This is a genomic window from Synechococcus sp. CC9605 (assembly GCF_000012625.1).
In the GTDB taxonomy this organism is placed as follows: Bacteria; Cyanobacteriota; Cyanobacteriia; order PCC-6307; family Cyanobiaceae; genus Parasynechococcus.
Genome location: NC_007516.1, coordinates 940,096 through 1,796,541, shown reverse-complemented (window position 1 = coordinate 1,796,541; position 856,446 = coordinate 940,096). Strand labels below are relative to the sequence as shown.

The 856,446-nt window shown below is 58.8% G+C and carries 1047 protein-coding genes, 9 tRNA genes, 1 other RNA gene, 4 pseudogenes and 3 riboswitches (2 of these 1064 cut by a window edge); of the genes and pseudogenes, 508 read left to right on the top strand and 553 right to left on the bottom strand.

Annotated elements, in window-relative coordinates; translation table 11 throughout:
- Both SYNCC9605_RS09880 and SYNCC9605_RS09875 read left to right on the top strand, forming a co-directional pair.
- Positions 1-1,254: the 3' portion of an NAD(P)(+) transhydrogenase (Re/Si-specific) subunit beta gene (locus tag SYNCC9605_RS09880; RefSeq protein WP_011364924.1), read on the top strand. The gene continues 168 nt to the left of window position 1, outside the view; the window shows 1,254 of its 1,422 coding nt (coding positions 169-1,422); its start codon lies beyond the left edge, outside the window; its stop codon occupies positions 1,252-1,254.
- 11 nt (positions 1,255-1,265) lie between these two features.
- Complete coding sequence (locus tag SYNCC9605_RS09875; protein ID WP_011364923.1) at positions 1,266-2,285, top strand: alpha/beta fold hydrolase; 1,020 nt, start codon at positions 1,266-1,268, stop codon at positions 2,283-2,285.
- 35 nt (positions 2,286-2,320) lie between these two features.
- Here the strand turns inward: SYNCC9605_RS09875 and SYNCC9605_RS09870 are convergent, their stop codons facing one another.
- The 3 genes from SYNCC9605_RS09870 to SYNCC9605_RS09860 all read right to left on the bottom strand — a co-directional run bounded on the left by SYNCC9605_RS09870 (position 2,321) and on the right by SYNCC9605_RS09860 (position 5,300).
- Positions 2,321-3,316 carry a fatty acid desaturase gene (locus tag SYNCC9605_RS09870; protein WP_257929140.1) on the bottom strand — a complete coding sequence of 332 codons (996 nt, stop codon included), beginning with the start codon at positions 3,314-3,316 and terminating at the stop codon, positions 2,321-2,323.
- Between the two features lie 371 nt (positions 3,317-3,687).
- Positions 3,688-4,050 (bottom strand): (2Fe-2S) ferredoxin domain-containing protein, encoded by a 363-nt coding sequence (locus SYNCC9605_RS09865; RefSeq protein ID WP_011364921.1) that lies wholly within the window; start codon positions 4,048-4,050, stop codon positions 3,688-3,690.
- 2 nt (positions 4,051-4,052) lie between these two features.
- Entirely contained in the window at positions 4,053-5,300 is a 1,248-nt protein-coding gene (locus SYNCC9605_RS09860) for a 1-deoxy-D-xylulose-5-phosphate reductoisomerase (protein ID WP_011364920.1), read from the bottom strand.
- 79 nt (positions 5,301-5,379) lie between these two features.
- Between SYNCC9605_RS09860 and SYNCC9605_RS09855 the strand changes: the two genes are divergently transcribed.
- Positions 5,380-6,699: a sodium-dependent transporter gene (locus SYNCC9605_RS09855; RefSeq protein WP_011364919.1), complete on the top strand. Its 1,320-nt coding sequence runs from the start codon at positions 5,380-5,382 to the stop codon at positions 6,697-6,699.
- 21 nt (positions 6,700-6,720) lie between these two features.
- On the opposite strand, the gene SYNCC9605_RS09850 is transcribed toward SYNCC9605_RS09855, so the two are convergent.
- From SYNCC9605_RS09850 to SYNCC9605_RS09835, 4 genes are read right to left on the bottom strand one after another with little or no spacing between them, the layout of a single operon-like run.
- The gene (locus SYNCC9605_RS09850) at positions 6,721-6,963 is read right to left on the bottom strand and encodes a hypothetical protein (RefSeq protein ID WP_011364918.1); all 243 of its coding nucleotides are present in this window, start codon (positions 6,961-6,963) and stop codon (positions 6,721-6,723) included.
- A 20-nt stretch (positions 6,964-6,983) separates the two neighbouring features.
- Positions 6,984-8,465, bottom strand: a complete 1,482-nt coding sequence (gene cysS, locus SYNCC9605_RS09845; protein WP_011364917.1) for a cysteine--tRNA ligase — start codon at positions 8,463-8,465, stop codon at positions 6,984-6,986.
- Positions 8,466-8,511: 46 nt separating this feature from the next.
- A complete protein-coding gene (gene polA / locus SYNCC9605_RS09840) occupies positions 8,512-11,472 on the bottom strand; it encodes a DNA polymerase I (RefSeq protein WP_011364916.1) in 2,961 nt (986 codons plus the stop codon).
- Positions 11,473-11,496: 24 nt separating this feature from the next.
- Entirely contained in the window at positions 11,497-12,663 is a 1,167-nt protein-coding gene (locus SYNCC9605_RS09835) for an efflux RND transporter periplasmic adaptor subunit (protein WP_011364915.1), read from the bottom strand.
- A 51-nt stretch (positions 12,664-12,714) separates the two neighbouring features.
- Here SYNCC9605_RS09835 and ychF point away from each other — a divergent pair, with 51 nt between their 5' ends.
- Positions 12,715-13,806 (top strand): redox-regulated ATPase YchF, encoded by a 1,092-nt coding sequence (gene ychF, locus SYNCC9605_RS09830; protein WP_011364914.1) that lies wholly within the window; start codon positions 12,715-12,717, stop codon positions 13,804-13,806.
- 12 nt (positions 13,807-13,818) lie between these two features.
- On the opposite strand, the gene SYNCC9605_RS09825 is transcribed toward ychF, so the two are convergent.
- Both SYNCC9605_RS09825 and SYNCC9605_RS09820 read right to left on the bottom strand, forming a co-directional pair.
- Positions 13,819-14,409, bottom strand: a complete 591-nt coding sequence (locus SYNCC9605_RS09825; RefSeq protein WP_011364913.1) for a hypothetical protein — start codon at positions 14,407-14,409, stop codon at positions 13,819-13,821.
- A 324-nt stretch (positions 14,410-14,733) separates the two neighbouring features.
- Positions 14,734-15,978, bottom strand: a complete 1,245-nt coding sequence (locus tag SYNCC9605_RS09820) for an MFS transporter (RefSeq protein ID WP_374699865.1) — start codon at positions 15,976-15,978, stop codon at positions 14,734-14,736.
- A 95-nt stretch (positions 15,979-16,073) separates the two neighbouring features.
- Between SYNCC9605_RS09820 and SYNCC9605_RS09815 the strand changes: the two genes are divergently transcribed.
- Positions 16,074-17,648, top strand: a complete 1,575-nt coding sequence (locus SYNCC9605_RS09815; RefSeq protein ID WP_011364911.1) for an alpha/beta hydrolase — start codon at positions 16,074-16,076, stop codon at positions 17,646-17,648.
- Here the strand turns inward: SYNCC9605_RS09815 and SYNCC9605_RS09810 are convergent.
- From SYNCC9605_RS09810 to SYNCC9605_RS09750, 13 genes are all read right to left on the bottom strand, one after another.
- Entirely contained in the window at positions 17,642-18,661 is a 1,020-nt protein-coding gene (locus SYNCC9605_RS09810) for an ABC transporter permease (RefSeq protein ID WP_011364910.1), read from the bottom strand. The two genes, SYNCC9605_RS09815 and SYNCC9605_RS09810, sit on opposite strands and share 7 nt — an antisense overlap.
- Positions 18,661-20,220 (bottom strand): ABC transporter substrate-binding protein, encoded by a 1,560-nt coding sequence (locus SYNCC9605_RS09805; protein ID WP_049749481.1) that lies wholly within the window; start codon positions 20,218-20,220, stop codon positions 18,661-18,663. The genes SYNCC9605_RS09810 and SYNCC9605_RS09805 overlap by 1 nt, the downstream gene beginning before the upstream one ends.
- A gap of 88 nt (positions 20,221-20,308) precedes the next feature.
- Positions 20,309-20,545, bottom strand: coding sequence for a hypothetical protein (locus SYNCC9605_RS09800; protein WP_041435076.1), 237 nt, complete (start codon positions 20,543-20,545; stop codon positions 20,309-20,311).
- A gap of 100 nt (positions 20,546-20,645) precedes the next feature.
- A complete protein-coding gene (locus SYNCC9605_RS09795) occupies positions 20,646-21,953 on the bottom strand; it encodes a homoserine dehydrogenase (RefSeq protein ID WP_011364907.1) in 1,308 nt (435 codons plus the stop codon).
- A gap of 87 nt (positions 21,954-22,040) precedes the next feature.
- Positions 22,041-22,463: a SufE family protein gene (locus tag SYNCC9605_RS09790; protein ID WP_011364906.1), complete on the bottom strand. Its 423-nt coding sequence runs from the start codon at positions 22,461-22,463 to the stop codon at positions 22,041-22,043.
- A gap of 7 nt (positions 22,464-22,470) precedes the next feature.
- Positions 22,471-22,890, bottom strand: coding sequence for a hypothetical protein (locus SYNCC9605_RS09785; protein ID WP_257929139.1), 420 nt, complete (start codon positions 22,888-22,890; stop codon positions 22,471-22,473).
- Between the two features lie 35 nt (positions 22,891-22,925).
- Positions 22,926-23,474, bottom strand: coding sequence for a 5-formyltetrahydrofolate cyclo-ligase (locus tag SYNCC9605_RS09780; protein ID WP_011364904.1), 549 nt, complete (start codon positions 23,472-23,474; stop codon positions 22,926-22,928).
- A complete protein-coding gene (gene ruvC / locus SYNCC9605_RS09775; RefSeq protein ID WP_011364903.1) occupies positions 23,471-23,935 on the bottom strand; it encodes a crossover junction endodeoxyribonuclease RuvC in 465 nt (154 codons plus the stop codon). Before ruvC ends, SYNCC9605_RS09780 begins: the two co-directional genes overlap by 4 nt.
- Before the next feature lie 18 nt (positions 23,936-23,953).
- A complete protein-coding gene (gene bchI / locus SYNCC9605_RS09770) occupies positions 23,954-25,042 on the bottom strand; it encodes a magnesium chelatase ATPase subunit I (RefSeq protein WP_011364902.1) in 1,089 nt (362 codons plus the stop codon).
- Between the two features lie 20 nt (positions 25,043-25,062).
- Positions 25,063-26,415, bottom strand: coding sequence for a DUF3370 domain-containing protein (locus SYNCC9605_RS09765; protein WP_011364901.1), 1,353 nt, complete (start codon positions 26,413-26,415; stop codon positions 25,063-25,065).
- Positions 26,412-27,557 carry a serine hydrolase gene (locus tag SYNCC9605_RS09760; RefSeq protein ID WP_011364900.1) on the bottom strand — a complete coding sequence of 382 codons (1,146 nt, stop codon included), beginning with the start codon at positions 27,555-27,557 and terminating at the stop codon, positions 26,412-26,414. Before SYNCC9605_RS09760 ends, SYNCC9605_RS09765 begins: the two co-directional genes overlap by 4 nt.
- Positions 27,558-27,585: 28 nt before the next feature.
- Entirely contained in the window at positions 27,586-28,332 is a 747-nt protein-coding gene (locus SYNCC9605_RS09755) for an RNA methyltransferase (protein ID WP_041435073.1), read from the bottom strand.
- Between the two features lie 9 nt (positions 28,333-28,341).
- Positions 28,342-28,755, bottom strand: coding sequence for a c-type cytochrome (locus SYNCC9605_RS09750; protein ID WP_011364898.1), 414 nt, complete (start codon positions 28,753-28,755; stop codon positions 28,342-28,344).
- Between the two features lie 56 nt (positions 28,756-28,811).
- Between SYNCC9605_RS09750 and petG the strand changes: the two genes are divergently transcribed.
- The gene (petG, locus tag SYNCC9605_RS15595; RefSeq protein ID WP_009790260.1) at positions 28,812-28,928 is read left to right on the top strand and encodes a cytochrome b6-f complex subunit V; all 117 of its coding nucleotides are present in this window, start codon (positions 28,812-28,814) and stop codon (positions 28,926-28,928) included.
- A 13-nt stretch (positions 28,929-28,941) separates the two neighbouring features.
- Here the strand turns inward: petG and rsmD are convergent.
- The 5 genes and pseudogenes from rsmD to SYNCC9605_RS09725 form a co-directional block, all read right to left on the bottom strand.
- Positions 28,942-29,478, bottom strand: a pseudogene (gene rsmD, locus SYNCC9605_RS09745) (16S rRNA (guanine(966)-N(2))-methyltransferase RsmD); the annotation flags it as partial.
- A complete protein-coding gene (hisH, locus tag SYNCC9605_RS09740) occupies positions 29,475-30,116 on the bottom strand; it encodes an imidazole glycerol phosphate synthase subunit HisH (protein WP_011364896.1) in 642 nt (213 codons plus the stop codon). The pseudogene rsmD and the gene hisH, both read right to left, overlap by 4 nt.
- A gap of 26 nt (positions 30,117-30,142) precedes the next feature.
- Entirely contained in the window at positions 30,143-30,466 is a 324-nt protein-coding gene (trxA, locus tag SYNCC9605_RS09735; protein WP_006851354.1) for a thioredoxin, read from the bottom strand.
- Positions 30,467-30,646: 180 nt separating this feature from the next.
- Positions 30,647-31,810: a GuaB3 family IMP dehydrogenase-related protein gene (locus tag SYNCC9605_RS09730; RefSeq protein ID WP_011364894.1), complete on the bottom strand. Its 1,164-nt coding sequence runs from the start codon at positions 31,808-31,810 to the stop codon at positions 30,647-30,649.
- Between the two features lie 63 nt (positions 31,811-31,873).
- Positions 31,874-32,416, bottom strand: a complete 543-nt coding sequence (locus SYNCC9605_RS09725; RefSeq protein ID WP_011364893.1) for a CAAD domain-containing protein — start codon at positions 32,414-32,416, stop codon at positions 31,874-31,876.
- Positions 32,417-32,507: 91 nt separating this feature from the next.
- On the opposite strand from SYNCC9605_RS09725, the gene gyrA reads away from it, so the two are divergent.
- Complete coding sequence (gene gyrA / locus SYNCC9605_RS09720; protein ID WP_011364892.1) at positions 32,508-35,105, top strand: DNA gyrase subunit A; 2,598 nt, start codon at positions 32,508-32,510, stop codon at positions 35,103-35,105.
- 2 nt (positions 35,106-35,107) lie between these two features.
- Positions 35,108-36,346, top strand: a complete 1,239-nt coding sequence (crtL, locus tag SYNCC9605_RS09715; RefSeq protein ID WP_011364891.1) for a lycopene beta cyclase — start codon at positions 35,108-35,110, stop codon at positions 36,344-36,346.
- A 114-nt stretch (positions 36,347-36,460) separates the two neighbouring features.
- Here crtL and SYNCC9605_RS09710 read toward each other — a convergent pair whose 3' ends face one another.
- On the bottom strand, positions 36,461-38,056 hold the full coding sequence (locus SYNCC9605_RS09710; RefSeq protein WP_011364890.1) for a glycoside hydrolase family 57 protein: 1,596 nt from the start codon (positions 38,054-38,056) through the stop codon (positions 36,461-36,463).
- A 109-nt stretch (positions 38,057-38,165) separates the two neighbouring features.
- Between SYNCC9605_RS09710 and SYNCC9605_RS09705 the strand changes: the two genes are divergently transcribed.
- Positions 38,166-39,788 carry a 2-isopropylmalate synthase gene (locus SYNCC9605_RS09705; RefSeq protein ID WP_011364889.1) on the top strand — a complete coding sequence of 541 codons (1,623 nt, stop codon included), beginning with the start codon at positions 38,166-38,168 and terminating at the stop codon, positions 39,786-39,788.
- 10 nt (positions 39,789-39,798) lie between these two features.
- Positions 39,799-40,623, top strand: a complete 825-nt coding sequence (locus SYNCC9605_RS09700; protein ID WP_011364888.1) for a carbohydrate ABC transporter permease — start codon at positions 39,799-39,801, stop codon at positions 40,621-40,623.
- On the opposite strand, the gene SYNCC9605_RS09695 is transcribed toward SYNCC9605_RS09700, so the two are convergent.
- Positions 40,540-40,875: a hypothetical protein gene (locus SYNCC9605_RS09695; protein ID WP_041435068.1), complete on the bottom strand. Its 336-nt coding sequence runs from the start codon at positions 40,873-40,875 to the stop codon at positions 40,540-40,542. The two genes, SYNCC9605_RS09700 and SYNCC9605_RS09695, sit on opposite strands and share 84 nt — an antisense overlap.
- Before the next feature lie 61 nt (positions 40,876-40,936).
- On the opposite strand from SYNCC9605_RS09695, the gene SYNCC9605_RS09690 reads away from it, so the two are divergent.
- Positions 40,937-41,182 carry a Nif11-like leader peptide family RiPP precursor gene (locus SYNCC9605_RS09690; RefSeq protein ID WP_011364887.1) on the top strand — a complete coding sequence of 82 codons (246 nt, stop codon included), beginning with the start codon at positions 40,937-40,939 and terminating at the stop codon, positions 41,180-41,182.
- 42 nt (positions 41,183-41,224) lie between these two features.
- Here the strand turns inward: SYNCC9605_RS09690 and SYNCC9605_RS09685 are convergent, their stop codons facing one another.
- Both SYNCC9605_RS09685 and SYNCC9605_RS09680 read right to left on the bottom strand, forming a co-directional pair.
- Entirely contained in the window at positions 41,225-41,434 is a 210-nt protein-coding gene (locus SYNCC9605_RS09685) for a hypothetical protein (RefSeq protein ID WP_011364886.1), read from the bottom strand.
- A gap of 70 nt (positions 41,435-41,504) precedes the next feature.
- Positions 41,505-41,951: a hypothetical protein gene (locus SYNCC9605_RS09680; protein ID WP_011364885.1), complete on the bottom strand. Its 447-nt coding sequence runs from the start codon at positions 41,949-41,951 to the stop codon at positions 41,505-41,507.
- Positions 41,952-42,041: 90 nt separating this feature from the next.
- Here SYNCC9605_RS09680 and SYNCC9605_RS09675 point away from each other — a divergent pair, with 90 nt between their 5' ends.
- From SYNCC9605_RS09675 to SYNCC9605_RS09655, 5 genes are all read left to right on the top strand, one after another.
- Complete coding sequence (locus tag SYNCC9605_RS09675) at positions 42,042-42,290, top strand: hypothetical protein (RefSeq protein ID WP_011364884.1); 249 nt, start codon at positions 42,042-42,044, stop codon at positions 42,288-42,290.
- The gene (locus tag SYNCC9605_RS09670; RefSeq protein ID WP_011364883.1) at positions 42,290-42,592 is read left to right on the top strand and encodes an MTH1187 family thiamine-binding protein; all 303 of its coding nucleotides are present in this window, start codon (positions 42,290-42,292) and stop codon (positions 42,590-42,592) included. The genes SYNCC9605_RS09675 and SYNCC9605_RS09670 overlap by 1 nt, the downstream gene beginning before the upstream one ends.
- 81 nt (positions 42,593-42,673) lie before the next feature.
- Positions 42,674-43,162: a hypothetical protein gene (locus SYNCC9605_RS09665; protein ID WP_011364882.1), complete on the top strand. Its 489-nt coding sequence runs from the start codon at positions 42,674-42,676 to the stop codon at positions 43,160-43,162.
- 26 nt (positions 43,163-43,188) lie between these two features.
- Positions 43,189-43,776 carry an RluA family pseudouridine synthase gene (locus SYNCC9605_RS09660; RefSeq protein WP_011364881.1) on the top strand — a complete coding sequence of 196 codons (588 nt, stop codon included), beginning with the start codon at positions 43,189-43,191 and terminating at the stop codon, positions 43,774-43,776.
- Complete coding sequence (locus SYNCC9605_RS09655) at positions 43,760-44,020, top strand: SemiSWEET family sugar transporter (protein WP_011364880.1); 261 nt, start codon at positions 43,760-43,762, stop codon at positions 44,018-44,020. Before SYNCC9605_RS09660 ends, SYNCC9605_RS09655 begins: the two co-directional genes overlap by 17 nt.
- A 9-nt stretch (positions 44,021-44,029) precedes the next feature.
- Here the strand turns inward: SYNCC9605_RS09655 and SYNCC9605_RS09650 are convergent, their stop codons facing one another.
- Positions 44,030-46,120, bottom strand: coding sequence for an HDIG domain-containing metalloprotein (locus SYNCC9605_RS09650; protein ID WP_011364879.1), 2,091 nt, complete (start codon positions 46,118-46,120; stop codon positions 44,030-44,032).
- Between the two features lie 70 nt (positions 46,121-46,190).
- Between SYNCC9605_RS09650 and folD the strand changes: the two genes are divergently transcribed.
- Genes folD through SYNCC9605_RS09625 form a run of 5 tightly spaced genes read left to right on the top strand, consistent with a single transcriptional unit; the run spans position 46,191 to position 50,646 of the window.
- Positions 46,191-47,072: a bifunctional methylenetetrahydrofolate dehydrogenase/methenyltetrahydrofolate cyclohydrolase FolD gene (gene folD / locus SYNCC9605_RS09645; RefSeq protein ID WP_011364878.1), complete on the top strand. Its 882-nt coding sequence runs from the start codon at positions 46,191-46,193 to the stop codon at positions 47,070-47,072.
- A gap of 8 nt (positions 47,073-47,080) precedes the next feature.
- On the top strand, positions 47,081-47,758 hold the full coding sequence (locus SYNCC9605_RS09640) for a TIGR02466 family protein (RefSeq protein ID WP_011364877.1): 678 nt from the start codon (positions 47,081-47,083) through the stop codon (positions 47,756-47,758).
- A gap of 40 nt (positions 47,759-47,798) precedes the next feature.
- Positions 47,799-48,689, top strand: a complete 891-nt coding sequence (gene crtE, locus SYNCC9605_RS09635; RefSeq protein ID WP_011364876.1) for a geranylgeranyl diphosphate synthase CrtE — start codon at positions 47,799-47,801, stop codon at positions 48,687-48,689.
- Positions 48,686-49,198 (top strand): divergent PAP2 family protein, encoded by a 513-nt coding sequence (locus tag SYNCC9605_RS09630; protein ID WP_011364875.1) that lies wholly within the window; start codon positions 48,686-48,688, stop codon positions 49,196-49,198. Before crtE ends, SYNCC9605_RS09630 begins: the two co-directional genes overlap by 4 nt.
- Positions 49,195-50,646, top strand: a complete 1,452-nt coding sequence (locus SYNCC9605_RS09625) for an ATP-dependent DNA helicase (RefSeq protein ID WP_011364874.1) — start codon at positions 49,195-49,197, stop codon at positions 50,644-50,646. The genes SYNCC9605_RS09630 and SYNCC9605_RS09625 overlap by 4 nt, the downstream gene beginning before the upstream one ends.
- 1 nt (position 50,647) lies before the next feature.
- Here the strand turns inward: SYNCC9605_RS09625 and SYNCC9605_RS09620 are convergent, their stop codons facing one another.
- The 7 genes from SYNCC9605_RS09620 to SYNCC9605_RS09590 form a co-directional block, all read right to left on the bottom strand.
- Positions 50,648-51,334, bottom strand: coding sequence for a GAP family protein (locus SYNCC9605_RS09620; protein ID WP_011364873.1), 687 nt, complete (start codon positions 51,332-51,334; stop codon positions 50,648-50,650).
- Between the two features lie 146 nt (positions 51,335-51,480).
- Positions 51,481-51,855 carry a hypothetical protein gene (locus tag SYNCC9605_RS09615; protein ID WP_011364872.1) on the bottom strand — a complete coding sequence of 125 codons (375 nt, stop codon included), beginning with the start codon at positions 51,853-51,855 and terminating at the stop codon, positions 51,481-51,483.
- 100 nt (positions 51,856-51,955) lie between these two features.
- Positions 51,956-52,309, bottom strand: coding sequence for an acylphosphatase (locus tag SYNCC9605_RS09610; protein WP_071813044.1), 354 nt, complete (start codon positions 52,307-52,309; stop codon positions 51,956-51,958).
- The gene (locus SYNCC9605_RS09605; RefSeq protein ID WP_011364870.1) at positions 52,204-53,631 is read right to left on the bottom strand and encodes a cobyrinate a,c-diamide synthase; all 1,428 of its coding nucleotides are present in this window, start codon (positions 53,629-53,631) and stop codon (positions 52,204-52,206) included. Before SYNCC9605_RS09605 ends, SYNCC9605_RS09610 begins: the two co-directional genes overlap by 106 nt.
- 14 nt (positions 53,632-53,645) lie before the next feature.
- The gene (locus tag SYNCC9605_RS09600; protein ID WP_011364869.1) at positions 53,646-54,932 is read right to left on the bottom strand and encodes a glucose-6-phosphate dehydrogenase assembly protein OpcA; all 1,287 of its coding nucleotides are present in this window, start codon (positions 54,930-54,932) and stop codon (positions 53,646-53,648) included.
- A 58-nt stretch (positions 54,933-54,990) separates the two neighbouring features.
- Positions 54,991-56,514: a glucose-6-phosphate dehydrogenase gene (gene zwf / locus SYNCC9605_RS09595; RefSeq protein ID WP_011364868.1), complete on the bottom strand. Its 1,524-nt coding sequence runs from the start codon at positions 56,512-56,514 to the stop codon at positions 54,991-54,993.
- 168 nt (positions 56,515-56,682) lie between these two features.
- Positions 56,683-57,873, bottom strand: a complete 1,191-nt coding sequence (locus tag SYNCC9605_RS09590; RefSeq protein WP_011364867.1) for an FAD-binding oxidoreductase — start codon at positions 57,871-57,873, stop codon at positions 56,683-56,685.
- 161 nt (positions 57,874-58,034) lie between these two features.
- Here SYNCC9605_RS09590 and SYNCC9605_RS09585 point away from each other — a divergent pair, with 161 nt between their 5' ends.
- Positions 58,035-58,556 (top strand): SRPBCC family protein, encoded by a 522-nt coding sequence (locus SYNCC9605_RS09585; RefSeq protein WP_011364866.1) that lies wholly within the window; start codon positions 58,035-58,037, stop codon positions 58,554-58,556.
- 126 nt (positions 58,557-58,682) lie between these two features.
- On the opposite strand, the gene SYNCC9605_RS09580 is transcribed toward SYNCC9605_RS09585, so the two are convergent.
- Together SYNCC9605_RS09580 and SYNCC9605_RS09575 are read right to left on the bottom strand one after the other, a co-directional pair.
- Positions 58,683-58,755, bottom strand: a tRNA-Glu gene (locus SYNCC9605_RS09580).
- Between the two features lie 47 nt (positions 58,756-58,802).
- Positions 58,803-59,954 carry a histidine kinase gene (locus tag SYNCC9605_RS09575; RefSeq protein ID WP_041435059.1) on the bottom strand — a complete coding sequence of 384 codons (1,152 nt, stop codon included), beginning with the start codon at positions 59,952-59,954 and terminating at the stop codon, positions 58,803-58,805.
- Positions 59,955-60,062: 108 nt separating this feature from the next.
- On the opposite strand from SYNCC9605_RS09575, the gene SYNCC9605_RS09570 reads away from it, so the two are divergent.
- The 3 genes from SYNCC9605_RS09570 (at position 60,063) to pepN (ending at position 63,950) form a co-directional block, all read left to right on the top strand.
- Positions 60,063-60,662 (top strand): hypothetical protein, encoded by a 600-nt coding sequence (locus SYNCC9605_RS09570; RefSeq protein WP_011364864.1) that lies wholly within the window; start codon positions 60,063-60,065, stop codon positions 60,660-60,662.
- Positions 60,663-60,756: 94 nt separating this feature from the next.
- Positions 60,757-61,167, top strand: coding sequence for a hypothetical protein (locus tag SYNCC9605_RS09565; RefSeq protein WP_011364863.1), 411 nt, complete (start codon positions 60,757-60,759; stop codon positions 61,165-61,167).
- A gap of 179 nt (positions 61,168-61,346) precedes the next feature.
- Positions 61,347-63,950 carry an aminopeptidase N gene (gene pepN / locus SYNCC9605_RS09560; RefSeq protein ID WP_011364862.1) on the top strand — a complete coding sequence of 868 codons (2,604 nt, stop codon included), beginning with the start codon at positions 61,347-61,349 and terminating at the stop codon, positions 63,948-63,950.
- Here pepN and SYNCC9605_RS09555 read toward each other — a convergent pair.
- The 7 genes from SYNCC9605_RS09555 to SYNCC9605_RS09530 all read right to left on the bottom strand — a co-directional run bounded on the left by SYNCC9605_RS09555 (position 63,940) and on the right by SYNCC9605_RS09530 (position 66,340).
- Positions 63,940-64,149 (bottom strand): hypothetical protein, encoded by a 210-nt coding sequence (locus SYNCC9605_RS09555; protein WP_011364861.1) that lies wholly within the window; start codon positions 64,147-64,149, stop codon positions 63,940-63,942. The genes pepN and SYNCC9605_RS09555 overlap by 11 nt on opposite strands.
- Positions 64,150-64,204: 55 nt before the next feature.
- Positions 64,205-64,474 (bottom strand): hypothetical protein, encoded by a 270-nt coding sequence (locus SYNCC9605_RS09550; RefSeq protein ID WP_011364860.1) that lies wholly within the window; start codon positions 64,472-64,474, stop codon positions 64,205-64,207.
- 8 nt (positions 64,475-64,482) lie between these two features.
- Positions 64,483-64,680, bottom strand: coding sequence for a hypothetical protein (locus tag SYNCC9605_RS09545; RefSeq protein ID WP_156783098.1), 198 nt, complete (start codon positions 64,678-64,680; stop codon positions 64,483-64,485).
- Positions 64,681-64,805: 125 nt separating this feature from the next.
- Positions 64,806-65,042, bottom strand: a complete 237-nt coding sequence (locus SYNCC9605_RS09540) for a hypothetical protein (protein WP_041435055.1) — start codon at positions 65,040-65,042, stop codon at positions 64,806-64,808.
- A gap of 32 nt (positions 65,043-65,074) precedes the next feature.
- Positions 65,075-65,242 carry a DUF4278 domain-containing protein gene (locus tag SYNCC9605_RS15825; protein ID WP_156783097.1) on the bottom strand — a complete coding sequence of 56 codons (168 nt, stop codon included), beginning with the start codon at positions 65,240-65,242 and terminating at the stop codon, positions 65,075-65,077.
- Positions 65,243-65,496: 254 nt separating this feature from the next.
- On the bottom strand, positions 65,497-65,895 hold the full coding sequence (locus tag SYNCC9605_RS09535) for a hypothetical protein (protein WP_011364858.1): 399 nt from the start codon (positions 65,893-65,895) through the stop codon (positions 65,497-65,499).
- A gap of 235 nt (positions 65,896-66,130) precedes the next feature.
- Positions 66,131-66,340, bottom strand: coding sequence for a hypothetical protein (locus SYNCC9605_RS09530; RefSeq protein ID WP_041435052.1), 210 nt, complete (start codon positions 66,338-66,340; stop codon positions 66,131-66,133).
- Positions 66,341-66,474: 134 nt separating this feature from the next.
- Between SYNCC9605_RS09530 and SYNCC9605_RS15820 the strand changes: the two genes are divergently transcribed.
- Positions 66,475-66,585, top strand: a complete 111-nt coding sequence (locus tag SYNCC9605_RS15820) for a DUF4278 domain-containing protein (protein ID WP_374699864.1) — start codon at positions 66,475-66,477, stop codon at positions 66,583-66,585.
- Positions 66,586-66,603: 18 nt separating this feature from the next.
- On the opposite strand, the gene SYNCC9605_RS15815 is transcribed toward SYNCC9605_RS15820, so the two are convergent.
- Positions 66,604-66,705 (bottom strand): DUF1651 domain-containing protein, encoded by a 102-nt coding sequence (locus tag SYNCC9605_RS15815; protein WP_071813039.1) that lies wholly within the window; start codon positions 66,703-66,705, stop codon positions 66,604-66,606.
- A 43-nt stretch (positions 66,706-66,748) separates the two neighbouring features.
- Between SYNCC9605_RS15815 and SYNCC9605_RS15585 the strand changes: the two genes are divergently transcribed.
- Positions 66,749-66,871 carry a hypothetical protein gene (locus SYNCC9605_RS15585; protein WP_257929136.1) on the top strand — a complete coding sequence of 41 codons (123 nt, stop codon included), beginning with the start codon at positions 66,749-66,751 and terminating at the stop codon, positions 66,869-66,871.
- Here SYNCC9605_RS15585 and SYNCC9605_RS09525 read toward each other — a convergent pair whose 3' ends face one another.
- The 4 genes from SYNCC9605_RS09525 to SYNCC9605_RS14345 all read right to left on the bottom strand — a co-directional run bounded on the left by SYNCC9605_RS09525 (position 66,872) and on the right by SYNCC9605_RS14345 (position 71,030).
- Positions 66,872-68,335, bottom strand: coding sequence for a flavin monoamine oxidase family protein (locus tag SYNCC9605_RS09525; protein ID WP_011364856.1), 1,464 nt, complete (start codon positions 68,333-68,335; stop codon positions 66,872-66,874).
- Between the two features lie 460 nt (positions 68,336-68,795).
- Entirely contained in the window at positions 68,796-69,863 is a 1,068-nt protein-coding gene (locus SYNCC9605_RS09520) for a serine hydrolase domain-containing protein (RefSeq protein ID WP_257929135.1), read from the bottom strand.
- 530 nt (positions 69,864-70,393) lie between these two features.
- Positions 70,394-70,522 (bottom strand): hypothetical protein, encoded by a 129-nt coding sequence (locus SYNCC9605_RS15580; RefSeq protein ID WP_257929134.1) that lies wholly within the window; start codon positions 70,520-70,522, stop codon positions 70,394-70,396.
- Between the two features lie 154 nt (positions 70,523-70,676).
- Positions 70,677-71,030, bottom strand: coding sequence for a hypothetical protein (locus SYNCC9605_RS14345; protein WP_156783095.1), 354 nt, complete (start codon positions 71,028-71,030; stop codon positions 70,677-70,679).
- A 259-nt stretch (positions 71,031-71,289) separates the two neighbouring features.
- On the opposite strand from SYNCC9605_RS14345, the gene SYNCC9605_RS14855 reads away from it, so the two are divergent.
- From SYNCC9605_RS14855 to SYNCC9605_RS09505, 4 genes are all read left to right on the top strand, one after another.
- Positions 71,290-71,541 carry a hypothetical protein gene (locus tag SYNCC9605_RS14855; RefSeq protein ID WP_156783094.1) on the top strand — a complete coding sequence of 84 codons (252 nt, stop codon included), beginning with the start codon at positions 71,290-71,292 and terminating at the stop codon, positions 71,539-71,541.
- Between the two features lie 671 nt (positions 71,542-72,212).
- Positions 72,213-73,496: a cation:proton antiporter gene (locus SYNCC9605_RS09515; RefSeq protein WP_011364852.1), complete on the top strand. Its 1,284-nt coding sequence runs from the start codon at positions 72,213-72,215 to the stop codon at positions 73,494-73,496.
- Positions 73,497-73,888: 392 nt separating this feature from the next.
- Positions 73,889-74,185: a hypothetical protein gene (locus tag SYNCC9605_RS09510; protein ID WP_011364851.1), complete on the top strand. Its 297-nt coding sequence runs from the start codon at positions 73,889-73,891 to the stop codon at positions 74,183-74,185.
- A 524-nt stretch (positions 74,186-74,709) separates the two neighbouring features.
- Positions 74,710-75,441 (top strand): AhpC/TSA family protein, encoded by a 732-nt coding sequence (locus SYNCC9605_RS09505; RefSeq protein ID WP_011364850.1) that lies wholly within the window; start codon positions 74,710-74,712, stop codon positions 75,439-75,441.
- A 16-nt stretch (positions 75,442-75,457) separates the two neighbouring features.
- Here the strand turns inward: SYNCC9605_RS09505 and SYNCC9605_RS09500 are convergent, their stop codons facing one another.
- Complete coding sequence (locus tag SYNCC9605_RS09500; RefSeq protein WP_011364849.1) at positions 75,458-75,997, bottom strand: rhomboid family intramembrane serine protease; 540 nt, start codon at positions 75,995-75,997, stop codon at positions 75,458-75,460.
- 44 nt (positions 75,998-76,041) lie between these two features.
- On the opposite strand from SYNCC9605_RS09500, the gene SYNCC9605_RS09495 reads away from it, so the two are divergent.
- The gene (locus SYNCC9605_RS09495; RefSeq protein ID WP_011364848.1) at positions 76,042-77,577 is read left to right on the top strand and encodes a phytoene desaturase family protein; all 1,536 of its coding nucleotides are present in this window, start codon (positions 76,042-76,044) and stop codon (positions 77,575-77,577) included.
- A 43-nt stretch (positions 77,578-77,620) separates the two neighbouring features.
- Entirely contained in the window at positions 77,621-77,821 is a 201-nt protein-coding gene (locus SYNCC9605_RS09490; RefSeq protein ID WP_011364847.1) for a hypothetical protein, read from the top strand.
- Here the strand turns inward: SYNCC9605_RS09490 and SYNCC9605_RS09485 are convergent.
- Genes SYNCC9605_RS09485 through SYNCC9605_RS09475 form a run of 3 tightly spaced genes read right to left on the bottom strand, consistent with a single transcriptional unit; the run spans position 77,812 to position 79,161 of the window.
- The gene (locus SYNCC9605_RS09485; protein ID WP_011364846.1) at positions 77,812-78,309 is read right to left on the bottom strand and encodes a WbuC family cupin fold metalloprotein; all 498 of its coding nucleotides are present in this window, start codon (positions 78,307-78,309) and stop codon (positions 77,812-77,814) included. The two genes, SYNCC9605_RS09490 and SYNCC9605_RS09485, sit on opposite strands and share 10 nt — an antisense overlap.
- The gene (locus SYNCC9605_RS09480; RefSeq protein ID WP_011364845.1) at positions 78,306-78,575 is read right to left on the bottom strand and encodes a DUF6737 family protein; all 270 of its coding nucleotides are present in this window, start codon (positions 78,573-78,575) and stop codon (positions 78,306-78,308) included. The genes SYNCC9605_RS09485 and SYNCC9605_RS09480 overlap by 4 nt, the downstream gene beginning before the upstream one ends.
- Entirely contained in the window at positions 78,553-79,161 is a 609-nt protein-coding gene (locus SYNCC9605_RS09475; protein WP_011364844.1) for a PCC domain-containing protein, read from the bottom strand. The genes SYNCC9605_RS09480 and SYNCC9605_RS09475 overlap by 23 nt, the downstream gene beginning before the upstream one ends.
- An 85-nt stretch (positions 79,162-79,246) precedes the next feature.
- Between SYNCC9605_RS09475 and SYNCC9605_RS09470 the strand changes: the two genes are divergently transcribed.
- The gene (locus SYNCC9605_RS09470; RefSeq protein WP_011364843.1) at positions 79,247-79,483 is read left to right on the top strand and encodes a ribbon-helix-helix domain-containing protein; all 237 of its coding nucleotides are present in this window, start codon (positions 79,247-79,249) and stop codon (positions 79,481-79,483) included.
- Positions 79,484-79,602: 119 nt separating this feature from the next.
- Here the strand turns inward: SYNCC9605_RS09470 and SYNCC9605_RS15575 are convergent, their stop codons facing one another.
- The 3 genes from SYNCC9605_RS15575 to SYNCC9605_RS09460 all read right to left on the bottom strand — a co-directional run bounded on the left by SYNCC9605_RS15575 (position 79,603) and on the right by SYNCC9605_RS09460 (position 80,840).
- A complete protein-coding gene (locus SYNCC9605_RS15575) occupies positions 79,603-80,217 on the bottom strand; it encodes an ion channel (protein ID WP_257930020.1) in 615 nt (204 codons plus the stop codon).
- Entirely contained in the window at positions 80,163-80,549 is a 387-nt protein-coding gene (locus tag SYNCC9605_RS15570; RefSeq protein WP_257929115.1) for a transporter substrate-binding domain-containing protein, read from the bottom strand. Before SYNCC9605_RS15570 ends, SYNCC9605_RS15575 begins: the two co-directional genes overlap by 55 nt.
- A gap of 111 nt (positions 80,550-80,660) precedes the next feature.
- Positions 80,661-80,840 carry a hypothetical protein gene (locus SYNCC9605_RS09460; RefSeq protein ID WP_041435739.1) on the bottom strand — a complete coding sequence of 60 codons (180 nt, stop codon included), beginning with the start codon at positions 80,838-80,840 and terminating at the stop codon, positions 80,661-80,663.
- A gap of 89 nt (positions 80,841-80,929) precedes the next feature.
- On the opposite strand from SYNCC9605_RS09460, the gene pdeM reads away from it, so the two are divergent.
- From pdeM to SYNCC9605_RS09435, 5 genes are all read left to right on the top strand, one after another.
- Positions 80,930-81,604, top strand: a complete 675-nt coding sequence (pdeM, locus tag SYNCC9605_RS09455; protein ID WP_011364841.1) for a ligase-associated DNA damage response endonuclease PdeM — start codon at positions 80,930-80,932, stop codon at positions 81,602-81,604.
- 77 nt (positions 81,605-81,681) lie between these two features.
- Positions 81,682-83,055 (top strand): hypothetical protein, encoded by a 1,374-nt coding sequence (locus SYNCC9605_RS09450; protein ID WP_374699863.1) that lies wholly within the window; start codon positions 81,682-81,684, stop codon positions 83,053-83,055.
- 3 nt (positions 83,056-83,058) lie between these two features.
- A complete protein-coding gene (locus SYNCC9605_RS09445; protein ID WP_011364839.1) occupies positions 83,059-83,628 on the top strand; it encodes a 4'-phosphopantetheinyl transferase family protein in 570 nt (189 codons plus the stop codon).
- On the top strand, positions 83,621-83,854 hold the full coding sequence (locus SYNCC9605_RS09440; protein WP_156783093.1) for a hypothetical protein: 234 nt from the start codon (positions 83,621-83,623) through the stop codon (positions 83,852-83,854). Before SYNCC9605_RS09445 ends, SYNCC9605_RS09440 begins: the two co-directional genes overlap by 8 nt.
- Positions 83,824-84,153 carry a hypothetical protein gene (locus tag SYNCC9605_RS09435; RefSeq protein WP_308297688.1) on the top strand — a complete coding sequence of 110 codons (330 nt, stop codon included), beginning with the start codon at positions 83,824-83,826 and terminating at the stop codon, positions 84,151-84,153. Before SYNCC9605_RS09440 ends, SYNCC9605_RS09435 begins: the two co-directional genes overlap by 31 nt.
- 270 nt (positions 84,154-84,423) lie before the next feature.
- Here SYNCC9605_RS09435 and SYNCC9605_RS09430 read toward each other — a convergent pair whose 3' ends face one another.
- The 3 genes from SYNCC9605_RS09430 to SYNCC9605_RS09415 all read right to left on the bottom strand — a co-directional run bounded on the left by SYNCC9605_RS09430 (position 84,424) and on the right by SYNCC9605_RS09415 (position 85,851).
- Entirely contained in the window at positions 84,424-84,822 is a 399-nt protein-coding gene (locus tag SYNCC9605_RS09430) for a hypothetical protein (protein ID WP_011364837.1), read from the bottom strand.
- Positions 84,822-85,265, bottom strand: coding sequence for a hypothetical protein (locus SYNCC9605_RS09425; RefSeq protein ID WP_011364836.1), 444 nt, complete (start codon positions 85,263-85,265; stop codon positions 84,822-84,824). The genes SYNCC9605_RS09430 and SYNCC9605_RS09425 overlap by 1 nt, the downstream gene beginning before the upstream one ends.
- Positions 85,266-85,572: 307 nt before the next feature.
- The gene (locus tag SYNCC9605_RS09415; protein ID WP_156783092.1) at positions 85,573-85,851 is read right to left on the bottom strand and encodes a hypothetical protein; all 279 of its coding nucleotides are present in this window, start codon (positions 85,849-85,851) and stop codon (positions 85,573-85,575) included.
- Between the two features lie 108 nt (positions 85,852-85,959).
- Here SYNCC9605_RS09415 and dcd point away from each other — a divergent pair, with 108 nt between their 5' ends.
- Positions 85,960-86,484, top strand: a complete 525-nt coding sequence (gene dcd, locus SYNCC9605_RS09410; RefSeq protein WP_011364835.1) for a dCTP deaminase — start codon at positions 85,960-85,962, stop codon at positions 86,482-86,484.
- Positions 86,485-87,025: 541 nt separating this feature from the next.
- Here dcd and SYNCC9605_RS09405 read toward each other — a convergent pair.
- Entirely contained in the window at positions 87,026-87,316 is a 291-nt protein-coding gene (locus tag SYNCC9605_RS09405; protein WP_041435043.1) for a 2Fe-2S iron-sulfur cluster-binding protein, read from the bottom strand.
- A gap of 277 nt (positions 87,317-87,593) precedes the next feature.
- Positions 87,594-87,803, bottom strand: coding sequence for a hypothetical protein (locus SYNCC9605_RS09400; protein ID WP_156783091.1), 210 nt, complete (start codon positions 87,801-87,803; stop codon positions 87,594-87,596).
- Positions 87,804-87,886: 83 nt separating this feature from the next.
- Between SYNCC9605_RS09400 and SYNCC9605_RS09395 the strand changes: the two genes are divergently transcribed.
- The gene (locus SYNCC9605_RS09395) at positions 87,887-88,093 is read left to right on the top strand and encodes a hypothetical protein (protein WP_041435037.1); all 207 of its coding nucleotides are present in this window, start codon (positions 87,887-87,889) and stop codon (positions 88,091-88,093) included.
- On the opposite strand, the gene SYNCC9605_RS14850 is transcribed toward SYNCC9605_RS09395, so the two are convergent.
- On the bottom strand, positions 88,090-88,359 hold the full coding sequence (locus SYNCC9605_RS14850; protein WP_198002444.1) for a hypothetical protein: 270 nt from the start codon (positions 88,357-88,359) through the stop codon (positions 88,090-88,092). The two genes, SYNCC9605_RS09395 and SYNCC9605_RS14850, sit on opposite strands and share 4 nt — an antisense overlap.
- A gap of 34 nt (positions 88,360-88,393) precedes the next feature.
- Positions 88,394-88,867 (bottom strand): CBS domain-containing protein, encoded by a 474-nt coding sequence (locus tag SYNCC9605_RS09385; RefSeq protein ID WP_011364831.1) that lies wholly within the window; start codon positions 88,865-88,867, stop codon positions 88,394-88,396.
- A 31-nt stretch (positions 88,868-88,898) separates the two neighbouring features.
- Here SYNCC9605_RS09385 and SYNCC9605_RS09380 point away from each other — a divergent pair, with 31 nt between their 5' ends.
- Entirely contained in the window at positions 88,899-89,435 is a 537-nt protein-coding gene (locus SYNCC9605_RS09380; protein WP_011364830.1) for a CDP-alcohol phosphatidyltransferase family protein, read from the top strand.
- Here the strand turns inward: SYNCC9605_RS09380 and SYNCC9605_RS09375 are convergent.
- A complete protein-coding gene (locus SYNCC9605_RS09375; RefSeq protein WP_041435035.1) occupies positions 89,404-90,324 on the bottom strand; it encodes an NAD-dependent epimerase/dehydratase family protein in 921 nt (306 codons plus the stop codon). The genes SYNCC9605_RS09380 and SYNCC9605_RS09375 overlap by 32 nt on opposite strands.
- A 71-nt stretch (positions 90,325-90,395) precedes the next feature.
- On the opposite strand from SYNCC9605_RS09375, the gene hisA reads away from it, so the two are divergent.
- The 19 genes and pseudogenes from hisA (at position 90,396) to fba (ending at position 106,641) form a co-directional block, all read left to right on the top strand.
- Positions 90,396-91,163, top strand: a complete 768-nt coding sequence (hisA, locus tag SYNCC9605_RS09370; protein ID WP_011364828.1) for a 1-(5-phosphoribosyl)-5-[(5-phosphoribosylamino)methylideneamino]imidazole-4-carboxamide isomerase — start codon at positions 90,396-90,398, stop codon at positions 91,161-91,163.
- A gap of 128 nt (positions 91,164-91,291) precedes the next feature.
- The gene (locus SYNCC9605_RS09365; protein ID WP_257930019.1) at positions 91,292-91,660 is read left to right on the top strand and encodes a Fur family transcriptional regulator; all 369 of its coding nucleotides are present in this window, start codon (positions 91,292-91,294) and stop codon (positions 91,658-91,660) included.
- Positions 91,661-91,728: 68 nt separating this feature from the next.
- Positions 91,729-93,324, top strand: coding sequence for a DUF3685 domain-containing protein (locus SYNCC9605_RS09360; RefSeq protein WP_041435033.1), 1,596 nt, complete (start codon positions 91,729-91,731; stop codon positions 93,322-93,324).
- Positions 93,325-93,339: 15 nt separating this feature from the next.
- Complete coding sequence (locus tag SYNCC9605_RS09355) at positions 93,340-93,906, top strand: thylakoid membrane photosystem I accumulation factor (protein WP_011364825.1); 567 nt, start codon at positions 93,340-93,342, stop codon at positions 93,904-93,906.
- Positions 93,907-93,968: 62 nt separating this feature from the next.
- A complete protein-coding gene (locus SYNCC9605_RS09350; RefSeq protein WP_011364824.1) occupies positions 93,969-95,129 on the top strand; it encodes a hypothetical protein in 1,161 nt (386 codons plus the stop codon).
- Positions 95,130-95,167: 38 nt separating this feature from the next.
- The gene (locus tag SYNCC9605_RS09345; RefSeq protein ID WP_011364823.1) at positions 95,168-96,199 is read left to right on the top strand and encodes a hypothetical protein; all 1,032 of its coding nucleotides are present in this window, start codon (positions 95,168-95,170) and stop codon (positions 96,197-96,199) included.
- Positions 96,199-96,675 carry a Holliday junction resolvase RuvX gene (ruvX, locus tag SYNCC9605_RS09340; RefSeq protein WP_011364822.1) on the top strand — a complete coding sequence of 159 codons (477 nt, stop codon included), beginning with the start codon at positions 96,199-96,201 and terminating at the stop codon, positions 96,673-96,675. Before SYNCC9605_RS09345 ends, ruvX begins: the two co-directional genes overlap by 1 nt.
- 20 nt (positions 96,676-96,695) lie before the next feature.
- Positions 96,696-97,250: a DUF3727 domain-containing protein gene (locus SYNCC9605_RS09335; RefSeq protein ID WP_011364821.1), complete on the top strand. Its 555-nt coding sequence runs from the start codon at positions 96,696-96,698 to the stop codon at positions 97,248-97,250.
- Positions 97,238-97,759, top strand: a complete 522-nt coding sequence (locus SYNCC9605_RS09330; protein WP_011364820.1) for a YqeG family HAD IIIA-type phosphatase — start codon at positions 97,238-97,240, stop codon at positions 97,757-97,759. Before SYNCC9605_RS09335 ends, SYNCC9605_RS09330 begins: the two co-directional genes overlap by 13 nt.
- Positions 97,756-98,829 carry a glutamate 5-kinase gene (proB, locus tag SYNCC9605_RS09325; protein ID WP_011364819.1) on the top strand — a complete coding sequence of 358 codons (1,074 nt, stop codon included), beginning with the start codon at positions 97,756-97,758 and terminating at the stop codon, positions 98,827-98,829. The genes SYNCC9605_RS09330 and proB overlap by 4 nt, the downstream gene beginning before the upstream one ends.
- Before the next feature lie 35 nt (positions 98,830-98,864).
- Positions 98,865-99,908 carry a UDP-3-O-(3-hydroxymyristoyl)glucosamine N-acyltransferase gene (gene lpxD, locus SYNCC9605_RS09320; RefSeq protein ID WP_041435733.1) on the top strand — a complete coding sequence of 348 codons (1,044 nt, stop codon included), beginning with the start codon at positions 98,865-98,867 and terminating at the stop codon, positions 99,906-99,908.
- A 32-nt stretch (positions 99,909-99,940) separates the two neighbouring features.
- Positions 99,941-101,014, top strand: a complete 1,074-nt coding sequence (gene leuB / locus SYNCC9605_RS09315; RefSeq protein WP_011364817.1) for a 3-isopropylmalate dehydrogenase — start codon at positions 99,941-99,943, stop codon at positions 101,012-101,014.
- Positions 101,015-101,078: 64 nt separating this feature from the next.
- A complete protein-coding gene (locus tag SYNCC9605_RS09310; protein WP_011364816.1) occupies positions 101,079-101,981 on the top strand; it encodes a phosphoribulokinase in 903 nt (300 codons plus the stop codon).
- A gap of 67 nt (positions 101,982-102,048) precedes the next feature.
- Positions 102,049-102,333 carry a hypothetical protein gene (locus SYNCC9605_RS09305; protein ID WP_011364815.1) on the top strand — a complete coding sequence of 95 codons (285 nt, stop codon included), beginning with the start codon at positions 102,049-102,051 and terminating at the stop codon, positions 102,331-102,333.
- A pseudogene (locus tag SYNCC9605_RS09300) lies at positions 102,321-103,117 on the top strand (A24 family peptidase). The gene SYNCC9605_RS09305 and the pseudogene SYNCC9605_RS09300 overlap by 13 nt, the downstream one beginning before the upstream one ends.
- Before the next feature lie 56 nt (positions 103,118-103,173).
- Positions 103,174-104,055, top strand: coding sequence for an acetyl-CoA carboxylase, carboxyltransferase subunit beta (accD, locus tag SYNCC9605_RS09295; protein ID WP_011364814.1), 882 nt, complete (start codon positions 103,174-103,176; stop codon positions 104,053-104,055).
- Positions 104,052-104,423 carry a hypothetical protein gene (locus tag SYNCC9605_RS09290; protein ID WP_011364813.1) on the top strand — a complete coding sequence of 124 codons (372 nt, stop codon included), beginning with the start codon at positions 104,052-104,054 and terminating at the stop codon, positions 104,421-104,423. The genes accD and SYNCC9605_RS09290 overlap by 4 nt, the downstream gene beginning before the upstream one ends.
- A 1-nt stretch (position 104,424) precedes the next feature.
- Positions 104,425-105,507 carry a Gfo/Idh/MocA family protein gene (locus SYNCC9605_RS09285; protein ID WP_011364812.1) on the top strand — a complete coding sequence of 361 codons (1,083 nt, stop codon included), beginning with the start codon at positions 104,425-104,427 and terminating at the stop codon, positions 105,505-105,507.
- Positions 105,508-105,567: 60 nt separating this feature from the next.
- Positions 105,568-106,641 carry a class II fructose-bisphosphate aldolase gene (gene fba, locus SYNCC9605_RS09280; protein WP_011364811.1) on the top strand — a complete coding sequence of 358 codons (1,074 nt, stop codon included), beginning with the start codon at positions 105,568-105,570 and terminating at the stop codon, positions 106,639-106,641.
- An 83-nt stretch (positions 106,642-106,724) separates the two neighbouring features.
- On the opposite strand, the gene SYNCC9605_RS15565 is transcribed toward fba, so the two are convergent.
- From SYNCC9605_RS15565 to purS, 5 genes are read right to left on the bottom strand one after another with little or no spacing between them, the layout of a single operon-like run.
- The gene (locus SYNCC9605_RS15565; RefSeq protein ID WP_011364810.1) at positions 106,725-107,186 is read right to left on the bottom strand and encodes a CARDB domain-containing protein; all 462 of its coding nucleotides are present in this window, start codon (positions 107,184-107,186) and stop codon (positions 106,725-106,727) included.
- A gap of 45 nt (positions 107,187-107,231) precedes the next feature.
- Positions 107,232-107,873, bottom strand: coding sequence for a hypothetical protein (locus SYNCC9605_RS15560; protein ID WP_257929059.1), 642 nt, complete (start codon positions 107,871-107,873; stop codon positions 107,232-107,234).
- Positions 107,874-107,917: 44 nt separating this feature from the next.
- Positions 107,918-108,871, bottom strand: a complete 954-nt coding sequence (locus SYNCC9605_RS09270; RefSeq protein WP_011364808.1) for a S66 peptidase family protein — start codon at positions 108,869-108,871, stop codon at positions 107,918-107,920.
- Positions 108,871-109,521 carry a phosphoribosylformylglycinamidine synthase subunit PurQ gene (purQ, locus tag SYNCC9605_RS09265; RefSeq protein WP_011364807.1) on the bottom strand — a complete coding sequence of 217 codons (651 nt, stop codon included), beginning with the start codon at positions 109,519-109,521 and terminating at the stop codon, positions 108,871-108,873. The genes SYNCC9605_RS09270 and purQ overlap by 1 nt, the downstream gene beginning before the upstream one ends.
- Positions 109,518-109,772: a phosphoribosylformylglycinamidine synthase subunit PurS gene (gene purS / locus SYNCC9605_RS09260; RefSeq protein ID WP_011364806.1), complete on the bottom strand. Its 255-nt coding sequence runs from the start codon at positions 109,770-109,772 to the stop codon at positions 109,518-109,520. The genes purQ and purS overlap by 4 nt, the downstream gene beginning before the upstream one ends.
- 55 nt (positions 109,773-109,827) lie before the next feature.
- Between purS and SYNCC9605_RS09255 the strand changes: the two genes are divergently transcribed.
- Positions 109,828-110,232 (top strand): hypothetical protein, encoded by a 405-nt coding sequence (locus tag SYNCC9605_RS09255; RefSeq protein WP_011364805.1) that lies wholly within the window; start codon positions 109,828-109,830, stop codon positions 110,230-110,232.
- Positions 110,233-110,270: 38 nt separating this feature from the next.
- Entirely contained in the window at positions 110,271-110,585 is a 315-nt protein-coding gene (locus SYNCC9605_RS09250) for a hypothetical protein (RefSeq protein WP_011364804.1), read from the top strand.
- Here SYNCC9605_RS09250 and SYNCC9605_RS09245 read toward each other — a convergent pair.
- Genes SYNCC9605_RS09245 through SYNCC9605_RS09235 form a run of 3 tightly spaced genes read right to left on the bottom strand, consistent with a single transcriptional unit; the run spans position 110,546 to position 112,561 of the window.
- Entirely contained in the window at positions 110,546-111,568 is a 1,023-nt protein-coding gene (locus SYNCC9605_RS09245) for a mechanosensitive ion channel family protein (protein ID WP_011364803.1), read from the bottom strand. The genes SYNCC9605_RS09250 and SYNCC9605_RS09245 overlap by 40 nt on opposite strands.
- A gap of 55 nt (positions 111,569-111,623) precedes the next feature.
- Positions 111,624-112,241: a DUF938 domain-containing protein gene (locus SYNCC9605_RS09240; RefSeq protein ID WP_011364802.1), complete on the bottom strand. Its 618-nt coding sequence runs from the start codon at positions 112,239-112,241 to the stop codon at positions 111,624-111,626.
- 2 nt (positions 112,242-112,243) lie between these two features.
- Positions 112,244-112,561, bottom strand: coding sequence for an ArsR/SmtB family transcription factor (locus SYNCC9605_RS09235; RefSeq protein ID WP_011364801.1), 318 nt, complete (start codon positions 112,559-112,561; stop codon positions 112,244-112,246).
- A gap of 60 nt (positions 112,562-112,621) precedes the next feature.
- Here SYNCC9605_RS09235 and SYNCC9605_RS09230 point away from each other — a divergent pair, with 60 nt between their 5' ends.
- The 3 genes from SYNCC9605_RS09230 to SYNCC9605_RS09220 all read left to right on the top strand — a co-directional run bounded on the left by SYNCC9605_RS09230 (position 112,622) and on the right by SYNCC9605_RS09220 (position 115,251).
- Positions 112,622-113,644: an ArsJ-associated glyceraldehyde-3-phosphate dehydrogenase gene (locus tag SYNCC9605_RS09230; RefSeq protein WP_011364800.1), complete on the top strand. Its 1,023-nt coding sequence runs from the start codon at positions 112,622-112,624 to the stop codon at positions 113,642-113,644.
- A complete protein-coding gene (gene arsJ / locus SYNCC9605_RS09225; protein ID WP_011364799.1) occupies positions 113,641-114,891 on the top strand; it encodes an organoarsenical effux MFS transporter ArsJ in 1,251 nt (416 codons plus the stop codon). The genes SYNCC9605_RS09230 and arsJ overlap by 4 nt, the downstream gene beginning before the upstream one ends.
- 138 nt (positions 114,892-115,029) lie before the next feature.
- The gene (locus SYNCC9605_RS09220) at positions 115,030-115,251 is read left to right on the top strand and encodes a hypothetical protein (protein ID WP_041435027.1); all 222 of its coding nucleotides are present in this window, start codon (positions 115,030-115,032) and stop codon (positions 115,249-115,251) included.
- Positions 115,252-115,416: 165 nt separating this feature from the next.
- Here SYNCC9605_RS09220 and SYNCC9605_RS09215 read toward each other — a convergent pair whose 3' ends face one another.
- Positions 115,417-115,629: a hypothetical protein gene (locus tag SYNCC9605_RS09215; protein WP_011364797.1), complete on the bottom strand. Its 213-nt coding sequence runs from the start codon at positions 115,627-115,629 to the stop codon at positions 115,417-115,419.
- Between the two features lie 171 nt (positions 115,630-115,800).
- Here SYNCC9605_RS09215 and SYNCC9605_RS09210 point away from each other — a divergent pair, with 171 nt between their 5' ends.
- Positions 115,801-116,103: a hypothetical protein gene (locus tag SYNCC9605_RS09210; RefSeq protein ID WP_156783090.1), complete on the top strand. Its 303-nt coding sequence runs from the start codon at positions 115,801-115,803 to the stop codon at positions 116,101-116,103.
- Between the two features lie 119 nt (positions 116,104-116,222).
- On the opposite strand, the gene ppk2 is transcribed toward SYNCC9605_RS09210, so the two are convergent.
- The 3 genes from ppk2 to SYNCC9605_RS09195 form a co-directional block, all read right to left on the bottom strand.
- On the bottom strand, positions 116,223-117,047 hold the full coding sequence (gene ppk2 / locus SYNCC9605_RS09205) for a polyphosphate kinase 2 (RefSeq protein ID WP_257929046.1): 825 nt from the start codon (positions 117,045-117,047) through the stop codon (positions 116,223-116,225).
- A gap of 158 nt (positions 117,048-117,205) precedes the next feature.
- A complete protein-coding gene (locus SYNCC9605_RS09200; protein WP_011364794.1) occupies positions 117,206-118,531 on the bottom strand; it encodes an ATP-binding protein in 1,326 nt (441 codons plus the stop codon).
- Position 118,532: 1 nt separating this feature from the next.
- Entirely contained in the window at positions 118,533-119,258 is a 726-nt protein-coding gene (locus tag SYNCC9605_RS09195; RefSeq protein ID WP_198002443.1) for a response regulator, read from the bottom strand.
- A 136-nt stretch (positions 119,259-119,394) separates the two neighbouring features.
- Between SYNCC9605_RS09195 and SYNCC9605_RS09190 the strand changes: the two genes are divergently transcribed.
- Complete coding sequence (locus SYNCC9605_RS09190) at positions 119,395-119,847, top strand: EF-hand domain-containing protein (protein WP_011364792.1); 453 nt, start codon at positions 119,395-119,397, stop codon at positions 119,845-119,847.
- Here the strand turns inward: SYNCC9605_RS09190 and SYNCC9605_RS09185 are convergent.
- From SYNCC9605_RS09185 to SYNCC9605_RS09175, 3 genes are read right to left on the bottom strand one after another with little or no spacing between them, the layout of a single operon-like run.
- Positions 119,844-120,212 carry a hypothetical protein gene (locus SYNCC9605_RS09185; RefSeq protein WP_011364791.1) on the bottom strand — a complete coding sequence of 123 codons (369 nt, stop codon included), beginning with the start codon at positions 120,210-120,212 and terminating at the stop codon, positions 119,844-119,846. The genes SYNCC9605_RS09190 and SYNCC9605_RS09185 overlap by 4 nt on opposite strands.
- A 59-nt stretch (positions 120,213-120,271) precedes the next feature.
- On the bottom strand, positions 120,272-120,886 hold the full coding sequence (locus tag SYNCC9605_RS09180; RefSeq protein WP_011364790.1) for a DUF4335 domain-containing protein: 615 nt from the start codon (positions 120,884-120,886) through the stop codon (positions 120,272-120,274).
- A 7-nt stretch (positions 120,887-120,893) separates the two neighbouring features.
- Positions 120,894-121,442 carry a DUF3038 domain-containing protein gene (locus tag SYNCC9605_RS09175; protein WP_011364789.1) on the bottom strand — a complete coding sequence of 183 codons (549 nt, stop codon included), beginning with the start codon at positions 121,440-121,442 and terminating at the stop codon, positions 120,894-120,896.
- Between SYNCC9605_RS09175 and SYNCC9605_RS09170 the strand changes: the two genes are divergently transcribed.
- Complete coding sequence (locus SYNCC9605_RS09170) at positions 121,441-122,004, top strand: adenine phosphoribosyltransferase (protein WP_049749471.1); 564 nt, start codon at positions 121,441-121,443, stop codon at positions 122,002-122,004. The genes SYNCC9605_RS09175 and SYNCC9605_RS09170 overlap by 2 nt on opposite strands.
- Here the strand turns inward: SYNCC9605_RS09170 and SYNCC9605_RS09165 are convergent.
- The 5 genes from SYNCC9605_RS09165 to dapB form a co-directional block, all read right to left on the bottom strand.
- Positions 121,995-122,207 carry a DUF2949 domain-containing protein gene (locus SYNCC9605_RS09165; RefSeq protein ID WP_011364787.1) on the bottom strand — a complete coding sequence of 71 codons (213 nt, stop codon included), beginning with the start codon at positions 122,205-122,207 and terminating at the stop codon, positions 121,995-121,997. The genes SYNCC9605_RS09170 and SYNCC9605_RS09165 overlap by 10 nt on opposite strands.
- A gap of 20 nt (positions 122,208-122,227) precedes the next feature.
- Positions 122,228-123,373 (bottom strand): FAD-dependent monooxygenase, encoded by a 1,146-nt coding sequence (locus tag SYNCC9605_RS09160; protein WP_011364786.1) that lies wholly within the window; start codon positions 123,371-123,373, stop codon positions 122,228-122,230.
- Between the two features lie 41 nt (positions 123,374-123,414).
- Entirely contained in the window at positions 123,415-123,666 is a 252-nt protein-coding gene (locus SYNCC9605_RS09155) for a high light inducible protein (RefSeq protein ID WP_011364785.1), read from the bottom strand.
- A 64-nt stretch (positions 123,667-123,730) separates the two neighbouring features.
- Positions 123,731-124,387 (bottom strand): hypothetical protein, encoded by a 657-nt coding sequence (locus SYNCC9605_RS09150; protein ID WP_011364784.1) that lies wholly within the window; start codon positions 124,385-124,387, stop codon positions 123,731-123,733.
- 10 nt (positions 124,388-124,397) lie between these two features.
- Positions 124,398-125,231 (bottom strand): 4-hydroxy-tetrahydrodipicolinate reductase, encoded by an 834-nt coding sequence (dapB, locus tag SYNCC9605_RS09145; protein WP_011364783.1) that lies wholly within the window; start codon positions 125,229-125,231, stop codon positions 124,398-124,400.
- Positions 125,232-125,348: 117 nt separating this feature from the next.
- Between dapB and SYNCC9605_RS09140 the strand changes: the two genes are divergently transcribed.
- A complete protein-coding gene (locus SYNCC9605_RS09140; protein ID WP_011364782.1) occupies positions 125,349-129,374 on the top strand; it encodes a magnesium chelatase subunit H in 4,026 nt (1,341 codons plus the stop codon).
- A gap of 70 nt (positions 129,375-129,444) precedes the next feature.
- Here the strand turns inward: SYNCC9605_RS09140 and SYNCC9605_RS09135 are convergent, their stop codons facing one another.
- The 4 genes from SYNCC9605_RS09135 to SYNCC9605_RS09120 are packed head-to-tail and all read right to left on the bottom strand — an operon-like array spanning position 129,445 to position 132,209.
- Positions 129,445-130,428: a GlcNAc-transferase family protein gene (locus SYNCC9605_RS09135; protein WP_011364781.1), complete on the bottom strand. Its 984-nt coding sequence runs from the start codon at positions 130,426-130,428 to the stop codon at positions 129,445-129,447.
- The gene (gene folP, locus SYNCC9605_RS09130; protein ID WP_156783089.1) at positions 130,425-131,279 is read right to left on the bottom strand and encodes a dihydropteroate synthase; all 855 of its coding nucleotides are present in this window, start codon (positions 131,277-131,279) and stop codon (positions 130,425-130,427) included. The genes SYNCC9605_RS09135 and folP overlap by 4 nt, the downstream gene beginning before the upstream one ends.
- A complete protein-coding gene (gene tpiA, locus SYNCC9605_RS09125; RefSeq protein WP_041435720.1) occupies positions 131,248-131,979 on the bottom strand; it encodes a triose-phosphate isomerase in 732 nt (243 codons plus the stop codon). Before tpiA ends, folP begins: the two co-directional genes overlap by 32 nt.
- Positions 131,980-132,011: 32 nt before the next feature.
- Positions 132,012-132,209, bottom strand: a complete 198-nt coding sequence (locus SYNCC9605_RS09120; RefSeq protein ID WP_041435023.1) for an RNA-binding S4 domain-containing protein — start codon at positions 132,207-132,209, stop codon at positions 132,012-132,014.
- A gap of 39 nt (positions 132,210-132,248) precedes the next feature.
- Between SYNCC9605_RS09120 and SYNCC9605_RS09115 the strand changes: the two genes are divergently transcribed.
- Entirely contained in the window at positions 132,249-133,994 is a 1,746-nt protein-coding gene (locus SYNCC9605_RS09115) for an ABC transporter ATP-binding protein (RefSeq protein ID WP_011364777.1), read from the top strand.
- A gap of 49 nt (positions 133,995-134,043) precedes the next feature.
- Positions 134,044-134,274, top strand: coding sequence for a DUF6447 family protein (locus SYNCC9605_RS09110; RefSeq protein ID WP_011364776.1), 231 nt, complete (start codon positions 134,044-134,046; stop codon positions 134,272-134,274).
- 61 nt (positions 134,275-134,335) lie between these two features.
- On the opposite strand, the gene SYNCC9605_RS09105 is transcribed toward SYNCC9605_RS09110, so the two are convergent.
- The 3 genes from SYNCC9605_RS09105 to carB are packed head-to-tail and all read right to left on the bottom strand — an operon-like array spanning position 134,336 to position 139,769.
- Positions 134,336-135,688 carry an alanine/glycine:cation symporter family protein gene (locus SYNCC9605_RS09105; protein ID WP_041435718.1) on the bottom strand — a complete coding sequence of 451 codons (1,353 nt, stop codon included), beginning with the start codon at positions 135,686-135,688 and terminating at the stop codon, positions 134,336-134,338.
- Between the two features lie 56 nt (positions 135,689-135,744).
- Positions 135,745-136,410, bottom strand: coding sequence for a DUF3386 domain-containing protein (locus tag SYNCC9605_RS09100; protein WP_011364774.1), 666 nt, complete (start codon positions 136,408-136,410; stop codon positions 135,745-135,747).
- Positions 136,411-136,445: 35 nt separating this feature from the next.
- On the bottom strand, positions 136,446-139,769 hold the full coding sequence (gene carB / locus SYNCC9605_RS09095; RefSeq protein WP_011364773.1) for a carbamoyl-phosphate synthase large subunit: 3,324 nt from the start codon (positions 139,767-139,769) through the stop codon (positions 136,446-136,448).
- A 104-nt stretch (positions 139,770-139,873) separates the two neighbouring features.
- Between carB and SYNCC9605_RS09090 the strand changes: the two genes are divergently transcribed.
- The 6 genes from SYNCC9605_RS09090 to SYNCC9605_RS09065 all read left to right on the top strand — a co-directional run bounded on the left by SYNCC9605_RS09090 (position 139,874) and on the right by SYNCC9605_RS09065 (position 144,175).
- Entirely contained in the window at positions 139,874-140,509 is a 636-nt protein-coding gene (locus SYNCC9605_RS09090) for a DUF3318 domain-containing protein (protein WP_011364772.1), read from the top strand.
- Complete coding sequence (rsfS, locus tag SYNCC9605_RS09085; protein ID WP_011364771.1) at positions 140,502-140,858, top strand: ribosome silencing factor; 357 nt, start codon at positions 140,502-140,504, stop codon at positions 140,856-140,858. The genes SYNCC9605_RS09090 and rsfS overlap by 8 nt, the downstream gene beginning before the upstream one ends.
- Before the next feature lie 11 nt (positions 140,859-140,869).
- On the top strand, positions 140,870-141,364 hold the full coding sequence (locus SYNCC9605_RS09080) for a CGLD27 family protein (protein WP_011364770.1): 495 nt from the start codon (positions 140,870-140,872) through the stop codon (positions 141,362-141,364).
- Positions 141,365-141,381: 17 nt separating this feature from the next.
- Positions 141,382-142,350: an asparaginase gene (locus SYNCC9605_RS09075; protein ID WP_011364769.1), complete on the top strand. Its 969-nt coding sequence runs from the start codon at positions 141,382-141,384 to the stop codon at positions 142,348-142,350.
- A 45-nt stretch (positions 142,351-142,395) separates the two neighbouring features.
- Positions 142,396-142,472 (top strand) — tRNA-Met (locus tag SYNCC9605_RS09070).
- A gap of 59 nt (positions 142,473-142,531) precedes the next feature.
- Positions 142,532-144,175, top strand: a complete 1,644-nt coding sequence (locus SYNCC9605_RS09065; protein WP_011364768.1) for a GMC oxidoreductase — start codon at positions 142,532-142,534, stop codon at positions 144,173-144,175.
- On the opposite strand, the gene SYNCC9605_RS09060 is transcribed toward SYNCC9605_RS09065, so the two are convergent.
- Positions 144,156-144,422: a DUF2811 domain-containing protein gene (locus tag SYNCC9605_RS09060; RefSeq protein ID WP_041435715.1), complete on the bottom strand. Its 267-nt coding sequence runs from the start codon at positions 144,420-144,422 to the stop codon at positions 144,156-144,158. The genes SYNCC9605_RS09065 and SYNCC9605_RS09060 overlap by 20 nt on opposite strands.
- A gap of 403 nt (positions 144,423-144,825) precedes the next feature.
- Positions 144,826-145,923, bottom strand: coding sequence for a sirohydrochlorin chelatase (locus SYNCC9605_RS09055; RefSeq protein ID WP_011364766.1), 1,098 nt, complete (start codon positions 145,921-145,923; stop codon positions 144,826-144,828).
- On the opposite strand from SYNCC9605_RS09055, the gene SYNCC9605_RS09050 reads away from it, so the two are divergent.
- Both SYNCC9605_RS09050 and SYNCC9605_RS09045 read left to right on the top strand, forming a co-directional pair.
- The gene (locus SYNCC9605_RS09050) at positions 145,864-147,177 is read left to right on the top strand and encodes an FAD-binding oxidoreductase (protein ID WP_257929000.1); all 1,314 of its coding nucleotides are present in this window, start codon (positions 145,864-145,866) and stop codon (positions 147,175-147,177) included. The two genes, SYNCC9605_RS09055 and SYNCC9605_RS09050, sit on opposite strands and share 60 nt — an antisense overlap.
- A 30-nt stretch (positions 147,178-147,207) precedes the next feature.
- Positions 147,208-148,770 carry a SulP family inorganic anion transporter gene (locus SYNCC9605_RS09045; protein WP_011364764.1) on the top strand — a complete coding sequence of 521 codons (1,563 nt, stop codon included), beginning with the start codon at positions 147,208-147,210 and terminating at the stop codon, positions 148,768-148,770.
- Here the strand turns inward: SYNCC9605_RS09045 and SYNCC9605_RS09040 are convergent.
- Positions 148,749-149,081, bottom strand: coding sequence for a hypothetical protein (locus SYNCC9605_RS09040; protein WP_257928999.1), 333 nt, complete (start codon positions 149,079-149,081; stop codon positions 148,749-148,751). The two genes, SYNCC9605_RS09045 and SYNCC9605_RS09040, sit on opposite strands and share 22 nt — an antisense overlap.
- Positions 149,082-149,162: 81 nt before the next feature.
- Between SYNCC9605_RS09040 and SYNCC9605_RS09035 the strand changes: the two genes are divergently transcribed.
- From SYNCC9605_RS09035 to SYNCC9605_RS09020, 4 genes are read left to right on the top strand one after another with little or no spacing between them, the layout of a single operon-like run.
- A complete protein-coding gene (locus tag SYNCC9605_RS09035) occupies positions 149,163-150,224 on the top strand; it encodes an amino acid ABC transporter substrate-binding protein (RefSeq protein ID WP_011364763.1) in 1,062 nt (353 codons plus the stop codon).
- Complete coding sequence (locus SYNCC9605_RS09030) at positions 150,224-151,114, top strand: ABC transporter permease subunit (RefSeq protein ID WP_011364762.1); 891 nt, start codon at positions 150,224-150,226, stop codon at positions 151,112-151,114. The genes SYNCC9605_RS09035 and SYNCC9605_RS09030 overlap by 1 nt, the downstream gene beginning before the upstream one ends.
- On the top strand, positions 151,114-152,088 hold the full coding sequence (locus tag SYNCC9605_RS09025; protein ID WP_011364761.1) for an amino acid ABC transporter permease: 975 nt from the start codon (positions 151,114-151,116) through the stop codon (positions 152,086-152,088). The genes SYNCC9605_RS09030 and SYNCC9605_RS09025 overlap by 1 nt, the downstream gene beginning before the upstream one ends.
- Positions 152,085-152,828 carry an amino acid ABC transporter ATP-binding protein gene (locus SYNCC9605_RS09020; protein ID WP_011364760.1) on the top strand — a complete coding sequence of 248 codons (744 nt, stop codon included), beginning with the start codon at positions 152,085-152,087 and terminating at the stop codon, positions 152,826-152,828. The genes SYNCC9605_RS09025 and SYNCC9605_RS09020 overlap by 4 nt, the downstream gene beginning before the upstream one ends.
- A 27-nt stretch (positions 152,829-152,855) precedes the next feature.
- Here SYNCC9605_RS09020 and SYNCC9605_RS09015 read toward each other — a convergent pair whose 3' ends face one another.
- Both SYNCC9605_RS09015 and SYNCC9605_RS09010 read right to left on the bottom strand, forming a co-directional pair.
- Positions 152,856-153,170 (bottom strand): hypothetical protein, encoded by a 315-nt coding sequence (locus tag SYNCC9605_RS09015; protein WP_156783088.1) that lies wholly within the window; start codon positions 153,168-153,170, stop codon positions 152,856-152,858.
- A 119-nt stretch (positions 153,171-153,289) separates the two neighbouring features.
- Positions 153,290-153,679 (bottom strand): AbrB family transcriptional regulator, encoded by a 390-nt coding sequence (locus SYNCC9605_RS09010; protein ID WP_006849603.1) that lies wholly within the window; start codon positions 153,677-153,679, stop codon positions 153,290-153,292.
- A gap of 472 nt (positions 153,680-154,151) precedes the next feature.
- Here SYNCC9605_RS09010 and SYNCC9605_RS09000 point away from each other — a divergent pair, with 472 nt between their 5' ends.
- Complete coding sequence (locus tag SYNCC9605_RS09000) at positions 154,152-155,066, top strand: AEC family transporter (protein WP_011364758.1); 915 nt, start codon at positions 154,152-154,154, stop codon at positions 155,064-155,066.
- On the opposite strand, the gene SYNCC9605_RS08995 is transcribed toward SYNCC9605_RS09000, so the two are convergent.
- Positions 155,057-155,641 carry an alpha-ketoglutarate-dependent dioxygenase AlkB family protein gene (locus SYNCC9605_RS08995; RefSeq protein ID WP_011364757.1) on the bottom strand — a complete coding sequence of 195 codons (585 nt, stop codon included), beginning with the start codon at positions 155,639-155,641 and terminating at the stop codon, positions 155,057-155,059. The genes SYNCC9605_RS09000 and SYNCC9605_RS08995 overlap by 10 nt on opposite strands.
- 59 nt (positions 155,642-155,700) lie before the next feature.
- Between SYNCC9605_RS08995 and SYNCC9605_RS08990 the strand changes: the two genes are divergently transcribed.
- A complete protein-coding gene (locus SYNCC9605_RS08990) occupies positions 155,701-156,018 on the top strand; it encodes a hypothetical protein (protein ID WP_011364756.1) in 318 nt (105 codons plus the stop codon).
- Between the two features lie 25 nt (positions 156,019-156,043).
- Here SYNCC9605_RS08990 and SYNCC9605_RS08985 read toward each other — a convergent pair whose 3' ends face one another.
- From SYNCC9605_RS08985 to SYNCC9605_RS08960, 6 genes are read right to left on the bottom strand one after another with little or no spacing between them, the layout of a single operon-like run.
- Positions 156,044-156,937 (bottom strand): homoserine O-succinyltransferase, encoded by an 894-nt coding sequence (locus SYNCC9605_RS08985; RefSeq protein WP_011364755.1) that lies wholly within the window; start codon positions 156,935-156,937, stop codon positions 156,044-156,046.
- A gap of 16 nt (positions 156,938-156,953) precedes the next feature.
- Complete coding sequence (locus tag SYNCC9605_RS08980; protein ID WP_011364754.1) at positions 156,954-158,279, bottom strand: O-acetylhomoserine aminocarboxypropyltransferase/cysteine synthase family protein; 1,326 nt, start codon at positions 158,277-158,279, stop codon at positions 156,954-156,956.
- Positions 158,280-158,307: 28 nt separating this feature from the next.
- The gene (locus SYNCC9605_RS08975) at positions 158,308-158,979 is read right to left on the bottom strand and encodes a hypothetical protein (protein ID WP_011364753.1); all 672 of its coding nucleotides are present in this window, start codon (positions 158,977-158,979) and stop codon (positions 158,308-158,310) included.
- A 43-nt stretch (positions 158,980-159,022) separates the two neighbouring features.
- Positions 159,023-160,027 (bottom strand): lytic transglycosylase domain-containing protein, encoded by a 1,005-nt coding sequence (locus SYNCC9605_RS08970; RefSeq protein ID WP_011364752.1) that lies wholly within the window; start codon positions 160,025-160,027, stop codon positions 159,023-159,025.
- Between the two features lie 39 nt (positions 160,028-160,066).
- Positions 160,067-160,642 carry a DOMON-like domain-containing protein gene (locus SYNCC9605_RS08965; RefSeq protein WP_011364751.1) on the bottom strand — a complete coding sequence of 192 codons (576 nt, stop codon included), beginning with the start codon at positions 160,640-160,642 and terminating at the stop codon, positions 160,067-160,069.
- A 1-nt stretch (position 160,643) separates the two neighbouring features.
- Complete coding sequence (locus tag SYNCC9605_RS08960; protein ID WP_011364750.1) at positions 160,644-161,774, bottom strand: phosphotransferase enzyme family protein; 1,131 nt, start codon at positions 161,772-161,774, stop codon at positions 160,644-160,646.
- Between the two features lie 242 nt (positions 161,775-162,016).
- Between SYNCC9605_RS08960 and SYNCC9605_RS08955 the strand changes: the two genes are divergently transcribed.
- The 3 genes from SYNCC9605_RS08955 to SYNCC9605_RS15550 all read left to right on the top strand — a co-directional run bounded on the left by SYNCC9605_RS08955 (position 162,017) and on the right by SYNCC9605_RS15550 (position 163,339).
- Complete coding sequence (locus SYNCC9605_RS08955; RefSeq protein WP_041435014.1) at positions 162,017-162,205, top strand: hypothetical protein; 189 nt, start codon at positions 162,017-162,019, stop codon at positions 162,203-162,205.
- 28 nt (positions 162,206-162,233) lie between these two features.
- A complete protein-coding gene (locus tag SYNCC9605_RS14005) occupies positions 162,234-162,464 on the top strand; it encodes a DUF2973 domain-containing protein (RefSeq protein ID WP_011364749.1) in 231 nt (76 codons plus the stop codon).
- A gap of 683 nt (positions 162,465-163,147) precedes the next feature.
- On the top strand, positions 163,148-163,339 hold the full coding sequence (locus SYNCC9605_RS15550; protein ID WP_041435010.1) for a hypothetical protein: 192 nt from the start codon (positions 163,148-163,150) through the stop codon (positions 163,337-163,339).
- 596 nt (positions 163,340-163,935) lie between these two features.
- Here the strand turns inward: SYNCC9605_RS15550 and SYNCC9605_RS08935 are convergent.
- Positions 163,936-164,163, bottom strand: coding sequence for a hypothetical protein (locus SYNCC9605_RS08935; protein WP_011364748.1), 228 nt, complete (start codon positions 164,161-164,163; stop codon positions 163,936-163,938).
- A gap of 1,795 nt (positions 164,164-165,958) precedes the next feature.
- On the opposite strand from SYNCC9605_RS08935, the gene SYNCC9605_RS08930 reads away from it, so the two are divergent.
- The 5 genes from SYNCC9605_RS08930 (at position 165,959) to SYNCC9605_RS14840 (ending at position 168,964) form a co-directional block, all read left to right on the top strand.
- Positions 165,959-166,906 (top strand): hypothetical protein, encoded by a 948-nt coding sequence (locus tag SYNCC9605_RS08930; RefSeq protein ID WP_011364747.1) that lies wholly within the window; start codon positions 165,959-165,961, stop codon positions 166,904-166,906.
- A gap of 68 nt (positions 166,907-166,974) precedes the next feature.
- Positions 166,975-167,241, top strand: a complete 267-nt coding sequence (locus tag SYNCC9605_RS14845; protein ID WP_011364746.1) for a hypothetical protein — start codon at positions 166,975-166,977, stop codon at positions 167,239-167,241.
- 172 nt (positions 167,242-167,413) lie between these two features.
- Positions 167,414-167,842, top strand: coding sequence for a hypothetical protein (locus SYNCC9605_RS08925; protein ID WP_041435006.1), 429 nt, complete (start codon positions 167,414-167,416; stop codon positions 167,840-167,842).
- Between the two features lie 109 nt (positions 167,843-167,951).
- Positions 167,952-168,161: a hypothetical protein gene (locus SYNCC9605_RS08920; RefSeq protein WP_257928959.1), complete on the top strand. Its 210-nt coding sequence runs from the start codon at positions 167,952-167,954 to the stop codon at positions 168,159-168,161.
- Between the two features lie 296 nt (positions 168,162-168,457).
- Positions 168,458-168,964, top strand: coding sequence for a hypothetical protein (locus SYNCC9605_RS14840; RefSeq protein WP_011364742.1), 507 nt, complete (start codon positions 168,458-168,460; stop codon positions 168,962-168,964).
- Between the two features lie 1,095 nt (positions 168,965-170,059).
- Here the strand turns inward: SYNCC9605_RS14840 and SYNCC9605_RS08905 are convergent.
- From SYNCC9605_RS08905 to SYNCC9605_RS08895, 4 genes are all read right to left on the bottom strand, one after another.
- Positions 170,060-171,538, bottom strand: a complete 1,479-nt coding sequence (locus SYNCC9605_RS08905) for a tyrosine-type recombinase/integrase (RefSeq protein ID WP_011364740.1) — start codon at positions 171,536-171,538, stop codon at positions 170,060-170,062.
- Complete coding sequence (locus SYNCC9605_RS14835; protein ID WP_156783087.1) at positions 171,538-171,696, bottom strand: hypothetical protein; 159 nt, start codon at positions 171,694-171,696, stop codon at positions 171,538-171,540. The genes SYNCC9605_RS08905 and SYNCC9605_RS14835 overlap by 1 nt, the downstream gene beginning before the upstream one ends.
- An 80-nt stretch (positions 171,697-171,776) precedes the next feature.
- Positions 171,777-173,291, bottom strand: a complete 1,515-nt coding sequence (locus SYNCC9605_RS08900) for a hypothetical protein (protein WP_011364739.1) — start codon at positions 173,289-173,291, stop codon at positions 171,777-171,779.
- Between the two features lie 216 nt (positions 173,292-173,507).
- On the bottom strand, positions 173,508-174,071 hold the full coding sequence (locus SYNCC9605_RS08895; protein WP_011364738.1) for a glutathione S-transferase family protein: 564 nt from the start codon (positions 174,069-174,071) through the stop codon (positions 173,508-173,510).
- 263 nt (positions 174,072-174,334) lie between these two features.
- Between SYNCC9605_RS08895 and SYNCC9605_RS08890 the strand changes: the two genes are divergently transcribed.
- Positions 174,335-174,787: a hypothetical protein gene (locus SYNCC9605_RS08890; RefSeq protein WP_257928939.1), complete on the top strand. Its 453-nt coding sequence runs from the start codon at positions 174,335-174,337 to the stop codon at positions 174,785-174,787.
- Here the strand turns inward: SYNCC9605_RS08890 and SYNCC9605_RS08885 are convergent, their stop codons facing one another.
- A complete protein-coding gene (locus SYNCC9605_RS08885; RefSeq protein WP_041435707.1) occupies positions 174,788-176,092 on the bottom strand; it encodes a Rieske 2Fe-2S domain-containing protein in 1,305 nt (434 codons plus the stop codon).
- Between the two features lie 179 nt (positions 176,093-176,271).
- On the opposite strand from SYNCC9605_RS08885, the gene stpA reads away from it, so the two are divergent.
- From stpA to SYNCC9605_RS08860, 5 genes are all read left to right on the top strand, one after another.
- Entirely contained in the window at positions 176,272-177,480 is a 1,209-nt protein-coding gene (gene stpA, locus SYNCC9605_RS08880) for a glucosylglycerol 3-phosphatase (protein WP_011364735.1), read from the top strand.
- A 75-nt stretch (positions 177,481-177,555) separates the two neighbouring features.
- Entirely contained in the window at positions 177,556-178,509 is a 954-nt protein-coding gene (arsS, locus tag SYNCC9605_RS08875) for an arsenosugar biosynthesis radical SAM (seleno)protein ArsS (RefSeq protein ID WP_011364734.1), read from the top strand.
- A 48-nt stretch (positions 178,510-178,557) separates the two neighbouring features.
- On the top strand, positions 178,558-178,773 hold the full coding sequence (locus SYNCC9605_RS14000; RefSeq protein ID WP_257928935.1) for a DUF3721 domain-containing protein: 216 nt from the start codon (positions 178,558-178,560) through the stop codon (positions 178,771-178,773).
- A gap of 3 nt (positions 178,774-178,776) precedes the next feature.
- Positions 178,777-179,172, top strand: coding sequence for a hypothetical protein (locus tag SYNCC9605_RS08865; protein WP_011364732.1), 396 nt, complete (start codon positions 178,777-178,779; stop codon positions 179,170-179,172).
- Between the two features lie 104 nt (positions 179,173-179,276).
- Positions 179,277-179,477: a hypothetical protein gene (locus SYNCC9605_RS08860; protein ID WP_156783086.1), complete on the top strand. Its 201-nt coding sequence runs from the start codon at positions 179,277-179,279 to the stop codon at positions 179,475-179,477.
- A gap of 15 nt (positions 179,478-179,492) precedes the next feature.
- Here SYNCC9605_RS08860 and SYNCC9605_RS08855 read toward each other — a convergent pair whose 3' ends face one another.
- The gene (locus tag SYNCC9605_RS08855; RefSeq protein WP_011364730.1) at positions 179,493-179,948 is read right to left on the bottom strand and encodes a Fur family transcriptional regulator; all 456 of its coding nucleotides are present in this window, start codon (positions 179,946-179,948) and stop codon (positions 179,493-179,495) included.
- 146 nt (positions 179,949-180,094) lie between these two features.
- Between SYNCC9605_RS08855 and SYNCC9605_RS08850 the strand changes: the two genes are divergently transcribed.
- Genes SYNCC9605_RS08850 through SYNCC9605_RS08840 form a run of 3 tightly spaced genes read left to right on the top strand, consistent with a single transcriptional unit; the run spans position 180,095 to position 181,333 of the window.
- Complete coding sequence (locus tag SYNCC9605_RS08850; RefSeq protein WP_011364729.1) at positions 180,095-180,361, top strand: DUF3764 family protein; 267 nt, start codon at positions 180,095-180,097, stop codon at positions 180,359-180,361.
- Positions 180,361-180,594 carry a TIGR02450 family Trp-rich protein gene (locus SYNCC9605_RS08845; RefSeq protein ID WP_011364728.1) on the top strand — a complete coding sequence of 78 codons (234 nt, stop codon included), beginning with the start codon at positions 180,361-180,363 and terminating at the stop codon, positions 180,592-180,594. The genes SYNCC9605_RS08850 and SYNCC9605_RS08845 overlap by 1 nt, the downstream gene beginning before the upstream one ends.
- Positions 180,572-181,333, top strand: a complete 762-nt coding sequence (locus SYNCC9605_RS08840) for a metallophosphoesterase (RefSeq protein ID WP_011364727.1) — start codon at positions 180,572-180,574, stop codon at positions 181,331-181,333. The genes SYNCC9605_RS08845 and SYNCC9605_RS08840 overlap by 23 nt, the downstream gene beginning before the upstream one ends.
- Positions 181,334-181,335: 2 nt before the next feature.
- Here SYNCC9605_RS08840 and SYNCC9605_RS08835 read toward each other — a convergent pair whose 3' ends face one another.
- Together SYNCC9605_RS08835 and SYNCC9605_RS08830 are read right to left on the bottom strand one after the other, a co-directional pair.
- Positions 181,336-181,587 carry a hypothetical protein gene (locus SYNCC9605_RS08835; RefSeq protein WP_011364726.1) on the bottom strand — a complete coding sequence of 84 codons (252 nt, stop codon included), beginning with the start codon at positions 181,585-181,587 and terminating at the stop codon, positions 181,336-181,338.
- 42 nt (positions 181,588-181,629) lie between these two features.
- Positions 181,630-182,343, bottom strand: a complete 714-nt coding sequence (locus SYNCC9605_RS08830) for a putative 2OG-Fe(II) oxygenase (protein WP_011364725.1) — start codon at positions 182,341-182,343, stop codon at positions 181,630-181,632.
- A 67-nt stretch (positions 182,344-182,410) separates the two neighbouring features.
- Between SYNCC9605_RS08830 and SYNCC9605_RS08825 the strand changes: the two genes are divergently transcribed.
- The 4 genes from SYNCC9605_RS08825 to SYNCC9605_RS08815 all read left to right on the top strand — a co-directional run bounded on the left by SYNCC9605_RS08825 (position 182,411) and on the right by SYNCC9605_RS08815 (position 184,702).
- Positions 182,411-182,911, top strand: coding sequence for a hypothetical protein (locus SYNCC9605_RS08825; protein WP_011364724.1), 501 nt, complete (start codon positions 182,411-182,413; stop codon positions 182,909-182,911).
- 405 nt (positions 182,912-183,316) lie between these two features.
- Positions 183,317-183,727 carry a hypothetical protein gene (locus tag SYNCC9605_RS15810; protein WP_374699854.1) on the top strand — a complete coding sequence of 137 codons (411 nt, stop codon included), beginning with the start codon at positions 183,317-183,319 and terminating at the stop codon, positions 183,725-183,727.
- On the top strand, positions 183,616-184,317 hold the full coding sequence (locus SYNCC9605_RS08820) for a hypothetical protein (RefSeq protein ID WP_374699853.1): 702 nt from the start codon (positions 183,616-183,618) through the stop codon (positions 184,315-184,317). The genes SYNCC9605_RS15810 and SYNCC9605_RS08820 overlap by 112 nt, the downstream gene beginning before the upstream one ends.
- A 55-nt stretch (positions 184,318-184,372) precedes the next feature.
- The gene (locus SYNCC9605_RS08815) at positions 184,373-184,702 is read left to right on the top strand and encodes a hypothetical protein (protein WP_011364723.1); all 330 of its coding nucleotides are present in this window, start codon (positions 184,373-184,375) and stop codon (positions 184,700-184,702) included.
- 6 nt (positions 184,703-184,708) lie between these two features.
- On the opposite strand, the gene SYNCC9605_RS08810 is transcribed toward SYNCC9605_RS08815, so the two are convergent.
- Positions 184,709-185,287 carry a pyridoxamine 5'-phosphate oxidase family protein gene (locus tag SYNCC9605_RS08810; RefSeq protein ID WP_011364722.1) on the bottom strand — a complete coding sequence of 193 codons (579 nt, stop codon included), beginning with the start codon at positions 185,285-185,287 and terminating at the stop codon, positions 184,709-184,711.
- On the bottom strand, positions 185,284-186,201 hold the full coding sequence (locus SYNCC9605_RS08805) for a histone deacetylase family protein (protein WP_041434998.1): 918 nt from the start codon (positions 186,199-186,201) through the stop codon (positions 185,284-185,286). Before SYNCC9605_RS08805 ends, SYNCC9605_RS08810 begins: the two co-directional genes overlap by 4 nt.
- 685 nt (positions 186,202-186,886) lie before the next feature.
- On the opposite strand from SYNCC9605_RS08805, the gene SYNCC9605_RS13995 reads away from it, so the two are divergent.
- From SYNCC9605_RS13995 to SYNCC9605_RS15545, 3 genes are all read left to right on the top strand, one after another.
- Entirely contained in the window at positions 186,887-187,081 is a 195-nt protein-coding gene (locus SYNCC9605_RS13995; RefSeq protein WP_011364720.1) for a hypothetical protein, read from the top strand.
- Positions 187,082-187,779: 698 nt separating this feature from the next.
- A complete protein-coding gene (locus tag SYNCC9605_RS14830) occupies positions 187,780-187,932 on the top strand; it encodes a hypothetical protein (RefSeq protein ID WP_156783083.1) in 153 nt (50 codons plus the stop codon).
- 148 nt (positions 187,933-188,080) lie between these two features.
- Positions 188,081-188,473, top strand: coding sequence for a hypothetical protein (locus tag SYNCC9605_RS15545; protein WP_257928916.1), 393 nt, complete (start codon positions 188,081-188,083; stop codon positions 188,471-188,473).
- Between the two features lie 1,732 nt (positions 188,474-190,205).
- On the opposite strand, the gene SYNCC9605_RS08780 is transcribed toward SYNCC9605_RS15545, so the two are convergent.
- Positions 190,206-190,457 carry a hypothetical protein gene (locus SYNCC9605_RS08780; protein WP_011364716.1) on the bottom strand — a complete coding sequence of 84 codons (252 nt, stop codon included), beginning with the start codon at positions 190,455-190,457 and terminating at the stop codon, positions 190,206-190,208.
- 381 nt (positions 190,458-190,838) lie between these two features.
- Between SYNCC9605_RS08780 and SYNCC9605_RS08775 the strand changes: the two genes are divergently transcribed.
- Entirely contained in the window at positions 190,839-191,237 is a 399-nt protein-coding gene (locus SYNCC9605_RS08775; RefSeq protein ID WP_011364715.1) for a hypothetical protein, read from the top strand.
- Positions 191,238-191,240: 3 nt separating this feature from the next.
- Positions 191,241-191,723 carry a DUF427 domain-containing protein gene (locus SYNCC9605_RS08770; RefSeq protein WP_011364714.1) on the top strand — a complete coding sequence of 161 codons (483 nt, stop codon included), beginning with the start codon at positions 191,241-191,243 and terminating at the stop codon, positions 191,721-191,723.
- Between the two features lie 395 nt (positions 191,724-192,118).
- On the opposite strand, the gene SYNCC9605_RS08765 is transcribed toward SYNCC9605_RS08770, so the two are convergent.
- Entirely contained in the window at positions 192,119-192,316 is a 198-nt protein-coding gene (locus tag SYNCC9605_RS08765; protein WP_011364713.1) for a chlorophyll a/b-binding protein, read from the bottom strand.
- Between the two features lie 144 nt (positions 192,317-192,460).
- Between SYNCC9605_RS08765 and SYNCC9605_RS08760 the strand changes: the two genes are divergently transcribed.
- Positions 192,461-192,691, top strand: coding sequence for a hypothetical protein (locus SYNCC9605_RS08760; protein WP_041434992.1), 231 nt, complete (start codon positions 192,461-192,463; stop codon positions 192,689-192,691).
- 906 nt (positions 192,692-193,597) lie between these two features.
- Here the strand turns inward: SYNCC9605_RS08760 and SYNCC9605_RS14825 are convergent.
- The 5 genes from SYNCC9605_RS14825 to SYNCC9605_RS08735 form a co-directional block, all read right to left on the bottom strand.
- Positions 193,598-194,323, bottom strand: coding sequence for a hypothetical protein (locus SYNCC9605_RS14825; protein ID WP_011364709.1), 726 nt, complete (start codon positions 194,321-194,323; stop codon positions 193,598-193,600).
- Positions 194,324-194,640: 317 nt separating this feature from the next.
- Positions 194,641-194,790, bottom strand: a complete 150-nt coding sequence (locus SYNCC9605_RS15215) for a hypothetical protein (RefSeq protein WP_198002513.1) — start codon at positions 194,788-194,790, stop codon at positions 194,641-194,643.
- 171 nt (positions 194,791-194,961) lie between these two features.
- Positions 194,962-195,150, bottom strand: coding sequence for a hypothetical protein (locus tag SYNCC9605_RS14820; RefSeq protein WP_156783082.1), 189 nt, complete (start codon positions 195,148-195,150; stop codon positions 194,962-194,964).
- A gap of 714 nt (positions 195,151-195,864) precedes the next feature.
- Positions 195,865-195,990, bottom strand: coding sequence for a hypothetical protein (locus SYNCC9605_RS15540; RefSeq protein ID WP_257928900.1), 126 nt, complete (start codon positions 195,988-195,990; stop codon positions 195,865-195,867).
- A 463-nt stretch (positions 195,991-196,453) separates the two neighbouring features.
- Positions 196,454-196,615: a hypothetical protein gene (locus SYNCC9605_RS08735; RefSeq protein WP_257928893.1), complete on the bottom strand. Its 162-nt coding sequence runs from the start codon at positions 196,613-196,615 to the stop codon at positions 196,454-196,456.
- A 245-nt stretch (positions 196,616-196,860) separates the two neighbouring features.
- On the opposite strand from SYNCC9605_RS08735, the gene SYNCC9605_RS08730 reads away from it, so the two are divergent.
- Complete coding sequence (locus SYNCC9605_RS08730) at positions 196,861-197,178, top strand: hypothetical protein (RefSeq protein ID WP_156783081.1); 318 nt, start codon at positions 196,861-196,863, stop codon at positions 197,176-197,178.
- A gap of 84 nt (positions 197,179-197,262) precedes the next feature.
- Here the strand turns inward: SYNCC9605_RS08730 and SYNCC9605_RS08725 are convergent, their stop codons facing one another.
- Positions 197,263-197,505, bottom strand: a complete 243-nt coding sequence (locus tag SYNCC9605_RS08725) for a hypothetical protein (protein WP_011364706.1) — start codon at positions 197,503-197,505, stop codon at positions 197,263-197,265.
- A 201-nt stretch (positions 197,506-197,706) separates the two neighbouring features.
- Between SYNCC9605_RS08725 and SYNCC9605_RS08720 the strand changes: the two genes are divergently transcribed.
- Together SYNCC9605_RS08720 and SYNCC9605_RS15535 are read left to right on the top strand one after the other, a co-directional pair.
- The gene (locus SYNCC9605_RS08720) at positions 197,707-197,991 is read left to right on the top strand and encodes a DUF427 domain-containing protein (RefSeq protein WP_011364705.1); all 285 of its coding nucleotides are present in this window, start codon (positions 197,707-197,709) and stop codon (positions 197,989-197,991) included.
- Positions 197,992-198,025: 34 nt separating this feature from the next.
- Positions 198,026-198,145 (top strand): annotated as a pseudogene (locus tag SYNCC9605_RS15535) (carbamoyl-phosphate synthase subunit L); the annotation flags it as partial.
- A gap of 73 nt (positions 198,146-198,218) precedes the next feature.
- Here the strand turns inward: SYNCC9605_RS15535 and SYNCC9605_RS08715 are convergent.
- Entirely contained in the window at positions 198,219-198,476 is a 258-nt protein-coding gene (locus SYNCC9605_RS08715) for a hypothetical protein (protein ID WP_011364704.1), read from the bottom strand.
- Positions 198,477-198,630: 154 nt separating this feature from the next.
- Between SYNCC9605_RS08715 and SYNCC9605_RS08710 the strand changes: the two genes are divergently transcribed.
- A complete protein-coding gene (locus tag SYNCC9605_RS08710; protein WP_041435699.1) occupies positions 198,631-199,458 on the top strand; it encodes a PfkB family carbohydrate kinase in 828 nt (275 codons plus the stop codon).
- 1,030 nt (positions 199,459-200,488) lie between these two features.
- Entirely contained in the window at positions 200,489-200,779 is a 291-nt protein-coding gene (locus SYNCC9605_RS15530; protein WP_257928872.1) for a hypothetical protein, read from the top strand.
- Positions 200,780-201,017: 238 nt separating this feature from the next.
- Here SYNCC9605_RS15530 and SYNCC9605_RS08695 read toward each other — a convergent pair whose 3' ends face one another.
- Positions 201,018-201,290, bottom strand: coding sequence for a hypothetical protein (locus tag SYNCC9605_RS08695; protein ID WP_156783080.1), 273 nt, complete (start codon positions 201,288-201,290; stop codon positions 201,018-201,020).
- 1,083 nt (positions 201,291-202,373) lie between these two features.
- On the opposite strand from SYNCC9605_RS08695, the gene SYNCC9605_RS14815 reads away from it, so the two are divergent.
- A complete protein-coding gene (locus SYNCC9605_RS14815) occupies positions 202,374-202,538 on the top strand; it encodes a hypothetical protein (protein ID WP_156783079.1) in 165 nt (54 codons plus the stop codon).
- A gap of 115 nt (positions 202,539-202,653) precedes the next feature.
- On the opposite strand, the gene SYNCC9605_RS08685 is transcribed toward SYNCC9605_RS14815, so the two are convergent.
- On the bottom strand, positions 202,654-203,553 hold the full coding sequence (locus SYNCC9605_RS08685) for a glycosyltransferase family 92 protein (protein ID WP_011364698.1): 900 nt from the start codon (positions 203,551-203,553) through the stop codon (positions 202,654-202,656).
- Between the two features lie 277 nt (positions 203,554-203,830).
- Between SYNCC9605_RS08685 and SYNCC9605_RS13980 the strand changes: the two genes are divergently transcribed.
- A complete protein-coding gene (locus SYNCC9605_RS13980; RefSeq protein WP_083757073.1) occupies positions 203,831-204,025 on the top strand; it encodes a hypothetical protein in 195 nt (64 codons plus the stop codon).
- Positions 204,026-204,200: 175 nt separating this feature from the next.
- Positions 204,201-204,596, top strand: coding sequence for a hypothetical protein (locus SYNCC9605_RS14325; RefSeq protein WP_257928885.1), 396 nt, complete (start codon positions 204,201-204,203; stop codon positions 204,594-204,596).
- A gap of 550 nt (positions 204,597-205,146) precedes the next feature.
- On the opposite strand, the gene SYNCC9605_RS15525 is transcribed toward SYNCC9605_RS14325, so the two are convergent.
- Together SYNCC9605_RS15525 and SYNCC9605_RS08670 are read right to left on the bottom strand one after the other, a co-directional pair.
- Entirely contained in the window at positions 205,147-205,551 is a 405-nt protein-coding gene (locus SYNCC9605_RS15525) for a hypothetical protein (protein ID WP_257928883.1), read from the bottom strand.
- 229 nt (positions 205,552-205,780) lie between these two features.
- Positions 205,781-206,020 carry a hypothetical protein gene (locus tag SYNCC9605_RS08670; protein WP_156783078.1) on the bottom strand — a complete coding sequence of 80 codons (240 nt, stop codon included), beginning with the start codon at positions 206,018-206,020 and terminating at the stop codon, positions 205,781-205,783.
- Between the two features lie 129 nt (positions 206,021-206,149).
- Between SYNCC9605_RS08670 and SYNCC9605_RS15520 the strand changes: the two genes are divergently transcribed.
- From SYNCC9605_RS15520 to SYNCC9605_RS14805, 6 genes are all read left to right on the top strand, one after another.
- A complete protein-coding gene (locus SYNCC9605_RS15520) occupies positions 206,150-206,623 on the top strand; it encodes a hypothetical protein (protein WP_257928874.1) in 474 nt (157 codons plus the stop codon).
- The gene (locus SYNCC9605_RS15515) at positions 206,586-206,876 is read left to right on the top strand and encodes a hypothetical protein (protein WP_257928872.1); all 291 of its coding nucleotides are present in this window, start codon (positions 206,586-206,588) and stop codon (positions 206,874-206,876) included. Before SYNCC9605_RS15520 ends, SYNCC9605_RS15515 begins: the two co-directional genes overlap by 38 nt.
- 267 nt (positions 206,877-207,143) lie before the next feature.
- Complete coding sequence (locus SYNCC9605_RS14810; protein ID WP_156783077.1) at positions 207,144-207,287, top strand: hypothetical protein; 144 nt, start codon at positions 207,144-207,146, stop codon at positions 207,285-207,287.
- Positions 207,288-207,295: 8 nt separating this feature from the next.
- Positions 207,296-207,481 carry a hypothetical protein gene (locus SYNCC9605_RS08655; protein WP_041434969.1) on the top strand — a complete coding sequence of 62 codons (186 nt, stop codon included), beginning with the start codon at positions 207,296-207,298 and terminating at the stop codon, positions 207,479-207,481.
- Positions 207,474-207,647, top strand: coding sequence for a hypothetical protein (locus SYNCC9605_RS15210; RefSeq protein WP_011364694.1), 174 nt, complete (start codon positions 207,474-207,476; stop codon positions 207,645-207,647). Before SYNCC9605_RS08655 ends, SYNCC9605_RS15210 begins: the two co-directional genes overlap by 8 nt.
- 813 nt (positions 207,648-208,460) lie before the next feature.
- Positions 208,461-208,679: a hypothetical protein gene (locus tag SYNCC9605_RS14805; protein WP_156783076.1), complete on the top strand. Its 219-nt coding sequence runs from the start codon at positions 208,461-208,463 to the stop codon at positions 208,677-208,679.
- 495 nt (positions 208,680-209,174) lie between these two features.
- On the opposite strand, the gene SYNCC9605_RS14800 is transcribed toward SYNCC9605_RS14805, so the two are convergent.
- Positions 209,175-209,345 carry a hypothetical protein gene (locus SYNCC9605_RS14800; protein WP_156783075.1) on the bottom strand — a complete coding sequence of 57 codons (171 nt, stop codon included), beginning with the start codon at positions 209,343-209,345 and terminating at the stop codon, positions 209,175-209,177.
- A 103-nt stretch (positions 209,346-209,448) separates the two neighbouring features.
- Here SYNCC9605_RS14800 and SYNCC9605_RS08650 point away from each other — a divergent pair, with 103 nt between their 5' ends.
- The 3 genes from SYNCC9605_RS08650 to SYNCC9605_RS14795 all read left to right on the top strand — a co-directional run bounded on the left by SYNCC9605_RS08650 (position 209,449) and on the right by SYNCC9605_RS14795 (position 211,196).
- Complete coding sequence (locus SYNCC9605_RS08650) at positions 209,449-209,727, top strand: DUF3764 family protein (protein ID WP_011364692.1); 279 nt, start codon at positions 209,449-209,451, stop codon at positions 209,725-209,727.
- 116 nt (positions 209,728-209,843) lie between these two features.
- Positions 209,844-210,158 carry a DUF3303 domain-containing protein gene (locus tag SYNCC9605_RS08645; RefSeq protein WP_011364691.1) on the top strand — a complete coding sequence of 105 codons (315 nt, stop codon included), beginning with the start codon at positions 209,844-209,846 and terminating at the stop codon, positions 210,156-210,158.
- 894 nt (positions 210,159-211,052) lie between these two features.
- Entirely contained in the window at positions 211,053-211,196 is a 144-nt protein-coding gene (locus tag SYNCC9605_RS14795; RefSeq protein ID WP_156783074.1) for a hypothetical protein, read from the top strand.
- Positions 211,197-211,761: 565 nt separating this feature from the next.
- On the opposite strand, the gene SYNCC9605_RS14790 is transcribed toward SYNCC9605_RS14795, so the two are convergent.
- Positions 211,762-211,917 carry a hypothetical protein gene (locus SYNCC9605_RS14790; protein ID WP_156783073.1) on the bottom strand — a complete coding sequence of 52 codons (156 nt, stop codon included), beginning with the start codon at positions 211,915-211,917 and terminating at the stop codon, positions 211,762-211,764.
- 1,475 nt (positions 211,918-213,392) lie between these two features.
- On the opposite strand from SYNCC9605_RS14790, the gene SYNCC9605_RS08625 reads away from it, so the two are divergent.
- Positions 213,393-213,662 carry a hypothetical protein gene (locus SYNCC9605_RS08625; RefSeq protein ID WP_011364687.1) on the top strand — a complete coding sequence of 90 codons (270 nt, stop codon included), beginning with the start codon at positions 213,393-213,395 and terminating at the stop codon, positions 213,660-213,662.
- Positions 213,663-213,713: 51 nt separating this feature from the next.
- On the opposite strand, the gene SYNCC9605_RS13465 is transcribed toward SYNCC9605_RS08625, so the two are convergent.
- Positions 213,714-214,106: a hypothetical protein gene (locus tag SYNCC9605_RS13465; RefSeq protein WP_011364686.1), complete on the bottom strand. Its 393-nt coding sequence runs from the start codon at positions 214,104-214,106 to the stop codon at positions 213,714-213,716.
- A 63-nt stretch (positions 214,107-214,169) separates the two neighbouring features.
- On the opposite strand from SYNCC9605_RS13465, the gene SYNCC9605_RS08620 reads away from it, so the two are divergent.
- Together SYNCC9605_RS08620 and SYNCC9605_RS13965 are read left to right on the top strand one after the other, a co-directional pair.
- Entirely contained in the window at positions 214,170-214,424 is a 255-nt protein-coding gene (locus SYNCC9605_RS08620; protein WP_257928865.1) for a hypothetical protein, read from the top strand.
- Positions 214,425-216,273: 1,849 nt separating this feature from the next.
- A complete protein-coding gene (locus SYNCC9605_RS13965; protein ID WP_041434951.1) occupies positions 216,274-216,543 on the top strand; it encodes a hypothetical protein in 270 nt (89 codons plus the stop codon).
- Positions 216,544-217,375: 832 nt separating this feature from the next.
- Here the strand turns inward: SYNCC9605_RS13965 and SYNCC9605_RS08595 are convergent.
- Both SYNCC9605_RS08595 and SYNCC9605_RS08590 read right to left on the bottom strand, forming a co-directional pair.
- Entirely contained in the window at positions 217,376-217,831 is a 456-nt protein-coding gene (locus tag SYNCC9605_RS08595) for a hypothetical protein (protein WP_156783072.1), read from the bottom strand.
- A gap of 47 nt (positions 217,832-217,878) precedes the next feature.
- The gene (locus SYNCC9605_RS08590) at positions 217,879-218,124 is read right to left on the bottom strand and encodes a DUF3104 domain-containing protein (RefSeq protein WP_011364680.1); all 246 of its coding nucleotides are present in this window, start codon (positions 218,122-218,124) and stop codon (positions 217,879-217,881) included.
- A 264-nt stretch (positions 218,125-218,388) separates the two neighbouring features.
- On the opposite strand from SYNCC9605_RS08590, the gene SYNCC9605_RS14785 reads away from it, so the two are divergent.
- The 4 genes from SYNCC9605_RS14785 (at position 218,389) to SYNCC9605_RS08580 (ending at position 220,527) form a co-directional block, all read left to right on the top strand.
- Positions 218,389-218,547 (top strand): hypothetical protein, encoded by a 159-nt coding sequence (locus SYNCC9605_RS14785; protein WP_156783071.1) that lies wholly within the window; start codon positions 218,389-218,391, stop codon positions 218,545-218,547.
- Positions 218,547-218,693: a hypothetical protein gene (locus SYNCC9605_RS14780; RefSeq protein ID WP_156783070.1), complete on the top strand. Its 147-nt coding sequence runs from the start codon at positions 218,547-218,549 to the stop codon at positions 218,691-218,693. The genes SYNCC9605_RS14785 and SYNCC9605_RS14780 overlap by 1 nt, the downstream gene beginning before the upstream one ends.
- Positions 218,694-219,058: 365 nt before the next feature.
- A complete protein-coding gene (locus SYNCC9605_RS08585; RefSeq protein ID WP_011364679.1) occupies positions 219,059-220,231 on the top strand; it encodes a tyrosine-type recombinase/integrase in 1,173 nt (390 codons plus the stop codon).
- A gap of 23 nt (positions 220,232-220,254) precedes the next feature.
- On the top strand, positions 220,255-220,527 hold the full coding sequence (locus SYNCC9605_RS08580; protein WP_041434946.1) for a DUF1651 domain-containing protein: 273 nt from the start codon (positions 220,255-220,257) through the stop codon (positions 220,525-220,527).
- A gap of 176 nt (positions 220,528-220,703) precedes the next feature.
- Here SYNCC9605_RS08580 and SYNCC9605_RS08575 read toward each other — a convergent pair whose 3' ends face one another.
- The 10 genes from SYNCC9605_RS08575 to SYNCC9605_RS14770 all read right to left on the bottom strand — a co-directional run bounded on the left by SYNCC9605_RS08575 (position 220,704) and on the right by SYNCC9605_RS14770 (position 230,287).
- Positions 220,704-220,916, bottom strand: coding sequence for a hypothetical protein (locus SYNCC9605_RS08575; RefSeq protein WP_041434944.1), 213 nt, complete (start codon positions 220,914-220,916; stop codon positions 220,704-220,706).
- The gene (locus tag SYNCC9605_RS08570; RefSeq protein ID WP_041434941.1) at positions 220,916-221,857 is read right to left on the bottom strand and encodes a hypothetical protein; all 942 of its coding nucleotides are present in this window, start codon (positions 221,855-221,857) and stop codon (positions 220,916-220,918) included. Before SYNCC9605_RS08570 ends, SYNCC9605_RS08575 begins: the two co-directional genes overlap by 1 nt.
- Before the next feature lie 136 nt (positions 221,858-221,993).
- Positions 221,994-222,332 carry a hypothetical protein gene (locus SYNCC9605_RS08565; RefSeq protein WP_011364677.1) on the bottom strand — a complete coding sequence of 113 codons (339 nt, stop codon included), beginning with the start codon at positions 222,330-222,332 and terminating at the stop codon, positions 221,994-221,996.
- 12 nt (positions 222,333-222,344) lie between these two features.
- Positions 222,345-222,920 carry a hypothetical protein gene (locus SYNCC9605_RS08560; protein WP_011364676.1) on the bottom strand — a complete coding sequence of 192 codons (576 nt, stop codon included), beginning with the start codon at positions 222,918-222,920 and terminating at the stop codon, positions 222,345-222,347.
- Positions 222,920-223,354: a hypothetical protein gene (locus SYNCC9605_RS08555; RefSeq protein WP_041434936.1), complete on the bottom strand. Its 435-nt coding sequence runs from the start codon at positions 223,352-223,354 to the stop codon at positions 222,920-222,922. The genes SYNCC9605_RS08560 and SYNCC9605_RS08555 overlap by 1 nt, the downstream gene beginning before the upstream one ends.
- 184 nt (positions 223,355-223,538) lie before the next feature.
- Positions 223,539-225,140: a hypothetical protein gene (locus SYNCC9605_RS08550; RefSeq protein WP_041434933.1), complete on the bottom strand. Its 1,602-nt coding sequence runs from the start codon at positions 225,138-225,140 to the stop codon at positions 223,539-223,541.
- A gap of 460 nt (positions 225,141-225,600) precedes the next feature.
- Positions 225,601-226,164: a hypothetical protein gene (locus SYNCC9605_RS14775; protein ID WP_011364673.1), complete on the bottom strand. Its 564-nt coding sequence runs from the start codon at positions 226,162-226,164 to the stop codon at positions 225,601-225,603.
- 410 nt (positions 226,165-226,574) lie between these two features.
- Complete coding sequence (locus SYNCC9605_RS08545; RefSeq protein ID WP_156783069.1) at positions 226,575-227,876, bottom strand: hypothetical protein; 1,302 nt, start codon at positions 227,874-227,876, stop codon at positions 226,575-226,577.
- Positions 227,877-228,137: 261 nt separating this feature from the next.
- Positions 228,138-229,568 carry a hypothetical protein gene (locus tag SYNCC9605_RS08540; protein WP_257928853.1) on the bottom strand — a complete coding sequence of 477 codons (1,431 nt, stop codon included), beginning with the start codon at positions 229,566-229,568 and terminating at the stop codon, positions 228,138-228,140.
- Positions 229,569-230,122: 554 nt separating this feature from the next.
- On the bottom strand, positions 230,123-230,287 hold the full coding sequence (locus tag SYNCC9605_RS14770; protein ID WP_156783068.1) for a hypothetical protein: 165 nt from the start codon (positions 230,285-230,287) through the stop codon (positions 230,123-230,125).
- A 161-nt stretch (positions 230,288-230,448) separates the two neighbouring features.
- On the opposite strand from SYNCC9605_RS14770, the gene SYNCC9605_RS15510 reads away from it, so the two are divergent.
- Positions 230,449-230,571, top strand: a complete 123-nt coding sequence (locus SYNCC9605_RS15510; protein WP_257928850.1) for a hypothetical protein — start codon at positions 230,449-230,451, stop codon at positions 230,569-230,571.
- A 90-nt stretch (positions 230,572-230,661) separates the two neighbouring features.
- On the opposite strand, the gene SYNCC9605_RS08535 is transcribed toward SYNCC9605_RS15510, so the two are convergent.
- The 3 genes from SYNCC9605_RS08535 to SYNCC9605_RS08525 all read right to left on the bottom strand — a co-directional run bounded on the left by SYNCC9605_RS08535 (position 230,662) and on the right by SYNCC9605_RS08525 (position 231,971).
- A complete protein-coding gene (locus tag SYNCC9605_RS08535) occupies positions 230,662-231,081 on the bottom strand; it encodes a hypothetical protein (RefSeq protein WP_257928849.1) in 420 nt (139 codons plus the stop codon).
- Between the two features lie 337 nt (positions 231,082-231,418).
- A complete protein-coding gene (locus SYNCC9605_RS08530; protein ID WP_011364667.1) occupies positions 231,419-231,685 on the bottom strand; it encodes a hypothetical protein in 267 nt (88 codons plus the stop codon).
- A complete protein-coding gene (locus SYNCC9605_RS08525; protein ID WP_011364666.1) occupies positions 231,675-231,971 on the bottom strand; it encodes a helix-turn-helix domain-containing protein in 297 nt (98 codons plus the stop codon). The genes SYNCC9605_RS08530 and SYNCC9605_RS08525 overlap by 11 nt, the downstream gene beginning before the upstream one ends.
- Positions 231,972-232,720: 749 nt before the next feature.
- Here SYNCC9605_RS08525 and SYNCC9605_RS08520 point away from each other — a divergent pair.
- Positions 232,721-233,893: a site-specific integrase gene (locus SYNCC9605_RS08520; protein ID WP_011364665.1), complete on the top strand. Its 1,173-nt coding sequence runs from the start codon at positions 232,721-232,723 to the stop codon at positions 233,891-233,893.
- Here SYNCC9605_RS08520 and SYNCC9605_RS08515 read toward each other — a convergent pair whose 3' ends face one another.
- The gene (locus tag SYNCC9605_RS08515) at positions 233,894-234,106 is read right to left on the bottom strand and encodes a hypothetical protein (protein ID WP_041434930.1); all 213 of its coding nucleotides are present in this window, start codon (positions 234,104-234,106) and stop codon (positions 233,894-233,896) included.
- Between the two features lie 77 nt (positions 234,107-234,183).
- Between SYNCC9605_RS08515 and SYNCC9605_RS14765 the strand changes: the two genes are divergently transcribed.
- A complete protein-coding gene (locus SYNCC9605_RS14765; RefSeq protein ID WP_156783067.1) occupies positions 234,184-234,333 on the top strand; it encodes a hypothetical protein in 150 nt (49 codons plus the stop codon).
- A 5-nt stretch (positions 234,334-234,338) separates the two neighbouring features.
- Here the strand turns inward: SYNCC9605_RS14765 and SYNCC9605_RS08510 are convergent, their stop codons facing one another.
- From SYNCC9605_RS08510 to SYNCC9605_RS08460, 11 genes are all read right to left on the bottom strand, one after another.
- Positions 234,339-235,376: a hypothetical protein gene (locus SYNCC9605_RS08510; RefSeq protein ID WP_011364664.1), complete on the bottom strand. Its 1,038-nt coding sequence runs from the start codon at positions 235,374-235,376 to the stop codon at positions 234,339-234,341.
- The gene (locus SYNCC9605_RS08505) at positions 235,376-235,558 is read right to left on the bottom strand and encodes a hypothetical protein (protein ID WP_011364663.1); all 183 of its coding nucleotides are present in this window, start codon (positions 235,556-235,558) and stop codon (positions 235,376-235,378) included. Before SYNCC9605_RS08505 ends, SYNCC9605_RS08510 begins: the two co-directional genes overlap by 1 nt.
- Positions 235,558-236,574: a hypothetical protein gene (locus SYNCC9605_RS08500; RefSeq protein WP_011364662.1), complete on the bottom strand. Its 1,017-nt coding sequence runs from the start codon at positions 236,572-236,574 to the stop codon at positions 235,558-235,560. The genes SYNCC9605_RS08505 and SYNCC9605_RS08500 overlap by 1 nt, the downstream gene beginning before the upstream one ends.
- Positions 236,567-236,986 (bottom strand): hypothetical protein, encoded by a 420-nt coding sequence (locus tag SYNCC9605_RS08495; protein WP_156783066.1) that lies wholly within the window; start codon positions 236,984-236,986, stop codon positions 236,567-236,569. The genes SYNCC9605_RS08500 and SYNCC9605_RS08495 overlap by 8 nt, the downstream gene beginning before the upstream one ends.
- 391 nt (positions 236,987-237,377) lie before the next feature.
- Positions 237,378-238,394 carry a carbamoyl-phosphate synthase gene (locus SYNCC9605_RS08490; protein WP_011364660.1) on the bottom strand — a complete coding sequence of 339 codons (1,017 nt, stop codon included), beginning with the start codon at positions 238,392-238,394 and terminating at the stop codon, positions 237,378-237,380.
- Positions 238,395-238,555: 161 nt separating this feature from the next.
- Positions 238,556-240,418, bottom strand: coding sequence for a hypothetical protein (locus tag SYNCC9605_RS14760; protein WP_156783065.1), 1,863 nt, complete (start codon positions 240,416-240,418; stop codon positions 238,556-238,558).
- Between the two features lie 55 nt (positions 240,419-240,473).
- Positions 240,474-240,701 (bottom strand): hypothetical protein, encoded by a 228-nt coding sequence (locus SYNCC9605_RS08480; RefSeq protein ID WP_257928839.1) that lies wholly within the window; start codon positions 240,699-240,701, stop codon positions 240,474-240,476.
- Between the two features lie 36 nt (positions 240,702-240,737).
- Positions 240,738-242,171 (bottom strand): hypothetical protein, encoded by a 1,434-nt coding sequence (locus tag SYNCC9605_RS08475; RefSeq protein WP_374699852.1) that lies wholly within the window; start codon positions 242,169-242,171, stop codon positions 240,738-240,740.
- A gap of 133 nt (positions 242,172-242,304) precedes the next feature.
- Complete coding sequence (locus SYNCC9605_RS08470; RefSeq protein ID WP_041434923.1) at positions 242,305-242,508, bottom strand: hypothetical protein; 204 nt, start codon at positions 242,506-242,508, stop codon at positions 242,305-242,307.
- Positions 242,509-242,605: 97 nt separating this feature from the next.
- Complete coding sequence (locus tag SYNCC9605_RS08465; protein ID WP_011364657.1) at positions 242,606-242,905, bottom strand: hypothetical protein; 300 nt, start codon at positions 242,903-242,905, stop codon at positions 242,606-242,608.
- Between the two features lie 25 nt (positions 242,906-242,930).
- Positions 242,931-243,182: a hypothetical protein gene (locus SYNCC9605_RS08460; RefSeq protein ID WP_011364656.1), complete on the bottom strand. Its 252-nt coding sequence runs from the start codon at positions 243,180-243,182 to the stop codon at positions 242,931-242,933.
- A gap of 87 nt (positions 243,183-243,269) precedes the next feature.
- Here SYNCC9605_RS08460 and SYNCC9605_RS08455 point away from each other — a divergent pair, with 87 nt between their 5' ends.
- Positions 243,270-243,467 (top strand): hypothetical protein, encoded by a 198-nt coding sequence (locus SYNCC9605_RS08455; protein ID WP_041434920.1) that lies wholly within the window; start codon positions 243,270-243,272, stop codon positions 243,465-243,467.
- 92 nt (positions 243,468-243,559) lie between these two features.
- Here the strand turns inward: SYNCC9605_RS08455 and SYNCC9605_RS08450 are convergent, their stop codons facing one another.
- From SYNCC9605_RS08450 to SYNCC9605_RS08405, 11 genes are all read right to left on the bottom strand, one after another.
- Positions 243,560-244,027: a hypothetical protein gene (locus SYNCC9605_RS08450; protein WP_011364655.1), complete on the bottom strand. Its 468-nt coding sequence runs from the start codon at positions 244,025-244,027 to the stop codon at positions 243,560-243,562.
- 418 nt (positions 244,028-244,445) lie between these two features.
- Positions 244,446-245,693 carry an AAA family ATPase gene (locus tag SYNCC9605_RS08445; protein WP_011364654.1) on the bottom strand — a complete coding sequence of 416 codons (1,248 nt, stop codon included), beginning with the start codon at positions 245,691-245,693 and terminating at the stop codon, positions 244,446-244,448.
- On the bottom strand, positions 245,690-246,289 hold the full coding sequence (locus tag SYNCC9605_RS08440; RefSeq protein WP_011364653.1) for a hypothetical protein: 600 nt from the start codon (positions 246,287-246,289) through the stop codon (positions 245,690-245,692). The genes SYNCC9605_RS08445 and SYNCC9605_RS08440 overlap by 4 nt, the downstream gene beginning before the upstream one ends.
- A complete protein-coding gene (locus SYNCC9605_RS08435) occupies positions 246,286-246,495 on the bottom strand; it encodes a hypothetical protein (RefSeq protein ID WP_011364652.1) in 210 nt (69 codons plus the stop codon). The genes SYNCC9605_RS08440 and SYNCC9605_RS08435 overlap by 4 nt, the downstream gene beginning before the upstream one ends.
- A 44-nt stretch (positions 246,496-246,539) precedes the next feature.
- Positions 246,540-246,791 (bottom strand): hypothetical protein, encoded by a 252-nt coding sequence (locus SYNCC9605_RS08430; RefSeq protein WP_041434914.1) that lies wholly within the window; start codon positions 246,789-246,791, stop codon positions 246,540-246,542.
- Between the two features lie 436 nt (positions 246,792-247,227).
- Complete coding sequence (locus tag SYNCC9605_RS08420) at positions 247,228-247,539, bottom strand: hypothetical protein (RefSeq protein ID WP_011364650.1); 312 nt, start codon at positions 247,537-247,539, stop codon at positions 247,228-247,230.
- 9 nt (positions 247,540-247,548) lie between these two features.
- Positions 247,549-247,761 carry a hypothetical protein gene (locus SYNCC9605_RS13960; protein WP_257928809.1) on the bottom strand — a complete coding sequence of 71 codons (213 nt, stop codon included), beginning with the start codon at positions 247,759-247,761 and terminating at the stop codon, positions 247,549-247,551.
- Between the two features lie 301 nt (positions 247,762-248,062).
- Positions 248,063-248,136: transfer RNA gene (locus SYNCC9605_RS08415), tRNA-Pro, on the bottom strand.
- A 13-nt stretch (positions 248,137-248,149) separates the two neighbouring features.
- Complete coding sequence (locus SYNCC9605_RS08410; RefSeq protein WP_011364648.1) at positions 248,150-249,316, bottom strand: NAD(P)-binding protein; 1,167 nt, start codon at positions 249,314-249,316, stop codon at positions 248,150-248,152.
- A 9-nt stretch (positions 249,317-249,325) separates the two neighbouring features.
- Positions 249,326-249,499 carry a hypothetical protein gene (locus tag SYNCC9605_RS14755; RefSeq protein WP_156783064.1) on the bottom strand — a complete coding sequence of 58 codons (174 nt, stop codon included), beginning with the start codon at positions 249,497-249,499 and terminating at the stop codon, positions 249,326-249,328.
- A gap of 13 nt (positions 249,500-249,512) precedes the next feature.
- Positions 249,513-249,584 (bottom strand) — tRNA-Lys (locus SYNCC9605_RS08405).
- Between the two features lie 79 nt (positions 249,585-249,663).
- Between SYNCC9605_RS08405 and SYNCC9605_RS08400 the strand changes: the two genes are divergently transcribed.
- From SYNCC9605_RS08400 to SYNCC9605_RS08370, 10 genes are all read left to right on the top strand, one after another.
- A complete protein-coding gene (locus SYNCC9605_RS08400; RefSeq protein ID WP_011364647.1) occupies positions 249,664-250,176 on the top strand; it encodes a gamma carbonic anhydrase family protein in 513 nt (170 codons plus the stop codon).
- A 193-nt stretch (positions 250,177-250,369) separates the two neighbouring features.
- Positions 250,370-250,492 (top strand): photosystem II protein Y, encoded by a 123-nt coding sequence (locus SYNCC9605_RS15205; RefSeq protein WP_025362202.1) that lies wholly within the window; start codon positions 250,370-250,372, stop codon positions 250,490-250,492.
- Positions 250,493-250,539: 47 nt separating this feature from the next.
- Positions 250,540-251,910 carry an FADH(2)-oxidizing methylenetetrahydrofolate--tRNA-(uracil(54)-C(5))-methyltransferase TrmFO gene (trmFO, locus tag SYNCC9605_RS08390; protein ID WP_011364646.1) on the top strand — a complete coding sequence of 457 codons (1,371 nt, stop codon included), beginning with the start codon at positions 250,540-250,542 and terminating at the stop codon, positions 251,908-251,910.
- Positions 251,907-252,158 (top strand): cation transporter, encoded by a 252-nt coding sequence (locus SYNCC9605_RS15505; protein ID WP_011364645.1) that lies wholly within the window; start codon positions 251,907-251,909, stop codon positions 252,156-252,158. The genes trmFO and SYNCC9605_RS15505 overlap by 4 nt, the downstream gene beginning before the upstream one ends.
- Complete coding sequence (locus SYNCC9605_RS15500) at positions 252,159-252,383, top strand: CDF family cation efflux system protein (RefSeq protein ID WP_011364644.1); 225 nt, start codon at positions 252,159-252,161, stop codon at positions 252,381-252,383.
- An 84-nt stretch (positions 252,384-252,467) separates the two neighbouring features.
- Entirely contained in the window at positions 252,468-252,623 is a 156-nt protein-coding gene (locus tag SYNCC9605_RS15495) for a hypothetical protein (RefSeq protein ID WP_257928792.1), read from the top strand.
- Between the two features lie 45 nt (positions 252,624-252,668).
- Positions 252,669-252,872: a hypothetical protein gene (locus tag SYNCC9605_RS15490; RefSeq protein WP_011364642.1), complete on the top strand. Its 204-nt coding sequence runs from the start codon at positions 252,669-252,671 to the stop codon at positions 252,870-252,872.
- A 23-nt stretch (positions 252,873-252,895) separates the two neighbouring features.
- Complete coding sequence (gene crtH / locus SYNCC9605_RS08380) at positions 252,896-254,452, top strand: carotenoid isomerase (protein ID WP_011364641.1); 1,557 nt, start codon at positions 252,896-252,898, stop codon at positions 254,450-254,452.
- Between the two features lie 35 nt (positions 254,453-254,487).
- Entirely contained in the window at positions 254,488-254,772 is a 285-nt protein-coding gene (locus tag SYNCC9605_RS08375) for a hypothetical protein (RefSeq protein ID WP_011364640.1), read from the top strand.
- Positions 254,769-255,323: a hypothetical protein gene (locus SYNCC9605_RS08370; RefSeq protein ID WP_011364639.1), complete on the top strand. Its 555-nt coding sequence runs from the start codon at positions 254,769-254,771 to the stop codon at positions 255,321-255,323. The genes SYNCC9605_RS08375 and SYNCC9605_RS08370 overlap by 4 nt, the downstream gene beginning before the upstream one ends.
- Before the next feature lie 83 nt (positions 255,324-255,406).
- Here the strand turns inward: SYNCC9605_RS08370 and SYNCC9605_RS08365 are convergent, their stop codons facing one another.
- The 4 genes from SYNCC9605_RS08365 to SYNCC9605_RS08350 all read right to left on the bottom strand — a co-directional run bounded on the left by SYNCC9605_RS08365 (position 255,407) and on the right by SYNCC9605_RS08350 (position 257,175).
- Positions 255,407-255,919 (bottom strand): hypothetical protein, encoded by a 513-nt coding sequence (locus SYNCC9605_RS08365; protein WP_041434908.1) that lies wholly within the window; start codon positions 255,917-255,919, stop codon positions 255,407-255,409.
- 110 nt (positions 255,920-256,029) lie between these two features.
- A complete protein-coding gene (locus SYNCC9605_RS08360; protein WP_011364637.1) occupies positions 256,030-256,347 on the bottom strand; it encodes a hypothetical protein in 318 nt (105 codons plus the stop codon).
- Between the two features lie 114 nt (positions 256,348-256,461).
- Positions 256,462-256,752, bottom strand: a complete 291-nt coding sequence (locus SYNCC9605_RS08355) for a hypothetical protein (protein WP_011364636.1) — start codon at positions 256,750-256,752, stop codon at positions 256,462-256,464.
- Positions 256,753-256,785: 33 nt separating this feature from the next.
- Positions 256,786-257,175: a hypothetical protein gene (locus tag SYNCC9605_RS08350; protein ID WP_011364635.1), complete on the bottom strand. Its 390-nt coding sequence runs from the start codon at positions 257,173-257,175 to the stop codon at positions 256,786-256,788.
- A 20-nt stretch (positions 257,176-257,195) separates the two neighbouring features.
- On the opposite strand from SYNCC9605_RS08350, the gene SYNCC9605_RS08345 reads away from it, so the two are divergent.
- From SYNCC9605_RS08345 to SYNCC9605_RS08330, 3 genes are all read left to right on the top strand, one after another.
- Entirely contained in the window at positions 257,196-257,399 is a 204-nt protein-coding gene (locus SYNCC9605_RS08345) for a hypothetical protein (protein ID WP_011364634.1), read from the top strand.
- Between the two features lie 3 nt (positions 257,400-257,402).
- Entirely contained in the window at positions 257,403-257,813 is a 411-nt protein-coding gene (locus SYNCC9605_RS08340; protein ID WP_011364633.1) for a hypothetical protein, read from the top strand.
- 528 nt (positions 257,814-258,341) lie between these two features.
- Complete coding sequence (locus SYNCC9605_RS08330; protein ID WP_011364632.1) at positions 258,342-258,893, top strand: helix-turn-helix domain-containing protein; 552 nt, start codon at positions 258,342-258,344, stop codon at positions 258,891-258,893.
- Positions 258,894-260,013: 1,120 nt separating this feature from the next.
- Here the strand turns inward: SYNCC9605_RS08330 and SYNCC9605_RS08325 are convergent.
- From SYNCC9605_RS08325 to SYNCC9605_RS14745, 6 genes are all read right to left on the bottom strand, one after another.
- Positions 260,014-260,244 (bottom strand): hypothetical protein, encoded by a 231-nt coding sequence (locus SYNCC9605_RS08325; RefSeq protein WP_011364629.1) that lies wholly within the window; start codon positions 260,242-260,244, stop codon positions 260,014-260,016.
- A gap of 73 nt (positions 260,245-260,317) precedes the next feature.
- Positions 260,318-261,445, bottom strand: a complete 1,128-nt coding sequence (locus SYNCC9605_RS08320) for a tyrosine-type recombinase/integrase (RefSeq protein ID WP_011364628.1) — start codon at positions 261,443-261,445, stop codon at positions 260,318-260,320.
- Positions 261,446-261,808: 363 nt separating this feature from the next.
- On the bottom strand, positions 261,809-262,093 hold the full coding sequence (locus SYNCC9605_RS08315; RefSeq protein ID WP_011364627.1) for a hypothetical protein: 285 nt from the start codon (positions 262,091-262,093) through the stop codon (positions 261,809-261,811).
- A gap of 313 nt (positions 262,094-262,406) precedes the next feature.
- On the bottom strand, positions 262,407-262,694 hold the full coding sequence (locus tag SYNCC9605_RS14750; protein ID WP_011364626.1) for a hypothetical protein: 288 nt from the start codon (positions 262,692-262,694) through the stop codon (positions 262,407-262,409).
- A gap of 179 nt (positions 262,695-262,873) precedes the next feature.
- Entirely contained in the window at positions 262,874-263,167 is a 294-nt protein-coding gene (locus SYNCC9605_RS08310) for a hypothetical protein (RefSeq protein WP_011364625.1), read from the bottom strand.
- Between the two features lie 33 nt (positions 263,168-263,200).
- Complete coding sequence (locus SYNCC9605_RS14745; protein WP_011364624.1) at positions 263,201-263,560, bottom strand: hypothetical protein; 360 nt, start codon at positions 263,558-263,560, stop codon at positions 263,201-263,203.
- Positions 263,561-264,391: 831 nt separating this feature from the next.
- On the opposite strand from SYNCC9605_RS14745, the gene SYNCC9605_RS14740 reads away from it, so the two are divergent.
- Positions 264,392-264,568, top strand: a complete 177-nt coding sequence (locus SYNCC9605_RS14740; RefSeq protein WP_156783063.1) for a hypothetical protein — start codon at positions 264,392-264,394, stop codon at positions 264,566-264,568.
- Positions 264,569-264,647: 79 nt separating this feature from the next.
- On the opposite strand, the gene SYNCC9605_RS08300 is transcribed toward SYNCC9605_RS14740, so the two are convergent.
- Positions 264,648-265,352 (bottom strand): response regulator transcription factor, encoded by a 705-nt coding sequence (locus tag SYNCC9605_RS08300; protein ID WP_374699862.1) that lies wholly within the window; start codon positions 265,350-265,352, stop codon positions 264,648-264,650.
- A gap of 137 nt (positions 265,353-265,489) precedes the next feature.
- Between SYNCC9605_RS08300 and SYNCC9605_RS08295 the strand changes: the two genes are divergently transcribed.
- Entirely contained in the window at positions 265,490-265,762 is a 273-nt protein-coding gene (locus SYNCC9605_RS08295) for a DUF6761 family protein (RefSeq protein WP_041434895.1), read from the top strand.
- Between the two features lies 1 nt (position 265,763).
- On the opposite strand, the gene grxD is transcribed toward SYNCC9605_RS08295, so the two are convergent.
- Genes grxD through SYNCC9605_RS08275 form a run of 4 tightly spaced genes read right to left on the bottom strand, consistent with a single transcriptional unit; the run spans position 265,764 to position 267,716 of the window.
- Entirely contained in the window at positions 265,764-266,087 is a 324-nt protein-coding gene (gene grxD / locus SYNCC9605_RS08290; protein WP_011364621.1) for a Grx4 family monothiol glutaredoxin, read from the bottom strand.
- A 20-nt stretch (positions 266,088-266,107) separates the two neighbouring features.
- On the bottom strand, positions 266,108-266,356 hold the full coding sequence (locus tag SYNCC9605_RS08285; protein WP_011364620.1) for a BolA family protein: 249 nt from the start codon (positions 266,354-266,356) through the stop codon (positions 266,108-266,110).
- A gap of 48 nt (positions 266,357-266,404) precedes the next feature.
- On the bottom strand, positions 266,405-266,932 hold the full coding sequence (locus tag SYNCC9605_RS08280; protein ID WP_041434892.1) for a hypothetical protein: 528 nt from the start codon (positions 266,930-266,932) through the stop codon (positions 266,405-266,407).
- 28 nt (positions 266,933-266,960) lie between these two features.
- Complete coding sequence (locus SYNCC9605_RS08275; protein ID WP_011364618.1) at positions 266,961-267,716, bottom strand: lysophospholipid acyltransferase family protein; 756 nt, start codon at positions 267,714-267,716, stop codon at positions 266,961-266,963.
- 26 nt (positions 267,717-267,742) lie between these two features.
- Between SYNCC9605_RS08275 and SYNCC9605_RS08270 the strand changes: the two genes are divergently transcribed.
- The 5 genes from SYNCC9605_RS08270 to SYNCC9605_RS08250 all read left to right on the top strand — a co-directional run bounded on the left by SYNCC9605_RS08270 (position 267,743) and on the right by SYNCC9605_RS08250 (position 273,071).
- Positions 267,743-268,492 (top strand): pyridoxine 5'-phosphate synthase, encoded by a 750-nt coding sequence (locus tag SYNCC9605_RS08270; protein ID WP_011364617.1) that lies wholly within the window; start codon positions 267,743-267,745, stop codon positions 268,490-268,492.
- The gene (locus SYNCC9605_RS08265) at positions 268,489-268,809 is read left to right on the top strand and encodes an MgPME-cyclase complex family protein (protein ID WP_011364616.1); all 321 of its coding nucleotides are present in this window, start codon (positions 268,489-268,491) and stop codon (positions 268,807-268,809) included. The genes SYNCC9605_RS08270 and SYNCC9605_RS08265 overlap by 4 nt, the downstream gene beginning before the upstream one ends.
- Positions 268,809-269,144 (top strand): hypothetical protein, encoded by a 336-nt coding sequence (locus tag SYNCC9605_RS08260; RefSeq protein WP_011364615.1) that lies wholly within the window; start codon positions 268,809-268,811, stop codon positions 269,142-269,144. Before SYNCC9605_RS08265 ends, SYNCC9605_RS08260 begins: the two co-directional genes overlap by 1 nt.
- Before the next feature lie 67 nt (positions 269,145-269,211).
- Positions 269,212-269,832, top strand: a complete 621-nt coding sequence (locus tag SYNCC9605_RS08255; RefSeq protein ID WP_011364614.1) for a metallophosphoesterase — start codon at positions 269,212-269,214, stop codon at positions 269,830-269,832.
- Positions 269,826-273,071, top strand: a complete 3,246-nt coding sequence (locus SYNCC9605_RS08250; RefSeq protein WP_011364613.1) for an exodeoxyribonuclease V subunit gamma — start codon at positions 269,826-269,828, stop codon at positions 273,069-273,071. Before SYNCC9605_RS08255 ends, SYNCC9605_RS08250 begins: the two co-directional genes overlap by 7 nt.
- Here the strand turns inward: SYNCC9605_RS08250 and SYNCC9605_RS15200 are convergent.
- Positions 273,068-273,238 (bottom strand): hypothetical protein, encoded by a 171-nt coding sequence (locus SYNCC9605_RS15200; protein ID WP_186510311.1) that lies wholly within the window; start codon positions 273,236-273,238, stop codon positions 273,068-273,070. The genes SYNCC9605_RS08250 and SYNCC9605_RS15200 overlap by 4 nt on opposite strands.
- 197 nt (positions 273,239-273,435) lie before the next feature.
- On the opposite strand from SYNCC9605_RS15200, the gene SYNCC9605_RS08240 reads away from it, so the two are divergent.
- The 5 genes from SYNCC9605_RS08240 to SYNCC9605_RS08220 all read left to right on the top strand — a co-directional run bounded on the left by SYNCC9605_RS08240 (position 273,436) and on the right by SYNCC9605_RS08220 (position 281,182).
- Entirely contained in the window at positions 273,436-277,116 is a 3,681-nt protein-coding gene (locus SYNCC9605_RS08240; protein WP_011364611.1) for a UvrD-helicase domain-containing protein, read from the top strand.
- On the top strand, positions 277,113-278,693 hold the full coding sequence (locus tag SYNCC9605_RS08235; RefSeq protein ID WP_011364610.1) for an ATP-dependent DNA helicase: 1,581 nt from the start codon (positions 277,113-277,115) through the stop codon (positions 278,691-278,693). The genes SYNCC9605_RS08240 and SYNCC9605_RS08235 overlap by 4 nt, the downstream gene beginning before the upstream one ends.
- 13 nt (positions 278,694-278,706) lie before the next feature.
- Positions 278,707-279,048 (top strand): phosphomannose isomerase type II C-terminal cupin domain, encoded by a 342-nt coding sequence (locus SYNCC9605_RS08230; protein ID WP_011364609.1) that lies wholly within the window; start codon positions 278,707-278,709, stop codon positions 279,046-279,048.
- A 104-nt stretch (positions 279,049-279,152) separates the two neighbouring features.
- Positions 279,153-280,934 (top strand): DEAD/DEAH box helicase, encoded by a 1,782-nt coding sequence (locus SYNCC9605_RS08225; RefSeq protein WP_041434887.1) that lies wholly within the window; start codon positions 279,153-279,155, stop codon positions 280,932-280,934.
- The gene (locus SYNCC9605_RS08220) at positions 280,934-281,182 is read left to right on the top strand and encodes a hypothetical protein (protein ID WP_011364607.1); all 249 of its coding nucleotides are present in this window, start codon (positions 280,934-280,936) and stop codon (positions 281,180-281,182) included. Before SYNCC9605_RS08225 ends, SYNCC9605_RS08220 begins: the two co-directional genes overlap by 1 nt.
- Positions 281,183-281,201: 19 nt before the next feature.
- On the opposite strand, the gene SYNCC9605_RS08215 is transcribed toward SYNCC9605_RS08220, so the two are convergent.
- Positions 281,202-281,396, bottom strand: coding sequence for a hypothetical protein (locus tag SYNCC9605_RS08215; protein ID WP_011364606.1), 195 nt, complete (start codon positions 281,394-281,396; stop codon positions 281,202-281,204).
- A 197-nt stretch (positions 281,397-281,593) separates the two neighbouring features.
- Between SYNCC9605_RS08215 and SYNCC9605_RS08210 the strand changes: the two genes are divergently transcribed.
- Positions 281,594-281,881 carry an RNA recognition motif domain-containing protein gene (locus SYNCC9605_RS08210; protein ID WP_011364605.1) on the top strand — a complete coding sequence of 96 codons (288 nt, stop codon included), beginning with the start codon at positions 281,594-281,596 and terminating at the stop codon, positions 281,879-281,881.
- Between the two features lie 3 nt (positions 281,882-281,884).
- Here SYNCC9605_RS08210 and SYNCC9605_RS08205 read toward each other — a convergent pair whose 3' ends face one another.
- On the bottom strand, positions 281,885-282,079 hold the full coding sequence (locus tag SYNCC9605_RS08205) for a hypothetical protein (RefSeq protein WP_011364604.1): 195 nt from the start codon (positions 282,077-282,079) through the stop codon (positions 281,885-281,887).
- A gap of 101 nt (positions 282,080-282,180) precedes the next feature.
- Between SYNCC9605_RS08205 and SYNCC9605_RS08200 the strand changes: the two genes are divergently transcribed.
- The 3 genes from SYNCC9605_RS08200 (at position 282,181) to SYNCC9605_RS08190 (ending at position 287,111) form a co-directional block, all read left to right on the top strand.
- Entirely contained in the window at positions 282,181-283,938 is a 1,758-nt protein-coding gene (locus SYNCC9605_RS08200; protein ID WP_049749463.1) for an ABC transporter ATP-binding protein, read from the top strand.
- 62 nt (positions 283,939-284,000) lie between these two features.
- Entirely contained in the window at positions 284,001-286,100 is a 2,100-nt protein-coding gene (locus SYNCC9605_RS08195; RefSeq protein ID WP_011364602.1) for a cation:proton antiporter, read from the top strand.
- Between the two features lie 66 nt (positions 286,101-286,166).
- The gene (locus SYNCC9605_RS08190) at positions 286,167-287,111 is read left to right on the top strand and encodes an LCP family protein (protein ID WP_011364601.1); all 945 of its coding nucleotides are present in this window, start codon (positions 286,167-286,169) and stop codon (positions 287,109-287,111) included.
- Here the strand turns inward: SYNCC9605_RS08190 and psbP are convergent, their stop codons facing one another.
- A complete protein-coding gene (gene psbP / locus SYNCC9605_RS08185; RefSeq protein ID WP_011364600.1) occupies positions 287,112-287,693 on the bottom strand; it encodes a photosystem II reaction center PsbP in 582 nt (193 codons plus the stop codon).
- Between the two features lie 107 nt (positions 287,694-287,800).
- Here psbP and recR point away from each other — a divergent pair, with 107 nt between their 5' ends.
- Together recR and lipA are read left to right on the top strand one after the other, a co-directional pair.
- Positions 287,801-288,376 (top strand): recombination mediator RecR, encoded by a 576-nt coding sequence (gene recR / locus SYNCC9605_RS08180; protein ID WP_041435682.1) that lies wholly within the window; start codon positions 287,801-287,803, stop codon positions 288,374-288,376.
- Positions 288,373-289,272, top strand: a complete 900-nt coding sequence (lipA, locus tag SYNCC9605_RS08175; RefSeq protein ID WP_011364598.1) for a lipoyl synthase — start codon at positions 288,373-288,375, stop codon at positions 289,270-289,272. The genes recR and lipA overlap by 4 nt, the downstream gene beginning before the upstream one ends.
- Here lipA and SYNCC9605_RS08170 read toward each other — a convergent pair.
- From SYNCC9605_RS08170 to lysA, 9 genes are all read right to left on the bottom strand, one after another.
- On the bottom strand, positions 289,257-289,751 hold the full coding sequence (locus SYNCC9605_RS08170; RefSeq protein WP_041435678.1) for a hypothetical protein: 495 nt from the start codon (positions 289,749-289,751) through the stop codon (positions 289,257-289,259). The two genes, lipA and SYNCC9605_RS08170, sit on opposite strands and share 16 nt — an antisense overlap.
- A gap of 34 nt (positions 289,752-289,785) precedes the next feature.
- A complete protein-coding gene (locus SYNCC9605_RS08165) occupies positions 289,786-290,757 on the bottom strand; it encodes a DUF952 domain-containing protein (protein WP_011364596.1) in 972 nt (323 codons plus the stop codon).
- Positions 290,758-290,805: 48 nt separating this feature from the next.
- Entirely contained in the window at positions 290,806-291,789 is a 984-nt protein-coding gene (locus SYNCC9605_RS08160) for a rhodanese-related sulfurtransferase (protein WP_011364595.1), read from the bottom strand.
- A gap of 67 nt (positions 291,790-291,856) precedes the next feature.
- A complete protein-coding gene (locus tag SYNCC9605_RS15485; RefSeq protein WP_255445601.1) occupies positions 291,857-291,982 on the bottom strand; it encodes a hypothetical protein in 126 nt (41 codons plus the stop codon).
- A 776-nt stretch (positions 291,983-292,758) separates the two neighbouring features.
- On the bottom strand, positions 292,759-293,184 hold the full coding sequence (locus SYNCC9605_RS08155; protein ID WP_011364593.1) for a cupin domain-containing protein: 426 nt from the start codon (positions 293,182-293,184) through the stop codon (positions 292,759-292,761).
- A gap of 55 nt (positions 293,185-293,239) precedes the next feature.
- Positions 293,240-294,235 carry a biotin synthase BioB gene (gene bioB / locus SYNCC9605_RS08150; RefSeq protein ID WP_011364592.1) on the bottom strand — a complete coding sequence of 332 codons (996 nt, stop codon included), beginning with the start codon at positions 294,233-294,235 and terminating at the stop codon, positions 293,240-293,242.
- Positions 294,232-295,014 (bottom strand): isoprenyl transferase, encoded by a 783-nt coding sequence (locus SYNCC9605_RS08145; RefSeq protein WP_011364591.1) that lies wholly within the window; start codon positions 295,012-295,014, stop codon positions 294,232-294,234. The genes bioB and SYNCC9605_RS08145 overlap by 4 nt, the downstream gene beginning before the upstream one ends.
- Positions 295,011-295,841 (bottom strand): diadenylate cyclase CdaA, encoded by an 831-nt coding sequence (gene cdaA, locus SYNCC9605_RS08140; RefSeq protein WP_011364590.1) that lies wholly within the window; start codon positions 295,839-295,841, stop codon positions 295,011-295,013. Before cdaA ends, SYNCC9605_RS08145 begins: the two co-directional genes overlap by 4 nt.
- Before the next feature lie 22 nt (positions 295,842-295,863).
- Positions 295,864-297,243: a diaminopimelate decarboxylase gene (gene lysA / locus SYNCC9605_RS08135; protein WP_011364589.1), complete on the bottom strand. Its 1,380-nt coding sequence runs from the start codon at positions 297,241-297,243 to the stop codon at positions 295,864-295,866.
- Between the two features lie 3 nt (positions 297,244-297,246).
- On the opposite strand from lysA, the gene SYNCC9605_RS08130 reads away from it, so the two are divergent.
- The 5 genes from SYNCC9605_RS08130 (at position 297,247) to SYNCC9605_RS08110 (ending at position 303,052) form a co-directional block, all read left to right on the top strand.
- A complete protein-coding gene (locus tag SYNCC9605_RS08130) occupies positions 297,247-297,762 on the top strand; it encodes a GNAT family N-acetyltransferase (RefSeq protein ID WP_011364588.1) in 516 nt (171 codons plus the stop codon).
- Positions 297,763-297,935: 173 nt separating this feature from the next.
- Positions 297,936-300,476: an ATP-dependent Clp protease ATP-binding subunit gene (locus SYNCC9605_RS08125; protein WP_011364587.1), complete on the top strand. Its 2,541-nt coding sequence runs from the start codon at positions 297,936-297,938 to the stop codon at positions 300,474-300,476.
- A complete protein-coding gene (locus SYNCC9605_RS08120) occupies positions 300,476-301,576 on the top strand; it encodes an iron-containing alcohol dehydrogenase family protein (RefSeq protein ID WP_011364586.1) in 1,101 nt (366 codons plus the stop codon). The genes SYNCC9605_RS08125 and SYNCC9605_RS08120 overlap by 1 nt, the downstream gene beginning before the upstream one ends.
- Positions 301,573-302,439 (top strand): alpha/beta fold hydrolase, encoded by an 867-nt coding sequence (locus tag SYNCC9605_RS08115; protein WP_011364585.1) that lies wholly within the window; start codon positions 301,573-301,575, stop codon positions 302,437-302,439. Before SYNCC9605_RS08120 ends, SYNCC9605_RS08115 begins: the two co-directional genes overlap by 4 nt.
- A complete protein-coding gene (locus SYNCC9605_RS08110; RefSeq protein ID WP_011364584.1) occupies positions 302,432-303,052 on the top strand; it encodes an LmeA family phospholipid-binding protein in 621 nt (206 codons plus the stop codon). The genes SYNCC9605_RS08115 and SYNCC9605_RS08110 overlap by 8 nt, the downstream gene beginning before the upstream one ends.
- A gap of 6 nt (positions 303,053-303,058) precedes the next feature.
- Here the strand turns inward: SYNCC9605_RS08110 and SYNCC9605_RS08105 are convergent, their stop codons facing one another.
- The 3 genes from SYNCC9605_RS08105 to SYNCC9605_RS08095 are packed head-to-tail and all read right to left on the bottom strand — an operon-like array spanning position 303,059 to position 305,879.
- Positions 303,059-303,925, bottom strand: a complete 867-nt coding sequence (locus tag SYNCC9605_RS08105; RefSeq protein ID WP_011364583.1) for a phosphatidate cytidylyltransferase — start codon at positions 303,923-303,925, stop codon at positions 303,059-303,061.
- Between the two features lie 30 nt (positions 303,926-303,955).
- Positions 303,956-304,429 (bottom strand): septal ring lytic transglycosylase RlpA family protein, encoded by a 474-nt coding sequence (locus tag SYNCC9605_RS08100; protein ID WP_011364582.1) that lies wholly within the window; start codon positions 304,427-304,429, stop codon positions 303,956-303,958.
- A 46-nt stretch (positions 304,430-304,475) separates the two neighbouring features.
- Complete coding sequence (locus SYNCC9605_RS08095; protein ID WP_083757072.1) at positions 304,476-305,879, bottom strand: aminotransferase class I/II-fold pyridoxal phosphate-dependent enzyme; 1,404 nt, start codon at positions 305,877-305,879, stop codon at positions 304,476-304,478.
- Between the two features lie 50 nt (positions 305,880-305,929).
- Here SYNCC9605_RS08095 and SYNCC9605_RS08090 point away from each other — a divergent pair, with 50 nt between their 5' ends.
- From SYNCC9605_RS08090 to SYNCC9605_RS08065, 6 genes are all read left to right on the top strand, one after another.
- Complete coding sequence (locus SYNCC9605_RS08090; protein ID WP_041435673.1) at positions 305,930-307,579, top strand: ABC1 kinase family protein; 1,650 nt, start codon at positions 305,930-305,932, stop codon at positions 307,577-307,579.
- 71 nt (positions 307,580-307,650) lie between these two features.
- Entirely contained in the window at positions 307,651-308,070 is a 420-nt protein-coding gene (locus SYNCC9605_RS08085; protein WP_006850033.1) for a hypothetical protein, read from the top strand.
- Positions 308,071-308,105: 35 nt separating this feature from the next.
- Complete coding sequence (locus SYNCC9605_RS08080) at positions 308,106-308,870, top strand: response regulator transcription factor (protein WP_011364579.1); 765 nt, start codon at positions 308,106-308,108, stop codon at positions 308,868-308,870.
- 7 nt (positions 308,871-308,877) lie between these two features.
- Complete coding sequence (locus SYNCC9605_RS08075) at positions 308,878-310,008, top strand: sensor histidine kinase (protein ID WP_011364578.1); 1,131 nt, start codon at positions 308,878-308,880, stop codon at positions 310,006-310,008.
- Positions 310,005-310,757 (top strand): pseudouridine synthase, encoded by a 753-nt coding sequence (locus SYNCC9605_RS08070; RefSeq protein WP_011364577.1) that lies wholly within the window; start codon positions 310,005-310,007, stop codon positions 310,755-310,757. Before SYNCC9605_RS08075 ends, SYNCC9605_RS08070 begins: the two co-directional genes overlap by 4 nt.
- The gene (locus SYNCC9605_RS08065; protein ID WP_011364576.1) at positions 310,748-311,668 is read left to right on the top strand and encodes a helix-turn-helix domain-containing protein; all 921 of its coding nucleotides are present in this window, start codon (positions 310,748-310,750) and stop codon (positions 311,666-311,668) included. Before SYNCC9605_RS08070 ends, SYNCC9605_RS08065 begins: the two co-directional genes overlap by 10 nt.
- Here SYNCC9605_RS08065 and malQ read toward each other — a convergent pair.
- Together malQ and SYNCC9605_RS08055 are read right to left on the bottom strand one after the other, a co-directional pair.
- Entirely contained in the window at positions 311,602-313,170 is a 1,569-nt protein-coding gene (gene malQ, locus SYNCC9605_RS08060) for a 4-alpha-glucanotransferase (protein WP_011364575.1), read from the bottom strand. The genes SYNCC9605_RS08065 and malQ overlap by 67 nt on opposite strands.
- Positions 313,171-313,202: 32 nt before the next feature.
- Complete coding sequence (locus tag SYNCC9605_RS08055) at positions 313,203-314,231, bottom strand: NAD(P)-dependent oxidoreductase (RefSeq protein WP_011364574.1); 1,029 nt, start codon at positions 314,229-314,231, stop codon at positions 313,203-313,205.
- A gap of 79 nt (positions 314,232-314,310) precedes the next feature.
- Between SYNCC9605_RS08055 and SYNCC9605_RS08050 the strand changes: the two genes are divergently transcribed.
- Positions 314,311-315,243 carry an LCP family protein gene (locus tag SYNCC9605_RS08050; RefSeq protein ID WP_011364573.1) on the top strand — a complete coding sequence of 311 codons (933 nt, stop codon included), beginning with the start codon at positions 314,311-314,313 and terminating at the stop codon, positions 315,241-315,243.
- Here the strand turns inward: SYNCC9605_RS08050 and SYNCC9605_RS08045 are convergent.
- On the bottom strand, positions 315,240-315,740 hold the full coding sequence (locus tag SYNCC9605_RS08045) for a hypothetical protein (RefSeq protein ID WP_011364572.1): 501 nt from the start codon (positions 315,738-315,740) through the stop codon (positions 315,240-315,242). The two genes, SYNCC9605_RS08050 and SYNCC9605_RS08045, sit on opposite strands and share 4 nt — an antisense overlap.
- Before the next feature lie 56 nt (positions 315,741-315,796).
- Between SYNCC9605_RS08045 and SYNCC9605_RS08040 the strand changes: the two genes are divergently transcribed.
- The 4 genes from SYNCC9605_RS08040 (at position 315,797) to SYNCC9605_RS14735 (ending at position 318,912) form a co-directional block, all read left to right on the top strand.
- Positions 315,797-316,792, top strand: coding sequence for a ribose-phosphate pyrophosphokinase (locus SYNCC9605_RS08040; protein WP_011364571.1), 996 nt, complete (start codon positions 315,797-315,799; stop codon positions 316,790-316,792).
- Positions 316,793-316,869: 77 nt separating this feature from the next.
- Positions 316,870-318,042, top strand: a complete 1,173-nt coding sequence (locus tag SYNCC9605_RS08035) for a glycoside hydrolase family 10 protein (RefSeq protein WP_011364570.1) — start codon at positions 316,870-316,872, stop codon at positions 318,040-318,042.
- Between the two features lie 455 nt (positions 318,043-318,497).
- On the top strand, positions 318,498-318,731 hold the full coding sequence (locus SYNCC9605_RS08025; RefSeq protein WP_041435668.1) for a hypothetical protein: 234 nt from the start codon (positions 318,498-318,500) through the stop codon (positions 318,729-318,731).
- Between the two features lie 16 nt (positions 318,732-318,747).
- A complete protein-coding gene (locus tag SYNCC9605_RS14735) occupies positions 318,748-318,912 on the top strand; it encodes a hypothetical protein (protein ID WP_156783061.1) in 165 nt (54 codons plus the stop codon).
- On the opposite strand, the gene SYNCC9605_RS08020 is transcribed toward SYNCC9605_RS14735, so the two are convergent.
- Positions 318,913-319,689: a metal ABC transporter permease gene (locus SYNCC9605_RS08020; protein WP_011364567.1), complete on the bottom strand. Its 777-nt coding sequence runs from the start codon at positions 319,687-319,689 to the stop codon at positions 318,913-318,915.
- The gene (locus SYNCC9605_RS08015) at positions 319,682-320,368 is read right to left on the bottom strand and encodes a metal ABC transporter ATP-binding protein (RefSeq protein ID WP_011364566.1); all 687 of its coding nucleotides are present in this window, start codon (positions 320,366-320,368) and stop codon (positions 319,682-319,684) included. Before SYNCC9605_RS08015 ends, SYNCC9605_RS08020 begins: the two co-directional genes overlap by 8 nt.
- A 97-nt stretch (positions 320,369-320,465) precedes the next feature.
- On the opposite strand from SYNCC9605_RS08015, the gene SYNCC9605_RS08010 reads away from it, so the two are divergent.
- Together SYNCC9605_RS08010 and SYNCC9605_RS08005 are read left to right on the top strand one after the other, a co-directional pair.
- Positions 320,466-321,392, top strand: a complete 927-nt coding sequence (locus tag SYNCC9605_RS08010; protein WP_011364565.1) for a metal ABC transporter substrate-binding protein — start codon at positions 320,466-320,468, stop codon at positions 321,390-321,392.
- A gap of 48 nt (positions 321,393-321,440) precedes the next feature.
- Positions 321,441-321,584, top strand: a riboswitch (cobalamin riboswitch).
- Positions 321,585-321,600: 16 nt separating this feature from the next.
- Positions 321,601-322,719, top strand: a complete 1,119-nt coding sequence (locus SYNCC9605_RS08005; RefSeq protein WP_011364564.1) for a hypothetical protein — start codon at positions 321,601-321,603, stop codon at positions 322,717-322,719.
- 77 nt (positions 322,720-322,796) lie between these two features.
- Here the strand turns inward: SYNCC9605_RS08005 and SYNCC9605_RS08000 are convergent, their stop codons facing one another.
- From SYNCC9605_RS08000 to SYNCC9605_RS07990, 3 genes are read right to left on the bottom strand one after another with little or no spacing between them, the layout of a single operon-like run.
- A complete protein-coding gene (locus tag SYNCC9605_RS08000) occupies positions 322,797-324,119 on the bottom strand; it encodes a hypothetical protein (protein WP_011364563.1) in 1,323 nt (440 codons plus the stop codon).
- Positions 324,116-324,769, bottom strand: coding sequence for a TIGR03943 family putative permease subunit (locus SYNCC9605_RS07995; RefSeq protein ID WP_011364562.1), 654 nt, complete (start codon positions 324,767-324,769; stop codon positions 324,116-324,118). Before SYNCC9605_RS07995 ends, SYNCC9605_RS08000 begins: the two co-directional genes overlap by 4 nt.
- A 13-nt stretch (positions 324,770-324,782) precedes the next feature.
- Positions 324,783-325,739 (bottom strand): permease, encoded by a 957-nt coding sequence (locus SYNCC9605_RS07990; protein ID WP_011364561.1) that lies wholly within the window; start codon positions 325,737-325,739, stop codon positions 324,783-324,785.
- Positions 325,740-325,858: 119 nt separating this feature from the next.
- On the opposite strand from SYNCC9605_RS07990, the gene SYNCC9605_RS07985 reads away from it, so the two are divergent.
- Complete coding sequence (locus SYNCC9605_RS07985; RefSeq protein ID WP_011364560.1) at positions 325,859-329,506, top strand: hydantoinase B/oxoprolinase family protein; 3,648 nt, start codon at positions 325,859-325,861, stop codon at positions 329,504-329,506.
- A gap of 24 nt (positions 329,507-329,530) precedes the next feature.
- On the top strand, positions 329,531-329,815 hold the full coding sequence (locus SYNCC9605_RS07980; RefSeq protein ID WP_257928662.1) for a hypothetical protein: 285 nt from the start codon (positions 329,531-329,533) through the stop codon (positions 329,813-329,815).
- Between the two features lie 80 nt (positions 329,816-329,895).
- On the opposite strand, the gene SYNCC9605_RS07975 is transcribed toward SYNCC9605_RS07980, so the two are convergent.
- Positions 329,896-330,399, bottom strand: a complete 504-nt coding sequence (locus SYNCC9605_RS07975; RefSeq protein ID WP_011364558.1) for an HdeD family acid-resistance protein — start codon at positions 330,397-330,399, stop codon at positions 329,896-329,898.
- Positions 330,400-330,509: 110 nt separating this feature from the next.
- Between SYNCC9605_RS07975 and SYNCC9605_RS07970 the strand changes: the two genes are divergently transcribed.
- The 6 genes from SYNCC9605_RS07970 to SYNCC9605_RS07945 all read left to right on the top strand — a co-directional run bounded on the left by SYNCC9605_RS07970 (position 330,510) and on the right by SYNCC9605_RS07945 (position 334,674).
- Positions 330,510-330,815 (top strand): hypothetical protein, encoded by a 306-nt coding sequence (locus SYNCC9605_RS07970; RefSeq protein WP_011364557.1) that lies wholly within the window; start codon positions 330,510-330,512, stop codon positions 330,813-330,815.
- Between the two features lie 81 nt (positions 330,816-330,896).
- Positions 330,897-331,601: a 16S rRNA (uracil(1498)-N(3))-methyltransferase gene (locus tag SYNCC9605_RS07965; RefSeq protein ID WP_011364556.1), complete on the top strand. Its 705-nt coding sequence runs from the start codon at positions 330,897-330,899 to the stop codon at positions 331,599-331,601.
- Between the two features lie 34 nt (positions 331,602-331,635).
- Entirely contained in the window at positions 331,636-331,944 is a 309-nt protein-coding gene (locus SYNCC9605_RS07960; protein ID WP_011364555.1) for a hypothetical protein, read from the top strand.
- A complete protein-coding gene (locus tag SYNCC9605_RS07955) occupies positions 331,941-332,192 on the top strand; it encodes a hypothetical protein (RefSeq protein ID WP_011364554.1) in 252 nt (83 codons plus the stop codon). The genes SYNCC9605_RS07960 and SYNCC9605_RS07955 overlap by 4 nt, the downstream gene beginning before the upstream one ends.
- A gap of 27 nt (positions 332,193-332,219) precedes the next feature.
- Positions 332,220-332,369: riboswitch (cobalamin riboswitch) on the top strand.
- A 7-nt stretch (positions 332,370-332,376) separates the two neighbouring features.
- Positions 332,377-333,009, top strand: coding sequence for a HupE/UreJ family protein (locus SYNCC9605_RS07950; RefSeq protein WP_011364553.1), 633 nt, complete (start codon positions 332,377-332,379; stop codon positions 333,007-333,009).
- Positions 333,010-333,087: 78 nt separating this feature from the next.
- Positions 333,088-334,674 (top strand): iron uptake porin, encoded by a 1,587-nt coding sequence (locus SYNCC9605_RS07945; RefSeq protein WP_011364552.1) that lies wholly within the window; start codon positions 333,088-333,090, stop codon positions 334,672-334,674.
- A gap of 187 nt (positions 334,675-334,861) precedes the next feature.
- On the opposite strand, the gene SYNCC9605_RS07940 is transcribed toward SYNCC9605_RS07945, so the two are convergent.
- The 5 genes from SYNCC9605_RS07940 to SYNCC9605_RS15195 all read right to left on the bottom strand — a co-directional run bounded on the left by SYNCC9605_RS07940 (position 334,862) and on the right by SYNCC9605_RS15195 (position 339,802).
- Positions 334,862-335,899 (bottom strand): chlorophyll a/b binding light-harvesting protein, encoded by a 1,038-nt coding sequence (locus SYNCC9605_RS07940; RefSeq protein ID WP_011364551.1) that lies wholly within the window; start codon positions 335,897-335,899, stop codon positions 334,862-334,864.
- A 561-nt stretch (positions 335,900-336,460) separates the two neighbouring features.
- A complete protein-coding gene (locus tag SYNCC9605_RS07930) occupies positions 336,461-337,159 on the bottom strand; it encodes a histidine phosphatase family protein (protein ID WP_011364549.1) in 699 nt (232 codons plus the stop codon).
- A gap of 31 nt (positions 337,160-337,190) precedes the next feature.
- On the bottom strand, positions 337,191-337,319 hold the full coding sequence (locus tag SYNCC9605_RS15480) for a hypothetical protein (RefSeq protein ID WP_257928655.1): 129 nt from the start codon (positions 337,317-337,319) through the stop codon (positions 337,191-337,193).
- A gap of 1,247 nt (positions 337,320-338,566) precedes the next feature.
- Positions 338,567-338,767 (bottom strand): 50S ribosomal protein L33, encoded by a 201-nt coding sequence (gene rpmG / locus SYNCC9605_RS13945; RefSeq protein WP_011364548.1) that lies wholly within the window; start codon positions 338,765-338,767, stop codon positions 338,567-338,569.
- Between the two features lie 858 nt (positions 338,768-339,625).
- The gene (locus tag SYNCC9605_RS15195; protein ID WP_198002441.1) at positions 339,626-339,802 is read right to left on the bottom strand and encodes a hypothetical protein; all 177 of its coding nucleotides are present in this window, start codon (positions 339,800-339,802) and stop codon (positions 339,626-339,628) included.
- Between the two features lie 1,562 nt (positions 339,803-341,364).
- Here SYNCC9605_RS15195 and SYNCC9605_RS07920 point away from each other — a divergent pair.
- Both SYNCC9605_RS07920 and fldA read left to right on the top strand, forming a co-directional pair.
- Positions 341,365-341,913, top strand: a complete 549-nt coding sequence (locus SYNCC9605_RS07920; protein WP_011364547.1) for a Crp/Fnr family transcriptional regulator — start codon at positions 341,365-341,367, stop codon at positions 341,911-341,913.
- Positions 341,914-342,788: 875 nt separating this feature from the next.
- Positions 342,789-343,298 (top strand): flavodoxin FldA, encoded by a 510-nt coding sequence (gene fldA, locus SYNCC9605_RS07915; RefSeq protein ID WP_011364545.1) that lies wholly within the window; start codon positions 342,789-342,791, stop codon positions 343,296-343,298.
- 45 nt (positions 343,299-343,343) lie between these two features.
- Here fldA and SYNCC9605_RS07910 read toward each other — a convergent pair whose 3' ends face one another.
- From SYNCC9605_RS07910 to SYNCC9605_RS13930, 5 genes are all read right to left on the bottom strand, one after another.
- Positions 343,344-344,294: an NAD(P)/FAD-dependent oxidoreductase gene (locus tag SYNCC9605_RS07910; RefSeq protein ID WP_041435661.1), complete on the bottom strand. Its 951-nt coding sequence runs from the start codon at positions 344,292-344,294 to the stop codon at positions 343,344-343,346.
- Between the two features lie 5 nt (positions 344,295-344,299).
- Positions 344,300-345,067 carry an alpha/beta fold hydrolase gene (locus SYNCC9605_RS13940; protein ID WP_011364543.1) on the bottom strand — a complete coding sequence of 256 codons (768 nt, stop codon included), beginning with the start codon at positions 345,065-345,067 and terminating at the stop codon, positions 344,300-344,302.
- Between the two features lie 330 nt (positions 345,068-345,397).
- A complete protein-coding gene (locus SYNCC9605_RS13935; protein WP_071813095.1) occupies positions 345,398-345,691 on the bottom strand; it encodes a 2Fe-2S iron-sulfur cluster-binding protein in 294 nt (97 codons plus the stop codon).
- Between the two features lie 456 nt (positions 345,692-346,147).
- The gene (locus SYNCC9605_RS07900; protein WP_011364540.1) at positions 346,148-346,732 is read right to left on the bottom strand and encodes a ferritin; all 585 of its coding nucleotides are present in this window, start codon (positions 346,730-346,732) and stop codon (positions 346,148-346,150) included.
- Positions 346,733-346,876: 144 nt separating this feature from the next.
- Entirely contained in the window at positions 346,877-347,881 is a 1,005-nt protein-coding gene (locus SYNCC9605_RS13930) for an extracellular solute-binding protein (RefSeq protein ID WP_011364539.1), read from the bottom strand.
- 114 nt (positions 347,882-347,995) lie between these two features.
- Here SYNCC9605_RS13930 and SYNCC9605_RS13925 point away from each other — a divergent pair, with 114 nt between their 5' ends.
- Together SYNCC9605_RS13925 and SYNCC9605_RS07890 are read left to right on the top strand one after the other, a co-directional pair.
- A complete protein-coding gene (locus SYNCC9605_RS13925; RefSeq protein ID WP_011364538.1) occupies positions 347,996-348,664 on the top strand; it encodes a Fe2+-dependent dioxygenase in 669 nt (222 codons plus the stop codon).
- 77 nt (positions 348,665-348,741) lie between these two features.
- Positions 348,742-348,966 (top strand): hypothetical protein, encoded by a 225-nt coding sequence (locus SYNCC9605_RS07890; protein WP_011364537.1) that lies wholly within the window; start codon positions 348,742-348,744, stop codon positions 348,964-348,966.
- A gap of 95 nt (positions 348,967-349,061) precedes the next feature.
- On the opposite strand, the gene SYNCC9605_RS07885 is transcribed toward SYNCC9605_RS07890, so the two are convergent.
- Positions 349,062-350,606 carry an iron uptake porin gene (locus SYNCC9605_RS07885; protein WP_011364536.1) on the bottom strand — a complete coding sequence of 515 codons (1,545 nt, stop codon included), beginning with the start codon at positions 350,604-350,606 and terminating at the stop codon, positions 349,062-349,064.
- A gap of 388 nt (positions 350,607-350,994) precedes the next feature.
- Positions 350,995-351,570, bottom strand: coding sequence for a helix-turn-helix domain-containing protein (locus tag SYNCC9605_RS14730; RefSeq protein WP_011364535.1), 576 nt, complete (start codon positions 351,568-351,570; stop codon positions 350,995-350,997).
- Between the two features lie 680 nt (positions 351,571-352,250).
- Here SYNCC9605_RS14730 and SYNCC9605_RS13915 point away from each other — a divergent pair.
- The gene (locus SYNCC9605_RS13915) at positions 352,251-352,421 is read left to right on the top strand and encodes a conjugal transfer protein TrbI (RefSeq protein ID WP_071813022.1); all 171 of its coding nucleotides are present in this window, start codon (positions 352,251-352,253) and stop codon (positions 352,419-352,421) included.
- Positions 352,422-352,436: 15 nt separating this feature from the next.
- Here SYNCC9605_RS13915 and SYNCC9605_RS07875 read toward each other — a convergent pair whose 3' ends face one another.
- The 7 genes from SYNCC9605_RS07875 to SYNCC9605_RS07840 form a co-directional block, all read right to left on the bottom strand.
- Positions 352,437-352,721: a hypothetical protein gene (locus tag SYNCC9605_RS07875; RefSeq protein ID WP_011364534.1), complete on the bottom strand. Its 285-nt coding sequence runs from the start codon at positions 352,719-352,721 to the stop codon at positions 352,437-352,439.
- Positions 352,718-352,939, bottom strand: a complete 222-nt coding sequence (locus SYNCC9605_RS07870; protein WP_011364533.1) for a DUF3721 domain-containing protein — start codon at positions 352,937-352,939, stop codon at positions 352,718-352,720. The genes SYNCC9605_RS07875 and SYNCC9605_RS07870 overlap by 4 nt, the downstream gene beginning before the upstream one ends.
- Positions 352,940-352,943: 4 nt before the next feature.
- On the bottom strand, positions 352,944-353,201 hold the full coding sequence (locus tag SYNCC9605_RS07865; RefSeq protein WP_011364532.1) for a hypothetical protein: 258 nt from the start codon (positions 353,199-353,201) through the stop codon (positions 352,944-352,946).
- A 258-nt stretch (positions 353,202-353,459) separates the two neighbouring features.
- Positions 353,460-354,578 (bottom strand): CobW family GTP-binding protein, encoded by a 1,119-nt coding sequence (locus SYNCC9605_RS07855; RefSeq protein WP_011364531.1) that lies wholly within the window; start codon positions 354,576-354,578, stop codon positions 353,460-353,462.
- 116 nt (positions 354,579-354,694) lie between these two features.
- Complete coding sequence (locus tag SYNCC9605_RS07850) at positions 354,695-355,405, bottom strand: hypothetical protein (RefSeq protein ID WP_011364530.1); 711 nt, start codon at positions 355,403-355,405, stop codon at positions 354,695-354,697.
- Positions 355,405-356,220, bottom strand: coding sequence for a metallophosphoesterase family protein (locus tag SYNCC9605_RS07845; protein ID WP_011364529.1), 816 nt, complete (start codon positions 356,218-356,220; stop codon positions 355,405-355,407). The genes SYNCC9605_RS07850 and SYNCC9605_RS07845 overlap by 1 nt, the downstream gene beginning before the upstream one ends.
- A 5-nt stretch (positions 356,221-356,225) precedes the next feature.
- Complete coding sequence (locus SYNCC9605_RS07840; RefSeq protein ID WP_011364528.1) at positions 356,226-357,005, bottom strand: GTP-binding protein; 780 nt, start codon at positions 357,003-357,005, stop codon at positions 356,226-356,228.
- A 150-nt stretch (positions 357,006-357,155) separates the two neighbouring features.
- Between SYNCC9605_RS07840 and SYNCC9605_RS07835 the strand changes: the two genes are divergently transcribed.
- Together SYNCC9605_RS07835 and SYNCC9605_RS07830 are read left to right on the top strand one after the other, a co-directional pair.
- The gene (locus SYNCC9605_RS07835) at positions 357,156-357,425 is read left to right on the top strand and encodes a hypothetical protein (protein WP_011364527.1); all 270 of its coding nucleotides are present in this window, start codon (positions 357,156-357,158) and stop codon (positions 357,423-357,425) included.
- Between the two features lie 5 nt (positions 357,426-357,430).
- On the top strand, positions 357,431-357,610 hold the full coding sequence (locus tag SYNCC9605_RS07830; protein WP_011364526.1) for a hypothetical protein: 180 nt from the start codon (positions 357,431-357,433) through the stop codon (positions 357,608-357,610).
- 420 nt (positions 357,611-358,030) lie between these two features.
- Here the strand turns inward: SYNCC9605_RS07830 and SYNCC9605_RS07825 are convergent, their stop codons facing one another.
- Both SYNCC9605_RS07825 and SYNCC9605_RS07820 read right to left on the bottom strand, forming a co-directional pair.
- Positions 358,031-358,213 carry a hypothetical protein gene (locus SYNCC9605_RS07825; RefSeq protein WP_041434865.1) on the bottom strand — a complete coding sequence of 61 codons (183 nt, stop codon included), beginning with the start codon at positions 358,211-358,213 and terminating at the stop codon, positions 358,031-358,033.
- 90 nt (positions 358,214-358,303) lie between these two features.
- Positions 358,304-358,519, bottom strand: a complete 216-nt coding sequence (locus tag SYNCC9605_RS07820) for a hypothetical protein (RefSeq protein ID WP_011364525.1) — start codon at positions 358,517-358,519, stop codon at positions 358,304-358,306.
- Between the two features lie 168 nt (positions 358,520-358,687).
- Here SYNCC9605_RS07820 and SYNCC9605_RS07815 point away from each other — a divergent pair, with 168 nt between their 5' ends.
- Positions 358,688-359,107, top strand: coding sequence for a hypothetical protein (locus SYNCC9605_RS07815; protein WP_011364524.1), 420 nt, complete (start codon positions 358,688-358,690; stop codon positions 359,105-359,107).
- A 533-nt stretch (positions 359,108-359,640) separates the two neighbouring features.
- Positions 359,641-359,805, top strand: a complete 165-nt coding sequence (locus tag SYNCC9605_RS15190) for a hypothetical protein (RefSeq protein WP_011364523.1) — start codon at positions 359,641-359,643, stop codon at positions 359,803-359,805.
- Positions 359,806-359,828: 23 nt separating this feature from the next.
- Here the strand turns inward: SYNCC9605_RS15190 and SYNCC9605_RS07810 are convergent, their stop codons facing one another.
- Positions 359,829-360,704, bottom strand: a complete 876-nt coding sequence (locus SYNCC9605_RS07810; protein ID WP_011364522.1) for a GNAT family N-acetyltransferase — start codon at positions 360,702-360,704, stop codon at positions 359,829-359,831.
- A gap of 168 nt (positions 360,705-360,872) precedes the next feature.
- On the opposite strand from SYNCC9605_RS07810, the gene SYNCC9605_RS07805 reads away from it, so the two are divergent.
- A complete protein-coding gene (locus tag SYNCC9605_RS07805) occupies positions 360,873-361,265 on the top strand; it encodes a DoxX family protein (RefSeq protein ID WP_041434863.1) in 393 nt (130 codons plus the stop codon).
- A gap of 16 nt (positions 361,266-361,281) precedes the next feature.
- Here SYNCC9605_RS07805 and SYNCC9605_RS07800 read toward each other — a convergent pair whose 3' ends face one another.
- The 5 genes from SYNCC9605_RS07800 to SYNCC9605_RS07780 all read right to left on the bottom strand — a co-directional run bounded on the left by SYNCC9605_RS07800 (position 361,282) and on the right by SYNCC9605_RS07780 (position 365,197).
- Positions 361,282-363,054: a gamma-glutamyltransferase family protein gene (locus SYNCC9605_RS07800; RefSeq protein ID WP_011364520.1), complete on the bottom strand. Its 1,773-nt coding sequence runs from the start codon at positions 363,052-363,054 to the stop codon at positions 361,282-361,284.
- Positions 363,055-363,095: 41 nt separating this feature from the next.
- Complete coding sequence (locus SYNCC9605_RS07795) at positions 363,096-363,614, bottom strand: DUF3828 domain-containing protein (protein WP_156783006.1); 519 nt, start codon at positions 363,612-363,614, stop codon at positions 363,096-363,098.
- Between the two features lie 648 nt (positions 363,615-364,262).
- Positions 364,263-364,442, bottom strand: a complete 180-nt coding sequence (locus SYNCC9605_RS07790) for a hypothetical protein (protein ID WP_041434861.1) — start codon at positions 364,440-364,442, stop codon at positions 364,263-364,265.
- A 262-nt stretch (positions 364,443-364,704) separates the two neighbouring features.
- Positions 364,705-364,869 (bottom strand): hypothetical protein, encoded by a 165-nt coding sequence (locus tag SYNCC9605_RS14725; protein ID WP_156783059.1) that lies wholly within the window; start codon positions 364,867-364,869, stop codon positions 364,705-364,707.
- A 118-nt stretch (positions 364,870-364,987) separates the two neighbouring features.
- Complete coding sequence (locus tag SYNCC9605_RS07780; protein ID WP_049749461.1) at positions 364,988-365,197, bottom strand: DUF1651 domain-containing protein; 210 nt, start codon at positions 365,195-365,197, stop codon at positions 364,988-364,990.
- Between the two features lie 277 nt (positions 365,198-365,474).
- Here SYNCC9605_RS07780 and SYNCC9605_RS15475 point away from each other — a divergent pair, with 277 nt between their 5' ends.
- Positions 365,475-365,993: a hypothetical protein gene (locus SYNCC9605_RS15475; protein ID WP_257928624.1), complete on the top strand. Its 519-nt coding sequence runs from the start codon at positions 365,475-365,477 to the stop codon at positions 365,991-365,993.
- A 289-nt stretch (positions 365,994-366,282) separates the two neighbouring features.
- Here SYNCC9605_RS15475 and SYNCC9605_RS07765 read toward each other — a convergent pair whose 3' ends face one another.
- From SYNCC9605_RS07765 to SYNCC9605_RS07755, 3 genes are all read right to left on the bottom strand, one after another.
- Positions 366,283-366,672, bottom strand: coding sequence for a putative quinol monooxygenase (locus SYNCC9605_RS07765; protein WP_011364514.1), 390 nt, complete (start codon positions 366,670-366,672; stop codon positions 366,283-366,285).
- 110 nt (positions 366,673-366,782) lie between these two features.
- Positions 366,783-366,971 (bottom strand): hypothetical protein, encoded by a 189-nt coding sequence (locus SYNCC9605_RS07760; RefSeq protein ID WP_083757090.1) that lies wholly within the window; start codon positions 366,969-366,971, stop codon positions 366,783-366,785.
- 768 nt (positions 366,972-367,739) lie between these two features.
- Positions 367,740-367,940, bottom strand: a complete 201-nt coding sequence (locus SYNCC9605_RS07755; RefSeq protein ID WP_083757070.1) for a hypothetical protein — start codon at positions 367,938-367,940, stop codon at positions 367,740-367,742.
- A 190-nt stretch (positions 367,941-368,130) separates the two neighbouring features.
- On the opposite strand from SYNCC9605_RS07755, the gene SYNCC9605_RS07750 reads away from it, so the two are divergent.
- The 4 genes from SYNCC9605_RS07750 to SYNCC9605_RS07740 all read left to right on the top strand — a co-directional run bounded on the left by SYNCC9605_RS07750 (position 368,131) and on the right by SYNCC9605_RS07740 (position 371,153).
- The gene (locus SYNCC9605_RS07750; RefSeq protein ID WP_011364512.1) at positions 368,131-368,625 is read left to right on the top strand and encodes a hypothetical protein; all 495 of its coding nucleotides are present in this window, start codon (positions 368,131-368,133) and stop codon (positions 368,623-368,625) included.
- Positions 368,626-370,255: 1,630 nt separating this feature from the next.
- Positions 370,256-370,435 (top strand): hypothetical protein, encoded by a 180-nt coding sequence (locus tag SYNCC9605_RS07745; protein ID WP_041434855.1) that lies wholly within the window; start codon positions 370,256-370,258, stop codon positions 370,433-370,435.
- A gap of 71 nt (positions 370,436-370,506) precedes the next feature.
- The gene (locus tag SYNCC9605_RS15470) at positions 370,507-370,758 is read left to right on the top strand and encodes a hypothetical protein (RefSeq protein WP_011364511.1); all 252 of its coding nucleotides are present in this window, start codon (positions 370,507-370,509) and stop codon (positions 370,756-370,758) included.
- A gap of 146 nt (positions 370,759-370,904) precedes the next feature.
- Positions 370,905-371,153: a DUF3104 domain-containing protein gene (locus SYNCC9605_RS07740; protein WP_011364510.1), complete on the top strand. Its 249-nt coding sequence runs from the start codon at positions 370,905-370,907 to the stop codon at positions 371,151-371,153.
- Between the two features lie 150 nt (positions 371,154-371,303).
- On the opposite strand, the gene SYNCC9605_RS14720 is transcribed toward SYNCC9605_RS07740, so the two are convergent.
- On the bottom strand, positions 371,304-371,507 hold the full coding sequence (locus SYNCC9605_RS14720; RefSeq protein WP_156783058.1) for a hypothetical protein: 204 nt from the start codon (positions 371,505-371,507) through the stop codon (positions 371,304-371,306).
- Between the two features lie 548 nt (positions 371,508-372,055).
- On the opposite strand from SYNCC9605_RS14720, the gene SYNCC9605_RS15465 reads away from it, so the two are divergent.
- Positions 372,056-372,187, top strand: coding sequence for a hypothetical protein (locus SYNCC9605_RS15465; RefSeq protein WP_257928611.1), 132 nt, complete (start codon positions 372,056-372,058; stop codon positions 372,185-372,187).
- A gap of 1,143 nt (positions 372,188-373,330) precedes the next feature.
- Here the strand turns inward: SYNCC9605_RS15465 and SYNCC9605_RS15460 are convergent.
- From SYNCC9605_RS15460 to SYNCC9605_RS14715, 4 genes are all read right to left on the bottom strand, one after another.
- Positions 373,331-373,453 carry a hypothetical protein gene (locus SYNCC9605_RS15460; RefSeq protein WP_255441733.1) on the bottom strand — a complete coding sequence of 41 codons (123 nt, stop codon included), beginning with the start codon at positions 373,451-373,453 and terminating at the stop codon, positions 373,331-373,333.
- Positions 373,454-373,774: 321 nt separating this feature from the next.
- The gene (locus SYNCC9605_RS07720; protein WP_011364507.1) at positions 373,775-374,035 is read right to left on the bottom strand and encodes a hypothetical protein; all 261 of its coding nucleotides are present in this window, start codon (positions 374,033-374,035) and stop codon (positions 373,775-373,777) included.
- Positions 374,036-375,298: 1,263 nt separating this feature from the next.
- The gene (locus SYNCC9605_RS07710; RefSeq protein WP_011364506.1) at positions 375,299-375,610 is read right to left on the bottom strand and encodes a hypothetical protein; all 312 of its coding nucleotides are present in this window, start codon (positions 375,608-375,610) and stop codon (positions 375,299-375,301) included.
- A gap of 765 nt (positions 375,611-376,375) precedes the next feature.
- On the bottom strand, positions 376,376-376,537 hold the full coding sequence (locus SYNCC9605_RS14715) for a hypothetical protein (RefSeq protein ID WP_156783056.1): 162 nt from the start codon (positions 376,535-376,537) through the stop codon (positions 376,376-376,378).
- Here SYNCC9605_RS14715 and SYNCC9605_RS07705 point away from each other — a divergent pair.
- Both SYNCC9605_RS07705 and SYNCC9605_RS07700 read left to right on the top strand, forming a co-directional pair.
- On the top strand, positions 376,537-377,925 hold the full coding sequence (locus SYNCC9605_RS07705; protein WP_011364505.1) for a PhoH family protein: 1,389 nt from the start codon (positions 376,537-376,539) through the stop codon (positions 377,923-377,925). The genes SYNCC9605_RS14715 and SYNCC9605_RS07705 overlap by 1 nt on opposite strands.
- Positions 377,926-377,982: 57 nt before the next feature.
- Entirely contained in the window at positions 377,983-378,882 is a 900-nt protein-coding gene (locus tag SYNCC9605_RS07700) for an LOG family protein (RefSeq protein WP_049749460.1), read from the top strand.
- On the opposite strand, the gene SYNCC9605_RS14710 is transcribed toward SYNCC9605_RS07700, so the two are convergent.
- From SYNCC9605_RS14710 to SYNCC9605_RS07690, 3 genes are all read right to left on the bottom strand, one after another.
- Complete coding sequence (locus SYNCC9605_RS14710; protein ID WP_156783055.1) at positions 378,883-379,050, bottom strand: hypothetical protein; 168 nt, start codon at positions 379,048-379,050, stop codon at positions 378,883-378,885.
- A gap of 102 nt (positions 379,051-379,152) precedes the next feature.
- Positions 379,153-379,329: a hypothetical protein gene (locus SYNCC9605_RS15180; protein ID WP_198002438.1), complete on the bottom strand. Its 177-nt coding sequence runs from the start codon at positions 379,327-379,329 to the stop codon at positions 379,153-379,155.
- Positions 379,330-379,371: 42 nt separating this feature from the next.
- Positions 379,372-379,551 carry a hypothetical protein gene (locus tag SYNCC9605_RS07690; RefSeq protein ID WP_041434842.1) on the bottom strand — a complete coding sequence of 60 codons (180 nt, stop codon included), beginning with the start codon at positions 379,549-379,551 and terminating at the stop codon, positions 379,372-379,374.
- A gap of 197 nt (positions 379,552-379,748) precedes the next feature.
- Between SYNCC9605_RS07690 and SYNCC9605_RS15455 the strand changes: the two genes are divergently transcribed.
- Complete coding sequence (locus SYNCC9605_RS15455) at positions 379,749-379,919, top strand: hypothetical protein (protein WP_257928603.1); 171 nt, start codon at positions 379,749-379,751, stop codon at positions 379,917-379,919.
- Positions 379,920-380,469: 550 nt separating this feature from the next.
- Here SYNCC9605_RS15455 and SYNCC9605_RS07685 read toward each other — a convergent pair.
- From SYNCC9605_RS07685 to SYNCC9605_RS07675, 3 genes are all read right to left on the bottom strand, one after another.
- Positions 380,470-380,697: a hypothetical protein gene (locus tag SYNCC9605_RS07685; protein ID WP_156783054.1), complete on the bottom strand. Its 228-nt coding sequence runs from the start codon at positions 380,695-380,697 to the stop codon at positions 380,470-380,472.
- 79 nt (positions 380,698-380,776) lie between these two features.
- Positions 380,777-381,136 carry a DUF429 domain-containing protein gene (locus SYNCC9605_RS07680; RefSeq protein ID WP_011364500.1) on the bottom strand — a complete coding sequence of 120 codons (360 nt, stop codon included), beginning with the start codon at positions 381,134-381,136 and terminating at the stop codon, positions 380,777-380,779.
- The gene (locus SYNCC9605_RS07675; protein ID WP_011364499.1) at positions 381,133-381,390 is read right to left on the bottom strand and encodes a hypothetical protein; all 258 of its coding nucleotides are present in this window, start codon (positions 381,388-381,390) and stop codon (positions 381,133-381,135) included. Before SYNCC9605_RS07675 ends, SYNCC9605_RS07680 begins: the two co-directional genes overlap by 4 nt.
- A gap of 220 nt (positions 381,391-381,610) precedes the next feature.
- Here SYNCC9605_RS07675 and SYNCC9605_RS15175 point away from each other — a divergent pair, with 220 nt between their 5' ends.
- From SYNCC9605_RS15175 to SYNCC9605_RS07645, 7 genes are all read left to right on the top strand, one after another.
- Positions 381,611-381,754, top strand: a complete 144-nt coding sequence (locus SYNCC9605_RS15175) for a hypothetical protein (protein WP_198002512.1) — start codon at positions 381,611-381,613, stop codon at positions 381,752-381,754.
- Between the two features lie 75 nt (positions 381,755-381,829).
- Positions 381,830-382,255, top strand: coding sequence for a response regulator (locus SYNCC9605_RS15450; protein ID WP_257928594.1), 426 nt, complete (start codon positions 381,830-381,832; stop codon positions 382,253-382,255).
- On the top strand, positions 382,252-382,461 hold the full coding sequence (locus SYNCC9605_RS15445; protein WP_257928588.1) for a response regulator transcription factor: 210 nt from the start codon (positions 382,252-382,254) through the stop codon (positions 382,459-382,461). The genes SYNCC9605_RS15450 and SYNCC9605_RS15445 overlap by 4 nt, the downstream gene beginning before the upstream one ends.
- A gap of 521 nt (positions 382,462-382,982) precedes the next feature.
- Positions 382,983-383,855 carry a phycobilisome rod-core linker polypeptide gene (locus SYNCC9605_RS07665; RefSeq protein ID WP_011364496.1) on the top strand — a complete coding sequence of 291 codons (873 nt, stop codon included), beginning with the start codon at positions 382,983-382,985 and terminating at the stop codon, positions 383,853-383,855.
- Between the two features lie 444 nt (positions 383,856-384,299).
- Positions 384,300-384,908 (top strand): hypothetical protein, encoded by a 609-nt coding sequence (locus SYNCC9605_RS07655; protein WP_011364494.1) that lies wholly within the window; start codon positions 384,300-384,302, stop codon positions 384,906-384,908.
- A gap of 12 nt (positions 384,909-384,920) precedes the next feature.
- The gene (locus tag SYNCC9605_RS07650; RefSeq protein WP_011364493.1) at positions 384,921-385,145 is read left to right on the top strand and encodes a hypothetical protein; all 225 of its coding nucleotides are present in this window, start codon (positions 384,921-384,923) and stop codon (positions 385,143-385,145) included.
- 65 nt (positions 385,146-385,210) lie between these two features.
- Positions 385,211-385,465, top strand: coding sequence for a hypothetical protein (locus SYNCC9605_RS07645; protein WP_011364492.1), 255 nt, complete (start codon positions 385,211-385,213; stop codon positions 385,463-385,465).
- Here SYNCC9605_RS07645 and SYNCC9605_RS07640 read toward each other — a convergent pair.
- On the bottom strand, positions 385,447-386,685 hold the full coding sequence (locus tag SYNCC9605_RS07640) for a cytochrome P450 (RefSeq protein ID WP_011364491.1): 1,239 nt from the start codon (positions 386,683-386,685) through the stop codon (positions 385,447-385,449). The genes SYNCC9605_RS07645 and SYNCC9605_RS07640 overlap by 19 nt on opposite strands.
- 82 nt (positions 386,686-386,767) lie before the next feature.
- On the opposite strand from SYNCC9605_RS07640, the gene SYNCC9605_RS07635 reads away from it, so the two are divergent.
- Complete coding sequence (locus SYNCC9605_RS07635) at positions 386,768-387,025, top strand: hypothetical protein (protein WP_257928570.1); 258 nt, start codon at positions 386,768-386,770, stop codon at positions 387,023-387,025.
- A gap of 18 nt (positions 387,026-387,043) precedes the next feature.
- On the opposite strand, the gene SYNCC9605_RS07630 is transcribed toward SYNCC9605_RS07635, so the two are convergent.
- Positions 387,044-387,499 carry a lipocalin-like domain-containing protein gene (locus tag SYNCC9605_RS07630; protein WP_011364489.1) on the bottom strand — a complete coding sequence of 152 codons (456 nt, stop codon included), beginning with the start codon at positions 387,497-387,499 and terminating at the stop codon, positions 387,044-387,046.
- 565 nt (positions 387,500-388,064) lie between these two features.
- On the opposite strand from SYNCC9605_RS07630, the gene SYNCC9605_RS07625 reads away from it, so the two are divergent.
- The 6 genes from SYNCC9605_RS07625 (at position 388,065) to SYNCC9605_RS07605 (ending at position 389,684) form a co-directional block, all read left to right on the top strand.
- Entirely contained in the window at positions 388,065-388,430 is a 366-nt protein-coding gene (locus tag SYNCC9605_RS07625) for an AbrB family transcriptional regulator (protein ID WP_041434839.1), read from the top strand.
- Positions 388,427-388,693: a hypothetical protein gene (locus SYNCC9605_RS07620; RefSeq protein WP_041434837.1), complete on the top strand. Its 267-nt coding sequence runs from the start codon at positions 388,427-388,429 to the stop codon at positions 388,691-388,693. Before SYNCC9605_RS07625 ends, SYNCC9605_RS07620 begins: the two co-directional genes overlap by 4 nt.
- A 48-nt stretch (positions 388,694-388,741) precedes the next feature.
- On the top strand, positions 388,742-388,909 hold the full coding sequence (locus SYNCC9605_RS15170; RefSeq protein ID WP_011364485.1) for a hypothetical protein: 168 nt from the start codon (positions 388,742-388,744) through the stop codon (positions 388,907-388,909).
- Between the two features lie 81 nt (positions 388,910-388,990).
- Positions 388,991-389,173 (top strand): hypothetical protein, encoded by a 183-nt coding sequence (locus tag SYNCC9605_RS07610; RefSeq protein ID WP_156783053.1) that lies wholly within the window; start codon positions 388,991-388,993, stop codon positions 389,171-389,173.
- 46 nt (positions 389,174-389,219) lie between these two features.
- Entirely contained in the window at positions 389,220-389,369 is a 150-nt protein-coding gene (locus SYNCC9605_RS14705; protein WP_156783052.1) for a hypothetical protein, read from the top strand.
- 12 nt (positions 389,370-389,381) lie between these two features.
- Positions 389,382-389,684, top strand: a complete 303-nt coding sequence (locus tag SYNCC9605_RS07605) for a DUF805 domain-containing protein (protein WP_011364483.1) — start codon at positions 389,382-389,384, stop codon at positions 389,682-389,684.
- On the opposite strand, the gene SYNCC9605_RS07600 is transcribed toward SYNCC9605_RS07605, so the two are convergent.
- Together SYNCC9605_RS07600 and SYNCC9605_RS15165 are read right to left on the bottom strand one after the other, a co-directional pair.
- Positions 389,670-390,098, bottom strand: a complete 429-nt coding sequence (locus SYNCC9605_RS07600; RefSeq protein ID WP_011364482.1) for a tellurite resistance TerB family protein — start codon at positions 390,096-390,098, stop codon at positions 389,670-389,672. The genes SYNCC9605_RS07605 and SYNCC9605_RS07600 overlap by 15 nt on opposite strands.
- 111 nt (positions 390,099-390,209) lie before the next feature.
- On the bottom strand, positions 390,210-390,371 hold the full coding sequence (locus SYNCC9605_RS15165) for a hypothetical protein (RefSeq protein WP_011364481.1): 162 nt from the start codon (positions 390,369-390,371) through the stop codon (positions 390,210-390,212).
- Between the two features lie 147 nt (positions 390,372-390,518).
- Between SYNCC9605_RS15165 and SYNCC9605_RS15160 the strand changes: the two genes are divergently transcribed.
- From SYNCC9605_RS15160 to SYNCC9605_RS14700, 3 genes are all read left to right on the top strand, one after another.
- Positions 390,519-390,671, top strand: a complete 153-nt coding sequence (locus SYNCC9605_RS15160; protein WP_170951563.1) for a hypothetical protein — start codon at positions 390,519-390,521, stop codon at positions 390,669-390,671.
- Positions 390,672-390,754: 83 nt separating this feature from the next.
- Positions 390,755-390,916: a hypothetical protein gene (locus SYNCC9605_RS15155; protein ID WP_170950619.1), complete on the top strand. Its 162-nt coding sequence runs from the start codon at positions 390,755-390,757 to the stop codon at positions 390,914-390,916.
- A gap of 3 nt (positions 390,917-390,919) precedes the next feature.
- Positions 390,920-391,096 (top strand): hypothetical protein, encoded by a 177-nt coding sequence (locus SYNCC9605_RS14700; RefSeq protein ID WP_156783051.1) that lies wholly within the window; start codon positions 390,920-390,922, stop codon positions 391,094-391,096.
- Between the two features lie 17 nt (positions 391,097-391,113).
- On the opposite strand, the gene SYNCC9605_RS15150 is transcribed toward SYNCC9605_RS14700, so the two are convergent.
- Positions 391,114-391,263 (bottom strand): hypothetical protein, encoded by a 150-nt coding sequence (locus tag SYNCC9605_RS15150; RefSeq protein WP_011364479.1) that lies wholly within the window; start codon positions 391,261-391,263, stop codon positions 391,114-391,116.
- Positions 391,264-391,371: 108 nt separating this feature from the next.
- Between SYNCC9605_RS15150 and SYNCC9605_RS07590 the strand changes: the two genes are divergently transcribed.
- Both SYNCC9605_RS07590 and SYNCC9605_RS07585 read left to right on the top strand, forming a co-directional pair.
- Positions 391,372-393,045, top strand: coding sequence for a protein adenylyltransferase SelO family protein (locus tag SYNCC9605_RS07590; RefSeq protein ID WP_011364478.1), 1,674 nt, complete (start codon positions 391,372-391,374; stop codon positions 393,043-393,045).
- Positions 393,042-393,584 carry a DUF924 family protein gene (locus tag SYNCC9605_RS07585; RefSeq protein ID WP_011364477.1) on the top strand — a complete coding sequence of 181 codons (543 nt, stop codon included), beginning with the start codon at positions 393,042-393,044 and terminating at the stop codon, positions 393,582-393,584. The genes SYNCC9605_RS07590 and SYNCC9605_RS07585 overlap by 4 nt, the downstream gene beginning before the upstream one ends.
- Here the strand turns inward: SYNCC9605_RS07585 and SYNCC9605_RS15695 are convergent.
- From SYNCC9605_RS15695 to SYNCC9605_RS14695, 3 genes are read right to left on the bottom strand one after another with little or no spacing between them, the layout of a single operon-like run.
- Positions 393,559-394,062 carry an MBL fold metallo-hydrolase gene (locus SYNCC9605_RS15695; RefSeq protein WP_308297686.1) on the bottom strand — a complete coding sequence of 168 codons (504 nt, stop codon included), beginning with the start codon at positions 394,060-394,062 and terminating at the stop codon, positions 393,559-393,561. The two genes, SYNCC9605_RS07585 and SYNCC9605_RS15695, sit on opposite strands and share 26 nt — an antisense overlap.
- Positions 393,989-394,426, bottom strand: coding sequence for a ferredoxin (locus tag SYNCC9605_RS15690; protein WP_308297685.1), 438 nt, complete (start codon positions 394,424-394,426; stop codon positions 393,989-393,991). The genes SYNCC9605_RS15695 and SYNCC9605_RS15690 overlap by 74 nt, the downstream gene beginning before the upstream one ends.
- Positions 394,423-394,593 (bottom strand): hypothetical protein, encoded by a 171-nt coding sequence (locus tag SYNCC9605_RS14695; RefSeq protein WP_156783050.1) that lies wholly within the window; start codon positions 394,591-394,593, stop codon positions 394,423-394,425. Before SYNCC9605_RS14695 ends, SYNCC9605_RS15690 begins: the two co-directional genes overlap by 4 nt.
- Positions 394,594-394,732: 139 nt before the next feature.
- Between SYNCC9605_RS14695 and SYNCC9605_RS07575 the strand changes: the two genes are divergently transcribed.
- Together SYNCC9605_RS07575 and SYNCC9605_RS07570 are read left to right on the top strand one after the other, a co-directional pair.
- Entirely contained in the window at positions 394,733-395,050 is a 318-nt protein-coding gene (locus SYNCC9605_RS07575; protein WP_011364476.1) for a DUF3303 domain-containing protein, read from the top strand.
- Between the two features lie 30 nt (positions 395,051-395,080).
- Positions 395,081-396,274, top strand: coding sequence for a glycosyltransferase (locus SYNCC9605_RS07570; protein WP_011364475.1), 1,194 nt, complete (start codon positions 395,081-395,083; stop codon positions 396,272-396,274).
- On the opposite strand, the gene SYNCC9605_RS15145 is transcribed toward SYNCC9605_RS07570, so the two are convergent.
- Positions 396,271-396,444: a hypothetical protein gene (locus SYNCC9605_RS15145; RefSeq protein ID WP_011364474.1), complete on the bottom strand. Its 174-nt coding sequence runs from the start codon at positions 396,442-396,444 to the stop codon at positions 396,271-396,273. The two genes, SYNCC9605_RS07570 and SYNCC9605_RS15145, sit on opposite strands and share 4 nt — an antisense overlap.
- Before the next feature lie 192 nt (positions 396,445-396,636).
- On the opposite strand from SYNCC9605_RS15145, the gene SYNCC9605_RS07565 reads away from it, so the two are divergent.
- Entirely contained in the window at positions 396,637-396,882 is a 246-nt protein-coding gene (locus SYNCC9605_RS07565; protein ID WP_006850138.1) for an RNA recognition motif domain-containing protein, read from the top strand.
- A 24-nt stretch (positions 396,883-396,906) separates the two neighbouring features.
- Here SYNCC9605_RS07565 and SYNCC9605_RS07560 read toward each other — a convergent pair whose 3' ends face one another.
- Positions 396,907-397,173, bottom strand: coding sequence for a hypothetical protein (locus SYNCC9605_RS07560; RefSeq protein ID WP_011364473.1), 267 nt, complete (start codon positions 397,171-397,173; stop codon positions 396,907-396,909).
- Positions 397,174-397,285: 112 nt separating this feature from the next.
- On the opposite strand from SYNCC9605_RS07560, the gene SYNCC9605_RS14690 reads away from it, so the two are divergent.
- Positions 397,286-397,441, top strand: coding sequence for a hypothetical protein (locus SYNCC9605_RS14690; RefSeq protein ID WP_156783049.1), 156 nt, complete (start codon positions 397,286-397,288; stop codon positions 397,439-397,441).
- 211 nt (positions 397,442-397,652) lie between these two features.
- Here SYNCC9605_RS14690 and sodC read toward each other — a convergent pair whose 3' ends face one another.
- The gene (sodC, locus tag SYNCC9605_RS07555; RefSeq protein WP_011364471.1) at positions 397,653-398,189 is read right to left on the bottom strand and encodes a superoxide dismutase family protein; all 537 of its coding nucleotides are present in this window, start codon (positions 398,187-398,189) and stop codon (positions 397,653-397,655) included.
- An 85-nt stretch (positions 398,190-398,274) separates the two neighbouring features.
- Between sodC and SYNCC9605_RS07550 the strand changes: the two genes are divergently transcribed.
- Both SYNCC9605_RS07550 and SYNCC9605_RS07545 read left to right on the top strand, forming a co-directional pair.
- Complete coding sequence (locus SYNCC9605_RS07550; RefSeq protein ID WP_006851383.1) at positions 398,275-398,511, top strand: hypothetical protein; 237 nt, start codon at positions 398,275-398,277, stop codon at positions 398,509-398,511.
- A 490-nt stretch (positions 398,512-399,001) separates the two neighbouring features.
- A complete protein-coding gene (locus SYNCC9605_RS07545; RefSeq protein WP_011364470.1) occupies positions 399,002-399,355 on the top strand; it encodes a hypothetical protein in 354 nt (117 codons plus the stop codon).
- Positions 399,356-399,372: 17 nt separating this feature from the next.
- Here SYNCC9605_RS07545 and SYNCC9605_RS07540 read toward each other — a convergent pair whose 3' ends face one another.
- A complete protein-coding gene (locus SYNCC9605_RS07540) occupies positions 399,373-399,777 on the bottom strand; it encodes a YccF domain-containing protein (protein WP_011364469.1) in 405 nt (134 codons plus the stop codon).
- A 65-nt stretch (positions 399,778-399,842) separates the two neighbouring features.
- On the opposite strand from SYNCC9605_RS07540, the gene SYNCC9605_RS07535 reads away from it, so the two are divergent.
- The 3 genes from SYNCC9605_RS07535 to SYNCC9605_RS07530 all read left to right on the top strand — a co-directional run bounded on the left by SYNCC9605_RS07535 (position 399,843) and on the right by SYNCC9605_RS07530 (position 401,311).
- Positions 399,843-400,703 (top strand): SDR family oxidoreductase, encoded by an 861-nt coding sequence (locus SYNCC9605_RS07535; protein ID WP_011364468.1) that lies wholly within the window; start codon positions 399,843-399,845, stop codon positions 400,701-400,703.
- A 168-nt stretch (positions 400,704-400,871) separates the two neighbouring features.
- On the top strand, positions 400,872-401,018 hold the full coding sequence (locus tag SYNCC9605_RS15140) for a hypothetical protein (protein WP_198002437.1): 147 nt from the start codon (positions 400,872-400,874) through the stop codon (positions 401,016-401,018).
- Positions 401,018-401,311 carry a hypothetical protein gene (locus SYNCC9605_RS07530; protein ID WP_011364467.1) on the top strand — a complete coding sequence of 98 codons (294 nt, stop codon included), beginning with the start codon at positions 401,018-401,020 and terminating at the stop codon, positions 401,309-401,311. Before SYNCC9605_RS15140 ends, SYNCC9605_RS07530 begins: the two co-directional genes overlap by 1 nt.
- Here SYNCC9605_RS07530 and SYNCC9605_RS07525 read toward each other — a convergent pair.
- Together SYNCC9605_RS07525 and SYNCC9605_RS07520 are read right to left on the bottom strand one after the other, a co-directional pair.
- Positions 401,296-401,532 (bottom strand): hypothetical protein, encoded by a 237-nt coding sequence (locus SYNCC9605_RS07525; RefSeq protein ID WP_011364466.1) that lies wholly within the window; start codon positions 401,530-401,532, stop codon positions 401,296-401,298. The genes SYNCC9605_RS07530 and SYNCC9605_RS07525 overlap by 16 nt on opposite strands.
- A 133-nt stretch (positions 401,533-401,665) precedes the next feature.
- Entirely contained in the window at positions 401,666-402,052 is a 387-nt protein-coding gene (locus SYNCC9605_RS07520) for a DCC1-like thiol-disulfide oxidoreductase family protein (protein WP_011364465.1), read from the bottom strand.
- On the opposite strand from SYNCC9605_RS07520, the gene SYNCC9605_RS07515 reads away from it, so the two are divergent.
- A complete protein-coding gene (locus SYNCC9605_RS07515) occupies positions 402,052-402,420 on the top strand; it encodes a hypothetical protein (RefSeq protein WP_156783048.1) in 369 nt (122 codons plus the stop codon). The genes SYNCC9605_RS07520 and SYNCC9605_RS07515 overlap by 1 nt on opposite strands.
- Before the next feature lie 12 nt (positions 402,421-402,432).
- Here SYNCC9605_RS07515 and SYNCC9605_RS14685 read toward each other — a convergent pair whose 3' ends face one another.
- Positions 402,433-402,588, bottom strand: coding sequence for a hypothetical protein (locus SYNCC9605_RS14685; RefSeq protein ID WP_156783047.1), 156 nt, complete (start codon positions 402,586-402,588; stop codon positions 402,433-402,435).
- 321 nt (positions 402,589-402,909) lie between these two features.
- Complete coding sequence (locus SYNCC9605_RS07505) at positions 402,910-403,161, bottom strand: hypothetical protein (protein ID WP_041434826.1); 252 nt, start codon at positions 403,159-403,161, stop codon at positions 402,910-402,912.
- 97 nt (positions 403,162-403,258) lie between these two features.
- Here SYNCC9605_RS07505 and SYNCC9605_RS14680 point away from each other — a divergent pair, with 97 nt between their 5' ends.
- Positions 403,259-403,462 (top strand): hypothetical protein, encoded by a 204-nt coding sequence (locus SYNCC9605_RS14680; RefSeq protein WP_156783046.1) that lies wholly within the window; start codon positions 403,259-403,261, stop codon positions 403,460-403,462.
- A 226-nt stretch (positions 403,463-403,688) separates the two neighbouring features.
- Here SYNCC9605_RS14680 and SYNCC9605_RS07500 read toward each other — a convergent pair whose 3' ends face one another.
- Both SYNCC9605_RS07500 and SYNCC9605_RS07495 read right to left on the bottom strand, forming a co-directional pair.
- Entirely contained in the window at positions 403,689-405,074 is a 1,386-nt protein-coding gene (locus SYNCC9605_RS07500) for a serine hydrolase domain-containing protein (RefSeq protein WP_257928534.1), read from the bottom strand.
- A gap of 63 nt (positions 405,075-405,137) precedes the next feature.
- Entirely contained in the window at positions 405,138-405,380 is a 243-nt protein-coding gene (locus tag SYNCC9605_RS07495) for a hypothetical protein (RefSeq protein ID WP_198002436.1), read from the bottom strand.
- Positions 405,381-405,547: 167 nt separating this feature from the next.
- Here SYNCC9605_RS07495 and SYNCC9605_RS07490 point away from each other — a divergent pair, with 167 nt between their 5' ends.
- A complete protein-coding gene (locus tag SYNCC9605_RS07490) occupies positions 405,548-406,138 on the top strand; it encodes a uridine kinase (protein WP_011364458.1) in 591 nt (196 codons plus the stop codon).
- A 411-nt stretch (positions 406,139-406,549) separates the two neighbouring features.
- Here SYNCC9605_RS07490 and SYNCC9605_RS07480 read toward each other — a convergent pair whose 3' ends face one another.
- Entirely contained in the window at positions 406,550-406,813 is a 264-nt protein-coding gene (locus tag SYNCC9605_RS07480; RefSeq protein ID WP_011364457.1) for a hypothetical protein, read from the bottom strand.
- 224 nt (positions 406,814-407,037) lie between these two features.
- On the bottom strand, positions 407,038-407,247 hold the full coding sequence (locus SYNCC9605_RS07475; RefSeq protein ID WP_011364456.1) for a DUF1651 domain-containing protein: 210 nt from the start codon (positions 407,245-407,247) through the stop codon (positions 407,038-407,040).
- Between the two features lie 395 nt (positions 407,248-407,642).
- On the opposite strand from SYNCC9605_RS07475, the gene SYNCC9605_RS07470 reads away from it, so the two are divergent.
- Positions 407,643-407,927 carry a 2Fe-2S iron-sulfur cluster-binding protein gene (locus SYNCC9605_RS07470; protein ID WP_011364455.1) on the top strand — a complete coding sequence of 95 codons (285 nt, stop codon included), beginning with the start codon at positions 407,643-407,645 and terminating at the stop codon, positions 407,925-407,927.
- Here the strand turns inward: SYNCC9605_RS07470 and nth are convergent, their stop codons facing one another.
- Positions 407,928-408,581, bottom strand: a complete 654-nt coding sequence (gene nth / locus SYNCC9605_RS07465; RefSeq protein ID WP_011364454.1) for an endonuclease III — start codon at positions 408,579-408,581, stop codon at positions 407,928-407,930. It abuts the gene before it with no gap.
- Positions 408,582-408,759: 178 nt separating this feature from the next.
- Here nth and SYNCC9605_RS07460 point away from each other — a divergent pair, with 178 nt between their 5' ends.
- Positions 408,760-409,647 (top strand): metal ABC transporter substrate-binding protein, encoded by an 888-nt coding sequence (locus tag SYNCC9605_RS07460; RefSeq protein WP_049749524.1) that lies wholly within the window; start codon positions 408,760-408,762, stop codon positions 409,645-409,647.
- Positions 409,647-410,402 (top strand): metal ABC transporter ATP-binding protein, encoded by a 756-nt coding sequence (locus SYNCC9605_RS07455; RefSeq protein WP_011364452.1) that lies wholly within the window; start codon positions 409,647-409,649, stop codon positions 410,400-410,402. The genes SYNCC9605_RS07460 and SYNCC9605_RS07455 overlap by 1 nt, the downstream gene beginning before the upstream one ends.
- Here SYNCC9605_RS07455 and SYNCC9605_RS07450 read toward each other — a convergent pair whose 3' ends face one another.
- Positions 410,403-411,767 carry a lysophospholipid acyltransferase family protein gene (locus SYNCC9605_RS07450; RefSeq protein ID WP_011364451.1) on the bottom strand — a complete coding sequence of 455 codons (1,365 nt, stop codon included), beginning with the start codon at positions 411,765-411,767 and terminating at the stop codon, positions 410,403-410,405.
- A gap of 32 nt (positions 411,768-411,799) precedes the next feature.
- Here SYNCC9605_RS07450 and SYNCC9605_RS07445 point away from each other — a divergent pair, with 32 nt between their 5' ends.
- A complete protein-coding gene (locus SYNCC9605_RS07445) occupies positions 411,800-412,624 on the top strand; it encodes a metal ABC transporter permease (RefSeq protein ID WP_011364450.1) in 825 nt (274 codons plus the stop codon).
- 32 nt (positions 412,625-412,656) lie between these two features.
- Here SYNCC9605_RS07445 and SYNCC9605_RS14675 read toward each other — a convergent pair whose 3' ends face one another.
- From SYNCC9605_RS14675 to SYNCC9605_RS07425, 5 genes are read right to left on the bottom strand one after another with little or no spacing between them, the layout of a single operon-like run.
- A complete protein-coding gene (locus SYNCC9605_RS14675; protein ID WP_198002435.1) occupies positions 412,657-412,845 on the bottom strand; it encodes a hypothetical protein in 189 nt (62 codons plus the stop codon).
- Positions 412,826-413,026, bottom strand: a complete 201-nt coding sequence (locus tag SYNCC9605_RS07440) for a hypothetical protein (protein WP_011364449.1) — start codon at positions 413,024-413,026, stop codon at positions 412,826-412,828. Before SYNCC9605_RS07440 ends, SYNCC9605_RS14675 begins: the two co-directional genes overlap by 20 nt.
- Positions 413,027-413,081: 55 nt before the next feature.
- Complete coding sequence (locus SYNCC9605_RS07435; protein WP_011364448.1) at positions 413,082-413,870, bottom strand: ABC transporter ATP-binding protein; 789 nt, start codon at positions 413,868-413,870, stop codon at positions 413,082-413,084.
- Positions 413,860-414,291 carry an NUDIX hydrolase gene (locus tag SYNCC9605_RS07430; RefSeq protein WP_011364447.1) on the bottom strand — a complete coding sequence of 144 codons (432 nt, stop codon included), beginning with the start codon at positions 414,289-414,291 and terminating at the stop codon, positions 413,860-413,862. The genes SYNCC9605_RS07435 and SYNCC9605_RS07430 overlap by 11 nt, the downstream gene beginning before the upstream one ends.
- Positions 414,288-414,773 carry a hypothetical protein gene (locus SYNCC9605_RS07425; protein ID WP_156783044.1) on the bottom strand — a complete coding sequence of 162 codons (486 nt, stop codon included), beginning with the start codon at positions 414,771-414,773 and terminating at the stop codon, positions 414,288-414,290. The genes SYNCC9605_RS07430 and SYNCC9605_RS07425 overlap by 4 nt, the downstream gene beginning before the upstream one ends.
- Positions 414,774-414,823: 50 nt before the next feature.
- Between SYNCC9605_RS07425 and SYNCC9605_RS07420 the strand changes: the two genes are divergently transcribed.
- Positions 414,824-415,015 carry a hypothetical protein gene (locus SYNCC9605_RS07420; protein WP_011364445.1) on the top strand — a complete coding sequence of 64 codons (192 nt, stop codon included), beginning with the start codon at positions 414,824-414,826 and terminating at the stop codon, positions 415,013-415,015.
- Here the strand turns inward: SYNCC9605_RS07420 and SYNCC9605_RS07415 are convergent.
- On the bottom strand, positions 414,999-415,184 hold the full coding sequence (locus tag SYNCC9605_RS07415; protein ID WP_011364444.1) for a hypothetical protein: 186 nt from the start codon (positions 415,182-415,184) through the stop codon (positions 414,999-415,001). The genes SYNCC9605_RS07420 and SYNCC9605_RS07415 overlap by 17 nt on opposite strands.
- A 65-nt stretch (positions 415,185-415,249) precedes the next feature.
- On the opposite strand from SYNCC9605_RS07415, the gene SYNCC9605_RS07410 reads away from it, so the two are divergent.
- The 7 genes from SYNCC9605_RS07410 (at position 415,250) to SYNCC9605_RS15800 (ending at position 417,951) form a co-directional block, all read left to right on the top strand.
- Positions 415,250-415,744, top strand: a complete 495-nt coding sequence (locus SYNCC9605_RS07410; protein ID WP_257928515.1) for a hypothetical protein — start codon at positions 415,250-415,252, stop codon at positions 415,742-415,744.
- Positions 415,741-415,962, top strand: a complete 222-nt coding sequence (locus SYNCC9605_RS07405) for a chlorophyll a/b-binding protein (protein ID WP_011364442.1) — start codon at positions 415,741-415,743, stop codon at positions 415,960-415,962. Before SYNCC9605_RS07410 ends, SYNCC9605_RS07405 begins: the two co-directional genes overlap by 4 nt.
- Before the next feature lie 3 nt (positions 415,963-415,965).
- A complete protein-coding gene (locus tag SYNCC9605_RS07400) occupies positions 415,966-416,622 on the top strand; it encodes a methyltransferase domain-containing protein (RefSeq protein ID WP_011364441.1) in 657 nt (218 codons plus the stop codon).
- 78 nt (positions 416,623-416,700) lie between these two features.
- The gene (locus SYNCC9605_RS07395) at positions 416,701-416,883 is read left to right on the top strand and encodes a hypothetical protein (RefSeq protein ID WP_041434818.1); all 183 of its coding nucleotides are present in this window, start codon (positions 416,701-416,703) and stop codon (positions 416,881-416,883) included.
- Positions 416,880-417,068, top strand: coding sequence for a hypothetical protein (locus tag SYNCC9605_RS15805; protein WP_374699851.1), 189 nt, complete (start codon positions 416,880-416,882; stop codon positions 417,066-417,068). The genes SYNCC9605_RS07395 and SYNCC9605_RS15805 overlap by 4 nt, the downstream gene beginning before the upstream one ends.
- Positions 416,986-417,588 carry a lipase family alpha/beta hydrolase gene (locus SYNCC9605_RS07390; protein ID WP_374699850.1) on the top strand — a complete coding sequence of 201 codons (603 nt, stop codon included), beginning with the start codon at positions 416,986-416,988 and terminating at the stop codon, positions 417,586-417,588. The genes SYNCC9605_RS15805 and SYNCC9605_RS07390 overlap by 83 nt, the downstream gene beginning before the upstream one ends.
- Before the next feature lie 147 nt (positions 417,589-417,735).
- Positions 417,736-417,951 (top strand): molecular chaperone DnaJ, encoded by a 216-nt coding sequence (locus tag SYNCC9605_RS15800; protein WP_011364440.1) that lies wholly within the window; start codon positions 417,736-417,738, stop codon positions 417,949-417,951.
- Between the two features lie 21 nt (positions 417,952-417,972).
- On the opposite strand, the gene SYNCC9605_RS14670 is transcribed toward SYNCC9605_RS15800, so the two are convergent.
- Together SYNCC9605_RS14670 and SYNCC9605_RS14665 are read right to left on the bottom strand one after the other, a co-directional pair.
- On the bottom strand, positions 417,973-418,095 hold the full coding sequence (locus SYNCC9605_RS14670; RefSeq protein WP_257928511.1) for a hypothetical protein: 123 nt from the start codon (positions 418,093-418,095) through the stop codon (positions 417,973-417,975).
- A complete protein-coding gene (locus tag SYNCC9605_RS14665) occupies positions 418,092-418,232 on the bottom strand; it encodes a hypothetical protein (protein ID WP_156783043.1) in 141 nt (46 codons plus the stop codon). Before SYNCC9605_RS14665 ends, SYNCC9605_RS14670 begins: the two co-directional genes overlap by 4 nt.
- Positions 418,233-418,708: 476 nt before the next feature.
- Here SYNCC9605_RS14665 and SYNCC9605_RS15135 point away from each other — a divergent pair, with 476 nt between their 5' ends.
- Positions 418,709-418,858: a hypothetical protein gene (locus tag SYNCC9605_RS15135; RefSeq protein WP_198002434.1), complete on the top strand. Its 150-nt coding sequence runs from the start codon at positions 418,709-418,711 to the stop codon at positions 418,856-418,858.
- Between the two features lies 1 nt (position 418,859).
- Here the strand turns inward: SYNCC9605_RS15135 and SYNCC9605_RS07375 are convergent, their stop codons facing one another.
- The 10 genes from SYNCC9605_RS07375 to SYNCC9605_RS07330 all read right to left on the bottom strand — a co-directional run bounded on the left by SYNCC9605_RS07375 (position 418,860) and on the right by SYNCC9605_RS07330 (position 426,560).
- On the bottom strand, positions 418,860-419,114 hold the full coding sequence (locus SYNCC9605_RS07375) for a hypothetical protein (protein WP_011364438.1): 255 nt from the start codon (positions 419,112-419,114) through the stop codon (positions 418,860-418,862).
- A gap of 17 nt (positions 419,115-419,131) precedes the next feature.
- Positions 419,132-419,464 (bottom strand): hypothetical protein, encoded by a 333-nt coding sequence (locus tag SYNCC9605_RS07370; RefSeq protein ID WP_011364437.1) that lies wholly within the window; start codon positions 419,462-419,464, stop codon positions 419,132-419,134.
- Positions 419,465-419,712: 248 nt separating this feature from the next.
- Positions 419,713-420,258 (bottom strand): DUF1543 domain-containing protein, encoded by a 546-nt coding sequence (locus SYNCC9605_RS07365; protein WP_011364436.1) that lies wholly within the window; start codon positions 420,256-420,258, stop codon positions 419,713-419,715.
- Positions 420,255-420,653 carry a hypothetical protein gene (locus SYNCC9605_RS07360; protein WP_011364435.1) on the bottom strand — a complete coding sequence of 133 codons (399 nt, stop codon included), beginning with the start codon at positions 420,651-420,653 and terminating at the stop codon, positions 420,255-420,257. The genes SYNCC9605_RS07365 and SYNCC9605_RS07360 overlap by 4 nt, the downstream gene beginning before the upstream one ends.
- A gap of 24 nt (positions 420,654-420,677) precedes the next feature.
- Positions 420,678-420,878 (bottom strand): hypothetical protein, encoded by a 201-nt coding sequence (locus SYNCC9605_RS07355; protein ID WP_257928495.1) that lies wholly within the window; start codon positions 420,876-420,878, stop codon positions 420,678-420,680.
- A gap of 318 nt (positions 420,879-421,196) precedes the next feature.
- Positions 421,197-421,397 carry a hypothetical protein gene (locus SYNCC9605_RS07350; RefSeq protein ID WP_041435641.1) on the bottom strand — a complete coding sequence of 67 codons (201 nt, stop codon included), beginning with the start codon at positions 421,395-421,397 and terminating at the stop codon, positions 421,197-421,199.
- Positions 421,398-421,447: 50 nt separating this feature from the next.
- Positions 421,448-421,933: a DUF3598 family protein gene (locus SYNCC9605_RS07345; RefSeq protein WP_041434812.1), complete on the bottom strand. Its 486-nt coding sequence runs from the start codon at positions 421,931-421,933 to the stop codon at positions 421,448-421,450.
- Positions 421,905-422,342, bottom strand: a complete 438-nt coding sequence (locus tag SYNCC9605_RS07340; protein ID WP_198002433.1) for a DUF3598 family protein — start codon at positions 422,340-422,342, stop codon at positions 421,905-421,907. Before SYNCC9605_RS07340 ends, SYNCC9605_RS07345 begins: the two co-directional genes overlap by 29 nt.
- Positions 422,343-422,409: 67 nt before the next feature.
- The gene (locus SYNCC9605_RS07335) at positions 422,410-424,905 is read right to left on the bottom strand and encodes a ligase-associated DNA damage response DEXH box helicase (protein ID WP_011364432.1); all 2,496 of its coding nucleotides are present in this window, start codon (positions 424,903-424,905) and stop codon (positions 422,410-422,412) included.
- Entirely contained in the window at positions 424,905-426,560 is a 1,656-nt protein-coding gene (locus SYNCC9605_RS07330) for an ATP-dependent DNA ligase (RefSeq protein ID WP_011364431.1), read from the bottom strand. Before SYNCC9605_RS07330 ends, SYNCC9605_RS07335 begins: the two co-directional genes overlap by 1 nt.
- Positions 426,561-426,678: 118 nt before the next feature.
- On the opposite strand from SYNCC9605_RS07330, the gene SYNCC9605_RS07325 reads away from it, so the two are divergent.
- The gene (locus SYNCC9605_RS07325) at positions 426,679-426,939 is read left to right on the top strand and encodes a hypothetical protein (protein ID WP_011364430.1); all 261 of its coding nucleotides are present in this window, start codon (positions 426,679-426,681) and stop codon (positions 426,937-426,939) included.
- Here the strand turns inward: SYNCC9605_RS07325 and SYNCC9605_RS07320 are convergent.
- Complete coding sequence (locus SYNCC9605_RS07320; RefSeq protein WP_011364429.1) at positions 426,936-427,922, bottom strand: ligase-associated DNA damage response exonuclease; 987 nt, start codon at positions 427,920-427,922, stop codon at positions 426,936-426,938. The two genes, SYNCC9605_RS07325 and SYNCC9605_RS07320, sit on opposite strands and share 4 nt — an antisense overlap.
- 67 nt (positions 427,923-427,989) lie before the next feature.
- Between SYNCC9605_RS07320 and SYNCC9605_RS07315 the strand changes: the two genes are divergently transcribed.
- Entirely contained in the window at positions 427,990-428,223 is a 234-nt protein-coding gene (locus tag SYNCC9605_RS07315; protein ID WP_011364428.1) for a hypothetical protein, read from the top strand.
- On the opposite strand, the gene SYNCC9605_RS07310 is transcribed toward SYNCC9605_RS07315, so the two are convergent.
- Genes SYNCC9605_RS07310 through nadA form a run of 3 tightly spaced genes read right to left on the bottom strand, consistent with a single transcriptional unit; the run spans position 428,224 to position 429,913 of the window.
- Entirely contained in the window at positions 428,224-428,637 is a 414-nt protein-coding gene (locus SYNCC9605_RS07310) for a hypothetical protein (RefSeq protein WP_011364427.1), read from the bottom strand.
- A gap of 44 nt (positions 428,638-428,681) precedes the next feature.
- Positions 428,682-428,984, bottom strand: a complete 303-nt coding sequence (locus tag SYNCC9605_RS07305; RefSeq protein WP_011364426.1) for a hypothetical protein — start codon at positions 428,982-428,984, stop codon at positions 428,682-428,684.
- Entirely contained in the window at positions 428,981-429,913 is a 933-nt protein-coding gene (gene nadA, locus SYNCC9605_RS07300; RefSeq protein ID WP_011364425.1) for a quinolinate synthase NadA, read from the bottom strand. Before nadA ends, SYNCC9605_RS07305 begins: the two co-directional genes overlap by 4 nt.
- A 53-nt stretch (positions 429,914-429,966) precedes the next feature.
- Here nadA and SYNCC9605_RS07295 point away from each other — a divergent pair, with 53 nt between their 5' ends.
- From SYNCC9605_RS07295 to SYNCC9605_RS07285, 3 genes are all read left to right on the top strand, one after another.
- Positions 429,967-430,815 carry a TIGR04168 family protein gene (locus SYNCC9605_RS07295; RefSeq protein ID WP_071813020.1) on the top strand — a complete coding sequence of 283 codons (849 nt, stop codon included), beginning with the start codon at positions 429,967-429,969 and terminating at the stop codon, positions 430,813-430,815.
- Positions 430,809-431,894 carry a hypothetical protein gene (locus SYNCC9605_RS07290; RefSeq protein WP_011364423.1) on the top strand — a complete coding sequence of 362 codons (1,086 nt, stop codon included), beginning with the start codon at positions 430,809-430,811 and terminating at the stop codon, positions 431,892-431,894. The genes SYNCC9605_RS07295 and SYNCC9605_RS07290 overlap by 7 nt, the downstream gene beginning before the upstream one ends.
- A 207-nt stretch (positions 431,895-432,101) precedes the next feature.
- Positions 432,102-432,821: a glycoside hydrolase family 24 protein gene (locus tag SYNCC9605_RS07285; RefSeq protein ID WP_011364422.1), complete on the top strand. Its 720-nt coding sequence runs from the start codon at positions 432,102-432,104 to the stop codon at positions 432,819-432,821.
- A gap of 28 nt (positions 432,822-432,849) precedes the next feature.
- Here SYNCC9605_RS07285 and SYNCC9605_RS07280 read toward each other — a convergent pair whose 3' ends face one another.
- Positions 432,850-433,659: a TPM domain-containing protein gene (locus SYNCC9605_RS07280; protein ID WP_041434802.1), complete on the bottom strand. Its 810-nt coding sequence runs from the start codon at positions 433,657-433,659 to the stop codon at positions 432,850-432,852.
- Between SYNCC9605_RS07280 and SYNCC9605_RS07275 the strand changes: the two genes are divergently transcribed.
- Positions 433,658-434,890 carry a class I SAM-dependent methyltransferase gene (locus SYNCC9605_RS07275; RefSeq protein ID WP_011364420.1) on the top strand — a complete coding sequence of 411 codons (1,233 nt, stop codon included), beginning with the start codon at positions 433,658-433,660 and terminating at the stop codon, positions 434,888-434,890. The two genes, SYNCC9605_RS07280 and SYNCC9605_RS07275, sit on opposite strands and share 2 nt — an antisense overlap.
- Here the strand turns inward: SYNCC9605_RS07275 and aroB are convergent.
- The gene (gene aroB, locus SYNCC9605_RS07270; protein WP_011364419.1) at positions 434,844-435,959 is read right to left on the bottom strand and encodes a 3-dehydroquinate synthase; all 1,116 of its coding nucleotides are present in this window, start codon (positions 435,957-435,959) and stop codon (positions 434,844-434,846) included. The genes SYNCC9605_RS07275 and aroB overlap by 47 nt on opposite strands.
- A 61-nt stretch (positions 435,960-436,020) precedes the next feature.
- On the opposite strand from aroB, the gene SYNCC9605_RS07265 reads away from it, so the two are divergent.
- The 4 genes from SYNCC9605_RS07265 (at position 436,021) to SYNCC9605_RS07255 (ending at position 439,201) form a co-directional block, all read left to right on the top strand.
- Positions 436,021-436,893: a carbohydrate ABC transporter permease gene (locus SYNCC9605_RS07265; RefSeq protein ID WP_011364418.1), complete on the top strand. Its 873-nt coding sequence runs from the start codon at positions 436,021-436,023 to the stop codon at positions 436,891-436,893.
- A gap of 52 nt (positions 436,894-436,945) precedes the next feature.
- Positions 436,946-438,106, top strand: coding sequence for a 5-(carboxyamino)imidazole ribonucleotide synthase (locus SYNCC9605_RS07260; protein ID WP_011364417.1), 1,161 nt, complete (start codon positions 436,946-436,948; stop codon positions 438,104-438,106).
- Between the two features lie 7 nt (positions 438,107-438,113).
- Positions 438,114-438,297, top strand: a non-coding RNA gene (gene ssrS, locus SYNCC9605_RS13900) — 6S RNA.
- A gap of 502 nt (positions 438,298-438,799) precedes the next feature.
- Positions 438,800-439,201, top strand: coding sequence for a hypothetical protein (locus SYNCC9605_RS07255; RefSeq protein ID WP_011364416.1), 402 nt, complete (start codon positions 438,800-438,802; stop codon positions 439,199-439,201).
- A gap of 318 nt (positions 439,202-439,519) precedes the next feature.
- Here SYNCC9605_RS07255 and SYNCC9605_RS07250 read toward each other — a convergent pair whose 3' ends face one another.
- Positions 439,520-439,732: a hypothetical protein gene (locus SYNCC9605_RS07250; RefSeq protein ID WP_041434800.1), complete on the bottom strand. Its 213-nt coding sequence runs from the start codon at positions 439,730-439,732 to the stop codon at positions 439,520-439,522.
- Positions 439,733-439,859: 127 nt separating this feature from the next.
- Here SYNCC9605_RS07250 and SYNCC9605_RS15130 point away from each other — a divergent pair, with 127 nt between their 5' ends.
- The gene (locus tag SYNCC9605_RS15130) at positions 439,860-440,012 is read left to right on the top strand and encodes a hypothetical protein (RefSeq protein ID WP_198002432.1); all 153 of its coding nucleotides are present in this window, start codon (positions 439,860-439,862) and stop codon (positions 440,010-440,012) included.
- A 368-nt stretch (positions 440,013-440,380) separates the two neighbouring features.
- On the opposite strand, the gene SYNCC9605_RS07245 is transcribed toward SYNCC9605_RS15130, so the two are convergent.
- Positions 440,381-440,656 (bottom strand): DUF2103 domain-containing protein, encoded by a 276-nt coding sequence (locus tag SYNCC9605_RS07245; RefSeq protein WP_011364415.1) that lies wholly within the window; start codon positions 440,654-440,656, stop codon positions 440,381-440,383.
- Between the two features lie 74 nt (positions 440,657-440,730).
- Between SYNCC9605_RS07245 and SYNCC9605_RS07240 the strand changes: the two genes are divergently transcribed.
- Complete coding sequence (locus SYNCC9605_RS07240; RefSeq protein ID WP_011364414.1) at positions 440,731-440,958, top strand: hypothetical protein; 228 nt, start codon at positions 440,731-440,733, stop codon at positions 440,956-440,958.
- 1 nt (position 440,959) lies between these two features.
- Here the strand turns inward: SYNCC9605_RS07240 and clpS are convergent, their stop codons facing one another.
- The gene (clpS, locus tag SYNCC9605_RS07235) at positions 440,960-441,256 is read right to left on the bottom strand and encodes an ATP-dependent Clp protease adapter ClpS (protein ID WP_011364413.1); all 297 of its coding nucleotides are present in this window, start codon (positions 441,254-441,256) and stop codon (positions 440,960-440,962) included.
- Positions 441,257-441,328: 72 nt separating this feature from the next.
- Here clpS and petN point away from each other — a divergent pair, with 72 nt between their 5' ends.
- Positions 441,329-441,430 carry a cytochrome b6-f complex subunit PetN gene (gene petN / locus SYNCC9605_RS13895; RefSeq protein ID WP_011364412.1) on the top strand — a complete coding sequence of 34 codons (102 nt, stop codon included), beginning with the start codon at positions 441,329-441,331 and terminating at the stop codon, positions 441,428-441,430.
- A gap of 216 nt (positions 441,431-441,646) precedes the next feature.
- On the top strand, positions 441,647-442,897 hold the full coding sequence (locus SYNCC9605_RS07230; protein WP_041434799.1) for a hypothetical protein: 1,251 nt from the start codon (positions 441,647-441,649) through the stop codon (positions 442,895-442,897).
- Here SYNCC9605_RS07230 and psb29 read toward each other — a convergent pair.
- Complete coding sequence (gene psb29 / locus SYNCC9605_RS07225; protein ID WP_011364410.1) at positions 442,879-443,526, bottom strand: photosystem II biogenesis protein Psp29; 648 nt, start codon at positions 443,524-443,526, stop codon at positions 442,879-442,881. The two genes, SYNCC9605_RS07230 and psb29, sit on opposite strands and share 19 nt — an antisense overlap.
- A gap of 81 nt (positions 443,527-443,607) precedes the next feature.
- Between psb29 and clpP the strand changes: the two genes are divergently transcribed.
- Positions 443,608-444,201, top strand: a complete 594-nt coding sequence (gene clpP / locus SYNCC9605_RS07220) for an ATP-dependent Clp endopeptidase proteolytic subunit ClpP (RefSeq protein ID WP_041434797.1) — start codon at positions 443,608-443,610, stop codon at positions 444,199-444,201.
- On the top strand, positions 444,198-444,353 hold the full coding sequence (locus SYNCC9605_RS13890; protein WP_011364408.1) for a DUF2256 domain-containing protein: 156 nt from the start codon (positions 444,198-444,200) through the stop codon (positions 444,351-444,353). Before clpP ends, SYNCC9605_RS13890 begins: the two co-directional genes overlap by 4 nt.
- A 48-nt stretch (positions 444,354-444,401) precedes the next feature.
- Here SYNCC9605_RS13890 and ftsH (SYNCC9605_RS07215) read toward each other — a convergent pair whose 3' ends face one another.
- From ftsH (SYNCC9605_RS07215) to pyk, 3 genes are read right to left on the bottom strand one after another with little or no spacing between them, the layout of a single operon-like run.
- Positions 444,402-446,321, bottom strand: a complete 1,920-nt coding sequence (gene ftsH, locus SYNCC9605_RS07215) for an ATP-dependent zinc metalloprotease FtsH (RefSeq protein ID WP_011364407.1) — start codon at positions 446,319-446,321, stop codon at positions 444,402-444,404.
- 58 nt (positions 446,322-446,379) lie between these two features.
- Entirely contained in the window at positions 446,380-447,609 is a 1,230-nt protein-coding gene (locus SYNCC9605_RS07210) for an ABC transporter permease (RefSeq protein WP_011364406.1), read from the bottom strand.
- Between the two features lie 13 nt (positions 447,610-447,622).
- On the bottom strand, positions 447,623-449,074 hold the full coding sequence (pyk, locus tag SYNCC9605_RS07205; protein WP_041434793.1) for a pyruvate kinase: 1,452 nt from the start codon (positions 449,072-449,074) through the stop codon (positions 447,623-447,625).
- 56 nt (positions 449,075-449,130) lie between these two features.
- Between pyk and SYNCC9605_RS07200 the strand changes: the two genes are divergently transcribed.
- Together SYNCC9605_RS07200 and SYNCC9605_RS07195 are read left to right on the top strand one after the other, a co-directional pair.
- Positions 449,131-449,460 carry a nucleoside triphosphate pyrophosphohydrolase family protein gene (locus SYNCC9605_RS07200; RefSeq protein ID WP_011364404.1) on the top strand — a complete coding sequence of 110 codons (330 nt, stop codon included), beginning with the start codon at positions 449,131-449,133 and terminating at the stop codon, positions 449,458-449,460.
- Positions 449,461-449,467: 7 nt separating this feature from the next.
- Positions 449,468-449,941, top strand: a complete 474-nt coding sequence (locus SYNCC9605_RS07195) for a hypothetical protein (protein WP_011364403.1) — start codon at positions 449,468-449,470, stop codon at positions 449,939-449,941.
- A 14-nt stretch (positions 449,942-449,955) separates the two neighbouring features.
- Here the strand turns inward: SYNCC9605_RS07195 and SYNCC9605_RS07190 are convergent, their stop codons facing one another.
- The 3 genes from SYNCC9605_RS07190 to ilvA are packed head-to-tail and all read right to left on the bottom strand — an operon-like array spanning position 449,956 to position 452,343.
- Positions 449,956-450,252, bottom strand: a complete 297-nt coding sequence (locus tag SYNCC9605_RS07190; RefSeq protein WP_011364402.1) for a YggT family protein — start codon at positions 450,250-450,252, stop codon at positions 449,956-449,958.
- A 24-nt stretch (positions 450,253-450,276) separates the two neighbouring features.
- Positions 450,277-450,774: an SMC-Scp complex subunit ScpB gene (gene scpB / locus SYNCC9605_RS07185; RefSeq protein ID WP_011364401.1), complete on the bottom strand. Its 498-nt coding sequence runs from the start codon at positions 450,772-450,774 to the stop codon at positions 450,277-450,279.
- 39 nt (positions 450,775-450,813) lie between these two features.
- Positions 450,814-452,343 carry a threonine ammonia-lyase, biosynthetic gene (gene ilvA / locus SYNCC9605_RS07180; RefSeq protein ID WP_011364400.1) on the bottom strand — a complete coding sequence of 510 codons (1,530 nt, stop codon included), beginning with the start codon at positions 452,341-452,343 and terminating at the stop codon, positions 450,814-450,816.
- 80 nt (positions 452,344-452,423) lie between these two features.
- Between ilvA and dxs the strand changes: the two genes are divergently transcribed.
- On the top strand, positions 452,424-454,355 hold the full coding sequence (dxs, locus tag SYNCC9605_RS07175) for a 1-deoxy-D-xylulose-5-phosphate synthase (RefSeq protein ID WP_011364399.1): 1,932 nt from the start codon (positions 452,424-452,426) through the stop codon (positions 454,353-454,355).
- Positions 454,356-454,368: 13 nt separating this feature from the next.
- Entirely contained in the window at positions 454,369-455,556 is a 1,188-nt protein-coding gene (locus SYNCC9605_RS07170) for an NAD(P)/FAD-dependent oxidoreductase (RefSeq protein WP_011364398.1), read from the top strand.
- Between the two features lie 51 nt (positions 455,557-455,607).
- Here SYNCC9605_RS07170 and psaK read toward each other — a convergent pair whose 3' ends face one another.
- The 3 genes from psaK to SYNCC9605_RS07155 form a co-directional block, all read right to left on the bottom strand.
- The gene (gene psaK, locus SYNCC9605_RS07165) at positions 455,608-455,865 is read right to left on the bottom strand and encodes a photosystem I reaction center subunit PsaK (RefSeq protein WP_041434789.1); all 258 of its coding nucleotides are present in this window, start codon (positions 455,863-455,865) and stop codon (positions 455,608-455,610) included.
- Between the two features lie 68 nt (positions 455,866-455,933).
- Positions 455,934-456,221, bottom strand: a complete 288-nt coding sequence (locus SYNCC9605_RS07160) for a DUF3593 domain-containing protein (protein ID WP_011364396.1) — start codon at positions 456,219-456,221, stop codon at positions 455,934-455,936.
- Positions 456,218-456,511, bottom strand: a complete 294-nt coding sequence (locus SYNCC9605_RS07155) for a DUF2499 domain-containing protein (RefSeq protein ID WP_011364395.1) — start codon at positions 456,509-456,511, stop codon at positions 456,218-456,220. The genes SYNCC9605_RS07160 and SYNCC9605_RS07155 overlap by 4 nt, the downstream gene beginning before the upstream one ends.
- Positions 456,512-456,565: 54 nt before the next feature.
- Between SYNCC9605_RS07155 and csaB the strand changes: the two genes are divergently transcribed.
- Positions 456,566-457,648, top strand: coding sequence for a polysaccharide pyruvyl transferase CsaB (csaB, locus tag SYNCC9605_RS07150; protein ID WP_011364394.1), 1,083 nt, complete (start codon positions 456,566-456,568; stop codon positions 457,646-457,648).
- Here csaB and SYNCC9605_RS07145 read toward each other — a convergent pair.
- Positions 457,605-458,597, bottom strand: coding sequence for an ABC transporter ATP-binding protein (locus tag SYNCC9605_RS07145; protein ID WP_011364393.1), 993 nt, complete (start codon positions 458,595-458,597; stop codon positions 457,605-457,607). The two genes, csaB and SYNCC9605_RS07145, sit on opposite strands and share 44 nt — an antisense overlap.
- A gap of 1,706 nt (positions 458,598-460,303) precedes the next feature.
- Here SYNCC9605_RS07145 and SYNCC9605_RS15125 point away from each other — a divergent pair.
- Positions 460,304-460,552 (top strand): hypothetical protein, encoded by a 249-nt coding sequence (locus SYNCC9605_RS15125; protein WP_257928418.1) that lies wholly within the window; start codon positions 460,304-460,306, stop codon positions 460,550-460,552.
- Between the two features lie 1,311 nt (positions 460,553-461,863).
- Positions 461,864-462,358: a hypothetical protein gene (locus tag SYNCC9605_RS14660; RefSeq protein ID WP_156783040.1), complete on the top strand. Its 495-nt coding sequence runs from the start codon at positions 461,864-461,866 to the stop codon at positions 462,356-462,358.
- Positions 462,359-462,364: 6 nt separating this feature from the next.
- Here the strand turns inward: SYNCC9605_RS14660 and SYNCC9605_RS07125 are convergent, their stop codons facing one another.
- Complete coding sequence (locus SYNCC9605_RS07125; protein ID WP_041434782.1) at positions 462,365-463,075, bottom strand: hypothetical protein; 711 nt, start codon at positions 463,073-463,075, stop codon at positions 462,365-462,367.
- On the bottom strand, positions 463,072-463,596 hold the full coding sequence (locus tag SYNCC9605_RS07120) for a hypothetical protein (RefSeq protein ID WP_011364387.1): 525 nt from the start codon (positions 463,594-463,596) through the stop codon (positions 463,072-463,074). The genes SYNCC9605_RS07125 and SYNCC9605_RS07120 overlap by 4 nt, the downstream gene beginning before the upstream one ends.
- Before the next feature lie 189 nt (positions 463,597-463,785).
- Between SYNCC9605_RS07120 and SYNCC9605_RS07115 the strand changes: the two genes are divergently transcribed.
- A complete protein-coding gene (locus tag SYNCC9605_RS07115; protein WP_011364386.1) occupies positions 463,786-465,285 on the top strand; it encodes an AAA family ATPase in 1,500 nt (499 codons plus the stop codon).
- 882 nt (positions 465,286-466,167) lie between these two features.
- Here SYNCC9605_RS07115 and SYNCC9605_RS13875 read toward each other — a convergent pair.
- Positions 466,168-466,689, bottom strand: coding sequence for a hypothetical protein (locus SYNCC9605_RS13875; RefSeq protein WP_257928412.1), 522 nt, complete (start codon positions 466,687-466,689; stop codon positions 466,168-466,170).
- A gap of 333 nt (positions 466,690-467,022) precedes the next feature.
- Here SYNCC9605_RS13875 and SYNCC9605_RS07100 point away from each other — a divergent pair, with 333 nt between their 5' ends.
- Complete coding sequence (locus SYNCC9605_RS07100) at positions 467,023-467,247, top strand: hypothetical protein (RefSeq protein ID WP_041434775.1); 225 nt, start codon at positions 467,023-467,025, stop codon at positions 467,245-467,247.
- A 142-nt stretch (positions 467,248-467,389) separates the two neighbouring features.
- On the opposite strand, the gene SYNCC9605_RS07095 is transcribed toward SYNCC9605_RS07100, so the two are convergent.
- Entirely contained in the window at positions 467,390-467,758 is a 369-nt protein-coding gene (locus SYNCC9605_RS07095) for an AbrB family transcriptional regulator (protein WP_011364382.1), read from the bottom strand.
- Positions 467,759-467,978: 220 nt separating this feature from the next.
- Here SYNCC9605_RS07095 and SYNCC9605_RS07090 point away from each other — a divergent pair, with 220 nt between their 5' ends.
- Positions 467,979-468,701 carry a hypothetical protein gene (locus SYNCC9605_RS07090; RefSeq protein WP_011364381.1) on the top strand — a complete coding sequence of 241 codons (723 nt, stop codon included), beginning with the start codon at positions 467,979-467,981 and terminating at the stop codon, positions 468,699-468,701.
- A gap of 44 nt (positions 468,702-468,745) precedes the next feature.
- On the opposite strand, the gene SYNCC9605_RS07085 is transcribed toward SYNCC9605_RS07090, so the two are convergent.
- From SYNCC9605_RS07085 to SYNCC9605_RS07030, 12 genes are all read right to left on the bottom strand, one after another.
- Complete coding sequence (locus SYNCC9605_RS07085) at positions 468,746-470,266, bottom strand: tyrosine-type recombinase/integrase (RefSeq protein ID WP_041434773.1); 1,521 nt, start codon at positions 470,264-470,266, stop codon at positions 468,746-468,748.
- Between the two features lie 170 nt (positions 470,267-470,436).
- Complete coding sequence (locus SYNCC9605_RS07080; protein WP_041435627.1) at positions 470,437-471,252, bottom strand: carbohydrate ABC transporter permease; 816 nt, start codon at positions 471,250-471,252, stop codon at positions 470,437-470,439.
- 56 nt (positions 471,253-471,308) lie between these two features.
- Positions 471,309-472,175 (bottom strand): carbohydrate ABC transporter permease, encoded by an 867-nt coding sequence (locus SYNCC9605_RS07075; protein WP_011364378.1) that lies wholly within the window; start codon positions 472,173-472,175, stop codon positions 471,309-471,311.
- Positions 472,172-473,437: an ABC transporter substrate-binding protein gene (locus SYNCC9605_RS07070; RefSeq protein ID WP_011364377.1), complete on the bottom strand. Its 1,266-nt coding sequence runs from the start codon at positions 473,435-473,437 to the stop codon at positions 472,172-472,174. Before SYNCC9605_RS07070 ends, SYNCC9605_RS07075 begins: the two co-directional genes overlap by 4 nt.
- Positions 473,434-474,924: a glucosylglycerol-phosphate synthase gene (ggpS, locus tag SYNCC9605_RS07065; protein ID WP_011364376.1), complete on the bottom strand. Its 1,491-nt coding sequence runs from the start codon at positions 474,922-474,924 to the stop codon at positions 473,434-473,436. Before ggpS ends, SYNCC9605_RS07070 begins: the two co-directional genes overlap by 4 nt.
- 52 nt (positions 474,925-474,976) lie before the next feature.
- Positions 474,977-475,537: a peroxiredoxin gene (locus SYNCC9605_RS07060; protein ID WP_011364375.1), complete on the bottom strand. Its 561-nt coding sequence runs from the start codon at positions 475,535-475,537 to the stop codon at positions 474,977-474,979.
- Between the two features lie 12 nt (positions 475,538-475,549).
- The gene (rpmB, locus tag SYNCC9605_RS07055; protein ID WP_006850205.1) at positions 475,550-475,786 is read right to left on the bottom strand and encodes a 50S ribosomal protein L28; all 237 of its coding nucleotides are present in this window, start codon (positions 475,784-475,786) and stop codon (positions 475,550-475,552) included.
- 79 nt (positions 475,787-475,865) lie between these two features.
- Complete coding sequence (gene htpG, locus SYNCC9605_RS07050) at positions 475,866-477,770, bottom strand: molecular chaperone HtpG (RefSeq protein ID WP_011364374.1); 1,905 nt, start codon at positions 477,768-477,770, stop codon at positions 475,866-475,868.
- 88 nt (positions 477,771-477,858) lie between these two features.
- A complete protein-coding gene (locus tag SYNCC9605_RS07045; protein ID WP_006851587.1) occupies positions 477,859-478,083 on the bottom strand; it encodes an indolepyruvate ferredoxin oxidoreductase subunit alpha in 225 nt (74 codons plus the stop codon).
- 25 nt (positions 478,084-478,108) lie between these two features.
- Complete coding sequence (locus SYNCC9605_RS07040; RefSeq protein ID WP_011364373.1) at positions 478,109-479,287, bottom strand: ATP phosphoribosyltransferase regulatory subunit; 1,179 nt, start codon at positions 479,285-479,287, stop codon at positions 478,109-478,111.
- 22 nt (positions 479,288-479,309) lie between these two features.
- Positions 479,310-480,197, bottom strand: a complete 888-nt coding sequence (locus SYNCC9605_RS07035; protein ID WP_011364372.1) for an inositol monophosphatase family protein — start codon at positions 480,195-480,197, stop codon at positions 479,310-479,312.
- 2 nt (positions 480,198-480,199) lie between these two features.
- The gene (locus SYNCC9605_RS07030) at positions 480,200-480,568 is read right to left on the bottom strand and encodes a 2Fe-2S iron-sulfur cluster-binding protein (protein WP_011364371.1); all 369 of its coding nucleotides are present in this window, start codon (positions 480,566-480,568) and stop codon (positions 480,200-480,202) included.
- Between the two features lie 53 nt (positions 480,569-480,621).
- Between SYNCC9605_RS07030 and SYNCC9605_RS07025 the strand changes: the two genes are divergently transcribed.
- Positions 480,622-480,708 (top strand) — tRNA-Ser (locus SYNCC9605_RS07025).
- An 87-nt stretch (positions 480,709-480,795) separates the two neighbouring features.
- On the opposite strand, the gene pstB is transcribed toward SYNCC9605_RS07025, so the two are convergent.
- From pstB to pstC, 3 genes are read right to left on the bottom strand one after another with little or no spacing between them, the layout of a single operon-like run.
- The gene (gene pstB, locus SYNCC9605_RS07020) at positions 480,796-481,617 is read right to left on the bottom strand and encodes a phosphate ABC transporter ATP-binding protein PstB (protein ID WP_011364370.1); all 822 of its coding nucleotides are present in this window, start codon (positions 481,615-481,617) and stop codon (positions 480,796-480,798) included.
- A gap of 20 nt (positions 481,618-481,637) precedes the next feature.
- Positions 481,638-482,555 carry a phosphate ABC transporter permease PstA gene (gene pstA / locus SYNCC9605_RS07015; RefSeq protein WP_011364369.1) on the bottom strand — a complete coding sequence of 306 codons (918 nt, stop codon included), beginning with the start codon at positions 482,553-482,555 and terminating at the stop codon, positions 481,638-481,640.
- Position 482,556: 1 nt separating this feature from the next.
- Positions 482,557-483,504 carry a phosphate ABC transporter permease subunit PstC gene (gene pstC / locus SYNCC9605_RS07010; RefSeq protein ID WP_011364368.1) on the bottom strand — a complete coding sequence of 316 codons (948 nt, stop codon included), beginning with the start codon at positions 483,502-483,504 and terminating at the stop codon, positions 482,557-482,559.
- Between the two features lie 124 nt (positions 483,505-483,628).
- Here pstC and dnaK point away from each other — a divergent pair, with 124 nt between their 5' ends.
- The 4 genes from dnaK to murQ are packed head-to-tail and all read left to right on the top strand — an operon-like array spanning position 483,629 to position 488,007.
- Positions 483,629-485,620 (top strand): molecular chaperone DnaK, encoded by a 1,992-nt coding sequence (dnaK, locus tag SYNCC9605_RS07005; RefSeq protein WP_011364367.1) that lies wholly within the window; start codon positions 483,629-483,631, stop codon positions 485,618-485,620.
- Positions 485,604-486,536 (top strand): DnaJ domain-containing protein, encoded by a 933-nt coding sequence (locus SYNCC9605_RS07000; protein ID WP_011364366.1) that lies wholly within the window; start codon positions 485,604-485,606, stop codon positions 486,534-486,536. The genes dnaK and SYNCC9605_RS07000 overlap by 17 nt, the downstream gene beginning before the upstream one ends.
- Positions 486,537-486,579: 43 nt before the next feature.
- Positions 486,580-487,053 carry a DUF3110 domain-containing protein gene (locus SYNCC9605_RS06995; protein WP_011364365.1) on the top strand — a complete coding sequence of 158 codons (474 nt, stop codon included), beginning with the start codon at positions 486,580-486,582 and terminating at the stop codon, positions 487,051-487,053.
- 3 nt (positions 487,054-487,056) lie between these two features.
- A complete protein-coding gene (gene murQ, locus SYNCC9605_RS06990) occupies positions 487,057-488,007 on the top strand; it encodes an N-acetylmuramic acid 6-phosphate etherase (RefSeq protein ID WP_011364364.1) in 951 nt (316 codons plus the stop codon).
- Here the strand turns inward: murQ and mtnP are convergent.
- Positions 487,989-488,897, bottom strand: coding sequence for an S-methyl-5'-thioadenosine phosphorylase (mtnP, locus tag SYNCC9605_RS06985; protein WP_011364363.1), 909 nt, complete (start codon positions 488,895-488,897; stop codon positions 487,989-487,991). The two genes, murQ and mtnP, sit on opposite strands and share 19 nt — an antisense overlap.
- Before the next feature lie 40 nt (positions 488,898-488,937).
- Here mtnP and SYNCC9605_RS06980 point away from each other — a divergent pair, with 40 nt between their 5' ends.
- Entirely contained in the window at positions 488,938-489,381 is a 444-nt protein-coding gene (locus SYNCC9605_RS06980; RefSeq protein ID WP_011364362.1) for a peptidylprolyl isomerase, read from the top strand.
- On the opposite strand, the gene ribBA is transcribed toward SYNCC9605_RS06980, so the two are convergent.
- Positions 489,382-490,977, bottom strand: a complete 1,596-nt coding sequence (ribBA, locus tag SYNCC9605_RS06975) for a bifunctional 3,4-dihydroxy-2-butanone-4-phosphate synthase/GTP cyclohydrolase II (RefSeq protein ID WP_156783039.1) — start codon at positions 490,975-490,977, stop codon at positions 489,382-489,384.
- A gap of 137 nt (positions 490,978-491,114) precedes the next feature.
- Here ribBA and argC point away from each other — a divergent pair, with 137 nt between their 5' ends.
- A complete protein-coding gene (argC, locus tag SYNCC9605_RS06970) occupies positions 491,115-492,188 on the top strand; it encodes an N-acetyl-gamma-glutamyl-phosphate reductase (protein ID WP_011364360.1) in 1,074 nt (357 codons plus the stop codon).
- Here the strand turns inward: argC and purN are convergent.
- On the bottom strand, positions 492,179-492,739 hold the full coding sequence (gene purN / locus SYNCC9605_RS06965) for a phosphoribosylglycinamide formyltransferase (protein ID WP_011364359.1): 561 nt from the start codon (positions 492,737-492,739) through the stop codon (positions 492,179-492,181). The genes argC and purN overlap by 10 nt on opposite strands.
- A gap of 72 nt (positions 492,740-492,811) precedes the next feature.
- On the opposite strand from purN, the gene SYNCC9605_RS06960 reads away from it, so the two are divergent.
- From SYNCC9605_RS06960 to SYNCC9605_RS06945, 4 genes are read left to right on the top strand one after another with little or no spacing between them, the layout of a single operon-like run.
- Positions 492,812-493,162, top strand: a complete 351-nt coding sequence (locus SYNCC9605_RS06960) for a DUF1257 domain-containing protein (protein WP_011364358.1) — start codon at positions 492,812-492,814, stop codon at positions 493,160-493,162.
- 1 nt (position 493,163) lies between these two features.
- On the top strand, positions 493,164-494,861 hold the full coding sequence (locus tag SYNCC9605_RS06955) for a M61 family metallopeptidase (RefSeq protein WP_041434768.1): 1,698 nt from the start codon (positions 493,164-493,166) through the stop codon (positions 494,859-494,861).
- Positions 494,843-495,730, top strand: a complete 888-nt coding sequence (locus tag SYNCC9605_RS06950) for an N-acetylmuramoyl-L-alanine amidase (RefSeq protein ID WP_011364356.1) — start codon at positions 494,843-494,845, stop codon at positions 495,728-495,730. Before SYNCC9605_RS06955 ends, SYNCC9605_RS06950 begins: the two co-directional genes overlap by 19 nt.
- Before the next feature lie 36 nt (positions 495,731-495,766).
- Entirely contained in the window at positions 495,767-496,006 is a 240-nt protein-coding gene (locus SYNCC9605_RS06945; protein ID WP_011364355.1) for a TIGR03643 family protein, read from the top strand.
- A gap of 17 nt (positions 496,007-496,023) precedes the next feature.
- Here SYNCC9605_RS06945 and SYNCC9605_RS06940 read toward each other — a convergent pair whose 3' ends face one another.
- On the bottom strand, positions 496,024-496,323 hold the full coding sequence (locus SYNCC9605_RS06940) for a hypothetical protein (RefSeq protein WP_257928342.1): 300 nt from the start codon (positions 496,321-496,323) through the stop codon (positions 496,024-496,026).
- Between the two features lie 157 nt (positions 496,324-496,480).
- On the bottom strand, positions 496,481-497,251 hold the full coding sequence (locus tag SYNCC9605_RS06935) for a hypothetical protein (protein ID WP_011364353.1): 771 nt from the start codon (positions 497,249-497,251) through the stop codon (positions 496,481-496,483).
- Positions 497,252-497,366: 115 nt separating this feature from the next.
- On the opposite strand from SYNCC9605_RS06935, the gene SYNCC9605_RS06930 reads away from it, so the two are divergent.
- Positions 497,367-498,965 carry a glucose-6-phosphate isomerase gene (locus SYNCC9605_RS06930; RefSeq protein ID WP_041434765.1) on the top strand — a complete coding sequence of 533 codons (1,599 nt, stop codon included), beginning with the start codon at positions 497,367-497,369 and terminating at the stop codon, positions 498,963-498,965.
- 12 nt (positions 498,966-498,977) lie between these two features.
- On the opposite strand, the gene leuS is transcribed toward SYNCC9605_RS06930, so the two are convergent.
- Together leuS and SYNCC9605_RS06920 are read right to left on the bottom strand one after the other, a co-directional pair.
- Positions 498,978-501,587: a leucine--tRNA ligase gene (leuS, locus tag SYNCC9605_RS06925; protein WP_041435625.1), complete on the bottom strand. Its 2,610-nt coding sequence runs from the start codon at positions 501,585-501,587 to the stop codon at positions 498,978-498,980.
- Between the two features lie 46 nt (positions 501,588-501,633).
- Positions 501,634-501,870: an Hfq-related RNA-binding protein gene (locus SYNCC9605_RS06920; protein ID WP_308297684.1), complete on the bottom strand. Its 237-nt coding sequence runs from the start codon at positions 501,868-501,870 to the stop codon at positions 501,634-501,636.
- A gap of 94 nt (positions 501,871-501,964) precedes the next feature.
- On the opposite strand from SYNCC9605_RS06920, the gene SYNCC9605_RS06915 reads away from it, so the two are divergent.
- Positions 501,965-503,167 carry a site-specific integrase gene (locus tag SYNCC9605_RS06915; protein ID WP_011364349.1) on the top strand — a complete coding sequence of 401 codons (1,203 nt, stop codon included), beginning with the start codon at positions 501,965-501,967 and terminating at the stop codon, positions 503,165-503,167.
- Positions 503,168-503,234: 67 nt separating this feature from the next.
- Complete coding sequence (locus SYNCC9605_RS06910; RefSeq protein WP_011364348.1) at positions 503,235-503,591, top strand: hypothetical protein; 357 nt, start codon at positions 503,235-503,237, stop codon at positions 503,589-503,591.
- 255 nt (positions 503,592-503,846) lie between these two features.
- Here the strand turns inward: SYNCC9605_RS06910 and SYNCC9605_RS06905 are convergent, their stop codons facing one another.
- Positions 503,847-504,290 carry a hypothetical protein gene (locus SYNCC9605_RS06905; protein ID WP_156783037.1) on the bottom strand — a complete coding sequence of 148 codons (444 nt, stop codon included), beginning with the start codon at positions 504,288-504,290 and terminating at the stop codon, positions 503,847-503,849.
- A gap of 2,077 nt (positions 504,291-506,367) precedes the next feature.
- On the opposite strand from SYNCC9605_RS06905, the gene SYNCC9605_RS06890 reads away from it, so the two are divergent.
- Positions 506,368-506,772 carry a hypothetical protein gene (locus tag SYNCC9605_RS06890; RefSeq protein WP_156783036.1) on the top strand — a complete coding sequence of 135 codons (405 nt, stop codon included), beginning with the start codon at positions 506,368-506,370 and terminating at the stop codon, positions 506,770-506,772.
- A gap of 2,372 nt (positions 506,773-509,144) precedes the next feature.
- Here the strand turns inward: SYNCC9605_RS06890 and SYNCC9605_RS06880 are convergent.
- Positions 509,145-509,351, bottom strand: a complete 207-nt coding sequence (locus SYNCC9605_RS06880) for a hypothetical protein (protein WP_041434568.1) — start codon at positions 509,349-509,351, stop codon at positions 509,145-509,147.
- 417 nt (positions 509,352-509,768) lie between these two features.
- Here SYNCC9605_RS06880 and dapF point away from each other — a divergent pair, with 417 nt between their 5' ends.
- The 5 genes from dapF (at position 509,769) to dacB (ending at position 514,636) form a co-directional block, all read left to right on the top strand.
- Positions 509,769-510,875 carry a diaminopimelate epimerase gene (gene dapF / locus SYNCC9605_RS06875; RefSeq protein WP_011364343.1) on the top strand — a complete coding sequence of 369 codons (1,107 nt, stop codon included), beginning with the start codon at positions 509,769-509,771 and terminating at the stop codon, positions 510,873-510,875.
- Positions 510,862-512,034: a cysteine desulfurase family protein gene (locus SYNCC9605_RS06870; protein WP_011364342.1), complete on the top strand. Its 1,173-nt coding sequence runs from the start codon at positions 510,862-510,864 to the stop codon at positions 512,032-512,034. Before dapF ends, SYNCC9605_RS06870 begins: the two co-directional genes overlap by 14 nt.
- Before the next feature lie 12 nt (positions 512,035-512,046).
- Entirely contained in the window at positions 512,047-512,763 is a 717-nt protein-coding gene (locus SYNCC9605_RS06865; RefSeq protein WP_011364341.1) for a DUF1995 family protein, read from the top strand.
- Positions 512,764-512,825: 62 nt separating this feature from the next.
- Positions 512,826-513,332 (top strand): DUF4330 domain-containing protein, encoded by a 507-nt coding sequence (locus SYNCC9605_RS06860; RefSeq protein ID WP_041434750.1) that lies wholly within the window; start codon positions 512,826-512,828, stop codon positions 513,330-513,332.
- Positions 513,329-514,636 carry a D-alanyl-D-alanine carboxypeptidase/D-alanyl-D-alanine endopeptidase gene (gene dacB, locus SYNCC9605_RS06855; RefSeq protein WP_011364339.1) on the top strand — a complete coding sequence of 436 codons (1,308 nt, stop codon included), beginning with the start codon at positions 513,329-513,331 and terminating at the stop codon, positions 514,634-514,636. Before SYNCC9605_RS06860 ends, dacB begins: the two co-directional genes overlap by 4 nt.
- On the opposite strand, the gene SYNCC9605_RS06850 is transcribed toward dacB, so the two are convergent.
- On the bottom strand, positions 514,581-515,600 hold the full coding sequence (locus SYNCC9605_RS06850; protein ID WP_011364338.1) for a hypothetical protein: 1,020 nt from the start codon (positions 515,598-515,600) through the stop codon (positions 514,581-514,583). The genes dacB and SYNCC9605_RS06850 overlap by 56 nt on opposite strands.
- 1 nt (position 515,601) lies before the next feature.
- Complete coding sequence (gene coaD / locus SYNCC9605_RS06845; protein WP_011364337.1) at positions 515,602-516,093, bottom strand: pantetheine-phosphate adenylyltransferase; 492 nt, start codon at positions 516,091-516,093, stop codon at positions 515,602-515,604.
- 69 nt (positions 516,094-516,162) lie between these two features.
- Here coaD and SYNCC9605_RS06840 point away from each other — a divergent pair, with 69 nt between their 5' ends.
- From SYNCC9605_RS06840 to SYNCC9605_RS06810, 7 genes are read left to right on the top strand one after another with little or no spacing between them, the layout of a single operon-like run.
- On the top strand, positions 516,163-516,645 hold the full coding sequence (locus SYNCC9605_RS06840; protein WP_011364336.1) for a flavin reductase family protein: 483 nt from the start codon (positions 516,163-516,165) through the stop codon (positions 516,643-516,645).
- A 9-nt stretch (positions 516,646-516,654) separates the two neighbouring features.
- A complete protein-coding gene (gene uvrC, locus SYNCC9605_RS06835) occupies positions 516,655-518,640 on the top strand; it encodes an excinuclease ABC subunit UvrC (protein WP_011364335.1) in 1,986 nt (661 codons plus the stop codon).
- Positions 518,637-518,924, top strand: coding sequence for a hypothetical protein (locus SYNCC9605_RS06830; RefSeq protein ID WP_011364334.1), 288 nt, complete (start codon positions 518,637-518,639; stop codon positions 518,922-518,924). The genes uvrC and SYNCC9605_RS06830 overlap by 4 nt, the downstream gene beginning before the upstream one ends.
- 2 nt (positions 518,925-518,926) lie before the next feature.
- Positions 518,927-520,423 (top strand): cryptochrome/photolyase family protein, encoded by a 1,497-nt coding sequence (locus SYNCC9605_RS06825; RefSeq protein WP_011364333.1) that lies wholly within the window; start codon positions 518,927-518,929, stop codon positions 520,421-520,423.
- A 35-nt stretch (positions 520,424-520,458) separates the two neighbouring features.
- Positions 520,459-521,031, top strand: coding sequence for a protoporphyrinogen oxidase HemJ (hemJ, locus tag SYNCC9605_RS06820; protein ID WP_011364332.1), 573 nt, complete (start codon positions 520,459-520,461; stop codon positions 521,029-521,031).
- Between the two features lie 13 nt (positions 521,032-521,044).
- The gene (locus SYNCC9605_RS06815; RefSeq protein ID WP_011364331.1) at positions 521,045-521,692 is read left to right on the top strand and encodes a PHP domain-containing protein; all 648 of its coding nucleotides are present in this window, start codon (positions 521,045-521,047) and stop codon (positions 521,690-521,692) included.
- A gap of 27 nt (positions 521,693-521,719) precedes the next feature.
- Complete coding sequence (locus SYNCC9605_RS06810; protein ID WP_011364330.1) at positions 521,720-522,274, top strand: hypothetical protein; 555 nt, start codon at positions 521,720-521,722, stop codon at positions 522,272-522,274.
- On the opposite strand, the gene cobN is transcribed toward SYNCC9605_RS06810, so the two are convergent.
- Positions 522,264-525,992 carry a cobaltochelatase subunit CobN gene (gene cobN, locus SYNCC9605_RS06805; RefSeq protein WP_011364329.1) on the bottom strand — a complete coding sequence of 1,243 codons (3,729 nt, stop codon included), beginning with the start codon at positions 525,990-525,992 and terminating at the stop codon, positions 522,264-522,266. The two genes, SYNCC9605_RS06810 and cobN, sit on opposite strands and share 11 nt — an antisense overlap.
- 65 nt (positions 525,993-526,057) lie before the next feature.
- Between cobN and SYNCC9605_RS06800 the strand changes: the two genes are divergently transcribed.
- The 3 genes from SYNCC9605_RS06800 to SYNCC9605_RS06790 all read left to right on the top strand — a co-directional run bounded on the left by SYNCC9605_RS06800 (position 526,058) and on the right by SYNCC9605_RS06790 (position 530,982).
- Complete coding sequence (locus tag SYNCC9605_RS06800; RefSeq protein WP_011364328.1) at positions 526,058-526,972, top strand: branched-chain amino acid transaminase; 915 nt, start codon at positions 526,058-526,060, stop codon at positions 526,970-526,972.
- Positions 526,973-527,035: 63 nt separating this feature from the next.
- A complete protein-coding gene (gene metH / locus SYNCC9605_RS06795; protein ID WP_011364327.1) occupies positions 527,036-530,662 on the top strand; it encodes a methionine synthase in 3,627 nt (1,208 codons plus the stop codon).
- Positions 530,663-530,709: 47 nt separating this feature from the next.
- On the top strand, positions 530,710-530,982 hold the full coding sequence (locus SYNCC9605_RS06790) for a small RNA NsiR4-regulated ssr1528 family protein (protein ID WP_011364326.1): 273 nt from the start codon (positions 530,710-530,712) through the stop codon (positions 530,980-530,982).
- Positions 530,983-531,012: 30 nt separating this feature from the next.
- Here SYNCC9605_RS06790 and SYNCC9605_RS06785 read toward each other — a convergent pair whose 3' ends face one another.
- Positions 531,013-531,243 carry a hypothetical protein gene (locus tag SYNCC9605_RS06785; RefSeq protein WP_006851429.1) on the bottom strand — a complete coding sequence of 77 codons (231 nt, stop codon included), beginning with the start codon at positions 531,241-531,243 and terminating at the stop codon, positions 531,013-531,015.
- A gap of 111 nt (positions 531,244-531,354) precedes the next feature.
- Here SYNCC9605_RS06785 and SYNCC9605_RS06780 point away from each other — a divergent pair, with 111 nt between their 5' ends.
- Positions 531,355-531,750, top strand: a complete 396-nt coding sequence (locus tag SYNCC9605_RS06780) for a DUF2237 family protein (protein ID WP_011364325.1) — start codon at positions 531,355-531,357, stop codon at positions 531,748-531,750.
- Here SYNCC9605_RS06780 and SYNCC9605_RS06775 read toward each other — a convergent pair.
- A complete protein-coding gene (locus SYNCC9605_RS06775; protein ID WP_011364324.1) occupies positions 531,732-532,460 on the bottom strand; it encodes an SDR family oxidoreductase in 729 nt (242 codons plus the stop codon). The two genes, SYNCC9605_RS06780 and SYNCC9605_RS06775, sit on opposite strands and share 19 nt — an antisense overlap.
- 76 nt (positions 532,461-532,536) lie before the next feature.
- On the opposite strand from SYNCC9605_RS06775, the gene SYNCC9605_RS06770 reads away from it, so the two are divergent.
- The 4 genes from SYNCC9605_RS06770 to SYNCC9605_RS13455 all read left to right on the top strand — a co-directional run bounded on the left by SYNCC9605_RS06770 (position 532,537) and on the right by SYNCC9605_RS13455 (position 534,868).
- Complete coding sequence (locus SYNCC9605_RS06770) at positions 532,537-533,379, top strand: SpoIID/LytB domain-containing protein (protein WP_156783035.1); 843 nt, start codon at positions 532,537-532,539, stop codon at positions 533,377-533,379.
- Positions 533,380-533,404: 25 nt separating this feature from the next.
- On the top strand, positions 533,405-534,250 hold the full coding sequence (locus SYNCC9605_RS06765) for a DUF4922 domain-containing protein (protein WP_011364322.1): 846 nt from the start codon (positions 533,405-533,407) through the stop codon (positions 534,248-534,250).
- A 30-nt stretch (positions 534,251-534,280) separates the two neighbouring features.
- On the top strand, positions 534,281-534,538 hold the full coding sequence (locus SYNCC9605_RS15685) for a sigma-70 family RNA polymerase sigma factor (protein ID WP_011364321.1): 258 nt from the start codon (positions 534,281-534,283) through the stop codon (positions 534,536-534,538).
- Positions 534,539-534,607: 69 nt separating this feature from the next.
- Positions 534,608-534,868 (top strand): hypothetical protein, encoded by a 261-nt coding sequence (locus SYNCC9605_RS13455; protein ID WP_011364320.1) that lies wholly within the window; start codon positions 534,608-534,610, stop codon positions 534,866-534,868.
- A 73-nt stretch (positions 534,869-534,941) separates the two neighbouring features.
- Here the strand turns inward: SYNCC9605_RS13455 and SYNCC9605_RS06755 are convergent, their stop codons facing one another.
- Positions 534,942-535,127 (bottom strand): hypothetical protein, encoded by a 186-nt coding sequence (locus SYNCC9605_RS06755; RefSeq protein WP_041434746.1) that lies wholly within the window; start codon positions 535,125-535,127, stop codon positions 534,942-534,944.
- 154 nt (positions 535,128-535,281) lie between these two features.
- Here SYNCC9605_RS06755 and SYNCC9605_RS06750 point away from each other — a divergent pair, with 154 nt between their 5' ends.
- Both SYNCC9605_RS06750 and SYNCC9605_RS06745 read left to right on the top strand, forming a co-directional pair.
- Positions 535,282-536,823 (top strand): DUF3370 family protein, encoded by a 1,542-nt coding sequence (locus tag SYNCC9605_RS06750; RefSeq protein ID WP_011364318.1) that lies wholly within the window; start codon positions 535,282-535,284, stop codon positions 536,821-536,823.
- Positions 536,824-536,901: 78 nt separating this feature from the next.
- Positions 536,902-537,849: a molecular chaperone DnaJ gene (locus tag SYNCC9605_RS06745; RefSeq protein WP_011364317.1), complete on the top strand. Its 948-nt coding sequence runs from the start codon at positions 536,902-536,904 to the stop codon at positions 537,847-537,849.
- Between the two features lie 62 nt (positions 537,850-537,911).
- Here SYNCC9605_RS06745 and SYNCC9605_RS06740 read toward each other — a convergent pair whose 3' ends face one another.
- Together SYNCC9605_RS06740 and apcD are read right to left on the bottom strand one after the other, a co-directional pair.
- Positions 537,912-538,406, bottom strand: coding sequence for a YqhA family protein (locus tag SYNCC9605_RS06740; protein WP_257930016.1), 495 nt, complete (start codon positions 538,404-538,406; stop codon positions 537,912-537,914).
- Positions 538,407-538,986: 580 nt separating this feature from the next.
- A complete protein-coding gene (gene apcD / locus SYNCC9605_RS06730) occupies positions 538,987-539,481 on the bottom strand; it encodes an allophycocyanin subunit alpha-B (protein WP_011364314.1) in 495 nt (164 codons plus the stop codon).
- A gap of 100 nt (positions 539,482-539,581) precedes the next feature.
- Between apcD and rlmD the strand changes: the two genes are divergently transcribed.
- Complete coding sequence (gene rlmD, locus SYNCC9605_RS06725; protein WP_011364313.1) at positions 539,582-540,979, top strand: 23S rRNA (uracil(1939)-C(5))-methyltransferase RlmD; 1,398 nt, start codon at positions 539,582-539,584, stop codon at positions 540,977-540,979.
- On the opposite strand, the gene pheT is transcribed toward rlmD, so the two are convergent.
- Entirely contained in the window at positions 540,969-543,392 is a 2,424-nt protein-coding gene (gene pheT / locus SYNCC9605_RS06720) for a phenylalanine--tRNA ligase subunit beta (protein WP_011364312.1), read from the bottom strand. The two genes, rlmD and pheT, sit on opposite strands and share 11 nt — an antisense overlap.
- A gap of 126 nt (positions 543,393-543,518) precedes the next feature.
- Here pheT and rpmG (SYNCC9605_RS06715) point away from each other — a divergent pair, with 126 nt between their 5' ends.
- The 3 genes from rpmG (SYNCC9605_RS06715) to SYNCC9605_RS06705 are packed head-to-tail and all read left to right on the top strand — an operon-like array spanning position 543,519 to position 546,014.
- Entirely contained in the window at positions 543,519-543,713 is a 195-nt protein-coding gene (gene rpmG / locus SYNCC9605_RS06715; protein ID WP_011364311.1) for a 50S ribosomal protein L33, read from the top strand.
- Between the two features lie 38 nt (positions 543,714-543,751).
- Positions 543,752-543,973: a 30S ribosomal protein S18 gene (rpsR, locus tag SYNCC9605_RS06710; protein WP_006041316.1), complete on the top strand. Its 222-nt coding sequence runs from the start codon at positions 543,752-543,754 to the stop codon at positions 543,971-543,973.
- A 10-nt stretch (positions 543,974-543,983) separates the two neighbouring features.
- Positions 543,984-546,014, top strand: a complete 2,031-nt coding sequence (locus SYNCC9605_RS06705; protein WP_011364310.1) for a ribonuclease catalytic domain-containing protein — start codon at positions 543,984-543,986, stop codon at positions 546,012-546,014.
- On the opposite strand, the gene SYNCC9605_RS06700 is transcribed toward SYNCC9605_RS06705, so the two are convergent.
- Positions 546,002-547,789 carry an FAD-dependent oxidoreductase gene (locus SYNCC9605_RS06700; RefSeq protein WP_011364309.1) on the bottom strand — a complete coding sequence of 596 codons (1,788 nt, stop codon included), beginning with the start codon at positions 547,787-547,789 and terminating at the stop codon, positions 546,002-546,004. The genes SYNCC9605_RS06705 and SYNCC9605_RS06700 overlap by 13 nt on opposite strands.
- An 86-nt stretch (positions 547,790-547,875) precedes the next feature.
- On the opposite strand from SYNCC9605_RS06700, the gene SYNCC9605_RS06695 reads away from it, so the two are divergent.
- Together SYNCC9605_RS06695 and lptC are read left to right on the top strand one after the other, a co-directional pair.
- Positions 547,876-549,420 carry a methionine--tRNA ligase gene (locus SYNCC9605_RS06695; protein WP_011364308.1) on the top strand — a complete coding sequence of 515 codons (1,545 nt, stop codon included), beginning with the start codon at positions 547,876-547,878 and terminating at the stop codon, positions 549,418-549,420.
- On the top strand, positions 549,407-550,573 hold the full coding sequence (gene lptC, locus SYNCC9605_RS06690; RefSeq protein WP_011364307.1) for an LPS export ABC transporter periplasmic protein LptC: 1,167 nt from the start codon (positions 549,407-549,409) through the stop codon (positions 550,571-550,573). Before SYNCC9605_RS06695 ends, lptC begins: the two co-directional genes overlap by 14 nt.
- Here lptC and SYNCC9605_RS06685 read toward each other — a convergent pair.
- Entirely contained in the window at positions 550,518-551,168 is a 651-nt protein-coding gene (locus SYNCC9605_RS06685) for a cofactor assembly of complex C subunit B (RefSeq protein ID WP_011364306.1), read from the bottom strand. The two genes, lptC and SYNCC9605_RS06685, sit on opposite strands and share 56 nt — an antisense overlap.
- Positions 551,169-551,230: 62 nt before the next feature.
- Between SYNCC9605_RS06685 and SYNCC9605_RS06680 the strand changes: the two genes are divergently transcribed.
- The 6 genes from SYNCC9605_RS06680 to SYNCC9605_RS06655 all read left to right on the top strand — a co-directional run bounded on the left by SYNCC9605_RS06680 (position 551,231) and on the right by SYNCC9605_RS06655 (position 555,686).
- On the top strand, positions 551,231-551,638 hold the full coding sequence (locus tag SYNCC9605_RS06680; protein ID WP_011364305.1) for a tellurite resistance TerB family protein: 408 nt from the start codon (positions 551,231-551,233) through the stop codon (positions 551,636-551,638).
- Between the two features lie 33 nt (positions 551,639-551,671).
- Positions 551,672-552,343, top strand: a complete 672-nt coding sequence (gene psb32 / locus SYNCC9605_RS06675; protein ID WP_011364304.1) for a photosystem II repair protein Psb32 — start codon at positions 551,672-551,674, stop codon at positions 552,341-552,343.
- Between the two features lie 13 nt (positions 552,344-552,356).
- On the top strand, positions 552,357-553,505 hold the full coding sequence (gene pxcA / locus SYNCC9605_RS06670; protein WP_011364303.1) for a proton extrusion protein PcxA: 1,149 nt from the start codon (positions 552,357-552,359) through the stop codon (positions 553,503-553,505).
- The gene (cobU, locus tag SYNCC9605_RS06665; protein WP_011364302.1) at positions 553,492-554,076 is read left to right on the top strand and encodes a bifunctional adenosylcobinamide kinase/adenosylcobinamide-phosphate guanylyltransferase; all 585 of its coding nucleotides are present in this window, start codon (positions 553,492-553,494) and stop codon (positions 554,074-554,076) included. The genes pxcA and cobU overlap by 14 nt, the downstream gene beginning before the upstream one ends.
- Entirely contained in the window at positions 554,073-554,564 is a 492-nt protein-coding gene (locus tag SYNCC9605_RS06660; protein ID WP_011364301.1) for a tRNA (cytidine(34)-2'-O)-methyltransferase, read from the top strand. The genes cobU and SYNCC9605_RS06660 overlap by 4 nt, the downstream gene beginning before the upstream one ends.
- Positions 554,565-554,636: 72 nt before the next feature.
- Complete coding sequence (locus SYNCC9605_RS06655) at positions 554,637-555,686, top strand: M23 family metallopeptidase (protein ID WP_011364300.1); 1,050 nt, start codon at positions 554,637-554,639, stop codon at positions 555,684-555,686.
- Positions 555,687-555,747: 61 nt separating this feature from the next.
- Here SYNCC9605_RS06655 and SYNCC9605_RS06650 read toward each other — a convergent pair.
- A tRNA-Met gene (locus tag SYNCC9605_RS06650) sits at positions 555,748-555,821 on the bottom strand.
- Between the two features lie 47 nt (positions 555,822-555,868).
- Positions 555,869-556,192 carry a hypothetical protein gene (locus SYNCC9605_RS06645; RefSeq protein WP_011364299.1) on the bottom strand — a complete coding sequence of 108 codons (324 nt, stop codon included), beginning with the start codon at positions 556,190-556,192 and terminating at the stop codon, positions 555,869-555,871.
- A gap of 121 nt (positions 556,193-556,313) precedes the next feature.
- Here SYNCC9605_RS06645 and SYNCC9605_RS06640 point away from each other — a divergent pair, with 121 nt between their 5' ends.
- Positions 556,314-556,916 carry a peroxiredoxin gene (locus tag SYNCC9605_RS06640; RefSeq protein WP_011364298.1) on the top strand — a complete coding sequence of 201 codons (603 nt, stop codon included), beginning with the start codon at positions 556,314-556,316 and terminating at the stop codon, positions 556,914-556,916.
- A gap of 35 nt (positions 556,917-556,951) precedes the next feature.
- On the opposite strand, the gene SYNCC9605_RS06635 is transcribed toward SYNCC9605_RS06640, so the two are convergent.
- Together SYNCC9605_RS06635 and ftsH (SYNCC9605_RS06630) are read right to left on the bottom strand one after the other, a co-directional pair.
- A complete protein-coding gene (locus tag SYNCC9605_RS06635) occupies positions 556,952-559,696 on the bottom strand; it encodes a UPF0182 family protein (protein WP_011364297.1) in 2,745 nt (914 codons plus the stop codon).
- On the bottom strand, positions 559,693-561,489 hold the full coding sequence (gene ftsH / locus SYNCC9605_RS06630) for an ATP-dependent zinc metalloprotease FtsH (RefSeq protein ID WP_011364296.1): 1,797 nt from the start codon (positions 561,487-561,489) through the stop codon (positions 559,693-559,695). The genes SYNCC9605_RS06635 and ftsH (SYNCC9605_RS06630) overlap by 4 nt, the downstream gene beginning before the upstream one ends.
- A gap of 87 nt (positions 561,490-561,576) precedes the next feature.
- On the opposite strand from ftsH (SYNCC9605_RS06630), the gene rpmF reads away from it, so the two are divergent.
- Positions 561,577-561,753, top strand: a complete 177-nt coding sequence (gene rpmF, locus SYNCC9605_RS13865) for a 50S ribosomal protein L32 (protein WP_011364295.1) — start codon at positions 561,577-561,579, stop codon at positions 561,751-561,753.
- Here the strand turns inward: rpmF and SYNCC9605_RS06625 are convergent.
- From SYNCC9605_RS06625 to SYNCC9605_RS06615, 3 genes are read right to left on the bottom strand one after another with little or no spacing between them, the layout of a single operon-like run.
- Positions 561,717-562,694 (bottom strand): phosphoribulokinase, encoded by a 978-nt coding sequence (locus SYNCC9605_RS06625; RefSeq protein WP_011364294.1) that lies wholly within the window; start codon positions 562,692-562,694, stop codon positions 561,717-561,719. The two genes, rpmF and SYNCC9605_RS06625, sit on opposite strands and share 37 nt — an antisense overlap.
- Positions 562,684-562,995, bottom strand: a complete 312-nt coding sequence (locus SYNCC9605_RS06620) for a DUF565 domain-containing protein (RefSeq protein WP_011364293.1) — start codon at positions 562,993-562,995, stop codon at positions 562,684-562,686. The genes SYNCC9605_RS06625 and SYNCC9605_RS06620 overlap by 11 nt, the downstream gene beginning before the upstream one ends.
- Positions 562,992-563,771, bottom strand: a complete 780-nt coding sequence (locus SYNCC9605_RS06615; protein ID WP_011364292.1) for an HAD-IA family hydrolase — start codon at positions 563,769-563,771, stop codon at positions 562,992-562,994. Before SYNCC9605_RS06615 ends, SYNCC9605_RS06620 begins: the two co-directional genes overlap by 4 nt.
- 32 nt (positions 563,772-563,803) lie before the next feature.
- On the opposite strand from SYNCC9605_RS06615, the gene recJ reads away from it, so the two are divergent.
- A complete protein-coding gene (recJ, locus tag SYNCC9605_RS06610; protein WP_041434734.1) occupies positions 563,804-565,702 on the top strand; it encodes a single-stranded-DNA-specific exonuclease RecJ in 1,899 nt (632 codons plus the stop codon).
- Positions 565,703-565,712: 10 nt separating this feature from the next.
- Here the strand turns inward: recJ and psb30 are convergent, their stop codons facing one another.
- Positions 565,713-565,820, bottom strand: coding sequence for a photosystem II reaction center protein Ycf12/Psb30 (gene psb30, locus SYNCC9605_RS06605; RefSeq protein ID WP_025362280.1), 108 nt, complete (start codon positions 565,818-565,820; stop codon positions 565,713-565,715).
- 108 nt (positions 565,821-565,928) lie between these two features.
- Here psb30 and SYNCC9605_RS06600 point away from each other — a divergent pair, with 108 nt between their 5' ends.
- From SYNCC9605_RS06600 to fmt, 11 genes are all read left to right on the top strand, one after another.
- The gene (locus SYNCC9605_RS06600; protein WP_011364290.1) at positions 565,929-566,303 is read left to right on the top strand and encodes a YkgJ family cysteine cluster protein; all 375 of its coding nucleotides are present in this window, start codon (positions 565,929-565,931) and stop codon (positions 566,301-566,303) included.
- Entirely contained in the window at positions 566,293-566,625 is a 333-nt protein-coding gene (locus tag SYNCC9605_RS06595; RefSeq protein ID WP_011364289.1) for a TMEM165/GDT1 family protein, read from the top strand. The genes SYNCC9605_RS06600 and SYNCC9605_RS06595 overlap by 11 nt, the downstream gene beginning before the upstream one ends.
- A gap of 2 nt (positions 566,626-566,627) precedes the next feature.
- Positions 566,628-566,945, top strand: a complete 318-nt coding sequence (locus tag SYNCC9605_RS06590) for a TMEM165/GDT1 family protein (protein WP_011364288.1) — start codon at positions 566,628-566,630, stop codon at positions 566,943-566,945.
- Between the two features lie 100 nt (positions 566,946-567,045).
- Complete coding sequence (locus SYNCC9605_RS06585) at positions 567,046-569,367, top strand: RNB domain-containing ribonuclease (protein WP_011364287.1); 2,322 nt, start codon at positions 567,046-567,048, stop codon at positions 569,365-569,367.
- 3 nt (positions 569,368-569,370) lie between these two features.
- Positions 569,371-569,979 (top strand): flavin prenyltransferase UbiX, encoded by a 609-nt coding sequence (locus SYNCC9605_RS06580; protein ID WP_011364286.1) that lies wholly within the window; start codon positions 569,371-569,373, stop codon positions 569,977-569,979.
- Complete coding sequence (locus SYNCC9605_RS06575) at positions 569,976-570,461, top strand: hypothetical protein (RefSeq protein WP_011364285.1); 486 nt, start codon at positions 569,976-569,978, stop codon at positions 570,459-570,461. The genes SYNCC9605_RS06580 and SYNCC9605_RS06575 overlap by 4 nt, the downstream gene beginning before the upstream one ends.
- Positions 570,462-570,506: 45 nt before the next feature.
- Positions 570,507-570,944 carry a DUF2996 domain-containing protein gene (locus SYNCC9605_RS06570; protein ID WP_011364284.1) on the top strand — a complete coding sequence of 146 codons (438 nt, stop codon included), beginning with the start codon at positions 570,507-570,509 and terminating at the stop codon, positions 570,942-570,944.
- Positions 570,945-571,010: 66 nt separating this feature from the next.
- Positions 571,011-572,081, top strand: a complete 1,071-nt coding sequence (gene acsF / locus SYNCC9605_RS06565; protein ID WP_011364283.1) for a magnesium-protoporphyrin IX monomethyl ester (oxidative) cyclase — start codon at positions 571,011-571,013, stop codon at positions 572,079-572,081.
- Positions 572,082-572,113: 32 nt separating this feature from the next.
- Positions 572,114-573,523, top strand: coding sequence for a TldD/PmbA family protein (locus tag SYNCC9605_RS06560; protein ID WP_011364282.1), 1,410 nt, complete (start codon positions 572,114-572,116; stop codon positions 573,521-573,523).
- Entirely contained in the window at positions 573,523-574,893 is a 1,371-nt protein-coding gene (locus SYNCC9605_RS06555; RefSeq protein ID WP_011364281.1) for a TldD/PmbA family protein, read from the top strand. Before SYNCC9605_RS06560 ends, SYNCC9605_RS06555 begins: the two co-directional genes overlap by 1 nt.
- Positions 574,894-574,895: 2 nt before the next feature.
- Positions 574,896-575,912, top strand: coding sequence for a methionyl-tRNA formyltransferase (gene fmt / locus SYNCC9605_RS06550; RefSeq protein ID WP_011364280.1), 1,017 nt, complete (start codon positions 574,896-574,898; stop codon positions 575,910-575,912).
- A 1-nt stretch (position 575,913) separates the two neighbouring features.
- On the opposite strand, the gene SYNCC9605_RS06545 is transcribed toward fmt, so the two are convergent.
- Genes SYNCC9605_RS06545 through SYNCC9605_RS06535 form a run of 3 tightly spaced genes read right to left on the bottom strand, consistent with a single transcriptional unit; the run spans position 575,914 to position 577,633 of the window.
- Positions 575,914-576,564: a hypothetical protein gene (locus tag SYNCC9605_RS06545; RefSeq protein ID WP_011364279.1), complete on the bottom strand. Its 651-nt coding sequence runs from the start codon at positions 576,562-576,564 to the stop codon at positions 575,914-575,916.
- A 3-nt stretch (positions 576,565-576,567) separates the two neighbouring features.
- Positions 576,568-576,906, bottom strand: a complete 339-nt coding sequence (locus SYNCC9605_RS06540; protein ID WP_011364278.1) for a DUF6464 family protein — start codon at positions 576,904-576,906, stop codon at positions 576,568-576,570.
- Positions 576,896-577,633, bottom strand: coding sequence for a DUF475 domain-containing protein (locus SYNCC9605_RS06535; protein ID WP_011364277.1), 738 nt, complete (start codon positions 577,631-577,633; stop codon positions 576,896-576,898). The genes SYNCC9605_RS06540 and SYNCC9605_RS06535 overlap by 11 nt, the downstream gene beginning before the upstream one ends.
- Before the next feature lie 38 nt (positions 577,634-577,671).
- Between SYNCC9605_RS06535 and SYNCC9605_RS06530 the strand changes: the two genes are divergently transcribed.
- Positions 577,672-578,424: a hypothetical protein gene (locus SYNCC9605_RS06530; protein ID WP_011364276.1), complete on the top strand. Its 753-nt coding sequence runs from the start codon at positions 577,672-577,674 to the stop codon at positions 578,422-578,424.
- 216 nt (positions 578,425-578,640) lie between these two features.
- Here SYNCC9605_RS06530 and SYNCC9605_RS14650 read toward each other — a convergent pair whose 3' ends face one another.
- Positions 578,641-578,796 (bottom strand): hypothetical protein, encoded by a 156-nt coding sequence (locus tag SYNCC9605_RS14650; protein ID WP_011364275.1) that lies wholly within the window; start codon positions 578,794-578,796, stop codon positions 578,641-578,643.
- Between the two features lie 627 nt (positions 578,797-579,423).
- Here SYNCC9605_RS14650 and SYNCC9605_RS06525 point away from each other — a divergent pair.
- The gene (locus SYNCC9605_RS06525; RefSeq protein ID WP_011364274.1) at positions 579,424-579,930 is read left to right on the top strand and encodes a hypothetical protein; all 507 of its coding nucleotides are present in this window, start codon (positions 579,424-579,426) and stop codon (positions 579,928-579,930) included.
- A 203-nt stretch (positions 579,931-580,133) separates the two neighbouring features.
- Here SYNCC9605_RS06525 and SYNCC9605_RS06520 read toward each other — a convergent pair whose 3' ends face one another.
- The gene (locus SYNCC9605_RS06520; protein WP_257929978.1) at positions 580,134-580,436 is read right to left on the bottom strand and encodes a hypothetical protein; all 303 of its coding nucleotides are present in this window, start codon (positions 580,434-580,436) and stop codon (positions 580,134-580,136) included.
- On the opposite strand from SYNCC9605_RS06520, the gene mfd reads away from it, so the two are divergent.
- Positions 580,435-584,013, top strand: coding sequence for a transcription-repair coupling factor (gene mfd / locus SYNCC9605_RS06515; protein WP_011364273.1), 3,579 nt, complete (start codon positions 580,435-580,437; stop codon positions 584,011-584,013). The genes SYNCC9605_RS06520 and mfd overlap by 2 nt on opposite strands.
- 79 nt (positions 584,014-584,092) lie before the next feature.
- A complete protein-coding gene (locus SYNCC9605_RS15120) occupies positions 584,093-584,263 on the top strand; it encodes a hypothetical protein (RefSeq protein WP_186572104.1) in 171 nt (56 codons plus the stop codon).
- A gap of 1 nt (position 584,264) precedes the next feature.
- On the opposite strand, the gene SYNCC9605_RS06510 is transcribed toward SYNCC9605_RS15120, so the two are convergent.
- The 4 genes from SYNCC9605_RS06510 to SYNCC9605_RS06495 are packed head-to-tail and all read right to left on the bottom strand — an operon-like array spanning position 584,265 to position 587,826.
- Entirely contained in the window at positions 584,265-585,614 is a 1,350-nt protein-coding gene (locus SYNCC9605_RS06510; RefSeq protein ID WP_011364272.1) for a S41 family peptidase, read from the bottom strand.
- A gap of 33 nt (positions 585,615-585,647) precedes the next feature.
- Positions 585,648-586,844 carry a (E)-4-hydroxy-3-methylbut-2-enyl-diphosphate synthase gene (gene ispG, locus SYNCC9605_RS06505; RefSeq protein WP_011364271.1) on the bottom strand — a complete coding sequence of 399 codons (1,197 nt, stop codon included), beginning with the start codon at positions 586,842-586,844 and terminating at the stop codon, positions 585,648-585,650.
- A gap of 20 nt (positions 586,845-586,864) precedes the next feature.
- On the bottom strand, positions 586,865-587,428 hold the full coding sequence (locus SYNCC9605_RS06500) for a uracil-DNA glycosylase (RefSeq protein ID WP_011364270.1): 564 nt from the start codon (positions 587,426-587,428) through the stop codon (positions 586,865-586,867).
- Entirely contained in the window at positions 587,425-587,826 is a 402-nt protein-coding gene (locus SYNCC9605_RS06495) for a VOC family protein (RefSeq protein ID WP_011364269.1), read from the bottom strand. The genes SYNCC9605_RS06500 and SYNCC9605_RS06495 overlap by 4 nt, the downstream gene beginning before the upstream one ends.
- A gap of 86 nt (positions 587,827-587,912) precedes the next feature.
- Between SYNCC9605_RS06495 and SYNCC9605_RS06490 the strand changes: the two genes are divergently transcribed.
- Genes SYNCC9605_RS06490 through SYNCC9605_RS15115 form a run of 6 tightly spaced genes read left to right on the top strand, consistent with a single transcriptional unit; the run spans position 587,913 to position 593,158 of the window.
- A complete protein-coding gene (locus SYNCC9605_RS06490) occupies positions 587,913-589,091 on the top strand; it encodes a pyridoxal phosphate-dependent aminotransferase (protein ID WP_011364268.1) in 1,179 nt (392 codons plus the stop codon).
- 26 nt (positions 589,092-589,117) lie between these two features.
- Positions 589,118-590,041, top strand: a complete 924-nt coding sequence (locus SYNCC9605_RS06485) for a putative selenate ABC transporter substrate-binding protein (protein WP_011364267.1) — start codon at positions 589,118-589,120, stop codon at positions 590,039-590,041.
- Positions 590,038-590,742, top strand: coding sequence for an ATP-binding cassette domain-containing protein (locus SYNCC9605_RS06480; protein WP_011364266.1), 705 nt, complete (start codon positions 590,038-590,040; stop codon positions 590,740-590,742). The genes SYNCC9605_RS06485 and SYNCC9605_RS06480 overlap by 4 nt, the downstream gene beginning before the upstream one ends.
- The gene (locus tag SYNCC9605_RS06475) at positions 590,721-592,253 is read left to right on the top strand and encodes a phosphonate ABC transporter (protein WP_011364265.1); all 1,533 of its coding nucleotides are present in this window, start codon (positions 590,721-590,723) and stop codon (positions 592,251-592,253) included. Before SYNCC9605_RS06480 ends, SYNCC9605_RS06475 begins: the two co-directional genes overlap by 22 nt.
- Positions 592,250-592,936, top strand: a complete 687-nt coding sequence (locus SYNCC9605_RS06470; RefSeq protein WP_011364264.1) for a GDSL-type esterase/lipase family protein — start codon at positions 592,250-592,252, stop codon at positions 592,934-592,936. The genes SYNCC9605_RS06475 and SYNCC9605_RS06470 overlap by 4 nt, the downstream gene beginning before the upstream one ends.
- A 54-nt stretch (positions 592,937-592,990) precedes the next feature.
- On the top strand, positions 592,991-593,158 hold the full coding sequence (locus SYNCC9605_RS15115) for a hypothetical protein (RefSeq protein ID WP_011364263.1): 168 nt from the start codon (positions 592,991-592,993) through the stop codon (positions 593,156-593,158).
- A gap of 3 nt (positions 593,159-593,161) precedes the next feature.
- Here the strand turns inward: SYNCC9605_RS15115 and SYNCC9605_RS06465 are convergent, their stop codons facing one another.
- Positions 593,162-593,380 carry a PCP reductase family protein gene (locus tag SYNCC9605_RS06465; protein WP_308297710.1) on the bottom strand — a complete coding sequence of 73 codons (219 nt, stop codon included), beginning with the start codon at positions 593,378-593,380 and terminating at the stop codon, positions 593,162-593,164.
- Positions 593,381-593,439: 59 nt separating this feature from the next.
- Here SYNCC9605_RS06465 and SYNCC9605_RS06460 point away from each other — a divergent pair, with 59 nt between their 5' ends.
- Positions 593,440-593,961, top strand: coding sequence for a sigma-70 family RNA polymerase sigma factor (locus SYNCC9605_RS06460; RefSeq protein ID WP_198002490.1), 522 nt, complete (start codon positions 593,440-593,442; stop codon positions 593,959-593,961).
- 21 nt (positions 593,962-593,982) lie between these two features.
- Entirely contained in the window at positions 593,983-594,210 is a 228-nt protein-coding gene (locus SYNCC9605_RS06455) for a sigma-70 family RNA polymerase sigma factor (protein ID WP_041434726.1), read from the top strand.
- Here the strand turns inward: SYNCC9605_RS06455 and SYNCC9605_RS06450 are convergent.
- Positions 594,162-594,881: a TIGR00297 family protein gene (locus SYNCC9605_RS06450; RefSeq protein ID WP_041434723.1), complete on the bottom strand. Its 720-nt coding sequence runs from the start codon at positions 594,879-594,881 to the stop codon at positions 594,162-594,164. The genes SYNCC9605_RS06455 and SYNCC9605_RS06450 overlap by 49 nt on opposite strands.
- An 86-nt stretch (positions 594,882-594,967) precedes the next feature.
- On the opposite strand from SYNCC9605_RS06450, the gene SYNCC9605_RS06445 reads away from it, so the two are divergent.
- Positions 594,968-595,399, top strand: coding sequence for a hypothetical protein (locus SYNCC9605_RS06445; protein ID WP_011364259.1), 432 nt, complete (start codon positions 594,968-594,970; stop codon positions 595,397-595,399).
- On the opposite strand, the gene SYNCC9605_RS06440 is transcribed toward SYNCC9605_RS06445, so the two are convergent.
- Together SYNCC9605_RS06440 and SYNCC9605_RS06435 are read right to left on the bottom strand one after the other, a co-directional pair.
- Positions 595,389-596,153: a 16S rRNA (uracil(1498)-N(3))-methyltransferase gene (locus SYNCC9605_RS06440; protein ID WP_257929975.1), complete on the bottom strand. Its 765-nt coding sequence runs from the start codon at positions 596,151-596,153 to the stop codon at positions 595,389-595,391. The genes SYNCC9605_RS06445 and SYNCC9605_RS06440 overlap by 11 nt on opposite strands.
- Positions 596,113-596,562 carry a DUF3531 family protein gene (locus tag SYNCC9605_RS06435; RefSeq protein ID WP_011364257.1) on the bottom strand — a complete coding sequence of 150 codons (450 nt, stop codon included), beginning with the start codon at positions 596,560-596,562 and terminating at the stop codon, positions 596,113-596,115. Before SYNCC9605_RS06435 ends, SYNCC9605_RS06440 begins: the two co-directional genes overlap by 41 nt.
- Before the next feature lie 41 nt (positions 596,563-596,603).
- Here SYNCC9605_RS06435 and SYNCC9605_RS06430 point away from each other — a divergent pair, with 41 nt between their 5' ends.
- Both SYNCC9605_RS06430 and hslO read left to right on the top strand, forming a co-directional pair.
- Complete coding sequence (locus tag SYNCC9605_RS06430; RefSeq protein ID WP_011364256.1) at positions 596,604-597,242, top strand: ABC transporter ATP-binding protein; 639 nt, start codon at positions 596,604-596,606, stop codon at positions 597,240-597,242.
- A 14-nt stretch (positions 597,243-597,256) separates the two neighbouring features.
- Positions 597,257-598,174: an Hsp33 family molecular chaperone HslO gene (gene hslO, locus SYNCC9605_RS06425; protein WP_011364255.1), complete on the top strand. Its 918-nt coding sequence runs from the start codon at positions 597,257-597,259 to the stop codon at positions 598,172-598,174.
- A 3-nt stretch (positions 598,175-598,177) separates the two neighbouring features.
- Here hslO and SYNCC9605_RS06420 read toward each other — a convergent pair whose 3' ends face one another.
- The 4 genes from SYNCC9605_RS06420 to SYNCC9605_RS06405 form a co-directional block, all read right to left on the bottom strand.
- Entirely contained in the window at positions 598,178-598,873 is a 696-nt protein-coding gene (locus SYNCC9605_RS06420; RefSeq protein WP_011364254.1) for a CPP1-like family protein, read from the bottom strand.
- 41 nt (positions 598,874-598,914) lie between these two features.
- The gene (locus tag SYNCC9605_RS06415) at positions 598,915-599,136 is read right to left on the bottom strand and encodes a hypothetical protein (protein WP_011364253.1); all 222 of its coding nucleotides are present in this window, start codon (positions 599,134-599,136) and stop codon (positions 598,915-598,917) included.
- Positions 599,137-599,205: 69 nt separating this feature from the next.
- Positions 599,206-600,852, bottom strand: a complete 1,647-nt coding sequence (locus SYNCC9605_RS06410) for a peptide chain release factor 3 (protein WP_011364252.1) — start codon at positions 600,850-600,852, stop codon at positions 599,206-599,208.
- 6 nt (positions 600,853-600,858) lie between these two features.
- On the bottom strand, positions 600,859-601,536 hold the full coding sequence (locus tag SYNCC9605_RS06405; RefSeq protein WP_041435611.1) for a class I SAM-dependent methyltransferase: 678 nt from the start codon (positions 601,534-601,536) through the stop codon (positions 600,859-600,861).
- Positions 601,537-601,657: 121 nt separating this feature from the next.
- Between SYNCC9605_RS06405 and nrdJ the strand changes: the two genes are divergently transcribed.
- Entirely contained in the window at positions 601,658-603,988 is a 2,331-nt protein-coding gene (gene nrdJ / locus SYNCC9605_RS06400; protein WP_041435609.1) for a ribonucleoside-triphosphate reductase, adenosylcobalamin-dependent, read from the top strand.
- Positions 603,989-604,046: 58 nt separating this feature from the next.
- Positions 604,047-604,133, top strand: a tRNA-Ser gene (locus SYNCC9605_RS06395).
- Between the two features lie 429 nt (positions 604,134-604,562).
- Here the strand turns inward: SYNCC9605_RS06395 and SYNCC9605_RS06390 are convergent.
- Entirely contained in the window at positions 604,563-605,048 is a 486-nt protein-coding gene (locus tag SYNCC9605_RS06390) for a hypothetical protein (RefSeq protein ID WP_011364249.1), read from the bottom strand.
- Between the two features lie 277 nt (positions 605,049-605,325).
- On the opposite strand from SYNCC9605_RS06390, the gene SYNCC9605_RS06385 reads away from it, so the two are divergent.
- Both SYNCC9605_RS06385 and SYNCC9605_RS06380 read left to right on the top strand, forming a co-directional pair.
- Positions 605,326-605,562, top strand: coding sequence for a hypothetical protein (locus tag SYNCC9605_RS06385; RefSeq protein ID WP_041434719.1), 237 nt, complete (start codon positions 605,326-605,328; stop codon positions 605,560-605,562).
- On the top strand, positions 605,559-605,981 hold the full coding sequence (locus SYNCC9605_RS06380) for a hypothetical protein (protein ID WP_041434716.1): 423 nt from the start codon (positions 605,559-605,561) through the stop codon (positions 605,979-605,981). The genes SYNCC9605_RS06385 and SYNCC9605_RS06380 overlap by 4 nt, the downstream gene beginning before the upstream one ends.
- Here the strand turns inward: SYNCC9605_RS06380 and SYNCC9605_RS06375 are convergent.
- The 4 genes from SYNCC9605_RS06375 to SYNCC9605_RS06360 all read right to left on the bottom strand — a co-directional run bounded on the left by SYNCC9605_RS06375 (position 605,965) and on the right by SYNCC9605_RS06360 (position 608,035).
- Positions 605,965-606,432, bottom strand: coding sequence for an HIT family protein (locus SYNCC9605_RS06375; protein ID WP_011364247.1), 468 nt, complete (start codon positions 606,430-606,432; stop codon positions 605,965-605,967). The two genes, SYNCC9605_RS06380 and SYNCC9605_RS06375, sit on opposite strands and share 17 nt — an antisense overlap.
- Positions 606,429-606,716 carry a hypothetical protein gene (locus SYNCC9605_RS06370; RefSeq protein ID WP_041434714.1) on the bottom strand — a complete coding sequence of 96 codons (288 nt, stop codon included), beginning with the start codon at positions 606,714-606,716 and terminating at the stop codon, positions 606,429-606,431. Before SYNCC9605_RS06370 ends, SYNCC9605_RS06375 begins: the two co-directional genes overlap by 4 nt.
- 69 nt (positions 606,717-606,785) lie before the next feature.
- On the bottom strand, positions 606,786-607,481 hold the full coding sequence (locus SYNCC9605_RS06365) for an SDR family NAD(P)-dependent oxidoreductase (RefSeq protein ID WP_011364245.1): 696 nt from the start codon (positions 607,479-607,481) through the stop codon (positions 606,786-606,788).
- Positions 607,481-608,035, bottom strand: coding sequence for a TIGR00730 family Rossman fold protein (locus SYNCC9605_RS06360; protein WP_257929973.1), 555 nt, complete (start codon positions 608,033-608,035; stop codon positions 607,481-607,483). Before SYNCC9605_RS06360 ends, SYNCC9605_RS06365 begins: the two co-directional genes overlap by 1 nt.
- Before the next feature lie 92 nt (positions 608,036-608,127).
- On the opposite strand from SYNCC9605_RS06360, the gene SYNCC9605_RS06355 reads away from it, so the two are divergent.
- Together SYNCC9605_RS06355 and SYNCC9605_RS06350 are read left to right on the top strand one after the other, a co-directional pair.
- Positions 608,128-608,934 carry an SdiA-regulated domain-containing protein gene (locus tag SYNCC9605_RS06355; protein WP_011364243.1) on the top strand — a complete coding sequence of 269 codons (807 nt, stop codon included), beginning with the start codon at positions 608,128-608,130 and terminating at the stop codon, positions 608,932-608,934.
- Entirely contained in the window at positions 608,921-609,892 is a 972-nt protein-coding gene (locus SYNCC9605_RS06350) for an SDR family NAD(P)-dependent oxidoreductase (protein ID WP_041434713.1), read from the top strand. Before SYNCC9605_RS06355 ends, SYNCC9605_RS06350 begins: the two co-directional genes overlap by 14 nt.
- A 207-nt stretch (positions 609,893-610,099) precedes the next feature.
- Here the strand turns inward: SYNCC9605_RS06350 and SYNCC9605_RS06345 are convergent, their stop codons facing one another.
- A complete protein-coding gene (locus SYNCC9605_RS06345) occupies positions 610,100-610,834 on the bottom strand; it encodes a DUF389 domain-containing protein (protein WP_308297709.1) in 735 nt (244 codons plus the stop codon).
- Positions 610,835-611,064: 230 nt separating this feature from the next.
- Here SYNCC9605_RS06345 and SYNCC9605_RS06340 point away from each other — a divergent pair, with 230 nt between their 5' ends.
- The gene (locus SYNCC9605_RS06340) at positions 611,065-611,931 is read left to right on the top strand and encodes a DMT family transporter (protein ID WP_011364239.1); all 867 of its coding nucleotides are present in this window, start codon (positions 611,065-611,067) and stop codon (positions 611,929-611,931) included.
- On the opposite strand, the gene cobW is transcribed toward SYNCC9605_RS06340, so the two are convergent.
- Together cobW and SYNCC9605_RS06330 are read right to left on the bottom strand one after the other, a co-directional pair.
- Positions 611,868-612,983 carry a cobalamin biosynthesis protein CobW gene (gene cobW / locus SYNCC9605_RS06335; RefSeq protein WP_011364238.1) on the bottom strand — a complete coding sequence of 372 codons (1,116 nt, stop codon included), beginning with the start codon at positions 612,981-612,983 and terminating at the stop codon, positions 611,868-611,870. The genes SYNCC9605_RS06340 and cobW overlap by 64 nt on opposite strands.
- Positions 612,984-612,988: 5 nt before the next feature.
- A complete protein-coding gene (locus SYNCC9605_RS06330; RefSeq protein ID WP_257929971.1) occupies positions 612,989-613,480 on the bottom strand; it encodes a pentapeptide repeat-containing protein in 492 nt (163 codons plus the stop codon).
- A 73-nt stretch (positions 613,481-613,553) separates the two neighbouring features.
- On the opposite strand from SYNCC9605_RS06330, the gene SYNCC9605_RS06325 reads away from it, so the two are divergent.
- Genes SYNCC9605_RS06325 through ilvD form a run of 3 tightly spaced genes read left to right on the top strand, consistent with a single transcriptional unit; the run spans position 613,554 to position 616,192 of the window.
- Positions 613,554-614,159, top strand: coding sequence for a uracil phosphoribosyltransferase (locus SYNCC9605_RS06325; RefSeq protein WP_011364236.1), 606 nt, complete (start codon positions 613,554-613,556; stop codon positions 614,157-614,159).
- A 36-nt stretch (positions 614,160-614,195) separates the two neighbouring features.
- On the top strand, positions 614,196-614,474 hold the full coding sequence (locus tag SYNCC9605_RS06320) for a hypothetical protein (RefSeq protein WP_011364235.1): 279 nt from the start codon (positions 614,196-614,198) through the stop codon (positions 614,472-614,474).
- Positions 614,475-614,518: 44 nt separating this feature from the next.
- On the top strand, positions 614,519-616,192 hold the full coding sequence (gene ilvD, locus SYNCC9605_RS06315; protein WP_011364234.1) for a dihydroxy-acid dehydratase: 1,674 nt from the start codon (positions 614,519-614,521) through the stop codon (positions 616,190-616,192).
- 11 nt (positions 616,193-616,203) lie between these two features.
- Here ilvD and SYNCC9605_RS06310 read toward each other — a convergent pair whose 3' ends face one another.
- The 7 genes from SYNCC9605_RS06310 to glpX form a co-directional block, all read right to left on the bottom strand.
- Positions 616,204-616,572 carry a hypothetical protein gene (locus SYNCC9605_RS06310; RefSeq protein WP_011364233.1) on the bottom strand — a complete coding sequence of 123 codons (369 nt, stop codon included), beginning with the start codon at positions 616,570-616,572 and terminating at the stop codon, positions 616,204-616,206.
- Positions 616,573-616,576: 4 nt separating this feature from the next.
- Positions 616,577-617,137 (bottom strand): CIA30 family protein, encoded by a 561-nt coding sequence (locus SYNCC9605_RS06305; RefSeq protein WP_011364232.1) that lies wholly within the window; start codon positions 617,135-617,137, stop codon positions 616,577-616,579.
- Entirely contained in the window at positions 617,118-617,831 is a 714-nt protein-coding gene (gene pgl / locus SYNCC9605_RS06300) for a 6-phosphogluconolactonase (RefSeq protein ID WP_011364231.1), read from the bottom strand. The genes SYNCC9605_RS06305 and pgl overlap by 20 nt, the downstream gene beginning before the upstream one ends.
- Before the next feature lie 11 nt (positions 617,832-617,842).
- A complete protein-coding gene (gndA, locus tag SYNCC9605_RS06295; protein ID WP_011364230.1) occupies positions 617,843-619,261 on the bottom strand; it encodes an NADP-dependent phosphogluconate dehydrogenase in 1,419 nt (472 codons plus the stop codon).
- Positions 619,262-619,396: 135 nt separating this feature from the next.
- Positions 619,397-620,692 carry a glucose-1-phosphate adenylyltransferase gene (locus SYNCC9605_RS06290; RefSeq protein WP_011364229.1) on the bottom strand — a complete coding sequence of 432 codons (1,296 nt, stop codon included), beginning with the start codon at positions 620,690-620,692 and terminating at the stop codon, positions 619,397-619,399.
- Positions 620,693-620,813: 121 nt separating this feature from the next.
- Complete coding sequence (locus SYNCC9605_RS06285; protein WP_011364228.1) at positions 620,814-622,112, bottom strand: glutamyl-tRNA reductase; 1,299 nt, start codon at positions 622,110-622,112, stop codon at positions 620,814-620,816.
- Between the two features lie 31 nt (positions 622,113-622,143).
- On the bottom strand, positions 622,144-623,148 hold the full coding sequence (glpX, locus tag SYNCC9605_RS06280) for a class II fructose-bisphosphatase (protein ID WP_011364227.1): 1,005 nt from the start codon (positions 623,146-623,148) through the stop codon (positions 622,144-622,146).
- Between the two features lie 150 nt (positions 623,149-623,298).
- On the opposite strand from glpX, the gene rpe reads away from it, so the two are divergent.
- Both rpe and SYNCC9605_RS15435 read left to right on the top strand, forming a co-directional pair.
- Positions 623,299-623,982, top strand: coding sequence for a ribulose-phosphate 3-epimerase (gene rpe / locus SYNCC9605_RS06275; RefSeq protein WP_011364226.1), 684 nt, complete (start codon positions 623,299-623,301; stop codon positions 623,980-623,982).
- A 153-nt stretch (positions 623,983-624,135) separates the two neighbouring features.
- Positions 624,136-624,264 carry a hypothetical protein gene (locus SYNCC9605_RS15435; RefSeq protein WP_257929968.1) on the top strand — a complete coding sequence of 43 codons (129 nt, stop codon included), beginning with the start codon at positions 624,136-624,138 and terminating at the stop codon, positions 624,262-624,264.
- A 403-nt stretch (positions 624,265-624,667) separates the two neighbouring features.
- On the opposite strand, the gene SYNCC9605_RS14645 is transcribed toward SYNCC9605_RS15435, so the two are convergent.
- On the bottom strand, positions 624,668-624,838 hold the full coding sequence (locus SYNCC9605_RS14645) for a hypothetical protein (RefSeq protein WP_156783031.1): 171 nt from the start codon (positions 624,836-624,838) through the stop codon (positions 624,668-624,670).
- 142 nt (positions 624,839-624,980) lie between these two features.
- The gene (locus SYNCC9605_RS14640; protein WP_049749450.1) at positions 624,981-625,178 is read right to left on the bottom strand and encodes a septal ring lytic transglycosylase RlpA family protein; all 198 of its coding nucleotides are present in this window, start codon (positions 625,176-625,178) and stop codon (positions 624,981-624,983) included.
- A gap of 581 nt (positions 625,179-625,759) precedes the next feature.
- Between SYNCC9605_RS14640 and SYNCC9605_RS13855 the strand changes: the two genes are divergently transcribed.
- A complete protein-coding gene (locus SYNCC9605_RS13855) occupies positions 625,760-626,263 on the top strand; it encodes a glycine zipper 2TM domain-containing protein (protein WP_198002489.1) in 504 nt (167 codons plus the stop codon).
- Between the two features lie 29 nt (positions 626,264-626,292).
- On the opposite strand, the gene ccsB is transcribed toward SYNCC9605_RS13855, so the two are convergent.
- The 8 genes from ccsB to SYNCC9605_RS06220 are packed head-to-tail and all read right to left on the bottom strand — an operon-like array spanning position 626,293 to position 635,121.
- Positions 626,293-627,207: a c-type cytochrome biogenesis protein CcsB gene (ccsB, locus tag SYNCC9605_RS06255; protein WP_011364222.1), complete on the bottom strand. Its 915-nt coding sequence runs from the start codon at positions 627,205-627,207 to the stop codon at positions 626,293-626,295.
- A 38-nt stretch (positions 627,208-627,245) separates the two neighbouring features.
- Positions 627,246-628,406, bottom strand: coding sequence for an LptF/LptG family permease (locus SYNCC9605_RS06250; protein WP_011364221.1), 1,161 nt, complete (start codon positions 628,404-628,406; stop codon positions 627,246-627,248).
- Positions 628,406-629,134 (bottom strand): LPS export ABC transporter ATP-binding protein, encoded by a 729-nt coding sequence (lptB, locus tag SYNCC9605_RS06245; protein ID WP_011364220.1) that lies wholly within the window; start codon positions 629,132-629,134, stop codon positions 628,406-628,408. Before lptB ends, SYNCC9605_RS06250 begins: the two co-directional genes overlap by 1 nt.
- Positions 629,131-629,568 (bottom strand): LptA/OstA family protein, encoded by a 438-nt coding sequence (locus tag SYNCC9605_RS06240; protein ID WP_011364219.1) that lies wholly within the window; start codon positions 629,566-629,568, stop codon positions 629,131-629,133. Before SYNCC9605_RS06240 ends, lptB begins: the two co-directional genes overlap by 4 nt.
- 50 nt (positions 629,569-629,618) lie before the next feature.
- Positions 629,619-629,975 carry a DUF309 domain-containing protein gene (locus SYNCC9605_RS06235; RefSeq protein WP_011364218.1) on the bottom strand — a complete coding sequence of 119 codons (357 nt, stop codon included), beginning with the start codon at positions 629,973-629,975 and terminating at the stop codon, positions 629,619-629,621.
- Positions 629,975-631,783 (bottom strand): translational GTPase TypA, encoded by a 1,809-nt coding sequence (gene typA, locus SYNCC9605_RS06230; protein WP_011364217.1) that lies wholly within the window; start codon positions 631,781-631,783, stop codon positions 629,975-629,977. The genes SYNCC9605_RS06235 and typA overlap by 1 nt, the downstream gene beginning before the upstream one ends.
- A gap of 57 nt (positions 631,784-631,840) precedes the next feature.
- Entirely contained in the window at positions 631,841-634,372 is a 2,532-nt protein-coding gene (locus SYNCC9605_RS06225) for a U32 family peptidase (RefSeq protein ID WP_011364216.1), read from the bottom strand.
- Positions 634,369-635,121: a M15 family metallopeptidase gene (locus SYNCC9605_RS06220; protein ID WP_011364215.1), complete on the bottom strand. Its 753-nt coding sequence runs from the start codon at positions 635,119-635,121 to the stop codon at positions 634,369-634,371. The genes SYNCC9605_RS06225 and SYNCC9605_RS06220 overlap by 4 nt, the downstream gene beginning before the upstream one ends.
- 108 nt (positions 635,122-635,229) lie before the next feature.
- Between SYNCC9605_RS06220 and chlP the strand changes: the two genes are divergently transcribed.
- Complete coding sequence (gene chlP / locus SYNCC9605_RS06215) at positions 635,230-636,597, top strand: geranylgeranyl reductase (RefSeq protein WP_011364214.1); 1,368 nt, start codon at positions 635,230-635,232, stop codon at positions 636,595-636,597.
- Positions 636,598-636,645: 48 nt separating this feature from the next.
- On the opposite strand, the gene SYNCC9605_RS06210 is transcribed toward chlP, so the two are convergent.
- From SYNCC9605_RS06210 to SYNCC9605_RS06190, 3 genes are all read right to left on the bottom strand, one after another.
- Positions 636,646-636,870, bottom strand: a complete 225-nt coding sequence (locus SYNCC9605_RS06210) for a hypothetical protein (protein ID WP_041434706.1) — start codon at positions 636,868-636,870, stop codon at positions 636,646-636,648.
- A gap of 632 nt (positions 636,871-637,502) precedes the next feature.
- Complete coding sequence (locus tag SYNCC9605_RS06205; protein ID WP_041434703.1) at positions 637,503-637,688, bottom strand: hypothetical protein; 186 nt, start codon at positions 637,686-637,688, stop codon at positions 637,503-637,505.
- A 630-nt stretch (positions 637,689-638,318) separates the two neighbouring features.
- Complete coding sequence (locus tag SYNCC9605_RS06190; RefSeq protein ID WP_041434696.1) at positions 638,319-638,615, bottom strand: hypothetical protein; 297 nt, start codon at positions 638,613-638,615, stop codon at positions 638,319-638,321.
- Positions 638,616-638,702: 87 nt separating this feature from the next.
- Between SYNCC9605_RS06190 and SYNCC9605_RS06185 the strand changes: the two genes are divergently transcribed.
- From SYNCC9605_RS06185 to SYNCC9605_RS06155, 9 genes are all read left to right on the top strand, one after another.
- Positions 638,703-639,044, top strand: coding sequence for a hypothetical protein (locus SYNCC9605_RS06185; RefSeq protein ID WP_198002488.1), 342 nt, complete (start codon positions 638,703-638,705; stop codon positions 639,042-639,044).
- Positions 639,045-639,170: 126 nt separating this feature from the next.
- Positions 639,171-639,338 carry a hypothetical protein gene (locus SYNCC9605_RS06180; protein WP_308297708.1) on the top strand — a complete coding sequence of 56 codons (168 nt, stop codon included), beginning with the start codon at positions 639,171-639,173 and terminating at the stop codon, positions 639,336-639,338.
- Between the two features lie 691 nt (positions 639,339-640,029).
- On the top strand, positions 640,030-640,275 hold the full coding sequence (locus tag SYNCC9605_RS06175; RefSeq protein WP_011364209.1) for a hypothetical protein: 246 nt from the start codon (positions 640,030-640,032) through the stop codon (positions 640,273-640,275).
- A 576-nt stretch (positions 640,276-640,851) separates the two neighbouring features.
- On the top strand, positions 640,852-641,277 hold the full coding sequence (locus tag SYNCC9605_RS06170; RefSeq protein WP_011364208.1) for a hypothetical protein: 426 nt from the start codon (positions 640,852-640,854) through the stop codon (positions 641,275-641,277).
- Positions 641,278-641,342: 65 nt separating this feature from the next.
- The gene (locus SYNCC9605_RS15430; RefSeq protein ID WP_257929965.1) at positions 641,343-641,465 is read left to right on the top strand and encodes a hypothetical protein; all 123 of its coding nucleotides are present in this window, start codon (positions 641,343-641,345) and stop codon (positions 641,463-641,465) included.
- 160 nt (positions 641,466-641,625) lie between these two features.
- Positions 641,626-642,078, top strand: coding sequence for a hypothetical protein (locus tag SYNCC9605_RS06165; protein ID WP_156783027.1), 453 nt, complete (start codon positions 641,626-641,628; stop codon positions 642,076-642,078).
- 5 nt (positions 642,079-642,083) lie between these two features.
- Positions 642,084-642,515, top strand: a complete 432-nt coding sequence (locus SYNCC9605_RS06160) for a hypothetical protein (protein WP_156783026.1) — start codon at positions 642,084-642,086, stop codon at positions 642,513-642,515.
- 30 nt (positions 642,516-642,545) lie between these two features.
- Positions 642,546-642,695 carry a hypothetical protein gene (locus tag SYNCC9605_RS15425; protein ID WP_156783025.1) on the top strand — a complete coding sequence of 50 codons (150 nt, stop codon included), beginning with the start codon at positions 642,546-642,548 and terminating at the stop codon, positions 642,693-642,695.
- Between the two features lie 17 nt (positions 642,696-642,712).
- Positions 642,713-643,432, top strand: a complete 720-nt coding sequence (locus tag SYNCC9605_RS06155; protein ID WP_198002487.1) for a hypothetical protein — start codon at positions 642,713-642,715, stop codon at positions 643,430-643,432.
- 911 nt (positions 643,433-644,343) lie between these two features.
- Here SYNCC9605_RS06155 and SYNCC9605_RS06145 read toward each other — a convergent pair.
- The 3 genes from SYNCC9605_RS06145 to glyS all read right to left on the bottom strand — a co-directional run bounded on the left by SYNCC9605_RS06145 (position 644,344) and on the right by glyS (position 648,285).
- Positions 644,344-644,661 (bottom strand): DUF3303 domain-containing protein, encoded by a 318-nt coding sequence (locus SYNCC9605_RS06145; RefSeq protein ID WP_011364204.1) that lies wholly within the window; start codon positions 644,659-644,661, stop codon positions 644,344-644,346.
- 167 nt (positions 644,662-644,828) lie between these two features.
- Positions 644,829-646,049 (bottom strand): integrase, encoded by a 1,221-nt coding sequence (locus SYNCC9605_RS06140; protein WP_011364203.1) that lies wholly within the window; start codon positions 646,047-646,049, stop codon positions 644,829-644,831.
- A 64-nt stretch (positions 646,050-646,113) separates the two neighbouring features.
- Positions 646,114-648,285 carry a glycine--tRNA ligase subunit beta gene (glyS, locus tag SYNCC9605_RS06135; RefSeq protein ID WP_011364202.1) on the bottom strand — a complete coding sequence of 724 codons (2,172 nt, stop codon included), beginning with the start codon at positions 648,283-648,285 and terminating at the stop codon, positions 646,114-646,116.
- Positions 648,286-648,373: 88 nt separating this feature from the next.
- Here glyS and SYNCC9605_RS06130 point away from each other — a divergent pair, with 88 nt between their 5' ends.
- On the top strand, positions 648,374-650,116 hold the full coding sequence (locus tag SYNCC9605_RS06130; RefSeq protein ID WP_011364201.1) for an NADPH-dependent assimilatory sulfite reductase hemoprotein subunit: 1,743 nt from the start codon (positions 648,374-648,376) through the stop codon (positions 650,114-650,116).
- Here SYNCC9605_RS06130 and SYNCC9605_RS06125 read toward each other — a convergent pair.
- The 11 genes from SYNCC9605_RS06125 to SYNCC9605_RS06080 all read right to left on the bottom strand — a co-directional run bounded on the left by SYNCC9605_RS06125 (position 650,080) and on the right by SYNCC9605_RS06080 (position 660,690).
- Positions 650,080-650,781, bottom strand: coding sequence for a M15 family metallopeptidase (locus SYNCC9605_RS06125; protein ID WP_011364200.1), 702 nt, complete (start codon positions 650,779-650,781; stop codon positions 650,080-650,082). The genes SYNCC9605_RS06130 and SYNCC9605_RS06125 overlap by 37 nt on opposite strands.
- 20 nt (positions 650,782-650,801) lie before the next feature.
- The gene (gene recG / locus SYNCC9605_RS06120; protein WP_011364199.1) at positions 650,802-653,240 is read right to left on the bottom strand and encodes an ATP-dependent DNA helicase RecG; all 2,439 of its coding nucleotides are present in this window, start codon (positions 653,238-653,240) and stop codon (positions 650,802-650,804) included.
- A 32-nt stretch (positions 653,241-653,272) separates the two neighbouring features.
- Entirely contained in the window at positions 653,273-654,394 is a 1,122-nt protein-coding gene (locus SYNCC9605_RS06115; RefSeq protein WP_011364198.1) for a hypothetical protein, read from the bottom strand.
- Positions 654,395-654,399: 5 nt separating this feature from the next.
- Positions 654,400-655,062 carry a translation elongation factor Ts gene (gene tsf / locus SYNCC9605_RS06110; protein ID WP_011364197.1) on the bottom strand — a complete coding sequence of 221 codons (663 nt, stop codon included), beginning with the start codon at positions 655,060-655,062 and terminating at the stop codon, positions 654,400-654,402.
- Between the two features lie 84 nt (positions 655,063-655,146).
- On the bottom strand, positions 655,147-655,863 hold the full coding sequence (gene rpsB, locus SYNCC9605_RS06105; protein WP_006850376.1) for a 30S ribosomal protein S2: 717 nt from the start codon (positions 655,861-655,863) through the stop codon (positions 655,147-655,149).
- Between the two features lie 130 nt (positions 655,864-655,993).
- Positions 655,994-656,926, bottom strand: a complete 933-nt coding sequence (locus SYNCC9605_RS06100) for a glycosyltransferase family 2 protein (RefSeq protein ID WP_011364196.1) — start codon at positions 656,924-656,926, stop codon at positions 655,994-655,996.
- An 89-nt stretch (positions 656,927-657,015) separates the two neighbouring features.
- A complete protein-coding gene (locus tag SYNCC9605_RS14630; RefSeq protein WP_006850288.1) occupies positions 657,016-657,171 on the bottom strand; it encodes a hypothetical protein in 156 nt (51 codons plus the stop codon).
- 36 nt (positions 657,172-657,207) lie between these two features.
- Positions 657,208-657,885: a DevA family ABC transporter ATP-binding protein gene (locus SYNCC9605_RS06095; protein ID WP_011364195.1), complete on the bottom strand. Its 678-nt coding sequence runs from the start codon at positions 657,883-657,885 to the stop codon at positions 657,208-657,210.
- Positions 657,885-659,054, bottom strand: coding sequence for an ABC transporter permease DevC (gene devC / locus SYNCC9605_RS06090; protein WP_011364194.1), 1,170 nt, complete (start codon positions 659,052-659,054; stop codon positions 657,885-657,887). The genes SYNCC9605_RS06095 and devC overlap by 1 nt, the downstream gene beginning before the upstream one ends.
- The gene (locus tag SYNCC9605_RS06085; protein ID WP_011364193.1) at positions 659,051-659,947 is read right to left on the bottom strand and encodes an HlyD family efflux transporter periplasmic adaptor subunit; all 897 of its coding nucleotides are present in this window, start codon (positions 659,945-659,947) and stop codon (positions 659,051-659,053) included. The genes devC and SYNCC9605_RS06085 overlap by 4 nt, the downstream gene beginning before the upstream one ends.
- The gene (locus tag SYNCC9605_RS06080; protein ID WP_011364192.1) at positions 659,947-660,690 is read right to left on the bottom strand and encodes a phycocyanobilin:ferredoxin oxidoreductase; all 744 of its coding nucleotides are present in this window, start codon (positions 660,688-660,690) and stop codon (positions 659,947-659,949) included. Before SYNCC9605_RS06080 ends, SYNCC9605_RS06085 begins: the two co-directional genes overlap by 1 nt.
- An 18-nt stretch (positions 660,691-660,708) precedes the next feature.
- On the opposite strand from SYNCC9605_RS06080, the gene SYNCC9605_RS06075 reads away from it, so the two are divergent.
- Entirely contained in the window at positions 660,709-661,992 is a 1,284-nt protein-coding gene (locus SYNCC9605_RS06075; RefSeq protein ID WP_011364191.1) for a M16 family metallopeptidase, read from the top strand.
- Entirely contained in the window at positions 661,989-663,245 is a 1,257-nt protein-coding gene (locus SYNCC9605_RS06070) for a M16 family metallopeptidase (RefSeq protein WP_011364190.1), read from the top strand. Before SYNCC9605_RS06075 ends, SYNCC9605_RS06070 begins: the two co-directional genes overlap by 4 nt.
- On the opposite strand, the gene SYNCC9605_RS06065 is transcribed toward SYNCC9605_RS06070, so the two are convergent.
- Positions 663,242-663,469 carry a DUF3148 domain-containing protein gene (locus tag SYNCC9605_RS06065; RefSeq protein WP_011364189.1) on the bottom strand — a complete coding sequence of 76 codons (228 nt, stop codon included), beginning with the start codon at positions 663,467-663,469 and terminating at the stop codon, positions 663,242-663,244. The genes SYNCC9605_RS06070 and SYNCC9605_RS06065 overlap by 4 nt on opposite strands.
- A 56-nt stretch (positions 663,470-663,525) precedes the next feature.
- Between SYNCC9605_RS06065 and SYNCC9605_RS06060 the strand changes: the two genes are divergently transcribed.
- Genes SYNCC9605_RS06060 through SYNCC9605_RS06050 form a run of 3 tightly spaced genes read left to right on the top strand, consistent with a single transcriptional unit; the run spans position 663,526 to position 666,207 of the window.
- On the top strand, positions 663,526-664,095 hold the full coding sequence (locus SYNCC9605_RS06060; RefSeq protein ID WP_011364188.1) for a biotin transporter BioY: 570 nt from the start codon (positions 663,526-663,528) through the stop codon (positions 664,093-664,095).
- The gene (lspA, locus tag SYNCC9605_RS06055) at positions 664,092-664,583 is read left to right on the top strand and encodes a signal peptidase II (protein ID WP_011364187.1); all 492 of its coding nucleotides are present in this window, start codon (positions 664,092-664,094) and stop codon (positions 664,581-664,583) included. Before SYNCC9605_RS06060 ends, lspA begins: the two co-directional genes overlap by 4 nt.
- Before the next feature lie 34 nt (positions 664,584-664,617).
- Positions 664,618-666,207, top strand: a complete 1,590-nt coding sequence (locus SYNCC9605_RS06050) for a YcjF family protein (protein WP_011364186.1) — start codon at positions 664,618-664,620, stop codon at positions 666,205-666,207.
- Between the two features lie 120 nt (positions 666,208-666,327).
- Here the strand turns inward: SYNCC9605_RS06050 and SYNCC9605_RS06045 are convergent, their stop codons facing one another.
- On the bottom strand, positions 666,328-667,737 hold the full coding sequence (locus tag SYNCC9605_RS06045; RefSeq protein WP_011364185.1) for a pyridoxal phosphate-dependent decarboxylase family protein: 1,410 nt from the start codon (positions 667,735-667,737) through the stop codon (positions 666,328-666,330).
- Positions 667,738-667,777: 40 nt separating this feature from the next.
- Here SYNCC9605_RS06045 and SYNCC9605_RS06040 point away from each other — a divergent pair, with 40 nt between their 5' ends.
- Entirely contained in the window at positions 667,778-668,281 is a 504-nt protein-coding gene (locus tag SYNCC9605_RS06040) for a nucleoside deaminase (protein WP_049749444.1), read from the top strand.
- Here the strand turns inward: SYNCC9605_RS06040 and SYNCC9605_RS06035 are convergent.
- Together SYNCC9605_RS06035 and SYNCC9605_RS06030 are read right to left on the bottom strand one after the other, a co-directional pair.
- On the bottom strand, positions 668,253-669,437 hold the full coding sequence (locus SYNCC9605_RS06035) for a pyridoxal-phosphate-dependent aminotransferase family protein (protein WP_011364183.1): 1,185 nt from the start codon (positions 669,435-669,437) through the stop codon (positions 668,253-668,255). The two genes, SYNCC9605_RS06040 and SYNCC9605_RS06035, sit on opposite strands and share 29 nt — an antisense overlap.
- Before the next feature lie 108 nt (positions 669,438-669,545).
- On the bottom strand, positions 669,546-670,070 hold the full coding sequence (locus SYNCC9605_RS06030) for an allophycocyanin subunit beta (protein WP_011364182.1): 525 nt from the start codon (positions 670,068-670,070) through the stop codon (positions 669,546-669,548).
- 206 nt (positions 670,071-670,276) lie between these two features.
- Between SYNCC9605_RS06030 and glnA the strand changes: the two genes are divergently transcribed.
- The 3 genes from glnA to SYNCC9605_RS06015 all read left to right on the top strand — a co-directional run bounded on the left by glnA (position 670,277) and on the right by SYNCC9605_RS06015 (position 673,251).
- The gene (gene glnA, locus SYNCC9605_RS06025) at positions 670,277-671,698 is read left to right on the top strand and encodes a type I glutamate--ammonia ligase (protein WP_011364181.1); all 1,422 of its coding nucleotides are present in this window, start codon (positions 670,277-670,279) and stop codon (positions 671,696-671,698) included.
- A 114-nt stretch (positions 671,699-671,812) separates the two neighbouring features.
- Complete coding sequence (locus SYNCC9605_RS06020) at positions 671,813-672,886, top strand: class I SAM-dependent methyltransferase (protein ID WP_041435593.1); 1,074 nt, start codon at positions 671,813-671,815, stop codon at positions 672,884-672,886.
- 74 nt (positions 672,887-672,960) lie between these two features.
- On the top strand, positions 672,961-673,251 hold the full coding sequence (locus SYNCC9605_RS06015) for a hypothetical protein (RefSeq protein ID WP_011364179.1): 291 nt from the start codon (positions 672,961-672,963) through the stop codon (positions 673,249-673,251).
- 37 nt (positions 673,252-673,288) lie between these two features.
- On the opposite strand, the gene SYNCC9605_RS06010 is transcribed toward SYNCC9605_RS06015, so the two are convergent.
- Positions 673,289-673,558: a hypothetical protein gene (locus SYNCC9605_RS06010; RefSeq protein ID WP_011364178.1), complete on the bottom strand. Its 270-nt coding sequence runs from the start codon at positions 673,556-673,558 to the stop codon at positions 673,289-673,291.
- Positions 673,559-673,607: 49 nt separating this feature from the next.
- Here SYNCC9605_RS06010 and SYNCC9605_RS13845 point away from each other — a divergent pair, with 49 nt between their 5' ends.
- On the top strand, positions 673,608-673,862 hold the full coding sequence (locus SYNCC9605_RS13845; protein WP_011364177.1) for a DUF6439 family protein: 255 nt from the start codon (positions 673,608-673,610) through the stop codon (positions 673,860-673,862).
- Here SYNCC9605_RS13845 and SYNCC9605_RS06005 read toward each other — a convergent pair.
- Both SYNCC9605_RS06005 and SYNCC9605_RS06000 read right to left on the bottom strand, forming a co-directional pair.
- Positions 673,822-674,259 carry an ATP-binding protein gene (locus SYNCC9605_RS06005; protein WP_011364176.1) on the bottom strand — a complete coding sequence of 146 codons (438 nt, stop codon included), beginning with the start codon at positions 674,257-674,259 and terminating at the stop codon, positions 673,822-673,824. The genes SYNCC9605_RS13845 and SYNCC9605_RS06005 overlap by 41 nt on opposite strands.
- A 53-nt stretch (positions 674,260-674,312) precedes the next feature.
- Positions 674,313-675,032: a GUN4 domain-containing protein gene (locus SYNCC9605_RS06000; protein ID WP_041434679.1), complete on the bottom strand. Its 720-nt coding sequence runs from the start codon at positions 675,030-675,032 to the stop codon at positions 674,313-674,315.
- Positions 675,033-675,071: 39 nt separating this feature from the next.
- On the opposite strand from SYNCC9605_RS06000, the gene mnmH reads away from it, so the two are divergent.
- Genes mnmH through SYNCC9605_RS05980 form a run of 4 tightly spaced genes read left to right on the top strand, consistent with a single transcriptional unit; the run spans position 675,072 to position 678,591 of the window.
- A complete protein-coding gene (gene mnmH, locus SYNCC9605_RS05995) occupies positions 675,072-676,115 on the top strand; it encodes a tRNA 2-selenouridine(34) synthase MnmH (RefSeq protein WP_011364174.1) in 1,044 nt (347 codons plus the stop codon).
- A 30-nt stretch (positions 676,116-676,145) separates the two neighbouring features.
- A complete protein-coding gene (psb28, locus tag SYNCC9605_RS05990) occupies positions 676,146-676,529 on the top strand; it encodes a photosystem II reaction center protein Psb28 (protein WP_011364173.1) in 384 nt (127 codons plus the stop codon).
- On the top strand, positions 676,526-677,605 hold the full coding sequence (locus SYNCC9605_RS05985) for an AI-2E family transporter (RefSeq protein WP_011364172.1): 1,080 nt from the start codon (positions 676,526-676,528) through the stop codon (positions 677,603-677,605). Before psb28 ends, SYNCC9605_RS05985 begins: the two co-directional genes overlap by 4 nt.
- Entirely contained in the window at positions 677,602-678,591 is a 990-nt protein-coding gene (locus SYNCC9605_RS05980; protein WP_011364171.1) for an AI-2E family transporter, read from the top strand. The genes SYNCC9605_RS05985 and SYNCC9605_RS05980 overlap by 4 nt, the downstream gene beginning before the upstream one ends.
- 149 nt (positions 678,592-678,740) lie before the next feature.
- Here SYNCC9605_RS05980 and SYNCC9605_RS05975 read toward each other — a convergent pair whose 3' ends face one another.
- Positions 678,741-678,920 (bottom strand): hypothetical protein, encoded by a 180-nt coding sequence (locus SYNCC9605_RS05975; RefSeq protein ID WP_115132528.1) that lies wholly within the window; start codon positions 678,918-678,920, stop codon positions 678,741-678,743.
- A 129-nt stretch (positions 678,921-679,049) separates the two neighbouring features.
- Between SYNCC9605_RS05975 and SYNCC9605_RS05970 the strand changes: the two genes are divergently transcribed.
- Positions 679,050-679,271, top strand: a complete 222-nt coding sequence (locus tag SYNCC9605_RS05970; protein ID WP_083757066.1) for a hypothetical protein — start codon at positions 679,050-679,052, stop codon at positions 679,269-679,271.
- On the opposite strand, the gene SYNCC9605_RS05965 is transcribed toward SYNCC9605_RS05970, so the two are convergent.
- The 8 genes from SYNCC9605_RS05965 to SYNCC9605_RS05930 form a co-directional block, all read right to left on the bottom strand.
- The gene (locus SYNCC9605_RS05965; protein WP_011364169.1) at positions 679,268-679,492 is read right to left on the bottom strand and encodes a hypothetical protein; all 225 of its coding nucleotides are present in this window, start codon (positions 679,490-679,492) and stop codon (positions 679,268-679,270) included. The two genes, SYNCC9605_RS05970 and SYNCC9605_RS05965, sit on opposite strands and share 4 nt — an antisense overlap.
- The gene (gene secF / locus SYNCC9605_RS05960; RefSeq protein ID WP_011364168.1) at positions 679,485-680,474 is read right to left on the bottom strand and encodes a protein translocase subunit SecF; all 990 of its coding nucleotides are present in this window, start codon (positions 680,472-680,474) and stop codon (positions 679,485-679,487) included. Before secF ends, SYNCC9605_RS05965 begins: the two co-directional genes overlap by 8 nt.
- Before the next feature lie 3 nt (positions 680,475-680,477).
- Complete coding sequence (secD, locus tag SYNCC9605_RS05955) at positions 680,478-681,959, bottom strand: protein translocase subunit SecD (protein ID WP_011364167.1); 1,482 nt, start codon at positions 681,957-681,959, stop codon at positions 680,478-680,480.
- A 5-nt stretch (positions 681,960-681,964) separates the two neighbouring features.
- A complete protein-coding gene (locus SYNCC9605_RS05950) occupies positions 681,965-682,948 on the bottom strand; it encodes a pyruvate dehydrogenase complex E1 component subunit beta (protein WP_011364166.1) in 984 nt (327 codons plus the stop codon).
- A 182-nt stretch (positions 682,949-683,130) separates the two neighbouring features.
- Positions 683,131-683,448, bottom strand: coding sequence for a DUF3082 domain-containing protein (locus SYNCC9605_RS05945; RefSeq protein WP_011364165.1), 318 nt, complete (start codon positions 683,446-683,448; stop codon positions 683,131-683,133).
- Positions 683,445-684,368: a 4-(cytidine 5'-diphospho)-2-C-methyl-D-erythritol kinase gene (gene ispE, locus SYNCC9605_RS05940; RefSeq protein ID WP_011364164.1), complete on the bottom strand. Its 924-nt coding sequence runs from the start codon at positions 684,366-684,368 to the stop codon at positions 683,445-683,447. The genes SYNCC9605_RS05945 and ispE overlap by 4 nt, the downstream gene beginning before the upstream one ends.
- Before the next feature lie 9 nt (positions 684,369-684,377).
- Positions 684,378-685,202, bottom strand: coding sequence for a 16S rRNA (adenine(1518)-N(6)/adenine(1519)-N(6))-dimethyltransferase RsmA (rsmA, locus tag SYNCC9605_RS05935; RefSeq protein WP_011364163.1), 825 nt, complete (start codon positions 685,200-685,202; stop codon positions 684,378-684,380).
- A 33-nt stretch (positions 685,203-685,235) separates the two neighbouring features.
- Positions 685,236-685,580, bottom strand: a complete 345-nt coding sequence (locus SYNCC9605_RS05930; RefSeq protein ID WP_011364162.1) for a YraN family protein — start codon at positions 685,578-685,580, stop codon at positions 685,236-685,238.
- Positions 685,581-685,658: 78 nt separating this feature from the next.
- Here SYNCC9605_RS05930 and SYNCC9605_RS05925 point away from each other — a divergent pair, with 78 nt between their 5' ends.
- The 3 genes from SYNCC9605_RS05925 to SYNCC9605_RS05915 are packed head-to-tail and all read left to right on the top strand — an operon-like array spanning position 685,659 to position 687,007.
- Positions 685,659-686,144: a pentapeptide repeat-containing protein gene (locus SYNCC9605_RS05925; RefSeq protein WP_041435590.1), complete on the top strand. Its 486-nt coding sequence runs from the start codon at positions 685,659-685,661 to the stop codon at positions 686,142-686,144.
- A gap of 3 nt (positions 686,145-686,147) precedes the next feature.
- Positions 686,148-686,576 (top strand): hypothetical protein, encoded by a 429-nt coding sequence (locus tag SYNCC9605_RS05920; protein ID WP_011364160.1) that lies wholly within the window; start codon positions 686,148-686,150, stop codon positions 686,574-686,576.
- Positions 686,573-687,007 carry a 23S rRNA (pseudouridine(1915)-N(3))-methyltransferase RlmH gene (locus SYNCC9605_RS05915; RefSeq protein ID WP_011364159.1) on the top strand — a complete coding sequence of 145 codons (435 nt, stop codon included), beginning with the start codon at positions 686,573-686,575 and terminating at the stop codon, positions 687,005-687,007. The genes SYNCC9605_RS05920 and SYNCC9605_RS05915 overlap by 4 nt, the downstream gene beginning before the upstream one ends.
- A gap of 3 nt (positions 687,008-687,010) precedes the next feature.
- Here the strand turns inward: SYNCC9605_RS05915 and SYNCC9605_RS15420 are convergent, their stop codons facing one another.
- Complete coding sequence (locus SYNCC9605_RS15420) at positions 687,011-687,148, bottom strand: hypothetical protein (protein ID WP_257929964.1); 138 nt, start codon at positions 687,146-687,148, stop codon at positions 687,011-687,013.
- Here SYNCC9605_RS15420 and SYNCC9605_RS05910 point away from each other — a divergent pair.
- Positions 687,140-687,877 carry a hypothetical protein gene (locus SYNCC9605_RS05910; RefSeq protein WP_257929963.1) on the top strand — a complete coding sequence of 246 codons (738 nt, stop codon included), beginning with the start codon at positions 687,140-687,142 and terminating at the stop codon, positions 687,875-687,877. The two genes, SYNCC9605_RS15420 and SYNCC9605_RS05910, sit on opposite strands and share 9 nt — an antisense overlap.
- A 2-nt stretch (positions 687,878-687,879) precedes the next feature.
- Positions 687,880-688,479 carry a 2OG-Fe(II) oxygenase gene (locus SYNCC9605_RS05905; RefSeq protein WP_011364157.1) on the top strand — a complete coding sequence of 200 codons (600 nt, stop codon included), beginning with the start codon at positions 687,880-687,882 and terminating at the stop codon, positions 688,477-688,479.
- Here SYNCC9605_RS05905 and SYNCC9605_RS05900 read toward each other — a convergent pair.
- Positions 688,448-688,894: a hypothetical protein gene (locus tag SYNCC9605_RS05900; RefSeq protein ID WP_011364156.1), complete on the bottom strand. Its 447-nt coding sequence runs from the start codon at positions 688,892-688,894 to the stop codon at positions 688,448-688,450. The two genes, SYNCC9605_RS05905 and SYNCC9605_RS05900, sit on opposite strands and share 32 nt — an antisense overlap.
- A 31-nt stretch (positions 688,895-688,925) precedes the next feature.
- On the opposite strand from SYNCC9605_RS05900, the gene SYNCC9605_RS05895 reads away from it, so the two are divergent.
- Together SYNCC9605_RS05895 and SYNCC9605_RS05890 are read left to right on the top strand one after the other, a co-directional pair.
- Positions 688,926-689,357: a LexA family protein gene (locus SYNCC9605_RS05895; RefSeq protein ID WP_011364155.1), complete on the top strand. Its 432-nt coding sequence runs from the start codon at positions 688,926-688,928 to the stop codon at positions 689,355-689,357.
- 12 nt (positions 689,358-689,369) lie between these two features.
- Positions 689,370-690,644 (top strand): Y-family DNA polymerase, encoded by a 1,275-nt coding sequence (locus SYNCC9605_RS05890; protein WP_011364154.1) that lies wholly within the window; start codon positions 689,370-689,372, stop codon positions 690,642-690,644.
- 21 nt (positions 690,645-690,665) lie between these two features.
- On the opposite strand, the gene SYNCC9605_RS05885 is transcribed toward SYNCC9605_RS05890, so the two are convergent.
- From SYNCC9605_RS05885 to dnaG, 3 genes are read right to left on the bottom strand one after another with little or no spacing between them, the layout of a single operon-like run.
- Positions 690,666-690,962, bottom strand: a complete 297-nt coding sequence (locus SYNCC9605_RS05885) for a hypothetical protein (RefSeq protein ID WP_011364153.1) — start codon at positions 690,960-690,962, stop codon at positions 690,666-690,668.
- On the bottom strand, positions 690,962-691,219 hold the full coding sequence (locus tag SYNCC9605_RS05880; RefSeq protein ID WP_011364152.1) for a hypothetical protein: 258 nt from the start codon (positions 691,217-691,219) through the stop codon (positions 690,962-690,964). The genes SYNCC9605_RS05885 and SYNCC9605_RS05880 overlap by 1 nt, the downstream gene beginning before the upstream one ends.
- 55 nt (positions 691,220-691,274) lie before the next feature.
- On the bottom strand, positions 691,275-693,323 hold the full coding sequence (gene dnaG / locus SYNCC9605_RS05875) for a DNA primase (protein WP_011364151.1): 2,049 nt from the start codon (positions 693,321-693,323) through the stop codon (positions 691,275-691,277).
- Between the two features lie 53 nt (positions 693,324-693,376).
- Between dnaG and SYNCC9605_RS05870 the strand changes: the two genes are divergently transcribed.
- Positions 693,377-694,285 carry a DMT family transporter gene (locus SYNCC9605_RS05870; protein ID WP_011364150.1) on the top strand — a complete coding sequence of 303 codons (909 nt, stop codon included), beginning with the start codon at positions 693,377-693,379 and terminating at the stop codon, positions 694,283-694,285.
- On the opposite strand, the gene SYNCC9605_RS13840 is transcribed toward SYNCC9605_RS05870, so the two are convergent.
- From SYNCC9605_RS13840 to SYNCC9605_RS13815, 12 genes are all read right to left on the bottom strand, one after another.
- The gene (locus SYNCC9605_RS13840) at positions 694,271-694,603 is read right to left on the bottom strand and encodes a hypothetical protein (protein ID WP_011364149.1); all 333 of its coding nucleotides are present in this window, start codon (positions 694,601-694,603) and stop codon (positions 694,271-694,273) included. The genes SYNCC9605_RS05870 and SYNCC9605_RS13840 overlap by 15 nt on opposite strands.
- Positions 694,604-694,757: 154 nt before the next feature.
- On the bottom strand, positions 694,758-696,098 hold the full coding sequence (locus tag SYNCC9605_RS05865) for a dicarboxylate/amino acid:cation symporter (protein ID WP_041434673.1): 1,341 nt from the start codon (positions 696,096-696,098) through the stop codon (positions 694,758-694,760).
- A gap of 2 nt (positions 696,099-696,100) precedes the next feature.
- The gene (locus SYNCC9605_RS13440; RefSeq protein ID WP_011364147.1) at positions 696,101-696,952 is read right to left on the bottom strand and encodes a substrate-binding periplasmic protein; all 852 of its coding nucleotides are present in this window, start codon (positions 696,950-696,952) and stop codon (positions 696,101-696,103) included.
- 100 nt (positions 696,953-697,052) lie between these two features.
- On the bottom strand, positions 697,053-697,787 hold the full coding sequence (locus SYNCC9605_RS13835; RefSeq protein ID WP_011364146.1) for a phosphosulfolactate synthase: 735 nt from the start codon (positions 697,785-697,787) through the stop codon (positions 697,053-697,055).
- 6 nt (positions 697,788-697,793) lie between these two features.
- Entirely contained in the window at positions 697,794-698,549 is a 756-nt protein-coding gene (locus SYNCC9605_RS13830; RefSeq protein ID WP_011364145.1) for a potassium channel family protein, read from the bottom strand.
- Positions 698,550-698,555: 6 nt separating this feature from the next.
- Entirely contained in the window at positions 698,556-699,278 is a 723-nt protein-coding gene (locus SYNCC9605_RS05855; protein ID WP_011364144.1) for a Na(+)/H(+) antiporter subunit B, read from the bottom strand.
- The gene (locus tag SYNCC9605_RS13825) at positions 699,275-699,820 is read right to left on the bottom strand and encodes a DUF4040 domain-containing protein (protein ID WP_011364143.1); all 546 of its coding nucleotides are present in this window, start codon (positions 699,818-699,820) and stop codon (positions 699,275-699,277) included. The genes SYNCC9605_RS05855 and SYNCC9605_RS13825 overlap by 4 nt, the downstream gene beginning before the upstream one ends.
- Positions 699,817-700,092 carry a monovalent cation/H(+) antiporter subunit G gene (locus tag SYNCC9605_RS13820; RefSeq protein WP_011364142.1) on the bottom strand — a complete coding sequence of 92 codons (276 nt, stop codon included), beginning with the start codon at positions 700,090-700,092 and terminating at the stop codon, positions 699,817-699,819. Before SYNCC9605_RS13820 ends, SYNCC9605_RS13825 begins: the two co-directional genes overlap by 4 nt.
- Positions 700,093-700,095: 3 nt before the next feature.
- A complete protein-coding gene (locus tag SYNCC9605_RS05850) occupies positions 700,096-700,374 on the bottom strand; it encodes a hypothetical protein (RefSeq protein WP_011364141.1) in 279 nt (92 codons plus the stop codon).
- Positions 700,371-700,751, bottom strand: coding sequence for a hypothetical protein (locus SYNCC9605_RS14625; RefSeq protein ID WP_156783023.1), 381 nt, complete (start codon positions 700,749-700,751; stop codon positions 700,371-700,373). Before SYNCC9605_RS14625 ends, SYNCC9605_RS05850 begins: the two co-directional genes overlap by 4 nt.
- Positions 700,752-700,810: 59 nt before the next feature.
- Complete coding sequence (locus tag SYNCC9605_RS05845; RefSeq protein WP_011364139.1) at positions 700,811-702,334, bottom strand: proton-conducting transporter membrane subunit; 1,524 nt, start codon at positions 702,332-702,334, stop codon at positions 700,811-700,813.
- The gene (locus SYNCC9605_RS13815) at positions 702,334-702,678 is read right to left on the bottom strand and encodes a cation:proton antiporter subunit C (RefSeq protein WP_011364138.1); all 345 of its coding nucleotides are present in this window, start codon (positions 702,676-702,678) and stop codon (positions 702,334-702,336) included. Before SYNCC9605_RS13815 ends, SYNCC9605_RS05845 begins: the two co-directional genes overlap by 1 nt.
- 120 nt (positions 702,679-702,798) lie before the next feature.
- Between SYNCC9605_RS13815 and ruvA the strand changes: the two genes are divergently transcribed.
- From ruvA to SYNCC9605_RS05830, 3 genes are read left to right on the top strand one after another with little or no spacing between them, the layout of a single operon-like run.
- On the top strand, positions 702,799-703,443 hold the full coding sequence (gene ruvA / locus SYNCC9605_RS05840) for a Holliday junction branch migration protein RuvA (RefSeq protein WP_011364137.1): 645 nt from the start codon (positions 702,799-702,801) through the stop codon (positions 703,441-703,443).
- Positions 703,444-703,499: 56 nt separating this feature from the next.
- Positions 703,500-703,769, top strand: a complete 270-nt coding sequence (gene rpsO / locus SYNCC9605_RS05835) for a 30S ribosomal protein S15 (RefSeq protein WP_011364136.1) — start codon at positions 703,500-703,502, stop codon at positions 703,767-703,769.
- Between the two features lie 12 nt (positions 703,770-703,781).
- Entirely contained in the window at positions 703,782-704,195 is a 414-nt protein-coding gene (locus tag SYNCC9605_RS05830; RefSeq protein ID WP_011364135.1) for a PAM68 family protein, read from the top strand.
- A gap of 36 nt (positions 704,196-704,231) precedes the next feature.
- Here SYNCC9605_RS05830 and SYNCC9605_RS05825 read toward each other — a convergent pair whose 3' ends face one another.
- The 8 genes from SYNCC9605_RS05825 to trpD all read right to left on the bottom strand — a co-directional run bounded on the left by SYNCC9605_RS05825 (position 704,232) and on the right by trpD (position 714,325).
- Positions 704,232-707,750: a DNA polymerase III subunit alpha gene (locus SYNCC9605_RS05825; RefSeq protein WP_011364134.1), complete on the bottom strand. Its 3,519-nt coding sequence runs from the start codon at positions 707,748-707,750 to the stop codon at positions 704,232-704,234.
- Positions 707,751-707,820: 70 nt separating this feature from the next.
- Positions 707,821-709,296, bottom strand: coding sequence for an Asp-tRNA(Asn)/Glu-tRNA(Gln) amidotransferase subunit GatA (gene gatA / locus SYNCC9605_RS05820; RefSeq protein ID WP_011364133.1), 1,476 nt, complete (start codon positions 709,294-709,296; stop codon positions 707,821-707,823).
- Between the two features lie 16 nt (positions 709,297-709,312).
- Positions 709,313-709,570, bottom strand: a complete 258-nt coding sequence (locus SYNCC9605_RS05815; RefSeq protein WP_041435581.1) for a DUF1816 domain-containing protein — start codon at positions 709,568-709,570, stop codon at positions 709,313-709,315.
- A gap of 56 nt (positions 709,571-709,626) precedes the next feature.
- Positions 709,627-711,255, bottom strand: a complete 1,629-nt coding sequence (rlmB, locus tag SYNCC9605_RS05810; protein WP_011364131.1) for a 23S rRNA (guanosine(2251)-2'-O)-methyltransferase RlmB — start codon at positions 711,253-711,255, stop codon at positions 709,627-709,629.
- Between the two features lie 16 nt (positions 711,256-711,271).
- The gene (locus SYNCC9605_RS05805; RefSeq protein ID WP_011364130.1) at positions 711,272-711,682 is read right to left on the bottom strand and encodes a Mini-ribonuclease 3; all 411 of its coding nucleotides are present in this window, start codon (positions 711,680-711,682) and stop codon (positions 711,272-711,274) included.
- Positions 711,679-712,068, bottom strand: coding sequence for an STAS domain-containing protein (locus SYNCC9605_RS05800; RefSeq protein WP_011364129.1), 390 nt, complete (start codon positions 712,066-712,068; stop codon positions 711,679-711,681). Before SYNCC9605_RS05800 ends, SYNCC9605_RS05805 begins: the two co-directional genes overlap by 4 nt.
- 42 nt (positions 712,069-712,110) lie before the next feature.
- Positions 712,111-713,271 carry a glutamine-hydrolyzing carbamoyl-phosphate synthase small subunit gene (gene carA, locus SYNCC9605_RS05795; RefSeq protein WP_011364128.1) on the bottom strand — a complete coding sequence of 387 codons (1,161 nt, stop codon included), beginning with the start codon at positions 713,269-713,271 and terminating at the stop codon, positions 712,111-712,113.
- A gap of 7 nt (positions 713,272-713,278) precedes the next feature.
- The gene (gene trpD / locus SYNCC9605_RS05790; protein ID WP_041434665.1) at positions 713,279-714,325 is read right to left on the bottom strand and encodes an anthranilate phosphoribosyltransferase; all 1,047 of its coding nucleotides are present in this window, start codon (positions 714,323-714,325) and stop codon (positions 713,279-713,281) included.
- Positions 714,326-714,475: 150 nt separating this feature from the next.
- Here trpD and SYNCC9605_RS05785 point away from each other — a divergent pair, with 150 nt between their 5' ends.
- The 6 genes from SYNCC9605_RS05785 to SYNCC9605_RS05765 all read left to right on the top strand — a co-directional run bounded on the left by SYNCC9605_RS05785 (position 714,476) and on the right by SYNCC9605_RS05765 (position 718,516).
- Entirely contained in the window at positions 714,476-716,239 is a 1,764-nt protein-coding gene (locus SYNCC9605_RS05785) for an ABC transporter ATP-binding protein (RefSeq protein WP_041435576.1), read from the top strand.
- A 67-nt stretch (positions 716,240-716,306) separates the two neighbouring features.
- Positions 716,307-716,570 (top strand): hypothetical protein, encoded by a 264-nt coding sequence (locus SYNCC9605_RS05780; RefSeq protein ID WP_011364125.1) that lies wholly within the window; start codon positions 716,307-716,309, stop codon positions 716,568-716,570.
- Between the two features lie 542 nt (positions 716,571-717,112).
- Complete coding sequence (msrA, locus tag SYNCC9605_RS05775) at positions 717,113-717,826, top strand: peptide-methionine (S)-S-oxide reductase MsrA (protein ID WP_011364124.1); 714 nt, start codon at positions 717,113-717,115, stop codon at positions 717,824-717,826.
- A 10-nt stretch (positions 717,827-717,836) separates the two neighbouring features.
- Positions 717,837-718,025, top strand: a complete 189-nt coding sequence (locus tag SYNCC9605_RS14620; protein WP_156783022.1) for a hypothetical protein — start codon at positions 717,837-717,839, stop codon at positions 718,023-718,025.
- A gap of 67 nt (positions 718,026-718,092) precedes the next feature.
- Entirely contained in the window at positions 718,093-718,428 is a 336-nt protein-coding gene (locus SYNCC9605_RS05770; protein WP_041434659.1) for a hypothetical protein, read from the top strand.
- A gap of 14 nt (positions 718,429-718,442) precedes the next feature.
- A tRNA-Pro gene (locus tag SYNCC9605_RS05765) sits at positions 718,443-718,516 on the top strand.
- An 81-nt stretch (positions 718,517-718,597) separates the two neighbouring features.
- Here the strand turns inward: SYNCC9605_RS05765 and SYNCC9605_RS05760 are convergent.
- From SYNCC9605_RS05760 to SYNCC9605_RS05740, 5 genes are all read right to left on the bottom strand, one after another.
- A complete protein-coding gene (locus SYNCC9605_RS05760) occupies positions 718,598-719,233 on the bottom strand; it encodes a Crp/Fnr family transcriptional regulator (RefSeq protein WP_011364122.1) in 636 nt (211 codons plus the stop codon).
- A 182-nt stretch (positions 719,234-719,415) separates the two neighbouring features.
- Positions 719,416-720,390 carry a phosphate ABC transporter substrate-binding protein PstS gene (pstS, locus tag SYNCC9605_RS05755; protein WP_011364121.1) on the bottom strand — a complete coding sequence of 325 codons (975 nt, stop codon included), beginning with the start codon at positions 720,388-720,390 and terminating at the stop codon, positions 719,416-719,418.
- A gap of 182 nt (positions 720,391-720,572) precedes the next feature.
- Positions 720,573-721,553 (bottom strand): phosphate ABC transporter substrate-binding protein PstS, encoded by a 981-nt coding sequence (pstS, locus tag SYNCC9605_RS05750; RefSeq protein ID WP_011364120.1) that lies wholly within the window; start codon positions 721,551-721,553, stop codon positions 720,573-720,575.
- Between the two features lie 47 nt (positions 721,554-721,600).
- Entirely contained in the window at positions 721,601-721,870 is a 270-nt protein-coding gene (locus SYNCC9605_RS05745) for a hypothetical protein (protein ID WP_011364119.1), read from the bottom strand.
- A 79-nt stretch (positions 721,871-721,949) separates the two neighbouring features.
- Complete coding sequence (locus SYNCC9605_RS05740) at positions 721,950-722,792, bottom strand: 3'-5' exonuclease (RefSeq protein ID WP_011364118.1); 843 nt, start codon at positions 722,790-722,792, stop codon at positions 721,950-721,952.
- A gap of 85 nt (positions 722,793-722,877) precedes the next feature.
- Between SYNCC9605_RS05740 and SYNCC9605_RS05735 the strand changes: the two genes are divergently transcribed.
- Both SYNCC9605_RS05735 and SYNCC9605_RS05730 read left to right on the top strand, forming a co-directional pair.
- Positions 722,878-723,333, top strand: coding sequence for a peroxiredoxin (locus tag SYNCC9605_RS05735; protein WP_011364117.1), 456 nt, complete (start codon positions 722,878-722,880; stop codon positions 723,331-723,333).
- A gap of 2 nt (positions 723,334-723,335) precedes the next feature.
- Positions 723,336-724,064 (top strand): DUF1350 family protein, encoded by a 729-nt coding sequence (locus SYNCC9605_RS05730; protein WP_011364116.1) that lies wholly within the window; start codon positions 723,336-723,338, stop codon positions 724,062-724,064.
- On the opposite strand, the gene acs is transcribed toward SYNCC9605_RS05730, so the two are convergent.
- Positions 724,054-726,027 carry an acetate--CoA ligase gene (gene acs / locus SYNCC9605_RS05725; protein ID WP_011364115.1) on the bottom strand — a complete coding sequence of 658 codons (1,974 nt, stop codon included), beginning with the start codon at positions 726,025-726,027 and terminating at the stop codon, positions 724,054-724,056. The two genes, SYNCC9605_RS05730 and acs, sit on opposite strands and share 11 nt — an antisense overlap.
- Positions 726,028-726,156: 129 nt before the next feature.
- Between acs and SYNCC9605_RS05720 the strand changes: the two genes are divergently transcribed.
- Complete coding sequence (locus SYNCC9605_RS05720; protein ID WP_011364114.1) at positions 726,157-726,807, top strand: HAD family hydrolase; 651 nt, start codon at positions 726,157-726,159, stop codon at positions 726,805-726,807.
- Between the two features lie 9 nt (positions 726,808-726,816).
- Here SYNCC9605_RS05720 and sds read toward each other — a convergent pair whose 3' ends face one another.
- Genes sds through SYNCC9605_RS05695 form a run of 5 tightly spaced genes read right to left on the bottom strand, consistent with a single transcriptional unit; the run spans position 726,817 to position 731,307 of the window.
- Positions 726,817-727,788: a solanesyl diphosphate synthase gene (gene sds, locus SYNCC9605_RS05715; protein ID WP_011364113.1), complete on the bottom strand. Its 972-nt coding sequence runs from the start codon at positions 727,786-727,788 to the stop codon at positions 726,817-726,819.
- A gap of 37 nt (positions 727,789-727,825) precedes the next feature.
- Positions 727,826-728,623 carry a glutamate racemase gene (gene murI / locus SYNCC9605_RS05710; protein ID WP_011364112.1) on the bottom strand — a complete coding sequence of 266 codons (798 nt, stop codon included), beginning with the start codon at positions 728,621-728,623 and terminating at the stop codon, positions 727,826-727,828.
- A complete protein-coding gene (locus tag SYNCC9605_RS05705) occupies positions 728,620-729,714 on the bottom strand; it encodes an N-acetylmuramoyl-L-alanine amidase (protein ID WP_011364111.1) in 1,095 nt (364 codons plus the stop codon). Before SYNCC9605_RS05705 ends, murI begins: the two co-directional genes overlap by 4 nt.
- 5 nt (positions 729,715-729,719) lie before the next feature.
- A complete protein-coding gene (locus tag SYNCC9605_RS05700) occupies positions 729,720-730,541 on the bottom strand; it encodes a carbon-nitrogen hydrolase family protein (RefSeq protein WP_041434655.1) in 822 nt (273 codons plus the stop codon).
- Between the two features lie 34 nt (positions 730,542-730,575).
- The gene (locus SYNCC9605_RS05695; protein WP_011364109.1) at positions 730,576-731,307 is read right to left on the bottom strand and encodes a 2-phosphosulfolactate phosphatase family protein; all 732 of its coding nucleotides are present in this window, start codon (positions 731,305-731,307) and stop codon (positions 730,576-730,578) included.
- 63 nt (positions 731,308-731,370) lie between these two features.
- On the opposite strand from SYNCC9605_RS05695, the gene SYNCC9605_RS05690 reads away from it, so the two are divergent.
- From SYNCC9605_RS05690 to glmU, 4 genes are read left to right on the top strand one after another with little or no spacing between them, the layout of a single operon-like run.
- Positions 731,371-732,933: a UbiD family decarboxylase gene (locus SYNCC9605_RS05690; protein ID WP_011364108.1), complete on the top strand. Its 1,563-nt coding sequence runs from the start codon at positions 731,371-731,373 to the stop codon at positions 732,931-732,933.
- Between the two features lie 24 nt (positions 732,934-732,957).
- Positions 732,958-734,283, top strand: coding sequence for a 3-phosphoshikimate 1-carboxyvinyltransferase (gene aroA, locus SYNCC9605_RS05685; RefSeq protein ID WP_011364107.1), 1,326 nt, complete (start codon positions 732,958-732,960; stop codon positions 734,281-734,283).
- Positions 734,264-735,181, top strand: a complete 918-nt coding sequence (locus SYNCC9605_RS05680) for a tRNA (5-methylaminomethyl-2-thiouridine)(34)-methyltransferase MnmD (protein ID WP_011364106.1) — start codon at positions 734,264-734,266, stop codon at positions 735,179-735,181. The genes aroA and SYNCC9605_RS05680 overlap by 20 nt, the downstream gene beginning before the upstream one ends.
- Positions 735,182-735,217: 36 nt before the next feature.
- A complete protein-coding gene (gene glmU / locus SYNCC9605_RS05675; RefSeq protein ID WP_011364105.1) occupies positions 735,218-736,570 on the top strand; it encodes a bifunctional UDP-N-acetylglucosamine diphosphorylase/glucosamine-1-phosphate N-acetyltransferase GlmU in 1,353 nt (450 codons plus the stop codon).
- 10 nt (positions 736,571-736,580) lie between these two features.
- Here glmU and murF read toward each other — a convergent pair whose 3' ends face one another.
- The 7 genes and pseudogenes from murF to menD form a co-directional block, all read right to left on the bottom strand.
- Positions 736,581-737,930: a UDP-N-acetylmuramoyl-tripeptide--D-alanyl-D-alanine ligase gene (gene murF, locus SYNCC9605_RS05670; RefSeq protein WP_011364104.1), complete on the bottom strand. Its 1,350-nt coding sequence runs from the start codon at positions 737,928-737,930 to the stop codon at positions 736,581-736,583.
- Positions 737,927-738,712, bottom strand: a complete 786-nt coding sequence (locus SYNCC9605_RS05665) for a hypothetical protein (RefSeq protein WP_257929962.1) — start codon at positions 738,710-738,712, stop codon at positions 737,927-737,929. The genes murF and SYNCC9605_RS05665 overlap by 4 nt, the downstream gene beginning before the upstream one ends.
- A 2-nt stretch (positions 738,713-738,714) precedes the next feature.
- On the bottom strand, positions 738,715-740,250 hold the full coding sequence (glgA, locus tag SYNCC9605_RS05660; RefSeq protein ID WP_011364102.1) for a glycogen synthase GlgA: 1,536 nt from the start codon (positions 740,248-740,250) through the stop codon (positions 738,715-738,717).
- Positions 740,251-740,305: 55 nt separating this feature from the next.
- Positions 740,306-740,383, bottom strand: coding sequence for a hypothetical protein (locus tag SYNCC9605_RS15680; RefSeq protein WP_374699861.1), 78 nt, complete (start codon positions 740,381-740,383; stop codon positions 740,306-740,308).
- 128 nt (positions 740,384-740,511) lie between these two features.
- A pseudogene (locus SYNCC9605_RS15795) lies at positions 740,512-740,727 on the bottom strand (L,D-transpeptidase); the annotation flags it as partial.
- Positions 740,728-740,855: 128 nt separating this feature from the next.
- Positions 740,856-741,725 carry a 1,4-dihydroxy-2-naphthoyl-CoA synthase gene (gene menB, locus SYNCC9605_RS05650; RefSeq protein ID WP_011364101.1) on the bottom strand — a complete coding sequence of 290 codons (870 nt, stop codon included), beginning with the start codon at positions 741,723-741,725 and terminating at the stop codon, positions 740,856-740,858.
- Between the two features lie 5 nt (positions 741,726-741,730).
- On the bottom strand, positions 741,731-743,416 hold the full coding sequence (menD, locus tag SYNCC9605_RS05645) for a 2-succinyl-5-enolpyruvyl-6-hydroxy-3-cyclohexene-1-carboxylic-acid synthase (RefSeq protein ID WP_011364100.1): 1,686 nt from the start codon (positions 743,414-743,416) through the stop codon (positions 741,731-741,733).
- Positions 743,417-743,473: 57 nt separating this feature from the next.
- On the opposite strand from menD, the gene lepB reads away from it, so the two are divergent.
- Entirely contained in the window at positions 743,474-744,064 is a 591-nt protein-coding gene (lepB, locus tag SYNCC9605_RS05640) for a signal peptidase I (protein ID WP_011364099.1), read from the top strand.
- 49 nt (positions 744,065-744,113) lie between these two features.
- Positions 744,114-744,467 carry a DUF760 domain-containing protein gene (locus SYNCC9605_RS05635; protein ID WP_011364098.1) on the top strand — a complete coding sequence of 118 codons (354 nt, stop codon included), beginning with the start codon at positions 744,114-744,116 and terminating at the stop codon, positions 744,465-744,467.
- On the opposite strand, the gene SYNCC9605_RS05630 is transcribed toward SYNCC9605_RS05635, so the two are convergent.
- Positions 744,457-745,653, bottom strand: coding sequence for a DUF4336 domain-containing protein (locus SYNCC9605_RS05630; RefSeq protein ID WP_011364097.1), 1,197 nt, complete (start codon positions 745,651-745,653; stop codon positions 744,457-744,459). The two genes, SYNCC9605_RS05635 and SYNCC9605_RS05630, sit on opposite strands and share 11 nt — an antisense overlap.
- Positions 745,654-745,751: 98 nt before the next feature.
- Here SYNCC9605_RS05630 and SYNCC9605_RS05625 point away from each other — a divergent pair, with 98 nt between their 5' ends.
- The 3 genes from SYNCC9605_RS05625 to SYNCC9605_RS15410 all read left to right on the top strand — a co-directional run bounded on the left by SYNCC9605_RS05625 (position 745,752) and on the right by SYNCC9605_RS15410 (position 748,003).
- Positions 745,752-746,864, top strand: coding sequence for a DUF1254 domain-containing protein (locus SYNCC9605_RS05625; RefSeq protein ID WP_011364096.1), 1,113 nt, complete (start codon positions 745,752-745,754; stop codon positions 746,862-746,864).
- 227 nt (positions 746,865-747,091) lie between these two features.
- Entirely contained in the window at positions 747,092-747,640 is a 549-nt protein-coding gene (locus tag SYNCC9605_RS15415; protein WP_374699860.1) for a DUF1254 domain-containing protein, read from the top strand.
- Between the two features lie 39 nt (positions 747,641-747,679).
- The gene (locus SYNCC9605_RS15410) at positions 747,680-748,003 is read left to right on the top strand and encodes a DUF1214 domain-containing protein (protein WP_011364094.1); all 324 of its coding nucleotides are present in this window, start codon (positions 747,680-747,682) and stop codon (positions 748,001-748,003) included.
- Between the two features lie 434 nt (positions 748,004-748,437).
- Here the strand turns inward: SYNCC9605_RS15410 and SYNCC9605_RS05615 are convergent, their stop codons facing one another.
- The 9 genes from SYNCC9605_RS05615 to SYNCC9605_RS15405 all read right to left on the bottom strand — a co-directional run bounded on the left by SYNCC9605_RS05615 (position 748,438) and on the right by SYNCC9605_RS15405 (position 754,517).
- Positions 748,438-749,226 carry a DUF3050 domain-containing protein gene (locus tag SYNCC9605_RS05615; protein ID WP_011364092.1) on the bottom strand — a complete coding sequence of 263 codons (789 nt, stop codon included), beginning with the start codon at positions 749,224-749,226 and terminating at the stop codon, positions 748,438-748,440.
- A gap of 4 nt (positions 749,227-749,230) precedes the next feature.
- Complete coding sequence (locus tag SYNCC9605_RS05610) at positions 749,231-749,698, bottom strand: DUF1348 family protein (protein WP_011364091.1); 468 nt, start codon at positions 749,696-749,698, stop codon at positions 749,231-749,233.
- Between the two features lie 26 nt (positions 749,699-749,724).
- Positions 749,725-750,006, bottom strand: coding sequence for an MSMEG_0570 family nitrogen starvation response protein (locus SYNCC9605_RS13810; protein ID WP_011364090.1), 282 nt, complete (start codon positions 750,004-750,006; stop codon positions 749,725-749,727).
- 52 nt (positions 750,007-750,058) lie between these two features.
- A complete protein-coding gene (locus SYNCC9605_RS05605) occupies positions 750,059-751,036 on the bottom strand; it encodes a sll0787 family AIR synthase-like protein (RefSeq protein WP_011364089.1) in 978 nt (325 codons plus the stop codon).
- Positions 751,033-751,701 (bottom strand): MSMEG_0567/Sll0786 family nitrogen starvation N-acetyltransferase, encoded by a 669-nt coding sequence (locus tag SYNCC9605_RS05600; RefSeq protein WP_011364088.1) that lies wholly within the window; start codon positions 751,699-751,701, stop codon positions 751,033-751,035. The genes SYNCC9605_RS05605 and SYNCC9605_RS05600 overlap by 4 nt, the downstream gene beginning before the upstream one ends.
- A 2-nt stretch (positions 751,702-751,703) precedes the next feature.
- Positions 751,704-752,792: an MSMEG_0568 family radical SAM protein gene (locus SYNCC9605_RS05595; protein WP_011364087.1), complete on the bottom strand. Its 1,089-nt coding sequence runs from the start codon at positions 752,790-752,792 to the stop codon at positions 751,704-751,706.
- On the bottom strand, positions 752,785-753,783 hold the full coding sequence (locus SYNCC9605_RS05590) for a Nit6803 family nitrilase (RefSeq protein WP_011364086.1): 999 nt from the start codon (positions 753,781-753,783) through the stop codon (positions 752,785-752,787). Before SYNCC9605_RS05590 ends, SYNCC9605_RS05595 begins: the two co-directional genes overlap by 8 nt.
- A 22-nt stretch (positions 753,784-753,805) precedes the next feature.
- Positions 753,806-754,288: an MSMEG_0572/Sll0783 family nitrogen starvation response protein gene (locus SYNCC9605_RS05585; protein ID WP_006041142.1), complete on the bottom strand. Its 483-nt coding sequence runs from the start codon at positions 754,286-754,288 to the stop codon at positions 753,806-753,808.
- Between the two features lie 91 nt (positions 754,289-754,379).
- The gene (locus SYNCC9605_RS15405; RefSeq protein WP_257929960.1) at positions 754,380-754,517 is read right to left on the bottom strand and encodes a hypothetical protein; all 138 of its coding nucleotides are present in this window, start codon (positions 754,515-754,517) and stop codon (positions 754,380-754,382) included.
- Between SYNCC9605_RS15405 and SYNCC9605_RS05580 the strand changes: the two genes are divergently transcribed.
- Positions 754,468-755,769, top strand: coding sequence for an MSMEG_0569 family flavin-dependent oxidoreductase (locus tag SYNCC9605_RS05580; RefSeq protein ID WP_011364085.1), 1,302 nt, complete (start codon positions 754,468-754,470; stop codon positions 755,767-755,769). The genes SYNCC9605_RS15405 and SYNCC9605_RS05580 overlap by 50 nt on opposite strands.
- Positions 755,770-756,035: 266 nt before the next feature.
- Here the strand turns inward: SYNCC9605_RS05580 and SYNCC9605_RS15400 are convergent, their stop codons facing one another.
- Positions 756,036-756,158, bottom strand: coding sequence for a hypothetical protein (locus tag SYNCC9605_RS15400; RefSeq protein WP_257929958.1), 123 nt, complete (start codon positions 756,156-756,158; stop codon positions 756,036-756,038).
- Between the two features lie 264 nt (positions 756,159-756,422).
- Here SYNCC9605_RS15400 and SYNCC9605_RS15790 point away from each other — a divergent pair, with 264 nt between their 5' ends.
- Entirely contained in the window at positions 756,423-756,686 is a 264-nt protein-coding gene (locus SYNCC9605_RS15790; RefSeq protein ID WP_011364083.1) for a DUF1651 domain-containing protein, read from the top strand.
- Positions 756,687-756,878: 192 nt separating this feature from the next.
- Here the strand turns inward: SYNCC9605_RS15790 and SYNCC9605_RS14615 are convergent, their stop codons facing one another.
- The 4 genes from SYNCC9605_RS14615 to SYNCC9605_RS05550 form a co-directional block, all read right to left on the bottom strand.
- A complete protein-coding gene (locus SYNCC9605_RS14615; protein WP_156783020.1) occupies positions 756,879-757,313 on the bottom strand; it encodes a hypothetical protein in 435 nt (144 codons plus the stop codon).
- A gap of 670 nt (positions 757,314-757,983) precedes the next feature.
- Complete coding sequence (chrA, locus tag SYNCC9605_RS05560; RefSeq protein WP_011364080.1) at positions 757,984-759,168, bottom strand: chromate efflux transporter; 1,185 nt, start codon at positions 759,166-759,168, stop codon at positions 757,984-757,986.
- 13 nt (positions 759,169-759,181) lie between these two features.
- Positions 759,182-760,192, bottom strand: a complete 1,011-nt coding sequence (gene arsB / locus SYNCC9605_RS05555; RefSeq protein WP_011364079.1) for an ACR3 family arsenite efflux transporter — start codon at positions 760,190-760,192, stop codon at positions 759,182-759,184.
- A gap of 200 nt (positions 760,193-760,392) precedes the next feature.
- On the bottom strand, positions 760,393-761,067 hold the full coding sequence (locus tag SYNCC9605_RS05550) for a hypothetical protein (RefSeq protein WP_041434639.1): 675 nt from the start codon (positions 761,065-761,067) through the stop codon (positions 760,393-760,395).
- Positions 761,068-762,543: 1,476 nt separating this feature from the next.
- On the opposite strand from SYNCC9605_RS05550, the gene phnC reads away from it, so the two are divergent.
- Together phnC and phnD are read left to right on the top strand one after the other, a co-directional pair.
- A complete protein-coding gene (phnC, locus tag SYNCC9605_RS05545) occupies positions 762,544-763,308 on the top strand; it encodes a phosphonate ABC transporter ATP-binding protein (RefSeq protein ID WP_011364076.1) in 765 nt (254 codons plus the stop codon).
- A 44-nt stretch (positions 763,309-763,352) separates the two neighbouring features.
- Positions 763,353-763,973, top strand: a complete 621-nt coding sequence (gene phnD / locus SYNCC9605_RS13800) for a phosphate/phosphite/phosphonate ABC transporter substrate-binding protein (RefSeq protein WP_011364075.1) — start codon at positions 763,353-763,355, stop codon at positions 763,971-763,973.
- Here the strand turns inward: phnD and SYNCC9605_RS05540 are convergent.
- From SYNCC9605_RS05540 to SYNCC9605_RS14610, 3 genes are all read right to left on the bottom strand, one after another.
- The gene (locus SYNCC9605_RS05540) at positions 763,883-765,310 is read right to left on the bottom strand and encodes an iron uptake porin (RefSeq protein ID WP_011364074.1); all 1,428 of its coding nucleotides are present in this window, start codon (positions 765,308-765,310) and stop codon (positions 763,883-763,885) included. The genes phnD and SYNCC9605_RS05540 overlap by 91 nt on opposite strands.
- A 300-nt stretch (positions 765,311-765,610) precedes the next feature.
- Entirely contained in the window at positions 765,611-765,784 is a 174-nt protein-coding gene (locus tag SYNCC9605_RS15395) for a hypothetical protein (RefSeq protein WP_257929957.1), read from the bottom strand.
- 287 nt (positions 765,785-766,071) lie between these two features.
- Complete coding sequence (locus SYNCC9605_RS14610; RefSeq protein ID WP_156783019.1) at positions 766,072-766,218, bottom strand: hypothetical protein; 147 nt, start codon at positions 766,216-766,218, stop codon at positions 766,072-766,074.
- Between the two features lie 431 nt (positions 766,219-766,649).
- Between SYNCC9605_RS14610 and SYNCC9605_RS05535 the strand changes: the two genes are divergently transcribed.
- Positions 766,650-766,832 (top strand): hypothetical protein, encoded by a 183-nt coding sequence (locus SYNCC9605_RS05535; RefSeq protein ID WP_156783018.1) that lies wholly within the window; start codon positions 766,650-766,652, stop codon positions 766,830-766,832.
- Between the two features lie 2 nt (positions 766,833-766,834).
- Here SYNCC9605_RS05535 and SYNCC9605_RS05530 read toward each other — a convergent pair whose 3' ends face one another.
- The 6 genes from SYNCC9605_RS05530 to SYNCC9605_RS05510 form a co-directional block, all read right to left on the bottom strand.
- A complete protein-coding gene (locus SYNCC9605_RS05530; RefSeq protein ID WP_011364072.1) occupies positions 766,835-768,469 on the bottom strand; it encodes a hydroxysqualene dehydroxylase in 1,635 nt (544 codons plus the stop codon).
- Between the two features lie 240 nt (positions 768,470-768,709).
- Positions 768,710-768,919 carry a hypothetical protein gene (locus SYNCC9605_RS05525; RefSeq protein ID WP_041434637.1) on the bottom strand — a complete coding sequence of 70 codons (210 nt, stop codon included), beginning with the start codon at positions 768,917-768,919 and terminating at the stop codon, positions 768,710-768,712.
- Positions 768,916-769,044 carry a hypothetical protein gene (locus tag SYNCC9605_RS15110; RefSeq protein WP_257929956.1) on the bottom strand — a complete coding sequence of 43 codons (129 nt, stop codon included), beginning with the start codon at positions 769,042-769,044 and terminating at the stop codon, positions 768,916-768,918. Before SYNCC9605_RS15110 ends, SYNCC9605_RS05525 begins: the two co-directional genes overlap by 4 nt.
- A gap of 42 nt (positions 769,045-769,086) precedes the next feature.
- Entirely contained in the window at positions 769,087-769,293 is a 207-nt protein-coding gene (locus SYNCC9605_RS05520) for a hypothetical protein (protein WP_257929955.1), read from the bottom strand.
- A 126-nt stretch (positions 769,294-769,419) separates the two neighbouring features.
- Entirely contained in the window at positions 769,420-770,067 is a 648-nt protein-coding gene (locus SYNCC9605_RS05515; protein WP_041434632.1) for a ParA family protein, read from the bottom strand.
- Positions 770,068-770,076: 9 nt separating this feature from the next.
- A complete protein-coding gene (locus tag SYNCC9605_RS05510) occupies positions 770,077-770,268 on the bottom strand; it encodes a hypothetical protein (protein ID WP_244272209.1) in 192 nt (63 codons plus the stop codon).
- Between the two features lie 506 nt (positions 770,269-770,774).
- Between SYNCC9605_RS05510 and SYNCC9605_RS14605 the strand changes: the two genes are divergently transcribed.
- Positions 770,775-770,879 carry a DUF4278 domain-containing protein gene (locus tag SYNCC9605_RS14605; protein WP_071813014.1) on the top strand — a complete coding sequence of 35 codons (105 nt, stop codon included), beginning with the start codon at positions 770,775-770,777 and terminating at the stop codon, positions 770,877-770,879.
- 54 nt (positions 770,880-770,933) lie between these two features.
- On the opposite strand, the gene SYNCC9605_RS14600 is transcribed toward SYNCC9605_RS14605, so the two are convergent.
- The 6 genes from SYNCC9605_RS14600 to SYNCC9605_RS05485 all read right to left on the bottom strand — a co-directional run bounded on the left by SYNCC9605_RS14600 (position 770,934) and on the right by SYNCC9605_RS05485 (position 773,660).
- Positions 770,934-771,089, bottom strand: coding sequence for a hypothetical protein (locus SYNCC9605_RS14600; RefSeq protein WP_156783015.1), 156 nt, complete (start codon positions 771,087-771,089; stop codon positions 770,934-770,936).
- Between the two features lie 42 nt (positions 771,090-771,131).
- Positions 771,132-771,908: a J domain-containing protein gene (locus SYNCC9605_RS05505; RefSeq protein ID WP_011364067.1), complete on the bottom strand. Its 777-nt coding sequence runs from the start codon at positions 771,906-771,908 to the stop codon at positions 771,132-771,134.
- A gap of 15 nt (positions 771,909-771,923) precedes the next feature.
- Positions 771,924-772,589 carry an SDR family oxidoreductase gene (locus SYNCC9605_RS05500; protein WP_011364066.1) on the bottom strand — a complete coding sequence of 222 codons (666 nt, stop codon included), beginning with the start codon at positions 772,587-772,589 and terminating at the stop codon, positions 771,924-771,926.
- Positions 772,590-772,645: 56 nt separating this feature from the next.
- Positions 772,646-772,858: a hypothetical protein gene (locus SYNCC9605_RS05495; protein WP_011364065.1), complete on the bottom strand. Its 213-nt coding sequence runs from the start codon at positions 772,856-772,858 to the stop codon at positions 772,646-772,648.
- Positions 772,859-772,968: 110 nt separating this feature from the next.
- Complete coding sequence (locus tag SYNCC9605_RS05490) at positions 772,969-773,154, bottom strand: hypothetical protein (protein WP_041434630.1); 186 nt, start codon at positions 773,152-773,154, stop codon at positions 772,969-772,971.
- A gap of 206 nt (positions 773,155-773,360) precedes the next feature.
- On the bottom strand, positions 773,361-773,660 hold the full coding sequence (locus tag SYNCC9605_RS05485; RefSeq protein WP_083757089.1) for a hypothetical protein: 300 nt from the start codon (positions 773,658-773,660) through the stop codon (positions 773,361-773,363).
- Between the two features lie 125 nt (positions 773,661-773,785).
- Here SYNCC9605_RS05485 and SYNCC9605_RS05480 point away from each other — a divergent pair, with 125 nt between their 5' ends.
- Both SYNCC9605_RS05480 and SYNCC9605_RS15105 read left to right on the top strand, forming a co-directional pair.
- The gene (locus SYNCC9605_RS05480; protein ID WP_156783014.1) at positions 773,786-773,941 is read left to right on the top strand and encodes a hypothetical protein; all 156 of its coding nucleotides are present in this window, start codon (positions 773,786-773,788) and stop codon (positions 773,939-773,941) included.
- Between the two features lie 300 nt (positions 773,942-774,241).
- Complete coding sequence (locus SYNCC9605_RS15105; RefSeq protein WP_198002483.1) at positions 774,242-774,406, top strand: hypothetical protein; 165 nt, start codon at positions 774,242-774,244, stop codon at positions 774,404-774,406.
- 135 nt (positions 774,407-774,541) lie between these two features.
- Here the strand turns inward: SYNCC9605_RS15105 and SYNCC9605_RS14595 are convergent, their stop codons facing one another.
- The gene (locus tag SYNCC9605_RS14595; RefSeq protein ID WP_156783013.1) at positions 774,542-774,715 is read right to left on the bottom strand and encodes a hypothetical protein; all 174 of its coding nucleotides are present in this window, start codon (positions 774,713-774,715) and stop codon (positions 774,542-774,544) included.
- Between the two features lie 166 nt (positions 774,716-774,881).
- A riboswitch (guanidine-I (ykkC/yxkD leader) is annotated at positions 774,882-774,982 on the top strand.
- Positions 774,983-775,008: 26 nt separating this feature from the next.
- Between SYNCC9605_RS14595 and speB the strand changes: the two genes are divergently transcribed.
- The 7 genes from speB to SYNCC9605_RS05445 are packed head-to-tail and all read left to right on the top strand — an operon-like array spanning position 775,009 to position 781,047.
- Complete coding sequence (gene speB / locus SYNCC9605_RS05475) at positions 775,009-776,199, top strand: agmatinase (protein WP_011364061.1); 1,191 nt, start codon at positions 775,009-775,011, stop codon at positions 776,197-776,199.
- Between the two features lie 3 nt (positions 776,200-776,202).
- Entirely contained in the window at positions 776,203-776,601 is a 399-nt protein-coding gene (locus SYNCC9605_RS05470; protein WP_011364060.1) for a hydrogenase maturation nickel metallochaperone HypA, read from the top strand.
- 22 nt (positions 776,602-776,623) lie between these two features.
- Complete coding sequence (gene hypB, locus SYNCC9605_RS05465; protein ID WP_011364059.1) at positions 776,624-777,328, top strand: hydrogenase nickel incorporation protein HypB; 705 nt, start codon at positions 776,624-776,626, stop codon at positions 777,326-777,328.
- A 38-nt stretch (positions 777,329-777,366) separates the two neighbouring features.
- Entirely contained in the window at positions 777,367-778,368 is a 1,002-nt protein-coding gene (locus tag SYNCC9605_RS05460; protein ID WP_011364058.1) for an ABC transporter substrate-binding protein, read from the top strand.
- Positions 778,368-779,195: an ABC transporter permease gene (locus SYNCC9605_RS05455; RefSeq protein WP_011364057.1), complete on the top strand. Its 828-nt coding sequence runs from the start codon at positions 778,368-778,370 to the stop codon at positions 779,193-779,195. The genes SYNCC9605_RS05460 and SYNCC9605_RS05455 overlap by 1 nt, the downstream gene beginning before the upstream one ends.
- 3 nt (positions 779,196-779,198) lie before the next feature.
- Positions 779,199-779,954, top strand: a complete 756-nt coding sequence (locus SYNCC9605_RS05450) for an ABC transporter ATP-binding protein (protein ID WP_011364056.1) — start codon at positions 779,199-779,201, stop codon at positions 779,952-779,954.
- 22 nt (positions 779,955-779,976) lie between these two features.
- Complete coding sequence (locus tag SYNCC9605_RS05445; protein WP_011364055.1) at positions 779,977-781,047, top strand: aromatic ring-hydroxylating oxygenase subunit alpha; 1,071 nt, start codon at positions 779,977-779,979, stop codon at positions 781,045-781,047.
- Here SYNCC9605_RS05445 and SYNCC9605_RS05440 read toward each other — a convergent pair.
- From SYNCC9605_RS05440 to SYNCC9605_RS05430, 3 genes are read right to left on the bottom strand one after another with little or no spacing between them, the layout of a single operon-like run.
- Positions 780,969-781,838: a hypothetical protein gene (locus tag SYNCC9605_RS05440; RefSeq protein WP_011364054.1), complete on the bottom strand. Its 870-nt coding sequence runs from the start codon at positions 781,836-781,838 to the stop codon at positions 780,969-780,971. The two genes, SYNCC9605_RS05445 and SYNCC9605_RS05440, sit on opposite strands and share 79 nt — an antisense overlap.
- Positions 781,835-782,011 (bottom strand): hypothetical protein, encoded by a 177-nt coding sequence (locus SYNCC9605_RS05435; RefSeq protein WP_257929953.1) that lies wholly within the window; start codon positions 782,009-782,011, stop codon positions 781,835-781,837. Before SYNCC9605_RS05435 ends, SYNCC9605_RS05440 begins: the two co-directional genes overlap by 4 nt.
- 37 nt (positions 782,012-782,048) lie before the next feature.
- A complete protein-coding gene (locus tag SYNCC9605_RS05430; RefSeq protein WP_011364052.1) occupies positions 782,049-782,387 on the bottom strand; it encodes a phenylpyruvate tautomerase MIF-related protein in 339 nt (112 codons plus the stop codon).
- 158 nt (positions 782,388-782,545) lie between these two features.
- On the opposite strand from SYNCC9605_RS05430, the gene SYNCC9605_RS05425 reads away from it, so the two are divergent.
- Together SYNCC9605_RS05425 and SYNCC9605_RS05420 are read left to right on the top strand one after the other, a co-directional pair.
- Positions 782,546-782,884, top strand: a complete 339-nt coding sequence (locus SYNCC9605_RS05425) for a hypothetical protein (protein WP_041434625.1) — start codon at positions 782,546-782,548, stop codon at positions 782,882-782,884.
- A gap of 16 nt (positions 782,885-782,900) precedes the next feature.
- Positions 782,901-784,361 (top strand): hypothetical protein, encoded by a 1,461-nt coding sequence (locus SYNCC9605_RS05420; RefSeq protein WP_011364050.1) that lies wholly within the window; start codon positions 782,901-782,903, stop codon positions 784,359-784,361.
- Between the two features lie 284 nt (positions 784,362-784,645).
- Here the strand turns inward: SYNCC9605_RS05420 and SYNCC9605_RS15100 are convergent, their stop codons facing one another.
- A complete protein-coding gene (locus SYNCC9605_RS15100; RefSeq protein WP_198002482.1) occupies positions 784,646-784,807 on the bottom strand; it encodes a hypothetical protein in 162 nt (53 codons plus the stop codon).
- 228 nt (positions 784,808-785,035) lie between these two features.
- Between SYNCC9605_RS15100 and SYNCC9605_RS15095 the strand changes: the two genes are divergently transcribed.
- Positions 785,036-785,209 carry a hypothetical protein gene (locus tag SYNCC9605_RS15095; RefSeq protein ID WP_011364049.1) on the top strand — a complete coding sequence of 58 codons (174 nt, stop codon included), beginning with the start codon at positions 785,036-785,038 and terminating at the stop codon, positions 785,207-785,209.
- Between the two features lie 35 nt (positions 785,210-785,244).
- Positions 785,245-785,403, top strand: a complete 159-nt coding sequence (locus SYNCC9605_RS15090; RefSeq protein ID WP_198002481.1) for a hypothetical protein — start codon at positions 785,245-785,247, stop codon at positions 785,401-785,403.
- Between the two features lie 3 nt (positions 785,404-785,406).
- Here SYNCC9605_RS15090 and SYNCC9605_RS14590 read toward each other — a convergent pair whose 3' ends face one another.
- Positions 785,407-785,583, bottom strand: coding sequence for a hypothetical protein (locus SYNCC9605_RS14590; RefSeq protein ID WP_156783012.1), 177 nt, complete (start codon positions 785,581-785,583; stop codon positions 785,407-785,409).
- A 75-nt stretch (positions 785,584-785,658) separates the two neighbouring features.
- On the opposite strand from SYNCC9605_RS14590, the gene SYNCC9605_RS15390 reads away from it, so the two are divergent.
- Both SYNCC9605_RS15390 and SYNCC9605_RS05410 read left to right on the top strand, forming a co-directional pair.
- On the top strand, positions 785,659-785,784 hold the full coding sequence (locus tag SYNCC9605_RS15390; protein WP_257930046.1) for a hypothetical protein: 126 nt from the start codon (positions 785,659-785,661) through the stop codon (positions 785,782-785,784).
- A 32-nt stretch (positions 785,785-785,816) separates the two neighbouring features.
- The gene (locus SYNCC9605_RS05410) at positions 785,817-786,182 is read left to right on the top strand and encodes a DUF1499 domain-containing protein (protein WP_049749516.1); all 366 of its coding nucleotides are present in this window, start codon (positions 785,817-785,819) and stop codon (positions 786,180-786,182) included.
- Between the two features lie 7 nt (positions 786,183-786,189).
- On the opposite strand, the gene SYNCC9605_RS15085 is transcribed toward SYNCC9605_RS05410, so the two are convergent.
- Entirely contained in the window at positions 786,190-786,330 is a 141-nt protein-coding gene (locus SYNCC9605_RS15085) for a hypothetical protein (protein WP_011364047.1), read from the bottom strand.
- Between the two features lie 86 nt (positions 786,331-786,416).
- Between SYNCC9605_RS15085 and SYNCC9605_RS05400 the strand changes: the two genes are divergently transcribed.
- From SYNCC9605_RS05400 to SYNCC9605_RS05390, 3 genes are all read left to right on the top strand, one after another.
- Complete coding sequence (locus tag SYNCC9605_RS05400; RefSeq protein ID WP_041434620.1) at positions 786,417-787,793, top strand: DUF2130 domain-containing protein; 1,377 nt, start codon at positions 786,417-786,419, stop codon at positions 787,791-787,793.
- 3 nt (positions 787,794-787,796) lie between these two features.
- Positions 787,797-788,294 (top strand): hypothetical protein, encoded by a 498-nt coding sequence (locus SYNCC9605_RS05395; protein WP_011364045.1) that lies wholly within the window; start codon positions 787,797-787,799, stop codon positions 788,292-788,294.
- A 313-nt stretch (positions 788,295-788,607) separates the two neighbouring features.
- Complete coding sequence (locus SYNCC9605_RS05390; protein WP_011364044.1) at positions 788,608-788,925, top strand: hypothetical protein; 318 nt, start codon at positions 788,608-788,610, stop codon at positions 788,923-788,925.
- Positions 788,926-788,937: 12 nt separating this feature from the next.
- Here SYNCC9605_RS05390 and SYNCC9605_RS15080 read toward each other — a convergent pair whose 3' ends face one another.
- Positions 788,938-789,093: a hypothetical protein gene (locus SYNCC9605_RS15080; protein ID WP_186495018.1), complete on the bottom strand. Its 156-nt coding sequence runs from the start codon at positions 789,091-789,093 to the stop codon at positions 788,938-788,940.
- A 170-nt stretch (positions 789,094-789,263) separates the two neighbouring features.
- On the opposite strand from SYNCC9605_RS15080, the gene rpsU reads away from it, so the two are divergent.
- The 3 genes from rpsU to SYNCC9605_RS05375 all read left to right on the top strand — a co-directional run bounded on the left by rpsU (position 789,264) and on the right by SYNCC9605_RS05375 (position 790,526).
- Positions 789,264-789,440 carry a 30S ribosomal protein S21 gene (gene rpsU / locus SYNCC9605_RS05385; protein ID WP_009790002.1) on the top strand — a complete coding sequence of 59 codons (177 nt, stop codon included), beginning with the start codon at positions 789,264-789,266 and terminating at the stop codon, positions 789,438-789,440.
- Positions 789,441-789,626: 186 nt separating this feature from the next.
- The gene (locus SYNCC9605_RS05380) at positions 789,627-789,866 is read left to right on the top strand and encodes a hypothetical protein (RefSeq protein WP_041434617.1); all 240 of its coding nucleotides are present in this window, start codon (positions 789,627-789,629) and stop codon (positions 789,864-789,866) included.
- 24 nt (positions 789,867-789,890) lie between these two features.
- Entirely contained in the window at positions 789,891-790,526 is a 636-nt protein-coding gene (locus tag SYNCC9605_RS05375) for a hypothetical protein (RefSeq protein ID WP_257929952.1), read from the top strand.
- Here SYNCC9605_RS05375 and SYNCC9605_RS05370 read toward each other — a convergent pair.
- From SYNCC9605_RS05370 to SYNCC9605_RS05355, 4 genes are all read right to left on the bottom strand, one after another.
- On the bottom strand, positions 790,516-790,812 hold the full coding sequence (locus tag SYNCC9605_RS05370) for a hypothetical protein (RefSeq protein ID WP_041434615.1): 297 nt from the start codon (positions 790,810-790,812) through the stop codon (positions 790,516-790,518). The two genes, SYNCC9605_RS05375 and SYNCC9605_RS05370, sit on opposite strands and share 11 nt — an antisense overlap.
- Positions 790,813-791,007: 195 nt before the next feature.
- Positions 791,008-791,163 carry a hypothetical protein gene (locus SYNCC9605_RS15075; protein WP_198002480.1) on the bottom strand — a complete coding sequence of 52 codons (156 nt, stop codon included), beginning with the start codon at positions 791,161-791,163 and terminating at the stop codon, positions 791,008-791,010.
- Between the two features lie 109 nt (positions 791,164-791,272).
- Positions 791,273-791,776: a DoxX family protein gene (locus SYNCC9605_RS05360; RefSeq protein ID WP_041435565.1), complete on the bottom strand. Its 504-nt coding sequence runs from the start codon at positions 791,774-791,776 to the stop codon at positions 791,273-791,275.
- Between the two features lie 91 nt (positions 791,777-791,867).
- Positions 791,868-792,086, bottom strand: coding sequence for a CP12 domain-containing protein (locus SYNCC9605_RS05355; protein ID WP_006852050.1), 219 nt, complete (start codon positions 792,084-792,086; stop codon positions 791,868-791,870).
- 188 nt (positions 792,087-792,274) lie between these two features.
- Here SYNCC9605_RS05355 and SYNCC9605_RS14585 point away from each other — a divergent pair, with 188 nt between their 5' ends.
- Positions 792,275-792,433, top strand: coding sequence for a hypothetical protein (locus SYNCC9605_RS14585; protein WP_156783010.1), 159 nt, complete (start codon positions 792,275-792,277; stop codon positions 792,431-792,433).
- Between the two features lie 147 nt (positions 792,434-792,580).
- On the opposite strand, the gene SYNCC9605_RS05350 is transcribed toward SYNCC9605_RS14585, so the two are convergent.
- Complete coding sequence (locus SYNCC9605_RS05350) at positions 792,581-792,766, bottom strand: hypothetical protein (RefSeq protein ID WP_041434613.1); 186 nt, start codon at positions 792,764-792,766, stop codon at positions 792,581-792,583.
- Between the two features lie 63 nt (positions 792,767-792,829).
- Here SYNCC9605_RS05350 and SYNCC9605_RS05345 point away from each other — a divergent pair, with 63 nt between their 5' ends.
- Both SYNCC9605_RS05345 and SYNCC9605_RS05340 read left to right on the top strand, forming a co-directional pair.
- Complete coding sequence (locus SYNCC9605_RS05345) at positions 792,830-793,327, top strand: hypothetical protein (protein WP_011364035.1); 498 nt, start codon at positions 792,830-792,832, stop codon at positions 793,325-793,327.
- Between the two features lie 17 nt (positions 793,328-793,344).
- Complete coding sequence (locus SYNCC9605_RS05340; RefSeq protein ID WP_011364034.1) at positions 793,345-794,094, top strand: sulfite exporter TauE/SafE family protein; 750 nt, start codon at positions 793,345-793,347, stop codon at positions 794,092-794,094.
- Here the strand turns inward: SYNCC9605_RS05340 and SYNCC9605_RS05335 are convergent.
- Complete coding sequence (locus SYNCC9605_RS05335; protein ID WP_011364033.1) at positions 794,071-794,301, bottom strand: hypothetical protein; 231 nt, start codon at positions 794,299-794,301, stop codon at positions 794,071-794,073. The two genes, SYNCC9605_RS05340 and SYNCC9605_RS05335, sit on opposite strands and share 24 nt — an antisense overlap.
- A gap of 97 nt (positions 794,302-794,398) precedes the next feature.
- Between SYNCC9605_RS05335 and SYNCC9605_RS05330 the strand changes: the two genes are divergently transcribed.
- Positions 794,399-794,668 carry a hypothetical protein gene (locus tag SYNCC9605_RS05330; RefSeq protein ID WP_041434610.1) on the top strand — a complete coding sequence of 90 codons (270 nt, stop codon included), beginning with the start codon at positions 794,399-794,401 and terminating at the stop codon, positions 794,666-794,668.
- A 699-nt stretch (positions 794,669-795,367) separates the two neighbouring features.
- On the opposite strand, the gene SYNCC9605_RS05325 is transcribed toward SYNCC9605_RS05330, so the two are convergent.
- Complete coding sequence (locus SYNCC9605_RS05325; protein ID WP_041434608.1) at positions 795,368-795,655, bottom strand: hypothetical protein; 288 nt, start codon at positions 795,653-795,655, stop codon at positions 795,368-795,370.
- Between SYNCC9605_RS05325 and SYNCC9605_RS15070 the strand changes: the two genes are divergently transcribed.
- Both SYNCC9605_RS15070 and SYNCC9605_RS14580 read left to right on the top strand, forming a co-directional pair.
- Positions 795,655-795,816, top strand: coding sequence for a hypothetical protein (locus tag SYNCC9605_RS15070; RefSeq protein WP_198002479.1), 162 nt, complete (start codon positions 795,655-795,657; stop codon positions 795,814-795,816). The genes SYNCC9605_RS05325 and SYNCC9605_RS15070 overlap by 1 nt on opposite strands.
- Positions 795,817-796,001: 185 nt before the next feature.
- Positions 796,002-796,520 carry a hypothetical protein gene (locus SYNCC9605_RS14580; RefSeq protein WP_156783009.1) on the top strand — a complete coding sequence of 173 codons (519 nt, stop codon included), beginning with the start codon at positions 796,002-796,004 and terminating at the stop codon, positions 796,518-796,520.
- A 476-nt stretch (positions 796,521-796,996) separates the two neighbouring features.
- Here SYNCC9605_RS14580 and SYNCC9605_RS05320 read toward each other — a convergent pair whose 3' ends face one another.
- The 5 genes from SYNCC9605_RS05320 to SYNCC9605_RS05305 all read right to left on the bottom strand — a co-directional run bounded on the left by SYNCC9605_RS05320 (position 796,997) and on the right by SYNCC9605_RS05305 (position 799,358).
- On the bottom strand, positions 796,997-797,185 hold the full coding sequence (locus SYNCC9605_RS05320) for a hypothetical protein (RefSeq protein ID WP_041434605.1): 189 nt from the start codon (positions 797,183-797,185) through the stop codon (positions 796,997-796,999).
- A 36-nt stretch (positions 797,186-797,221) separates the two neighbouring features.
- A complete protein-coding gene (locus tag SYNCC9605_RS14575) occupies positions 797,222-797,377 on the bottom strand; it encodes a hypothetical protein (protein ID WP_156783007.1) in 156 nt (51 codons plus the stop codon).
- Between the two features lie 2 nt (positions 797,378-797,379).
- A complete protein-coding gene (locus tag SYNCC9605_RS15385) occupies positions 797,380-797,610 on the bottom strand; it encodes a hypothetical protein (RefSeq protein WP_041434603.1) in 231 nt (76 codons plus the stop codon).
- A gap of 41 nt (positions 797,611-797,651) precedes the next feature.
- A complete protein-coding gene (locus tag SYNCC9605_RS05310; RefSeq protein WP_156783006.1) occupies positions 797,652-798,170 on the bottom strand; it encodes a DUF3828 domain-containing protein in 519 nt (172 codons plus the stop codon).
- 216 nt (positions 798,171-798,386) lie between these two features.
- Positions 798,387-799,358: a tyrosine-type recombinase/integrase gene (locus tag SYNCC9605_RS05305; protein WP_156783005.1), complete on the bottom strand. Its 972-nt coding sequence runs from the start codon at positions 799,356-799,358 to the stop codon at positions 798,387-798,389.
- 237 nt (positions 799,359-799,595) lie between these two features.
- Here SYNCC9605_RS05305 and SYNCC9605_RS05300 point away from each other — a divergent pair, with 237 nt between their 5' ends.
- The 4 genes from SYNCC9605_RS05300 to SYNCC9605_RS05285 all read left to right on the top strand — a co-directional run bounded on the left by SYNCC9605_RS05300 (position 799,596) and on the right by SYNCC9605_RS05285 (position 801,723).
- Positions 799,596-800,495, top strand: coding sequence for a DUF481 domain-containing protein (locus SYNCC9605_RS05300; RefSeq protein WP_198002478.1), 900 nt, complete (start codon positions 799,596-799,598; stop codon positions 800,493-800,495).
- 11 nt (positions 800,496-800,506) lie between these two features.
- The gene (locus SYNCC9605_RS05295) at positions 800,507-800,941 is read left to right on the top strand and encodes a nuclear transport factor 2 family protein (RefSeq protein ID WP_083757087.1); all 435 of its coding nucleotides are present in this window, start codon (positions 800,507-800,509) and stop codon (positions 800,939-800,941) included.
- Complete coding sequence (locus SYNCC9605_RS05290; RefSeq protein ID WP_011364026.1) at positions 800,934-801,473, top strand: ATP-binding protein; 540 nt, start codon at positions 800,934-800,936, stop codon at positions 801,471-801,473. Before SYNCC9605_RS05295 ends, SYNCC9605_RS05290 begins: the two co-directional genes overlap by 8 nt.
- A gap of 67 nt (positions 801,474-801,540) precedes the next feature.
- Positions 801,541-801,723 (top strand): hypothetical protein, encoded by a 183-nt coding sequence (locus tag SYNCC9605_RS05285; protein WP_041434599.1) that lies wholly within the window; start codon positions 801,541-801,543, stop codon positions 801,721-801,723.
- A gap of 8 nt (positions 801,724-801,731) precedes the next feature.
- On the opposite strand, the gene SYNCC9605_RS14570 is transcribed toward SYNCC9605_RS05285, so the two are convergent.
- A complete protein-coding gene (locus SYNCC9605_RS14570; RefSeq protein ID WP_156783003.1) occupies positions 801,732-801,884 on the bottom strand; it encodes a hypothetical protein in 153 nt (50 codons plus the stop codon).
- Positions 801,885-802,064: 180 nt separating this feature from the next.
- Positions 802,065-802,262: a hypothetical protein gene (locus tag SYNCC9605_RS05280; protein ID WP_011364025.1), complete on the bottom strand. Its 198-nt coding sequence runs from the start codon at positions 802,260-802,262 to the stop codon at positions 802,065-802,067.
- Between the two features lie 116 nt (positions 802,263-802,378).
- Here SYNCC9605_RS05280 and SYNCC9605_RS13790 point away from each other — a divergent pair, with 116 nt between their 5' ends.
- Positions 802,379-802,591 (top strand): galactose oxidase, encoded by a 213-nt coding sequence (locus SYNCC9605_RS13790; protein ID WP_156783002.1) that lies wholly within the window; start codon positions 802,379-802,381, stop codon positions 802,589-802,591.
- 119 nt (positions 802,592-802,710) lie between these two features.
- Here SYNCC9605_RS13790 and psbA read toward each other — a convergent pair whose 3' ends face one another.
- On the bottom strand, positions 802,711-803,787 hold the full coding sequence (gene psbA, locus SYNCC9605_RS05270; RefSeq protein ID WP_006850794.1) for a photosystem II q(b) protein: 1,077 nt from the start codon (positions 803,785-803,787) through the stop codon (positions 802,711-802,713).
- Positions 803,788-803,928: 141 nt separating this feature from the next.
- Positions 803,929-805,245, bottom strand: coding sequence for a YcjF family protein (locus tag SYNCC9605_RS05265; RefSeq protein WP_041434588.1), 1,317 nt, complete (start codon positions 805,243-805,245; stop codon positions 803,929-803,931).
- A gap of 136 nt (positions 805,246-805,381) precedes the next feature.
- On the opposite strand from SYNCC9605_RS05265, the gene SYNCC9605_RS05260 reads away from it, so the two are divergent.
- From SYNCC9605_RS05260 to SYNCC9605_RS05240, 5 genes are all read left to right on the top strand, one after another.
- Positions 805,382-806,284, top strand: coding sequence for a cation diffusion facilitator family transporter (locus tag SYNCC9605_RS05260; RefSeq protein WP_041434585.1), 903 nt, complete (start codon positions 805,382-805,384; stop codon positions 806,282-806,284).
- Positions 806,277-806,804 carry a hypothetical protein gene (locus SYNCC9605_RS05255; protein ID WP_011364021.1) on the top strand — a complete coding sequence of 176 codons (528 nt, stop codon included), beginning with the start codon at positions 806,277-806,279 and terminating at the stop codon, positions 806,802-806,804. The genes SYNCC9605_RS05260 and SYNCC9605_RS05255 overlap by 8 nt, the downstream gene beginning before the upstream one ends.
- A gap of 16 nt (positions 806,805-806,820) precedes the next feature.
- Complete coding sequence (locus tag SYNCC9605_RS05250) at positions 806,821-807,336, top strand: hypothetical protein (protein WP_011364020.1); 516 nt, start codon at positions 806,821-806,823, stop codon at positions 807,334-807,336.
- A gap of 3 nt (positions 807,337-807,339) precedes the next feature.
- A complete protein-coding gene (gene trpS / locus SYNCC9605_RS05245) occupies positions 807,340-808,353 on the top strand; it encodes a tryptophan--tRNA ligase (protein WP_011364019.1) in 1,014 nt (337 codons plus the stop codon).
- 285 nt (positions 808,354-808,638) lie between these two features.
- A complete protein-coding gene (locus SYNCC9605_RS05240; RefSeq protein ID WP_011364018.1) occupies positions 808,639-809,262 on the top strand; it encodes a glycoside hydrolase family 24 protein in 624 nt (207 codons plus the stop codon).
- Here the strand turns inward: SYNCC9605_RS05240 and SYNCC9605_RS05235 are convergent.
- Entirely contained in the window at positions 809,247-809,603 is a 357-nt protein-coding gene (locus SYNCC9605_RS05235) for a DUF2605 family protein (protein ID WP_011364017.1), read from the bottom strand. The two genes, SYNCC9605_RS05240 and SYNCC9605_RS05235, sit on opposite strands and share 16 nt — an antisense overlap.
- A 3-nt stretch (positions 809,604-809,606) precedes the next feature.
- On the opposite strand from SYNCC9605_RS05235, the gene thrS reads away from it, so the two are divergent.
- The 6 genes from thrS to SYNCC9605_RS05205 are packed head-to-tail and all read left to right on the top strand — an operon-like array spanning position 809,607 to position 817,563.
- The gene (gene thrS, locus SYNCC9605_RS05230; RefSeq protein ID WP_011364016.1) at positions 809,607-811,442 is read left to right on the top strand and encodes a threonine--tRNA ligase; all 1,836 of its coding nucleotides are present in this window, start codon (positions 809,607-809,609) and stop codon (positions 811,440-811,442) included.
- Positions 811,439-811,834 carry a DUF1824 family protein gene (locus SYNCC9605_RS05225; RefSeq protein ID WP_011364015.1) on the top strand — a complete coding sequence of 132 codons (396 nt, stop codon included), beginning with the start codon at positions 811,439-811,441 and terminating at the stop codon, positions 811,832-811,834. Before thrS ends, SYNCC9605_RS05225 begins: the two co-directional genes overlap by 4 nt.
- Positions 811,835-811,869: 35 nt before the next feature.
- Positions 811,870-812,904 carry a glucokinase gene (locus tag SYNCC9605_RS05220; protein WP_011364014.1) on the top strand — a complete coding sequence of 345 codons (1,035 nt, stop codon included), beginning with the start codon at positions 811,870-811,872 and terminating at the stop codon, positions 812,902-812,904.
- 14 nt (positions 812,905-812,918) lie between these two features.
- Entirely contained in the window at positions 812,919-813,866 is a 948-nt protein-coding gene (gene thrB, locus SYNCC9605_RS05215; RefSeq protein WP_011364013.1) for a homoserine kinase, read from the top strand.
- Between the two features lie 57 nt (positions 813,867-813,923).
- Positions 813,924-815,459 carry an NAD(P)H-quinone oxidoreductase subunit 4 gene (locus SYNCC9605_RS05210; protein ID WP_011364012.1) on the top strand — a complete coding sequence of 512 codons (1,536 nt, stop codon included), beginning with the start codon at positions 813,924-813,926 and terminating at the stop codon, positions 815,457-815,459.
- A gap of 1 nt (position 815,460) precedes the next feature.
- Entirely contained in the window at positions 815,461-817,563 is a 2,103-nt protein-coding gene (locus tag SYNCC9605_RS05205) for a M3 family metallopeptidase (protein ID WP_011364011.1), read from the top strand.
- Positions 817,564-817,565: 2 nt separating this feature from the next.
- On the opposite strand, the gene SYNCC9605_RS05200 is transcribed toward SYNCC9605_RS05205, so the two are convergent.
- Genes SYNCC9605_RS05200 through SYNCC9605_RS05180 form a run of 5 tightly spaced genes read right to left on the bottom strand, consistent with a single transcriptional unit; the run spans position 817,566 to position 825,197 of the window.
- On the bottom strand, positions 817,566-818,153 hold the full coding sequence (locus SYNCC9605_RS05200; RefSeq protein ID WP_041434581.1) for an esterase/lipase family protein: 588 nt from the start codon (positions 818,151-818,153) through the stop codon (positions 817,566-817,568).
- Positions 818,150-818,521, bottom strand: a complete 372-nt coding sequence (locus tag SYNCC9605_RS05195; RefSeq protein WP_011364009.1) for a dihydroneopterin aldolase — start codon at positions 818,519-818,521, stop codon at positions 818,150-818,152. Before SYNCC9605_RS05195 ends, SYNCC9605_RS05200 begins: the two co-directional genes overlap by 4 nt.
- A complete protein-coding gene (locus SYNCC9605_RS05190) occupies positions 818,521-819,828 on the bottom strand; it encodes a glutamate-5-semialdehyde dehydrogenase (protein WP_011364008.1) in 1,308 nt (435 codons plus the stop codon). The genes SYNCC9605_RS05195 and SYNCC9605_RS05190 overlap by 1 nt, the downstream gene beginning before the upstream one ends.
- Positions 819,829-819,836: 8 nt before the next feature.
- Complete coding sequence (locus SYNCC9605_RS05185; RefSeq protein ID WP_011364007.1) at positions 819,837-820,745, bottom strand: ROK family protein; 909 nt, start codon at positions 820,743-820,745, stop codon at positions 819,837-819,839.
- 3 nt (positions 820,746-820,748) lie between these two features.
- Entirely contained in the window at positions 820,749-825,197 is a 4,449-nt protein-coding gene (locus SYNCC9605_RS05180; RefSeq protein WP_041435554.1) for a translocation/assembly module TamB domain-containing protein, read from the bottom strand.
- Between the two features lie 66 nt (positions 825,198-825,263).
- Between SYNCC9605_RS05180 and SYNCC9605_RS05175 the strand changes: the two genes are divergently transcribed.
- The 13 genes from SYNCC9605_RS05175 to SYNCC9605_RS05115 all read left to right on the top strand — a co-directional run bounded on the left by SYNCC9605_RS05175 (position 825,264) and on the right by SYNCC9605_RS05115 (position 835,098).
- Positions 825,264-825,701 (top strand): Ycf51 family protein, encoded by a 438-nt coding sequence (locus tag SYNCC9605_RS05175; protein WP_011364005.1) that lies wholly within the window; start codon positions 825,264-825,266, stop codon positions 825,699-825,701.
- The gene (locus tag SYNCC9605_RS05170; RefSeq protein ID WP_011364004.1) at positions 825,701-826,102 is read left to right on the top strand and encodes a DUF4332 domain-containing protein; all 402 of its coding nucleotides are present in this window, start codon (positions 825,701-825,703) and stop codon (positions 826,100-826,102) included. Before SYNCC9605_RS05175 ends, SYNCC9605_RS05170 begins: the two co-directional genes overlap by 1 nt.
- Before the next feature lie 16 nt (positions 826,103-826,118).
- The gene (locus SYNCC9605_RS15380) at positions 826,119-826,430 is read left to right on the top strand and encodes a hypothetical protein (RefSeq protein ID WP_011364003.1); all 312 of its coding nucleotides are present in this window, start codon (positions 826,119-826,121) and stop codon (positions 826,428-826,430) included.
- Entirely contained in the window at positions 826,420-828,024 is a 1,605-nt protein-coding gene (locus tag SYNCC9605_RS05160) for a CocE/NonD family hydrolase (RefSeq protein WP_011364002.1), read from the top strand. Before SYNCC9605_RS15380 ends, SYNCC9605_RS05160 begins: the two co-directional genes overlap by 11 nt.
- 10 nt (positions 828,025-828,034) lie before the next feature.
- On the top strand, positions 828,035-828,745 hold the full coding sequence (locus SYNCC9605_RS05155) for a DUF3887 domain-containing protein (protein ID WP_041434574.1): 711 nt from the start codon (positions 828,035-828,037) through the stop codon (positions 828,743-828,745).
- Positions 828,746-828,805: 60 nt separating this feature from the next.
- Positions 828,806-831,103 (top strand): 1,4-alpha-glucan branching protein GlgB, encoded by a 2,298-nt coding sequence (gene glgB, locus SYNCC9605_RS05150; protein ID WP_011364000.1) that lies wholly within the window; start codon positions 828,806-828,808, stop codon positions 831,101-831,103.
- Positions 831,104-831,184: 81 nt separating this feature from the next.
- Positions 831,185-832,243 carry a uroporphyrinogen decarboxylase gene (gene hemE, locus SYNCC9605_RS05145; protein WP_011363999.1) on the top strand — a complete coding sequence of 353 codons (1,059 nt, stop codon included), beginning with the start codon at positions 831,185-831,187 and terminating at the stop codon, positions 832,241-832,243.
- Entirely contained in the window at positions 832,240-833,259 is a 1,020-nt protein-coding gene (locus SYNCC9605_RS05140) for an NAD-dependent epimerase/dehydratase family protein (RefSeq protein WP_011363998.1), read from the top strand. The genes hemE and SYNCC9605_RS05140 overlap by 4 nt, the downstream gene beginning before the upstream one ends.
- Positions 833,260-833,266: 7 nt before the next feature.
- Positions 833,267-833,626, top strand: coding sequence for a plastocyanin (gene petE / locus SYNCC9605_RS05135; protein ID WP_041434573.1), 360 nt, complete (start codon positions 833,267-833,269; stop codon positions 833,624-833,626).
- 132 nt (positions 833,627-833,758) lie between these two features.
- A complete protein-coding gene (locus SYNCC9605_RS05130; protein WP_041434571.1) occupies positions 833,759-834,136 on the top strand; it encodes a c-type cytochrome in 378 nt (125 codons plus the stop codon).
- The gene (locus SYNCC9605_RS05125; protein WP_049749436.1) at positions 834,133-834,405 is read left to right on the top strand and encodes a Nif11-like leader peptide family natural product precursor; all 273 of its coding nucleotides are present in this window, start codon (positions 834,133-834,135) and stop codon (positions 834,403-834,405) included. The genes SYNCC9605_RS05130 and SYNCC9605_RS05125 overlap by 4 nt, the downstream gene beginning before the upstream one ends.
- Positions 834,405-834,800, top strand: a complete 396-nt coding sequence (locus SYNCC9605_RS05120; RefSeq protein WP_041434570.1) for a hypothetical protein — start codon at positions 834,405-834,407, stop codon at positions 834,798-834,800. Before SYNCC9605_RS05125 ends, SYNCC9605_RS05120 begins: the two co-directional genes overlap by 1 nt.
- 19 nt (positions 834,801-834,819) lie before the next feature.
- A complete protein-coding gene (locus SYNCC9605_RS05115; RefSeq protein WP_257929951.1) occupies positions 834,820-835,098 on the top strand; it encodes a hypothetical protein in 279 nt (92 codons plus the stop codon).
- 754 nt (positions 835,099-835,852) lie between these two features.
- Here SYNCC9605_RS05115 and SYNCC9605_RS05110 read toward each other — a convergent pair.
- Positions 835,853-836,059 (bottom strand): hypothetical protein, encoded by a 207-nt coding sequence (locus SYNCC9605_RS05110; RefSeq protein WP_041434568.1) that lies wholly within the window; start codon positions 836,057-836,059, stop codon positions 835,853-835,855.
- 791 nt (positions 836,060-836,850) lie between these two features.
- Here SYNCC9605_RS05110 and SYNCC9605_RS05105 point away from each other — a divergent pair.
- Positions 836,851-837,219: a hypothetical protein gene (locus tag SYNCC9605_RS05105; RefSeq protein WP_156783000.1), complete on the top strand. Its 369-nt coding sequence runs from the start codon at positions 836,851-836,853 to the stop codon at positions 837,217-837,219.
- 2,413 nt (positions 837,220-839,632) lie between these two features.
- Here the strand turns inward: SYNCC9605_RS05105 and SYNCC9605_RS05085 are convergent.
- Complete coding sequence (locus SYNCC9605_RS05085) at positions 839,633-839,833, bottom strand: hypothetical protein (protein WP_041435549.1); 201 nt, start codon at positions 839,831-839,833, stop codon at positions 839,633-839,635.
- 144 nt (positions 839,834-839,977) lie between these two features.
- Here SYNCC9605_RS05085 and clpB point away from each other — a divergent pair, with 144 nt between their 5' ends.
- Complete coding sequence (gene clpB, locus SYNCC9605_RS05080; RefSeq protein WP_011363989.1) at positions 839,978-842,566, top strand: ATP-dependent chaperone ClpB; 2,589 nt, start codon at positions 839,978-839,980, stop codon at positions 842,564-842,566.
- On the opposite strand, the gene SYNCC9605_RS05075 is transcribed toward clpB, so the two are convergent.
- Both SYNCC9605_RS05075 and SYNCC9605_RS05070 read right to left on the bottom strand, forming a co-directional pair.
- Positions 842,555-843,199, bottom strand: a complete 645-nt coding sequence (locus SYNCC9605_RS05075; protein ID WP_011363988.1) for an aquaporin — start codon at positions 843,197-843,199, stop codon at positions 842,555-842,557. The genes clpB and SYNCC9605_RS05075 overlap by 12 nt on opposite strands.
- Before the next feature lie 207 nt (positions 843,200-843,406).
- Positions 843,407-843,892 (bottom strand): 6-carboxytetrahydropterin synthase, encoded by a 486-nt coding sequence (locus SYNCC9605_RS05070; RefSeq protein ID WP_011363987.1) that lies wholly within the window; start codon positions 843,890-843,892, stop codon positions 843,407-843,409.
- Between the two features lie 66 nt (positions 843,893-843,958).
- Between SYNCC9605_RS05070 and hisIE the strand changes: the two genes are divergently transcribed.
- Positions 843,959-844,627 carry a bifunctional phosphoribosyl-AMP cyclohydrolase/phosphoribosyl-ATP diphosphatase HisIE gene (hisIE, locus tag SYNCC9605_RS05065; protein WP_041434560.1) on the top strand — a complete coding sequence of 223 codons (669 nt, stop codon included), beginning with the start codon at positions 843,959-843,961 and terminating at the stop codon, positions 844,625-844,627.
- Here the strand turns inward: hisIE and SYNCC9605_RS05060 are convergent.
- The 3 genes from SYNCC9605_RS05060 to SYNCC9605_RS05050 are packed head-to-tail and all read right to left on the bottom strand — an operon-like array spanning position 844,624 to position 846,483.
- A complete protein-coding gene (locus SYNCC9605_RS05060; protein WP_011363985.1) occupies positions 844,624-845,280 on the bottom strand; it encodes a L,D-transpeptidase in 657 nt (218 codons plus the stop codon). The genes hisIE and SYNCC9605_RS05060 overlap by 4 nt on opposite strands.
- 46 nt (positions 845,281-845,326) lie before the next feature.
- Positions 845,327-845,992 (bottom strand): peptidase, encoded by a 666-nt coding sequence (locus SYNCC9605_RS05055; RefSeq protein ID WP_011363984.1) that lies wholly within the window; start codon positions 845,990-845,992, stop codon positions 845,327-845,329.
- Complete coding sequence (locus tag SYNCC9605_RS05050; protein ID WP_011363983.1) at positions 845,992-846,483, bottom strand: DUF2214 family protein; 492 nt, start codon at positions 846,481-846,483, stop codon at positions 845,992-845,994. The genes SYNCC9605_RS05055 and SYNCC9605_RS05050 overlap by 1 nt, the downstream gene beginning before the upstream one ends.
- A 180-nt stretch (positions 846,484-846,663) precedes the next feature.
- On the opposite strand from SYNCC9605_RS05050, the gene SYNCC9605_RS05045 reads away from it, so the two are divergent.
- The 5 genes from SYNCC9605_RS05045 to SYNCC9605_RS05025 all read left to right on the top strand — a co-directional run bounded on the left by SYNCC9605_RS05045 (position 846,664) and on the right by SYNCC9605_RS05025 (position 849,165).
- Positions 846,664-847,590, top strand: a complete 927-nt coding sequence (locus tag SYNCC9605_RS05045) for a sigma-70 family RNA polymerase sigma factor (RefSeq protein WP_041434557.1) — start codon at positions 846,664-846,666, stop codon at positions 847,588-847,590.
- A 68-nt stretch (positions 847,591-847,658) separates the two neighbouring features.
- Positions 847,659-848,024: a YkvA family protein gene (locus tag SYNCC9605_RS05040; RefSeq protein ID WP_041434555.1), complete on the top strand. Its 366-nt coding sequence runs from the start codon at positions 847,659-847,661 to the stop codon at positions 848,022-848,024.
- A 37-nt stretch (positions 848,025-848,061) separates the two neighbouring features.
- Positions 848,062-848,382, top strand: coding sequence for a hypothetical protein (locus tag SYNCC9605_RS05035; protein WP_011363980.1), 321 nt, complete (start codon positions 848,062-848,064; stop codon positions 848,380-848,382).
- A gap of 40 nt (positions 848,383-848,422) precedes the next feature.
- Positions 848,423-848,665: a hypothetical protein gene (locus SYNCC9605_RS05030; protein ID WP_041434552.1), complete on the top strand. Its 243-nt coding sequence runs from the start codon at positions 848,423-848,425 to the stop codon at positions 848,663-848,665.
- A 5-nt stretch (positions 848,666-848,670) separates the two neighbouring features.
- Positions 848,671-849,165: a phosphate-starvation-inducible PsiE family protein gene (locus SYNCC9605_RS05025; protein WP_011363978.1), complete on the top strand. Its 495-nt coding sequence runs from the start codon at positions 848,671-848,673 to the stop codon at positions 849,163-849,165.
- Between the two features lie 487 nt (positions 849,166-849,652).
- Here SYNCC9605_RS05025 and SYNCC9605_RS05020 read toward each other — a convergent pair whose 3' ends face one another.
- Positions 849,653-850,174, bottom strand: a complete 522-nt coding sequence (locus SYNCC9605_RS05020; protein WP_011363977.1) for a Nif11 domain/cupin domain-containing protein — start codon at positions 850,172-850,174, stop codon at positions 849,653-849,655.
- Between the two features lie 89 nt (positions 850,175-850,263).
- On the opposite strand from SYNCC9605_RS05020, the gene SYNCC9605_RS05015 reads away from it, so the two are divergent.
- Both SYNCC9605_RS05015 and SYNCC9605_RS05010 read left to right on the top strand, forming a co-directional pair.
- Positions 850,264-850,497: a DUF3136 domain-containing protein gene (locus SYNCC9605_RS05015; RefSeq protein ID WP_011363976.1), complete on the top strand. Its 234-nt coding sequence runs from the start codon at positions 850,264-850,266 to the stop codon at positions 850,495-850,497.
- 19 nt (positions 850,498-850,516) lie between these two features.
- Positions 850,517-850,873 (top strand): c-type cytochrome, encoded by a 357-nt coding sequence (locus SYNCC9605_RS05010; protein WP_156782999.1) that lies wholly within the window; start codon positions 850,517-850,519, stop codon positions 850,871-850,873.
- Here SYNCC9605_RS05010 and SYNCC9605_RS05005 read toward each other — a convergent pair.
- Complete coding sequence (locus SYNCC9605_RS05005; RefSeq protein ID WP_011363974.1) at positions 850,849-851,118, bottom strand: YciI family protein; 270 nt, start codon at positions 851,116-851,118, stop codon at positions 850,849-850,851. The genes SYNCC9605_RS05010 and SYNCC9605_RS05005 overlap by 25 nt on opposite strands.
- Before the next feature lie 98 nt (positions 851,119-851,216).
- Here SYNCC9605_RS05005 and SYNCC9605_RS05000 point away from each other — a divergent pair, with 98 nt between their 5' ends.
- Complete coding sequence (locus tag SYNCC9605_RS05000) at positions 851,217-851,588, top strand: AbrB family transcriptional regulator (RefSeq protein ID WP_011363973.1); 372 nt, start codon at positions 851,217-851,219, stop codon at positions 851,586-851,588.
- Positions 851,589-851,668: 80 nt separating this feature from the next.
- On the opposite strand, the gene trpA is transcribed toward SYNCC9605_RS05000, so the two are convergent.
- Genes trpA through SYNCC9605_RS04985 form a run of 3 tightly spaced genes read right to left on the bottom strand, consistent with a single transcriptional unit; the run spans position 851,669 to position 853,128 of the window.
- Complete coding sequence (trpA, locus tag SYNCC9605_RS04995) at positions 851,669-852,484, bottom strand: tryptophan synthase subunit alpha (protein ID WP_041434551.1); 816 nt, start codon at positions 852,482-852,484, stop codon at positions 851,669-851,671.
- Positions 852,485-852,518: 34 nt separating this feature from the next.
- Positions 852,519-852,875, bottom strand: coding sequence for a DUF3007 family protein (locus SYNCC9605_RS04990; RefSeq protein ID WP_011363971.1), 357 nt, complete (start codon positions 852,873-852,875; stop codon positions 852,519-852,521).
- Between the two features lies 1 nt (position 852,876).
- Complete coding sequence (locus tag SYNCC9605_RS04985) at positions 852,877-853,128, bottom strand: NAD(P)H-quinone oxidoreductase subunit L (RefSeq protein WP_011363970.1); 252 nt, start codon at positions 853,126-853,128, stop codon at positions 852,877-852,879.
- Between the two features lie 40 nt (positions 853,129-853,168).
- On the opposite strand from SYNCC9605_RS04985, the gene SYNCC9605_RS04980 reads away from it, so the two are divergent.
- Positions 853,169-853,257: transfer RNA gene (locus tag SYNCC9605_RS04980), tRNA-Leu, on the top strand.
- 7 nt (positions 853,258-853,264) lie between these two features.
- Here SYNCC9605_RS04980 and SYNCC9605_RS04975 read toward each other — a convergent pair.
- Genes SYNCC9605_RS04975 through SYNCC9605_RS04965 form a run of 3 tightly spaced genes read right to left on the bottom strand, consistent with a single transcriptional unit; the run spans position 853,265 to position 856,230 of the window.
- Complete coding sequence (locus SYNCC9605_RS04975) at positions 853,265-853,567, bottom strand: thioredoxin family protein (protein ID WP_011363969.1); 303 nt, start codon at positions 853,565-853,567, stop codon at positions 853,265-853,267.
- The gene (gene pyrC / locus SYNCC9605_RS04970; RefSeq protein ID WP_011363968.1) at positions 853,542-854,588 is read right to left on the bottom strand and encodes a dihydroorotase; all 1,047 of its coding nucleotides are present in this window, start codon (positions 854,586-854,588) and stop codon (positions 853,542-853,544) included. Before pyrC ends, SYNCC9605_RS04975 begins: the two co-directional genes overlap by 26 nt.
- The gene (locus tag SYNCC9605_RS04965) at positions 854,581-856,230 is read right to left on the bottom strand and encodes a SulP family inorganic anion transporter (protein ID WP_011363967.1); all 1,650 of its coding nucleotides are present in this window, start codon (positions 856,228-856,230) and stop codon (positions 854,581-854,583) included. Before SYNCC9605_RS04965 ends, pyrC begins: the two co-directional genes overlap by 8 nt.
- 81 nt (positions 856,231-856,311) lie before the next feature.
- On the opposite strand from SYNCC9605_RS04965, the gene SYNCC9605_RS04960 reads away from it, so the two are divergent.
- Positions 856,312-856,446 carry the 5' portion of a calcium/sodium antiporter gene (locus tag SYNCC9605_RS04960; RefSeq protein ID WP_011363966.1) on the top strand. Its footprint extends 951 nt past the window's final position, so only the first 135 of its 1,086 coding nucleotides appear in the window; the start codon lies at positions 856,312-856,314; the stop codon falls past the right edge of the window.

The window sequence follows — 856,446 nt, the reverse complement described above, 5'->3', positions numbered from 1 at the left end:
GGCATCAGCATCGCCGCCTGGACCTGGATCATTTCCGGAACGTTGGTGGGTGGTGTGCTCGGCGCTATCACCGCCCAGCGGGTGCCGATGACCTCGATGCCGGAGACGGTCGCCCTTTTCAACGGCTGCGGTGGCATGTCGTCACTGCTGGTGGCCCTGGCTGCTGCGCTTTATCCGGCGGCCCTCGATGCGGCAGGCCCCGTGGCAGTGGTGTCGATCGTTGTCTCCGTTTTCGTTGGTGCGATCACCTTCACCGGCTCGATCGTGGCCATGGCCAAGCTGCAGGGTTGGCTGTCCACGCCGGCCTGGATGCAGAGCAAGGCGCGCCATGCCGTGAACATCGCGCTGGCGGTGGCATCCCTGGTGGGTGCCGTTGAAATGCTGCGCAACGCTGATTCGAGCACGGGCCTCTGGCTGCTGGTGGCGGCCTCCGGCCTGCTGGGGATCGGGGTGACGCTGCCGATCGGCGGCGCCGACATGCCCGTGGTGATCTCCCTGCTGAACAGCTATTCCGGTGTGGCTGCTGCCGCTGCCGGTTTCGTGGTGGGCAGCCAGTTGCTGATCGTGGCCGGCGCCATGGTTGGTGCTGCCGGCCTGATCCTCACCCAGGTGATGTGCAACGGCATGAACCGTTCCCTGGTGTCTGTGCTGTTCGGTGGCGCCCTGGGTGCCACGAGCGCTGCAGGTGGTGGCGGCGGTGAATACACCAACATCACCAGCTGCAGTGTTGAGGAATGCGCCCTCACCCTCGAGGCAGCTGAACGGGTGGTGATTGTTCCGGGCTATGGCTTGGCCGTGGCTCAGGCGCAACACACGCTCAGGGAAGTGACTCGGGTGCTGGAGAGTGCTGGCATTGATGTGGCCTATGCCATTCACCCGGTGGCCGGCCGTATGCCGGGTCACATGAACGTGCTCCTGGCTGAGGCCGATGTGCCCTATGAGCAGCTTCAGGAGATGGATCAGATCAACCCCGAGTTCCCCGCCACCGATGTGGTGTTGGTGCTGGGGGCAAATGATGTGGTCAATCCCCAGGCCAAGAGCGACCCCAATTCGCCGCTCTACGGCATGCCCGTTCTGGATGTGCAGGACGCCCGCACGGTGTTCGTGGTGAAACGGGGCATGAGCGCTGGTTACTCCGGCATCAAGAACGATCTGTTCGAGCTAGCCAACACCTCAATGCTGTTTGGTGATGCCAAGAAGGTGCTGGGCGATCTCCTGGTGGAACTGAAGGATCTGGGCCTGGGCAAGAAGTGATTGGGCGTGGCGTGGATAACCCCCAGCTGTTGCAGCGGCTGGGGGTTCCGTCGTTTGAGCAGCGCTGGCCCTGGATTGGTGGTGACCTGCAAACCCTGCGCGACACCCTGCGTGAGGTGGATCTTCCCCACGATCAAGGTGTTCCGATTGAAATTCCCGTGCCAGCCCTGCCCAGTGGAGCGGCAGCTGCCGGGTCGTTGCTGGCCCTGCTCGATCAGCCGGAAGGGGACCCCAAGGGCTTGGTTCTGCTGCTCCATGGTCTGGGGGGATCCAGTTCCCGAGAAGGCCTGAGGCGGATGGGTGTGGCGCTCCAGACCGCTGGTTTTGCGGTGCTGCGCCTCAACCTGCGCGGTGCTGATCCGGGCCGCCACCTCGCGGGTGGCACCTATGCAGCGCGCTGCAACAGTGATCTGCTGCCGGTGATTGCTCGGGCCCGAAGCTTGGCGGCGGGTTGTCCACTGCTGGGGGCCGGCATCTCCCTGGGCGGCACGATGCTGCTCAATGCCGCTCTGGCGTCCCCCGGCGTGCTTGATGGCCTCTTCTGTGCCAGCAGTCCCTTGGATCTGGCCGCCTGCAGCGCCTCGATCGAGCGACTGCGCAATCGGGTCTACCAACGCTGGCTGCTCAAGCGGTTGGTGCGTCAGACCCTGGCGGATCCCTTTGGGGTGAACGCTGACGAGGAAGCCAAGCTGCAGGCGACGCCCCCCCGTTCGATTCGTGAGTTCGATAGTGCCGTGACGGCTCCCCGCTGGGGGTTTGCGGATGTAGAGGCCTACTACCGCGTGGCTTCACCCCTGCAGCATCTGGTGCCCGCCTGCAAAGCGATGCCACCCACCTTGCTGTTGCAGGCTCTGGATGATCCCTGGGTTCCTGCCGCCTCCGCGATGGATCTCGCAGAGGCGCTGCCGCCGGAGGCTGTGATTCGCACGTTGTTCACTCCACGGGGAGGGCACAACGGTTTCCATGGCCGTGACGGCTGCTGGGGCGACCAGCTGGCGGCGGCCTGGCTCAGGGACGTTGTTGCTGGCTAAGCAGCTGTTCCTTCTGGCTGCAGGCTTCTCGCTTTTCAGTAGTAAAAGGCTCGATCGCTTGGGTTCTGATATACAGCACCACCGCATCGTGTGGAGATCCTCCACAGCGCCTTGTAGATCGGTGTGGAGTCGTAGCGCACCAGCTCAGGAAACCTCTGCCTGAGCAGTTGAGTTCCACGCCAGGCGTTGTAATGCGGAATCGACGAATTGACGTGATGGCACACGTGGGTTGAGCCGATTCCATGGTGCAGCAGGTTGAGGATGGGCCCGTAGGGACGATCAACCGTTTGCAAGGCTCCCTTCGACCAAGTCCAGGTTTCGTTGGAGAAGTGAGGGATATCGTTGTTGGTGTGCTGCAACCAGGTATAGGTCGTCAGCCACATGTTGATCACCAGGTAGGGCAGGCCGTAGACGCACAGCACACGGAGCAGTGAAAACTGCACTGAGGCGGTGATCAACAGGGCAACCATGGCGAGCAATCCCAGGTTGGATCGCAGCATCCACTTGCCGAATGAATGCGGGAAAAGGCGGCGTTTGCCGTTGAAATTATGCTTGCGATTCCAAAAGTGAGAGGTGGGGGAGTCGTAGTCCTCGCCGCCGGTGGCGCCCAGGAAGATATAAAGCTGCCAGCCAATCACGAGGTGATTGAACAGGGAAATGATCCCGAAAAGGGTGGGATTCAACCTCTGCTTGAGCTGTTCGGTGGTTCGCCCCATCGGCGATGTTGCCCGCGGCGGAACATGGGTTTCTCCCTGTTCCAGGTGATTGCAGTGGGCGTGGTGTACCGCGTGGCTGTGGGCCCAGCTGTAATACGGCACCAGCAAAATGCTGTGCAACACAAATCCCACAACGCCTTCAATCTGGCGGTTGGGGTGGAAGGCGTGATGGCCGCATTCATGGGCGATCACCCAGCAGCCCATCGCGATGGTGCCGGTGATCACGCCGTAGAGGAGCCAGAGAGGGGTGGCGGCTGCCGAGAGCGGAATGAGTGTTCCCAGGCCGACGGCCAGAAGCGAAAGGCTTGCAGACATGGCCAGGCTCGCCCACGATTTCGCTGGGCTCAGCTTGGAGAGCTCTGCTGGCAAGGCGCTGAGCAGCTCAGCTTTGCTGGGGTAGGAGATTGATTCAGCGCTGTCTTCAGGGGCTGGATTTGCGGGTCGTTTCGCTGTTGCAAATGCCAAATGGAAGCCTCAAGACAAGCGCTCATCAGTTGGCGCTTAAGCATTTCATCATAATTGCTTGACCTGCGAGCTGTGGGGGATGGTGCTGCAGAGCCCTATCGCAATTGTTCGGATTTTGTTGTTGGGAATTCCGGCTGAATTTCAAACTCTTTTTGCTTCGGATCCTGTTCTTCATTAGTGATTTGAGCTTTTCGCTAATCTTTTCCTGAGTTTTTTTGGGGTCAAATTTCTGCTGAAGGGACGCCATTGATTGCCTCGAAGGGTGTTCTTTTGAGAATCCATTCATCGACAGGTTGTTGGCCGATGATGTGTTGTTCTATGATTCTTTTGACGCGATCTGGCGAAACATCGGAATACCAAATTCCGTCTGGCCAGACCAGAAGAATCGGCCCTCGTTCGCACACCCTGAGGCAATCGGCTTTGCTGCGCAGAACAATCCCCTCGGGGCGTGCTGCATTTTCGAGATCCAGTTCACGAACAATGCTCTTCAGTGCATTCCAGGTTTGTGCCCCAAGCGCTGAATCGCAGCATTTGGCTTTGGTGGCGGTTGCGCAGAGCAGGAGATGATGGCTGACCCGTTGCATGCCTAAGCGGCGATGGCTCCCATGGGCAGACGGGTCACACCGCGGTTCACCTGTTCCCGCACGGCGGTTCGCGCCCACTGATCCACCCGCAGCACGTCGTCCAACTGGGGCTGGGCCATCAGATCGGGTTTATGGCGCTCGCAGGCGGCCTCGATCACTGTGGGGATGTCGAGGAAGTGAATCTTTTCCTCGAGGAACTGCGCCACAGCTTCCTCGTTGGCAGCATTCATTACTGCGGGCATGGTGCCGCCGGCGCTTCCAGCGGCGTAGGCCAGCTCCATGCAGGGGTACTTGGCGGGATCGGGGGCCCGGAAGCTGAGCTGACCCACTTCCGTGAGATCCAGTCGCCGCCATGGCGTCTCCAGGCGTGAGGGCCAGCTGAGGCAGTAAAGGATTGGCAGCTTCATGTCGGGCCAGCCCAGTTGGGCCAGCACGGACGAATCCGCCAGTTCGATCATCGAATGGATGATGCTCTGGGGATGGATCACGATCTCGATGTGGTCGTAATCCAGGCCGAACAGGTAGTGGGCTTCGATTACCTCCAGCCCCTTGTTCATCAAGGAGGCGGAATCCACGGTGATCTTGCGGCCCATGCTCCAGTTGGGATGACTGGTGGCATCGGCCACGGTGGCCTTCTCAAGGTCGGCGGCCGTCCAGTCGCGGAATGCGCCGCCGGAGGCTGTGAGCTGAATCCGGCGCAGCCCCGGTGTGGGTACGCCGGTGGAGAGCCGTGCGTTTTCAGCCCAGGGGGTTCCCTGCAGGCACTGGAAAATGGCTGAGTGTTCCGAATCCGCCGGCAGCAGACGGCTGCCGCTCTTCTTCAGTTCCGGCAGCACCACGGGGCCGGCCGCAATCAGGGTTTCCTTGTTCGCCAGAGCGAGGTCCTTGCCAGCGCGGATCGCCGCCAGGGTCGGCAACAGACCGGCGCAACCAACAATGCCCGTCACCACCAGGTCGGCGCTGTCCCAGGCGGCAGCAACGTTGAGACCGTCAGCACCTCCCACCAACTGGGGTGCATCGGCGCCTGTGACGCCGGCATCCTTCAGCCGCTCCTGCAGTTCAGGCAGGAGATCGGAATCCGCCAGGGCCACCACCTCAGGGCGATGCCTCTGAACTTGTTCAACCAAAAGCTTCAGGTTGCGGCCGGCCGTGAGGGCTACAACGCGGAACTGCTCCGGAAACTCCTCAGCGATCTGGAGGGTCTGGGTGCCGATCGAACCGGTGGATCCCAGCACGCTGATGGCTTTCATGCTGTTCCGGCAGTTGCGACAAGTCTCCCACCAGGACCGTTGAACGCTGGCAAGCTGGCGGACAGCTTGTGGAGAGCGCATGGCGAAGGAACAGTGGCGATCGGGCCTGGGGTTTGTCCTGGCGGCTGCAGGCAGTGCCGTGGGTCTGGGCAATCTCTGGGGCTTTGCCTACCGCGCCTCCCAGGGAGGTGGCGGCGCCTTCCTGCTGCTCTACGTGTTGATTGTGCTGTTGGTCTGCCTGCCGGTGCTGGTGGCTGAAATGGTGCTGGGGCGCAGCACTGGCCAAAGCCCCCTGCTTGCGCCAGTTGCGGCAGCCGGTCGCCGTTGGCAGCCGATGGGTTGGCTGTTCGTGCTGGCGGCCAGTGGAATCCTGGCCTTCTATGCCGTGTTGATGGGATGGACCGGGGCCACGCTGGTGCAGACCCTCACCCAGGGGCTCCCGGCGGATATCTCTTCAGCGGAAGCCTTTTTCGCCGGCCTCAGTGGCGGCCGCTCAGCTTTGATCGGCCAGCTGCTCAGCCTGGTGGCGACTGCTGCTGTGGTGGCGGCCGGCGTGCGCGGAGGCATTGAGCGGTTGTCCCGTTGGGGGCTGCCGCTGTTGTTTGTGCTGCTGATTGGCCTTGCGGTTTGGGCTGCTGGTCTTGATGGGGCCTCGGAGGGCTATCGCACCTTCCTGCTCCGCTGGGACAACAGCCAGCTGCAGGACCCCACCACGATTCGAAATGCCTTCACCCAGGCCTTCTTCTCGATTGGAACGGGCATCGGCAGCATCCTAGCCTACTCGGCCTACCTGAGCCGTCGCGCCCACCTGCCGCGGGAAGCCGTGGCGGTGGTGGGGATGGACACCGCTGTGGGCTTGCTGGCCGGCATGGTCACCTTCCCCGTGGTGATGAGCTTTGGCCTCCAGGATGTGATCAGTGGCTCCACCCTGGGCACGATCTTCATCGCGCTGCCCACAGGCCTGGGTTCACTGGGCGCCACAGGTCAGCTGGTGGCGGTGCTCTTTTTTGCTCTGGCCCTGATTGCAGCGATCACATCAGCGGTGTCGCTGCTCGAGGTACCGGTGGCCTGTTTTATCGATCGCCTGGGGTGGAGCCGGTCCCGGGCCGTCTGGGTGTCCACGGCGTTGATCTTTGTGGCCGGTCTTCCGGCGGCCACCTCAATGGAGGTTCTCGGCTGGATGGATTCCGTGTTTGGGGGCCTGCTGCTGATTCTGGGGGGCCTGCTCCTGGCGCTGTTGCTGGGTTGGGTGCTCCCCGCCCGTTTTCAGGAGGAGCTAAGCCATTCGGGGAGCCCGATCTGGCTGCAGCGCTTTCTGCTGGTGATGCTGCGCTGGATTTCGCCGCCGGTGATCGCTGTTGGTCTGGTGATCAGCGTGGTTGATCTGATCCCCAGCTGAGGGGATTCTCCTGGCATGTGCCTAAGGCTGATCCGAAGAATTGAGCATGGATTCCATCTTGCGGATCCTCTTCAGCATCTTGTCCCACACCTCCGCTTTCCAGGCTTGCTCCGCATCGCCCGTGGACGCGGCCAATTGCTTCTGAGCCGCGAGCTTCGCCTCAAGATCCTCGCCGGCATCCAGGGCCTTCATCAGCTCCATCTCGAGCTTGGCGGTTTCCATGAAGTTCAGCTTCTTCAGCCAGAGCATGGGGAGCGACAGCATTGGAGTTCAGTCTGCCGGGATCAGGCGCGAATCCACTCCGTCACCCCGCCGGGTTTGTCGATCAGCTCCACCCCTTGGGCGGCGAGCTCATCCCGGATCCGGTCGGCCTCCGCGAAATCCTTCGCCGCTTTCGCCGCCTTGCGCGCAGCGATAGCCACATCAATGGCGCCGTCGTCGAGGCTGGGGGCGGCTTCCGCTTCCGAGCGCAGTCCCAGCACCGCCGCCAGGTGTCGCAGCAGCTGCCAACGACCCTCCAGACCCTTCAACTCCAGCTCAGGCAGGGCGGCGTCTTCCCCCCGTTCCAGCCGGTTGGCGAGGGACCGTAGGGGCTTGGCCAGATCGAACAGAACGGCCAGTCCGCCCGAGCTGTTGAGGTCATCGTCCATGGCGCTGATGAAGCGTTGTTCGAGCTCCACCAGAGCGGTGTCAGCTGGACCTCCATCGGCGTTCATGGCGCCCTCTGCGAGCGGTGCGGCCGTGCTCCAGCCGAGGCTCTCGCCATGGCGACCGCCAAGGCTCAGGGCTGCATTCAGCCCCTTCCAGCCTGTGGCTGCGGCCTCAAGGGCCTCGGCGGTGAAATCAAGCGGTTTGCGGTAGTGGGCCTGCAGCACAAACAGGCGCAGGGTCATCGGCGAGATTCCACTGTCCAGCAAGGCGCGGATGGTTGTGAAGTTGCCGAGCGATTTGGACATCTTGGTGCCACCGACATTGACCATGCCGTTGTGCATCCATAGCTTCGCCAGGGTTGTGCCGTTTGCGGTTTCCGATTGAGCAATCTCGTTTTCGTGGTGCGGGAACACCAGATCTCCGCCACCGAGGTGAATGTCAATGGTTTGCCCCAGTTCCTGGCGCACCATCGCTGAGCATTCAATGTGCCAGCCCGGGCGGCCTGGTCCCCAGGGGGATTCCCAGCTGGGTTCTCCGGCTTTGGCCCCCTTCCAGAGCGCAAAATCAAAGGGATGACGCTTGCGGCTTTCCTCTCCATCAGCGGTTCGACCGCTGGCTCCCTGCTGCTGGTCGTCGGGGTCGCGGCCGCTGAGCTTGCCGTAATTCTTCGCCTTCGAAATGTCGAAGTACACATCACCATCTGAGCTGTAGGCGGCTCCTTTGGATTCCAGTTCGCTAATCAGTGTCTGAATGCCTTCAATGCAGCCGGTGGCCCGAGGCATTCGGTCGGCCGGGAGAATATTCAGACGCCCCATGTCGACCTCGAACGCTTCGATATTGCGTTCGCTCACCGCCTGCATCGTGATGCCCTCCTCATTGGCTCGGTTGAGGATCTTGTCGTCGATGTCGGTGTAGTTCTGGATGTAAGTGACGTCGTACCCGCGCCAGATCAGATAACGGCGCAGCACATCCCAGTTGATGTAGCTGCGGGCATGGCCAAGGTGGCAGAGGTCATAGACCGTCACGCCGCAGCAATAGATGCTGGCTTTGCCCTCGGTGAGGGGCTCGAACGCTTCGGTGCGGCTGGTGAGGCTGTTGGTGAAGCGCAAGGACACAGCTGATCAGGAGCTCAGGATGAGGCTACGGCCTGTTCGGCTGCGCTTATTTCGCCTCCATCCAGTTCGCGCCGACGCCGGTCTCCACCACTAGGGGAACACTCAGTTCAAAGGCCTGTTCCATGGTTCGCACCACCAGGTCTCGGGTGGTCTCGAGGGCGTCCGGCGCCACTTCGAGCACTAGTTCGTCGTGCACCTGCAGCAGCAGCTGGGCCGGTAGGCCCTGACGCAGCAGGGCGTCTTGCAGCTGCACCATCGCCACTTTGATGATGTCGGCACTCGACCCCTGAATCGGGGCATTGGCAGCTGCCCGCAGTTGCTGCGCCTCCATGCCACCGCGGCGGGCCACATCCAGGTCGATCTCCAAGGGGTCCTTGCCCAGCAGCCGCCCCAGGCCGTTGCGATCGAAGTGGAACGGCCGCCGGCGGCCGAGAATCGTTTCCACGTAACCGCGGCTGAGGGCGAGCCGCTCCTGCAGCTCGAGAAAGGCGAACACCTTCGGGTAGCGCTGCTTGTACTTGACCAGGAACTCCTTGGCTTCGCTTTGGCTTACGCCGGTTTCCCGGGCGAAGCGCTGGGCTCCCATGCCATAGATCACACCGAAGTTGATCGTTTTGCCCAGCCGACGCTCGTCCGGACTGACCTCGTCCTTGTCCAGCAGCAGCCTGGCGGTCAGCGCGTGCACGTCATCGCCGCCGCGGTAGGCCTCCTGCAGCACCTTTTCGCCCGAGAGGTGGGTGAGGATGCGCAGCTCGATCTGTGAGTAATCAGCGCTGAGCAGGGTCCAGCCTTCCTGAGGCAGGAAGGCCTTGCGGATCCGACGGCTGTATTCGGTGCGCACCGGAATGTTCTGCAGGTTGGGGTTGCTGCTGCTCAGCCGACCCGTTGCCGTAACCGCCTGGTTGAAATCGGTGTGGACTCGCCCGGTTTCCGCCTCCACCAGCTGCGGCAAGGCGTCGATGTACGTGCTCTTGAGCTTGCTGAGCACCCGGTGGTCCAGCACCAGAGGCACCACCGGGTGGTCGTTGCCGAGTTTCTCCAGCACGGTGGCGTCGGTGCTGAAGCCAGTTTTGGTGCGCCGGGATTTCTTGCGATCCAGGCCGAGGGTGTCGAACAGGAGCTCTCCGAGTTGCTTGGGTGAGGCCAGGTTGAAGTCCACTCCTGCGGCCGCTTTGGCGTCGGACTCCAGCTGTTGAAGGGTGGAGCCCATTTCTTCGGAAAGGCCCTGGAGATAGGGCACATCAATGCGGATGCCGGTGGATTCCATCCGGGCCAGCACTGGTTCCAGTGGCTGCTCCACCTGCTCCAGCAGCGGCAGCAGCTGCGGGCCCATGGTCTCCAGCTGATGGCGCAGCAGCAGGGCGAGGCGCCGGGTGACGTGCACATCCATGCCGCAATACAGGCTGGCGGGCTCCAGCGGCACGTCGGCGAAGGTTTGTTTCTTGCCCACCAGATCGGTGAATGAGGTGGGCTGGAAGCCGAATTCCCGCTCCGCCATGAGCTCCAGACCATGCTTGGCCGAGGCATCCCGCAGGTAATCAGCCAGCAGTGTGTCGATCACGACCCCCTCGAGGGCAATGCCATGCCGCAGCAGGATCAGGCGGTCGTACTTGGCGTTCTGAAGGGTCTTGGGGTGGTTGCTGCTGGCCAGCCAAGGGGCGAGGGCGGTGAGCACGGTTTCCAAGGACAGCTGCTCCGGGATGCTGTCTTCGCTGCCTTTGTGGCCCAGCGGGATGTAGGCAAGTGCGTCCAGGTCCTCTCCCCAGCAGATGCCGATGCCCACCAGTTCGGCGCGGAACGGGTTGAGGTCGGTGGTCTCGGTGTCGAAGGCCACAGGCAGGCTGCTGTCGGTGCAGGCCATCAGCCTCTGCACCAGGGCGTCCAGGGCCGTTTCGGTCTGGATCAGCTTCGGTTTCAGGGCCGGCACCCCCACGTCGTCGTTGGTGACCGGTTCGGTTGCGGTTTCGGCAGCTGCCGGTTCTGTGGTGGCTGAGCGGTGGGGGGGCTTGGCTGCAGCGGCCTCTGCATTGGCCCCGTAGCCCCCTTCGGAAAAGGCCGCCACAAAGCCCCCCACCTGGCGCAGCAGGCTGTTGAGCTCGAGGTCTTCCAGGCAGCTGCTCAGGCCATCAGCATCCACCGACGACAACGGCAGGCTGGGTTCCTTGGGCAGGGGAACATCCACGAGAATCTCGGCCAGCTTGCGCGAGAGGTAAGCGTTGTCGCGGTCGGCGCGCAGCTTCTCTTTCAGAGCTCCTTTGATGGCGCCCCGGCTGGCTTTCGGCCCTTCGGCTTCCACTTCCTCAAGGGTGGCGTACACCGCGTCGAGATCGCTGTTGTCTTTCAGCAGGTTGATTGCTGTTTTGGGGCCAACACCACGCACGCCGGGGATGTTGTCGGAGCTGTCACCGGTGAGGGCCTTGAGGTCCACCACCTTGTCGGGTATCACGCCGAGCTTGCCGAGCACCCCTTCTTCGCGGATCAGTGTTGGGCCACTGCTTTTGGCGTAGGGGCCTCCACCCATGTAAAGCACCGCGATGTCGCGGCTGTCATCCACCAGCTGGAAAAGGTCGCGGTCTCCCGAAAGGATTCGTACGCCCCATCCCGAGTCGGCCGCTCGGTTCGCCAGGGTTCCCAGCACATCGTCGGCTTCGAAGCCGGGGGCCATGCAGAGAGGGAGCTGCAGGTGCGTTTCGAGGATCTGCTGCAGCTGCTCAAGGTCCTGAAAGAACACCTCAGGGGCCACATCCCGGTGGGCCTTGTAGTTGGCGTCTGCCTTGTGGCGAAAGGTGGGCTCGGCTGTGTCGAAGGCAATGGCAACGCCTTCTGGCTGCAGGGTTTTGCTGTTGTCCAGCAGGGCTTTGAGAAAGCCGTAGGTCACGCTGGTGGGCCGGCCGTCTTTGGTGGCCAGACCCCCTTCTCCACCCTTGCTGAAGGCGTAAAAGCTGCGGAATGCCAGGGAATGGCCATCCACAAGCAGCAGAAGTGGCTTGGCGGTGGCCTCAGGCATAACGGTGTTGAAAACGTGGTTGGATCAATCGCGCGGGTCTGCCCAGGGGGGCAGATCGATGAACACGCGAGTTCCTGATTCGAGACCGTTCAGGATCGCAGTCTGGTCGCCGCTGCTGTTGCCCAGTTCCACCGGCTGGAAACGTGGTTGCTGGTTCTCATCCACCAGCAACACACCCTGTTGGCCGTCCTCCAGGGTGATCGCCACCGTGGGCACAAGGATTTTGGGGTCACTACGCCCGGTTAGGAAATTGATGTCGGCAGTCATGCCGATCTTCAATTTGTTTTGCGGGTTGACGAAGTTCAGCTTCACTTCGAAGGAGGTGACGCTGTTCTCTTTGGCTGCGCGGGGGGCAATTTCATTCACCCTTGCCTGGAAGCGCTCATCGGGATAGGCATCTACCCGGATTTCGGCCTTCTGGCCGGTCGCGATGCGGCCGATGTCGCTTTCCGGAACGCGGGCCCTCACCTCCAGGGCTTGCGAGAGTTCAACGATCGAAGAGCTTGTGGCACCGGCCGTGGCCGAGGCGGCAGTGGTGGGGGTCACAAACGACCCCGGTTCGGCGTAGCGCGCTGTGATCGTTCCTGAGAAGGGGGCGCGGATCGTCTTTTCTCGACTCTCCTGTTCCAGTTGCTCCACCCGTTCCCGGGCTGCAACGAGGCCCGCTTGCCCAGCCAGCATCTCGAAGCGCGCATCACTGAAGTCGTCAGCGCTGAGCGCGCCGCTGGCATACAGCTGGCTGCGTCGTTCGAAATCCTCCCGCTTGTTCTGATAATTGGCTTCGGCCTGGCGCAGCAGAGCCCGCTTCTCCTGCAGCCGATCATCGAGATCGCCACGATTCATCAAGGCCAGAACCTGTCCGTTCTCCACCACATCTCCTTCATCCACCTTCAGCTCAGCCAGCAGACCTTGCTTGCGCGGACTCACGTTCACCTTCTGCTGGGCCTGCAGTTCGCCGCTGGCGGTGATCACCCCAGAGAGAACGCCACGTTCTGCAGTGGTGGTGAAGGGTGTCAGATCCCGTTGGCGGTTGCTCCAGGGTCCGAAACGCAGCAGTAGCCCACCACCGCACAGGACCAACACCAGCAATCCGACCATCGCGGCTTTGGGTCGTTTGGATTGTGCCTTCGCCACTGAGGCCAGCTCTGCTTCAGGCGATGGGGACGCAGGGGAGCGCAAGGACTGCAGCATGGGCCCACAAAACTTCACGACAGTCTCGCCGCTGGCCGGTAGATTCCGCCGATGCTCAAAGCTGGAATTGTCGGATTGCCCAACGTGGGCAAGTCCACCTTGTTCAATGCGTTGGTTGCCAACGCGCAGGCGCAGGCTGCCAATTTCCCGTTCTGCACGATCGAGCCCAACGTCGGCACCGTGGCGGTGCCTGATGAGCGACTGGACCGGCTCACAGAACTGAGCAAAAGCAAGGACACCATTCCGACCCGAATGGGGTTTGTGGACATTGCTGGTCTAGTGAAAGGCGCCAGCCAGGGCGAAGGCCTGGGCAACAAGTTTCTCGCCAACATCCGCGAGGTGGACGCAATCGTTCACGTAATCCGCTGCTTCGAGGACGATGACGTCATCCACGTTTCAGGATCCGTGGGTCCGTCAAGGGATGCAGAGGTGATCAATCTGGAGCTGGGTCTTGCGGACCTGGCACAGATCGAGAAGCGCCGGGAGCGTCTGAAAAAGCAAATGCGTACCAGCAAGGAGGCACAGGTGGAAGACGCTGCCCTTGAACGGATTCAGGCGGTGCTCGAGAATGGTGGTGCGGCTCGCAGCGTCGATCTGAACGATGAAGAAGCGGTGATGATCAAGCCCTTGGGGCTCTTGACCGCCAAGCCGATCATCTACGCCACCAATGTGAGTGAGGACGACCTGGCCGAGGGCAATGCCTTCTGCACCGAGGTGGTTGAACTCGCTGCCAAGGAAGGTGCCGAAACGGTGCGGATTTCTGCCCAGGTGGAAGCGGAGCTGGTGGAGCTCGGAGATGAGGAAACCGCGGACTATTTGGAAGGTCTCGGAGTGAAGGAAGGGGGTTTGCAGAGCCTGATTCGGGCCACCTATCGATTGCTGGGGATGCGCACCTACTTCACCACCGGTGAAAAGGAGACAAGGGCCTGGACGTTCAAGGCCGGGATGACCGCTCCGCAGGCTGCCGGTGTGATCCACACCGATTTCGAACGGGGCTTCATCCGCGCTCAGACCATCGGTTGGGAGAAGCTGCTGGAAGCCGGCTCACTGTCGGAAGCCCGCAACAAGGGTTGGCTGCGCAGTGAAGGGAAAGAGTATGTGGTCGATGAGGGAGACGTGATGGAATTTTTGTTCAACGTTTGATGTGATCTTGATTTAATCGATAGATTTCTTTTTTCTGGGCTTGAAAGGCATCTCTTCATTTTTCACGATGAGCTGAGCATCAAGGTCAATATTTTGAATCAGTTTCTCCCATTTCTTATAGACTGATTCGTAGCGCCACCTCGCGAAATAGCGGGAAAATCGCGATAGTCTGTAGATGTCATCCGCAATGTTCGATGGGTTTTTTGTTGGGTTAACGTCAATGCGTTGTCGCATGCGTTGATGCCAGACGTCAAAGGGTGTTTTTAGGGTGACGACTTTGATGCTTCTGCAGCTATGTGCGATTGATTTGAGCAAATGTTGTTTGTCGCTCTGGTGGCGGCTGGTTATGTCGAAATGGATGAAAATCAGTTCCTTGATTAATTTGCGTGAATGCCCAGGCTTGCTATCAAGTTTGGTTAAAGCTCCAATGCTGATGTGCGACCTTGGCTCCTGGGGATTGATGCCGAGCTGACAGTAAACCTTGTCTCTGAATTTATTCTTTCTTTTGGTCGTTAGCTGTCGAATCAAGTGTGACTTTCCGGATGCTGAAGGGCCGGCAACAATCACGAGATCTTTTCCGATCATTACTTTCATCTGATCCATGGCCAATCAGATTTAGACCCTACTTGAGTCAATGCTCTTTGGGCAAGTTAAGGGTGCTTTCAAAGGGACAATCGGGAGTTGGAGGCCGAGTCTGGATTGATTTGTCGAATTCATGTATTTCTGTCCATTTTGTTTGCTCGGTGAGACCATTCTGATGTTTTCTTTGTTTTTGGGCTGATGCATGGCGGTGGTAGAGGTTGTCGCTGTTTCGGTTCGTGAAAATGGTCAAAAGTATTTAGCCGGCCTTTAATGTTGTGTTGCTGCTGTAGTCTTTTAATTCTCGAAGTCTTTTTTTGCTGTTGGCTTGCGACTTTGATTCAAGGCTTATCTGGAATTGGCTGCCAATGTGTTGTTGGTTTGTGAATTGTGCGTTGAACGGCTTGTTTGAGCAATCGTGCCATCGATGCCGTAACGCGGCTTGAGGCTGCGTAGGGTCGGGAGCACAACCAGGCACCCCCCACCCATCAACAGCCAGAGCAGCAGGCCATTGTTCTGAAGGTCCAGCAGGGCTCCTCCGGCGAGGGGCGCCACGATGGCGCTGATGGCGAAGCACTGGGAAAACAGCGCCATCGCCAAACCACGGTGTTCCGGTGGTGTTTCTTCAATGACGGCTTCTGTGGCCGTGGGTAAGAAAGCGGCCTGGGCGAAGGCCATCGGCAGCAAAGCTGCCAGCACCAGGATCGTTCCGTTCTCGAACAGGGATGACAGGGCAATCAAAGCGCAGCCCAGACTGAATCCCGCCAGGCTCAGGCCAAGCCCGAAGGCAACGCTGCGCTCCGCCAGCCAACGGCCCACCGGCCACTGCAGGCTCACCAGCAAGGTCAGCTGAAGGGAGATCAATGCGCTGCTGTGGCTTTCGCTCAGTGCCGGTCGCAACAGCCCGCCGCGCACCAGATCCAAGGGAAGCGCACTCTGTTGGAGGGCCAGTATCCCGGTAGCCACCACACTTATCAGCAGCACCGGCAGCAGGGGCAGCAACCAAGGCAGCCGGGCCGTTGACCGTGGACCATCCGGATCGGGGATATTTCTGCTGAGGTTGCGGTATGGAGGGCCGTCCTGGAGTGGAACAAGGCTGATCAGCACCAGAACGGCGGCCATGCAGAGCGCTTCAACGCTGTACACCGTTCGCAGCATTCCCAGCGTGGCGGCTGCGGTTCCGATCAGCGTGCCAATGCCAATACCGAGAGCATCGGCACTGCGCACCAGGGCATAGCCCCGGCCTGAAGGAAGGTCGCCGCAACTCAAGGGAACGGCCAATTCGATGGCAGGCCAGTACAGACCTGCCGCACAGCCCAGCAGCAGTTGTCCGAACAGGTAGCTGTTGTAGTTGTCGGCCTGCAGCAGGATCAAATCGGCCGCAATGGCCAACAGGGTTGTGCCCCTGACAGGCCAGGAGCAGCGGACGCCCCGATCGAGCAGTGCACCGCTCAGCAGACGCACCACCGTGCCGATCAGGGCGGAGACGGCTAAGCCGCTGCCCACTTCACGCGCCGAGAAGTCAATCGCATGAAAGATCAGCGGCGTCATGAAGATCACCCCGCCGGCTCCGATGGACGCCAGAAACCTCAGTCGGGTGACATTTCTCAGCGGTGATGGAAACTGGTTCCACCACCGCAGAGGGTCAGGCGTTGCTGCGCGGACGCTTAACAGGACGATGCATCGCGATGGGCTTGATGGGCAGTCTGCTGCTCAGCACGGGCGGATCGTGGCCTGTTGGCTCCACAGAACGTGTGGAGGTCGAGATCGATGGCCTGGTTCTTCCGGTTTCGGTGGAGGAACTCGGCGCCTTCGTGCGCTCGCCGACGGCTGATCCAGCACAGCTCTCGCGATCGGAGCTCTCAACCTGGATGGGCCTTCTCGCGCCGGAAAGCCGACAGGGGCTGATCCGTCTGCTCAAGGCTCCTGTGCTCTCCCGTCGCAGCCTTGGGCGGCAGTTGCTGAGCAGCTGGGGAGCGGGTCCGCTTTTGGATGCGTTGGGGGAATTGATTCGGGTGGAGGACGGCAAGCGCATCAATCGTTCGCTGGTGCTCTCCACGCTGGAGCAGTTGCTCGAACGGCAGACAACCGTTTCGACGCTGGATGTGTTGGAAGCGTTGCCCACCCAGCAGCTGCGTCTTGATCTGGATGCGCTGGTGGCTGCCGCCAACCGCTGGCGGCTGGAATTGAAGCGACATCAGACCTTGATGCGGACCTTGGCTCAGAAAGAGGCCCGCCTGCAGCTCCTCAAGGGAACCGAGGGTTCTGCCTTGGCCGATGCGCCCCGTCAGTCAACGCTTGCAGTGGACCATCGTTCGCGTCGCCTGCGGGTGGAACGCTGGATCCCCCAGTCGTCATCCAAGGACGGACTCTGGGTCTTGATGATGCCTGGGCTGGGCGGGGACCCCGACCATTTCAACTGGCTGGCGCGTTCGCTGATGCAAGCGGGCTGGCCCGTGGTGGTGCTTGAGCATCCCGGCAGCGATGCTGCCGCTGTCCAGGCGTTGCTTGAGGGGCGTCAGTCGTTTGACGGCGCCGCAGCACTGCGTGATCGATTGGCTGATCTTGTGGCGGTGGTGGACGCGCAACAACGGGGCGATTTGAACATCCCCGGGACCGACGTGGTGCTGATGGGGCATTCCCTGGGTGCCTTGACGGCTCTCCTGGCCAGTGGGGCGCAGCCAGTGCCCGGGATGGAGCAGCGCTGTGAAGCGGATCTGGCGGGCCTGCCCCTCACCAACCTCTCGGAATTGCTGCAGTGCGAGCTTGCGGCAGGCCGCGTGCTCGAGGGCAACGCGATGGCTTCGCTGCCCCGGGCGGTGGTGGGGCTCAACAGCTTTGGCGGGTTGATCTGGCCGCACCGCTCCAGCCAGGCGTTGCCGATTCCGCTGTTGATGGTGGGTGGGACGCTTGATCTGATCACTCCTCCCTTGGATGAGCAGCTGCCTCTTTCGGCTGGATTGGCTGAGCATCCCGCTAGCCGGGTGGTGGTGGTGGAGGGGGCCAGTCACTTTTCGCCAATTCGTGTGGACGGCCAGGGCAAGGCATCCGAGGGGGATGACCTCTTCCGGCTCGGCGAAGAGTTGGTGGGCGTCAATCCCCTCAGCGTTCAACGGGTGATTGCCCATGAAGTCATCCGTTTCCTCGATTCCCTGAGCTCAGGTTCACCCCGCAACGATGCCGTTCACCTGATGGAAGCCAGCTCCAAAACGCGCTGGCATCGCTTGGACCGACCCTCGGCCCTGCAGCTGCTGGATCAGTAACGCACCCGAGGATCGAGGGCGGCCACCAGCAGGTCAACGGCAACACTCACAAGCACCACCAAGGCTGCGATCACCACCACGATCCCCTGAACGACGGGGTAGTCCCTCTGGTTGATGGCTTCCTGAAGGCGCAGGGCAATGCCTGGCCAGGAAAAGGTCACTTCAATCAGTAAGGCCCCACCAATCAACGAGGCCACGGTGATGCCAGCGATGGTGAGCACCGGCAGCAAGGCATTGGGCAGTCCGTGGCGAAGGATCACCTGACGCTCACTCAGGCCGCGGCTGCGGGCCGCTTCCACGTGGTCGCCGCGCAGGGTGCGTCGCAGGTTCAGGCGCAGAGCGGTTGTGAAGGTGCCGCTGAGCAGCAGGGCCAGGGTTCCTGCGGGCAGGATCAGGTGACGCACAGTGCCTCGGAAGGCGGCCCAGTTGTTCTGCAGAGCGCTGTCCAGCAGGAAAAATCCGCTGCCCTCGGGGGGGAGAATGCTGGGGGGGAAGCGTCCACCCACCGGCAACCAGCTCAGGCTGACGGCGAACACCAGCTGCACCAGCATGGCCACCCAGAAGGGCGGCAGGGCATAGGTGCCCAATCCATAGAGGCGACCTCCCAGGTCAATCTTTCCCTCGGGCCGGGCGATTCCGCTGAATCCAATGCTCAGCCCCACCACAGCAGCGACAGCCAGGGCGATGACGCTCAGTTCCAGGCTGGCGGGCAGGGTTTTGCCGATGATGGTTCGAACCGGCTCCTGGTTGATCAGGGCTTGCCCTAGGTCGCCATGGATCAATCCGTTGAGATAGCTGAGGTACTGATCCAGCAACGATTGATCCAGGCCCAGCCGAGCCCGCATGGCGGCTTTGGCGGCAGCGGGAGCCCGGCTGCCGAGCACCGCATCCACGGGATCCCCTGGGGCGACGCGCAGCAACAGGAACACCAGGCTGGCGATCAGCCACAACATCAATGGCGCCAGGGCGAGGCGGGTGGCGCTGTAGCGGGAGAGGTCTCGGGCGCGTCCCATCAGTTCCGTGTCGACTTGTCTGAACGTCGCTTCAGTTCAGCGAGCATCAACTGGCCGCTGCCGTCAAATTGTGGAGGGCTGAGGTTCAGCTGGGCCCAGGCTCGAGGGGAATCCAGCCAGACGGGGATGTAGGCGGCACCGTTGGCGGAAAGATGATCCACACGGTCCAGGGCGGCGCGGCGGGCATCCCCCGTCAGCGTGTCGGATTCCAGCAGGGCGGTCTGCAATCCGGGAGCGCTCCAGAAGCTGCCGCTGATCGCTGCTTCTCCAGTCATGCAGATGTCACCCTCCACTGACGTGCAGCTCAACAGTGGCGTCAGATAGGCCTCTGGATCGGGGTAGCTTCCGCGCCAATCCAGCATCACGGCTTTGAAGGCACCCTCCCCCAGCTGGCGGTAGATGGTGGTCGACTCGACGCCATCCAGATCCAACACCAGGCAATCGGAGAGGTCCCGTTGCACCTGGGCCTGCCAGGTGAGGGCTAGCAATTTGTCGGCGGGCACGTTGGAGCGGAAGGTGAGCGGAAAGTGCAAGGGGCTGCCGTTGCAGTAGCCCGCTGCCTGGAGCAGCTTGCGGGCCTGATCGGGGTTGTGTTCGGGCCATGGGGCCATGGCGCCGCCGGCCAGGCTGGGAGGCACCAGTGCCTTCAATGGACGGCGCAGCCCGTAGCTCACCCGTTCACTGATCTCCGTTCGATCGAGACTGACGGCGAGGGCCCGCCTGAGGTTGGGGTCCTGGAACGGTTTCTGGTTGCTCAACAGGGTGATGTAGCCGATCTCCATCGCTGGACCCACCGACTCATGCAGCTCCCCCGCGCTGGCCCGTTCATGCAGGGTGTGGCGCTGGTCTTCGTCGATCGAGGCGGAGAGCAGCAGATCCACCTCGCCACTGCGCAACGCCCCATAGAGCGCCGTGGAGTTGCTCAGTGAGATCAGATCCAGGCCGTTGTTGCGTGGTGCTTCCCCCCAATACGCCGCAAAGGGCTCCAATCGTTGCTGATGTTCGCTGAAGCGAGTGAGTTTGTAGGGGCCTGTCCCCACAAAGCGGTCGTGCAGAAATCGATCCTGGTGTTTGCTGTAGGCCGTTGGTGAGATCGGGGTGAGGTTGATCGAGGTCAGCAGGCCCTGCAGGGATGTGGAGGGGCGACTGAGGCGCAGCCGCAGGGTGTGGCTGTCGGCTTCCTCAACCGCCGCAATCCGGTCGCCCACCACGTAGCTGAGGGTTCCGATCTCGAGGAAACGCCGCAGGCTGAAGGCCATGGCTGCGGCATTGAACGGCGTTCCATCGTGAAAACGCACATCGGTGCGCAGGGGAACCGTGACGGTGCGACCGCCATCACTCAGAACGGGGGGCGATGCCGCCAGGCGGGGTTCTAGTGAGCCATCCCGCCTGAGGCGATAAAGGGGATCCCCCAGGGCGCTGATCAGCTGCGTGGCGCCGAGGGTGCTGGCCTGGGCTGGATCCAGGGAACTGATTCGGCCCGCTGAGGCCACCGTGATGCGGCTGGTGGGGGGTGGGGCCTGACACCCCATCTGGGTGATGGCCAGGGCCAAGGCCATCAGCGCGCCACCGCACGTCCATCTCGTGGGGCGATCGATGCGCTTCAACGGGCCTCAACCAACACGGGTCGGCCCATTCAACAGGGACTTATCCGACCTGGCGAATCCTTTCCAACGAGATTTCGAACACCGGTGAGCCCTCGTTGCTCTGCAGGGGCCAGCGGCGCACCCAGCAGCGGTCGTGGTCGCCATCCACACCGATCACTTGATAGGTGTCGTCATCACTGTCGAGATTGACGCAATCACCCTGGTGCACCGTCATCGGATTCACCCCCTCCTCTAGGGGGCAGCCTTGACCGGGACTCGAACAGGTGAGGTTCTGCATGAACCGTCTGGGCACAGATCTGAGGATTCAGGCCTGTGCCGTGAAAGTTCTTGACACTCTGACGCACGCCCGGGGGCATCCGCCAGGGCCGGAGCTCTACCTAGAGGCAACCCAGATGAGCAGCCAGGCCAGACACCTCCGGCAATGCCTGAATGGCGTCGAGCGCTTCATTCATCTGGCGTTGGCTCACTTCGTGAGTGATCACAACGATCTCGGCGCCGGCGTCGCTGGCGTTGAACTGCACGATCGATTGGATCGACACGTTGCGTTGGCCGAAGCAGCCGCCCACGTTGCCGATCACGCCAGGGGCGTCTTTTGTCTTGAAACGCACATAGTGGCGTTGGCGAATGTCGCCTGAGTCGACGAGAGAGCAGGGCCGCCAGCTGCTGGCGGCCAGCAAAGGATCCACCTTCCCAGGTCCTTCACTGGCCTGGCGGATGCCAGCGATGTTGAGGATGTCGGCCACCACCGCAGAGGCGGTCGGGCCGGCTCCTGCTCCAGGGCCGTAGAACATCACCCGGCCGATAGGGTCACCTTCCACAAGAATGGCGTTGTTGACCCCGTTCACGCCCGCCAGTGGGTGGTCCTTGGGCACCAGCGTGGGCTGCACCCGCAGGGAGAGGGGCAGGGGATCGCCGCTTTCGGCCATGCGCTCGGCCACGGCCAGCAGCTTCACGCCATAGCCCAGTTGATTGGCGTAATCCACATCCACGCCCTGCAGGCCACTGATGCCGTCTGTGGGAACAGCAGCCCGATCCACGCTGCCGCCGAAGGCCAGGGTGGCCAGGATTGCGATCTTGTCGGCCGCGTCAAGTCCGTCCACATCCGCTGCCGGATCGGCTTCGGCGTAGCCCAGCTCCTGGGCATCCTTGAGCACCGCGTCATAGGCGGCCCCCTCCTCAGCCATGCGGGTGAGGATGTAGTTGGTGGTGCCGTTGATGATGCCGCTGACGCGGTTGATGCGGTTGCCCCCTAGGGACTGCTTCAGCGGCTCAATGATGGGAATGCCGCCACCAACGGCGGCCTCGATCAGCACGTACACCCCGGCAGCGGCCGCGGCTTCAGCAATTTCCTGACCGTGGCGTGCGATCACGGCCTTGTTGGCGGTCACCACGGATTTGCCGGCTGCAATCGCCTGGAGAATCAGGCTGCGGGCCGGCTCCAGGCCACCGATCACCTCCACCACCACGTCCACGGCTGGGTCCTGAATCACCGCCGATGGGTCGGTGGTAAGCAGGCTTTCATCCAGGGCGACGGGCCGGGGACGGTTCAGATCGCGGACGGCAACACGGATCAGCTCCAGTTCACCCACCAGAGGGTGACGTTCGCTGGGGTTCTGGAGGATCGAAGCGACTCCGCCGCCAACCGTGCCCAGTCCCAGCAGACCCACGCCGACCTTTGCTGCCATCCCCTGTGATCCGTGTTGGAACGTTTGCGAGCGACTCTATGTAGTGACGTGATTCGGCTTCTGTCGCTGTCCTGAACAGCGCTCGGGTCAGCTTTCCAGTTGACGGGCCTGCTCCTGCATGGCCAGGAGGATGTTGAGGAAGCCATTGGCGCGGGAGGGCGTCAGGCTGGCCTGCAGGCCCGTTGCCGCAATGAAGGCCGGGTCCACCGCCTGCACCTGGGCTGGCGTCAATCCATCCAGCCCCTGGATCAACAACGCCAGCAGTCCCTTGGTGATCAGCGCATCGGAGTCTCCCTGCCAGCGCATCACTCCCTGATTGAGGGCACCCCGCACAAAAACCTGCGACACACATCCCTTCACCTTGATGTCGTCGGTCTGCGCCTCGGCCGGCATGGGAGCGAGCTTCTTGGCCAACCAGAGCACGTACTCGTAGCGGCGTTTTGGATCGGCGGTGCCGCCCAAACGCTCCACCATCCGGTCGAGGGCGTCACTGCCGGTGCTGGTGGCCATGCGGGGCTCAGTCGTTTCGACGTCGCACGCTAACCAGCAGCCCCACCATCACCAGGCTGAAGGGGAACATAACCACCTCGTTCAGATCCACTTCGCCGTCTTGAACGGGAAGTTCGAGGTAGTCGCGGTGGCCTGGACCACCGTCCACCTGGAGATCAACGGTGCCATTGCCCACGCTGCTGAGATCGAGGCTCAGGCGTCCCTCGACATCGGTGCGGCCCAGTTCCTGCCCTGGCGTGCCATCGGCATTGAGCAAGCGAACAACGGCCCCTTGGGTGGGCTCACCGTTGGAAAAGCTGCTGCTCAATTGCAGATCGCCATCGAGATACTGCAGAGCACTTTCGATCTGATGGGCCTTCGCAGGGGCCAGCACCGCGCCGTGCAGTACCGAGCCGAGCAGAAGCAGTGGAGCCAGCAGACGCAGCATGGAAGGGCGATCAATGGTGCCCATGATGCGGCCCCTCAGGCGGGCCGACCAGCACCCTGTTCCGTGATCCAGCCGGTGAAGGGAACATCCCAGGGCTCGCGGGGCAATGCCTCGGCCGCAAGGCAGGTTGATGGCAGCACAACCCAGGCCGGAACGGCAGCCCAGGCGGGATCAGCTCTGAGCCGGTCGTAATACCCACCGCCGTAGCCAAGGCGGATTCCCGCGCCGTCCACCGCCAGCGCCGGCACCAGCAGCAGCGCCAGCTGATCGGGTTTCAGAGCGTCTCCTGCGGCAGGAGCGGGAATGCCGCAGCCATCAGGCTGAAGCGGGTCCTCACCCCAGCTCCGGTAGATGAGTCCGCCGCAGCCATCGGCCACCGGCAAGGCCAAGGGCGGATGGCGACCATCCCGCAGCGGCCGCACATCTGCTTCCCCTGGCAGGGGCCAGTAGATCCCCACATAGCGGCTGCCGCAGTTGGACTGGCCGATCAGCGCCGCCACGGCCTCCTGGATGGATCGCGTGGCTGTTTCTCCCAGATGACGCTGGGCTTTGAAGTGACGGCGCAGGGTTGGCTTGCTGCTCATCGCTGCAACCAGGCCGTCAGCGCCACCGCCAGGGCATCGGCCGCATCATCCGGTCGGGGCGGTTCCTCCAGGCTCAACTCCCGCATCACCGCCTCCAGCACTTCATCCTTCTCGGCATGGCCGAACCCCGCCACGGCGAGCTTGATCTGCATGGGAGGGAATTCCACCATCGGGATCTTGAAGCGGGCCAGGGTCATCACCACCACGCCGCGCGCCTGAACAACATTGATGGTGTTGCTGGATCGGTAGAAGAAAAACTTCTCCACGGCCGCCAGTTCCGGCCGCCAGATCCTGATCAGCTGGCGCAGGTCGCCAGCGATCTCCACCATGCGATCACCATCGGAGCGATCGGAATTTGTCTGGATGATGCCGCAATCAAGCATGCGCTGGCATCCGTCCTGGATGTCGATCACCCCGTAGCCCACCCGGGCGAGGCCCGGGTCGATGCCGAGGATCCGCATGGGCTGATTGTGGGGGGATCAGGCGGCGAGGGCCAGTTCGAAATCAGCGCGGTCGCTGCTCTCGCTGCGCTCAAACACCTTGCAGAACACCTTCACCACCCGGTCGCCGGAATCCACCTGCTCCAGGGGGTCCTTGCGCAGCCGGTGACGGAGGCAGCAGGAGGCCACGCGGGCCACGTCTTCCTCGCTCACTTCCGTGCGTCCCTCGAAGGCGGCCAGGGCCCGGGCGGCACGGTTGGTAACGATGTCACCACGCAGACCATCCACATCCAGCTCGCCGCAGACGGCGGAGATGCGCAGGCGCAGGTCCTCATCAATGGTCACCTGGTCGAGGCGTTGCTGGGCCTCCACCACCCGCTGTTGCAGGGCGTTTTGATTGCCCTCCACGGCGGTGCTGAAGCCATCGGGGTCGCTGTCGAAGGAGGTGCGCTGGTCCACCACCTGCACCCGCAGCTCCGGATCGCGCACGGTGCGCACTTCCACGCTCATGCCGAAACGGTCGAGCAGCTGGGGGCGGAGTTCGCCTTCCTCGGGGTTGCCGGAGCCAATCAACACGAAACGGGCGGGGTGGCGCACGGAGACGCCTTCCCGTTCCACGGTGTTCCAACCGGAGGCTGCTGAATCAAGAAGCACGTCGACGAGGTGGTCGTCGAGCAGGTTCACCTCATCCACGTAGAGCAGGCCGCGGTTGGCCTTGGCCAGCAGACCGGGCTCAAAGGCGCGCACGCCTTCGCTCAGGGCTTTCTCGATGTCGATGGTGCCGCAGAGGCGGTCTTCCGTTGCACCGAGGGGCAGGTCCACCATCGGCACCTGCCGCGGTTCGGTGCTCAGGGTTTCCCCCTGTTGCATCCGCTCGCGCACCTCACTGCTCTGCAGGTCGGGATCGCTGGCCGAGCTGTTGTAGGGATCGCCGGCGACAACGTCGATGTCCGGCAGCAGATCAGCTAAGGCACGGATCGTGGTGGATTTGCCGGTGCCACGGTCTCCCATGATCATCACGCCGCCGATGCGCGGATCGATCACGTTGAGAAGCAGGGCCAGCTTCATCTCCTCTTGACCGATCACCGCAGTGAAGGGGAAAACCCTGCGCTTCCGGGGTGCAGTCACGAGCAATTCTCTTGGCGTGCTCAGGATTGTTTCACAGGCTGCACGGTGATGACCTGCGGTGGCGTTGCATCAGCGGGATAGACCAGGCGAACGCGCACCTGCTTGGCTTCCCCTGGCTTGAGCATCAGCTGTCCCAGGGAAGGCCCCTGCTGCCCCTGGCGCAGCACCAGGTGCTGGGCCTGGCGTCCCTTGGAAACACCCTCTGGATCCTCCAGACCCGTTGTCTGCACAGGCCCGCGGAACATCACCGGGCCGTTGAGGTCATCGCGGAAGCGCAGCAGGGAGGTGGTGCTGTTGCCCTTGAGGGGCGAATCCAGCGACAGCTGCAGAGTCACCGCGGCTGAGCCAGTGTTTTTCAGCGGCAGGGTGAGGTCGTATTCCACCCCGTAGTTGCCGTGGGCCGCCCAGGCGGTGCCGGGATAAAAGCTTTTGAGTTCCGCGGTTTGCACCTGGTTGGTGGACAGGGTGCCGCGCTCCAGGCTGCTGATCGGCCAGGAGATGGGGGCCGAGGGTGCGGCCAGCACCGGGCTGCCCGGGTCGGTGACGCGCGCCCGCCAGCTGCTGCCGATCTGAACACCGCTTACCCGCGAATAAATGATCTTGCCCTTGCTGCCCCGGGGGGTGGGTTGATGCTCCTTGCTGCTCATGCGTTGGTCCATGAGAAGCTGCAGCCAGTGCTGCTCGCTTGGAGCCTTTCCGTCTTCACCGTGAGCGGCCAGGGTGGCCATGGCCACTGGGCCGGAGCTGTGGAAGCGCAGTTGCAGGTTGCGGCCGTTCAGCAGGGGATCGAGACCGGCCACGGGAATGGGCAACAGCAGCAGCTGGGTGGGTGTGCCGGGAGCCAGGCTCCAGCGACGGTTGGTGAGTTCCGCTGCGCTGCGGCCGGCCAACAGATCTCCGGCCACACGGCTGCCGGGTCCTGCCGCCACCACGTCGATGGTTTCTGGCATCAGGCTCGGCAAGGGCAGGAAGGGGGCCTGGGTCTGGCCAGGCCCAGTGGCCTGCGAGAGCGAGGTGCTGCCTGCGAGCAGCTGCAGGGTCACAGGAGCGGTCCCCAGCGGAGCCGCCAGCACCGCCAGCCAGAGGGTTGAGCTGGGGCTGCCCTCCGCATCACCGGCGTACACGTGGTGGCTGAACAGGTCAAAGCGACCGTTGAGCACCACCGGCACCGACGCCGCCTCCCCATCGGGGAAGGTTGAGATCAGGATGCCGTCGTCCTCGATCAGCTCGGGGTTGTTGTCGTTCACCATCAACACGCTGTCGAGGCCTCCTGGCAGGGGGCGAACGCTCTGCTGACGCTCAATCACCTCCGCAGCGCCGGGCATGGCTGCAACAGCCAGCCAGGCAGCAGAAAACAGCGGAGCGAGCTTCATGGCTTGGGCGGAACAGGGACGGGTTTGAGGTGCGGTGCCATGGCGGCGGCGAGCTGACGGATCAATTCGGTGGATCGGGGGTCGTTGAAGGGGCCCTCCACCAGGAATCCCGCCACTGCGCGTCGTCCGTCGGGGAGTTCGATCAGCCCGGCATCGGCGTAGGCGATGCCGATGTCACCTGTTTTGTTGTAAACGCGGTACCCCTTGCGGGCCAGGCTTGCGTCCGGTTCGCCCTGGGCGCCGCCGAGGCCGCGCATCAAGCCCCTGGGCAGCAGCGTGTTGGTGATCGACGTGCCCATTACCTCGCGAAACAGATCCCGGCTGCGGGGAGCCAGCAGCTCACCGCTATCCACCAAGGCAATTGCCCGGCTGAGATCTCTGGCACTGGTGGTGTTGGTTCCGTCGAGATCCGGCAGCCAGTTGTTCACCATGGTGGAAGGCAGGTCCAGCTCTTGAAAGCGGGCGTTGATCGCCTCCATTCCCCCCGCCCGGGCAATCATCAGGTTGGTGGCGGAGTTGTCGCTCACCCGGATCATTTCCGTGGCCACCTCATGGGTGGGAAAGCGGCTGCCCAGGGGCCGAGAGGCCATCCAACCGGCGCCTCCCCCCACCAGCTCCTCGGTGAGAGTGAGCGGTTCGTTCCATTGCAGTGTTCCCTGATCCAGCAGTTCCAGCACTGCAAGCAGGATCGGCGTCTTGATCGAGCTGGCGGCAGCCATCGGCCGTTCGGCCTGCATGGCTGCAAAGCGCCCGTCGTCAAGAATCAGCATGTAGGCGCTGGCCTGCAGATTGCTCTGTTGCGCGGCCAGCTCCAGCCAGCGTTCCGACAGCGCCCTGATTTCCTGTCTTGGGGCGAAGCGTGCCTGCTTCAGTCCCTTCGCTACGACAGATGCAGTTTTATTCCCAGTGGCGTTTTCAGTACTGGGCGGCTCCACGGCGTCACCGAGCAGCGTGGTGATCAGCGCCTGATCGGCCAGCCAGCTGGGCAGTGCGATCTCCTGTTGCTGAACGCGGGGCGCCAGTAGCCGCAGGCCGCTGCCGGTGAGCAGTCCAAGGCCCACCCCCATCAACATCAGCCGCAGGATGAGCTGGGCTGGACCTTTCCAGCCGGCGGAGCGACGTGACGAACGACTGCTGCTCAACCTTTCAGCCGTGACTGTTCGGCAGAGATTAGGGGCGCTTGGCGCGGATGGCCCAGCGCAGTTGGCGCACCATTCCTCGCAGCAGAGCCACCTCCTCGGCGCGCACCGTGGCGCGTTGCAGCAGATCCCGCACCTTGGCCATGCGGGCGGCGGCGGTGTGCTCCAGCAGGAAACCGGCCTCCAGTAGCAGGTCGCTGGCATCCTCAATACAAGCTGAAAGCGCCTTGGCGGCTGCCGGGTCCGGCGAGGGGGGCTCGATGCAGCGGGTTTCAGTGGTCCCGCTGTTGAGGCGGGCTAACTCATGCAGCACCACCGCCACGGCGTGGGAGAGATTCAGCGAGGGATAGGCCTCCCCGCTCTGCAGGCAGAGAACCCTCTGGCAGAGCCGCAGCTCACTGTTGCTGAGGCCGCGGTCTTCCCGTCCAAACACCATGGCCATGGGGGCACCTGAGCTGGAGCTGCTGCCATCGCTGGCCAGCAACCAACCCAGGGCCTGTTCGGGTGTTTGCAGGGGGATCTCGCCATGGTCCAGGCGTCCGCAACTGCCCACGGTGCGGCGGCAGTCGTTGATGGCCGTCAGCAGGTCGGGAACCACCACGGCGGCCTGAAGCAGCGCTTGGCCGTGCACGGCCATCAGCATGGCCTCATCGCTGAGATGGTCACAGCGGGGGGCCACCAGCCGCAGTTCGCTCACCCCGAAATTGGCGCAGAGCCTGGCCACGCTTCCGATGTTCAGGGGGCCGGCCGGCTCCACCAGCACGACAACGGCATTCAAGGCAGCAGCTCAGCTGAGGGTGTGCAGGTAGGCCAGCAGATCGGCCATTGATTGCGGTTCCATCTCGAAGCTCGGCATGGGGGGAGTCTCGCCGCTGATGATCTGGTGCACCAGCGCTGGATCTTTCATCTGGTTGCTGACGCCCTGAAGTTGAGGGCCCACCAACCCCTGGCCAGCAAGGCCGTGGCAGCCGGCGCAATTGATCCGGAACAGCTGGCCGCCGTGGTCAACGGCCCCCTGCAACTCAAGGCTGGCCTTGATGTAGGGGTCCTGCTGGGCGCTCCCCAGAACCCAGAGCACCAGCACCACGCAAGCCGTGGCAGCAGACACCACCAGCGCGGCGATCAGGCCGCGACCCCGATCGCTCGAATCATTTGCATCAGCTGATGCCGATTCGGCCGCAATTCGTGACGGCTGGACCACAGATCTGGAGTTCCAATGAGAGAATTCTCTCTAATTCTTATTGCTGACGCGACGCAATGATCGAACCTCTGCTCTGCGGCATCGTTCTGGGTTTGATCCCCGTCACACTTTTGGGTCTGTTCGTGGCGGCATGGAATCAGTACCGCCGTGGTGGCAGCGCTCTGGGGGGCTGAGCATCATCACGCTGCTGATGCCGTAGCGGCGTTGATCCACCACCGTCCAACCTGAGCCCGGTTCTGGATTCAGGTTGGAGCGATGTTCACACACCACCAGAGAATCCTGGTGAAGCCAATTCCCCTCGGCGAGGGCGATCAAGCAGGGTTCGTAGAGGCCCTGGTCGTAGGGAGGGTCGAAATAAACGATGTCGAAGGGCTCCTGGTTCCAGTCCTTGCGTAGCCATGTGATCAGTTCCCGCCGTTCAGTGCGGATTTCAGGAGCCGGTGAACGGCTTGCCGCCACTGCACTGAGGTTGATGCGGCTCACGCGGATGCATTGCGGGTCTAGATCAACGGCCACCACACAGCGTGCCCCCCGTTGCAGGGCCTCACAGCCCATCACGCCGCTGCCGCTGCAGAGGTCGAGCCAGCGGCAGTCCTGCAGGTGCGGGGCGAGGATATTCATCACCGCTTCCCGCACCCTAGAGGTGGTGGGCCGAGCCGTGCGACCCCCGGGGCTCAGCAGCCGTCGCCCCCCGCTAAGGCGCAGTTGCCCGCCACCGCTCATGGGCAGGGTTCAGCACCGTTGCGTAGCCAGGTCAACCACCGCTTGAGCATCTGTTCTCCGGCATCGGACGACTTCTCCGGATGGAACTGGCAGGCGCCGACGCGGCCCCGCCAGACCACAGCAGTCACCTCCTGATCGCCGAAGGGGGCAGAGGCCTTGAGGTCGTTCCGATCGGTGGGAACAGCGGCGTAGCTGTGCACGAAATACACCCATTCCGATGAGGCATCGCTGCTGAGCAGCGGGCAGGTGCCGTGATGCTTCAACGGAGCCCAGCCCATGTGGGGGATACGTTCGCCGCTTTTGCTGGGCAGGCGTGTCACCCGTCCGCCCAAGAGGCCGAGGCCTGGATCGCTGCCTTCATCGCTCTGCTCGAACAGCAGTTGCAGGCCAAGGCAGATGCCGAGCAAGGGACGATCCTCCTGGCCCCAGCGCAGCAGATGAGGCACCAGCCCGGTAGCCCTGAGGTTGGCCATGGCCGGATCGAAGGCGCCGACCCCGGGCAGGATCAGTGCATCAATGCCCTCCAGATCGTCGGAGTTATTGATTAACGAGCAGCCTTGGTCAAGACGCTCGAGGCACTTCTCCACAGAGTGGAGATTGCCCATGCCGTAATCGATTAACCCGAGGTTCAGACTCAACCGGTTGATCCGTTCTGAAGACGGATTCAGAGGTACTTGGAAATGGTGCCTGACAGGGTTGCCTTGGGAACAGCGCCCACCACGGTGTCCACCTTCTGCCCACCCTTGAACACCATCAGCGTCGGGATGCTGCGGATGCCGTACTGGCTGGCCACGTTCGGGTTCTCGTCGGTGTTGAGCTTGAACACCTTGATCTGACCGTCAAATTCCTTGGCAATCTCTTCCACAATCGGAGCGACCATGCGGCAGGGTCCGCACCAGGGTGCCCAGAAGTCCACGAGAACCGGCACATCGCTTTGGAGCACGTCCTGCTCGAAGGATGCGTCGGTGACAGCAGCAGCGCTGGACATATAAGCAGGGGAATTTAGTGAGAATTTAGCAACGGTTTCAAGCGAAAACACAGCTGTTCCCTGCTGAGAAGGGATCTGTGACAGTCGCTCTCAACAAAGAGTGAAAGCCCGATCGCGCCGGGCCGGGGGGTGTGAGGAGTGTGTGGGCCGAAGCCCGCACCACTCCAATTTAGCCCTGCCTTATTTGCCCATCCCGAGGTGCTGGGCCTTTTGGTAGACCTTGCCTTCCGTCAGCAGCGAGGGTGCCACGACCACCTCCACCTGCTGCATTTCCTTGATGGTTTGGGCGCCCAGGGTGCCCATCGATGTCTTCAGGCAGCCCAGCAGGTTGTGGGTGCCGTCGTCCAACTTGGCCGGGCCGCGCAGGATGCGTTCGATGCTGCCGGTGTTGCCCACATTGATGCGGGTGCCGCGGGGTAGCACCGGACTTGGGGTGGCCATGCCCCAGTGGAAGCCCCGGCCGGGAGCTTCTTCAGCACGGGCGATGGGGGAGCCGATCATCACGGCGTCGGCGCCACAGGCGATGCACTTGCAGATGCCACCGCCGGTGACGATGCCACCGTCGGCAACGATCGGCACGTAGCGACCGCTTTCCTTTTCATAGTCGGCCCGGGCGGCGGCGCAGTCGGCCACTGCGGTGGCCTGGGGAATGCCCACGCCGAGAACGCCGCGGGAGGTGCAGGCGGCACCGGGGCCGATGCCCACCATCACGCCGGCGGCGCCAGCCCGCATCAGCTGCAGGGCCACGTCGTAGGTGACGCAGTTGCCGATCACCACGGGAACGCCCATGTCGCGGCACAGGGCTTCGAGATCCAGGGTCTCCTGGCCTGCAGGACCGGTGTGATCCGTCGAGACCACGGTGGCTTGCACGAAGAACAGATCGGCTCCGGCTTCGGCGATGGCCTTGCCGAAACGCATGGCGGCCACAGGAGTACCGCTGACGGCAGCGATGCCGCCCTGAGCCCCGATGTCCTGGATGCGTTTACGAATCAGTGCCTCTTGAACCGGCTGGCTGTAGATCTCCTGCATCAGAGGGACGAATTCGTCCTTGCCCACGGCGGCGATGCGATCCAGCACGTGGTTGGGGTCTTCGTAGCGGGTTTGAACACCCTCAAGGTTCAACACGCCGAGGGCGCCCAGTTGGGACAGGCGAACGGCCATTCCCACGTCCACCACGCCGTCCATGGCGCTGGCGATGATCGGAATTTCGCGCTCGATTCCCCCCAGGGTCCAACTGGTATCGGTGACCTCGGGGTCCACCGTGCGACCCCCAGGCACCAGAGCGATTTCATCGATTCCGTAGGCCCGGCGAACGGTCTTGGAGCGTCCGAGCTGAATGTCCACCGCGCGACTTCAATAAAGTCAGATCAAGCTACCAATCTGGATGATCGGCTCAATTTGATTGAGTCAGCTTGATCTGCCTGTTACGCGGGTCCAGGTGGAGCGGGCGCTTTGGATGAACTTGTTCCGATCGCTGTTGCGGATCAGGTTGCGCAGGGCGAAGTTCACCAGCCAGATCACGCCAGCCAGCTCAAGCAGACCAGGCACCAGCGGGATGCTGTTGATGGTGCTGAGCAAACCGGAGTACACCGTCGCCACCAGGCTGAATACGATAAGGCCGCCCACCAGCCGCAGCGGCAGCTGGGCTTTGGTCCAGAGCTCCGCCAGGTCGTTCTGCTCGAGCCAGTCCTTCACCTTGCCCACCAGCAGCTCCCATTCACCGCCGTCTTCATCGGCGCTCTCCTGAGCAGGGATCGACACGGTGGAGGCGATCACCGGGTCGGGTGTTGGAGCGGGGGTCGGTGCCGGAGTTGGCGCTGGAGTGGGCGCAGGTGTTGGGGACGGAGTCGGCTCAGGTTCCGGGGTTGGTGCGGGCGTGGGCTCCGGTGTGGGGGTGGGGTCGCCGCCTGGGGTTTCGGCTTCAGGGCGCGGCTCATCGACAGGACCCATCACTTCAGTGGAAAGCGGGTGGGAGTTTATCCGGACTTTTCTGCTGCTCCCACTGTCCGAGATAGAATGACAAAGGACATCTGATGCACGTATGACGGATTCTGTGGGGCCTGGCAGCGGCGGTCCCGGCGATTCCGACGATCGGATCATTCAGACGGACCTGCGCAATGAGATGTCGCGCTCCTATTTGGAGTACGCGATGAGCGTGATCGTGGGTCGGGCCCTGCCCGATGCCCGCGACGGCCTCAAGCCGGTGCATCGCCGGATCCTGTATGCGATGTACGAGCTGGGCCTCACCAGCGACAGGCCCTACCGCAAGTGCGCCCGTGTGGTGGGCGAAGTGCTCGGCAAATATCACCCCCACGGCGACACCGCTGTGTACGACGCCCTGGTGCGCATGGCCCAGGACTTCTCCATGTCGATGCCCCTGATCGATGGGCACGGCAATTTCGGTTCGGTGGACAACGACCCACCGGCGGCCATGCGATACACCGAATCGCGGTTGCGGGCGCTCACCACCGACAGCCTCCTGGAGGACATCGAGGCGGAGACCGTTGATTTCGCCGACAACTTTGATGGCTCCCAGCAGGAGCCCACGGTGCTGCCGGCGCGGATTCCGCAGCTGCTGCTGAATGGTTCGGCGGGCATCGCCGTGGGGATGGCGACGAACATCCCTCCCCACAACCTCAATGAACTGATCGACGGGTTGCAGGCGTTGATCGCCAATCCAGAGATCACCGATCAGGAGTTGATCCAGCTGATCCCCGGCCCAGACTTCCCCACCGGCGGTCAGATCCTGGGGCGCGAAGGCATCCGTGAGACCTACCTGGGTGGCCGCGGCTCGGTGACGATGCGCGGCGTGGCCAACATCGAAACGATCGAGGCCCCGGGGCGGCCCGATCGCGATGCAGTCATCATCACCGAGTTGCCGTATCAAACCAACAAAGCGGCGCTGATTGAGCGCATCGCTGAGTTGGTGAACGACAAGAAGCTCGAGGGCATCTCCGACATCCGCGACGAGAGCGACCGCGACGGCATGCGGATTGTGGTGGAGCTGCGCCGCGACGCCTACCCGCAGGTGGTGCTGAACAACCTGTTCAAGCTCACTCCGCTGCAGAGCAACTTCAGTGCCTACATGCTGGCGCTGGTGAACGGTGAGCCGATCCTGCTCACCCTGCGCAAGATGCTCGAGGTGTTCCTCGACTTCCGGGTCGAGACGATCGAGCGCCGAACCCGCTACCTGCTGCGCAAGGCCGAGGAGCGCGACCACATCCTGCTGGGCCTGCTGCTGGCCCTTGATCAGCTCGATCCAATCATTGCCTTGATCCGGGCTGCCCCCGATACGGCCACGGCACGGCAACAGCTGCAAGATCGCCATGGCCTGTCCGACATCCAGGCCGACGCCATCCTGCAGATGCAGCTGCGTCGTCTCACCGCTCTTGAGGCCGACAAGATCCGGCTCGAGCACGAGGACCTGGTTACCAAGATTGCCGACTACAAGGACATCCTTGGCCGGCGTGAGCGGGTCTTCGGAATCATCCAGAGCGAGCTCGCTCAGCTGCAGGAGCGCTACCCGACGCCGCGCCGCACCGAAATCCTCGACCTCGGCGGTGGCCTGTCCGACATCGACCTGATCGCCAACGAGCGGTCGGTGGTGCTGCTCACCGAGACCGGCTATCTCAAGCGGATGCCGGTGAGTGAATTTGAAGCCACCAGCCGCGGCACCCGCGGCAAGGCGGGCACCCGTAGCCAGGGTGAAGATGCGGTGAAGCTGTTCATCAGCTGCAACGACCACGACACGCTGGTGCTGTTCAGCGACCGTGGTGTGTCGTATGCCCTGCCTGCTTACCGCGTGCCCCAGTGCAGCCGTGCGGCCAAGGGAACGCCGGTGGTGCAGCTGTTGCCGATCCCCCGGGAAGAAGCGATCACCACATTGATTCCGGTGTCGGAGTTCAGCGACGACACCGACCTGGTGATGCTCACCCGAGGTGGCTTCATCAAGCGCACCCGCCTTTCGGCCTTCAGCAACATCCGCTCCAATGGTCTGATCGCCATCAACCTGGAGGAAGGCGATGCCCTCACCTGGGTGCGCCTTGCCGTGCCCGGCGACAGCGTCTTGATCGGCTCCAAAGCCGGGATGACCATCCACTTCCGCCTCAGTGATGAGGAGTTGCGGCCTTTGGGGCGCACGGCCCGCGGCGTGCGTTCGATGAACCTGCGCGATGCCGATGCCCTGGTGAGCATGGATGTGCTGCCGGTGGAACTCGCCGATCAGGTGGCCGCCAGCGCAGACGATGAAGACGATGCCGCCAGCGAGGGCCCCTGGGTGCTGGTGGCGTCGGCCTCAGGTCTGGGCAAGCGGGTTCCGGTGACACAATTCCGCCTGCAGAAACGGGCTGGCATGGGCCTGCGGGCGATGAAGTTCCGCACCGACGCCGACGAGCTGGTGGGGCTAAGTGTGCTCGGTGCCGGTGAAGAGTTGCTGCTGGTGAGCGAGAAGGGGGTGATCGTGCGCACCAGCGCCGATGCCATCCCTCAGCAATCCCGGGCTGCCACAGGGGTGCGTCTGCAGAAGCTCGACAAGGGCGACCGGCTGCTGAAGGTGGTACTGGTGCCGCCGGAAGCGGAGGACGACTCTGCTGACGACACCGAGTCCAACGACACTGAAGCGGTCGTGCAGGACAGCTGACCTTGGCTGAGCCGGTGGATGTGCTTGTGCTGGGGGGTGGTCCTGCTGCCCTCTGCATCGCTTCGGAACTGAACCAACGGAGTGTGGCTGTTGCTGGCATCGCCCCGGATCCGGTCGACGATCCCTGGCCAAACACCTACGGCATTTGGGCCGATGAACTCAAGGCGGTGGGACTTGAGCAGCTGTTGGAGCACCGCTGGGGCGACACCGTAAGTTATTTCGGCGAAGGCGGTTCAACGGCTCAGGATCAGAGCCATGCCCATGGGATCGACTACGGCCTGTTCGATCGGGCGGCATTGCAGCGCTACTGGCTGGAGCAGGCTGAGGGTGTGGTCTGGCATCAAGACACCGCTGAACGGGTGGAGCTGAATGGTGCAACCACCAACGTGTGCTGCGCATCGGGAACCACCATGCAGGCGCGCTTGGTGATCGATGCCTCCGGTTCACGCACGTCTCACATTCGCCGCCCCGATCAGGGGCCGGTGGCAGGCCAGGCTGCCTACGGCGTGGTGGGGCGTTTCTCCAAACCGCCGATTGAGCCAGGCCGGTTTGTGTTGATGGACTACCGCTGCGATCACCTCAGTGAGGAGCAGCGCAGTGAACCACTCACGTTTTTGTATGCGATGGATCTGGGCGATGGGGTGTTCTTCGTGGAGGAAACCTCGCTCGCCTTGGCGCCAAGTGTTCCCTACGAAGTGCTCAAGCAACGGCTCCAGCAGCGCTTGGATCTGCGCGGCGTGCAGATCACCGAGGTGATCCACGAAGAGTTCTGCCTCTTCCCGATGAACCTGCCGCTGCCGGATCGCAATCAGCCGGTGCTGGCCTTTGGGGGCGCCGCGAGCATGGTGCATCCGGCCTCGGGCTACATGGTGGGATCGCTGCTGCGGAGGGGGCCTCATCTGGCTGATGCTGTTGCCGAAGCCCTCGCCAATCCAGCCCTTGGTTCAGCCGTCTTGGCGCAACGGGGTTGGCAGGCGCTCTGGCCGATCGAGTTGGTGCTGCGCCATCAGCTCTATCAATTCGGCTTGGGCCGTTTGATGGGCTTCAACGAAGCGTTGCTGCGCACCCACTTCGCCACCTTCTTCTCACTGCCTCGAGAGGAGTGGTTTGGCTTCCTCACCAACACACTGCCGCTGCCTCGGCTGATGGGCGTGATGCTGAGATTGTTTGCTTTATCCCCTTGGGAATTACGGCGTGGGTTGGTGTTGGGGGCGGCTCAGGATCAAGCCCCTCGGTTTTGAGATCCACCTGGCGTGCGAGCGGCGGTGTGACCTTCCAGTTCTGATGCACGTCTGATCCCTCAGTTGAGGGATTGATGAATATCCACGCCTCCCCCATTTGGGGGATGCATTTTTTTATGCGCTGGGCGCAGAAGGCTGTGCCGCGGGCTGGACCGGAGCCCAGTCCAGCGGCTGAATCATGGGGAAAAGGCGGTCGTCCGTCTGCACCTCCTCGAGCCAGCCCTCCGGTAACTCGGCCGTGCCGTCGATCGCCTCCATCAGTTGCCAGAAGCGGCCCAGGTGGCGTTGCACCCGTTCTCGGGCCAGTTCGGTGGTGGTGCCGGCCCGGAGGATGAAACTCCAATCCGACGACTGCGCCAGCAACAGCTCCCGTGCCGCCTGCTGCAGCCACTGCATCGCCTGCTCGCTGCCCACGCCTTGGCTGCAGCGCTGCACCATCGCGGCACTGGCCTTTTCCCATTCCGGGATGATCCAGGCGTTGCTGTCGTTCAGCCAGTAGTCGTGATAGCCCCCTTGCCCCCAGCTGGAGGGGGAGGGATCGCAGAGCTGAAGCTGGCCAACGCTGTTGAGCACATCGCGCAGCCGGGTGAAGTTCACCCCCTCCTGAGGTGCCTGCTGGAACAGCTGGCTGAGAAAGGCCGGCCCTTCAAACCACCAGTGGCCGAAGAGTTCGGCATCGAAGGGGGCCACCAGCAGAGGGGGAACGTCCATGGCAGCGCTGAGCTGATCCAACTGCCGCCGGCGGCCCTGCAGGTAGTCGGCGGCATGCTCTTTCACCCGTTCAGCAGCCACCCCCGGCTCATAGGGGCGTTTGCGGTCCAACGGTGCGCTGTGATCGGTCACCCGATGCAGCTTCAGGCCAAGGGGGCGCGGCTGGTCGAGTCCCAGGGGTTTGAGCTCTTCGATCGGCAGGTCCCAGCCCAGATCACGGTGGAACTCCCGGTAGTGGGGATCGCCGGGATAGCCATCCTTGGCCGACCACACCGGCAGTGTGGCGTCACTGTCGCGCCCGAAGAAGGCCACTCCATTGCGGCTGCAGATCGGCGCGTACACCCCATAGCGGGGCCTGGGCCGGCCGTGCAGCAAGCCATGGCCATCCAGCACGGCGTAGCGCAGTCCTGCATCGCGCATCCAGCGGTCGAGCCCCTCGTAATAGGCGCATTCCGGCAACCAGATCCCTAAGGGTCGTTCGCCTACCAGGCGCTGGTGCTCCCGCACCGCCGTGCGCAGTTGTCCGCGCACCGCCTCCGGGTGATGGCGCAGCAGGGGCAGGTAGCCGTGGGTGGCACCGCAGGTGAGCAGGTCCACCACCCCCTGGCGCTGCAGTGCCGCGAAGCGCTGGATTAGATCACCGTCGCAGCTCTGCCAGGCCAGCTGATGCCGCTCGATAGTGGCCGCAAGGTGCTCGGCGCCTGCGCGCAGGGATGGGTCGGCCTTCGGCAGCAGCTCCAGCCGTTCCTTCAGCCACTGGGGAAAGCGCTGCTTGAGGTCTTGATCGCTCAGCAGCGATATCAGCGTCGGCGACAGGCCGATCGTGAGTTTGGGACTCTGCTTGGGGTCGGCGCTGGCCAGTTCCAGCGTTTCCAGCAGCGGTAGATAACACTCGATCAGGGCCTGGAAAAACCAGTCCTCTTCCAAGGAGCCCGGTTGCGCCGACCGCACATAGGGCAGATGGGCATGCAACACCAGGGCGACAGCGCCTTTGGTCACGAACAAGCCCAAACGGTGGCTGAATTTAATCCGATTACCTCGAAGGGGCTGAACTAAGATGGGCTAACTCATAGTCATTCCGACTAAGACCTCCGCTGGAGCCCCTTCCATGGCCAAGGACCCCGGTCGCGTCCTGATTTTTGACACCACCCTGCGGGATGGTGAGCAGTCGCCCGGGGCGAGCCTCAACCTGGAGGAAAAACTGGCCATCGCCCAGCAGCTGGCTCGGCTCGGCGTTGATGTGATTGAGGCGGGATTCCCCTTCGCCAGTCCCGGGGATTTCGCCGCCGTGCAGCGGATCGCCCAGCAGGTGGGTGGCGACAACGGCCCGATCATCTGCGGCCTGGCCCGTGCCTCAAGGGCCGACATCAAAGCCTGCGCTGATGCCGTGGCCCCGGCACCGCGGCGCCGCATTCACACCTTCATCGCCACCAGCGACATCCACCTCGAGCACAAGCTGCGCAAGAGCCGCGGCGACGTGCTCGGCATCGTTCCCGAGATGGTGAGCTACGCCCGTTCTCTGGTGGAAGACGTTGAGTTCTCCTGTGAAGACGCCGGCCGCAGCGACCCGGAGTTCCTTTATGAGGTGATTGAGGCGGCGATTGCTGCCGGCGCCACCACGATCAACATTCCCGACACCGTCGGCTACACGACACCGTCGGAGTTCGGCGCGCTGATCGCAGGCATCAATCAGCACGTGCCCAACATCGGCGAGGCGGTGATATCGGTGCACGGCCACAACGATCTCGGCCTGGCCGTGGCGAACTTCCTGGAGGCGGTCAAGAACGGTGCTCGTCAGCTCGAATGCACGATCAATGGCATCGGCGAACGGGCCGGCAATGCCTCGCTCGAGGAGTTGGTGATGGCGCTGCATGTGCGGCGGCGTTACTACAACCCCTTCTTTGGCCGGGAGGAAGACAGCCCCACGCCGCTCACTGCCGTGCGCACTGAAGAGATCACCAAGACCTCACGGCTGGTGTCCAACCTTACCGGCATGGTGGTGCAGCCCAACAAGGCCATCGTTGGTGCCAATGCCTTCGCCCATGAATCCGGCATCCACCAGGACGGCGTTCTCAAGAACCGGCTTACCTACGAAATCATTGATGCCCAGACCGTGGGCTTGTCCGACAACCGCATCTCCCTCGGCAAGCTGAGCGGCCGCAGTGCCGTTCGCGCCCGTCTGGAGGAACTGGGCTACGACCTCACCCGTGAGGATCTCGATGAGGCCTTCGCCCGCTTCAAGGAACTCGCCGACCGCAAGCGCGAGATCACTGACCGTGATCTGGAGGCGATCGTCAGCGAACAGGTGCAGCAGCCGGAAGCCCGCTTCCAGCTCAAGCTGGTGCAAGTGAGCTGCGGCAGCAGCCTGCGCCCCACCGCCACCGTCACCCTTTTGGATGAAGAGGGCAGTGAGACCACAGGCTCGGCGGTGGGCACCGGTCCGGTGGATGCCGTCTGCCGTGCCTTGAATGATCTGGCGGGTGTGCCCAATGAGTTGATCGAGTTCTCGGTCAAGTCGGTCACCGAGGGCATTGATGCCATGGGCGATGTGACCATCCGCCTGCGCCGCAATGGTGCGCTCTACTCCGGTCACGCAGCCGACACCGATGTGGTGGTGGCGGCGGGGATGGCCTTCGTGAATGCCCTCAATCGCCTGGTGGCTGGCGAGGAGCGCCAGTCATTGCATCCGCAGAAGGATCCTGTTGTTCTGGAGAGCCGACCGACGCTCTAGAGCCGACGCCATGCGCACCTCAACCGTCCGGGCCATTCAGCTGGTGCTGCTGATTTTTCTGGCGCTGCTGGTGCTCACGCCGTTGCTCTGGTTGGTGAGCACCTCGCTCAAGGGTCCTGCGGAAGACATCTTCAGCAGTCCACCGGCGTTGCTGCCTGCCCAGCCCAGCTTCGATGCCTACGTGCGGCTGTTTCAGGACAATCCACTCACCACGTATCTGTTCAACAGCACCGTGGTGAGTGGCCTGGCGGTGCTCGCCAACCTGCTGTTCTGTTCCCTGGCTGCCTACCCCCTGGCCCGGCTGCGCTTCGCCGGCCGGGGCCTTGTGCTGGGGCTGGTGGTGGCCACGATCCTAATCCCCTTTCAGGTGGTGATGATCCCGCTGTATCTGCTGATGGTGCAGCTGGGTCTGCGCAACACCCTGCTGGCCCTGGTGATTCCGCAGGCGGCCACCGCTTTTGGTCTCTACCTGTTGCGCCAGAGCTTCCTTGGCGTTCCCAAAGAGCTGGAGGAGGCGGCACGGATCGATGGCTGCAGCCGCCTGGGGGAATGGTGGAACGTGATGATCCCCGCCGCCAAAGCCGATCTCATCACCCTGGCGATGTTCGTGTTCATCGGCACTTGGAGTGACTTCCTCTGGCCGCTGGTGATCCTCGACGACCCAGCCCTCTACACCTTGCCTCTGGGTCTGCAGCAGCTCTCCAGCAGCTTTTCGCTGGATTGGCGGATTGTTGCCGCCGGCTCGGTAGTCTCAATCCTGCCGGTGTTGGTCTTGTTCGTGCTGTTGCAGCGCTTCATCCTGCCCAACGCCAGCGGGGACGCGGTGAAGGGATGAAGCCGTCGAGGTGCGCATGGCCGCGAAGGCATCTATGCCTTCCTGCATCACACCCATCTGTTGGCTGAGCAAGTCGCTGTGGGCACGGGGTGGCGTGCGTTCCTCCAGCTGATCGATCCGTTCCTCCAGCTGATCGATCCGTTCCTGCAGGGCGTGGATGCGTTGGTTGTGCTGCCGCAATCCCTGAAGCAGGGTCACCACCAGAACACTCACGAGGGCCAGGCTGCCGCAGCTGATCAGTTTCAACAGCATGCACCCTCCCCAATTGGGCCGATGCTGACTTGAATGGAGGCACTCAACAAGTGGTGCAGGGATGGCTCTTGAGGATCTGGATCGGTTTCTGACGCTTCGCGACAGCGACCCTGATCTGGCCGAGGCCCTTGCGCAGCCCATGGATCTTGAGCGGTTTCTCGGGCTTGCTGCTGAGCATGGCTTTGCCTTGACTGAGGCGGATGTCTTCGCGGCACAGCAGCGTGAACACCTCGTGCGAACGGCGGCTGAGCTTCAGCAGGATCAAGCCGCCGAATCACGGCGCCTGCGCAATTTCATCCACGGCTGATCACCAGCACTTTTCAGTTCACAGATCAATTCACAGACCCAGTCACTGATCCAGCTTCACCACGTCCGGTGTTTCCCCGTGCACCTCGCCGATCCAACGGGCGTGGTTCACGGCACCGTCATGGGTGTGAAAGATCCAGGCGCTGTCAGGGGAAGATTGCCGCTCGATGCGATGATCCACGGGATTGACGCCGAGATACCCTCCGGCTGAACAGGACCGCAGCACGTAGCGTTCGGCGTACTTGGTGAGCATTGGCTGAGAGGGCTCTAACTGTTCGCTAGCGGTGCGTTTCTGCGGCTCCGCGCCTTCTGCGGAATTCCTTCTACTTTTCTTCCTTGAGCGTTAATAGGGTTTGTTGTTGCCAGCTCAACCCAGTGGGTGCGGCAAAGCGGCTTTGATGCCCGCCCTCCCGGAACCACGGGGTGCTGAGGGCCTCGATCTCCAGCTCGTCCGGGTTGAGCGACCAGGTGTCCTGCAGGTAGCGGCGTAGTTGCTCTGGCTCCGGCTGATCGGGCTGTTGCCAGTGCACCACGGCCAACTGCCCCGGCCTTGAGCGGAGAATCGCCAGGCGGTGATTCGGATCGCCGTCGTTGGCGGGCTGAATCGATTCCTGCAGCTGCTCATCGCAGACGTAGAGCAGCAGCGGAGCACTGCCGTCGGCCTGGGGAAGTGGATATTTGTTGAGATACAGGGCCCGTGCTTTTTGAAACGCTGCCCCTGGAGCCTTCACCATCAGGGCGTTGTAGGCCTGCTGCAGCTGTTCACTCATGCCCGTTCCGCCACGTTTCGAATTCCAGTGTGTGAATGCCGCCGGGCCATGACCGTGGGAAGATGGTGACACTTCCGGGATTGGACCGCGATGGCCAAGCATCGCTCCCGCTACCGGTTGGTTGGCCTCGACGGTCAGCCGCATCCGGTGCTCGACGCTCCTTACGACACGTTGGAACTGGCCCTCGCTGATGCCAGTGATTGGTGCACGGGACAAGGGTCCCGCTGTTCCATGGGTCAGCAGGGCATTGCGGTTGAGGTGCGAACTGACAGCGGCAGTTGGCGCACGATCGACTACCCCGTCAGTTGCTTGAGCCGATCCAGTGCGATGGCGGGCTGATGTGGGTCAGTGTTGACCTCTGCGTGGTGCCGATCGGTGTGGGCGTCAGCCTTTCGCCCTACATCGCCGCCTGTGAGCGGGTGATCGCTGCCACGGGCCTGACCCATCAGCTGGGGCCCAATGGCACGGCGATCGAAGGCCCATGGGACGAGGTCATGGACTGTGTGCGCGCTTGTCATGCCGAGTTGCACGGCATGGGGGCCCCGCGTCTCTACACAACGCTCAAGCTCAGCACCCGCACCGACCGGCAGCAGTCGTTCACTGAGAAGGTCGCCTCAGTGGAACAGCTTCTTGGCGACTGAAAATCCGAAGAACTTCGGTGGTTTCGAGCCGACTTGAGCCGATCTTGAGACCAATGAGATTGTTGTGTGGTCCCTGGCTTGATGGGTCGCGGTTTCAGGGCTGCGCTGTTGGCTCTGCTGGTGTTGCAGCTGACGGGCAGTGCTGTTCAAGCATCCACATGGGATCGCATCGCCAGTTACCTGCGGCTGCTGCAGCGGGCGGGCGTGAAGGCCCTGGTGGCACCCGACTGCCCCTTGGGTTTGCTGGGGGCCTTCCATGAGGGCAAGCAGGCCCTGTTGATGTGCGGCAACAACCTGCCCGATGATCCAGCGGTGGTTTGGGTGGTGCTGGCCCATGAATCAGCCCATGTGATGCAGTCATGCCATGGGGGCAATCTGATGCCGGCGGCCTTGCTCAGCCGTGAGGTGGAGGTGGCCCGCCAGCAGGACCCCAATCCTTTTCACGAGTTGCAGCTGTATCACTCCAGTCAGCATCATGTTGAGGCAGAAGCCCGGTTGATTCAGGCCCTGCCAGAGGAGCAGGTGGTGGCCTTGTTTGAAAAACACTGCGCCAAGCGGCTCTCCCCTTGAAGCTGCTGATCCGGGACCCGTGGCTGATGGCGGTCGACAAGCCTGCCGGCCTGCTGAGCCAACCGGGCCTGGGGCCCGAGCAAAGCGATTCCGTGATCACCCGCTTGCAGCAACAGGATCAACGCCTGCGCCTGGTTCACCGTCTGGACCGCGACACCTCGGGGGTGCTGCTCTTGGCCCGAAGTGCTGACGCCCTGCGGCGGCTCAGTGCCCTGTTTGCTGAACGGCGGATCAACAAGCTCTACCAGGCAGTTGTGGAGGGGGAGCTCCACGGCTGCGGTTGCATCGCCAGTCCCCTGGCGCGTCTGTCGCGCCAACCGCCGCGCTACGGCAGCCACCCCAAGGGGCGTCTGGCCCAGACGATCTGGAGAGTCCGCACCGTTGGTGCCCGCAGCACGCGGCTCTGGTTGCGTCCGCTCACGGGGCGCTCCCATCAGCTGCGGGCCCACCTGGCTGAATTGGGCCATCCCATCGTGGGCGATCCCATCTACGGAGATGCCGGCCGGTCCTGCCGCTTGCATCTGCATGCCCAGTCCCTGAGCTTTTGCCATCCCTTCACCCAGCAACGCGTCCGTCTGATCGCGCAGGAGGTTCCCTTTGCAACTGAGTGCTGAATTTGTTGGCTACCTGGCCGCTGGCCTCACGACGGCCAGCTTTTTCCCGCAGGCGGTGAAGACGCTGCGCAGTGGTGACACCAAGGCAATTTCCCTGGGCATGTATGCCTTGTTCACCAGTGGTGTTGTGCTGTGGTCGTTGTATGGCCTGCTGGTGAACGACGGCCCTGTGCTGGCAGCCAATCTGATCACCCTGATGCCTGCGGCCATCGTGCTGCAGCGCAAGATCGTGGAACGCCGATGAACGCTGCGGTCAGCGTCGGGCTGGGATCGGATAAGGGATTCGGCGGTGGCGCATCCGCCGCCACACCTGCACGAAGGCACGAATCACCAGTTCCACCTCACTGCGGTTAAGGCTGCTTTTGCGCAGTTGTCCATCCCGCTGCCGCGCTTCCACAATCCGACGCACCGTGTCCACCGCCTGGGCATCAGAGGTGTCGGGGGGGAGGGATCGAAGCGCCGCCTCACAGCCGTCGGCCAGCATCAGGATCGCAGTTTCTTTGGAGCGAGGTTCCGGGCCCCTGTAACGGAAGCGGCGCTCCTCAACCACCCCGCCGCGCTCCTGGGCCTTGTGCAGGAAGTAACCCATTTTCAAGGTGCCCTGGTGTTCAGGAATGAAATCGGCGATGGGCCGGGGCAGGCGGTGGCGCCGCGCCAGCTTCAGCCCCTCATCCACATGGGCTTGAAGCACCGCTGCACTCGCCTGGGGGTCATCCAGCGCATCGTGGGGATTGGGGCCGTCCTTCTGGTTTTCGATGAACCAGTCCGGGGCATGCAGTTTGCCCACGTCGTGATAGAGCGAGCCGGTTCGGATCAGATCCACATCCGCACCAATCGCCCGCGCCCCTTCCTCTGCCAGGCCGCAGATCATCAGGGTGTGTTCAAAGGTTCCCGGGGCTTCGCAGGAGAGCCGGCGCAGCAGGGGGCGTTCCTGATCCGCCAGTTCCAGCAGCCGTGCCCGGGTGAGCAGGCCAAATGAGCCCTCCAGCATCGGGATCACCAGCAGGCTGAACATCAGCAGAACACCGAGCACAAAGGAATCGGTGGCCAGTTCATCCAGGCTTGGATTCAGATTTCCCCAAAGCCGCAGGCCGGTGAAGGGTTGCAGCTGCAGCAGCAGCCACTGCCCAACGAAGGCGCCGATCGGCAGCAGCACCGTCAGTTGCAGCAGCTGGCCGCGGCTGCGCTGACGGCCAGCGATCAAGGCCCCAGCGGCGGCCACCGATGCCGCCACAATCAGGCGACCATCCCCCAACCCCTGAACGGGTTCTGGCCAGAGCAGAGCGGCCACCCCCATCCAGGCCAACCCGCAGCCGGTGCCGAGGCCTTCCGCCAGCACCAGCGTGGGCGCCACCAGCACGGCCAGAGGGCTCACGGATCCCTTGAACCAGAGCTTGGCTCCCTGCACCAGCAGCAGAAGGCCCACCGCCAGCAGGGCGTGGCGAACCTCCAGGCCAGGCCGTTCGCGCCGCATCACCAGCAGCATCACGGCGCAGGCTGCAGCGGCTTCAACGAACCGTTGGAACCAGATCAACGGTTGGGGTTCGCGGCGCACGCGGCCGAAATAATCGAGCACGTCGTAGGCCTGGGGGCTGATCGGCTCGCCCTTGCGGGTGATCAGATCCCCCTTGCGCACCTCGATGGTGGGGATGGCCTGTTTGGTCAGCTGTTCCTCGATCAGCTGTTTGCTCAGGTTCGGGTCGGTGCGCAGGTTGCTGCTGCCGCGCAGGGCGCTGGTGAGCACCTTTCCGGCCAGGGAGCACGCCGCAGCTGGCTCCAGGGCAACCGCCTTCAGTTGCTGGTCGGAGGCCTGGCGTAATTGCTCAATGGCCAGATTGCTCACCAGCCCTTGGCTGAGCATGCGATCAGCGGTGCTGCGCACCGCCTCATCCCAGGCCAGATGCTCCCCTTCGCTGCGTTGTTCCAGCCACCTTTGCTCTTGATCAGAGAGGTTCACCGGCCCGATCCGGTCTCCGGATCCGGTGTTGGTTACCTCCTGCAGCTGCAGCAGTTGTTGCTCGAGCCGTTGTTTGAGTGCCTGGGTCTGCTCCTGATCGATGACCTGCACCACCGACCGCGCCACCAGCGAGGCCCGTTGCTGCTCGAGGGCGGTGCTGTCTTGAACCAGGGCATCCTTTGGAGCGATGGCTTCAAACGGGGCGAGCGATCCGGGTTGAAGTTTCGGTTTGATCAGCCAGGGCAGGCTTGAGGCTGCGGCCACGCAAAGGCAGAGCAGCAGAACAACGAGGGTTTGAAGTCGCGTCCAGCGCAGCAGTCGTCCCCCTGGGCCTTCGAGCCGCACCCAGTTCCGCCAAAGGCTGATCAGCCGAGGAACGCGAACCAAAAAGGACCCTATAGCGGTTTAACGCTAGCTCTCTCCAGAGGGCATGCTTGACGGAGTGCATGGGAATGCCATGGCCCTGCGTTTGGACGGCAAGGTGCTGGCAAGGGATGTGGAGCATCGTCTTCAAACCCTGATCGAACGGTGCCTGGCCGAGGCGGGGCGACCGCCGGGCCTGGCGGTGCTGCGGGTTGGTGATGATCCCGCCAGCGCCGTCTACGTCGCCAATAAGGAAAAGGCCTGTGCTCGAATCGGAGTGGCCAGCTTTGGCGATCACCTCCCCGGAGACACACCTCCAGCGCTGGTGCTGCAGACGATTGAACGGCTGAATGCCAACCCTGAGGTGGATGGGATCCTCCTGCAGCTGCCCCTCCCTGCCGGCCTTGATGAGGGTCCGCTGCTGATGGCCATTGATCCTGAAAAGGATGCCGATGGTCTGCACACCCTCAACCTCGGACGGCTGCTCAAGGGGGAGCCGGGCCCGCGCAGCTGCACCCCCGCAGGGGTGATGGCGATGCTGCGCAGTAATGGCATTGACCCAGCGGGCAAGCGCGCTGTAGTGATCGGCCGCAGCATCCTTGTGGGGCAGCCGATGGCCTTGATGCTGCAGGCGGCCAATGCCACCGTCACCATCGCCCACTCCCGCACGGCCGATCTGGCGGCCCACACCCGGGAAGCCGACATCCTCGTGGTGGCAGCCGGCCGTCCTGAGTTCATCGGGGCCGAGCACGTGCGGCCGGGGGCGGCGGTGGTGGATGTGGGCATCCACCGCAAGCCGGAAGGCGGATTGTGCGGGGATGTTCGTGCGGCTGAAGTCGAGTCGATCGCGGCTGCGCTTTCGCCTGTCCCCGGCGGTGTGGGACCGATGACGGTGACGATGCTTCTGGTGAACACCGTTGTGGCTTGGTGCAGACGCCACAACCTTGACCATGATTTGGACGATCTCGTGCCCTGATCGGTTCCATGGCGCTGCACTGGCTCTTTCCCACCCCCGTTCTGCAGGTGGACCTTGAGCCGGATGCCGCCACGGCCGCAGCCATGCAGCAGCAGCTGGAGCAGTTTGATGCCCAGGTGTATCAGCACCCTGAGTTCAGCGATCGCAACAACCTCACCGGCGATCTGCTGGGCCATGCCGGCCTCGATCAGTTGCATCGCATGGATGCGTTCCAGTGGCTGAACGGGCAGTTGGCTGAGCATGTCTCGGCCTATCTCCGCTCGCTGTTGGGCCCGGATCACGGTCTTATGGCCCACATCCAAAAGGCCTGGCCTGTGGTGTGTGCCAGGAATGGAGGAATAGTGGATCTGCACAGCCACCGCAACGCTCAGTTGAGCGCTGTGTTCTATGTGTTGACGGATCCGGCCAACGAGAGCGGGGAGCTGGAATTTGAGGCGCCCGACGATTACTTCAGCCATGTGATGGCGATTCCCTACCGCGACGCGGCGGTCTCCGGTGGGGTGTTCGCGCCGCTGCCCCACCGTCTTCTGCTGTTCCCTTCAGAGCTGCGCCATCGGGTGCGCCCCTACGAGGGAAGCAGCCCCCGCTATTCGGTCTCCTACGACCTGGCCATCACCACGGCGCCGGGCAAGGGACGCGAGATGCGCACACCCCATCCGATGGATTGGGTTCCCCTCGGCAGCTAAGGGCTCGGCCTGAGAGAATCCCGCCAGCCAGGGTCCGCCCATGAGCGCCGAGTTCGATTTCAAGGCCTATCTCGGCAAGGCCAAAGAGCAGGTGGAAGCGGCCCTAGATGGATCCCTCGGTCCTGAGCGGCCGGAGTCCCTCAGGGAAGCGATGCGCTACTCGCTGCTTGCAGGTGGCAAGCGCCTGCGCCCGATTCTCTGCCTCGCCGCCTGTGAGCTGGCCGGCGGGGAAGCGACACAGGCCCTGCCCACGGCGGTGGCGCTGGAAATGATCCACACCATGTCGTTGATTCACGACGACCTGCCGGCGATGGATGACGACGACCTGCGCCGTGGTCGTCCCACCAACCACAAGGTGTACGGCGAAGCCGTGGCCATCCTTGCTGGGGATGCCCTGTTGACCCGCGCCTTCGAAATGGTGGCGCTGCGCAGTCCGGGTGTGCCGGCTGAGCGGTTGCTCAAGGTGGTGGGAGAACTCTCGTTGGTGGCTGGCGCCCCGGGCCTGGTGGGCGGCCAGGTGGTGGATCTGGAAAGCGAGGGCAAGGAGGTGGATCTTGAAACCCTCGAGTACATCCACCTCCACAAAACCGGAGCCCTGTTGAGCGCTTGTGTAATCACCGGGGCGATGATCGGCGGGGCTGATGAGGCGCTGATCAAGGCTCTGCGCACCTATGCCAGGGGGATCGGCCTCGCCTTCCAGATCATCGACGACATCCTCGACATCACTGCCAGCAGCGAGGTTCTGGGCAAAACCGCCGGCAAGGACCTCATCGCCGACAAGACCACCTATCCCAAGCTTCTGGGGCTTGATGAGTCCCGCCGCCGGGCCGATGCGTTGGTGAACGAAGCGAAAGAATCGCTTCAACCCTGGGCCGAGAAGGCCGTGCCCCTGCTGGCGTTGGCCGACTTCATCACCAGCCGCGACCGATGATCGACGCCACGCCTTCCCATGCGGTGCTGCGGGAGTTCTTCGACAACAGTTCGCTCACCTGGGGCTTGATGGCCTGCGGCGTCGCCCAGCTCTCGAAGCTGTTCCTTGAGTTGCTTCTGCATCGCCGTTGGCGTCCGGCGGTGCTGATTGAAACCGGCGGCATGCCGTCGAGCCATTCCGCCCTGGTCACAGGAACCGCGGCCTGTGTGGGCTGGACCCTGGGCTTTGATCACCCCCTCTTCGCCCTGGCGGCCATGGTGGCGTTCGTTGTCATGTACGACGCCAGTGGCATTCGTCGCGCTGCCGGGCTGACGGCGGAACGGGTCAATGGCCTGCCTGATTCACTCTGGCCGGATGCTCCGGAGAAACCCCTCAAGGAAAGTCTTGGCCACAGCCGGCTGCAGGTGCTGGTGGGCAGCCTGATGGGTCCCGCCATTGCTCTGCCCGGTTTGGAATTTGTGGGATCACCGCTGCACTTGCTGTCGGGTCTTGGAGCAGGGCTGGGGTGACCGCTGCCGCGGACCTCACCGCTGATCAGCAGGAAGCGGCGGACGCCTTTGCGGCCTGGCTGAAGCAGCCCGTGGATGGCACCCCCTTCGTGCTCAGTGGTTTTGCCGGCAGCGGCAAGACCTTCCTCTCCATGCGCCTGCTGCGCCAGGTGGAAGCCAGCGGTTTGTGCTGGACCGTCGTGGCCCCAACCCATAAAGCGGTGGGTGTCCTGCGCCAGGCCTTGGAACTGGAGGGTCTCCAACCCACCTGGTATCCCTCCACCATCCATCGCCTGCTGCGGCTGAAGCTTAAGCGCTCCGCCGACGCTGAACTCTGCGAACCCACCGAGCAGACGTCGATGGCCCTGGAAAATCTGGGCCTGGTGCTGATTGATGAAGCCTCGATGGTGGACAGCACCCTGTTGGGCATCGCTCTCCAGTGCGCCCATCCGTTCAAGACCCGTCTGGTGTTCGTCGGCGACCCAGCCCAGTTGCCCCCGGTGGGCGAGCCGAACAGTCCCGTGTTTGCGATGCAACGGTCCTGTTCCGCCAGCTTGACCCAGGTGGTGCGCCATCAAGGCCCGGTGCTGCAGCTGGCGGCCGGTCTGCGGGAGGGGCGCCTGCCCTGCCAGATGCCGCCGCTGCTGCCGCCGATTCGATCCCCGCAGGGGCAGGTGCGCAGCCTGGTGCAACGGGAGTGGCTGGATCAGGCCCGGCGTGCCTTGCGGGAGGCTTCGGTGCAAGACAACCCCGATGCCGCACGCATCCTCTGTTACACGAACCGCACCTTGGATCGTCTGGTGCCCCATGCACGCCGGGCCATCCATGGGGAGATGGCGGATCAGATGCCGGTGCTGCCTGGTGAGGTGTTGATCAGTCGCACGGCGGTGATGGCCCCGGCCTCAAGGGATGGCGAAGAGGCCGGTGAAGAACCCGACATGGTGCTGGGCTCCAACCGCGAAGTGACGGTGCGGGACGTCAAGCCGGAGGCCTGTGATTTGGCGGATTTCGGCCTCTCCTCCGCCGACGGTCCCGTGCCGGTGATCGAGACGCTCTCCGCATCGGTGAATGCTGGGGATCTGGAGCTCACCCTGCGCCTGCAGCCACCGATCGGCAGCTCCGGTCGTCAGGAGCTCGATGCGGTGATGCAGCGCCTGCGCAAGCAGGCCCGTGATGCCGGCAAGAAAAACGGTCGCTCGATTTGGCGGCAGTACTTCCTGATTCGCGATGCCTTTGCTTCCCTTGGGCCCGCAGCGGTGCTCACGGTGCACCGCAGTCAGGGCAGCAGTTTCGGGGATGTTTTTGTGGCGCCGGATGTGTTCCGGGCCGATCCAGCCATCCGCCAGCAGCTCTGTTATGTGGCCGTGTCCCGGGCCCGCACGGGGGTTTGGTTGCTTGGCGGGGAGACGTCGTCTGATCTGCGCGTCACCTGGCAGCGCGAATTCGACACCACGCGGGATTCCGAGTGAATCAGTTCATGATCAAACCGCTGATGCCCTGCCAGCTCAGATAGGAGCCCAGCCCGAAGCTGAGGCTTCCCACCACCAGCTCCCCCCGGCGTAGCAGGGCCGTTTTGCCGCGTTGCAGCAGCGGAAGAACCCGCTGGCGTCCGATCAACACCGCCAGGAACGGAACCAGCAGCAGGGCAGTGGCGGCGGTGCTGAAGCCGATGCTGCAGGCAATCTCCTCCTGCAGGGGCAATTGCGCAGCCAGGATCACGGCGGCGCTTTTGGCGAACAGCAACAGGTCGTCGGGACTAATCACTTCCGTGACGCTGCTGATCAGCAACAGCAAGGGAAGCGGCATCGTGGCGAAATGGTCCACGGCGCCGCTCCAGGCTGGGGCTGTTCCGTCATCCAGCACCCCGCGGATCAGTTCACGTCCACCCAGGGCGATCAAGGCTCCGCCGCCGATCAGGTCCAGACCGGTGCGATGGTCGGATCCATGGGTCATGTCCAGCAGCAGCCCATGGCCCAGCGTCAGCAGGCCGATCACCGCCAGGGCGCTGGTTAGCAGCCAGCCGCCCACAAACAAGCCCCCGCGCCGCAGCGGCGACCCCCCCAGCAGCAGCAACAGCAGCAGAACGATGTGGATGGGCGACAGCGCCACGCCAAGCCCGTAGGTCAGCAGTTCCGTCCAGATCCGGGGTTCCGCCATGGGCCTTGCTCAGAGCTCGCAGCTCAGAGTCGCAAGATCAGGGCCGCCAGGCCAATGCTCACCCCCAAACTTACAACGCCGAGCAGGGCTCTCCAGAAGGCTTTGTCCTTGGTGTCGAGGAAGTTGCTCAAGAAACGCCAGGGGCTTCAGTCGCCAGTTTTGCCATCTGGAAGCACGTAAGGAAAGGTGCGCTGGATCGGGCGGTACAGCGACCGCAGCGTTTTGTTGTAGTGCACGCCGGCCACCACGTTGTAACGGCGTCCCAGCACCAGCGCATGGTCCAGATCGGCCTCGCAGCTGCGGATGTCGGTCTGCACAGGCCGCGCCTGTGTTGACACCGGTACAGCGGCGGGAATCAGGGCCGAAAACTGGCCTTCCCTGAGCCGCCAGCTTTGACAGGCGTTGAGGGCTTCTGCCGCGGAATCGAACACCTGCTTGGTGGTTTCCCGTCGCGTGCTCATGGCCTCCATGCCGAGCAGGGGCAGCGCAGTGATCAACAGGACAAATCCGAAGCGGAGCATGCGGCAGGCGCGAAGGTCCTGCTTCAGCCGTAGCGAGATGGGCGGAGCGCGGACTGCTCCTTCCCAATCTTTTCGCCTCGATGTCTCAGCGCACTTCGTTTCAATAGCGCACTTCGAACCAGTCGTCGCCCGTGATCGGGAGCTGGCTGGGGGTCACCCGAACCACCCGAGCGCCCGGCGGCCCGACCTCGCACCAGGCCCGCAGTTCAGACAAGGCCAGCGGTGGCCCCTCGGCCTGCACTTCCACACGGCCATCACTCAGGTTGCGCACCCAGCCGCTGATGCCGAGATCCAGGGCACGCCGATTGCAGCTGGCGCGGAACCCCACCCGCTGAACCCGGCCTTCGATCACCCAGCGCCAGCGTTCGGCGAAGGCTTGGATCCGCGGCGGTTGCTGGCGGCTGACGAAGCGCTTGCCGATTGCTTCTCCCCGGCTTCGAGCGCGGCGCGCCATCGGGAGCAGATCGTCGTAGAGCTTGCCCAGTGCAGGTGAACCCAGCTCGCGTGAACTGTCTGATCGACCCATCCTTCCGAATGTCGATGGACTTTCCATCCCTCAATGTCCCACAGCACTGACCGGTCGGAAGACGGCCGGTTGCTGTGCAGTTCCCAGCGGTGAAATTCGTGGCCCACCAGCTGCTGACCGCACTCCACCACAGGACTGTCCTGTCGTGCCTGCAGCCGGCGATAGCCCACTTGCAGCGGGCCGCGCTGGGCTGTGAAGGGAAGCAGGTCCGCCATGCGGTGGCTGGTGCCATCGAGATCGGTCAGCTGCTCTCCGAGCACAAGCATCCCTCCGCATTCGGCGTAGAGCGGTCGGTGTTGCACGAACTCCCGCAGCGACTTCAGGCTTCGCGTGCAGCCGCTGAGCTGGGCAGCGTGCTGTTCGGGGAAACCGCCCGGCAGGATCAGTCCTTTGGCGTCTGCAGGGATGGCCTCATCGGCCAGGGGGCTCCAGCGGAGCACGGGCATGCCCATGTGCTCCAGCAGTTCACTGGTTTCTTGGTAGCGGAAGTGAAAGGCGGCATCACTGGCCAGAGCCACCGGCAGGGGCTGGCCCTGTTCCACGGGGATGTGGGCCAGGGGATGTGGCCTGGGGCAGGGTGCCTGCAGCAGGGGTATCAGGCGTTCCAGGTTCAGGTGCTGGCTGGCCAGAGCGGCCCAGGCCTGGCGTCGCTGCTCGGGGGCCTCCAATTCATGGGCCGGGGCCAAACCGAGATGACGTCCCGGCACGGCCAGGACTTCGCTGCGCGGCAGGCAGCCCAGCAACGACACCTCCATGCGCTCCAGCACTTCGGTCAGCAGCTCCCGGTGCCTGGGGCTGCTGACCTTGTTGAGCACCACACCGGCGATGCGCAGCTGGGGATCGTGATCGCGGAATCCGCGCACAATGGCGCCGAGGGAGGCGGCCTGACCACCGGCATCCAGCACCAGGACCACCGGCAGATCCAGCAGGCGGGCCACGTCGGCCGTGCTGCCGGTGCTGCTGCTGCCAATGCCATCGAAGAGTCCCATCACCCCTTCCACAAGGGTCAGCTCAGAGGCGCCTCCGTACCCGTGAAAGGCCTGGCGAACCCAAGCTTCCCCGCAGAGATTGAGATCGAGGTTGCGGCAGGCCTGACCTGAGGCCTGGCTGAGCAGCTGGGCATCGAGATAGTCCGGTCCTACCTTGAAGGCTTGGATTCGGCGTCCGCTCTGCTGCGCCCAGCTCAACAGCGCCAGGCTCAGCAAGGTTTTGCCGCTGCCACTGGCTGGTGCAGCTATGACGGCGGCCATGGCTTAGATGCGACTCAGCCCAGCAGCCTTGCAGCCAGCGGAGCTGCCGCGGCCAACAAGGGGTTGGTGCTGTCGTGACCGCCCCCCAGCAGACGGGCGACATCCATTTCGGGGGTGTCGTGCTGGACCGGAACCACTTCCTCATGCAGCTCGAGGTTGGCCATGCCTCCCCCCTCCAAACGCATGCAAACCCCCGAGTCAGCGCAGAGAATCACGCACACGCCTTCCCCGTTCTCTGGTTCGGCAATCAGCCGTAGTCCCACTATCTGGCCGGCGTGCACGTTGGGCTGAGCTGTTGGTACGGCCATCAGTTGAAAACTCACCTCGGTGCCATCAGAACGCTTGAACAGCGCGGTGGTGCCGTTCTCGACCGCAGCGGTCGACACCAACGTCCAGCCCAGTCGATCGGCGATCCAGGCGGCCAGCAGCAGCCCCTGGGCGGGGTGATGCCCCTCCACATCGATGTCGAGGCGGGTGATGTGGCTGAGGGCATCCCTCCGTTGCGGCGGGTCGAACACCATGGCGAGGGTCTCGCGCCAGCTGCGCAGGCGCAGCCAGTTGAGATCGTTCACCGCCTGACCGCTCTCCACGCGTTTGCGCAGCAGTTCAAGGCACTGATGGGGATCCCCCAGAGCGGTGTCGATGATCAGGCGCCGTGGTGCGCCGGTGAGCCTCTGCATCAGCTCAGGTGCTTCGTCGATGCAGCCGTTCCACCAGACCCAGGCGGGCATCGATGCCGGCAGCAAGGGTTCCAGGATCGACAGGCCCTCGCCCAAGGCGCCATGGCCGCCCCGCAGAACCACAACATCGCCGCAGGCGGCGGTACCGCCCCCTTCCTCAGGCAGTGGGCAGTAGGCGGCCACGAGTGTTTCGAGGGGCTGCCCCGCATCGATGGTTGGCGCCAGGGTGATCAGGCGTCGCGGCATCAGCGCGCTCAAGGCTGGATCGATGTACTGCCCACGCAGGTCTTCCACACTGGCCTGTCCCTGAAAATCAGCCACCGCCTTCACCACGGTCCCATCCAGGGGCGGCGTGCTGAGTGGAAGGTCGGCATCCAGCACCGCCTGGCGTCCCGCAGCAATCAAGGGGGCGGACTGCTGTCCGGTGATCGGCCCCGACAGGCGACCACTGCGGATTAATTGCTGCTCGGCCCAGGCGGGCTGCCAGATCAGCAGGCAGAAGGTGTTGGCCCCTGTGCCCGTGCTGCCCTGCTGCTCTGGGGACCAGAGCTGTTCGAGGTAGTGGGGCACCTCCGCAGGTGCTAGTTCCAGGGGGGTTTGCAGGGTGAGCTGAGGGGACATGGTGACGGATGAACGAGACGTGGAGAGCTAAGAACCAGGGCTTGGAACGTGCGCGCGGTCAGGGGCGTCGCCACAGGAGTCCGTCTTTCGCCAGCAGGGCATCCGCGGCGGCCGGTCCCCAGGTGCGGGATTCGTAGGGATGAACCGGCAGCTGCCAGGGGCTGTCTTCGATCAGTTCCAGCAGCGGGGTGTAGAGCCGCCACGCCGCTTCCACCTCATCGCTGCGGGTGAACAGGGTGGGGTCGCTGAGCATGGCGTCAGCCAGAAGCCGCACATAGCCCTCATCGGAGGGCTCCCCGAAGGATTCGTCGTAGGAGAACTCCATGTCGATGGGGCGGCTTCGCATGCCAGATCCGGGTGACTTCACCTCGAAGCGGAATTCAGCCCCTTCATCGGGCTGGATGCGCAGGATCAGTTGATTGGCAGTGGGTCCCCCGGTTGCTGCATCAAACAGATGCACCGGTGCTTCACGGAAGGTGAGCACCACCTCGCTCGTGCGTTTGGCCAGGCGTTTGCCGGTGCGTACATAGAACGGAACCCCCTGCCAGCGCCAGTTGTCGATGAACAGCTTCATCGCCACGTAGGTCTCGGTGGTGCTGTTGGGATCCACACCGGGTTCATGGCGGTATCCGGCCAGGGGCGATTCGGCTGAACCCCCGGGTCCGTACTGGCCGCGGATGCAGCAGTTCCAGGGTTCGAGTTCATCGGCCAGGCGAGCGGCCTGCAGCACCTTGGCTTTTTCGTTGCGGATAGCTTCTGGGTCAAAGCGCCCTGGCGGTTCCATGGCGGTGATCGCCAGCATCTGGGTCAGGTGGTTCTGCACCATGTCCCGCAGGGCACCGGCCGATTCGTAGTACCCGGCTCTTTCCTCCACGCCAACCGTTTCAGCGGCGGTGATCTGAACACTGGAGATGTAATTGCGGTTCCAGATCGGCTCGAAGATCGTGTTGGCAAAGCGCAGAACCATGATGTTCTGGACGGTTTCCTTGCCCAGGTAGTGGTCGATGCGAAAGATCTGGTTCTCCTGACCGCAGGCCTGCACCACCCGATTGAGGGCCTGGGCACTGCCGTAGTCGCGTCCGAAGGGTTTTTCGATCACCACGCGGCTACGTTTGGGGTCCTTCAACAGGCCAGCGTCGGCCAGTGAACGGCAGCCACTGCCATAGAACTTGGGGGAAACGGAGAGATAGAAGGTGCGGTTGCCGCGGGTGGCGCACTGTTGATCGATCTGCTCCAGCCGTGTGCCCAGCCGCACCACATCCTGTGGTTGTTGAAGGTCGACGGGTTCGTAGAACAGTTTGCCGACGAACTGCTCCCAGGCCTGGGGATCGTCCTCGATCGTGCTGGCGAGTGCCTCCGCCATCTTTCCGCGGAACTCCTCGTCACTCCACGGCCGTCGCGCACAGCCCAGCAGGGCGAACTCACTGGGCAGACGCCGTTGCTTGAACAGTTCAAACAGGGCTGGCACCAGTTTGCGGTGGGTCAGATCACCGCTGGCGCCGAAGATCACCAGACACTGCGGCGCGATCACGCGCTCCTGACGCAGTCCAACCCTTAGGGGGTTCGTCATCGTGGCAACCATGGAGTGTCCAGGCTTCTGACGCTGGTTTAGGCACGGAACCGGCAACAGACATGGACTCGCCGCTTTGTTTCCGTGTTGGTTTCAGCGTTTGTTGCCAACCCAAAAAAAAGTCCACCCAAAGGGGTGGACTGCAAACGATTGATGGCTGATTGATCAGCGCTGGATCGATCAATAGGTTTCCACGTGCCAGCGGTCGGCCTTTTTGAGCTGGGGACGCAGTTCTGCCCAGTCGAGACCCTTGGCGGCCGCGGCGGCTGTCATGGCTTCGTCGATGCCCGGCTCCATGCCGCGCAGACCGCACATGTACACGTGGGTTTTGGGGTCTTCGATCATCGCGAAGATCTCTTCAGCGTGCTCCAAAACGCGGTCCTGGATGTACATCCGGCCGCCCTTGGCGTTCTGCTGTTCCCGGCTGATTGCCTTCGTGTAGCGGAAGTTGTCGGGATACTCCTTCTCGTAATGGAGGAAGTCCTCGTCGTAGAGCAGGTTGGCGGTTTTGGGTGCGCCCATGAACAGCCAGGCTTTGCCGCGGAATTTATAGCCGTTGGCCTCCTGTTCGCGGGGCTCGAACATGCGGCGCAGGTAGGTGCGCATCGGAGCGATGCCCGTACCCGTCGCCAGCATGATGATGTTGGCGTCCTCGTCGTCAGGGAGAAGCATCTCCTTACCGACAGGCCCGGTGATCTTCACCTTGGTGCCGGGTTCGATGTCGCAGAGGTAGGTGGAGCAGACGCCGTAGATCTGCTCACCGGCGTCGTTCTTGTACTCGAGCTGGCGAACGCAAAGGGAGACGGTGTTGCCTTCCAGGTTGTCGCCGTGGCGGGTGCTGGCGATGGAGTACAAGCGCAACTTGTGGGGCTTGCCGTTGGCGTCTTCACCTTCGGGAATGATGCCGATGCTCTGGCCTTCGATGTATTTCAGCTGCGGCTCGCCGCCGGCCAGATCAAAGGTGATGTGCTGCACACGGCCGATCGCACCGTCCTTAAGCAGGGAGTAGTTCCCGGTGACCGTGCCCATGAACGGTGTTTTGGGCTTGTAGGTGTTGACCGGAACGTCGGCGTGGGGCTTTTTCTTCGGGGCAGTTGACGTCACGGCTTTCTTGGCGGGTTTTTTGGCGGTTTTTTTGGCAGGTGCCGGGGTGGTGGCAACGGGAGAGGCTTGTCGCTCTACTTCCACACCGTTCACAGACAGAATTTTGGCGCCAGATGCACCCAGTCGTTTGAAAAGTGCGGAAAACTGGTTCATCCCAACGGTGTAGGTCTGAACCACAGACGGTTGTGAACCGACATGGGGACCACTTGCCACGACAGTGAAGAGAGCCTCATTGCAGTGCTCTGTCGCTGCATTGGACACCCGCATTGAAATCACCTGCCTTTGGTGGCGCGACTATAGGCGTGGCCTTTGATTTCACACAAAAAGGTTGCTGTTCGGAACAGAATCTGATGTGATCCAGGCGACCTCCTTAAAATCCTCAGGTTCGGCCTCTCATCTCGGCGTCTCTTTTGGTTTTCCCCCAGACAATGTTTGGACGAGGGCTTCAAACCTCCGCAGATTCACGGACTGCGATTGAGCAGACCATGGAGCGTCTGCCCCAGGGGACTAGGCGTCTGGCAGCTGAACTCAAATCCTCACTGCCCGTTCAGCTGCTCTGGGATGTGCTGACGGATTACGAGAATCTCTCCCAGTTCATCCCCAACCTCAGCACCAGCGAGTTGATCCAGCGCCAGGGTCAGACGGTGCGTCTTCAACAGGTGGGCAGTCAGCAGCTGCTAGGTCTTCGCTTCTCAGCCCAGGTTCAGTTGGAGCTGACGGAATACCGACAGGACGGACTGCTGAAGTTCCTCATGGTGAAAGGTGATTTCCGACGTTTTGAAGGGTCCTGGCAGATCCGTCAGCGCCCCGATGGCAGCTCACTGCTTTATGAACTGACGGTTCAAGGCTGTCTAGGCATGCCCATCGGTCTGATCGAGGAACGGCTGCGGGACGATCTCTCCAGCAACCTCAACGCCGTTGTGCAGGAAGCACACCGCAGAAACAGCTGAACGAGCAGCAAGGGCGCAGCAGTTAAAAGCGCCTTCAATTGATGTGTGAACCGGGGCCTGAAAGACTCGCAAAACGGTTGAATTGCTACTCAATTCATCACCAAAACAGGTCTGGAGATGACGTCATACCCCCAAGGGGATTCGAACCCCTGTCGCCTCCGTGAAAGGGAGGTGTCCTAGGCCTCTAGACGATGGGGGCGAGGCCGTAACCAGCGAGCTGTCTGTGCTCCTGATCACTTGTGAACACTAGGGCTTGGTCGGACCCTCCGTCAAGACAGCTTGACCCCATTCGACACCTTGTCCTTGCCAGATCGGCACCGTGAAGGTGAAGCAGGCGCCTTCGCCTGGGTCCGAAACCACCCAGATCTTGCCGCCGTGCACTTCGACGATGCGTCGACAAACAGACAGCCCCACTCCGTAGCCGGTGGTTTGGTCGGAGGTTTGCGGCAGCCGCACCCGATCCAGGAAAATCCGCTGCTGTTCCGTTTCTGGAATGCCCGGGCCGCTGTCGCAAACGCTCACTTCCACCCGCTGACTGGTGCGGTGCAGCATCGTGAGCGAAATGTGCCCGCCGTCGTTGGTGTATTTCAGGGCGTTTTCGAGCAGATTCAGCAGCACTTGGCGCATGCGGCGCTGATCTGCGAAGACCTTGGGAAGGTCCGCGGGAATGTCGGTTTGGATTTCGACGTTGCGACCCAGCCACAATTTTTCAAGCTCGAGGATCACTTCGGCTGAAACGCTGGCCAGATCAAGTCGCTGCGGATTGAACAGGGTTTCCCACCGGGTGGTGCCCACCTCCAGCAAATCCTTCGAGAGTGCCTCCATCTCTTCCAGGCGGCGGGTGATCACATCCTGAAAGCGATCCATGTCGATCTGGCCCAGCTTCTGGCTTTGAAGGGCCAGCGCTGCTGCCGTGAGTGGGGTGCGCAGTTCATGGGCCACCATGCGCAACAGGCGTTCCTGGGCACTGACGCGATCGATCAGCGTCTCGTTCTCCTGACGCAGCACCAGCAGCTGATCTTCCAGCTGGAGTTCCTTCTGGGTGCGGCTTCCATCCAGTTCGGTCGGTCTGAGGCTGAGGCCAAGGCCGCTCACCACACCATCCTGTTTCCAGCGGGGAACCCATCCTTTGAGTTGCTGAAGGATGTTGCTTCCCGCAAACACCTGTTTGGGGTTCGGTGAGAGTTTGATCAGGGCTGGCGTCACCACGAGGCGATGCAGCTCAAGCAGTTCGGGTTGCTGTGAAGGATCGGCCACCTGCAGCGTGACTTCGAAGCCCAGGTCTTCTCGTTCCAGGAACTGAACCAGGGCACGGAGGTCCTGACCCGACAGGTGATGTCGTGCTGCTACGAGCAATAGCTTCAACGGTTGACGTGTCTTGGGAGCGTCCTTGACCACGCTGACTGCAAGACAGCAAAAACCGATACTTACCTTATGGGTTTTTGACTGCACCGCCAGCAGCGCTAAGACGAACAGGAACACTCCGTTGCGTCATTGACGCGGTCCATGTCGCTTTTTTCCGCGCAAAACCGTGTTCCTCTGACCGTTCCCGGCGGAGAGGCTGCCCAGCCTTCGATTCAGGTCGATAGCAACCTGCGCCGCTGGTTCAGCCGCAATCTGGGCTTGTGGCGTTCCCGGCGGCAATACACCTTTAGCGACGATCAGGTTCTCCACCTGGATATGCACCTGAAAATGGAGGCGTTCGCACACCCCGAGGTGGGTGAGAGCCGCTATCGCTTCAGCTGGTGGTCTGACCAGGAAGACCAGCATTCGGATGAATTTTTTGCCCGCAAGCCTTGGTTTGAGCGCAGTGGCGTGATGGAAGCCACGTTGTGGGGCCATCAACTCCAGAGAAGTCGTGGTTATTTGACGGGAGACCCGGTGCGCACCCGGCTGCGTCAGGTGGATGAGCACGAAACTATCCTCGAATCCCACTACCAGCAGTGGGACATCCTTGAGCACATTCGCCTTGTCGATCAGGACCGCTACCGCTACCGCGCCATCTACAGCTGGGAGAACGGTGATCTCTCGATCGTGGAGCACCACCATGAGATTCGAATGTCCGATCCCCTGCCGCTGATCGAGGACGACTACACGTCGCCATAGTGCTGATGGCCCAGTTCAACAACCGCGCCTAGCCCTCGTGCGACCTTGGCTTGGGCGGTAAGTTTCGGAAAATTGAAGCTGCCCGGGTACCAAGGTGATTCGTCGTCCATTTGCTGTCGCGGCTCTTTTGTTGGCAGCCCCCTTGCTGTCAACGGCTACGGCTCTGGCTCAGGCCTCCAAGGACAAGTTCACTCCTGCCACAGCCATGGAGGTCAACACCTACGGCGTGATGTCGATCGCCACCTTCTGTGAGGCAAGGGCGCAGAAGATCGACTTCAACAAGTCTTTGGCGGTTGCCCTTGCGGGTCAGTTGCACGTGATTTACGGCAAGCATGGCGGTCTGCTCCCTGGCTACAAAGACCCCTTGCCTGAGAAGCAGTTTCTCAACAATGCCGGTTTCATGATTGTTGGGGGAGCCCTGAAGTTCTGCCCTAAATCAGTCCCCGCAAAAGAAAAAGAACGCTTTGAGAAAGCTGCTGCCTCGTTGAAGCCCTCCAAAAGATAATTTCTCCTCGCTCTTCATTCCTTTGAACGTCTGTCCGATTAGGTCAGGCGTTTTTTTGTCATTTATTCTGTGGTCTGCTGCCGTTGGAAAACTGGCTTTTTGGCAGAAACACCCCGGCAGAAACATCCCGGTTTTGAGGCTCATCCGTCAGGATCACCCGGTGCTCGTGTCGTTAGGCCATGAATGCTGCTTCTTCGATTCGACTGGCGGACTACACGCCATGGGCTTTTGAGCTCCCAACCATCGCCCTGGACGTGACAATCCAAGACGACCATGTCGTCGTTGTGTCTAAGCTGAGCCTTGAACCGCGTCGTCCTGGTGAGCCTCTGGAGCTTTGCGGCGTCGATCTGGCCATCGAATCCCTGGTGATCGACCAGGACCCATTGCAGCCCGAGGATTACAGCTTCACCGACGGACGTCTCGTCATCCCCAACGTGCCGGGCCAGCCGTTTGTGCTCGAGACCCGTTGCCGCCTGGATCCCTACTCCAACAGTTCCCTCGAAGGCTTGTACGCCAGTGGTGGTCTGCTTAGCACCCAGTGCGAGGCCGAGGGGTTCCGGCGCATCAGCCTTCACCCCGATCGTCCGGATGTGCTGAGCCGGTGGCAGGTGCGGATTGAGGCCAGCCGCAGCAGCTGCCCTGTGCTGCTGAGCAATGGCAATGCCGTACGTGAGGAATCCGTTGGCGCTGATCGTCATGCGGTCACTTGGGACGACCCCTTCCCCAAGCCCTCCTATCTGTTTGCCCTGGTGGCTGGAGATCTCAGGGAAATTCGTGATCACTACACAACGGCATCGGGCCGGCAGGTCACCCTGCGATTGCACGTGGAGGAGGGGGATGAACCCTTCACGGCCCACGCCATGGCTTCGTTGAAGCGATCCATGCAATGGGACGAGTCTGTTTACAACCTTGAATACGACCTTGATGAATACAACATCGTCGCTGTCCGTCACTTCAACATGGGCGCGATGGAGAACAAGAGTCTGAATATTTTCAACTCAAAGCTTGTTCTTGCTGATGCGGAAACAGCCACCGATGCTGAGCTTGAACGCATCGAAAGTGTGATTGCTCATGAATACTTTCACAACTGGAGCGGAAATCGCATCACCTGCCGGGATTGGTTCCAGCTATCGCTTAAAGAGGGTCTGACGGTGTTCCGTGATCAATGCTTTACCGCGGATCTGCATTCCAAAGCGGTCAAACGCATTGAGGATGTTGCGATGTTGCGCAACACCCAATTCCGTGAGGATGCTGGCCCAACGGCCCACCCTGTGAAGCCAGCGGAATACCAGGCCATCGATAACTTCTACACAACAACCATCTATGAAAAAGGTGCAGAGTTGATACGCATGCTGCACACCCTGCTTGGACCGGAGCGGTTCATGAAGGGAATGGAGGTTTACGTGCAACGTTTCGATGGCACGGCCGCCACGACGGAGGACTTCGTTCAGGCGATTGCTGATGGTGCCACCAGTCAGTGCGAGCCCCTTGGCTTTGATCTGGAACGCTTCAAACGCTGGTATTACCAGGCAGGAACTCCGGAACTCAGCATTGATCGTCAGTGGAACCCTGAATCGGGTCAGCTGACGGTCGACTTGCACCAGGCGACCCCTCCGACGCCGGGACAAGCGGACAAACAGCCCCTGGTGCTGCCGGTTGCCATGGCCCTGGTGAATGAGCAGGGCCGTGTTGGTGACGAGCAGCTGCTGGTGATGGAGGATGAGCGCGCCAGCATCACCCTGCAGGGTCAGCCGGGCGACACCCCTCCTGCCCTTTCGGTGCTCCGCCGCTTCTCGGCGCCGGTGCACGTGCGTCTCGAGCAGCCGCTGGAGGAGTGCCTGCAGCTGTTGGCTTCCGACGATGACTCCTTCTGTCGCTGGGATGCTGCCCAGCGCCTGGCACGCCAGGTACTTTTGGCGCGGGCTGAAAACGAGCCGAAGCCTGCGGTGGAGGCGGCATTGATTCAGGCCCTCGATCAGCGGATCTGCGCCTACGACGGTGGTGATGGCATGGGCCTGGCGGCGCTGCTGGCGCTGCCGGGAATGGCGGAACTGGAGGCGTTGCAATCTCCGGTGGATCCGCTGGCGCTGGATCAAGCCTTCCGGGCGTGGACCCAGGAGCTGGGCGTTCAATTGCAGTCGTCCTTGCGACGACTCCTGGAGCTGGCCCGGACTGACTGGACCCTGGCTTGGCCGGCTGGCCAGGGCGGCCGTGCCCTGACGGCCTTGGCCTGGCGCTGGCTTGCTGCGGCGGGCGATGACACGGTGCAAGCGGACGCCTTGGCGGCGGTGTCCGGCCCCTCGATGACCCTGGCGCGGGGAGCCTTGCGGGCCTTGCTGCCGCAGGAGAGCGCTGAGCGTGAGCAGGCGATGGCCCTGTTCTACGAGCGTTGGCAAGACAAGCCCGTGATCCTGGATGCCTGGTTTGCGATGGAGGCATCAGCCCCCAGACCCAACGCCTTGGAGCGGGTTCAACAGCTGTTGGACCATCCGCACTTCGATTCCCTGGCGCCCAATTCCCTTCGCGCTGTTCTCGGTGGATTCACCGCCAATGTTCAGGCATTTCATGCCGCCGATGGCAGTGGTTACCGATTCATGGCGGAGCAGATTGCAGCGGTCGATTCCCGCAATCCGATCACCGCGTCACGGATGGCCAAGGTGTTTAGCCGCTGCGCCAGTTACGGCCCCGAGCGGCAATCGGTCATGCGTCAGGCCATCGACCAGTTGGCCGCCAAGCCCTTGTCGGCGAATACGGCCGAGGTCGTGCAGCTGCTCACGACGTGACCACTACCAGAACGATCACCGCGATCAGCAGGATCACCAACCAGAGCTTTCCATTGTTGCGTCGGGTGCTCCGGGGCGTTGCACGGATAGCTCGGCTTCCAGCTGGAGTGCCGCAGTCTTGACAGACCAGACGACCGCCCATCGATCGGTCGGAACGAAACCGTCGGCTTCCGCAGTTCTGGCAGACGGTGACGGCCAAGATCTCTCAATCAGGTTTCACCAGCTTGCCTGGAGTCAGTTAGCCAGTCAGGTAGTTATTCCCGTCCCCAGCCATCACAGCCGGCTTTGGCGCGTTGTCGCTTGGTGCGACGGTAGCTCTCGTTCTGTTGGGCCAGAGTTTCACTGGCGGCAGCAACGGCACTGCTGTCATTGCCTTCCGCAATGATCAACCGATTGATCGCCATGGCGTTGCCCAGGCGATTCAGCACCTGATCGATCAAGCGACACTGATCAAATTCGGCGCGCCCCGCGGACGGAATTCCCAACAGGATCAAGGTCCAACACGCAGCACGCCAACCTTTCATCAATCAGCTCATGGGCTGTAGGTGATGGTGCACTGATAGCGACTGCTGGCTCCCACATCAATGCTTTTGCAGTGTGTGTCGGTGATCGTTGCCCCTTTTGGGATCACCCGCATCGCCTCGGCAGTGGCGAACTGCTCGGAAGGCCCTTGGGCTGTGGCCCGCTTGCCGCCCGCAAGGGCCGTGGATGCCAATAGGAGGCTGGCCATTAACAGAGCCGCATGCCGCATATTTGGCGCCCGATGGAAGTGCATCTCACTTCGGTTTACACAGAGCGAGGCCAGCTGACAGCCGTAGTGATTTCATCAGGCACTGCGTTCAGCAGCTACTGCGTTCAACAGCCGCCCCGGCACCAGCGTTGGCGTCGCGGTTTTGGTTCAGCCCTGGCCTCGCTGCTTTGTTTGACCTCTGGCACTGGAGGTGGCGGCAACAACGCTGCGGGCTGGACGGGAAGACGGCGTGATCCCCATGAGGCATCAAAGGGGACCACCACCAGGGGGATCGGTTCCGCACTTTTTGCCGGCAAGGCCAATGCGCTGGATGCGATCAGGGCTGTGATCAGAAGTCTCATCACGCCATTTTGCCGGCCAAGCCCAAGGCTTCTCAGTTTTTTGAGTAAGAGACGCCGCGGTAGGTCAGAGCAACGGAATTGCGAAGAGCTTGGATTTGCTCAGCGCGATAGCTTTTCCCCATATATTTCAGTTGAATTGTGGGCCTCGCAGATACTCCTTCTGTCTTTGAATATTTGTTGCCCAGGAAAGTGAGTTCCATGGAGTAAATAGGGAAGAATAAAAACTTTCTGTGTTTTACGGCCGCTACAAAAGGGCCGCAAGGTTCCACTGGATACCTTGCTCTTTAGCCATTGTTAAAGCCGCATCGGCTTGATACAAGCTTTGCCCTCCTCCCTTGCTCTGAAAGGAAAAGGGGTTTGATGTGGTTGACGGAATCTTATTTTAGTTGTTGTGAAGTGATTGAAATATTTTGTTTATGTTGCTTGTGCCGTTGAACTTTTTTGATTGATTTGTTCAGCTTTGAGGCTTGGAGCGTTCCTCTGTTTGCGCTTTGCTGCAGCGTTGGCAAGCAGAAATTCTGTCCTTGTGGTGTTCCGGCAGCGTCAGCCGGAATGGATCCACATTAAATTCGTAGCCGCAGGAGCAGCGGGCATGGAACTTCAGTTTCTTGGCTTTGTTGAGTCGCTTTAAGAGCGTCACTTTGCCAAAAACTTGCTCTGGCTTGAAACGTTCCAGCTTGGTGCGTTCCTCCGGGGCATGCTTGACCCGGGCTTTGTGCAGGGCGTTGCGCACGGAGTTTTCACTGCCTTTGCCCAGGATCTTGGGGATCTGGAGGATCGATCGCCCTTCCTGCAGATAGAGACGTTTGATTTCCTCGATCTCGGCACTTGTGAAGCCAGATTTCTTGCCCACCTGCCTCCTTCCTTTGATTTGAGTCTCTCAGGCGGCGCGCAAGCGCCATCAAAGACCTCGGCTGTGGGTGTCTGCCGTCGGGATGATTCCGTAACACTCACAGCGCCTTGACCGTTGCTGAGTCGACTTTGAACCGACAAAGCAGCTGTTGCTAAGCGCTCACAAGCCAACCCTCGCCACCCAGCTTCTCCTGCGGGGGATTGGTGGTGCGGCCCTTGTTGGTCTGGCCGAACAATCAGGCGTTCACCACCGCCCTAGATGGTGAGAGCAGTCCTGTCGACAACACGGACTGCAAACGATCATCACGGTTCACCTGGTCCAACAGTGCCAGGCCGATTCCGGAGAGACCGGTGAAGCACCCCGGAAGCAACAGGTTGCTGTCGGTGGTGCCGAAGCATTGGAACGATCCACCTGAAAGTCTTGCCCAGGCAATGGACTGATTCACCAGCTGCGACCAGCGCTCGATGGACCAGCTGGAGCTTCAATTGAGCTAAAGATTTGATCCGGCGAATCGATGCTTTCATCACGCTTTCCGGGTGGTGAGCCTTGGTCGCTGAACGTTCTGAGCTCATCCACCTCATGCAGTACAGGAGAGGGGAGTACATCCTCAATCGACTGCAGGCGCAGATGGCGGTCAATAAATCTGTGAGCCTCACGTATCGAGGCGTTGCTTACGTGAAAAAGCTCTAGACCGGGTGAATTTGTTGCTCACCGCACTGGCGGTGAGCACCGCCGCCAGCCTGTTTTCAGAATCTTGTCCCAGGCCGCCACGGCGTTGTGCCTGAGTATTTTCCTACGGGTTTGCAGCACGGGTGGGCGAGGGGGGAACGCTCATGGCAGTCACGTTTTACCGATGACCCGCGATACACGCATTGCCCTGTTCTTGATGGGGGAACTGGTGGCAGTCCTTCAAGCCAACGACCCGAAACCTTCAAGCGGTGGCAGGCACAACAACAGCAGGCACAGCAATGAATGACTACAAAACGGCCGTAACCGCCTCAGCAGACTGTTCACCCGCGTGTAGGGCACCGTGGATATAGCCCGGCCACGCTGTACTGACTTCGGTTCCTGCCCAGAAAATGCGACCCACCGGTTCGCGCAAATGCTTGCCGAACTGGGTCCAAGTGCCGGGGGTGTAAAAGGTTGAGTAGGCTCCACCTACCCAGGGGTTCGCGGGCCAGTTCCATTCGTGATATTCGAGAACGCCACTACGGGCCATGGGCCCCAATAGGGTTGCCAGATCAGCCAACAAGGCATCTTGGCGCTCAGACTCAGGGGCAGCGCCGTATCGCGTCGCCGCCTCGCCGGTCAAAAAGGTGGCCAACACGCCAGGGCTTCCGGGCCGTGGGTTGGTCGAATCGGGAACCAGCTCAATTGCATCAAGATTTCCAATAGCGTTTCCAGAGAGGTCTCCTGCACGCCACCAGGGCGAGTCGTAAACGACAAGCGCCTTGATGATGGCCCCCATGGGCGAGCGCTGGGTCAGCTGGTCACGTGCCGCCGGCAGCGGCGGGTCGTAATGAATACGTCCAGTGAGATGCGGCGGCATCGCGACAATGACGGCTCGACCGCGGTACGTCCCCTTGGGCGTTGTCACCGTCACACCTGAGCTGGTGTGCTGGATAAACAACACCGGCTCGCTCGTACGAATCGCCTCAGGGGGCAACGCCTCTGCAAGCCGCGACGGGAACTGCCCAGCCCCACCGTCGAACAGCAACGCTTCAGGCGTTTGACTCTGCGGCGACACGCGCTGCGCCCAGGCGAAATGCAGCATTGACGCCGAGCCCGATTCAAAAGCGCCGTTACCCCCCCAGTTGCGCGCAATGACATCGACCCACCAGGCCGCCATCGGTGTGAGGGCATTGCGCTCCAACCATGTGGTGATAGTCATCGTGTCAAGAGCGCGCGCTTCTGGATGGGTCCATGGCGCAGCGGGGTCAATCGTTGCCGCCAGGGCCTCGATCTTTTGCCAAGTGGCAACGACGTCATCACGCTGCTCTTTCGGTATTTTCAGGTCGGGCCAGTCGCTCTTCAGCTCTTTGGCGTTGTACGGGGTCGATGGCCAAGCATGGTTGTGCCGACTTAGTCGACCGTCATAGAGGAACGTGTCCTTGCCACCAACCGGCACCGGAAAGGTGGGAATGTTCAGCTTGCGCGCATACTCAATTGTTTTGGTTTGGGTGAGGCCTGCCCACTGACCTCCGAGATCAACCCAACCGGGTGCTGCACCAAGGGCCCTACGCCCTTCATGCCCAACCTCGACTCGATGGAGTCGCCCGCCAATCCTTTCTTGAGCCTCAAGTACAAGCACATCGCGGCTGTCTTGAGCTATGCGGCGCGCTGCCGTAAGACCTGAAACACCAGCGCCTACAACAATAACGTCAATCATGTCAGGTATTTTGCCAATAGGGGTCTGAATTGTTTTCAGCAGATGCTGCATGCGCACTTACGCAACTGCCAGCGATCAATCCGCCGATCGCAATACCGGTGGAGGACAGAATGTCACAACGCTTCACCTGCTCTTGACAGTTAAAAGCAATAATGGCCATACAATGCATTGAACTAATGTTTATGTCTTTTTCTTAATGCTATTTAGATCCTCTGCTGTGAAGCTCGATGCCTTTTGGTTAAAAGCTATACGAAACCCGCAAGGGAAAAGCGGGGGGACTTGTTATCGCCATCCATCTCCCGAAAAAAATAATCCCCCCGCCAGCAATGGCGGGTTTTCATTAGAGCCTAACTTCCTTCCAACAGCTCAGATCTAATGCATCACAACTTATCCGAGTTTTCTGGAAACTAAATTGCTGCCAGAGTATTAACAAGCCTTGCGATACTTTTTTGATAGACTGGTTAGTATAAGGCTTATTCGAAAGTGCTTTCGGACTCAACCCTTGGATTGATTAGTTTGGCCACTCGGCCTCTGTATTAATCACCTTAAGGCCCTCCTTGATGAACGCAAACTGTGGAATGTTTGTTGACAGCCAGGGGTTTGGTCCTTTGTTGATCAAGAACACAGCCCCGTGATTTCCATCCATGCTGATGATTGAAAGGCTGACGGCACCGTTGCCTGTTCCCGAATGAAACAGGTAATCGCCCCTTGCTTTGGCGTCTGCGTCGCGGTTGCCTAGTTCAAACCCCATGCTGCGGTTTGCAGTGGAACTGGGGATGCTGAGTTGCTTGGCGAGGTGTTGATCGATCAGTGAGTGGCCGGAGTTCAGCGCCTTTGTGAAGGCGAGGTTAAAACGAGCCAGATCGCTCGCTGTGCTCCACATCAAACCGGTGGAAAGGATGGGATGCCGCATGGGTGCCCGACCGTGGGGCTTCCCATCAACGTCGTAGGGGATGGCGATGGTGCTGGAGTCGTTGAGAAAAAAGGTGTTGTCAAAGGTGCTCTTGTTCATGCCTGCGGGTGTGAGCACCAACTCCTGCATCAAGCTGGGGAATGGTTTTTGGCTGATTGATTCCAAGGCCGGCTGCAGCACCGTGTAACAGCCGTTGCAGTAGCTGAAGGCTGTTCCGGGGATCCGTTCAACGGTGAGGGGTTTGTTCGTTGCAGGAGGTAGTCCACGCAACACTTGCTGCAGTGTCGGCAATTTCTCCATTGGGCCGCAGCACCCATCTGGGTACGGATTGCTCAAACCGCCTGTGTGGTTCAGCAGCATGCGGAAACTGACCGGAACCTTTTTGGTGTAGGCGTTCTCTGGGATTGTCCAACCCTTCAAGTAACGGTTAACGGGTTCATCCAAGGCAATCTCACGGTTGGCGAGGAGCTTGACCGTTGCTAAGGATGTGAGAGTTTTGGTGATCGACTGAGCCTGAAACAGCGTGTCGGCAGTGACCGGTCGACCGCTAGACAGATCCGCAAATCCAAAGCCTCGCGCCCAGGCGATTTGTCCGTCGTCAATTACGGCGATCGAGGCCCCGGGAATGTTGTGCTCCCGCCGCAAATGTTCAATCCGCTGTTGCACTTGGCTGAACGGGGCCTCTGCCAGTGCTGGTTTAGACGGTAACCCTGTCAAAAGAGTGATGGATCCCGCAAGGCCGATTGCGCCAATGCATCCGAAAGACATGGCCGGTGCATTCAGTTGACCGGAAACTAGGGCAAATAAATGGTTGCGATCAACCGTTTAGCAATGCTTTCAAGCCTTCGCTGCTGAGAATTCTGCTGCAAGAGATAAGTACGGCAGAAACAGCCACGCATTGGCAAGCCCAAGCTTTCTCCCTCAATCTGATACCGAGATCTACTGCAGCACAACGGAAGTGGATTGAGCGCTAGAGGTGGGATAAACCTGCGCGTTGCCCCTAGCCATCAACTCCGCGCCAGCCGGGTCAGATCTAACTCTGTAAGTGGTGTTGTGGAGCAGTCCCTGTAATTGCTGATCACCTTGATGCTGAAGGCAAAGAGACATGATCACTACAAAGAATGAGACCACTGTTTCTTGCGCATGTGGCAGAAAGAGCCTGCAATAGATGCGCAGCTTTAACTGGCTTTTTCACCTCAAACCCAAAGGCGGCAGTGATGGAAAAACCAGAAGCCTCGACGCTGGATCCACCAGAGGTCCTCGTCACCGGGGGCGGTGATGAAGGCCAGGTGCCCGTCGAAACTGCCGCTGGTGGCACTAATCAAGTCACCGTCTGGGAGATGATGAGTGGCTAGGGGTCACTTATGACTGACCTGTGCGACTTCCTGGGTCGGCTCGACGAAGACCCGCGGCTGCCGGAGGTGCTGGTGCTGATGAATCAGCTGATGGCACGGATGCGTTGACAGAAGGATCGTTGTGTCACCGGCAAATCGGCCCGATTGGGCCGAAGATCTCTCCCGAAGGGTATACACCGACAATTTCTCCCGTTCGAGGATCAATGCCGACGTTGCTAGCCCAGCCGGACTCTTCGGATCTCCAGCCCACCCATCTCCAGACCCCGTCTTTAAATGTGGCCGGGCTGGTTTCCTCGTAACCGGTGGAATCCCAAATTTGGGTGATTTGACCATTCACTTCATCGACATACAAAGTCGCAAAGGCGGACGGGCCTAGAGGGCTTTCAGGGCTTGCGCAGCGGAGCTTCAACTTCTCGGCATTGGCCGGACTAACAACAGCTGCAAGCACCGCAGCTGTAAGAACAGCAATGGACCTCATGGCTCGGGGACGGATGTGTAATGAGTCAACTCCATCTGATCCTGGAGTCCGTACGGGTGGAGCGGGCTGAGACAGCAGCAGGAGCTGGAGGCCCGCAACCATTCAGAACAAGAGAACTGCGAGGCACGCCGGCGCACCAAGGAGCTGCTCGAAGGGGGCTGGGGTTAGATCGACTGGATCGACCTTTACGGGCAGAAGTAATCATCTGACCACTGCCATTACGTCATCTGAACGGCACTGCACGACAGCTGGGGTGAGGGTGTCTTCAGAAGTACTGCCGTTCGACAACCAGCTAGGTCAAGTCATCAGCCCGTTACTTAGTGCCCTCATCCATTTGGCAAACGAGGCTGGCGGTCAAGAGGTGGACAAGCTGCCGGAGCTTTCGATCAAACAGTCCAACGTGCTGCCTCCACCACCCCGCCCGGAGGAGGAGCAGCTCGAACGATTATTCGCATTAGATCTTCATCGTTTCCCGACTGATCCTTTTCCTGATAAGGATCCACCGTTCTGAATATCAAGGCTCCTGGCGGGGCTTATTTTTTTGAACTGACCTGGCGTTCAAAGCCAAGAACCCTTAAAAAGTGATCCACAGCTTCTGAGTCGTATGGCCCGGGTCAAGTGGGACCAAATGACTGATGAGAGTCAGGCCATGGTCAAGAAGGTCGGACTCATCAGTATTGGCGGTGTCGTCCTGCTCGCCTTTAGCAAGATTATCTTCCCCCTAATACTGCTAGGCGGAGGCAGCTATGTCGCCTGGCGTGCCCTATTCAAGAAGTAGTTCATGGCTGATCCCCTGACCAACCTGTTGGGGTTTGGCAACGTCGCCTTCGTCTATAACCTGGCAATGTCTCAGGTTGTTTGCGTCTACAAGCTCAAGCGGCGCTAGTGGACGACCAGGACCTATGTGCAGAGAGGCTTCAGGAGTGTCAGATGGCTTAGACCTAGGCATTGCTGATGAGTCAAAATATTCTATCGATACATTTAATGCAGAATAGTCGGGCTAAATCCGTTATGGTTATTTTCGTAAATCCTTAAACACGTCCCTTGTTTTGAAAGTTTTCGATTTTAAGTGCCATTGCCGCTCAATATGGCTATTCAGCTGCTAAAAATTCTGAAGACATTTAATGCTATTTTGAGTTGATTGATGCCGAGCACACTAAGAACTTTATTTGACTCTTTGACATGACAAAACCACTCGACATTCCGGCGATTCTGCTTTTTTTGGCAACTATGTTTGGGGCAATTAATCATAAGTTTGTCAAACTTCCCCATACGATTGGATTGATGATAGTCGCGCTGGCGGCTAGCTTGTCTCTAATAGCGCTTGATCTAATCTTTCCGTCCCTTGGAATGAGTGTATTGGTTAATAAATTTCTCGGAAATATTGATTTTAACGTCACGCTCATGCAAGGAATGTTGTCGTTTCTCTTATTTGCAGGTGCTCTTCATGTTGATCTAGATCAATTGCTCGAAAACAAGTGGACCATTCTTGCTTTTGCAAGCTTTGGGGTTCTTGTTTCATCATTTGTGATTGGAGGTGGTTTTTGGCTTATTTCTGGAGCGGTTGGCCTTTCTTTGCCGTTTTTGATTTGTTTGCTGCTTGGAGTCATGGTCTCTCCAACGGATCCCGTTGCTGTTTTAGGCGTCTTAAAAACATTGCAGGTTCCGTCGCCTTTAAAAGCAAAGATTGCCGGTGAGAGCCTTTTTAATGATGGTGTAGCAGTGGTACTTTTCTCTGTTTTAGTTTCTTTGGTTTTTGGGAACGGCGGTGAGGAAGGCTTGGAAACCAGCTTTCAGCTCACATCGGTAATATGGCTGCTGACTAAAGAAGCCTTGGGTGGACTATTTCTGGGTTTGATTTCTGGCTATATCGCGTTTTGGTTGCTTCGACAAATTGATGATTACGTACTTGAAGTCTTGATCACACTCGCACTTGTAACAGGTGCTTACTCAATCGCGTTGCATCTCCATCTGTCAGGTCCTATTGCCATGGTGATTGCAGGTTTGCTGATTGGTAATCAAGGCACATCAATGGCAATGTCAGAGACGACACGTATGCATGTTGAAACGTTCTGGGAATTGGTTGATGAAATTCTGAATTCAGTTCTATTTCTTCTGATTGGTCTTAAAATTGTTTTCTTGTTTCAGCATTCGTCATACGAGATTGCCTATCCTCTCTTAATTAGTTTGTTTATTGCCATCACTCTTTTATCGCTTTTTGCTAGATTTGTGGCTATAGCATTGCCTGTTCAGATCAAATCGCTTAATTCGGAAGTGAACCCAGGAACTGTACAGATTCTCACCTGGGCCGGAATTAGGGGTGGAGTTTCAGTCGCTCTCGCCCTTTCACTTCCGAGTAGTTCGGAGAGTGAGCTGCTCCTTTTTGTTACTTATTTAGTGGTGCTATTCTCTGTCGCTATCCAGGGATTGACGATTGAAAATGTAATTAAGCGCTATTACCCTTAATGAATAGATTGTTCTCAAGAACCAAAAAAGAATCATCTTTTTCTGCTGCAAACTTTCTAGACATCTTCAATTAGCACTTGCTTGTCGGATTTGGTCTGAGCGACAGTTGCAAGCACTCCGTCAGCATTCATGCAGGTAATGCTTGAAGCAAGCGCAGGCCTGGCATCGGCTGAACAAAAATGACGCGGTGGGATCCACTCTTCCGCTCAGGCCACTGCCGTGACCATGCGCGACCTCTGCCCTGCCCTGCAGAACAAGACGTACTTCAATTAGAACGCACTTCCGTTTAGACGAGCTCAGGTTGCCTGCAGGGCAATGAATCTCAAAAAGAGGCTCTGGAAGCTTTAGTCAAAGGAATTGGTCGCCATAATCGAATCCCTGATCAATGAGCCATGGCACCCACGAAGGAAGAAATCCTCGCCGCGTCTGCTGGCTGGGTCGCCGTGATTCTGAACGTGTTGCCTGGTCTGGGTGCCGGATACCTTTATCAACGCCGCTGGAAGGCGTACTGGATCACATCAGCAATGGCTACTACCTGGTTCGCCCTTGGGGCTGCCCTGGGACAAGACGCGGAGGCTGGGACTGAGCTGCAGAACCAGCTCATCGGGCTCTTTGGCCTGGTTGCGCTGGCAGCGGGCACCGCTGTCGAAGCAGGGTTAGCAGCGAAGAAAGCCTATTCATTGGACTAACCCACCAGTTACTCCGGCAAACCTTTGTAGAAGGGTATACCGGGGCTTCCAGGCCAATGTCCACACGAAGATGGGCCCAAGAATCCATTGGGAACTGCTGGCACACTCCACCGATCTGCCAGACGCAGTTGCACTAGCGACAGCATCTAAAGAAGAGGTGCATTCTCTGAACGCCGACGTCGAGAGCTGCGCTGTTGTCTCTGGAGTCATGGCGGAAGGTTGAGGGCGGAGGTTCTGCCGTTAGGGCTTTCCATCCAATGGTTTCTCCAATGACCATTGGGCGCTGATTAGAAACTGGCTCCTTACTTCCTCTGAGGGGTCAGTTCAGCGGTTTCAATTGCCACAACATTTCAGCGAGCCATCTGACCACTGCCATCGAGTCATATGAACGGCAATGCACTCCCAGCCGGGGCGATGGAGCTGGATCGCCTGGATGTGGGTGGCAACCACCCGGCTGGATCCCGATTTTTGTCACGATCCGGTCGACAACAGTCTTTTTTGATAACCACTTCGACAACACGGCAATGATTCCACTCGACCCACTGCTCAAGCGCCTCGCTGATTTGCCCGGCATGGAGAGCGGCTGCAAGCGCCTTGTTGTTGTGTTGGGCCAGCTGGGGGATTTCGACTCGATCGAATATGCCCAGGCGCTGGTGCCCAGGCTTCCCCAGTTGGCATCAGCAGGGGTCAAGGTTCAGCTGTTCGGCATTGGCAACGCCGCCAGCGCTGAGCGCTTCGCGGCCTTCACCGGGTTTCCCCTGCAGCAGCTGACCGCCGATGCATCCCCGGTGTTGCATGAATCTCTGGGTTTGGAGTCTGGGTTGCAGCTGCCCGGCGGGCCCTGGGCTGGCTTTTTGCTGATGTGCGCCGGCGTCGGTTCGCCGGGCACCCTGCGCGAGGTGCTGCGCGGCTACACCGGTGATCGCACGGCTGCCCAGATCTTTGACGACGAGGAGTGGGTTGAAGCGTTCCCCTTGCCACGCTTCCGGGGCGCTCTGTTCCGCCGGGCCGGTGGCGCCGGGTTCCAGCGTCCGTTTGAGCTCGCTACCAAGCGTCTGCGCAACATGAACGAAGTGCTCCGCAACTGGCGCACGTATGTGCCCTGTGACGACCACATCACCCAGCGTGGTGCCACCGTGCTGCTCGATGCCGATGACAGCGTGATCTACTGCCATCGCGATCAAAGCCTGCTCGGCTACTCCGCCACCATGGAACGCCCTTTGGCGTTTCTCGACGAGGTTCTGACTCAGGGTTGAGCCCAACTGACTGTCCTCAATCGGTAGTGGGTTCGCGATACACCGCCAGGGCCGCCACCAAGCCGCCGATGAAGCCTGCGCTGTGGCCGATCCAGCTGACGCCGGCGGGGGAAACGCCGGGGATCAAGGCGATCAAGGCTGAGCCGTAGAGCCAGAACGCCACCAGGCCCAGGATGATGGAGAGGACACGACGTTCTAGCCAGCCGATTAGCAGCAGGTAGCCGAGCAGTCCGTAAACAACGCCCGAGAGTCCATGGCTGCGGGCCGGCCAGAACATGGCGACGGGAATGTTGATCAGCAGAACCGACAGCCAGACGCTCAGGTAATCGCGCATCCCCCGGCTGAGCACCAGCCAGCTCAGGGGCAGAAAGGCCAGGCTGTTGGAGATCAGATGCCCGAAGCCGGCATGGCTTAACGGCGCTGTGATCACCCCCCACCACGGTTGATCCGGCCCCATCGGCAGGTTCCACTGCCCCGCAAAGAGCAGTTGGTCGATCAGCTCCTGCCCCCATGCCAAGGCCAGGATCAGCAGGGGAAGCAGCAGTCGAGCGCGCATCGTCTTGCGCCAATGACCACAATGATGACGCTGATGCTGAGCGGATGATCAGAAGCGACGTCGACGTTCTGGTGATCGGCAGCGGCATCGGCGGACTCTGTGCCGCAGGTTTGTGTGCCCGCGCCGGCCGGGAGGTGCTGGTGCTGGAAGCCCACCACCAACCCGGTGGAGCCGCCCATGGCTTTCAACGCCAGGGCTATCACTTTGAATCCGGTCCATCCCTCTGGAGTGGCTTGGGGCGTTGGCCCAGCAGCAATCCCCTGGCCCAGGTGCTGCGCGCACTTGGGCAGAGCGTGGAGGTGATTCCATATCGCAGCTGGGATGTGCTGTTGCCGGAAGGGGATCTGCGCATCGCCGTCGGGCACGACGATTTTGAGGCTGTGGTGCGCAGCCTGCGCGGCCCCGAGGTGGCCGCCGAATGGCGCCGCTTTGTGGAGGCGCTCCAGCCGATCGCCGCCGCTGCCGATGCTTTGCCCTTGCTGGCTTTGCGGCCTGGGGTGGATGGTATGGCGCAGCTGCTGAAGCGCGGCGGACGCCTGTTGCCGCATCTTGCGGCGATGCGTCACCTTTCCGGTTCGTTTGGCCCCCTGGTGGATCGTCACCTCAGCGATTCCTTCCTGCGCCATTGGGTGGATCTGCTCTCCTTCCTGATCAGTGGCATGCCGATGGGAGACACCAACGCTGCAGCCATGGCGACGCTGTTCGGCGAATGGTTTGAGCCGGATGCCCATCTCGACTACCCCGTTGGCGGCAGTGCTGCGGTGGTTGAGGCCCTGGTGCGTGGCCTGGAGGCCCATGGCGGCAGCCTGCACACCGGCACGGCGGTGCAACAACTACGGGTGGAGGGGGACCGCGTTGTGGGTGTGACCCTGGCCGATGGAACGCAGATTGCGGCGCGGCAGGTGATTTGCAATGCCGACATCTGGTCCACCCTTGGGCTGCTGCCGGAGTCCGTGGCGCCGAAGTGGCAGCGTCTGCGCCAGGCCACGCCGGCCTGCAACGGCTTCCTGCACTTGCATCTGGGTTTTGATGCCTCCGGGCTGGAGGATCTGCCGATTCACACCGTCTGGGTCGACGACTGGGAGCGTGGAATCGACGCTGAGCGCAATGCCGTGGTGTTGTCGATTCCGTCGGTGTTGGATCCCTCCATGGCACTGGCCGGTCGCCATGTGCTGCACGCTTACACCCCAGCCAGCGAACCCTGGCAGATCTGGGCTGATCTGGAGCGCGACAGTGCTGCGTATCAGCAGAGAAAACAGGAGCGATGCGCTGTGTTCTGGCGGGTTCTGCAGCGTCGTATTCCCGACATCCGCGACCGCTGCGAGTTGATCATGGAGGGAACGCCGCTGACCCACAGCCATTTTCTCAATGTTCATCAGGGCAGTTATGGCCCTGCCCTATCAGCGGCTGAAGGCCTCTTCCCTGGGGTGACGACACCCTTGGCCAATCTCTGGCTGTGTGGTGCCAGCACCTTCCCCGGTATCGGCATCCCCCCCGTTGCAGCGAGTGGTGCGATGGCGGCCCATGCCATCCTCGGCCGAGAGGCGCAAAACAGTCTGCTGCGGGAGCTGGAGCTTTGAAGCAGCTGCGTCATAACCTCATTTTGGAACACCGACGCAGTCCATGTCTTCCAACGCCCGGATCGATTCGCTGCAGCTGATGCTCACGGATCTGCGCATGCGCAACGAGCCGATCCGTCATAAAGCGGCGTTTCGTGGCTGCCAGCCGGAATTTCAGGCGTTGGTGAGTCGTTTGATCGAGCAGCTGGAAGGGGAACTGCTGGATGAGAAGCAGCGCTCCCGTGAAGCCTCGCGTCAGACCTGATCTGAAAGAAGGTCGCGCCACTGCGACTCTTGCCTGGCAGCCTCCGTTGTGCCCTCCTGGGGGAAGCCGTTGAGAAAGTCCTTGTCTTGAGAGGGCTGATAGGGCCCCTGTTTCAGCTCGAAAATCACGCTGTTGGCCTCCAGGGCCACCAGGGTGTGGAACTGATCTTCTGCAATCTCGATGCCGTGGGTGGGCCCCTTGGCGCTGAGATGGAGCTGCTGCTGGATTTCCCCCTCACCGTTGAACAGCAACAGTCCGATGGCGCCTTGCAGCACCAGGAAACATTCGAAGCCTGTGCCGGAACCGTTGCGCCGGTGGCGGTGGGGACGCACATAGGTGCCGGGCTGCAGCACGTTGAGGAAGCGCTGAACCGCATCCTGTTCCCGGTGGAAATTGTGGTTTAGGCGCAGGCGGGGATGCTGCCGGGCCTCGGCGGCAACCTGGGCGAACAGCTGTTGGTCGATGCGGCGAAAGGGTGAGGGCGTCATTGGTTCGCCTCCGCTGCCGAGCGGTAGGCGGCGGGGACGAGCACCAGAAACAGCAGCCACCAGGCCAGCACACCCAGGGCCAGCGGAAGGCTGATCCAGAGGCAATGCAGCACTGCCCAGGACCCGCCGACGAACAGCACTCCCGTGGAGACGATCGACCAGGGCTGGCACCACCAGGGTTTCAGCGACCAGAACGGTGGCTGTTCCGAGAGTGGCTGTTCCTGAGGCTTCAGCTCCGGCTGATCAGCGGAGGGCGTCGAGTTCACCGGCGGCTTGCATGGCGGCGAGATCGTCGTAGCCACCAATCACCGATCCGTCGATGAACACCTGGGGGAAGGTGGTCATTCCACTGCGCTGCTGCACGGCCTGGAAGGCTGCGTCGTCGTTGACGGTGGTGACGGTGTGGGGCAGATCCAGGGTTCTCAGGATGCGCAGGGCGCGGCTGCACCAGGGGCATCCCGGCAGCACGGCGATCTCGATCCTTGGCGCTGCTGCTGCGGTCTGACGCGTGGGGTGGCCTTCGCGTTGCTCCAGCACGCCAATCAGGAGGTCGACGCCCTTCTGCACGATCGTGCCAGGCTCCAGATGGCCTCCCCACACCTGACAGGCCCCGTCCGAGAGGCTCAGGTGCAGGTGAACGCCCTCGGGGGAAAAGGTTCCATTGAGGGTGATTACCTCAAGGTCTCCCTCCAGCACAGTGGGCTCCGCCTGGCCGGGGCATTGAAAGGACGCCTTGGTCAGGTTGCCGACCACGCCGAGAACAAAGCCGCTGATGCCATCCCGCTCGGCCAGTTCTTCGAGGCTGAGGCGCAGATCACTGCCGGGAGCAAGCTTCAGCGGCAGGGGTTGCATGGCGCCTCAAAAAGTGTGTCCAAGATTACGCAATCTTGTCTAGCACGATATCGTTAACGAATTGTGAGCATATTTTCACGAAATCGTGTCTCTCCTTCAGGATCTGGTTCAGGAGTTGCAGCAGCGGATCGAGGGCCAGGGCGCGGCTCCCAGCACGGCTGCGGTGGCGGACGCCGCCGGCTCCGAGCGCATCAACGTCACCCTGCCCCGCGGGGTGATGCATGACCTCAAGCGTCATGCCCTCGCTGAAGGGCGCAGTTGCGGCAATCTGGCTGCCTATCTGCTGGAAGAGGCCCTGCGTCGCCATCGCCCTCTGGGCTGACTCGGCTGCGGCTTGGCCTCAATCCAGCAGCCGGTTGGCAATGGTTGCAACCTTCCCCTGCCGTTGCAATTTGAGGATGGAGACGTCCATGGGCGTGCGCAGGGGGCTGTCCGGTTTGATTACGAAGCCGTAGGTCTCCTCCGACAGGGTGAAGGGGGCGAGGCGTAGGCGAGGTCGGGGTTGTTTTTGAGGTGGTAGCGAATGGCGGGTCGATCGAAGATCAAGGCATCGGCCTGCTGCTCCAACAACAGTTGAACGGCACTCCTGAGGTTGGTGGCGCTGACGATCCGCATGTCACCGCGTTGGGCCAGCTCCATGCCACTGGTGCCCTTCACCACTGCAACCCGACGGCCGTTGAGTTGTTCAGGAGCGCTGATGGCCGATTCGGTGGCATCGGAGAGGAACAGGGTGAACGCCGAGGCGAGGCTGGCGGTGAGGGACGACACCTCGATCAGAGAGATCACCATCCAGGCGCCGGTGATGCTTCGGCCGGTTCGTGTGATCGGGGCCTTGTCGCCGTAGCCCACCGTGGTCAAGGTCACCAGGGCAAACCACATGCCGCTGCTGATGCCCGGTAGCCAGTCCCGCGGAAACTGCTCACTGTTGCGGTTCCGTTCCGCCAGCCAGATCAGGCTGCCCACCAGCAGCAGAACGCTAATCAGCACCAGCACCGAGGAGATCACTGCCCAGCCGAAGAACACCTGGACGCGGCTAATGATCGACGGCAGGCGCATCGGCAGCAACACCCCCGACTTGCCCAGGTAGTAGGGCTGGGTGAAATCAACGCCGGCATGGCCAATCGACCGGAGGTGATGCTGATTGGCCCCACCAGCACGTCGATCTCACCTTCATCCACCGCTTCAATCCCGGCCTTGGGGGATGGCTGCGGAATCAGTTCGTAGCTGTAGTTGTTGTCTTCGGCGACGCGCCGCCATATGTCGAGGCTGATGCCGCTGGTGGAGTCGCCGTCCTGAATCACGAACGGGGCGGAGCCGCTGATGCCCACCCTGAGCTCATTGGCCTGCAGGGGTAGTGCGCTGCCGAAGCAGGCGAGCGCCAGGGCCACGGACCAGCGCCGGACCCTTCACATCAGCGCTGTTCCAGACGACGCACGATCACGGCCATCGCCGCCAGGGAACCCGCCAGCGCGATCAGCAGGGCAATGGTCATGGAAGGCTCAGGTCAACGATGGTGCGCTCAGGTTGGCATCCTTGGCCCCGAGCAGCCAGTCGGCCACTTCCATCCTTAGGGCGTAGGCACATTCGAAACGGCCTTCCTCTTCCAGCAGGCTCAACCGTTGTTCGAGCGTGCGCAGGGTTGAACTCGCGAGCTGGTGTGGACCCTTGCTTCGCGCCACAATGAGTCTTCTGGAGGCCCACAAAGCTTGCGGCACGACGTCAGCCATCCAATGCAGCCAGCGCTACAGATCTGCGATCTGCACCGTTCATGACCGCATTGGAGTGGTCCTGGGGCGAAAGCCCACTCACGTTCCTGCCCCAGCGGGCCCTGTGGCGGGCTGAGGGGCGCGAACTGTTTGTTGCCGATCTGCATCTCGGCAAGGCCGAGGCGTTCCAGGCCCATGGCATCCCCATGCCCAGCGATGGGGATCAAGGAACTCTGAATCCGCTGCTGGAGCTCTGCCATGCCTGGTCTCCTCAGAGCTTGTTTGTGCTGGGTGATCTCGTGCATGCCCGAATCGGCATCACCGCTGCCCTGCGCGAGACCCTGCTGGCGTTGCCCGATCTCTGTGGTTGCCCGGTGGTGCTGATCGGTGGCAACCATGATCAGGACAGCTGGATTGAAGGATTGCCCCAGCAGCCTTCTCAGCGGTTGGGCAATCTCTGGTTGAGCCACATGCCCGAACGGTTGCCGGAGCCGGGGTTGTTGAACGTGTGCGGTCACCTGCACCCCACCACCCGGATTCGCAGCCGTTCCGATCAGTTGCGTTTGCCCTGTTTCGCCTTTGATCCGGATGGGCCGCGTTTGGTGATTCCTTCCTTCGGGCAGTTGACGGGAGGCCATGACTGCGGCGAGCGTTACCAGCAATGGCTGGTGGCCGAAGGCTCCATCGTTCCTTGGTTCGATCCAACCCCCAACAACCGAGAGCGAAGGATCGCGTGACTCAGCCTGCTGCGCCGCTACCCAGACCCCGCCTCAAGCGCAGGATCCATCTGCGCAAGCGCTGGCTCTTGCTGGCCATGCCGTTTGTGGTGTTCGGCGGCTTGATCGCTTTGGCGCCTGTGGCTCCCGAGCGCTCCAATTTTGAGGATCAAGCTGTCCGTTCGGCCCAGCAGCGTGGCCGGGATGCCAAGCCGTTCCGCTACATCCCCGACGATGAGGTGTACGCGTTGGATCTCGATCCACGGCGGGTGCGCTTCGGGCTGCTGGAGGGTTGGGATCGCGAACAGGACGCATACCAGGACAGCGCTGCCCTGGCCTACGTGTCGGGCCCGATGTACGAGCGCCATGTGGACGACGACGGCCGCGAGATCACAGTCCCCCTGGGGGATCTGAAATTCGGCAATCAGGTCTGGCGCGGGCGGAACCGCTCCGCTTCACGCCAGCGGGCTTTCGTCGGCATCCGCCACAACGGCAGCATTGATTTCGGCTACGGGGAGCTGACCGATGAGCGCAGCCGCATCTACGACACCTTCATTGGCGGCTTGCACAGCCTCTACAACGACATCGAGGCGCCGCCGGAGAGCTACAAGGGGGCCTACAGCATCAGCATGGGCCAGCGGATCCGCTACTACCTGCCGCGGATCCGCATGGTGATGGGCCTGCGTCAGGACGGCTACATGGAAGTGCTGATGAGCCGCGATGGCCTGACCCTGGAGCAGAGCAAAGACCTCGCCCGTCGCCGGGGCTATCTGGCGGCCTATATGCCCGACCATGCCTCGAAGAGTCGTTTGATCATCCCTGGGGTGAAGGGCTTCACCGAAGAAGATGCCAACTGGATCAGCGGTGGCGCCACCAGCTTTGTGCATGTGCCCTATCTGCTGCGGTTGAGCCCACGCCAGATTCCGCTGCAGGGCAATTTGATCGCGGGTCTGACGCCCAGGCTGGTGATGGATGAGGGCTGCGATAGCCCCATCGAATGTGTGTCGTCCTTCGGCAATCACCTCGCCGATCGCGGACTGGCTGGCTTGAACCGGGTGATGGAACAGGGCGTTGAACCCCTGGCCCGGATGATCTGGGGGCCCTCCAACCTCACCAAGCCGGGCTCGCCTGCGGATGCCGACGACTCCGGCGTTGATCTGGATCGTGCACCCCTCAGGGAACCCCCGATCACGGCGGATCCTTTGGTGCTGCGTGAGCAGCCGGCCGTGATCCGGCAGCTGGAGCCGTCTGAACCCAATCCCGATGACAGCTCAGATAGCAGCTCAGACACCAGCTGGACAGAGCCGCAGCCATTTGTGCCGTTGCCCCCCGATCTGCCGCCGCCGATCGTGCTCGATCAGCCGATGCTCAATCCCGCCGAGGTTCTTCTGGATGAGCCAGCTCCACCCGTGACGTCGCCGCCTGATTTGCCGCCCCTGCCGCCGGTGCCCCTCCCGGCTGACCGGAATTGAGCTTTGGACGCCGTTTGGTCCTGGTGGTCGATCCCCAGCACCCAACGTCGGGTGTTGGTGGCCCATCTCGCTCAGCCCCCGACGCGCGCTGAACAGCGGGCCTTGAGCGACAGCCTCACCTGCCGGCTGTTCGCTGATGCAGGCCAGCTGGTTTCTGCGGACGACATCGGCCGCACGATCTACGGCAAGCCGCAGCTGCGCGATTCCCCGCTGCACCACAGCATTTCCAACACCGGATCCTTCAGCATCGGGGTGGTGGGACCGGATCCGATTGGCATTGATGTTGAAGCCCTGGACCGGCCGTTGCGTGTGGCGTCTGACCTGCTGAAGCGGCGCATGTTTGGTTCCTCCGCTGAAGCGACGGCCTGCCTGCAGCACTGGACGTTGATTCAGGCCTGGACGGCGAAGGAGGCCGTGTTGAAGGCAGCGGGTCTGGGGCTGGGCGGTGGACTCGCCAACGTGGCCATTGCGCCGGACGGGGCCGCGGCATGGCTGCATGGTTCGCGCTATTCCCTCAGTCTTTGGACCCAGGAGGGGTTCAGCGTTGCGGTCGCTGAGGGCATCCGTGGCTAAAGGAAGGGATGGAGCTTCGAGCAACAGCGTGATATCTCTTTTGCAGCAACGTCTCGCCGGAGCCATTAACTTTCAGAAGGCTTTGATCACGTCTCTGCTCGCCTGGGTGGCCCTGGGGGTGTGGAGTTATCTGATCGTCGTGCCGATCCTTTCGGCTGTGGCGTTCCTCTGGCTCGGGGTGACGCGCTGGCAGGTGTGGCGGATCTGGCGCAAACCCGTGGCCTGAACCAGGGAATTGCAGTTCAACAACTTAGAGTTCCGGCCGGTTTTGGTTCGCGTTCGGTGGAATTCACGGTGGTGATTCTGAGTGAGCAGGTTGGCTCCTACCCAAAAATCAACTGGACGGAATGGAAAGATCGCAACCGCAAGCAGATGAAGAGTCAGGGCGATGTGTGGTCGATGGCAACACTGTCTGGAGCCACGATCTGGGATTGTTTGGACAACAACAAGATCGACCGTCTACATCTTGTGCAATGGAAACCTGTTGATGACACGATGTATCAAGTCAGCCTGCCGCGCCGCTAAATTTTGCCTGGAAACTGTTTGTAGATAGTAATCCAACATCAAAAAGCACCTATTCGGTTTGAGCAGGTGCTTTTTTGTTGGGGCTGAGGATGATCTTTTTCTCTTTAAAGAAGGAAGAGGAAAATCACAATGAACATGGAACCCAGCAGGAAGATCGAGTCGTCCTTCCGGTTGATATCAAAGGGCTCGTGGGGTTCTGGAATCATGGGAATTACTGCTACAGCCGGCAAGCTAGAGGACTCGGCTGTCCGTTGGCGATTTGATGCTGTTTCAATCGCGCGAATCCGTAAGCCGAGCCCCATTCCATCGCGCACTCGTTAATACATCTTGGAGTTGATCAACCGCAAGCTGCTTTGCAGCATTCCAGTCGTGGTCTGAGAGCCTGATCAGATATTCGTGCTGAATGCCTGAGCCTCTTTGCCTTGATGTGACGATTGAAATGTCGTCGTAGGTGATGGGGAATGAGTCGCCGGCCGGTGCTCCAAGGGCAGCCTCTGAGGCGAACAACAGAAAATCAAAAATCACTGGATTGAAATATTCTTCGCTTGGCTCCAGATCCCCACAAGCCAGCATTTGTTCTCTGGTTTGTGGTGTGTAGGTCACAAATGAAAAGCAGCAGGGATCACCGGTGGCTTGCAGGTAGAGCCCTTTGAACCGACGCGTGCTCATCAATCAGCCTGCCGCCAGGTGGAAGAGTTCGGATCCCAGACGGGTTTGGCGTAAGTGCCCTTCAGTTGACGTTGAGGCTGATCGATGCCCAGCTGGCCATGGCATTGGCTTGCGAATTCAATCGAGTTTTTGTGGTAGTCCTTCCAGGGCACCAAGGTTTTGCCATTCCAGATGGGCGGTAAACCTGTTTCTTTGAGCAACTGATCAAAGGCGTCAAAGTGGGCCTGCAGTTGCTCGTCTGTGAGCACTGCTTCTGGCCTCGGCACCTTTAGAGCCTGTTTGAAGGGAGCGCTCTCCATGCATGCTTCAAATCTTTGGGTGAGTTCCGCTTGATGGCTCCAGGCCTTCTGTTGGACCACTCCAAAGACAACGAGGCCAATCAGCAAGAGGCCAATCCCGATGATCGCGCTGAGATGACCAACCGGCTCTTTGCTGTTTTCCATTGGCTAGCCCTCTCAGGCAAGCCTAAGAAGGCGTTCCTGCTTCGAGCCTGCTCCGAGGTCCACCACCGATGGGCTCACCCGAGCAGACTGGAATTCCTTGTTTTGCCTGCAGATGCGAGTGCTTCTCATGGCTCTTCTCTCGCTCGCGACTTTTGCGCTGGTGTTGGCGTCTGGGGTCAAAAGTTCTGAGCTCTTCACGACCCATATCGGTTCGCGGCTGCCGCCAGCGGAGCTGGGTTGCGTTCAGTCAGGGCACGTTCAAACCGATCAAGGGCGCCAGCTCAGGGTTTTCAAGTGTCCGATTTAATCAACCGTTAGCTGGCTTGGTCAATTTGTAAAGGTTCAAGGCGAAAAGCGCCATGCCGAAGCTGCCGAAGGCGATGAGCAGGTCTTGGGTGGTGAAGGCCACGGCACTCATTACAAAACTTTGTTTACTAATGTAACGGAGGCGCAGGGATGCGTCGTTAAGTCGTTCCGAGGGGGCTGTGGGCAGTCCTCTTTTTTTATGACCTACCCCTTTGGTGCCATCAAGGCAGATCTCGAAAGAGCCTTCCGGCTTCCCGAAGCTCCACCGCTTGAGCAGCATCAAAGGCAAGACGCTGCCGAGCTGAGCGAGTCAGAACGGTCGACGGTTCTGTTTGAGCACCCCGGCGTCTGAGGCGTCCATACTCATGGCCCAGCAAGGGATCGACCCATGGCGGTGCTTGGGCGTCAGGCCATTCTTCAGGCGGTAGACGACGGCCTGATCGCGATCACGCCCTTCCATGCCGACCATGTTGGGCCTGCATCGGTGGATCTCACCCTCGGCTTCACGTTTCGGGTGTTCCGTAAGGTGCATGAAGTGATCGAGGTTCGCGATCACACCGACTACCGCGAATGCACCGACAAGCTGGAGATCCCCGAGGGTGGGCACATCCTGATCATGCCGGGAGAGACCGTGCTGGGGATCACCCGTGAACGGATCAGGCTCGGCCCAGGTCTTTGCGGTTGGCTTGAGGGCCGGAGTCGCTTTGCTCGCCTTGGGCTGATGGTGCACATCAGTGCACCGTTCATGGGGCCGGGGATCGACAGTCAGCAGGTGCTGGAAATGAGCAACTTCGGCCCAGCCCCACTGGCGGTGGTTCCGGGCACACTGATCTGTCAGTTCATCTTTCAGCGCATGGTTGGTGAAGAGCACTATGCGGGCCGCTTCGCTGGGCAGACCCAGAGCAGTTTTTAGGAGGGTTGACTCTCGTCATCCTGATTGCCTCCTTTGAGAGGAATTAAGTAACTCAACGTTGGCATCGAGCCGTTAACTCCCTGCGCCGCAGCGGGTTTACATAACTCATCGGAGATGTACATCCTCCGCAATGTTTGCCCTTCCGATTCTCTTTAGTTTTGTCCTGTTGGCGTTCGTCGGAGCAACCGTTGCATCTGTGGCTAACTCCAAAAAAGACTTTGCCTTGCTCGCTGGTGTTTTTCTGTTGGGTCTCGGAGCCCTAGAAGCAGTCCTTGCTTTCTTTGGCGTCTAAGCCTGACGACGAGCCTTGTTTGGCAAGCGAAGCAACACCCTTGAAAGGTGGCTTCGCCGCTCCGTGCAGGTGCAAATCAACTGGAGCACCATGACGACATTGGGCGCCTATTCCTGGTGACTTCAGTCTGGGCGAATCAGGTGGTTGCTGAAGGGAATAAATTGAGCTGGTCAGAATAGGGGGGGCGGGCGTCGATTGTTCTCCAGCGGCAGTCCCCAAACTTGAAACTCGAAGATGGGCCTATTTAGCCTAGAGCTCTTCTTCTGCTTCTCCTTTGATCTGGCAATCACTTGTTGGGTAAGCCACGCAAAGCAGGGCAAAGCCTTTTGCGATCTGTTCGTCGTCAAGGAAGCTCTGATCCGATTGATCTAGAGAGCCACTCGAAAGCTTGCCTGCGCAGGTGGAGCAGGCGCCAGCTCTACACGAGTAGGGCAGATCCGCACCCGCTTCCTCTGCAGCATCAAGGATGTACTGATCGTCGGCACAGGCAAAGCTCGAGGAGCCTTCCGATGTGGTGATCGTGATTTGATACGAAGCCATTGGTTCATTCAATGCATTCATCAATCAAAAAACCAATTGGATGCCTTCGCTGACGCATTCAAGGAAGACTTCGGGATCGATGTAGCAAGCCATACTGGATCGACTTCGATGTCATTGATCACTGATTTTTCAGGGCAGATTGATTGCTGATGAGGGTGTTTTGATTGAACCGCTCAATTCAGAAAACCCCTGTTGCACTCAAGCAAATCAGGGTTGTGGCGAGCAGCACCCAGCCCACCAGCTGAAGCCATTGCGTGAGTGGAGTTCCCATGGCTTGTCAGTCGAGTGGGTCGTCCCAAAGGGGTGGTTCATCAAATTCTTCCAACAGCGAGTTTGCTTCTAGCTCCTTGCCGGCCAGCAGCAGTTGAATCACTTGATTCCAGATGAATCGTGTCAGGCGTTCTGCCTCCTTTCCCTGATGCCCGGTCTCGAACTTGATCGGAGGCACATCACCTGTGTCGTCGTGAAAACGAAAGATGAGCGACACAGGATCGGGCGCATCAACTGCTCCGTCGTAACTCTCCTGGTTCGACGGTTGGCGTATCAACTGACTCCGTTTGTTCGCACACGTTGAAAGCCAAACAAGGCCTCGCCATTGGCAAGCCATCGGCGCATGCTCGAGGCATGCAAGCCAAAACATCAGAAGGTTTAGAGGTTCTGGCGGCTGTTGTTGTCGCCGCCGGCCTGGTGGCAGGCAATCTCGTGCTGTTTTCCCCGTTGCGCGTGGATAACCGCGTGCCGCCTGCTCCGGCATCGCAAACGGTGGAACGCCCTTAGCGCTTGAACACGCCATTGCAGTCGCCTGGAGCAGGCTTCACAAAGCAGTGACCCTCAACAGACCAGTGCCCCAGGGCAGGAAAAGCCAGGTCTTGGGCCGGGGCTTCGGCGTTAACGGCATCAATGCCTTGGGCCTGGATCAGCACGTTGCCCTCGCTATCCACCATGTCCAGGAAATCCATTTCCTCGGTCTCGTCCGTGGGGTTGGCATGGCCTTGCAGGGAAACAACCACCAGCACACAGGCAACCATCAAGGAGCGCAGCATCGGCCTGGAAAGGGAGAACAAACGATCAGTTGAATCAGCCGTCTTGATGGGAGGCGAGGGCACGCACCACGTCTCCCCGGGTGATCACGCCGATGGGGCATTTGTTGCCGTCCAGCACAAACAGGCGCTGCGTGCCCCGTTCATGCAGTTGTGAGGCCGCTTTGGGCAGCGGTAACTCCGTCCCGCAACTGTGGGAGTCCTTGCGCATTAGAGCGCTCACCTTGGTGCCGAGCACCTGGTGCACCTGCTTGTCCCAGTTCAAGGGATTGCGCAGGTAAATCACGCTGTCCAGCAGCATCACGTAGGGGCCGGCATCCACACCGCTCTCCCGCACCATCAGATCCTGCTCCGTCAGTTCGCCGATCAGACGTCCCTCCGCATCCACCACCGGCAAACCACTGACGTGGTGGTCGCTGATCATCTGCACGGCCTGCTGCAACGGCGTGTCGGGCGTGACCTTCAGCACCGGCTGGGTCATCACATCAGCCACCGTGAGCTGCAGGACCATGATCAAGGTTCAGCTCTCTGCATTCTGAGCGTTGTTTCTGTCTTTGCGTTCGATTGCCAACGGACTCACCGTGGCGCGAGCCGTTGCCGGTTTCCCGCTGATCCTTGCCCTGCAGTTCGGCTGGCAGGGCTGGGCCTGGTGGTTGCTGCTGTTGGCCGGGCTCAGTGATGCGGCCGATGGCTGGCTGGCTCGGCGCGCCGGGGGTGGCAGCAGCTGGGGCGCCCGCCTCGACCCCCTCACCGACAAGGTGCTGATCGCGGCACCGTTGCTCTGGTTGGCGTCGTCCGCTGTGCTGCCGCTCTGGGCGGTCTGGTTGTTGCTGGCCCGTGAATTGCTGATCTCGGGCTGGCGCTCCCAGGCCAGTGATGGTGGGCCGGCCTCGCTGTCGGGCAAAGCCAAGACGATCCTTCAGTTCCTCAGCCTGTTGCTGATGCTGTGGCCTTCCGCCTGGATTGCTGCTGCCGGGCTTCAGAGCCTGGGCTGGTGGCTGTTCTGGCCCTCCCTCGGCCTGGCTCTGAGCTCAGCCCTGGGCTACATCACGCCCCGATCAGCGCCTCATCAGAACTGAAGTCTGGCGCTGCGGTTGGGTTCAGGGCGTAGTCGTTGCTGTAGCTGTCGGCCAGGCCCTTGGCCAGGTCGAAGCTGGGTTGCCAGGCCAGTTCGCGTTCCACCCGGGTGATGTCGGTAAGGAAGTGATTGAGCCGCAGTGGGAAGGCCTTGCGGGCCTTGGGGTCCAGATCGCTGGGGTTGAAACTGCGCAGCTCGAGGCCATCGGGATCGCGTCCGCAGGCCACGGCTGCGGCGCGGATCAGGCCCCGGAAGCTGATGCCCTGTTTGCCGGAGCAGTTGTAGATCCGGTTGGCTGCAGCATCCACTTCGATGCAACGGGCCATCGCTTCGGCCAGATCCTCCACATGCCCCAGTTGGGTGATCGTGCTGCCGTCACCGGGCAGCGGAATCGGGCGGCTGTGAACGATGCGATCGAAGAACCAGCGTTCCACAGGGTTGTAGTTGCCTGGGCCATAGATGTACGTGGGCCGGAAGCTGGTGAAGGGGATGCCTTCCTTGCGCAGCCAGGCTTCGGTTTCGGCCTTGCCGGCGTGACGGCTCTGCGGATTGGTGGGGCTGGATTCATCCAGGGGCCACTGCTCTGAATCGGCGTACACCCCAGCTGAACTCACATACACAAAGCGATGGCTGGGGCCCCCGGTGATGGCCACCACGCGGCTGCTGTCCTCCTGCTTGCGTCCGGAGCTGTCGACGATCACATCGAAGCTGCGGCCCTGCAGCGCGCTGAGGCCTTCATCGCTGCTGCGGTCTCCACAGAGGTGTTCCACGCCGGTGGGGACGGGGTTCTTGCCGCGGGTGAACAGGGTGAGTGCATGGCCCTGGGCCTGCAGGCGGGCCACCAGGGGCCGGCCCACGAAGCGGGTTCCCCCCATCACCAGGATCTTCATGCACTTGGGCCCGAAAAGCGCAGCCATTGAAGCGTGGCGCTGCAGGATGGAGGGTCTCTGGTCCGACCCCGATGGAGATCATCCCCGCCATTGATTTGCTTGATGGAGCCTGCGTCCGGCTTCATCAGGGGGATTACGACCAGGTGACACGATTCAGTGAGGATCCTGTGGCGCAGGCCCTCAGCTGGCAGAGCCAGGGGGCAACCCGTTTGCACCTGGTGGATCTCGATGGCGCCAAACGCGGTGAGCCGATTAATGACGCGGCGGTGCGGGCCATCACCGCCGCCCTCGATATCCCCGTCCAGCTCGGTGGTGGTGTGCGCTCGCTCGAGCGCGCCGAAGAATTGATCTCCTGTGGCCTGGATCGGGTCATCCTCGGCACTGTGGCGATTGAACAGCCGGAGTTGGTCCAGGAGTTGGCCCAACGCCATCCCGGTCGCATCGTGGTGGGAATTGATGCCAACGATGGCCGGGTGGCCACCCGGGGCTGGATCGAGCAGAGCGATGTTCTGGCCACCGATCTGGCCAAGCAGTTCAGTGCCGCCGGCATCGCGGCGATCATCACCACCGACATCGCCACCGATGGCACCCTCGCCGGCCCCAACCTGGAAGCCCTGCGAACCATGGCGCAATGCAGCGCTGTTCCGGTGATCGCCTCCGGTGGCATCGGCTGCATGGCCGACCTTCTCTCGCTTCTGCCCTTGGAGCCCCTTGGTGTGACGGGGGTCATCGTCGGCCGAGCCCTCTACGACGGCCGTGTCGACTTAGCGGAGGCCATTGCCGCCTTGGGTGAGGCAAGGCTTCAAGACGTCACCGCCGTGGCGGCAGACATCGCCTGAGCTGGCCTAGGGCCTTATGGTTGAAGTAGCATGCACCTTCTGTGGTAAGAGCAGCCGCCAGCAAGATCAGCGCGCTGTCCCCCGCGGGCAGCTTGCAAGAGGTGTTCGAGCAGTGCCGGCGGCTGGGCATGCGCCTTAGCCGTCATCGGCGCATGGTGCTCGACCTTCTCTGGAGCGAGAAGAGCCACCTCAGCGCCCGAGACATCTTTGAACAACTGAATCTGAGGGGGCGCAGCATCGGCCACACCTCGGTGTATCAAAACCTCGAGGCCCTGCAGTCGGCGGGGGTGATCGAGTGCCTCGACCGCGCCAGTGGTCGCCTGTATGGCTACCGCAGTGATCCCCACAGCCATCTCACCTGTCTGGACAGCGGTTCGATCGAAGACATCGACGTTGTTCTTCCCGACGACCTGTTGCGTCAGATCGAACAGCGGACCGGCTTTCGCATCGAGTCGTACACCCTGCAATTGAACGGCCGGCGCACCCTGGAGAACTGAGCAGAAGCTCGTTACCTTGAGCCCAACTGTTTCGGGTTCAACCCTTGGCCTCCCCTTCGCCGGTGCGGATGTTGCTGCTCGCTCCGGATCTGCTCGGGGAGTCGCTGGCGCTGAAACTCACCTCCGCCCGGGACGATTGGGAGGTCGTGCTTCGCCCTGAGCGCCTGACGGGGGGGCCGGCTTTGGTGATCTGGTCGATCGACACCGTGGCCTCATTGGCGGCGATTCAACAGGAGCTTTTTGCCCTGCAGGAGCGCTGGCAACCCGCCCCGGTGCTGTTGCTGTTGCCCAGCGACCTACGCCTGTCGCGGGAGCAGCTGCTGGAGCTGCCGGCGGCCGGCCTGCTCCAGAACGTCGACGCCCAGGGCCTGCAGAACGCCATCGAAACCCTGTTGCAGGGCGGACGCGACATCCGCCTGGAGGCTGCGTCGGAGTCCCAGGGCCCGGAGCAGACTATGGGCTTGGGCCAGTGGTTGCTGGTGAGTGGCCTGCAGCAGGTGAGCCGCGACCTGCAGGGGGTGGAGGCCCTGCTCAATTCACCCCCGGAACAACCGTTGCTATTCCTGCTGCTGCAGGGGCGCCGCCGCGAATTGCGCTTCGCCAAGGGCTTGCTGCTCTGGCTCTGGGGGCCGCTGCAGATGGGCCTCGAGCACGCCGAACCCCTGGCCCCCTCCGTGTCCAGCGATGGAGCACCCACCACCACGGCCATCAGCCTGCGCGAACGCAATGCCGTTGCCGTATGGGATGCTATCCGCGACCGCATCGCTGCATCGGTTCAGGCTGGATTGACCAATTCCACCGGCCGTCTGCTGGCGATTGAGGGGCTGCATCCCGATCGCCGCCGGGAGTTGCTATTGGCCCTGTTGCAACAGCTTGATCAGGTTTTGCAGCGCCTGCGCAGCCGCCAGGACGGCATTGCGATGGCCCAGGCCTGGGATTCGTTGCAGCCCGAATTGCGTCAGCAGGCCATAACCGCTCTGGCCGGCAGTTACGTCCAGATCCCCCGTGACGGGGAGCTGCAGCCGGTTGTGGCGTCCCTACTCACCCGTGCTGATCTCACCGGTGCAGACGGCGAGCTGCCCGATCCAACGGGGATGCTGGCGCCGCTGGTGGCGGATCAACCGATGCTGGTGAACGGCCTGCTGCTCCCGGCCGATGATCCCAGGGCCTTCCTGCAACTGGAAACCCTGGTCAGCAACTGGCTGGTAAGGACGGCGGAACTGATTGGTGCCGAACTGCTCGATGCCTGCGGTGACTGGCCGGAGCTGCGTCGTTATCTGCTGCGGGATCCCCTCCTGGCGACCCGGGAACTCGACCGCCTCAGAAATCGCTTGAACACCCAGCTGCGCTGGGCGGATTGGGTGGAGCGTCCGATTCAGCTTTATGAAAGCCAGCGCACCCTGTTTCAGTTGCGCTCCGGTCGCATCGAACCGCTGCAGCTGACCGAGCCCCGCGACAAGGAGCTCAATCAGCTGGGTTGGTGGCAGCGGCAGGTGGCCTTGCTCTTGGAAGCCCGGGATGCCCTCGCACCCCAGGTGCAGGCCTTGGTGCGCCGCATCGGCGACCTTGCCGTGATCCTGCTCACCCAGGTGCTGGGACGCGCCATCGGTCTAGTAGGGCGGGGCATAGCCCAGGGGATGGGACGCAGCTTCGGCCGCGGTTAGGCCCCTGGGTCCACAATGGCGATCCGCTGCTTCGGCTTGATGCTTGCTTTGGTGCGCTGTCTGATCACCTTTTCGATCGCGCTGCTGCTCCATGTCGCACCTGCCGCCGCCGTGTTGAACAGCGATAGCTACGACGGCAACATTTACGCCCTCTATGCCGGCAATGGTTCGTTGGTTCCCCCCGCTAACACGCTGGAGGAGTCCCTCGCTGAGGGACGCACGGCCGTGATCGTCTACTACCTGGATGACAGCGCCGTGAGCAAACGCTTTGCTCCGGTGGTGTCGGAACTGCAACGGCTTTGGGGCCGCAGCATCGATCTGCTGCCGCTCTCCACCGATCCGCTGCAGGGCCGTGAAACGCTGGGAGCCGGTGATCCAGCCACCTATTGGTCTGGAACCATTCCGCAGGTGGTGGTGATCGGCACCGATGGCCGGATTGTTTTCGATCAGAACGGTCAGGTTTCCCTGGCGGCGATCAACGACGCCATCAGCGCCTCCACCGGTCTTCCTGCTCCTGAACTGGGGCGCATTGATCAGGAAGGCAGCTTCAACGAAGTGAACATCGAAGTCACCGCCAACTAAGCCGCCCCGCCATGGCGCCTACGCTGCCGGCCAGTTGTCCCGGTCGCTGAGCCGGATCCGCTGTGTCGCTGCTGTTTGCTCCGCTCGGCCTTGGACTTGCTGTGGCCTGGCTGGAGCTCCGCCATCGCCTCAGACCGGCCTCACCGTTGCGGATGACTCCGCGCGACTGGCGTGTGGATGATCTGGGCGCGCGGCTCCGCATCGAAGGCGTGCTGGAGATCAGCAACCCCCACCCCCGCATGGAGGTCTTTGTGCCGGAGCTGCGGGTCGAGCCCGTGCTGCTGGGCTCCTCCGATCCCACCGGCCTGGAGGTGAAAACGCGGATCATTGCCGAGCATCCCGACGAGGAGACCCGCGCAGACGGCTACTGGGCGGCCTACATCGTCAAGGGACGCAAGACCACCCGTGCCCGGGTTTTGATCGAGATCACCGGCCCGACGCCATCGGCCCGGGTCGACAGCCTCTGGGTGGATGCCCACTGGGCGAATTACGGACCCTTCGGCCGTCTGCAGCGCCGTCAGGGCGTGCTGGTTCCCCTGACGCGTCCTGAACCCCTGCAGCCCGATCAAGTCCACTTCCGCCAGGGGGAAGGCTGCCGCGTCTTGCCCCTTCGCACCCACCTGCTCGGGCCCCTGGATGACACCATTGACGTCCTGCGCACCTATGCCGCCGATCTGGTGCAGCCCGGCGACATCCTCACCATCGGCGAAACCCCCGTGGCTGTGATCCAGGGGCGCTACCGCCATCCCAGTGAGGTGGAGCCAGGCATGGTGGCGCGTCTGGCCTGCCGTGTGTTCCACCCCACCAGCAGCTTGGCCACTGCCTGCGGCATGCAGACCTTGATCGATCTGGTAGGGCCCACCCGGGTGCTGGCCGCCTGGATTGGGGGGCTGCTGATGAAGCTGGTGGGCATCCCCGGTGGCTTCTATCGCCTCGCTGGCGACCAGGCCCGCTTGATCGACGACATCACCGGCACTACACCGCCATACGACCAGACCATTGTTCTGGGGCCATCCCGGGCTGAGCAGTTCTGCCGTGATGCCTCCGCTGAACTCGGGGTCGACGTTGCCATCGTCGATGTCAACGACCTCGGCCGCGTGAAGGTGCTGGCCTCCAGCCCCGGTTGTGATGAGGGCTTGCTGGGCCGGGCCCTGCGCCCCAACCCTGCTGGCAATGCCAATGAACGCACTCCCCTGGTGTTGGTGCGGCCAGGCCTGGAATGAGCGATACATTGTGAACAGTTGGGGTTGGAGGGTGTCCGGTGACAGAACCCAAGACCACCTCCATCCGCATTGAGCCCCTCAATCCGGCCCACCTGGCCAAGTGGATTCAGGACGCTCCGATTGATCAGCTCTCACGCTTTCAGGGCTTTCTGATCGGTGAATGGCTCTCGAGAGTTGAGCAGCGCTTTCCTGATCTGCTCCCCAGCCGCTCGCCCCGTTGCCTGATCGCCCTCGACGGCGACCGTCCGGTAGCCAGTGTGGTGGCCCGGCCGTTCAACCGTCGCGGCAGTTGCTGGATCCTCCATTTGCCGGAGCTGCTGGGGCCGCTGGACGATCACAGCCATCGCACCATTCAGCACTCCCTGCTTCAGCAGGCCCTGCAGTCCTGGACGGCCCAGATCTGCAGCTGGGTGATCCGCTGCCCGGCCACCGATGCCGATTCCATTGCCCTTTTGCGAGAGCTGGGCTTTCAACCGCTGCGCCCTTATCAGTGCTGGTGTCCACCAGGGGCTGTGGTTGAGCCACCGAGCAGCGATCAGCTGTCTGCGGGTCTGCGCTGGGGGGCCTTGAACCGCCGTACCGCCCAGTTGCTCTGGCCGATCGAGCAGGGCGGCAGCCACAGCCACCTGCGTCAGATCACCGACCGCCATTGGCTGGATCTGCTGGACCGGAACGGTCCCGGCTGCGGCGTGCTCATGGCCGGAGACGCTGTGTTGGCGGGATCCATCCGCCTACCCGATGCGGGAGAGGCCGGCGTGCTGGAGCTGATGCGCGATCTCGCCTGGGATCCCCGGCTGGATCAGGCGCTTCCCCACGTTCTGAACAGGATCCTTCAGTGCGGCCGCCCCCGCGGGCTGCTCACGGCTTTCGACGATGCACCCCTGAGCCGGATCCTGGAGGCGGAGGGCTGGACCCGTGGCGATGAGCAGCTGCTACTTGGACGCAGCATGTGGCGGCGTCAGTCCCCCCAGCGCAACCTGCAGCTGACCCGATCGCTTGATCAGGTGCTTGGTCGCTTACGGCCCCAGGGCACACCCCTGCCCACGCCGAGTCTGGGTGATCGGCACTGATGCGGCCGCGTCCCTGTTCGATCCTCAGCCTGGATGTGGGTCGGCGGCGCATCGGCCTGGCCGGCTGCGATGCCCTCGGCATCAGCGTCACGCCCCTCGCTGCCCTTCGCCGCGGTCGCTTTGATGCCGATCTGGTCGTTCTGCAGGCCCACTGCTGCGAACGGTCGGTGCAGGGGCTCGTGGTGGGCTTGCCCCTGGATGCCGCGGGCCAGCCCACCGCTCAGGCGGAGCATTGCCAGCGTTACGGCCTGCGCCTGGCTGCCGCCCTCGATCTGCCCCTGGCCTGGGTGAATGAACACAGCAGCACCTGGGCGGCCGGTGAACAGTTCGGGCTGAAGGGCGACCGCAGCGGACGTCTCGACAGTGCAGCCGCCGCCCTGCTGCTGGAGCAATGGCTGGCGGAGGGTCCGGAGCTCAAACCGGCCCAACAGACTGCGTCAAGGTCGGGCGCCGGGGCGGGCGATGGTGGATCCTGAGCCCAGTCAGAGCCGCGTCGATGTCTGAGTCGGGCCCCGGTAAGAGCAGCGATCACCCCACCCTGCTGGTCCGCGACCGCGAGGGCCACGACCTGCTGTGTTTCCTCGAGCATCTGATCCCGATCGAGGGGCAGGACTACGCCCTGCTCTCGCCGGTAGATACACCTGTGTCGCTGTTTCGGCTCAATGACGATGCTGAGCCGGTGCCGATCACGGAAGTTGCCAGCAGCGAGCCGATTCTCTCGGTGGCTGATGTGGTGCTCCAGGAGCACGATCTGGTCCTGGTGCGATCGGCGATCACCCTCACCGTCAGTGGTGAATTGGAGGAGCCGGATCAGGACGAGCTCGATGAGCTGGAGGAGGATGACGATGTTGATGAGGACGCCGAGACCTTTGAACTGCTGGTGAGCTTCATGGTTGAAGCGGAGGAATACGGTCTCTACATCCCTCTTGATCCGTTCCTGGTGTTGGTGCGAATGGTGGATGGCCAGGCCGTGCTGCTGAGCGACGATGAGCTCGACCGCGTTCAACCCTTGATTGAGGCGGAACTGGAGGAGCGTGAATGGCCGGATTGACGGCACAGCACTGGTTGATCCCCAATTGGGATTCCCAGCTCACCATCGCCCAGCTTTCGCTGCCCCACCTCACGGCCCAAGGCCTGAAGGCCGCCGTGATTGACGTCGATAGAACCCTTCTGCCCGGTCGCGACGTAACCCTGCCAGGGCCGGTACGCGACTGGCTGGTGGATGCCGGCCGCCGCCTGCAGTTGCATCTGTTCAGCAACAACCCCTCCCGCGAGCGGATTGCTGCCGTGGCCGATCAGCTGCAGGTCAGCTTCACCTTTGGTGCCGGCAAGCCCCGCCGTGGTGCCCTGCGCAGTGTGGTTCGTGATCTTGCGCTGCCACCGGAGGCGATCGCGATGATCGGTGACCGCCTGTTCACGGATGTGCTCTGCGGCAACCGAATGGGGCTTTACACGGTGTTGGTGCGCCCGGTTCGAGACGACGGCAAGCCCTGCAGCCATGACCGGGTGCAGCGGTTTGAACGCGTCATGGCTCGTGTGATGGGGGCGCCTTCAGCATGACCCTGTGGGTCGTGAAAATCGGCACCAGCCTGCTTCGGGGGGAGACCGCCACCACGATTGATGGCTATGCCCGCTGCTTCGCAGGGGCCATGGACCGCGGTGATCAGGTGGTGCTGGTCACCAGTGGTGCCGTCGGGCTGGGCTGCCAGAAGCTGGCCCTCACCAACCGACCTGACACGGTGGTGGCCCTGCAGGCGGCTGCAGCCATCGGCCAGGGAGCGCTGATGGGGCTGTATGAACGGGCCATGGCCCGCCATGGCCGTTCCGTGGCCCAGGTGCTGCTGACCCGCTCCGACCTGGCCGATCGCCGTCGCTACCAGAATGCTTCGGGCACCTTGCGGCAGCTGCTGAGCTGGGGGGTGCTGCCGGTGATCAACGAGAACGATGCCCTTTCGCCGGCGGAGTTGCGCTTCGGCGACAACGACACCCTCTCGGCTTTGGTGGCCGCCGCCGTTGAAGCGCAGCAACTGATCCTGCTTACGGATGTTGATCGCCTCTATTCCTCGGATCCGCGGGTTGATGCCAACGCCGAACCGATCTCGGATATTCGCCACCCTCGGGAGCTGGATTCGTTGGAACAGGGGGCCGGCGACGGGGGGCGCTGGGGCACCGGGGGCATGACCACGAAGCTGGCGGCAGCCCGCATCGCCACCGCCAGTGGCATCACCGTGCAGCTCGCCGACGGGCGCGATCCCGCTCGCCTTGAGGCCTTGTTGCAGGGTCAACGGGGAGGGACGGTGTTCCATCCCCACCCTGAACCCCTGGGCAATCGACGCAGTTGGCTTGCCCATGTGCTTCGACCTGAGGGTGAACTGCAGCTGGATGCGGGAGCCTGTGCGGCGCTGCAGCACCGTGGTGCGTCCCTGCTGCTGGTAGGTGTTACGGCGGTGCGGGGTGACTTCGCCGCCAATCAACCCATTCAGTTGCTGGACCCTGATGGTGAGGATCTGGGCCGTGGCCTCTGTTCGATGGACAGCGACCAGTTGCGGGCCGCGATGAATGACCCATCTCCCGGAGAGTCCTCCCCGGTGGTGGTGCATCGCGATGGCCTTGTGCTGCGCAGCCGATAACCATGTCTACGATCCGCCGGACTGCCCTGGCCTCCATGCGTTTCAGCACCCTGATCAAGGTTCTGCAGACCGGTGATGCAGGCCTGCGTTGGAGCCAGGCGGGGTTGGACCCATGGCTTGAGGGTGCCGCTTCCCTCGATCAGGCCTCAGCGGCGCAGCTCAGCTTTCTGGAGAAGGGCAACGCCCTCACGGCGGCTCTGGGCGCCAGCGGTGTGGGTGCCCTGTTGCTGCCCGACCAACAGGATTTGATTGATCTGGCGTCGCAGCGTGGCATCGCCTTTGCGGTCTTCGCCGATCCGCGTCTGGCCTTTGCTGAAGCCCTCGATCAGTTGTATCCCCGCCGCCGGCCCTTGGCGGAGATTCACCCCTCGGCGGTGATCGATGAACGGGCTGTGGTCGGGCCCGGCACAGCGGTGGGCCCGCGGGTCTGCATCGGGGAGGGAAGCCGTCTTGGCGCCGACTGCATCGTTCACCCCGGGGTGGTGATCTACGACGACGTGGTGGTGGGTGATGGCTGCGAGCTGCACGCCAATGCCGTGCTTCACCCCGGCAGCCGACTGGGCCGTGGCTGTGTGGTGAACTCCAATGCCGTTGTCGGCTCCGAGGGATTCGGCTTTGTGCCGACGGCGAAGGGCTGGCGAAAAATGCCGCAGACCGGCCAGGTGGTTCTTGAGGACGGCGTTGAGGTGGGTTGCGGCACCACCATCGATCGCCCGTCTGTCGGGGAGACCCGCATTGGTGCCGGCACCAAGATCGACAACCTTGTGCAGATCGGTCATGGCGTCACCACCGGCCGTGGCTGTGCCTTCGCCTCCCAGGTGGGCATCGCAGGCGGCGCCCGGATTGGCCACGGGGTGATCCTGGCCGGCCAGGTGGGGGTTGCCAATCGCGCTGTGGTGGGAGACCGCGCCATCGCCAGCTCCAAGAGCGGCATTCACGGTGATGTGGCCCCTGGAGAGGTGGTGAGTGGCTTCCCCGCGATCCCCAACCGCCTCTGGCTCCGTTGCGCCAACACCTTCAGCAAGTTGCCGGAGATGGCCAAAACCCTGCGGGAGCTCAAGCGGGACACCCCTCAGTAACCTCAGCGGTCGACCTGCCGCACCGCACCGTCATGGCTCAGCACCGCGTTGTTCTCCTGCCCGGTGATGGCATCGGCCCCGAGATCACCGCTGTCGCCCGCCAGCTGCTGGAGGTGGTGAGCCGGCGCCATGGCTTTTCGCTGAGCTTCGAAGAACAGCCCATCGGCGGCAGTGCCATCGATGCCACTGGTGAGCCGCTGCCCGCCAGCACCCTCGACGCCTGCAAGGCAGCCGATGCTGTGTTGCTGGCCGCTATCGGCAGCCCTTGCTTTGACAGCCTTCCCCGTGAGAAACGGCCGGAGACCGGCCTGCTGGGCCTGCGCGCCGGCATGGAGCTGTTCGCCAATCTGCGGCCGGTGAAGATTGTTCCGGCCCTCATCGACGCCAGCAGCCTCAAGCGTGAGGTGATCGAGGGGGTGGACCTGATGGTGGTGCGGGAACTCACCGGGGGGATTTATTTCGGTCAGCCCAAGGGACGCATCGAGACCGAGGGAGACGAGCGCGGTTTCAACACCATGACCTACTCCGCCTCGGAGGTGGATCGGATCGCGAAGGTGGCCTTTGAGATCGCCCAGGAGCGGCGGGGCCGGCTCTGCTCGGTGGACAAAGCGAATGTGCTGGATGTGAGCCAGCTCTGGCGAGACCGGGTGGATGCCATGGCGCCCAGCTATGGCCCTGTGGAGGTGAGCCATATGTATGTGGACAACGCGGCAATGCAGCTGGTGCGTGATCCCCGCCAGTTCGATGTGCTGCTCACTGGCAACCTCTTCGGCGACATCCTCAGCGACGAGGCGGCGATGCTCACCGGCTCCATCGGCATGCTTCCCTCCGCCTCCCTCGGCAGTGAGGGCCCTGGTCTGTTTGAGCCTGTGCATGGTTCAGCTCCTGATATCGCCGGTCAGGACAAGGCCAATCCCATGGCCATGGTGCTGTCGGCCGCAATGATGCTTCGCATCGGCCTCAAACAGGCCGCGGCTGCCGATGATCTGGAGGCTGCTGTGGATGCCGTATTAGCCGGTGGCTTCCGTACTGGGGATCTGATGGCAGAAGGCTGCACCCAGCTGGGTTGTCGCGCCATGGGTGAGCAATTGCTCAAAGCTCTGTAAGCCTGAGATTGGTGCAATCGGGCCCTGATCTGGCAGGATCGCCGGGCCAGTAGTCCCTGCGTCGATGTCGAAGCGTCATCCGGTTGTCGCTGTTACCGGTTCTTCCGGAGCTGGAACCAGCACCGTCAAGCGCGCCTTCGAGCACATCTTTGCGAGGGAAGGCATTACCCCTGCAGTGGTGGAAGGCGATAGTTACCACCGCTACGAGCGGATGCCCATGAAACAGGCCATGGCGGATGCCCTGGCCAAGGGTGAGAACTTCTCCCACTTCGGCCCTGAGGCCAACCTCTTCGACAAACTCGAGGAACTGTTCCGCACCTACGGCGAAACCGGTGCTGGCCAGAAGCGCTACTACCTCCACAGCGTTGAAGAAGCGGCTGAACACAACGCCCGTCTGGGCGTCAACCTCGAGCCGGGTCAGTTTACGCCTTGGGAAGACATCCCTTCAGGCACTGACGTGCTGTTCTACGAAGGTCTTCATGGCGGTGTGAAGGGCGAGGGCTATGACGTGGCCGCCCTGGCCGACCTTCTGGTGGGTGTGGTTCCGATCACCAACCTTGAGTGGATTCAGAAAATCCACCGCGACAACGCTGAGCGTGGTTATTCCGCTGAAGCTATCGTTGACACGATCCTGCGCCGGATGCCTGATTACATCAATCACATTTGCCCGCAGTTCAGCCAGACCGACATCAACTTCCAGCGTGTTCCCACCGTGGACACCTCCAACCCCTTCATCTGCCGGAACATCCCGACCCCGGATGAAAGCTTCGTGATCATCCACTTCCGCAAGGGTGCTCGTGAGAAGTGGGGGATTGACTTCGGTTACCTGCTGAACATGATCCACGATTCCTTCATGTCCAGCCCCACCAGCATCGTGGTGAACGGCGGCAAGATGGGCTTCGCCATGGAACTGATCCTCACTCCGATCATTCACCGCATGATCGAAGAGAAGAACAAGCTCAGCTGATCGCTTCTACTAACAACAATCGTCTCTACAATGGGTCCATCTGAGTGATCAGGTGGGCTCTATTTCTTTGTCAACGCCCTCCTTTGAAATCCGTGGAGCCTCGGGGGCGCTCTCGGCTCCCCGCTGGGACCGCATTGACAGTCGCTCGCTGATCGCCCAGGCACGTCGCATTTATTTCGCCTATCTCTCCAGCACTGCGGGGCAGGAGCCCCTCGGCGTGGTGATCGATCCGCAGGAAACCGATGGCCGTGTGGTTTTCGAGACCCCTGTTCTTCTGCCGGATGAGGAGTTCATTGCCATCGATCTGATCCGGGGGCGCACGAGTCGTGGCCGGACCCGATGGAAGGGTTGATCCTGGTTTGGACAGGCCTGCTGGGCGCCTGCGTCGGCAGCTTCACCAACGTGATGGCCTGGCGCTTGCCCCGCCAGGAATCGGTGGTCTTTCCCGGCAGCCACTGCCCCAAATGCGGCCATGCCATCCGCTGGCATGACATCTCCCGGTGCTCGGTTGGCTGCTGCTGAGGGGGCGCTGCCGTGATTTTGATGCGGTGATCAGCTGGCGTTACCCCGCCGTGGAGGCCCTAAGTGCCGGTCTCTGGATCTCGGCGCTGTTGGTGTGGCCTGGTGCTGGCGGAGGCCTGCCTGATCGCTGGCTCCCCTGGGCCGGGCTGCCCCTGATCGCGCTGCTGCTGCCACTGGTGTTGATCGATCTGGATCTCCTTTGGTTGCCGGAGCCCCTGTGCCGCTGGGGGTTGGTGCTGGGCTTGCTCGTCAGCGCGGCTGCTGGGATCCCCGTTCTGGCCAGCCATTTGATCGCGGCGGTGTTGGACCTGCTGCTTTTGGAAGGTCTCAGTGCCCTGGCCGAACGGTTGTTGGGACAGCCTGCGCTTGGTCTGGGCGATGCCAAGTTGGCGGCTCTGGGCGGCGCCTGGCTGGGGCCCGGGGGCATCGCAGCTGCAATGGCCCTTGCGGTTGTCTCGGGAGCCTTGTTCGGAAGCACTGCGCGTCTCAGTGGCCAGTTGGGCCCCAGGGAACCGTTCCCCTTCGGTCCCTTCATTGCCCTGGGCATTTGGTTGGTTTGGTTGACCGGTCCGCAGTGGTGGTGGAGCACCTGGTTGATGCTGCTGGGCGCTTGATCGATCAGCGTCTATTTCCCGGGCCGGCTTTTAATGGTGTGAGCTGACGGCCCTGTGTGTCTCTGTTCGATTGGTTTGCTGATCGCCGCAAGGGTCAGTACGTCGCCAACGTCAAGCAGGAACCAGATGAAGGCGATGGTCTGTGGAGCAAATGTCCGGAATGTGGTCAGGTCGTCTATCTCAAAGACCTGAAACTCAACGCCAGTGTCTGCGCCAACTGCGGCCATCACCACCGGATCGACAGTGCTGAACGCATCGCACTGATTGCAGATCCCGACAGCTTTCAGGTGCTGAACGCGGATCTGGCACCGGTGGATCCCCTCGGATTCAAAGACCGGCGTGCCTATGCCGACCGGTTGCGGGAAAGTCAGGCTTCGACGGGGCTGCGGGATGGTGTGGTCACCGGGCTCTGCCGGGTGGAAGGCATCCCCATGGGCCTGGCAGCGATGGACTTCCGCTTCATGGGTGGATCGATGGGCTCCGTGGTCGGCGAGAAGATCACCCGTCTGATCGAGGACTCCACCGCCCGCAAGCTGCCGCTGCTGATCGTCTGTGCCTCCGGCGGTGCCCGGATGCAAGAGGGGATGCTAAGCCTGATGCAGATGGCGAAGATCTCTGGCGCGCTCGAACGCCACCGGGAAGCCGAGCTGCTCTACATGCCTTTGCTCACCCACCCCACCACAGGGGGTGTGACCGCCAGTTTCGCCATGCTGGGCGATCTGATCCTGGCGGAACCGAAGGCGTTGATTGGTTTTGCTGGGCGTCGGGTGATTGAGCAGACCCTGCGCGAGAAGCTTCCCGACAATTTCCAGACAGCTGAATATCTGCAGGAGCACGGCTTCGTGGACACGATCGTTCCCCGCACCCAGCTGCGCTCCACCCTGGCCAATCTTCTGCGCCTGCACGGCTGCAAACCGATGGAGCTCACCAGCGCATGATCCGAGCTGGTTTTGTTCTGATCCTGGCCTTGCTCTGCTGGGTCGCCCCCGTGCTGGCGGGCCCCGTGGAATGGATTGAGGTGCCTGCCACCCAGGCTGGCCAGCAGTGGTGGGACCGCGGCAGTGTGCGCATCGATCGGGATGGATATCGAACCGTGCTGAGCCGGTTCACCCCAGCGGCCAGCGAGGACGAGGATCAGCCCTCAGGAGAGCTCTATGTGATGCAGCTGGACTGCTCCCAGCAGCTATATCGCGACAAACAGGTGAACGGTTTGCCGCGTTTTCGTGCTCAATGGCAGCCGGCCGGGGATGACGGGCTGATCACCTCCGTGATTGAGGCTGTCTGCACTGAACCCCTCTCCAGCTGAGATGTCTCCACAGCCCCTTGGTGTTGCAGTAGCCGGTCTCGGCTTCGGGGAGAAGGTGCACCTGCCGGCCCTTGCGGCAGCGACTGATCTTGAGGCGGTGGCCCTCTGGCACCCGCGTCAGAAGCGCCTGGATGCCGCCACAGCCGCCCATGGCTTGAGGGGATTCAGCGATTGGGATGCCCTGCTGGCCGATCCCGCGGTGGACGCGGTGATCATCGCCACTCCCCCCGCACCTCGCTTTGATCTGGCCCGCCGGGCCTTGGAGGCGGGCAAGCACCTGCTGCTGGAAAAGCCCATCGCGCTGCATGCCGATCAAGCCCGGGAGCTACAGCGGCTGGCCCTGGCCCGGGGACTGTCGGTGGCTGTGGATTACGAGTACCGGGCTGTTCCCCTGTTCATGCAGGCCGCACGCCTGCTGCAGGCCGGCGCTGTCGGCACACCCTGGCTTGTGAAGCTCGACTGGTTGATGGGCAGCCGTGCCGATCCCCAGCGCGGCTGGAACTGGTATGCCCAGGCGGATCAGGGCGGCGGCGTGATCGGAGCCCTGGGAACCCATGCCGTGGACATGCTGGCCTGGCTGATCGGCCCCCTGGGGGCTGTTCAGGCCCTCAACGGCGTTTCGATCAAGCAACGCCCTCACCCAGATGGTGGTCTGGCCACCGTGGATGCCCCCGATGTGTCGCTGCTGCAGGCCGTTGCCCAATGGCAGGGCAGGCAGGACCTGCCGGTGCCGGCACAGGTCAGCCTCAGTTCCGTGTCGCGCAACGGCTGCGGTTTCTGCCTTGATGTGGTGGGCTCCTCGGGATCGCTGCTGCTCAGCAGCACCAATCAGAAGGACTACGTCCATGGCTTTGAGTTGCAGCACGCCCCGCTCGGTGAGCCCTTCCGCGCCGTGGAAACCGATGCCGACCTCGTCTTCCCGCAAACCTGGACGGATGGTCGCATCGCCCCTGTGGTGCGGGTGCTGGGCTGGTGGGCCGAAAGCATTCGCAGTGGGCAACCGATGCTGCCTGGACTGGCCGAGGGCGTGGCCAGTCGTGTGGCCTGCGATCAAGCAGCAGGCGGCACATTAGTTCTTGCGTAACACGCGGTAAAGTTGCCGCCGATTCGTCTTTGACGACCCCAACCCTCCGAGGATTTATCCATGGCGCTCGTTCCGCTTCGGCTCCTGCTCGACCACGCCGCTGAGAACGGCTACGGCATTCCTGCGTTCAACGTGAACAATCTGGAGCAGGTCCAGGCCATCATGGAAGCGGCTGACGAGACCGACAGCCCGGTGATCCTCCAGGCCTCCCGCGGTGCCCGCAGCTACGCCGGTGAGATCTTCCTGCGTCACCTGATCCTGGCCGCGACCGAGACCTATCCCCACATCCCTGTGGTGATGCACCAGGACCACGGCAACGCCCCTGACACCTGCTACTCCGCTGCCATCAACGGTTTCACCTCCGTGATGATGGACGGTTCCCTGGAAGCAGACGCCAAGACTCCCGCCAGCTACGACTACAACGTCAACGTCACCAAGCAGGTGGTGGACTTCGCCCACTCCGTGGGTGTGAGCGTTGAGGGTGAGCTGGGTTGCCTGGGCTCCCTGGAAACCGGCAAGGGTGAAGCCGAAGACGGCCACGGTTTCGAGGGTGAGCTGTCCAAGGACATGCTGCTCACCGATCCCGCTGAGGCTGCCGACTTCGTTGCCAAGACCAAGTGCGACGCACTGGCCATCGCCATCGGCACCAGCCACGGCGCTTACAAGTTCACCCGCAAGCCCACGGGTGAAGTGTTGGCTATCAGCCGTATCGCTGAGATCCACAAAGCCATCCCCAACACCCACCTGGTGATGCACGGCTCCTCCTCCGTTCCCCAGGAATGGCTGGAGATGATCAACAAGCACGGTGGTGCCATCCCCGAGACCTACGGCGTTCCCGTCGAGGAAATCCAGGAAGGCATCCGCAACGGTGTGCGCAAGGTGAACATCGACACCGACAACCGTCTGGCCTTCACCGCAGCTGTGCGTGAAGCGGCCATGGCCGATCCTTCCAACTTCGACCCCCGCCACTTCAACAAGCCGGCTCGCAAGTACATGAAGCAGGTCTGCCTGGACCGTTACCAGCAGTTCTGGGCTGCCGGCAACGCCGGCAAGATCCAGCAGCAGAGCATCACCTACTACGCCGGCCTCTACGCCAAGGGTGCTCTTGATCCCAAAGCTGCCGTCGCTGCCTGATCCACACCATCAAACGATGCATCACCGGGGGCCGAAAGGCCCCTTTTTTTTGGCTCTGAGTCCAGAAGCTGAGCCTGGTGGATTCAGGGGATGTTGACCTTCAGATCCATCCGATTGTTCTGGCGGCGGTTCCGCGGTTCGATCACCAGCTCCTGTGGATCGGCGATCACGGCGATTGAGTGCTCCCCCGGGGGGAGCGGCCAGGACAAGCTGTAGCTCTCGCTTGCTCCCGCATTCATCCAGGGGATTTGCAAGTAGCGGTGATCGCTGAAGCGATCGTCGACGACCACAGCCACCCCCACATCACTCACATCAAGTGCACCGGCATTGCTGAAACTGAAGTGGATCTGCTCATCTCTGTATGTGAGCGTTTGGATGGCGAGATCACTGCAGAGCGACTCAATCGTCTGCAATGGGTAAAGCACCAGCTGTTCGATGCTTCCGAGGCGGGTGTTGGGGTGATCGTGGAGAACATGCCCCCCATAGGCCAGGTCGGTGCTGCAGCCGTGCAGATGCAGATGATCGCCTGCCTTGGGCACCGTCACGCGCCCCCGTTCAGGCTGACAGTCGAGGAACCCGCAGTAATCCCATTACATCGATTTGCCGAGATAGCGGATCGGATCGCCGGGCTGCTCTGGTGGCAGTGGCGCCAGGCGGTAGTGCTGGGGTCTGTCGTAGATGCTCGTCTCGGCTTGGCTTCCTGCGTCTGAATCACGGGGGAATGTATGGTTGCGTTGCTGTTGCCCCATGCAGAGCTTGGAGGCCACGGTGATCACCAGCTCATCCCAGTGCGCCAGCAGGCGGATGCCGTAGATGGATGCTTCTGCCAGGGCCCCGCGCTTGCATTCCTGCTCGATTGCGGCCCTGATCAGCTCCTGAGTTGGACGATGCGCCTGCTGCTTGAGTGGGCCGAGGTCCACGGGGTGACGCAGGGCCGTGAAATCCCCGGTGAAGCAGACGTAAGGAAAATGACCGCTACCGTCGCCAGGTTGCAGCCGAATGATGCTGCCGTTGTGGGCGATGCAGCGCCAGATGTCCGAGTTACCGGAAGCGTTGCGAAGGAATCTGAGTTCCCCGTTCTCCAAACTTGAGGTGGTGCCAAGCCCCAGCACGTCGCTTTTTAGGGGAATTCGTTCAAGCGGCAGGTGCTCCCGTATATCCCCCTGGATCAGATCGGACACCGTGTTTGCGATGGTGAGGTCGGCCAAGGGGGTGAGGCTGCACTGCTCCATCGCTAGCGGCAAAGGCCCCCAAGCACCACGGTTTCATCCTGCGATCAGGCCAACAGGCTGAGCAGGCCGTTGTTGCCATCCAGTTGCGCCTGCGCTCCCAAAGGCAAAGCCTGGTTGGGTTGACCATGGCCCAGCGGCAGATTCAGCACCAGTGGAATCCCAAGGTCGCCAAGGCGTTCTTCCAGAATCTCGTCCATTGTGAAATCCCCGGGAAGGATGTCGTCTTCAGCCCAGCTGAAGCGACCGCAGGCGATCCCTGCCAAGTGCTTCAACAGGCCTGCGCTGCGCCACTGGGTCAGCATCCGATCAACCCGGTAGGGCGCTTCGCCCACATCTTCCAGCACCAGGATGGCCCCCTTCAGGGAGGGCAGCCAGGGCGTGCCGATCAGGTGGGTCGCCACGGTCAGGTTGGTGACCACCAAGGGCCCGCGGGCGATCCCCCGTCTTCGTGGTTCGCCCAGCAGGGGTGCCACGGGACGGCCACAAAGCAAATCCACCGTGCGTTGCCACTGCGCCTCACTACCACCACTGGATCCATGGATGGCTCCCGGCAGGCCAGAAGCCCACTGGGCCAGCAGCAGGGAGCTGATGTCGGAGAAGCCCAGGCTCCATTTGGGACGTCGTGGAAAGCGAAAACCGGCTTCGAGAACGCGGGCGGCGCCCCAGCCACCGCTAACGGTCACCACGGCATCCACCGTTGGATCGTTCCAGGCTGATCTCAGATCCTGAACCCGTTCCTGGTCCGCTCCCGAGAAATAGCGCCATTGACGGGTGATGGTGGCAGGAATCTCCAGATGCCATTGCTGTTGATCACAGCGTTTGCGCAAGGCCTTTAGATCGGTGTCTGGATCCATCCAGGTGCCAGGGTTCACGGCGCGGATGCGTGATCCAGGTTTCAGGGGTTTCAGCCTGCGCTGGGCAGCCATCGCCCAGGGGGAGAGCAGGGCCGTGATGACCGTGGACGCCCCTGAAATCAGCAGCGTCCGGCGGGTTGGCATCAGCCCAGCAGGGCTTCCAGCATGCGGCGGCCGTCGGTGCCTCCTATGGCCGGATCGCAGGCCCGCTCGGGGTGGGGCATCAGGCCCAGAACGCTGCCGCTGGCATTGGTGATGCCCGCGATGTTGAACACCGACCCATTGGGGTTGTTTCCGTAGCTCAGGGCGATGGCGTCGTCGTCCTGAAGCTGCTTGAGCGTGTCATCGCTGCACTGGTAGCGGCCTTCACCGTGGGCGATCGGCAGGGTTAGAGCCCTGTCGTTGTACCCCTGCATCCAGGCCGTGCGTTGGCTCACCACCTTGAGCGGGGCGTCCTCACAGATGAAGTGCAGATTCTGGTTGCGGGTGAGTGCACCGGGGAGGAGGCCCAGCTCTGTAAGCACCTGGAATCCGTTGCAGATGCCGAGCACGCGACCACCCTTTGCCGCAAAGTCGATCAACGACTGCAGGGCTGGTGCGAAGCGGGCAATGGCGCCGCAACGCAGGTAGTCGCCATAGCTGAACCCGCCCGGCAGGATGATGGCGTCAAAACCGCTCAGGTCGGTCTCCTCATGCCAGACCCGGCGCGTGCTCATGCCCAGGCAACCATCGGTTGCCCATTGCACATCCCGATCGCAGTTGGATCCCGGAAATACGATGACCCCGATGCTCATGACTGCTCCAGCTCCAGGCTCCAGTCCTCGATCACTGGGTTGGCCAGCAGGCGATCACTGAGAAGTTCCAACCTGCGGCGGGCCTCGGCCTCGTCAGGAGCCTCCAGCTCCATTTCCACGGCTTTACCGATCCGCAGTTTGCTGAGGCCTTCCACCCCAAGTCGTTCAGCGGCACCACGCGCAGCTTCACCGGCTGGATCGAGCACAGAGGGGCGCAGACGCACGAGGACGCGGGCTTGAAAACGCGGCACGATCAGCAACTGGTCTGATCAAATCCTGACAGACACCAAACCCCGAAGAGATCCGGTGCGCCCCACCGGTTTGGCCATTGCCGAGCCGCATGGTGACGAGGAGGCCCCACTCCAGCGTGTCGCCCAGACCTTGTCCGTGTTTCAGATCCAGTTCTGGACCGCTGTTTTGCTGTTCATCGGCAGCTCTGCCGGTGCCAGCTCAGCTGCAGCGGCGACAGTGCGCTGCCGGATTGATCAGCAGGCCTGGAGTCCCTGCCGGATGGTCGTTGCACGTCCTGGAGAGCGCTGGGTGTCGATCTGGAAGCAGCAGCGCGTTGAATTCGTCCATGACGGCATGGGCCAGATGAGGATGCGGTTTGGTCAGGTCGAGGACTGGCGCGAGGTGCAACCCTTCTGGACGGCGGACCACAGCCTCTGTTGGGGTGCTGTCTGTGCCACGGGTGCCATCCCGCTGGAGTGAAACCGGGGTGATAAATCTGAGCTGAGGGCTGATTCCCGATGGCAGTTTTTTCTCTCCCTAGTTCCAGCTGCGGAACACCCGTTGAGATTCCGGGTCGTTACGGCTTCAAGTTGAAAAATGCCGGCATCACCAACACGGTGTTCACCCAATGTCGCCAGGGTGCATTTCTGGCCTCACGACGCGACAACATCTCTGGCCAGATCGCTCTCGGAACCAGGCCTGATCAGCGTCGCTTGATCCCTTTCACCGCCGCTGTTGCGGCCTTGGCCCTGTTGATTGGTGGGGTCGTCTGGCGTTCTGCCGTGCCGTTGGCTCAGGAGGCTTTGCCGGCGAGTGAATCTCCCTCCAAATAGAGTGTTTGGCTCGGGAAGGCGATGTCAATATCACGCTCTGCAAATGTCCTCATGATGTTGAGGTTGATCTCTTGTTGAGCGTTCAGTGCGATGGTGTAATCACGTGTATCGATGTAATAGACCAGCTCGAAATCAAGGCTTGAATCAGCAAATTCGGTGAAGTGGCAACGATCAAAGACTGTGTGATCTGCCGATTTGACTATATTTTCAATGAGAAAGGGTATTTCATGCATTTTATCGACAGAAGTACTGTAGGTTACACCAATTTTATAGATCATTCTCCGTTTATTCATGTCAGCAAAATTATATATAGTACTACCAGTCAGCGTTGAATTATTCATCACTATGATTTCCCCGCGTAGGTTGCGAAGACGAGTGGAACGTACTCCGATGTGTTCAATAGAGGCCCAGACAGATCCGATATTTATAAATTGACCGACGGTAAAAGGCTTGTCCAAGAGTATCATCAAATATGCAAATAGTTCCTGAGCGGGTTCCTTAAGTGCTAATCCAATGCCAATGCCGCCAGCGCTCAATATGCCCCATATAACCCCCATGCTGACCCCCATGCTCTGGAGTAGTGCCAGGAGACCAATGGCCCAAATAATGGCCTGGATGAGAGGCGTCAATGCCTCCATTAAGATGGTTAATTCTTCATCTCTTTTTCTTCTTGCTAGGCCTTTAAGGAATCTAATGCTAATACGATTGGCTGCTCGGACAAGGGTAAAAGTTAACATCACCCTGAGAACAATCTCGTATATTTCCTGGATGTTTTCGTTGAGACTTAGATCTTCTTTGATTAAGTAAAAAGTGAGTACTACGCCAAGGGGGACTATCGCCTGGCCTATGGTATTTGCGACGAAATCGTCAAAATCAGTTGCTGTCTTTCTTGTGATACGACTTATTGCTTTCCTAAAAATTAGTAAAGCTGTAAAAGTGACTCCAAATCCAATCAGTAGGTCAGTAGCAATTTTTGCAAACATTATATCGAATTGTAATTGCTTTAATTTTGATACAAATCTGCCTCAGCCGCAATATTTATTTGCGACTTAGGACGATCGTAAAGTTGTTCGCTGGCATGGAGACCACGTCGCCGGTTTTGAAGCCTGCCTTGGCGGCAACGGCTGTCACCTGGTTCAGTTCTCTCAATCCCCACAGATGGTTGCGTTCCTTCAGGGATTGGTCGAAGGCGGCATTGCTTGCACTCGTGTGAGCCCCATTGCGCATGAACGGGCCATAAATGATCAAGGGGGCTCCGCTGGGCAGCAGCTGGGCGGATTCTTTGAAGACGGCATCCGTGCAGCTGGCCGGACTGATATGCAGCAGATTGATGCAAACCACAGCGTTCAATGCCGCTCGGACCTTCTGGGGGAGGGGCCAGGGCTGCCTTTCAACATCAAGGTTGAGAGCTTCTGGCATCACCGGGCTCAGACCCTGGTGCTGGATCCAGGCGTTGATGCTGGCGCGATGGTCTGGATCTGGATCGCTGGCCTGCCAAAGCAGATGGGGGAAACGCTGCTGAAAGCAGACGGCATGCTCACCACTGCCGCTGGCCAGTTCCAGCACAGCTCCTGAGGCGGGCAACAGCTGGCGCAGCAGGTCTCCGATGGGACCGCGATTGCGTTCCGTGGCCGGAAAAAAAAGCCGTTGATCCATCGTCAGCTTGGGCAGGGGGCAGCGCTTTGCGTGCAGTTGCGGCGCAGTTCGGCCAGCCAGGCCTCCAGTGCTGCAAGCGCATCCGGTTGTAGGCAGTAGTAGATCCAGCGGCCGCTCTGCCGATCCGTCAGCAGCCCCGCCTCGCGAAGCACCCTCAGATGAAACGAGAGCTTCGACTGGGGGATGTTGAGATCACCGGTGAGGTCACAGACGCAGCGTTCACCCTGCGCCAGCGCATGGATCACGTTGAGGCGGATCGGGTCGGCCAGTGCTTTGAGTAGCTGCCTCGACTGCTCGCGATTGAGGGTGTTCTGGATCATTAGAGCAGTCTCCCCCGCTCTGCTTGGATCAACATAATTTGATTGATGAAAGGGGCTGGCATGCGGATTGGCATCAATGGCTTTGGACGGATTGGTCGCCTGGTGTTCCGAGCCCTCTGGAGCCGTCCTGGCATTGAACTCGTGCATGTCAATGATCCCGCTGGCGATGCAGCAACGGCGGCCCACCTGCTGGAGTTCGATTCGGTCCATGGTCGCTGGGATCGAGGAATCACCAGCAGTGCTGATTGGTTCAGCGTGGAGGGATCCGCACTCACCTGGTCCAGCGAGAAAGACCCCACCGCCGTGCCCTGGATTGATCGGGGGGTGGAGATGGTGCTTGAAGCCAGCGGCAAGATCAAAACGCCGGAGACCCTTAACCCTTATTTCGAGCAGGTGGGTTTGAAGCGTGTGGTGGTGGCCTGTCCCGTGAAGGGTGTTGTCGCCGGTGAGGACGCGCTCAACATCGTTTATGGGATCAATCACCACCTCTATGAGCCGGCGCGACACAAGTTGGTGACGGCCGCCTCCTGCACCACCAATTGTCTGGCGCCGGTGGTGAAGGTGGTGCACGAGAGCTTCGGAATCGAACACGGCCTGATCACCACCATTCACGACATCACCAACACCCAGGTGCCGATCGATTCCTTCAAAACCGATCTGCGCCGGGCGCGCTCCGGGCTCACCTCCTTGATCCCTACCACCACCGGCTCGGCCAAGGCGATCGCGATGATCTTCCCCGAGCTGAAGGGCAAGCTCAACGGTCATGCCGTTCGTGTTCCTCTGCTGAATGGATCGCTCACCGATGCGGTGTTCGAGCTCAAGCAGAGCGTCACGGTGGAGCAGGTGAATGCTGCCTTCCACGCAGCTGCTGGAGGGCCGTTGAAGGGAATCCTGGGTTACGAGGAACGCCCGTTGGTGTCGTGCGATTACACCAACGACAACCGCAGCTCGATTGTCGACGCCCTTTCGACGATGGTGGTGGATGGCAACCAGCTGAAGGTGTTTGCCTGGTACGACAACGAATGGGGCTACAGCTGCCGCATGGCCGATCTCACATGCCACGTGGTGGGGCTGGAGGCATGAAGCTTTCCCCTCTGCAGCAGTACGGCATCGTCACCGCCAATTACTGGGCCTTCACTCTCACCGACGGCGCCCTGCGGATGCTGGTGGTGTTCCATTTTCATCAGCTCGGCTACACCACCCTCGAGATCGCCCTCCTGTTTATCTTTTATGAGTTGTTCGGGGTCGTCACCAATCTCTACGGCGGTTGGATCGGTGCCCGCTACGGGCTTCGTCTCACCCTCTGGGTGGGGACGCTGCTGCAGATTCTTGCGCTGCTGATGTTGATGCCCGTCGCCGCCAGTTGGCCGAAATTGTTGAGCGTGATCTATTTGATGTTCGCTCAGGCCATCAGCGGCATCGCCAAAGACCTCAACAAGATGAGTGCCAAGAGCGCCATCAAGACGGTGGTGCCCGAAACACCGGATGATCAGCAGCAGGGGCAGCAGCAGCTGTTCAAGTGGGTGGGAATCCTTACTGGGTCCAAGAACGCCCTCAAGGGTGTGGGGTTCTTTCTCGGTGGGGTGCTGCTGACCGCCTTTGGCTTCAATGCTGCCGTGGGCTGGGTGGCGGCAGGCCTCACCCTCGCCTTCCTGCTCACCCTGGTGCTGCCCGGGGAGATCGGAAAGATGAAGTCCAAGCCGGCCTTTTCATCGCTGTTCTCCAAGTCCCAGGGCATCAACGTGCTGTCTCTGGCGCGATTCTTTTTGTTTGGTGCTCGGGATGTCTGGTTCGTGGTGGCCTTGCCGGTGTTTCTCGAGGCTTCTCTGGGCTGGAGTTTCTGGGAGATCGGCGCTTTCCTCGGTCTGTGGGTGATTGGCTACGGCATCGTCCAGGGATCAGCTCCTGGCCTGAGACGACTCTGGGGGCGGACCACGTCCCCGGGAGTGTCTGCGGTGCAGTTCTGGAGTGCTCTGCTCACCGCCATTCCCGCCCTGATTGCAGTTGCTCTATTGCGTGAGGTCGATGTGGCCGTCGCCATCACCGCCGGTCTTGCCGCCTTCGGAGTGGTGTTCGCAATGAACTCATCGATTCACTCGTACATGGTGTTGGCCTACACCGATTCGGAGAGCGTCAGCCTCAACGTGGGCTTCTATTACATGGCCAATGCTGCAGGCCGCTTGGTGGGAACCTTGCTCTCGGGGGCGGTGTTCATGCTCGGCAAAACCGAAGCCGCGAGCATGCAGGCCTGCCTCTGGGCGTCATCCCTGCTGGTGTTCTTGTCCTGGTTCAGCAGCCTCAGGCTGCCGGCTGTGCGAAACGCCACTTGATCAAGGCATGGGCGAAGCAGGACGAGGCCAAACTCTGAATATCTGCTGGATATCTGCTGAATATCGCTGAGTTGGTAGGCATTCAGACACCCTCGAACAGGGATTTTCTGCTGAATGGATGTATTCGTTTCTAAACTGATGCGTGACGAACCTGGCAGCCCCGATTGTCGTTTGGTCATTGACGCCAAACGATCCTTGGAGGATGTGCTGCGTTTGATCGCTGATCTGCCCCATACAGACCACATGCGCCGGCAGCTGCTGTCGGTGTACAACCAGCTGGAGGGCATGCACGATCTGAAACGCAGTGGTGGCGCCAATGTGTCGTTTCGTTCGGCCGATTGGAGTTCCTCGGCGAAGTGATCCGGGTTGCACCGATAAGGTCAGGCATCGCCTTTCGCTCTCCAAAGGATGTTTGAAAACGACCGACGTCCCGCATGGCTCAACTGGGTCTTCCTTGGGATGTTCCTTTGGTCGTCGTGGCAGCTTTTTGGTTTCTGGTCCCAGCGTCTCAGTGGTTAAGGGGCTTTAGACCAATACGCCGGTCAAGCGCAGCGTTCCCCACAGGTCGAAGACGCAAAAAATCAGTCCGATCACGATGATGTCCCAAGCTTTGTGGCGGATGGCCCAGGGGGCAAGGAACAACTCCGCAATCCCATGCAGTGCCGTTCCAATGGTGATGTGCTCCAGCACCAACAGACCATGGGCCACCAGGAACAGTGCGCTGGCGATACACCGCATTAGGACTTGCCAGGAACCGAGCAAAGCCTGCTGAGTTGGATGGTCGATCACCTTAAAGCGTGCTGTTGTCTGGGCTCAAGCCGGCTTCAGATGACACGCCCTGTATTTCTTGGAATGTGAATATCAAGATCGAATCGCTAAGTTGAAGTTCTCATCCCTTGGATGTCCCTAATGGGCCTTCAGCAATCAATTGGTGGTCAACTCAAAAAGCGCAAAGAGTTGCTTTACAACCTCGGAGCGATTTCGTCCTATGCCTCGATGCTCACATTCTTCTGGCATGGCGTGAGTATGTTGGTCGCCAAGGAGCATCCCAAGCACACCTTGGTTGTGTATGCCGCTTTGACGTTTTTTACGATCGTGGTGATGGCTCCCTACAAGTGGGACAAAAAGTGGATGCGGATTAAAACCTCGATCGGAATGTTGGTCTTTGGTTTGTCGCTGTTGATCTATTTGTTCTGTTGGTTTGTGTATTGATTTGACGTGCGTGGATTTCAATCGCTTCAGACTTGTCGAACCCATCGGTCTGTCTGTGGGAGTCAGATCGATGGGTTGATTGGGTTCACAACCTAATTTTTTGTGGTGGAGTCGCTTGTTTAGTCCTTGTAGGGATAGTTGTTTGGAACAAAGAATTGCTCGTTAAAAGGAGGCCGTTTGTAGCTTCCTTGCTTTGGGCGCTTGGGCATCTTGATGGGTGGAGGTGTCATGTCTTCGTAGGGCACCTTGCTGAGAATGTGACGCAGGCAATTCAGGCGCGCGCGGCGCTTGTCATTGGCCTCCACGGTGAACCATGGGGCTTCCGGGATGTGCGTCTTGGCAAACATGGTGTCCTTTGCTTTCGAATACTCCACCCAGCGGTTGCGTGACTCGATGTCCATCGGACTCATCTTCCAGCGACGCTCTTCGTTATCAATGCGTTCCTGGAAACGCTTCTCCTGTTCATCATCGTTAATGGAGAACCAGTATTTGAGCAGCAGGATTCCGTCCTGCACCAGCATTTGCTCAAATTGTGGGCACGAGACATAAAACTGCTCCACCTGTTCGCGTGTCGCGAAGCCCATCACCTTTTCCACACCGGCGCGGTTGTACCAGCTCCGGTCAAAAACAACGATTTCTCCAGCACTTGGAAAATGCTCCACATAGCGCTGGAAGTACCACTGGCTTTTCTGATGCTCGGAAGGCGTGCCCAGGGCCACCACTCGACATCCCCTTGGGTTCAAGGGCTCAGTCAGCCGTTTGATCGACCCTCCCTTGCCTGCGGCGTCTCGCCCTTCAAACAGGATGATCATGCGAAAGCCGGTGGCTTTCACCCAGTACTGCATTTTGACCAGTTCCGTCTGGAGTTTGGCCAGCTCTTTTTCGTAGACCTTTTTGTTCAGCCGTTTGTGCTTGTTGGAAAATCCCTCCTGCAGTTCCACCATGATTTCCTGCGGACGGTCAACATCGCCATCGCTGTAGTGATCGATGGCCTCGAGAACGGCTGTCATGTCGTGGTCGCTGGACTGGCTCATGCTTGAGGTGGATCGCCAGTTCATTTCTGCCAGTGATGTCATCTGAGGGCAGGATCCCAACAGGGTTTTTACGGAATGTCCGGCTCTTTCGTCTCATTCAGCGGAAGGTTGATGATCACGGCAAAGCGGCCCGGATCGCCGTTCCCCTGGCGAAAACTGAGCCGTCCAGCGTGGGTGCGAACCACATGGTTAACGATCGCCAGTCCCAGGCCGCAATGGCCTTGACGCCCTCGTGCTGAATCCAGGCGCTGAAAAGGTTGCAGGGCCCGTTCCCAGGCGTTGGTGGGCATTCCCTTCCCCTGGTCCCACACTTCAATCGTGACCTCAGCTCCTTGCTTGCGCAGCCGAACGACAACCGGTGTGTTGCCATGATTGAAGGCGTTGTCGACCAGGTTGCTCACGGCGCGGCTGAGGGCAACCGGTCGAATCCGTAAATGGATCGGACTGAGCTCGAGCTTCAGTTGGTCCTTCGGGTGCCCCGCCACAGCTTCAGCCAGCCATTGATCCAACGGACAGGCAACGCACTCTTCCCGCTCACCGCCTCCGGCATACAGCAGAAACTGGCCTGTAATGCGCTCCAAAGCCTCCAGATCGCTTTGGCAGCGGGTTCGTTCCTCGGCGTTTAGCTCCGGCATCGACAAACGGAACTGCAGCCGTGTGAGGGGTGCTCGCAGATCGTGGGCGATGCCAGCAAGCATCGTGGCGCGTTCTCTTTCCCCTTCAGCCAGTCGGGTCACCATTGCATTGAAGCGCCGGGAGATCCGGCGGACTTCTGCTGAACCTTCTTCGGGGACAGGATCGCGGTTGGTGTCTCCTCCCACCCGAGAGACCGCGTCCTCAAGCTTGCGAAGAGGACGGGCGACATCCAGCAGCAGATACAACACCCCGGTCATCACCACAGCGCCCACCAGGGCCAGCAGCAGCAGTGTTGGCGGCGGCGGCAAGGCGCGCGCCATGGGCAGGGGGGTGCGCAGCCAGACCGGTTCCAGGGGAGAGAACAGTTCAATCCACACCTCTGGTGTGCCTGCCCTGCTGGGGGCAGCCCGGAGCACACGGCAGTGCGAGAGACGAGAGCAAAGCACCTGCTTCAGCTCCTGGCGTCGCTGGGCCGAGGCCTGCGTTTCTCGACCTGGAGCTGCTGGTCGTTCACTTACTTGAAGTTCCAGACCGGTCAGTTCGCTGATCAGTGCAGGTGGGTAACGCTCCAGAGTCAATTCGGCGAGGCGGATGTTCAACGCCAGATCCCGCCCCAGTTGCAGCGTCTGAATCCGCTCCAGTTGCCGGCCGAACAGAGCTTGCAGCAGCAAGAGTGCCAGCATCCAACAGGCCAGCAGGGCCGTTCCCCAGGCACCGAAGCGAGCCAGACCTCTACTCAGTCCCCGTTGGCGAGGCATCTCAGCGGGATCTCGGCGTGCCGTCTGGCACAAACACGTAGCCATAGCCCCAAACCGTTTGCACATAGCGCGGGCGGGTGGGATCCGGTTCCACCAGCTTGCGCACCCGCGACACCTGAACGTCCATGCTGCGGCTGTCGGTGTCGCTCCCTGGACCTCGGGCCAGTTCAATCAGGCGTTCCCGCGAGAGGGGGCGATGGGGATAACGCACAAAGGCGGCCAGAAGGCTGAACTCACCGCTGGTGATCACCACCGGCTGGTTGTTCTGCAGCAAGGTGCGGGCGGAGAGATCGAGTTGGTTGTCGCCAAAGCGGATGCATTCCCCACATTCCACCGGTGTTCCCGCCGGCATGGCATTGCGCCGCCTGAGCACGGCTTCAATTCGAGCCGTCAGTTCCCTGGGCAGGAACGGTTTGGCCAGATAGTCATCGGCACCTTGCTCGAGGCCGATGATCCGATCAACCCCATCGGCGCGCGCGGTCAGCATCACAACAGGCAGATCATCGCCGGCATCCCGAAGCCTCCGCAGTGCCGTCAATCCGTCGTCGCCGGGAAGCATCAAGTCGAGGACCACCAGATCTGGGCGTTGGCATTCCAGACGTGCCTCGAATTGCTTCACATCGCAGAGGCTGCGCACGTCGTAGCCCTGGTCTATCAGGTAAGTGCCGACCATCTTTCTCAGCTCCGGGTCGTCGTCCACCAACCAGATCATGGTGTCTCTGGACATGCCCATCAGCGGATGGGCTGATGGTATGCAGTGGCTTGGCATCTGTCCCTCTCCGGTAGGACCCAGTCACAGCTCAGCAGCCGCTGGTCATGCATCAGTCATCGTCAGAGCTGCTCACGCTCCATAGGCTGGTGGCATGACTGCGCCAAAAGCCCTCCGTGTGCTCGGCCCGTTGGCATTGGCGCTGAGCCCCATGGCGTTGCAGGCCGCCCCGGGTGACAAGACCATGCGTGTCTACAGCACCAGGATGGAGACTCTGTTCATCCGTTTGGACGTCAACAGAGACGGTCGATTGGATGCCTCGGAAGTGCAGGGTCGACGTGCCCTGAGGCGTGTGCTCAAACGCCAGAACAATCGCTCCTATCTCCTGCTGGAGGATTTGCGTCTTCAGGACTCATCCCCGAGCGGCCCACGCCTGAAACGTCATTTCAAGAAAGCCGACCGTGATCGGAACCGTCGCCTGGATCGAAAAGAAGCGAAGCGCATCCCCTGGATCAGTCGCAACTTCAAGGCCTTGGATGGTGATCGAGATGGAACAGTGACCCTTCAGGAGTTGTGGAACCATCAGCGCTCCCTGGCGCCGCGTTAGCGGGGACCCTTCGCGGGAGGAGCGATCACCAATCGGATGATGCGAATCAACCTCCAGAGCGCACCAAGCAGGAGGATGACCGCCACGACCGCGATAGCCGCGATCAGCACAATAGCAGCGAGACCTAGCATGGCTTCCAGCAGTTGCTGAACACCACCGATCAGATCATCGATGGCCTTGCTCAGCAGCAGCATGATGTCGACCTGCTGGGGCAACTGGTGCAGAAGCACAGCGATGCCAGCGACAGCAGCCAGCATCAGAACGACGACCGCTAGTTGGCGCAGGACGGGGCCATAAGGGAAGTGGCGGCGGGGGCGGAAGACCCGTCGTTGGTCGAGTTTGCTGTTACGGCGCGCCTTCCTCATGGCATGGTGCAGATCAGAGTGCCGTCAATGCGGCGATTCTGAAGCGTGTTTCCTGCACGTCAACGGTCGGCCTGTGTTTCAGGCTTGTCCACCGGTGCTGCTGCCGGCGATGTCTCCTTGGTTTCCGGAGGCAGAGGAACAAGCCACGCCGTGGCGATGGTGCATGCCAGGGCCATCCCGGCCAGAAGGGGAGGTCCGAGGCGTTTTTGCAGAGGAATCCGATCGACGATCTCCTGACGCTTCAAAGGGCGGTCCTCGGGGAACGTCCAGGCGAGCTTGACGCGGCTGTCGAGCCGCAAGCGATCGAGGCAACGCACCAGATCGGCCAGTTCGGCGTCATCGAGCCTGAGCTGCAACGGCTCAACGCCCTCACGGCTGCTGCGCAGTTCCAGCCGATGGTTGGTCTGATCCGGCGCAATGCTCACAAAACCGCTCTCCTGGCCAAAACGGCGCCTTACGCCAGACAAGCGATGTCTGGCGTAAGGCATCACCGCTGCCATCAGAGCCTCGAGATGATCTCGGGTTCCTTCCAGTTCCGGTGCTCCGATCAACTGCAGCCGCCAGGACGACAGGATGCCGATCGCCTCATTGGAGTGTCCGGCGGAGAGGTCGGGAAAGCCTTCCACCACAAGCCGTGCTGCAGTCTGTTCGTATTGGTAGGTCGTTTTCAGCATGGTCGGCCTAAGGCGTGGGGTCGAGCAGGGTTGCGCGGAGTCGATCGATTCCTCCTGGGCCTGCGCAGAACGCCAGGGTGCTGATCAGCTGACGGTGCAGAGGGCCTGCCGGCTCCATGGTCAGGAGGCGAACAACGGCTTCCCGGCGCTGATTCATCCGTTCTTCGATGAGGTCGCGCAGGCGCTCATGGAACAACTGCCAACGCTGTTGGGTGAGCTGTTCCGGTTCGCGGCTCGAGAGGAGCTGGTGGAGCATGGGGTAGAGCCGATCTGCCATGGCACACACCAGGCAGATCAGTGAGTCGGCGTCCACTGGGTTGAGCTGGTCCCGCCGGGTGGTGCGCCGGAGGGGGTTATGACAGCGCCGCTTCCAGAGTTCAACTCGGTTGGGGAATTGCGCCTGAAGGCCCATCTGCTGACTGGTCCAGACCATCGCCTCCCCACCGTTGAGATCCAAAGCCTCGATAGTCAGCAGCAAGAGGTCGAGGCGCTCGACGCCCCGCCGGCTGAGGCGCGCGCCGTCGGTGGGTGCGCTGGGGGCTGGAGCTTCAGTCATGGCTGCGATGATGCCAGGGGCACCGCCATTGCGTCACCTGGATTTGGATCTTCAGTCGCACATTCGCTCAATTCCAGACTTTCCCAAGCCTGGAATTCTGTTTCGGGACATCAACCCGCTCCTGCGGTCGCCCGAGGCCATGGCCGAGGTGATCAGCCAGTTCGGCCGGATCTGCGACCAGGTGAAGCCTGATCTGATCGTGGGGATCGAATCCCGGGGGTTCATTTTCGGGGCACCTTTGGCCAGCGACCGACGGCTTGGCTTCGTGCCTGTGCGGAAGCCCGGAAAGCTGCCCGGTGAGGTGGTCGGTCTGGATTACGCCTTGGAGTACGGCACCGATCGGCTCGAGATTCAAGCCGATGCCCTTGAACATTCACCCCGGGTCCTGGTGGTGGACGACTTGCTAGCCACCGGTGGAACGGCTGCAGCGACGGGACAGCTGGTGGAGCAGGCCGGTGGTTGCTTGGTGGGCTTCGCCTTTGTGATCGAGCTGGAGGGGTTCGGAGGCCGTCGGGCGTTGCCTGCGGGCCAACCCGTGGAAGCGTTGTTGCGCTACGGCTGATTGTTCTGCCAGTCGAAGACCTCTTCCAACTGCTGCAAACTCAACAACCCGAAGCTCCACAGAACGATTGGGAGAGGCGCTTGTTCCAGTTCAGCCTGGCGTTGCCCCAGGTCCAGGGCGCTGGGACTCAACCCCAAACGGAGCTGAAGGAACTGCAGCAGCGCGTCCGTCGCTGGGGGTTGTCGCTGGCTGGACATGACCATGGTCGCGACCCACGCTTGGCTCAGTTTGGCAAGGCCCGCCAGAGCTGCATGGGGCCGTCACTCATGGCCCGCAAGCTCAGTTGGCGCAACCCAGAGAACCGCTTCAGCAGCAGCAGAGCCAGGCGCCGTAGGGGAAGCAACAGCGGTTGGCGGTTGGAGAACACCCGCACCAGGAGATCCGTCGCCACGCCCACCTGGAGCACATCGAGCCAGCGGCTCATCCCGTAACGCCGAGCGATTGCTGCGGCGCTGCCGCCCTGCTCCACGGCGCGCAGCAAGCCTTCCACATCACGCCAGCAGAGATTGAGCCCCTGGCCTCCAACGGGGTGGCAGCGGTGGCCCGCTTCGCCGATCAGCACGCCCCGTCCGCGATGAAAGCGGTGAGCCAACAGCCATTGTTGCGGGAACGCTCGGGGTTGATCGAGCAGACGATCCGGTTCAATCCCCTCCGGCAGAACAGCGGCCAGCTGATCGAGAAAAGCACTGCGCTGCAGTGTGCTGCGCTGCTGGCAACGCTGCCAGGGTGCACTCCACACCACCTGGAAGGTTCCCTGCCCCAATGGCAGAACAGCGAAAGGACCTTCCGGACGAAACAATTCGCAGGCCCTGTCATGGGGGAGCCCCCGCAGGGCGACTTTGGCGGTGAGACACCCCTGTTGATAACGGATGCCCCAGTGACGGATGCCCCAGGCCTCTCGTGTGGGGGAGCGCGGTCCATCAGCTGCCACGATCAGGGCATCAGCGCCTGGATCAGGGCACGGTTCGGCCAGGTGCATGGCGACGTTGCCGTGGGTCTCCAGCCGGGCCAGCAACAGCTTCATCAAGGGCCGGTGGTCGAGGATCCAACCAATGCCGTCGTGGTTCTGATTGGCTGATGCCAGGTCGTCCTGGCCGAAGAGAACGCGAGCGTTGGTGGCCCCGTCCCGCAAATCCAGGTCGCGGAAGGGCACTAAGGCTTCGCGCAGGTCATGCCAAAGGCCGAGGTTGGTCAACAGCCTTCGACTGGAGTGGGTGATGGCGTATGCCCGACTTCTGGCTTGAAGTTCCGATGCCGTCAGCGGGTCAAACAGGACCACTCGCTGACCTTGGAGGCCGAGGGCAAGAGCTGTGAGGGCGCCGGTGGGACCAGCGCCCAAGATATGAATCTCTGGAGGGGATGCAGCCATTCAGGGAGTCTGGTCAGCAATCCCGATTCAGTGCGAGGCGATCAGCCCAGGCCGAGCAGCCCGTGTACGAAGGATTCGCCGCCCAGGGCCAGCTCGGTGGCCAGCAGAGCAATGAACCCCAGCATGGCCATGCGGCCGTTCAGTTTCTCGGCGCGGTCGTGGAAGCCCCAGCCCTGCGTTGCTTCAACCACTTCCATGCGGGGTTCCGTGGCGAAGGCGTTGAGGCGGCCGCCATCTTCCATGGTGACCTGTGCACCGCGCACGACAGGAGTGGTGGGAGAGGATTGGGACATGGGTGCCGTCGTTGAATTGATAAGAAGTGTAAACCAGGTTTAAGAAATGTTCAGCGGTGGCTTTTCAGCGACGACTGCTCAGGCGGAGTTGGCAAAGCTCCTCAAAGGCGGGGCGGAGCAGGAAGGGGTACTCGCCAACCCAGATCCGCATGCCCGGCAGCCAGGCATCGCTGAGGGCTCCGATCTTTGAGAAGTCCTTGCGCTCGCTGAGCACCAGGCAGCGGATCAGGCTGCCGCGGCGGATCGACTGGTGCTTTTTCTCCATCGGAAAGGCCACCCGGCCGAGATACCCCTCCTCGTCTTCGAGTTCGAGCAGCATCCAGGTGCGTCGGTTCTCCACGAGTTCCAGTCGCCCGCGGCTGTCGGCCTGCTCGTGGCGGTTTTCCACCCGCTCTCGCGTGATCACGTCCGCTACCTCGCCCTCAAACAGGGCAGCAGCGGGATAGCGCCGCAGCGTGGCGTTGCGTTGGCCGGCCTGAACGATCGGGCCCCAAAGCACATAGAGGAAGAACACAACGCTGATCACCAGCCAGACGGGACCCCAGCGGCTGCCCAGCTGCGCCTGGTTGTAAATCAGGAACGTGATCACCCCGCCGATGGCGGCGATCATCAGGCGCTGCAGCACCTCCTGAGGGTTGCCGAGGGCAACGCGGAACTGGGTGCCGGTGGCAACAGCAGGGATGAGCCGTTGCAATTCGCCGGGGCGGAGCGGAATAAGCATGGTGTCGCCTTCAGATCAGGCGCTCAAGGCCATACACAAGGCTGCCGAGGTTGCCCACCTTGCGCACCGTCAGCAGCACGCCGGGCATGTAAGCGGAACGATCAATGGTGTCGTGACGCAGGGTGTAGGTCTCCCCGGGGGCACCGAACATCACCTCTTGGTGAGCCACCAGGCCAGGCAGCCGCACGGAGTGAAGCCGCAGGCCACTGTCCCGCTGTCCGCCGCGGCAGCCCGCCAGGGATTCGTGCTCGTCCACTTCCTCGGGATTGAAGCTCTTTCCCAGCTCCTCCATCAGCTCAGCGGTTTTGATGCAGGTGCCGCTGGGCGCATCCGCTTTGCGGTTGTGGTGCAGTTCCGTCAGTTCCGCGTGGTCGTAGAACCGTGCCGCTGCGGCTGCGGCTTGCTGCAAGAGCACCATGCCCACTGAGAAATTGGGGATCACGGCCCCACCCACGGACGCCTTGGCCGAGAACTCGGTGAGGTCGTTGAGTTGTTCAGGCGAGAGCCCTGTGGTTCCGATCACGGGGTGAACGCCGTAGGCGATCGCCGCACGGGTGTGCTCGTAAACAACAGAGGGGTGGGTGAAATCCACCAACACAGCGCCGCTGCCGCTGTCCCGCACCGATTGGCTCACAGCGCAGAGACAGCCTTCGAAATCAGCCGTCACGGCCACCTCCAGTTCGCCCAGGCCCAGCTCCAGGCCCACGTCTGCACCCTCTTTGCCGGGGGTGTTGTCGATGGCGCCAACCAGGCTGCAGTCTTCGGCTCCCACCACAGCCTTGATCACCTCGGCGCCCATGCGCCCGAGGGCACCGGCAACAACGACGGGAATCGGAGCGGTCATGAAAGCGCAGCAGACGCTTCAAAGCCTATGGGTCAGCTCGTGTAACGGCCGATCAGAAATCCTCGCGCCGCAAGGGCCAGTCGCCGTAAGGTTCTTCGCATTGCTCAAAGCGCGCTGATGTTCACACAGGTCCGCTCCGCCGATCGCCGCGTTGCTCCTGTGGAGGGCCAGAACCACAAGTCCGTCATGAAGGCGGTTTACGTGGTGCTGGAGCCCCAATACCAAAACGCCCTCACCCAGGCAGCAACGGCTCTCAACGCTTCTGGTGGCGATCTTGGGATCGAGTTGTGCGGCTATCTGATTGAAGAACTCCGCGACGACGACAACTACGCCGGTTTCTGTGCCGATGTGGCTGAAGCTGATGTCTTCGTCGCCTCTTTGATCTTCATTGAAGATCTGGCGCAAAAGGTTGTGGACGCCGTTGCCCCGCACCGCGCCCGCCTCAAGGCGGCTGTTGTTTTCCCGTCCATGCCTGAAGTCATGCGGCTGAACAAGCTGGGCAGCTTCTCGATGGCCCAGCTCGGTCAGAGCAAGAGCGCCATCGCAGGCTTCATGAAGAAGCGAAAGGAAGCCGGAGGTGCTGGCTTCCAGGACGCGATGCTCAAGCTGCTGAACACGCTCCCCACCGTTCTCAAGTACCTGCCGGTTGAGAAGGCTCAGGATGCCCGCAGCTTCATGCTCAGCTTCCAGTACTGGCTGGGCGGTACCCCCGACAACCTGCGCAACTTTCTGTTGATGCTGGCTGACAAGTACGTCTTCCCAGCTGCAGAAGGAAAGGAACGTCCAGCCATGGAGGTGGCGGAGCCTGAGGTGTTCCCCGACCTCGGCATCTGGCATCCCCTGGCTCCCTCGATGTTCGAGGACCTCAAGGAATATCTGAACTGGACGTCCAGCCGCACAGACCTGTCTGAGGAGGCCCGCAAAGGTCCGGTGATCGGTTTAGTGCTGCAGCGCAGCCACATCGTCACCGGTGACGATGCCCACTACGTAGCCACCATCCAGGAGCTGGAGTTCCGCGGTGCCCGCGTGATTCCGATCTTCTGCGGCGGTCTCGACTTCTCCAAGCCGGTCAATGCCTTTTTTTACGACCCCCTGAATCCTGAGCAGCCGCTGGTGGACGGCATCGTCTCCCTCACCGGTTTTGCACTGGTTGGAGGCCCGGCCCGCCAGGACCACCCCAAGGCGATTGAGTCGCTGAAGAAGCTCAACCGCCCTTACATGGTGGCTCTCCCCCTTGTCTTCCAGACCACCCAGGAGTGGGAACAGAGCGACCTTGGCCTGCACCCGGTGCAGGTGGCTCTACAGATCGCCATACCGGAACTGGATGGCGCCATCGAGCCCATCGTTCTCTCGGGCCGTGACGATGCCACCGGCAAGGCGCACACCCTTCAAGACCGGGTTGATGCCATTGCTGAGCGGTCCATCCGCTGGTCATCGCTGCGGATCAAGCCCCGCACCGAAAAGAAGCTTGCGATCACCGTGTTCAGCTTCCCTCCCGACAAGGGCAATGTCGGCACCGCGGCTTACCTCGACGTTTTCGGCTCCATCCATCGGGTGATGCAGGAGATGAAAGCGAAGGGCTACGACGTTCAGGACTTGCCCTCCACGCCTCGAGAACTGTTGGAGGCTGTCATCAATGACGCCGATGCCATGCAGGGCTCTCCTGAGCTGTCCATCGCCCATCGGATGAGCGTCGAGGAGTACGAGCGTCTGACGCCTTACTCCGAACGCCTGGAAGAGAACTGGGGCAAGCCCCCCGGCAACCTCAACAGCGATGGCCAGAACCTGCTGGTTTTCGGTCGCCACTTCGGCAACGTCTTCGTTGGCGTTCAGCCCACCTTCGGCTACGAGGGTGATCCGATGCGCTTGCTCTATTCCCGCAGCGCCAGCCCCCACCACGGTTTCGCCGCTTACTACACCTATCTGCAGAAGATCTGGAAGGCTGATGCGGTGCTGCACTTCGGCACCCACGGCTCGCTCGAATTCATGCCCGGCAAGCAGATGGGCATGAGCGAAACCTGCTACCCCGATTCATTGATCGGTGCGCTGCCCAACCTCTACTACTACGCCGCCAATAACCCCTCCGAGGCCACCATCGCCAAGCGTCGTGGTTATGCCTCCACCATCAGCTACCTCACCCCTCCGGCTGAAAATGCCGGTCTTTACAAGGGGCTGAAGGAACTGGGTGAGCTGGTGGGCTCCTACCAGCAGCTGCGCGAGGGTGGCCGCGGGATTCAGATCGTCAACACGATCATCGAGACGGCACGTCAGTGCAACCTTGATAAGGACGTTGACCTTCCTGAGGAGGACGCCTCGACCCTCGAACTCGATGGACGCGATGACCTAGTGGGTGCCGTCTACCGCCAGTTGATGGAGATCGAAAGCCGTCTCCTGCCCTGTGGCTTGCACACCATTGGCAAGCCTCCCACCGCTGAGGAAGCTGTTGCCACCTTGGTGAATATTGCTGCTCTCGAGCGTGAGGAGGATGGTCTTCGCTCACTCCCCGGCCTGCTGGCTGAGGCGATGGGCCGCTCGATCGAAGACATCTACAAAGGCAACGACGAGGGTGTACTCGCCGATGTTGAGCTGAACCGCACGATCACGGAGACGTCCCGCGCTGCCATCGGCGCCATGGTTCGCATGCTCACCGGTCGTGATGGTCGGGTCAGCCTGCGCAACAGCTTCGGTTTGTTCTACGACCTGCTTGCCAAGTTCGGCTTCAAACTTCCTTCCCCGTGGCTGAGGGCCTGCTGCACCGCTGGCTTCGTGCAGATCGATTCCACAGAGCTCGACAAGCTCTTTGCCTATCTGCGCTTCTGCCTTGAGCAGGTGTGTGCCGACATGGAGATGGAGAGTCTGCTGAAGGCTCTCGATGGTGAATACATCCTTCCGGGCCCCGGGGGTGATCCGATTCGCAATCCAGGTGTGCTACCCAGTGGCAAGAACATCCATGCCCTCGACCCGCAGGCGATTCCCACCAGGGCCGCGGTGGCTGCAGCCAAGAGTGTTGTCGACAAGTTGATTGAGCGTCAGCGCGAGGAGCAAGGCACCTGGCCCGAAACCATCGCCTGCGTGCTCTGGGGAACCGACAACATCAAGACCTACGGCGAATCCCTGGCTCAGATCCTCTGGTTCGTCGGCGTCAAGCCAATGGCGGACTCCGTGGGTCGGGTGAACAAGCTTGAGCTGATTCCCCTTGAGGAACTCGGTCGCCCCCGCGTTGACGTGGTGGTGAACTGCTCCGGTGTGTTCCGCGATCTGTTCATCAACCAGATGGCGCTGATCGATCAGGCCGTGAAGATGGCTGCCGAGGCCGATGAGCCTCTGGAGCAGAACTTCGTTCGCAAGCACGCCCTCGAGCAGGCGGAGAAAGAGGGTACGAGCCTGCGGGATGCGGCGTGCCGGGTGTTTTCCAACGCCAGCGGCAGCTACAGCTCCAACGTGAACCTCGCGGTGGAGAACAGCACCTGGGAGGAGGAAGGTGAACTGCAGGAGATGTACCTCTCCCGCAAGACCTTTGCCTTCAACGCCGACAACCCTGGTGAGATGAACCAGAAGCGTGAGGTGTTCGAGAACGTGATGAAGACGGCGGATGTCACCTTCCAGAACCTCGATTCGGCTGAGATCTCCCTCACCGATGTGAGCCACTACTTCGACTCCGACCCCACCAAGTTGATAGCCGGCCTGCGTGATGACGGCAAGGCTCCCACAAGCTACATCGCCGATACCACCACGGCCAACGCTCAGGTGCGCTCGCTGAGTGAAACGATTCGCCTGGATTCACGCACCAAGCTGCTGAATCCCAAGTGGTATGAAGGCATGCTCGACTCCGGCTACGAGGGTGTGCGAGAGGTGGCCAAGCGCCTCAACTTCACTCTTGGTTGGAGTGCCACCAGTGGCGCCGTTGACAACTTCGTGTACGAAGAAGCCAACGAGACCTTCATTAATGACCCGGAGATGCGTAAGCGTCTGTTGGAACTCAACCCCAACAGCTTCCGCCAGATCGTGGGCACCCTGCTCGAAGTGCATGGTCGAGGATACTGGGAGACCTCAGACGAAAACATTGAGCAGCTGCAGGAGCTGTATCAGGAGGTTGAGGATCGGATTGAGGGTGTTGTCACCGACAGATCTACGATCAACTGATGAATACCAAAGACAGAGCTCCTTACGGGCTCTGGCTTTGGTATTGGCGATGAATGAGTTGCAATGCAATTCAGGGTTGCAATACGTTGAACTCTGCATGCCTTGCGGTTGGTCTGATCTCTGCTGTTTTGAAATCAACTCCAGCCCACTGTTGATACATGCTTAATTTGCGTTTTTTCCCTAATCCAAAGGGTTGAAGTTCGTCAGGTAGATCATTGAAGCAACGGATTGACTCAGGGGCGTTGTTGAGACTGCCAAGCAGTGTGTGTACGCGTTTGAGTGCCCGAAGGTTGTAATGGTGCCAATTGCTGTGATCGCTCCAATGGGTGGCTGAGTGCTCTTTGTCTGTACGTTCTGTCTTGTAGAGATGAAACAGCAGCAGGCGATTCGGGGCGTAGATGTTGAAACCGGACGTCCACAGTCGTGCCGACATGGCAACCTCTTCCCCATGGAAATAGAGATCGGGGTCGTAGGGCACTTCGCGCACGATTGATCCTGGGCCGAACAGGAATCCTCCGGCGATAAAGGCCCCGGGGATGGGTCGATCAGGTTGTTCTTCTGGAAGTTGAAATCGACTGATGCCCCGCAGATTGAGGATGCCGTCGGCATCGAAACCGGCGGCTGCCATCACAGGCAGGGTTGATGTCTGCAAACGGCACGGCTGTTGAAAGCCGTTGGGGTAAACACTGAGAACGGCACCTGCATCGCTGCATTCCTTCCAGGTCTTCAGAAGCAGGTCATCCCAGTGCTCCACAGCCCGCATGTGGCTGTCGATCTGCAGCAGAAAGTCTTCTCCGCCGTAAACATCTTGAGCCTGGCGTCGGGCCCAGCAGGCTCCGCGGCTTTCAGTTGCATCGAACCGGATGCTCGTGAGGTGTGGATGATCCGGAAATGTGCTTGTTCCCCAGTGCGGCGGATCGTCAGCAGCCAGTTGCAGGCAGATGCCGAAATGCAGGCGCTCTGGCTGGGCCGCCCGCTCAATCAGGTTGTGCAGTGTGGCCGGGAGATCCGGATCCCGGTAAGCCGCGATCTGAACAAAGATCGTCGATCTCACCAGAGTGCAGCCGCCATGCGCAGCGTCTGGCTGATGGGGCCCACATCGTGCACCCGCAGCACGGCAGCACCCGCCTGGGCGCAGCGGCAGGCCACGGCAGCAGTTCCCCAGAGCCGCGCCTTCGGGCGTGGCTCATCGAGCACGGCACCGATGAAGCGTTTGCGTGAAGGGCCGATCAGCACCGGTCGTGGCCCTGCTGTGAGTTGTTCCAGATCCCTCAGCAGCTGCAGGTTCTGCTCATGGGTCTTGGCGAAGCCGAGACCGGGATCCCAGATGATTTGGCTCTCATCAACGCCGGCTTGAAGCGCGGCTTCACTGCGCTCCAGCAACGCCTCTTTCACATCTGCCACGACATCGGCATAGGTCGTGAGCTGATCCATGGTTCGGCTGTCACCGCGGCTGTGCATCAGCACCACTGGACAGCCCGCATCGGCGACCACCCGGAGCAGATCCGGATCCCGCCGGCCGCCGCTCACATCATTGATCCAGTTCGCACCTGCGTCCAGTGCCTTGGCGGCCACCGGCGCCAGAAACGTGTCGATGGAGATCAGCACCTCTGGGCAGTGCTGCCGGATGCTCTTCAGCGCAGGTAGAAGCCGTCGCAACTCCTCATCGGCGCCCACCTCCTCTGCGCCGGGGCGGGTGCTTTGCGCTCCCAAATCCAACACGTCCGCTCCGCGGCTCAGTTGCCGCTGAGCTTCAGCAAGAGCCCGTTCGCTCGCCAGAAATCTCCCTCCATCACTGAAGGAATCTGGGGTGACGTTGATCACCCCCATCACGGCTGTGCGTTGGCGCCAACCCTGGGGCCAGCCGCCTGAATCAAGCCGCTTGGTAGTTGGCAATCCGTCCAAAGCTTTCGGGCTCCAAGGAAGCACCCCCCACCAGCACCCCGTCGATATCGCTCATGCCCATCAATTCATCAATGTTGCTGGGTTTGACGGAGCCGCCGTACTGAATCACCAGATCGGGGGAGCCCACCCAGCTTCGGATCAGACCACAGATGCGGTTGGCTTCTTCGGCAGCGCAGGTTTTGCCTGTGCCAATCGCCCAGATCGGTTCGTAGGCCACCACTAATTTTTCGGCATCGAGACCCTCCAGGCCCTGCTCGATCTGGCGGCGGATCACCCGTTCGGCTTCGCCCCGTTCTCGTTGCTCATCGCTTTCGCCAACGCAAACGATCGGAATCAGACCGTTGGACTGGGATGACCTGGCCCGGTGGTTGATCTGCTCGTCACTTTCACTGAAGTATTTCCGCGGTTCGCTGTGGCCCACGATTGTGTGGGTCACACCATGCTCCTTGAGCATCGCTGGGGAGATCTCTCCAGTGAAGGCACCTTGACCTTCCCAGTGCACGTTCTGGCTCGACAGGCAGACGCGGGAATTCCGGCTGAGTTCCGCCATGGTCGACAGGGCCGTGAAGGGCGGTGCCAGCACCAGGTCGCGGTCGTCCGGGGTGTCAGCAATCAATGGCAGGAAGGCTTCCATGAACTCCCGCGACTGTGCACAGGTCATGTGCATCTTCCAGTTGCCAGCGATCACCGGTCTGCGCACGCCTTGCTTCCCCATGGAATGTGGCAGCCAACTTACGGCCCGGTCGCGTTTTCATCCCCGACAACGGACTCCTCACCAGCAAGCACAACCCGATCTCCCGGAGAAAGCTGACGTCCCCGCCGGGTTTCAACGCTTCCATTCACCTCCACTTCACCCATCTGGATGCGTTGCTTCGCTTCACCGCCGGTGGAGACCCAACCCTTCCATTTCAGGAACTGATCCAGCTTCATTGGAGAGAGTTCTGAGCTCACCATTGATACTGTGCCGCGATGCTGACCCCATCCCAGGCCGGATTCCGCCGGCTGCTGCCGTTGCTTCGCCCCCACCTGCGGGAACTGCTCTGGGGAGGCTGCTGCATGGTGATTTACGTCGGCAGCTTCCCGCTGCTCGTCCAGCTGGCTGGAGATTTGTTTCCTGCGTTGGGATCGGGTGATCTCGTCCGTGTGCTTCAGCTGATCGGACTGGCATTGCTGATTTTTGCTGTTCAGAAAATCGCCCAGTTCGGTCAGGACTCTCTCCTTGCCGGGCCTGCACTGCTGGTGAGCCAGGACTTACGGCGCGATCTGTTTCGCCGCCTGCAGACCGTGGAGCTCGGGGCGTTGGAGAAGCTCTCGGCCGGCGACCTCACCTACCGCTTCACCGAAGACGCGGATCGCGTTAGCGAGGTGCTGTATAAGACCATCCACGACACGGTCCCCAGCGTGCTTCAGCTGGTTGCTGTGCTGGGGATGATGCTATGGCTCGACTGGAAACTGACGCTGGCCATCCTGTTGCTGGCGCCGGTGATCGTCTGGCTGATCAGCCTGTTCGGTGCTCGCGTGATGGCGGCCACGGAACGCAGTCAGAAAAAGGTGAGCGAACTGGCCGGTCTGCTGGGTGAGGCCATCGAAGGTTTGCCCCTGGTGCGTGCTTTTGCCGCCGAGCCCTGGCTGCAGGACCGTTTCGAGACAGAAATCGACCAACACAGGCAGGCACGCCACCGCACCTACAGCCTTGTGGCGCTCCAGCATCCGGTGGTTGGCATCATCGAGGTGGTTGGTCTGTTTGCCGTGCTGGCCCTCGGAGCCTGGCGGATCCAGACCGGTGATCTGAGCATTGCAGGGTTGAGCAGTTACCTGACGGGGCTGATCGTGCTGATCGATCCCATTGCCCACGTCACCAACAACTTCAACGAATTCCAGCAGGGTCAGGCGTCGCTGCGACGTCTGCGGGAGATCGAGCGAGAGCCTCAGGAGGCTGCGGATCCAGCCGAGGCGCAATCCATCGGTGCTCTCCGGGGCGATCTGGTCTTTGACCAGGTGAGCTTTGGCTATGACCCAGCCCAGCCGGTGCTGCATCAACTCAATCTGCGGGTGGATGCGGGCCAGGTGTTGGCCATTGTTGGCCCCTCTGGTGCGGGCAAAAGCACCTTGCTGTCGCTCCTGCTGCGGTTCAACACGGTGCAACAGGGCGAGATCCGTCTCGACGGCACGGACATCAGCTTGATGCGCGCCCGAGAGCTGCGTCAGCAGGTGGCCCTGGTTCCGCAGCGCACCACCGTGTTCTCCGGAACCATTGCCGAAGCGATTCGTTTCGGGCGCCGTGCGACCGATGACGAGGTTCGCGATGCGGCTCGCTTGGCCAATGCGGATGATTTCATCCGTGCCTTGCCCCAGGGGTATGACACTCAGCTCGAGGAACGGGGAACCAATGTTTCCGGTGGACAACTGCAGCGGATCGCCATTGCCCGGGCAGTGCTTGGTAATCCAGCGCTGCTGCTGCTGGATGAAGCCACCAGTGCCCTCGATGCTGAAGCGGAGGCTGCGGTGCAACTCGGTCTGAAGCAGGCGATGAAGGGACGAACGGTGTTGGTGATCGCCCACCGTCTGGCCACGGTTCAGGAGGCCGATCGCATTGTGGTTCTTGAAAAAGGAGCGGTTGTCGATCGAGGCACCCACGACGACTTGATGCAGCGTGGTGGGCGTTACCGCGAACTGTGCGAACGACAGTTCATTCGAGATCGGCAAAAGTCCTGAATCCCTCTACGATCTGGCCGCCGGTACACCGCCATCCCGGCGATGAACGATGACTGACTCTGCAGCCCAGAACCCTGTCTTGACCTTTGAGGGCAAGCGCTACGACCTGAATACGCTTCCCAACGAGCTCAAGGAGCTTGTGCGTGGCATGCAGGTTGCCGACGCTCAGCTGCGGATGCACGAAGACACCCTCAAGGTGCTGGCGGTGGGCCGCCAGAGCCTGGCCACAGAGCTCAATGAAAAGCTCAAGTCCGTCGCTCCGTTGCCCGATCAGGGTTGATCGTCTGACGACTAAAAAGGGGGGCTCAACAGCCCCCCTTTTTTATTGTTCGCCGCTGTGCTCAGTCGCTGAAGCTGTAGGCCTTGGTGAGTTTGAACACAGTTCCGGATAGCAGGATCAATGCCACGAGGTTGGGGAGAGCCATCAGGCCGTTCAGGGTGTCTGCTATCGACCAGATCACGCCGCGGTCGCCGGCAACAGCACCAATCACGACGACAGCCACCCAAGTCAGACGAAAGGGCAGAACGGCGGAGTCGCCGAACAGATAGGTGGTGCAGCGCTCGCCGTAGAAGCTCCAGCCGAGAATGGTGGTGAAGGCGAAGACCACCAATCCCAGGGTCACCACCAGGCCGCTGCCGGCGATGCCGGTGTTGAAGGCAGCGATGGAGAGGTCTGCTCCACTGAGTTTGTCGCCGGCTGCATCGAGGATCAGATTGGCTTTGGTGGTTATAATCACCAAAGCGGTCATCGTGCAGATGATCAGGGTGTCGATGAAGGTGCCCAGCATGGCTACAGTGCCCTGGCGAACGGGATCATCGGTTTTGGCGGCTGCGTGAGCGATCGGAGCGCTGCCGAGGCCCGCTTCATTCGAAAAGATGCCCTGTTTGAAGCCCATCAGCACCACCTGACCGAGGGCACCACCGGCAGCGGCTTGGCCGGAGAAGGCGTTGGAGAAAATCGTGACGAAGGCTTCAGGCACGCTGCCCAGATTGGCCAACAACACCAGAAGGCATGCAGCGACGTAAAGGATCGACATCAACGGAACAATGGCGGAGGCCGCCTGGGCGATGCGCTTGATCCCCCCGATAACGACAGCAAAGACCAGGGCCGCCAAAACGACTCCGGTGGCCAGCTTCGGGATGCCGATCAGGCTTAGGGCAGATGACACCTCAAAGGCCTGAACCCCATTGCCGATGCCAAATCCCGCCAACATGCCGAAGAGGGCAAACAGGCCCGCCATCCAGCTCCAGCCGCTGCCGAGTCCGTTGCGGATGTAGTACATCGGCCCACCAACGTGGTTGCCGTCTCCATCGGTTTCGCGGAACTGAACCGCGAGCACTGCTTCGGCGTACTTGGTGGCGATGCCGAAGATCGCGATGATCCACATCCAAAAGACGGCGCCGGGGCCACCAACGGCGATGGCTCCGGCCACACCGGCGATGTTTCCCGTGCCGATCGTGGCCGACAACGACGTCATCAGCGCTTGAAAGGGGGTGATCTCCCCTTCCGTTTGTGATGCAGCCGGCCGCAGCATCATCGAGATGCCATAGCCCAGCCGTTGCAGCGGCATAAACCGCAGGCCCACCATCAAAAGAATGCCCGTCACGGCAATCAAAAGGACGGTGGGCCATCCCCAGACGATGCTGTTGATCGGGCCATTGATGGCCTGAATGGTCGACTCGAATCCGCCCATGCCTTTCAACAGGTTTGGGCGGATCGTCTCATAGCCGGCTTGCACCGGCAATCAACTCAGAGCGATTCGAGATCTTCAAAACGGAAGGTCTGGCTTCCGGCGGGGGTATCGCCATGGGCCTCGGTGCTCACAACCCGCTCGGTCAGCACCCAGGGGCCATCTCCAGGCAGAGGAGCGAAGCTGTCTTGGAAGCTGCTGCGGCCGCCCCTGGTTTCTCCCGTCGCTGGGTCGGCGTACTGACTGGTGTAGGTGTGGCTGAGGTAGCCCGCACCCGTGTCGGTGACATCGGTGGTGTAGATCGTCACGACGGTGCCGTGGATGTGACGGTGAACCATGGTCACCACGTCATCCTTGATGCGGTACTTGTCCCCGACACCCTTGCCACCGACGAGCACTTCGGTTCCCACATCGTTGGTGTCGCCAGCAGTGAAGGTGTTCTCACCGTGGGTCTGCTCGAAGCTGCGACGCACGCGATGGATCGCTACTTCCCAGAGCTGGGAATTCACTGCCTTGAGAATCTCTTCGTTTTCAATGCCTTGCACCTTGGCTTTGAGATCGGCGCCGATCTCAAACGTGCCCTCGACCCGTTGATCGCCCTGTTGCCAGATGCAGCGGCCGCGATAGCCGGAGAATCCAGGCTCCCAGGTGTAGCGGTTCTCGTAGGCGCGACGGAAGTCATCACGCAGGTCGCTTCCAGGCTTAACGGGAACGGAGGCTGTCACAACGGTGAGGTGGCTTCAGCAACCCTACCGGTGGCCTAACGCTGAATGGCGTGCACGTCCTGCAGGGCGTGGATGCTGAGCCTCGGCTGTTGCTGGAGCGCAGAGATCGCCTCCACCGCTGCCCGCGCTCCCGCAAGGGTCGTCACCGTTGGAACGGCGTAATCGAGCGCTGCCCGACGCAGGTACTTGTCGTCATGAGCAGCTTGACGGCCGATCGGTGTGTTGATTACCAGCTGCACCTGATTGGAGCGGATCTGATCCTCGATATTGGGGCGCCCCTCATGAACCTTGAGCACCGATTGCACCTTCAACCCGGCGTTGGCGAGCGCCTGAGCCGTGCCTGAGGTGGCCGTCACATCGAACCCGAGTTCGATCAGCCGAGCGGCAATGGGCACCAGAGCCTGTTTGTCACGGTCGTGGGTGGAGAGGAACACCGTCCCCTGGGTGGGCAGCGCTTCTCCAGCGCCGAGTTCAGCCTTGGCATAGGCCGCGCCGAAACTGTTGGCGGATCCCATCACCTCTCCCGTGGAGCGCATTTCCGGTCCGAGCACCGTGTCTGCCCCCGGGAAGCGCCGGAACGGCAGCACCGCCTCCTTGATCGACTGAAGCGGCGGCTTTGGCTCGCTGGTCATGCCGATGTCGGTCAGGGTTTCGCCCGCCATCAGTCGGGTTGCCAGGCGAGCGAGAGGTTGACCTGTGGCCTTGGCGACGAAGGGAACCGTCCTGGAGGCGCGGGGGTTGGCTTCGATGATGTAGACCACTTCAGATCCATCGGTGTTGCGCTGCACGGCGAACTGGAGGTTGATAAGACCCCGCACTTCGAGCGTTTGCGCCAGGGAGCGACTCCACTCACGAATCGTGTTCAGTGCCGCCTCGCCGAGGGAAACCGCGGGCAGGCAGCAGGCTGAGTCTCCGGAATGGATTCCCGCCGGTTCGATGTGCTCCATCAGCCCACCGACGATCACAGCTCCGGTGTGATCGCAGAGGGCGTCCACATCCACTTCAACAGCATTATCGAGATACTGGTCAATCAGCACCGGATGGTCCGGCTCCACCTGCACGGCTTCGCGCATGTAGCGGTTGAGTTCCTCTTCGTCGAACACCACCTCCATGGCCCGCCCGCCCAGGACGTAGGAGGGACGCACGACGACCGGGTAGCCCACTCGTGTGGCCACGGCCCGTGCTTCCTCCTCGCTGCGTGCCAAGCCGTTGCGAGGTTGGCGGATGTTCAGATCGCGGAGGATGGCTTCGAACTGCTCGCGGTCCTCGGCCCGGTCAATCGATTCAGGGGAGGTGCCCCAGATGCTGGTGCCTGTGGCGCGCCCCTCATCACTGTCCAGCCAGCGCAGCAGGGGAATCGCGAGTTTCAGAGGCGTCTGTCCACCGAATTGCACCACCACGCCATCAGGACGCTCCGCTTCGATCACATTGAGAACGTCCTCCAGGGTGAGCGGTTCGAAGTAGAGGCTGTCGCTGGTGTCGTAATCGGTGGATACCGTTTCAGGATTGCTGTTCACCATCACTGTGGTGATCCCCTGGTCCTGCCCCGCAAAGGAGGCATGACAGCAGCAATAGTCGAATTCGATGCCCTGCCCGATCCGGTTGGGTCCACCACCGAGGATCATCATCTTGCGGCCGCCCTCACGGCGACTCACCTCAGTTGAAGCGGGAAGTGGCTTGAGGGATCCGTCAGCCTGCAGGGTCTGCAAGGGACGTTCGTAGCTCGAGTAGTGATAAGGAGTGGAGGAGGCGAACTCCGCTGCGCAGGTGTCGACGGTTTTGAAGACGGCGCGAACCTCGAGCTGATGCCGCCGCTGACGCACAGACAATTCGTCGCTGTTGGTGTGCCAGGCGATCTGTCGGTCTGAAAAACCCAGCTGCTTGGCTTCAAACAGGCTGTCGGCATCCAGCTGATCCAGGCTTTTGCCTTTGATCAGCCTGGCCTCCGCCTCAATGATCCGACGCAGTTTGGCGAGGAACCATGGGTCAATCCTGCTGATCTGATGAATCTCCTCATCGCTGCGTCCTCGCACCATTGCTGTGCGCACGCTGAGGATGCGCTCCGGAGAGGGGGTCCTCAGCTGACGATCCAACTCACCATCAGTGAGCTCCGGTTCTTCCCGGTCGCCTCCCCAGCCCGAGAACCCGGTTTCCAGGGAACGCATGGCTTTCTGGAACGACTCTTCGAAACAGCGGCCGATGGCCATCGCTTCTCCCACCGATTTCATTGAAGTGGTGAGTACTGCCGGACTGCCTCGGAATTTTTCGAAGGCGAAGCGGGGGATTTTGGTGACGACGTAATCAATCGTCGGCTCGAAGCAGGCAGGCGTCTTGCCGGTGATGTCGTTGAGGATTTCGTCGAGGATGTAGCCGACGGCGAGGCGAGCGGCGATCTTGGCGATCGGGAAACCGGTGGCCTTGCTGGCCAGGGCCGATGATCGGCTCACCCTGGGATTCATTTCGATCACCACAACGTCGCCGTTGTCGGGATTGATCGCGAACTGGATGTTGCTGCCGCCCGTTGCGACGCCGATCTCCCGAATGATGGCGATCGACTGGTCGCGCAACCGCTGGTACTCCCGGTCCGTGAGGGTCTGGGCGGGAGCCACCGTGATCGAATCCCCCGTATGCACCCCCATGGGGTCGAGATTTTCGATGCTGCAGACGATCACGACGTTGTCCGCCAGATCACGCATTACCTCAAGCTCGAATTCCTTCCAGCCCAGGAGCGATTGCTCGATCAGAATCTGTGACACCGGACTCGCCTCAAGTCCGCTCTTGCAGATCGCTGCATATTCCTCGGGGTTGTAGGCAATGCCCCCGCCACTTCCCCCCAGGGTGAAGGCGGGCCTGATGATCCGGGGGAAACTTCCGATCGCGGCTCCCACGGCTTCAGCTTCTTCCTGGGATGAGGCAATGCCCGAAGGGCAAACCTTCACCCCGATGCGCTCCATGGCCTGCTTGAACAGCAGACGGTCTTCCGCCTTTTGGATCGCCTTGAGGTCGGCACCGATCAACTCGACGCCAAAGCGTTCGAGGGTGCCGTTTTCCGCCAGGGTGACCGCCAGGTTGAGGGCGGTCTGCCCGCCCATGGTTGGCAGCAGAGCATCTGGCCGCTCTTTTTCGATCACCCGCGTCACGACGTCCGGCGTGAGCGGCTCGATGTAGGTGCGGTCCGCCATCTCCGGGTCGGTCATGATCGACGCCGGATTGGAGTTGATCAGGATGACTTCGAATTCCTCGGCTCTGAGGGCCTTGCAGGCCTGAGTTCCGGAGTAATCGAACTCACAGGCCTGACCGATCACGATCGGACCAGATCCCAGCAGGAGAATGCGACGCAGATCAGACCGCCTCGGCATGGGAAATCGTCCTTGGCCAAACAGATCAAGCCTCTCACGCGGCCTCGCCCCAACTAGGGGACTTGGCCTCGCTACGGTGATGGAAGATCAGCACCAGAGTTGCAATGAGTGAGCTCCAGCGCCTGAAGGGGCTGCTGCCACCAGAAATGCAGAGCTGGGTGTTTGTGGAATCAGCTGCTGCAGTCGATCCTCCCCTCATCACCCTTGAGGAGATTGGCAGGGATGAAGTGGAGATCCAGGTGGATCTCGATGAATGGGATGCCCTTGCGTTGGATCACCGGAACTTGCTGTTCTGGCATGAGGTCGGTCGGATCCAGAACGACACTATTCCCCGGGATGGGTGGGAGATGGCGGCTCTGGCCATCGGCCTGGGTGGTGCCATCGGTGAATTGTGGGTTCAAGATGGCCTGCTGCTGTTGATGGCCCTTGGCTTGTCCGGCTTTGCGGGGTACCGGCTCTACCTGAAGAACAATTCCGAGAAACGCCTGCAGGACGCCATCAGTGCCGACGAGCGGGCGATCGACCTGGCCTGCCGATTTGGGTACAGCGTGCCGAACGCCTATCGCAGTCTTGGGGGCGCGTTGAAGGAGCTGGTCGAAAAGACCCGCAAGAAGCGCCGCCGCAGCTACTACGAAGACCGCCTTGAGGCGCTGCGCAAGAGTGCCAGCAAGGCCAGAGCTGAAATGGCCCAACAGGAGGGCTCACGCAGCTCCGTTACCAGCGAGAACGTTTATGGATAGCGAAAAGCTTGCTGAACTGGTGGCCGATGCCTGTGATGACCGCAAGGCCACCGACATCCGTCTGATCCGTGTCGATGAGGTGTCCAGCCTGGCGGATTGGATGGTGATCGCAGGCGGTCAGTCCGACGTTCAGGTGCGTGCCATTGCCCGGTCGGTTGAAGATCGCCTGGAGACTGAGGCAGCCCTGCTTCCCTTGCGTAAAGAAGGGCTGAATGAGGGTCGCTGGGCGCTTCTTGATTACGGCGATGTGATCGTTCACGTGCTGATGCCCGATGAGCGCGGCTACTACGACCTTGAGGCCTTCTGGAGTCACGGCGAAAGCCGAACCTTCTTACCGTCGGTGCAGTAACCGCTTGATCCATGTCTGAAGCGGTGTCCTGCCCCGTCCCACCGGAGCAGCGGCCTCTTGAAGAATTCCAGCAACTCTGTGAGTCATGGTTCTTCTCCTGGCCAGCGGGTCAAGAACCTCGTCTCGGGCAACGCCTTACGGGCTTTTGGCTGCTAATGCTGCCGGTGTGCAGCCTGATCGCCAGTGGGAGCTGGACCCTGAAGCAGGACCCGCCCCGGCTTCTGGCAGCCGCCGCTGTGGCCGCTCTTGTGCTCCCTTTGCTGTTGCTGGTGCGGCAATGGCTGGGCTGGACCTATGTCATGCAGCGGCTTCTGCGTGAGTCCGTCGACTATGAGGAATCCGGCTGGTACGACGGACAGACCTGGGAAAAGCCTCTGTCCTGGCGGGAACGGGATCTGTTGGTGGCCCGGCATGAGGTTCGCCCGATCCTGGGTCGTCTGGGACGAGCCATGGCCACCTCGGCGGGTTTGATGCTGGCCGGCGCCAGTCTCTGTCAGGCTCTCTGAACCAATCGGGGTGTCCGATGACTTTGCCTTCGGGCTTCAGCCCTGCAGCCCGGTCCGGGTCAGCCCCTTTGGAAGTCTGCTTGCGACGCGGCTCGATCACGGAATCGGTGCACCGCGTCCATGCCGTTGTCTGTGATGGCCGAGGACGGGTGTTGATGTCGGCGGGGAACGCCGGGTTGGAAAGTTTCATTCGCTCGGCTCTGAAGCCCTTTCAGGCCCTGCCGTTCCTCAGCAGTGGAACAGCCGACCAGCTGGATGTTGATGAGCGGGGCATCGCCATCAGCTGCGCGTCCCATGCGGGCACCAATGCCCACGCCCGGGAAGCCTTCCGGTTGCTCTGGAAAGCGGAGTTGGACAGCTCATCACTTCAATGCCCTGTGCCGAATGGGGCTGACAGTCCCCTTCAGCACAATTGTTCCGGCAAGCACGCTGCCTTCCTGGCCACCAGCCGAAAGATGGGCTGGCCGATCGAGACCTATCTGCAGCAGGACCATCCGCTGCAGGTTGAGGTGAACCGCAGGGTCGCTGAACTGATCGGCTTGCCTGCTGAGGAATTGGTTGCCGAACGGGATGACTGTGGTGCTCCCACCCTGGTGTTGCAGTTGGCTCAGATGGCCTTGCTCTATGCCCACCTCGGTGCCTCACAACATGCCGAACTCGAGCAGATCAGTCGGGCGATGCTGAGTCACGCCGACCTTGTGGCCGGTGAGGGTCGTTTCGACACCGAGCTGATGCGGCGCAGCCATGGTCAGGTCTTGAGCAAGGGCGGTGCAGAGGGCATTCAATGCCTCAGTCGCGTTGGCGAAGGTCTTGGAGTAGCCATCAAGGTGGAAGACGGCTCCCGTCGTGCCAAGCAAGCGGTTGCTCTGCATCTGTTGCGTCAACTTGAGTGGCTAACACCCATGGGGCTTGATGAGCTCGATGAGCAGGTGCTGGTTGTGAACCCAAGCGTCAAACTCAGCGTGTCCGGTGCCTTGCAGTCGTGACTTTGCTGTCACCTGCGACACCGACATGTATGATTTTTGGGTTGTCGCGGGGTAGAGCAGTCTGGTAGCTCGTCGGGCTCATAACCCGAAGGTCGGGAGTTCAAATCTCCCCCCCGCCACCAAATCTGATTGAATCAATAATCTCCCTTCCGGGAGATTTTTTTTTGTCTTTCGTACCCCCATGAGCAGTCGCTCCATGAACTGCGATGGCCCCTGGGACGCCATTGTTGTTGGCTCGGGAGCGAGTGGCGGCGTGGCCGCCATGACCCTGGCCGAAGCAGGAGCGAGGGTGCTCGTGGTGGAGGCAGGACCTGACCTCAGCAACAACCAGGCCTTCGGGACTGAACCAGGAAATCTGCTGCGGCGGATCGTGGGCCTGACCAGCGGCAGCCATCGCCAGCAGTCCCAGCATCCCGGCTATTGGAAAGCCAACCCTCGTCTGTATGCCGACGAGCGTCTGCATCCCTACGAGCACCCGGCGGATCAGCCGTTTCTGTGGACGCGAGGCCTGCAGGTTGGCGGCCGCAGCCTCACCTGGGGTGGCATCACCCTGCGTCTCTCGGATGAGGATCTGGCCGGTGTGGATGTGGAGGGTGAACAGGTCAGTTGGCCTTTGCGCAGCGGTGAGCTGACTCCTCACTACGCCGAACTGGAGCGCTGGCTGGGTGTTCACGGTGGGCGTGATGGTTTAAATCATCTGCCGGATGGCGACATGCAACCGGCTCTGGCGGCGACGCCGGCGGAACAGCGTTTTGCAGATGCTGTGCGGCAACGGTTGGGGTATCCCGTGATTCCCTCAAGGGGGTTTGGTCCGGCGCCGCAAGGAGAGGATCCCGCCTGGCCCCGTTCCAGCAGTCGCGGCAGCAGCCTTCCTCGCGCCATGGCCACAGGACGCACCCAGCTGCTCTCTGCGCATTTGGTCGAGCATCTGTTGATGGATGCCGGCGGAGATAAAGCCATTGGTGTGGTTGCCGTTGACCAATCCAATGGCAACCGCAGGGAGTTGAAGGCGGATCTCGTGGTCCTGGCTGCGTCCACGATTCAGACCGTCTCCATCCTGTTGCGCTCCCATCGTGGCGAACAGAGCAACGGTTTGGACGACCCTTCAGGACGACTGGGCACACGCTTGATGGACCATGTCTCCACATCGCAGTTTTTTGCCTTCCCCGAGCCTGTTCCGGGGGAACAGCCGATGCTCACGGGGGCTGGAAGCTTTTTTGTTCCCTTTGGCCGACACCTGCCATCGGCTGATTTTCAGGGCGGCTACGGCCTCTGGGGTGGCATTGGACGATTTGATCCGCCGCGATGGTTACGGCGTTGCCCTTCGAGCATCACCGGGTTCCTGATTGGTCATGGCGAAGTTCTCCCGCGGGCTGACAACAGGGTGACCTTGAGTGAGCGCACGGACCGCTGGGGCGTGTGTGTCCCCTCGATTGCTTGCCGTTGGAGCAGCAATGAATTGGCCATGGTGAGGCACATGCGCGCCTCGATCCAGGCCTGCATTACCGCCGCCGGAGGCGAAGCCAAATCGATCAAAGACCTCTTCCACCTGCCCTTGGTTGAGCCTTTCCTAGGAGGAGCTGTTGCGCTGTCTGACGGTGCAGCCCCCCCTGGCTACTACATCCACGAGGTGGGTGGGGCTGCGATGGGGGCCAGTGTGACTAGCAGCGTTGTTGATTCCTCCAACCGTCTTTGGGGAGCTCCCAACGTTCTGGTGGTGGATGGTGCCTGCTGGCCCACGTCAGCCTGGCAAAGCCCAACGCTGACAATGATGGCCTTGAGCCGTCGGGCCTGCCTGTTGGCCCTCAGTGGTCGGGGCGGATGAACAGATCGTCGAGATAGCGCTCGGTTACAGCGCGGTCGTCACAGCCGTTCTGAAACAGAAAGTGGGCAAGAGCAGAACTCATCACGCGGTATTGGTCCCAGGTGGGGTTCTCCCCGAGGAAGTCCTTCATGCCTCGATAGAGCACCTCGGGGATTTCCGTTTCCAGGCTCACGTAGCTGGCTTTTGCAGCAGTACCGCGCTCAGTGGTCCCCTTTTCATGGCATCGCTCAAGGTGATTTCGATTCATTCCTTCCAGCCTGTCCCTGTCCAACGCCCTCCAAGAAAGCCACACAACGGGTGCTTGCGTCAAAGCCGTCGCCATTTGTTGAATTGCGGGTGAGACGAGATGAGACAGCAGGCTGTGACTGGGTTTGAGCGCAAGGAAAATGTCGAAGCTGGGTTGACCTAGGCCGAATAGACGGTCTGTCAACCCGGCGGAACGATCCCCTCGGAAATTCACAGGTTGACCGTCACAGCCGGCAAGCCAATGTCAGCCTGTGGAAAACTCCGTTGTTTTTTGGGGAAAAAGAGGGTGAACCTTGGTGGAGCAATTTCTATAAGAAAACCTGATCTTTGCTTCGTCGCTGCTGTCGCTTTCGAGAACCGTGTCATTGGTGACTGAGAAACGGTTTCCCTTAAGGGTTATGGACTCAATTCTTAGGAGTGTCGCTTCTGCGTTGCAGCGTTACCGGCCCAAGGGGGTGATCGGCGTGGGGATAAGGGGGGTGGTGGTGGTCATGGCTGTGGTCTGACCCATGGCTGTGCTCTGAAGGGTGGCTGTGGTCATGGGCAATCGGGATGCCGTCGGGTTGGCAGGCACCCGTGCACTCCAATTCGCAGAGCGTGCAGCTTTCCGCAAGGCCTTCCACATGGTGGTGGTGGCTTTCCTGGGCGCGTCCCACGTCCTGTTCGAAGCCCAGCACATGGGCGCGGTACTTGCAGAGCGAGCAGTTCATGGCGGTGTCCCCCCGCAACACCTCCTCGACACGTTCTTTGAAGGTGTCCACTACCAGGGTGTGGTCGCCCAGATAGCCCGCAGAGAGAAAATCCACCTCGGGATGATCGGCAGCCACCAGCTCGGTGTGTTGGCGGATTCGGCTCACCAGAACCCCTGAAAAGAGGAAATAGGGCACAACCACCACCCGGCGGAAGCCCAGTTTCACGGCGTGACGCAGCCCCGGTTCCACCAGGGGGAAGGTCACGCCCGAGTACACCGTTTCTCCCCAGCCGAAACCAAATCCTTCCACCAGCAACCGCGTCACCTTGGCCACGTTGGAGTTGGCGTCTGGATCCGAGGAGCCTCGACCCACCACCACGAGCAGGGCTTTGGCCAGGGGAACGTCGTGCTTCGCCGCATCCAGGCACTCCTGAACGCGGGCTCCGGCGGCCGACACCATCAACCGGTCCACTCCCAGTTCCCGGCCGTAATCGATCGGTAAACCCGTTTCGGCCGTGTAGGTGTTCAGAACCGAGGGGATGTCGTTCTTGGCATGCCCTGCGGCGAAAAGCATGGCTGGTATAGCCAGCACCTTGGTAACGCCTTTCTGCCGCAGGGCTTCAAGGCCATCGCGAAGGATGGGACGGGCAAATTCCAGGTAGCCGTGTTCCACCGGCATCGGGGCGAGCCGAGGCCGCAGGGCGTCCACCATCTGGGCGAACTCTTCAACGGCCAGTCGGTTGCGACTGCCGTGGCCGCAGATCAGAACGCCAAGACGCTCGTTGCCGGTTTCCGCGTGCTGTTCGGCCAAAAGGTCGCTCTGCTGTTCCAATGGTTTGATGATATCGGTCGCATCGCAATGGATTCAGACCGTCCCGTTTTCTTCAGTGCGCAGGCGGCTGATGCGCGGCGATCCGGTCTGCTCTCCCCCCGACCAGCGGAGTTGGCTGCTTTGGTTCAGAACTGGAGCGGCCCCAGGCCGCTCCGTATCTGTGGCGGGGGCACCACATCTCGCGCCGCTGTGGCTGACCACTGGACCCTCGATCTTCAAACCCATTTCCAACGTCTGGAGTGGCAGCCCGCTGATCAGTCGGTCTGGATTGGAGCGGGCTGCCGCATGGGAGCGGTGCTGGAGGCCTTACTTCCCCACGGCCGAAGCGTGGCTGCGGGTTTGTCGGGGTTGCCTGGGCTTGGCTACGTGCTCACGGGTGGCATGGGGCCGCTGAGCCGGCAGCTGGGTCTCGCGGTTGATCAAGTGCTCGAGATCCAGGGGGTCTGGGGTGATGGCAGCCCCTTTGCGTTGTCTCGTGTGGTCGATGCTGGATCGCTGGAGTGGAGGGGCCTGTGTGGTGCCGCGCCATTTCTGGGCGTGGTAAGCGCGCTGCGCATGGCCACCCAGCCGCTTGTGCCGCTTTGGCTGGAGCAATGCGTGGTGTCTCCGGATCAACTGCCTGAGCTCATGCTCCAGGCGGAAGAGACCGACTCCAGCGCCTGTTTGCAGTGGCATTGGGAGAGCGCTGACGCGGTGCAGTTGCTCCGGATTGCCGATGCCCCTTGGACCGATGCACAGAAGATCGAAGGCCTGCATCAGCTCCCACCCCTGCGGGGATCAGCCCCGATGCCTCCTCGATCTCATACGGAGGTGGTTGGTTTGCTGGGGCCCGCAGCTGCTGAGCTCTGGGGGGCTTTGATGCCGGATTTACGCCGTCTGCTGCAGCACCGTCCTCATCCGTTTTGCAGCCTGGCCTGCCAGCAGCTTGGGGGGGCGACGCAAAAGGCTGCCGTGGAGACCAGCTCGTTCGTGCACCGCAATGCCGAGTGGAAACCATGGATCACCGCCGTCTGGACTCCGGGAGATGCCCAGGGCCAGAGGCGCAGCCTTGCTTGGTTGGAGGCGGTCTGGCAGATCCTCCAGCCGGTCTGCCCTGGTGTGCATCTGGCGCAGTTTCATGACCATCTGCCCTTCCATCACAAGGAGTTGGAGGCAGCGTTCGGCCCTTGGTTGTCCGACTTGCGAAAGCTGAAACAGCGCTTGGATCCAGCAGGCACCCTGCCGACGCTCTGATTTACGGTCGCCGCTAACCGGCATCCATTGATGGCCAAGCGATCCAACCCAACCCTGGCGAATCAGTGGTTGGCTAACCCCAGCAAAGACCTGCTCTCGGGTCTGGTGGTGGCTTTCGCGATGATTCCTGAGGCCATTGCCTTCTCGGGGATCGCTGGGGTGGACCCCAAAGTGGGCCTGTTCGGAGCCTTCTGCCTGTCGCTGACCATCGCCGTCGTGGGTGGTCGCATGGCCATGATCACCTCTGCCACTGGCTCCACGGCGCTGTTGATGACAAGTCTTGTGGCCACCGGTGAAGCCCGGGGGCCAGGCCTGGGCGTCCAGTACCTGATGGTGGCGGGGTTGGTGACGGGTCTGCTGCAGATCCTCTGGGGGTATCTGCGTCTTGCCTATCAGATGCGCTTTGTTCCCCAAGGGGTGCTGAGCGGTTTCGTCAATGCGCTGGCCTTGCTGATTTTTCAGGCCCAGCTGCCCCAGCTCGGCCTCAACCTTCACGCTGGAGATGGTGACCATGGGGCCTCGTCGTTGCTTCCCCATGGCGGCCAGATCCCCGTCGTCTGGGGCTTGGTCCTGCTGGGCCTGGTGATCATTTATGGCCTTCCCCGTTTGACCCGGGTGGTGCCTTCACAGCTGGTGGCCATCATTGCGTTAACCGCCATCAGCCTGGGATTCAGCTTCGACATCCCCACGGTCAGCAGCCTCGGCACCCTTCCTGCAGGTCTGCCCTCCTTCAGTCTCCCCTTCGGTGAAGGAGGTGTTCCTTTCAGCTTGGACACCCTTGGCTTGGTGCTCCCCACCGCCTTGGCCATCTCCCTGGTGGGTCTGATGGAAACCTTCCTGACCCAGGACATCCTCGATGACAAGACCGACACCACCACCAACAAAAACGTTGAGGCACGGGGTCAAGGCATCGCCAACATCGTCTCGTCCCTGTTTGGTGGCATGGCCGGTTGTGCCCTCGTGGGCCAGTCCGTGATGAATGTGGACAACGGAGGTCGCACGCGACTGTCCACTCTGTTCTCAGGGGTGAGCCTGCTGGCGATGATCCTGCTGGCTGGGCCCTGGCTCAAGCAAATTCCGATGGCGGCCCTGGTGGCCGTGATGATCAGCATCGCTGTCAGCACCGCTGACATCAACGGTCTGCGCAACCTGCGTCGCATCCCCAAGAGCGACACCTCGGTGATGCTGATAACCTTCGCCGTCACGATGCTCACCACCCCGCACAACCTCGCCTTAGGCGTGCTGGCTGGTGTAGCGCTGGCAGGAATTCTGTTCAGCCGCAAGGTGGCCAAGGTGATTCAGGTGGAAGCCGTCGAGGTTAGTGATCTGGAGCGCCTGTACCGCGTGCAGGGGCAGCTGTTCTTCGTCAGCAAGGTGTATTTCCTCCAGGGATTCGACCTTCACGACCATCCCGAGCGCATCACGATTGACCTCTCTCAAGCCCACATATGGGACCAGAGCGGCGTGGCTGCTCTGGATCAGGTCATCCGGAAATACCGCAGCGGTGGGTCTGTTGTCAGCGTGATTGGCCTGAACGAGGAAAGCCTTGATCTGTTCGAGCGGATCGGCGGTCAGGAATCAGCCCATGCATGAGCCTCGGCTTGGTTGGCAAGACAGGCCCTGAGGTCCTGGCGCATCGCCATGAGCCTCTGCTGAATCTGCACGTCCTCGGGGTTGGTCGCCACGTACCGCTCGGTGACGTCCTTGCTGATGCTCATCAAAAGGCAAAGGGTCTGAACATCACTGCCAGCCCGCTGCTGAGCACTCTCGAGAAGAAAGCCCAACAGCGCCATCTTGTTGTTGTAGGTCCCACGGTCATGCTTGTCCCATGCGAGAGCACCGGGAGCCGTGATTCCAGCGATCAGTCCGGCCAAAAGGCAGGCCCAGACCTTCATTGCAGCCATGCTGATTGCCGTGAACGTAGGTCGGCTGTGGGAGATGTGCTCGGGATCTGGGACAATCCCACCCGATTCGTCCCAACGCTGATGTTCCGAACCAGTTCTCGTGTTCTGATCGTTGCGTTGGCCGGGTTGTCCTCGTTTCTTGCATCCTGCGCGTCACTGGACAGCGCAGCTGGCTCTCGTCTCGATCTGGTCAAGGCGCGCGGCGAGTTGCTTTGCGGAGTGAGCGGCAAGATCCCAGGCTTCAGTTTTCTCAATCCTGATGGGCGTTACACCGGCCTGGATGTCGACATCTGCCGTGCCATGGCTGCGGCTTTCGTTGGTGATGCTGAGAAGGTTCAATACCGGCCTTTAACCGCGCCCGAGCGGTTCACGGCCCTGCGATCGGGCGAGATCGATCTGTTGTCCCGCAACACCACCCACACCCTCAGCCGCGATGCAATGGGGGGCAATGGACTGCGCTTCGGGCCTGTGGTGTTCCACGACGGACAGGGCCTGATGGTGAATGCTGCCAGCGGAGTGCGCTCACTGGCGGATTTAAGCGGCAAGTCCATTTGCGTGGGCTCGGGCACCACGACCGAGCAAAACCTCAACGACGCCTTCGCCTCCCAGGGGCTTCCATACACACCGATCAAGTATCAGGATCTCAATCAGGTGGTGGGCGGCTACCTCCAGGGGCGCTGCGAAGCTATGACATCTGATCGTTCGCAACTGGCGGCGGCGCGCTCAGGGTTCAGTGATCCCCAAGCGCATCAGATCCTTGATGACCGGATCAGCAAAGAGCCTCTGGCTCCAGCTGTGGTGGGGGGGGACCAGCCCATGGGTGATGCCATGACCTGGGTGGTCAACGCCCTGATCGAAGCCGAGGAACGGGGCATCACCCAAGCGAATGTGGATGCGGTGGTGAAGCAAGCCGCAGCCGATCCCTCCCAGACCTCGCTGCGGCGTTTCCTGGGTGTGGATCCAGGCCTGGGTCGCAAACTCGGACTCGCCGATGACTTTGTCGTTCAGGTGATCCGTGCTACCGGCAACTATGGCGAGATCTACAACCGTCATCTCGGACTGGACAGTGCCGTGGCGATTCCCCGGGGAGCGAACCGCCTGGCCGGTGAAGGTGGTTTGATGATTTCCCCACCGTTCACTTGATGCGGCAGCGTCGTCTCCTGGTTCAGGTTGGTGTCGCCGCCGTTCTGATCGGCCTGCTGGCTTTGCTGATTAACAATCTGGCGGTCAATTTGATCCGGACGGGTCTGGGTCTTGGTTTTGGCTGGCTGGGCCGACCCGCTGGTTTTGCTCTGGCGGAAACAGCTCTCCCCTATGCCCCATCCGATAGCTACCTCTGGGCTCTGACCATCGGATGGCTGAACAGCCTCAAGGTGATCGCGGCAGGGCTGGTGTTGGCGACCGTCCTGGGTGTTGCTGCTGGTGCAGCCCGCAGCAGCAGCAACCGACATCTGCGCAGCCTGGGCGGGGGCTATGTGGCCTTGATTCGTCAGGTTCCTCTGCTCCTGCAGCTGCTGTTCTGGTATTTCGTCGCCTTCCTTGGCCTTCCATCTGTTCCTGTCGGTGGATTGATCCGGCTTTCGAATCAGGGCATTCAGCTGTTGGGTCTGAATCTCAGCGTTGAATTTTGTGCGGTTCTTGTCGGGCTCACGGTGTTCACAGGTGCGTCGATTGCAGAGATCGTGCGTGGTGGGATCAATGCGGTGCCACGGGGCCAGTGGGAGGCCTTCCGTAGCCTTGGGCTTGGGGAAGGGCTTGGTGTGCGTCGGATTGTTTTGCCGCAGGCGCTGCCGGCGATTCTTCCTGCGTTGACGAGTCAATACCTCAATCTCGCCAAGAACAGCACCCTGGCGATTGCCGTGGGCTACGCCGATCTCTACGCCGTCAGTGACACCACCATCACCCAAACCGGCCATGCGATTGAAGGCTTCCTGCTGCTACTGCTCAGCTTTCTGCTGCTGAATTTGTTGATCAGCGGTGGCATGGCTGTCCTCAACAGTGCCGTGCTGGGTCGTCTGAACAGGAGCCGCTAATGAACCGTTGGTTGGACCGTGGAATCACCCTGCTGCTGCTGGCTCTAATGGGCTGGGCTGGCTGGTCCATGCTGCATTGGCTGCTGGTTGCGGCCGACTGGTCTGTGGTGACCACAAATCTGCCGCTGTATGCGGTGGGCAGTTTTCCAGCGGATCAACGCTGGCGTCCGCTGCTGTGGATGGCTGCATTGATCACCCTCACGCTGCTGACCCTCGTCGGTCCGAAGCGTGGTTGGGTTCGCCGCTGGTTGCCATTGCTCTGGATCGTGATGGCACCGCTGGGACTGTGGCTTCTGGCCGGAGGTTTGGGATTGTTGCCGGTGGGGACGCGCAGTTGGGGCGGTCTCACGCTCACGCTGCTGCTCACAGGAGGCAGTGGTGCTTTGGCACTTCCGTTGGGGATTCTTCTTGCTCTCGGTCGGCGCAGTGATCTGCCGGTGTTGCGTTGGAGCAGCGCCGCTTACATCGAGTTGATGCGGGCTGTGCCGTTGATTGCGGTTTTGTTCTTTGGACAACTGCTGATTCCGTTGTTCCTGCCGCCAGGGCTTGAAATCAATCGGGTTCTGCGGGCGGTTGTTGCCTTCGCCTTGTTTGCAGCGGCGTACATCGCAGAGGATGTGCGTGGTGGACTGCAGGCGATTCCTCCCACCCAGCGGGAGGCTGCAGCCGTGCTGGGGCTGTCGCCCCGTCAATCGCTGCAATTGGTGGTGCTGCCGCAGGCGCTGCGGGTCGCGCTTCCGTCGCTCACCAACCAGGCGGTGGGTCTGCTGCAAAACACAAGCTTGATGGCCATTCTCGGTTTGGTGGAATTGCTGGGCATCAGCCGCAGCCTGTTGGCGAATCCGGCATTCATCGGTCGCTATCTGGAGGTCTATCTCTGGCTTGCTGCGGTTTACTGGCTGGCGTGTACGGCCATGGCGCTGCTGGCCCGCCACCTGGAAGTTCAGCTTGACCCTGCCCGCTCCGCCTTATGACTGTCGCCATTCGTGCCACTGATCTGGTCAAGAGCTATTCCCAAGGGGTTCGAGCTCTCGACGGCGTCACCCTTGAGGTGAACAGCGGCGAAGTGCTCGTGGTGATGGGTCCTTCCGGGTCCGGCAAGAGCACGCTGATCCGCACGTTCAACGGTCTGGAGTCGCTGGATGGCGGAGCTCTTGATGTACTCGGGGTTCCCTTGGATGCCACCCATGGGGAACGTCAGGTGCGGGCGATTCGCAAGCGCGTGGGGATGGTGTTTCAGCAGTTCAACCTGTTTCCCCACCTTTCCATCCTCGACAACATCACCCTTGCCCCGATCAAGGTGCAACAGCGTGCCAAGGCGGCTGCCGAGCAGCGGGCCATGGAGCTCCTTGACCAGATGGGCATTCGAGAGCAGGCCCACAAGTACCCGGCGCAGCTCAGTGGTGGTCAGCAGCAGCGGGTGGCGATCGCCCGTGCTTTGGCGTTGGATCCTGAGGTGATGCTGTTCGACGAGCCCACCAGCGCCTTGGATCCGGAGCGGGTGAAAGAAGTGTTGGATGCCATGCGTCAGTTGGCCAAAGGCGGCATGACGATGGTGGTGGTCACCCACGAACTGGGCTTTGCCCGTGAGGTGGCGGATCGGGTGATGTTCATGGATCGGGGCCAGGTGGTGGAGACCTCCGATCCAGAGACGTTCTTTAGCAATGCCAGGGAAGAACGCAGCCGCAGGTTCCTCAATCAGATGCAGCACTAAAGGACTTGCACAACCTCGTGCAGGGCCTCAGGCTGACTGTCGTTCTTTCCAAGCCTCAGTGGGCTTTCGGCTCTGCTCGTCGTGCGTCGACGTTTTTCTGACAGTCCGAGGCACCGACTGCTTCTCCTGCCATAGGAAGTAGGCCGTCACGCTGATCAGCCAAAACGCCACAAAAGCGAGGGTCAGCACCAGTCCGTGCATCCGAAAAAAGGTCAGCACGATGTGGATGGACAGGGCGACTGAGCCCCCCAAAAGAAACGTATTGCTCAGGAACGAAGCGATTGTTGCCCTGAAGGATTTCAAGCCTGTCGCTCCACTCGGGCTCACTTTACCGAGCAGCATTATTGATGCCAGCCCCAGCGTGGCTGCGGGACGGCCCTGGGTGCTTCGTTGCCTAAAAAAACCCCTCCTGGGATGGGAGGGGCTGAAAGGCATTCAAATTGAAGTGATGGATCAGTTGATCACTCGTCAACCTGGTCAGCAGCTTCGCTGTGCTCCGCAGCTGCACCGGTGGGGATCAGACGGATGGCTTTCTTGCCAAGCTTGATCTCGAATTCATCACCGGGCTCCAGATTCAGCATGGCGGTGTAAGCCTTACCGATCAGCAGATTGCCATTGCCCTGCACCTTGGCGATGTAGCTCAGCTTGCGACCGCCTTTTCCAATCGCAGCACCACCGCTGCTCAGATTGACGCCCTTGGCCTCGAGCAGAGCCTCGTAGAACGCAGTGAAATTCAGGCGGTCACCACCATCTTTCTTGTCAGAGACGTATCCGCAAGCTCGCACCAGATCGGATTTGGAAACATCTCCAAGTTCTTTGACCTTGGCAAGCAGTTCGGAACCAGTCAGCATTTCAAATGCGTCTCAATGGATACATAGTTCATAACTGGTTGGCTGGCTAGATGTCAATCAATCGAGCCGATATTGCCAAGGCTTAGTGGTTTGAAAGCTGGCAATCTAGGGATGCGTCTCTGTGGTCTGGCTTTTGAGACTGTCCCTCTGCGATGAAGCTTGACGGGTTGATGTTGACGCCCCCTCAGTGGTTCAAACCTCCGGAGTGTCTGAGGGTTCAGAAACGATCGAGTACTCGACACGATCATCATCAGAGCAGCAAAAATCGCCGTAGTAACGCTCAAGTTCATCGTAGGCAGCGTCGTAGCTGTCAAAGCGCTGCCGTGTCAGCCCATCTTCTGATTGATCACTGCGCACAATGCGATGGCGTGAAGCTGGTTGCAATAGCTGGATCCACGCGGCCGATCGGACGTCAGATTAGGTCTCGGGCCGAGTCATCAGTCACCTCAGCTTTCTAGGGTCGAATTGTCTGATGGAGGAGCCAATTCTTCGGTTTTTGCTGGAGCTTGTGCCCTCTCTTCTGATTGGGTTCTGGGCTGGTCGACGACATCAAACCCTGTCCACCCGTTTGGCCTCACCACTGGTGCGGTTCGGTGTACCGATCAGTGTGATGGGGCTGCTGTTGAAGGGTGGCCTAAGCAGCGACATGTTGCAGGCTGCGGGTCTTGCGGTGCTCGCAATGAGCCTTGTTTTGGTGGGAGCCGCTCGCCTGCCTGGATTGGCTGAGCTGGCGTCCCCCACGCTGCGGCTTGGCAGCTGCACCGGAAACACGGCCTATTTCGGAGTTCCTCTCGCTCTGGCCTTCCTGCCCGGCGAGGCTCTGCCCATCGTCATTGGTTACGACCTGGGGGCGACCCTGATGGCCTGGAGCCTGGGGCCGTTGCTGCTCGGGGGACAGGTTGATGGTTCTCAACGGCTGCGAGGGCTGCTGAGCAACCTTGCTGCCAGTCCGGCAACCCGAGGGCTCATCGGCGCTCTGCTGGTTCTGATGACTCCCTGGTCAGCGTCGGTGGGCGATGCGTTGTGGTGGCCTTCCCGCTGCGTGATTGTGCTGGCTCTGATGGTGGTGGGCATGCGCCTGGGCAGCATTCATCGTCAGGGCATTGCTCCGGTGGCACGTCCTCTGCAGCTGCTGAGGCCACTGCTGGCCAAGTTGTTGCTCTATCCGTTGTTTCTTCTGCTGCTGGCGTCTCTGCTCCAGTTCAAGCCGTTGATGGTTCAGGCGGTTGCTCTGCAAGGAGCCGCGCCAACGGCAATCTCTTTGTTGCTGATTGCAGAGTCTGTGGGTGCTGATCAGGAGCGTGCCGCTGGGCTGGTGTTTTGGAGCACGTTGTTGGCCCTGATCACAGCGCCCGCGTGGGGTTTGCTGTTGCGGTCTCAGTTCTGAAAACGGCGAAAGGTGAGGTTGATGCGGGTGCTCTGCACTTTGCGCCGCTGAGGAACACTGTGCATCCATCGGCTCTGACAGCCCGGGTGCATCACCAGAAGGTCACCATCGACCAACGGCAGAGACCTTTTTAAATGTGCAGTTTCGCGGTGGCGGAGCTGAAAATCCCGCGTTGCCCCGAGTGAAAGGGAGGCAATCGGAGCCCGCTGATCAATTTCCGGTTCGTCATCGGCGTGCCAACCCATGCGGTCATCGCCATGGCGATACCAATTGAGCAGGCATCCGTTGAAGTTGGTCTCACAGGCTTCATTCACTTGGTGCAGCAATGGCTTGAACCATGCAGGCCATCCATCACCGGTGTGAATGGCACCGCTGTAGCGGTAATGAATTCCTTCATCGGCAAGAAACACCGTCATTCGGGGGACCGGGTGGCGCTTGCCATAGACCTGAACGACGGGCTGCTCCCACTGGAGCTGTTGTTCAAGCTGTGTTTGCCAGTGCCTTGCAAGATCCGGCTTCAGCCAACCCTCAAGCAGGGACCAGTCCGTTTCAGCTGCAGCTGGATGGATGGTCATTCGTGACGTCGGATGACGAGGTCGGTTCGTTCCCGAGACTGTCCCATACATTCGGTGGCATGGGAGCTCGAATCACCCAAGACGAATTCCTCAAGCGCGCTGTGCAGCGCTTCGGTGATCAATTCGATTACAGCTTGATCCGCTGGCGCAGTTACAAGAGTCCTGTTCAAATCCGTTGCAACGCCCATCCGGTTCAACCGATCACGATCACACCGGAAAAGCATCTTCAAACCCTGGGTGGATGCCGTCATTGCCTTCGCGAGAGACGCATCGCCTCGCTGGAGCGGGAACTCAATCGCAAATCCGCTGAGCGTCCAGATGCCGTCGCTCAGGAGCCTTCGGCCAATCTGGAACCCACTCCGAAACGACACGGTTAAGGGGTGCTGCTGCAGCCAAGCCTGATCAGGCCTTCAGGCTGACCCGCTGATAGCAGAACCAGAGCCACTGCTGGAACAGAAGATTTCGGTGGGAGCGCCAGAGGGTCTGGGGTTGGGCCGCATCGAAATTTTCGGGCGGCGGAACATCTCCGCGGGCTCGGTCGCGATCCATTTCTCCGAGGATTCGTCCCACGTTGTATTCGGGGTGGCCGAGGTGCATCAGCTGCCGCTGATCCGGTGTCTCGAAAATGGTGTAGCCCACCTGTTCGCCATGGGCGAGCAAACGAAGACGCCCGTCCCGTTCGGCGGCTTCCATCGCAGCATCCGGCAGTCCGGCATGACGGCTTTGGGGGCAGACGAAATGGTCGTCCTGGGTTCCCATCAATGGATGCCCCGGCACAAGGCTGCGCATCGGGTAGATCCCGAACAGCTTCTGCTGGAAGGCCACCTTGTCGACGCCCGCAAGGTAGGCGAGGGCGAAACCGGCCCAGCACAGTCCGAGCGTGCTGGCACAGGTGCTGCGCGCTTCCTCGATCAACTGGACCAGTTCGTTCCAGTAACTGACCTGTTCAAAAGGCAGGTGTTCCACGGGGGCACCGGTGATTATCAAGCCATCCAAAGGACCCTGGGACAAGGCTTCATCCCAGCTCACATAGAGCTGGTCGAGATGGTTCTGATCCCAACTCTTGTAGGCGTGGGAGTTGAGGCGAATCCAAATCGGTTCGATCTGCAGCACCGATAGGCCCAGCGGATGCAGCAGGTTGAACTCGTACTGCTTGCCCAGCGGCATGATGTTCAAGATGCCGATACGCAGGGGCCGGATGTCCTGGCGTTCAGCCTGTTCAGGCTCAATCCAGGAGATCCGGTTGCGTTCAACCTCCGCGATTTTGTGGTAACTGCCAGGAAGAATCAGCGCCATGGGGCTGTGACGTCATTCAGCTGAGAACGGCGAGGGCCTGTTCGAAGTCGACCTTGATGTCGTCGATGTGCTCAAGACCAACCGAGACCCGCACCATCGTGGGGGTCACGCCAGCAGAGGCTTGTTCAGCCTCACTCAGTTGCTGGTGGGTCGTTGACGCGGGGTGAATCACCAGCGTTTTGGCATCGCCCACATTCGCGAGGTGGCTGGCCAGCTTGAGGCTGTCGATGAAGCGAACCGCATCGTCGTAGCCGCCATTGAGGGAGAACATCAGCATGCATCCCATGCCGCGGCCTGTCAGGTATTTCTTCGCGGCAGCGTTGTAAGGATCACTGGCCAGACCGGGATAGCTCACATGGGCGATGGCGGGATGGTCCTGGAGCCAGGTGGCTAGGGCCATGGCGTTTTCGGTGTGGCGTTCAACACGCAGGCTCAGAGTTTCCAGGCCCTGCAGCAGAAGGAAGCTGTTGAACGGACTGACGGCCGGCCCCCAATCCCGCAGCCCTTCCACCCTTGCCCGCAGGGCGAAGGCGATGTTGCGATCATCCGGAAGGCCCAGCATTTTGCAGACGTCACTGCCGAAGCCAAACGCATCCCAGTGCACCAAGCCGTGATACGCCGCGCTGGGCTGGCTCATCAACGGGAACTTGCCGTTGCCCCAGTTGAACGTGCCGGCGTCCACGATCACGCCCCCCAGGCTGGTGCCGTGGCCCCCGATCCACTTGGTCGCACTTTCAACGACCACATCAGCGCCGTGGTCAATAGGGCGCATCAGAGCTCCACAGGCTCCCAGGGTGTTGTCGACGATCAAGGGGATGCCTTTCTCCTTGGCTAGCGCTGAAAGACCCTCAAAGTCGGGAATGTTGAAGCGGGGATTTCCCATCGCTTCCACGTAGAGCGCCTTGGTGTTGACGTCGATTTGTGCTGCAAAGCTCGCGACGTCGTCGCCTTCGGCAAAACGCACGTCGATTCCCAAGCGCGGGAACTGCACCTTGAACTGGTTGTAGGTGCCGCCGTACAGATAAGACGTTGAAACGAAGTTGTCTCCTGCCTGCATGCAGTTGGTGATCGCCAGGAACTGTGCCGACTGGCCTGAGGCTGTCGCCAGTGCAGCAACCCCGCCTTCAAGGGCGGCAACGCGTTTCTCGAACACGTCGGTGGTGGGGTTCATCAGGCGGGTGTAGATGTTCCCGAACTCCTTCAGACCGAAGAGGTTGGCTCCGTGTTCGGCGTCATTGAAGACGTAGGAGCTGGTCTGATAGATCGGAACCGCCCGCGCGTTGGTTGCACTGTCCGGGGACTGCCCGGCGTGCAGCTGCAGGGTCTCGAAGCGGTGAGACATGGTCTTCGGCGGGGCCACTGCCCCAGTTCTAGTCGTCAGAGAGCTCGGGTTTGTCGGTTTCCGCCAAAGAAGGGAACGTGCTACGGATCACGGCCTGAATGTCGCGGTGCGCTTCGCTGCGGAATCCAGCCACCCCATCGGCGCTTAGCAACGGATAGGTGCGATCACTCGCATCCACCCCGCGCAGATGCTTCCAGCGGTTGCTGCTGTCTTCAGCTTTCAGCGCAATCAGGGGCGCCTGGAAGTCGTAGGCCTTGGTGTTGCCGAGAGCAGCCACTTGGGCCGTGAGCTTTTCACGCACAGGGCTGAGGGCTTTGGCCTTCAACGTGTCGGGCAAGCCGAGCACGGGCTCGTAATGGTCGAGCAAACGGAGTTCAGCCTCCAGCAGCACCGGCCATGCTCCGCGTTCACCGTCGCCAAGGCCCATCCCCGCCTCGGCTTCGGTCATCGCATCGAGATGGAAGCGCAGCCAGCGGTAGTAGGTCTTGTCTTTGATTAACTTCTTGGCGGCGGCCCGTCCAGTCACAATTGCCGGCAGAGCTTTTTCGGCTTTGCGCAGGAACAGCCGATCCTCCCGTTCCAAATTCATGGCCCCCCAGCGCTGTCGGTACTCCCACAGCTCGACGTAGCGAGCCACATCAGCCTCGGCCCAACCGAGACCCTTCAGTTCATCACCGCGATGGGAGGTTTCCTTGGACACCCGCTTCCTGGTTCACGCCAGGTCTCAGCGTAGGTGTCGATGCTCACCCGTTTGGTGATCTGCTGGCTGGGTTGGCTTGCAGATGCTCTTCAACCGTGATGCGCTGCGGTTGGTTGTAACCCACCGGCAGCCAAAGATCACCGGCCGCTGCATTGAAGTGGATCTCCCAGTGATACAACCCGGTGTAGGCGGCAGGGTCCTCCTTCATCAGTGAGGCATAGAGCAGCACGGCGCGGCCGTAGTAATCGCTGTTGTTGTAACCCCAGAGGCCGCGGCGAATGTCCTGCAGTCCGCCCCGTCTCACCAGATAACGCGCTGCTGCCTGGATGGCGTCGTGGGGATCGCGGATGTTCCCGGCGCCAATTCCCGGTTCGGCCCAGGTGGTGGGCAGGAACTGCATCGGGCCCTGGGCATTGGCCACAGAGATGCCGTCGATGCGTCCCATGCCGGTTTCCACAAGGTTCACGGCCGCTAGAACCTCCCATTCGATCCCTGTTGCTGCCTCGGCCTTGCGGTAATAGCTGAGCAGATTCGCCGCTGGTTCGGGCTGAATGATCCGCCAGGCGGGGAGCATCGTCGGTCCACGGCCGCGGCTCATGCGAACGAATTCACGCCGTGCTGCCAGGTGGCGTTCCGCCACGCTGCGCCAGCGCGGAGGTAGAGCCTTGATCACCTGCTGAGATCTGGGTTGGTCCGTCGACAAGACCCGATAGATCACCTGTTGTTGATGGCCGAGATCGGGCAGGGCCTCGGCCGCCGTGGCGGGATCCCGCAGCGCCTGTTCAACGGCCGCCAGCAGTGTTGCAAGCTCGGCTGGCTCAGCTGGCACAAGGGGGTACTGCCGGCCGTCTTTGGTTTTCGGTTGGCTGGCCTGGGCAGGAAGCAGCACAGGTGATTTCACCCCTGGCTCAGTCACCAGTGGCTCAGTTACCACTGGATTGGAAACAACCACTTCGGCTGCGCCATGCGGCTGTTTTGGCCTAAGCCAGAGCCCTGTCAGCAGGCTCGCCGTGATGGCCGAGACAGCAAGCACATTGCGGCTGCGCATGGTGGGGCAGGGGCGCTGTGCAGACCCTACCGGTGCGGTTCAGGCGGCAAGAAAGTTGCTGCGGTCGTGAAAGTCCGCCTTGGGGCCATGGCTGAGCGCCCAATGGCTCAGCCCCTCCTGTGCACGGTCAATCACGGCCGTCAGTGCCAGGTCTGGGCTGACATCTGGTGTCCACCAGGGCTCCAAGGCAATCCGGGCGTCGAGCCGCAGTTGGTGCAATCCGCGTTGCAGCCGCACCGTTGGGGGTGTGCTCAGCTCCTGTTGGGTTTGTCCACTGCGGTAGCCATCGAAGCGATAGAGCGCCCAATCGCCATTGGCCGCCAGATTCACTTCCCAATAACGCTGGGCTCCGGGGGCAGCGATGAAGGCCTCGAAGCAGGTGGTGGTCCAGAGCTCATCTTTGCGCTGCCCCTGTTGGGGCCCATCCTTAAGCCCCACCGGCAGCTTCAGAACGCCGATGCCCTTGGCCGCGCGGGCCAGAACCCCATAGCTGAGTTCCAGCCAACCCTCGCGCATCCACACTAGTTCAGCGCTGATCTGGACCCCCGCTGGAATGGACCGTTCAAAGGGGATCAGGCGGCAGCCCTGACGCAGCATCACGGCAGAACGCGCCATCTCAGAGGTTTGGATTTGGCTGCTGCTTTAGCCGCGCAACCAATTGCTCCAGGGCGTTGAACTGCTGCTCCACCGCTTCGGTGAGTCGGAACTGCACCAGGGCCCGTTGCAGGTTGTGCCCAGGTCGATCGCAGCGGAAATACACATCGCCCTCCAAGTGATCCGTGAGAAAGCGCAGGCCAAGCTCCAGGGGGATCAGGCGGATGCAGTGGGGCAGATAGTGCAGGTCCCAGTCACTCAGGAACCCACCCGCAACGGAGAGGTAGCCCGTGAGGATTGCCTCACAGAGCTCCATGTCGAAGCTCACGTCGTCGAGGCAGAGGGTTTCTTCACCGGCTGGATTGCAGCAGGAGCGCACACAGTCACCGATGTCGTAATGAATGAGCCCCGGTTTGACCGTGTCCAGATCGATCAGACCGATCGCCTGGCCGCTGGCCTCATCGATCATCACGTTGTTGATCTTCGGGTCCCCGTGGATGGGGCGGTGATGGAGTTCACCGCGGGTGAGTGCTGCTTCCAGCACATCGATGCCTTGGCGACGTGCCTCGATGAATGCGCAGGCGTCACGCTCGGCCGGCCCCAGGCGGTCTGGGGCCGGGTCGATCCCATCGAAGCGTTGGAGGTAGGCCGGCGTGACATGGAAATTCTCGAGGGTTTCCGCCAGTTGATCGGTGGGCAGATCGCTGATCAAGTGGTGGAACATTCCCACCCCGTATCCCACTTCCTGGGCGTGGGCACTGTCCTGGATGACGTCGCTCGTGGTCGCCGCACCGATGTAGGTGATTGAGCGCCAGAACTCTCCGTTCTGTTCGATCCAGGGGGAGGCCTCTCGCCGGCAGGGAACCACCCTGGGCACTTCCCAGCGCCGCCCCTTCAGTTGTGGGGGTGGAGAGGCGAGACGGCGTTCCATATGGTCGCCCAGGGCCTGCAGGTTCTGCATCACCAGGTCAGGCCGATCGAACACGTTTGTGTTCAGGCGTTGCATGACGAAGGCGCCGCCCGGTCCCTCGTGGGTCACAAGGAAGGTTTCGTTGACGTTGCCCGAGCCAAGGGAGCGGATGGCTTTGATCCCCTCGCGAGGATGGAAGCGATCGGCGATGGCTTCCAGGGCCACGGTCATGAACGGTCGCATGGGTCTCACACGGCACCTTGCCGTTCTTCCGGTGCTCTGCCCCATTCAGGTGTGCAGAACCACAGCCGACTCAGGCCTTGAGCTGACTCTCGATCATAATTACCACTTATAGCTGCTGCAATAGGTCTGAGCCTTTTACACCACTTAGACCAAAACTTAGACACGGCTCAAGTGGTCTCAACCCTGTCTCACCTAGGCACCACCAGAACCAAACCCTCAAACCTCATTCTCATAGCTCTCACATGAACTGCCTCAACCCCCACAAGCTGGTCATCTCAGGAGGTGCAGCCAAGCTCCAAACCAACCCTGCTGAACAGCTCCAGAACCAAGGACTGGCACGCCTGTCCTATCTCGAGAAGAAATACGCCGACGAAGTGAAGCAGGACCACTCGCAGCGATTGGTGACCTCAGATGAAAGCGAGAGCAGTTAAGGTTTCTTCACATAGCGCTTAGGAAGCAGTGATTACAGGTCTTTTCCCACTCGCCTACGCAGCAGTTTTGACATGCTTGCTGCTGCAAGCGTTTCGGATGATGCGCACTTCGCCTGCTACGCAAGCCAGCGCATCTAACGACCGAACAGGTCTCAAAACCACACATCCAGAACTACTGGATGAGAACGGTGAAGTGACCAGCGAAGAACTTTGGGCCGTTCGCTTTTCGGACGAAGGCGTGGTTCTCCCTGAAGCTTGAGCATCAAATTTTGGATTGAACCAGTAAGGCCCGGAGATCTCAGGCCAGTCTCATGTGAATCTGAAACAGGCTCTATGAGGTCATCATTTCCCAATTTGGTATCCTTATGTCTACTGCCTGCCTAAGGCTAATTACAGGCTGTTCTGAGGGTCACATACTGCACCATGCTTAATGGATACCTGGCTAGATTTTAATATATACTAATTCAACCCTCGTTCAGAATATACAAGAGGTGGAACAAGAGAAAGCTGTTTTGAAAGCTAAAGCCACAGTCTGATTAAAAAGGTTCAGACTGAACTAGATCCTATGAAGAAAGTTTTCCTTTAGATGCCTCTGGCTTATGCCTAACCAATGATGTGACCCTCTTGCTATTCAGCAATGCCTTCCTACTGCTACATGTTATTGGAAGGTCAGAAGATTGATCTAGGAGTTCATCCTGGTTCAGTTATCACTACAGACTATTCACAACAGGATGGAACCATGGTCTATGCAGTCATGGGTCAGGATGAAGAAGACAAGCTATTGGCTCTACAAAAGATCCTTGAGGAAGAGTCATACAAATAAGTTGACTAAGTGGCTATTGGAGATAAGTGGCATCCATAACCCTTTGGCAATGGTTATCTAGGTCACAGACCTCTTTGAGTGGGAGCCGTTAAGTTTCTGTACCCTCTCTATGGTATGTCATGTCCTACTGGGAGCAGAACTGGAGGAGGAATCTCAAGCTGATCACCGTGGATGAGCTGCCACCCGCACAGCAGATTCAGGTGTCGAGATGGTTGAAGCAAAGGACGGAGCTTCTGCTCGGCCAGATACAGCCAATCGATGCTGAATCTCTTGTTCAAGAGTTTGACGACTATGAAGATGCTTGCTGCTAGCCATGGACTGGCTTGATCGCTTGGGTTGGTATTTGTTTGCAGACTTCCTTATCATTGGTGCTTTCAGGATTTATGCACCTCAATTTCTAAGCTATAGAAACATCATTTTTCTAATTGTTTCTAGTGTTGTTCTTTGGCTACTCTTTGATAGGAAGAAGAAGTGACCTAAAATTTTTGGCATAATTTTTGTGAGGTCATATATTGTAGTTACCTGGACGCAAAAGACCCCAATACCCCCTCCCTTTTCCTGGTATAGATGATGCCTACCCAGAAACATAATTATTGGTATTTGGGATTCTGTGAATTTATTTTCCTGCTGTCCTAGAGCAAGCACTCATGGTGACAACATCATCATCATTGTTCTCAACTGCTAGTGCTATTGAGAAACCTAGGCTGTGACTGGTGTGTCTGCTGATGTGATGTGTGCTAGATATTCAATCTAACTACAACCTGTCTAACCCTTGTTCAGTATTGGGTCTAAGCATATGGCTAGATGCACTGCCATTACTAGGTTCTTATAGTTGTTGAATGTAGTTGGTGTTAAGACAAACCATCAAATCACTCTGATTGACAGCCGTTCATCGACGTTGTTCCAATCAACCTGCCATTACTCGGTTCAGGATTTCTTGCTTGATAATCGCGCGATCTCGTTCCACATAGATCTCCGCCATCAGATCAGGTTTTGACTTTGAGCGAAGTTTATTCAATGGCTTCTCGATTTTACCCAAGACTTCATCTACCAATGCAATTGGATCATCTCCAAAGCTGTCGTAGACGGACAAGGCTTTATCGAGTTTGTTGATCAGACGAGTTGAGACGGACATCGACGCAAATCAAATCCAATTATCTTGGAAGTATTACACTATATTGAACTACATCGTCAGCGATTCCACACTTTTACTTCTGCTGAAACTAGTAATAAATACTGTTCGGTTATCACTAAAGGACCACAGCTACAGTATCTACAAATGCGATGAGCTGCTTCTTAGCTTCTAGGCGATATCACGTTTGGTAGGATGCGAGCGATAAGAGGATGGTCTGAGATAGACCGACGAGACTTTGCTGTGAAATGGGAAAACATTCGAGCCGCTTACTACGCGGATAAAGGAGATGCGGAAAAAGCAAAAAGATTGACCGAAAAGGCAGCAAAGTTGAAGAGAGAGTTGGACTTTCTTCTATACAAACCTGGTTCTTTTTATTAATGATATATCCTGTGTCTTGTGTAAGGTAGCTGCAAGGCTCTCATTCAAGCGTTAGTAAGTGTTAATAGTCTGACCCTATTGATGTAGTTAAAGCCTGCTACAGGAGCGCACAGAGCGGTGCGGGATCTATATAGGAGAAGCGGTCATGCGTATGTCAGCAAGGGCCAGCTCTGCCTGGAGACACGGAATGACAAGAGCACCAAGCCTTTGAATAAATGGCTTGACAGCGCAGCTTTTGCCAGTGATACCAATGGATCTTAAGGTTTTCCACAGGACAAAGACAGCGCAGCTTTTGTGAAGGCACACGTGATGTCCAGTAACGGCACCAAAGAGGCACACTTGATCTCTCCGCTCATTGGTTACCAGTGGTTCCTTCATGAGATGAAGAACGACCAAGTGGCTCGATGCCGCTGGATTTGCTAGTGACACCAATCGATCGCAAGGTTTGCCACAGGACAAAGACGCCGCAATCCTTGAGGTCCTTGTTCCTTCTGGGAAGGGTGTTGTCTGAGAAGCCTGTGGTGCGGGACTAATACAGGAGGACCGGTAAGGGATTAATACAGGAAGACCAATGCGGGACGTATACAGGAGGAGCGGTAAGGGACCCATACAGGAGGACCGGTGTCGGATTAATACAGGAGGATTGGTCCGGGATGTATACAGGGATGGACAAGCTGGTCCACATAAACGCAGCAGGCGAGGTTCACGAGCCACGAGACAACTGACCGACGAATGGAGTTAGCAACCATTCCTAAGACCACAAAAGAGCGGTGTGGTTTTAGTAAAGACAAAACATCTACAGCAAGACTGCTGCTTAGTAATGTCGAGTCTCAAGAGCGGGAGCTTTCTTAGACAACAAGATTACTATTATCCTGGTGAGCGTAGCGAACGGATAATCCATATAACTCCCAAGACAACATCCCTCATCTTCTTCTACTTGAACTGAATCTTTATTACTACATTTATCATCGTGGTTGATAATCCTTGTAATTCTTATTCTACAGTCCTATTACTTTATGACTATAAACTGAAGTAATCAATACTAAGATTTGATGTGTCCTTATCTTTTTTGTTGTTCTTTCCCTCTTCTACTAAGTCCTTCTAGACTTCTCTTAACATTTGCAGCTTCTATTTCTTTGTAGAAGCTTTGACCTATGAGTTAACTAGTTCTCCTGCTAGTTAGTCGCTGCAATGCGGCTAGGTCTATTGGTCCCAACGGATGCGCAGCTGTTGGACCATCAATAGAAGTTACCTACGACTTATAGCTACTGGTAATAGCTTTGAGTCAAACACCGTTAAGTCGACTTCCGTATTTGGAACTCAGGAGCAATACCTGAGGGTGTTATTGAAGTTGCCTAAACCCTATTTCTTTTACCAGAAGAAGAAAGTGGTGTAGGTAACTTCTATTCAAACCAAAATGTCCATTCAAAAAATCTACGACGAACAATCTAACTACAATTTTAGTCCTGAGTTTTCACAGAAACTAGCCGACATCAAACTTGATGTTGATGCTATGGTATCTGCTGATAAACAGATGAAGCATCACCGGATGATGGTGATTGGTCAGTTGGTAGAACACCGTACAAACACGGTGAACCCAGATGACAAGAAAGCTATTAGGCAGATGCTTTCTACTTGGACACAAGATGTAGTAGATAATGTTTCTGCTGCCTATAAGACTTACAAGGAACTAAAAGGGAATGTAAACCCTGAGTTCCAAGCATTAGCAGACACAGCAACACCCACTCAGCTTATGTTGATTGGTCGTGGTAAATGTACAACTCTTGCTTATGACGCTGCTATGGCGTTGAAGCGGAATGGAAAAGTACCATCACAACAGCAACTCCGTGGTCACCTTGGTGGCTATACGGACGATAAATTCAATCAAAAATACCGTACAAATACGGTAAGACCAGAATCAGAACACCCTTCACAATCATCATCTCAGCAGGCACAACCTTATGTCGCTCCTCAGCTGACTGAGGAACAGAGACTGCGTCAAGCACAGATGAAGAGAATGGGACTTGATGAAAGCAGCTTTCAGAATCTAGAGACTGTTGTCTCACGAGAAAGCTTGCCTTTCATCAATGATGTTCAGACAGCTCAAGTTTGGTCAGGCGGAAGTAATGACCAAATCAACCGCTGTCTAGATGTGATTGAAAAAAAACTAAGTCAACAATCTAAATCAGGTAGTCAAATCGAACTACGAATACGTGAAATGCTTGCTCGTCATACTAAGCAAGTAAAAGAACAGATTGTAGAAGTTAAAGGACTGTCTGATAACGGTGATGACTTATCTATTCCTCACGAGATGTTGTCTCTTGAGGGAAGACGTCTGAGGGCGATGAGGCTTCTCGGACGCTGAACAATAGTGGCACCAGTAACGGGTAAGACCACTGCTTCTTTTTCTTCTTTTCTTTATCACCAACAACTATGGCTGCTACACCTACTAAAAAGCTGAGCATTGTCTCTAATCAGAAATCTGACTGTAATGGTTACATCGTCTCCGGACGCATTGATGACGGTGCTTATGAAGCAATGCTGGGTCTTGTAAATATGTATGGCTATGAAAGCATTAGTGCTTTTGTCCGTAAGGCAGTTCTTGAGAAATGTTCGACTATGAGTCAAGGTCTGAACTCTCTGTTTGATGCTCGTCTTTATGGTAAGCCTAAGCAGTTTGACCCTACCCAAGACTTTTAGTTAATCAGGCAGGCTTTGTCCTGCCACTAATGGGATTGTCGGAACCACTTGTAAACCGGATAGGTGGACCGAGTTCTACATAGTGTCGTGGTTCAACTCCGCGAGGTCCCACCACTAAACATATTAATCAAAGAACATAATGACTATCCATTTTGAAGGTCATCGTCACGGAATGACCGTAAACCCTCCTCTCCGTGATGAGGCAACAGGTGAGATTATTGAAGGAAGCGAACAGGTTGTAGATACCAGGTTTGCCAACTGGAATCACGAACCTAATGAATATGACCCTGAACTAGAGAAAGAAGCCATTAATGAAGACGAAGACCACCCTGACTATGTATCCGAAAAGGTCCGAATGGCAGATACTCAGCAAGACATTCTTACTGCTGAAGAACAGTCGTTTGATGAGTCACTGGCAGCTTCCGTATCTGCTGTTGAGTTGGGTAATACACCAGCTGATATTACAGTCCAGCATCTTGTCACCCAGTACTACCTCGGAAACATCAGCAGAGACGAAGCCTTTGAAGAGGCAATCTCTAGCGGTATCTCACCCGAGTCACTTATGCAGTCCTACTGGAACCTTAAAAAACATTTTGAATAAATACATGTAGATAACAAAACAATCAAACTACAAAAAATTAATGACCCAGAAACTACACATCCCTATCACTAAGCAAGACGAAGTAAAAAGCTCCTCCACAGGTTCAGGAATGGTCACAGCAGTTAGCTGGAAACCTGATGTTGGTTCTCAACAAGCTGAAGACATTGCTCGTGCTAAGCAGCGTGCCTTCGACGAAATGATGGAAGCTGAACGCAAGGCTAATGATCCTAATGAACAAAGATTCTGTCTTCTTGAAAATCGTCTTCAGATAATTGAGAACAAGATGGATGAACTTCTTGAACTCTATGGTCAAAAGTGATGCCTAGAAACTCTGACTTTGTATATGGAGGTCTGAAAGTAGACCATGCTAATAACTGGTCGGCTAGGGATTATCACAACCGCACACAGTGCGACCTTCAGGACGGACACCAGACACCCTCCAAAGCGCCTCAGAAAGCTCGCATCAAGCCACAAGGCCTAGGCAATGCTGGACGACAAACAACCCTTTACGACCATCAGAAGCGCCAGGCTGAACTACAGAACGCCGCCCAGCAAGACTGGAGATCAAGAGGTCTTACTAATAACAAAATTATTGATTACTAAACCACAGAACTAATGAACCTCATTACAAACAGATATAACCAAAAAGCATCCACAGCCGTCACAAAGAACGGTCTATCTATCTCTACACCTATCTACCTGGGCCTTACCAGCGACCAAGCCAAACAAATGCTCAACGCATTTCGTTCAATCGTTGCTGACCAACGTCGTGAACGTGGTTATATAGACACTCCTAGGTCTGTAGGTCAACTCTCCGTAGAAACAAGGACAACTCCTCCTACAACTCCAGCTGAAGATGAACTGGGTATGTCTGAAGAGTCCCTGAGATTTGCTTTGTTTGGTCGTAATGGAACTCCTGAACGACTCGTCCTCAAGCTCTGCCGCATTACTGGTGTCCATCTGACCACCAGGACTGAACTTGAACAAGTGTTCAGCCTTTGGCTAGACGAATGGTATCCAACTGATGAACAATCAACAACTCAACGAACTTGTAAACCAAGCCAAGAAGCAAAATCAACAAGAGCAACTAAAGCAAAAGCAAGTGCTGTTGTCGAAGCTTAGGCTTAACTGGTTTGATCAACTTAAATCTAAATATGGTTCTGTCTCTAATGCTTCTCAAGAACTAGGAATAGAACGCTCTTCTCTCTACACGTGGAACAGCTGTAAAGCGCCTATCCCTCTGAACCATATAGAGACACTCATTAATGCCGTCAGCAAATGACCCTCCTATCATTTGGAAATCAACTAAAAATAATCGTGATGGGAACTTGTCTTTTCCCTTACTTAGATGATTACAGTCACCTTTGTGATTTCTTAGAGCTATGAGAGGCCTCTGTAAGGCTCTGTATTGAACGACAAGTGCGTCTCGGATACAATCTACCCAAAAGGTATTTTGTCGTGTTTATGAGCTACAAACTGGTGTGGACTGTTATCGCTGTCTTAGGAGTGCTTACTCAGGTTCCTGGGATGTTGGAAGCAAGATCTTTCAATACTTGTGTAAGAAATAAAATCAGTCGTGATGAAGGCAACAACGCGCGCAAAGAGAGAGTTAAACGCGACATTCAAATGTATGCTCACAGCTTTTGTAATGGCGGATACCCATAAAAAATGGCAGAAATCTCTGAACCCTATTATCGTTAGAGCAGGGACGTGATTTGACCCCTATGGGTGGTTCCGATTCTCTGAAATTACGCATGCTGCATACCCTCCTTATTGAGAATGACCGCTGGTCCAACTGTTGGTCTAACTGACAGGCAGGCTATGACTGGGTTTGTCCAGTCCACACAAGACTTGATAGCGCATTTAGACGCACTTGCAGGGTCGAGCAGGGTTAACACCGCATTCACCTGCTGCTGATGGAGCAGGGGTGTGGCCGGACCAGGCAGACGCGGATGTCACGCACCTTTCTCAGGAATCTGTCGGCTTTTCCTTTTTATATCAACCATACAACTATCAATTTGAATTAATTAAAAATGTATTACTACTACAAGCCACAACTGAAAATCAAAGATGGTGCAGCAACGGCTGACTACAAGTCACTGATTCGGCGTTCACTTGCCACGCCAGCCGCTGAGCAGCAAAGTCTGTTCGATCGTAAACATAGCAAGAAAAATAAGAGCGAGAGCTTTTAGCATCAGGCGCAACAGATAGTTCTGTTCATTCTCGCTGGACTTCTTCTAGTTCTACAGTCCTGACATCATCCTTTGTCCTTCCAAACTCAATCCCTGCTATGGCTGCCTTCATTGCTTGGCTTCTGACAGGCAGCTGTGCATATACCCTCAGCATCATTTGAGCTGAGTGTCCAAGGCTCTTGGCTGCTACTGCAACATCTACACCAAGATGCAGTAGCTCCATTGCTCTGGTGGATCTGAGGCTATAGATCGTGTATGGCTTCTCACTTAGCAAAGGACCTTTGAGCTTTCCAGAGCACCTTCTCATTAACTCCAGCCAATGATGGGTGTAGTTGTTGTATTGCTGCGGCTGCCACTCACCACCATATGGACTGTCAAAGACCTTGGTGTCTGGTGTTAGTTCTACATTCCACTGAGGATGCTTCTTATTGACATATGCAACCCTTTCCTCTTGGAACTTTCTCCACCTTGCTAACACCTCAGCGCTGTTGCAGGTAACCTCTCTAGGTGCACCTGTCTTGGTGTGTAGAAGTCTTAGGTGTGTGATATATCTAGGCACTCTCCCAAGCTGTCCTTGGACATCATCAGGCAGGTTCTCAGGTGATAGTCCTTGCTCTCTCAGAGCTTGAATGTCCTGTTGTTTCTGGCTTTCACTGATCCTTCCCACATCTTGGGTCTCAATGTCCTTCCAGGTCATATTCAGGATTTCATCTGGTCTCCCACCTGACTGCTTCAACACCATCAGAAGAGACCACATCTTCCTCCTGGAGTAGAGGATCCTGTTGTTGTTCATCTGCTCTCCTTCCTTCACCCAGGCATGGACCTCCTTCACAAAGGTCATCCACTCCTTCTCATCTCTGAATGGTGGGTTGGCACTTAGATCCTCTTGCTTGATCTTGACCTTGGGTGTGATGTCAGACAGCAAGGCTGCTTCATATGGGTCTATCTGCTTCTTCCTGGCTAGTGACTTCAAGAAGGTCTTGATGTTGGTCAGATGACTTCTCAGACTGTTCTTGGAGCCACCTACATGAATGGTGAACCCATCTAGACATCCAACTTTGATGTCCCTTGTATAGACCAAGCCTTCCTTCTCACAGAAGGGTAGGAAGTGCAGGTCAAGGGTTTTCCTCAAGTTGTTCTGTGTGCCTGGCTTGATTTCTCCTGCTTCAACCCTTTGCTCCTGTTCTTCCAGGAAAAGCTTCACAGCATCATCCAGCCTGACTCTCTTGCTTCTGCCTCTTGGCTTGTGGATTCTTTCTGCTACACCACTCTGTGCTGTGACCTGAAGAATCCTTTCTTTAGGCTTTGACTGAAGGTTCAGATAGACATCCAGAGCAGCTCTACAAGCTGTCTCAATGTCTTCAGCACCCTCAATCTTGAGAGAGTCATACCCTTGCTTCTCTGAGTTGTAGACCCTCAGGAAGAACTGAGAAGGCTTCCTCTTGTAGCTGAGGACCTCTCCTCTGCCATCAAGAACCTTTCTGGACTGCGCTTTGGCTGGCATTAGTCCTCTCCGTCCATCCTCTTGAACTCAGAAGCAAGCTCCTCTAGGTGCTCCTTGATTGCTGAGTAGTTGTCAGGGTCCTCCTCATAAGTGCTGACCAAGATGGCAGCTGTGTGGACAATTGCCTTCAGCTCATCACAGGCTTCAAGCAGGTTCATTTGTCACAAGGCTTAACTGCCTCCTGAACTTAGACCTGCTGTTAGACTAAAAGCAACTTAGACACTTAAACCCGTTAGCACTACTGGTCTAGTTGACTCTCGATCACATCCATGAGTTCCAGGTAGGCCGGTGTACCGGTCTCACCGTTCTCGTCGAGAGCCATCTTTCTGCCCATGGCCTGATTGGCGTTGTCAGCAATTACGGCGTTCACCACCAGCTCGAGGGCTTTGGGAACATCGAGATTCTGCAGCGCTTCGGCGTAGCGACGGCTGTGGCTGGGTCGTACGGATTCCTGGCAGTAGCTGGAGAGTTCCCGGCTTTCCGTCATCACCCGGTAAGCCGTCTCTTTCACGCCAGCACGCCCATAAATCGCCATGTAGAGCAGATTCACCATCGAGGCGTCGTTGGCCGGGATCGCGTACTTGCGGGCGATCTGAGGCCAATACCGCAGCGACTTGAGGCCTTCAAGTCCGCCTTTACGCAGGCCTGCGGCTTCACACCACTGCTCCAACTCCTCCATCGAATGGGGGCAGCGGCCTTGATCGCGCATCGCTTCGGCCATCACTTGCCCGGCCTGGAAGTTGCGGGTGGGGCTGCCGGAAACCTGCAGCATCATGCTGCCGCGCACATCGGCCACCATCGCCGTGAGCTGGCTGAAGGTGTGGTCCCGCACCCGCTCGAAGTCGCCATCGCGCACCAGGGTGGATTCAATCCTGGGGACGGCGTAGCCTAGCTCTGTGAGGGGAAAGGGCTGACGGTGGTAAAGCCGTTGGCGGTCGGGGCGTGCCATCGACACGGTGGCTGCCTGGTCCAGGCACTGGTTCAGCAGCAGGGTCAGCAGCGTGGGCAACACGCCGGGGTTGTCCTGATGGAAGCCATAGCCGAAGCCGGCAAACACCGAGGCCATGTTTTTGGCGGCCTTGATGAATTGCCCCTCCACGTTGTGAACACCAGCGGAGACCTGGATGTTGGGGGAGAGTTGATCCATCAGTTGGGCTCCCAACATGGCCGTCAGGGCATTGGGATGGCAGAAGTTGGCCGTGAAGCTGTCGAAGGGGTTGCGCAGAGCCCCATGGCGATGGAAGCCGGAGAAGAACGCAAGCTCAGGCTGTTGTTCGCACAGCACATAGGCGCTGTTGCTGATTGGATCGTGGCTGAAGGAACCCGCCAGGCAGGCCAGCACCACCTGCTCCCGGTGGAGCTCTTTGCGCAGGCGACAGGCTTCCTGGAGGTCTTCTTCGATGTGATTGCTATTGGCGCTGAGCACCACAAGTTCGCAGCGCTGGATCAGATCGCTCAGCGTGTTGGCGATCCGCTCGTCGCCGTTTAGGTGGCCGCCCATGTTGAGCACGGTCTCCACGTGCTCATCGTCCATCGTTGCAATCGTTTCTTCGGGGAACGCTCCCAGAAGGTCCCGGCCAGGGCGAGGGGCCAGCAACAGGCGCCCTTTGGCGTTCTGCATGGCGCAGTTGTAGGCCAGCGAGGCGGGATAGAGCCCGACGCTGTAAAAACCCACCTTGCCGGTCGAGAGCTCCTGAATGCGCCGGCGGATTGCGCCGGCGTCGAGGCTCTGATCGAAAAAGGAATTGCGCATGCGGGCAAGATTAAGCAGGGTTCTCGAGGGGGCTGCTCACCGCAGACAGACGCCATTTGCTTGGACAGTGCGGAGTTTCGCTCAGAGAGGAGTCCTCTGAGTAGACCCAACTCAATCGCTTCTCATTGCTGCAGGTGCTTTTAGAGGCCTGCGAAGCAATGCATGGTGAACCATTTAAGCAATCAAGAAGTCAGCAATTAGTGGCTATTGAATGGTTCAAATGCCCATGATCATTCTGTAATTCGGGTTGGACCTTGTTCGCTCGTTGAGGGCTTGGATTTCTGGATAAGCCGAGAGATCTTCGTTGGGATAGAAAATGGGGAGGTAGCCAAGATATGCATTGACTGCACAGTCTGCTGCGGTCCAGCAATCCCCCGCCAAAAACTGTTTCTTGGTGTAGATGTCATTCAGAGTTGACATCAGCCTTGGAAACTCCCTCTCCTTATTGGAGGGAACGAATAGCGCGATCGCTAGTGTGGAGTTGGCAAAAAGAATCCACTGACTGATCGAGGCACGGGTTGCGGCGTCATTGATCTCTTCGGCGTAATTCTCGGACAGATACTGAAGAATGGCGCCCGACTCAAACAGCACCAAACCATTGCTGTCGTCCTTAAGGGCGGGCAATTTGCCGAAGGGATTCACCTCCAGATAGCTGGTTGCAAGATTTTGACGAGATGCCAGATCAATGTTGACGTATTTGTAAGAAATTCCCTTTTCTGCCAAGTACCATTTCGGCATCGATACACGGGTCTTGGGGCCGCCGTAGAGATAAAGCGTCATCACTCTTTGCTCGCTTTCACCATGCTATCTGTTGGGATCAACCGGTGTCGTTGCGTTGCGCAAGGTCTGGTTGGACTTCATCTCAATGTTGGATGACTTGCTGGCGATCCAGTTGTGTTGAAAATGTGGCGTTTCAATCTTTTGCGTCGGAGTGCAAGAAAAACTTCTCGTTGATAACAACCTGGGGGGGCCGTGCAGGCGTCATCACGGGCAGAACTGGTTTAAACACGCTGTAATGCGCTCAAACCATTGTCTTTAGGCCTGTGACCAGCCGTGATCTGCTGATGGCATACCGCTGGCCTGCGGCGGTTGTGTTGTCCAGCCTGGTTCTGGCGGTCACGGCCGCCAAGCTGTTGAGTCGGCCCATCCCCATTGCGATTGAGGGTGGATTGCAGGTCGACAAGTTGGTGCTTCCGCCCAGTGTCACCATCCGCTCCGTCATCCCTTTGCCGGTTGTTGTGCAGGAGCAGGTGACCATCGGCGGCGATGCGCCTCTGGCGATTGAAGGGCCTGTTTCGGTGAAATCGATTGCGGGAGCTGTGACGGTGAATGCCGATGCGCGGGTCAGCGGGGTTGAGGGGCAGGTGTCGGTCACAGCAGATGATCCGCTGGCTGTACGGGCAGACGTGTCTGTCGACGACAAAATCACCATCGGCGGCAAGGTCGATATTGAGGGCAAGGTGAAGCCGACCTTGCTGCCTGTGCCGGGGCTCTGATCAGCGGTTGCGGGGGGCTTGGCCGCTGCCGACCGTCAGCCCTTGCTCCCAACGGTTGAGTTGTCGCAGTGCCAGGGCCGAGAGCGCGGCGGTGACCAGGCCGGTGCTGTTCCAGGCGCTGCCCTGTTGGATCCCCAAAAGCGCGGCGGATCCCCAGAGAAGGGCCCATGCCCAGGGGCGGGCAGTACGAATCCGTTTCAGCGCCGACGAGCAGCTGCGGCAATGGATCGTGTGGCTGTTGTATCGATCCATCAGCGCCGTGGTGCTTTGCCGCGGAGGTAGAGGTTGTCCTGCAAAGGGCTCGCCGCCGTTGCCGTTCAACCAGCGATGCAGCGCCGCTACGTAGACATCTGACGTTGTGGGCATGAAAAAACTGCGTTCCACGGCGGGGCTGCCGCCGGCTCGCTCCAGCACCCGCTCCTGCCAGTGCAGGAACACCTGATCGTCTTCCAGCACCTTGTGATTGCCGATGTGCTGTAGCCAGCGGGGCCTTAATCCGATCAGCAGCCTGGGGACGGCGGATTGGAACTGGAAGGGGAAGCGGGCGAAGAGGCGGCACTCGCCGCGGCGAATCGGAACGGCGTAGACCACCGTGAGAATTCGCCCGAAGCCCTTGGCGGTGAGGTCATGCCACATCAGCTGCGGGGCATGAAAGGTGGTGGATTGGGCGCCGAGTTTGCCCCGACGCGGCCCCTCCTCCCAGTAAGCCGTGAAGCCGCTGGCGTCTTCCCCCGTGATTGAGGCTTCCACCGGCGCGGCGTTCTCCCGTTTGCCGACGGTCTTGTGGTGGGTGAAGGGAACGTGGCTCACATCCAGCACGTTCTCCAGCAGGGTCACGGCATCCATCGGCAGGTCCCGGAAGGTGTCTTGCACCGTCCAGCTGTCGGGGTTGTCCTCCAGGGCTGGCACCAGGGGGAGCTGACTGGGGTCCGCGGCATCGGGGGCCCCCATCCAGACGAACAGCAGCCCCTGCCTCGTGGCTGTCGGCAGGCTGGCGCAGCGGGACCGACGGTTGTTGGGCTGGGTGTTCTCGAGAGCCTGCGGCACACGCTGGCACTGGCCGTCTCCATCGAAACTCCAGCCGTGATAAGGGCATTCCAGCAGTCCTTCCTCGTTGATTCGTCCTTCGCTGAGGGGCACCAAACGATGGGGGCAGACGTCTGGAAAGACCCGCCAGCTCGATGCGGCGCGATCCCACCAGATCACCAGATCCCGCTCCAGCAGCGTGAAGCGACTCGGCGTTTTGGGGTCGAGGTCCTGCACATAGCTGATCGGCCACCACTGTTCGGTCCAGGTGGGGTGCATGGCAGGAGCATCAAGGTCGCCATGATCGCTGGGCGGATGGCATGGCTGCGGTGTTTCGCGTGCCATCGGCGGTTCTGCCTGCCGCCCCCCACTGGACTTCTTACGGGTTTGGCACTAATGAGTTGCGCGACGAAAGTGCACCGCTGTTCCTTCGGCTGCAGCGACCTCCCTGAACCTCCATGCCCCGTTTGACGCCCGATCAATTGCTGCAGGAGCTCGCCGGTGCTGAAGACCTGCTGATCGTGCAGGACCTGGACGGTGTCTGCATGCAACTGGTGAAGGATCCTCTGACGCGGCGCATGGACCCGACCTATGTGGATGCGGTCGCCGCGCTGGACGGTGAATTCGCTGTGTTGACCAATGGCGAGCACGAAGGGCGGCGCGGGGTGAACCGCCTCGTGGAGCAGGCCCTGGGGGATTCCGATCTCCCCAAACGTGAGGGCCGTTATCTGCCAGGCCTGGCGGCTGGAGGGGTGCAGCTGCAGGATCGCTTTGGTGACCTCAGCCACCCCGGGGTCTCGCCGGCGGAAATGGCTTTTCTCGCTGCAGCCCCCACCCGAATGGAAGCTCTCTTGATGGAGCGATTGCCGGGCCTGTTGCCTCAGGTGAGTGTTGATGACCTGGCCGAGGTGGCCAGAGCCGCGGTGTTGGACACCCAGGTTTCACCCACCATCAATCTCAACGGGATATTTGAACTCGTCCCCGCTGATGTCATCACTCAGCAGGCCCTGCAGACAATGCTCTCGGAGCTGATGCATCAGTTGCTTGCCGAGGCTGCCGCCCAGGGCCTGGAGAAATCGTTCTTCCTGCATGTGGCTCCCAACCTGGGCCGTGATGCGCAAGGCCAGGAACGGATCAAGCCCGCTGCTGAAGGTGATGTGGGCACCACCGACATTCAATTCATGCTCACCGGGTCGATCAAGGAGGCCGGACTTCTGGTGCTGCTTAATCAGCACATCCAGCGCCGTTGGGGTGAATCTCCCTTGGGTGAGACGTTCAACGTAAGAACGGCTCCCCACGATTCCGAAGCGCTGTTGGCGTTGGTGCAGCAGCGCATCCCCGCGGAACGGATGCCATTGCTGGTGGGGGTGGGAGACACGGTCACATCCACGGCATCGGCTGATGGCACGTGCTGGTTGCGGGGTGGGAGTGATCGCGGTTTCCTCAACCTGCTGCAGGACCTCGGTGCCTGGTGCGGTCAATCCAATCGAGTTGTTCTCGTTGATAGCAGCCATGGAGAAGTGGATCGCCCCAGCCATGCCGATGGCAGCTTGCAGGGCATCACCGATCCGGAGGATCCCTTGCGGATTGACGCGCTCATGCCTGATGGTCCGGAGCAGTACATCGCCTGGTTCCGACAGCTCTCTGAACGTCGCCGGGTGGGTTGATTAGCTGCTCAGCTGCAGGAGTATTCGTTTCTCCAGCCTGGATGCGTTCTTTCTGGAAGAATCAGCCTCATCCGCATGGAGCCGGTGGCTGTTGTTGAGACCGTTTTCCCGCCCCTGAAGCGCGGACAGCTCATAACATTGCAGGTCAATCTCGGTTACCGCTGCAACCAGAGCTGTGCCCACTGCCATGTCAATGCAGGGCCCACGCGCACCGAGATGATGAGTGCGGATCTGCTGGCGTTGATTCCGCAGATCCTTGAACGGCATTCCATTTCTTGCCTCGATCTCACGGGGGGAGCACCGGAGTTGCACCCGGGTTTTCGCGCTTTGGTGCGCCAAGCACGCGCACGCGGCACCACCGTGATTGACCGCTGCAATCTCACGATCCTCAGCGAACCTGGCCAGGACGATCTGGCTGAATTCCTGGCGGAGCAGGGCGTTTGCATCACCGCCTCCTTGCCCTGTTACAGCGCCGAGAACGTCGACAAACAGAGGGGAGATGGCGTGTTTGAGCGCAGCATCAGCGGCCTGCACCAGCTCAATGCCCTGGGCTATGGAACGGGCGATCCAAACCGGCAGCTGGATCTCGTTTACAACCCGCTGGGTCCGGTCCTGCCTCCTCCCCAGCAAGCCTTGGAGACGGATTACAAAAAGGTCTTGGGCGGATTGGGGATTCGCTTCGATCGTCTGCTCACGTTGGCGAACATGCCCATCCAACGTTTCGCCAAGCAACTGGAACGCAGTGGCGACTTGCAGCGTTATCAGACCCTTCTTGAGGACTCGCACAACCCGGACAATCTGGGGGCTGTGATGTGCCGTCAGCTGATCAGTGTCGATTGGCAGGGTTATCTCTACGACTGTGATTTCAATCAGCAGCTCGGCCTGCCCTGCCCCGGTGAGGTGCGTCACCTTCGTGATCTGATCCACCTAGAGGCCGTTCCATTGGATCAGCCCATCCACACCGCCCCGCATTGTTTTGGCTGCACCGCTGGCGCCGGCTCAAGTTGTGGCGGGGCGCTCCAGGGCTGATCAGCGCGTTATGGGCATAGTGGGGTGATCTGTGAAGAGGCCTTCCCGTTGCAACGCATCTGTTTTGCTGTCGCCGCGTTGATGCTCACGGCAACAACGGCCATGGCCGGATCCCACGGCAAGCCAAAGCAGGCGATGTTCAAAACGCAGGCTGAAGCTGAGGCGGCGGCCCCAGGTTTTGGTTGCACCGGTGCTCACCAGATGGGCGAGATGTGGATGGTCTGCGACAAGCACGGTGATGCGGATCACCAGGGAGCCCACTGATCCATGACTGAAGGCGGGCATTGCGGCAGCAAGCCGAAGCGGATCGCGATCGGCGTGGCTCCCCTCGGCACCATCTCCATTGGCATCGTGCCGATGGGGGTGATCTGCATCGGTGTGGTGCCGATGGGTGTGGTTTCGATTGGTGTTGTGGCGATGGGCGTGATCAATGCCGCCATCGTCGGGATGGGATTGGTGGCGGTTGGTGTCAATACCATGGGAGTGATCACTGCTGGCCCGATGAGCATGGGCTTGATTCAGATCCGCTCCACCACCAATCCCCGCTATCTGGCCTACCCCAGTCGCGAAGAGGCGGAGGAACAGGCGCGCCAATTGGGTTGTGAGAGTGTGCATCGCATGGGCGATCGCTACTGGATGCCCTGCAACGAGCATCCTCAGTAAGCAGCCCGCGCGTCCGCTTCACAAAAGCTTCGGAAGACTTGTGTTGCTCACACCTTTTCAGAGGCTGTGTTGATGGCTTCAGTGTGCGAAACAGGGCGCACCTGATGTCACCATCGTCGCCACGCCAACGTCTTCAAACCCTTCTCACTGCCCGATGGTTGGAGATGGGTGAAGTGTCGTTGATGCATCACCGCCAGGTTCAGATCTTGCTGAACACCTTGAGACGCGAAAAGGAACTGGTGTCCGTCGAGCTGATTGAGCTTCTGGTAGCTGATCTCTATGACAAGGAATTTCGCGCTGAATGATTCAGGTGTTGCGATCTATCCCTGACATTTCGGGCAGATCGCACGCACGTTCAGGCTCGATTCAATCAACTGAAAACCAACATGGGCGGCGGCGGCAGCTCCTGCTGCCAGCACGGTTTCACTTTCGAACTCCTCGGTGCGGCCGCAGCGGATGCACACCACATGGTGATGTTGGCGGTGATCGTCAACGGCAAGTTCAAAGCGTCGCCCCCCTTCACTGAGCTCCAGTTCCTGGAGCAGACCCATGTCGGCCAGCAGGCGCAGGGTGCGATACACCGTTGCTAGAGACACCTTCATCTCAAGGGCCGCCAGCTGCTGGTGCACCTCTTCGGCACTGAGGTGGCAGCCGGACCCACAGCGCTCGAACAGCTCAAGAACCCGTTTGCGCTGCGGGGTCAGACGGCGCCCGTCCTGATGCAACCCCTGCTGCAGGGTGATGTCCGTTGCGGCAGGGGCAGATGACGATGTCACAGCTTCTCCTCGCTCATTCTCAAGAGTAGGCCTTAATGAGAGTGCTGTCTTGTCCTCAGGATCAGCCCGCTTGTCGGATCCCAACGGTCGCCGATGAGGACGTTGAAGGTTGGTGATAGCGTCCGCCGACGCTGTTGTTCTGGTCAATGGAAACCCACGTCCTCACCTTCACCATCACCAAGTCATTTGCCGAATGGGTCGCCACCTATGACGCATCCCTGCCACTTCAGAAAATCGCTGGCATCACCTCGCTCTACCGGGGTGTCAGCAAGGACGACCCCAGCAAGGTCTGCGCGGTGATGCAAGCCGCTCCCGGGGTGATGGAGCAATTCATCGCCGATAACACCGACATGATCGCGGCTTCGGGGCACGTGATTGAGAGCACCGTGAGTCAGGTGTTCGTCGCCAACTGATGGCTTGGCGTCCTGCCCGGGCTTGGACCAGCCAGCGCCCGGTGGCCGGTTACCGCCATTTCGAGCTGATCACGCAAGGCGGGCGTGGCCCGCTGCGATGGGTTGAGTTGGCGGCTGTGCTGGCTCCGTCGCATCGCGAGCTGGTGCTTTGGAGTGAGCTGAAGGATCCAACCCGCTGGATCAGCGGATGGGAGTCCATTCCCGAGAGCGATGAGGATTCTTCAACTCAGTGATCCACACCTGGTGGCCGCTGATCAGGGGCTGGTGCGCGGTCGGCCGGCCCTAGCTCACTTCGAGCGAGCTCTCCAGCTTGGTGGGGCCTTGAACCCTGATCTGGTGCTGGTGACGGGGGACCTTTGCCAGGACGAAAGCTGGGGTGGCTATGCCCGGCTGCGGCGAGCCCTGAGCCAACACGTGCGCTGCTCGGTGGCCCTGCTGCCCGGCAACCACGATCACCCGCTGCTTCTCGATGCGGTGCTGGGGAGACGCTGGACGACGGCTCCAGCTGATTTGTTGGTGCAAGGCGTGAGAGTGCTGCTGCTGAGCAGCCATCAGGTGGGTTCAGCTGCCGGTGCGCTCGGCTCGCTTCAGCTCCAATGGCTGGAGCAGCGCCTGCGGTGCTCGGAGCGCCTTGATCTGCCCCTGGTGGTCGCTCTCCACCATCCACCGATCGCCATCGGTGATGCCGGTATGGATGCGATCAGGCTCCTCGATCAGGCCTGTCTTGAGGCGCTGTTGCGTCCCCATCGGGCCCTGCGGGCGGTGCTGTTTGGACACATCCATCAGCATTGGCAGGGATCCTGGTCCACGCGGCCTGACGTGCTGCTGCTCGGATGCCCCTCCACGCTCTGCAGTTTCAAAGCGGTGCAGCCCTGCCCCTTGGGTCGCGCTGATGATCCGGGGGGCAGGCTGGTCGAGCTGACGGCTGATGGAGCCATTCAGCACCGGGTGCTGCGCTGGAGCAGCGTCTGAATTCAGCCCATTCCCTTCTGCGACTCGCGGAAGGCCTTGAGTTTGTCGATGTCCTTCTCTTCGTCGATGGAATAGTCCGTCAAGATCAAGGCCTTCCCGATGGTCCCGAGGGCGTATTCGATCCGGTCGAGATCGCGGCGTCCGTCGTCATCCAGTCGTGCTGCACGAATGACCTCAGGTCGCAGTTGGTCGGCCAGCTGCTCCAGCGCCGCTGCGATCGCTTTGGCCTGCTGGAGCGGCTCGGAATCACCCATGAATCCTGAACAGATGCAATCGGAAGACTCTGACAGTTCTCGTCAGAAGCCCTTGGCCGTGGGTCGCTGACTCGAGAGCGAGACGTTGCCCAGGGGTTGTTGCTGGGGGGCGGGCTGCTGCATCGCTGTGGGAGGAACACCGGGGGCCGCCACCACATTGAACGCCAGCGACCAGCGTTCACCATCCCCTCGGAAGGGCATCACCGAATGGGGTTGCCAGGCCGGGAACACATAGAACTCACCGGGCACAGGCAGCACGTAGTGCGCCATGCCGGTGCGGAACGACTGAATGTGCCAGTCCTCCGGGCCGTGGAAGCAGAGTTGGCCATCAAAACTGTTGGCGTTGATCTGTGGTGGCACCTTCAGAAAGATCACTCCGGAGAAGCTGCCGCCATGGGTGTGGGTGGGGTTGTAGTCACCGGCGGTTTGGCAATTGAGCCAGAGATCAATCATCTGCAGGCGGTAGCGACCGGGAACCCAGGGGCCGCGACCCTGGGGAGGCTGACGGTCCATCACATGGCGGATCCAGCGATCACAGGCCGGCAGCAGGTGGTTGTTGCTGAGCTCTTGCACGCCAGGTTGATCAGGCCTCAGTTCGCGCTGCTGAAGCAGTTGACCCGCCAGCTTCGCTGAAGCATCGGGGCTGGACTCAGGATGGGCGAGCACGCTTTCGCTCAGCCCAATTAACTGTTGGAGCAGAGGATCCGGAAGGGTGCCCCGAAGGATGGAGCGGGGAAACAGATCGAGAACGTCCACCAAGGCTTGGTCTGCTGCAGGCCATCGTGGCAGCCCCAAAGTGGGTGAACCGTTCATGACGATCCTGATGCTGCGCCACGCCCTACTGGTGCCTGTGCTGCTGGGCAGCTGCGTCGCTGCAACGGCCGCTGATCTTCCTGGGCAACAGGGACCAACGACGGCGCTGCTGCAGGGCGGTTCACTGCAGCTCAGCACCCGTCGCACGGCCGAGCTGTTTCCGGACGGCAACCGCATCTGGAAGGTTGAACTGCATCGCGGCCCGCGTTTGCTGGCCAGCTGGCCAGCGGCCAGTGGTGTAGCCCGGCGCCAGAGTGCTGATCGTCGCTGGAGCCCCGGCAATGCAGCCCCTCTGCCCGCTGGTGTGTACAGCCTGGGGCGTCCGGAACCATGGGGGAATGATCTGTGGTTTGACCTGACCCCTCGTTTCGATACCACCCGAAGTGCTCTGGGCATCCACCGCTGTTATCCCGGCACGGGTTGCATCTGCATTCCCGAGCGGGCTGATATCGATGCGCTCGCCAGTTGGGTCAAGGCAACTGGGATTCGCACTCTGAAGGTGGTGAACTGATCAGACAGCCTTGACGTGCAGCAGTCCCAAACTCGGTCTCGAAAAAATTTGTGAATGTCGAAAAATCGTCGCTGATCGCCCTGCAACCGTGTTCTTTTCGGCTCATGATGCGTAGGTTAGATCGCTAACGGGCTTGGAAGCCGGGCCGAGCGATGCCCGACGGGAACTGGGATTTGGCTTTGGCTTTGGCTGAGGTCAAATCCGCTCGTTCTTAAGACATTTGGGTGTGTATCCCTCAACACCGATTCGTCCGTCAACGTACCTTCGTGGTCGAATCGCTTCGGTGGTGCATCACCGTCGACCACACAACATTCCTCAATCACTACACGTCCGAGTGACCTGGAGCACCGACGTTCCTCCTAGGGCTCTTTACAAGGAAGGCAAACCATCGGCTTGATCGGATTCATGGACGTCAGCATCTGGATGCTCGTCGGATTCCTGCTGGCGGCCTATTCCGTGGTGGCGAACGACTCGCTTCAGACCCTCGGCACCTATCTCTCCTCCAACCGGAAACGCACGCCGAAGCCGGTGCAGATGCTGTTCATCTGCACGGTCACCTGTGGAGTGCTGCTGTTGGGCTGGTTCCTCAACAACTGTGATCCCACCTGGGGCCGCCTCAGTGTGCCTGGCAAGGAGTTTCCTTGGCCCGAGCCGTTCACCTGGGTCTACGTGCTTCCACCGCTCGCTGTTGTGGCCCTTACCCAGTGGGGAGCACCGGTGAGCACCTCGTTTCTGGTGTTGTCATCGTTTACGCCTGCCAACATCGGCATGTTGCTCAGCAGCTCGCTGACGGGTATGGCCTCGCCTTCGCCGTAGGCCTGGCGGCCTACGGCCTGGGCTTGTGGTTGCTGGAGCGCTGGGTGTTCTGCCGTTCCCAGGACGGCAAAGACCCCAGCAAGGTCTGGTACGGCTTGCAGTGGTTCTCCACCGGCTTCCTCTGGTGCATGTGGCTGGTGCAGGACCTGGCCAACATTTTCGTGTTCTTGCCGCGCCAGTTGGACCTCGTCCCGATGCTCATCTGCACGCTGGTGCTCTGCTTGGGCCTTTGTGTCCTGGTGGCCACCGGGGGTGGGGCGATTCAGGCCGTGCTCCGCACCAAGACCAACAGTTCTGATTTGCGCTCGGCCACGCTGATCGATCTGTTGTTCGGTCTTTGCCTGCTCTACAAGGCCTTTCTCTCCAGCTTCCCCCTCAGCACCACTTGGGTGTTTCTGGGCCTGATCGGCGGCCGTGAGTTGGCCTTGCGGATCAGGCAACAAACATCCGACTTCGTGTTCACCAACCGGGAGGGGGGCAGTCTGGCCAAGGTCATCGGCACGGATCTCTGGAAAGCTGCCGTTGGAGTTGTGGTGAGTGTGGTGATCGCCCTCAGCATTCAGCCCCTCGCTAAGCTCACCGCGGGCTGACCCCTGTGGTCAGCGCTCCAATTCATGGCTAGGTCAGAGAGGGATGGGCCTCTCCATGGCACGTTGTGTTGTTATGCCGCTGTTGCTGCCCTGGTTGGTGGGAGGCTCTGCCTTCGCCAGACCTGAGCCGCAGCTCAGCGCCAGGCAAACCATCCTCGAGGCGAATCGCCACTTGATTGCCGATGGCTGGCGTCCTGCCCCGGAAAAAACGCCAACGCCCGAGGAGCGGCGCTGGGCCTCTGTTGGGCTCGAAAGCCTTTCGGCCTGTTCCGGTACGGGCGTTGGCTTCTGCAGCTTTGATTACCGCCGAGACCTGCAGCGGCTGTCGGTGGTGACGGTGCCCAGTGAACCCGGTCGTCCGTCGGTTGGTCGCGTTGAGCGTTGATGGTGATCAGGGGTTCAGCGGTTCCTCCTGCCAGAGCGTGTCCGCACTCCAACGCGTGCGTTGATGGGGGTGGGGGCCAAGGTTGAGCCGCTCAACGCTGATCACCTGCAGCCTTAGCACCACGAAATGCTCTGGCAGCGGTGCAGTTTCAGCCAGTTGATCGTGGAAGGCCGCCGTGGGGTCCAGCGGATCCGCCGGGGTGGGCCACCCCCAGACGGCTCGTCCTGTATCGGAGAGCTTTTGCCAGCGCTGCTGGCAGAGCTCAGGTTGTTCGGTGGCTTTGATCAGCTTCACCTTTCCCCGCAGGCGGTACTGCTGGCGGGCTTTGGGGAACAACCAGCACAGTTCAGTTGCTCCATCGTTGGCGAGTTCCGTCACCTTCTCGCTGCGCTGATCGCTGAACAGTTCGAGTTGGGCTGCACCGGCCCAGCCGCGGAACACCAGGGTTCGCACCCGAGGTGTGCCATCGCGTCCTGTTGTGGCCAGTTGCACCCAGCGGGCGGCAACGGAGCGCCCCTCTCGCTGCATGGCCGCGCGCAGCAGAGGTCTCCAGGGGGGGATGGTTTCAGAGATTCCCTCAGTCATGGAAGGTCGAACAAGCGAGCCTGCTCGGCAGCAGCACGCACCACGATGGCGTGCCGCTGCACCAGGGGAGCGAGGGCGTCGTAGCCACCACCGATCACCGTTGCGGTTGCAATCCTGCGGCGCAGACAGGCATCGAGCACAAGTCGATCGCGCATCTTCAACCCCGCATCGCTGAGGGCGAGTCGGCCGAGCCGATCATCGCGATGGGGATCGACGCCCGCGTTGTAAAGCACCAAATCCGGCGCGATGGTGTCCAAGGCATCGGGCAACCGGTCGGCAATGGCAGCGAGATAGTCGTCGTCGCTGGTGCCGTCGGCAAGGGGGATGTCGATATCCCCGTCCACTTTGCGCAAAGGGAAATTGCTGGCGGCGTGCACCGAAAGGGTGGTCACCCTGGGGTCGTGTTGAAAGCAGGCTGCCGAACCATCCCCTTGGTGCACATCGAGATCCACGATCAGAATTCGCCGCACCTCCCCTGTTCTCAGCAACACCCGTGCGGCGACAGCACAGTCGTTGAAGATGCAGAAGCCACTGCCGAAGCCGGGGTGGGCGTGGTGGGTGCCGCCTGCCAGATGGGAGGCCAAGCCCCGCTGGAGAGCGAGTCGTGCCGTCAACAGGGTGCCGCCCACGGCTAGCCAGGTGCGCTGCACCAAAGGCCGCGTGGCCGGAAGCCCGATGCGACGTTGCTCCGGTCGGCTCAGGTGATCACGGCTGAAGGCTTCGTGATACGTGCGGGGATGGACGCTCTCCAGATCTCTGCGGGCGATGCTCAAGGGCCGATGCACCTCGTCGGCCTGGACGACCCCCTGCTCCAGCAGGAGTTGATGCAGCAGCCGGAACTTCGCCATCGGAAAGCGATGGGTGCTCGGCAGCGGCGCGGAGTAATGCGGGTGATAAACGACCGGAAGCGGCAAAGGGTTGTCTCTTCCGGGATGGCTCAGCCCCATTCAAGGGTCAGGCAGGCTGTTGGTGCAGCAACAGATCTAACGCCCCAGTCCCCAGTGCAAGCCTGAGTTTTGAAGAATCACTCAGATCGTATGTGCCAAAGCGGTGCCAAATGGCGTCAGAAGATTCGATCCCTTTGGCACGACTTCCTCCTGACACGTTGCGCCGTGCAAACAACACCAGGTACCGTCAAATCATCGAGAGATGTACGCACAAGTTTCTGCCTTGCCGTTCTCCTGCCAGGATCTCACTGGACCCTACCTGACATCACCTCATGTGATGTCGGTGCGTCGGAGGTGACGCGGACCACTTTTCAGGTGTTGTGCGAGCCCACGAAGCACAAAAATCACTTGCCTCAAATACATCAGAAGGGGTCGCGACTGCCAAGGCAATGCGCCGTGTGCCCTAAGGAGCGACGGTGACTGACACCTCCTGCAAGAAGCTCAACTACGTGTTCCAAAAACGCTGGAGCTGCACGATCACGTACAGCGATTAGGCCGCTTCAGGAGCCCAGCCCATCCTTTTCTGCCACGTCGGTTCTTAGAGCTTGCGCCTCTTTCTTATGCATGCTGCAATTTTTCCCGATGGTTTGTTCCAACACAGTTCCCGACCCTGAAGGTGCCTTACAACTGAGACATAACTGAAGGAGGTGCCATGAGTCGATCAAGGTCGTTCAACCGCTTTCATCGTTATTTAGCTCGGCAGAAACGCCTTGGACTGCGATCCGTCCTGCCGCAATTCCAGATGGATTTCGAGTACTACGGATCGCCCATCGATGACAGCCGCGACATCCTCAATAGGCTGAAAGGGCGTGAAGTTGAGATTGAGCTTCTGGACGTTGAGTCCTGACTGACTAAGCAACCCCAGGAGTCCAGCTCACTTGTTTTTCTTGCGTCATCAATAAAAAGAGGCAGGCCCCTCACCCCACCTCCCCAAACAGGCGCGTTGAAGGCACCACTGCCTTCTCTAGAAATGTGCCTTAGCGAACACCCCTTTTGATGTCGCCTGAACCACTTCTAAGGGAACTCTCAGCAAGCAAATTAGGCATAACAACTCAGTGAGAATCGTTCTCGCGCATCTGATTATTCAGTTGGCGCGAGCACCAACCACTGCAACGCCATCGGGAGATGTAATTGCATGCAGCGGGTTTCCCTCGACCCGCTTCTCCCTCACTCTTCAGCGCACAGGTGGTGGGCAGTGCTTCCAGCGTGTCTTACCCCTTAAGACAGCGGGCATCATTGCTGTTTGCAAAGTCGGTGCTCTTGGATACGTCAGAACGAGCTGAGCTTAGCCATCACATGTATGTCGAGGCTTCATCCATGGCGAAATCAAACCCCATCGTTGAGACACCTCACGGTGCCTCGATCCAAAAGACCGAGGACGGCCAATTCATTGTTTGCGACGGTGAAAACAACTGCCGCATCACAAGAACTCTTTACTCGGTAGAACAAGAGCTAAGTGTTATGGAGACGGGGTTTTCGTTCCATTACTCAATCGCCTTTCATCTGGCGAAGGTGGGGTAAAACCCTCTAGCTCATTTTCAAAGCATGGACCTTCTCGGGGCTTGTGATGAGATAAAGGGCTTCATCAAGACAGCCCAGAAGCTGATAGAGACGTGGGAAGAGGACCCAGACAACTACTCCCAGTTGGAGGAAGGCCTCACTGCGATGAAGGCAGAACTCGATAAGTTCAAGAATTGAATTTCAGTAAGTCTTCTTGGTGTTGCCGCTGTAGTTCATGCGGAGGGCGGTGTCCCTCTATCCGTCTCTGACGCCTTGTAAAGCTGCAGCCCTTGTTGGGCAAAGTTCAATTCCTAGCCAGACTGTTTGGTATCCCGAGCCATTGGACTTGAAACGGCTACTACTGCTCCTGGTCCCAGTAGTCTTAGCAGACCCAGCCATTGCCTTTGATGGGAGGGGCTTTGAGGCAGAGGAAAAAATGGAAGTTCCTACCGATCAGTCAAAAACAAAAACTCTTGCCAAGTATTCAGAGTTTCACCAATCCTGCATGGACATCCAGATGACCATGTGGGGAGAAGTTGCAGAACTAATGGAAGATCTGGCCACAGCGCACTGCTATTGCGAATACACCAAGCTTGAGAGCTTGGAAACTGTTACTTGGGCTGACAGGAATGATGCTGACATTGCATGTGCCAACGAAGGCATCATTAGCAAAAAGGAAGCCTTCATCTGGTGGGCTCTTCCCCTGCACCGACAACGCTTAGGAGACGAGCAGCAATAGTTGTTTGCCCTCGTCAGCCAGTTCAATCACGCTGCTTGGCGTTCCAGCCTGAGAAGGTGTCGGCGCCCCGCTGCTGCGGCTTGCTTTTCCTCTTCTATTTTCGACCGTAGAAACCGCTTTCTCTGAGCGGACTCGTAACCATTCAGATCTTGCTGTACAGCGAAATGTGTTGTGCGCTTTGGCTTATCTAGACCCATAAACAGCGGGTGGATTCCTCTTCGGCTCATTTGACTGGTTAGGCAAGTGATTCTCGCGTATTGGTCTGCCTGACCCAGCCGCTTAGGAAAAATATCTCCCTGCTGGTCAAGGATTGCGGTATTGGGGACGACATTTGCGCCTAAAAATCGATCACGTTTCGCAGCGTCACCCACTGCAGGTCTGTCTACGGTTACGGCCCATATTGCGTCAAGTCCAGAGAGACAAAAAGTTCGGGTCAACACACCCGGGCTTCTCAGGTGGTTAGTGGTGGCTGAGGTCCCTATTCGGCATGGGGTGGAGTCTGCCTAAAACCCTCGGCAGACTGACCTGATTAGCACGACCATTGATGTGGGTAGATCATTTGTCGGTTGCACGCTGCTGCGCCTTCATCGCTGAACACAACCTGGCCGAGGCCGCTGCATTAATGGGCGCAGGGCTGCACCTACTCCATCGGGATTTAATCCTGGAGTCCATATGGGTGGAGTTAGAAAAAAAAAGATCGCTAGAGCTGGTTTGCTTTAGCTTTTGTTCGACTCGGGATGTTCCAATTGGTAAAAACCTAGTGGAGTCAAGGAGACTCGAACTCCTAACCCCTGCTGATTGCGTAGGTGCTTTGCCGAAATTTCAGGCCGTTCAACCCTGGGTGGTGAATGGTGATTAAACCGCTCCTTAACTCTCTAACTTTTTCTCTCTTATAAAAAGGAGAGTCAATAGTGTCCGAGGTGTCTAGAGCTTGCCACCGCAGGGCTTTTCAGCGAAATGGCCAGTAGTGTCCGGATGTGGTCGGACATGTCCTGGCTGTGATAGCACGAAGTTAGGTGAACCAACATTGCTGTGTATTGCATCCATCAAGAGGCTGGCCCTGGTCAATGGATTCAGGACCTGTGCTTCAAGACAGAGCTAAGAGCTTTTGTCCGAGCAAGGGTGATGTCGAAGGTGAAAGGATGCAACTACAGAGTTGTCCGTAAGGCAACCAGCGAGGTGGTTGTTGTCGTCGAGAAGGACAAAGGCTCCGCTGTTTAAGCACTGCCGGACTTCCAGTCGCAAAGTGCAACACGATTCCAAAGCTCTCGTTGAGAAAGCTGGCGAGCCGCAATGATCTCATCAAGATACGTTCAGCTTGATACAGAGCATGTTCTGCGTCGAACGAAGTGATGGACAAGAGACTTGGATTAAGGAGCAGTGCTTCAAGACTGAGTTCAAGGCATTCATAAATGCTCGCATCCAATCTTTGAGTACCTACGGGCTCTATCGAGTCACGTACCAAAGTACCGGCGACTCCGGTGAAGTCCTGAGACTCTCAAATGGGAAAGCGGTGCTGACTGATGACGACCATCTGGTCGGATAGGCGCTTACGGCAACATTCGTTCTTAAGAAGCGACGGCGTGGCCGGTTTCGACGTGATCCACGGGTTTCCAATTTCGGCAGGCTTGAGTGAGGTGTTTTCCTTGCTACTGACACCTGCCGACAGCTGATGACGCAGAAATACTGCGAAATATGAGTTTTGGGCTGGAGAGTCCCAGTGTTGGCCTTGTTATGCAGGCTGCTGGTGCAGCAACCAGTCGTTGAAGCCACTGGTGTCCAGTTCGCTAATGCAGCTCTGCAGTTTGCGCAAATGGCTCAGCTTGATCTGGGTGAGTCGCTGCCCTTCCTGGGTTGTTGGCCCGACGCGGATTCGCTGCTGATTGAGCAGATCCATCTCGCGGTCGAGATGTTCCATCAAGTTGAGCAGGGAGTAGCCCTGCTTGATTTCCTGCGCGCTGAGCTGCTTAGCGAAGTGACCCATTCAGCAGTCCTTAAGGATTGCTTAATTGTCTCATGGTGAGGCGTGCTGGACTCATCAAGGCTTATTGAAAAGGGCCTCCAGGTGTTCCGGAAGCCCTTGGTCCGTGTGTGAGGGGTGTCTCGTCCCCCAAATCAAGTGTGCTGGCAGCGGCCCTGCAAAGGATGAGCAGGTTGTGGCAAAGGCATGTCCAGGTGTGACTCGGGTGTTCGCTGCCTCTTCAACCCGGACTGGTTAAGGTCCACGGGGTTGGGGACATGGCATGGGTGATTACACAACAGCGATTTGGGTCACCATTGGCCTAACGGTCGCCCTCACAGTCCCTGTTGTTTGGCAGTTCCTGCAGCCCAACGACGATGATTTCGGCGACTTAACCCGCAGAAAGTGAGTCAACACGACGCCGTCACCATCCGTTGCTGGCAGTTGACGGGTGAAACAGCTCTCGAGGACATGGTTCTCGGGGTTGACGAACGCGCTGTCCGTGATGGGATCAATGTGTTCTCGTCCGACGATTTCGATGCCTGTCTGGCCATCGTGGTCTGCCGCATGGGGCCCAACGTCTATGCGCACCTGTCGCAGGTGTCGGGGCACTACAAGGGTGACGCCAGCGGGATCTGGGACCGCAGTCGCGGCACCGGTGCCCCCGAAGGGACGGCCTATGAGATCAAACCCATCACTCGCATTCATCGTGTCCCCGAGGCGTTGATCGGCCCCGACTCCCCCGAAGGCATTGCTTTGTCACATCGGGTTGCCGTCATGCACTACCTGCTCGATATGGGTTGATTCATGAGATCTGTTGAAGATGTTGCGAGCTATCCCCGTCCTCCTCTGATTGAGCTGGTGTCCGGTTCTGTGGAGATCTGGATTGCAGGACAGGCGATCGCCCATGATCAGCGCTACGTGCGCGTTTGTGAAACCTTCCATCCGCCCACGATTTATCTGCACCCTTCAGCGTTTCAACCTGGAACGCTCCACCCCTCAACGGGACGACCTTCGTTCTGTGAGTGGAAAGGAGTGGCGTCCTACTGGGATGTGAGTGCTGTTGATGGCACCGATCGCCGTGTTCGCGCAGGCTGGAGTTACCCCAAGCCAACGGAAGCCTTTTCTCTTTTGGCCAGCTGGATCAGTGTTTATCCCCGTCGCGTGGATCGCTGCAGGTTGGATGGAGAGGACGTTCTGGCTCAACCCGGCGAGTTTTATGGCGGCTGGGTCACCCCATGGATCCAGGGACCCTTCAAAGGGGATCCCGAACATCCCGATTTGATTTGAGGAATTTGGAGTGAGTGGACTCACTCCTGATCACGTCCAAGGGGAGTTATCTGTTCGTCTTCTGTGGACCTGAGTGGCTTGCTCAGTTCTTTGGACGGTGGAAGGGGGCTGCAGAAGACTCGAGCTTGGCGTGAGCCTTGTCGGCTTTCTTAAGAATCTTCTGGGCTTCAACACGGGTTAAGCACTCCTCAGCTGCGAGCTGGAGGGACTCGAGACGCGAATGGGCGGTGCTTGTCTTCATCTATTCATAACCGATTCATAACCTATTATCGCGAAACGCCTGCAACATCAAGCGTTTCACCCAAAAAAAGAGTCTTGTCAGAGCTTGTGAACTTCCAATGCGCCTCGAGTGCAGGGTTCAGTCGCACACCTCAACCCATTGGCAGCTGACCGATTCAATTGCAGCCGAACAGACCAAAGGTGATCTGGCTGACGATCCCGTGCCCCGTCAGGGCTTCCGTCAGCACGCCCACCACAAAGCCGATCATGGCGGCACGGCCATTGAGGAGCTCTGCCCGCTCGAAACGCTCGTTGCGAATTTGAGCTGCTGCAGCGCTCTGGAACCAGTCGTCGTTGGGGGTGGAAGAAGCCATCGCTTGACTGAAGATTTCAAAATGTTAAGGCTCTTGTAACGGTTTGTAAATGGGTGGCGCTTTGGCTTCCTAAGAGGCATCACCAACTGCTGCCAAACAGCTCGGTCCGTGGCCAGACCGGAGGTAGGTGCATCCGCTCCGGACATGTCAACGTCGCGAAACCGAGCCCACAGCCGCTTCTCCTCCTGTCGAATCGACCAGGAGCTGCAGGGAGCTCAAGACGCCTTGATTGCCTTTGAGGGGTATGGCCCGAGCGGGCCGATGCTGCATGCCTCGGCATTGCAGCGGCCTGCTGGTCGACGCTCAGGCGCCTGGTTCGACAGGTTGCTCGAGCCGTTCCATCAACTCCTGGCTGGGTTCAGCCGCCGCAGTTGATCAGGGGGTGGTGCGAAGACCGCGTTCTCGAGTCCTTTGTTGCTGAGATCCGATGGCCAGGTTGTGCAGTTCCTCTGGATTCAATGGACGCACTGCAGACATCAGTGCGTCATCAGTCCAATAGTCCGGACTGTCCAGAACTCCCAAGTGCAGTGGGCAGGATGGGCCAGAAATCATGGCTTCTCCCTTAAGGATGTCTTCAGCATGAAGCATCTCCATGCCGAGGTTTTTAGGCCTCTTACTCCAGATGTGGTGTTTCCTTCACGCCAGGCTTGTTGCGTGCGTGATTCGAAATTTTGGTGATGAAGCTGGCTAAGGCTTCCAAGCACTAGATGCAGTGCCCCTGTTGCACGATTCGAACTCTTCACGCATGTTTACCAGAGTCTTAAGTGAGTGTTGACGTCCACTACATCTGGTGTTGGGTGAGTATTATTTTTATATTGCATCAAGGGTTGGTGCAGATCGCCGGGTGATGGGGATTGCCTTGGCTATTGAGCCGACTCAGAGATGGGGCGGTTTTTTGTCTGCACCGAACGATTTATACCCTTGGTGACTCGTGGATCAAGCCCGCTGCGGCTGGATCAGGTCAGCTGTGCATCTGCACCTGTAACCCTTGCCTGGAGATGTCTAAGGCCGAGGCCGGCCGCAATTAGCATTTGTTCAGTGGTTTGGTCGCGGTTGTGCGAAGCCAAGAAGAATGTAGGTTCTCAATAAGTTCAGACCTGCAGCCAGGTAGAGAAGTAACTCTGCCCACTCCTGATCAATATTGATGACAAGTGCAGTTCCCGACTCTGTCGCCACAAAGAAAGACAGAAATGCAGCGCAGAGGAAGAGGGGCCAGAAGTATCTCGGTATGAGGAAGTTTCCGTTGGAAATCTGATCTGTATCGAGGGTTGTTATTCGTTTTCATCGAACTGAAGGTCTCCACAGCACTAACACCAAAAGCACGACCGAGACCAAGAAAAGATTGAGGTCGAGGTAATTCTGAAAGAATTCAAGGTTGTGGAGGGTTGTCTGGTTTTGGGCGTTAACTGCAGCGATGTTCTCAGGTGTTTTCCACCCGAACAGGATTTGTCCCCAGGCAATCTCTTCCAGGCCCACAAACAGCATTACGAAGGAAATGATCGCGTAAACCACTGAATGTAGGCGCATGAACAAGCGCTTGCGTAGATCTTTGGAGATGAGCCACGATATCCACGCGGATGTAAAGAGAATCAGAGCTTGCAAATATTCAAGGATTCCTCCTTCTCCAAGCAAGCGTTTGTAGCGATAGATGTCTTGTACGGAAAGTTTAAGTAAAACAACGCAGCCCATGATGAAGGATGCGAGAGCAAGCATGAGAAAGGATCGTCGTGCTCGTGCTGAATGGCTGTTTTCTGAAAGCAGTGTCGTTATAAATGCTGAGTTTCGAAATCCGCGTCCTGCCGCAACCACGATCAAACCTGCAGCCCCAAATTGCAACTCGGGCCAAGGGGAGGCCTCAGTCCAGAAAGCACTGATGAATTTATAAAGAGACACTCCAAGAATCACGACTCCAAACCACACAAAGGCCTGGCCGCAGATGCGCTGCACCGTCGTCTGCCTTAGCAAAGCTTTCAGATCGACTCTTTTCTGAGGACGGATGAGCCTCAAAGCCTTGAGTTAGGGGGCAATTCACGAAGTTGCCGTCTCATTAAGAGAAGGTTATGACGTGAACTCTTTGATTTGTGCTGGGGGAATGACGTTTCTTATCCGGTTTTGCCGATTCCTTGGATAACGACCTGATCGGACCAGTCAGATCGATCTTTGGGGCTGGGACATTAACCAGCCAATCTGGCTTGCCGAATCGATTCAAAATCGATTCCCATCACCTTGGTCAGAACCAGGTATCCGCCCCAAGCGACAACGTTGAGGCCAAGGGCCCAGAGATAGAGCGTTCGTCTGGTTTGGGCTGAGTCGTCGCTCATCGGTTATTTCCGGTTTACCAGGCACCAGGCACCATAGAGGGCCAGGCCAAGCAGGATCCAAGGAAAGATTGCGCGCAGCAGTGTTAATCCAATCAGAACGACCACAAGTGTGATCGCAGATCGCTTCACCATGGCTTTGCTGCTGTCAGTCATGACCTGCCAGCGGGGAATCAAGGCCATCTGTGCAACGGTGCTGAACAGAGTTCTAGGGGACTTGGACCCAAATTGCCAACCGCCATCCTTAAGTGGTCAGTTGCCGTTGAAGGCCATGGTTTGGCGCCTGTTAAGCCACGGTCTTTGAATTTGATGATTCAGCTTGTGGCTTCAGCAATCGTATTCAAGATGAGATTTCTGCTCACGCTTGCCAAAATCGGCCTCTTTCATCTGTGATTCGTCATAAGCCCAGTCGCTGTAAATCCTTGATTCTGAAAAGCTCTTTGTAAGACGGAGGGCACTGATGCGTTGGCCAAGTAGATCGAGCGACCATTTTGCTGCTGAAAGAACCTTGCCCATGACACCTCTTTGCAACTCTACCCATGTGATAGCCCATGGATGTCAATTGAACATTGGTGCATATGCTTATTAAGGCTCAATTTGATTCAAGGCTCCTCGACTGCATCATTGGCATTTTGTTTCATGACCTGTTGGCGTCGTCGTGATTCACAGTTACGGCACTCCTGTTGATCTAAACCAAAGAAATTCAGAGTTTTGATGTCACCGCAGCTGATGCACTGACGTCCCTCTGCGGGGGGAGCTTCAAAGGCCATGGTGCTTCCTTCACTCACTCAACAGTTAGCAACCAAAACGCAGCTCTCAGCTCTTGATGTTGCCTTGCGTTGTCTTGTTCAATTTCGTAAGCGGCTGGAGGGTGACCTTGCTTCCATGCTGGCTGCACTGGGGGCAGGCCCGTCTCAGGCTCGAATGCATGTGACCGCAGGTCGCACAACAAATCAGGGCCATGGCTGTTGTTGCTGATGCACCACGCTGATCGTTCAGATCAAAAGAGACATCGGTGTTTTTCCTTAGTTGCCGTCAATGATGGCGCTGATCAGGATTGATCAAAAATCTTTTGCAGGGTACTTCGTTCGTTTTGGAGAGAATTGGCCTGCATGGGTTTGCCCAGCGGTCTTGGCTGACGGGGTCGTTTCAGAAACACCTTGCTGAGCCACCAGAGCTGGAGCCCAACAAACGCCAGGGCGAGAAGTGCTAGTTCAGTGGCCCCCTGCATCAGTAGTGCTTGCCGCGGTTGTCGATCGCGTCTGTTTTAAAGCACTCCAGCTCCTCAGGCGTGTGCAATGGGGGCTTCTGGCGTTGACCGGCCCATCGCTGAAACAGTTGCAGCAGTCGTTTCATCCTTTAATTTTGCGTCATCACAGCCTTGGGCCGTCAGGTGATGGCATTCCTGATGTAATTCGGCTTCAAATTGATTGATGCCATTGCCTTTAGGCTGGCCCAACCCCAAAGAGTTTGTTGCTTGTGACTTTTAAGGAGCTTGTTGCCAGTTTCAATCAACAAAAAACGAGCTGGGAAGAGCTCTGTCTTGAAATTAGGTGTGAGAGCTGTTTCGCTTCGGTATTTGATGAAGTCAACGAGCAAATGGGCTCATCAAGCGATGCACTTGTTCGACTCGCTGATGAATTTCCGAGTCATTACAAGAGTTATGCCAAGGAGAGGGGCCTGGCTCAGCCTTGACCATGAGGTGTGAGAGAGGCAGTAGGTCGTGACACCACCCACCAAATCAAGCAACCACGCCCGAAGAGGTCTCCCTCCCACATTCAAACCATAGGTCTGGCCTGAACATCCGGCAGCCCTCTGTTCAACGCGCTGCTGCCAAGTTTGCTTTGGCTGCCTTCAGGGCTTCTTCGCAAGCCGCTCTGTCTTCGCTGTCGATGTCACCCTGGCTGCCGTTCAAGCGAGCCTCGAGGAACGCGATCTCATGAATCCAGTAGGTCTTGTCTTTGCCTTGTTGGTCAGTCACGCGTTTGGAAAGAATCCCGTTCATCCCACTCTTCATAGAGCAACGCTGCCGATACGGCTGGTGTCGCTCTGCCTGTTTGGAGATGGCTTATGGCTGGAGTGCTGAGAGGACGCAGAATGGTGATCTGAACGAAGAGTACTTCGCTATCGACGAGTCATCTCCAGTCACCCCCATGACGGCCCTGGTCATCGATTCCGAAGGACGTCTGACTTACATGGGTGAAGACGGATGCCGTCGTCAGATTGTTGGTGATCCTGAGCTCCTCGAACGGCTTCGACAACAGCAAGGTCGGGACTCAACCGATCGTGATGGCGGTTTGCAGTCGTAGTTGGTTTCGCCAGATCGCTCTAAATCAGCACGAGGCTTCATTTTTCTTCGGGATTGGATGGGCCTTTTGGCTGATGAGCTTTTTCGCTCTCTTTCCTTATGACGAGCAAAGCCATCTTGATGTCATGGACGTATTGTTTTTCGTTGGTGTGATTGCAGGCCTTCTCATCCTGCTGATTTTTGGTCTCGTATCGGCCAAAGCCAAGATCAATGCTGGCTGTAAAGAGATCATCTGAGCTGGCTAGCTCACCAGCCGAAACCATTCGGGCAAAAGCCCCGCACTTTGGTAACTGCCAGCGCATGGCCAAAACCATCATTCTTTAGAAGCCACGTCCGTCACGCTCCCGCATTTCCAGGCGGAGTTGCTGGTAGCGAAGCAGGGCCCGCTCTTCATCCAATTGCGGAAACAACAAACAGGCCTCTTCCAGGCTCGGGGGCTCCAGAAGCCAGTCATCAGGGCGCTCTGGAGCCACTTGCCCAGGCTTGCGATCCCATGGCTGACGACCAGGCAAAGCCCAGCCCAACCAGCGTCGAAAGCGATCGAACAGGTCGAGTGGATGCATTGAAAGTCCCTAGGTGCCTGAGGTCCCAGTGATGGATTTCATAAGGACTTCATCGGTGGCGTGACTGTAAAAATGATGGGCCGATGACTGTTGCACCTTGATAGGAGAAGCAAGTGGTCTGGCCATATGAGTCCGTTGTTCGATCACTGAGCAGCCCAGCTCTGTTTAGGGTCAGTTCCGATTAAACCCGATTCAGCGATCATGCAGGCAATCTTCAACGGCACGGTGCTTGCGGAAAGCGATGACATCGTGAAGGTGGATGGCAATCCCTACTTCCCCCGTGAAGCGATGAACACGGAGTTTTTTCGTGAATCGAGCCACAGCACTGTGTGCGGCTGGAAGGGCACGGCCCGTTACTGGGATTTGGTGGTGGGCGATCAGGTCATCACCAATGCGGTGTGGGCCTACGACACTCCGAAGCCGGAGGCTGAATCCATTCGTGAGCGCTTTGCCTTCTACCGAAACAAGGGCGTGACGCTGGCCTGATCAGCACTTCAAGGCGAGTAATCACACCCACCTTGCAGAAGACCTTCGCGATGTGATGAGCATCAGCCTCAAGGATTTGCTCAAGTCAACGATTGGTTTCCAAGCTGCATTGCAGGGTGCTGGCACTCCAAATCAGACAGGCCTCGGTGGGTTCCATGCTTGAAAAAGAGGAACAAAGCAGGTTCATCACATGAGCTGTTGGCAACTTTTGCGACCGATCAGATCTTTTACGGGCTTGGGCGGAAGTTCTGGCCGATATCGATGCACCAGGTCCAAAAGGCTTTGATCCAGCGGGGCCTGAAGCGCCGGACCAGCACCAGAACGATGCCAGCGGTCCCAAGGCTGAGAACAACTGCCAAAATTGGACCGATCCAGGCACAGATTAGGGCGAACACCACACCCAGAGCGATCAACAGAAGATATTGAACAAGGGTCATCGGGTCTTTGTTGTCGATCGCCCTCAGGTTTTTGTTGTCTAACTCCATCGAGATGACCTGAACAGAATGCTGTCTGTGCGTCGTTTTAGTTCGACGCTGTTCGATCTGCCAGCACCATCCGATCAAGCAGGCCCCTGCACTCTTTCAGGAACTTTCCATCGGCGTGTGGAGAGGATGGGACTCCAGCTTTCTGGAACAGCCGTTGTCTTCCACTTCAGCACTGCCGCCTTTGCGTTTGGCCGTCGTTGGCCATGTTGAGTGGGTGGAATTTCTCGCGGTGGATCAGCTCCCCCATCCGGGGGCGATCGGTCATGCCTTGCGGGCCCTGCAAGAACCTGCTGGTGGTGGTGCTGTCGTTGCGGTGCAGATGGCACGTTTGCAGCAACAACCCGTTCAGTTCTTTACGGCTCTAGGTCGTGATTCGGTCGGCGAAGCCTGCGTCAAGAGGCTCAAGGATCTGGGCTTGGAGGTTCATGTCGCCTGGAGGGAAGCACCAACCCGTCGGGGCGTGAGCATGGTCGATGGCGAGGGGGATCGGGCGATCACAGTGATCGGTGAGCGACTGACCCCATCACTGGATGATGACCTGCCCTGGGAGGCCCTCGGCGAATGCGATGGCCTCTTCGTCACGGCCGCTGATGCGCGTCTGTTGAAAGCCTGCCGTTCTGCTGCAGTTTTGGCCGCGACCCCGCGGGTTCGTTTGCCTGTGCTTCAGCAGGCGGGGGTGCAACTCGATGCCTTGATTGGCAGTGGCCTTGATCCAGGTGAACGGGTGGAGCCAGAGCAGTTGAACCCAGCTCCCTGTGCGCTCATTCGTACGGAAGGTGCTGCAGGGGGCCTCAGTCTTCCGGGCGGTCGTTATGACCCTGCAGCTCTGCCTGGGCCCTTGGTCGAGAGTTATGGCTGCGGCGACAGCTTTGCGGCCGGGGTGGTCACTGCCCTTGGTGCGCGCTGGTCATTGGCGAGGGCCATTGCCTTGGGTGCCCAGTGTGGTGCTGCTTGTGCGACGCGATTTGGACCTTATGGCTAGGTGTCTGGGTCGGGTCTTGCTGCTCGAGGATCTTGGCTTCGGCGTGACTGACTTGAGTGTTCCCTGCTTTTTGGGGCATGGACTACTGACGTAATTAATCCAAGGTTGTTCAGAGAACTCCAACCATCACTTTGGCGGACATTCACCCAAAACTGTCAAAGCAAGCTTTAAAACAAGAAAAGCCGTGTTTTTCAAATGAAAGGTTTTTCAGTATTGGGTTTCATTGCCGTTAGTACTTTTTTGCTGCCAACTACTATCAATGCTAGACTATAGTGGGCATAAACATGGCTTCCTTTGAATGCGACAAGCTCCGTAAAGTGATGCCTAAGGATAAAATCACCGCAATGACATACAACAGATTTCCCGAGTATCACAAGTACATAGATGAATATAGCGTGGGTCCACTTATTGATTCGAAATTGGTGCAATGCCCAGAATTCTATATACCAACATTTCGTCTTCTGGAGGTGGTTCGGGGTCTAATGGATGTAAACCTAGCAACCAGCAGATCTTCAACCTTGCGTCCAAGCGGCAAAATATTCGTTTACAAGGAAACAATTGCAGTTTTTTTCTTTCAGTGCACTAGTAATTTCCGCCAATCAGCACGCCTGATGCGTCCAGCCCACCTTCTTCTGCAAGCTTTGGGCACCGACGTGGCAGAAGCAAGTGGGCTCTGCACCTGAGGCGAGTTCAGAGAACAATTGGCTAATGATTCGTACGTCTCTCACAACGATTGCTCTGATTGCTGGAGCAATTCCAGTTTCTGCTGCTGGTGAAGTCGCCCCTGAAATCCATCAGCTCTGCTTGCAGGCGGCTGACTATCGCGGTTGTGTTGCAGCTCAGGCTGGAACCCCTGAGTATCTCGGTAACAAGTGCCCTGAAAATCACGCCTACATAGGCGAAGGCAAATGCCATCGTGTCTATTGCGACTGGGTTGGGCTGGGCGGAGGTCACCATGAACCGCTGGTTGCTGGTAGGTCCAGCTGGCGCTGCGGGAATAACTACAACTTCTGGAAGGACGAGCTGCAGGTTGGAAATCATGCGCCTTGGTGCCACCGTCAAGGTTGAGCAAACTTCTGACTGTCCATCAATTGCCCTGCAAGAAGGTTGGAACTCCAGTTGTGAGCATGCTGAAGACAACTGGCGAGCTATCGAAGCCGAAGCCAAGCGCCCTAAGTGCTCCAAAAGACTGGTTCCATTCGAGTGCGACTGGAACGCCTATCTAGAGGCAAACCCAGGCATGAAGGCATGGGCTGAAAGCAATCCTGAAGCTGCTCAAAAGCAGCGCGTCAAGTTGGAAGCCGACCCACTCAAGAAGTGATTGGGCAGAACAGATGCTCAGCACCTGAAGAAGCGCTGCAAGCATTGGGCACCCACCTGGTAGAAGGAATTGGGCTGGGCTCCCGAAGTGGGCTTCGCACCTGAGACTGGGTAAAAGCTCTGAAATGTTACCTAAAGTATCAATGGCACTAGGCATTAAAGAGTTTTATGTTGCTACTGGCAAATTGTTTAAAGCCTAAATTATTTAACTCTTGATATGAAGTTCTCGGAGCCATTCATTAGCGTTGAGTTTTTATGGCTTTCTCATACATTTCTTGGTGGATATTCTCGGATTCATTTGTGAACCAATTGGCTTCTTTGGGCCGCTCAATAATTTTTAATCCCAAATCAATCTCTGAAGCTTCAAGTATAGAAAATTCGCCTGGTGCGACGTAAAAGTCAAGTACTAAATCGATTGTTCCAGTGACTGGCGGTTGATCAATCCGTGCTGATCGTGATGAGGTGGAAACCTCTACAGCTTTATAAATACTGCCGCCACCGTGCCTGTCCAAGGCTCGAAGAATCATTTTTGAATTATAGTTTTGTCAAGGTAATTGATCGGATCCTTGTCAATCGACCAAGAGTATTCAATTGAATAATTGTCTTTGACTGCGCCAAAGAATGCATTGTCTGGATGAGTGAATTTTGAGGCGACTTTATTGCGCATTTTTCTCAAGATCGTGACAGCCCAGTTCATGCACAACTTTTTGTTCAATTAAATTTTTGCACAATACGCATGCTCTTGAAATCTTAATAAAATAAATAGTATTGCGTCCCATGGGCTTCGATGATGTTGTGCCTAAGCATCTGCTACTGGCTTCTCTGCTTATAGCCTCTCCTTTTTTTCGGGGTGCTCCTGTCATGGCATTACCCGTTCTTAATGAACTTGAGATAGAGCTATAAGGCGAGGCTCAGGGTCGGCTCAACGCGACCTGCATCTCTTACGACCTTGGCTGGATCAGTGAAGAGCAATGCAGATATGCAATATGACGGCTGACGACTCTCATCAAGGGTGAATATGTCGGAGATGACGCAGTGAATCGGGCAAAGAAGGTGGCTTTAGAGCAAGATCCTGGTTGTCAAGCCGCTTGGGCTCAGTCTGGGAAGTGAGGCTGCGAGTGGTGTAAGTGAGGAACATTCAAGGCAGTCACGACTGACTCATGACCAGCCGCTTGCATCGTGACTGGTACTTCGGAAGTTCAGTTGTTCACTCTGACTAATGAAGCCAACCACCCTTTTTGGAACTCTGGTCCTCATAATCACTTGGAGCAGTGTTGGTGCCACTGAGGCGGAAATGTATTCAATCCAAAATGCTGACAACAGCGGTGAGCAACGTATTACTGCTACACACAGTGACGACAGCTGGCCGCTCCGGTTTATACCAAAGTCGCACAAATCTACGGATATTGCTGCTGGGGCAATGGTGGCGGCTGGCGCAACGGAAGCGGTGCTTGGGGCAATGGCGGTGGTGGTGTTTTTAGCAATTGGTGAAGCGTTGAGCCACTATCTCCCGATAGACCACTTACCCCGTCAGAAAGTGGTGCTTTTATTACTTGAGCAGAGCGGGGAATACTCAAGGCAGTCACAACTGAACTATGACCCGCGACACCTTCATTGCCCTGTTCCTGATGGGAAAGCTGGTTGCTGCTTTAGGCGCCAATGACCATGACACCTTTAAAAGGCCTAGATTAATTCAAAATATGGCTGACTGGAGGGTTGCAAATCCTAGGGGAGCCTTTGATGGAGGAATTGCAGCTTGACTGACTTTAACCATCTTTGACTATGTAAGAGCTTCACAGTTAGACGTACGATCCGTTTACGCCATCCGCACGATCTTGAACAATATTCTGCTAGGTGAATGTTAACAAGTTTGAATCAATTGAAGAAATTGCTATTTTTCCGAAAATCTGAGATCTTTTTGACGTGATTTATTATACGTATGATTGTATTAAATTCTCTAGGAGTATGGCCTCTAGGTTTTCTAATTCTATGCAGTTTTTTGAGCCTTTTGTCCTTAATGTCGCGAAAATCATGCTTATTGAAGTAGCTCATGTCGCGAATATTTTCACTTTTCTGGTCTAATGCGTCTCCCCTCGTCATCTTGCACTCTCTAAAAAACTCCTCGGATTGTATTTGATAGTGGTTCATTGCAAGAATGTCGCACTTCAATGATTCCTCGTCAACAGTCAATGTTGGACTATTGTCGGACTTCCTAAGTCTTGAATCATAAAAACTTCCATTATCAAGGACCGGAACGTGGCATCCAAGCCTCAACGTATCTTTATTCCTGCATATATATTTGACGAGAGTATGACTAGAATTCTTGTATTTGCGACGGTAAATAAAGTTTTTTATGATCCCACCCTTGGGATGTTTTTTGTGACCGGAGGAACCAAATGCTTTCCATGGGATTTTAATACATCCTTCAAAATTAATCCTTTTGAGAAAAGCTAGGTATTCTTCTATTGTCGTAAAGGTGTGTTGTGGATATACAAATTCGTCAAGGTCGCATACTAATAAAAAATGAGTCTCTTGTTTGATTTCAAAGAAGACATCGTCGTATATTTCGACCTGAGACCACTTCCTATTGTCCTCAAGAAAAGTCACACGCTTGTTGTTCATGTAATCAGCGCACGAATCTTCCCAGCCGTCAGTACTGTTATTGTTAACTAAAACTATGCGGTTTGCGCCTTCGCTTAGGTAATGATCAATCCATTCAGGTAGAGCCCTGCATTCATTTTTAAAAACAGCGAGTACGTTGAAAAGTGGCTTCACTGTATTTTATAAGGAGAAAACTATTCTACATTGCCTGGTGCCTTTGGCCTATGTTAATGGCTAGCGAGGCTAATTTGACTAGCCAGTAAAGAAAGAGGTCGGGCATTGTGATGTGAAAGAGTATTGTGATTCCTAGATAGAGTTAGCACTAAAGAGAGAGATTCTTTGTCTCAGTAGGTGTCTCTTACTAATACTTAATCGATAATGAGTCCTGTGAGCAATGTCGATTTTCAGCTTATGCAGATCAGGAGAAGCGCAAGGCAGTCACGACGGACCCATGACCCGCGACACCCGCATTGCCTTGTTTCTGATCGGGGAGCTGGTGGCAGCCGTACGCGCCAACGACCCTGACCTGTTCAAGCGTTGGCTGTCTGAATTGGGCGGTGCAACGTGGTCACCTAAAGCCGATCTACAGCCCTCCTGCGGCGCTCCCAGAGACAGTGAAGCAAAAGCGCATCGGATACCCCCTTAGCGATGCGCAAATCCTGCATTTGGTCGACAACCTGCCTGCGGGCGAAGTTCATGACCGCTGGCGCTTTGCCATCCAGTTATGCGCCGTGTATGGGTTGCGTCCTGAGTAGCTGAGACACCTCCGGATCAAAGACGGGACAACTGTGGCAAAACTCTGGACCATCTATCAGAATTCGATGGGCGGCAATAAGAGAGCGAAGACAGAACCGCGGCGGTTGCACCCGCTCTTTCTGCGTGATGTCGATGGCTCCGCCTGGAATCTGCAGGCACGGTTGCAGGTGGGCGAGCAACTGCCACCGCTGAATCGTGACGGTGATGGTGGGCAGGCGTTGAATCAATACCTGCGCTGCCGTCCCGTTTGGATGGCATTAAGGGATGAAGCCAAGCCACAGGGTGAAAAGCTCACCCCGTATTCCTTCCGCCATCGCTTCGCCAAAGGGATGCACGCCGCAAACATCCCCATCGCCAACATCAGCGAGGCAATGGGGCACACCATCGAGGTTCATCTCAAGAGCTATGCCAGGTTCAAGCCCAACGCGACGGCTTACCTCGTGGCAGCAGTCAACGTATGACTTATAAGCCAGGCTTCATTAATTAGACGAACACGCCTCGCAGTAAAAAGTGAAAAAATAGATACATAACGACCCCGATTGAGAACGCTGGAATAGTAAATCCCATAGTCATCTCCTGTATCGATGAAACTTTAATAGGCTGATTTTGCCGCCTCTGCATCATTGATCACATAAAACTTTTAGGGGGTATTAATACTTAGACCGGTCGTTCAGATCTTTGATTCATGGCAATGTCATTTTGTGGCACTTGGCACAACACGCCGTGCTTGCTGAGGCCATGATTTCCATGTCAAGGGTTTACTCATGGACTCCCAACAAAAGGAATGCCACGAATTGAGCAAACAGCTCGCTGTCTATCGCGCATTCAACAATCAAAGCGCTGTAGCGGCAACCATGCGACAAATGGCTGTTTCGCATTGCCCAATCGGAGCGCCCAAGCACCAGTAAGACAAATTTCGGTAGTTGTTAAAAGTCGGTTCATAGTGCCAGGCCCATATGTCTTGGTTTTCGGCGCGAAACGTCATCGTGGCGGCTGTGGAGTGGGCAGGAACTATTGCTGATCGGCTTCTAGCCGTTGACGGTGTAGTGGAAGAGCCCACCAAATAAAAGCTTCTTTTTTTCTAATCATTCCCTCCCAAGCGCACGCAACATTAGCTTCATTCTCGTCTTCCCATGTAATAGTAGCCAAGTCCTCAAGTTTAGTGTATTCGCAGTAGCAATGTGCAGTAGCAAGATCTTCCATTAGCTCTGAAACTTCTCCCCACATGGTCATCTGGATGTCCATGCAAGATTGGTGAAATTCAGAATATTTAGCAAGAGTTTTTGTTTTTGATTGATTGGTAGAAAGCTTGGCTTCTTTCTCTGTTTCATGGCCGCCTCCATCAAAGGCAATGACTGTTTCTGCCAAGAGCAGTGGGCACAGGAGCAGCAACAGCTGTCTCAACGCAGAAACCATGGGACTTCACCAGTTTGGCTAGAAACTGCCCATGCCAAATAAGGAGCGGCCCATTAATCACTCATTAATTCGTTTTCAGTACAACTGGCTACTCACAGCGAGCGTGTGGGTCTTCGAACCCATTTGGTGGGATCAATAAAGACTCCACGCCATGGCGAACAAAGACCGCGCCACCAATCCCCCCCCAACAAAAACCGGGTGGTGAGGGATGGTTGTTACCGCTGTATCCCTAGGTTTCCTGATCAGCGTGCCTTCTCCACAGAGCCCATGGCCGCTGGGCTTGAGGAGTGACCTCCTGTTGCAGTGCGATCTGCTGTGCCGTCTCTGCTTTCTGCAGGGCTTGCTGTTCAAGTTCCGCAGAAAGAAACAGTCCTGCAATGAAAATCATCAGGATGCTCAGGAGTGCTGCGACAAGATACATCGTTGACTGAGCGATGGCTTGTTCCTGCTCCTTGCTTACGTCGCCCATGGCTTGGCCCATATCTGGTCAAGCTGTATCAATAAGAACTCTTTGCTGCGATTACAGAGAGTGTCGTTTTGTGTGCGCTCCTCAAGCTGGGTTCCGCCCCGCCCACCAGTGCCGCAAACCCGTAGGCGAATGCTTCGCCTGCAGAAGGGTCAGCACCTTAAGAAGCGCTGCAAGCTTTGGGCACCGACGTGGCAGAAGCAAGTGGGCTCTGCACCTGAGGCGAGTTCAGAGAACAATTGGCTAATGATTCGTACGTCTCTCACAACGATTGCTCTGATTGCTGGAGCAATTCCAGTTTCTGCTGCTGGTGAAGTCGCCCCTGAAATCCATCAGCTCTGCTTGCAGGCGGCTGACTATCGCGGTTGTGTTGCAGCTCAGGCTGGAACCCCTGAGTATCTCGGTAACAAGTGCCCTGAAAATCACGCCTACATAGGCGAAGGCAAATGCCATCGTGTCTATTGCGACTGGGTTGGGCTGGGCGGAGGTCACCATGAACCGCTGGTTGCTGGTAGGTCCAGCTGGCGCTGCGGGAATAACTACAACTTCTGGAAGGACGAGCTGCAGGTTGGAAATCATGCGCCTTGGTGCCACCGTCAAGGTTGAGCAAACTTCTGACTGTCCATCAATTGCCCTGCAAGAAGGTTGGAACTCCAGTTGTGAGCATGCTGAAGACAACTGGCGAGCTATCGAAGCCGAAGCCAAGCGCCCTAAGTGCTCCAAAAGACTGGTTCCATTCGAGTGCGACTGGAACGCCTATCTAGAGGCAAACCCAGGCATGAAGGCATGGGCTGAAAGCAATCCTGAAGCTGCTCAAAAGCAGCGCGTCAAGTTGGAAGCCGACCCACTCAAGAAGTGATTGGGCAGAACAGATGCTCAGCACCTGAAGAAGCGCTGCAAGCATTGGGCACCCACCTGGTAGAAGGAATTGGGCTGGGCTCCCGGAGTGGGGTGAGCCAACGAGTTGCATCTGGTCATCAACCCCAAGCGTTCTGATCACACCCTGGCCATGTGGGTGCATCAACTTGAGGTCGGCGAGAAAAGCACCCCTGGAACTGAAACCTCCAGGGGACTTTCTTGTCCTTTGCGATGGCAGTAAGTTTTTGCCCTCCTCGGCTTCTGCGCCATGGATCTTCTGAAGGCTTGCGACAAGATGAAAGAGTTCATCGAAACCGCGCAAAAGTTGGTCGATGCTTGGGATGCAGATCCAGGCAACTACTCTCAGTTGGAAGAGGGACTAACCGCCTTGAAGGCTGCGCTGGAGAAGTGAGGGAAACTATGAAAACCTTCACCCAGGCTGGTCTGGTCATTCTGCTGGTTGTGGCCGTCGGCGCTGGGTTTTGGCTCAACCGCATGACATGGCGCCATAGGCGTCTGGTGTGGCAACTTCAGGCTGCAGTCGTTGCTGGTGGCGTTGGTTTTGTCGCTGGTCGACTTACCGCTTACAAGGGCTCTGATGACTGACCCGGCAATCCCCTCTCGAGAGGAGCCGATGAAGCCCAGAGCGTTGACCTACACCGAGATGATGAACGGGGGCCGTCAGCAGATGGATGAAGCCGAGCACGTCCGCGAGCAACAGCTGCAGCAGCGGGTCGAAGACCTGGAGAAGGACGTTGCTTGGCTTGAGTAATCACTTCAGGGCGGTATCGAAAGCTCCAGTCCGTAATTGGTGGCTGATAGCAGGTGGCCACGCCTGAAGAACAGTGATCGCTCCTCTGTCGTCAGTGCTGGCGAGAATTATGCGTTTTTTTCATCGCCTAAATTACGAGGTTCTGACTGGCATATGCCGGTGGGCGGCAGCGAGCTTCTCGGGGTTGCCGATAGTCGAGCCAACGACGATCTGCCCAAGTGAGGGCTTAAAGAGAAAGGTCGAAGCGTCTGGCTCAAGGCAACCCTGGATTCAGGGGATTCAGCAACTATCTGCTGAATGACCGAGGGCGAGCTATTTCTGATCTTTGAGGAAGTTCGCGGAGGTCTTTAAGCAGCCTCTGCATCAATGTTGTCTAAGGTTGCCTGAGTGTCTATGAAGACCTAATCAGACTTTTGCATCAACTCATAGTAGGTATCTTTTTTTGTGGCGGTGTAAGCAGCTTCCATCAAGAGGATGTACTTCTCTTCTGGTGACATGTGCCAGCTGTGAGTTAGCCGATAATGCCGTAATCCTGAAGTTGCGCAGTAGCCAAAAATGCTTAATCCTTGCCCGCCAATGTATTAATGGCTACTTAGCTAAAACACTTGAAGCCTGAAGGCTTTTCAAGCAGCACTCGGCATCCCATCGGTCAGCAAATTCCAGGCAAAGCCCACTCGACACGCACACTACAAAGCGCTTCTCATCAAGCTGATGCACCATCGGCGGAGGCCGCGAAATCGTGCTGAGTTTTTGGATCATCTCTCTTCCGCTTTGTCTGATGTTCGGTTAATAACCCGCTCTTAAATGCATCAAATGGCACATAACGACCTCGATTGGCGGAATCCCTATGAGATGTGTTACTCAGAGCTTATGGATACTGAATTGCTCAAACAATCCTGGGAGAAGCTGACCGATCGTGGTTACACGCTGAGTCTCCCTGCTCCTGAAGTGGTGAATATCATCACGCCGACAGGTTACTCGACTCAAATTCGATTGAAACGACTGCCGAGCTACGCACGCTACGTGCGGTGATTTCCGAGATGCTCGTCTTCTTGATGCGGCGCAGCCCCTTCTATTGGTTGGGCTGACTTCCAACAGCCTTAACCGAAGCAATGATGTGGGGCGACGGAACCGCGAGGAGAACAGCATTCTCCCCGAGCGATGCAGTTGCCGTTCCATAACGTTGACGAGGCATTATGTATTTCGGTGCGATGCATTAAGTCTTTCCCGTTATTGGAAGACGGGGATAAGCACAAAGCCAACCCCATCACGCTTGCCGTGTGCTGGGACTGGATTGTCTGCCAGCCAACGGGTCGCTCCCGTGCTGCTGCGATGCCTCACTCAGCCGTATGAGGAAGTGCCGCAGGAACCATTAATAGAGACTCACCAGTGGCACCGCACACCATTTTTCGGAGACCTTTGGGATCAAGAATTTCTTTCGTGTGCCTCTATTTCGCTGGTATCACTGACTACCGACGAGAAGCTGGTTGATCACAATCGACTTTCCATAAACTGCTAGCCCACTTGTCAAAACGAATGATGCAGGGAAGAGTCCTTGCGGACCTCGACCCATTGGGCGTGAACGGTCGCCATGGCAGGTTTGAAGTGACAGAGCTTCTGCTGCTGCTCGCTGTAAAGCCAGCCCTCACCACCGGGCTTCTCTGGCGGTTCGTGGTTGCTGTGGTCCTTGCTCGCCATCGCTGGAGTCTGGCGAGCGTGGAGCACTCACTGCAGCATCAAGTGGGCTGGACTACGGAAGCGGGCTAAAAGAGATCTGTCATGAATGAACGTCTGCTAAGCCATGACCGAGACAACTGTTTTGGACTTCAAGCTCAGCAACACGTTTGGGGAATATCGCGCATATTTGAATGCTCCTGAGCAGCAAGCGATGTTTGCCGAGATGGGAGTCAAGACCTTCTTTATTGGCGTCTGCAAGGACGACCCTCAAAGACCGACAGTGATGTTTCAAGGACCCGAGGACGTCCTCTACAACATCTTCATGAACCCAGAGACCAAGCCAATTGTTGAAGCTTCTGGTCATGTCTATGAAGGCACCGTGATCACCCGTTGGCTTGCGTGACAGCCCTTAAAGAGCATGAACGAGATGGGCTGGTCGCCTGAGGCTGGCTCAGGTCGCCTGCGCTGCATGGTGTTCAGGGTTTCAGTGCTAGAAGACGTCTTCACTTTTGAGATCAGATGCAGCTCTACAACGTCACTTGGCAGTTCCCTGAGATCGAAGGGCAAAAGGCTGCTTACGCCAAGTTGGTTGAGTACATGGCTAGCGGCGCTGAAGGTGATCACATTGAAGGCTTTGAGTTGATCAGTCGCACGCACTGCCCTCAAACCGGCAGTGGCGTCGTGATCTGCAAAGCGGAAAGCAGCATGGTTCTGTTCAAGCACTTCGCTCCCTGGCGCGCGATGTTCGGCGTTGAATTCGATATGCAGCCTGCTTTCACCGATGAGGAAGCCTGTGCATGCCACAAGGAGTTGTTCGAGATGATGGGGGCCTGACTCAGGCTCACGCCCTAAAAAATTGTTTTGCAGCCCCTGCCGTTGGCGGGGGTTTTTTCTTGCCTGAGCAGAGGCAAAAAAAGCCCGGTCATCACTCCCGGCTCCATGCGCAGATGAACCTGTCTATCGGCTGAGGTTTCACACGCAAGAGGGCAGCAATACCCATCCCTCTGCTGGTCGAGCGTTTTCAGCTCGGTTCATTGCGAAGTGGCCGCAGGTTCGTGAGCAAGGGGCGCTGGGTGGCGGCTGTGCTCAAGTGAGCTTGTCTAAACGTTATTTGCTGTCGTCCAACTGTCAGGGGGTGCCCGATAGTCGTGCGCAAAAGAGGATTTTTGTCAGGTGACTTTGCTCACGTTTTGCGCACACCTGCGCGTAAGCAATAAAAAACCGCCCTTTGCGGGACGGCTTAAACACCAGCTGGGGACTGGTTTCTGATCGCATCGGGGAGACAGGATTCGAACCTGCGGCATCTTGCTCCCAAAGCAGCCAAGGGTCCTCTGAGATCCATTGTGGTGCATCGAGTTTGAGATTCAAAAAGCAGGGTGCTACCACACGGCTACCAGATTTAGCTCTCCTCCTTTTGGCCGCTACCAAGCCTGATTTTTCAGGTCCGATTCCAGAGGATTGCCTTTGCCTTTTGCTAGTATAGGTGTACTGCTCAGGTGGTTGATGGAGGAGTGGGGTTTCTTGGATGACCGGGAGCTTGATTCCTTCAGGGGGCGCAGAAGCTGTTCGACCTGCACTCACTTCGGATAAGTGACCCTCGGCCAATGCCAGGTGCTTGGCAGCTGTCACCTCAGGCAGGGTTTGCTGGCCCCTGCAGCACACCCCCTCAAGAGCTGTAAGTATTGGGTCTTCTGCTCAGCAGTGGATCCGTACAAGGAGGACGCCTGAATGGACGCCACTCAGAAGCTTTTAGAGAAGCTCGTAGAGAGACGGGTGCAGAACACCGGAGAGTCTCAAGCGGTGGCTACTGCAAACGTGCTCGCTGCCTTCGAGAAGCTCAAGAAGATAAAGACCCAGCCCGCATCCGGCTAATCGCTGTACGTGACGGTGCACCAGTAGCGGGTCGACATCCCAACGTCTTGACTCCTGCAAGCGGTGTCTGTCACCGATGCACCTTTGGGAACTCCACGCATTGCTTCAGCAGTCGCGAATTCTTCTGACATTCCTTCGGCTGTGACCTTGGCCTCATGGGCAAACACAGTTGCTGGCGTCAGCAGCAACAGAGAGAGGAGCGCAGCAAGTCGCATGGGAAGTAACTCAGCACTTCAATTTGATAGCAACTTCAGGGCGACCTCCCTTCCCCCACTCATTGCTGCTTATGGGGCTTGGATGAGAGCTCACTGACCCAACATCACGTTTCTCTTTATCACTTGCCAACCTGACCGCTCGGATCTGTACGGAGCCCTTGCTTGAGAGAGTTGAGGGCTATTTTCTTGCTCGAACGAAACCACCGGCCAAGCCGAAGGATGGTGGTTCCGCTGTTCCAGAGGTGTTGGGCTGAAGCTCCTTTGGCGTAACCCTGTCGAAGCAGGGCATGACGCATCACCCGCTGCGTGAAGGTCGTGTAAGCCGTACGCATAAATACTTATGCACTCTGTTAGGTCTGAGTCGCGTCATGAGAGACGGCAGTCACGGCACCGAACATCAGGACTTTTTCTTTGGCGAATCCACGGCAGCCTGTTGAAGCCTTGAGCATGGGTGTGGGGCGATAGGGATACCGCCCCGCCTTCTTCTTTAGGTCAAGCGAAACCACCGGCTAGTCGACCGAGCGATAGATGGTCTCGCTACCCCAATGGTGCGGCCGTCCCTGGGGTAATTCCGGCATAACGCTGGTGAAAAAGCTCGTGATGTATCTACAACTACCCACTCGCTGAAGGTGTGACGGTCATCCGCACATCAGCTTCCGCTCTCGATTTTTAGTTTCTAAAAGCCTGAGGCTTCACTCAGGTAGTTGGGCGACCTCCGGCTTCTTGAGGAACTGGAGGTTATTTCTCTCAATTTTGAGGGAGAAGCGGGCCGAGTTGCTGGGACCTTTGATCCGTTGACGGGAATGGCCACTGATTTGACTCGGTCCAGTCACCAGTGGTAGCGAGCCGATGTGTCCTCGATGAGGGCTCACTGACCCGACGCTGCAGCTCTTCTTTCAATTGCCAAGCTATGCAGGTCAATCAGACATGAGCCCCTTTATTCAGAGCTGGGGGGCTCATTTTTTGGGCGAGCGAAACCACCGGCTAGCGCCAAGAAGTGGGTGGTTCCGCCGCTCTTGCCCGGTGCAAAACAAGAGCACCTCTGTCGTAACACTGCATCGACAGAGCGGAGCGCATCACCTGTCACCTATCGACAGACCCGACCGATCAACAGGGTGGAAACAAAGGAGTGCCAGCTTTGCAAAGCACACCCCCCTGAAACCGAACTCATCTTGATGAGGTCAAGCGGAGGTGATGGGGCAACTCAATCCGATATGCAGGATCGGCATACCGAGGTTTGGTCTACATCCGAACTACTGGTGACGCTTTGCCTCTGTTCCGCTTCTCACCACCGCAGGTTTCAACGGGCAAGCCAGTGCGCGAAACGGCGTGTGTCGTCCATCAACGATGAATTCACCGAGAGATTGAGCGTGGTGAAGGTGAATCTCCATCAGATCTCCTACCAACTACCTCGGTGTAACCAGAACACAATGCGGGTCAAGTATCATCTGTTGCTATTTCGGCATTACTTCGGGTTTCCTCTTATCGGAAGTAGTTTATATGTTCTTCAAGTGCCTGTGTCACTCAATCTCGATTTCCCTCAAGCCCTCATATTCAATGAGGCTGGCAGCGGCTGGACATTTACGCGAGAATATCAGCAAACTGTGGTCTTCGTTACACCCTGCCTTCCATGACCGAGGCCATAAGCAAGAAGTGTTCTCAGAAACAAAGCGGCATTAGCAGAGCTGATTACTCAAACTCCACGTGGCTCATCCATACAAAGAGTCGAAGGCGGCAAGTTCATGGTTTGCGATAGCGAGCAATCGTGTTTCTTCGCTCGCAGCCTCTACTTGGCTGAAGAGCACCTTGAGGAGATAGAGCATGGATACAGCTTTCCCTACTCAACAAGCTTCCGGATTGCCCGGCCTGACTGACTGACAGGCTTGCATCGGCTAGGCAATAGAGCCTTCATGACCGGTATAAAAGCCTATTGATTTTGTATCGGTTGCTACTAAGATATGCATAGATCTCGAAGTGACCTATGGCGTTACTGCAGTCAGTCGGAAGGAAAATTCTGACCTACGTTTCGCCGAGTGCGAAGAAGCAATCTGCTTATTTTAAAATTACGAGGGATATTTCCGAAGCGCAATTCTATCTTGGAAACAGATTTCAGGAAATTTATTTATGGCAAGAGGTCGCAGATCGCGACATGGACGTCTCTCGAATAGAGAATCTTTTGTATGGATGCTCTTTCCATGATGACGAAGTAGCCATGACTGAAGCCGATGAAAGCTTTATGAGCAAAAAATAAAATCACTTTACTTCACAACGCTTCATCGTGATGTTGTTACGGGTGTAATAGTCACTTTGTTGCAATATCAATCTCAGACCTTTGCTTCATCAGGCCCAAGGCACGGGATGTGGTAATCATGATGGCTTTTCTTGTAACTATTGGTGCTGGCAGGCTTATTACGACGGTGATATAGAAATCATATGGAAAAATCTCCGTAGGCGAGTTGCCCTCTTGGGCGGTTTTTCTATGGAACTCTTTTATCTTTTTTATAAATTTATGATCTAATGAGCAAGTTAGGCTTCCAAATTTGGTTTGCAAAGATATTTTCTCTAGGCGATTCTGTGCCGTGGTGCTGAGCGTACCTTCGTCAAGTTTGACTTGGCTGTCGCATAATCCATTCAACCCTTCGTCATGATTAAAACGATTTAAGAGATTTATCTGGCTGGAATAAGAGTTCACCATGGACTATGCCGCCATAGAGTATGATTTGCCAGTTACAAGACTCTGCTTGCGCTTTAGATGCCCATGAACGGAGAGTCTGTTGAAATTGAAATTCGTACCCTTTTCGCTGATCTTAAAAAAGACACAGTAGAATCACTATTAATTCAGTTCTCTGACTGGGGTCTCAATATTCGTATGTTTCTTAATGGCGATAGCCTTGAACTTGATTTAATAAAGAATTTAAAGGGATACGAAGTGACTTTTGTTGATCACAGGGATAAGGAGCCTGTTCAGGTGAATGAAATTTCGGAACTCATTCAAATCCTCAATATCACTTAGGCTTTAAGTCTCTCAATTTTTAGTCTTTGATTCCGTCAAACTGTAATCCTTGAGACATCCCTCTTGTGCGAAAATGTGGAAGATGGAAATGTCTTATTGCAAGGACTTATTCACTGATGTATGTCAAGGATCTTTGGATCCGATCCGTTCTTTTTGCCTTATCTGGTCTGATGCTTGCAGTTGGCTTCATCAAAATAAAAGAACAAACTCAATCCTTAATGGTGATCACAGCAGGATTGGTCTCGCTTGCGATCGTTGTCAGTAAGGATCCTAATCAAGATTTGTAGTGAACAGGTTTTTAATTGCAGGCTGATTGTTTGTTGTCAGTACTGTGCTTTCATCGCCTCCATCATTTATCCGTGAAGTGGCCTCAGCAAGGGGAATGGGCAGGAGCAACTGGATCAGATCCGTCTGCATCGAAGCTGCAGCCCGTCCATCCACTGACAGGGATCTTGTGAACAGTGTCAACGTGATCGACGAGCGGGCACGTGAGGTGATGGTGGATGTGATTGAACTTGTCGCCCTTATGTTTAGCGAGAAAACAAAAACGGACAGATGCGTATTGAAGTGAGTCCTACAAGAGACTGATTGAGGCAGCGCCTCTCTCCTCTGTTTGGTCCTGTTGGTGCGGTGGATGCACCTTGCTTTGTAGCTGGTTTGGTAGCCGGCTGGCTCAGACCCATTGCTGTGCCTGGCTTCTGGCTGGCTTGGGTAGTAAGATTTTTCTGTGCCTGGCTGGCCCTTGGCTACAAATTCAAGTACCCCATAGGGGGTGTTTGCGTCCCTGTACCAACGATGTAGGACTTCACGCTTTTTCGACAAAAATTTGAAGGAAAGGCTCTACAAGAGTCCTAAATATTGTCAACTTTAGATATCTAAGATAATAGATAGGCTCCTCACAGGCGACCACAGAGGCCTCTAAGAGGCAATGCAGTCCTAGTCCTTCTGCTTGCAATCCCAAGCCCAGAGTAGGATAGAGGCAAGAAAGAGATAAATAATGGAACCATCATCAATATAGCCAGGAAAGAAAACTTTTAAAGAAAACACCAGCAAACCATCTGCCAGCAGAGTCCATAGCAAGCTTCTGTAGTTGAACTCAAATCTCATGACTAACAACAGGTGTCTTGATAATCATAGGTATCAAACTCTTGAAACAGACACTCTGCTTCGAGATCACTCGATGCATCTAGTAAGTATTCGCATCTAACTTTTAACCAGTTAGACACCTGTATCTGTTGAGCTTTTGGTGTCTCGTTCGCAGTGATGAGCTTCAGGTTCCTTCTCTGGTTTTGCTCCCAGTAGGACATGACATATCGAGGAGGCCAAGAATTTAACGACTCCACTCAAAGAGGTCTGTTGCCTAGATGACCTATGTAGATTTTCCAAGATGAGCCAACCAATAAAGGAAATTACATAGACATTAATAATTAGCAGATTGTTCAATGGAAAAAAGATGTCCCAGACAACAGAAACAGACACTGCTACTGTTATTAGCCCTGGCCATCCAAAACCAGAAAGCCAATCCATTATCAGGACGCAGCCTCTAAAGGGTCATCAAACTCATTAATTAAGGAAAGAGCCTACTCAGCAAGTTCCTTGGATAGAAGAAGTTCAGACCTTGTCTTCAACCAATTAATAGTTTTAAGGACCTCTAGTTTTGGAGCCTCGTCAACAGTAATCATCTTAAGATTACTTTCCCACGCAGACATGATAAATAAAAAAATGACTATCCTTGTCTGAGACACCCTTGGATTTCTGTTGCCTAGATAACCATTGCCAAAGTGTACTAGATGCCACTTGTCTCCAATAGCCATGAGATCTATCCTTCATACAGGACAACTTGGCAGCAATGAATTCACATGAATCAGATGCCTACTCAAGAGCACTAAAGCTGTTTACAGCATCGGTGATAAAGCCTGACCATGATTTAAGGAGACTAGCAAGTGACTACCATTGTTATGAGGAGTTAATGGAGATCAGATATCATTGCCTGACCTACCTGCAAAGCTTAAAAGAGATTCATGCAATAGATTCTCCTGATGAAAGTGATGACCTTGAAGCAGAAAAGATAGGACTTGAAAAAGCAGCTGCTTCTGGAGACCTCTTATTAAGCCAATGAACAATGCAATCACTCCGATCGAAAAGCTCTTGGTGGCTCAGATATGGGAAAAAACCAGGCTGTCTTATTTTCAATCACAATGCAATGAAGACAAGGTAATTGAGATCACCAAGAAGCTAAAGGTCATTATGAAAGAAATAGAAGATGCCAATTGGGAGAAATGATTGCACAGGGCTTTCTATAGAATAGTAAAAATTATTAATAACTCAGAGTATAATTTGTTCGTCAGGAAGATCATCGGAAGAGTCTTTACAAGGTTTCAGGCCACGACCAGCAGCAGTGGTTGAACCTATAGACTCCATCTTGTAAGAGTGATTCTTTTTGTTATTGCGACCTAATTTCTTGTGAGGCTTAGGTGCGTGAATGCCTGTGTTGTCTTCGTAGCTAACGCTTGTCTTCTGCGGATTAAATCCAAGAGCCATCACTCGGCCTCATAGGCATAATCAGCAATGAAAGCTTTCACGTCTTCAGTCCGTGCCTACAGGGCAGCAGCTACATATTTCTCAGTCAGTGCAATGATGCCTGTGACCGGTTGAGTAGGGATCCTGTGCCTATGTCAAGGCAATAAAAAACCCCAGTCATTTACTAAGGTCTCAGGTATCAGCTGGGGACTGATGGGCATCGGGGAGACAGGATTCGAACCTGCGGCATCTTGCTCCCAAAGCCGTGGCACTTTTTTGGTAGCCACAGGGCTTTGGGGCGTTCCAGCGGCATTAGCTCGCAGAACAGCTCTCAGCTCGAGCTCGACAAGCACCGAAAAGCCCTGTCGCTCGCAAAACTTGGGGTCGGGGGTGGTGAAGCAAGCGCATCAGACCCTTGGCCCCGGTTTTAACTAGAGGCCCAATCCTTCCTTAGTTGGTAGCGGACAACCTTCAAACCATGTTGCCTCAAATTTTTTGAAATCATCTTCTTGGAAATATTCAGCCATTGCTTGAGCACCGCCTTCTATAAGCTCAAGAAGCTTTGCCAAGGCTTTAGCCGATTCAGGGGATTTTTCTTCAGCTCCATAGGTTTCATAGAGAATGCGATAAGCCTCCGGCAATTTTGACTCAGCAAAAAATCCCTCCTTATACAGGTCACACGCACTCTCTAGCCGTGGTATCCACGTCAGCATTCCGAAGGCCACGGTGACTTGTTCAAGACTATCTTGGTCTAGAACCTCTTCTTCCAAAGCATCTTGTACGGAAGCAGTTTCAGCTGAAACACGTGATGGTGATGCAACTGAAGCAAAGCTGGAAATAGCGAATGCAGCAGTGATGCTGAGGCAAAGACGATATAGAGGGGCCAAGGCTCTAGTCCTGACATCAATGGGACTTCCCAAGGATGGCAGCAATTTCAGACCCTTGGAACGATGTGAGTCACCAGGTCAGCGTTCACCCAGTTGATGACGCCGGTATCGACATCAGCCACCTGAAACAGGGTGGGCACCTTCGGATTTCTGGCGCCGCCATCGACCCAGATCACATCAGCCATCCGCCAGTCCTTGCCGTCCTTCACGATCACGGTCATCCCCGCACGAACGTGGAGAAACACCGGGTCCGTCTTTGGTGTTGCGACACCGCTCGAATGGCCAGCCGACATTCCTCTTGAGCTAATACAAATGCACTAGAACGGGTTAGGGGGGCAGGGCAAGGCAGCAACCGTTAAGCCCTGCCGGGGATCCGAAAAATGACACTGTCCATGGGTACGGAACCTAGTGACAGGCCGCGTCGGTTCCCGTACGGTCAACTCACGAACGCAGTGCCCACTGGTCAAGTGGAATCCCTTTCGGCCAGAGCAGCTCCAAGTGCAGCCTATTGGGAGTCGGTCTGATGTTTTGAACCCTGCAAGACAGGGCAGTTTTTTATGCCGCAATCGCCACTAAAGGAGGTGCTCGCCGATGCCCGGCAGCAGGCCAACCCCTTCGCCCTGGTACTGAAGCGCAGGGCCATTGCCGACCAGCACCGCAATGCTCAGAACAACGTGTGGCTGGCCGAGTACCTGAAGCACCGGGAGCAGGGCTGATGGCGGAGAGCTGGGTAACCACGAAAGTGATGGCGGATTATTTCGCCATCTCGGTGCAGACGCTGCGGAAGCGGTGGGGCGGCTTTAGCGGATTTCTCGTCGAGTGTGAGCACTGGCGCGTCGGCATTCCCCAGAGCAAGAAGTGAGAAAGAGTTCTTGCGGTTATTTTCTAGGAGCTCGCCCTAGGGCTCGCAAAGTGGGCTGAGAAGCCCTAGAAACAGCTTGCTTTAGCAGTGCAAGCAATAAAAAACCGCCCCTTGCGGAGCGGCAGACATGTCAGCTGGGGACTGACTTTTTTACGCATCGGGGAGACAGGATTCGAACCTGCGGCATCTTGCTCCCAAGCAGCCTGGCTATCTAGTCCGTAACTGGGTTTTTCTAGTCGTGGACTCAGTTCTGGCAGTGTTTCTGCGTCACCAGTCGTCAGCAGATGCCACCAGATGCTTGACGCTCACCACACGCTCACCACACGCTCACCACACACTGTGGGTAGCAATATGCCTCCCATCGATTGGCAGTCCTTCGCCATACCGAGCCCTGGGTCAAGCCTTTCCGCGATCAAGTGCGTGCCTCCACCGCACCCGACTGGTGGGTGCTGAATAACCGTGGGCGGATGCGCCTGCAGGTCAAAGGACTGGGCAGCGTTTCACTGCCTTACCCCTGGACCGTTGAGGGTTCCACGCAAGCCCTGCTCCGTATTCAGCAGATCTTCAAACGCTGGGCTGGTGGTCAGATCACCCTTGCCGCTGCTGCACAGAACGCAGACACCAGCAGCAGTCACCAGAAACTGAATTTCAGCCAGCTAATTGAGAAATATCGGGCGTTCGTTCCCAACGCTGGCGACACCACCTGGAAGACGTTTTATCTGCCAGTCCTGCGCAACTGCGCCAAGGCATTCGACCACCGACCACCAGTGGACGGTGAAGCGTTAGCGATGCAATGCCTCGCGCAATGGGAACAAGGCTCACGGATGCGCCAGACGAGCCGTCAGAAGCTCTATGGCTTCCTGAACTGGGCGGTGCAACGGGGACACCTCAAGCCCATTTACAGCCCCCCTGCAGCCCTTCCTGAGGTGCTGAAAGCCAAGCGCATCGGATACCCCCTCAGCGATGCACAAATCCTCCAGCTGCTGGACAACCTGCCTGAAGGTGAAGTGCATGACCGTTGGCGGTTTGCCATTCAGCTGTGCAGCATTTATGGGCTGCGCCCTGAGGAATTGCGCCACCTCGTCATCAAAGACGGCGTAAGCGGGGCAGAACTGTGGACCACCTACCAAAAATCAATGGGTGGCACCAAAGGCGCGAAGACTGAACCCCGCAGGCTGCACCCCCTGCTCCTGCGTGATTCCGATGGTTCCGCCATTGATTGGAACCTGCAGGCTCGACTCCAGGTCGGTGAGAAATTGCCGCCGTTGAACCGTGACGGTGATGGTGGTCAGGCGCTGAATCAATACCTGCGCCGCCGTGCCGTGTGGATGGCAATGCGGGACGACGCCAAGAAACAGGGCGAACAGCTCACCCCCTATTCATTCCGCCATCGCTTCGCCAAGGGGATGCACGCCGCCAATATCCCCATCGCCAACATCAGCGAGGCAATGGGGCACACCATCGAGGTTCACCTCAAGAGCTACGCACGGTTCAAGCCCAATGCGACGGCAGACCTTGTGGCAGCAGTCAACCTCTGACCGATCTAGCCAGAAACCACCCCATGGCAAACAAGAACCGCGCCACCAATCCCCCGCCCGAGAAACCGGGCGGTGAGGGTTGGCTGGTGAGTCCTGAACAGCAGTTGCTTTGTCAGTTCAAACCTGACTCAGCCACGGTCCATGCGCAGTGGGTTGCGGTGCGCACCTATCGCTGGGTTCCGCCTCGCCCGCCAGTGCCGCAAGCCCGCAGACGGATGCTTCGGCATAACGCCATCGATGCGTGGGACAAGATGCTGAAAACAGGCTGGCGGCGGTGCTCACCACCAGTCAGATAACGCTGATCTGACTCCTCTCATCGCTCATGACAGAGGAGTCAGTGGTGTTATCAGCGGCCAATGGTCATTGGAGAAACCATTGGATGGAAAGCCCTAACGGCAGAACTTCCGAAGACACCCTCAGCCCGGCTGGTGTGCAGTGCCGTTCAGATGACGCGATGGCAGTGGTCAGATGATCACTTCTGGCCGTAAAGGTCGATCCAGTCGATCGACCCCCAGCCCCCTTCCAGAAACTTCCTGCAGCGACGACGGGCAGCGCAGTTCTCTGCCTCGCTGTGATTCCTTGCCTGGAGTCCCACTTGCTCCTGCAGCCCACTCCAGCGGGCATTACTCAACAGCTGGTCTTCAACCTCACCACGGCATTGCTTGCGTCGTCGTTTGGCAGCCATCACCGCAACCGCGACAGCATTTGCCTGGCGATCACCAGCACGTCCTGCAGCCGCAGTTCCACTGGATCACCCAGGGCAGCGGTCTCTGGGATGCGTTCCAGCTCACCGCGAATGCGACTGAGTGATCGCAACGTGGCAGCAGCTCGAAGGTCTGGTGATTCGTCCAGTTCCTTCAGGAAGTCCTGCACCTCAGAGATCAATTCCGCCTTGCCTGCCATGCAGTCCCAGGCAGTCGATGAATGAGTGAAGCCAGCACTGCCCCCAGTGCCAGCAGGTTCGACGGGCTGCCCTTCAGCAACGACTGCGCCCCCGCAGTCATCGCCTTTAGGTGGATCCACCACGTCGGTCTTTTCTGGTGGTCTCTCAATGACCGCTACAGGCGAGGCGCAGCAGGTCGATTCAAATTCGGCTTCGTGCTTGATTTCGGCGATCAACTTGTCGAGCTTTCGCCCTATCCGTTGTCCGCATTCGCCCTTGGGCTTGCGGCTATGCGTCGTTGTTGCTGGTGGTGTCGTGATGGGTTCAGTCATGTCTGGAGTGGCTTTTAAGGACCGCTCCAGCCGTTGGCGCTGAAGCGTGACAACAGCAGGTTTGGGGGCTGCTGCAACCCGTTGTTTGACTTGATTCCCAAAGCCTGCACGGCGTTCTTGGTCGCGTTGGATGATTGCTGCGCGGCGTTTCTCCCAGGACTCCGCTGCAGCCTTCTCCTGCTCTTCGTGCTGCTGCTCTGCGAGCTTCACCAGGTCAACCCAAGAAACCTTGGCGCCAGGTCTGCCGCTCATCCATGACTGGCATTGGCGGAGAAGCGTCATTGCTGGCTTCAGCTCATGGGGGCGCACACCGATCTCCAGCTGCGCCAACAAAAAATCAGCCACCGCTTCGGCGCCACCGTCGGGCGATGACGCCGAATAAATCCAGAACAAGCGGGGATGTTTTTCCAACGCTCGAAATAACGGGCTGGGCTTTGGTCCCCATGGGCGGATGCCGTATTTGGCATGATCTCGCCTGGGCGATGGCAACTCACAGCCATGCGTCGGCAGCCAAGTCACCTTTTGCCCCCTTTCTTCAGGGCACGGTTCACAGCGCGTTCAGTGGCGTTGTCGCTTGCTGTTCAGCCAGGAACGGCTTGGCGCTGCTGTCGACTTTCGGGTCGTAGCCGTCGGTGCCCGTAGTAAGTGCAGTGGTCACGTATTTCCGCTCGATCAGCCCTTCCATCGCTGGTTCCAGCTGGTCGTCGAAGCTGCGCTTCACGCTGCTGTCGATGGCGCTCCCCAGGTCGTACCCGGTGAATGTCTCCAGGGTGGTGCGGTTCCGGCGGATGCCGTCGTCGATCTCCTTCTGGCTGACCTGAGCCTTGGCGAGTCGACTCTCCATTAATGCCAGCTGATCAACGACCGCATTCGAGCGCTCGCCCATCAGCGTGGTGCTCTACTTCACCCTGCCTTCCAGGGTGGTGATCGGTGCCGTTAACGACTTCAGCTGAGCCTGCGTTTCCAGGTGTTGGCGCTCGTGAACAACCTCGCTCTCTTTGGTCTGATTCCGAAGAGAAGCCTCGACTGCAGCAGAGTTAACAACTGTCTGAGCCAGCTGCGACTCGGCTTCCACCAGGCTGTCTGATCTCTGGATATCCAACGCTTGGTCACGTTGCGATAGCTCCTGCCGGAGTTCGCGGACCTCGCCCACCAGGGATTCGACGAGACGCTCCAGCTTCGTGATCTTTTTGCCCTGCGCTTGGGCAATATCCGTGAGAGCGAGCGCAGTTCGATCAAAGAGGGTCTCTCCTTTTTTCTGGTCCTCTAGGGCATCTAAGGAGTCGAGATAAGCGCTCTGCTGATCTGGAGACAGCTCGTAATACCCGGGATCCAGCGCTGGGTACTCACGTCCTCGCGCCTGGATCGTGATGCGTTGTCTCGCAACTGGCTTTGGTTGGACAGGGCGTGCCGGGGTGTCTCCCCCCAATGCCCGTTGTCTTGCGCGCTCCAGTGCAGTGGTGTTCTTTGCCATCAGTTGCCACCTCGCGTTACGTGCAGTTGTTGCTGGTGCCGTGCGTTCTGCTGGTCTTCTCCCTCGATCATTCGTCGGGCGGCATGCTCATTTCCCCCGGCACGCCTCAGCGTGTTGTAGAACCGCATATCTGCAGTTCGCTCCTCCATTTGCTTCAGCAGCTGCTCTTCAGCGTTCTGGCGTTGCGCCACAACCTCTTTCACATATTCAGGATCGTGCTGAAACAGATCCTTCTGTGCCGCTTCACTCAATGCTTCGCCTGATTGCAGCTCAGCCATCGTCGCCAGACTCAATCCACCGCCAGCAGCAACACGCCACTTGGCAGCCATCACAGGATCGATCTGCTCCACTGCACCCTGAATAAAGGTCGCAGTAGATCCACTCTTTTCAAATGGATTTTCAGGCTTGATCTTGGTCGTATCTTCCCCAGCCATTCGACAGGCTTGGCTCAACACCTCGATTTCTTTTTTGGTTATCATTTGCGGGCTGCAATGTCCCGGATAGACCCCTTAATTTTAATTGTGGCTAATAAACAAAATCTCAGCAAAAACCCCGCCATTGCTGACGGGGCCGATGATTCTGTATAGCCTTTCCCAGAAATATGAGTTGGAAAAAATCTTAAATGTCTGCGAAGGCTGCTATGGAAATCTGATTATCACTATGCAAATCAACTCCAATAACAGCACTGCCGAGATCCTTGCTTTCCATCATCGTTCCAAGTGAATCCATAAAGCGTGGGTTAATCCCTTCAATATGACTGTTGATGTCGTTGTTAACTGGATCATCACTCTGATTTCCGTCAGGTCCCCAGTTGGTAACAGGATCTATTTTGACAAACCATTCAAAGCGACCAACGGCATCTGCATCATGCTGAAGCTCACCTATGGGATCGCCATCAATTTTTCCGTTCCATTCAATTAGCAGCTCATAACCAGTAATTAAATCACCTCCCTCTTCGTGAAAAGGACCATGATCAATATCAGCATCGACATCCCTCAAAGGGCTATCTGAATTGGCATCAGGATCACCTTGGTCTTCATTGGCGGGGTTTGGGCGTTTCTCCTCGTCCCAATCATCATCATCATCGCTTGGACCGTCAGGCTCTGGCTCTTCTTGTTCTTTAGGTTCGGTTGGTTCCTCCTTAGGTGGAACATAGTCTGAATCTTTAGAATTCGGAATTCCGTCACCATCATTATCGCCATCGGTAATCATTTCTTCCGACACAACTTCCCAGCTCGCTGACTCATCATCTTCTCCTTTTACGGGCTTTCTTACTGTTTCTTTGAACCGGCCTGTGGGATTTCCCTCAGAGTCAATTTCTCTTTCGAATGTATGTAGCTGACCATCCTTGTCCAGGTAGGAGACAACACCATCATTGCTGACCCTTCCTCGGGCAGCAGATTCATTTCTTTGGTCTTGTTCTTGGTTAATATTACCTTGCCTTTCTTGATTTTGCCTGAAAAGCACTTCTTGCAGCTCTGTATTTCCCTGTTGCTGAGCCTCTGCCTGTTGGTTGTTAATGGTTTCTTCGACTGTGACCTCTACGCCTCGTCTTGTTTGGCGATTGATCCTTGACCTTCTATTGACACGCGGTGATTCCTGCTCCAGATCCAACTCTTCTTGCTGAGAATCCTCTGTCTGAGGACGAGTGATGGCTGGGCGCCGTGTCAGGCGACTTTTTCCAATCCGGGTATAGAAATGTGCTTCTTGTTGTTCTGCTTCTCGGTGCAAGTTTAGACCCCAATTCTTGGCTCTTTCACTTTCCAAATATTCTTCAATTACAGCAGCGGGTCCGCCTTCTGATAAGCGATCTTTGAGAGCACCACTTACTGCTCCAAGTCCTACTGCGAGACCTCCAGCAACCCAGCCTGGGGGTCCAGCTACGATACCAACAGTTCCACCAACCATAAGCCCTTCGAAAGCACCTTCTGCTAAATCTTTGATTAATTCCCCGACAGTTGTGCCTTCGTTATCCTGAATAAGCTCTCTGCTTTCGTCTAAGAAAGCATCTTGAAATGCTTCGGCACTATATTCGATAGCAGCAGCGCTTGCACGACCGGCAGTGCCTAATCGCTTCAGACCACCGGTCAACAGATCGATGGGTTCGCCGTTGATCTCTTTGATTGCATCATCTGCAACAATGTTTCCTGCGTTGGTCAGAACATCACCGAGAAAGCTGTTGCCTTCTTTTTGTTGTGCGTTGGGATCTTTGCGAGTCATGGATCTGAAGAGTGGTGTGGAATAGCTCCCTCGAATGCACACACCCTCTCTGGAATCACAGGACCATTTGATGACCTGCCTCATGCAGGGCTGTGAGTTTGCTCACAGGTGCTCAAACACGCTGCAATGACTGCTTTTAGAGGCTCTCCACCCGTGAACACACCATTTCTGTTCCAGTTGGGAATCACCTCCCCCATCTGAGGGATTTATCTAGCGAATCGCCTCCCCCAACTGGCTAGCCAAAGAAAACCCCGCCATTGCTGACGGGGTGAAGTGTGTTTGTGAGGTTCTGTCGGGAGATGGATAGCGACAACAACGCCCCCTGCTTTCCCCCAAAGGGTCTTTTATTGCTTTCAGTCAGTTAGTGATGACATGAGGCTTCCCGACGTAACAGCTTGCCCGCTGTTTCAGGAAGCCAACAAAAAAGGTCCCTTGGTGGAGGGACTTTTCAAGCCAACCGTTAGCGACCAGGCGGCAGGATGTATGTGTGTTGAACCTCGGCCCAAGCGTCCCGGCCCATGCAGGCTTCGGACAAAGCCAGGCAAGTCATTTTCCCTCCGTCCTTCAAGCCAGGCACGAAGCTGATTGGAGGCTTAGGCACAACATCTCTACGCAGCCCAAGGGCGTCGCGGCAGCTCTTAGGGAGCACGTAGTAGTTCCAGGACTTGCAGTGGTTGGCCCACTGGCTTCGCGTCATGCATGATGGCGACAAAGCCCGGCATGTACGGCCCCTGTAATCATCAGGCAGGAAGCGTGTTGCAGGCTCAGAATCGTTATGGCTATGCGAGGCGATCGCATCGCGGCAACTCTTGGGCCATGGGTGGTGGTGCATCGGGTAGGTCTTTCGGCAGTAGTTGGCCCACTGCTGTTTGGTCATGCACCCGGGCTTCAAGGCAAAACATGTCGCCCCGCGGTAACCGTCGGGAACGAACCGGGTGGAGCCGATGGTGTGGGCTTGCCCTGCTGGAGCGAACAGCAGCAAAGCCTGAAAGGGAAGCAAAACAAGAAAGTGTTGTGGTGCCATGGTTTGCGAGGGTTGGTTTGGAAAGCGTCGGGATGTGCCTTAGCGATACCAACAAGATCGATGAATTCAGACGGTCAGTTGATGACCCCATACAGTGCTGCTTGTGATCTTGATCACACCCCAGGTGCTCTTCTCAAGTGCCTTGTTTGTCAAAAAAGACAACAGAACCCGTGCCGTAACTAGCCAACGAAAAACAAGTCCTTTACTTCACCAGACGATGGATCTTTCAAGTAGCTGCTTTCCCCCATATGAATGATCAATAAAAGCCCCGCTATGACATGAGTTGAAGTGTGTGAGGCTATATCGTGAGATGGATAGCGACAATCACAATGCTCTATGCTTTTCCATTGCGGGTCTTGTATTGCTTTCAGCCACTTTCAATCTATATCAGGCTTACCGAAGTTTACAAGTCAAAAGAAATCGTCCCCCGCAGCTGTCATTGACTCAACAAAATTGTTTTGATCATTTTCAGAATCATTATGAGTCGGAGCGATGTCGCATAAGACTTCAGATTGGTCGATTATTACATACTCAGATTCAGATTGCGAATCACCCCAGTTAGTGTATGGATCAAGAACATCGATACCAATAATCATCTCAAAATGAGCCTCGCCTTCCTTTCCATCAGGGCCCCAATTTGTAATCGGATCAAGTTGATCAATAGGTCCCTCATACGAGGAGTCATCGCCTCCACCGCCTTCGCCATCGGGCCCCCAGTTGATGTTGCTATTCACATCTCCTACAGATGAGTCTGCTTCTTCATCATTTCCACCTTGCCCATCATCCATAGGATTGTTTGTTGTTTCAGTCGAATCGCTATCTTGCCCGTCATTATTTTGACCATCATCAGACCCTGAATCGTCTGTGTCATTGTCAGGCTCGTCATTATTGTCAGGCTCGTCATTATTGTCAGGTTCTTCGTTGCTGTCAGGCTCCTCGTTGTTGCCAGGCTCCTCGTTGCTGTCAGGCTCCTCGTTGTTGCCAGGCTCCTCGTTGCTGTCAGGCGCCTCGTTGTTACCAGGCTCCTCAGTGGCACCAGGCCCTTGGGTTGCGTCAGGGGACGCTACCGGCGGTGCTTCTTCTGCGGAATTGGATGAACCAAATAAGCCCCAGACCCATTTAGCTGCTTTGGTTAATGTTCCTTCGGAACCACGTGCATAATGACAAGTTTCACTGACAACATTGCCGGCAACAAATCCAACGACTGGAGTGCCCAGTAGGCTTCCATACACGCCCGCTTTCAATCCTACAAAGTCACATGTCAGTGATTCAGCTTCGCTGTTTATATTTACACTTTTTTTAGCCATGCCAATATGAGTGTATGCGTCATATGCCTTCATGCCTCCTTTTGCAACACTGCCCCAGTTTCCCCTAGAGCCGACTTGGACTGCTTGAGCTCTATTGGCCAGCTCCTCGCCATGTGGTGCTTCTTCTCCAAAACTAAAATCCTTATCTATGTCGATAAGTCCTGATCCAATACCATGTCTATCGAAATCACCTTTGATTTGAGCACTGCCTGCATTCCCATAATCTAAAATCATTTCCGCTTGGATGTTCTTGTTGAAATCTGTGTGAACTTTGCTGGTATCAAATCCAAGCTCTTGTATTTTATTGATACTCAGGTCTTTCGCAAAAGATCCAGAGAGATTGGTGAAGTTTAGTTCTTTCGTTGCAATGCTTCGGTTGAATCTTTGGTTCAGCTTGAAGGTCATTGCCCTAAGTGGTGTGTGGTTTGTGTCTTTGGGGTCTCCCCCTCCGATGTACACACCATCTCCGGAATCACAGATCCAGTTGATGACCTGCCTCATGCAGGGCTGTGAGTTTGCTCACAGGTGCTCAAACACGCTGCAATGACTGCTTTTAGAGGCTCTCCCCCCGTGAACACACCATCTCTGTTCCAGCTGGGAAGCACCACCCCCATCCGAGGGATTTATTCAGTGGGCTTCATCCCCCATCTGGGTGGGGGGCTCGATTCACCAGCGACCAACCACCTTCAACCCACGCGCTACAACTGCCCGCTTCCTGTCCTCTGCCCACATCAATGGATGCGGTCCTGACTTCGTTCCACCTCTGAAGTTGTGCTGCTTTTGATTGGCTGCAGTCAGCACATACCTCACCGCGTCAGCTGAGTGGTCAGGCGCCGCCTTTTCCATGTCCTCAGGGTTTTTATCGTCGCTAATGCAATACGGAAGCGTTGCCCATAGGCTTTCGCATCGTTCAGAAATGAACAGTCCCGGCTGATCACTGCCCGCTTGCCACAGCAACGACTTCATCAACTGCCAACCCACTGCCCTGCTGCTTTTCGGGCTGCCAGTTACCTGCCATCCATATTTCTTGAATTCAGTGCTCAACGTCACGGGTTCGGAATAACCACCAAACCCCAATTGCGCAGTAACCGCTGAATCCATAACCGTTCTGCGGGGCGAAATGGCACCTTTCGGGAAGCCATGCCGCTGATACAACGTCTTCACCCGCTCAACGAACTGCGGGGCAGTCAAAGTGCGATCACCACGATTCCATTCCTTTGAACCGTCTGGCTGAACGCCGTATACATATTCCGCATCAACACAAACCCAACTGCCCCGCGCGAGATGTTTCCCTGCAATCGACATCGGCTCTTGCAGTTGACTCATGAGTACGACGCAGGCTGGCGATGCAGTGCCCCAGTCCCCGCCAATCCAGCAGTGCTTCGCCTTCGTCTCGTATCTCAGTTGCCCGTCACTATCGGCAAGCCACGGCACCTCGAAATCACGGGGCAGCATCGACCGTTCAATACTCAGGCAAGAACCAAAAAATCCAGCAGTGACCTGACCCCATTCACCTAGGACTTCTGCGGCAATGTTTGATTCATCGCCAAAGCAACTGGCGCGTAGTTCTGCCTCGTATTGATCAGGATTGGAGAGATACGGGTTGTCCCGCAGGGTGGACTTCACCCAGACCGCAGGCTGGGCACCAAAGAACTCACAATTGAAGATTCGATTGGGCAGCGCCTTGGTGACGACGTAATCCCGAATCCACCAGCTGCCTGGACCCAAAGGGTTAGCCGTCGCAATGAACTTCGGCACCACTGTTGGGTCTGTGGTCCGCATCGATGACCTAGCCCTCAGCACCACTTGTGGGTCTGATTCCTGCCCCAGCTTGTCCCAAAAAATGTGGCTGAGGTCTTCACCCTGAATCTTGTTAAAGGCGTCTCCAGCATCTATGTGGATGAGCCTCAGCGTGCCCCCATTACTCAACCTCCATTGCCTCTTGGCTTTGAAGTATTTGGAGCCAGGCATCAGCGTTGGCACCTGTTGATAAAGTAAGTCTTCGAGCTTCGATAGACCCGCCAGGTCTCTTCTGATTAGGACCGCATTGAATGCCTCACCGCTGATAAGCCCGAAATATCCAATCAGCCAAATCAATAGGATGATTTACCATCACCCCGTCCACCAGCCAACACCAGCGTGTTGAGTTCATCGACGGATTGCACTAAGCCCGCAACTTTCCGCTGCCACGGGCTTAGTTGAATCGTGCGGGGTGAAGTATCAGCCAATTAACTACAACAACTCTGCTGCATCCATTCTGGCTGAGTCAATTTGGTGTTTATCAGATGGACAGGAGAATGCGGCAATTATTATTCGTTCATTTTTTCTTCGTCTCAATTGGGTATGAGGCAGTTGTCAGGTGTGTAGCCAAGAAATAGCATCGTTGACACGCCAAGAAGCCACCCGATAAACATTGCCCCCCAAACCAATTGATCTGTGTTCACTGCTTCTTTTTTCATAGGTATTCCTGGATAACTTCTTCAAAGTACCAAAATCATTTTTGCCTGGTTGGGTGTGACGGAGCTGTATCAGACACCTCAATCAAGAGAGTTCGCGCCAGTTCTCTCAACTGAATTGCTGGATTCCGCTATTCATCATCTCGGTGTAGGTCATCGCTCGACGTGGTCGCAGCAACACCTCACCCAATCGATTCATCCCATCAAGCCCCAGCCCATAAACGCCACATAGGTGATGCGTTGATGCTCACTCCACTCCTCTTCAGTGAAGCCACCCTCACGGTGCAACCTGATGCCTTCCTGGTGATGCTCTGCAATCGCTCCCATGTCACTGGTCAAGTCCAGGGGCAATGCAGCCATGCGGAAATCAATCGCAAGGCTTGAAGGTAACACTGGTTATTTATTGCGCCACCGTTAGCCTGTGTGGCACGTAGACGCGTCAGGGCGTGGGTTCAGTCGAACACCTCAGGCAACATCAATACAGCGTCCCTGAGGGGCAGGAACCACTGGGCAAGAGCCCGATGACTGTTCGCCTGTACGCCAGTGACCATGACGCCATCAAAGCGATGGGCAAGGCAGGTGGTCCCTTCGTTCGTGCAGCGGTGCGCAAGGCACTGCAGCAGCAAGCCCAGCAGCAGCAATAACCACCACCAGTGGTCGATGACCACACACCTCACTACACATGGGGCAAGAAATGCAGTCACTGACTGGCTGGTGTTTTGCTAACCCAGCAATTACACGTCAATCGCCTGCTGATTCCACTGCTCTGGCGTGAGCTTTCCAGCGGTCTCACCTTGCTGGATGAAATCCTTCACCACGTTGACCTGCACCGCCTGGACGCCAGTGTCAGGGCTCAGTTGGTTGTTGAGTTGCCGTGCGCGGCGATCGTGATGCGTTAAGAGGGCACGAAGCAAGGCAGGGTCAACGCCAGCCTGACGCGTGACCTTGGTGGTGATCCGACCACTGGGCTCGGTGACCGTTTCCGTGACGGTGCGACCGTTGAGCCGTTGCTGGGTGATTGCCTCGCGCATTTCGCGTTCGCTGAGATTCCAGCGCTCTTCACTGATCGCCATGCGCTCATCCAGCGAGAGCTTGTTCACCGGGTGGCTGCGTGCCGCCTGCTGGATGAACTGACTGACCCGCGCTTGCGTCACTCCCAACTCCCTGGCGATGTCATATTGCGTGACACCATTGATGTGCATCATCCAGGCTTTTTCGCGTCTGGTTTCTGCTTCTTTATTTGCCTTAGTTGATGGAGCCACGTTGTTATTAACTCGGACCTATTGAAATTTATAAGGCGTCTCAAGTCGAGGAGTGCAGTCTTTCACTTGTTCGTCCCCCCATTTCTGTTCATCAGTTGCGGCGCAGGGGGTTTGGCTCGAACACCGGAATTGTTCGCATTGTTTTTCTGTTCGTGCATTGTTCGCGGTTTGTTCGGGGCAGATCCACTGCAGCGCAATAGATGAACAAAAAAACAATCTATTTTCTTTTTCATGGGAGAGAGGGCATCCGCCGCCAGAGCATTTCCCCTTGAAACTCTTCTGAATCCTGCGACTCAAGGACGTTGTAATCGGTGATGAGGTCACGCAGAGTTCGTCGCACTTGTTGCTTGGCGTTGGCGGCTTTGGCGCGACTTGGATCCAGTCGATTGAAGACCTGAGTAGTGGACAACCAATCGTCAGTGGTGGCATCCCAAACAGCTTTTTTCCAGCCTTTGAATCGTTGTTCAGCTGAACCCTCTTCGTCTTCACGCTGCATTTCTCGGACTTCTGCAGCCGTGCCGATGAGGTCCCAGGTATTGCTGTTGCGTCTCAGCACGACGCTTGGCTTCTGCCTCCACCAATTCCTTGGTGCGCTCAGCCATCGATTGCCTGATGGCGGTGACGTTGTAAGTGACGGGACCACCAGCGGTGCCAGTGGCAAAGATGAAGTGATCGCCAGGGGGCAACCTGCCGTCACGCCGCATCGTGCGGATGGTGCTGTTTTTAATTGCCAGAAGTTCTGCCGCTTCCGACTCAGACACCCATTGATGGGCGGTATCCATTGAGAGGGGTCAGTTAGATCCCTTGGCCTTGGCAGCTGCTTCGTCGAGCAACGCGATTGCTTCCTTTGAATAAGTCAGCACACCAAAGGGGTGCAGTCCCGCTCCAATGCCAAATCCTGAATTTCCTTCGGGATACGGATGGTGACTCCGTTCCACCGAATGGTGGTTCTGGATTCGTGGTGGTGGCGAGACGGACGCGGCAAGTTCTGAGCTTCCAGTGAAGGGGGGAACAGAACCACCTGTCGTGCAACACCTGGAAAGGGGTCCGCGTCACCTCCGACGCGCCGACACCACATGGGGTGATGTCAGGTAGGGACCAGGGAGACCCTGGCAGGAGAACGGCAAGGCAGAACCTTGTGCGTTCATCTCTCGGTGAAACCATCTTTGACGTGACGCGTGGACGTGTCAAAAGGTGGCAGAAAACTTGTGTGGTGAGCGCGGCGTGATCTTGATCCCTCACCACACCGTGACCACACACGCACGCGCGAGCAATAAAAAACCGCCCCTTGCAGAGCGGCGGAAATGTCAGCTGGGGACTGACTTCTTATCGAATCGGGGAGACAGGATTCGAACCTGCGGCATCTTGCTCCCAAGCAGTATGGCTCTCTAGTGCTGGACTGGGTTTCTCCAATCAGCGACTCAATTCTAGCAGCAGTTCTGCGTGATCTGGTGTCAGCTGGTGTCAGCAGGCGCTTGACGGTTTTGGCACGCCTTTGGCACATTGGGGGTAGCAATATGCCTCCCCCTCGATGCCTCGCGTTTCTGAGACAGACGCATGGATCAAGCCCTTTCGCCGGCAGGTCGCAATCACCTGCGGCGATGGTTGGTATGTCCGCAACAACCGCGGGCGGATGCGCCTCAATGTTCCTGGGCATGGCACCCTCTCGCTGAATTACGACTGGTCAGAGCGGGGCGCGACACAAGCCCTGCCGTATATCCAGCAGCTGTTTAAGCGGTGGAACGGTGGTCAGATCAGCCTTGCCGCTGCGGCCACGTCTACAAATACGAGCAGTAGCCACCACACCCTGAATTTCACCCAGCTGATTGATAAATATCGGGAGTTCGTTCCTAACGCTGGCGACAACACCTGGAAGTTCCATTACCTGCCGGTGCTGCGCAATTGCGCCAAAGCATTCAGAGAAAAACCACCGGTGGACGGTGAAGCGTTGGCGATGCAATGCCTGGCCCAATGGGAACAGGGCTCACGGATGCGCCAGACGAGCCGTCAGAAGCTCTATGGCTTCCTGAATTGGGCGGTGCAACGCGGACACCTGAAGCCCGTTTACAGCCCCCCTGCGGCGCTCCCAGAAACCCTGAAGCCAAAGCGCATCGGGTATCCCCTCAGCGATGCGCAGATCCTGCAGCTGCTGGACAACCTTCCCAAGGGTGAGGTACATGACCGATGGCGCTTCGCCATTCAGCTTTGTGCCGTCTACGGGTTGCGGCCTGAGGAGTTGCGGCACCTCCGGATTAAGGACGGGGCAAGCGGGGCTGAACTCTGGACGATTTATCAGAAGTCGATGGGGGGAACCAAGGGAGCCAAGACAGAACCGCGGCGGTTGCACCCGCTGCTGCTGCGTGATGCCGATGGTTCCGCCATTGATTGGAAGCTCCAGGCACGGTTGCAGGTGGGCGAACAACTGCCGCCGTTGAACCGTGAGGGTGATGGTGGCCAGGCGCTGAATCAGTACTTGCGCAGACGCACGATGTGGATGGCCCTGAAGACTGAAGCCGAGCACCAGGGTGAGCAGCTCACCCCCTATTCATTCCGCCATCGCTACGCCAAACAAGCTCACGCGGCACGGCTTGCCGTTGCAGAGATCAGCGAGGCAATGGGCCACACCATCGAGGTGCATCTGAAGAGCTACGCCCGGTTCAAACCGGATGCGACGGCCGCCAACTTCGCCGCGGCCAACGTCTGATCATTTCTGGCCGTAAAGGTCGATCCAATCAATCGACCCCCAGCCACCTTCGAGAAATTCACGCGTCCGACGACGGGCAGCGCAGTTCTCTCGTTCTGAATGGTTCTGCTGCTCCAGGCGGCGCTGTTCGTTCAGCCCGCTCCAGCGGCCCATTGCCAATGCCTTCTCTTCAATCTCACCCTGGCTTTGCTTCCGCCGTCGCTTGGCTGCCATCAGCGCAATCGCTCGACTGGGGGATGCGCCGATCCCGGGGATTGGGCCACGGTGTTGTCAGTTGAACCCTGACACCAATGACTAAAGCCGACTGGCTGAAACTGGCGATGCCCGCTTCGATCTCCCTGCTGGCGCTGGCAGTTTTCACCGCACCGCTGATGACGAATGCGCAGATTGAGCGAAATGGGAGCATGTACGAACCCATCTACGTGCGAATCCTGAACTGAACTGATCACCGCATCCGAGTCATCAGCTGATTCATCAGCACCAGCACGTCCTGCAGCCGCAGTTCCACGGGGTCGCCCATCGCCGCTGATTCAGGGATCCGCTCCAGGTGTTCCCGCACCCGCGACATGGTCCGCAGATTGGCGCTGGCCCGCAGCCGCGGTTCACTATCAAGCCGACCAAGAAAATCACGCAGATCAGTGATCAGTGACCCCTGGCCACTCATCACATCCCAAACGGTCGCCTGATTAAGAAAGCCGCTGCCCCCAGCGGCGGAATCGTCGGGCGCCCGCTCAGCCATCGCCCCATTGGCTTCTGCTGGTGGATCCACCGACGACTCAACAGGTGGTTCCATCACGGCAACAGGGGCAGCGCAGCAACTCGATTCACACGCTGCTTCGTGTTGGATTTCAGCAACCAGCTCATCGATCTTTTTGCCGAGCCTTACGCCGCATTCACCACGGGCTCTGCGGCTATGCGTCTTGGGCTTCGTTTCTGATGCAGGGGCAATCGTCATGGGTTCAGGGGCAGGAGTGGCTTTTAAGGTCCGCTCCAACCGTTGACGGTGAAGCGCAATGACTGGTGGCTTGGGAGCCGCAGCCACCCGTTGTTTCACTTGATTCCCAACGCCCGCACGGCGTTCTTGATCGCGCTGAATGAGCGCTGCGCGGCGCTTCGCCCAGGACTCCTTCTCAGCCTTCTCCTGTGCCTTCAGCTGCTTCTCTGCAGCCTTCACCAGGTCAACCCAAACAGCCCTCGAATTAGTCCTGCCGCTCATCTGGGTTTGGCATTGCCGCAGGAGCGTCATCGTCGGCTGCCGCTCATGGGCCCGCACGCCGATCTCCAGCTTCGCCAGCAAGTAATCAGCCACCGCTTCAGCGCCGCGATCGATTGGTGCTGATCGATAGATCCAGAACAAATAGGGGTTCTTCTGCAGCACTCTGAACATCTGGCTGGGCTTTGGTCCGTGCTGGCGGACGCCGTACTTGGCGTGGTTCCGCTTCGGCAGCGGCAACGCACAGCCGTGAACCGGCAGCCAGCTCATCAGCCCTCCTCCTTCAGGGCCCTGTTGAGCTGGACCTGCAGCCGCTCAACCTTGGTGAGCTGGTGGCCGTAATCGACCATGCCGCGGTTCACATCCATCCTCCAGTCGACCCAGCTCAGCGCCCGCAGCAGGCCCTTGGCCTCCGCCAGTTCCTCCCTCAATGCATCGATGTCGGTGGCCATCACCCGATGCCCCCCTGCGCTTTGAAGGTGGCGTTGGCTGCATCACTCCGCAGCTGCCGCGTGCGGCTCGAATCAACACGCTGACCCCCCAGACCCGTGGGGAATTGATCGGCCAGCTCCACCAGCACCGCATCCACAATCGCCGGCACCTGATCACGCCATTGCTGCACCACCAGATCAGTCGCCATGGCCGTCACCTCACCCCTGGTGATCGGATCAGTCCACGCGTCGGTTTTGCCCTCCAGCTCCTGCAGCTGAACACTCACCTTCCGTACGCCTGCATCAACTGCAGCCAGTTGGTTCTGGTTGGCAACGATCCCCTCTTGATAAATCGTGCTGGCGGATGACACCGATCCCCGCAACGCTTCCACTGCCGTGGCCGTTGCCTCCAACGCAGCGCGGTTCTCAGCTGCAGCAGCCTCTCGTTGACGGTTGTATTCCGCCATCTCCGCAGCAGCTTCAGCACGGATGGCGCTGATGTTCGCGATGTCCTGCCCGATCCCCGCCTGCTGCTCCAACAACGCATCGGACTTGCCCACCTCGATCTGAGTCGACAGCCCACTGATCTGGCGTTGCTGCGCTTCCACAACACCCAGCAGCGTGGAGAGCTGACCCTCCAGCGCCCTCACCCTGGCGTTGTCCTGCGACCTGAAGTCCAACAGCGTGTTCACCGCCGTCAACGCCGCGTTGTCGTCAGCTTTTTTGACCTCCCGCTGCTTGATCAGCTCCACCATCCGCTTCTGATCAGCGGCATCCAGGTCGTAGTACTGCTCGGGGACCACCGTCCCGTCCTGCAGCTTCACCGTCCGAACACTGGTGGTCGGTGCCTTTAGTTGCGGTGCAGGGGTGCCCACTTTCTGGGTACCCCCCAGAGCTCTCTGGCGCGCTGCTTCAACAGCACCCACAGGTGCCTCAGCTATTGCATCAGCAACACCGCGATCTCTCGCTGCTTGCTTCTTTGTCCTGCTCCGACTGATTTCGTAAGCCTTCTGCTCACCCGTGGTGATCTCAGCCATTGGTCAGCCGTCCTGCCATCTGGGCGTCTTGGATGCGCTTCTGATCAATGCGCTGCTGCACCTCCCGTGCATGCCGCGCTGATTCCTCACGCGACTGCTGCAGTGCTGCAGCCTGCTGCTCCTCCAGCCGCATCTTTTCCCGGGCAGCAGCCTCAGAACCCGTCTCGCGGATCTTGTTCTTCAACGCCGTGGCAGCCAGTTGATCCTCCAGCCACTTCTCTGTCTTCGCTTGATCAGCAACCTGCTGCTTCTGCAGATCACTCACGAACTGATGATCGTGGGCATACAGATCAGCCTTCGCTGCAGCACTCAGATCACCGCCACCTTCAAGCTCAGCAAGCGTCGCAACACTCAGCCCACCACCGGCAGCAACACGCCATTTAGCTGCCTGCGCTGGGTCAATTGATGCCACCGCCGCTTGCAATATCGCAGCAGTGGAACCGCTCTTCTCAAACGGGTTTTCTGCACTGATCGTATTGGCATCAATCCCTGCTGATCGACAGGCTTGAACCAACACTTTGATTTCGGTTGGAGTCATCTTTTACGGGCTGCAATGTCCCTGATTGACCCCTTAATTTTAGACGCTACAACTAATCGACTTTTCAGCAAAAACCCCGCCTTGCGACGGGGTGATGTTTATTTAGTGCCAGGTATCAAAGGCTGATTTAAGGGTTTATGGTGTTGGTTGAAGAAATAAAAAGCCCCTGCAATTGCAAGAGCGTCGTGAAGGTTAGAGTCCACTATCTCATCCGGTTTCTTGTCTGTCGAAGCGCACAGCCCTTTCGCACAGCCCTTTTACTAATCTATCTACATCGTTTATCCTTCGCCCCATACTTATCTTGACATTTTTTCACATCGTCTCTGCATTTCCAGATGTTAAAGATGCACACGAAGATGTTAAGGTCATGTACACGCACATCCCGGTTGCTTGGTGTTGATGTTAAGGCATTAATTACAGGTAGTTGTTGAACCTTCTTTCGCATTGCTGTTGTTCTAGCCCCACCAAAGCGTACTTTTAGGTCAGCAGAAACTCTTGTTTCAAAGTGATCTGACTCTTGAAAATCGTGCGAGACATTTAAGCCAGCTGTTAAGCCATCGCTGATCTCATAGGCCAAACGTCCACGTACTGCAGAACCATCAATATGTTCCTCCTCTCGATGTTGGTAGTAATAACCAGCGGATGCATGGAGTGCTGGGGTTATGAAATAGCCAACATCTAATCCATAGGTGTTCATTGCACCGCCTTGATAAAAGCTGTTGAGCTTCTGTTCAACATCACCAACAGGCAGCAGTCCATAGGCGTTGAATGTCCAACTATTTGAGACCGCTTCTGCATTCAGTGCGATCTGCTGAAAGAAGGCTGTGCGCTCATTGGTGACGCTGATACCAGTGTCAGTTCCACCTGATTTCACTGGTCGGCTGTCATAACCGCCATTCAGCCCGAACATCCAGCTGCGATCACCATTCAGCCAGCGGTAACCAAGTCGAGTGGAGGTGGAGACAGTTCCACCAGCAACGTCGGTGTTGATGATGCTGCTGTAGCCCTCACGATCAGCAAAGCTGGCATTGACCAGGGCATCAAGGAACCAAATGCTGTTCTCTCCAACAGACAGTGGAAGAAACCCGCCAATGCCCGCTTGGTTTGGTGTGCCTGCACCTTGGAGTGCACCTTGAAACCCAATGGTGGGTTTGACCACATCCTTGAGGCTGATGCTCATCACATCACCAAGGTCTTCTGCGGTGCCGTCCTCTGCCTTGGTTGGTAGGGGTGCAATGGCGATGGCTGAAGCCAGCAGCCCGATGGTGAAGCGGCGGAGCATAGAGACTGTGGCTTGTCCTTATAGGGTGCCGTCGCATTGACGGTATCGCCAGTTGGAACAATGTGACTGCATTGAATTTCAGTAAAAAAGCTGCAACGTCCTTGCAAAAACCCCGCCATTGCTGACGGGGTGGTGTGTATGAGGTATTGCCGGGGGATGGATCAGACCATTGCCAACTCATTGGTGAAGTCAGCTTTGGCAGGAGCGAACGAATTGGCTGACTGCAAATCAGATGCCACCTCAAACCCTGCACCAAACACATCCTTGGATGGGGTGAATGAGTCAAACGAAGCCCCAAAGGAAGCGAATGCTGGCTCGGGAGGCACCTCTATGTATGTTCCTGAAGATTGACCTGCAACCAAGGCGTCAACACTTTCAGTGCTATTCCAAAGGCGAGCAGTAGGACCACCTACGCCGTAGTCATCTTCTGGATTTGGCTTGTAGAGATCATCAAAACCAGTACCAGAATCTCCGTACTGACCACCGCCGCCTTTTTTAGGTGGCCTCCTGTAGAAATTCCAGCCGACTTCATCCTGAGTTCCACCTCCACCAAGACCACCACCAGTCAGAGGATCACACCCATAGTCATCATCTGCATTTGACCTATCAGAACCAGGACCAGAGGAGCCTCTGCCACCACGGCCGCCTGATGAACTCCTGTCGTCGAAAGGACCATCACCATTGTCATCATCAGGAGAAGGACGACCGCCTCTTTCAGAACCTGGATTCATAAGGCCTGAATATCTACCGCCTATATCTCCGGGTGCGGGACCAACAGAAGGCTTACTAGTTCCACCCTGGGTTCCATCATCTTCTGGGTTTGGATTATCTTCTCGAACTGTGCAGAAGTAACCGTTGTCTGTTGAGCCTGCATAGTCTTGGTTCTTTTTTGCACACTCTGCAGCATGCCTGGCGTTGTAATCATTCCCATCATCATCATCGGATGGCGGAGTTCCACCACTTGGCGGAGTTCCACCACTTGGAGGAGTTCCACCACTTGGCGGAGTTCCACCACTTGGCGGAGTGCTGCCGCCTGGTGGAGTGCTGTCGGGATTTGAATTGGTATTACCTTGCTGTGTGTTGTATCCGTACCCAATAGGGTTTGCGGTGTTCTGATTGCCATTTTGATGACCACTAGAACCAGTTGTATGCCCAGCTGAATCTTGTGAGCGACTGCCAGAGGGGGTGCTGTCATTAACACCTCCATCCCACCTGTTGCTTTGGCTACCGCCTGAGCTTCTGCGGGCAGCCAGCTGATCATGCACCGTTTCCCTAATTTCTATTTGCCCAAGCTGCCTAAGTTTTAAATTAACCCGATCGATCATTGGCGGATCTGGAGTTATGTTTATAACCTCAAGGGCGGCTCCTCCAACAAGGCAAGCTGTAGCCGTCCCAGCAGCCTCACCGAGCCTTAATATACCTTTAACAGTCTCACCAATAATTGTTGAAACTCCATTTTTAACTGCATTTTCACCTGCATTGCTGTCATGATTTTCCCTGTACTCCTCAATTGCTTCGCTTAAAGCATTTGATACGGTCGCTTCCGATTTAGTGCTATACAAATCGAGCCCCTCATCAAGCCAAATACTTATCTGCGAATTAGTCTTAACTCTGTTAAAAACCCATCCACCCATAGCACTACCCAGTGCGCATACCAATGTGTTTTCAAATACATTCCATGCCGAAGGGGTTTTAAACGCAAATGAGCTTGGCTCCTGGGTTTCAGTGTTGTTTTCGTCTGTATTTACTTGGCCCTGGATGTGAATAGCTTCAAATTCTCGGACATTTGAGACTCTTTGCTTGTACTCCGAATATGACTCCCCATCTTCACCATTCAGCATGAAGTCACGCCTAGAACCAGTGCTGTAGTCATGCTTAGATGCAGAACTCTGATTACTTCTGCTATTGGAATCTTTGCTTGAGGCATTCATGCGATCCTCAATCGATTGAAGTATTGAATTTGTCTTAGGGGGCATTGCTTTGAAAAGCGGTGGAGGGTCGTCTCCTCTCGATGAACCAACCATCGGCTGAATCAACGGTTCACCTGGCGACCTGCCTCACCAGCAGCTGTGGTCTTGCTCACAGGGGTGCAGAAGCATTGCAACGTCTGGGGTTTAGAGGCTCCCCCCCCAGGTGCCAACCCAGCAGCCTGTCCTGCTCTTCCACCGTCAGGAACCGGTCAAGCCAGTCCAGCAGCATCTCAGTGACCGCAGGTTCTCCAAGGTCTTCGATGCCTCCATAAAGCCAACGCTTGAACAGGTCAGAGTCGTTGGCGCGTAGGGCTGCAATGTCCCAGATAGACCTCACAATTTTAATTCACTTAAATCATCGACTTCTGAGCAATCACCTGCTCATTCGTCTCGCATCTGCAACTGCTCTCCCGTTCATGTAAACCACCGCTTTCCTTTCCATAGGCCACATCAACGGATGCGGTCCAGGCTTTGTTCCACCCCTGAAGTTATGCCGCCCCTGATTAGCTGCAGTCAGCACATACCGCACTGCATCAGCTGAGTGGTCAGGCGCACTCTTCTCCATATCCTCAGGGTTTTTATCATCCGCGATGCAATAAGGCAGCGTTGCCCACAAGCTCTCACAACGCTCTGAAATGAACAATCCAGGCTGATCACTGCCCGCCTGCCATAACAAGCTCTTCATCAGCTGCCAGCCCACTGCACGACTGCTCTTAGGGCTGCCCGTCACATTCCACCCGTACTTTCTGAATTCAGTGCTCAGCGTCACTGGGTCCTTGTATCCACCAAAGCCAAGTTGCGCAGTTACCGCTGAATCCATGATCGTTCGCCGCGCTGGAATCGCACCCTGCGGGAAGCCATGGCGCTGGTACAACTTCATCACCCGCTCCACAAAAATCGGTGCAGTCAGACTCCGATCACCACGGTTCCACTCCTTAGAACCATCCGGCTGAATGCTGCAGACATATTCCTCGTCTATACACACCCAGCTGCCCCGCGGTAAATGCTTTCCAGCGATCGTCATCGGCTCTTGTATCTGACACATCAACACGACGCAGGCAGGCGATGCTGTGCCCCAGTCCCCACCAACCCAACACCACTTCGCCTTGGTCTCATGCCTGAACACACCATCGGAATCCGACGGCCATGGCACCTGAAAATCACCAGGCAACATGTTGCGATCAAGCGACAGGGCTGAGCCAAAGAAACCGGCAGTGACCTGGCCCCATTCACCCAGCACCTCCGCCGCGATCTTCGACTCATCGCCAAAGCAGCTCGCCCGTAGCTCCTGCTCGTATTGATCCGGATTACTGAGATACGGGTTATCCCTGAGGGTGCTCTTTATCCAGACCGCTGGCTGGGCACCAAAGAACTCACAGTTAAAAATCCGATTGGGCAGCGCCTTGGTGACGACGTAATCCCTGATCCACCAGCTGCCGGGGCCCAATGGGTTGGCCGTGGCAATGAACTTCGGCACCACCGTCGGGTCTGTCGTCCGCATTGATGACCTGGCCCTCAGCACCACCTGCGGATCGGCTTCCTGCCCCAGCTCATCCCAGAAAATGTGGCTGAGATCTTCACCCTGAATTTTGTTGAACGCATCCCCTGCGTCCATGTGGATCAACCTCAGCGTGCCCCCATTGCTCAATCTCCACTGACGCTTGGCTTTGAAATACTTCGAGCCCGGCATCAACGTCGGGACCTGTTGATACAGCAGGTCCTCCAGCTTCGAAAGACCCGCCAGATCACGCCTGATCAGCACGGCGTTGAATGATTCACCACTCACCAGGGCGAAGAACCCGATCAACCAGATCAGCAGGATCGACTTGCCTCCGCCCCGGCCACCGGCGAGCACCAAAGTGTTCAACTCATCGACGGATTGAACAAGCCCTGCAACCTTGCGCTGCCATGGGCTCAGTTGAATCGTGCGGGGCGAAGTATCAGCCAATTAACTGCAACAACTCAGCTATATCCATTCTGGCTGAGTCAATTTGGCGTTCTTCAGCGTGGCGGGAGCACGCGGCATGGAAGTCGGCAATGGTCCTGGAGGGGTTGTTGAAGGTTGGTTTCTTGTTCCCTGCGGTTTCCGCGAAGGCAGGGCCTGCGGCGGGTAATAGCGCCGCTAATGCAATGGCTTTGTTCATGCGATCAGGTTGGCTGCCATGACCAAGCAGCGCATCTCCGTGCAGGGGGATTTCACTGTCACCGCACAGGCGGGGGGGCAGCGTTTCCAGCTTGAAATCAGCCTTTATGGGTCACCACTGATCCAGAAACAGGATCGGTGACGCCAAGCTCTGGAGATAGCTCCTCAAAGAAATCACGGACCTTGTTCAGGTGCTCAATCATTTGAGGACGGGCAGCGACCAAGCTTTCTTCGCTTTCCCATAGGCCTACAAAGCAGTAGCTGCGCTCTCCTGTCTTTGCCCAATAGGCATCCAACATGCCCTCCGGATTGACCCATTCCTCAGTCTCTGCGATGAATTTTTCCTCGCAACCCTCCTTACAGAGCACACGGACGTTGTTGAGGTAAGCAGCAGCCACTAGTGGGAAGCATCTGCAGTCACCCTTACAGGAGAAGTTGCATTGAGTGGTGACCTAACGCACAGGCGGGGGGCAGCGCTCCCTCCAGCAGGCATGCCCTGCTCAGTTGCTTCATCCCGTCCATCCCCAACACCATCAACGCCACATAACTCACCCGCTGGTGCTCAGCCCATTCCGCATCCGTGAACACCCCAGCACGGTGCAACCTGATGCCCTCTTCGTGGTGCTCCGCAATCAACGCCATGTCACTGGTCAAATCCAGGGGCAATGCCGTCATGCGTGAGCTGCTCGCAAGAGTTTCACGCTAACGCTGGTGATCTGTTGCGCCACCGTTAGCCTTAATGGCATGTAGACGTGTCAGAGCGTGGGATCAGTAGAACACCTCCGACAGCATCAATACGCCGTCCCTGAGGGGCAGGAACCACTGGGCAAGAGCCCATTAACTGTCCGCCTCTATGCCAGCGATCACGACGCCATCAAAGCGATGGGCAAGGCCGGCGGCTTGTTCGTTCGCAATGCCATCAGGAAGGCGCTGCAGGAACAGGCTCAACAGCAGCAGTAACCGACCACTGGTGGTGGGCTATTGGCACACCCTTTGGCACAGCGGGGCAGAAATCCAGTGCCTGACTAGCTGACCGGTTGCTTTCAAAGCAATTACACGTCCAAAACCTGCTGATTCCACTGATCGGCGCTGAGCTTGCCCTGCTGATCACTCTGCTGCAGGAAGTCGCGCACGACGTTGACTTGCACCGCTTGCACGCCGGCGTCAGGACCGATCTGGTTGTTGAGTTGCCGGGCACGGCGATCGTGGTGCGTGGAGAGCGCCCGCAGCAGTGCAGGGTCGACTCCCTCTTGATGCGTGACCTTGGTGGTGATCCGCCCGCTGGGCTCGGTGATGGTCTCCGTGACGGTGCGGCCGTTGGCGCGTTGGTTATCGATGGTCTGGCGCAGTTCCCGCTCGCTGAGGTTCCAGCGCTCTTCAGAGATCGCCATCCGCTCGTCCAGGGAGAGCTTGTTCACCGGGTGGTTCTTGGCGACGTGGGCGATGTATTGGCTCACCCGGCCCTGCGTGATCCCCAGCTCGGCGGCGATCGCATATTGCGGGGCGCCATTGATGTGCATTTCCCAGGCGCGATTGCGTTTGATTTCTGTTTCCTTTCTCTGCTCGATTGATGCAGCCGCGTTGTTAAGAATTCGGCGCTGTTCAAATTTTATTAGAGGTCATAAGGCAAGGCGTCTAAAAACCCCAGTACTGGAGTCGCGCGTGCGTATCCGGAAAAACTCCAAAACCCCCCAGTTATCAAGAGAGAGAATTACAGAGAGAGTAGTCAGAGAGAGGGATTAGAGAGATTGGAGGTTTAGGAACATTCAGTCCGTTTCGACATTCCGAAATTGCATTTGACATTCCGAAACTGGTTTAGGAACGTGGTGAGCGGGGCAAATGTTCCGAAACTGATTTCAGTGGTGGACTGGGATTTATGCCGATTTGGCGTGAGTTTTGGAGTTTGGAGCCCCCCTACGCGAGAGATTCCGAAACTGCTCAGAACACCCAGAGCCAAGGCCGGCGACCGCCGGTGGTTGTTGATTCACCCTTCACGCGTCGGATGTTCAGTGCGTTGCCGCTGGAGAAGTAATCACGCAGCTCTTTGGCCACGGTCTTCTCATGGGCACTAATGCCGGCTGCAATCGTCTCTACGGCCTGCGGTTGCCCTTTCCGTTGCCGGAGGTACTGGAGGGCTTTGGCGATAACTGAGCGCCGTTCTGATGGGGTCTCTCCACCGCCCTGAACACCAACAAAGGTGAGGGAGAAATCATCCGTTGATCCCTGCAGGTCCCAGGTGGTTCCAGCCTCGCAATTCCGCTTGCCGAGGCAGCGCAGCATGAACTGATTGGGGAACGCATCTTCTGCCTTATTAGCCCAGTAACCAAAGACGTCAGAGCAGGCTGCGGTGAGCATCCCGGTGCCAAGAAAATCATCCAGGCCGACAGATGTGCGGACCTTGGCGGAATCAGGCTTACGGAGGTGAATCAGCAGGAAGATGACGACGCCAAGTTCACCCGCCAGGTGGTTCAGCTGATAGAGGAACAGGCTGTATTCAGGGTCGGTTGATTTAATGCCACGGCCACCTGCAACGGTGGTGATCGAATCAATGCCGATGAACTTGGCTCCGGTCTTCTGAATCTTGCGTTTCAACTCAGGAACCATGGCGGGGTTGAATCCCCACATCCAGTGAATGGGCAGTTCAGCGTCAGCACCCATTGCCAGAAATTTCTTCTTGGCGTTCAGGTCTGATTCATCGCATTGCACGATGATTGCCGGACCGCGTTGAACAGTGAGTTCATTGAAGAGCGGGGCACCAGATGCGACTGCGATGGCGGATTGATACATGAGGGTTGTTTTCCCCTCGCCCTTGTCTCCACCAATGCCTACGAGAGCGCCCTTGCAGCCGAATTGATCAATCCCCCATGTGGCGTCGTGTTGACGCTGCAGGAGTTCAGCGAGCGTGCAGTCTTGGTCGTTGCGTTGCTCATCGATGAGCGTTGCAACGGCTTGATCGAATGCCTTGCCGTTAGTGAGCCCTGTTTGTTCTCTGAGGTTCTGGAGAGCAATGAACCGCTCAGTGGGGGAGTCAATGTCTTCGAGCACCTCCAGGCCGAGCTTCAAGGTTTCGAGAGCATCTGCGCCATTGACTGCCTCAGCAAGAGCTTGTTTTCTTGCCTGACGTTTTTCATGCCCATTAGCAGTGGGCAAGGAAAAGGCATCTTCAAGTTGCGGAACAGATGTCATGACACCTCCTCCCCGAGCAGTTGATGAACAGCCGCGGGGCAAGGAATGCCCAGGTCGTTCTGTTTGAACTGGCGGGCGTCTTCCGCGATGTGCGCGATGGTTTTGAGGCAGTGCTCAACGCGGAGGCGGTGGAGTTGCTTCAGATCAGGGCAATCGCGCCAGATGGCCTGCAAGTGACCGGATAGGGCTGCCGCTTTGGTCTGGGCGTCGTCGATGGTGGAGAACGCCTTGGTGAGCTGCTGGGGGGTGCAGCTGTAGAGATCAGGGATGTTCCAGGCGGCATCGAATGCAGCGAAGAACTGATTTAGGACTGATGACCACTGGAACCGTTTGGACTGCCGTGAGAGCAGCTCCTGCGCGGTGCTGGGGGTGCGGCTGTAATCACGCTTCCGATGCGGCTTGAACACGGCTGCCATGCCGCTGAACCCACCTTTGTGATGGATGAATGCCCATTCCTGCCCCGCGATGGTGATGGTGTCGCCAGGGCGCATATCAGTGCCGGTGTGGCAGAGGATCGAAGAGTCGTTCCATCGACAATCGCCATCGTGCGTTCTTTGGCAGATCGGGCACGGGTTGTTGCGTCCAGAGGCTTTCATTTCTGCCCCCCACGGTCATCAGCCAGGTAGTTCCTCAGCCGACGGTTGATGTGGCGCTGGCGCTGCAGCTCGAAGACGGTTTCAACAACCTTGGTGGCGTACACATCGCCGTTGCGCCATCCATCTGAAAACTTGTCGATCAGTTGATCTTCCACCTGTTCTTTGGCGGATTCAGGCGCTTTGTGTTCTGGGCGGAGGAAGTACATCCAACCAAGAACCCAGGAGTGATCTTTCAGGTTGATTCGATGGCTCACTGACCCACCTCCCAGATATCAACTTGCTGGGTGAAAGTTTTCCCGCGTTGATTGGCGATGCGGGCAATGGCGCACATCACGGCTGCCAACTTGCGGTCTTCTTTTACGTCCGCCAGGAAGTCATGTTCTGGTGGAACCGGCATGGGCCGGGCGTAATACGGAACAGAAGCGAGACGCGCTGCGGCGGCTTCTGTCATCGATTCAATTTTCTGGTTGCCAGTGGAGAGCTGGCCTCGGTTAATGTTCATGGGACAAGCAATGTTTTCCGAGGCGGTGTGGGAACCGCCTTTTTCATGGAGCGACGAATGCGTTCTTGCCGCGCTTTTCCATGTATTCAACGATTGCGTGCCGGATCACAGTTGCCTGGCTGACGCGATGTTCAGCGGCAATAGTTTCGAGATTGACGCGCATCGGGATAGGCGCTCTGAAGCCCAGGTAAAGGCGCTGCGGTGGCCCATTAAGGCTCTCGTGTTTGGAGAACTCTTTGGGGTTCACGGGAGTCATTGTGCGGTTGTGCAATCAAACAATAGTGGCTAAAAATTGCCCGTCCCAGCGCTAGGAATCCACCGCTAATCGTGTTTGATAGCTGATAACAACTGGTGACACCTAAGGACGGAAAACTGATTCCAAAGATGAGTAAAAATCTCTACCTGTTGTTGGCTCTTTCGCGGATCGGATTAGCCATTAGCTCTGCACCTCAGCAATCAGTTGATCGAGGCTGTCGTCACTGAAGGTCTGCACCGCTTGCTTGCGGAGCTTCAATTCAGCGGCACGACGCTCCTCTTCTGCTTGCACCGCTTCGAGGGTCTTGCGGCGCTGCGTATTGATGATTGCCGTGAGGTCGTACAAGACGGGGCCACCAACGGCACCAGTCGCGTAGACCCAGTGCTCACCAGGTTCCAGCCTGCGCTCACGGCGCATGGTTCTAAGGGTGTTCTGCTTGATCGCCAGACGCTTTGCAGCCTCGGGCTCGTGCACCCATTCGGGCGTATTCATTAGTAGGGCTCAGTTAGATCCCTTCGCCTTGGCAGCTGCAGATCTGATTGCTTCGATCTCTTCTGCGGTGCCTGTCTCAAAAATGAGTTGAGCAGGGGTGCAGTTGCTCGCCCTACAAACAGCAGTCATCAGATCAGAAGCATCCTTGGTGACGTTGAAGGTGACTCCATCAACGCGGATGACGCTGAATTTCTTGTGGTGGTGGCGAGCAGGACGAGGCAAGTTCTGAGCTTCCAGTGAAGGGGGGAACAGAACCGCCTGTCGTGCAACTCCTAAAGCAGAGTCCGCGCCACCTCCGACGCGCCGACACCACATGAGGTGATGTCAGGTAGGGACCAGGGAGACCCTGGCAGGAGAGCGCTCGGGGCGCTCCCTCTCGGCGTCTTCATGCTGCTACGGAGGCGGAATGCTGACAAGGGGTGTTCCCTGCTGTCCGGGAAAGTCGTGCCAAAGGCATGAAAAAACCCGATGCCGTTTGGCACCGGGTTGGCACATGCGAGTTGGGGATTCGCTGAGATTGCAGTCGGGGAGACAGGATTCGAACCTGCGGCATCTTGCTCCCAAAGCAAGCGCGCTACCAAACTGCGCCACTCCCCGGCGCACTCAGAGATTAGCGGTCGACGTGCAGACGTTCAGCCAGGTTGACGGCGCTGCTGATTGCTCCCTCTGCTCTCCCGAAGCCAGGCCCTTCGATGCAGTCGCCGCAGAATCCCACGGCGCTGGTGGGGCACCATTGCAGCTCTTCTGGCAGCGGGTGGTTGAGGGGCCGTGAGGCGCCCCAGCGCATCACCCCCAACGGTGTCGCCTGCTGCAACGCCGCTGAAACAACCGGCAGGCCCTGCATCAGTTCGGGCAACAGCTGCAACAGGCGCTGTTGCTCCTGAGCCATCAGACGCCCCTGGCTTTCGGGTGTGATCGCTTCCCCGGAATCCAAGCCATGCACCACAAGTCCCCAGCGACCATCGCTTTGCGGCTGCAGCACGAGGCGTTCAACCTTCCATCGTTCTTTGGCGTCGTTGTCCAACCAGATCTGAGCCGGGAGCTGTCCACCGTTGAGCGCGAGCACCCCCAGGTCCACCATCAGGTTCCAGCGCACCTCGGCCTGGCTGCGTTCCAGCTGGCTCAGCACCGCATCGAGGCCAACGTCACCGCCCTCTGCAACAGCTGAGCGCAGGGGGACGTCGTTCCAGGCCAGCATCTTCAGTGATCGGGGATGGGCCAGCAGCGTTCCACTGAGCACAAGGCGCTTGGCCCTGAGACTCCAGGTTCGATCCTCGTTTTCCAGCAGCCAGTGACCCTGGCGTCGCTCCAGCCAGCGAACGCGGGTTTCAAATTGGCGGCTCAGTTGCACTGAGTCAGCTGCATCGAGCAGCGCCTCGCAGATGCTGGCCATGCTGGGAAGCCCATGCCACCAGCCACCGACCGGACAGGCTTCAGGGCTGTTGGCCGGAGACAAATCCCCTTGGGCGTTGAGAGAAAGCACAGCTCGCTCGTCACGCTGAAGAACACCCGCCGAGCGCAACGGCGCAAGCAGAGCCTCCATTCCCTCCGACTTGGATTCACTCAGGCCAAACCCCGGTGCTCCATGGTTGAGCAGCCAGCCGCTTTGGTCGCGTCTCCGGCGGGTGGCCGTGCGCCCACCTGGCCCCCGGCCAGCCTCAATCAAAGAGATGTTGAGATTCGATCCCAGCTGCTGGAGCCGGCAAATCATGCTGCAGCCAGCCAGTCCTGCACCGATAACGGCGAGATCAACCTCAGCCACGTTTGCTGAAGCCATCGCCGCTGATCACATCCAGTAGCGCTCTGCGGCCACTCGAGAAAACAAACCACCCAGCAATGCCAGAAGAATCGTGACGCCAAAAAATGCGAAATACGCCATCTGAACTGTTGGACTGATCAGAGATTCACGGCTTTCTAACAGCCGCTGGCTCGCCGACTCTGTTGAGTCACGAGACGACATCAAATAGTTGATATGGGTCGCCTGAGATTCGAACTCAGGACCAGCCGGTTAAAAGCCGGATGCTCTACCGCTGAGCTAGCGACCCGTGCCCGCTTGGTCATGCCATTTCGGCACCAAATGAGGTTATCACTCAGGTCGCCGGAGAAACTGGTGGCTGCTGAACCATGGCCATGACTGGCTCCAAGCCCTGGCCCGATCCCCAGATCGATGCCGCCGCCTGGGTTGCTGAATCCGCCGTCGTGATCGGTGATGTGCAGATGGCAGCGGGCAGCAGCCTCTGGCCCACGGCGGTTGCACGCGGCGATCTCGAGCAGATCAGCATCGGTGCGGGCAGCAATGTTCAAGACGGTGCCGTGCTCCATGGCGATCCGGGGCAGCCGGTGCGCATCGGTGCCGACGTCACCGTGGGGCACAGGGCCGTGATCCATGGCGCCACGATTGAAGATGGATGCCTGGTGGGAATTGGGGCCATCGTTCTCAATGGCGTCACAGTCGGTGCTGGCGCCCTGGTGGCTGCTGGATCTGTTGTCACCAAGGATGTTCCTCCCGGAACCCTGGTGATGGGCATGCCAGCGGCGGTGAAGCGGGAGTTGTCGCCTGAGGCGATTGACCAACAGCGCTGCCATGCCCGGCGCTACGCGCAATTGGCGGCCTCCCACGCCCAGATCAGGCCTTGAACGCACTCCTTTGATTGCTGCGAATTCGATCAGCTTTCAAGGAAGGTCGTGGGATCAACGGAGAAGTCCGTAAGATCGGCGGCACAGATTTCTGTTTTCAAGAATGGTCCGAGTTGCCATCGGTCTGGTCCTCATCCTGGTGATCGTCGGTTACTCGGCCTTCAGCGTGATCACAACGGGCCAGGTTTTGGGTATCGATGCCCGCCTGTTCCTGGTGGTTGCCCCGATCCTGGCAGCTGTCAGCTGGGCTGCTTTCAACATTGGCCGTGCGGCAGTGGGTCAGCTGCAGCTGATGCTCAAGCGCAGCCGCGCCTGATTCAGGCAAGCGAGCTTCGTAGGCTGAAGTTTGCTTGATGCAGCTGGTTGTCTCAATCTCCCCATGTCACCGTTCTTGGTGCTGGTCTTGCCGGCACTGAGGCTGCTTGGCAGGTCGCCCGTGCAGGGGTTGCGGTCACCCTTGTGGAGATGCGCCCGATTCGGCGCTCCCCAGCACACCACAGCAGCGATTTCGCTGAATTGGTATGCAGCAACAGCTTTGGCGCACTGAGCAGCGACCGTGCTGCTGGCTTATTGCAGGAGGAGCTGCGCAGGCTTGGCTCGTTGGTGATCGGCACGGCCGACACCCACGCTGTGCCGGCCGGCGGAGCCTTGGCTGTTGACCGCGGTCGCTACAGCGCTGCCCTGACCGAAGCTCTCGACCAGCACCCCCTGGTCACGATTGAACGGCGCGAGCAGCAAAATTTGCCGCCGGAAAATGCGATCACCGTTTTGGCGACGGGGCCGCTCACAAGTGAACCGTTGGCGGAGGATCTGCGCCAGTTCACCGGCCGCGCCGACTGCCACTTCTTTGATGCGGCCAGCCCGATCGTGCATGGGGACAGCATCGATCTGTCGGTGGCCTTCCGCGCCAGCCGCTACGACAAGGGAGATGCGGACTACATCAACTGTCCGATGGACAAGGAGCAGTACCTGGCCTTCCGCCAGGCCCTGCTGGAGGCGGAACAGGCGGAACTCAAAGACTTCGACAAGAACGACGCCACTTTCTTTGAAGGCTGCCTCCCGATTGAGGAGTTGGCGCGTCGTGGTGAAGACACCATGCGTTATGGCCCCCTGAAGCCGATCGGGCTCTGGGATCCCCGTTGGGGCGATGTGAACGATCGCGATGTACGTCGGGCCAAGCGCGCCTACGCCGTGGTGCAGCTTCGGCAGGAAGACAAGGACGGTCGTCTCTGGAATCTGGTGGGTTTCCAGACGAACCTCAAATGGGGTGAGCAGAAGCGCGTTCTGCAGATGATCCCCGGGCTGGGCCAGGCGGAATTTGTGCGCTTCGGGGTGATGCACCGCAACACCTTCCTGGAGTCGCCTCAGCTTCTGCAGCCCACCCTGCAGTTCCGCCAGCGGCCCAACCTCCTGGCGGCAGGCCAGATCACCGGAACCGAGGGCTATGCCGCCGCCGTGGCCGGTGGCTGGTTGGCCGGCACCAATGCGGCCCGGTTGGCCCTGGGCCTGGAGCCCATCGACCTGCCGGCCACCTGCATGAGTGGAGCCCTCACCCATTTCGTCAGCGAGGCACCAACGGCCAAATTCCAGCCGATGCCCCCCAATTTCGGTCTGTTGCCGGATCTGCCGGAACGCATTCGCGATAAGCGAGCGCGCTATGGCGCCTATCGCGACCGTGCCCTGCAGGATCTGGAGCCGATGCGGGCTCTCCAACCGGAGACCGTGACGGCATGACAACCCCTGCGGAGGCTCGCCGGATCGAACAGCGCTCTCTGCGCTTCGGGGTTGGAGCCAATGCAGTGATGGCCTTGGCCGGGTTTTCCGCCAGTGTGCTCACCGGATCCTCGGCCCTGCTCTTGGACGGCCTGTATTCCGCCGTTTTGGTGGGGTCGTCCTTGATTGCCAGTCGCATCAGCCGCAACGTGGTGCGGCCGCCGGATCGAGCCTGGCCCTACGGCTACGAAGGCCAGGAAGCCCTGTAAGTGCTGTTTCGCTCCCTGGTGCTGCTCGGGGTGATCGGCTTTAGCGTCGGCAGCTCCTGCTCCACCTTGATCGATTGGTGGCGCGGAAGCAGCATTGCGCCGCTGCATCTGGAACCGGTGGCGCTCTACACCGCGCTGATGACAGCGCTGTGTGGACTGCTGGCCTGGCGGCACCGTCGCGATTGGCGCCGCACGGGGCGGGTGTCGCTGCTGCTGCTCACCTAGGCCCGCAATGCCCGGATCGATGCCGTTATCACCCTGGCCACCGGTCTGGCCCTGCTGGCGTCGCCGCTGCTCTTGGCAACGCCCTTGTCTGCAATTGCGCCGATCACCGATGCCCTGCTGGTGCTGGCGGTGAGCCTGGCCCTGCTGCGTGAACCCCTGGCGGCGTTGCGGGATGCCATGGCCCAGGCAGCGGGCTGTGCCGCCGACCCGGGTGTGCTCCGCGCACACGCATCGTGTTGATACAGGAGCTGGTGGGGCTTCAGCTGCAGATGATGGATTTTTACGGTGCAGCAGCTGGGCCGCACGGCCTTTGTCGTGGTCTACATCAATCCGCTGCAGCCCATGGAAAGTCGGGTGAGTGATGGCCTGCGCCATCACATTGATGCCCGCTGCAGTGCCGAACTCGGACGTCCGGTGCGTTCTGAGGTGATCCTCACAGTGATGCCGCCGATCCACCGCCAGGATCCAAGGCCGCAGACGGCCCCTTAGCGTCACCCCAAAGAAGCGATGCCATGAGCGAGAACCAGCAGTGGGATGCCGTTGTGATCGGTTCCGGCATCGGTGGTTTGGTCACCGCCAGTCAGTTGGCCGCCAAGGGAGCCAAGACCCTCGTCTTGGAGCGGTATCTGATCCCGGGTGGCAGTGGCGGTGCCTTCAGACGCGAGGGCTACACCTTTGATGTGGGGGCCTCGATGATCTTCGGCTTCGGCAAGAAGGGTTTCACCAACCTGCTCACCCGGGCCCTTGCTGATGTGGGGGAGCACTGCGATACCATCCCTGACTCTGCCCAGCTCGAGTACCACATGCCCGGTGGGCTGCGCATCGCCGTGGATCGCGACTACGAGCAGTTCATCGCCGATCTCACGGCGCGGTTTCCCCATGAGGCTGAGGGGATCCGCCGCTTCTACGACACCTGCTGGCAGGTGTTCAATTGCCTCGATGCCATGCCGCTTCTCTCGTTGGAGGATCCGGCTTATCTCACCAAGGTGTTCTTCAAGGCACCACTGGCCTGTCTTGGGCTGGCCCGCTGGCTGCCTTTCAACGTCGGTGCGGTGGCCCGCCAGCACATCAAAGATGAGCAGCTGCTCAAGTTCATCGATATCGAGTGTTTCTGCTGGTCGGTGATGCCGGCGGATCGCACGCCGATGATCAACGCCGGCATGGTGTTTTCCGATCGGCATGCGGGGGGGATCAACTACCCCAAAGGAGGCGTCGGCGTGATCGCCGAAAAGCTGGTGAAGGGATTGGAACGCCACGGCGGAGCCATCCGCTACAAGGCCCGAGTCACCGAGGTGTTGATCGAGAACGATCAGGCGGTTGGCGTGAAGCTGGCCGATGGCGAGGTCATCCGCGCCAAGCGTGTGATTTCCAATGCAACCCGCTGGGACACCTTCTCCGGAGCGGGTGATGAGCAGCACCGCTCTGGCCAATCCCTGGTGGATGCCGCCCACACGCCGGGCAAGGAGCAGTTCTGGCGCAAGCGTTATATGCCTTCGCCCTCGTTCCTGTCGCTGCATCTGGGGGTTCGGGCTGACCTGATTCCGGCGGGCACCCACTGCCATCACCTCCTGCTCGAAGACTGGAACTGGATGGAGGACGAACAGGGGGTGATCTTCGTGTCGATGCCCTCGCTGCTGGATCCGGATCTGGCCCCGGCGGGGCATCACATCGTTCACACCTTCACGCCGTCATCGATGGAGGCATGGCAAGGACTGACCCCCAGCCAGTACCGCGAGAAAAAGGAGGCCGATGCGGCACGGTTGATCCAGCGGCTGGAGGCGATCCTTCCCGGCCTCGCCGATGCCATCACTCACAAGGAAATCGGCACGCCCCGCAGCCACCGGCGTTTTCTGGGTCGCTTTCAAGGCAGCTACGGCCCGATTCCGGCCATGCAACTGCCGGGATTGCTGCCGATGCCGTTCAACCGCACGGGCCTGAAAAACCTCTACTGCGTTGGTGATTCCTGTTTCCCCGGCCAGGGCCTCAATGCTGTGGCCTTCAGTGGGTTTGCCTGTGCCCATCGTGTTGGGGCCGACCTTGGCCTGAACCACTGGGCACTGCCGGCCTGATCTTCTGCCTAGCGTGATCGCTCCTAGGAGTTGGGATGCCGCCTGAGTTTCAGCCGTCGTCGGACGATCTGGCCCGCTACCTCGAGCAGAGGGGTGAGCTGACCAAGCCCTGGAATCTGCAGATGCTTCGGCTTAAGAAGCTCAAGGAAGCCAAGGACTCGATGGATCCTCAGCTGTACCTCGAAAAGGTGCAGGAGGCCCATGCCGATCTGATGCGGCTCGGTCAGTTCTGGAAAGGACGTGAACAGGAGGTGTTTGGCGGCCGCTACCAACCGTCTGAACTGATTGAACCGCTGCCCGGTTCTCCGGACGACCGATGAACGGCATCGAACGCTTCGGGCTATCGCCCCTGATCCGCTTCACCCTGCTCAGCCTCTATGGGGCCTTGGTGCTGCCCTTGCCGTTGCTCGCCCCTGCGGAGTCGCGCTGGATGATGGTGGCAGGGCTTCTGCTGGGCTTGGTGTTGGTGATCGGTCTGTTGAGTGAACGGGTGGAGACCGATGCAGAAGGCATCCAAGTGCGTTACCCCGCCTGGATTCGCTGGTTGCTGCGGCGCGGCTGGTCCATGCGTTGGCAGGACATTCGGGCCCTGGTTCCCGTTGGTACCAGTCAGGGGGGAACGGTGTACTACGTGAAGGCAGCCGATCTGCGCCACCAGCTCCTGCCGCAACGCATCGAGCGCTTCGATCGATTCCTGGATCTGCTGGCCGCCAACACTTCTGTGTCGACCAAGGGCATCGGCCGACTCACGCCGCCTTGGACGTATCAGCTCTTGGCTGGATTGGCCGTGGTGATGATCGCCGGCGAACTGCTCACGTCTCTGGCGCTGGCTCAGGGCTGGATTAGTTTGCCTTCGGGTTATCCAGGCTGAAGCAAGCCAGTCTCATCAAGGTTTCTCGGCGCTTATTATTCGATGTGGCACAACTGTGTCACGGCCTCCCGGCTCATCCAGGCTCACCTGAGCAGGCTCTCGACCTCGCTCTCAAACGTCAGAACGTGGTGGCTCTGCTCTCCCTCGCCGGGCAGAACCGCAATGGCACCAAGGGCTTTCGGGTAAGCAGCACGGCTTTTCGACACGAACCCAGCCAGGTCACCGGCGGACCACAGACCTTTGATGCCGCTCTCCCGCTCTTCGCGAAGACGGTCGTAGGCCTCACTGAACCTCTCGGCTCTGTCTTCCGGTCCGTCGAACATCTCAGCGAAGGCGACCTCCGCTCCCTTCTCAGTGGCGATGGCAAGCCACTCCCTGACCTCAGGGCTGTCGATGGCTGCTGACGCCGGCACCACGTTCGCGACGCTGCCGACTCCAATGACCGAGACCTTCACTGCGTCTGAGCGTCCGTCCATCACAACGACCGGGCAGTTGAAGTCCCAGGACTCCTTCTCTTGCAGCTTTCTCGCCGCTTCAACGAACGAAGGACGGCACTCGGCGACAAGCATGTCCAGCCTCGCTCTCTTGGATGACATGCGTGTTTATCCGTTGGGTCAAGTCTGGCGGGTGCGCTCAAGCCCCTGTGAGCAGACACAAAGAAGCCCCGACCTTCATCAGAAGACCAGGGCGTCGGAGTTGGTTTGGCTCATGACTGAGCTTCGATTTGGCTCTTTAGTGGTGGGCAGGTCTTGAGCTCAGAGAAGAGCACCTGCCTTGCGATGCCTTCGTACTGCTTCGGGTAGTTGAAGCGCTTGTCGCCTTCCATGCTCTTGACAGCGCTCTTGAAGGAGTGGCCGTCGTAAGCCATCTGGCAGATGTGCTCGCCTCCTTCGATGCCAGCGTTGACAGCTCGCCAGACCTTGGGAACTTGAAGAGCTCCGAAGACGAGGAGGAGCGTGCCTCCGCTAATGACCCAGTTGGGAATGCGCTTCTTGGGAGTGGTCTCGGTGTTGGTGTCGGTCATTGGTGCCTCGTGGGTAGTGGGCCTCCTGTGCCCTGTGTTTCCAAGGTCTTTCGGCTGAGCAGTTTCTGAATCACCCAGCCGAGTGGTTTCTTCCGTCTTTGTGCCTCTGAGGAGTTAGTCGTCCTTGCCCCAGGTAGAGCCCGCGGCTCCTCCAGCGATGGCGAAGAACAGGCCAAGCAGGATGCCGCCTGCCACTCCGAACCAGAACATGGTGAGGAGAACAGAGGCCAGGAGTCCTTGGAAACCTCCGCCTGTGGCGAAGGAGATGAAGCCGAACAGAAAGCCGACTGGAATGCCCAGTTGGACTCCGTTCATCGCTCCGGCCATCACTCCTGTGGCAAGGCCTACTCCGACGCCGCCTGCAGTACCGACAGCTCCTTTGGCGATTCGCTTGACGAGTTTCATTGGTGCCTCCTGGGCAATGTGAGTGTTTTGGCTTCAGGCCTGAACGGTGCGAGAGACCTTGAGAGGACTTGCCCCGCAGGCGTGTTTGAACCAGCGGTAGCCGACGGTCCCTTTCTCGCCGACCGTTACCCAGCCGTTGGACTTCTTGTACGTCCTGTTGGCGCAGTTGAAGGCCATTCGGAACTGGTCTTCTTCTCCGGGTGGAAGCTCGGGGTCGTTCACCGACTTGATGAGCAGAACGGCGTTGTTTCCGACCCTTGTGACGGGACCACCGAAGTAGAGAGTGCCGTCGTCAGCGTCAGTGATGAACTCCCATTGAGTGCCGACGTTGACTTGAGCTGCTGCTTTGGAAGGTTCTTCAGCAAAAGGAGAGAGCAGAAGAGCTGCGGCGAAGACGGGAGCGATAGGTGTGGTGAAGTTCATGGCTGCCTCCTGGGCAGTGAATGAGTGAGTTGGAGTTGCAGGGCAACTCAGTCGTCGAGACCGAGCTCCTTGCGAGCATTTTTCTTGTGGTTGGCGGCGACCTTGGCGGCAACGCCACCAGCGGCCATCTGCAGTGCGAACTTGGCTCCTTTGTTGAGCTCGCCTTCAGGGCTTCCAAGGGCGACGAGGACGAGATGTTGACCTTCACTTACGAGGAGGTCTGATCAATGGTCCAGTTCCTTCAATCAGCACGCGTGCTTGTGGGCATGGTGCTTTTCATCTGGAGTGTCTTCTTGAGCTTCAACGGCTTCCCAGGCGCTCTCGTCTCATGGCTTGGCGGCGGTGTCGTGCTTGCGGGCTACAACACCTCCATTGCCTCCATTTGCTACAAAGACATCGGAAGCGGACCGGTCGGATCGTGGTCTCGCATCGGAACCATCTGCGTCGGCTTCGCCATTGCCTCTCTTGGCTCGGCGATGATCGGTTGGGGAGGGCTGTGGTCGGTGAGCATCGGCAACAGCTTCACCATTCCTTTCCGTGAGACCGGCATCCTGTTCGGCATCGCTGGTGGCCTCTACAACATCGACAGATTCCGCTGCGTTGCGGGTCAGCCCGTCGATAAGGACTCGAACGCTTAGTTGCCTGGAGCCTGCGCGGCCCAGAACTGAGCCTGAGCCCACTTGAGCTGGTCGTCTGACAAGGTCTGGTCCTCGTCTACGAGAGACCGCAAATACCGTCTCCGCATCGGCGAAGCTATGAGGTCTTGGTCTGTGTCGCGCTCAGGGCGCGGTTGGTGCTGTTGTTCTTCCATTGGGTTTTCTGGGTTTATGACCGCCACGACTCACGGCAAGGGAACGCCGCCGTGATGTTGGAGCCGTTCCCCATCGAGTTCTGCCTGGAGATAGGGCACCAGTCAGACAAGTGCTACGCCGAATTTGTTGGTCCGATGTGGGAGAGCCTGGATGCTCTAGTGCCAGTGGCTATCTCCTAGGCCTCTTTTTCCTTCGATACCACCTTTGCTTTTTTCTGGTTTTTTCTGGATTTTTCAAAGGTGGTAGTAGAGCAAAAAATTGGAAGGAAGCGGAGCGCGTCCAACCGCCCTTGAAAACCCTTTCCACGACTCAAGGAGTCTCTGTGGTTAGGACAGGTACGCCTGCTCGAGGGGCTTGAGCGTCTGTTTGTCCTGTGTCTGGCTGACTGACAACCACCAGACGACAGTGCTGACAGTTCAGGAACTCGCCGCTCGTTATGGCATCACACGTCAGTCGGTCTACGAGCGCCTGAAGGCCGCCGGCATCACACCCGTGAAACGTGGAAACCGTTCCCTCTTCGATAAGGAGATGGTTGCCTGTCTCGATGAGCAGCATCGAAAGCTCCAGCAAGGCTCCTCTCTCAGAGACGCGACAGACGACAGACAGACCATCGACATCACACCCGTCAGACAGCCGACACTCGAGCCAGCTCCAGACCAGGGGTTGGCTCTTCTCGTGTCAGCTCTGTCGTCGGCCTTACAACCGACAGACGACGCCCACCTGACAACCCACCGACAGCTTCAGGAAATAGCGGACAAAGGCTGGGTGGTTCCGACGCGAGTGCTTGCCCGAGTCCTGGGACAGAGCAACTCAAGCCTCCACTCGTGGGGCGAGAAGACCGAGCGACTCGGATTCACCATCGAGCGGACCGGAAGCAGAGGGATGTTCCGGGTCAGCCAGTCTTAGGAGCGCATCTGCCTTTACTCAAGTTGGCGCTCAGCAAGCCACCTGAGTTAGCCCATAGGTGCTCAGTTGATTTACAAAGCTCTGAGCAGCGAAGTCATGCTCTCGGTGGGGCAGTTGGCTTCGCGTGCCCAATCGCAGACAGGGTGACCCGGCCAGCCGTAAGGCAGATCACCCGAGCCAAGACCGCCGTTTACCTCGGCTATCTCGTCTCATCTCCACCGATAGCCAGGGAAGGCGACAGCGTCAGCCCGCTTCAGAAGCCCAGCCAAACTCCTATTGCCACGTCGTTCTATGTCGATGCGACTTGCTGCTCTCCTTTCGCTGGTGTTGTTGAGCCCAGGAGTTGTGTATGCCCATGACTCCCACAAAGCACGTGCCTCAGATAAGTCACAAGAGGTTGCGACTGCCAAGGCAATGCGCCGAGTACCTGAAGGAGCGACGGTGACTGACACCTCCTGCAAGAAGCTCAACTACGTTTTTCAAACACGCTGGCGCTGCACGATCACGTACAGCGATTAGCCCGCCTCAGGAGCCAAGCTCACTTGCTTTTCATACGTCGCCAATAAAAAAGGGCGGGCCCCTCAGCCCACCCCCTACAGACGCATTGAAAGCAGCTCTGCTTCCGAAACAACAATACCAATTACTAGGCATTACTACCTAGCGAGAATCATTCTCGCTAGGGTCATAGTACCGCTGGCGCGTGCAGCTCTGCAAACGCGTTGGGAGATGGAATGCATGCAGCGGGCTTCCCTCGGCCCGCTTCTCCCTGAACTAACCCGCTTCGGGTGCCCAATCCAACTTGTGGAAGTTTGTGTGGCCGACGGTGATGCACCACCGGAGCGATTCGACCACCCAAATACGTTGATACGGGAAGAGATTCATCCCTACACCAAACCGAATTTCTTAACGATGAACGGACTTGACCCCTGCCGAAACAGAGGTCAAATCACAGTCCACGTCGGTCACCGCTCTGACCGGCTTTCGGGTCCGATTAGCAACCCGACAAAGACATGATGATCAGAAAGGGACGAGACATAGGTCATCTAGGAGACGTTTTTTAGAGAGCCACAAATTCGCTGCAGCATCTCGGTTTTTTGATAACCGACCTCTTTCGCATGACTCACCCCGCTTCGGGCGCCCAACCCACTTCCTTCTGCCAGGTCGGTGCCCAGAGCTTGCAGCGCTTCTTCAGGTGCTGACCTTGCTGCAGTTGGCGTTGCCTGAGGTTGCAGCCCACCATCGTGTGGCAGTGCTGGTCGACTCCGTAGGTGAAGTGCTGGCAGGTCATGCAGACCACGCCGCCTTTCCACCCTTGGAGTTCGCGCTCATCAACGAAGTCCCAGTCCTCCATCCCAAACCTTATGCGTACATCTGTACTACTCGAAGCAAGATGGTTTGACAAGTGAAGCTGCTGCTTTGATTGCTCAGTCCAGCGAGTAAAGCTGACGGATCATCGACTCCTCGGACATGACGATGTGGCCGTAGACGTTCTCGATGTTCTCGGTCGAAGTGCCCATGGCACGCGACACCAGAACCGTTGAGACGCCTCGCTTTAGGGCTTCCGAGGCGTAGAAGTGCCTCAAGACGTAAAAGGTCACGTCGAAGCGGTCGAAGCCCCAGCGCTCCACAACGTCATTCATGTGAAAGCGCAGGTATTTCAATGACTGAGGCTTGCCATGGCGGTCGCAGAACACGAAGTCATCGGGCTTGGTGAAGTCAGGCGTGAGGTTCTTCAGCCCGTCCAGAAGGTTTCCGATGAGACACGGCACCGCTCTACGTCCTGTCTTTGTCTCGTCTCTGACCGACAGGACCACTGCCCGTTGCTTGAAGCCTGACGGTTTCTTGTTGTGAGCCATGAGCACGTCTCGCTCAACGTCCGTTTCCTGGATGTCACGCCACCGAAGCGAACTCAACTTCTTGCCGCACAGCTCAGTGGGTCGGAGTCCCGACGAGGCCAGGATCTGAACGAGGAAGAAGAGCTGATGGCGTCGTAGGTGTTCGTCGGCTTGGTTGATCTTTTTGCCGGCCGGCTTGAAGACGTCCTCGAGCGACCACGTTCGCTTGAAACCGTCTGGGCCGAGCTCTGGGTTTAGGTAGTTGCGGAGCCGGTTGACGAGTTCGTTGTACTCGTCTGGTGTAAGCGTCTCCGTCCGCACCGACTTCTCTTGCTTGGGCACTCGGACGTGGTCGAAGTCCGGGATCTCTGGGCAACCAAGCGCCATGCCGTGGAGGCGTACGAGCGTGGCAATGCCCTTCAGCTCGTCCTTGAGCACCGAGAGCTTGAGCTGCTTGCCCCGATAACTAACGTACTCCTGCCAGCGTTCGTCCGTCATGGCGGAGAGCTTGATCTCGCTGATGGGACCGAAGACCACCGCGAAGTGCTTCCGCCAGGTATTCACTGTCCTGGTGATCCGAGGCTTGTTGCGTATCTCGCCCCGGCTGAGCCTCTCGTGTTGCTTCCGTTGGTAAGCGTCGATGAGGTCGGCGAGCGTGCCTGAGAAGACGTTGATGCCGGCCTTCTCTGAAGCGAGCTTGTCCAGGACGATGGTCATCGGCCGCTCTCTTGCCGTTGTCGGGTCGGTGGTCTTCAGTGACTGGCGAACCCGCTTTTTCGCCGATGGGATCCACAGCGAGACCTGAATGTCCCTCCTTCAGCCCGTCTGTAGATCTGAGCCCGGCCGTCCATGACGTCCGCGGCGTCGATGTGTGGCACGGATGTGGCTCAACCGGGTTGTAAGGACGCTTTTATTACACTTGTGGCGTCGATGTGGCACAAGATGTGTCGCCATAAAGCCAGTCTCTGACTGAGTTATGGTCTTATAGATAAGCATACCTTCGGGCTATCCAGGCTGACCAGAGCTGGTTGATCAACAGAACACCCCGCCATTGCTGACAGGGTGAAATGGCTTGATTTGCTATCGATCCATGGACCAGTAACGGACGCATCCAGCGCGACCGTAGTAACCGCAAGCACAGGCACCGTTGGGACCGGCGACGACACCGCGACCTCCGTAATAGTTCGGACCGTATTTGTAATAACCGCGGGGACCGTAGGTGTAGCCGTGATTGACGACGACACCGCCACCGCCATGGTTGTTCCAATAAACACCACCTGCCTGGGCTTCAGGAACAGCAGTGATCGCAAGACCAAGGGCAGCGATTGCAGTTCCGATTGCGATTCCGAGAGTTGTGGTTTTCATGATCTTTTCTCCTGACTTGTTCAGAGGGCTGGAGCCCTGTATTCACGCCATCTCCGTTCCAACTGCGAAATTACTCCCAAAGTTGAGGGATTTTTTCAACGGATCCAATCTCTCGTCTGGGTAAAAAAAACCATCTTGCGAGCGGGGTTAATGATCAACAGGGCTACTGCTGGAGGCTGAAGAAAATTGTTCTGACGTTTTATCGCAAATTCTTATTTGAAGCATCCTGGATTTGCTTTCTTTACCGTTGAAATCACGCCTGGCGCAATATCGATCTTCAAGAACTCATCTGCATCGAATTGCTTGAACATCTTCAAATACTTGTCTTTGGTCTCTTCTGAGATTTCACCGTTTGTGCTAAAAAACAAATGAGAGATAAGCTTGTTGTTTGACTGATGACGGCACTCAGTACGTCACATGCCATCTCTCGTTTGACGCTAGATCGGCAGAAGCTCATCACGTCGTCAACGGAGTCAAATGGCTTTTCGGCAGCGGCTGATTCTTTCAAAAGGATCGGCGAGTTGGTCTCCTGTGCTCTTGATGGAAGCGGAGCAATGGCAATGGCATAAGCCACAAGTCCGATGGAAAGTCGGCGGAGCATCGGACAAGCGCGATTCCGCGAATGATGCCGTCGATGCTCTCGCTCGTCATGAAGTGTCGTTAGCCAGTCTCAGGCGCCCAGCCCACTTCCTTCTGCCAGGTGGGTATCGCGGGTCATTGGTCAGGCGTGATTGTCTTGAGTATTTCCCGCCAGGAAAGTCTATGACCTTGAGTTAACATTCAGTCGGAGGAAAGTTTCAGCACAGAGACCCGACCGATGCCGACTTGCCCCTTTGAGCAGGCATCGACAAGGCTGGCTGTGCCTTCGGCATCGAGCATTTCCGTGCCGTTCAGCCTCAAGGAGCTCCAGTCGAACCGGGGCTTTTGCGGGGCAGTGTTGCTAGCGTAATTAAGTACTGCTTCGGCAACGGTGCGGGTGTCTTCCCCCTCGGTTTCTGATAGGTAAATCACATGCGCCAGGGTCGGAGCCTCTTGGTCGCCATAAGCAAGGGTGACTAAGTAGGCGTGGCTCACAGCAGTCTCGGTTCGTTTGTTTGAGCGTACGGCTCAAGACCTCGCTGCTTTGAACCCACAGAAGGCAAGCTCGTCTTTTCTTGCAGCTTCGCTCAATTCACGACTCAAGTCTTGAACCTCGACGGGGTCAAACTCGTAGTTGACCGCTACCAAGTCTTCCCAGAACCAAGCACCTTTGGGTGCTACGAGTGCTTCGGCAAGGCTGTCAGCATTTTCGTTGCCGTTGGGGGAGATGTAGGGGACAACAAATACCACAGGCGGGTTGAAGTTGTTGAAGGCAAGTGAGTAGGCAAGACGTACGAGGTAAACGAAGAAACCACTTTTTGCCCTTGTTTTTGCTGCTGTAAATGCCTCTGTAAGTACTTCGTGTTTGTGGGGTCTTTTTCTGCTCAAGTGGGAACTGTTTCTGCCTGAAGTCTAGATTGCCTTATTGGATTCCCTTTTAGACCAATTCGTGGCAACGATCTCTGATTCATCCAGTGCTGCATCAGGGACTAGTTTAAAGACCTATAGTCAACAGGTTAATTGCTAGCAAAAAACCCGCCATTGCTGACGGAATGAAGTGTGTGTGGTTTTGCCGGGAGATGGATGGCAACAACATCAATGCCCCCTGCTTTTCCCTTGGGGGTCTTGTTTGGCTTTCAGCCTGTCTCAGAGATGCCCTCGGCAGGCATTAGGCCTCCTGACACAATCCTCTCAGGCATCAGCGATCCACTTGCAGGCTGCCATCGTGACGGTAGTCCAGACGGCAACGGCTAGTGCGATCGTGAGCATTGGAAGCATCGTGTCCTCCTCTCTGAACACACCATCTCCGTGCGTGTCTGAGAACAACTCCCCCATTTGAAGGATTTGTTCACCAGCGCAGCTCCCCCATTTCTGGGATGTCGTCTCACAAGACCCTCCCAATTCGAACGTGAAACGCTTTCCCGTCTTAGACCGGTATTGCCGCTTCGATCTCCCAGCCGTCGTTAAGCAGCTCTTCGGCCCGTTTCGAAGCCTCTTCGGAGGCAACATCGATGAGGAGAAATCTTTCCCCCTGGTTGCAATACAGCCTGGTTAATCCGATCACGGCGGGGGCTCCCGGGTGTCGACAGTGCCATGTTGACTCGATCGCTCCAATCACGCAATCAGGCTGTTTCGTCGAACAACTCTTGATTTTGTCCAGATGCCTGGCGTTGCTATCTCTCGTTCAGACGTTGAAATCGATTGAGTGGCTCCGATGGCATGACAACCGAACTAACCAACCTTCCCTGCGGAACGGTTCAGCTCAAGGTCTGCGTGAATCACCTGTGTGAATTGGGTTGGGTGACGTCGCACCATCTGGTCCCAACCAAAGAGGCCCAACTGAAGCAGGCCCTTCGTCACCACAACCTAAATGAAGAGTTCACCAATTGGAGCTGATGAAACGGTGCGTCGGGGTGGATGTTGATTAGCCCTGACCCCAAAATTCGAGTCTCTGACTGGAATCAATTCACTTAACTCAGCTGGCTGGCAGGTTGTCGAGGCTGAAGCGGTAGCCCCGCTGACGCACGGTGGTGATTCCACCGCCCTCGCCAAGACCGGCCTGCTCAAGCTTGCGGCGCAGGGTCAGAACCTGGGTGTCCACGGATCGGGGACCGCCGCTGAAGGGAGGCCAGGCCATCCGTAGCAGTTCCTGCCGACTGCGCACCAGCCCAGGGGGCATCAACAGCGCACAAAGCAGAGCAAATTCGCGGGGGCTGAGCTCCACCGGCTGCTCCCGCAGCGTCACCTGACGCAGCAGAAGGTGTACCTCGAGTGGACCAACGGTGACCCGTTCCTGCAGGCCACTGTGACCACGCTTGAGCAAGGTGCGGCAGCGGGCGGCCAGTTCCTCAAGGCCAAAGGGTTTGCGCAGCACATCGTCCGCACCGTCATCCAGAAGGCCCACCACCGGTTCAGCACCGGCCCGTGCGGTCAGCACAATCACAGGGCAACGCAGCTGCTCAGCCAGGCGCAGGGCGGAGCTGCGCTCCAGCAGTTCTGCGCTCACCAGCAGATCAGGCGACTGTTCCTGGCAGACCTCCAAGGCTTCAGCGGCACTGGCCACAGCTGCTGTGAGGTGTCCGTCCTGACGCAGCCGCTGCACCAACACCGTGCGCAGGGTGGGATGCGGCTCGACCACCAACACCCGGGAAGGTTCCTGCCCGTTGGTTGAACTTGGCATCACCACCGGATCGGTGCGTGCTGCAGATGCTTCCGCCGTGAGGTCGTGGGGAGTGGAGGTCACTGGATCGGCCGAGGCGCCTCTACGCTAAGCCTAATTTCCTGGCAGGCTGGTAGCAGGGGCTGCTGTTGTATCTCATGACATCACTCGACGACCCTGAAGCCATCCGTCATTTCCAATCGCTCTGCGACGCCTGCCAGGAACTGACGACCCGATATCACACGCCTTCGGAACTGCGGTTGTACGCCGATGGCTATCTGCATGCGTTGCGGAAGTCCGGATCTCTTGATCCCCGCTCTCAGCACCGCCTCGAGCAATTGATCGATCGCTGGATCATGGATCCCTCCAGTTTTGTTGGCCCTGACGGGGATGTGAGCACGTTGTACATGCGCCATCCCCAGGGTTATTGAGTCAACTAGCGAGAGCGATTTCCAGCTTTTCGCGAAGTTCTCCGGAGTTGTACATCTCGATCAGGATGTCGGAACCGCCGATGAATTCCCCTTTTACGTACACCTGGGGGATGGTGGGCCAGCTAGAAAATTCTTTGATTCCCTGACGAATCTCTGGATCAGAGAGAACGTCAAATGTTTCGAATGTCACACCTAGGGAGTGCAGGATCTGCACCACATTGTTTGAGAATCCGCACTGGGGCATCAGCTTGGAGCCCTTCATGAATACGAAGATCGGGCTGGAAGCGACCAGAGTTTCGATGCGAGCTTTGGTGGAAGGGTCCATCGTTAAGCGTGGATTGGGCGTTAAGCGGACGCAGCGTCCGCAGGGGTTGAGGTGTTGAGGGCGAGGGCGTGAATCGCTTCGCTGGCCAACTCTTGTTGCAGCGCGCCGTACACCATCTGATGCTGACGGATGCGTGAAAGGCCGGCAAACGCCGAAGACACCACCGTCACCTGGAGATGATCACCACCACCGGTGAGGTCTTCAACGCTGACATTGGCGTCAGGAATGACCTGTTGGATCGCGGCTTCAACAGCATCCGGTTGCACCATGGCGGTGGTTGCGCAAGGGGAAAGTTGCTCAGATGCTGACAGACCGGCTCATCGGCCGGCAGGCGATGCGCCTCGGAATTCCGTTTCGACGAAGCCCAGTTCCAGCAGGCTCTGATAGGCCTTCTGTCCTTGCGGTTTCGCCGGTGTCATCAGCTTGACCACCTCCACCAGCACCGGAACAGCCACTTCGGGCTGGTTCTGACGGCGGAAGAGGGCAGCCAGGCGGAGGTTGGTTTCCGCAAGCAGTTCCAGGGCTTCACGGCCCTTGGTGTCCATCTCGCGGGGGATTCGAGCATCGAGTCCGCGGAAGGCACCGCTCAGGTCGCGGTAGAAGGCAAGCAGTTGCTTGGAGGCTTTGCGGGCTTTGTCGTAATCGGCACGCGCCTCGGCCAAATCTCCACGGCTGGCGGCTGCGTCGCCCTCAGCCAAAATGGAACGAACGGCCGTTGGGTTGAAACCACCCTGGCTCTGGGCCAGAACACGATTGTCGGACGAGGTTTGGGCGATGCCGGGAGCGGTGGTCACGCCCAGGGTTGCCACCAAGGCAGCCGTCGTCAGCAATGCGCGACAACCCATGAGACCAGACAGAAAACGTGGGCGGACTTTAGGAGCTGAATAGCGGTCGGCCAACGGCTGCACGGGCCGCTTGTTCAGCCGTATGCATCGCATCAGCGAGTTGAATGTTGAACTGCCGCGTCGCCTCGCGTTCGCCTTTGGCAGGCACGGTGAGTGGTGCTCCGAAACAGAGCGCTGCCCGGCTGAAGGGCCGTGGCGGGGCCTGGCTGTAACCCAAACCGACTGGAACAACTGGAACGGAGATGCCGCGGCTCTGGGCCAGTTGGGCCAGACGCACGAGGCCGGGACGCAGCTCAATCGCTTCGTCCTGCCGGTGGATCCTGCCCTCCGGAAACATCACCACTTGCTGTCCGTCGGCCAACAGGTCGATCGCAAGACGCAGGGTGGTCATCGAGGGCCGTCCCTGGTCGACAGGAAAGCATCCCAGCCGTTGCAGAAACCAGCCCTGCAGCCCCACCATCTCCGTGGTGGTCACCATGAAGCGGCAGTCGCGTCCACTGACCCGACGGCCGGCCGCCATCGGCAGCATCAAGGCATCCCAGCGGGCGCGATGGGTCGGCGCCAACAGCACGGGGCCCTGATGGGGCAGATGCTCAGGATGCAGCACCAGCCGTTCACGGAATTGAAAGCGCAGCGCCAGATCCTGGGTGGTGAACATCGCCAGGGGAGACCAGAAGCGGTCAATCCCGACACTCAGTGCGCTTTCTCGGGTCGCCAGGGCCGCTTGCAACGGGCTGATCAAATTCGACGCCTGCGAACTTAAAGCCCCCCGGCAAAGCTGCATAGGATCCGGCCAACGAAAGCCCCGTCATGGCAAGCCTCGGCGTCAATATCGACCACATCGCCAACATCCGTGAAGCGCGGCGCACCGTTGAGCCGGATCCTGTCTCGATGGCACTGCTGGCTGAACTCGGTGGGGCCGATGGGATCACAGTGCACCTCAGGGAAGACCGGCGTCACATCCAGGATCGGGATGTGGAGTTGCTGCGCCAAACCGTGCGCTCCCGTCTCAACCTGGAAATGGCCTCCACCGAGGAGATGGTGGCGATCGCGCTGCGGATCAAGCCCGACATGGTCACCCTGGTGCCGGAACGTCGGGAGGAGGTCACCACGGAGGGGGGCCTGGATGTTGCCGGACAGAAAGCCTCTCTGAGCGCCATGGTTCAAACCCTTCAGGCCGCTGGGATTCCTGTGAGCCTGTTTGTGGATCCGGAGGCCACCCAGCTCCAGGCCTGCAAGAACACGGGGGCCTGCTGGGTGGAATTGCACACGGGGCGCTACGCCGATGCCGACTGGAGCACCCAGCCCCAGGAGCTGGCCCGGTTGCAGGAAGGCACCGCCATCGCCCAGCAGCTTGGTCTGCGGGTCAATGCAGGCCATGGCCTCACGTATCAGAACGTTGAGCCCATCGCGGCCATTGCTGGGATGGAGGAACTCAACATCGGCCACACGATCGTGGCCCGTTCTGTGGCCGTCGGACTGCAACAGGCTGTGCGGGATATGAAGGTCTTGGTTCAGAATCCCCGCCTTGATCCCCTTTTCGGACAGGCGCCCGGATGACCACTTATCACTTCGTTGCAGCCAGCGAGCGCTTCCTCACCGTGGAGGAGCCGCTGGAGGAAGTGCTGCGGGAGCGCCAACGCAACTACGCCGAAACCGGTAAGACCATCGATTTCTGGCTGGTGAAGCAACCGGCTTTCCTCTCTACTCCTGAGCTGGCTGAGCTCAAGGCAACCATTCCCCAGCCCGCTGCTGCTGTTGTGTCCACCGATCCCACCTTCATCACCTTCCTCAAACTGCGATTGGAGTACGTGGCTGTGGGGTCCTTCGAGGCACCGTCCGCGGGGATTCCCGATGCCCTTGCTGGTGCCGTCTGATGAATCCCAGTTCCCTTCCCGTTCAGCAGCGCATCGCACTACTGGTGCAGGCCCTAGATGGTGCGGAGAAAACCAACAAGGCCTTGGCCACCTGTGCCGACGGGGACGCGATGGTAGACATCCTGCTGGGGGCTTCGGCCAAGCTGGGATTGGGTCTGACCCGTCGGGACCTCACGGAGACGCCGCCGATTCGCGACTGGATCTGGTTCAAGAACAACGACCCCCTGGTCACGGTGGGTGATGCCAAGCCCCGCTACCGCCGGGAAACACCCGAAAAGCCCAAGCCAGATGCGAGCCAACCCAAGGAACGCAAGCGCTTTCTCGGTTTGTTCTGATCTGAATTCCGAAGCTTTGGCGGTGCCTGGCTGAGCATCAGAATTGAAGCATCTCCAGGTTGTTGCTTTGAACCTGCGCAGCCACCGGCATTGGGTGATTGGAGATGTGCATGGCTGCCATCAGCCCCTGTGCCGTCTGCTTGCCACCCTGCCGCCGAACGACCATCTGGTCTTCTGCGGGGATGTGATCAACCGTGGGGAGGCCATACCCGCAACGATGGATCTGGTCTGGGATTTGGTCCAGGCCGGCCGTGCCACGTGGCTGCGAGGGAACCATGAGCAAGACCTCACCGATGCCCTGGAATCCCGGGATGGCTTGAGTCAACACGCCACCTATGCCCAATTGGGCGACAGCAGCGCTCGCCAATGGTTGCCGCGCCTGCAACAGCTTCCGCTCGTCTACCGCGGTGACGGTTGGTGCGCTACCCATGCCGGGTTCGACGCCGCAGGCCATCCGGATCTCTCCATTCGTGATCCCTTCTGGGAGGCCTATGACGGTCGTTTTGGCCAGGTTGTTGTGGGCCATACGCCCCGTCCCCAGGTGGAGCGCCTCGGCGCGATCGTTCTGATCGACACCGGTGCGGTCTATGGCGGTTGTCTGTCGGCCTACTGCCCGGAAACGGATGCGGTCGTTCAGGTGGAAGGCGCTGCAACCGATGCCGTTCTGGCTGGAGTTGGCCCTTGCTGACGGTTTACCGAAGCAACAGGGCTGAATTTCTGGCTCGCTTGCTCTCCCGTCAGTTGATCGAGCAGCAGCCGGGCCCCCTTGAGACGGTGGAGGTGATGGTCAACACTTGGCCCACCAGCCGATGGTTGGGGGAACAGCTGGCCACGGCCAATGGCATCAGTTCCCTGGTGCGGTTCCCCTTCCCGGGCAGTCGCCTGCGGCAGCTGGTGCGCCAGGTGCTGCATCTTCCTGCTCAGGAGGACGATCCCTGGCGGGCGGGCCAGCTGGTGTGGGCGGTGCTCGAGTTGCTGCCGGAGCTGCTGGAGCAGCCCGTCGCCCAGCCGTTGCGGGTTTGGCTCGCCCAGCGTGAAGGAACCGCCTCGGGGTTGACGCGGGATCGGTGGCAGTTGGCCCGTTCCATCGCCGATGCCATGGACGATTACGCCCTTTACCGCCCCGATCAACTCGAGCAGTGGAAACAACCGCGGCCTGATGACGACTGGCAGCCTGTGCTCTGGCGACTGCTGGCCCAACGGCTGCCCCGGGCTCCCTTTGGCCTGCAGGTGCGTGAGGCCGTCGAGTGTCTCCGGCGAGGAGATGTTGATCCGGCCCTGCTGCCGGAGCGGCTGCGGCTCTTCGGCATCAGTGCTCTGGCGCCGGTGCAGGTGGATCTGATTCAGGCCTTGTCCGGTCTGCTGGCGGTGGAGATCTACCTGCTCACCCCGTGTCCGGATCTATGGCAGCGCTGCGGCAGTCGGCGCGCCTCGCTCGGGGATGAATGGCTGATCCCTCCGGATGGGGGATGGTTGGCGGAGGCGCCGCGTTTGGAGGCCGTTCTCGGGCGGATGGGCGCCGAATTTCAACAGTTGCTGGAGGGCTCCGGTGAAGCGCAGCTGGGGGAGCGCCGCGAGGGAGATCTGTTTGCAGGTTCTCTGCAGATCGCCGCGGCGGAAGAGCGTCAGCCCACCTTGCTCGATCAGCTTCAGCAGCAGCTGGTGGATGCCGAGAGCATCGCTGAGCTGAATCGTTCCTCAGACGATCAATCTCTGTTGTTTCAGGCGGCACCGGGGCCTTGGCGGGAGGTGCAACTGGTGCGGGATCGCATCCTGCAGTGGCTGGCGGCCGATCCCGATCTCGAGCCCCGCGACGTGCTGGTGATGACGCCGCAGATCGAGCGCTATGCGCCGCTGCTCAGCTCCGTGTTCAACGACACGGCGGCTTTCGGTGTCGATTTGCCCTGGCGCCTCACCGACCGCAGTCAGCAGAGCAGTCCGGGGTTGTCGATGGCGATGTTCACGCTGCTGGAGCTGGCTGCGACACGCCTCACCGCCACGGGGCTGGAACGTCTGCTGGCCAACCCGGCCTTGCAGGGCCAGCAGGGACTCACGCCGGAAGAGGCGGTGTTGATCACGCAAACACTGCAACGCAGCGGTTTTCGCTGGGGCTTGGACGCCCGTGAGCGGGGCGGTGACGAGGTGCACAGCCTGCGTTGGTGTCTCGACCGTTGGCTGCTGGGTCTGGTGCTGCCGGTGGAGCCGGGTCTGGCTCCGGCAGGGGCGGCACCCTTCCAGCAGGAGCTGGACCCCGATCGCCTGGTGCGTTGGTGGACGCTGCTGGATCGTGTGGCGCGGATGCTTGATCGCCTTAGGGAGCCCCGGCCGTGCCATGGCTGGGTGGAGCTGCTCCAATCCCTGTTGCAGGAGCTGTTCGCTGAGGGCGGGGCCTGGACTGATGAGGCGCAGAGCTGGGCGGCGGCGCTGGAGGAGTGGCGGCTGCGGGCCCATGACTGCCCTCTGGACCTCGACGCTGCCGTGGCCTTGGAGGTGCTGCAGGAGGCCTTGTCGGTGGACAGCGGCCGCTTCGGTCACCGCAGTGGTGCCCTCACCATCAGTGCCCTGGAGCCAATGCGGGCGATTCCGCACAAGGTGGTGATCTTGATGGGCCTCGACAGCGCCGACTTTCCGCGCCCAAGCCGCCGTCCGGGCTTTCATCTCCTCGAGCAGCAACGGCGCCTGGGGGATCCCCGCAGCAGCGACCAGGACCGCTACGTGCTGCTGGAGGCTTTGATGTCGGCACGCCGTCATCTGCTGATCAGCTGGTGCGGGCGGCTGGAGCGCACCGGTGAGCCTCAGCCGCCTGCTGCGCCGGTGGAACAGTGGCTGTCAGTGCTGCAGGAGCAGTTGCAACGGGCCGGTGCCTCCACGGAAGGGTTGTTGGTCACGCCGGCGGCCAATCCCCTCTCCCGTGAGAACTTCCGGCCCGAGGCACCGCTCAGCTGTGATCGGCGTCAGCTGGAGGCCCGGCGCTGCCTGGATGCTGCTCCGGCTTCAGTCCCGAATCCCCAGGGGCTGGCCTGGGCATCGCTCTGGCAGCCGGAGATCAACGATGACGAGGCCGAGGGACGGGATGGAGACGATCTAGCCCTGGACCCTGAAGCTTTGCTGGCCTGGTTGCAGCAGCCCCAGAAGGCCTGGTTGCAGGCCCGGGGGTTGCGGCCTGGGGAAGGCATTGAGGCGGTGGAGGATCTCGAGGCGCTCGAGTTGGAGGGCCTGCAGCGCTATCTGCTGCTCAACCACGAGCTTGAGGAGCAGTTCATTCTTGGATCGGCTCCGGATTGGACGGCGTCGCTGGCGGGGCAGGGTGTGCTGCCGGCGGGGGCTGGGGCGGCCCTTGAGCAGGAGGAACTGCAGCAGCGTTGGCAGGCCCTGCAACGGCAGCTGGCATCACTCGGCCCCTGCCGCAGGGAGGTGCCGGTGCTCGCCGGCCTGCCGATGCCCCTGCTCTACGCCGGTGACACCCAGGTGGTGGTCCAGCCCGGGATGCTCACGGCCGCGGCGGTGATGCGCGGCTGGTTGCAGCACCTGTTGCTTTGCGCTGAGGGATCGGCTCCTGCAGCCGGTTCAGCGGTGGTGGCGCGCAGCACCCGGGTTGCCGGCGCCGAGGTGCACGTGCGCTGGTCGGTTTTGCCGACGGTTGAGGCCGAAGACCAGCTGCAGCAGCTGGCGCGGCTGGCGCGACAGGGGCTGGAGCGGTGCTGGCCGGTCCCTCCCAAGAGCGGCTGGCAGATGGTGGCCAAAGAGCGGCGCAAACCGGGGGAGGGGCAGCAGGACTTCCGCAAGACCTGGCAGGACGAAGGGGCCACCCCATTGATGCAGCTCTGCTTCGGCTCGGACGTCGCTGCGGAGCAATTGATGGATCAGGCCGGATTCCAGCAGGCGTGTCAGCTGTTGTACGGCCCCCTTATGGCGAACCTGCGTTAGTCGAACAGCTCATCGAGCATTTCGCGCATGCGTTCGTTGGAAATCACCATCGGCTCGCCGGCCTGCCGGCGGAAGAAGTAAGCCCGATGTTCCTGGCTGATGCTTTCAACAGCGGCGGCCTTGCGCACCAGCAGCTGGGCCAATTTCTGACGACGTTCGGGGGACACAACAGGCCGTTGGCTTTCACCAAGGTGTTGGCCTGATGGCCCAGTACACACACAAGCCCCTGTTCTCTCAAGGGTTGGGTTGCATCCGTTCACAAGCCCACAAAAAAGCGAGGGTTCTTCAGGCCCCCGCTCAGGTCGTCTTCTGTTCTGGGGTGTGACGACACCCAGTCCAGTTCGCAGCTTTCGCCGGCTGCTTCATGGAAGTTAACACTGGTTTTGAGGCCGGAGTTGAGCAGACTCCATCCATGGCCCAGCGCTTCGATGCCAACACATACCCCCTCGACCCTGGGATTCGCCTGCTGGAGGCCAGCGCTGGCACCGGAAAAACCTTTGCCCTGGCGCATCTCTGCTTGCGGCTGATCACGGAGGCCGACCACCCTCTCGAGGCGTTGTTGGTGGTGACCTTCACCGATGCAGCGGCCGAAGAGCTGCGCTCCCGCATCGGCCAGCGGCTGCAGCAGGCGTTGCAGGGCCTCGAGCAGCTTGACCAGGGGATGAAGGCTTATGCTCCAGACCCCGTCCTGGCGGATTGGCTGGCGGGTTCCGAGCCAGGGGATGCGCGTCAGCGCTGGATTCGGCACCTGCTGGTGGCCTTGGAGCAGTTGGACCGGGCCGACATCACCACCATCCATGGTTTTTGTCGCCGCAGCCTGCGCCGCCTGGCCCTCAGCAACGCTGCAGCGATGGAGCCCCAGCTGGACACCGACGCCACCGCGCTCCAAGCCGAGGTTGTGCAGGACCTCTGGCAACAGGAGCTGCTCAGCCTGCCGCCGGATCAGTTCAAGGCGTTGCGTCAACGCGGCCTCTCGCCCCAGACCCTGCGCAGGGGGTTGGCGCAACTCGATGGCGAACAGCAGCCGCGGTTCAGGGGCGCTGATGGGGCGATCGATCTGGACCAGCCCCTCGCTCCTCAGCTGGAGCACTGGCTGGCGCAGCTCTGGCACGACTTCGTGCCGCTCTGGCAGCGGGACCATGCCGACCTGGATGCCGGGTTCCGTCAGGCGGCCGAGCAGTGGAAAGCTCAGGGCTGTGGAGCCACCAGCCCTTATTCCGCCAAGCCCAAGACCGATCGCTGCGCCCAGATCAACCAGTGGCTGGATGGGCAGACCGCAGTGCCATCGCTGCTGGAGATTGCCGCCCGTGAGAAGCCGCTGAAGGAGTACTTCCACCCCGGCAGTTGGTGCAAGGTCGCGCGCAAGTGCGGTGAGTCCGACCCCAGCCTGGTGATGCCGGCTCTGCAGGCCGCCGTTGCGGCGCTCTGGGATGCACCGATTGAGCGCACCTGGCAGTACCTCCTTGAACGGTGCTTGCAGGAGCTGGACCGCCGCCGTCGCCGCCGTGGGGTGATCACCTTCGGTGGCTTGTTGGCCGCCATGGATCCCGGCGATGGCGCTGTTGCCTGGCTTGCACCGCTGCAACAGCGTTACCGGGCTGTGATGGTGGATGAGTTTCAGGACACCGACCCCGTGCAGTGGCGCCTGTTACAGCGCGCCTTTGGTGCTGGTGAACGCCACCTGCTGCTGATGGTCGGGGATCCCAAGCAGGCGATCTACCGCTTCCGTGGTGGTGATCTGGCGACCTACATGGCAGCGCGGGATCAGGTGGAACGGATCGATCACCTGCTCGACAACTTCCGCACAACGGCACCGCTGATGGAGGGGTTGAACCGCTTGATGGCTCCGGGTCTCCCCCGATCTGAACTGCTGGTGCCCGCGGTGCAGCCCCGCAGCTCCGCCACCCCACCGCAGGATGCCCCGGCGTTGCAACTGCTGCTGCTCTCCACGGAGGCGCCCTCCAGCCGCAGTGCTCTGGAAGCAGATCTGCCCCGACGGCTCGCCGCGATGGTGCTGCAGCAACTGCAGCAACGGGACGACCTCACCCCAGCGGATCTCTGTGTGCTGGTGAGTCGCCATCAACAGGCGGAAGACCTGCGCCGCGCCCTGGGGGCCTGCGGGCTTCCCACCCGCCTGGTGACCCAGGGGGATGTGCTCGACAGTGAAGCCGCATTGCTGTTGCAGTGGTTCCTCGATGCCCTGGTGGAACCGGGCGATGACGCTCGCCTGCGCCTGCTGGCCTGCTCGGGACTGATGAACATCGCGCCCGATGCTCTGGAGCCGGGGCGGTTGGATCAGCTGGCTGTGCAGCTGCGTGGTTGGGCTGAGCTGATGCCGCGGCTGGGCCTGCTCGGGGCTCTGGCCGATCTGCTCAGCGGTGAACAGATGGCGGGGCTGTCGGAACGGGGCCGGATGCTGGGGGATCTGCAGCAGGCGGCGCGGCTGGTGCAGGAGGCGATGCACCGCCAGGGGCTTGATGTGGCCACCGCGGCGGATTGGTTGCGGCGGGAGCGTTTGCACCCCAGCCAGCCGGTGCCGGAGGCCCGTCAGCCCCACAGCGATCAGGCCGACAGTGCCATCGCCGTGGTCACTGTCCACCGCAGCAAGGGGCTGGAATATCCGGTGGTGATCTGCCCCTACCTCTGGCAGTCGCCCCCAGCCGTGTCCGGTCCGCTCTGGCGTGATCCCCGCTCCGGGGAGTGCCTGGCGCGGGTGGATGTTCATTGGGGGGAGGGCTGGCAGGCCGCGCAACAGGCGCAGCAGGACGCTGCGGCGGAGGCCGAGCGGCTGGCCTATGTCGCGGTCACCCGAGCCCAAACCCAGTTGATCCTGATCTGGGCCAGGGCCAACGGCCAGGAGGATTCCCCATTGCCCGCCTGGTTGTTCGGAGCTGAAGCCGCTGGGGATGCGATCGACAGCCTCACCGATGAGCGGCTGCGTCAAGCCCTGGCGGAGCGACAGGTTCCGATCAGCATCGATGGCCTGGTCGAAAGCCTGCCCAGTGGCAAGCGTTGGCGGCCTCCGCTGCAGGCCGAGCCCTTGGCCCTTGGTTCCATCCCCAAGCGGATCGACCGGAGTTGGGGCAGGGCCAGTTACTCGGCCTGGATTGCCTCATCCGACGACGTTCAGCTGCATGAACAGGGTCGCGATCGCGATCCAGGCGCTGAGGAATCGACGTCGGAATCGACGTTGGAACTGATGGCGGCGAGGGCAGAACAGGCATGGTCTAAGACGGGGCCGCTGGCGGCCTTTCCGCGCGGGGCCGGGGCCGGGGACTGTCTGCACCGGATCCTCGAACAGTTCCCCTTTTCTGCGGCGGAGGCCACGGAGCCCCGCCAACGGCACGAGCTGATCGTCGCCGAGTTGCGCCTGGCCGGGCTTGATCCCGATCTGCAAAACGATGTGTTGACAGGGTTAGAGCAGGTGTTGCAGACGCCCCTCGGGGGACCGCTGGGGGCGTTGTCGCTGGATCGGCTGGGGCCGCACCAGCGCCTGCCTGAACTCAGTTTTGATCTGCCGGTGCAGCACGTGCGCACGGCCGATCTGGTGGCCGCCTTCGGCTGTGATGCCGAGGCCCGTTTTGGCCGCTCTTACAGCCCGGCGCTGGCGTCGCTCTCGATCAACAGCCGCGGGTTTCTCACCGGTTCCATCGATCTGGTGTTCCAGGACCCCCAGCACCAACGCTGGTGGGTTCTCGACTGGAAGAGTAATTGGATCGGTGAACGGCGCACCAGTGCTGAGCCGGGACTGTGTGGACCGCATCACTACTCCCAGGCGGCGATGGAGGAGCAGATGCTGCACCACCACTACCCCCTGCAGGCCCACCTCTACCTGGTGGCCCTGCACCGCCATCTGCGTTGGCGGCTGCCGGATTACAACCCGCAGCAGCATCTGGGGGGCTATGTCTACTGCTTCCTGCGGGGGATGCCCGGAGCTGTGAGAGCCTCTCCGGAGCATGCTGTTGGACCGGGGCGCATCGTTGAACCCGTGCCGCTCAATCGCATCGCAGCCCTGGATCGAGCTCTGGGGGAGGTGCCGGCGTGACCGAGTTGCTGCCCCCGGGAACCAGCACGTGGCCCGCCAGCTTCACGGCTGGCCTCCATGTCGCTCTGCGGCGTCGGATCCCGCCCCAAGTGGATGGCCCCCCTTTAGAGGAGCTCAGTCGCGACCTGGTGACGGCCTTGGAGCAGGGGGAGTTGACGGTGGCGCTGACGCCGGAACGGCTGGCCGTTGCCCAAGCCAGTGGCTGGCTTGAGGGGGATGCCTCCCCCCTGCTGCTTCAGGCTGATCGGTTGGGCTGGCGCCGCTGGTTGCAGGCCATGGAGCAGGTGGTGACCGAGCTGGTGGAGCGGGCCCACGCTCCGGTTCCCAAGCCCGTCAAGGCTGTCGATCCCGAGCTGTCGGATCGTCTCAACGCTGAACAGTGCGCTGCCGTGCGCGCCTTGGATCAGGCCTCGGTTGTGCTGCTCAGCGGTGGTCCGGGTACGGGCAAAACCAGCACGGTGGTGGAGATTCTGGCCCGGGCGGAAGCCCGCCATCCCGGCCTGCGCATTGGTTTGGCGGCCCCCACCGGCAAGGCGGCCCGGCGCCTGGGGGATGCGGTGCTGGCGCAACGGGCTCCGTTGCCTTGCAGCACCCTCCACCGCTGGTTGGAGGCCGGCAGCCGTGGCTTTGGCAGGCACCGCCAGCGTCCCTTGGAGCTGGATCTGCTGGTGATCGATGAGATGTCGATGCTGGATCTGGCCTTGACCCAGGTCCTGCTCGAGGCGTTGCCCAGCGGTTGCCGGCTGCTGTTGGTGGGGGATCCAGCCCAACTGCCGCCGGTGGGGAGTGGAGCGGTCTGGCACCGGCTTCAGCAGCCGGACGTTCGCAGTCGCTTCGGTGAAGGGGCGGTGCACCTCGAGCGCACTTATCGCAACCGCGGTGCCCTGGCCCAGGTGGCGCACCAGCTGCGCCAGGGGGATCTGGCCGCGTTCGCTGCGGATTTGGCTGCGTTGCCTGCGCAGGCCAATCTGCAGGTGCATCCCAGCCCCCTGCGTCGTTTTCCAGCCTTGGTGCGCCAGCGCTGGCTTGAGCGCCTCCAGCTGCTGCAGGCGCGGACGGTTGATCTCAACCGCTGCAGCGAAAAGGAGCTGATGGCGGAGTCCCGGCCCTTGTTTGCGCTGCTCGAGCAGGATCTGTTGCTCTGTCCACGCCGCCGGGGGCCGTGGAGTCTTGATGATGTGCACCGCACGCTGCTGGGGGCCAATGCCGCCGGCAAGGTTGAGCGTTGGCCGATCGGCTTGCCGGTGATCTGCGGCAGCAATCAACCGGAACTCGGTTTGGCCAATGGCGATCTCGGGGTTGTGATCGGGGCAGGCTCTGAACGACGCCTGTTGTTCCAGGTGGTGGATCCGGATGGCCAGCTGCAGGTGCGCCGTTTGCATCCAGCTCGTTTGCGGCGTCTGGAGCCGGCGGTGGCGCTCACCATCCATCGGGCTCAGGGCAGTGAGGCGGATCGGGTGATCGTGCTCTGGCCCGATCCCCTCGAGGATGGCCCGGCTGCTGACCATCAACGCCGTTTGCTTTACACAGCGATCACTCGAGCCCGTGCCAGCCTTGATCTGGTGACGCTGATCTGACGCGGGTGGACTGATGCGGGTTGAGCGTCCCTGGGGCTGGTACGAAACGCTGACCCAGGGGGACAACTATTTGGTCAAACGGCTGCTGGTTCATGCCGGGCAGCAGTTGTCCCTTCAGCGGCATCGTCATCGCAGCGAAAGTTGGACCGTGGTGTCGGGTTCGGGGGCTTTGCTCTGCGGTGAGACATGGCACGCGGCCAGCGCGGGCGTCATGCTCTCGATCCCCTGCGGCGCTGTGCATCGCGCCCGTGCAGACAGTTCAGATCTGCTGATTCTGGAAGTTCAGCACGGTGATGATCTGCGGGAAGACGACATCGAACGGCTGCAGGATGATTACGGCCGGGTGATAACTTGAGTGCCAACCTTTGAAGCGTAGGCAACACAACCAGAGGGCAACTCTTACGTTGCAGGGAGGTTGTGAGCCTGATTTCAGAGATCAATCAGGCGAAGCCACCTTTTATGACCGAACAGCAACAGCAGCGCGACGATTCCGCCTGCGCAGTGGATCTTTCTGCATCCGAACTGCCGGAAGCCAACTCCAATGCTGAGGTGTTCACCACCACCATCACATCGGCTGAACCGGAATCCGGTTTTGCCGGTTTTGGTTTCAGCGAGGCCCTGCTCCGCACCCTGGCGGACAAGGGATACAGCGAACCTTCCCCCATTCAGAAGGCGGCCTTCCCCGAGCTGATGCTTGGCCGCGATTTGGTGGGTCAGGCCCAGACCGGCACCGGTAAAACAGCAGCGTTTGCGTTGCCGTTGCTCGAGCGTCTGGAAAGCGGCCAGAAAACACCCCAGGCTCTCGTTCTCGCCCCCACACGGGAGCTGGCGATGCAGGTGGCCGAATCGTTCAAGGCCTATTCCGCCGGCCATCCCCATCTGAAGGTGCTGGCGGTGTACGGCGGCACGGATTTCCGCTCTCAGATCAGTGCTCTCAGGCGCGGTGTGGATGTGGTGGTAGGCACCCCTGGCCGGGTGATGGACCACATGCGTCAGGGCACGCTCGACACCAGTGGTCTGCGCAGCCTGGTGCTCGATGAAGCAGACGAAATGCTCCGCATGGGCTTCATCGACGATGTGGAGTGGATCCTCGATCAGCTTCCTGAGCAGCGTCAGGTGGTTCTGTTCTCCGCGACGATGCCTCCTGAGATCCGTCGTCTGTCCAAGCGTTATCTCAAGGATCCTGCTGAGGTCACGATCCGCACCAAGGATCAGGAAGGCAAGCGGATACGCCAGCGCTCGATCACGGTGCCGATGCCGCACAAGCTCGAAGCCCTGCAACGGGTTCTCGACGCCTGTGGTAGTGAGGGTGTGATCATCTTCGCCCGCACCAAGGCGATCACCCTGACCGTGGCTGAAACCCTTGAAGCCGGCGGCCATCAGGTGGCGGTGCTCAATGGCGATGTTCCCCAGAACCAGCGGGAACGCACCGTGGAGCGGTTGCGCAGTGGATCGGTCGACATCCTTGTGGCCACCGACGTTGCGGCGAGGGGTCTTGATGTGGAGCGCATCGGCCTGGTGATCAACTACGACATGCCGTTCGACAGCGAGGCCTACGTGCACCGCATCGGCCGGACGGGCCGGGCTGGACGCACCGGCGAAGCGGTTCTGTTCGTGACCCCACGGGAAAGGCGCTTCATCCGCAACCTCGAGCGGGCCACGGGGCAGCCGATCGAAGCGATGGAGGTGCCCGGCAACACGGCCATCAACCAGGGACGGCTCGACCGCCTGCGCAAGCGTTTGAGTGATGCAGCCCAATCCCAACGTCCTGATGCCGATGAAGCGGCCTTGCTTCAGGAGTTGATGCAGCGGGTGGCCACGGAACTCGAGCTAAGCCCCGAGCAGCTGGCCATGGCAGCACTGAACCTGGCCATCGGACCCGATGCGCTGCTGCGCAAGGGTGACGACGACTGGATTCAGAACACCCGTCGCAACGACCGCGACCGTGATCGCCATTCAGGAGATCGCCGTGAGCGGCGCGAGCGTCCGGCACGGGCACCTGAGGAGAACATGCAGCGTTACCGCGTTGAGGTGGGTCACCGCGATCGGGTCAAACCCGGCAACCTCGTGGGCGCCATCGCCGGTGAGACCGGACTGCAGGGCCGGATGATCGGTCGGATCCAGATTTTCGACAATCACAGCCTGGTGGATCTCCCCAAGGGCATGCCAGAGGATGTGTTCAACAGCCTTCAACGCCTGCGCGTGATGAACCGCGAACTGCAAATCAGCAAGGCCTCTTGATGCGTGCGCTGCTGGCTGTTGGCCTGCTTTCGGCTCCCCTGGCCGCTTCAGCTTCGGACAACAGCCTGATCACCCAGTTCTGCAGAACAGCTGTGAAGGCCGAGCTGCAAAGGGCAGGGACTGTTCCTCCGGAGGGAATGGTGGACGACACCTGCCGTTGTTTCCTTGCCGAGGTTCAGAACGGGGCGGGGATCCAGACGGCACAGGCCACCTGCAAGGCCAAGGCAGCCGAGACCTACGGCCTCTGATCCCGGGGATCAAGAACGGTCAGAGATTGCTCACCTGAACAGTGGTCTCGGGCCGTAACAGAGCCAATTTCTCCACCACCTGAATCAACTCGATCTGCTCGCTCGGCGTGGCCTGCCGGATCAAGTTGTTGAGCAGCACAAGCTTGTCCACTGGGTCCAGCTCTCCATCGGCGGTCCAGCTCAGAGCCCGGAAACAAAGGCCGTCGAATGTCATCTCTCTCCTGCGTCAGGGTCTTCTGACAATGGAGTGAATAGCTCAGTTTCTGGCGAGTCTTCCCATTTGCTTCTTTTTTTTGTGTCTATTCGTGCGACTGCCCTGTAACGTCATCGGGTTCACGCCTGAGCACTGGCCCTTTCCGAGCTTTCGGAACCGGCTCAAGCGACTGAGCACGTTCAACGGTTCCACGGTCCATGACCATCTACATCGGCAATCTTTCGTTCCAGGCGGAGCAGGAGCACCTCTTCGATCTCTTCAGTGAGTACGGCGAGGTCAAGAACTGCAGCCTGCCCCTGGACCGTGAGACCGGCCGCAAACGCGGTTTCGCTTTCGTCGAGATGGTCAACGATGCCGACGAGCAGAAAGCCATCGACGATCTTCAGGACGTGGAGTGGATGGGCCGCATGATCCGCGTCAGCAAAGCCACCCCCCGGGAGCGCTCCGGCGGCCCCCGTGGTGGTGGCGGCGGTTACCGCGGCTGAGCTTCAGGCCTCGGCCTCCGTCAGGTCCATTTCGATTTCACGCAACCTCAGCCGACGCAGCACTTCATTGCTGCTGTCTGCTGGGCTTTGCTGACGATCACGGGCGTCCTGGAACTGGGGCAGGACAGCCCGCAGTCCGCGGCGTTTCTGCCGCGCCAGGTAGCGGTGAAAGCGGTTGAACGACCTTGATCGGCTCATGTCACCTCCTTCAGTTGTGGTTCTGTTGTAGTGAGTCTTCAGGGGTGAAAACCGTGTCGGAACGAACCCTCAGGAAAGCTTCAGCAACGCGCTCCCCCCTGATGCGATTGTTAGGCCATCTGGCGCCCCAAAGCCGCCTGGTGGTTGCAGCGGTGACCTGCTCCCTGCTCAACAAGCTCTTCGATCTGGCGCCGCCGATCTTGATAGGCTTGGCCGTGGATGTGGTGTTGCTCAAAGAGCAGTCCGTGCTGGCGGGTTTCGGGCTGAAGACCGCCGGCCATCAACTGTTGGGTCTGGCCCTGCTCACTTTTGTGATCTGGGCGGCGGAGTCGCTGTTCGAGTACCTCTACGACGTGCTCTGGCGCAACCTGGCGCAAACCACCCAGCACAGCCTGAGGCTCGAGGCCTACGACCATCTGCAGAAGCTGGAGCTGTCCTTTTTCGAGCAGGACAGCACCGGGCGCCTGATGGCGGTGCTCAATGACGACATCAACCAGCTCGAACGGTTTCTGGATCGGGGTGCTAATCAGATCCTGCAGTTGATCACCACCGTGCTGGTGGTGGGCATTGGCATGGCGATGGTGGCGCCGGAGGTGGCGCTGTTCGCTTACCTGCCGATCCCGGTGATTCTTTGGGGATCGCTGCATTTCCAGCGCCAGCTGGCGCCGCGCTACCGGGAGGTGCGCGCCCGGGTGGGCGATCTCTCCTCCCGGCTCGCCAACAACCTGGGGGGGATGCTCACGATCAAGAGCTTCACCGCTGAAGCTCTGGAACTGGAGCGCCTGCGGGCAGAAAGCCTGGCCTACCGCCAGAGCAATGCCGGGGCGATTCGTCTCTCGGCGGCCTTCATCCCCTTGATTCGCTTCGCGATTTTGTTCGCCTTCCTGGCGATCCTGTTGATCGGTGGGTTCAAGGCTCTGGCCGGTGAACTTCCGGTGGCCACCTACAGCGTTCTGGTGTTCATCACCCAGCGGCTGCTCTGGCCGTTAACCGCCATTGGCCGAACTCTGGATGAATACCAGCGCTCGATGGCCTCCACGCAACGGGTGCTTGATCTGATTGACACGCCGGTGTTGATCCAGGGAGGAACGGTGCCGGTGGATCCGCAGCGGCTGCGGGGTGAGATTCGCTTTGAAGCGGTGGATTTCGGCTATGCCGGTCGAGGAACGCTGCTGCAGGGCTTCGATCTCACCGTGCCGGCGGGTTCGACTCTAGGCATCGTCGGGGCAACGGGCTCCGGCAAGAGCACCGTGGTGAAGCTGCTCTTGCGGCTGTACGAGCGTGATGGCGGACGCATCTGCCTGGATGGGGTCTCCATCGACACCCTGCAGCTGCAGGACCTGCGTCGCTGCATCGCCCTGGTGAGCCAGGACGTCTACCTTTTCCACGGCACCGTGGCCGAGAACATCGCCTATGGGGTCGCGGATCCCGATCCGCTGGCGATTGAGCAGGCCGCTCGCCTGGCGGAAGCCGCTGGCTTCATCGACGCCTTGCCCCAGAGGTACGACACCCTGGTGGGGGAGCGGGGGCAGCGCCTCTCGGGCGGACAACGCCAGCGCATCGCCCTGGCCCGCGCCATCCTCAAGGATGCACCGGTGCTGGTGCTTGATGAAGCCACTGCAGCAGTGGACAACGACACCGAAGCCGCGATTCAGCGCTCCTTGGTGCAGATCACCCAGCAGCGCACCACCGTGGTGATCGCCCACCGGCTCAGCACGGTTCGCCATGCCGACTGGATCGTGGTGATGGACCAGGGCCGGATTGTGGAGCAGGGCTGTCACGACAGCCTGGTGGCCCAGGGCGGGATGTACACCAACCTCTGGCAGGTGCAGGCCGGCGAAGGGGTTGTCGCTTCCTGAAGCAGCTGTTTTTGCAGTTAGATCCGGCGACCATGCTGGGTCCGCAAGCCGGCGGTGCAGCCATGGCCATGCAGGCCTCGATCAGCCATGTCATGCATCACCCTCTCGGGGTGTTCTCACTGTTGGTGGCGATCAGTGCGGCGGTGCCGCCGCTGATCCGGCGGCTGGGTCTGCCCGATCTGGTGGGGTTGCTGGCGGCGGGCGTGGTGGTGGGTCCCCACGCTTTGAACTGGGTCGACAGCAGCAGCGAAACGGTGCGGCTCCTCTCCGATCTCGGGGCGGTATATCTGCTGTTCACGATGGGTCTTGAGATTGACCTCGAGGAGTTCAACCGGGTCAAGCGCCGCTCGTTCATCTATGGCCTGCTGATCCTGTTGATCGGCGTGGGCACGGGCGTTTCGATCGGCCTGATGGCGGGCTTCGCCTCGGTGTCGTGCCTGTTGCTCGGTGCCCTGATGGCCACCCACACCCCCTTGGGCTATCCGATCGTGCGCAGTTACGGCGCCCAGAAGGATGAGTCGGTGGTGGTGAGTGTGGGCAGCACGATCTTCACCGACATCGTGGCCCTGCTGCTCCTGGCGGTGGGGCTGGGGTTGGGCCAGGGCAGCCTCAGCGGCCTGGGCCTGGGCCTGTTGCTGCTCAAGATCGGTGGCTTCGCTCTGGTGGTGGTGATCGGCATCCGCTGGCTGGGCCGGCGCCTGGTGTTGCGCGGCATCAGCGATGAAAACCGGATGGTGCTCGCTGTTCTGGTGGCCCTGTTCCTGGCGTCCCTGGGGGCTGAGCTGGCCGGCGTCGAAAAGATTGTCGGCGCCTTTCTGGCTGGTCTGGCGGTGAATTCCGTGCTGCCCGAGGGCCGGGTGAAGGAACAGGTGATTTTTGTGGGTGGGGTGTTGTTCATCCCGATCTTCTTCATCGACCTGGGATTGCTGCTGGATCTGGGCAGCCTTGGCGACAGCCTTGGCAACTTTCAGTTCACCGCGCTGATGCTGGTGGGGGCCATCGGCGGCAAGGGTCTGGCGTCCTGGCTCAGCGGACGGCTTTTCGGTTACCGCCGCGCCCAGATCCTGATGATGTGGTCGCTGACGATGCCCAAGGTGGCGGCGACCCTGGCCACGGCCTTCATCGGCTACCAGGCGGGGCTGCTCAATCAGACCGTGCTCAACAGCGTGCTGGCGGTGATGGTGGTGACGGCCACCCTCGGGCCGATCCTCACCGAGCAATCGGTGACACGGCTCAAGGATCCCAGGCCTGATGCGGTGCCGGTCAGCTTCGGTGAGGAGGCGGCGGTGCTGGATGGCGTCAATGAGGTGGTGCAGCGCCCCCTGCGCATCGTGGTGCCGGTGGCCAACCCCAGCACCGAGAAGGGGTTGTTGAGCATGGCGGCCCGGCTGGTGCAGGGCTCATCGGGGGCTGAAGGGTTGCTGCTTCCCCTGGCGATGGTGAATCCCAGCCTTGAGGAGATGCGTGGTGGTTTGAACCGGGCCGTTGCCGCAGCGCGCGGACGCCTCAGCACAGCGGAGAGCATCGGTGCCCAGTTGGAGGTACCCACCCGCAGCCTGCTGCGGCTGGATGAAGACATCGCCGGTGGCATGAGCCGCACGGCCTTGGAACAGGCTGCGGACCTGTTGCTGGTCGGTGCATCCCGCAGCGATCAACTCCGGGCCTGGCTGATGGGCGACATCGTCGATGGGGTCTGCCGCACGGCCCACTGTCCGGTGGTGGTGGTGAACCTGGGCCGTGAGACCGATAGCGGTCTGGGCCGGATCCTTGTTCCGATCAAAGACCTCTCCGCTAGCGCCCGCGAGCAGTTCGAACTGGCGCTGCGGGTGATCAATTCAGCCCCTGAGGATCAGCGCGTTCGGATCACCCTGCTGCATGTGCACGATCCCCGCTTCAGCGGGCAGGACCGTCATTGGATGGAACAGCAGTTGATCCGCTGGCGCCCGCCGGGCATCCCTGAGGAGCGGTTTCACATCGTGATCGTGCGGGGGCCCGGCATTGATGGGGCCATTCATCGCCTCAGCGGCGAACACGACCTGGTGATCCTGCGCACCCAGCGCAGGCGGGTGGCCGGTCTGCCGATTCCCGGAAGTGATCGCACCAGCAAACTGATCCGCCAGCTCCCCTGCGCCTCGATGGTGATCAGCGACCCCTTGGTTTGACGGAGGGCTTCGCCGCCCTACCCGAGAAGGGACGAGCACGCCAAAATACAGCGTAACGTGTGCCCCATGCCACAAGTCCCCCCTGCTAAGGCGTCCTCCGTGGCCATGAACTGGCCGGTGGCTGCTGCTGTGGTTGCGGGTCTCAGTGGTGGTCTGATTCTCTCGGTTCCCCTGAGCCGGTTGATCACAGCGCCATCCAGCACGGCAGACGAACCCTTCGCGCTGCCTCAACCCGCGCCGCTGGCCAACCCGTTTGCTGGCTGGACCGGCTTCGGGGCCAGGGAGGTGGTGGTGCTGGGCCGGGATCGCCTCGGCAGCAACACCGATGTGATCTTCACGGTGCGGGTGGATGGCACCACCACGTCGATCACCCAGATCCCCCGCGACAGCTACATCGATGCTGAGGGCTTCGGTGGCATCAAGCTCAATGCGTTGATGGCCTACGGCGGTGTGGAGGCGGTGGAGCAGGAGTTGTCGCGCCTGATGAACCGCCCGATCCGCCACCACATCGTGGTGCGTCTGGACGCGCTCGAAACCCTGGCCAACCTGGTGGGGGGAATCGAAGTGGACGTTCCCAAGCGCCTGTATTACGTCGATCGCAGCCAGAACCTGGTGATTGATCTGCAGCCAGGCCCCCAGCTGTTGAAGGGCAAGGATCTGGAGGGTTTTCTGCGTTGGCGCAACGATGGCCGCGGCGATTTCGGCCGGCTGGAACGGCAGCAGCTGGCCTTGAAGGGCCTGTTTGAGCAGATGAAACAACCGCAGAATCTGATCCGCCTGCCGGCTTTGATCACCGCTGCGGGCCAGGCCTTGGAGACGGATCTGGGGCCGATGGAACTGGGTGGATTGATCACCGCCATGGGCACCACCGATCTGCAGGCGTCCAGCCTGAAGGCTGTTCCGTTCAATGCCGATGGCATCAGTTATCTGGACACGGAGTGGCCAGCGAATTCGAGTAACGGTGCCGATTCTGGTGATCCCAACGACCGGCGTTTCCGCTTCATGTTCTGATCAGATCAGCAGGGTGAGTGAGCGCACCACCCTGCCGCAGAGGTCACCAACCTTGTCCCAGCGGTCTTCGTTGACGCTGGTGGCCAGGGTGTAAAGCCGGCCCCGATCCACCACCACAGTCGCCAACTCATGGCGGTCGCGGTCTTCCAGGTGCACGGCGTATTCCAGGTCATAGAAGGTGTGGCCATTCACCTCACGCTCCTGTGCTTCCACCAGCTCAGCGGTGCGGCCGCTGCCGGCGGTCGCGATCACCTCACGGCGCAGGCGCTCTCCAACGGCAACGGCGCTGCCCAGTTCACTCAGCTCGTTGTCTTCGTTCACCTTGTTGATCATCAGGCTCACGGTTTCATCGCTGTGGATCAGGTCGTGAAACACCACCCGTGGGCCGTTGCTCACCTGCACCTCGGTCCAACCGGTGGGATAGAGGAAGGCGAAACGGCCATCCGGGCTTTGGTACGACTGCAGCCCTGCCGTTGGTCCCGCTGCACAGGCCCCCAGCACCAGTGCCAGGACGCCGCAAAGGATCACGCGACTCAGAGACTGGAGGAGCTGCATCAGCGGGGCGATCAATCCATGGGCCATTCTGCCGTTGAGGCCTGATTGTCGTGACCACTGTTGCGGCAGATGATCTCCGCAACTCCTACATTTCCCGCATCGGCGGCAGATCCCTGAGCGGCTTCACCAAACCGTTGGCTCGGCTGATTGATCAGTTCGAGCGTCTGCCCGGCATCGGCCCGCGCACGGCCCAGCGGCTCGCCCTGCACCTGTTGAACCAACCGCAGGAGCAGATCCATCAGTTCGCTGATGCTCTGTTGGCGGCCCGCACTCAGGTGGGCCAGTGCCAGACCTGCTTCCACCTCTCCGCCGATCCAGAATGTGAGATTTGCCGCAATCCCGAGCGCCGCAATGGCGTGATCTGTGTGGTGGCCGATTCCCGCGATCTTTTGGCGCTGGAGCGCACTCGTGAATTTCATGGGCGCTACCACGTGCTCGGCGGACTGATCTCACCCATGGACGGCATCGGCCCGGAGCTGCTGCGCGTCACCGAATTGGTTCAACGCATTTCCAACGAGGAGATCAGTGAGGTGATCCTGGCCCTCACCCCCAGCGTGGAAGGGGACACCACCAGCTTATATCTGGGGCGGTTGCTCAAGCCCTTCTGTTCGGTGAGCCGGATCGCCTATGGCCTGCCGATGGGCAGTGAACTGGAATACGCCGACGAGGTCACCCTCAGCCGCGCCTTGGAGGGGCGCCGGCCGGTATGAGCAAGTACAGCGCCATCCCTCCGGTCGAGCGATTGCCGGACTGGCTGCGGCGACCGATCGGCAATGCCTCGGAGTTGGAGCGGGTGCAGGGGCTGGTGAAGCAGAACCGCCTGCACACCATCTGTGAGGAGGGGCGCTGCCCCAACCGCGGCGAGTGCTACGCCGCCGGAACGGCGACATTTCTCTTGGGTGGCTCGATCTGCACCCGCAGCTGTGCCTTCTGCCAGGTGGACAAGGGCCAGGCCCCGATGCCGGTGGATGCCGCCGAAGCCGAGCGGGTGGCCGATGCGGTGGAGGCGATGCAGCTCCGTTATGTAGTGCTTACGGCGGTGGCCCGCGATGATCTCGCCGATCACGGTGCCTGCCTGTTCACTAGCACCATGGCGGCGATCCGAGCCCGCAATCCGCTGATCGCCTTGGAGGTGCTCACCCCCGATTTCTGGGGGGGTGTGGCGGATCACGCTCAGGCCTTGGCGGCCCAACGGCAGCGGCTGGCCACAGTGCTGGCAGCCCAGCCAGTGTGCTTCAACCACAACCTGGAAACTGTGCAGCGGTTGCAGGGGGAGGTGCGCCGCGGTGCCACCTATGAACGATCCCTGGGTTTACTGGCGGCCGCCCGTGAGTTGGCGCCGGAGATCCCCACCAAAAGTGGCCTGATGCTTGGCCTGGGGGAAAGCCGCGAGGAGGTGATCGCCACCCTCCACGACCTCCGCGCTGTGGATTGCCAACGGATCACCCTGGGGCAGTACCTGCGTCCCTCACTGGAGCACATCCCGGTGGCCCGCTACTGGACGCCGCAGGAGTTCGATGCGCTGGCGGAGGTGGCCCGAGAGCTGGGCTTTGCCCAGGTTCGCAGTGGTCCGCTGGTGCGCAGCAGCTATCACGCTGCCGACTGACGCCAGCCCCGCAGACTGCGCTCCAGCACGGTGGCCAGATCACCACTCATCAGGGCTCCAGCGCCGCCCCAGACCATGCGCAGGGGCAGATCCCAGAGCGCCGCTTCCACATCGCGGGATTTGCTGAAGCCGCGTTGGCGGAAGTAGCGCACCAGCCGTCGGTGCTGCTGCTCGTCGTCGCGGATTGCCAGCAACCGGGCCCGTGAGCAGGGGGTGGCCTCCTGGGCCCAGGCCATGGTGGCCGCCCAGACCAGATCACCCACGCCGGTAGGTGCTTTTGGCATCACCCGCATCGTGTCGAGCTGCAGGCCCGTGGTGGCGGGATAGGCCCATCCCTTCATTTCCCCCAGCAGCAGGTTGCCGCTGGGGGCTTGCCGGGCCACCACCAGCCGCAGGCTCCACAGCCCCAGGGGGCGGCCCACCTGCAATCTCAGCAGCAGTCCCCGGTCGCGGGCTTCGGCTTCCAGCTGCTCAAGCATCGATCGGGATCTGGCCACGGTCATGGTCGTTCAGTCATGCTGCCGCGGGCATGGTGCCGACCGAGCGCACTGCCCTCAGGGGCAGCGGCCCGTAGAGATGGGGGAACAGTTCGCCAGTGGGGATGGCATCGGCCCGCAGCGGGGCGTTCACGGCCGCGGGATCAATCTCCAGCAGCAGCACCTCGTCGGCGTCGGCATAAAAGCGCTCAAAGGTGGCCTGCACCTGCTCCTGCCATGAGCAGTGGATGAAGCCCACCTGCTCCAACGTCATCCCCCGGGTGGAGATGCGGTAGCTGCTGCTGGTCTGGGCGGCCTGCCAGTCGGTTTTGAGGGCCAGGTGAAACAGCGGCTGATCCAGGGGCACCGCCACCGCATCGGCAGGGAAGTGGTGTTGTTGTCCCCCGGCACTCCAGGGGTCGGCCCGCTGCATCAGCCGCTCGAAGCGGGGATCCTCGAGGAAACGCTGGAGCCAGTGGCGCAGAGCTTCCAGGCTGTTGTCGTTGTCGAATCCCTCGGGATCGGCGATGCGCCACTGCCGCACGAACGGCCAGAGGGCGGCATCCGCCAGCGAGGAGTGTGCGCCCAGCAGCCAGCCCTGGTCGGCGATTCTCTGGTTCCAGTTCTGAAGGATGGCCAGGCCAGCGGCGCGTTGCTCGTCTTTGTTGTTGCCGGGGTAGCGGTCGGTGTACTTGAAGCGGTCGAGATGATGTTTGAACGCGCCGTCGTTCTGCTCGATCAGCGCTGAGGCATCGCCGGCGTTGCGCAGCTCGCGAGGGTCCGCTTGATCCAGGGCCCAGTGCATCACCGCCAGGCTTTCCTCGATCACGCTGTCGTCCGGCAGCACCAACACGGGAACCGTGCTCTTGGGGGAAACCGCCAACATCTCTGCCGGTTTGGCCTTCAGTGCGATCTCCCGCCACTGCACCAATAGTCCTGCCTCCAGCAGAGCCCAGCGGGCGCGCATGGCGTAAGGGCAGCGTCGAAAGCTGTAGAGGATCGGCAGCACGGCATCGGGGTGGTCCCTGGCAGGGATTGTCCGATGCGGCCTGACGGCTCAGCCCTGCTGCCGGTTGATCTTGTGTTGTTCGATCTGACGTTGATCGATCTGGCGCTGCCGCATCGCGAAGCGTTCCCGGTCGGCATCGCTGAAGCGATCCACGCAGTGCAGGCACTGCACCCCCTTGATGTAGCTCGGCAGTTCGCGTTGCTGGGCAGACACCGGCAGGCCGCAGGCGTGGCAAAGGCTGTGCTCTCCAGGTTCCAGCTGGTGGTTTAACGCCACCCGTTGATCAAAAACAAAGCACTCCCCTTGCCAGCGGCTTTCGGCTTCCGGCACTTGCTCGAGGTACTTGAGGATGCCGCCGCGCAGGTGGTGCACCTCCCCGAAACCCTGTTGCTGCAAATAGCTGCTGGCTTTTTCGCAGCGGATCCCACCGGTGCAGAACATGGCGATGCGTTTGCTGCTCTTCTGTTCGATCAGGGGCCGCAGCGTGGACTCTGCCCATTGCGGGAAGTCGCGGAAGCTCTCGGTGCTGGGGTCGATGGCCCCCTCGAACGTGCCGATCGCCGTTTCGTAGCTGTTGCGGGTGTCGATCACCAGTGTATCGGGATCATCCACCAGGGCATTCCAGTGTTCGGCTTCCACGTAGGTGCCCACGCTGGTGCTGGGATCCACGCTGGCCACTCCGATGGTCACGATTTCCTTTTTGCGGCGGGCCTTGAAGCGTCGGAACACCGGTTTTTCGGCCCAGCTGCGCTTCACCTCGAGCCGTGCGTAGTGTTCGTCGCCCAGATCAAACGAGGTGCGCAGGTGATCCAGCACCGCATCAACCGCTGATTCCGGTCCACTGATCGTGCCGTTCACCCCTTCATGGGCCACCAACACAGAGCCGAGCACGCTGCCATTGCGGGCCAGGGTCGGCAAGCTGCTCAGCAATGTCTCCCGACGCTCGTCATCCAGGGGCGTGAAGGCATAAAACGCCGCCACCAAGAGTCGGCTGTCGTTCGCCAGCCCAGGCTCCAGGTTGCTCGGGTTCACGCTGTGACGGGTTCAACAGTCCTCCAGCCTGCATCAGGCCGGGTCGTGCCCCCCGCATGATTCGTCGTCAGGCCTTCTTGCTGATCCGCACCGAAGCTGGCTTCAGGGGACAGGCCAGGGCATGGAAGGGCTTGTGTCCCCCTTCAAAGATCAGGCTTCCCATGGGTTGAGCGTTGGCGCTGTCGATCTTCATGGCTGAGCCACAGACCAACATGGTGTAGCTCAACCGGGATGCCACACACAATGAGTGTTTTGTGCAGTGTTCCTGCTCGCTGACAGAGCCTGGTCCGTCAGATTTGCTCCTAGGGACTTCTGCCGATTCCATTTGGACGGTGCTTTTCGATACGCCCAGTGGCGTGCGTTCGATGGCATCACAGAAGAGTGCTTCGCTTCCGTCCATGGCCCTCGCCTTGCTGGCTGTTGTCTTCACAGCAACAGCCATTGAAACGGTGTTTCACGACAAATACTGACTGCACGTCGCGATGGAAATCCTTTTCCTGGCGCTGATCATCACCGCGACAGTGGTGAAGGAAGTTTCAGCCAGATCTCAATGCCGGTGATGGTGGTGACGCTGCCGGTCGTCTTTGACGGTTTCAAGGATCACGGAAAGAACAAACAGTCCCAGCAGTGATGGAAGGACGATTGGATCAATCACGGCGCCTCATGGAAGGGCTGGTGCTGGCCTTGCCCTGCAGTCAAAAGATCTTCACAAGGGCTGCTTTGGGGTGGTATCGATCCCCCATTCGGGGGAAAGACGATGGTTCAGCAATCCCTCAGTTGAGGGAGGTTGTGTCAGGTGCGTAGCCCTAGACCACCTGGAGACGAAGTCAAACCAGCGATGGTGGTTGTCTTGGCGGCGAACCTGATTGGTGTCTATGCCAATGCCATTCGGATCATTCATTCCGATGACCCATGACCGTTCATCTCTCGTCAGATGGGACGACGCTTTTGATCAAGTGAAGTGATCATTTATTGCATCGGGATCATGTTCGGAAGGCCTTCAACACTGGCAAAGGTCACCAGCGCCTCTGCCGGTTCAGGGCCTTTGTTGGTCACATAGTGCGGTTCATCCGGATGGCCCTCGAGGAAGCCATCGCCAGGCCGCACCACGCTCACAACCTCGTTGCCGTCCACAAGGCGCACGTTGGTCATCGCACCCTTGGTCACCACAACAACCACGGGTGATGGATGGGTGTGGAGCGGAATCGTTGCTCCCACCGGCAGGCCAACGCGAACCACCCGCATCTCCGGTGTTCCTTGCGGATAGGCCACCATCCGACCGCCGGGGGTACGACTCGCCTTGAACAACTCCTGAATCTCAGGCTGAGGAGCAGCCTGCATGCTGCTGGCCAGGAGCATCAGACCAGCGGCCCAGCCAAGTTGTTTGAGTTGCATTGTTTCGGAGCGATGCACCGTCTTAATCGATTTGTTGAAGCTTGCCCTGTGCTGATCAGCGGGGCGAGCAGTTGACCGGCGCCGCCGTCTCCTCCTGCCAATTGGCGGTCACCCCCGCATCGGAGAGCAGTTGGCGGTCAGCCTCCACATCCGGGTTGCCGGTGGTGAGCAGAACATCGCCGTAGAAGATCGAATCGGCCCCCGCCTGCAGGCAGAGGATCTGTGCTTCCCGGCTCATCGATTCGCGGCCGGCGCTCAACCGCACCCGGGCGTGGGGCATCAGGATCCTCGCGGTCGCCACCATCCGCACCAGCTCAAGCGGTTCAAAGGGAGCCTGATCTTCCAGAGGGGTGCCTTCCACCGCCACCAGCCCGTTCACAGGAACGCTTTCGGGATGGGGGTTCATGCTGGCCAGCACCTGCAGCATTGAGGCGCGGTCCCGCAGGGTTTCACCCATGCCGATGATGCCGCCGCAGCAAAGGGTGACGCCGGCCTTGCGCACCCGTTCCAGGGTTTCCAATCGTTCCTGATAGGTGCGGGTGGAGATGATCCGGTCGTAGTGCTCGGGGCTGGTGTCGAGGTTGTGGTTGTAGGCGGTGAGGCCGGCTTCGGCCAACCGTTCCGCCTGCTGATCCGTGAGCATTCCCGCGGTCACGCAGGCCTCCATCCCCATGCCACGCACCCCGCGCACCATCTCGAGCATCGCCTCAAAGGGAGCGCCATCTCGGATCTCGCGCCAGGCCCAGCCCATGCAGAAGCGGTCGGCACCGGCCTCCTTGGCGGCCCGGGCCCGCTGAAGCACCGGCTCCACCTGCATCTGGGCCTCAAAGGCCGTCACGTCACTGCTGTTATGGATCGATTGGGAGCAGTAGGCACAGTCTTCTTCGCAGCCCCCCGTTTTCACGCTCAGCAGTGAGGCCAGCTGCACTCGGTAGCCCGGGTTGGCTTTCCGATGCACGGTTTGGGCCTCCCAAAGCAGCTCCATCAAAGGAAGTTCCAGCAGGGTCTGGATCTCTTCGGTGGTCCAGTCGTGGCGGATGCTGAGGGTCATGGGCGGATCGGATCAAGACCGCCGAAGCGGCGGTGGCGACGTTGGAAATCGAGCAGGGCGGCTTTCAAGGCATCGGCATTGAAGTCAGGCCAGAGCACATCGGTGACATGAATTTCGGCATAGGCCAGCTGCCAAAGCAGGAAATTGCTGATGCGGTGTTCCCCGCTGGTGCGGATCAACAGATCGGGATCCTGTTCGCCAGCTGTGAACAGTTCGGCGGCGATGCTGTTCTCGTCGATGCTGTCGGGGTCCAGCTCTCCGGCAGCAGCGCGTTGGGCCAGCCGCTGAGCGGCCTGCACCAGCTCCCGTCGTCCGCCGTAGTTGGTGCACACGTTGAAGTGAATGCCGTTGTTGCCCGCCGTGCGGGCCGTGGCATCGGCAATCAGCTCCTGCAGTTTCTGGGGCAGGGCCTTCAGATCGCCGAGAAAGCGGATCCGCACCTGTTCGGCCTCCAGGGCCTGCAGTTCGGCCTGCAACACCCGTTCGAACAGGGTCATCAGGAAATTCACCTCCTCCCCCGGGCGCGACCAGTTCTCCGTGGAGAAGGCGTAGGCCGTGAGGGCATGGATGCCCCAGTCGCTGCACAGCCGCAGGGTGGACTTCAGCGCTTCAACGCCGGCACGATGGCCCATCACGCGCGGTAAACCCTGTGATTTCGCCCAGCGACCGTTGCCATCCATGATCAGGGCCACGTGTTGCGGGAGCCGACCTGGGTCGAGGTCCGCAGGCAGAAGCGAACGATCGGCCGTGTCAGTGCTGGTGGCCGGAGGGCGGCTCAAGACAGCGATTCGGACGGAGCGCTACCCACCGTACGCCGTGCCGGCGGCATCGATTCGGCCGTACTGAACAGCTCCTTGAGCAGTTCCTGGAGGCGGGAACTGGTGATCGGTCGTTCCAGCTTGCCCTGGTTCGCCAGCGACAACGTTCCGGTTTCTTCCGACACCACGATGCAGATGCAGCGATCGAAGCGTTCAGTGATGCCGAGGGCCGCCAGATGACGGGTGCCAAAACGGCTCACGCTGTGCCTCGACAGAGGAAGAATCACCCCCGCCGACTCGATTCGATTGCCCCGCACCAGCACTGCACCGTCGTGGAGGGGGGTGTCGGCGGCGAACAGGTTGAGCATCAGCTCGCGACTCAGCACGGCACCAATGGGAATGCCGGGATTGAGAAAGTCCTCAGGCCTGAGGTCGCTTCCCAGGTCCACCACGATCAAGGCCCCACGTCGCAGCTGTGACAGCCGGCCTGCGGCCTCGGTGATCTGGTTGACGGTGCCCGCCGAAGCGCTGAACTCTTTCTGGGGATTGCCCAGCAACACGGCCAGACGACCGGTGCCCAGCAACTCCATCAAGCGACGCAGCTCCCCTTGCCAAAGGATGGCCAGGGATAGCGAACAGGCCATAACCAGCGCGTCCACCAGCTTGGTGGTGAGGGGCAGGTTGGCGAAGCGCTGGACGAACCAGGCCATCGCCACCAGAAACAACCAGCCACGAAGCAGCCAAAGGGTGCGCTGCTCGTTGACGCGGGAAAAAAGCAGAAAGCCGATGGAAGAGGCAAAGAGAACGTCGAGCACTAGGCGCGGATCCACCACCGCCAACACGTTCACTCCGCCTTTCTCGCTACTGCAATCAACGTAACGCGTTGAATCGTTCTGGCAAAACGTCGTAGCGCAGCAGGTCATCCGGCTGCTCCCGCTTTTGCACCAGTTCGGCTGACCCGTCGTGCACCAGAACGGCAGCGGGCCTCGGAATCCGGTTGTAGTTCGAACTCATAGAGGCGTTGTAAGCACCGGTTGCGAACACGGCGACGATGTCACCGCTCTCGGTGGTGGGCAGGGAGAGGTCTTTTAGCAGCACATCGCCGGATTCGCAGTGCTTGCCCACCAGGTTCACGCTTTCGTCTGGCTTGGCCAGGGGGCGATCGGCCAGGCAGCAGGTGTAGAGCGACTGGTAGGTGATCGGGCGAGGGTTGTCGCTCATACCGCCGTCGATGGCCACGTAGGTGCGCACGTTCGGGATTGTTTTGCGTGAGCCCACCGAATACAGGGTCACGCCAGCGGTCGCCACCAGGGAGCGACCCGGTTCGCACATCAACCGCGGCAGCTCGAGTCCCCGCTCCTGGCATGCGCTGGTGACAGCCTCGGCCACCACCTTGATCCACTGCTCAATGCTCGGGGGGTCGTCCGACTCCACGTAGCGGATGCCCAGGCCACCGCCCACGTTGAGGTCGGTCACGGGATGGCCCAGGTCACGGGCCAGCTTCAACTTGTCGGCCATCACCGCCGCCAGATCCCGGTGGGGCTCGAGTTCAAAAATCTGGGATCCGATGTGGGCATGCAGCCCGGTGAGCTGGGCCCAGGGTTGTCCCACCAGGCTGCGCAGCACAGGTTCCACCTGGTCGGGATCGAAGCCGAACTTGCTGTCCAGGTGACCGGTGCGAATGTATTCGTGCGTGTGGCACTCGATGCCGGGGGTGAACCGCAGCATCAGGCGAGCCGGTTCCGATCCCGCAGGAACCAGTTCAGCGAGGCGGTCGAGGTCGTGCTGGTTGTCCACCACGATCGTCACCTTGTTTGCGTAGGCGAGCAGCAGCTCTTCGTCGGATTTGTTGTTGCCGTGCAGCACCATGCGATCCCCGGGCATACCCCCCCGCAGGGCCGTCAGCAATTCACCGGCGGACACGGCATCCAGCCCCAGCCCCTCGGAGGCCGCCAGGCTGCTCATCACCAGGGAGCTGTTGGCCTTGGAGGCGTAGATCGGCAGGGACGGCCCGGCGTAATGCTTGTTCAGAGCCTCGCGGTAGGCGCGGCAGGTGGCCCGAACGGTGGCTTCATCCAGCACATACAAAGGTGTGCAGTACCGCTCGGCTAGATCGCTGAGACGACACCCCCCAACCACAAGACGGTCGGTGCCGTCGAGTTCTGTGGTGATCGGGGTCAGGTTGCGATTGGGGCTCTCCGCATCCCGGTTGGCCTCGAAGGGCCGTTGACTGGTGATGGTTTGGGTCACGGAGTGGCGGCGTCGAAGGGCAATCTAGGAATCGACCCTGCAGGGGGCGAACCGACTGCGCAGATCCTGCGTCTTGACCCGTCCTGGCAGCAAGCCTGTCTGGCACTGGATCAACGGGCGCTTAACGGCCTCTGGACCCAAGAGCAGTGGCGGCGGGAGCTGGACGACCCCCGGCGCCTCTGCATCGGTCTTGTGCGGCCCGACGCCCTGATGGGGGTGGCCTGCGGCTGGCTGGTGGCCGATGAGCTGCAAATCACAGCGGTGGCTGTTGATCCCGACAGGCGTCGCAGCGGCCATGGAGGTTTGCTTTTGCAAGCACTGTTGCAACGGGCACGACAGCACGGCGCCGTGCACGCCACCCTCGAGGTGGCCAGCGACAACGTTGCCGCTCTGGCGCTTTACGCCAAAGCCGGTTTCCGCACCGCAGGCACCCGTTCCGGGTACTACTCCGATGGTCGCGATGCCCTCATTCAGTGGTGTCGCATCCCATTAGCCCCGATTCCCACGTCGGCGGTTTGAAGTTCGGTTTCCCGTCCCTGGGAGACAAAAAAAGCGGTGAATCTTGTTGGATTCATTATTATTTTTTGTGCGCTTCAGGCCAGTCTCAGACTGGAAAGTGACCGAACAAACCGAACACTCGCAGCGGTCCCACAACCCTGATAGCTTGGTGACATCACTGCATTGGCCCAGCGATGTTTGAACGCTTCACCGAGAAGGCCATCAAAGTGATCATGCTGGCCCAGGAAGAGGCCCGCAGACTTGGTCACAACTTCGTTGGTACTGAGCAAATTCTCCTCGGCCTGATCGGCGAGGGAACGGGTGTTGCTGCCAAGGTCCTCAAGTCGATGGGGGTCAACCTCAAGGATGCCCGGGTTGAAGTTGAGAAGATCATCGGCCGTGGATCCGGCTTCGTTGCCGTTGAGATCCCCTTCACTCCCCGCGCCAAACGAGTGTTGGAGCTGTCTCTTGAAGAGGCTCGTCAGCTTGGTCACAACTACATCGGCACCGAGCACCTTCTGCTTGGTCTGATCCGTGAGGGCGAAGGTGTAGCCGCTCGGGTGCTGGAGAACCTCGGTGTTGATCTCGCCAAGGTGCGCACCCAGGTGATTCGCATGCTGGGTGAAACCGCTGAAGTCTCCGCCGGTGGCGGTGGCGGCGGTGCCAAGGGATCCACCAAAACCCCCACCCTCGACGAGTTTGGCAATAACCTCACTCAGCTCGCCACCGAAGCGAAGCTCGACCCGGTGGTGGGTCGTCACAACGAAATCGATCGAGTCATACAGATCCTGGGCCGCCGCACCAAAAACAACCCTGTGTTGATCGGCGAGCCCGGTGTCGGTAAGACCGCCATCGCTGAAGGTCTGGCCCAGCGCATTCAGCAGGGCGACATCCCCGACATCCTCGAAGACAAGCGCGTCCTGACCCTCGATATCGGTCTGTTGGTGGCTGGCACCAAATACCGGGGTGAATTTGAAGAGCGCCTCAAGAAGATCATGGAAGAGATCAAGTCGGCCGGGAACGTCATCCTTGTGATCGACGAGGTGCACACCCTGATTGGTGCCGGCGCTGCTGAGGGAGCAATCGACGCAGCCAATATCCTCAAGCCGGCCCTCGCCCGAGGTGAGCTCCAGTGCATCGGTGCCACCACCCTTGATGAGTATCGCAAGCACATCGAGCGGGACGCCGCACTTGAGCGCCGTTTCCAGCCGGTGAATGTGGGTGAGCCGTCCATCGACGACACCATCGAAATCCTGCGCGGCCTGCGCGAGCGTTACGAGCAGCACCACCGCCTCAAGATCACCGACGACGCCCTTGTGGCGGCTGCAACCCTCGGCGATCGCTACATCTCTGATCGCTTCCTGCCCGACAAGGCCATCGATTTGATCGATGAAGCAGGCTCTCGGGTGCGTTTGCTCAACTCGAAGCTGCCCCCCGCGGCCAAGGAGGTGGACAAAGAACTGCGTTCCGTCCAGAAGGACAAGGAGGATGCCGTTCGCGATCAGGACTTCACCAAGGCTGGTGAACTGCGCGAGAAGGAAGTGGAACTGCGTGAGCAGATCCGTTCTCTGCTGCAGGCCAACAAGGATGAGGCCAAGGCTGACACCACTGCTGAATCCGGAGAAACAGCTTTCACCGAGGCGGCTGCTTCAGACAGCTCACCGATGGTGAACGAGGAGGACATCGCTCAGATAGTTGCCTCCTGGACCGGTGTTCCGGTGCAGAAGCTCACCGAGAGCGAGTCGGTCAAGCTGCTCAACATGGAGGAAACCCTCCACAAGCGTCTGATTGGCCAGGACGAAGCCGTCAAGGCAGTGTCCAAGGCCATCCGCCGGGCCCGGGTCGGCTTGAAGAACCCCAACCGTCCGATCGCTAGCTTCATCTTCTCCGGCCCCACCGGTGTGGGTAAAACCGAGCTCACCAAAGCTCTGGCCACCTACTTCTTCGGCAGCGAGGAGGCGATGATCCGCCTCGACATGTCGGAATTCATGGAGCGCCACACGGTCAGCAAGCTGATCGGTTCGCCTCCGGGCTACGTAGGCTTCAACGAGGGCGGTCAGCTCACCGAAGCAGTGCGTCGCCGGCCTTACACCGTGGTGCTCTTCGATGAAATCGAGAAGGCGCACCCCGACGTGTTCAACCTGCTGCTGCAGCTTCTGGAAGACGGTCGTCTGACCGATTCCAAGGGCCGCACGGTCGACTTCAAGAACACCCTGATCATCATGACCTCGAACATCGGTTCGAAGGTGATCGAGAAGGGTGGCGGCGGCCTCGGCTTCGAATTCTCCGGTGAGAGCGCTGAGGAGTCTCAGTACACCCGGATCCGTTCCCTGGTGAATGAGGAGCTAAAGCAGTACTTCCGCCCTGAATTCCTCAACCGTCTCGACGAGATTATCGTCTTCCGTCAGCTCAACCGCGACGAGGTCAAGGAGATCGCCGAGATTATGCTCAAGGAGGTCTTTGGCCGCATGGGCGATAAGGGCATCACCCTGACCGTGTCCGATGCGTTTAAGGAGCGCCTGGTGGAGGAGGGCTACAACCCTGCCTATGGCGCACGTCCCTTGCGTCGGGCCGTCATGCGTCTTCTCGAGGATTCCCTCGCCGAAGAGGTGCTGTCTGGTCGGATCAAGGACGGCGAACACGCCGAAGTTGATGTCGACGAGAACAAGAAGGTGGTGGTCCGCCACAAAGGTCAGGTGGACACGGCACCGCAACTTGCCGGTGCCAGCGTCTGATGGTTCGATCCATCTCGTCCCATTCCATTGCCCCCGCCAGCGTCTTGCGGGGGGATGGAGTCTGGGATGAGGCCTTGCCTCAGATCAAATCCCTCTGTTCACGTCCGTTGGTGCTCGGTCGCAGTGCTTCCACTGCGGATCAGCGTCAGCTTTTGGTGTCGGATCTCCAGGCCCAGGGGCTCAATCCCCTTCAGGCTCAGCTCCAGTTCGATTGCTGTGAGCAGGATCTGCAGAGAGTGGCTGCGGAAGCCAAGGTCTGTGACGCCGTTCTGGCTGCAGGCGGTGGAAAAGTGCTGGACGCCGGCAAGCTGCTGGCCCATCGCCTCTCTCTTCCCTGCGTCACCGTTCCGCTGAGTGCCTCCACCTGTGCTGGCTGGACGGCTCTCTCCAACATCTATTCCCCTCAGGGTGCTTTTGAAGGGGATGTGGCCCTGGATCGTTGCCCAGATCTACTTGTCTTTGACCATGGCCTGGTGCGCCAGGCGCCTCCGCGCACCTTGGCCAGTGGCGTCGCTGACGCCCTGGCCAAGTGGTACGAAGCCTCAGTGAGCAGCGGCGACAGCAGCGATGGTCTGGTGCAGCAGGCCGTGCAGATGGCACGGGTGCTGCGGGATCAACTGCTGCTCGACAGCCCAGCTGCGCTGCGGGACCCAGACAGTGCCGCCTGGGTGCGCACCGCTGAAGCCTGTGCCCTTACCGCCGGGGTGATGGGGGGACTCGGCGGCGCCCGTTGCCGCACTGTTGCGGCCCACGCCGTTCACAACGGCCTCACCCAGCTTGAGGCTTGCCACCACGTTCTCCATGGCGAGAAGGTGGGTTTCGGCATCCTTGTGCAGCTCCGCCTGGAGGAGCGTCTGGGTGGTAACCGGCTTGCAGGCCATGCGCACCGCCAGCTGTTGCCGCTGCTTCGGCAGCTCGGCTTGCCCGTCAGTCTTGATGATCTGGGTTTGGCACAGGCCAGCCTCAGTCAGTTGCAGGAGGTGTGTCGCTTCGCCTGCCGCGAGGGTTCCGATCTGCATCATTTGCCCTTCGCTGTGACGCCTGGTGCTTTGCTGGAGGCCCTTGTGGGTGCTGCGGAACTAAGCCCCAGCAGCCTTTGAAGACGCTCCTGGATCAATTGCGGCCGGCTCTGCTTGACCCGCAGGCCGAGTCTCTCGCTGCTCAGGTGCAGTGGTGGAATTTGCCTGGCCTGGGTGTTGATGATCCCTTCCCGGTGGCGGTGCTTGGCCAAGGCTTTCCGTTGTTGCTGCTGCATGGTTTCGACAGCAGTTTTCTCGAATACAGGCGCCTGGCTCCCCTCCTGGATGAACGGTTTCAGCTGTTCATCCCCGATCTGTTCGGTTTTGGTTTCTCGCCCCGTCCCCTGGGCCTCAACTACGGACCGGAACCTGTTTTGCGGCATCTCGATGCCCTGCTGAAGCGGCTTCCCACCGAGGCTCCGGTGGGTCTGATCGGGGCCTCAATGGGAGGGTCCGTGGCCGTGGAATTGGCCCGGCGTCATCCCGAGCGTGTGGCTTCTCTGCTGCTGCTGGCTCCAGCCGGTCTAACGGGGCGGCCGATGCCTGTGCCGCCCCTGTTGGATCGAGTTGGTGCCTGGTTCCTGGGTCGTCCCGGCGTGCGTCGGGGGCTGTGTCGCCAAGCTTTCGCCGATCCCGATGCGGATGTGGGAGCTCCTGAAGAGCAGATCGCCTCGTTGCACCTGCAATGCCCCGGCTGGGCTGAGGCCTTGGCGGCCTTCGCCCGCAGCGGTGGTTTCGCTGGCTCTGGCGATCCCCTGCCCTCCCAGTCACTGCACGTGATCTGGGGTGATAACGATCGGATTCTTCGTGCTCCGCAGAAACAGGCGCTTCAGGCCCTGCTCGATCAGCCCGTGGAGACCTTCCCCTCCTGCGGCCACCTCCCCCATATCGATCAGCCCCGCAAGGTGGCTGAGCGTTGTCATGCCCTGTTGACCCATGGCTGATCCCGTTCTCAATGTGCTGGCAGGGGCCCTGCGCCTCTGGATTCGCAGCCAGTGCGACAGCCTCGGCAGCCTCGAACTGGCCTTGAACGGTTCCACCTGGTCGTTGCTGCGGGGGCGTCTGGATGGGGTGACCCTCAAGGCGAGGGATGCCTGTTTCCAGGGCCTGCCCTTGCAGAGCGTGGAGTTGTGCAGCGGTCCGATTGCAGTGGACATGAAGCTGCTGAGTCCCGGTCAGATGCTGGCCCTGCAGCAGCCGTTCCAGGTGGAGGGAGAGGTGCGCTTCAACGGCCGTCAGCTCAACAGTGCTTTGTTGGCTGAATCCTGGCGTTGGCTTGGGGATTGGATGGCTGAGCAGCTGATGGGCCTCAGCCCATTGGGAGCTTTGCGCATTGATTCGGATCTGCTCGAGTTGCAGGTGCCCGTCGCTGCCCATCAGGATCCCGCTCGCCGTCGCTTCCGCCTCAATGCCGAGCAGGGAACGCTGTGCTTCCGGCCCGAGACCGCTGATGAACCGCACACCTTGCTTCCGATGGATCCCGCCATTCGGATCGAGCAGGTGCAGCTGGCGAGTGGTCAGTTGGCCCTCAAAGGTCAGGCCAGCGTCACCCCTTAGCGCTGGTTACGACGCCAACAGTGGTTGGCAAAGAGCAATCGCGTAGAAGACCACCGCTGGGGTGAACAGATAACTGTCGATCCGGTCCAGGATCCCGCCATGGCCGGGAAGAACATCACCGGAATCCTTCACGCCTGCATCGCGTTTCATCATCGATTCGGTCAGGTCTCCCACCAGGGCGAACAGAGCGATCAGTGCCCCCAGCAGCAGGCCCGGTAGGCCATGCAGGGCCCAGACCATCAGCTTGCCGCAGACCAGGCCGACCAGCATGGCCGACATGAATCCACCGATCGCCCCTTCGATGGTTTTCCCGGGGGAGATCGGTGAGAGGGGCCGTCGCCCGTAGCGCCGTCCCACGGCCCAGGAGCCGATGTCGGTGGCGACGATCATCAGGCAGGCCGACAGGGTGATCTCCAGGCCGTTGTCCAAACCGCGCAGACTCAGCCAGTGGCTGGGCAGAAAGCCGAGGTAGAACAACCCGAAGATCGATGCCGCAATGTCGGCGATGGAACCCGTCACCGGTTGCAGCAGCAGCCAACCGCAGATGGCGGCTCCGGAGAGCGGCAGAACGGCATGGGCCACATCAGCCGGCAGCCCGCCCTGAATCGCCCACTGGGTGGTGAACAGCAGCAGTTGGCAAGCCACCAAGGTGGTTTTTGTGGCGGGGCGAATTCCCTTGAATTGCGCCATCCGGAAGAACTCGAGCAGGCCGAGGTGCACCATTCCCCCCAGCGCGGCGGTGAACCACCACCCGCCCAGGCTCACCACCAGCAGGCCAAAGCCGCCCACACCCAGGCCACTGATCAATCGCTTGCGCAGCGCTGCTCGGGCCGCTGGCGCTTGGCTCTGCTCGAGGACAACCTCACGGATCACGCTGATTGGAGGAGTCCTGTGGTCACACTATCAATCGCCCTTGGCGAGGATCTCCAGCTTCACTGGCACCTCCCCCGCCTGCATCATCTGGAGTTGTGAGGCAGCGCCATGGGCCAGATCGATCACCCGGTGGTGCTTGAACGGTCCGCGGTCATTGATCCGCACCACAACGCTGCGGCCGTTGCTCAGATTGGTGACGCGCACCTTGGTGCCGAAGGGCAGGGTTCGATGGGCTGCTGTCAGCGTGCCCTTGCTGAAGCGCTCACCATTGGCCGTGGTGCGGCCGTAGAACCCTGGTCCGTACCAGCTTGCAGCGCCCTGCACCACCTCGATCAGCTTGCTGGCAGGTAGAGGCCTGACAGGGGCAACCGTCCTGACGTCCTGGATGGTGATGGCCTCTCTGATCTCCGTGATGTCTTCGACCAGAAATTCCTCGCCACTAGGGCTGGCCCCAACGGACGGGCCAAGAAACAGCGCCATCAGCAGCAAGGTCAGAGGTTTCATCCACCGCAGCCGATTGCATGGATTGAAGCGGCATTGGGTCTGAATTTCATCCCCCGCTCACCACAGACAGCCTGTCCGGGATCTGGTCTCTCCAGAACAGCTGCTGGCGCTCGAGCCAGCACTGTCGCTGGCGGTCCAGCCGTTCGCCGGGAATCAGCAGGGGGATGCCCGGTGGGTAAGGGCACAGCAGCTCAGCCGCGATGCATCCCTCCGCGTCCTTCAACGCCACCTGGTGATGCGCCGCTGTCCACGCCTGGCTTGGCGGCTGCGCTGTGGTGGTGACCAGCGGCAGCGGTGGGGCTTCGAACGCTGGCAAGGGAGCCCGATCGGGGAAGCTCCGCAGCAGGTTCTGCCAGTGATGCCGCATCTGCCGACCCAGCCCTCGGTGGCGTGCCAGCCCCAGGCAGAAGGTGAGGCTGGCTGGTTCCGGCAATTCGCCCACCAACCCGCGGGGCAGAAACCAATCGTCAGCATCCAGGCCGGTGATTCCCGCTTGGCCCGTGTGCAGGAGCAGGCGCAGCGGATCCTGGTTGTTCAGCAGAGGCACGCCGCTGTTGCGCAGGTCCTCGGCGAGGGCTGCAGCCTCCTGCAGACGCCGCAGCAATTGCCGGCGTCCCTTGCGCCGCTGCCAGTGTTGAAGGGCTTCTTCGCAGGAGGCCAGCAGCAGCGCACTGGGGCTGGTGGTCTGCAGCAGGCCCAGGCTGCGTTCCACCCGCACGGGATCCAGACGCTCCCCCTGCAGCCAGAGCACTGCCGTTTGCGCCAGTGCTGCAGCAGATTTCTGCAGGGAATGCACCACCAGATCAGCGCCGCAGTGCAGGGCGCTGGGGGGAAGGGGGTGATCCACCCCAGTGGCGAAATGACAGCCGTGGGCTTCATCCACCAGCACGCAACAGCCCTGTTGCTGCAGCCGCTGAATCACCGCCGTCGGGTCATTGGCATAGCCCTGGTAGGTGGGATGCACCAGAACCGCGGCACGGATCGGTGCGCCATCGCGGGGCAGGGCCTCCAGAACCCGCTTGATCCAGGCCGAATCCGCTGGTGCAGGCTGGCCACGGTCGCTTTGAAAGGGTAGATCGAACAGCACCGGCCGCAGGTCCCCAAGAACGCAGGCCTGAATCAGGCTGCGATGGACGTTGCGGGGCAGCAGCACCCGCTCTCCTGGCCGGACCATGGCCAGCAGTGCGGCCTGCAGCAACCCCGTGGCCCCGTTCACCCCGTACCAGCAGCGCGCCACCCCCATCTGTGCCGCGGCGGAGCGTTGGCTGTCTGCGATGGCGCCGTCCGCTTCCAGCGGACCGCCAAGGGCTGGCAGTTCCGGCAGGTCCCAGACGCCAGCGCGGCGTCGCAGCAATTGACGCAGTCCATCCGGAAGGGCAGCCCCCCGTCCGTGGGCAGGCAGAAACAGGGGCTGACCGAGGCGACGGGTGAGCTGGGGCAGAAGCGCCATCAAATCCGCCTGATCTCCTTAAAGTCTCCCTCTCCACTCAGCGCGATATGATGCGTTACGACCCCGGGCGGGATCTCGGCTGGCTGCTGCTGCGTCCCTGGGTCGCCATCCCGCGGCTGATCTATGTGCTGTGGTCCTTGGCGGGGCTGGTGCTGGTGTTGTTGCTGCGTGGAGGCAGCAGCGACCCCGCCGTTCAGCAGGGGCTAGCGCGTCGCATTCTCAACACCCTGACGGGTCTGGGGCCCTGCTTCATCAAGCTGGGACAGGCCCTCTCCACTCGTCCGGATCTGGTGCGTCGGGACTGGCTGGAGGAACTGACGCGCCTGCAGGACGATCTGCCGGCCTTCCCCCATGCCACCGCTCTGGCATGCATCCGTGAGGAACTTGGCGCTCCGGCGGAGGAGTTGTTTGAGGAGTTCCCCGATACGCCGATCGCCGCTGCCAGCCTTGGCCAGGTGTACAAGGCCCGTCTGCAGGGCCAGCACTGGGTTGCTGTGAAGGTGCAGCGCCCCAATCTCACCTTCATCCTGCGGCGGGATCTGGTGCTGATCCGGGCTTTGGGGGTGATGACGGCGCCGCTGCTACCGCTCAACCTGGGTTTCGGGCTGGGCGGAATCATTGATGAGTTCGGCCGCAGCCTGTTTGAGGAGATTGATTACGGCCTGGAAGCGGCCAATGCCGAGCGTTTTTCGGCGCTTTTTGCGGAGAACGACGCGGTCTACATCCCGAAGGTGGAGCGAATGCTCAGCTCCACCCGGGTGTTGACCACCACCTGGATCGATGGCGCCAAGATGCGCAACAGCGAAGAGCTGCGTTCCCAGCGTCTTGACCCAACGGCGTTGATCCGCACGGGCGTGATCTGCGGCCTGCAGCAACTGCTGGAGTTCGGTTATTTCCATGCCGACCCTCACCCCGGCAACCTCTTCGCCTTGCCAGGCCGCACCGGCGATCTCGGCCATGTGGGGTATGTCGACTTCGGGATGATGGATTCCATCAGCGACAGCGACCGGCTCACCCTCACCGGCGCTGTGGTGCACCTGATCAACCGTGATTTCTCTGGGTTGGCCAAGGACTTCCAATCCCTGGGTTTTCTCAGCCCCACGGCCGATCTCACGCTGATCATTCCTGCTCTGGAAGAGGTGCTCGGCGGCAGCCTTGGCGACTCGGTTGGATCGTTCAACTTCAAGGCGATCACCGATCGCTTTTCCGAGCTGATGTTCGATTACCCCTTCCGGGTGCCGGCGCGCTTCGCCCTGATCATCCGGGCCGTCGTCAGTCAGGAGGGGCTTGCCTTGCGGCTGGATCCGAACTTCCGGATCATTGCTGTGGCCTATCCCTACGTGGCTCGTCGACTGCTGGCGGGAGACACCAGCGAAATGCGCGAGAAGCTGCTCGAGGTGATCTTTGATGAATCAGGCCGCCTGCGCCTGGACCGGCTGGAGAGTTTGCTGGATGTGGTGGGTCAGGACGCTCCCGCTCCTGGCAAGGAACTGATCCCTGTGGCCGGAGCCGGCCTGCGGCTGCTGCTCGGCCGCGATGGTGCTGACCTGCGCAAGCGTCTGCTGATGACGCTGATCCGTGACGATCGTCTGCACACCGATGACGTGCGTGCCCTGGTCGGCCTGCTCGGACGCACCTTTGGCCCAGGACGTCTGGCCGGCGGGCTGTTGCAGCGTCTTAATCCACTGGCGGCAGCCTGATCCAGAAATCACAACTCCAGCGAGAGTGTCGAACCCACCGCTAAGGTCTCAGCTCTTTGAGATCGGCGTCGATGCCTGAGGAGATCAGCGCCCAGGAGCTTGAGCAGCTGCTCCAGATGATGACCCTGCCCCAGCCCCCCTACCTGCTGGCGGGCATCGGTCTGTTGATGGGTGTGCTCTGCGGCCTCACCTTTGGCCGTCAGGTGCAGAACAAGCTGGATGGCTGGAAACAGGATCGGCTCCCCTTGATGCCCCTGGGGACTGCGGAGATCAACCTCAGCTACGCCGGCACCCTCATCGGGGTGACGTTGTTCATCGGCTGCTGCCTTCAGATCTTCGGATTTGCCTCAGGCGCTGCTTTGCTGGTGGCCCTTCTGCTCTCGCTGCTGACCGGTGGAGCCTTGTTTTCTCAGCTGGAGCGCCTGATGCAGCAAGTGGAAGCGGGCAAGTTCAAAGCGGTTGATTTCGACAACTTCGACGAATTCTTCTGAGCCCTTAAGCGAAGCCGCCGTTCTGCTCCGTCGGGATGCGCCTCCGGGCAGAATGGGCCTGTCCTTGCCATGTGGACGTGACAACCCTGTCTGCGTCTGTCTCCACCCGTCGACTTCTCGTGGTGGAGGACGACGACAGCATTCGCGAAACAGTTGGAGAGGCCCTGCGCGCTGAAGGCTTTGAGGTGCACACCTGTGCCGATGGCGCCTCAGCCCTCACTCTGATCACAGCCGGCAGTTCAGATCCGGTGGATTTGATCGTGCTCGATTTGATGCTTCCGGGTTTGGGCGGGCTCGACCTTTGCCGAGAGCTCCGTCGCCTCAACAACACCACACCGATCCTGGTGATCAGCGCCCGCGACAGTGAGACCGATCGGGTGCTGGGGCTGGAGGTGGGCGCCGACGATTACCTGGTCAAACCCTTTGGTCTTCGGGAGCTGGTGGCCCGCTGCAGGGCTTTGCTGAGGCGGTCCAGTCAATCGGAAACGTCGCCTTCCCAACCGCATTCCTTCACTCACGCCAACCTTTGCCTTTTCCCCAGTGAATGCAGGGTCACCCGGGATGGCACGGATCTGACCCTTTCTCCCAAGGAATACAAGATCCTCGAGCTGTTCATTCAGAACCCCAAACGCGTCTGGAGCCGCGATCAGTTGCTGGAGAAAATCTGGGGTGTCGACTTCATCGGTGACACTAAAACCGTGGATGTTCACATCCGCTGGCTGCGGGAAAAGGTGGAGCAGGAGCCCTCATCGCCTCAGTTGATCCGTACGGTCCGCGGCTTCGGGTATCGCTTCGGCTGAGGGCGCTGTGGTGATCTCTGCCGCACTCGGCTTTGCAGCTGGTATCGGGATCACGCTTCTGCTGCAGCGTCGCCGCCGTGCCCTGGCCTCCAAGCGAACGCCCAAGGAGCGCTCCATCGTCTTGAACGCTCCCCAGCTGTTGGCCTGGATTGATGCGGCCACCCAGGGCTGGATGATCCTGGCCCAGGATCACTCGATCGCCTACATCAACGACCGGGCCGAACGCCTTCTTCACATCCCCTCCAATCGCCTGGTTCGTGGCATGAAGCTCCGGGATGTCCTCGACATTCCTGCCTTGGAGGAGTTGATTTTCAGCAGCCGCTATCAGCTGCGTTCACAGCGTGGTGAATGGGATCAACAGGGGACCCCGCTCGAGGCCGTTGTTCTGCCGGGCAGCGACGAATGCTGGCTGGTGCTGATCCAGAGCCGTCAGTCCCTCGAAGCCCAGCAACAGCAGCAGGAACGCTGGGTGAGTGATGTGGCCCATGAGCTCAAGACCCCCCTCACCGCCCTGATGCTGGTGAGCGATCGGCTGGAGCTGGCCGTCAAGGAGGACGACGCGGCTCTGGTGCAGCGGCTGCAGAAGGAACTCCGGCGTCTTCAGCTGCTGGTGGAGGACCTGCTGGAGCTGTCACGGTTGGAGAACAGCCTGCCTCAGGACGACAGCGAGCATGTGCCCCTCACCCTGGAGGAGCTGGTGGACAGCGCTTGGGGATCGATTCGCCCGATCGCGGAGGAACGTCGGGTAACGCTGCAGCTGGACCGCAGCGAATCCGGCCCCCTGCGTGGTGATCAGCGCCGTTTGCACCGTGCGGTGCTCAACCTGCTCGACAATGCCCTGCGCTATTCCCCTGATGAGAGCAGCATCGACGTGTCCGTCCGTCAGAGCGGCGGCTGGTGGTTGCTCAGCATTCGTGACCATGGCCCTGGCTTGAGTGAGGCCGATCTCAGGCGCATGTTTCAACGCTTTTATCGGGGGGATCCCTCCCGTACCCGCTCCAATCGCAGCGGCAGTGGCCTGGGACTGGCCATCGTGCAGCAGATCGCCGTCAACCATGGCGGCCGTATCGAAGCCCGCAACCATCCCGCTGGTGGAGCCTGCATGGATCTGCTCCTGCCTCGGGAGCCCCAGGGATGACGCGGCAGCGCCTGCAGAAACTGATCGCTGCTGCCGGCCTCTGCTCCAGGCGCCGGGCTGAGGAATGGTTGCAGGCCGGCCGCGTGACGGTGGATGGTCAGGTCGCCCGCGTTGGCGACCAGGCCGATCCGCAGCAGCAGACGATTCATGTGGATGGTCAGCCGTTGCCGTCCCCCGGAATGGCACGGGTGCTGCTGATGAACAAGCCGGTGGGCGTGATCTGTAGCTGCGATGACCCGCAGGGTCGCCGCACGGTGCTTGACCTGCTGCCTCCGGAGCATCGGGCGGGACTTCACCCCGTTGGCCGCTTGGATGCCGATAGCCATGGCGCGCTTCTGCTCACCGATCTGGGCGAACTCACCTTGAAACTCACCCACCCGCGTTACAGCCACGCCAAGACCTACCGGGTTTGGGTGCAGGGTGTGCCATCAGAGCCGGTTCTGGATCGCTGGCGTCGGGGTGTGCCCCTGGATGGGCGCTTGACCCGCCCCGCTCGGGTGCGCCAGTTGCGGACTTGGGGTGACCGCTCGCTTCTGGAGATTGAGCTGCGGGAAGGGCGCAACCGACAGATCCGTCGGATGGCGGAAGCTCTTGGCTATCCGGTTGTGGACCTGCAGCGCACGGCGATTGCTGGGTTGCCGCTCGGTGATCTGGCCGAGGGGTGCTGGATCTGGTTGTGCGAGGGAGAATGGAAGCCCCTGCTCGAGCGGGCTGGTTCGATGGATCTGCCCAACAGCCCATGCGACTGAAGCGTCCAGGAATCTGGTGGCGACGCCCCCGCAAGGGTTCCAGCCCTGATGCCGGCACGGTGGAGGCCCAGGAGCAACAGCGCCAGGATCTGGGGCTGATGCTGCGGCGGCGTCGTGAGGAACTGGGCCTCTCGCTTCGTGATCTCGCCAACGAGACCCGCATCACCACCCCCGTGATCGAAGCTCTGGAGCGGGGCTGGCGAGATCGCCTGCCCGAGCGGGCCTATCTCGCCTCGATGCTTCCGCAGATCGAGCGTCGTCTGGCCCTTCCCGGTGGCTGCCTCAACCCACTGCTCCCCCCGCCGGTGTTGCTCCGCCGCGGATCCGCCAAACCGGGACTGGGTCGCTTCACCCTGGGCAACATCGATGTGTTCACCACCTGGCAGGGAACGGTCGTTTATGCGGCGGTGATCGCTTTAAGCCTGCTGGCCATCAATCGCCAACAACAGGATCTGGCCCTGCGCAACAGCCTCAGCCTTGAGCCCGTGCGCGCCGATGTTGAGGCGATCAGCCGTGGTCCGAACCTGGCGGGTTCAGACGAAGGCATCGCGGCCCTGCGTCCCCTGGAACAGGTCCAGCAACGCACGCCTCAGCAGTGGTTTGAGCTGGTGCGGGACGCCCTGCCGCAGTCCCAGGGGGTGCTTGAGGTTGTGGTGGCTGAGCCGAGAGCGCTCAAGCTCTCCAGCGGTGGGGGAGACCGGGTTCAATTTATGGCCAGTGCCGGCAGGTTGACCCTGCAGTTGCAGGCCCCGATTGAGGTCCGTCTGGATCCCCCAGCTGGTGCTGAGGATCAGGTGCTTTGGAACGGAGAGCCTCTGACTGTGGATCAAGAACGGCCGGGGGTTTATCGGGTCAACAAACTGCCTGCTCCCGCAAGCGACCGTCCCCAGACGGCTCCCCTGCTTCCATAGCCGTTCAGTGCATTCCCCAGCGCTGCATCAAAGCTTTGAAGCCTCCAGCTCCAGTTGCCTTCGCTGGTGCCGGGAGTGTTGAACCTGGCCCGGTCGTCCAGGTGCATCAGGTCCTGCAGTGGGGCGATCACCAGGCCTGCGGTCGTGGCAAAGGCCATGTCGAGCAGATGCCAGGCTGGAGCTGTGATCTCACCATTCACCCGCGTCGCGATGCGGTTCCGGCTGTCGGCATCCAAAGCGTTCCACCATCCCAGGGTTGTGGGGTTGTCGTGGGTGCCGGTGTAGACGACCCATCGATGCCCATTGGTGTTTTCCGGCAGATAAGGGTTGTCGCGCTCGCCATCGAACGCGAACTGCAGCACTTTCATGCCAGGCAACCGGAACGCATCGCGGAGCTCCTCCACATCCGGTGTGATCACGCCGAGATCCTCGGCAATCAAGGGAAGAGCACCACCGGCATCTCTGCGCAGCTTGCGCAGCAGGGCATGGCCTGGGGAGGGCTGCCATTGACCGTTCTCCGCGGTGCTGTCGGCACCGGGGACGGCCCAGAAGGCCGCTAGGGCACGGAAGTGATCCAGGCGCAGCAGGTCCACAAACTCTCTCTGCCGCGCGATTCTTCGCCGCCACCAGTGGAACCGCGTGATCCGATGCTGTCCCCAGCGGTACACCGGTGAGCCCCACAGCTGTCCGGTTTCCGAGAAGTAATCGGGCGGCACGCCGCTCTGGGTGGTGAGCTGGCCGTTCTCCTTGACGGTGAAGAGCGAACGGTTGCTCCAGACATCGGCGCTGTCACTGCTCACATAGAAGGGCAGGTCGCCAAACAGCTGGATGCCCAGCTCTGCCGCTTGGCGGCGGATTGCCTGCCACTGCCGATCGAGATGCCACTGGGTCAGTTGTTCCCGTAGCAGCGCGCCGTGGTGTTGCTCAGCCCAGGCCCGCAGGGCCTTGTTGTCATGCCGGGCCAGGGGGAGCGGCCACTCCCACCAGGGTTTGTGGTTTTGATCGTGCAGGACGCGAAAACGGGCGTGGTCGTCCAGCCAGGAGCGCTGCTGGTGCGTCCAGCGCTTGAAGTCGGCATGTCGCACTGGATCCTGCTCAGGCCAGGCATCAAGCAAGGCATCGCCGAGGGCAGCGGACCGTTGCCTGGCGAGGCTGAAGTCCACATGCTCCGCTCCCTCGAGCGGTGCATCAGCTCCGGGAGTAGCCCTGAGGGCGTCACCGCTGATGAATCCCTCATTGGCCAGGTCCTGGCCGTCCAGGAACCAGGGGTTCAGCGCATTGCAGGAGGGAGAGCTGTAGGGCGAGCCGGTGGGATCCGGCGGAGCCAGCGGCAGCATCTGCCAGACGCCGATGTCATGGTCGGCCAGCAGCTGGAGCCAACGGCGACAAGGCTCTCCAAAGCTGCCGCAGACGGGACTACCCGGCAGGGCGGTGGGATGCAGCAGCACCCCGGTGCTGCGCCCAGGTTCAGCCTTGGACAGGTCAACAGTGGACTGATCCATGGGGGCCTCTTCGTCTCCCAAGGATGGCTGCTTCAGAAAAGTGCGGCATCCCCCAGGTCCTGCCCGGCCATGCCCTCCCGTGCCACACGCTCGAAGAACTGCTCCAGCGTGTCGGTTCCATAGGACGGCGTTGCGTCCGCGTCGTAGCACTGCCTCTGCTCGTCCCAGACGAGCATCGATTCGCTGGCGTAGTAGCGGCCGATGCGTCCAAACTCCGCAGTGTCGTTGATGCCTGGGAACAGCCGAGACAGAGCGTTCAGCAGAGCGATCGGCCCATCCATCAAGGCAATCGGCACCGACAGCATGCGCTCTGGCTTGTTCAATGCACGGAAGAGCATCTCTCCCTGCTCCCGGGCGCTCAGTGCTGGACCCGGTCCCCCGATGGGCAGCACCTGGTTGCGTTTGGACTCGTCATGGATGCAGTCCGCCATGAACCGGGCCAGATCGGCTTCGCTGATCGGCTTGCAGCTGGCCAGGGTTCCGCCTCCGAACATCACGTAGGGGCCGCCCTTGCGGCAGCTTTCCACCTGTCCACCGAGGCTTTTGAAGAAGGCGGTGGGGCGAACGATGGAGTGGGTCACCTCCTCATCCGCCTGCAACACGGCTTCGAAGGCCAGCTTCGCTTTCTGAAATTCCAGCAGTGGTTTCTGCACGCAGATGGCTGAAAGCAGCACGAAATGGGCTGCTCCTGCAGCGCGACCCTGCTCGTAGGTGTTCAGGGTCGCTGCGTGGTCAATCGCCCAGGAATCCTTGCGGCCGCCGGTGCGGGAGGCCAGGCAACTCACCACCACATCCGTGGGTTGATCGAAGGCCTCGGCTGCGATCGAGGCTGGATCGGTGACATCCCCGAAGCGCAACTCAGCCCCGGGTAAATCCGCGATGACTTCGTCCCTGCTCTGGCGACCACCGACGCCGCTGCGCTCGCGGGCGAAGGCGATCACCTGGTAGCCCCGCTCCACCAGTTCTTTCACCACAAAGCGGCCGATGTAGCCCGTGGCTCCGAACACCACCACGCGCACCTGTTCGGGTGGTCGGCTGCGGTAGTCGTGGCGGAGGGACATCGATGACGGCTTCACGGGGCCCAGGCTAGGAACTGGAGATCTGGGCGAAACTAAGCGCCATTGCGGTTCGCCCAGCGAAATGAACTGGTTGTCGCCACCCCGTGTTCGCGGTGCGCTGTGTGTCGGTGCCGCCGTGCTGGGGATTGGTGTGACCGGGTGGTTGCTGGCGACCCTCTGGCCGAAACCCGATCGAGTTGCCGCGGACGCTCCGCTGAGTTCGGATCAATCTGTAACTCTGGCCCCTTTTCCTGAAGCCCCCGTCACCGTGTTGGTGATCGGTGTGGATGGGGATCGTCTGGGTGCGGCCTCCAATCAGGCCGCACCCCAGGGGCCCGCCAATGCCGATGCACTGCTGCTGCTCCGCATTGCTGCCCAGGAGCCGCTTCAGGTGCTCCAGATTCCCACCGAGCTCGGCGTTCAGCTTCCTGGTGAAGAGAATCCGGGTCGCTTGGCTCAGTTGTGGCGACAGGGTGGCGTCAGTCTTCTCAGCGATGCCATCCGCGACATTGTTGGTCTTCAGGAGGGTGATCCAAAGCGCTACGTGGTTGTGCCCCGCGCTGCCTTACGCCGCCTGGTGGATGGTCTGGGCGAGGTTGAGGTGGTGCTGAGCGAGTCCTACAAGCGCCAAGACAAGACGCAGGACTACACCGTCCTGCTCCAGGCCGGGCGACAACGTCTGAACGGAGCCCAGGCGGAACAGCTGGTGCGCCACCTGCCTGACCCCAAGGCTGTCTCCCAGCGTCGCCAGCGTCAAAACATCCTTGTGGAGGGTCTGATCGAACAGGTCAAGGACCCCAGTGGCATTGGGATGATTCCTGGGCTGGTGAACCAACTGAACCTTGAGCTGGAGACCAACCTCAGTCGTTCGGAGCAGCTGAGCCTGGCCGCGGCGCTCATCGCCAGCCCTGAACCCGCACGGATCAGCCGCCTGCCCCTGGCCGAGCGGGCCGGTGAACGGACCTTGCGCCAGATCGAAGCCAGTGCCAGCCGCCCTCTCTGGCCCCAGCCTTAAGCAGGGCTGCGGAGTTGCAGCCTCCGGGCGAGGGCGTCGACGCATTCGGCCTGTTCCGGATGCTGTTCATCGGGAATCCAGCCCAGCCAGCTGAGGCCGTCACGGCGTCGCGCTGGGCCGATCCAGGGGCCCTGGAGCTGCACCAGGCCGAGCAGCGGCACCTGCAGCTCCCGGCAGAGGGCGGCATAGGCCGCGGCTGCGCCAGAGATCGAACCGTCCTGATCTGCATTGGTCAGCAGCAGCACCGGCTGACGCCAGTCGGCCAGGGCCTGCAGCCAGCTGGCATCTCCCTCCGGGGTCGGCCTGGCCGCGTCACCGCTGAGCCGCACCAGCCCTGTTGCCGCCGGGTTGGTCTGCAGGACTTCAGCCGGTGATGCACCACTGGCCACGGTGGTGAGAGGGCAGCCGCAAGCCCGGGCCAGGGCTTCGCAGGCCTGGCGCATTTTGAGTTCAGGAAGGGGGCCCGCACCCACCAACAGTGGGAAACCTGTGGACATGGGGGCACTGCTCACCTCTACCATCGGATTACAGCAGAATTCGTTCCGCGGGCGCCGTGACCAGTTTCCTGACAGCTGCCCGTGCCGAACAGGAGCAGCTGGCCCCTGACAGCCGCCGACTGCGTCTGTTCAGCGGCACTTCGAACCCTGCTCTAGCCAAGGAGATCTCCGCTTACCTCGGGGTTCCCGATGGTCCCCGCGTCTGCAAGCGTTTTGCCGATGGTGAGCTCTACGTGCAGATCCAGGAGTCGATCCGCGGCTGTGATGTGTTCTTGATCCAGCCCACCTGCGCGCCGGTGAATGACCACCTGATGGAGCTGCTGATCATGGTGGATGCCTGCAGACGGGCCTCGGCACGGCAGATCACCGCCGTGGTGCCCTACTACGGCTATGCCCGAGCGGACCGCAAGACTGCCGGTCGTGAATCAATCACGGCCAAGCTCACGGCCAACCTGCTGGTGACGTCGGGTGTTGACCGCGTCCTGGCGATGGACCTGCACTCCGCTCAGATCCAGGGCTACTTCGATATCCCCTGCGATCACATCTACGGATCCCCGGTGTTGGTGGACTACCTCTCCACACAGGATCTCGGAGATGTGGTGGTGGTGTCTCCTGACGTTGGGGGCGTGGCTCGGGCCCGGGCGTTTGCCAAGCAGATGAACGATGCTCCGCTGGCGATCATCGACAAGCGCCGCACTGGCCACAACATGGCCGAGAGCCTCACGGTGATTGGTGATGTGGCGGGGCGGACGGCGATCCTGATCGACGACATGATCGACACCGGCGGCACGATCTGCGCGGGGGCACGGTTGCTGCGGGAGCAAGGGGCCAAGCGGGTGCTGGCCTGCGCCACCCACGCCGTGTTCTCTCCCCCCGCCAGCGAACGCCTGTCCGCTGAGGGCCTGTTTGAGCAGGTGGTTGTGACCAACAGCATTCCGATCCCACAGGATCGGGTCTTCCCTCAGCTGAAGGTGCTCTCCGTGGCCAACATGCTGGGGGAAGCCATCTGGCGCATCCATGAAGAGAGCTCCGTGAGCTCGATGTTCCGCTGATCGTTGGCTCGGGGCCATGGACTGTTGAACGAGCGGGCTTGGTTCGGCTTGGTCAGGATTGATTCGGGCCATCCTTGATGCCCGGTGCTTCAACGGCGTTGGCTCAACGGTGGAGGCCATTGATTGGTGTTGCCCTGGCCAGCCTGATGGCGGGGCTTCCGGCCCCTGTGATGGCCGAGTCTCGACTGGACCGGCTGCTCCGAAACCGCAGCACCATGGGGGTGTGGCTGACCAACAGCCCCAGCAAGCTCTATTACGACCGGAAGCGCATCAGCGCTGCGATGCAGCAGCTGCAGCATGCGGGCTTCAATCGCGTGGTGCCAAACGTTTGGAGTCGAGGCACCACCTTTCATCGCAGCCGCTTCGCTCCGGTGGAGCCACCGCTGCAGAAGGCTGGGGTCGGACTTGATCCCATCTGCACCCTGGCGGCGGAAGGTCGGCGCCGCGGCATCAAGGTGATGCCCTGGTTTGAGTACGGCCTGATGGAACCGGCTGATTCAGCTGTTGTTCATGAGAACCCCAGCTGGGTCTTGGCCAAAGCCAATGGCCAACGTTGGATGGCCATGCATGGCAACCATCGGATGGCTTGGCTCAATCCAGCCCATCCGGAGGTTCGTGCCCGATTCATTGGTTTGGTGGTGGAAACCCTCAAGCGCTGTCCGATGGACGGCCTGCAACTGGACGATCACTTCGCCTGGCCCGTTCATTTCGGTTATGACCCCACCACCCTGGCGCTCTACCGGCAGGAGACGGGACTGGCGCCTCCTGGGGATCACAGCAATCGATATTGGATGAAATGGCGCCGCAATCAACTCACCTCGCTGCTGCGTGAATTGCGGCAACGTCTCAAGCAGGAAGGCCTCTCCACCCGGATCAGCTTGTCTCCAGGCCCCTTTCGTTCGGCCTACAACCTCTGGTTGCAGGACTGGGAGCTCTGGGCTTTGGGCGGGCTGATTGAAGAGTTGGTGGTGCAGAACTATGCCTATTCGGTTCGAGGATTTGCCAAAGACCTGGATCAGCCGGCTCTGCGCAAAGCCCGCGACTGGGGTATTCCTTCGCAGATTGGCGTGTTGGCGGGATTTGGCAAGCGCACCACTTCGATGGCTGTTCTGGAGCAAAAAGTTCGACTGGCCCGCCAGCGCGGTCATGGCGTGATCTTTTTCTACTGGGAAGGGTTATGGGGCAAGCATGTGGCGGAGCGGTATCGAGATCCACGTCGCGCAGCGTTCACCAGACTTGGGTCTCATTGACCAGCAGGTCTTGTTTGTCACTACTTTTTTCGCTGCATGAAACACTTCACTGAAACCAGTTCCGAACCCTATGACCGACACCACTACCGCGTCTGGTTGCGTGATGGATCGTTCAAGGATGTGGAGAGCTATGAAGAAGCGCAACGTATTTGGTACTCCAGTAAGACAAGGCCAAAGACGATTGAAGTGATGCAACCGAAGCGACGCGGCAGTGCCAAAGGTTTTTAGGGATTTTGATGAACTTGCTAGTGATCAATCGAGTTTGGGATTACTTGAAATGACAGCAGTGAGCTTTCTTTTCTTGAAGGGCCACGTAACGAGTTCGGTCTCGCTAAAGTAATCAACCAGAAATTTTTGGATTGGCTCTGTTAAAAGATGGTTAATCTTTTCAGAATTGATTCAATCGGAACGGGAATTCAATGTTCATGGTTGCGAAGTTGTGAGATTTTCGAATGATGAATCAGTTTGAACTTAATCAGATCCGTTCTAAGCTTCGTCGGCTCGATCTCGATGATCAATTCATCGAGCGGTATCTCGAAAAGCTGATCAAAGACAAAGAACCGTTTGTGACGGCATCTAAGGCCATTGATCGTTGGGAAAAAAAAGACTCAGGCCAATTTGTGCTTCAAGCCCTCGCCTGTGGTTTGATTGCAGCCCTGGCTGGTGGTTGGTTCGCCTTTGTTCAGTAGCGGAGTGAATGGAGTCATGAACGATGCAAGCTTGATCGCCCTGTTCAGCGTAGGGATGGCCTCAACGTTGACTGTGTTATTCCTGGCCTTTCAGCGCACCTTCCGCCAGGAGCAAGAACGCACATTGATGCGGCGAATGCGGCGCCGCCTTGATCGGATGTTGCGTCTGTCGCAGCAGTGATTACGGCCTTCTCACGATGAGTAGAGCCATGCAAAGAACCCCGATCAGCGGTCCTGGGGGTAAATCCCAGAGAACCGCCAGCATCATCCCTCCCCCGCAGAGCAGCAATCCTGTGCCCGCTGATTTCAGCATCAGACTTTTCAGGCTGGTGCTGCGTTCCACATGAATGAGCACAGGAGCGCACAACAGACCAATCACCAGCACAATCCCCACAGCGGTGATGGCGCTGATCACCACCAGCGCGGTTACCACGATGGCGATAAATCGGATCTGTCGCACGGGGCGCTTTGCAGCGAGAGCCCCTTCCGGATCAACACCGATGAAGACCAGATCCTGGTACTGACCGATCAGCAGTAGGACCAAGGCAACGGCCGAGATGGTGGTGCGAATCAGATCAGGGGTGCCGGAGGCAAGGATGTCTCCAAACAGGATTGATTCCAGGTCGACACGGGCTTGCAATAGCGGCACAAGCAGAACACCGAGGGCGGTGAAGCCGGCCAGAACGGTGTTCATGGCTCCTTCTTCCCTTCCACGGAACCGTTGGGTCAGTTGTTCAGCGATTAATGCACCGATTAGACCACTGATTAAACCGCCGAGGCTGGGGTCCAGTTCAAATGCGAGGGCCAGCACGAGACCCGGCAGAACCGAGTGCGCCATCAAGTTGGCCAGGAGGATTCGCCGCTGCGTGATTAACAGGGATCCGGCTGCTGGGCAGAGGCTTCCGACCAACAGCGAAATCAGCAGGGGTAATCCCCACCAGAAATCAAGATCAGGCACAGCAATCCCCCATCATTCCGTCCATATCCGTGATCGTGCTTCGTACCTCTGAGGGGGTGCCGTCGGCCACCAGTTGTTTGTTGATCACCAGAACTCGGTCGTAGCTGTCGAGGGCTTTGCCCCAGTCATGGCTGCTGACCAGAAGGGTCTGACCTCGGTCGGCCTGTTGGCGCATGACCTGCAGTAGGTGGGCCCGTGTTGGTGGATCGATCGCGCTGCAGGGCTCATCCAGCAATAGAACACTGGCGTTCTGCATCAGAGCGCGGGCCAGCAACACCCTCTGTTGTTGCCCTCCTGACAGCTGGTTCAGGCGTCTTGATCCCATTCCGTTCATACCCACCTGCTTCAGGAGGGAGTCCACGCATTGGCTGGACGCTGATGCCTGGCGCGACGGCTGGCCCAGTTTCACCATTTGCTCAACAGTGATTGGAAAACTCCAGTCAATGGCTGCTTTCTGAGGCATGAGCGCGATTGAGCCATTGCAATGCACAGCACCACTGGACTGGCGCAATCGACCCTGCAGGAGATAGAGGAGCGTGGACTTGCCTGCGCCATTGGGCCCAACCAAGGCCGTCAGTGTTCCGTTGCTCAGTGCAAACGAAACTCCATCAATGGCCATTTGCTCTCCGTATCGATAGCGGAGTTGTTCGGCACACAGGGCCGAGGACTGATCAGGCAAGGAGGACGTCACCAGGCTGAGGTGGTCGGTTCAAGGACTGGGTTTTCAAGTGGAGACAGGAGCCCTGGCCTCATCAAGATGAGAATGATTCTCACTGATGATGATGCGAGTTCCGGCATGGTGCACAAAAAGCGCACTGTCTGCTCTTTTCATCCTGGGGCTAACCCAAGTCTCTGCCAACGCTTCTCAGGTCAACATCGTTGCCGTTGACGGAACGCTGTGTGATCTCACCACGACTCTTGTTGGTGATGTGGCACGAGTGACTTGCCTGATTCCACCCGGTGGTAATCCGCATGCCTATCAGTTGAAGCCCAGTGATCGTCAGACGCTGGCTGGAGCCGCTCTGGTCGTTCACAACGGGTTCAATCTCACGCCATCTGTACGAAAGATTTCTTCTTCGGGTCCGGTTGTTGCTGTAGGAGAGGTTGCTTTGCCTGGATACAGCGGTTCTGACCCTCATGTGTGGCACGACCCCCAAGCTTCAGCCGGCATGATCCGCGCGATCTCCAGCGAATTGAAGAAGGCCCTGCCGACTGAAACCCATGATGGTGTGTCACGCCGAACCAGCCAAGCGGTGGTTGTATTTGACGGCCTCAGTTCATGGGGAGCCGCTCAGTTCGCTGATCTTCCCGAAAGCCGTCGCGTCATCGCGACCGATCACAGAACGTATTCCCACATGGCGGATCGTTTTGGCTTCCGTGAGATTGCAATGTTGGATAGTCACACCACAGGAGGTGTGCTGAGGCCGTCGAGTCTTAATGCAATCACCAAAGAGATCAAAGCCTCCGATGTACTGGTGATTTTCAAGCCATCGTGGGATGCAACAAAAACCCTCAAGCGCATCAGCAAGCGCAGTGGTGTTCCCATCAGTTCAACACCTTTGAATGGAGAAGGTGTTGCTTCAGGTGAGACTGCTGTTTCCACCGCTGTGAACAACATCTGCACGATGGTTAATGGCCAGGGTGGTCAGTGTGACCAGGTTGAGGCTGCGCGTTTGGTCAAAAGCTGGTCTGCGATCCGCTGACCGGCTGTTGAAATCAATGGACATCCATTGATTTCCCGTGATGTAACTCGACCAACCTTCCATCTTGGTTTCAGTGGGGAACAGCCGCTGAAGGAAACGGGGAAAGAGCGGCGAAAATCCGTCACTGTCCCGCAGCTGTAAAGCTCACCCAAAGAGCAAGTCAGAACGCCCGCCAAGTTTTCAACCCTTCCGACGAGGATCGTCTCCCATGGCATCTCATTTCCGTTCAAAGCTTCTGCTTCTCGGCTTGCTAGCCCTTCCGTTTACAGCGGGTTCTGCGGCTTTCGCCCACGGCTCCCATGGTGGTGGCGGAGAGGCTCTTGAAGCTGGCGAGTTTGACTTCACGCCAATCATCACCATCGAGGGTCATGGTGGTTTTGACATCAACCTTGATGGTGAACCCAAGCATTACGCCATTGATGGCATGTTTGGTGGCGTTTTTGAGTGGGGCCTCGGCAATGGCGGCTCTTTCGCGATCGAAGCTGCCGTTGGCCCTGCTCTGGTTTGGGGAGAGGCTGAACACTTTTACGGAAAAGTGCATGTCCATGATCACGACGATGATCATGACGACCACGACGATCATGACGACCACGACGATCATGATGACCACGATGATCATGACGACCATGATCACGATGATCACGACCATGACGACCACGATGATCATGACGACCACGACGATCATGATGACCACGATGATCATGACGACCATGATCACGATGATCACGACCATGATGATCACGACCATGATGATCATGGTCATGAGCACGATACCGATTTCAAACGCACCGATATCAGAGGCTTTCTGCAGGCCCGCTATGCACCCAATGACCGTTTAAGCATTGCTCTTTCCTGGAACCCTTATTACGTCACACAAGATCAGGGTGAGGACATTCAGGGCTTGAAGAACGAGCTCGGTGCAAAGGTGACTTGGGCTCTTGGTGATGGAGATGTGAACTTTGCCCTTGGCGATGGCATCGAAGATCTGGTGAATGGTGTTTATCTGTCAGTGGATCACCGTCAGGGCTGGGAATCCGATGGCATGTATGTGGGCAACTACACCGACCCTCGTGTGGGCTTGGGCTTCACATTTGGTGGTGATGAAATCTCCTTGATGATTGAAGCTGGACCTCGTTTCTATGTTCCCGGTAGCTACGCAGGACTGGATCCCCGTACAGATTTGGCCGGTGAAATTGAACTTTCGGTTCCCATCGGTGATGCAACGCTGTTCCTGCACTGGCAGCAGACCTACAGCTGGGAAGATGCACCGGGCTGGGGTGAAGGTTGGCAGCACCATGTCGGCACTGGTGTGACGTTCAGCTTCTAAGTCTCAACAATCGCTCGAATTTTGTTTGAACAGGAGGGCAGTTTTGCCCTCCTTTTTTGTTGTTCAGCTTTTGCTGATCAGCCTGCATTCAGCCACTGGGCTTCGCTGATGGGTGTGTTGATCACCTTGATGAGCTTCAAGCTGTCGCCATCGATCAGGCCGGCACGGGCATGGGTTTGCTTTGGTCGGGTCAGCGTCATCAGCAATTGATTCGTCACAGGGTTCCACTGGATAGGGCTGCCCGCCTTGAGCGTCCATGGTTCCAGGGCCCTGCTTTGTGTCACTTCTCCCGCGTCGCTGATCAGCACCAGTTCGTGATTGCCCCGTTGCTGCTCCCAGCGCCCCAGCACAGCCCAGATCCGTTTGCCGCGGTTGTCGCAGGCCACCCCCAGCACCGCCTGATCACCGAGGTGCAGTTGCTTTGGTGCTTGCCCGGGAACCACCAGCTCGATCGAGCGCCTGTAATCCGGCCAGTGCCGGATCAACACGGCCCGTCCTGAAGCACCGCAGAAGGCCCCCAGCTCCCGGCTGCCCGGCAGCATCTGCGGCTTTTGCTCGCTTGCCTGCAGGGGCCGGAGGCTCAGCCCGTTGCTGCTGGGCATCACCACCCCCCCTCCAGCCGGAAGCAACTGCATCGGCCCGGAGGGCTTCAGAGCCAGAGCTTTGCGTTTGCCATCGGCCTGCAGCAACAGGGCTTGGTCGCTGCCCGGCTGGAAGCCACCGCTCTGAACCAGCAGATCACCATTGAGATTGCTGCTGAGATGGGCGAAGAGCACCTCCCCTTTCAACAGGGGTTCTGTGCGACTCAGCGTTGGCGGCCCCAAGGCCGCCAGACGGTTGGCGGTGCTGCGGGGCGTCAGCTGGTCCCACCACACCTGTTCGGTGCCGTTCTGATCGCGTCCCACCAGCGCAATGCCTCGACCATTTCCGAGGGGGACGACGCTGGGGATGGCGGGCCAGACCCCACTGATCGGCATCCACGCTCCCGATCGCGTCTGCAGTTGAACCTGCTCGCCTTCCGGCACAGGTCGCGTCGCGATCAGCCAGGGTCTTGGGTCCCACCACCATTGCTGCTGTTCCAGCTGCAGCCCGCGTTGGTCGTCCCCTGCGATCGATAGTTCGAGCGGAGCCCTGGGCACGACATCCGCATCGATCACCATCCGCAGTGATGTCGTCTCCCCCAGCCACTGCTGGGGCACGGCCGGAGTGATTCGGGTGGCCTCGCTGACCCGGGGCCGATCCATCGGGCGACTGAACTGCAGATCCAGAGCTGCGCTGCCGCTTTGCACCTGCTGGGGCACCAAGCGCAGCAGACGTGGAGGCTGTCGCAACAGCAGCTGTTGCTGCCCCAGAACAGCGGCGCAGGCCATCAGCATCAGCAGCAAGGGCCGACGCGTCATGGTTCCAGGGGCCGCTCGGGCCTGGCAATCGGTGTGATGTTTTCAGGAATCACGACGGGGATGCGCCGTTCGTTCCGGATTTGCACGCTCATCGTTCCCTCGATGGCCAACCATTGGTTGGTTTGGGGGCTGAACGACTCCGGCCACTCCACCGCCAGGCCAGCGGGCGTGGCGTCGGCCAGGCAACACCGCACCGTGAGTCGGGCGATCAGCGGCGGGCCCTGGGGTTGCCTCCAGACAAAACCGCTGATGCGCACAGGATTGCCTTCCACAAGATCAGGGTCAGATTGGCTGCGAAGCAAGCGCACCCATTCCGTGAGGCTGCGTTGTTCGGGGGGAAGAACAAAGGCCAATTCCGGTGGATCGGGTAGGCCCTGGGGGCGGTTGCTGGCCAGATCGCTGAAGGAGGGGCTGGGCGGAAGGATCAGCACCAGCGCAGCCATCACACCGCTGAGCAGCCAGGGCCAGCGCCAGCGTTCGTCTTGCTTCTCTCTTTTCAGCAGAACGGCCACGCCCAGCATCAGCAAGACAAGGCCGGTGACCCCCACCAGGCCGTGAAAAACCCCGCGAAGCAGCAGATCGAGGCGTCCGCTGTGGAAGCTCCACAACAGCGTTAGGCCCCAGAGCAGCAGCAGGGTTGCGCGCTTCAACTCGACCGGCCCCTTACAGCAGCCACAGGTTGATCCACTGACCGATCAGCAGCACGCCAAGACTGGCACCGATCGCCGTGATCAGGATCGCCCTTGGCCGCATCAGCACGGTGAACAGGCCCGCGAGTTTGAGATCCACAACGGGCCCCAGCAAAAGGAAGGCCAGCAGGGCTCCTGGGGTGATTTGAGCGGCAAACCCCAGGGCAAGAAAGGCATCCACGCTGGAGCAGACCGACACCACCACGGCCAGCAGCATCAAGGCCAGGATCGATGCTGTCGGCGCGCCCCCCACGGCTAACAGCCAACTGCGCGGCAGCCAGGTCTGCACCAGGGCCGCAATTACGCACCCCAGCACCAGCAGAGCCAGCAGATCGAGAAATTCGCGGCAGCTCTGGTCCAGCACCTGCCAGGCCTTGAGGCGGCTGCCGTTCATGGATCGGGGAGGACTGGGTGATCCGCCGATTACGCCACTGCTGCGCTGCAGCAGCCCCAGGTTGCTGAGGGGCTGGCTGATGCGGCGTTCCTCCAGCAACGCCGTTGCCAGGAGCTGCGTCTCGGGCAGTTGCACCAGCAACAAACTCAGCAGGATCGCCAGCAGAAAGGCTCCCAATGGCCGGGCCACCAGCAGCCAGGGCTGATCAGGAAACGCCGCCCAGGTGCTGGCCAGCACTATGGGATTCAGCACCGGAGCTGCAAACAGAAAGCCGAAGGCCGTGCCCATCGGTGCACCGCTGGCCAGCAGACGGTGGGCGACAGGAACGTTGCCGCATTCGCAGGCCGGGAGGGCAAAACCCATCAAGGCCCCGATTATCGGAGCTAGCACAGGGTTCTTGGGGAGCCGCTCGATCCAGGCACCCGGTGGCACGGCCCATCGGGCCAGCCCTGCGATGGCAACGCCGAGCAGGAGAAACGGAACGGCTTCCAGCAGTAACCCCTGAAAGATCGCCCAGGCCGTGGCGAGCTTGTCCAAGCGTTCGGGCGGCAGTTGCCTCTCAACGTTCTCAGTTCAGCTCGCCCATCGGGGGGCGTCGACATGGTTTGTTGATCGGCCTGCGCGGCAGGCTGGGACGACGTTGGCCAGGGCCTGAGATGGGGTGGTGCTTCTGGATTGATCGCGGTGGCACTTTTACCGATCTGATCGGTCGCGATCCAGAAGGCCAGCTGCATGTGCGCAAGGTGCTCTCGGAGCAGGCCGGTCATGGAGACCCTGCGGTGTCGGCCATGAAGGCGATGTTGGCGTTGGCTTCACCGCCCGTGGATCTGGCGGACGTCGACGACGTGCGTCTCGGTACCACCGTGGCCACCAATGCGCTGCTTGAGGGGGTTGGTGCTCCTTTGCTGCTGCTCACCAATGCCGGGCTGAGGGATCAGCTGTGGATCGGCGATCAACATCGCGACGATCTGTTCGCGCTCGAGCAGCCCCAGCGCCCCTTCCTTGCGCAAATGGTGCTGGAGCTGGCCGGTCGGCTTGATGCCGGGGGTGAGGAGGTGGAGCCCCTCGTGCTGGATCAGCCGCTGCGGCGGCGTCTTGAGGAGCAGCGCAGTTCCGGCCTGGACGTCGCCGTGGTGGCGTTGTTGCATGCCCAGCGCAACCCAGCCCATGAGCAGCGCTGCGCCGCATTGCTGCGCGAACTTGGCTTTCGCACCGTGGTCTGCTCCCACCAGGTGAGTGTGATGCCCCGGCTGGTGCCGCGGGGGCAGACGGCCTTGGTGGAGGGAGCCGTGCATCCGGTGCTGGATGGCTACCTGCAGCAGGTGCAAGGGGCGCTGGGCGCTGCCACGCCACTGCGGGTGATGACCTCCAGCGGAGCGTTGCAGGCTCCAGACCGGCTGCAAGCGAAAGACACCATTCTTTCGGGGCCCGCGGCCGGCATGGTCGGGGCGATCGCTGCGGCGCGGATGGCCGGTTTTGAAGGAGTGCCGGTGCTGGGCTTCGACATGGGGGGCACGTCGACGGATGTGTTCTGTGTGGCTTGCGCCGATGCGCAGGCTTTGCGGCAAGTGAAGGAGCAGACCGAGATCGCCGGCCTGCAGTTGCTGGCCCCACGCCTGCCGATTGAAACCGTGGCGGCCGGAGGCGGATCGGTGCTGGAGTTCCAGGGGGAGCGGCTGCGGGTGGGGCCCCGCTCCGCCGGAGCGCAACCTGGCCCGGCCTGCTATCGCGCCGGCGGACCGCTCACCATCACTGACGCCAACCTGTTGCTGGGGAGGCTTCAGGTGGACCGCTTCCCGGCGGTGTTCGGCCCGTCCGGGGATCTACCACCGGATGTGCAGGTGGTGCGGCATCGCTTCGCGGAGCTAGCGGCAGCGCTGGGGCAGACCCCGGAGCGGGTGGCATCCGGTGCGTTGCAATTGGCGGTGGAAACCATGGCCGCTGCGATCCGCCGGGTGTCGCTGCATCGCGGTGAGGACATTCGCGGCGGGGTCTTGGTGGCCTATGGGGGGGCTGGTGGTCAGCACGCCTGTCGCCTGGCGGATGAACTGGGGCTGAACACGGTGCTGTTGCATCCCATGGCCGGCGTTCTCTCCGCCTTCGGCATGGGTCAGGCCCGTCAGCGCTGCCGGCGGCAGGTGCATCTCGGCGCTGCTCTCTCGCCTGAACTGTTGGCGGCCCTGCCGGATCAGGTGGAGCGGCTCATGGCTGAAGCGCAGGAGACCTTGCGTCGCCAGGGAGATGGCGCTGATGCCGATGCGGGGCTGCCGGAGGTCTGGGTCAGCCTGGACCTGCGTTATCCCTCTGCCGAGCAGACCCTGGTGCTCATCTGGTCCGCAGAGCAAGGCGTTGATGCCGTGATCTCGGCCTTCCAGGCGAGCCATCAGCAACGCTACGGCTACTGCATTGATGCCGATCAGGCCCTGATTGTCGAACAGCTCAATGTTGAGATCACAGCACCCCAACAGTTTGATGCCACAGCCACAGTCACAGCCACAGCTGAGGTGGCCGAACCAACGCCAGAGGCGGAGCTATCGCCGCAGGTGTCGATGCACTTGGAGTCGAGCGGTTGGACGCAGGTGCCGTTGCTGAACCGCAGTGCCCTGCGGCTGAATCAGCGGATTGCCGGCCCAGCCCTGATCGCTGAAGCCACGGGCTGCACGGTGCTGGAGCCGGGCTGGCAGGCCCGGGTGCTGGAGGGTGGCACGCTGTTGCTGGAGCGCTCGCATCCTGCAGACGAATCATCGGAGCTGGCACAGGCCGGTGCCCACGACCCGTTGCAGGGGGAACTGTTTCGCCATCGCTTCATGGCGATCGCCGAACAGATGGGGGAACAGCTGCGCCAGAGCAGTCGTTCCGTGAATATCCGCGAGCGCCTGGATTTCTCCTGCGCGTTGTTCGATGCCACGGGTTCCCTGGTGGCCAATGCCCCCCACATTCCGGTGCACCTGGGATCGATGGGCGACAGCGTGCGCGACCTGTTGGTCCAGGTGGCGACCGGTGATGTCGCACCGTTGCAGCCCGGCGACACGCTGCTCAGCAACGATCCTTTCCATGGCGGCACCCACCTGCCCGACATCACCGCCATCTCGCCGGTGTTCTGCAACGGGGATCAGCCCAGCTTCTTTGTGGCCAGCCGTGGCCATCACGCCGATGTCGGTGGCATCGCTCCTGGATCAATGCCGTCCTTCAGTCGCACCATCTCTGATGAGGGCCTGCTACTGCGCAACCAGCTGTTCGTGCGCCAGGGCCGGGTTCTCGCCGCTGATTTGGAAGCGGTGTGCAGCGGCATGGCGACGCCGCCCCGCAACCTTCCGGAACTGCTGGCCGATCTGCAGGCGCAGGTGGCGGCCAATCAGGCGGGGATTGTGGCGCTTCAATCCCTCGTGGAGCGGGAGGGGCACACCCTGGTGCAACAGCAGATGACCCTGCTGCAGCAGGACGCAGCCCGCAGCGTTCAGCGGCTGCTGTTGCGCCTGACGGATGCCCGGCATCAGTTGGCCCTCGATGACGGCTCCTGCCTGGTGGTGCAGGTGTGCCTTGATCCCAACCGCCAACGGTTGCGTTTGGATTTCAGCGGAACATCGCCCCAACGGCCAGGCAATTTCAATGCCCCTCTGGCGGTGACGCGGGCGACTGTGCTGTACGTGATCCGTTGTCTCCTCGAGAGCGACATCCCCTTGAACGAGGGCTGTTTCGCGCCGCTTGATCTGGTGGTCCCTGAGGGCTGTCTGTTGAATCCGCGGCCCCCCGCCGCTGTGGTGGCCGGCAATGTGGAGGTGTCTCAGGCCCTCTGCAATCTGCTGTTTGCGGCCTTCGACGCCCAGGCGGCCGGCCAGGGAACGATGAACAACGTCAGCTTCGGCAATGGCCGCTGCCAGTACTACGAAACGGTGGCCGGTGGTGGCGGCGCTGGTGAGGGCTATGCCGGATCGGTGGGGCTGCAGTCCCACATGACCAATTCGCGGCTGACGGATCCCGAGGTGCTGGAGAGTCGTTATCCGGTGCGCTTGGAATCCTTCGCGGTGCGCTCCGGCAGTGGCGGCCAGGGCCGGTGGCCCGGGGGCGACGGCTTGGAACGCACGATACGTTTCCTCGAGCCGATGAGTGTGTCGCTGATCAGTGGCTCGCGGCAGGTGGCCCCGTTCGGTCTTAACGGGGGGGGCAGTGGTGCCTGTGGCGAGAACCTGCGGCTGGACTGTGAGGGGGTGGCTCATCCCCTGCCTGGTGCCGTGCAGCTGGAGCTCCAGGCGGGCGAGGCCATTCGCATGCTCACCCCAGGGGGAGGCGGCATGGGACGTTGAGGGGGGATGCCTTCTGGTGGTGCGATGCCGATGCGATCACAGGGTTGGTGGTTGGCGCTGCTGCTGGGCTGCAGCCTCAGCGGGGCTGCCCACGCCAGAAGCCTCGACCAGCATGTGTTCCAGTTGCAGCTGGTGATGGATCAGATCCGTCTGGCGCGGTCCAGGGGGGATAGTGTCGGCGTTTGTGTGGAATCCCGCCGGGCCAACAATCTTGTGCTCGATCTTCTTCCGGCCCTGCAATTGCATCGTCCAGGCCTCAATCACGCTGACTTGCAGGACAGGATCCTGTTGGGATTTGATGCTTGTTGAATGCTCTTTAAGCGATGTTGGGATGGATCAACCTGACCCCAATGTTCAAGTTTTCCCCTTGCGAAGATAAAAAGTCTGATTCAGACAATTGCTCCACTGGGCTTCTGCAGAAGTTTCAGGGCCGATGAGAATAGGGTCATATCGAAGAGTGTTCCCAGAGCCCAGACGCTGTCACTGGGCCACTTGAGCACCAACAGCAGGCCGATGCCTGCGGAGAGCAAGCCATCGAGCAGCACAAGTCCGGCCATCGGCGCTTTTGAAGTGGCCCCCGCCGCCAGTTCCATGATTCCCTCCACCAACACCACAACCCCGGCGAAGAGGGTCAGGCTGATTTCTCCTTTGATGGGGTCAATCAGGATGAACAGCGCCCCGCCGATGTAAAGCAGGGCGGAAAGCAGACGAAACAACTTGCCACCGGCCTGGTCTTGGCCGAGTCGCAGCAGTTGACTCACCCCTGCGGAGAAGGCAATCCCACCAAGCGCAAGGGTGAGAAGCGTCGCTGAAATGAACGGCAGAAGGATCGCAGCTACGGCACCCAATATCAGCAGGCCTGCTGCAACTTGCCTCTGACGCTCAGGGGGCATCACGGCAAGGCATCTAAATCGAACTTAGGCCCGTTTTTTGAGAATCAGCATGAGGACCCATTGTCGATCGGCATCTGCGGATTCAATCTGAATGCAGCAAAGCTGATGGCATGGGCTTGCTCCAAACGATCCAGGGACGGTTGCTTCAGTACGACTCACCGTCGCGGCAGTTGCAACCGGCCCATTTCGACGCAGCCCGACGTCTGGCCCAGGCTCAATTTCAGCTGGCTGATGCCGAATTAAGCCAACGCCTCTGGCAGGACGTGGCTGATCGTGATCTCGATGTGGATCGGATCCTGAATCTTCTTTATGGCTGCTGGTTCCAGGATGATCCTGCGGCGCTGCGTGCTGCCGACGCTGAGTTTCAGTCGCGCCGCGAGCGGGAGTTGATCCCCGGGGTGTTCGAACACTGCTGAGGATTGTGGGCCGCGGGGATTGTTGTGCTGAACTGACGGATCTGTTGGCGACGGCGTGGTGTTGCTCCCAGAGATCCAGCCATGAATATCGTTGTTCTGAACCGTTCGGATTGGCTGGATGAACGGAAAGTTCGTCTTGTGGATCGGCGGGCGGATCACATCCGTTCGGTGCTTCGGGCTGCGGTGGGCGACAGCATCCTGGTTGGTGAGCTAGGTGGCGATCTCGGCCAGGGCCGCATCTGCGCGCTCGATGCAGATGCAGTGGTGCTGGAGGTGGAGCTCAACCAGCCACCGCCGCCCCGCCATCGGTTCGACATTGTTCTGGCTCTGCCAAGGCCCAAGGTGCTGCGACGTCTGTTCCGCACCGTGGCCGAATTCGGGGTGGCAAACCTTCACCTGATCAACTGCGCTCGGGTTGAAAAGAGCTATTGGCAATCGCCTTTGCTCGCACCAGAGAAGGTGAACGATGCGCTGCTTGCTGGGATGGAGCGCGCCAGCGACACGGTGGCGCCCCGGGTGCATCAGCACAGGCGCTTTCGCCCCTTCGTCGAAGACCAGCTCAAGGATCTTTGTGCTGGACGGCCCTGCTGGATGGCCCAGATGGGGGCATCCCTTCCCTTGCGCGACACCCCAAGGGGGACGGCCGTGGTGATGGTGGGGCCCGAGGGCGGTTTTGTTCCGTTTGAACTGGAATTGGCCCAGGAGGTGATCGCGCAGCCCGTGCATCTGGGATCGCGCACCTTGAGCGTGGACACGGCCCTCACCGCCGCTCTGGCCCAGGGATGATGGTGTTGCGTGTGTTGCTTCAACGGCGAAGGCAATGAACGATCTGGCTGGCTTGCAAGCTCTTGTGGAGGACGTTGGGTCCGGCAACGTCATCGATGCCGAACTGCTCGATGGGTGTCCGGTGGAAGCCCACGAACTCGATGACATGGATGCGTCCCAGGCCGCCCAGGTCGCGGCCCATTGCTTCGGGCTGCTCTTCGATCACAAGGTGGAGCAGCTGGAGGGGATCGAGGCCGATCTCGATACAGGCCTGTGGACCGGCACCGTTGATGGCTTCGGTTTCCAGATCAGCCGGGATGACGTCGGCGATCTGGTGCTCGATTTCTCGAGCCAGCCGGCGTGACGGTTGAAGAGCTGCGCAGCGACCTGACGGCCCGGCTTGGTGAACAGGTGGAGCAGGTGTTCACCCGGGATGGAGCCCCTGTTGACGACATTACCGAGCTCTATCAGCCCTCTCCGGCGGGTTTTGGCGGCCAGCTGCGACTGAAACGGAGCGGCCGCCGCCTGGCCTGGGAGCTCTGGCTGGAAGACGGTGATCGCTGGAATTTCCACACCACCGACCTTGCCGATGCACCGCCACAGGCCGAATGATTGTTGGTCAGGCGGGACGGCCAGGCGCCGGTAGGGTGGGGTGCTGGTTTCAGCGGGGAACAGCCGCTGAAGGAAACGGGGAAAGAGCAGTGAAAATCTGCCGCTGTCCCGCAGCTGTGAAACGTCGGCCCTCCGCCCACGTCAGTCAGAACGCCCGCCAGATCAAACCGACGAGGATCGACTTTTGAATTCTTTGCCACTGGCCCTGCGCAGGCCGCTGCGGATCGCCGGCCCTTCGCTTCTGGCGGTTCTTCTCCTAGCCAGTCCGGCTTTCGCCCACCACCCCTTTGGCATGGGCGACAGCGCTGCCCTCACCCCCCTGCAGGGATTACTCAGTGGCGTTGGTCACCCGCTGCTGGGTCCCGACCATCTCCTGTTTCTGCTGGCCATCGCCTTCATCGGCCTGCAACGTCCCCGCGCCTGGGTGATTCCTCTGCTGGCTGCTGGCCTGGGCGGCAGTGTTCTGTCGCAGTTCATTCCCCTGCCGGATGCCGTGGCTCCCTGGGCGGAGGCCATGGTCTCCCTCAGCCTGGTGGTGGAGGGTTTGATGGCTCTCACCGTGGCCTCCTCCCGTTGGTTGCTGCCGCTGGTGGCCCTGCACGGTTTTCTGCTCGGTAGCACCATCGTTGGAGCGGAACCCACCCCGCTGTTCACCTATTTCCTGGGCTTGTTGATTGGCCAAGGCGCACTGCTGCTGGTGGTGAGCAACTGGTCCAAGACCCTGGTTGAGCGCCTCGGCTCCCAGGGGCAACGGCTTGGTGCCGGCATCTGGATGGGCATCGGTATGGCCTTCGCCTGGGTTGCCCTGATCGACTGAAACCTCTTGTTGCGTCTTGCCCAGATGGCTTGACGCCTAGAGACGGATGTTGCGTCATGGGCAAATCGCCCTCGACCCATGACGCTTGTTTGGCAACTGCTGGTGGCTCCTGCTGCCCTTGGCCTTCTGGCCCCTTTGGCTGTTGTCAACAGCCCAGCAGCCAATGCCGCCGAGCTGAACATCAACGACGTTTCTGATTACGCGGCTACTGCCAGTGGCAACAGCCTTGATCAGGTCACCAGCGTTACCCAATTCTCTGACGTTTACCCCACCGACTGGGCCTATCAGGCTCTGGCCAACCTGGTGGAGACCTACGGCTGCGTCGCCGGCTACCCCAACGGCACCTTCCGTGGCAACCGGGCGATGACCCGCTACGAAGCGGCTGCCCTGCTTAACGCCTGCCTCGACCGGATCACCGAAGTGACCGACGAGCTGCGTCGTCTGCTCAAGGAATTCGAAACCGAGCTGGCCATCCTCAAGGGTCGCGTTGACGGCCTCGAGGCCCGCGTCGGCGAACTGGAAGCCACCCAGTTCTCAACCACCACCAAACTCAATGGACAAGCCACCTGGGTGTTCGGAGCCAGCTGCTTTAAGGGATCCGCGTCCCGGCTGCGTTCCCAGAGCAATGAAGCGTTGGGCGGCACCACGTTCAACTACGACCTTCAGCTGGGGTTGGCCACCTCCTTCACCGGCAAGGATCAATTGACCACGGTGTTGCGTGGCGGCAACTTCGACGGAGACGGCAACGTCTTCGGCAGTGGAGGGCCGTCGGGCCTCGCCATCTTGGAAACTGCTTTTCAGGAGGGTGATCGCCCCAATCTGGTGGCGATCGACAAACTCTTCTATACCTTCCCGTTGGGAGATGAGATCACCATCACCACCGGCCCGATTGTTGGCCAGGAGGACATGCTCGCGATCTGGCCCAGCGTCTATCCCAGTGATCCGATCCTTGATGTGCTCACGGTGAATGGAGCTCCGGGGGCCTACAACAAAAACAAAGGTGCGGGCGTGGGCATCAGCTGGGCCGCGGAAAGTGGAGCTCGCGCGTCGGCCAACTATGTGGCGGCCAATGGTGCATTAAGCGACACCCGTTCCGGTGGTTTCGCCACCGACGATGCGGGAGGGACCGGCACCCTGCAGCTGGGTTGGGAGGGTGAGAACTGGGGTGTTGCTGCCCTGTATTCAAAGGTTCAGAACGGTCAAGACCTGATCGTGTATGCCACACCCTTCGCCAGTGATCGCTTCAGTGATCGGGGCGAGACCCACGCCTATGGCCTCGGTGGTTTCTGGCAGCCGTTGGAGAGCGGTTGGCTTCCTTCGCTGTCGCTCGGTTGGGGCATCAATCAATCCGACACCCAGCGCAAGGGCCAGGTCAGCACCAGTCAGTCCTGGAGGGCTGGACTGGAATGGAGCGATATGTTGATGGCAGGGAACAACGCCGGAATGGCTGTGGGCCAGCCTGTTTTTGCGACGGATCTGCGTGGTGGCGACACGGCTGCCGATGGCCAGTTCATCTGGGAGTGGTGGTATCAGTTCCAAGTGACCGACAACATCAGCGTCACCCCGGCGCTGTTCTATCTGTCGCGACCGATGGGTGAGCTCACACCGAATGGTTCAACCTTCCAGCAACTGGGCGGTCTGATCAAGACGACATTTGTGTTCTGAGCCAAGGGTCCTTTCATTGGATTCGAGGTCAATCGAGGCTGACCGCTGCTAAAGGCTTCTTTGTCTGCGCTCCCTTGCCGTTTTTCATGTACTGGGGCTGCTGTAGTGGATATTTGCCTGAATGGCAAAAAATAAAGAAACCCCCCATCTCAATGAGATGAGGGGTGCATCAGCAAAGGCAGATCAATCAGGCACTGACCTTGGAATTTCCCATGTTGTCAAGCGCCTCAGAAACGCGCTTAAAGTTAAAGCCCATGCCGCGCAAGGCATGCCAAAAATGTCCTTGCAGGAAAAAGAATGCAAGGTAAAAGTGCGTATTGGCCAGCCAAGCTCGGGCTGAGTGGGCACCACCCTCAAGAGCAGTTGCGTCGCTGAAATAGGGAGAGAAAGCGAAATTCAATTTCAACGGATCGCCATACAACTCAACGGGGTAAATTGTTGTGTTTTGAGCACACCAAATGGCGGTCACAAATCCCATCAGAGCTACACTGGCAAGCGAGTAAGACAGGATCGATTCGCCGTTGTAGATCAAGACCTTTTTGAAGGGTCCGAAAGGCCTAGAGATGATATGCCAAACACCACCAATCGTGAGAATGAAGGCCAAAACAGCATGGCCACCCACCACGTCTTCAAGACTGCTGATGGAAAGAAAATTAGCCTGATAACTCCACACCATACCGAGGTCAATATTTGGTTCAACCCGTCGAACAGCTCCGATGGCGCTGTCGTAAATTCCATGTCGTTTTGCCCATTCAACGAAGGCAATGGCACCCAGGCCGAGAAAAATCAGGTGATGCCCCAGGATGAACGTGAGCTTTTTGTCATCACTCCATTCAAAATGAAACTTTTGGGCGCGGCCTTCAGCCTCTGAAAGGTCCCTGGGAGCTCGAAGTGTATGCCAGATTCCAGCTGCTCCAAGAACAGCAGACGAAACCAGATGGAATGCTGCGATCGCGATGAGGGGTTGTTGGTCAACGATTACAGAGCTTTCCCCTACGCCGAAGCCAAGGCCGGCGAGATGTGGAATCAAAATCAGCCCTTGTTCTCCCATTGGCAGTGTTCCGTCATAACGGGCCAACTCAAACAAGGTGAATGCACCTGCCCAAAACATGATTAAACCTGCATGGGCAGCGTGGGCTGCAATGAAAGAACCGCTGCGCTTCGCGACTCCTGCATTTCCAGCCCACCAGTCATAAGTGACTGATGAACTTCCGTAAGACTGCATTTTCAGAAAGATGCGGCATAAAAAACATAATGAGTGTTGTCTGTCGAATAAATCTGCTTTTACATAGCTTTGCAGGGGTAAGTCATATTTAACCGGTCAAAGAGTCATTTGATTCGAGTACTTTGTTTTTAATCTAATGATGTGGATCATTTGATCATCTGGATTGAATTCTTTGAGCTGCCCAATGAAATTATTTTGCTTTGACAAGAGAGTTAATCTGGCATCTGATTGCAGCCAATTGATGGCAGGAATTGTATCAAATATACCCGCGCACAGAATGCAGTACTCTCTGTATTGTACTTGGGTCTGCATGATTTGCAGCTTCGTACAAACCATGCTTCAGCCACACATGGTTTATTTATTAAAGATCTATTGAAAAAATCTACCTCCCGGAATTGCCTACGAGAGATAGATCGCTTTGAATTTGCCGAAACCCGTCCAAGGTCGACACGGTAATTATCCTACTCTGCGATGCCTTGAATGTTGGCAACGCATCAATCGAGTGTTAGATCCTAAACATCTATCAAGTCAAATGATCAAGGATCAGAGTGGCTGTCTTGCTCAGAGTGTTGCCCACTCAGACGGCAACACACTATCGATGATCTTGAAGCTTTTTCCCCCATCGGGCTGAAGGATGTATGCGATTCCTTGCGGTTCAGGATAAATTCCTGTCACGGCTTCAAAAGGATCATCATGTCCGATAATGACTTTGTTGGTTCCTGGTAGAGGTGGGCGCGTTAATAAAGGCATGACATTCTTTTTCATCAGTTCAACATTACTTTTGGTGTAATCCTCATAAGGTAAAAAGTTTAAACGGGAATCTTTTTGGGTCCATTCTCCAAATGCAAGGTTTGCTGTTTTCCAGGACCGGCAATACTCACTAACAATAATTTCACCGACTGGGATCTCCTTTGCAGCAAATGCCATGCCAATTTCGTAGGATTCCTTGATGCCCTGAGTGCTCAGCTTTCGCTGTGAACTGCAATCATTAAGGCTCATCAGAGGATCAGCTTGGTCTGCGTAATCCTTCACCGTCGTTGCATGACGAAAATAAATGACATATCCTCCATCCTTGAGTGAAGCCAGCAACACTGATTTCCCAATACTCGGTTCTGAACTCAGACCAATGCTTGGTGTTTTGGTATTTTGGTCCGCTGTGGTTTTAGCATCACCATCATTAGAGGAGACACCCGATTCACTATTGAGTCCGCATGCACTCAAAAGCAATGCAGTGAACAATGGAATAAAAATTTTAGACATGAGATTGTTGGTTGAAGTGCTTACTTTGCTTTCAGTAAAGCCAGGGTTTTGTTGTTCCTTGTTTAGGAGTTGAAGGCGCTGCTTTGGCTGTCACTCCTTCTTTAGATTTGCTCATGCCCATTTGTTTTTCGCCAAATGCTTTGTAGAGAAACAGAACCAAGCTGCTTGTTAGTGCAATTGATGTGATTCAACCTACAGAAATTTCGAATCCTGATAAGGACATGGGAAAACTAAAATAATCTCAAAAATAAACGTTTTATTTATGATCGTGTGGGTCCGTTGACCTTAAAACGCGTTGACGCTCAATGACATTTTCAACTGTGGTTCGATGGGCTTCTGCAATTGCATCAACAAGGCCTATTGGCCATTCCGTTCCGCAGCGCATTTGCGCTTCTAATACCGATGCATCAAGTTTGAAAAACCGGGATGTTTTTTGAGACATTGTGTTGATGGTGAGAAGTAGAAAACATCAACGCCAGTTATCGATGGGCAAAGACAAGACCAATCAATTGTTCTGGTTTGGTTGAAGCGACACTCTGGCTCTTGAACCTGGAGGGAAGAAGAGCCAGATGGCGCCCAATGAGACTGACATGATCAGAATCATTGTTTGAACAGCTCAGGCTGGAGTGAACTGCCCAATCTCATTTTCGTGTTGTGAATAGGACCATGTCGCTCAGATGTCGTAGTACTACGTTTGAAATGATGCACTCCCGTGTAAGTGATGCTAATTAAAAAAAGCCTGAGGTTTGTAATTATATTGAGGGGGATTGATCTGCAAGCATTATGCTACCTTGATTGCCTGATATAAGTGTATTTTTTGAGTATTATTTTTTGTTTATAAATCGGCGCGATTCTAAATATCTTGGTCTTGACTATTTTCTGCTAAAATGATAATAATTGGTGCTAGTCATTCTGCAATTATGTGCAGCCTTGCTCTTTTGTTTTGAGTGTTTGATTCGCGAGCCGCTCCTCTACCAATTGTCTAAAATCACAATAATCTATATCTTCCTTGTTTTTGTCGAGCATGATTTCCTGCGCTTCTCTCATTAAATACTCATAAGTGGCCGTGTCAGTCGTTCTGTTAGCGAGGTCAATGATGTGTGCGAAGGCTTCAATGTTAGTCAAGAATAGATCGCTGCTTTGCGTAAAGTAGCTGCTGCTGAATTAGGCTGTGTCCTAAATTCTACTGATCGATGTTTGTATTGATTGATTAGTGTTGATCAGTGATGACTCAGTGATGTGTTTCATGCGTTGGCCAATATGCGGTTGTCGTTGTTGGTTTTTTGCACAAAATGAATTGCTCAAGGCATGCGCTCGCCCGTGCTTTGGTAAAAACAATGATAGCCAAAGTTTATTTGAGACGAGATTATTTGGTGTGTGCTGTTTTGCAAGCATTATATTTTTCTTCTATTTTATTTCGCGATGAAGAGTCATTCTGTTGAGTTGTGGGCAGAATTTCATCAGTTCGAGCCTTTCAAGATTGTTTCTTCGGTTTTTAGTTGTTGTATAGCGAGAGACTCCAGGACTGCGTTTTTCAGCAGCAGTTGCTGTTCTGCATTCGGTGCATTCGAGTGTGACAATGATGCGAACGCCTTTGCTTTTGGCCATAATAATTCAGTGTATTTCTGGGAGTAAGCAACTGGACTGACTCCCCTGGTTGAGTAGAGGAGCCAGTTGTAACCCCAGCGCGATGACCCGGATCAGCCATCGGATGAAGGTGCCTTGCGAGAACCTTCAAATGCATATTGGCTGGTTTTTCTCAGAGTGCGAGTACAAACTATCTAATCTCATCTGTCAAATGAATCTATAACTGGTTTTCTTCTCCTCTGTGCCTTTGGTCTCTCCCCCTGTCTACTCATTGGGGAGGAGTTAGTGGTGTGACCAGCTTGAATTGGGCCTGAATACAACCCTTCAAGCAGATGTTACGCGTGGCTTTCTTTGACTAGCTTCAATCCATTTCATTTGCACGCCAGATGATCTCAGTGGGCTCGTCAAATTAGCTTTGGCATTTTTGCAATGCAATTACGCTGATCTGACTCCCCGTATTGTCAGAAGGGAGTCAGTGGTGTTATCAGAGCCCAATGGTGATTGCCCCCACCATTGGTTGGAGGTTTCCTGCGACGGAACATCCGTGATTACAATGAATGGGTATATGGATGTTGCTGCTCCAGATGATGCTGATCGGTGAATCAAATGAGCCTTGGGAAGGTTGTAGGGCAAAACGCTGAACCGACTTCTTCCCTTCAAAAGATATGTCAGCCGGTGGCTCTCTGCCTAGGCGTTGTAAAGGCTGTTCTTGCCTTCTCTGTGAGAAAAGAAGTTAGCTGACACTTAGGCCAATGGTGATGCAGGGGCCATTGGATGGAAGTGGGCTTCCAAAGTGAGAATCTCACCTTCTATGGCTTTTGCCTGTTCCTATAAGCAGATGGCAGTGATGAATTAAGTCGCGCCAACGTCCGTAGCTGATCACCTAAATACCGGGCCAGCTGCGTTCTCAGGTTGAGCAGGAGGTGCTGGAGCTTTAATCCTGTTGTCTATTCGCAAAGGTGAAAACAGCAAAAGATTTCCGGCAACCAGACCTGCTGTGATAACAATCGCAGCAACTACTTCAAGCATCTCAGTGGTTTTGTTTTGCGAGGTCAAGTCACCCGTCAAACGCTGAACTGACTCCCCGTCCGCCAAGAAAGGGAGTCAGCTTTTCTGGACAGCGCCCAATGGTCCCTACAAAAAACATTGGATGGAGGTCTTGTGGACTCCTAAGACAGAATCACCGCGTCGGGTGCACACCGCGATACAGATGAGGCGATAGCAGTTGCCAAATGAGTCGTCACAATGTTTTGGGAAGTCAAAACGCTGAACTGACTTCCCGGTTGCGAAAGGGAGAGTCAGTACGGTTTTCAGCGCCCAATGTTCATTGGAGAAACCATTGGATGGAAGTCCCCAGCAACGGAACTCCCAAAGACACGATCGGTGCTGTCGTGGGCTGCGCTTTGTCAGATGAGGCTATTGCAACGACCAAATGAGACGGAGTCCTAGATCACGGTGGTCTTAGCTGCAGCGGATGATGCGCCACAATGCCATTGAGGCTATGGAGACGATACGGACACGGGCTGGAGATGTTGCACACCACCACTCAGATAACGCTGATCCGATTCCCCTCTTAGGATGTAGAAGAGAGTTAGTTGTGTTATCAGCGCCCAATGGTCATTACTTCATTGTAATTAGGCTGTTCTGCGTTCCATTCATACTATCTCCTCGGAAGGTATTGAGCGCCCTTCCAATGGTGCGAAAGCGACGTCCAAAAGATTCGCTGAATGTTTCAACGACTGAAACCGCTGTGCTGACTCCCCCGGTTGAGGAGAGGAGTCAGGCCGTCACTTGCTATGTCAACGCCGGACTGGATTAGCGTAGACACACACAGCGTCCAATGGAAATTGCCCCTCCATTGGATGGAAGATCCATGTGACTGAACTTCCGCAGTCACTTTCACTTCTGCTGGGGGTTCAGTGCAATTCAGATGAGCCAGTGGCAGTGACTAAATGAGGCGCACCAATGTTGTGGCAAGCCATAACTCTGAACCGCCTCCCCTGAAAAAGAGGAGCCAGTGCTTCTTGCCAGTTCCCAACGCTTGCAGTTACCCGTTTCGGCAAGCCAGTGATGGTTATGGGTTGGTTCGTCGATGGGATTGACCAATGTGCTGTTCATACACCTTATAACTCTCGAATAGCCAAGTGGTGGTTCTCCTTCGTGGACCCCAGCAGCATCAGCCGTTCTTTCACTGGCTTGTATCTTTACCGCTCAAATGGTGAGCCTTCTCCCATTGCAGCACAGGGGGGCTGATCACAACAAAAGCTGCGTTCCTTGTGTTTTGACAAGGAAATACAGCGCAAACGCTCAATAAGAACGCCTCAGCGTTGTAAGCGATCCATCGGTCACTCAGTGAGCGAGGTGTACTGGGCCATAACCACATCAAGCCGATGCTTCGAATTCAGGGCGATGCGCAGCTGCTCCGCTCACTTCTTCTGAGTACGGAGGGAGTTGGCCTGCAGCGTATTGAGAAAGAATCTCAATCTGAGGGCCTTATTGAGAATGACTTGCAATATCGACAAGGAGTCTGTACTCTTGCGATTAATTCTCAATCGCGATAGTTCGTGACGACCTCTTCCTACCGGTTCTTGCCGGATGATCCTGCGGCTCCTTTGTCGATGCCAAGGCTTCAGACCGTTCTGCTGGATCCTGCCGGTCGCGATCAGGCCACCGTTCTTGAGGTGTTGGAAGGTGTTTGCCGGGTGTATTGCCCTTGTGAGGAAACCGAGGGAATGACTTTGGCGTTTTTGCAGTCAGGCGACAGGCTTCGCACCGATCGCATGTGCAGTGACGGGGCTTGTGTCGAGGCACTTACGGCCCTGAAGTTTCGTCGTGACTCCGTCTCCGCGGACGAATTCGGAATCGACGCAGTCAATGAGTGGACCTTGCAGCTCCTAAGAGTCCGTCATCTGGGTCAGGCGGAACAGCGGCTTCACGCTCTTCTGGCGCTCTTGGTTAACCGGCTTGGACTTCGTTGCAGCGATGCTTATCAGCTTCCCTTCCGTCTAACTCATGATCGTTTTGGTGAGTTAATCGGTGCTACCCGGGTGACCACAACCCGCCTTCTATCGAAATGGCGTCAAGCCGATATGATCGCCATGTCGTCTGGTGATGTCTCCATGCGCATTGCACCTGACCTCATTAATTCTTCACCACTCCAATTTTGAAGATCGTGAATTCCTTTGGTGTTCTTGGCGATCTCTGCAGAGAGGCTGAATGGATGCGGCGGCGACTTCAATGTGCTAGTCGTTCAATACAGCATTGTCAGCATCCCAAGCTTAAAAATCGGCTCGTTGCGGAAATATCTTTTTACCATGTCAGATGTTTGGCCATAAAAGAATCTATGACTGTGATTAGTCAATCTCTTGATTCTCAATCAATGCAGAAATGTTTGTTAGAAGAATTGCTGTCTCGTTGCCTGTCAGCAGCAAAGCTGTCATATCACCTTTCTTGAACTGGTTTTACGATTTTTTGTCTAGCTTGACGTTTGCCTATTTAATTATATTTTACTTTAATATATTTTGTTTTAAAAGTGTTGCTGCTTTAGCCATTTGGTTGCCTTCTTGATTTTATAAACTTATTGCGCTTGGCTTTAAATATAAATCGAATGAAATTCTCTTGATGGATTTTGTCAGGAAGTCATTCTTTTTTTCTTATTTGCTCTTATTAAGTATAGCTTAAGATCGAATCAAAAGAATCATTTGACTGACCGCCGTTCATAGAATTATTTAAAGTCTGGCATGGTTCTTAGAGTTTGACATGCTTGTTGGATCAGCCATACTCGAAGAATTCATTGACCACATTGAACAGGATGACTTGGTTCGTCTCCGTTGGCTCAAACGTATCCGTGAGACAGGATTTGATCAAGCATTGTCGGAGTATCGTGAGTCTTTGAATCGTCTTAGACAGTCTTAGATAAGAATTTGTCTGGCAGAATGAGGTGGATGAGGTGTCTGGATGTAACTGATTTCACCTCCAGTTGAAACAAGCGTTAATTCGGGAGAGCGATGACTTGCGATTCTTGATTGGTGATTTCTTTTGCATGACTTTCACTATTTTCTTTGCCACATCTACTGGTAAAACTGAGGATGTGGCTGATCGACTCAAGGAGCTTCTTCCTGGAACAGAAGCGAAGGATGTTGACAACATCGATTCAATTGATGAGTTGGTTGCAGCTGAGTCGTTAATTTGTTGTGTTCCAACCTGGAATACAGGCGCTGATGAAGCACGGTCAGGAACAGCCTGGGATGATCTGGTTCAGGAAATTCCTGACAAGGATTTTGCCGGTAAATCAGTCGCAATCGTAGGTCTTGGTGACTCCTCCGGTTATTCGGATTTTTTCTGTGATGCCATGGAGGAACTGTATACGGCTTTTCTTCAATCTGGTGCCAAGTTGATTGGTAAGGTTTCCACAGAAGGGTATACCTATGATGACTCAAAGAGCATTATTGATGGTAAGTTCTGCGGACTTGCAATCGATGAAGACAATGAGTCGGAATTGACAGATCATCGTTTGCAGGCCTGGGTTCAGCAAATAAACGCTGAGGCCTGAACGTAATTTATTACTGAACTGTAGGCGCCCGAGAGGGCGCTTTTTTTATCGATGCACCCAATCCACCCGGACGTCCTTCCGTTTATTCAAATACTTGTCAATTGCCATCGCTGCAATGCATCCGTCAGAGCAAGCAACAACAGCCTGTTTAAAGGGTGTATTGCGGATATCGCCGATTGCCCAGACTCCTTCGAGATTTGTCATCATGTCGCTGTTTACTCGAACTCCACCATTTGGGTTGACCGGTACCTGTTCTTGTAGATAATCGGTGATGGGCAGAGAACCTGTGGAGTAGACGAAAGCACCTTGAACTTGGATCATCTGCTCTTCACGACCACCAGATAATTGAACTTTGACAGCATTTACTCCCTGGTCATCTCCTTGTATGGAGGTGAGCCTAGTTCGCTTCCAGTGCTTCACATTTTTAGAATTGAGAAGGATTTCTACTGCTGGAGAATTTCCGTTTGGTTTATTATTGGTAATCCAATGTACTGTTGATGCAAATTTTGTGAGTACAAGTGCCTCATCAATTGCTTCATGATTTGATCCATAGACAGCTACTTCTTGGTTTTTATAAAAAGCTCCGTCACAAGTTGCACAATAACTAACCCCTTTACCAAGAAATTCGTTCTCACCGGGAAGTGTTGATTCTCTTCCCATTGCACCTGTTGCAAGAACCAATGTTTTGCCTACAAATGTTCCCTCTGGTGTATATACAGTCTTCTCTGAATCAGTCATGTTGATTCCATAAACTTGAGCCTGCTTGTATTCCGCTCCATAGTTAAATGCTTGAACTCTCATTGTTTTTAATAATGCCTCACCTGATGTGTCTCCTTCCACACCCGGATAGTTTGCAATTTTGTGAGTGATAGCAAGTGCACCAACAGCTGGATTTTTGTCCAGGATAATTGTCGATAGATTTGACCTTGCTGTATACAATGCACAAGAACAACCCGCTGGTCCTCCACCAATGATGATGACGTCGAAGGTATTCATTTGATTCATGAGTTGGTTTTACTAATACTCAGATTTTTGCAGCTATTAGGGACTTGGTTCTGATGTTGCTCAGGTACCATCCTGACAAATGATTCTATCAATTTTGCAGTTTTATTCCACTCTGTAAATGGGAAGAAATGGCGTCCGTCAGAAATTTTTTGGTAGCAGTCTCCAGGTTTTAGGCAGTGTCTCCATCTGATTTCACTCTGCTCATCAACAACAAAGTCTTTTTCACCATTAATCACCAGTATTGGAACCTCAGCTTTGTTTAGATTTGTGATTGGTTGGCTATTGACAATAGATCCATACACTAAATCATTATCTAAACATTTTGCTAACAGCCTCGCCATAATATTGACAACTTTTTCAGTTTTTCTATCTACCAATAGTCGGCTTAGATGGCTTAAAATATGAAATCTTGAGCAGGGTAATTGGCTCCGCATACTCTGATAATGACTAGTCCATTGATTTGTCGAGTTAGTATCCACTGATAGCACGGAAACTGATGATATGTTGTTGGGATATTTTTGAGCAAATAAATATGCAATAGTACCGCTTATTCCGTGGCCTATAAGATGAACTGGATTTGAAGAGTTTTCTATCGTGTGTCTCATTAGGCTGTGGACGACTTCAACATCACATGATTCATCAAGATCATGTTCGAATGACCATCTTTTGACTTCAAAGTTTTGACCCAAGCTTTGCGCTGTTCGCTTGAAAAGGCAATACAGTGATGGCTGGAGATCAATCCAAAGTATCTGACTGGTGCTCATTTGATTTTATTTTTCTTATTTTCTGATGCTTTTGATTATGTTTTCTCTCAGAGAAGACGACTGGCTGTATTCTTTATCACATCCAGGCTGATCAAGCTTTCACCTTTGATTCAGAAGAAAGCATGACCTTTCCGTGCCTTACTTGTTCTTTGATCCTTTTAATCAATTTTTTTTCGATTGGATCGGCCTTTGATTCGTAACTCAGCATGTTCTGATAGGTTGTATTGCTTATTTTGTTGAAGCAGGATGCATTTAGATACTGATCCACCAAATTAATTTCCCTTCCTCTTTGCGCTTTCATTTTGAGACGTTTCTTTCTTTTTACTATTTTCACCAAAGCTCTTCTTCGCAGTCAGTCTTTACGATCAAATTTGATGTTGCATAAGCTACGCATAGAAGTGTGTAGTCGTCTTCCATTTGTTCATCATCGAGAAAACTTTGATCAGATTGATCAACTGTTCCTTCGATGATCTTCCCTACACAAGTGCTGCATGCTCCTGCTCTGCATGAATAACTCATATCAATTCCAGCCTGCTCTGCTGCCTCTAGAACGTATTCATCATCAGGACATACGAAGTGTTTGACTCCATCAGGCATTCTTAATTCCACCTTGAATGAGGACATCACTCCAATTAAAATCATACAATAACTTCAATTAGTCTCCTCTGCTCGTATATGTATCTCGCTTGAGCGTCATTGGCTACGTTCTAGATTGATGTTAGCTATACACCAGTCTTGCTTATATGATGTTGGCAGGCAACATTCAATTGTTGTTTAATCGATTCGCGTGCTTTAATTTATATTATCTCTCAAATAAAGGGCTTATGTCATGAATTCATGCTCAACATCAAGAGTTTCGCATTATTTAGGGTCTCCTAATGGTTGGCGTAAAAAACGACTGAAGATTGCAATGGCATTAAGAAGCCAAGGCTGGTCGCATCGGCTTATTTCTGAATACCTGGAAGTATCGCCTAAATCGTTAATGCGGGATATAAAATGTTTCGTAATCGATCCACAAGGGCTAAATATGTGACATCAGAAAGTTGATGTGTGTTAATCAATTTTCTGGCCGTGAGTGAATTAACCCTGAAGAGATGCAGGTTTGTTATTTCCTTGGTCTAGCTCGTTGTCGATGAGCAATAAAGCCGCTGCTTGATTATCTGCAAACTTCACCCGTCCAAGAAGGTGCGCAAATTCGTGTTCTGACTGAGTTTGCATTTCCACCATCGGGTCGAGAAACACCGTGGTACGCGTATCGCTCACTCTTTCTGCCATTGAATACAGCTGTTGCAACGAAGCTGTGACGTCAACCTCCATTTGAAATGCGGTTGCCATTACGTCTGCAGGGGATGCCCAGTTCTGCAAGGGAGCATCGACAACTTGTAGTGCAACGCTTTGCCCTCGAGCAATGATGTATTCCGCGAATTTTGCAGCATGCTCATGCTCGCTGTTGGATTCGTCTCGGAAGAATCGTGAAAATCCCCTCAACTCTCGTTCAGCAAACCAGATTGCTGCAGCGAAATAAGAGGCATGGGCTTGCCTCTCCATGTTGAGGTGGGCTTGGATCGCGCTTAGAAGATCAGAGTCAATCGCTTCTGCAATTGCACGACCTGATGGTCCGCAAGCGATAGATGAAGCGGAGATCGAATTGGTTGTGCTCAGCATTTTTTACTTGTTGATGTTCAAATGATACGCACATGCAAGTCGAATTGCTCGCAAGGTGTGTTATTTGCACCAAGTTAAATGAGAGTCATTATCAAAAGCATCTGAAATCTTGATTTTTTTCAGTCGATTGTTGAGTTCTTTAGTTCAACGCCAGCCAGCATCTGCCATCACTTTGATTGCGGTTTTCTGAGTTGCGCCTAAAGCACTAATAGAAATATTATCTGGGGTAAATTTTCCAAAGTCTTTCAATTCTTTCGATGTACCAAGATTTTTTAGTGGATATTCGAAGGTTGGGCCTGCAATGAGTCGACTTCCTTTTGGTGACGAAATAAACTCAATAAATTGAATTGCTTCTGCTTTGTTTTTTGCGGACTTAGCAACTCCTGCGGCACTGATGTTCACATGGGCTGGATTTGGCATGACTAATTCAATATTGGACGTCACTTTCTGATCGTTTTTACCACTTGCTCCTGCCTGCATTCGTGCAAGATAGTAATGATTAACAAGTCCAACCCCGCATTTACCTTGTCCGACTGCACGAATCAGTGATACATCACCACCAAAGTAAGGCTGGCTTACATTCTTGACCATTCCTTTGACCCAAACAGAAGCAGCATTTTTACCCTTCAATATGATTTGATCTGCCACCAGTGATTGGTTGTAGACGTTTTTTCTTTTACGCAAACAGAGTTTTTCTTTGAGTGCTGGATTTGCAAGATCGGAATAGGTCTTAATCGTCTTTGGATCGACGACATTAGGATTCACGATAATTGCTCTAACGCGCCTCGTGAAACCAAACCATCGATTTGATGGATCACGATAGCGTGAAGGAACATTCGACTGGAGTTCACTCGAGGACACTGGCTGCAGAAGACCTGCTTCTGCAGCGTTGTTAATCCTCGCTGCATCCACCAACAGAATCACATCGGCGTTTGAATTTTCTCCCTCTCGTTTAAGCCGCTCAACCAGTGATATCCCTGTGGCCTCGATTAGTCTTACTTTGATTCCAGTTTCGTCGCTGAATTGTTTGTAAGCGGCACGATCAGTGTTGTAATGCCGGCCTGAGTACACCCTTACTTCCTTTGCTTCCACTGAAGGTAGGGCAGCAAATGATGCCACCAGACCAAGCGCTGCAAAGAACCTACGCATGCTTCAAGACATAGTTTCATCTATGCTAGGACAGTGATTTCAGTTTTCAGCTGTTTTTGACGCTCCGTTTCGTAGCATTTGTCAATTGCTTTTATTCCTGAGATTCTCTGAACGATGGAATTCCTGACGCATTCTCTTTTGCCTCTTCATGAAGTTTGTGCCCTTCAGCAGCGCCTCAGTGCTCCCAACCTTCCCTGGCGAGATGGCCGATTGACTGCAGGGGACCAGGCTGCATTGGTGAAGAAAAACTACCAGCTCGATCCGAATGCTGAGCTTTCACTTGCGATTAGCAATTGCATTTCTACAGCATTAACGAGTGACCCTCTTGTTAAAAGTTTTTCACTTGTTCGTAAGGTCCATAGTTTGTTGGTTTCTAGATCAAGTGCTGGAGAATCTTATGGATGGCATGTTGATAATCCTTTCTCCCGCAATGGTCGTCGGGATTTGTCTTTCACCTGCTTTCTCAGTGATGAAGATTCCTATGAGGGCGGATCCTTAATGATCCAAACTGGTGGTGAGGACACGAAGGAATTTCGCTTGCCACCTGGCCAAGTTGTTCTCTATCCGTCATCCACGCTTCATTGTGTTACACCGGTTTTGAGCGGTGATCGTTATGTATGTGTCGGCTGGATTGAGAGTTATGTCAAGGCAGCTGACGACCGCTCAATGTTATTCAATATCGATGCTGGTGCACGGGGTTTGTTAGCTCGCCATGGACGATCGGATGAACTTGATCTGATCTTTCAAAGCTATACGAACGCTGTCCGACGCTTGTCGAGTTGATTTGTAGCTTTTGATAGCTTCGGCGTGATTATTGTTGTGTAGCTCTTGTTTACAATTAGATTAGTTGAGCTATCCCAATGCCAAAGCCCTCTGCTATCTCAGTTTTCGTCGCTGCCACGTCTCTTCTTGTTGCATCGGCCCCTTTTGTTCACGCACAGAGTGCTGGCGGTCTTAAGGAATGGAATACTGATCAAGATGTGAATGAGGAAAGTGTGTTGGATTCCGATGCTGCTGCTCTAAAGAAAAAGGCAGAGCAAGAAGATATTTGTGTTCCTATTGGAGAGGGCGAGAACTGCTGGTGACACCATTCTGATTTCTTCCAAGGGGGCAAATGCCCCCTTTTTTTATGCCAATAAAAAAGCGCCCCGAGGGGCGCCATTTCTTTTGATCTTTATGATCAGAATTTGAAGGTTGTCTTGACAAGACCGCCAAGCTTGTTGGCGCCATCAATTTGATCCTTACCCTTGGCATCATCAACCCAGAACACTGCGGGAGTGATGGTGATGTTGTCGGTTACAGCGAAGTCGTAGTAAGCCTCGATGGCGAAGTTTTGGTCGCCGCCATCGGGCCGGTCACGAATTTCGGTCGCGTAGCTGGAATAGGAACCGAAGCCCAGTCCCAGTTTGTTGCCCTCCATGAAGGCATCATTCCAGTTCAGGCCAACCATCCAGCCTGTCACGGCCTCTGCATTGCCGTAGTACTCACTATCAGCCCAGCCGAAGTCCAGACCCGCACTGATGGTGGGAATGAAGCCGCTGTCTTCTGGTGACCAGTAGCCGCGCAGGCCGACGGCGTGCAGGGGGTGAGCCAAGTTCTTAGCAGTGGGGGTTGAGTAACCCATTGCTGCTTTAGCGGTCGATGAGCCATCAGGCTGGCGTGCATTCTTCAGGGCATAAAGCGCTGAGAGATACCACTTACGGTTGCCATATCCAACTTGGCTCAGCAGGTAAGCATCGGTGTCTTCACCGAACATCTGCTTTTTAGAGGTGCTTTTTGCACCGTCACCACCGTCGGCAACGTAGTTGACCGCAATGTTGAAGGCTGCATCACCAGGGTCAACATCCTGACGCCACTGCACACCAAAGCCCTGACCGGTGCTAGCACCCAGGACTGCACCGTATCCACCCAGTTTGAAGGCCTTGAGGATCGGCTTGTAACGGGTGGGAGTTTCGATCATGTAGTAGTTCTCGATCAACGGACCAACCGTGACCTTGAACTCATCCCCAATTGGGAAGCTGTACCAAAGCTTGTCCACCTTGAGGGTGTTATCACCGCTCTTAGCGTCGGACAAATAGGAGTCCGATTCAGTCCAGACGTTCTTCATGTTGCCCGAACGAAGTCGGGTGTAGAGGAGATCCTTACCGGTGAAGGAGGTGTCCAGATTCAGGGTGTAGCGGTAAGAGAAGTTGAATCCGTCGCTTTCGCAAGCTCCGGCTACTTCCTCGTTGCACTCATCACGATCGTCGTATTTAACGGCGCCCATAAAGAAGTCTGCTTGACCACGCAGCTTGGTGGTGGTGGAGAACTGGGTTGCTTCCAGTTCGCCGACGCGGGCCTCGAGGCCGTCAACGCGACCCTTGAGGATGGCCAGCTCGGTTTCGAATTCCTTGAGCAGGCGACGCAGCTCGTCGGTCACTTCAGTGATCCGGTCGAGGCAGGCGTTCAGCAGGGCAGCCGCTTCGTAGCGGGTCATCGCCCGGTTGCCACGGAAAGTGCCGTTGGGGTAGCCGGCGACGCAGCCGTAGGTCTCCACCAGGTTGGCCAGAGCCTGATAGGCCCAGTCGGTGGGGTAAACGTCAGAGAATTGGGTGACGCTGGTGACCTGATCAGCGGAAGCCGCGTAATCAGAAACGCCGTTGATGTTCAGCTCGGCGGCATTGGCGCCGGTGGCCAGAAGGCCAAGGGCGGCGGGAGCCACCAGCAGTTGCTGGAAAAGCTTCATTGAATTCCTCACACAGGAAGGCCCGATTTGGGCAAACACATATTGCTGCTCTGCTGTGTCGCCTGCTACTCGATTACTTCAATTAAAAGTAGCTTTCTATACAGCCTTAGGTTTATTTGATACGCGTATTGCCTGTTTCCTCAATGGAAGCAAGCGCTCTTAGGCCTTGGGTATGCCTTGACTCGGATCAGATGACTCGCGATTTTGTGCTTTTTGTCACTCCCCGTGTCTAGATCCATTTCCGCTAGTGACGGTATTGTTGAAGAATACATTTTCTAGGGTCTTGGCCGAGTCTTCCGAAAACCGACTTGCAGTAAATAAGAAAAAGGGTTGCAAGAAATCCAAGTGCTCTAAGTGGAAGGGTGGAACATGTCGTTGTGGGCGTTAGTTAATCCACAGGTAAAATAATCTGTTCCTTTAGTTCATCAATATAAATTTGTTGTGACTTCCTAAGATTGCTAATCGTTCTTGATACGGTTGATCTCGTGGATCCAATTATTTCAGCAATACGTGCATGGGGCAGTGTGTGCTCGAGCAGTAGCCCTTCTGATGTTCTTTTCCCTAGTCTTGTTATCAGTAATCTAAAAAATTTCATCAGTCTGTTTTCTAGATTTGTCTCGTTCCTCACTATATGCAGTTGAATGATCCATTCCATAATTGCATCGCTTGTGTCGGATCCTTTTTTGCCTATTGATTCAACTATGTAAGTTGTGTCTGTTATGGCTTCTATTGTGATTTCTAGGTCTTCTGGATAATGGAATTTGAAAGCATCTGCTCTGCATGCAAAAGCTAAAGTTATGTCTTTTGCATTGTTCGATTGGTTGCCCGCAATCCTTATAACTCCACTCTTTACTGTTATTTCTATATTTTCTCCAGCTTGAGGTCTTTTTAGGCGGACTGTTTCGTACGAATTTAAGGATATGGGCCTCCCTCCCTTTTTTCGATGCTGGTGCTCAGTGTTCATTGAGGTACTGACTTGTGCTTTTTGCTACACCGGGTTGTGCTTAATTTTCCTGATGGAATCTTTTTGCTATTTATGAACGGGTATTCCGAGATTTCGTGCGTATTTAATGTCTCTTATAGCACGATGTGGCTTCTTGGTTTTGTCTCTTCTTGTGATATTTGCTTTCCTTGAGGTCAGGTACGACACAATTCGTCGGCGCGATAAAAGTGTTGTTTCAGTTAATTTTCAACCCAGAGTAAGTTTTCGGGGTTGACGTTCTGGAGTAACTCCATGTGTTCTTCGGTCAGGGCTTGTGCCGCCTTGTCGTGACCTGTGATTGAAAGGTGGGAAGCGCGTTTGTAGCACCATGCAGTGATTTCGCGCAGCGTCTTGCTTCTCAATTGGCTATTTTTGTTCATTTGCTTTGAGTTGCTGCTCTCGTTATTTTTCTACTTCCTGATTGCGTTGCGGCGGATTTAATTGCTTCCCCTTGTGCTATTTGGTTTGTTGCGCTGTGATTGTTGGCCTTTTTTTGTGACTCTTCTTTTTTGTTGTTTTTGCTGTAAGTGGCTCTTCGCTTGTCGATCGCTATGAAATGTGAGAATTATTATCAATCTTTCCGCGTGAATTGTGTGGAAATGGTGTGTTTGTTCTGTGGTCATCTTTTTTAGGCCCATACAACAGTTTGTTGATTTGTTGTGATGGCTCCTGCTAATCCCTGTGCTTGTCCGCGTTGCACCTGTGAGGTGCAGGCATCCCAGGTTGTTGTTCGCGATGGCCAGAGTTTCTGTTCAGAGGCCTGTGCCACCGGTCATCCAAACCACGAGCCCTGCCATGGCAGTGGCTCCTGCGGCTGCACTTGCGCGGAGTAGGCGGTCGGGGTGATATCAACTCCCTGTCGTACGGGCTGGCCTGAGCATCATTGTCAGCCCAGACACGGTCACAACAATGGTGAGAGCTCCCAGCAGGATTGGGTACACGGGCTGAAGATTGAACCAGCCGAACTGTCCTGTGTGCAGCTTGAGCAGCCAGAAGGCATCAATGTTCTGCTCCAGCAGCAGGCTGTAGAGGGAGCCGGTTCCTGCGGTGATCAGCAGTGGTGCTGCTGCGATCGGCACCAGCCAGCGATGGATTCGCCGCGCCTGCCGGCTGGTTGTTCTGGAGGCTTTCATTGCTTTCGCAGCTGTTGGTGGAGTTCCCGTTCATCAGTGCAAGGCATCCAACGTCCGTTGTTCTCATGAATGCTGCTGCAACCGATTTCAGCTGCCCGCTGCCTGGCTTCGGCTTCGGTGCCATAGAGCCCCTTGCCGTGGGCCATTCCTGGCGTTGTGTTCACCAACAGGGCCAAAACCCCGAAGCTGAAAGCCAATAACGGTTGGATGGCGGTCATCGGTTTAGAAGCCTTCGCAATGTTCGACGGCTTTGAGGTAATTCATCTTGCCGGCAGCCGTGCCTCCCTTGGGATTGATGCTGGCCCGCAGGGCGATCTGTACGTCGATGCAGCGGTTGTAGCGATGGGTTTTGACGGCTTGCGGGATCAGCAGAACCGTGATGCTGAGCAAGCTGAGACTGCTGAGGGCTGCCAGTACGGGGTAGGCGTGGGCCCGCACCATCTCGCGAGCCGTGAGCTTTTGTTGGTTGTGGTCGACCATGCGTCGCTTGTGATTGGTTTCAACGTATGGACAGCCTTGCGCGTCGATTGACCTTGAGCAACGTTGCTGATCTGACGATGCAGCAGAAGAACGTGGAAGCTTTGGTTAGCTCGCTTCGCCATCTCGACCTCATAACAAAAAAATGGTCGCTCTGGGTGTTGAGCAAAGGCGATTCCGTTGTCACGCGACCTACGAGAACCAGCGTCAAGACGGAACAACCACAACTCGAGTTATGTCGTGGGTGCGGTGTCCTTTGACTCAATGCGCCACACAGGCCTGGAGTTGTTCCCGCAGGGTGGTGTGGTCGATATCGCGGCCGATCAGCACCAATTGATTCTTGCGATCACCGGTCCAGTCGGTGTCGTCGATGGAAAAGCGTTTGCCCGCCAGATGGAACACATGGCGGCGTTCGCTTTCGTTGAACCACAAGACTCCCTTGGCCCGAAACACCTCCTGTGGCATCTGGTTGTCGAGGAAGTTCTGGAACTTGCGCAGGGAGAAGGGGCCATCACTTTGGAAGGACACGGAGGTGAATCCCTCGATGTCCTGATGGTCACCGTGGTTGTGGCTGTGGTGATGGTGGCCATGGTCATGACCGTCCCCATGGCTGTGGTCATGCCCATGGCTGTGATCGTGCCCTTGGCTGTGATCGTGTCCGCGGTCATGACCGTGATCGTGGTCATGGCTGCAGTGGCCATGGTCGTGGTCGCAGTCGCTGTGATCCAGGCTCGGATCGTCGGCAGGGGAACTCACCTTGTCGGATTCGAACAGTCCAACGCTGAGCAGTAGGGGCAAGGGCACGTCTCCTTTCACCGACCGCAGGATCCGCGCATCGTTCTTGACGTCTCTGAGTTGCTGGTCGACAGCCTCGAGCCGCTCCTCGGAGACGAGGTCGCACTTGTTCAGCAGCAGGATGTCGCCGTAAATCACCTGGGCCCGGCCAACTTCCGTGTCCAGAACGACGTCGTCGAAGTTTTCTGCATCGATCAACGTGATGATCGAATCCAGGCGGGTTTGGTCCCGCAGCTCACTGCCAAGGAAGGTCATGGCCACCGGAAGGGGATCGGCCAGACCGGTGGTTTCCACGACGATGTAATCGAGTGGCTCGGGCCGTTCAATCACCCGTTCCACCGCCTCCATCAGCTCGTCGTTGATCGAGCAGCAGATGCAACCGTTGCTCAGCTCCACCATGTCTTCATCGGTGGTGACGATCAGATCGTTGTCGATGCCGATTTCACCGAACTCGTTCACCAGCACCGCGGTCTTCACCCCCTGCTGATTGCTCAGGATGTGATTCAGCAGCGTGGTTTTTCCCGCTCCTAGGAAGCCGCTGAGAATGGTGACGGGGATGTTGGCGGTGGCTGGTGCGGTGGTCATTGGGTCTGAAAAACAGAGGTGATCTTTGGGATCAAAGGTTGTGAAACGACGTTGTTGTGTTCAGGCGAGCAACTCGCTCAGCAGTTGCTGCGAAACAACATCTCGAGACGTAGCAGTCAGCCAAAGCCCATCCCCGAAGCGTTGGAAGGCCCTCCCGCAATTCGAAATTCGATGTGATCTGTGGCGGGGTCGTAGAGGGTGTAGTGCCTCCCCCCACCAATGCCGATCACGCTTCGTTTGGGCACAGCCTGTTCGCTCTGCTGTTCACCGGCATGGTCTTTGACGTGGGATTGGATGGATCCACCGGAAAGCTCCAGTCGAAACTGACGCCTACACCGCGCCGTAAACAGCCGGTTCACATCCAGCCGTGTCAGCCGATCCAGTAGTACCAGGGCTGAGGTGTTTTCCGTCAGCCGGTCGCCGACGTCAGCGGAGCTGCCATGAATCAAAGCGCAGTCGAGTTCGATGAACCCGAACTGCAGCGATGCAAGCCAGTTGAGATGGTCGGCGTCTACCGCAGCGAGAAGTTCTCCAACCGCCGCTTCGCCCTGCTCGGCTCTGAGGCCTTCAGCCTTGCCTTCGCCGCGGTAGCCACACTCCGCAAGTAGCTGTTCTTCCCACCAGCCATAGATGCAGTCGGGCGGAAGATCAGCGCGCTTCGGCTGCCTCAGCCGCTCGAGCAGTGCATTGCACTTGCGTTGTGATCCGATCAGATCACCGAGAACGAAGAGATTGGCAACACCCCGTTGTTGCTTCAACTCCTTCTGAATCTGCTCGTATAGATCCAGGTCTCCTTGGAGACCGCTCACCAGGGCCCAGCGTTCCATCAGCGCTCACACACGTGGCTGGCGTCTTCAGCTCGCTCGGCGTATTCGAAGCCGTGGCTGAGCCTCCAGGCAAACACCTCAGGTAAGCCCGCATCAACGATCGCTCGACAGGTTTTGGCGACGTCGTAGTCGACCTCTCGAATCGTCACCTCTCCGGTGTTGTCGTTATGGATCACATAGGTGGCTTTGGTGCTGCCATGACGCGGTTCCCCCACAGAACCAGCGTTCACGATCCGCCGCATTGGCAGTTCCAGCTCTTGTTCTGCTGGTGCGCCTTGGTCGCGTTGTTGCACCTTCACCCGAATGGACCCCTGCCGTAGTTCGCGCACATAGGGCTGGTGGGTGTGGCCGCAGAACAAGGTTTCCGCTCCTGCTGTTTCCACCCGTTCAAGGGCAGCAAAAGCGTTCATGTCAGGCAACAGATATTCGTGCTGACTGTTCGGACTGCCATGCACAAATAGCAGCTTGTCGCGCCGCAGTGTCATCGGAAGTTCAGCCAGAAAGGCCTTGTTCTCCTCCGTCAGCAGATCGGCTGTCCAGTGATGGGCGCGATGGCCTCGTCGTTCCGCCAGTTGGGAGGGATAGCTGCATTCACAGGCATTCAGACCGTCAATGATGTCCTCGTCCCAGCACCCCTGGCAGCTGGGAATCTCGCGCTCGCGCACCAGTTCCACCACTTCATTGGGCTGGGGTCCGTAGCCCACAAGGTCGCCAAGGCAGGTGATGGTTTGGATGCCCTGGGAGTCGATGTCGTCGAGCACCGCCTCCACGGCGGCAAGGTTGGCGTGCAAACAGGAGATGACGGCGTGGTTCATGTCAATCAGCCTTGCGATGTGGGTTGTTGTTGTTGGAGCTGTTGTTGCTGCATGGCGAGCACGTCATCCGCCAGCAGACAGTCATTGATGGTGGATTGAATGCCTTCGGGGTTGAGTGCCTTGCCCTGAACAACGAGCTCTGAGGTTCGACTAGGGCGACCCTGCGGAGGTGCCGTGGCGTCCATTGGCAGGAACTGGGATGACGCCTGGCTCACCATCCAATTGCAGAAAAATGCCCGCCCGTCAGGAAGATTCATCAGGCCTTTGGCGCGGTACACATCGCCGTAGGCACCGTTCACGAGTTCAAACCAGAAGCTGCTCAGGCTGTTGGGATCCCAGACAGAACCGGAAAGAGAAGTGTGCCATGCCTCAAGCTTGCTGAACTCCAAGGTGTCTTTTGCAGGCAATTCAGGGTCACGCCCGAAGTGCAGGAGTTGGTCGGGGTGCAGCCGAAAGGCCTTCAGCTTGGAGAGAACGTCGTCTCCGAGCCCTTCAATTCCCTCCTGGCTGGGGGGATGGAACTGCTGAACTTCGATCAGGGTCAGCCCATCGTTGTCCTGCTTCAGATCCGTCGCGTTGGCTGTCGCCAGTTCCTCAAGCCTGGGCACCTGGTCCTTGAGCCAAGCCAGGTCGATTCCGCTGTCTTCCCCCTGTTGAAGCCCGGCTGCCTTCTCTCCCTCCAGCCGCAGGTAAGTGCAGGGGCCTTGATGCTGCTGGAGCCTCTGGAGCGCCCAAGTTGTTTTCCCGCACCCCGGGGGACCTGATATCAGGCACACCTGACCCATCGCAACCTCCTCGAGATTCGAGAATCATTCTCATTATGAGCCGCTACCGCCACCCTGTCCCGTTCTCTTCGTGCCTTTGGTCGCTTGGTATCGCTTGCTATGGCGCTGTCTGCGTCTCTCGCTAGGGTCGACAAGACCCGGTTTTGATCTATGGAGGCCCTGGAGTTCCTCGCCCTCGTGCTGGTGAACTTGGCTCTGACGGTTTATCTGGTTGAAAAGGGAACCAAGTTCTGGAAGGAGCAGCGCCGCCTCAAGCGCCTCGTCAACCAGCATCCCGAAATGAAAGGCGTGCACCCTGATGAGGATGGTCTCTTTGTCTTTGAGAGCGATGATTCGCTCAAGGTGCTCGTGCTGGAGAATGATCAGCCCGGCTCTGATGAACCCTTCTACGTCAAAGAAGAGGATCTCGAAGAGGACTGAATCGCTTGGTGCAGGAATGGAACGACGAGTTCATCACCCAGGCTCAGCATGAGCTCAAGAGGATCGTGGCTGACTGGAAATATGACTACGGCGTGAGTGATCGCGATTGCTCGGCCATGTTGCTTTGGATGCTGATCAAGCTCAATCCCGACGCCAAGATCAATGCTGGCCTGCTTGATCGCTGATGCGACCGTTCGGTAGGTGCAATCACTGATGCCGTTTGGTTCCTCAGGATACAGAATGAATAGGTAACCCCCAGCTCAGAACAGGGGGAAACTGCGTCGAACAGGGGAGGGACTAGGGAACCCTCCTTTTTTATGAGTCGGCCGCACAGTGTTAATCAGGCGCTACATCTGGGGTGTTGCCACAAAAAAGCCCGCCGAAAGGGCGGGCGGGTGATGGGTCTCTCAACATAACTCTGATGGCCACCACATGCAGCGTTGATGTGTGATCAAGGAGCTCTGCGTAAGTGATAGTGCTCCCCCTAGATCTGGAGCCTGATGAGTACCATCCAGCCAAAGCATCAAGATCTGGTGCTATCGGCCGGGTGATGGGGATTGCTCCGGCTTGATGATTCGCTCCATTGGTTGGGGCGAATTTTTTTGTCAACGATATGAGCGGTCGTTGTGTCCCACTTCCGGCACGTTGCGGCTCAGGTAAAGGGCGTTGCTGAGCCCCATCACAACGGTGCACCCAGCTGGTCCGCAGACCCGATACAGGTGATTGCCGATCGATTCCACAGTTCCATTGCCTTGAACGGAGTAGGGCAGGCGCAGGGTCTCGGCCATGGGATCACGCTTGAAACTCGAGTCGTCCTACGGATTCGTGATTGGACTGGGCTGCGACAACCGATACGGGTTTGGCTTTCTTTGCGTCTCTCAGCATTCCTTAAATTTGATCTGCCGTGGCCTTGGGGCCCCAGTGCCTGGGAAATGGCTTGCCCTGAGCCGATCGAGGTGATCGCGCACCTCCAGATCGGGCATGCGCATCACCCGTTGCATCAGGTTCTGCCGATGGGCATAAAGCCCTTTGCATCCCTTCAGCGGTTCGATCAGCAGATCGAGCAGTTCGGCTTTGGCGGATGTGTTGGTCATGCTCTTAGGTTCTCCTCTGCTCGTGTTCCATCAGCATCGGCAAAACCAGAGGGCCACACATCACCCACTCGAGGGGTTGTGGGGTGGTGATTCCAAGCAATGTCTCCCTCATCTGAGGGGACGTCGTCTGATGTCTCCTCTTAACGTGAATTGTCTTCTGGGACTCCGATGAAGGTTCTGCAATCCGTTCTGGCGTTGCTATTGGTGCTGATGCTCGGTTGTGCAACAACCTCAACAGCGTCTGCGGCAACGATTGAGGAGGCGGCCAGTGGTGATCTGATTGCCACGCTGGAAAAGGCACGGGATGTGCGCGAGCAGGCTGACATCAAGATTCGAGAAAACCTCAAATTGATGGCGTCGAGTTGTTTGTATATGAGTGATTCGTTGAAGGAGTTGATGGCTCTGGAGAATCAGTTTGAAGACCGCCAGATCGAAGATTTCACGGTGGGAATGGCGGACGCGGTTGAGCTGGAGCTTCTCGATGAGGAGTCACGCAAGATCAAAGCGCTTTACCGCAGATCCCACTGTGATGATCCGATCATCCTGCGCGAGCAGTTGCGGCAGGCCGACCAGAAGCGCAAGGCCTGATCCAGCAGCAGACCCCCGGTCCCTGTGACGGAGGGGGCCGGGGGTCTGTGTCTGAACGATGGTGTTCAGGGTTGATGTGGCCGTCCCGTTCCGGTGAACAGGCGGCCTAACTCGCTCGTTTGTGCATGACGCAATCCATCAGAAGTGGCTGAAGGAAGGTCGAAGCGTCTGGCTTATGGCGCCTGGGGCCATGTTCCAAGGGGTCGGGTGATGGGAGCTCCTTAGGGCACCTGGCACGGTGCAGATGGAGTGCCGATCGGCCTGGCCTTTCGCACAAGGCCTGTCGAAGGGCGCACCCAACAAGAGGTGTGAAAACTGTTGGAGCAGGGGCCTGAAAGTCAGCTGGCTTCTGACGTCTGCTCGGTTGGACCGTCGTCTCGCATGGACGCCTCCGATCTCGATGCATACAGTCTTGGGGCTGGGCCAGGCCCTGGCAATCAGCACGAACACGCATTGCCTTTCAGGGCAGAACCAGCTGAGAGTAGGGCTAGCGTGGCTGCGATCTGATTAGCCTGAACCGCCGTTGGTGGCTGATGACGATTCCCTTCGGCACGCCTGAGCCTTCGGACGGTCTGCTGAACAAGTCGGTGTCGTCCACCCGACTGCGCGCCTGGTTGAACACCCGCCTGCGCCAGCTCGCGGTGGGGCAGCGGATTCAGGATGCGCGGGCCTTGCGCAGCGAATTCCTTGTGGAGTGATCTGTGGAGTGTTCGTTCAGCGATCAACCCAGCTCGAGGCAGGCCAGGCCGTAAACGTTGCGGTCGTGCCCCTTTGGGATCACGCCCTTGTACATCCGCACAGTTGACGTCATCGGTTTGAAGCCCCGGGCGCTGAGGATGGTTTTGGCGCTCGGGTTGTGGCCGGGGGTGTCGATTAGCACGACACCGTTGTGGTGGTCCAGGGCGTTGTTCAGCAAAAGCGAGGCCATGCCGGGGTCTTCGGCAAGCCAGGGACCCACCCGCCATCCCTCGCCGATCGGCATCAGGCAAGGCCGAATGCGCACGTAGCCATGGCATTCACCCTCGGCATCCCTCGCTGCGAACACATCTCCGGCTCTGTGGCGGAGCCAGAGTTCAAGGAAGTGAGGTCTTGGGCTGATCTCATGGCGTTCGTCGTAGCGTTGGATTGCATCCAGCGACACCTCGCGCAAAGGCACTACGGCAACGTCGCTGCGCTGGCTCGGGCTTAAATCGAGTGTTGCCTCACTGCGGAACAGCATCTGCCGGCGGGTGGTGATGCAGTCTTTCTGAAATCCAGCTCGTTCGTAGAAACCCACCATCTGCACCGCGGCCTCCAGGCCGATGCATTGAACGCCGCTGAGTGTTTTTAGGGCGTGTTGCCAGAGCCTACGGCCGATCCCCTGCCCCCGATGCTCCGGCTTCACCACAAACAGCCCGATGAAGGCGTAGTCGGGGTTGTAGGTGACCGCCGCGATGCAGCCCACCGGTGTGTTGTCGTGCCAAGCGAGCCAGACCCCCTGGCGGTCGGTGTTGGCGTAGATCTCGATGTCGCCGATTCCTGGGGCGAAATCCTGCTCACGGGCCAGGGCCGTGATCACGTCGAGGTCGGCGGGGGTGAAGGGTCTGATCTCCAGCATCGAGCTCGGCCCATCCCGACCCTGCTGAACTCAGTCCTACCGCCTTTGACGGCTGATCTCCATCCCTGGATCAGCTCATCCTCTGGTGGCCTGTGAATGTTCTTGGTGAACAGTTGCTCCCTAGAGTGCTTGTCACGACTCCTCTGCACCTGCGGGCTACTGATCTTCATGACTGCTTCGAAGCTGTTCGATTTCCTCGGCCGGGTGCTGATGGCGGCCGTGTTTGTGAATGCCCTGCCGGCCAAGTTCACCAACTTTGCTGAAACCGCAGGCCTCATCGCCTCCAATGGCATCCCCGAACCCCTCGCTTCTGTGCTGTTGGTGGCAGCGATTGTGGTGCTGATCGCCGGATCGGCCCTGTTGGTGTTCGGTAGCAACACGGTGCTGGGGGCCTCGCTGCTGCTGTTGTTCCTGGTTCCCACCACGCTGATGTTCCACACCTTCCCGGTGAATAGCGGCTTTGCGATGAACCTGGCCCTGATCGGGGCATTGATCCTGGCCATCACCCGTGCCTGGGGCAATGGCGTGCCCAGCTTCACGCACCTGCGCTCCAAGGGTTGATCGCCGGCTGGCTGGCTCAGGGCAGGACCAGGGCCGTTCCTTCGCGGCGCGGATCAGCGGCCCCCTGCCAGCCAGCATCGATTTTTTGAATCAGAGCGGTGCCGCTGCCGATGCTCTGAAGCCGTGGGCTTGCTTCGCTTTTGAGCTGCTGCAGCGGAAACGGCCAGGGCAGCGGCGGATTGCTTTCCAGCACCAGTGTTGTGCCCCGGCGTGAGAGATGGGGAAGGCCAACCGCCCGCGCCGGTGGATCGTTCCAGACCAGGGATGCCAGCAGCACCCGGCTGAGCAGATGGGGAATGCTGCGGCCGCCGGGGCTGCCGAGGGCTAGCACCGGCTCGCCCTTGCGGAACACCAGCGTCGGCGCCATCGACGACATCGGCCGCCGTCCAGGCAGTCGGCGGTTGGCGACCGGTTTGCCGCCAAGGCTTGGTTTGAAGGCGAAATCGGTGAGCTGATTGTTCATCACCATGCCTCCTATCAGGTGCCGACTCCCGAAGATCGTCTCCACTGAAGAGGTGTAGGAGGCGATGTTGCCGCTGGCATCCACGATGGTGATTTGGCTGGTGCCCTGTTCGATGTCCTGATCCGGCCTGCCGTAGGGATAGCGATCGATGCCTGGGGGCAACCCCGGCGCTGGCCTTTCGCCGTTGGCGCGCTGCATGGCTCTGGCCCGGCTGTCTAAGTAGGCCGGATCCAGCAGGGCTGCGCTGGGCACTGCTCCATCGATGGGGTCGTGCACCCAGTAGAGCCGGTCGGCATCGGCCCAGGCCTGGGCGCGGGCCAGCTGCCGCCATACCTGCGGCTCACCTGCACTGGAGCTGGCCAGGTGGGTGGTCTGGTTCAGCAGCGCCAGAGTTTGCAGCAGCGCCAAGCCACCGCTGCTGGGGGGCGGGACCGTGCAGATCCGGTGCTGCAGCTGCTGGCTGCAGAGGGGGGTGCGCCGGACCACGGCATAGCTGCTCAGATCAGCGGAGCTCCAGCCGCGGAAATTCGGCTCGCTTGCCTGCAGGGCGTTGATCCCGCCCAAGATCTGCTGCGCCAGAGGCCCTTGATAAAAGGCTGGCCCCCCTCCCCTGGCCAGCAGCCTCAGGGTGCGTGCCAGGGCTGGGTTGCGGAAGCGTTGATCCGCTGCTGGTGGCTGGCCGCCGGGCAGGTAAAGCGCTTGGAAATCAGGGCTGTGGGCCACGCCGAAGCGCTGGGCCAGGAGAATGGATCGCAGCAGTCGCGGGCTCGGCAGAAAGCCATCGCTGGCCAGGCGGATCGAAGGTTGCAGGATTTGTGCCCAGGGCAGCTGGCCGTGGTTTTGATGGGCCTCCCAGAGCAGGGCCACGGTGCCGGGAATGCCGATGGCGTTGGCTTTGCTGGTGGCCTGCCGCCAAGGGAGGGGGTTCCCCGCGGCATCAAGCAGATCGGCGGGGCGGCTGCGTTCGGGGGCCACTTCACGGCCATCCAGCACTGCAAGCTGGCGTTGCTTGGCCTCCCAGTGGAGCAGAAAACCACCACCCCCCAGGCCGGAGCTCTGGGGTTCCACCACCGCCAGCACCGCCTGGGCTGTGACCAGAGCATCGATGGCGTTGCCGCCGTTCTTCAACGCAGCCAGCGCCGCCTTGCTGGCGAGGGGATTGGCGGTGACCACCACGGCGGATCCGCGGGCGGTGGAGATGCCTCTGCTGCTGGTGTCGCTGGATTCCGGATCGTCGCGGCTGATCGGGGCTGCCGCTGCGGGGAGAGTGGTCCGAAGGCTCAGCGCCAGCAGTAAGCCTCTGAGCAGGAGGAAATTGCGACGCATGCAGAGATGTTGATCTCCTTTATCAGCTTGGCTGTTGAAGATCAGGGTGTTGGATTCACAAGTTTCTCGAGATAAGTCCTCAGGTGAAACACCCGCTCATTGCGGTAAGTGATTTCTGCGATCTTCCACTGGCCTGTGCAGTCCCGCTGTAGTTCGTATTCCAATCGTCGGGGTGTTGCGCTGGGGGTGTTGCGCAATCCGGCTTGCACCTCCACTGCAGCAAGGATGCTGTTCTTCTGGGCCGCGCTGCAGCCGGTAATGACTGCTGAAAAGGTCCGCACCTGGGTGTTACTGAAGACGTCGAAGTCCAAATAGCGGCCATCCTTTGATGGGGTGAGTTGCCGGGCTTCCGTCAGCAGACTGAATAGACTAGGACTGAAGCGCTCGCTCTGGCTTGAGAGCGAAGTGGAGGTGTTATTCGGTTGGTCCATGCGCTGCACCTGCCATTCGTAGAGCCCGTCCAGCTGTTGTCGCACTTCGTCTGGGCAGGCCAAGTTCATTGGAGGCGGGGTCGCCGGTTCTTGAACGACGATCAAGTTGAAAGCCAGCAGGAGCAGCACGGCGTTGGATCAGCTGGTTTCAGTCTTGTGGCTGGTGAGGCGGACTACTGACTTTGCTGGCCTTCTGATCCAAAAAAAAGAGCCGGCCCCTCAGCCCGCTCCTGCTTGACGCATTGAAGGCACCACAGCCTTCACCTCAAGAGTGGATCAGCAGAGGTCCGTTCGAGGTGCAATCGGAGCGTTTCTCAGGGAATTCTCAGGAGGCGGAATAGGCATTACTGCTAAATGAGAATCATTCCCGCATAGCCGATGATCATGCTCGCGCGAGCACCATTGCAAACGCTTCTGGAGGGAATAAGGAGCAGGTTCCCTAGCCTGCTCCTCTCCTCTCGGCTGTTAGCGAGAAGCGGCCGTTCAATAGAATGAGATGTATCCGGGGCCCACTTACGGGATACATCACTCACCTGAGAAGAACTTACCCAAAAAAAGGTTCCCGAAGAGCCCACTCCCCGGGAACGACTCGTGCATGCGAGGGGAACTTAATGCTGCGCAATCTCCCTTAACAATGGGTAATTCTGCTTAGTACGAGATGGCTGGGTCTCGCCTTGATTGTCCTGGCGCCTGAGCTGCATGGTGCGTTCCAGTTGGAAAATAAAAAACCCCTGCCTGCTGCAGGGGCTGGTCAGCGCTTAGATGGTGCTGATGGGCTCAGAGGCCGAGGAATTTGGCGGGAATGCCATCCAGGCTGTTGTTTCCCAGCATCTGGAAGATGACGTTGATCAGCATTCCTCCGATGTGGAAGGCTCCCACCAGAGCCAGGCCTCTCCAGAGTTTTTCGGCTGCTGCTGGGGGCTGATTGTTGGCCCAGGTGCCGGATCCGTTGGTCATCGTTTGATCGCAACTTCGATCACGTTGGCGAAAGAGGTGTCAGGGGTCCAGCAGTCGTCACTGACATTCATCAGCTCAAGGTTGGAGGGCCTTGGCAAGCTCCAAGCACGTTAGGTATTGCTGCTCTGGCATTACCCCGTCAATCCGTTGTGTGTATCAAATCATCGGCCCAAGGGAGGCCGTCATGTTTGAGGTCCTCAAGGGTCATACTGGCAGCTGCCAGCGCAGAACCTGTCTGAAGTGGGAAATCAACGGTGAGTTGTCAGCCCTTGATCGAAAGAACCTGATGCAGCTGTTGTGCCAAGTGGACAAACAAGCCTGTATCGATGATGTCGGTCTCGATCCCGACGTCGAGATGGATGGAGATTGATTGACTCTTCTTTCTCCACGCCTGATCGCCCTTTCGCCAATGCGCCATGGCGCTCATGGTTTCCTCGTACACCTGAGCCATAACTGAGGAGTCCAAGGGAAAGGGCTAAGACCAAGCCAAGTTTTTGTGTGATTGCGTCATGCCGGTCCCGGGGGGGACCGGTTTTTTGATGCCATCAGCGAACGGGAGGTGAACAGCGCCGCCAGCCCGTTTTGAGCATCGTGTTCCTGGCTTCGATGGCGTTGTGCCGCAGCATCCATCGCCGGGTCTGGGGCACCGGTGGATTGGGCGGAATCCAGCTGTAGCTGCGCACCACCCACTGTGCATGGGCGGTGGATGCATCTGGCTTGAACTGCATCACCTTCTGCTGCTCGGCTCTTACCAGCCAGCCCTCTCCGCCTGGCTGTTCCGGTGGTTCGTGGGTAGCGCGGTTACGGGGCTACGGCAACAGAGAACAGCTCTGCAAAGCATCTGCTCCCGAGGCGACGCCCCGGCTTCACGATGGCGAATTCGCTGCTTGAACGGTGGGCCAAATCGAGGAGGACGATATTCAGGCCTCAAAGACGCTGGCGAATCCGACGGAACATCAATGGATGCGTTGTTGTTTTGCTCGAGGAAAAGAAGCTTGTCTCAGTCAAAATGAGGCTTGAGAGAAGCTCCTGTTGGCCTTGGTTTGCGACCACGGTCCAACCAAGGCAGGAAACCTTTGCATAGGTCGATGCATCGATCGATGGTTTAGAGAAAGACGTCGAGCATCTTTTTGTTTCTCCAAGAAAAAACATAAAGTTTTGTCATTGATCGATAAGCAAGACTTCGAAGTTCAACGCATTGGCTCAAAAAGTTATTGGGGCTTCATTCTTTTATCGCATACATTCCGGCAAACCCAGAAAGCGATGTCCTGCCGTCAGGTTGAAGATTTTTCTCAGAAAATTGCCTCAGACTTTGCCTCAGCTTGCAGGACTGATGAGGAGAGTGAGGATTGTTTTGGTACTGCTTACAACTATGGTCGCGACCATGTGACCCGACTGACGCACGAGATCATTCGACTTCAGCGGGAGAGTGGTTTGTCGCGAAAGGAGATCGTTGAATCGATCAAAGATCTGGCCAGTCATATGAATGCTCTCTCCTATGTGTTTCTCGTGGCGGCCGATGTTGCCGAGAAATCCCTGGATAATGATTGATCCTGAGGATGCACCCGCACACAACGAGTCAGCTGAAGATGCTCCTTGTTACGCCCCTCGGGGCGATTTTCTGATCGGTCTTGCTCAGGAAGCGCTTTCCTTCACGAGGAGACGGAAGCTTGAGAAGGAGATCGCTGTGATCAAATCAGCGCTGAAGAGCCATGACGAGAAACCCACAACCCGTCGCGCCAGGCAACTCAAAACCCGTCTTGACAAGCTCAAGGATGAACTGAACAGAAGCCTGTAGGCAGCAGTGCCACAAATCGAGAGATATGTCCCGCCCGTTTGTTCAGACCCTGCTGTATCCGAGCTTGGTTTCAAAGATCTTGAGTGGAAGTCCAAACGACTCCATCAGCTGCCGGCAGTCATCGCCCACTGTGCCGTACACCTCAATGCTGAAGCCATCGCCAAGTTCCGCATGCTTTTTTAGATACTCCTGAACGGGAGGGTTGGACACATGGGCTCTGAACGCCTTGTCGTTGCCGTAGACCTCTGACCACACGAACGCCTGGGGATCGTCTGGATCCTGATCAAAAGTGTGATGAATCATGCCTGGCTCAGAAACCTGAACGGCTTCGTCGGTGATGCGAGCTAGCTCCAGGTACTGGTCAATACAACCGGGTTTGACGTGAATTCGCGCCAGCAACATGAACGGTGTGGACTTGTCGAAGCTGGCCATTGGATCTCAGGCGGTGCCCAAGTGTTCCATGGATTCAGGCTGAAAAACCCCTGGAGGTGCACTCTCCAGGGGAACCCATCCTTGTCTTCAAATCTCGTTATTGGAGACGGTCAGGCTGCTAGAGGCTGTTGTTTCAGCGACAAGCGACCACCAGCCATGGAGTTGTGAACCAGGTCTTCGGCGTAGCGGCGCCCCGCTTGTTGCGCTTCTCGAACACTCTTGAAATTGCCGACGAAGTCGTATTCCTTTCCATCAACCGTTGCCGCAACCGCATAGAGCCTGTCCGTCACCTTGCTCACAGACCAGCGCAAAAAGCAGGCCGGGGAGTTCTTCTGACTGTGCATACTGTCCTCCTTTAATTAACGGAACGACTTAAGCACTTAATTGTTTGTTTAATTTTAAAGCTTTAAATATCGCAAATAGGTAATTATTTTTCTTTCACGATTCGTCCATCAAGGTCTCATGAAAACGAATGATGTGAGCGGTGTGATCCGCGTTTTTGAGCAGCTCCTTCTGCCGCGATGGCTGACCTTCAACCAAGCTGCGACTTAACGTTGTGGAGCCACGGAACCGCGAGGAGAAGCGAGTCCTCCCCGAGCGATGCGATATCCGCATAAACACGTTCGCCACGTCACACTGATTTGCGCCTGATGCACTGAATTTCTACAGCTTTAAGAGAGAGGGTTCCCCATTGATCCCTCTCAACGGGGAAACTCGTCTGCCAGCCCCAGGGTCGCTCTCCCCGTGCTGCTCAGCACCACATCTGGTGCGCGGACAACTTAGGGCTCAATGATGAGGCCATTCAGCAGGCTTGTCTGGAAATTTCTGAAGATGTGCTGATCCGCCAAAAATTTCGGTAGATGCAGGCAATGGTCGCGACTGTTACGGACTGCCTAAAAGCTCGATTGGCCTCGGGAGAACGGCTGGATTCGCTAAAGAGGGGACCCAGCAGTTGCCGCTGACATGGGTCCGCGTCCCGGCTAGGTGCATGAGACCAGGACGCGATACAGATAAGCCATTAGAGCCAGTGGATTCAGCGAAATCCGCTACTCAAATGGCTCCATATGTCAGGCGCGTGCTTTGCGGAAATTGGTTGAATAGGGGAACCGGTAGCCAAGCTCCATTTCCTCCAGCTGCTCCTCGGCGAGGTAGAGGCTGCGCGTGAAGAAGCACACATTCTCGCTGTCGCACACCAGAAATTTGCTGGTCTCGATTTTTTGGATGGATGAACCGCGCGGGGTCTGGGCAATCAAGTCTGCTTGAGCCATGGAGCGTGCTGGCAAATCTCCCCTGTCATGGCTTTCATCGATTTCGTTTGGTCGTTACAACGCTCACACTTCGACAATGTCATTCGCTCAAGCTTCTTGGTAACAACAGATACTCGGGTTAAGCGTTAAAAAGAATCTCGCGCGCCAGCCCAAAAACGGGCTAATTACGGTCACGTTTAAAAAAGATGCGATGAAGTGGCTGCTCCCGAAACTCGGTTTATTCAAGCAGCACAAAAACACCCCGGATCTGAAGGAAGATCTCTCTTTTTTTAAAATCTCGGTTCACTCCAATGCCATTGCATGTCAATGGCTTCTGAGGAAGCAAACTCAGCTCTTGCTGAGGCAAAGCAATAGATCAGTGTTGATGATCAGAATCAGGGATGCCTCCGGAGACGGCACTGTCGCGAGCAAGTTGGTGGAGCTCAGCCTCAAGGCAACGCAAGCACAGATTGAACTTCCCTCTGCAAGCGGTCAGATGCTTGTTGAGCTTGGTTACCGCACGGTTGGTGGTGACTTCATCACCCTTGAGTATTCATTCATTGATCTTGGCATCAAAATAATTGAGCAGCCAGAGTTGGCCAATTGGTTCAGCAACGAATCAGACAATATTCACCAAGAGATGTACGAATTGGCGACCAAAGGCAGAGCCCTTGGTGGATCCGAAGCCATGCCCATTGGCCGGTGAGCCTGATGCTGGTGTGGCAACACTCTGTTGATGCATTGCCTGTGGCGTTGTGGGCTTGACTGAAGAAAACATTCGTCCTTTTGATCCCGGTGGGAAAGCGAACCAAACAAGTCGGTTGACCCTCTCCATATTGATGCGCCGCAGCCTTAAACCAAGGTCAGATGCAGGGTGGGTTTGATGCTCAACACACTGTTCCTGACTGCTGCAGAGTGCCTGGCCATTGTTGGTGTGTTGGTTCTCATCTATGGCGCTGTGCGGTTGATGCAGGCCACTGAGTAATGAGCAGACACGGATGACTTTGCTCTGACTGGTTGATTCAGTGCCGCAACATTGGGGTCAATCATTAGTGCCGCCTCATCGCGTCATTTGTGGCCGCTGGCCTCTTTCATCGAAGCCATGGTGGAACAGTAAGGCGCAGACGAAGGCTCCTTCTTTCCAATGGTTGTTCCGTTGACCATTGGGCGCTGGTCACTGCACTGACTCCCTTCTGGCGATGCAGGGAGTCAGACCAGCGTTGTTTCACTCCTCGACCTTCTGGTGGGCCACTTGTCATGGTTCCTTTGGTGCTGCCAATCACTGTCCTTGTTCTGGTGTGGCTTAAATCATTGACGGGGATACATCACAGAGCCAGGGCTACGCACCTCATCTGAATGGTGGTGGTTACTCGAGGCAGTTATGACTGACCCATAAGCCGCTAGCTCACGCTGTGCAAACGAATGGTGCGGGGAAGAGCCTTTGTGGTCCTCGACTCCTCGGTGCAGATCCCCCTAAGGCCTGCAGGGTCAACATGCGCTCACCTTTTGCGCGGTCTACCGAAGTTCCCTGTTCCCGACAGCCTCAGGGGCATGAAGGTCCCTGAAGAAAGAACTCCCTGACGAGTGCTTTGGCGTCCAGCCAGCGCTTGTCCTTTGTGAGTTGATCAACCCGCTCGTTGAACCAGGCCGACAGCTCTTCTGACGTGACGATGCGAGCTTTCCCAGCGGGATCCAATGCCATAGCTGCAGAAGAATGGCTCAAAAAGTTAATCGCTATTTCTATTCTTTAGCCTCAGGCATTTACATAGAGAAGGTATAGCTTGATGCTAAACAGCTGGTTTTGATTTTTTTGATACAAGTCGGCCGATCCGTTAAAAAGTGTCGGGAGATGCCCAATGGTGAGCCGGTCCTGCTCAGGCGGCGGGATTACCTGCGCCAAGGATGGATGTGGTCCAGTGCTCTAAACCCAATCCTCTGAATATTTTGTCTTGGTGGCGCTCAGCTCACGGATGTCCTCTGTGAGGTGCTGAGCTGCCCACATGCCTCTGACGACTTGGCAGACACCTTCTCGGTCGCAAATCCTGTAGTACTCAAAGCCTTCCGGAGCGGTGGTTAGTTTTGTCGCTTTCATGGACCCAACCCTGCTAATCCAACAGGTAGGTCGTGAATTGGTCGCGTCCAGGGAAAACGAGACAAAAGGTTCTGCTCGTTACAAATCCTTGGTTGGCTTAATAGGCGAGGTTGCATTTCGTTGAGCGAAAACGGATGCAATGCCGCCACCGGCCCTTGAAGCGATCTGAGTCGCACCAAGTTGTTGAAATCTGATTCCTCTCTTCCTAAACCTGTCAGGTGCACTCCACTGCTCAAGAGAGCTGATGAACTGGCGACGTGATGGCCTTGTTGTTTGGAAGCCTGTCCGTGCTCTCTTGTTCGCAGATCAAAAGGCCTTCTTCTGGATCAAGGGAAAGTTCGGACTATCTGAGTACCAGATGGCTGCCTTGGTCTGGTTGAAGGGCTTGATTCTTGGCTTGCTGTTGGGCTGGTGGCTGCTGTGATTCAAGAGCAGTAGGCAAGCCTTTCAGCATCGGCTAAACCCAGGTGGCAACGTTTTCCTCTCCTGATTGCGATGAAGGCTCTTCTCGCTAGCTGCCTACTGCTTGCCTCCACATCTCTTCCTGCCTTGGCTCAGAAGGAGATCCCCAAGGGTGAAGGTCATGATCAGTGCCCTCTGGGTTACGTGAACACCCTTGGGACGACGTGCGTCTCTCCGATCCATTACGAAGTAGCCCCAACCAATGGCAAAGCTTGCCTGTCAGGTTGGGTGAACATTGGTGCTGGCTACTGCAAGAAGAAGAAAGGTCCTCTGGGAGTCCTCTGAACACCCTTAGGGCAACAGGCACATCAAGGCCGGGGCCTCAGACCCGGCCCATGCTCAGAACGGGCTCGCGGAGCTGCAAACCACCGATGCGATGACATCAACCGCCACACCCTTTAAGCTAGTACTTCTGTACTAGCTTAAAGGGTGTGGCGGTTGATTATGGGAGCAGCGTTTCGGCCTCTAAGTCGGATCCGGTCTTTCTGCATGTCAAGTCGGGAATGACCGTGATCGTCACTGACACGGATGGGGCTTGGCGGATGGCCGATGTGATTTGGGTCGATGGCGGTGCCAGGAACCCCAAGACTCCAACGTTGTTCCAAGTGGCCGATGTCGACACCGGCTTTATCAACTGGGTTAACGCCGATTTTGTGACCCACATCGTTCCAAGGGTCTGAAGCCCCTGCTGGTGCTGGACGAGGCAGCTCAAGTCTCGGAATGCAGACAACCGCTCTGCAAGGGAAAAGCCATCAGACAATCACTTCCAGCTTCAAATGAACGTGGCGCGATTTCTACTCAGGGACGGGAGCAAGGTTGGGGCTGAAGTCTCACCAGCAGGGCTTGAGGTCTTCAGCTACGAAGACCAGAAGGGACAAGTGATCCATGCGTTGGCCACGGTCAAAGCCGAACGTGAGTTCCTCAAGCAGGTCCCCTCGAAGCTCCTGCCCTTGTATCTCCGCATGGAGCAGTCCCTTGCCAAGGCCGTTGGTCGGAGCTGAGAGGCTCTGCAGGTCCTTCTCAGGCGAAACCACCGGTCAGATGACCGCTCGAAGTTGATTTCGCCGCCCCTGAGTGGTTCGGGCCGTCCCGGGGCATTTCTGTCGTAGCCCTGTCGAATCAGGCTTGGACGTGCCATCTGCTGCAGGCTGGTCGGTCCAGTCGCACGCGAAACCTCGGGGCTTTTTTTGGTGTCGCCCACGGTTCGTCCTTAAAACTTGGAACATGGTCTGGGGCGTAGGGATACCGCCCCACCGTCTTCTGACTCACGGCCTTGTGATGGGTGCCCAGGCAGAGGGACAAGCCAAAGGCTGTCCATGACGGGCTTCCCGATTCCCTCTCTTGCAGACACGATTCATATGTGAGGACAACACCTCATGGGATGGAAACAAGGTTGCATCCCTGAGATTATTTCAAGCCCTCTGCCTTTGGCGGAGGGCTTTTTGGGCTTCCCAAACATGAAGAGAGTTTGTTGTTTCTATCGGGTCTCAGGTATCAGCAACTACTGCAGCCTGAGTTAGTCCTGCGAAGATCAATTAACCGCTCGAAGGTTGTGACGCTTGAAGATCAATACATCACTCTGATGGACGCAGCTGGATGGGTGTCTGACGAATGGTGTCGGGAAAAGTTTATTCAGGAAGCAGACAATGTTTTGATGCACATCAATGCTCAAGTTTTGAAGAATCGGCAAGAGTTCAATTCCATGGCTGCATGAGGCGGCCGTCGGCAGAGACGTGACCTTCAAGCCTTCGCAAGACGGGTGTGTCGTTTCCTTTGTGGATGAAACAACCGATCGACCTGTCGCTGAACCCCACGTTGTTATCTGGGTGCTTAGGGAACACCCCCTTTTTTGGCAGTTCGTTAACGATGCCCACGGCACCGCTGACTGATTGAAGAGGGTGGTGTCGCTGGGACGCAAGCATCTTCGACGCATTCGTCCCCTTGTAGATGGGCGGCATTCCATGCCGCCTTTTTTTGCCTGTTGCCGACCAACCCATGGCCGGTGTCCACGACTTTTTCCAACGGTTCTCCCACTCCCTTTCACGAGTTATCTGGAGGAAAGTGGATTGGTCGTCAAACGGGGGACACCGGCCCCTGGAGGTGAGATCTCCAGGGGCTTTTTGTTACCCCTAGCAGCAGGTACAGAACCTCCTGCTGGGGGTTCGGCGCACCAAATGCTGGCTATGCAGCGATGTCTTGATCGATGTAGTCCAGAAAATGAATCACTCTTCTCTCCTTCTTCGCTTGCAAAGCTTCCTTGGCGAGAGTCAGCAGCTGATTCTCTCGGGCTTTGATGGCGGTTCTCCACCGTTTGGGTTTGGGATTGGTCACACGGAAGGGCCCTGAGAGTGGAGAAGTCCTTGAAGGCACAAGTCTTTTCAAGCCGCAAGACGCTAATGGTCGCAAACGAAAACCCCCAAGATGCGTGATGGTTGTTGATGTGAGTTCGTATGGATACCGTTTGTATGTATCAAGCTGAACGCGATGTTGATCTGCATAATCAAAAGAAATCGCTTCAAAACTGAAACCATTTCTCGATACCCCAGTGGGGAACCGTATGGGAACAGGGCTTACGGCAAAGCACTGCAGTGATTTGTTGCCCAGTTGAAACCGGCAGCGGTTTGAGCCACAACTGGTTTGTCGCAGTAAGTCAGATGGGTTTCAGCACTGAGCAAAGAAAAGCGGAAACACCGAGCTCCACTCGCATTGCAGCCGGACTCATCCTCGGGATGGCTTGTTTCGCTGCGGTGCTAACCGGTGGGATCTTTGTTGGCCAGACCATTGGTGAAGCGTTAAGCACGCTCCAAACAATCACCCCAGTTGAGGTTGACACGCTTCGCTGAAGTCGTGGAGCCGATCAGGCTTCAACGTCAGCCTTGTCATCGGCGTTGTGATGGGCCTCCACTGAGGTGGCTTCGGCTGATTTGCTGCGGGGGCAGTCACCAGCGTTGGCGGCTCCAATAAAAACAACCACTGCCATGATCGCGACGATTACGGAGCCGCCTACAAAAGCGAGGTTCGGACCTTTCACGTCGGTTGTGCTGAAGTTCTGCCGACCCTAGTTCAGGATTCAGGCCTGCGGGGCGATGTGGGTGGCACGGTCAGTGTTCATCCAAGGGGTGGCCGCTATTGGTCCTTGTTTTCTTTGTATCTGGGCAGGTCGGTTGGCTGAGCCAGCACGTAAACGACTGCTGCAGAGATCACCACGGTGACCACGATGAGACCGGTGATGGCTGCTGAGTAGTCGTTCACTGAAGTTTCTTTAAAGAGTGAGGTTAGGTCCGACGCTTTGCTGGCTGCGTCAGGTGCCTGGAAAGGCCTGGCTGTGGATCGTGGTCATTGTGTTGTTCAGATCGCCCACATCCCGAAGCCCTTCGGCACTGAACCAGGGTGCGTTCTCCCAGCTGAAGCCTTCACCAAAAGTGTTGTCGGGTGCCGTGACGTACCAGTGGCAGTTCACATCCGGGGTATCAACGGAGCACTGCGACCAGTCCGGCTGCCACTGCGGCACCTGAACCCACATCACTGCTGCAAACAACAGGGAGAACAAAGCTTTGATCATCGACCTGAGGCTACTTATTGAAAGTTTACACGAATTGGTCTCAGAATTGGAATCGTCACTGGCATCGACGATCACGCCCTGAAGGCTGAAGCGTGAACGCGCTTCGGTAGTCGGTGACTCGATTTCAATCTGTTGAGCGGGGATACAACCGAAGTGCCGTGCTGTGCGTTCGAGGGCACACCGGTGGCGGAATCGCATCCCTCATCGCTCGACGCGATGTGATTCCGTCGTGTGCATCCACCTTTACCTTTGATCGACGTTCAAGGTGAAAGAACAACCTTTGAGAGTGTTGGCGCCAGGCTTGGCGTCATCAATTGAAGACGTGATCCCGAAGCTGGCATGTCGATCAAGGGCAAGCGGCTACAGCCTCATCAAGCTGCGTATGTTCTGTGCTCCAAACGATGTACTGCGTTGAGCGAAGCGATGGGCCCGACCAATGGGTTCAAGAACAGTGCTTCAAAACTGAGTTCAAGGCGTTTGTGAATGCACGCGCTAAATCGATTGCTTTCACGAACGTGTATCGCGTCCTTTATCAAAGCCCTGGGCTCTCAGGCGAAGTGGTGAGGGTTGCGAAAGGAAAGGCGCTTTTGAATTCCGATGACCGGCTGGTTGGTTAAGCCGTTCAAATCAGGACTCTTGTGATCGTTCCTCCTGAGGAAGGGAACTGGAGTTGAGACTCGATTGGTCTGCCCCCCGGCTTATTTCTTCTGCTCTGGCCAATCGCTCCACCAGGTTGAGGGTGTCGTTGGGAGACAACTCGCCGTCATCGCCCCACTTGAGACTGGAAAGGTCAAGTGGGCACATATGGGAGCGTGATACTGCTTGAAAGCTATGGGCATCGAGATGTCTGCTGAGGCAATGCTCCCTGAAGATTCACGGAAGAAATCCTGAACTGCGTAACCACCCGATACTCATTGGTTGGTCGCGCTTTTATCCACGCACGATCTTGTCTTCATGGCGACAGGCAATCGGGGAGGGTGGCTTCCTTCTCTTGTGGCTTTTTCCTTGCGCGTTCCTCACACCGCAAGCTCCTCCCAAACGAGAAAACCCTGGAGTGACGGCTCCAGGGCTTCCTTTATTCATCCGAAAGAGTCAGTTTCAAAACTCTCTCGGATTCGAGGAGGAAAACCCCAAGAGCATGGAGGGCCTCAGGGCATTCACTCGACGACCGGCGACTGACTGCAGGATCTGCCGCCGGCTGAATCAATCAACTCTTGTGCATCCGATTCTCGATACCCCCATTTGGGGTGGTCCTCGCAACAGTCATCGCAACCAAGGCGATTGGGTCACTTCCAGGGTGTACTCCCCTGTGCGGGTGAAGCGCAGCGGGATCGAGTTGATGCGGATGTACGTCTCGCCCTGCTCAGCAGCCAGAAAGCTGAACTCATGCTTAGCACTGTTCACCATCACGTTGCCGCCGCGCTGCATGAAATCACAGCGGAAGGTTTCCACGCTGGTGTTGGGGCCGTTGTAGCTGAGCAGTCGGCATGTTGAGGCAACGATCTCAGCGCTTGCAGGAATGGCGGTGGCGATGGCGAGGCCTGCCGCGGTGAGGCTGGTTCGAATGCAAATCATCGGAGCACCCTGTAGGGCGTTGTGTTCGATTCGTGGACTCACTTTGCTGCTTTAGTCCTTCTGAGGCTGGTCTTTCTGGGCGACTCGCAAGATTCTCTTAAGCATTGCGGAGCGCGTCTGCAACTGTTCTGCGCGATAGTTGGCCCACGCGAATGGGCCGTGAGACCACGACGCGAGATCTGAATAAGAGGAAACTTCAATGAGCAGGAGAGGTATCCATCCCCTTTTGATGGGCATGGACAAACCCAAGCGCAAACCCGTTGAGCCTTCAAAGGCGAACGATCTGTCTGGCAATGAATCCGCTCAACGCAAGCGTTTCATCCGTTCCGAGGAAGAAGATTCAGGCAATCAGCAGGCTGCTTGACCAATCAACTAACAAGTGTTCAAAGCGCGGATGAGTCCATCCATCTGAGTAACCCAATTGCCTTTCTCCTTCCGGGAAGAGCATTTATTTTGTGTAAAGGAATGGGTTAAGTACCTATTGATTCTGGAGGTGAGAGGAGTAGAGATAAGTCAGCGACAAGGAGAGAGATGGTCACGATCTGTTCAGGTTTTTTCGATCTCTGCATTCCCCTCAATGCATTTGACAAAACACAGCCAGTGCTGGCTGACGAACCCAAGCAAGCGATGAAATCTCAGCACGATCTGTATTGGGAAGAACGTTGCGACACATCCCCCACTACACCTGGGTGCAAGATCTAAGACGACTGAGCTCAGTACGTCGTAGTTGACGTCATCAAGGCAACGCAATCGATTGCCTTTGGTTTAAGCAATAAACCCTGGTTGACCTGCCTGGTTTTGTTGTTGCAATCTGCTTTCTCCCTGCGTCTTTCCTGCGGAGAGAAAGGGGTCTGCTGTAGTGATTTTTTTGGTCACGATCTTGTTGGTCTTTTCAACACCAATTGATCCACCAATGGTGAGGTTCAATGAAAGACAAAATTGTTGTTCTCGACACGAATGTGCTGCTCCATGATCCTGAGGCGCCGCACCGCTTTGGTGATCTCAGGGTTGTGATCCCCATCCAAGTGGTTGAAGAAATCGATCGCTTCAAAAAGGATCACTCTGAAAAAGGCCGCAACGCTCGGCGGATTTCAAGGCTCCTGGATTCCTACCGAGCCCGCGGAAGCCTTGCCGATGGCGTTCCGATTGAGGGCACGAATCACGGCATCCTGCAGGTGGTGTTCTGTCAGGCCCAAGCTCTCAACGCCTTGCCGGCAGAACTGCAGGGGGGAGGCGGCGACAACAACATCCTTGCGGTGGCCCTCGAGCAGATGCGATGCAGCGGGCTGACGAAGGCACCTGAGGTTGTGCTGATCAGCAAAGACATCAACCTGCGAATCAAGGCTGATGCGGTGGGCCTGCAGGCCGAGGACTACGTCAACGACAACGTCTCGATCGACGATCTCTACGCAGGGTTCCGACAACTCAGCACCGATGCGGAGACGATCAAGACCCTGCATGACGAGGATCAACTCCCTTTGGAAGCTGTCGCCGATCCCGAGGGGCAGCATCTCCAGGCCAATGAAGGTGTGGTGCTGGTGGATCAGCACAACGACAGCCACACCCTGCTTGCCCGGCATCAAGGCAACAGCAACATCATCAAGCCGCTGCACTGGCTGAAACGCGCCCACCTGGGACGGATCAAGGCGAGAAATCGCGAGCAAAGCTTTGCGCTGGATCTGCTGCTCGATCCCTCGGTCGCTCTGGTGACCTTGGTGGGCAAGGCCGGCACAGGCAAAACGTTGCTGGCCATCGCCGCAGGTTTGCACCAGGTGGCCGACACCCATCACTACGCCCGCCTGTTGGTGACGCGCCCACCGATTTCCCTCGGCAAAGACATCGGCTACCTGCCGGGCACGCTTGAGGAGAAACTCGGCCCTTGGACGAAGCCGATCATCGACAACATCGACTTCATCACAGGTTCGTCTCCCGGCGGGGAGGCTGAGCAGACGAAGAAACAACGGCACTGCGAACCACGCAACGCCTGGGCTGACTTGCAAGGCATGGGCTTGCTTGAGGTTGAAGCGATCAACACCATCCGCGGCCGATCGATTCCCAATCAGTTCCTGGTGGTGGATGAGGCGCAAAACCTCACGCCCCTGGAAGTGAAGACGATCGTGACGCGGGTGGGGGAAGGAACCAAGGTTGTCTTCACCGGTGACCCTTATCAAATCGACAATCCCTATGTGGATGCCGAAAGCAACGGGCTCACCTGGCTGGTGGAAAAGCTCAAAGGTCAGCCCCTGGTGGGACACATGACCCTCACCAAAGGTGAGCGCAGTGAACTGGCTGAACTGGCGGCCAACACCCTCTGACGCAAGACGAAATAGCCGATACCGCCGACATCACTGACACCCATGACTGTTGAACCGATGACTCAATTCTCAGGCACCTCAACCCCTGAGCAAGCCAACCTGGGCGCGATTCTGATGTCCCCCACCTACCGAATTGCCCATGAAGATCCCGACTTGCTGAACAGCAATGCCATGCGTGGTGTGCGCATGCTGCTTGAAATCACCAAGCCGGATCTGCATCTGGAAACAGCCGGGATCGAATCGACGATCATTGTTTTTGGTGGTGCCAGGATTATCGACAACGACACTGCAGCAGCGAAGCTGGCGCAAGCCGAGCAACGGCTTAGTGAAACTCCAGGCTCACCGGTGTTAAAGCGACAAGTCGTCCATGCGAAACAGCTTGTGGAGTTGTCCCGTTTTTACGATGCAGCACGGGAATTCGCCTCATTGGCGTCCCAGCACGGGCAGGCCAATAAGGGGGAAAGCCATGGATGCTCATCCCATGTGATCGTGACCGGCGGTGGCCCGGGAATCATGGAAGCCGCCAACCGGGGTGCCTTTGAGGTCGGCTGTCGCTCGATCGGGCTGAATATCACGCTGCCGTTTGAACAACACCCCAATCCCTACATCACCCCCGATCTTTGCTTCAAGTTCAACTACTTCTCACTGCGCAAATTCCATTTTGTGATGCGCTCGATTGGCGCCATCCTTTTCCCGGGTGGCTTCGGCACGCTTGATGAACTGTTTGAGCTGCTCACCCTGCGGCAAGTGGGCACCAAAGGCAGCATGCCCATCGTGCTGTTTGGAACAGAGTTTTGGAGGAGGCTGGTGGATTTCGACTACCTCGCCGAGACGGGCTTGATCTCAGATGACGATCTCGATCTGATTCATTTCTCGGACTCAGCGGACGAGGCCTGGGAGTTCATCCGCAGCCGAACGCAGAACGACCCCCAGGGGGGTGCAGGCCCAGCAGCCTGATCAAGCGGATGGCTGGTTGTGCTGGCGCAGTTTCTTGAGTTGATCCTCGATCTGAAAGCGCAGCTGCCTCAGGTTTTCAACATCGATCTGGTGTTCGCCGGAACTCCAGTGCTGCGGGTTGGCGACACGGATCTCGAGTTCGCGCAGACGGGAGCGATCAGATTGCATGGGAACTCCCCGGCCAGATCAATTCTGCTGCCGCGGCTGCTTCCCACACATGAGCTTTTCTACTGGGTAAGGGAAAAGTACAGATTTAATGCTGAACAAAGCTCAGATGGAACCTGATTCGAGCAGGTGGTCCATCAATGCCGCATAGAGCTGGGTCTTCATGTTCAACAGGCAGGCCTGTTCGTTGGCGTCACCGCCGGGCCAGTTGTCGTGAGCTTCAGCCACGACACGGTGCAGAAGACGCAGAACATCTCTCTCCAACGTAAGTGTGGTGATCATTTGGTTGCCTTCCATTGGCGCTAAGAGCGAAAGGAGATGATTTCAGAGGCCCTGGGACTGCTGGCGCACAATCCATGCTGAGGCGGCCTGCTGTTGTTGCCACGCCACCAAGAGGTCTTTGGCAATGCTTTTCAGGGCAGAAAGATCATCTGAGTTGTCGATCTCGCGTGAGAATTTCTCGATCTCAAACTTTTGGCCCAGAGTCAACGCGATTGGTTCCATTGGCTTGTGGCTTTGTGTGCGGAACGTACCCGAGAACTTTTGTTGTTGCAAATCAAAAACGTAGTATTTGCAACCGATTTGAGGAAAGAATGCTCATCTCAATACATTGCTTTCATTACAGAACATTTCTGAATGCCGCTGATCACTCTGATCGCAAAGGCTTATGGCCTTAGAAAAGATGTATTGGCCTGGAGCTGATGCATTTCTCCTGGGAAAAACATCTGGAATTGTCCAGGAACGTAACTATTGCGTCAGACAAAAATCAGGGCATAGCTATTGCCCTGATGGGTGTTGCTCTCACCATGTTGGCCACCGATCTTCTGGCCCATGAATTGAAGTGCTCGGCCTTGCCGTCCTCCAGAGCTTGATTCAGGCAAAGTCCATACAATCTTCTTTGGATCACTCGGATTGCCAAGGCTTTTGGCCTTTAAAAGCATGCGTCGGCTCAGAGCTAATGCATGTCTTCTGGGAAAACGTCTGGAATTGACCAGAAAAGGAGCTGTTACCTTGAAAAATCAGGGCAGGTCACTTGCCCTGATGAATATCGCTCTCACCATGTTGGCCACCGATCTTGTGGCCCATGAGTTGAAGACCTCAGACTTGCCTCTGTTCTGGGCTTGATTCAGAGAAAGTCCATCTCGTCTTCATTGTTGTCGTCTTCCCTGGATTGAATCCACAGGGCAGAAAGCGGGAAAATGAAGCAGCTTGCAACTAGGAATTCCATTGTGTTTGGAATTTGATAAGCCCATAATCCGTCGAATTTCATAGACAAGCTGTATCAACCGCTGTCATTTTTTTTGAATTTGGTCGCCGATCGATCCGTTTAATCGTGTTGAGTACTTGTGCTTAATCAGCCCAGGCTGATCAAGGTGACACCGGCCACGAACAGCAAAACAGACAACACCAGCAAGCCACTGTTCATCGGTTGCTGGCGCTTTTGATCGATTCCATCCCCAGGCGTGCCGCCCGACGCCCCAGCCCCACAGCTGCCTGGGCAGTGCTAATGATCACATCCGTGGCTGTGCTGCGAACCCGGCGGGGGCTGCGTTGCATGGCATCAGGCCAGGATCCCTCTGGCCAGCGCTGCACGCGGCGGCCAACGCGGTCACCGAGTTGAAGCAGGGATCGACGTAGCCAGCTGGCCACAGCTTTGAAGCAACAGCATAAATGTGCTGACTCCAACTCAATGCTGTTGTGCCAAATGACACGAAGGGGGCTTGGTGCCTTAGAGCTGTTGTGGAACCCAGATCGCGGCGGTGTCATCACCCAGGCCAACGGTTCGGCCTTCGAGGTGTTTGATGCCAATCCAGGCGCAGATCAGGCCATCGAGCATGTCTTCCACTGGTTTGAGCGACGCCAGCGTTGACACCTCGTAGGGCGCTGGGATGAAGTCCGGGATGCCGCTGATGTGTTTATTGAGTCCGGTTTTGATGGCTTGGAATTGTTCGAGCAGCCGTTCAATCCGCTCGCTGCGCGTCAGCTTTTCGGCTTTCCAGTATTTGCCGGAGCGGCTCACCTCGTAGGGCACTTGGTAGTCCCTCTTGAGCAAGGCCAGCAGGGCCACATGGGGGTAGCACTCGATCAAGGCAGGAGCGCTCTGTTCGCTGTCGTTTGTTTGCCGGGGAGCCGGGCAATGCTGCGGCCTGCCTTTTCCAGCTTGGTGAGCAGCACCTGCTCGTGGCGCAGGCCATCAGCAAACAGCTGCTGATCCAGCTCACTCACTGCTGGCTTGCTGCCTTCAAACAGCTTCTGCGCCTGCAGCTCTTCCCACCAGGCCCCGATCACTGGGCTGATGCTGAAAAGCAACAGCTGGCTTGGTGCGATTAGGCGGGAGGGCATGGATATGCCTGGCCTTTTTCATTATTTGTGCGCTGCTTGGTGTGCGCATCCCTCCAACAAGTGAGTTGCGAGTGTTGCTCTCTCCCTCAACTGAGGGATGTGGAATCCATTGGCGTGCTGGTGAATTAAGGAAGTGCGCCGTCGGTTTGCATGTCTCCTTTTTATGACCTGATTCTTCAGCGCAAGGGCGAGCTGCACACCGAAACGGTGCAGGTGGTCGATGCCGCCCTGGCCTGGCGTCTGGGGCGTGAGCGCTATCCCCACTGCATCCGTGGCGTTGTTCGTCGCGATGGTGGGCGTGATGGCTCTGCAGCTGAGCCATCCAAAAGCCCTAAAAGAAGGGCATCTGAAGAGCCTGGGATAGAGCTGCGGCTCGAGTCGCGCGCGTTGAGTGAAGCCGTCGAAGTGACGGCGCATTTTTTTCAAGACCCAGCGGGTGGTGGCCTGCTGCGGCGATCGTTTCACCCTGACTTGCCTGTGTCTGGCGGAGCCGATCCGCCGTGCCGGGGTGGGTGCCGCCACCACCGAAGAGGAGGGCTTGGAACTGGTGCTGCGCCACAAGCCGAGCCTGCTGATCTGCACGTCGGATCTGGAGACCGGCTACGGCATGAACCTGCTGCGGCGGGTGAAGGCGGAGCTGCCCACCTGCCAGTTGTTGATCGTGCTGGTGCGCGAAACCCAGGCCGTGGTGCAGGAGGCGATGCAGGCCTACGCCGATGCGGTGATCTTCAAATCAAGCCTCGGCACCGGCAAGGGCGATTTCGTTCAAGCCCTCCAAACCCTTTCCGAAGGTGGGGTGTATCTCCCCGAGGAGATTCGCCAGCTCGGTGCGGCCCAGGCGCCGAACCCCACCTGCCGCCGTTGATTGAAGAGCTCACCGAGCTAGAAATGGAAGTGGTGGCAGGCGTGGCCCGCGGCCTCACCAACCAGGGCATCGGCAGCAGCCTCGGCATCTCGGTGGAAACGGTGAAGACCCACGTGGTGAACGCCAAAGACAAGTTGGGTGCCGCTGATCGCACCCAATTGGCGGTAATGGCGTTGCTTTACGGCTTGATCGATCCCCTCGGCTGAGTCCTGGGGGCTGTTCGGTGATCACGGTCGTGATTTTGCTTCGGTTGCCAACGCTTGATCCATAGAGTCTCGGCGTTGATTTTGTGTGATGCCCGAGGAAACCTCCAACCAGCAGTCCTGCTGCGGCAAGAAGCGGGCGATGCTCGCCTATGGCCTGGTTTAGATCTCCGCCACTGTGGTTTTGGCTGTGTCTTAGGCGGCCATTGCCGTTGGCCTTTGCGCCGTGAAGCAGGAGAGCCGCCTGTTCAACGGCTGCGTAGAAACAGTTGTGGCCGAGGGTCGCTCCCAGGCGGAAGCGGTTCGCTACTGCAACGGCGGCTGAGATTCAAGACCAACCCTTCCCGAGGGTTATGGCCAACACCCTTGGATGAGCCTGCGTTCTGGCCGGGATCAGGCTTTTGTTTTGGCCTGAAGCAATGAATGCCTATTGCTGCTGTAACGCAGCTTTTAACTATTACTAAGTTCATCTCCATAGATGAAGCGATCGCCATATCTTTGATTTGATTTCACTGTTTTCTCGGATGCCAGCCCTGAAGTACAAGCGGGATTTCACCCACGAACAGCGGGTGTCGTTCGCCTTTGCGAACTCCGTGGATGCAGCCAAAAGTGCCAGCTCGAACAAGGGCAAGGCGGCATCTACACCTGCTGAGTACAAGCAAAACCAGTGCGCCGCTATGGGCATTGGTATGGGCCCCCGGATCCATGAGGAGTGCCCCTACTCGGCGATCAACCACTCCTATGCCTCCACGGGCAGCCAGGCTCTGGAAGCTGCCATCACCGCTGGCTACAAGCAGGTGTTTGGCAACATCGGCATCTCCGACAACCAGCGTCTTGTCTCGCTTGAAGCCTTCCTCTGTGACGGCCGCATCAACGTTCAGGGCTTCATGGCAGGCCTTGTGAAATCTGAGCTGTACAAGAACAAGTTTTTCCACGCCGTGTCTCCCATGCGCGGTATCGAGCTCACCACCAAGCACCTGCTGGGGCGCCCTCCCATCAATCAGAAGGAAGTGAGTGCTGGCATTCAGCTGATCGCTGCAGAGGGTTTCGACGCTTTCGTTGACAGCCTCGTCCGCTCGGAGGAGTACCTCGAAACCTTCGGAACCGACACGGTTCCCTATCTGCGTGGTTTCAAGTCGGAAGCACGGGCTTCCTGCTCCACCTTCGTTGGCATGGCCGAAATCACTCCGGCCAATGCCAGCTCTGAAAACGCCATGTACACCGGTCCCTCCCTGGTGAAGCGTTTCAGCATGGATCTCAATTCCTTCGCAGCAGCTGCTGTCTATTCAGACGACAGCGATCGTGGTGGTTTCTCCTACACGAACGCCGTAAGCAACCCCCGCAACGCTGCTTACCGCCGCATGTATGGCGGCAAGTTCAACTACGGCCGCTTCTGATTCATTGCTGCCTGCAGCGATGCGTTGAGTCGTAAGGGCAGGAGGGGCAACCCTCCTGCTTTTTTCGTGTGTATTACTACTCATTGAGAATCATCCTCATTTACGTAAAGTCCCCGAGTTCTTTGGCTTGTGGATGCATTACTTCGGGCTATTGGTGCACGAAAGCGGCCAGGTGACGCCTCTCTTTGGCACTGAATTTCTCGAAGTCGCTGTCTCCAAATTCTTTGAGTGCTGCCTGAGAGCGGGGTACAATCCGATTTATGTTCACTTGCGGCTGATCAAATCGGCGTCGCCACAATTTCCAGCTGAGATCTGTCTGGATAAAAATCTGCTGGTATCGGCTTACAACCTTCAGGTGGAAAATTTTCAATAACCTGTTGATTGCCTCAGCTTCGGCTGGCTTTCCGGGATGACATCTTGGGGATTGCCCCCGCTTGATGCTTCGTGGCCAGTCCCGCCGATGCCGACTCCAACCTCAAGCGGGCCCTCGAGCAGCTCAACGAGAACGAGGCCGCCGTTGCCGAGGCGATCAATGAGGCCCGCGCCGAGCACGCCCGCATTGAACCGCCCCTCACCGGGCCAGCCCTGCTCGAGCGCATCGATCAGCTGGTCAGTCAGCGTTCCCTCGACAGCCAGGACGCCGCGATCCTCTGCCATTGGCCCGATGCCGCCTCCATCGGTCAGGCCTGGTTCGAGCTAAATCACCCGGGCAAGAGCGTTCCCAGCCCGATGCTCGTGCTCGACGCCTACCTCGTTGGCGCCCCACCCTTTCTGAGCAAGGCCCAGCGCGATCTGGTGGGTGATTGGTATCGCAGCAAGGTGAGCGCCAATCCCGAGTACACCGATGCCGTCACCGGGGCAGCCAAGGCCTTCGTGCTGATCGGCGATCTCAATGCCAGTGCCGCCGGCATGGCCTGGCAGACGATCATTCCCGATCTGCTCGAGCAGGGGCACGATCTGGAGTTCAACGTCACCAAGGAACAAGTGACGGCGGCGGCGGCTCGTTGGATTGTTGCGGTGGCCGACACCTTCACGCCACCATCGCTGGATTGACGCGAGCGATCGATGGGTCTGCAGCTTGTTTCCGCCGATTACCTCCACGAGGACGGCATCACCTACCGGATCCGCCGCGACAGCCTCGAGCAGGACTTCACGATTGAGGAGAAGCGCGATGGCGCCTGGGTGGATTGCGGTCTGGATCAGGCGGTGAAGGATGTGAATTTCGCCGAGTTCAAGCGCCTCGGTCTGCTTATCAAAAAGGTGATGGATGCCGATCAGTGGCTGGCCTGAGCGGCCTTGGATCGCAGCTGCCGGCCGGCCGCGCCAGGATGTAACGAATTCGTTACAAGTTTCTCATGACCGTCGGAGAAATCTTCCTGGAGAGCCTTTCCACCGGGGTGATCACCGAGCACGAGGTGAACTGGCTTGCCTCCCACCAGACCAGCTTTGATCGGCCCGAAGAAGCCGCCGCCATCCGCCTCGGACGCCTGATGGACCAGGGCCAGATCAACCTTGGCTGCCGCCTGCCGGAGCCGATGCTGCGCCACCAGGAGGTGCTGGTGGACTGGATCGAACCCCTTGGCCGTCGCCGTCACCGCGCTGCTGCCTGAACAAGCAGGCCATCTTTTGGGGTGGGGCTGGGGATCAGCTGCAGCGCTAGGTCTTGACCCGGCTGCAACTGCAGCTCCACCGCCTGCAGCAGCCCCACCGCCATCAGGCGGATCTCCAGTTCCGCCAGGGCCTTTCCCAAGCAGACTCGTTCGCCGCCGCCAAAGGGCAGCAGCGTCTGCTTGAACGATCCATCCAGGTGGCGTTGCGGCCGAAATGATGCCAGATCGTCGTCATCGCCGTCCGACGTCGGGCTTAGCACCACCTGAATAACGCTGCCTTCGGGAACAGCCACCCCCGCCAGCTCGATCGGCGCCAGGCTGCGCCGGAAGAAGCCTCCCACTGGAGGCGTAAGCCGCATCACCTCCATCACCGTTGCGTCCAACTTTGGTGATGCTGGATCCTTATTGAGGCCGTCCCGCAACCAGCTCTCCACCTCGGGGTTGAGCAGCAGCGCCCGGAACAGGCAGCTCAGCGAAGAGGCTGTTGTCTCGTAGCCGGCGAACAGCAACAGCAGCAGCTGTTCGGCCAGGTCGTCATCGTCCAGGGGAATGCCGGCTTCATCCAGGCCGCCGCTCAGCAGATCAAGCCCGCCTTGGTTGGTGCCCGCTTGGAGCACGCCCTTGATCCGCTTCAGCAGCCTTTGGCGTGCCGCCATCGCCTTGGCGAAGGGGGTGCCGGGAATCGCCAGTGGAATTGAGAACAGAGCCCGGGTCCAGATTTCGAAGTCGGCGAACAGGGCATCACGGCTGGCGCCATCCAGCCCCAGCACTGTGGTGGCGATCACCGCAAAGGCGAAGCGCCGCATCCGTGCCGCCAGCGGCAGCGCTGTGTTAGTGGTGATCAGCTCGTGGCAGAGCTCCGCCACCAACTGCTCGATCGACGGGGTGTAGCGGGCCAGTGCTGCGCTGGAAAACAGTTGCCCCACCACCCGGCGCCTGGCTTTGTGTCCTGGCCCACTGCGGTTGGCCAGCGATCGGCTGCCCAGCAGTTGCCGCACGCTTTCGGGCCACCAGCCCTGGAGGGCATCCCCCTGCCCCAGCATGTCGCCGATGGCCCGTTCGCCGCGGATGAACACCATCCGCTGGGCCAGCAGCTTGGTTTCGAATACATCGCCGTGGGTCTCAAAGCGACGCTGGGCGAAATCCGCCTGGGTGAAGAAGGCCAGGGTTTCCCCCAGTCCGCTCAAGGCGCCCGTGCTGGGGAGGGGGGTGGTGGCCATCACAGCTCGGCATGAGCTGCTGTTCTAGGGCTGACAGTGCAGCAGGCGCTGGCTATCCCAAATGGTGTACTGCGCCTTCTCCGTGGAACTCAAGTCTTTGCTGTTTGTGCTGATCGCCCATCTGATCAGCGCGGGCCTCTCGAAAACCGTTGCCGCCCAGAAGGCGCGCAACAGCAATCTCTGGGCTGTTGCGGGTTTTCTGTTCGGGCCTTTGGGTCTGATTGCTGCTGTGGGCATGCCGGACCGTCATCAAATTGTTTATCTCCGCTATCTGGCTGAACAGCAGGGCTACCAACCCCGCCACGCCTGTGGTGGCCAGAAGGGCGAGACCGACGCCTGAGTCTTCTCCTTAAACCGTTCAGCGGCAGCGCTGAAAACGAACAATGCTGCGGGTGAGGCCTTTCTCGGGCCAGTTGGGCATCACCCGCCAGGGGGTGTGCACCGTGAGCACGTCGCCGTCGATCGCGAAAAAGCGGGTCTGTTCCGTGCCCACCCATTCCGGGTTCCAGGCCACATCCACCTGGGTGATCCAATGATCACCCTCGAGCCGGTAGGTGCCCATGTAGGCGATCATGCTGCTCAGCAGGGCTGATCGCTCCTCGGCGTTGCTGCCTGGTTGGCGACCCTCCGCCGAAAGCATGAAGGAAAGACGACCTTCCGCTGTGAAGATCACATATCCGCTGGGCTTCTTGCCCATCGGTGCGAAGGTGTTGCCGTTGGCTTTTTCTTCAACGTCGTAACTCAATAATTGCCACGCGCCATGCACGCTGGTGGAACTGATCGCTTGGGCGGGCTGAACCGAACTTACGCTCACAACTGAATCTGTTCCTGAGCGGCAACCTATCGATCGTGGCTTGGCTTTGACAGCCTGAAGCGAGGCATTACTGCGCAATTGATGCCATTGATTGCCGAACCAGTAGCGACGACAACGAAAGTGATCAGCGTGCTGGAGCGCGGCAGGGCCTCCAGCCCCGTTTCACCATCACGTTCCAGGTGCCGATCGCGTACTGATCAAGACGCGGCGATGGCTCAGGGATTCAGGTGGTTTGGGCGGAACGTAGTGATACGTCCTGATTGAGACCCAGCCCGTGGATTCTGAATTCAGTTCCGGCTTGAACTGCACCACCAGTTGCTGGATTGTGTTCACCAACCATCCGCTTCCCCGCAAGTTGGGTTGTGATCGGGATTGTGGTTGGTGCTGGTAGTTAACCAGTTGAACGCATTCTCAAGGCTAATTGTTTGACGCCGAGGGCTGTGTCAAACCACCAACACATGCTGATTTTTTGTTTTCACAGCAAATCAACTGAATTCGATTCTTTTTTCCCCTTGTTACCGGCACAATATTTGTTCTAATAGAGATGTCACGACCTCACAGACCCATGCTTACCGGAGCTGAATTGCTCAACCGCGTCAAGGAACTTGGCGATTGCGCCAAAACAGACCTGGCCAGAGGTTGTGGCTACGTCGTCACCAAAAAAGACGGCTCTGAACAGGTGAAATTCACCGCCTTCTACGAGGCACTGCTGGAAGCCAAGGGCCTGTCTTTCTCCACGGGTGGATCCGGTGTGGGCAAAGGTGGTCGTAAGCTTTCCTACAAAGCTGTGGTTCAGGGCAATGGCAATTTGTTGATTGGCAAGGCCTACACCGCTCTACTGGAATTGCAGCCTGGCGATGAATATGAGATCAAGCTTGGACGCAAGCAGATCCGCCTGATTCCCGTTGGTGGATCTGAAGAAGAGGATTGATCTCCGGTTCAGCAGCAACACCGTTCTCCCCGTGGTTCCCTTATGTTCCACGGGGAATTTTTTTGGCTCCGATGCCCTATCAACCCACTAAGGAGCATCTGGACCATCAGATTCCAGACACGTTCAAGAGCATCAACAGCCTGATGCGCCAGCTGAAGCAGGACATCGGCATGGATGACCGCTACATTTCTTTGATGTTGGATGCTCTGTCGCGGGAATATTCCTCGAAGCAGCCGATTCGAGAAGGTTTCGGCTTTCGTTGAACGACCAGCTGTTGCTACCAACCGGTGGAACGGCGTCTCCGTCCACCCATGAAACGACTCCTGCTCGTCCACAACCTGGTGCATGGTCAGAGAGTTGTGCATGAACTGGACGACAAGGAATTCGCCGTGGAGCTGGTGGAGGGCGACCCGGAAACCGACGATCAGGGCGAGATGGATGTGGAGAGTCGCTTTTTCATCCGCGTCGACAACGAATGAGCTCTTGTACGCAGCTCAGCACATAGACGATTGAATCGTCTGGATCAGCGCTATCGCGGAGTTATCTGTGGGTGCAAGGTGATGGCAACGCGTTATGTGCTTCGAACGGGGGAGGTCATCCACTCCAACCGCAACCCTGAAGAGCTCGACGTTTACTGCTACCGAACCGGCGCCAATGACCACACCTGCCTGCTGCTTTCCGATCAATCCGAAGCAGATTTCCTGCTCCGTTACGGATCAGAAGAGTTGAACGTCGCCTATTGACGCCGCTTGGATCGTGGCCTGAATGGGTGGGCATCAAGGCAACGCCATGGACGACGTCAGGCTGCAACAGCTGCTTCAGGAGGCAGAAGAACACCTCCGTGCCCGCAGCTGCCGACAGCGCTACGAACGTGCCGTGATCCGTCTGCCCGACAGCCGCAGGGGCATCTGTTTCGGTGATGACAAGCGTGCGGCTTGAGGCGTGAATTCAATGCTGAGCTTTTATCCCCAGTTCTGGACCCAGGCCTTCGACTTCGAGGGGCGGACATCCCGGATTGACTACTGGAAGATCGTCCTCGTCAACCTGATCATTGGCGGTGTCTTGGCGAAAGTCTCGACTTCGGCTGTTTATTTCGTGTTTGCTGTCGCTTCCATCTGCCCGGGCCTGGCGATGAACATTCGGCGCATTCGGGACACCGGCCGTTCCTGGCAGTGGATCTTTATCTCTCTGATCCCGTTCGTCGGGGTTCTCTGGTTGCTTTGGGTTGAGCTGCAGCCATCAGCTGACGCCTGAGGGGATGACCGCTGGCTCCAGGGGAGCGTGCAGCAACTCAAAAACGGAGTCGATGCGCTCGGCCTCCACCTGCGAGATCGAGAGCATCAACGCCAGAAGATCGAGCCTCCGTCGCTCTTCGGCGGAATAGGGCCCATCGGAGCGCATCAGTTCTGAGGCCATGGCGTAGGCCGTTAGCGCTTGATCGGCCGTGAGCGCTTTGGCGGCCTCCAGCATCAATGCTTTGGTGCCCCGCTCCAGCCGCATGGCCAGCACCGCATCCATCAGCAGCACCACCTCGTTCTCACTCATCCGGCAGTAGGGCTCGCGGTAGTCGAGGGCGTGCCTGAAGGCCCTGGCCCCAGCCCGGCTGAGGGTGTCGTCCCATGACACCGCGGTCAGGCCAACGGCCGCAAAAGCAGTGACGACATTCATTCGGGAATGGCGCAATCGATGCCCAACTGTCAACGAATGGCCTGGATCACCGTTGTTAAAAGTGCAACAGCTCTCTGCAGATGAGTCGTTTCACCTAGTCGGCCCCTCGCGTCATTCCGGCAGCCGCTCCACGGCCACATGCATGAACCGCTTCACCATGGCGATCGGCCAGCCTTCCCGCTGCAGGTCTTCCGCGATCTGATCGATCTGAAAGCTGATTTCTTCAGCAACCAGCTCTTCCAGCAGCTGGTTCGAATGTTGCGTGGTGGTCATGGCTCGGTGCTGGTGGGTCGGTGCTCAAGGTCAGTCGCACTGCATCGGGCCTAACCCACCCAGGCTGTGTTTTGCCACCTTGCGTTCCTCCCCTTGATGTCCTCACCTTCGGTTGCGGACTTGCCACGCCCTTGCCAGCTTGAAGAGATGAAACAGGCTTCCCTGCTCCGGCGCATCGGCACCTACCTGCTCGGCTTGGTGGATGAGTACTGGGCGATGCGTCGTCCCTGGCAGTACGGCACCAAGCAACCCCAATGCGGGCTGCAGTGCGATGGCGATCACTGTGAACCTGTCGACTGAGTCAGCCCTGCGCACAATGCGCGTTTACACGGGTTGCCGCTCCTCCATGTCCCCACAACAGTGAGGTCAGCCAAGGAGATGAGATGGAGTTCAAAAGTCGAATTTTTGCCACCTCGCGCGGGTCCACCATCGACGCCATCGGCGACGGCAAGTACCTGGTGTGCAATCCGGCCTATTGCTTCATGGTGCACGGCCTGCGCCAGGCCCATGAGGCCGTGCAACGTCAGGAAAAGCCTGCGCTCTGAGCCATGGCGGAATATCGGATTCACTGCAAGCACTGCGGCTATGAGGGGCAGGCCAACTCCCGTTGGATCCCCTTCGTGCAGGTGGAAAAGCGGGGGCAGGATTGCCCCCATTGCGGTCGCCCCACCCTGCTTGAGCCCTGGTGCAGGCTGCGGGCTGAGGCGTCCATGCCCGACTACTAGCCCGGCTAATCAGCTGACTACTGAAAGGTCTGCCAGCTGCTGGTGAGCCACTGGGGAGCCACGCTCCACCAGATGGCTGTGGCCACGAAAATGGCGGTGACGCCGATCAGACTCGTGATCAGCTCCTCCTGCCGGCTGTCTGAGCGAAGTTTCCTGGCTTTGCCCACGGTTTCCTTGGAATGCTTCCCTCGGTGTAAGGCCTCGGCTCGGCATTGGCCATCGGTCAAAACACCTGGCCGCAGCTCTGGCGATGATGGGTTCAGCGTCAGGGTCCGATGAGCACCGCCACGTTTGCTGAGTTCGCCGAACGGGCCGACTACTCCCTTCTGGAAGCCCTCACGCCTGACCCGGAGTCCACGGCGGATGGGAAGGACCACCGTCCCCGCCAGGTGCTCTCTGGCCACTACGTGCCGGTGACGCCAACCCCGATTCCCGAGCCCCAATACTTGGCGCACAGCCGCAGCTTGTTCAGCGAGCTGGGTCTCAGCAACGACCTGGCTCAGGACGATCAGTTCTGCCGGATGTTCTCCGGTGATCTCGGTGTGGCCACTGGTCCGATGCGGCCCTGGGGCTGGGCCACCGGCTATGCCCTTTCGATCTACGGCACCGAATACACGCAGCAGTGTCCCTTCGGTAATGGCAACGGCTACGGCGATGGTCGAGCCATGTCGGTGTTTGAGGGGGTGTTTGAAGGTCGCCGCTGGGAGATGCAGCTCAAAGGTGGCGGTCAGACCCCCTACTGCCGTGGTGCCGACGGCCGAGCCGTGCTGCGCTCCAGCGTGCGTGAATTTCTGGCGCAGGAGTTCATGCACGCCCTCGGTGTGCCCACCTCCCGCTCGTTGACGCTGTACGTCTCCCACGCCGAGTCGGTGCGACGGCCCTGGTATTCCGAGAACTCACGCTCGATGGATCCGGACGTGATGGTCGATTGCCCGGCCGCTATCAGCACCAGGGTGGCGCCCTCATTTCTGCGGGTGGGTCAGCTGGAGTTGTTCGCACGCCGTGCCCGCAGTGAGGCCCATCCCCGGGCACACCAGGAGCTGCACCTGATCGTGGCGCACCTGATCGAACGCAACTACCGCCAGGAGATCGATCCCGGCCTTCCATTCAGCGACCAGGTTGTGCTGTTGGCGCGCTTGTTCCGTGATCGGCTCACGGCCCTCGTGGCCAACTGGATCCGTGTGGGCTACTGCCAGGGCAACTTCAACAGCGACAACTGCGCCGCCGGTGGCTTCACCCTCGACTACGGCCCGTTCGGCTTTTGCGAGCTGTTTGATCCGCGTTTTCAGCCCTGGACCGGTGGTGGCGCCCACTTCTGCTTCTTCAACCAGCCGGCGGCTGCGGAGGCCAACTACCGCATGTTCTGGAAATCCCTGCGCACGCTGATGGAGGGCCAGGCGCAGGCCCAGGCCCAACTGGATCAGTTGCTGGAGGATTTCCCCGCTGCCATGCAGGAGACCATGCAACGGATGTGGAGCAGCAAACTTGGCCTGCCCAGTGCCGATGACACCCTGGTGCAAGAGCTGTTGAAGCTCCTGGTGGAGTCGAGCGCCGATTACTCGATGTTCTTCCGCCGTTTGTCGGATCTGCCCGAGCAGATCGATCCGCTGCGGGACTGTTTCTATCTGCCCCTGTCGGCCCCCCTTGAATCCCAATGGAACGACTGGTTGCTGCGCTGGCGTGCCCAGTGGCCCAGTGGCGTTGAACCATCTGTGATCTCCGCTGGGATGCGGCGGGTCAACCCGGCGATCACCTGGCGCGAATGGTTGATCGCTCCGGCCTACCAGCAGGCCGCCGAAGGCGACACTTCCCTGATGACTGAACTGCAGCAGCTGTTCAGCACCCCCTATGAGACTCCGTCCCCCGACATGGCGGCCCGCTACGACCGCTTGAAACCGCGGGAGTTCTTCAGCGCCGGTGGGGTGTCCCACTACAGCTGTTCCTCTTGACCGCCGACGACGTTCTGGAGTTCTGGTTCCAGCAGTGCCGACCCTGGCAGTGGTTTCGCCGCCGCGACAGCTTCGATGCCCTGGTGCGAGAGCGGTTCGGGGAGGCTGTTGAGCGCGCCCTCGCTGGAGACCTGAACCACTGGAGCTGTTCGCCCAGCAGCGGTCTGGCCTTGGTGCTGCTGCTGGATCAGTTCCCCCGTCAGATCTGGCGCGGTGAAGCCAAGGCTTTTGCCGGAGATCCCCAGGCTCTGCAGCTGAGCCTGGAGGCGCTGGAGCGGGGATGGATCGCAGCGGAATCGCAACGACCGCGGCGGCAGTTCTGGCTGATGCCGCAGCTTCACAGCGAAGACGTCAGCGTGGTGCGAGCGGTGATCCCCCTGCTGGAGCGGCACGTGGATGAAGCCACCGCCAGTGTTGCTTGCCGCCATCTCGCGGAATTGGAGCGGTTTGGGCGTTACCCGCGGCGCAACCTTGCCCTCGTTCGGATTAGCAGTCTGGAGGAGACAGCCTTTCTCAATGCTGTGCCTGGATCCAGGTGAGGGTCTGCTTCACCGCCTCAGTCCATGCGCCCGGTTGAAAATGCTGGCGATGGCCATGGTCCGGCAGGAGCCAAGCCACATCGAGGGGTTGCAGGCGCTGAAGCGAACGGATCTGCACTTTGAAATCCCACCAGAAGTAGCGCTCGGAACACACCAACACGTCCTGGTCGCGGTTCCACCACACGTGATCGCCGCTGAACAGAACCCGTCGTTGATCACCGAGCAACAGGCAGAGCGAGCCAGGGGTGTGTCCTGGCGTGGGCAGCAGTTCGATCTGTGGTGCGAGTCCCAATAGCTCTTGCCCTTCCAGCACCTGTTCAGCCGAGGGCGCGGCATCGGCATCACCGCGATGAATCCAACGCTCACAGGCGAACGCCTGAGCCCAGCGCTGATGCTCAGCCACGTCATCCCGATGCGTGAGCACGATCTGAGCCAGTCCGCCCATCGCCTGGATCCGCCGGGCCAGGGGGCACTCCACCGGGGAACGTCGACCATGATGTTGCCATCGGCGCGTTGAATAAGCCAGCTGCGGGCACCGAAACTGCGTTGGGACGCCCAGCTGCAATAGAACACCTCACCGGCGGCGTGGCTGCAGATCCAGCTCGGGAAGCCGTCAGTCGGTGTGGTGCGTTGCAAGCACGGCTTGTCTCGATCGCAGCAACCGGACAAGCCTGCAAGGCCAGAAGGGCCTGGCGCTGGGATGACGCTCCGCGGGGTTGGTGAGCCACCACTGCCGTTCCTGCACCGGCAGCGAAGTGATCCGGATCAAAGGTCCAGCAGGTGCCGCAATCGATGCAGCGCTCATTGATGCGGAACTCGTCTGATGCCGGGGCATCGGTCAATGGGGCTCCCCTTCATCCTTCATCAGGCGCAATGCCGCATTCATCACGGCAGTTTTCACCTCCCGTCGTTCCAGTCCTTGGCGTTCAAAGTGACGGACGATGCGTGATAAGTCCCACCAGACGGCCACTTCCACTTCATCCATCTCATTGGCGATATGGAGTGTCATGGCTGTGCTGGGTCCTGTTTCAGCTCTAGCCCGTCGCCAGCTTTGACGAAGGCTCCTGCTGAATGACTACCGAATTCAGTTGCAATTCCGCCTGGATGCCGATTCATGGCTACGAAGCAAGCGTTTGCCCCCCTTCACCGTGCAGCATTACTTGATCGTTTGGACGTTCCCGACCGTTGAGGGTGCGTGGGAGTCGTGCCCTGGCTTTGCTGACTACATCAATTCGGGAGCACCGGGAGATGCTTTCGATGGCTTTGCCCTCAAATATCGGGTCTGCGAACCGATCAGCGGCAGCGGTGTCGCCATTGCCGTCGCCAGTGACATCGGCAAGGTGTGGGCGCATCTCGGCCCCTGGATCAAGGACTTCGGCATTCAGTTCGAGGTCACCGCCGTGGTTTCGGATGCTGAATTTGCTGCGATGTGGCCGATGGTGGAAGCTGCAGCAACCGTCGACTGAGACGGATGACCACCAGACCATGGCCCGGCCTTGACCCTTGCCCTGCTTGAGCCCCTGCTGTTTCTCGCTGCGGCTGGTTCGGCCTCAGCGGGATTGCTGATCCTTCAGTTGGGGTTACAACGGGTGTTTGATGTTGCGCCGCGCTTGAAGCCAGGCCAAGACGTTGCGTCTCCGGACACCACGCTGACCGTGGTGATCCCGGCCTTCAACGAAGCACACAACATCGATGCCTGTGTCGCCAGCGTTCTGGCCAACCAGGCCCCCTGCAGGGACTGGTCGGTGTTGGTGGTGGATGACGAGTCCACCGATGCAACGGTGGAGAACGCTCTCCGCGCTGGCTCTGCAGCGTCCCACTTCCATCTGATCAAGGCCGGCCCCAGGCCCGTCAACGAACGCTGGGTGGGCAAGAACTGGGCCTGCAGCAAGGCTGTTGAACAGCTCTCCAGCGAGTGGCTGTTGTTCATCGATGCCGATGTTCGGCTCAAGCCCGATGCGCTGCAACGGGCCCTGGCTCAGGCCCTTGATGAGCAGGCCGATCTGCTGAGCCTGGCACCACGGTTGATCTGCGGATGCCTGGCGGAATGGTTGGTCCAGCCGATTATGGCTAGCTTGCTGGGCCTCGGCTTTCCCATCCTCGAAACCAACGATCCGGCCTCTCCGGTGGCGTTTGCCGCGGGCCCTTTCATGTTGTTTAAGGCCTCCACCTACAGGCAGATCGGTGGCCACCGGGCCTTGGCTGGTGAAGTGGTGGAAGATCTGGCCCTCGCTCGCACCATCAAGGCTGGAGGACATCGGCTTCGTTATCTGCTGGGGCTTGATGCGGTCGATCTGCGGATGTACAGCAACCTTGCGGCGCTTTGGGAGGGCTGGACCAAGAACTGGTTTCTGGGCCTGGACCGCAACCCCGTCAAAGCCCTCGGCGCCGCTTTGGTGGTGGTGTTGATGTTCAGCGTGCCCTGGCTGTTGCTGCCGGCATCGCTCTTGCTGCTCTGGCTCCAACCCCTGCTGGCTTCAGCTTGGTTGTGGTTGATGGCCCTGGCGAGCTTGGCCATCCTTCAACAGCTGCTGCTGCGGCTCTGGACCCGCAGCAACTTTGATGTGCCCCTCACCCTTTGGTGGCTGATGGGAGCCGGTGGGTTGCTGGTGGGTGCGATTGGCCCGGTTTCGATCTGGCGCACCTACACGGGACGCGGCTGGACCTGGAAAGGTCGCTCTCTGACCTAGGCGTGGTGCCCTTTTTTGCGGGCATCTTCTGCCCGACGCCGGATCGCAGCATGGCGGAATGCCTTTTCCAGCTTGGTCAATTTGGGCTGCTTGTCCTGCAGGGCAGCCTCGCCGCGGGCTTTGGCGGCGTTGATGAAATCGTCTGACTTGGTCCCGCTGAGTCCACCCATCTCAATGCCTCAACTGAATCAAGCCTGGTTCCGTTGAGGCTCAATTCGTCTCGAAGCAAAGGCTTTTTATCGAATTCAGCCTTGGACGGAATTGTTTGGTAGCCCTTGACTCCATCCTTGAGCCATTCCCACTGAAGGCGCTGCGCCTGGCCGCTGTATGCGAAGGTAAGCAGTCTTGATTAACTCATTTTTTTGACGATCTTTATTGGAAATCTCTCCTGGGACGCTGAGCGGGAGGATCTCATTCATCTGTTCGGTCAGTACGGCGAAGTGAGCAAATGCTCCTTGCCCCTCGACCGGGAGACGGGCCGCAAGCGTGGTTTCGCTTTTGTGGACCTCAGCAGCGAAGCCGATGAGCAGTCGGCGATCGACGACCTGCAAAACGTTGAGTGGATGGGTCGCGCCATCTCCGTTCGCAAGGCCGAACCCCGCCGCTGAGCTTCAAAACAGCTTTTACTCACCTCACTGTCCAAAACCACGATTGGTTGGGGACGGTGATGTTTTGTCATGCGTTGCGTTGGTCTGTGTCTGTTGTGACGTCTGCTCCTGTGAGGCCTGGCTGAACAGACTGTCGAGCCAACGCGAGACGATGTAGATCCCAATGAACATCGGGATATAGATCTGATAGGCACTCTGCTGTTCGATCTCGAGCTGATTGACGACGGTGACCGCTGCCGTGCTGAGCACGAGGTAGATCCCGACGCGCCGGAACAGGGGTGATTTGAACAACGTTCGAAGAGCTCAAGCGTTTCACCATGGTCACCTGCCGCTGAACCCCCCCAAGTGGGGGATGTGCCAGACGCCCTTTGCCTGCTGAATGGGGAGGCGCCGCAACACTCCGATGCCACCCGCCTATGACCTGATCATTGAGCGTGGAGGCTCGATTGTGGTGGAGACCATCAAGGCCAAGGACGAAGACGCCGCCTGGCGTGCTGGTCTGATGCTGCACATCGATGCCCTGATGGCCGTGGTCTGCAGGGGCGAACACGACCCTTAGCCAATGCGGGCTTAGGGTTCTCTTAAGAGTTGGAGCGGTGCCTTGATCGGTTTGATCGCCTCAGGTTTGTTCCTGGTGTTTCCCTCGATTCTCGGAGCGGATCTTTCCCTGTTTCAGCAGCTGAACAGGGAACTCGGTGCCCTCTGTTAGGAGCCTCCCGCGCAGGCCATCAGGGTCTGCCGCCTCCATGCCCGCCTGGTGAACGGCTGAGTCAGCGCTCGTCCGGCACCACACCACAGGCAACCCGTGCTCCACCTCCGCCGAGGGGTGGCTCGTCCCTATAGGTGTCGCCTCCAGCGTGAACAATCAGTGCTTTCCCTTTCAGATCAGCTGTGCTGAGCCGTGGGGCCACCACGCTGGTGTTGGTCTTGCCGTCGTCATCCACCACAAGCCTGCTCAGATCGCCCCGGTGACCGTTTCCGAAGGGGCCGAGGTGCTGGCCAGTCTCGTCAGGATCCCAGTGCCCACCGGCAGCGAGGCCGGCAATGGCGGTGCCTTGTGCGGTCTGGCCCGCCTCACAGCTCCCCGTGCTGTGGAGATGGAAGCCGTGTTCCCCGGGTGTTAGCCCCGCTAGATCGGGATATATCACCAGGCCTTGGTCGGTGTCTTGCGCTGTGACGCTGCCGATCGATTCGCCAATGCCGTTGGCATCAATGCGTTGCAAGGGCACCTCCAAGGCGTCGCACCAGCCGGGTGTGAGCGTGATCAGGCCGATTAGCAGAACGAGCTGGACGAGCAGGCGAGGCATCACAGAACAGCGGGTTCTTGAATTGTCGCTCCCGGTTGGTGCCGTCTGCGGTGAAGATGGTGCGTCTTTCGGCTGATGCTTGGTGATGCGTTGGGAATACACCCAGTTGCGTTTCGTTCCGCGGGGGAAGTCCTGGACCGGAGAAATCGAGGAGCTCTGGCTGGATGACCGGCAGCTGATCTCCAGAAGCCACCCGCAGCGTGACGTCACCCTGGTGGGTCTTATGAATGAATTGGGAGAACAGGGCTGGGAATTGGTCACGTATGCCCAACCCTTCACCGGATACCACGGCGGTTGCTACACCTTCAAACGCCAGAAGTAAGCAGGTGGTTCAGAGCGGGCTGGCGTTGATGTGCTGGGCCATGCCCATGAAGCCGATCACAAGAAGCGCAACAGCAACTGTTGAGGCAATGGATGCCAGGCCCATTTGTGTTTGATTGCTCAGGCTTTTCATGCATCAACCTCGTTTTTCAGATGCAGGAGAATGCATTGCTCGTAGCAACTGCCATCATCGAGATTGCAGAGAGTTAGGCATTCAAAGTAGGCATTCACTTGTGATTCAGTGACGCATGAATGGGCAGCATTTGGTGATTCCAGAGTTCTATTCAGCACGTCAATCTCCATTCGCAGAGCGACACTATGCTGATTTTTCTTTTAAGGCAACGATATTATTGCGGCGGGTAAATACCTAGATAGGAATACCTATTCAAGCCGAATGTAGATTTCCGATTTATTCATCCCTGTCTTAGATCCAGTGCTGGAGCGCTCTCAAGCCGTTCTTATTGCAGGCCCGAGCTCCTTAAGGTGAGCCGATGAGCAAGGGCAACCCCGTTGAACGGCTCGAAGACGAGCTGGATCGTGCCAAGGCTCGTGGCCGTTGGCTTAGTGACGATGAGCAGGCTGAGCTTGATCGCGAGGCTGATGCCGTGGCCCTTCAGGTGGAGGCCAAGCAACGTCGTGATCGCAAGCTGATGATCCTCACCGGGGTCTGCCTGTTGATTCCGCCGTTGTGGCCTCTGGCCCTCGGGCTCACCTTGTTTCTTCTTTATCCAGACACCATGGCCAGGCTTGGTCTGGCTGCGGCGGTCACTTTCCTGGTGGGCGGATTGCTGTTGGCTGGCGTGCTCGGTTTGGCGATGGTCTGGCTGGTTCAGCTGCTTTTCTGATTAGAACTCCGATCAGATCAGTGTCTTGACTTCACCACCGTCATGCCCACGGGGGCCAGGGCAATCAACGCCAGCTTGATGTGCTGGATGCCGAAGGGAATGCCGATGATCGTGACAAAACAGGCCAGGGCGCTGCTGAGGTGACCCAGAGCCAACCACCAGCCGGCCACAAGGAACCAGATCACATTGCCGAGTGCACCCAGGGGGCCCGTTCCCAGATCGCCTCGTCCCCTGAGCTGACGCCGGTTCATGGCCTCGGAGCCGAAGGGCCAGAGCGAGAAACAGCCGATCACCCAGCACGAACGCGCCCAGGGCAGGCCAACGATGCTGATCGCGCAGATCAATGCGGCCAGCCACCAGGCCAGAGCCATGGGCAGTCCGCCGAGAACAGCCCAGAGGAAGTTGAGGAGCATCGAAAGCATGTCTCCATTGTCACGGCACGCCCGATGTTCGTTCGTTAAATTCTGTAAAAGGTGTTTGACCAGGTATGCCGGGCTGTTTCGGGATTGTTGGTTGTGGATATGTCGGTTCTGCTGTTGCAGCCCATCTCAGGCACCAAGGCCATGAGGTTGTCGGCACTACCACAAGCCCCGGACGACTGGCTGAACTCTGCGATCTGGTTGACCATCCCCGTCTTTACAGCGCGGAAGACCCGGTGGCAGACACCAGCTTCCTGGATCGGCTTGACGGCGTTTTGATTGCGATGGCCCCCACCACCGCCACCTTTGAAGAGGATCAATACGAGAAGGTCTATGGCCAAGCGGTGCCGGCCCTGGTGGATGCCATCCGTCAACGGCAGGGGTGTAAGCCGCTGCATGTGGCGTACCTGAGCAGTGCAGGCGTTTATGGCGATCAGTCCGGTGCGATCTGCAATGAACTGACGCCCCCGGATTGTTCCAACGGTGCGAACGCTCTTCTGGTCAGCGCCGAGAGCTGCGTTCTTGCGTTGAACGACGCCTCAACCCAGGCCTGCGTGCTGCGACTTGGTGGTATCTACGGTCCCGGTAAGGACATCCCGTCGTACATCCGCAGCGCTGCTGGACAGTCGGTTCGCAAGAACGGTAATCACATCAACGCCTGGGTTCATCTGCACGACATCATCCGTGGCGTTGATTTCGCCTTCGGCCGGCGGCTCCAAGGCATCTACAACCTCGTGGATGATCTCCAGTTCACCCGGCGTCAGCTCTCCAATGCTCTGTGTGATGACTTTGGACTGCCTCCCGTGATCTGGGACAACCATGATCGACCTGGCGCCCGGGTCTTCAATGCCCGTATCAGCAACGCCCGGTTGCGTGAGATCGGATTTCAGCCCAGCGTCAGCTCCATGCTCGAACCTGTGGCGGCTTGAGCTCTGCATCCGCTAGCGGCCGTGTTTCCCTTCTGCGGCTGATTTGATTTTTCGATACAGATTGACTGAATTTCTCTCATATTTCACTGACCATGTAAAGCAGGATTGCGGGATCCACAGTCAACTTGTTGTGTTGATTAGACCCTTCGCATTCATCGCGGCGGTGCTGTGAAAGACGAGTCGTTTTGCATCGAATTTGCATCCTCCCTGGCATTGATACTGTTGGAGCTCAATGCAGAACTGCTCGAGCTTGCTGATGAAGCCTCCAATGTCACAGCAGAGGTTTCTGTTGTTGAGCTTGAGCGTGCCTGCTGATGTTGGCTCGCATTCGTGCCGTCTTTGCTGACGCTCAAACGGAAGGTTTGGATCAGCTGTACGACGTCATCAATGCGGCACGTGATCTTGCACCGGATTCAGATTTTCAAGCCTGCTACGACCTCGTGATGGCATCCGGTGGCCCTGAAGTGGAGATCTGGATCAACTTCACGGTGACCACTGCCACCCGCTTCGATCTTGATGATCAACCGGAGCCGGAACAGTTTCTTTCCGTTCTCGAGGAATGTTGTGATGCCCGTCGGGAACAGCAGAGGGTTCAGCCCTCGGAATAGCGCAGGGCTTTGAGGCCCATCACCAGATGGGTGCGAAAACTTCCCAGCGCCATCACCTGCTTGGGTGATCGCGTGTCGCTCACGGCATCGCCCTGGCTTTCAATCCAATGCAGCAGCTCCTGGGTTTGGTCGGCCCATGCACTCAGTGCGGCGCGCAGCAGTTCGTCATCGCTGAGTCTTCCTTCAGGAACGGCGGATGGATCCGCCGCCGCTTTCAGCAAGGCGTTGAGTTGCTGATGGCTCAGCGCGTCAGGAACAAAGGGATCAGGATCGATGCTTAAGAAAATCTTTAGGAGTGTCTTTACAGTAGTTCAGAAGTATCGGTTGCGACCACCCGTGTTTTGGCTCATTGCCTCAGCGTGATGGAACTTGATCCGGGTCAACGCTCAGGCCGCGTGTGGCTAGGGCCAGGCGCCGGGCTGCCAACAGGGCGGGATAGGCCAGTGCTGAGCGTTGGTTGTCAGCGAACAGCCTGGCCAGGAGCCTCAGCAGGGGATCACTGGGCTTCATGCGCCGGCTGAGTTCTGCAATGGCTTCACTGCCATGCCACTTTTGTTCTCCTTCGATCAGAACGGCGCCATTGCGCAGTGGCAGTCCGAGGGTATTGAGCTCGCGACGCAGGTCGTGATCGGCGCGTCCGTCAACAATGCGCAGGTTGGGTACACCCGCCTGGAGCTCACTGCGCAGGGCGAACTCCCGACAGAATGGGCACCCGCCGTCGTAGATGAGGGTTAACAGCATTGCTGAATTCTGTCGCGAAAGGCTTAGGTCTGGCGTTGTTGTTGCTCTGCTGGTTGTTGGTGGCGCCCCAGCCCTCATGGGCGGATTGGGTTTGTGATGGGGATCGACTCAGTGTTGAGATCACACGGGGAGCTGTTGATCTCACCGGTCTGGCGGAGGGCATTCCCAACACATTGGAGGGGACCCTGCCTGGGGATGGTGTTCTGCTGCACTGGCGCGATCTCGACTTGCAACTTCCGCGCACCAACAATGCAGGTGCCCCCAGTTACACCGATGGCCGTTGGTGGTGGCATGTTGTTGATGAATCAGCGCCGGAATTCTGGGAGCGCCGCGGCACGGTGATCCGTCACCAATGTGATCTGATCTGAGCCTTCATCCTTCTACCGTCGTTTTCGCTGGCGTCGTTTGGCCTTGCGGGTTCCTCCATAGCGATAACCGGCTTGGTCGCGAAAGTTCGGCCAGCAGGTTTCGCACACCAGAATCCAGTCCGCGAGTTGTGCGCTGCGGACCCGGAAATGCACGTCACCCGGCTGCATGCAGTGCTCGCAACAGAAACTTTTGTTTTTCCACAGTTTGTCAGCCGACCCATCCGGCGGATTGGGGCCCTCATGCTTCCGCTGAGGATTTTTTGCTTGGTTCACAGCAGAAGGCGCTTCGTTGCCACTTGAGGCGTTTTCAGAATCACTGATGCGTTTGTTGCTTGAAATCAACGGCCAGCACAGCATTCTTCACAATGAACGGCAGGATTTGCGGAGGAGCTGTTGAGCGTCTGAGACGTGTTTTCCACGCCGATCGCCAAAACCACTGTGCTCGCCGGGATCACCTGTTTCAGCCCTGTGGAAAAGCTGTGTATAACTCTACGAATCGCTTGGAACCTGGGCGTTGATGGAAGCTTTCAGGGCGGCCATCTCGTGGGCAGTGAGGTGCGCTTCAACGGCTTCAGGGGTGGTGTTCAGGTAGTGAATCCATGCCTCGTAGCACTGTTGTTGCGTTTCCATGGCGTTCTGATCTTCACCATCCCTGGCGCTGACCAGAAGCTCTTCAATCCTGGCCAGCCGCGCTTCGATCCGGCTCAAGCGGCTGGCGATGGCCTCGTTCTCTTGCGACACCTGCGGGTGGGCCGTTGCTGCCGTGATTGTTGCCGAGGGTACCTGGGTTGACGCTGTAGTACATGCGCACTAAAACAGATGTACTGCTCCGTAGCTCATGTCTGCCAGTTCTCCCTACGCCCCCTTCCGCGCTGATGAGTGGATGCGCCATTCCTTGATCCGGCCCCGCAAGGCGTTTCCGGCAGCGGCTTCGGCCACGGTTTCTGCAACGACGAAACCTCGCGCCAGGTCATCCGGTCCTGCTCGCGCTTGTGAGGCTGTGCAGGGTGAGCTCTTCCTCTTTCCTGTTGTGATCTGCTGAGCCTTGGCCTCTACGACAAACGTTTGCGGGAGTCGCTGTTTGGTCCCTGTTCTGTCAGGGTATCCAATGGTTTTTGTTGCCACACCATGCTGTTGTTTGCTTCCCAGACAGCTCCAGGCGGTCCAACCGTCATCCTGCCTGCCCTGTTGATTACTGGGCTTCTTGTTGCAGCATCCCAGGCTTTCGTTCCCAAGGGCGGCGACAACAGCTGAGCTCTGCTATTCGCTTATCGAAGGGCTGAGAGAACATCAGCCCCGAAAGCATTGACATCAAATCCTGCCTTGTTCGGTGTCTGTCCCAGACGCACGATCACAGCACGCTGGGATGGAACAATCAGCAGAAGTTGTCCCTGGTAGCCCTCCGCTGAAAAGCTGTTGTTGGGGAGATCAGGCCGAGATTTGCGGCGGCTGAGCCACCAATGCGCTCCATATCCCTTCTTGGATCCTCGCGACGCCGTTCGCGCCCGCTGAACCCAGTTCGCGGGCAGAAGTTGTTTGCCGTTCCATCGGCCCTGATCCAGATAAAGCTGGCCAAATCGGGCCCAATCGCGTCCGCTGGCCCAGGCCAGCGATGAGCCCACCAAAGTTCCGCTGTTGTCGCTTTCCAGCAGAGCCGTCGTCATGCCCAGGGGTGCGAACAAAGCCCGCGAGGGAAAGGCCCAGTAGTCCTGATCGTCGTTGATGGCGTGCCTCAGGATCCGGCTGAGAATGTTGGTGGTTCCGGATGAGTAGCTCCACTTTTTGCCTGGTTTTTTGATGAGGGGCTGGCTGGCGGCGAACCCTGCCATGTCGGCTTCCTGGGTGAGCATTTGCACCAGATCTGAGTTCAGGGCTCCCGTCGATTCCTCAAAGGCCAGCCCGCTGTTCATCCGCAGCAGTTGATCGAGGCTGATTCGTCGACGTGGGTCCTCTGGATCGCTCCACTCGGGCACGCTCGGCGGCTTGTCCGGATCCAGAATTCCTTTGTATACGGCAAGTCCGATCAGGGCATGAGTGATGCTTTTGCTCATCGACCAGCCGATCAGGGGCATGTTTGGCTGAATGCCTTCGGCGTAGCGCTCAGCGATCACCCAGCCGTCCTGCACCACCACAACGGCACGGGTTCGTTTGGGTGCAAGTGGCTCGTTTTCCTCAAAGGCGCGATCGAGAACATCGTTCAGCGCCTGGCGATCGATCTCCGGTGGCTCTGCAGGAGCCATGTCGACCAGGCGCCAGGGACCTCCGCTTGACTTGGGATCTCTGTTGCCTGGGGTGGCCTGACGGAACAACCGTGGCGATGGCTGCCCGTTCATCCGCCAGGTGCAGCCCCGTTCTCCGTTCTGAACGGCTTCAGAGCGGAACAGTCCGAACAGGGCGCTGGCTTCAACGCGCCCAGCGCCGGGTTCGATCCTGGTTTGGATCAGCCCCTGGCCGGCGGCCAGATCTTCCCTGAGCATCCGATTTGGATCCATTCCAGCCATGAGCACACCGCTGCAGAGCTGTTTGGCGCTGAAGCTCGTGCCCGCCCTGGCGAGGTTGGTCAGGTTCTGCAATGGAGGTTCCAGGGCTGCCCCGGCGCTGAAGGTCACTGCTGCAGCTGAGAACAAGGCAGTGCGCAACTGGTTCTTCGTCACCCTCAACAGCCCATGAAAAAAGCGGGGATGGCCCCCGCTTCAATCATCGGTGCATGTTTGGCTTCAGTACACGTCGTAGCTGACGCCGCGGTAACGCAGTTCCCGCCCGCCGGTTGGGTGCTGCTGCGGATCAATCGGTTCGTAGGTGACGCCGCGATAGCGCAGCAGCTTGGTTGTGGTTCCCACCGGGGTGTGCACCCGGTCGGTGTGGCCTTGGTGGCGGAAGGCACGTGCCATCTGTGTTCTGGCCGATTCAACGGCCTGGTTGCGCACAGTCCGTGCCTTGATCAGTTGAAGGGTGTTCATCTCTCTCTTGCGCGGTGCCCACACCCCCGTTGCCTGGCGTGGAACTGACTGCGGCCTGTGGATGAGGCTCAACGTGATTTCACCATAGTCTCAAACTGTATCAAAGGCTACCGTTTGCTGCCTTGTTCGGGGTGTGTTGTCAGCATTGGCGTGAGTCAAGGCGGCATATGTCTCGGGCAGTACCTCTGGTGTGCATCTGCGGCCCGTCCGCGGCCGGCAAAACAACCTTCGCGGCCCATCTGGCTGAGCAGCTGCGTGCCAGGGGGCACCTGCCACTGCTGATCTCCTGCGACGACTACTACCGCAGTGGTTGGTCGCCCAGCTCGCGCTACGGCTTCGACACGGTGGATGCCATTGATGCGGATCAGTTGAGGTTGCAGCTCAGCGCTGTTCGCTACCGGCAGCTCGATTCCCTGCGCAGCTACGACATGCGCAGCCGCAAGGTCAGCTCCAGGTTGTTGCAGCAGTCCTATGACTTGGTTCTGGTGGAAGGCTCCTACGGGCCGCAACATCTGTTGGAGTCTTTGCCGATTTCGCTGGTGGTGTACATCGAAACGCCTCTTCTGCAGCGGTTGGTTCAACGCCTCAGGCGTGATGTGCGTGACAGGCAGCGGTCGGCTTTGTACGTGATTCGCCAGATGCTGTGCGAGATGTTGCCGGGTGAGCGATGCTTCATTCACCCTTTGAAACGCCGTGCGGACGTGGTCGTTCGCGGCTACGCCTGGGATCTGGAGCCCGTTCTCAGCAGAATCGGCTAGCCGAAGTGGCCCGTGGTTCGACGAACTGAATCAACGGGTCTGCGCTTTGCGGCGAAATAAGAGCCGCGAAATTTTCGCCATCCATCGACCCGGTGCAGCTTGTTCTGTCGAAAGAACCAGCGTTCTTTGCCTGGCAGAAGCAGGGCTAGGGCTTGAATGTTCTGACAATGCCCAGCGGTAATCCCCATGAAGGATCGGGGCTTGCCTGGTGGTGATTGAGCCAGCAACTGCTGGCGAAGCTGACGTTGAGTGCGCAACAGCGTTCAAGGCACCTTTCTTCACCATGGCCCAACCAGGCCAAGCTCTGCCAGCGGCCATTTCACTTCAACCGGAGGATGTTCATCCACTGCTCATCAATGGGGGAGTCGCAAGTGGTGCTTGGTGTGTTCAGGTCAACCAGCGGTTACGGGTTCAGACCTTGTTCCCTTGGTCGTCCCAGTACTCGATCCTGTTCACTTCAAGGGTGTCCTGTTTGAGTTTGGCGGCGATCTCCTTTGCCCTCGCCCTCAGGTACAACTCATCGGTGACCAGGCTTTGGTAGACGATCTCCTCCAGCGTTTCTGCTGGGGCTTCCGAGACGATCTGCTTCACGTCGTCCTTGCTCAGCTTCACGTCAGTTCGGATGCTGACGGTCTGCTCGAAGTTGAACTCGATTTCGTTGATGACCGATTCCATGGGCTTTCCTGCAGACAAAAAGAAACCCCCGCCGAAGGCAGGGGTTTCAAAACGACTCTTAGGAGTGTGTCCTTGTTTCCACCCTGTGAAGCGTTTTCCTCACATATCCAACTTGCCAATCCAATGCGTGGGCTGGGGTTGCTGATGGACAGCCTCGCAGTTGGCCCCAGCGACCTCTTTCAAAGTTCAACTGCGTCCCCCCAGGTCGGTGATGCAAGCCGCTTTCAGCCCTGGGTCTGCAAGGACGCCCAGAGTTGTTCTGCTTCGGCCTCTCGCAGATGTCGGCGTTCCTTCAGTAGGGGAGGGCCATCCGGCAGTCGACGGCCTCTGTCGATGAAGACCTTCGGCTCGTTGATCCATCTCTTCTGATCCCGGTGGAATCGCCAGATCCAGCAATCGTCGCTGTCGATCAGCCAGCCCTCTCCGATGGCCATGCTGTAAGTACATCTGTACTAGCAAGGGTGGGCGCGAGCGGTCAAGTCGTCTTCAATCGCCCGGTCTGGGCCAAAAAAAGGAGCAGGCTTCTCAGCCCGCCCCCTTCGTGACGCATCGAAAGCACCACTGCTTTCAAGCTGCGCTGTCCATGACGCTGGCGCTTTGGCGGGTATAGATCCGCACGTTTTTAGGTATTACTGCTTAGTAAGAGCTGTTCTCATTCGCTTGATGATTCTCCGGCGCGAGCATCACTGCCAACGCTTCGGGGAGTTGAACGAGCGGAGGTTCCCTCGCCTGCGCCTCCCCCTCCCATGCAAGGGACGACATTGCAAGTCCAGCTTTCCTGGCTCGGATGGTCTGATTCAGCTAACACCCCTTCAGGACCTTCCACGTCATGGCCTCTTTCAACATCAGCATCGAGGGCGGTGCCAGCTTTGCCTGCCCTGATGACACGTACATCCTCGATGCGGCTGAGGAGGCCGGTGTTGATCTGCCCTATTCCTGCCGGGCAGGCGCCTGTTCAACCTGCGCCGGCCTTTTGGTGAGTGGCTCTGTGGATCAGACCGATCAGAGCTTTCTCGATGAAGATCAGATGGGTCAGGGGTTTGCCCTCCTTTGTGTGAGCTATCCCACCGCTGATTGCGTGATCAAGGCCAACGCTGAAGAGCACTTGTCTTGATCAGGGCTTGCGGGTGATCACAGGACGCCGCCGTTTTGGATAAAGCTCACGGCACATGGGGCAGACGGTGCCGTCGCAGCCCCTTGCCGTGCAGAACTCACGGCCCCAGAAGATGATCTGCAGGTGCAGCTTGTTCCAGTGCTCCTTGGGAAAGAGGCGCTTGAGGTCCTGCTCTGTGCGCGCCACACTGCTGCCGTCGCTCAAGCCCCAGCGCTGTGCCAGCCGGTGGATGTGGGTGTCGACGGGGAAGGCGGGCACGCCGAAGGCCTGGGCCATCACCACGCTGGCTGTCTTGTGCCCCACGCCGGGTAATGCCTCGAGTTCCTCAAAGCTCTGGGGTACGTCGCCGTCGTAGGCCGCCACCAGAATCTGGGCGAGGCGGCGCACGTTTCTGGCCTTGGTTTTGGCCAACCCTAGCTGCCGGATGAACGCCAGGATCTGCTCCTCCTCGAGTGCTGCCATGGCAGCGGGTGTCGGTCCGGCGGCAAACAGCGCCGGCGTCACCTCATTCACCTTCTTGTCGGTGCACTGGGCACTCAACAGAACAGCGATCAGCAGGGTGAAGGGATCACTGTGATCCAGGGGGACCGGTGTTTCCGGGTACTGCTCGTGGAGGCGCTGCAGGATCACCTCCACTCGCTCAGACCTGCGCACGGGTGTTCAGTGAGTCAGGTGATCTTGGCGCTTCGGCGATTGCATCGCTTCGTTGCAGCGTTTCCCTGCAGCTGCCGCAGTTGTTTTAGGACCAACAGGTGCGATCCTTGATAGGCCAGATTTGTCTTCATTGCACCTGTTGAGCTGGAAACGTTCGGCGGCCGTGCTGCTGGTTGTGATGGGTGTGTTGCTCGCCTCCTGCCGCAGTCGAGACAAGAACATCGCCGCGGATTCCCGCCCCCAGGTGCTCACCACCTTCACGGTGTTGGCTGATCTGGCCAGAAATGTGGCGGGTGATCGGATGCAGGTGGCTTCGATCGTCAAGCCCGGGGCCGAGATCCACGGTTATCAACCCACCCCCAGTGACATCGAGCGCGCCAGCAAGGCGGATCTGATTGTCGAGAACGGGTTGGGGCTGGAGTTGTGGGCCCAGCGTTTCACGGCTGCAGCGGGGGACGTGCCCACCATCACACTTTCGGAGGGGATGGAGCCTCTGCTGATCAAGGAGGACGCCTATTCCGGTAAGCCCAATCCCCATGCCTGGATGTCCCCCCAGCGCACGATGGGCTATGTGGACCATCTGGAGCGGGCCTTCAGCCAACTCGATCCGGCCGGAGCCGAGGTCTTTGCCGCTAACTCGTCAGTCTACAAAGCCAAGCTCAAGGCTCTGGATCAGGAGCTGCGCACGGCGATTGCCACGCTGCCGGCCCGGCAACGGCTGCTGGTGAGTTGTGAGGGGGCCTTCACTTATCTGGCAGCGGATTACGGACTCGAAGAGGCCTATCTCTGGCCGGTGAATGCCGAAAGCGAGATCACACCCAAACGCATGGCACGGTTGATCGACACGGTGCGGGAGCGGCAGGTGCCGGCCATTTTCTGTGAAAGCACCGTGAGCGATAAAGCCCAACGGGAGGTGGCAGCGGCGGCCGGAGCACGATTCGGTGGCACCTTTTACGTGGATTCCCTCTCATCTCCGGACGGCCCTGCACCAACCCTGTTGGAACTGCAGCGGCACAATGTGGGTCTGATCCTCAAGGGCCTGGACCTGTCCGAGAGCAACCGCTGATGCGCATTCAGGCCGACCAGCTCTGTGTGGACTACAACGGCACCGTTGCCTTATACGACGCCAGCCTGCACCTGCCAGCCGGTTGCATCTGCGGTTTGGTGGGCATGAACGGTGCCGGCAAATCGACGTTCTTCAAGGCCCTCACTGGGTTTGTTCGCCCCTCGCGGGGCAGAATCCGCATCAACGGCAGCAGCGTTGCTGAAGCCCAGCGTCATCAAGCGGTGGCCTATGTGCCCCAGAGCGAAGGGGTGGACGCCCAGTTCCCAGTGTCGGTGTGGGATGTAGTGATGATGGGCCGCTACGGAGCGATGAATCTGTTGCGGATTCCCCGCAGCTCAGATCGTGTTGCTGTGCGGGACGCCTTGACGCGGGTTGATCTGCTGGAGCTGGCCGATCGTCCCCTTGGCACCCTTTCGGGTGGTCAGCGCAAGCGCACGTTCCTGGCCCGAGCCATCGCCCAGCGCGCCGATGTGCTGCTGCTGGATGAGCCCTTCAATGGTGTTGATGTGCGCACTGAGCAGCTGATGGCCCAGCTGTTTCTTCAGTTCCGCGACGAGGGCCGCACGATCCTGATTTCCACCCACGACCTGGGCCACGTCCGTGATTTTTGCGATCTGGTGGTTCTGATCAACAAGACCGTGCTCGCCTACGGGGAAACCTCGGAAGTGTTCACCCCTGAAAATCTCGCCATGACCTTCGGAGGCGTGCCGCCCGATCTGCTGACGGGCAACAGCTCCCCGGAGGAGACGTTCTAATCAGAGCTCTCCTGTTTCAGTTGCCGTTTCCCGAGAGGCGTCGGGCATCAGGGCAACGAGAGCCTGCTCCAGGTCTTGCATGTACAGCTGCATCGCCTCGCGACGGTTGCTGCGGTACTGACTCAGGCGAGGCCGCACAGGCAAGGCCCGTCCAAGACGCAGTTCCACCCGTTGTGGGCCGAGGCTGGGCTGACCCTTCCAGGGCTTGTCTTCGATCCAGCCGATCGCTTCTTCCACCAGCAGCAACATCTCGGCAAAGCGGTCGAAGTCGGCTCGATCGCTGATGTAATGACCACTCACGCTGGTGAAATGCTCCACCAGTCGCATGCGGGTGAGTTGGAGGTCGGCTTCCCGTGCCTCCCAGTCCGCCAGGCTCCGCTGCAGCGGTGGGAGCTGATCAACACTTTCCCTGTAGATCCGATCCCAGGCGGCCTGCTCGATCCGGCGGCAGCGCTCCTGAAGGTTGCCGACGGCACGCAGTCCGAAATGCGCTTCGGTTTTGGCCAGGCCATGCAGTCGGTAGGCCTCGATCCGTTCGATGAAGGTCTGAGCTGGATTAGGCGTCAGCCGTTCAAGCTGCTCAAGGGCTTTGAGCAGATTCATGCCGATCTGGATCAGCCTGTCGCGGCTGGTGGTCTCGGGATTGTCCGGGCCGGCGTCGGTGCAGTTGATGCCGAGATGGCGTTCGAGGGACGCCAACCGCGACCGGAGGGCGATCCAGTTGGGGTGTCTCCAGCTGTAATGAATGCCAATGGGCAACACCTCCAGCGGCCGCTCGTCGTTGGCTTTCTCCAGATCCTCAGCGGCCCAGAACGCCAGTTGGGCCACTCCCGGCTCCAAGGGCGCCATCTCGCCGGAGAGTTTGTTGGTGGCTCCTTCCGGTGCCACCACGAGCGGGTAGCGCCCCTGGGCCAGCGCCGCGCGGGCCAGGGCCAGAGCTGGGCGATCCAAGCGGCCGCGGTGGATGGCGATGCCGCCACTGCGTTGCAACAGCCAGCCGATCACGGGGCCAGCCCAGATCGGAATGCCGCGGTCGTAGAGAAACCGCAACTGGATGGGTCGTGGCAGTTGCAGCTTGAGCCGCCGAGCTGCCCGGGGAACTTGGTTCCAGAACAGATCCGCCATCACCACCGGGTCACGGGTGCTGGGGTGACGAAAGGCGATCAGCAGATTGCAGGCCCCCGACTGCTGAACTGCAAAGGCCCTGGCCAGGCCTTCTGCCGCATCACGGTGGCTTAGTTCCAGCCCCTGACTGCGGAAGAGCAGGGGCAGCAATCGACTGACCACGGCCTGAACCATTCGGCTGGGGCGGGTGGGCAGCCGGCGCAGCGCGGGGCGGGCGTTCTGGGTGGAGGCGCGGGGCATCGAACCGGCTGCAGCGCGCCCATACTGATCCGATGGAGCTTTTGCTGGAACCCCTCAGTCACGCCTTCATGGTGAAGGCTTTGATGATCAGTGCCCTGGTTGGGGGTGTTTGCGGGCTGTTGTCCTGCTTCATGACCCTGAAGGGATGGGCGTTGATGGGTGATGCCGTCTCCCATGCTGTACTCCCTGGCGTGGTGGTGGCCTATGCCCTGGGCCTGCCCTTCTCCCTCGGGGCGTTCGTCTTCGGTGTGGGCTCCGTTGCCGCCATCGGCTTTGTGAAGCAGAAGTCGAGGGTGAAGGAAGACACCGTCATCGGGCTTGTCTTCACTGGCTTCTTCGCTCTGGGGCTCGTGCTCGTCTCCAAGACGCGCAGCAACATCGATCTCACCCACATCCTGTTCGGCAATGTTCTGGGGATCTCAGCGGGGGACGTGCAGCAGACCCTGGTGATTTCGGTGCTGGTGTTGGTGCTGCTGCTGCTGTTTCGGCGGGACCTGATGCTCTTCTGCTTCGATCCGACCCACGCCAGATCGATCGGGATCAACACCGGACTCCTGCACTACATGCTGTTGGGACTCCTGTCCCTGGCCGCCGTTGCCGGCCTGCAGACCGTGGGAATCATCCTGGTGGTATCCATGCTGGTCACCCCCGGTGCCACGGCCTATCTGCTCACCGATCGGTTTGACCGGATGACGCTGCTGGCCGTCACCAGCAGCGTGCTCTCCAGCGTTCTGGGGGTGTTCATCAGCTACTGGACCGACAGCTCCACCGCTGGTTGCATCGTGCTGGCACAAACCGCGCAATTCGTGCTCGCCTTTCTTCTTGCTCCTGGCCAGGGGGTGCTGCGGCGTCTCTGATCAGTGGATAAGTGGATCAGTGGATCAGTGGATCAGCGCTCGTCCTCGTCCCAGTCGTAGGTGTCGTTGAAGCGTTGAACGCCGGCTTCTCGAAAGTGAAAGTCCTTGGCGGAACGACCCCGATAGGATTCCCTTTGATTGGAACCGGCCTGGTCCCACGGCTCGCGGTAATCCAGATCGTCCCGCATGTCCTGGAACGGTTCAGGAGGCTTCGCTGTCATCCCACTTGGCTTTGCCATCGAGCAGTTCGATCAGCTCCTGGAGCCTGCCCATGGTGACGCGCACATCGGCACCGTCGGGCAGAACACCATCGGCCACCACGTTGTAGTGGTCACGGCACTGGTTGCGCAGCTCCTGCAGGCGCTTCTTGGTGATGGTCTTTTTTTGTTCTGCCGTTGCCATGGCGATTTCGTGGACTGGCCCTCATCCCTAGCAGAGCAGGGTGCTGCGTCTGGATCTATCCCGGAAGAACCTGGCGAAAGCCTTGGGCTTCAACCACGTTGAGCGGGGTGTTGAACAGTTCACTCAGCTCGGCGGGCTGCAGCATCTCCTGCGGAGTTCCATCACTAACGATGCGTCCCTGCGCCAGAAACAGCACCCGTTCCATTTCCGGCACGATCGTGTCGACCCTATGGGTGACCTGCACCACCGTGGTTCCCCCTTGGATCAAGCGCCGCAGGATCGCCAGCAATTGATGGCAGGCCTGGAGGTCGAGGGCGCGGCTCGGTTCATCCAGCACCAGCACCTCGGGTTGGTGAACCAGGGCGCGAGCGATCAACAGGCGGCGTCGCTTTCCGTCCGATAGCTCTCCCCAGCAGCGTTCACGGATGCTGTGAAGGTGCAGTTGATCAAGCAGATCTCGCGCCTGCTCCCACTGCTTAACGCTTGGCTCCTGATCGCGGCCCAGCCGGGTGGCCCCAAAAAAACTGCTCACCACCACCTCTTCAACAGCTGTTTTGGGATGAAGCCGCTGTTCCAGCTCGCTCGACACCACTCCCAGGCGGCTGCGCAGCGCCCAGAGGTTCACCGTCTCGCTACCAAACAACCGCAGATGAGCATCGGGGCGAACGATGGGGTAGAGGCTGCGGTCGATCAGTTTCACCAGGCTGCTTTTGCCTGCGCCATTGGGCCCCAACAAGGTTGTGGACTGCCGCAGTTTCAATTGCAGGTTGAGCTCGTGCAGCACCGGGCGATCGCCCTGCCATGCCTCCACGTTGCGGAGATCGAGCCAGGTTTCAGCTGTCATGGCTTTCCTGCAGCAACCGTTCGATCACGATCGAGAGTCGTGGGGCGACGGGACGGAGCTCCTGCTGCCGCTCACTCCAGATCGAGTCACGCACCAGACCACTGAGGGAGACCAACTTCATCTCCTGGCCTTCCTTCAACTGCAGTTGGCTCAGGGGCACGCTGAGCTTTCCGCGGAACACGTGGGCCACCCGGTTGCCGCTGTCATCGCTGAACCATGGTTCCAGCGGAAGGCTGGGTGACCAATCGATCTCCTCCTGCAGCTCGCGGTGCACCGCGTCGCTGGCTGTCTCTCCCGGATCGAGATGGCCGCCGAACAACCCCCAGTGGCCCGGGTAAATGATTGAGTCGATGTCGTCTCGCAGCTGGAGCAGCCATCGGCCCTCCCGCTCGAGCATGGCCAGGGCGACGGCGGGCTTCATGGCGTCTGCGGCTCGAGGCGTGACCACTGGGCCAGTCCACCGCCCCGCCCCCGCGCTGTGAGTGTTCCCTGCTGCTCGTTCAGTTCGATCAGGGCAAAGAAGGGCAAGCGTTGGGGCTCCGGTGACGGCAGGCTTCGCTGCAGCAGGACCTGATCGAACCAGCTCAGCTCCAACGAAGTGAAGCTGAACATCAGCAATGGCCTGGATCCCTTCAGCTGTGCCTGGCCGCTGAACCGCAACCGGAAACCGGCCAGGCAGACCTGATTCACGATGCTCAGGCCCTGGCCGCCGCGGCTCAAGGTCAGGCTGGCCTGCAGCCAACGCAGCAGCGTTGCAGTGCCAGGTGCCGGTGCATCACCGCTGCGCGTCCAGGTCTGCTGCAACATCCAGCAGCCCGGCAGCTGCTCGATCTGAATGCCGCTGCCCTCACGGCGGCTCTTGCCTTCCCTCGCCAGAAGAGCTGCGGCAGGCGAACCAGGCACGGCTGAGATCATGGGGCTCTGCAACACCCCCATCTTTTCGGAGTCGGCCCATGGAGCGCGACAAGCGCCGGACACCTCCCCTAACGGACCTGCTTCTACGGGGACTGCGCATCGGGGCCAGCACCATCGCCCTGGTGGAACTGCTGCGCAGTGATTGGATCGGAGGGGGGCTCGCCAGCCTGGCCTGGCTGGTGTTCGTTCAGGTGGAGCGTCGGCGGGCGCCGTTCAGGCCTCCGTCCTGAGGATTGAATCGATGCAGTTCGGGTGTTGTCGGATGTAGGCGTTGAACTCCATGGCCAGCAGACGGGCCTCAAAGGCATCGGTGGCGTAGAAGCAGGATTCCAGCTTTTCTCCGTTGGATGTCTTGTGTCGGACGGTGTAGGCAGCCCGTCCCCGAGCAATGCTGGCCATGGACTGATGAAGCAGTCGTTTCAAGCTGGCACTCCTGCTGGGTGGAATTCCATAACCATTCATTCGTGTTTGCGTTTCAACGCTTCGTAAAGCTGTATGAAGCGACCGACAGTCCGTCCGACCTCTCTGCCCGCATCCCGCTGCCCATGGCCTCCCCTGCTCTGGCCTTCAACGTTGCTCTTGCTTCACTCCTGTCACTGATCGCAGGGCCTGTCCAGGCGGAATGGCAGCCGATGCAGGAGCCAGCGGTTTGGCAGTCCCGTCGCGGCGATCTGCTTCCCGGCTACGGCTGGATCTTCATGGAAGCCCTCGACACCCCCGCCCTCAAGGCGGCTGAATACATCCGGGCCCCCAAGAGCGTGGACGGTGCCGTTGAGGTAGAGGCAGGCCTGCTGATCCAGCGCGCTGGCCAGGACCAGTGGACCCAACGGGTTCTGCCGATGCGTGCCAACTGCGCCAAAGGTCAGCTGGAGCAACGCCAGGCCGATGGTGCCTGGACTGTCTACCCCGGTCGCAAAGGAACCGTGGTTAAGGTCCGCTGGATCTGCGCATTGCGATGAGTCGGCCTGCTTTTCATTACGAAGAACCGGAACGCTTCGGCGAGTCGCTCACCACAGCACGCCCCTGGAACCGGTCTGCCCTGACCGATGTGGAGCGGCTCAATGGCCGGGTGGCCATGCTCGGTTTCTTGGCTGCCGTGGTGCTTGAAAAGGCCACAGGCTTGGGAATCGCGGGTCAGCTTGGTGCAGCCCTGCACTGGTACCTGCTGCTGGGTTGATCGATGACGGTAGTTCCTGTTCTGAAGGACTCCCAACGCTTCAAGTTGGACGCCACCGACGACGCGATCTTCTACAGCGAGCCGCGTTTCGTTCACCACCTGGATGCGGGTTTTCGGGCTCGGCTGACTGCCCTTTACCGCGAGCGCATTCCTCCCTGTGCCCAGGTGCTGGATCTGATGAGCAGTTGGGTGAGCCACCTGCCGGACGACGTCAGTTACGACAACGTCATCGGCCATGGCCTTAACGCTGAGGAGCTGAGTGCCAACCCCCGATTGGATCGGCACTGGGTTCAGAACCTCAACCGCGACCAAACCCTCCCGGTTGAGGATGCTTCGATCGACGCCACTCTGATCGTGGCCGGTTGGCAATACCTGCAACAGCCCGAGCCGATCGCCGCTGAGCTTTGGCGGATCACCCGTCCCCGGGGCCAGGTGATCGTGGCGTTTTCCAATCGAATGTTCTTCACCAAGGCTCCCCAGGTCTGGACCGATGGGGATGACGGTGATCACCTCCGTTATGTCGCTGAGGTGTTGATGGCACAGGGTTGGCCCCAGCCGGAGATCGTTGCCGAAGACACCCGCGCCGAGGGTGTGATGGGCTTGTTTGGCGGTAAGGGAGATCCTTTCTTTGCCGTCGTGGCCGAGAAACCTCTCTACTGATTCCTCGACTTTCCTTTGCCTTGCAGGGATGGACGTTGTTCTGCATAGCGGCAGCGTGAGGCTAGAACCAGGATCTCCATGAGCTTCACCCTTCCAGGTTTTCTCCCCTGGCGCTTCAGGATTGTGTTGATCGGTCAGCAGGTGGTTCTTGAGGCTTCGTCTGAGGATCAGCAGCTGAGCACGGTTCTTGAACCTGGTGGAAGTCGGATTCGGCGTGGTTACGACCTGATCAAGGCTCCGCAATGTGCGTTGATCCGGTGAGCAGCACGTCTCGCCTCACCCAGCCCGTCGTCATCTTCGGTGGCTTTCTGATCACGCAGGAGGCCTATAGCCCCCTCGCTGATTGGATTGATCAGGCCACCGGTGCTGCGGTGCGCATCGTGCCTGCGTCCAAATTGGATTGGCTGGCCACCAGCTGGGGGCTTCGGTTGGCGTCGCCTGCTTGATCGTGTTGATGCCGCTGTGCGCAAGCTTCAAAGCGAGTCGCCTAAAGGGCGCGTTACCTTGATTGGTCACAGCTCCGGCGGGGTGATGTTGCGCCCCTATCTGGCCGATCAGACCTTTCTGGGACGCCGTTTCAACGGTGCAGCCCGATGCAATCGCCTGATTACTCTCGGCAGTCCCCATCAGGCCCTGCGTGCCACACCATTGCGGGCTCGTGTGGATCGTGAGTTTCCGGGTTGCCCTGAAGCCGATCGGGTGGACTACGTGGCGGTTGCGGGTCGGCTTGATCCGCTGGGAGCGAATGCATCCAATTTTTCGCGCCGCAGCGCTGCCCGCAGCTATCGCCAGATCATTGGCGACCCGGATCTGGAGGGGGACGGCCTGGTTCCCCTCCCATCAGCCCTGCTGCGGGATGCCCGTTGGATTGAGCTGGCTGATACGGCCCACGGCGGATTGTTCGGCCAAAGCTGGTACGGCTCCACCGATCGGATCGAGCGCTGGTGGTCGCAGCTCGGCGACTGAACCAGGCGATCAGGCATTGTGACCTGCTTCGGCGATCAGCTTGTGCAGGAATCGAAAGGGTTTGGGGGTCAGGCCAGGTCGGCTACACGCAAAACAAGCAAGAAGCGCAAGCCGGGAACGTCAAACCATCGTCGCGATCAATGCCAAATGGGGCGCGACCCCGGCCTCGAGGCGATTCAGGCCAGGCAGTGTCTTGGCCTGCCGCTGACTGGACGTTTGACCGTTGCCCAGGTGAAGCGGGCCCACAAACTTCTGGCTGTTCAACATCACCCCGACAAAGGGGGCCACCCTGAGGTGATGACGCGCTTCAACACAGCTCGCGATGTGCTGCTTGAGCCTGAGATGGAAATGCTTGCCGCCTGACCTGACGTGCCTTGAATCGCGTCAGCTGCCGCTGCTGCGGCCCAGCACCAGCCAGGTGATCAGCATCAACCCACTCAGGCTGACCACGGTGTAAATCCAATCGGCGTATGGCGTCCAGAGCAGTCCCGCAACAGGGGCTGTCATCGGTCCCAGACCAGCAGCAGCACCACAAACAACGCCCCGAAGACGAGGAAGGGCGTGAGCAGCGTCAGCAGAGACTGTGTTTCGATCGTTCCGTTTGCAGCAGGCGGATCATCCAGCGGTCTGTTTTGATCTGTCAAATCTCTTTCATTCACTGAGATTCAGGCCAGAGCCAGCGGCCCATCAACCTTCATCGGGATCAAGCAGTGGGATGAACAACCGTCAGCGTCAACTCCTCATCGCTTTCTCGGCCTCGATGGGGCTCGGTTTGCTCGTTGGTTTGGCGTTCAATGTCACGTCTCAACTGATCCGGCCGGGCAAGATTGATCTGGGTCCGGCATCCCCAGGAGGGCCCGCGCTCCAATCTCCTGCATTGCCTGAGCAGAACACTGGTTCATCTGATCCCGGCTGCGTTGTTCCCCCTGGAGGTGGTCCTCCCGTCACGCCGAACTTTCAGCCCTGTTGATTGCAGGATTCGGGAAGGCATGGGACCCAGGTACCAGAAGAAAAGATAAAAACGTGCCTAAGTGATACCCAGAATTGTTTCGGTTGTTTTTTCTGATACCGAAATCAAAGGCTGCTCGAGGTGATTGTTTGATTCAAATCACGACCACGCATGAACAGCGATCAGCGTCTGAGCTATCTGCACCTGATGAACAAAGCTGCTGAATCTGAAGACAGACAAAGCTATTTCTATTACCTGAAGCTGGCTGAACAAACCCTTCAAAGCCAGGATCCCGACGTCATCTGGAAGCCCGCAGGTTGAATCAGCGAATCATGTTGGCTTTGAAAAAACCGAACCCAAGGCCGAACGAAGATGATTGATCGCGATGCAGGGTGACTGACACATCGAAATCGAAAAGATCCGATTGTTCGATGTCCTCACGCTTGAGGCTGTAGCTGTTCTCGACCTCAAAGCGGTCGATGATCTCATCGCGATGGGTCTCCAGATAATCCACCACCTGTTTCAGCACATGGTCGCGCCACGCTTCACTGGCATCGTTACCGACTTCTTTGGGCATCGTTCCTTGAACCCTGTCTACAGATTGAAGCCAAGGCCGACATTGACCCGTGTGCCTTGCCGGTGGGGGTGAACGGGAACGATCCACGGCGCTGGGGCAACGATGACCCGCTGGGGCGCCGGTGAAACCATGGGTCCGTACACCGGTGAATAGATGCGGTAATAGGTGCGGTAGTTGCTTTCGATTGCTCTTCTGTAACCCTGCCTATAGCCCCTGTTGTAGGCCTTCTTCTTTTTGCGTGAGTGGTGGTGGTGATGGTTATCACCATGGGCTGCAGCTGCGGAACTCAGGCCGGTTCCGGCGAGGACGGCAACCAGCGCAGTTGTGCTGAGACGTTGGGCTGGCGACATTGCAGGCGGATGGAATGGGCTGACCCTAGACCGACTGATTCGCCAAACTTCGTCAAGTTTCCAGCCAGATGTGACTAAATCTTCATCGTGGAATCGGTCTGCTTATGGCGTGTCGGTGCGTTGTTCGAGTACGAATCGCAATGCCCACAGTCCGGCATAGGAGCCTGTCAGAACAAGGAGGATCAGGATCAGCACGACTCATCCTCAGTGTGGATGTGTGTTGTAGCTGACCTGAGTTTGTTTTGTGGTCAGATCTTCAAGTAGCCGTACCAATCGGGGTGCACTGGTGCGTCGCCAACGTCAGGATCCACGATCAGTTTCAAATGCCACTGGCCATTGCCTTGAATCGGCAGCAGATCATCCAGGCTGCTGTCCATGTCGATAGGGTGAAGATCATCCTTGTGAACCTGTTCTTTACCTTGCAGCCAACGCTGGCGTGCCCGTGCTTTTGCAGAGGCTGAAGAACGGGCCACGATCACCCCGAAGGCGTGCTGCTCCGCCATTGATGTGGGGTCGTAGGCGCCAAGGTTGACGAACCACAGATGCGAAGCATCGGCACTAGTTGCGTCCTGTGCGTGCTCTACAACCTCAATGCGATGTCCATCGGCATGGTCGATGCAGCGGTAGCTGTCGATGTGCAGGCCACGGCGAAGGCCGATCCATTCCTTGCGCAGGGCTGGCAACGTTGCGTCGATGGTTTCGCCCACGACCCAGCGCACATCGTGTTGCTCAACGTGGCAGCCCTTGCAACGCCCCCCCAGCACCACCAGGAACAGCTTCTTGGCGCTGCTCATGGCCGTACCGTCGACGCCGAGTCGGCATGGGCGACGACAGCACGGCAGTGGGCGATGAACTCCTCGGCGTTTCTCTCTCCTTTGGCTTCCTTGGTCTGCCGGCTGAGAATCTCAAAACTCGCAGTGGTGGTGCTGCTCACCGGGGAGACGGTCGGACTGCGCTGTCCATCATGAAGGCGATCGTCCAATGGCTGTCCGTCGTAGGGGTCCGTGCCGTCACAACGCTGAAAGGCTGCATGGATGGCATCGATGGCTTCCTTCACCTGATACGTGGCTCCACGCTTTCTGGCGCGTTTGGTGATCGTCACCGCGGTGCGGTTCAGCAGCCGCTTGTAGCTATCGGTGTCGATGTCCAGCCAGCTGGGGGTTGTGACCGACAACGGATTGCGTCCCATGCACCCCTCGGTGGCTCCAGCTGTTCAAACTTTTTCGAGCCAGACCACAAACAATCGGCGGATTTCCTCCTCGTTGGTCACCCGTTCGCTTAGAGAGGCCGTTACTGCGCCGGGGTGCTCGCGCTGCACGATCTGTTCAGCCTCGTAGGCATCCGCCGCTTCAACAGGCCTGAAGCCAGCGTCAACGGCCGCTGGAGAGCAATAGAAGACGGGGTAACGGCTCATTGGGTTGCTGCAACCTCCAACCGATAGCAACGATTGTGCAATCGAGGGAATTGTTGAAAGGAGCTCGCTGCCTCGTCTCATGGTTCAGTGATCTTCCTTAAGTCCTGAGCCTGAACAAATGTCGATCCATACCTTTGGTGGTTCTTGCTGAGACAGCTTGGCCTTTGATTCTGGAGATAAAACTGATCGATTCATTGCTGCCGCCAAGACACGGGCGGAAGCTGCGTTGAATGAGCCGGCCCCAAAACTGACGGCCTTGGAAAAGGGAATGCTGGAGTCGCTGCGACGGGGTGGAAGGCCCGTACACCATGGCTGATATCAGCGCATCAGCAGCCAAACGGCTAAGCCGCCACAACCAAAACCTTTGGCGAACTGAGCCCAGGTGAGGCCGTAGGTATCGAGTGAAAGCGTTCTCATCATCAGATTCAGAACCTCCTTGTGTTTTCGAATCAACGGTGAGCTGTTGGCCGTGTTCAGTTGGGGAATCTGTTTGAGTTTGATCTCGCCAAGCTTTGCCAACGTTTCTGATCTCTGCAAGTTTCGAACTTTAAGGGTGATCTAGTTGGATCTCAATTCGGAAGCGTCCCGGGACTGAGGCTTTGGTGTGTCACGTCGATCAGCTCTAAATCCTTGTCGTATTCCGCTGTGATGGTCTGCATCGCATCGTCGCGCAACATCCAGATCACCTGGATGGAAAAGGGCTGCATCGGAGTGATGCGTTTTGGACAACGCAGGATGATGCGATCCGGAAGGTAGTGATTGGATTGATCCGATTCTCCGGGGGCAATCCATTGCCAGAACGTGGTGCTGGAGGGCAAGCGCGATAAATCCTTGAGAATCTGACGCCCTTGCCCTTGCCATGGGCCGACGAGATGCCACGGTTCCACCTGATCGATGGCGTCTGTCCAACCATCGGTTGAGGCGTTGCCCCGTTGTTCTCTGATCGTGGCGGTGCGAAGTAACGCCCCATCTTTCTCAAAGAGCACTCCCACGCTGTGGCGACGGTCGCCATCCATCAGAAACAGCTCAAACGGTGTGAACTGGTTTGGCTCCAACGATTGGGATCAACCAGGCAGCGGCACCATTGTCGAGAGCAAGCCCGCGCATGGGAATGCTGGCTGGATGAGCAAAACCATCCCGTTGATTGTGATCTTTGACGTTGTAGGACCATTGCTTGTGTCTTGAGCGACCGTCCGTATAGCGGTATCGATTGTTTTGAACGATCTCCGTCGCGGCTGAGTTGGCGGTGAATTCGCGTGTGCTGGCGAAGCTTTCTTTGACGTCTCCTTTCGACGTGTAGCGCGTCCAGCTGCCTTTCCATATCCCCAGGTGGTTGTTCCAAAAGGCATGCCAATTTCCTTCTGCTGCCTGCTTTTCCGTTGTTAATGCTGCTGTGGTGATTGACCCGCGTGCCGATCCATCGGCTCGGCTCAAACCTGGCTCAACAACAGCCAGGCCAAACAACAGGGCGCTGTGACCCAAAACCGTGAACCAACGACCCATGGTGTTGTTGCAACACGCCAATCCTGGCTCAACCCTCTTTGCGGATGGCCTCGTCCTTCATCCGCTGAACCCGCTCCAAAACGGATTCATTGCTCATCCTGTTGTTGAGCCGTTCCACCAGCAGCGGAAAGGCCAGCGGGCTGGGGCGAGGGGTTTCAACGTGCAGCCATTCCTGGCTTGCAGCACGTTTCAAGGCAGCCTCCAGGCGTGAGATCTCCAACTGGTCATCGAGCACTTCCTGTTGGGCCTGCAGCAGCAAGCGATTGTTCGGTTCATGGCGGCTGAACACATCGAACAGCAGCGAGGCACTGATCTGAAGTTGGCCGGTGCTTTTGCTCGATCTAGGGAAGCCGCGGTTCATCAGACCAGCGATCTGGGCGATAGCGCGGAAGCGTCGCCGTTGCAGCTCGGAAAGATTCAGTGCGTTCTTCAGATCCCGCTCCAGTTGTTGCCGATCGAGCAGCAGATCGATGTGGTCCTCCAGCAGCTCCGCCATGGGGTAGCTCTTTGGTGCCAACAGCTCAAAGCCATAGTCGTTCACCGACACCGTGATCGTGCCTCGCTCCAGACGGGTGAGTCGCGACGCCCAGAGGAAGCCGATGCCCTCATGTACGAACCGTCCTTCAAAGGGGTAGGCAAACAGGTGCGTGCCTTCGCGGGTGCGACAGGTCTCAATCAACAGCTGACCAACCGTCGGCAGCACTGAGATGTCCTGTTGTCGATCAAACAGGGGTTTCAGAGCCTGCAGTTCAGCGTTGTCGAGATCACCCCGGCTGGCACGGTCCACCTCGAGACGCAGGTGATGGGTCAGCAGATCGGAGAGGGCCATCTGTCCCCCTGCCCAGGCAGGCACCGTGCGCGTCTTCTTGGTGCTCACTTTCACGTAAGCGGTCATGTCCCGCAGCCGCACGAATTCCAGCTGGCGGCCGGAGAAGAAGAACACATCCTTCGGTTTGAGCTGGCTGATGAAGGTCTCCTCCACATGGCCGAGAACGGCACCACGGACAAACCGCACGGTGATCGCTGGTGCGGCTGTGATCGTTCCAACGTTGAGACGGTGCAGCCGGGCGATGGCCTTTTCTCGAACCCGGTAGCGCTGGCTTGTCTCCTCCCACTCGAGCTTGCGGTAACGGGGATAGGCCCCCAGGCACTCTCCGCCCTGCTCGAGAAACAGCATGCACCAGTCCCAGTCGTCCTGACTCAGATCGGCGTAGGCGGCACAGCTCCGCACGGTCTGCAACGTGTGCTCGGGATTGAAGCCAGGGCCGCAGGCCAACCCTGTGAGGTGCTGCAGCAGCACATCAAGAGGGGCTTTCGGCGGCTTGCGTTGTTCCACCAGACCCTCCACCAGCCCCCGCCGCACGGCACTGAGTTCAAGCAGTTCAAGGGCATTGGTGGGCATGAACAGTACTTGGGATGTTCCGCCGGGCAAGTGCGCTGACCGCCCTGCCCGCTGAAGCAGCCGAGCCAGATTCTTGGGGCTCCCGATCTGCACTACCTGTTCCACGGGCTGGAAGTCCACCCCGAGATCCAGAGAGCTTGTGCAGACCACCCAACGAATGCTGCCGGCTTTCACGGAGGCTTCGATCGCTTCCCGCTCACTGCGATCAATCGCGCTGTGGTGCAGGGCCAATCCCTTCTCCATTTCCGGGCATGCGAAGCGCAGACACTGGTGCCAACGCTCTGACTGATTGCGGGTGTTGGTGAACAGCAAGGTGCTGATGCCGGGATTGAGGCGGGCCACCAGCTCCTCGTACATACGCAAACCGAGGTGTCCAGCCCAGGGGAAGCCATCGATCGTGTCTGGAAGGATGCTCCGAATCTCCGTGCTGCGGGCTGGCGCACCCCCGATCAGCTGCGGTTCGCCTGCCGTCCCCAGGGCATGGCGCGCCGCCTGCTCGATGTTGCCGATGGTGGCACTGATGGCCCAGGTCTGGAGCTGGGGACGCAGCTGCCGCAACCAGCTCAGGCACAGCTCGGTCTGGCTGCCCCGTTTGCTGCCCATCAACTCGTGCCATTCATCGAGGATCACCGTCTCGAGTTGGCCAAACAGCTCTTCGGCCTTGGCGTTGCTAAGCAGCAGGGCGAGGGACTCCGGAGTTGTCACCAGAATCTGTGGCGGCGCCTTGAGCTGTTTAGTGCGTTCGCTGCTGCTGCTGTCGCCATTGCGGATGCCCACCCGAATCGGCCACCCCATCGCCTCGATCGGCTCGCGGATCGCCAGCGACAAGTCGCGGCTGAGGGCCCGCAAGGGCGTGATGTAGACGAGACGTATTCCTTTCAACGGCTGCTCCTCCGCCAACATCCGCGCCATCGGTCCCATAACAGCGGCGAAGGTTTTGCCCGATCCCGTGGGCACTTGGATTAACCCATTCCGCCCCGCTAGATAGGCGTTCCATGTCTCCTGCTGAAACGGCAGCGGTGTCCAGTTTCTCTGCGCGAACCAGGCATGAATCGGGTTCAAGCGAGGGTCGTTGGTTGTTGGTTTGGCCTTTGCCTTCGCCTTCGCTTTTGAAGCTGCCATCAACGGTTCTCGATCAATGCCATCGCGGTCTGGAGTGAATCCGCTTCATCGGCAGGTTTGTCGCGTCGCCAGCGCAGGATGCGCGGGAAACGCACGGCGATGCCTGATTTATGGCGTTTTGAGGGGTGGATGCCCTCAAAGCCGATTTCAAACACCAGCTCGGTTTTCAGGGACCGTGCTGGCCCGAAGCGCTGCAGGGTGTTGCGGCGGATCCAGCGGTCCAGTTCGAGGATTTCGGCATCATTGAGGCCTGAATAAGCCTTGGCAAAAGTCACCAGCTGCGGTTCTTCCGTGTTGCTCCACAGGCCGAAGGTGTAATCGGTGAAGAGGTTGGCGCGTCGCCCACTGCCGGCCTGGGCATACAGGAGCACCGCATCGAGGGTCATCGGCTCCAGCTTGTGTTTCCACCAGTTGCCGCGTTTGCGCCCGCTGAGATAAGGCGAATCCGCTTGTTTGAGCATCAGCCCTTCGGCGTTGTGTTGACGCGCCAGGTTCCGTTGTTTCTCAAGCTCTTCCCAGGTGTTGATCGACCAGGACGGGCTCTGCTTCAACCGCCACGAATCAGGATGCTCGATGCTGCCCAGCAGCTGAGTCAGATGCTGCTGACGCTGCCGTAATCCCAGCTGGCGAATGTCCGTGCCCTGATGTTCCAGCAGGTCGTAGGCGATGAACCGCATCGGGCAGTCGCGTTTCAATGTTGCCCCAACGGTTTTGCGGCCGAGACGTCGTTGCAGCTGATCAAAACCAAGTGGTTGAGCTGCGTTCTGCTGCCAGCAGATCAGTTCGCCGTCCAGAACGCTTCCTGACGGCAAGGCCTGAGCCACCTCAACCAGCTCAGGGAAGCTCTCGTTGACCAATTCTTCTCCACGGCTCCAGAGGTAGACGCCGGAACCGCGGTGGATCAGCTGACCGCGGATCCCATCCCATTTCCACTCAAGTTGCCATTCGTTTGCGGATGTCTCCCGCAGTCGTTCGGGCTCCAGGGGACTGGCGAGATAAAAGGGGTAAGGGGTGCCACTGGAACGGTGTTCATCTGCGGTTGCGCTGTCGGTGAGTTGCCTGAAGCGCTCGGCCGAGGGCTCAAAGCCCCCCATCAGCCGTTGCACCACCAGGCTTTCCTCGAGATCAAACGCCTCGGCGATGGCGCGGCTGATCAGGCCCGTCGACACGCCGACACGGAACCCTCCCGTGAGCAGTTTGTTGACGATGAAGTGCTGGTCGAGCGGGGTTCGATGCCACAGCCAGATCACCGCATTGGCTTGGTCCTCATCGCTTCTGGTGCTGATGGCCGGCAGCAGTGTGTCCATCCACCAGCTCAGGGGCCTATCCCCTTCAGCTCTGGGTAGACCGGGATCGGTCGCTTCCACCCGCTCTTGCACGGCAGGCCAGAGCAGGCTGATGGTTTCGGCTGAGTCGCCCACCTGGCCATAGCAGTCGTCGATCAGCCAATCCGGAAGACCGCCGCGGTCTCGCAGGATGTCGCGGAGTCGGCGACCGGTGATCAGCCGCCGGCGTCGTTTGCCCAACAGCAGCGTCAACGCCCAGGCCGCTTCGCCTGGCTCGACCCCCTGAAAGTGGTCCACCAGCGCCTGCACCTTGGCCTTGGTGCCCGTGACCTGATCCAGTTGATTGAACAGGTCCTGAAAGGCCCGCATGCGCGCTTGAACGGGATGGACGAAATGCCCCGCCATCCTGACAAGACATTTTGTGAGCAGTGCTGGAAATCAGACGCAGACCTGTGTTGATCTGAGCGCAGCTTCCTGAATCAGCCGGATGGCACTCCTCTGGGACAACCTGGCGCAACAACTGGACACTGTCCGCGCCACTGAGTCAGCAACTGCCGTGGTGACTCCTGTGGCTGTTCCGGAAACAGCGGAGGATCCTTCCGACCGTCAACGTCGACTGCAGAAGGCACTTGAAGCCGTTAAAGACAGCGGCAACGCCATGATGATTGAGTCACTCAATGCCGCGATTGAAGGCCGTCAGGCGAATCTCAACCTCCCCGAGCTGCCGGACGGCATCGCCAAGTTCTAGTCCGATTCCCCTTCGAACAGGGTCTCCAGCGGCTCCGCATCCACACCCTCCACCTCCCGCAGGTAGCGGGCTAGAACATCGCTCTGGCCATGGGTGACGTATACCTTTCGGGCGCCGCTGTCCCGAACGGTCTGGATCAGCCCAGGCCAGTCGGCATGGTCACTGAGCACGAAGCCCCGCTCATAGCCCCGCCGTCTGCGCGCTCCGCGCACGGCCATCCAGCCGGAGGCAAAGGCTGTTTGAGGTGACTTGAACCGACGCATCCAGCTGGAGCGATGGGCCGATGGCGGGGCCAGGATCAAACGCCCGTGGAGCGGATCCTTGCGGGTCAGTTCGCTGACGGGACGGCTGGGGGTCATGGGAACTCCCGCCTCGCGGTAGTGGCGGGTTACGGTTTCTACGGCGCCGTGCAGTAGCACCTCCTCCTCGACGCCGATGGCCTTCAGCTCAGCCAGCAAGCGTTGGGCTTTGCCGAAGGCGTAGCAGAACAGCAGTGACGGCCTGGTGCGATCACCGCTCCACCAGGCATGGATGTCCTTGGCCACCTGTTCACCGCTCTGCCAGCGATAGATCGGCATCCCGAAGGTGGCTTCGGTGATCAGCACATCGCAGCGCACCGGTTCAAAGGGTTCGCAGCTGGGGTCGTCATCACGTTTGTAATCACCGCTCACCAGCCACACCACCCCCTCCGATTCCAGGCGGATCTGCGCTGAACCAAGCACGTGTCCTGCGCTGTGAAACGACACCTTGCATTGCCCCAGCCAGTGTTCTTCGCCGTAGGCCACCGGGTTAAGCGTGATGTCTTTGCCCAGCCTTTGGCGCAGAACCCCTTCACTTGAGGCCACAGCCCAGTACTCCCCGCATCCGGGTCGGGCGTGGTCGGCATGGGCGTGGGTGATCAGGGCCCGAGGTACTGGACGCCACGGGTCAACCCAAGCTTTTGCGGCTCGGCAGTACAACCCATCAGGCGTGCGTTCGATCAAGCTCCGCTGCTGATCACTGCAAACAGTCTGGAAGCCCCGTACTTTGAGCGCGTTTGCCCCGTTTGCCATGAAGCTTCTGGCTGCCGCCCTGTTTGTTTCAGCCCTGGCTGTGCCCAGTTCCGCTCTGGCTCAGAAAAAGATTCCCAAGGCAAAAGGCCACAACCAATGCCCTCTGGGTTATGTCAACACGCTGGGCACCACCTGCACGTCTCCCATTTACTACGAGATGAGGCCCACCAACGGTGAAGCCTGCCCTTCTGGCTGGATGAATGTTGGCGCTGGCTATTGCCGCAAGAAGTGATCAGTTCTTCTGTTCAGGCCTGAGGCCACTCCAGCGCTCGAGGGTGTTGATCGACTGAACACCCTCAAGCCGTGCTGATCCGGGCCGTGTCCAAGTGGGGATGGATCGAATGTTTTCATCCCTGCACTGCCTGAGCTGGTCGGGGTACTTGTCGGGCAGACCGCATTCCACGTAGTTCAGGTTGCCTCCGGCCTGTTTGCCGAAGAGCTTCATCTGTTCTTTGCAGGCGGGGCACCAATGGGCTCCAAAAAATCTGGCCCCCACTTGGTTCAGTTGGTTGGCCAACTGCATGGTTTGTGCTGTGGACTCCGTTGCTGGTTCAGGAATCGGCTGATTCCAGGCTTGTGCGACCACTTTCTCGCCTGAACCCAATGTGATGACCGCCAAAACGGCCAAGACGTCGATGCCCTTCATTTGCTCGACATGCTCCCCGACACGGTGTTCTTGGCGTTGAAAATCTATTCCGATCCGATGGATAGAACCTCGCAAGCAGCGTCGACCTCCTGGGCAAGTTGTTTGAGATCGCCTTCGATGAAGTTCACTCCAGTCCTTGGGCCTCCAGATCGGATGATCAATCGCTTGCCCGTGAGGATGAAATAGGTCGCCCTGAGCTGATCCACATTTTTCGTGCCTCGTTCCCATTCCCCACAGAGGAACACTTCTCTCTCCAAGTCGCTCATGGTTGAACAGGCCGCGAGGACCAACGTGATGCCCACGGCACAACGTTGAAGGCTTCTGGTGGTTGCCTGATCAGGCTTCACCGGCTCATCTCAAGCATGCGCTGCATGGGTTTCATGGCCTTCAGACGCATCGGTTCATCCATCTCGATCGCAGGCGTGAGGGTCTCCAGGCATGCCTTCAGTTTTTCCAGGGTGTTGAGACGCATGTAGGGGCAGGCATTGCAGCTGCATCCATCGATCCCTGGCACGTCGAGCAGGGTTTTCTCCGGAACCCGTTGCTGCATCTGATGGAGGATCCCTGGTTCCGTCAGAACGATGAAGCTTTCGCAGGAGCTCTCTTCGGCGTAGTTCAACAGCTTGCTGGTGGATCCAATGAAATCCGCCAGGTCCAGCAGGTTCTGCTGGCACTCGGGGTGGGCGATCACTTCAGCCGTGGGATGTTCGTGCTTGAGGGCCAGAACGGCCTCTTCGCTGAAGGTCTCATGAACGATGCAGCGTCCTGGCCAGAGGGTCAGCTCGCGACCGCTCTGTTGCTGAACCCAGCGCCCCAGGTTCTGATCCGGGGCGAACAGAACGGGCTGATCGGCAGGCAGTTGGTTCACCAGATCAACCGCATTGCTGCTGGTGCAGATCAGATCGCTTTGCGCCTTCACTGCTGCCGTGCAGTTGATGTAACTCACCACAAAGTGGTCGGGGTGTTCTGCACGAAAGCGGGCGAACTCATCAGCGGGGCAGTCGTCCGCCAGAGAGCAACCGGCCTCTAGATCCGGCAGCACCACCGTCTTTTCCGGGCTGAGAATCTTGGCGGTCTCCGCCATGAAGTGCACGCCGCAGAACACGATCACATCGGCATCCGTGCTGGCGGCCTTGCGCGACAGCTCCAGGGAGTCACCAACGAAATCGGCGATGTCCTGTATCTCCGGTTCCTGGTAGTAGTGCGCCAGGATCACGGCATTGCGGTCCTGGCGGAGCCGGTTGATCGCCGCAACAAGGGCGGTGTCAGCGCTCATCAGGACCGGTTCGGGGCAGGATGGCCACAGCCTAGGCACTCGCTCTGAAGCACCTGCGCCTTGCCATTGCCGGTGATCTGCACGGCGCCTGGGGCGACGCGGATGAGCAGCTGCTGCAGCAGCTCAGGCCTGACGCTGTTCTTTTTGTTGGTGATCTCGCTGATGGGGATCTGCGTCTGACGCGCCGGATCACGCGGCTTCCCTTCCCCGTGGCCGTGATCCTGGGGAACCACGACCGCGGGCGAGATCGCAGTGGCGGCATCCTCGAGCAACAACGCGCTGTGCTCGGCGATCTCCATTGCGCCTGGCGCTCGATCCATTGGCCGGAGCTCCCGTTGACGGTTGTGGGTGCGCGTCCCTGCAGTGCTGGTGGGGGGTTTCACCTCTCGAAAGCTGTGGAGGCGGTGTACGGTCCGGTGTCGCTTGAGGCTTCAGCCGAGCGAATCGTGCAGGCCGCAGCTGAAGTTCCCGCTGATCAGCCCTTGATCGTGATGGCCCACTGCGGTCCCTCGGGCTTGGGATCTGATGCCGCCAGTCCCTGCGGACGTGACTGGAAGACCCCGGCGGTGGACTGGGGGGATCAGGATCTGGCCCTTGCCCTGGACCGCATGGCCAAGCACCGACCCGCCGATCTGGTGATTTTCGGTCACATGCACCATGCCCTCAAGCGCGGCTCCGGTGTCCGCCAGACGCTGTTGCGCCATCGCCATGGAACCGCTCTGATCAACGCCGCTTGTGTGCCTCGTTCAGGGGTGGATAGGCAGGGTCGATCGCTGCTGCATCTCTCCTGGGCTGAATTCCAGGGTTCCCGCCTCACCCAGCTCGCCCATCGCTGGTACACCCCCGATGCTGAGCTGATCCATCAGGAGCGGTTGCCGATCGATGCTCCGCTGCCGTGCTGATCTATCTCTGCAGCAGCAGCCATGGCTTCGGCCATGCGGCTCGCGATGCTGCGGTGTTGCAGCAGCTGCGCCGCCTGCGTCCTGAGTGGACGTTGGTGATGAGCTCGGGCCTGCCCTCCCCGGTACTCCAGCTGTTGTTGGGGGATGCAGCGATTGAGCAACGCTGCTGTCAGTGGGATGTGGGCATGGTGCAGGCCGATGCGCTCGGTGTGGATTGCGCCGCCACCCTTAGTGCCCTGGATCAGCTTGAACAACGGCTGCCGGCCCTGATCGAGGCTGAAGCCGTCTGGATGGCGTCGCAGGGGCAGCCGGTGTTGATCATCGGGGACATTCCCCCGGCCGCGGCCGCCCTGGCCAAGCGCCTCGATGCACCCATGGTGTGGATGAGCAATTTCGGCTGGGATGACATCTATGGCCCCTTGGGCCCTGCTTTCCAAGGCTGGGCCGATGCCGCCGCTGAGGCCTACTGCTGCGGTGATCTCCTGCTGCGCTGTCCGTTTGACCTCGCCATGAATTGGGGGTTGCCTGAACAGAGGATCGGGTTGGTCTGTGCCAGCCCGCGGACCATCCCGGCGGATCTTGAGGCTTCCCTTGATGGCCAGGATGCTTCCCTGGTGCTGGTGGGATTTGGAGGCTTGGGCTTGTCCCTTTCGCGGGATCTGTTTCAGCTCTGGCCCAACCACCATTTCCTGCTGCCGACTTCAGCAGATGGTTCGCAAGCACCTGAGTTGGCAGCGCTCCCCAACCTCACGCTTCTTCCAGATGGGCTGCGTCCCGTTGATGTGCTGGGCCGTTGCTCCCGTTTTCTGGGCAAGCCCGGTTTCAGCAGCTTCTGCGAGGCGATTGCACAAGGGGTTGGGATGCACGTGGTGGAGCGCAGCGGATTCGCTGAAGCGGCGGCGTTGATGGATGGTCTGCGTCGCCACGGTCAGCACCGCTGCCTCACGCGTCAGGAGCTGGATGCCGGGGCATGGCAGCTGGACCAGCCATTGCTGGCGCCGAGCGAAGCTCCTCTTTCTGCATCAGGGGCTGAAGAAGCCGCTCTGGCACTGGTGGGTTGGGCTGAGCAGACCATTTGATTTTCACGAAAAAACTACTTCTTGTCGCGTCAATTTGCTGCCAAGTTGATGCCCTGGCCGATTATTTGACTGGCATATATACCTATTGCTTTGAGCCTTCGGTTCGAGAAAGTCGCACGGAGTGGGATTTTTTCTCGCCCGAGCATTTCATCCGCTTCTGATCTGCTCATCGTCCTCTTCTGAGGGCATGCACTTTGAACGCTCTTAATGGCTATCTCTGCATTCATCGGTCGTCAGACGCTTCAAGCGGCCGTGATCGTCGGAGTTCTGCCTGCCCTCTGTTCACCGCTGTCAGCCCGGGCGAGCCTGTTGCCCCCCGCCTCGCGGGCGCAGTTGATTCACACCTCTGATATCCAGCCCAGCCGGGCGATTCCCTACTTGATCACGCCTGAACGTCGGGCGATGCTCAACACGATCCGCTTCGCGGAAGGCACCTGGAAAGGTGGCCTCGATGTGGGCTACCGGGTGATGTTCGGAGGTGGTTTGATGCCTTCCCTAGACCGTCATCCCAACCGGGTGATCTATAGCTCCCGCTACGCCAGTGCAGCTGCCGGGGCCTACCAGTTCATGCCCTTCACCTGGAATCTGGTTCAGCGCAGCATCGGCGTGCGCGGTTTCGGACCTGAGGCCCAGGACCAGGGCGCCTTGTTTCTGATCCAGCGGCGCAAAGCTTTGGGTTTGACCGACACCGGTGTTCTCAGCCCGCTTCTCGCGGCCATGCTGGCTCCCGAATGGGCGTCCTTCCCCACACTCGCCGGTCGCAGCTATTACGGCCAACCCGTCAAAAAATATGCGCGTCTGCGTTCCTTCTATGACGTGAATCTTGCGGAGTTGCGTCGTTTGCGTGATATCAAGCGCCAGGCGCTCGTCGCTCCTCCTCCGGCACTTTGTACCGGGTCGCGCATCGAATGCGCCACCCGGCTGTGAGAGACATTTTCGAGGTCGTCTAACCCCCTCAACCCTCAGCGTCGTTCTGAAGCTTTCGACCAACCGTGGCCTGGGCGATCAGATAAGCGGCGATGCCACCAGCCAGGAAGCCGACCCCATTGCGCAGCAGGGGCATCACTTCAGACGTCCGTGTGACCACAGGGGCAACGCCGAAGACCCCGAAGAGCATCACCCACAGCGGTGAGAGCAGCAGCAACCAGGCCCAGGCGATGGTTTCGCCCTCCTTCCGTGGATAGGCCGCAAAGCCAGCAATCAAGCCGCCGAAGATCGAGGTGGTCAGCGTCCAAAGCCACTGTTCCTGGGGAAGGCCTGGCACCACCTGACAGCCACCACGGTCCAGACAGATTTCCACCGCATTGAGGGCATCCAACACGGCTCCGTCCTCGCCGTGATCCTTCACGTAGTACTGGTTGCCGTAGCGGGTCTGCAGCTCCACCCAATAGGTGCGCGGCATCATCGCGAAGTAGGCATCGCCAACGTTGAAGTTCAGCAGGTTCCCGCCGCGGGGGTCGGCCACCAGCAGCAGGCTGCTTTCATCCAGCCCCCAGAACTCGCGAATGGCCAGACCTGGTGTGCGTTCGTACTGAGTCAACACCCGCATCTTCCAGCCGGTGCGTTCTTCCACATCCGCCAGGGATGCCTCCAACTGGCTTCTCTGGGTGTCACTGAACACCTTGGCGAGGTCGATCACCGGGGTGGGGTGATCTGGCAGCAGCTCCGGGTTGTCGTAGGCCTCAGCCGGGGTCACCAGAACACCCAGGCTGACCAGAGCCACCACGACAAGGCTCCACAGATGTCGGGTGTGATGTGTTCCCATGGAGCTGCTGCAGCGACCGGCATTCTCTCCAATGGAACCGATGGTTGCGTCCTGTCCTGAATGGTTGGCAACGCATCTGCATCAGGCGGGGGGTGCTGTTCCGTTTTCCCGATTCATGGATCTGGCTCTGAATGAGCCGGAGCACGGGTATTACGGCTCAGGCCGCGCGCGCATTGGTGCCCAGGGTGATTTCGTCACCTCCCCAGCGTTGGGCAGTGATTTTGCAGTCCTTCTGGCTCCTCAGATCCTGGCCTGGCTGACGTCGATTCCCCGAAGCGATCCTGATCAACGCCTGTCGATTGTGGAAATCGGTCCTGGCGAGGGTCATCTGGCCCGGGATCTGGTCGCTGCGTTGCATGGTGCTGATCCAGAACTCCTGGCTCGGATCGAATTGGTGTTGGTGGAGGCCAACCCCGGCATGCGGCGGCGGCAACAGGCTCTGCTGCAAGAGGCGGACGATCTGCCGCTGCGCTGGTGTTCTCTGGACGAGTTGCGCCGCGCTCCGGTTCAGGGCGTGGTGATCGCCCATGAGTTGCTGGATGCCCTCCCGGTGGAACGACTGATCTGGCGGGAGGGATCTCTCCAGCAGCAGTGGGTGGAGCTCGCTCCAAAGGGTGATCTGAGAACAACGCATCGGCCCCTCCCCGATGGTTTGCACCAGGAGATCAGGCGCGTGTGCGGCCAAAGCGGCATTCAGTTGCCGCCCCCCGATGCCGAAGAGGGGTGGACCACGGAGTGGAACAGTGCAATGCTCGACTGGTTCGCGGCGGCGGCCGCTGCCGTGGATGCGGGCGTTCTGCTGGTGATTGATTACGCCCTGGAGGCCGAGCGTTATTACACGGCCCGGCGCTCCGACGGCACCTTGATGGCTGTTTGCGCTCAGCAGGCGGGGCTGTCGCCCTTGGATCAGCCTGGTGAGCAGGACCTCACGGCCCACCTCTGCATCGAGGTTGTTGATGAGGCGGCCCAGCGCAACGGCTGGCTGGTGGGTGATCAGATCAAGCAGGGCGAGGCACTGCTGGCCTTGGGGCTTGCGCAGCGTCTGCATGGGCTGCAGCAGCTACCGGGCCAACAGCTGGCGGAAGCCCTGCAACGCCGCGAAGCCTTGCTTCGCCTGGTTGATCCTGCGGGGCTGGGTGCGTTCCGCTGGCTCACCTACCTCCGCGGGTTGCCGGAAGGCGGCTTCAGCCTTTCAGGCGCTCCAGGCAGCTCAGAATTTCCTCACGACTGACGTCATCGCGGATCTCAACGGATCCGATGCCGGTGGGCATCACGAAGCGCAGGCGGCCGTCACGCACCTTTTTGTCCCCCTGCAGGCTGTTTAAAACCGCATCAGCGGAGAGATCCGGCCAGGCGGTGGGGAGTCCGGCGCTCTCGATCAGTCGGCGTTGGCGCTCAGCATCATCGCGGCTCCAGCTGCCCCGAAGTACCGCAAGTTCGCCCACCGCCACCATGCCAATGGCGACCGCTTCACCATGGAGCCAGGTGCCATAGCCGCAGAGGGTCTCCACCACATGGCCGAAGGTATGGCCGTAGTTGAGGATCGCCCGCAGGCTACCTTCTTTTTCGTCGGCGGCCACCACCCGTGCCTTGGCCGCGGCCGATCGCTGCAGAATCGAGCTCAGGCGTTCCGCACCAAGACCCGCAGGCGTGCTCGGGTCGGGGCAAGCTTCCAGTTCTTCGAACAGCGCCGTATCGCCGAGGATTCCATACTTGATTACTTCGGCCATGCCGGCCCGGAACTCGCGTTCGGGCAGAGTGTTGAGGGTCGATGGATCGATCAGCACCAGCCGCGGCTGGTGAAAGGCACCGATCAGGTTTTTGCCGCGGGGATGGTTGACCCCGGTCTTACCCCCGATCGACGCATCCACCATGGCCAGCAGGGTTGTGGGCACTTGCACCACCTGGATGCCCCGCAGCCAGGTGGCTGCTGCAAAACCGGTCATGTCCCCCACAACGCCTCCGCCAAGGGCCACCATCAAGGAGCTGCGTTCGAGCTTGGCGCTGTAAGCCGCGTCGTGGATCTCCGCCACCGTGGCGGGCGTCTTCTGGTGTTCGCCGGCGTCAATCACCAAAAGCTCCACGCTGAAACCTGCCTCTCTGAGGCTGTTAAGGCAGGCATCGCCATAGGGGTTGGCGACATCGGGATTGCTGACCACCAGCACACGCCGATCAGCCTGCACACCAGCGTCCAGCATCTGCTGACCAAGTCTGGCAAGGCCGCCGTTTCCAATCACCACCTCGTAGGGATTGCGCTCCAGCGCAACGCGGATGTGATGCAACGGGGTGATTGTGGTCATGAAACCGTTGGAACCCACCTACTCTCGCAACAGTGTCGCTGGTCCTGTGCGCGAGAGATCAGTGCGCAACTCTCTTTCGGCCTGGGCGTTCCTGCTGCCGGCTGTGGTGCTGATCAGTTTGTCGGTGCTGGTGCCGGCCCTGATGGCTCTGGTGATGAGCTTTACCGCCACGGGGCTGGATGTCAGTGAACCCCTGCGTTTTGTCGGTTTGGCCAACCTGGAGCGCCTGCTGTCGGACCCGATGGCGCGGCAGGTGCTGCTCACCACCTTTCTCTATCTGGTTGGTGTGGTGCCTCCCATCGTTCTGGGGGCGATGGCGCTGGCGGTGCTGGTGAACCAGGGGCTGCCGGGGCGTTCCCTGCTGCGGGGCGCCTTCTACACCCCGGTGCTGGTATCAATCGTTGTTGCAGCGATCGCCTTCCGCTGGCTGTATGCCGAGAACGGATTAATCAATGGATGGTTAAGCGCCCTGCTTGGCGATGCCTTCAGTCCGATTGGATTCCTCACCACGCCACAGCTGGCCCTGCCCGCCGTGATGTTGGTGACCCTCTGGAAAGGACTAGGCTATTACATGGTGATCTTCCTAGCGGGTCTTCAGGGCATTCCCAAGGAGCTCTATGAAGCTGCGGAGCTGGATGGCAGCGAGGGCTGGAGAAAACATCTCGACATCACCCTGCCCTTGATGGGGCCCTACGTGACACTGGTCGCTGTGGTGTCGTCGATCGCGGCCACGAAGGTGTTCGAGGAGGCGTTCCTGATGACGCAGGGAGGTCCTGCGGATGCCACCCGAACCATCGTTTATTACGCGTACGAACAGGCTTTCGCTGAATTGGAGATCAGCTACGCCTGCACCCTTGGCCTGGCCCTGTTCCTGATGGTGCTGCTGTTCACCATGGTTCGCTTGGCCTTAGCCGGCGACCGGCCGCTGATCTGACGCTTTCACTGACCCTGCAGAGTGGCAAGCTGCGGACATCAGCTCGGACACGATGATCGGCGTTGTGGGAGGTGGTCAGCTGGCACGGATGCTTGTGCAGGCCGCCGCGCAACGCGAGGTTCCGATCGCCGTTCAGACAGCCAATCCAGCGGATCCCGCCGCTGGATTGGCTTCGCGTCTCGTGTCGGCGGATCCGCGGGATGTGGCTGGAACCCGGGAGCTGGTGGTGGGCTGTGACGGCGTCACCTTCGAGAACGAGTGGGTCAACATCGACGCCCTTCTGCCGTTGGAGCAGCAGGGCGTTCGTTTCCAGCCATCCCTGGCTGTGCTCTCGCCCCTGGTCGACAAGTTGTCGCAGCGTCAGCTGCTCGACGATCTGGCGATCCCAAGCCCGCCCTGGTGTCCGCTGCGTTTGATTTCGCCGGCCCAACCTGCGCTTCCTCAGGGCTGGACCTTTCCCGTCATGGCCAAGGCCTCCCGCGGGGGATATGACGGGAAGGGCACGGTGGTGTTGCGCGATATCGATGCCCTGTCGCAGTTGTTGCGAGCCGTCCCTGCCGAGGATTGGTTGCTGGAATCCTGGGTGGACTATGAACTTGAGCTGGCTCTCGTGGTCAGCCGCGATCAGCGCGGCCGGATCCGCCATTTCCCTCTGGCGCAGACCCATCAGCATCAGCAGGTTTGTGACTGGGTTCTGGCACCGGCACCGGTGGACCCTTCCGTAGCGGCCTTGGCCTACAACGTTGCTGCGTCGCTGATGACGAAGCTCGGCTATGTGGGGGTGTTGGCTCTGGAGTTTTTCTATGGACCAGCTGGCCTGCAGGTGAATGAGATCGCCCCCCGTACCCACAATTCAGGCCATTTCTCGATCGAAGCCTGCACCAGCAGTCAGTTCGATCAGCAGCTCTGCATCGCGGCTGGTCTTCCCGTGCCTGATCCCGAGCTCAAAAGCCGCGGTGCCTTGATGGTCAACCTGCTGGGCCTGGACCCCGAACGCCATGATCCCTTGGACCAGCGGCTCCAGGCGCTGGAAGCCATGCCAGGGCTTCACCTGCACTGGTACGGCAAGTCACCGGAAACTCCGGGGCGCAAGTTGGGCCACGTGACGCTGCTGCTCGAGACTGAAACGGTGGCGATGCGTCGCGATGAGGCCGAGTCAGCACTTGCCGCCATTCGCAGGATCTGGCCCCACGCGAGCGAGAGTCAGGACTAGGCTAAGTATTGAACTGCTGTGTTGGTGACGGCCTTTTTCTAGTGCTCTGATCTGACTCTCTTTCGACTTGGGGAGACTGTCGTGACGGTGACGTAGACCGGCCATGCAGCCGGAAACGAAACCCCACTTTGTCGCCCCTTCTGGTTCTTCCAGGTCGACCACTGGGGCTCGCACGGCATGGCGGTTCACCTCATCAGGGACGTGAACAGGGTCTGGTATGAATTTTCTCCAGAAGCGTTTGAGGTCTTCACCCACATCGATCAAGGGGGATCTGACACCCAGGTGCCAAAGAGGCTTTTCGCTTGAACTGCGCATAGTGCTGGCCCGTGCCAAGAGCCTTGGTCGGATCTGAGGAGGCGAACGAATCCATCAGCCTTGAAGCGTTGATCTCGCCGCTCAAATTTGGTCAATCAACCGGAGCATCACTTTCCAAGAAATTTATGCGGCTTATTCGAGGTGCAAATCACTTGCCTGGTCTTTATCCGCAGATCTGATTGATTAGCTTTCTCCTGCCACGTTCGTCGCCAACGTATTGCGGTGGTTTATCTGGGAGGAGAAAAAGAACTTGTCAGGCTCTTGTCGTTCACCGACAACTGCCCATTGGCTTCTAGCCAGCACCAACCCTCCGTGCGGAAACTGGTGGAGTACGTCATTATGAGTGCTTTGGCGCAGCTTTGAGCCACTGGTTCGACTATGAACAAGCAGTTGCAGCAGGCCATGTGGTTGCAAGGCGCTCCCCGTCATTTCCTGGGGCCCAACGTGACGGCTTTGGTTCCTTTAAACCTTCTGGCAGCAGCCTTCACCCATAGCCATTCCGATGTCTCGATGAGGATCCTGCATGGCTACTCCGACCTTGGACTTGTTTTTGGTGTTTATGGGGCTTTGGTCCTCCTTCTCTTGCAGTCAAATGCGCTGAAAAAGATCTTGCTTGCCCTTCTGCTCGTTGGCAACATTGCTTTCTTTGTTGTCAACACTTGGATCACTGTGAATGGAATGGGTATTCCATTTGGACCGCAATTTCACCTTGCTTTGGCAGCTATCTTTGCTGCCAATTACTTTTTAATCAGTCGCACATATCGCAGTTTTACAAGCTGAGTTGAGCATGCCTAATTTTTAGTGTTCTTTTGGTGTTCATTCGGTGAGCTGTTGGATGCATGTCAATTAAATTCTTTGATCAATCCCCGTGCGTGGATGACGCCGAGTTCAGTGGGTTAGTTGATTGTGACTTGCCTGACCAACATTTCTGATTGGCTAGTGGGGTATGCCCCTCATCAGCCAAGACTCAATTACAAAAAATAAAAGGAAGAAGAGGCCAATTCCCATAACCAGAACCTTGCCGTTCATCATGTCAATTTCGCTTTGCTCGAATTCTAGATTTGTTTTTATTCGCTTGCTATTGATCGGCTTGAGGGTCTAGATCTCTGAATGGTTGAACTCCTGTAGCGCATATTGGGCGAGGCATTTGTTTTTATCGGTGTCGGTCAGCGAGATGGTGGTCACGCTCTGACGCCAGTTTCGACGGTTGATCAATTCGTTGAATTCGGTCAAAGCGTCTTCGAGGTCGTCGAAACTGCCCATGCTCTCCATTGTTTGTTGCCCTTGTTTGACGGCTATTTCGAGGGGCATGGTTCGATCGCTGCAGCCATCAAGGCTACCCCTGTGCTGTTGTGTAGTCGATGATGCTTACGGCTGTGTGAACAAAGCTTGTCAGCGCTTTGCCTGTCCTTAGCGTTTGGTTGATTGCAGTGCTGCGATGCGTGATCCACGCCTGGATGAACTGATCCAAATGGAAACCTGGGATTGGTGGAAAGCTCAGGTCTTTTATTTGCGCGAAAAGAAAGATTACGCTGACGCGGAAGCGCTGTTTATGGAATTCAAGATCCCTGCAACTGACGCCAACGATTGATACTACTGTCTGATGTCACTGTGCATGGATCCAGGGAATCAAATTTGTTCTCAGATTGAGTTTGTTGGTTGATGGTGTTGTTGAGAATTATTTTTCTGCATCGCTTCACTGTCATTCTTCCGTTCTGGTTTCATTCTTTTCGCCTTTTTTCTGGTTGGTGCTAATCGCGCTGCTTGTGGGTTGTTTTGGCAGCCCCGCGGCTGACGCTGACCCCTTCTACCGGATAACGCTGAAGTCGCATGCCGGGCCATCCTTCCCCTATGTTTCCGCTGATCCGATTGGGCTGAACTCTGTGCCCGCGATCCCGGCGTTGCCGTTGGTCATCCTGAGGCCTGTCGTGCTGCCGGATTCGAGTAAGGCCAACCCGTTCAGGGGCGGTGATGCAGAACGGCCTGTTCCAGGTCTGGCCGACTCATCGAAGTCACCACAAAGACTTCCTGGGCTGATGTGCCCTTGCGGGCCACCAGCTTGTATCCCCCTGTGATCGGGGTGGACACCCGCAGTTGCAGCTCAGGACTGCGTCCACGCACCCGGCTGATCACGGCGGGGGTGATCGTCTGAATATCCGTCTCATGGGACAGGGCCTTCAGCCACGGGATCAAGCCGTCTACATAGGTGCTGTGGGTGATGACGACCCGGCCCAAAGCTGAACGAAAACCCGAGAACTGGTGAAAGTTAGCCACTTTGGCTATGCCAGAGAGAGCGCTCCGGGGCTGTGATGCTGAAATCAGTTGACGCTCTCCGCCACGCGATCAGCGGACCGCTAGAGGACGCATGCGGCCCACAGGCCCGCATGCTCACCGCTGAAGTGCACGGAACGGAGGTCCGGGGACTGGCCTTGTGTCCTGGCCGCGTGGTGCGTTTCGTAATGGACGAGCAGCTGCAGCGCTTGCAGGTGGCTGATCTGCTGCGGCTCACCAAAGCCAGCCGCAAGCCTGCGGCCTGACTTAGCAGCGTTCCAGCGGGGCCATCGTTAAGCCTTCGGCCTGAAGCTGCTGGTGGTACAGCTCGGCCTGCTCCAGCGGCCCGCACCAGACTTCTGCCGAACCCTGTCCATCAATTCTGTTGGCGAGGTTCCAGGCGTTGTCCTCACTCATGCCGGGAATGATCTTGCGCAGGCAATCCACCACGTGCTGGAAGGTGTTCACGTCGTCGTCCAGAACGATCACGCGAGCCTGGGGATAACGCTGGGTCGTTCCTTGACGCTCCAGCACTGCTGATGAACCGGGGCTGGAGCTGGTCATGACAGTTGCCTTCGGGCGGACGAAAAGGTGTCGAACCCTAGGTAGGATCACATCAGTTAAGTGGTCAAGAGCATGTTGTTCACTCTGGGTTGGGCGTCCTTGGCCGCCATGTTCAGTTTTTCTATCGCCATGGTCGTCTGGGGACGCAATGGTGACGGCACCTTGAACTTCTGATCGAATCTGTGCTTCAAGACGCACCCCTCCTCAGCCAGACCCTGGCGGTCACGGCGGCAGTGCTTCTTGTCTTCGTCAGCGTTGCCGTGATCTATCTCTCAACGATCGAATGGAGAGACCGTCGACGCCGTCAAGGTTCATCCAAATCATCTTCTTGATTGACTCGATCCGACGCCAACTCGGACTTCATCCTTGCACAGCCCTTCTTCTGGGGTTGTGCTTTTTTTGCCCGCCCTGCTGCTTGGCACGTCCAGCCTGCAGACGCCTTCCCTGAATCGCCGTGGAACAGCAGAGCTGTTTGAGATCAGTCAGCGGGCACGCCTGGTTCAGAGCTTTGAGGCGGACCCCTCTGCACCGGTGCCGAGGATCTGGCAGCAGCGGCTTGGTCCTACGGCAGCCCCTGGTCGCTGGGCCCGTCATGGCCGCGGTCTCTGGTGGCTGATCTGGCTTGAAGACGGCGAACCCCTTTTGGCGCTTCCGGCCGCATCGCATTCGTCTTCCCTGGATCTGCTGTTTGCTGATGAACTGCATCGCAGCAGTTTTGATCAACTCCCATCGCTCAAGCGACAGGAGCCCTCGGCCCTGGAGCAGAGCTGCTTGCAGCGGTTGACCAGCGGAACGGCCGTTCAGTGGCAACCCTCTGGACTGGCCTCGATCAGCGGTTCCCTTTTTCCCGCCTTGGCGAGCGTGTCCCATGGCTGTCTGCGTGTTGCGCTGCAGGGCGATCGTCTGTTGGCTGAAGGACCTGTGGCCCCCGGCACCTTCGCATTCCTGCAGCCTCATCACGAGAAACACCCAGCCAATTTCGTTCGCTTCGATCCGCCGTCGGCCTATCTGGAGCTCAACAGCGTTTCCCTACAGCCGCTGCTGGGATCTTTGTTCAACAATTCACTGTTTGCAGAACAACTCGACAGCCGATACGGACTGCCGAAGGAGGTGCGCGAAGTTCTTCTCAATGCACCTGTCGTTGTACGGCTCGATGCGCTCGAGGCTGGCCGTTTCCAGGCTTTGATTCAAGCCAGGTTGATGCTGGCTGCTGATCAAACCGACAGGATCAAGCGAAGTCTCGATGCCGTTGCCTCCGCTTTGTTGCAGCGTGGTTTTCAACCGGTGCAACGGTCACTGCTGTCTCTGGAAGGTCAGCCTTCAGACCGTGTCGCTGATGTTTGGTTGGATCCCCAGGGGCATCCCCAAGGTGGCTGGTCTCTGAGCCCCCCACTTCGAGGCCAGGTGGAGTTGCTGCTGGCTCTGGGGGACGCCCCGAAGCTCGGCCCGAATCCGCTGAAACGGAGGGGCCAACAGTGGCTTTGCCTTCAGGCACGACCGGATCAATTGGTCCGGTTGGATTGGCTCAGACCGGGCTGGCCGCGGGTGCTTCGCCAGGCATCTCAACTGGAGCTTGAGATGACCGCACTGCCTAAGCCGCAACAGCCCGGATGGATTCGGCTTCAGCTGGAGGTGCGTTGAGCCTGCTCTTCCAAACGACGCTCCTTCTTGCGCTTCTCGGCAGCGATGGTCTCTTCCACAAGCTCAACGGCCTGATCCATCCGTTCACTATTGGAGCCAAACAGGGTCAGATCCTTCTCGACGCGATCCGTGGGCAAACCGAGCCCTTCGGCAAGTTCCTTGCTCTGTTTGACGATGGCCTCGGTGTCCGAGTCTGTCGCATCCGCCGCGGCCGCCTTGAGAAGGCTCATCAGTCCAACGGCCATCAAACGCGAGTAGTGGCTGCCCTCTTTGAGGGCGTGGGATGACAGCCAATCCTTGAGGCTCTCGGGATCCTTGCCTTTGGCCTGCTCAACCAGAGAAGCGTAGGTTTTGCGCAGCTTCGCTGCGTCGAAGCCATTGCTGCTGCAGAGGGCTCTAAACAGTGCGTCGGTCTGCGCTTCGGGCCGATAGCCCTTGATGAAGGTGTCAAACACGGTGCAGAGCCCAACGCTAAAGAGCTCGTTGGCTTCAAATCGGCTTTGATGGCTCAGCAAATGCAGCTCCACCAGCAGCTCATCAGCAAGGCGGCGGTACAGCGGTGCAATGACGTGGGGAAAGGCCTGATGAAACGCTCGTTTGCTGTCGGCAATGGTCTGACTTGCGGCCAACGTGCAGTCCAGGAATGAATGGCCGAAACCCTAGCGCCGCAGACATCGCCGTTAGGATTGCTCGACCCTACTGTTGCTCAGATGATCCCCATTGTGATTGAGGAGTCCGGCCGGGGAGAAAGGGCCTTTGACATTTATTCCAGGCTTCTGCGCGAGCGAATCATCTTCCTTGGTGAGGCCGTCACCAGTGACTCCGCCAACCGGATCGTGGCCCAGATGTTGTTCCTCGAAGCTGAGGACCCCGAAAAAGATATCTACCTCTACATCAACTCTCCCGGAGGTTCGGTCTACGACGGCCTCGGCATCTTCGACACGATGCAGCACATCAAACCGGATGTGCACACGGTGTGTGTCGGCCTCGCCGCAAGCATGGGAGCTTTCCTGCTCTGTGCCGGCACCAAGGGCAAGCGAAGCAGCCTGCAGCACTCCCGGATCATGATTCATCAGCCGTTGGGTGGTGCCCAGGGTCAAGCCAGCGACATCCGCATTCAGGCGGACGAGATCCTCTTCCTGAAAGAACGCCTCAACAAGGAGCTGTCCGATCGCACTGGGCAAACCCTTGATCGGATCCAACAGGACACCGACCGTGACTTCTTCATGTCACCCACCGAAGCGATGAACTACGGCTTGATTGATTCGGTGATCGACAAGCGTCCAGTTCAGGCGGTCGCTTGAAGAAAGGAAGTTCAAAAGCCAACCGTCCCAGCAAGATCTGCCCAGTCTGCGATCGTCCCTTTGAGTGGCGCAAAGCCTGGAGAAATTGTTGGGACGAAGTTGTGTATTGCTCCGAGCGTTGTCGGCGAAGAAAAAATAAATCCAATCAGTAAACCCCCCCCCGTCTGAATAAGACGGGGGGGGGTTTACTGGACCAAGAATCAATCCAGGGTGACGACGGTGCGGTCTTTCTCAGGAACAGCGGTGAATTCAGCCACAACGGCCTTGAACTCATCACCATCCATGGTTTCCTTCTCGATCAGCAGTTCCACTAGACGATCAATGGCTTCGCGGTTGGCAGCCACGATTTCCACGGTTTCGTCATAACAGCGCTTCACCATGTTGCGCACTTGAATATCGATCTGCTGGGAGATCGATTCCGACACATCACTGCGTGACATCAAATCGCGGCCCAGGAACACTTCCTGGCTGCCGCCTTCGAGGGCAACAGGGCCGAGATCACTCATGCCGAGTCGGGTCACCATATTGCGGGCCATGGAAGCAACCTGCTGGATGTCGCCACCGGCTCCGGTGGTCACTTCCTGGTGGCCGAACACCACATCTTCAGCGGCGCGGCCACCAAGGGCTCCCATTATGCGTGCCTTGAGCTGGGCGCGGGTGACGAGGGTTTGCTCCTCGTCCGGGGAGAACCAGGTAAGACCCTGGGCCTGACCACGGGGAACCAAAGTGACTTTCTGAACAGGGTCGTGGTCTTTAACCAGCGTCCCGATCAGGGCATGGCCCACCTCGTGGTATGCGATCAGTCGCTTGCTGCGACCGTCGGTGAGGGGACGACCCTCCATGCCAGCAATGATCCGATCGACAGCGTCGTCGATCTCGCTCAAGCCGATGGCTTCCTTGCGGCGCCGTGCGGTGAGGATGGCCGCCTCATTCATCAGGTTGGCCAGGTCAGCACCAGTGAAGCCAGGGGTGCGGCGGGCGATGCTCTCGAGGGACAGCTCTTCTTCGAGCTTCTTGTTGCGGCAATGGACGTCCAGGATGGCGAGACGACCCTTAATGTCGGGGGCGTCCACGGTGACCTGACGGTCGAAACGGCCGGGACGCATCAAAGCTGAGTCCAGAACATCGGGGCGGTTGGTGGCGGCGATGATGATGATGCCGCTGTTGCCCTCGAAGCCATCCATCTCCGTCAGGAGCTGGTTGAGAGTCTGTTCACGTTCGTCATTTCCTCCACCGATGCCGGCGCCGCGCTGGCGGCCAACGGCATCAATTTCGTCGATGAAGATCAAACAGGGGCTGTTTTCTTTGGCCTTTTTGAACAGATCGCGGACGCGGCTGGCACCCACGCCAACGAACATCTCAACGAACTCCGAACCAGAGAGGGAGAAGAAGGGAACTCCCGCTTCACCGGCAATGGCCTTGGCGAGCAGGGTTTTGCCTGTGCCGGGAGGGCCGACCAGCAGAAGGCCACGGGGAATCTGAGCACCCACGGAAGTGAACCTCTCGGGCTGCTTCAGGAAGGTGACCACTTCTTGTAGTTCCTGCTTGGCCTCGGTGACGCCGGCCACGTCATCGAACATGACTCCGGTCTCCGCTTCCATCATGAAGCGGGCTTTGCTTTTGCCGAACTGCATGGCTTGGCCAGGGCCGCCAGGCATGTTGCTGTTGCGGCGGGCCAGGAAGATCAGGGCACCGATCAGCAGCAGCGGGAACGCCAGATTGCCCAAAACTCCGAGCGCCGGTGGAGCTGTGCGGGGGGGATGAATGTCAAAGCTGATGCCTTCGGTCTTCAGCGTGTTGATCAGCTCAGGTGCCAGACCAGGAAGATCAACGCGAAGGCGCTGGACGCGGTTGTCGAGGTCGGGGTCAACGGCTTCGATCACGGCGTTGCGGCCACCGTCGTAGATGTCAACGGCTGTGACGCGACCGGCCTCGACGTAATCGAGGAAGCGGCCGTAGCTCATCCGTGCCACCGCAGCATTGCGAGGAGCGACTGTGGTGCCATTGCTGTCTTGGCTGAGGCCATTCATGCCTCCATTGCTCACGACCTGCCAGCCGATCAGCAACACGACGCCGATTGGCAACAGCCAGAGGGCAAGAAGGCGCCAGCGCTGATTCATGAGCTGAAGAAATTCGTTAATTAGTGTAAAGGAGTTGGCCTGATTTTTGAGGCCTTTTTCAAAGGCTTCTCAGGGCAACAATCGGGTCGAGTTTTGCGGCTCGTCGGGCTGGAACGACTCCGAAGAACAGACCGATGGATCCCGAGAGTCCAACGGTGACCACCACCATCGTTGTGCCGATCGTTGCTGGCAGGGGCGTGACCGCCGCCACGAGGCTCACTGTTCCAAGACCCGCCAGCGTGCCGATGGCGCCGCCCAGGCTGGCGAGAGCAAGTGATTCCACCAGAAACTGTTGCAGCACATCACTGCTGCGGGCGCCCAGGGCTTTGCGCAGACCGATCTCTTCGGTGCGTTCACTGACGGACACCAGCATGATGTTCATGATCCCGATGCCTCCCACCAGGAGGGAGATCCCACCGATAGCCCCGAGCATCAGGGTGAGTCCTCCGGTGATGGTGCTCACGATGGTGAGGGCGTCCTTCTGGGATCGCACCACGAAATCGTCGTCCCGGAGAATCCGGTGCCGCTGCCTCAGCAGGTTGTTGATCTGAAAGCTGGCTGCGCTGATGCTGTTTTCATCCCTGGCTTCAACACTGATGGAGTTGAGGCTGACGCCGTAAATCGGATCCCGACCGGTGATCCGGTTCACCATTGTTGTGATTGGGATGTAGGTGTTTTCATCCTGGTTGCTGCCGAAGACGGCTCCTTTGGGGGCCATCACACCGACCACCTCAAAGCTCTGATTGCCGATGCGCACCTGCTGGCCAATGGCTGAGCCAGTGGGAAACAACTTGATCCGCAGATCAGAGCCAAGCACGGCAATGGCTTTCGCGCCGGCGACGTCCCTGGCGTTGATGAAACGGCCCTTGGCTACCTCGAAGCTGCGCACTGGGAGGAACTCCGATGTCGCGCCGAAGACCGCACCCGTGGAGCTGCGGGCTCCGGCCTGAACCACCTGATTGGTGTTGATCACGGGCGCCACGCGCTTGACGCTGGGAACCTGGCTGGCGATGGCTTCGGCATCCTCCAGCACAAGCGTTTTGGGTCGGGTGACACCTTGGCGTCTGGCGTTTGTGTTGCCCGGAACCACAAACAGCACATTGGCCCCGAGGTTGTTCAACTGACCTTCAGCCAGTAACTGTGCCCCCCGTCCAACCCCCACCAGGGTGATCACAGAGGCGTTACCGATCACGATGCCCACCATCGTGAGGAGGCTGCGGAGGCGGTTGCTCCGCAGGGTGGACAGGGCCATCCGCACCGTTTCCGTTGCGGGCATGCGCCGCTTCATGGTTTGGCGTCGTTCAGATCAGTGTCGCCTCTGCTTCGTTGCCCACGATGCTCACCTTGACCAGATCCGTGGATCCGGAAACTCCGGCATGGGTGCCTGCGGACTGAACCACGAGATCACTCTCCTTCAGCAGGTTGAGCTCCTTGGCTTTGAGCATCGCTGCCTGGAAGGTCTGCGTGGTTCGCTCGCCTTCGGGAATCACCAGCGGTGTCACGCCCCACACCAACTGCAGACGACAGGCGACGGTGCGATCAGGAGTGATGGCAAGGATGGGTGCCGCAGGCCGGAACTTGCTGACGTTGCGAGCTGTGGCCCCACTTCGGGTGAGGGGGAGAATCGCCGAGGCATTGAGCTGGCTGGCGATGGTGCTGACCGCACCGCTCAAGGCGTTGGGAATGGTGCTGGGAAGGTGGCTGTCGATCGAGCGTTGGGGGTAGTCCTTCTCGATCCTTCGGGCAATGGTCGCCATGGTTTGGACGGCTTCCACGGGGAAATCCCCCACTGCAGTCTCGTTGGAGAGCATCACGGCGTCGGTGCCATCCAGGATGGCGTTGGCCACGTCGCTAACTTCGGCTCGGGTGGGCCGGGGGCTGGAGGCCATGGAATCCAGCATCTGGGTGGCAGTAATGATGGGGATGCCCAGGCTGTTGGCCTTGCGGATCAGTTCCTTCTGCAGCAACGGCACTTCCTCGGCCGGCATCTCCACGCCGAGGTCACCGCGGGCCACCATCACGCCGTCACAGAGCGGCAGGATTGAATCGATCTGATCGATGGCCTCAAACTTTTCGATCTTCGCCACTACAGGGGTCTCATGGCCCTGTTCACAAATCAATCCGCGAATCTCCTCCATGTCCGAGGGATTGCGCACGAAGCTGAGGGCCACCCAGTCCACCCCCTGGCTGAGGCCAAAGGCCAAGTCGGTCTTGTCCTTGTCCGTGAGGGCACGAACAGAAAGTTGAACATCTGGGAAGTTGACGCCTTTGTTGTTGGAGAGAACACCGCCCACGGTGACGGTGCAATGCAAGGTCTGCTCCGCTTTGTCGACGGTATCGACCTTCATCTCCACACGGCCGTCGTCGAGCAGGATGCGACTGCCGGCGGTTACTTCGTCGGCGAGCTTGTCGTAGGTGACCGTTGCGATCGTCTTGTCGCAGCTCACCGGCCGTGAGGTGAGCGTGAACGGATCGCCGTTGGCCAGGGTGATCGGCCCCTCGGCGAACCGCCCGAGCCGGATCTTCGGACCCTGGAGGTCTTGGAGGATGCCGATGGTCTGGCCCAGTTCCTCAGACACCTGACGGATCGTGGCGATGCGTGCGGCGTGCTCGCTGTGGTCCCCGTGGGAAAAATTCAGCCTGAAGGTGGTAGCACCAGCCTTCACCAGCTCTTTGATCCGCTCTGGACTCTCCGTGGCAGGGCCGATGGTGGCCACGATCTTGGTCCGTCGGTTCAGGTCGAACTGGCCCATATCGCGGCTGAAAATCCCTGCGGAAACTACCATCCGGGCGTTTCCCAACCGGCCCCATGGAGATGAATTCCTATCAGGACGCCGCCCGAAAGACGGCTGCCTACCCGGATGTTGGCCGTAATCCCATCTATCCGACCCTTGGCCTGACCGGTGAAGCCGGAGAAGTGGCCGACAAGGTGAAAAAGGTGATTCGTGATCGTGGAGGAGTTTTTGATGCCGACACCCGCGAAGCCATCAAGTTGGAGCTGGGAGATGTGCTCTGGTACGTGGCTCAGTTGGCCAGCGAACTGGGTTATGACCTGAATGGGGTGGCTGACGCCAACCTGCAGAAACTGTCGAGCCGAGCTGCCCGCGGGCGCATCGGCGGCAGCGGTGACCAACGTTGATCTCCTGATGCTCCGTCGACTTCTTGCCTTGATGTGCAGCCTCCCTTTGCTGCTGGGACTGGCGCTCCCATGCGATGCCGCTGAACTGCAACTCAGTGAGGTTCGCCTAGATCCTTGTGGAGAGCTTGATGCTGGCAATCAACCCGAACTGAGCCGGCCGGTGGGTGCCAGCTGTTATGTGCTGACGGGAGATGTTGAGAACCGAAGCAAGAACAGCGTCATCGACACGGATGTGTACGCACGGATCCTGGATGCCAGTGGTGAACCCGTTCTTCCCAACAGAACCCGGGTGGGATCGATCGGGGATGTGAACCCGGGTCACTCCGCGTTCGCCCTGCGAATCTCAGTGCCTGCCGGAACCCCAGGACCGTTCGTGATCAAAAATCCCCGCGCCCGAGGCTTCAATGCTCCGGTCCGAACCCGCGTTGATGTTGACGATGATGACTTGCTGCCGCTGGAGCGCGGCATTAACCAGCAGTGATTACCAAGGAGTGATCACCAGCTGGAGCCCGACATGTAGAAGGCGCTGATCGACTGCCCCACAAGGCTCTGCAACAGATTCAGGGCGAGGAAGGCCAGGATGGCGGAGAGATCAATGCCCCCCAGCGGTGGGATCAAACCCCTGAAGGCGTTGAGGTAAGGATCGGTGATCGCACTCAAGCTGCTCAGCACCGGATTGCCCCAGTCCAGGTTCGGGAACCAGCTCAGCAGAACCCGAACGATCAGCACCAGGGAGTAGATCTGCAGGGTCTGGGCCAGCACCTGCAGCAGGGTGACGGGTAGAGATTCCATGGCGGAGGCTGATCTTCTCCGACTTTATGCAGCTTCCGTCAGATCGGTTGTCCCAAGATCAGGAAGCACGGAGAAGGTGCGATGGAATTTTTCGGTGAGGGTGAGCCAGTAGGACCGCCCCTCGGTCTGACGACGCCGTTCAATGAATTCCTGCGCCAGCAGTTCCTTGATGTGGTCGTAGGCCCCTGAGCCTCGCAGATCCACAAGATCCGATTGAAGGATGCGTTTCTTCAGGGCAATGGTGGCGAGGGTTCGCAGGGTTGCCGTGGAGAGATTCACCGGCAGCAGGTCTTTGACCAGATCGCCCATGCCTGGCCTGAGCTGCAGCCCGTAGCGACCGCTCTGTTCAACGATCTCCAGGGCACTGTCCCGCTGGGCGTAGGAGGCCGTCAGGGCCACGAGGGCTTCTTCGACGCTTCGACGGTCGGAGTCGGCCAGCTCGGCCAGTTCGCCGATGCTCACGGGCCGACCCTTGAGATAAAGAATCGCCTCGAGCCGGGTGGGCAGTGATGGAGACGTCATCACAACCCCTCGAGAGAACTCAAGTTACCGCCCAGAAACTCAGAGGAACAGCCCATAGGCGGGGTTGTTGGTTTCATCCCAGTGGCGATAGCCCAGGTCATTGAGGAATTCGGTCCAGCCCTGCATCTCCTTTTCCGGCACCAGCACGCCAACAACGATGCGCCCCACGTCAGCACCGTGATTTCTGTAGTGGAAGATGCTGATGCTCCAGCCGGGGTGCAGAGCATCCACGAAGCTCATCAAGGCGCCCGGTCGTTCGGGAAATTCGAAGCGATACAGCAGCTCTTTGCATTCCCCGGCACAGGCCGTGCGCGCTGAAGCCGGCAGACGGCCCCCAACCATGTGGCGCAGGTGAACCTTGGCAAATTCGTTCTCGCTGAGATCGAGGCATGGGAAGCCCCCACGCTCCAGTTGGCTCAGCAGTGATGCACGGTCGTTGTCGTCGTACACCTGCACACCGATGAAGATCTGCGCCGAAGTGCCATCGGTCATGCGATAGCTGAATTCCGTGAGGCTGCGCTCCCGCAGCAGTTCGCACAGCCGCCTCAGGCTGCCGGGTGATTCGGGAATCTCCACGGCCAGCATCGCTTCCCGCTCTTCCCCGAGCTCAGCCCGTTCCGCGATGAAGCGCAGGCGATCGAAATTCATGTTGGCCCCGCAGGCCACCGCCACCAGATGGCGCCCCTCCAGTTGGCGCTCGGCCACGTCCTGTTTGAGCCCGGCAACTGCCAGGGCACCGGCGGGCTCCAGGATGGAACGGGTGTCTTCAAAGACGTCCTTGATCGCGGCACAGATGGCATCGGTGTCGACCCGCACCATGTGATCGACGAACTGCTGGGCCAACTCAAAGTTGTGTTCGCCCACCTTTCTCACGGCGACGCCATCGGCAAACAGCCCCACCTGTTCCAGTTCTACCCGCTGGCCCTGCTCGAGGGAGCGGCTCAGGGCATCGGCATCGACCGGCTCCACGCCGATCACCTCCGTTTCCGGCCACAGCCGTTTGACGTAGGCGGCGATGCCTGCGATCAGGCCACCTCCACCTACGGCCACATAGATCGCGTTGGGTGGCTGCTCGGCCTGGCGCATGATCTCCATCCCGATCGTGCCCTGGCCTGCGATCACTTCCGGATCGTCGAACGGGTGAATGAACGTAAGTCCATCGGCTTTGCAGCGTCGCTGCGCTTCAGCGGAGCACTCGTCGTAGGTCTCGCCATGGAGGACCACGTCACCACCAAGGGCCCGCACGGCGCGCACTTTCACCTCGGGTGTGGTGCTCGGCATCACGATCACCGCTCGACAGCCGAGCCGCTGGGCACTAAGGGCGACGCCCTGGGCATGGTTCCCGGCGCTGGAGGCAATCACACCGCGCTCGAGTTCGTCGTCGCTGAGCTGCGCCATGCGGTTGTAAGCGCCGCGCAGCTTGAACGAGAACACCGGCTGGAGATCCTCACGCTTCAGCCAGACCGTGTTGTTCAGGCGGCGGCTCAGATTGGGGGCGGGATCCAAGGGGGTTTCCCGCGCCACGTCGTAGACGCGGGCACGCAGGATCCGCTGCAGGTAATCGGTCATCCCACCATTCTTCCAAGGGTTCGATCCAGACAGGATCCGGGTTGGTTCCCGTAGATTGCATGGATTGGAGTTGTCAGTGCATGCATCTCGGAGATCTGAAGCATCCGAATGAACTGCACGGACTCAGCCCGGCTCAGCTCGAGGACGTGGCTCGGCAGATTCGTGAGCGGCATCTGCAGGTGGTGTCCACAAGCGGTGGTCACCTAGGGCCTGGCCTGGGGGTTGTCGAGCTGACCCTTGCGTTGTACCAAACGCTGGATCTCGACCAGGACCGTGTGATCTGGGATGTGGGCCATCAGGCTTACCCCCACAAATTGATCACCGGCCGGTTCAACGATTTCGACTCTCTGCGTCAGCAACACGGGGTAGCGGGGTACCTCAAGCGCACTGAGAGCGACTTCGACCACTTCGGAGCGGGCCACGCCAGCACCTCCATCTCAGCGGCGCTGGGCATGGCCATGGCGCGAGATAACCATGGTGAATCGTTCAAGTGTGTTGCCGTCATCGGTGATGGAGCCCTGACAGGCGGCATGGCTCTGGAGGCCATCAACCATGCCGGACACCTCCCGAATACACGGCTCTTGGTGGTGCTGAACGACAACGACATGTCGATTTCCCCGCCGGTGGGGGCCTTGTCGAACGTGCTGAACCGTGCGCGGCTCAGCCCGCCGATGCAGTTCCTCTCAGGGAGTGTTGAGGAGAGCGTTCGGCACCTGCCGTTCATGGGTGGCGAGATTCCTGCGGAACTCAACCGTCTCAAGGGCAGCATGCGTCGCCTCGCGGTACCCAAGGTGGGTGCCGTGTTCGAGGAACTGGGCTTCACCTACATGGGGCCGATCGATGGCCATGACATCGGTGAAATGGTGCGCACCTTCCAGGCGGCCCATCGAGAAGGCGGCCCGGTGCTGGTGCATGTGGTCACCAAAAAGGGCAAGGGCTATCCCTATGCCGAGGCCGATCAGGTCGGTTATCACGCCCAATCGGCCTTTGATCTCGGCACCGGCAAGGCAATCCCGTCATCGAAACCCAAACCTCCCAGCTACAGCAAGGTGTTTGGGCAGACCCTGGTCAAGCTCTGTGAGCAGAACAGTCGGGTGATCGGCATCACTGCGGCCATGGCCACCGGTACCGGTCTCGACCTGCTTCAGAAGGCTGTTCCGGACCAGTACGTGGACGTCGGCATTGCTGAGCAGCATGCCGTCACCCTGGCGGCGGGCATGGCCTGCGAGGGGTTGCGCCCCGTCGTTGCCATCTACAGCACCTTCCTGCAGCGCGCCTACGACCAGTTGATCCACGATGTGGGCATCCAGAAGCTGCCGGTCACCTTCGTGCTTGATCGCGCCGGCATCGTTGGTGCTGACGGTCCGACCCACCAGGGTCAGTACGACATCAGCTACATGCGGGCCATTCCCAACTTCACAGTGATGGCACCGAAGGATGAAGCTGAGCTGCAGCGGATGCTGGTGACCTGCCTGCAGCACGACGGGCCCACGGCGTTGCGAATTCCCCGGGGCTCCGGGGAAGGCGTGCCGTTAATGGAAGAGGGTTGGGAAACGCTGCCGATCGGCCGCGGTGAACTGCTGCGGGAAGGCGACGATCTGATGATCGTGGCTTACGGCTCGATGGTGGCGCCGGCCCTTGCGACTGCAACGCTGCTCGAGGAAGCCGGGCTCTCCACCACTGTGATCAACGCCCGCTTCCTGAGGCCCCTGGATCAAGCGCTGATCCATCCCCTGGCGCGGCGCATCCCCCGTGTCGTCACCATGGAGGAGGGAGCTCTTCCGGGTGGTTTTGGTGCAGCGGTTCTGGAGTCACTGACTGATCAGGACATCAACGTGTCGATGCTGCGCATTGGCATCCCTGACAAGCTGGTCGATCACGCCACGCCGCAGCAGAGCAAGGAGGCTCTCGGCCTGACTCCTGCGCAGATGGCTGAACGAATCCTTGAGCGCTTCAGCAACACCTCGGGTGATCTGCCAGCCAGCGCTTCGATCAAGGCCCTGCAGGCCTGAAGCTGGGGCATCAGTGTCCGTTCTGATCGTTGGCGCTGGGCCGTCCGGTGCTCGCCTGGCGATTCAACTGGCCCGGGCGGGTGCTCAGGTCACCCTGGTGGATCGCTTGGCCGATCCTCATCGCCACGCCTACTCCAGTGGTGCGCTGCCGCTCGACGCTCTTCATCGGTTGGGTCTGCCGGATGACGCCATTGCCGCCACCTGGCAGGGCTGGCAGCTGCATGATCCCTCGGGCCTGGTTCATCAGTGGTGGTCTGCCAGCGATCTGGGGGTGGTGCTCGACTTCGGCCGGCTTCGGTACTGGCTCTGGGAGGAGGCGCGTCGCCATGGGGTGGAGTTGATCCAGGGCTGCCGGGCTGCGCTGAGCAAGCTCACGGCCGATCAAGCCAGCGTGCGACTGCAGACATGCGATGGGCGGACGTTATTGCGCTCAGCGCGCTGGTTGATTGATGCCACGGGTGCGCGCAGAGATCTCCTGCAGCAGGCTGGCCTCAGCCCCAATCCTGAGGATCCGCTGCTGAAGGGCATCGGCGTTGAGTGGTTGCTGCAGGCCGATGATCGTGAGGCCGCTGCATGGCGGGATCGGATCAGTTTCTTCCTGGGCTCCGACTGGATCCCCCATGGATACGGCTGGATCTTCCCCATGCAGGGGCAATGCCTCAAGGTGGGCGTCTGTCACCTCCCACCTGCGGATCGTCCGACCCCCGGCAGCCTGGCTGGGCCCCTTCAGCGCTTGATTCAACGTTGCGGCTTGAGCGCCTGCCCGGTGCTGGATCGCCATGGCGGGCCTGTGTCCAGCAGCATCGCCCGCTCGGAACCCTTCGTGGCCGGTGCACTGCTGGCGGTGGGGGATGCGGCCAGTTCCGCCAATCTGCTTGGGGGAGAAGGGATCCGCCATGCGATGGACAGCGCGGATCAACTGGCTGATCTGTTGATCGCTGAGGGGATGCCTGGGGACGCCACGACCATGGCCTGTCGCTACCAAGAACAGATCAAGGCCCAGCGGAGTTGGCGCTGGATGGTGTCGGGCCGGCTGGCGCGGCGCACTTGGTGGGGCCTCGACAATCCAATGGCCGACCGACGTCTCGAACGTCTGATCCATGGGCTTTCTGCGACCGCAGAAGCCCCTGCTCTCTCAGAGCTTTTGTTCCATTACAAGTTTGAGCGTTACGGCCTGAGGCTGCTGCCGTATCTGCTCTAAGCCAAGGGTTGTTTCAGGGAGGAGACTGGCTCCTCCCTCAAGAGATGTGCTTCAGAGCACGCCGCGGGCGGCCAGACCCTGGATGGCGCCGATGCCAATGATGTGGCCGAGGCTGGTGGTGCCGAGCAGGGCTGCATGACCCATTCCGCCGAAGAAGGAAGCGTTAGGGAGTGCAGCGCCAACGTTGGGGTGCTTGATCGTGGCCTTGCCGACCATGATCGCAACCACATTGCAGAGGATCATCACCAAGGCGACCTTGGGAGACCAGGACACGGAGGCGGGAGCAATCGCGAAGAGGTGGGTCAGCATTAGAGCCAATGAGCGACACCTCATCTTCCGGTGATGGCGACGCCTTGCCTGCCTCTCTTAAGACTTGTTCACCCTTTTTTGGGGGTTGGTAACAAAAGTCCGATCACCAAAACCGTGTTGCTGAGGGTGAGAAAGGCTTCTGCCCCACCGTGCAACCAGTCAATCTCCACCAGTTCCGCTGAGCAGCAGCGCAGGGCGGCAATGGCGGCACCAATCGTGACGGCCACAAACAGAAGTGTGAGCTGAAAGCCCCGTTCCGCCATCAGCGGCAGCGCCTCACTTTTGCGGAGCCAATAGAGAAACAGCAGATAGGGGATCAGTGAGGCCGCGAACAGCGGTGCGGGATCAAAGCTCATGGAGCACTGGCTCCGTCCACCACCCGGCGTCGTTGGAGCTGCCAGGCCGCGAAGGCCAGGGTGCAGTTGCCGATCACGGTGAACAGGGCCTGAAGGGTGACCAGCCCCCGCAGCGCTTCGCTGTTGTCAAACAGATGCCAGGTGCAGGCGGCCATGGCACTGACGAGGGCTGGAAGCATCGCCAAGGACATGCCCAGCAGACCACGTCGATGCATCAACACGATCGCCACGCACCACTCCACCACGGAGGCGACGTGGATCCACCAGGTTCCGAGCGACAGTGCATGCATGCTCTTAATCCTTGGAATCCGTTGATAATGCCAGGAGTGAACAGGCTGCTGCCCGTGGTCCGCCCCACTGCGCCTGTATTGCTGCTTTGCGGCTACTACGGAGAGCACAACCTCGGCGACGATGGCCTGCTTCAGGTCCTGGTCGCGTCACTTCCCCAGCCGCAGCAGCTTCTGATTACGGCCCGCGATCCGGCCCCTGTTTTGGCGTTGGCTCCGTCGGCGCAGACGGTGAACCGCCGTTCCTTGCTGCTCTGTCTTCGTGCGGCCCTGAGAGCTGATGTTCTTGTTCTTGGTGGGGGGAGCCTGCTGCAGGACAGCACCAGCTTCAGCAGCCTTGTCTATTACCTGCTGGTGATGACGGTTGCCCGTTTAGGTGGCGCCGAGGTGGTTCTCTGGGGGCAGGGCCTTGGACCCCTGCAGCGGCGGATCAGTCGGCTGTTGGTTCGCACGGTGTTGCCGCTCTGCAAGGCAGCGAGCTGGAGGGATCCGCGCTCCTTTGATTGGGCCCAGCGTTGGGCCCCCAAGCTGCCGATGGTGCTGGCTGCCGATCCGGTCTGGCAGATGCCGGCGCGCCCTTGGCTCGGTGGCGACGCCATCGTGCTCAGTTGGCGTCCGACACCTTTGTTGGATCATGCGGGCTGGCGTCGCTTAACCGAAGCCCTGGATCGGCTCAGTGCCGACTTGGAGGCGCCGGTGATCTGGCTTGCGTTCCATCACCATCAGGACGCGCCTCTGCTGCAGCACCTGAGTGATCAAGGTCTGCTGCCGGCGCGATTGAAAGCGCGCAGCTCAACCTTGTTTCCCCAGTCCCTTGAGGCTGTGTCCGATCTGGTGCAGCGGGCGCGTCTGGTGCTGCCGATGCGGTTGCATGCCCTGATCCTGGCCCGACTGGCCAACAGCCCCATGGCTGCCCTCAGCTACGACCCGAAGGTGGAGGCTGCAGCGGCCATGGCCTCAGTGCCCTGCATTACCTTGCGGTCGCTTCCCTCTGTGGATGATCTGCTGACCCTTTGGCGGGCCGAAGTGGACCGTCCAGCGGATCCTGATCAGACCGAAGCTCTGCGACGCCAGGCGTCAGCGCACAGTGAGCTTCTCAATCGGATGGCGGACAACCTGACGGCAGACGACGGCCGCTGACGGCATCAAAGCGGTGCTCGCAATCACTGGGCCAGCTGATGCATGGTTCAGCCTCGATCGCTGTTTCTCCAGAGCAGACCAGCCGCAGGTCGCCGCGATCGCAGCGCACCAGCAACATCTGATTGGCTCCGAACCATTCACGGCTGAGGATCGCGCAGGGTGAGCCTGCGGGGTCGAGCCGCAGATCGTCCGGTCGGATGCCGGTGATCACCCCGTTCTTGGCAGGCAGCAGGTTCATCTGCGGGCGGCCGATGAACTGGGCGACGTAGGTGCTGGCCGGTTGCTGGTACAGCTCGCGGGGTGTTCCGATTTGTTCAATCCTTCCCTCGCGCATCACAGCGATGCGATCCGCCAGCGCCATCGCCTCCTGCTGGTCATGGGTGACATAGACCACAGGTTGTTCACCGCCGATCATGAGGCGGCGCAGTTGAGGTCGTAGGTCTTCGCGCAACTGGGCATCGAGATTGCTCATCGGTTCATCCAGCAGGTACACCAGGGGATCCCGCAACAGGGCTCGGGCCAGGGCGACGCGCTGGCGCTGGCCGCCGGACAGTTGTGAGGGTCGTTGCTGGGCTTGCTCGCTGAGCTGCAACACCTCCAGGACGCTGCGGATTCGTTCATCGCGGGCGCCGGCGCTGCCTCCCCGCATGCGCAGCCCCAGTTCGAGGTTCTCCCAAACATTCAGATGCGGGAACAGGGCATAGCTTTGAAACACCATCCCCACCCGGCGACGTTCAGCGGGAACGTCAACCATTTCCGCATCGTTGATGCGAATCGAACCTTGATCGGGGTGATCGAGCCCGGCGATCAGACGCAAGGCCGTGCTTTTCCCACAGCCGCTGGCCCCAAGCAGAGCGATGCATTCGCCCTTTGCCACATCGAGATCGAGCTTGTGGAGAACCTGACGCTCGCCGAAGCGCTTGTTGATGGCCCGAAGTTGCAGTGTCATCCCTTGATGGCAGCGTTACTTCTTATTAAGACGTGATTGAGACTCATTGGAATCGACTGCATTGCATGAGTTCTCAAGCCTTGATAAAACGAGAGTGCTTGCCTGAAATAACGGGGTAGCCACACGGTAGCCACAGTGAATCCACACGTTTAGCCACAGGTTCAAGGCACTTGTTAGCCAGAGATTAAGGGTGATTTCTGTAGAAACCGGTTCGCTTGTGCCAAGTGGTTGCCACTCACCTTTGGCTGGTTGTAGTACAGGTGTATTGCTGCCTATCAAAAGCATGGAGGACTGGAACTTTCTCGATGAGCGTGACCTCGAACCCTTCTGTGAGGTCAAAAGCTGCTCCACTTGCTCGTCCTTTGGCTACGTCACCCTCAGCCAGTGCCAGGTCTTGGGTGCTTGTCACCTCAAGAAACGACTGCTGCCTCCTGGAATACAGCTCATACGTCAGTGCTGGCTGGTCACACGCAACGCCCTGGGCTGCAAGACAAGAAGCAAACCTGCACTGATGTCAGCTGCCCCTTGGTGCATCACAGTGAAGGTGTTCCACGGTCCGAGGACCCAGCGAGAAACCTCAACAACGAAATCGCCGAGCTCGAAGCACGAGTAGCTCATCCAATGCACTGGACCAACGGTGAGCACCAGCTCAACCTCACCAGGCTTCAGCAGCTGATCTATAAAAAGCAACGCCGAGACAATGCTCCTGCCTCAGGCAATTCACCTGCTTAAGACGTTGTTTTGAAAACAATCGATCTGATTAGGTATCGCATCTGACGAATTGCGCAAGTCAAGCGGTGGACACCCTGTAGGTTGTCACCAATTGCCCATTGGCTTTGACAAGCACGCAACTCATCACCGCTGCCTGGCAAACGCTCTTGCAGTTCATTAATCACACTTCAGCAGATACCGATATCCCTGCTCCTTGGGACGATCCGCTGATGTGAAGCATCACGATTTAAGTCAGCAACTCAATCGCTGTACTCAACAGTGCACCAGTAACGGGTCGACATTCCCACGTCTTTACTTCTGCAAGTGGTGCCCGTCACTGATGCGCCCTCAGGAACTTTACGCATTGCCTCAGCAGTTGCGAATTCTTTTGACATTCCTTCGGCCGTGGCCTTGGCTTCATGGGCCAACACACCTGCCGGAGCCAACAACATCAACGAAAGGATTGCTGCAAACCGCATGTTGATCTGAAGTTGTAAGTGCTGTGAGAGGGAGATCTTCAGACCTCAATCCCCTCCAGTCTTAGCGGCCGCTAAAGCTACCAGTCCCACGCTGTCAGTACGCAAACCGTGCATAAAGGTGAAAACCGCTGGTAATTTTTTGTAGTGGTTGTCACAAAAACATCGTCCTCCTCCTTGGGACGATCCGCTGATGTGAGTCGCTTGGTCAAAGCTTTTCAAGGAGAGCGCTATGCCCTTGTAAAACCCAGCACCAACCAAGAGAATGCAGCTCTGCATCCCGGCGGCACAATCCCAGACACGTCAGGTCTGAGGAGTTCGGCTCAGCACACCTAGTCTCTAGCAATAGCTAAGGAGAAAGGGCAGGTTGGTTGCTTGCCCTTGACCCCCTTGTGTGACTTTCGAGTCAAAGCGAAAGCTCGATTTCGCAAGCCACATTCAATTGATAGCTACCGAATGAGCATCTGGCAGCACTCCCTCTTCTCAATAGAGTGAGCGGTGATGCCTTGGATAAGTCAATTGAATTCCGGAACGATATGGCGGCTTATTCTCACGCTTGCGACTGGATATCTGACTGTGTTTGGTGTGAGGCAGATCCCATATGAGTTTGACAATGAATGGCTTGTCCTTGTGCCAGCATTGATTCTTGTCTATGCGTTAACTATTTGGGTAGAAGGAAAAGTCTTCAAAGATGAATCGATAGCGCCTCCAGTTGCTAAGCCTGCTAAAAAAAGAAATGAACCTTCAGCCAAAGGATTCAAATCATAGAAGCAACCAAAGCAAGAGAAGAAGTGAAGACTAATTGAACTTGCTAGGGTAAGCAGACACGTCGATCTTGGATGCTCAGCAAATTTCCAGTCATCCGAAGAGTTTCCATTTATATGGTCCTCAGCTATTCAGGCTTAGTACTTGTGAATAATAGTGGCTATCAACTAGAGAACATGTGGGTAATCTATGCACCAATGTTTGTTGGTGTTTATATTTTCTCGAGGTGGATTGATAGCAAGCTTGCTAATAAGGACAACCGCTAAAGCGGTTGGTTTGTCTTTGGTCCTCCACTTGTGCTGCCTATTGCCGCACCATTGAAAAGGACGATCGCAAGCGGTCGATTTACTTTTATTTTCTTTTGTTGAAGTGACCTCTGCCACTAGGTTGAGGCACGGTTTTCAATAAAAAGCTACTGCTTCATTAGTCAAACCCGCTGCTAAAGCCGCCCTCGGTTTCGGGGGCTTCCATTTATGTGAACCGGTGGTTCTCGTAGTTGGGTAGCGACCCAGGACCACAAGCTTGTCGTTCGTGAATCGGTTGGTCTACACCTTTGGTCTGGGCTGCCTTTAGAAATGATTGAACGTAAGAAAACTTTTGTCTTGTGGGCCACTACCCAACTACGGGGAAGCACCAGTCCAACTTAAGCGGGTCCCACGAAAGCTCGGGCGGACGAGCAGGGTCTTGGTCTTCCTTGCTCTATCGACTGGTACTTACTGTCCGACATTGGTTGAAGAGACTTATCCGGTCAATGGCGGCAAAGGCTTAGGAAAAATTACGACCCAAGTAATTGATAAATAGTGACACGGATACGTTGCGTATTCGTGTAGATATTGGTACGTCTAGTGTCTTTACTGCTTCCACCAGTCACTTACCTATGTTCCTCGATTGCAGTTGTAAATGCAACAACGATTGCTGCAATCGGAGTCACCGGCTTTTGACTCTAACCCTTAATCCTTCAACTAACTTTACATTCGCCACGCAAATGTTCTAACGTCAGTCCTATCAGACGTTTTGCCGCTGTTCAAACTAGCGTTTAGTTTCCTGATAGATTTGCATTTTGATTCATGCATAATGCACAGCCTCAGTTAATCAAGGTCTCTGTGCGCTACGCAAACATCTGCGCTTACGTTCGCACTACAGTCTCTCCTCTTGAACCCTAAAAGTATTTCAAAAATACTTTCTTAGGTTCAATAAGAATAGCTGATTACCAGATTCAACTATTCGATTTTGGTTATCTGGCCTATTTTGTTTTATTAAGCTTCCTGCAAAGGGTTTTAAACCATTTAGATTTGCTTGTGCTGAAACTTGTGTATGAGCTGGATCGACACAGCTTTAAAGATTTTAGGCAACAAGTTTCTTGCTGCGCTCGTTCATCCTGACGATGCGTGTTTTGGTGCGGTGAAAGATCATGATTCGGTTGTGTGTTCTTGGTCAATCGATACAGAAACAATTGATTATGTCGACGATTACCACAATTCAACACTGATTTTGCGAGCCAGTGATAGCCACGGCAATTCAAGTATCTTTAAAGCTATAGAAGTCTCTACCTCAACACGATCAGCTCGTATTGATTTGCCTCCAGTCACAGGAATGATCGATATGCAGCTTGGCTTTTACAACGCAGCAGGCGACTTTGCTGTGCTTGAAACTGCAGTCGTAGACTTCGGCTTGAAGATTATTGAGCCATCTGTAGAAGAAGATTGGTTCACAAATGAATCAAAAAATATTCACCAAGAAATGTATGAAAGAGCTATGCGAAACTCGACATTGATGGGTGGGTCTGAAGGCTTTGGTTCAAGAGTTTGATAGCTTTTAGATTTCCTTGTTGATATCTGTTTCACCAGCCTGACGCTCACGATCAGCTTTTCGCAAGGTCTTATCGAAGCGCTGGTTGGGGATTGGGTTGCGATTCACCCGCTTACCGACCAAGCGAGGTGGTTGCTGCATGCTCTTTTGGACTTCAATCTCCAACTCACGCCGAACTAAATAACCCTCTTTAGTTTCATGGGGGATCTTGTGCACGGGTTCATACTTCTTCTTTGCAGGCCCTTTCGTTCCAGCAGTAATGTCAAAGATGTTTGGCTTCTTCTTTGGAAGTGGGCCTGGTTTGCGGTGACCATTAGGTCTAAGCCTATGGGTCTCACACCAATCTTCAGGGCTCATCATTCCTGTGCCGACTGTAACACCTTCTTCAATAGCTGCAGCAACTCCTGCAAAAGTCTTGCTTGAAGGGCAGCTTTCTGCCTCCAGGTCTTTAAGTGCTGCAAGATCATCAAGGTACGAAGAATAGACCGCCTCAAACACCTGGTGCAGATGCCTTAGTTCGCGCTTCGTCATCGTTGCAAAGTCAAGCTCACAGATTTCTTCAAGGGCATCAGCTCTAGCCTTTGGATCAATCGGTAAGAACTCTGAGTCTGCTCTTTCTTTTAATCGTGCAGCAGCTTGCTCTCTTAACTCCTGCCCGCTGAAAAACTTTTTAGTAGTTGGATGGCCTGGCTCTCTCTTCTTGATCATTGCGTTCACTTGTTGAGTGGAAAATCAAAGCAACGCTTGAGATGGCGAATGTCGTTATTGCGCCTGGTGATTTTCTCTTTTACTTGTTTCTGATATCGATCTCTGCCTTCCTCAATATTATCCGTTCTTTTGCCTCCGTTCTTAATGCAGGCAGCTAAGAACCCATTATCCAGAACAAGCAGGTCGATAATTCCCCTCTCGGCCATATGGCTTAGGGCCTCTTCCGTGAACCCGACAAAGTTGCGCCCTGGGTGTTCTGCTTTACCTGCGTTCACTGCTCTCTTGAGTAGATGGGCGAAGGTATAGGCGGAAAAAATCATTTCTTCTGGTTTGCCTGTCTTCAAGTAGTCAGAAAAAAATAACCAACGGTGGATTAAGCCAATTGCCTTGTACGACTTGTCCAGTAACCAGAGCTCACGGTTCTGAGCTGGGTAAACGTTGATTCGACAGAGGTCTCCCGCGAGAGCCTCACTCACTAGTTTGCTTTGCGCTTGGATGTATTCGTCTTTAGTTTTCGGCACGTAGTTCATCTAAAAGGCTCCAACCATCTCTCTAATTTCATCTATTCATTTTAGCTAAAATGTTCATCTGCGCGTATGCCCACGAGCGCTTTATTTTATCGCTAGCATAAAGTTCTTGGTTTTATTTATTGGCCTTGATAAGACTTGAAAGTTTACTTGTCGCCAATCATTGACTGACTGCTATTGCTGTTGAAAGCTATGACTAAGGATTTCGGTGAACTCGAGTATGGAGCTATTCAGGGCGTCAGCAATCAAGAGTCTTCGATTGACTACGAACAATTTGACTTCCTTTCATCTCACGATGAAGAGACTTTCTTTGAGCCTCTCCCTGATGTCTCACACTGCTTCGATGAGCAGTTGTGTGGCAAGAATGGCAAGCGTGTTGCCGAAACCATTGATGATTACGAGCGAGTTCTGATTGAATTGAAGACCAAGATCACGGAGATCTGCCAGAAGCCCGACCTGACTTCGGAGCTTAAGTCTGATTTGATTCGATATGCCGCTAAGCAAGCAGGCCATCCGTTGGACCACAATCGGATTGTTCAGATTCTCTGTGACGAGCACAACAAGCAGAAGTACGGCTCCCGTTTAGTAGTTATTAACAAGCACCAGGGAGCACAATGGTTCCAATCGGTTCAACGCCACATCATTGAAGACCTTGTGATGGCTGAAGAGCTCAACATCATTGGAGGCCTCTCAGGCGCAGCCAAGACGAACTTCACTGCGATGCTGCTGAGCTCACTGATGAACCACGACCGGGAGCCACGGTTTCTTAGCTTTAAGGTCAACCGTGATTTGGTCAACCAAGTCTTCTTTATTGGCCTTGATGGTGGACGCAATGTCTACACGCCCATCTTTAGGAACACAGGCTTGATTCGTGATGGAATTCCTGTGGATGGCTTCAATTTCATTCCTAATGAAAGCGGCTGGGGGATTACCAACACCAACCTCGACAAGTTGGAGGCTCTTCTGAAGAAAGCGCCAAGTTCCATCGTTGTTGTGGACAGCTTCCTTGCTGCTATCTCAGGCACAGGAGTCGATGAGAATTCAGCTGTTGTCGCCGCACGCATCCTCGACTTGAAGCTGCTGTGCGAACGGTATGGGGCCACTCCGATCCTCTTGGCGCATCAAAAGAAGGAGAGCACTCAGGAATTCACTGGTGCTGATAGCTTGCGGGGACACGGATCAATCCCTGCCTTTGCTGGTCAGATCATCACGCTGAACTTCCTTGACCAGAAGAGCAAGGTCAATGGCAAGGCGGTGCCTGACCGCAAGTCGCCCAAGCGTCGGCTGGTGTCAGGACACCGAGGCACTCCCATCGATCTATTGGTGGAGCTCGACTTCCAGGGCGGCACGGTTAAGAGCCACGGAGACTTCTATGACGCCTTCCTTTCGCTCCAGTCAGAGGAGCAGCTCAATGAAGACCTCGATGGTCCATCGCTACTGACCAAGATCAAAGGGCTCAGCCAGGGCAAGCGTGACGTGTTGGAAGCACTGCGCGGTTATGACGCTCCCATCCTTCAAACAACACTCGTCTTAGACAGTGGGATCAACAAAGGGACAGTCAGCAGAAACCTCAAGGCACTGACAGCGGAGCGTTACCGAGGCATGCCACTCGTCACTGAATACGAGACATCAGACGGAAAGGTCTACGAAGTCAGCTACTCCATCAAGCAAGAGCTGCTTCCGGATTACTAAAAAGCTGGGTGTGGGAGAGAGTTGCAACCACTGCAACTCTGCAACTCCCCTAGTATGACTGGCTTTTTAGAAGTGAATAACTGCAACCAGAATGCAACCCCTTTGACATAACTGGTTTTTTTTGATCAGACTAAATACATTTGATACAGACAGCACTCAATATCCGCATGAAACTGGTGTATTCCATTTGAAGTTCTTGACCTTCATGGCTTCAAAAGAGCAACAACTAAAGGACGTACGTGATTTCTTTAGTGAAATGGACTACTCAATAAGAAAGTTCCAAATGAAGACTGGTGCAGACAACCAATACATCACAATGCTGCTAGGTGCATTGATCAATGACTACAGGGTGAAGACACCAAAAATTTCAGACTTCAAATAAGAAAGCCTCTGCTGCGGCTTAGTTCACTAAATCTTGCTGACGCTGGACACCATATAGCTCAAACTTTTCTGAAGTTGTTCCATGTTTTTAACTCTGCACAATTTTGCATCTTTAACGCCTGCTTGCTTTCTAACTCTTTATGCAAATACTACTACTCCCCCTACTATCCAATATATCAAATTGAAACGCGATCTGTGGATTAAGTAAAGTATATGCCTGCCTCAAATCTATTGCTGAGACTGCGGTTGCAATGGTTGCGATGTAGTTGCAATGCTGTGCCACTGAGATCCCAGTTGTAGCAGTCGAGTTGCAGAGTTGCAACGGTTGCAGCTCTTTCTCAGGCCTCCGTAGTTAACGCTGCAGCGTTTTGGGCGTATGACTTTCGAAACGAGCGCGCGGCTTTCAGGAGTGTGATTGAGACTTTCACGAACTTCGGAATGGAAATCGCACTTGCCTAAAAAAATTGTCAACTTTGGGAAAGACTAAATTGCCCTGGGCATCTATAAAGTTCTGTGAGATATTCTTCGAATTAAATCCTTTGTGTACTCGATTGGTCGGTGGGACAAAAAAGAAAGACTAAGTAGAGGAATTCTTTGTTGCCAATGGATTTTGCTGGAATAATGAACAAGAGAAATTGACTGCAAAGTCAACCCATGGACCACACGAAAGGGTCGATCAATGCGCTTGAGCAAGTCGGCACTGCCGCGCATCTCCTCATTGCAAAGCGAGGCCTGGTGGATTAACTCCGCTCCTTCTGCCATCGCCTGGCGGGTTGCGGTGTAGTCGGCGTCGGTTTGTTTGCCGGGCAGCCGGGCAATGCTGTGGCCTGCCTTTTCCAATTTGGTGAGCAGCACCTGCTCGTGGCGTAGGCCATCGGCAAACAGCTGCTGATCCGGCTCATTCACCGCTGGCTTGCTCCCGTCAAATAGCTTCTGCGCCTGCAGCTCCTCCCACCAGGCCCCGATCACTGGGCTGATGCTAAATAGCGACAGCTGGCTGGGAGTGATAAGGCGTGCGGGCATGGGACATGGGAGTGCATGTTCCTCCTCAAGATGCTTCTGCCCTATGGGAGTTCGCATCCCTCACTTGGGGGAGATGAAGCGATTTTTTGCTCCCTCAGCCGAGAGGCAAAATCATTTCTCCGCATCACCCGCCACCATCCACACCTTCTTCAGGGGAAGCACGAGCCGGATCTCTCCTGGAAAGGCGTCCTAGTAGCGAATCAGCTTCTCGAGAAATTCCTTTTGGCTCCAAGGGCGCAACTTGAAGGAGTCCCGAGCTAGTTCCTTCTGCACGTTGCTGCAGAAACCAGCTCAGCCTTGCTCACAGGAACATTGAGTTCGTGCAGGTCAGATATGGCAATCCTTTTGAGTGGCTGGGGAATCAAAAATAGTTTTCAGAAGCAACAGTTTTTAGATTTATTTACCGTGCTGATTGGCTTGATGGCTTTGGGAAAGAGAAAAAGCGCTATAGAGGCCAAAATGTGCTGCAAAAAATTTGACGCCCCAAACTCCCCAATTATTCGCTCGGTGGCTGGAGCAAAAAAGAAAGCCTCTGCCGACCCCGCGCATGCTTTGTAAATGGTGCTCAGCGTAGTTCGATAGCTACTCGTAGATGCGTGATTGAGAACAGGCTTGGTACGAGCCCAATAGACGCTGGCTAAAAAGCCCCACCACATCTGTGGCAGGGCAACGGGTGAGGGCTATTGGCTAGCCGTGGTCCTCACTCCTCTTCGTCAGATCCACCAACAGGGACCAGGCGAATGGCTTTCTTGCCGAGCTTGATTTCAAACTCATCTCCTGCATCCAGATCAAGTATGGCGGTGTAAGCCTTGCCCACGAGCAGGTTGCCGTTGCCTTGAACCACAGCTTTGTAGGACAGCTTGCGCCCACCTTTGCCAATAGGAGAGCCGCCACCGTTTGAAAGGGTGACGCCTTTGGCTTCAAGCAAGGCTTCATAGAAAGCGGTGAAGTTCACCCGCTCACCACCATCCTTTTTGGTGGATACGTAGCCGCAGCCACGGGCCAAGTCTGTTTTTGAGACGTCGCCAAGATCTTTCACCTTCGAGAGAAGGTCGGTGCCAGTCAGCATTGGATTACTGCTTGTTGGATGTCACAAACCTAGCAAACATAATTTCTTTCTGCCAATAACTCACTGCAAATAACAGCCCGCTCGGTTCCAACGAGCCTTATTCCAAGTGCTCTAACACAGAGCAAACAACAGCCACTGGCGTCCTACGGGACGCCTTTTTTCGTGGTGATCTTCTTGCCTCATCAGCCTGAAGGTCGTGTTCACCTAGCAGAAAACTGTGATGACTCTCTCAATCGTTCCTGTCGACCAGGCAGGCATTGACAACATTGCTGATGGTCTCAGCGGGTTCACCGATGAATCCTCTGAGCTTCAGCAATCGATGATGACCACGCTGTTTATCGCTGGTGCCAGTGATGCCAGCAAGGGAAGGTGTGCCTATCTCCTCTTAGAAGATGGCTCTCGCATGTGGGTTCCCAACTCACTGCGCTGCTGGATTGTTGACCTTCAAATCAAGACTCAGCAGTACGAAAGCTATGACCCAGTGGAGAAGCTGCTCATCCTTGTCACAGCAGTTGATGGGACCACGTATGTGTACCGCTGCGGCTTTGACAGCTGGACTGCCACGAGTTTCCTCACGCAGTTCAAACACATGAGCCGCCAACAACTTGCCGATCAGGTGACCATCACCTTGAGAAGCAAAGGGCGAGCGACCTTCGTTGATCTCTCCTACTGCGAAAACGGACAGTTCCACCGTGTGCAGTTGCCTGAATCCGCCTTCACTGGCGAGAAGCTTGGGTATGACGAGCGGCTGAACATCATCAGCTACGTCAACGGAACCAGCCAAGACAACGAGGACAGCCCTTTTGTTGAGGCTCAGGTCCAAGTTGAAGAGGAATCTTTCGAGGTACCTGCTGAGGAGATCGAAGAGTTACTCGACGAGATCCGCAAACCCAAGCGCTCCCGTCGCAAGGCCAGCGCTACCAAAGAACAAGCCATTGCTTGAACCTCTTGCCCTCACCCTCTGGGTGGGGGCTTTTCTTTTTTCTTTTATGGCAGCCAGCTCCAGTCAACTTTCGATAGCTCTGCATGCAGGATGTCTGGCATTCGCTGCAGCCCCTCGCCATACGTCCTGTCTTGGACGTCTTTGCTGCTGTGCCCTGTCAATGCACGACGGACGTCCGCGGGTAAGCGCGCGGCACGCCAAGCATCGATGGCCGTTGCACGCAATGAGTGCAGTCCTGTCCTTCTGTACTCATAGATCTCAGTCTTTTGCAGCAAGCGCTTGAACCAGGCGCTCAAGCTTTCGTTACTCCTGTTCTCAAAGACGTATCCAGACTTGTCTGCTTCAACCATCTGCAGAACACCACGCTCAACAAGCAGTGGATGCAGTGGTGTCATTCGCTCGTCCTCAGATCCGCCTTTCAGAGTCCTTGGGTACTCATCCTTGGGCTCATCGACCATGTCAAAGAACCAAGTCCCCTTGTTGGTTTGCTCAACGTCCCGATGCCTAAGAAAGATGATGTCGCCCAGCCTTGCGCCAGTCATCAGCAGGATCAACGGCACGATGTTCTTCTGATTGGGCGGCAGCCTGTTGATCTCTTTGAAGATGACCATCAGTTCTTCCCGTGTGAACGGTCGATAGCCCTTCCCCCTCTCTCCCTTTGGTCGCTTGATCCTTAATCCAGCAAATGGGTTCTGATTGAGCAGCCCAACACGGACACCAATGGCAAACAGGTTGCTCACCGTCACTAATCTCGTCTGCTTCGTGGCTGTTGCCAGCTTTGAGAGCTGAATGTGGGTCAAGTACTGCCGTGCCGTGTCGATATCCAACTCATCGGGGTAATGCAGCTGTGTGACCTCAATCAGCTCAGTGATATGCGCTCGATACTGTTCGACTTGCTTCTGACCTACGCCAACGCCATCAAGTTCACGGATTCCTCCCGCATCTCGCACCCATTCATCAATGAGCTGTGCGTATGTGACCTTGGCCTTGGGTAACGGTGGTGGTTTCGTCTCGATATCCCCAGGACTGAAGTCTCCTGCTGCCCGCTTCTGCTCATCTGCCCCAAACATCGGGACGTATCCCAGCAATCGCTGCTGGATCTGCCGCATTACCTGCGAATCAGGCTGGATCTGCAGCTTCTCCAGCGTTTCTCCCACCATTCGTTGCGTGATTGCCGCTTTTGCTGCCTCGATTTGCTCTAGTGCTCCCGGCTTGCCCGCCTGAGACATGGCTTCCAGCGCAATCAGCACCACCTCGGCCAGCATGTCTTCGATATCGGTGGTGATTCGCCCCTGATCGCCTGCATTCAGCAGCTTTCGCCAAGGTTCAGCCGCAATTCCCGCCACATCCTTTGGTGACAAGGCAGATACCTGCTGTGCGCCCAGTGATTGGGCCTGTTGTTCCGCACGTGCTGCAGCAATTTCCGCTTCAACCTGTGTTGTTGCCTCGTTCCAGGCCTTGATCAGTCGCTTATCGGTGGATTCACGGGCGTTATTCGGCATGAGCACCGTGATGTAGCGCCGATTGCCCAGAAATTCCTGCAGATCAGGGGGTACACGCCGCACATAACGCAGCCTTCCTGAGGGCAGCGTCTGTAAGTACGGCAGAAGCGTTGGCTTCCTCGGCATTCAGGGGACGTAGCCACTGGGTAGCCACACGGTAGCTACACATTCGGTGGCTGAAAAGCATTGCGACGACTGAGATCTTGATGCCTAGATCAGTCTCAAGCAGGGACTTATCCCTTGATGGCTCCGTTGGTGAGTCCACTGACGATCTGACGCTGGAAGACAAGCACCAGCACCAGCAGCGGAATGGCGCCGAGCACGGTGGCTGCCGCGTAGGTGCCATAGGGGACGGAATAGGTGGATGATCCCGCAATTCGGGCCATGGCCACCGGCAATGTGAGCAGATCGCTGCGGCTCAGCCAGGTGAGGGCCACGGGATATTCATTCCAGGCGAACAAAAACACCAGGATTGCCGTGCTGGCGGAGGCCGGTGCAATCAAGGGGAGCAGCACCCAGCGCAGCCGCTGCCACAACGACAGCCCCTCCAGCTTTGCTGCATCTTCGAGATCGTTGGGCAGGGCTTCAAACGCCGCCGTGAGTAGCAGCAGGGCCAGAGGCATCGACAGAGCGCTGTAGGGAATGGCGATGGCGATCAGGTTGTTGCCCAGGGCAAAGGTGCGGGCCAGTTCGAGCAGCGCCAGAAACAGCAGCACATAAGGGAACAGAGCGGCGCCCACCACCGCAGCCCGAAGGCTTCCCTTCCATCGATCCGGGAGCTTGGCCATGCCATAGGCGGCGGGGATGGCCAGCATCAAGGTGAGCAGTGTGGTGAGGGAAGCCACCAAGCTGCTGTTGAACAGGTAACGCCAGAAGGGCGCATCGGTGCTGAGCAGATCCCGGTAGTTGTTGAGCGTCCAACGGCTCCAGAAGCTCAGTTGGTCATTGACCAGAGCATCTGCAGTGGTGAAGGAACTCACCAGCTGCCAAAACATTGGCCCGAGCGACCAAACCAGCAGCAGTGCAATCCAGAGAGAACGTTGTGTCATCAAGCCAAGTGTCATCGATCCACGTGTCATCGGTCCATGGGTCAGTGATTCATGGGTCATCGGTCGAGGGGCCTCAACAGACCGACGCTCTTCAGCAGCAACGTGCCCGCCAGAATCAGTGCGGTGAGTAGCAGAAATCCCGCGAGCATCACCGTGGCGCTATAGCCGAAATCGAGGAAGCGCATGCCGTTGAGGTAGGCATAGAGGGCGATGCTTTCGGTACTGCCGGCGGGACCGCCACCGGTGAGAACCTGCACCAGATCAAACACCCCGAAAGCCTGGGCCAACCGGAACAGAAGGCTCAGCAGGATGTAGGGGAGCAGCAGCGGCAGGGTGACCCTGCGAAGTGCCTGAAGGGGCGTTCCCCCTTCCAGGCGAAAAGCGCTGTAGAGGTCGTCGGGAATGCTCTGGAGCCCTGCCAGAAGAATCAGCGTGATGAAGGGCGTTGTTTTCCAGACATCCGCAAACACCGTCACCAGCCAGGTGATCGATGGGGTAGACAGCAGATCCAGGGAGCCGAGGCCAAGGCTTCGTGCCAGCACCTCGATCGGGCCGTAAGGCGTGTTGAAGATCCAGCGCCAGCCCAAAGCCATCATCGTTGTGGGCAGGGCCCAGGGCAGCAGGGTTAGGGCGCGAACGGCACCCCGACCGCGCCAGCGTTGATGCAGCAACAGTGCAATGGCCAGGGCCAACAGCAACTCCAAACTCACCGAGATCAGGGCGAATCGCGCGGTTTGTCCGGCATCCAGCCAGAAGCGCTGATCAGCCGCCAGTCGCAACCAGTTGGCCCCGCCGTTGGCCACCGGTTCAAGGCCCGTAAGAACGGAATCAGCGTGAAAGCTCAGCCAGGCGTAGCGAAGCATCGGCCAGCCGAACACCACCGCGATCAACAGCAGCGCAGGAGCAGCTAGAAGCATGGTCATGGCGTGGCTCCCGCAGCACGCAGCAGGGTCTGGCTCCGCTGCTGCGTGGTGGCCATGGCCTCATCGGCGGACCCGGCAGCGGTGAACAAGCCATTGAGTTCCCGCTGCACCACATCGCTTAGCTGGGCATAAAGCGGGGTTGGTGGACGAACCACCGCATGGTTCAAGCCCACCAGCAGATCAGGCAGCACTGGAGAGGCCTTCAACATCTCCGGATCGTTGAACAGATCCGCCTGGATGGGTGTGTAGCCATTGTTGAGAAAGCGCTGCCGCTGGGCGGTTTCGCTGGTGAGGTAGCGAATCGCTTCCACCGCTGCCTCCTGGTGCTGCGATTGGCGCATCAGGCTCAGCCCCCAGCTGCCGAGGGTGGCTCCGGGACGTTCACCCGGTTGCGCCACCATCAGGCTGATGCCTACGTTGCCTTTCACCGTGCTGTCGTCCTTCTGCAGCTCAGCCCAGGCGTAGGGCCAGTTGCGCATCAGCGCTGCATCCCCTGCCTTGAAGGCCTGAAGCGACTCCGCCTCGGCGTAATTGGTCACGGCGTAGGGGCTTACGCCTTCGCTGATTAGATCGTCCAACCAGGCTGCCGCGGCCGTCGCCGCAGGCGTATCGAGTTCCATGGTGTTGGTGGTGGTGTCCATCCAGCCACCGCCGAAGCCCTGCAGCACTTCAAGGAAGTCGCAGCTCAGGCCTTCGTACTGACGTCCCTGCCAGACAAAACCGTTGGCAACGGCTTCGCTTTTAACGAGGCGTCCAGCAACCTCCACCAGTGCATCGGGCGTTGCTGGTGGCTGATCCATCAGATCCGTGCGCCAGTAGAGCAGTCCCACATCGGCCACAAGGGGCCAGCGGTAGAGATGGCCGTTGTAGTCATTGCCCAGCCGTGCCCCTTGCACCAGCTGCTCCTGGTCGCCCTGATCAAACCAGGGATCCAGGGGTTCCAGCCAGCCGGCGGCGGCATATTTCGGCAGCCAGGTGACATCCATCAACAGCGCGTCGAAGGGCGCATCGCCGAGCAGAAGACTGCTAATCGCTAGATCTGAGATCGATTCCGTGTTCAACGGACCTCGGATCAAGCTGAGATGAATCCGGCCGCGATGCTCACGGTTGAAGGCTTTCACCAGATCAGCACTGGCATCGGTGAAGGATGACGGCATCAGGATGCTCACCTCCTCCGCCCTAAAGGAGGCTGACCCGATCAGGGCTCCCAGGGCCATCACCAGCGCCAGGGCACCGCCTGCGAGCAAGCGGCGCAGTTTCATTGCGGGGTCGAGGGCGACAGACCAGACATCTGTTCATCCGCCCAGTCGCTGACGGTGTAGCTCTCAACAGCATCGGTCATGCGGCTCATTCGGTCCCGTTGTTCGTCTTCATCCATTTCCAGTGCCGATTCAATGGCCTCGTCCATGCGGCGATTCGAATACGGGTTGGTGAGCACGGCACCATCGAGCACAACCGAGGCTCCGGTGAATTCTGAGAGCACGAGAACGCCGCCACGGTTGCGTCGAGCAGCGGCATATTCCTTGGCCACCAGATTCAGGCCATCCCGCAGCGGCGTGATCCAGCACACGTCTGCATGGCAGAACCAGGCGATCATTTCGTCGTAGGGGATCCGACGGGTGGAAAAGCGGATGGGCACCCAATCGATCTGGCTGAAGCGGCCGTTGATTCGACCGGCCATTTCCTCGATCGAGCGTTGGGTGTCTTCGTAGATCTTCATTCCACTGGCGGCGGCCACACAGGCCAGCATCAACACCACTTGTCCGTGCAGATCTTTGCGTCGTTCCAACAGCCGTTCAAAGGCCAGCAGTAACTCTTCGTTCCCTTTGGTGTAATCCACTCGACTGGCGGAGAGGATCAATTTTCGACCTTTTTTGGTGTCTTGAACGATCAATTCGCCATGGCTTTCAACCGACGGGCTCCAGCACAACTCCTGAATAAGATCCGGTGAGGTGCCCACCGGAGAGCTGAGCAGCTGAATCGTGCGGCCGTTGTGCTCGAGGTGACTGGTGACCGTGCCTTCCGACAGGGCAGTGCCGACCTCAATGAACTTTTCGTCCACCGGCACTTTGGGTCCACGTTTGGCACCCACAAGGGTTGTGGCGGCACGGGCAAAGTTTTCCGTGTAGCGGGGAATATGAAAGCCGACGACGTCACAACAAAGCAGACTTTCCAGAATCTGCTCACGCCAGGGAAGGATGGCGAAAACATCATTACCCGGGAAAGGAGTGTGATGGAAAAAGGCGATCTTCAGGTCTGGACGTTCGGCTCGGATGTATCCAGGAGCCAACCAAAGGTTGTAGTCATGAACCCACACCGTTGCACCTTCGGCAGCTTCGGCGCATGCCGCCATGGCGAAACGTTTGTTGACCTCTTCAAAGATCTTCCAGTTCGCATTGTTAACATTAAAATATGTCGGGAATGTATGAAGAATTGGCCAGAAGCATTCTTTGGATGTGATGTGATAAAAACTGGAGATCTGTTCATCTTCCAGGGGGATTCTGCAAAGAGTGAACGGAGAAGGGTTATCCATCTCAAACCGTTCTGTGCCCTCATTCGACTGATCGTTGACTCTTCTCCAGGCAATCCAGGTGCCCTTTTCGCAGCTGCGGAAAAGATTGCGAAGGGTTGGAATAATTCCGTTAGGGCTTTTCTGATCGACCCATATTCTTTTGCCGTTCTTGTCTTTTGATTCGTCGAACGGTGTGCGGTGGTAGAGGATTACAAACGAACTCTGACCCGCACCCATTTATTCGAACAACGCTTCGTTCGGTCCACCATTCAGCAAAAGCCCTTTTTTGTCAAACGGCGGCTTCGGACTGAAAAGTCACCAACGAATCCAGCACCTCCCGGGCGTGACCGTTGGGTCGTACCGCCACCCAGCGTTCGCGCAGCACCCCGTCCGGATCGATCAGGAAGGTGTGGCGTAGCGAGTACGGCGCCATCCACGACCCGTAGGCCTTGCTAACGGTTCCGTCGGGGTCCGAGAGCAGGGGGAAGCTCAATCCTTCGCTTTCACAGAAGGATTCGTGGTCATCAACGCTGTCGGCGCTGATGCCGATCACCTCGGCCCCGGCCTGAAGGAAGTCGTTGTGAAGGCTTTCGAAGCCCCGGGCTTCGATCGTGCATCCGCCGGTGAAATCTCTTGGGTAGAAGTAAGCCGCGAGCCAGCGGCCGCGCAGATCACGGCTACTCCATTGCTTCCGATCGGGTTCGGATTGGCTGGATCCGGGCAGATCAAAATCGGGCACGGTTGTACCCGTTTCCAAAACAACACCCCCGAGGGCCGAAGCCCGCGAGGGTGTGAGCGTCAGAGCTGCAAGGAAAAGGCCGGACTTGACTAGTAATTCCCGCCGATTCACCCGTTCAAAATCTCAGATCTTGGCCAGGTTAATGCCCAGAGACTTGGCATAGGCGCCGAGGCCTTTCTTCTGGATAGTTTTTAGGGCGCGGGTGGTGACGCGAAGCTTCACCCAGCGGTTGCCTTCGGCCCACCAGAGGCGACGCTGCTGCAGGTTGGCCTGCTGCAGCTTCTTGGTGCGGATGTGGGAATGGCTCACAGCCATGCCGTTGTTGGCGCGAGTACCGGTGAGCTGACACACCCGTGACATGACAATGTCCTTCTACTGAGAGGTTGTTTGGAGCTGAAAAACCAGTTCCAAAAAATCAATTTAGCAAAAGGTCTTCCGCTCAAAGACCTCTCTGCATCAAGGCACCCATCAATTCAGCACTGCGGGTCTGGAAACCGGCCAGTTCATTGGGTTCCAGCCCCCCGACGCCCAGGCGCGCCATGTCATACAGATGGCGGGCCACATCCTCGGACAGGCTTGCGGTCGGCGATGTTTCCGCCGCTCCCACCAGCACACCACCGGCACGCAACTTCAGCATCCCTTCCACAAGGGGGTGACGCCGGTTCACCAGCAGCACGTGATGCTCGGGAAGTCCTGGCAGCCGTTGTTCCATCAAGGCGCCCATGTCGTTCAGCCGGCGCATCTGCTCCGGCAGAAGAATCAAGGCCGGCGGTGCTCCTTCGGCTTTCAGGGCCTGCACCTGAACGGTCACCTTGTCATTGGCCAGGGCCCCTTTGATCAGATCACGCAGTCGGTCTGACTCCGTGGTGCCGTCCTGATCGGTGAGCTCGGCATCGTTGTCCTTCAGGCTCTCGTCCAGTTCAGAGTCAACGCGCTGGAAGGTGAGTTCCTCATGGCGATGCTCCAGCCAGGGGATGAACTGGGTGTCGATCACCGTCTCCAGCTTCAGCACTTCCGCGCCCTGGGAAGTCCAGAGGTTGAGCGCTCCGGCCTGGGCGACGTCATCGGTGCTGTAGAGCACGCGCTTGTTCTGATCCGCGGACAGTCGGCTGCGGTATCCCTCCAGGGTGGTGAAGGCACGGCCATCGGAGGCGATCGGGTCAGCGTCGTTACCTTCCACTGCTGCTGCGGTGGTGGCGAACAGGATCATTTCAGACACCTGCTCCGCGAACTTTTCGTCCTCCATGGCGCCGATCTTCACGAAGGGTGCCAGGGCATCCCAGGCTTCGGCGTAACCCATGGGATCCTCCTTTTTCAGGTTCCGCAGCCGGTCGGACACCTTCTTGGCGACGAAGTTGCCGATGGAGCGAACGCGTCGGTCGGTCTGCAGGGCACTGCGGCTCACATTTAGGGGGATGTCGGGTGAATCGATCACTCCCCGCAGGGGCAACAGGTAGCGAGGAACGACCTCCTTGATCGAATCGCTGACGAACACCTGGTTGCAGTACAGCTTGATTTCCCCTTTCTCCCAGTCGGCACGACCGGTCTGCTTGGGGAAGAAAAGAATGCCCTGAAGGTTGTAGGGATAGTCGGTGTTGAGGTGAACCCAGAGCAGGGGGTCGCCCTGGAAGGGATACAGGTAGTGATAGAGATCGATGTAGTCCTGATCACTCAGATCTCGGGCGCTTTTGCGCCAGGGGGCATCCATCTTGTTGATGGTTTCCCCTCCCAGCTGCACCGGTACTGCCATGAAGTCGCAGTAGGTGTTGATCAGGGTGCGGATCCGGGCCGGTTCGAGATATTCGAGCTCGTCCTCCATCAGATGAAGGATCACGTCCGTGCCGGGCTGCTCCTTTTCGGCGGCAGTGAGGCTGAAGTTCGGGGAACCATCACAGCTCCAGCGCACGGCCTCAGCCTCGGGCCGGGCTGAACGGGTCAGCAGCTCCACCCGCTCGGCCACCATGAAGCTGGAATAGAAACCCAGCCCGAAGTGGCCAATGATGGCGTCGTTTTCCTGCTTGTACTTCTCCAGGAAATCCTCGGCACTGGAGAAGGCCACCTGGTTGATGTAGCGCTTCACCTCATCGGCCGTCATGCCAATGCCGTTGTCGCTGATGGTGACGGTCTTGGCCTCACGATCCACCGTGATCCGGATGGCTCCGTCATCCCCTTCGCTGCAGTCGCCGGCCATGGCGGCCATGCGGCGCTTGCTGATGGCGTCGACGCCATTGCTCACAAGCTCCCGAAGAAACACCTCGTGGCCGGAATAAACGGCCTTCTTGATGATCGGGAAAATGTTTTCGGTGTGGATCTGAATCTGACCCTGTTCCTCCAGCACCGCCATTCCTTTGCTGCGAAAAACCAGACACTAGAGACAGGTTTTGCCCCGGCTCAACGGCTTTTTCAGGGGGTTCTCCGTACCTTTCTGCAGCTCAGGGCGTCTTCTGCAGGTCTGGACGCTCTTCGGCAACGATGGCTCCTTCAACGGGACACACCTGCAGGCAGATTCCGCAATCGATGCAAGTGTCGAAATTGATCCAGTAGAAGTCGGTGCCCTTTTTGTTCTTTCCTTTGCCTTGGTCAATGCAGGCCACGGGGCAGGCATCAACGCAGTCAGCGATGCCCTCGCAAACGTCAGTGACGATGGAATGAGCCATGGAGGTCCTGCTGTACAGCGGGATCCTAAGGATCGACCCAATCCAGCTGCAGACCACCCTGGGCTTTCGCCTGCAGCTCAGCCTCCTGCATGGATGACAAGGGTTCAAGGGCCATCACGGCAGTGCGTCCCTGCTCGTGCCAGCTGCGCTGACGCTCCATCGCGGATTCCAGATTCGAGGCCGTTGAAAAAGCAATGAGAACATCGGACTGCTGTTGTTCGGCAGCATCCAGGTCTGAAATCAGTTCGCGGATCGGATCGATCGCGAGGCTGAACCCTGCGCCAAAGGCCCGATCATCCGTAGCGCCGCAACGGCGCACCAGGTCGTCGTAGCGACCGCCGCGGGCAAACACCACCGGTGAACTGCGGCCATCACAAACGAGCTGGAACACCAGGCCGGTGTAGAGCTCGAAATGGGGTTGGAAGGTTGGATCGAGCTGGATCGTCACTGCCTGAGCCTGAGCTGCCGAGGCGAGATGGGTACAGAGCCGCCGCAGCTCATCGAAGACCGGCTGTTCCCCGTAGAGACTGCTGAGCTGAGCCAGCACCTGGTCGGGGGTGCCGCGGCAGTCCATCAGGGAGAGCAGCCTGGTCTTCTCGGCGTAGGCCAGATCGAAGCTTTCGATGGCCAAACGATCGAAATCGATCAGTGCGGTGCGGATCTGATCACGCACTGCACCATTAAATGGACGGAGCACCAGATCCATCAGGGCGGTATGCCCCAACAACAGCCTTGGTTTCTGGCTGGTCTGCAGCCCCAGGGTCTGAACGGAGGCCATCAGCAGGCTGAGCAGCTCCATCTCCGCTTCGCTGCCGCTGACGCCGAATAGTTCGACGCCGCTCTGCAGGTTTTCCTCAATGCACTGCCCCCCCTCATCAGCGGAACGGGTCCGGAACACCGTGCCGGAGGCCCAGAGCCGAAGCGGTCTTTGACGATCCGCGAATCGGGTGCAGGCAGCTCTGGCGATGGATGCCGTCATCTCCGGACGCAGCCCGAGGGGGTCATCGGCCACAAGACGAACAATGTCTGAGCTGTCGATGGCACCGCCGGCCATCAGGGTCGCCAGGCGTTCCACCCGGGGTGGTGAGACCTCGTCGTAGCCCCAGAGGCGGTAGACCGACGCCAGACGTTCCGTCAGCTGTCGATTGGTCTCCACCTGACGTGGATTCAGATCCTTTGCGCCAGCTGCAGGTTGCAGCGCCATCTCACGTCCTCTCGGCCAAGCCTCAGGATCCCATGGCCGTGACCTCGGGTGCACCGAAAGCGGCTCCAGGCAGTGGTTTCACCTGAGAAAGCCCTTCGGTGATCGCCGCATGCAGGCTGGCGCCAGCGGCAACGACCCGACCACTGGAGAGCTCGAAGGGTCGATTGCCATAGCCGGTGACGGTTCCACCGGCCAAATCCACCAACGCCACTCCCGCCGCCAGATCCCAGGGAGACAGGCCCCGTTCCCAATAGCCGTCCTGGCGGCCAGCGGCCACAAAGGCCAGGTCCACCGCTGCAGCACCGCCCCGGCGAACGCCGTGGGAGCGATGGGTGAACCAGCAGAACTCGGCGTAGTTGTTGTCTAGTCGGGTGTGCCGGTCGTAGGCGAACCCAGTCACCAACAGGGAGTCTTCGAGTCGTTCGCAGCTGCTCACCTGAAGGGGGCTGTCGTTGCAGAACGCTCCGATCCCCGGTGCCCCCCAATACATCTCTTTGAGAAAGGGCACAGCGATGGCGCCGAGAAGAGGCTGCTGGCCGAAGGTGAGCCCGATCGAGGTGGCAAAGAAGGGATAGCCGTGGGCGAAGTTTGTGGTCCCATCAAGGGGGTCAACACACCACCTCAAACCGTCCTGCTGACCGGCTGCTCCGCTTTCCTCCGCCAGCACAGCAATGTCAGGGGTCTGCTCCGCCAGCAGCTTCAAGATGATGCGCTCGGCAGCAAGGTCAGCATTGGTGACCAGGTCGCCGCTGCGGCCTTTGTTCTTGATGGACGACAGGCGCCCGTAGTGGCGCATCAGTTCCTGGCCGCCGGCATCGGCCGCTGAACGCGCCACGCCCACAAGACGCTCCAGATCGCTTGGGCTGAGACCGGCCTCGCGGGCGGCACGGCTACAGATCGATTCCGGCATGCTCACTCCTCCTCAAGGGGGATGCGAGCGGTGACGCGCCCTTTGCCGAAGTGGCGTCCGAACTGGAGCTCGTACACCTCATCCTCATTTTGGGTTTCAGCCTCCAGGGGGCCGATAGCGCGGGCCACGCAGAGAAGGCCGTAGCCCTTGTCCCTCAACTCCCGCGACAGACCCATCGCTTCGCGCTGATCGAGGCTGCCGCTCTGCACACGAACGGCGCACTCTGTGCAGCATCCGTTTCTGCAGGAGAAGGGAAGTCGATCGCCCTGCTCTTCGAAGCTGTGGAGGATGTAGTCCCCTTCAGGGACGTCGTGGGTGATGGTGCGACCCTCCTGGCGCCAGTGAATCGTGATCCTGTGGCTGGGACGCATGAAGGTCAGCTGTCAGTGCCCTGCTACATTCTCACCTGCCCCATTTAGCCGGTGGAGAGCTGGCCGAGTGGTCGAAGGCGCAGCACTGGAAATGCTGTATAGGGGCAACTCTATCGAGGGTTCGAATCCCTCGCTCTCCGCTTCACCGGTCCATAAGGGCCGGATTTTTTTTGCCTTTTTCGAGGCTGGAAAGCCCATCACGGCCCTGCTCGGGGCCGGCTGGACGATCAGCCGAAACGACCGGAAACGTAGTCCTGGGTGGCCTGCTGTTGGGGGGCGTTGAAGATCTTGTCGGTGTCGTTGAATTCCACGAGGTAACCCACCTTCCCGGTTCCCCCTTCAACGGCTTCTGCGTTGTAGAAGGCGGTCATGTCGCTAACGCGAACGGCCTGCTGCATGTTGTGGGTGACGATCACTATGGTGAAGCTCTTCTTGAGCTCATGCATCGTCTCCTCGATCTTCAACGTTGAGATTGGGTCGAGGGCTGAACAGGGTTCATCCATGAGGATGACCTCCGGCTGAATTGCGATCGTGCGGGCGATGCAAAGGCGTTGCTGCTGTCCGCCGGACAACGAATAACCGCTCTCATTCAGCTTGTCTTTGCACTCATCCCAAACCGCCGCCTGGCGGAGGGACCGCTCAACCAGCTCATCCATGTCTCCCGTGTAGCCGTTGATACGAGCGCCGAAGGCGATGTTTTCGTAGATGCTCTTCGGGAATGGATTGGGTTGTTGAAACACAATCCCAATCCTGCGGCGCACTTCCACCGGATCAATCTTTGGTCCGTAGAGGTCAACGCCTCCAAACAAGATGCTTCCCTTGAGTGAGCAGCCCTCGATCAGGTCGTTCATCCGGTTCAATGAACGCAGCACCGTGGACTTCCCACAGCCGGAAGGGCCAATGAAGGCTGTTACTTTTCCGCGGGGAATCTCGCAGTAGACGTTTTTGACGGCTTCGAAATTGCCGTAGCTGATCGTGACGTTCTGCAGGGAAAGGGCGACGTCTGTGTTGTGGGACTCGGTGGCTTGAGGCTGTTGAAGAGTCGTCATGGCTTTATGTAAGAAGTGATTTATTTGGCAGCAAATCGCGCCAGCCAGCGAGAGAAGAGGTTTAGGGCCAGGATCATCACAACGAGCACAAATGATGCGGCCCAGGCCAGTTCGTTGTGAAATTCGTAGGGCTCGATCGCGAAGTTGTAGATCATCACCGAGAGGGTGGCGATTGGAGAAAAGATCCCTTCCGGCGTGAGCAGATCCGACCAGAACGGTGAGAACAGGGCTGTGAAAAGCAGCGGAGCCGTTTCCCCTGCTGCTCTGGCGACAGCAAGGACAACGCCGGTTGCGATTGGTGTGAAAGCGGCAGGGAGTGTGATTCGAATGATGGTGACGAATCGGGATGCGCCCACCCCCAGGGCAGCACGCCGTAGGTCGTCGGGCACCAGCTTCAGGCCTTCATCAGTGGTTTTGATCACTGTGGGCAGCATCAGCACCGCCAGTGCCATGCCACCGGCGACAGCGCTGTAGGCGTTCCCGAACAGAATTCGGCTGGTGACGATGGTTCCGTAGATGAACACGCCGGCAATGATCGATGGCACCCCGGCCAGCACATTGGTGCCGAAGCGGATGAACTGAGCGAACCATCCAGATCGGGAATATTCGGCCAGAAAAACACCGCCGCCAACGCCCACTGGAACAGCGATCAGGCCAGCAACAGCCGTCACTACCAGGGTCCCAACGATCGCATTGGCGATGCCGCCTTCTTCGAGGCCTGGCGGTGGAGGCAGTTGCGTCAGCAGGGCCAGGCTGATCTTGCTGCCCCCCTGCACCAGCACGTAACCCAGCACCAGGATCAGGGGCAGAACAGCGATGACTGCGAACAGTGCCGCCAGAAACGAGAGTGCCCCGCTGCTGATGTTTCTGCGTTGAAGGGGCTTGTAGCTGAGGTCAGGGGCTGACTCGGCTTGGTAGTGGGTGAGCGTCTGAGTCATGTCAGTACTTCAGGCTCAAACGCTTCACAATCCACTGGGCAAAAATATTCACGCACAGGGTGAGAACAATCAGCACAAATGCTGCGTACATCAGCGATGACACCTGTGAGCCATCCGCTTCACCAAATTGATTGGCCAGCATCGCCGAGATGGTGTTGCCGGGTGCCAGCAGCGAAATACTGAAGTTGTTGGAATTGCCGATGATCATTGTCACGGCCATGGTTTCGCCCATGGCGCGGCCCAAGGCCAACATCACACCGCCAATGATTCCTGAAATTGCTGCCGGGAGAATCACATTGATGATGGCGCCCCAGCGGGTTGTGCCTACTCCATAGGCCGCCTGGCGCAGTTTCTGAGGAACCTGATTCAGGCAATCACGGGAAATCGCCGTGATGATCGGCAGGATCATCACTACCAGAATCAACACCGCAGGAATGGTGCCTGGACCCATCGGCGGGGTGCTGAACAGGGGGAACCAATTGAACAGTTGATAAAGCAGTTCAAGCCCCGGACGGATGAATGGCTCCATCACAAAGATGGCCCAGAGGCCAAGAACCACCGATGGGATCGCTGCGAGCAGCTCCACCATCAGGCCGATTACGTCCCGGATCCGCTTGGGGATGATGTTCTCGGTGATGAAGATGGCTGTGCCGACCCCGAGGGGCACCGCAATCAACAAGGCCAGCAGTGATGTGATCAAGGTGCCGTAGATGGCCGCCCCGGCCCCGTACTGATCGTCCACCGGATTCCAGTCTGAGGTGACCAGGAACTGCCAGCCGTAGCGGGCCATGGATTCCAGGCTCGCCTGGAAAACAACAATCAGAATCGAGAACAGAACAATCGCCACGACGGAGGCCATGGCGATTGAAAGATTTTTGAAACTGATGTCCACCAGCTTTTCTGCCGGTGGACGGCTTCGGAGCAAGTAACGACTGTCCGGGTCGGACATGCATCCAGGGGCGCGCCCTTACAACGTATGACCCGACCCTTTTCTAGTCATTAAGAACGGCTTAAGCGGTGGGCTGGAGCCGGTTTGAACCTGCCGTTAGCGTGGGGATCAAGTTTTCAGGGATATGGGGCGGATCGTCGGAATCGATCTGGGGACCACCAATTCGGTTGTCGCTGTGCTGGAGGCAGGTCGTCCCCATGTGATCGCCAATGCCGAAGGCGGACGAACCACCCCATCCGTTGTTGGCTATACGAAGGATCAGGAACTGCTGGTGGGTCAGCTGGCCCGGCGTCAGCTGGTGCTCAGCCCCCGTAACACCTTCTCTAACCTCAAGCGGTTTGTCGGCCGGGACTGGGACGAACTCGAGGACAGCAGCCTGTCGGTTCCCTACACGGTGCGTGCCAACGACCAGGGGCAGGTTCGGGTGCCTTGCCCGGTGACCGAGCGTGAATACGCGCCCGAAGAGCTGGTGGCCAGCATCATCCGCAAATTGGTGGATGACGCGTCTACTTACCTGGGTGAACCGGTGGAGGCGGCGGTGGTGACCGTGCCCGCCTATTTCAATGATGCGCAGCGCCAGGCCACCCGCGACGCTGGACGCCTGGCGGGCATCTCGGTGGAGCGCATCCTCAACGAGCCCACCGCGGCAGCTCTGGCCTACGGCTTTGATCGCAGCGCCGTCAAACGGGTCTTGGTCTTCGACCTCGGTGGCGGCACCTTTGACGTGTCGCTGCTGCGCATCGCCAATGGCGTTTTTGACGTCAAGGCGACGAACGGCGACACGCAGCTCGGCGGCAACGATTTCGATCAGCGCATCGTCAACTGGCTGGCTGATGCCTTTGAGCAAGAGCACAAGGTTGATCTTCGGCGCGATCGTCAGGCTCTGCAGCGGTTGACGGAAGCGGCTGAGAAGGCGAAGCAGGAGCTCTCAGGTGTGCTCAGCACTCCGATTTCACTTCCCTTCATCGCCACCAGCAGCGATGGTCCGCTGCACATTGAAACCCGGTTGGATCGAGCCACCTTCGAGGGCCTCTCCCCGGATCTGCTGGATCGTCTGCTGAGTCCGGTTCAGGCGGCCCTGCGCGATTCCGGTTGGTCAGCAGACGACATTGATGACGTCGTGCTGGTGGGTGGCTCCACGCGGATGCCGATGGTTCAGCAATTGGTGCGCACCCTGGTGCCGATTGATCCCTGCCAATCGGTGAATCCGGATGAGGTGGTCTCGATCGGTGCTGCGGTACAGGCCGGGATTCTCACGGGTGAACTCAGAGATCTGTTGCTCAATGACGTCACCCCCCTGTCGCTGGGACTGGAAACGATCGGTGGATTGATGAAGGTGCTGATTCCCCGCAACACGCCGATTCCCGTGCGCCAATCCGATGTGTTCAGCACCTCGGAGGCCAATCAGTCGTCCGTGGAAATCCATGTCTGGCAAGGGGAGCGCCAGATGGCGACGGACAACAAATCCCTCGGTCGTTTCCGGCTTTCCGGGATCCCACCGGCGCCGCGGGGGGTGCCCCAGGTTCAGGTGGCCTTCGACATCGATGCCAATGGCCTGCTGCAGGTGAGTGCCACCGACCGCACCACGGGCCGCAAACAGTCGGTGTCGATCCAGGGTGGCTCGAACCTCAATGAAGAGGATGTGACCGCTCTGCTGGCTGAGGCCGAAGCTAAGGCTGATGAAGACAGGCGCAAACGCAACCAGATCGAGCGCCGTAACCGGGCTCAGACCTTGCTCGCCCAAGCGGAACGGCGGCTGCGGGATGCGTCGCTCGAGCTTGGGCCCTATGGGGCTGAACGGCAGCAACGGGCCGTTGAAATGGCCATGCGTGACGTGCAGGACTGCATCGCCAACAACGACCTTCAGGAGCTTGATCTCTGCGTGAGTGGTCTCGAAGAGGCGTTGTTCGGGCTGAACCGTCGTCTGTCGGCGGAACGTCAGGCCGATGGCAGCCCGCTTCAGGGGATCCGCAACACCCTGGGTTCCCTCAAGGATGAGCTGTTTGCCGATGACTGGGACGATGACCCCTGGGGTCCTCCCAGCCGTCCGGATGACCGTGGCCGTGGTCTGAGCCGGCGTGACCCTGCACCTTGGGACGATGACATCTACCGCTGAGCCTGATTACTGGTCTCTGCTGGGAGTCGATTCCGACTGCACTGATCAGCAACTGAAACGGGCCTTTCGGCGGGAGGCCCGTCGCTGGCATCCCGATCTCAACAGCAACGATCCCGTTGCTGAAGAGCGCTTCAAGTTGGTCAATGAGGCCTATGCGGTGCTCAGCGATCCCCGCCGGCGTGAGGCCTGGCAGCGGGGGGGTGGATCCAGAGCGGATGTTGCCGATCCCTTTGCCCAGGGCTTCCCTGATTTTGAGGATTACCTCGATGTGATCTTTGGCGGCGGAACAGGTCGTTCTTCGGCTGAGGTTGAGGACGAGCCTGATTCACCCTTCCGGGGTGATGACGCCAGCCTTGAAACCAGAGGCCATGAACCTCCGGTGTCGGCGCCGCCGCCACCGCCGCCGGTGCGTGCCGTGGAAGATCTCGAGTCGGTGGTTCATCTCACCCCGGATCAGGCTCTCCAGGGAACTGTGGTGGAACTGACGCTCGATGACGGCACCGTGATCGAGCTGAACACGCCTCCCTTTGCGGGAGATGGATGGCGTCTGCGGCTTGAAGGCGTTGCCCCTGGTGGTCGTGATCATTTCCTGCAGCTCCGGGTCGTGACCGACGACGGGCTGCGGATCGACGGTTTACGGGTGCTCTACAAGCTGATGCTGTTTCCGCCGGATGCGGCCATCGGCTGCGCTGTGGATGTGCCGACCCTGGATGGCCCTGTGACGCTGCAGGTTCCTCCAGGCTCATCCAGTGGACGTTTGCTGCGGCTGCGGGGGCGTGGGCTGCAGCTGGATGATGAGCGGGGTGACCAGTTGGTGGAGATCGTTGTGGTGATTCCGTCGGATCTGGGTGATGCGGAACGAGCGCTTTACAGGCGTCTTCAGGAACTGGCGAGCGAATCCGAGCAGGGTGGTTGACGATGGGTGAGACTCCGGTCCGGTTGATCTGACGGTTTTCCTGATGCGCGTCCACGTCCTGCTCTTTGACGCCGGTACGGATAGCGAAGGCATCCACTCGCTTGAAATCGCCGGTCGAACCGTGGTTCTGCTGTTTGAGAACCCCGACGATGCCGAGCGTTATGCCGGCCTTCTGGAGGCCCAGGACTTTCCTGTTCCGACGGTGGAGGCTCTCGATCGGGAAGACGTGGATCTGTTCTGCCGTGAGGCCGGCTACGAGGCCCGGCTGATCGAGTCGGGCTTTGTGCCCAGCAATGACGAGGAGCGTCTGTTCATGGCGCCACCACAGAGCAACCGCGATGTGAGCAACTGGAAGGACGACATGGTTTCGGACGCCCCGGCTTCGGACGAGGCTGTTTCTGATGGCGGGGTGTCAGAGCAGCAGGCCGCGGAGCCGGCGCGCCAGGGACTGGAGACCGAACCGGAATCGAATCCTGAACTGGATGAGCTGCGTCGACGCCTGGAGGGTCTGCTCTGAGCCATGGCCGTGTTCGACCCCGATCTGCAGCCCTCCAGCGACCGCGGCCACCTGCTCACCGAGCAGAGCAACCAGCGCAGTTCACACCTGGATCAGCTCGACACCCTGGCGCTGTTGGAGTTGTTTGCAGACGAAGATCGTCGCCCCCAGGAAGCCGTCGCTGCGGTGGCCCCGGCCCTGGCCCAGGCGGTTGATGCCGTTGCCAATCGCCTCCGCGCCGGAGGCCGCCTCTTCTACCTGGGTGCCGGCACCTCCGGACGGCTGGGGGTGTTGGATGCCGCGGAATGCCCGCCCACCTTCTGCAGTGATCCCCAGCAGGTGCAAGGGGTACTCGCCGGTGGTTCCGCCGCGTTGCTGCGCAGCTCCGAAGGGCTTGAGGACATTGAGGCCGCCGGACGCGCAGATCTGGAGGAGCGGGGCTTCAGCACCAAGGACTGCCTGGTGGGCATCGCCGCCGGCGGCACCACCCCCTACGTGCGCGGTGGGCTGGCGTTCGCCAAAAGCATCGGAGCGCTTGCCATCGCCCTGGCCTGTGTTCCGACGGAGCAGGCCCCTCTGCCCTGCGATATCGACATCCGCCTGCTCACAGGCCCTGAGCTGCTGACGGGATCCACCCGGATGAAGGCCGGAACCGCCACAAAACTGGCGTTGAACACCCTCTCCACCGCCGTGATGGTGAAGCTGGGCAAGGTCTACGGCAACCGCATGGTGGATGTGGCCGCCAGCAACAGCAAGCTGGTGGACCGGTCGCTGCGGATCCTGCGTGATCTGGCCGGCGTGGAGCGGGAGCGGGGGCTGACGCTGCTGGAGGAGGCTGGCGGATCGGTGAAACTCGCCCTGTTGATGGCCGCTGCCGGGTTGTCGGTGGACCAGGCCAAAGCTCATCTGCAGCAGTACGACCAGCAGCTGCGGCCTGCCTTGGCCGCCTACGGCGCTCAGCTGGCGGAGGCCTGATCGAACCGTCCCCAGTAGGGGGCGGTGAACAGATCGAGGTTGGACCGGGTCTGCGCCGGGACTTGATCTTTGGGGGTGATCAGGGCATCTGCGAGGGCTGTGTGGGCCGGCGAGGAGGGAGGGTCCTGCTTGAGCCGCTGCATCAATCCACTCAGGATCGGTTCGGTGGCTGAGGCATTGGCCTGAAGGTTGCCGATCACCATCTCCACCGAGACGGCGTCGTGATCCTCATGCCAGCAGTCGAAGTCGGTGACCATGCTCAGGGAGGCATAGGCCAGTTCGGCTTCCCGGGCCAGACGAGCTTCGGTGTGATTGGTCATCCCGATCACCGAACAGTCCCAGGAGCGGTACAGCTTGCTTTCGGCCCGGGTGGAAAAGGCTGGGCCCTCCATGCAGAGATAGGTGCCACCGCGGTGCAGCCGTCGACCCTCCGGCATTCCCTGCTCGGCGGCATCGGCCAACAAAGCACTCAAATTGGGGCAGAAGGGGTCCGCAAGGCTGACGTGGGCTACGCAGCCGTTGCCGAAGAAACTGCTGGGCCGATCACGGGTGCGGTCGATGAACTGATCGGGCACGACCATGTCGCGCGGCTGCAGATGCCCTTGCAACGACCCCACCGCCGAGAGCGAGATCAGCCAGCGCACCCCCAGTGAACGCATCGCCCAGATGTTGGCCCGGTAGGGAATTTCACTTGGAAGCAGATGGTGATGGCGGCCGTGGCGGGCCAGGAAGACGGTTTCGACGCCCTCGAGCTGTCCCAGGCGCAGTTGATCGGATGGTGTCCCGAAGGGTGTTTCGACCGTGCGTTCCTCCACCTGGCGCAAGCCGGGGATCGAATAGAGACCGCTGCCGCCGATTACACCGACGCGGGCTTGGGAGAGGTCGGGCATGGTCGGCGTCTCTTTACACTCCAATTTTGCTCGCGCCACCATGACCAAGGCCTTGATGGACACTGGAGCAGGCCTGATCGAGCTCGAGCTGTTCGAAGCCGATGCCCCGAACACCGTCGCCAACTTTGTGAAGCTGGCCAAGGATGGCTTCTACGACGGTCTGGCCTTTCACCGCGTCATCCCCGGCTTCATGGCTCAGGGTGGATGCCCCAACAGCCGTGAAGGCGCCCGCGGCATGGCTGGTACCGGTGGCCCCGGCTACCAGATTGATTGCGAGATCAACCAGCAGAAGCACCAGGCCGGCACTCTGGCCATGGCCCATGCCGGTCGCAACACCGGCGGCTCCCAGTTCTACATCTGCCATGAGGCCCAGCCTCACCTCGATGGCGTGCACACCGTGTTCGGCCACACCGGCAACATGGACGTGGTGCTGAAGCTGGCCAACGGCTCCAAGATCAACAAGGTGACGATCCAGGAAGGCTGATCAGCTTCGGGTCCAATGCAGCAGTGATGGGCCGTTTTCAAGCAGTCCGTCACTGCCCAGGTTGATCAATTCATTGAGTTGATGCTCCACCCGTTCAAGGGTTTGGGGCGGGTGCAGGGCCATCCGCTCGGTGGGAACGCGCATCAGACCCACCCGTTCGGTTGCTGCTAGGGCCGCCAGATTCTTGAGCAGGGGGGCTGCATCGGCGCCGTCGGGAATCAATTTCCAGACGAATTGCGGTCGATCCCACAGAGCTAACAAGCGAGGTTCATGTAGGGCCTCAAGGCTGAAGCCATGGCGCTGGGCGATGGCCTCCACTTCCCGACGAACGGTGGGCCAGCTTTCGGGGCCCACGTTCACTGCCAGGGCCAACACCACGCAGGGACTCTCAGATTCGAACAGGTGCCCGAGCTTCTCCCGCTTGGCCGCCAGGTAGTCGGCGTTGTAGGCGCCGGGGTCCATCACCAGCGGCACCCGCTCCTCCACCTGCAGGCCATAGCCGCCGAGGCCGGCGATCTTGCGGGGGTTGTTGGTGAGCAACCGCAGCCGGTGGATTCCGAGGTCGGAGAGGATCTGCGCCCCGACGCCGTAGTTGCGCAGATCCGCCGGGAAGCCAAGCCGCTCGTTGGCTTCAACGGTGTCGAGCCCGGCTTCCTGGAGGCTGTAGGCCTTCAACTTGTTGATCAGGCCGATGCCCCGCCCTTCCTGGCGCAGATAAACGACCACACCCTCGCCTTCCGCTTCGATCTGGTGCAGGGCCGCCTCCAGCTGGGGCCGGCAATCGCAGCGCAGTGAGCCGAAGGCATCGCCGGTGAGGCATTCGGAATGCATGCGCACCAGCACGGGCTCGCTCAGGGCATTGGGCTCACCTTTGATCAGGGCAACGTGTTCGGAGCCATCCAGTTCGTTGCGGTAGCCAACTGCCTGAAAATTGCCGAAACGGCTGGGCATCTGGGCCTGGGCCATGCGGCGAACGAAGCGCTCGTTGTCCAGCCGGTAACGGATCAGGTCAGCAATGCTGATCAGCTTCAGCCCCCAGCGATCGGCGTAGCTGCGCAGCTCCGGCAAGCGGGCCATGGAGCCATCGCTGTTCTGGATTTCACAGATCACTCCGGAAGGGCTGAGGCCCGCCAGCTGTGCAAGATCCACGGCGGCTTCGGTGTGGCCGGCCCGTTTGAGCACGCCGCCGGGGCGGGCGCGCAGGGGAAAGATGTGCCCAGGGCGGCGCAGTTCCGCTGGCCGCGTGGCTGGGTTGAGGGCCACCTGAATCGTGGCGGCGCGGTCTTCGGCGGAGATTCCGGTGGTCACCCCATGCTCGATGCCGGCATCGATGCTCACGGTGAAGGCCGTTTCGTTGGCATCGGTGTTGCGGTCCACCATCAGCGGTAGATCCAGTTCGTCCAACCGCTGCCCCTCCATGGCGAGACAGATCAGGCCCCGTGCCTCGGTGGCCATGAAGTTGATCGCTTCCGGGGTGGCGAACTGGGCCGCGCAGATCAGATCGCCTTCGTTCTCCCGCTGTTCGTCGTCCACCACGACAACGCATTCCCCATTGCGAATCGCCGCCAGCGCGTCGCTGATGGCATCAAATGCGATGGGTTCGTTCGCGGGGTCAAGGGAACTGGGGTTCAGGAGCCTGGTCGCTGGGAGATGCCTTCATTATTGATCTCTGTACGATCGACCGTTGGCTGGTTGGTTCAATGGCAGGCAGGTCAACGTCGGCGGTTGAAGCGATGGCAACGGTGAAGGGCGGACGGGTTGCTGTGATCGGCGCCTCCGGCTACGGCGGCCTGCAGACCATCCGACTGCTCCAGGGCCACCCCGGGTTGTCTGTGAGTTTCCTCGGCGGTGAACGCAGTGCTGGTCAACGCTGGAGCTCCGTTTGTTCCTTCCTGCCCTTGCCGGATGACCCCAAGGTGGAATCGGCGGATCCGGATCGGATCGCGGCTTGTTCCGATTTCGCTGTTCTGAGCCTCCCCAATGGCCTGGCCTGTCAGCTGGCACCGCAACTGCTGGAGCGGGGTGTGCGGGTGGTGGATCTCTCCGCCGACTTTCGTTACCGCTCTCTGGAGCAGTGGCTGCAGGTGTATGCCAAGGAAGCCGGCTCCCTTAACCGTCAAGACGCTGAGCTCTGCAGCAGTGCTGTCTACGGCCTGCCGGAATGGAACGGCCCCGCTATCGCTGACGCGAAGCTTGTCGCCGCTCCCGGTTGCTTCCCCACCGCCAGCCTGATGCCCCTGCTGCCCTTCCTCAAGCAGGGCCTGATCGAGACCAGCGGCATCATCATCGACGCCAAGACGGGCACCTCAGGCGGGGGCCGCGTGCCGAAGGAGGCGATGCTGCTGGCGGAGGCCTCGGAATCGATCGCGCCCTACGGCGTAATCGGCCATCGCCACACGTCTGAGATCGAGCAGATGGCGATGGAGGTGGCTGGCCAGGACATCCGCCTCCAGTTCACGCCGCACCTGGTGCCGATGGTGCGCGGACTGCTCTCCACGGTCTATGCCCGCCTGCGCGACCCCGGTCTCACCGCCGAGGACTGCACCACTGTTCTGGAGGCGATCTACCGCCACCACCCCTGCGTTCAGGTTCTTCCGGTGGGCACCTACCCAGCCACCAAGTGGGCGCGCCACACGAACCGTGCCCTGCTGTCGGTTCAAGTGGACACCCGCACCGGTCAGCTTGTGTTGATGAGTGCCATCGACAACCTGATCAAGGGTCAGGCCGGGCAGGGAGTGCAGTGCATCAATCTGATGGCAGGCCTCGCTCCAGAGACGGGGCTGCCCCTGCAGTCGTTCTATCCCTGACGCCAGGTTGGCTTCAGCTCAGCCAATGCCCTGGGGAGGAGCAGGTGTTCCTGTTCCTGAATCCGTTGGGCGAGCCTGGCGTGGTCATCCCCATCAAGAACGGGAACGGCTGCCTGGGCCAGAATCGGGCCAGCATCCAGTTCCTCGGTGACGATGTGCACCGTGCAGCCGGTGACCTTCACCCCGGCCTGCAGGGCCTGCCCGATGGCATCCATGCCACGGAAGCTGGGCAGCAGTGAGGGGTGGATGTTGATCAGACGATCGGAATAGCCGCTGACCAACACCTTGGTGACGATCCGCATCCACCCCGCCATCACTACCAGCTCCACCTGGTCGGCGCGAAACAGGCGCACCAGTTCGCCGTCCAGCTCGCGCCGGTCCTTGATCCTGCGATGGTCGAGCACCGATACAGGAATGCCAAGACGCTCCGCCCGCTGCTGGGCACCACAGCCCGGATTGTTCACCACCAGCCGCTGGATCCGCGCGTTGAGATCCCCCGCCTGAATCGCCTGGACCACGGCCTCGAAGTTGCTGCCGCTTCCAGATGCCATCACCCCCAACTGCAGCGGGGCCTGGTCAGCTCGATTGTTGTGGCTAGGGTCTGTCAAAGCGGGGTTCGGTCCATGTCCCATCTCTCCATCCTGCCGACTGTTTTCACCGACCTCGAGCGTCTGGTCCAGGCCCTTCGTGATGAGGGCTTCACGGTGAAGCGATCGACCGAATTGAAGGGATTCGCGGACGACTCCAATGCCGTGGATGTGCTCGCGTCCCAAGGCTCTGCCATGCCCCTGGGCTGGACCCAGCGCGAGGACGGCACGATAGTGATGCATGGCGATATCCAACGGATCAGCCGCCAGCCGGGGCTTGAACAACGCTTGCAGCGGGTGACCCGTCGCTACGCCCTGCTCCATGCCATCGACCAAGTGCACCTTGGTCGCATGGGTTCCGCCGAGCTGATCCTGCAGACCAACTGACGTGTTCGAACCGGTTCAGGTCCGGCTCGATCTGAGCCATCCCGAAATACAGACCATTGCGATGTCCATCCAGTGGACACCGCAGAGCCAACGCCAGACCTTCCAGCTGCCGGTGTGGACACCAGGGTCGTACACGGTGCGTGATCACGCCCAGCACCTGCACAGCCTGCAGCTGCTGGCCAACGGCGAGGAGCTTCCGGTGCGTCGGATGGCGCCGCACCAGTGGCTCTGTGATCTGCCGGATCTGAGCCCGCTCACCCTCAACTATCAGCTTGAAGCCCGGGATCTGACCGTCCGCACCGGTTTGCTCGATCCTGATTTCGCGTCGCTCTGTCTCGCTGCTGTTGCGATGGACATCGACGGCTGCCGCTGGTCACCGCATCACGTTGCTGTTAGGGCTCCGGAGCACTGGAGTGTGCATCTGCCGCTGGAGACCAGCGCTGAGGGCTGGGTCGCTGCCGATTTCGATGCCCTCGTGGACAGTCCGCTGCATGCGGGGCCGTTCCAGGCAGAACCCTTCATGGTGGAGGGCAAGAGCCATGAGCTGCTGCTGATCGGCACGCCCCCGATGGGTTGGCCGCCGAACTTCATCAGCGACATCGAGAAGGTGTGCAGCGCCACTTGTCGCTTGCTGGGAACCCCTCCTCCGGCGGGGGACCGCTATCAGCTGGTGCTGCAACTGCTCGATCAGGGCTATGGCGGCCTGGAACACGACCACAGTGCGGTTCTGCAGTTCAGCTGGTCGGCTCTGGCCAAGCCCAAGGGCTACCGGCAGCTCTTGCAGCTGATCGGCCATGAATACCTGCACCAGTGGAATGTGCGGCGGCTGCGACCCGTTGAGCTTCGCCCCTACGACTACGGGCAGGCGGTGATCACCGAAGGCCTCTGGTTTGCTGAGGGAATCACCAGTTACTTCGACCTCAGCCTGCCCATGTTGGCGGGCTGTTCGGATCGGCCGACCCTGCTCAAGGATCTGGGAGAGGAGCTGTCCAGCGTTCTGATGTCACCCGGCTGTTCGATCCAGTCGCTGGCGGCCAGTGCCCGTGAGGCGTGGATCAAGCTGTACAAAGCGACGCCAGCCTCGCGGGACAGCCAGATCAGCTACTACCGCCTCGGTGCGGCAGTGGCTTTCTGCCTTGATGTGCGCCTGCGTCAGCGGGGCCACTCCATGGCGGCAATCCTGCGGGAGTTGTGGCAGGGTCCCGGCCTTCAGGCCCGCGGCTACAGCCGTGATCACATCAAGGCTGCAGTGGCTCGATGGGATGCCGATCTTGCGACGGATCTGGATCAATGGCTGGATCAACCCGAGGCCCTTCCCCTGATCGATTGCGTGGAGGCTCTGGGGCTGCGCATGGACCCTGTGCCGCTCAAGCACCCCGACCATGGACTCACCCTCAAGGACGCTGAGGGCGCCGCTTTGATTCAGCGGGTGCGGCGCGACAGTCCCGGGCAGCGGGCTGGACTTGTGGTGGGCGATGAGCTGTTGGCGATCAATGGCTACCGGGTGCGACGCAGCAGTGACCTTTCCGTTCTGCTTGAGAAGCATGAATGTGTGAACGTCACCTACGCACGCCGAAGCCTGATGAAGGAGACCCGTCTGTTTCCTGACACGGGTGTGGACCATTGGACGTTGGATTGGGATCCTGGGTGCACAACGGAACAACGGCAGTTGCGGGATCGATGGTTCGAGATCGTTTAAGCCGTTGCTTGAGCGGAGTGTTGAACCGCGTTGAGCAGCACCGGTCGTTCGCCATCAGCGGGGCTGCAGTGGGGGCGTTGGCTCTGGGACTGACCGGTTGGATGTTGATGGATCAAGGGGAGGTCTCCCCTGTGGTGATCGAGCGTGGTCGCCAACGGCAGGACAACCCCTCCTCCTCGGTGCCGTTACCGCCGAAATCGCGCTCCTGGCGGTCGCCTCTGGCTCGTCAGTGTTCGGGTGTGGACACCGCGTTGCGGTCGCGTTTGAACCAGCTCGAGGCCCGCTCGGGTTCCTGGCGAGCCTTCGTGAAGATCGATCCCACCAATTTTGGTGAGCGTTACTACAAGGACGCCTACGGCCGCGTGATCGACGCCACGCCGCGGGTGGTGGTGCTGCACGAAACCGTTTACTCCCTGAGCTCCGCGTTGAACACCTTCATGACGCCCCACCCGCGGGATGAAGATCAGGTGAGTTACCACACGTTGGTGGGCCAAGACGGCCGCGTTCTGGATCTGGTGGATCCGTTGAGTCGGGCCTACGGCGCCGGGTATTCAGCCTTTCTGGGGGAGTGGGCGATCACCAACAAGAAGATCAAGGGGTCCGTCAACAACTTCGCCTTGCACCTGAGCTTGGAAACTCCCCCATCGGGCGCGAATGCCTATGGCTCCCATGCTGGCTACACCACGCAGCAATACGACGCGCTGGCCTTGGTCTTGTCCGGTTGGATTCGTTCCTTCAATCTGCCGCCGGCGGCGATCACCACCCATCGCCATGTGGATCTGGGCGGAGAACGGGGTGATCCGCGCAGTTTCAACTGGTCGAAACTGCAGACGCGACTCGCCGCCCTTGGGGACCTCTGCGTTAGCTGAGGCGTCGTTAGCGTCTTTCTTGCTGTTAGCGCCTCGTTGACAACGCTCCCCAGCGAAGATCTCGATCGAATCATTGAAATGGCCTGGGAAGACCGCACTCCTTTCGAGGCGATTGAATTTCAATTCGGACTTTCCGAGCCGCAGGTGATTGCGGTGATGCGGCAGCACTTGAAATCGTCGTCGTTCAAGCTCTGGCGCAAGCGGGTGAGCGGACGCAAAACCAAACACGCAGCCACCAGCCACTCCGATCGGTTTCGGGCGAGCTGTCACAAGTGAGTGGGGCCTGCTTCGGTTCAGCGCAAAACGCCTTGCAGGATCCCTTCAACAAGGCCGGCCGGAATCATGCCCCGGGAGAAGCTTGTTGGTGCGTTGCTGTAGGTCGGGCCGGAGATCAGACCTGCAGCCACCTGCCCCATCACGCCGACAAGAGGCTCAATGTCATTTGAGCGCTGGGCTGGAGTGGCGAAGGCCCTGACGCAGCCATAAAAATCCCTGGCGTCTTTGCATTGGGCTGCCACTTCGGCGTCCACCTGAGCCAGCGCTGCTGCTGGAACCAGTAGGCCAAATGCCAGCAGGTAAGGGAGTTGTTTCATCGATCTACCGTGCTGGACCGATGAAACAACAGCCACGGGGGCTACCGCATCGCCCCAATAAGGGAGAGGCGGAGCTGCTGATCTCCCTCAACTGAGGGATGCGGAGAAGAGAGATTGGGTTGGGCCGCCTAAGCAGACAAGTCCCCTCCGTGGATGTTTAAACCGTGATGTCGGGATTCGGTTGGCGGCCGCCGTAAATCAACCTGTGCAGTTCAGGGTCCTGCATGTAGCCCAACACACGCGCCGGGTAATCCAATTTCCCGTTGTGGAGATAGGTGAGGGTGGCGATCGCCTTGGCATCCAGGTAGGAGCGGCTCGCCTGCAACAACAAGCTCTCCGGCAAGCCAAGTGCCAACTTCAGCCGTTGGAATTTTGCCGCCAGCAGGGTGATGTTCATTTCGGGGTCTAGCAATTGATTGCGGGCCCAGGTGATCTCCTCCTGTGTTGGGTTCGCCGGCAGCCGGTTCTGATGGATCAGCTCCGAAACGCCGATCTGGGCTGGTCCATGGGTCTTCACCAGACCGGAATGGGCGATGAAGGGAAGGCTTTCCCCTGGCTTGGAGTGCTGAATTTCGTCGAAAAGTACGGCGGTGATCAGCATCGGATTCACCTGATGAGCCTCTGCCTGGCGCAGGATCACCGGTTTCAGGTCACGCAGGCGATCCAGGGTCGATGCGCGCAGGGGTTGGAGTTGATCAACTCCGCTGGTGAACAGTTGGGCCAGCTGCGTCTGGGGTCCGTGCACCCCGAAGCGCCGTTGCAGCAGCTTGAGTTCTTCGGGGGAGAAGTCTGTGGGCTCGAGCCTGTCTCCGACTACCACAGGCGCCTGATCCTCAAGATCAACCACCGGCTGCGACCACTGACCGATCAGGCAGAAACTGGCTGCCGTCACCAGCAGCGCCGTTGTCCATCGCAGTGGCTCAGCCATGGGGGCTGGAAATGCGGTCAGCGGAAGGTGACATGAAACTAGCTGGGGTGTCCTTTTGCGTGGGCATCACGCCAGATCCTGGATACGTTCGGCAAGACTGCAACGCCCGCCCGGCATGAGCTTCCCGGATTTCAGCGCCTCCGACGCTCATATTCAGTGGCAGAGGTTCTGCGATCTCAGTTGGTATCACGATGATCTGGGCGTCTGGCTCGACATCAGCCGGATGCATGTGAACGCGAGCGACCTGCAGCAGCTGCAGCCTCGGATGGACAAGGCCTTCGCTGCGATGCAGGAGTTGGAAGCTGGCGCCATCGCCAATCCCGATGAGCAGCGTCAGGTGGGTCACTACTGGCTTCGCACCCCCGAACTCGCCCCTTCCTCAGAGCTGCAGCAGCACATCTCCAGGGAAATTGACCTGATCGCCGCCTTTGGGCGCGATGTGGTCAACGGAACGATCAAGGCCCCCAACGGCGAAGCCTTCACCGATGTCCTTTGGATCGGCATTGGCGGCAGTGGTCTTGGTCCCGCTTTGATGATCAAGGCTCTGCAGAACCCGGGAGAGGGACTTCCGTTCCATTTCTTCGACAACGTCGATCCCAATGGGATGAGCAACGTCCTGGCGGGGTTGGAAGGTCGTCTAGACCGCACGCTGGTGGTGACGGTGAGCAAGTCGGGGGGCACCCCTGAACCCCACCTCGGCATGGAGCAGGCTCGCCATCGCCTCGAGGCCGCTGGTGGCCAGTGGGCCGGTCAGGCCGTTGCCGTGACGATGCTCGACAGCAAGCTGGATCAGCAGGCCCAGAAGGAAGGTTGGCTCAAGCGTTTCGACATGTTCGATTGGGTGGGAGGCCGCACCAGCATCACCAGTGCCGTGGGTCTGCTGCCCGGGGCCTTGATTGGCTGCGACATCCGCGATTTTCTCAGCGGAGCATCTCAGATGGATGCTGCCACCCGCATGGCGGATCTTCGCCGCAATCCAGCCGCTCTGATGGCCGCCTCCTGGCATGTGGCCGGTGGTGGTCGCGGTCAGCGCGACATGGTTGTTCTGCCCTACCGCGATCGTCTGGAGGTGTTCAGCCGTTACCTCCAGCAGCTGGTGATGGAATCCCTGGGCAAGCGCCTGGATCGCAACGGTGACGTGGTTCACCAGGGCATTGCTGTTTATGGCAACAAAGGCTCCACCGACCAGCACGCCTACGTGCAGCAACTGCGCGACGGTGTCGACAACTTCTTTGCCACCTTCATCGAGGTGCTCGAGGACGTGAGCGATATCCCTACGATTTCCGGGGAATGCCCAGGCGACTTCCTCGATGGTTTCCTGCAGGGCACCCGCTCAGCCCTCACCGAGAGTGGGCGCCAGAGCATGACGATCAGCATGCGCTGCTTTGATGCACGCCGTCTCGGTGCCTTGATCGCTCTGTTCGAGCGTGCCGTCGGTCTCTACGGCGAACTGGTGAACATCAACGCCTACCATCAGCCGGGTGTGGAAGCCGGTAAAAAGGCAGCCGCTGCGATTCTCAATCTCCAAGGTCGTGTGGAAGCAATCCTGGCCGACGGTGTGGCCCGCTCCGCCGATGAGATCCGCCTGGCCCTCGGCGATGGCACCGACGAATCCATTTTCTGGATCCTGCGCCATCTCACCGGCAACCAGCGCGGCTTCAGTGCCCAGGGCGACTGGAGTCAGCCCGCCTCGATGCGCTTTAGCAAAGGCTGATCCCGACAGGGATCAGGGCACCAGGTTCACCAATTTCCCGGGGACCACGATCACCCGTCGGGGAGCTGCTCCTTCCAACCATTTTTCGGCCACATCACTTGCCAGGGCGAGCCGCTCCAGCTCCTCCTTGCCGGCTGAGGCCGGAACCTGCAGCTTGCCCCGCACCTTGCCCTTCACCTGGATCACCACTTCAACGCTGTCTTGCACCAGAGCCGTTGGATCCAGAACCGGCCAGCTTTGACGGTGCACGCTGCCACTTCCCCCCAAACGGTTCCAGAACTCCTCAGCCAGATGCGGCGCGAACGGAGCCAGCAGGCGAACCAGTCCGGAAAGAGCCTCCTGCAACACAGGTGCACTGAGGGCATCGATGCCCGTGGAGCTGATGGCATTGGAGAGCTTCATCAGCTCGGAGATTGCCGTGTTCAGCTGGATCTCGTCACTGAGATCCTCGCTGACGGCTTCGATGGCCAGGTGCAGCGCCCGGCGCACGTCACTATCGGCATCGCTCAGATCGGCCGGCCGTTGCATCGGCTCGAGTGAGTCGATGCGGGCAGAACCCGCCTCAACAAGGCGCCAAAGCCGTTGCAGGAAGCGGAACTGGCCCTCCACATCGGCGTCATCCCACTCCAGATCCTTCTCTGGCGGTGCCTTGAACAGGATGAACATGCGGGCTGTGTCGGCGCCGTAGCGGTCAATCACCGCCGCGGGATCAACGCCGTTGTACTTCGACTTCGACATCTTCTCGAATAACACCTCGAGCTTGTCGCCGGTGTTGGGGTCCCGGGGATCTTCGGCATCTGCCACGTCCGCTGGAGCGATGTACTTGCCGGTTGTCGCATTGCGGTAGGTGACGCCTTGCACCATGCCTTGGGTGAGGAGCCGTTCAAACGGTTCGTTGATGTCGATCAGGCCGCGATCCTTCAGCGCCTTGGTGAAGAAGCGGGCATAGAGCAGGTGCAGGATCGCGTGTTCAATGCCACCCACGTACTGCTTCACCGGCAACCAGCGGTTCACCGCCTCCTTGCTGAAGGGTTTCTCGGTGTTGTGGGGATCGGCGAAGCGCAGGAAATACCAGGAGGAACACATGAAGGTGTCCATGGTGTCCGTTTCCCGCTTGGCAGGCTTGCCGCAGCGGGGGCAGGCCACGTTGACCCAGTCGCTTTGCTGGCTCAGGGGCGAACCGCCCTTGCCCGAGAGATCAATGCCCCGGGGCAGCTCCACCGGAAGGTCCTCGCGCGGCACCGGAACAGCACCGCAATTGTCGCAATGGATGACGGGAATCGGGCAGCCCCAGTAGCGCTGGCGTGAGATCAGCCAGTCGCGAAGGCGATAGGTGACCTTGCTGCGGGCCCAACCCTGCTCGGCGCCGTGGCCAGTGATGGCGCCCTTTGCTTCGCTGGAGGCGGTGCCATCGAAGCTGCCTGAGTTGACCAGTGTTCCGGCATCCGTCCAGGCCTGACCGGCCGCGATGGCTTCAGCAGCTCCCTCGGCGTCGATCACCTGCTGGATCGGCAGACCATTCGACTGGGCAAAGGCGATGTCGCGCTGGTCGTGGGCCGGTACGCCCATCACAGCGCCCGTGCCGTACTCGGCCAGCACGTAGTCGGCGATCCACACCGGCAGCACCACCCCCGTCAGGGGGTTGATCACATGGCTGCCAATGGGCACTCCCCGTTTGGGCCTGTCATCACAAGTGCGTTCGATCGTGCTGAGACGAGCCACCTCCTTTCGGAAGGCTTCGACCGTGTCCTTCTGTTCTTCGCTGCTGAGGCTGTCCACCAGCTCGTTTTCCGGTGCCAGCACCACATAGCTCGCCCCAGCGAGGGTGTCGGGGCGGGTGGTGAAGACGGTGATCGTCTGATTCTGTGCCCCTTCAACGTTGAAGCTGATCTCGGCCCCTTCGGAGCGGCCGATCCAGTTGGCCTGCATGGTGCGCACCCGTTCCGGCCAGCCCTTGAGGGCATCCAGGTCATTGAGCAGCGGCTCGGCGTAGTCGGTGATGCGCAGGAACCACTGGTTCAGCTGGCGTTGCTCCACCAGGGCTCCGGAGCGCCAGGAGCGGCCGTCACCATCCACCTGCTCATTGGCCAGCACGGTCTGGTCGACGGGATCCCAGTTGACGGTGGCGTTCTTGCGATAGGCCAGCCCGCCCTCAAGCAATTCAAGGAACAGCCACTGGGTCCAGCGGTAGTAGTCGCTGTGACAGGTCGCCTGCTCGCGGCTCCAGTCGATCGACAGACCAAGCCGATCCAGCTGCGCCCGCATCTGATCGATGTTGCGGTCGGTCCACTCACCGGGATCCACATTGCGTTCGATCGCTGCGTTTTCCGCCGGAAGTCCGAAGGCATCCCAGCCCATAGGATGCAGCACGGCATGGCCCAGCATGCGTTGCACCCGGGCGATCACATCGGTGATCACGTAGTTGCGGACGTGGCCCATGTGCAGGCTTCCCGAGGGATACGGGAACATCGACAGGGCAAAGAACCCGGGCTTCTCCCCACCAACTTCAGTGGTGTCCACCCCATCCGCCTTCCAGCTCTCCTGCCAGCGCTGCTCCAGCGCGGTGGGGTCGTAACGACCGGTCTGGGCACTGGTGTCGACGGCAGGGTTGGCAGCGTTCACGGAACCAGCGCTCGGCAAGGTTGCGATCGTGCCACATGCCTGGTGTTCAGCCGAGGGAGCGGATCACGCTGATCTGACGCCGGTTGATCAGCACGGGCCGGCTGGTGCCCGCTCGTTCGATGGCCAGAAATTCAGGGTCCTGCCAGATCAGACGCCCCTCTATGGGCTCCTGCCCCACCAATCCAATGCTGAGGGGGAGCTGTTCACGGATCCAGCTCTGCAGCAACCGAACCCCCGGAAGGCTTGGATCGAGTGGAGATGTCTCCATAGGATTCGGCGGCAATACCGGCCACGCATGCTGCAGTTCAGCAAAGACACGGCCAAATAGCTACGGTTGACTGGGATCTTTACGGTTACTGACATCCCAGTGCATATTCGTGGGCATATCTCCATACCTTCAGAGACTCGGCACCAAGCCCGGTCTGTATTTTGTCAGAGCTGTGCCGAAGGACCTCCAAGCAAGGCTTGGCAAGAAGCACTGGAGATGGAAGGCAGGCAACGACCTGACCGAGGCCAGGAGATCCGTTCCTGAGTTCTTGGTCATGACTGACCGAGCGATTGCAGAGGCGCGAGGGGACGTGGATGCACTGATGGAGGTGGTCTCTCGATCACCGCGTGCAGAGACACCCACCTCTGTGGTCCTTGAACAGGAGGGAATGGGACCAACTGACCTCTGTCCCAAACTCACTGATGAAGAGGCACACAGGGTCGTAGAGAGGCAGTCACGGATCGAGGCTGGTCTCCCTGTCGAACGCAGTTGGCAGGATCTGATCGACTTGGCTGTACGTCTGAAGGATCCAGCACCTTCAACGCTGGGTGAATGGAAGAGGCATCTCTCCAAGGCGATGGAGGTGGCTGGTGTCGAGTCAGTGGATCAGGTCACAGAGGCACATGCCAGGAAGTACCGGGACCACCTGTTGGATTCAGTTCAAGCGTCAACCACCAAGACCAGGCTTAGGTATGTGAAGGCGTTGTTTGAGGTTGCAGAGGAAGAGGACTGGATTGAGAGGAACCCCTTCAACGCCATCAAGCTCAAGCGGATCAAGGCCAAGAGCAAGCCAAAAGAGGTCCAGCTGTTGGATGAAGCCGACAAACTCATCCACAAACTGCCTGACCATCAACAGTTGTTGTATTGGCTGATGAAATACTCCGGCTGTCACGTCTCAGAAGCAGCAGGAATCAGAGCCGACGATATTGATCTTGAGCAAGGCATCTTCCACATCCGCGAGAACGATCTTCGCCCAGTCAAGAACGCATACAGGGTCAGAGATATTCCAATCATCCCAGCCCTGAGGAAGCACATCGAAGGTGCGAAACTGAGAGGCATCAAGGGATACGTTTTCCCAGGCTTGTACGAGGACAAATACAAGCGATGGGGCAATGGAATGTCATGGCATCGGAGGATTGGTGTCTCACCCAAGGCCTGCAGAGATGCAGCGACGACGGTGCTGAGAGCTCACGGTGTCAATGAGTTCGTGATTGGTTCGATCCTTGGTCACACTCCGAAGACCAGCACCAACAGGTATGGCAGCGTGACGATGGACGCCAAACGGAAGGCATTGGAGTTGCTTTCGTTATGACGGTCAGCTGGAAGCACTGTCCCATTTGTACGCGCCTAGCTACAAAAGAGGGAGAAGGATCTAGCAAATGAAAAAGCTTCTCGTCGTATTGCTCATGACCATGCACCCCCAACTTGCCGCAGCCGAGGTGGATCCAAATATCAAGAGTGGCAACTTTGAATTTACAAAGCCTTACTTTATGTCAATGACCTACTCGAGATCATCAGAAGACAATGCATTATTTGGTCTTGCGATTACAACCAAAGAACAAAATAAAGACCGAAACGGATTGGATATACCGAGCGCGATGATCATGAACTGCAAGACCGAAATATTCTCTGCTGCTCTTTATTTTGAGTTGGAAGGGGGATTCGAAGCTTCGAAGCTTATTGCAGGATCTTTTTGCTACATGCATAAAAAGTACTGGTCACATTCTGATTGGTGATCACGTCTCTTCAGACGTTCTCGCTTGTAGGGACCGACTGCTGAACAAAACGTCCAGTGTTTGCAGCTCTTCAGTGGCTGGGTGAAGGGTCGTTATGACGTGATAAAAACCCCGCCATTGCTGACGGGGTCGAGTGTGTGAGGTTTTATCGGCAGATGGATAGCGACAATATCAACGCCCCCAGCTTTTCCCTTGCGGGTCTTGTATGGCTTTCAGCGACTGTGCAATGGTATCAGGCTTCCCGACAATATTCAACTAAAGAGAGACCGGAGCTACGTTTATATAGTCAAAATTCTTTTTGCCATCATTGTTTACAGCATTATTTATTTGATATTTGTTTCTTCCAGCCATGCATCCACATTTGCCTCGCCACATAAATTGGCTGTTGCCATAGCTTGAGTCATTCCAATGGAAGCTGCACTTAATCGCTCCAATTTTTATTCCATTAATGGTGTCGCCAATTTTTATGGGTCGACTGTCATTCAGCTCCTTGACCTGGCTTGCATCAGTAATTAGAAAATTTCTTGTTTTTCCTATGTATGTAACTTTGCTCTCTGGATCAACTTTCACCTTGCTAACCCACTTATCTGCTTGCTTTGGTAGGTCAGCCTGTCTGGGCTTGGAAGGACCACAGCCAGCGACTACTGCTCCGATGCCTATTGCTGCCATAGCAACAGCGATTGTCTTGAAGAGTTTCATTTGATTCCTTTGTGTTGCGAGGCTCTCGCCCGTGAACACACCATCTCCGATCCAGCTGGGAATCAACTCCCCTAGCCGAGGGATTTATTCAGCGGGTCTTCTCCCCCATCAGGGTGACCTAAGTCAAACCTCTTCCATACAAGCTTCTTCAGAAGCCACCACCTTGGTTTGATGCCCGGTTATCGCTTAAAGGCAGAGGACAGTCCTCTACTCAATATCCACCAATTCGCAGAACCATCTCAAGAGCACTCAAGCCAAAGATGAAAGTGCCACCCAGCAGTGCGAGTTCCTTCTTGGACGAAGCCATTGGAAGCAGGGCAGAGCCCATGATCAGCGATGCGAAGAATATTAAGGGATTCTGTAATTCCAAATAGGCGCCTCTTGATACAGAACCCAGTCTCTCACTAGATGTAACGGAAACTTCATGTACTTGAGTTCAACTACCTACAGATATCGATACACTTTTTACACAACTTAATTTCTGTGGTGAGAGTCAATTCAGGTGCCCTCGCTGTACGGATCCACTGCTGAGCAGTAGCTCCGATGTTTGCAGCTCTTGAGTGGATGGGAGCCAGGCGTGAGCAGGGCTTGTCTGAGGTGGCAGCAACCCAGCACTTGGCATTGGCCCAAGACGGCGAATCCGAAATGGCCGCAGGTTGAACAGCTCTTGTGGCCCCTAAAGGACTCAAACTTCCGATCGTCGACAAAACCCCACTCCTCCATCAAGCTCACTTGCAGTACTTCTGAACTACTCCATGTCAGAGGGGATCGGCAACGGGTTCAGTCTTCCGTTGTGACATCCACCTCAAATAGGACTGCTCCATCTGGGCTGAGCACCCTGGTTTTACTGCCGATCACCTTGGCAATCCTCGTCGCTTCTGCTGAGGCGACCTCCAATGACGCTGCTGATGTATGAAGGTGCCACTCCAGGAAAGGGTTGAGTTCTTCGACTCGGAACTGCCTTTCTGCCATGCCTCTCAGTATCAGTCGAACCCAGTCAGTGCGATCTAGGCGTTCTAGGAGTGAAAAGACGAGCAATCACTTGCAGTAGCAAGCAATACAAATGAGAATTCTCTTAGGCGTTTTTCAGGGAACTGATATTTGCCGGAGAAATCGCTGCAGATCCTCCCAACTGCCCCCATATTTGGTGTCCAGGCGGTGCCACTTGTCACTGTCTTGGCAGCACGGGAGAGCGACCCGTCAGCTGGCAGTCAAGGCACCCTTGGCATGAGCGATGTCAGGGGTTGCTTTCTGCGCTTATCAAAAATCTGAAGACATTTGGTGCATTTGCGTAAGAGGTTTGTAACGCGCCGAACGTGTTTAAGCGGATACTGCATCGCTTGGGGAGGACTAGTTCCTCCTCGCAGTTCCGTGGCCCCAAGTCCTTGCTTCGGTTGTTGACCTACCGACGGAGGGGTCTGTCAGTAAGTAAGGCGATCTGGAACCGCTGATCAGTGGTTAGGGAGAAGGAGGCAGCCGTAAGCCTCCCCTCCGCTACGGCAAGAAAGACCCCTGGTGGTTTCAGTCCCAGGGGTGCAGCTCTTCTCGCCGACCTCAAGTTGATGCACCCATGTGACCAGGTTGTGATCGGCAGGCGCGTGGTTCATGACCAGGTTTAACCCGCTGGCTGATCCCGCCTCTGGAGCCCCGCAGCGATAGTTTGCATTTTTTCTGAGAATGTTCGGTTTGATATCAGCTTCTAGGTCCTATTGGATCTGTTGGTTTTTTGTGGACAAAAGGCTTTTGTGTAGTCAACCCGTTGCACATTGCGTAAGTCGTAGTGCATGACTCACAACAGGTTCAAGCCATATGGTGAGTCCGAAAGAGCGGAAATCGAATTTTCACCAACCCTTTTCGATGACACTTGATATGAGGAGTGTTTCGGCTATACAGAAATGCTCTGAGACCCCTCCAGAAGACGCTAGAAGGGGCTTCAAAATAACATTAAGTGGATTATTATAGAAGACAGGGCCGAGGCGCCTTCAGGACGATTCTTCGCCCTGCAGTCATGGTTGTTGTCTACCCCTGATTATTAAATTAGAACCTCAATTAAGCGGTGGTAAGGATTGACAATGCCATGCCGATGTTAAAGGCAGTGGCTCTCCTAGGTAGCTCTGCGCTGCGTGTCTATGCAGTGATGTGGGAAGCAGCCGGGAACGACAACAGAGGCGATCGTGGGGGCACTACGAGCTACACCATCAAGGGCCTATCAATCGAGACAGGGCTGAAGCGAGACACCGTGGCCCGAGCTTTGAACAAGCTGTTGGATGGTGGCTTCCTGCAGATCGAACATGAGGAGCCCAACCCCGGTGGATCGAACAACACCGTGTGGCGTGTCACCCACCCCAAGATTCTCGAAGCGGTGAGGTATTCCATCGACGTGATGGGTCCACCCAGCTACCGGCTGAAACAGATGAGGATCAAAGCGAAGAGACCAGACACCTCCAGCTACTACGAAGCCCAGTGTCTATGGCACTTGTGAGGGGGGTGACCGATCATCGGGCACTTGTATATTATACGTATGTAATTGGCTCTGCATCTGACTGGCTTTTCTACGTCGGGTAGAGAGGGACAGAACTTTGGTCCCACTAATTCACGATGAGTGGCCGATACCCCACTTAGAAGGGGGGGATAATCCAAAGGCCTAAGTATCCGGGGGGAAAAGGTTTGATCCCACCAGCTTAAGAGGGACAAAACTCAATCCAAAGGGCCGACATAAGAGGGAGATAAAATCCAAAGGGCTGCTTTTATTGGGGAAGACAAACATGTTCTTTAGTCAGATGGCACGACAGTGTCGAGAAGAAGGGCTAAAAAAGACACCAAGAACTAGTTGCTTATTAAGTTTGATAGGGCGAACGAAGGGAGCCATACTCACTTAATTCTCAACAGGACTACCGACTCTGTTTAAACCTTCTAAAGAAAGACAAGAGGTGATTGTCTATTAAGTTTAATCAGTGAACGGAGGCTCGACAGAGCCGGAGTTCCTGATACTCATTAATACCCAATAGAAAGACAGAATCGTAGTTCTTCAAGGTCTTACATCCTATTTAGTTTGATCATTAGTGAAGGCTCGCAGAGCCGGAGCTCTGATACTTACTAAATACTATGTAACTTCCTTCGGCTTTGTTTAAACCTTTAACGAAGAAACTCAAATAATTCCTGGCATTAAACTAGACAAGAACAACATCAAGCCTAAGCAAGTTAAAACTAAGATCACACTGTCTGATGAAGAGCATAAGATGCTGACTGAGTTGGGTAAGCACTACAAGTGTCCGAAGGTACGAGTGATCAGGGAACTGATTAGATCTGCCTACCTCGGCAATATTGTGTGACTCGACAAGGGGGGATTTGAACAGCTACTGGCACCTGTCGCGATGACAGCATTAAGTCCAGTGTTGAAAAAAATTTCCCACACTTTATGTTGTGTATAACAATTATCAGCTCCGAACCGAACATTACTTTTTTGACTTTGACTATGGCTGCATGATGATGGATGGCTCTCACCTTTGGGAGCCTCAGAAGCGTCATGATTTTCTTGTCCCTCTGCATCACTGCAGTATCGATATCGGCGGCAACCGAATGGATCTTGACCGGCTGATTGATTGGGCAATGGATGAGATACCTCAACAGTATTCAGACTATGGTGAACCGATTGAAACTAGGTCTGAGGTCTATAACCGAAAGGGTGAGCTGTTCATCTCATCGAAGTTCCAGCCATACATTGCTAGGTCTAGGAATAAACCTGAGCTGGGTGATGATATCAAGTATCAAGATGTGCGGATAGCTGGTCATTTGGAGCATGAGTCTGGTGTCATATTTGCCAGGTGCCAGACACTTGAGTTCAAGTAAAACTTTGAATATAGATAGTGGTTGGCAGTGTTCGCTATATCCTCAAGGAAAGCGATTGGCTCATTGAGTTATCCGACTTCATTCTCTTCAACTGAGAGGCGCAGCGGTTTCTCGACCTTGACCATGGGTTGGATGAATTTCGTTGAGTAGTATTGATCGAAGTATGGGACCTTTTCTGCTCGGTAATAAATGATAAAAATTTATATGGTGTTCTATCGAGAGGTCAGGGATGAAAACCACCCCCATGCACCCCTCTGAATTTCAGAACTCAGACCTGCCACTGGTTGTCTTTTCTTTTTTCCGTGGTCCACCAGGTGTGGATTCAGCTGGCTTGTTGAGAATGGACTGGCACTTCAGGCAGCTGTGAATGGATGAACATTGCAGTGACTGACTTTCTGATGCATATCAATTGATCCAGTTCTGAACAAACAGAAGTATCTATGCACTGGCGCAGGTAGGTTGGAGACCTTCAGGTTTTCCACGATCTGACCGGCGCTGTTGTCGTCTTGAGGAAGAAAGGGAAGGAAGAGGCACCTTGCGATCCCAAGGACGCACCCAGGCTCACCCCCAAATCTTCACCACACGGTGCCGACGACTTTTCACGCCACGGTCCGCACGACACCTCACCTCACTCACCACGGTGCACGAGGCAAACCAGAAGCAATGCCGAAATGGCAGCCGATGACACTTGACCCGCAATGAGGTCTGGTTACACCGAGGAGGTTGGTAGGAGATCTGATGGAGATTCACCTTCACCACGCTCAATCACTCGGCGAACTCATTCTTGATGGACAACACATACCGTTTCGTGCATTGGCTTGCCCGTTGAAACCTGCGGTGGTGAGAGAAAGAAGAGAGGCAAAGCGTCACCAGTCGTTCGGATGAAGGCCTCACCTCACTCAGCTCGGTGTGCCGATCCTGCAAATCGGATCAATTTGCCCCATCACCTCAGCCTGAGCTCATCGAGATGAGTTCGGTTCTAGGTGGGTGTGCTTTGCAGAGCGGTCACCCCTTTGTTTCCACCTCTTTGGCCAGCTCGGGTCCATCCACGTAGCAGACCACTTGGTTAGGCCAGAGCGCATGGACGACCCGATAGGTAACCAAGGTTGAAATTGCCTTGCGTCGAGCACCGATCACTGCCTTGAATTCATTTTTGAAGTTCAGTTCCCTGATCCATTGACGGTCGGCCCCTCGGCGTTCGATGAAGTACATGCCGAAGATGAGTATCAGATTGAAACCGGAAGGTAAATGCGTGCAGCAGCTGTGCATCTCTGTTTCATCGATTCAGGACATCCCTCTCTCAATAGGTGTCAGGTGATGCGTCACGCCCTGTCGAAGCAGGGTTACGACAGAAAAGCTCCAGTTGATTTGCAGTTGATCCGGAGCAGCGGAACCACCATCGCTCGGCCCACTTGCCGGTGGGGTTTCGTTCGCCCAAAAAAAAAGAGCCCCCCAGCTCTGAATAAAGGGGCTCGTGTTTATCGACTTGCTCAGGCTGGCGACTGACAGAAGAAGCGACAGCTCGGGTCAGTGAGCCCTCATCAGCCCTGTCTTTCCAGTGGGTAGCCCGGTGCATATTCCGAGATGACAGAATGCTGAGAAGGCCCGTCAGCACTGGATCGTAAAGATATGTTGCAGTTCAGCAAATATCAGGGACTTGGCAATGACTTCCTGATCGTTGAAGGCCGGCAGGGACAACTGCCCGATGCAATCAGCAATCCCGATCCCGCCTGGGTGCGCCGCATCTGTGATCGGCGCTTCGGTGTGGGTGGCGATGGCTTGATCCTGGCGCTGCCTGCTCAGGCGGATGGAGAACTGCGGATGCGGATTCTCAATGTCGATGGCAGTGAGGCCGAAATGTGTGGCAACGGCATTCGCTGCCTGGCCCGCTACCTGGCCGACACCGACGGTGATGCTCCCGGCCGCCGCTGGGACATCGAAACCCTGGCGGGAATGATTCGCCCTGAACTGATGGCCGATGGCCAGTTGCGGGTGGACATGGGGCCGCCCTTCCTCAGCTCCGAAGGCATCCCCACAACCCTGATGCCTGAAGACGGACTTCCTCAGGGGGTGCTGCTGCTGGAGGGAGAACAGCTGAAGGTGGCGGCCGTTGGCATGGGCAATCCCCATGTGGTGGTGCCTGTCGACGACTTGGCCAGCATTCCCTTTGATGCCTGGGGGGCTGCGCTGGAGGTGCATCCGGCCTTCCCGGCCAAGACCAATGTTCATTTCCTCCAGGTGCACAACCGTGAACGTTTGGAGATCCGGGTCTGGGAACGGGGTGCAGGCCCGACCCTGGCCTGCGGCACCGGTGCCTGCGCCACGCTGGTGGCGGCGGTGTTGCTGGGCCTCGCCGATGACTGCGCCGAGGTGGTGCTGCCCGGCGGTCCGCTGATGATTGAGTGGCGCGATCGCACTGGTTCCGTGCTGATGACGGGACCCGCCGAAGCGGTGTTTGACGGGGTGCTGACGCCTGATATGGTGCCGGCTGGTTCCGCGATGGCGTCGACCAGCGAAGCCCCTGCCGCTCCACCTGCGGCGACGGCTGCAGCCGATTTCGATTGCTCGAAGGATTGCGCTGATCAATGCCAGCGTCCTGACCGCTGCCTCCGTGATGAGGCGCAGCAGAAGGTGCAGGTCTTCCTCAGCAGCACGTCCCTTGACTCGATGCTCAATCTCGCCAGTGAATCCCTGGAGCAGCGCACCAAGGCGCGGTTCGAGCGTGGAACGCCCTGAGCTCTATCTGGATGCTGCTGCCACGACACCGCCCCTGCCGGCGGTTATCGCGGTGATGCAGCAGGTGCAGCAGAAGGCCTGGGCGAACCCCAGCAGCCTTCATGGCGCCGGGTTGGCAGCAGCCGAGGCTCTCGAGCGGGCCCGCTGGCGCATTGCCGAGCGTTTTGCTGTCAGCCCTGATCAGTTGATCGTCACCTCAGGGGCGACGGAATCCGTGCACCTCGCCCTGCTGGGCAGTGCCGCAGGTCTTGTTCCGGGCCGGTTGGTGATCTCTGCGGTGGAACATCCGGCGGTGGTTGCTGCCGCGCACCAACTCGAAGCCCTGGGCTGGAGCATTGCCGAATGGCCCGTTGATCGTGAGGGCGTTGTTCGGCTCGACCAGCTCGATCGGCTGTTGTCGGCTCCAACCCGGCTGGTCTCCCTGATCGCAGCTCAGGGAGAGGTGGGTGCGCTGCAACCCGTGAGCAAGATCGCCAAGGCCTGCCGTGAGCGCGGCATCGTCATCCACAGCGATGCCACCCAGCTTGTGCCCCAGGGTTGCTTCGCCTTCGAGCGGCTCGGGGTTGATCTGCTGACCCTCTCGGCCCACAAGTTCTGTGGCCCCCGGGGCGTGGGGCTGCTGATTCGGGCCCCGGGTGTGGAACTTTCACCGCTCCAGGGCGGTGGTGGCCAGGAACACGGCCTGCGCTCCGGCACCGAACCGGTTGCGTTGGTGAGCGGCATGGCCGATGCCCTGATGGCTCTTCCCAGCTTTGACCCCGTCAGCCAGCCAATTCCACCGGGCAGCTCGAACCAGATCCGTCGTCAACGGGATCAACTGCTCGAACGCCTGCTCGAGCTACCTCAGCTTCAGCTCTGCGGCCCTCACCCGGATCAGCGTCTGCCCCATCACATCGCACTGTTGGCGAAAACCGTTGATGGACAGCCGCTGCCGGGACGCGATCTGGTGCGACGGCTGGCGGCGGCGGGGGTGGCCTGCAGCAGCGGCAGTGCCTGCAGCAGTGGCAGCAGTGCCGACAGTGCTGTGCTCACCGCCATGGGCATTCCCGGGACTGAACGTCAGTCGGGCCTGCGGCTGACCCTTGGCCCCTGGCTGTCGGATCAGGATCTCGACGCCGTTCCGGGCCGTTTTGCATCCGTGTTTGCGGCATTTTCCTGACATGCTTTAGCGATGACTCAATCCGACGCTCCCTGTCTTGCCCTCCCTGCGGATTTGCTCGCGGCCGAGGAGGCCATGCTGCAAGCGGCCCTGGCGGCCATTGGATCCGGCGATGGTCAACGCTGGTCCGCAAGCCTCCGCTTTGAGGGCCTTCGTCTGCTCCCGGTGGCGGTGCGTCTGGCCCGTGCATTGATCACTGCCGGTCAGGATCTGTTGATGGTTTGGCCCGATGCCGGTGCTGCCGCTTTGGCCCGGCGCGATGCCGAGGACCTCAAAGAAGTGATACTTGATTTCAATCAGCTCAAACGTGCGGAGAGCGACGCCCCCGACACCCGCCTGCTGCTTGCGGTGAACCCCTCCCCTGCTGATTACGAGGAGTTCCAGGCGTTGTGTGAAAACCATGCTGGAGTGGTTCTGATGCTGAATGGGCGTCTTGAAGACGCCGCCGTGGGCATCGGCAGCGTGGCCCGGGAGCGCCGCAAGGGTTTCGTAGCCAGCTGGCAGCAGGCCTACTGGCTCCAGCCCCTGCAGGGAGGAGCGTTGATGCGCTGCTTCCCCGATGACTGGCGTCTCTATCGCCAGGATCCCGATGGTTACCGGCCACTGGAGGTGCTGCCTGAACGTCCGGATCCCGACACCACAGCAGCTCTTTTGGCCGGTGAAGATCCCGACAGCATCAAGCAACAGCTCTCCGGGGTCGATCGCTTCCTTGATGGTCTGCGCAATTGAGCCGCGCCTGGCTTGATCCAGCCTCAGACTCTCTTTAAGGTTCGAACTCAGACTCCCCTTCGATGGTGCTCAACAGGCTTCGATCCCTTTCACCCATCGATGCCGTGGCTGGAGTCGTCTCCCTGGCAGCTCTGGCAGGCGCGGTCTGGTCCCCCAAGCTCTCGAATGCGGTCGCCAAGGCCACGGGTGCCGTGAAGCCTGTGCAAGTCAGCGTTGATGTGGTGCGGCTGTACAGCGCTGATCCCGAGCAGCTGCTGAATTCAGTGCGGGAGGAAGCAGCACTCAACATCGTGATCCGCAATCAACCGTCCGGTCGGGTGAGCCTGGTGTCGGTGGATGACGTCACCAATTCCCTGACGGCGGTGCAGCCCGATGGTTCGGTAGTTGTCGCCGATGCCCCCGCAACGGCTCTGCCCCGCCATGCCCGGTTTGTGATGGAGGCCCAGGCCGAGATCAAACCCTCCGGTGTTGTGATCGGCGGCACCAAGCTCAAGGTGGGTGTGCCCGTTGAACTGGAGGGTCGCCTCTACCGCTTGAAAGGTGTTGTGAGCGGAGTGATGCCTCTGTGATTCGCTCTGCCCTGGTTTCCCTGCTGGTGCTGGCGCCCCAGTTGCCCCTCAGGGCAGCGCCTCCGCTCTTGGCACCACCTCCGGTGGTTCAACGTCAGGGCCAGGCCATGCTCAGCGGCGGTGCGCTTTGCCCGGCCCTGCAGACGGCCTTGGACTCAGCGGTGGGAAGGGAAGAGCGGTTGTGGAGCGTCAGCGTTCTCGATCAACGCGGGCAGCTGCTGGCTGATCTGAATGGGGGGATCCCCCGGATCCCGGCATCGAATCAAAAACTGGTCAGCACGGCCTTTGCTCTGGATCGCCTCGGCCCCGACTTCCGTCTGAAGACGCAGCTCTTGCGTCACCCCGATGGATCTCTGGAGATCGTGGGGGAAGGCGATCCCGACCTCAGCATTGCCGAGATCCAGAGGTTTGCCATGGTGGCTCTTGGCCAGGGCGGCTCCAGCAGCACCTCCAGCGTCTCCTTTGCGCCTGTTCAGCTGATGGTGCGGGAGGAACCGCGTCAGCGGTGGTGGCCCGCCGATTGGGATCCTGCGGATCGCTCCTACGCCTACGGCGCACCGATCACCCGTCTTGCCCTCACCAGCAATGCCCTCCATATGGCGGTTATGGATCCAGCGCAACGGCTGCAGCGGATCCTCAATTCCACCGTGCAGCAGCAGGGGGGGCAAATTCGCCTGCAGATGGTCGATCAGCAGACCCGGGAAGCGGCCCTCGCGCGGAGCAGGGGGGCAAGTGTGGTGCTGCACAACGAGGATTCCGCGCCGATGCACGCTCTGCTCAGCCTGGCCAACTCTGAGAGCCATAACTTCACTGCTGAGGTGCTGATGCGTGAGGCGGCGGATGTCTGGGATGTGAATCGTGCTTCCCTCGCTACCACCCGCTGGTTGCAAGCCCAGGGTGTGCCGATGACGGGACTTCGGCTGCGGGATGGCAGTGGACTCTCCCGGGGCAACCGGCTCACCAGTCGGTCGTTGTCTGTGTTGCTGTGGCGCATGGCGCAACATCCCCTGGCGGCCTTCTACCAGGCCTCGATGGCGATTGCTGGCCAAAGGGGAACGCTGCGCAACTACTTCTGGGGCACGTCCCTTGAGGGTCGCTTCTGGGGCAAGACCGGCACCCTCAGTGGTGTTCGGGCGATCTCAGGAATTCTTGAAACGACCGATGGCCCGCGGTACGTGAGCATGATTGCAAACGGGGCCTATGCACCCAACTCCGTGATGGGCCAGATCCTGCTGGCCAGCCAGCTGATCAGCCGTTGCCCCGCATGGACCGCAGCCGGGACGCTGCCCGCTGGGATCGACTGAACGGCACGGTTTTGGTGTCATCACCAGCGTTGGGTGCAGGAGCTGCTGAGCGGATCGTCTGGATCTTGGAGAGCTCCTGACGGCCGGCCCTTACCACCTGGGCCATTTCCTTGAGGCGCACCTCCAGCTCACCCAGGGTCTGTTCGGCGTAACGGTTGGCACCGTCCTGAACGCCGGCGGCTTCCTGGCGGCTGCGTTGGATCAGCGACTCGCACTGCTGTTGGGTCTGCTGGCGGAACTGCAGCGCATCGTTGTGAATCCGCTCGGCTTCGTCCCGGCCTTCCTTCTGCAGGCGCAGGGCTTCCTGGCGGATGGTCTCCAAATCCTGCAGCGCCTGCTGGCGATTGGCTTCATGCTGTTCAGCGTGCTGGCGTTTGAGCTCAACGGCGTTGGCTTCGATCTGCTGGATCTGCTGCTGAGCCTGTTGGCGGCTGGCTTCGAGTCGCTCGGCGTGTTGACGCTTCAGCTCAATGGCTTCCTGATCCAGTTGCTGGCGACGCTCCAGGGCTTCCTGCTCCAGCTGCTGGCGGCGGGTGGCGAACTGCTGCTCCAACTGCGCCAACTTGCCTTGCATCTCCTGTTCCAAAGTCGCCCCCTGCTGTCGCGTTTTCTGGAGCAGCTGCTCACATTGCTGACGCGCCTGTTCACGCATCTCATTCACCTGCCGTTCCGCTTCCTGGCGGATCGCGGCGTTGTTCACCAGCTGTTCGCGCTGTCGCTGGGCCTGCTCAACAATCTCTTCGGCGTTCCTGCGGGCGGTGTTGATGAACTCTTCCCGGCGATCCAGCAACTTGACGGCCCGCTCCAGCTCCTTCGGCAATTCATCGCGGACGGCATCCAGCAGCTCAACGGCATCGGTTTCGTTGACCAATCGTCCGCCGGTGAACGGCAGCCGACTGCCCTCCAGCACAACTTCCTCCAACTGATCGAGTTGATCGAGAACGGAGAACCGGACGTCGTTCATCTCAGCTGGAGGGGAAAGCCGAATTAAAGAGCCTGTTGAGGTCCTTCGCCACCTCTGGCGGAACCATGTGATCAATCGATCCGCCGAAGCGGGCCACTTCCTTAACCACGGAGCTGCTGAGAAAGCTGTGGCGTGCCGTGGTGGCCATGAACACAGTCTCTAGATCGTCGGCCAGCGAGCGGTTGGTGTGGGCGATCTGTAATTCGTATTCGAAGTCACTCATCGCTCGCAGGCCCCTCAGGATCAGGTCGGCGCGATGGGTGACGGCACAGTTCACCGTGAGGCCATCGAAACTGATCACTTCAACGCCGGAGAGATGGCACGTCGCCGTGCGGATCTGTTCGATCCGTTCGTCGACGCTGAACGCAGGCCGTTTGCTCGGATTGCTGAGCACCGCAACCACCACCTCGCCAAACAGGCTCACGGCCCGCTCGATCAGGTCCATATGACCATTGGTGAGAGGGTCGAAACTGCCGGGGTAAAGCGCCCGCATTGGGAATCTGCGATTGGCGGATCCTATGCAGCGGATCGCTGTTTAGATTTCAGCCAACGCACCCGTGCCATGAGCCTCGACGCCGACGCCAAAAAGGTCCTGCTTCGCAAGATCCCCCATGGACTCTTCATCTGCAACGTGCGCAACGGCGATGAGGTGAACGGTTTCACGGCCAGCTGGGTGACCCAGGGCTCGTTCGAACCGCCGTTGGTGGTCATGGGCGTTCGGGCTGACAGCAGCAGCCACGCCATCATCGAGGCCACCGGCAAGTTCTCCCTCAACGTGCTGCGGGCCGATCAGAAAGATCTGGCAGCCGTGTTTTTCAAGCCCCAGAAGGCGCTCGGCGGTCGCTTTGAAGCGGCACCCTTCGAGGAAGGTGAACTTGGACTTCCCCTGCTCACCGATGCCATCGGTGGTGTGGAGTGCGAGCTCGTGGGTTCGATCAAGCACGGTGACCACACCGTTTTTGTTGGCGAAGTGAAAACGGCGCGTCTGATCACCGATGGCGAGGCCCTCAACCTGGCCAGCACCGGCTGGAACTACGGCGGCTGAGCTGGCCTGGTGGATGCTGCCTCTGGTGCACCGCTGCTGACGCAGCCCGAGCGTCTTGAACGCCGCCTGAAGGAGATCCCCGCTGAGCCGGGTTGCTATCTGATGCGGGACTGCGACGACCGGATCCTCTACGTCGGCAAGTCGAAGGCGTTGCGCAGCCGTGTGCGCAGCTATTTCCGCAGCCGCCACGATCTGTCGCCACGGATCCGGCTGATGACACGCCAGGTCTGTGAGATTGAGTTCATCGTCACCGACAGCGAGGCGGAGGCCCTCGTCCTCGAGTCGAACCTGATCAAGAACCATCAGCCGCACTTCAACGTGCTGCTGAAGGACGACAAGAAATACCCATACCTCTGCATCACCTGGAGTGAGGCCTACCCACGGATTTTCATCACCCGTCGCCGTCGCTTCCGCAGCCCTCTCGACCGCTTTTACGGGCCCTATGTCGATGTCGGCCTGCTGCGTCGCACCCTGTTCCTGGTGAAGCGGGTGTTCCCGCTGCGGCAACGGCCCCGACCGATGTACCCCGATCGCACGTGCCTCAACTACAGCATCGGGCGCTGTCCGGGGGTTTGCCAGGAAAAAATCAGCTCGGTGGACTATCACCGCACCCTCCGAAAGGTGGCGATGGTGTTCCAGGGCCGCAGCGATGAACTGCAGCATCTGCTTCAGGAGCAGATGGAGCGGTATGCCGAGCGGATGGACTACGAGTCGGCGGCCCGGGTTCGGGATCAACTTCAGGGCCTGGATCAGCTCACCGCCGACCAGAAGATGAGCTTGCCTGACTCCTCCGTGAGTCGGGATGTGCTGGCCCTTGCCTTCGACGAACGCCTGGCAGCCGTGCAGCTGTTTCAAATGCGCGCTGGCAAGTTGGTGGGTCGTCTCGGCTACACCGCCGATGCCTCAGGCCTGGAACCTGGCCTGATCCTGCAACGGGTGATCGAAGAGCACTACAGCCAGGTGGATTCCGTCGAGGTGCCCCCCGAGCTGTTGGTGCAGCACGCTCTGCCCCAGCAGAAACTGATGGAGGACTGGCTCACGGAACAGCGGGAGCGTCGGGTTCAGATCCACTGCCCCCAGCGCCAGCAGAAAGCCGATCTGATCGAACTGGTGCAGCGCAACGCGGAGTTTGAGTTGCTCCGTGCCAAGCAAGGTCAGGAGAAGCAGTCGTTGGCCACGGAGGATCTGGCGCAACTGCTGGAGTTGCCCACCCCGCCGCGGCGGATCGAGGGGTACGACATCAGTCACATCCAGGGCAGCGATGCCGTGGCGTCGCAAGTGGTGTTCATCGACGGACTGCCCGCCAAGCAGCACTACCGCAAGTACAAGATCCGCAGCAGCAGCATCCGCGCTGGCCACAGCGACGACTTCATGGCGATGGCGGAAATCATGCGCCGTCGTTTTCGTCGCTGGGCCCGGGCGAAGGCGGAAGGGATGGATGTGGGTGCTCTGCGTCACAAAGGCGGCAGCGCTCTGCAGACCGACGGCCTCAACGACTGGCCCGATGTGGTGATGATTGACGGCGGTAAGGGCCAGCTCTCTGCCGTGATGGAGGCCCTTCGCGAGCTTGATCTGCATGAGGATCTCAACGTCTGCTCCCTCGCCAAGCAGCGCGAAGAGGTGTTTCTCCCCGGTGAAAGCCAGCCGCTGGAGAGTGAACCGGATCAGCTCGGGGTTGTGCTGCTTCGCCGCCTGCGGGATGAAGCCCACCGTTTCGCTGTCAGCTTCCACCGCCAGCAGCGTGGTGAGCGGATGAAGCGGTCACGCCTCTCGGACATCCCCGGGGTTGGGCCCAAGCGGGTCAAGGATCTCCTGGCTCATTTCCATTCGATTGATGCCATCCAGCTGGCATCGATTGAGACCCTGTCCAAGGCCCCGGGTGTGGGTCCGGCGCTGGCCCGCGACATCCACGATTTCTTCCATCCTTCCGACGAAGGAACCGACGCTGATGCCAGGGCTGCTTTAGAAGAGCAGCCTCAGGAACTCTCCGCATGATCCGTCATCTCTGCATGGCTCTGGCAGGAGTGCTTCTTCTCGCCGCTCCGGTCTGGGCGTCCCCCGGACTGTGCACGGGGCCTGTCTGTGCCGATGGCATCACGCGCAGCGCCAAGAACCACTGGCAGCTGGTGTTGCGGCTCAACGATCAGCAGGGCCATCGCGAAAAAGTGGTGATGAATTGCCGGGCTGGCCAGCTGAGCCCTATGGCCGGACCCGTGGATCGCGCCTATGCCACCGCCCTGGGCCGTCGTGCCTGCCGTCTTGCCGGGGAGGACAGCTAACGGTGGATCTCAGTCTAGTTTTTCCCCATCAGCTGTTTGAGCACCATCCCGCGCTTCGGCCGGGTCGGGCTGTGGCCCTGATCGAAGATCCGCTGCTGTTCGGCACCGATGCCCAGTGGCCGATCCAGGTGCATCGGCAGCGCCTGCTTCTGCATCGGGCCTCGATGAATGCCTATGCCGAGATGCTTCAGGCCAAGGGTTTCACCGTTTTGCGGGTGCTCCAGGGGCATGCGGCCAGCACCGCTGAGATTCTCGGGGATCTGCTTGAGCAGGGCTACCGGGCCTTTCATCTGGCGGATCCGGTGGACGATGTTCTGACCCGGCGGATCTCCGCTTTCGCATCCCGCCACGGCTGCGGTCTAGAGATCGTCGCCACCCCGATGCTGCTCACCCCAGAGGCCGTCATCGGGGACCATTTCGCCTCCGGAAAGAAGCCCCTCATGGGTCGCTTCTACGAGATGCAGCGCAAGCGACTGGATCTGCTGATCGATCCTGATGGTGGCCCTATCGGTGGCCGCTGGAGTTTCGATGCCGACAACCGCAAGAAGCTCCCCAAGGGAATCTTTGTTCCAGAGCACCCGGCCGAACGCTCGAGCGGTTCGGTGGCCCTCGTCGAGGCTGCCCGGCAGCAGCTCATCGGGGAGGGGGTGGCCGGCATCGGCAGCTGGGACGGGTTCCATTACCCCGTTACCCATGGCGATGCAGCCCGTTGGTTGGATCAATTCCTCGAACAACGCCTGCGCCAGTTCGGGGCTTACGAAGATGCGATCAGCACCCAGCACCAGGTGATGTGGCACAGCGTGCTCACGCCGATGCTCAACATCGGTCTGCTCACGCCGCAACAGGTGCTGGATCGAACGCTGGAGCGGGCTAAAGCCGGTGACATCCCACTCAATTCACTGGAGGGATTTCTGCGTCAGATCGTCGGCTGGCGGGAGTTCATGGCGGCGATGTACCGGCGCCATGGGGTGGAGATGCGCAACGGCAATTTCTGGGGCTTCGACGACCGACCGATCCCTTCCGCCTTCTACACCGCATCCACGGGTCTGGCCCCGATCGATGACGCCATCCGTCATGCCTTGGAGACCGGCTATTGCCATCACATCGAACGCCTGATGCTGCTGGGCAACGTGATGCTCCTCTGCGGATTCCATCCAACCCGGATCTACACCTGGTTCATGGAGCTGTTTGTGGATGCCTACGACTGGGTGATGGTGCCCAACGTCTACGGCATGAGTCAGTTCGCTGATGGCGGCATCTTCACCACCAAGCCCTATCTCTCCGGCTCGAACTATGTGCGCAAGATGTCGGATTACCGCAAAGGGGAGTGGTGTGACACCTGGGATGGCCTGTTCTGGACGTTCATCCATCGCCATCAGGACTTCTTCCGGCGCCAATTCCGGCTAGCGATGATGGCCCGCAACCTGGATCGCATGGCTCCCGACGTTCTGTTGACCCATCAGCGTCGAGCCAGCGGTTTTCTTGACGCGCTCACCTGAACCCTGCGTAAGGTCCCTCCAGATCAGTCGTGTTGATGACGTTTTCGCCCGAGGCCTACCTCTGGTTCAAGACCCTGCACATCGTTGGGGTTGTGGTGTGGTTTGCGGGCCTCTTCTATCTGGTACGCCTGTTCATCTATCACGTTGAAACGGAGGAACTGGCGCCGGAACTGCAGCAGCCGTTCCGTGATCAGTACACCTTGATGGAGAAACGCCTCGCCAACATCATCACTACGCCGGGGATGGCTGTGGCGGTGTCGATGGCCATCGGGTTGCTTCTGGCCCAGCCCTCCTGGCTTCAGCAGGGCTGGATGCACGCCAAGCTCGGTTTTGTGGCGGCCCTGCTGGCTTACCACCTGTTCTGTTATCGGCTGATGGGCCAACTTCACGCCGGCACCTGTGCCTGGTCGGGCAAGCAGCTGCGTGCCCTGAATGAGCTGCCGACGTTGCTGCTGGTGATCGTGGTGATGCTGGTGGTGTTCAAAACGCAGTTCCCCACCAGCGCCGCGACCTGGTTCATCGTCGCCCTGGTGGTGTTCATGGCAGCGTCAATTCAGTTCTATGCCCGCTGGCGCCGCCTGCGGGCCGAAGCCTCCGCCAAAGCCTGAGATGAGGGTTGAGATGACCCACCCGCTCAAAACCGTTCTCGAACAGGTGGGGCCGTCGAGCTGTCCCACCACGCATAACTTCCACTGCCATACCGTCTGCAGTGACGGCAGTCTCGAACCGATCGAGCTCATCTGGCAGGCCACCGAGCGGGGGCTCAAGCACCTGGCGGTGACGGATCACCACAGCAGCCATGCCCACCGGGAGATCCAGGCCTGGCTGGATCAGCAGCGCGCCAGCGGTGTTGAGGTCCCCACCGTCTGGAGTGGCATGGAAATCAGTGCACTGCTGAAGGGGTGTCTTGTTCATGTGCTCGCCCTTGGCTTCGAGCTCAACCACCCTGCGCTCCAGCCCTACAACCGTGGGGATGCCGTCGTCGGTGAACCGCTAAGGGCTGAGGCGGTTGTTAATGCCATCCATGCCGCCGGTGGATTGGCAGTGTTGGCCCATCCCGCCCGTTACCGCCTTGGCCATGACGTGCTGATCGATGAGGCGGCCCGGCTTGGTTTCGATGGTGGTGAGGCCTGGTACGACTACGAGATGCAACCAACCTGGTCCGCCAGCCCGTTGATCTGTGAGGCCATCGATCGTCAGCTGAGCAACCTTGGCCTTTTGCGTACGTGTGGCACCGATACCCATGGAATTGACCTTTGCGGCCGCTAAGTTCATTCCATCTCAGTTCTGGTCGACATGGGCTTCTTGGATCGTCTGCTGAAAAAGGATTCCGCAGATTCCGACTCCACGATTCAGCCTCGCAAGCCGGCGAAGGAGAAGCCGGCCGAGTTCTTCCTTGATGCCGACGCTTCCTCCTCCCTGGGGGATGTCAACTACATGCGCGAGTCGAAGACGATTCGCCGCACCTTCCCCGGCACAGCCGCAAGCCCCGGAACGAAGGAACAGATCATGGAGGTGGCTGCCGAAACCGAGAAGCTTGAAAAGCGCAGCGAAGGCCTCGGCGGTGTGGTCAAGAAGGAAGAATCAATCACCCTCAACGCGGGCATTCCCACACCGGTGAAGAAAACCTTCGCTACGCAGGTGAGCACCGAGGAGATGAGCAAGCGCCTCAAGGGCACCGCCATCACGGGTGTGAACACCCCTGCTCCCGCAGATGCTGCTCCCGTCGGCCGTAAAGAAGAGTTGAAGCCGAAGGAAGAACCGGTGGCCAAGGAGGGTTCAGCAGCGCCGTCCTCCAAGCCTGGATCGATCGATCCGTTTCGTCAGATGGTTCGCGACCTCAACAAATAGGGCTTCCCCGTTCAATCTGGGCTTCGCTGCTGGTCACCAGGTCTTGCAGGTGCAGCATCTGGTCTTGCGTTGCTGACGTCCAAAGTCCTCGATTGGAGGCCTCCAGCAACCGTTCGGCCATGTCCCTCAGCACCCAGGGGTTGCTTGCGCTCAAGAAGTCCAGAATCCGCAACTGGCTCAGCCACTGGTCGCACAGCGCGCCGTAACACCAATCGGGAACGCGATCGGTGGAGGCGTCGTAGGCAAACAGGTAATCAAGGCTGGCCCCCATTTCGAAGGCACCCTTGTAGCCGTGCTGCATCATTCCCTCGATCCAGCGGGGGTTGAGCATCCTGCTGCGCATCACCTTGTCGAGTTCCTTTTCAAGCCGGTGCAGGCGAGGCCGTTCGGGGCGGGAATGGTCTGCGAACCAAAGCTGCGGCCGTGCTCCTGACACCTCTTCCACCGCTGCACTAAGGCCCCCCTGGAACTGGTAGTAGTCGTCGGAATCGAGCAGATCGTGCTCGCGGTTGTCCTGGTTATGGAGCACAACCTGCACCCTGCCTAGGGCCTGCTCGAGGCCGGATCGATCAAGGCTGGGGGCGGCTGCACCGTCGTACGACCATTGGCTCCAACTCAGGAAGGCCTGGCCCAGGTCTGCTCGGGACTCCCAGGCGCCACTGTCGATCAGGGCTTGCAGACCGGCTCCGTAGGCACCGGGGGCGGACCCATAAATGCGGCCCTGGGGCCCGCCTTGACGCGTGAGCTCAGCCAGGGGATTCAGGTCATCCGGTTCATCAAGGGCCGCCACCATCGACTGGGCCTGATGCACCCATCCCACCAATTGTGGAAAGGCATCGCGAAACAGCCCGGAGATGCGCAGCACCACATCCACCCGCGGTCGACCCAGCAAACGGGCTGGGATCACCTCCAGGTCCACCAATCTTCGGGTGGGGCCATCCCAGACCGGTCGAACACCGATCAGGGCCAGCAGCTGGGCGATGTCTTCTCCGCCATTGCGCATCGTGGCTGTTCCCCAAACCGACAACGCCAGATGGCGCAAGGGTTCTCCCTGCTCCAGCAGATGCAGATCCAGCAACTGCTCCCCCGAGCGTCGCCCCAGGTCCCAGGCGGCTTCTGTGGGCAAGCCCCGCAGATCGACGGAATAAAAATTTCGCCCGGTGGGCAGCACATCGGGCCGACCGCGACTCGGTGCCCCTGAGGGCCCCGCAGCGATGCGCTGCCCCTGAATGCCCCGTAGGAAGGCCTCTTTTTCGGCAGCGGCACAACCGTTCAAGCGGGGCCAGAGATCGCCCTGCAGGTTCTGCAGGCAGGAATCCTCACGGCTCCAGCTCCGGAACGGTTCCGCCAGTCCGTCGGCCTGTTCCCCATGGATGATCCGCCGAATCAACAATTGGGCCTGCTGCTCCATCCAGGCGCAACCATCCCCCACCCGTCGGCAGTCTTCGCCACTCAGCAACCTCAGGCGGGCCTGATCCGCCTCCGAGAGCTTGTCGCCTTCGTCCTGCTGCCAGGGGTCAAAGTCCAGTTCTGCCACCAGGGCCATGGCCTGCAGCAAGCCCGGTTGCCCCTGCCTGGGGGGGCGGGCCAGGGCGATCAGCAGCTCATCGGCGGCTTCTGCCGATGGCGCTACACCGAACCGATGCAGGCCCGTGCGGATCTGCGATTCCTTCAGCTCGCAGAGATAGGTTTCCGCCTGGTCCAGACAGGTCTCCAGCAGCTCCGGTTGGCGGCGAATGGCTTCTTGGCTGGGGATTGCGGGCCAGTTGAGGGACAGCAGGCTGGAATGCACCGCCTGTTCCAGCACCCGGGCCCGCTTCCCCCCCAGCTGCCGCACCTCCACCAGTTCATCGAGCAGGCCCTCCAAACGTTGCAGCGGTCCGTGCAACCCAGCCCGCCCCAATGGCGGTGTGAGGTGGTCCAGCACCACGGCGTGTCCGCGACGCTTGGCCTGAGATCCTTCGCCAGGGTCGTTGACGATGAAGGGGTAAAGGTGGGGGATTGGGCCCAGGGCCAGCGCGGGGGCGCAGGCATCGCTCAACCCCACCGACTTGCCCGGCAGCCATTCCGCACTGCCGTGCTTTCCCACATGCAGCATCACCTGGGTCTGATGCACGCTGCGCAGCCAGAGGTACTGGGCCAGATACCTGTGCGGTGGCGGCAGATCCGGTGAGTGGAGATCGGCGATCTGATCGGCGTCATAGCCGCGATCCGGCTGGATCAGCACCACCACATGACCGAAACGCAGGCCGTGAATAGCAAAGCCCTTGTTTGGATCCAGGTCGCAGGCGGCTTCTGGAGCACCCCACCGAGCTTCGATCAAGCGTCGAGCCGGCTCTGCAACAGTTCTCCACCACGTCTGATAAGCAATGAGGGGCAGATGGTCCAGGGCTGGGCGGTGCTGTCCCTCCGGTGCGTTGGTGCGACCGGCCAACAGCTTTTGCATCAAGCCATCGCCTGAAACCGGCAAGGGGTCCGAGCCCAGGTCATGGCCGGTGTCCGCCAGCCAGCCGAGCATCCGCGCCGTGCTGTCTGGCGTATCAAGGCCCACGCCATTCGCCACACGACCATCGCGCACGGGGTAGTTGGCCAGCACCATTGCGATGCGCCGCTGGGGGCATGGGGTCTGGCGCAGTTCCACCCAATGGCGGCTGTGCTCAGCCAGCCACTTGAGGCCATTTGGATCCGGCTGCAGGCAGGGAATGGCCGTGGCCAGTGGGCCGCTGGTCTGCCTGTGGTCGCGAAAACCGCAGGGCCGCGTGGTGATCCGGGCATCCAGCTCCGGCATCACCACCTGCAATGACAGATCCATCGGATTCAGCCCCTGGCTGCTCTCCAGCCACTGGGCCCGGCTGCGGCTGCTGCTGAGCAGTTGCAACACCGGTCGATCGAGCCGATCCCAGAGGGGGCTCCCCAGGCCGGCTTGTTCGGTTTGCACCGAGGCAAAGGACGTGCCCGCAATCACCAGCTCAGCGTTTTGCTGCTGCAACAGGTCGTGAACGCCGGCCTGCACTGCCGGGTTTCTCAAGCTGCTGACCCAGAGCAGACAGGGTCGCAGTCCCTCTTGCCGCAGGGCGGCCGTGAGGGCATCCGCCAGGCCAAGGTCTCCGGCCTGAAACTGGGCCCGATAGAGCACCACGCCCACCGCAGTCCCCGCTTCATCGCGCCAATCCCAGGGCATTGGATCGGGGCAAGGCACCATCGCCACGCTGTCGGGTGATACGGGGGTTCCCTCCAGAAGAGCCTCGAGAGCTCCGAGGAACCGCCCCATGTTGTCGATGCCGCCCTCCCGCAGCAGTGCCGACAGCTGATCGGCCAGTTCAGCACTGCAGGAGCCCAGCCCATGCAGTTCGTTGCTCTGATCAGCCGTTCCGGCGAGGACGAGCAGTTGCCGCTGCGTGTCGTCTGCACACCATCGCTGCAGTTGCTCGAGGCCGTAGCTCCAGTGCCCACGGCTGCCGAGCAGGCGCACCACGATCAAGTGCGCCGCCTGGGCGGTGGTGTTGAGGTAATGGTCCAGCTGCGCTGGGTGCTCAAGGCAGCTCAGGGGCAACGCCCGGATCCGCTCCTTCCAGTCCTGGTTGCTCGGCAGGCTGGCGTCCAGGCAGCTGATGTCGGTGCCTGCGCTGGTGAGGAACAGCACATCCGCGCCCGGCTGCTCGACGAGCACCACATCTTCCGGTGGATCCAGACCCGGACAGGTGGCAAGGCGGTGCATGGCCCCATTCTCCGTGTTGCGGTGCCCGGTGGTGAGAAGATTCAGCGATCGGATCCATCACTGTGATGCATCAGTTCCTGCCCTATGCCTGGTTCCAGGGCCAGTGCGTTCCCTTCGAGGAGGCCAGGATCTCCATTGCCACCCATGCCCTGCACTACGGCACCGGTGCCTTCGGAGGCATGCGCGCCATTCCCGATCTCCAGAGCAGCAACACCATGCTGCTGTTCCGAGCTGATCGGCACGCCCGGCGTCTCAGCCAGAGCGCCCGGTTGCTGCTCACGGATTTAAGTGAAGAGACGATTTTATCGGCCCTTACCGCAATGCTTCAGGCCAACAAGCCTGACCAGCCAATCTATCTGCGGCCCTTTGTGTACACCAGCGATCTGGGCATTGCCCCGCGCCTGCACAACATCGAGACCGACTTCCTGATCTACGGACTCCCCTTGGGGGATTACCTGTCTCCGGAGGGGGTGAGTTGCCGGATCAGCAGCTGGACACGCCAGGAGGATCGATCCCTGCCGCTGCGCGGCAAGATCTCCGGCGCATACATCACCAGTTCCCTGGCCAAGACGGAAGCCGTGCAGAGCGGTTTCGACGAAGCCTTGCTGTTAAACAGTCGCGGCAAGATCAGCGAAGCCAGCGGCATGAACCTGTTCCTGGTGCGTGATGGCCAGCTGATCACGCCTGGAGTGGATCAGGACATCCTCGAGGGCATCACCCGCGCCAGCGTGATTGAGCTGGCCAAAGCGATGGACATCCCTGTGATTGAACGTCCGGTGGACAAAACCGAGTTGTTCATCGCCGATGAAGTGTTTCTCTCCGGCACGGCCGCCAAGGTGACGCCGATCCGTCAGATCGAATCCACGGTGCTGAACGCCAAGCGTCCTGTGATGGATGCGCTGAAAGCCAAGCTCGTGGCGATCACCGAAGGACGGGACCCCGCCTATGAGCACTGGGTGACCCGCATTTCCATTGCCTGATCGAAACGGCTGAAGTTCCTCCTGAGCTTTTCTTAAGATCAGTGCTTCTCAGGGGGTGCACGGATGGTGGTGACGCAGGCAGATCGGCAAGTCACCACCTCTGCATTTCTCGACCACCTGCATGGTCCGCAGCGTCCTGTGCTGGTTTTCGACGGCGCCACAGGCACCAGCCTTCAGGGGCTGGGGCTCACGGCAGAAGATTTCGGTGGTCCTGACCTGGAGGGCTGCAACGAGAACCTTGCGGTCACCAAACCGGATGCGGTCAAGGCTGTGCATCGCCAGTTCCTCGAGGTGGGCTGCGATGTCATCGAGACCGACACTTTCGGCGCTGCGTCGATTGTGCTGGCGGAATACGGCCTGGAAGACAAGGCCTTCGAGCTCAACAAGCGGGCTGCGGAGCTGGCCCGGGAAATGGCTGATGAATTCAGCACCCCTGAAAAGCCCCGCTTCGTGGCGGGCTCCATGGGCCCCACCACCAAGTTGCCCACCCTCGGCCACATCGATTTCGACACGATGCGGGATTCGTTCCGCGAGCAGGCTGAGGGACTGATCGCCGGCAACGTCGACCTGTTCATCGTCGAAACCTGTCAGGACGTGCTGCAGATCAAGGCAGCGCTCCAGGGCATCGAAGAGGCCTTTGCCGCCACTGGTGAACGGCGGGCCCTGATGGTGTCCGTCACGATGGAAACCACCGGCACCATGCTCGTCGGCACGGACATCGCTGCCGTGGTGTCGATCCTTGAACCGTTTCCGATCGACATCCTCGGCCTCAACTGCGCCACTGGTCCGGAGCAGATGAAGGAGCACATTCGCTATCTCTCCGAGCATTCCCCCTTCACCGTCAGCTGCATTCCCAATGCCGGTCTGCCGGAAAACATTGGCGGTGTGGCCCATTACCGCCTCACGCCGGTGGAGCTGAAGATGCAGCTGATGCACTTCGTTGAAGACCTCGGCGTGCAAGTGATCGGTGGCTGCTGCGGCACCACTCCAGCCCACATCGGCAGCCTTGCGGAACTGGCGCAGGAGCTCAAGCCGGCTGAACGCCCCTCCCGCTGGGACCGCGCCAGCGCAAAGGATGTGCGACCTAGCCCCAATTACGAGCCCGCTGCCTCATCGATCTACGGCGTCACGCCGTACCACCAAGATAATTCTTTCCTGATCATTGGAGAGCGGCTCAATGCCAGCGGCAGCCGCAAGGTGCGTGAACTGCTGGCGGAGGAAGACTGGGACGGGCTGGTGTCGGTGGCCCGCGGGCAGGTGAAGGAGAACGCCCACGTGCTCGACGTCAATGTCGACTACGTCGGTCGCGATGGCGAACGGGACATGCACGAGCTGGTGAGCCGTCTGGTCACCAACGTCAACCTGCCCCTGATGCTCGACTCCACCGAGTGGCAGAAGATGGAAGCGGGCCTCAAGGTGGCCGGGGGCAAGTGCATCCTCAACTCCACCAACTACGAAGACGGTGACGAGCGCTTCTTCAAGGTTCTGGAGCTGGCCCGCCGCTACGGCGCCGCTGTGGTGGTTGGCACGATCGACGAAGACGGTATGGCCAGAACGGCCGAGAAGAAGTTCGCCATCGCCCAGCGGGCCTATCGCGATGCTCTGGAGTTCGGCATCCCTGCCCACGAGATCTTCTACGACCCCCTAGCTCTTCCCATCTCCACTGGCATTGAGGAAGACCGCCTGAATGGTCGCGCCACCGTGGATGCCATCCGGATGATCCGGGAGAACCTTCCCGGTGTGCACGTGGTGCTCGGGGTCAGCAATGTGAGTTTCGGCCTGTCACCGGCAGCACGGATCACGCTGAACTCGGTCTTCCTCCACGACTGCTGTGAAGCCGGCATGGATTCGGCCATCGTCAGCCCCGCCAAGATTCTTCCGTTGATCAAGATCAGCGATGACCACCAGAAGGTGTGTCGTGATCTGATCAATGACAACCGCCGTTTCGAGGACGGCATCTGCGTCTACGACCCGCTCACCGAACTCACCAAGTTGTTCGAGGGAGTCAGCACCAAGGAAGCCCGTGCTTCAGGCCCCTCGCTGGCGGATCTGCCGATTGAGGAACGGCTTAAGCAGCACATCATTGATGGCGAGCGCATCGGACTTGAGCCCTCCTTGGACGAGGCGCTGCAGACCTATCCCCCTCTGCAGATCATCAACACCTTCCTGCTGGATGGCATGAAGGTGGTGGGTGAATTGTTCGGCAGCGGCCAGATGCAGCTCCCCTTCGTGCTGCAAAGCGCCGAGACGATGAAATCCGCCGTGGCACACCTCGAGCCGCACATGGAAAAAAGCGAGGGCGAGAGCACGAGCAAGGGCAAGTTCCTGATCGCCACGGTGAAGGGCGATGTCCATGACATCGGCAAGAACCTGGTGGACATCATCCTCACCAACAACGGCTACGAGGTGATCAACCTCGGCATCAAGCAGAGCTGTGAAGCCATCATTGAGGCCCAGCGTGAACATCAGGCCGATTGCATCGCCATGAGCGGTCTGCTGGTGAAATCCACGGCCTTCATGAAAGACAATCTCCAAGCTTTCAACGATGCGGGGATTGATGTTCCTGTGATCCTCGGCGGTGCGGCCTTGACGCCACGCTTCGTGCAGAAGGACTGCCGCGAGGTGTACGACGGCAAGGTGATCTACGGCCGTGATGCCTTCGCTGATCTGCGCTTCATGGATGCCTTGATGGATGCGAAGCGCAGCGAGAACTGGACCAACACCAAGGGCTTTCTGGCTGATGCTCCCCAAGGGGTTGGCCTGGATGAAGAGTCGACAACCTCCGAGAAGGCTGAGGAGACATCCATCTCCGCAACGGATGCTCCAGCCGCAGATCTGCCGCCGGTGAGCTCAGATCGATCCGACGCCGTTCCCGCTGAAGCCGCACCGCTGGCGCCCTTCCTCGGCTCTTCGGTGATCACTGAGGCCGACATCGATATCGCCGAGGTCTTCCACTACCTCGACCGCAATGCTCTCTTCGCAGGCCAGTGGATGCTCCGAAAAACCAAGGAGCAGAGCCGAGACGACTATGAGGCGATGCTGGCGGAGAAGGCAGACCCGGTGCTGAAGGAGTGGATGAAGCGCTGCATGGATGAGTCACTGTTGACTCCCCGTGCGGTGTACGGCTACTTCCCTGTGGGACGCGATGGCAACAGCCTTCGGGTGTTCGATGCCGACGGCACGCGGGAACTCGGGCGTTTTGAGCTTCCCCGTCAACGGTCTGGCAACCGCTTCTGCATTGCCGATTTCTTCAACGATCTGGACGCTGAGGGAGGTCCGACGGATGTGCTGCCGATTCAGGCCGTGACCATGGGCCAGAAGGCCTCTGTGGTGGCTCAGGAGCTGTTCAAGGGCGATCGCTACAGCGACTACCTGTACTTCCATGGCCTTGCGGTGCAGATGGCCGAAGCGATGGCCGAATGGGTGCATGCACGGATTCGTTCGGAGCTCGGCTTCGCTGATCCCGACGGCATGGCCCTGCGGGATGTGCTGGCGCAGCGATACCGCGGTAGCCGGTACTCCTTCGGCTACCCCGCCTGTCCCAATGTGGCTGATTCCAGGCAGCAGCTGGACTGGCTCGGCGCTGAGCGCATCGGCTTGAGCATGGACGCTAGTGACCAGCTCGAGCCTGAGCAGAGCACCACAGCATTGGTGGCTCTCCACTCCCAGGCTCGTTATTTCAGCGCCTGAGCCCAGAGCGGCGTCCCATAGCCTGAGACGCCCTGTTTCTGCTCACCATGGCCATTGCCGGACCGGACGGTGTTGATGCCGCCATCGAAGCGGGTGTGGATCTCGATGGAAGTCCAATCCCTGAAGCGATGCTCGCTCTCTATAACCAGGTGATGGATCTGGAAAGTCAGCGCGCTCGCAGTGGTGTTCTGAAATCGATGCGCAACCGGGTGGTTAAGACCGGAGCCAAGCATTTCGACCAGGACACCCTCAATCAGAGGCTCCTGAAGGCCGGATGGGACGGTCTGAAGGACAAGGAGATTGCTTTCTTCTACGGATGATCTCCTTGTGAAGGAGAAGCGCTGCCGGGCTCAGTCCTGGCAGAGCTTCTCCATCGTGTCGATCACCTCTTGCTGGAACGATTCCAGGGCACTGGATTCGCTTAGATCAAGGCCTTCGCCAGCGGCGTTCTGGGCCAGGTCCTGGAAATGAAAGGCTCCCTCTCCATTGGCAAGGAACTCGATCGCCGAGCTTTCGCCGCTCTCGCGAAACGCATCGCAGAGCGCCAGAAACGCAGCGTCTTCAGTGAACTCCCAATCCATCGAGTGGACATGACTGAATGACCTTTAACCTGTTCACCCAGGGGTTCGTCAACCGTCTGAAGTCAAAATGTGCCAGTCCTTGGGCAGACTCCCCCTCGATTGAGCGCTCAGATGTCCAGCAGTAGCCCCGAATTTCCGCCGGCCAGGAACGTTCTTGGTGACCCACTGCAGAGTTGCAGTTGTGAGCCGATGACGGGTTGGTATCGCAATGGTCTCTGTCAAACCGATCCATCGGATCACGGCCAGCACAGCATCTGCTGCGTGATGACTGAACAATTTCTCAGTTACAGCAAGGCCCAGGGCAATGACTTGAGCACGCCGATGCCCGCTTTTCAGTTCCCGGGCTTGAAACCAGGGGACCACTGGTGCGTCTGTGCGCCGCGCTGGAAGCAGGCCTACGAGGATGGCGTGGCACCTCTTGTGCGCCTGGAGGCCACGGAAGAGAGCGCCCTGACGGTCGTCAGCCTTGACCAGCTCAAGCAGCACGCTCACCAATCGATCGATTGACCGTCCCAGGCGAGAAAGGCCCCTGATTGTTCCGGGGTCTGCTGCAGCAACACCTCAACCAGCTGACGCGCGGCCCGTTCTGGAGAGAAAAGTTTGTCCGCTGCCACGAAGCTCTGGAACGGACGAGACAGGTATGTGTCGGTTGTTCCGGGGTGCAACAGGCTCACGGTGGCCAACGGCCAGCGGCGAGCCCATTCAATGCTTAGGCAGCGCAGCAGCTGGTTCTGAGCCGCCTTGGCTGCCCTGTAGCCGTACCAGCCTCCAGTTCGGTTGTCGCCGATGCTTCCCACGCGAGCGCTGAGGCTGGCGAAATGAAAGGGTTGATCGCGCTGCAGCAGAGGTTCGATCGCCTTGGCCAGCAGGATCGGAGCCATGGCATTGATGCCGAATTGCTGCTCCAACTGGGATCGATCGACCTGTTGAAGACGTTTTTCCGGTTGCAGCCCAGGACCGTGCAGTCGACCGCTGCAGTTGAACACCAATCGCAGGGGGAGCCCCTCGGCATCCAGGCTTGCGCTCAGCCCATCCAGATCACTGTCGTTTTCAATGTCCAGATTCAGTGAGGATGCCGGCGGTCCATGACGTCCAGCGGTCAGTACCTTCAGATCAGGGCAGGTGCGCTTCAGTTCTGCTGCCACTGCCGATCCGATCCCGCCGGGGCCAACCACCAGGGCCAAGCCAACCCAAGTGGTTGAGGCTGCTTCGACCATGTGATCTTGCTGCGGAGAAGAGACCGTCTAGCGGAAATCAGGCATCATCGGCTGGAGGCTCTGCTGAGCAGTTCTGGTGCCCTTTCGCCGTCATTTCTGGCCACCGGCCCTGTTCGGAAGCCTGCTCATGGCTGCGTTGATCGGCTGGTTGGCTCGGCCACTCCCCCAGCGGTCTGATCAGCCGAGCTCCAGCTTGCTTGCGCTGCTCGATCACGACGCAACTGTTGGTTCCCGTGTTGTTCCAAGGGTGCCGCCGGGTTCTGATCATGTGCCCCTGGAGATCCGCGTCGGTCTGGTCAGCCAGAGCCCCATCACCGCCTTCCGGCCAGGACCCAACATGCTTTTCCGCAATCAGCACGGCTCTGTAATTCTTGCTCAACAGCTGCTGAACAGCCTTGCTGCGTTCACTCCGCATGAGATTTATTGCTCCAGTGGACCTGTTCAGATCAACCAGCAGCACTATCGAGGCGATGTATCCCTGCTCAATGGCCAAGATGATTGGCTTCCGGTGGTCTCGCTTGACCTGGAGACTTATGTGGCTTCAGTGGTTGGCGCCGAAATGCCCAGCGCATGTCATCGGGAAGCACCGAAAGCGAAGGCCGTTGCAGCCCGCTCCTACGCGATTGCGCATCTCGCCCGACCTGCAACGACGGCGTATTACCTGGGTGACACAACCCGTTGGCAGGTGTTTGGAGGGGGGATAAGTATAACCACAGCCAGTCGTTCAGCAACACGGGAGGCCCGCGGGATCATCATCAGTTACAGCGGAGGCATTGTGGAAAGCCTTTATGCGTCGAACGCGCAAGTGAGTGCTGAAGCCCATGGCCATCTCGGCGCCAGCATGAGTCAAACCGGTGCTCAGCGACTTGCCCGTCAGGGACTTCCCTTCAATGCCATTCTCGGCAAGTACTACGCATGAGCGTCGCTGGCACTGTTGACATGGCATGACCAGTGAACTGCTTCAAAAAGCGATCGAGGTCACGGTTGCAGCGACCGCATCCGGGGCGCTGGTGCCGCTTGACACCTCGTTGACCCACCTCATGGGGGATGGAGGAAGTCGCTTTGAGTTGCGCCATCTGCTCAGCGCCACACCCAAACACCTTCGAGCATCAGGACCGAAGCCGAATCCGTTTCTCCCCTGGGACCAACGTCTGGAGGTTGATCGGATCGGTGAGTCCCACGTCGTGATCCTGAACAAATATCCCGTTCAGACCACGCACATGTTGCTGATCACGCAGGACTGGCAACCCCAGACCGGTTGGTTATCGATGGAGGATTGGCGCTCCCTCGCCCGGGTCGATGCAATGACGACGGGGCTGTGGTTTTTCAACAGTGGTCCTGATGCCGGCGCCAGTCAGCCCCATCGGCATCTGCAGTTGTTACCGCGTTCAGCAGGGGAGCGGATCTGTGCTCGCGAGGATTGGTTCCAGCGCTGTGCGGAGGGCACAACAACGTCTGCTCAGGATCCTCTGTTGCATAGTGCACGGGTCGCGCCGATCCGTTCAACCCTGACGGCCGAGACGCTTCATCAGCTGTATCTCGCTCTGGCTGCAGACCTCGGGTTGGGGCACCCCACCACCGACGACTGCCCTCGAGGGGCTTACAACCTGCTGCTTTCAAGCCAGTGGATGGCCATGGTTCGCCGCGGAAGGGAGGGCATTCGTGGCTTCAGTGTCAACGCCCTTGGCTTCGCAGGATCCTTGTTGAGCACCGAGCTTTCCGATCGGCAATGGATTCAGCGTGCGGGGCCAGAAGCTCTGCTTCAAGCCGTTGTTGACGGGCAGAGCTGAAAAGTTCAGTGATGGCACAGATGCCATGGCTTGCTTCTCTCTGCCAAGGCTGGAGATGCAGCCAACAAGCATTCATTGGACAAGACCTGCCTCAAGCGTCGGAACCGACAAATTCATGACAACTTGCATATGGTTCGACCCATTGCCCGTCACTACGCCCAGCAGACAGGCCTCGAAAGTGACGATCTCCTGCAAGTGGGATGTCTCGGCCTGATCAAGGCATACAACCGCTATGAGGCGAAGCGGGGGGCACCATTTCCAAGCTTCGCCAAGCCGCACATCCGGTGAGACATTCTTCATTTCCTCCGCGATAGAGCAGGTTTGGTCCGACTCCCAAGGGCCGTCGAGGAGCGGGCCATGAAGATGATGCGCAAACCGGAAGGCACTCCTCTCAGCGCAGCCGATGCCCTGGCGGTGGACTACTACCGCAGCAAGCAGTACTGGGTGGAATTCAATGACGATCTACTTGATGACCGACCGGAGGGGATCGATCTCATCGAACGCTCAGAGGCCTGGAGCAGAGTGAACAAGCTCTTCCGCAACCTGGAGATACGACCAACGCGCTCTGCAGATGGTCGTCCTCGATGGCATGAGTTCGGCAAACAGCGCAACAGCTAGAGGTTTCGGCGATGACGGCTCAGAGGCGCGTCAAACGCGGCCTGCACATCCTCGCGAACGAGCTGAAAGCTGCTCAGCTGGGAGCCTGAGCGTCGCGATTCATCTGATCTTGGAGCGTTTGGATGGCGGCATTGAGGGCCGACAGCTGCCGTTCAGCACTATCACGCCAGAACCTCAGCATCGACATCTTTCGTTCCTGATGTTGGCGACGCAGGGTCGTGTGATCGGTGCTGGGGCTGCAGCAGAAGGGAGGAAGCATGTCAGCGTCGGCTCTTCTCGCATGCTGACCGATTTTCAAGCGTGGTGTGATCCGCCGATCACTTGGCTGTCTCAGAAGGTGGAACTACGTTGTTAATTGAGAGCATCCACATCGTGGTGTCAACGTTGTTACGAACACCACATCCACAAGCCGCATGAGTCTCAGGCGAATCCCAATCTTGGTCTTGACCTGCGTCTCACTTGCGGGTCTTGAGTTTGGTCTTCAACGCAGCGCTGAGGCGTATGTCGCCCTGATGGCAGGTCAAAAAGCTCGACCTCTCAACGGCTCCTTCAACAACGTTCCGGTTCTTCACTCCAATCAACCGGAGATCGTCACCGGGCCAGGAATCCTGGTGAACACAGCTGCGGGTTCGGCCATCCCCGCAGAGTTAAACCAGCCGCTTCGTAACGCCGCCCACACCTTCAACGGTGAATTCGGCGTTCATATGCACCACAAGTATTACCCCCAAGACCAAGCCAAGTTGGGGGGGCGTCGATCCAGGGGCTTGATGACTCTGGCTCTGATCGCGACGAATCCCGGATCAAGCCCGATCACGCTCAATTTTGACCGTGGCTCCGTCAAAAACAGTTTCGAAGCGCCCTATCTCCCGAATCGTTTGATGGGGGTAAAGCCCCTCGGGAAGCGTCCTTGGAACACAGGACCTGGCGATGCCACAGCTGTTCAACTCCTGCGCGGCGAACTGGACCGGAAATTACCCGAACATGTCGTGATCCCGGCAGGTGGGCAGAAGGTTGTGGTGCGTACCGTGCTTCCTGCCCGTGGCATTGCCAACGGATTGCTGAGGGGACGCAGCAATGGTCCTTTCACAATGGCTGTTGTTGCGGCCGAGCAATCAGCACAGGATTCCGATCTCTTCGCGGTGCTGCGGTCCGGGCGACTGGCGCCGGGGAGGATTTATCTCAACCGGATTCGCGAGATCCAGCTGGGTCGTGTTTTCTCCCGGGTGGCCGGCGTCGCCCTGGGCGATGCCTACAAGGCTGAGATCAGCCATGACCTCAACCAGGGTCCACTGCATGTTCCTCTGACCAGCACAAAGCGGCATCACTTCGGCACCAGCGATGTTCAGGTCAATCCGTTGACCACACGGATGATTGACTCTGCTTTGAACAACGTCGGCACCTATGGGGTTCGCTATGACGTGACTCTCAATGTTTCCGGTGCAGGACCCCATCAACTGGTGCTCAGTCACCCTGTGGTCTCTGGCAAGAAGACGTTCACAGCTTTTCGTGGATCGCTGCAGATTGTTCAGGATCGAGCCCTTCAGGAGGTTCACGTGGGCATGCGCTCAGGGGAAAGCCTGGCCCTGGCTGATCTCAACCTGGTGCCAGGCACCCGCAAGGCGGTGAAGGTGAGTCTGGTTTATCCAGCTGATGCCACACCAGGCCATCTCCTCAGCGTTGTTCCCGTGCAGCAGCTGGCCATGCTTCATCGATGCAAGCAACAACAGCGAGATGCCCAGTTGAAACTTGCAGACTCCAAATCCCGCAAGGTGGGGCCGAAGAGCGCTCCTCCTCCTCCAGAAGCAAAGCCTGTTGTTGTGAACCCTGCACCTGTAAGTCCAACAACGTTGAAGCCGGCCCCAGGGATTCCTGCCGTGATTCCCGTGGCCAGTCCCCGTTATGGCGATGTGGTTCGTTCTCAGCAGCAATGGTTGCTCCAGCTTCAGGGTCGATAACCTTCCCGAAGGTGGATTGAACTTTTGAGCGGCGAGGACTCAAAACGTCAACGCATCTCTGTGGAGATGTCAGAGCCCATGGTCGCGTTGATTGACCAGCTCAAGGGTGAATACGGAGCGCGTTCCCGTGGCCGAGTGCTTGAAATGCTCCTGCAGGATCTGCTCGACCCTGGTGATGCGGCATCGGATCCCGAGATCGCACCCATCAAGGATGATCCTCAACCAGCAGCAACAAGCAGATCTGATGAGGTCACCAGTCTCGTTCTGATCTCAACGGGCAACGATTTACTTGGTGTTGAAGAGATTCCAACCTCAGCATCTGGGGTTCCCTCGGGGGGGGCTGCCACGGGCATTGATCTGCCGGGGTTCGTGAGCAAGCGCACCAGTCAGCTCAAAGCGACCCTTCGCTCTCCGCAGCAGCGGGATTCTGCACAGAACGAGCCGCTTGTCTCAACGGTGGATTCCGTTGATCTCAGAGAGGCCAGTGCTGCAGCTGAAGAACACTGGAGGTCCTTGTACGGCCAACCACCGGGCCCAACCGTGATTGAAGCCGCCATGACCTGGCTGGCCCGTGATGTCTGGTCCAGCACCGATGCCAGTGATGGGCGTCCATTCACCTGGTCGGCTGCGAATGCGGCCGTTGAAACGCTCTGTGCCGGCTGGGAGTCAGGCGATCCATCGCTGGGACGTGTGATGGTGGTGGCCGGAGCTCTTGAGGATCCCTTTGCCACGTCTGCATTGGCGGAGCGCATGCCGACCCTGATCCGTCGCTTTGTAAACCGGTTCCGTCGCAGCCGGCAGGTCACCTCCTTCGAAACTCTGGAGTCAACGATGACGGTGCACGGGGCGCTCAAGCTCTTGGGTATGTCGACCCAGGCAGGCACTTCGGTCACCCTGAGCTCCATCCGGGATGCTTACAAGCAACGGGCACTTGAAGAACACCCGGATGCGGGTGGTTCCACCGATGCGATGCGGCGACTCAATGAGGCGTATCGGTTGCTGCGCGAGCTGTACCGAAACCGCTAATCGTCTATCCTAGTCAAGACGCGTCATTGGACTCGGATTGCGTCTTGTCTGATTCTTCTGAGTCAGGTCTTGTGTTCGGCGCCGTGGCTGCGAACAATCAGCCAGGCACTGAGGGCCAGCATTGCCACAGACCCATACAGCGCCAACAGGTCGGTGGCGTTGTTCACCTCGAAGCCAATGGTCTTTTTGAACGCAGCGACAATCAGGCCCACGACAATCACATTGGACAGATTGTTTTTCAGGCTTTGAAGGCTGTTCACAGAGAGAATGTTGTTGTGCTGCTCTTCCCCACCCTCAAGGCGTGGATCCAGGTCTGAAATCACCAGCTCATAGATGCCATAGCCAAAGATCAGCAGGGCGATGCCGATCACGAAGTAATCAACCCCTCCAACCATCTGAGCGATTGTCTTGGCGGCAACGCTCTTGGTCGTGAAGGACAGCCGCATGATCACGAGAAAGGCATTGATGACTTCGATCGCCCCAATCACGAAGCAGCCAACGCTTCCGAGCAGGCTCAACACCACCGGAACAATGCTGATTAGCCGGAATTTCCAGATCAGCCGCTCAAACCTTCGTTAAATCCATCGCGCGGCCATGGCTCAACTCAATCAATCGGGCATAGTCTGATCATCACAATTTCGGATCTTGGTTGATTCGCATAACAAGACTTGAAACTTGTCTCGACTGAGACAAGTGCTAATTCTCAAGATTTGGATCTTGCGTTGTTTTGCTTGCAGCATCCAGTGGTGTCTCGGCTGTTTCGATCTCATGCAAAAAATCACTGTTTGCTGCTTTTTGCTGGAGTCCACGGCCAGTCCAGGGAGCACCATGACCCTTCAAAACTCGGCAACATCAGCCGTTTTGGAGTCCGCGTACCTGCGGTAGACACAGGTACGCTGCTAGATCCACAGTTTTTCTGCCCTTGGTGGTTGAGTTTGGGCTCGGTCTCGAGCTGATCACATGGGAATAGTTCCAGGACTCATGCCTGGACTCGCCTTGGCTTATTGAGACGAGTAAGAAGAACTACTTCTCTTGCTTGAGACGCTTTCTTGGTCTCGTTATTGATCTCATTAGAGATAGATGGCAATAAAAAACCGGGAATGTAGGCCCGGCTCTTTGCTGATGTCGTTCTTTGAATCAGGTCGACGTCTGCATGCCCTGAATCAAGAAGTCGAAGTATGGAGACGCGAGCTTCACCTGCTGTTCCGACAACAGCGACAGGGACGCTTGCTTCATGCACTTCATCGCTTCGACCATGCCAGGCATCGGAACACCGAGGCTGTTGTACATCTCGCGGGCACCCACTAGGCCGATCTCCTGGATCATTTCGGTGCTGCCGGCCAGCACTCCGTAGGTGATCAGACGCAGATACCAGCTGTAGTCGCGCAGACACTGGGCCCGCTGGCGCTGACCATAGGCATTGCCGCCAGGTGCGACGTATTCAGGTTTGCGACCAAACAGTTGCTTGGCGGATTCGTCGACGATCTTCTTCTCGTTTTCGGTCAGAACCTTGACCACAGAAACGCGCATGGCGCCTTGGTCAAGGAAATCCACCATGGTGCGGAGTTCTCCGCTGGTGGGATACCGCAGATCGTCATCGGCCTGGAGGATGAGATCCCGGACAACGCTCATGGAACTGGGCAGGCTTCGTGGAGTTTAGTGGTCTCGACCCGTTCACCAGACCCATCTCCGCCCGGGTGTTACGCCATTGCAATGGCAGGGAACCGAGAGCATGACCAAAGTCGATAGCCCGCACAGCAGTGAACCGCGGCCCGGGCTCACGATCGAGCTCGAGGCTGTTGACCTGGATCGCGACGGCAAGGGTCTGGCCCGTTGGAACAACTGGGTGATCGTCGTTGCTGATCTTTTGCCGGGGGAGCGTGCCACCGTTCAGCTGCAGCAACGTCAGAAGTCGCGCTGGTTGAGCCGTCGTGTGGACCAGATCTCGTTTTCCGCAGAGCGGCGTCGCCCTCCCTGCATCCTTGCCGATGACTGTGGTGGTTGCACCCTGCAACGTCTGGACGACTCTGCACAAACCCGTTGGAAAGCCCAGCAGCTTCAACAGACCATGCAGCGCATTGGGGGCATTGATGTTGCCCCTGCAGCCACCATTGTTGATGCTGAACGCTGCTTTGGTTACCGCAACAGGGCCTTGATCCCTCTAAAGCGGGATCAGAACGGACGCTTGAAGGCCGGCTACTTCCGACCGAAGACCCACAAGATTGTCAATCTGAACCACTGCCCGGTGCTCGATCCACGCCTGGACACGTTTGTGGAGCCTCTCAAGCAAGACCTCGATTCAGGTGGGTGGCCGGCGGACCATGACCTGCTCGAAGCCCAGGGTCTGCGCCATCTCGGACTTCGTCTGGCCAGCGCAACGGGAGACGTGTTGATCACGTTGATCAGCAGCCATGCTCAGCTTCGAGGCCTAGAGGATCTCGCTCAGAGCTGGGTGGAGCGTTGGCCTGAGGTGAAAGGGGTGTGCCTTAACCTTCAACCCGAGGCCAACAACCTGGTGCTTGGTCGCAAAACCCATTGCCTCGCTGGAGTTCCCACCATCGAGGAACAGTTCTGCGGCATCAAGCTCGCCCTCAGCAGCACCACCTTTGTTCAGGTGAACACGCCGCAGGCGGAACGGATCGTTCAGCTGCTCACCGACTGGCTCTTGAACCAGTGCGCCGGCGCACTGGTGGTCGACGCTTATTGCGGCGTCGGAACCATTGCCCTGCCCCTGGCCAAGGCCGGTTTTGATGTTCAGGGCCTGGAACTCAATCCCGACTCGGTGGAGCAGGCCCGGCTGAATGCCATGCATAACGGCCTTTCCTCCCGCTGTGCATTTCATGCCGGCGATGTTGCAGACCTCCTCGCTGCGCATCTGGACGACTGTCAGGCGCTGGTGTTGGATCCACCGCGCCGGGGTCTGGATCGACGCGTGGTGGACAGCATCCTTGAGCAGCCTCCTGTCGTGGTGGTCTACCTCAGCTGTGACCCCGCCACGCAAGCACGGGATCTGAAAGCTTTGCTCGCTCCATCAGGTTCCTACGAGCTGGAGGTGCTCCAGCCCGTGGACTTCTTCCCCCAGACAACGCACCTTGAGTCGTTGGCGCTGCTGAAACGGGTCAGCTCCTGAGCTCAGCTTGAAACTGCTTGCTCAAAGCAGCACGCACCTTGTCGTGAACGGGCTGAATTTTGTCGTCTGTGAGGGTTTCGTTCTTGCCGCGGTAGCGCAGACGGAAGGCTTGGCTCACTTTGTTGTCGCCCAGCTGCTCGCCCTCAAAGCGATCCACCAGTTCCACCTGCTCCAGAAGAGGTTTGCCCGCCTTGCGGATGGCTTGGATCAGATCGGTAGCGGCACTGGATCGGTCAACGATGACGGCAAGATCCCGCTCGCTGAACGGCACGGTTGGGTAGGGTTTGAAGGACGGCGTCCAGCGGTTGCTGCGGGTGGCGGCATCCAGCAGTCTCGCAAGGTCGAGCTCGAATAGATAGGTGGCTTCAGGAAGATCGAGCTCCTCAGCCATAGCTGGGTGCAGTTGTCCGAAACAGCCCAATGGGCGTCCCTCCAACACCAGGGTGGCGGCCCGACCTGGATGCAGTCGTGCGTCATCTGTCAGGCGACGGTCGGACAGCTCCAGCTGCAGGGCCTCCATCACCCGGGTGAGAACACCACGGGCCTGGAAATAGTCGGGTGCCTGGGGTTTGCCACTGGTTGCCCAGGTGGAGAGGCGTCGATCTCCGCAGATCACACCAGCCAGAACCGCTTTCTGGCTGACGGCCTCCGGGGAGCCGCTGTAGGTGTTGCCGATCTCAAAGACGGAGCAACCCCGCTGCGATGCCTTCAGATTGCGAACACAGATCTGCAGGTGTTCTTCCCAGAGGTTGGTGCGCAGATGGCTTGTGTCGGCCAACAACGGATTGCTGATGGCGATGCGCTGCTCCTGCTCGGAAGCCGGAACGAGAGACAGGGTGGTGACCTCCTGCAGCCCTGTTGCACAGAACAGCTGCCGCAGACGCCGTTCCGCCTGCTGGCGCGGTGTGAGTGCCCCGGGCTCCAGCGGATCCGGCAGATGAGCCCCGAATCGGTCGAAGCCCACAAGACGAGCCACTTCCTCGATCAGATCAACTTCACGCTGCAGGTCTTGCCGTCTCGATGGGGGCGCCATCACCTCCCAACCCTGTTCATGGGCTGAGAGCTGGCAACCGAGGGCTGTCAGGCAGTTTTCGATGCTGGTGTCATCCAGATCCTCCGGTCCATCGGCAGCATCGAGGGGGCCAAGCAGTTGATGCAGGGCACTGCGCCGCAACAGCACCGGTCCCGCTTCTGCAGGACCGCTGCCGCCCACCCAACGGCCGCTTTCAGAGCAGGAAAACTCCTGACTCAACAAGGCCGAAGCACGGGCCGAACAGGGCAGGGTCATTTCCACAGGCAACCCTTTCTCGAAACGGCTGCTGGCATCGGTGCGCAAGCCCAAGGCCCGGGCGGAATGGCGAACCCGCGGCGGAGCAAACAGGGCGGATTCCAGCCAGATGTTCCGGGTGCTGGCGGTCACCCCACTCTCGAGACTCCCCATCACACCTGCGACGGCGACAGGCCGGTCATGGCAGGTGACGACCTGCACACGGCTGTCGAGGGTTCGCTTCTGATCATCCAGACCGACGAAGATTTCCCCATCGCGGGCGGAACGGACCGCAAAACTCTTGGCGTCCACCGGTTGCCCGGTCAGTTGTTCCAGCGCATCGGCATCAAAGGCGTGGAGGGGCTGCCCCTGTTCCAGCATCACCAGATTGGTGACGTCAACCACCGCATTGACGCTGTTTACGCCACCTCGCTCAAGGCGCTGCTGCAACCAGGTGGGTGAGGGCTTTGAGCCGTCCACACCCTCAATCCTGGTGATCGTGTAGAAGCAGCCGTCCAGTTCTGTGGTCAGCGGACTGGTGCTGGGATCCAGATCCAGCTCGGGCAGGCTCAAGCTGCCACCGGTCAAGGCCGCCACCTCGCGAGCGATACCCACCATCGAGAGGCCGTCGGGGCGATTGGCGGTGATGGCCAGCTCCAAAACGGTGTCGTCGAGACCCAGCAGGGGCGCCACAGGCGACCCGTTGGGCGGCAAGGATTCATCCAGCTCATCCAGGATTGCGATGCCGTCGGATTGCTCCGTCAGACCCAGCTCGGTCAGGGAGCAGATCATTCCGTTGCTGGCCACACCCCGCAACTCGCCGGCTTTGATCGTCAATCCCACGGCGGGGAGGGTGGCTCCGACCATGGCCACCGGAACATGGATCCCGGAACGAACGTTGCTGGCACCACAAACGATCTGGATCGGGGCCTGAGCTCCGACATCCACCTTGCAAACGCTCAGCTTGTCGGCGTTCGGGTGTTTCTCTCGTTCCAGCACATTGCCAACCACCACGCCTTGGGCCCGGGCGCTGAGGTCATCGACGTCGTCCACCTCAAAGCCTGCCATCGACAGACGCTCAGAGAGATCGTCCACGGACTCATTCACCTGGACCAGCTGCTTCAGCCAGGAGATGGATACCCGCATCGGATCTAAGCCAGACAGCGCGCGATCCTAGGAAGTCCCCTTGGAAGAGCAGCCCAGGGCATGTCGGGTCAGGGGGTAAGCTCGATGTTTGTCAATTCGCTTCGCACCTGCGGCGCAACGTCCTTTATGGCCAAGAACAAGGGCGTCCGGATCGTGATCACTCTCGAGTGCACCGAATGCCGGTCCAATCCCGCCAAGCGTTCACCCGGCGTGTCTCGCTACACGACGGAAAAGAACCGCCGGAACACCACCGAACGGCTGGAGATCAAAAAGTTCTGTCCCCACTGCAACAAGTCCACGATCCATAAGGAGATCAAGTGACCTTGCAGGTCCGTCTTTCCTCCATCCGTTCCTGAGTCATGTCCAGCTCCTTCTTCAAGAAGCGTCTTTCGCCGATCAAGCCCGGTGATCCCATCGATTACAAGGATGTGGATCTTCTCAAGAAGTTCATCACTGAACGCGGCAAGATCCTTCCCCGTCGCCTCACCGGCCTCACCGCCAAGCAGCAGCGCGATCTCACCAACGCTGTCAAGCGTGCCCGCATCGTTGCCCTTCTGCCCTTTGTGAATCCCGAAGGTTGACCCTCGGGCGTTGAACAACTCAATCCAACCCGGAGACACCGTCGCGGTAGTTCTCAAGGGTTCCCCTCTATTCGGCCGTCTTCTGTCCATCAAAGGCAGCAAGGCGGTTCTTTCTTTTGGTGGTCAACGTCGTGACCAGGGTCTGCCCCTGCGCGACCTGATTGCCATCGATCCCGAGCATCGCTTCGCGAACAGTGCTTTACCGGCTCCTGAGCAGGTGCAGGACAGCGCTCCATCAGCACGGGCCCTCCTAGAGGCCTGGCAGCTACTGGAAACGGATCAACCGGGGGGATTGGCTCGATTGAGGCTCTGCGACTTTGGCGAGTTGGTGCTGACCCCGTTCAACCTCGCTGGGCTGGCAGCCTTGTGGGCCTGGCTTCATGGGAACCAACAGCTGTTCCGTTGGCGTCGCGACCGTTTGATCCAACCGCTCCCCCGCGGGGAAAGGGACAGCCTGCGGCGCCAACGTCGAGCTGAGCGGCAGGCACAACAGCATGAACAACGACAGCTCGCGTTGCTTCGGGCTGAGCGAGCCCTCAGTGACGATGAACGCTTGGAACTGGACCCGGTTTGGGACGAGCAGTTCAGACACTGGATTCAGTTGCTGAAAGACAATCCCGCTGCGGTGGGTTCCGATCTTGATCTCCAGCAGTGGTCGGCAGCGTTGTCGATTGGATCGGATGCCGCCGATCTGCGGCAGTGGTTAATCGTGCGTGGGTTGCTCGATCCAAACGAGCCCATTGGCCTAAGAGGCAGCGTCTGGTCACGCCGTTTTCCCTCTGATCTGATGGAGGAAGCGAATCGCCTTGTTGCTCTTTCGGAAGAAGAACTGCCTGCGGATGAGCAACGCATCGACCTCACCCACCTGGCCACCTACAGCCTGGACGATGCAGGCACCCGCGAAATTGATGACGCGCTCTCGCTGGAGCGTCGTGATGGCGTCAATTGGATCTGGATCCACATCGCTGATCCCAGCCGTCTGATCGACATTGACTCCCCCCTGGATCAGGAAGCCAGACGTCGGGCCACAAGCTTGTATCTGGCGGAGGGTGTGATGCCCATGCTCCCTCTGGAACTGGCGGCCGGTCCCCTCAGCCTTCGAGCTGGGCAGCGCTGTGCAGCACTGAGTGCAGCCGTTCACCTCGATGCCGATGGTGCTGTGGTGGAGCAACGGATTGCTCGCAGCTGGATCCGACCCCGCTATGGCCTCACGTACGGCGATGGCGACGAGCTAATCGAGTTGGCACCTCCAGGAGATGAGGCCCTTTCGGATCTTTCGGGACTGTTGATGCAGCGCATGCGCTGGCGACGCTCCAAAGGAGCCGTGATGTTCGACCGCCCCGAAGGACGCTTCCGCCGCAGCGATGGGTCCTTGACGCTGCAGGTGATTGACCCGTCACCCTCCCGCCTGATGGTGAGTGAAGCGATGCTGCTGATGGGTGCTGTTGTGGCCAGCTTTGGGCAAAAGCACAACCTGCCTCTGCCGTTCCGCAGTCAGCCTGCGGCGGAGCTGCCCTCAAGCGATGAACTCGATCGAATCCCCGAGGGACCAGCCCGTGATGCGGCGATCAAGCGCTGCTTGAGCCGTGGCGTGCAGGGCACGCGGGCCATGCCCCATTTCAGTCTCGGCCTTGAGGCCTATGTGCAGGCGACGTCACCGATTCGACGCTACGCCGATCTCATCGCCCACCGGCAGATCATTGCCCAGCTGTCGGCGCTTGAACCGATGGATGAAGAGCGTCTTGGTGAAGTGATTGACGATCTCGATGATCCATTGCGCCAATCCATTCAGATCAGCCGGGAGGATCAGCGTCACTGGCAGCAGGTGTGGTTTGCCGAGCATCACAACACCGTCTGGACGGCCGTGTTCCTGCGCTGGTTGCGCCCGCAGGATCGCTTGGCCTTGGTTCATGTGAGCGATCTGGCCATGGATTTGGTGGGTTTTGTTTCTGCAGACGACCCTTGCCCTGGCGACGTTCTTGAACTCAAGGTGGGTCGTGCTGACCCGGTACGTGGTGAGCTTCAGCTTCAGTTGGCTTGATCCAGAACCCCGGTGATCCGGACCCAAGGCCCCCAGATGTTTTTGATGCCGCGGAGGTTCAGGGTTTGGCCCGAGTGATCCTGTTCGGATAGCCAGCGATGGATCGCCGGTTCCAGGGTGATCAGAGGCCAGATCCCTTCAGAGGTCTGCAGCTGGTAGCCCTCCTGGAGGTTGCCTGTGAGCACGCCACTGAGACCGACCTCATGCGACTGGTGTGGCGCCTGGTTCATGCCAGGAGGCATCAGCATGCTGACTTCAATATCTGAAAGGCAGCCCATGGCGTCCAGGATTTCAGGCTGAGCCAAGCCCTGCTCCTGTGCCGTGACCCAGTGCGGATGCCAGTGCGGCCAGTCCCAGATCGGGAGAACCGCTGCAGGGGCCTTGGGCTCGTGGATTAGGGCTGACTGGATCGACTCAACTGCAAGATCGCCAAGGTCACAGCCCTGGCGAACGGCCATGGCCGCCGCCAGACCCGCCACCTGGCCCAGATTGAGGATCAAAGGCTGCAACCGCGTGGCTCCATTGGCCATGTGGCTGACGCTGAAGCCTTTCTCCGCCATCACGAGGTTGGGGATCGCGTCTGAGATCAAGGCATCGAAGGGGATGCAGAAAGGCGTACCGCTCCAACGTCCACCCCAACGCACACTTTTCGGTGCGAGGGGCCAGTCCTTACGCGGGTAGTGATGGTCATTGGCATAAGTGCCCACAGCGATGCTGGTGCAGCGTCCCTGGGCATCGATCGGGAGCGGTCCCCGCAGGGCTCCTCTGGACATCGGCAGGAGGTCGCGTTCCGTGACCGTTGATCGACCCATCAACCTCCGACCTTCCCGCCAGTAAGGCATCAACGCCAGGCTGGGATCTTCACCTGGAAAGGCGTTGCCGGCCGCGATCCAACCGTCGCTGCATTCCTCCAGCGCCGTGAGGAAATCCTTGCTGTGCCTCTGCATCTCCTGGGCCAGCTCCGCACGTACCTCACCATCAGCGCTGAGGCTTCGATCGAGGCCGTTGTGCCAGTCGTTGCCCTCCAGGGGCCAATTCAGCATCACCAGGCCGCTGGGTAGACGGCCATAGGTGATGGTTTCCTTGAGGCCGAAGCTGGCGGTGCTCCGATCAAATGGACACCGCGGTACCCCAGCGGCACGCTGCGGAGCGAGTTCCCCATGCAACTGACCCATCACCACCCAGGTGGGTGACTGAATCGGTTGCTGTTCAAAGAATGCGTCGCTCTCGAGCCGGGACTGATCGGGGGCGCTGGGTTCATCCCACATCTCCTTGGCTTCCCAACCCCAGCGGAAGGGAACCGACGACAGGGCAAGCAGATCTCCCAGGTCGCTGCCATCCACAAACACATCGGCGGAGAAGGTTTCAACGCCTTTCACGCTGAGGATCTCCAGGGAGTGGAGGCGTCCCTGCTGGCCGTGAACCTGCTCCAAGCGGCAGTGGGGACGCCACTCCAGCCTGGGCTCGGCTGCCACCCAGCGTTGCAGGATCCGTTCGGCCGTTTGCGGCCTGTATCCGAAACAACTCACCCAGTTGTGGTCAAGCCCGCTCGGCTCCTCAAGCTCCAGCTGCCGCAGAAAGGCGCCCCAGATCCCGGTCTGCCAACAGGTCAGTTCATGGCCATCCGGCGCGCAAACTCCTGCCGAACTCACCATGCCCCCGAGCCAGGGACCAGGGGTGAACAGTGCCGTTTCAGCTCCTGATCTCGCGCTCTGCAGTGCAGCAGCGACGCCCCCGCAACCACCACCCCAAACCACCACGTCGCGGTGCGTCATGGTGAGGGCGGGTTGGCGTGGAGCGTATTGGGCATGCTCGTTAGAGTCTGTCGTCGCTGCGGTGCAGCGGAGTTCGAACTTTTCTGATGCCCTACACCCTTACGACTCCGCTCTATTACGTCAACGACCGTCCCCACCTGGGCAGCACTTACACCACGCTGGCCTGTGACGCCCTGGCTCGTTTCGAGCGGCTCCTGGGGGAGAAGGTGACCTTCGTGACCGGCGTTGATGAGCATGGCCAGAAGATTCAACGCACCGCAGAACGTCAGCAGCTGAGCCCGCAAGACCACTGCGATCGCGTCAGCAGCCGCTACCGCGATCTGTGGAATCAGTGGGGAATTTCCGACGATCGCTTCGTGCGCACCACCAACCCGCGTCACCTGGAGTTGGTGGGTGAGTTCTACGAACGGGTTAAGGCATCCGGCGACATCGTTGTCGGCAAACAGACGGGCTGGTACTGCGTCGATTGCGAGGAATACAAGGACGATCCGGCCGAGGCGGAGTCGCCCTCCTGTCCGATCCACCGCAAGCCGTTGGAATGGCGCGATGAGGAGAACCTCTTCTTCCGGCTCTCCCGCTATCAATCCGCCATTGAAGAGTTGGTGGCTCGGGACGACTTCATTGCCCCTGTCAGCAGACGCCAGGAAGTGCGCAATTTCGTCGCCCAAGGCCTGCACGACTTCTCCATTTCACGGGTGAATGTGTCCTGGGGACTTCCTGTCCACGACCATCCCGGTCACACCTTCTACGTCTGGTTTGATGCCCTGCTGGGCTATCTCACAGCACTTCTGGATGACGGTGAAGCGGTATCGCTGGATCGGCTGGCATCCTGCGGCTGGCCTGCCTCCGTGCATGTGATCGGCAAGGACATTCTTCGCTTCCATGCCGTGTTCTGGCCGGCCATGTGCATGTCTGCAGGACTGCCGGTGCCGCAAAAGGTTTTCGGCCATGGCTTCCTGACCCGGGAGGGGCAGAAAATGGGTAAGTCCCTGGGCAATGTGCTCGACCCGGAACTGTTGCTGGAGCGATGCGGCACTGATGCCGTTCGCTGGTATCTCCTGCGCGACATCCAATTCGGAGACGACGGAGATTTCCAGCAACAACGCTTTGTGGATCTGGTCAACAACGACCTGGCCAACACCATCGGCAACCTGCTGAACCGAACCTCGTCGATGGCCCGCAAGTGGTTCGATGACGGCGTCCCCCCAGCAGGAGCAGCCTCAGAGGCTGACCATCCGCTGGCCCTCAAGGCTGCGGAAACTATCAGCACGGTGATGGAGGCGATGCCTCAGCTCGCGTTCAAGACCGCGGCCGAATCGATTCTTCAGCTGGCCATTGCGGCGAACGGTCATCTCAATGACACGGCTCCATGGAGTCGCATGAAGGAACCCGGCCAAGAGGCAGGCGTGGCCGAGGATTTGTTCGCTGTGCTGGAAACCACCCGCATCGTTGGGCTCCTGCTTGCCCCGCTGCTTCCCGATCTCAGCGAGCGGATCCTGTCCCAACTCGGGGAGAGCTTGGATCCAAACAACTGGTCGAATCAGCTGAATTGGGGCAGGCTGTGCAGCGGTTCTGCCCTGCCCAAGCCAACTCCGGTGATGCAGCGGTTGGAACTGGATGAACCGCTCTGAACAAAGCATGCTGGGTCGCTTGTCGCGTTGTGGTCTGACAGCAGCCCTTCTGGCGAGTGCATTGATGGCTGCTTGCAGTCCCCGCAGATTGATGGCGGTTGCACCGACGCCGTCCTTTGTGTTCCGATCGCTGGATCTGAGTCAGCGTGCCGACAACGGAGATCGTGACTGGGATCTAACCAGCCCCGAGGCGCGTTACGACCTCAGCAGTCGAACCATCCGTGCGCGACGTCCCGAAGGCCTCCTCTATCAAAACGATCAACCCAGATACAGAATTACGGCCGATCTTGCCACGGTGTTGCGGGATGGTGAGCTCGTTGTGCTGGAAGGGTCGGTTCAGCTGCGGCAGTTAAACCAACGGGGGCTGACGATCGAGGGAGACAATCTGATTTGGACGCCATCGCAATCGCGGATGGTGATCAATCAACGGCCCAAGGCCAATGATGGCCAGACGCAAATTCGCTCCCGCGAGCTGACGTTTCAGCAGGACAGCGAGGTGCTTGTGTTCAGCGGCCCAACCCAGCTGAACCGTGTTGATCAAACAAGTGCTGCTTCCACTGTGGTGCGGGGTGGCAGCGGGAGCTGGAATCTGAAGAGCGGTTTGATGCAGGCGCCTGGGCCGGTGGAGGCCTCCCGCACTGATGGCCGCACGCTCAGCGCCTCTGGGCTGAATGGCAACACCCGCGAAGGATACCTCGACTTACAACAACCGGTCACGCTTGAGCTCGAAGGCGACCGAGGCCGTATCACTGCCGGTCGGACGCGCTGGTTGTTTTCAGAGAAGCAACTGCAATCCGATCAACCCGTTCAGGCCGATCTGAAAAACAGCAACGTGCAGGGCACAGGGTTCAAGCTTGATGAGCGCACTGGCACCGTGATTATTTCCAGTGGCTGCCGAATGCAGCAGAAGACGGCATTTTTGACAGCCCGGCGTTGTGCCTGGAACTGGCGCCGTGAACGGGTTGTGGCCGATGGGGATGTGGTTCTTCGGCGGACGAACCCCGAGCAGATCACACGGGCCTCACGCATGGAGGCCAAGATCTCTGAGGACGGTGAGATTCGCTTCGGCCAATCCGGAGCACGGGTTGAATCCACGATCAAATTGAGTCCGGCGGCACAGGAGAAACCACGTCGTCCCCGAGTGTCGTTCTGAGGCGCTGTGACCAGCCCTCCAGCCATCGTTCATCCGAACGGGTGAAACATCGGGGCGACCAGCCCCCCACGATCACGGCCCCCTCGTTTCCCATGGGGCATACAACAATGGCAGGGAGTGACGGTAACATTGCGTCGAATTCCGCCCGTCCCGGAAAGAGTGTGGTGTTCACCAGGGAGATGGTTTGATCACGCTCCATGGCCCGCTTGGTGATCGCCCCTGGCTCGAATGGTTCCTGACTGATCAAGCCGCGACGCAGCACAATCTGATCCCGCCAGAGCACCAGCACGGAAGCCGCTGGCGTCGCTGTCAGCAGCATGTGGCTGCCCCAAGCCAGCTCCTGTTTCTGAACCGCGTTGTACTGATCCATCATCACGAGTCCCTGTTCTCCCTTCAACGGAACCTTCTCCGCTGATCTGGGATTGGCCCGTGTCCAGAGCACCGCCACAAGCATCAGCCCAACTGATGCCATTCCTGCCAGCACCTCTGCCCTTTGCAGCTCGGGAGTCACGGTCTCCGCCACGCCCGCATTGGTCACGGTCAGACCCAGCAACAGGAGCGCGCAGATCAGAACGGCACGGGCGGGACCTGGCATCAACAAAGGGTGCTGTCAGAACGCAATCATCCTGCTCAAATACCGACATGTGCGTCCCTGCCATGACGACCCCCGAGGCTTTTGCCGCCATTGCCCTTGCCGCCGTTGCTTGTGACGGAAAGCTTGGGCGGGATGAAGCCCATGCCCTGCGCTGTCAGCTGGAGTACCGATCGCTGTACAGCGACAGCTCTGAAGCAGCGATGGGTGAATTATTTGATCGTTTGCTGCAACTGTTGCGGGAGCAGGGTGTTCAAGGCTTGATCAGCTCCGCCTTGCCGCAACTCAATCAAAACCAGCAGCAGTCGGCCCTGGCGGTGGCAGCACATCTTGTGCATGCCGACCGCAAGATCACAGCGGAGGAGACCGACCTCCTGGACCAGCTCACCCGTCAGATGACGATGCCCGACAACGATGCCCGCATGGTTGTCGAGGCAATTGCGGCGTTAAACCGCGACATGCTGGACAGCTGACGGCAGACTGAGGTGGTCATAACGCTTGAAGGGATGTCCCGTTCCGTCCGACGCCTGTTGGCCAGCCTGCTCAGTTTCGGGATCTGCCTTCTTCTCTGGGCCCCTGCCAGCCTGGCGATCTCCCCTGCTGCTCTGGGTGGAAGCCTGCCGGATGCACTGGTGATCGACGATGCGGACGTGCTCAGCCGCGCCAGCCGTGGTGAATTGGAAGCGAAATTGCGCAGTTTTGAGGATCAACGGGTGGATGCCCGATTGATCACACTGCGGCGTCTGGATTACGGCATCAGCTTGAACAGCTTCGGCGAGGATCTCCTTGAGACCTGGAGCTCACCCAGCAGTAATCCTTTGCTGTTGATGCTGATCGAGACCTCGAACAAGCGATCCGCCGTGGTTGCCAATCAGGAGCTCGAAGCACAGCTGCCGTCCAGCCTGCTCAAAAGCACAGCTCGTACAACGATGACTGTCCCTCTTCGGGATGGAGATCGTTACCGCCAGGCCTCTGTTGATGGGCTGACTCGCCTTTCAACCGTTCTTTCAGGTGGGGAAGATCCCGGCCCCCCGAAGGAGATCGAACGGGTCACTCTTCCTACAAACATCCCCACCAAGGCTGAAACGGCTGAAAGCGATGCCACCAAGTGGGTGATCATTCTGCTGGTGCTTGGCACCATCATTCCGATGGCCACCTGGTGGGTGTTCTCCCGCTGATTGAACAACTGCGATGAGCCGCCGTAACTGGATCAACCTGTTCAGCACCAGTCAATCCGTTGAACTGTCTGGTGATCTTGAGCGTGGTTACGACGCGGCTCTGCTGATTCAAAGCCTTGAACTCGAGTATTACGGCGACCGACAGATCCGTCCGGAGCTCAAACTCTCCGTTCCTCGCTCGGTGCAGGCAACGATTCTGCGCCGCTTCAAAACCGCTCTGTCCATCTGCCGTAGTTCAGCAGCCAAACTCTCAGATCAGAGAGGTCAGCTGGATTCTCAGGAGCTGCGTCAACTCCAACTGATCGAATCCATCGTCAGCCGCTACGGATCCAGACGATCCACCAGTTCGCCTTCAATCAGCCGTTCACCGGATGCCTTGCCCCGCTCACTCCTGGGTGTCTTTGACAGCATTCGACTTCAGCTAGACCCCTCTACAGAAGACAGTGTCGTCGCCGGTTTTCGCCGCCGTCGTGACACAACGCTGATCTCACTGAGGGTGTTGTTGCTTTTGGTCCTGGTCCCTTTGTTGGTGTCGCAAATCTCGGGGACTTATCTGATTTCCCCTGCGGTGAATCAGTTCTCACCCGAATTGCCCTTCTTGAGTTATCCCAAGCCGCTACTGGAAGAAAAAGCAGCAAAGAAGCTTCGTTTATACAAACAGGAGCTTGAGTTTGATGCCTTTCTCAAGGGTGTGGAACCCCTCGATGATGCAGAACTGCGCAACAAGCTCACGGAAAAAGCGACCGAGCTCAAGCACGATGCCGATGAGGAAAGTCTCAAAGCAATCAAAAACGTCTTTGCGGATTTGGCAGGCCTGATCGCCTTTGCTGTGGTCTGTTTGATGAGCCGTGATGAACTGCGGGTTCTTCGAGGATTCGTGGATGAAGCTGTCTACGGGCTGAGTGATTCCGCCAAGGCCTTCGCCATCATCTTGTTCACAGACATCTTTGTGGGTTACCACAGCCCCGAAGGATGGTCGGTGCTGCTGGATGGAGTTGCTGACCATTTCGGCCTTCCCTCCAGCCAGAGTTTCGTCAATCTCTTCATCGCAACATTCCCCGTGGTGTTGGCGACGATTTTCAAGTACTGGATTTTCAGATATCTCAACCGTGTATCTCCATCGTCCGTCGCAACGTTGAAGGGGATGAATGGTGGTGGGTGATTCCACGGTCCATTTGGAGCCCGCCGGTGCATGCCAAACCAGCCGCTTGATTCTCGTGAGCGGCCCGGCCCGCAGCGGAAAGAGCCGGTGGGCTGAGCATCTCTTGCATCATCATCCTGTTGTGACCTACATCGCCACGGCCGCCACCCGGCCGGATGACCGTGATTGGCAGATGCGACTGGAGGCCCACCGGAAGCGTCGACCCGACCACTGGAGTGTGGCTGAATCTGGAGCCGCGCTGGTGAACTTCATCGACAACCTGGCTCCGGGGCAATCTGTCCTGATTGACGCACTCGGTGGCTTTGTTGCCCACCACCTTGAACTCACTGCATCGGACTGGGATCAGCTCTGTGAACGACTGATCGCATCGATCAGGTCATCCCACTGCACGTTTGTTCTGGTGATCGAAGAGACAGGATGGGGGGTTGTTCCCCCAACACGCATTGGTGGATTGTTCCGGGATCGTCTCGGAAGTCTGGCCCAAGCGCTGGATCGCGTCGCCGACGGCGCCTGGCTCGTTCTCCAAGGTCGCGCTCTGAACCTTCATGCCCTTGGCCATGAGGTGCCATGACTGAGATCTCACCCCTGCGGATCGCCCTGTTCGAGCCCCAGATTCCACCGAACACCGGCAATATCGCTCGCACCTCGGCGGCCTTCAGGATTCCGTTAACCCTGATTGAGCCCCTTGGCTTCAAGGTGGATGATCGCAGCGTGCGCCGTGCCGGCCTCGATTACTGGCCCCATGTGCAGCTCTCGATTGCTTCGAACTTCCCTGAGTTTCAAGCCGGGCTTCGTCCAGGGCAGAGGTTGATCGGCTGCAGCCGTCGCGGTGGCTCCTCGCTGACTTCGTTCACGTTCCAACGCGGCGATGTGCTGCTGTTTGGCCGGGAAGACACGGGGCTTCCGGAATCGGTACGCGATGCCTGCGACAGCATCCTCACGATCCCCATGCCTGGAGCAGCTGATGACGCTGGCCAGGGAGGCGTGCGCAGCCTCAACCTTTCTGTGGCCTGCGCTCTGGTCACCTATGTGGCTGGTCAGCAGTTGCAGTTGTGGTGATCCCACCACTGCTCCAATCCCCCTTGCGCCGGGATGTTCGGATCGTTACCCTCAACGCGTCTAAGGGTTTTCATGCGCGCACCGCTTGCTCTGGCAGCTGCTGTAAGCCCTGTGCTGTCCTTGGGTTTGTGGGCTTCTCTGCCCGGAATTGCCGATAACGCCACCTTTGAGCTTGCTGAGTTGCCTCCGCTGCCAGCTCTTGATCCTCCGGTAATCAACGCTGTTGTAAGCAAAGCCGAACCAACAAATCCGGTTTGGTTCGAGGTTGTTCGCGAAACGTCGCTGAGGCGTTTTGCTGAACTGTTCAAACTTGATCGTGAGGCTCTGGCCGCGTTGAACAACGTGCCTTCCTCCCACGTTTTCGCGAAAGAGAGTTGGCTTTCCCTGCCTCGTTCTGCCCGGGTTGTTGCTGGGACGTTGTCGTCACTCAAGCGGAACAGTGAGCGTCAGACGCTTCCAGTGGCCGCCCCGCCACCGGTCGGCACCCTTGCGAAAATCCAGAAAGGTGATTCCCTGGCTGCCTTCCTCAAGCGCCACGGCGTCACCCAAGAGCAGCTCAAGACCTGGAATCCAGGGCTTGAACTCAGTGCTCTGACGGTTGGTCGGGAACTTCAAGTCGCCCAGGCTTCTTCCGGCCAGTCCCTGCTTGCTGTTCGTCCGCTCCGAAGTGGAGGTGCTGCTTGGCCAGAGCACACGCTTCTCCCGATGGCGGATCAACCCGACAGCCTCAAACCACCGATCGTGGGTTATCAATGGCCAACAAAGGGTGTTTTTACCTCTGGTTATGGATGGCGTTGGGGTCGGATGCACAAAGGGATTGATATCGCCAACAACACCGGAACACCTGTCGTTGCAGCACGAGATGGGATTGTCTCCTATTCCGGCTGGAGCGGTGCCTACGGATACCTGGTTGAAATTGCTCACAGTGATGGTGAATCCACGCGTTATGCCCACAACAGCCGCCTTCTGGTCAAAAAAGGACAAGTTGTTCCTCGCGGGGCTCGCATTTCACTGATGGGAAGCACCGGACGTAGCACCGGACCTCACCTTCACTTCGAAATCCGTCGAGCCGGTGGCGCAGCACTCAATCCCTTGGTCAAGCTGCCGGCACGAAAGGCCTGAATCAACTATTTCATGACCGATCCGGTCTCGAGCTGTTTGCTCGACAACTCGGAACAATGAATGTCAGAGGGGAGACTTGAACTCCCGACCTCAGGGTTATGAATCCTGTGCTCTAACCAGCTGAGCTACTCTGACGCAGGCCCTTCAGGCAAGTCCCCATCATACATCTCAAGGGTTCAGCCTCAGCGCATGTCGATGGCATTGAGGCGGTCTCGGAAGGATTTCGGCTGTTCTTCCTTGGTGGGCTGAGCCACGGTCTCAACAACCACTGTCGGTGCGGGTGCGGCGGGTGAGGGTGCTGGTGCCGGCTCAACGTTTCTCGTTGGCATCGAACGCCGGGTTGCGCCGCGATTCCCACCCAGACTCCTCAGCTGGCCAGTGCGCTGGTCTCTGTCCAGGGGTTTCTTGCGCAGATCTCCCTTCAGTTGGTTCAGCAGACGGAAATGTCCGGTGGAACTGAACTTGCGCAGGAGCGCAGGATCCCAGCTCGTGAGTTGGTCAGTCATCCACTGAGTTTATGGCGACGGATGGCTATGGTCGTGATAGGTTCAATCCTGATACTGGAAGTCGGATCGACTACGTGTTAAGTCGGTTGCGGCCTTCAGCTCACTCATTCACCTCCCGAACATGACCGACACCGGTTGCTTGCGTGTGGGCCAGCTGGCCCCTGATTTCACAGCCACCGCAGTGGTGGACCAGGAGTTCAAGGAAGTCACCCTGTCCCAGTATCGGGGCAAGTACGTGGTGCTGTTCTTCTATCCACTGGATTTCACCTTCGTTTGCCCGACTGAAATCACGGCTTTCAGCGACCGCTACGCCGATTTCTCCAGCAAGAACACCGAGGTTCTCGGCGTTTCCGTGGACAGCCAGTTCAGCCACCTGGCTTGGATCCAGACCCCTCGGAATCAGGGTGGCCTGGGCGATATCAACTATCCCCTCGTTGCCGACCTGAAGAAGGAAATCTCCACGGCCTACAACGTTCTCGATGACGCTGAGGGTGTTGCCCTGCGTGGTCTGTTCATCATCGACCCCGATGGTGTGATCATGCATGCCACCATTAACAACCTGCCTGTTGGCCGCAACGTGGATGAGACCCTGCGGGTTCTGCAGGCCTTCCAGTACGTGCAGTCCAACCCCGATGAGGTTTGCCCGGCCAACTGGACTCCTGGTGAAAAGACCATGAAGCCTGATCCCAAGGGTTCCAAGGAATACTTCTCCGCCATCGGCTGATCGTTCGATCAAACCATTCAGATTTGCCCTGCCCGTCAAACGGGTGGGGCTTTTTTCATGAGTTGATCCAAAGCGAGGTTGAGGTCTTGGTCCATGGCCACCAACCGACCGTCACTCACAACAATCCTGGCCAGTGAGGGCAGCCCAACCTTCCTGGTGCGCAGATATACCGGTTCCACATACAACAGTCCTGAACCAACGGGAAGCACAAGAAGATTGCCTTGCACGAGCTCGAGGTCGTCCTGATCCCAAAGGCCGAACTGCTCGCTCACGTCTGGATCCTGATGAATCAGCGCCTGAACTTGCTCCGGGCCGAGGATGATTTTGTCTTTAGGAAAATCGATCAGTTCCAATTCACCGTAGTGGTCACCGTCGTTTCGAGCCACCAACCAGGCTGTGAGATTCGGACGAGCTAGGGGGGTCAGCGGTTGGAGCAGAAGAAATTCGGAGTTGTTATTTCCTTGGACTTGGGCTGTGATGTGATATGGCTCAACGTTAATTTTTTGCCCACCATAGATTTCACTGGGAACCTGCCAAACATCATCACCGTTGTAGAAGATTTGAGGATCGTCTACGTGATACCGCTTGAGCTGATTCACCTGAACATTGAAGAAATCCTCAGGAACTCTGCGGTGATCACGAACAAGAAGTGGCATCGCCTGCATTGGTTCGAATAAATCTGGGAAGCCGCGAATCCAGGCATTTACAATCGGATCCTCAGGCTCTGATACGAAAAAACGAATGCTGCCGTTGTAGGCGTCAACGATGGCTTTCACCGAGTTTCTTAAATATCGATCAGAATCGTCTGGCGAGACTGCTGCGCTATAGGCCAGAGTCGAGCTGTGGGTATAACCCTCAACGACCCAATACTGATGTTGCTGGCGTTGATTTGAATTCTGGTTAATCCTATTACTGGAACCCTGCTGAGCATCCGGAATTGAGATCAAGTAAGGCTCTCCGCGAAAATCAATGAAGGGTGCGATCGCTTTGACGCGACTGCGCACATCACGCCGGATCAGCAGTTTGGAGTCTGCATTGATCGCGTTTGTAAACAGCAATCTAGGTTCACGAAGATAAACAGCTGCTGAACAACGTTGAAGCCATGTTCCAATCGGTACGCCTCCCGATCCCTGATAATGCGTCATCACATTGATGTCGCCTTCTGGGTAATCGAATTCCGCTATATCTGTCGGAGCAACGGCATACGGAGAAGGAAGCATCCCGTAATAGAGTGCCGCGTCACCGACGGGAATTTCTTTCTCAACCTCCGATCGTTCAATACCTAGCGCTGGATTTCCAGCGATTTTTGTTTCCGTGCCAAGCCCTTTGATGAAATAGGAGGGGAGACCATCGTCCCGGCGTTCATTCACCGGACTGACGGTGAAGCCGTAGCCGTGGGTGAAGATGAAATGGCGGTTTTGCCAGGTTTTGGAACGACGCGGCAATGCGGATTGATCCAATTCGCGGGCCGAGACAATCACCTGCTGGGATGAATCGCTGTCTTGATTCAACGGATAGCGGTCAACGGCTGCATTGGAAAAGCGGTAGTAGACCCTCAGCTGTTGCAGCTGACGGTTTGCTTCCAGCAGAGGACCGCTGTCCCAGATGCGGACATTTTCGAGCGTGCTGGCGCCTTCCTCACGATCAGTCGGGCTGAACCTTGAGGGGTCATCGACTTGACTCTTGATTTGGTCCAACTGGAAGCCCCATTGCGTGGCCTCAATGGCATTTTTCAGATAGCGCTCCTGTAAAGCAAATTCCCTGGGCCGCACCACGAGCCAGCGCGTCAGCGGTGTTGCCAACGTCTCCAGCATGACGAGCGTCGCCAAGGCCAATGCAAGGAATTGACGCAGCCGTCGCTGACAGGGCAACAGAAGCGCCAACCCCATCAGCAACAGCAGCAGTGTGGCGAAACCACGCAACGGAAGGGTCATGTGGGCCTGCAGCCATCCCGCTCCTGCCACCAGACCATGTTGAGTCCACAGGAGCTGATGCCTCGATAACCACACCAGTCCCGCTGCTCCGAACAGCAGAAGTGCCGAAAGCAACCGGATCAACCGCATCTGTCGCGGTGAAAAGGCCGGACTGGCCCAGTCAGAGATGGCTTGTGAACTCGCCAGAACTCTCCAGAGCTCAAAGACGAGGGTGAACGTGGCGCCCAAGAGCAGCAGGTCCAGGGCCAGATGCAATCCGGCAAAACGCCCCAAGCCGAAGCTCAAATCCGCTCCGAGCAAGGGGTCTTTCGTGGATTCATTAGGAATCCAGAGAGCCAGCGACCAAATGCCCCAGGTGCGGCTGACGACAACAACCCACGACGCAGCAACAATCCGGCCCAACCAAGGCCTCAAACGCAGCCAGGTCATCGCCAGGCCAATCCCTCCGACTTGGACGAGCTTCACAACTGAGCCGATCCGGCTGTGAGGCCATACGTTTGACTGCCAATCCCCCAGCTGAAATGGATCACTGATGGCCAACGCCAAAAGATCCAGCGTCAGCAGTGCACTGATCAGCACCACAACAGCGCAGATCAGCAGAGCGATTCCGTATGGCCATCCACGAAGGCTGATCCCCTGGGAGGACGTCAGCCTCTGTTGTCTGAATTGTCTGGACCAGGCCCGGGCTGCAAGCAACGGCAGCATTGCCACCCCCGCCAACAAAACCTGAAGAAGCCAGCGCTCTAAAAGAACATTGGCCAAATTGAACTGATTGAACCAGAGCCACTCGATCTGCATCCGGGCTGCAACAACAACCAGCGGCAGCAGAAGGAGGAGGCGTCTCATGGAAGGCCAGCGATGTCTCGGAACCGATCACCGTCGATCGTTTCCTCAGCGATCAAAACGTCCACCAATTGATCCATCAACTCGCGGCGGGGCTCCAGAAGGGCAATGGCTTCTGCAAGAGCGTTTTTGGCGAGCTGGCGTATTTGAGAATCAATGGCCTGACCTGTGGATTCGGCATAGCCCGGCCGCTGATTGAACCAATCGCGCCCCAGAAACACCTCCGTGCCGGGACCCTCCAGTGCCATGGGGCCGAGGTTGGAAAAGCCAAAACGCGTCACCATCTCCCGTGCGAGTTGCGCCACCATCTGGAGATCGCCACTGGCGCCCTGGGTGATTTCAAGCGATCCAAACACCACCTGCTCAGCGGCCCGTCCACCAAGGGCGACAACCAGGTCAGCCAGGCAGGACGACCGCGTGATCAACCCGGAATCCAGCACCTCCTCGTCGGGCATGAAGCGGGTGTAACCACCGGCACCCCCACGGGGAAGAATCGTGACTTTGTCCACTGCGTTGGCAGCCGGCAGCAAACTTGCCACCAGAGCATGGCCAACTTCGTGATAGGCGATGAGCCGTTTCTTGGCGCTGTCCTGCAAGGGGCGATTGCTCAGGCCCATGGTGATCCGCTCCAGGGCTCCCTCCAGTTGAAATTCACCGATCCGGAGCATGTTCTGGCGGGCCGTGAGGATGGCCGCTTCGTTGAGGAGATTGGCGAGGTCAGCCCCTGAAAACCCCGGGGTGCGGCTCGCCCAATCCGACAGCGAAACCGCGTCATCAAGGGGTCGAGTTCTCGCATGCACGGCGAGAATGGCCTCGCGACCTCGGCGATCGGGAAGGCCCACATCAATGCGCCGATCGAAGCGTCCTGGACGCAACAGTGCGGCGTCGAGCACGTCGGCGCGATTTGTAGCCGCCAGGAGGATCACACCGGAGTTCTCCTCAAAACCGTCCATCTCCGTCAGGAGTTGGTTGAGGGTCTGCTCTCGTTCATCATTGCCGCCGCCGATGCCAGCCCCGCGTTGACGACCGACCGCATCGATCTCGTCAATGAAAACGATGCAGGGGGACTTTTCCTTGGCTTGGCGGAACAGATCGCGAACCCTGCTCGCACCAACACCCACGAACAGCTCAACAAACTCAGAGGCAGCGATGGAGAAGAACGGCACACCCGCCTCTCCTGCAATCGCCTTGGCAAGGAGAGTTTTCCCGGTACCAGGGGGGCCCACAAGCAGCACGCCCCGAGGGATCTTGGCGCCCAGGCGGATGAAGGCCTCGGGCTGCTTGAGAAACGTGACCACCTCCTCAAGTTCAAGCCTCGCATCGTTAATGCCGGCAACGTCCTCAAAACGGAGCTGAAGATCTTGCTGGGGTTTCAAGCGAGGTTGACTGCGCCCAAACCCTAGAGCTCTGTTCGCCATTTGAGCCGAACGCTTCAACAGAAACGACAAGCCGACCACCACCAGCAGCACCAACATCAGGGTTCCCGCCAGTTCTCGTCCTGCCTGTTCGCGGCGTATGTCAACGACCGTCAGCGGCGTGCCGGAACTCTCAGCAGCCCGAAGGATTTGGTTGTCGTTGGCGAAAACGGGAACGGTGACCCGCCTGCCATCGTTGTATTGGACTCTTACCTCCCGTTGACCGGGCACAAGATCCAACTGTTTGATCTCTTTCGCATCGATGTCCTTCAGCAGGGTGGAGTAACTCACCTTGTCCTGCTTCGTCCAAAAACCCTGAATCGAGGAAGGTTGAGCCTTCTGAGGGGCCGCGGAAACACTGGAGTTCGAACCTGGTGCCACGTCAACGCTGCGCTGCAGGGAGCCTAGCGATTTGACGCAAGGGGGTTCCAAACGAGACAATCTCGGTTTGGAAATTCACCAGGCGCAATGGCCGTCCCGAAGAAGAAAACATCCAAGGCCAAGCGCAACCAGCGGAGCGCCACCTGGAAGGCCAAGGCAGCCGTTGCCGCCCAGCGCGCCATGTCCATCGGCAAGTCTGTTCTGAGTGGCCGCGCCCAGGGTTTTGTTTATCCGGTGAGTGAGTCCGAAGACGCCGAATCCTGAGTGGAACTCGGGAGGTGGATTCGCCGCAGGGTTCGATCCGGATCCACCTCCACGACAACATCTGCTCGCATGGTGTGAAAACTGCTCGATGGCAGCGAGCAGAGAATCATGCGGATGAAACGATCCAAGTCGGCATTCGATAGCGACACACCCCGCTCCGCCTCAAGGGTGGCTTCCTGTTGCCGCTTCCATCGCCAAGGCGCGTTGAAGTCGGTCGCTCGCATTTGCCAGAGTTGATCGAAACAGCTCCAGGTGGGTTCGTAGTTGGCGAGCACAGGTTGCAGCTTCAGGCGCCACTCCAACTCCTGCGGCGTTAGAGGGCTCTCGAGATGGGGCTCATCCGCCGTTACGTCGGCATTTGGTCTGCAGCCCACAAACCAACCCTCAAAAATCAGCAGGTCGGCAGCGCAACGGCGCCAACCGCTCCGATCTCCACGTCCCTGTCGTTTGGCTTTGTCGAAGCAGGGCATCAGGACGTTCTCACCCTGTCTCCATGTCTTGAGACACTCCTGCAGAAGCCCCAGATCATGGCTGCCGGGAAGCGCACGGGGCACACCCCAGGGGTTGCCGCGCATGGCTTCTTCAAGACGTTCTGCTTCGAAATAAAAATCATCCAGCGAAACCACCTGCACGGAGAGGTCAAGTTCTTTTGCTGCGGCTTCAATCCATTGCCCCAGGGTGGTTTTCCCGCATCCAGGCAGGGCGCTGAATCCGATCAGACGGCGTTTTCCGCGCCATTTTTCAGCCAGGCTCAGAAGGGGTAGACCCACAGACCACAGCCAATCCGGGGCCGCCTGGGGATGCCAATGCCCGAGGGCGATCCGGTGACGCCCGGACTGGTGCTGCTGAGCCAACCAACGCTCCACATCACCCAACTCGAGATGTTCAAGCAACCGGCGCTGGTCGCTGATTGAAATCAGGCGTTGAGCCTCAGGATCCAACTTTGAATGCCTCCAAAACAACGGCATAGACAAAACCGATCCGGATGTTGTCGAGCCAGGGGAGACGACGACGCCCCAGCACCATCAATTCACAGGCGATCAGGGCATAGAGCGCTAAGTGAGTTCTTAATTCGACGGCGTTCAGAATGTAGATGGGGAGGTTGCTTCCGATGAAAAACCCAATCAGAAGCAGCAACAACGAAGCACTGCGGCGCCACCAGGGTCCAGACCAGGACCGTCGAATTCCGGCCCCCCAACTCTTCTGTAGCCAAGCCAGTCGTGTGCGCTGGATTGAGCTCATCGATCCGGTACCGACAACAGAGTCTCCAGATACTTCAGCGTCACTGCCTCCTCCTGGCAAGAGGCGCCGGAAAGCACCGTTGCTGGCTCTCCCGGGTCCCCCAGGTGATCCAACACTGCAGTGGCCTCGCCAACGGAATCGCGCAGGGCTTCGGCATCCCAGGGGGATGGGGTCAGCAGACAACGCAAACCTGCGGCTCTGGCTGCCGAAAGACCCGCCGCAGAATCCTCGACGGCAAGGCTGGCAACACTGTTGGCCCCACTGCGTTTGAGGGCGAGCAGATAGCCGTCCGGTGCTGGCTTGCCCGCAGCAACGTCATCCGACGTCACTACCCCATCGAAGCAGGGGATCTGCTGCTGGAACTGTTCCAGCAGAACCATCACCGACGCTGATCCGCTGGAGGTGACGATCCACTGCTGCACGCCTGACCGACTCAACTCCTGCAAAAGCCTTTTCACACCAGGGCGGAGCTGCACATGCCCTTGGCGAACCCGTTCTAAATAATGGAAGCGTTTTCGATCTCGCACCTGGGCCAGCTGGTGCTGACTAAGGGCCACACCACAGGCTTCAGCGTGAAGCTTCACCCTGCGGAGTCCACCGGGAATCGCCAGCAGCCGGTTGTACAGCGCTTCATCCCAAACGAAGGGGAGATCCAGCTCCTCGAAAGCCATGTTGAAGGCCGGTCGATGACCGTCCATTTCCGTGTCGGCCAAGGTGCCATCCACATCCCAAAAGACCGCTGAAAGCCTGTTCACGTTGAGGAGCAGCAACGGCACAATGCTGGGACATCACTGCTTGTTGCGTTCCCTTGCCGGCTGTTCCGCTCCACTGGTCCTGGTCCCTTCCGGCCGTGGTGGAACCATCGCCACTGCGCGGGCTTGATTTGCCGCTGGCGCTGCGCTGTGTGCTGCGGCGCCGCGGATTCAGCTCCACATCCGAAGCCGCGAGCTTTCTCTCCCCTGGTGATCTGCCACCCACCCGCGATCATTTCCCCGATCTTGAGCAAGCCTGTGATCGTCTGGTAGCGGCCTGCCGCTCCCGTGAACGTGTCGCCATCTGTGGTGATTACGACGCCGATGGGATGACGAGCACAGCGCTGCTGTTGCGGGCATTGGCCCCGCTGGGTGCAGAGCCGGAACCCGCCATTCCGTCGCGGATGGAAGAGGGATATGGCCTCAATCCCGCCATGGTGCAGCGGCTCTATGACGATGGAGTGCGGCTCCTGGTCACCGTTGATAACGGAGTGGCTGCGAGGGAAGCGCTTGAACTGGCCGCAAGTTTGACCATGCAGGTGATCGTGACCGATCACCACACCATCCCGATGGAGCGGCCGCCGATGACTGCACTGATTCACCCGGCCACCACGCCGGAGGGCTCGCCCTACCGCGGTCTGGCCGGTGTGGGGCTCGCCTACGTGGTGGCCCATGCCGTTGCCGAGGCGCTGAACAAACCAGAAGCCATCCGTGTTGCACGTGATCTGTTCTGCATCGGCACGGTGGCCGATATGGCACCACTGGTGGGGGCCAACCGCAGTTGGTTGCTTGAGGGGCTCAACCAGCTGCACCGCTCCGAGTGCAAGGGCGTTCAAGCACTTCAGCACCTGGCCGGATTGGGTGAACGGCCGCTGACGGCAGAGGACATCGGGTTTCAGCTTGCACCGCGCATCAATGCCGTCGGTCGCCTCGGCGAACCGAGGCTTGTGGTGGATCTGCTCACAGCTGAGGATCCTGATTCAGCGATGGCCCTCGCACGACGTTGTGATGATTGCAACCGTCAGCGAAGGGATCTCTGCGATGCGATCGAAGCGGAGGCCGTGGCTCTGGTGGAAGCGGAGAGCGATGAAGCACTTCCGTCCTTTCTGCTCCTGGCACAAAGTCACTGGCACCACGGGGTGATCGGCATTGTTGCTGCTCGGCTGATGGAGCGTTACCACCGTCCCACCGCTCTTCTGGCCGGTGAGGGGGATGGAAGCCTGCGGGCTTCGGTGCGGGGACCGATCGGCTTCGCTGTGGATCGCGCTCTTTCCAGCTGCAGTGATCTGCTGACCCGTTTTGGCGGCCATCCCGCTGCAGGTGGGTTCACAGTGAAAGCGGAGCTTGTGCATGCACTGCATGAGCGTCTCTGTTCCGAGGCCGATAGCTGGCTGATGACCCAGGCCCAGGGGCGTCCCGTGCAACCCGACGCTCTGCTGCAGTTGAAGGATGTGAACTGGGATCTGTGGCGCCACCTGCAATCCCTGGCACCCTTCGGGATCGGTCATCCCAAACCTCTGTTCTGGTCGAGGGGGGTGAGCGTTGGGGATCGGCGAGACCTCAAGGGAGGGCATCTGGCGCTGACGCTGCGCCAAGGGGAGAGTGAGCGTCGCGCCATCGCCTGGCGATGGGATTCATCGGCAGCTGTTCCCGAATGCTGTGACGTGGCCTACAGCATTTCGATCAACCGCTGGCAGGGAGAACAGCGTCTCCAACTGGAGCTCAAAGCCATCCGCGCCCACTCCGAGTTGGTCTTGATCGACCGCGGCACACGCCAGTACACAGCCCGGTGGACGCAAAGCTCAGGTTTGACGCTCACCAATGGCGATGGTGAGACCCTGCAGGCGAGCATCAAACAAGAAGAATCCCTCACCAGTGACAACGACCTGGCAAGGGATCAGCGGGTGATTCAGTTGCTCGAAGAAGCCTGTCTGGGCTTAGGGCTTCGTCCCTGAAACGGGGCGATCAGAGCGCGCCGCGACGGTAGAAGAGGATGAAGATGACAGCAGGACCAGCAATGGTGATCATCGCCAGGGCGGCAAAGTTGGCGATCAGGTGAATGTCAAAGCCCATGGCGTTGCAGCGCTGTCCGAAATCGTTACGCCTCCCAGGCTACGGGGCTCAGTCCCGAGAGCGACGGATTGGCTCTGATCTCTGTGATGGCTTGTCACAGCCTCAGTCATGAGTCGTGAAACGCCGCAATGGACCTGCATCAAACACTGCGGAGCCTGTTGCCGACTGGCTCCGGAGGAACGGGCTGATGCCCTTGAGGCCTTGAGCGAAGAGCAACAACGGACCTATCTGGCCATGGTTGGACCCGACGGATGGTGCATTCATTACGACACGGGTAGTCAGCGCTGCACGATCTATGAGGAGCGTCCTGATTTCTGTCATGTCAGTGGGTTGGGCCGTCTTTTTGACGTTCCCGACGATCAGTTCGACGCCTTCGCCATCGCTTGTTGCCATCAGCAGATTCGCAGCACCTACGGCGGTCGCAGTGGGGTGATGCGTAGGTTCAATCGCGCTCAGAACGCGGGAGGTTCTGTTGACAAGTGAGCAAACCAGCCCTGAGTCGCGCAGCTTTGCTGCCGTGCTTTTCAGCACGTTCACCACGGTTTTTGTGGCTGAACTTGGCGACAAAACACAGTTGGCGACGCTGTTGCTCTCCGCCCAATCCGGCTCACCTGTTCTGGTGTTCATCGGTGCCGCACTGGCGTTGATTGCTTCCAGCCTTGTGGGCGTTCTCGTTGGTCAATGGTTGGCCAAAACCCTTCCACCTGAGCGTCTTGAACTGATGGCCGGAGTGCTGATGGTGGCGCTTGGCATCTGGCTGGGTCTCCAAGCCACCCGTTCCCTTTGGCTCAATGCCTCGAGCTGACGATGGATTTTCCGCTCCTGATTTCCACCTTCCTCACCGTGTTTCTGGCTGAACTCGGTGATAAGACCCAACTCGCCACAGTGGCGATCAGTGGGACGTCCAATCGCCCCCTGGCCGTGTTTCTCGGTTCATCATCCGCGTTGGTTCTTGCCAGTTTGCTGGGGGCCTTTGCCGGTGGTTCCGTTGCCACAGTCATTCCCAGCGACCTGCTGCAGCTGTTGGCCTCTTTGGGTTTCCTCGTGATCGGTGGCCGCCTGCTGGTTCCTCTCTTCCGTGATGCGGAACCAACCAGAGAGGAGGATCAAACTCCTGAGTCCTAAGGTGGGCCCTGAAGGGCTGACTCCGCACGGCCTGCTGAACAGCGTCGGCCACCCCTTCCGTCTCTCCCGGCCCTGATGGTCGGTTTCTGCGTACGCCACGATGAAATTTACGGTTGCCGATCTGCTGGATCAGCTCTCGACAGAGCATCCCTCTGAGTCAGACCAACTGGCCAAGATCCTCAAGCTCAGCAACAAGACGGACAAAGCAGCGCTTGAACTTGCGGTTTCATCACTGATGAAAATCGGTGTGATCGAGCAGACGAGTGAGGGTGGACTCACTCGGCCCCAAGAGAGTGATCTGATTGATGCTCGCCTGCGCTGCAGCAGCAAAGGCTTCTGCTTTGCCATTCGCGATGACGGCGGTGAGGACATTTACATCCGTGACCATCAGCTGAACCACGCCTGGAACGGTGATCGAGTGCTGGTGCTGGTGACGCGGGAGGGCGGCCGCCGCCGTTCTCCAGAAGGTGGCGTTCAATGCATCCTGGAACGGGCCACGCAATCGCTCCTGGCGCAGGTGGAGCAGCAGAGTGAACAGCTGCTGGCCTCACCTTTGGATGACCGGGTGCTTGCTGGCATTGAATTGCCAGCAGAGGATGCGAAGCACCTGCCCGGCGATGAGGTCTCCAGCGTTGTTGAGGTACGGATCGACCGCTATCCCGTGGCTCAGCATGCTGCGGCCGGCCATGTTGTTCGATCTCTCCCGCTCAATGGCGGACCGGCGGCAGATCGAGACCTGCTCCTGACCAAGGCTGGGCTTCAGGACCGACCTGCAGCACCCCGAAGCTCTGGCAAAACACCTGCGGCCAAGGGTCGGGTTGATCTCACCGACCAGCCTTCGCTACTTCTCAAAGGATGGAGTCAGGAGGACGCGCCGGGGTTGCCTGCCGTGCACGTTGAGCCCAAGGACGGCGGATGTCGCCTCTGGGTCCATGTACCCAGCGTGGGCGAGCGGATCGGGATAGGCAATAGCCTTGAGGCATGCCTGCGTGATCGCGGCGAAGCGCTTTGCCTCGGTGAGGTCTGGCAACCCCTGTTGACTCCATCCCTCAATAAGGTCACCAGCTTCTCCGCCGGTTCCGAGGCTGACGCCATCAGCGTTCGGATCGATCTTGCAGCCAACGGTGAGGCGACCGATTGGGAGTTCATGCTGAGTTCGGTGCGCCCCGTCGCCGACGTAAGCGCCGACCAGTTGATCGCCCTTGCGGAACGCAAACCCAAGGCACGCAGCATCCCTGCGGCTCTCAAACCGATCAAAGACCAGCTCGGTCAGCTGGAGACCCTGCGGTTCTGCAGCACTTTGCTGTTGGAGCACGAGCGCAGCAGCGGAGTTGTGCAACTCGATCTCTGCCCTCCACAGCTGGAAGCCCTTGGTGACTTGCGCAGCGCAGATCCATCCGGTTTGCGGCATCGCTGGGTTGATGCGTTCAACCCGGTGGACCCCCATGCGTTCCTTCAGCCTCTGTTGAGGGCTGCCGACCGTGCATGGACCGCACAACGACTCGATCTCCAATTGCCTGGAATCACCATCGAGGCGGATGAACCCGATGGCAGCGTGCTGACCGATGTGGCGAAGACAGCCATTGCCTTAGACCTTCCACTGGAACTGGATGACGACGGTTGCCCATCAGCTTCGGAACTGATTCAGGTTTTCAAGCACAGCAGTCAACGCCGCGTGCTTGAACAGCAGCTCAGTCATGCCCTGCCACCGCTCAGCCTTGTGGCATCCATAGAAGCCAGTTCAGCGGCAGCAGATTCCGATGGGGAGGATGCTGCTCCAATCCGCCCCAACACATCACTGACCCCCTGGACCTGTGCAACTCAGCACTACGCCCACCTGGTGAACCAACAGGTGATCGTTGCACTGCTCACCGATGCCAAGGATCGTCCAACCGTGCGTCACAAAACGCGTCTGAAGCTTGGGCTTAAGGGTGCCGGTGCTGATCTCACATGGCCCCTGTTTACGGCATCACAGGACGAGAAGCTGAACGGATTGGTGAATGAGCGCACGGTGCAACGGCTCAACACCCGTCGGCGCCAGGTGTTGGAACTGGAGAAGGATCTGCTGTCGATGATCCAGGCCCGTTCAGCCCAGCCCCTGATCGGCGAACAGGTGGAGGGGCGCATCAGCGGTGTGCAGAGCTATGGCTTTTTCGTGGAAGTCGGTGAGAGTCGCGTTGAGGGGCTGGTTCATGTGAGCTCCCTCAACGATGACTGGTACGAATACAGATCACGTCAGAATCGCCTGGTCGGTCGCAAGAACCGTCAGACCTATCAACTCGGCGATGCAGTTCAGGTGCGCGTGATCAATGTGGATGTTCTGCGCAATCAGATCGACCTTGAGGTCATCAGCCAGGCATCCGATGCCTCCAGCGAGCCTGAATCGTCGGAGCCGCTGCCTGTCGCCCTCAGCGAGCGCTGAGTGATGCATCCCTACGTTCTTGCGGTCACTGGTGCATCCGCCCAACCCCTTGCCGAGCGTGCCCTCCAGCTGCTCTTGCAGCGCGGGCGCGCTGTTCATCTCGTGCTCAGCCATGGCGCCCATGAGGTGTTTCGTGCGGAACAGGGGCTATCGATCCCCGTGGATCCTCTGAAGCAACGCGATTTCTGGAAGGAGAGGCTTGGGGTCGAGAGCGGCGAACTCACCTGCCATCGCTGGAATGATCAAGCCGCCTGCATCGCCAGTGGCAGTTACCGAACTCGCGCGATGGTCATCGTTCCCTGCAGCATGGGAACCGTCGGTCGGATCCATGCCGGCATTGCCGCTGATCTGATCGAACGTTGCGCGGATGTGCACCTCAAGGAGCGTCGTCCCCTGGTGATTGCGCCCCGGGAGATGCCCTTCAACCTGATTCACCTCCGCAACCTCACCGGCCTTGCAGAAGCTGGCGCCACCATTGCCGCACCCATCCCGGCCTGGTACACCCGGCCCGATTCATTGGAGGAGATGGTGGACTTTCTGGTAGTGCGCCTGTTCGATGGCTTGGAGGACGACCTCGCACCCCTGAACCGTTGGAACGGCCCCCTGGAATGAGCATGTTTCAGCGGCTGTTGCTGATTCCCTGCCTGGCACCACTGCTGGTGCTGCTGGTGCTGTCGGCCAGCAACGTTGGCGAGAAAACCAGAATTCGTCTGCTGGTGTGGACAACACCTCCGCTCCCCCTTGGGGCATGGACAGCGCTTGCTGGCGTGGGTGGTGCGGCCGGAGCCGCTGTCGCAGCGGTTTTGGTCTCGCCTGCTGAACGTCCCCTGCGTCGCCAAAGCCGTTCTCACGTTCAACCGGAATTTGATGAGAGGGATAACGCTGCCAACGAACCTGCACCTAGATCCAGTGCCAACCCAGGCCCCGAACGAGATGTGAGGGAACCGGCTCCAACCGTGTCTGTGGCATACCGCGTGATTCAACGTCCGTCATCAGCCCCTCGGCATTCGGCCACTTCATCCGGCGCTTCAGCTGTGGCCTCCCCCTCACAGGAGATCAGTGATTGGGGAGATGATCCGGAGGCGAACTGGTAAGCAACGCACCAAGCTGCTTACAGTTGCCCCAGCGATGCTGGATCGGTGAGCGAAACCCCAGTCGAGAAACAGTCTTCAGGTCAAGAGGCCCCCGCCAAACCGGCGCCGAAAGCCAAGCCGCCCAAGCCGGAGGACAAGCCCTTCCCTGAATTCATCGACACGCTGTTTCTGCCGGCTGTTGCCAAACAGCTCGCCGAACACGACATCACAGCTGACCGGCTCGAGCGCATCGAGGGGCAGCGTCCCGTCGTCGGCGGTGAATGTCCGATGGTGGTCGGTGAACTTCCTGGAGGCCGCCGCTTCTGGGTCTGTTTCTCCAAGGCCGACATCAACAGCTCCAAGGTGATTGCCCTGGCTGATGCAGGCAGTGAGCCGACGCTGCTGGAGAGCTTTCTGATCGATGAGAAGCGGATGTCTTTGCCTCTTCTCGTTTCCCGCCTGTTGCAACGGCTCAACGGCCAAAAGTGGCTGGGAGGTAACTAACCGCCCGCGTTGGCCTCGGGGGTCGGGCTGACAGGCCTACATTGGCAGGATAGTGAACCGCAACTGATGGTCCCTCCCACCGCCGTGGCCGAAGGCAGCGCTGTAGCCATCAAGGATCCAGTCAAGGACACAATCCTGACCCCTCGCTTCTACACCACCGATTTCGAAGCGATGGCGGCGATGGATCTTCAGCCCAATGAGGCTGAACTGGAAGCCATCTGTGAGGAGTTCAGGAAGGATTACAACCGCCACCACTTCGTTCGTAACGAAGAGTTCGAGGGTGCTGCCGACAAACTGGATCCTGAAACCCGCAAGGTGTTCATCGAATTCCTTGAGCAGAGCTGCACTTCGGAATTTTCAGGGTTCCTGCTCTATAAGGAACTGAGCCGCCGGATCAAGGCGAAGAATCCTCTCCTGGCCGAGTGCTTTGCTCACATGGCTCGTGATGAAGCTCGCCACGCCGGCTTCCTCAACAAGTCGATGAGTGATTTCGGCATGCAGCTGGATCTCGGCTTCCTGACGGCCAACAAGGACTACACCTTCTTCAAGCCGAAATTCATCTTCTACGCCACCTACCTGTCTGAAAAGATCGGCTACTGGCGTTACATCGCTATTTATCGCCACCTCGAAAAGAATCCCGACAGCAAGATCTTCCCGATCTTCAACTTCTTCGAGAACTGGTGTCAGGACGAAAACCGTCATGGCGATTTCTTCGATGCCCTGATGAAGGCTCAACCGGACACGGTTCGTGGCCCGATCGCCAAACTCTGGTGCCGCTTTTTTCTGCTGGCAGTGTTCGCCACCATGTATGTGCGCGACGTGGCCCGCAAGGAGTTCTACGAGGCTCTCGGATTGGATGCTCGCACCTACGACAAGATGGTGATCGAGAAAACCAACGAAACGTCTGCGCGCGTTTTCCCTGTTGTTCTTGATGTCAACAACGACAAGTTCTGGACGCGTCTCGAACGCCTTGTTGCCAACAATGCTGCTCTGGACAAGGCTGATGCCAGCGATGCCATCGCTCCTGTGAAGTTGCTGCGAAAGCTGCCCTTCTGGATCGGTAACGGTGCCGAGATGGCCAAGCTGTTCCTAATGCCCGCGATCGACAGCGATCGTTTCCAGCCAGCTGTGCGCTGAGGGGACTCCCCCAGCCCAATCGAGGAGATTTCTTGACCAACGCCTTTTCGAATCAGTGGCAAGGACTCTTGGAGTCCTTGCTGCACCGTGGTAGCTCCGCAGGTGCCGACCTGGTGGAGGTGTTTCTTGAGCGCACTGACCACATCGGTTTGCTTGTTGAACAGGATCGGATCACCAGTGTCAATCCGTCCTTCGCCCGTGGCGCTGGCTTGAGGGTGTTCCGTAATGGCCGAGATGGCTTCGTCAGCACCAACGATCTGAGCGAAGCTGGCCTCAAGCGTGCCCTTGACCAGGCCCTGGCCATGCTCGGCCTCGAAGCGCAACAGCTCAGTTCTCCTGCAGCTTTTGAGGGGTTAAAGCCGTTAACCGACCACGGTGTGATGAAAGCCGATTGGCTGGATCGCTGTCCATCTCTCGATCAGGCAAGCCAGTGTCTGCTCCAGGGCACAGCCCATCTCAATCGTCTTGGTCAGCACCTTCAGGTGAGGCGTGGCAGTTACGCCCGCGACTGGCAGGAAGTGCTGGTGGCTGCATCCGATGGCACGTTTGCCCGCGACATCCGCCTGCATCAATCAACCGGTCTCTCCGTTCTCGCCGCCGACGGGGATCACCGGTCCAGCATTGGCCGCCGCTATGGAAGTTCCGATCGTCCGGACGATCTTCGGGCCTGGGATTCCGAGGCCAGTGCAGCTGAAGTGTGCAACAGCGCTGGAACGATGTTGCGGGCCGACTACGTGGATGCCGGACAGATGTCGGCTGTTCTCGCCAATCGCTTTGGTGGCGTGATTTTCCACGAGGCCTGTGGGCATCTGCTCGAAACAACCCAGATCGAACGGGGCACCACTCCCTTTGCTGACCGCGTTGGTGAACTGATCGCTCACCCTGCTATCACCGCCATCGATGAAGGCCTGAGTGGTGGCTCTTTCGGCTCCCTTTCGATGGATGACGAGGGAATGGAACCGGAGCGCACCGTTCTGATCAAGGACGGTGTGCTCCAACGCTTCATCAGTGATCGGGCCGGTGAACTGCGCACAGGCCACAAACGCACCGGAAGCGGCCGGCGTCAGAGCCATGCCTTCGCCGCTGCGAGCCGGATGCGCAACACCTTCATCGACGCGGGATCACATACACCAGAGCAGTTGATTGAATCCGTCGACCAAGGCCTGTATTGCAAGGCCATGGGTGGGGGAAGTGTGGGCCCGACGGGTCAGTTCAATTTTTCCGTTGAAGAGGGGTATCTGATTGAAAACGGCAAACTCACCAAACCCGTGAAAGGCGCCACGTTGATCGGTGATGCCAAGGAGGTGATGCCTCGCATTTCGATGTGCGCCAACGATCTGGAACTGGCTGCCGGGTTCTGTGGATCTGTGAGTGGAAGTGTGTTCGTCACCGTTGGGCAGCCCCACATCAAGGTTGATTCGATCACGGTGGGGGGCCGTTGATGATGAGCAGCAACAACAGCCTTAACGCCAAAGATCTCAGGGATCGCCTTCAGACCCTTGCTTCAAGTGAAGGGATTCGTCGTTGGGACCTTGGTGCCGCTTGCAGTGACGACTGCTCCGTTCAAGTGGATCGCGGTGAAGCCAAACAACTCAAGGCCTCGCAGCGCAGCTCAATCACCGTCCGGGTTTGGAATAGCGATGGCTTGGTGGGCATCACCAGCACCACCGACCTCTCCGATGGCGGCTTGGAACAAGCTCTGGTTGGGGCGCATGCGGCCAGTCGTTTTGGCAATCCAGAGGAGATTCCTCAGTTCTCATCACTGTCGACAGCCCCACTCCCCGAGCTCGATCGACCGCTTCAACCACGTCAGGGAATCCTCCCCCTGCTGGACACTCTGCGGGAAGCAGAAGCCGATCTGCTCGGTCGTCACACCGCAATCCAAACAGTCCCCTACAATGGACTGTCGGAATCCCTGTCTCAAAGCCTTTATCTTAATAGTGACGGGGCACTGCGCCAGATGGAGCGCACCCAAGCCAGCCTCTATCTCTACGCAAGGGCGGAACAAACAGGTCGCAAGCCCCGCAGTGGCGGTGCAGTTCGTCTGGGCCTTGGCAGCAGTGAACTTGATGTTCAGGGCTGCATCAGCGAAGCGGTTGACCGCACCGTCAGCCATCTGGACTATCAACCGATCGAAACAGGGACCTATCGGGTCTGTTTCACCCCTGAGGCTTTTCTCTCTCTGCTCGGTGCTTTCAGCAGCATGTTCAATGCGCGTTCCGTGCTCGACGGGGTGAGCTTGAGCCAGCGGGATTCGATTGGAACCGATCTGGCGGTTCCTTTCTTCAATCTCCACGATGACGGCCTCCACCCGGGACACATCAGTGCGGCAGCCTTTGATGGCGAGGGAACACCAACCCGGCGCCTCTCATTGATTGAGGACGGAACCCTCCGCAATTTCCTTCACTCGGAAGCCACGGCCCGAGCCTTCGGTGTTCAACCCACCGGCCATGCTGGGCTTGGAGCCAAGGTTTCGGTCGGTCCCGACTGGTTCGTGGTTGGTTCCAACCCGCAGGTGAGCAGTGGCAACAGCCTCGACCACCGCACCGAGTCTGGCCCTTTCGTGCTGATTGAGGATCTATCAGCGCTTCATGCCGGAGTGAAGGCCACCCAAGGCTCCTTCTCCTTGCCCTTCGATGGTTGGTTGGTGAACAACGGAGAACGGGTTTCGGTTGAAGCAGCAACAGTTGCCGGCGACATCCGCTCTGTTCTCAACGGCATTGCTCATCTGGAAGCTGATTCAGAAGTCACCCACCGTGGGGTTTGCCCCCATGTTTGGGTGGATGGTCTCTCCATCACCGGCGAAGCCTGACGTTGAACATCTTGTTCTGGGGAACACCGGCCTATGCGGTGCCGACTCTTGATGCTTTGCATGGGGCAGGTCACACCATCGTTGGAGTGGTGACGCAGCCCGATCGGCGGCGCGGTCGAGGCAAACAGCTGGTTCCATCACCGGTGAAGGCGAGGGCCGAGGAACTCGGTCTACCGGTGTTCACACCTGAACGGATCCGACGGGATGACGATTGCAAAGCCAAGCTTGCTGCCCTCGGTGCTGATGCTTCGGTGGTTGTGGCCTTCGGACAGATCCTGCCCAAGGATGTTTTGGAGCAGCCGCCTCTGGGCAGCTGGAACGGCCATGGATCACTTCTACCGCGTTGGCGCGGTGCTGGTCCCATCCAGTGGGCCCTGCTCGAAGGAGATCAGGAAACGGGTGTGGGGATCATGGCCATGGAAGAAGGGCTCGATACCGGCCCTGTGCTGCTCGAACAACGCACCCCAATCGAGCTCCTGGATACCTCCATCGCCTTGGCCGAACGGCTCAGTGCTCTCACTGCAGAACTGATGGTGCAGGCCATGCCGCTGATTGAAGCGGCGGGTACGGGCCCAGAAGACGAGAGATTGGCGAAGCTCAATGTGCGTGTTCAGGCCGAGGGGTCGACCTATGCCCGCATGCTGGAGAAACAGGATTTCCAATTGGATTGGTCAGCCTCGGCCCTCAGCATCCATCGCAAGGTGATGGGGCTTCATCCAGGGGCGTTCACCCAGTTGCATGACAAACGCCTGAAGGTGTTGCGCACGGAGCCATTGATCGAGCGCCTGCAGGATCAACTCAGTACTGAAGGGCGCAGCCTCGTGGGCCAATGGCCCACCGGCGGGCATCCCCCAGGGACGATCCTCGCAATGATCGAGGATCTAGGGCTTGTGGTGAGCAGTTCAGGTTGTCCCCTTCTGATTCGGGAGGCGCAGCTGGAAGGAAAAGCACGCAGCACAGCGCCCGCTCTGTTGCAACAACTCAAGGCCACTCTGGGAGATCGCTTCGGCGAGGTGTGATTCAGGATTCCGTGTACAACGAACGCGCTTGAGTCCAGACCCGATCGAGATCCAGTTCGGAGAGTTGTAGGGCTTCCGGGAACATTGTCGACAGCCATTGTCGACGATTCATCAGGGCGTCGGCTTCAAAAAATGTTTGCTGCGAGGCCAGCACTCTGAATTTCAGAAATTCAAGCAGCCTTGCGCGCAAGCGAATCGTGTCCACAAGTTGGATCCGTCTGCGTTGATCGCGGAGAGAAATGGTGGAGCCTGGTTCCACCCCACTTAAACGTGGTGCAAGCAACTCCACTGTTGTTGGAGGTTGCCAATGACGTTCCTTGGTCTCTGGATGGGGGTGGTAGATCCAACCACTAACAACCTCGACTTCAGTGGTCTTGATTTCCACTCGCCAGAACGAAAATGTTTCAGGGGGGTGGAGTTTGGTCCATTGCACCTTTTCGAACAGGTGGTCTGGATTCGTGAGCGAAACCTCGAGCGGCGCAAAATCGAGATTTAGCGTGCCGAAATAACAGCTCGAGAGATCAAGCCCTAAGGCATTGAACACAGGGAATTGCATTCGAATCGTTCCATCTGGGTATGGAGATTCCTTGCTTGTGCCGGAGGCCACTCCGTGGCCAGCGCAGAGACGCCCTGTGAGCCATTCAGGGTTCATGTCTCAGCGAGGTTCACGGTGGCTGCAGCTGTCGCAGGGCCCTTCTGGCCATACGGCACAGCGGAGCAAAGGGCTGTGGGCATTGAAACGACAGTTCGGGTCGCCGATCACCCAGCCATGTCGCCAGGGTGTTGCATCAGCAGGGCGAGCCTGGGGTTTCACCATCAAGGCCACCGAAGCCATCACATAGCGACCGTTGCGAAGCGCATAACGATGACGACGTTGCATCACAAGAAAAGACTGCTCTTCAACAACAAACCAGCGACCCGGTTGTGGTGGATCCTCAAGGTCAACACGATGGATCAAACGATCACCACTGATATGGCGCAATTCAACAAGCATGACTTTCGTCCTGATCGAGATCGTTGCTACGGATCGACATTCCCCAGGCAAACAGCATCAGCACCACCAACAGGGTGAGCCAGTCGGGTTGATTGAGGCTTGGGAGGACAACGTGAACAATCAAGCGCAGCGCCACAAAAGCAACAGCGAGAAATCCAGCTGTTTCCAGCCTTGGATACAGATCAAGCCAGCGGATGAACAGGGCAGATGTAAAACGCAGCGCCACGATGCCGATGAAGGCACCTGTGCTGATCAACACAATCTGATCACTGATGGCCACGGCTGCGGCAACGCTATCGATGGAGAAGGCCAGATCTGTGAAAGCCAGCAGCAGAACCGTGTTCAGGAAGGGGCGGGACAGACCACTGGATTCATTGCTCTCATTGGACTCCCCATCTGGGCCTGATCGGTTGTTGAAGTGATCAACCACCAGCCAAACCAGATATGCGGCCGCCAGGAGTTGCACCCAAGCGTTTTGCAACACCCACTGGGCCACAATGATCAAGGCAATCCGCAAGACCAGGGCAATGCCAATGCCCAGATTGAGGGCTAACTTTTCCTGCTCCGGTTGGCGGCTGCTGCGGGCGATGGCCGCAAGGGCCACGGCATTGTCAGCCGACAAGATCAGCTCCAGCAGCACCAGAACAGGCAGCAGTGCCAAAACCTCTCCCCATTGATCGGCACCTTCGAAGAAATCCGACAGTGAGGGAAGCGAAGTGATGTCCATTGCGGCAGCCTAGAAAGTGCAAGCGCTGTTCCATTGCGATGCAGATCCGGGCCGAACTGTGTCACGTCGACACCCTGAGATGCATCGTGCGGGTTGAGGCCTGGCACGACGGTTCTCTGCAGGGCAGCGCCCTCGGTGAAGCCGCGACTGCTGAAGAAGCTGAGGAAAGGGCGTTGCAACGGTTGCACACGAGGCTCGATGCCGCTGGGCGACCACAACACACACAGAGTTCGGCTCGCTCTGAATCCAAGTCGAATCAACAGGACCCACAGCCGCAGACCGTCGAGCGGCCCAGAAAGATTGATCAAAGCGAGCCCCCTTCAGCTCCAGAACCCCCTGTCAGCCAACAACCTCCCGTCACGGCTGATGACAACGTCCCCTCCGAAACCCCAACGGATCCAGACGATTGGAGTGATGAGCTGACCGCCATCGATATGGAAATCAGACGCATCGGATGGTCCCGGGAACAGGAGCAGGCCTACTTGACCCGAGCCTTCGGTCTTGGAAGCCGCCACAAGCTCACCCGCTATGCCGATCTCGTGGCCTATCTGCGTCAGCTGAAGTTGATTCAAGCCAACGAGGATTCGTCCACAGCACCAGCGCCGATCCGACGTGGTGACCTACTGCAGCAAGGAGACGCCATGTTGAAGCAGCTGGGCTGGAGCTCTGATCAAGCCAGAGCTTTTCTCCAACAACAATTGGAGGCAACTAGTCGTCAGCAGCTCAGCGATGAACAACTGCTGCAGTTCAACATGCTGCTAGAGGAGCAAACACTGAGCCTTGCCAAATAAGTACGAACACTCAAGAAGGGTCTGAAAGGATGGTCTACAACATTCTTGCGGCAGGGACTGATACGGCGTCCATGCCGATTGCGGCAGAGTGAATCGTCTTCACACTCTGGGCAGACCGGTCATTTCCTCCGCGTCTTTCTGAAGGGGGAAATGGCCCCTATGGGGCAGTAGCGAGGTCAGATCAGCCCACAGTTGAAAGGTTGCAGAACTACTAACTCAGCTGCGGAAGTTGAACTCCAGCTTGGTTTTGGGCTTTTGATATTTGATTACGTTCATCACCTGCAAACCGGTGTTTTCGGACCTCCTTTCTTCGGCAAGTGCTTTGAGGATCATTGAGCCCGAAGCCTGCCAGTCTTGATCAAGTTCGATCAATTGCTTAGCACGCGAGTAGTATTCCGCAGCTTTCGCTAAATGATGAGATTTTTGGTTGGCTGCCTTTGAAGATATTGCCGTTGTGATGGACTTCGCTTCCGCTGCGATAATTGTACAGCATGCTTTTCCAATAGAAGGCTCACTTATGTGTGCTCTCTAGCGGCGCGTTCTTTTGTAGAGAGCTTGATTCACGAGTGGAAAGGCATAGGGCATTTGGTTGATTTCATTCTTGATGGCTGCAAAGCAGGCAGCAGAGCCATCTGTGTAACCATCTTCAAGAATGCTTGCTTTGGCCTGTTTCAGGGTTAATCCATCCCGCATTCCCGCTTCAAGATTGAATGCCGCCTCATAGCTTTGGCATCCACCGGATCAAGCTTCCATGCTGTGACCGAACAACAGCAGCGTTAGACCAGCAAGACAAGCCAAGGGACGCCTTATCAAAGTGACTGACGGCATAACGAGGATCGATTCGTCAACTGCAGCTCGATCGGGCCGATGGTCTGACACGTATTGCAAGCCCGGTGGAACCTCGAGGATCTTATTTGCCACAAGAGTGGCCTTCAAGGCTCAGCGTTTTGAATCTTTAACCTGCCAAATTCCTGAACTGATTTCGCGATAGATTCAGGCATGGAAGATCCCACTCTTGTTGTACGGCAACTGATCAGCGATCTTCGGGATGACATTTCCGAAGCAGGCCGTGAGCTCAGGAATCGAAGCGCTTGGGATCTTCAATGCCCCGTCGTGATCATTGACGCCCGAACTGACCCCAACCGGGTTGTTCGAACGTCCGTTCGTGGCATCACCGGTGCCATTGCCACCAGCAACGTGATCGATGATCCCCTAATGCGCTCTTTTCTGGAGCGCTTCCGTGAGGTTGGTGCTGACGAAGCGTTGGACGAATTTCTGCAGGGGCCTGAGGCGAAACGCTTCGCTGAACTCTGGGACACCTACAACGACGAGGCCCAACAGCAGGGCCTAGCGGTTTGGTCCCACAATGACGCCGCCAAATTTGTGCTCAAGTCAAAAACCTGTTTTGCGGATGGGCAGCTGGCCTGTGTTGCCATCACTTCCGGCGACCATCGTGATGCCCACGACGTGCTCACCTTTTCAGTGGATGCCTGCTGGTTGTCCTGAGGTTCTGTTCAGCCTCAGGCACATCCGATCAAGCGCGAATTAGTTGGACAAGAACAAAAAGCGCTGAAGCGGCCAGAGGCCAAAGCAACCAGCTCAACTGAGGGATGGTGAATGCGAGCCCCAGCCCGATCACAAAGAAAATCAAAAAACGGCCGAGTGTCATGAAGGCGCCAATACCAACGCATTGAACCGGAAACTCCGCCTTAGGCCAGTTTTTCGCGCCCTGAGCTGGGAACTGGTTCGGGGTGGAACAGGATGGGGATCGAGGAAGCAATCAGCACGCCGCCCACCGTCAGCAACACCAGCAGCGGAATGGGCCGGACCAGGGGCTGACGCTGCAATGGTGTCGCGCAGCTGGAGCAGAGCGGAATAACCCCCTTGGGTGGATGCAACACCAAGGCCGGGCCGCAACAGCAGGACGGGCAGCAGTAGCGCGGCATCGACCGGTGAAACGCAGCAGCTGGCACCTTATTGCGAAGATCATGGATTGCCGAGGCCTGCTCCATGCCGCTCCGTTCCCTGGTGACCAAGTTGCAGGAAACTGCACTCACCGGTGAGCTTGATGAGCGCTCAATCCGCGCCCAACGCTTGTTGATGCGTGGAGCAGGTCGGTGCAGCCGAGCTCTGGTGGCCAGCGCACTTGCACAACGGCGCGGTGCACCTCTGCTCGTGGTGGTGCCAACCCTTGAGGAAGCGGGACGCTGGACGGCGCTGCTGGAGTTGATGGGATGGAGCCAGGCCGGCCTGTACCCCACCAGCGAAGGTTCTCCCTATGAACCCTTCGATCCCACCAGTGAGATCACCTGGGGGCAACTTCAAGTTCTGAGTGACCTGCTGGGAGACCCGGATGCTTTGAGCTGGGCGATCGTGGCCACGGAACGTTGTTTGCAGCCCCATCTCCCCCCACCGGACGTTCTGAAAACGAAGACGCGCACCTTGCGCAAAGGGGATCAGGTTGATCTGGAGGCACTGGGTGAGACGCTCGCTCAACTTGGCTACGAGCGGGTCAACACAATTGAGCAGGAAGGGAGCTGGAGCCGACGCGGAGACATCGTCGACATCTTCCCCGTGAGCAGTGAGCTGCCTGTTCGACTCGAATTTTTTGGTGAGGAGCTCGACAAGCTGCGGGAATTCGATCCAGCCAGCCAACGCTCCCTGGACCCCGTCGATGCGCTCCGACTCACACCAACAGGTTTTGGGCCTCTGATCGCGGACCAGCTCAGGGAGACGATGCCCGATGGACTGGAGCCATTGCTTGGTGCTGAGGGCACGGAGCAGCTTCTGAACGGGGGGACACCGGAGGGCATGCGCCGGCTGATGGGTCTCGCCTGGGGGCAACCCGCCTCGCTTCTCGACTACCTGCCGGACACCACAACGGTGGTGATCGATGAGCGACGCCAGGGCTTGGCCCACGGACAACAGTGGCTCAGCCATGTGGAGGAACATCACCACGACATGGCTGCTGAGGCGGGCCTGGACGAGGGAGATCGTGATCGGCTTTGGCCAGCGGTTCTGCACCGTGAGATTGAAGCTGCCTATGCCCTGACGGAGGTTTTCCATGGCTTTGACATGGCAGAACTGCTGGAAGTTGACCAGCACCCCAACAGCTTCGACCTCGCCAGCCGCCCTGTTGCGGCCTACCCCAACCAATTCGGAAAACTCGGGGAACTGATCAAGGGATTTCAAACCGAGCGCACGGCCGTTTGGTTGGTGTCTGCACAACCCAGCCGAGCGGTTGCTCTGCTGGAGGAGCACGACTGCATCAGTCGGTTTGTGCCGAACGCGGGAGACAGCAATGCCATTTCCCGTCTGATTGAGCAGAACACCCCCGTCGCGTTGAAGGTGAGGGGCACGGCTGAACTTGAGGGTTTGCAGCTTCCGGCTTGGCGGATTGCCCTGGTCACCGACCGTGAATTCTTTGGCCAGCAGAGCCTGAGCTCCAGTGGTTATGTGCGCCGTCGCCGCAAGGCCGCCAGCCGCACGGTTGATCCCAACAAGATGCGGCCGGGCGATTTCGTGGTGCATCGGAACCATGGCATCGGCCGCTTCAAAGCCATGGAAAAACTCGCGATGTCAGGCGACATCCGCGACTACCTCGTGGTGCAGTACGCCGATGGAATCCTTCGGGTTGCCGCCGATCAACTCGGCAGCCTGGGCCGTTACCGCGCCACGAGCGAAACACCTCCGCAGCTCAACCGAATGGGCGGTACGGCCTGGAACAAGGCCAAGGAACGTGCCAAGAAAGCGGTTCGCAAGGTTGCCCTTGATCTGGTGAAGCTGTACGCGGAACGGCAACAGGCTGCTGGCTTTGCCTTCCCCACTGACGGCCCCTGGCAGGTGGAAATGGAGGAGTCTTTCCCCTATGACCCGACGCCAGACCAACTGAAGGCCACGGCCGACGTGAAACGGGACATGGAACGGCAGGAGCCGATGGACCGTCTGGTTTGCGGGGACGTTGGCTTCGGCAAGACCGAAGTTGCGATCCGCGCCATCTTTAAGGCCATCACCGCTGGGAAGCAGGTGGCGATGCTGGCTCCTACAACCGTGTTGGCTCAGCAGCACTGGCGCACGCTCTCGGAACGCTTCGCGCCGTATCCGATCAAGGTGGCCCTGCTCAATCGGTTCCGAACAGCGTCGGAACGCAAATCCATTCTCGATGGCCTGAAGCAGGGAACCATCGACGCCGTGGTGGGAACCCACCAGTTGCTCAGCAAAGGAGCGTCATTCCAAGAGCTTGGTCTGTTGGTGGTGGATGAAGAACAGCGCTTCGGTGTGAACCAGAAGGAAAAGATCAAAGTGCTGCGGAAGGACGTGGACGTCCTAACCCTGTCGGCAACGCCGATTCCCAGAACGCTCTACATGAGCCTTTCGGGGGTGCGGGAGATGAGTCTGATCACCACACCACCGCCGCTGCGCCGTCCGATCAAGACGCACCTGGCTTCGTTGGATCCGGAGGCGATGCGGAGCGCCATCCGCCAGGAACTGGATCGTGGGGGTCAGGTGTTCTACGTGGTTCCCCGGGTTGAGGGAATTGAGGAGGTGGCCGCAGGCCTACGGGAGATGCTGCCAGGCCTGAAGCTTTTGGTGGCTCACGGTCAGATGGCCGAGGGTGAGCTGGAGAACGCCATGGTGGCGTTCAACGCGGGTGAAGCCGACGTGATGCTCTGCACCACGATTGTGGAAAGCGGCCTGGACATCCCGCGCGTCAACACGATCCTGATTGAGGACGCCCACCGTTTTGGCCTTGCTCAGCTGTACCAATTGCGGGGACGGGTCGGCCGCAGCGGGATTCAGGCTCATGCCTGGTTGTTCTATCCCGGCAATGCATCACTGAGCGACACCGCCCGTCAGCGGCTCCGCGCCATCCAGGAGTTCGCCCAACTGGGCAGTGGTTATCAGCTCGCCATGCGGGATATGGAGATCCGTGGGGTCGGCAATCTTCTCGGCGTGCAGCAGAGCGGCCAGATGGAAACCATTGGCTTTGACCTCTACATGGAAATGCTGCAGGAATCCCTGGCTGAAATTCAGGGCCAAGACATCCCCAGCGTTGAAGACACCCAGGTGGACCTCCCCGTCACGGCCTTCGTGCCTGCCGACTGGATCACTGACCCCGATGAAAAGATCGCGGCCTACAGAGCTGCAGCCGACTGCCTCACGGCCGAGGCCCTGGTGGAACTGGCTGCGGGTTGGGCCGATCGCTACGGAGCGCTGCCCGCTGCCGTGGTGTCACTTCTGCAGCTGATGGAACTCAAACTTCTGGCGAAGCGGTGCGGCTTCTCCAGGATCAAGCCGGAGAAGCCCAACATCGTGCTTGAAACTCCCATGGAGGAACCGGCGTTCCGTTTGCTGCGCCAGGGATTGCCCCAGCATCTGCATGGCCGTTTGGTGTACCAGGCCGGTAACGGCATCCAGCACAAGGTGATGGCCCGCGGTCTCGGTGTTCTCCCCATGGAGAAGCAACTGGAACAACTGATGGAATGGCTGCGTCTGATGGCAGCCCAAATTCCCGACGCCGACGGCAAAACCGAGGCACAGCGGCAGGAGGAGCTTCGCGCCAAGAACGCAGTGGTGGTTCAGGTCTGAAGCCTGAATCCAATTCTGAGAAAAACGTTACCAACCACGCAATTCTTCGTTACATTGGTCTCAGCGAAATCCGTTGGACATGGGTGAATTCGTCGAGATTGGTGCTGGTGGCGTTTCTCTGGAACTGATCAGTGGCGTTTTCTGTGCCACTGCACTCGGTGTGTACGCCCTCTTCCAACCCGGCGCCTCGGATGACGATGATTCCAACGGTGGCGGCGGCGGCGGCGGACTGATGCAGCCGATCTCCTGAACTACTGCAGCGCGAAGCTGAGGTTGGCTCTGCCAGGTTGATACGTAGTCCCTGCCTGACTTTTCTTCAATTGGTTCAATAGGGTCCCCTCAGCTGTCTTGTATTGACTGTCTTTCTGGGTTCCAAGGTCTTCAACCGAGAAATTCTTGCTCTCTTTTTTCGACATCGCTGCTTCGATGTCCGGTTGAATACCGTTCTTGTGAATGTCGGTTCCCTTCGGGGTCAGATATTTGGCGATCGTGACTGTCAGACCGGATCCATCGGCCAATCCGCGAACGGCCTGGACAAGTCCCTTGCCGAAGGTCTTCTGTCCAACGAGTTGGGCACGGGAGTTGTCTTGGAGTGCCCCTGAAAGAATTTCACTGGCACTGGCGGATCCCTGGTCAATCAACACCACCAGGGGTTTGTCGGTGACTGCACTTCCCGTGGCGCGCCTCACATCGCGAATGCCCTCGCGGGTTCTGGTGCTGACGATGGTGCCTTCATTGAGCCATTGGCGGGCGATGTCCACACTGGCCTCGAGCAGGCCGCCGGGATTGCTGCGCAGATCCAGCACATAGCCCTCAGCAGCCTGAGATTCCAGATCCTTGATGGCAGCACGCATTTCACGCGTGGCGTTGGCATTGAATTGCTTGAGACGGATGTAGCCCACCTTGCGGCCGTTGGGCGCCGTGTTGAGCATGGCCTTCACTGCATGGATCTCAATCCGGGCCCGTTTCAGCGGCACATTCAGCACCTGACCCTGGCGCCTGAGTCCCAGCAGCACATCGGTGCCCTCTGGGCCACGAATCAACTTGACAGCGTCCTCGGTGGTCATGCCTTTGGTGGAGGCACCATCGATGGAAACGATCACATCCTTGGGCTGAACGCCCGCACGGGAAGCTGGGGTGCCCTCAATCGGGGAGACAACAATCAGTTCCTTGGTGTCTTTGTCGAGACTGAGCTGAATCCCCACGCCCATCAACTCACCGGAGGTGTCGATCTGCATCTCCTTGAACTCCTTTGGATCAAGGAAACGCGTGTAAGGGTCATCGAGGCTGGCCAGCATGCCCCGGATCGCCTCGTAGGACTCGGCGCTGCCCCCATAAGACTTGCTCAGCAGATTGCTCCGCAGTTGGCGCCAGGTCGCTTCGTCGTAGGAGCCTGTCGAATCAAGGTAATCGCGATAAACGATCTGCCAGACCTGATCAATCACCTCCTTGGGACTGTCATATATCGATCCCCCGGATGCCGATGGCAGGGAGAGACCTGGTGAGCTGATGCCCATGGCGGTGACCACACCGCCGACACCGAGGATCAACAGCAACGGAGTCGAACGGACCAAAGAACGCAGGCGCTGACTCCTAACCATGGCCTTCAGGACTGATTCTTCAGACTAACGAGATCAGGCGGGCTCCACCCAGCGACCGTCCTCTTTGATCAACTGGATCAGGGCTTCAACGCCCTCAGCTTCAGGCACCTTGCGGATTTCATCACGACCGCGATACAGCGAAATCACGCCAGGGGTTTTGCCGACGTAGCCGTAATCAGCGTCGGCCATTTCGCCAGGGCCATTGACGATGCACCCCATCACGGCGATGTCCAGACCCGTGAGGTGGGATGTGGCGTTGCGAACCTTGTGCAACACCTCCTCCAGATTGAACAGGGTGCGACCGCAGCTGGGGCAGGCGACGTACTCGACCATGGTCTTGCGCAGACCCAGGGATTGGAGAATCGAGTAACAGACGGGGATTTCTTTTTCGGGGGCCTCCGTCAGGGAAACCCGGAGGGTGTCTCCCAATCCATCGGCCAGCAGAGTGGCAATGCCTGCGGTGCTCTTGATGCGGCCGTAATCACCATCGCCGGCTTCGGTCACGCCTAAGTGCAAGGGGTAATTGAAGCCTTCCTTGTCCATGGTGTCCGCCATCAGGCGGTAAGCCGCGAGCATCACAGGAGCCCGCGAGGCCTTCATCGAAATCAGGATGTTGTGAAAATCAAGCTCGTGGCAGATGCGCACGAATTCCATCGCTGATTCGACCATCCCCTCAGGGGTGTCGCCGTAGGTGAACAGCATCCGCTCCGCCAGGGAGCCATGGTTCACACCGATTCGAAGCGCTTTGTTCTGGTCCCGCAGCAGGGTCACCAAGGGCTCAAACGTCTCACGAATGCGCTGGCCGATGGCAGCAAATTCTTCGGGGCTGAACTCCTGGCGGTTCGGATCTGGCTTATCAAAAATGAACAGGCCGGGATTGATCCGAACTTTGTCGACGTGCTGGGCGACCTCCAGGGCGATCTTGACGCCGTTGTGGTGAACGTCCGCCACCAGGGGAACGCTGCAGCCGCGCTGACGAAGCTCCTTACGGATCTGTCCCATCGCCTTGGCGTGGGCCATTGAGGGCGTCGTCACCCGAACGATCTCACTGCCGGCTTCGGCAAGGCGGATGATGCCGGCTACAGCAGCCTCGATATCGAGGGTGTCCTCGTTGATCATCGACTGCACCACGATCGGGTGCTCGCTGCCTACCGGCACATCACCCACCATCACAGTGCGGGTCACACGGCGGTGGATCTGGGTGTCGTAGCGCCGAGCCAGGGCAGTCATGGGGCCGGTGGTGAAGCGCGTTAACGTTCGCACAGCCTGCGCCGCACTGCGGAGAGGTCCTGTCGTGTCAGATCCAGGGGCGCGCCGGCTGCTTTGGAGGGATTGCGAAGCAGATAGGAGGGGTGAAAAATCGGCATCACCTCTCGTCCATTCCAGCTCTGCCACTCACCACGAAGCCGGGTCATGCCCCCCTTGATGCCAAGGATGGCCTCCACAGCGGTGGCTCCCGTCAGCACGATCACCTTGGGGTCAACGGCCTCCAGTTGCAGGTCAAGCCAGGCCCGACAGGCGGCCAACTCAGTTTTTTTCGGTCGTCGGTTGTTTGGGGGCCTGCATTTGATCGCATTGCAGATGTAGAGGTCATGCTCGGGATCCAGATCCACATCACGCAGCAGTTGATCGAGGGCACATCCTGAACGGCCGACAAACGGGACGCCCTGAGCATCTTCCTGAGCACCTGGTGCTTCACCGATCAGCATCAGATCCGCTTTGGGATTGCCGCGGCTGATGACGACGGTCTGGCGCGAACTGGCGAGGTCACAGGCTGTGCAGGCACTGCAGGCCTCCAGGGTGGAGATGGTCATGACACCGAGGCGGTAGAGGCCAGCGGAGCCAAAAGCAACAGAGCATTGCCCTCCGGATCGTGGATCCAGGCCTCAGCACCAAAGGGCTCAAGCCGCGCCTCCTCGAGAAGCGATCCACCACGCTGCAGAGCGTTGCTGAGCAGCCGCTGAAGTTCAGGCAGGGGCTCCTGAGAAGGGGAGAGCCTCAAACAGGGCGCCAGGGCTTTGCCCCGGGCAGGGAAAGGTCGCCGGCGTGAGGGCTGATAGATCTCCAGCTGGGTTCCATCGCTGAATTGAACGATGCAGTGGTGCTGCGCTACTCCAGGCTTCAACGTGGCTTGAAACAGCTCGCTGTAGAACGTCGCCAACCGGGCGCTGTCCTCCGCAGCCAAGACCCAGCTGATCTGTATCGCATTCATGGGCGCTGAGAAATCAAGGTTGTCTGCGACACCATCTACGGCAGGATGATGAAGTTTTAAACGCACCGCGGGGAGGTGCGTTGCCGATGCCGCGCCCGCCAGAACTTTCAGACCGAGCTGTCGCCCTCAAACCGTCGCTGACGCTGGAGATCAGCGCCAAGGCCAAAGCACTGCGCGACAGCGGCAAGGACATCTGCAGCCTCAGTGCCGGTGAACCGGACTTTGCGACGCCACCATTCATCGTTGAAGCAGCTCAGCATGCTCTGGGATCCGGCTTCACCCGCTACGGCCCCGCCGCGGGGGACCCCGATCTTCGTGCTGCTCTGGCCCACAAACTCAGCGTCGAAAACGGGATTCCAACCCAGCCGGAGCAGGTGCTGGTCACCAACGGTGGCAAGCAAGCCATCTACAACCTGTTCCAGGTGCTGCTCAATCCCGGCGACGAAGTGCTGCTGCCGGCGCCTTACTGGCTGAGCTATCCCGAGATGGCCGCCCTGGCCGGGGCGAGCACCAGGATCATTGCCACCAAAGCGGAGGAAGGCTTCCGCCTTGACCTCGACCTGCTGGAGCAGCAGATCACCCCCCGCAGCCGACTGCTGGTGATCAATTCCCCGGGCAACCCCAGCGGCAAGGTGATGACACGGGCCGAACTGGAGGCTCTGGCCGCGCTGGTGGCTCGTCACCCCCAGCTGATGGTGATGAGCGATGAGATCTATGAATATCTCCTGGCCGATGGCCAGCAGCACTGCAGCTTTGCGGCCATTGCCGAAGAGATCCGCTCACGTTGCTTCACCGTGAACGGCTTTGCCAAAGGTTGGGCAATGACCGGCTGGCGCCTCGGTTATCTCGCTGGAGATGCTGCCGTGATCAAGGCTGCTTCAGCCCTGCAGAGCCAGAGCACCAGCAATGTGTGCAGCTTTGCTCAACGGGGTGCCCTGGCGGCGATCGAAGGGCCCCGAGATTGCGTGCGCGAGATGGCAAACAGCTACAACCGCCGCCGAACTCTGCTCATAGAGGGGCTGCAGGCTCTGGAGGGCATCACCCTGACGCCCCCTCAAGGGGCTTTCTACGCCTTCCCCCGCCTGCCGGACGGCGTGCCCGATTCGATGGAGTTCTGCCGGCAAGCCCTGGAACAGGAAGGTCTGGCCGTGGTTCCGGGTCTGGCCTTCGGCGATGACCGCTGCATTCGACTCTCCTGTGCCGTAGCGGATGAGACGATCAACGATGGACTGTTGCGACTGAAGCGGCTGCTTCGTTCCTTTTGATCCGATCTGATCACTTCTTTTTCTGAATGTCTGTACGAGAACGCAGGGCCGTGGTAGCCACCGGTTTGATTGCCGGCCTCGCACTCACGGCCAGTGTTTCCAGTTGCGGCGCACCCCAGAACGACACCAAACAGGCCGTTCTGCAGATCGGTGCCATCCCCGACCAGAACCCCGAGAAACTGAATCGCCTCTACGGCACGCTCTCTTCGGAACTCAGCGAAAAGCTGGATGTGCCTGTGCGGTATGCGCCGGTGAGCAATTACGCGGCGGCGGTGAGTGCCTTCCGCACCGGCAGCCTTGATCTGGTCTGGTTCGGTGGACTCACCGGTGTGCAGGCCAGGCTGCAGACGCCTGGAGCCCGGGTTCTGGCGCAACGGGAGATCGATGCAGAGTTCACAAGTGTGTTCATCGCCAATGGCGCCAGTGGTTTGCGCCCCATCACCAGTGGCGACCAACTGGTTGAACTGAAGGGACGCCGACTGGCCTTCGGTTCGGAGAGTTCTACCTCCGGCCGCCTGATGCCCCAGTTTTTCATGGGGGAGAACGGCGTGAAACCTGAGGATCTGGCGGGGGGCGGACCTGGCTTCAGCGGAAGCCACGACGCCACCATTGCTGTGGTGCAAAGCGGTGCCTACGAGGTGGGCGCCTTGAACGAGCAGGTCTGGCGCAGCAATATGGCGGACGGCCGCGTGGATCCAAGCAAGGTGTCGGTGATCTGGAGGACACCGCCCTACGTGGATTACCACTGGGTGGTGAGGCCTGGGCTGGATGAGCGCTTTGGCGATGGTTTCACCGACAAGCTCCAAACCGCCTTGCTGGACCTTTCGGCAGACACAGAGAACGGCGCCACTATTCTTGAGCTGTTTGGTGCCGAACGCTTCATCCCCGCCAAGGACGAGGACTACGTGATGATAGAAACGGTGGGTCGCCAACTCGGAAAGATCCGTTGACGGCGCTGCTGGAGCTGCGCCAGGCCTGCCTGGGGCAACGGCTCCAACCGATCACTCTCACCCTTCGTGCGGACCAGCGTGTGGTTTTGCTCGGTGCCAGTGGCGCCGGCAAAACCACGTTGCTGAAGCTCTGCAATGGGGCCCTAAGCCCCGATGCTGGATCCGTGCACTGGTGTAGTCGCCCCCCTCAACAGCTGTCCCGCCGGCAACGGCGCCAGATTGGCACGCTCTGGCAGGACCTGCGCCTGGTGGAGGAACTGAGCGTGATCCAGAACATCAACAGCGGTGCCCTGGGACGCCATGGGCTGCTCTGGGCGATTCGAAACTTGCTGGGTCCCCTGGACACAAACACCTGCCTGGCATTGATGCACCAGGTGAAATTGGAGGCCGATTTGCTTGAACAGCCCGTGCGTGAGCTCTCCGGAGGGCAGCGCCAACGGGTGGCTCTGGGCCGTTTGCTGCATCAGCAGCCTGAACTCGTGCTGGCGGACGAACCCCTCTCCGCCCTTGATCCCAGCCTCGCCGAAGACGTTCTCAACACCCTGCTCCTCTTGCCGGGCTGTCTGATCAGCCTGCATCGACCGGATCTGATACACCGGTTTGATCGGGTTCTGGGGCTCCGTGGAGGCGCCCTGGTGATCGATGCGGCTCCAGACACCATTCATCGGGATCAATTGGAATGGCTCTACGCATCGGCCTGAAGCCAGCCCTGCCGCTGATCCCATTGCTGCCGGGTCTCAGTCTGCTGGGCGTTCTTGTGGTGCTGCTTCGCGATGGTCACGGCGGAGGACTTTCAGTTCTTCAACAGTTCGCCGCAGGGGCCGTGCAGCCCTGCATCGATCCCATCGTTCTGGGTAGCTTGCTGAAGGGGCTCCAGATCACCCTCGTGATCGCCGTGATGTCCTGGGGCATCAGCAGTGTTCTCGGTGTGGGTCTCGGCCTGCTGAGCTCAAGCACGTTCTGGGAGATCCTGGCGGACGTGCGTTGGCCTGCCCAGATCTTGCGCCGTTGGCTGGCGCCCCTGCGCGCAGTGCATGAACTGATCTGGGGGCTTTTGCTGCTTCAGGTGTTCGGACTAAATGGCTGGGTTGCGGTCTGCGCCATCACGATTCCCTACACAGTTCTGATGGCGCGGGTGATTGCCGATCAGGTGGATTGCCACGTTTCACCGGCGATCCCCGTCCTCAAGGGAGCCGGCGCCACGCCATGGGCCGTGATGCTCACCGGGCTTGTCCCTCCGCTGGCAGAGCCGATCAGCGACCACATCGGCCACCGCCTCGATTGCGCGCTTCGTTCAGCCTTGATTTTGGGCGTTTTCGGCCTCGGAGGACTGGGGACAGACCTCAGCCTCAGCCTGCGCTCGCTTCAATTTCAGGAGCTGTGGAGTGGCCTGTGGTTGCTGGCCATCGCCATGGTGGTGCTCGACCGACTGCTGCGAACGCTGCGCAGCTGGTCACGACTGCTGATTCTCCTGGTGGCCATGGGCAGCCCATGGGTCGCCCTCGGCTGGGGAACACAGCTGGATTTGCAGCTGGCCTGGCCAGTGGCTGAGTGGTCGATGGTTGTCGGCAACCTCATCGACGGATCCCAGGGATTCAATGCTGCCCTGGAGATCTCCTGGCCCGGGGTGATTGGTGCAACGGTGTGGATCACCCTGATTGCCGGTTGTGTTGCCACTAGCCTTCCACCACTCCTGCTGCTGGTTTGGCCCAGCCAGGCCAGCCTGCGCCTGCAGGGAGTGGTGTGGGGCGCGTTGCGACTCATCCCGGCACCTCTCACTGCACTCCTGCTTCTGATGCTGGCCAAACCAAGCCTGGCCCTGGCGGGGCTGGCCCTGGGGCTGCACCACGGCGGTGTGATGGGTCGGGTGCTGATCGACGACATTCGCAGCACGGGATTGCATTCCGCCCAGACCATGAAGGCCTGCGGCGCCACCCCTCGGGTGAGCTGGCTTTACGGCCCCCTGGCGGATGTGAGTCGCGCCTACCTCACCTATGCGACTTACCGGTTGGATGTGATCCTGCGCGACACTGCGATCATCGGCATGGTGGGGGGAGCCGGTCTGGGCTGGCAGCTCATGGAGGCCCTCAGCTCGTTTCACTGGTGGCTGGTGCTCTGGATCGTGCTGATCTCCGCGTTGCTCACGCTGCTGGGTGAGAGCCTGGGGGAACGACTTCAGGGGAGCTGGAACAGCCGGGCCATGGCCTTATGAGCGGTGCGAACGAGGCCTCCCGTCAGCTGATCGTGAACGGGGACAGTGGAGTGCATGGTTGGGGTGACCGTGAAGCGGGTGGTTGGTGCCAACGGTTGCGCCTGCGCTGGATGAACCTGCCGAACGCACCGGTGGTGTACCCCCTTGGTGTGCGAGGAGATGGCCTGGAACGCGTTGCCGCACGCTGGCGCAGCGAGTGGAGCTGCCGCGGCGAACTGCGTCGCCAAACACCTGGCGGGCTTCTGCTCAGTGTCGGGCTGAATGACACCGCCCGCGTTGGTCGAATCGACGGGAGACCCCAACTGGATGTGGAGGCCTTTTCATTCGGCCTGGGACAACTTCTCAAGGAGATGACCCAGGAGGTGGAGGTGTTTGTGCTGGGTCTCACAGCGGTGGATGAGCACGTGATGCCCTTTGCCGGTTGCCTCTGGTACTGCAACAGCCAGATCGCGGCAACGGAGGCCGTAATGGCCGAACAGTGCCGTGAGGCTGATGTGCCCTTCCTGCCCATGCATCAGGAGATGCAGGAAGAGCCCAACTGGTTGACCTGGATGGAACCCGACGGAATCCATCTCAATGCTGACGGCCACCGATGGCTGGACCAGCGCTTGGATCAGTGGGCGCCTCTACGGGAGTGGGCTGGACTTGCTCCCGTCAACACATCAACACCTATCAGCATGTAAACGAGACCCACTGCGGCGACTAATGTGTGGCTCTCCTGACATTGGTGATCGGACTTGGGACCTGACCGCTCTGCACAACGCGCTGCCGGCCACCCCCCTGCCCAGCGCAAAACCACGCTCAAGTGGGATGAAAACGGTGAACTCACAGCCCTGGATATGGCACGCATCGTTGACCGATTGACCCAACCGGAACTGCAGCGCTGCGACCTCGACCCCTCCTGAGGATCAGCTAGGGGCCATGGCCTGCTTGGCGGATTTGTAGAAATCCAGGTCGATGTCGGACCGTCCATCTGAATCTGCCATCGACTCAACCCGTTTACGCACAGCAGGCCGAACGAAGAACGGAACATCTTTCTTGAGTGCTGCCAGGGCCTCTGGTTGCCAGTCCATCAATCCAAAACCATTGCACCAATGATCCGGCACGAAAGTGCCGATCTGCGGCACTTAAGGGCCAACCGCTTCGGGGCTGAGCGTTGAACAGTTGGATCAGTAGCACTGATCCCTTGATTTCTCAACGCCACCTGCGGCACGAGTCTCGCCGTGTACTGCCGCCCTACATTGCACGGCGCAATCAACAAGCTCTCGAACACCTAGGCCTGGCCCACTGCGCGGCCCGTCGGCAACAGCAACGCGGGCCTGAGGAGTTCGACGATCTGCTGCAGGAGTCCCGGGTTGGATTGATCCGTGGCGTGGATCGGTTTGATCCGCAGCGACGGGTGAAACCCAGCAGCTATCTGCTGTCGCGGGCTACCGGTCAAATCCTCCACTACCGACGCGATCGATCACGCATGATTAAAGTTCATGGAGGCTGCGTCCTCTACGCAGCTGGGATGAAGATTCAGCGCGAACGCGAACAGAACACCCAACCGAGTCTCAGCGATCTCGAACTCGCCACAGCACTCTCAGTTCTCCCGGAGCGGTGGTCCGAGGCCGTGAAGAGCCATGGGGTCAGCCAGGTCGTCGACCTGAGTGCCAGCCCTCTGGAACCAACACAAGCTTGTGAGGTCGACGAACACCTGGACTAGCTGAAGAGCGTTCTGCATCAGGTGGATAGCCTGGCCGGCACGGTGCTGAAAGCCCACTTGATCGAAGGCCAGAGCCTCAAGGATCTGGCTCAAGTCTTGAATTGCAGCCGCTCAACCCTGCGGCTTCATCTCGATGAGGGCCTTCGACTGCTGCGGCAATGGGCCCAACGCGATGGTCTGATCCCATCCAGAGCAGCTGATCAGAGCGCCATCAGCAGCATCGCCAAAACTGCGGCCATAAGGGTCTGAAGAGCATTGACCAGCTCATTGCTCAACCAGGCCACGCGATCCTGCACCAGGGCGCCGAGCAGGCTTTCACCGAGAGTCGCCACCAGACCAACCAGCATCACCAGCCCCGCCACAGGCCATGAGGGAATCAGCTGCAGGGCCAGCATCACCAGGGTCATGGCGATGCTGCCGGCGGCACTGGCCAGGGTTCCCTCGAGGCTGATGGCCCCCTCAGTGCCTGGCGGGACCACTCGCAGGCTGGTGATCAACACCGTGGTGCGCCCGAAACGTTTGCCGATCTCACTGCCGAAGGTGTCGGCCAACTTGGCGGCGAAACTCGCAGCAAAACCAACCAACAACAGCTCATGGGGCTCGACGCCGGCACCGATGAGCAGTGCCAGAAAGGCTCCAACAGCAGCGGAACCCCAGACGTTTTCCGGGCCGCGCTGCCCACCGCGGCCCTCGGCAAGACCGCGGCTCTGCTTGTTCTGAAAGCCGATTTTGGTGACCAGACTTCCCAGGCAGAGGTAGGCGACCACGGCCAACCAGCCCGACCACCCCAAGCAACCCCAAAGAATCGTGCCCAATGCAGCCGCATGGACCCATCCACTGCGGGTGAGCACGGTTGTGCGCTGCGCCAGGGCAATCAAAACCGAATTCACCAGCAGGGCCTGAATCCAGAGTGGGGACATCACACCGTGTTGCAGTGCCCTAAGCATCTCCTGCCTGCGGCCATTGCAGAGGGAGAATCGGGGGCGTTCGTTCTCTGGTCGACCGGATGGTGTTCAACAGCAACAAGGGGTTTTTCCTCACCCTGGATGACTCCGCCGCTCCGGCCACCCTTGAGCTGCCTCAAAAGGAGGCTCCAGCAAGCGAAGAAGCGCCGGTTGAGGCAGCTGTCGTCGCCGCAAATGCTGTTGCAACACCTAAGGCACCCTCCGAGCCTTCAGCTGCAGCCAAGCCTTCTGCCTCAGAGGCCGTTTTCGACGCCAACGCTGAGCCGAGCTCCCAGCCCGCAACCTCACTCACCACTGCAGAAGCCATCGCCGCTGAACTGGCTGCAGCGGAAGCAGCACGCCCGGCCGTGACCTATTCCACTTTTGCCCCAGGCAACCTGATGCCTGGTGGCGGCCTGCGTCAACGCAGCCGTCGACCCGGTGCAGCTCTGAAATCCTTCCGGGGAATGTCTCAGGATCTGTTCAAGAGCTGATCAGGCCATCGCGCCAACGCACCAGTTCCACCGCGCTTGCCACCGCTGCTGTCGAACTGCGCAGGATGGTTGCTCCCATCCGCACAGGCCGGACCCCCGCTTCGGCAAAGAGATTTTGTTCTGCTGAGGTCCATCCCCCCTCAGGACCGATCACCACCCAAATGGTCTGGCTTGCATTCCCCTGTTGGCGCAAACATTGATCCAACGATGGAGCGACCGACTCGCGTGTGACCCCTGCAAAACGCAGACCGTCCTGTTCTCCAATCCATTCGGATAAACCGTTCACCTCATGCAGCTGCGGTATCCATAACCGCTCGCACTGCTCCACCGCCTCACGAATGATCGTGGCCCAGCGCTCGGGTCGGTGGTCGGCTTGGGGAACACAGCGATCGCAGCGCAGGGGCTGGATCCGATCAATCCCAAGCTCACAGGCCATTCGGACCACCTCATCCATCCCCCGCCGCATCAAGGCCACGGCCAGGCCCAGCTGAGGTTTTGGCGAGGGTTCAATGTTCTGCACTGAACTGTCGAGCCCAAGCATCTGCGGCTCCATCAGGGTTGCGCGAGTGAGGCGGCCGCAGCCATCGATCACATCCACCTGCTCGCCGCAGCGCAGACGCAACACTCTCCGCAGGTAGTGCTGCTCTTCGGTATTGAGCAGAACCGATCCACCCTGCTCCAGGCGATCCGGCGACAGAAGCAAGCGCCGGCGTTCAGCCACCGGCAGGGAAAACGCTGTCGGGGTGGTCTTCAATCGGCCAATTTTCATTGACCCCACCAACCACCAGCTCTTCGATCTGAACCACGTCGGAGTCCAGTTGACGCAGGGCATTGATCAGAACATCTATGGCAACACCATCCGACGTACCGAGATCCACCCAGCACCGTCCCCAGTCGTTCTGGTATTCGAGCTGCCCCATGTTGTGCATCAGAGCGGGCATCGCCGACTCCGCCCCATCGTTGTCGTAGGTCATCCAACTGAGATCGGAACCTGCGTCATGCACCTGCAGGTTTTCCGCGTTGAAGCCGCCCAAACGCCCGATTACGTACCAGCTGTCGAAGACTCCATCCACGTAATTCCGCTCCCCCTTGCTGGGAGGTTCCGAGAAACGGATCCACAACCAGCAATTGAAGGGATCGACTTCACGAAAACGAATGTCCATGGGGCCATCGCGACGCTTTCATCATCGTTCAAGCTGATCGCATGCTCGAGCTCTCCGGAATCACCTATACACCTGCAACGGCCGGTGCCCCCATCCTCGACGGCGTCGCTTTTCACGCGCAGAAAGGACGGCCGCTGCTGATCGCTGGCGCCAGTGGATCTGGGAAGACATCGCTGCTGGAGATCATCAGCGGCTTGGCATCAGCCACATCCGGCAGCATCCGCTGGAACGGAAACGTGATGAAACGACGGCAGCTGCGCTGGCTGTGCGGCATCGTCTTCCAGTTCCCCGAGCGCCATTTCCTCGGCCTGAGCGTGGCGCAGGAACTGCGGCTGGGCCATCGGCGGCTCGGTCATGAGCGAGAACAGAGCGTGCTCGAACGGGTTGGCCTCGACACCATCTCCTCAACAACGGCACCAGAACGGCTGAGCGGCGGGCAGCAAAGGCGGCTTGCCCTCGCGGTGCAGATGCTCCGCGGCGCTGAAGTGCTCCTCCTGGATGAACCCACTGCAGGGTTGGATTGGTCGGTGAGACGAGACGTGCTTGATCTGCTTGCCGGCCTGGCCCGTGAACAGGTGCTGATCGTGGTCACCCACGAACCCGAGCTGTTTCAAGACTGGGAGTGCGAACGCCAGCGTTTGCGGAGCGGGCGGCTCGAACCGATGACTACATTGCCCTGAGATTCCGAGGGGATATGGCCGACCGGCTGGTTCGCGCAACAGCCGCTGCAGGTGGCATCCGGTTGGTGGCGGTATCGACAACCAACATCGTGCGTGAGGCAAGGGAGCGCCATGGGCTGTCGTTCCTTACCAGCGTGATGCTGGGACGGGCCATGACGGCGGGACTGATGCTCGCCAGTTCGATGAAGGTGCGCCACGGCCGGGTGAATCTGCGTCTGGGTTCCGATGGTCCGATCAAGAACTTGATGGTGGATGCCGGTCGCAACGGAACTGTGCGCGGCTACGTCGGCGAGCCGGCCCTCGAACTCGACCCGATTCAGGACGAAGCAGGCCATTTCAGCTTCAACTTCAAGGAGGCAGCTGGAACCGGTTACCTCCACGTGATGCGTGATGACGGCAAGGGCGAGCCCTTCAACAGCACCGTTGAGCTCGTTAGCGGAGGCATTGGTGAGGATGTTGCCTCCTATCTGCTCCACTCCGAACAAACCCCTTCCGCAGTGTTTGTGGGTGAGCAGGTGAACAGCGCCGGCATCCACGCCAGTGGTGGCCTGCTGGTTCAGATTCTTCCCAAAGCGGCGGAAGAGCCGGCCCTGGTGGAGCTGATTGAACAGCGTTGCCGCGAAATCACCGGATTCAGTCAGCGGCTGGCGGCAAGTGGAGACCAGCTGGAGGATCTGCTTCTAGACGTCTTCCCCGACCTTGATCCCAAACCCCTCGACGATGCCGAGGCCAGTCAGGAGCTGCGTTTTTTCTGCCCTTGCAGCCATGAGCGCAGCAAAGCAGCCCTGCTCCTGCTGGGCAGAGACGAACTCACTGACATGCGGGACAAAGATGGTGGAGCAGAACTGACCTGCCACTTCTGCAACAACCGTTATGACGTGAGCGCTGCGGAGCTTCAGGAGCTGATTGACGGTCTACCGGCGGCGGCCTGAAGTTCAGGCCAGGAATAGAGCTGCAGCCCACAGCAGAAGAGCGGCTGGCAAGGCTTGGATCTGCAGCGGACTGAGAGCCAGCTGCTCAACAGCAGTGGGGGAGAGCGCCAGGTTCAGCAAAGAGCCTGCCGCCAAACCAACGCTGAGCACCAACAACGTCCACCCCAGGGATGCCAGTGGGCGACGACCACGGCGAACCTGACTGAGGAAAACACCGATGGTTGCAAGAGCCAGCACCAATTGGATGCTGCCGGCCGAGATCAGCAAAAGAGCAATGCCGATGATCCCGGCAATGAGGCGCACGGAACGCCCTTGCCCTTCCACCAGGGCCCAATCGGGCTTCAGGCCGGAGAGGGACTGGGAGGGGTCGGGCAGCTTGTTGCGGAGGTTCGACAACACATTGCCCATCGGTGCCTGAGCTGGCGGAGCAGGCATCGAACCCGCCATCGCCTCCCGCTCAGACGCCGTCGCTGCAGCAGCACTCACCTGACCCTGTTGCCGGTCCCGAAGACGCGCCATCAAGACTGCGTCGTAGGCCGCTTCTACCTTGGCTCGGGCCTGATCATCACCGGAAACATCGGCGAGACAACGTGCCTTGGCCGCCTGAACCTGCTCGAAGCCCGCATCGCGGCTTAGTCCGAGACGGGCAAATGGATCATCTGCGTTTGCATCGGGACCAGATTCACCCAGGGCTGCCATTGCGTTGGTCGGGTTCCTTTGAAGAGCGTATCGGGGCCTGTTCAGAAGAGGGGGGCACCGTGACGAAAACCCTCGCTCCGCTCAAGCCGGCTGCGACAGCTAAGGGCATCCACCCGGTTCATCCACGAGCGCCGTTTGATCAACGGCATCTGCGGAGGAAGGTGGTAACCCTCCAGCATTTCCACTGATTCATCATCGCCGCGAAAGCACACGTATTCGGTGCCGCCGTCAGCGTTGTTCTTCAGCAGCCAGAACGTACTCACGGAAGATGGAGGCTCCGTAAGATTCTGGCGAGAGAGCCAAGAAGCTGTGGATGAAAAAATCCGACCTGCTCAAAGACTGATCGGCTCCACCCCACTCACCACCGGGGCAACACTACTGAGTTCAAGCTCGGGGTGGTCCTCCCGGAGCTGGTTGAGATTCCACTCGTTCTTGAACAACAGCACAGGCCGATTCCAGGCATCACGCACGGTTTTGCAATTGAAGATCCGCCCGACTTTTTCAAGTTCGGTCCAGCCTCCATTGATCCAACGGGCAACCTGAAAACCCATGGGCTCAAGGCGGGTTTCAACGCCGTATTCGTTTTCAAGCCGGTGCTGCACCACCTCAAGTTGGAGTTGCCCAACGGCCGCAAGAATTGGATCTCGCTTGCTCTCATCGGTGTCATAAAGGATCTGCACCGCCCCCTCTTCCCGCAGCTCGTTCACCCCTTTGCGGAAGTTCTTGAAGGCTGAAGGGTTGGGGTTGCGCAGCCAACTGAAAATCTCCGGGCTGAAGCAGGGAATGCCTTCGTATTCCACTTTCGAACCCACATACAGCGTGTCGCCAATGGAAAACATGCCGGGGTTGTTGAGACCGATCACGTCACCGGGATAGGCGTCTTCCACCACGGCTCGGTCCTGACCGAACAGCTTTTGTGGACGGGAGAGACGAATCGCCTTGCCGGTGCGGGCATGCTTCACCGTCATGTCTTTTTCAAAGCGGCCGCTGCAGACCCGGACGAAGGCCACCCGGTCGCGGTGCCTGGGGTCCATGTTGGCCTGAAGCTTGAACACAAAGCCGCTGAACCCTTCACGCAACGGGTCCACCAGACCTTCGCTGCTGGATCGAGCGATCGGCCGTTGCGCCATTTCAAGAAAGGCATCAAGGAAGGGACGCACCCCGAAGTTGGTCATGGCTGAGCCGAAGAACACGGGGGTGAGTTCACCGGCATGAACCATCTCGATGTCCAGCTCGGCGCCAGCAGCCTCCAGAAACTCCATTTCTTCAACGGCCAGATCCAGAAGGTCCTCTTCCACCAACTCCCGCAGGGCAGGGTCGTCCAGGGAGAGGCGTTGCTCACTGGCCTGCTTGCCGCGTTCTGCACGGCTGAACAGAACCACCTCCTTGCTGCGGCGGTCGATCACGCCACGGAATTGCTCGCCACTGCCGATCGGCCAGTTCACAGCCCAGGGGGTGAGGCCGAGCTCCGACTCGATTTCATCGAGCAGGGTGAGCGGTTCCCGCCCCGGGCGGTCCATCTTGTTGATGAAGGTGAAAATCGGGATCTGGCGCATGCGGCAGACCTCAAACAGCTTCCGGGTCTGAGGCTCCAATCCCTTGGCAGCGTCTTCCAGCATCACGGCGTTGTCCGCCGCTGCAAGCGTTCGATAGGTGTCTTCAGAAAAATCCTGGTGCCCTGGCGTGTCCAGGAGATTGATCGTGGTGGTGTCGTAATCGAACTGCAGCACCGTTGAGGTAATCGAAATCCCCCGCTGCTTCTCAAGCTCCATCCAGTCGGAGGTCACCTTGCGCTGCTCACCCCGTGCTTTCACCGCACCGGCCTGCTGGATGGCACCCCCGTAAAGCAGCAACTTCTCGGTGAGTGTCGTCTTTCCCGCGTCGGGGTGGGAAATGATCGCAAAGTTGCGACGGCGATCCACCGCAGAGGCCAGAACCTGGGCCAGATCACCATCAGTGGTCGCTTGACTGCCGCTCATCGGATTTCAGGACTTCACCAAGCCTGACACCACCAGATAACGGTCGTCCTCCGCCGACACGGCTAACTGGTTGAGACCAAGCCTGTGGAGCTCGGCAGTCACCTCATGAGGCTCAAAGGCCGCCGCCAGCGAGGCAGCGAAGTCGTGCTGCAACACCTCTGGTGCCGATGGAAGGTGCTTGAGCCGCAGCTGTTCAATCTCAGCGTCGGAGAACGGACGCCGCAGATCCCGATGCAAGACGCGACACCCCGGTGCTGCCAGAGCTCGGCTAACCGTCCAGAGCAGATCGGGTTGGTGCAGGTGATGCAACAGGCTGTTGCTGACGATCAGATCGGCCTGTCCAAGAAGAGGCCCTTGAAGAACCTCCTGAAGGGTCTGACAGAGGAATGAGATCTCCAGTTGCTGCTGCTGCGCTCGCTCCCGGGCCAGAGCCAGCATCGATTCGGCACCGTCGATGCCGACGATCCGAGCGTTCGGTAAGAGTTCGGCCAGCTGAAGGGTGATGTTTCCCGGCCCACAACCCAGATCCACCACCAGTGGATCAGCCGGCAACGGTGATGTGGTGAAGAGGAGCTGCTGGATCGCCTCAAGGGTGGCTTGATCGCCGGAACTGAAGTCGGCAGCGGCGTAGGCCTGCACCTGTGCATCGCCGTTCATCAACTCAGGCTCCAGCCGCCGCTCCATCATTCGCTGCCAATTCAGGGCTCAGTTTGAACGGGACACTGTTGATGGTGGTGAAGAGACCTTGCTACCCCCATCTGTGGCGTTAGGGTTTCGATACTTGTCCTTCGCCCAAGCACCGCACGTGACCCTCACTCCAAATCGTGTGGAGACCTCTGCGGGAGCTGTCGCCGGGTTCGGCGACTTCCCCGCAACCGCTCCCGCTGCCAACCCGGTCTTCTATCGCACCTACAGCCGCAAAACCCCTATTGGCCGTGAAAGCTGGAGTCAGGTGGGTGCGCGTAACCTGGAAGGCCTGCGTCAGCTGGGCAACCTGAGCGATGCGGAAGTGGCCCTGCTGGCTCGCATGCAGGCCGAGAAAAAAGCTCTTCCCTCAGGCCGCTGGCTCTGGATCGGTGGCACCCGCTGGATCGAACAGCCCGAAAATTTCTCGGGCTCCTACAACTGCACGTCCACCAACCTGGTCGATTGGCATGCCTTCGGTCTGATGATGGACCTGGCGATGATGGGCTGCGGCACCGGGGCCATCATCGAGCCGCGCCTGATCGACCGGCTTCCGGTGGTGCGCAACAGCTTTGAAGTTCTCAGCGTCAGCGAAATCGGCATCACTTCTGCGGCTGAGCGCCAGGACGACTGCACTCACATCATTGATGGCAACAAGGTGACCATCAAGGTGGGCGACACCCGCCGCGGCTGGGTGGACAGCTACCAGCTGATGCTCGAGCTCAGCAGCGATGAACGGTTCAACGGCGGTCCCATTCAGATTGAAGTGGACCTCAGCGATGTGCGCCCCGTTGGGGAAACGCTGAAGGGTTTCGGTGGCATGGCCAACCCCGTCAAACTGAAGGATCTCTACGGGCGCGTTGCTCGACTGCTGAACAAGGCCCAGGGCCGTCGGCTCACCTCAGTCGAGTGCTGCCTGCTGATCGACGAAGCCGCCGTCACGATCGTGGCCGGAAACATCCGTCGCAGCGCCGGCATGCGCCAGTTCGCTTCGGACGACCAGGCTGCTGCATCCTCCAAGGACAACCTCTGGCAGCAAGACGAAGAGGGCAACTGGAGGATCGATCCCGAGCGTGATGCGCTGCGGATGGCCAACCACACCCGCGTGTATCACTCCCGTCCCAGCAAGGACGTGGTGCACGCAGCGGTGACCAAGCAGTTCCACTCCGGTGAAGGTGCCATTCAGTTCGCACCCGAGGCGATCGCTCGCTCCAATGCTGATCTGCTCACAACCCCTGAACTGCGCAGCGAGTTCATTGAGATCTACTGCGATCAGGGGCGTGAGGAAGCAGGTCGTTGGTTGTCCGACAACCATGGCCCCATCGGAGCTGACGAGCTGGAGCATCGCCTCAGCCGTTATGGCTTGAATCCCTGCGGCGAGATCCTGGGTGCCGATTTCCACTGCAATCTGGCCGAGGTGCACCTCAACCAGATCGATCCCAGCGACGAGGAAGGCCAGGCCGATGCCTTCCGTGCAGGCGCCCTCTCGGTTGCCTGTCTGCTCAACCATCGTTTCGAGGTTGAGCGCTACCGCCAGAGCCGTGAGTGGGATCCGATCGTGGGCGTCAGCTTCACCGGTTTGTTCGACTTCTTCGTCCATGCCTTCGGTACGCAATGGCTGAGCTGGTGGGAGGCCGGCCGGCCTGACACCGAGCAAGGTCTGCGCTTCAAGGAGCAGGAAGCTGCTTACTTGAGCCGTTGGAAGGAGATCGTCAATCAAACGGTCTGGGACTACTGCGACCGCCATGGCCTGCGTCGTCCCAACCGCTGCACAACCGTGCAACCTGCAGGCACCAAGAGCCTGCTCACCGGTGCTGCCCCCGGCTGGCACCCACCCAAGGCCCAGCGCTTCATCCGCCGGATCACCTTCCGCAAGAACGACCCCGTGGCAATGGCCTGCATGGACTACGGCTACACCATCGTTCCCTCACAGTCCGACAAGGATGAGGAAGGTCGTCTGCTGAATGACCCCTTCGATCCCCGCTGCACAGAATGGCTGGTGGAGATTCCCACCGAGGTGAGCTGGGCCAACCTGCCCGGTGCTGATGCCGTCGACATCAACGGATTCAGTGCCATGGCGCAATTCGATTTCTACATGCAGGTGCAGCGGCATTACACCGCCCACAACACCTCAGCCACCATCGAATTCCGCGAGCACGAAATCGAACCCTTGGCTGATGCTCTGCATCAGGCCATGGAGAAGGGCGAGGGCTACATCTCAGCGGCACTTCTGGCCCGCTTCGATGCCAACGCCACCTTCCCGCGCCTGCCCTTTGAGCCGATCGATGCAGCCACCTACGAGGAGCTGCAATCGGCTGTGGTGAAGCGTCGCGTCAGCAGTGATTTCTTCGAAGCACTGCAGCGTTACGACCAGGGTGAGCTGACGGAAGCCGGCCCCGCTGGTTGTGATTCCGATAAGTGTCTGCTGCCTCTGGCTAAGCCGGAAAACTGAACTGGGAGCACGTCCCGATACAGTTATCGGGTGTCCTGCGGGGCACCTGACACCCTCTGGAGAGGTGGTCGAGTGGTTTATGGCTCTGGTCTTGAAAACCAGCGTGTCTTCACGGGCACCGTGGGTTCGAATCCCACCCTCTCCGTTTTGAACCAGCTGAAACGTCGATCTCGATGATCGATCGTCTCAATATCAATTTGTGAATGTTGTGTGGCCGACGGTGATGCACCACCGGAGCGATTCGACCACCTAATTACATTGACCGACAAATCCGGTCGCCGAGATACACAACCAAATTTCTTAAGAAAGAAAGGTGTTTGACTCTTGCCCAGCAGGAGTCAAACACCAACGCGCCGGACATCGCTCTGTCCGGCTTCCAAGCCTGATTAGCGACTTGACGAAGTCACTATGAGCCGAATCGTCCGGTTTTTTGAAGGGGTAGTGGTCAGATTTCTCGACATCCACAAATTGCGCTCGAGACTCGAAATAAATCCTGCTTAAACGGCCTGGATCAACTTCTTGACGAAAAGGCTCGTTCCTCGGTGGATGAAGAGACAGAAGGGCTGAAACTCGATTAGCCCACCCGGATGGGAGCCTCGATGCTGCTGCCGTAGAAATTCAAAATATATGAACATTCCTCAGTTACCATTTCACGCAATTCTTGGCGAGGAATGAAGAGCAAATTAGTTTCACCATCCTTGCAGGCTTCTGCGTGACGGCAGTAGTAACAAGAATAGCCAGCGCAGGGCTTCTTCGCTCGGGGATCCTGATCGACGCCGTGCTCTTCCATCAATGATCGCACGATGCGGCAAAAGTTATGTTGCTTTTGGATTTCCATCAATGCAAAATCGCGCAAGACGTCTTGCATGCTGCGGTTCAGCGAAGCGCAATATGCCTTCAACAGAGTGTGCTCTGATTCAGACATTCTGACGTTAACGACCTTGTCAGCCTGAACAGAAGCGGTGCCCATCGAAGTCGACGCTTTTAAAACAACATCATATCCATAGTTACGCGGATTTTGCATAAAAGAAGCTTCACCAGAGCGATGAAAAATCGACATCTGGAAACACCTCGTCAACGAAACACGGCAAACCAAGCAAGGCCGGATTGATGTCAGAGAGACACAACAATTACTGCCAGATAGTTCAGACCTCCTTCCTTACAGAAGTGGCCCATGACTCAGGGACACGAGCAGCAGCCCTGGCGGTCACGCCACAGGGTCTAGCAATACCTTGGAGCAATCCAACAGCAACCAGGAAAATGCCCTTGATACACCCTTAAGTTGCTCAACAGTAACTCTTGAGCTACCTTAGGGACGCTCCGGCTGCAGACGGGTCATGATCAAAACCTCCACCCGAGAGACCCAGGTCAAGCTCACGGTCTCCGTTCCACCGAGCCTTCATGTTCTTCTTCGCGGCTGGGCCCTGTGCGAAGGACGTGAGCTCACCAGCGTTGTACTGCAGTGCGTGGAGCTGTCGGTGCGCCAACTCAAGAGCAATGGCTCCATTCCAAGCGCAGCAATCCGCGCCTACGACGCTGCCTGTGATGAACGTTTGGCCGTGGGAGGGTTGTGATTGTGCAGCTTGAACAGATCGAGCAGGCGCTTCAAGCACCCGTGATGGACGCCGTCATCGCCCTGAGCGAAAGGGTTCAAACCCTTGAGACCAATCCTGAGGGAAGGATCTACACCGCCTATCGCGCCATTGATCAGACCCTCTCCTTGGGTTATTCCGACAACATCGATTCGATCACCGAACAACTTCACGAACGCGACTTCGTGCTGCTCGCGAGCCGGCGGGGCACACGACGGGAGCAAAGGTTGCTGCTGCTCACCCTCAAAGAGATCGGAATTGCCAGCAGTTACAGCGAAAACTGCTTCACCGCATCGCAGAACACGGTGAACCATCTCAGGCACCTCGGCTGGCCCTTGGGCAATTTCAAGCAAGGCGCCAACAGCACCAAGACACACAAACGTTTCAATCTGGAACGCTGATCAACGCACGGCAGCGTTGAACCATCGCGGCCACAGCATCAGGATCGGCAGCAGCTCGATCCCCACGATCCATCGCCCTGTATAAGTCTGCAACCGCCCAGGCCTTGGAGGCCGGCTCATTCAGATGGCGCGGAATGAGATGCAGATGAAGGTGCTGGGCTCCCTCACCGAAGGCAATGGCATACACGCGTTCGCATCCGGTGATCTGTTTCACGAGATCACTTGCATCGCGCACTGCGCTGCCCCAACCGGAAGCCTCGGCCTCCGTGAAATCCACGGGCCCGGAACAGTGCCTCAGTGAATCCAACAGAAGCCAGCCAGGCAGAGGTGCTGGGTCGGGGTGATGGCGCAAGACCCAGAGTTCAGAACGCTGAATCTCATACCGCTCTTGCGCTTGTGGGTCGAGATGCAGCTGACAGATGGCGCAGTTATCCACGGGGTTGATCTTCAACGACGAACAGCACCACGGCCATTACCGATCAAGCCGAAGTCAATGATCAGTCCGATCAACACCACCAACAGGCCACTGAACGACGAGACACCTCCGAACGAGGACACAGCCCAGCAATAGCCGAGGGTTGTGGTGGGGAGAAACAGGAGTCCAAGAACAGGCAGCACCGGATTAGGAACACTGGTTGCACTGAAAGGTTGCAGCACGAAGCTGCTGTTGATCATCCACATCAACACCAAAACCAGGCGTGGTGCCAGCAGGCCAATCGCCGCCAGAAGACACATCGCAGGGCACGGACGCTGAGTCATCCATAGCGACATCATCTGAAGGCGACATCGACCTCACCGGAAGATTCAGGTTTCGAGCGAGCAATTCATCGCCAACTCGAACGGAACGGCGGCGTTGGGCATCGACAACAGGCTGCTCGAGAGAGACGCAAGATCCTCGGGTTGGGTCATCGCGGCAGGTTCAACGGCCGTCACCGCACGAGCCATATCGGTGTTGACCCAACTGGGACAGATGGCGGTCACCCGAATCCCTTTGTCCCAACCTTCATTGCGCATGCTCTGACAGAGCCCCATCAAGGCGAATTTGCTGACGGGGTAGCCCGCCATTCGACCTTTGACGCGCTTGCCACTCATTGACACCAGCACCTGGATTCGTCCATGGCCACTGGCCACCAGGTGCGACCAGGCTGCGCGGGTGAGCCACCAGGGCCCCTTGACGTTGATTGCCCAGAGTTCATCAAGCTGCTGCTCTTCGCCATCGGCAAACAACAGCGGTGTTCGATGCAGAATCCCTGCGCAATGAATCACGGTGTCGATGCCACCCCATTGACGATCGGTGGCACTGACCCAGGTTTCAGCACTCCCTGGATCGCTGGCGTCGTAGGCGTGAAGCAACACCGTCTCGCCGTCTAGATCTGTTCTCCTAATAGCCTCCGGATCCCGCAGCCCAAGGCTGAGGCGGTGACCATCCTTGAGCAGCCGTCTGGCGATGGAACGTCCGATGCCACGACTGGCTCCGGTGAGCAAAACCGTGCGTTGCATCAGGACGCGTTGAGGAGTCGATAGATGAGCAATTCTGGCGTTGTTGCATCCAGGAGGAGCTCGCGATTCCGCTCCGAAAGAAATCCCGTCGCAACGCTGTGATCCAGAAAGCCAAGCAGCGCATCGAAGTAGCCATCGATGTTGAGCATGCCGATCGGCTTGGCATGAAAACGAAGCTGAGCCCAGGTCAAAGCTTCAAACAACTCGTCGAGGGTCCCCAGGCCTCCGGGCATGGCAACGGCTGCATCGGCCAGATCGAGCATCCGCGCTTTGCGCTCGTGCATCGATGCCACAACCTCGAGATGGGTCAAACCGGTGTGCACCACTTCATCCTGCGTTAGCGCCTCGGGAATCACCCCGATCACCTTCCCTCCAGAGGCCAAAGCTGCATCAGCAACAGCGCCCATTAGGCCAATGCGAGCACCGCCGTAAACCAGGGCCATGCCCTGGGAGGCAATCAGTGCACCCAGCTCAGTGGCAGCACGTTTGAACAGGCTCGAGTCGCCGCTCGAGTCGCCGCTCGAGGAGCCGCAATACACAGCGATCCGATTCATGGCGCCTGGCCGTGATCCCCTCATCCTCACCTGCAATGGCTGGCAAAAACGAGCCAAGCATCAAGAATTACCGGGAATGGGTCCCTGTGAGGATGACCTCGATGCGCCTCGAGCTGCTGCACCGTCACCGGATTCGAGACCCAGGCCTCGGCCTGAATGAACCATCCGGGCTGACGTTGAACGGAGATGGCTCAGCGCTCTACACCGTCAGCGATGACACCAAGGCGATTTTTCGTCTGGATCTCAAAGGCAGAGTGTCGGTGAGGGACTCGTTCTTCATCGGCCTCGACGACTTGGAGGGCATTGCAATCCGTGGCGATGACAGCGAGCTGCTCGTGGTGCAGGAGGGAAGCAATTCTTTGGTGGTGGTGGATCTGAACACCCGAAGGGAACGCTCTCGATGCCCCCTGTCAGCCATGACCAACTACGACACGATTGCGCACCATTTCCCCGACCCTCCTGACAACAACGGCTTGGAGGGCATCACTGTGAACACCAGCAACGACCATGTGTTTGTGGTGAAAGAGCACCAGCCCGGTCTGCTGATTGAACTGGATTCCTCGCTCACGACAATCATCTCCACACGCGAGCTGCAGCCCAGCCAAGGGTTCATCCACCCCGAACTGAAGGCCGAGAAGCTGGATTTCTCGAGCCTGAGCTACGACAGCAGCAGCGACACCCTCTGGATTGTGAGCGACAAGGGCCGGTGCCTGTTCCAATACGACTGGGCACGCGACACTGTGCTTCAACGCCTCGATCTCACCATCAGCACGGGAGACAAGCCAAAACGGATCCGAAAACCGGAGGGTGTTGCCTTCGATCCTGATCGAAACAGGTTGTACGTGGTGAGCGATCGTGACGGGGATCTCTATGTGTTCAAGCTCCATGACGACGGCTAAAAAGCGCCGCGTTCTGATCACCGGTGCCAGCAGCGGTATTGGCCTTGAAGCGGCAAAGATCCTGCTGGCCCGCGGTGATGCAATCACCGTTGTTTGCCGCAATGCAGAACGAGCCGAACGAACCCGCAAGGCTCTTTCGGATTCCGTGGAGACGTGTATCGCCGACCTGGCTGACCTTGCGTCCGTCGCCAGAGCGATTGAAGAACTCTGCTGTGACGGGACGCCATTCGATGCACTGGTGCTAAATGCTGGGTTGCAATACGCCGGCCATGACTCCCCCCGCTGGAGCGCACAGGGCATTGAACTCACTTTTGCGGTGAACCACCTGGCCCATCAACTGTTGGCTGAAGAATTAAAAGAGCAAACCCGTGCCCTGGTGATCACCGCCTCTGAGGTGCACAACCCAACCACGGGCGGAGGACGGGTTGGGAAGCCTGCCGGCCTCGGCATGCTGAAGGGACTGCGCCAGGGTCCCGGGGCCCCGATGGTGGATGGAGAAAGTCCGTTCAATGCAGACAAGGCCTACAAAGACAGCAAGCTCTGCAATCTGCTGATGGCCCTGCAGATCCACCGACAACGTCCTGAGCTGCCTGTCGTGGCCTGGAGTCCAGGGCTTGTGATTCCACGGATGACAGGGGGATTTTTCAGGAACAGTCGCCAAGCCAATCCCCTGGGGCAAGCCTTGTTCGGATTGATCGCCCGGGATCTTTTGCGATTGACGGAAAACGTTGAGCGGGCTGGGGAACTGCTGGTGCAGCTCATCGATGAACAGCTTCACCAGCCGGGATTCAGCTACTGGAGCAATGCGCTGCTGGGCCCTGGCCGGCATCAATTCAAACCAACGGAACCCTCCGAGGAAGCAACTGACAGCGACAAATCGACGATGCTCTGGATGTTGTCGAACGATCTGATCAACGCATCACTGGGGCCATCAAACCATCGGCAGCAGGGGCAGTAAGGCTGAATTGCTAATTGTCAAACTTATAATCACGATTAGGGATCACACTGATGTTCATATCAAGATCATCCACGCCAAACTCTTTGGCACGACTAAAAATCTGTTGATTAAGAGAATTCATCACGGACTGATTCAAGAAGTCTTCGGGCGCATTTAGGACGAGATCAAGCGTTGCCTTGTTATCAACAACGCTGACGTTGCTGTACGTTAGACGAACCAATGACCACAATCTCGGGTTTCCTTGGGCGATGGCAATGCGTTGAGTCGTCCAGCTTTGACATGAGCAAACACGGCATCCATCTGCTGCCGCACACTGAAATCATGCAATGCCGATGACAGCGGCATGCTGAGCAATCCCAGCCAAACCACAAGGTTGCGCCAACAAGTGCGGGATGAGCCGTAACGGTGCACCAAAAACAACACAAGGCTGGTGACGGTGATTCCGATCAGGTTTGCCAGAAAAAGCAGAAACGAACCTTCCGCGATCTGATTGGTGAGACCTGCCACCGTTCCGCGACCAAACACAGCCACCATTTCCGAGCCGAGGGTGAGGCCAATGCCGCTGACGCAGAGCGGTGGCACCAGGGCAACAGCAATCGCCACCCCGGCAATCGAATTCGACAATGGTTTGCGGGTCATCGAAAACGACCCGGCAACAGCGGCCGCAATGGCGATGCCGAGATCGATCAGGTTCGGAGACGTGAGGCCAGTGATCTCCGACTGCGCATAGCTGACGCCGAGTCCCCAACTGATCAACGATGCGGTTCCGACCACCGCCAATACGCCAAAACCAACGGTGACGGCGGAGCGTCGGATCAATCGTCCATCGCTCACGGCCAAACCAAAGGCCAGGCTGAGGATGGGATCCATCAGCGGGGCGACGATCATGGCCCCGATCACAACTGCCGTGCTGTTGGAAATCAGCCCGAGGGTGGCGATCACCGCAGAACTGATCAGAAGGATGAAAAAACCAAGTGACGGCTTGGATGAGGCGATACGCGCTTCATACAGCTCCGTGCGCGGAACACGACTTTCAAGATGAACCGCCCAATGTCCCGACAGGCTCTCCAGCAATTGCCCCAGCACCGTGCACGTCTCCAGGCCTCAAATTCCTGAATTGTGCACAGAGTTCTGAACAGCGCAGCAGACTGCACAACGATCACCACCACAACATGACGGGTGTACTGGCGGCCCTGGGAGCGGCCATGGCCTGGACGGGAGCCAGTGCGCTTTGGAGGTCGCTAACGGGGCGGATGTCGGCGATCCGGCTTAACGCCATGAAAAACGGCTTGGCCAGCCTGCTGTTTCTGCCGGTTCTGCTCACACTTCCGAACCACACCGAAGTCCAGGCCGTTGTGCTGCTGTTGGTCAGCGGCTTGATCGGCATTGCGGCCGGCGACAGTTTCTATCTCGGGGCATTGCGGCGGCTCGGCACCCGACGAACTCTCACCGTGGAAGCAAGCGGACCGGTGCTGGCCAGCATCGCAGGAGTACTGGTGATGGGGGACAGCTTGGGAGTGATGAACGCTGTCGGTGCGCTTTTGGTTTCAAGCGCGGTGGTTCTCATTGCCATTCAGGCGAAAGAGACAAACCAAAGGAGGCGGACTGCCAGCGCTGCAGAGCTCGGCCCAGGGCTGCTGTTGGCTCTCACGGCCGTGATCTGCGGGTTGAGCGGAGCCTTTCTGGCCCGTCATGTGCTGATCAGCAGCGACCTCACCCCATTGGAGACGGCATCCATCCGGCTGCTGGGCGGGTGGCTTGGTCTGCTCCCCTTCTTCAGCGGGATCTGGAGACAGACCAAGCTGAAGCGACGGGAGCGATGGAAACTTGTGCTCGCCACCGTGGTTGGAACCAACGGCGGAATCCTGTTGCAACAGGTGGTGCTGCAAACGATGCCCGTTGGAGAAGGGGTGACGCTGATGGCCACGGCGCCAGTGATGGCTCTTTTTGTGGGCCGAATGGAGGGAGACCCGATTCAGCTCTCCGGCGTGGCTGCCGCGGGGCTGGCCTTGGCCGGTGTGGCCTGCACCAGCCTCTGAAGGCCGGATTCCAGTGCCGGAGCTGCAGCCTCGTTCAAGGCCAGCACCACCAGATCAGCACCACAGCCCTGATCGGGACGCCAGGCATGGCTGGGAGCTGCTTCAAACCAGCTGTTCAAGCGCGGACCCACCATCTGGATCTGAAGCGGAAGCGCTTTGCTGGGCAGCCAGACACGACCCTTGAGTCGAACCACCTGGTGATTGCTCACGAGGCTGGGCAGCAGCTGCTCGAGGGCCTGACGATCCAATGCACCTTCAACGCGAACATTGCTGCCGACCATGGCGACGTGTCTGTGGTCGTGATGGTCGTGGTCGTCGTGATCGTGGTCGTCGTGATCGTGATGGGTATGGGCCTGGGCAGTTGGCTTGTGCTCCAGTCCGAGCACAACGGATGTCTCCACCTGTCCCTGAGACACAGGAAGCAGAGCGGTACCCGGGCGCACTTTGCCCTGGATCAGTCCCTGCACCTCAGCCATCGCTGATGCGTCCAGGCAATCAGCCCGGCTGATCAAAACCAGGTCTGCGGCCTGGAGTTGATCCTCAAACAACTCGTCGATCGCTGTGAGGTGATCGAGGCTGGGATCCTCGGCCCGTTGCCGCTCAAGCGCATCAGCATGAGCTACTGGGCTGCCCGCAGCCAAGGCTTCGCCATCCACCAGCGTCACCACACCATTCACATGCACACGGCTGCGGATGGCCGGCCAATCCAAGGCCTGGAGCAAAGGCCGAGGCAAAGCAAGACCGCTTGTTTCGACGACGATCCCATCCAGCTGATCCGCCCGTTCCAGCAACGTCTCCATGGTCGGCAGGAAGTCGTCCTGAACCGTGCAACAGAGGCAACCGTTGTTCAGCTCAACCAACCGTCCGTCAACGTCCTCCTCGGGACAGAAGCCACAGCTGCGAATCAGGTCACCATCAAGCCCAACGCTGCCGAATTCGTTGACCATCACGGCCAACCGCTGACCGCCGCGGGTGAGCAGATGGCGGAGCACCGTGGTCTTGCCGGCACCAAGAAACCCGGTGATCACGGTCACCGGCAGACGCTTAGCCATGACGATTAAGGGCGGCAGCCCAGGCTCTCACGGGTTGAGACACCACTGATTGGGTTGGATCCATCCGCCCGAGCGCAAAGGGCGCGCTGTTGCGGCAGATCGATCACAGCGTTAGTGAAATCAGCACCATCGATCTGAGCGTCTGTGAAACGGCTCTGCATCATCATCGCGTTGGTGAAGTTGGCCCCCCGCAGATCCGCTCCTTCGAAGTGGCTGGCAAAGCCCACAACATCGGAAAGATTGGCATCACGAAGATCGGCCCCCTGCAGTTGCGAGGTGTTGATCACAGCACCGCGCAGGTCCGTACCGCTGAGATTCACTTCCCGTAAATCGGCCTTGAGGAACTCTTTTTCCTTGAGATCGAGGCCGTGCATATCGGCGCTGATCTCCTGAACTGCGAATTGACCACGCAACTCGGGCGCGGTGATGGCCTGCACTGGTTCAGGCCAGACAACGGTGCTGATTGCCAGCGTGATCATCGCCAGCAGCGAGGCCATACGTCGAAGGGCGCCCATGAGACCGATAATTTGAGCAATCACGTTATGGCAACTGTCAGCGGAGCGAGTCGATATGGCCATGAGCTTGCGGGTGGTGGTTCCACCCCATCCCCTGATCGGTCATTGGCTGACGATGCTGCGGCACCGGGAAACCCCTGCTGCCCTCTACGCCACCGCCCTGCAGGAGCTCGGCCGGTGGCTCACCTACGAAGCCCTGCGGAACTGGCTTCCCCATCGCCGGGAGATGGTGCCCGGAATCCATGGAGACAGCGAAGGCACCCTCGTTGAGGCATCAGTACCGCTGATCGCCATGCCAGTGCTGCCCGCGGGCCTTGAGCTTTGGCAGGGAGGACGATCAGTCCTTCCCGATGCTTCCCTCTGCCTGGGGCCGTGCCCACAGGAGATTGAATCCACCGCCGGAGTGATTCTGTTTGTCGATCAGATCAGCGATGGTGAGGCCACCCTCGAGCTTCTGCAGAAGCTCCAGAGCAGAGGTGTGGATGGACACCGGCTGCGGCTGATCACTGCCCTGTGCGCCAGTCCTGGACTGAAACGGTTGGGTGAAGCGATTCCAGATCTGACTCTGCATACCGCCTGCATCGACGAAGACCTGGGAGAACAGGGTGAGATTCGCCCGGGAATCGGTGACCCTGTGCGACGGCTGAACCTCCGATCCTGAGGGCGTGACTAACCTTCAGAAAGGTTGATTGCACCCATGGCCCAGCAGCACGACACGGGCTCAGGAACCCTGGCAACTCTGGTCACCGGAGCAGTGCTCGGTGCTGCAGGCCTGGCGTGGTGGCTTCTCAATGAAGCTGACAGGCGTAGGCGTTATGGCGCGCAGAAGTCAATGCTGCACGCACCGCGGATGCAGGACGGTTCCGAAGTGATGGACAGTTCAGCCAACGGGCACCTTGAGGAGCGGGTGGAAAAACTCAATGCGGAGATTGCCCGCGTTCGCGCCCAGCTTGAGGGTCTCGGAAACGAAGGTTGAGCGCTCGGTAGGTTGGCTTGATTGCCACTGGTCCGCTCCGTTCCATGCTTCGCTCCGACGCCGTCACCAAGGGGATCCAGCGGTCTCCCAACCGCGCCATGTTGCGGGCCGTGGGCTTTGGAGACAGTGATTTCGGCAAGCCCATCCTGGGCATTGCCAACGGCTACAGCACTATCACCCCCTGCAATATCGGGCTGAACGACCTGGCCAAACGGGCTGAGGAAGCAGCCCGCCAGGCCGGAGGCATGCCCCAGATGTTTGGAACCATCACCGTGAGTGATGGAATCTCCATGGGCACTGAAGGGATGAAGTACTCCCTGGTGAGCCGTGAAGTGATTGCTGACGCCATCGAAACGGCCTGCAACGGTCAGAGCATGGATGGGGTGCTGGCCGTTGGTGGCTGCGACAAGAACATGCCTGGCGCCATGCTGGCCATGGCTCGGATGAACATTCCTTCGGTTTTCGTCTACGGCGGCACGATCAAGCCGGGCAAGCTCGGGGGCTGTGATCTCACGGTGGTGAGCGCTTTTGAGGCGGTGGGGCAACTCACCAGCGGCAAGATCGACGAAGTGCAGCTCACCGCAGTTGAGAAAAATGCCTGCCCTGGGGCTGGCAGTTGCGGCGGCATGTTCACCGCCAACACCATGAGTGCCGCCATCGAAACGATGGGGCTGAGCCTTCCCTACAGCTCCACGATGGCAGCCGAGGACGAGGAAAAGGCCGACAGTGCCGCTCGCTCCGCTGAGGTGCTGGTGGAGGCAGTGAAAGCCAACATTCGCCCTCTGGACCTGCTCACCAAGGAAGCCTTTGAGAACGCCATTAGCGTGATCATGGCGGTGGGTGGCTCCACCAATGCGGTACTGCACCTGCTGGCCATTGCCCGTACCGCCGGCGTCGACCTGAGCATCGATGACTTCGAACGGATCCGTCAGCGGGTGCCGGTGATCTGTGATCTCAAGCCCAGCGGCCGCTACGTGACCGTTGATCTGCACAACGCCGGCGGCATTCCCCAGGTGATGAAGCTGCTGCTGGATGCTGGCTTGCTGCACAGCGACTGCCGAACCGTGGAAGGCAAAAGCCTGAAGGAGTTGCTGGCCGATGTGCCGTCGGAGCCCCCCGCCGGGCAGGAGGTGATCCGCCCCCTCAGCAATCCGCTGTACGCCAAAGGTCACCTCGCCATCCTTAAGGGCAACCTCGCCAGCGAGGGAAGCGTGGCCAAGATCAGCGGCGTGAAAACCCCTGTGCTCACTGGCCCTGCGCGGGTGTTTGAAAGCGAGGAAGACTGCCTTGCCGCCATCCTCGATAAAAAGATCCAGGCCGGGGATGTGGTGGTGGTCCGCAACGAGGGTCCCGTTGGTGGACCGGGCATGCGGGAAATGCTGGCTCCAACTTCAGCGATTGTTGGTCAGGGCCTGGGGGACAAGGTCGCCCTGATCACCGATGGCCGCTTTAGCGGCGGCACCTATGGCCTGGTGGTGGGTCATGTGGCTCCTGAAGCTGCTGTTGGTGGAACGATCGGCCTGGTGCAAGAAGGCGACAGCATCACGGTTGATGCTGATCAGCTGCTGCTCCAACTCAACGTGGATCAAGCGGAACTGGATCGCCGTCGTGCGGGATGGAGCAAGCCGGAACCGCGTTACCGCAGCGGAATTCTCGGCAAGTACGCGCGGCTCGTCTCCAGCTCAAGCCGGGGTGCAACCACCGACCACGCCGACTGAATTCGGTGGAATCAAGACGCCGGTTGCACTAGAGCCCGTAGGCGCCGACCCAATGCTTCAAGCGGGGCGGCATCCTGCGGAGCAGAGCAACGCTGACCTGAAGCGCCATCCATCCAGACCGGATGGCGCCCGTGCCAAAGCATCGGTCGTTCCGGTTGGTCCCACCAGCTCAGCATCAGATTGATCTCGACGCCACTCCGGTAGATCTCCAGCTCAAGGTCCTGATCGGAGCAACGCTGGCCGTCGCCATCGCGGCATTCAATCCGCACGTGAAGATCGTCGATTTGTTCTGGAGCCGCAGGATCAATCAGAACAACAGCATGGCTCCAGGGCTTGAGGCAGACGTCAGCTGCCTTGGCAATCAACACCAGAAGGTCCATCGACTCAAGGCAAGGCGCGAATTGAGCGGATCACCACCCGGATGGAGCCAGCGCGAAACCCCGGATTGAGATCTCCAGCATCGCCGAATTTCGAGTGCAGCACTTGAATGCGGGTGATGCCACTAGAAATGAAGCGCAGCGGTAAGCCAACGGGCTTGGCACGCACCGTGGGTCTGAGGTCGGCGAATGGCACCACAACAGGGGTCACGCCAGACGGTTGAGTCGGAACATCCACCACCCAGCGGAGACCACCGGGAATCAGTTCGGTGAGTCCCATGGCTCCATCCCGGCAACCAAGGGCAATCTTCAGGGTGCGTCCCTCGCCCTCCACATCCAGCTGAAGCGCCGAATAAGGGGACAGATCGAGCGGAGGCTGCAGGCGCGGGGAACGGCAGCTCACAAAGCCACCGCCGGTCTCCACCAGCTCGCCCTCCAGCACGAGTCCGTCGGGGGTTACGCGACAACCAGCACGGGATCGGCCGCCCATGATTGTGTCGTTCAGGCTGGCCCAGTCAGCAAAGTCGCTGCCATGGAAAAGAATCTGCTCAGAGACCGGCGGCTGCATCCTGATCGGCAAGGACCAGCACATCACTAGCAGGTTGAACCAGCCGAGCGGGGGTGCGATCAGAGGATTCAGAGGGATCCACCAGTCGCCTGAGGGCCTCCTGTTTTCCAGCCCCACTGACGAGGAAGATCACCTGACGGGCGGCACTGAGCACAGGAGCCGTCAAGGTGATGCGATCCAACCCCTTGCCGCGACCAATGGTCGTCCAGCGATCCAGCACCGCTGGAGCCTCAGTGCCGGGGAAAAGGGACGCGGTGTGGCCGTCATCCCCCAGGCCCAGCAGCATCACATCGAACACCGGTGGTGCACCTGGGCACAGCTGAGAGAGCTGGTCAGCAAAGGCCTGGGCACTGGCCTCAGGACTCTCCAGTTCCAGGGTGGGCATAGGATGAAAAGCGGCTGAAGCTCCTGGCCCGGGTGCGAGCAGGGTGCGGCGCAGCATGCCGGCGTTGCTGGACGCATCGTCGGCAGCCACCCAGCGCTCGTCACCCAGGACGACATCAACCCGATCCCAGGGCAGCCGTTCCTGACCGAGCAGGGAGTAAGCGCTGGCGGGCGTGCTCCCCCCGGAGAGAGCGATCTGGCAACGATCCCGATGATCCAAGGCCAGATCAATTTGGGCGGCAACAGTTTCACAGGCCTGGCGGGCGAGGTCCTGAGCATCCTTCGCCCGCTCGATGCGGTAGTTGGTCATCGCTCAATCACTCAGCTGAGCCATTCGGTATGGAACGTGCCCTCTTTGTCGACCCTTTGGTAGGTGTGGGAGCCGAAGCAATCGCGCATCGCCTGAACCAGGTTCTGAGGAAGGCGACCGGAGCGGTAGCTGTTGACGTAGTCGAGGGTGCTGCTGAAGCAGGGAACGGGAATGCCGGCTTCGGCGGCACCCGCCACCACTTGAGCCAGTCCGGGCAGACGTCGGTTGATCTGCTCAGCGAACCAAGGATCCACCATCAGGTTGGGCAGTTGGGGATCAGCATCGAAAGCATCCTGAATCCGCTTCAGCAGACGGGCCCGAATGATGCAGCCCCCCTTCCAGATCTGAGCGATGGACGGCATGTGGAGCTCATAATCGAGATCCTGCGAGGCGATGCGTAGAAGCTCCATTCCCTGGGCATAACTGGCGATGCAGCTCAGCACCGTGGCATCCATCAACGGAGCCATGGCGTCGTCAGGCGTTCCCAGGTCAAAGTCCTTGATCGCAGGACCCTTAAGGATCGATTCAGCCGCCATGCGCTGGGGCTTCATCGAGCTCATCACCCGTGCATTAAGGGAGGCATAGATGGTGGGCACGGAGGCACCCATCTGCAGCGCCGTCACCACGGTCCAGAGTCCCGTGCCCTTCTGGCCAGCCTGATCGGTGATTTTTTCCACCAGATCCGTGCCATCAACGGGATCCTTGGTGCGAAGACACACCTCGGTGATTTCCACCAGATACGACGACAACTCTTCTGTGGCGTTCCATTGACCGAGAACGTCGGCCATCTGCACACCGCTCATTCCCTTGACCCGCTTCATCAGGTCGTAGCCCTCGGCAAGGATCTGCTCGATGCCGTATTCGATCCCGTTGTGGACGGTTTTTACCAGGTGCCCTGATCCGCCTGGCCCGATGTAGGTGACGCAAGGGCCGTCTTCGACCTGGGCCGCCATCTTGTTCACGAGGCCCTCGATGGCCTCGTAGGAAGTCTTAGTTCCGCCGGGCATCATGCTCGGACCCTCCAGGGCACCTTTGGCGCCACCGGACACACCCATACCGATGAAGCCAAAACTCTTGCTTTCGAGTTGCTTTACCCGACGTTCAGTGTCGTGATAGTCGGAGTTGCCTCCATCAATCAGCAGATCGCCTTCCTCGAGATAGGGAGAGAGCTGATCAACAACGGCATCGACGGCGGGCCCCGCCTTCACCATCATCAAAATCCGGCGGGGGCGTTCAAGCTTGCCGACGAAATCCTCGAGGTCGGTTGCGCCCTGGATGTTCTTGTCCTTGCCGCGCCCCTGGAGGAAGTCTTCGGTTTTGGCGTAGGTGCGGTTGTAGACAACGCTGGAAAAACCGTTGCGCTCCGCATTCAGGACGAGGTTCTCGCCCATCACGCCAAGACCAATAAGGCCGAAGTGAGACTTGGACATGGCCTAAGGACCACTGACGACTGATCTCAGTGTGTTGATTTCGGCTGGTCTCGACCGCAAATCAACCAATAAATGTCAGGAATGAGCCATCGGCTCAGAAAGACGTCAACTCATTCCTGAGAGCGTTTCCTGTCCTCAGATCACCGTTCCATCGGCGATGGTGGCGTTTTTCTGAACCACCACAATGCCGTTGCGGATGTAGAAGCCCTGATCCGAACGGTCGGCTTCTTCCACGTTGTCCTTGTTGATGATCGAGACACCCGAACCAATGCGGGTGTTCTTATCGAGGATGGCACGTTTCACCGTGGTGCCCTTGCCAACGCCAAGAGGAATGCCTCCACGCTCCTTCAAGACGGCACGTTCGTCGGGTGATTCAAAGAAGTCGGCTCCCATCACCAGAGTGTCTTGAAGCACGCAGTCACTTTCAATGCGGCTGCGCACACCCAGGACACAGTGGTGGATGCTGCAGGACTTCAAGATCGAGCCTTCACCAACAATCGAATTGGTGATCTGGGCGTCGACCAGCTTGCTGGGGGGCAAATAGCGAGGACGCGTGTAGATGGGGAACTTCTCGTCGTAGAAGCTGAAAGGGGGCGTGGGTTGTTGGGTCAGCGCAAGGTTGGCTTCATAGAACGCACCGATGGTGCCGATGTCTTCCCAGTAGTCGTCGAAGACGTAGCTCTGAAGCTTGTCGCCCCTGGCGAGAGCCTCGGGAATGATTTCCTTACCGAAATCCTTGTGGCCAGGATGCTTGTCGAGCAGATCAAACAAGGTCTGACGGCTGAACACATAGATACCCATCGAAGCGAGATAGGGCCGCTCCTTGGCTGACTCAACACTCAAGCCGAAGCGAGAGGTGTCGACAGACATCTCCAGCAGCGAATCTCCCTTGGGCTTCTCACGGAACTCCTTGATCGAGCCGTTTTCATCGGTCCGCATCAAACCGAAAGCCTCTGCCTGCTTGGGATCAACGGGAAGGGCCGCAACTGTGAGATCAGCGCCTGAGCGGCGGTGGTGCCCAATGAAGAGGCTGTAATCCATCCGGTACAGCTGGTCGCCGGAGAGGATCAAATATTCATCAACGTCCCATTCCTGGAACAACCACTGGTATTTGCGTACAGCGTCTGCGGTGCCCTCAAACCATGTGGGACTGTCGGGGGTCTGCTGAGCTGCAAGCACCTCAACAAAACCTCCACCGAAGGAATTGCTGAGGTTGTAGGTCTGACTGAGGTGGCGGTTCAGTGATGCACTGTTGAACTGCGTCATCACGTACATCTTGTTGATGTCGGAGTTGATGCAGTTGCTAATCGGAATATCAATCAGTCGATATTTGCCTGCCAGGGGAACGGCCGGTTTGGCGCGCATTTTTGTGAGCGGATACAGGCGAGTGCCTGCACCGCCGCCCAGAATGATGGCCAAGACGCGCTTCATGCCGCTGTCCCAAATCGGCGTTGCCGCAAGAACTTACCGGAGTTTTTGGCTTCGAAACCGTCTTTGGGAAGAATCAGTCGAGATTACTGGGATTCAGATCGCGACTGAATCGCTCAAAAACTCAAGATGCTTCCAAATCGAACAGTCTTTCGACAATTCGAAGAGCCTGTTGGCGATCCTGACGGGTCTGAGGAGCCCGCAGCTGGGTCACCGGCGTGTGGAGAATTTTGTTGATGATGCCCTTGCTTAGAGCCTCAACAACCTTGCGTTCCCGGGCTGAGAAGTCAGGGCCCATTCGGCTGAGGGCTTTCTGGAGTTCCTCCGTACGGATCGACTCCATCGAGGACCGCAGCTGGTTGATGGTCGGCACGGCCTCAAGGCTGTCCCACCACTCGAGGAACTGCTGCGCTTCCTGCTGAAGCAACTGCTCTGCCTCCCGAGCCATGGCCTGACGGGCTTCCTGGTTACGGGCAACGACCTCTTGAAGGTCGTCAACATCGTGGGATTCAACGCCGTTCACGTCGGCAGCATCGGCAGCGATGTTGCGCGGCACACCGATGTCGATCAGGCGCAGCTTGCTGCGACGGTTCAGAGGAGCCAGACGTGCGGCATCAATGATCGGATCATCAGCGGCGGTGCTGGTGAACATCAGCGAGCAGGTGCTCAGGTACTGATCCAGATCCGTGAGCGGCCTGCATTGAACAGGAAGATCGGGGAAATCGGCCGAGAGCTGCTCGGCCCGCTCAACAGTGCGGTTCAGCAGAACAACACCGGAGGCACCCTTGGCCTGCAAGTGCTGAAGCAACAGACGGCTCATGCGCCCGGCACCGACAACAGCGATCTGCTCGCTTTCCAGGGTGACCAGATGATCCAGTCCCCGGGATTGGCCGAGCTTGAGCTGAGCAAGCTCAACGGCAGCAGAGCTGATCGACACAGCCCCTGTTCCGAGGTTGGTTTCGCTGCGGACGCGTTTGCCGGTGGTAACAGCCTGGGTGAGCAATCGATTCAGGATCGGTCCCAGAGATTTGTGCTCCTGACCTAGCCGCATCATTTTCTTCACCTGGGACAGAATCTGTCCCTCCCCCAGCACAAGGCTGTCGAGACCAGCTGCCACCCGCATGAGGTGATCGACAGCGTCTTCATGGTGGTAACTGAACAGGTGAGGCGTCAGCTCGCCCGTTTCAAGACCGGAGTGGCTGCTGAGAAAGTCGCTGACAGCAGACACGCCGAGGTCCGGATTGCGGACCAGGGTGTAAATCTCAAGCCGGTTGCAGGTGCTGAGGATTGATGCCTCGAGCACCTGCTCATTACCGCGGAGCGATTGAAGGGAAGTCTCCATGGTCTGCTCAGGAATACTGAGCCGTTCCCGGATCTCCACCGGTGCCGTGCGATGACTGAGGCCGACGACGGAGATATGCATGAAGACGTTCCTCTCAACCAATGGGTGACGATCAGCTCAGAGCAATGCTCTGGGCGTCTTCTTTGATGTGCACGGTGTTGGTGAAGCGGCAGGTGTTATCCAGATTGCTGATCACCAGGCTGCTTGTGCGGGTGCAGTCCTTTTCGAACTTAACGCCATTGAAGAGCAGACCATCCGTGATGCCGCTGCCAGCGAAACAAACATGCTCGCCGCAGGCCAGCTCCTCGGCTTCGTAGACCTTGTCGGGGTCAGCAATGCCCATCTCAGCGAGACGCGCAAGGTTGCCCTCTTTGGTCATGTCAGCCCATTCGGAGGTCTGAGCAATCGCGGGGTCGTACACCAGTTGGCCCTGGAAGTGGCCACCAAGAGCGCGCATGGCAGCGGCTGAAATCACACCCTCAGGGGCAGCGCCGATGCCCATCAGGCAGTGGGTTCCGGTGCCAGCGAAACCGCAGGCGATGGCGGCCTGAACGTCTCCATCAGAGATGGGCTGGATGCGAGCGCCGGTGCCACGTATCTCAGCGATCAGGTCCTTGTGACGGGCGCGATCCATCACAACGATGTTCAGCTCGTCGACGGGGAGACCCAGGCACTCGCTAAGGATCTTGATGTTTTCAGTGGCTGATTTGCGGATGTCCACCTTCCCCTTGGCTGCTGGAGGAGCAGCCAACTTCTTCATGTAGAAGTCGGGGGCATTGAACAGACCGCCCCGATCGGAAGCGGCGAGAACAGCCATGGAGCCGCGCTGGTTGAAGGCGCAGAGGTTGGTGCCTTCGCAGGGGTCGACAGCAAAATCAACACCAGGGCCAGTGCCGGTGCCGACCTCTTCTCCGATGTAGAGCATCGGGGCTTCATCACGTTCCCCCTCGCCGATCACGATGCGGCCTTGCATCTGGATCTGATTCATGCGCTTGCGCATGGCATCAACGGCCAATGCGTCGGCTTCATCCTTCAGGCCTTTGCCGGAGAGCGAGGCGGAAGCGATGGCGGCCTGCTCGACGATCTCGAGAATTTCCTGAATGAGGGTCTGATCCACGGGACTCCGGATGAGGTGGGACGGGTTGGCGAGATCTTCTGGACGGGCAGTTGGCCGTCGCCGCAGTGGATCTCGACTTCTGAGCGCGGCTCACTGTATCAGTGGTTGCAGGAGTCCCTAAAATCACCCGGCACTTCGCGCTCCTCATCCATGAGCACCAAGCCCCTGGTGATCTCGCCGTCGATCCTGTCGGCTGACTTCGCACGCCTCGGCGAAGAAGTGAAAGCCGTGGACGAAGCCGGTGCGGATTGGATCCATGTGGATGTGATGGACGGCCGCTTTGTTCCGAACATCACCATTGGACCGCTGATTGTTGAGGCGCTGCGTCCGGTGACCCAGAAGCCCCTGGACGTTCATCTGATGATCGTTGAGCCGGAGAAGTACGTCCCTGACTTCGCCAAAGCCGGTGCCGACATCATTTCTGTGCAGGTTGAGGCCTGCCCGCACCTGCACCGGAACCTGGCTCAGATCAAAGACCTGGGCAAAAAAGCCGGTGCTGTCCTGAATCCCTCAACTCCACTCGACACCCTCGAGTACTGCCTCGAGCTCTGCGATCTGGTGCTGATCATGAGCGTCAACCCCGGTTTCGGCGGCCAAAGCTTCATCGAAAACCAGGTTCAGAAAATCCGTGACCTGCGCCGCATGTGCGATGAGAAGGGTCTCGATCCCTGGATCGAAGTGGATGGCGGCATCAAAGCCGGTAATGCCTGGAAGGTGATCGAAGCAGGTGCCAACGCGATTGTGTCTGGCTCCGGCGTATTCAACCAACCCGATTACGCCGAAGCGATCAAAGGCATCCGCAACAGCAGCAGCAAGGAAGCCGTTCTTGCCTGATCAGCAGGCCATCAACTGAGCACCCCAAGCCCGGCAGCCCATGCCGGGCTTTTTTGTGATCACTTCAACAAAGAACCAAGCGCTTGAACAGTTTCATCATCTCCAAAGAATTGGAGGCCACAGTGACACCAACTAGCCTCCGATAATCAATGGATGAACGATGACGTCAAATTGGTTGCTGCATTTCTGGCGCTTAATGCCAGTGTGATCGCATTTGCTTTTGCCGGTTATCTCAAAGGGAGCATGAATATCGGTGCTGTTCTTCAACATTTGGCTCAATAGTTCTGTTAACTTTGAGGATCGAGCTTGCTCCGCTTTTCCTCCCTGCCGCTGAGTTGAAATACGGATGATCCGAGCATCTTCTCTGAGCGATGCTGGGACTGTCGAAGTCGGAGGCGTCCCATGCGTGACGACAGTCCAACTGAGCAAGATCTAGAAGCTGCCTGACTGGCCTGACAAGCCATACAGCCAGACGCTTCGTTCAGCTTCAAAGAACGCCAACAAGGTTCAGGCCATCCCTGTGCAGGGGTGGCCTTCCTTTTTGCCCGATCGTCTGATGCATGTCCTGAGAGGACAACCACCGCAGGAATACCATTACGCCAATCAGTGACGTGGATCACAAAACAAGATTGACGATCATGAAATTATTTACTAACGCGATGGACCACAGGTCACGACGCGAGATTCACCCATATCCGAAAAAACGGCATGAGCAGACGAGGAATTCATCCACTTCTTCGAGGTCTTGACCGACCTCAACCGGTCGCTCCGACCAGACGTGCAGTCCTGCTGTCTGGTCTGGAATCGGCGCAGCGGAAGCGTTATCTCCGCTCACAAGCAGAAGAGTCCGAAACATCAACGTCAGTGCTCAGCGAGCACTCGTCTCAATAGGGCTTCAACATTTCAAGACAGGGTGCGAAGCGACACCAAAACCAGAAGGTCTCTTCCCTCGTGGATCGGTGTGGCCAATGGGTTCAATCGAGAACCTCGACGCTTACTTAGGCTTCATCGTCTTCATCGATCCCCAATTGATCTTCAGCTCCATGGGCAAGATCGATGATTGTGTCCTCCTTGAAGGGTTTTCGATCGTTGATCACCACAATCACACTTTCATTGGTGTCTTCGCGCGTCACTTTCACCTTCGTCCCAAGAGGCAACTGGCCGTGGGCAGCCGTCAGGGTGTTCCTCCGAAGGATCTCACCACTGGCGGTTTTGTTTCCGTAGAAACCAGGCCCATACCAAGTGGCCCGACCAACAACAGGCTTCTCCGTTGCAGGTTAAACATCGTGGTTGGGCTGGGTGTTCTCGACCTTGTTGCGGGAACAGCCTGTAACGACCAGCAGCACAAGCCCGACGACAGGGGACACCAACGAAAAAGTGATTCTCATCGGAGTTGTGAAGAGTGTGGGGGGAGAGTCCATGTGGACCTCGATCCCCCCTGAGTGGTGGGGAGAGTCCGTAAGGCCTCGATCCCCTTGTGGCGGCCGCTTTCGCTGCCAGACCCACATCTCCACCATGCAGTTCATCCACAGCTGCAGGCATGCAGCTCAAGAATCTCTTCCACTGGTGGTGTACTGGCTTTACAAACTGAGCCGGCGCGCAACATCCCTGAAATGGGGGATATGAGCGTAAGGATTAATCCCTCATCTGGGGGATTAATCAAAGTGAAAAAACTCACTACAATGAATACAACAAAAAACAATAAGTTGACGTCCAGATGCATCCTGTCATAGATCCAACTGAAGTTGTCAGACTCTTTCTCGTTCGGGAATGCAGAATGAATCAACAAACCAACTTCTCCGTCATGAAGAATATTTTTTCTGGACTCATTACAGGAGTCGTTTTGACGACAGTTGTGAATCAACCATCCATAGCCAACAACACTTACTCAAGGGCGAAGACTTGCTATCAGAATCAATACGTTGAGACCTACCATCCCGGAACCCGGGACAAGCCTGGGTACGTCAGCAGTCGAGAGGAGAGGGTCGAACGCCCTTGTCCAAAGACCCTGCATTTCCATGGGGGCAAAAGCCATAAGCACCAGCAGGGGCACCGCGCCCACAACCATCCAAATCATTCACCAACAACGTCAAGCGGAAAAACCGTCGTCGAGGCCCCTGCTGCTGGGGACAACAATTCCTGTTTGGAGGGAAGTCTCGCCGGTGGTGTTCTTGGTGGAGCCTTGGGAGGCGCGCTCGCCAAAAAGGACAACTGGATCTGGTCAATTCCCGCTGGAGCCGTTGGCGGTGCCCTGGTCGGATGTCAGATCGATGGTGGTTGAGCCCTAATCGAGAAGACGCAGGCAGTTGGTCAGAAAAACCAGCCGTAACTGTGCAAGCCAATGCCCAGCAGATTCACGCCGATGTAGCAAACAGCGATCACCACAAGACCCACCACTGCAACAAGAGCTGGGCGTCGACCCTGCCAACCGCGGCTGAGGCGGGTGTGCAGATAAGCGGCGTAGACCAGCCAGCAGATCAAGGCCCAGGTTTCCTTGGGATCCCAGCTCCAATAGCTGCCCCAGGCTTCATTCGCCCAAACAGCACCACTCACGATGCCCACCGTGAGCATCAGGAACCCAACCGTGATCGTGCGGTAACTGAGGCTGTCGAGTTGTTCATTGGTGCTCAGCTGAACCGATTGCAGCTGAACAGAACCACCATTCGCGATCGAAGCCGCCTGACGAAATCCACCACTGCCAATGGAACTGCTCCTGAGTTCCAGGGATTGGTCGCGATCCGTGACCAAGACCGCCAAGGAGAGCAGAGATCCCACAAGCAAGGCGGCATAGCTCACCATGATCACGCTCACATGCATCACCAACCAGCTGGAGCGCAGGGCAGGAACCAGAGGAGCCGCTGACTGCAATTGATCGGGCAAGGCGAAGCTGGCGAAGGCAATGCAACCCAGGCCCATGGGGGTGGCTGCTGCCGCAACGATGGGAGACGGCCAGGCCCGTTCCACCAGCAGCTGGGTGAGGGTGCAAGCCCAGGCAAGGAAGCAAAGGGATTCGTAGAGGTTGCTGATCGGGAAGTGGCCCGATTGCCACCAGCGCAAAATCAGCTGAGCTGTGAACAGAAGGTTGGCGACGGCCACCAGAAGCCGAACCAAGCCAGCGCGGGACTGGCTGGACACCGCCCAGAAAGCCAGAGGCATGGCCAGCAGCAGCAACACGAAGCCTGCAAATCCAAGACTGGTGACCAGCTCAAAAGGCGTGTTCAACACACCGTTTCCCAAAGACACTGCGATTCTGCCTCGGCCAATCAGCGACTGGCCTGTTTCAGCAATAGACCACCCGCCCCGAGAAACAACATCACAGGCAGCCAGGCCGCCAGGATCGGTGGAAGAGTTCCCTTCACCCCAAGGGAACTGAAGCTGAAACCGATCACGTAATAAACAGCGATGATCCCGAGGGTGAGCACGAACGAGAAGCTTCGGCTGCTTCGGTAACTGGGCTGAGCGCCAAGGGTGGCTCCAAACAAGCCAAACACCAGACAAGCCATGGGAACCGTGAACTTCTCCTGGATCCGCACACGAATCTTGCGGGCCTCCTTGATGCTGCCGGCCTCTTCATACAGCCTCTGGGCCTGCAAAGCTTCAGCAACAGTCATGTTGACGGCATCCTTCTCAATTCCTGCCAGGCGCACCGGTCCTGAACCAAGGGGATAGACGTAACGATCGAAATCAGCCTTGGTTGAGCTGCCGTTGGCGGCCAGGGTCAGAATCTGGCCATCAAGAAAGTCCCAGCTGGCCTGGTCCTCATTCCAGATCGCCCGATCCGCACGCAGCATCTGGGTGAAGCCGGATCGGGTGAAATCCAGAACCGTCACATCCGCCATTTCACCGTCCTGAAACTTTCTCGAATAGAAGAGTTGATTCAGTCCCTTGCCGTCTTCTTCGCCGTCGGAATCGAAGCGAGTCCCGAAACGGGGATAAATGATGTCGCGTCCTGTCTCACTGGCGAGGGAACGCCCCAATGAACGCTTGAGGGTGACCTCTGCATAGCGTTGGCTACGAGGGACCACCACGTCGTTGAGGACGAAGGTGAAGAGCGTCATCACCATGGAGAGGGCGAGGGCCGCGCTGATCATCCGCACTGTGGTGATCCCAAGGCTTCGCAGGGCAGTGAGTTCACTGTTCGCCGAAAGGCGGGTGAACACGAACAACGACGCCATCAACGTTCCGATCGGAACAGAGAAGGCCAACCAACGGGGAATGCTGAACAACAGAACCTGAACCGCAATCGTGATCGGCAGGTTCTTATCGACCATCTGCCGCACCAGTTCAAACATCACGCCACCGGTGAGCAGCAGAAGAGTGAACAGAGCAATGAAGAACAGCAGCGGACCCAGAAGCTCCTTGAGCAACCAACGATCCAAGAGATCCAGCCGCATCCAGGTGGCCCGTTTGAGACGGTCCACCATCACAGTTGGAATCCTTCCCCGAGGTAATAACGACGCACCTGTGGATCAGCCGCCACCTCCTCGGACCGTCCTGCAGCCAACACCGCACCATCGTTGAGGATGTAAGCCCGATCAGTGGTGGCCAGGGTTTCCCGCACGTTGTGATCGGTAATCAGAATCCCCATGCCCCGAGACCGCAACCCCTCGATCAGCAACTGCAGGTCCGCCACCGCGAGGGGGTCAACACCGGCGAAGGGTTCATCCAAAAGGAGATACGTCGGTCCGTTGGCACCCGATGCCAGCGCCCGGGCCACTTCGCAACGGCGACGTTCCCCCCCGGAAAGTTGGAAGCCAAGCCGGTTGATGAACACGGTGAGGTGAAAGTCTTCAATCAGCTGCTGGCGCCGCTCCCGTCGCTGTTCGGAACTGAGATCGGTCTGTTCAAGGGCGATATCCAGGTTTTCACGCACCGTGAGATTGCGAAAAACACTAGCTTCCTGGGGCAGATAACCCACCCCAAGCCGTGCTCGCTCCGGCATGGGGAGGTCGGTGACACGCTCACCGTTCACGGTCACATCACCCTGATCAGGGGAGAGCAGACCGATCACCAGATTGAAGGTGGTGGTTTTTCCAGCTCCGTTGGGCCCCAGCAGGCCGACCACCTCACCGGGGGAAAGCTTCAGATCCAAGCCCTTCAGCAACTGGCGGCCCCCAAGGGTGATGGAGACATTCGACAGTTCCAGGGTCATCGAGTCACCGTGGTTGTCTCGGTCTGAACGTCGAGCACGGGTTGGCCGGGAGTGAGCGACCACTGACTGAACACCTGCTGGCCAGGAACGGGGCTGGCGATCGCGCGACCTTCCTCCAGCAGATAAGTAAAGCGATCAGCGCGGAGCTGGTTGCCATTGGCCTGAATCACATCCACATCACCACTCAGCACAATCCGGTCTTCCTCCGTGAAGTACTGGGCCTGTCTGCTTGTGGCCACCAAGCCACGACCGGCATGCACCAGGCGAACATTGCCGCTGGCAGTGATCACACCCGTGCCGTTGTCGGCCGATTGCAGATCGGACTCAATCGTGATGACGCCTGCGTCAGCCATTTGCTGAGCCTGGGCCGACACCAGGGGCCAAAAGATGGCAAGAAGGGGGAGAGCTAAACAAAAGCCCCCGATACGGAGCATCGCTTTAACCGCCACGCAACTCGCTCAAGTTTGTCGAGATTACCGGCGCTTCAGCGCTTGGACTCAAGAACAGGGACAGTGCATGACTCGGGATCCCCATCCTGATGAAGCGCCTCGAGCCGCTGTTGCGCAGCACGGCACAGAGACGCGAGGTCCAGGCCCAGATCTGGGGTTCCAGGACGTTTAAGACGACCCAGAGCTTCACCAAAAAGAATCGTGGCCCCCCGCCGGTTGCCCCGTTGCAAATGCAACTGCGCTACGGCCACCTGCAGGATTCCCTGCAGGCTGCGCCGATCCGGATCAGCTGTTTCATGCCAGAGCTCCTCAAACAGATCATGAGCTGCGTACCAATCACCTGCATTGAAGAGCTCCACTCCCTGTTGAAAGCGGGGGTCCGCCTGAGGCATCAGCGCTTGGACTTGGCCGGCTTCTTGCCGGGAAGTTTGCGCAGACGGATCGACTCGGGCGTGACTTCGAGCATCTCGTCGGGGCCGATGTATTCCAATGCGCGCTCCAGCGTCATCTGAACCGGTGCTTGCAGCGTGTCCAGTTCCTCAGCGCCAGCTGAACGCATGTTGGTGAGCTGCTTGGTCTTGCAGACGTTGATTTCAAGGTCTTGCGGCCGGTTGTATTCCCCGATGATCATTCCCTTGTACACCTTCGTGCCCGGGCTGATGAAGAACTGGCCGCGATCCTCGGCGTTCTTGAGGGCATAGTACGTGGCCGTTCCCTCTTCGAAGGCGATCAGCACACCGTTCCGGCGGGTGTCGAATTCACCCATCATCGGCCGGTACTCATAGAAGGAATGGCTCATGATTCCTTCGCCGCGGGTGGCCCGGATGAATTCACCGCGGAAACCGATCAGACCGCGGGAGGGAACGATGAACTCCAGCTGGGTGCGGCCATCAGCGCTGGTTTCCATGTTCTGCATCTCGCCCTTGCGGGTGCCCAGTTTTTCGATGCAGCTGCCCACGGCAGGTTCAGGCACATCCATCACCAGAGTTTCCACCGGCTCACAAGGGGTGCCATCGATGGTGCGGTAGATCACCTGCGGTTGGGACACCTGGAACTCATAACCCTCACGGCGCATGGTCTCGATCAGGATGCCGAGGTGCAGCTCACCGCGACCACTCACCGCAAAACGGTCTGGTGAATCGGTGTCTTCCACACGCAAGGCCACGTTGGTGAGCAACTCACGCTGAAGGCGGTCACGCACCTGACGGCTCGTGACGAACTTGCCTTCCTTGCCAGCGAAGGGTGAATCGTTGACGACGAAGGTCATCTGGAGGGTGGGCTCATCCACCTTGATCAGCGGCAGAGCGGTGGGCTCATCCGGGCAGGCGATGGTTTCACCGATGTTGACGTCGTCAAAACCAGCAACGGCCACCAGATCACCGGCGGAAGCCTCTTCGATCTCAACGCGCTGCAGACCTTCGAAGCCAAGAAGTTTGCTGATGCGACCCTTCTTAATGCTGCCGTCGTCCTTGATCAGTGCAGCGTTCTGACCATGTTTGATTTTTCCGTTGTGAACGCGACCAATGATGATCCGACCCAGGAAGTCGGAATAATCAAGGGTGGTGATTTGCAGCTGAAGGGGCTTTTCCGGATCACCAACCGGGGGCGGAACGTGGCGCAGGATTGCATCGAACAGCGGACGCATGTTGTCGCTGTCGGTCTTCATGTCGGGCTTGGCGAACCCTCCCAGACCGCTGCCGAACAGGTAGGGGAAATCGCACTGATCATCGTCAGCGCCGAGTTCGATGAACAGATCGAGCACCTTGTCGACGGCGGTCTCGGGATCCACCCGGGCACGGTCGATCTTGTTGACGAACACGATCGGACGCAGACCCTGCTCAAGGGCTTTCTTCAACACAAAGCGGGTTTGGGGCATCGGCCCCTCGTTGGCATCAACGATCAGCAGGCAACCGTCGACCATGCCCAGCACCCGCTCCACTTCACCACCGAAATCGGCGTGCCCAGGCGTGTCAACGATGTTGATCCGGGTGTCGTTGTAGGTGACAGCCGTGTTCTTGGACAGGATCGTGATGCCCCGCTCACGCTCCAGGTCGTTGGAGTCCATCACACAGGTGGGGACGGCCTCGTTGTCGCGGAAAATTCCTGACTGCGCCAACAGCGAATCGACCAGAGTCGTCTTGCCGTGGTCAACGTGGGCGATGATCGCGATGTTGCGGATCGCCTTGCTGTTGGCGCTCATGCGGGCTGACCGTAAGTATTTGTGAAGAACGCCAAAGGCGCAGTGCGACAGGTTATCTCAACGTGAGAATCGACTGGTGCGCTCCGGACCCTTGCTGCGCAGACTGCCGCGGGTGACGCCCAGCTGGTGGTGGATCTGCTCTTGGGACCAGACCTCCTGGGTGGCCATCCGGCCCGCCAAAGCCTCGGCGTACAAGCTGACGCGCCGGCGCGTTGCAGCGGCATCCTCATCAAGAAGTTCAAGCCGAACCCGGCGCACACCCGCCCGCAACAAAGACGGAAGCGCCTCCACGCCCGATTGCGCCGTGCCATTGAAAAGGGTGTTGCGACACCCCAGATCAGCCCGCAGGGGATGTTCAACGCCACTGCGATCTCGCAGGGTGACGTGGTGCTTCTCACAGGGACGACCGCAATCGGTGTGGTCCTTGCCGTTTGAGAGGAACGCACAGAACAGGCAATGCTCCATGTGGAACAACGGCATGTGCTGATGAAGGGTGACCTCCAGTAGCGCCGGATCAACGGCGACGGCCAGACCCAGCAGTTGCTGAAGGTTCAGGTCGTAACTGGCCGTGAGTCGCTGCAGCTTCCAGTGGTCGCGATACCAGTGGAGGCTCAGGGGGTTGGCGGTGTTGAGGGAAAAGTCACCAATGCAAGGGGCCAGAGGAGTCAGCACCTCCAGCTGATCGGCATTTCGCACCAGGAAACCGTCGGGGCGAGCACGAATCAGTGGCTCAAGCGTCCAGCGTTCATCAGGCCGTGTGATCCGTGCCCCGGCCAACCAAACACCCTCCGGCCAGCAGCCTCGACCGATCGCCACCGCTTCCCGCAGCTCCCGCGGCTGTTCGAGATCCGCCACCACCGAGCGAATCGGCAGGTCCGTGCCGGAGAGATCGACCAAGGCCTGCAGCTGCTCCAGGCTGCGCACCAGCACCACCAGGCCTGGCTTGGTCTCGCTGAGGGGAGCGACAACTGGTGGGCACATCTGAGCCAGCAGCTCTGTCGGGTCTGCCGTTTTGGTGTCTCCAGGGACAGGACCTGAATCACTGTTCCCATCCAACGAGGCCTCCAACCGCTCCAGCAGCACCCTGCGCATGCGGTTTAATTCCGCCACCGGCAGAAAGAGATCGCCCTCCAGCTGGACCTCAAGACGCTGGAGCAACCAGCCGGTTCCCCCCAGGCGTCCAAGTTGCTGCTCTAGGCGATCCAGATCCAAGGGGCGCTGCGAAGCGCTCTGCAGCGGCATGGAGCTGCTGACCTGCAGATCCAGCCCCGGGGGCGCCAGCAGGTGCAACTCCAGCGGTGCATCGAGCCGACCGGACACCCGCAGCGAAAGATCCCGAGACCGGGCCTCCACCGTGCGGCGGGCAGCACGCTGCCAACGGGACTGCCAGTCAGGGTCACTGGTGAGCCAGACCGAGGTGCCAGGTCTCAAGCCTGAGCTATCCACTCGCTCGGGCCCAAGGCGCAGCTTCCAGCGCTCGTCGCCCAGCCGCTCACACACCATGATCCGGCCACCGATCTCCCGAGGCGGCTGCAGGGGGTCGGACGACAGCTGTTCCAGCACAAGGCCCTGACCAGGTTGCAGCTGGTCCCGGCTGCGCAGATGCAACCAACCACCCCGTTCCACCCGCAGCAACTGCCCCACTAGGGGGCCCCGTTTCTTGCTCCAGCGGCCATGCACCAGACGGCGATGGTTCACCCCTTCCAGCCAACCGGTGGACAGGCCTCGGGAAAATGCCAGCTCAAGTTGGCGATGCACCTGCGGCGCCGCAGCGGAGGTCTGATCCAGGCGCTGCCGATAGGCGTCGGTGACGGCAGCCACGTAGGCAGCATCCTTCAGGCGGCCTTCGATCTTGAGGCTGGCCACGCCGATGCGCTGCAACTCCGGCAGCAGCTCCCAGGCCGCCAGATCCTGGGGCGAGAGGAGGTATCGCTGGTCATCAAGCAGGTGAGGTTGACCATCCACCACCAGTTCGTAGGGCAGGCGACAGGCCTGGGCACACTCACCTCGATTGGCACTGCGCTGCCCAAGCGATTCACTAGTCAGGCATTGACCGGAATAGGCAACGCAAAGGGCGCCGTGCACGAACACCTCCAACGGCATCGCAAGGTTCCGCTGGACCAGTTGTGTCTGCAGGCGCTCAAGATCACGCAAAGCCAGCTCCCGGGCGAGCACCACCCGCTGACAACCGAGTGCAGCAGCCTGGGCGATGCCCGCTGCACTGGTGATCGACATCTGGGTTGAGCCGTGCACACAGAGATTCGGCACCAGCCGCTGGGCCAGGCGACAGAGACCCACGTCCTGGACGATCACCGCATCAGCGCCGGCTCGATCTGCAGCGATCAGCAACTGAGCTGCTGCCTCCAATTCATCGCTGAACACCAACACGTTGAAGGTGAGGAATCCCTTCACCCCCCGCTGATGCAGCCATTGCATCACCTCGGAAAGGTCTTGCAGTCGGAAGTTTTCAGCCCGCTGGCGGGCGTTGAAGGCATCAACACCGAAATAGACCGCATCAGCACCGGAGGCAGCAGCCGCCTTCATCGCAGCCCAGTCGCCGGCGGGCGATAGCAGTTCGGGGACGTTCAAGGGTCGCGCCTGGAGAACCGACTGGCCGGCTCGAACAAACGCAGTGCGTCCGCATTGCCCTGGTAGCGCCAATGCCAGGGTTCGTACATCACACCCTGTTTGTTGCCTTCGGGAAAGGACAACACGAAGTGATACCGGGCCGCATGGTCCTGCAACCAGCGAAAGGCTGCGGTGTCTTGAAAGCTCTGGGAGAGGTTGGTCTCAGGAAAACGGCCATCGCCGAGATCCACGGCATAACCGGTGCTGTGCTCGGAGTAGCCGGGTGGAGCCGAAACCTGAGCTCGTTCTTCGGCGGTTTGGTTCCGTTCGGAGGCCACGTCAAAAAAGATCGATTCCTGGAGGGCCAGGGAACGAAATCCGCTGAGCAGACGCAGATCAACCCCGTCAGCCGAGGCGTATCGCATCATCGTGTCGAGGGCATCGGCGGCCTCCACATTCAGCTCAATCCCTGGCTCAAAGACGATGAGTTGATCGGCATCCGCTTCGTCATAGGGGAAGTGACCCAGGAGACGGCCGTCGGCGTCGGGACGTTCTCGAAAGCCTGAAATCTCGAGGCTCTGCGTGGGCTGGCGCTGTGACAGCAGGGTGGGAACCAGCATCACCACTGCAAGGCTTCCGGCACAGACAAGAACAAGCCCGAACAGCAGACCAGCCGCGCTATTTCCCTTGCGTTGTCGCGGCTGTCGTGTTCGACGGGCGACCGGAATGTCCTCCCGCTCGGTGCGTCGCGCAGAGGAGGCCCGAACCAAGACGCTGATGCGTGTTGTTTCGATCGTAAAGGCAACAGACAGGTCGACCCACAATGGTTGTTGTGACAGTGATAGCTTCAAAAAACAATCCAGCGGAGACGGGCTGAGATGTTGCAAGTTGCGGTGATCGGTGGTGGCCCCAGTGGCTCCTGTGCTGCCGAAATTCTGGCCAAGGCGGGAATTGAGACTTGGCTATTCGAGCGCAAACTCGACAACGCCAAACCCTGTGGTGGGGCTATTCCGCTCTGCATGGTCGAGGAGTTTGACCTGCCCGACGAAATCATCGACCGAAAGGTCCGCAACATGAAGATGATTTCCCCTTCCAACAGGGAGGTGGACATCAAACTCGATCCCCTCGGCTACGACGAAAACGCCTACATCGGCATGTGCCGTCGTGAGGTGTTCGATGCCTTCCTGCGCAACCGTGCTGCCGATCTGGGCACAACCCTGATCAATGGACTGGTGCAGAAGATCGACACCGGTGCAGACCGTCAGGGCCCCTACACCATCCATTACGCCGACTACAGCGGCGGTGGCCCAACCGGTGAACAGAAGACCCTGGCTGTGGATCTGATCATTGGTGCCGATGGCGCCAACTCCCGGGTGGCGAAAGCCATGGACGCCGGGGATTACAACGTGGCCATCGCCTTCCAGGAGCGGATCAAGCTTCCTGCTGAGGAGATGACCTACTACGAAAATCTGGCTGAGATGTACGTCGGAACAGACGTCTCACCTGACTTCTACGCCTGGGTGTTCCCCAAATACGATCACGTGGCCGTTGGAACGGGAACCATGCAGCAGAACCAGAGCCTAATCAAAGGTCTGCAAAGGGGCATCCGGGAGCGGGCCAACAAGCGTCTGTTCCAGGGTGAAGTGATCAAGGTGGAAGCCCACCCGATTCCTGAGCACCCCCGTCCCCGTCGCGTCGTGGGCCGCATGGCGCTAGTGGGCGATGCCGCCGGCTACGTCACCAAGAGCTCCGGTGAAGGCATCTACTTCGCAGCCAAGAGCGGCCGGATGTGTGCCGAAGCGATTGTGGAAATTTCCAACAACGGTGCTTCCATCCCCACTGAGAAGCAGATCAAGTCGACCTACCTCAAGCGCTGGGACCGCAAATACGGCGCCACTTATGTGGTGCTCGATATCCTGCAGCGAATCTTCTACCGCAACGACGCTGCCCGGGAAGCCTTTGTCGAAATGTGCGACGACAAGGACGTGCAGAAGCTGACCTTCGACAGCTACCTGTATAAGCGGGTGGTGATGATGAACCCCTGGCAGCAGATCAAGCTGACCCTCCGCACCCTGGGCAGCCTGATCCGGGGCGAGGCCCTTGCTCCCTCCGATTACAACCCTGTTCCTTCGGCCGTTGGCCGTTCCGATGGCGATTTCCTAGCGGAGGAAGCTGCCCAGCAGATCAAGGCTCAGGCTGGCGAATCCAAGGGTTCCGAGTGGAAGGAAAAGGCCGGCGTTTCCTGACGGAGGCCGGCCCACAACATCACTTCAATACCGGCGTTGAAGTGCTGGTTAGTTGCGCGACTCGATCGCTTTGCCAGCGGCATCCTTGATTCGCTCAATCCCCAGCTCAATGTTCTTGGCAGGGAAGGTTTCTTTTTTGGTCGTCGACCAGACGTTGATGGCGTAAACAGCAGCGGCAGCGATGATCAAGGCCGCAATCACGGTTCCCAGACCATTGCCTCCCTGGCGGATCAGCACAGGCTGCTGGGTGGTGTTCGTCTCTTGATCAGACATTGAGGCTGCATGGACTGGCCCCTGCTTAGCCGCAGAGGCTGCCTTCATTTCGATTGAATCGATTCAAATCGTCGGCATGGCTAAGACTCTAGTGTTTGCGACGGGTCTCGCTGATCGTGTAAGCCCACGATGTATGCCCAGTCAAAACCGCCTTCAACAGATGAGTAGGAGTAGATGAGGAATACGCGAGCCCGGCCATTCGCAACAGCGGCCGACCTATCGCTAACCCAGTCGTACCAATGGATCTCGAGGGATAGCCAGGCCTGCACTGACCATTGATCGATTCATCTGTTTCGTCACACGGCCAGCCGTAGCAAGTGGTCTGGGCCCTAGCCCCTCCCCCATCGATCGATCTGGACCTACCCCAGCCTTTCCCATGACCCCTGCCGGCCTGATTGCTGCGAGCAGGGGGTAGCTATGGGGGAAGTTCGCCGCCACGCGTATAGGTACAGGTCTTGGAAATTTGGGTCATTTTCACTCTGAGCCCCTTCAGATCGCCCTACAAGGCCGGTCTCGGCTCCGATAGATGATCTAGCGCGCAAGGGTTGCACTCTTGCTACAGAGGGTTACAGAGGTGTCTGAGGGCTTCCCCCTCGAGGACGCCAAAGGCGGAGGAGAGGGGGTGCTGAACGTCAGAGGTAGTTGAGGTCGATCTCTTTGAGAGCCTTCACAAGGCTGATAGTGCCGGGATCTTCTTCAGGATCAACAGTCACGTCCTGTTGCTTCAGGTACGTGAGCATGTTGCGAACACCAGCGTTATCGATCTCTCCGGTCAACAGCATCTGTTTGGCCTGGAGCTCAAGGATCTGCACGGTCAATGCGTGTACTTCAGCGGCCTGAGACTCTGTGACCTTGTTGTTATTTGGTTTTGGCATCGTTGTTCTTGGTCTTGATGAGATACTTGGCCAACGACAAAGCAGCTTCCTGTTGTTTAGATAGAGAGGACTTGCCGGCACTATCAAGGCTTAAACAAACTTCGAGGTAAGCCGCTTGGAGACTAGGTAAGTCCATGTGCTTCGTATTGAGATATGTGGGCACAAACCTTGTAATGATCGAGCAGCATCGCGACGCCGCCCAGAACATCAACTTGGGGTGTGCCGGTGTTCAACATCTTGGATAGCTTTATCTGACCCGTAGGTCTGCCACTCCGTTTGAGACGGATGATCTTCATGTTGTTGTTGTGGGAAATGAAAAGCGGTGTTTACGGGTCAAGGAAACCGATCAGCCGACCTGGATCTCATTGACATAGAGACCACCGCTGGAGATCTTTGCGATCACGAGGTTCTTCACTCGTTCTGAGTTGCCACGTCTTAGCTCGATCTGAGCTTCGATCCGATCAGCGGTGCCTTTATCGACGGCGTACGCTGTCTCAAGGTCACGCTCTCGGTTGTAGAGCCCAGTCCGGTTGGGAACTGGGTAGAAGATTTGAGCAGGGGTAGACATAAGAATTAAGAGGGATGGGATCTGCGTCTCTTGTTGAGCTGGTTGAGGGTGGGAGCCTTGTGGCGAGTCGGCTTGTTGTTGACGGGTTCGTGTCCGGTCCGGGCAACGTTGAGTGTCTGGGGATAGGGCTTCAGGGTTGGACCCTCTACCTCCTTGGACTTGCCCTGGGGTTTAGATCCACTCTTCACGGAGACTCGGTCCCCGAAATAGACACCCATCTCCTTCCGCTCCTCCGCCCTGGCTTCATGCCATTCAGCGGAGGTCGTCATGTTTGGGTCGAGGGAGAACTTCTCAGCAGTCATCGCGGGTACTCCAAAGCACCAGCAGGAAGCTGGGTGTGCTTGGTTGATTCACCTGTCGTGCCGGTCAACCCAGTCAGAACCAAGCGGGTGGCAGTGAACATCCCCATGGCCCTCTATGAGGAGGCCCAGCAGATGGCTCGCTATGACCGGCGCACCATCAGCCAGTGGTTCCGGGTGGCTGTTGAAGACGCCATCAAGACTCAGAAGAAGCGGCTCAAGGACGAGGGAATCGAACCACCAGTGCTGGCACCTTCATCCGATGGAGACGTAGTCACCTCCAAAGACAGTGCAGCTGTTCAAGAAGCCCTGAAGAAGAACCCGACAGACAGGCTGCTGAAGATGGCAGCTGACGACATCGACAACCTTGGTGGCGTCCAGAAGGAGAAGCTTCAGAAGCTCAAGCTGCTGATGGAGCTGCTGGGTTCCTGAACTTCGTTGCAAAGCCTTCCTCACCCCTGCTAGTACAGCTGTACTGATTAGAGGTGCTGGCACTTGGAAGAGTGGGGCTTCGTAGATGACAGAGACCTGCAGAACTGGAAGGGAGGCGTGGTCTGCATGACCTGCCAGCACTTCACCTACGGAGTCGACCAGCACTGCCACACGATGGTGGGCTGCAACCTCAGGCAACGCCAACTGCAGCAGGGTGAGCACTTAAAGAAGCGCTGCAAGCTCTGGGCACCCACCTGGCAGAAGGCAGTTGGCTGGGCACCTGAAGCGGGTTAGTCATGCTGAGTAAGCAGAACATCTGTAAGGACCTACTGACTCAACGACCCAAAACTTCATTCAGTCGCCAATGTCAGCTTGTTAATTAACACGAGCCTCCTCTTATAGAGCTGCGGGGGGCTCATTTTTTGGACAGGCGAAGCCCCTACCCTCGAGAGGTGACCTCGCCGCTCTCAGAAGTGCGACAACTGCGAGCAGTTCAATCGTGGCCCTGGTACTCAATGGCCTGACGCATCACTTGCTACTGAGGCGGGTTGGCCAGCGAGTTGGACCTGGTCATGAATCCGACGCCTGCCGATCACACCCTGGTCACACAAGTGCATCAACTTGAAATCGGCGAGGAGTGCTCAGCCCCTGGGACTGACACCACCAGGGGTCTTTCTTGCCTTAGCGGAGGGGAGGCTTACGGCTGCCTCCCTCTCCCTGAACGCATAAGCGGGAGTCGCGGGCGGGGGAACCCGCGAAAAATCCGCTTCCCGAAGCGGGTTGATCAACACAAATGTGCTGAGCGATCAGTTCAAAGCTGCATTGCTCAGGTGTATCGCTCCACCAATGGCTGGATGTCCTTGTCTACCTTGCGTGTGGCAGTGATCTTGTCGCGTTGCCAAGGTTTCATGGCGCACCAGATGTCGTAGGCCACGCCACTGCGCTCTGCTGCTGCACTTCATCGCCAATCGTTACTCCAACTCACATGACCGCAGATATCAAATTGACGCTTGAGCTTTCGAGGGAGAACTGGGAGTCAGTCGTTCGGGTTCTGGAGGACGCCAGCGTGTCCACGGCGGATGACATGGAGCAGGTGAGATTGAAAAGGGCCTTTGATTTGATAGACGGCGCACTCAACGAATTTCAAGAAAAGCATCTGCTGGATTCCCCGATTGAAGTGCACTCGAAGATTCCCATTCAGTTGAAAATTGTGAAGGGCGACTGGCAGTAAACGGATCAGATATCGGTTTCTGCCTCTACTGCACTGGTGATGAGCATTGCCACACGATGGTTGGCTGCAACCTCAGGCAGAAGCAGCTGGAGCAAGGGCAGCACCTAAAGAAGCGGTGCAAGCTCTGAGCACCCACCTGGCAGAAGGAAGTGGGCTGGGCTCCTGAAGTTGGTTAGTTCAGGGAGAAGCGGGTCGAGGGAAACCCGCTGCATGCACTTCCATCTCCCAACGCGTTTGCAGAGCTGCACGCGTCAGCGGAACTATGACCCAAGTGAAAATGATTATTGCTAAGTAGTAATGCCTAGTAATTGGTATTGTTGTCTCGGAAGCAGAGCTGCTTTCAATTCGTCTGTATGGGGTGGGCTGAGGGGCCCGTCCTTTTTTATTGATGACGTATGAAAAGCAAGTGAGCTGGGCTCCTGAGGCTGGGTGAGACGAGGCCATGAACGAGATTTTCTCCCTGGCCGTTGACGAACTGCAGAAAGTTCTGTAGAAAATCATTGACTCCCTGGTTCCTGCCGCCGATCATTCGGTTGCCCGTTCTGGCCTGTCGTAACTGAAGTTCTCCTCGAAAGGATGGAACCGTTGCGTCGTGCTGGAAATTACCTGGATCTTCTCGCCTACCTGGTGGAACCGATCAAGGATCGGAAAGGTTCCCAGACAAGGCTCCCAAAGGGTCTTGACCTGACTGAATCCCAGCGTGGTGGCGCAATGCAACATGTTCGCCAAGAGTTTGCGTACGGTCGGGAAATTCCTGCGCCGACACGCGAAAACACGGCTCAATACGTAGCAGCATCAAAAAGGAACGATGAATTCCTTCGTCAGACAGGCAACTTGTCTGATTTTGATTCTGCTCAACTGCATGAGATGCGCCAAACAGCGCCCAAATACCATCGTTATCATTACCAGCTACAAAAGCTGCTATTTGAAAGCGAGCCCCATGCTTTCGGCTGGTTCACGGGTGTCAATCACTCTGAGCCCAATAGTGAGAACAACGGTTAGTCAATAAACGACCCTTTTTAACCATGCCCGAAACCACAAGAGAGCACGAAAGTGTTCTTCCTCTCGTGACTCGTACCCATTATGACGTCACCAGCGAGTTGGCCCAACTCCAGCGCTTGCAACAGCATCAGCTCCGCAGTCCCCACTGCGTTGACCTCACTCATGGCTATGGCCAAGGAGGTAACTGAGATGGGGATCCTCGAAAGCCTCCGCGGCTCAGGCAAGCGAACCTTCCCTAATCACGGCCAAACCAAGCAGGGAACTCCGTCTCTTGGTCTCTTGACCAAGGCCAGGCTGACGAAATGCAGGGGACGATTCCCCGACAAATTTGGCAGAGACCATGAGTTGATGTGGACAACGGTCCAGGACATCAACACAGGGCAGGAACATCAGGCCTTGTTCAATCTCAAGTTCTGGCCTGACCCGCACTATCTAGAACTTGCTCTTGACTGCCACGTTGCCGTCGAACCCGACAGCAACTTTCTGCGTGGCAAAGGTTGGGACCGCCAACCAGAGGAGCTGAAAGAGCTGGTGATTCAACGTCTTCAAGACCCGTCACTGGCACCGAAGGACAGCAAACCTCTGGTCTTCGAAAACCCTGCTCAGACCACGGATGAATTGGAGAGCACTGAGGTTCGAGACGGTGAAGTTGATCACGTCGAGATCGACAGCAGCACCATGCATCCCTGTATCCCCGCGATGAATCAGATCATTGCGGCCGTGGGGCGAGAGGCAAAAGTCTCTGGCCTGGTCGCGGCTGGATACGTCCTTCTGCCCCCCGAGATTTTCGCCGAATCATGATCGTGATGGTGAAGATCACCCAGGTGATCGGGCAGTTCAAGCGGTTCGGCAGAGGACCTGGAGTGCTGATGCGTGGAGAAATCGATGACGGCGAATGTCAAATCCCCGTTCATGGATTCCTTCAGACATTCCCTCTTGGATTGGTCAACACTTTCTTGATCGGCCAAGAGGTGAGCTGCCTTCTGATCGGCCATGGCCGACGGATGCGTGCGGAGGTCCTGCCATTCGACAACCAGCCTGGGCCAGTGCTGAGTTATCTGATCAACATCTTGGTTCGCCTAGGCAACGAAGCAGGAAGCCAGGAATTGGAAAAACTGCCGATGCTCACGCTGAAGCAGTCCAACGTCTTGCCCCCTCCGCCCCAACCAGAGGCTGAGCAGCTTGATCGGTTGCTCGAACTTGATGCTGAGCCTCCAGAGGAGGAAGCACCGTTCTGATTCACCAGGCTCCTTCGGGGGCCTTTTTTCTTGCTCGGAACCCTACGGGCACAGCTCCAGAAGACCTACGGCCAGCTCTACAAGCAGACAGCAGTTGCCAAGGTCCACGCCGCTATTCCCTGGAAGATCCCCTCAAGTAGGGAGGACGCCAAGGCTGCGCTCAGGAATGCCCTGGACTGACCCCCGAGACACCATGGGTGGTGTCAATCGCCTTGCCTGAGTCTCACCGTGCCACTAGCCTGATGTTCCACGCATCACAGGGTATTGAGCTGACCAGGGGCTGGAGACGGCCGCAATCAAACCTCGAACGCACGCCGGTAACGCCGGAAACACCCAACAAAACAAATTCAAATACGAGGCCCATGCCGACCTTCAAAAACCCCAATCACCCAGCCATTCAGGAGCTGGTCCGCTTTCACCGAGAAATTGGTGAGCCCATCATTGACACAAGCGATCCGTGGGATGAACCCTTAGAGCAGCGGATTATTCGCGAATGGGAAGCCGAACACGGCCGCCCCGACGTTTCCGCGAACTCCTACCCCGCATTACCCCAACGCCCAGAGGCAATCGACCGGAGCCTGAAGACACAGGAAGAAAAAGACTTCTGGTCAACACGCACCCCTGAGAAGGCGCAACAGCATCAGCGCGAAGTCGACAGCCGCAGGATTGAAGGTCTGGCCAAGAACGCTGCAACCCAGAACAGGAACGAACAGCGCCACTTCCAGATCGCTGACCGAAAGCTGAATGCCCTCGATGGCGGTCAGATCGACATCAAGACTGAGCTGCTTGAACAGCGGAAAAGGATTGATGGATTCATCGCCATGTACGAGATGGACCGCGAGGAGACGGACCGCCGGAGAGCTGATGCCATGGAAGTGATGCTCCGCATAGTTGACCTGCTCAGCCAAAGGCGTTGAACACCATTGCCAAGCCCGACCAATCTGTAGTAGTACAGACGTACTTCTAAGGAGGTTGATGGAGGACTGGGGCTTTGTCGATGACAGGGACCTGGAATCCTTCAAGGGCCACCGGAGCTGTGCGACCTGTGCTCACTTCGGATACGTGACCCTTGGGCAGTGCCAAGTCCTCGGCTCGTGTCACCTCAGGCAGGGGCTATTGGCTCCTGGGTCTCCTCCCTTGAAGAGCTGTAAGCACTGGGCCTATTGCTCGCATGTGGATCCCTATGCCCCGTAACTCCTGTATTTCCAATAGATCTATCTGTCGGCACACACAGGCTGTCGTTGGTGCAGTCGCCGCAATGTGACGCATGACTTAAAGCCCAGGTGGGCACTGGCTTTACTCAGGTTTAAAACTGTCATTATCGAACTAGGTGATTGGTCGAGAAATTGCCGTAGCTAGATGAATAACGCGCGCACGAACGACCCACGCGGGTTTGGCTCGGAAGGACCCTGCTCGCGCCAATAGCGCCGTGACTGCGGACTGCTCAATGAGTCATCAGCAGGGTTCGGCACCTTCGGGGAATCGTCATCAATAAGCTGCACTTTTGAGACTGATAGTTATTACTAAGTCTATGTCTATTGAAATTGCTGATTGACCAGAGCTAGTGGTGAGTTGTCGTTGGAAATAAGACATGACATCAGAAGCAACAGCACTACAAATTGCACTGCCTTTGTTCAATACCAAGATCACAAGTCACAAGTGCAAGCACTGCGGAGGTAGTGGTTACAAGAAGAGCAGATATGACGGCTACATGCACGTCTGCAGCTACTGCAGCGGAACGGGCAGAAAGCTTGTCCTGACTCGGAAGTACGACATAGAAAAAGGGCCAGCCTGACGCCGACCCTAAGTTCATTATCCTTTCAAAAGATCAGGACATTTTGGCGAAGAGCTTCTTGTGGTAATCGACCACGTCCTGACAGCCGATAACAGGAGTGAAGTCCATTTCAATGCCGAACTGAGCACGCCATGGTGCGAAGTGCTCAAAGATTTGAGCATCACTTTCAGCTTTGAAGAGGATCGTCACTCGGCCTGCGCCAGGAGCATGCACGCGGAACAACATTTCAAAGCCATCAAAGTTATCCAGCTTTGCCATTTCGCCTGAATCCCACAGCTCACAGAAGCTCTTGTAGGCAGCCAGTTGGCCTTCAATCTCAGGAAAAACGCAATCTGCGAGATACATCTGCATGGCAAGCCAAAACAAGAAGACAGCCACGTCGTAGCCACCACCGTTGCTCTCAACTCATCAGGTGCTCGCGTCGTGACAAAAGAGATACGCGATCGGGTCCTGTATCACAGCGAATGGATCTATTGGGCGGCACACACAGGCTGTCGTTGGTGCAGTCAATACTTCGTTTAAGTCAGCTGTTCCAAGGCCTTACGCATCGTTGATAGATCAACTGACCCATACCTTCCGGTGACTGTCTTGGGGCTATGGCCAAACAGTCGGCCGATGACCATCTCATTGATGTCCTTCGACCTGAGGCAAGTAGCTGCCCAATCTCTTGTGGCCTTGGGACTGATGCCTAGGTAGCGCTGCCAGTGCAGACCCTCACACCATCTCCCTCTGGCCTCGTTGTATGCCCACGGGAAGATCAACCCCTCGCATCGTTCGTCAAGGTGCTCTTGCTTGAGGATCGGCAGGAGCCTGGTGTGGATGGGAATGGTCCTCACCCTGAAGGCGTTCTTCAGTGGCCTTGTCTCATGGCTCGTGAAGTGGATCACCTCCTCTCCATGCAGGTCGATGTCCTCCCACCTCAAGCCACCCACCTCTGAAGCGTGAGCACCTGACCAGCGGAGGAGATGCCACAGCAGGTGGTGAAGTTGCGGAAGCTTCTCCCAGTTGTTGTCGGATTCGTCCAGCAGCACAACTCCCTTGACCTTGGCCTTCGACTTGATGCGCTTGGTCAGATCACTGAAGGGGTTCGACTGTAACCACCCCTCTTCAGCAGCAACACCAAACAATCCATTGAGCAGCCGTAGCCGGTTCTTCACCGTCGATGCTTGGCACCTACGCAGCTCATCAGCACGCCATGAGAGAGCGTCTTCCCTGGTGACTTGCTCGATGTATTGCCTGCCGCTGTGCTCCATCAACTTGGTGATGTAGCGGGTCCACTCGAAGACAGTGCCGGGTGCTGGATCCTTCAGAAGGGTTGCTCGTTTAAGTAGGTCATCAGCTGAGTGGACCTGTCTTGCTGTGCCCTTCAGCACGCCCGTGGCTAGTTGGTGCAGTCGTTCGTATTCAGGATTGACTGTCCCCTTGTCGTCTAAATAGACGGGCTCCTTGCTTACCCGATGGACCAGGTCATGAGCATCGATCTCGTCTGGGATCTCCTCACGGTTGGGCAGTAGAGACAGAAGCTTCTGCTCTGGGGTCTGGCTCGCTCCCTTGGCCGCTTGGATCAGCTGGTCTGTCTCAGTGATGAAGATGGCGGCGTTCCTCTTCGCCTCAGCAAGCGTGGTGCCGGCCTTGCGTCTCCACATGGCACAGCCAATGGCCTCGACCAGTGCAGGCGGTACCCGGCGCTGGAAGTAGTAGCCGTCTCTGCCCTTCCTTCGGGTCAGATAGTTCGCCAATGTATGCCCAGCTTGTAGGCCCTAGCTTAGCCAGGATCCCTTGATGTCAATGGTGTTCTGGGGTTTAGGCCTCTGCCTTTTGAATCGATTCAAATTCGGCCAACACCGAGGCCTGATTGCGCAGGACCGCCAACAGGTTGAGGCGATTGAGCCGCAGCGCGGAATCGTCGACCATCACCATCACACTGGTCTCTCCATCAAAGAAAGCCTGGAGAGCCGGGGTCGCCGCAACAAGCGCATCGGCAAGGGCCTGATACGACCGCTGCTGAGCCATTGGCTGCAGCTGCTCGAGAGCTGCGAACAGATCCTTCTCACTGGCGGACTCGAACCGTTCGGGCTCAACTACATCGCTGGCCACAAGCTGATCCCGTGCCAGATCACCTTTTTCAGCAAGCTTCGCTGCCCGCTGCACCACCGCCTGAACGGCATCCAGCTGACCACTGTCCCGAAGGTCACGCAACAGTTGAATCCGCTGTTTCACATCCAGAGGATCACTGAGCAGACGCTGGCTGGAGACGGCATCACCAGCCACAGCCTGCACCAGATCAGGCGCAAACCCGTCGTCTTCCAGTTGAGACACGATCCGCTGCCGCATTAGCTGACAGAGGTCGTTGTGCAGTTGGCTGGCGTCCACCGCAAAGTCTGGGAACAGAGCAACCCACTCCTCCACGGCCTTGCTCAGGAACGCCATGAGGTCTAGGCGCCAGGCCATGCCCCAGAGAATCTGCACCACACCGTTACCGGCCCGCCGCAGGGCATAGGGGTCGGAGGATCCGGTTGGTCGCTCTCCCTTGGCAAAGATGCTGAGCAGCAGCTCGAGCCGTTCCGCCAAGGCCACAACTGCCCCCGCGGGGGTTGCGGGCAGAGCATCACCGGCTCCCCGGGGCAGATAGTGCTCCACTACCGCGAGGGCGACTTCTCGGGTTTCTCCCTCCTCCAGGAGGTATTTGCCCCCCATCAGGCCCTGAAGTTCAGGGAACTCCCCCACCATCTGGCTGACCAGATCGTTCTTGCAAAAATGAGCGGCACGCTGGGCCGCATCCGCCATGCTCTGATCAAGGCCGAGTTGCTTCAACAGCAGGCCCGTGAGCCGCTCGATTCGCTCGGAGCGGTCCAGAAGACTGCCCAGGCCCTCGGCGAAGGTGACACGATCGAGGGCTTCACGCCGGGAGGCGCTGGACTGCCGCCGGTCGACATCGAGGAAAAATTCGGCGTCTGCAAGGCGCGCTCCAAGCACGCGTTCATTCCCGCGAACGATCAAGGTCGACGCAGGGGCTAATCCGTTCCCCACCAAAAGGAACTGGGGACGAAGCACAGCCTCAGCAGTGAGTCGCAGGGGGTCTGCCTCCAGACCAGGCACCTGCAGCGGCACATAACGCTGATGGGCCTGCATCACCGTGCTGATCACCTCCGGGGGAAGCTGCAGGAACCGCTCAGCGATGGTCCCCTCGAGAATCCTTGGGTCTTCAACCAGGTCCACCAGTTCTTCGAACAGCGACGCCGGGCAGTCGGGTGTTCCGTTGGCGGCCTGAGCCGACTGATCAAGGCTGGTGCGGATCCGTTTGGCCCGCTCGGCACGATCCACAACAACACCGGCGGCTGCCAGGGTTTCTCCAAACTGCTCCGCTGATGCAATGGACAGTGGCTCGTCACCATGGAGACGGTGGGCACGGCTGAAACGATCGCTGCGGACCTCGGGGTCAGCACCATCGAGCACCACAGGGATCAGCTCAGAACCCTTGAGCGCCAGCAGCCAGCGGATGGGGCGACTGAAGCGCTGGGCTCCAGTGCCCCAGCGCATGAACCGCCGTCCCTGAAGAGCATCAATCCATTGAGGAATCAGCCCCTGGAGCAGTTCAACACTGGCTTGACCCGGGGTGAGAACAGTTGCGAAGACGCAAGGCCCCTTCGGAGTGTCACGCTGCTCAAGATCTGAGGGGTCAACACCGCAGCGCTTGGCGAAACCGATCGCCGCTGGCCCTGGGACACCTTCCTTGAAGGCCTGAGCCACGGGAGGACCCTTGCGTTCTTCCTGAAGATCGGGTTGGCGGTCCTCCAGCTCAGCGACGGAGACCACCAATCGCCGGGGGGTGCCGAACACCGACACCACTCCATGGCCCAGCCTTGCCTCACGCAGGTCACGACCAACCCGCTGCTGCAGTTGGTCAAGCGCTTGCCGGACGAAATCAGCAGGAAGCTCCTCGGTGCCGATTTCCAGAAGAAAGGTTGCCGTCACGCCAAGGTCAAAGCCGAAAGCGACTGTATTGGAAGCCGTTTCGCTACGTTCAAATCAAGAAATCCTTTTCGGGGTGGGGGAAGGCTCCTTGGCAGTGGCGGAAACAGGAACTCAATCGCTGTCCAAATCGGAGCAGCGCAAGCTGGACAGCGACCATCTGCGCGACCCGTTGTTGAGCGAGCTCAGCAACGACGATGTGCGCTTCACGGAAGATGCCGTTCAACTCCTGAAGTTTCACGGCAGCTACCAACAGCACCACCGAGAACTGCGCAAAACGGACAAGATCCGCAGCTGGCAGATGATGCTGCGGCTGCGCAGTCCGGGCGGACGCATCCCTGCCCGGCTGTTCCTCGCCCTCGATGACCTCTCCAACCGCCTTGGGGACGGAACCCTGCGGGCTACCACCCGGCAGGCCTTTCAGATGCACGGCATCGCCAAGGCCGACTTGAAAGAGGTGATTGGCACCATCGTTCGCAACATGGGCTCGACCCTGGCGGCCTGCGGGGACATCAACCGCAATGTGATGGCACCACCAGCTCCTTTTGAGAAAGGCGGCTATCCCGTGGCACGGCGCCTGGCCGATGAAATTGCCGATCTGCTCAGCCCCGAGGCGGCCGAAGGGGCGTATCTCGACCTCTGGGTGGATGGTGACCTGAGTTATCGCTTCAAGCCCAGCCGAGCCGTTCAGAAGGCCAGAAAGCGCCAGAGCGAAGGCGGCCTGTTTTCCGGCAGCACAGAGGAACCTCTCTACGGAGACACTTACTTACCCAGGAAATTCAAGGTGGCCGTCACCGTTCCCGGGGACAACTCCGTTGACCTGCTCACCCAGGACATCGGCCTGGTGGCCTTCACCGACCCCTCCGGCGATCTGCGGGGCTGCAACGTCTACGTGGGCGGTGGCATGGGCCGCACCCACAACAAGGAGGAGACCTTCGCCCGCACGGCGGATCCTTTGGGTTACGTCGATGCCGCCGACGTTCTTGATGTAGTTCAGGCGATCCTGGCGCTGCAACGGGACCACGGTGATCGGGAGGTGCGCAAGCACGCCCGCATGAAGTATTTGCTGCACGACAAGGGAATCCAATGGTTCCGCGACACCATGTGCGCGACCTACTTCAAGGGAGACCTCAAGGGGCTGCGCAATGAGCCCAAGGCCAAACTTTTGGACTACCTCGGATGGCATCGCCAGAAGGCAGGGATGTGGTTTGTGGGGCTGCCCCTGCTCTGCGGTCGACTGAATGGAGATCTCAAGGCCGGCCTCAGGCAGCTCGTGGAGACGTATCAGCTGGAGATTCGCCTCACCGCCAATCAAGACCTGCTGCTGTGCAACATCGGCACCTCCCAGCGGGCCAGCATCCGCACCCAGCTGGAAGCTCTCGGATTTGAGGTGCCTGAAGCCCCAGCACCTTTGGCCAGGCATGCCATCGCATGCCCAGCTCTACCCACCTGCGGGCTCGCCATCACCGAATCAGAGCGCATCCTTCCGGATGTTCTCGATCGCCTCGATGCCCAACTGCGGCGGCTTGAGATTGAGAAGTCCCTGCTGGTGAGGATGACCGGCTGCCCCAACGGCTGCGCCCGCCCCTACATGGCCGAGCTGGGCTTGGTGGGCAACGGAGTCAACCAGTACCAGCTCTGGCTCGGCGGCACCCCCAACCTCCAGCGTCTGGCACGCCCTTACATGGAAAAACTGCCCCTGGATGATCTGGAAAAAACCCTTGAACCGCTCCTGATCAGCTGGAAAGCCGCGGGTGGACGTCGCAGTTTCGGGGACCACATCGAGAAGCTGGGTGATCAGGAAGTGAGCGCGCTGTTGACGGCCTCGGCGTAGATCGCCAAAGCGGCACCCCTTCGCCAGGCCCAGAGCTGATCTCCGAACGAGTAGTGCCACCACTCGTTGGGATGCTGGGCAAACCCTGCTGCTCCCATTACTTCAGCCAGCAACTGCCGGCGTTGATGCCAGCGCCGAGCATTCGAGTCGTCCCGACCGGCGTAGTGCTGCGGTTCAGACACCGCACCAATGGCATCAATCTCTCCCCCCATGGCCAAAGGCGTTCCATCGCTGCTGCTGAGGGTGAGGTCGATAGCAGCACCGGTGCTGTGGGGTGGCGGTGTCATGGGGTCCCGACTGGGAGCTGCCCAGAACCGCCCCACATCGGCCACCACCTGATCAAAGGCGTCCCCCGAGCGCACTTCAACACCGCGTTCACGGCAGAGTTCGGCAATGCTGTGATCCACCATGAAGGCCTGCACGGCAATCGGCCGATAAGCATCAAAAATGCTCAGGCGCAGACTGGGATCGTGCTCAATCAGCTGCTGCTGGGCGTCAAGCAGGCGCTGAACCACCCCCAGGCGCAGTTGGAAGGGAGTCCCCGATGCCCCATAGGGCGCCCCAAGCGCCATGTACGGATGAGGCTCCATCCGCAACAAAGCTGGAGGCAGCTCTTGCATCGGCTCGCCGCACTCTGCGATGGGAATCGGGCTCCAGGGACGCATCGAGGCGGCAACAGATGGGATCAGTTCAAGGGGGTGCCGCCGCTGAGACGACGCTGCTGTGCATCCAGGGTCTCGCGCAACAACGGGTGCTGCTCGAGCTCAGGATCGGTCTTCAACAGTTCCTGGGCGGCTGTTCGTGCATCCTCCAGAACAGCACCATCATCGGCGAGGCTGGCCAGAGCCAGATCAGGCAGGCCCGACTGACGGGTCCCCAGCACCTGTCCAGGTCCGCGCAGGCGCAGATCCATCTCGGCGATCTCGAAACCATCGGTGGAGCGCACCAGCACATCGAGACGCTGGCGGGCCAGGGGGTTGGAGCTGCCATTGATCAACAGGCAATGGGAGGCAGCAGCACCTCGGCCGACCCGCCCCCGCAACTGATGCAGCTGCGCCAGACCAAAGCGTTCGGCATGGTCGATCACCATCACGCTGGCTTCAGGCACATCAACCCCCACTTCCACCACCGTGGTTGACACCAGAACCTGGGTCTTGCCAGCAGAGAAATCGGTCAGCACAGCCTGCTTGTCGGCACTGGAGAGACGCCCGTGCAGCAAACCAACGGCCAGATCAGGAAAAACCTCCGAGGCCAATTCAGCGTGAACTTCCACGGCCGAGCGAAGCTCGAGCTTTTCCGACTCGTCCACCAAAGGCAGAACGACATAGGCCCGCTGGCCCAGCTGCACCTCCTCACGGATCAACTCATAGGCCTTCTCCCGCTTCGCAGCCGTGAGCATGCGAGTGCGAATCGGTGTTCGCCCTGGCGGCAATTCATCGATCTGGCTGACATCCAGATCCCCATGCATCGAGAGCGCCAGGGTCCGTGGGATCGGTGTTGCCGTCATGGTGAGCAGATGGGGCTGCAAGCCCTTGTTGAGCAGGCGATCCCGTTGATGCACACCGAAACGGTGCTGTTCATCCACCACCACCAGCCCCAGGCGGTTGAAAACAACCGGATCCTCGAGCAAGGCATGGGTGCCCACCAGCACCTTCAGCGAACCGTTGGCTAGGTCATCCAGCAGCTCCCGACGGCGAGGCCGCGGCGTGGATCCGGTCAGCAACGCGACGCTCACATGGAGCTGCGGCAGCCACTGGCAGAGGTTGCGGTAATGCTGCTCAGCCAACACCTCCGTGGGGGCCATCAGGGCCCCCTGCCAGCCCGAGGCAATAGTGCTGAGCAACGCTGCAATGGCGACCACCGTCTTTCCCGAGCCGACGTCCCCCTGTACCAGCCGGGCCATGGGTTCGCTGCGCGCCAGATCAACTTCGATCTCTTGAAATACCCGTTGCTGAGCTGCGGTGAAGCGGAAGGGCAGCAGATCCATGAACTCCCCCACAAGCCCGCTGGAGCTGGACTGGAGATCCAGGTCCGGTCCCGTCCGGGAGCGCAACGCCTGGCGTCGGCGCAACAGACCGAGCTGCATGAGCAGAAACTCATCGAACACCAGCCGGCGGCGTCCCTGATCGAGGCTTTCGCGGTCCTTGGGAGCATGCAGGGCCTGCAGGGAGTCCGACAGTGCCGGCAGCTGGAATTGCCGCTGCAGCAGGGCGGGGAGAGGATCAGGCCACGATGCCGCCAGGGGCAAAACCTGATCGATCAGGCTGCGGAAACGGTCCGCTCCGACTCCTTCGGTGAGGGGATACACCGGGAGAAGCCGACCGATGCTGGGGGATTTGACCGGAGACGAGGGGCTGTCCAGCACCTCGATCAATGGATCCTGAAAGGTGATGCCATAGGGCCCATCTTTCACCAGACCACTTACAGCCACAGTGGCACCAACGGGGTAGAGGCGCTGCTGGCCTTTGAGGTAGGCCGGAGAACTGAAGCGTTTGCCCGCCAGGAAACGGCTCACCTTCAGGCGCCCGGTCGGATCCTGCAGCTGGAGCTCGATAATGGCGAGGTTGGTGTTCCTCGGGCTGACGAATCCGTTGCACCGGCGAATCGTGGCGACGATCGTGGCCGTTTCCCCCGACACCAGCGCCTCAATGCGGCGCATCGCGGAGTAATCGACATGGTCGCGGGGGTAATAACGGAGCAGATCACGCACCAGAAGCAGGCCGATCGAGGCCAGCCGAGCCGCGAATTTCGGACCCACACCACGGATCTGGGTGATGGGACTGTCGAGCTGCAGTGGTGAGCTGGTCCGCTGCTGGGGAGACGCCTGAACCTTCAGACGTGGTGGTGCCATCGGAGCCGAGGGTTCCAAGCGATGGCGCAGTTCATGCAGCCACTGCCGGGCATCGGTGACCAGGCGACGGCGGGCGGGATCAGCGAGGTTTGGATAATCAGCAAAACCTGAGCTGAGCTTGGACATGCGCTCACTGACTTCCTGGGGAAAAGGCAAGGCCGGCGGCGCTGCGAGTTGCTGTTGCAGAAATGCGTGAAAGCGCTGCTGGCGACCCTGCAGATTCTGAAAACCACGATCGGCCTCCAACCCCAGCGAACGCTGAATGGGAAGCATCCAGGCCAGAAGCAGCGAAAGCTGCTCGCTGGTCAGTCCCCGCTCAGCTGCTGCGTTGAATCGGATGGGGTCTGCCAATGGGTCCGGGCCTCACGATCCAGGGAGCGACGCTGCCAATGACGCTGCTGCCGCACCATTGTGAGCAGAGCATGGTGGTGAGCGCGCAATCGTTTGCGGCACTGACGCAGACGTGGGCTGTCGAACTCCAGATCGTTGCTGCGTAAGAGCACACAGAGCACATCCATGCCCTGATCGAGCTCGCCGACAGCCAGAGGGAGGCGGAGGCGAAGCACATTCGTGGCCGTTGGCTGCGTTTCGACCTGTCCCTTCAAGACAGCATCCAGCAGGCTGATGGGTAGAAGGGTCTGGGCCAGTCCTGACCGCAGCATCTGCACATTCACCGCATGGGACAGGTTGCGCAGGCGTCGCTCAAGCGCCTGATCCATTGCGTGGATCCAGTGCAACAGGGCATCCGGTTCATTCGGGAGAAAGTGTTGGTTTTCTTCCAGCGATGGGTCATGTGCAGCACCGGGCTCAAGGGGCTGGTGGGCCTGCTGCATCGCGTCACCGGCCAGCTCGAACAGTGAGCGGAGCACATCCAAATCGCCCGAGGAATTGTTGTCTGCTGGTTCAGGGACCGGTTCTTTGACGGGATCCTGGGCAGAGGGCATCTGGGGGGATTCAAGCGGTGAAGCCAAGCTCAGCTGAATGGATCCATTGGGTTCCTCCCGCGGCAGCTCAGATGTGGGTGGCTCGGGTACAGGCGCACTGTCCTGGGTCTGGCGACTGAGCTTCTGCAGCATGCTTCTGCTGGCATGGGCCTGCTGGCGCCGTTGCTCCTCCTGCATCTGCCGCACCAACTGCATCAACTGCTCCACCGTGAGCAGGACGCTGCAGCGATCGGTCAAGTCTTTGACCGATGCGTGGAAGTTTTGACGGGTCGACTCCGGAAGCCGACTGAAACGGGAGGGATCAACCTCACCGAGAAGATTGAACAGGGCCTGACGGGTTGCTCCTTCCAGCAGATCCCGCAGCACCTGGAGATAGAGAGCCTGCTCTCTGTACAGGGCGATGGCCCGAAGCCGGCACAACCGTTGAAGGCGTGCCAGCTGTTCTGACGGGTCGTAAGAAGGCTTGACGTCCGGGTCGGACAAGGGAATCAGCCGGCGTTCTGCATGGACGCCACTTCAGCAGCGAAATCGTTCTCTTCCACCTCGATGCCCTCGCCCAGGGTGTAACGGGTGAAGCGACGAACTTTCACGTTCTCGCCGATCTTGCCGGCGGTTTGCTTCACGAGGTCAGCAACAGTGATGGAGCTGTCCTTGATGAAAGGTTGCTCCATGAGGGCGAGTTCCTTGAGGCGCTTGCCAATGCGACCTTCAACGATCTTTTCCTTCATCTGCTCAGGCTTGCCCTCGAGATCGTCACGGCCCATTTCGATCGCCTTTTCCCGCTCACGGATCTCGTTGGGGATTTCATCGGTGGTGACGTACTCCACGTTGGGGCATGCCGCCACCTGCATGGAGACATCACGCAGAAGCGACTGGAACATGTCGCCCCGGGCCACGAAATCGGTTTCGCAGTTCACCTCAACCAGAACTCCGACGCGGGCACCGGTGTGGATGTAGCTGCCGATGGCACCCTCGGCGGCGGTGCGACCTGATTTCTTTTCAGCGCTGGCGATGCCTTTCTGGCGAAGCCACTCAACGGCCTTGTTGGCATCGCCTTCCGTGGCGGCCAGGGCCTTTTTGCAATCCATCATCCCCGCGCCGGTCTTGTCGCGCAGTTCTTTGACAAGCTTGGCGGATACGGCAGCAGCCATCGGTCGGAGCAGTGAGAAGGGAAATTGAATCGCCGTTGATTCCCTGTTTGGAATCAGCGGCGTGAACTTAGCGGTGAGAGGAGATCAGCCTTCGCTGTCGCCACCACGCTGATCGTTGGAGCCGTGGCGGCCCTCATTGATCGCATCGGCCAAACGGCCCAGGATCAGTTGCACAGAACGAACGGCGTCGTCATTGCAGGGAATCGGCACCTCACAGAGGTCCGGATCGCAGTTGGTGTCCAGCATGGAGACCAGGGGAATGTCGAGCTTGCGGGCTTCGAGCACGGCATTCGACTCACGACGCTGGTCCACCAGAACCACAACGTCGGGCAGGCGACGCATGTTCTTGAGACCACCCAGGTACTTCTGGAGACGCTCGAGTTCGCGACGCAGCACCGCACCCTCTTTCTTGGGGCGCATGGCGATGGCGCCACTGGACTCCATCCGCTCCAGATCCTTGAGGCGGTCGATCCGGGCCTTCATGGTGGTCCAGTTGGTGAGCATGCCGCCCAACCAGCGCTGGTTCACATAGGAGGCTCCGCAGCGGGCGGCTTCAAGCGCCACCACTTCAGAGGCTTGCTTCTTAGTGCCAACGAAGAGGAAACGCTTGCCGCTGCGGGCAGCAGAACGGGTCCACTTGTAGGCGTTGTTCATGCAGACGGCGGTCTGCACGAGATCGATGATGTGAACGCCGTTGCGCGCGCAGTAGATGTAGCGCGACATCTTGGGGTTCCAACGACGGGTCTGGTGCCCAAAGTGGGCGCCAGCTTCCATCATCTCGGCGAGGGTGACGACAGCCATGGCTTGAGGGTTTCGGGTTCGCCTCCACCTGCCAGGGACCTGAACAACCAGCAAGAGCTGGTCTCACGGTGCACCCGAAACGGGCAGGTGTGCGGAGTGAAAGGACCTATAGAAGGTATCAAAACGTTGATCAGCGAAGTCCGGCCGCTCTGGCTTCGTGGAACAGGGCACGCACACCGATGCGGTTGAGGGGCAAACGAAGCAGCTCCATCGCCGTTCCTGGATAGCCGTGCCGAATCAGCCAGCGGAGCAGCGGGCGAAGGCTGGAGGGATTGATCAGCCCACAGAGGGTGAGCACTTCCCAAAGGATGCGGTGGAACCAGGTGAACTGAATGATCAACCGCACCCGCCTGGTTGGATGCTTGCGGTAGAAGACAAGCCCCATACGCGCCCGTTCTCCCTCCACTTCCACAAGACGGGGGATCTGGTTGAGACTCAGGGCTGGGTGCCAGTGGTAACCGACCGCGTCCGGACACTTGACCAACTCAACCCCCATCCGCCGCAGACGCTCACCGAGTTCCAAGTCTTCCCAGCCATAAAGGCGGAAACCAGTGTCAAACAGGCCTGAACGCTCCAGCACCTCCCGATCGATGGCCACATTGCCGGTGGCGAAATAAGCCCAGGACAAGTCACGTAATTTGTGGCGTTCCGAGCAGGGTGCTTCGAAGTTGGCGGTGTTGATGACCGCGCCATAGGTGAAGCAGAGCCGATCACCGCGCCGTTGCCAGCACTGCTTCAACGCCCGTGCATGGGTAGCCAGGAAGGTTTCTGTGACCACCAGGTCGCTGTCGATGAAGACGATCACATCGCCACGGGCGTGGTCCACGCCTCGGTTCCGGCCCTCTGCAGGGCCACCGTGCTCCTGCTCAAACAGGCGCACATGGGGAAAACGATGGGCCTGCTCACTCAGCCATGACGGCGTTCCATCGGTGGACCCGTCGTCGACCACAACAACCTCGTAGTCCTGAAGAGCTCCAGCAAGCTGCTGATCTTCCAGTGCCGAAAGGCATTTCTCAAGGATCGGGCGTCGGTTGTAGGTCGGAATAACGACGCTGACGAACATCGCGACGGCCGATGCATAGGGCCACCCACCCTACGAACAACAAAAAAGGGGCCCGCAGGCCCCCTTTTTTGGATGATTTGAACCGCTGATCAGTCGGCTGCACCACCGTTGTTGGCGGTTCCGGTCACACCGTTACCAGCGCCTTCACCACGGCCATCGTTGCGCATCTTGCGCTTCTTGAACTTGCGCGCGTAGGCGCGGTTCCGCTCCTGCTTTTCTTTCTTCAGGTTTCTGCGCTTGGCCATGCGGAACTGCGGACTCTGATATCAACAGTCATCGTACTAAACAGCATTCTTTAGTCGCCCGTCCTCCATCTCGAGCAAGCGATCGGCAACATCAACGATGCGCGGGTCATGGGTCACCATCAGCACCGCGCAGGATTGTTCATGGGCCAGTCGGCGAAGCAGCTCCACCACCTCGCGGCCCGTACGGCTGTCCAAGGCAGCGGTGGGTTCATCAGCAAGAAGAAGACGGGGGTTGGCGGCAAGGGCACGGGCAATGGCGACCCGTTGCTTTTGTCCTCCGGACAGGTCATGGGGGACTTTTGCCATGTGGTCTTCCAGGCCGACGGCACGGAGCCACTGACGGGCCTCATCCCGACGGGCCCTGTAGCTTAGATCAGGCAGAAGATCAGCTCCCATCTGCACGTTCTGTTCAGCCGTGAGGCAGCGCAGGAGGTTGTGCCCCTGAAAAATCATTCCAATGCGCCGGCGCAGCTGCTGGCGACGACGACGACCGGCTCCATCAAGGGATTGACCAAGCACAGACACCTGGCCCTGCTGAACCGTCCGCAAGGCGCCGATCAAGGTGAGCAGCGTTGTCTTGCCACAGCCGGAGGGACCGGTGAGCAACACGACTTCGCCCGGCTCGATGCTGAAGCTGATGTTCTGAAGAACCTCGCGGCGCATCTCCCTTTGACCGAAGGCATGGGAGAGGTTGTCGACAACAACAGCGGCCATCAGAAGATCTCCGCAGGGTCTGCATCAATGAGACGACGCATGGCCAGGAACGACGACAACATGCACATCACCAGGATCATCACCAGAACGGTCAACGCCCGGGACAGATCCATGCCGACGGGCAGCTTGGTGGCGTCACGAACGAACCAGTACAACCCCTGACCAGCCAGGTAGGCGGGGACGTAGCCCATCGCCGCCAAATAGAAGCCCTCACGAACCACCACTCCCAAGAGGTGGCTGAGGCGATAGCCCATGGCCATTAAGGTGGCGTACTCCGGCAGGTGATCACTTACATCGGTGTAGAGCACCTGGTACACGATCACGCAGCCCACCACGAAGCCCATGGCAGCACCCAGGCTGAAGATGAAACCGATGGAGGTGCTGCTTTTCCAGTAGTTCTGCTCGAAATCGATGAAGCCCTGCTTGGTCAGCACCGAAACATCTTTGGGCAGCCGCTGGCTTAATCGGGACACCACCTGCTCAGGATCCGCTCCTGGCTTTAACCGCACTAGACCCACTTCGATCGCCCCAGGCGGCTTCTGAGGCATCAGATCGAGAAACGTCTCGGTGCTCGTGAGCAGATTGCCGTCGGCACCGAAGCTGGTGCCCAGGCTCACCAGACCCGCCACCCGGACGCGGTTGCCAGCGATCTCGGTCTCCACCACTCGGCCATCGCGATACCAATCGGCAATGGGTCCGAATTCAGGGCGTGACAGCTGATCGAACAGGATCCGCCCTTTCTGCTTGAGAGCGTCAGATTTTTCAGCCAGGGAGGGGTCGACGAAGAAGGGATCGTCGGGATTGAAGCCCAAGGCGAGGATCGACCGGTTGCGACGCGTTTCAGGGTTCCGCCAGAGCATCAGCCCCCAGTGCACCGGGGTCACCCCATCGACGGATGGATCAGCCAGGGTCTGAACCAGCCTCCGCCTTGGAAAGGCTTCCATGCTCACGGAGCTGGCGGAGCGGGGACTGATCAGAACGACATCGGCATCGAACAGACGGTGCGCCGTGACGCTGGCATCAAAAAGGCCATCACGGAAGCCGAGCTGCATGAACATCAGGATTCCCGCGAAGCTGATGCCGGCGAGTGCCACCAGCAACCGCACGGGCTGGCGCGTCAGCAAAAGCCAGGAGAGGGGAATCCGACGGCCCCGCCAGAACCGGTTCATGGATCGAAGCGGGCGATCACCTTCAAACCAGCCAGACGGCTGACCTTGGCGGCATCTTCAGGGTTGAGCACCACATCAACCGCCACAACGCGGGCGTCGGCATCGCCTGTGGGATCGGTGGAGAGAACAGACCGTTGTTCCACCTGCGGGCTGATGCGCAGGACGCGTCCGAGGAGTTCACCCCGGAAACCACCGTTCTCGCTGATGAGGCGCACGGACTGGTCGAGGCGGATCAGGGAGATATCTGATTCGTAGACCTCAATGCTGGCCTGCATCGCCTGATTGGCCCCCACATCCATCACCCCCTCTGCACCGGGGCGCTCGCCTGCACGGGCATGCAGCTTGAGCACAACACCGTCAAGGGGCGAGATCAGCTGACTGAGCACGAGGTCGGCCTGCAGCCCTTTGCGCTCCGCCAGGGCCTGATCCCGCTTTCCCTGAAGACGCACCAGCTCTTCACGCTTGTTGTCCACCAGAGTCAATTCGGCCGCACCCCAATCGGCGGCTTTGCTGAAGCGCTCCACCTCAAGGGCCTGAAGCTGTATCTCCTGGTCGAGGCTGCGCAGCTGCGCATCGACGCGCTCCAGATCAGCGAGCAGGCCATCCCGGTGATCGAAGGACGCCAACACCTGGCCCCGCTTGATCAAATCACCCTCATTCACATTGAGGGCTGCCACCCGCGGTGTGCCTGCCATTCCCGCATTGGGAGCCGCCAGATTGCGGATGTCCCCGGCGGGCTCCAGCTGCCCCAGGGCAGCAACCGCTTCGGGACGAACCGTGCGTGCAGGTGCCGGTTCAACCGGCTTGGGTTCGGGCGTCGGCCGCAACAACCATCCGCCGATGACCGCAATGACCAAACTTCCAGCCAGAACAGACCAGCGCTTGGGGGTCATCAGAGTTCCGGTGGGTTGTCGAACAGAAGCATGTCGATGTAACGATCGGCCCAGGCTGAATCGAAGGCCTTTTCGAGCACGCGGCGGGTCTTGTCGTTGCGTTTCTGCTGAAGGCAATAGTTCAACTGACCCTCGTACCGGCGGACTGTAGTGAGAGCCGTTGACTGTTCGGGAGTCGCCTCGATCACGCTGGTGGCCATCACCTGCAGGTAGTGGCTCACCAGCTGCTGAAAGGCTGCTTCCTCGTCTGCACCATCCGGGCGGATGAAGCACACCTTGTTCGAGAAGATGGCGGATCCCCAAGCCGGCAGCTCCCGAACCTGACGGAACGCCGGCCATGGCCTGGCCTCAAGCCGTTGGATCAGCTGTTCCGGCAGGGCATCGGAGGTGGGGGAGAGATCGACGATCGCGGCGGAGATCCCCGCAGGGCCGGCCACGATGTCGGCCCCGAAGATCGGCAGGTCGTAATGGGGGTCGGGGAACCAGACGCTGTGGAGGATCTGCAGGCCGTTGCCGAGTCGCGCAACCTCCAGATGAAGCTTGCGAAGGCCGATGCAGCGAAAAAGCTCGTTGCCGATCGACAGGCCTTCGCCATCGAGTTGCCCTTGGATGAAGCGCAAATCCTCATCGCAGGGGAGAATCTCCAATCCGGGCAATCCCGCCCAGGCACTACGGATCGACGCCGCCAAGGCCTGCACGAGGGGATGCTGTCCTGGCGGTGGCGCCAGCGGCTTGGGCTGCATCGAACGGGCAGGCACAGAATGGAACTTTGCCACGCAGTTCTGAACCTTCCGTTCTCCGGTCCCCCACTCGACCATTGGACCCTCCCCAACGGAGTGCGCTGCGTGACGGCCGACATGCCGGATGCACCCCTGACCTGTCTTGATCTGTGGTGCCGTGCCGGCAGTGCCAGTGAGCAGCCAGGGGAAGCGGGCATGGCCCATTTCCTGGAACACATGGTGTTCAAGGGAAGTGAGCGTCTGGCCGCTGGGGCGTTCGACGAGGCCATCGAAGCTCTGGGGGGCAGCAGCAATGCCGCCACTGGCTTTGATGACGTTCACTTCCACGTGCTGACACCACCGGATCGAGCCCGCGAAGCGTTGGATCTGTTGTTGGAACTGGTGTTACAGCCAAGCCTCGAGCCTGACGGGTTCCACACGGAACGGGGGGTGGTGCTTGAAGAGATCGCTCAATACGCCGATCAACCCAATGAGCAGGTGCTGCAACTGCTGTTGAGCAAGAGCTGTGACCAGCACCCCTACGGCCGACCCATCCTGGGGACACCCCGCAGCCTGAAAGGCATGACGCACGAGGCCATGCGGGCGTTTCATCAGCGGCAGTACCGCGGTTCCAACTGCTGCCTAGCGATAGCGGGCCCGCCATCCACTGAGCTGCGCAGTGCCCTGGGGTCCTCGGCTCTGGCGGGCCTCCTGGATGCCATAGATCCGTCGTTAGCGTCATCCCCCCTGAGCGTGCGTCCTGGACGCGAGAGCGTTGTTGTGGACCGGCTCGAATCCGCCCGACTGCTGATGCTCTGGGAAGCACCCCAGGCCAAGGATCAGGCAGGCGTGATGGCAGCTGATCTCGCCACAACCCTGCTAGGGGAAGGGCGACGCAGCCGTCTCGTGAACCGCTTGAGGGAGGAACTGCAGATCGTAGAAAGTGTGTCGATGGACCTTTCGGTTCTGGAGCAGGGAAGCCTGATCACCCTGGAGGTGATCTGCCCCGACGAGCATCTGGAGGCGGTGGAAGACGAGGTGAACCGGCAGCTGCGTGCCATGGCAGATGAGCTAGTCAGCGATCAGGAGCTGAAACGGGGCCAGCAGCTGGTGAGCAACGGACTGCGCTATGCCTTGGAATCGACGGGCCAGGTGTCTGGGCTCAGCGCCAGCCAGACCCTCTGGGATCGTCAGCAGGATCTGCTCCACCCCCTGACCTTCCTGTTGCAATGGACTGCCGAGCGGCTTCGCTCAGACCTGTTTCCAAGGCTTCAACCCGAACAGGCATTTGTGCTGACCGCCCAGGCCAAGACGAAAAACGGATGAGTAACCCCGAACTGCTGATCGAGCCGGTCTCCAGCCCGGGGATTCTGGCCGCGAAACTGCTGCTTCCCTTCGGCAGCGCCGACGACCCTGCCGGAACACGGGGCGCCCATGACCTGCTGGCATCCCTGCTTAGCCGCGGCTGTGGACAACACAACCACGTGGACCTGGCGGACCTTGTTGAGGGATGCGGAGCTGGTCTGCGCTGCGATGCCCAGGAGGACGCCCTTGTGCTGAGCCTGCGCTGCACGGTGGAAGACGCAGGGCAGCTCCTGCCCCTGTTGGCACAGATGGTTCGTTCTCCCCAGCTTGAGCCTGGCCAGGTGACCCTTGAGCGTTCGCTCACGATTCAGGCCTTGCAACGCCAACGGGAGGACCCCTTCCATTGCGCCACGACCGGTTGGAGACAGCTGGTCTATGGCAACGGGGGCTACGGCCACGACCCCATGGGCATCGCTGAGGAGCTGGTTGATCTGGATCGGAACGCACTGCGTCCGTTGGCCGAACGGCTCCCGCGGGCATCGAGCGTTCTCGCCCTGGCGGGCAGCGTCCCGCCACAAATCATCGAGACGATTGGCTCGCTTGAGGACTTTTGCGACTGGCCTCAGGGGAGCAGCAACGATCCCTCAGGACGCCGCCCCTATGCCGAAGCGGTTGGGACCGAGACGATCCAACTTGAACCGATGGACACCGAACAGGTGGTTCTGATGCTTGGGCAGGCGACGCTGGGGCATGGCCACCCGGATGAGCTGGCGCTGCGTCTGTTGCAGTGCCACCTGGGGGTGGGCATGTCGAGCCTGCTGTTCCAACGCCTGCGGGAAGACCATGGCGTGGCCTACGACGTGGCCGCGCACTTCCCTGCCTTGGCGGGGCCGGCGCCGTTTGTGCTGATGGCCTCCAGCGTGGAGGAACGCTCAGAGCTCGCTCTTGAGTTGCTGCTGAACATCTGGGATGAGCTGAGTGAGCAACCTCTCAGTGAAGCCGCTCTCGAGCTCGCAAGGGCCAAGTACATCGGCCAGCTCGCGCAGGGGCTGCAGACCTGCTCCCAACGGGCGGAGCGACGGGTTCAGCTAAAGGCCCAGGGTCTGCCCGACGATCATGACCAACGCTGTGTGGAGGCTCTCGCGGGGCTGACACCCACGGATGTGCGCCAGGCCGCCCAACGTTGGCTGGGGGAACCACGACTCAGCCTTTGCGGAACCTCCGCCACGCTGGAGCAGCTCGGCCGGCGCTGGCGGCGCCGCGTCGCTGCTTAGTCCGCCTCAGCGGCATCCACCGGATCCAGCCGTTCGAGGGGGATCAGGAAAGTACCCCGGCGAAAACGCACGGCAACCGTCTCCATCGGATGAAGCGCAACCACCTCGCCCACTTCACCGGCCGCCACCAGATCCGGCGGTCGCAGCATCGGCATCGGATCCGCCGACTTGAGGTAAGGAAGCTGCTGCGACAGGCGCAGCTGATCACCAATCGATACCGTCATTTGAACTGGGCAGGATCTGCATTCTCGAGCAGGATGGGCCGAGTTGAGCGAATGCTGTGAGGGCTCTCGCCTCCTGGTGTGGTGCCCTTGCGGGTCTGCTGGCCATCCTCATCGGTGGCCTGGTGCCGGCCGCGTTGCTCCTGCCTGCACCCGAGCCGGTCCTTCTCCCCCTGCCGGTCACCTGGCAGGTGCCAGCGCTGCTTCTCTGCGCCATGGTCAGTGGCCCGCGCGCCGGCGTCATGGCGGCTGTTGGCTATCTGAGCCTGGGGTTGTTCAGTCTGCCGGTGTTCCATGGCGGTGGCGGGCTGAGCTACGTGCTGGAACCGGGTTTCGGCTATCTGGCGGGCTTCGTGCCCGCGGCCTGGCTCACCGGTCGTCTGGCGCAGCAGGACGGCATGGATGACCTGCCCAGACAGTCGCTCTGCGCCCTTGGAGGACTGTTCGTTCTCCAGATCTGCGGGGTGCTGAATCTCGCCCTCGGGGCACTTCTGGGGCGATGGAACCTTGGCTTCCTCGAGCTGCTAATGCAGTTTTCGTTCGGTCCGCTGCCGGCTCAGATGCTGCTCTGCATCGGTGCTGGTTTTCTCTCGGTGGTGTTGCGCCGGTTGTTGATCATCGAGCCATGACGAGACCACTTCCGCGTCGCTCAACCCTGCTGATTGCCCTGCTCATCGTGGTGGTGGATCAGCTGAGCAAAGCGGCGGCCTCCAGCGCTTTGCAAAGGGGCCAATCCCTGCCCCTTCTGCCGCATCTGCTGTCGCTGCAATTGGTTCACAACACCGGCGCAGCCTTCAGTGTTCTGCAGGGCTCCACTGCACTGCTTGGGCTGCTCAGTTTGGGGGTGGGCATCGGGCTGATCCTGTGGATCTGGCGTGAGCGGGTGCTGCCCTTCTGGCAGGCCCTCGCCGCTGCTGCGCTTCTGGGCGGCACCGTGGGCAATGGGATTGACCGTTGGCGCCTGGGTCATGTGGTGGATTTTCTGGCGCTCGAACCGATCGATTTCCCGATCTTCAACGCTGCGGATGTCGCCATCAATCTCGCAGTGCTCTGCTTTGCCATCGACCTATGGAATCGCCGGGGTGACAGCAGCCTTCGTGACAACAGCCGTGGCTGAACCAAACTTGCCCTGAGGCTGGTGTGACGCAGGCATGAAACGCCAAACCCGGTTGGTCATCGGTCTCGCCGTTGCCTTTATGGCTCTCGTGCTGATCGGAGTTGCCGTTCAGACCATCCGCAGTCTGCTTTGGGATCTGAGTTACTTCCTGCCTCCCTGGTTGCTCACGCCGGTGCTGCTGCTGGGGCTCGTGCTGTTCGCCACCGTTGCAGTGCAAGTGGGTTGGCCGATGTGGAAACGCCTGAAATCGCGCCCCGCCCAACGCCAACCTCAACCCACCGCCGCTCCCCGGAATCGCCGGGATGCTGCGACCACCAGCCTCGGCCACGTGGATCGTCTGATCGAACGCATCCAGGACGACATCAGTCGCGGCAGCCTTCAGAAGGAACGTGACCGGGTCGCTGAGGAGCTGAAGCGAGGCGATCTGGTGGTTGTGGTGTTCGGCACTGGATCCAGCGGCAAGACATCGCTGATCCGCGCCCTGCTCAAAGAAATGGTTGGCGATGTGGGAGCGCCCATGGGCGTGACCAAAACCAGCCGCGCCTACCGCCTGCGTTTGAAAGGTCTGGAGCGTGGACTTCAGCTCGTGGACACCCCAGGAATCCTGGAAGCCGGAGACGAAGGCATCAGCCGGGAGGAAACAGCCCGTCGTCGGGCAGTTCGCGCCGATCTGTTGATCGTGGTGGTGGACGGAGACCTCCGAGCCTCGGAATACGCCGTCGTGACGTCGCTCGCCGGGCTCGGCAAACGGCTGCTCCTGGTGCTGAACAAGCGTGATTTACGCGGGGTTGACGAGGAGAAAAGGCTCCTGCGGGTGCTTCGCTCCCGTTGCCAGGGACAGCTCAACCCTGCTGATGTGGTGGCCTGCAGTGCCTCCCCTCAATCGATTCCTCAACCCGGGCGTCGCCCGCTGCAGCCGCTGCCTGACATCAGCGATCTGCTTCAGCGCCTCGCCGTTGTGCTGCACGCTGAGGGGGAGGAATTGATTGCCGACAACATCCTTTTGCAGTGCCGATCCCTCGACAACCGTGGGCGCGATCTGTTGAACGATCAGCGGTCTCGGGAAGCCAAACGCTGCATTGACGGCTACAGCTGGATGGGGGCGGGGATTGTCGCTGCCAACCCGCTGCCAGGGGTGGATCTGTTGAGCACCGCAGCGGTGAATGCCCAGATGATCCTGGAGATGGCCAAGATCTACGGGGTTGAAATGTCCCGTGATCGCGCCAAGGATCTGGCCCTGTCCCTTGGACAGACCCTGGGCAAGCTGGGCATCGTCAAAGGAGCGATGAGCTTGCTGGGCACCAGCCTGAGCCTGAGCTTGCCCACTTTGGTGCTGGGGCAGGTGCTCCAGGGGGTGGTGACCGCATGGCTCACCCGCATCGCCGGAAGCAGTTTCATGCGCTATTTCGAGCAGGACCAGGACTGGGGTGACGGCGGCATGCAGACCGTGGTGCAACAGGCCTTTGAGCTCAACCGACGGGAACTCTCCCTGCAGCGGTTTCTGGCCAGTGCCATGCGGCAAGTGGTTGAACCACTTCAACAATCGGCGGCGGGACGTCTTCCCCCCCGGCCAGGGCCTCAGCAGGAGGGGGAAGCATCGGCCCCCGGGCATCCAGAACTGTGATCAGGAGCAGATAGAGCACACCAATCGCCACGGAGATCGCCCCGGTGACAATGGCAACCCAGCGTGAACCTTGCTGCTGTTCCGCCATGAGAGGTCTCAAACGATGGCGATTGTGAACGATCAGGCTGGAACCAGCGATTGATTCAGTCGTTCCGACAAGTCGCTGAGGTGCTGAGCCGTGGTGTGGGGGTTTCCAAAAACCGCCTTGAGGCAGAAACGATCGCCGTAGAAGGGTCGCGACAGCATGTAGCCGTGCGACAGCAGCATTCGCCGGGTGTCTTCACTCCAACGGCCGGCTGCAGCAACCTCCCCGTGTCTGGGATGGAAGGCCAGCAGGTGCAGGTCACCCGCCAACAACGTGAACTTCTCTGGATCCAAGTGGGCTGCGAAGGCTGTTCGCCGTTGCAACGCGCCGCTGAGCGTCGCATCGATGCCTGCCTCGCCCAACTGACGCAGACCCAGCCAAAGCTTGAGGATCTCCGCAGGTCGGGTGCCCTGCAAGCCGATCTCCCCGCCGTGATCCATCCCTTTGGGCGCCTCCATGTAGGGCAATCCTGTGGAAAAGGCCTGACGGAGACGGGTTCGATCCCGCAGCAACAGCAGGGATGACGCCTTGGTGATGCCAAGCAATTTCTGAGGATTCAGCGTGATCGAATCGGCCAGTTCCATGCCATCCATCAGTGATGCGTGGGTGGAACCCAGTGCAAAAACACCACCGATGGCGGCATCCACATGCAGCCAGACCTCGGCATCACGGCAGAGGGTTGCCAGATCCGAGAGAGGATCGATGGCTCCGCGCACCGTGGTGCCGGCCGTGGCCACCACCGCCAGACACGGCCGCCCATCCGCTTGCAGGGACCACAAACGCTCGGCCAAAGCCTCGAGGCAAAGGCCTCCGTCCGCGGCCACGGGAAGCGTCTGGAGCGCATCATCCGCCAGCCCCATCACCTTTGCGGCTTTGTTGATCGAGACGTGGGCGTCTTGGCTGCACAGCAGCACAGGATCCCGATGGGTGGACCCCAGCGCCGCCCGTGCCGCCACCAAGGCCATGAGATTGCTCAGGGTCCCGCCGCTGGCCAGCACCCCTCCGGAACCGGAGGGCAAGCCAATCCTGTGGCAGAACCAACGGCAGAGGTCATGTTCCAAGCCGGTCAGACCAGGCGAAAGCTCCTCGGCCAGGAGGTTGTTGTTGAGACCGGCACAGACCAATTCCGCCGCGATGGACGCTGTAAGCGGGGGCGGATCGAGATGGGCCAGAGCACCGGGATGGGACGGCTGATACGCCCCGTCCATCACCTGCTGAAGGTCGCTGAGCAGCGATTCAACGCTGGCCCCCTGAGCCCCCGGGGCCACGTCAGGCAAGGGGCGCATGACGGGGACCGGGCTTGATCGATCAGCGGAGCCGATCCAACGGCAGAGCAGATCTGAACTGCGATGCAGGAAGTCCATCAGCACCGGGTCTGTAGCCGAGGGAATGGCGAACGGAGCAAGCCGATCCGGTGGGTACTGAGACTCGGAACAGGCTTGCAACGGAGACCCGTGAACTGCAGTGATCTTCGCGTCTCGTGGGATGGTTCTCAAAGGACAACGTTGGACAGCGGTGGATCAGCGGGTTGAGATCACGCGCTGGATGGACGTACTGCTCCAGCGCGCGGAGGGGGTTGGATTGGAAGGAGAGGTGCCGGTGGCCGCTGTGATCCTGGATGGACAGGGGCGAGCCATCGGCCATGGACGTAACCGTCGCGAGAACAACAGGGATCCCCTCGGGCATGCCGAACTGGTGGCCTTACAACAGGCAGCGATCGTTCAGAACGACTGGAGATTCAACAACTGCACACTGATCGTCACCCTCGAACCCTGCCCCATGTGTGCGGGTGCCTTGGTGCAGGCCCGCATGGGAACAGTGGTGTTTGCGGCGTCAGATCCCAAGCGCGGTGGTCTGGGGGGGAGCCTTGATCTCTCAACCCATGCCAGTGCCCATCACCACATGAAGGTGATTCAGAGCGTGCGCGAGCCGGAGGCGAGGGAGCAGCTGGAGCGCTGGTTCAGGCAGCGGCGGCGACGGAACCGCTGAAGCGAGGCAGCTCTGTCTCAAACAGGTTGAGCAGACGGTTCACGTTTTCAGGGGTGGAGTTGTACCCCATCAGGCCGATGCGCCAGATTTTGCCGGCCAGGCTGCCGAGTCCACCACCAACTTCAATGCCGTGGTTGTTGAGCAGTTGCTGGCTGAAGGCCTTGCCATCCACACCGTCAGGAATGCGAACCGTGGTGAGGGTGGGGAGTCGGCGCTCGGCCGGCACATGCATCGAAAGGCCCAGACTTTCCAGCCCGGTCCAGAGCATCTCCGCATTGCTGCGATGGCGTGCCCAGGCCTGGTCGAGACCTTCCTCAGCCAACAGCCGCAGGGCCTCACGCATGCCAAAGTTCATGTTGACCGGCGCGGTGTGGTGGTAGACGCGGTCGCTGCCCCAGTACTGGTTCAGCAAGGAGACGTCCAGATACCAGTTGGGAACCTTGCCCTGACGAGCTGTCATCTTGGCCTCGGCACGGGGACCCATGGTGAATGGTCCGAGACCGGGAGGGCAGCTCAGGCCCTTCTGGCTGCAGCTGTAGGCGAGATCGACTTTCCACTCATCGATGTAGAGCGGCACACCCCCCAGAGAAGTGACAGTGTCGAGCAGCAGAAGGCAATCATGCTTCCGGCAGAGATCGCCGACGCCCTCCATGGGTTGACAGACACCCGTGGAGGTTTCGGCATGAACCATCGCCAGGATGGCCGGTTTGTGCTCAATCAGGGCAACTTCCAGCTCATCGAGAGAAAACCACTCACCCCAGGGCTTCTCAATAGTTTTCACCTCAGCGCGGTAGCGGCCGGCCATGTCAGCCAGACGCAGACCGAAGTACCCCTTCACCGCCACCAGAACGGTGTCTCCAGGCTCGACGGTGTTGGCGATGGTTGCTTCCATGGCAGCACTGCCGGTGCCGCTCATCGGAAGTGTGAGGCGGTTGTCGGTCTGCCAGGCGTAACGCAGCAGTTCCTGCACCTCACACATCAGATCCACATAGAGAGGATCAAGGTGACCAATCGGAGTTCTCGACAGAGCCGTCAGAACCGTTGGATGGGCGTTGGAGGGGCCTGGTCCAAGCAGGAGGCGGTCGGGTGTGCCGATCGGTGCAAAGGCTTTGCGGTGACGATCGTCAACGGGAAGGAGTGAGTTCGTCGTCGCCAAAGCCCTGATCGTTGGTTCGAAGTGTTGAGCCTACGCAGTCACGCCCGATTGGAGGGGTGTGGATGGGTCGATTGCAATCTGTTCAAATCTTGCGCTCAACCTTCAGGCTCAGCGTTGGCGCACGTTGGTTTCGCCGAGCCCCTTGGCCAGATGGTCGAACGGCTGAAGAACGGTGGCGAGCTGATCGGACGCAGCGCCTTTGGCCAGAAGCATCTCGGAAACAACCTCTCCCAACAGAACTATGCTGCGGACCGTTGGGCCGGTGGGAACCCCCAGGCTTTTATAGGTGTCGTCGAGCCCGTTCAGTACACGCTCATTGAGGATTGTGGAGTCACCGGCCACCAGGGCGTAACTGGCGTAACGGAGGAAGTAATCCATATCCCGCAGGCAGGCGGCGAGCCGGCGAGTGGTGTAGGCGTTGCCACCGGGCAGCAGCAGGTCGGGTTCATCCCGGAACAGGCGCTGGCTGGCCTCACGCACAATCTCGGCCGAGGAACCGTTGATCAGCTCAACGGCCTGAATCCGCAGCGCGGATTCATCCAGATACGCATTGATGCTGTCGATGGCTGGACGATCGAAGTAACGACCCAGCTGGTCGTAGCGACCGATCAGACCGCTGATTGCATCGCGCATGTCCCTGAATCTCCAGAGGATCCCCAGCGGAAGCTAACACCGTTGAGGCGGGCAGATCCTTTGGCAGGCCTGCATTTCAGCCAAGTTGACAGAAACGGTTACGCAGTCGCCTTCTGGCGGTTGAAACGTACCCCTTGATACAAAATGGTGTCTTGTGGCTGTTTACGGTCACATCACTGCACAATTCAGTCGAGCAGTCCTTTCTTATGTCGAAATCCCCCCAGGACGTCCTGCGCCAGATCAAGGACGAAGGCATCGAACTGATCGACCTCAAATTCACCGATCTGCACGGCAAGTGGCAGCACCTGACGGTCTGCACCGATCTGCTGGAGGAGGAGTCCTTCACGGAGGGCCTTGCTTTTGACGGCTCTTCCATTCGCGGCTGGAAGGGTATCCAGGCCTCCGACATGGCCATGGTGCCGGACGCCAACACCGCCTGGGTTGATCCCTTCTATAAGCACAAAACACTGAGCATGATTTGCTCGATTCAGGAGCCACGCACTGGCCAGCCCTACGAGCGCTGCCCCCGAGCCCTGGCTCAGCGGGCACTGAACCACCTGGCCAGCACCGGCCTAGCCGACATGGCCTTCTTCGGTCCGGAGCCGGAGTTCTTCCTCTTCGACGACGTCCGCTACAACTCGGCCGAAGGCGGTTCCTTCTACAGCGTTGACACGATCGAGGCGGGCTGGAACACCGGACGGATCGAAGAAGGCGGCAACCTCGCCTACAAGATCCAGGTGAAGGAGGGCTACTTTCCTGTCGCTCCCAACGACACCGCTCAGGACATCCGCTCCGAGATGCTCCTGCTGATGAGTCAGCTGGGTATTCCTACCGAGAAGCACCACCACGAGGTGGCCGGCGCGGGCCAACACGAACTCGGCATGAAATTTGCTGAGCTGATCCAGGCCGCCGACAACGTGATGACGTACAAGTACGTCGTGCGCAATGTGGCCAAGAAGTACGGCAAGACGGCCACCTTCATGCCCAAACCGGTCTTCAACGACAACGGCTCCGGCATGCACGTGCACCAGAGCCTCTGGAAGGGCGGACAGCCCCTGTTCTTCGGCGAAGGCACTTACGCCAACCTCTCGCAGACGGCCCGCTGGTACATCGGCGGCATCCTCAAGCACGCCCCCGCCTTCCTGGCCTTCACCAACCCCACCACCAACAGCTACAAGCGTCTGGTGCCCGGTTTCGAAGCCCCGGTGAACCTCGTCTACTCCGAGGGCAACCGCTCGGCTGCCGTGCGGATCCCGCTCACCGGCCCGAGCCCGAAGGCCAAGCGCCTCGAGTTCCGTTCCGGCGATGCCCTCGCCAACCCATATCTGGCCTTCAGCGCCATGATGATGGCCGGTCTAGACGGCATCAAGAACCAGATCGATCCTGGCGATGGCGAAGATCGCGACCTGTTCGAACTTCCGGCTGAAGAGCTCTCGAAGATCGCCACAGTCCCCGCATCCCTCAACGGTGCCCTGGAAGCGTTGAATGCCGATCGCGGCTTCCTCACCGCCGGTGGTGTGTTCAGCGACGACTTCATCGACAACTGGATCGACCTGAAGTACGAGGAGGTGCAGCAGCTGCGCCAGCGGCCGCACCCCCACGAATTCACCATGTACTACGACGCCTGATCAGTGCCCGTGCATCCCAAGACCCGCCTCTCTGGAGGCGGGTTTTTTTGTGGACTGCTGGCCACGCGATTGCGCGCCTCATTCGTTGGAATAGTGATGTTGTCTGAATCCGCGATGGCGTCAACGCCCCTGAGCAAGCTCGCGTACCAAACGCTTCAGCAAGGCAAAAGCATCGCGGGCCTGGCCCACAAGGAGCTGAGCACCAAGCTGATGGAGCTGTTGGCGCCGGATGCGGTGCCGAAAACAGAGCCCGTTTCCGCCGAAGTTCTCGGTGAGCTCCGGCTCGATATGAACAAGCTGCAGGAGCAGGACTGGCAGGACGCCGAACAGGGGATCTATCCAGAGCAGTTGTTGTTCGATGCACCCTGGCTCGATTGGGTCAGCCGCTACCCCCAGGTCTGGATTGACCTTCCCTCCACCTGGGATCGTCGTCGAGAACGCAACGTGCGCGATCTCCCCAAGCAAACCGACAAAGCGCTTTATCCCGAGTACTACCTCCAGAATTTTCACCATCAAACCGACGGCTACTTGAGTGATCACTCGGCTGGTCTTTACGACCTGCAGGTGGAGATCCTCTTCAATGGCACTGCCGATGCCATGCGACGCAGAGTTTTGGCTCCCTTGAAACGCGGCTTGAAACACTTCGCAGACCGTGCTCCGGGTTCCCTCAAAATTCTCGATGTGGCCACCGGCACCGGCCGGACCCTGCAGCAGATCCGCGCTGCTGTGCCCCACGCGCAGCTGATCGGAACCGATCTCTCCGAGTCGTACTTGCGTCAAGCCAACCGCTGGCTGAATGACGGTGATGCATCCCTGGTTCAGCTGATCCGTGCCAATGGCGAATCCCTGCCCTTGGCCGATGAATCTGTTCAGGCCGTCACCAGTGTGTTCCTGCTGCATGAACTGCCGGCAGAGGCCCGCCAGAACGTGCTGAACGAGGCCTGGCGTGTGCTCGAACCCGGCGGTGTTTTCGTGCTTGCCGACTCTGTGCAAATGGCTGATTCAGCCAAATTCGCCTCCGTGATGGAGAACTTCCGGCGGGTCTTCCATGAGCCCTATTATCGCGACTACATCGGCGACGACATCGACGCCCGCCTCGCTGCTTCAGGGTTCGAAGGCATCACCGCGGAAACCCATTTCATGACGCGGGTCTGGTCGGCACGCAAACCGATCGCAGAGGCCAGCTGAGAGGATTCCCTGACAGCGTCCCTTGCGCGAACGGCTCCGAGCCATAGGGTGAGTTGGATCCCGAAGGGAACTTCATGACCAATCCCTTTCGGCTGCGTTGGCTTCAGGGCTGGACGTTTCAGGTGGTGCTGATGGAAGGCCATGTGCAGGTGGAAGCCCATGGTTTCGGTATCTGCCTGCGCACGGCCGTGATGCCAGGGGAAAGTCCCCATGCAGCTGCCGATCGTTTGGTGTTGTCTGAAGATCGACGCAGGCGAGCCCTGCACAATGCCTGGCTTCGCGGTCAGGACATGGCACAGCCCACGGAGGTTTCACCGACGAAGGAGGACGCACCGGCTTCCAATTCGCTGGTGGTGGTTGGCTAAGCCCATCGTCAACGGGTGGCCTGATCTCCTATCGGGTTCAAAGCTGTGCCAGCAGCCAGGCCAAAGCAAAGCCTGCTCCACCGAAACGCAATGCCCTCCAGAAGCGCTCGCCAGACGCTGGTGAGCTGGCCCAGCCGACGGGCCGTTGACTGATCAGATTCGCAGCAAGTTTGCGGCGCTGCACCCATCGCCGCTCCGCAACACCCGATCGGGCTTGGGCCTGACATTGCCCTTGCAACACCAGCCGTGAGGCATGGTGCAACCAACGCAATTCACGAACGCGTCGTTGGCCTTTGCGCTGTTCCACGCCGTTGCACCCACATCAACCGAAACTAGATCGATCTGCTGATTCAGGGATGACTTCAACCGACGCCCCATGGCCTGCTTCCGCCACAGCCAAGGCGGAAGAACTGCATCAATTGCTCCGCATCGGCGATCGGGAGTGGCATCAACTGAAGAGCAACCGACAGCGGCGTGGAGCTGAGTTACTCGCTGCAGCGATGGTGCAACTGCTCCGCCAAGGAAATAGCGCCGACGTGGAGAACCTGACCCAACAGGCGCTCGGGTGGGTTAGAGGAGAACTGAAGGATCCGGGCTGTCCGCGTCACTGACGGGCCGGCGGCAGGCCAGCTGCAGGCGATTCCCCCGGCGGCTCCAGCGCACATCATCAAAACATTGATGGATCAGAAACAACCCACGGCCGCTGGGAGCATCGAGGGCCGGCGGCAGGGTTGCTGTGCGGGACTGTTGTGGAAGGCCGCAACCCTCATCCTGAACCTGCCAGACCATCCAATTGGGCGTGAGGATGCGGCGAACACGGAGCTTCTTAGCAGGGTTCTCGGCGTTGCCATGGCGAACGGCATTGACCAGGGCTTCATGCAATCCCAGCTCAATCCGCTGACTGGTGAGCACACAACCGACGGGCTCGGTAAGCAGCTCCAACAGAGGAGCGAGCTGCAGGGTCGACGGCAAGGTGAACTCAGCCCAGCGAAACCTCTTGGACGGCACAGTGTGGCCCGTTGACGTCGGTCTTTCGAACTTACCGTTGATGGGAAGCCCCGTCAGGATCTGCGGGCCACAAGTGCCGGATGATTCAACAGGGAATCCATCAGGCGAACGCCACGGAGCTGATTGATCAACGGCATGTGTCCCTCTGGAGCCTCGATGGACCAGGTGAAGGCACCGGGATAACGCGTCCAGACGCCATCGCATTTCCAGCCAATTCGGGGCCAAAGACGTTCGTAACGCCCATCAAGGGCTGACAGCAACTGGGACTGGGCTGTAAAGCCGAAGCGACCTTGGGAATACACCGTCCAGAGCCGATCAAGACTGACCAGATCAACGCCTGACATCGGCGCAACTTCTGTGAAGTAGACGTAGCCCCGTTTCACGGCGGCATCACCGGCCAATTCGCGCAGGCACTGGCTGGTGACGCGATCCGCCTCTTCAAAGTTCTCTTCGAGAAGCTCCTGCTGCAGCGGCCCGTAATCCAGGCCAACCCCGGAATCAGTGGTCCACCAGCCTTGATCGGACGACGGGATCAGAGCAGTGACGGCATCGGGCTGGTGGCGCTGCAACACCTGCAAGATCCAACCGGCAGCCCAGTCATCACCGGCGGGGTCGAAACCAGAGAGAAGGTCCGAGCCCACCGCAGCCAACTCCTCGGAGCGGGTTTCGATCTGATTGATCAGCGGACGGCGCTGGCGAGGTGTTCCCTTCGCGAAACGATCCAGCAGCTGATCAACGCTGAGTTTGGTGGCGGGTGTGGAACCGGAGAGCATGAGTCGCAACCGGCCCCAACTGGCTCGGTGTTGGCCACTATGTCAGGCATGGGCGAAACAGGTTCAATCGAGATTCAGCAGCTTCGCGAGCTGAAAGGTCCGCTTGTGGACGTTCGCAGCCCCGGTGAATTCGCGAAAGGCCACTGGCCTGGGGCCATCAACGTGCCTCTTTTCGACGATAAGGAACGTGCCGCAGTGGGCACCGCCTACAAGCAGCAGGGGCGCACGCCAGCGATTCACCTTGGGCTTGAACTCACCGGCCCCAAGCTGAGCAGCCTGGCCCGTCAACTGGAAAGCCTTCGCGACCAGGGGGATCCACGGATCTACTGCTGGCGGGGCGGAATGCGTTCGGCCAGCGTGGCCTGGCTGGCCCAGCAGATCGATCTCAAGCCCAGGCTCCTTCAGGGGGGCTACAAGAGCTATCGGCGCTGGGCTCAGGGCCGATTTGAGCAGATCTGGCCCCTTCGCGTGATGGGAGGCCGCACGGGCACAGGGAAGACCGATCTGCTGTTGGCCATGGCAGCGCGCGGTGCAGCCGTGGTGGATCTGGAAGGGCTGGCCAACCACCGCGGCAGCAGTTTCGGCGGTCTGGGGCTGCCGGATCAACCCAGCACCGAGCACTACGAGAACCAATTGGCTGAGGCTTTGGATCAACACCAACGCCGTGGGGCCACAGCCATCTGGTTGGAGGCGGAAAGCATCCAGGTGGGCCGCTGCCGCATTCCCAAGCCCCTGTTTGATCAGATGCAAGAGGCGCCTGTATTGGAGATTCAGCGCGAGCTGACAGAACGGGTGAACCAATTGGTGCAGGTGTACGGCCATCAGGGGGGAGCCGCTCTGGCTGAGGCAACCGAACGGATCAGTCGACGCCTGGGCCCCCAGCGCACCAAGGAAGCCCTCGAAGCCATTGCCAGGGAAGACTGGGACAGCGCCTGCCGCGCCACGCTCGATTACTACGACCGCTGTTACGACCATGAACTGGCGCGATCGCCCAGACGCAACGCGATCGATCTCTCAGGGCTCAGCCCTGATCAAGCCGCCGAGACCTTGATCGACCGGGGGTTTGTTGAAATCCCCGATTAAGATCGCTCTCATCGATGGTTCGAGAACGACGTGAGCAAAGCAGCGATTCAGTTCTTTCGGGGAGTCAACGAGCCTGTGGTGCCCGACATCCGTCTGACCCGCAGCCGTGACGGCCGCACAGGGCAAGCAACCTTCCGTTTCGAACAGCCAGCTGCGATTGCGCCCGAAACCATGGGTGACATCACCGGAATGTGGATGGTGGATGAAGAAGGCGAAATGGTCACCCGGGAAGTGAATGGCAAATTCGTGAACGGCACCGCCAGTGCACTTGAAGCCGTTTACTCATGGAAATCCGAACAGGACTTCGAACGGTTCATGCGTTTCGCGCAGCGCTACGCCGATGCCAATGGCTTGGGTTATTCACAAAGCCAGGATTCCGATCAGACTGAAGGGGCCGACAATCAACAAGCTTGAGACTGCCCCAGTGGCTGCTACTGACGGCGTTCATTGCAGCCATCGTCCTGTTGTGGTCGCTGCGTGAGCTGCTGCTGCTGATCTTTGCAGCAGTGGTTCTAGCAATGGCTCTGTGCACGCTTGTCGGCATCCTTCGCGAGCGGCGGCCAATGCAAAGGCCTCTCGCACTGTTGCTCTGCATCGTTGGGTTGTTGTTGCTGGTAGCGGGTGCGGCTGGTGTTGTTGTCCCCCCGTTCCTTGAGGAATTTGCACTGCTGTTGCAGAAGCTGCCCGAAGCGGGGCAGACCCTGATGCGACTTGGCCTCGGTTGGATCGACAACATCAGTGAAGCCATTTACGGCGCTGATGCATTCCCCGACCTCGATGACCTGGGACTAAGTGGTCCCCGCCAACTCGTGCCCGATGGTTCATCACTCGCCGCTGGACTAGGCAGTGGGGTGCTGGGCCTGCTCGGTTTGGCCGGCAACCTCGGCAACGGCATTCTGCGCCTGTTGTTCGTGCTTGCGGTGGCTCTGATGATCAGCATTCAGCCCCAGGCCTATCGAAATATTGGTCTGCAGTTGATTCCCTCCTTCTACCGACGCCGAGGGCGTCGCATCCTGGATCAGTGCGGTGCTGCCTTGAGCAGCTGGATGGTGGGTGTATTGATCAGCTCCTTGGCCGTGTTTGTGCTTTGCAGCATTGCTTTAACGCTGTTGGGCGTGAAGCTCGTTCTTGCCAATGCACTCCTTGCAGGGCTGTTGAACGTGATCCCCAATGTGGGGCCCACCATGAGCACGATCTTCCCGATGGCGGTGGCCCTGTTGGATGCCCCCTGGAAGGCAGCTGCGGTGCTGGGTGCCTACGTGGTGATCCAGAACATCGAGAGTTACGTGATCACTCCATCGGTGATGCACCACCAGGTGAAGCTGCTGCCCGGTTTGACTCTTGCAGCTCAATTCCTGTTCACTCTCCTGTTTGGTCCCCTCGGCCTGCTGATGGCGCTGCCGTTGGCGGTGGTGCTGCAGGTGATCATTCGTGAAGTCCTGATCCACGATGTCTTGGATCGCTGGAAACGCCTGGAGCCGGTTCAATGACAGCCGGCACGTTTCTTGTTGCACTCACCTTGGTGGTGCTGGTGCTGTTGCTCTGGCACCTGCGTTGGGTGCTGCTGGTGCTCTTTGGCGCCGTTGTGGTGGCCGTAGCCCTGGATGTGCTGATTGCGCAGGTTCAGAAGCGAACCCCACTGAAGCGCCCCCAGGCCCTGGCGGCCGTGCTGGGGATTTTGATCTTGACCGGTGGACTGCTGGGGCAGCTGCTGGTGCCGGAACTGATCAACCAGTTCCAGCAACTGGGTCGGGATCTGCCGCAGTTGGTCAGCAAGGTGTCCGACCTGCTGAGCAATGAGCCTCGCCTGGCGCAGCTAAATGACGCTGTGGGTGAGGGCCTCAACCTGAATGGACTTCAGCCATTGCTGGGGTTCGCAGGAGGTGCAGCCAATTCGCTGGTTCAACTGTTCTTGATGGTGCTGCTCGCGATCCTGCTGGCCTTGGATCCAAACGCCCATCGGCGCATGGTGGTGGCCATGACCCCCCGACCTGCCCGGGAGCAGATGGAACATCTGCTGGATGAATGCAGGCAAGCCTTGGGGGGGTGGCTCAGTGGCATGACCCTTTCCTCCACCACCGTGTTTCTGCTCACCTGGGGAGGCCTTATGCTGATTAAGGCACCCTTGGCCCTGTTGAGTGCCCTGGTCTGTGGCCTGCTCACGTTCGTTCCGACCATCGGGCCTACGGCGGCAACGCTGCTGCCCGCGGGATTGGCCCTGCTGCAGTCGCCGCAATTGATGCTGTCGGTTCTGGTGTTCCGGCTGGTGCTGCAGAACCTGGAGGCTTTTCTGCTCACACCACTGCTGCTGCGCAAAACCGTGAATCTGCTGCCAACAGTGGCTTTAACGGCCCAGCTCAGCCTTGGCGCTCTTCTCGGGCTTCCGGGCGTGCTGCTGGCCCTTCCTTTGGTGGTGGTGCTTCAGGTGTTGATGCAGCGGGTGGTGGTGCAGCAGATCATGGACCGCTGGGCCTGACAATGTCCTCGAAAGATGTAACCCACGGAACACCCTGTAGCAGGGGTCACACCTGAGACCCGCGCTGTGTGAGTATTTTTACGGAGTCGTGAGAACGACGCGTCGAGCCTTGGGACTCTTGGGAGAGGGTCCCATTTTTTTCGACCACATCAGAGCAGGTGACGTTTCTTTTTTTCGCTCGAATCACGCTCCCGCTCAACCGCTTGCCAATAGGCCGCAGAGACCGCCACCTCTTGACCACGCTCAATCTTGTTCAAACGCGTCTTCAGAGCTTCTACCTCAGCACGCAAGCCGAAGACCACCTCGCTGAGACCAGGATTCAACTCCATGGAACCTGAGCAACCAAAGGTGTCGTAGCTCAGGCTTCCCAAGAACTGACGTTCATAACGATACCGAAAAAGCGACCTCCACGCCCTTCAATCCAATAATGTGTCCAATAGGTCTTGAGACGAACAGGCTTGGACGTCATCTTCAATTTCTCCCGTTACGAGGAACTGAGGCAGGCCGTGATGCAGTTGGTTCGCGAGAATCTGGACCCTGAGTTGTTGCACGAGGAAGCCCACGACCTGTTCGAATCGTGGTGGGCCTCCACCCACAGCCAGGGGCAATGGAATGCGGAGGTCAAACAACGCACCTGGGATTCGATCTGGCATGAATTCGGCAACAGCACAAAGCGTTAACCGAAACGACGCCAGAGGGAGCTGGAACCGAGCAAGACCACTACAGCAAGCTGATGATGCCGAATGGCATAACCAAGCCCTGTGACGGTGAACTGATCACTGAGCAGCAGGACTTCGGTGCGCAGATCACCGAGAGCCAGCAGGATCAACAGAATCGGGAACCAACGGGCTGGGACAGCACGGCGTCTCCGTTCTGATTCACCACCCTTGGCATTAGTCAAGGGAGCGGTCCCAGAGCGTGAGCAGCGACGGTGCCAGGGCAATGCTCGACCAGGAACCAACGACAACCCCGAGGGCAAGGGCGATCGCAAACCAATAGAGCGTTGCTCCACCGAAAAACACGAGCGCCAAGAGAGGCAGCAAGGTGGTTCCGCTGGTGTAAAGCGTGCGGGTCAATGTGGCGGAAACCGCTTGATCCACCTGCAGTGAGAGCGGCAGATCGGGGGCGTCCTTGCTGCGTTCGCGGATGCGATCGAAGACCACCACCGTGTCGTTCACCGAATACCCGGCAATCGTCAGCAGTGAAACCGCAAACAGGCTGTCCACCTCCAGCTGAAGCACAACTCCGAGCCAGGCAAAGACACCACAGACGATCGCCACGTCATGGGCCAGCGCCACCAGAGCAAGAAAGGAGTAGCGGCGGTCGTAGCGGAAGCTGATGTAGGCCGCAATACCCCCAAACGCCACCAACAGAGAGATCAAGCTGCTGCGCAGCAGTTGCTTGCCCAGGCTCGGCCCGATCGTGTCGACCGATTGACCACCGGAGAGGAACGGCCCTGCAACGGGTTCAACCGCCTCAATCACCGCTTGGCCCTGGGCAGCCGACAACGTTGGCAGGCGCAGCAACAACGACTGACCGCCATCCAGAAGCTGCACCCGGGGAGCGCCCAGGTTGGGGAGAGGTTGGCCCGCCTCCTGAGGCAGCTCCAGGCTGCGGATCACATCCGAGACATCAATCGCCTTGAGCTCAGCGCAGGCGTCATCACAACGGCGTTCCAGTTGGATCTGTGTGCCGCCGGTGAAATCCAGACCCGGACGGAGGGGAGCATGAATCGCAGGGTCCAACCAACTGAGCAACAAGCCCAACAGGCTGATCAGAACCACTAGACCAGAGATCAGCCACACCTTGCGGCGCATGCTGCTGAGGGACCAGCGCAGGCTGAGGACCGTGGCCGCTTGTGCCGATGACGAAGCTTCAGTCATGGTTCAGGCGGTGGGGGAAGGAAGTTGCCAGGTGGGCAGAAAATTGCTGGCACGACGCAGACCGGCGTAGCCCATCAGGAAACGAAGCAGGGTGCGGGTGCACGTCAGGGCCGTGAACAAACTCAGCAGAACACCAATGCCCAGGGTCGCGGCAAAGCCCTTGACCAGGCCGGTGCCGAGGAAGAACAGAGCTGCGCAGCTGATCAACGTGGTCAGGTGACCATCAACGATCGATGAAAAGGCTTCAGAGAAGCCTGTATCGATCGACCGGATCAAGGTGTTGCCCCGCCGTAATTCGTCCTTGATCCGCTCAAAAATCAGCACATTGGCATCCACGGCCATGCCGATTGAAAGAATGAAACCAGCGATTCCCGGCAACGTGAGGGTGACCGGAATCAAGGCGTACACCGCCAGGTTGAACAGGGCATAAAGGCTCAGGGCCATCACGGCCACCGCCCCCGGCAGGCGATAGGCCACCACCATGAACACCGCCACCAGAGCCAGACCCGAGAGGGAAGCCACCAGGCTGCGGCGGATGTTCTCTGCTCCCAAAGTGGGCCCGATGGTGCGGACCTCGATCACTTCAACCGGGAGGGGCAGGGAGCCGCCGCGCAGCTTCACCTCCAGCTCACGGGCCGTTTCGGCGCTGAAATTGCCACTAATGGTGGCTGCTCCACCTGAGATTCCTGCGCTTTTGAACTGGGGGCCAACGCTGGCGGCACTGATCAGCTGATCGTCCAAGGTGATGGCCAGCAACCGGTCGGTACCAGCAATCGATTTGGTGAGATCAGCGAAGGCCTCAGCACCCTCACCATCGAAATTGAGGGTCACCTCCCAGTTGTTCGGATTATTCTGGAGCGGTTGGCGGCCTGCTGTCACCAGCTGCTTGCCCGTCAGAGCTGCCGGCTCAAGCATCGTGAGCAGATCGGAATCAACTTTGTTCAGAAGCTGACGCAGCTGCTCCTCCTCTGTACTGGCCTGGCCATCAAGACCCAGGGTCTGCTGGGTTGACTTCAGCTGGTCAAGATCCAGTGGTTCCGGGGTCTCACCACGGCGGATCTGATCCTCACGCAACCTGAGGATCGCTTCCACCTGGGAACGGAGCTGCCTCAGCCCACGGAACTCAGCCTCGGTGTCGGACTTTTGGGCACGAAACTCGAGCAGGGCCGTATCGCCCAGAACCCGCGCGGCGGCGGTGGGATCCTGCTCGCCGGGGAGCTGCAACACCAGCTGCGACTCACCCACCGTCTGCAGGGTGGACTCAGCCACACCAAGACCGTTGACCCGACGATCGAGCACGGCTTTCACCGCTTCCATCTCTTCGGCGCCAACCCGGGTGATCTCGCCGGCTGGCTTCACTTCAACGGTGAGCTGACTGCCGCCCCGTAGGTCGAGGCCCAGTTCCAGCGGCGTACGAACCAAAAACATCCCAGCGCCGATCGCCAGGGCAAGAACAAGGGCAAACCAACCCTGATAACGCGCCATCAACGTCAGATGCCCTTGTTGACCAACGCCTGAGCCGCCTCAACGATCTGATGCGGCTGAATGATCGTGAGGTTCTCCAGAGAACCGTTGTAAGGGGTGGGGATGTCCTGACTGGAAAGACGCACAGGCCGGGCATCCAGGTCGTCGAAGCACTGCTCGGTGATCAGCGCAATCAACTCGGCTCCGATGCCGCCGGTCTTCATGCATTCCTCCACCACGATCACCTTGTTGGTCTTGCGGATGGAGCGGCTGATTGTCTCCATGTCGAAGGGCTTGAGGCTGATCAGATCGATCAGTTCAACGCTCACACCCTCTGCCTCCAGTTGCTCCACAGCCTTGAGGCAGTGATGACGCATCCGGGAGTAGGTGAGGATCGTCACATCGGTTCCTTCCTTCACCAGATCCGCCTGGTCGAGGGCACAGGTGTAGTCGCCTTCGGGGAGCTCCTCGCTGAGGTTATACAGCAGGACGTGCTCGAAGAAGAGCACAGGATTGTTGTCGCGAATCGCGGCCTTCATCAGGCCTTTGGCATTGGTGGGCGTGCTGCATGCCACGATCTTGATGCCGGGAACAGCATGGAAGTAGGCCTCAAGCCGTTGGCTGTGCTCAGCACCAAGCTGACGCCCAACACCGCCGGGGCCGCGCACCACGGTGGGAATGGTGAAGTTGCCCCCGCTGGTGTAGCGGAGCATCCCCATGTTGTTGGAGATCTGGTTGAAGGCCAGGAGCAGGAAGCCCATGTTCATGCCCTCAACGATCGGCCGGAGACCGGTCATCGCCGCACCAACCGCCATTCCGGTGAAGCCGTTCTCAGCAATTGGTGTGTCGAGCACCCTGAGATCGCCGTATTTCTCCGCCAGATCCTTGGTGACCTTGTAGCTGCCGCCGTAATGACCGACGTCCTCCCCCATCACGCAGACGTGGGGGTCTCTCCCCATCTCCTCGTCGATGGCTTCCCGAAGGGCGTTGAAGAGAAGTGTTCCTGCCACGGCGTCACAGTGATCCCGGCCTATCCGGGTGGTGAGGCCAAGCTATCTCAGTCAGCGCAGGGTCAACCGCCAGCAGCGAAAGTGAACAGCAACAACACTGAAAGCAGCATGGCCGGAGACAGCAGCAAAGCCAGCTGGCCGAGGTCGTGGGGCGTCATCCGAACCCTGGCAATGAGCGGATGCTAGGCAGGGTTCTGATCGCGAGCCGTAAAGAGACTGCGAAGAAACACCAGGGTCAGGCCGAGGGCCACAAAAGCAGTGCTGAAGGTGGCCAGGAAGGACAAACCCACCAGCAGGGTCTTGAGGGTGACGGCGATGTTTTGGGCAATCGGCGAGCTGTAGTGCGGGGGATGAACGGCGAAGTACACCACCATCCGCCGACTTAACCCCAGGGCCAGCCAGGCCAAAAGCCCAGCCGTCAGGGCTCCGGAGAGAAAACTGAGCGGACCTTTGCGCGGATCCCGTGGTTCGGGGCTCTCTGGTGTGGGGACATCAGTCATGCCTCGATCCTCACGCCATCGCTGCGGAGGGCGCAAGACCAGGCCTTCAGGCCGGCACGCTCCAGCTGGGTAGCAAGCTGATCCTGCGCATGGCGGCACGACGCCAGATCGGAGAACAGCCCGAAGCAACTGGGTCCAGAACCGCTCATGGCCACCGCCAAGCTTTGGGGAACGCTGTCCAACAAATCGAGCGCCGAACGCACCGCAGCTGTTTCGGGCGCCACCACGTCCTGCAGGTCATTGCGCAAAGGAGGTGGCAAATCGCTGCGCAATGGCTGGAGCCAATCAACGCTGCGCAAGGCTTGCCGGCGTTGTTCAAAAGCCGCCTCATCAGCGAGGTAGTGGGATTGCTTGAGCTCGCGGCAACGCTTGTAGGCCCAGGGCGTTGAGACGCTCACCGTGGGGTCTTTGACCAAGAGCACCGCCAAGGGTTGGGGCGTTGGCGGCACGGCTTCCAGTTGTTCGCCTCGCCCGAAGCAGAGCTGACATCCTCCGGCCACACAGAAGGGCATGTCTGAACCGAGCTCAGCGGCCATTCGCTCCAGATCCGCGGTGCTGTGGCCCAAGCCCCACAGAGCATTCAGACCTACCAGTGCCGCGGCGCCGTCGCTGGAGCCACCAGCCAGGCCAGCACCGATAGGGATGCGCTTCTCCAGATGAATTGACGCCCCCAATTCACTAAAACCCGAACGGTCCCGCAGCAACTGGGCGGCCCGGAGGATCAGGTTGTCGTCGCCGACGCTGAGGCTGGCGTCATCGCAGGTGAGGCTGAGTTGTGCATCGGCGGTGTTCTGAAAGCTCAGGCGATCCGCCAAGTCGATGCTCTGCATCACCATGGCCAGCTCATGGAAACCGTCCGAGCGCAGCCCCAGGACCTCTAGGTGCAGGTTGACTTTGGCCGGGGCCGACACCGTGATCATGGTGGTTGTTCAGTCGCCCCGATTCAAACCCCTGGCCAGGGCGACCCAGGTGGCGGGCGCGAGTTCCTGGGGCCGTTGCTGCAGGCTGAAACCCGCAGAGGCCGCAAGATCCTTCAAGCGGTTTGGCTCAGCCACACCCGCCAGGGTGTTGCGCAACATCTTGCGCCGCGCCAGAAACGCCTGCTTCAGCAGCGATTCCACCCGAGCGGCCAGGTCCGGCATAACCCGCTCCGAGGCCGGCAAGGGCTCCAGGCAGATCACTTCCGATTGCACCTTTGGTGGCGGCTGGAAACAGCGCGGCGGCACCGGACACACCGAATGGCACCGGGCCAGCAACTGCATGCGCACACTCAGGGCGCTGAAGCTGCTGTGGCCAGGCCGGGCACGAATCCGTTCAGCCACCTCTTTCTGCACCAGCAACACAAGCCGTTGGTAGGGCGGATCCACCGGCCGGTCCAGTCGGCCCACCAACCGCTCCAGCAGTGGGCCGGTGATGTTGTAAGGGATGTTGGCCACCACCTTGTCGGCGATGCGGCCATCACTTAATTCCAGTGGGGCTTCAAGAACATCACCTTGATGGAGGCTGAACCCAGGCTGAACCACAAAACGGTCCCGAAGGCCTTGCACCAGATCGCGGTCGAGCTCAATCGCATGCACCGCCTTCAGCCCCGCGGCCAGCAGACGCTCGGTCAACGCCCCGCGACCGGGCCCCACCTCCAGCACCCGATCGGTGGACTGCAGATCAGCGGCTTCGATGATTCGTTGCAGCACGGATTCGTCCAGCAACCAGTGCTGACCGAAACGCTTGCGGGCGTGATGTCCGGAGAAACCCATGGATCAACTGTGCATCAGCACAGCCGTTCCACATCAATCCAGCGAATCGTTCGACGGGGTGTTGTTAAGGGGAACAAGGGCCAACTTGACCCGAAGCAGCTGCTCAGCTGATGCCGGATGCACCGCTCTCCAGCAACTGATCGCGCGAGCCATACGGCGCCGTTTGGCGGAATGAAAGGCATCAAGGCCATGGCGGTCGTGATGCCCCATGCGACGCCCCTTCACCTCCACCACCAGCAGCAGCAGCTGCCGCTCCAGCACCAGATCGAGCTCGCCCCAGCGGCAGTGCCAATTGCGGTCCAGCAATCGCCATCCCTGCGCTTCCAGCTGCTGCAAGGCCTGCTGCTCCGCCCAGCCACCGCTGCATTGACACCCCACCGGCTTGAACCATCACGTCCTGGTTCAAACCATTCCCCCCTGGAACAGTTCTAGGGTTCAGCTGTGATGGTTCCGATCATGCGCAAACGCTTCACGGCCATACTGATCTCTCTGGTGGTGTTTTCATGCCAGTGGCTGTTGGCGGCTCCGGCCCACGCCGCGATGGATGTGGCCAAACAGGTGCTGATCGGTGCCGACTACTCGAACAAGGACCTGCGGGGGGCCACCTTCAACCTCAGCAACCTGCGCGAAGCCAACCTCTCCGGATCAGATCTGCGGGGAGCCAGCCTCTACGGCGCCAAGCTGCAGGATGCCGACCTCAGCGGCACCGACCTGCGCGAAGCCACCCTTGATGCCGCTGTGATGACTGGCACCAACCTTGAGGACGCCGTGCTGGAGGGAGCTTTTGCTTTCAACACACGTTTCAGCGATGTGTTGATCACGGGAGCCGACTTCACCGACGTTCCCATGCGGGGAGACCAACTCAAAAGCCTCTGCGCCGTTGCCGACGGAACGAATTCCGTCACGGGCCGCAGCACCCGCGAAAGTCTCGGTTGCGCTTGAACCATGAGTTTTGATCCCCGCAGCCTTGAGCGCCTGCGTGAGTTGGGGCGTCAACTCCCCGCGCGCCTGCCGGAACCGGAAAAGCCTGCGGTCGCTCCAAAAGCCAGCCAGGTTCGCCATCGCGTTGAAACCGAGAAGAACCCCGAAGATCTCTTCCGGGAACTGATGAAGGCCAGCCAGGACGGCACCGTTCCTGAGCACCTGATGGACCGCCTCAAACAGTTGGAAGCCCAACGCAAACCATCGGCTCCACCGTCGCCGTTCAACAGAAACGACACCACACCAGCCCTTGCCGCACCAGCGCGCAGCCAGCCCGGACCGGGAAAAAACACCCAGCCGAAACGGCCGAAGGTGGACCCGGGCAGCGAGGAGGAAAGCCTCTACGTGGCTTTCGGGCAGCTGCTGCTCGAGGACGAAGGAGACGACGTTTGAACCCGGCCCGTTGCCGGATTCTTGCGGTGGGCAAAGTGCGGCGTGGCTGGATTCAGGACGGCATTGACCTCTATCTGAAACGGCTGCCTGGGTTGACCATCAGCGAACTGCGCGACAGCAACCCAGACAAGGAAGCCGATGCCATCAGGGCAGCCCTGCGGCCCGATGAAACCCTGATTGCGCTGATGGAACAGGGCGACACCTTGGCGTCGGTTCCCTTCGCACAACGACTCGAGCAATTCGGCAACCAGCGGCTGGCCTTTGTGATTGGTGGAGCCGACGGTCTCACCGCCGAGCTCAAGGCGCAGGCCCAATGGCGACTGAGCCTCTCCCCGATGACCTTCCCCCACGAACTGGCGCGGCTGATGCTTGTGGAACAACTGTTCCGGGCCCAAGCGATTGTCCAAGGCAGCCCCTATCACCGCGCTTAGGGTTCACGGATGGCCGCTGATCTTTTCCCCTCGACCATGCGTCTGGCTCTGCTGTCCCCGATCCACGGCCAGTCGATTGATCACATCGCCCGACAACTTGAGAACTACAGGGTCTTTCTTGCGCCCTTTGAGTTGCGTCATTACTTCCACGTGTCTCTGGAGAGTCACCCTGATCTCCAATCCGAACTCACCGCCTTCGCCGAACGGGAGGGGCACAGCATCGTGTTCACACAACGGCAGCAACCCACCTGGCGAGTTTGTACGGCCTACGCCCTGTGTGAACTGATCAAAACGGCACTTGCCGATCAGCACATCCACGACAAGGTTCTGATTCACACCGATACAGACCTCCTGGTTTCAGGCAAAGCAAAAGATCAGCTCCAAAACCACCGGATTGGCTGCGGGAACAACTTTTTCAAGTTCAGCAATGTCCGTTGGAAATGGACCGAAAAAGCCAAAGCAGATCGTCGAGTTCAACGATTTACCCAAGAGATGCTGGATGGAGATGTTTCAAAACTGCGAAGTGGGCGAGTCTGCGGTGCCTTTATGCCTTGGCCTGTCTTCCAGCTCTTCGGCGTTCTTTACAACCATTACTTCAAAGATGATTACTTCAAGAAGAAACCCCAACGCGTCTGGCCAGTCACCGAAATCGCGATTCCCAGCATTCTTCATTTCCTAGAAGGCCAGGATGCCGTTTTTCAGCGCCCTCTTATTGACGTACCAAAAGAAAAAAAAGTACCCCGCAAAGCGATCGATCGACTGCTTCAAAAAGGCGATCAGTTCGGTCTCAAAAAAATCGGTCGAGATACAAGCAGCGAAGCGTTTCAGCACTTGATGCATCTGCAGGCACAAGCCGCAGAGGAGGCCTGACCGTGCTGCACGTCATCGACAACCTTCTGCCCGCCAGCGCCCTCCAGGACCTGCGCGACCTCTGTGACATCTACGGGCGGCTCAAGGAGCAACACGATGGTGATGCTCAATTCAGCTGGCGACCCGAAACCGGTTCTCCCCGCTCGATTCACGCAGCCGCTCAGCAAGCCGTCGTCGATCGCTACCTCGACGAGGCCCTGCTCCCTCTGGCAACACCATTTGCCCCCCAACGGGCCGGAGTCGAGTGGTGGTGCAACACCAACAACGATCTCGACTGGCACATCGACAAGGACGAGCTGGAAGGTCGATGTAGCGGCCGCTTCCTACTGCCCTTGCTGTCCACCGTGTTCTACCCCCACGTGAGCTGCGCTGGCGGCGAACTCCTGGTGGCCGACAACCCTCCGATCGAGAACGGATACCAGGGGCCGTTACCCACCTTCCGCTCGGTGATCTCGATCCCACCGGTGGTGAACCGCTTGGTGCTGTTCTCCCCCGGCATCCTGCATCGGATCAATCCCTTCGAAGGCGAGCGCTATTCCGTGGCTGTGAACATCTGGGAGCAAGCGCCCCTCACCACAACGGCTGCAGAGCCACAGGCTTGAATTTTTCGATCAAAACCGTCCAGGCCCGCGGGGAGAAAGCCTGCAATCCCGCCTTGAACGCAGACGTATCTCCCGTGTTCAACCAGTCCGCCTTGAGCCTGGGCACGTCCTCCGGCAGCCGTTCCATCGGCAGCTCCACCAGCAGCAGGCTGTCGACTCCAGCCGCACGCTGCAGCACACCCTGATCACTGCGCTGCCACACCCGCAACAGCAGCTCAAGCACCAGAGCATGGCCCAACGCCTCCGGAGCCTCACCCTGCGGAGCCACCTCTTTCTGAGACCGTCCACCCAGAGGCAGGGCGCGCCGGCCCTGCTGATCGATCAGCGCCATGGCCACGAGGTAAGGGGAGTCAGCCAACACCAGATGTCGAAGGCCACCATCCTCACCGAACCCTCCCCACAGCAAGCAGTACATGAGTACTATTTAGCCAGTTGTCGCTGCTGCCGTGGAGCTCCAACACAGACCGCTTCCCCTGCAGCCCAAGCGCAGTCGGCTCACGCTGCCCCTGGCTGGGGAACGCGTCGCCGCTGGCTTCCCGTCCCCAGCCGATGACTACGTCGACGTGGGGATCGACCTCAATGAACAGCTGATCCGGCATCCCACCAGCACCTTTTTCCTGCATGTGAGCGGCGAATCGATGACCGACGCCGGCATCCACGACGGCGATCTTCTGGTGGTCGATCGCAGCCTCGACCCGCGCCCGGGCCAGGTGGTTGTGGCTGTGCTCGACGGTGCCTTCACCCTCAAACGCCTGATGCATCATCGCGGCCGGTTGCGCCTGGAAGCCGCCCATCCGGACTATCCGCCACTGGAGCTTCACCGCTGCGGCGAAGTGCAGATCTGGGGCGTCGCCATCCACGTGATCCATCCGCTCTGAAGCGACATCGCCATGCCTCAGGCCACGGCCCTGATCGATGGAAACAACTTCTACGCCTCCTGCGAACAGAGCCTGGATCCGGCTCTGATCGGTCAGCCCGTGGTGGTGCTGTCCAACAACGACGGCTGCATCGTTGCGCGCAGTGCCGAAGCCCGTGCCCTCGGCATCCGCATGGGAACGCCGTACTTCAAGGCGCGCAGGGAGCTTGAACGGCACAACGTGGTGGTGCGCAGTTCGAACTACGCCCTCTATGCCGACATGAGCCAGCGGATGATGAGCCTGCTGGAGGCCCACTGTGAAGAGCTGGAGGTGTATTCGATTGACGAGGCCTTCGGGAGGATTCGTCGTCCCCGCAATGGCGACCTGCAGGGTTGGGCACGCCAGCTGAGGGCACGGGCACGGCAGAACCTCGGCCTTCCGATCGCCATCGGCCTAGGGGCCAGCAAGGCGCAGGCCAAGCTGGCCAATCGCCTGGCCAAACAGGCCCCGGACCATGCCGGAATGTTCGACCTCGGACAGTGCGACAACCCCGATCGCTGGCTGGAAACCATTGCGATTGAAGATGTCTGGGGAATCGGTCGCCAATTGGCCCATTGGTGCCGCCTGCGGGGCATCAGCAACGCACGACATCTCCGGGACATGCCGAGTGGTGAACTGCGCGCCAAATGCGGCGTGGTGGGTCTGCGGCTGCAACGGGAGCTGCGAGGCCATGCCTGCCTGCCGCTGGAGCTGGCACCAGCACCGAAGCAGGAAACCTGCGTGAGCCGCAGTTTCAGCCGCCCCATCACCAGCCAGGAGGAGCTGCACCAGGCCATCGCCACCTATGTGGTGCGCGCCGCCGAGAAATTGCGCAAGCAACGGCAACGGGCAGCGGCCCTCACCATCTACACCCGCACCAGCCCGTTTGCTCCTGGGTTTTACAGCCAAGCGGCCAGCACGCAGCTAGACCTACCGAGCAATGACACAGCTGTGCTGCTGCAAGCGGCACGCCCCTTGGTGGCACGGATCTTCCGGCCCCACCGTCAATTGGCCAAGGCCGGCGTGCTGACGCAGCACCTGCAGAGCCACAACATCCTGCAGACCCATCTGATGGTGCCGATGAGTGAGGAGCAGCAGCAGAAACGGGAGTGCCTGATGCAGACCATCGACCGGATCAATCGGCGTTACGGGCGTGGAACCCTGCAATGGGCCGGTTGCGGACTGCAGCCCAGCTGGCTGATGCGGCGTGAGCAACTCAGCCGCGCCGCCACCACCCGTCTGCAGGATCTACCGGTGGTGAAGGCCTGAGCCATAGCGTTGAGCCAGGCCTCAGGCCTCCTGCAGCAACTGGATGACCTGTTCACGGGTGCTGAGCAGCAAGACCATCCGCTCGCCGTGGGCATTGAGACCCGTCTGCTCCCGCACCAGATCGGCGCTGGCCAGCGCCAAGCCACCGGTTTCGGTGAACAGCACCGGCAGGGTGCCTTGATGCCCCCGCATGCCCTGCAGATCCAGCGCCTGGCGGACAGCCCGCTGGGCTTTGTCAGAGCCCAGACGCTCCACGAAGGCCGGCCAGAGGTGGTTGACCGGATCGAGCGCGGCGAAATCCAGCTGCGAATCGGTCATCAGGACGGCAACAACGCAAGGGCTTCGCTGATCATCTGCGGGGTGACGGCAATGCGCTCAAGCGGATCAGCATTGTCGAGATAGACGTCAAACGAAGCGAAGCGTTCGATCACGGGGTCGGCCCCCTCGGCGGCGCAAGCCTCAACCCAATCCCCCTCCTCCGGCTTCACCGCGACGTAGGCCTGCAGCGCTTCCTCCAGATCACCGCCATCGCCGACGCCCTCGCCGTGCCAGATCGCTTCGAAGAATTCAGACATCTTCAACTCGAGGAACAGATCCTGATGCAGTTTGCCCCGACCACCGGCCAATAGCTCAGGCGGCCGGGGGAACGGTGTAACTGGCGCAACGTTGCTGATCCAGATGGCCGATGTGTTTTCGCTCGGCGTAATAAAGCTCCTGGTAGCGCAGCGCATCACGGTTGAGGTCATCGAAGAGGGCCTGAATCCGCACCTCCATGTCCACGGAGGCCTGATCTGACGAAGCCTCCTGATCAATCAGAACAGCGATGCAGGATTCGAGGGTTTGCAGACGCTGGCCGCCCCAGGCCTCCAACAGGTGCCGGCAGCGCTTCAAACTTTTCTGACGCTCCAGCAGGGCAGCAATGCCCCGCAGCTGCTCCAGGGGCTCCGCTAGGGCAACACGCTGCAATTCACCTGGCTCCAAAAGGGGCGTCAGGCGGGACACCAGCGCACTGCTCTCCAGCAGAAGCTGATCGGTGAGCAAGCGGGGCAGATCGATGAGATCCAGACCCTCGCCGTCGTCGTCGCAACGGCTGATCGACTCCATGCGCCCCTCACCCAGGTTGGTCTCCTCGAGATCCGTAATGGCCGCCCACAGATGGCGGTGATGGGGAATGGCGAAATCCTCCAGTTCGCGTTTGCGCAGTTCCTGGCGGATCGTGGCCCGATGCCGGGGGCAATGCAGATACAGCCGCAGCAGATCGGCCTCACAGCGCTCACGCTGTCCGGATTCACCGGGCTGCTCATGACGGCTGGAGCGCCCATGCCAACGCTGGCCCTTCACCTGCTGCCGCAGGTCATCCTCGAGCTGAAGCGCCAGGCGTCCCTGGCCGCCACTGAGGCGCTCCGCCACCCGTTGGAGGTAGTGGGTGCGCACAGCGGACTGGGGCAATTTGCCCAGCAGCCCCACCAGGGCAGTGACCGCCTGTTGGAACTGGTCGGCCCGGCTGAGATCGCGCTCCGCCAGCACCTGCTCGATCTGCCAATCCAGCCAGAGGGGGGCCTGATCGAGCAGAGCGCGGTAATCGCCAGCCCCGTTCTGCTTGAGGAACTCATCGGGGTCCTTGCCTGAAGGAAGGTGCAGAACCCGAAGCTCCAGCTGGCCCTGCATCGCCAGCTGCTCCACCTCGCCGATGGCCCGATTGGCTGCACGGACACCGGCGCCGTCGGCGTCGAAATTCAGAACGATCCGCTTGCTGTCGCTAACGCGGCACAACTGGGTGATCTGCTGACTGCTCAGGGCCGTGCCGAGGGAGGCCACAGCGTTGGTAATACCGGCGGCATGCAGGGCAATTACATCGAAATAGCCCTCCACCACCACTGCCCTGTCGTCCTTGCGGATGGCATTGGAGGCCTTGTCGAGACCGAACAGATGCTTCCCCTTCTCGAACACTTCGGTCTCGGGGGAGTTGAGGTATTTCGGTTCGCTGCCATCAAGGCTGCGTCCCCCGAAACCGATCACCCGGCCCTGACGGTCATGGATCGGCACCATGACCCGATGGCGGAAGCGGTCATAGAACCCGTTGCCGCCTTTGCGGGGAACCACCAGACCAGCAGCCTCGAGAAGCTCAGGCGCCAGCCCCTCAACTTGTTGAAGATGCTTGAGCAGACCATCCCACTGATCCGGCGCATAGCCGAGTTGGAAGGTTTCCTGGGTGGCGGGACTCAACTCTCGGGCCTCACTGAGGTACTTGAGGGCCTCTGCACCAGCAGGCGCCATCAACTGGCTGCGAAACCAACCGGCAGCCAGCGCCAGGGCACGCTGCAGCTTGTCCCTGCGGGACAACTGTTGCCGCAGCCGTTCCTGCTGCGGACCATCCACCGTCTCGATCGGCAGCTGATAACGCCGGGCCAGATCCAGCACAACATCGCTGAAACTCTGGCGCTGAAACTCCATCAGGAACTTGATGGAGTTGCCGCCAGCACCACAGGAGAAGCAGTAGTAGAACTGCTTGGCAGGAGACACCGTCATCGACGGTTTGCTGTCGTCATGGAACGGACAGATCCCGACGAATTCCCGTCCCTTCTTCTTGAGCACCACGTGCTCGCCCACCACATCAACGATGTCGGCCCGTTCCTTAACGGCCTCGATCGTTCTTGGGTGCAGGCGAGCGTTCACCATCGGTCCATTCTGCGAAGTCGCAGGGTTCCGCGCACCCCGTCATCAGAACAGACATGGCCGAACCGCAGACCCCACAACCCTGGTGGAACCGGGACTCGGTGCGGGGAAGCCGTGCCCTAATCCTGAGTTCCCTGGCCTTCAGCCTGATGACGGTCTGCGTCAAGCAACTGAACAGTCGGGTTCCGGTGGCAGAAATCGTGCTGTGCCGGGCCCTGATCAGCATCGTTCTGACCGCTGTGGGCCTGCGCCTGGCCGGGGTCTACCCATGGGGCCAGCGACGGGGGCTGCTGGTGGTGCGGGGGGTGCTGGGCAGCTTGGCCCTGCTCTGCTTCTTCGAAGCGATTGACCAGCTGCCGCTCGCTTCAGCGACGGTGCTCCAGTACACCTACCCCACCTTCACCGCCGTGGCAGCGCTATTGCTGCTGGGCGAGCCCCTGCGCCGACGCATCAGTGCAGCGGTTCTGCTGGGCTGGATCGGAGTCACTCTGGTGGTGCAACCGCAGTGGCTCACGGGAACAGCGCAACCTGAGCAACTGATCCCTGCGCTGATCGGCATTAGTGGCGCTCTGATGACCGCCCTGGCCTACGTGAGTGTGCGGCGTTTGTCGCAAACCGAGCACTCCTTGGTAATCATCCTCTATTTCCCGATGATCTCGGTTCCCCTGACCCTGCCCTGGGTGCTGCAGCAAGGGGTCTGGCCCCAAGGCATCGAATGGTTCTGGCTCCTGGGGGTCGGGGTGATGACCCAGCTGGGCCAGATCTGGGTGACCGAGGGCCTGCGCTGCCTGCCCGCCGCCCGAGCCACATCGATCAACTACGTGCAGGTGGTCTTTGCCGCTGGCTGGGGCTGGCTTTGGTTTGCTGAATCAATCAATGCCTGGCAGGTGGGTGGCGGGATGTTGGTACTGGCCGCCACCCTGATCAGCCTCTCAGCACGTGAAAAGAAATCAAGCTTGAGGTAACCCAAGGGGGTACAGAAGCCAACTCTGGAGATCATCCGCCTCGCCAGCAACAGGCCGTGCAAGGGTCCAACCCTCACCGCGCTGCCCCCTTAAGAGGAAAAGTTCAAAAGAGCTATCAACCCGCACAGGATCTTGGGGGAGTTGCCAATCAAAGCTTCCTTCAAGGTGGATGAAGCGTTGACCATCCACTTTAAGTGTTTCTTGATGATCGACACGCACACGGCTAACCGCAGGGACCTTGATCGTTGGATTGAGACCAAGGCTCTCTGAGATTGATGATTGGGTGACAGCAATTTGCGCCTGCAGAGCTTCAATCACAAGACTTCTCGGCGGTTCCGAATTAAAGGAGCACGACGTCGATGCGAAGCAAAGAAGAAGAACGCAGAGAATATTTAATGCAACAGACCGAATGCTCCCAGAAAGCAAATGAACTAATTTTCTGTACCGAGAGAGAAACAATCTTCGAGGAAAGTCAGACGGCAGTTGCAGCATCTTTGAAAACTTTCTGAGAAGGAGATTTGTAAGAAGAAACCACGGCAATGGCCATTGCCAAAACACCGGTCGTAGCAGCCCGAGGGAGGGTCAAAATTGGATCAATCGCCAACAGAAGAACGAGAATTGGAGGAGCAGGAACTTGAAAGTACAGAAGAGCCACAGTAATGGTGGGGACAGTCGCCACCCCTGTGAGCCCAGCTGCAGAAATCCCAGTGATAGCCCCCAGAGCAATGACTTCAACAACCCTTAATGGAGTAATGGTCACGTCATAAAGATTCAATGCAAATAGAATGGCTATCACATTGTAGGAAACATTCCCAAGCCTGGCGATCAACAAACTCAGTGAAGCTGAAGCCTCAACTTCAGATTCATCACGGCCCATGCCAGTGAGGGTATCGAAAAGCAAGGGATAAGCCGTCATGCTGCTTCCCGTAGACAGGCTCAATAGGAAAACGGAATCCACTGGATTCACGGAAATACCTGAGCGTTCAGACGTAGAAGTGAAACGACGAAAGACGAGTCTTGAGATGCCAAGGGATGCGATTGCAGTAAGGAAGACGCAGATCGTGAAATTTAGGAGGGCGACAACGATTTCAGCATTGATCGTGGAAATCGCAGCAGAGATAAGGCAAATGAGAACCAGAGGCGCAAGATTCAGTACGATGCTTAAAACTTGAACAGAAATGGTATTAATGCTTCGGAGTAAAGTAATAAGTGGTTGCGTGAATTCAGATCTGAGACGTGCAATTGCCAAACCAGCAATGACAGAACCAGTGATGACTTTCAATGTTTGGCCGTCAGAGGCATCAGCAAAAATGTTGCTGGGTATAAGCTTGGAAAACCAAATATCATTCACTTGGGCAACAGCAGAAACGGCACCAATACGAATATCGGTGACATCGAGCATGAATCGCCCAATCGACAACTTTGCGCTTGGGGAAAGAATGCCTGGACTTTGATAAAGCGAAAGCAGCAGAGCCAGGGAGGATGCAAATAAAATTGCCGCCAGCAATGAAACAATAAACCTTGTGCCAAATCGGATACGGTCGCTGTTGCTTCGAGTTTCAGAGCCAAAGATGTTGGCGATAGAAATCATCACAGCGGACAAAACCAATGGAATCGCTGGAAAGGCAATAAGCTGTACCAACGAAACACCGATATCGTTTAACGTGGAAGAGTAGGAAGACGGGATAAATCTGCCTAAAACAATTGAGAAAGGCAAGATATAGAGGAAAAAGTTGCGCGGTTTTCGCAACTTCGGCAGGAATGCAAAGACGGAGGAAAATAGATTTTGAATAAGTGAGGAATTAAGACGCATGGTCAAGAGGGGAGATAGAAGGATTGAAACTCATCCAGAATGTTGATGTCAGTTTTGATTCCTCCCCACTCTCGGCGCAATGTCATGTCAATAAAGTCTTTCAGGCCAAGCCTTCCATCTTGGGACAAATAGATGGACTTACGATCAATCAACTCATCAAAAAGGATGGGTACATACTTAAGTGACAAATCAGGTTGTGAATAGACAATTGGTTTGATTTCAGTGGTATCTCGATAGATCGCATCAATCACAGAGTCTTCTTGAAACAATGCTTTTTTGGCCGCTGGCCAATTTTTATAGCCAACGAACGTAGCATTTGGGAAATTAGCTTTTGCCTCCGTCTCCCAGGTTGAGTTTTTGATCGAACCAATCCTTACAGTTGAATTCTTCAGTATCTCCCCAAACCTAGGGTCATCTGGATCTACACCCAGTGAAGCAACAAATTCTCGATTTGCAAGGAAGGCATGGCGAAAACTTAAGTATTGAATCGGGAAAGCATCAAAAAGCCGATTGTATGTAAGACCAAGTTTACCAATTGCGATATCAAAATCACCATTACCCACACGTTCAACCAGATTATTGAAACTCGTGGACGAGCGATCAAATTGGATGTCTACGCCGAGTTTGCTCGCCAAAGTTTTTGCAAAATCAACATCGTACCCTTGGAGCTCATCTGAGTTTTCTTCAAGGTAGTAGGCAGGAGGAGTGTTGTAAGGGGGCAAGCCTACTTTAAGGTAACCTCTCCCTTGAATAGCATCCACAAAATCATTGGCTGCGTTGGCCTCGAGAGGAGAAAGTAGAAGCAGGGATGCGCATGCAAATGAAACAATTAATCTCAGAAAAGACTTAACCACGCAACAAAGACGACAAGAGAACTCTTTGGGGATTGTAGGCTAATTCGATTAAGCTGGCATTAAAACAAGGGCGAATCAGCAAATGGAAAACAAGTAGACGTTACACAGCCAATAACGTGTCTGAGCGTAATCCTCTACGAAGAGATTCGACAGCAACGAGGTCACCAAGAGAGATATTGCCAATGTTCACGTGCGGTCCGTAACGCTTAATTAGATAAGTCTGAACTGATTTGATGGGAGCTTCAAACAGAAAGCGACCAATTGGAAGCCTTGCAGTAATCGATTCAAGCAAAACACTATCTACTTGACCACCATCTGAAACATAGCCAGAACGGCCAGATTCCCTGGATTCAAGAATGATAAGAGAAGCACCCGATTGGGCTGAAATCTCGCAGTGATCAATCCATTGCTGGGGAGTTAATTCAAATTCCGGGTCAGATGATTTGCGACCCACCTCACTCATTACAAAGAAATTTGAGGAAAGTTTTTTTATATATGAGCAATAAGTTGAATCATCAAGATCTATTGTTCCACGACTAAGCTCAACACAATCGAGACCAAAGGATTCTATTCGTCGTAAAAATTCGTCAAAGCTATGACGATAAATCATATACTCAAAGAACGTTCCACCAAGAACAGGACGAACATTAAGCTGCTTACAGAGATTCGACTTTCGCGAAAAATCGGGATCTACAAGTGCACTTCCCCAACCAAACTTCAAAAAATCAATATAGGTTGAGTATGAATTTAAGTAGGATTCAAAGAGAGGGAAGGGCGTACCAACATCGAGAACGTGGTTAAGAGATTCAAAAGTTAAGATTGGGTAATCAGTCATTTAAACTTAAGCATCAGAAGATTCTCCAAGTTCGTTGAATCTTGAATTAGATTCTAAAATATTAGCAGTTAATAGTGCAACACAAACGATTCCTACAATACCAAAACCGATTGCGACAAACTTGCCAAGCGTTGTTGATGGGGTTACATCGCCATAACCGATCGTGGTAGACGTGACAATGGAAAACCATAGGGCTCGGGTGATCGAGCCAAAATGCTCTGAATCAAAATCCCGCTCAAGAAGGTAAATACAAAACGCCATAACGTAAGTAACAATGGAAAGCAAAACCAAGGGAAAGAATGTATAACCAGGTGAATCGGTCAAGATAAACTGAACCCGCTTCAAGACACGTTGAAATCTCGAGTAATATATTGACAGCAAAGATTTCAAAATATATATTCCGATCACAACAAACGAATCGTTAGGGAAAACTTCAGTTACCAAGACCAAGACTATGCCAAGATCAATGAGAGCGCCTCTCTGGAAGAAAGAGGCAACAAGACCCGAAGTAGAATAATCAGATAAAGACCATGTATTTGATAATTTACCAACATAATCAGTGATAAAGAAAACCTCGATCAAATTTAAAGCAAAGTCAAGATAAAAATTACCAACCTTGGTGTCTAATGATGGTTCAGTACTCAAAGCGATTTGAGCTAAAAGCAGTATGATTATGCAATTCAGTAGCAAAGAATAGTAATTACCAGGAAGGCCACCCAGGTAATCCCCGAAATACCACGGATCTTTGCCTGGATATTTCATATGGAATCAGAGTACGCCTCTCTTGATGACAAATAAACGTAGAATAGACCAAGCACCAAAGGTAACTTTCAAAGCAGCGATAATATTCAAAGCTGGGATATAAAAAACCGGTGAAAGATTCGAAAATATTGAAGCAGGATATAAAAAAGAAGACAACGTAGCCAACGCTAATAATATGAAGCAAGCAACAGCAAATTTTTCAATTGCAGGTGCATTGGCTTTGAAGTAAAAGTCTTCAACTTTTTGAAGCCTTCCAGTGATCATCAATAGTGTGATAGCAGTGGCTCCTGCTACTCCTGATGCAAAGCCACCACCGGGTGTTAAATGACCCTTGAGGGCAAGATCAATGGCCAAGAAAAAACTCAATAATGCCGCGATATCGAGAAGTAGGCGAACAGCCTGATCATTAACCCCAACAAATCTCTCTTCAGAATCCTCCTCATGCAGCAAGATTTTTACGCCAAGACCAGCGATTGTAAATACACTAACCTCACCAACAGTATCGAAAAGACGTGTTACCAATATAACTGATGTAACCGAATTAGGTATTAGTGTATAAGTAGAAAGATAGTCAACGATTGCCTGTGTATCTCTACCCAGAGTGTCATCCCGCGAGAACAAGACCATGAACATCACTGATGTGATGGCCAACAAGTAAACAAGGGACTTCAAGGATTGGCTTGAAGGAGGAAAGAGACTTGAGTCTGTTGTTTTGGATGGTGGAGTCATGCTAATGATGAAGTCGTGGAAAAAGATAGGTCAAGTTTCAAATCATCAAAATTGACTGTATTTTGCACATCCAATAGAAGGCTTTCTGCCTCAAAATAAATTATTGACTCATGCATGATGGCATGGGGCGAACCTGAATGTTTAGAGGAAGATAAGCAATCAAGAATCGAGACATTTTCACCATTTAGATCCTCAGGTTGATAAACAATATTTAAATGCAACTCATCAAATAATGTTTTTAGCTTTAATTTCAATGAATCAGGAACAGATGAACCCTTATCATGGATTAAAACAATTGAATAACAAGAACGAATGGTTACAATGTAAAGCAATGAGGACAAAAGGGTACCAACCATGACTTCAGTCAATGCGACATCAGGGGCACCAACAAGGGCATAAATAAGTGCAGATATACTTCCAAGGAATGAGCGATAAATAAGGCTGTTGATTGGTGATTGAGAACGTATGAGAAGAATTCCCAGAACCGGAAGCAGGAGTTCAAATGGGAAAATTAAAGCAGTGTTGGTGATGGCGTTGTTCATAATCTTCGGTCAGAAATATTTCCAAGAATGTAACTGGAAATCGTGTTCCATAACGACAAAGAGAGAGCAGTTACAACTAACAAAGGCCAATATTGTGGGAAACGAATTATTAAACTAAAAAGGATTAAAAGTGAACCAACACTGTCTGAAACAGTAAGAGTGTGCAATTTATAGAAGATGGAATGCTCACGATTCAGAATAGGAAAAGTTCCCCAAGTCCAAAAGAACAAGCCAACAAACAGAAATGCGTATGAAAGTATAGAAAGTGTCATGACTTAAATCCTCATCTCAAGCAAAGAAAGAATGAGCATGCCGGCATCCCCAACAATAAGAATGAATGCACCAATACAACCAATCATCCAATCACCTCTAAAAACACCAAAAAGTAGTATCATCATTGCAAGCTTATGCCCAAAGCTTGAGGCATAGGCAATACGCTCAGGTGTGTCTTTAGACCTAGAAATTGCAAAAACGGGGATTAAACTGATTAATAACATCAGATATATAATGATATATTGAAGAACTTCAAGACCAACAGGATTGAATTGAATCATTGCTTGGATACCTCGTGAGGGGGGGAATCCAGGGTGGAAGCAGAAATAACGTTGTGAACCCTCCAAATTTGAGTCTTCTCAAGACGAGTCACCAATGTCATTGGGGTAAAAGTCATTCGAAAAAGATCTAGAAATTTTGAATACCTTGATCCATTTATTGCACGGCTGGAAAGACTCTGCTCAGAAAAATCATCGACAGGATCTGAAATTAAGATCAACTGAAAACTTTCTTTAATCATATCGATGGGCAGACGTAAGGTAAGCAAGATTTCAGAGATCAATGGTGATAGCTTTAGCTTTCTAAAATCACCGAATGGTATTAATAGACAAACAATTAAACCAATTATAATATTATTTGAATGGAAACTTGCAGTCACCAAGCACCACAATGAAAGCCGGAATAAAAGAATTAAAGATAGTCTTATGAAATTTGTCATTAGATTTTCAAGTAAAGGAGATTTGCAAGTAAAAGAGCAGCGACAAGAAAAGGTGCACCAACCAAATCCAGTGTTCGTGTCACCGGCTTGACAAAGTCATCAGCTTGTATACCAACAACTGACACAAACAGAATGCCGCCCAATATTGCAGAAACAACTGCTGACTGGATCGAACCAAGTGTTAACAATTCAGGGAAGAGTAGGGACGAACACGCCAGAAAGATTATAGACAGCATAAGTATATAATTTTTAGGCCTTGCAAATAAGTCATTAAAAGCATTTACTAAATCAAAAGGCGTAGCTTGGTTTAAATTTTGTTTCTTAGAAAAGACACTAATTCTGTCGAAAATCAAACGAGCATATACAGTTGAAGTGAGCAAGGATGCTGTTGTATAAATAAGCCTTGCTTCAAATGGTATATCGTATTTAATCCAGGTTTTCGTGATAAAACCTGCCAGAAATGGAAATCCCATGATGGATAGACTGGCAACAACAAAAACGATTACTCTTAATAGTTCTTTTGGTGAATTTCGATTATTAAAATGCATTGAATCTAGGTTAGAAAGACTATTCGAATGATCGTTTTCATCGCGCAAAGTAGAAAATAGTAATGCCTTGCAGATACCATGCTGCATTGCATAAATGCAACCATAGGAAGGAGATAGGATGGCAATACCTAATTGAGAGACAGAACTCCAGCCAAGTGCCCTGCCACTTTCACGCTCAAAGACCGCATAGATGGCTGCAACAACAGCACTGATCACACCAATAACAATCATGGAATCGCTAATTGGAGTCAGAATCTGACTCATCCGTGCAATCGGAGCGATTCCAGCACAGGTCACACAACCTGAAAGTATTGCGGAAGACTGACAGTTGGCATGGGAATAAATGTTAGGAACCCACAAACCACAAAGAAAAACTCCAGATTTAGTCAGTAAGCCAGCAATAATTAGGCAAAGCGCTGTATCAGGAGCATTTACCAGATCTTCTAACAAGAAACTACCTGTGTATGTGAAAGCTTGCACAACGCCAATCAAATAGATGAGCATTGCCAATCCACCTCCAATCAAATACTGGAAAGAATTAAACAAAGACTTTTTATCATTACGGTCTGCAACCAGCAGAAAGGCACAAAAACCAAGTAACTCTAATGAAATAAACAAGCTGACCAGGTCAACGGCATTGAAGGAAATAAATAGCGCGGTGAGCAGAACCAAACATATTTGGTAAAAATAATGAGTAAATCGATTCGCAAAAAGACCAAATACGATAAGTAGAGTGATACAGCTACCGAATATCAGAGGAAATGCATAAGAATCAATAGAAAATTGAATCCCCCCCTCGCCGACCAGCGTGAATGCATAAGCAAAATCACCTTGAAGTGCAGCAAAGCTTGATGCTGCAAAACCAAGCAGACTCAAAACGCCAAAAGGGAAAACAATTCTCGGGAAAACACAACCTACAAAACCCAAAAATGCAGGCAGGAATATAAGTGCGGGGAAAACAATCTGCAAGTCCATTATTTTTCAAGATCTCTGTAGCGAAGCATTGGCGATTTTCTACCGAGGCGAAGTGCTACCGAACAAAGCAAAGCTTGGGTGGCAAAACCAATAACAATTGCAGTCAAAATAATGGCTTGCGGATATGGATCTGAATAAGCGCTGTATCGTTGTGTGGAAACGATGGGCGTCTGATAACCAGAGGAGGCAGCAATAAGTACAAAAATAGTTATGGTGGCCGTATCAATCACATCAAGCGAAAGAAGCGAACGTAAAATTGATTTTGAATTGAGTAAACCAAAGCAACCAATGATCATCAGCAAGACGATCGGGAATAGCCTTATTTTCTCGGGCGTCAGCTCCATGAGAAACTTATAGCTTTTTCATGCTAACGAGATACTTTTTTTCGTCAAGCAAATCATGCGAATTCGCAGCTTGCACTACAGCCTGCGTCTCAACTAAGATATAGTGACTGGTATCAATTCATGGTTGGCTGGCTCAAGGGTCTAATCGTTTACAAACTACAGCGAGGAAATCGAAGTCAGATCACTCTGAACTGCAACGGTGTTGGCTACGAAGTTCAAATAACACAACGTGAATGGTTAACCCTAGAAAACGATCAAACGATTCAACTTTGGATTCACCAGAGCATCAGCGCGGATAATTGGCAATTTTTCGGTTTCAAATCAACGCAAGAACGAGATATTTTCAGAGAATTGATCAGTGTCAACGGGGTTGGCCCGCAAGCAGGGATGGCACTGATGCAGGAATGCAAGTCCCAAGAACTTGTCGAAGCGATCAGCAACGGCGATCTACGCCGACTCTGTAAGGCTCAAGGCATTGGCAAACGCACCGCTGAGCGTCTGGCGGTGGAGCTCCGGGCCTCCATTGCGGCATTTGCCGGAATGGACCCAGCCCCTTCACTCGCGGAGGGAGTCAGCTCGGAACAAATGCCGGAGAGCGGGGCTGACGTCGAAGCGACCCTCTCAATGCTTGGGTATGACGATCTTGAAGTTCGTCGCGCCATTCGTGCCATCGCCGAGGGTTCGGACGGTCCCCCACCCCCTGGAGACGATCAAGACGCGTGGCTGCGAGGCTGTCTTCAATGGTTAAGCCGCGATTCGGCCTGAACTGGCCCCCGCGAAGGTAAGATTGCCGTTTGCACTGACAGGGTTGCACCCCGCGCATGTCGCTTGATACCACCGAGAAGCAACAGCTGATCAACACCCACCAGACCCACGGCACCGACACCGGTTCGGCCGAGGTCCAGGTGGCCATGCTGAGTGAGCGGATCAACCGTCTCAGCAGACACCTGCAGAACAACATCCATGACTTCTCCTCTCGCCAAGGGCTGCTCAAGATGATTGGCCGACGCAAGCGCCTGCTGAGCTACATGCGCAGCAAGAGCGAGCAACGGTACGCCGACACGATCGCCAAACTGGGCATCCGCGGCTGATCAACCTGCCCCATGCCTGAGCAACGCAATGCCCTTCCCTTCGAGCCCAAAGGGTCTGTGAAGGGAAGTAAGCCTGCCTCAGGGACGCCTAGGCAGGAGGCCATTCCTCGCTACGTGGCCGATCGGATGGCTCGCCGGGTTGCTGTCTTCGCAGGACTCCCGTCCCTCGCTGGGATGGGAGTTTTTGTTGGCAGTTATTTCGTCGTGACCCGTGGCATTGCCGACATTGCCCCTGGTCTGACGCTGACGGGATCCGGACTGTTTTTCCTCTTGGGTCTGGTGGGCCTTAGCGTTGGCGTGTTGACCGCCAGCTGGGATCCAGAACCGGGTTCTCTGCTGGGCTTCGAGAACTTCAAGCCCAACATCCAGCGGATGAAGGAGTCGATCCGGGCCCAGAAGCAGCAGCAAAAGCAATCAAAGTCCTGATCATGCTTTGTTGATCAGCCCCACCTGATCAGAGGATCAGGAGAGCACCAGGCGGTCGCTGCTTCGGGCTGCAAAGGAATGGGTTCGCAGTGAAGCAATCGCTGCATCAACGTCCTTGACGCAGAACTGGGAGCCGAGTCGCACATAGCGAACGCTATCGCCGTGCCACACCTCGGCGACGACAGGCACCTTCACGCCCAGCTCATCCCGCTCGGGGCGATGTTGGTTGAGGCATTCCCTCAGCTTGTGCTGGATGGCGATGTCGCTGGCCTGATCAGAGGGGAGCTGAACTAGCAGCAGATTGAGCTCATCAACGGCGCGGCAGTCGTCGATGATCAGCTGGACGCGCTCGTCACGCCGATCGACGCCAGCCCAAACCAGGAGGCGGGCCTCAGCCATCAGGTGATCCGCAAGGCGGGCGTAGCTCTTGGGAAACACCACAGCCTCGCAACTTCCGGTGAGATCCTCGAGCTGCAGGATCGCCATGCGATCGCCCTTGCGTGTGGTGACTTGGCGCATTTCAGCCACCATCGCAATGGCACTCACCTTGGCTTTGTCTGGCTGTTCTTCCAGAGAGCCCAAACCAATGGGCGCCAGCAACTTCGAAGAGGGTGTGAGCTGTTTGAGCGGGTGATCGGACAGGTAGAATCCCACTAGATCTTTTTCGAGACGAAGCTTCTCCGTTGGGGGATAGTCCGTCACCGGTGCCGCCTTGGGTGCATGGCTGAGATCCGCCGGCCCATCGGCATCGGCGGCAGGAGCCATCAGATCAAAGAGGTTGCCCTGGCCGCTGTCTCGGTCTTTGGCCCGTGAGGAGGCCCAGTCGAGCAGCAGATCCAGATCAGCCATCAACTGAGCACGGTTGGCCTGCGGATCCATGGCATCCAGGGCACCGCAGTGAACCAACGACTCCAGACCACGACGGTTGAGCACCGAGGACGGAATCCGGTCGCACAGATCCGCCAGAGAGCGGAAGGGTCCATCGCTATCGCGGGCAGCAATCAATTGACGGATCGCACCATCACCAAGGTTGCGAACGGCGGAGAGTCCGAACAGGATCCGATCGCCATTGGGAGTGAAATCGGTGAGTGAGGCATTCACATCCGGAGGCATCACCTCAATGCCCATCGCATTGCAATTGGAGATGTAGCGCTGCACCTTGTCGGCAGCTCCGGCATTCACCGTAAGCAGGGCCGCCATATAAGCGACCGGGTAGTGCGCCTTCAGGTAAGCCGTCTGATACGTGACGGCTCCATAGGCCGTGGAATGGCTCTTGTTAAAGCAATATTCAGCGAAGAGAACCATCTGGTCGAACAGTTCGTCGGCGACCTTTTCATCAACGCCGCGCTCTCCAGCACCCTGAACGAAGATGCCGCGGTGCTTCTGCATCTCGGATACTTTTTTCTTGCCCATCGCCCGCCGGAGCAGGTCGGCCTGACCCAGGGAGTAGCCGGCCAGATCCTGCGCGATCCGCATGATCTGTTCCTGATACACCATGATCCCGTAGGTCTCGGACAGGATCGGCTCAAGAATCGCGTGGGCGAAGTCGATCGCCTCCCGGCCGTGCTTACGGTTGATGAATTTGGGAATCAGGCCAGCATCGAGGGGACCCGGTCTGTAGAGGGCAAGAATCGAGGAGATGTCTTCCAGGGATGACGGCTTGAGATCACGCACGATCTGCCGCATTCCGCTGGATTCCAACTGGAAGATCCCCTCCAGATCACCTCTCGCCAGAAGTGCAAAGGTCGCTTCATCCTGGGGCGGCAGTTTGTCGGGATCGACACGGGTGCCACTGCTGACCTCCACCAGTTCGAGGGTCTTTTCGATCATCGTGAGGTTCTTCAACCCCAGGAAATCCATCTTCAACAGACCCATGGATTCCACGTCTTCCATGAAGTACTGCGTGATCACCTGACCATCGTTGTTGCGCTGCAACGGCACCAGTTCGTCGAGGGGGTCAGCAGCGATGACCACACCAGCTGCGTGAACACCGAAGGTTTTGTTGGTACCTTCAATCCGCATCGCCATGTCCACCCAACGCTTCACCGTTGGATCCGCCTCGTATTTCTCGCGAAACTCGGGGTTGGGGGATTCCTCACCGATCATCGCCTTGAGCTTCGCGGGCTTGCCGCGAACCACCGGGATCAGCTTCGCCAGACGGTCGGCATCGCCGTAGGGAATGTCGAGCACCCTGGCCACATCCTTCAAAACCGCCTTTGACGTCATCCGGTTGAAGGTGATGATCTGGGCCACCTTGTCCTCGCCGTAGCGCTCAGTGACGTAGTCGATCACCTCACCACGACGCTCGATGCAGAAGTCAGTGTCTATATCAGGCATCGACTTGCGTTCCGGATTGAGGAAGCGCTCGAACAGCAGGCAGTTGGTGATCGGATCAATGTTGGTGATTCCCAGGCAGTACGCGACAAGCGACCCTGCGGCGGAGCCACGACCCGGACCGACGGGAATGTTCTGTTCCCGTGCAAAACGGATGTAATCCCAGACCACCAGGAAGTAGGTGGGGAATCCCATCTGCTCCATGATCTTGAGCTCATGGGCCATGCGCTCGGCGTAGTCGTCGGGCAAGGAAGCCTCAGGACTGAGCTCGAGCCGATCCCGCAATCCCTGCTCCGTCACCTCACGCAGGTAGCTGACGGGGGTGTGGCCCTCGGGGATGGGGAAGCGGGGCATTTGATAGCGGCCAAGGATGTCGTAAGGCTCCACCTTCTCGGCCACCTTGACGGTGTTGGCGATCGCTTCCTGAACCACCTCAGGCTCGAGGTGATCCCCGAAGAGAAGGCCCATCTCCTCTTCGGTTTTGATGTATTCGGTGCCGGTGTAACGCAGCCGCTTCTCATCGGTGATCAACTTGCCGGTGAGCACGCAGAGCAAGGCATCGTGGGCTTCAACGTCCTGCTTGCTCAGGTAGTGGGCATCGTTGGTCGCAACGATCTGAATGCCGAGTTCCTTGGCAATTTTGACGATCTCCACGTTGACGATCCGATCCTCAGGAGATCCGTGGTCCTGGATCTCGAGGTAGTAGTCGTCGCCGAAGACCTCCTGATACCAAGCCGCCACCTTGCGTGCCACATCGGGGCGACCCCGCAGAATCGCCTGGGCAATCTCGCCTCCGAGGCAGGCCGTGGCGATGATCAGGCCTTCACTGTGTTGCTTCAGCAGCTCCTTGTCGATGCAGGCACGGGAGAAGATCCCGCGTCCCCGCATTCCCCGCAGGTGGCTGATGCTGGTGAGCTTCACCAAGTTGCGGTAACCGGTGGCATTTTTGGCCAGCACCACCAGGTGATATCGCTTCTCTTTCTTGGGTTGCGGATCGTCAATGGACCCGTTGATCACATACATCTCGTTGCCGATGATCGGCTTGAGATCTGTTCCCTGACAGAGCTTCAGCAACTCAATCGCGCCGTACATCACGCCGTGATCTGTCAGGGCGATGGCAGGCATGCCCAGCTGTTTCGCCTCCTCCACCATGGCCGGCAACTGCGACGCGCCATCGAGAAGGCTGTAGTCGCTGTGGTTGTGGAGAGGAACGAAAGCCATGGGGTCAGGTTAGGACCTGACGCAAGATCCAGCGTTCAGGGGGAACACAAGCCCCCACATGTGGCGCAACTCAGGGAACCAGCGCAGCTTCCGGGCGTGATGCAAACACCTGCGCAGCCTGCTCGTACTGATGGGCCACCTGAAGCAGACGCGGTTCATCCAAAACATTGCCAATCAGTTGCATCCCGATGGGCAGACCCGCCGCACTGAATCCACAGGGAACACTGATGGCCGGGAGTCCAGCCAGGTTGACCGGAATCGTCAGCAGGTCAGCGAGATACATCGCCAGAGGGTCGTCGGCGTGGGCGCCAGCCTTGAAGGCCGTGGAGGGCGCTGTTGGCGTGAGCAGCACATCCACACTCTTGAAGGCAGCATCAAAGTCCCGCCGGATCAGGGTGCGCACCTGCTGCGCCTTTTTGTAGTAGGCATCGACGTATCCGGCGGACAGGGCGTAGGTGCCGATCAGGATTCGTCGTTGCACTTCAGCGCCAAATGCTTCAGCTCGGCTTCGCGCCGTCATCGCGGCAAGGCTCTCGGCATCTTCGGCACGGAAGCCATATTTGACACCGTCGTATCGCGCCAGATTGGCGGACGCCTCCGATGGGGCGATCACGTAGTAAGTGGCGATGCCGTCGTTGAACCGGGGGCAGCTCACCTCCACCAGTTCAGCACCAAGAGCCTCAAGCTGGGCAGCAGAGGCCTGCACCGATGCTTTCACCTCAGGATCGAGGCCTTCGGCGTCGAAGCACTCCTTAATCAAGCCCACCTTAAGGCCCTTAATGGACTGGCTTAGGCCGTCGCTGAAAACAGGAACCGCCGCATCAAGACAAGTGGAATCGCGGGGGTCGGGCCCGGCGATCACCTGAAGCAGTTCGGCCACATCAGCAACGCTGCCGGCGAATGGACCCACCTGATCGAGGGAACTGGCAAAGGCCACCAGACCCCAACGGCTGACGCGTCCATAGGTGGGCTTGAGGCCCACCACTCCACAGAAGGATGCCGGTTGGCGGATGGAACCACCGGTGTCGGAACCAAGGGAAGCGACGCAACTGCCGGCGGCGACAGCCGCTGCGCTGCCACCGGAGCTTCCACCCGGCACATGGGCGGTGTTCCAGGGGTTCTGTGTGGCACCGAACGCGGACGTTTCGGTTGAGCCACCCATGGCGAACTCATCCAGATTTGTCTTGCCCACCAACACACCTCCGGCTTGCCAGAGCCGCTCGGTGACCGTGGATTCGTAGGGCGGCACGAACTGCTCGAGCATGCGGCTGGAACAGGTGGTGCGAACACCTTTGGTGCAGAGGTTGTCCTTGATCGCCAGTGGCAATCCCGCCAGGGGGCCAAGCGCCTCTCCGGCGGCCCGGGCTTCATCAATGCGGGACGCTTCAGCACGGGCCTGATCGGCCGTGACTTCAACAAAAGCGTTCAGCGAAGGCTCAGAACTTTCTAGCCGCTTGAGGTGCTGATCAACGAGCTCGCGGGAGGAAACCTCGCCGCTCTGCAGTTGCTGACGCCACGCGCTGATCGTCATGTCCCTGCGATCCATTGCAGCAAGGACGCTATCAGCAGCAGGATCGGCCCTCAGCTGAGATAGTGAGGGGCTCGGAGCGCCGAGTCCGCAGCAGGGAATGGCTGATCGACTGGGGTTGCTCCGACTTAACGTCGTCCAGGAAGGAGCTGAGCTCGGTCTCCAGCCCCTTGCGGGTGATGAAGGGACCGAACCAATAGGTCACATCAGGGCCTGAGGTATGAACACGCGCCCACCAAGCGACTCCAAAGCCATTGGCAAGGCTGCGCAGCGGCCGAATCAGGGGACTCATGAAAGGAACAGGACCTTGGGGCATTGTGCCCCGAGATCGTGTTTTCGGCGCTGTTTTCAGGGAGATAGCTGGATGTTCTGATCGAACGACAAAGCAGCATCCGGCTTCGATGGGTTCAGATCCAGTTCAATCCGCTGTTCCGGGGCCTTCTCCACAGGAGCTTCAGGCTGTTCAGAGACAGCAGGCTGTTTAGACAAAACAGCCGTCTCAGACGCCTCAATTGCCTCAACAGGCGATTCAGCACCCGCAAGTTTGGGCCTCCTAATCGGCGGCGACGGTGCTTGGCCGTGAATGTCCTTCATCCAGTTGCGCCGGGCCACCTCGTACACGCAAAGGGCTGTGGCGACAGAGGCATTGAGGCTCGGTGTGATGCCCCGCAGCGGGATGCGAACCAACTGGTCGCAATGGCGCCGGGTCATCAGCGACAGGCCCTGGTCCTCGGATCCGGTGACCAGCACCATCGGCCCACTGAGGTCAACATCGGTGAGGGTCACATCCCCTTCTGCGGCAAGACCCACCACCCTGTAGCCGGCGTCTTTGAGCTTTTCCAGGGACCGATTGAGGTTGACCACGCGGGCCACAGGCAGGTGTTCCAGGGCTCCAGCCGCCACCTTGGCAGCGGAACCGGTCAAGCCAGCACTGCGGCGCTGGGGGATCACAACACCGTGGGCTCCCATGGCCTCAGCGGAACGAACAACCGCCCCGAGGTTGTGGGGGTCGGTGACACCGTCCAAAGCCACCAACAAGGGGGGTTCCCCCAGATCCGAGCAGCCCTCGATGAGGCTGTCGAGATCAAGGGTCTCCGCCGCCGCCGTCTGCAGGGCGATGCCCTGGTGAACGGACCCACCTGTGATCTGTCCGAGCCTGGCCCAGGTCACCTCTTCCACGAGAACCCCCGAAGCCTTGGCATCGCGCAGGAGCTGGAGGAATTTGGAGGCACTGCGCATCTCCGCAGTGCACCAAATGCGATGGATGGGGCGTCCGGCCTCCAAGGCGGCCTGGGTGGCATGACGCCCCCAAATCAGATCGTCCGCTGGCGGAGTGGCCGCTGCAGCCTCCGGTGCTGCATCCGGCCGCTGAGGACGAGCCTCGTCAAAGCGAGATCTGGAGCGCTGGGACGGTTGGCGCCGCTCATCCCCGGAGCGACGGCGGTCGCCGTACCGATCGTTGCGATCGCGAAAACGTCCAGGCCCTGAGCGTTCGTTTTGAGAGCCCGAACGGGAAGCGTTCTGATCTCGGTCGAAGGAACGGGAACGGTTGCCGAACCGCTCTTTCGGGCGATCACCGAAACGTTCTCCGGATCGATCACTTGGTCGATCACCGAAACGACCCCCAGACCGCTCCTTAAACCGATAACCGGGTCGATCACCGGAACGCTCAGCAAAGCGGTTACCGGGCCGGTCACCACCTCGCGACTGGTCCCACTCTCCATCCCGTGGAGCGCGTCGTTCGCGATAACCGCCGCCATCACGCCCTGGTTTGGCGTAAGGGGAACGACCACCATCGAAACGACGGTTGCTGGGCATGGGGCGACCGCTATCAGATCGCCCCATCGAGGAGCGGCCAGCGGATGCTCGTCCACTCGCCGGCCTTCCTCCTGGTGGTCGACCGCCCCCACCTCCCCCTGGCCCCGAACGTCCATCGCGGGATGGGCCGCTGGAGCGGCGTTCAAAGCGAGGGCTCATGGTGTGCGAGGCAACGTTATGGGTTGGATCCGGCTTGCTCCAGGTGATCGAAGAGCTCCGCAAGCCGGGCTGGTTTGTTCAGAAACAGCCAGCCCACCATTGTCTCAAATCCTGTGGCCCTCCCATAAACCGCAGCGTCCGCACGCCGTGGACCCCGACCGGCACTGTTGCGGCCGCGACGCACCAGGTCGAGTTCCTCTGAACTGAGAAGTTCATGGGCTTCCAACCAGCTCAGCAGGCGGGACTGGGCATCAGCACGAACATCGGCCACCACAGCCCGGTGCAATTGATCAGAGCGCCCAGGCCTTGCTCCATGGCGCAGCCGTTGGTGCAGCTCCCAGACGGCATCGCCAATCCAAGCCAGTTGCAGTGGTCCCAACGGTTCGTAGATGCCGCTGGGACCCTGGTTGCGTATCCAGTCGCTCAAGCGGCCAGCTGGTTCAGAGCTGTCGGAAGATCCTCCACTAGATGGAGAAACTCCTCAAGACGCACCAACTTCACGGTCTGCGACACCCTGGTGTTCCCAACCAGCAAGAAAGACCGCTTGGAATCCGTGCATTGCTTGGCCAGCTGCACCAGGGCACCAAGACCGGATGAATCCAGGAAATCGATCTTGCTGAGGTCAAGAACAGCCGAAAGCTTGTTGGCTTTCAAGACATCAACCACGTACTCCATGAACTGCTTCTCGGAGTACGCATCCAACTGGCCGGTGAAATGAAACACCAAACAGCCATCTTTCTGTTCGAATCCGCCCCGGAGAGAGACGGTCAGTCGCTGCAGTTCGCTGATGGGATCAAGCCCCCCAGGCATCATCGGCACGAAGTGTAGTGACGCTGAGCGTGGGCTACCACCTGATCAACGGCGATCGGCCATCAGCGTCACAAAGCGGCCGAAATGATGATCCGCATCATGGGGGCCCGGACTGGCTTCCGGGTGGTATTGCACCCCGAAAACGGGCTTCTGGCGGTGAGCAATCGCCGCCACGGTGCGGTCGTTCAGATTGAAATGGGTGACGTCCACGACGCCTTGGTCCAGGGAGTCGGCGGACAGGGCAAAACCGTGGTTCTGACTGGTGATCTCAACCTGGCCTGTGGTGCCACAGGGGTGGTTCAAACCACGATGGCCATAGGGGAGCTTGAAGGTCTCGCCACCGAGGGCCAAACCAAGAATCTGATGCCCCAGACAGATCCCGAACAGCGGCAGATCGGACTCGTCCAGCAATGACTTGGCCAGAGCAATGCCCTGGCTCACAGCCGCCGGGTCGCCAGGGCCGTTGGACAGGAAGACACCATCCGGGCGATGGGAGCGAACCGTGGCCAGATCCGTGTCTGCCGGCAGAACCGTGACATCACAGCCGTGGGCAACGAGGCGATCGAGAATGGCGCGCTTGATGCCGAAATCGATGGCGACAACGCGGAAGGGCGCGTCGCTGCGGCGCTGCAAGCGTTGATCGAAGCCCACAGAGCAGGCCTGGTTCCACTGGTAAGGCTGCTTGGTGGTGACGCGGTCCGCCAAGTTCAGACCCTGCATCGACGGGGCCTGCTTCAGGAGCTCCAGCAACTGCGCCGGGGTCTGGCCATCACTGCTGATCACACCATTCATCGCCCCAACTTCACGCAGATGCCGCACCAAAGCGCGGGTGTCCAAACCGCTGATGCCCACCAGCTGATGGGTCTGCATCCAGCTCTCAAGGGTCTGTTCACAGCGCCAGTTGCTGGGCAATGGGACCAGCTGCCGAGCAATCACGCCACGGGCATGGGGGCGATCAGCTTCCTGGTCGTCAGCATTGACCCCAGTGTTGCCAAGTTCGGGATAGGTGAAGCTCACCAGCTGCCCGGCGTAGGAGGGGTCCGTTAACACCTCCTGATATCCGGTCATGCCGGTGTTGAACACCACCTCACCGATGGTGGTGCCGCGATGGCCGAAGCCGACACCGGTGAGAACCGTGCCATCGGCAAGGACGAGATAAGCCTTGTCTGATGGGGAATCGGGCATCGAAGGGCCGCCGCAGGTCATCAGTCATTCATTCTCCATCTCCGTCGGACAGGGCATCCCGCAGAGCGACAAGCTTGTCCCAGGCCTTGCCCTGGTTGAGAACAGCCAGAGCCTGAGCAACAGCAGCCGGCAGCTCGCCTTGCAGCCCGGCAGCCCAGAGCACCAGTGCTGTGTTGAAGGCCACCACCTCCGTTTGCGCCTGGGAACCCTGTCCCTGCAGAACGTTCTGAAGGATCTGCTGGTTCACAGCGCAGTCGCCACCACGCAGCTGATCGAGACCGGCACATTTCAGTCCCAGGTCTTCAGGAGACACATCTTTTGTGGTGATGCCCCCGGATTCAATCAGCCGCAAGGTATTGGGACCCGCCAAGGAAGCCTCATCGAGGCCCCCAGCACCATGAACCACAACCGCACGGCTCAAGCCCAATTGCTGCAGAGCTCCCGCCATGGGATCGAGAAGCTCCGGTCGGGCCACGCCAAGAACCTGCGCCTGGGGCTGCAGCGGGTTGACCAGGGGGCCGAGCAAATTGAACACCGTGCGCACCCCCAGGCTGCGTCGCAGCGGCGCCAAATTCACAAGAGCTGGGTGCCAGGCGGGAGCGAACAGGAAGGTGACACCGGTGCCCGGCAAAGCCTCCACCACCTTGTTCAACGGAGCCTTGAGGTTGAGACCGAGCCCCTCAAGCACATCGGCTGAGCCGACTTTGCCGCTGGCGCTGCGGTTGCCGTGCTTGGCCACGTTGACCCCGCAAGCCGCGGCGGTGAAGGCGACAGCCGTGGAGATATTGAAGGTGTCGGCACCGTCACCACCGGTACCGCAGGTGTCGACCATGGCCAGATCGGGCCGGGAGCAGGGAAGGGGGCAGGCCTCGCGCAGGACAGCCGCCATGGCAGCCAGCTCATCGGCCACCATCCCCTTGGCCCTCAGACCAGCCAGGAACGCCCCGGTCTGCACAGGCTCGAGCTGTTCAGCCAGCCAGGCACGCATCAGGGCAGTGGCATCGTCTGAGCTGAGGTTGTTGCCCTGCAGCAGATGCTCCAAGCAACCGGACCAGGAACGGGGGTCTAAGGACATTGAGGGAAGCTGGCAGTAAAAAACCCGGGGTGCAAGGCACTCCGGGCCAGGTGATGGGGACATTCCCACTATCACTCAGATCAGCGGCAAACGACCAGCCGTTGAAGCCGGATGCCTAAGTTGGCCTGCCAACGGGACTCACGAGCTCGCATGGCCGCCCTTCGTCTCGACCTGATCGGCCGCTATCTGCGTCCCCACCGCCGCACGGTGCTGCTGGGCGCCATCGCCTTGGTGGTGGTCAACGTTCTACGGGTCACGATCCCGATGGAAGTGCGCAGCGTTGTGGACGAGCTGCAGGAGGGATTCAGTTACGCCGGCGTGCTTCGCCAGGCGGGATGGGTTGTGCTGCTTGCCAGCACCATGTGTGTGATCCGGCTGGCCTCACGACAACTCATCTTCGGCGTGGGTCGCCAGGTGGAAGTGGATCTGCGTCAGCGCTTGTTCGAGCACATGCTGCGCCAGGAACCCGATTGGATTCAGATCAAGGGCAGCGGTGAAGTGATCAGTCGCGCCACCAGCGATGTGGAAAACATCCGACGCCTGCTTGGCTTCGCGATTCTCAGCCTCACCAACACGCTGCTGGCCTATGCGCTGACGCTGCCGGCGATGTTGGCGATCGATCCGTGGCTAACCATGGCCGCCGTTGGTCTCTACCCCGTGATGCTTATCTCAGTGCGCCTGTTCGGCGGGCGCATGATGCGTCAGAAGCGTGAGCAACAGGAAGAACTCTCCGCCCTCAGCAACCTGATTCAGGAGGATCTCTCGGGAATCGGGGCCATCAAGATCTACGGCCAGGAGGAAGCGGAACAAGAGGCATTCGCCACACGCAACCGCCGCTACCGCGACAGCGCCATCCGGCTGGCGAAAACCCAAAGCACCCTGTTTCCACTGCTGCAGGGCATTTCCTCCCTCTCTGTTCTTTTGCTGCTGGCCATCGGCAGCGGCCAGCTCGAAGCCGGTCGTCTGAGCATTGGGGCACTGGTGGCCCTGATCCTCTACGTGGAGCAGCTTGTCTTCCCAACGGCTCTGCTGGGATTCACGCTCAACACCTTCCAGACCGGCCAGGTGAGCCTCGAGCGGGTGGAGGAGTTGCTGAAACGGGAACCAAAGATCAAAGACCCGGATCCCTCTGATGTTCAGTCCCATCCACCGACCAAACGCCGTGGGCGTTTTGAAGCCCACGGCCTGACGGTGCATTACGAGGGTGCTGAACAGAACACCCTGAATGGCTTGAGCTTCTGCATCGAGCCAGGGGAGTTGGTGGCTGTGGTGGGGGCCGTGGGCTGCGGCAAGACGACGCTGGCTCGGGCCTTCGGTCGCATGGTTCCACTCGAACCCGGACAGCTGTTCCTGGATGGCGTGGATGTCACCCAGATGCCCCTGAAGTCGTTGCGCCGTGATGTGGCGATCGTTCCTCAGGAGGGCTTTCTGTTTACCAGCACCCTGGCGGACAACCTCCGCTATGGCGAGCCTGAGGCCAGTGATCAGCGGGTTGAAATGGCGGCCGACCAAGCCCGCCTGGCTGATGACGTGAAGGGCTTCCCCGATGGTTTCGGAACCATCGTTGGGGAACGCGGCATCACGTTGAGTGGTGGTCAGCGTCAGCGCACAGCCCTGGGCCGGGCCTTGCTGATGTCGGCGCCGGTGTTGGTTCTCGACGACGCCTTGGCCAGCGTCGACAACAACACAGCAGCGGCGATTCTGGATTCGATCCGTGCTCAGGATGATCGAACCATCGTGATGATCAGCCATCAACTTTCAGCCGCAGCGGCCTGTGATCGCATCCTGGTGATGGAAAACGGACGGATCGTTCAACAGGGACACCACAACGCCTTGATTCATCAGCCGGGTGTCTACAAACGTCTCTGGGAGCGTCAGCAGGCTTCGCAACAGCTGGATGCGTTGGCTTCCTGAAGAATCCCCGGGCGGTTTCTGACAACAGCAACGTCCGTGGCTTAGCTGTGAAGGCAACTCCTTGCCTATGACCAGCGGATCCCCCTTTGCGGTGCGCTGCACGCTCACCTTTGGCGATATCTACGGACAGGTGCTGGCCTGGATGGCCGTCATTTTTGTAAGCCTTGCTGCGGGACTTGCCCTGATGGGCTCGTCGCGACCGGTGTTTGCGCTGGTGGGCGTGGGGCTGATCTTGGTGCTCAGCCTGCCGTTTCTGCTTTTCGCCTTCGTCACAACGCTGCTGAATCACATTCAGCTCAACCCCGTTGAAGGTGAAGCCAACGCGTCTTAGGCCCACCCCCTCCGCCACGGCCACCCCAAGATGGTTCGGCAGAACGAGGCCAATGTTCCTTGATCGGCCCACAGCAGAAATGTCTGCTGCGGGCGAGATGACTGTTTCAACAGAAAAAACAGACTATTTTCCTCTTGGGGACACACCTTTTTGAATCAACAAGCCATCAATCAATGGCTCGTTATTGATTGATCCATCACATTCATCTTGCTGGCTGGACATATTCCAGCCAGCAGCACAATCTCCTCAACCCCTGATGGCGTTCTCCATGCTTCAGCATGCCAAACGCGCCTGAAGCTCCGACTTGCTTGAAAACGTCTCAGCTACAGCAGGATTCAGGCCGAAAACTACAGACAAAAGAATCGACCCCAACCTGAACGACATTGCCCAAAAAAGATACTCTCCTCAAAACGAACTTTTGAGTCGTTGCTTGCATCCCTCATTTGCAGAGCAATCACAGGGACGTTCACTGTTTGCCGTTCACACGGCAGCATCACTGCATTGAATCAGCTGCCTAAGCTCAGCAGATCGACGCAATCAACATGCTTCCTTCCTGGCTGTCTCCCCGCGGCGGCGCCGAATCATCTGCACCGGCAACACACGCCGTGTTGGGAACGCCGCTGAAAGCCCCACTGATGGCCGACCAGGAGGAAGCAATCTTTGCCTGTGGGTGCTTCTGGGGCGCTGAAAAAGGATTTTGGCGACTCCCAGGGGTGGTGAGCACCGCCGTGGGCTACGCGGGCGGCCAGACCGAGCAACCGACCTACAACCAGGTCTGCTCCGGCAGAACGGGACACACCGAAGTGGTGCGTGTGGTGTGGAGCCGGCCCGCTCTCGACTTCAGCGACCTGCTGAAACTGTTCTGGGAGTGCCACGACCCCACCCAGGGCAACCGGCAGGGCAACGACACAGGCAGCCAATACCGATCGGCCATCTACACGTTCAATCCGGAGCATCTGCAACTGGCCCTGGCCAGCCGAGATGCTTATCAAGTCGCTCTTTCGGCCAAGGGCTACGGAGCCATCACCACCGAAATCCTGGCGGACCAAACCTTCTATTTCGCCGAGGATTACCACCAGCAGTACCTGGCCAAACCGGGCAGCCGCCCCTATTGCTCCGCCATGCCGACCCAGACGCTCCTGGGGGAATTCGAAGGATCGAACTACAAACTGCCTAAGCAGGTTTGGGACAAATACGACTGGTCCATCAACCACTGCGTGCTTCGATCCGACAACAGCCCAATCGCGATCGGCTGATTCGGCCAGGATGGGGAAGACCCCGAACCATGTCATGCCCGAGCCCTGGAGTGATCGGCAGGTGATCCTGGCCATCGCCCTCACCTTGATCCTTGTGCTGGGCCTGATCCTTGGCAGTGTGTCGCTTAACCGAAAGCAGCAGGCTCCGGTGCTTTGGCGGGACACGCCTCCATCCAAAACAACACCATTGGCAATCTGACCACCCGCCAACTGGCACACCTCTTCTTGGTGCGATCGTGGATGGAGAAGGACCCCTCCGTTCTGCAGTGAGTGAACGGCCTGATCCATACGAAGAGCGACAACTGCATCCCCTGCCGAGGGGGCTGGTGGAGCTCTATGGCTTGATCGCCGTTCTGGTGGTGCTCATCCCCGAATGGCTGGCGGATGGAACCTTGAATCTGGGCCAGGCCAAAGGCTCTGCCTCACTCCCGATGCGTTCGAGAGCCTGGCGCACTCTGCCCGAACTGCGTTTGGCGGCGATGACCCTGGCTGAGCTTCGTCAGGCCGCTTCAGAACTGCGCATGTACCAGTACGGATCCGCTACGAGAGACCAGCTCACCACTCGGTTGCTCAGGCGACTCAGACGCCGGGATGCACTGTGATAACTTAAATCTGACGGGGCGTGGCGCAGCTTGGTAGCGCACCACTTTGGGGTAGTGGGGGTCGTGGGTTCAAATCCCGCCGCTCCGATTCAACCGTCTTGTTTCCCCACCTGAACATCATCACTTCAGGATTTGAGCCGGCAATTTTGCCGGCTCTTTTTTTGTGCCTTCAGCGGCGGCCGGTGCCGCTCACCACCAGATGCCTGGAGGCATCAATCTGCAACCAGCCTTCATCCCGCAACTGCCCCAAAACGCGGGTCACGGTGACCCGTGTGGTGCTCAGGGCACTGGCGATCTCCTGATGGGTCAGGCGAAGGTTGAGCCGCAACCCGGCCTCACAAGGTTCGCCAAAGTCCTTGGCGAGCAGCTCCAGGAAGCCCCGCACCCGCTCTTCAACGCGACGTAGCCCGAGCAGGGCCAGGAGCGACTCCGCCTGGCGGTAGCGGGCGGCCATGGCCTTGGCAAGACCAAGCGCCAATTCGGGAGACTGCTCCAGCTCCGCCAGATTGCAGCAGAGCAGATCGCAATCGGTGAGCGCTACAGCCTCATAGGCCTCCACATTGGTGAATGCGGCACCGAAGGGTTCGTTGGGGCCAACCATGCCCAGCACCAGCTCATCGCCATGCACCGACAGCGCCCCCAGCTTCACCATGCCGCGCACCACAAACCAAACGCTGTTCTTCAGCAGAGGAACAAAACTTCCCGAGGTGACATGAACAACATTGCGATTGTCGTAGCTGTTTTCAAGAAACGCCTTGAAACCAAGAGCTGTTGAACTCAGATCAGCCGACGGAGTAGCAAGCATTTGGAATCCCGTGAATCCAGGAAAACTGTATTGAGGACAACATCGATTCCCAACAAAGAGCTGGGAGAGATTCGGTTAAGAAGGCTCTAACACTGATCGCCATTCGAATCATTCAGCCCATAAAAAAAGGGCCTCGAGGGGCCCTTTGATATTTGGTCTGGAAAAACCAATTCAAGCCAAGATCACTTGCCGATCTTGTTCACAGCGGCCCTGGACTTGGCCAGGATGTCGCCCTTGAGGGGAACGAAGCCCAGGGACGGAGCTTTGTTCTGAGCAGCGTCGCTCAGCATGTAATTGAAAGCGTCTTGCACCACCTTGGCTTTGTCACCGTTACCGGTTTTGTACGCCAGAACCCAGGTAAGGGTGACGATGGGATAAGCACCCTTGGCGGTGGGATTTGGGTTCTTGCCAGCCAGGTCCTTGTCCAGGCTGATGCCATTAAGGGCCTTGGCACCTGCAGCCACAGAGGGCTTAAGGAACTCACCGGACTTGTTCTGGAGAGCGGCGGCAACCACCTTGCCCTTGATGTATGACTGGTTCACGTAACCGATCGCGCCTTCACGGTTCTGGATCAGGCCAGCCACACCTGAGTTGCCCTTGGCGCCCACGCCAGCGGGCCACTTCACGGATTTACCGGTGCCGAGGGTCCAGGTCGTGGAGAAGGCCTGCATGGAGTTAGTGAAGGCCTTGGTGGTGCCAGAGCCATCGGAACGGTGCACCCAGGTGAGGGTGCCGGGCTTGCAACCGAGCTCCTTCCAATCCTTGATCATGCCTATGGCGACCTTGACGGCCTTCTTCTGGGTAAGCTTCAGGTTGCAACCGGGCTTGTTGTAACCGAATGCGATGGTGCCACCCACCATTGGGATCTGGACCACACCACGGGTGACCTTGGCCATGTCCTTCTTCTTCATCGGATCGTCCGATGCACCGAAGTTCACGGTCTGGTCGATAAAGGCTTTGCGGCCGGAACCGGACCCCACGGCCTGGTAGTTGACCTGAGGGCCGCCAGACTTGGCCAGGTCAGCAAACCAACGCTGGTAGATCTTGGCCGGGAAGGAGGCGCCAGCGCCGTTCAGCTTGGGAGCTGCCGAAGCTGACATGCCTGCCCCGAGGACAAGCAGGGACGAGGCGAGAAGGGCCTTTTGTGCAATGCGCATTACGACAACCGAAAGAGGAACGAGGCTGTAGCAACCAAGACCTAATCGGGACTCAAACCACCTGTCGTTATGCGCCCATTAACGAAGGTTAAGGAGCCATAAAACCCTGTTTAAACCATCAAAAAACCCCGGTTTGGCCATCCAAACCGGGGCATGACGTTCAGCCAATCAAGGGTTCGGGTTCAAGGCTGAATCCCTGCCACCGCACTGCGGGATTTTTCGAGGATGTTGCCCCGGAGAGGCACAAAGCCCAGGGCCGCAGCACCCTCCTGAGTGGCGTCGTCCAGCAGGTAGTTGAAGACCTTCCTCACAGCTTCGGCTTTGGCGCCATTGTCCTCGGCATAGGCCAACACCCAGGTGAGGGTTGCGATGGGGTAGGCACCAGCAGCGGAGGGGTTGGGGTTGCTGCCCGCCAGGTTCTGATCAAGCTCAATGCCGTTCAGGGCTTTGGCACCAGCCTCCACGGAGGGCTTGAGGAATTCCCCGGATTTGTTCTGCAACGCAGCAGCCTGCACGTTTCCCTTGATGTACGACTGATTCACGTAGCCGATCGCGCCAACCCGGTTGTCGATCACCCCGGCAACGCCCGAGTTGCCCTTGGCACCGACGCCCACCGGCCACTTCACCGATTTACCGCTGCCGAGGGTCCAATCCGGTGAAAAGGTCTGCAGCGAGTTGGTGAAGGCCTTGGTTGTGCCGGAGCCATCCGAGCGATGCACCCAGGTGATCGTGCCCGCTTCGCAGCCGAGATCCTTCCAATCGCTGATGGCGCCGGTGGCCACCTCCACAGCCTGTTGCTGGGTGAGTTGAAGCTTGCAGCCAGGCTTGTTGTATCCGAAGGCGATCGTTCCCCCCACCATCGGGATCTGAACCACCCCTTGGCTCACCTGCTTGCGGTCAGCCTCCTTGATCGGGTCGTCTGAAGCGGCGAAATCCACCGTGCCATCAATGAAGGCTTTGCGGCCGGACCCGGACCCCACCGCCTGGAAATTCACTTTGATTCCGCCGGAGCCGGCGAGATCAGCGAACCAGCTCTGGTACACCTTGGCGGGGAAGGAGGCCCCGGCCGCATTGAGGCTGGACACACTGGAACTGCCGCCACAGGCAGCGAGGCCAACAGCGAGAACGCTCAGGCTTAAAGCAACCAGGGAACGATGTGCCAAAACCGTTTAGGTGATTTGCTCCATCCTCCCGCGTCGTTGATCCAGGCTCAGGCGGTGGGCACGACGGTGGATGCGACCGTGAGCCGGGTTGCCACCGAGTAACAGCGCAACCAGCGGTTCACCCGTTTGCGGTGAGGAGTGGGAACCTCCTCAATCAACTGGCTGAGTTCATCAGCCCCCATGCGTCGGATGGCACGCACATCCACATGCCAGAGCGCTTCGGCTTCACGAATCAAACGCGCCCAGGTGCGCACCTGCTGCCATTGACGCAGGCGGAAGCGGATGGGGCGTTGATGGGGATGCAGAAAAGCCGTCATGGCTTCAGCCTGCTGCGTTCAGCAGCACTCTCTGCAAAATCACCCAGACGCTTCGGAATGCTGAAGCAAATGCGCAGGCTCAGGCACTGAGGCGATCGGCTTCGAGCTCAACAGGCGCGACCGGAAACTCAAGCTCCGCCACCTCACGGGCACTCAAACGCCGGGTCCAGGCCCCCTTGATCGGATCGTTCCAATGGAACCCCGCTGCTTTCGCCAAATGGCGTTCATCGAACGACACCCGGGCACGCATCAACTGGCGGGGTTCCAGGCCCCGTTTCAACAAATGCTCCAAGTCGTCACAGCGGGCGAAAACATCCGCGATGTAGATGCAATCGCTGAGGGCGCGGTGGGCCGCCCAGACGGGAACGCCGTAGGCCAGGGCAAGGTCCCGCACCGACGGCCGCAAACGCAACTGACGCTCCGCCGGCCAGCGGATGTCGTCCATGGTGCAGAGCCACGGTGTTGCGGTGGCCGGCACCACACCCAGACCGAACCACTGGCGATCGAAGGCCGCGTTGTGGGCCACCAGCAGATCAGCAGCGTCCAGCAGATGCTCAAACCACACCAACGCCTCCCGCCAGGGCTGGGGGCGGCGGGTGACGGCGGCGGGGATCCGGTTGATCGGTTCTGCTGCGTTGGAGTCCACCGGGAGGAGAAACGATTGCTGGGCCAGCACCGAACGACTCGGCACATCAAACAAAATGCAGCCCAGCTCAAGGCATTGGTCCTGCTGCGGATCCAAACCGGAGGTCTCGGTGTCAATGATCAGAAGGGTGGTGGGGGAGGCCTTTGGCGCATCCTCGTGCTGATCATCCTTGGCCTCAGGGTCAACAGCTGGCGAAGCTGGCATCGGCGATGCGGCTGTTTGGGGCTCCGCCTGAGGCCTTGAAAACCCCGCAAGCAAATCGAGCTGTTCAGGCATGGCGCAGTGTCTCCTCCCGCCCCTGATTCTCCCGCCCCGGGCAAGGTGCATGCTGCCTAGGGTTCAGCCACTTAATTTCAATGTGATGGCCCTCGGGATCGGCGACCGGCTCCCCTCCTTCAGCCTGGAGGATCAGAACGGTGACCTTCGCACTCCCGCTTCTGTGCAGGGCCGCTGGCTGGTGCTTTTCTTTTATCCCAAGGACGACACCCCCGGCTGCACAGCTGAAGCCTGCAGCTTCCGCGACAACGCAGAGAGCTTTGCTGCCCTCGATGCAGAGGTTTGGGGCATCAGCGGTGATGACGCCGTCAGCCACCGCCGTTTCGCCACCCGCCACAACCTCACGTTTCCTCTGCTCTGCGACCGCAACAACGCCCTGCGCCGCGAAATGGGTGTGCCCAAAGCCCTTGGTCTGCTGCCCGGTCGTGTCACCTACATCGTTGACGGCGAGGGGGTGATCCGTCACACCTTCAGCAACCTCTTGGATGGCCCGGCCCACGTGCGTGAAGCACAGCAGGTGCTGAATCAGCTGCGCGGTTGAGCATGGCCAACTGGCGTCAGCTGGGTGCGATCTGGCAACTGCGGCCGGCCGAACCCACGGGATTGATCGAATTCATCGGCGGCAGCTATCTGGCGGCCACCCCCCAGATCAGCTACCGCAGGTTGCTGGAAGACCTGGAGGCGGATGGTTTGGCCGTGCATGCCTGGGCCTATGTGCCTGGGTTCGATCATCAACGCCAGGCCCGCGATGCCTGGAGTGCCTTTCGCTCGGCGCGTCGGCAACTTGAAGAGCGCTGCGGGGCCCTTGCGGCTCCGCTGCGGCTTGGCCACAGCCTGGGTTGCAAGCTTCACTTGCTGGCCCCCGATGGGGGTCGCGGCAGCAGGGCCCTGGTGGCCCTGAGCTTCAACAACTTCAACGCCGATCGCTCGATTCCCCTGCTGGGTGAACTGGCACCACGGCTCGGGGTGGAAACCGAGTTCAGCCCCAGTCCAGCTGAAACGCTTCGCTTGATCAGCCGCCACTACCAACAGGAGCGGAATCTGGTGGTGCGCTTCGGGCGCGATGAGCTGGATCAAAGCGGTGATCTGATCCAGGCCCTGCGAGAACGTCCCTCGGACGCCAGCTCAACCCTGGAGCTGCCTGGCGATCACCTCACGCCGGCCAGTGCCGGGCTGCGGCGCAGCTTCCTCGGGGACTGGGCGGATGACCCCAAGCGGGTGTCGGTCATCCGTCAGCTGAGCCGAACCATCGGCGAGGCGATCAGGCCCTGAGGCGGTCCAGAACGGAGCGATCCTCCAGGGTGCTGGTGTCGCCACTCACCTCCTGACCCGCCGCAAGGGCCCGCAGGATCCGGCGCATGATCTTGCCGCTGCGGGTTTTGGGCAGAGCATCACTGCAACGGATCTCGTCCGGCCGGGCGATCGGACCGATTTCCGTTCCCACGTGGGCTCGCAGCTCCTTCACCAGGGCGTCATCGCCCTCGCGGCAGGCCTCCAGAGTGACGAAGGCCACGATGCCTTCGCCCTTGAGGTCGTCGGGTCGACCCACGACGGCCGCCTCCGCCACCGCGGGGTGGCTGACGAGGGCTGATTCGATCTCCATCGTGCCGAGACGGTGACCCGAGACGTTGATCACGTCATCGACACGGCCCATCACCCAGAAGTAGCCATCGGCATCCCGCCGGGCACCGTCCCCCGCGAAATAGAGGTAAGACCCATCGGCAGGCCGGATGTGCTCCCAATAGCTCTCGCGGAAGCGTTGAGGGTTGCCATGCACGGTGCGCATCATTCCGGGCCAGGGGGCACGCACCGCCAGATACCCGCCTTCATCGGCACCACAGCTGTTCCCTTCCGCATCGATGACGTCGGCCTGAATGCCGGGCAGGGGCAGGGTGGCGGAGCCTGGCTTGGTGGGCGTTGCTCCCGGCAGGGGGCTGATCATCACCCCGCCGGTTTCGGTCTGCCACCAGGTGTCGACGATCGGGCAGCGGTTGCCTCCAATCACGTCGCGATACCACATCCAGGCCTCCGGATTGATCGGTTCGCCAACGGTGCCCAGCAGGCGAAGGCTGCTCATGTCGAACTGATCCGGCACGGAGCGGCCGCTCTTCATGAACGCCCGGATGGCGGTGGGAGCCGTGTAGAAGATCGTGATCCCGTGCTTCTGAATCAATTCCCAGAAGGCACCGGGCTTGGACGGGCGCGGTGCACCCTCGTACATCACGGTCGTGGCACCGTTCGATAAGGGGCCGTAGACGATATAGCTGTGGCCGGTGATCCAACCCACATCAGCCGTACACCAGAAGACATCCTCATACTGAATATCAAAGATCCACTGGAAGGTGAGGTGGGCCCAAAGGTTGTAGCCGGCAGTGGTGTGCACCACGCCCTTGGGCTTGCCGGTGGAACCGGAGGTGTAAAGCACGAACAGGCGGTCCTCGCTGGCCATCGGCTCAGCGGGGCAGTCGGCACTCTGACCCTCCACCAAGTCGTGCCACCACTGGTCGCGACCAGAAACCATCTCCACGTCCTGCTTGGTGCGCTGCACCACAAGCACGCCCATCACCGAGGGGCAGGCTCCATTGGCCAGCGCCGCATCCACCGCGGGCTTGAGTGACACAGGCTTGTCCTTGCGGAAGCCACCATCAGCGGTGATCACTGCTTTCACTTCGCCGTCGTTGAGACGGTCCCTCAGTGCTTCTGCGGAAAAGCCACCGAACACCACTGAATGGGGAGCACCGATGCGAGCACAAGCGAGCATGGCGATCGCCGCCTCCGGCACCATCGGCATGTAGAGCGCCACAAGGTGACCCTTGCCAATGCCCATGGCTTTGAGGCCATTGGCGGCTTTGCACACCTCAGCATGCAGTTCCTGGTAAGTGAACCGGCGCACATCCCCCGGCTCGCCTTCCCAGATCAACGCTGTTTTCTGTGCCGTTGGCCCATCGAGATGACGGTCCAGGCAATTGTAGGAAAGGTTAGTGGTGCCGCCCTCAAACCAGCGCGCGAACGGGGGGTTCGACCAATCCAGCACGGTGTGGAAGGGCTCGAACCAATGCAGTTCTCGCCGGGCGGCCTCACCCCAGAACGCATCAGGATCGGCTTTGGCGGCATCGGCCATGGCCCTGTAAGCCTCGAGGCTGCCGATGCGGGCTTTGGCGGCGGTGTCTGCTGGCGGCTCGAACACCCGCTGCTCCTGCAGCACGCTTTCGATGGTGGTGTTGGCGTCGGTCACAGCAGACTGCGCAGTGCTTCTCCTCGAAGGGTAAGGAGCAGGACCCCGCTTGATCCAGCTCCCTCATCAATCCGTCGGACGATGATGCAGTCGATGCGAAAGGATTGAGCTGGGCATCGCCGTTCCGGGATGAAACTGCCACCTGCCGCTTGCCTGTTCGATCTGGATGGACTCTTGCTCGACACCGAGCCGCTGCATGGCCGTGGCTGGAGCGAAGCCGCGGCCCACTTCGGCACCCAGCTGAGTGAGGCTCAGTTGATGCAGCTGAAGGGCCGTCGCCGACTCGACTGTGCGGCCCAGGTGAATGCATGGCTGGCGGAACCGGTGGGCACGGATGCCCTGTTGGCGGTGCAACAGCCGATCGTTCGTGCCCTGCTTCCGGATGCTGCCCCGATGCCTGCCGCCCAAGAGCTGGTGACGCATTGCCACAACCGGAACATCCCCATGGCGCTGGTCACCAGCAGCAGCCGCGACGCGGTTGAATTCAAAGCAGCTCCCCATCCCTGGCTTGAGCAGATCCAGGAACGGGTCTACGGCGACGATCCCGACCTTGATGCGGGCAAACCCGACCCTGCACCCTTCCGGCTTGCCGCCCAACGCTTGGGCCTTCACCCCAACCACTGCTGGGCCCTGGAGGATTCCCAGGCCGGCTGCCAATCAGCCCATGGCGCCGGCTGTCAGGTCTGGCTGGTGAGCCCCAAGGGATCAGACCAAGCCAACTTGAACACCAACCCCTGTTCCATCAACAGCCTGGCTGTTGTGTTGAGGCTGTTGTCTTGAGGTTTTGGCTCAGTAAAGACGGCTGAGGACGAATTTCGGCAGTTCCATCAAGGCGCGTTGCGCCGCAGATTCCGGCAGCCAGGCGATTGATTCACGGGATTCGCGAGCAAAGGTTTCCGCAAGCTTACGGGTGCGTTCAATCGCCTTGGAGGCCCGCACCATCTCCAGGGCCTTGTCCAGATCACCGGGCTCGGAGAACTGGCGATCGATCAACGGCTGCAGCGATGGGTGCTCCTTAAGGGCATAGAAGGTGGGCGCGGTGAGGTAGCCGCTGGCGAGATCACTGGCTGCGGGCTTGCCGAGCTGCTGGTCGTTTCCGGTGAAATCTAGGATGTCGTCAACCACCTGGAAGGCCAGACCCAGCTGGCGGCCGAATTGGTAGAGGCTGTCGAGCTGGGTCGGCGCGCAACCGCTGAGCACACCTGCAGCACGGCAGCTGTTGGCAATCAGGGATGCCGTCTTGCAATAGCTCTTTTCGAGGTAAGTCTCGAAGGTTTGGGCCGTGTCGAAGCGGTAGAGACCCTGCTTGACCTCCCCATCCGCCAGATCCATGATCACGCGGCTGAGCAGCTTTACCACGTCGAGGTCATCGAGGTTGGCGAGGTGCCAGCTGGCCTGGGCAAAGAGAAAGTCACCGGCGAGAACGGCAACGCGAGCGTCAAAACGGCTGTGGACCGTGTCCACACCACGCCGCGTGGAAGCCTCGTCCACCACATCGTCGTGAACGAGCGAGGCAGTGTGGATCATTTCTGTGATCTCGGCCAAGCGGCGATGGCGGGGCGAGAGCTCTCCTTGCTCTGAGAGGGCCCGCGACAGCAGCAGAACAATGCCGGGACGCAAACGCTTGCCGCCGGCACTGAACAGATGTTCCGCAGCAGCCTGAAGAATGGGGTGACCAGCGCCAATCAGGCTGCGCAGGTCTCCGAGCAGGGTTTCAAGATCTGTCTCTACCGGTTGGAGTAGCTCGGTAACGGTGCTCATGACTCCCCTCGGCGCCGCGATCCTAGTGGTCCCACGCTCAGTCCGGCAGCAGCTGAAGGCTGACGTCAGGCCGCTGGCCCAGCCAAGGGGTGGCACGCATCGCGAAGCCATCGGGGTCAGCGGTGACGCAGAAGCGGCAACTCTCCAGGGAAAACGGACGTGGGACCGCCGAAATCGGCCCCGGTGACCTCAAAACAGCATCCAGTTGACGGGCCACCCCAATGGCCGGGTCAATGATCTGGACGGACTCCGGCAGAAGCTGACGCAACAGGGGAACCAGCAAGGGGTAATGGGTGCAACCCAGCACGATCGACTCCACGGAAGCCGCCAGCAAGGGTTCGAGATAGGCCTGGGCCGCACGGCGAAGGTCGTCGCTGTTCATGTCCCCGGATTCGATCAGGGGAACAAAGGCAGGACAGGCCTGCTCGATCACCATCGACCCTGGGTGAAGCGCTTCGATACTGGCTCGGTAGGCCGAAGAGGCAACAGTGGCTGGTGTGGCCAGCACTCCAACACGGCGTGTTTCCACCATCGCGGCGGCGGCGCCGATCAGACCGATCACCGGGGCCCCGGCCTGCCCATCGGCCACATCCCTTGCCAGGGCATTGGTGGTGTTGCAGGCCATCACCACCGTGGAGACCTTTTGGTCGCGCAACCAACCCACCACTTCAGCGGCGATGCGCCGGATGTCATCCGGTTGACGGTTGCCATAGGGAACCCGGGCTGTGTCACCGAGGTAGACGCAGGGCACCGATCCATGGCGTTCGAGCACCCTGCGCAGAACCGTCAATCCGCCCAGGCCGCTGTCGAAGAACCCGAGCAGTTGAGGCGTCATCGCACCTCCTGCTTCAGATAGTTGAGGATGCCGGCCGCCAGGGCCAAGGCCAGGCGGCGGCGATGGTCAGCGTTGGCCAGCCGCGGCGCGTCAATCGCCCCGGTGACAAATCCCATCTCCACCAGAGCCGAAGGCATGGTGCTGCGCCGGATCACGAAGAAGCGGCCGCGTCTGACGCCGCGATTCGGTGTTCCGGGGGACACATCCATCATCTGCTGCTGCAGATAGGACGCCAGGCGTCCAGAACGGGGGTCCGAGAAGAAGAACGTCTCGATCCCGTTCACATCCGGACGGTTCATGCTCAGGGCATTGGCATGGATGCTCACGAAAGCAGTGGCCCCGCTGCGATTTGCCAGGGACACCCGCGGCGGCAGGTCCACATCCACCTCCCGCGTGCGGGTCAAGCGCACGTCCACGCCCCTGGCCCGAAGCAGATCAGCCACCTGCAGCGACACATCCAGAACCACGTCGGTCTCTCGCAGACCGCGAATGCCGATAGCCCCAGGATCAGGGCCTCCATGACCGGGGTCGATGACGATGCGGTAGCGATTGCGGGCCACCGTTGGCAATCCGGAAGGATCCACCGGTGTACGGGTAGGACGAAATCCACCGGGTGGGAGCCAGGCCGTGGCACGACCGGTGAGATCGCCTTCACCGAAATCATCCAAGCCGCGGGTGGGCAGGCCGGTAAACACCAGTTCCCAGCGATCCGGAGCGGTTCCACGCAGGCGCAGATCGTTGGGGTTGAGATCCACATCAGGGCGGAATTCCACCACCAGACGGGTGGCACCGGCACGGGGTTTGCCCAGCCGGATCTCACGGACTGCACCCCGTCCGGCCAGGCGACGCGGGAACCTCAGCTCACCAGGGATATCAATCCAGACCCTGGTGCCGCGGCCATCGCTGGCGGCCTGAAAGAACGCCTCCAAACGAGCATTCCGGCTGGTGCGCAGCTTGAGGACCCCCTGCTCGGTGAAAGCCCAGGCGGCCAAGGCACTGGCGGCTCGGGCAGGCAATGCCTGGGTGAAGGCAGTGCACTGCAGGGCCGCGGCCAGAAGCCAGGCCAGCCGTCGAGACGACGCCGGAACCATGGCGCTCAGAAAAGAGCGGGTTGGCGGTGCCGAAGGCTCGGCATCTGACCCCGAACATGGCCGAGGTGACTCGTGTTGACCGGAGCAATGGCAGCTCCAGCCTGCACACCTGCATCAGCAAGGACCGTGCCCCAGGGATCAATCACCAGGGCGTGGCCATGGCTTTGCCGACGACCGTGATGCACACCGGTCTGGGCCGGAGCCAGCACATAGGCCGTGTTCTCAATGGCCCTGGCCTGCAGAAGCACCTGCCAGTGGTCTTTTCCGGTGAAGGCTGTGAATGCCGCAGGGATCATCAGCAGGTCTGCGCCGGCACCGACGAGATGGCGATAGAGCTCAGGAAACCGCACGTCGTAGCAAATGGACAGTCCCACCTTGCAGAGACCGGGAATCTCAACCACCGGAGGCAAATCCCTACCTGGGTTCACAGTTGCCGACTCGCGATAGGTGTTGCCGTCCGGCAAATCGACATCAAAGAGGTGAATTTTGTCGTAACAGCCCAGGAGCATGCCGTCACGGTCGACGAGCTCAGCGCGGTTCAGAGTTCGCGATCCATCACCCACCGGCACGGGAAAGCCCCCGCCGAGCAGCGCCACCTGATAGCGACGGGCCATGGTCACCAGAAAGCGACTGGTCTGCTCCGCCAGGGTCGGGGCCAACTCCAAGCGGCGGGTGTCCTCACCCATGAAGGCGAAATTCTCCGGCAGGCCGATCAGCTCGGCACCACGGCGGGCAGCCAGGTCAATCTGCTCTTCAGCCGCATTGAAGTTGAGCTCTGGATCCTGACCGCTCGTCAGCTGGACAGCAGCCGCCAGGAAGTCGCTCACTTGCACTGATCAGATGTGCAGATTTTAATGAGGGTCAGGCCGCCCGAAGCACCCCGGGCTCGACCTGTGTCGGAACGACACCCAGCTGATCAAGCCCTGCACAGCAGCGGAAATCAGCGTCGTGATCGCCAAGGCGAATCAAGCGCTGACCGTGGGTCGCCGTGCGCAGACAGGCCTCAGGATCGGATTGCCACTGACGCCAGAGTGAGACGGCCGCGGTGAGTTCGTCATTGGCGGCGCTGCTCCCGGTGGGATCCAGCTCCAGCAAGCGATGCCCCAAGGCACCAGCGGCCAGGGAATCCTCGAGGGAGTAGGCCCCCTCCCAACCGCTGCCGACAATCGCCACGTGGCTGGGTTGCTTGGCCAGCACGCGCTGGGCCACGGCCTCGCGGTTCGGCAACGCCGCCGTTAGCAGCAGAGGAACCTCGCGGACACGATCGAGAGCGCGGGTGCCATTGGTGGTGCTCATGAACAGACGCTTGCCAGCCACCTGCTCAGGCGTCACAGCAACGGGTGAATTACCAAGGTCAAACCCTTCGAGCATCTGACCCCCGCGCTCACCAAGCAGCAGACGCGCATCAGCAGGCCACTCCGCTGCCGCAGCGCGCAGGTCCTCGAGGCTGGCGAAGGCCTGCACCGCCTCAGCGCCGTTGTGCAGCGCCCTGGCAATGGTGGTGGTAGCCCGCAGCACGTCAATCACCACCGCCGCATCGGGGCGAAGGTCCTGCGGCATCTCTGCCGGCACATGGAAGTAGGAGATCTGCATGGCCACGCTGAACACCGGCGTGCGACACAGTACCGACATCGCTTGTGCCAAGACCGTTATCCCATGGCCCTGTTCCAATCCGGTCCGGCCACCCGAGATCTGCGGGGCTTCCTCAAGTTGCTTGAGGACCGCGGCCAGCTGCGACGGATCACGGCACCAGTGGACCCCGACCTTGAGCTGGCAGCCATTGCCGACCGGGTGTTGAGCCAAGGAGGGCCCGCCCTGCTGTTCGAGAACGTGATCGGCTCGTCGATGCCGGTGGCTGTCAACACCCTCGGCACCGTCGAAAGGGTGGTGTGGAGCATGGGTCTCGAACGGGCCGAACAGCTGGAGGAGCTGGGGTCACGCCTGGCCCTGCTGCAGCAACCCCGCCCCCCCAAAGGCCTGGAGGAAACCAAGCAGTTCGCCCGGGTCTTCTGGGACCTGGTCAAGGCCAAGCCCGACCGCGACCTCTCACCCCCCTGCCGTCAGCAGGTGTTCCGTGACGAGGAGGTTGATCTTGACAACATCCCCCTGATCCGGCCCTGGCCTGGGGATGCCGGGGGCGTGATCACGCTTGGACTGGTGATCACCAAAGACCCCGAAACCGGTGTCCCCAACGTGGGTGTTTACCGGCTTCAGAAGCAGTCGGTGAACACGATGACCGTGCACTGGTTGAGCGTGCGCGGCGGTGCCCGTCACCTGCGCAAGGCTGCCGCCATGGGCAAGAAGCTGGAGGTGGCGGTGGCCATCGGCGTGCACCCGCTGCTGGTGATGGCCGCCGCCACACCGATCCCGGTGCAACTCAGCGAGTGGCTGTTCGCAGGCATCTATGCCGGAGAAGGGGTTCGTCTGGCCCCCTGCAAAACCATCGACCTGCAGGTGCCCAGCCACAGCGAAGTGGTGCTGGAGGGAACGATCACCCCTGGTGAAGTGCTGCCGGATGGCCCCTTCGGAGATCACATGGGGTTCTACGGCGGTGTGGAGGACTCACCTCTGGTGCGCTTCCACTGCATGACCCAACGGCGGGATCCGGTGTTTCTCACCACCTTCAGCGGCCGTCCTCCCAAGGAAGAAGCGATGCTGGCCATCGCGCTGAACCGGATCTACACGCCGATCCTGCGGCAGCAGATTCCAGAGATCACCGACTTCTTCCTGCCAATGGAAGCCCTCAGCTACAAGCTGGCGGTGATCTCGATCGACAAGGCCTATCCGGGGCAGGCCAAGCGTGCTGCCATGGCCTTCTGGAGTGCCCTGCCGCAATTCACTTACACCAAGTTCGTTGTGGTGGTGGACAGTCACATCAACGTGCGCGACCCGCGTCAGGTGGTCTGGGCCATCGCGGCCCAGGTGGATCCCCAGCGCGACCTGTTCACCCTGGAGAACACCCCCTTCGACACCCTGGACTTCGCCAGCGAGCAGTTGGGCCTTGGGGGACGACTGGCCATTGACGCCACCACCAAGGTGGGACCTGAGAAAAATCACGAATGGGGTGAACCCCTGAGCCGTCCTGCGGATCTGGAACAACGGGTCAGCGACCGCTGGGCCGAGCTGGGTCTGGAGGACCTCGGCACCGACGACCCCGACCCCAGCCTGTTCGGCTATGCCCTCGATCGCCTGATTCAGGGACTGAAGACCAGCCAATAGGATCAGCCCAACGACGAAACAACCTTGAGCGGCACAGGCCAATCCGACGACCCCCGTGAGCTCAAGGCCGGAGGAAGCCTCCAGGGACGGGTGAAGGTTCCAGGCGATAAATCGATCTCGCACCGATCGCTTCTGTTCGGCGCCATCGCAGAAGGAACCACAACCATTGATGGTCTGCTCCCGGCCGAAGACCCCCTGAGCACCGCCGCCTGCCTGCGGGCCATGGGTGTCAGCATCAGCCCGATCACCGATGGCGGCATCGTCACCGTTGAAGGGGTTGGCGTCGATGGATTGCAGGAGCCAGCAGAAGTGCTCGACTGCGGCAACTCCGGCACCACGATGCGATTGATGCTGGGCCTGCTGGCGGGCCGCGACGGTCGCCACTTCGTGCTGGATGGCGATGCCTCCCTGCGCCGCCGCCCGATGCGTCGGGTGGGCCAACCGTTGGCCTCGATGGGTGCGGAAGTGCGTGGCCGTGATGGGGGCAACCTGGCGCCGCTGGCGGTGCAGGGGCGCCAGCTGAAAGGAACCGTGATCGGCACGCCCGTGGCCAGTGCTCAGGTGAAATCAGCGCTGCTTCTGGCTGCGCTCACGGCCGAGAGCCCGACCACGGTGATCGAACCGGCCCAGTCCCGGGATCACAGCGAGCGGATGCTGAAGGCCTTTGGCGCCGATCTCACCGTTGGCGGCGAAATTGGGCGGCACATCAGCGTGCGTCCCGGCGCGACACTGCAGGGTAAGAACGTGGTGGTCCCCGGCGACATCAGCTCGGCAGCCTTCTGGCTTGTGGCTGGAGCCCTGATCCCAGGCGCCGATCTCACCATTGAAAACGTGGGGCTGAACCCGACCCGCACCGGGATCCTGGAGGTGTTGGAGCAGATGGGTGCCCTAATCGAGGTGCTCAACCCCCGCGATGTGGCGGGCGAACCGGTGGGCGATCTGCGGGTGACCCACGGTCCGTTGAAACCGTTCAACTTTGGAGAGGAGATCATGCCCAGCCTTGTGGATGAGGTGCCGATCCTCAGCGTCGCCGCCTGTTTCTGCGAGGGCGAAAGCCGGATCAGTGGAGCGTCTGAACTTCGGGTGAAGGAAACCGATCGGCTGGCGGTGATGGCACGTCAGCTCAAGGCCATGGGGGCCGACATTGACGAACATGAAGATGGCATGACCATCCGCGGCGGTCGACCGCTCAAGGGAGCCGCGCTGGACAGCGAAACCGATCACCGGGTGGCGATGAGCCTTGGCGTAGCAGCCATGCTCGCCGACGGCAACTCCAGCCTGGCGAGAAGCGAAGCCGCAGCCGTGTCGTATCCCTCGTTCTGGGACGAACTTGAACGGCTCCGCTGCTGAGCTCGGTGCGCTCCGCGTCTATCCGACGGCGGATGGAAGCTTCAGCCTGCTCAGCGATCACTTCAGAGAGGCCTTTCACAACTCTGCTGGGGCCCTGAATGAAGCCCGGGCCAAGTTCGTTCAACCCGCGGAGCTGCAGCGCTTCAGCAGCGGCTCTGAGCTAAGGATCCTGGATGTGTGCCTGGGGCTCGGCTACAACACGGCCGCTGTGCTGGAAGCTTTGCCGACCGCTGGGCCGAAGCTGCATTGGTGGGGGCTTGAGCTGGACCGCCGCCCCCTGGAACAAGCTTTGGAGCAGGCGAGCTTCCAATCCCTCTGGTCAGCCCCTGTGCTGACGAAGCTTGTTGCCATCCGCGACCACGACGGCTGGCAGGAGAACAACAGCCAAGGGATCCAGCTCTGGGGCGATGCCCGATCGATGCTCAAACAGATACCTCAGTCCGTTCACTTTGATCTGGTGCTGTTGGACGCCTTTTCCCCTCAGCGCTGCCCGGAACTGTGGAGCGAGGAATTCCTGGGAGCCCTGGCCCATCGCTTGGCGCCACAGGGACGGTTGCTCACCTACAGCCGTTCGGCCGCAGTGAGGGCCAGCCTGAAGCGAGCGGGCTTGAGCTTGTTTTCACTGCTGCCGGCCCCGGGCGAACGGGTGTGGTGGAGCAGCGGCACGTTGGCCACCCCCGCAGACTCTGGTTGTCCTCCAAACGGCCCCGGTTGGCGCCCCCTCTCGGCGATGGAGTGGGAACACCTGCAGACGCGAGCGGCCGTGCCGTTTCGCGATCCCCAGAGCAATGCCACGGCTGAGGGCATCCTTGAGCGCCGCCGCCTTGAACAGGAGCATTGCGGTTACGAACCCACCAATGCCTGGCAGAGGCGCTGGCGCAGGGACAGTCCGTCCTGAGCCCAGTAGATTCCGCCCGTCTTCCCCTTGCTCCGCATGCTCGCCGTAGCCGTTCTGGCCGCTGGAAAAGGCACCCGCATGAAGAGCGCACTCCCGAAAGTGCTCCAACCGCTAGCGGGAGCCACCCTGGTGGAACGGGTGCTCGCCAGTGCCGGGAATCTGCAACCGGAACGGCGGCTACTGATCGTGGGGCATCAAGCCGAGCGGGTTGAGCAGCAGCTGGCTCCGCTCGGCGGCCTGGAATTTGTTCTGCAGCAGCCCCAGAACGGCACGGGCCATGCGGTGCAACAGCTGATTCCGTCGCTGCAGGGCTTTGAAGGCGAACTGCTCGTGCTCAACGGCGATGTGCCGCTGCTACGAAGTGAAACGGTCGAAGCATTGGTGGAACAGCACCGGGCCAGCGGTGCAGATGTCACCCTGCTCACGGCACGGCTCGAAGATCCCACCGGTTACGGGCGTGTGTTCGCCGATGCCGACGGCCAGGTGAGCAGCATCATTGAGCATCGCGATTGTACGGACGAGCAACGCAGCAACAACCTCACCAACGCCGGGATCTACTGCTTCAACTGGACAGCCCTGGCCAACGTTCTGCCGAAGCTCAGCACCGACAACGATCAGGGGGAGCTCTATCTCACCGACACGGTGGCGATGCTGCCGAAGGCCATGCACCTGGAGGTGGCCGATGCCGATGAGGTGAACGGCATCAACAACCGGCGGCAACTGGCCCAGTGCGAAGCCCTGCTGCAACAACGGCTGCGCCACCACTGGATGGATGAAGGGGTCACCTTCATTGATCCCGAAAGCTGCACCCTCAGTGAAGGCTGCAGCTTCGGCCGCGATGTGGTGATCGATCCGCAAACCCACTTCCGCGGCCGCTGCGTGATCGGCGACAACTCCCGGATCGGCCCCGGCAGTCTGATCGAGGACGCATCGGTTGGAACCAACGTGAGTGTGGTGCACTCTGTGGTGCGAGAGGCCAGCATCGGCAACGACGTTGCCATCGGTCCCTTTGCTCACCTGCGGCCGGCCGCCGATGTCGGCGATGGTTGCCGCATCGGCAACTTTGTGGAGGTGAAAAAAAGCCAGCTGGGGGCTGGCACCAAGGTGAACCACCTCAGCTACATCGGCGACGCCCAACTCGGGGAGAAGGTCAACGTGGGAGCCGGAACGATCACCGCCAACTACGACGGCGTGAACAAGCACCGCACCATGATTGGCAGCAACAGCAAAACCGGTGCCAATTCCGTGCTGGTGGCTCCCATCAACGTCGGTGAGCGCGCCACCATCGGTGCCGGGTCAACGATCACCAAGGATGTGGCGGACGGCGCCCTGGCGATTGGACGCGCCCGCCAGATGACCAAAGAAGGTTGGGCTGAACGAAAGGTCTGATCTAGCCTTTTCAAAGGCGTGGCAACAGCGGCATCAACCGTTCCAGGGCAACACCGCGGCTGGCCTTGAGCAGCAGAAAATCCCCGGCCTCCAGCCAGGCGGCCAGAGGTGCTGCTGCGTCTTCCGGATTCGACACCAACTGCAGATGGGGCAGGGATGCCGCCACTTCAGCCATCGCCTTGCCCTCCGCACCGCCATCCACCAGCACCAGACCATCCAGGCCCAGTTGCACGGCGCGGGCAGCAACCTCTTGATGCAGCTCCAGGCTGCGGTCCCCAAGCTCCAGCATGGTGCCCAGCACGGCAAAACGTCGCCCCGGTTGCGCCGCCAGCAGGTCAAGAGCCGCCAACACCGCCTCAGGCGAGGCGTTGTAGGTCTCATCGAGGAGTGTCAAACCACCCTGCTGAAGGCGGCGGTTGCGTCCTCCCGGCACCGTCACCTGTATGGCTTGCAATGCCCTGCGAGACACGCCCAACTGGTCAGCAACCGCAACGGCCAAGAGCAGGTTGCGGGCGTTGTGGCGCCCCTCCAGCTGAAGCGGGAGACGATCCGCATCGATCAGCAACTGGTCGCCGTTGATGTCTCCAACCAAATCGGATTCGACCTCGGGATCGTCAGCCAGGCGCACGCGCAGCACGCGGCCGGACCAGACCGCCGACAAGGCGGACTCCAGAAGGGGATCACCGGCGGGAATCACCACGGTCCCCTGCGGATGCAGCCCAGCCGTGATTTCACATTTGGCCGCTGCAATCGCCTCGCGGCTGCCAAGACGACCGATGTGAGCCGTTCCGATGTTGGTGATCACCGCAAGATCCGGCTCGGTGCAGTAGGAGAGGCGCTCAATCTCCCCAAGCCCCCGCATGCCCATCTCAATAACGAGCGCAGCATCAGCTGCGGTGGCACCGAGAACTGTGAGGGGGACCCCAACGTCATTGTTGTTGTTGCCTTCGCTGGCCTGAATCGCTCCCAGCGGAGCCAATGCCGCTCGAATCAACTCCCGGGTTGTGGTTTTGCCGGCTGAACCCGTCACCGCCACCAGAGGCTTGCCCAGGGCACGGCGATGCAGCAAGGCCAGCTGTTGATAGGCCAGCAGTGTGTCGTCCACCCGCCAATGCAGCAGGTCTGGAGGCAGCGGTTCAGCCCAGCAGCGGCTCACAACAGCGGCCTGGGCCTTGTGTTCAGGCAGTTGCTCGAGGAAGTGATGACCATCGAAGCGCTCGCCCACCAGGGGGACAAAAAAATCACCCGCCTGAAGCTGTCGGCTGTCGGTGCAGACCCGTCCAAGCAGTGCATCGGGTTCCAACCTGCCGCCCTGGGTGGTTCCCCAGACATCCATCAGCTGACGCAGCGTCAGGGTCATCCCGCCAACCCGAGGTCAAACAGGATCATGCCGCCCCCAACCCGAGCCGACCGCCCCAGCAGATCGCCCTGTTCATTGACCAACTGAAGACTGGCGTAATCCAGCTCGAGCGCCGACTGAAGCCAACTGGAAGCGAGGGTCTGGCGCTGATCAGGCGGCAACTGCTGCCATACGCCAACAGACAACTCCAACAGCAAGAGGTCCTGCTCCGGTAAGGGCTTGGCCGAACGGAGCAGGCCTTCGGGAACGGACGTGTCCTGAAACAGCTCGAAGAGAGGATCGAAACTGAGTTGGAGTTGGAGGGGCTGCTCCGGCTCCGATGGCTGAAATGGCTCTACGGCCGGCTGCGCATCCATCGCTTCCGGCACGGGTGATGGCTCCTCCGCCTTGCGCTGTGGTGCCGGAATCAGCTCCTGCACGGGGAGCTCAAAGGGAGAGGTCCGCTGCAGCTCAGCCGGCTCCGGACGCGGGGCGGGACGGGCATGGTCCTGCCAGAAGCGGACCCCAGCCAGCGGCAGCAGAAGCAGCAACACCAGCAGCAGTGGCCAGAAGCTGGGGGCCAAACCCCGGGGCCAGAAGCCTGGAACCGAAAGCCCACCCTCCCGGTTCCGACGCCAGAGTTCTTGGCCCCTGAGCCGAAGATCGGCGGCCATCGCCTGCAGGTTGCGGCCGAACTCCTGCCAGGGACTGACGTAGGGAGCCGGGAGATTGCCCGATGGCTCTACATGCTGGGGCTCAGATTGAGCCTCAGGGGGAGAGTCGAATCGGGCGGGCTCGCTCAAACTCAACTGGATCGACGACCGAAGAGACGGTTCAGGGGATTCCGGCCGGCGGAGGTCACCTCAGCAGGAACCCTGGTCTCTTCAGTCTGCGCCTCGGAACGGGAGGGATCAGCAGCCTGACCCTGAGAGAACTGTTCCACCAGGGCAGCATCCGGGGTGGGTTCCTTGATGCCGCAAACGTCCTTGTACATGAGGTCGTAATCGACCGCGGAACGATCCCAGCTGTAGTCCTGATTCATGCCGCGTTTCTGCAGCTCGGTCCAGCTGTCGCGGTGGCGGAAGGCCTCCCAGGCCCGCACCAGGGCTGTGTAGAAGTCGACCGGTTCAAAGCGATCGAAGCAGAAGCCTGTGCCGCTATCGGCAGCGGGGATGTGGGGCGGAACCGTGTCAACGAGACCACCCACCTTGCGAACCACGGGCACCGAGCCGTAGCGCATGGCGTAGAGCTGGCTGATGCCACAGGGCTCAAACCGGCTAGGCATCAGGAAGGCATCGCTACCGCCATAGATCAACCGCGATAGGTCATCGTCGTAGGTGAGGAAGACAGCGCACTTGCCCGGATGACGGGATGCGAGTTGCCAGAGCCCGGATTCCAGCCCCCGGTCCCCGGTTCCCAGCACAACGATCTGGGTGTCGGTGTAGGCCAGCAGGCGATCAGCCACCTGCAGCAGCAGATCGACTCCCTTCTGGTCGACAAGGCGACTGACCATGCCGAGCACAAAGGCGTCCTCCCGCACCTCCAGCCCCATCCGCTCCTGGAGCACTTTTTTGCAGACCGCCTTACCGTAGAGGTCGTCGGCGCTGAAGTTCGCCGGCAGGGAGCGATCCGTGGCTGGATCCCAGGCGTCGAGATCAATGCCATTGAGGATGCCGCGCAGCTTTCCGGAGACAACATTGAGCAGACCCTCCAGCTTTTCCCCGTATTCCGCCGTGCGGATCTCCTGGGCGTAGGTGGGCGACACGCCATTGACGCGGTCGGCGTAGAGCAGCGCAGCGGCCATGGTGTGATCCCCCTGCATGTACCAGGGGCACCAGGTCATCCGATCGAGCTTCCAGCGCCAGGGGCCCTGGTACTTGAGGTTATGGATGGTGAACACCGTGCTGATGTCAGGGTCCTGATGCATCCACACCGGGATCATCCCGGTGTGCCAGTCGTGGCAGTGCAGCACCTGGGGCTTCCAGACGTTCCAGGAGAATTCGGCAGCAGCACTGGCGAAGAAGGTGAAACGCCAGTCCTCGTCCTCGCCGCCGTAGATGCGCTCGGGGTCGAACACCGGGTGACCCACCAGGTAGATCGTCATCCCATTGGTCGGATGCTTCGTTTCATAGACGGCAAATTCGGTGCCCATCGTCTGTGCCCGCCAGATCGGATCCGCCGGCACGTTGAGGCGGCTCCAGAGCTTGGCGTAGCCCGGCATGATCAAGCGCACGTCGTGGCCGAGCTTGGCCAATGCCGGCGGCAGAGAGCCAACAACATCGCCCATCCCTCCAACCTTGATCATCGGGGCGCATTCCGCTGCAGCGAAGAGGATGCGCATGTCTCAGATCGGCGTTGGCGCGGCGACTTTAAGGGGAATTTAGGAATCTGTTCCGTCAGAGAAGAACCGTCACCTGTGTTCCAAGCGACACCTGGCGATACAGGGCACGCACATCCTCGTTGTAAAGCCGCACGCAGCCATGGGAAACGGCCCGTCCCACCGTCCAGCGGTGGGGGGTGCCATGGAACCCCGTGGTGGTGCATCCTTGATCATGATCCAGGCATCACCGTCGTGGGCATGACGGCCGAGGCAATCGCGATGGAAAGTGATCCAGTGGCTGCCCAAGGGGTTGTTGGGACCTTGCTCCTCCACCCGCTCGCCACTCACCGGATGCACCCACACCGGATTGGGAATCTTCTGCAGCACTTCAAAACGTCCGGTGGGGGTCTCCCAGCCGGGCATGCCGATGGCCACCGGAAAGGCGTTGCGCAGCGTGCCGTTCTCGAGCAGAAACAGACGGCGATGGCCGCGAAGCATCACCACATGGCGACTGCTCTGCTCAAGCAAATCCTGAGGCAGTGAAGCCAGGCCTGCCGTCACGGAATCCGCAGCCGCCGCATGCAGCAGGGCCAGCGGTTCCGGCGGGGAGAGAGAGCGCTTTTCCGTCAGGGTAACCAGCCTGTCTCGGAAAAATCCGGAGACCGCTTTTCAAGGAAGGCATTGCGGCCTTCCACGGCTTCTTCGGTTCGATAAAAGAGATGTGTGGCGTTGCCGGCCAGCTCCTGCAGCCCGGCGAGGCCATCGGTTTCGGCATTGAATGCGGCCTTAAGGCAACGGATGGCCGTAGGGCTGTGCTTCAGCACCTCCCTAGCCCAACGCACCCCCTCCGCCTCCAGCTGCTCTAACGGCACCACGGCGTTGACGAGACCCATCTCCAGGGCCTCCTTGGCGCCATAACGGCGGCAGAGAAACCAGATTTCACGGGCCTTGCGCTGGCCCACCACCCGCGCCAGGTAGCCCGCGCCAAAACCGCCATCAAAACTGCCGACCTTGGGACCGGTCTGGCCGAACACAGCGTTGTCGGCGGCGAGGCTGAGGTCGCAGAGCAGATGCAACACCTGGCCGCCGCCCATGGCGTAGCCGGCCACCAGGCCAATCACCACCTTGGGCAGGCTGCGGATGATGCGCTGCAGATCGAGCACGTTCAGGCGCGGCAGACCGTCCTCACCGACGTAACCGCCGTCGCCGCGAACACTCTGGTCGCCGCCGGAACAGAAGGCGTAACCGCCATCGGGGGCTGGGCCAACACCCGTGAACAGCACCACACCGATGTCACGGTCATCCCGGATGCGTGTGAAGGCATCACAGAGCTCCATCACTGTCTGCGGGCGGAAGGCGTTGCGCTTGGCGGGGCGGTTGATGGCCACACGCGCCAGGCCGTCCGCGCAACGGTCCACCAGGATGTCTTGGTAGCTGCCCCACGGTGTCCATTGCGCGGTTGGCGCACCGGGGAGCACCTGACGCATGTCACTCATCGGGCTCAGAGCTCAGTGCCCTCATTCTGAGCAGCAGCGCGCAACTGCTGACGCAGGACAGCATCACGACCGCGGTCGCTGCACAATCGCAACAACACCGGCCGTTGCTGCGACAAGCCCCAGGCCAAGGCCTCCTGCAGATCCTCCAGACAGGCCACCTGGCGACCAGGCACACCATGGGCTGCCGCCAGGGCCAGGGAGTCCACCTGCTGGGGCATGGCGAAGAGCGATTCGAAGCCCGGTGTGGCAATGGGCAGCTGCTGAAAAATGCCGCCGCCGCCGTTGTCGATCAGCAGCACCAGCAGAGGTGGAGGTGCGGCAGCGGACGATGCATGCAGCCAACCGTTGCTGTCGTGCAGCAGGGCCAGATCACCGGTCACCAGCGCCAACGGACCGAGATTCGCCGCCAGACCCATGGCGAGCGACAAAGTGCCGTCGATGCCCGAGGCCCCACGGAAGCTGAAGCAACGGTGGCGGCCGCAGGAGTACCCGCCCCAGGTCAACCAGTCGCGCACCGGTGAACTGGCGGCCAGCATCACCGGCAACTGCTCCGGAAGCAGCTGGGGGAGCCAGTAGGCCAGAGCAGGCTCAGTGACGGCGCCACGCAGGGGCAGCTGGGTCTCAAGCCACGGCGACAGATCATTGGTGCCAACAGATGGTTTGGTCGCCTGTTTCAGACCAGGCTGTTGAGCGATCCAGGCGGCCATGCCCCCCGACCATTGATTGGCGGTATGCAGCGGATCCAGCGGCCTTGGATCCCCTTCGGTGATCAACAGCTGGGGGCCCTGATGGCGCTGAAGCCAAGCCTCCAGCCGCCGGCTGGCGGGCATCGGTCCCAGCCGCAACACCTGAGCGTCGTCAGGCAGGCTCAGCCGATCGAGCTGCAGCTCCCAGTGCTCGATGCGGTTGGGGCAATCGGGGGGCAGGGCGGCAAGGGGATCGGCCAGCAGAGGCCAACCGCTGAGGTTCAGCCAGCGATGCAACGCCTGTTGATGGGCCTCCAAGGAAAGCGTGAGCCCACGCCACGGGCCCGCAACTACAACCCCCGGGCGCTCTGGATCGAGGCGAAGCGCAGGCCCGATCCCGGGCGAAGGCTCAGGGCAAGCCGTGGGCGGGAGCGCAGCCGAAGCCAGCTGTTGTTGCTGCTCGAGCGTGGTGTGCAGCGGCTCCTCAAAGGGCAGGTTGAGGTGAACCGCTCCCGGCGGCCCAGTACCTGCACCCTGGGCTTGCTGCCAGGCCTTAACTGCCAGGGCATTGAGGGCGTCGTTGGCCTGCGTGTGGATGCCGTCTGCCGCACCACTGCCGAACCAGCGGCAGGCCGCGAGCAGAAAAGATTCCTGATTAACCGTCTGGTTGGCGCCGCAGTTTTTGAGCCGGACGGGGCGATCCGCCGTGAGCAGCAGCAAGGGCTGACAGGAGCGGTCCGCCTCCACCGCAGCGGGCAGCAGATTGGACACCGCGGTGCCAGAGGTGGTGACCACTGCCACGACACGGCCATGGGCGGTTGCCATGCCGAGGGCCAGAAACGCGGCCGAGCGCTCGTCGATGGCCGTGACCAACTGCAGCTTCGCCTGGGATGCCAGCACGCCCGCCGCTGTTGCCAGGGGACCGGAACGGCTGCCAGGGCAGAGTACCAGCTGCTTCAGACCCTGGAGACATAGAGCCTCCAGCAGCGTGAGGGCGGCCTGCAAATTGGCGCGAGCGATGGTCAGTGCAGCAGGCCAGGCTGGTGTGATCTTCGGTCAACGATGACCCAACCCACGACACCCGCTCCAGGAAAAGACAGCAAGGGCTTCTGGCGCAATCTGATTCTCTGGGCCCTGCTGGCGCTGCTGCTGCGCTGGTTGGTGGTGGAACCGCGCTGGATTCCCTCCGGCTCGATGCTGCCCACCCTGCAGCTGCAGGACCGCATCCTCGTGGAGAAAGTGAGGCCCCGCCTGGCCCGCAGCCGCCACAGCCATCTGCACCGGGGCGATGTGGTGGTGTTCGCGCCTCCCGAGCAGCTCGTGGCCGCTGGCTACGACGCCTCCGCTGCGTTGATCAAACGGGTGGTGGGGCTGCCGGGCGATCAGCTGGACGTGCACGACGGCAGGCTGTTCCGCAACGGCGAACCTGCTGCAGAACCCTGGTTGGCGGAACCAATCAACTACAAAATGGACCCGATCACCGTGCCGGCGGATCAGCTGTGGGTGATGGGGGACAACCGCAATGCCAGCCTCGATTCCCACCTCTGGGGATCACTGCCGGAGAACAATGTGCTGGGCACGGCGGTCTGGCGGTATTGGCCGCTGCAGAGGTTCGGTCCGTTACGGATCACCGACAGCAGCGATGGCGGTTGATGCCGATGGCTTGCGTTATGGTCAGGTCCGTGATGTAGATCACAACAGAATGTTTAACCCCGAGTTTCTAACAACTGACAGCAGTGATGGTCACGCGGGAAACAGCCTGATCCAGTACCTGCAGGAGCAGTCACCCGACACCTTGCAACGGGTCGCCAAATCAGCAAGCAATGATATTCAAGACATCATTCGCCACAACGTTCAGGGCCTGCTGGGAATGCTTCCAGGCGAGCACTTTGAGGTGAAGGTGACGGCCAACCGCGACAACCTCGCCAACATGCTGGCCTCAGCAATGATGACTGGCTATTTCCTGCGCCAGATGGAACAGCGCAAGGAGCTGGAAGAGACGCTGTTCGCGGACGAACAAATGGCAATCGAGCCGGAAGACGAACTCATGCTTTGATCAACGGCTGATCTGGCACAACACCAAGATCGAGCAAACGCTGATCAATCGACCCCAGAAACTCCCAGTTTTCTGAACTGGGAGCCCAGTCCCTTTGTTGCAATGACGCGAGCAGTTGTTGCACGTCTTCGGGCGTGAATGTGACCGGCGCGTTGTAATGGGCCGGAACCAGCCAGCGCAGCTCAGCCCGGCCGCTCAACTCCTGCAGCCATCGCAACAGAGCCTCCTGGGCCCTGGGCAACACCAACCGCTCAAGCACCGGAGCCACCTGCAGCCTGGGCGCTTCTTCGCCAATAAGGCCATCGGCAGCCGCCTGCCAACCGGCCTTCCAACGGAAGGGGTAGAGGCCGTAGTGGGCTTTGAGGGAACGGAGCCCGGGCTTGAACGCATCCCGGAGCAACTCCGGCAGCTCTGGCACCTCCAGCGGTTCAGGCCTGAGGTAGGAGGCAAACAGCACCAGCCGGGCCCAGCCGCGGCGGCGGGCTTCCGCTGAATCAGTAAGGGGCTCATCGCCGCGTTCGCGGGCATGGAACAACAGCGGCGTTGGATCAAGATCGAACAGAGCCGGGGGTTCAGCACTGATGCCCACAAGGGCGTCGGTTACCAACAGAGCGCCTGACGGGCGATGGAAGCAGGAGACTTCCTGGAAACGGCCGACGCCAAGGTCGAGCGGTCCAAGGGAGAACCACTCACAAACATCGCCATGGGGAAGGCCATCGTCGAACAACACCTTGGTGCGACGTGCCGGCACACCCAACCAGGACAGAGGCAACTGCACCGGGAAGCTCCACTGACCCGGACATACCCAAATGTCCGCATCCGGGAAGGCGCGGGCCAGGGGACCGAGGGGAAGCTTGTGCTCCAAACCAGAGGCGGTGGGCAGCACGATCGTGCGCACGGGGCCGTGCATTTGCACCAGCCTGGCGATGGCTTGGCGCACTTCACCGGTGGGGGGCAGGGGGTTCACCAGCATCAAGCCGCCGGGCACCTTGGCCACGGTAAGCCGCACCGGCACGGCCACGTAATACACCCCCTGCAGCTGCTCCAGACTCCAGAGCTGCCCAGGGATCAGCTCACTGAACAGCGTGCGGCGGCGGCCGTAGGGGTAAAGCGGCAGCAGCGGCCACCAGGGCCAGCGCTGGCCTTCCGCCGAGACGCCCTCAGTTGCACTCAGATCGCCCTTCATGACTGCTCTAGCTGGTGTTGGGAGCGCTCTGATTTCTCTAATATTAATGCTTAGCCAGAAATATTGACTAAAGTCACAACAGCTTTTGAAGCTTAAATATGAATCAGATCAAGCCTGCTTTTTGTCTTGCGGCTGTCATCGCAGCGACCTTGGCGATGAGCGCCAATACTTCTGGTTTTGCCAGCAGCAGGCCATCAGAGTGCGACGACATCAAGCCTGCTCTCAAAAAAGAAAGTTCAACGACGAAAGCCATCGTCAATGCAGACAACTACGCGTTTGCTGAAACCGAAATAATTCTCGGTGATTATGTTCAAAAAATTGCCAAGGCAACCTGTTCAGAAGGGATGGGCGTGTTCATGCATTTCCGAAAGGCAATGGATCCAAAAGATAAAACTATATTGAGGCCAAACTTCGATACATTGTACTCAGCAGCTGTTGTCGACTTAAAAAGTTCAGCAACAATTACCCTGCCACCTGCCGATCGGCTGCAAATCCTGGAAGTCGTTAGCGCTTATCACTGGATTCCATTGGTAGCGAGCAAGCCCGGCGCCTACGAAATAACAGAAGAAATGGTGGGCAGCCGCTTCGCATTTGTCATCATTCGCACCCAAGTAAACATGCAGGATCCTGCTGACATTGAGCGGGTTAGCGGGATTCAAGATGAAATAACAATTCGCCAAAAGAATCGCGGCGAATTTGTGCAAACCAAAGATTGGGATAGAAGTAAAATGCTTTCAATGAGATCTGACTACCAAAAAGAAAAAGATGATAAAGGCATTAGCAGCGAAGAAATCTTTGGCGACAAGGGTGAAATCAGTTCGGAGATGAGAAATATTGGGGTTGCCTTCGGGTGGGGGGCCCTGACAAAAGAAGGAGCCGTCTATCCTTCAATTAGCATTCCTGGATTTGATGAAGAATTCACACTCGTACTGAAGGATGTCCCTATGGCAAGCAATGCTTTCTGGTCGGTAACTGTCTACGACAAGGATGGATTCGCCCAAGGAAAGAATTACAATGTAAACAGCTCCTTTGCGAAGCAGGATAAAGATGGCAACTATTTGCTTAATTTCGGAAAGAATTCAGCCAAAGAAAATTTCTTAGAAATTTACCCAGGCTCCAACGCAACCCTACGCATCTACTCTCCGCAAAAGCCTTATTTTGATGGAAGTTGGAAAGTTCCCGAAATACAATCTGCTGCCAGTAGTCAGTAAATATGGTGAGTAAGCCTGCATTAGTCGGATTGCCCCAAAAACCTCCCTCGCAGTGATAAAGACCACGTTCTCCCTCCAGAATTTCTGAGATGTCTCACCGCCTTCGTCGTTTCCTCTGCCTCCTGCCTCTGCTGACCTTGAGCCCAATAGCAGCAGCACAGGAAATTGTCGAGTCCTACTTGAGGGAGTATCCAAATCAGGAACAGGTCAATATGATGAACACTTGACTGGAGAAGAACGAGAAGGGCACTTTCAAATTCACCAGCTTGGTGGATCCCAGTGACACCACAGTGGTCACACCACAAGCGACTGTCGACTACAGCTACAACTGGTTCTCGATCTCAGACGGACCGGCAATCCTGACGACGCCGACTTACAACAAATTCTCGTCGGTGTCAGTCTTCGATATGAAGCACAATCTGTCGGCTGTGATCACCAACCCAACCAAGCCGATCCTGCTCAAACGACCCAACCAAGCGATCCCCGAGGGCGACTTCGAGGTGGTTGATCTTGAGACGGATCAAGGTCTTGTGCTGACCAGAATGGTCGTTGTCGAAAACCTTGACGCAGTCGTCGCCTCCCGTACCCAATTCCAGATGCAGGGCGGCAAGGGGGACATGCAGCGTGAGGTTCAGCAATTCAGCCCAGAGACGGAAAAGAACGCCCAGGCCGTGATCGACACGGTGATCACCTACATCAACCCCGATGACGCCTTCGGTCGAGTCAGCGGTGACGTCAGCTTCCTCGACCTCGCAGCCGGAGTGAAGTTGGGCTAGCTAGGAACGCCCTCAGGCACGGTCCGTTACGGCACCATCTTGGTGGACGACACCGGTGCAGCTTTGCGCGGTGATGCGACGTATGTCGTGACTGTGCCTATAGGGCTCTACAACCCGGGAGGCTACTTCTCGGTGACCCTCTATGGAACCGACAACAAACTGCTGATCCCGAACGATCTGAAGATCTACGACCGAACCACGTTCTCTTCAGAGCCGAACCAAGACGGAACAACAACCATCACTCTCAGTCCGAGTGGGAGTGGAAAAAACGGAATCCCAACTGGGACAGACTTCTATGGGGTCCTTCGTGCGTACGTGCCAGCACCCGGTGCAATTATGAAAGTGAAGGTCGAACGGAAATAGCGAAAAGCGATGTGGGGATACCAGCTTCTTCAGTAACGACTGATCGAGCAGCACCATCACGCCATTCGAAAATCGGATGAACTTGCTGAATCCAGCGGTTGCCCACAATCACCTCCAGTTCCACAAAATTCCAGGGACAACTCAGGGACAAGCCCCTCAGAACTCTTCCTGCAACTGATAGCCAAATGGCAGCAGCGGCCAGAAACCCCAGCGCTGATCAGCAGGATTCACACCAGCTCCAGCCACCACACTCCCCATCAATGCAGTGATTCTGCAGAGGAATGGATCAGGCCAGGGTCAAACCACCCCCCCCCCGGCGCTGAAAATGAACCACGAACTATCACCGCAAAACAGACAGCTGAGAACATCGCAGCCAACACGACAAACATTTCAAAACGCCAAACAGGCCACTTGAGCCGGGACAGTGTTTGGAGTTAGGTAAGACCAGAACAGAGCATCTGTGAATGTTGGCTACCGGATCGATTGCTCGGAGGCCTTTCCCGAAGCTGGAGCTGGATCGCATCCCAGAACGCAGCCCGATCAGCAAGCACTTGCCTGCGAACCGTACGGACCGCCTGATGCGCGGCAGAGTCATTTCCGGCCAGGGTGAGCACCATCTTTTCCGCCAACGGCCCATGGCTGTCGCCGTCCAGGGTGATGTGGCGTTCGAGGTACCAACGCAGGGTCGGGCAGGGCAGCTCCAACACGATCAACCGATCGAGCAGCCCGCGAAACAGGTCGGGCACCAACAGCTCCCGGCCATATGCGAACGCCGCTGCTAAGGCATGCACTTCACCGGTGGAAATCAACTCCTGGGTGGTGCGTAGGAAACGAGCTGATGAAGCAGGGATTCCTCTATGGCGCACAGCGCCATAGAGGTCACCTCTCGAGGCCTGCTGGAGCACCGCATCGATCACCACGGTGTCCGCACCGATCTCCACCATCGCGCGTCGATAGATCGCGAAATGTGAGAGATGAAGAGGTCCCCCGAGGTTTTCGGGCACAAGATCACATTCCTCTTCCGCCACCAGGCTGTTCACCAGACCTGCGATCTCGGGATGGAGCGGCGGCACCCAGGGGACACCGGAAGGCGCCAGGTGCTGCTGCAAGGACTTGAGCAGCAGCATGAAATCCCACACCGCAAACACGTGGTGTTCCATGAAAAGCCGCAGGTCCGCGATGGACGTGATCGCCTGCGGCAGCGGATGACGGTGCAGCTCCATCAACTCAGAGTCCCAGCTCCGTCAAACCCGGAAAATCATCCGGACGCGGTCCATCCCCCCAGGTGAAAAGGCGGTCACTTTCAGCGATCGCCACATCATTGATGCTGGCTTCGCGCCGACGCATCAAGCCGTTCTCGGCGAACTCCCAGTTTTCGTTGCCGTGGGCCCGGAACCATTGCCTCGAGGTGTCGTGCCACTCGTACTGAAAGCGAACCGCAATCCGGTTGTCGCTGCAGGCCCAGACTTCTTTGATCAGTTTGTAATCCAGCTCCTTGGCCCATTTGCGCTGCAGGAAAGCCAGGATTTCAGCGCGGCCGCGGATGAACTCACTGCGATTTCTCCACACGCTGTCTTCGGTGTAAGCGAGTGAGACCTTGTCGGGGTCCTTGCTGTTCCAAGCATTTTCCGCCATGCGTGCTTTCTGGCGGGCCGTTTCCAAAGTGAACGGAGGAAAGGGAGGTTTTCCAGACATGAAAAATTAATCAGTGAAAATAACAATTAAGAAGGCTGTCCGATAACACGAACCGTATCATCGGAGCTGTAGCGAGAGACCCACTGGCGCAACTGGGATTCTTCTTCGTCTGCGCGCGTGCAGGCAAAGCCGTACCGCGCACGAACACGCTCAGAAGCAGCACGAAGCGCTTCAACTCCGCGCTCTTCAAGCTCAGAAACCAACAGCGAATCGCCTGGCCGAAAGTAATCGAGAATCACCGTCGATGGTGAATATAACGTGCTGGATTGCCCGTCTGGCCACTCCAGTTGAAAGCGAACTTCAGGCATGGATTGATAGTCAATTCAATGATCCTGCACGGCAAGATTGACCATGACTGTCTCATCGAACACAGCCAAAACCCGTCAGCGCATCAGTACCATCCCAGAAGTGATGCGTGTCACCTGAATGGTTCACAACTACACTACAATTGCCCAAGGCAAAGTGACCGATACGGCAACAAATCAGCGTCGAATCGTGTGAGGCCAGTTGCGCCAAGCCGTCCGTGCGCGAGGGGTTCACAGCCAGCAGATAGCCGAAACTCGGAAAACAGGTCAGCCAAACCTCATCGTGGATGCCTTCAGGTCGTTCCACGGCGTCGAGGTCAAGGACTAACTGATGACCACACGCCTCGGCAAACATCACGGCGGTGCCGGTGATGCCTCCCATGCTGATGTCTTTGGCGGCGTGCACCAGCTGTTCAGCGGCCAGCATGGGCAGCAAGGCAAGTTGCGAACGAAGACGCTCGGGCGGGGCATGGGTCGCGGCATCCCAGAAGGGGTAGTGGCGATAGAAGCTTCCTGCTTTGTTCACCAGCATCCACAGCTCATCGCCGGGTCGTGCTGCACGAGCGGACAGGACGGGACCTTCCGCCACTCCCAGAACGGACACCGAGAGCGCCTGATAAGTGCTCTGCTGGTTGGAGTGGCCGCCCACCATGGGGACACCGAAGCGATCACACGCGAATCGCATTCCCTCCATCAAGGCGCTGATGTCTTCAGCACCGGCACTCCAGACACTGTTCACTAGCGCCAAGGGACGACCACCCATGGCAGCGATGTCACTGAGGTTCACCAAGACCCCACTCCAGCCGGCAAACCACGGGTCCTCTTCGACCAGACCGGGATGCATCCCCTCACAGGCCAGCAACAGTTGGCCGGTCTGAGCGGGCAGCACAGCAGCGTCGTCACCCAGCATCCCGGCCAATCCCAGCTGCGGAAAGGGCTGATGGCAAAAGGTGGCAGCTGCCGAGCGGATATCGCGCTTCGCCAACAGGCCACTGGTCCTGCGCAAGGCGTTCACAAGGCCCACGTCATTCATGCCGCAGCTAATACGTGATGCGAGGCGATCGGCCGCTGCTCACGGGAGGGCAGGTAGTAGCCGAGATCCGCTTCCATCAGGTGATGGCGGATGCCCCGGATCTCAAGTTCATCGATTGAGGTCCAGTGCAAGCGGCGGAAAAAGCGGACGTTCTGAATCTGCACCGTGGCCAGGAAACGATCACATCCCCAACCATTGGCGGTGGTAACAGCCTTCCAGATCAACCCCTTGCCAATCTGGTTTTGGCGGCGGAAATCGGCATGCACGCCGAGGCGACCGCCATACCAAAGTCGCGGCTCTGTTTCCACAATCCGCACCACGCCAACCACATCTGTTTCAGCGCCATCGTCATGCTTTGGCTCTGAACTGTGATGCAACGCCGCAATGGGGTAGGCGATCGCATCGAGCTCATCACGATCAGACTCTTCAAACACGTGCTGCTCGCTGCAGAAGATGCTGCGCCGCAACGACCAATACCCCTGGATTAGCAACGCGTCGGCACGCAAAAGATGAAAGGTGAAACGATCCGAACTCGCGGTGGGAGACAGACGGAAATCATCGGCATCAATGCCGATGCCAGCGCGCACCGAGGGCGTGAATAAGTGGGGCGCGGAACTGATGCTGCGGCCAATTCCGCAGCTACTGGGATCAAGACACGAGACCATGACTACGACACCTGCTCGAACAACGAGAGTGCGGAGCAAGCTCCGCATTTGGCACAACCGGCGGACATCTGCTCCGAGCGCAGATCCCCCGCTTTCAACATCGCGGCAACACCTTGATACACATCAACCATGAAGGAGCTGTCCGGTGATGGATGGCTCTCCAGGGGTGTGCCAGAGATCGGCACAAAAGGCACCACAAAGGGGTAGACCCCGAGTTCAATTAGACGTCGGCTGCAGTCGAGCAAGGTCTCCTTGCTGTCACCCAGGCCGGCCAGCAGATACGTGGACACTTCACCGCGACCGAACACCGCAACGGCATCAGCGAAGGCCTCGTAATAGCGCTCAAGACTGAGCTCCGATTTCCCGGGAAGGATCCGACGCCGCACATCCGGCTCCACCACCTCCAAGTGCATGCCGAGACTGTCAATTCCAGAGTCCTTCATGCGCTGATACCAGCGTGGATCTTCCGGCGGTTCACACTGGCCCTGGATCGGGAGATTCACCCGACGCTTGACGGCTTCAGCGGTTTCAGCCATCAGACGGGCTCCGCGATCGTCACTGTTGGGCGTTCCTGTGGTCATCACCAATTGCTTGACCCCGTCCAGCCGGACAGCCGCTTCCGCCACTTCCGCCACCTGCTCGGGCGTTTTGCGAACCAAGGCCCCATCCACGATTGACTGTTCAATCGCACAGAACTGGCACGACTGGGATCGATCCCGAAAACGAATGCAGGTCTGCAGCAACGTGGTAGCCAACACATCCTTGCTGTGCAGCAAGGCAATCGATCGGTAGGAGATTCCGTCGGCTGTGCTTAAGCCGTAAAACGATGGCTCCCGTGGGGTTGTGATCCCTGGAGAGCACTGCTGCTCTGGTCCCTCAATTGCAAGAGCAGCACCGGAGGATGCCAACTTGTAGGGAGACGCTGCGGAGGCATCGTTGTAGACGGGCACCATCACGGTGGTGCCATCGAAATCCAAGGCACGGTGGTCGGAGGGACCCGCACCTCCCCGTCGTCCCGGGTTGCCCTTAACAGGGTCAACCCGAACGCCATGCACCTGCAATTCCGTGACCAGGCGACCAAGCTCAGACATGGTTCAACGCCTCCATCGAGGACAAGGCATCGGTAGCTGTGGCCGGCTCCAATGGAACCGATGCAGTCGACATGTTTTGAACGGGAACCGCCGGCGAACTGTTGATCTGCAACGACAACAGTTCGGGGCGGCTGTAATGGCCGACGCTGTCCATCATCCGTTTGCGCTTGGTGATCAGGGCAAGATCGAGATCGGCGATCGCCAAACCCTCACCATCTGGCAAGGGTCCTGCCAGATACCGGCCCTCAGGGCTGATCACAGCGGTGTGACACCCCCCTTGAAACGCCTTGTGAAGACCAGACTCCGACGTGATCGACGCGTAATCGTCGGGGTGCAACCAACCGGTGGAACAGATCACAAAACACCCGGCTTCAAGCGCGTGATGGCGCATGGTGACGGCGGTCTGTTCCGTGAAGATCGGGCCCACCAAGGAGCCCGGGAACTGAGCGCAGTGGATCTCTTCCCCCTGGGCCATTAAGGCGTAGCGAGCCAAGGGGTTGTAGTGCTCCCAACAGGCCAGAGCCCCGACGCGAGCCAACGGCGTCTGCACCACCTTGAGACCAGAGCCGTCTCCTTGGCCCCAGACCATCCGCTCGTGATAGGTCGGCGTAATTTTTCGCCGCTTAAGAACCAGTTCGCCGCAGCTGTTAAACAACAACTGCGTGTTGTAGAGGGTTCCACCATCACGCTCGTTGACGCCCAACAGAACCTGCATGCCGTACTGACTGGCAGCAGCCGCAACGGCATCGGTGACAGGGCCAGGAACCACCACAGCCTGCTCATATAAAGCCAGATGGGATCTCCCCATTAAGACCGGGGGTTCAACAAACGAGAAATAGGGGTAATAGGGCAGAAACGTTTCAGGAAAAACGATCAGTTCCACCCCTTGAGCCGCGGCTTCGGCCATGGCATCCAGCACCTTTTGCAGGGATCCGTCCAGGCTGAACAGGACGGGACGGATTTGCGCGGCAGCAACTTTGACTGTGGTCACAGCGGAGAGCCTCCGGAAAGAATCAGAGCGTCCAGGTGTCGAGAATGAAGGCGCCTTCCTTGCGGTGCATCAAGACGATGTCAAGTACATCAAGTGGATTCACGGGCGTGATTCCAGGCATCAAGGCTTTTTCTCCATGGCCATAGAGAGCCTGTAAGGCAAACCGGCAGGCATACACTTTTCCGCCTTGATCCATGAATTTCTGCAGGCGTGCATTGAAGTTCAGGTGACCATCAAATGCCGCATCACCAAGCTTGGGGAAGCCGCGCATCACACCCAACGTGACACCTGGACCGTAGAGCAGAACTGAAGTTTCGAAGCCTTTGTTGATCAGACGACTGGCTTGGAGCAGATTCACCAAGCCAATCGAGCCCTCGAAAGCAACGGTATGAAATGTGACAAGAGCCTTTTCCCCAGGCTCGGCCTTCACATCAGGAAAAACTTTTTCCTCATAGTCAACCAGGAAGTCGCCGGGCTGATTGGCAGGACGATCTACTGCAGGCATGTAAAGTTTTCATAAGCACTCCAAGCGTGACTCTTCTTCAGCGATCAGCGATGTGCCTATTGCAACCAAATCAACGACATCAGCAGACCAATCAATCAACAATTCCGTGCTTTTCACTACAGCATTCATCGTTTTCCGAGAAATGATCTTTTAAAGATGTTTGCCAATTGACGTTGCCAGTGGACGCGCAATCCAACTCCTCAATCCAGCGACGTTCGGCAGTGGTCATTGGTGCAGGCCAGGCTGGTCTGTCTGCTGCCTATGCCTTGCAGCAACAAGGGATACGACCGCTCGTTCTTGAAAAGAACCGTGTGGCGTATGCCTGGGACCAACAGCGCTGGGATTCCTTCTGCCTCGTCACGCCGAACTGGCAATGCCGTTTGCCCGACTTTCCCTACAGCGGTGATCAGCCCGACGGCTTCATGGGCAAGACGTCGATTGTGAATTATCTCCAGCGCTTCGCTCAGCACGTCAACGCCGACCTTCGCGAAGGCGTGGCCGTCTCGCGGTTGAAACCCATCGTGAACGGGTATCGGCTCGACACTAATGAGGGAGTCATCGAAGCCGAACACGTCATCGTTGCCACTGGGGGCTACCACATTCTCCGACGTCATCCACTCGCCGAACGTCTACCAGCATCTGTGCAGCAACTGGATGCTCGTTCCTACCGAAATCCCGAGGCACTACCCGATGGTCCGGTGCTGGTCGTCGGCAATGGCCAATCCGGCAGTCAGATCGCTGAAGACCTTCACCTTGCGGGTCGTTCCGTGCACCTGAGCGTGGGCCGAGCCCCACGATCTCCGCGTCGCTATCGCGGCAAAGACGTTGTGGATTGGTTGGATCGCATGGGCTACTACGCCATGCCAATAAGCGATCACACGGATCCACGCTCGGTCCGAGCCAAGACCAATCACTACCTCACAGGCCGAGACGGCGGGCGTGAGATTGATCTACGACAACGGGCGATTGAGGGCATGCATCTACATGGCCGACTCTCGACCATCTCCCGCGAACACATCGGTTTCGCGAATGACCTAGCCAGCAATCTTGATCAAGCCGATGCGGTGTATTGTCGCATTCGCACCAGCATTGACAACTGGATCAAACAGGAAGGGATCGATGCACCGGCTGAACCGGCATATTCCCCCTGCTGGCAGCCATCTCACATCGAAGATCCAGGGATTGATCTGAGCTCACAGCCGCTCGCCGCTGTGATCTGGTGCACGGGGTACCGCAGTGACTTCAGCTGGATTGAGGCGCCCGTCTTTGATGGAAGTGGGTTGCCGGGCCATGATCGCGGCGTCACCCAAAGCGCTGGCCTGTATTTCATCGGCTTGCCTTGGCTGCACACCTGGGGCTCCGGTCGCTTCTGCGGCGTAAGCGACGACGCGCGTTATCTCGCCCAAGTGATCAATCTGCGTTTGCAACGCCGTGATGCCTGCCAAGAACGACTGGAATGCACAGCAATCCTGGGTTCATAAACCTGGGACTTAACTGATCAAAGCCAACCATTAATAGACGATTCACAAGACAGCTTTAGAAAACCACGAATGCCCCAGTTGCACATCATTCAGCCTAATTGCACAAAAAATGAGGGACAGTTCAGGAACAAGCCCTTCAGACCTGTTCCAACAATTGGGAGCTAAGTGGCAGCAGTGGCCAGAAACCCCAGCGCTGATCAGCAGGATCCACACCAGCTCCTGCCACCACGCTCCCCATCAATGCAGTGATTCTGCAGAGGAATGGATCAGGCCAGCGGCAAACCACCCACTCCGGCGCAGAACAGCACCACCCGCCAGGCCGGTTGCCGCCAGCGCACCAGCAACACAAACACCACCAAAGGGATGGGCCGACCTTCCTGATAGGTCAATAGCCTCTCCCGAGCAGAGCATCAGTAGTGATTCAAGAGATTCACTTTTCCCTCACCAGAAGGGGGAGGTGATGGTCCACTGTGGAGAGGAACTTCGGTCCGAGGACCCAGCGAGAGAACTCAACAACCAAATCTCGGAGCTTCAAGCTCGGGTTGCCTACCCACAGCACTGGAGCAGCGGAGAGCATGAGCAGCACATCGAAAGGCTCCGCCAGCTCACCTACGAAAAAAGCCGTCTGAGCGATCGATCAGGCTCCTCTCCCATTGTGCGAACTCATCACTGAAGAACTCTCCTACAAGTCGGTTGGCGCGTGGCTTGTCAATGAGCCACAGCAGCTTTACTACCAATTCACCCCTTCCAAGGATGGCTCTCGAGGCGAGTCGATCGTCATGCGCAGTTTCCATTGGCGACCACCTGACGACCCGATTCCTCAGGGGAGTCAACTGATGACACGACAAGAGGCGCTGGAAAAATGGAATGCACTCAAGTCAATGGGCTGGAGGCGCTGCGCCGGTCCACTTCGGTAGGGCAGTGAACTGGGCAACCAAGTGCTTACGCGTAGTTGGCAATTGGAGCAAAACCAGCGGTAGTCCAGAGTGCGGTTATGAAACAGCCGAACACACAGCGACTTAGGGCTCTACGGCTATCTGCACTCGCAAGGGACAACAAAGTCGTCAATGCCATTCGCGCCTCGATCACTCAGGCCCCTGATGCTCTTGTTAAGGAGTTGATGGACGTCCATGGATGGCCAGCGCATGAAGCCCTCTGCGCAGTTCAGCAGCTTCAGCAAGATGTCCTTGATGACACGACTGAACAGGCATCGGCGTGAAAGAGATCATTCGCAACGGCCAAGATTTGGTCGAGCGATTGAAGCCCCAGTCAGCTCTGGCCATCGCTTGAAGTGAGGGCTCACTGGCATTCGATGCATGCTCGATTCGTATGTCTACCTTGCGAGTGTCGTCCTCTTTAGGGACATGGGATTCGACGGAGTCGATAAGACAGACCGCTTCATCATTGCCGCCAGGCGACGTGCGGAAGCTGCAATGCATGAGACAGACCCAAAGCTGACGGCGCTTGAGAAAGCGATGTGGCTCAAGTTGAAACGAGGTGAACGCCCGTGCAAAAACAGCAAGGCGTCCTAGGGAACTGCTCACCTGCACTTCAATAAAAGCGGAGGCGGCCCTTCCAGATGGAAGAGACGGCCTAACTCGCTCGTTTATGCATTGCAGTCGACCTAGTCAGTACGTGTTGCCTTTGGGGATCTCCTTGGCAATGGGCCTGAGAGAGGAAGGTCGAAGCGTCTGGCTTGTGGCAACCCTGGGGCCATTTGGACCAGGTGTGAAGCGGGACTCCTACGGGGCACCTAGACGAACGGTGCAGAGGAGTGTCGACTGATCAGACGCACATCAGTGTCGTCACAGACGAGGCGCTCACGGTTGGGTTGAAAAGTTGGAGCAGGGGCCAGAAAAGTCAGGCTGCTTCTGCGATTTGCTCAGGTGGGGTTCGGCCGTCATGGGCTCCTCCGATCTCGATGCACACACTCTCGGAAGCGGTGGAGCATCAGGCAATCAGCTGTCGTGCTCATTGCCTTCTGGGCCGAATCGGTCGATTTTGGAACCGGCGTGCTGAATGCTGACTGTGTTTCGTCTCAGTGCAGCGGAAAGGCGTTTCGCCCTCACTTCCTTTGCCGTGAAGGTTGCGATTTTTTGGATTGCTCAGTTGATGGTCTGCGTGTTGGATCCGCGTCGGCTGGTGTGCGGTGTCGTAGAGAAGGGGTTCCTGCCCTGCCTGATCAGCTTTGCGGTGATTCTGCAGAGGAATGGATCAAGCCAGGGTGAAACCACCCACTCCGGCGCAGAACAGCACCACTCGCCAGGCCGGTTGCCGCCAACTCACCAAGAGCACAAATGCCACCAACGCCAAGCTGAACTCAGCGCCTCCGCGGATGCCTGTCTGCCAGACGGGTTGAAACAACGCCGCCAGCAGGATGCCCACCACCGAAGCATTGATACCCAGCAGGGCTCGACGCATCGGAGCCAAACGGCCCAGGTCACTCCAGAAAGGCAAGAGCCCACCAATCAACAAGAACGATGGAAAAAAGAGGGCCATGAGCGCCATCACAGAACCGCCGATGCCCTGAAGCCCTGGCTGCAGATCAAAACCAAGAAAGGCCGCGAAACTGAACATCGGCCCTGGCACCGCCTGGGCAGCGCCATACCCCGCCAGAAACTGCTGCAGGTCGATCCAACCATTGGGCACCAAGGCTTGCTCCAGCAAGGGGAGCACCACATGGCCACCACCGAACACCAAGGCACCGGTGCGCAGGAAACCACTGAGCTGCTGCACCAGCAGCGGCCTGGCTTCGGCTGACAGCCAGGGCAGAGCCACGAACAGCAGCACAGCGAAACCAAGCAAAACCACCGCCACCGAGCGCCGCAGCGGAACCATGAGACGTTCAGGTGCCGATGGCTCCAGCTCAGGTGGCATCAGAGCGCACCAACCCACCAATCCGCCAAGCAACAGGGCCAACAGCTGGGCCCAGACGCGAGGCACCAACAGCACCAGCACAGCAGCCGCAACCATCAGGCTGGCCCGCTGCCGATCGGGAGCCAGCTTGCGCTGCAGGCCCAGAACGGCCTGAGCCACCACGGCCACAGCCGCCACCATCAAGCCATGCACCCAACCCCCGTCGATCCAACTGGGATGAGCCGAAAGCAGCGACGCCGCCAGCACCATCAATACAGCCGAAGGCAAGGTGAACCCAGCCCAGGCGGCCACACCGCCGAGCCAACCGGCCCGGATCAGCCCCAACCCCATCCCCACCTGGGAACTCGAAGGGCCCGGCAACAGTTGACATAGACCAACCAGATCGGCGTAGGCCTCAACTGTGATCCAACGCTCCCGCTGCACAAACCGCTCGTGGAAGTAACCGAGGTGCGCCACGGGGCCACCGAAGGAGGTCAGCCCCAACACGAAGAACTGGACGAACACCTGTAGCGGAGCGGGCATCACGCTGCTCCTCTCAGGCGGGGAACAGGCGTCGGTTTCGGTTGGCCATCGCCACCAGCGAGAGCATCACCGGAACCTCCACCAGCACGCCAACAACCGTGGCCAAGGCAGCCCCGGAGTTCAAACCGAACAGGCTGATGGCCACCGCAACCGCCAACTCAAAAAAGTTGGACGCGGCGATCATGGCCCCGGGTGCGGCAATCGATCGTGGCTGTCCTGCTGAGCGCATCCAGAACGCCGTGATCCAGAAGATCAGATAGGTCTGGAGGATCAAAGGGATGGCAATCAAAACGATGGCCAGCGGATTGGCCAGGATCGACTGGGCCTGCACCATGAACAGCAGCAACACGGTGGCGATCAACGCGCAAATCGACAAGGGCTTGAGCCGCGTCTCCAACCGCTTAATCCGGCGAACACTGCGCAGGCTCAGCCTCGTGAACCATCCGGCCACCAGGGGGACCACTACGAACAGACCCACTGCCGTGAGCATCGTGTCCCAAGGCACAAACACATCTAAAACCCCCAGCAGGAGCGCCGCAATCGGGGCAAAGGCGAAGACCATGATCAGGTCGTTCAACGCGACCTGCACCAGGGTGTAGTTGGGATCGCCGTCGCTGAGACGACTCCACACGAACACCATCGCTGTGCAGGGCGCGACGCCAAGAAGAATCATCCCTGCCACGTACTCCTGGCCAATGGCTGCCGGGATCCAGGTAGAAAACACGCCACGGATGAAGAGCCAGGCCAGGGCTGTCATGGTGAAGGGCTTGATCACCCAGTTGACGACAGCTGTCACCAAAAGCCCCCGCGGGTGCTGGCGAATCGCTCCGATGGAGGAGAAGTCGACCGCCAACATCATCGGGAAGATCATTCCCCAGATCAGCACCGCGATCGGCAGATTGATCCCCGCAGCCTCCAGGGCTGCAATGCTTGCCGCCGCATCAGGAAACCAAGCACCAAGGCCAACTCCCGCCAGGATTGCCAGACCAATCCAGACGGAGAGATAGTGCTCAAACAAACCCATTATCCCATCAAGAATTCTTGATGGGATAACACTACCTTCGACAGGCTCTGGTCACAAACAGGTGTGTTCCGAGATACACGAAGGGCTATTCCAAACAAACCCGAGAGCACAGATTACTCAGACAACGACGACAAGAACAACCAATGACTATCTCAAAAAATTAAATTATCGAAAAAGTAAGCAGCTTATTAGCCGAGGTTTTAGATTCTTTTTTCCAACAAAGACAGGGCTTTGTCATGGCGCTTTTTAAAAACAGCTTTTAGCGCCGAATGCTGGGCCATGAGCTGAGCACGGAGGCCAACCCGCCGCTTCAACTCCTCAAAAACTGAGTCACACAGCTGCCAATAGAGCTCAACAATGCCCAACTCTCGTGCATAGTCCTTACGCTTGCGAAGTATGCTTGTAACCCGCTTGAAGCAGTCAGGCGCAGGAAAAACAAAATTGCTCTGAGATGCCTCAATCTCGGCCTTGCAACAAACCAACATCAAATCTAGATTTTTTTTGTTCTCTGGAGAATCCTTCACAGCCTTCCAATCCTGCTTCTCAACACCGCGCGTTTGGGGGAACATCATCGCCAAGATCTCGCCAGGGGTTTTGCCTACAAGGTCGGCTCCGAGAGACCAGTCAAGGTCAGAATCGAAAGTCTCAACCAGAGTCGGCCTGGAAAGTGCAGGCGGCTCTGCATCAGGCGGTAACGATGAAGACGGCGTTAACCCAGAAACTTCTGCTCGGAGCTCAGCGGATCGCGAACCTCTAAAGCCAGATACCCTGATGGGCCTCGTGTTCTTGAGCTTTCGAGCTACGCGCCTGCCAATCGCCTTGGAGAGAACAAAAGCAATCGCCAGGACAGCCAGCAGAAAAGCAAACATCTCCATTGGGGAACTGAGTGAGGATCGCCAAAACAATGAGGCGAAGCTTACTTTGATATCGCCCACCCTGGTGTTGTGGTCAGCAGCAAGATGGAATCAAGACTTGCTCAGCTAGTTCGAGCTATCAGGCGTCCACGGCGCGAGGCGAATCCCACTGATTATTTGCACTTTCGAACGAATTACATTCACGACCAAGCCAAAACCGCCGCACCTGAGGTCTTGTGCTGGTGAGTATCGAATCACCTTCAAACCATTGTTTCTCGGGCCGGCAGCATCAGTCTCAGAAAGATAATCCTTGATTTCATTGATCACAAAACTTTCATCCACAGCATGCTCGCGAACGATACTGACAAGGTGGCATCAATCATGTCTCGAATTTCTTTTCGCGCGTGATCTGTCGCCCGCACCAGACCGCTTATGTATCGTTTTGTACACTTTAATACCCGCAGGGATTTTTGCCTAAAAGCCTGATCTCAGTAGCAGCGGGAGCCTTCAAGCTTCCGCTTGGCCTTCTCTGCTTTTCTGATCAGCTTCTGTGCGGAAGAGCGATCAACGCACGCTCGAGCCTCAAGCTCAAGGCGATGCAGCTTCAGAAATTGCTTTAGCGGATTCATTACAACCACCTTTTAACCAATCATTTATCTCTACCACCTCATAACGCCAGGGGATTCATGCCTATGCGGATCTCTTAATCACGTTGCAATCAAGCCTTGACCTTCAGGCCGTAAATAGCACTGATCTGGGCAGGAACCCTTGCAAGACCTACTCTTGAGATCACCGTTCTGGTCGTGGCTGCTGGCAGCGGGCATCGTGTGGGGCCCAGGGGCGGTCGCACTTCACCTACAACACAACGGTGTTGTGCCGATCCCCTCTGATCAAGCGTTAACGGTGAGCCAGAAACGCCAGGACGTAACCAATCACTAGGCCATTAGCGAAGGTGAGCTACAGGAACTTGACCTTGCTCAGTCCAAGCGACTTCCTAAACAACTTTGTTGCGCTTTTGCGTCAACGAAACATCGGATTCGTGATGCGGAGTCTTGATCAACTCCTACACCACAGTCATGCATGATCACGAGGCCCAGCATGAGAGTGTGTTGGCTTCGGCCTGGCCCAGTTGGATTACAAATCGGTTTGCCTCACGCTTCTGGTTGTACTCGCAGCGATCAACACAGTGATCAACCTCCGGGCGCATCGCAGACGTTGAGGAAGAGGGGCAACTCATACAAGCTCCAGACTCCTGATTGGGTGAACCCACGAAACGAACAAGAGGATACCGGAAGAATGAGCTGATGACAAACCCAGTCACGTTCAAAGGCAATGCATCAAACAGCCCCAAAGGTTATGAATGCAATAAGGTTAGGCCAAGAAATAAAAAAGACTGAAGAGAAATAAGCAAACCTCTACCAAGTCTTATTCATTTGTTAATTGTCAGCGCCAGATGAAGGTTAGATTTTCTAAGTAAGTTCTTTGCAGAACAAGGCAATGAAAGAGCTGTTAAGCATCCAGCAATTGTCGGTTTCATTCGGGGAAAACAATTTCGCAGTCCAAGATATTAGTTTCTCGCTCCAAGATGGAGAATTCGTTGTTCTTCTGGGCTCCTCTGGGGCCGGAAAATCAACACTGCTTCGCTCCCTAAATGGGTTGGTTCAACCCTGTTCGGGAAGCATCCAATCACGGCACCACGGAGAGATCAGCGCCAGCACCAACCGCCAACTCCGCACCCACCGACGGGACACCGCAATGGTGTTCCAGCAGCACCAGCTCATTGACCGCTTATCGGTCCTCGACAACGTGCTAATGGGGCGCTTGGGATACCACTCTTTCCTGCGTTCACTGCTTCCACTTCCGGAGAGCGATCGCCAAAAAGCTCTCTCAGCCCTGGAGCGTGTTGGTTTGATTGATAAAGCACTGTCCCGCGTCAAAGACCTCAGCGGCGGCCAGCAGCAACGCGTTGGAATCGCTCGGGCCCTTGTGCAGGAACCCCGTTTGATTCTCGCGGACGAACCGATCGCCAGCCTGGATCCGGAAAGTTCAGTGCAGATTCTTTCGCTGTTGAAAGACATCTGCCAACGCGACCGAATTGCTGTTCTGGTCAGCCTTCACCAGGTGGAATTCGCACGCCAATTTGCTGATCGAATCATTGGCATGGCCGCTGGTTGCATCATTTGCAACCAACACTCCACGAAGCTGGAAGAAAGCGAGATTCACGCCCTGTATCGCCACAAGCTCGAGGCAGCGGTCACCTAAACATCCGCCGTCTCGACTTCAGGCTTGCTCTTCACTTCATCACCATGTTGTCCCAAGCTGCGCGTTTTTCAGCCGTTGCTTTTGCCTCTGCTGCGATTGTTCTGACTGGTTGCTCCAGCCAAACAACAACTGGTCATTCTGCCGACTCCAGTGATCCTGACAAGCTGATTGTTGCCCTAATACCGGATGAAAATGCCGCAACGGTGATTCAGGACAATCAAGGGCTGAAGGATTACCTCAACCAGGAGCTCGGCAAGGACATCGAACTGGTGGTCACCACCGATTACTCCTCAATGATCGAGGCGGCTCGCAACGATCGCCTCGACCTGGCCTACTTCGGACCGCTGTCCTACGTGCTTGCCAAGACCAAGAGCGAGATCGAACCATTCGCCGCTCGGATCAAGGGCGGCACCAAGACCTACCAGTCATGCCTGATCGGCAACACCGAAGCCGGTGTAACCGACTTTGAGACGATCAAAGGCAAAACCTTTGCCTTTGGAGATCCAGCCTCAACCTCCAGCCGTCTGTTCCCGGAACTGACCCTCAAAGAGAATGGCCTCACCAAGGGTGAGGACTACGAGGGTGTGTTCCTCGGCGCCCATGACGCTGTGGCCCTGGCCCGCTTGTTGGTGTTGTCGTCCCAGTTGCCGTTGCCGTTGAGGTAAGAGGCACCAACACCAGCGCTAATGGAAGGCATCCAGCTGGAATCTTCAGGACGCCAGAAGGCGTGGGCAGACCAGCTGTGGCTGTCAGCATTGCTGCGCTTGTCAGCATCACCAACGGTGCAAGGGGTGCCGAATTTATCGCCAGCGGCGTACTCAGTGGCGGTGCGGAACTTGGCACCACACTGGCCGTAGCGATAACCGGCGGCCAAGCCCCACTGCTTGTTGCCGTAGGCAATCTGCGTGGTGATGTTGCCTTCGGAGTTATCGGTCATGAAGCCACCCGTGTTGGGGTTGCTGTCATTGGCCTCTCCGGAATCGGCAACGTAGTTAGCAGCCACGGTGAAGTAGGGGTTGCCCTTCTCCACTTGCTTCTTGTTGCTGTAGATGGCACCGAAGCCACCGCCGGTCTCCTTGTTCCAGACGCCGGGGGTACCCAGGGAACCACCGAAGAAATCAAGGATCTTGCTGCCGCCCTTGCCGTAGGCGCTGGCCTTGTAGCCCATCATCTCGGTGTTCCGGGTCAGAGGGCCGGCCTGGACCGTGAAGCTGTCGCCGAGGGGGAAGCGGTAGTAGAGGCGATCAATCTCGACGATGTTGCCGCCGGGGGCAGCGGTGTCGAGTTTGTTCATAGGAACGCCGTTGCCGTCCCACACGCTGCTGTCGCCCATGTTGCCGGCGCGCAGACGGGTGTACAGCAGATCCTTGCCGCTGAAAGAGGTCTTCAGCGCAAGACGCACGTCATAGCTGAAGGAGAAGCCGCCATATTTCGCGTTCCAGTCATCACGGGCACCCTTCTCTCCACCGGTGTTGTAGTTGTCACCTTTGGCGCGTGTCGCACCAGCCACCCAGTTACTTGTGCCACTGAGCTTGGTGGTGGTGGAGAACTGGGTGGCTTCCAGTTCGCCGACGCGGGCCTCGAGGCCGTCAACGCGACCCTTGAGGATGGCCAGCTCGGTTTCGAATTCCTTGAGCAGGCGACGCAGCTCGTCGGTCACTTCAGTGATCCGGTCGAGGCAGGCGTTCAGCAGGGCAGCCGCTTCGTAGCGGGTCATCGCCCGGTTGCCACGGAAGGTGCCGTTGGGGTAGCCGGCGACGCAGCCGTAGGTCTCCACCAGGTTGGCCAGAGCCTGATAGGCCCAGTCGGTGGGGTAAACGTCAGAGAATTGGGTAACGCTGGTGACCTGATCAAGGCTGTTGCCACTGGCAGTAGCCGCGTAATCAGAAACGTCGTTGATGTTCAGCTCGGCGGCATTGGCTGCTGGGCTGTTGACAACAGCCAAAGGGGCCAGAAGGCCAAGGGCAGCAGGAGCCACCAGCAGTTGCTGGAAAAGCTTCATTTTGGGTTCTCACACCAAGAGAAAAGTGCCGGCAAGACATGCCAGCGGCCTTACGCTATGGGCCCGGAATCACGGTGTCGGTAAGAGCTAGCCAAGGGTCGTTTATGTATCGGTTAAGACCATCCACCCCGGCGCCAATGAAGCCAGGTGCGTCCCAGGCGAATGACTTGCATCAATCCCTCAATTGAGGGAGTTCCCAGGGTTTCTCCCCCCCTCAACTGGGGGATCAAGCTGAAAGAAGAGGCCGAGCGCACGCACAGATCGAACGAGCCAACAACCCGCACGAGGAAAAGATCCGGCTCAGCGGCGACTGGACCGCTTGGAATGGCTGTGTTTCGACGACAGATGCAACAGGTTGGATGCCTTGTCTTGCTCTTCCACCTTGGTGAGCTTCTTCACAAGAGTCCAGGTGTCTTGGGCAGACATCTCACCATCTTGCTCCCATTTGATGCTCGACAATTCAGCAGGAGACATCAAGGGAGGACGCGGCTCATCAACTTAAGGAACGTGATATCGATGTGGCCGTTGCCACCAAGCGATGTCACTTAAGACAATCGAAAGTTGGTCTGCCTGGATACAACGTTTGAAACAAGGCAATAAAAAAGCCTCAGCCGCATGGGCTGAAGCCAGGTGATGGGGAACGAATGAAACATACCGGCCCTGCACCCACAATCAAGGGCTGAGGACACCACATCTGGTGGCAGGAGCAGCCTTGCCGAGGCACATAACACCACTGAGCTCCAGCTGCCAACGCGAAAAGGTCAGTGCGAACCGAGCCAAGAGCAACAGGTGCCAAGACGGATCGTCAACAACGCCAGAACGCCAACCGCCGCAGCCACAAACGACACTCCCATCAGCTGCTGACGGCGCTTCTCACTGCTGGCCTCGACCGATTGGCTGCCATTCAACGGAAAAATTCAGACGAGCCAACTTAAGCGTTTTCGGTAGCATGAGCTACCAAGACAGGAGTTCTGCCGGGGATGCCGCGGCGGCTGCGTGCACTGAGTTGCGTGCGCGCCCTGAGATGACGGTGACGGCGACAGGGCCTCGCATACAGATCGGCGCTGTTTTTCCACGAGCGCGGATATGGCCAGCTGCGTTTGACCGCAGGCGAATTGGTTGTTCTGCAACACCACCAGGCGTGGAGCCACAGGGCGGTCATGCCACAGATCAAACCAGTCATGGCTGCATGATGTAACCCATCGGGGCGGCGTCAAGCAAAGGCCAGCAACCTAAGCAACGCTGAGTCATCCCCCCGCAGCTCTGCGTGAATGAGTGATACGGCCGGTTGCCAAGTGCCCTTTGGCCGATGCAGAACTGGTGCATCGGATCAGCAGCCATGGCCAAGCGTCGCTTTCTCGAAAAGCAACCGCTCACCGAAGCGGAAGGACTGACCGTCCTGATCATGATGGGGGTGGGGCTCACCCTGGGTGGCATCAGCGTGACCATCCTGATGGCGCTGAATGCCTCAGCCGCAGGGTCTTGGCAGGAACTCTGGCTTTCAGGTCAACTGAATTTCTGAGCTCAGGCCAGCCAAGGCCAACGGATCCCGAAAGCCTCCAAGGGATCCATCACAAGCTTGTTGAGGGCCCGGCCCAACAGCACCTGGGGTTCTTCAGGACGGATCGGACGCACCGGGTGCTCTTGGCGCCTTGATGCATTCGCCCCCCTCACAACCCTACTGCGCACCAGTGCATTGGCTGCCTCAAGACCACAGACGTAGGCCCGTTCCTGGCAAAGCCCCTTGGCACCGTGCTCGTGTTCGCCCATCCGCACCCAATCGCCAGCGCAGACCACAGATGGAAGTGCCGTCTGCAACGGCGGCCGTTGGCTGAAACTGCCGGGGGAGAACAACGACACCGAGCCCGGGTAACGGCGCACCTCAAACTCCAGCACCTGGGCAAGCCGAAAGGCTGGCACCGTTTGGGGCAACAGCTGATTCAGCAGGGTGTCGACGATCTCCTGATCACTCAAGGCTGCGATCGCCGTGGCGTTGTAGAAGTCGCTGGCCACCACGGAGCCCTGGGGCTCGCCGCCGCCCCAGAGTGCATCTTGATCAGCGTTCTGCAGCTGATCGAGCATGAAAAAAGTGGCGCCCGCACCCTGCAAGGCATCAAAGCGCGAGAAGACATTGGCGGGATCGGCGACCGCGATGGTGCGATCCAGCCACAACCGCACCGACACCACATCAATCGCCCCCAAACCGCCAGCAGCCGCCAGCTCCGGCAGCACATCAATGCAGTGCGGCGACTCCGCCATCAGGGCATGCATGCCCTTGGCACCCACCGCCAGCACAACCGCATCAACGTCATCAACAAGGCTGGAGCGTCCTGTCGCTTTGAAGCGAATCTCCACCGACCGAATCGCTTCGCCTGGCTGATCAAGATTCAGGCGCGTGGCCAACGTTCCTCCCAAAACGGTTAGCAGACCAGAGTTGAGCAAGCGTTCCGCCAGGGGAGCGATCAGCTGCTCGGCGATGCTGCCGGAACGAATCCAGCGCACATCAAAGGAATCTTGATGCGCCAGGGCGTAGTAGTAGAGCAGCTCCATGGTGACGGCTGCCGATAATTCCTCCGGTGGCTTGAACAGCCCCACCAAAAGAATCGGACGCAAGAATTCGTCGATCATCCGCTCCGTGATTCCCAGTTGGCGGAACAGGGTCAACGCATCGATGGCGTCGTAGCGCCGGAAGGTCTCCTCGTTGCGATTCAGATCCAGCATCGCCACCAAAAGGCCGGCAATGCTCAGGCGATCGGCAAAAGGCAGTCGCTTGAAGTTCTTGATTGTTGCCATGGCCTGGCCCAGGGGACTGGGCAGCTGCAGCCCATCACCGAACACCGGCGCGGTGGCCTCAAGACCGGTGGGAGACCAGAAGGCGCTGGTGGTGAATTCAGTGAACGCATGGGTGAGCCCAAGCTCATCGGTCAGCGCATTGATGTTGGGGTAATCCCTCCAAAAGCCCCGGGTGCCGGCTTCGAAGGGTTTACCGCTGGCGGTGCGCATCGGCGTCCGTCCCGTGGGATCCGACATGCCATCGACGAGGGTGACGCGAACACCGGCTTCACAGAGGACTTTGGCTGCACCCCAGCCAGCCCAGCCAGCACCGATCACCATCACATGGGAAGCATCAGCGTTAGCGGCCTTGGATGGCTCAGGCATCGACCACAGAGAGAGAGGCTTGGGTGAGCCTCACATCATGCAGCTCTGGAGAGGAAAAGGTCGCCATCGCCACAGAGAAGAAGAAATGAATAACGTCGCCCGTAGATGAAATCGTTTTATGGCTTCCGATACGGCCGTCCGCTGGCCTGTGTTCCTGCCGTTGGTGCTGTTCTTTGGTGGCATCGGCGCTGCAGCAGCGATGACCCAGTTGCTGGGATCGTTCTGAGCTTCAGGGTGCAATCAGATCAGGTTCAAAGCCCTAAGCACTTGAGCTCGAATCCCGCCGAGACGAAACCAAGCTTGAACGGCATCTGCCTTGCAGGTGTAGGGACGCCAGTCGTCTTCATCAAGGCGCCGTTGGATGTGACGCACCACCCGTTCAGCGACGACACGATCACTGGATGCTTTCAAAAGGATCTGCCGGCCGTTCAGCTCAAACGTGTCAGTCATTTTTTGAGCGGTTTGATCAGCTCACCGGTCTGCAATGACACCACAGCGAAGCTGCCCACAAAGACAACCGCCACCAGGAGGAGGAAGGCCGCTGTGAGATTGCTGATCTCAAGCTGCCCGAGCATAAAGGCCAACAAGTTAGTCATCAAAAGCAGGCGCTTTTGAACCTAGACGGATTCGTCGTTGTTCAGATTGCCAAGAACCACGCTCGCCATCGACAAACCGATGGCGAGCATCACAACGGCTTCGATCACGCGGCTTTGTTGGTGATGCTCGGCGTTTTGAGCAGAACCGCGGCGGAGGAAGGCTTCACGGTCACCTGACCAGAAGAAGCAGATTGAGCTTGGGGCTGCCAGGTGGATGCTGCTGAGCAACGGGTGGGATTTTTCAACCAAGAACTGCGTCCCATCAACCTTCAATCAGCTGCGTCAAGGATTGCGGCTGCAGCGCTGAAGATCTGTCTGATTGGCGACCGATGCAGGAAGTGAGGTGGTTCTTGATCAAGCACTTACGGCGTCAGGCGGTGCTGCCAACAAGCGATCACGAATCTGAACAGCGGCCTGGCAGTAAGCCGACCATCCCCCCATGCGGCGCAGATCGGCACGACCACGATCATCCACAGCATTCGACACACAAACACCCTCCACCTCTGCTTTTTCAAACGCCGCCAACAAGGGGATTTCCGCCTGCATCACATCCACATCAAACCCCTCCAAAATTTGGCGCGCTTCCTGGGCAAGCCGTTGTTTTCGGCTGTCCACCTTCACCAACAACGCGGCATGTCTCGTGTCCATCTGCCTGAGGATTGAGGAGAGCTCAACGGTGAGCTCAACCGATCTAGCCTGCGGCGTGGTGGGCAGCAAAACCAGGTCTGCTCCGGCCGAAAGGTTCTTGAGTTCATCTTCGTGGCTGCTGGCCTGCCCGTCGGTGATGATCACCTGGGCATGGCGGGTGGCCTTTGCTGCAGCCTCCACAGGCACCACCTCGTATGGGAGCATACCTCGGGCGGCATAGGCGGTTGCCGAGCGGTTGCGATCCGCATCAACAACACACACCGGTAGGCCCTGCTGAGCCCAAACACAAGCCAAATGAATGCTGGTGCAGGTTTTTGCCACACCACCTTTCTGGCCAAAGACAGTCAAAAACATGGCGGAGGTTTAAATGCGCGGAATGATCGCGTCGTTGGGGAAGAACTCTTCAAACACACAGATGCGGTCGGCCCAACGAGCCTCCACTTCCAAGCGCATCAAGCGATTGCGCACCCACATCAAGGTGTCCACATCAATGGGTTTATGGAACTTGTGCTGCTGCGCCTTCACCCAATCATCCTTGCTCTGAGAGCTGTTCATGACCGCGAAAACTGTTGTGTCCATACCGTACGGATGGCATCTCTGAGCGCCAGCAGCTTCACATTGAGTAAGCATCAAGCATCACCCAATCGCAGCCGAACTGTTCAGCAGAACAACGAATTAATGGAAGCTTTGAGTCCGGGCCAGAAGGTTCAGATCTGGAACCTCGAGATCGGTAGCCGATCCATCATTCCGACCATCCCAGCAACGACAGAATTGACTTAGTTCATCTTCAGCCTGTGATGACGCAAAAAGCACCCCAACTCAAGCCACGCCCCGTGCACACACCTCCCAAACGCGCTTGAACCACTTGAAGGCCTGAATCAAACAGCCTGAGCCGAACAGAATTCCTGTTTTGTAACGGTACGAACGACGCGCGGATTGACAGTCCTTCTGTAAGAGGTGTGTAGCAACTGCTACGCGACCACGTTCACCTCGTCTTCGGCGAGGCGCAGTTCGACTCAGGCCATGGAACGGGGACCTGAGCTTGCTTCGAGGAACTCATCATGACCCTGACCTATCGCGGCCAGAAGTACAACCAGAGCAACGCTGCTGCTTCCGATGTTCAGCGCCCTGTTCTTGTTTACCGCGGTCAGAAAGTCGCTCGCTGACAACAGCACGACGACCTCTTTCAAGCCCCGCCGAAGCGGGGCTTTTTTTATGGCTCATTCGCCTTCAGGATCGGGCTGTCTTGCCTTCCAACGTTCAAACCAAACGGCGACGGCGAGGGACACAGCCACAGCAAAGCCAGCACCAATCAGCACCACACCAACTTCCACCGGCATCAACACCACCTGTTGCTCCTTCAAATCATCGGACAAGACCGATCAACACGGGAAAGGCGGCGTTGTCGAACCAAGGTGTTACTGAACCAACGACTGATACGCCTCATTGACGCGTCGAAACGCCTCAGCAGAACCACCGAGATCGGGATGGTGCTGCTTCACCAGTTTTCGATGCGCTTGCTTGATCTCCGCCAGGGATGCGTTGGCATCCAAGCCCAACACCTCTAAAGCTGCACGGCGTGATTCATGGGCATGGCCATTTTCCGGACGATCGGTTTGACGTTGGTCTGTTCGGGTGCGGCGCCCCTGCCGTCTGGAACCGGATTGCTCCTGACGCTGACGCAGCTGCTCCACCACACGCTGTGAATCCTCATCCAGCCATTCACTAGCGCGAACCCCAAACAAGGCAAACGCCGCCAGAACTGCCGTTGTTTGCTTGTTCGGCTTGGCACCCACCGCCGCCAGGAGATCTGTTCCCAGCCCCGGAACCAACCGATCCAACCGCTGTTCAAGGCTTAAGTGGGCAGGAAAACCAATGCGGTTTAGCTGCTCAATCAACAGCTCCAAACCCCGCTGACGCAGTGCCGTCCATCCCGGCTGCTGAGCAAGGGCCTGCCCCCAGGCCTGCACCTGTTGGCTGCTGATCCGCGGTGAAGCTTGAGCCGATGGCTCACTCCAGGGGCGATGGGATCTTGGTTGCGTGCGAATGCGTTGGCGTTGCAATCGCTCCAACTCACGGTTGAGCCGCAACACCTCGCGACGCAAAGCATCGTTCTCTGCCAGCAACGCCTCAACATTGCTTGTGACCCGTTGTTCAGGACGTCCACCAGACCAATGCCGCGGATCAAAGCCCAAAGCGTGTCTCCCGTCTCACCACGGCAACAACTCACCATTGGCATGCCAGAAGCTGCCGCTGGTGGCCATGGTTAAGCCATCGATCCGTGCCAGCAGACCCTTCACCGACTGCTCGGGGGGGATCCCGCTGGGATTGAAGCGAATCATGCGGGTGCGCACCAATCCGGGATGCAAAATCGCCACGGCGATGCCCCGCGATTCCAGGTCAATCGCCAACGATTTTCCAGCCATGTTGAGGGCCACCTTCGACATCCGATAGCCATAGGAACCTCCCGAGCTGTTGTCGTCGATGGACCCCATGCGGCTGGTCATCAGCACCAACTTGGCGCCACTGGGCATCTGATCCACCAACGCCCTGGCCAGCAGCAAAGGAGCAAGGGCATTCACCTCAAACTGGCGTCGAATCCCGGTGGGATCCAAATCCATCAGGCCCATCGACTGCAAAATCCCGGCATTGAGGATGACGCCATCGAGGGGCAAACCATCCAGACGCTGCACCAGGTCATCAATGGCTTGGCTGTCGCTCAACTCAAGGCCGGCTTCCACCCGCACCCGCAGACCCTCGAGTTCATCACTGGTTTGACGGCAAACCGCCACCACGTCATCATCCCGGGCCTTGAGCTGCCTGCAGTATTCCAAGCCGATCCCACGGTTGGCACCGGTGACTAGAAATGTCGCCATCGGGAGGTTTCAGCAACCGCCATCCTGCCGGCTCTTGCGTCGATCCCTTGAAACGATCACACCGGAAAATCCCCCTCCACGCCGTACTGATGCAAACACTGTTTCACCGTGAGCACTGAGACCGTGCTGCCCGTCTCTGCATCCACCAGCAGGTAGGGGCAGCCTCGGAGCACGCAGCGCCGCCGTGCATCGATATAGGCATCAAAAGCGTTGGCATGGGAACACTCCTCCACCCAACCTTCACTGCTGAGATATCGCGTGAGGATCATGCCCACAGACGCCTAGGCCACTGGTTATGGCTCAGGACATTCCGCATCTCAGGAAGTGACTTGAAGTCTTCGGGATCACAACGGAAAGAATGAACCTGAAGTAAGGCAGATCAATGTGATTCAGCTGATCCCTGCACAACGGTGACCACCTGATTCCAGGTGGCATGCACCACGCGATAGGTCTTCAAGGTGGCGCGTGATTTGGTGCGGGCGTTTACGAAGGCTTTGAACTCCGTTTTGAAGCAGATCTCTTGGATCCACTGCCCTCCATTATCAAGCCTCTCGATGCAGTACATCAGAGATCAAGCGGTTAAAAACATCACAACCGCAAAACTTTTGCTGAGCACAAAAACAAAAGATGGTTTTCGGGATCGGTCAAAAAAGCCCCCGCGCTGAGCGGAGGCTCGGGTGGTGTGAGGAGTCGACGATTTTGCAACTGCCGACTCTGATTTCATAGCCCGATTTCAGAACAGCAGCTCCCCCAGCCACAAAGCTTTATCCACTACAAATAGAGAAAACTGGCGCGACAACGCCGGAGCGCATCACGCACAGCCTCCAGCCCCGTTTCGTCTGGCCGATGCAGCCCGGCAGGCACCACCATCACGTCGTCCGCATCCAAATGAACCCGTGCTGAGAACCAGGTGCCAGGTCCTGGCACAGACGCACGGCAGATCGGATCCTGTTTGTCGTCCAGACGTCGCTCGATCAACCAACCCTCCACACGATCCAAGGGCTGAAACGCCGTTGAGGCAGAAGCGACAGGCACCATCAGGATGAGCAGCAACACGTGAAAGGCCTGCATCACAAGGCTGGAGCGAGCAAAGCGCACCCATCGTCACAGAGAGCACCGGTTCAACCGCACTGTTGCGTTAGAAGAGCTGCGTCGCGGAGCCGTCGATGCCGTTATTTCGCTGTGAAGGGTGCTCCATGCGCATCGAACGCTCGATGGCGGCGTACTGGCGCAACAAGGGGAAACTGCTGTGCTCCACCTGTCTTGATCGCCAGGAGATGCCTCTGAAAACGGCCGAGACCGGTCGGAAGCAAGGTTCTTCCGAATTCCGTGCCAACAGCAACAAAAGCTGACACCAGCTGTGGGAATGGTGCTCATGTCGTTCCCTCCCCCCTCAACCATGGGTTTCCTGGCCGTCGCCGGATGCATGCTCCTGGCTTCCGCCATGTCTGCTGCACTCACCACCAAGCCTTCCAAAGCCTGAGCGTTCAAAACGCCAGCAAAAGCTGAACAAAAACCGGGCCAAGCCCGGTTTTTGGCGATGGGCTTTCAGCCATGGATCTTTTCTCCCGCAGAAGAGATTTAGAACTGCAAATCAGATGTGCATGCAGCCCCCTTACGGCTGTAGATCCTTGATCCACTGAGCGAATCCCATGGACAGTATCAGTCGCATCTGTGCCACCTCCAAAGGCACCACCATTGATGCCATCGGCCAGGGCCGCTACCGCGTTTGCAACCGACATGCGGTTTGCTCTGACGTTGAAGGTCTTTGGCAGGCCTATGAGATTCTGCGGCGTCAGGAACAATCCTTAACTTGATTGAAGGGGGCCAGGAATAAGTATCAACACTTACAGCGCTTGAGTGTTCAGCACACAACACTTGGCGTACCCCGGTGAGGGGTAATGCGTCGACTCCGGGAGGGCTTAGGGAACCCTCCTTTTTTATGGGGTTTTTCAGAAGCCCAGCGTTCCTGCACTGTCCTCTCCGAACTCCAGGTAAAGGCAGCGAGCATCCTCAGCCCTGCCGCAATCAATTAGATGTTGAACCCGTTCGCGCCACCACTGCGACACACCAGAACTCAACTGTTTGTTGGGCAGACCACCGAAGGATTCACACACAGCAATCATCCGTGTTGAGCAAACGCCAAGCAGCACGATTGACAACGCGAATTGGCCTGTTAAGTGCTGTTAGCAGCTGTTGTTACCCAACAGCCATCTTCTGCAAAATCTGCCACACCAATCATTTGTAGCGGTTCACACTCCGCAGAGCATCAAAGCCGCAGACAGTTAAATTGCGGATGAAATCTAGGGTTCCGATCTCTTCACGGGGATGCCTGGTCCAAGAGGTTTCCACCGGCCTTGCCGGTTGCACGGAGGGACAAAAGCCCGGGAGACCGCCTCAACGCACACTCCCTTGTTTGATGTCATCCCCATCGGACCCTTCAGGGGCCTTCCAGCGTTCGTATCCCAGCGAAGGCATGCAGGCACTCGAGAAAGAACGCAAGCTTCCACTCACTGGCTGGCAGCAAGAAGTTGACCAGGCCAAACGCTTCGGGCTTGAAGCCGCCGAAAGCATTGTTGACCGCAACATCTCCACCTTCTCTAGAGGCGAGCTGCCGCATTTCGCCGGCATCAACACCTTCATGAAGGCGCCCTATTTAGAAGATGTGAACCAGGTGGGCAACTACGACGTCGCCATCGTTGGTGTACCCCACGACTGCGGCACCACCTACCGGCCCGGAACGCGCTTCGGCCCCCAGGGGATCCGACGAATATCAGCGCTTTACACCCCTTACAACTACGAAATGGGTGTCGACCTGCGTGAACAGATCACCCTCTGCGATGTGGGTGACATCTTCACGATCCCGGCCAACAACGAAAAGAGCTTCGATCAGATCTCCAAAGGCATCGCCCACGTCTTCTCGAGCGGCACCTTCCCGATCATCCTCGGTGGCGACCACTCGATCGGTTTCCCCACGGTGCGTGGGGTGTGTCGCCATCTCGGCGACAAAAAAGTGGGAATCATCCATTTCGATCGCCACGTCGACACCCAGGAGATCGACCTTGATGAGCGGATGCACACCTGCCCTTGGTTCCATGCCACAAACATGGCCAACGCCCCGGCAGAAAACCTGGTGCAGCTGGGCATTGGTGGTTGGCAAGTGCCTCGCGAGGGCGTCAAGGTCTGCAGGGAGCGGGGCACCAATGTGCTCACGGTGACCGACATCACTGAAATGGGGCTGGAAGCCGCAGCCCAATACGCCATTGAACGAGCCACCGATGGCACGGACTGCGTCTACATCTCCTTCGACATTGACTGCATCGATGCCGGCTTCGTGCCGGGAACTGGCTGGCCTGAGCCCGGTGGCTTGATGCCGCGAGAAGCGCTCAAGCTGCTCGAGCTGATCGTGCGCAACGTTCCCGTCTGCGGCCTGGAAATCGTTGAGGTTTCACCTCCCTACGACATCAGTGACATGACCTCCCTGATGGCCACCCGGGTTATTTGCGACACCATGGCCCACCTTGTGGTGAGCGGTCAGTTACCCCGCAAAGAGAAGCCGGAGTGGATCAGCGACACCTGCAACATGAACGTTGATCAGAAGTGGAGATAGGCCATGCATGAAGTCGACATGACCAAGTGCCTGCTGATCTCCCTGAATGAATGGCGCGACCGTCGCGAAGACACCTCTGCGATGGTCGAAACCGTTCATCTCGATGTGGGGCGATTCACCTGCGTTGAACCCGATCAGTTGGTGACCACTTACAACGCTGCGGTGCAGGGCACCTGGCTGGATGGATCCCGGCTCACGATCACGGAAATCCCCTTTCTGGGCCGCTGCTTGATCTGCAACGGCACCTACGACCCCGTGCCCGAAAACGCCTATCGCTCTCCCTGCTGCGATCACCCGCTTGAGGAGATCGTCAGCGGTAGGGAATTGCGCATCCGCAGCATCGATTACCGCAGCGATGCCGCCGCTGCCCTTGAGTCCGCTCCAATCCAGCGTCAGCGCTGAAACCAATACCCCCGCTTTTGCCATGCATATGCCTCTTGAGGACACCCTCGGCCTCAATCTGCTTGCCGCCAACAACCATCAGGCCGAACACAACAACGAACATTTCCAGAGCTGGGAACTGCTTTGCCTCAACCTGATGAGCAGCCCAGGCGCAGGAAAAACCGCCCTGCTCGAACGGTCCCTCCCTGCCTTGGCTCGCGAACTCAGCATGGCCGTGCTGGAAGGCGACATGACCACCCAGCTGGATGCCGACCGCTTGGAAACTGTTGGCATCCCGGTGGTGCCCATCACCACAGGCAGAGCCTGCCACCTTGATGCGGCCATGGTGAGTGGTGGCCTGAAGTTGCTGCAACAACGGCTCGATCCTTCCGCGCTGGATTTACTGCTCGTGGAAAACGTGGGCAACCTGGTCTGCCCTGCGGAATTTGACGTTGGGGAACACCACAAAGTGGCGTTGCTCAGCGTGACCGAGGGCGATGACAAGCCGCTCAAGTACCCCCTGATGTTCCGCAACGCGGATCTGGTGCTGATCACCAAGGTGGATCTTCTGCCCCACCTGCCTGTGGATGTGGCAGCGATCCGCCGCAACATCCAGAGCATCAATCCCAACGCCACGGTGATCGAGGTCTCCGCCCTGACAGGTGAAGGCCTGGATGCCTGGCACATCTGGGTGCGGCAAGTCCTCGCCAGCCGGACCACCACAACCCCTGCTCTGGCCACCGCCTGAGCAGATCAATTCAACGTCTTGTTCCTCCCGCCCATGCCATGACCAAACAACTACGCAACCTACTTTTCGCCGGCCTCGCCATCGTGCTGGCTGTCGCTTGCTCCAAGCCCTCCACACCGACGGTGGGCGGCACACCAATTGTTTTGGGCTACAGCAACTGGGCCGGATGGTGGCCCTGGGCGATTGCCGTGGAGGAAAAGCTGTTCGAGAAGAACGGCGTAAATGTGGAGATGAAGTGGTTCGACGGCTACGTGCAGTCGATGGAAACCTTCGCCGCTGGCAAGATCGACGGCAACTCCCAAACCTTGAACGACACCATTTCCTTCCTGCCGGGTGAAAACGGCGGTGAAGTGGTGGTTTTGGTGAACGACAATTCTGCTGGCAATGACCAGATCATTGCCGATGCCTCCATCACATCCATCACCGATCTCAAAGGCAAGACCGTTGCTGTTGAGGAAGGCGTTGTGGATGACTACCTGCTCAGCCTGGCCCTCAAGGATGCGGGCCTGAGCCGCGACGACGTGGTGATCAAAGGCATGCCCACCGATCAGGCAGCCACTGCATTCGCGGCAGGTCAGGTTGATGCCGTTGGTGCCTTCCCTCCCTACACAGGTACCGCCATGCAGCGAGAAGGTGCGCAGGTGATCGCCAGTTCCAAGGAGTATCCCGGTGCCATTCCTGATCTGCTCACCGTCAGCGGTGATCTGATTAAGGAACGTCCCGACGATGTGCAGAAGATCGTGAAGACCTGGTGGGACGTTCGCGAGTTCATGGAAAAGAACCGCGAAAAATCCGAGGCGATCATGGCCAAGCGTGCCGGCATTCCCACGGAGGAATACGAGCAGTACAAAGACGGCACCCGCTTCTTCTCCATCGAGGAAAACCTCGAGGCCTTCAGCGCTGGTGAGGGAATGAAGTTCATGCCGTTCGCTGCTGAGTCGATGGCCGACTTCATGGTTTCGGTGGGCTTCATCCCTGAGAAACCAGACATGAGCAAGCTGTTTGACGACAGCTTCATCAAGAAGGTCGCCGCCTCCTGATGGCTGCCACGGCCGCTGCTGCCCGCAAGGGGAGAAGCAATGGGCTTCTTTCCCTGTTTACCCTTGGTGCCATGCCATCCAAGGCCGTGCGTGGCGGCCTGCAGGTTGCATCACTGCTGGTGCCACTCCTGCTCTGGACCGCCATCGCTTCCCTAGGACTGGTGGATGAAAAATTCCTTCCCTCTCCGCAGGCCGTATTCCGCTCCCTGGCCTCCATGGCCGAGAGCGGAATCCTTTTCCAGGATATTGTGGCCAGCACCGGTCGCGTGTTTGGAGGATTTCTTCTCGCCACACTTCTGGCGGTGCCGATCGGCATCTGCATGGGGGTGTACCCAGCGATCTGCGCGATTTGCGAGCCGCTGATTGCCATGCTGCGTTACATGCCTGCAGCGGCATTTATCCCTCTGCTGATCATCTACCTCGGCATCGGGGAGGAACCCAAGATCGCTCTGATTTTTCTCGGCACGATCTACTTCAACATCCTGATGGTGATGGATGCGGTGAAGTTCGTTCCCAAAGAACTCATCGAAACCACACTCACCCTGGGTGGTCGCAGCCGGCAGGTGCTGGTGCAAGTCGTCGCCCGCTACAGCCTGCCCAGCATCATCGACACCTTGCGAATCAACATCGCAACCTCCTGGAACCTTGTGGTGGTGGCTGAGCTGGTGGCCGCGGAAGTGGGCCTTGGCAAACGCATCCAGCTGGCTCAGCGCTTTTTCCGCACCGATCAGATCTTCGCCGAGTTGATCGTTCTCGGCTTGATCGGCTTCGCCATCGACATGGGATTCAGGCTGTTGCTGCGTCTCAGCTGCAAATGGGCGGTGTGAGCCTTGGAACTGATCATCAACAACCTCAGCAAGCGTTTCGGGGAGAAATTGATCCTCGATCACCTGTCGTTTTCCATGAAATCCGGAGACTTCATGGCCCTTGTGGGCAGCTCTGGGTCCGGGAAGAGCACGATTCTGCGGCTGGTTGCTGGTCTGGATCAACCGAGCAGCGGCAGCATCACTGTTGACGGCACCCCAGTCTCCGGTCCCGGGCCAGACCGGGGCATGGTGTTTCAGAAATACAGCCTTTATCCATGGCTCAACGCCGCTGAAAACGTTGCCTTCGGGATGCGACTTCAGCGGATGAAAGCAGCAGAGATCAAGGAGAGAACCGCCTATTTCCTCGAAGTGGTTGGCCTTAGTGACGCCGCCACAAAATTGCCGCGCGAACTGTCGGGCGGCATGCAGCAGAGGGTGGCCATCGCCCGGGCCCTCGCCACCAACCCCAGCATCCTGCTGCTGGATGAACCCTTCGGGGCTCTAGATCTACAGATCCGCGAATCGATGCAGGACTTCCTACTCAAGCTCTGGCAACGAACAGGCCTGACCGTTCTGCTGATCACCCACGACGTTGAAGAAGCTTTGGTGCTGGCCCAGCGAGTCCACGTGCTTGCCCCAAATCCAGGGCGAATCATTCGATCCCTCGATGTCGATCTCGATAAAACCGATCTCGATCAGCTGCGCCTAAGCAGCGACTTCCTCTCCATGCGTCGTTCCCTTTCCGTCACCATGCGGGAGCTGGAGCCGGCATGTTCCTGACTGAACTGTCTTAAGTGAAGCCGTGTTGAATCAGACGTTCCTTCCTGCATCGCTGTACCGCGGCGACGAGATGCATCAATGGGACATCCACACCTATGCCAACCACTACTGGCATCCGGTTGCAGCTATCAGCCATCTCCAACCGGGAGAGGTGCTGGCCATCACCATGCTGGATCAGCCAATTCTGCTCACCTGGCCCGAGGGAGAGCATCCCCGTGCTTTTCGCAACCGCTGTCCCCATCGCGGTGTTGCCTTTCGGCATGGCGGAGCAACGGGGCAGTCCTGTCGACGCTTGGTTTGTCCTTATCACGGCTGGACCTACAACCTGCGCGGAGAGCTGCTGGCCGCGGCGCGTGAAGCCGATTTTGAGCAGAACTTCGATCGGCAGAAATGGGGGTTGCAAGAGCTTGCCTGCCGCATCGATGGCCCATTGATCTGGATCGCTTTCAGCGACCATGCTCTAACGCTCGAGGAGCAGCTGCAGCTGGTTCATACCGAAGCCGGAGCAGCCTGGAACACTGCATCCACCCTGCTGCGACAGAGCCGAAGCAGCCTGGCCTGCAATTGGAAGATCGCCCACGACAACACACTTGACGACTACCACGTCGCCATTGCTCATCCGACAACGCTGCACCGCGAACAAGGGCCGGTGAGGGATTACCGACATCGCTTCAGCCAACACAACAACCTTCTGGAGACACCCCACCCGGACGGTGGTCGATTCCTCACCTTCGGGCTGCCGCCATGGAGCCATCTGCTGGTCTGGCCAGACGGGAGGTTGGCATGGCTGGAATTCATACCCAAACGACCCGACCGCTGCACGATGCAATTGCACCTGTTTGCAGGCAGCGACGCCATGGATGCAGCCACAGCCGACGCCTGGCTGAAGGACATGCTCACCTTTCTGGACGAAGACAAGGCTTTGGTTGAATCAGTCCAACACGGATATCGAGAGGATTTCCAGCCAGGGCCTCCGCATCAGCTGGAAGGAAGGATCCTGCATTGGCAGGGTCTCTACCGAGAACGGTTGGGATCAGCAGGAAACAGCATTGAGGAACGCAGCCATGAGGCCATCTCTGCATTGAGGAGCTGAACATCCGCAAGGGGCGCAGCTGTGAATGGCTGAAGCGGCATATAGCCATCGGGGCCAAACTCAGGCGTCATCGTGATCGGCCGTTCGGGCCTCGCGCTCTGATCGAGAAACAACTGCCAACAGCGGCGATGGCTCTCGAGGGCCTCAGCCCATTCCGGTGCGAAAGGGTGGCTGACGGAGGGGCCCTGAGCATGGCCGATTCGGGCATGAATGTGATCAACCCGAGCGGCCACCGCCTGAATGGGGGGGAGTTCAGGTGTCATTAACCGTTCCGATACCGCACACCAGTGACTGAGATCCGCTGTGAGCCGAAGCCGTGGATGGCGGGCCAGCCAGGCGGGCATGCGCCATGGGTCGAAGAGAGAACGACTGCGATGCGTCTCGAGCGTTACCGGAATCGAACACGCATCAATTTGATCCAGAAGTCTGTCGAGAAAACGATGCTGCTCGACTTCGTCCCAGCTGTCGCTGCCGGTGATCAGAGTGATCTTGAGCGGTGCCAGCGCCATGGCGCGCTCCAAGCCACGCTGAACTTGATCAAGATGCTGCGATGGGGAGCAGTTGAGATCGGGGGTGTAATCCCCCCCCGTAACAATTTCAACAATCAGATGCTGTTTTGCATCGGAGAGGCAGCGTCGGATCCCTCCAGGCTGAAGAGCCTTAAGACAAGGGTGATCAAGGTTCACCTCAAGGCCATCAAAGCGCTCGCCTTCAGCGGAGGAGCAGGCCTGTTCAAGGGACCCAGTCCAGCCCCACAGTGTTTTTAACAGCAGCAACCTGGGGCTGCTCAATGGATTTCCGTAAACACCTGCGGCTGAATGCCGAGATAGATCGCTTCGCGGAAGAGAGCCTGCTTCGCCTTGGCATCACGGTTCTGTTCCGCCAAGCGAAACCTTTCACTCAACGATGCGATCAACGTGGTTTGACGTGGGTTGCCCGGGGTGCCGAGAGGAGAGCTTGTCACCACCAGAGCGCGATCTTGGCCTCAGTATGGGTGAGCATCAGCCAAAGGTGTTGCCGTTCCATCCCCAGCAGCTGGCCTGCACATCCTCAAACCCGATGTACACCCGGTTGGCGGGGATTCCCGTCCTCGCCTGAATCAGCTCACAGAACGCAGCTGTCATCGCAGGCGGACGCAGCGCACCGATCGATTTCACCTCGACATAGGCACAGGGCTCATGACTGCCGGCGAAGGTCATCGGAACGCCTGTCTCCAGAAGCGTCATCACGTAGGCCTCCGGTTTACCCGTCTGATCGGCCAACTCATACGAAAGCTCCTGCAACAACGCCGATCCGTCTTTCAGTGCTGGAAGCGACGTGCGCACATTAATCAGAGGCATCGGTTCAAGAATGCTGGGAGAAGCTTGGCACTCTCAAGCCATGAGTGCCAATCCCTGGATGTTGATCTAATTGAAATATTTCCAATAGCAAAGACTATCAACCTGAACTATTCGAACAGAGAAAGGCTCATAAATTTCACGCAAAAGTGATCAGCTCAATGATCCTTCTTCACTTCTTTGGCCTTGGAGACGTTCTGCGACGCTTTGAACTCGAGCAGATCACAGGCCTCACAATCATGGGCTTCAGACCACTCAGCCTGGATGAATTGATGCGCTGGTCGCAAAACATGGCCGACCAGCACCACTGGGATGGTGAGGCGATTCGTCACGACGTGATGAGCACCTGGCTTGATCAAGCCGAAGACATCACCCGCTGGAGGCATCGGCTGGATCAGGCGCCTGCTGAGGTTGAACTTTTGGCAGGTATTGGCGATCAGCACACCTGGCGTGATCATTGGGAAGGCATGCTGCGCCAAACACCGCGTGCCGGCTGGTGATCACGAGCGGAGTGCAATGACAGGCTGTCCACCGATCAGCGGACGAGAAGCGGACGTCGCTGCTGCGATGCAAAAACAACGGCAGGTCTGGTCGAACAGTGCGATCGATCTTGATCACCTGCATTCCGGCTTTGCCTGTGCTCTTCACATGCACCAACCAACGGTGCCGGCGGGGGCGAACAAGAGCTTGATCTCTCATCTTCAATACATGCTGGATCACCCCAATGAGGGTGATAACCACAACGCCGAACCATTCGCCCACTGCTATCGGCGTCTTGCCGACCTGCTGCCGGAACTGATCAATGAGGGCTGCAGCCCAAGAATCATGCTCGATTACTCGGGCAATCTGCTCTGGGGAATCGAGCAGATGGGGCGCCGCGACATTGGCGATGCACTCAATTACCTCGCCTGTGATCCTTTGATGCAGGGGCATGTGGAGTGGCTTGGAACCTTTTGGAGCCATGCCGTGGCTCCGTCCACACCCATCCCAGACCTGAAACTGCAGATCAGCGCCTGGCAACAGCAGTTCGAGGCCTGTTTTGGCAGCGCTGCCCTGGAACGAGTCAAGGGCTTTTCTCCACCGGAGATGGCGCTACCCAACCATCCCGACACCCTTTTCGAATTCATCAAGGCCCTTAAGGAAGCTGGATATCAGTGGCTCCTAGTGCAAGAGCACAGCGTTGAGTGCATGGACGGCAGCCCACTGCAACGCAGCCAATGCTTCGTTCCCAATCAACTTCTAGCCAGGAACAGTCGGGGCGAGGAGGTCAGCATCACGGCACTGATCAAAACCCAGGGGTCTGACACCAAACTTGTGGGGCAGATGCAGCCCTATTACGAGGCATTGGGTTGCGAACGGCAACGTCTTGGTGAAGTCGAGGTGCCAGCACTGGTGAGCCAGATTGCCGATGGAGAAAACGGTGGGGTGATGATGAATGAATTTCCAGAGGCTTTCCGGCAGGCCAATCGCCACATCCGTGACAACCCCAAAGGCACCGCGGCAATCAACGGCAGTGAATACCTGGAGACTCTGGAGCTCAACGGAGTAGATCCTCACCACTTCCCCGCCATCCAGGCGGTGCAACAACACCGCCTTTGGAGTGAACTTGGCGACAACACCTCAACCGAAGGGCTGGAGGAGACCATCAGCAAACTGACTGCTGGCGAAACCAGCTTCAGCATGGAGGGTGCGTCCTGGACCAACAACCTGAGCTGGGTTGAGGGTTACGCCAATGTGCTGGCCCCGATGAATCAACTCAGCGCTCAGTTTCATGCGCGGTTCGACCCATCAGTCGCCGCAGACCCCACCACCACCCGCACCCGGGCTTATCAGGAGTCATTACTGCATCTGCTGCTGCTGGAAACCAGTTGTTTTCGGTACTGGGGGCAAGGGGCATGGACCGAGTACGCCAGGGAGATCCATCGACGTGGAGAGGATTTGCTGAACCGGAACACCGTCACGCCCAACCAAAACTGAGAAGTGCTTTACAGAGCGTTACATTCGTGTAGCGTAGGCCTGTCCGAGCAACTCCATGGGCGATTACACAACGGCAATCATCGCCATGGTTGGCATCGGCATCGTGTTGACAGCTGCTGTGGTGTTTGCCCTGATTCGCCCCAGTGACATGCCACCCATCGACGAGAACTGAAATTGAGCATGGGAATTGTTACTGAACTGCTGATCGCCGCCACTGAAATCGGAATTGCCCTTCTGGTAGCTGTTTCTCTGCCCGTCGCCGAATCCCAGAACCGATTTCACCCTTAGCCCGTACCTTTCAAGCGAAATTCTGTGTAGATCGAGGCGGCATCACGCTCACGATCCAGCTCTTCCAGGTCGCTGCATCGCATTTGCATCCAATACACCGTTTCCCTCCAGATTTCCAGGCGATAACGGCGCTCGAGATTTTGTCCGGAACCGTCCAAAGCTCTCTCAGCATCTCCATTTCAATCTAGGCAACGCCAAATCGATTTGTTTGTGATGTCAACATTTAGCGATCGGCTCTGGATGAAGATCAATCCATCAACAATGAAAGGCGATCCTTTTTCATCAAAACAAAATTCGCAACAGCACACATCGGCAATGAACCGTGCCCGTTGATACGACAACACAGGGTCAAGTCAATAATTTGAATTCAATCTGCCGACGTCACCATGGAGCCCATCGCTCTGACACTTGGCCAACAGTTCGTTATCGAACAGCGTAGTCGTGATATCAATTCAATGACTGACGTCAAACAGCTCCAGGAGATCAGCAAAGATCTGCTTTTGGCTTGGCAAAAGGAGATTGCCCGCTCACGGTCAGCAGCACGCCCACACCAGAAGTAACGCTTCGTTACAGTTGGTTGACCTGCTTGCGAGTCATGAACCTCAGCTTGCCCCAGCAGTTTGAAGCAGAAGCGATCAAGCGGTCCATCGATGACACGGACGATCTCGACCAGTTGAAGTCTCTGGCACGGGAGCTCGCTGACCTCTACGTGCGTCAGAGAGCTGCAACAGCCTGGGTGATCGCCGAGAAATAAGCCTCACACCTTGCTGTCGCTTCGCCAGCGACGTTCCAGGCGCTGGCGTGCTTCGTCAACGGTTTGCCCACGCAATAGAGCAGTTTTGTCGCGGTAGGGGCGCGTGATCGACCAAAACTTGAAGGCAGAAGCCAGCGCCACCACCAGCCACGCGAGCACAATCCACCCAGGATTCGTCATCTTTGCCCAGCACTGCGCTCCATGATGGCGAACGGGAAGCGACTTTTGCCCGCATACCCCCGTATCAAAACAACCATGAATCCTGAGGAGCGCCAGTTCGTGATCAGCCAGTTGGTGGTGATCGCACTACCGGTTGGAACCCTTTTTGGCATCTGGGTTTGGATGCTCAACTGGAGAGGTCATTCCCGCAAAGACCAGTGACCTTCCTTGCCGGCCTACTGGCCCCCGTACTGATGCTGTTCCATCTTGCTGGCCCCGTCCCAGGGGATCTCGGCGTCAGCAACGGGGCTTTACGCGACTGCCCGACAACAGCTCACTGTTCCAGCCAAACCTGGGAGAGCTCTAAGACGATGGCTGAATTCAACAGGCTGAGTGAGTTGGTGCAGGAGACGCCGCGGACGGTTGTCATGGATCAAACCGAGACCTACCTCCATGCCGAGGCCAGCAGCGCATTCTTTGGTTTTGTGGACGACCTCGAACTGTTTGCTGATCGCGATAACAACCGGATCCAGGCAAGATCCGAGTCGCGCCTCGGCGACTCGGATCTTGGTGTAAACGCCGCAAGACTGGCGGCACTGCAATCCAGGCTGAAAGGCTGACGCTGGCTTAAACCTTGGCGCGACGCAGGTTGCTCAGATCAATGATCATCTGCTTCATGCCAACAACGAATCCGACGGCAGCCAGGGCCACGATGCTGACGATGATCACTGTGTCAAGCAGTGAACGTGGATCGATCCAATCGGGCATGGCATGAACCGTGAGCTGATCTCGTGTTAGCCAGAGCCGATAAAATCCCAGCACGTAGCGCGTACGTTCAACACAAATCGTCAGACATGCACGACATCATCTGCCCTCACTGCAACACAGCCTTCAAGGTGGATGAAGGCGGGTATGCCGACATCCTCAAACAGGTGAGGGATCGAGAATTCGAGCAGCAACTGAACAAGCGGCTCGCCCTGGCGGAACAGGACAAACGAAACGCCATCGAGTTGGCCATTGCCAAAAAAGACAGGGAAATGCAAACGCTTGAGGCACAACTCAAGCAAAGTGCAATGCATCAAGAACTGGCGATCAAAGATGCTGTGAACAAAGCGGAGAAGCAGCGGGATCGCATTGCCATTGAACTCCAGCAAATGCGTGAGCAGCAGGCCACAGAACTACGCCTAGCCGAAACCAAATTCGCCAAAGAAATGCAGGCGATGACGCTACAAAAAGACAATGAGGTGAGAGATTTGCAAGCGCAGCTCCAGGCCGGGGCCATGCAACGCCAGCTGGCCGTGAATGAAGCCGTGAGTTCCGTGGAGAAACAACGGGATGCACTTCAAAGCGGCTTTAAGGAAGCAGAACTAAAGCATCAGCTGGAATCTCAATCACTGAAGGATCGCTACGAAGCCCAGCTCAGTGATCGGGATCAGGCCATTGAACGCTTGCGCGACATGAAGGCGCGGCTCTCCACCAAAATGGTGGGGGAAACCCTCGAACAACACTGCGAAACCGAATTCAACAGGATTCGTGCAGCCGCTTTTCCGATGGCCTATTTCGAAAAAGACAACGACGCGCGCAGTGGAAGCAAGGGTGACTACATCTTCCGCGACCAGGACGACCACAACAACGAAATCATCTCGATCATGTTTGAGATGAAAAACGAAGCTGACACAACGGCAACCAAGAAGAAAAATGAAGACTTCCTCAAAGAGCTGAACAAGGACAGGAACGAAAAAAATTGCGAGTATGCAGTGCTCGTCTCCCTGCTTGAGCCCGAAAATGAGCTTTACAATTCAGGCATTGTTGATGTATCTCATCGCTTCCCTAAAACCTATATAATTCGCCCACAATTCTTCATTCCATTCATCACATTGCTCCGAAATGCAGCCATGAAATCTCTGGAATACAAAGCTGAACTGGCTCTTGTAAAAGCCCAGAACATCGATGTCACCAACTTCGAGAACGACCTGGAAACCTTCAAAACGGCCTTTTCCCGCAACTACGACCTCGCCTCCAGACGTTTCGAAACGGCAATCGATGAAATCGATAAGTCGATCGATCACCTCCAAAAAACCAAGGATGCACTGATGGGTGCTGATCGAAACCTGCGGCTTGCCAATGACAAGGCACAGGATGTAACCGTTAAAAAGTTGACCCGACGCAATCCAACGATGGCAGCCAAGTTTGCCGACTTAAACAACGCTCCTGATCAGAAATCCGCCTGACCAATGCCATCCAGTCCACGCAACCGCATCGGCGAGGTTTACGGCAAACTCACCGTGGTTCGCGCATCCGAACGGCGTACCAAAGCAGGAAACGCCTTCTGGTGGTGCCGCTGCAGTTGCGGGGCCGAGCGGGAAGTTCCCAGCGACAAGTTGTCGCTGAACACGGCCCGCCGCAAGCCCACCGTGAATGCCTGTGAAACCTGTGCCCGCGAATTACAGATTGAAGGGGTGTATCTCAAAAACGATCGCGAGGAAAAACAACGCCGCCAAGCTGCGCTTGAAGCCAGATCACAGCTGAATGGTCAGGTGCCCGAACGCTGGCTATCTCTACCGCTCACCGATTCCCACGCGCGCGAGCTGGGACAAAAACTCTTCTTCCGTGGCACAACCTGTCTTCGTGGTCACTTAGCGCCGTACCGGATCAACGGAGGTTGTCTGGCTTGTTCCGGTCAGACGCCATCCGCGGCAGATTCGCCATCAACCAAGCCCAGAGGGTCATAACTGCGGCACCAAAGGCCAACATTGCTAGGAGCTTGGATTCCATTTAGAGGAAATCGAAATCGTCTTCCGAATCACCGGCAAATGCATTCATCACGAGGGCAGAAAAGGGCATAAAAACGGCCGCCATCACAAGTATTTCCACAGGCCAAAGAAAAGCAGTAAGAAGTTAAAGGATTTGACTTTACAAAAAGTCATCAGCACTACCGTCCCGCAGGAGTGAGTCCAAATACTCATTTCTGATTGAGGCATAGGCATTTCACTCCGTTGTCAGTCCAGACGGCCGAATCAGACTGAAGTGAGTCGGGTAACGACGATGCCAAAGGTGCTGAAGGCGGCCTCAAAGAGGATTCGCAATCTGCTCAAGCCGGCAGCTCAACACAGCTTCTCCGAAGACCGGCTGCGCAACGACCGGCAGAGCTACATCACGATGACGCGGGCGCTGGTCAAGGCCCAGCTCGAATGGCGTGATGCGCAGCTCAGCTCGCGCCTCTGGAAAGACGTGGCCGACCGAGGGATGGACCGAGGCAGGCTGCTTCACCTCATCTACAGCGTGGAAGCTCATCACGATGATGAAGCCCTGCAGAACACCGACGCGGCCTATCTGCAGCTAGTGGATCCCATGGATCCCTGAGGCGGAACTCCTTCAAAGTTCGAACAGAGTCCCCAGCAGCATGGCGGGATGGGTCGAAGCTCCTGCCGTGCTGCGTTCGAGCTGAACGGCCATGACGCAGTGGGCCATGAATCGAACGGCCGAAAGAACAGCCAGACCAATGCACAGGGGGCAGTGCGTGAGGGTCAAGACAGGGGCCTACCGGAGTGATGGACCCATCCCAAAGCAGAAGCTGGGACGCGCCACGATCTCTTCAACAAGCGTCATGCAAGAGACTCAGCCCACTACCGGCAGGTGGGGGAAAAGGGGTAGGGGGTGGCTGGTAAAGTAGTTGTTTATTGCTCTCTTTCGGGGAACGGATGAGTCAGGTCACAGTCGGCGAAAACGAAGGTATTGAATCAGCGTTGCGCCGCTTCAAGCGCTCCGTCGCCAAAGCCGGCATCTTTTCTGATCTGCGTCGGATCCGTCACCACGAGACCCCCGTTGAGAAATACAAGCGCAAGCTGAAGCAGCGTTCCCGCAACCGTCGTCGCTGAGCTGACACGTCAGTCAAAAAAACGGGCCCAAGGGCCCGTTTTTTTGTGCCCGTCCGTCGCTCAAAGCGGATCAAGTCGCCACGCCACGGTGCTCTATTAACGGTGCGCTCTCCCCAGTGCTCTTTTCGCGGTGCGCTCTTGTTTTCGCCAGACTTCATAAACACTGAAGAAGGCCAAGACCAGCCGATGGTGTTGATCAATCCTTTTTGCCCGATCAGCGCGGCAAAAATCGCTGGCTTGAAGACCACGGTGGTCTTGCTGTTGGTGATGTTGATGAAGTCGAAATTGCTGCGAATCAAGATGTCCCTCCTGGGTTCTGTTCTTGGATTCGCCATGTTGGTGGGCTTTTTGCTGACCACAGGCCTACTCACTGTGATCACAGGCGGAGCCGTTGCTTACGCCGCCACGCAAAACCGGAACGACTGAGTCATGCGCAATCGTCTCCCTTTCTTGAGCGGACTTGCATTGGCAACCCTCGGGGTTTCAGGTCTTGCTGGCGGTGGTCTGCTTTGGAATTTTCAAGGCCGCACCCTGGGGCTTGGCAGCACCATCACGGCGTTGGTTTTGCTGGGAATCAGCTTTGTTCTGCTTCGGCCTGAACCACGACTTTCACCCGTTGAAGTCTCTGAATCCAGCCAGCCGCTCAAAATCAAAGCACCACAGGCATCCTTCCTCGGCCTGATGCTTGCCATCCTCGGCACCTTCGGCATGGCGGGTTCGGGGTTGCTGTGGAACTTTCAGGGTTTGTCATTTGGACTCACCGGCACCCTGACGTCCGCCGTTGCTCTTCTGCTGAGTCTGGTTTTTCTGTGGCCCCTCGGCGCCGCCAAAGCCAAAAGTCCACTCAAGGCCAAGCCGGTGGAAACGATCGAAGCTGTTTTGGAGAGCGCACCTCCAGCACAAACCACAGCAGAAGCCATTGCCGAGCTGTTGGCAGCTGAACAGCAGGAGCGGCCGGAGGTGACGTTAGTGAATTTCGCTCCCCTGAACCTTTTGCCGGGTCAAAGTGTGCCCACAAAATCCCGTCGCGCCGGTAGTTCTCTCGGTCGTTATCGCTCCATGGCGAGCGACCTGTTCAAGAACTGAAATCTCTCCAGAGATTGCGAATCTGGCGATGCCAGGGAGTGATGTTGAGGTCAGGGCGTTGATGGGTTGTTCTCGCTTTATCAACACTGAATCCAGCCTCTTCCAACTCCCGTTTCAGATGACGGGTGACTGGAATCAGTGCTACTGAAAGCACCAAGGCTGCGAGAAGCAGAAAGGGGAGCAACGACACCAGCCAAATGGTGGCAATCACAGTGATGGCACCCGCCATGACCGTCTTCAGCCATCGCGGCAAGGCTTTGCTCCGTTGACCTGGAAGCTGCTTCATGGCTTAGGACAGTCCATTCGCTCTTGAAAAAATCCGCTTGAGTTCACGCTGAAACGCTGTTGCGCTGAGAGGTTCTCTCAGGCGCCTGCGTTGGTTGCGCCGGAGCACAGCTCCAATCCAGCAAACCTGCAGGGCAATCAACAGCGAAGCAATGATCAGAACCGGAAATTCAAGACCATTCCACTGCATCTGAGCTCAGTAACTGGATTGAGGCAGTGTGAAACCCGACTGCATATGACCAACATCAAGCATCACGTAGGTGAGCCAAATCAAAATTGCTGCAATACCAGCCCCTGCAGCAACCTTCGCCAATGAACGGCCAATCATCTCGAGCAGGCTGACCTCTTTCATCGCGTTCATTCAACTTTGATGATTCTGACGCGTTTGTTGCCCATACCGGCGTCAAGCCATCAAAAAAGCCCCACCATGGCGGGGCTTTTGGACCTAATCACCCTGATTTTCAGCGGCTGGCGACGGCTTCTTCCAGAACTGAGGCCTCTCCACCGGCGTAATCGGTATCTTCCGCAGCGGAGAACTGCATGTCGGGTTCTAGCCGGCGAGCAATGAGCTCGTCAATGGAAAAGACGCCCGGGCCACAGGCCAAAACGGCCACAGCAGCCGCGAAATAAAGACCTAGCAGCTCCAACAGATAGATGTTGAAGCCTGCTGTGACGATGGCGTGATAGATGGCGACGGAGATCGTCCCCGCCACTGCCAAGGCTCCCATCCGCGTCAGCAACCCAGTGATTAACAACCAGCTGCCAATCACCTCAGAGAATGCTGCCACGTAGGAGAGGAGGATCGGGAAGGGCAGATGCAGAGGGCGAACAAATGCATCAGCAAAATTCTCGATATTGGCGAGCTTTTCGTAACCGTGGTGAATCAGAAGTGCTCCGGTGAACACCCGAAGCAGGAGCAGACCGAGATCACCAGCAATGGGGCGGGTCAGGATGGCTCGAATCACCACAAAACGCGTCAACTACACACAATTTAAATAAGTTGCGTGTAGTTGCGCGGCTTACCGCCCGGGCAGAGCAAGGAATAGGTACTTCTACTCAGTCGTCGTACACCAAGCACTCGGGCTCATCGGGGTTCTGCTCGCAGAACAACTCAAGGGGTGAGGGGTCATGGGGATCATCAGGAAATTCCTTCTTGTGATCCAACAGCCACTGCAGCTCCTCTGTGAGATGACGCACCTTGCCTTCGTTGTGCTCAGACAGGGCCTTAAGGAACTCCTCTTGGTCCTTCTGGATGTGCTCGTCAATCGTTTTCATGACTGAAACTGTCATCTGGCTGACATTCGGTTGTTAGCGAAGACCACCCCGATCGATCAGTCGGTAGATCTACCTTTGTGGCCGAAACCACACAACAGATTCACTCCAGGCACCATCACGTCCTGTGACACAACAGTGGCCATTGGTCGTTAATAGGAGGAAAGTCAGAACGGCTGATCGTTGAGTGGATGCCATTTTCCGAACGCAGTGTTCTGACAGGGCTGCTTGTTTTTGCCGTAGGGGTTGTGGTGGGAATCGGGATTGGCTCAGCCAGTGCTGTTGCCGCCCTAACCCAAGGCGCACCCGATGTTCTCCAAAGTTGGTCGGGGGTGGTTGCCCTGCCGTGAAGGTTGACGCAACAGCCTTCCCCGCCTACCAGAAGCGCAGATCGGGTGAGTCGCGCGATGCTGTCACATGAGCGAATGATCTTCAGTCGTGACAAAAGACTGATGCGACAATTGCTCAATCGGCTCCAACGTTTTCTGTTCGGTTAATCAGCGTGTCCCCACACTGATGTTCCCTGCGCCAATCAGTTGTTCCAGACGTGCAGTGAGTTTCAGTTCGGTGCGATCGAATCGATCCTGATTGCCGGCAACGTAGGCAAGCTCTTCATTGGTGATCACCTGGTGGGTGACAGCATCAAGGTAGATCTGAACCAGGGACATCCAAACAGGAACCATCCGCTGGCCATCCTGGCAACACTGGAGAGCAAACGGTGAATCAGGCCGCGCGGAACTGAAGTTATGGATCGAGAGACCATTCAGAGCTTGATCAAGCAGTGCAGTTTGGGGCTGTTCGATCTGGCCTGTGCCGTGAGCGGACACCCCAGTTGGGACCTCAACCTGCCAGTGGGAGTGATCGATGCACGACGCTCCAAACCGAAGCTGATGGTGAGCGCCATTGGCACCATTAACTCCACCTTGAAGGCCTCATCCACCATTGCCCATCCATTGATGGTGCGCCTGTTCGAGCGTTTCGAAGACGTGGGCTTGGAACAGGCGCTGACGGAAATGAAACGCGGTGACGATGGAGAGGCGTTCTGCGAGGTCTGGCAGGCCTACAGGGATGAACGCCGTTGCGGTGACGCCCCGATGTGGAGCATCGAAGACGCCACGGCCTTTGTGGTGCAGTCCCGCGAAGCCCACGCTGATCGTGAGGTGGCCTGCGTCGCCATTCTTCCCGGCGATCCCCATCGCATCATCACGTTTTCGGTGCCGATCGCCTTCCTGACACGAACTTGAGTGTGTCTGAACTGTTGATGCAAATCGCCCTGCTGGGCATCGCCATAGGCGCCAATGCCCTCTCAGCTTTGGCGGGAGGGGGAGCAGGACTGGTGCAACTGCCCGCCCTCATCCTTCTGGGCCTTCCTTTCTCCATGGCGCTGGCCACCCACAAAGTGGCCAGCGTGGCCCTGGGGCTGGGAGCCACGGGACTTCATTGGCGGGCCAGCAGCCTTGATCTCAAACGCTCCGCGCTGGTGTTGGCCGCCGGTCTCCCAGGAGTGTTTGTGGGGGCCAGCATGGTTCTTGCGCTGCCGGATCAAGTGGCCACCACCAGCCTTGGGCTGCTGACCCTGGGGCTGGGGTTGTACTCGGCCCGGAAACCTGATCTGGGAACGACAGACCAGCCCCGACCCCTGACAGCCCGCACCGTCGGACTTGGCAGCTGCGGCCTCTTCATCATCGGCATTCTCAACGGCTCACTAACCTCAGGAACGGGATTATTCGTCACCCTTTGGATGGTGCGCTGGTTCGGGCTGAGCTATGCCAGAGCCGTCGCCCACACCCTGGTGCTGGTGGGTCTGGGGTGGAATGGCACCGGGGCGCTGGTGCTGGGATTGAGCGGTGAAATCCGTTGGGACTGGCTTCCCGCTCTCGTTCTCGGATCGCTGATCGGAGGCTTTCTGGGGGCGCACTATTCCCTGGTGAAAGGAAGCCGCCTGGTCAAGCAAGCCTTCGAGATCCTGGCGCTGCTGATGGGTGGATCACTCCTGATCCGAAGCCTCTGAATCGGCGTCTGCAAGAAAACGCCCCGAGAACCGCGTGGCCAACACCACTGTTGCGGCCCCGTAGGCGATGAACGTCACCCCCTGACCGGCGCTGGCCGTTTCATAAACCTCACCCGTCAGCAGCATCCAGTCCATCAAGGACGCCACCGTCCCCCAGATCACCACCCAGACGGACACGTAAGCAACACCGCGAAAGGTCCGATTCACAAGGCCATGGGTCGAGCGAACCCGACGCTAAGGGAAGCCGCTCGAACGAGGAAGGCATGCGGCTCCCGTAATGTCGCCGAGTGAACCGGTTGAGGGGATGCCGAAGAAACGCCGCAAGCTCAACAAAGAGATGGAAGCGGAGATGGCCGCTGCCAAGCGGAAGATTGAGCTGGTGGGCGCTCTGATCAATGACATCCGCGATGAGGACATCCAGGGTGAGTACCTCGGCGCCTTCACGCAAATCCGCAGCGCCGTGGTGAATCTGATCGCGAAGTACACAACGGACGGTTTCTGCGAAGAAACCGAGGGCCTGCTGGCGCTCTACAAGGGTCTGATTCAGCAGTTTGAAGAGGAGTACGAGCTCTAAGCAGGCATCAACGCCTTACAGCGTTTAAGTTCATTTGCCTTTGTGCCTTGCCATGGCTCTTCGAGAGACCAAACCTCAGGTTTCACCGCTGCGCCTGAAGATCACCGTATTGATCGCCGGCTTCGGGCCCCTGCTTGCCATTGGCCTTTGGCTTCAATCCAAGGGTTTTTTCAGTTGAGCTGACCAGGGCAGAACGATTGCAGTCACTGACTGGAGTCCCTACCTCAAGCGAAGAATAGGGACACGTCAAAGGGCGCCGCACCAGCCCGCTGCGGAAAGCCGCGGCAACGACCTGGGCACCGCGCCAACTGACTAGCCGCTGTGGAGAACCGGTGATGCACGGGCTTTAGTCCAAGAAAGGCACCACGAACTTGAGAAAGAGAAAGAAGCCGCCGAAGTACGCAACAAGGTGTGCCAACTTTTCAGCTCGTGCTTTCCCTTTCCTCCTCCAGTCGTAATCGAAGTAAAGGTTCAACTCGGTGATGAGGAGCATGTAGACGAGGGTCCACAGGAGCAAGAAGGAGAAGAAGCTAAGAACCGTAATAACGATCAGAGTCTTCAGTCTTCATTGAAGGCCAACTTCCGCAGCTCAGGATCACGAGCAAGCAAGATGAGCCAGCGGAACAGGTAAGAGCAGCAGAGCTGCGATTGCCGTTGTGGAGCTGGCCCATGTGCCCCGATGCGCACCTCGATGAGAGATCAAGCTGCCTTCTTGAACAGGGCACCCAGGTCGTCTTGGCTCAGGTGGTCATCCCCGAAGGCATAGGGGTCACGATTGCCTTGTGCGCTGTCTTGGGTCTTGATCTCCAGCACCTGGACACCCAGCACCTTGAGGCTGATACCGACGTTGTCGCTAACGGCATATGGCTTTTGCTGGATGATCAGGTGATCAAAGAGATGGGACTGGACAAGTTGGATGCCAGTCGACTGAAGGAACTGAAGGCCTAACTCGGAACACTTGAACAGCTCAAAGGAGGGGATGAGCAATGAGACAACTGAGCGACCGTGAGCTGGACCTGCTGGTCAATGGCCCCAACTCCCTGGCATCGAGCTGGAGGCTTCGATCACTGAAGGCAGAGATCAGGAGAGATCCAGGCGTGATTGCTGCAGGGCAGAAGTACGGCAGAAACACACCAAGCATCGGGTAATCCTTTGAAGAAGCGCTGCAAGCTCTGGGCGCTGACCTGGCAGAAAGAGGTGGGCTGGGCTCCTGAAGCGGGGTGAGCAAGGTCACAGTCCCTTGTGAGCTCTGTCAACGGTTCAGTAATTGAATCCGGGGATGGTGTGTGCAGCAAAGGGGATAACCCTGCCACCAATTGCTTTTCTAATGCTCATGACCCGAACCATCAAAACTTTGATTGCCATTGCCTCAACATCACTGCTTGTCGGCACATTCCCTGCAGTCGTAGGAGCGAATCCTGCCGGATTTACTAATGAGCCCGATCCTGGCATTAAAAAATTCTTTGGGCCACTCCCTATTGGTGTAAAAAGTAAACAATTGAGACCCTCTTCAACCAAGGGATTTAGTAATCAGCCCGATCCTGGCTTTAATGGTGTTTTTAAGCCACTCCCCCGTGGCGTGAAGATTAACGAATTGAGATCCTCTTCAAGCAAGGGATACATTTCTGAGCCTGATGTAGGAACTTTTCTTCCCAAGGCCAAAAATCAGCACATGTATTTTCCACGTCTTCCAAGCAGAACCAAAGGACTTAATTCTATCGACAGGGAGCCGTTCCCACGTATTCCAAGCAAAAAAGCTAAAGGGATTTTCTCTATCGACAGGGAGCCAATCCTACGTTCACCAATCAAAAGAGCTAACAGGTTCCACTCTTATCCAGTGACCGAGTGGTGATCCACGAGGGAGCAGCGCCCACCTGGCAGAAGGAGATGGGTTGGGCTCCTGAGGCTGGCTGACGATGTCGCCTTCCCTGGCTATCGGTGGAGATGAGACGAGTCGGCCAGATGTGGGGCGGACTACGGCTCGGGGGATCTGCTCGACGGCTCACTAGATCCCCCCTGTCTGCGAATAGCCAAGCGAAGCCACCAGCCTTAAAAAGGTGACCTCGCCGCTCTCAGAGGTGCGAATCAACTGCGAGCAGTGCTGTCTTAGCCATGGCGCTCAATGTCCTGACACATCACTTGCTACGTGGTCGAGATACGCCCGCGAGTTGCACCTGGTCATCAACCCCGTGCCTGCCAATCACAACCTGGTCACACAAGTGCATCAACTTGAGTTCGGCGAGGAGAGCTCAGCCCCTGGGACTGACACCACCAGGGGTCTTTCTTGCCGTAGCGGAGGCTTACGGCTGCCATCCTCTACCTGACCGCTCAACCCACAGAGAGACTATTGTACCCCTCATTGTTCTCCGTGTACTGGCGCTCCTCTTTTGGGATGCGCAGGAAATCATTCCCTTGCAGCTCTTTGAGGATTGAGCTGAGCAACCCTGTGATCACCGCAAGCGATTCCTTGGTGGCGTCGCTGTCTTCCTTTCGGGCGTCCTCGGTGTACATCTGCATCTTCAGGACTATGCCGATGCCGACATCGGTACGGTACTACCGCTGATCGATCTGATCTGACAGTGCCTCCTGCCCCGCCATGTTCTGGCGATGGTGGCATTGCCTTTGATTCAGCCCATTCGTCAAGGTGCGGATGAGTGCGCGACGGAAGTCGTCGTCGTTGTTGCTGGGAGAAGTAGGTGCGTTGGTCATGTTCAGAACGGTCCTCCTTCGGCGTCATTGATGAAGTCAGCTATTGCGGTCCTGGCTTCGGCTCTCGCAACTCTTTCTCGGGACCTTTTCTCATAGATCTCCAGGGCAACCTTTGGTATTTCACCGTCTGCCATCAGAGATCGGAGGCCAACTTCCATGGCCGCTGCGGGGAGAGTGGTCCGAAGGCTCAGCGCCAGCAGTAAGCCTCTGAGCAGGAGGAAATTGCGACGCATGCAGAGATGTTGATCTCCTTTATCAGCTTGGCTGTTGAAGATCAGGGTGTTGGATTCACAAGTTTCTCGAGATAAGTCCTCAGGTGAAACACCCGCTCATTGCGGTAAGTGATTTCTGCGATCTTCCACTGGCCTGTGCAGTCCCGCTGTAGTTCGTATTCCAATCGTCGGGGTGTTGCGCTGGGGGTGTTGCGCAATCCGGCTTGCACCTCCACTGCAGCAAGGATGCTGTTCTTCTGGGCCGCGCTGCAGCCGGTAATGACTGCTGAAAAGGTCCGCACCTGGGTGTTACTGAAGACGTCGAAGTCCAAATAGCGGCCATCCTTTGATGGGGTGAGTTGCCGGGCTTCCGTCAGCAGACTGAATAGACTAGGACTGAAGCGCTCGCTCTGGCTTGAGAGCGAAGTGGAGGTGTTATTCGGTTGGTCCATGCGCTGCACCTGCCATTCGTAGAGCCCGTCCAGCTGTTGTCGCACTTCGTCTGGGCAGGCCAAGTTCATTGGAGGCGGGGTCGCCGGTTCTTGAACGACGATCAAGTTGAAAGCCAGCAGGAGCAGCACGGCGTTGGATCAGCTGGTTTCAGTCTTGTGGCTGGTGAGGCGGACTACTGACTTTGCTGGCCTTCTGATCCAAAAAAAAGAGCCGGCCCCTCAGCCCGCTCCTGCTTGACGCATTGAAGGCACCACAGCCTTCACCTCAAGAGTGGATCAGAAGAGGGCCGTTCGAGGTGCTCTTGCTTGAGGATCGGCAGGAGCCTGGTGTGGATGCTGTCGGCGCTAGCGACACCACTCATCCATCACTACCCACCCAGCCTCGAGTGCTGGCCCGATGATCTCCCGCGTGTACTCGGTGTACTTGCGAACGTGAGAGGCACCTGCTGCCTTGCCAACCTTCTGGCCCAGTATCCGTTCGCTGACCTCAGTGGTCACTCCTGCCTGCGCCAATGCTGTGCGGAGTGCACTTCGCAGGGAGTGAAGCGTGAGCCGTGGGGTGGTTCTCTTCACCAACCGCCAGAGGGTTGTCTTGCCGGGTGGCTTGGGTAGTTGAGTGCCTGCCCATTCAGGCAGCAACACCTCACGCAGGCTGTCGTCGTTCTTGACTGAGCAGCCCAGTGATCTGTCAATACGCAGCCACCTGCCATCCAGGTGAGCTTGCTGTCGGGGGCATAGCTCGTTCTCCCTGAGGCCTGTGTAGAGCAGGACCTGGAGATGCCAGTTGCCGGTATCCCACAGCTGTTTGACCTCCTCAGGTGTTAAGAAGGGAAGTGGTTCGCCTGGCATTGCCGTGGCTTCGACCCTGTCCCACACGTTGTTGGTCAGGTAGCCCTGCTTCATCAGGGACTTGGTGATGGCCCGGAGCATCCCGTGCCTTTGCATGATCGTGTTGGCCGAGAGCCCCTGGTCCTTCAGCTCCCGCATGTATCGCTGCACATCGCTCACTTGAACCAATGCAGGCGGGACGTGAGAGATGGGCTTGATGGCTAGGGCTTGGCTTGATGCCTTGGTCTTTTCCGTGAGGGCTCTGCCTCTCTTGTCAGCTATCCGTTCGTTATGGATGGCCGCTGCCTGTTGCCAGGTCATGGCCTCCTCCAGTTCACCGGGTCCGTAGACGTCGGATGCCTGTATCTCCCTTCGCTCTCCGGTCTGAGGGTCCAGCTCGTAGCCGACTTGATCTGGTGATTGTGGGATGTAGCCCGGTCTGACTCCATTGGCTTTGTCTTTGAGCCGTTGGTAGGCAGCAGGCCACAACCTCAGTGCTTTGGCATGGTCTCTGGTCTTGAGCGATTCCCTGTAGGTCCTGCCATCCTTGTCCCTGAACACCGCAAACCACAGGCCCTCTGGTCCATGTACGTGCCTTGGTCCAACCACTCGCCTTCCCATAGGGACTCGGATAGGGACACGCTTAGGGACACACATGATGGTGGCAAACCAGTTGCAGCAGCGCAAGTACGCTGTTTTCAGTCCAAGGCTTTTTCAGCTGACGCCATGCATCGTTGCCTCGCCACGGCTGGACTTCTGTGCTTCTGCCTGGCTCCAGGCATGAGCTGGGCCGAGACCGTCAGCTTGACCCTGCGCAACGGCGACAGCCTGAACGGGGAGTTGGTTGAGCGAAATCCAGACAACGGGACCACGGTGCTGAACCATCCCCAGCTGGGACGGTTGGAACTCACCGCAGACCAACTCAAACCAGCCAAGCCCAAGCCCCTTTGGGCCAGCTCGATCTCCGCTGGAGTGATCGGCAATGAGAAAGATGGCGACAACTCCCTCTCGATCAGCTTCAGCGGAAAAACCCGCTACAAAGACGATCAACAGAAGTTGTCGTTGAGCGGCAGTTTCAATTCCAGCAAGTCGAAGGATTCAGGGGAGCCACTCTCGATCGATACAGAGAAAGGATCTGCAGAACTCCGCTACGACAAACCGATCGCAGCCAACCTCGATTTGTTTGCTCTGAGCAACTACCAATACAACGGCACAAATGATTCCGGGGTGAATACCGTTCTGGGAAACATCGGTGTCGCCTTCCCGTTGTTGAAGTCAGAAACAACTGAACTCACCCTGTCCATCGGTCCCTCTCTGCAGTGGAGCGGGGGTGGGATCACCTGTGCCAGCGACACCTTCTGCGGCAACAGCTATGGCGGCGCAACGCTGACGGCCGATCTCGGCTGGAAACCCTGGCCTTCGCTTCAGTTCGGACTTCAAAACCAGTTCACAGCGGTCTGGGCAAATGAAGTTCAACCGGGCAACACCCTGACCGCTGAGGTGCGCTATTACCCCGCAGAGAACAGCAAGTTGTTCACAACATTGCGGGTGCAATCGATTTACCAAAGCATGAGCACACCCGAGTTGAACAACACCATCACCGCTCAGTTGGGCGCCGACTTCTGATGACCACTCCCATGCTTCACCCCCCGCTGGACGCCGAACAGATCCGTGCCCTGTTCACCAAGCCCTACGGCACTGCTGGCCCCACAGCTGCGCAATGGAAGGCCGTCTACGCCGACGACGTGCACTTCACCGATCCAACCCAGGAACGGCAGGGGGTCGACGCCTACATCCTTGCCCAGGACGGTCTGATGCAGCGCTGTGATGACGTTTTCCTGGAAACGGAGTCGGTGGTGGTGAATGGTGAAACAGCCTTTGTTGAATGGCGCATGGGACTCAAGATCAAAGGAATTGAGTTCATCTACCCGGGAGCGACCCGACTCAGCTTCAATCCAGACGGAAAGATCGGAGACCACCGCGATTACTTCGATTTTGTCGGCCCCACGTTTGCTCCGGTGCCCGTGATTGGTGGACTGGTGCGGTGGCTCTACAAACGCTTCGTTGCCTGAACCACGGCCCCAGGGCCATCTGTTGATCGGCCCACCGGGCAGCGGAAAGTCCACCCTCGCGGCGATCCTCGCTCCGCTTCTCTCTGCAGAAGTGATCTCCACTGACGCTTTGAGAGAGCAGCTGTGGGGGGACGCGAATGTCCAGAGCCCTTGGTCTGAATTGGAGCCCCACCTGCATGGGGCCATCGACCGCGCCATTGCTGATGGCGACAACGTGCTTGTGGATGCAACCCATGCGCAGCGGGACTGGCGCCAACGGTTGATGCACCGAAGCATGGGGGGCCAACACGCTGAATGGACCGGCTGGTGGTTGCAGACACCGTTGGATCAGTGCCTGGTCTGGAACCGCTCCCGTCAACGATCCGTTCAAGAAACCGTGATTCGTGCGATGCACTTCAGGCTGAGCAGTCGCCCTGACAGGCCCGAACTCAGCGAAGGATTCACAGGCTTGATTCGCCTCAATCCCGCCGGCTCACACCTGAACACTCAGATCCACAGGGCCCTCAATACCATCCTTGGTCCCTCGCCATGAAGAAAGGTGAGCAGGTCATGCAGCCCCGGTGGAGTCCCATCAACGTGATTCCAACCACATCCGTGTCATGACGCTCGGCGAACTCTTTCTCGAAGCCATGTCCACCGGCGTGATTACCAACGGCGAGATGGCGTGGGTAACCGCCCGCCAGGATCAATTCACACGAACTGAAGAGGCTGTCGCTCAACGGCTGGGCCGGTTGATCGACGAAGGCACGATTCAGCTGGGTTGTCGCATGCCCATGGCCTGATTGCAGGCCTAGTGATGGTGCTTGCGTCGCCGCGAATGACGACGCATCCGCTTCACCAAGCGGCCGCTGACGGAGCGGCTTTCAGCACACTCGAGCTGATTCCAACGCCATCCCAGCCAGGACAGCAGCACGACGATGGCAACGGCGATCAACCAACCCACGGGGACAACGGCTTAGGAGAACAACGCAGGAGACACAGGCTTCTGCAGCCCTGCTCTTTCCCATCGTCGATGCAACAGGTGGGGATGCAGTCCAGGCAGGCCTGAACCGACTCAATGCGTTGTAGACCTGCCAACGCACCGCTGTTGCGCCTTCACCGCTCAGGAGTGAAGGCGCACGTTTCAGCGCTGACCGTCCTGATCGAGGCTGAACTCAAGCAAAGCTGCCGTGAGCAAGGTCTTCATCGACTGCAGGGCCTCCTGCTCCCTGGGATCTGGCCCCCCGGGCCATTTCTCAAGGTGAAAGCTCACCGAGCGGTGGAGCAGGCGAACAGCTTCAAGGTCCAGATCGAACTGGAGGGTGGGGTGAGGTTCACTCATGACCCCATTCTCCCCAACACCACGTTGACAGCCCACAAGCGAACGAGTAGTACATAGCTACCAATCAAAAGACCATGGGCCTTGTCAACGCACCCCCGCCAAGAGCCTGGCCGCCGATGGGATCAGGACAGCTCCGACCCAGCCGGTGCCTGATGGTGTGCCTCACCTGCCAGCACTTTCAGCACACCCTTGCTGAGGCAGGGGTCACCCAGCCGGCCTGCGCACACCACCAACAGCGCATCCCCCAAGGGGCACACCTCACCCACCGCTGCCACCAATGGATGCAACGGCTGGAGAAGGAGATCGGCTGGTGCCCTGAAGGAGCCTGATTCGCCGCCCAACCTTCAAAGCCAACGCAGCAACAAAAACCCCCTCCGAGGAGGGGGCTTTCCGATTCAGTTGATCTGAATCGTTTTTGCTGTTCCGTATTCAACAGATTGATTCCAGATCAACCGATGGCAGGAGCCTGCAGAGCCACAGGAGTGGACTCAGCAGCAGCCAGGTCGAGGGGGAAGTTGTGAGCGTTGCGCTCGTGCTGCACTTCCATGCCGAGGTTGGCGCGGTTCAGCACATCAGCCCAGGTGTTCAGGACGCGGCCCTGACTATCCAGGATCGACTGGTTGAAGTTGAAGCCGTTCAGGTTGAAGGCCATGGTGCTGATGCCCATGGACGTGAACCAGATGCCGACAACAGGCCAGGCACCCAGGAAGAAGTGAAGGCTACGGCTGTTGTTGAAGGAGGCGTATTGGAAGATCAGGCGACCGAAGTAACCGTGGGCAGCCACGATGTTGTAGGTCTCTTCCTCTTGGCCGAACTTGTAGCCGTAGTTCTGGGACTCGGCCTCGGTGGTTTCACGCACCAGGGAGGAAGTCACCAGGGAGCCGTGCATGGCGGAGAACAAGCTGCCGCCGAAAACACCTGCGACGCCCAGCATGTGGAAGGGGTGCATCAGGATGTTGTGCTCGGCCTGGAACACCAACATGAAGTTGAAGGTGCCAGAGATGCCCAGGGGCATGCCATCAGAGAAAGAACCCTGACCGAAGGGGTACACCAGGAAAACAGCCATCGCTGCAGACAGCGGAGCGCTGTAAGCGACGCAGATCCAGGGGCGCATGCCCAGGCGGTAGGAGAGTTCCCACTGACGACCCATGTAGGCGGAAATGCCGATCAGGAAGTGGAAGCAAACCAACTGATAAGGGCCGCCGTTGTACAGCCACTCATCGAGGGAAGCAGCTTCCCAGATGGGGTAGAAGTGCAGGCCGATGGCGTTGGAAGACGGAATAACAGCACCAGAGATGATGTTGTTGCCGTAGATCAGGGAGCCAGCGACGGGCTCACGGATGCCATCGATATCAACCGGGGGAGCGGCGATAAAAGCAATGGTGAAGCAGATGGTGGCCGCCAGGAGGCAGGGAATCATCAGCACGCCGAACCAACCCACATAGATGCGGTTGTTGGTGTCGGTCACCCACTGACAAAAGGCTTCCCAATTGCTCTGGCGTCCGCTGCGAATTGCGGTGGACATAGAAGAAAAGAAGACGGATGAACCTCTCCCTCAAAAAAGGGACAGGTGGATCAAGTTTATGGATGGAACGTTCCGTTACATGACAACTCAACAATCGGAATCAGCTCTCAAAAAAACTTCATTAAGCACTTTATGAAGCGTTCATGAAGTTGCATGAAGCAACCAGTCGCGGGATTGCTGAACGAAGCCGTTCCAGTTCACCCGTTCCTGCTCTGCAGCCCGAGCCACCAGCAACGGTGCCTGCTGCTTCAGGGCCACAAGATCGAGCTCATCCACACCGGCATTGATCGCCAGCCAATCCGCCATGGATCGGCCCACCACCCGGGTGAGGTAAGCAGCGCTGAGCGCCTGCATCGAGCCAGCGATCAGCCAGCTGCCCCCGTCGAGCTTGGCCAGTCCAAGCAAGGTCTGACCGGTCCACTCCACCACGCCCTGGGCGAGGGCCACCCGAGCCAGCTGTGCCGCCGCCTCCCTCAGCACATCGGGCTGCAGTGACGTCCCCCAGATCTCTCCCATCTCCTTGATCATCAAACCGTTCGCGACGGCGACGGCGAGGAGATCCAGGCTGGCAATGGGGGAGGCCATCACAGACCCAGCCACCACCCACTGGGTGCGCTGCTGGATCTGCAGAAAGCGTTCCCGCCGCAGCGATTCGAGGTCCCGCTGCCAACGCCGGTGCAGTTCCGCCAACAGCCGCGGCCGCGTCTCAACTGCAGCCTGTTTGAGCGAACGGCGCAGCGGCGCAAGGGCGGTGCGCAGCTGCATCGACGGCTCCTGAACCAGGATTCGCTCGCGCCAGCGCGGGGGAAGGTCATCCCGAACAGCAGCAACAGCGTCGGTGGATGCGTTCTCAGCTTCAGTCGCCAAAAGCAACCAGGCCGGCTGATCCTCCGGCACCTGCTGAAGCCAGAGCAGATCTGAGGCCAGCAGTGGCGCCTGCAGGCTGAACAAGATCAGATCCTGATCCAGCAAGCCGCTGGGCCAGCAACGGCTGCCGTCGTCGGTGGTCAGGGGATGGCAGAGCGACAGCGTCAATGGCGTCGGTCCAGCAAGAGAGCTGCTGAGGTCTGCTTCCTTCGGACCCTGGGAGCCTCCCAAGGCAACCATTGCCATTCGCACAGGACCGCTGCGCTCCAGCACCGACTTCAGCTCAGCGCGACGGGCCAGATCCGCAGAGGGTTGCTGCTCGAAATGTGCGAACTGATCCAGCACCTGCTGACATCGAGTCAGCCAGCCATCCAGTGAGACCGGTGCAGTGAACCGAGGTTGGCTGGGCTTGCGGCCAAGCCAGATCACCACGCCACCGGCTGCCAGCAGCCCCAGCCCCCCGCCGGGAACGTGCATCACATCACTGATCAGCCACTGTCCAGCAAGCAGGCCAGCTCCAGCCAGAGCCAACGGCCGCAGCAGCGACGACGGTGGCATCACCAGGTCTGGCCATGAAGCCGGGAGTTTCAACAGAACGGCTGCTGCAGCAGTGGCCCTTCTTAGCTCAACCCACCACCCGAGACCAGAACATCAGGCCAGAAGCACGACTTCTCCATAAGTTGGGATGAGGCCCTAGTTAGCCGTGACGCACAGTCATCCCATCGCGATGGTCGACAACCGCCAGGGGGTGCGAAGAGTCCTCATGGTGGCCCTGGCCCTGAACATCAGCATGTCGCTGCTGAAGCTTCTGGTGGGGGCCATGAGTGGTTCCCTTGCGGTGATCGCTGATGGCATGCACAGCGCCACCGACGCGTTGTCCAGCCTCACGGGACTGGTCACCAACAAGCTGTCCGATCCACGTCCCGACAGGGATCACCCCTACGGCCACCGCAAATACGAGGCGGTGGGAGCACTGGGTATCGCTGGTTTCATCCTGTTCACAGCCATCGAGATCCTGCTTCGTTCAGGGGAGAGGCTCCTGGAGGGCCTGCCTCCCATCCGTGTGACCAGCCAGGAACTGGTGCTGCTCACGCTGGTGCTGGGATTCAACCTCCTGCTCGCGGGATATGAGCTGCGGAAAGGTCGGCGACTGAACAGCAACCTGCTCAAGGCAGATGCCCAACATGCGGTGAGCGACGTTTGGACCACCGTGTTGGTGCTGGTGGGCATGGCGGGGGCGGTCTGGTTGCAGGTGAGCTGGCTCGACGTTGCACTGGCCATCCCCATGGCACTGCTTCTGATTCGTGTTTGCTGGCAGGTGCTGAGCGGCACCTTGCCCTGGCTGGTGGACCACATGGCGGTTGCGCCTGAAGCCATTTATGCCGAAGCCATGGCCACCGCAGGGGTGATGAACTGCCACGACATCGCCAGCCGGGGCGTTCTTGGCCAGCAGGTGTTCATCGAAATGCATATGGTTGTCGACGCTGACGACCTCACCAAGGCGCACCGGATCACCGAACAGGTGGAAGAGCGCTTGGACGAAAGCTTCGGGCCGGTGCGGTGCACCATTCATCTGGAACCCAAGGACTACGTGGAGGACGGGATCACATATACCGGCGCCCATGGCTGAGGTCGAGACCACAACCCATGCGCTCGCTGGGCTGACCGAGCGTCAGAAGCGAGGACTGATTGAGGTGCTCGATGAAGTTCGCCGTGCCGACGGCTGGTCGTGGCAACTTCCTGTCTTGCTGCGGGAACGCTGCTGGTTGCGGCTGTCTCGAACCCCCCTCACGGAGCTGCACCGTTTGCTCCCTCCGGATGGACGCGATGAAGCCCCGGAACTGGTGCATTACCGGCGCCTGCTGAAGCAGGGGATGGATCCACTGTTGGCCCAACAGAACTGCTGGCATGACTTCGGCATCGAGGACTGCCAGAGGGCGCTGCAGGACTACTGGAACAGTCGTGACACGGCCCTCCACGGTTGGACAGCCGAGCGGTACCGACAACTGGTGAGCAGCTATCGCGAACGGATTGAGCGGGGGGTCACGGCGGTTCCGATGCTCGTGCTGGCTCGCGAGAATAGTGTTGAATGCCACCAGCTGCTCTGGATCACCGAAACCACCCCGGTGATGCGTCACACTTGCGCCTGATTCCAGGCCATGGGCCATGAGTGATTCCTACAGCGATCCCCAACAACAGGGGGGACAGGGAGACGGCGGCCGAGACGGTCAGCGCAGTCGTGGCAACCGTGGTGGCGGCCGTGAAGGCGGAGGCTTCCGGATTCGCCTGAGTGACAACGAAATGCGCTCGGCAAGGGCACTGCAGGAGGCCTTCAACCTCCGCTCAACCGTCGCCGTTCTGGGTTTCGCAGTTCGCAGCCTCGGCCAAATGCTGGAGGATGGCCAACTCGATGCCCTGATCGAGCAGCAACGCAACCAGCCAGCCCGGGGGGGACGGCGTGATGGTGGTGGCCGCGATGGTGGTGGTCGTGGCCGCCGCTCTGACGATGAGCGTGGTGGCCGTGGGTCCCGTCCGAATCCCTTTGCCCGACCGGCCAAACCCCAGCCGGAAGTCCCGGCTGAACCGGTTGCCGAGCCGGAGGTGGAACCAGTTGTGGAGCCGGTGGTGGAGTCAGAAGCCGCCCCCAGCGACGACACCAAAACCGAAGCAACCGAGGCCTGATTGATGAGCCAGCCAAGGGTTCTTTCCGGGGTGCAACCGACCGGAGCACTGCACCTCGGCAATTGGCTGGGTGCCATCCGCAATTGGGTTGATCTGCAGGAGACCCACGACACCTTTGTCTGTGTCGTGGATCTCCACGCCATCACCGTTCCCCATGACCCCAGCCGCCTGGCTGAGGACACCCGTTCCACAGCAGCGCTTTACCTGGCCTGTGGCATGGACCCCAAACGCTGCTCGGTGTTTGTCCAGAGCCAGGTGGCAGCCCACAGCGAACTGTGCTGGTTGCTGAATTGCGTCACGCCGCTCAACTGGCTGGAGCGGATGATTCAGTTCAAGGAGAAAGCGGTGAAGCAAGGAGACAACGTCTCTGTGGGCCTCCTGGACTACCCCGTGTTGATGGCCGCCGACATCCTTCTCTACGACGCTGACCTGGTGCCCGTCGGTGAGGATCAGAAGCAGCACCTGGAGCTGGCGCGCGACATCGCCCAGCAGCGGATCAATGCCCGCTTCGGCGACAAGGAGACGCCGGTGCTCAAAGTGCCCAAACCGATGATCCTCAAGGAAGGGGCACGGGTGATGAGCCTGACGGATGGTCGCAGCAAGATGAGCAAGAGCGATCCAAACGAGGGGAGTCGAATCACGCTTCTGGACCCTCCGGAGCTGATCACCAAAAAGATCAAACGCGCCAAAACCGATCCAGAACGTGGCCTCGAATTCGGCAACCCTGATCGACCGGAAACCGACAACCTGCTTGGGCTTTACGCAATCCTGAGCGGCAAAGGGCGGGAGCAGGCCGCCGCTGAATGTGGCGAGATGGGTTGGGGACAGTTCAAGCCGTTGCTAGCCGAAGCCACCGTGAACGCCCTGGAGCCGATCCAGGCCCGCTACCGGGAGCTGATGCAAGACCCCACCGAGCTTGACCAGGTGCTGAGCACAGGCCGCGAGAAAGCCGAAACCGTGGCCAACGCCACGCTTGAACGGGTTCGGGACGCCTTGGGCTTCGCCCGACCAGCCTGATCGCCACCCAAGGCAAGCATCAGCCGCACTTATCAATGCGGCTGACACGAGCTTGGGCGTTGGCCACCAAGACCTGACCGAGACAACCTCAGTCGCGACCGCGAGCCTTGCAAGACTCTCACCCTTCTCCCAGCTTCACATACACAGCGGAGACGATGCGTCAACCCCTCAGGTGCCGATCTCGCGTCCAGGTCTCATGGGCCAGCACTGTGGCCGTCCACCTGATTGTTCTGCGTGCATCGTCTTTTTTCTGTGTTCAACCCAGCCACACGTTGGAGCCGGCCTGTGGTCGGTGCAGCCCTGACCGCAGGATTGGTGATGTCCGCAGGAGCCAAACAGCCGATCCAGAACGCAGAGGCGCCTGCAGAACAGGCTGAGCAAAGCGCCACCAGCAGCCGCGCCACCCTGTCCTCCGGCAAGGAGGGCGGGCGTTATGAGCTGACGCCTGAGCGACGCGCCCTGCTCAACACCATTCGCTATGCCGAGGGAACCTGGAAGGACGGCGAAGACAAGGGCTATCGGATCATGTATGGCGGAGGGCAGTTCCAGGACCTCTCACGTCATCCCGAGCGGGTGATCGTGAAGCGCTACACCAGCGCCGCTGCCGGGGCTTATCAATTTCTGCCCAAGACCTGGAAAGGAGTGGCGAAGGAACTCAGGCTGAGCAGCTTCGAGCCCAGGCACCAAGATCAGGCCGCTCTGCACCTCGTTGAGCGCCGGGGTGCTCTCAACGAGATTGACCGACAGGGCCTGACCAAGAACGCCATGGCGAAGCTGGCTCCGGAATGGGCATCCTTCCCCACCTGGACTGGCCGCTCCGCCTACGGACAACCTGTGAAGAGCCATCAGGAACTGGCGAGCTTCTACAGCACCAACTTGCGCGAGTTGCGCAATCAACTGGGGGCCTGAGTCGAACGGGACGACCCCAACCTCGCGGCCAGAGCCCACACCTCCGTAACCAGGCCATGCCACGGGCTCATCACCTCCATGGAGACCGCCATGGGCTGCGTTGATGCAGCCACAAGTGACCGCGTTGCAGCAATGGCCTTCTTGCCGTCCTGCAACCGCTCCACCATGCGCTGACGCTCCTCCTGCGGCATCACCTCCTCCGGACAGGCCTGCAGAAGCTCCTCACCCCGCTGAAACCAGTGCTCGAAGTCATCGAGAAGGGAAGACAGCAACTCATCCAAGAGTGCTCCAGCTTCCCGATTGGTTGACTCACCCACGTGTTGCCCTCGGGTCTCGCCCATAGGATGGCGGGCCCTGAACCTGAACCGGTGAGCAGCGCTGCAGCAACCACCCCAGCCCCTTCAGCACCGGTGGTTCTGCCCAAGACCAGCGAAAGCGATCAACTGCTGAAGATTCGGCACTCCATGAGCCATGTGATGGCCATGGCTGTGCAGCAGTTGTTTCCCAAGGCACGCGTCACCATCGGCCCCTGGACCGAAACAGGTTTCTATTACGACTTCGACAATCCCGATCCCTTCACGGAGGCCGACCTGAAGGCCATCAAGAAGGGGATGATCAAAATCATCAATAAGAAGCTGCCCCTTCAGCGGGTTGAAGTAAGCCGCAACGAGGCCGAGGAAAAAATCAAAGCCCAGAACGAGCCCTACAAGCTCGAGATTCTTCAGGGGCTGCATGAACCGATCACCCTCTACACCCTTGGGGAGGACTGGTGGGACCTTTGTGCCGGCCCCCACGTGGATCACACCGGCCAACTCAATGCCAAGGCCTTCGAGCTGGAAAGCCTCGCAGGTGCTTACTGGCGAGGCGATGAAACCAAAGCGCAGCTGCAACGCATCTACGGCACGGCCTGGGAGAGCCCGGAACAGCTGGCGGAGCACAAACGCCGCAAGGAAGAAGCGCTTCGCCGCGACCATCGCCGCATCGGCAAAGACCTCGACCTCTTCTCCATCGAGGATGAGGCCGGGGCTGGCCTGGTGTTCTGGCACCCCCGCGGTGCCCGCATACGCCTGTTGATCGAGGAGTTCTGGCGCCAGGCCCACTTCGAGGGCGGATACGAGCTCCTTTACACCCCCCACGTGGCGGACATCAGCCTCTGGAAGACCTCAGGCCACCTCGACTTCTACGCCGAGAGCATGTTCGGCCCGATGGAGGTGGATGAGCGGGAGTACCAGCTCAAGCCGATGAACTGCCCGTTCCACGTGCTCACCTACGCCAGCAAACTGCGCAGCTACCGGGAACTGCCCATCCGCTGGGCCGAGCTGGGAACGGTCTATCGCTACGAGCGGCCCGGTGTGATGCACGGTCTGATGCGGGTGCGGGGTTTCACCCAAGACGATGCCCACGTGTTCTGCCTGCCGGAGCAGATCAGCGACGAGATCCTGAAGATCCTCGATCTCACCGAACGGATCCTCTCCGCCTTCGATTTCAGCAACTACGAGATCAACCTCTCCACCCGCCCGGAGAAGTCCATCGGCGAAGACGCCGTCTGGGACCTGGCTACCAAGGGACTGATTGAGGCCCTGGAGCGCAAGGGTTGGGCCTACAAAATTGATGAGGGCGGCGGAGCCTTCTACGGCCCGAAAATCGACCTCAAGATCGAAGACGCCATCGGCCGGATGTGGCAGTGCTCCACCATCCAGTTGGATTTCAACTTGCCGGAACGGTTCGAGCTCGACTACATCGCCGCCGACGGCAGCAAGCAGCGGCCGATCATGATCCACCGCGCCATCTTCGGTTCGCTGGAGCGATTCTTCGGGATCATGACCGAGAACTACGCCGGCGATTACCCCTTCTGGCTGGCCCCCGAGCAGGTGCGTCTGCTGCCGGTCACCGACGAGGTGCAGCCCTACGCGGAACAGCTGCTCGATCAGCTCACCAAGGCTGGTGTTCGCGCCACCGTCGACCGCAGCGGCGACCGGCTCGGCAAATTGATCCGCACCGGCGAACAGATGAAGATCCCTGTGTTGGCGGTCATCGGTGCCAAGGAAGCGGAGCAGAACGCCGTGAGCCTGCGCAGCCGACGGGACGGTGATCTCGGAGTTACAGCAGTGTCCGACCTTCTCAGTGCTGCCCAGATGGCCAACAGCGAGCGCGCCGCAGGCCTAGAGCTGAACCGATGACGGATTCTCCCGTGCAGAACCTTGCCGATCTCGCGCGTCTGCGCGGAGCACCGGAGCTGCTGCCCCAGATCAAAAGTGAGCTGCGAGCAGAACTTGATCAGGCCATGGCCAAGGCCAGCTGGTTCACCATCGGCGTTATGGCTCCGTCCAGCGAGCAGGCCCTCACAGCGCTGCGCAGCCTGGAGCAAAGCCGACAGTGGGAGCCGCTGGAGCTCATCGACAGCCCTGAGGAAGCGGGTCCTGTTTTCCTGAAAGCCAATCAGAAGGGGGGCACGATCCGCATTCGGATCGAGCACGGCCTCGGCGAAGGAATTCTGATCAGTGGCCACGGCGACGACGACACCACGCCAAGCACCACCTGGGGACCACTTCCACTGGACTTCTTCTCTTGAGCGAACCACGCTGGTAGGAGACGCCACAGCCCTGGATGGCCACCACCACACTCCTGGCTGGGGACATGGGAGGCACCAAGACTCTGCTCGCTCTCTACGGGAGTGAGGCCGGTCAGCTGCGCCTGCTGCATCAAGAACGCTTCCGCTCAGGGGAATGGTCATCCCTTGAGCCGATGCTCGAGGCCTTCCTCAACAACCGTCCCGCTGATCTCCCCGCCCCAACGCAAGCCTGCATCGCCGTTGCCGGTCCGGTGCGTCAGAGCGAGGCCCGGATCACCAACCTTCCCTGGCGACTGCGGGAGGCCGACCTGGCGAAGGCTGCGGGCACGGAACGGCTCGAACTGGTGAATGATTTCGGCGTGCTGATTTACGGGCTGCCCCACTTCGACGGCAATCAGCAGGTGATCCTTCAGAAGGGCCACAAGGACAAGGGCCCCGTGGCAATTCTTGGTGCCGGCACTGGTCTCGGCATGGCACGGGGACTGCAGAGTGAACGGGGCCTGGTGGCCCTGGCGAGCGAAGGAGGGCACCGCGAATTTGCCCCGCGCAATGAATCGGAATGGGAGCTGGCCTGCTGGCTCAAACAAGACCTCGGCATCAGCCGGCTGTCGATCGAACGCATCGTTAGTGGCACCGGGCTGGGGCATGTGGCCCACTGGCTGCTTCAGAAACCCGACGCCGCCGTGCACCCCCTGCGCAGCGTGGCGGAGGCTTGGCGGCGCAACAGCTCCAACGATCTTCCCGCTGAGGTGAGCGTCGCTGCTGAAGGGGGTGATCCCTTGATGCAACGCGCTCTACAGCTCTGGCTGGAGGCCTATGGGGCAGCGGCAGGCGATCTTGCCCTCCAGGAACTCTGCACAGGAGGTCTCTGGGTTGGTGGGGGCACCGCATCAAAACAACTGAAGGGCCTGCAATCCGCCAGCTTTCTCAATGCGATGCGCGATAAGGGTCGCTTCCGCGAGCTGATCGAAGGGATGCAGGTCACGGCGGTGATCGATCCCGATGCCGGACTGTTCAGTGCAGCCTGTCGCGCCCGGATGCTGGCGGAGTCAGGTGGGACACTGGCCTGAGCAGAGGATCAGCGATGGCGCAGCCGCGCATCGGTCAGAAAGTGGTCGTGGACGTCCCGGCAACCACCGCCAATCTCGGCCCCGGATTTGACTGCCTCGGTGCAGCCCTCGACCTGAACAACCGATTCGCGATGCGGCGGATCGAAGGGGGTGGTGAACGTTTTGAGCTGATTATTGAAGGATCGGAGGGAAGTCACCTCCGGGGTGGGCCTGAAAACCTCGTGTACCGAGCAGCCCAACGGGTGTGGAAGGCGGCCGGGCTTGAGCCGGTCGCCCTTGAGGCACGGGTGCGTCTTGCCGTGCCGCCGGCACGAGGTCTGGGCAGCAGTGCTACGGCCATCGTGGCGGGGTTGATGGGAGCCAATGCCCTCGTTGGCGAGCCCCTCTCCAAGGAGAAGCTGCTCGAGCTGGCCATCGACATCGAAGGGCATCCCGACAACGTTGTGCCCTCCCTGCTGGGGGGCCTCTGCATGACCGCCAAAGCCGCCTCCCAGCGCTGGCGCGTGGTGCGATGCGAATGGACGCCGAGCGTGAAGGCCGTCGTGGCGATCCCATCGATTCGCCTGAGCACCAGCGAAGCCCGCCGGGCCATGCCGAAGGCCATTCCCGTTAGCGATGCCGTGGTCAATCTGGGCGCCCTGACGCTGCTGCTGCAGGGGCTGCGCACCGGCAATGGTGATCTGATCTCCGACGGCATGCATGATCGTTTGCATGAGCCTTACCGCTGGCGGCTGATCAAAGGCGGTGACCAGGTCAAACAGGCGGCCATGGAGGCGGGCGCCTGGGGCTGCGCCATCAGCGGAGCCGGACCAAGCGTCCTGGCCCTGTGCGAGGAAGACAAAGGCCCTGCCGTGAGTCGCGCCATGGTCAAAGCCTGGGAAGCGGCAGGGGTTGCCAGCCGCGCGCCGGTGCTGAATTTGCAGACCTCAGGCAGCCACTGGCAACCGGCCGAGGATGAGTAGATCCACCTAAACCGGGCGTTCAGCCCTGTTAGCTTTGTTAAAGATTGCGGACGCGGAATGGATGCTGGGTTAGCAGAGCTTGCTGTCTCGGGCAGTTCCTTTCCTTGGTTGTCACTGATTGTGCTGTTGCCGGCGGCTGCAGCTTTGGTGCTGCCACTGGTTCCGAGCAGCGAAGAGAAGCCATCCCCCGCGCCCAAGATCATCACCCTGGTCGTCCTGCTGGTCGACCTTCTGTTGATGATGGGGGTGTTTGCCACCCGTTTCGACCCCAGCAATGAAGGGCTGCAACTGGTGGAGCGGGTGAACTGGCTCCCAGCACTAGGACTTGAATGGTCCCTCGGTGTTGATGGTCTTTCAGCACCTCTGGTGGTGCTCAGCGGCCTGGTCACGTTTCTGTCTGTGGCGGCCAGCTGGTCGGTTCAGCGCAAATCAAGGCTTTACTTCGCACTGATGCTGGTGCAGGCCTCGGCCCAGGGCCTGGTGTTTCTGTCGCAGGATTTCCTGCTGTTCTTCCTGGCCTGGGAACTGGAACTGGTTCCCGTTTACTTGCTGATCGCCATCTGGGGAGGACAAAACCGCCAGTACGCCGCGACCAAGTTCATCCTTTACACAGCTCTGGCCTCTCTACTGATCCTGATCAGTGGCCTGGCGCTGGCTCTCTCCGGAGACACCTTCACCTTCAACCTCACGGAACTGGCGGCTCGTTCGCCGGGCGGCAGCTTCGGCCTGTTGTGTTACGTGGGCTTCCTGATCGGCTTCGGCGTGAAACTGCCGATGTTCCCGCTCCACACCTGGCTGCCTGATGCCCACGGCGAGGCGAATGCGCCGGTGTCGATGCTGCTGGCCGGAGTGCTCCTGAAGATGGGCGGCTACGCATTGCTGCGCTTCAACGTGCAGATGCTCCCCGAAGCGCACGCCACCCTGGCGCCGGCCTTGGTGATTCTTGGAATCGTGAACATCGTTTACGGCGCCCTCAATGCCTTCGCCCAAGACAACGTCAAACGCAGGATCGCTTGCAGTTCCGTGAGCCACATGGGCTTTGTGCTGGTGGGGATCGGTGCCGTTGACGCGTTGGGAATCAGCGGAGCCATGCTTCAGATGGTGAGCCATGGCCTGATCGCCGCAGCAATGTTCTTCGTGACGGGCGTGTTCTACGAGCGAACCAAGACCCTCTCGATCCCGAACATGGGCGGACTGGCCAAGGCTCTGCCGATCACGTTTGCCTTCTTCCTGGCCAGCTCCCTGGCATCCCTTGCCCTGCCGGGAATGAGTGGCTTCATCAGTGAAATCACCGTGTTCCTCGGCATCACCAGCCAGGAGGCCTTCACCTCAGTGTTCCGCTCGATCACCGTGCTGCTGGCCGCCATCGGTCTGGTGCTCACACCGATCTATCTTCTTTCCATGTGCCGCAGGGTGTTCTTCGGCCCCAGGATTCCCGCCCTTGCCAGCGTGGCTGACATGCGCCCCAGAGAGCTGGTGATTGGCCTGAGCCTGCTGGTGCCGACCCTGGTGATCGGCATCTGGCCCCGCATTGCCATGGATCTCTACGAAGCTTCCACCAACGCTCTTGCCTTGCAGTTCATTGCCAGCTGAAATGTCGACTGTTTCCCCCCTCCTGCGCGGCCAAGGGCTTCCCGAGTTCCGAGCCATTTCCCCTGAGCTCGTCAGCACAGACATCCCGGTTCTGCTCGCACAGCTGGATCAGGACTTCACTGCCCTAGAGCAGGCTCTTGATTCAGCCCTAGCCGGTCCCTCGAAGCTGTCCTGGAATCGGGTGATGCAACCGCTGCAGGCCATCGGCGAACGGCTGCGTTGGAGCTGGGGTGTGGTGTCGCACCTCAATGGCGTCTGCAATTCCGCTGAGCTGCGCGATGCCCACGCCGCCCAGCAGCCCGATGTTGTGCGCCTCAGCAACCGGCTTGGCCAAAGCCAGATTCTTCATCGGGCCCTGATGGCCCTTCAAAGCGATCCAGCCGAACCGCTCAACTTTACCCAGAAGCGGATCCTGAAATCAGAACTGCTCTCGATGCAGCAACGCGGTGTTGGCCTCAGTGGCGATGAGAAGGCAGCCTTCAACAGCACCAGTGAACGCCTTGCCGCCCTCTCCACCCAGTTCGGCAACCACGTGCTCGATGCCACGCAGCAGTGGACTTTGAAGCTCAGCCAGCCCCACGAGGTGGAAGGCCTGCCGCAACGGGCCTTGGAGGCGCTGGCCGCAGCAGCGCGCGCAGCGGGGGATGCTGAAGCGTCTGCGGAGTCCGGCCCGTGGCTGCTGGGACTGGACATGCCCCGCTATCTGCCCTTCCTCACCCACGCCAACAACCGATCCCTGCGGGAAAAGGCCTATCGCGCCCATGTGGGGCGGGCCAGTGAAGGCGAACACGACAACCGAGCACTGATCGAGGAGATCCTGACCCTGAGGCGCGAACAATCGTCCCGTCTGGGCTACGCCCACTGGGCTGATCTGAGCCTCAGCGCCAAGATGGCCGACGATGTTCCGGCGGTTGAAGCACTGCTGGAAGAACTTCGCGCTGCGGCCTATCCCGCAGCTGAGCAAGAGCTGCGGGATCTCCAAGCCATCGCCAGAGAGCACAAGGCCCCCGAAGCCGACGAGCTGGCTCCCTGGGACATCGCCTACTGGTCGGAGAAGTTGCGCCAATCACGGTTCGATCTGGACCAGGAAGCGCTGCGTCCCTGGTTCCCGCTGCCGCAGGTGCTCGAAGGCCTGTTCAGCCTTTGTACTCGTCTATTCGACGTCGAGATCGTTGCCGCCGACGGCGAAGCACCGACCTGGAACGATGACGTGCGCTTCTTCCGTGTGAAGCGCACGGATGGCACACCGATCGCAGGCTTCTACCTCGACCCCTACAGCCGGCCTGCCAGCAAACGCGGTGGAGCCTGGATGGATGAATGCCTGGGCCTCAGCAAGAAACCCGATGGATCGGTGGTGCTGCCTGTGGCCTATCTGGTCTGCAACCAGACCCCACCTGTGGGCGACACGCCAAGCCTGATGAGCTTCGAGGAGGTGGAGACCCTCTTCCATGAATTCGGCCATGGTCTCCAGCACATGCTCACCACCGTTGAGGAACCGGAAGCAGCCGGCATCAGCAACGTGGAATGGGATGCCGTGGAACTCCCCAGCCAGTTCATGGAGAACTGGTGCCTTGATCACGCCACGTTGATGGGAATGGCGTGCCACTGGCAGACCGGTGAACCCCTGCCCGAGACGGAATTCAACAAGCTGCGCAGCAGCCGCACCTTCAATGCAGGTCTTGCCACCCTGCGGCAGGTTCACTTCGCCCTGAGTGACCTCCGCCTCCACAGCCGGTGGACCCCCGAACTTGGCATCACCCCAGACGAACTGCGCCGTGAGATTGCCGCCACCACCACGGTGATGGCTCCCATCCCGGAGGATCAGTTCCTCTGCGCCTTCGGCCACATCTTCGCGGGGGGCTACTCCGCTGGGTACTACTCCTACAAATGGGCTGAAGTTCTCAGTGCCGATGCCTTCTCCGCTTTTGAGGAGATTGGTCTGGATCAAGAGGAGCAGATTCGCGAAACGGGAGCCCGCTTCCGCGACACCGTGCTCAGCCTCGGGGGCAGCCGCTCCCCAGCAGAAGTGTTTGAAGCCTTCCGAGGGCGCCCAGCCAGCACCGAAGCATTGATTCGCCATTCCGGCCTGGTGGCCGCGGCCTGAGTTCAAGCGCGCAGGCTGCTGCAGAGCCTTCTGATCGCATCGGGGTGGCTGATCAACTGCTGGTGGGTCAAGACGGGGATTTCCTCACAGCGACCAAGCGGAAGAACAGCTCTCCAGCCGGGGCAGACCATCAGATCCCAGCGGCAAAAGAAACTTGAGCACTCGATCCCAGCCAGGGCATCGGGTTGGCGATTCAGATCCCGCAGCAGGCAACTGCCCACTTTCATGTCTGCCGCACCGGCCAGCAGCGGGCGAGGAATCATTTGAGCGGCAAGGGTGCCCTGCTGCGGGCTGCCGACGCTGAAGAAGCGCCGGGTGCGCTGTGCTCCCCCCAGCTCCTGCAACCAGATCCTGCCGATCACGCCCCCCATCGAAAACCCCAGAAGATCGACTCTGGTGTCTGCCCCGAAGCGTTGCTGAATGTGCAGGTCGAGGCGCGAGGCCAACTCCCGCAGGGGAACCCACCCCAAACCATGGGGCAGATGCGGCGCCAGCAACGGGCGATCCGGCTGGTCCAACCCCTGAATCAATCGGTGAAACAGGCGGGGCGTGTCCCAGAGACCATGCACCAACACCAACGGGATGCTCACAGGGCTGATCTGCCGCCATGGCGCGAGCGTTCCACGAACACCCGACCGTTAAATCCTGGAACCGGTGCAGCGCATTTGGTCAACCGCAGCCACATCGGCATGGCCCCATACAGGGATTCCAAGCGATCCAGCATCTGCTCGCTGAAGTGCTCGATCGTGAGGCAACGCATCTGCCGGGACAGATCCTGCAGGGCCTGAATGGCCACGCTGTAGTCCAGGCTCCGGGTCAGATCGTCGGCCACGGCAGCAGCCTTCAGATCGAGCTGAACACTGAAATCAAGGCTGAACCACTGGCCATCCCGGCGTTCGTGTTCCAACACCCCAACGTGGGCCCACAACCGCAGCTCCCGCACACCGATGCAATCCATCAGAGCGGCCGATCGATGTGGGTGAAGACGCAGCTGCCGTTGGCATAGTCGGCAGTGATGTGGCCCTCGCCGCGCAACCGATAGCGGTAGGTCACCAACCCTTCCAGGCCAACAGGTCCCCGGGGGGGAAGGGTTTGGGTGCTGATGCCCACTTCAGCGCCGAATCCATAACGGAACCCATCAGCGAAGCGGCTGGAGCAGTTGTGATACACCCCTGCGCTATCCACCGCCGCAAGAAAACGATCCGCCGTCTGGGCATCCTCCGTCAGGATCACCTCGGTGTGACGGGACCCGTAGGAGCGGATGTGATCGGTGGCTGCCTCGAGATCATCCACCAGCTTCACCGCCAGGATCAGATCCAGATACTCCGTACTCCAGTCCTCCTCCGTGGCCGCTTCCGCCACGCCAAGGGCCACGCTCTCGGCATCGCCCCGCAGCTTCACTCCGGCAGCAGCGAAGGCTGGCAGCGCAGCGGCAAGAAAAGGCTGGGCAATGGAGCGGTGCACCAGCAAGGTTTCAATGGCGTTGCAGGCGGCGGGGTACTGGCTCTTGCTGTCCACCGCCACGCGAACGGCTTTCGCGATGTCGGCCGCCGCATCCACATAGAGATGACACACCCCATCGGCATGGCCCAGCACAGGAATGCGGGTGTTGTCCTGGATGAAGCGCACCAGCTCGTTGCTTCCCCTAGGGATGATCAGATCCACAAGGCCATCAAGACGCAACAGGGCCAGGCTTTCCTGACGGGTGGTGAGCAGCGCCAGGGCATCGGCAGACACCGGACTGGCCGCCAGGCCTGCCTGCAGGGCATCCATCACAGCCTCATTGGTGCAGCGGGCCTCACTACCCCCTTTCAACAGAGCGCCGTTGCCCGAGCGGATCGCCAGGGAGGCGATCTGCATCACCGCATCCGGCCTGGCTTCGAAGATCACACCCACCACCCCGAGCGGCACGGAAACCCGTTCCAACACCAAGCCCTGGTCCAGCTCCCGGTGCAACTGACGGCAACCCAACGGATCGCTGAGGCTTGCCACCTTGCGCACGCCATCAATGGCCGCAGCCAGTTTGGTGTCGTCCAGCTTCAGCCGAGCCATCAGGGCCGGTGCCAGCCCCTCGCCAGCAGAGCGTTCGAGGTCTTCACGGTTGGCCGCGAGGATGGTTGCTGCGCGCTCGGTCAGCGCATCCGCCATGGCCTGGAGCGCCAGGGCCCGCTGGCCGTCATCGGTCTGCCCCAGATCAACAGCAGCACGGCGGACAGCCACGGCACGCTGCAACAGCGCGGCGGAAGGCTCTGGAACGCTGGACATCAAGGCAATCAATCTGGAGCCATCATCCCGTTCAGCCGCTGCAGAGCGAGCCGCGCTGCCCCCAGGCGTCCAGCACCATTGCCCAGGCAGGCGGCTTCGATGCGTAAGCCCTCCCGCGAGACGGCCTGAACCCGCGACTCCACCTCGCGGCGCACCGCTGGCAGAAAGTGGCGGGCGGCACCAGCCAGGCCACCACCCAGCAACACCAACTGCGGCGTGAACACATACACCAAAGAAGCGACACCACAGCCCAGGCGCTCGCCGTAAAGAGTCCAAACCTCCAGTGCCGCAGGATCACCGGCATCGGCCTCCGCACTGAGCTCGCGGGGGTCGCGATCACACAACCGCCGCAGGCCCGTGATGCTGGCGAACTGCTCCAGAGAGCCACGGTTGCCGCTGTTGCAGGCGGGACCATCGGGCTGCACCCCGATCAGCCCTGGTTCCGCTGCAGCGCCGTTGTGGCCGGTAAGCAGCTCTCCCCTCAAGATCACTCCACCTCCCACACCGGTGCCGAGGGTGAGCAGCACCACATCCTCCACACCCCGGGCAGCCCCAAGCCAGGCTTCGCCCACAACCGCACAGTTGCCGTCATTGGCCAGGGTGACCTGGCGATTGATCCTCGACTCCAGCCAATCCGCCAGTGGCACGTCCTCCCATCCGGGCAGGTTGATGCAGACCCGGGCCACCCTGGCTGACGCATCCATCGGACCGGGAAGTCCGATACCGACCGCCTGAGCAGCATGCCCGGGATCGATCTGTTCGATCGCCTCACACAGGGCCATCGTCACCGCACCAGGCACCGCGGGCTGGGGTGTGGGGCACTGAGCCTCGGCCATCACCGTGCCATCAGCACGAATCCGAGCCAGCTTGATCGCCGTTCCCCCGAGATCCACCCCAATCACCTGCACGTCAGGCATTCCTCAGAACCGGAAGAACACCTGCAACTGGCTCTGCCAGGTGCCATTGGCATCCATGGCTGCCGAGACTGACGTCGTTGGCGTTAAGCGATAGGAAACGGTGGCCTGCGGAGGCACGTCGGTTGTGTTCGGTGCCATCAGCACGGAGAGATCGAACTTGTCGGTCAACGCCACACCGAACTCCGTCACCACTGTGAGTGTTGGCGAAACCCGGCCGGAGGTACGCTCCTTCTCCGATTTCACATCGGGATTGACGTAAGTGGGGAAAATCGCCACCTGGAGCCGCTGCCCCATGGCATCGGTCAACGTGCCGAGCACAGGGGAGAGCAGCGATTGGCTCAGCATCGTGGCCAACGCAGCGCCACCGGTTCCGCCCAGGGAAGCCAGGGAATTTCCACCGATCAGGCCCAGCAACTGCTGCTCGCTCATCGGTGGGGAGCTGCGGAGAACAAGGTTTTCCCTGTTCACCAGACGGTTAGCCGGCCCTGTGGCCTGGACCATGACCTTCACCAGACGGAGCTGACCACCCTCGGCATACGCGCTGCCCGTGCCATTCGAAGCAAACAGATTGGCGCTGGTGATCTGATCGCTGGTGCCCGCGCTGATGGTGTCAGAAACCTTGGCTTGCATGGCGATATCCACGTAGGGGACGAGCCCCAGCGAGGGTGTGAACACCGCTGCATTCGCTGCCTGCGGATCCAAACGCAGCGGCGCAAGGGGGGGGACCCAGATCCTGCCGGAATTGAGTCGGATCAAGCCCCGCGCCTCCAGAGAAGGATCCAAGGGGCCGTTCAAGGTGACAGCACCTTCACCCTTGAAGCGGATCCAGGGGGGCATCTGCACCTCGATGTCAGGGCCGAGGGCAAGCCGAAGATTCTCAAAGCGGATGGCCGGCAGTATCGGCATGAACCGCTGCAGCTGATCCGGACCCTGGATGGTTCGGTTGGGGCCCATCAGGACCAGAGGTTCCTGGAAGTCCCACTGCTCCGCAAGCATTTGCATCACCGATTCGGCACCGGGCCGCACCTCCTCTGAGGGGCCCTCGACACCGTTGGAAACCATGGATCGAAGTCCACCCCGTCGCAGCCGTCCGAAGAATCCTGACTGCGGCCGCAGCGTGCCTCGTGACAGGGCCAGATTTCCCGAGAGCACCGGCTGCACCAGGGCGCCGGAGACCTGCAGTTCGCCATCGGCCTGGAACTGCACAATCGGCTGACGAATCTGACCTTGGCTGAGTTGCATTGTGAGCGGTGAAACATCGCTTTGGGGACTGAACAACCCCAGGGTTCCTGAACCGCGCAGCACGCCACCGCGACCCACCTCGGCCTCAAGTCGTTGCACCTCGACCTGATCGAAGTCGAACAGGATCGAAGCGTTGATCCGGCTTAGTTCCTGTTCACCGATGCTGAGGTCTCCATTGCTCACCACCACAAAGCCATTGGCCTGGGGTTGGTTCAAAGGCCCGCGCAGCAGCAGCCGCAGATCCGTGCTCCCCTGCTTGACGGTGAAGGACTCCCCAGCGAGGACCATCAACACGCCCAGGGCATCCCCATGGCTTTCCAACCTCAGATTCAGGTCGGCATCGGGATCGAAAGGAACCGTCCCGGTCACGGTGACAGCTTCCTTGCTCTCTCCTCCCTTGAGAGCCAGATCCAGACGGATCAGCTCGCTGTCAACAATGACTGATCGCTGCTCCAACGTCAGAGGCTGTCCCGCCAGGCTGGCGGCATCCAGCACCAGATCAGAAACCAGCAGAGGAGCCGCTGCGCTGAGGTCGTAGCGGCCGCGGATGCCGATGCTGCCGCGAAGCTGCTGCGGCACAGGGGCCAACAACGCCAAAAGGGAGATCGGAACCTGCAGCAGGGAGAGGTCTCCGGATCCACCGAACAGTGAGCCGCGAAGCGTTGCGACCACCGGTTCAAGCTGGAGTGCCTTGGCCTGGTCGTCCCCCTCAATCCACAGGTGTGCCTTGGCGATCAGCTCGGCCTTCAGGCGCTTGGGATCGGGACCCTTGATCGTTCCGGACAGATTGACCCGCCCTTCCAGGCGCTCCAGCTCTGGGCCCTTGGACGGATGGGTCAGCGTATAGGCCTCGAGAGCCCGGCGCGATTCCGCCAGAGCTCGCAACTGGCCATCAAGGGAACCGCCGAAGGTATTGATGAACAGGGTTCCGAGATCCTCAGCACGCCCGGGAGCAAGACCTGGACGGGGGTCGCTCCCTCTCAGCAGACGAGCAAGACGTGTCAGCCATGTCACGTCCAGGCCTTCGGCCTCGATCGCGCTGTGCATCCGCCCACCCAGGTCGCCACGGGCTTTTAGCTGAATGCTGCCCTGCAGAGGAGTGAGCACTGCATCGGCCTGAAAACGTCCATCCGTCAGGACGCCCTCCAATTCAACGCTCTGCATGGCAACACCCGCCAGCGAGGGTTCAGCAATGGAGGCAGACCCACGGATCGCAAGGGGGCCCATGGCCAGGCGACCTGCACCCGTCAGCTGGCCCGCCACCGCTTTGGGCTGGTTAGCCGGCTGAGTGATCATACGAAGGCCATCGATGTTGAGATCTGCCGCACGCCACCGGTAGCGACGTTGATCCCCACCGGGCGCCAGTCCGTCCAAGCGCAACTGCCCCTCACCACGGTCCAAGCGAACGGTCTGGGGCCAGGCATCTGCATTGAGAACGGCCTCGAGCATGCCGGGCACGGCGGGCTGCTGGGCCGCCATCGCCAGGCGAGCACCACGGTCCAGTTCACCGTTGAGACGTCCCGTCCAGCGCTCGGGAACCTGCAACGCTCCGAAGCGGGGTTGATCCAGCATCAGGCTGATGTCGGGCTGCAGCGCCGACAGCGGACCGTTCACGCGCCCCCGCGCCGAGACTTGCCCCCCCAACGGCATCCCGATCAAGGGGGTGAAACGGCTCAGGTTGAGGGGTTTGAGTTCAAAGCCGCTCTGAAGTTCACCAACTTGCAGCCGCCCCTGCGCCAGCTGCAAAGGCAGGCGCGCTTCCGCCCGCAACACAGGACTGGTGAAGCGATCCAGCACCAGCGCGGAATCCTCTGTGGACCATCGGCTCAGAAACGACCATTGATCCAGCAGCGGATTGGCTGCCTGGCCAAGCTTCAGGCTCAGCTCAGGTGAGGCCAACGCACCAGTGACGTTGACGGCTCCAAGGATCGGAGCGGTTTGGCCCAGTCCGGCCTGCAGAGACGGAACCGCAGACCAGAAGCGGGGGGCGATCTGCAGCTCCGTGCTGCGCAGATCCAGTTGGGATCCAATCGTCCCGGCCAGCCCGAAGCGCAGTCCCGGGGCACTGAGGCGCAGGGTGTCCAAGGCAACAGAGGGTTGCTGGTCTTGCAACCAGGGGGTGCGCCAGGCTCCCTCCAGCGTCAGGGCTGTGTTGAGCCCCATGGCCTCAGGCAACTTGATCTCACCATCAACACTCCACCGGGGCTCCGCCCAGGGGCCCTGGATCCTGATCTTCAACCGATCCTTGCTTGCAGAGCTGAGGTCTGAGCTGTGCACCTCAGCACGGAGATCAAAGCGCTTGTTGAGGGCGACAGAACCTGAGGCCCGAGCCTTAAAAGCTCCGAACCCCAGTGTTGCGGGCTCCAGTATCAGTTGATCGCCCTTGCAGGCGAAGCTGAGGCGATTGCTGTTCAGCGCAGCAAGCTTGAGACGCTTGAGGCTGAGCCCACCTCGGCAGTTCAACGCGCCATCGGCCCAGCCGATCTGAACATCTCCCGCCAACGTCCCTGAGGCGTCCAGATCCTGAGCAGGGGCGATGACGGCCGCCAATGGTTTCAGCTTGAGCCGATCCAGCCGCGTTCGAAGCCTGAAGCTGCGGCGATCCCAATGCCCTTGACCGTCCAACCGCAGGGCCCCTTCACGCTCAACCCAGCGAAGTTCCGATGCGGTGCTGAAAAAGGCCTCCCCGAGCCGAACTGCGCCCCGGCTGCGGAGTTCAAGGGTCTGCTGCTGAGGGCCGAAACGAATCAGCGCAGGGTCGGCCAACCGGTATTGCACTCCAAGCCGCGGCAGGGGGCCGTCGCCACTTAGTGGTCCGAAGGTCCAATAGCTACCAGTCTCATTAGCCTGCAACTGGCCGCGCAGCTTGTGCACCGTGATCTGCAGAACCGGCTGCAGACGCCGAAGACTCGCCAGCGGAGCAAGGCTCACCTCCAGCCCCGCAAGACTCAGCTCAGAGCGATCCGCCGCCGACGGCAAGATCCGAGTCGGCCCAATGGCAATCCCCAAGCCCAGGGGGCGAAGACCCTCATAGGGACCAATGTCCACGTCGTGGCCCAGAGGGCCTGAAAGCGTGCGCTCCAATCCGGGGCGCACACGGCTCAGGATGCGTTCGGCAGCACGGTCTAGGGCGATGAAGCCCGCTGTTCCAGACCCGATCAGAACCAAACCGGTTGATACCAACCAGACCCTGCGCCGCGTTTTCCCCATCAGACGCGGCGGCCACTCCAGAATCTCGCGCAATATAAGGAGACTGTTTTCAGTCCACCAGACCCCATGGCCTTCGATCAGCTGCTGCTTACTGCCGCTCCCTGGCTGGGTTGGTCTGGGCTTGGGCTTGGAGCGCTGACAGCCATTGCCTTCCTAACCAATTGGGGGATCCGTTTTCGACTGGTTGGTGTCAGCAGCTTCACCCTGCTGCTCGCGGTGAGCTGCTGGGCATTCGGCGTGAGCTACACCCCACCGGTGGTGGTGGAAGGTGCTGTTCGGGCACCGATCGTATTCGACAACGGCAATGACCTTGTGGTGGCGCAGGTTCCCGCCGATCTGGCTCCAGACACCGTTCAGGCCACCCTGGAGCAGTTGGAGGGCAACCTGCGCGGCTCCGGTCGTTCCAGCAACACTGTGCTGGTGCGGCTGCGCGGAATCCAGAAGGCAGGCGATGGCCTAGGCCGCCCCGTCATTCTGGGCGAGGTGAGCAAGAACTTGCGTTGATGCCGGGCTTCAACGACGCGATTGTGGAACTCCCCCAGTCGTTCCGCAGAGAAAAACAGGAGCTTGATCGAGCCGGCATCAACCGCTGGTCCCTCATCCGCGATCTGACGGATTTGGAGCTGAGCCAGCTTGCTCGCAGTGGCCAGGCTTCAGCCCGAAACCTGAAACGGCTGAGGGGGTTGGCCGACTTGGTTTGCAGTTTGAATCTGCCTCCCCAGGACGCCGCGCTGCTGATGCATGCGGGCATTGCCACGCCCACCGCTCTGGCGGCATGCACCCCCGATCGTCTCGTGCGCCAGACCGGGAGGCTGGAACGCAGCCTTGGAACCAAACGGCCTGCCGTTGTTGATCTACGGGTTGCTGGCGATTGGATCCGACGGGCGAGGCAACTGTCGAACTGACCCCAGCAGCCCTGACTTGAAGTCCAATTCTGCGTATGAGTGGTTTATGGGCTTGAACCTCCTACGCACGGCTCTGGTCGCTCTGGTCCTCACTGGACCAACTTCACCCGTCGGTGCCGCAGATTCGGACTTGCTCAACAGCGTCAAACGCAACCCTGAAAAAGCAAAGGCGATGTGTCGTTCATTCCGGCAGATGAATGCCGACGGCAAATCCGCTTACTCCAAAAAAGCGACACGCAAGGTTGCAGAGAGCCAGAACCTGACCTTTCAGGATGCGGAGATCCTTGTGACCTACGTCGTGGGGATGCATTGCCCCAATGTGCGCTGAGAAAGGCGTCGTTTCCAGCCGCTCTGCAGAGCTGACGCTTGCCGATGGAGTTGTTCTGCGGTCACGTCTGTGGCACCCAAGTGGTGAAGGCCCCTGGCCCGCCCTGCTGATGCGGCAGCCCTACGGGAACCGCATCGCCTCAACCGTCACCTACGCCCATCCCCGCTGGTGGGCTTCCCATGGATTCCTGGTGGTCATTCAGGACGTGAGAGGCCAGGGGGAGTCAGGAGGCAGCTTCGGAGGGTTTGGTCAGGAAGCAGCCGACACCAGCGCCACCCACGCCTGGGTGCGCCAGTTGCCGGAATGCAATGGACGCCTGGGGGCCTACGGGTTTTCCTATCAGGGGCTAACCCAGCTCACGGCAACGGAATCCGCGCCACCACCGGATTGCACCGCCCCAGCCATGACCGGCCTGGACGAACGCCGTCACTGGAGTTGTGAAGGCGGTGCCCACTGGTGGCATCTGGGGCTGGGATGGGGGCTGCAGCTCGCCGCTCTTCAGGCCCAGCGACGCGAAGACGCGGCGGCCTGGCTGGAGATCCGCCGAAGCCTTGAAGACAACCACTATTTGCGGGACGGACCAACCCTGCTGGAGAGTCATGACCCCGATGGCATGGCTTGGAGATGGTTGCAAAGCGACCCCCGCAATGATCAGCAGTGGACGGTTCATCGCTCACCGGCGAGCTGGCTTCAACGGCCGATGCTGTTAATCGGTGGATGGTGGGATCCGCATCTGGTGGGCCTTTTGGACCTCTGGCATCGCAGCCAGGCCGCCGGGGGGCAGCCTTGCCTGCACATCGGGCCGGCCTCCCATCTGCAGTGGTGGCCTGAAACCCAGCAGCTGATGCTGCAGTTCTTCCAACAGCATCTGCAGGATCGCCCCCCGCAGAAGCCGAAGCCCAGTCACCAGCTCTGGAACATCACCCAGCATCAGTGGGAGGCAATCCCCGCACCCGGCACCAGCGGGCCGGCGTCATGGGGACTGCACAGCCATGGACTGGCCTGCATCGATCCAAGCGACGGTGGACTCGTTGCGAATGGGGAAGGGGAAGGCAGCGTGGTCATCGTTCATGACCCCTGGCGACCGGTCCCTGCCATCGGTGGACACTTGGGGACAACCCCTGGCCCCGCGGATCGCTTGGCGGTGGATCAACGCAGCGACGTCGCGACATTCACCTCTGATCCCCTGGTTGAGGAGCTTCTGCTGTCGGGTCAGCCGTCACTCCTGCTGAACGCCGAAGCGGACCAACCCGGCTTTGATCTCTGCATCAGCCTGTCCCGCCTGCCTGCAGACGCCAACAGCGTTGAACAACTCAGCACGGGAGTGGTGCGCGTTCGAGGAGAGGAGGCCTTGCAGCCAGCCAGGCGCAGCGTGACCCTCCAACCACTGCAGGCGACCCTTGCTTCCGGCGATCGGCTGAGGCTCTCGATTGCCGCAGCAGCTTGGCCTGCCATCGCCGTCAACCCTGGCCACGAAGCCGTGCCCTGCGGCGCACCAAGCCCAGAGCATCGTGTGGTGACGCTGACACTGGAACTTGCTGACTCCAAGCTGCAGCTGAACCCCTTTGACTCCGGCAGACTGCTGCTCGACTGATGGTTGTGCCTTGACGCTCTCCGCTGCCCTGCTGGCCCTTGCTCTGTCAGCCCCCATGGGGGTGGTCAATCCCGCAGCAGCAGAGAACCTCTCCAGAACTGAACTCAGCCCGGCCCAAGCGACAGCGGCGGCTGAACTGCTTCTGGACGCCCTCAAAAACCGCCAGGGAGACGTCATGCATGACGCTCTTGCCACCCCGGTTCAGGCCAGTGTTGATGTGAAGACCGTCCAGGAACGCCTGGACCAACGCATGGCCATCGAGGCGACACGGGTTATCAGCGTGATTCCTGGATACAACACGACAACCATTGATGCTGTCGTGACCACGGCATCCGGTGACGAAGGCATGCTGATGGTGCTGGATGAAGACGGCAAGCTGCTGGCCTGGAAGTGGACTGACCAGATAAAGCCGATCGAGACAACGGCCGTCGAATTCGCCCGCGATCTGGCAGCAGGGCGCTGGGTTGCAGCTCGATCCAAGATGTCTCTGCAATTGCAGGAAGATCTGGCCCCCGGAGACCTGGAACGCAAATGGACCAAGCTCAGCCGGACCTCGGGGGGTTTCCGCAAGGTCAAAGACGCCGTGATCGCCCATCAGGGGGGCGAACAACAGCTCGTGCTGGTGGCTGTCAGCTTCGGCAAGGCCACAACCAACCTGTTCGTGATCTTCGACGAACGCGGTCGGATCACCAACGTCGACATTTCCCGAGACTTCGTCTGAGCAACAGCGGATCTGTTTCGTAAATCAGGCTTAACATCTCGCCCAATTCTCAGGTCTCCCATGGGTGTCGCCGCAGTCCTCGACTGGTTGGTGCAGGACGGCGAACGGTTGGCGAGTTGTCGCCATGACCACCCGTTTGCGGTGCTTGGTCCTCAAGCCTCGGATCAAGGATGGACCGTGCGGATGTGGATGCCGGAAGCTCAATCGGTCTCCCTGCTGCAGGCTGGCGAAGAGATCGCCATGACCACGCCGAACCACCCATGGGTGTTTGAGGCCCAGGTCAGTCAAGACCCCGGGTGTCACTACCGGGTCAAGGTTGAGCGTGGCGGAATCGTGCATGAACAGCACGACCCTTGGGCCTTCCGTGGTGAGTGGATGGGCGAAATGGATCGCCACCTGTTCGCCGAAGGCAATCATCACCACATCTGGCAAAAGATGGGTGCCCACCTCACCGAGCGTGACGGGATCACCGGTGTGATGTTCTGCCTCTGGGCTCCCAACGCTCTCTCCGTCTCGGTCATTGGTGATCTGAACTCATGGGATGGCCGTCACCACCCCATGCAGCAGCGTGTCGGAGGCATCTGGGAACTGTTTGTCCCCGGACTCGAGGAGGGACATCTCTACAAATACGAAATTCGCACCCAGGACGGTCACTGCTACCAGAAGGCTGATCCTTACGGCTTCCAGCACGAGGTTCGCCCCGACAACAGTTCCGTCGTGGCACGTCTGAACGGATTCCAATGGTCCGATCAGACCTGGATGCAGAAGCGCGACAGCAGCAATGCGCTCGATCAGCCCATCTCGGTGTATGAAATGCACCTGGGCAGCTGGATTCACGCCTCAGCGGACGAGCCCTGGATCCAACCCGATGGAACCCCACGCCCTCCTGTCCCTGCGGCGGACATGAAGCCCGGGGCACGGTTGCTCACCTACGCCGAGCTCGCTGATCGACTGATTCCTTATGTGAAGGACAGGGGATTCACCCACATCGAGGTGATGCCGATCACGGAGCACCCCTTCGATGGTTCCTGGGGATATCAGGTGACGGGTTGGTATGCCCCGACCAGCCGCTACGGAACACCCGATGAATTCAGAGCGTTCGTGGACCGCTGCCATGCTGAAGGCATCGGCGTGATCATCGACTGGGTTCCCGGTCATTTCCCGAAGGACGCCCATGGATTGGCTTTCTTTGATGGCGCACACCTCTACGAACACAGTGATCCCCGGATCGGGGAACACAAGGAATGGGGAACGCTGATCTTTAATTACAGCCGCAACGAGGTGCGCAACTTCCTTGTTGCCAACCTCATCTTCTGGTTTGAGCAGTTCCACATCGATGGCATTCGCGTGGATGCTGTGGCCTCGATGCTCTATCGCGACTACCTGCGCCCCGATGGGGAATGGCTCCCCAATGAAAGCGGCGGCCGGGAGAACACCGAGGCGGTGCGTTTCCTCCAGCAGGCCAACCACGTGCTGTTCCAGCACTTCCCGGGCGCCCTCTCCATCGCGGAGGAATCAACAACCTGGCCGATGGTGACGCAGCCCACGGACAGCGGCGGTCTCGGTTTCAACCTCAAATGGAACATGGGTTGGATGCACGACATGCTCGATTACTTCGAGCTTGACCCGTGGTTCCGCCAGTTCCACCAGAACAACATCACCTTCTCGATCTGGTACACCTACACCGAGAACTTCATGCTGGCCCTGAGCCACGATGAAGTGGTGCACGGGAAGAGCCATCTCATGCACAAGATGCCGGGAGATGATTGGCAGAAGTACGCCAACACCCGGGCGTTGCTCTCCTACATGTGGACCCACCCCGGCAAGAAGACGATCTTCATGGGGATGGAATTCGGCCAGCGGGCTGAATGGAATGTGTGGGGCGATCTCCAGTGGGATCTGCTCAACTACGAGCCCCACAAGGGCATCCAGCGGTTGGTGGATGACCTCAACGTTCTCTACAAGGCAGAACCGGCCCTCTGGCGGGACGACTTCGACCAGTTCGGCTTCCAGTGGATCGATTGCAACGACAACCGCCACTCCGTGATCAGCTTCATGCGTCGGGAGAGTGCCAGCGGCACCTGGCTGGTAGTGGTGGCAAACTTCACGCCCCAAAGTCACTCCCACTACCGCGTGGGCGTTCCGCTCTCCGGCTTCTACGAGGAGATCTTCAACTCCGATGCAGCCAAATACGGGGGAAGCAACCTCGGCAACATGGGTGGCAAACCTACGGACGAGTGGGGCATCCACGGTTACGAAAACTCCCTGGATCTCTGCCTGCCACCGCTGAGCCTGATGGTGTTTAAGCACGACCCGAAACGCAGCCTGAACAGCAGCGAGCCGGACAACATCGTGTGACGAACGTGATGACAAAGAGGGGGTAAAGCTCTAGCTGAGGCTTGGGTTCGGGTAAGTTTCCGATTGACCTGACCGGGCTTGATGAGCGACTCTTTACCCCTGCTCCTGCGTGCTGCGCGCGGTGAATCGGTGGAGCGTCCTCCGGTGTGGATGATGCGCCAGGCCGGTCGCTATATGAAGATCTACCGGGACCTGCGGGACAAGTACCCGAGCTTCCGTGAGCGTTCCGAGAACCCCGATCTCTCCTATGAGATCTCGATGCAGCCGTTTCACGCTTTCAAGCCCGATGGAGTGATCCTGTTCTCCGACATCCTCACGCCCCTGCCGGGGATGGGAATCGATTTCGACATCATCGAGAGCAAAGGCCCCCAGATCGGCGATCCAATCCGGAGCATGGCCCAGGTGGATGCTTTGCGCCCGCTGAACCCCTCCGAGTCGATGCCCTTTGTGGGTGAAGTGCTGGGTCGTCTCCGCCAGAGTGTTGGCAACGAAGCAGCCGTTCTCGGCTTCGTTGGTGCCCCTTGGACCCTGGCCGCCTACGTGGTGGAGGGCAAGAGCAGCAAGAACTACGCTGTGATCAAGGCCATGGTCTTCCGCGAACCCGAGATCCTGCACAAGCTGCTCGACCACTTCGCCGAGTCGATCGCCAACTACCTGCGCTATCAGATTGATTCCGGTGCCCAGGTGGTGCAGATGTTTGATTCCTGGGCTGGCCAGCTGAGCCCAGCGGACTACGACACCTTCGCTGCGCCCTATCAGAAGAAGGTGGTGGATCTGGTCAAGAAGACGCACCCCGACACTCCCTTCATCCTCTACATCTCCGGCAGCGCCGGCGTGATCGAGCGGATGGCCAACACCGGTGTTGACATCGTCTCGCTGGATTGGACCGTGGACATGGCCGAGGCCCTGGCACGTCTGCCGGAGCACATTGGTGTTCAGGGCAATGTGGACCCCGGCCTGCTGTTCGGCACCCCGGAAGCGATTGAGGCCCGCATCGATGACTGCGTGCGCAAGGCCCGCGGCCGGAAGCACATCCTCAACCTCGGCCATGGAATCCTGCCGGGTACACCGGAAGAGAACGGCGAAGCCTTCTTCCGGGCCGGCAAGAGCGTGATGGACCGTCTCGGGGCTGTCGTTTGACCCGCATCCTGTTGACCGGCGCAAGCGGATGCGTCGGTCAGTACATCTCCCGCTGGTTGCTGGACCACTCCGATGCGGAGTTGCTGCTCTGGCTGAGAGACCAAGCCAAACTCACCGCTGTTCCAGCAAACCATCCCCGCATCCGTCTTTTGGTGGGTGACCTTCGGGACACCGACCGTTTTGCCCATGAGCTGGCCTCGGTGAACCGGGTGATTCACACCGCCACGGCCTGGGGTGATCCCGAGCGGGCCGAACAGGTGAATGTGGTTGCGGTGAAGCGGATGCTGGCGCTTCTGGATCCCAGCAAGTTGGAGCAGATCATTTATTTCTCAACGGCAAGCGTGCTCGATCGGCACCTGCGCCCCTTGCCTGAAGCTCTGGCCTACGGCACGGAATACATCCAAACCAAGGCTCGCTGCCTCAGGGATCTGGAGCAGCATCCCCTTGCCAGCAAAATCGTCGCGGTGTTTCCAACCCTGGTGTTCGGCGGAAGGGTCGATGGCACCAGCCCTTTCCCCACCAGCTATCTCACCGAAGGTTTGGCTGAAGCCAGCAAATGGCTCTGGCTGGCCCGTTGGCTTCGGGTGGATGCGAGCTTCCACTTCATCCATGCGGAAGACATCGCCCGCCTCTGCGGTTTGTTGGCCACACGCCCCCATGAACCGAACCGTGAGCCCGGGCAAGGCGCCCTTCGCCGAGTGGTGATGGGCCAACCGGCCATCTCGGTGAACGACACCGTGAAAACCCTCTGCCGCTGGCGTGGTGTGGCCCGAACGCCCGGCATTCCGCTCTGGCCATGGCTGATCGAGACCCTGATCCGCGTTCTGCCGATCGAAGTGAACGCCTGGGACCGATTCAGCATTCGACAGCGCCACTTCATCCATGACCCGGTGACGCAGCCGCAACGTTTCGGTGGCAGCAGCCATGCCCCTGACTTGGCAACAGTTCTTAGCGATTCCGGCCTGCCCAATCGCGGAACCCCCAGACCCGCGCGTAAGGTCAATGCATCGACCTAGCACTTTCATGCGCTCCGTCATCCGCACCATTGCAGCCGCCTGCTGCGCCTTCCTGATGCTGATCGGCCTTAACGTCGGCAGCGCTCAAGCCGCCACTGTTGAAGTGAAGCTCGGCACCGACGGCGGCATGCTGGCTTTCGAGCCCGCCACCGTGAACATCAAGGCCGGAGACACCGTCAAGTTCGTCAACAACAAACTGGCTCCTCACAACGCTGTTTTCGAAGGCCACGACGAGTACAGCCACTCTGATCTCGCCTTCAACCCCGGCGAATCCTGGGAGGAAACCTTCGCCACCGCTGGCACCTACGACTACTACTGCGAGCCCCACCGCGGTGCTGGCATGGTCGGCAAAGTGATCGTTGAGTGATTCCTGGATTTCTGAGGAAATCTCCAAGACTCTCAAACTGAACTGAACACCCCGGGCTGTGTATCAACCACAGCCCGGGGTTCTTTTTTTTGCCGTGAACGATAGATAACTTGGGGCATTGAAGTGGGTGCGATGGCACGCGTATCAGGCCTGATGCTGACAATGCTGTTGATCGTTGGCGCGACATGTCTGCTGTCTGCTCCAGCGATGGCAATTGACGCTCTCAAAAGCTCCGCCTTGGAGCGAGGTGAGCAGATTTTCAACAGCAACTGTGCGGCCTGTCACATGGGGGGCGGCAATGTAATCCGCGCCAACCGAACGCTAAAGATCAGCGACTTGAACGCCCATGTGGAGGCCTATTCCAGTTCCCCGCTGGAGGCCTTGGAGCACGAGATCGAGGATGGGCTGAATGCCATGCCCAGCTATGCCGACACACTGAGTGATGAGGAGATCATGGCGGTGGCCACCTACGTTGAACAACGGGCCGAATTGGGCTGGTCGAGGCGATGAGTCGTGAAGCTCTTCGGGATTTTCTGCGGGCTGTGGAGCACCACCAGGGCTTGCGGCGTGATGCGGCCCAATGCCGTAATGACGATCAACTCTTGGCCCTGGCACGCCGCCACGGGTTCGAGGTGATCCAGCAGGATCTGTGCGACGACGCCCGGGAATCAGCCATCACCCGCTGGTTCGAGACCAGCCGGATCCAGAGCTCGTTTCAATCAAATCCCTCCCAATCAACACTTTCCAAATCAACACCCCCGCAATCACCAAAGACCTGATGGCCGTTGTCACCCTGCTCAGTGATTTCATCGACGGCACCAGCATGGCCCTGGCTGAAGACACCGACGCCGCCGATCTGAACTCCTTCATGACCGCCAATCAAGGACGGCTCTGGGCAAGCGTGCAGCAGCGCCGGCGGCAGCGGCAGCAAACCATCGAGCGGCGAGGCCCTGGAACGGTGTACTTCGCCGCGGACGCCCCAGGGGCTGCCGCCGTGGAGCGGTACCTCGGCAGTGAAACGGGCTCAGCCCAGGAAGCAGTAGCGATGCAGGCCATGCGGAGCGCTGGGGTGGAGATCGCCCCCCATGTGGGGGCAGACCGTGAACGCGATGTTCTGCTCAACGGCCGGTTGAAGGACCTGACGGCCCAGGCCAAGGCCGAGGGTTTTGGTTGAAGCCATGGGCGATGCAGCGATGACACTCCCTGACAATCCGCTTGGCCTGCTGAGTTTTGACGAGCTGGTGGAGTGGACCGTGTCCTACCTCCACTTCAAACATGCCCTGGAGGTGATTGCCTTCAACCCAGAGACGGCGACGCCCTATCTCATTCGCTTCAGCGCGTTCAGCAGCCGCTATGCCACAGAGATGAAAAAACAGGACATCCTGGAGGCCCGCCTCCCCAAAGAAATGCGGGAGAGCATCGAAGCCGAAAACATTCACCGCGCACTTCTGCGGGAGCTGCTCAAGGGCTGATCAAGCTGCGGACTGGGCCTGCTTGGCCGCCTGCAACACAACAGATCAAGATCCTCGTCGATTTCCCGGATGTCGTCGATTCATCCCAGTTCCTGACATGGTTTTTAAGGATGGCGCCATAAATTGTGCATACAGAGAAGCCATGGTTAAGCCCATCCATCACAGACTCCAGACATGCAACAAAAAGGGGGCCTTCACACCGTGATCAGTAACTGCCGCGAAAGACAGTTGCAATAACTGAGGCGGTCGAGGACAGAACCAAAGCAGCCATCAAGAATTCCACGGAGGTTGGGGTGTCGTACACCTGTGATGGCTCAAGAACTCCGGGAGGTGACGTATCCATTTAGACCTGCTTGGTGGGTTGGGTTGAAACACTCAGTTCTCTGCTGTCGATGAGGCAAGTCGCGATGCAAAGGCGAAATAGCAGCAGATGACACTGGACCTGCAATGAGGTCTGGTTACACCAAGGATGTTGGTAGGAGATCTGATGGAGATTCACCTTCACCACGCTCAATCACTCGGCGAACTCATTCTTGATGGACAACACATACCGTTTCGTGCATTGGCTTGCCCGTTGAAACCTGCGGTGGTGAGAGAAAGAAGAGAGGCAAAGCGTCACCAGTCGTTCGGATGAAGGCCTCACCTCACTCAGCTCGGTGTGCCGATCCTGCAAATCGGATCAATTTGCCCCATCACCTCAGCCTGAGCTCATCGAGATGAGTTCGGTTCTAGGTGGGTGTGCTTTGCAGAGCGGTCACCCCTTTGTTTCCACCTCTTTGGCCAGCTCGGGTCCATCCACGTAGCAGACCACTTGGTTAGGCCAGAGCGCATGGACGACCCGATAGGTAACCAAGGTTGAAATTGCCTTGCGTCGAGCACCGATCACTGCCTTGAATTCATTTTTGAAGTTCAGTTCCCTGATCCATTGACGGTCGGCCCCTCGGCGTTCGATGAAGTACATGCCGAAGATGAGTATCAGATTGAAACCGGAAGGTAAATGCGTGCAGCAGCTGTGCATCTCTGTTTCATCGATTCAGGACATCCCTCTCTCAATAGGTGTCAGGTGATGCGTCACGCCCTGTCGAAGCAGGGTTACGACAGAAAAGCTCCAGTTGATTTGCAGTTGATCCGGAGCAGCGGAACCACAATCGCTCGGCCCACTTGCCGGTGGGGTTTCGTTCGCCCAAAAAAAGAGCCCCTTTTCTCTCAAGCAAGGGCTCCTTTCTTTCGAGGTCAGTTTGGCAAGCGAAAAACAATGACGTGCTGACGGGTCAGTGAGCCCTCATCAAAGCCCCATCAACATCCGCCAGCCAATGCCTCCAAAAGAACACAGGCGCAAGCAACAACCACTTATTACGAAATTGATCGACAGCTGGATGCAGGGTCAGTTGGAGTCTCAGGATTCGATTATGGGACGGGTAGCGAAAGCGGCCGCCACGACTGGAGGGGGATCGAGGTCAGAAGACTTCTCCCCCACAGCATTGAAAACCGCAGATCAGCAGGATTTCAGCTTCATGGCAGCTAGTGATTGCTATCCAGTGACAACGAAGCGTTATGTGCCATTAAGGGATGGGTCTTGCTTCCATACTGCGCGTCCTTGATCTGCCGGTAGCTAGATCCATCTACACGTGGCGCTGGGTGTGATGATCCAGCTTATTTGTGATTAATAGCGCACCGGCGGAGCAAATGGATGAATCGGCTACATCAAGGCATTAACAGGCTCCGTTCAATGGATTGAACTCCCATGGGGTAATGCCTGAATCAAGTCCTGATCCCTATGTGCAATTTCTAAGAAACTGGATTCCAGGAATTGGAGAGTGTACAGAGCTTCACGACAAACTCCACGATCATTTCGGACTTGATTTCAGCGTCAATAGCGAGGCCCGCCTGCTGGGATTTCAGCTTGGTCATTACCCCGCTGGCAATTTTTTCCACGTGATGATTTTTGCTGTGATCAGCACCCTTCTGTACCCCATTCCGTATCGCAATAGCTTTTCAGACCTGAAGGATTTCTTTCGTTCTTATGTCTTGGAAAAAATTTTCAGCTTATTTCCTATTAGTTCATCCCACGAGGAATCCTTGCATGGCAGAAAGTTTGAGAAGCACAATTCTACGGTTTGAATACTGGCAGTGATGCAAGCCCTGGTGAGATAAACCGAATTTTTTGATCCTGCTCTGGCAAAAAACTGTTTTGCACGGGACTTCATTTGATCTCTATGCACCTGTTGATGACTCCCTGAATGGCCTTTAGAGATTGGCAGGAGAGCCAATTGTTGCCTACACAACAGACCCCCAACGCCGGTAGAGATATTTTCGATAACCCTCTCTTATTGCCATGAGCTACTGGGAACAGAACTGGAGAAGGAATCTCAAGCTCATCACCATGGATGAGACCCCGCAATCCCAGCAGCTGCAGGTGTCTAGATGGCTCAAAATCAGATGCGAGCATCTACTTGGTTGTTCCAGTGACCTTGAGGCTGAATGTCTGATTGACGAGTTTAATGATGGTGAATACTCCTGAAATCAGGCATGACCATCAACTTCAAATCTCTCGGCTGGTATTTATTTACAGACTTCCTAATCATTGGTGCATTCAGGATTTATGCCCCTGACTACCTGAGCAACCAAAACATCATCGTTCTACTCGCTGCCAGCGTTGCACTTTGGCTGCTCTTCGACCGGAAGAAGAGGTAACCATGGATTGGCCTAAGGGCTTGGGATGGGCAGGAGTAATAGCAGTGGGGGTGTGCTTCATCTGGGGCCTGTTCCTGCCTTTGAATCTGTTCATCATTGGTGTTGTCTACATATCAAGCCTTATTGGCTGGCTATTCCTAACAAGAAAGAAGACAATTTCTTGAGGACAATGCATGGATTTTCAAACCTTTTCTGCAAGTTTTGCGCAGACAATGTCAGGTCCTCCATCGAGAGCGCAAAGCCACAAACTCCCCCCTATGGGGGTCGAAAATGAACAGATGGCCGGGTCTAGACACCTGTCATGACTGCAGAGCCGCAGCCAGCTGAGAACAGCAGATTCCCTGAGAACCCTTATTGCGACTGACGAGCCTACTGCAACACAGCCAGATAGAGATCCTCGTCGATTTCCCGGATGTCGTAGTCAGACCTCAATCTCTGACTGGGTTTCACGACATAGCACCATAAATTGTGCATGAGTGCGAAGCCTCAGTGCCTCAGGTCATGACCTTGGTGATGACGCCATTCTCGCTCAGAGCCAAGAGTGAGCTGATGTAGCTCGTGCGCCGAAAGAGGCCTAACGGCCAAAACGAGAGCTTCGTCAGTCCACCAACCAGAACTATCGAGAACACCGACGTTAAGCGGGCAGGACGAGGCAATAGCGATAGCAATGACTCCCTGCTTAAGGATTCCCCCATCATCTCGCATAGAAGTCTCTCAAGTCTCGTCTTGCTCTCGAGAAAAGATGGCGGGCGGTAATCACTAAATGTTCGCAGACACATTCCCTACATCGACTGATGTCTTCTTTTTAGTTTTTTCAATAGTTGATAGGGAGTGAGATGCGAGCAGCCAAAACTCCGATTGAGAGGCTGGAGTTCGGTCTTCGGTGGGAGGCTTATCGGCTTGCCTACTTTTCGTCCATTGGTCACAGCTCTGAAGTTGCCGCGTTGACCGCAAAACTGCAAAAGCTTGAGGAAGACCTACGCAGAGAGAGCTACCAGTTCAGCGATGTAGGTCAAACTGCTTTCCAGTAGTTGCAGATACGTTGCGAGCTTGCTCGCAGGCGTGATGCCGGAAGTACCCCATGGACGGCCAGACCATTGGTGTAGCGAAACCATCAATTGCTCGGTCGACACGCCGGTTGTTTCGCTTGACCTAAAAAAGAGGGTGGGGCGGTATCCCTATCGCCCCGCACCCATGCTCAAGACTTCAACGGTCTGCCGTGGATTCGCCAAAAAAGTTCCGGTGTTCGGTGCCGGGACTGCCGTCTCTCATGACGTGACTCAGGCCTAACAGAGTGCACAGTAATTATGCGTACTGGTATGCGACCTTCGCATAGCAGTTGATTCTTCAGGCCCTGCTCCGACAGGTTTTGACAGAGGAGCTTCAGCCCGACACCTCTGGGGCCGCGGAACCACCATCATTCGGCTTGGCCGGTGGTTTCGTTCGCCAAAAAAAGAGCCCAAGCCTGCATCAAGAGGGGCTCCGTCTAGATCCGAGCGATCAGGTTGGCGAGTAACAAAGAAGGACGTGCTGTTGGGCCTGTGAGCCCTCACACCACCAATAATGGGGCGGCCACGGTATCTAAAAAGCGCATTAAAAAGACAGTTCGTGCTACCGACCTGATCTGATTTCTCCAGTTGAGCTGTTTGGAGAAGTCGCAAAATTTGCGTAGCCAAAATCTATAAAAACGTTGACACCACCGTGGGTTTAGCTTCCACGATGGGAATGAATACCCATGACTGTAATTACGCTGCGACAGCGGGGCAGGTTTCAACTTCGTGCACTGTCTTCCAGTTGCGGCACAGGAAAATACTGAGAACAACAGATTCCCTGAGAACCCTTATTGCGACTGACGAGCCGCCTGCAACACAGCCAGATAGAGATCCTCGTCGATTTCCCGGATGTCGTACTCCGTGGGTTTCACCCCATGGTGGTGCTCATGCACCACAATCCAACAGCTGCGTTCAAGCTCACCGCCAGCCGTTGCTGCCAGCGCCAAGCCCTGCTGCACGAGGGAGTCCACCAGCGGCTGATCAGGCATGGGCATCCAGGAGTTCGGCAGACTCTAAAAAGACACCCCGGTTTGCCGCCCCCTGGCGTGAGGACCGATCCCAAGGCTTCGGTTTGCCCCCCCTGAAGACGGAACAAGCCCCATACGGTGAACCCAGTTTGAAACGCATCCGAGATGCAACCCACGGCGGAACAGTTCACAGAACAAGCCTGGGCCGCCATCATCGCCGCCCAGCAACTGGCGCAGAGCGCCAAGCATCAGCAACTGGAAACGGAGCATCTGCTGCTTGCGCTGTTGCAGCAGAACGGGCTGGCTGGACGCATTCTCAGCAAAGCAGGGGTCGATGTTGGCAATTTCCAGGCGGCCATCGACAGCCATCTCAGGCAGCAGCCCAGTCTTGGCTCTCCACCGGAATCGGTGTTTCTGGGACGCTCCCTGAACAGCTGCCTGGATCGCGCCGAAACAGCCCGCGATGGATTCAGTGACAGCTACATCGCCATCGAACATCTGTTGCTGGCCCTGGCCGACGATCAACGCTGCGGCAGGCAACTGCTCAGCCAAGCGGGCGTTGACACCAGCAAACTCAACGAAGCCATTACAGCCGTGCGAGGCAACCAGACGGTGACCGATCAAAACCCGGAAGGGACCTATGAATCGCTTGAGAAGTACGGACGGGACCTGACGGCCGCCGCCCGTGACGGAAAGCTGGACCCAGTGATCGGTCGCGACGAGGAGATCCGTCGCACCATCCAGATCCTCAGCCGGCGCACCAAAAACAACCCCGTGCTGATCGGCGAACCAGGGGTGGGAAAGACCGCCATTGTTGAGGGACTGGCGCAGCGCATCGTCAACGGTGATGTGCCCCAGGCCTTGCAGAACCGTCAGCTCATCGCCCTCGACATGGGAGCCCTGATCGCCGGTGCGAAATATCGCGGTGAGTTCGAGGAACGGCTCAAAGCTGTACTCAAGGAGGTCACTGCCTCGGAAGGCCAGATCGTGCTGTTCATCGATGAAATCCACACGGTGGTGGGCGCTGGAGCCACCGGTGGAGCCATGGATGCCAGCAATCTGCTCAAGCCGATGCTGGCCCGGGGGGAACTGCGCTGCATTGGCGCCACCACCCTCGACGAGCACCGCCAGCACATCGAAAAAGATCCTGCCCTGGAGCGACGCTTCCAGCAGGTGCTGGTGGATCAACCCACGGTGGAAGACACGATTTCGATCCTGCGGGGTCTGAAAGAGCGTTATGAGGTGCATCACGGTGTGCGCATTGCCGACAGTGCCTTGGTGGCAGCGGCTGTGTTGAGCAGCCGCTACATCGCCGACCGCTTTCTGCCGGACAAAGCGATCGATCTGGTGGATGAATCAGCTGCTCGCCTGAAAATGGAGATCACCTCCAAACCGGAGGAGATCGATGAAATCGATCGCAAGATCCTGCAGCTGGAGATGGAGAAGCTCTCCCTGGGCCGTGAATCCGACAGTGCCAGCCAGGAGCGGCTGCAACGGATCGAGCGGGAACTGGCAGACCTGGGCGAACAGCAAAGTTCCCTTAATGCCCAGTGGCAGCAGGAGAAAGGCGCGATCGATGAGCTGTCGTCGCTCAAGGAAGAGATCGAACGGGTGCAGCTGCAGGTGGAACAGGCCAAACGCAGCTACGACCTCAACAAAGCGGCGGAACTGGAATACGGCACCCTGGCCTCGCTGCAGAAGCAGTTGCTCGAACAGGAAACCCAGATTGCCTCAGAGGAGCCTGGCGAGAAAGGCTTGCTGCGGGAAGAGGTGAGTGAAGACGACATCGCCGAGGTGATCGCCAAGTGGACCGGAATCCCAGTGGCGCGGCTGGTGCAGAGCGAAATGGAGAAGCTGCTGCAGCTGGAGGATGACCTGCATCAGCGGGTGATCGGCCAGCACAAGGCCGTCACCGCCGTCGCGGATGCAATTCAACGCTCCAGGGCTGGCCTGAGCGACCCGAATCGTCCGATCGCCAGCTTCCTGTTCCTCGGCCCCACCGGTGTGGGCAAGACGGAACTCTCCAAGGCGCTCGCCAACCGGCTGTTCGACAGCGACGACGCCATGGTGCGCATCGACATGTCGGAGTACATGGAGAAGCACACCGTGAGCCGTTTGATCGGGGCACCTCCCGGCTACGTGGGGTATGAGGCCGGTGGCCAGCTCACCGAAGCGGTGCGTCGTCGGCCTTATGCCGTGATCCTGTTCGACGAGGTGGAGAAAGCCCACCCGGATGTCTTCAACGTAATGCTGCAGATCCTCGATGACGGCCGTGTCACCGATGGGCAGGGCCGCACCGTGGACTTCACCAACACCGTGCTGATTCTCACCAGCAACATCGGCAGCCAGTCGATCCTGGAGCTGGCCGGCGATCCCGAGCAGCATCGAGCAACAGAAAGCCGGGTGAATGAGGCTCTCAGGGCCCATTTCCGGCCGGAATTCCTCAATCGCCTCGACGATCAGATCATCTTCCACAGCCTCAGGCGGGCGGAACTGCGCCAGATCGTCACCCTCCAGGTGGAACGTCTGCGCCAGCGGCTGGCTGAGCGCAAGCTGGAGCTCAGCCTGAGCGATGGGGCTGCCGACTGGCTTGCCAGTGCCGGATATGACCCCGTCTACGGGGCCCGACCACTGAAGCGGGCTGTGCAACGGGAACTGGAGACTCCCATTGCCAAGCTGATCCTTTCCGGGCGACTGGGCGAGAACAGTGCCATCGCAGTTGACGTCGATGGAGAGCAGCTCTCAATCGGATGACTGTGGTCGAGAGGGCAACAACATCAGCATTAATCCGGCTGCCAGGAATTGATCCACGATGGCAATGATTGAACCACCCATCCCTTTAACAGCGAATGCGATTGCCATCGCTGGGTTGTAGATGCCGGATCCAGTCAAACCTCCCAGCAGCACAAGCACGCTCAACCCACTACCGATCACAAGGCCAGACAAGGGCTGAGCCACAGGACAGATGCGACCTTCGCTACTCCAACGCAGAATCAACCCAAACAGCACGAAGCTGAAGACAAACTCCGGCAGCCAGGCATCGAGAGCAAAGTCATTGATCGGCCTGTCAAAGGGGTTGAGCCCAAGCCCCACGGTGGCTCCCAGCAGCTGAGCTGAGATGTAGGCGACAGATTCACGGAGAGAACCCCGTGACAGGAGCCTTGCTCGGCCGAACCTTTGCGCATTCAGGAGCAATGTGACGGCAGGGTTGAAATGGGCGCCGGTCGCACGACCCATGAGATGAATCAACATCGCAAGACATAGACCGATCACGATGGCCTGTTCGAAACCATTGAATTCGCTGCTGCCCAGTCGACCCAACGTGAAGGCAAGAAAGCCTGTACCGAAGGCCTCCAATGCAGTGCGTTGCCATAAAGACATCGTCATGACAAAAACCTCATCGAACCTGCTTTAACCAGGCCAAGGAAAGACCAGACCCGCTTCAGATGCTGTGCAGTTGCTGAAGGGTGTGATCACTCAGCCAACTTTGAATCCATCATTAGGGCTCGGTGACCAGCTGCAGTCAGCAACCAAGCATCAGAACGAGCAAAGATCAGGTCGTGGGTTTCCGCGATGGATAACCTGAACCCCTCGTCATGATCCCCTGAAGGACGAGCCAAACCAATCAGGAATCGCGTGGTAACTAGCAGCATTGCGAGTGTTTTCGCGGGCCTCCACAAGCCAGCAGCAGGTCCTCCCTCCATCCCGCTCCAGCAGCAACGCATTCGTCCAGGACCAAACCAACAGAGCTGATGCCTCCATGCCGACATTGTCCATAACCCGGAGATCAAGTGCACCAAGTTGATCAAGACGCTTCCATTCCTCCATCAAAGGGTCATCGGCATTCACCAGGAAGGTGTGATCGAACTGCTGACTGAGTTGCTGTTCCAAAGGCCGCAAGCTGGAAAAATCAACAACAAAGCCACAGCTATCCAGCGAACTTGCAGCGAAGTGCACCGTGAATGAACGGCTGTACCCATGCACGAAGCGGCAATGGCCCTGGTGGCGCCACTGCCGGTGACAGCAGGGATAGCCGCTGAAGGCTTTGCTGCAGCTGTAGGGGGTCGGAGAAACGAGCAAGGAGTGAAACGCGGAATGGAGCACGCTGCGGGAAGATTCAGGCGTTGCCCGAATATCCGAGGCCTGATGCAGCCCCTCAGCCCCGCCTTCATTGACCAACTCCGTTTTAACGAAGCGGGGCTGATTCCAGCTGTGGCCCAGGACTGGCTGGACGGTGCGGTGCTGATGGTGGCCTGGATGAACCGGGACGCGATTGAAGCCACCCTGCGCAGCGGTGAGGTGCATTACTGGAGCCGATCACGCCAGGAGCTTTGGCACAAGGGGGCCACAAGCGGTCACATCCAGACGATGCGGGAGATCCGCTACGACTGTGATGCCGACGTGCTGCTGGTGACCGTGGAGCAGGCTGGGGATGTGGCCTGCCACACCGGCTCCCGCAGCTGTTTCTACGAAAACAGCGATGCCCGAACGGGCGGTGGAGCCGAGGCTTTAGCGCCGCCAACGGATGCCTGCACCGAACTGTTCCGGGTGATCGAAGGCAGACGCGAGCAACCGGAAGAGGGCAGCTACACCAACAAGCTGCTGGCGGGGGGAGACAACAGCATCCTCAAGAAAATCGGGGAGGAGAGTGCTGAATTCGTGATGGCCTGCAAAGACGACAACGCTGCCGAGATCGCCGGCGAGGCTGCGGACATCGTCTTCCACATGCAGGTGGCCCTGGCCCATCACGGCGTCAGCTGGCGGCAGGTGCAGGAAGTGCTGGCCGCACGACGGGGCGCCCCGCGCCGGCACTAAGGCAGGCAGGGGCTGTCGCTGCTGATCACAACCTCATCGCCAAGCTCCAAGGTGTCCAACAAGACCCCCAAGGTGAGCTTTCCGGCATTGATGCACCCGCCAGTCACCGCCTTGCCGATCCGGCTCTCGTCATTGGTGCCGTGAATGGCGAAGCTGTACCAGCGGAAGACGCCGTCGTAGGTGTTGAAACGGAAGGGCTGCTCTGTGGCAGGCACAGGAGCCAGGCTGATGTAACCGTTGCCGTATTCCCCGGTTTCCCCGTCACCCTTGAAGTCGATGGAGTTCATGTTGGTGAAGAGGCTCTCGCGCAGTTCCTCTTCCGATTTTCCAGACTGCTTCACCAGTGCTGGATCCATCTCGAAGCGGTCGATGCTGAGGATGGCGTTGACCTGAAACGTTCCGAGCGGGGTGACGCCCTCTTCGAAGGTGGTGCCTTCACAGCCGATGCCATGGCGACCATGGCCAACGCTGAACCGCAAAGGTCCCTCAGCACGATCCAACACACCTTCACTGGCTGCTGGATTGCTGCCGTCCAGCTGAATCCGAATCGGTTCCCGAACCTGAGGTTCCTGCTGGGGCAGGCTGTTGTTGGAACGACAACCCACCAGGCTCACCAGCAAACCAGCCAGTGCCAGGGAACGGATCAGCTGCATCGATCAATCACGACTGCCGGCAGCATGCCGCGCACGAATGGTGACGTCACTCCGGTGATTCAGATTTGACCGGATCGCTGGGCTGTTGAATCGTCGAACCGAAGCGGGTGGGCTGCTGCATCACCCACGCCAGCGTGAAGCGATCCCTCTGGGATGGCACCAAGACCGGATGTTCGCCTTGGCTGATCGCCAGAACATCAGTGGGAACAGAACTGTGGCCCCAGAGGCCAAAGGCATGACCCAGTTCATGCAGAGCTGTGGCCTGCAGTACTTCAGCGCGCAGCCCTGGTGACACCATCACCTTCACCAGGGGTTCAAGCCTTCGGCGGCCCTGGCGCTGCACATCCACAGCCTGAAGCTGTGTGCGTCCGTTGCTAGCGCGCCACACTCCAGCCACCTGCCGGCGAGCCGGACGCTGCCGGTGAATCAACACGTTGGCTTGGTCCGGACTGTCCACCAGCGTGAACGGAACCAGTTCACCCCAGGTGGTCAGCGCCGAGGACACCTGATCAAGCCAGCGTTGGTCCCAGCGGTTGGCCGGCGTGGCGGCGGCGGGCTGAACCCAGACGCACCAGTGCTTCAACACGGGCGGGCCCAGGGAGGTGGTGGCGATGGAGGAGGCATAGCCGGGTCTCTGGCCAGAAGCCTGCTGCTCCAAAGCCACCTGCAGCGTTCGAACCTGCTGTTGTGGAGGACAGAGCTCGGGCTGCATCAGGCGGCTGGGAGACCAACACCGCGGGCCATCAGGGTCGCCATCAACGGAATGCTGGCGAAGCCCACCAATTCAATATTGATGATCCAGGCCAGACGCTTGGCGAGGGCTTCGCTCACCTTCGGCAGCTCACCCTTGCGCAGCGGAATCGCCCAGAGGATGTAGGTGATCGTGGGATAGAGCGACAGCCCCCCCACGGAGAGGTACAAACCAACCTTCCACCAGAACAGCGGATTCTGGGTGTAGAACTCAGCCCCTTGGCCGAAGTGGATGACCCGCAGGATTCCACTGACGAGAAGAGCAAGGGCGGCAATGCCATAAACAATGTCGGTGATCACCATCGCCGTGGCTTCCTGGCGATTCGGATCAGCTTTGATCAGCTTCCGCTCCAGCACCAGAGCGCCGAAGCAGAGCATGAAACTGAGGTAGTGAACGTAGGCAACGCCTGCGTTTTTGGCGATGTCGGACGTGAGAGCGACGGCCAGGGGCATGGGCGTAGCAACAGGAGGTGCGGCGACCTTAGCCACCCAATTGAATTAACAATGAAAGATTCACTTCACCAACAGGAAGAAAGAGTGAAATAGCGCACAAAGTATTAATTCGGGAGTCTTTATTATGACCGCCAGAAAAAAACACTTTGGTTCTAGGTTCAACTCAGCCGTATCGTCATGATGACGAGTTCTCTGAGTGCTTTTCTCGGCGAAATTGGTCGCCATCAACTGCTCACTCCAGAGCAGGAACTTATGATGGGGAGAAAGGTTCAGGCGATGGTCGCCATCACAGAACGCTGTCATCTGGCTGGCGGGAGTGGTCCGGCCTGTGAGTACAGCGATGAAGAAAAAGGTGTAATTCGCCGTGGCGAACGGGCCAAGAATCAGATGATTACGTCCAACCTTCGCCTGGTTGTCAATCTGGCAAAGCGTTATCAGGGCAAGGGCCTGGATCTGCTTGATCTGATTCAGGAGGGAACCCTTGGCCTGACCCGTGCCGTCGAGAAATACGACCCCACCCGCGGCCATCGTTTCTCCACTTACGCCTATTGGTGGATTCGGCAGGGCCTGAACCGAGCACTCTCCACCCAAAGCCGCACGATTCGCATTCCTGTGAATGTGAACGAAAAACTCACAAAATTGCGGGCCGCCAAGGCACGCCTGATGCAGCGCAACGGCCTTAGCCCGAGCGGTGAGCAGCTGGCGGAGTTCATGGAGATCCCCATCGCTGAGGTGGAGGATCTGCTGGCCTGTGAACTGCGCAGCGTCACCGTGAGCCTGCAGGGGGTTGTGAAATCGAAATCCGATCCCTCAGAGCTGGTGGACGTGCTGCCAAGCGATGAGCTGCCGCCGATGGAACGGGCCGAGATCGCCGAGCGCACCGCGTCGGTCTGGTCCTTGCTGGCCAAAGCCAATCTCACCCCGAAAGAGCACACCGTTGTGACCTTGCGCTTTGGGCTGGATGGCACCAACGAATGGCGCACCCTCGCCGAAGTGGCTCGCCATATGAACTGTTCCCGTGAGTATTGCCGTCAGGTGGTGCAGCGGGCCCTGCGCAAACTGCGCAAGACAGGCATTCAGAGCGGACTCGTGGAATCCACACTCTGAACTTCGGCTTGTCCCGCTGGCGTCTTGTTTAGGGACTGGAGAGAGTGGGATCAATCGGCCCCCTCCGCATGACTGACCATGCTGCGCGTACCACCGTTGAAGCCAACGTGCTTGAACGGGAGATGATCGATGAAAGCCTGCTGCGGCGCCTGCTGCAGCGGGCCGGCCGAGGTCTCGCCGCCCCAGCCCTGGAAGCCCTGGAGTTGATGCTTGACCCCGAGACGCCTTCAGCCGCTCGGCTAACCATGCTGGCGGCCCTGAGCTATCTGCTGATGCCCGCCGACCTGATTCCCGACCTGCTGCCGGTGGCCGGTTTCAGTGATGATCTTGTGGCGCTTACGGCCATGGTGGGTTTGTGGAGCAATCACGTCACACCGGCAATCCGGATGCGAGCTCGCCGCAAACTGGATCGCTGGTTTCCCCTGACGCACTGAATCGCAGAACTGAACCGCTGAACTGAATCGCTGATCAATGTCTGGCTGGACCCCTCAATTTGAAGCGGATCTGACTCTGCTACTGAAGGATTGGTTGAAGCAGCAAGGGCGCACACAGGCCGACCTGCGTCGCAACCTGCGTGCGGTCTCGACCCGAATGCCCGCCCTGCTGGAGGTGCTGGAGCGCGAACACAAACTGCGAGGTCTTGCCGGACTGGCTGATCGGCTTTGCAGCGTTGAAGCCGAATGGCATGGCCAGCCTGCAAACGACAGTGCTGGTGGTGCCACAGCGGAGGATGATCCGTTCGGTCAACTTGATCTGCTTTTGCAGGAAATTCGAGACGACTGCACCGACTAGGGGACTTCACCGGCAAAGTGGTGGCTCAGTCAATGCCGCAATGACGCCCACTCAACTCCTCAGCGCCTCCCTCCTGTTGATGATGTCGGTGTTCGGCGCATCCCCCGCCCTCGCCCAAACCGAGGGATGGCTGCGGGGGCCGGGAAGTACCACGGGCAAAGACAGCAAAATTGAGGCCGATTGCGTCACCGCAGAAGACGGCTCGGTCACCTGTGACACCAAGGTGGTGAATCCAGCCAGCGACACCAAAGCTCGCCCTTACTACAACCCTTTCAACGATTGAACATCGTGAGCGGACCCAATCGATCCAAGAGAAGTTTCCTCGGTTTCGTTGATGCTGGCGAGCGGGAGGTTGCTCGGCTGCTCACCCTGATCACAGCTGCTGTGATCAGCGCCGCCATCATCCAGCTGATCATTTCCTTGGGCTCGAAGTTGCTGACCGGAACTGCGGCAACGTGGTTGGGTGACGATCTGATCAAGATCCTTGGCGATCTGCTCACCGTGTTGATCGCTCTGGAGGTGCTGCAAAACATCACCAGTTACCTAAGGCGCCATGTGGTGCAAATCGAACTGGTTCTGGTTACAGCACTTACGGCAGTGGCTCGTAAGGTGATCGTGTTGCCTTCCGGTGCTGAAAACAAACCCCAGCTTCTGGTGGGCCTTGGGATCGCAGTCGTCTCACTGTCGGCTGCTTACTGGTTGGTCAAGCGAGCCAATGCCACTCCCTCCCGCGAACGTCTGGGCCGTGGTGGATCGGCCACCAAGCTTGATTTCGAGGACTGACGGTTGATGAGCAAAGAGGAAGGCCGCCCTTCCCGATGGAAAGACGGCCTAACTCGCTCGTTTGCGCATGGCAATCGACCTCAACTTCAGTGTCTGATGCCTCGGAAAGTCTCCTCCAGCGATGGAACTGATACAGGAAGGTCGAAGCGCCTGGCTTAAGGCACCCTGGGGCCATCGGGTCCAGGTGTGAAGCGGCTCTCCTGCAGGGCACCTACGAACGATGCAGAGGAAAGTCGACTGGCTCGACGCTCTTCGTTGTCGCGCCGGACGAATAGCTTACGAATGGGTGGAAACTGTTGGAGCAGGGGCCAGGAAGTCAGTCTGCTTCCGGGATTTGCTCAGGTGGAGTGTCGGCCGTCATCGGCTCCTCCGATCTCGATGCACACACTCTCGTCCGCGATGAAGCCAACGGCAATCAGCTGTCGTGCTCATTGCTTTGTCGGGGCTGCACGAGCCATCGTGGGAGAGGCGTGCCACTGCAGCAGGTTCAAGCCGCATCCCAGTGCAAGGCCAACCAGAGGGTTCCAGGCGCAGGCTCGGTGCGCTCCACCCTGTGGAGCTGATGTGGCGGAAGCAGAAGATGATCCCCAGGGCTGAGATCGACGATCCGATCGGGGTTCTGCAGCGCAACACAGGCGCTGCCCCGCAGCACAAGCACCCATTCGTGATCGGACTGGTCCATCCATGCGTCATCGGGGGACCGGTAGCCGTTGGACGCAATCAGCAGCAATCTCCACATCTCAGCAGACGCCAACACGCGCGTTGATTCTTCACCGGGGGGAGGGCACGGAGTCGCCAGCAGGTTGGCTTCTCCCCCAGGCCCATGGTCACGCTCACCCCAGCGCCGACCGATGTCGAACCCCCAGGACCTGGCCAGCTGTACAACCTGATTGTGGTCCGCACAGGCCGCCAGCTGTTCACGGCTGCTGGAGTCGTTCCGCACACGCTCCGCAAGGACCTGAAGTTGGGAGATCTTGTTGAGGAAACGGATCAGATCCTGTTCCGCCATGGGGCCACCGCACAGCTCCAACAGTGATCCTGACAACAGACCAATCAGGAGATCGACGCAAAAGTTAGAAGATCCTGACCTTCTGTTTCATGCCGTCCGCAACCAAGGCACTCACCATCGGAGATCTGGAGGCTGGATTCTCGAGCTACTGCCAAGCCCTGCGTCGCCTTGTGGCCGATGGACGCGATCTCAACGCCATTCGCCGGACGGTCTGCTGGGATTACCTAAACAGATTGCACACCTCGCTTCCGAAGGATTACCGCTCTCCCGATGAACTGATCCAGCGGTTCCAGAAGGAGGCATCACCTGCTCAAGCAGACTGATTCAAGCCACACCGTCCCTGTGCTGAGCTCCATCCTTCGCTGCTGCATTGGTGCGTTTCTTGTGCTGCTGCTGAGCCTTGGATCAGGCGGTGCTTCGCTGGCCGCCGGGCGGGATGCCAGCACCGGCGCTCTGTTGTTCGAACAGCACTGCGCCGGATGCCACATCAACGGCGGCAACATCATTCGCCGAGGGAAAAACCTGAAGCTGAAGACCCTCGAGCGTGAGCAGATCGCAACGGTGGACGCCATCGCAGCCATCGCCCGGGAAGGCCGAGGCCAGATGAGTGGTTACGCCGACGTTCTCGGGAGCGAGGGAGATCAGCTTGTGGCGGAATGGGTGCTCATGCAGGCTCAGAACGCCTGGACCCAGGGATAAACCTCGAGCGCCGTCCAGATTCCCTGCTTCCAATAAACGTCGTCCTCAACCAGCATGCGAACGACGTAGAGGCTGTCGGCCTCGAAGATCCCGAAAACATGGGTGCTTCCCTCAGTGGGTCCGAGCGTGACCAGCGTTCCCTGATCTTTCAAGCCCTGAAGGCGAGCAAGATGTTCATCACGATAAGGAGCACGCTTCACAAGAGCATCCGTGCAGTAAGTGCCCCACAAGACGAAACGTGCCATAGCGAAGGATGAAATACCGAAGAACTTTTCAAAGAAAAATGATGGCATAACGACTTGCACAAACGCTATGTTGTGAAGGTTGATTTCTCTCGAAAGCGATGCTCACTGGGAGCGACCTTCTCAATAAAGTCAAAGACCTAGGTGACGTCAGCAAGTCTGATCTTGTTCGTGCCTGTGGCTATGTCTCCGATAAAAAAGATGGTGGCGAGCGTTTGAATTTCACCGCTTTTTATGAGGCACTACTGGAAGCCAAAGGCGTGAGTCTTGGCATGGGTGGTGTTGGCGGCGTGGGCAAAGGAGGCCGCAAACTCAGCTACGTGGCCACCGTTCAAGGCAACGGCAATCTGCTGATCGGCAAGGCTTATACGGCTCTGCTCGACCTGAAGCCTGGAGATGAATTTGAAATCAAACTGGGGCGCAAACAAATTCGTCTGACACCTGTTGGTGGCAGTGACGAAGACGAGGAGTGAATCAAACCGTAATCGATGAACCCCGGCCTTAGCTGGGGTTTTTTCATGCTCTGGTTCGTGCCCTAACCGAATGGCAGCCGTTAAGGCTGATCCGCCGCGGCACGCAGCTCAGCGCAAAAACGACCAGCTTCCTGTGCAATTTCTCCTGGCGATGCTGCAGCCATCCGCTTCACGAGCGCGCTGCCCACAATCGCTCCATCGGAACCCCAGCCCCGAACCTGTCGCACCTGCTCCGCCCCAGAGATACCGAAACCAACCGCAACAGGAACCGGAGAGGTTTGTTTGAGTTGCTGCACCAAACCTTCAACCCTGCTTTCCATCTGAGCTCGCTCACCGGTGACGCCAGTGACACTCACCAGATAGGTGAAACCACGGCTGCATTTGGCAATCCGACCCATCCGATCTTGAGGAGTGGTGGGTGCAACCAAGAGCACCAAATCCAAGCCATGACGCTCGGCGATGGTTGACAACCGCTCGGCCTCCTCGAGGGGGAGATCAGGCACCACCAAACCCGCCGCACCAGCCTCCGCTGCAGACTGGCAGAACGCCTCCATCCCCACATTGAGCAGTGGATTGGAATACGTGAACAGGATCACCGGGATCTGCAGCTGACCCTTCAACGACTGCAGCATGTCCAGCACGCCCGTTGGCGTGGTTCCGGCAGCAAGGGCACGGGACGCAGCGGCCTGAATGACCGGCCCATCCGCGAGCGGGTCGCTGTACGGCATCCCCAGTTCCACCATGTCGGCCCCTGCCATTTGCAGACTGAGAAGCACATCAGCGGTGACCGCGAGATCAGGATCGCCAGCCATCAGGAATGGCATCAAGGCAAGGCGACCGTCCTGCTTCAGCTGCTCAAAGCGCTGGGCGATGGAAGAGGACTGCTGATTGGGCATCTCGGTCAACCGACCAGGAACAAACTTCGAAAGCCTATGAGTCGACGGGGGCCTCACCGTCTGTGGGACCCAAGCGATCAGCCCCAATTTTGCGCAGCAGCGCCTGCTGTTCCTCCTCGGGAAGAGCATCAAAACAGGCTTGAAGCGCTTCAGCTTCCTGTTTGTCGTACACCTCGCGGTAACGACGCCGCTGATCCATGTAGGTCATCTGACCGGTGACCACACGAAACAGGTAGGAACTTGTCCACACCACCACAATCACAACCAGCAGGGCCTCCGCAGCAATCCCTGCCGTGAAGCCTTCAAAGCCCGCAGCCTGAAAGCCAACCTGACCAAGTCCTCCAAGCAGGAGGACTACTAGTCCGATCAGAAGAACTTTTCCACGCGTCAAGTCAGACGTCTCCCTGTCCGCTCAGCCGGAAGTTGAGGAAGGGGGCAAACAGGATCATCCCAGGGAAAAAGAAGAAGACCATGCCATAAATCCCCAGACGCTCCAGTTTGCCCATGCGATGCCAGCGCTGGTTCATCCACGCGTACAGGGCGAGGGGAACGACAACGAGGTACAGGCCGCCCAGAACGGTGTAGGCCAATAGAACCAACAACGTGTCCTGTGGGATTTGAGAAAGCAGGGACGAAAGGTCCAAGGCCTGAGGACAGCTGGAGGTAAATCTAAGATGTTCTGGCGGGGGCATGGCGGAATCGGTAGACGCACGCGACTTAAAATCGCTTGGGCCGAAAGGCCTGTGGGGGTTCAAGTCCCCCTGCCCCCACCACCAGGCGTCAGGACGGCAGCAACTCAGCGAGCTTGGTGCGGAAGTCTCCCTTGGGCAAGCCGCCCTTCAGTTCTCCCTCGATTGAAAAATCTCCATCGGGATCGTTCACCAACAGGTAGGTGGGCCAGCCCATGCCCTCCTTGTTGGGGTACTGCTTGAGCAGGATCTTCCGGTATTTGCGATACATCTCCGTGTCCTGCAGCATCACGGAGATAAAGCTGCAGCCGAGTTCCTCGGCCACCTTGCCGTCGTAGTGACTCATGCGGTGACAGGTGCCGCAATCTTCAGAGCTGAACTTGATCAGGTGCATTGGCAACGGCCCAGGACAGGATCTCTCCAGCATGGAAAGGAACCAGTCCATTCACAAGTTCCGGCACGAGATGATCACGCCGTTGCAACGTGATGCGATGGGTGTTGGCTGGAAGCTTGTAGAAAGCCGGCCCATTCAGGCTGGTGAAGGCTTCGAAATGCTCCAGAGCGCCCTCCTGATCAAAAACCTGTGCATAACTCTCCAAGGCGAAGGGCGCATTAAAGATGCCGGCGCAACCGCAGGCACTTTCCTTGGATGACCGTTCGTGAGGTGCCGTGTCGGTGCCGAGAAAGAAGCTTGGGTCACCGCTGGTGGCCGCCCGGCGCAGGGCTTGACGGTGGCATTCCCGCTTGGCCACGGGGAGGCAATAGAAATCACTGCGCAACCCACCGGCGAACATCGCGTTGCGATTGATGTGCAGATGGTGGGGGGTGATGGTGGCGGCAAGATGACGGTCCGCTGAGCTGACGTACTGCACCGCCTGTTCAGTGGTGATGTGCTCTAACACAACCTTCAGCTCGGGATGACGCTCCCGCAGCGGTTCCAGATGGCGTTCGATGAACGCTGCCTCACGGTCGAAGATGTCGATCTCGGGATCCGTGACTTCACCATGGATCAGCAAGGGCATGCCGATCCGAGCCATCGTTTCCAGCACAGGATCGATCTGCAGCAAGTCCGTCACCCCTGCGGCGGAATTGGTGGTGGCGTTGGCGGGATAAAGCTTGGCGGCAGCGAAAACACCCTCTCGAAAACCCGTCTCCAGCTCGGCAGGAGCGATCGAATCAGTGAGGTACGCCGTCATCAGAGGGGTGAACTCCAGATCAGCGGGGCACGCCGCCTGAATGCGATCGCGGTAGGCCTGTGCAGCCGCCACGGTGGTCACCGGGGGACGCAGGTTGGGCATCACGATGGCTCGCTGAAAACGGCGGGCTGTATGGGCCACGACCTGGTTCAGCATCTCTCCATCGCGGAGATGCACGTGCCAATCATCTGGAGCGATGATCGAGATCTGATCAGACATTCAGCGGCATACCGTTCACGGCAAGGCGCAGGGCATCGAGGCGATCACCGGTGATGTGGCTTTGGGGGAGCCGTTCCAACAGTTTCAGCTTCTGAAGACGCTTCTCCGTGCTGCCCGTTGCACCGACCATGAACACCTGGCGTCCTTCTTCAATCGCTTCCTTCACGGCATTCTCGAGGGCAATCGCAGCGGTCACCCCCAAGTGGGACACCTCTGAGAGGTCGAAGACCACCGCCTGACAATTGCCGATGGCGTTGTGCTCACGCGAGATGGCCTTGGCCACGCCGAAGATCATCGGACCAGCGAGCTGGAACAGGAGAACCTTGCCGGAGGCCTGATCCAGCAACACCTGCTCTTCATCGGTCAGCTCCACATCGTCATCGGCCGTGCTGATCGTTTTCACTTTTCTGGACTGCAAGGCGCTCATCCGATCAATGGTGAGCACGTTGGCCACGAAAACTCCGATACCCACTGCAGTGATGAGATCCACCAGCACCGTGAGCGCAATCACGCCGTAAGTGATCACCGCAGCTTTCACCGAGAGATGGTGGGCCCGTTGGAGGAAATCCCAATCGATGATGTCGATGCCCACCTTCAGGGCGATGCCCGCCAGCACAGCAAGGGGAATCGTGGACGCAAGGGGCGCGGCGGCCAGAACGACCACCATCAGAATCAGCGCTCGGACAATGCCTGACAAGGCCGAACGTCCGCCGGCCTGAATGTTGACCACGGTGCCCATCGTGGCTCCCGCCCCAGGCAGTCCGCCAAAGACGCCCGAAGCGATGTTGGCCAGACCCTGACCCACCAATTCCTTGTTGGAGTTGTGCTCCGTGCGGGTAAGGCTGTCAGCCACCACGGAGGTAAGCAGCGCATCGATGCAGCCGAGCATGCCCAGCACTGCGGCATCCACGAACATCAAACGCAGCTGTCCGCCCGAGAAGGTGGGCACATGCAGGCTGGGGAGCTCAGCATTAAACGGCGGAATGGTCTTGAGACCGGCGTTGTGGAAGAAGGTCATCGACAGCACCGTTCCCAACATCAGCGCCAGCAGCTGCGGCGGGCAGAAACGCTTCACGCTGGCGGGGGTGAACCAGAGGATCGCAACGGTGATCAACGCCAGCGCCAGCTCCATTGGCTGAATGCCAGCAATCAAGCCCGGCAGGTTGGACAGGGTTCCCATCACCCCGCCCGATGCGGTCTGCCCCAAGAAGGCGGGCAGCTGGAGAATCACCAAGATGGCTCCAATCCCCGACATGAAGCCAGAGATCACTGTGTAGGGCATCTGGGTGACGTACCGACCCAGACGGAAGACACCGAAAAGGATCTGAAACAGACCCGCCAGGATGACCACGGTGAAGGCCATGGCCATGGCCGTTTCCTTGTCCGGAGCTGTGGCGGTGAAGCTCAGGATCACCGAGGTGAACACCACGGTCATCGGACCTGTGGGTTCAGAGATCAAAGTGGGCGTTCCACCGAAAAGAGAAGCCACCAAGCCGATGATCACGGCGCCCCAAAGCCCGGGGGCGGGGTCACCCGTGGCGGCAACCCCGAAGGCCAGGGCCATCGGCAGAGCAATAACCGCGGCGGTCACGCCACCAAAGGCGTCACCACGCAGGTTGCTGGTGCTGATCCGGTTCAACAAGGTTTCTTATCTATTACCCAGGTGAGTGACCTTAGGTTGATTCCCCTCAAAGCAGAATCCCCGTACACCTGATCTCTCTCCATGCCTGAATTCCTCCAGGCCTCGATCCAAGTGCTGCTGGGCATCGGGCTGCTGTTCGGTGGCGGAGAATTGTTTGTTCAGGGGTCCGTCGCCATGGCGGTGATCTTTGGCATCCCCCAGCTCGTGATCGGCCTC

Coding starts and splice junctions, on each gene's coding strand:
- SYNCC9605_RS07090 (WP_011364381.1), top strand. CDS start 467,979: ATGACTCTCTCAATCGTTCCTGTCGACCAGGCAGGCATTGACAACATT.
- SYNCC9605_RS05975 (WP_115132528.1), bottom strand. CDS start 678,920: ATGGAGTTGAATCCTGGTCTCAGCGAGGTGGTCTTCGGCTTGCGTGCT.
- SYNCC9605_RS05340 (WP_011364034.1), top strand. CDS start 793,345: ATGCAAATCGCCCTGCTGGGCATCGCCATAGGCGCCAATGCCCTCTCA.
- SYNCC9605_RS09515 (WP_011364852.1), top strand. CDS start 72,213: ATGACAAAACCACTCGACATTCCGGCGATTCTGCTTTTTTTGGCAACT.
- SYNCC9605_RS06085 (WP_011364193.1), bottom strand. CDS start 659,947: ATGACCCCCAAGCGCTGGTCTGTTCTGGCTGGAAGTTTGGTCATTGCG.
- SYNCC9605_RS14820 (WP_156783082.1), bottom strand. CDS start 195,150: ATGGGCAAGGTTCTTTCAGCAGCAAAATGGTCGCTCGATCTACTTGGC.
- SYNCC9605_RS07690 (WP_041434842.1), bottom strand. CDS start 379,551: ATGGAACCAATCGCGTTGACTCTGGGCCAAAAGTTTGAGATCGAGAAA.
- SYNCC9605_RS05235 (WP_011364017.1), bottom strand. CDS start 809,603: ATGGGCGAGACCCGAGGGCAACACGTGGGTGAGTCAACCAATCGGGAA.
- SYNCC9605_RS07035 (WP_011364372.1), bottom strand. CDS start 480,197: ATGCCGGAATCGATCTGTAGCCGTGCCGCCCGCGAGGCCGGTCTCAGC.
- SYNCC9605_RS15825 (WP_156783097.1), bottom strand. CDS start 65,242: ATGGAACTCACTTTCCTGGGCAACAAATATTCAAAGACAGAAGGAGTA.
- glgB (WP_011364000.1), top strand. CDS start 828,806: ATGGGTGTCGCCGCAGTCCTCGACTGGTTGGTGCAGGACGGCGAACGG.
- SYNCC9605_RS07490 (WP_011364458.1), top strand. CDS start 405,548: ATGTCTCGGGCAGTACCTCTGGTGTGCATCTGCGGCCCGTCCGCGGCC.
- SYNCC9605_RS05125 (WP_049749436.1), top strand. CDS start 834,133: ATGAGTCGTGAAGCTCTTCGGGATTTTCTGCGGGCTGTGGAGCACCAC.
- SYNCC9605_RS08960 (WP_011364750.1), bottom strand. CDS start 161,774: ATGCGACCGTTCATGACCGTGGCCCTGGAAGCCATCGCCGATCGCTTC.
- SYNCC9605_RS15575 (WP_257930020.1), bottom strand. CDS start 80,217: ATGCGCCTGCCGTCGATCATTAGCCGCGTCCAGGTGTTCTTCGGCTGG.
- SYNCC9605_RS15585 (WP_257929136.1), top strand. CDS start 66,749: ATGACCCGCGATACACGCATTGCCCTGTTCTTGATGGGGGAACTGGTG.
- SYNCC9605_RS05485 (WP_083757089.1), bottom strand. CDS start 773,660: ATGCAGGCCTTTCACGTGTTGCTGCTCATCCTGATGGTGCCTGTCGCT.
- SYNCC9605_RS14725 (WP_156783059.1), bottom strand. CDS start 364,869: ATGAGCGCCATGGCGCATTGGCGAAAGGGCGATCAGGCGTGGAGAAAG.
- murF (WP_011364104.1), bottom strand. CDS start 737,930: ATGACCCTGACGCTGCGTCAGCTGATGGATGTCTGGGGAACCACCCAG.
- malQ (WP_011364575.1), bottom strand. CDS start 313,170: ATGGATCAGTCCACTGTTGACCTGTCCAAGGCTGAACCTGGGCGCAGC.
- SYNCC9605_RS09640 (WP_011364877.1), top strand. CDS start 47,081: ATGGCGCTGCACTGGCTCTTTCCCACCCCCGTTCTGCAGGTGGACCTT.
- SYNCC9605_RS08530 (WP_011364667.1), bottom strand. CDS start 231,685: ATGCAGCGTGAAGACGAAGAGGGTTCAGCTGAACAACGATTCAAAGGC.
- SYNCC9605_RS09495 (WP_011364848.1), top strand. CDS start 76,042: ATGATCAGAAGCGACGTCGACGTTCTGGTGATCGGCAGCGGCATCGGC.
- rpsU (WP_009790002.1), top strand. CDS start 789,264: ATGAGTCAGGTCACAGTCGGCGAAAACGAAGGTATTGAATCAGCGTTG.
- psaK (WP_041434789.1), bottom strand. CDS start 455,865: ATGCTGACCCACCTCTTCGCGATTGCTCCCGCCTCCGTGTCCTGGTCT.
- SYNCC9605_RS07335 (WP_011364432.1), bottom strand. CDS start 424,905: ATGGCAGCTTCAAAAGCGAAGGCGAAGGCAAAGGCCAAACCAACAACC.
- SYNCC9605_RS06810 (WP_011364330.1), top strand. CDS start 521,720: ATGGGCTTCTTGGATCGTCTGCTGAAAAAGGATTCCGCAGATTCCGAC.
- SYNCC9605_RS08770 (WP_011364714.1), top strand. CDS start 191,241: ATGAGATCTGTTGAAGATGTTGCGAGCTATCCCCGTCCTCCTCTGATT.
- SYNCC9605_RS08195 (WP_011364602.1), top strand. CDS start 284,001: ATGGCCATGCAGGCCTCGATCAGCCATGTCATGCATCACCCTCTCGGG.
- SYNCC9605_RS07370 (WP_011364437.1), bottom strand. CDS start 419,464: ATGTCGCCAGCCCAACGTCTCAGCACAACTGCGCTGGTTGCCGTCCTC.
- SYNCC9605_RS08970 (WP_011364752.1), bottom strand. CDS start 160,027: ATGCGCAGCCGCAATGTGCTTGCTGTCTCGGCCATCACGGCGAGCCTG.
- arsS (WP_011364734.1), top strand. CDS start 177,556: ATGGAGCCGGTGGCTGTTGTTGAGACCGTTTTCCCGCCCCTGAAGCGC.
- SYNCC9605_RS06210 (WP_041434706.1), bottom strand. CDS start 636,870: ATGTCTGATCAAGAGACGAACACCACCCAGCAGCCTGTGCTGATCCGC.
- SYNCC9605_RS05225 (WP_011364015.1), top strand. CDS start 811,439: ATGACGGATTCTCCCGTGCAGAACCTTGCCGATCTCGCGCGTCTGCGC.
- SYNCC9605_RS15215 (WP_198002513.1), bottom strand. CDS start 194,790: ATGACTGACAGCAGCAAAGCCATGGTGAAGCGATCTGCGATCACACTT.
- SYNCC9605_RS09360 (WP_041435033.1), top strand. CDS start 91,729: ATGTTGCTGCTCGCTCCGGATCTGCTCGGGGAGTCGCTGGCGCTGAAA.
- ilvD (WP_011364234.1), top strand. CDS start 614,519: ATGCTTCGCTCCGACGCCGTCACCAAGGGGATCCAGCGGTCTCCCAAC.
- SYNCC9605_RS06910 (WP_011364348.1), top strand. CDS start 503,235: ATGAAAAAGCTTCTCGTCGTATTGCTCATGACCATGCACCCCCAACTT.
- SYNCC9605_RS09860 (WP_011364920.1), bottom strand. CDS start 5,300: ATGAAAGCCATCAGCGTGCTGGGATCCACCGGTTCGATCGGCACCCAG.
- SYNCC9605_RS13810 (WP_011364090.1), bottom strand. CDS start 750,006: ATGCCTGAAGTTCGCTTTCAACTGGAGTGGCCAGACGGGCAATCCAGC.
- SYNCC9605_RS14675 (WP_198002435.1), bottom strand. CDS start 412,845: ATGACAGCGAAGCCTCCTGAACCGTTCCAGGACATGCGGGACGATCTG.
- SYNCC9605_RS07835 (WP_011364527.1), top strand. CDS start 357,156: ATGGAGGCCCTGGAGTTCCTCGCCCTCGTGCTGGTGAACTTGGCTCTG.
- hemJ (WP_011364332.1), top strand. CDS start 520,459: ATGACGTTTTCGCCCGAGGCCTACCTCTGGTTCAAGACCCTGCACATC.
- SYNCC9605_RS09090 (WP_011364772.1), top strand. CDS start 139,874: ATGAGTGAGCTCCAGCGCCTGAAGGGGCTGCTGCCACCAGAAATGCAG.
- SYNCC9605_RS09080 (WP_011364770.1), top strand. CDS start 140,870: ATGTCTGAAGCGGTGTCCTGCCCCGTCCCACCGGAGCAGCGGCCTCTT.
- SYNCC9605_RS05120 (WP_041434570.1), top strand. CDS start 834,405: ATGGCCGTTGTCACCCTGCTCAGTGATTTCATCGACGGCACCAGCATG.
- SYNCC9605_RS07645 (WP_011364492.1), top strand. CDS start 385,211: ATGACCGTCGGAGAAATCTTCCTGGAGAGCCTTTCCACCGGGGTGATC.
- SYNCC9605_RS06495 (WP_011364269.1), bottom strand. CDS start 587,826: ATGAATGCGATACAGATCAGCTGGGTCTTGGCTGCGGAGGACAGCGCC.
- SYNCC9605_RS06250 (WP_011364221.1), bottom strand. CDS start 628,406: ATGGTGGACCGTCTCAAACGGGCCACCTGGATGCGGCTGGATCTCTTG.
- SYNCC9605_RS07605 (WP_011364483.1), top strand. CDS start 389,382: ATGCTGAGCTTTTATCCCCAGTTCTGGACCCAGGCCTTCGACTTCGAG.
- SYNCC9605_RS06940 (WP_257928342.1), bottom strand. CDS start 496,323: ATGAAACAACTCCCTTACCTGCTGGCATTTGGCCTACTGGTTCCAGCA.
- SYNCC9605_RS13790 (WP_156783002.1), top strand. CDS start 802,379: ATGGGATCAGGACAGCTCCGACCCAGCCGGTGCCTGATGGTGTGCCTC.
- SYNCC9605_RS06540 (WP_011364278.1), bottom strand. CDS start 576,906: ATGCTTGTTGAATTGCGCCATATCAGTGGTGATCGTTTGATCCATCGT.
- SYNCC9605_RS07470 (WP_011364455.1), top strand. CDS start 407,643: ATGGCCTCTTTCAACATCAGCATCGAGGGCGGTGCCAGCTTTGCCTGC.
- SYNCC9605_RS06030 (WP_011364182.1), bottom strand. CDS start 670,070: ATGCGCGATGCAATCAGCGGTCTGATCGGTCGCTACGACCAGCTGGGT.
- SYNCC9605_RS14730 (WP_011364535.1), bottom strand. CDS start 351,570: ATGAACACTGAGCACCAGCATCGAAAAAAGGGAGGGAGGCCCATATCC.
- SYNCC9605_RS08450 (WP_011364655.1), bottom strand. CDS start 244,027: ATGCACATCAATGGCGCCCCGCAATATGCGATCGCCGCCGAGCTGGGG.
- SYNCC9605_RS05000 (WP_011363973.1), top strand. CDS start 851,217: ATGCTCACTGGGAGCGACCTTCTCAATAAAGTCAAAGACCTAGGTGAC.
- SYNCC9605_RS05345 (WP_011364035.1), top strand. CDS start 792,830: ATGGATCGAGAGACCATTCAGAGCTTGATCAAGCAGTGCAGTTTGGGG.
- SYNCC9605_RS15160 (WP_170951563.1), top strand. CDS start 390,519: ATGAAACAGGCTTCCCTGCTCCGGCGCATCGGCACCTACCTGCTCGGC.
- SYNCC9605_RS06500 (WP_011364270.1), bottom strand. CDS start 587,428: ATGACCATCTCCACCCTGGAGGCCTGCAGTGCCTGCACAGCCTGTGAC.
- SYNCC9605_RS05255 (WP_011364021.1), top strand. CDS start 806,277: ATGGCTGAGGTCGAGACCACAACCCATGCGCTCGCTGGGCTGACCGAG.
- SYNCC9605_RS07870 (WP_011364533.1), bottom strand. CDS start 352,939: ATGACCGCCATCCAACCGTTATTGGCTTTCAGCTTCGGGGTTTTGGCC.
- gndA (WP_011364230.1), bottom strand. CDS start 619,261: ATGTCCAAGTCTCACTTCGGCCTTATTGGTCTTGGCGTGATGGGCGAG.
- SYNCC9605_RS05355 (WP_006852050.1), bottom strand. CDS start 792,086: ATGAAAACGATTGACGAGCACATCCAGAAGGACCAAGAGGAGTTCCTT.
- SYNCC9605_RS06015 (WP_011364179.1), top strand. CDS start 672,961: ATGACCAATCCCTTTCGGCTGCGTTGGCTTCAGGGCTGGACGTTTCAG.
- SYNCC9605_RS09815 (WP_011364911.1), top strand. CDS start 16,074: ATGGGCTTGATGGGCAGTCTGCTGCTCAGCACGGGCGGATCGTGGCCT.
- SYNCC9605_RS08170 (WP_041435678.1), bottom strand. CDS start 289,751: ATGCTTGAGCAGCTGGAAGCCGAAGCCCGCGACCGGGGACTGCTGCTG.
- SYNCC9605_RS06125 (WP_011364200.1), bottom strand. CDS start 650,781: ATGCGTCCCTGGAGCCCGATTCCCATCGCAGAGTGCGGCGAGCCGATG.
- SYNCC9605_RS09545 (WP_156783098.1), bottom strand. CDS start 64,680: ATGGCCAGCCTCCTATTGGCATCCACGGCCCTTGCGGGCGGCAAGCGG.
- SYNCC9605_RS07940 (WP_011364551.1), bottom strand. CDS start 335,899: ATGCAGTCTTACGGAAGTTCATCAGTCACTTATGACTGGTGGGCTGGA.
- SYNCC9605_RS08895 (WP_011364738.1), bottom strand. CDS start 174,071: ATGACGCTTTATCTCTACGGCGGCCCCAAGACCCGTGTATCGATGCCG.
- SYNCC9605_RS07365 (WP_011364436.1), bottom strand. CDS start 420,258: ATGAGCAGCGCCAAGAAGCTGTTCCTGGTGGTGCTGGGGGGGCGTTGC.
- thrS (WP_011364016.1), top strand. CDS start 809,607: ATGGCGGGCCCTGAACCTGAACCGGTGAGCAGCGCTGCAGCAACCACC.
- SYNCC9605_RS09170 (WP_049749471.1), top strand. CDS start 121,441: ATGGCTGCGATGATGCCAGGGGCACCGCCATTGCGTCACCTGGATTTG.
- SYNCC9605_RS06525 (WP_011364274.1), top strand. CDS start 579,424: ATGGAAGATCCCACTCTTGTTGTACGGCAACTGATCAGCGATCTTCGG.
- SYNCC9605_RS15085 (WP_011364047.1), bottom strand. CDS start 786,330: ATGCCCGATTGGATCGATCCACGTTCACTGCTTGACACAGTGATCATC.
- SYNCC9605_RS08815 (WP_011364723.1), top strand. CDS start 184,373: ATGGCACGTTGTGTTGTTATGCCGCTGTTGCTGCCCTGGTTGGTGGGA.
- SYNCC9605_RS05925 (WP_041435590.1), top strand. CDS start 685,659: ATGCGCAAACGCTTCACGGCCATACTGATCTCTCTGGTGGTGTTTTCA.
- SYNCC9605_RS05020 (WP_011363977.1), bottom strand. CDS start 850,174: ATGGCGGAACAGGATCTGATCCGTTTCCTCAACAAGATCTCCCAACTT.
- SYNCC9605_RS05050 (WP_011363983.1), bottom strand. CDS start 846,483: ATGCCCCTGGCCGTCGCTCTCACGTCCGACATCGCCAAAAACGCAGGC.
- SYNCC9605_RS07400 (WP_011364441.1), top strand. CDS start 415,966: ATGACGGTAGTTCCTGTTCTGAAGGACTCCCAACGCTTCAAGTTGGAC.
- ychF (WP_011364914.1), top strand. CDS start 12,715: ATGCTCAAAGCTGGAATTGTCGGATTGCCCAACGTGGGCAAGTCCACC.
- SYNCC9605_RS06430 (WP_011364256.1), top strand. CDS start 596,604: ATGCTCGAGCTCTCCGGAATCACCTATACACCTGCAACGGCCGGTGCC.
- SYNCC9605_RS07440 (WP_011364449.1), bottom strand. CDS start 413,026: ATGGCAACGGCAGAACAAAAAAAGACCATCACCAAGAAGCGCCTGCAG.
- SYNCC9605_RS15155 (WP_170950619.1), top strand. CDS start 390,755: ATGGAGTTCAAAAGTCGAATTTTTGCCACCTCGCGCGGGTCCACCATC.
- SYNCC9605_RS05460 (WP_011364058.1), top strand. CDS start 777,367: ATGACCAAACAACTACGCAACCTACTTTTCGCCGGCCTCGCCATCGTG.
- SYNCC9605_RS05035 (WP_011363980.1), top strand. CDS start 848,062: ATGTCTGGCTGGACCCCTCAATTTGAAGCGGATCTGACTCTGCTACTG.
- lptB (WP_011364220.1), bottom strand. CDS start 629,134: ATGACCCTGGAACTGTCGAATGTCTCCATCACCCTTGGGGGCCGCCAG.
- SYNCC9605_RS08065 (WP_011364576.1), top strand. CDS start 310,748: ATGCGACTGAAGCGTCCAGGAATCTGGTGGCGACGCCCCCGCAAGGGT.
- psb32 (WP_011364304.1), top strand. CDS start 551,672: ATGTCCCGTTCCGTCCGACGCCTGTTGGCCAGCCTGCTCAGTTTCGGG.
- SYNCC9605_RS05105 (WP_156783000.1), top strand. CDS start 836,851: ATGCCTGAATCAAGTCCTGATCCCTATGTGCAATTTCTAAGAAACTGG.
- petN (WP_011364412.1), top strand. CDS start 441,329: ATGTTGTTCACTCTGGGTTGGGCGTCCTTGGCCGCCATGTTCAGTTTT.
- glmU (WP_011364105.1), top strand. CDS start 735,218: ATGCTCGCCGTAGCCGTTCTGGCCGCTGGAAAAGGCACCCGCATGAAG.
- chrA (WP_011364080.1), bottom strand. CDS start 759,168: ATGCCCGCTCCGCTACAGGTGTTCGTCCAGTTCTTCGTGTTGGGGCTG.
- SYNCC9605_RS09025 (WP_011364761.1), top strand. CDS start 151,114: ATGAACCGTTGGTTGGACCGTGGAATCACCCTGCTGCTGCTGGCTCTA.
- SYNCC9605_RS07000 (WP_011364366.1), top strand. CDS start 485,604: ATGACATCTACCGCTGAGCCTGATTACTGGTCTCTGCTGGGAGTCGAT.
- SYNCC9605_RS05015 (WP_011363976.1), top strand. CDS start 850,264: ATGCCGTCCGCAACCAAGGCACTCACCATCGGAGATCTGGAGGCTGGA.
- arsJ (WP_011364799.1), top strand. CDS start 113,641: ATGAAGCTTTCCCCTCTGCAGCAGTACGGCATCGTCACCGCCAATTAC.
- phnD (WP_011364075.1), top strand. CDS start 763,353: ATGTTGTCCCAAGCTGCGCGTTTTTCAGCCGTTGCTTTTGCCTCTGCT.
- SYNCC9605_RS05830 (WP_011364135.1), top strand. CDS start 703,782: ATGCCTGAGCAACGCAATGCCCTTCCCTTCGAGCCCAAAGGGTCTGTG.
- SYNCC9605_RS13825 (WP_011364143.1), bottom strand. CDS start 699,820: ATGAACAACGCCATCACCAACACTGCTTTAATTTTCCCATTTGAACTC.
- SYNCC9605_RS09015 (WP_156783088.1), bottom strand. CDS start 153,170: ATGCTGCTCGGTAAAGTGAGCCCGAGTGGAGCGACAGGCTTGAAATCC.
- SYNCC9605_RS06640 (WP_011364298.1), top strand. CDS start 556,314: ATGACCGACACCGGTTGCTTGCGTGTGGGCCAGCTGGCCCCTGATTTC.
- SYNCC9605_RS07765 (WP_011364514.1), bottom strand. CDS start 366,672: ATGGCCAGCTTCGACAAGTCCACACCGTTCATGTTGCTGGCGCGAATT.
- SYNCC9605_RS15470 (WP_011364511.1), top strand. CDS start 370,507: ATGAAGGCTCTTCTCGCTAGCTGCCTACTGCTTGCCTCCACATCTCTT.
- SYNCC9605_RS08995 (WP_011364757.1), bottom strand. CDS start 155,641: ATGACCATCCATCCAGCTGCAGCTGAAACGGACTGGTCCCTGCTTGAG.
- SYNCC9605_RS07700 (WP_049749460.1), top strand. CDS start 377,983: ATGACTCAATTCTCAGGCACCTCAACCCCTGAGCAAGCCAACCTGGGC.
- SYNCC9605_RS07445 (WP_011364450.1), top strand. CDS start 411,800: ATGGAGCTTTTGCTGGAACCCCTCAGTCACGCCTTCATGGTGAAGGCT.
- SYNCC9605_RS07900 (WP_011364540.1), bottom strand. CDS start 346,732: ATGCTGAGCACAACCAATTCGATCTCCGCTTCATCTATCGCTTGCGGA.
- SYNCC9605_RS08410 (WP_011364648.1), bottom strand. CDS start 249,316: ATGGCTTCAGCAAACGTGGCTGAGGTTGATCTCGCCGTTATCGGTGCA.
- SYNCC9605_RS08620 (WP_257928865.1), top strand. CDS start 214,170: ATGAACGGAGAGTCTGTTGAAATTGAAATTCGTACCCTTTTCGCTGAT.
- dcd (WP_011364835.1), top strand. CDS start 85,960: ATGGCGGTGCTTGGGCGTCAGGCCATTCTTCAGGCGGTAGACGACGGC.
- SYNCC9605_RS09250 (WP_011364804.1), top strand. CDS start 110,271: ATGGCAGTTTTTTCTCTCCCTAGTTCCAGCTGCGGAACACCCGTTGAG.
- SYNCC9605_RS15385 (WP_041434603.1), bottom strand. CDS start 797,610: ATGCGTCGCAATTTCCTCCTGCTCAGAGGCTTACTGCTGGCGCTGAGC.
- SYNCC9605_RS05635 (WP_011364098.1), top strand. CDS start 744,114: ATGTTTAACCCCGAGTTTCTAACAACTGACAGCAGTGATGGTCACGCG.
- SYNCC9605_RS14805 (WP_156783076.1), top strand. CDS start 208,461: ATGGCACATAACGACCTCGATTGGCGGAATCCCTATGAGATGTGTTAC.
- SYNCC9605_RS07855 (WP_011364531.1), bottom strand. CDS start 354,578: ATGACCACCGCACCAGCCACCGCCAACATCCCCGTCACCATTCTCAGC.
- SYNCC9605_RS05455 (WP_011364057.1), top strand. CDS start 778,368: ATGGCTGCCACGGCCGCTGCTGCCCGCAAGGGGAGAAGCAATGGGCTT.
- petE (WP_041434573.1), top strand. CDS start 833,267: ATGCGCTCCGTCATCCGCACCATTGCAGCCGCCTGCTGCGCCTTCCTG.
- SYNCC9605_RS05800 (WP_011364129.1), bottom strand. CDS start 712,068: ATGATGCCTGGGGGGCTTGATCCCATCAGCGAACTGCAGCGACTGACC.
- SYNCC9605_RS13815 (WP_011364138.1), bottom strand. CDS start 702,678: ATGGAGCTGACGCCCGAGAAAATAAGGCTATTCCCGATCGTCTTGCTG.
- SYNCC9605_RS09075 (WP_011364769.1), top strand. CDS start 141,382: ATGACTTTGCCTTCGGGCTTCAGCCCTGCAGCCCGGTCCGGGTCAGCC.
- SYNCC9605_RS06350 (WP_041434713.1), top strand. CDS start 608,921: ATGACGACGGCTAAAAAGCGCCGCGTTCTGATCACCGGTGCCAGCAGC.
- SYNCC9605_RS09780 (WP_011364904.1), bottom strand. CDS start 23,474: ATGAGCAGCAAGCCAACCCTGCGCCGTCACTTCAAAGCCCAGCGTCAT.
- SYNCC9605_RS05295 (WP_083757087.1), top strand. CDS start 800,507: ATGCTTCACCCCCCGCTGGACGCCGAACAGATCCGTGCCCTGTTCACC.
- SYNCC9605_RS06330 (WP_257929971.1), bottom strand. CDS start 613,480: ATGGCCTCGCTGCTGGCGATGATCACGCTGGCAATCAGCACCGTTGTC.
- SYNCC9605_RS07030 (WP_011364371.1), bottom strand. CDS start 480,568: ATGCGTCCCAGCCACAGGATCACGATTCACTGGCGCCAGGAGGGTCGC.
- SYNCC9605_RS09425 (WP_011364836.1), bottom strand. CDS start 85,265: ATGGAAAACAGCAAAGAGCCGGTTGGTCATCTCAGCGCGATCATCGGG.
- SYNCC9605_RS08505 (WP_011364663.1), bottom strand. CDS start 235,558: ATGGCCACCGACATCGATGCATTGAGGGAGGAACTGGCGGAGGCCAAG.
- SYNCC9605_RS09270 (WP_011364808.1), bottom strand. CDS start 108,871: ATGCCAACCCGCCGGACGCTGCTGATTTCAGGGGCGTCCACGGTCATC.
- SYNCC9605_RS05470 (WP_011364060.1), top strand. CDS start 776,203: ATGCATGAAGTCGACATGACCAAGTGCCTGCTGATCTCCCTGAATGAA.
- rpmG (WP_011364311.1), top strand. CDS start 543,519: ATGGCCAAGAACAAGGGCGTCCGGATCGTGATCACTCTCGAGTGCACC.
- SYNCC9605_RS09310 (WP_011364816.1), top strand. CDS start 101,079: ATGTCGAAGCGTCATCCGGTTGTCGCTGTTACCGGTTCTTCCGGAGCT.
- pyk (WP_041434793.1), bottom strand. CDS start 449,074: ATGGGCCAGTTCGACCTGAACCGACGGACCAAGATCGTGGCCACCATC.
- SYNCC9605_RS05735 (WP_011364117.1), top strand. CDS start 722,878: ATGGCCCTCGGGATCGGCGACCGGCTCCCCTCCTTCAGCCTGGAGGAT.
- SYNCC9605_RS05825 (WP_011364134.1), bottom strand. CDS start 707,750: ATGGCTTTCGTTCCTCTCCACAACCACAGCGACTACAGCCTTCTCGAT.
- SYNCC9605_RS05870 (WP_011364150.1), top strand. CDS start 693,377: ATGGCCGAACCGCAGACCCCACAACCCTGGTGGAACCGGGACTCGGTG.
- SYNCC9605_RS05515 (WP_041434632.1), bottom strand. CDS start 770,067: ATGTTTTTGACTGTCTTTGGCCAGAAAGGTGGTGTGGCAAAAACCTGC.
- SYNCC9605_RS07960 (WP_011364555.1), top strand. CDS start 331,636: ATGAACGATCTGGCTGGCTTGCAAGCTCTTGTGGAGGACGTTGGGTCC.
- gatA (WP_011364133.1), bottom strand. CDS start 709,296: ATGGATCGCAGGGACATGACGATCAGCGCGTGGCGTCAGCAACTGCAG.
- SYNCC9605_RS05610 (WP_011364091.1), bottom strand. CDS start 749,698: ATGTCTGGAAAACCTCCCTTTCCTCCGTTCACTTTGGAAACGGCCCGC.
- SYNCC9605_RS07040 (WP_011364373.1), bottom strand. CDS start 479,287: ATGGCGCTGCAACCTGCAGCTGGCGCAAAGGATCTGAATCCACGTCAG.
- SYNCC9605_RS07420 (WP_011364445.1), top strand. CDS start 414,824: ATGGAGCGCGACAAGCGCCGGACACCTCCCCTAACGGACCTGCTTCTA.
- SYNCC9605_RS06840 (WP_011364336.1), top strand. CDS start 516,163: ATGAGCCTCGACGCCGACGCCAAAAAGGTCCTGCTTCGCAAGATCCCC.
- rpmB (WP_006850205.1), bottom strand. CDS start 475,786: ATGTCACGGGTGTGTCAGCTCACCGGTACTCGCGCCAACAACGGCATG.
- SYNCC9605_RS15820 (WP_374699864.1), top strand. CDS start 66,475: ATGCAGTACAGGAGAGGGGAGTACATCCTCAATCGACTGCAGGCGCAG.
- SYNCC9605_RS08715 (WP_011364704.1), bottom strand. CDS start 198,476: ATGGAGTTAGACAACAAAAACCTGAGGGCGATCGACAACAAAGACCCG.
- SYNCC9605_RS06545 (WP_011364279.1), bottom strand. CDS start 576,564: ATGAACCCTGAATGGCTCACAGGGCGTCTCTGCGCTGGCCACGGAGTG.
- SYNCC9605_RS08375 (WP_011364640.1), top strand. CDS start 254,488: ATGCCGCCTGAGTTTCAGCCGTCGTCGGACGATCTGGCCCGCTACCTC.
- SYNCC9605_RS06645 (WP_011364299.1), bottom strand. CDS start 556,192: ATGACTGACCAACTCACGAGCTGGGATCCTGCGCTCCTGCGCAAGTTC.
- SYNCC9605_RS06410 (WP_011364252.1), bottom strand. CDS start 600,852: ATGAGCGGCAGTCAAGCGACCACTGATGGTGATCTGGCCCAGGTTCTG.
- chlP (WP_011364214.1), top strand. CDS start 635,230: ATGTTGCAAGTTGCGGTGATCGGTGGTGGCCCCAGTGGCTCCTGTGCT.
- SYNCC9605_RS05480 (WP_156783014.1), top strand. CDS start 773,786: ATGCGCATCGAACGCTCGATGGCGGCGTACTGGCGCAACAAGGGGAAA.
- rpmG (WP_011364548.1), bottom strand. CDS start 338,767: ATGGCCAAAAGCAAAGGCGTTCGCATCATTGTCACACTCGAATGCACC.
- SYNCC9605_RS14695 (WP_156783050.1), bottom strand. CDS start 394,593: ATGACACTCCATATCGCCAATGAGATGGATGAAGTGGAAGTGGCCGTC.
- SYNCC9605_RS09065 (WP_011364768.1), top strand. CDS start 142,532: ATGAGCAGTCGCTCCATGAACTGCGATGGCCCCTGGGACGCCATTGTT.
- SYNCC9605_RS06905 (WP_156783037.1), bottom strand. CDS start 504,290: ATGAAACTCTTCAAGACAATCGCTGTTGCTATGGCAGCAATAGGCATC.
- SYNCC9605_RS09155 (WP_011364785.1), bottom strand. CDS start 123,666: ATGTCCCAATCCTCTCCCACCACTCCTGTCGTGCGCGGTGCACAGGTC.
- ispE (WP_011364164.1), bottom strand. CDS start 684,368: ATGATCACGGTGTCGGCCCCGGCCAAAGTCAACCTGCACCTAGAGGTC.
- pepN (WP_011364862.1), top strand. CDS start 61,347: ATGAATGCTGCTTCTTCGATTCGACTGGCGGACTACACGCCATGGGCT.
- carB (WP_011364773.1), bottom strand. CDS start 139,769: ATGCCGAGGCGGTCTGATCTGCGTCGCATTCTCCTGCTGGGATCTGGT.
- SYNCC9605_RS05005 (WP_011363974.1), bottom strand. CDS start 851,118: ATGGCACGTTTCGTCTTGTGGGGCACTTACTGCACGGATGCTCTTGTG.
- SYNCC9605_RS15190 (WP_011364523.1), top strand. CDS start 359,641: ATGACGATTCCCTTCGGCACGCCTGAGCCTTCGGACGGTCTGCTGAAC.
- SYNCC9605_RS06420 (WP_011364254.1), bottom strand. CDS start 598,873: ATGGCAGCCCTGGGTGAATCTGGTCCCGATGCAAACGCAGATGATCCA.
- SYNCC9605_RS15405 (WP_257929960.1), bottom strand. CDS start 754,517: ATGACCACTGCCGAACGTCGCTGGATTGAGGAGTTGGATTGCGCGTCC.
- SYNCC9605_RS09060 (WP_041435715.1), bottom strand. CDS start 144,422: ATGAATCGAAATCACCTTGAGCGATGCCATGAAAAGGGGACCACTGAG.
- SYNCC9605_RS15135 (WP_198002434.1), top strand. CDS start 418,709: ATGAACAGCGATCAGCGTCTGAGCTATCTGCACCTGATGAACAAAGCT.
- SYNCC9605_RS06580 (WP_011364286.1), top strand. CDS start 569,371: ATGCATCCCTACGTTCTTGCGGTCACTGGTGCATCCGCCCAACCCCTT.
- SYNCC9605_RS09505 (WP_011364850.1), top strand. CDS start 74,710: ATGATTCCACTCGACCCACTGCTCAAGCGCCTCGCTGATTTGCCCGGC.
- SYNCC9605_RS13980 (WP_083757073.1), top strand. CDS start 203,831: ATGACCCGCGACACCCGCATTGCCTTGTTTCTGATCGGGGAGCTGGTG.
- SYNCC9605_RS07810 (WP_011364522.1), bottom strand. CDS start 360,704: ATGCTGGAGATCAGACCCTTCACCCCCGCCGACCTCGACGTGATCACG.
- SYNCC9605_RS05190 (WP_011364008.1), bottom strand. CDS start 819,828: ATGTCCAGCGTTCCAGAGCCTTCCGCCGCGCTGTTGCAGCGTGCCGTG.
- SYNCC9605_RS06470 (WP_011364264.1), top strand. CDS start 592,250: ATGAGCGGTGCGAACGAGGCCTCCCGTCAGCTGATCGTGAACGGGGAC.
- trxA (WP_006851354.1), bottom strand. CDS start 30,466: ATGTCCAGCGCTGCTGCTGTCACCGACGCATCCTTCGAGCAGGACGTG.
- SYNCC9605_RS09185 (WP_011364791.1), bottom strand. CDS start 120,212: ATGAGGAAGGCGCGCCGTAACAGCAAACTCGACCAACGACGGGTCTTC.
- SYNCC9605_RS06165 (WP_156783027.1), top strand. CDS start 641,626: ATGTGGACAACGGTCCAGGACATCAACACAGGGCAGGAACATCAGGCC.
- fba (WP_011364811.1), top strand. CDS start 105,568: ATGGCGCTCGTTCCGCTTCGGCTCCTGCTCGACCACGCCGCTGAGAAC.
- SYNCC9605_RS05865 (WP_041434673.1), bottom strand. CDS start 696,098: ATGCGTCTTAATTCCTCACTTATTCAAAATCTATTTTCCTCCGTCTTT.
- SYNCC9605_RS06620 (WP_011364293.1), bottom strand. CDS start 562,995: ATGAGCTCAATCCAGCGCACACGACTGGCTTGGCTACAGAAGAGTTGG.
- SYNCC9605_RS06190 (WP_041434696.1), bottom strand. CDS start 638,615: ATGACTGCTGAGAAGTTCTCCCTCGACCCAAACATGACGACCTCCGCT.
- SYNCC9605_RS09600 (WP_011364869.1), bottom strand. CDS start 54,932: ATGTCCCCTCAGCTCACCCTGCAAACCCCCCTGGAACTAGCACCTGCG.
- bioB (WP_011364592.1), bottom strand. CDS start 294,235: ATGACCCTCAGCATCCGCCACGACTGGACCACCGAAGAGATCCAGACC.
- SYNCC9605_RS06360 (WP_257929973.1), bottom strand. CDS start 608,035: ATGAATCGGATCGCTGTGTATTGCGGCTCCTCGAGCGGCGACTCGAGC.
- SYNCC9605_RS05210 (WP_011364012.1), top strand. CDS start 813,924: ATGGATGCTGGGTTAGCAGAGCTTGCTGTCTCGGGCAGTTCCTTTCCT.
- SYNCC9605_RS07535 (WP_011364468.1), top strand. CDS start 399,843: ATGCCGGGCTGTTTCGGGATTGTTGGTTGTGGATATGTCGGTTCTGCT.
- SYNCC9605_RS04975 (WP_011363969.1), bottom strand. CDS start 853,567: ATGCACCTGATCAAGTTCAGCTCTGAAGATTGCGGCACCTGTCACCGC.
- SYNCC9605_RS06755 (WP_041434746.1), bottom strand. CDS start 535,127: ATGCTTCCTCCCTTCTGCTGCAGCCCCAGCACCGATCACACGACCCTG.
- SYNCC9605_RS05845 (WP_011364139.1), bottom strand. CDS start 702,334: ATGGACTTGCAGATTGTTTTCCCCGCACTTATATTCCTGCCTGCATTT.
- SYNCC9605_RS15210 (WP_011364694.1), top strand. CDS start 207,474: ATGACTGACCCGGCAATCCCCTCTCGAGAGGAGCCGATGAAGCCCAGA.
- SYNCC9605_RS05495 (WP_011364065.1), bottom strand. CDS start 772,858: ATGATCCTCACGCGATATCTCAGCAGTGAAGGTTGGGTGGAGGAGTGT.
- SYNCC9605_RS15070 (WP_198002479.1), top strand. CDS start 795,655: ATGAGACAACTGAGCGACCGTGAGCTGGACCTGCTGGTCAATGGCCCC.
- SYNCC9605_RS14845 (WP_011364746.1), top strand. CDS start 166,975: ATGGCTGCTACACCTACTAAAAAGCTGAGCATTGTCTCTAATCAGAAA.
- SYNCC9605_RS05075 (WP_011363988.1), bottom strand. CDS start 843,199: ATGACGATGTCTTTATGGCAACGCACTGCATTGGAGGCCTTCGGTACA.
- SYNCC9605_RS09355 (WP_011364825.1), top strand. CDS start 93,340: ATGGCGATCCGCTGCTTCGGCTTGATGCTTGCTTTGGTGCGCTGTCTG.
- SYNCC9605_RS15505 (WP_011364645.1), top strand. CDS start 251,907: ATGACAACCCCTGCGGAGGCTCGCCGGATCGAACAGCGCTCTCTGCGC.
- SYNCC9605_RS05175 (WP_011364005.1), top strand. CDS start 825,264: ATGGCCTTCGATCAGCTGCTGCTTACTGCCGCTCCCTGGCTGGGTTGG.
- SYNCC9605_RS06960 (WP_011364358.1), top strand. CDS start 492,812: ATGTCCCATCTCTCCATCCTGCCGACTGTTTTCACCGACCTCGAGCGT.
- SYNCC9605_RS08565 (WP_011364677.1), bottom strand. CDS start 222,332: ATGGGCGAGCGCTCGAATGCGGTCGTTGATCAGCTGGCATTAATGGAG.
- SYNCC9605_RS09850 (WP_011364918.1), bottom strand. CDS start 6,963: ATGCTGTCGCTCCCCATGCTCTGGCTGAAGAAGCTGAACTTCATGGAA.
- SYNCC9605_RS14705 (WP_156783052.1), top strand. CDS start 389,220: ATGGACGACGTCAGGCTGCAACAGCTGCTTCAGGAGGCAGAAGAACAC.
- SYNCC9605_RS09705 (WP_011364889.1), top strand. CDS start 38,166: ATGGCCAAGGACCCCGGTCGCGTCCTGATTTTTGACACCACCCTGCGG.
- SYNCC9605_RS07355 (WP_257928495.1), bottom strand. CDS start 420,878: ATGAGCCGTTACCCCGTCTTCTATTGCTCTCCAGCGGCCGTTGACGCT.
- lspA (WP_011364187.1), top strand. CDS start 664,092: ATGACGAGACCACTTCCGCGTCGCTCAACCCTGCTGATTGCCCTGCTC.
- SYNCC9605_RS06950 (WP_011364356.1), top strand. CDS start 494,843: ATGGTTCGAGATCGTTTAAGCCGTTGCTTGAGCGGAGTGTTGAACCGC.
- SYNCC9605_RS05260 (WP_041434585.1), top strand. CDS start 805,382: ATGGTCGACAACCGCCAGGGGGTGCGAAGAGTCCTCATGGTGGCCCTG.
- psbA (WP_006850794.1), bottom strand. CDS start 803,787: ATGTCCACCGCAATTCGCAGCGGACGCCAGAGCAATTGGGAAGCCTTT.
- SYNCC9605_RS06100 (WP_011364196.1), bottom strand. CDS start 656,926: ATGTTCGTCAGCGTCGTTATTCCGACCTACAACCGACGCCCGATCCTT.
- clpP (WP_041434797.1), top strand. CDS start 443,608: ATGATCCCCATTGTGATTGAGGAGTCCGGCCGGGGAGAAAGGGCCTTT.
- SYNCC9605_RS14700 (WP_156783051.1), top strand. CDS start 390,920: ATGGCGGAATATCGGATTCACTGCAAGCACTGCGGCTATGAGGGGCAG.
- SYNCC9605_RS14585 (WP_156783010.1), top strand. CDS start 792,275: ATGCCATTTTCCGAACGCAGTGTTCTGACAGGGCTGCTTGTTTTTGCC.
- SYNCC9605_RS14575 (WP_156783007.1), bottom strand. CDS start 797,377: ATGACCAACGCACCTACTTCTCCCAGCAACAACGACGACGACTTCCGT.
- SYNCC9605_RS05195 (WP_011364009.1), bottom strand. CDS start 818,521: ATGGATTGCATCGGTGTGCGGGAGCTGCGGTTGTGGGCCCACGTTGGG.
- SYNCC9605_RS08865 (WP_011364732.1), top strand. CDS start 178,777: ATGACTGAAGGCGGGCATTGCGGCAGCAAGCCGAAGCGGATCGCGATC.
- SYNCC9605_RS14835 (WP_156783087.1), bottom strand. CDS start 171,696: ATGAACCTGCTTGAAGCCTGTGATGAGCTGAAGGCAATTGTCCACACA.
- SYNCC9605_RS08445 (WP_011364654.1), bottom strand. CDS start 245,693: ATGACATCTGTTCCGCAACTTGAAGATGCCTTTTCCTTGCCCACTGCT.
- SYNCC9605_RS07240 (WP_011364414.1), top strand. CDS start 440,731: ATGCTGAAATCAGTTGACGCTCTCCGCCACGCGATCAGCGGACCGCTA.
- SYNCC9605_RS09660 (WP_011364881.1), top strand. CDS start 43,189: ATGGCGGTCGACAAGCCTGCCGGCCTGCTGAGCCAACCGGGCCTGGGG.
- purN (WP_011364359.1), bottom strand. CDS start 492,739: ATGGCATCTGGAAGCGGCAGCAACTTCGAGGCCGTGGTCCAGGCGATT.
- SYNCC9605_RS08925 (WP_041435006.1), top strand. CDS start 167,414: ATGACCGTAAACCCTCCTCTCCGTGATGAGGCAACAGGTGAGATTATT.
- SYNCC9605_RS15090 (WP_198002481.1), top strand. CDS start 785,245: ATGAACCTCAGCTTGCCCCAGCAGTTTGAAGCAGAAGCGATCAAGCGG.
- SYNCC9605_RS05595 (WP_011364087.1), bottom strand. CDS start 752,792: ATGTCTGAGCTTGGTCGCCTGGTCACGGAATTGCAGGTGCATGGCGTT.
- SYNCC9605_RS06860 (WP_041434750.1), top strand. CDS start 512,826: ATGGTGCTCAACAGGCTTCGATCCCTTTCACCCATCGATGCCGTGGCT.
- SYNCC9605_RS14590 (WP_156783012.1), bottom strand. CDS start 785,583: ATGACGAATCCTGGGTGGATTGTGCTCGCGTGGCTGGTGGTGGCGCTG.
- SYNCC9605_RS05550 (WP_041434639.1), bottom strand. CDS start 761,067: ATGGAGATGTTTGCTTTTCTGCTGGCTGTCCTGGCGATTGCTTTTGTT.
- SYNCC9605_RS07705 (WP_011364505.1), top strand. CDS start 376,537: ATGAAAGACAAAATTGTTGTTCTCGACACGAATGTGCTGCTCCATGAT.
- SYNCC9605_RS07285 (WP_011364422.1), top strand. CDS start 432,102: ATGGCTATCTCTGCATTCATCGGTCGTCAGACGCTTCAAGCGGCCGTG.
- SYNCC9605_RS08845 (WP_011364728.1), top strand. CDS start 180,361: ATGGCTTGGCGTCCTGCCCGGGCTTGGACCAGCCAGCGCCCGGTGGCC.
- SYNCC9605_RS07720 (WP_011364507.1), bottom strand. CDS start 374,035: ATGATCAAAGCTTTGTTCTCCCTGTTGTTTGCAGCAGTGATGTGGGTT.
- clpS (WP_011364413.1), bottom strand. CDS start 441,256: ATGACCAGCTCCAGCCCCGGTTCATCAGCAGTGCTGGAGCGTCAAGGA.
- SYNCC9605_RS08580 (WP_041434946.1), top strand. CDS start 220,255: ATGGCAAACAAGAACCGCGCCACCAATCCCCCGCCCGAGAAACCGGGC.
- SYNCC9605_RS05720 (WP_011364114.1), top strand. CDS start 726,157: ATGAAACTGCCACCTGCCGCTTGCCTGTTCGATCTGGATGGACTCTTG.
- SYNCC9605_RS05945 (WP_011364165.1), bottom strand. CDS start 683,448: ATGACTGATGTCCCCACACCAGAGAGCCCCGAACCACGGGATCCGCGC.
- SYNCC9605_RS05205 (WP_011364011.1), top strand. CDS start 815,461: ATGTCGACTGTTTCCCCCCTCCTGCGCGGCCAAGGGCTTCCCGAGTTC.
- SYNCC9605_RS09285 (WP_011364812.1), top strand. CDS start 104,425: ATGTCTCCACAGCCCCTTGGTGTTGCAGTAGCCGGTCTCGGCTTCGGG.
- SYNCC9605_RS08100 (WP_011364582.1), bottom strand. CDS start 304,429: ATGAAACCTCTGACCTTGCTGCTGATGGCGCTGTTTCTTGGCCCGTCC.
- SYNCC9605_RS06660 (WP_011364301.1), top strand. CDS start 554,073: ATGACTGAGATCTCACCCCTGCGGATCGCCCTGTTCGAGCCCCAGATT.
- SYNCC9605_RS05780 (WP_011364125.1), top strand. CDS start 716,307: ATGACCAGCGGATCCCCCTTTGCGGTGCGCTGCACGCTCACCTTTGGC.
- SYNCC9605_RS14680 (WP_156783046.1), top strand. CDS start 403,259: ATGTCTGCCAGTTCTCCCTACGCCCCCTTCCGCGCTGATGAGTGGATG.
- SYNCC9605_RS08810 (WP_011364722.1), bottom strand. CDS start 185,287: ATGACTGAGGGAATCTCTGAAACCATCCCCCCCTGGAGACCTCTGCTG.
- SYNCC9605_RS13940 (WP_011364543.1), bottom strand. CDS start 345,067: ATGAGCACCAGTCAGATACTTTGGATTGATCTCCAGCCATCACTGTAT.
- pyrC (WP_011363968.1), bottom strand. CDS start 854,588: ATGTCTGATCAGATCTCGATCATCGCTCCAGATGATTGGCACGTGCAT.
- SYNCC9605_RS05370 (WP_041434615.1), bottom strand. CDS start 790,812: ATGAAGCAGCTTCCAGGTCAACGGAGCAAAGCCTTGCCGCGATGGCTG.
- SYNCC9605_RS06475 (WP_011364265.1), top strand. CDS start 590,721: ATGGCTCTACGCATCGGCCTGAAGCCAGCCCTGCCGCTGATCCCATTG.
- lptC (WP_011364307.1), top strand. CDS start 549,407: ATGAACCGCTCTGAACAAAGCATGCTGGGTCGCTTGTCGCGTTGTGGT.
- SYNCC9605_RS07460 (WP_049749524.1), top strand. CDS start 408,760: ATGGGTGTGTTGCTCGCCTCCTGCCGCAGTCGAGACAAGAACATCGCC.
- SYNCC9605_RS14690 (WP_156783049.1), top strand. CDS start 397,286: ATGCCACCCGCCTATGACCTGATCATTGAGCGTGGAGGCTCGATTGTG.
- SYNCC9605_RS15540 (WP_257928900.1), bottom strand. CDS start 195,990: ATGAAACGACTGCTGCAACTGTTTCAGCGATGGGCCGGTCAACGCCAG.
- SYNCC9605_RS07845 (WP_011364529.1), bottom strand. CDS start 356,220: ATGAACCACGCCGTCATCTCCTGTTTGCACGCCAACCTTGCCGCCGTG.
- SYNCC9605_RS06790 (WP_011364326.1), top strand. CDS start 530,710: ATGGCCATTGCCGGACCGGACGGTGTTGATGCCGCCATCGAAGCGGGT.
- SYNCC9605_RS07045 (WP_006851587.1), bottom strand. CDS start 478,083: ATGGCTCATTCCATCGTCACTGACGTTTGCGAGGGCATCGCTGACTGC.
- SYNCC9605_RS07360 (WP_011364435.1), bottom strand. CDS start 420,653: ATGGGACGCAATCCGTTGTCGGTCACAACCCCCAGCTGGCTGGACATC.
- SYNCC9605_RS09695 (WP_041435068.1), bottom strand. CDS start 40,875: ATGCTGTTGAAACTGATCAGCTGCGGCAGCCTGGCCCTCGTGAGTGTT.
- SYNCC9605_RS08190 (WP_011364601.1), top strand. CDS start 286,167: ATGCCACAAGTCCCCCCTGCTAAGGCGTCCTCCGTGGCCATGAACTGG.
- phnC (WP_011364076.1), top strand. CDS start 762,544: ATGAAAGAGCTGTTAAGCATCCAGCAATTGTCGGTTTCATTCGGGGAA.
- SYNCC9605_RS07530 (WP_011364467.1), top strand. CDS start 401,018: ATGTTGGCTCGCATTCGTGCCGTCTTTGCTGACGCTCAAACGGAAGGT.
- gyrA (WP_011364892.1), top strand. CDS start 32,508: ATGACGGATTCTGTGGGGCCTGGCAGCGGCGGTCCCGGCGATTCCGAC.
- SYNCC9605_RS05130 (WP_041434571.1), top strand. CDS start 833,759: ATGGCACGCGTATCAGGCCTGATGCTGACAATGCTGTTGATCGTTGGC.
- SYNCC9605_RS09010 (WP_006849603.1), bottom strand. CDS start 153,679: ATGCTGACTGGTTCCGAACTGCTTGCCAAGGTCAAAGAACTTGGAGAT.
- SYNCC9605_RS08885 (WP_041435707.1), bottom strand. CDS start 176,092: ATGCACCCCACCTGGACCGAACAGTGGTGGCCGATCAGCTATGTGCAG.
- SYNCC9605_RS08550 (WP_041434933.1), bottom strand. CDS start 225,140: ATGACTCGCAAAGATCCCAACGCACAACAAAAAGAAGGCAACAGCTTT.
- SYNCC9605_RS09330 (WP_011364820.1), top strand. CDS start 97,238: ATGGCCGGATTGACGGCACAGCACTGGTTGATCCCCAATTGGGATTCC.
- SYNCC9605_RS06485 (WP_011364267.1), top strand. CDS start 589,118: ATGTCTGTACGAGAACGCAGGGCCGTGGTAGCCACCGGTTTGATTGCC.
- SYNCC9605_RS08025 (WP_041435668.1), top strand. CDS start 318,498: ATGAATCAGTTTGAACTTAATCAGATCCGTTCTAAGCTTCGTCGGCTC.
- SYNCC9605_RS07850 (WP_011364530.1), bottom strand. CDS start 355,405: ATGGAACGCTGGGCCCTGGTGAGCGGTCTCCAAGGAGACCTGGATCTA.
- SYNCC9605_RS06800 (WP_011364328.1), top strand. CDS start 526,058: ATGCATCAGTTCCTGCCCTATGCCTGGTTCCAGGGCCAGTGCGTTCCC.
- SYNCC9605_RS06000 (WP_041434679.1), bottom strand. CDS start 675,032: ATGCTCTCCGGTTCCACACCCGCCACCAAACTCAGCGTTGATCAGCTG.
- SYNCC9605_RS06075 (WP_011364191.1), top strand. CDS start 660,709: ATGGAACTTTGCCACGCAGTTCTGAACCTTCCGTTCTCCGGTCCCCCA.
- dnaK (WP_011364367.1), top strand. CDS start 483,629: ATGGGGCGGATCGTCGGAATCGATCTGGGGACCACCAATTCGGTTGTC.
- SYNCC9605_RS09765 (WP_011364901.1), bottom strand. CDS start 26,415: ATGAAGCTCGCTCCGCTGTTTTCTGCTGCCTGGCTGGCTGTTGCAGCC.
- SYNCC9605_RS08760 (WP_041434992.1), top strand. CDS start 192,461: ATGTCAACGTCGCGAAACCGAGCCCACAGCCGCTTCTCCTCCTGTCGA.
- SYNCC9605_RS06995 (WP_011364365.1), top strand. CDS start 486,580: ATGCGCGTCCACGTCCTGCTCTTTGACGCCGGTACGGATAGCGAAGGC.
- SYNCC9605_RS06175 (WP_011364209.1), top strand. CDS start 640,030: ATGACCGCAGATATCAAATTGACGCTTGAGCTTTCGAGGGAGAACTGG.
- ispG (WP_011364271.1), bottom strand. CDS start 586,844: ATGACTGCCCTGGCTCGGCGCTACGACACCCAGATCCACCGCCGTGTG.
- acsF (WP_011364283.1), top strand. CDS start 571,011: ATGGTCCCTCCCACCGCCGTGGCCGAAGGCAGCGCTGTAGCCATCAAG.
- SYNCC9605_RS08990 (WP_011364756.1), top strand. CDS start 155,701: ATGGGAGCTCGAATCACCCAAGACGAATTCCTCAAGCGCGCTGTGCAG.
- SYNCC9605_RS14830 (WP_156783083.1), top strand. CDS start 187,780: ATGGACCTTCTCGGGGCTTGTGATGAGATAAAGGGCTTCATCAAGACA.
- ruvC (WP_011364903.1), bottom strand. CDS start 23,935: ATGCGGATCCTCGGCATCGACCCGGGCCTCGCCCGGGTGGGCTACGGG.
- ggpS (WP_011364376.1), bottom strand. CDS start 474,924: ATGGGTGCGGGTCAGAGTTCGTTTGTAATCCTCTACCACCGCACACCG.
- SYNCC9605_RS06080 (WP_011364192.1), bottom strand. CDS start 660,690: ATGCAGCCCAAGCCGCTGGCGCCACCGCCAGGACAGCATCCCCTCGTG.
- SYNCC9605_RS09040 (WP_257928999.1), bottom strand. CDS start 149,081: ATGGCTGCAATGAAGGTCTGGGCCTGCCTTTTGGCCGGACTGATCGCT.
- SYNCC9605_RS07865 (WP_011364532.1), bottom strand. CDS start 353,201: ATGGTCGACCACAACCAACAAAAGCTCACGGCTCGCGAGATGGTGCGG.
- SYNCC9605_RS05430 (WP_011364052.1), bottom strand. CDS start 782,387: ATGCCTCTGATTAATGTGCGCACGTCGCTTCCAGCACTGAAAGACGGA.
- trpS (WP_011364019.1), top strand. CDS start 807,340: ATGAGCCAGCCAAGGGTTCTTTCCGGGGTGCAACCGACCGGAGCACTG.
- SYNCC9605_RS08935 (WP_011364748.1), bottom strand. CDS start 164,163: ATGTCCGTCTCAACTCGTCTGATCAACAAACTCGATAAAGCCTTGTCC.
- SYNCC9605_RS13855 (WP_198002489.1), top strand. CDS start 625,760: ATGAATCAACAAACCAACTTCTCCGTCATGAAGAATATTTTTTCTGGA.
- SYNCC9605_RS14605 (WP_071813014.1), top strand. CDS start 770,775: ATGACCCTGACCTATCGCGGCCAGAAGTACAACCAGAGCAACGCTGCT.
- SYNCC9605_RS08095 (WP_083757072.1), bottom strand. CDS start 305,879: ATGGCGCTTCTGCCCCAGCTCACCCGTCGCCTCGGTCAGCCCCTGTTT.
- SYNCC9605_RS05085 (WP_041435549.1), bottom strand. CDS start 839,833: ATGCCTGATCAGCCGCTGGTGGACTCCCTCGTGCAGCAGGGCTTGGCG.
- SYNCC9605_RS06785 (WP_006851429.1), bottom strand. CDS start 531,243: ATGGATTGGGAGTTCACTGAAGACGCTGCGTTTCTGGCGCTCTGCGAT.
- SYNCC9605_RS09230 (WP_011364800.1), top strand. CDS start 112,622: ATGCGGATTGGCATCAATGGCTTTGGACGGATTGGTCGCCTGGTGTTC.
- SYNCC9605_RS08345 (WP_011364634.1), top strand. CDS start 257,196: ATGAGTGAGTTGGAGTTGCAGGGCAACTCAGTCGTCGAGACCGAGCTC.
- SYNCC9605_RS09670 (WP_011364883.1), top strand. CDS start 42,290: ATGTGGGTCAGTGTTGACCTCTGCGTGGTGCCGATCGGTGTGGGCGTC.
- SYNCC9605_RS09200 (WP_011364794.1), bottom strand. CDS start 118,531: ATGCCTCGCCAACGGGGACTGAGTAGAGGTCTGGCTCGCTTCGGTGCC.
- SYNCC9605_RS08260 (WP_011364615.1), top strand. CDS start 268,809: ATGAATCCCAGTTCCCTTCCCGTTCAGCAGCGCATCGCACTACTGGTG.
- SYNCC9605_RS06235 (WP_011364218.1), bottom strand. CDS start 629,975: ATGCCTCAGGCGGACCCCCGCTTTCAACAGGGAGTGGAGCTCTTCAAT.
- dapF (WP_011364343.1), top strand. CDS start 509,769: ATGTTGCAGTTCAGCAAATATCAGGGACTTGGCAATGACTTCCTGATC.
- SYNCC9605_RS09000 (WP_011364758.1), top strand. CDS start 154,152: ATGGAGGAGCCAATTCTTCGGTTTTTGCTGGAGCTTGTGCCCTCTCTT.
- SYNCC9605_RS07710 (WP_011364506.1), bottom strand. CDS start 375,610: ATGATTTGCATTCGAACCAGCCTCACCGCGGCAGGCCTCGCCATCGCC.
- SYNCC9605_RS05500 (WP_011364066.1), bottom strand. CDS start 772,589: ATGGCGACATTTCTAGTCACCGGTGCCAACCGTGGGATCGGCTTGGAA.
- SYNCC9605_RS05730 (WP_011364116.1), top strand. CDS start 723,336: ATGGCCAACTGGCGTCAGCTGGGTGCGATCTGGCAACTGCGGCCGGCC.
- SYNCC9605_RS08725 (WP_011364706.1), bottom strand. CDS start 197,505: ATGCATCCACTCGACCTGTTCGATCGCTTTCGACGCTGGTTGGGCTGG.
- SYNCC9605_RS09475 (WP_011364844.1), bottom strand. CDS start 79,161: ATGCAACCCCTGCCGCTGAAGCTTGCTCCCGGCAGTGATCTGCGCCTC.
- SYNCC9605_RS13835 (WP_011364146.1), bottom strand. CDS start 697,787: ATGACTGATTACCCAATCTTAACTTTTGAATCTCTTAACCACGTTCTC.
- SYNCC9605_RS09835 (WP_011364915.1), bottom strand. CDS start 12,663: ATGCTGCAGTCCTTGCGCTCCCCTGCGTCCCCATCGCCTGAAGCAGAG.
- cobU (WP_011364302.1), top strand. CDS start 553,492: ATGGTGGTGGGTGATTCCACGGTCCATTTGGAGCCCGCCGGTGCATGC.
- SYNCC9605_RS13935 (WP_071813095.1), bottom strand. CDS start 345,691: ATGTCCTCATTCAAGGTGGAATTAAGAATGCCTGATGGAGTCAAACAC.
- speB (WP_011364061.1), top strand. CDS start 775,009: ATGTCATCCCCATCGGACCCTTCAGGGGCCTTCCAGCGTTCGTATCCC.
- SYNCC9605_RS09220 (WP_041435027.1), top strand. CDS start 115,030: ATGCGTGACGAACCTGGCAGCCCCGATTGTCGTTTGGTCATTGACGCC.
- SYNCC9605_RS08110 (WP_011364584.1), top strand. CDS start 302,432: ATGGCTGATCCCGTTCTCAATGTGCTGGCAGGGGCCCTGCGCCTCTGG.
- proB (WP_011364819.1), top strand. CDS start 97,756: ATGACCCTGTGGGTCGTGAAAATCGGCACCAGCCTGCTTCGGGGGGAG.
- SYNCC9605_RS09685 (WP_011364886.1), bottom strand. CDS start 41,434: ATGCTCACCAAGTACGCCGAACGCTACGTGCTGCGGTCCTGTTCAGCC.
- SYNCC9605_RS09245 (WP_011364803.1), bottom strand. CDS start 111,568: ATGTTTGCAAAAATTGCTACTGACCTACTGATTGGATTTGGAGTCACT.
- rpsB (WP_006850376.1), bottom strand. CDS start 655,863: ATGGCTGTCGTCACCCTCGCCGAGATGATGGAAGCTGGCGCCCACTTT.
- SYNCC9605_RS07075 (WP_011364378.1), bottom strand. CDS start 472,175: ATGACCATGCTTCTAGCTGCTCCTGCGCTGCTGTTGATCGCGGTGGTG.
- SYNCC9605_RS15075 (WP_198002480.1), bottom strand. CDS start 791,163: ATGAAAGAGGTCAGCCTGCTCGAGATGATTGGCCGTTCATTGGCGAAG.
- SYNCC9605_RS06530 (WP_011364276.1), top strand. CDS start 577,672: ATGCAGATCCGGGCCGAACTGTGTCACGTCGACACCCTGAGATGCATC.
- folD (WP_011364878.1), top strand. CDS start 46,191: ATGGCCCTGCGTTTGGACGGCAAGGTGCTGGCAAGGGATGTGGAGCAT.
- pdeM (WP_011364841.1), top strand. CDS start 80,930: ATGACCGCATTGGAGTGGTCCTGGGGCGAAAGCCCACTCACGTTCCTG.
- SYNCC9605_RS13965 (WP_041434951.1), top strand. CDS start 216,274: ATGAATTCACATGAATCAGATGCCTACTCAAGAGCACTAAAGCTGTTT.
- lipA (WP_011364598.1), top strand. CDS start 288,373: ATGAGCAAGTACAGCGCCATCCCTCCGGTCGAGCGATTGCCGGACTGG.
- SYNCC9605_RS08240 (WP_011364611.1), top strand. CDS start 273,436: ATGGAAGTTAACACTGGTTTTGAGGCCGGAGTTGAGCAGACTCCATCC.
- SYNCC9605_RS05530 (WP_011364072.1), bottom strand. CDS start 768,469: ATGCCTGAGCCATCCAAGGCCGCTAACGCTGATGCTTCCCATGTGATG.
- leuB (WP_011364817.1), top strand. CDS start 99,941: ATGGCTCAGCACCGCGTTGTTCTCCTGCCCGGTGATGGCATCGGCCCC.
- SYNCC9605_RS06930 (WP_041434765.1), top strand. CDS start 497,367: ATGAGCTTCCCGGATTTCAGCGCCTCCGACGCTCATATTCAGTGGCAG.
- SYNCC9605_RS08825 (WP_011364724.1), top strand. CDS start 182,411: ATGCTGCGCCACGCCCTACTGGTGCCTGTGCTGCTGGGCAGCTGCGTC.
- SYNCC9605_RS07675 (WP_011364499.1), bottom strand. CDS start 381,390: ATGCCCTCCCGCCTAATCGCACCAAGCCAGCTGTTGCTTTTCAGCATC.
- SYNCC9605_RS09550 (WP_011364860.1), bottom strand. CDS start 64,474: ATGAAAGGTTGGCGTGCTGCGTGTTGGACCTTGATCCTGTTGGGAATT.
- dnaG (WP_011364151.1), bottom strand. CDS start 693,323: ATGGTGAACGCTCGCCTGCACCCAAGAACGATCGAGGCCGTTAAGGAA.
- purQ (WP_011364807.1), bottom strand. CDS start 109,521: ATGAGCATCGGGGTCATCGTATTTCCGGGATCCAACTGCGATCGGGAT.
- coaD (WP_011364337.1), bottom strand. CDS start 516,093: ATGCGGGCGCTTTACCCCGGCAGTTTCGACCCTCTCACCAATGGTCAT.
- SYNCC9605_RS14620 (WP_156783022.1), top strand. CDS start 717,837: ATGGGGAAGACCCCGAACCATGTCATGCCCGAGCCCTGGAGTGATCGG.
- SYNCC9605_RS15460 (WP_255441733.1), bottom strand. CDS start 373,453: ATGGCAGTGGTTGTTTTTATTGGAGCCGCCAACGCTGGTGACTGCCCC.
- SYNCC9605_RS08400 (WP_011364647.1), top strand. CDS start 249,664: ATGGCCATGACTGGCTCCAAGCCCTGGCCCGATCCCCAGATCGATGCC.
- SYNCC9605_RS14660 (WP_156783040.1), top strand. CDS start 461,864: ATGAGCTGGATCGACACAGCTTTAAAGATTTTAGGCAACAAGTTTCTT.
- SYNCC9605_RS05110 (WP_041434568.1), bottom strand. CDS start 836,059: ATGTACTTCATCGAACGCCGAGGGGCCGACCGTCAATGGATCAGGGAA.
- SYNCC9605_RS05400 (WP_041434620.1), top strand. CDS start 786,417: ATGCACGACATCATCTGCCCTCACTGCAACACAGCCTTCAAGGTGGAT.
- SYNCC9605_RS06305 (WP_011364232.1), bottom strand. CDS start 617,137: ATGCAGCCGCCGGTCTCTGAGCAGATTCTTTTCCATGGCAGCGACTTT.
- SYNCC9605_RS05690 (WP_011364108.1), top strand. CDS start 731,371: ATGGCCCTGTTCCAATCCGGTCCGGCCACCCGAGATCTGCGGGGCTTC.
- SYNCC9605_RS15810 (WP_374699854.1), top strand. CDS start 183,317: ATGGACGTCAGCATCTGGATGCTCGTCGGATTCCTGCTGGCGGCCTAT.
- SYNCC9605_RS05740 (WP_011364118.1), bottom strand. CDS start 722,792: ATGCCTGAACAGCTCGATTTGCTTGCGGGGTTTTCAAGGCCTCAGGCG.
- SYNCC9605_RS07790 (WP_041434861.1), bottom strand. CDS start 364,442: ATGACCAACGGATCCGGCACCTGGGCCAACAATCAGCCCCCAGCAGCA.
- SYNCC9605_RS08670 (WP_156783078.1), bottom strand. CDS start 206,020: ATGGGCGACGTAAGCAAGGAGCAGGAACAAGCCATCGCTCAGTCAACG.
- SYNCC9605_RS08355 (WP_011364636.1), bottom strand. CDS start 256,752: ATGAAACTCGTCAAGCGAATCGCCAAAGGAGCTGTCGGTACTGCAGGC.
- SYNCC9605_RS09430 (WP_011364837.1), bottom strand. CDS start 84,822: ATGAGCACGCGTCGGTTCAAAGGGCTCTACCTGCAAGCCACCGGTGAT.
- sds (WP_011364113.1), bottom strand. CDS start 727,788: ATGAGCACCGTTACCGAGCTACTCCAACCGGTAGAGACAGATCTTGAA.
- SYNCC9605_RS07550 (WP_006851383.1), top strand. CDS start 398,275: ATGCGTTGGGAATACACCCAGTTGCGTTTCGTTCCGCGGGGGAAGTCC.
- SYNCC9605_RS08120 (WP_011364586.1), top strand. CDS start 300,476: ATGGTTCGATCCATCTCGTCCCATTCCATTGCCCCCGCCAGCGTCTTG.
- SYNCC9605_RS06765 (WP_011364322.1), top strand. CDS start 533,405: ATGACCAGTGAACTGCTTCAAAAAGCGATCGAGGTCACGGTTGCAGCG.
- SYNCC9605_RS07455 (WP_011364452.1), top strand. CDS start 409,647: ATGCGCATTCAGGCCGACCAGCTCTGTGTGGACTACAACGGCACCGTT.
- SYNCC9605_RS14840 (WP_011364742.1), top strand. CDS start 168,458: ATGAACCTCATTACAAACAGATATAACCAAAAAGCATCCACAGCCGTC.
- mnmH (WP_011364174.1), top strand. CDS start 675,072: ATGTCAGGCATGGGCGAAACAGGTTCAATCGAGATTCAGCAGCTTCGC.
- SYNCC9605_RS07115 (WP_011364386.1), top strand. CDS start 463,786: ATGACTAAGGATTTCGGTGAACTCGAGTATGGAGCTATTCAGGGCGTC.
- SYNCC9605_RS05320 (WP_041434605.1), bottom strand. CDS start 797,185: ATGCAGATGTACACCGAGGACGCCCGAAAGGAAGACAGCGACGCCACC.
- SYNCC9605_RS09030 (WP_011364762.1), top strand. CDS start 150,224: ATGCGGCAGCGTCGTCTCCTGGTTCAGGTTGGTGTCGCCGCCGTTCTG.
- SYNCC9605_RS07875 (WP_011364534.1), bottom strand. CDS start 352,721: ATGAAAGCCTCCAGAACAACCAGCCGGCAGGCGCGGCGAATCCATCGC.
- SYNCC9605_RS09035 (WP_011364763.1), top strand. CDS start 149,163: ATGTTCCGAACCAGTTCTCGTGTTCTGATCGTTGCGTTGGCCGGGTTG.
- SYNCC9605_RS05980 (WP_011364171.1), top strand. CDS start 677,602: ATGACAGCCGGCACGTTTCTTGTTGCACTCACCTTGGTGGTGCTGGTG.
- rpe (WP_011364226.1), top strand. CDS start 623,299: ATGAGCACCAAGCCCCTGGTGATCTCGCCGTCGATCCTGTCGGCTGAC.
- SYNCC9605_RS08650 (WP_011364692.1), top strand. CDS start 209,449: ATGACCGAGACAACTGTTTTGGACTTCAAGCTCAGCAACACGTTTGGG.
- SYNCC9605_RS05525 (WP_041434637.1), bottom strand. CDS start 768,919: ATGACTGACACGTTTGAGCTGAACGGCCGGCAGATCCTTTTGAAAGCA.
- SYNCC9605_RS08780 (WP_011364716.1), bottom strand. CDS start 190,457: ATGGGTCACTTCGCTAAGCAGCTCAGCGCGCAGGAAATCAAGCAGGGC.
- SYNCC9605_RS15180 (WP_198002438.1), bottom strand. CDS start 379,329: ATGATCACCACACTTACGTTGGAGAGAGATGTTCTGCGTCTTCTGCAC.
- SYNCC9605_RS09150 (WP_011364784.1), bottom strand. CDS start 124,387: ATGCTTATTCCGCTCCGCCCCGGCGAATTGCAACGGCTCATCCCTGCT.
- SYNCC9605_RS09590 (WP_011364867.1), bottom strand. CDS start 57,873: ATGCGGGTGTCCAATGCAGCGACAGAGCACTGCAATGAGGCTCTCTTC.
- SYNCC9605_RS05760 (WP_011364122.1), bottom strand. CDS start 719,233: ATGCTTGCTACTCCGTCGGCTGATCTGAGTTCAACAGCTCTTGGTTTC.
- SYNCC9605_RS05625 (WP_011364096.1), top strand. CDS start 745,752: ATGAATCAGATCAAGCCTGCTTTTTGTCTTGCGGCTGTCATCGCAGCG.
- SYNCC9605_RS07330 (WP_011364431.1), bottom strand. CDS start 426,560: ATGCGGGCCTTTCAGGACCTGTTCAATCAACTGGATCAGGTCACGGGC.
- dapB (WP_011364783.1), bottom strand. CDS start 125,231: ATGACCGCTCCGATTCCCGTCGTTGTTGCCGGTGCCCTCGGGCGCATG.
- SYNCC9605_RS05045 (WP_041434557.1), top strand. CDS start 846,664: ATGACGAGTTCTCTGAGTGCTTTTCTCGGCGAAATTGGTCGCCATCAA.
- SYNCC9605_RS08315 (WP_011364627.1), bottom strand. CDS start 262,093: ATGAAAACCACAACTCTCGGAATCGCAATCGGAACTGCAATCGCTGCC.
- SYNCC9605_RS06450 (WP_041434723.1), bottom strand. CDS start 594,881: ATGTCCCCACTCTGGATTCAGGCCCTGCTGGTGAATTCGGTTTTGATT.
- SYNCC9605_RS06695 (WP_011364308.1), top strand. CDS start 547,876: ATGCCCTACACCCTTACGACTCCGCTCTATTACGTCAACGACCGTCCC.
- SYNCC9605_RS08035 (WP_011364570.1), top strand. CDS start 316,870: ATGCCCGGTGCTTCAACGGCGTTGGCTCAACGGTGGAGGCCATTGATT.
- glnA (WP_011364181.1), top strand. CDS start 670,277: ATGTCGAAATCCCCCCAGGACGTCCTGCGCCAGATCAAGGACGAAGGC.
- SYNCC9605_RS15560 (WP_257929059.1), bottom strand. CDS start 107,873: ATGGAGCAGTGCAGCCTCACCCCCTTGGCCGACCTCACCATCGCAAAC.
- hisA (WP_011364828.1), top strand. CDS start 90,396: ATGGAGATCATCCCCGCCATTGATTTGCTTGATGGAGCCTGCGTCCGG.
- SYNCC9605_RS07100 (WP_041434775.1), top strand. CDS start 467,023: ATGGCAATCCTTTTGAGTGGCTGGGGAATCAAAAATAGTTTTCAGAAG.
- mfd (WP_011364273.1), top strand. CDS start 580,435: ATGCCGCTCCGTTCCCTGGTGACCAAGTTGCAGGAAACTGCACTCACC.
- typA (WP_011364217.1), bottom strand. CDS start 631,783: ATGAGCGCCAACAGCAAGGCGATCCGCAACATCGCGATCATCGCCCAC.
- SYNCC9605_RS06170 (WP_011364208.1), top strand. CDS start 640,852: ATGGAACCGTTGCGTCGTGCTGGAAATTACCTGGATCTTCTCGCCTAC.
- SYNCC9605_RS09375 (WP_041435035.1), bottom strand. CDS start 90,324: ATGAAGATCCTGGTGATGGGGGGAACCCGCTTCGTGGGCCGGCCCCTG.
- SYNCC9605_RS05890 (WP_011364154.1), top strand. CDS start 689,370: ATGCCTCAGGCCACGGCCCTGATCGATGGAAACAACTTCTACGCCTCC.
- SYNCC9605_RS09215 (WP_011364797.1), bottom strand. CDS start 115,629: ATGCGGTGTATCGCCAGCGCACTGTTCCTGGTGGCCCATGGTCTGTTG.
- hemE (WP_011363999.1), top strand. CDS start 831,185: ATGAGCGACTCTTTACCCCTGCTCCTGCGTGCTGCGCGCGGTGAATCG.
- SYNCC9605_RS13845 (WP_011364177.1), top strand. CDS start 673,608: ATGACTTCAACCGACGCCCCATGGCCTGCTTCCGCCACAGCCAAGGCG.
- SYNCC9605_RS06325 (WP_011364236.1), top strand. CDS start 613,554: ATGGCCATGAGCTTGCGGGTGGTGGTTCCACCCCATCCCCTGATCGGT.
- SYNCC9605_RS07480 (WP_011364457.1), bottom strand. CDS start 406,813: ATGGAATCGGTCATCAACGAAATCGAGTTCAACTTCGAGCAGACCGTC.
- SYNCC9605_RS08525 (WP_011364666.1), bottom strand. CDS start 231,971: ATGGATACCGCCCATCAATGGGTGTCTGAGTCGGAAGCGGCAGAACTT.
- SYNCC9605_RS07640 (WP_011364491.1), bottom strand. CDS start 386,685: ATGGCCACCACCCCCCTCCCCAGCACGGGCGCCTTGAGCGGACTGGGG.
- SYNCC9605_RS07910 (WP_041435661.1), bottom strand. CDS start 344,294: ATGAATACCTTCGACGTCATCATCATTGGTGGAGGACCAGCGGGTTGT.
- SYNCC9605_RS06520 (WP_257929978.1), bottom strand. CDS start 580,436: ATGGAGCAGGCCTCGGCAATCCATGATCTTCGCAATAAGGTGCCAGCT.
- metH (WP_011364327.1), top strand. CDS start 527,036: ATGGTGGTGACGCAGGCAGATCGGCAAGTCACCACCTCTGCATTTCTC.
- SYNCC9605_RS05055 (WP_011363984.1), bottom strand. CDS start 845,992: ATGCAGCCCGAGCTCTGTCCTCCACAACAGCAGGTTCGAACGCTGCAG.
- SYNCC9605_RS08930 (WP_011364747.1), top strand. CDS start 165,959: ATGTCCATTCAAAAAATCTACGACGAACAATCTAACTACAATTTTAGT.
- SYNCC9605_RS08085 (WP_006850033.1), top strand. CDS start 307,651: ATGCCTGAGGAGATCAGCGCCCAGGAGCTTGAGCAGCTGCTCCAGATG.
- SYNCC9605_RS09725 (WP_011364893.1), bottom strand. CDS start 32,416: ATGGGTCCTGTCGATGAGCCGCGCCCTGAAGCCGAAACCCCAGGCGGC.
- SYNCC9605_RS09165 (WP_011364787.1), bottom strand. CDS start 122,207: ATGGTCATGTCCAGCCAGCGACAACCCCCAGCGACGGACGCGCTGCTG.
- SYNCC9605_RS09450 (WP_374699863.1), top strand. CDS start 81,682: ATGCCGTTTGTGGTGTTCGGCGGCTTGATCGCTTTGGCGCCTGTGGCT.
- SYNCC9605_RS06655 (WP_011364300.1), top strand. CDS start 554,637: ATGCGCGCACCGCTTGCTCTGGCAGCTGCTGTAAGCCCTGTGCTGTCC.
- SYNCC9605_RS07540 (WP_011364469.1), bottom strand. CDS start 399,777: ATGCTTTCGATGCTCCTCAACTTCCTCTGGGCTGTTCTCGGCGGACTG.
- SYNCC9605_RS07970 (WP_011364557.1), top strand. CDS start 330,510: ATGGGCTTGCTCCAAACGATCCAGGGACGGTTGCTTCAGTACGACTCA.
- zwf (WP_011364868.1), bottom strand. CDS start 56,514: ATGGTTGCCACGATGACGAACCCCCTAAGGGTTGGACTGCGTCAGGAG.
- SYNCC9605_RS07495 (WP_198002436.1), bottom strand. CDS start 405,380: ATGAACACCCTTCAACTGATCAAGGCACGGACTGTGCGCAACCAGGCC.
- SYNCC9605_RS08470 (WP_041434923.1), bottom strand. CDS start 242,508: ATGAACAAAGCCATTGCATTAGCGGCGCTATTACCCGCCGCAGGCCCT.
- SYNCC9605_RS05600 (WP_011364088.1), bottom strand. CDS start 751,701: ATGGTCTCGTGTCTTGATCCCAGTAGCTGCGGAATTGGCCGCAGCATC.
- SYNCC9605_RS07325 (WP_011364430.1), top strand. CDS start 426,679: ATGGCACTCCTCTGGGACAACCTGGCGCAACAACTGGACACTGTCCGC.
- SYNCC9605_RS07805 (WP_041434863.1), top strand. CDS start 360,873: ATGACTGCTTCGAAGCTGTTCGATTTCCTCGGCCGGGTGCTGATGGCG.
- SYNCC9605_RS13915 (WP_071813022.1), top strand. CDS start 352,251: ATGGCTCCTGCTAATCCCTGTGCTTGTCCGCGTTGCACCTGTGAGGTG.
- SYNCC9605_RS09405 (WP_041435043.1), bottom strand. CDS start 87,316: ATGGCTTCGTATCAAATCACGATCACCACATCGGAAGGCTCCTCGAGC.
- SYNCC9605_RS06285 (WP_011364228.1), bottom strand. CDS start 622,112: ATGCATATCTCCGTCGTCGGCCTCAGTCATCGCACGGCACCGGTGGAG.
- SYNCC9605_RS09140 (WP_011364782.1), top strand. CDS start 125,349: ATGTTCACACAGGTCCGCTCCGCCGATCGCCGCGTTGCTCCTGTGGAG.
- SYNCC9605_RS08005 (WP_011364564.1), top strand. CDS start 321,601: ATGGCATCTCATTTCCGTTCAAAGCTTCTGCTTCTCGGCTTGCTAGCC.
- SYNCC9605_RS06575 (WP_011364285.1), top strand. CDS start 569,976: ATGAGCATGTTTCAGCGGCTGTTGCTGATTCCCTGCCTGGCACCACTG.
- psbP (WP_011364600.1), bottom strand. CDS start 287,693: ATGGCCCATGGATTGATCGCCCCGCTGATGCAGCTCCTCCAGTCTCTG.
- SYNCC9605_RS08555 (WP_041434936.1), bottom strand. CDS start 223,354: ATGGCTGGGGAAGATACGACCAAGATCAAGCCTGAAAATCCATTTGAA.
- SYNCC9605_RS07800 (WP_011364520.1), bottom strand. CDS start 363,054: ATGCGTCGCAATTTCCTCCTGCTCAGAGGCTTACTGCTGGCGCTGAGC.
- SYNCC9605_RS13875 (WP_257928412.1), bottom strand. CDS start 466,689: ATGCCCGCACGCCTTATCACTCCCAGCCAGCTGTCGCTATTTAGCATC.
- SYNCC9605_RS07195 (WP_011364403.1), top strand. CDS start 449,468: ATGCTCCGTCGACTTCTTGCCTTGATGTGCAGCCTCCCTTTGCTGCTG.
- SYNCC9605_RS08280 (WP_041434892.1), bottom strand. CDS start 266,932: ATGGGTTGTCGCGCATTGCTGACGACGGCTGCCTTGGTGGCAACCCTG.
- SYNCC9605_RS09810 (WP_011364910.1), bottom strand. CDS start 18,661: ATGGGACGCGCCCGAGACCTCTCCCGCTACAGCGCCACCCGCCTCGCC.
- lepB (WP_011364099.1), top strand. CDS start 743,474: ATGACCCAACCCACGACACCCGCTCCAGGAAAAGACAGCAAGGGCTTC.
- crtH (WP_011364641.1), top strand. CDS start 252,896: ATGAGCGAGAACCAGCAGTGGGATGCCGTTGTGATCGGTTCCGGCATC.
- SYNCC9605_RS08905 (WP_011364740.1), bottom strand. CDS start 171,538: ATGCCAGCCAAAGCGCAGTCCAGAAAGGTTCTTGATGGCAGAGGAGAG.
- SYNCC9605_RS15465 (WP_257928611.1), top strand. CDS start 372,056: ATGGACGCAGCTGGATGGGTGTCTGACGAATGGTGTCGGGAAAAGTTT.
- SYNCC9605_RS06050 (WP_011364186.1), top strand. CDS start 664,618: ATGAAACGCCAAACCCGGTTGGTCATCGGTCTCGCCGTTGCCTTTATG.
- glgA (WP_011364102.1), bottom strand. CDS start 740,250: ATGCGCATCCTCTTCGCTGCAGCGGAATGCGCCCCGATGATCAAGGTT.
- SYNCC9605_RS07310 (WP_011364427.1), bottom strand. CDS start 428,637: ATGAAGGGCATCGACGTCTTGGCCGTTTTGGCGGTCATCACATTGGGT.
- SYNCC9605_RS09500 (WP_011364849.1), bottom strand. CDS start 75,997: ATGCGCGCTCGACTGCTGCTTCCCCTGCTGATCCTGGCCTTGGCATGG.
- SYNCC9605_RS09675 (WP_011364884.1), top strand. CDS start 42,042: ATGGCCAAGCATCGCTCCCGCTACCGGTTGGTTGGCCTCGACGGTCAG.
- SYNCC9605_RS08980 (WP_011364754.1), bottom strand. CDS start 158,279: ATGTCTCACCGCTTCGAGACCCTGCAGCTGCACGCCGGGCAGTCCCCG.
- SYNCC9605_RS09570 (WP_011364864.1), top strand. CDS start 60,063: ATGTCGCTTTTTTCCGCGCAAAACCGTGTTCCTCTGACCGTTCCCGGC.
- SYNCC9605_RS05220 (WP_011364014.1), top strand. CDS start 811,870: ATGGCCACCACCACACTCCTGGCTGGGGACATGGGAGGCACCAAGACT.
- SYNCC9605_RS05040 (WP_041434555.1), top strand. CDS start 847,659: ATGACTGACCATGCTGCGCGTACCACCGTTGAAGCCAACGTGCTTGAA.
- SYNCC9605_RS07590 (WP_011364478.1), top strand. CDS start 391,372: ATGAGCACCGCCACGTTTGCTGAGTTCGCCGAACGGGCCGACTACTCC.
- SYNCC9605_RS06865 (WP_011364341.1), top strand. CDS start 512,047: ATGACTCAATCCGACGCTCCCTGTCTTGCCCTCCCTGCGGATTTGCTC.
- SYNCC9605_RS06405 (WP_041435611.1), bottom strand. CDS start 601,536: ATGGAGCGGCGGCTGGAGCCTGAGTTGATGAACGGCGATGCACAGGTG.
- SYNCC9605_RS09510 (WP_011364851.1), top strand. CDS start 73,889: ATGGCACCCACGAAGGAAGAAATCCTCGCCGCGTCTGCTGGCTGGGTC.
- SYNCC9605_RS09160 (WP_011364786.1), bottom strand. CDS start 123,373: ATGGCTGCATCCCCTCCAGAGATTCATATCTTGGGCGCTGGTCCCACC.
- SYNCC9605_RS15390 (WP_257930046.1), top strand. CDS start 785,659: ATGAATCCTGAGGAGCGCCAGTTCGTGATCAGCCAGTTGGTGGTGATC.
- SYNCC9605_RS09175 (WP_011364789.1), bottom strand. CDS start 121,442: ATGACTGAAGCTCCAGCCCCCAGCGCACCCACCGACGGCGCGCGCCTC.
- SYNCC9605_RS09680 (WP_011364885.1), bottom strand. CDS start 41,951: ATGAGTGAACAGCTGCAGCAGGCCTACAACGCCCTGATGGTGAAGGCT.
- SYNCC9605_RS06070 (WP_011364190.1), top strand. CDS start 661,989: ATGAGTAACCCCGAACTGCTGATCGAGCCGGTCTCCAGCCCGGGGATT.
- SYNCC9605_RS09870 (WP_257929140.1), bottom strand. CDS start 3,316: ATGTCTGCAAGCCTTTCGCTTCTGGCCGTCGGCCTGGGAACACTCATT.
- polA (WP_011364916.1), bottom strand. CDS start 11,472: ATGCCTGAGGCCACCGCCAAGCCACTTCTGCTGCTTGTGGATGGCCAT.
- SYNCC9605_RS08560 (WP_011364676.1), bottom strand. CDS start 222,920: ATGGCAAAGAACACCACTGCACTGGAGCGCGCAAGACAACGGGCATTG.
- fldA (WP_011364545.1), top strand. CDS start 342,789: ATGACTTTCACTATTTTCTTTGCCACATCTACTGGTAAAACTGAGGAT.
- rlmD (WP_011364313.1), top strand. CDS start 539,582: ATGACCAAAGTCGATAGCCCGCACAGCAGTGAACCGCGGCCCGGGCTC.
- SYNCC9605_RS09335 (WP_011364821.1), top strand. CDS start 96,696: ATGTCTGAGTCGGGCCCCGGTAAGAGCAGCGATCACCCCACCCTGCTG.
- SYNCC9605_RS05160 (WP_011364002.1), top strand. CDS start 826,420: ATGTGCGCTGAGAAAGGCGTCGTTTCCAGCCGCTCTGCAGAGCTGACG.
- SYNCC9605_RS07250 (WP_041434800.1), bottom strand. CDS start 439,732: ATGCCCCTCGAAATAGCCGTCAAACAAGGGCAACAAACAATGGAGAGC.
- SYNCC9605_RS07435 (WP_011364448.1), bottom strand. CDS start 413,870: ATGACAGCTGAAACCTGGCTCGATCTCCGCAACGTGGAGGCATGGCAG.
- SYNCC9605_RS09365 (WP_257930019.1), top strand. CDS start 91,292: ATGCGCCTTAGCCGTCATCGGCGCATGGTGCTCGACCTTCTCTGGAGC.
- thrB (WP_011364013.1), top strand. CDS start 812,919: ATGGCGCAGCCGCGCATCGGTCAGAAAGTGGTCGTGGACGTCCCGGCA.
- SYNCC9605_RS08320 (WP_011364628.1), bottom strand. CDS start 261,445: ATGACCATCGTCCTGGACAAGCTCGCTTCAGAGAAGGCCGGCATCAAC.
- dxs (WP_011364399.1), top strand. CDS start 452,424: ATGCATCTCGGAGATCTGAAGCATCCGAATGAACTGCACGGACTCAGC.
- SYNCC9605_RS06590 (WP_011364288.1), top strand. CDS start 566,628: ATGGATTTTCCGCTCCTGATTTCCACCTTCCTCACCGTGTTTCTGGCT.
- SYNCC9605_RS07945 (WP_011364552.1), top strand. CDS start 333,088: ATGACGCTTGTTTGGCAACTGCTGGTGGCTCCTGCTGCCCTTGGCCTT.
- SYNCC9605_RS06040 (WP_049749444.1), top strand. CDS start 667,778: ATGGTTCTCAAAGGACAACGTTGGACAGCGGTGGATCAGCGGGTTGAG.
- SYNCC9605_RS05250 (WP_011364020.1), top strand. CDS start 806,821: ATGAGTGATTCCTACAGCGATCCCCAACAACAGGGGGGACAGGGAGAC.
- SYNCC9605_RS15520 (WP_257928874.1), top strand. CDS start 206,150: ATGCTTCGCCTGCAGAAGGGTCAGCACCTTAAGAAGCGCTGCAAGCTT.
- SYNCC9605_RS05850 (WP_011364141.1), bottom strand. CDS start 700,374: ATGATTCAATTCAATCCTGTTGGTCTTGAAGTTCTTCAATATATCATT.
- SYNCC9605_RS14755 (WP_156783064.1), bottom strand. CDS start 249,499: ATGTCGTCTCGTGACTCAACAGAGTCGGCGAGCCAGCGGCTGTTAGAA.
- SYNCC9605_RS06365 (WP_011364245.1), bottom strand. CDS start 607,481: ATGCAACGCACGGTTTTGCTCACCGGAGCCAGTCGTGGCATCGGACGT.
- SYNCC9605_RS09610 (WP_071813044.1), bottom strand. CDS start 52,309: ATGGCGCGCCGCGCTCGAAGCCGGGGAGAAGCAATCGGCAAGCGCTTC.
- SYNCC9605_RS15420 (WP_257929964.1), bottom strand. CDS start 687,148: ATGACGCAACTCAAAGGGCGCAAGAAAGACCCTGTAGTTCTCAAGTTG.
- SYNCC9605_RS08045 (WP_011364572.1), bottom strand. CDS start 315,740: ATGTCCACAGGTTTCCCACTGTTGGTGGGTGCGGGCCCCCTTCCTGAA.
- SYNCC9605_RS05420 (WP_011364050.1), top strand. CDS start 782,901: ATGACAGGCTGTCCACCGATCAGCGGACGAGAAGCGGACGTCGCTGCT.
- SYNCC9605_RS06020 (WP_041435593.1), top strand. CDS start 671,813: ATGGCGTCAACGCCCCTGAGCAAGCTCGCGTACCAAACGCTTCAGCAA.
- SYNCC9605_RS13455 (WP_011364320.1), top strand. CDS start 534,608: ATGAAGATGATGCGCAAACCGGAAGGCACTCCTCTCAGCGCAGCCGAT.
- SYNCC9605_RS06065 (WP_011364189.1), bottom strand. CDS start 663,469: ATGACGGTATCGATTGGTGATCAGCTGCGCCTGTCGCAGCAGCTTCCT.
- SYNCC9605_RS07840 (WP_011364528.1), bottom strand. CDS start 357,005: ATGGGTCAGGTGTGCCTGATATCAGGTCCCCCGGGGTGCGGGAAAACA.
- psb30 (WP_025362280.1), bottom strand. CDS start 565,820: ATGGGCTTTGACATTCACCTGATCGCCAACTTTGCCGCCCTGGCGATG.
- SYNCC9605_RS06585 (WP_011364287.1), top strand. CDS start 567,046: ATGAAATTTACGGTTGCCGATCTGCTGGATCAGCTCTCGACAGAGCAT.
- devC (WP_011364194.1), bottom strand. CDS start 659,054: ATGAACCGGTTCTGGCGGGGCCGTCGGATTCCCCTCTCCTGGCTTTTG.
- SYNCC9605_RS15525 (WP_257928883.1), bottom strand. CDS start 205,551: ATGGTTTCTGCGTTGAGACAGCTGTTGCTGCTCCTGTGCCCACTGCTC.
- SYNCC9605_RS14735 (WP_156783061.1), top strand. CDS start 318,748: ATGAACGATGCAAGCTTGATCGCCCTGTTCAGCGTAGGGATGGCCTCA.
- SYNCC9605_RS09210 (WP_156783090.1), top strand. CDS start 115,801: ATGGGCCTTCAGCAATCAATTGGTGGTCAACTCAAAAAGCGCAAAGAG.
- SYNCC9605_RS09290 (WP_011364813.1), top strand. CDS start 104,052: ATGATCCGAGCTGGTTTTGTTCTGATCCTGGCCTTGCTCTGCTGGGTC.
- SYNCC9605_RS07600 (WP_011364482.1), bottom strand. CDS start 390,098: ATGAATGTCGTCACTGCTTTTGCGGCCGTTGGCCTGACCGCGGTGTCA.
- SYNCC9605_RS07315 (WP_011364428.1), top strand. CDS start 427,990: ATGAAGCTTCTGGCTGCCGCCCTGTTTGTTTCAGCCCTGGCTGTGCCC.
- SYNCC9605_RS05425 (WP_041434625.1), top strand. CDS start 782,546: ATGATCCTTCTTCACTTCTTTGGCCTTGGAGACGTTCTGCGACGCTTT.
- SYNCC9605_RS06370 (WP_041434714.1), bottom strand. CDS start 606,716: ATGTGTCTTCTGGCGGCGATTGGCCTGCTGGCACCACGCCTGGTTTTG.
- SYNCC9605_RS07815 (WP_011364524.1), top strand. CDS start 358,688: ATGAAGGTTCTGCAATCCGTTCTGGCGTTGCTATTGGTGCTGATGCTC.
- SYNCC9605_RS08215 (WP_011364606.1), bottom strand. CDS start 281,396: ATGACATTCGACGGCCTTTGTTTCCGGGCTCTGAGCTGGACCGCCGAT.
- SYNCC9605_RS07920 (WP_011364547.1), top strand. CDS start 341,365: ATGCCAAGGCTTCAGACCGTTCTGCTGGATCCTGCCGGTCGCGATCAG.
- tsf (WP_011364197.1), bottom strand. CDS start 655,062: ATGGCTGCTGCCGTATCCGCCAAGCTTGTCAAAGAACTGCGCGACAAG.
- SYNCC9605_RS06435 (WP_011364257.1), bottom strand. CDS start 596,562: ATGGACATTCGTTTTCGTGAAGTCGATCCCTTCAATTGCTGGTTGTGG.
- SYNCC9605_RS07475 (WP_011364456.1), bottom strand. CDS start 407,247: ATGGCCATCGGAGAGGGCTGGCTGATCGACAGCGACGATTGCTGGATC.
- cobN (WP_011364329.1), bottom strand. CDS start 525,992: ATGCACCGCCTTGCCACCTGTCCGGGTCTGGATCCACCGGAAGATGTG.
- SYNCC9605_RS05115 (WP_257929951.1), top strand. CDS start 834,820: ATGACACTCCCTGACAATCCGCTTGGCCTGCTGAGTTTTGACGAGCTG.
- mtnP (WP_011364363.1), bottom strand. CDS start 488,897: ATGCCCGACCTCTCCCAAGCCCGCGTCGGTGTAATCGGCGGCAGCGGT.
- SYNCC9605_RS08070 (WP_011364577.1), top strand. CDS start 310,005: ATGACGCGGCAGCGCCTGCAGAAACTGATCGCTGCTGCCGGCCTCTGC.
- SYNCC9605_RS09540 (WP_041435055.1), bottom strand. CDS start 65,042: ATGAGACTTCTGATCACAGCCCTGATCGCATCCAGCGCATTGGCCTTG.
- SYNCC9605_RS14710 (WP_156783055.1), bottom strand. CDS start 379,050: ATGCAATCTGATCGCTCCCGTCTGCGCGAACTCGAGATCCGTGTCGCC.
- scpB (WP_011364401.1), bottom strand. CDS start 450,774: ATGACGTCTCCATCACTGCCCACCCGGCTCGAGGCGATTCTTTATCTC.
- SYNCC9605_RS06775 (WP_011364324.1), bottom strand. CDS start 532,460: ATGGTCGAAGCAGCCTCAACCACTTGGGTTGGCTTGGCCCTGGTGGTT.
- SYNCC9605_RS08590 (WP_011364680.1), bottom strand. CDS start 218,124: ATGTCGGCTGGCCATTCGAGCGGTGTCGCAACACCAAAGACGGACCCG.
- SYNCC9605_RS06700 (WP_011364309.1), bottom strand. CDS start 547,789: ATGACGCACCGCGACGTGGTGGTTTGGGGTGGTGGTTGCGGGGGCGTC.
- SYNCC9605_RS06780 (WP_011364325.1), top strand. CDS start 531,355: ATGTCCAGCAGTAGCCCCGAATTTCCGCCGGCCAGGAACGTTCTTGGT.
- SYNCC9605_RS05705 (WP_011364111.1), bottom strand. CDS start 729,714: ATGGTTCCGGCGTCGTCTCGACGGCTGGCCTGGCTTCTGGCCGCGGCC.
- SYNCC9605_RS05280 (WP_011364025.1), bottom strand. CDS start 802,262: ATGAGTGAACCTCACCCCACCCTCCAGTTCGATCTGGACCTTGAAGCT.
- SYNCC9605_RS07610 (WP_156783053.1), top strand. CDS start 388,991: ATGGCAACGCGTTATGTGCTTCGAACGGGGGAGGTCATCCACTCCAAC.
- pstC (WP_011364368.1), bottom strand. CDS start 483,504: ATGTCCGACCCGGACAGTCGTTACTTGCTCCGAAGCCGTCCACCGGCA.
- SYNCC9605_RS13925 (WP_011364538.1), top strand. CDS start 347,996: ATGGAATTCCTGACGCATTCTCTTTTGCCTCTTCATGAAGTTTGTGCC.
- SYNCC9605_RS05880 (WP_011364152.1), bottom strand. CDS start 691,219: ATGTCTGAATTCTTCGAAGCGATCTGGCACGGCGAGGGCGTCGGCGAT.
- stpA (WP_011364735.1), top strand. CDS start 176,272: ATGCCCCGTTTGACGCCCGATCAATTGCTGCAGGAGCTCGCCGGTGCT.
- msrA (WP_011364124.1), top strand. CDS start 717,113: ATGCTTCCTTCCTGGCTGTCTCCCCGCGGCGGCGCCGAATCATCTGCA.
- SYNCC9605_RS06880 (WP_041434568.1), bottom strand. CDS start 509,351: ATGTACTTCATCGAACGCCGAGGGGCCGACCGTCAATGGATCAGGGAA.
- SYNCC9605_RS08275 (WP_011364618.1), bottom strand. CDS start 267,716: ATGCAGCTTTGCCGGGGGGCTTTAAGTTCGCAGGCGTCGAATTTGATC.
- SYNCC9605_RS08350 (WP_011364635.1), bottom strand. CDS start 257,175: ATGAACTTCACCACACCTATCGCTCCCGTCTTCGCCGCAGCTCTTCTG.
- rpmF (WP_011364295.1), top strand. CDS start 561,577: ATGGCCGTCCCGAAGAAGAAAACATCCAAGGCCAAGCGCAACCAGCGG.
- SYNCC9605_RS06510 (WP_011364272.1), bottom strand. CDS start 585,614: ATGGTTAGGAGTCAGCGCCTGCGTTCTTTGGTCCGTTCGACTCCGTTG.
- SYNCC9605_RS06980 (WP_011364362.1), top strand. CDS start 488,938: ATGACCAAGGCCTTGATGGACACTGGAGCAGGCCTGATCGAGCTCGAG.
- SYNCC9605_RS09525 (WP_011364856.1), bottom strand. CDS start 68,335: ATGCAGCATCTGCTGAAAACAATTCAGACCCCTATTGGCAAAATACCT.
- sodC (WP_011364471.1), bottom strand. CDS start 398,189: ATGCCTCGCCTGCTCGTCCAGCTCGTTCTGCTAATCGGCCTGATCACG.
- SYNCC9605_RS14780 (WP_156783070.1), top strand. CDS start 218,547: ATGGCGGAGAGCTGGGTAACCACGAAAGTGATGGCGGATTATTTCGCC.
- SYNCC9605_RS08920 (WP_257928959.1), top strand. CDS start 167,952: ATGGTCACAGCAGTTAGCTGGAAACCTGATGTTGGTTCTCAACAAGCT.
- SYNCC9605_RS05815 (WP_041435581.1), bottom strand. CDS start 709,570: ATGAGTCCCCTGATTCGGCCGCTGCGCAGCCTTGCCAATGGCTTTGGA.
- SYNCC9605_RS14850 (WP_198002444.1), bottom strand. CDS start 88,359: ATGCTGCGCTCCTTGATGGTTGCCTGTGTGCTGGTGGTTGTTTCCCTG.
- SYNCC9605_RS06815 (WP_011364331.1), top strand. CDS start 521,045: ATGACCCACCCGCTCAAAACCGTTCTCGAACAGGTGGGGCCGTCGAGC.
- SYNCC9605_RS05330 (WP_041434610.1), top strand. CDS start 794,399: ATGCCGAAGAAACGCCGCAAGCTCAACAAAGAGATGGAAGCGGAGATG.
- SYNCC9605_RS08520 (WP_011364665.1), top strand. CDS start 232,721: ATGCCTCGCGTTTCTGAGACAGACGCATGGATCAAGCCCTTTCGCCGG.
- SYNCC9605_RS09865 (WP_011364921.1), bottom strand. CDS start 4,050: ATGCAACGGGTCAGCCATCATCTCCTGCTCTGCGCAACCGCCACCAAA.
- SYNCC9605_RS05540 (WP_011364074.1), bottom strand. CDS start 765,310: ATGAAGCTTTTCCAGCAACTGCTGGTGGCTCCTGCTGCCCTTGGCCTT.
- SYNCC9605_RS15455 (WP_257928603.1), top strand. CDS start 379,749: ATGCATTTCTCCTGGGAAAAACATCTGGAATTGTCCAGGAACGTAACT.
- SYNCC9605_RS07750 (WP_011364512.1), top strand. CDS start 368,131: ATGAAGTGGCTGCTCCCGAAACTCGGTTTATTCAAGCAGCACAAAAAC.
- SYNCC9605_RS13465 (WP_011364686.1), bottom strand. CDS start 214,106: ATGGTGAACTCTTATTCCAGCCAGATAAATCTCTTAAATCGTTTTAAT.
- SYNCC9605_RS08365 (WP_041434908.1), bottom strand. CDS start 255,919: ATGTCATCCAAGAGAGCGAGGCTGGACATGCTTGTCGCCGAGTGCCGT.
- SYNCC9605_RS06095 (WP_011364195.1), bottom strand. CDS start 657,885: ATGGCCGCTGTTGTTGTCGACAACCTCTCCCATGCCTTCGGTCAAAGG.
- SYNCC9605_RS07160 (WP_011364396.1), bottom strand. CDS start 456,221: ATGAGCTTTGATCCCGCACCGCTGTTCGCGGCCTCACTGATCCCCTAT.
- pstA (WP_011364369.1), bottom strand. CDS start 482,555: ATGACTCAGACGCTCACCCACTACCAAGCCGAGTCAGCCCCTGACCTC.
- SYNCC9605_RS09825 (WP_011364913.1), bottom strand. CDS start 14,409: ATGGATCAGATGAAAGTAATGATCGGAAAAGATCTCGTGATTGTTGCC.
- SYNCC9605_RS15120 (WP_186572104.1), top strand. CDS start 584,093: ATGGGTGAATTCGTCGAGATTGGTGCTGGTGGCGTTTCTCTGGAACTG.
- SYNCC9605_RS09785 (WP_257929139.1), bottom strand. CDS start 22,890: ATGCTGCGTCTGCTGGCTCCACTGCTTCTGCTCGGCTCGGTACTGCAC.
- SYNCC9605_RS08055 (WP_011364574.1), bottom strand. CDS start 314,231: ATGTCCCTCCGCCACGACTACCGCAGCCGACCACCCGAACAGGTGCGC.
- SYNCC9605_RS06680 (WP_011364305.1), top strand. CDS start 551,231: ATGACGACCCCCGAGGCTTTTGCCGCCATTGCCCTTGCCGCCGTTGCT.
- SYNCC9605_RS09855 (WP_011364919.1), top strand. CDS start 5,380: ATGGCGAAGGAACAGTGGCGATCGGGCCTGGGGTTTGTCCTGGCGGCT.
- SYNCC9605_RS08655 (WP_041434969.1), top strand. CDS start 207,296: ATGAAAACCTTCACCCAGGCTGGTCTGGTCATTCTGCTGGTTGTGGCC.
- SYNCC9605_RS08295 (WP_041434895.1), top strand. CDS start 265,490: ATGACATCACTCGACGACCCTGAAGCCATCCGTCATTTCCAATCGCTC.
- SYNCC9605_RS15175 (WP_198002512.1), top strand. CDS start 381,611: ATGCCGCCCTGGCCTGGCGTCTGGGGCGTGAGCGCTATCCCCACTGCA.
- SYNCC9605_RS06385 (WP_041434719.1), top strand. CDS start 605,326: ATGATCAAAACCTCCACCCGAGAGACCCAGGTCAAGCTCACGGTCTCC.
- SYNCC9605_RS05920 (WP_011364160.1), top strand. CDS start 686,148: ATGAGTTTTGATCCCCGCAGCCTTGAGCGCCTGCGTGAGTTGGGGCGT.
- SYNCC9605_RS08270 (WP_011364617.1), top strand. CDS start 267,743: ATGGCAAGCCTCGGCGTCAATATCGACCACATCGCCAACATCCGTGAA.
- SYNCC9605_RS06160 (WP_156783026.1), top strand. CDS start 642,084: ATGGTGAAGATCACCCAGGTGATCGGGCAGTTCAAGCGGTTCGGCAGA.
- SYNCC9605_RS07985 (WP_011364560.1), top strand. CDS start 325,859: ATGGGGTGGTGCTTCTGGATTGATCGCGGTGGCACTTTTACCGATCTG.
- SYNCC9605_RS06310 (WP_011364233.1), bottom strand. CDS start 616,572: ATGGACCTTCTGGTGTTGATTGCCAAGGCAGCTGACGTCTGCCTCAAG.
- SYNCC9605_RS13930 (WP_011364539.1), bottom strand. CDS start 347,881: ATGCGTAGGTTCTTTGCAGCGCTTGGTCTGGTGGCATCATTTGCTGCC.
- SYNCC9605_RS07120 (WP_011364387.1), bottom strand. CDS start 463,596: ATGAACTACGTGCCGAAAACTAAAGACGAATACATCCAAGCGCAAAGC.
- SYNCC9605_RS07415 (WP_011364444.1), bottom strand. CDS start 415,184: ATGGCCAGCATTGCTCGGGGACGGGCTGCCTACACCGTCCGACACAAG.
- SYNCC9605_RS05300 (WP_198002478.1), top strand. CDS start 799,596: ATGCATCGTTGCCTCGCCACGGCTGGACTTCTGTGCTTCTGCCTGGCT.
- SYNCC9605_RS08955 (WP_041435014.1), top strand. CDS start 162,017: ATGAACTGCCTCAACCCCCACAAGCTGGTCATCTCAGGAGGTGCAGCC.
- SYNCC9605_RS05170 (WP_011364004.1), top strand. CDS start 825,701: ATGCCGGGCTTCAACGACGCGATTGTGGAACTCCCCCAGTCGTTCCGC.
- SYNCC9605_RS05900 (WP_011364156.1), bottom strand. CDS start 688,894: ATGTACTGCTTGCTGTGGGGAGGGTTCGGTGAGGATGGTGGCCTTCGA.
- SYNCC9605_RS07890 (WP_011364537.1), top strand. CDS start 348,742: ATGCCAAAGCCCTCTGCTATCTCAGTTTTCGTCGCTGCCACGTCTCTT.
- SYNCC9605_RS15095 (WP_011364049.1), top strand. CDS start 785,036: ATGGAGCCCATCGCTCTGACACTTGGCCAACAGTTCGTTATCGAACAG.
- SYNCC9605_RS09415 (WP_156783092.1), bottom strand. CDS start 85,851: ATGCTGCTCAAGCGGTGGAGCTTCGGGAAGCCGGAAGGCTCTTTCGAG.
- SYNCC9605_RS06850 (WP_011364338.1), bottom strand. CDS start 515,600: ATGAACGACGTCCGGTTCTCCGTTCTCGATCAACTCGATCAGTTGGAG.
- SYNCC9605_RS08440 (WP_011364653.1), bottom strand. CDS start 246,289: ATGAAAGCCTCTGGACGCAACAACCCGTGCCCGATCTGCCAAAGAACG.
- SYNCC9605_RS08200 (WP_049749463.1), top strand. CDS start 282,181: ATGCGATTGTTAGGCCATCTGGCGCCCCAAAGCCGCCTGGTGGTTGCA.
- SYNCC9605_RS06180 (WP_308297708.1), top strand. CDS start 639,171: ATGACCTGCCAGCACTTCACCTACGGAGTCGACCAGCACTGCCACACG.
- SYNCC9605_RS15435 (WP_257929968.1), top strand. CDS start 624,136: ATGAACGATGACGTCAAATTGGTTGCTGCATTTCTGGCGCTTAATGCC.
- SYNCC9605_RS08155 (WP_011364593.1), bottom strand. CDS start 293,184: ATGCAACTCAAACAACTTGGCTGGGCCGCTGGTCTGATGCTCCTGGCC.
- SYNCC9605_RS08765 (WP_011364713.1), bottom strand. CDS start 192,316: ATGGCTTCTTCCACCCCCAACGACGACTGGTTCCAGAGCGCTGCAGCA.
- SYNCC9605_RS15130 (WP_198002432.1), top strand. CDS start 439,860: ATGCGTGATCCACGCCTGGATGAACTGATCCAAATGGAAACCTGGGAT.
- SYNCC9605_RS15395 (WP_257929957.1), bottom strand. CDS start 765,784: ATGTCTCCTGCTGAATTGTCGAGCATCAAATGGGAGCAAGATGGTGAG.
- SYNCC9605_RS15110 (WP_257929956.1), bottom strand. CDS start 769,044: ATGCTCGGGCAGCTTGAGATCAGCAATCTCACAGCGGCCTTCCTCCTC.
- SYNCC9605_RS05630 (WP_011364097.1), bottom strand. CDS start 745,653: ATGAAGGGCGATCTGAGTGCAACTGAGGGCGTCTCGGCGGAAGGCCAG.
- SYNCC9605_RS05380 (WP_041434617.1), top strand. CDS start 789,627: ATGGTGTTGATCAATCCTTTTTGCCCGATCAGCGCGGCAAAAATCGCT.
- crtE (WP_011364876.1), top strand. CDS start 47,799: ATGAGCGCCGAGTTCGATTTCAAGGCCTATCTCGGCAAGGCCAAAGAG.
- SYNCC9605_RS05585 (WP_006041142.1), bottom strand. CDS start 754,288: ATGCCTGCAGTAGATCGTCCTGCCAATCAGCCCGGCGACTTCCTGGTT.
- SYNCC9605_RS07980 (WP_257928662.1), top strand. CDS start 329,531: ATGCCGATGCGATCACAGGGTTGGTGGTTGGCGCTGCTGCTGGGCTGC.
- SYNCC9605_RS09805 (WP_049749481.1), bottom strand. CDS start 20,220: ATGGCCTTGGCCCTGGCCATCACCCAGATGGGGTGTCAGGCCCCACCC.
- SYNCC9605_RS14800 (WP_156783075.1), bottom strand. CDS start 209,345: ATGGCGAGCAAGGACCACAGCAACCACGAACCGCCAGAGAAGCCCGGT.
- SYNCC9605_RS15550 (WP_041435010.1), top strand. CDS start 163,148: ATGTCCTACTGGGAGCAGAACTGGAGGAGGAATCTCAAGCTGATCACC.
- SYNCC9605_RS07155 (WP_011364395.1), bottom strand. CDS start 456,511: ATGCATGCACTGTCGCTCGGAACCTGGTGGATCCACGTCGCCTCCGTG.
- SYNCC9605_RS09620 (WP_011364873.1), bottom strand. CDS start 51,334: ATGGCGGAACCCCGGATCTGGACGGAACTGCTGACCTACGGGCTTGGC.
- SYNCC9605_RS14770 (WP_156783068.1), bottom strand. CDS start 230,287: ATGGCTGCATTGCCCCTGGACTTGACCAGTGACATGGGAGCGATTGCA.
- SYNCC9605_RS08220 (WP_011364607.1), top strand. CDS start 280,934: ATGCGTGCGCTGCTGGCTGTTGGCCTGCTTTCGGCTCCCCTGGCCGCT.
- SYNCC9605_RS14645 (WP_156783031.1), bottom strand. CDS start 624,838: ATGTTTCGGACTCTTCTGCTTGTGAGCGGAGATAACGCTTCCGCTGCG.
- SYNCC9605_RS08230 (WP_011364609.1), top strand. CDS start 278,707: ATGCGGGTTGAGCGTCCCTGGGGCTGGTACGAAACGCTGACCCAGGGG.
- SYNCC9605_RS08050 (WP_011364573.1), top strand. CDS start 314,311: ATGAACTGGTTGTCGCCACCCCGTGTTCGCGGTGCGCTGTGTGTCGGT.
- SYNCC9605_RS14750 (WP_011364626.1), bottom strand. CDS start 262,694: ATGCTCCGCCGACTTTCCATCGGACTTGTGGCTTATGCCATTGCCATT.
- SYNCC9605_RS15800 (WP_011364440.1), top strand. CDS start 417,736: ATGGGGCGCGACCCCGGCCTCGAGGCGATTCAGGCCAGGCAGTGTCTT.
- pstS (WP_011364121.1), bottom strand. CDS start 720,390: ATGCGCATTGCACAAAAGGCCCTTCTCGCCTCGTCCCTGCTTGTCCTC.
- pxcA (WP_011364303.1), top strand. CDS start 552,357: ATGAGCCGCCGTAACTGGATCAACCTGTTCAGCACCAGTCAATCCGTT.
- ruvA (WP_011364137.1), top strand. CDS start 702,799: ATGGTTGGCTGGCTCAAGGGTCTAATCGTTTACAAACTACAGCGAGGA.
- SYNCC9605_RS08985 (WP_011364755.1), bottom strand. CDS start 156,937: ATGGCGCTGATTCTTCCTGGCAGTTACCACAAAATCGCGGAGGTTGAA.
- SYNCC9605_RS07625 (WP_041434839.1), top strand. CDS start 388,065: ATGCTTACCGGAGCTGAATTGCTCAACCGCGTCAAGGAACTTGGCGAT.
- SYNCC9605_RS06390 (WP_011364249.1), bottom strand. CDS start 605,048: ATGTCGATTTTTCATCGCTCTGGTGAAGCTTCTTTTATGCAAAATCCG.
- SYNCC9605_RS05180 (WP_041435554.1), bottom strand. CDS start 825,197: ATGGGGAAAACGCGGCGCAGGGTCTGGTTGGTATCAACCGGTTTGGTT.
- SYNCC9605_RS07200 (WP_011364404.1), top strand. CDS start 449,131: ATGGAGATGAATTCCTATCAGGACGCCGCCCGAAAGACGGCTGCCTAC.
- murQ (WP_011364364.1), top strand. CDS start 487,057: ATGGCCGTGTTCGACCCCGATCTGCAGCCCTCCAGCGACCGCGGCCAC.
- SYNCC9605_RS05490 (WP_041434630.1), bottom strand. CDS start 773,154: ATGTACTGCATCGAGAGGCTTGATAATGGAGGGCAGTGGATCCAAGAG.
- SYNCC9605_RS08205 (WP_011364604.1), bottom strand. CDS start 282,079: ATGAGCCGATCAAGGTCGTTCAACCGCTTTCACCGCTACCTGGCGCGG.
- SYNCC9605_RS13995 (WP_011364720.1), top strand. CDS start 186,887: ATGAGTCGATCAAGGTCGTTCAACCGCTTTCATCGTTATTTAGCTCGG.
- SYNCC9605_RS07260 (WP_011364417.1), top strand. CDS start 436,946: ATGATCGGCGTTGTGGGAGGTGGTCAGCTGGCACGGATGCTTGTGCAG.
- SYNCC9605_RS09240 (WP_011364802.1), bottom strand. CDS start 112,241: ATGGATCAACGGCTTTTTTTTCCGGCCACGGAACGCAATCGCGGTCCC.
- SYNCC9605_RS09020 (WP_011364760.1), top strand. CDS start 152,085: ATGACTGTCGCCATTCGTGCCACTGATCTGGTCAAGAGCTATTCCCAA.
- SYNCC9605_RS09120 (WP_041435023.1), bottom strand. CDS start 132,209: ATGAAGCTGGATCAGTTCCTGAAATGGAAGGGTTGGGTCTCCACCGGC.
- cobW (WP_011364238.1), bottom strand. CDS start 612,983: ATGGCTAAGCGTCTGCCGGTGACCGTGATCACCGGGTTTCTTGGTGCC.
- rsmA (WP_011364163.1), bottom strand. CDS start 685,202: ATGGGTTTCTCCGGACATCACGCCCGCAAGCGTTTCGGTCAGCACTGG.
- SYNCC9605_RS07650 (WP_011364493.1), top strand. CDS start 384,921: ATGGGTCTGCAGCTTGTTTCCGCCGATTACCTCCACGAGGACGGCATC.
- SYNCC9605_RS09110 (WP_011364776.1), top strand. CDS start 134,044: ATGACTGACTCTGCAGCCCAGAACCCTGTCTTGACCTTTGAGGGCAAG.
- SYNCC9605_RS05785 (WP_041435576.1), top strand. CDS start 714,476: ATGGCCGCCCTTCGTCTCGACCTGATCGGCCGCTATCTGCGTCCCCAC.
- SYNCC9605_RS08000 (WP_011364563.1), bottom strand. CDS start 324,119: ATGACGCGTCGGCCCTTGCTGCTGATGCTGATGGCCTGCGCCGCTGTT.
- SYNCC9605_RS09045 (WP_011364764.1), top strand. CDS start 147,208: ATGGCCAAGCGATCCAACCCAACCCTGGCGAATCAGTGGTTGGCTAAC.
- SYNCC9605_RS06240 (WP_011364219.1), bottom strand. CDS start 629,568: ATGCTCCGTATCGGGGGCTTTTGTTTAGCTCTCCCCCTTCTTGCCATC.
- murI (WP_011364112.1), bottom strand. CDS start 728,623: ATGACGCCTCAACTGCTCGGGTTCTTCGACAGCGGCCTGGGCGGATTG.
- pgl (WP_011364231.1), bottom strand. CDS start 617,831: ATGACCAACTACCGCATCGAGCGGGCGAAGGATGCTCAGGACCTCGCC.
- ruvX (WP_011364822.1), top strand. CDS start 96,199: ATGCGGCCGCGTCCCTGTTCGATCCTCAGCCTGGATGTGGGTCGGCGG.
- SYNCC9605_RS07145 (WP_011364393.1), bottom strand. CDS start 458,597: ATGACACTGCAACTTCGGGCCATCAACAAGCGCTTCGGCGAGCGTCAG.
- SYNCC9605_RS08080 (WP_011364579.1), top strand. CDS start 308,106: ATGCGCCTCCGGGCAGAATGGGCCTGTCCTTGCCATGTGGACGTGACA.
- SYNCC9605_RS05885 (WP_011364153.1), bottom strand. CDS start 690,962: ATGACCGATTCGCAGCTGGATTTCGCCGCGCTCGATCCGGTCAACCAC.
- SYNCC9605_RS06340 (WP_011364239.1), top strand. CDS start 611,065: ATGACGGGTGTACTGGCGGCCCTGGGAGCGGCCATGGCCTGGACGGGA.
- SYNCC9605_RS05390 (WP_011364044.1), top strand. CDS start 788,608: ATGCCAAAGGTGCTGAAGGCGGCCTCAAAGAGGATTCGCAATCTGCTC.
- SYNCC9605_RS06600 (WP_011364290.1), top strand. CDS start 565,929: ATGAGTCGTGAAACGCCGCAATGGACCTGCATCAAACACTGCGGAGCC.
- SYNCC9605_RS07080 (WP_041435627.1), bottom strand. CDS start 471,252: ATGACACAACGTTCTCTCTGGATTGCACTGCTGCTGGTTTGGTCGCTC.
- ppk2 (WP_257929046.1), bottom strand. CDS start 117,047: ATGGTGGAACTGCAGGAGGGATTTTCCAACAAGCACAAACGGCTGAAC.
- SYNCC9605_RS08435 (WP_011364652.1), bottom strand. CDS start 246,495: ATGTACTTCCTCCGCCCAGAACACAAAGCGCCTGAATCCGCCAAAGAA.
- SYNCC9605_RS06490 (WP_011364268.1), top strand. CDS start 587,913: ATGCCGCGCCCGCCAGAACTTTCAGACCGAGCTGTCGCCCTCAAACCG.
- SYNCC9605_RS14630 (WP_006850288.1), bottom strand. CDS start 657,171: ATGGCCAAGCGCAGAAACCTGAAGAAAGAAAAGCAGGAGCGGAACCGC.
- SYNCC9605_RS07095 (WP_011364382.1), bottom strand. CDS start 467,758: ATGCTGACTGGCACCGACCTTCTCTCGAAGGTGAAAGATCTTGGCGAC.
- SYNCC9605_RS14595 (WP_156783013.1), bottom strand. CDS start 774,715: ATGATTGCTGTGTGTGAATCCTTCGGTGGTCTGCCCAACAAACAGTTG.
- SYNCC9605_RS07975 (WP_011364558.1), bottom strand. CDS start 330,399: ATGCCCCCTGAGCGTCAGAGGCAAGTTGCAGCAGGCCTGCTGATATTG.
- SYNCC9605_RS07395 (WP_041434818.1), top strand. CDS start 416,701: ATGAGCTTCACCCTTCCAGGTTTTCTCCCCTGGCGCTTCAGGATTGTG.
- SYNCC9605_RS08575 (WP_041434944.1), bottom strand. CDS start 220,916: ATGGCTGCCAAACGACGACGCAAGCAATGCCGTGGTGAGGTTGAAGAC.
- pheT (WP_011364312.1), bottom strand. CDS start 543,392: ATGCGGGTATCCATCTCCTGGCTGAAGCAGCTGGTCCAGGTGAATGAG.
- SYNCC9605_RS15485 (WP_255445601.1), bottom strand. CDS start 291,982: ATGAAGATCGACAGCGCCAACGCTCAACCCATGGGAAGCCTGATCTTT.
- SYNCC9605_RS07545 (WP_011364470.1), top strand. CDS start 399,002: ATGAGCAAGGGCAACCCCGTTGAACGGCTCGAAGACGAGCTGGATCGT.
- SYNCC9605_RS09690 (WP_011364887.1), top strand. CDS start 40,937: ATGGCTCTTGAGGATCTGGATCGGTTTCTGACGCTTCGCGACAGCGAC.
- SYNCC9605_RS07375 (WP_011364438.1), bottom strand. CDS start 419,114: ATGCCCAAAGAAGTCGGTAACGATGCCAGTGAAGCGTGGCGCGACCAT.
- hypB (WP_011364059.1), top strand. CDS start 776,624: ATGCATATGCCTCTTGAGGACACCCTCGGCCTCAATCTGCTTGCCGCC.
- SYNCC9605_RS06535 (WP_011364277.1), bottom strand. CDS start 577,633: ATGGACATCACTTCGCTTCCCTCACTGTCGGATTTCTTCGAAGGTGCC.
- lpxD (WP_041435733.1), top strand. CDS start 98,865: ATGCGTTTCAGCACCCTGATCAAGGTTCTGCAGACCGGTGATGCAGGC.
- SYNCC9605_RS06935 (WP_011364353.1), bottom strand. CDS start 497,251: ATGGCTGAGCCACTGCGATGGACAACGGCGCTGCTGGTGACGGCAGCC.
- SYNCC9605_RS05510 (WP_244272209.1), bottom strand. CDS start 770,268: ATGAACAGCTCTCAGAGCAAGGATGATTGGGTGAAGGCGCAGCAGCAC.
- SYNCC9605_RS14760 (WP_156783065.1), bottom strand. CDS start 240,418: ATGGTTGGTTCATCGAGAGGAGACGACCCTCCACCGCTTTTCAAAGCA.
- SYNCC9605_RS09615 (WP_011364872.1), bottom strand. CDS start 51,855: ATGCTCCGCTTCGGATTTGTCCTGTTGATCACTGCGCTGCCCCTGCTC.
- SYNCC9605_RS07450 (WP_011364451.1), bottom strand. CDS start 411,767: ATGCCCCGCGCCTCCACCCAGAACGCCCGCCCCGCGCTGCGCCGGCTG.
- SYNCC9605_RS08285 (WP_011364620.1), bottom strand. CDS start 266,356: ATGGTGCAACCGGATGCTGTTGAAGCCGCGATCCAACAGGTCATTCCT.
- SYNCC9605_RS15170 (WP_011364485.1), top strand. CDS start 388,742: ATGAAACGACTCCTGCTCGTCCACAACCTGGTGCATGGTCAGAGAGTT.
- SYNCC9605_RS05695 (WP_011364109.1), bottom strand. CDS start 731,307: ATGCAGATCTCCTACTTCCATGTGCCGGCAGAGATGCCGCAGGACCTT.
- SYNCC9605_RS09630 (WP_011364875.1), top strand. CDS start 48,686: ATGATCGACGCCACGCCTTCCCATGCGGTGCTGCGGGAGTTCTTCGAC.
- SYNCC9605_RS08265 (WP_011364616.1), top strand. CDS start 268,489: ATGACCACTTATCACTTCGTTGCAGCCAGCGAGCGCTTCCTCACCGTG.
- SYNCC9605_RS08720 (WP_011364705.1), top strand. CDS start 197,707: ATGCAGGCAATCTTCAACGGCACGGTGCTTGCGGAAAGCGATGACATC.
- SYNCC9605_RS14810 (WP_156783077.1), top strand. CDS start 207,144: ATGGATCTTCTGAAGGCTTGCGACAAGATGAAAGAGTTCATCGAAACC.
- SYNCC9605_RS08010 (WP_011364565.1), top strand. CDS start 320,466: ATGATGATGCGAGTTCCGGCATGGTGCACAAAAAGCGCACTGTCTGCT.
- SYNCC9605_RS05060 (WP_011363985.1), bottom strand. CDS start 845,280: ATGCAGCTGATCCGTTCCCTGGCACTGGCTGGTTTGCTGGTGAGCCTG.
- SYNCC9605_RS06685 (WP_011364306.1), bottom strand. CDS start 551,168: ATGCCAGGTCCCGCCCGTGCCGTTCTGATCTGCGCGCTCCTGTTGCTG.
- SYNCC9605_RS15510 (WP_257928850.1), top strand. CDS start 230,449: ATGACTGTTCGCCTGTACGCCAGTGACCATGACGCCATCAAAGCGATG.
- SYNCC9605_RS09235 (WP_011364801.1), bottom strand. CDS start 112,561: ATGATCCAGAACACCCTCAATCGCGAGCAGTCGAGGCAGCTACTCAAA.
- SYNCC9605_RS05350 (WP_041434613.1), bottom strand. CDS start 792,766: ATGGTTCCTGTTTGGATGTCCCTGGTTCAGATCTACCTTGATGCTGTC.
- SYNCC9605_RS06555 (WP_011364281.1), top strand. CDS start 573,523: ATGATGAGCAGCAACAACAGCCTTAACGCCAAAGATCTCAGGGATCGC.
- trpD (WP_041434665.1), bottom strand. CDS start 714,325: ATGTCCTTAGACCCCCGTTCCTGGTCCGGTTGCTTGGAGCATCTGCTG.
- SYNCC9605_RS07430 (WP_011364447.1), bottom strand. CDS start 414,291: ATGAAGCCCGCCGTCGCCCTGGCCATGCTCGAGCGGGAGGGCCGATGG.
- rlmB (WP_011364131.1), bottom strand. CDS start 711,255: ATGAGCCCTCGCTTTGAACGCCGCTCCAGCGGCCCATCCCGCGATGGA.
- SYNCC9605_RS09385 (WP_011364831.1), bottom strand. CDS start 88,867: ATGGTCCTGCAGCTCACGGTGGCTGATGTGATGACCCAGCCGGTGCTG.
- SYNCC9605_RS09700 (WP_011364888.1), top strand. CDS start 39,799: ATGCGCACCTCAACCGTCCGGGCCATTCAGCTGGTGCTGCTGATTTTT.
- SYNCC9605_RS07275 (WP_011364420.1), top strand. CDS start 433,658: ATGGAGCTGCTGCAGCGACCGGCATTCTCTCCAATGGAACCGATGGTT.
- SYNCC9605_RS08490 (WP_011364660.1), bottom strand. CDS start 238,394: ATGCTCCGCCGCTTCACCATCGGGCTGCTGGCTTCAGCCATCGCCATT.
- SYNCC9605_RS06445 (WP_011364259.1), top strand. CDS start 594,968: ATGGTGTTCAACAGCAACAAGGGGTTTTTCCTCACCCTGGATGACTCC.
- hslO (WP_011364255.1), top strand. CDS start 597,257: ATGGCCGACCGGCTGGTTCGCGCAACAGCCGCTGCAGGTGGCATCCGG.
- SYNCC9605_RS08500 (WP_011364662.1), bottom strand. CDS start 236,574: ATGGCTGAGATCACCACGGGTGAGCAGAAGGCTTACGAAATCAGTCGG.
- SYNCC9605_RS09795 (WP_011364907.1), bottom strand. CDS start 21,953: ATGGCAGCAAAGGTCGGCGTGGGTCTGCTGGGACTGGGCACGGTTGGC.
- SYNCC9605_RS05745 (WP_011364119.1), bottom strand. CDS start 721,870: ATGACGGCTTTTCTGCATCCCCATCAACGCCCCATCCGCTTCCGCCTG.
- SYNCC9605_RS05185 (WP_011364007.1), bottom strand. CDS start 820,745: ATGCCTGACGTGCAGGTGATTGGGGTGGATCTCGGGGGAACGGCGATC.
- SYNCC9605_RS08225 (WP_041434887.1), top strand. CDS start 279,153: ATGACCGAACAGCAACAGCAGCGCGACGATTCCGCCTGCGCAGTGGAT.
- nadA (WP_011364425.1), bottom strand. CDS start 429,913: ATGAGCGCTGACACCGCCCTTGTTGCGGCGATCAACCGGCTCCGCCAG.
- SYNCC9605_RS06635 (WP_011364297.1), bottom strand. CDS start 559,696: ATGAGACGCCTCCTCCTTCTGCTGCCGCTGGTTGTTGTTGCAGCCCGG.
- SYNCC9605_RS08300 (WP_374699862.1), bottom strand. CDS start 265,352: ATGCCAAGTTCAACCAACGGGCAGGAACCTTCCCGGGTGTTGGTGGTC.
- aroB (WP_011364419.1), bottom strand. CDS start 435,959: ATGACCACAATCACCCCGTTGCATCACATCCGCGTTGCGCTGGAGCGC.
- SYNCC9605_RS05615 (WP_011364092.1), bottom strand. CDS start 749,226: ATGGAGCTGCACCGTCATCCGCTGCCGCAGGCGATCACGTCCATCGCG.
- SYNCC9605_RS14775 (WP_011364673.1), bottom strand. CDS start 226,164: ATGGCACCACAACACTTTCTTGTTTTGCTTCCCTTTCAGGCTTTGCTG.
- SYNCC9605_RS14670 (WP_257928511.1), bottom strand. CDS start 418,095: ATGACAGCCCCTGTTGCGGGACTGCTCTGGACGCCATACGCCGATTGG.
- SYNCC9605_RS15165 (WP_011364481.1), bottom strand. CDS start 390,371: ATGACCACCACGCAACATTCGAACCAGCTGCTGGAAGAGCTGGTTGCT.
- SYNCC9605_RS14685 (WP_156783047.1), bottom strand. CDS start 402,588: ATGCAGCCGGGTGACGTGCATTTCCGGGTCCGCAGCGCACAACTCGCG.
- recG (WP_011364199.1), bottom strand. CDS start 653,240: ATGCTTCCCATTCAGCGTTCGCTGGGGTTGGAGGCCGATCGTGGTTTT.
- SYNCC9605_RS07755 (WP_083757070.1), bottom strand. CDS start 367,940: ATGGCTCAAGCAGACTTGATTGCCCAGACCCCGCGCGGTTCATCCATC.
- menB (WP_011364101.1), bottom strand. CDS start 741,725: ATGAGTGACATGCGTCAGGTGCTCCCCGGTGCGCCAACCGCGCAATGG.
- SYNCC9605_RS08090 (WP_041435673.1), top strand. CDS start 305,930: ATGCGTTACGACCCCGGGCGGGATCTCGGCTGGCTGCTGCTGCGTCCC.
- SYNCC9605_RS15145 (WP_011364474.1), bottom strand. CDS start 396,444: ATGGGTGGACTCAGCGGGACCAAGTCAGACGATTTCATCAACGCCGCC.
- SYNCC9605_RS07520 (WP_011364465.1), bottom strand. CDS start 402,052: ATGCTGTTAACCCTCATCTACGACGGCGGGTGCCCATTCTGTCGGGAG.
- SYNCC9605_RS08325 (WP_011364629.1), bottom strand. CDS start 260,244: ATGGAGGACTGGGACTTCGTTGATGAGCGCGAACTCCAAGGGTGGAAA.
- SYNCC9605_RS08460 (WP_011364656.1), bottom strand. CDS start 243,182: ATGACGGCATTGCCCCTGGATTTGACCAGTGACATGGCGTTGATTGCG.
- SYNCC9605_RS07405 (WP_011364442.1), top strand. CDS start 415,741: ATGAGTCGGCCTGCTTTTCATTACGAAGAACCGGAACGCTTCGGCGAG.
- SYNCC9605_RS05605 (WP_011364089.1), bottom strand. CDS start 751,036: ATGAATGACGTGGGCCTTGTGAACGCCTTGCGCAGGACCAGTGGCCTG.
- SYNCC9605_RS08625 (WP_011364687.1), top strand. CDS start 213,393: ATGGCGTTACTGCAGTCAGTCGGAAGGAAAATTCTGACCTACGTTTCG.
- SYNCC9605_RS07885 (WP_011364536.1), bottom strand. CDS start 350,606: ATGAAGCTTTTCCAGCAACTGCTGGTGGCTCCCGCCGCCCTTGGCCTT.
- SYNCC9605_RS06355 (WP_011364243.1), top strand. CDS start 608,128: ATGACCTCGATGCGCCTCGAGCTGCTGCACCGTCACCGGATTCGAGAC.
- arsB (WP_011364079.1), bottom strand. CDS start 760,192: ATGGGTTTGTTTGAGCACTATCTCTCCGTCTGGATTGGTCTGGCAATC.
- SYNCC9605_RS08850 (WP_011364729.1), top strand. CDS start 180,095: ATGGAAACCCACGTCCTCACCTTCACCATCACCAAGTCATTTGCCGAA.
- rpsR (WP_006041316.1), top strand. CDS start 543,752: ATGTCCAGCTCCTTCTTCAAGAAGCGTCTTTCGCCGATCAAGCCCGGT.
- SYNCC9605_RS14815 (WP_156783079.1), top strand. CDS start 202,374: ATGACCCGCGACACCTTCATTGCCCTGTTCCTGATGGGAAAGCTGGTT.
- SYNCC9605_RS08125 (WP_011364587.1), top strand. CDS start 297,936: ATGTTTGAACGCTTCACCGAGAAGGCCATCAAAGTGATCATGCTGGCC.
- SYNCC9605_RS07210 (WP_011364406.1), bottom strand. CDS start 447,609: ATGAAGCGGCGCATGCCCGCAACGGAAACGGTGCGGATGGCCCTGTCC.
- SYNCC9605_RS08835 (WP_011364726.1), bottom strand. CDS start 181,587: ATGGGTGATTCCGAGCCGCTCCAGCAGGCCAAAGCGATCGCAGCGGCG.
- SYNCC9605_RS13830 (WP_011364145.1), bottom strand. CDS start 698,549: ATGAAATATCCAGGCAAAGATCCGTGGTATTTCGGGGATTACCTGGGT.
- hisIE (WP_041434560.1), top strand. CDS start 843,959: ATGCAGCCCCTCAGCCCCGCCTTCATTGACCAACTCCGTTTTAACGAA.
- apcD (WP_011364314.1), bottom strand. CDS start 539,481: ATGAGCGTTGTCCGGGATCTCATCCTCCAGGCCGATGACGATCTGCGG.
- SYNCC9605_RS05395 (WP_011364045.1), top strand. CDS start 787,797: ATGCCATCCAGTCCACGCAACCGCATCGGCGAGGTTTACGGCAAACTC.
- SYNCC9605_RS09605 (WP_011364870.1), bottom strand. CDS start 53,631: ATGGCCGCCGTCATAGCTGCACCAGCCAGTGGCAGCGGCAAAACCTTG.
- SYNCC9605_RS08545 (WP_156783069.1), bottom strand. CDS start 227,876: ATGACCTTCAAGCTGAACCAAAGATTCAACCGAAGCATTGCAACGAAA.
- SYNCC9605_RS14765 (WP_156783067.1), top strand. CDS start 234,184: ATGACTAAAGCCGACTGGCTGAAACTGGCGATGCCCGCTTCGATCTCC.
- SYNCC9605_RS08860 (WP_156783086.1), top strand. CDS start 179,277: ATGTCACCATCGTCGCCACGCCAACGTCTTCAAACCCTTCTCACTGCC.
- secF (WP_011364168.1), bottom strand. CDS start 680,474: ATGACTGAAGCTTCGTCATCGGCACAAGCGGCCACGGTCCTCAGCCTG.
- SYNCC9605_RS09105 (WP_041435718.1), bottom strand. CDS start 135,688: ATGGGCGGATTCGAGTCGACCATTCAGGCCATCAATGGCCCGATCAAC.
- SYNCC9605_RS08510 (WP_011364664.1), bottom strand. CDS start 235,376: ATGAGCTGGCTGCCGGTTCACGGCTGTGCGTTGCCGCTGCCGAAGCGG.
- SYNCC9605_RS09115 (WP_011364777.1), top strand. CDS start 132,249: ATGCTGACCCCATCCCAGGCCGGATTCCGCCGGCTGCTGCCGTTGCTT.
- SYNCC9605_RS08210 (WP_011364605.1), top strand. CDS start 281,594: ATGACCATCTACATCGGCAATCTTTCGTTCCAGGCGGAGCAGGAGCAC.
- SYNCC9605_RS07965 (WP_011364556.1), top strand. CDS start 330,897: ATGAATATCGTTGTTCTGAACCGTTCGGATTGGCTGGATGAACGGAAA.
- SYNCC9605_RS09485 (WP_011364846.1), bottom strand. CDS start 78,309: ATGACGCCCTCACCCTTTCGCCGCATCGACCAACAGCTGTTCGCCCAG.
- SYNCC9605_RS07190 (WP_011364402.1), bottom strand. CDS start 450,252: ATGGAATCTCTACCCGTCACCCTGCTGCAGGTGCTGGCCCAGACCCTG.
- SYNCC9605_RS07070 (WP_011364377.1), bottom strand. CDS start 473,437: ATGAAACTGCGCCGCTTGCTCGCAGGCGGTGCCCTGGCGCTGGTGATG.
- SYNCC9605_RS08340 (WP_011364633.1), top strand. CDS start 257,403: ATGGTCCAGTTCCTTCAATCAGCACGCGTGCTTGTGGGCATGGTGCTT.
- SYNCC9605_RS09585 (WP_011364866.1), top strand. CDS start 58,035: ATGTTTGGACGAGGGCTTCAAACCTCCGCAGATTCACGGACTGCGATT.
- SYNCC9605_RS05285 (WP_041434599.1), top strand. CDS start 801,541: ATGACGCTCGGCGAACTCTTTCTCGAAGCCATGTCCACCGGCGTGATT.
- ilvA (WP_011364400.1), bottom strand. CDS start 452,343: ATGACCGATTACCTGCAGCGGATCCTGCGTGCCCGCGTCTACGACGTG.
- SYNCC9605_RS08900 (WP_011364739.1), bottom strand. CDS start 173,291: ATGCGCAATTCCTTTTTCGATCAGAGCCTCGACGCCGGCGCAATCCGC.
- petG (WP_009790260.1), top strand. CDS start 28,812: ATGATCGAACCTCTGCTCTGCGGCATCGTTCTGGGTTTGATCCCCGTC.
- carA (WP_011364128.1), bottom strand. CDS start 713,271: ATGACCTGCGGCGGCCCTTCGATGCCCGATTCCCCATCAGACAAGGCT.
- SYNCC9605_RS08645 (WP_011364691.1), top strand. CDS start 209,844: ATGCAGCTCTACAACGTCACTTGGCAGTTCCCTGAGATCGAAGGGCAA.
- SYNCC9605_RS07930 (WP_011364549.1), bottom strand. CDS start 337,159: ATGTCTAAAATTTTTATTCCATTGTTCACTGCATTGCTTTTGAGTGCA.
- SYNCC9605_RS08370 (WP_011364639.1), top strand. CDS start 254,769: ATGAACGGCATCGAACGCTTCGGGCTATCGCCCCTGATCCGCTTCACC.
- SYNCC9605_RS06745 (WP_011364317.1), top strand. CDS start 536,902: ATGGTCGCGTTGATTGACCAGCTCAAGGGTGAATACGGAGCGCGTTCC.
- SYNCC9605_RS08840 (WP_011364727.1), top strand. CDS start 180,572: ATGAGGATTCTTCAACTCAGTGATCCACACCTGGTGGCCGCTGATCAG.
- SYNCC9605_RS07820 (WP_011364525.1), bottom strand. CDS start 358,519: ATGACCAACACATCCGCCAAAGCCGAACTGCTCGATCTGCTGATCGAA.
- trpA (WP_041434551.1), bottom strand. CDS start 852,484: ATGCCCAATCAGCAGTCCTCTTCCATCGCCCAGCGCTTTGAGCAGCTG.
- SYNCC9605_RS08430 (WP_041434914.1), bottom strand. CDS start 246,791: ATGAACATTAACCGAGGCCAGCTCTCCACTGGCAACCAGAAAATTGAA.
- SYNCC9605_RS08420 (WP_011364650.1), bottom strand. CDS start 247,539: ATGAATACGCCCGAATGGGTGCACGAGCCCGAGGCTGCAAAGCGTCTG.
- SYNCC9605_RS06320 (WP_011364235.1), top strand. CDS start 614,196: ATGGCCCAGCAGCACGACACGGGCTCAGGAACCCTGGCAACTCTGGTC.
- rsfS (WP_011364771.1), top strand. CDS start 140,502: ATGGATAGCGAAAAGCTTGCTGAACTGGTGGCCGATGCCTGTGATGAC.
- SYNCC9605_RS14795 (WP_156783074.1), top strand. CDS start 211,053: ATGGACGCCACTCAGAAGCTTTTAGAGAAGCTCGTAGAGAGACGGGTG.
- SYNCC9605_RS07745 (WP_041434855.1), top strand. CDS start 370,256: ATGAACTGGCGACGTGATGGCCTTGTTGTTTGGAAGCCTGTCCGTGCT.
- SYNCC9605_RS15105 (WP_198002483.1), top strand. CDS start 774,242: ATGGACAGTATCAGTCGCATCTGTGCCACCTCCAAAGGCACCACCATT.
- SYNCC9605_RS14580 (WP_156783009.1), top strand. CDS start 796,002: ATGACCCGAACCATCAAAACTTTGATTGCCATTGCCTCAACATCACTG.
- clpB (WP_011363989.1), top strand. CDS start 839,978: ATGCAACCCACGGCGGAACAGTTCACAGAACAAGCCTGGGCCGCCATC.
- SYNCC9605_RS14345 (WP_156783095.1), bottom strand. CDS start 71,030: ATGAGGTCCATTGCTGTTCTTACAGCTGCGGTGCTTGCAGCTGTTGTT.
- SYNCC9605_RS05855 (WP_011364144.1), bottom strand. CDS start 699,278: ATGACTCCACCATCCAAAACAACAGACTCAAGTCTCTTTCCTCCTTCA.
- pstB (WP_011364370.1), bottom strand. CDS start 481,617: ATGACGACTCTTCAACAGCCTCAAGCCACCGAGTCCCACAACACAGAC.
- SYNCC9605_RS14740 (WP_156783063.1), top strand. CDS start 264,392: ATGACAACCGAACTAACCAACCTTCCCTGCGGAACGGTTCAGCTCAAG.
- SYNCC9605_RS14325 (WP_257928885.1), top strand. CDS start 204,201: ATGGGCGGCAATAAGAGAGCGAAGACAGAACCGCGGCGGTTGCACCCG.
- SYNCC9605_RS07255 (WP_011364416.1), top strand. CDS start 438,800: ATGAACAAGCAGTTGCAGCAGGCCATGTGGTTGCAAGGCGCTCCCCGT.
- SYNCC9605_RS09800 (WP_041435076.1), bottom strand. CDS start 20,545: ATGCAGAACCTCACCTGTTCGAGTCCCGGTCAAGGCTGCCCCCTAGAG.
- SYNCC9605_RS09195 (WP_198002443.1), bottom strand. CDS start 119,258: ATGTCCAGAGACACCATGATCTGGTTGGTGGACGACGACCCGGAGCTG.
- grxD (WP_011364621.1), bottom strand. CDS start 266,087: ATGGACCCTTCCACCAAAGCTCGCATCGAAACTCTGGTCGCTTCCAGC.
- SYNCC9605_RS08360 (WP_011364637.1), bottom strand. CDS start 256,347: ATGACCGACACCAACACCGAGACCACTCCCAAGAAGCGCATTCCCAAC.
- SYNCC9605_RS09665 (WP_011364882.1), top strand. CDS start 42,674: ATGGGTCGCGGTTTCAGGGCTGCGCTGTTGGCTCTGCTGGTGTTGCAG.
- ftsH (WP_011364407.1), bottom strand. CDS start 446,321: ATGAATCAGCGCTGGCGCCTTCTTGCCCTCTGGCTGTTGCCAATCGGC.
- SYNCC9605_RS08965 (WP_011364751.1), bottom strand. CDS start 160,642: ATGGCGCGTTCTGCCGTGATGCTGCGTCAGGGCTGCCGCCTGATCCCC.
- SYNCC9605_RS09490 (WP_011364847.1), top strand. CDS start 77,621: ATGTCTTCCAACGCCCGGATCGATTCGCTGCAGCTGATGCTCACGGAT.
- SYNCC9605_RS14785 (WP_156783071.1), top strand. CDS start 218,389: ATGCCGCAATCGCCACTAAAGGAGGTGCTCGCCGATGCCCGGCAGCAG.
- SYNCC9605_RS09180 (WP_011364790.1), bottom strand. CDS start 120,886: ATGCTGAAAACGACCTACCAATACGAACAGACTGCAGCACGGCTTGTG.
- SYNCC9605_RS07665 (WP_011364496.1), top strand. CDS start 382,983: ATGCCAGCCCTGAAGTACAAGCGGGATTTCACCCACGAACAGCGGGTG.
- htpG (WP_011364374.1), bottom strand. CDS start 477,770: ATGGCGGTGCTGGAGGAACAGGGTCAGATTCAGATCCACACCGAAAAC.
- argC (WP_011364360.1), top strand. CDS start 491,115: ATGGCAACGGTGAAGGGCGGACGGGTTGCTGTGATCGGCGCCTCCGGC.
- SYNCC9605_RS07825 (WP_041434865.1), bottom strand. CDS start 358,213: ATGGCCGAGACCCTGCGCCTGCCCTACTCCGTTCAAGGCAATGGAACT.
- secD (WP_011364167.1), bottom strand. CDS start 681,959: ATGGCGCGTTATCAGGGTTGGTTTGCCCTTGTTCTTGCCCTGGCGATC.
- SYNCC9605_RS06750 (WP_011364318.1), top strand. CDS start 535,282: ATGAGTCTCAGGCGAATCCCAATCTTGGTCTTGACCTGCGTCTCACTT.
- rpsO (WP_011364136.1), top strand. CDS start 703,500: ATGTCGCTTGATACCACCGAGAAGCAACAGCTGATCAACACCCACCAG.
- SYNCC9605_RS07280 (WP_041434802.1), bottom strand. CDS start 433,659: ATGGGAACACATCACACCCGACATCTGTGGAGCCTTGTCGTGGTGGCT.
- SYNCC9605_RS13820 (WP_011364142.1), bottom strand. CDS start 700,092: ATGACACTTTCTATACTTTCATACGCATTTCTGTTTGTTGGCTTGTTC.
- SYNCC9605_RS06290 (WP_011364229.1), bottom strand. CDS start 620,692: ATGAAGCGCGTCTTGGCCATCATTCTGGGCGGCGGTGCAGGCACTCGC.
- SYNCC9605_RS09790 (WP_011364906.1), bottom strand. CDS start 22,463: ATGGCCACCAGCACCGGCAGTGACGCCCTCGACCGGATGGTGGAGCGT.
- SYNCC9605_RS05535 (WP_156783018.1), top strand. CDS start 766,650: ATGGCCAAGCGTCGCTTTCTCGAAAAGCAACCGCTCACCGAAGCGGAA.
- SYNCC9605_RS05410 (WP_049749516.1), top strand. CDS start 785,817: ATGCTGTTCCATCTTGCTGGCCCCGTCCCAGGGGATCTCGGCGTCAGC.
- SYNCC9605_RS06890 (WP_156783036.1), top strand. CDS start 506,368: ATGCCGATGTTAAAGGCAGTGGCTCTCCTAGGTAGCTCTGCGCTGCGT.
- SYNCC9605_RS06145 (WP_011364204.1), bottom strand. CDS start 644,661: ATGCAGATGTATCTCGCAGATTGCGTTTTTCCTGAGATTGAAGGCCAA.
- SYNCC9605_RS08515 (WP_041434930.1), bottom strand. CDS start 234,106: ATGGCAGCCAAGCGACGGCGGAAGCAAAGCCAGGGTGAGATTGAAGAG.
- SYNCC9605_RS06830 (WP_011364334.1), top strand. CDS start 518,637: ATGATCCGTCATCTCTGCATGGCTCTGGCAGGAGTGCTTCTTCTCGCC.
- SYNCC9605_RS09190 (WP_011364792.1), top strand. CDS start 119,395: ATGACTGCGCCAAAAGCCCTCCGTGTGCTCGGCCCGTTGGCATTGGCG.
- SYNCC9605_RS05030 (WP_041434552.1), top strand. CDS start 848,423: ATGACGCCCACTCAACTCCTCAGCGCCTCCCTCCTGTTGATGATGTCG.